Below are 903,852 nucleotides of genomic sequence, written 5' to 3'. Positions count from 1 at the left end.
CGAGCGCTACGGCCTGTTCTATTTCTTCAGCGCCACCTGCGGCCCGTGCGAAGTGATGAGCCCCATCGTCAAGGGAGTCGCCGACCGCTGGCGGATCACTGTGCGCGCCATCTCGACCGATGGCGGTCCTTCGCGCCATTTCCCGGACTACAAGGTCGAGACCAACCAGCGCGCCAGGCTCGGTCTTGAAGGCAAGGCCACCCCGGCGCTCGTGCTGTGGGACAGCGCGACCAAGCGCCCGATCCCGATCGGATACGGCGTGCTCTCGGCCGACGAGCTCCAGGACCGCATCTATCTCCTCACCTCGAAGGAAGCCGGACATGATTACTAGCATTCGCAACGCGGCGCTGACCCTCGCCGCTGCCAGCATGGTCGCATCACCCGTCGCCGCCAATGTCGGCGACAGCATGGACCGGTTCATGGACGACATGGGCGCGGCGGCCAATGTCATCGGCCCGACCGCTTTCGAAGGCCAGTCGGCGGGCTATTACAGCCTCGGCAATGTCTGGACGCGCTTCCCCCAGAAGACCACCAACGTGGCCAACCTACAGCTGCCCCGCGCCCGCGCGGGCTGCGGCGGGATCGACATCTTCGCGGGCTCCTTCTCCTTCATCAATGCGAGCGAGATGGTCGCGCTCCTGAAAGCCGTGGCGAACAACGCGGTCGGGTTCGCCTTCAGCCTCGCGATCGACACCGTTTGCCCCGAGTGCAACAAGATCATGCAGGAGTTTTCGCAGAAGGCGCAGCTCATGAACAACCTCTCGATCAACTCCTGCGAAATGGCGCAGGGGCTGGTCGGAGGCCTGTGGCCCAAGGGCGATCTCGCCGACAAGGCGATCTGCGAAGCGATCGGGAATTCCGAAGGCATCTTCACCGACTATGCCGCAGCCAAACACGGCTGCGGCACGCGCGGGCAGCGCGCCTCAACGAATGAAGGCGCCGGCGCCGACTACGCCGACATCAATCCGGGCGTGGCGCGCAACTACACCTGGCACGTTCTGAAAAAGAGCGCCTTCTTCAACCCCGGCGGCACATTCGACCGCGAGCTTGCCGAATACGCCATGACGCTGATCGGCACGGTGATCTATGTGCCGCCCAGGGACGACGAGGCAGGCAAGTTCGTGCCTTTCGCAGGCGATGCTTCATCCACCCTGGTGAGCGCACTGCTCGACGGGACGCAGGGCCAGACTGTTCGCGTTTTCCGCTGCGACGAGACCGATCTTTGCCTCAATCCCACCTTCGAGCAGATGAGCCTATCGAATGCAAAGGCCATCCGCCCGCGGGTCACGCTCCTGATCGGGAACATGGTCGATGCGATCCGGGCCGACACCGCGATCGGCAATGCCGAAAAGGAACTTCTGCAGGTCGCCTCGGTCCCCTTGTACAAGATCCTCACGGTCCAGGCCGCCTATGGCCGCGGCATGCCGACCGACGACCGCGACACGCTCGCCGAGATCGCCAGCATCGATCTGCTCTATGCCGTTCTCGACCGCATCGTGTCGGAAGCCGGGCGCTCGATGGCGAGCTTCATCGCCGCCGATGAAGCCAAGCTCGCGATCTGGCGCGGCCAGATTGCCGAAGTGCGTTCGGGTCTCGTCCAGCGTCAGGCGACGGGACAGGCCAAGGTCTCGGCGATCATGCAGATCATCGAGAAGACCGCGATGATCGAGAACGCGCTTGCCGCCTCGATGTCGCCCTCGATGTCCGCCGCGCTCGACTGGTCGCGCGGGCTCCAGTCGCGCTCGATCGTCCCCTGAGGCGAGCGCCATGGTCGAGATCTTCACAACTGGCGGCGGCGAGTACATCGTCAACGTCCTCAACGCTGTCGCCGCATGGACTGGCGCTGGCGGTTACAAGAGCCTGATTCAGGTCGCACTGGTGATGGGGTTCGCGCTTGCGGTGATCGTGGTGGCGTTTAACCAGGACTGGCGTGCCTGGCTCAATTGGTTTCTGGGCGCGACGCTGATCTACATGTGCCTGATGGTGCCGCGGATGGATGTGCAGGTCACCGACCGCGTCAATCCGAGCCTCGCTCCGGCTACCGTCGCGAACGTGCCGCTCGGTCTTGCCCTGATGGCAAGCTTCACCAGCCAGGCGGGCGACTACCTCACCCGCTCGGCCGAGACCGTGTTCGGGCTTCCCGACGATCTCAACTATTCAAAGAACGGCATGATCTACGGCGCGCGCCTGCTCGAGGCGACACGCTCCCTGCGCATCGCCGATCCCGAGTTCGCCGCCAATTTCGACGAGCACGTCCGCCAATGCGTGTTCTACGACCTGCTGCTCGGCCGCTATTCGATGAAGGAATTGTCCGAGAGCAACGACATCTGGACAACCATTGCGCCCGGGAGTGCGGCGCGTGCGCAGAAGTTCCTGACCCGCGAGGCCGATGACAGCGTCACTGCATCAATCGTCACCTGCCGGGAGGCCTACACCGCGCTCTCGAACCAGTGGGCGGGTATGATCGACGATATGACGCTCGTTGCCGGTCGTCAGCTCTATCCCAAGCAGACCGAAGCGCTCGCCAAGGCCAAGCTCATAGCGGACCTACCGGTGGCCTACCAATATCTCACCGGCATTTCGAAGGACGCGAGCAGCATCTTTCGCCAGGTCCTGACAATCAACGCGATGAACCAGGCGATGCATGGCTTTGCAGGTGCAAGCGGTGCATCGAGCGTCGATGTGTTCGCGCAGACCCGCGCGGACATCCAGACCGAGCGAACATATTCCTCGATCGCGCACAATGCGATGAAGTGGGTACCGATCCTCAATGTTGTTCTGACGGTTGTCTTCTACGCGCTCTTCCCGGTGCTTTTCCCGCTGTTCCTGATGCCAAGGACCGGGCCGATCGCACTCAGAGGCTATGTCACGGGGTTTTTCTACCTCGCCGCCTGGGGACCACTCTTCGTCATCCTGCACATGATCCTGATGCTCAAAGGCGCAGGCGATGTTGCGGCAGCAGGCGGCGCGAGCGGCCTCACGCTCGCGACCTTCTCGGGGATGACCGACGTCAACAACGATATCGGCATTCTTGCCGGTTATCTCGTCGCCTCGATACCGTTCCTCGCAGGCGGCGTTGCGCGCGGAGCCATGGCGATCTCGGGCCAGGCGACGAGCTACCTCAATCCGAGCCAGAATGCGGCCGAAGAAGCCGCACGCGAAGCGAGCACGGGCAACGTCTCGCTCGGGAACACCAATCTCGACAATTCGAGCGTGTTCTCGCGGCAATTCGCGCAGGCCAGCCTTGCGCCAAACATCGCCTATGGCGCGGCCCAGACACGAGGATTTGGTGAGAGCGGCACGCAGACAACCGGCTTTCCGCAGGCAGAATTCGCCACCGTGCCGACCTCCAGCTATCCTTTCACACCCACGCTCGGGCAGGACTTTTCGAGCCGGCTGTCGACCATGGCGAGCCAGAGCCGCGGCCAGAGCGAGACCTTCTCCAACCTTGCCCAGCAATCGACCAGCTCGGCGGTCACGCGGTTCAGCGAACTGCGCGATGCCTACACCCGTTCGCGCTCGAACGAGAGTGTCAGCGGCACTTCCATCAGCGACAGCATCGGCAGCGCATTCAGCGAGGTCGACAATGCTTCGAAGACACTCCAGCAGCAATTCGGACTCTCGCGCCGCGCGGCGGATGATATCACAGTGTCGTGGTTCTTGAATGGAGATGCAGGGCTCGGCGTGAAAGGAGAGCGCGGTTCTGTCAGTGGCAATCTTGGTCTCAAGGGAGGTCGCAATCAGAGCTGGACCGACAGCGATATCGGAATTGCCTCTGAAGACCGGTCACGGATCATGGGCGCGCTGCGCCAGATCTCGGACAGCCGTAGCTGGTCGAACACGCGCGAAGGGTTCCTGCGCGAGACGAGCTCGAGTTCCGAGGCACTGGTCTCGAGCAGTTCTGCCGGGATCACAACTTCGATCACAGAGGCGCAGAGCTACACGCGCGAAGCGCGCCGCGCAGAGGAGATCGCCAGCCGTCTCGAAAACCAGGCAAGCTGGTACGAAAGCGCCAATGCCGCAGGCACGCTCAATCTCAGCCAGGCCTATCGGGAATGGGGCATGACGGAGATCGATGCCAACCGCGATTACTACGGCCAAGTCCGTTTCGACGATATCGATTTCCAGATGAGCGCGCGCGGCCAGCAGCTCCAGGCGCGGTTCGTCGAGAGCTACGCCGAGCAGCTCAACGAGGATATTGCGAGCGAACTCGTACTTCCAGACAATGCCCCTGTCGCCCGACCCTCCGTGAGTAGCGCAAACGGCGTGCGCGGATCGGTCAGTCTTGGCGGGGTGCCCGATTCACTAGCGGAACCCTCGGGCGGTCGTGACGAGATCGCACGCGATGTCGAACGGGTACAGCAACAAGGCGAGCGAAGGGTGGGAAGCGTCAAGGGTTACCTCGACCGGAAGACGCGCGATGCGAAGGGCGCGTCTGCGGACGCTGCCGATGATGTGAAGGAATGGTAGCCTAAATCAGACCGTCGTAGATCGCGACATACACTGCAAAAGCAACGAAAAGGATGCCAAAGAGGATCAGGCCCGCTTTACCCCACGGGTCAGCCCAGGTCTTCTTCCACGTGTAGGATGTGACACGGTTCTCGGCGATCGCGCGATCGATCTCGCGAAAACCCTCCCAGTCCTTGTTGCCCTTGGGTGGTGTGTTTTCGGGTCCGCTCATCGCTTCTTCTCCTTCGCGAAAAAGGGAGCCCCCTCTTCTCCACTCTTCCCACTGATCGTTCGCACGAAAGTAGCTCAAAACTATCGGGAAAGCGAGTTCGCAAGGCTTGGCGATGTTCAAGGAAAGTGAAAGAACACACGGTATTGAAGAGCAGATCATGAGCACGAACGAACCATCAGAACCAAACGTCGTCGATTTTCGCGGCGGAGCCGTCCGCCAGAAGCGAGACAAGAGGCGCAAACTTTTGCTTCTCGTCTTGGGCGGATTGTTCGCCGGGATTCTTGGGGGTGTAATCGGGATCAATTGGCCCTTTGGTTCTGCCAGCGCCGAGGCGCGAACCACACATACCTTTGGCGTATGCGGGCTGGTGAGGAATACCTGTGTGGTCGATGGCGATACGATCTGGCTCGAAGGCGTAAAGATCCGCGTGGCAGACATCGATACGCCGGAAATCTCGCAACCCAGGTGCGACTACGAATACGAGCTCGGCATCAAGGCTCGTGACCGGCTGGTTGTCTTGCTTAACCAAGGCGAATTTTCCGCAGTACCGATCGGCAACCGGGACGAAGACCAGTACGGTCGCAAATTGCGTGTCCTGATGCGTGACGGACGGTCTCTGGGCGATCAATTGGTTAGCGAAGGTCTTGCACGGACATGGACCGGGCGACGGGAGCCTTGGTGCTGATGCGTGTCTGGCCGGATAGAGACGAACCGCTGGCGAGCGGTACGAACGAGAGGAAGCTAAAGCTTGAAGCCTGGATTCTCGGCATTCCGATCATCCTCGGTATCGCCGTAGCTATCCGGTCGCTGCTTTGACACTCAATCGCGACCAGGAATTGTGGGGAATGGCGCTCTGGGTCGAGAAGCATCACGGCGATAGTGGCCGTGATTTCATCGATGCGAAGATCGACCAGCTGACCCGCGCGAACGAGCCGGACGGCGCGAAACTTTGGCAGCAGGTTGCGCGTCGGTGGGAACAGTTGAGCGATCACACTCAGCGTTCCTGATAGCGCCATTACTCACCGACGATTGGGATGATGCGAGATAAGCTTCCAGCCGTTCGATGGTTCGGCGACGGGGTCTGCGCCCCATTCTCAAGTCGAGCACGAATCGCGGATCGCCGACCGCTCTCCTGCCGAAACGGGTTGCCGAAATATGGTTTTCTTTCAGATGCTTCTCGATCTGTTCAAGCAGGCTCATTTCCGTTCCGCTCCGACTCGCAATTCTCTTGTGTTCTTGTTATGTTCCTACTAGGATCGCGTCCGCGAGTCTAGGAAAATTCCTACGCTCGTGATTGGAAGGACAGGCGAATGGAACATGTCAGAGAAGAGCTCGACCGGCTGATCCTGAAGGGCGGATACGGCTACGCATCGATCTCGCGGCTGCTCGGTCGCAACCCGGCGTACGTCCAGCAGTTCATCAAGCGCGGCTCACCTCGCAAGCTCGATGACGAGGATCGCAAGACACTGGCGAGCTTCTTCGGTGTCGACGAGCAGGTTTTGGGCGGACCGGCCAATCCTGTGAGCGATGGCATGGTCGAGATACCCGTGCTCGATGTGGAAGCGTCCGCAGGTTTCGGCGCGGTGGCGGCAAGCGAAACAGCGCAAACGCGCTTCGGGTTCGATGAGCGCTGGCTCCGCCGACTGACCTCGGCGAAAAGCGCAAGCCTTTCGATTGTCGGTGTCATGGGCGATTCCATGGAGCCAACCCTCAGCGATGGTGATGAGGTACTCGTCGATGCATCCGATCACGGCTCACGGCTGCGTGACGGCATTTATGTGCTGCGCGCCGATGATGCGCTTGTCGTCAAGCGTATCGCCATCAAGCCCGGTGCCAAGCAGATTACAATCTCAAGCGACAATCCGGCCTACCCGACCTGGCACGACATGGATCGCTCCCAAGTCCATGTGGTTGGACGCGTGATCTGGTTTGGCCGGGCGATGTGACGCTCGGTTTCGGGGCCGTGCCGGCGCCGAAACGCGCGCTGCACATAGCCATACACTCCGCAAAGCCGGCCCCGGCATTGGACGCGATGGTGGATTCTCCGAAGAAGCTGTGGGATAACCACGCAGTTGGATTTAGGGGACCGAAGTGGAAAATAGCAGCGCGCCGCAGTCAGATGTTTTCGGAATATTTCGCGAGAACATGGAACGTGTGATCGGCCCGGCTGGGCCTTTCGCATCCTACCTCAAAGCGGTGAACCCCAAATCGCTGATCGAAGCCAACCTCCAGTTCTACAAGGCGCTGTTCGAGATCGGCATCGGAAAGTCTGAGATCGAGCCCGACGGCAGGGACTGGCGTTTCAAGGACGAAACCTGGACCAAGAATCCTCTCTACAAGCGACTCTCCCAAGCTTATCTGGCAATGTGTGAAGCCGTCGAGGCCATGATCCCCGACGACCTTCCGCTGGAAGAAAAGTCGCGCGCCGAACTCGCTGCATCGATTGTTACGAGCTCGCTTTCGCCCACCAACACGCTTGCAGGCAACCCGGCCGCACTGAAGCGCACCATGGAAACGCGTGGCAGCAACCTTGCTCGCGGCTTCCAGGCATTCCTCAAGGATCTCCAGTCGAACGACGGTCTGCCTCGCCAGGTGGACACTTCCAGTTTCGAGGTCGGCAAGAACCTTGCCGTGACGCCGGGAAAAATCATCCACAGGACGCGCATGTTCGAACTCATCCAGTATGCGCCCAGCACGGACAAGGTGCACGAAGTTCCCGTCATGCTCGTCCCGCCGCAGATCGGACGGTACTATTTCACCGACCTTGCTCCGGGACGCAGCTTTGCAGAGTTCGCCGTGTCTCAAGGCCTGCAGTATTTCACGATCAGCTGGCGCAACCCGTCGCCGAACGAGCGTGATTTCGGCCTCGCCGATTATGCCGAGGCCGTCCTCGAGGCGACCGAGGTCGTCGCGGAAGTAACGGGCCAGCCCAAGATCAACATCCTCGGCTTTTGCGCAGGCGGCATACTGTCAGGCATGGTCGCAGGCCATCTTGCATCGAAGGGCGATAATCGCCTCAACAGTCTGACCTTGTGCGTCGCCATGCTCGATTTCCAGACCGATGCCAGCCTTGGCGCCTTCCGGTTTCCGGCGATGCTCAGCATGGCCAAGGCGCAATCGCGGATGAAAGGCATCCTGCCAGGCAGTGAACTCGGCAAGATCTTTACATGGCTGCGTCCGAACGACCTCGTCTGGAACTACTGGGTCAACAACTACCTTATGGGCGACGAACCGCCCGCCTTCGACATTCTCGCCTGGAACGCTGACTCGAGCAACATGGCCGCCCAGCTGCACGAGGATTTCCTGAAGCTATTCGAAGACAACGATCTGGCCGAACCGGGTAAATATCGCCTGCTCGACGAGACGGTCGACCTCGCCGCGATCGAGTGCGACAAGTTCTTTGTCGGGGCTGTCACGGATCACCTGACCCCGTGGAAGGCCTGCTACCAGTCAGGCAAGCTCTTCGGAGGATCGAAGACGTTTGCGCTGAGCAACGGGGGACATATCGCCGCCCTGGTAAACCCCCCCGGTAATCCGAAGGCCTACCACAACATCGGCCCGCTCGATGAGGACGATGCCGATCATTGGCTGGAAAGCAGCGAGAGAAGGCCCGGCAGCTGGTGGGAGAGCTGGACAAAGTGGTGCGGTGAACGCAGCGGCAGCATGATCGCGGCGAAGCAGGAACTGGGTTCCAAGAAGCACAAGCCGCTGATGGATGCTCCCGGCGAATATGTGAAACAATAATAAAGCAAACTTGCTATCTGAACCACATACGTTACCGCTTGGCCTTATCGACCGTAATATCGCGCAAAAACGGGGTGACTTTTGATCTATTTCGCGCACGAGGCCACGCGCCTTGCGACACGCCCATTGGCAGCCTGGCTGGAGGTCGGCACGCAAATGGCGCGCAGCGAACTCAACCCTTTGCGCTCCAGCCTGACCATGCGGACCATGGCAACGCTGTTCGAACTCCCGCACCGGCAACTGAAAGACTACGGAAAGCCAAAGTACGAGGTCCGCGACCATCTCGGCGATGTCGACGTGCTTATCGAGCCCGAAGTCGTGGCGACCCAGCCCTTTGCCGATCTGTTGCGCTTCAGCGCTCCCGACGGGCGCGAAAAGCAGAAGGTCCTGATCGCAGCAGCGCTGTCAGGACATCACGCGACATTGCTCCAGGGGACGATTACGGCGTTCGCCCAGTATTTCGACACGCACATCACGGACTGGAAAAACGCCCGCGACGTTCCCTTGTCAGAAGGCGAGTTCGGCTTCGACGAGTACGTCGATCACCTCATCGCCTTCATCGAGGCAATGGGCCCGGGCACGCATCTTGTCGCAACCTGCCAGGCCGCCCCGCCCGCCATGGTCGCCGCTGCGATCCTCGCCAAGCGCAATCCCGAACTCGTTCCTCCAACCATTACGCTCATGGGCGGGCCGGTCGATACGCGCATCAATCCGGGCAAGATCAACAAGCTGAGTAACAAGCTGCCGTTGAAGCTGTTCGAGTTGAACAACATCCACAAGGTTCCCCCGGGCTATCCCGGAAGCGGCAGGCGGGTGTATCCGGGGTTCTACCAGCTGACTGGTTTTATCGGCCTCAATCCCAAACCCCATTTCCGCCAGTACGCCCAGTTCGCCAAGAACTCGATCAGGGGCGAGGAGGAAGCCACCGACAAGTTCCGCAGCTTCTATGACGAGTACTTTGCGGTGCTCGACATGACCGAAGAGTTCTACATCGAGAGCCTGCGCAAGGTCTTCATGGAGCATCATATCCCGCGCGGACTGATGGAATACCGCGGAGAGAAGGTGGACTTTGCTTCCGTCGAAGGGATGCGTGTTCTGACCGTGGAGGGCGCAAACGACCACCTTTGCCCCCCAGGCCAGACAGAAGCGGCACACCATATTTTCTCGGGGATCCCGGCGAAGCATAAGCACAACCACATCCAGGAAGGGGTCGGGCACTACGGTGTCTTTTCAGGATCGAAGTTCGCCGCTGAAATCTTCCCGGTAATTCGGACCCATATCGAAGCTTGAATGGCGCTTTCTGGGCCGTAAGCGGATAGTCCGGTTCTGGCCGACAATGCGCGGAAAGCGGACTTTCGCCTTGCGACCCGATCGCGGACGGTCAGGTCCTATCCAGCGGGCCCCACTAGGCATGCATTTCGCGCGAGGGGCCAAAACTATTGGAGATGTACCGTCTGCTCAATTCCTCCGGCAATCTATCCCACGGCGCCAGGATTGAACGCGAATTTGGGGCCCTGGGCAAATGCAGCAAGTTGGCCGGGACTGCGCAGATGAAGATCGAGCAGCGCGGTATTTGGACCGCCATTGGCAAGCTTTACCAGTTCTGCGACTACAAGCGCCCCTGCCAATGCCCCAACAAACGGCGCACCTACTGTTCGACCAGCCAGCTGGACGAGCCCGCACCGGTCTGCGCCGCGGTCTTCCAGGTTACGATAGGCAGGCCGGTTGAGCACATCGAGTTTGGCTGCCTCTTCGCCGCTCCACAGTTGTCGCGCAGCCTTTGGCCCCGGGAAGCTGTGCAGGCGCAATGCGAGATAATCCGAGATGCCATTGCCTAACCCAGCTTCGAAAACCCGACAGAACCCCGCATCTTCGAGCGCCGAGCGTGCCAGCGCATTATCCACTCCGCACAGCGCTACGGGAGGATCTTCCCCGTTGACCTTCAATTCACTATTGAACCGCCTTTCGACGATCGTTGTCGAGAAGCCCCTGGCTTCGGCCCAATCGGCCATCGCGCGGCTCTTATGGCGCCCCACCATCGACAAATCCGTTAGAAGCGAGGTACTGTCATTCGATCCCGCCAGCTTGTCGAAATCCTGCAAGGTCAACGAACAGCCGGACGGATCGGCGTAGGGTAGCCATCCCAGCGCCCACAGGTAAGCCTGCCCGAGATTTCCCAAGCCGATGAGCCACGCCGAAGACGGCAGAAGAGAGGGGCGCTCGCCCCGCGCCCGCGGATCGTCCACCGGGAGATCGGGCCGCCAAAGAGAAAGCGCGATCCGCCGCCGTCCAGCGGCGGGATTGCTTTTGCGAACGAGCTGAAAGCATTCGGCGACGGTGAGGCCGGCGGCCGCAATTCCGGTCAGGACGAAAGCTTCTTCCGGGCGGTCGGTGCAATCGGCTCCCTCGACACAGCAGCCGGCCACCCAGCCATCCATCGTCGCACGCAATCCATTCGCCCGCCGACCGATCGCCATGTGACTTGCCGCAGGTCTGACCGCATTTACGCAGTGCCCGCCGAGTTCCTCGACAAGCTCCCGCAGTCGTGTTTCGCCGTTCACCGGCACGCACAATGTGACATCGGGAACCCCGCTGACGGTGACCCCACCAAGAAACGACCGTCGCGCCGCATTGACCGCTGTCGCCAAAGCAGCCTGTCCCGCCGCGCTTTCCATCGTCCAGGGATCGACATCCACATGCAACGAATAGCCTTCCAGCATTCTCATCGCTTCTTCGATAGTCGTCGCTTCCCCGGTATCGAGCGTCAGCTTGGCCAGCCGATGCAGTTGGTCTCCGATGGTCGCGGTGTCGATGAAAGACATGATCAAGGTCCGATAATAAGGTGATTGGAAAGACGGTCGTGCCCTAGGCTCTTCCAGCGATGCCGCCCGCGATACTCGTAGAGTCCGATCTGATCGCCCGCGATCGGCGTGCGCGCCATGCTGGGCAGGATCATAGCCAAATGACGCTTCTGCGCGATCATCGGGTTTTGCTTGTCGGCCAAGCTCTGACGCGCGCTGCCGCCATGGACATGGACGTCGGCGACAACCTGCAGGCCGCTGCCGCGGCATCGGTCCCATAGCGGTCCGAAGCTGGCGCCACGCATGACGACGACGCCGGTTTCATATGCCGCCGGATCGAGATCGTCGTAAAAGACGATCTCCTCGACCAAGCGCCGCCGCTTCGAGACCCGACCAAGAAGAAAGGCGCCGCTCTCGTGGTAGCCCTGCGTTCGCTGATGGAGTTCGTCGACCAGGCGCACCCATTCGGCTGCGCGAAAGTGCAGCTCGCTTTTAGGCAGCCACAGCACGGCGCCCTCCATATTCACCGGAGTTGAGAAGTTCGTGGACGATTGCGAGATATTTGCAGATCCCTTTCGATGGGTCCCAAAGCAATTGCGGGTGCTTCGTACGCCAGGGGTCATGGCCCTGGACCGAAATCCGGTCGCAGGGGAGGTACAGGCAGGTGGCGTTCTTCCACTGCGGATTGAAGGCGAGCGGAATACGGCTCGTGCCCTTGGGCCACATCTCCGGCGCCAGGGGCTGATCGCGCTCGACGTCCCATGGGCAGGCAGTGACCGCAGTCCGGGGGTAATCGCTGCATTCGAATCGCAGGCCATAGGCAATGCCGTCGGCGGCGATGACCGATACGACAGCGTGGGGAAAGGCGATGCTTTCGAGCCGCCAGCGGCCCGTAGCTACGCCGAGGAGGAAACGCCCCGCGGCGAGGTCGCGCCGCAGCGCGACCTCATCGGGACGGTTAGCAAGCGGATCACCCATCCGCTTATCCTTCCACGCGCACGAGAGGCACAAGATCGAATGCGACCGCGCAGTCCGACGCAAGCGAACCGACATGCGTATCGGCATCCGGCCGGTCCTTGCTTCCGGGGAGCTGCAGCACATGCTCGGCGGCGTCGTGCTTGCTTAGGTCGAAAAGCTTGGTCGCGACGTGCGTCTTGACCGCGCCCACTGTACGCGCGGGCGAGAACTCGGCCGGCTTAGTGACGCCGTTGTAGTTCACCGATACCGCGATCTTGCGGCAACGGTGAACATGCAGGCACAGCGGCTGCCCGCCCTTCGGGCGCGGCAGCTTGCCGTCTTTCAGCGGCTTGTCCTCGTCCTGGACGAATACCAGCATTCCAGCCTCGGGAGTGGGTTCGGTGTGGCAGCCGCTTGCTGCCTTGAGCAGCGCAGCGAGATCGGAGTCTTCGGGCAGGCTGAGCAGCTGGACATCGTCGATGCCTTCGCCCTGCAGCAGGATATCAATCGTCTTCATGGCAATGCCTCCTTTTGCGGATCCTCCGGACCATCCGGATTTTTCCGCTCACCGGATAAGTCCGGCGGAAGGCGCGTTTGCGGAACCTACTACAAGCTGGGGCAGACGAAATATTGCGGGCATCTCGGACAGATGCGATCGTCCGGCTGCGGCGGATAGTGTCCCGCAGCGATCCCATCGATTGCCTTGCGGTATTTCTCCAATCGGTTGGCGATGACCCGCTCGGTCATCGGAACGCCGAGCTTGGTGTCGCACCCCAGGTAATGCGCGCTGACGCTCCCGCCATCGTGCGCAGCAGACGCGCAATGATAGAGCGCAAAAATGTCGTTGTCGGGCGGCCGCTTCGGCGCACGGCCGGTCCGAAGCCGGATGAGTTCGACACTACCCTTCGAGCGATCGATCATATCGGGGGTGATCTGGACCATGCTATCGCCGACGGGCTGTTCGAACGGTTCGGGTCGGCCTCCGGCCTTGAGCCAACGCGTGACCGCACGCTCGGTTACCAGTTCCGCCTGACGACGATAGATTGCTTCGAAGGGATGGCCCCTGGGGCCGATCTTATCCCAGGCCTCTGCCAGCGCCACGCGTGCCGCATCGAGCGGCGAAGGCTCCTCGGCAAGAGTATCGAGCTCCCGGATTACTGAATATGCCGCGCGGTGAAACCGGACATAGCCCTCGTCTTCTCGTCCGCCGCTAAGCCCGAGGACACGCTGATAAAGATAGGCGCGCGGACACAGGAGATACTGGTCCAAGTCCTCGGCCCTATGGCTGTCCAGCCTGCGCTCGCATCCGGTCGTGCATTGCGGAAGCTCGGGGTCATCGTGCGCGGCGACCCAATCCGGTGCGCCGTCGGGCACGCGGGGCAAACGCCCTGCGATCGTACCAAGGAAATCGGACGGTCCGCGCGCCGTCCCATAATGCGTCGCGCGCGACAAGATAAGCCGCTCCTGCGCCCGCGACAGAGCCACAAAGAATAGGCATTCCTCTTCTTCAAGCCGCACCTCGTCGGGAGTTCGCGCAGCAAGGCCCGGCGGGGGAGGGGATGGATCGTAGCGGCGGCTCGCCGGAAACTGGCCCTTGGCCAGCCCCGGCAAATAGACGGCCCGAAATTCCAAGCCCTTGCTCGCATGGACCGTCATCAGCCTGACAGCATCGATTCCCGCAGCTTCTGCAGGCGGCGCGCGCAGCTGTCGCTCCTCGCCGAGCAGTTCGAGCCGCCTGACCCAGTCGAGAAACCGGCCAATGCCGGCACCGGGCTCGGCTGCGGCGAATGCGTCGGCCGCCTGGAGGAGCTGATAGATGGCGAGCCGTTTTTGAGCGCCCTGAACGGTGTCGTCGAGAAGAAGCGGTCTAAGCCAGCGACTGCGAACGAACAGGAATTCCTTGAGCGCCCGGGCGGCAGACTTGTGCCGATCGATCCCGCCCAACTCGTCGCGCAAGCGCGTCAGACTTTGCCGCCCGCTCTCCGACAGCATCGAGCTGTCGGCTTCGACGAGCGCCTCGAAGGCAGAATTCGGCGATTCAATCTGGCGGTCAAGCAGAACGCGCAGATCATCGAGGTCGAGCGCGTAATCGGCAAATTCGGACAGGCGCACCAGGCCACTCGAGGTGGATTCGCCCACCAGCGACAACATAGCGAGCAAGTCGCGCACCTCGTCTCGCTCGAAGATGTCGCCGAGATAAAGGACCGGTATGCCCTCACTCTCCAGTACAGCGGCATAACGCGCAAGCTGGGTGTGCGAGCGGCACAAGACGGCTTGATCACGGTATGCGAAGCCTTCCTTGCGCGTGCGCCTCATTGCCTGCGCCAGGCCCAGCGCTTCGCTTTCAAGCGAATTGGCAATATGAAATGCGAGGGGCTCGCCTTCGCCCTTGTTTGCATCCCAGTCGCATGGGGTTGAGCCTGACGCCGACATCTGGGTCCCGAATTCGGCGAAGACTTTGACGATGGGCTCGCGCGAGCGGTAATTCACTGCGAGCGCCAACTGGTTGGCGCCATTGAATTGGTTCGGGAAAGAAAGAATATTGTCGGGCGAAGCACCCCTGAACCGATAGATCGATTGGCGGGCGTCCCCCACCACCCACAGACCCCTTGCATTACCCGCGATCCGCTCCAGCAACACCGAACTCGCCCGATTGACGTCCTGGAACTCGTCCACGAGTATATGTGGACGCTCTTCGTTCAGTTCGGCTGCAATCTCGGGATGCGCGTCGAGAAGTTCGACCGATCGCATGATCAGGTCCCCGAAATCGAGCCGACCAGTTTCGCGCAAGGCTTTTTCATAGGCAAAATAGATCGCGGCGACCTCAAGCGCCCGCTCACGCGCGCGCAGGTCATCGTCAGTCGAAGAAGGCATCGTCTCGCAAAGCTCGCGATAGCGCCGTGGACCAACCAGTTCATCCTTCGCCCGCGAGATAGCTTTCAGAATATGCACCAGCCCTTCGCTGGGCTGGTGCAGAACGAGATAGTGATCGAGAGGAAGCTCGGGCAACAGCTTCTCGAGCAGCGCGATCGATTCATTGAGGTCGGCCAGCTTGGGAGCGGCAGGCAGGCCGATCAGGTGACCGTATTTGCGTAGTAGTTCCAGTCCAAAAGCATGGAATGTCCCTGACCACATTTGCGTTGCCGCTTCCGTCGCGGCCCGCTGCACTCGTTCGCGCAGCTCTTCTGCAGCTTTGTTGGAATAGGTGAGGACCAACATATTGCTGGCGGCAACGCCCTCGGCGAGCAAGTGCTCGATTCGCGCGACGAGGGTGCGGGTCTTACCCGTTCCCGGTCCCGCCTCTAGCAGAAGCGGTCCTGTAGGAACCTCGGCAGCTTCCTTTTGTGAATCGTCGAGCGGAGGTTGCGGCCGATCATCTCGAGCTTCGATCAAAGGCTCAGGAGCTGGCAAAAGCGTGCCGCGCAAAAGCTGCGCGAATACCAAGGCTAGCGGCACCTCGAAGTTGACGGCGAGTTCGTCGGGAGTCCACCCCTCCTCGACGAACTTGTTGGCTGCGATTTCTGTGGGGAGAAGCATCTCGCGCGCGAATACATTCGCCTGCGCTTCGCGGCGTTCCTTCGGGCTGTAGCTGTCCACCCGCGCAGCACCGAGATCGGCGAGGTCTCCTGCCGTGTGACTGAAAGAAGATGCTTCGCAATCGGAAGTTTCGCCGTCGAGCCAGAAATGCCCCAGCTCGTGCGCAATCTGGAAATGGGCAAGCGGACGCGGCGTGCTAGACTTGTAGAAAATCGTATCGAGATCGCGATCAAGTACCGCTTCTGCTCCCCTCAGACAGCCGTCATCATCATTGACAGCGCAAAGGTGCAGATCGGCATCGCGGGTAGCGGATTCCAAAAGACGCCGTGTACCTTCATTTTCGCGGCAACCTTCAACCGCGGCCTGACGCTTTTCCAGCGCCAGAGCGCGGGCGGCGGCAAACAATTCCACTCAGTCCTCCATCAACAGGGCGGCTTTGTCTTCGTCCGGCAAATTGCTTTGGCGGACCGCATCAACAAAATCGCGCTGCGGTCCGCTCTCAGGCTTGCCTTTCGCCATGTATGACATGGTTCTCTTCATGACTGGTGGACCGGTCCAGGAAGCCCGAATTTGATCGGCTCCGACCTTGAGCGATCTTGCCAATCTGCTCGCGAGGTGACCGGGAATTGTCTCAGGAATGAAATTCCTCGCGTTGAGCTGCGACATGAAAGACAACGGAATCCTCGTCTCTCGCGCTACATCGTGCAACGATATTCCAGCAGAGCGAGCTAGTCTCGCAAGGTTAGCGCCCGCAGCGTTTGCGTTGCCTTGAGCCACCTCGCCGGTACCTCTGGCGTCCTCTTGCGAGCGCGCATAGAGCGCGTTTTGCAGAGCGCTTTGCGCTCGTGCATCGAGTCGTTCCTCGCTTTCCTTGCTAAGCGGCGGAGGCGGGGCAAGTGCCTCCTCTTCGGCCCACGCGGCGGCAAACCGCAGAAAATCGGTCCTGTAGTGCGGGTACTGTTTCGAGAATGCGGCGATGGCCTCACCGCTCGGCGTTTCAAATTCGTCGAGCAGCATGTCCAGCACCTCATCCAACGGTAGAGGAGTTGCGTCGGTCATGCGGGGTCCTTCCTACAATATTGATCGAGAAGTTCTTGCGCCTTCGCGAGCCGCTTGTGCATCGCGCGCCGACCGATCTTGTAATACTCCATCAGAGTTAACTCGGTCTCGGCGACTTCCGGCTTGCGCTCGTCGCCGACGCGCCAGCCAGCGTAGTGCCGCAAGATGTAAGCTTCGCGAAAGTGCGGTGGCAAAGAATTCAATGCGTCATGCATTAGAATAAGGTCTTCGGGCGAGAGCCTTGCTTGGCCTTGCTTTGCACGCACCGCCTCAGCGAATTCCTCGCTATCTTCTGTAAAATCGTCGAGCAGCGCATCCTTCTGCTGGTCGCGTTTGAAATTGGTAATTGCTGTCAACACGCGGCGTTGAATGTAATCTCCAAAACGAGATTCCGCGTAGTCTGCTGCCTTGCCGTCTGCGAAAAGATGCTGCGTGACCTTTTCGAGAACAGCGCTGAGGATATCCAGCCGATCTTCTTCGCTGAAACCCTTCGCCTTACCAGCCACCGCCCTGAAGCAACGGGCTTTGAATGTATCGAAAAGCATTTCGATTTCACGGTCATCAGAATGCCGAATGGCGCGTCGCACGAAGAAAACAAGGGCCTCGCTCGTGCGGTAATTTGGAGCCTTGTGATCGGTTTGTGCGAACTTCTCGATCAGTGCCGTGCCGCTTAGAAGAAGGCACTCCTGAATGTCGCGTTTCACGCGCTCGGTTCTGGAATAGTGATTAAGTGGAGGTGGATCCGACGATCCTCTCGCCTCGTCTAAATTGACCGTACTCTGTTGTGACAAGGCCGCCTCCGGTCATGCATGGATTTACTGGGATCTAAGTCTGAGTGGTTTGCGCATTGCGGAACCGTTGGATAAAATTTTTCTGCCCCACTCATCCAGTTCACTTCCTGCTCTCAACCCTGACCTTTCTGTTACAAGGGGCCGAGCGCCTTCTTGTATCCGCTTGCGATGTGCGTGCCGCCAGGATGACGGAAAGATCGTTCACGACAGGTGAAGAGTATTACCTGCATTCGCTCCGCAGCTTCAGTGAGCATGAGGCTTTCCTTATTACCAGTCGGCGGTGTGGATGAGCCGAACATCTTTTCCCCTGTTTGATCGAAGCATTCGGCCTGCGCTCAAGCTTCGACACATTTTTGCTCCTTTTGTCTTCGCCATCCCGCGCGCGACGGCTTTCGCTTTCATCGACTTCATTGCGTACTACCTATAGCTAGTGAGAGAAACGAAGAGTTGCTAGAAAATCCGAATAATGCGTCTGTAGCGAGACGAAATCTAATGGAGTGCACAAATGGATATTGAAGGCGCGCTAGCTGATGTCGATGAAGCCGACCTTCGGGCCGAAACTATAGCGTTTCTGCAAAACTTTATGGCACCAGCGTTCGGAGCCTTGCCCAAAAGGGAGATAGAACTCGGGGTGTTTGATCTTTTGCGCAATCTCGGTATCCTTCAGACCGAGGCTACGATCTACAGCCTGATGACGGACCTGAAGGTCACGAGGACCAAGGCTTCACAACTGATCTTTGACCTGGAAATTCGCCGACATGGGAGCGACCGCGCGCGATTGGATGACCTCGTTAAACAGGCACTTATTGAGACAAAATTTGCAAAGGACGGCGACTATTTCGTGATGGAGATCGAGAATCCGTTGACCATTGCGCACATGCGACAACGGATCCGCGAGGTTGGACATTTTTCCGACACTTCCTTCAACTCTTCGCTGGTCAGGGCGCCGCTCAGCGCTGTGACGGACCTCATGCTGAGCATTATCCCAGACGATCAACATCAGGCGATCAAAGCCGCGTTGGTCGATGCCGGGGCACCCGACAACAGTGTCAAAGCAGTCGTCAAAGGCGCGCTGAAAACCCTCGGAAGTAAGGTCATTGGCGAGGCAGCCGACCAAGTCGCTGAAGGCATTGTGAACAGATCAGCCGATTTCCTTGGTCCGCTTGTGAACGCGGGAATTGAGCAGATACGCGACCGCTGGAGCGCATTGTATCCCGCGGACGATGCCGAGAATTGAACACTGTAATGAGGTGAAGAGAGCGCTGCCTCTTGGCGAACGTGCATTGCGCTGCCTCAATCCGCGAACGACGTGCTTAGGTGACTGCTCCAGACTGATCTTCAGCGGCGCTTGGGCATTTAGACGAGATACCAAGAGCGAGAGACGGGAAAAGCACGAGGGAACGTGGCGAAGCTGCGAATTTGCCACAATTGCTTTGCGGCCAAAAATAAGCGGAATTCCCGCCAATTGCGCAAATAGCTCATAGTGAACGTCTAGTGATAGGCCGGTTTGTCATCATGGGTGAGAATCTCACCGTTCCTGACACGGAATCCTGTTTTCGATGACATTTGTCACGATGCTCGGTGACTGATGCTCTTGTCGTCGAATAATGCGGCGCGCGGAACGGCAGCATTTGTGGCCAAACTTTAACGAGCCAAACGACCGAAACGAGGGCGCAAAGCGGCCGCTAGCCAATGCTGTCAGCTAAATCCCGAAATCCAGATTCTTGCTGCGTTCCTTCGACAGGTCTTGCGCTGCCGTCCCCTTCGGCCCCTGGTCCACCGTAGCTTTTCCGCTGCCTATCTTCGCTGCCGAACCCAGACGTTGCGTCACCTCCAGAGCGGATGACTTCTCGCCCTTGTTTCGCGCAACAGCCGCGCCGAGGCGTGAAGCGTTGTCGACCACGAGGGTCAGCCGGTCGCGAAGGCGGGTGACGGTCACGAGGAAGGTCTTCTGGTTGGAGAGATTGCGTTCCCGGCTGTCCATGACCGCTATCCCTTTGTCCGATGTCAGCCCTTGCGCCATGTGGGCGTTAAGCGCGTAGGCAAGGTCGAGACGCTTCAGCATCGGATCATCGTGCCGCAGGGTGATCTCCGTGCCCTTCGACGTTTCGACGGTCACCTTGCCCCGATCAATCGCTGTTACGCGCGCCCGGTCCGCGTTGTATAGCTCCCTTCGATGATCGTTTCGTGTCCAGCGCACGCGATCCCCGCGATGCAGTTCAAGCGGGCGTTTCTCGAAGAGCGCAACATTGTCTTCCTTACCAGTGCGTCCGATGCGCGACGGCTTGAACTGCAGCTTGCGACCGCGTGGATCCCGAAGCTCGACGGTATCGGTTCGCTGATCGACCTTGGAAACCGCGTATTCGCCGCGCTTCAGCCCGAGCGTCCGCTCGAGCTTCGAGACCTTTAGAACCATGCCCGTTCTGTAGGCCGCCAGATATCGGAGTTCCTCGCGCGTGAGATTGACACGGTCGAGAACCTCGACCTTGAGTTTTTCTGGTCCGATTTCGCCATTGGCGGTAAGTCCGGTTTGGACTGCGGCGTTGACCGCCGCGCGGATCTTGCGCCCCGAAGCATAGATCGCGGTGCGATTCCTTTCCTCCGGAGAAAGCGAGAGCCAGTGCTCTGCTGCAACGATCGCTCCGTCGCCCGTTGCCTCGACCGTATGATCTTTGAGAAAGCCAAGCGCCTCATGCACTTTGCCAGCCTGCGCAGAAGCTTGCGCCTTCCTCAAAAGCGGATCGCGCCCTCGAAGGTTCGTATTCATCCGTGCTTGGGCGATGCCGCCTTGCTGCAGCAAGTCGAAGGGCTTTCCGGCATCGACTGCGCCCAATTGCTTCCTGTCGCCCATGAGAACCAGCCGCCTGACACCGGCGCTGTTAGCTATGCGGATCAGTTGCTCCTTGTCCGCATTGGCCACCATGGACGCTTCATCGAGCACGACGACCGCATCCTTGAGCTCCTTGCGGGCCTCACGGATGAGTTTGGCTGATTGATCGCCTACGGGCAGCGCTTCCCACCGCCTAAGGAAACTCGCGAGCGTTTGTGACCGGATACCCGTGTCTCGCTCTAGCATCTGCACGAGCGTGTTCTGAACCGCGAGCCCGAGAACCTTGTGTCCCTCTTCTCGCAAGACCTGCGATACCGGCTCGAGGACGCTCGACTTTCCTGCACCAGCAACACCCTGCACCGCGACAGTGCGATCCTTCGAGGCCAGTATCAGCTGCGCTGCAGAAAGCTGGCCCTCGTTGAGCTTGAAACCGCGATTGATCTGGGCCGAGGCATCGACGCGAGCCCTGGCTTCGTCTTCGTGCAGAACCGGTTCGACGGCACCCTTGCCTTCGTTCGCCCAGGCAAGAATGCGCTCTTCGCGCTCGACTTCTTCGCGGCTGGCCAGCCACCCCTTGTGCATGCCACTCCCTCTGACAAGGGCTCCAGAGCGCACGAGTGATCGGACCGATTTCTCGACATGCTGGATCGTGGTCGGCAGCCCGTAATCCAAGGCCGCCTTGTAGAGAGCTTCGCGCTCGAAACCGGCTTCGCGCTGCGAGAGCTGTCGCACAGCAGAAGCCACTGCCTGCGCCGCAGCAATCTCTTGCGGACCTTTCTTGAGGATATGGTCCGGCACAAGGGGATCGCGCTCCGTGCCCTTTATACGCGATGCAAAGTCCTGAAGCAGAGCCAGGCCGCGCTCGACAAGGTCAGGTGTCTTGCCCGCATCCTCCTTTCGGTTTCCGGTTCTCGCGATCGCTGCCTCGACAAGGCGATCAAGGTCGAGGCCTTCTCGCCGTGCGGCTACCTCCCATTGCTCTGCCAAGGCATCGCGATCTTTGATCGGCTCCTTTGCCGAACGGGTTGCAAGCGCAGCAATCTTGCCGGCCTCAAGACCTTGCCCTCGCCGAGCTTCGAGGACTTCCTTTCGCCGGGTCGAGAAAGCCATGATCTGCTCACGCGATATCCCGCGCGCTTCGAAGTTTCCGTGTTTGCCGACGGGCCCCGGCTCATATCCGAGCTTCTCGACGGCAATGCGAAAGCGGGCCATGGTCATCGAATTGAACAAGGTGTTGAGCGCCCACAGACGATCATTCTTGAGCGTACGCCACACCCCGTCAGTGCCGCGCGTAGCGTTGGCAACCACGGCGTGGAAGTGAAGGTTGGGCTCCTGGCTACGGTTGGTGTCGTGCTGGAATAGGCCGACGGCGAGATTGTCGGTTGCGACGGTGGTCAGCTTGCCGTTCCGCACAAGGCGCGTCTCGGCAGCGTTCTTCTCGGCCCACCCGAGCGTTTCGATGACGGCTTCGCGATACGCTTCCACAATCCGCTGGTCCTTCCCGACGAGCGCCAGCAGCGACCAGCTCTTGGGGAGCGAAAAGGTAAGATCGGTGCCGGGCCGATGCGCTTGGCCGGGGTTCCCAACGCGCGACCCTTCGGGCAGTTCGCCGCGCAGAAGCGCATCGAAATCCTTGGTCTCGACCTGCCCCTTGAGGCCCAACATCGCGGCACCCTGGCCGACCCATTGGCCGGACCGGTCGGCGTCGGCCCTGGCATAGTAGTTATCGGCCGCGAAGTAGTTGGCAGCGGCCGAGGGGGATCGCACATTGGCAACAGACAGCATGTCGATGTCACTCCAGATCTCCCCTCGGATGGTTCAACAAGGGATCAGATATCGGGTTCGATATCGCCCACATCGCGTTCCTCATGTTCGCGCGCGGCACCTCCCAGAAGGCCGCGCTGATGTTCCTCCTGCCGTTTCGCGTCTTCGCGGTTTCGATCGTTGTCCTGGGCCATCGCTTTCTCAGGGTCGGGAGCATCCTTTCGCGAAAGCGAAAGGTCAGGAGAACCGGATTGAGGCCGGTCACTCTCACGATCCAGCGGCAGCTCGCTCTGCATCGGAGCATCGCGATCAGGAACCCGTGCACGGTCGCCTATCTGCTTGTTTCGCGTTGGCTGTGTCTCGCCCGGAGCGCGCCTGTCCTGCTTTTGATCACGGGTGGTATCCCGTTCTCCGTGTCGCTGTGATGGGATCTTTTCAGCGGTGCGGGTGCGTTTCACGGCGGGCGGTTTGCGGCGCTTCTTTGCCGCGCGTTTCCCGCCGTCCTCGTCCTCGCCGGCGGCGCCTTCGTCGTCGCTCGATCCGTTTTCATTTGCCGACCCAGCGTCATCGGCTTCAACAGGGTCAGGCGCGACGGCCGAGAGATCCCGCTCGATAAACCCTTCGGCGATGCGCGGCCAGTCGCGGGGAACGAGGGTGACCGGAGCGGCGGGAAAGCCGTCCGGAAACTTGATGTATCCGGCAAGGCTCGGCAGACCCATGAACTCGTCGGGCAGGAGGAGCGGGACGACCTGACGTCGCGGCGTCAGGCTGACCGCATCGCGGGCATTGTTGTAGCCATAGCTGTAGCCCTCTTCCATTTCGCGCACTTCGCGGTGCCCGACGATGTCCGAGCACCAGGTGGCGGTTTCGCGGTCGGCTGTGGCAAGGATCAGCTTGGTGCGCGCCAGCGAGGACAGGGTCATGGCCAGGTTCTCGCCGTAGACTTCCTTGAGCTTGGCGTAGGTATGTATGCCGGTGACGATCGCACCTCCGAAATTGCGCGCTGTCTGGAGACCCTTCTCGAGCGAGGGAAGGCGGTGAAGAGCTCCCAGTTCGTCGACCAGGAACCACAGTTTCAGATCGCGCGTGCGGCGTCCTGTCATCAGCGTATTGATGGCGGTATCGAGCCACAGCGTGAGCATCTGGGAAAGCACGCTCATGTCGACGTAGCGCGCCGAGAGGAACAGCAGCGAGCCTTCGGCGCAGTCTCCCTTGATCCATTTGCGGATCGAGAAAGCGTCGCCTTGGGACGGCAGCATCTGCATGGCCTTGGCGTTCACGTTGAACACCGCACGCACTGATTCCGCCATCTTCGCAGCACTTGGCGTGGTGATGGGACCAGCCATGGTATCTTCGAGCATCTTGTGCAGATCGGAGAGATCGGCGTTCATCAGATCGCTGGCCAACGCGGCGTTGCTGCCCCTGCCTTCCTCGGCAAGCTTGAGACAGGTTTCGACAAACATCGTGCGCGCGGCGAGCACCCAGAATTGCTCTGCGCCGCCGCCGTCGTGCGGCACAAGGGATTCCGCGGCCGCATGGAATTCGGCGCGTGAAGTGCAATCGTCGAACACGCTCCAGGCAGGACAACGCTCATCGAGCGGGTTCAGGATGATATCGCGTTCTGGCTCGTAAAAGCTCTCGATGAAGGCGCCTGTGAGGTCGAAGATGACCGCGCGCTCTCTCCTTTCCCGGATCTCCTTGACGAGCTCGAACAACGCGACTGTCTTGCCCGTCCCGGTCGTGCCGACGAGCATGGTATGGCTTTGCTCGCGGCGCCATGGCCAGCTAATTCCGGCGAGATGCGCAGGTGCATAGAGCCCTGCGCCTTGCAACGCGCTCGACCCGGCCAGACGCCACTTCCAGCCGATTTCGGTACCGTATTCGCGCGCGCGTTCCTGCTTGTTGTGATGGGCGATATCCGCCTCGAGCTCGCTCAGCGTAGCGAGCGATGCACCGCGCACATGGCGTTTGCGCTTGGATCGTTCGCCGAAGTGCTCGGCCACCCACCAGAACATTAGGAACAGAGGCAGAAGGATGGCAAGTGAGAGCCACATCGCATCCTGCAGTGAGGCGGAGAATGCGGCCCACGCTTCACGCATGGGAGGATATTGCGTGATGACCGAGATCGGGAACGCGACCATGTCTCCGTCGGGCATTCGAAGATTGACGAGCTTTTCCCGATCGAACTCCATGAACGTGTATCCGGAAGCGTAGATATGCATCCAGAGCAGGTAGGTCTGGTAGTCATCGAGGGCACCTGAGACTTCCCACCAGGTGAGTGCTAATACCAGTACGATAGCGACGATAAGTGGGCCCTTCAGGCCAGCTGCAAACATGAAGCCGAAGTGTCCAAGCAACTGGCTTCCGCGGGTGAAGTTGACGAGACTAGTCTTCATGGCCGGCCTCCTTTTTTGGAGATGGAATGAAGCCAAGTGTGACCAGTCGGCGATGGTAGGCAGCGATTGTCTTTTCGCGCAAAGAGGTATCCGCATGAGCGGCGAGAAGCGCGTCGAGCGCGACCGTCATGAACACCATCTGTCGTCCGGGATCGGTTCCGCCCGGCCGGTCTGCGGTATCGTTCTCGCGGTTCCATGCCGCGATCAGGAGGTCGCGCACGACCACGCTGACGCTGACTTCCTTGGTCTGCGCCAGGCCCTTGATCCAGTCCGCGATAAGCGGCGGAACGTAAGACTGTACACTTTGGTGACGTTGCAATGTTCCAAGCTCCTCTTGCTCAAGAAGCCTGGTTCACCCTGCGGAAGGCGAGGATCACACTAAATCAGGCGGGGCCTGTAGGAAAATGGAAAATTCACGCGTTATTCCCGTGGTTTACTCGCAGGTGATTTACATCTGCAGCGCGAATCCAAAGCGTAAATCGCCGTCAAATCAGTCGATGCATACGGCCAGTTTTCCGTGCAAGATACTGAACATCAATAGAAAAATCATGCTGCACCGCTGCGTACGGTGTGCCCAATTTCCCAACTGCGCAGGTCGCTCCAGCTACGATGGCGGTTTTCAGATAGCGGGTAGTTTCCCATCCCAATTTATAGCGCGCGAGCAACCAGCCAGAGGCGGCCTAGATCAGGGAAAATCGAATCTTTCTTGGCCGGTCGAAACAGGAAACCGCACCCCCGGAAGGGCATAGGCAAACGAGCGCGTGCGGTGCCAGGGACCGGGGTCTGTCGGTCCCGCCAGCATTGCGCCGCTCCGACCCGGTGCCCGTCGGGAGTGCGTGCGGGGCCCGAAACAGAAATGCCGCGCCCGCAGGAGCACCGCCGCAGGTGGTGCGGGACCGAGCGCGTCGCCAGCCCCGCGCAGTGATCCATCGCGACCCTCGTAAGGCGAACAGAAAAAAGGGCAGGAACCGGAACCGGCTCCTGCCCGATGGGATATCTCAGAATTCATCCAGCATCGCACCGTGGACCGTATGAACAACGCGGCTCGCCAGATGTACCGGGAGGGCGTAGTAGTCGCCCTCGTCCAGCGCGAAGTAGCCTAAGTCATCGTCCTCTATGACGTGCTGGTCGAAGAAGCTGTGCAGCGCCCGCCGTTCAGCAGTGGCAAGCGCTTGAAAATAGCTGTTTGAGTTCGATTGAAGATTGCCGAGTGAAGTCATGATTTCCTCCTGATGTCTGTCGGTGAGACGACAGGAGAAAGGCGGATGGGTGTGCGGCCGGTGGGTCAGGGATCACCCGGTCGGGTGACCGCGAAGCGGCGGTGGGGGAAACGATTTTGCCGGACCGAAGCGTAAGCGAAGGGGAGGGAAAATGGTGGGGCCCTGCCGTCCTTGACGCGCCGGCTGCACGCCCATCATCCTTGAAAGGTCCGTGAGCCAGGCCCCTCTCTTTGGTTGGAGGTCATCCTGGAGACGATTCAAGAACGCGCTTTCCTACAGAGCCCTTGCTGGTTCAATTGAACACCACGGAGGAACATTCGAGGGGGCGAAGAAAGTATCCAAAATGCCAACCAAACGAAGCGCTGTGGCTGCTCTCAAGAAGCTGGAGGCCGATCGGGCAGCGCTCGACATACGTCAGACGGAACTTGAGGAAGAAGCTGCCCTTGAATTGGGACGGGTGATCCTTGGAACGGGCCTCGAAAGCTTCTCCAAGAAGTGTCTTGCAAGAATGGCGGTAGAGCTTGCAAAGCTGGGTGAAGAAGAGGCCTTGAAGCGGCTGGCTATGGCACCTGCCTCCTCTCCTCAGACTGGTGCACCAGCAGCAAAGTAGGCACAAAGAAGGGGCCCTGTCCGACATGGACAGGACCCCTTCGGGGAGGATCGACGGGACAGTTCAGTCGATCTCGGGGGCATCCTTGTTACCCTCGTCTTCATTAGCACCGTTGCCGCGCGAGAGGAAGTCGACCTTGTCGGCGAGGATCTCGGTGCCGTAGCGGGTGACTCCGTCCTTGTCTTCCCACTGGGTGTAGTGGATGCGGCCCTGGACGCTGACCAGCTGGCCCTTGGAGCAGTACTGACCGACGGTCTTGGCGAGGCCGTTAAAGCAGGTCACCCGGTGGAACTCGCTTTCCTTGGCAGTGTAGCCGTTCTCATCCTTGTAGGTCTTGCCGTCCTTGTCGCGCGCAGGGCGATCGGTGACGACGGTGATCCCGGTGACATTGGTGCCACCCTTGGTCTCGCGGGTTTCCGGATCGCGGGCGATGCGGCCGGTGAGGATTGCGATATTGGTCATGATGAAAGTTCCTTCAGTTCCTCAAACCGGAGACCATCTCCGGCTTGCGAACATCCAGAAGAAGCAGGGCATGGGAGGACTGCACCGCAGGCCAACAGACATCGTCTGGGGGCCGAAGGGAAACCTGTTCATGACGGGTGGTGCGGGCAGGCGCGCGAAGCGCGACAACACGGCCGTCAAAGGAACGGGTTGCGGCTCCTCAACTGACCTGGTTCAGGACTGTTCGCGAAGAAAGCCGGATGGGTATCGGGTGCGGGTCTGAAGGTGCCAAGACCCTGTTGCAATCAGCCTGCTCCATCGCCTTCCGATGCCGCCAGGAGATCCATCAAGTTGCGGGCTGCTTCCCGGTCCTTCTCGTTCTCGAACGCTACTTCGAGGTCGGGGGCAGACCCGAACATGTGCAGGAACGACCACAGTGCAAAGCGCTTGCCCCGGTCCTGCTCAAGGCCGAAATCGACGCGGCAATGCTCGATACCGGCTGCAAGTGTGTCAGGAGCAACCGAGGAAAGGTCGGTCGAGGCAAAGTAGCGCTGCAGCAGATCGTCGAGTTGCATGAAAGACCCTGTAGCGCGGAATGAATGATCCGAGAACGCCCAGTGATGATCTGGCGAAAGATTCCGAGAATTTACGTCGCTGAGTAAACGCCGGTCAGTTCATTAGGCGCAGGAAGTGCAGACAAGAGCCGCATTCAAAAGCGTATCTATTCGGGCCTGTCGTAACCCTTCAATCGACTTGATCGGGTTCGGTGCTATGTAGCTAAGGCGACCCGAAGGGCTCGGAGCAGCAATGCGATGAGTTCTCTCCTTATGGGCGGCCTCGAGAGGGGCCGCCCTTTTTTCGCCGACGCAGATTGATCCGACCGGGAGTGATTAAACCCTACGTCGGGGAGGTTGGGCTGGTACCGAGCGGTCCGCGGCGATCGACTACGGTGATGCGCTGCTTCTTGGCCTCGATCACCAAGCGCTCGGTCACGCCATTGCCAGGAAATGCCACCACGTAGCGAGGGTTAAGGCCGAGCATTTGCTCGTTGCGCTTAAATCCGGCGCGGGCACCGAGACGGCGTTCAAGCCCGAAGGTCAATTGCTGAACTTCATGACGCTCAGCCCAGGATGCGGCCAGTCTGTCGGCTCCCTTGCCGTCGCCGCCGTGCACGAGAAACAGGTCGGGAACGACCTCGCGCACCTTCTCGAGAGTAGCCCAGATGTTGGCCGCGTAGGTCTTGGCGTCAGTCTCGCTTTCGAAGCGATTGCGACCACCGGCGAACACGACCGGAGTACCCTCGGGTGAATGTGCAGCCTGACGATTTTCCTTTCGCACGCGCAGAAAATCGCGGGCGTCGATCACGGCCGAAGTCATGTTCCTCGAATGGCGCGCACGCGATCCCGATACTGGCTTCCACGAGGAACCGGTTTCGTCGCGATAAAGACCTGCTGCAACCTCGCGCATCTGCTCGAAGGCTTGCATGCTGGCTTCGGCCGACTGGGCCCGCAGGGTTTGCTCTTCAAGGCTCGACGAATGCACTTCGGACCCGTCGCCGGATGCCAGAAGGGCACGGATTTCATCCGAGGCCCGGTCCACCTGGGCCGATTTGCGGCTGGCGGCGCGGTGGAAGAGATTGACGAAGCCCCAGGCGAGATCCTCGGCGTCGGCTTCGAGCGCGGTGTCGGCAAACAGCGCAAAGAGATCGGACCATACCGCTCCCAGCGTGTGAGCCATGGCATCCTCACATGGAAAGTCGCATTCGTTGAAAGGGGCAGGCGTGATCGAGAAGCCGGATAGATCGAGGCCCGCAAGCTGGCTGGCGAAACTGTCATACATATCGGTAGTCCTCCTTAAGACCGGCGAATGCCGGCAGAGGAATTTCCGCGCGGGCCTGTTCGCCGTGCCTGACAAGGACCGGGACAAGGGAACGCCGCACCGCGGCAGCGGGAAACCCCGCAAGGCAAGGCTGGCGCGGGCCACACGGGCCGCAGCCTTGCGCGGGTTGCGGTGGGACCTGACCGGTCCAGGGCACGAGGACCAGCGAACAGGTTCGTGCTGGACAGTGCCGGGGTGGTGCTGGAGTTGTCTCGGAGGTGTCCCGGATCGACTCAGGAGCGCTCTTGGAGGCCAAACTGCCCCGGCGTGAAGGCGAGCACTTCCGCGTGCGGGAAAGCCGCGATCGCGGTTAGTCGGTCTCCCTCGTGACGCAAGTGCCACCCCCGACCGTGATCTGGTTCCGATTTCGTAAAGCCGGCCGGATCGAGCAATGCCAGGTTGATGCCGTCCGGGTCACGCGCGGAGCATGCCCGAATGGCCTGACCGCCCGCTTCGCGCACCGACGCAGCAAGGTCCTGGCAGTGCGAGTAGTTGTCCGGGTCAAGCCATCGGTTGGCATCGGCCTCAAGCGGCGCTCTGGTCGTATCAGTCAGCCGCGTGACCGATATGGGCACGGAAAAGCTCAGGTGCTCGCTGGTCCGATTGCCTGGAACGAAGCCCGGCGAGCGGCTGTAGAACTTGAGCCGCCAGTAGGCGGTCTCGGTAATCGCAGTGCTTTCGGCTTCGCTTGCGTAGAATATCCCGGGCCGCTCGTTCGCTCGGCGAAAACGGCTGGCAACCGTGTGGCCATAACGAAAGGGTGAAGCGAGGAGATAATGCAACCCGTGCGCGGTCTTCGGCAGATCCGGCTTTGCGCTATCTGCCAGTTCCTCAAGGCGCTGTTGCTCGCCAAGATCAGAGGTCAATCGATTGGTCGAGATACGATGCTGTGCTTCAACTACCCGCCATACCGTCCGGCGGTAGCGGCGGAATTCAGACGCGAGCGCGGTGGGCGTCCACATAGTCGCAAACGGTGATGAGGCCCTTGAAACTGTCGACGAGATCGATCGGGCGCGCATCGAGATCGAGATTGACGGTCGTCAGCCATGCGCGCGCAGACATGTCATCGCTCCCGAGCAGGGCGTCAAGCGAGCGGAATAGCCGCAGGAGGAACTGAGCAGCTTCGAAAGACTTCGATGCAGGGTCGAGCTGCGCCTTGCCCGAACGCAGGCGCGAGGCGGTCGATTCCGATACACCAAGGATTGCACCAAGCTTAGGATTGGTGAGACCCCAGAACTCGGCGATGCGCGCGATAGCAGATGTCAGCACCTTGCCATCGTCGGGCTGCAATTCGAGTGGCTTCGTCGCCATAGGCTATCCTTTCAATTGCAAGATATACGGGTTATCCCGTCAAATGCAAGGTGGTAGGCGTTCGAAGATCGCCTCTCCGTTCGAAAAACACCCGACCATCTTGAGCTCGCCGAACAGTCGTTCGAAATGCGGCCCTACTTGTGCGATCCAGTGACGCGCCCGCGCCGCCCGCGGGCAAGACGAGTCCGCTTCCCAGAAGAGAGCGTCATCGCGCGGGGCGATCCAGATCGCAGCAAGACCGGAATAGGTCGATATCCCGCAATCGGCAAAGGCGTTGCGCAGGAGGATACGGTCCTCGCGGCCGCGCCATCCATCGAAGGTGTCGAAAGAAGGAAAGGATGCCTTTGTGGTATCGATGATTTCGCCGACGAGGCACTCATAGACCCAGTCCGCATCGTCGTCTTCGCCGTCCTCGAGCAGGCGAAAGGCTACCACGGCGCCGGTCGGATAACTGACGGAACGTCCCATCTTCCAGCTCCTCAGGCTGCACTAGCAAGATCGACGTCGGTCTCGCCCTCACATGTTTGGAGTCCACCCAGCTCGAGCAGCAAGGTGGCTGCCTCCTCGGCCTTTGCTGCGGCGGTCAGGATCGCGCGCTCGTCCGATTTGAGGATTTTGAGCCAGGACGCGATGTAGCTGGCGTGATGGTCGAGGTGGCTGACCGGAAGCCCTAGTTCGGCACCCAGAATGGCTGACGATAACTCGGCGATCAGTTCTTCGGCAGCATAGGCTTCGCTGCCGAAGCGGTTCTTGAGATCGCGATCGAGCCGCGAAGAATGTCCGGTCCAGTGCGACAGCTCGTGAGCGAGCGTCGCGTAGTAGTGGTCGAAGGCTCCGAAGAGTTCCACCGGCGGCATGGTGACCCGGTCGCGCAGTGGCTCGTAATAGGCCTGGGCTCCATGATGGCGCAGGTTGGCGCCTACTTGCCCGAAGAAGGCATCGAGCCGCTCTTCGCGGCCTTCGGGTTCAAGCGCGGCAACCAGCGGGTTGGGATAGTAGAACTCGGGGAGGCCATCGCATTGGTCGGCATTGAATACGGCATATGCCTTCAGCACGCGCTGGTTTTCCGTATCCTGACCGCCGTCAGCTGTCTCAATTTCCTTTTTGTAGCTCTTGTAAAAGATCGCGATGGTCGACTTCTCGCCTTTGCGGACCTGACCACCAAGCTTCTGGCACTGGCGATAGGTCATCCAGAAGGGAGAAGCGTATGCGCAGGCATCGGCGACCATCCACAGCCAGAAGGTATTCATGCCGCGATACGGCGTTCCGCAGTATCTCAGTGGGCGAGAAAGCGGCACACCGCGCCACGGCTTGACCCAAGGCTTGGTGCCTTGCTCTAGCTTTTCAATGATGGCGGCAGTGATGCGCTGAGCTGGCGATGTCGAAGCTGTGCGGAGGGACTTAGTCATCGATGGTCTCCTGATCACCGGAACGGACGTGCCCGGGTTCAGGACGAGCAAAGCGCCCTCCCCTCTCCACCTCTTCAAGCGACCAATATCGAAAGAAGTACGTAAAAGCAGCTCGCCCCTGATGGGACGGCCCGCCCGCCGAGCGACGGATCTGTCAGGAGGGGGCAGGCAGCCTGTTCGGCAATTTCGTCTGCTGCTTCGTCCACGGTCGGATCGGCAGTTTCATCCCCGACCGGCGCCTCAGATGAACCGAAGCGCATGATCTCGGGCAGCCACGCTCCCGCTCGCGCTTTCACATCCGCTTCGCCGAAGAAATCGCCTGAGAAGACACGCTCGACGCCACTTGATTTGTTCGTTCGAACGAACTACGCTCATATAATGATTCGAGAACACCTGCTTGAAACCGCTATCCGTCACTTTGGCGAGCGCGGATTTGACGGAGCTTCGACCCGCTCCATCGCTGCGGCGGCCGATACCGCCATGTCTTCGATCACCTATCACTTCGGCGGGAAGGAAGGACTGTACCTCGCGTGCGCCGACTATATCGTCGATAAGGTTCGCACCCGGATCACGCCGTTATTGAATACCGTTGAGGTAGACGACAGCGACCGGTCAGGTGCGACGGAGGCAGTCTGTTTTCTGCTGCGAGGTTTCGCTAACACAATGATGTCTGAAGAAGCGGCGCCATGGGCGCGCTTCGTTTCCAACGAGTTACAAAAGCCCACCGACGCTTTCGAGTGCATCGCCACCGGGGCGATAGACCTCATCATGGCGAAGGTCGTCGAACTGGTGGGTATCGCCCGCCCCGATCTGGACGAGATCGACCGCCGTAGCGTCGCGATCACGATCTGGGGTCAGGCCATCTTTCTGCGCCTCGGTCGTGCCTCGATAGAACGACTGCTTGAGACCGAAGCCATGAACGCGGCGGCCGCCGATCTCATGATTGATCGGGTCGTCGCGAATGCCCGGTGCATCCTCACCCAGAGCCCGGAGTGCCCCCAATGAGCCGTAGACGTATCATCGGCCTCGCCGCGCTCGCAGCGCTGGTCATCGCTTTCGTCCTGACGTCCGGTTTCGGCCTCTGGACCGCTGAGAGCGAAGGTGAGCTCACGCTCTACGGCAATGTCGACATTAGGGAGGTCGATCTTGCATTCGAGAACAGCGGCAGGGTCGAAGAAATCCAGGTGGAAGAAGGTGACCGGGTCGAAAGCGGCGCAGTCCTGGCCTTCCTCGATCCCGCCCGGAGCAAGGACCGGATGCGGCAGGCAGAAGCCGACGTCGCCCAGGCCCGCGCCGCACTTACCAGGGCGCGAAACGGCAATCGACCGCAGGACATCGCCCAAGGACAGGCTCGCCTCGATGCCGCGCGTATCACGCTGGCCAAATCCGAGAGCGACGTCGACCGCCGTCGACCGCTGGTGGCCGAAGGCGCGATCAGTCGCGAGCTCTGGGATCGAACGCTCGCCGAGGCCCGGCGCGCGCGAGCCCAGCTGCGCGAAGCCGAGCAGGCCTTGGCGCTCTTGCGGGCCGGAACACGCAACGAGGATATCGCTGTGGCGCAGGCTCGCGTGGACGCCGCGCTGGCGCAGCAATCGAGCGTCCAGACCGATCTCAATGACACTCGGCTCAAGGCGCCGGTAGCGGGTATCGTGGTGACCCGCGCCGTAGAACCCGGCACGCTGGTGCAGCCAGGGACGCCGGCCTTCACGCTCGCAATAGATCGCCCGGTGCGAATCCGCGCTTATGTCGCAGAGCCAGACCTCACACGGATCGAACCGGGAATGCGCGTGAACGTCATGGTTGATGGCAGAACTGAGCCCTACCGTGGCCAGATCGGTTACATCTCCCCGCAAGCCGAGTTCACACCGAAGTCAGTCGAGACCGAAGAGTTGCGATCCGACCTCGTTTACCGCGTCCGGATCGTAGTGGACAATGCCGATGGCGGCCTGCGGCAGGGTCAGCCCGTTACTGTCACCATCCCGCAGGCGCGCCCTGCTGGGGACGAGTGACATGGGCGAAACTGTCGCCAGCATACGCGATCTGACCATGCGTTTTGGCGGTGCGGAAGACGATGCGCTCAAGGGCATCGATCTTGCCGTCGAGACCGGCCAGATTACCGGACTTGTCGGCCCCGACGGGGCCGGGAAGACGACGCTTATCCGGATACTCGCCAATCTCCTGCCCCCCACCGAGGGAAGCGTCGTGGTGCTCGGAGGCGAGCCGGGCACCAACCGTTTCGATCTGGGATACATGCCGCAACGCTTCGGCCTGTACGAAGATCTCTCTGTTATCGAGAACCTGACGCTTTATGCCCGGATGCGCGGGCTTCCGCAAAGCGAGTGGGATGCAGCTTTTACGCGCCTGCTCGACTTCACCGACCTCGCCCGATTCAAGTCACGTCTGGGAGGCAAGCTGTCGGGCGGGATGAAACAGAAGCTCGGCCTTGCCTGCGCCCTCGTCCGGACCCCCAAGCTGCTGCTGCTCGACGAGCCGAGCGTGGGCGTAGACCCGGTATCGCGCCGCGAACTTTGGGCCATGGTCGAGCAACTCGTCGACGAGGGGATCGGCGTGCTGTGGTCGACCGCTTATCTCGACGAGGCCGAGCAGTGCGAGGTCGTCTACCTGCTCAACAAAGGCGAATTGCTCTTTGCCGGCAATCCATCAAATCTGACCGATGAGGTCGCCGGACGTGTTGCGGTCGTCACAGGGTTCGAGGGACGGCGGCGAGAACTGCTCACGCGGATGCTCGACCGTGACGACGTGATCGACGGGACGCTTCAAGGACGTTCGATCCGCTTATTGTTCGATCGCCCTGCGGCGAACGACGCGGTCGTGCTGGACCTTGACGACGGCTCCCAGGTGGAACCTGCCCGGCCGCGCTTCGAGGACGGGTTCATCAACCGGCTTGGCGGCGGTCCTGACGGAACGAGCGAACTCGCGCGAAGGTACCGCATGATCGATGGTGGCGATGGATGCGCGATCGAGGCCAAGGGGCTGACCAAGCGCTTCGGTGATTTCACGGCGGCGGACAACATGGACTTCGCTATACCTTACGGCAAGATCTACGGACTTCTCGGCCCCAACGGCGCCGGAAAATCCACCACCTTCAAGATGCTCTGTGGTCTTCTCACCCCGACAGAAGGTTCGGGAGCGGTGGCAGGGCATGATCTGCGGACCGCCGGACCGGAGGCGCGCCGCTCCCTCGGTTACATGGCGCAGAAGTTCTCGCTCTACGGCGATCTCAGCGTGCGCCAGAACCTCAATTTCTTCGCTGGCGCCTACGGGCTCTCGCGCGGCGAAGCGCGCAACGCGATCGACAGCACCATCGAAGTCTTCGACCTTGGCGGTGACCTGAACAGAAGCGCGGGCGAAATGCCGCTGGGTTACAAGCAGCGGCTGTCGCTCGCGTGCGCAGTGATGCACCAGCCACCGGTGCTCTTTCTCGACGAGCCGACCTCGGGTGTCGATCCTGTCGCCCGCCGGGAGTTCTGGACGCATATCAATGGCCTCGTAGAGAAGGGTGCCACGGTTCTGGTGACGACGCATTTCATGGAGGAGGCCGAGTATTGCGACGACATTTCGCTGATCTACCGCTCGCAACTGATCGCTCAAGGCACTCCCGATGAATTGAAGCGCCGCGCTCAGGTTGTGGCGCCTCGCCTGCAGGCCCCGACGATGGAAGACGCGTTTATTGCCTTGGTCGAGGACAGGGATGCGGCGGTTGAGAAAGCCGCATGAAAGAGCAGACCGAAGCCTCCGTGCCGCCACCACAGACGAAGCGGATAGTAGATCGCGAGAAGTTCGACGTCCGTCGCCTTTCCGCGATGTCGCGCAAAGAAGTCCTTCAGGTGTCGCGCGATCCGTCGACCTATATTATCGCCTTCGTACTTCCGCTGATCCTTCTCCTGTTGTTTGGCTACGGGTTGAATTTGGATACGGGCACCACCCGGATCGGCCTTGTCGTTCAGGACGATAGCGAGGCAGCCCAGTCCTTGGCAGCCGCCTATCACAACAGCGATTGGTTCGAGGTCGAGCAGGCTCGCAGCGTAGCCGAGATCGAGGACGATCTCGTCAGCGGAGATATCTTCGCGATGGTAGTCATCCCGCAAGGCTTCGGTGAAGGCGTGCTGCGCGGCAATGCGCCGCCCATCCAGATCGTTACCGACGGATCGCAGCCCAACAACGCAACTTTCGCGACCGGATATGCCGAAGGGCTGCGCGCCAATTGGGCTGCGGGCCGCGGGCTGGAGGCCGGGCAGCCAGATGGCGGCAATGTTCGCGTCGCAACAAGGTACTGGTTCAACCCCGAACTCAAGAGCCGCTATTCGTTGGTTATCGGCTCGATCGCCATCGTGATGGTGATAATCGGAACCTTGCAGACGTCACTTGTCATCGCGCGCGAGTGGGAGCGCGGGACGATGGAGGCCATGATGGCAACGCCGATGCTGATGAGCGAATTCCTTATCAGCAAGATCGTGCCCTATTTCGTCCTGTCGCTGATCTCGATCGCGCTGTGTACCGTGCTCGCGGTGACGGTATTCGGCGTTCCATTCCGCGGCTCGATCCTGGCGCTGTTCGTCATCTCCTGCGCCTTTCTCCTGCCCGCCCTTGGTCTGGGCCTTCTCATCAGTGCAGTCACCAAAAACCAGTTCGTGGCGAGCCAGGCGGGTCTGCTCAGCGGATTTCTGCCAACCCTCCTGTTGTCGGGATTTCTCTACGAGATCTCGTCCATGCCGCTGCCGATCCAAGCCATCACCTACGTCATTCCCGCGCGCTATCTGGTCCCTTCATTGCAGACCGTCTTCATGGCCGGAGACGTCTGGTCGCTGTTCCTCCCGAATATCGCCGCGCTTGTCGGGTTCGGCGTTCTCCTGCTGTTTCTCACCTTTCGGGTCAATCGCCGGAGTCTCATGTGATGGAGCGCTTGAAGGCCATCATCGTTAAGGAGGCCTGGGCGCTGCTGCGGGACCCGCGAGCACGCATTACCCTGTTCGTGCCGCCACTGGTCCAACTCCTGCTGTTTTCCTTCGCCGCTACGCTCGAGGTCAAGAATGCGGATGTCGGCTTTCTTGATCTGTCGGGCGGCGTCCAGAGCGTCGAGATCCTCAGGCGGCTCGATGCAAGCAACAATTTCGACGAAGTCCGCAGGCTGCGCTCCTACGAGGAGCTAAAGAGTGCGATCGACCGGCAGGAGATCATCGCCGCGATTGTCTTCGATCAGCAATTCGACAGGTCTGTGCTTTCGTCCGATCCGGCGACACTCGGCGTGATTCTCGATGGGAGACGGATCAACGCCGCGCAAATCGTATCGCGCTACATCTCCGAAGTCGCCTCTTCGGTCGGTATGGAAGCCACATCAGCGCGGACAATGCATCAACCCAGCATCGCGCGCAGCTGGTTCAATCCCAATCTTGACTTCATCTGGTTCAACATTCCGGCACTCGCCTGCATTATCGTATCGGTTTCGGCGCTTTCGATTACCGCGCAGAGCGTCGCGCGCGAGCGCGAACTCGGCACCTTCGATCAGTTGATGGTTTCGCCGCTCCGCGTCCACGAAATCCTGATCGGCAAGATCATCCCGCCATTCCTCGTAGCCGTCCTCGCCGGGATGGTCTTCGTGGTGGCGGCCCCGATCTACGGCGTGCCGTTCACCGGGTCGATCCTCCTGTTCGTTCTCGGCCTCTCCTTTTACGCGCTCGCGCTGGGCGGTTTCGGAATGTTCGTGTCCAGCCTGTCGACGACACAGCAGCAAGCCTTCCTCGGCTCCTTTGTACTTACCGTTCCCATCGTATTGCTTTCAGGCTTCGCTGCCCCGATCGCGAACATGCCTGAATGGCTGCAACCTCTCACCTACATCATCCCCGCCCGGTATTTCCTCGAGATGTCGCTTGGCATCTTCCTCAAGGACATGCCCCTTTCCGACGTGCTCGGCCTGCTCTGGCCGCTCGTTCTGCTCGCGATCGCGACACTCGGTGCTTCCGCCTGGTTGTTCCGCGCTCGCATGGAGTGATCATGAAATATCGTGCCCATCTTCTCGCTATCGTGATGGCCCTCGGCCTCGCCGGCTGCACCACCGTGGGACCCGACTACCAGCGCCCGGGACTCGACCCGGCAATCGCTGCGAACTGGATCGAACCGGGCGACCCGGGACCCGTCGAAACCGCCTGGTGGGCACACTTCGACGACCCGGTCCTGTCATCCCTGATCGAGCGCCTCCTTACCGATAGTCCGGATATCGCCGAAGCGAGCGCACGATTACGACAGGCACGAGCAAACCGTGACGCTGTGGTCGGCCGGGCCCTTCCCCGAGTCGACCTGACCGCGTCCGCGACGGAGAACCGAATAAGCGAGAAAGGGCAACTCCCCGTATCGAATATCCCTGGTTACTCTCCCGAATTCTCCCTGTTTGACATTGGCTTCGACGCGAATTGGGAAATCGATTTCTGGGGGCGCCAGATTCGCTCTCGGCAAGCCGCGGAGGCAAGGCTGGAATCGGCTGTCGAGGCGCGGCGAGATGTCATAGTCCAGCTTACCGGCGAACTCGCCCGCGCCTATGTCGATCTGCGCCAGGCGCAGGCGGAGGCCCGTGTGGCCCGAGGGGCAGCCGGTGCCGCTGCGGAACTCGAGCGACTGACCCGTCTGCGCTATGAAGCTGGCGAGTCCTCGCGCATCGAGGCTGCCGAGGCTACGACCTACGCCCGGGCGCAACGCGAGGCGGTCTTGCGGCGGGAGGCGAGTGCACGCAGTGCGGCCTACCGCATCGCCACCATTATCGGCATCGCGCCCGAATCCATTTTGCCGGACCTCGTAGTCGATGCGCCGATACCGCAGGCGCCCGACACGATCCTCGTCGGGCTTCGCTCGGACCTGCTGGCGCGGCGTCCGGATGTGCGCCGCGCAGAGCGCGATCTTGCTGCCCATGTGGCCGATATCGGTGTCGCCACCGCCGACCTTTATCCCCGCTTCTCGGTCCTGGGCGGTCTCGGTTTCCAGTCCCAATCCCTCGACGATCTCGCAAGCGGCGAGACGCTTCGTTTCAGCATCGGGCCGAGCTTTTCATGGCCAGTCTTCAGCGGAGGGCGCATCCGTGCGCAAATCCGTGCTGCTGGTGCCGAGGCGGATACAGAAGCAGCGCGCTTCGAGAGGAGCGTCGCCGAAGCTCTGTCGGAAACCGAGGATGCCATCAATGGCTTCCAGGCCGCGGGCCGCCGACTCCAGGCTGCGCGCGAAGCGGCTGCTGCTGCAGAGACGACCTTTCGTCTGGCGGAAAGCCGCTATCGTGCGGGCGAGGACGATAGACTCGCCTTGGAGCGGCAACGCTTGCAATTCCTTGAAACGGTTCGATTGGTCGTGCTTTCAGAAGCGGACCGGGCCTCGTCTGCCGCGACGCTCTACAAGGCGCTCGGCGGCGCCTGGGTTGACCTGGACGAAGATGAGCTGGCTGATCGCACCCACGCGCCCGAGGCTCCGAGCGAATGATGGTGCATTTGCGCGCTCTCACTATCCTCGCAGCTGCCTCCCTGACCGGGGCATGCGCGACCCTTCCGGAGAGGACACCGGCGACGGCGGAGTTGCAAGCGCGTGCCGAGGTGCCTGGCTTCCCCGCCGTCAGGTTCGACTTCGATGCACCGGTGGCAACGCTCGAGCGCTGGCGCAATGACTTGCTCCGCGATCGCGCAAACGCGACGGTTTTGCACCCCCTGAACCTCCTCGCCATATCGAGCGGTTCCGACGACGGTGCTTTTGGAGCGGGATATCTCGTCGGTTGGACCGGAGCGGGAACCCGTCCCGACTTCGACATTGTGATCGGAGTAAGCACGGGCGCGATGATCGCTCCTTTCGCTTTCGTCGGTTCCGCGAAGGACCCGACATTATCCCGCCTTTATACCGGCATCGGAGCTGACGATATATTTCGTCTGCGTCCGGTTTCGGGAGTGCTCGGTGGCCCTGCCCTGGCGTCGAGCCGTCCCCTGCGCGAGCTGATCGAGCGCGAGATCACGCCTGCGCTTCTGCGCGAGATTGCAGAGGCGCACACGGCGGGTCGTCGCCTGCTCGTTCTGACGACCAATCTCGATACCCAGCGCGGCACGATCTGGGACATTGGCGCGATCGCTCAACAAGACACTCATGAAGCGGAGAGGCTTGTCGAGCGCGTGCTGCTCGCGTCAGCTAGCATTCCGGTCTTGTTGCCACCTGTGTTGATAGAGGTGACGGCCGACGGCGAGACCTTCACCGAGATGCATGTCGATGGCGGCACAACTGCGAGCGTTCTCGCAGTGCCGCAAGCTCTGCTATGGAACGAGGATGTCGGCGATCGCCGGGAAGTGACCGAAGGAGGCTCGCTTACCGTCCTGTACAACGGTTTCATGCAGCCACGCTACGAGATCGTCGAACCCCGCACCTTCCCGCTTCTTAACCGATCGCTTCAAACGATGATTGCCGCTGCCGACAGGCGAATGCTGCGAAGCTACCGGGGATTTGCCGAGAGAAACGGTATGATTTTCTCTATCCTCGCGATCGAGGAGGACTTCGACGACGAAGAGTTTCTGGATCGGGAGCGCTTCGACCGCGCCTACATGAACGCTCTTTTCCAGTATGCTCGTCGGCGCGCAATCGAGCGGGGCAGATGAGCCTTCAAGGAAAGACACCTATGCGACACAGAAAGGCCGCCAAGCCCCCAATCCCAGCCTACTCGCTCGCATCCGAGGATCTGGAGTTCCTCAATATCGAGGACCTTCGCCCGCTACGCCTTCAACTCGAACTGCTGAAGCCCGAATGGTATCTGCGCCAGGAAGGGATCCGCTCCACCATTGTCGTGTTTGGAAGCGCACGGATACCGTCGCCGGAGGTGGCTCGAACAAGTGTTGCGGAGCTCGAGCGTGCCGTTTGCGAGAGCCCGGATGAGAGCCAATTGCGAGCGGAACTCAGGCGCGCTCGCAAGCAGCGGGCTTATTCTCACTCTTACGAGGAAGCCCGGAAATTTTCCTCGCTGGTCTCGCGCAAATTGGAGGATGCGGGCCTACACGATTTCGTCGTCGTCACCGGCGGTGGCCCCGGGATCATGGAAGCTGCAAACAGAGGCGCGCAAGACGCCAATTCCAGAAGCGTGGGCCTGAACATTTCGCTGCCGCACGAGCAAGAACCAAACCCTTACGTCAGCCACGAACTCTGCTTTCAGTTCCGCTATTTCGCGATTCGAAAGATGCACTTTTTCCTTCGCGCCAAGGCTCTTGTCGCTTTCCCGGGAGGCTACGGCACTCTTGACGAGGTATTTGAAGTCCTGACCTTGATCCAAACCGGGAAAATCGCCCCGATCCCGGTCGTTCTGGTCGGTCGCGACTATTGGGCGAAAGCGGTGACTTTCGATTTCCTCGTCGAAGAAGAGTTTATCGACGCCGACGACATCACTTCCTTCGAAATCGTCGACAGCGGCGAGGAGGCAATTGGCGTCATCCAAGAGTTCTATGGTGGCAATCCGCCACAATGAGCGCGATCCACTACGCAAACCGACTCGTTGGAAGGAGAATCTCGTGAAAGTTGTGTTCAACGGCGCCGCACAGGAAGTCACCGGGTCTTGTACGCTGATCGAAACCGAAAAGACTCGGTTTCTGGTCGACTGCGGGATGTTCCAAGGTGGCCGCGAGGCGAGCGATAAGAACCGGAACCGCTTTGCGTTCGAACCATCCGACATCGATTTCGTGCTGCTGACCCACGCGCATATCGATCACAGTGGGCTGCTGCCCAAGCTTTACCGAGAGGGCTTTCGCGGACCGATCCACACAACCACGGCCACTGCGGAACTGCTAGAGATCATGCTGCGCGACAGCGCGCATATTCAGGAAACGGAGGCCAAGCGAAGGGCGCGTCGCCGCCGAAATCGCAGCAAGCCGCTGAAAGAGCCGATTTACACGCTCCCCGATGCAGAAGCGGTCCTAAGCCAGGTGCGCCCGCTGGACTACGAAGAGCGTTTGCAACTGCAGGGCGGCATCGACGTTCGGTTCCGCGATGCCGGTCATATTCTCGGCTCGGCGATTGTGGAAATTTGGGTCACCGAGAAGGGGCATTCGCGAAAGCTGGTCTTTTCGGGCGATCTGGGGCAGCCGGGACGCCCGATCCTGCGGGATCCCGCGATCGTCGAGGAAGCCGATATCCTCTTCATCGAATCAACCTATGGCAACCGCCTGCACAAGAACCTCACCGATACCGTCGACGAATTCGTGGATGTAGTGACGGAGACGCTGCAGGCAAAGCAAGGCAACGTCATTATTCCGGCCTTCGCCGTCGGCCGCACACAGGAACTCCTCTACTACTTTCATCAGCTGGTGTGCGAAGGTCGCCTCGGCGATCTCGATATTTTCGTGGACTCGCCCATGGCAACCGCAGTCACCGAGCTTACCTCCCGGCATATGAGTCTTTTCGACGAGCAAGCTCGCAGGCTGGCGCGATGGCATGCCAAGGGAGAAAATATCCCGAACCTGAAGTTCGTCGGGAGCGTCGAGGAGTCGAGGGCACTCAACGCCATTCGCGCGGGCGCAATCATCATCGCAGCGAGCGGGATGTGCACCGCTGGTCGCATCAAATATCACTTGCAGGAGAACTTACCGCGCCCAGGGAGCGCTATCCTCATAACCGGATTTCAGGCCCAGGGGACGCTGGGACGCAAGCTGGTGGACGGAGCCGATCAGGTCCGCATCTTCGGACAGGATGTGCCCGTCCGCGCCAGCATTCACACGCTGAACGGGTTTTCCGCGCATGCTGATCAGGCCGCGCTTCTGGACTGGCTCGGTGGATTCAAGAAGCCCCCCTCCACGACCTTTGTCGTTCACGGCGAGATGTCTTCGTCGATCGCTTTTGCGGAGGAGATTACAAACAAGCTGGGGTGGAAAACATCAATACCGGAACGCGGACAGATCGAGGAGATTGCGTGACTGGTAACGCATCCGGCTATCGGAAAGGACCGTAAGCTGCCGTTTGCAGCCCAAGCAAGGCTTTACCCAGGCATCAATTGGTGAAGTAGGCGTTGTCGCGGCCCGGTAATCTGCGCAAGGTCGAATTGATCGAGATGGGCCAGAAAGGCCTCAAGAGCACCTGACAGCGCGGGCTTCAGGCCGCACGCTCCATCGATTGCGCAGTCTTCCCTGCCACCCATGCAAGCCACGAAGCCGGTCGTATTCTCCAATGTTCGCACAACGTCGCCAACAATGATCTGTGATGGTGGGCGCGCCAGGCGCAGACCCCCACCCCTTCCGCGCTGGGTTTCGACGAAACCCGCCGCGGCCAGATCCTGTGCGACTTTGGCCAAGTGATTGCGCGAGATATCGTAATGATCGGCAATCCAGTCGATCGAGACCACCTCATCCTTAGCGGCAAGCGCCATGAGCATTCGCAGAGCATAATCGGTTCGAAGGTTTAACTGCATAAAACAGGCATATCAGATGTTGCTTTTCTCGCAAAGTGACTATAAGTGGTATATTAGATACCTGTTTAGAGTGAGACCGTCACCATGCTTGGCACTATCGAAAATTCGCGTGAGCATGTGCACGCCGCGAGAACTGCGAAACGTACAAATGCTGAGGCGTGCGGAGTCGATGAGAAGTTCATCTCGCTCATGGTCGAGCGCTTCTACGCCAGAATCCGGGAAGATGATCTGCTTGCCCCGATCTTTGCCGCACGGATTGCCGATTGGCCCGAGCATCTGGAGCGTATGAAGGCTTTCTGGCGCTCCATTCTGTTCAATAGCGGCGAGTTTTCGGGAAATCCCATGCTCAAACATATGGCCATCCCGAGTCTGGAAGAAATGCATTTCGCGCGCTGGCTCGAACTTTTCTACGCAACTCTGAACGATCTCGCACCATCGCCCGAAGGCATCACGCTGGTAGCCGAACGGGCGCGCGCCATTGCCGATAGCCTCCTCACCGGCATCAAGGTCCGGCGTGACGGCATCTCCGGATCCCAAGCAGGAAGGCCTCTCCCCCATGTTTGAACAACGTGCCATTGTCGCCGAACGTGCGACCGAGCTGGACGTGGAAGTCGAAGCGCTGGAGCATACGCTACAGCCGCTGGCTGCTGCACCCGTTGCCCCGCGGAATGCAGGATATCAGCTTCCTCGGGGCGTTTGGACGGCGATGCTGGCCTGCTATGCAGTGTTCTTTGGAGCGATTGCCATCGCGACAGGAGAAAGCGGGCCAGCGCGTTTCGCGATCGTGGTCTCGGTGCTGTACACCATGGTATATTTCGGAGTCGCGAGGATCGGCGCCCGGCAGGCGGGGGCAGAAGACAAGTCTCCGCTCGACCAAGACAAGATGCTCGATACCTGGACCGGCCTGATGGACAAAAAGGCCGTCTACGGTCAGATATTGATAGTTCCGCTGGCGGTTGCCTTTTTCGGCCTGGGCATACTGGTTATCACAACGTTTGTTGGCATCGACGGATAGGGATGCGCAAGAACCTCCCTCAGAGCGTAGCCAAATACGCAGAATCGCCATTGTTCAACGAACACACTGTGCCCGACAAGCTCACGTCAAATCATGACCTCAAACCTGGAGTGTGGGGCAGGATTTGCGTGATGTCCGGGACTCTCGAATATAACGTCTGCGGTGATCCGCCGAGAGCATACCCTATCAAAGCGGGCCAGCACGTAATCATCGAACCTGGACTGGTGCATTTTGTCACACCGACTGGGAAAGTGGAGTTCAAGGTCGAATTCTATCGATGATAAGGAGTAAGCTAAGGACTTCCCGAGGGTTGTTGATGTCGATTGCCAGCGTCATTTAATGGGGCGATAGTGGGCGGTCTTCGCTTTCTAAACGATACGCCGATATTTCGAGTGAGAGGATTGACCTAAGAAAGAGCGGTCCGCCCTTGTAGGAACGGACCGCCCACCGAGTGACCTGGACCTGTCAGGAGGGGTCAGGCAGCCTGCTTGGCAATTTCGTTCGCGGTCTCGTCTTCGGTCGAGTCCGCAGTTTCATCCTCGACCGGTGCCTCAGATGAACCGAACCGCATGATCTCGGGCACCCACGCTTCCGCGCGCGCCTTCACATCCGCCTCGCCGATGAAATTGCCGGAGAAGATGCGCTCGGCTGCGCTCGCCAGCTCTGCCTTCTTCGAACCTGCATAGCGACTGACGAGTTCGGGACCGCCTGCTGCATCGAGCGCTTCTAGCGTACGCGCCTTCGCCACGCGATCGAAATAGTTCGCCGCCGTTGGCCGCCACCAATGCGCGGTTTCGATCTCGAGCAGCGACCCGAGGATCTCGTGCAGCGGCGCCGAGCGATCGCCCTCACACGCAAGGCTCGCGACCAGCGTTCGGGATACGACATGGCCGAGCCAGGCGGAACGTGCTTCATCGCTCAATGCACGGAAGCGTTCGAACCGTTCGACGTCGGTCTCGCCGGCGCGCCAGCTTTCGTCGAGCGAAGCGGCAAATTCGGCAAGCGCAGCGCTTGCTGGGGCGTCCTTGGCCTCGAAGCCGGCCACCGGTCCCGATGCTACCGAGCCGACCAGCGTCGATGCCTTCTTCGCGCGCCAGTCATGCCCATCGGCATCCGCGAGGGTGAAAACCATGAAGTCGAGCGCAAGTGCGGGATCATTGGCCAAGTGGATTGCCAGGATATCGCGGCGCTGCATCGCGAGCTCGTCGAGCAAACGCTGCGAAAGCGCGCCGATCTTGCGCTTGGTATCAGCCCCAGCATCAACCGGTTCGACTGCTCCGTCATCAGCGTCGACGACTTCAACTTCGGTGTAGAATTGCGGCACCAATGCCGGTTCGCCATTGCGAGAGAGCACGAGGAACGCCCCAGCCTCTGACCTGAGCTCATCGGCAAGCACCGGCGGTCGGTCGTTGAGATCGCGCATCGCGCGGTCGATCGAGACCAGTTCTTCTTCCGCCTTGGCGATCTCGCTTTCGTCGCTGTCCTCATCCTCGAGGATGGCGGCCGTCCGATCGTAGTCGGCTTCAAGGTCGCTGAGCTCGCGGGCCTCGTCTTCGGTTAGCGGAGCCGCTTCGCATGGGAGCCGATTGAGCCCCTCGACGAGATCGTGGCTGACATAGTTGCCAAGCGTGGGTCGCACCCATGAAAGTCCGTGTTCTTCCGCGACCCTTTTTGCGGCATCATCCATCGCTTTCTGGGCCAGGTCTTCGAGCAGCGCGACATCGATCCAGCTTTCGCTGGCTTCGTCGTCGAAGAGTTCGCGTTCGATGCGGCCACCTGCAGCAAGGTACGCATCGCGCCCGACCAGAACCGCGCGCGGATCGGAGCCACGAACAGTGGCATCGAGCACCATTCGCCGGATCGTGTCAGGCGTGACCTGGTACCAAGCATCCTGCAGTTCGGCAAAGACGTGCGCCTGACGATCGATGTCCGAGATTGCCCCATATGCCTTGGCCATGTCGAGCGTGATCGCGCCTTCGGCGAGCGCTTCGAAGACACAAGGTGCGAGACCCGCCAAACGCAGACGACCCTCGACAAAGCGGACCGTGAGACCAAACCGGCGGGCCACGTCTTCAGTGCTGGCTCCCGCCTCGATGATCGCAGCAAACGCCTGTGCCTCGTCGGCCGGGTTCATTGCGAGGCGCTGGAAGTTTTCGGCGAGGCTTGCTTCGCGCACCTCGCTTTCCTCGCCTTCGATGACGAGACAAGTCACCTCGTGATTCTTGGGAAGAGTACCCTCCTCGGCCAGCGCCTGGAGCTGAGCCAGACGGCGACCACCGGCCTCGACTTCGAACTTGCCGCGCTTTGCTTTTCGCACGACGAGGTTCTGCAACAGGCCGCGCGCGGCAATGTCCGCCCGCAGCTGCAGGTCTGCGAGAACGTCGCTCGACTTGCGAACATTCCGCGGGCTTGGGACGAGCTTCTTCAAAGGAATAGACTGGATCATGGATTGTCTCCTGATGGATTGAAGAGCCACGCGAAGATGCATGGCCCGACAAGCCACCGGCTCCCTCCCCTCTCTCACGCTTGGTCGTGGATTAGCCCTTCAGGCCGCAACGGCCGGGAGAATAGAGGATGCCTTCGAAACGGGGACGAAAAGGCGCGTGCGGTAACGAATGATCTCGGTGAAACAGCCCCTAGTCTTGTACCAGTCGAGTCGCTCAGGCGCATACCCGGTGAGTTCAAGGCGCTGCTCGCCGCCGACCAGAGAGCGCTTGATGGTCAGTGCATCATGACTGGCAAGCGGCTGGGGTGTTCCGCTCGACAGGACAAGTTTCCCGAGTTCGGCCGGAGCCGGGCCGCACACACCCTTCAAGCCGAACGTTTGGGCAATCTTGGCGAGGTCGATATCGAGGACTTCGCGCCCGATGATCGAGCTGCCGTCCTCGGCGACAAGCCGGGTGACGCGGACATGGTCGCCAGGCAGCCGCTTCCAGACCGGAAGCAGCAGTCCCGTTGCCAGATGCACTCGTTCGGTCACCGGTGAAGCAGCTGCGGCGCTTTCTTCTTGTGTCCAGAGCTGGGAGAACTTGGTCACGCCGACCTCTTCCCACAAGCTTTCACCGAGCGCGTCTAGCGTCCAGTTGGCGGACTTAAGCGGGCGGAGAAGGCGGCGACGTTCGATCACCGCGCCATCATCGGCAATGAGACGCCGCGCCGGAACTGACAGAGCCACCTTGCCCGAGCGCGCATTGCGCATTGGAATGGCCTGGGGGGATCCGATCTCGTGCATCCTCACGAGACGTTTGAAGCGCAGCGGGCGCAATTGGCGTTTCACTTCGAGCGAAACCAGGCGGGTTTCGGCGCCCGAAACAGGATCTGTGCGGAGAACTTCATCAGACAGCACCGCGAAGCTGTCGGCGCGGACCGTCTCCAGCCCCAGATCGAGTGTGCCAGCCTCGCGTGCGGCCTCGATGCGCGATTCCACAAGTCCGAGATATTCCTCGAAGATGCAGTTTTGCAGTGCGATCGGGAGCGCAAGTAGGCGATTGAGCCAGCGTTGGATCGGGGGAGGGTTATCGCTCAGGCCGCCATCGGGGTTCTCGAGCTTGAGTCCCGTCCTCTCGACGAAGTCCCCGAAACCAACTGCCTCGAGTTTGCCATCATAAAGCAGGTGGAACCAGCGCGAGAGCGCGTCCTTCGCATAATCGCTTTCGAGATTGTCGGCAGGGTCGAACAGGTTCTGTCCCCCTGTCTGACGCTGGCCGCGTGTGAGAGCGCCCAATCTGTCGAGCCTTCGCGCGATGGTCGAGATGAAGCGGCGTTCGCCCTTCACATCGGTCGTGACCGGGCGGAACAGCGGCGCAGAAGCCTGGTTGGTGCGGTTTGTCCGGCCGAGACCCTGGATTGCATTGTCCGCGCGCCAGCCCGGTTCGAGGAGAAAATGGACGCGGCGCTGCTGGTTCTGAGCATCAAGGTCGGCGTGATAGGATCGTCCCGTACCCCCTGCGTCCGAGAAGACCAGAATACGCTTCGTCCCGTCCATGAAGCACTGTGCTTCAGCGACGTTGGCGCTTGCGCTTCGACGTTCAAGCCGCTGCTGACCGTCGCGTCCCAAGACCAACCTGCGCATGCGGCCTGTGACTTCCGCCACGGCCTCGGTCCCGAAGTGCTCGATGATTGCATCGAGTGCAGTGGCGATTGGCGGGAGGGCGCAAAGCTGCTCGATTAGCGCGTCGCGCGCGGCGATGGCCCGCGAGCAGAGAACGGGATTGCCGTGATCGTCGCTCATCGCTTCGGAACGCAGGTTGCCCTCCTCGTCAGTGAAGACCTGCATCAGGCGCACCGGAAAGCTCTTCGCCAGATAATCGATGACATATTCGCGCGGAGAGAGATCGATATCGAGCGCTTCTCGCTCCTCGTCGGAGAGATCGGCCAGGCGCCGGTCGAGCATGGCCTCGGCGGTCGAGACCAGCTGCACGACAACCGATTTGTCCTCTCCAAGCGACGCTTCGATAGCGGGGATCAGGCTCGGCAGTTTCATCGAGAGCAGAAGCTGCGCAAAGAAGCGCTGCTTGGTGCCTTCGAATATCGAGAGCGCCGCAGCCTTGGCGTTGCGATTGAGCGTATCACCACTGTCCTCGTCAACCACTCTTGTGGCTTCGAGCGCTTGGTCGAGATTTCGGTGGATGATCGCCCAGGCATCGGCGTAGGCATCGTAGATCCGCACCTGCGCTTCTGTGAGCTGATGTTCGAGGATCTCGTATTCGACCCCCGCAAAGGACAACGCACGGGCAAGGTAGAGTCCCTGTGCCTTGAGATCGCGGGCAACAAGTTCCATCGCCGCAACACCGCCGGCGCGGATTTCGGTCATGAATGCCTCATGCGTCGGAAATGCGGTCTCGGGACCCCACAGTCCGAGCCGGGCTGTATAGCAGAGATTGGCAATGTCTGAGGCACCGGTGGCCGACGCGTAGAGCACGCGGGCGCGCGGCAGGTGGTTCTGAAGCCTGAGCCCTGCCATCCCTTGCTCTGAACCTTTGACCTTGCCGCGGGTTGAGGAAGAGCCAAGCGCATTGGCCATGGCATGCGCTTCGTCGAAGGCAATCACGCCCTCGAATTGCTCGGCGGCCCAGTCGAGGATCTGGTCGAGTCTTGTGTCCTCGGCGCGTCCCGAACGAAGCGTTGGATAGGTCACGAACAGGATACCCTCGGACATCGTCACCGGACTTCCGAGCTTCCATCGGGAGAGCGGCTGGATGTCGAGCGGGAGCCCGCCAAGCGCTTCCCAGTCGCGGCGCGCATCTTCGAGCAGTGCCTCGTTCTTGGTGATCCAGATATGACGGCGTTCGCCCGAGAGCCAGCGGTCCATCATGACGCCTGCGATCTGGCGGCCCTTGCCTGCACCCGTGCCGTCACCGAGGAAAAAGCCCTGCCGGTAGGAGTAGCCGTCTTCCGCGAGTTCGACCGTGGTACCTTGTTGGCTCGGTCGAAACTGCCCGGGAAGATCGCGCGCGAATGCCTCGCAAGCGTAGATCAGAGTCTCGCATTGGGCGGCCGAGAGCAGTTTGCCCTCCTGCCAGTTCGCGGGAAGCAAGGGGCGCATTTTCGGCACCGGTGCCGCGACCGAGCCCATCGCAACCGATTCTACGAGCGGTGTCGGGTGAACGGCAGCATCCTGCATGATGACGCGGCTCGGTCGGTAAGGCAGGTAGATACCCGCCTGCTCGGGAACAGGCGCGGGCTCGTCAAGGGCCTGATAGTCAAGCGCGACTGCCGCGCTTTCTTGGGCGGCTTTGGTCTCGAAAGGAGCGACCGGCTTGCGCGAAGCAGCGCCGCTCACCGAAGTTGCGACCGAACGTACCGGAAGCCGATGGACCTTGGCCTGCAAGGGCACACGATTGGGCAAATCCACCAGACAGGAATTCAGTTCGGCGAGATCGGCGAACTCTCCCGAAATCGTGGAAATGTCCTGAAGATTCGCCTTCTCGATCACGACCATTCTGACCGCGATCCCGGTTCCGCTTCGCGAGAATGCGCCCGACAGCCGGACGTTGAGCAGCAGCGAAGCCTGTTCCTGATCCGCGATAAAAGCCATGGCATCAAAGCCATCCGGGAGAATGGTGACGAGGCGACCTCCCACAGCGCAAATCCGCAGCGCACTGCGCAAGTGGCGCATTGCCGTGCGGCCATCGACGCCCCGCTCGCGGCTTCGGGCGAAGGGAGGGTTCATCAGGATGACACTGGGGTTGAGGCTGGGACTGAGGCCATTGGCGAGTTCGGCGATCAACTCGCCATCTTGGGCTGACAGTCCAGCATGCGGGAAGAGATGCGCGAGCGCATCGCGGCGCGTGCGATCAATCTCGTTCAGCGTCAACGAGCAATCTCGAACGTCACCCCAGAACGCGAGCGCACCATTCCCGGCTGACGGTTCCAGAACGTGATCGCGCGAGGCAAGGCAAGCCGCCTTGGCCATCAGCCATGCAAGGATCGGAGGCGTCGAGAATTGCTGAAGCTCGACCTGGCTCTCGCTGCGCACGTGGCGAGGCGGTAAGGCTGCCTCGAGCCAATCGAACCGTGCTGCAGCCTCGTGGAAACCCGTATCGAGGTCGATCCGTGAAAATTCGCGAAGCCAGAGCAAGGCTCCAATCTCGACCGCGTTGTTGTAGTCATCGATGGTCCAGGCACTGCCCCAGTCCTGCGCGCTGGTCTGAGCGGCGAAGAGCTCGGCAATGTCAGGTCGCGTAAGGTGGCATCCATCCGCAAGTCGCCGGGAAACTTGTTCACCGATTGCGAAAGCGAGCGGAATTGTGCTCGATGTCTCGCGGTCTGGGAAAAAGTCTGACTGAAACATGGCTTGTCGTCCTCCTGATTGAGGCATCGGGACATGCGCCCTCTGCCGGGTCAGGAATTCGAGAAGCTCTCTCTCCTCTTATCGACACGCCTTGCGGCGAAGCCATGACTGGAGTTCGTCGTTCCAGTCGGTCCCGCGCGAATTGGGCCGTCGGACTTGGATGAGCCGCCCTTCACGGAGATAAGAATCGCGCCCACGTTCAGCTGCAGGGTCGCCGCCAGAATCGTGATCGACGAAGAGATGAAGGTCGCTCACGCTCTCCGGAATGGCAACCAGCCCGAAGCGTTCATTGCCCAGCGTTGCCCACGTCGGGATGCCGGTGAGCGCATAGGCCGACATCGCGCTTTCAATGCCTTCGGCAAGACCGAGCCTTCCCTCGGCGGGTGAGAACAGACGTACTGCCGCCTCGCCGAGTGACCCTAGTGCGCGTTTCGGCTTGGCAAACGAGGCCTAAGTATGGCCGGAATGCGACAGGAAGGTCCGGTGAACGGCAATCGGTCCCTCGTCGAGGCTGACCGCAGCGATCATCGCTGGCAGGAAGCGGGCGCGCCCCTTCGGACCAAGCGGTGTGCGCGGGTGAAACCTCAGTGCATGGGACGTTGCGAGGATGCCGCGCTCTTCGAGATATGCCTTGGCAGGACTTCGCAGGAGCGGCCGGGCATCGCGCCAGATACGGAGCGCTGCAGCCGATGGCTTGTTGGAACAGCTCGGCTGGATCGGAAATTCGTCGGACGAGCCGGAGAATAGTGTTGAGCTCGCTATCCCCTCTCGAGCGAAGGCGGCGAGCACGCTAGCTTGGTCGCAGCCAGCAAAGCAGTGGAAAAGGATGGCTTTCCGGCCGAGCGTGACACCGAGCGAAGGTGTGCTGTCGTCATGTGCTGGGCAACGGGCCATGCCCTTGGTGCCGGACCATTTCCCACCTCGGTTCTCGCAAATCTTGCGAGCAGTATCCTCAAGCGAGGTGCGTGCGAGAGTAGAATTTGTAACGGACATATTGGCTCCATCGTCACTCAACAGCCCCTATTCGCGATCTCTCTCCTCTGGCCTGTCGACCATCGCACTTTCCTACATGTTCTATTTATGTTCTATCTCGAGTCGAAGCAAGCGAAGCGAGAGTTCGATGAGACCAAGATTGATTCCCTTTCTGTGCTGCGGTCTCGCAATCGCGACTCCCAGCATCGCACAAGCACAAGAGTTTCGGCTTTTCAGGCACAGCCTAGGCGCATCTCAACAGGCAGTTGGAGAAGCGGACGAAAGACTTCCACCGGAGTATCTCCACAGAGCAAGCGCAGAACCGGCGCCCCTTGATCGGACATTCAAGGAAGCATTGTACGAGCCATTGATCCGACAGGCCGAAGCGCGGTACTCCCTGCCGCCTCGACTGCTTCAGGCGGTCGTTTGGCAGGAATCGCGGTTCAACCCGCTCGCGATTAGCCCAGCAGGCGCGGCGGGACTTGCACAACTTATGCCGGCGACTGCACGCGAACTCGGCGTCGCAAACAGGCACGATCCAGCCCAGAACATTGATGGAGGCGCACGTTATCTCAGGCAAATGCTGGATCGCTTCGGTGCAATCCACCTCGCGCTGGCAGCCTACAATGCTGGCCCTGACGCGGTTTCACGAGCACGTGGGATTCCGAAAAATCGGGAAACGCCGGGATATGTGAGGAGCGTTATCGAGCGTTGGATGGCATATAGCGTCCAATGAACACGAATCGGAAAAGAATCAGCGGACGGCTCGAGCATCTCCCGCGCGGGGCAGCGATCGTGACAAATGCAGGCGACCACTGGGTTCTCGAAGACTATGAACCCTCAAATGATGATTTCGGCTTCGAAGTCACCGCTGAAGGCACCGTCGTTGGCTTGGATCGCCTTCGTGTCGAATGGCTCGGAGCGGTTTCGTGATCAGCTTGCTTTGAGCAACAAGCCGCGGCCGCCAGCTTTCAATTCATCGAGATAGTCACTCCACCACTGCGCCATTTTCACACGCTCTGGCCAGTGCTTGCCACGGTGATAGATCCCTCGAACAGCATCACTGTCACCATGGGCGAGCGCGCGTTCAATGGCATCCGGACTCCAGATGCCGGCCTCGTTTAGAAGGGTCGAGGCCGTAGCTCTAAGCCCGTGTGCCGTGATCTCCTCCTTGCTGTAGCCCATCCTACGGAATGCGGCGTTGAGCGCATTCTCGCTCATCGGCCGAGTGCCCGACCTTGCTGAGGGAAATACATAACCAGATCGGCCCATCATCGCGGCGAGCTCTTCCAGCAATTTGATCACTTGCTTCGACAAAGGAACAGCGTGAGCGCGGCGGGCTTTCATCTTGCCAGCTGGGATTCTCCAGATGCCTTCTTCGAGATCAAACTCATCCCAATCGGCATGCCTGAGTTCACCAGGCCGAACGAAAATGTGGGGCGCTATCTGCAGCGCGTATTTGGTAAGCTTAAAGCCTTCGAAGTCATCGATCGCCCGCAGCAAGCCACCCAGTTTTTCCGGATCCACGATAGCCGCATAATGAGTTGGTCGCGGTGCTCTCAACGCTCCTTTCAAAAGTGACGTCGGGTCTGACGAACATCTCGTCGTGCCAACACCATACCGGAAGACCCGGCCTGCAAAGGATCGACACTTCTTGGCGGTTTCGTGCTTACCTCGCGCCTCGAGGCGCTTGAGCGGTGCAAGCACCTCGAATGGCTCGATGTCATCGAGCGGGCGTTTTCCAATCGAAGGCGCTAGTTGCTCCAGGAAATAGTTGGCCTTCACGATCGTAGCTTCAGCAAGGCCAGCTTTTCTCATCATTTCTTCGATGTACTCGCGAGCAACCGTCTCAAACGTGTTCGCAGCGAGATACTCATTCCTGATCTTCTGTTTGCGTTTCTCGAGCGCCGGATCCTCGCCAGACGCAACCTTTTGGCGCGCTCCGAAAGCCAAATCCCTTGCATCCTTGAGACTGATCTCAGGGAAGCTTCCAAGGCAGATCTTCTTCTGACGATTTCCAATGCGATATCTGAAGCGCCATAGCTTACCACCCGAAGGAGTGACTTCTATGTAGAGGCCGTAGCCATCCGTGACCTTGTATGGTTTGGCCTTCGGCTTGAAAGCGTTGAGTCGCGTTATGGTCAAAGCCATGTGTGGGCCTTTCAAATGGGGGCTTTTGTGAAAAGCCCCCAAAAGGCCCACAAAAGTGTCTGGAACGGCCGAGATTGAGCGGAACGTTCCGAGACGATCCAGGGGCGGAATCCCTTGGATTTCTGCGGCTTTTATAGACTATTTGGGAGAACGTGAGAAGAACAAATGGTGCCCAGAAGAGGACTCGAACCTCCACACCCTTGCGAGTACTAGCACCTGAAGCTAGCGCGTCTACCAATTCCGCCATCTGGGCACCGGAGCAGCGCGGTCATCTTCGACCGGGCTGTAGGTAGGGGCGGGCCGATAGCGAAGGCGCTTGCATGCTGTCAATCGAATTGCGCATTTCGCCAAGCCGTATCGTCACTTGCAGGCGGGATCCGTAGAATCCCCTACTTGCCGAACAGCGCGCCAAACGTGAGAGTTGGCGGGGTCATGCCGAATGGAGATGTCAGTGCGCTGGTCCCGCATCATTATGGAGACAAGCGCAATGGGACGACACCGTCCCCAGCCTGAATGGTGCCGGTTTTCAATCGACGCCCCCCTCTTGACCGATGGGCGGATCCGATATCATGAAGCGCAGGCCTTGCAGGACAAGTGCAAAGTCGAACGCTTCAAGCCCGACGAAGGACATTACGAGGGCCGCCTGGCTCTGAATGACTATCGGTTGACGATCGTCTGGCCGGACCGATCGAGGCTGGCGCTGCTGCCCGTCAGGGTCTTCGGCACTCACTTCACAAAAGGCCGTCTTGTAGCGCTGAGGCCCGGCTTCGGGCCTGCACAGCTGTTCGAGATAACCGGGGTTGAACACCTTCCGACCAACGAGCACACCATGAGCGATAAGCTTTCCATCAGCTCAATGCATTAAGCGGCTGTGTCCTGCTGATCCATCAAGCCGCTGAGAAAAGCGATATGGAGCAACTCCGACAAGGCGTGCACTTCCGTTTTCTTCATCGCATTGGCGCGGTGCACTTCGACTGTGCGCGGGCTGATCCCCAGATCGAAAGCGATCCTTTTGTTCAGATGGCCTTTGACGAGACCGTCAACGACTTCGAGTTCCCGTTTTGTCAGTAGGCCAATACGGGCCAATGCGCTTTGCCTGGCCTGAGGAGGCACGGGCGGATGCTCCAGATAATCGCGCGCCGCATCGATGGCGGCCATCAGGTCAGCTTTGGTGAAAGGCTTCTCAAGAAAATCGATCGCGCCCTCTTTCATCGCCCTCACCGCGCTGGACACGTCACCATGACCGGTCATCAGTACGACCGGCAGGTTGCAGCCCATCTCATGCAATCGAAGCTGCAGGGCCAATCCGCTCATGCCCGGCATTCTCATGTCTACAAGCAGGCATCCGGGTGTCACATGCGGCAACTGATCGACAAAATCCTCGGCGCTGTCATAGCCTTTGCTTTCGATTCTCTCCGACTTGAGCATGAAGGACAATGAATGCCGTATCTCAGGCTCATCGTCGATAATATGCACTTGCATAGTCTTCCCTCCTAACCCGCTGTCGCAGCACCGATGGGCAAGGTAAAATGCAAGCGGGCTCCACCAAGCTTGTCGGCCTTCGTCGGCCAGATTGAACCGCCATTGGCCTCGACGATCTGGCGGCAAATTGCCAAGCCGACACCCAGCCCTCCGCCCTTTGTTGTGACAAAGTTCTCGAACATGCGATCAGCCACTGCTGGATCAATTCCCGGTCCGCTGTCTTCGACAATAAATTCGATTTGGCGGTCATCGTGAATCCGCGCGTCAATGCGCAGCTTGTGCCCGCCGCTTTCACTTGCATGCATCGCCTCGAATGCATTGCTAATGAGATTGAACAGGACCTGCTGCGCCTGGAGCGGATCGGCGGCAACGAGCGGCAAGTCCTGCTGAATGTCGCGCTCGACAATGACATTCTGGCGGAAACCGTCGATCAGTGCGAGGGTCAATGAGTTGTCGATCAGGCTGTCTGCATCGACCAGCTCGACATGTGGTTCTCCCCGGCGAACAAAATCACGCAACCGGTGAAGCAATTCACCAGCGCGCACAGCTTGCTTGCTACAGGTGTCAAGGATGTCGACGTATTCTTGGCGGTTCTCAATATCGCTCCTGCCAGACAAGAGATCGCGGAGACCCTCTGTGTAATTGGCAATGGCCGTCAAAGGCTGGTTCAATTCATGAGCAATCGCCGTCGCAAACGCTCCCATGGTTGACACGCGCGAAGCGTGCGCGAGTTCTGCAAGCATTTCGCGCGTTTGCCTGCGGTCGGCCAATTGCTCGGTCACATCGCGCAGGAAGCCGACAAAATAGGTCGTGCCTTGCGAACGCGCCTCTCCAAGCGATATCTCGACCGGGAAAATCTTGCCGTCCCGGTCGCGAGCGTTTTCCACCCGGGTGTGCCCGATCATCCTGCGCTCGCCGGTCTCGGCATAGCGTTTGAGATAGAAATCGTGCCGCTCCGCATTTTCCGAGGCCATCAGCATGCTGACATTCTGGCCGATCGCTTCGTTTGCGGCATAACCAAACAAGCGTTGAGCGGCCTTGCCAAAGCCGTGAATTCTTCCCTGCCCATCGATTACGACCATTGCAGCAGGCGACGTTTCGAGAATGACGCGAAGCTGCACGCTTTGCGTCATTCTTGAGACAAAGTGCTCTTTCAAAACACGCTGGTGCAAACTTGCCCCCTCCTCAAGGAACTTCTCGCCTGCGACCGCTCTATTCGTCTTGTTTTGTTAGTGTGTTGTTGGTCACGAACCAAATATCGTTAACCGGTTCTCCGGCTGCCTCGGATCCCCCTACAGTTTGCCATGTAGCATCAAGCCATTACTGCAGCAATCTACGTAATTCTACGTAAACGCATCGAGTCGCAATTACGAGCGCTTCGAGACTCAGGCAATTAGCTTGCCCTGCCTGTCATTCAGGCACGGAATTACCCGCCGCAAAAATCGGTTTTTCTTCGAAAATTCAGACACCTGCCGCGCTCTCGTCCGAATTGGACTGTATCGGCATGGGACAAATCCGCGTGTACGCAGATTCCCTTATTATCGCATCGCCCGGTTCGGCCTTAACTTACTCTTTACCAAGTCAATTGGTGCCATTCGTTGGCCCAAGCATGCTGAGAACCGGTCGGTTCACTATGCATCGTTTGGCGCATTTTCGGACTGGCACCCAACAGATTGAGGTGAGTTTGGTTCGTTCGTCGCACAAACAAGGAAAACGGATGGGGGCTCTGGTCTTCGGTCTGATCCTGTATGCGGCTGCAAGCGCCAACGCGCAGGATATTTCGCCAACCGTCTATGCGCCGGGGGACATCCCGCCTGGCAGTGGCGCTGGCACCAGCATCACATTGACGCCGATATATGTTCGCGCATCGGTCGGTGGCCGATGCGGATTTGCTGACGGGCAATTGCCTGATGGCACAGTGTCCCAGCCGGACTTCGATGTCACCGGTTTCGATGCGACATTCAATTTCGTGCTCGACTGCAGCGGCCCTGCCCGCGTCGCGGTGGTCTCGTCCAATGGTGGGCTGTTCCAGAATGCGACCTTGCCCACAGGCTATACCAACATTGCTCCATATGATGTCGGGCTGGCGCTTGAAGGCGATTCCGGCGTGACCGCCACGGCAAGTTGCCAAGCTGCTTCGCTGATCGCCGGATCGACTGCGTGCAGCACTGTATACGGCGGTGCTGGCGGACCACAGACCAACTTTACAGGTCCGGCAGACGAAACGACTGGATTGTTGTTGAACGGACCTTCCACGTCCGGCGCCGTGTCCAGCATCCGCGTGCTGGCCGGTCCCTACAACGCCGGAAACGTGCTGGTCAGCGGTAGCTACCAGGACGTGCTGACCGTCACTCTGAGCGCATCACCATGACAAAACGAGTTTTTCATCAAGCATCAGACAACCAAGGAGAGTAACCATGAAGTACACTGCAGGAGCAATCGCCATTCTGGCATTCGCCGCAGCAGCGGGCCCGGCCATGGCGCAAAGCGTCAGCGGTACTGTGACAATTAACGGCACTGTCGGCGAGAAATGCATAGTCACGGATGCGGGTGACGATCCCAACACCGATTTCGGCGGGATCATCGATCTTGGTCAGCTCGACGACACTGACGGCACGCTCCGCACCATCGCCGATATCGGTGCGACGAGCGATCTCGCCAACCTGGGCTTCAGGATCGTCTGCACGACTGCCAGCCCGGCAGTATCGGTGACCGCTGCGCCGCTGACAACGGCTGCAACTGCGCCGACCGGTTACGCCAACACGGTGCACTTCACGGCCGACGCCAACTTCAGCGTCGTGGGCGGAACAGATACCTTCCAGGTCGTAACCGACGGAACGGCAACCAACGGGGGCTCCCTGTCCAATCGCCTGGCGACCGGCCCTGACAATGTTCAGGTCGATCTCAGCGCATTCCACACTGCGGCAACGACCGATGTGCTTGTTGCAGGCAGCTACACCGGCACGGTCCAGATCACGATTTCGCCAAGCTGATTTCGCAAGATCCGAGGAGAAGACGCTATGAAAAAGCTGATCGCATCCAGCGCCGTTGCTATGGGAATCGTGCTGTGTTCGCAGAGCGCGGCTGCCCAAACGGCCCCAGCTACAGGCGAAGTAACTATCTTGGGCCGGGTCGCTGATCGCTGCCTGTTCACCTTGCCCTCAAAGATCATCGATCTCGGGGAGCTTTCGCTGCCTGGAACCGATGCAAGCGCAGGCCGGCTCGATCCGAGCCGGGTAAACGGCGCGAGCGAAACGCTGGAAGGTTGGTGCAATGGCACAGCCGCTACGATGACCGTAGAGGCCTTGCCCATTACCAACATCACCTTTGTTGCGGCGCCGCCGAGCGGCTTCGATACAGTCGTCAACTATACCGCAACGGCAACGGCCAATTCGGTCGACGGCACGGATACTTCAGCCAATGCCGGTCCAGGTTCCGCGGTATCCATCGGAATGTTTGCCGGCTCCATCCCTGTTGTGCTGAGCGGGGCGAGTACGCCGACCGGAGGCATCATGGTGGCCGGCGACTATCAAGGACTGGTCAAGGTGACGTTGACGCCAAACGTCAGCTTTGGCCAGCCGACCTGACGCCATGTACGCCCCGGGAAATCGAGCCGGTACGCTGCGCGGCCTGTTTGCGCTTGCAACCGCCGCGCTGTGCATGATGCCGTCCTCATTGTCCGCTCAGGAAGCGGGTGAAAGCGATGAAGGCGAAGTGCAGATAGTCGGCACAGTCGCGCCGATTTGCGTGCTCGGCGAACCGTCAGAAAGTGTCATCGACCTCGGCACGCTGATCGATCTATCAGGGCCACGCATCGGCCGGACGGCAGCGCTTGCACCGCGCGAAGTGACCATGCCTGGCAGCTTCTGCAACTATGCCAACACCATGATCTCCATCTCGGCCAGTGCGATGACCGAACAAACCGGAGCGCCGCTGAACTCAGGATTCTCCAGGGCGGTGAATTACCGGGTCGTGGTCAGCCCGTGGGCCAGCGTTGAGGCGGATTTGCTCACGGCCGCCGCGTTCGATGGAAGTGGTATTTCGGGCAGCGCCGAAAGTTCTGCCCAGCCGCTGCCGCAAGTGTCCGATCTGACCATGCAGCTGTCCGGATTTGCAGCCCCTTCCGATGCGCTGCTCATCGCGGGTGAATATTCGGGCCTGATCACGGTGACGCTCGGTCCGGCAACGCAATTGTGAAGGAAATGACGATGCACAGGTATCAATTCGCTCTCGCCGCATTGGCCACGGCCCTGCTTCCAGGCGCGGTCGCTGCCCAGGAGGGCGAGGCTTCCATTTCAGACAGCGAGTCCTTCCAGGTCATCGGGACGGTCCCTGTGCTGTGTTCGATTGGCATCCCCGACAATAGCGGCGGGGTGTTCGATATGGGTGTGCTGGTCGACACGACCACCGGCCTTTTGCGAACCGACCTTGCCGCACCGGACAAGATACTGGGCGGTGCATTCTGTACCTCGCGCAGCACGATTGCAATCGATGCAACCCCCATGTTGGCGCTCAACTTCGCCGGGACGCCGCCGGCCGGATTTGCCAGCTCGGTTGATTATGTCGCTGCGGCAACCGGCTGGACAGTGACCCCTGCGTCATTCGACACCGCCGCGTCGAGCAACCCGGCAGCATCGCAAAGCCGCGCGAGCGCATTTACCGGCAATATTGCAGTGGGAGTATCGGATTTCGCGACCTCGGGTGGAGCCAACTTGCGCCCAGTCGCCGACGATGAATATCTCGGCGAAATCACAGTCACTCTTTCGGCATCGGAGTGATTGCGATGCCGTGCCTCCGCACCATGCGTTTGTGCCTGATGATTGCAGCGCCGATTGCGTTGCCGGCGGGCTTGAATGCGCAGGAAACCGGAACTCAGGATACGGCGGATTTCGAAGTCGCAGGCAACACACCGGTGATCTGCACCCTGGCGTTGGACTCTGGCGCGGAAGACGGCCTGATCAACTTCAGCACAGCAGATCGCAACGTCTATCGAGTTGACCAGATGCTCGATGCGACGACACTTTCAACCCGCGCGGCATCGTTCGAAGTCACACTCGACGGGGTCTGCAACAGCGCTCACCGAATTCGGGTCGAAAGCCTCAACAACGGTCTTTGGCAAGTGTCGGAAACGCCGCCTGCCCGACCGAGCGGTTTCGGCACGGCGGTCCCGTATGACGTAACGGCGCGATGGACTGACCAGGTGCTGCTGCTGCCAGCTGATGCAGCCATCCGGCAGCCCCGGGAGCGAAGCGTCCCGATCAACAGACCCGCGAGCGGCGGCCTGACCTTGCGGTTCGAGATCGCAGCCGGTGCAACCAATCTGGCAGCGAATGCTCCGATGGTTGCAGGTGCATATGCCGATACCCTCACAATAGTACTGGAGCCCCTGCAATGAATTTGCTCCAACTTACCACGGCAAGCCTGGTCGGCATCCTTCCTCTGGTTCCGGTCGGAGCAACTGCTCAGGACCGAGCAACGGGACTGGTCGACACGAGCGGCCGCCAGCAATTCGAGATTGTCGCGGCCGCGGCCCCTGCATGCAATGTCTCTCCCGGCGCTGCTGCCAGTGTGGAGAACGCAAGCTTCCAGGATAGCGGCACAAGTGGCGGTACCGTTTCAATCACGGCACTCGCCGATCCGGAAACGGCTGAGGCCAACCCGGTATCGGTTCAGGTGGAAATCCCGGTCGTCTGCAATAGCGCGCATGACATCACGGTGCGCAGCGCCAACGGAGGCTTGCTTCGCGATGGCGGGACACGCGCAGCAATGGGCGGTTTTGTCCAGTTTCTGCCTTACGCGGTGCGGGTTGATTGGGTCGGGCAGTCGCAAACTGGCCAGTCGGACGAGTTGGAAGCGCTCACAATGAATGTTCCCAATGCAGGCGAAGGAATGCTTTCGGTCGACATAGCGCTCGGCGCCACCGGCGCAGTGCTGGTTGCCGGTTCATACGAGGACACGCTTCGCATCGAAATCACCGCAGCAGATTGACAATAACGGATCGGGCAGGGGCAAACGCAATGGGTATTTTCAAGAGAATAATGGCAGCGACCGCACTAGTCGCCGGAGCTCTCTTGCTGACGGGGCCGGCTTTGACCATGACCGTGCAGCCGGTTGTACTCGACCTGACATCGTACGGTAGCGGGATGTCACGCGTAGTGACGGTGGAAAACACTTTTGCGACCAAGTTACCCGTCGAGCTGCGGATCGAGGAACTGAAGTTCGACGACAGCCAATTGGTCAATACCCAGTCCGACACGGGCGACTTGCTGGTATTCCCACCGCAGGCAATGATAGAGCCCGGTGAAACGCAGAGTTTTCGCATCCAGTACGTCGGCGATCCCGAACTGGACCAGAGCAAACATTTCTACGTCACTGTGGCGCAATTGCCGGTTCAGCTCGCGGAAGGCCAGTCGGCCATCCAGATCCTGTACAATTTTCAGGTGCTCGTCAGTGTCGCACCAGCCGCGGAAAAACCGGCACTCGAGATCGTCTCAAGCTCTGTGGCAACGAACCGCGAAGGCAAACCGGTTCCATCGGTAACGGTTTCCAACGCTTCGAACGCGCACGGATACCTGTCAAACGGGCGGCTCCGCATCACCCAGCGCGATGCTGCTGGCAAACAGATTTTCAGTCGGTCAATCTCGGGTCCCGAGATGCTCCAGATCGTCGGCTTTGGGCTCGTCGGGGCCAACAGCACTCGAACGATCCAGATTCCGGTAGAATTGCCATCAGCAGAGGGGAGTTTGGATGCAAATTTCACGCCCCAATAAAACTCGTGCCATTCGCTCCGGAGTTTCGCTCCTGGCACTGTTGCTTGGCGGAGCACTGGCAGTTGCGCCGCTGCGAGCGGCTGAACAGGAAGACCTGACCAGCGCATCTCAACCCGCCGAAATCATCCTCCCGGCGACCCGCGGGGCCGGTGTCGCGCCGATCGACCTCAATCCGACGGAGCGCGATATTCGCCTGACGATTTCCGCAGTCGACGGACCGGTTATTCTTGGTGACATCCCGATCATCGTCACTGCTGACGACCGCCTGCGGATCGGCACCCGCCGCGTGCTCGATCTGCTCGCTGAATCGGTCGACCCAGACCGTCTTCGCGCGATGGAAGGTGCAATCCTCGGCCGCCGCGAGATAAGCGCTGAAGAATTCGAGCAGTCCGGTATCGGACTGCGCTTCGACCCGCAGAAACTGACGCTTGAATTTGTCATTCCCAGCGAGTTGCGTGCCAGCCGCAATCTGCAGGTCAGCGCACTGAACCGAGGGCGGGTCGGGGATTACCTTCAGCCCGAGAAATTCAGTGCCTATGTCAATGTCCGCGGCGCGCTAGACTATGTCAGCGATGGACCGGTCACCGGGATCCAGGAACCGACCTTTTTCCTCGACGGCGCGGCACGACTGGGCGATGTCGTTTTCGAGAGCGAGGCATTCTGGCAACCGGGAGCTGACAATGCGCCCGATTTCCAGCGCCAGGGATCCCGCATCGTCTATGACGACCTCAACCGGCTGTTCCGCCTCACCGCCGGCGACCTGCGGCCGGTAGCACGCGCTTTCCAGGTTACGCCGAATATCGCCGGCCTCTCGATTGCGCGGTCTTACAGCGAATTGCGGCCGCAGCAGATTATTCGCCCCCGTGGCAGCCGGAGCTTCCTGCTCGAGCGCCCGGCGACAGTGGAAATTTTCGTCAATGGCTCGCTCGCCCGCCGCACCCGTCTCAATCCGGGCAATTACAACCTCAGCGATTTTCCCTATACGCAAGGCGCCAACGATATCCGGGTGAATATCGTCGACGATAGCGGGCGTCAGGAAACTCTGCGGTTCAACATCTTCCTCGACCAGACACAGCTCGCCAAGGGGCTGACGGAATTCGGCATTTACGCTGGCGTTCAAGCTCCTCTGGGCATTGATGGCCCTGACTATTCGGACGACCTCGTGTTCACGGGCTTCGTTCGCCATGGCGTGTCCGATGAGCTGACACTTGGTGCCAATCTTCAACTGGACGAACAGTCTGCAATGGGCGGTGTAGAGGCGGTGTTCGGGACATCGTTCGGTACATTTTCAAGCAATCTGGCAGCTTCCCATGTCGACGGCATCGGGGAAGGCTGGGCGGCAACGGTTTCTTTCCAGCGCGTATTCCAACGGCCCCAGGGGTTCGCCGATGCCCTCAATCTGTTCGTCGAGACGCGAAGCGAGAAATTCGCCCCGATCTCCACTTTCCTTCCGACCAATCCGTTCGAATTCGAACTCGGTGGCGGCTATTCTCATGCACTCAACGAGCGCGCCTTTGTCGGGATCGATTCCCGGTTTTCCAAAGGCAGGAACGGCTTTTCGGACCAGCACAACTATCGGCTATCGGGTGGTTACCGGGTCAACGACCGGATCAGCCTGAATGCAGAAGCGCGCTACGAAAAGAACAATTTCCGTGACGAAGTCAGCGCCATGTTCTCGCTCAACATTCGCCTGGGCGGCTTTTCGAGCGCTCGAGTGCAATATGACACACGCGACAATCGCGCCCGCGCTTCGTACCAGACACTCACTGGACAAGGGGTCGGTTCGTTCAACCTGAGCGCGGACGTTGAGCGCAGCGACTTTGGCAGCGGATTCAATGTCAACGGCAACTACTATTCGAATGTCGGCGAGTTCGGATTGGCGCATTTCGGCGATTTCGCGGGCGACTTCGGACAGTCACGCAGCCAGCGGACCACCTTCCGCATGGCCAGTTCTCTCGCCCTTGCCGGAGACAGCCTCGCAATTGGCAGACCGATTTACGACAGCTTTGCGATCATCAAGCCGCACGAGAAGCTGAAGGGGGAGAAAATTCTCATCGATCCCACCATTTCGGGCCGCGTGGCGGACACCGAGCCTTTCGGCTCTGGCCTGCATCCCAGCCTCAACAGTTATTCCGAGCGGACGATAACTGTAGAGGCGCCGGAAGCGCCGGCCGGGACAGATCTCGGAACCGGCACCTATCGGGTAATTCCGCAGTATCGCAGCGGCTACAAGATGATCGTCGGGTCGGAGTATTCGATGACAGCTATCGGCACCCTGCTGGACAGTCAGGGCGCACCGGTTGCCCTGGCAATCGGGACGATCACGGAACTCGAAAGCGACAACCCGATGACGTACGAGGTGTTCACCAACCGCGAAGGCAGGTTCGGAATTCCCGGTCTCGCACCGGGCAAGTGGCGGCTCGAAATGCTCGATGATGATCGCAGCACCGTGATCATCGAAATACCGGATGAACCGGAACTCACTATCGTTCGCCTCGGCAATGTCCGTGGAACCGGAAGGCAATAAGATGATCACATCTCTCGCCCGCAAACTCGTCTTGACGCTAATTGCCAGCGTTTCAGCAACGCTCGCGGCTGCTCCGGCAGTTGCCCAATCGGTAACCTGCGGCATCACGGGCAGCGCCACTGCGCAAGCGGCCATCTATGATCCTTTCAGTCCGGTCGGGCTCCCAACCACGCGGATCACTCTCACCATGCAGCGGATCAATCCGGGTGGCGGGGCGAAGACTTCACATGTTGGCTTCTTTCTCACCGGGCAGGGGCCGGAGACGAACAATTCCATCGTCGTACCAATCAGTGCCGCTGGCAGCGTCAACATCTATGGCACCAACCAGAACGTGTTTTACAATTTCGGCACTCCCGGGCCGGTGCTGAATCTGGAGACCAACACTCCGGCTGGCTACATGATCGTCGAATTTACCGGCAACAACACCGCTTCCGATTTCGTGACCGTGGTGTTCGACATCACCCTGCCACCCAATCTCGATATTGCCGCGTCGCAGACACTCGATTTCGACGTGAACTATCACTGCAAAGGCACTGGTGGCGGCCCACCGTTTGAAGACAATGGAATCATTCCGAATGCGGTCAGCTTCCCGATCAAGGTATTGAGCGGGCTTCAGGCGAGCTATTCGGGCCACATCCTGGACTTTGGCGAAATCGGCGACAAGACGGATCTCGATATCGCCAACGATCAAGCCACCTACACCAAGGATGGCTGGGTCAATGTCCGAAGCTCGGGCCCATATACAGTCGATATGGTTTCGCAGAACGGCTACCGTATGACGTTCCCCGGCGGGAACCTCGCCGATGCCTCGCAGCGATTGCTATATACGGCCCGCTTCGCGGGGCAGACAGTCAACAATGCCAGCCCGACCTTCAACACGGTAGTCTGTCTACGCGCAGGATTGTCAGCAAAACAGCTGCCGCTGTCCGCAGAATTGAATGAAGGCGGTACGGCGAAAGCTCCGAGCCCGGACTATCAGGACATCCTGAGCATCACGCTTGCGCCCTTGGCAGGCGGCACACCGGGCGGCCTGAATTGTCCTGCGCTATAGAAGAGGGACGCACGCACACGGGCGAACCCGCAAGGTGCGTCAAGCTTCAGCGCGGAACCATCCGGAACGAAATTGCCAGGTTCTGATTATCGGCAGCGTTCGCGAGATCGAGCCGAACTGCGTTCGCCTGGATCGAAGGACCATTCTCGCTGGCAATGGCCACGGTGCCCGCGCCATCCAGTTGGAACATGCGATCACCGATCGTGACCGTACCGCCAGCCAGTTCCGGCGAATAGTCGAGGTAAAGATCGTAGCCTGCGGCGTTGTTGCAGAACTCACGCACGATACCCAGGTCGGCCGTCGTATCGGTGATGTCGACAATCGAGGCATCGCTTTTCACGTGGCAGCTAACGGGCACATTGCCGCGGAGCTGCACTCCGTAGTTCGAAGCCATTGCAGGCGTCGCAAGGATCATCGCAGCAAGGCTCAGGGCCATGGATTTCTTGATCATGTTTGGCACTCACTCTCTAAGGACCGCCATCTCCTAGATCGACATGCTTGGGACCACCCTAACGAGTAAGGTTAAGAGGTCGTGAGGACATCGGCAGAGCACGAACAAATTGCTAGGTAACAAGCAATTGCGGCTGGCACAGAGTGGTGAATTTTTTCGGGTCTCTTGTCAGAAAGGGCGCTGAATACGCTTGCGGCGTGAAAACATCGCAGCGCCGCATTGAGGAACGGTTGCGGCGGCCGACACGTTACGGCAAAGAGACCAGCATCCGCAGTAGTCCGAGTTCAGATCACCAATGGCCAACACACATCCCCTCAACGGCAAGCTTGTCGTCGTCACCGGCGGCAGCGGCTTTCTTGGTCAATATGTTGCGCAAGCGCTGCTCGAGCGGGGGGCACGGGTTCGGATTGCCGGCAAGAATCCGGAGAAAGCGCATGGGTTGAAGCCGCTGGCCAATCTGGGCCAGCTGCAATTCGCGCGTTTCAACATGAACGATGCGGCAAGCCGGAAGGCAGTCGTCCACGGTGCCGATGCAGTGGTCAACCTGGTGGGTTCGTTCGAAGGCGATCTGGTTCAATTGATGGGCAAGAGCGCAGGCGCGCTGGCCGAAGCGGCGAAGGATGCCGGCGCGAGTGCCTTCGTCCAGATCAGCGCGATCGGCGCGGATGCGGACAGCGAAGTCGACTATGCGCGCGGCAAGGCGCTGGGCGAGCGATTGGTGCTTGAAGCCTTCCCGAAAGCCACCGTGCTGCGTCCCTCGATCATCTTCGGCAAGGACGACAACTTCCTCAACATGTTTGCCGGGCTGATCCGGATGATGCCGGTGCTGCCGGTGTTCGGACCCGACGCGAAGCTGCAGCTGGTGTTCGTCGACGACGTGGCTGAAGCGGTCGCGGCGGCGCTGGCAGACCCGGCGAAACATGGCGGCAAGATTTACGAGCTGGGCGGGCCTGAAGTGCTCAACATGATGGAAGTCAACCAGCGGATCGCCAAGGCGCAAGGCCGGGAGCGCAGGTTCATCCCTGTGCCAGATGCCGCGTCGGGCGTGTTTGCCGCGTTGCCCGGCACACCGATGTCGAGCGACCAGTGGAGCCTGCTCAAGGCGGGCAGCGTAGTGGGCGAGCGTGCGAAGGGCTTTGCCGCGCTGGGCATCGAACCGCGACCGTTGGGCCTGTTCCTCGATCGGTGGATGGTCCGCTACAAGAAGCACGGCCGCTTCACCGGCCGCAAGCAAATCGCCTGAACTGACGGGCCCCGGCCCTCAGTCGATTGCTTCTACCAGCAACACCGATCCGTCGCTCCCGGTGATCCGTACGCGGGTGCCGACACCGGCATCCGTTCCGCGCGCGAGCCATTCGCTGTCGCCGTGCTTTACCCGGCCCGATCCGGATTCGATCGCCTGCACCACGATCGCCGTTTCCCCCGCCAGCCGCATGCCGCGCCGGTTCATCATCGGGTCGGCTTCGGTAATCGGGTGATCCCTGAGGTAGCGCCGCCCCGCGAACACCGCGAGGATCGCCAGCACGCCGAAAATGCCGACCTGCAACGCCAGGCCGATCGGCAGCATGAAGGTCAGCACACCGGTTATCAGCGCCGCGCCCGCAAGCCAGATCAGGAAGACACCCGGCACGAGCATTTCCGCCGCCGCAAGCAGCAGGCCGATCGCCAGCCACACCATGTGCGGGTCGAGGTTCTCGATCCAGTCCATTACCGGCCACCACTCGGCGGCGTGCTGCGCGGCACGCTTGGCTGCTGGGCCGAACGGCGCGGCGACGCTTGCGTTGCTGCCGGAGGTGTCGGGCGTGGCCCGTCGCCAATCGCATCCTTCACCAGTTCACCGATCCCGCCGAGCGAGCCGATCAGCTGAGTCGCTTCAACCGGGAACAGGATCGTCTTCGCGTTCGGGCTGGTGGCAAACTGGCTGATCGCCTTGGTGTATTCCTGCGCCACGAAGTAATTGATCGCCTGATTGCCGGAACCGGCAATCGCATCGGACACCATCTGGGTTGCCTTTGCTTCGGCTTCGGCCAGACGCTCGCGCGCTTCAGCGTCACGGAACGCGGCTTCCTTCTGGCCTTCAGCGGTCAGGATGGCGCTCTGCTTGTCACCTTCGGCGCGCAGGATGTTCGATGCCCGGTCACCTTCGGCTTCGAGGATCTCGGCACGCTTCAGGCGCTCTGCCTTCATCTGCCGCGCCATGGCTTCGCTGATGTCGAGCGGCGGACGGATATCCTTGATCTCGACCCGGGTGATCTTCACGCCCCACGGGCTGGTCGCATGGTCGACCACGGACAGCAGCCGGGCGTTGATCTCGTCCCGCTTGGACAGCGTTTCATCGAGGTCCATCGAACCCATCACTGTCCGAAGATTGGTCGTGGTGAGCGCCATGATCGCCTGATAGAGATTGGACACTTCGTAGGCCGCCTTGCCGGCGTCGAGCACCTGGAAGAAGACGACCGCATCGACCCCGACCATGGCGTTGTCGGCGGTGATGATTTCCTGCCCCGGAATATCCATCACCTGTTCCATCATGTTCACCTTGCGCCCCACGCGATCGACGAACGGGATGATCAGGTGGAAGCCCGGCTCTGCCGCCAGGCTGAACTTGCCCAGCCGCTCGATCGTGTAGACGAAACCCTGCTTCACGATGCGAACACCCATGATCAGGAAAATAAACGCCATTACCAGCAGCGCGAATGCAGTCTCAAGCATTGGTCAGACCCCCAGAAAAACTGTTGCTTACAGAGTAACGCCCCTGCGCTGACGGGCAAGCAAAACCGGAATCGGCGAGCAGGGTTTTGCTAACCTTCTGGCGTGGCAAGCCGCCGCTGTGCTGCCAAGTGGAACACTGAAGCCCTGTTTTAAGCACTAGCATAAGCCCGCTATTCGCAAATATCGCCATGCGCCTGATCCAGCCGGGCGAGCAGCTGCAACAGCGCAGAATTGCAAGGTTTGCGCGCGATGCGAACAATTCGCCTATTGAGAATGATCGGGCGCCACAACCCTGTCTCGAAACGCCAGAAAAGTTCTTCGACGTTGACTTTCGGTTTTCGGCCAGATTTGTACGCGGGGGAAGCGTTTGCGCCGGGAATGCATTTGCTCGGTGCGTCTGGCTGCGTCTGGCTGAGCTGCCGATCCAGCGCAACATCCTACGCGGCACAAAACCCCGCCGACCATGCCCGCTGCCGCAATCGATAAGCCCCTTCCCGCGCCATCCCGATTGCCGCTGCAGCTTGGGCGACCGTCCCGGTCTGCGCCAGCAAGCCAATAAAGGGCACCTACCGCGCAGGGGACCACCCATCATGGCGCTCGGCCGTCAGCACCGGAAAGAACTACGAAATACGGCGGCGGCGTTGAACGGGAATGAGGTCCGGAGCAAGTGAGGGAGAAGCCATCCGCCAGGCTAATGCAGATTTTGGCGGTGTAGGGAAGTTTCCGGCAATGACGCTCTCATCAGGCCATGCGAAGCCGGACAGAGCAACTCGATCCTTCGCAATCAGATTGGAACAACTTTCTCATAAGGCGCGATAAACGAGCAGGAAATACCGGCTGGATCGAAAACCATTTCCACTTTGCAACCGAACTGCTGCGCAAGGCTTTGCTCGATCATGAAAGAGCCGAAGCCGCGGGCTTCAGGCGAAATGACTTCAGGCCCTCCCCGTTCAACCCATTTGAGTTCGAGGAATTTTTCGCCCGCCTCTGTGACCGTATCCCGCCACGAGATATCGACGCGGCCCTCTTCGTTCGAAAGCGCACCGTATTTTGCCGCATTGGTCGAAAGTTCATGAAGGGCGAGCCCAAAGGCTTGCGCTACAGTTGTCTTGAACTTGGTCGCAGGCCCGGAAAGATTGATCCGGTCCCCGATTAGCGGTTCGAAGTGTCCCAACTGCGACTGCACCAGTTCATCCAGCGGAATATCTTGCCATGAATTGTGCACGAGCACATCGTGACTTGCAGCCAAGGCCGCGATGCGGGCTTCAAGCCGGCTAATGTAGTCATCGGGATTGCGCTTCGCGGTTTGACGGGCGAGCACTTGAACCACAGCAAGGACATTTTTTGCGCGATGATTCATTTCGTGCAAGATCAAGCGCTCACGCTCTTCGCGTTTTTTTCTCTCCGTCTCATCGATTATCGAAGCAAAAAACACATCCCCGGCCTCAGGAAAATACTGAAGCTGGACGGAAACTGGATAAGTCGTTCCGTCCTTTCGCTCGTGCACCGTTTCGAACGTCAATACAGACAATCTTGCATCCAGAAGTGGCTCGACGAATTCGATGAACTGTTCACGCGAAAATTCGGGCTTCAAGTCCCATGGTGTGAGAGCGCGCATTTCCTCCATCGAATAGCCAAGATTTTCGCGAGCGCCGCGATTGACCAGCTCAAAGCGATATGTGCGCTTGTCGAAAACGTAGGCTTCGCTGACCGAAGCTTCGACGATCTTCCCAAGCCGCTCATTCAACGATGATGTCGAAAGTCGTTCAAGCTCGGCGGCGGCCCTTCCCGAAAACAGGCTGACTATTTCTTCAACCATCCCCGGATCACAAAATGGCTTGTCGTCCATAACAGCGATCAAACCAAGGACCCGGCCGTCTGACGATCGCAAGGCTATGCCAGCATAGCTCTGCGCGCCCAGATCGGTGAGCATCTGGTCCATAGGGTATTGGCTCGCAATATCCTCTGCAAAACAACATACACCCTCCGACGCGACATCGGCGCAGGGCGTGTTTGCAAGCGGATAAACGAAATTCTCGGCTGGGCCGTTGTCCCAGAACGCCAGTGTCGTGGCTTCGCCCGGCTGGGCCGTAGGGAGATTGCAGATGAACGCCCATCGCACAGCCAAGGCTTCCGCCAATCCCTCGACCAGAACCGGAAAGTATTTTTCTCCAACTACCCGCGAGGTTTCAGCCAATATGGACAGCGCATTGGAGAAGCTCGGCAAGGCGGGAAATCGAATCGTATCGACCTGATTCATGCTACACTCCGAGCAGGGAGCCAAAAGCATACTTGTTTCGCAAAATTCGAGCAAACGAATTTGCATCAAGTTGTAAACCGCGCGGGCCTGCAAATCATTCAGCCCACAGCCAGTATCAAGCCAGATGTCCCACCGAGATCGACGGACGGATCGATCTCGCTCGAATTACAAAGCCGCCTCATACAGTTCCATCAGATCCGCCCACGCCTTTTCCGCCGCCGCTTCGTTGTAGGCCGGGCTGTCCGGCACGCACCAGCCGTGGTCGCCGGCGTATACTTCGACCTTGGCCTGATGGCCGGTCGCGTCAAAGCTTTCGCGCAGCACCACCTTGTCGTTCGGCGCTTCCGCATCGTCATCCTGCGCAATGGCGACGAGGAAACTCGCCTTGGTTTTGTCGATCAATTTGTGCGGGCTCATCGGATCATCGGGCTTGACCAGCCCGCCGCCGTGGAAGCTGCCTGCCGCGCGCACCCGCCCCGGAACTGCGGCGGCAGTCCAGAAAGTAAACGGGCCGCCCATGCAATAGCCTTGCGTCCCGATACCCCTGCGCGTGTCGACTTCTTTCTGCTCGTCTAGCCAGGATACCGCCGCCTTGGCATCGTGCATGACCGCTTCGGCATTAAGCTTGCCGCGCATCTCGCGCGCGATCGGCCAACCGCCATTGCCCGCGAAATCGGCAAAATCCTCCCAGATCTGGCCCTGGCGGTCGCGGTAATAGGGATTGATGACAAAGGTCGAATAGCCGCGCCCGGCCAGCCGCCGCGCCATCTCGCGCTTGCTTTCGCGCAGGCCTGCAATGTCGGGCCATAGCAGCACGGCCGGTGCCGGACCCGAAGTCGGCGCAACGAAGAAGCCGTCGATCGTCTCACTCCCGGCGGCAAAACTGACGTTGCGTTCGGTCCAGGCGGGAAAGCCGCCGGGCGAAGCGGTGGTGACATCTTGCGGCTCCTGCGTATCAGACCTGCCACCCATCGGGGCGCAGGCTGCAATTGCCGCCATCCCGCCGAGCACACCGAAGTGCCGCCGGCTGATCGTTTCCTTCGCCCATTTCTCGAGCTTCGCTTTATCACACATAATAACTCTCCCGGTCGCACCTGACTGCCAAACGATGGGCCAGCCCGCATAGTTCCATGTCCGGCAGCGATGGACAAGACTTCGCGCACGCGGCAATAAAGGTTTCATTGAGCGACCGACAGAGTCGCCGAAAGGGAGAGTCTCGGATGAAACGCTGTGCGATTCTTGCTGTCACTGCACTTGCGCTTGCCGCGTGCGGCGACATCGAAATGCCCGAGGGGGGCATCGACAATGCAGCCTTGCTCGCTGCGGGTGACGATACCGCCAACTGGATCACCCATGGGCGCACCTATGATGAACAGCGTTTCTCCCCGCTCGATCAGGTAAACACCGAAACGGTCGAGAATCTGGGTCTTTCCTGGTTTGCCGATATGGACACCGCGCGAGGGCAGGAAGCGACGCCGCTGGTGATCGATGGCAAGCTTTATCTCACCACCGCATGGAGCAAGGTGAAAGCATTCGACGCTGCCACCGGGGAGAAGCTGTGGGAATACGATCCCGAAGTGCCCGGCGAAACCGCCGTCAAAGCATGCTGCGACGTTGTCAATCGCGGCCTCGCTACATGGGGTGACAGCCTCTACCTCGGCACGCTCGACGGGCGGCTGGTCGCGCTCGACCGCGAAACCGGCGCGGTGAAGTGGGAAAAGCAGACCACCGATCCCGAGATGGCCTACACGGTCACCGGTGCACCGCGGGTGATCGACGGCAAGGTTCTGATCGGCAATGGCGGCGCAGAGTTTGGCGTGCGCGGCTATATCGCTGCCTATGATGCTGCCGATGGCGAGGAGCTTTGGCGCTTCTACACGGTGCCCGACGGCGATTCCTCGGACGATCCGGAGTATCTGCAGAAAGCATCGGAAACCTGGTTCGGCGATGTGCTCGGCAGCGAGAACGGCATCGGCGGCGGCGGGACGGTGTGGGATTCGATGGCCTACGATCCGGACCTCAACCTGCTGTATATCGGCGTCGGCAACGGGTCCCCGTGGAACCGCGCTTACCGGTCGCCGGGTGAAGACGGCACCGGCAAGGGGGACAATCTCTATCTTTCCTCGATCGTCGCAATCCGTCCCGATACCGGCGAATATGTCTGGCACTACCAGACCACCCCGGGCGAAACATGGGATTACACCGCGACCCAGCACATCATCCTTGCCGACCTCGAAATCGACGGGGCGGAGCGCAAGGTTCTGATGCAGGCCCCGAAGAACGGGTTCTTCTATGTGATCGACCGCGAGACGGGCGAGTTTCTATCGGGCAAGGAATATATTCCGCAAAACTGGGCCAGCGGCATCGACGAGAACGGCCGGCCGATCGAAAACCCCGAAGCGCGGATCGATGTGACGGGCAAGGCGGCGATGGTCATGCCCGGCCCGCTTGGCGGCCACAACTGGCACCCGATGGCATTCAACCCGGAGGAAGGGCTGGTGTATATTCCGGCTTTCGAAGCCGCGACGATCTATGAACCCCAGGCCGACTGGAAAGCCGACCGGGCGCGCGGCTTCAACGTCGGTTTCAATCTGGGCGCAGGCGATCTGCCGCCCGACCTCGGTATTCGCAAGCAGGTCTACGGCACAGTCAAAGGCAAGCTGATGGCGTGGGACCCGGTCAAGCAGGAAGCCCGCTGGACGGTCGAGTTTCCCGGCCCGTGGAACGGCGGCATCCTGACCACCGGCGGCGGGCTGGTGTTCCAGGGCAACAGCTCGAGCGAGTTCAGCGCCTACAACGCGAAGACCGGCGACAAGCTGTGGAGCTTCCCGGCACAGACCGGCATCGTTGCCCCGCCGATCACCTACACGGTCGACGGCGAACAGTATGTCGCAGTGCTGGCCGGTTGGGGCGGCGCCTATGCCATCACCGCCGATGGCGATCTGGTGAATTCGCAAGGACCGGTGCGCAACGTCAGCCGTTTGCTGGTGTTCAAGCTCGGCGCGACCGGCGAGCTTCCGGCGGAGAAAGAGCTGGCCGAACTGCCGCTGGATCCGCCGCCGAGCCGCGCCGATGCGCAGACGATTGCGGCAGGCGGCACAAGCTATGCCCGGTATTGCGCGGTGTGCCACGCTCCAGCAGCGGTCGGCTCGACCGTGCTGCCCGATCTGCGCCGCAGCGGCACCCTCCAGTCGAAGGATGCTTTCCTCGCGGTCGTCCGTGACGGTGTGCTGAAAGATCGCGGCATGGTCAGCTTCAGGGACTCGCTGACCAAGGACCAGATGGATGCCATCCGCGAATACATCATCTTCCGCGCCAACCAGGACAAGGATGCGGGTGTGAAGTGAGGAATCGAGGCGGTGTGAAGCCTTTTTCAGGCCTCCACCGCCTCGACCCCGACTTGATCAATCGCTGTCGGTCTTGGTCTGGCAAGCCCATCCGAGGAAACGCCAAGCGCCATCGCGCTTGATCAGCGTGTCGGCGCAGCGCTCAACCGAGGTCTCTCGCTCACCCTTGTAATTCTTTTCGACAAGGTTTGCGTAATAGTACGCTATGGCTGTATCGCCGTTCACGGAGATTTTGACCGGGTCTAGCTGCCGATACAGGATTTCGCCTTCTTGGCCGAAGACATTGTTGCGGGCACGCATTTGGTCGCGTGAAGACGGGACGGGATAATCCGAATTCCAGCCATAGCCGTTTGGATCGACGACTTCATACCAAGTGCCGTTTTCCGCATGTTCAGCCCATGCATCAGAAACGAAAGTCCAGACTTCGCTTTGCTCCGAACTCCAGCTCTGAGCATGCACCGGGCTCACTGCAATGGTCGCCGCTACAGCAGCTATAAGAAGCTTCGTACTCATGAAAATTCCCCCAAGTTGAAGCCCGACGAGGATCGCCGGGTAAACCCCCGAGGAGAATGGCGACCCAATAAAATTGCATCAGCCTCTGAGTAACAACACAATGAGGTATTCCGGAACGGAGTCAATGGCCCGTCACCAACCCAATCGCCAGCCCGACTGGCGGCCTCGTGTTCGGCCAATGGCGCTGATGCAACGACATACCCTTACGTTTGCGTAAAGCGCGTGTTAGGTCACAGCCAACAACACAAGCGAGTCGCGATCGGCCGCTTGGACAATGAGTATGTGGGAGATTGTGATGACCAAAACTTACGCGAATCTGATTGATGGCGAACTGGTGACGACCGGCGAAACGCTGGAAGTGCTCAACCCGGCAAACGAGCAGGTCGTCGGGCTGGTCCCCGCGTGCGGCCAGGATGAGCTGGATCGCGCGGTCACCGCAGCGCGCCGGGCGTTCAAGGACTGGCGGAAGACCAGCCAGGAAGAACGCCAGAAAGTCGTTCAGGGCATCGCCGCTGCGATCAAGGACAATGCCGACGAGCTGTTTCGCTTGCTCACCACCGAACAGGGCAAGCCGCATGCCCAGGCGCAGCAGGAGATTTACGGCGCCGCCGGTCTTGCCGCTGCGCAATCCACGCTGACGCTGGACGATGTGATCAATCAGGATGACGATCAGCGCCTGAGCCGCACTCGCCGTGTGCCGGTTGGCGTGGTCGGCGGGATCGTGCCGTGGAACTTCCCCGTAATGATGGCGATCCAGAAGATCGTCCCTGCGCTGGTTGCAGGCTGCACCATCGTGCTCAAGCCTTCGCCGTTTACGCCGCTGACCACGCTGCGCATCGCGGAACTGATCAAGGATGTCGTGCCGGCTGGCACCGTCAACATCATAACCGGTGAGGACAGCCTCGGCCCGATGATCACCAGCCACCCGGATATCGACAAGATCACCTTCACCGGCTCGACCGCGACCGGCAAGAAGATCATGGAAGGCGCGAGCCACGACCTGAAGCGCATCACGCTGGAGTTGGGCGGAAACGATGCCTCGATCGTCCTGCCCGATGCCGACGTGGAAAAAGTCGCTGAACAACTCTTCTGGTCGAGCTTCTCCAACGCCGGTCAGGTCTGCATCGCAGCCAAGCGCGTCTACATCCACGAGGATATCTATGACGAACTGAGCGCTGCTATTGCCGAGTATGCCAAGGGCGTAACCGTGGGTGACGGATCGCAGCAGGGCACCGGCGTCGGCCCGATCCAGAACAAGAAGCAGTTCGAGCGGGTGTGCGAGCTGATCCAAGATGCCAAGGACCAGGGTTATAACTTCCTCGTCGGCGGCGAAGGCGGTGACCCGTCGGGCAGCGGCTATTACGTGCCGATCACCATTCTCGACAATCCGCCCGAAGATGCGCGGATCGTGGCGGAAGAACAGTTCGGCCCGGTCATGCCGCTGATGAAATTCTCCACCAATGACGAAGTGATCGAGCGGGCCAACAACTCCGAATATGGCCTGGCCGGTGCGGTCTGGACAAAAGACACCGAGAAGGGTGTGGAGATTGCCGAACAGCTCGAGACCGGCACGGTGTGGATCAACGAGTTCATGCACCTCTCGCCCTTCGCACCGTTTGGCGGACACAAGCAGTCCGGCTTCGGCGCGGAATACGGCATCGACGGGTTGAAAGAGTTCACCTACCCGCAGGTAATCACGGTCAAGCGCGACGCGGTGGTCTGACCTGATAGCCTGACCAACGAACAAGGGGCGCCGGTCTGAACCGGCGCCCCTTTTCTTTGCGCAACAGAATTTCGCCTAGCCGACTGCGGTCGCTTCCAGTTCGATCATCACCGCCGGATCATAAAGCCGCGTCACGCCGAGCAATGTGGCGACGATCTGCGCGCCCTCCTCGACATGGATCGGCATGATCTGCTCCGCCGCAGCCATGAAGCCATCCACATCGGTGGTGTAAAAATTCAACCGCACAAGATTTGCAGGGGTCATGTCTGCCGCCGCCAGTGCCTCCTTCAGGCATTGCCAAGCGGATTTGTACTGCGCCACCATATCGCCCGGGTGCAGCGGCGATCCGTCAGCTGCCGATGCGGTCTGGCCTGACAGATAGAGTGTCCGCGAGTGGCCTGATACTTCCACCGCATGATTGAGGCCGAAGCCTTGCATCCACGGTGTCGGGTTGTGCGTTTTCTTGTCCATTCCTACCCCCTTGGCGTCATCAAATTCTTGTCACATCCGCATCCGCGCGCTCTGGCCGTCGTCGACCTTGATGACCGCGCCGGTCACGCACTCGCTTGCCGGGCTACACAGATAAAGCAGCGTCGAGTCGAGCTGGGCTGCCACCGGAATGCGTTTGCGCGCGACATGTTCTGACGGGTCGCCGATGCGCTCGAACATGCCGTCGGTCATTTCGCTGACGAACATGCCCGGCGCAATCGCATTGACGTTGATATTGGCATAGGCCCATTCGGTGCTCAGCGTTTCCGTCATCCGGGCAACCGCAGTCTTGGTCACGGCATAGAGCGCCGCCCCGCCGCCATCGTAGCGGTAGTGCGCGGTCGAGCTGATGTTGACGATATTGCCCGGCCTCTTCGCTTCGATCAGCCGCCGCGCGACTTCGATTGCAAGCAGCCAGGGCGCGCGCAAATTCACGCCGAGCACGTGATCGACCAGATCGACCGACATCTTGTGTGCCCGCTGCGCATCGGGAACCCCGGCATTGTTGACGAGAATATCGACCGTGCCGAACGCTGCCTCCGCGGCATCGACCGCAGCCACAAGAGCATCCGCATCGCGCGCATCCATCGCGACCGGTATCGCTCTGCCGCCTGCTTGCTCGATCTCCTTTGCCAGCGCCTCCAGCCGGTCGACCCGCCGCGCGCACAGCGCCACCGCCGCGCCTTGTGATGCAAGCACGCGGGCGAAGCGTTCTCCCAAACCCGATGATGCTCCTGTCACGAGGGCCACGCGGCCGGTAAGATCGTGGGAGGCGTTCGATAAGGGAAAATCGGGCATCTCTATCTCCGTGTCAGCGCTTCCTCGCTTTGGGTCATCAGCTTCTGCATGATGTCGGCGACCGACTCTTCTTCCTTGAGCATGCCAACCGATTGGCCCGCCATGATCGAGCCGTTTTCGACATCACCATCGATCACCGCGCGGCGCAATGCACCGGCCCAATAATGTTCGATCTGCAACTGGGCCTCGCCCATCTCGATCTCGCCGGAATCGAGCCGCTTTGCGACTTCGATCTGCTTGGCGGTGAATTCCTCCGTCCCCTTGTTTTTCAGTGCGCGGACGGGGATCACCGGCAAGCGCGGATCGACCTGCACGCTGGTTATCGCGTCGCGGGCGTTGGCGCGGAAGAACGCTTTCTTGAAGTTCTCATGCGCGATTGATTCAGTCGCGCAGGCGAAACGCGTGCCGAGCTGTACGCCGACCGCGCCCATTTCCAGATAGCCCGCAATCGCCTGCCCGCGCCCGATCCCGCCGGCGACGAAGACGAGATGGTCCTCGGACAATTCAGGCAGGAATTCCTGCGCCAGCACGCTGGTCGAAACCGGGCCGATATGGCCGCCCGCTTCCATCCCTTCGATCACCAGGGCATCGCCGCCAGCCCCGCGATCCTGGCGCAGCAGCTTCTTGGCGAGCGCAAGGGTGGGCGCAAACACGATCACCTTCGCTCCGAAATCTTTGATCGCTTCGACACTTCCCTTGGGCGGGATGCCGCCTGCCAGCACGACATGGCTGACACCGTGCTTGCTGCACACATCGATCAGGTCGAACAGCTGGGGGTGCATGGTGATGAGGTTTACGCCGAACGGCTTGTCCGTCAGTTTTCTGGTCTCGGCAATCTCCGTGTCGAGCAGATCGGGCGTCATCGCGCCGCACGCGATCACCCCGAAGCCGCCGGCATTGCTGATGGCAGAGACGAGATTGCGCTCGCTGACCCAGCTCATCGCACCGCACAGGATGGCATATTCGGAACCAAGGAAATCGATGCCGCGTTGCATCAGCATGGTGGTTTTCGGAAAGCTTGTCATGGCAGCAGCGCTTAAGCGCGCGCGCCACTCACCGCAAGTCCTGCACACTGCATCCGGCCAAGTCTGGATATGCAACTCAGACGATTACTATCTGACATTTAATCGATTGGACTAATCACAAGCCCGGGCCCATTATCTCGGCATAGAACATGAAATCTGGAGGATTCGATATGGATATCAAGACTGGCGAAATGAGCGGCGGCTGCCCCTTTACCGGAAATGGCGGGACGCGCGGCCTGCTCGGCCGAACAAATCGCGACTGGTGGCCCGATGCGCTGCAGCTCGAGATTCTTACAGAGAACGGTCAATCACCCGATCCGCTGGGCGACGATTTCGATTACGCGGAAGCTTTCAATGCGCTGGATTACAACGCGCTCAAAGCCGATCTGACCGCGCTGATGACTGACAGCCAGGATTGGTGGCCGGCGGATTACGGCCATTACGGCCCGTTCTTCATCCGCATGGCGTGGCACGCGGCAGGCACCTATCGCACCGGTGACGGTCGCGGCGGTTCCTCCAGCGGGCAGCAGCGTTTCGCACCGCTCAACAGCTGGCCCGACAATGGCAACCTCGACAAGGCGCGCCGTCTGCTGTGGCCCGTCAAGCAGAAGTATGGCCGCAATATCAGCTGGGCCGATCTGTTCATTCTTACCGGCAATGTGGCGATTGAATCGATGGGCGGCCCGGTGTTCGGCTTTGGCGGCGGCCGTGCCGATGTGTTCGTTCCGGAAACTGTCTATTGGGGCACGGAAGAGAAATGGGTCGATACCGGCGCAGAAACCCGCATTCTTCCGGATGAAGGCCGCGCGCTGGAAAACCCGCTCGCCGCAATCCAGATGGGGCTCATCTACGTCAATCCGGAAGGTCCCGGCGGCAACCCGCATGACGCCGAAGGCATGGCGCGCGACATGCGCGAAACCTTTGCCCGGATGGCGATGAACGACGAGGAAACCGTTGCTCTGACAGCTGGCGGCCACGCTTTCGGCAAGGCGCATGGCGCCAAGCCGATCGATACATTCGGCGGGGCACCGGAAAGCGAAGATCTCGCTCTGCAAGGCTTTGGCTGGCTGACCGACAAGGATGAGATCGGCAAGGGCCACATCACGACATCGGGCATCGAAGGTGCCTGGACGCCGAACCCGACCGAATGGGGCGGCGATTATTTCCGTCTGCTGTTCAAATATGACTACGAGCTCGTCCAGAGCCCGGCCGGTGCAAACCAGTGGCAGCCGGTCAATCCGGACCCGGAAGACATGGCGCCGGACGCGCGGGACCCGAACAAGAAGGTCCCGACCATGATGACCACCGCCGACATGGCGCTGAAGCGTGATCCGGAATATCGCAAGATTTCCGAGCGTTTCCGTGACGATCAGGCCGCGCTCGACGATGCCTTCGCCCGCGCGTGGTTCAAGCTGTGCCACCGCGATATGGGGCCGAAAGCCCGTTATCAGGGCCCGGAAGTGCCGGCAGAAGATCTGATCTGGCAGGATCCGGTACCGCAAGGCTCGACCCCGTCGGCCAGCGCAGTCTCTGACTTCAAGTCGGCGATCCTCGGCAGCGGACTGAGCGTTAGCGAGCTGGTCAAGGCCGCCTGGTCCTCGGCTTCGACCTATCGCAATTCCGACCATCGAGGCGGTGCCAACGGCGCACGCGTTCGCTTGGCCCCGCAGAAGGACTGGGCAGCCAACGATCCGGCTGAATTGTCCAAAGTTCTGGCCAAAATCGATGAATTGCGCGGCGACCTGTCGATGGCGGATGCCATCGTGCTGGCCGGTAGCGCAGCGGTCGAGAAAGCAGCCAGCGACGGCGGCTTCGACGTAAGTGTCGATGTCTCGACCGGTCGCGGCGATGCCGGGGACGAGCACACCGATGCAGAGAGCTTCGAACCGCTCGAGCCGTTCGCTGATGCATTCCGCAACTACCTCAAGACCAAGGCTTCGGTGAAAACCGAGGACATGATGATCGACAAGGCGCATTTGCTCGGCCTGACCATCCCTGAAATGACCGCACTGGTCGGCGGGATGCGCGTGCTCGGCGCTAACAGCGGCAATTCCACGCACGGTGTGTTGACCGACCGTGTCGGCACCTTGTCGAACGACTTCTTCGTGAACCTGCTCGACATGAGCACGGAATGGGCAGTTGTCGACGAAAGCGGTGACGAGGAATTCCAAGGCAAGTGCCGCAAGACCGGTGCCGACAAGTGGACCGCGACCCGCACTGACCTCGTGTTCGGCTCGAATTCGCAGTTGCGCGCTCAGGCAGAAGTCTTCGCTGAAGCGGGCGGGGAACAAAACTTCGCTGAGACCTTTGTTCGCGCATGGACAAAGGTGATGGACGCAGGTCGCTTTTGACTTGAACTGATCCCAATGCCGCGGCCGCTTGCGGTCGCGGAACAGACCCCGAAGGCACCTCCCCCCTCGTCCTTCGGGTCGCACGAAGCCCCCGGTAATCCCTCAAGAATGGATGCCGGGGGCTTTTTGGTTTTGCGCTGCGCCGTGATGCGGCTAGTTGGCGGTGATGCCGCAAGCGATGTCTTTCCAATTTGCCGGAGCTGCCCGGATGCTTGCTGCAATCATTGCGGCAGTGGTGTTCCTGACACTGGCGCTTCAGACCACGCTCAATCTCGAGCGCGATGGTTCGCCCTTTGCCGCGTTCGCCCTGCTGATGCGGTATTTCACGATCTGGACAAATTTTGCGGCGGGCCTGATACTGGCCTGGATCGCATGGCGCGGGCGGATTGACGAACGCGTGATCTTTGCGCTCGCGACCGCGATCACCATCGTCGGGGCGGTCTATCACCTGCTGCTGTCAGCCGAGCATCATCCGGTGGGCGCAGACTGGTGGACCAATCTGATGTTCCACTCGGTGCTGCCGGTCGCAACAGTGCTTTGGTGGCTTGCGTTTTCGCGCCCGTCGGAAATGGGGTGGCGTTCGATCCCGTGGGTGATGGTGGTTCCGGTGATCTACACGATATTTGCTCAGATCGTCGGTGCAGCGACCGGGTTTTATCCGTATTTCTTTGTCGATCTGCCCAAGCTTGGCTGGGTGATGCTGTTGGTCAACCTGCTGGGTCTGTCAGTGGTTTTCATGCTGATCGCTGCCGCCCTGCTGGGCCTGCGAAGGCTTGTTGTTCGGGCATTCGCTCGACAGGTCAGATCCAGCCCGCGTCCTTGAGAACAGCGACATTCGGCCGGCTGACCGGTGCTTCGATGCCGGTATCGAGCAGCAGCCGGACATTGCGCCCCTCGCGTTTCACGCCGCCAACTGCATGGCGCGCGACCCACCAGCTGCGGTGCACCTGCATACCCTCGATCCCGTCCAGTTCCGCCATCGCATCGCGCAGACGCATGAGCACCAGCTCCGAACCCAGCGCGGTGTGCGCGCGGACATAATGGTCTTCCATCTCCAGCGCGATAAGCTCGCTGCCCAGCGCCGGCGGCAAGCGGTCGAGAAAGCCCGGTTTGGTGTCCAGTTCGACCACGGGCATTGCTGATGCTGTTGCGGCTGCAGCTGAGGGATCGGGCTTCCCGCGCTCGATCAGATGGAACAGAACGGTGATGCTCGCGCCGATTACCAGCACGTTGATATAGGTCTCGAGCGCCTGTTGCGGAGTGGGCCATGGCGGCGCATCGGGCAGGAAACCAATGGTCCAGATAATTGCCGCCAGAGGAATCGTGGCCAGCATGACGGCCGCAACCCACAGGCCGGTGGTCGGCAGGTTGAGCGATGTGTGCAACCGCTCGACGATCCAGCCCATCGGGCTGTAAACCGCATAGCCGACATAGGCGAGGCTGAGCCAGCTAAGCAGCCGAACGCCAAGTGGCGCTCCCGAGCTTCCAAATGGTCCGATAATCGCCAGCACCACGCCAATCACTGTCATGATTGCAAGGTCGATCAACAGCTTCCGCGCAAGCTGGGCAGTGGGTCCGGGTAGATCATCACTCATATCTTGCGCGAAACTAGCGCCCGTTCGCGCTTCGTAAAGTGACCACGGCCTTCAAATCCGCGCATTTCGCGAATGACCGGTCCCGTCCGCTGATCGGCGATTGCGCGCGAGCCGGCATGCGGCAGTTTGCAATCCAACGGAACAAACACGGAGATCAGCCATGACCACAGCTACACTGCCCCTCGCCGCAACGCGCAAAAACACAGGCGGCTTCGACATCGGACCCGTCACACGCATCGGCGTGGCGCTTATCGGCGGGCTTTTGACGACGCTGGCCCTGTTGGCGATTGGCCGCGGCCTGCTCGGTTTTGCCCCGGCGCATCCGAATGTCCGCGAGCTGGCGATTGTCATCCACGTCGCGACCGTCCTGCCGGCCATACCGCTCGGTGCATTCCTGCTGCTGACCCGCAAGGGCGGCAAGCGGCACAAGCAGCTCGGCAAACTCTGGATCGGCCTGATGGTAACCACCGCAGCATCGGCTATCTTCATCAAGACCAGCGGCAGCTTCAGCTTCATCCATATCTTCGTGCCGCTGACCCTGTGGAGTTCCTACAAGGTGATCGCCTCTGCGCGCCGCGGTGACATTGCGACGCACAAGAAAGAAATCCTCGGACTGTTCTTCGGCGCGCTGACCATTCCGGGGATTGTGGCGTTTGCCCTCCCGGGCCGGTTGATGAACGTCTGGCTGTTCGGCTGGCCCGCGATGTGAGGTGCGAGCGATCCGCCGCCAAACAACACAATCACGGCAGACGGAAATTATTTCGCGGCGGCGACGGATGGAATCTGCGCCGCCGCTCGTTGTTTCCTTGAACGGGCCGCAACGGATGTTGCCCGATAGATCAAGGAGACGACCGATGAACAAGCTTACCCTCGCCGCCGCACTAAGTGCACTCGTAATTTCCGCCAGCGCTGCCGCCAGCGTCGGCATGCTCTATGAGGAACAGCTTGCCCGCGCCGAAGAAGGAAAGATCCTGACTCGCCCGATTGCAGGAATCGAGAACAACCGCTGGTTCGACTACCGCAGCGATGTGCTGGAAGCCCAGAAGGAACTTACCAGCGACCTGCGTCGCGCAAGCGATCTCGAAGACCGCCGCGATGCATGGGAAGAATACGGTCACGAACTGCGCCATGAACGGCTCGACTACATTCACGACATGGCCAAGAAGGGCTATCGCGACGGAACCGTCAGCATCGGGCAGTAAACGCTCGCAAGAAAGCCGCCAATGAGAGAAAGGGCCGGAGCGATCCGGCCCTTTCTTTTTGTGTTGTACACATCTGCCAAGTGAAACCGCAGCGCGCGACTAGCGCCAGCCCGCTTCCTTGGCGGCAGCTTCGGCTTCAGCATCAAGCGCTGCGCCCTTCGCCATCCCCTGTGCCGCTTCGAGTAGGTTTGCGTCCGATGCGCCCGCCTGACGGTAGTCGGTTGACTGCGCCTCGCCGCTTGCACCGATGCGCTGCAATTGCCAGCCGCTGTTGTCGCGACACGCAATTCCCGCACTCTCACCGCTGAAGGCACGGCAGAAGCGATCGCCTTTGTCGCGGAAGCTGAGCAGAATGCGCGTATTTGCAGTCTGCCCCTGCTCTGCAACGAGTTGGTCGTTCAGCACTGAGGCCAGCTGCGCATCGGCATAGTCGCCCGTCGCCGGAGATTCCGGTCCGCCGCGCAAGGAAAACACCGCGACCGCAACCAGCGACGCGGCGAGTGCCGGCCCGGCGATGTAGCTCCAGCGCGGCAGGCGGCGTTTCGCTTCCAACCCTTCGATCTGCTCGTCGCGTGCGGCCCTGGCTTCAGCGAAGCTGACCACTTCTGCCGTCTCCGGCTCGGTCATCTCGGTTTCGTCCGGCGCTGGCGCCGTGCGACGTACGGCTTCGATCAGCGTCTCGGGCACATGCTGTTCGAGGATGGGATCGTAATGCGCCGCAAGGACGGTCTTCAGTTGCCGATGCACTTCCAGCTGGTGGCGCAGATCGGGATCGGCCGCGAGCGCTTTCGAGACACGGGCGTGTTCCGCCGCTTCCAGTTCGCCGTCGGCAAAGGCCGCCAGTTCTTCACGGGTTACGGTCATGCCGCTTCTCCCAGGAGTTCCATTAATGCATCGCGCCCCCGCACGAGCCGCGAATTCATTGTGCCGACCGGGCAGCCGACGATTTCGGCAGCTTCCTTGTAGGCGTAGCCTTCAACCATCACGAGCAAGACGGCTTCGCGCTGGTCTTCGGGCAGGCGCTGCATCGCGCGATCGATGTGATTCAATTCGACCACTGCTTCCTGCGCGCCCATGCCGCCTTGTCCCGCACCGGCCTCTTCAGCCAGGAAGGTTTGCGAGCGGCGGCCGCGCGCGCGGGTTTCATCGATCCATAAATTGCGCATGATGCGATACATCCAGCTGTCGAGCCGGGTGCCTTGCTGCCACTTATCCTGGCTCGTCAGCGCCCGTTCGACGGTCATCTGGCAAAGATCATCGGCATCGCTCGCGTGGCCGGTCAGCCCGGTCGCGAAGCGTCGCAAACGGGGCAGCAGGTCCAGCATATCGCGTTCGAAACCCGTGCTCAGTGTCCTTGCCTTTCATGGATTAAACGTACGAGCTCATGCGTTTAATCCATGCTTAATGCGAAATCTGCGAAGGACAAAACAATGTGGTGGAGATTTGCACGACTGGTCATGCCTTTGGTGGCAGCGTTTGCGCTGCTGCCTTCAGGTGCGATGGCGCAACTGGGCGCGCTGCCACAGGTCAACCTGCCGCCGGTGGGGCCGACAGTGGGTGGCGCGCTTGAGACGACCACCCGCGAAGTCGGCGCACTGGACCGCAGGACGCAGCGCCTGGTCGACCAGCTCGCGCGGGAGAGGTTGCGCGATATCGACCGACTGGTCCGCCGCAATGCCGACCGGATCGAACAAGATACCTCAGGCGCACCGGCGCGGCGCGGTGAATTGCTCGCCATGGCCTTGACTGATGGCCAGCAAGCAACGCTCGAGCGCGCGGGCTTTCGTGTGCTCGGAACCGAACGGATTGAAGATCTGTCGCTCAGTGTGACCCGCCTGAGCACGCCTGAAGGGCTCAACCTCGCTGACGCGCAGGCCGTCGTCTCGAGCCTCGCGCCCGATGCCAGCATCACCCCAGACCACCTCTATTTCCAGGCCGGAGCGGCCTCCGCCACACTGGCAATATCGATGCAGGGAACAGCCTCTATCTCTACCCCGGTGGGCGTCATCGACGGCGGACCGAGCAGCGCAGTACCAGTTACCGACCGCAAGGGCTTCGCGAACGGCGCACCAATGGCCAGCAACCATGGAACCGCCGTTGCAGGCCTGCTGCGCGAGGCGGGCGTGCGCACGATTTATGCCGCCGATGTATACGGCAACGATCCGGCGGGCGGAAATGCACTCGCCATTGCCAAGGCGCTCGGCTGGACGGTGGGGCGGGGAAGCAAGGTCGTGACGATCAGCCTGGTCGGGCCGCGCAACCCGGTTCTCGAAGGGGCGATTCGTGCAGCTCAACGTCGCGGAGCTACGGTGGTCGCTGCCGTCGGTAACGATGGTCCCGCCGCCCCGCCCGCTTTTCCTGCGTCGTATGACGGGGTGATCGCGGTGACCGCTGTCGACCGGCGCAACCGCGCGCTGATCGAAGCAGGCCGTGCGCTGCATCTCGACTACGCCGCCCCCGGCGCGGATTTCCACGGTCTCGACGCGCGTGGAAAGCGGATCAAGCTGCGCGGCACTTCCTATGCGGCACCGCTGGTGACCGCCCGCATCGCAGCGCATGGTGCGGGGAATTGGCGCAGCAAACTCGACCGCGAAGCACGCGATCTCGGAGCCAAAGGTCCTGATTCCACGTACGGACGCGGCCTCGTGTGTGAACGGTGTGTCGCGCGCTAAAACGAAAAATGGAAAAATTTTCCAGTCTGATGGATTAAACGCAAACCGGCATCCGTTGTCTTCTCGAACAGGACGAGAACCCGCTCCTGCGAAAGAATGACGAAAGGACAAGCCATGAAGAAGACCCTGATTGCAGCAACCGCTCTGACCTTGGCGAGCGCAGCCTTTTCCGCTCCGGCCCACGCCCAGCTACTCGGCGGCGGGGGCCTTGGCGGCACAATCGGCGGAACCGTCGGCTCGGTCAGCGATGTTGCCCCGACCGTCCGCGGCACCACTTCAACGATCCGATCCACCACCAACAGCGCCGTTCGCGGAAGCGCCCGCACTGAAGGCAGCCAGTCGGTTGACCGCCGCTCGGGCCGCGTGGAAGCGAACCGTAGCGCTGACGGCAATGTCACCACCAGTGTAACTCAGCTCGCTACTACGCCCATCGGTGCCGTTGGCGGTTCTGCAACCGGCGAGGGCTCGGCTTCAGGCAACGGCAACGCCGAATCACAGCTTATCGGCACCGATGCCGCGCGCCGCGCTGCGCAGCAGACGGTTGGTCAAGCACGTAACCTTGCCGCCCCACTCGTTCAGCAGGCTCGCCAGGCTCCCGGCGCTGCGACGAACACCGTCGGCGGTATGGGATCAGCGAGCGGTGAAGGCTCGGCTTCGGGCTCGGGCAATGGCTCCGTCAATCTCGCCGGATCGACCCTTGCCGCAGCGGGCAGCGTAGCAGCAGCCGGTCAGGGCATGACCGCCATTTCGCCCGGCATGCCGGTGATTGCGCCGAACGGCGAACAGCTCGGACGCGTGCGCCAGGTCATCACGAACAATCGTGGCCGCATCCAGCAGGTGCTGGTCGAAAACCGCAATGGCGAGTTCTTCATGCCCGCCGGAGACCTGACCGCCAGCGGCAACGCGCTGTTCGCCGGCTCGGGCTCTGCATCGGGCGGCACGCAGCCGACCGAAGACCAGCCGGTCGATGGACGCGAAGACACCGCACAGTAAGCACCTCCCTGGTTGCCGACCTACCCTGCGGCAACCAACCCTGCAGAGCCCCCGGACGACGATCCGTCGCCCGGGGGCTTGCATCAGGGGATTATCGACTCAAGCCGCTTCGTCGGCAGCATCCAGCCCATAGGCGGTGTGCAGCACGCGCACGGCCAGTTCGGTTTCGTCCTCGTCGATCATGACGCTGATCTTGATTTCCGAGGTCGAGATCGCCTGGATGTTGATGCCGCGATCGGACAGCGCGCGGAACATGCTGCTGGCGACGCCCGCGTGGCTCTTCATGCCGACACCGACGACGCTGATCTTCGCAATGCTGCTGTCGGTAATGATGCGATTGAAACCGATTTCTCCGCGCTTGTCTTCCAGCAACGCCTGCGCGCGCGCGAGATCGGTTTGCGGGACAGTGAAGGTTACGTCGGTCTCGCCCTTGTCGCGGCCAACGTTCTGGATGATCATATCGACATTGATCGAGGCTGCGGCGAGGGGTTCGAAAATATGCGCCACCGCACCCGGCTTGTCGGGCACGCGGGTGAGGATGATCTTCGCCTCGTTCTTGTCATGCGCTATGCCGGTCACGTGCTGGCGTTCCATGTCGCCTTCCTCCAAAATGCGGTCCATCTCCTCTTCGGAGACGATCAGGGTTCCAGGTAATTCGTCGGCAGGTGTCGCGTCATCGTCGATGAAGCTGGACAGGACCTGGACCCGTACGCCCTCTTTCATCGCGAGCCCGACAGAGCGGGTTTGCAAGACCTTCGCGCCCACGCTCGCAAGTTCGAGCATTTCCTCGTAAGTCACGGCTTTCAGCTTGCGCGCCTTCGCCACAATCCGCGGGTCGGTGGTGTAGACCCCGTCGACATCGGTGTAGATGTCGCAGCGGTCGGCACCGATTGCGGCAGCCACTGCCACGGCCGAAGTGTCGGACCCCCCGCGCCCCAGTGTCGCTATGCGTCCGTCGTCGGTGACACCCTGAAAACCCGGGATCACAGCCACCTCGCCCGCTTCCATCGCTGCAATCATGCCGGGCGCGTCCATGCTTTCGATCCGCGCCTTGGCGTGCGCGTCGCTGGTCCGCATCGGCATCTGCCAGCCAAGCCAGCTGCGCGCCTTGCAGCCCAGTCCTTGCAGGGTGAGCGCGAGAAGCCCGCTGGTCACTTGCTCGCCGCTGGAAACAACGACATCGTATTCTGCCGGATCGTACAGCGCGTGCGCTTCGCGGCAGAAATTGACCAGCCGGTCGGTTTCGCCGGCCATTGCAGAGACAACCACGGCCACCTGATGCCCCGCAGCCTGCTGGCGGCGGACGATATTGGCCACGCGCCGGATGCGCTCGGTTCCGGCCATCGAAGTGCCGCCGAATTTCATCACGATACGCGCCAAGGGATTGCCTCCGGTCTCGCTGGTGCGGGTCTGTTGCGGCTGTTAGGGTGCACACATGAGTGATGCAACAGAATCGGCGAAAACGAAAACTTCAGGCGCTTCAAATGCGCCGATGACAAGTGGCACGACCATTCGCCCGGAAGAAGCGGCGCATTTCGGCCAGCTGGCGGCGGAATGGTGGGATCCGAAGGGTTCGTCGGCCATGCTTCACAAGCTCAACCCCGTCCGGCTGCGATTCGTCCGCGAGGCGATCGACATGCACTGGGCGGGCGATATTGAAAGCGTGCGCCCGCTAGCGGGCAAGAGCGCGCTCGACGTGGGTTGCGGCGCGGGCCTACTGTGCGAACCGCTTGCGCGGCTCGGTGCGGATGTCACCGGGGTCGATGCTGCGCCGGAGAACGTGGCAGCTGCCGCCGCGCATGCAGAGGGTGCGGGGCTCGATATCCGTTACATGGCTGGCGAGATCGGCAGCCTCGACATCGGCCAGTTCGATCTGGTCACCAGCATGGAAGTGATCGAGCACGTCGCTGACAAACGCGCCTTTGTTGCTGCCTTGGCAGACCGGCTGGCACCCGGCGGGCTGATGGTGCTTTCGACGCCGAACCGCACCGCTGCCAGCCGATTGCTCCTGATCGGCGCAGCCGAAGCTGTTGGCGCAATCCCGCGCGGGACGCATCACTGGGACGATTTCATCACCCCTGACGAGTTGGCAGCCTTGCTGGAAGATGCAGGCATGACGGTGACCGCACGCAAGGGTATCGGCTTCAGCGTAGCCAAGGGACTTCACCTGTCAGACGATGAAAACCTGAATTACATACTGAGCGCCAGGCGCAGTTGAGCCGGACCTAATTGCAGTTCGCAATGGTCACCGGCGGTGAAGCCTTGCCGGTGTTGGAAATGAATTCCACCCGGAATTTGCCGCCTGCATCGATCACGCTGCGATTGCCTGAATTGTCGCAGATGCTGGGGCGCAGCATTTTGCGCATGACATTTGGGTCCATCACCTGATTACCGGTCGGCAGATTCTCGATCTTCAACACCAGCGTATCGCCGCCTTCGGCAGCGGCGCTAACCTGAGCGTTGCCCATTTCGCCGGCGAGCATTGCCTGCCCGTCCGTGTTGATGAAATTGGCCGCACCTTCGAGCGTTTGCGGCAGGTTCTGTTCACTCACGCCCGGCCCGCAAGCGGTCAGCGTTGCAGCAAGGACGGAAATGGTAACAATGCGCATCATGCGGCCCCCTTCGTAAACTCACTGGCGGCGATAGGCTGAATTGATGAAGGTTTTGTAAGACCAGCCGAACTATTCGATCAGGCCTTCGGCACAAGCCCGACCGCCAAAGATCGGATCGTCCATGAACAGCCCGTCAACGCCGATTTTTTCCAGCTTGAAAGCCATCTGGATGTCACCGCAGCCGGTACCGGCAGGATCGGTTCCCGATTGCAGCGCGGGCGGCAGAAAAGTGTTCTCTTTGCGCAATGTCCAGGCATGGACTTTCAATCCGGCGGCATGGGCATCTCGTACCAGCGAAGTCGCATTTGCCTCTCCGTTCAGGATCAGCCGGATATCCACCCCGATCGCATCGGCATAGGTCGCAATTTCAGCGAGGCCCGTAGGGGTTATCATTTCGGCATAACGCATCTCCGGCTCGTCCGCCGGGCCGCCCTCGGTGCCGACCAGTTGCACCAGCTTGAAATCGCTCCGCTTGTCGAGCCGTTGCAGCGGACCGACTTCGAAGCTCTGGATGAACACCGGATCGCCCGGCGTCACGCCCAGCCGCTTCAGCTCGAGCAGCAGCAGATCGACCATATCGATTCCTTCTTCCTGCAACAGGAAATCGGAATGCTTGAGTTCGGGATAGAGGCCCACCTTGCGCCCGGTTAGCGCTTCCTTAGCGCGGATCAGCTTGACGATCTCTTCCAGCGTGGGAACCTGATACAGCCCGTCGAACCGCGCGTTCAGCGGCCGGATACCCGGAATGCGTTCCTTCGCGCGCAAGGTGCGCAATTCGGCGAGAGTGAAGTCCTCTGCGAAAAAACCGTTGATCAGCTCGCCGTCGATCTCCTTCGAGCGGCGGCGGCTGGAAAACTCCTCGCGGCTGGCGACATCGGTGGTTTGCGAAATCTCGTTTTCATGCCGTGCCACCAGCGCGCCGTCCTTCGTCACGACCAGATCGGGCTCGATGTAATCCGCCCCATGATCGATTGCGAGCTCGTAAGCCGCAAGCGTGTGCTCGGGCCGCTCGCCGCTCGCCCCGCGATGCGCGATGATGATGGGTGTCTCGGCCACAGCGGGCGCCGCAACAGCAAAAGCCAGCGCGGCCAGGATGACATTCTTCAAAAGGCAGCTTCCCATTCTTCCGGCTTGAAGCCGACCAGCAGGCCGCCCCCGGTATCGCCATCATGCTCCACAATCGGCCGCTTGATCATCGATGGATGCTGAACCAGCAATGACACAGCCTTGGCGGGATCGATATCGGCCTTGTCCTCGTCGGGCAGCTTGCGGAAAGTGGTGCCGCGCCGGTTGAGCACGGTATCGACACCGGCGGCATCGATCCACCCGGCGACCTTGCCCGCATCGGCGCCTTCTTTCTTGTAGTCATGGAAGGTGTAATCGCGGCCCTTCGCCTCCAGCCAGTTTCGCGCCTTCTTGACGGTGTCGCAATTGGGGATGCCGTAAAGGTGTATGGTCATGGGTCTTTCCTACCAGGATTTGCTCAGATGCGCGTCGGCGATCGCGGCGGCCAGCGCATCGGCCGCATCGGCGCCCGCGATAGCCGCACCGGGCAGCAAAACTTTCAGCATCGCCTGCACCTGGGCCTTGTCCGCCGCGCCCGTGCCGACGACCGCCTTCTTGACCAGCCGCGCCGCATGTTCGTTGACCGGCAGGTTTGCAGCCCCGCACGCGGCCAGCACCGCGCCGCGCGCTTGCGCCAGCTTGAGCGTGGATTGCGGGTTCTTGTTGACGAACACTTCCTCGCAGGCGGCGCGATCGGGGCGGTGAGAAACGATCACATCGGCAAGCGCGGTCTGCAGATGCGCCAGCCGCAGCGCCATCGGCGCTTTGGCGTCGGTTTTGACCTGACCGTTGGCGACATGGCTCAGGCGCGATCCCTCTGCCCGGATGACGCCCCAGCCGGTGCAACTGAGCGAAGGATCGAGGCCGAGGATTATCACCAGGCTCAATCGCCGAGTTTGGCCATCACTTCGTCGGAAATCTCGTAATTGCCCCAAACGGTCTGCACATCGTCATCATCGTCGAGCACATCGATCAGCTTGAGCAGGGTCGAGGCGTTCTTCTCGTCCATTTCAACCGTCAGGTTGGGTTTCCATGCCAGCTTGACTTCCTTCGCTTCGCCCAGCGCTTTCTCCAGGCTTGTGGCGACTTCGTGGAGATCCTCCGGTGCGGTCCAGATCTCGTGCCCCTCGTCCGACGAAGCGATGTCTTCAGCACCCGCTTCCATCGCCGCTTCGAGCACCTTGTCCTCGCTTCCGGCATCGGCGCCATATTCGATGTAGCCGAGCCGTTCGAAGCCATGCGCAACCGAGCCTTCCGTACCCAAATTCCCGCCGTGCTTGCTGAACGCGGTGCGCACGGCGGTTGCAGTGCGGTTGCGGTTGTCGGTCAGGGCTTCGACAATCATTGCGCTGCCGCCCGGGCCATAGCCTTCGTAACGGACTTCTTCGTAATTCTCGTCATCCCCGGTGCTTGCCTTGTCGATTGCGCGCTGGATGTTATCCTTCGGCATCGACTGAGCCTTGGCCGTGTTGACCGCCAGCCGCAGTCGCGGGTTCATGTCCGGATCGGGCGTGCCCATCTTCGCCGCAACGGTAATTTCGCGGGATAGCTTGGAAAACAGGTTGGAGCGCTTCTTGTCCTGCGCACCCTTGCGGTGCATGATATTCTTGAATTTGGAATGGCCTGCCATGGGTCTGCCCGGTTTTTTAACGATTGGATGGCAGGCGCATTAGCCCCATGACAGGCACTATAACAACCCCGGATACACCCGGCACCGAAACACGCGAATTCGCCGGAAGCACGCGCGGCGAATGGCGATCGTATCTCGCGTTTCTGCGCAGTCCCGCACTGCCCGCGAATGTCACCGGGATCAGCCAGTTCTCGCTGGTCGCAACGCTGCAGATGCTGGTGCTCGACCTGCTGATCATCGGCGGCCTCATCATCTGCGCCATGACGGCGGCCGCGTTGCTTGGATTTGAACCGCCCGCCAATGCGCTGGACGAGCTTGAATGGACGCCGCTGATCATCATCGCGGTCGTGCTCGTCGCCCCGATTATCGAAGAAATCGCGTTTCGCGGCTGGCTGTCAGGCAGGCCCGCAGCCGTATTGTCGCTGGTTGTGCTGGGTGCCGGCGTTGCAGGGCTGGTGCTCGCTGGTGAAGCGAACCCTCTGGCGGGATCAGGGCTGTTTTTCGTGTCGCTTCTCGGCGCAGTTCTTGTCGCAGTGCTGCTGCGCAAACAGCTACCGTGGGGCTGGTTCAGCCGCGCTTTTCCGCTGTTTTTCTGGATCAGCACGCTCGCCTTCGCGCTGGTCCACCTGAGCAACTACACCGAGGGTTCGCTCGCCACTCTGCTGCCGTTCGTCATTCCGCAATTCATCAGTGGCTCTATCTTCGGCTACGCGCGGGTCCGTTACGGACTGTGGTCGAGCATTCTGCTCCACATCGCGCACAACGGTGCGCTGGTGGCGGTGATCGTTACCGCGATCAAATTCGCAGTCTAGGAACCGGAAGTCTGGCGCCTGAGTTTGGCGGTTCCGCCTTCCGGCAATCCTTCCCGCCGCGCGTTCTTGCGCGGCGGAAGTCCGGATGGGCGGTCTCTACTTAGCCTAGGCCGAGCGCCGCCTTGTAGGTGTCGAGCACCATTTCCATCTCGTTGCGGTCGTTGGCGTCCATCTTCCGCAGGCGAACGACCTGGCGCATGATCTTGGGGTCGTAGCCGACGGCCTTGGCCTCTGCGTAAACGTCCCGGATGTCGTCGGCGATGCCCTTTTTCTCTTCTTCGAGGCGTTCGATGCGTTCGATCAGCAGGCGCAGGCGGTCGTCGGTGGCTTCAGCCATTATGAGTCTCCAAGAATCGGATGTGAATCGGTTGGCCACCCGATAGCGAGGAGCAACGCCGGATTGAACAGGGGTTGGAAATTATTCCTGTGCGTTCTTCAGAAGGCTTGCCTCCATTGCCGCAACCTGTTCATCGGTCGCGGGCCTCTGGCGGGTGGCTTTCCACTCCTCCATCGGCATTCCGTGGATGAGCGCGCGTGCCGCAGGCTTGTCACCGTCAAACCCTGCGTCCCTGATCCAGTCGGCGAGGCAATTTCGGCAGAACCCGGCCAGACCCATCAGTTCAATGTTCTGGGCATCGTGGCGGTGGCGCAGGTGGCGCACCAGCCGCCGAAACGCGGCAGCTGCTACGGCATCGGGCAATTGATCGAGGCTGTCGGTTGAATTCGTATCCATTGGCGCTTTTCCTTGTCTTGCAACACGGCTGTGCCATAGCTCTGCCCCTATGACAAAAGCCGAGCAGAAGCCCGACCACACCCAGATCGACCCGCGCGGCCGCAAGGTGAAAATCCTCGCCACGACCGGTCCGGCGACCAAAGACCCGGCCATGCTGCGCAAGCTGTTCAAGGCAGGGGTCGATGCGTTCCGCGTCAATATGAGCCATGGCGACCACGCCACCCACGCCAACACAATCAAGGCCATCCGCGATCTGGAGAAAGAATTCCACCGCCCGATCGCCATTTTCTGCGATTTGCAGGGCCCCAAACTGCGCGTTGGCAAGTTCAAGGACGGCAAGGCAGTCATCCGCCATTCGGGCCATTTCACGCTCGATCGCAATCCCGAACCGGGCGATGAAACCCGGGTCGAATTGCCGCACCCCGAACTGTTCGGCCTGCTGGAAAAGGGCCAGCGATTGCTGATCAACGATGGCAAGATCCGCTTGCGGGTGATCGAAGCAAAAGACGACGCCATCCTGTGTTCGGCAGAAGTCGGCGGGGTCATTTCGGACCGCAAGGGCGTGAACGTGCCCGATGCGGAGATCCCCATTCCGGCGCTGACCGACAAGGACCGCAAGGACCTTGCATTCGCTGTCCAGCAAGGGGCCGACTGGATCGGTCTCAGCTTTGTCCAGCGGCCGGAAGATCTGGCCGAGGCACGCAAGCTGATGGGCGGGCATGGCGCGCTGTGTGCGAAGATCGAAAAGCCGATGGCAGTGCGCCGGCTGGATGAAATCATCGAGATGTCCGACGGCGTGATGGTCGCGCGCGGGGATCTGGGCGTCGAGCTGGAGCCGCAGGAAGTCCCGCCGCTGCAGAAGCGCATCGTCAACAAGACGCGGCTGATGGGCAAGCCGGTGATCGTCGCGACCCAGATGCTCGAAAGCATGATCGAAAGCCCTGCCCCGACCCGCGCTGAAGTGTCCGACGTGGCGAACGCGGTCTATGACGGGGCCGATGCAGTCATGCTGTCTGCTGAAACCGCAGCGGGCGACTGGCCGGAAGAAGCGGTGACGATCATGGACAAGATTGCCGTTCAGGTGGAGGATGACGAAGCCTATCTGGAACGGGTGCGCATGCTCGACACCCCGCCCGATCCGACCACGGCCGACGCATTGAGCCATGCCTGCATGACCATTGCCGACACAGTGCCGATCAGCGCGATCACCGTGTTCACCGGCAGTGGCTCGACCGCAAGGCGCGTGGCGCGCGAACGGCCGAGCGTACCGATGCTGGTGCTCACCCCGTCAATGCGCACCGCGCGCCGGCTGGCCTTGCTGTGGGGAACCCATGCGGTTGCGACGAAGGACATCGGCAGTTTCGAAGAGATGATCGCGAAGGGCAAGCGCATGGCGCTGCGCCACCGTTTCGCCAAAGCGGGGAGCAAGATGATCGCCTTGGCCGGGGTGCCGTTCGGGACACCGGGCAGCACAAATCTGCTCCATGTCGTGACGCTGCGCGGCGACGAGCTCGACAGGCACGAGAAATAAGGACCGGAGCGCATCGGCACAAGCGATGAGAGGCCGCTTCGATTCCCGCCCGCTGCTCTGGCTGGTCCTTGCATTGCCGGGGATATGGATTCTAGGCCGCTGGGCCGCGACGCCGGATACTTATGGGTATGGCCACGCAATCGGCGATAGCGGCGACTGGTCGGCGTGGCTGCTCATGGTGACGCTGGCTGTCACCCCGGTCCGGCTGCTGTTCCGGCGAGCGGGATGGGCCAAGTGGCTGATGCGGCGGCGGCGCGATCTGGGCGTGGCAAGCTTTGCCTATGCCGCTGGTCACACAGCCATCTATCTGTGGCGCAAAGGCTCGCTCGACACCGTTCTTTCCGAGCTTTCCACCGACTACATTCTGGTCGGCTGGCTTGCGTTTGCACTGTTCGTCCCGCTGGCCGTCACGTCCAACGATGTGTCGATGCGGGCACTCAAGCAATCATGGAAGACACTGCACCGGCTGGTCTATCCGGCGGCGATCCTCGTCTTCCTGCATTGGGTCTGGTCTGCCTTCGACCCGACCACGGCCTGGATCCATATCGGAATCCTGGCCGCGATCGAGATCGTCAGGGTCGCCATTCAGGTCCGTCAGAGAGTGACGTAATTCTTGAAGCGCGCGACTTCGGCTTCATCGACATATTTGCCGATCTCGCGGTCGAAATCGCCCATTTCAGCATAGGGCCGGTATTCCTCGAATTCATGGACCATCTTGTCGGTCATGCCGGGGATGAGGCGGATTTCTTCTTCGCTGCCGTTGTTGAGGCTTACCGGAACGAAAACCGCAGTGAGGATCTTCGCCGCATCTTCCTTCGAAACGGTTTCCAGCAACTTGGTGTTGAGGTCGGTCACGCTCGCGTAGGGCTGGCCGGCAACGATTGCTTCGGCGAGTTCGGCGGTCATACCGTCAACCGCAGCAAGCTGTTCTGCCGTCGCACTGTTCGGGTCGAGCACGGCGGATTCAGCGGCAGCATCCGCCGCAGCAGTGTCGCCGGCAACCGCTTCCCCATTGGTCTCGGCGGTTTCGCCACCCTCTCCGGCTCCCGGAGAACAGGCTGCGAGGGCCAGAACGGAGCCGGTAAGTGCGGCGGCGGCAATCAGTTTGCGCATGGGCGAATCTTTCTTGTTGCTAAAGGTTCTCAATATCAGAATGCAGTGCGATGCGAAGCGGTTTCTGGCAAGAGGCTATTTTGCGGCCGCCCGTTCAAGCCGTTGCCGTGCGCGCTCTTCTCCGATCAACGGCAGCAGTTCCCCCATGTCCGGGCCGTGGTTCATGCCGGTAAGCGCCTGCCGCAGGGGCAGAAACAGAGCCTTGCCCTTACGCCCGGTCTGCTCCTTCAGCGCACCGGTTAAAGCGTGCCAGGGATCGTCGCCCCAGACCAGAGCCTCGGCCGCTGCCGCGAGGTAAGCACGGTCTTCGACCGCAAGGTCCACCGGATCGATCGGGCCGGTCACCAGCTGCCACCACTGGGCCGCTTCGCCTAGGTGGGACAGGTTCGGCCGGACAGCGTGCCAGCCCGCCTCATCCATACCTTCGGGCAAGCGCCCGGAAACCTCCGCAAATTCGAGTTGATGCACGATAGCCGCATTGATCCGGTCAAGTTCGGTATCATCGAACTTGGCTGGCGCGCGGCCAAAGGTCGATAGATCGAAACTGTCGATCAGAACCTGCACATTGGCAATCGGTTCGACCGGCTGAGACGTGCCCAGCCGCGCGAGCAGTGCGATGACCGCTTCGGGTTCGATATCGCGTTCACGAAAGGCATCGCAGCCGAGCGATCCGAGCCGTTTTGAAAGTTTGCCCTCGCGCCCGACCAGCAGCGCTTCGTGCGCGAAATCGGGATGCGCTTTTGCTGCATCTTTTGCTGCACCAAAGCCTGCAGCATAAAGTGCGGTAAACATCTGAATTTGCACGGCAGTGTTAGAAACATGATCTTCCCCGCGCAACACGTTCGTGACGCCCATGTCGATATCGTCCACCGCGCTGGGCAGCATGTAAAGCCATGAGCCGTCGGCGCGGCGGATGACCGGGTCTGACAATTGTGCCGGATCGAATTTCTGCGCCCCCCGCACTCCGTCTTGCCACGCAATCGTCTCGCCATGGTCGAGCTGGAAACGCCAATGCGGGGCGATGCCTTGTGCCTCCTTCGCCGCCCGTTCCTCAGCCGTCAGCCGGAGCGAACCACGATCGTAAATTGGCGGCATGCCGCGTCCAAGCTGGATCTTCCGCTTGAGCTCCAGTTCCTGTGCGGTTTCATAGCAGGGATAGACCCGGCCTGCTTTTTTCAGCGCGGCGAAGGCATCCTCGTATTTTTCAAGCCGCGCCGATTGCCTTTCCTCGCCATCGGGTTCGAGGCCCAGCCACGCGAGATCCGCGCGGATCGCATCAACATACTCTTCCCTCGACCGCTCTGCATCGGTGTCGTCGATCCGCAGTAGGAAGCGTCCACCGGTGGAGCGGGCGAGCATCCAATTGTGCAGCGCGGTGCGGATATTGCCGACATGGAGCCGCCCGGTGGGCGACGGGGCGAAGCGCGTGATCGTGGTCATGCGGCGCTCAATAGCGGGTCCGGCAAGGCAATGCGAGACAGCAAAGCCGCCGCAACCAGAAAGCAGCGGCACGGACGAGATGGCGATCGATGGGTTAGCGCCCCGCGACGCAAGCAAAAACGGGCACAGAGTGCCAAACTGCACAAAATGTTACAAATGATTTTCCATCCCAGGAGGAATGTAAGATTCCCAACTTCAATGCTTTAGATGGTTAATGCGGAGACAATTTAAGCAAATCTTAGCCATGTACGTTAGTGCTTTTTTGCAGACCCATCCCCCACAAGAGCCACCATAAAGATGGCATTCCCGCAGTTGGAGGTGGAAGAGATGCTCGACGGGTTACTCGCGACAATGAAACGGCTCCGCCGTGACGCCAAAGGCAACACGCTGGCGGTCTTCGGACTTTCGCTGATCCCGCTGATCGGCGCAGTCGGCCTCGGGGTCGATGCGACGCAATGGATCCTCTGGAAACGGCAGCTACATAGCGCTGCGGATCTGGGCGCACTCGCCGGGGCACGCGCATTGGCCGATGGCCATACCGTAAACAACGCCGTTCGCCGTTCGCTTGCGCACAACGATCTGCGCAATTTCACGATCAAGGAAATCAACAACGCGCCGACTTCAGGCCCGCACACAGGCAACGATCAGGCGGTCCAGGTCGTCCTGACCACGCAGGAAAAGCTCCCTTTCTCCGGCCTGTTCATGGATGCGGCCCCGGTAATCCAGATTTCTGCCATTGCCGAGAACGCAGTAACCGTCCCCAACTGCGTGATCACGCTCGACACCGCTTCGACCGGGATCGAGATTGTCGGCAGCTCGAGAGTGCAGATGAATTGCGGCCTCGCGTCCAATTCCAATTTCGATGCAACCACTTCGGACTTGATCGATGCAGGGGCGCTTTCTGCCGTCGGCACCGTGAATACGGGTGGCGGAATCACTTCCGATACCAAGGTCAATGACGGGATCACCAGTGTGGCCGATCCCTATGCCGGCAAGTTGCCTACGCCAAACGCCCAGTCTTCCTGTTCGCCGAACTCGTGGCCGCTGATCAAGGGCAACACGACGATCAACCCTGCGACCGGACGATGCTTCGCCGGCTTGCAGATCCAGGGCGGCACGACCACGCTGTTGCCCGGCACCTATCTGATTGGCGAAAAGGGCATCTCGATTGCCGCCGGGGCAACGCTGAAAGGTGATGGCGTCACCATCATCTTCACCAGCACTGCGTCGACATTCAACGACAGGAAGATCGGCACCTTCAGTATCGCCGGCGGCGCAACTGTGCAGCTGAGTGCGCCGACAACCGGCACATACAAGGGCGTGATCATCTATCAGGATCCGCGTACGCCGGACAAATCGACCAATAATCTCAACGTTACCGGCAATTCGGATTCCTATTTCGAGGGCGCCATTTACGCGCCCAGCGTCGGTGTGAAATTCACCGGCAACAGCGATCTTGGAATGAGTGCCGCCTGCATGCAGATAGTCGCCAAATACGCCTTCTTCGAGGGCAACACCGACGTGACCAACAATTGCCCCTCGGGCTCTGGCGCGGCTGCTTATGGCGGCGGCGGAACTGTAAGGCTCATCGCATGATCACCCCCCTTGCCAATCTGATCCGCCGGGCAAACCCTTTCCTCGGCGACCGCCGCGGAACTGCAACCATCGAACTGGCCATCGTGCTGCCAGTGTTATCGATGGTTGCGCTGGGCGCAGTCGATCTGGTGTCCGGTTTTGCCCACAAGATGCATTTGCAGCAGCACGCGCAGGCCGGGGCAGATTTCGTAATCGCCAATGGCGAGACGCTGCCGTCGGAAAGCGACATAAAAGCGCAGATCACCGCGCTGAGCGGGCTGAATACGTCGGCCATCACGATCACCAAATGGACCGAATGCAACGCGGCTAAATACACTAGTGGTCTGGTCGATTGCCCTGGTCTGTCCGACCTCGAAGCGCAGTATATGCAGATTGACGTCAAGGATGAATATCAGCCGATTCTGGACATCGATGGCATCGCGGACTTCGTCCAGACCTCGACCCTCAGCGGATCTGTTGTCGTAAGGTTGCCGATATCATGATCCGGAAGACCGCCACACTTGCCCGCGACAGCCGCGGCGCAGCTCTCACCGAATTTGCTTTGATTCTGCCGGTGCTGATCACGCTGCTACTCGGCGTGCTCAACATGGGGGTCTATTTCTTCGCCAAGAACTCGGTCGAGAATGCGATCGACGAGGTTGCACGCGACGCGGCAATCTTTCCCACTCCGAGCCAGAGCGAGATGCAGACGATCTTCGATGACGAACTGCTCAAGACCGAGGCATCGGGCACCGTCACGTTGTCGATCCAGAACGGCACTTCGTCGAACGGGACGAAATATGTCGATCTGTCAACACGTTACTCCATCCCTGTCAATCTGGTGTTCGTAGACCTCGGATCGATCCCAGCCAAGGCAGAACGGCGCGTCTACCTTCCCGAATGACGAGCCACTCAGCCGAAGGACCTCCCAACTTCCCTTCGGTGTCGCAATAACCCCGCCGGAGCCTCCAACTCTCCGGCGGGGTTATTCTTTGCCTCCGCCAAACTCCCTGCAAAAGAAAACCCCGCCGGAGCGCGAACTCCGGCGGGGTCTTTTCTGGCTGCCTGTTGAGGCAGGCTAAGCGATTATTCCTCGCTTGCGCCCTCTTCGGTTGCCGGAGCGTCAACTGCGACACCCATGGCCGCCTTCATCGCCTCTTCACTCATCGGCGCATCGGGCTCTGGCTCGGCTTCCTTGGCATTGGCTGCTTCAAGCGCGGTTTGCTGTTTCTTCCACGCAGCGCGCAAGGCAGCGTCGCGGCTGGAGGCGGTGACGCGCATCCGGTTCATGCCCGCGCCGGTACCGGCGGGGATGAGACGGCCCACGATCACGTTTTCCTTCAGGCCGACCAGCGTGTCTTTCTTACCCTCGACCGAAGCCTGAGTGAGAACGCGGGTCGTTTCCTGGAACGACGCAGCCGAGATGAAGGAACGCGTCTGCAGGCTCGCCTTGGTGATCCCGAGCAGGATCGGCTTGCCCTGAGCCGGCTTTTTCGACCGGGTCAACTTGGCGTTGGCTTCCTTCATTTCTTCCATGTCGACCTGTTCGCCCGGCAGCAGCACGGTGTCGCCGCCATCGGTGATCTCGACCTTCTGCAGCATCTGACGAACGATCGTCTCGATGTGCTTGTCGTTGATCTTCACGCCCTGCAGTCGGTAGACTTCCTGGATCTCGTCGACGAGATATTCCGCCAGCGCTTCCACGCCGAGCACTTCCAGAATGTCATGCGGGTTGGGCGAGCCGGAAATCAGGGTATCCCCCTTCTTCACGAAGTCGCCTTCCTGCACGTCGATCACCTTGGTCTTGGGGATCAGATACTCGACTGCTTCGCCTTCCTCCGGCACGATCGCGATCTTGCGCTTGGCCTTGTATTCGCGAACGAATTCGATCTTGCCGGAAATCTTGGCAATGACCGACACATCCTTGGGCATGCGCGCTTCGAACAATTCGGCAACCCGCGGCAGACCGCCGGTGATGTCACGGTTCTTGGCCGCTTCACGCGAGGCACGGGCGAGAATGTCACCCGCCTGGACTTCCTGACCGTCATCGACCGACAGCGAGGTACCCGGTGCAAGCGTGTAGCGTGCAGCTTCGCTCTCGTCGCCAGCGTCGAGCCACAGAGTAAGCCGCGGACGCAGTTCCTCTTTCGCCTTGCGGCCAGTGGTCTTCGTCTCGGTCACTACACGCTGAGCGATACCGGTGGCATCGTCGACGCGTTCTTCCATGGTCGTGCCGTCGATCAGGTCCTGGAATTTCACCACGCCCGACTGTTCAGTGATGATCGGCAGTGAGAACGGATCCCATTCAGCGAGCCGGTCCCCTTCCTTCACCTTCGCACCGTCCTTGAACATGAGCACGGTACCGTAAGGCACCTTGTGCATTTCACGTTCGCGGCCCTCGGTGTCGATCACAGCGATTTCGCCGTTGCGAGCGAGCGAGAGGATGCGGCCCTTCTTGTCGGTGATGGTCGGCATATCGCGATATTCGATCTTGCCGTCCGAGATCGATTCCAGATGGCTGGTTTCGTTGAGCTGCGCCGCGCCGCCGATGTGGAAGGTCCGCATCGTCAGCTGAGTGCCCGGCTCACCGATCGACTGTGCGGCGATGACGCCGACAGCTTCACCGATATTGACCGGCGTACCGCGCGCAAGGTCACGGCCGTAACAGGTCGCGCAAACGCCCTGTTCCGCTTCGCATACCAGCGGCGAACGGATCTTCGCGGACTGGACTTCGGCGGCTTCGATTTCCTTGACCATCGCTTCGTCGACCAGCGTACCGGCCTTGACGATGACTTCATCGGTCTTGGCGTTGACGAGGTCTTCGGCGGTGGTGCGGCCGAGGATACGCTCACCGAGCGAGGCGATAACACTACCGCCCTGCACGATGGCGCGCATTTCGAGCGCGTTTTCGGTCTTGCAGTTTTCCTGCACGATCACGCAGTCCTGCGACACATCGACCAGGCGGCGGGTCAGATAACCCGAGTTCGCCGTCTTGAGCGCGGTGTCGGCGAGACCTTTACGGGCACCGTGAGTCGAGTTGAAGTATTCAAGAACGGTCAGACCTTCCTTGAAGTTCGAGATGATCGGCTGCTCGATGATTTCACCCGACGGCTTGGCCATCAGGCCGCGCATACCGGCAAGCTGCTTCATCTGTGCGGGGCTACCACGCGCGCCGGAGTGGCTCATCATGTAGATCGAGTTGATCTGCGCTTCCTTGCCGTCCTTGTCGATCGGCTGGCTGCGAATCTTCTCCATCATGGCTTCGGCCACGGTGTCGCCGCAACGGCTCCACGCGTCGATCACCTTGTTGTATTTTTCCTGCTGCGTGATGAGACCGTCTTGATACTGCTGCTCGTAATCCGAGACCAGCGCCTTCGTATCGTCGACCAGCTTGTCCTTCTCGTGCGGGATGATCATGTCGTCCTTGCCGAACGAGATGCCCGCCTTGAACGCGTGCCGGAAGCCCAGCGCCATGATCGCGTCAGCGAACAGCACCGTGTCCTTCTGGCCGGTGTGGCGGTACACTTCGTCGATCACATCGCCGATGTCCTTCTTGGTCAGCAGGCGATTGATGATGTCGAACGGAACCTTGTGGTTCTTCGGCAGGCATTCACCGATCAGCATGCGGCCCGGCGTGGTGACGAAACGCTGCAGCGATACCTTGCCCTTTTCATCGGCCTGCGGGACGCGGGCGATGACTTTCGTGTGCAGGGTGACCGATTTGGTCTCAAGCGCCTGGTGCACTTCAGCCATGCCGGAGAAACGCGGCAGCTTCTCGATCTTCGTGCCGTCCTTCTCTTCGATGAATTCCGGAGTCGTCTCCTGACGCTCCATCGAAAGATAGTAGAGACCAAGGACCATGTCCTGCGAAGGAACGATGATCGGCTTGCCGTTGGCGGGCGAGAGGATGTTGTTGGTCGACATCATCAGCACGCGCGCTTCGAGCTGGGCTTCCAGCGAAAGCGGCACGTGGACCGCCATCTGGTCACCGTCGAAGTCGGCGTTGAAGGCGGAACAGACCAGCGGGTGAAGCTGGATTGCCTTGCCTTCGATCAGCACGGGCTCGAACGCCTGGATGCCAAGACGGTGAAGCGTCGGCGCACGGTTCAGCAGAACCGGGTGCTCGCGGATCACTTCGTCGAGGATGTCCCAGACTTCCTTGCGTTCTTTCTCGACCCACTTCTTCGCCTGCTTCAGAGTCATCGACAGACCCTTGGCGTCGAGGCGGGCGTAAATGAACGGCTTGAACAGTTCGAGCGCCATCTTCTTCGGCAGGCCGCACTGGTGCAGCTTGAGTTCCGGACCGGTTACGATGACCGAACGGCCCGAATAGTCGACGCGCTTGCCCAGAAGGTTCTGGCGGAAACGGCCCTGCTTGCCCTTGAGCATGTCGGACAGCGATTTGAGCGGACGCTTGTTGGCACCGGTGATGACCCGGCCGCGGCGACCGTTGTCGAACAGCGCATCGACCGATTCCTGCAGCATGCGCTTTTCGTTGCGGACGATGATGTCCGGCGCGCGCAGCTCGATCAGGCGCTTGAGGCGGTTGTTGCGGTTGATCACGCGGCGATAGAGATCGTTGAGATCGGACGTCGCGAAACGGCCGCCGTCGAGCGGGACAAGCGGGCGCAGTTCGGGCGGAATGACCGGCACGACTTCGAGGATCATCCATTCCGGGCGGTTGCCTGAATCGATGAAGCTTTCGACCACTTTCAGACGCTTGATGATCTTGGCCGGCTTGAGCTTGGACTTGGTCGTCGCCAGCTCTTCCATCAGATCGTCACGCTCTTGCTCGAGATCGAGATCCATCAGCATGATCTTGACCGCTTCCGCACCGATGCCGGCGGAGAACGCGTCTTCACCATATTCATCCTGCGCTTCGAGCAGTTCGTCTTCGGTCATCAGCTGGTACTTCTCCAGCGGAGTCAGACCGGGTTCGACGACGATGTAGCTTTCGAAGTAGAGCACGCGCTCAAGCTGCTTGAGCTGCATGTCGAGCAACAGGCCGATGCGCGAAGGCAGCGACTTGAGGAACCAGATGTGTGCAACCGGTGCGGCCAGTTCGATGTGGCCCATCCGCTCACGGCGGACCTTGGTCACAGTCACTTCGACGCCGCATTTTTCGCACACGACGCCCTTGTACTTCATCCGCTTGTACTTGCCGCACAGGCATTCGTAGTCCTTCACCGGACCGAAGATGCGGGCGCAGAACAGGCCGTCACGTTCGGGCTTGAACGTGCGGTAGTTGATGGTTTCCGGCTTCTTGATCTCGCCGAACGACCACGAACGGATGCGCTCTGGCGAGGCGATCCCGATCTGGATCTGGTCGAAGGTTTCCGGCTTGGCCAGCTGGTTGGTGAATTTGGTCAGTTCGTTCATGACTTATTCCCTGTCGGGTGAATTTCTCGGGGCGGAAGCGGTGGAGGGAAGGTTAAAAACCTTGGTCCCCCTATTCCGCCGCGATCTGCATTGCGCCGTCATCGTCCTCGCCATTATCCAGCGAGGTCAATTCGACATTCAGGCCGAGGCTGCGCATTTCCTTCACGAGCACGTTGAAGCTCTCCGGAATGCCGGCCTCGAAGGTGTCGTCGCCTTTGACGATCGCTTCGTAGACCTTGGTTCGTCCGACAACATCGTCCGATTTCACGGTGAGCATTTCCTGCAGCGTGTAAGCGGCGCCGTAGGCCTGGAGCGCCCAGACCTCCATCTCGCCGAAGCGCTGGCCGCCGAACTGCGCCTTACCGCCCAGTGGCTGCTGGGTGACGAGCGAGTACGGCCCGATCGAACGGGCATGGATCTTGTCGTCGACCAGATGGTGCAGTTTGAGCATGTAGATGTAGCCCACGGTGACCTTGCGGTCGAAGGCTTCACCGGTGCGCCCGTCATGCAAGACAACCTGGCCCGAAGCATCGAGCCCGGCCTTTTCAAGCTGAATGGTCACGTCGCCTTCGCGCGCGCCGTCGAACACCGGCGTGCCCATCGGAACGCCCATGCGCAGGTTTCCGGCCAGTTCGACGACTTCCTCGGTGCTGCGTGCCTCGATTTCCTCGTGATACTGTTCGCCGTAAACTTCCTTCAGCTTGTCGACCACGGCAGACGGCGGTTTCGCGCCGGCATAGTCTTCGGCGGCATTCGGATTGGCCGCTTTCCACTCTTCAAGCGCGGCAGTGACCTGCTGGCCGAGGCCGCGGGCAGCCATGCCCAGATGCGTTTCGAAGATTTGCCCGACGTTCATGCGCGAGGGCACGCCCAGCGGGTTGAGCACGATATCGACCGGCGTACCGTCTTCGAGGAACGGCATGTCTTCGGCCGGCAGGATGCGCGAAATGACACCCTTGTTGCCGTGGCGGCCAGCCATCTTGTCGCCCGGCTGAAGCTTGCGCTTCACCGCCACGAAGACCTTGACCATCTTGAGCACGCCCGGGGCGAGTTCGTCACCGCGTTCGAGCTTTTCCTTACGGTCGGCAAACTTGTCGTCGATGAACTTGACGCTCTCGTCGTACTGGCTCTTGACCGCTTCGATCTGCGCCTGACGGCTGTCTTCAGCGACCGCGAATTTGAACCACTCGTGCTTGTCCACACCGTCGAGCACTTCGTCGGTGATCTCAGAGCCTTTCTTCACGCCCTTCGGAGCCGCAGAAGCGGTCTGGCCGGTGAGCATGTCGCGCAGGCGGTTGTACGTCGCACGGTTGAGAATCGAACGCTCGTCCTGGCTATCCTTCTTGAGGCGTTCGATTTCCTCGTTCTGGATGGCCCGGGTACGGTCGTCGATCTCGATCCCGTGGCGGTTGAACACGCGTACTTCGACCACGGTTCCGGCCACACCTGGCGGCAGGCGAAGCGACGTGTCGCGCACATCGCTGGCCTTTTCGCCGAAGATCGCACGGAGCAGTTTTTCCTCCGGCGTCATCGGGCTTTCACCCTTCGGCGTGATCTTGCCCGCCAGAATATCGCCCGGGTGCACTTCGGCGCCGATGTAGACGATGCCCGCTTCGTCGAGGTTGCGCAGGGCTTCCTCGCCGACGTTCGGGATGTCGCGGGTGATGTCTTCCGGGCCGAGCTTGGTGTCACGCGCCATCACTTCGAATTCTTCGATATGGATCGACGTGAACACGTCGTCTTTCACGATGCGTTCGGAGATCAGGATCGAATCTTCGTAGTTGTAACCGTTCCACGGCATGAAGGCGACGAGGCTGTTCTTGCCCAGTGCCAGCTCGCCCAGATCGGTCGACGGACCATCGGCGATGATGTCGCCCGGCTCGACGATGTCGTTCACCTTCACCAGCGGACGCTGGTTGATGCAGGTGTTCTGGTTCGAGCGCTGGAACTTCTGCAGACGGTAGATATCGACGCCGGACTGACCGGCTTCGACATCGCCGATCGCACGGATGACGATACGGGTCGCATCGACCTGATCGACCACGCCGCCGCGGGTGGCGGAAATTGCCGCACCCGAATCGCGGGCAACCGTTTCTTCCATCCCGGTACCGACAAACGGTGCTTCGGCTTTCACCAGCGGCACGGCCTGACGTTGCATGTTGGAGCCCATCAGCGCGCGGTTGGCGTCATCGTTCTCCAGGAACGGGATCAGCGAAGCCGCGACGGAAACCAGCTGTTTGGGCGAAACATCCATCAAAGTGATCTGTTCGCGCGGAAGCATCACGAACTCGCCTTCCTGACGAGCCGAAACCATTTCCTCGACGAACGAACCGTCCTTGTTAAGCTCGGCGGAAGCCTGCGCAACGGCGTTCTTCTGCTCTTCCATCGCAGACAGATAAACGACATCGGCAGTAACCTTGCCGTCCTTTACCTGGCGATAGGGCGTTTCAATGAAGCCGTATTTGTTGACCCGGCTAAACGACGCGAGGCTGTTGATCAGACCGATGTTCGGGCCTTCCGGCGTCTCAATCGGGCAGATTCGGCCATAGTGGGTCGGGTGAACATCGCGCACTTCGAAGCCTGCGCGCTCACGCGTGAGACCACCTGGGCCGAGCGCTGAAACGCGGCGTTTGTGCGTCACTTCGGACAGCGGGTTGGTCTGGTCCATGAACTGCGACAGCTGCGAAGAACCGAAGAACTCGCGCACGGCGGCAACCGCCGGCTTCGCATTGATCAGATCGTTCGGCATCACGGTCGACACATCGACGCTGCTCATGCGTTCCTTGACGGCGCGCTCCATGCGCAGCAGGCCGACGCGGTACTGGTTCTCGAGCAGCTCGCCAACCGAACGGACACGGCGGTTGCCGAGGTTGTCGATATCGTCGACCTCGCCCTTGCCGTCCTTCAGATCGACCATTTCCTTGACCACGGCGAGGATGTCTTCCTTGCGCAGTGTGGTCACTGTGTCTTCAGCGTCGAGTTCAAGACGCATGTTGAGCTTCACACGGCCAACGGCGGAAAGGTCGTAACGTTCGCCATCGAAGAACAGGCCTTCAAACAGCGCTTCCGCCGTTTCCTTGGTCGGCGGTTCACCCGGACGCATGACCTTGTAGATCGCCTCCAGGCCTTCGTCACGGTTCTCCGCCTTGTCGACCGCCAGCGTGTTGCGGATCCATGGGCCGGTGGTGACGTGGTCGATGTCGAGCAATTCGAGCTTGTCGACCCCGGCAGCGTCCATCACTTCAAGATTGTCTGGCGAAACTTCGTCACCGGCTTCGATGTAAATCCGGCCGGTCTTTTCGTCGATCAGGTCGCGGGCTGAATAGCGGCCGAAGATTTCCTCGGTCGGGATCAGCAAATTGGCAAGACCGTCTTTCGCAGCCTTGTTGGCGGCGCGCGGCGAGATCTTCTGATTGGCTGCGAAAACTTCTTCACCGGTCTTCGCATCGACCAGCGGGAACGCCGGCTTCTGGTTGCGCCACTGCTCGGGATTGAACGGCATTTTCCAGCCGTCACCCTTCTTGCCCGAGACGCGGTCCCAGGTAACAGCTTCGTAAAAGTGATCGAGAATGCCTTCGCTGTCGAGGCCGAGGGCGTAGAGCAGCGATGTAACCGGCATCTTGCGCTTGCGGTCGATCCGCACATTCACGATGTCTTTCGCGTCGAACTCGAAATCGAGCCACGAGCCGCGATACGGAATCACGCGGGCAGCAAAGAGAAGCTTGCCCGAGGAATGGGTCTTGCCGCGGTCATGGTCGAACAGCACACCCGGCGAACGGTGCATCTGCGACACGATAACGCGTTCGGTACCGTTGATGATGAACGTGCCGTTCCCGGTCATGAGCGGCATGTCGCCCATGTACACGTCCTGCTCCTTGATATCGAGCACGCTGCGGGTTTCGGTTTCCTGGTCGACTTCGAACACGATCAGGCGCAGCGTGACCTTCATCGGTGCCGCGTAAGTGATGCCGCGCTGGCGGCATTCGGTCGTGTCGTATTTCGGCGGCTCTAGTTCGTAATGGACGAAATCAAGCTCGGCAGTGCCGGCGAAATCGCGAATCGGGAACACGCTGCGAAGCGTCTTTTCGAGACCTGAAACATAATCAATCGAAGGGTCGGAGCGGAGGAACTGTTCGTAGCTCTCACGCTGGACTTCGATCAGGTTCGGCATCTCTACCACTTCGTGGATGTCGCCGAAAATCTTCCGGATGCGCTTTTTCGCGGTTCCCGAAGTCTTCAGAGCCGACTTCGTTTTCTTCGCCTTGGTCGCCATAGGAGGGTAAGCCTCTTTATATTGAGATCGGCCGCGCGTCGGCCGATATGAAATTGTTGTCCTGCGCGGTGGGACACCATGTCCGGGACGCGGAAAAAGCCGCAGCAAAAAGGCACCGCTCCTGCGGTGTTGCTGCAGCTTGCTGCGTCGCGAATATGGAAACGCCGCTTCCATCCTGAGGCCGATTCCCGCGCTTGAATCAGCCTTGCTCGAAGCGAGCGATTGCGCGCCATGTAGGATTTGCCCCCGGCCATGTCAAATGGTGGAATGGCAAATTCGCTCTACAATTTCGGTGGTGGCATTGCGCGCAGCGATTTGCCATGACGCCGAAATGACTGACAGGGCGGCACATACGACACTGAACGATCCAGCGCAGCTGTTGCAGCGCGGCAGCGAACTGCTGGCCGAGCGCGGGCGGGCGATGGCCTTGCAACTGGTCGAACGCGCCCGCGCTGCGAACACTGGCGATCCGCGCATCGAACAGGTCTGCCGCATCCTCGAAACCCACCGGGTGCCGCGTTTCCACGCCAAGATGCTGGAGGACGCGCGGCGCAACCGGGCCTATCGCACCGCGATCGAAGCGCTGGTCCCGGGCCGCCGGGTACTCGATATCGGTACCGGGTCAGGACTGCTGGCAATGATGGCCGCGCGCGCGGGCGCCGCGTCGGTGATCGCCTGCGAACAGGACCCGCGCCTTGCCGCGACGGCGCGCGAGATCATCGCCCGCAACGGATTTGCCGACCGGATCACAGTCATCGACCGCCCGTCATTCCAGCTCGAACGGGGGCGCGATCTGAGCGGCGGAGTCGATTGCGTGATTTCGGAAATCTTCTCCGACAATCTATTGAGCGAAGGCGTGTTGACCGCTCTGGCCCATGCGCGGGCCGAATTGTGCACCGCTGATGCAATCTTCATCCCCGAACACGCGAGCATCGAAATCGCGCTCGCCAGCCACCCGGATATCGACCCGCCGCTGGCCGATGTCGAAGGGCTCGATCTGTCGCCATTCGCGCGGCATTTCCCGCTGGTGCAGACAATCCGCTGCAACAACCCCCGCCTCCACTTGCGGAGCGAGCCACAGTCCGCGTTCGGCTATCGCTGGACCGCACAGGCGGACCCCGCACTGAGCGCCGATTCCGCAGTGGAGCTGATCAGCAGCGGCGGCGAGATCAGCGCCATCGCACAGTGGATCGAACTGCGTTTCCTGCCCGACGTGATCTATGCGAACGGGCCCGGGTCGGAGGATGAAATCAGCTGGCTCAACCGGCTGACGCCGATCACCCGGCGCGGCAGCCAGGCGGGTGAAGCCATTCGGGTGAAAAACTGGTATTGCGACGAACATGTCATGCACTGGGAAGCCTGAGTCGTGAGCAGCGCGCGGATCAAGAGGCTGGCCGCTTTGATTCGCCTGACGTTCGCCGCAGTCGCCGCTGCGCTTTGTCTGGCGGTCCCGGCCACCGCTATCGCACAGGAAGAGCCGCGCCGGATCGTGGCCATCGGCGACCTGCACGGCGACTTTGAAGCGTGGCAACGCATCGCCCGGGCGGCAGGCCTGATCGACGAGGATGGCAATTGGACCGGCGGCGATACGGCGCTGGTGCAGCTGGGCGACATTACCGATCGCGGACCCGACTCGCTCAAGATCATTCGGCACTTGCAAGAGCTTGAAACCGCAGCACCACAGAGCGGCGGCCAAGTGATTGTCTTGCTGGGCAATCACGAAGCGATGAATGTGTCCGGCGATCTGCGCTACGTCCATCCGGGTGAATACGCTGCCTTTGCTGACAATCGATCGGCCTATCGGCGCGGCCGGGCGTGGCGGGAAAACCGAACGGCGATCGAAGCATATTATGCATCGCGCAATCCGCCGGTTGGCGCGGATGAAGCAAAGGATCGATGGTATGCCGAAACGCCGCTTGGCGCGATTGAGCATCGGGCCAAGTGGTCCCCCGGCGGCGAACTGGGTCAATGGTCTGCGAGCCGCCCCGCCGTGGTCAAGCTGGGCGGCGTGCTGTTTGTGCATGGCGGCCTGAGTGCTGAACGCGGACTGGTGCCGGTGGAAATGCTCAACGCGCAAATTGCTGCCGCGCTGGCGCCGGGCAATGAGATCGATCGCACCATCCTGGAAGATCCGCTGGGCCCGTTGTGGTATCGCGGCCATGTGATGCGGGGAGAAGGCGATAGCGGACGAGTGTCCGTCGATGACGAGCTGGCGCAGATACTGGCCTATCACGGGGCGCGGCGACTGGTGGTCGGGCATACGCCATCGATAGGAGGTATCGCGGCTTCGCATGATGGCCGGCTGATCCGCGCCGACACCGGTATTTCTGCGCATTATGGCGGCCCGCCAAGCTATCTCGAATTGATCGGCGGCAAGGCACTGGCGCACCGGATGGCAAAGGACGGGCAATGGTCGGCCACTGCGCTTGACGATGCCAAGCCGGTGATCAGCCCATGATCCGCTGGCTGGTCTTGCTCGGCATTTCGGCCTTGCTTGCCTTGAGCGCGCCGACAGTCGCCCTTGCCAAAGAGGATAAGACAACGGCGCTGTTCGCTGACGACGCTCCTCTGGACCTGACGATTTCCGGGCCGCTGCGCTCTATCGTTCGTTCGGCGGAGAGGTCGACCGCGCCCGAACCGGGGACGCTTTCCGCTGCAGGCGAGACTCACACCATCGCGCTGTCCGCTCGCGGAATCTCGCGGCGTCAGCGGGAAAAATGCAAATTCCCGCCGCTGATGCTCGACCTTGAAACCAAGCCGGGCGAAGCTTCGCTGTTCCATCGCCAGAACCGGATCAAGCTGGTGACCCACTGCAATGACGGTGCCAGTGCAGAGCAGCAAACGCTGCGCGAATATGCCGCTTACCGGCTTTACGCCGCGATCACGCCGGACAGTCTGAAAACCCGGCTGGTACGGGTGAGCTATGTCGATGACGAACAGATGATGGATGCCAAATGGGGCTTCCTGATCGAGGATGCCGATGACGCCGCGCGGCGCGTCGGGCGTAAGGAAGCCGATAGTGGCAATATCCCTCTAGGCACGCTCGACCAGCAAGATGCCGCACGCTTTGCCCTCTTCCAGTACATGATCGGCAACACCGACTGGGCGATGATCCGCGGACCCGATCCGGCCGACTGCTGCCACAACACCAAACTGCTTGGTGCCGCAAAGGATGCAGCGAACGACCTCACACCCGTCCCCTATGATTTCGACAACTCCGGCTGGGTCGATGCGCCCTATGCCTACGTCAATCCGCAGTTCCGGATCCGCACGGTAAAAACGCGCGTTTATCGCGGCTTTTGCAGCTTCAACGCGCTGATCCCTCAGCAGGTCGAGGCATTTCGTGCAGCGCGGCCGGCCATGGAGGCCGAGTTGCGCGCCATCCCCGGGTTGCAGACGCGGACCCGCGACACGCTGCTACGGTATCTCGGCAGCTTTTTCGAGGATGTTGCGACGGCCGATCGAATCGAAAGCCGCCTGCTCGGCAGGTGCCGGGAATAGGCTCGAAATCGTAAGCTTAGGTCAACGACCCTCGCCCGATTGCTCGTGCGGGTCCGATGCTTTTGCCGGGTCTTTCTCATGATCCTCGGCAGCAACCGATTCCGCGTCGTGCGCGCGCATGTAGCGATGCCCGCCAATCAGCGCGCCGTAATCCGCTACCCACAGGGTCGTGAACGCGTAATTGAACATGACGGTCATCACCAGCGCGATCTCCAGCGCCCCGATACCGGCAGCAAGCCCGATCGCGATGGCGAGCAGGATGTAGATCGCATCGCCCGAGCTCTTGAGCGTATTGCGGAACCGTACGCCGCCAACAATGCCCGCCAGCGAAAACGCCAGCGCGAGCGAATTGTGCACCATCACCACGATGGATGTGACCGCAATGGGCAGGACGATCATGGTCTCGACCAGCGCCTGATCATATTCCTTCCGCGCACGGCTGGCGATGTAGGTCCAGGTGACCGGAATGGTGGTTAACAATGCGCCAGATACCGCGATGAACAGCCACAGGATCGAGCTGCCGAGGTTGGCCACCCGGGTGGCATCGATCCGCACACTGCTCAGCGGGTCGGACACCGGGCCACTGAGCAGTGTCTGCGCACCGCCAATCGGAAGGAAATCGACCAACGCCGGGTTGAGCGTGACCGCACCGAACACCAGCCCGGTGACCAATGCGTAGAACAGCGTAAGTCGGACAAATAGCCGGCGCACGATCATCTGCGGTGTCCCCTCCGATGCGGCATGAGCCGCCATTGGCCAGCATCTATGGGACAATCCCGCGGGGGTCCAGCCGCTTGCGTCGACCGACCCATCTCCGATGCCAGCGAAAATATTGCTAAACAATCAAGGGCATATTGTTTTTCGATATTATCGTTTGACAATAAATCGAATCGCCCTTATTGATTATCGATATTGAACATCAAGGAGATCGATAATGACACGTTTCGCACACAACTCGCTGGCCGCTTTCGCAGCCGTCTTCATCGTCATCGCCACCTGGGCTCCGGTCATCACCGTACCGGCAGCCGAAGCGGCCACTTTCGCCATGCCCGCCCTAGCCTGATCCGCCGGACTGAAAGGAAACCGATAATGTCCGAATCCCGCTCGAACGATCCGCTGCTTCTCGCCGCCAAGGTCGTCCTCGCTTTCGTCATGGGCGTGTGCGCCTTTGCCGCGTTCTTCGTTTTGCTAGGCGCTGTAGCCATCCCGATTTTCCAGGGTACGATTGCCGCAGAAATGGTCGCCGAAGGCAAAGGGCCCGTCCCCGCCACCTTTTTCTGGATCCTGAGCCTGCTGCTGCTCGGAGTAACCGGCTTGCTTGGTCTGCTGGTCCATTTTCTCTCCCTTCTGTGGAAGATAATCGGCACTGTCGGCGAGGGCGATCCCTTCGTGCCAGAAAACGCCAGGCGTCTGAACCGGATGGGCTGGGTCGCTGTGGCAGGCAATGTCCTCGCATTGATTGTCGGCGGCATCGCGACCTGGATTGCGGGCGTCGCGGGCGATCTTGGCGAAGATGTTCACTTCAACGCGGATGTCGATTTTGCAGGCGGCGGGCTGCTGCTCATCCTTGTCCTGTTCATCCTCGCCCGTGTCTTCCGCCACGGCGCCGCGATGCGCGAAGATCTGGAAGGAACCGTCTGATGGCACCTGCAACAACAAGCGAACAAGGAACACGGATCATGGTCAAACTGGACGACCTGCTGCACGAGCGGCGCATGACGCTGACCGAGCTGGCCGAACGGGTCGGCCTCACCCTCGCCAATTTGTCGATCCTGAAAACCGGCAAGGCCAAGGCGATCCGTTTTTCGACGCTGGAGGCGATCTGCCGCGAACTCGATTGCCAGCCGGGCGACCTGCTCGCTTTCGAAAACTAATTGCGGAACCAATCGGCGAGCGAGGGATTGCTTTTCAATCCAACAGGAGGAATTCCACATGAAGAAACTTGCACTTGCCATGATCCCGTTCGCTTTCACCATTGCAGCCTGCGAAGGCCCGAATGAAGAAGCAGGGGAAGAAATGGACGAAGCCATGGGCAATGATCCCGTTCTCGGTGATGGCCCGATGGAAGAAGCCGGCGAAGATGCGGATGACGCCATGAACGCCAAGGGCGAAGCCATGGAAGCGCAAGGCGAAGCCACCGGCAACGAAGCTCTGGAAGAAGCTGGCGACGAAATGGAAGAAGCAGCAGGCGCTCAATAAGCGTTCCGCATTCCGACATAGTCGTAAAGTTAGAGAGAGGGTCCGCTGTCGTGGCGGGCCCTTTCTTGTTGAAAGATTTGCTCGCCCGCGCGGAATCGATTGACTCCTTTCCCAGTTGAAGCTTGATGCGCGGCGGAAATTTTTTTCCGAAAAGGGGATACCACATGAAGAAGTTCGCAATTGCCATTCTGCCCGTCGCTTTCGCGATGGCCGCCTGCAACTCGCCCGCCGAAGAAGCCGCAGAAGAGCAGGCTGACGTAGCGGAAGTAACTGAAGAAGCCGCCGGCGAAGTTCTCGACGAGCAGGCCGAAGCAGCCGATGCGGAAGCCGATGCCATGGAAGCCGCTGGCAATGAAGCCGGTGCCGCAGCCATGGAAGAGAAAGCTGAAGCCATGGAAGACAAAGCCGACGAAATGTAATCGGTACGTTTTCGAACGTTTGAGAAAAAGGTCCGTCACGCAATGTGGCGGGCCTTTTTTCTTGCCGGAAAAGCGGAACATTCGGCGGCTTCGCCCATTTCGAGTGTGAATATCACAGGGGAAATACAATGAAGAAATTTGCGTCAATCGCCATTCCGGCCGCTTTCGCGCTCTCACTCGCTGCATGCGATGGTCCGGCAGAAGAGGCCGGCGAAATGCAGGATGACATCAACGAAGCTGCAGGTGAAGTCGTCGACGAGCAGGCTGAACTGGCGGAAGCGCAGGCTGACCTCGCTGAAGAGAAAGCCGATGCGGCAACCGGCGTCGCAGAGGCCGAGTACGAGCAGCGCTCCGACGAATTGAAGCAGAAGGCAGAAGCGCTCGAAGACAAGGCTGACGAAATGTAAATCACAAGTTCGGTGATGCGGGCGCCCGCTCGCCGCGCAGTTTACGGAGACCCCGCGATCCACAGGATGGGCCGCGGGGTCTCTTGCATTTCTGGCAGGCACGACGCAGCCATGCCGCAGCAAAGGGGCGCGCATGACTTTCCTGCAAGGGTTCAAATTCGTTCATCGTGAAAGCTGGGCATTCCTGCTCGCTTGCCCGCTTATCGCGTTGATCCCGGTCATCGCGGAACTGGCGCAGCACATCGCCGAAATGCAGGCCGGCATGTATAACGGCCTCGAAGGCGCACAGGCTGCGGAGAGCGATCCGCAGCGGATGGCCTTCGGCTTCGTCAAGACGCTCGCGATCTCGCTGATCGGCTATAGCGCTATCCGCTTCTTTGCTAGCAATGGCGATGCCGCATATGCCCGCCGCCTCGAATCCCGGCCGCTCAAGCTGTTCGCAATCGTGTTCGCGCTGCAAGCCTTGCTGTCGTATATATCCTTGTTCGCCCTGCCCGCATCCGCGGGCTTCATGATCGGGTTTTTCCTGTTTTTTCTGGTGTTGTCGCCGCTGCTGGTGCGTTTTGTGGTGGCGGCACCGCTCGGCGTGCTGATCACACCGCAAGCCTCGGCCGCGCAAATGTGGCGCCAATTGCCGTGGGCGGTCGCCTTCGGCCTGCTCGCTCCGCTGCCGCTGATGGCGCTGCATTATGCCCTCAGCATCGGTGCGATGTTGGCTGCGGGCGACGCGCTGAAATGGGTCATGCTGGTGGTGGACGCGTTGGTCGTCGGCTGGCTCGCGGCAGTGCTCAGCGCGGTGAGCTGGGTCATCGCAACGCGCAAGGATCCACCTGACGAACTGGCCCGCACCGCCTTGACTTGATCATCAGATCGGCTATTTGCGCCGCCGACCGGAAGACTCACGTCCGACGGTCATCCGTCCGAGACAGTTGGTGACCGGGATTTGCCGGTCTTAATTTCCAGCCTAGACGGGGACAGAGATTATTCGGCGGTACCCCCATGGTATCTCCACCGCGCGGCTCGCTTCGAACCGAACGCGCACCTCCTTCCCCATCAACGGACTCGTCTGTGTCGATCTGCGGCATGGGCAAATATGAGCCGGTCGTTCGGGAGCCATCCCGGGCGATCATATGTGAAGGAGTATGGCATGGATCGTTCGCAGAAAACCGAAGCGGTCGCCCAGCTCAACGCTGTTTTCAACGAGGCGGGCGTGGTCGTAGTGACCCGCAACCTCGGCCTGACCGTCGCTCAGTCGACGGATCTGCGCGGAAAAATGCGTGAAGTTGGTGCGTCCTACAAGGTTGCGAAGAACCGTCTTGCCACGCTCGCCCTGAAGGACACTCAGTATGAGGGGCTCGAAGAGCTTCTCTCCGGCCCGATCGCTCTCGGTTATTCCGAAGATCCGGTCGCGGCGGCAAAGGCTGCAGTGGAATTCGCCAAGTCGAACGACAAACTTGAAATTGTCGGCGGCTCGATGGGCGGGCAGATGCTCGACGAAGCAGGAGTGAAGGCACTCGCCTCCATGCCGAGCCTCGACGAGCTTCGCGGCACGATCATTGGCCTCGTCAACGCACCGGCGACGAAAATCGCCCGGGTCGTCAGCGAACCGGCCAACAAGCTCGCTCGCGTCTTCGGTGCCTATGGCGCCAAAGAAGCAGCGTAAGCGGTTCAGAGCAAACGCAGACATTCAATTGGGGCATCATCAATCCGCCCCGCCGATTATTTTTTGGAGTGAAACATCATGGCCGATATCGCCAAGCTTGTTGAAGAACTTTCGAAGCTGACCGTCCTCGAGGCGGCTGACCTTGCCAAGGCACTGGAAGAAGAGTGGGGCGTTAGCGCCGCTGCTGCTGTTGCCGTTGCTGGCCCCGCCGCTGGCGGCGCTGCTGAAGCCGTAGAAGAGAAGGACGAATTCGACGTCATTCTTACCGGCGACGGTGGCAAGAAGATCCAGGTGATCAAGGAAGTGCGCGCCATTACCGGGCTCGGCCTCGGCGAAGCCAAGGCACTTGTCGAAGGCGCACCGAAGGCAGTCAAGGAAGGCGTCAACAAGGCAGAAGCCGAAGAAATCAAGGGCAAGATCGAAGCAGCCGGCGGTACCGTTGAACTCAAGTAATTGAGTTCAAGGGATCGCTTGAGCTCGCTCAAGTAAGCCTTTGCTTGAATTTCGTGGGTGTCTTGAAGCGCCTGCGGACAGGAGGGCGGTACCGCAAGGTGCCGCCCTTTTCTTTGTCATTCGTCCGGTAACTGCGGATGGCCGAATGTTGCGAAAGCAGAACAATTTCATTGCGTTCTGATTACCACACCATTTACCAATACATGATGATTTATTGACTCCACCCTACAGTAAGTGATATTCGAGTCGCAATATTGGGGAGGAAGTGCATTGCGAATTTCTTCGCAAATAGCTCGGAATTTCTCGGCGCGGATCGACGTAGCCGATCCCCCTCAATCACTCTTCTTGGTTGCCGGAAAATCCGGCGCTCCTGACACGGCAGTCCGGTCCGTCGACGCCAAAGTCGTGACCCGGCTGGGCAATCGGACAGTTCTTGCCGTTGGGCAGTTTTCCGCACTGCGCCTGCTCAATTCGCATCCGGCGATCGAAACGGCAGGGCCGATAAACATCGACAGCGAACGCTTCGCCCAATTCGTGGCGATTGCGAAGCGGCGACACCAGGCATCGCGCTGATGCGCACGCGCACCCCGCGCGACCGTAAACTCTGTTGGAGGAGGAATGTATGGGACAAAGTGTAGGGCAGGAACTGCTGGACGTACCGCTGCCGGATATGGTGGCGAAGCTGGCCTTCGGCATTGCGGACGCACAGCGAGCGCTCGACGAAAACTCGGTTGAAACAGCCAAGGCTCTCGCTGATACCACGATCGAGGTCATCCCGGCGATCACGGAAACGATCAAGGCAGACGGGACGGTCGAATATGTCGCCGCCGACGAAATCGAAATGTCGCTGCTTCAGGTCGGACTGAACCCGACGTTCTACCAGTTCGCGGAAGCCACGATCGAAGTCTCGATGGACATCAAGACAACCACCGCGACCGAGACCAATGTGAAAGTGGGCGTGAAAGCCAAGGCCGGTTTCGCCATGTGGAGCGCGTCGATCGCGATCGACGTGGAACACAACCGCAAGTTCGGCAAGGAAGTCCACGGCACTAGCCGGCTGATCACGCGCATGGTGCCTGTGCCGCCGCCGCCGCGCATCTTCCCGCAGATCAACCGGGTCGACAATCGCACTCCGGCACCCGCACCGGGCGGCTGAGGACGAAGGCCCGACTGAATTGGTCTAGGGAGAAACGAAGATGCCTGAACTCACGCGCGCGGTCTTTCGCCCGGCGCTGGCCAAAGCCAATGTGCCGCAGCGCCCGACCGATATCGTCAGCTTTGCCGACCTGGTCCGCATGATGGCGGAAGGGGTTGCCGACGCGCAGCTGGCTCTCGACCGCACATCGGCGGAAATGACCAAGGAACTGGCTGAGACGACGGTCGAGATCGTCCCGCAAGTGACGGAGGTGATCGATAGGGACGGCAATGTCACCTACAAGCAGGGCAAAGCGCGCGAGGTATCGCTGCTGGAACTGGGGGTGGAACCGACCTTCTATCAGTTCTCCAGCGCAACGGTCGAAGCAACGATGGATCTGCATATCGTGGAAAGCGTGGATAGCACCACAAAGGAGAAGCGGCGGGTCGGTTTGTTCGCCGGGACGCAGGATATCAAGACCGACCGGGCGTTCAACCGCGATATGCGGTCGACTTCGAAACTGACCGCCACCATGGTGCCGGTGCCGCGGCCGGTGCGGATTGGTCCGCTTCGCACGACTGAAAACGAAGGGGGTTGATCCGCGATGCCGGATGAAGGTCTCACAATTGGCGAACTCGGTGCTGCGATCGGCAAATCCATTGCAGATGCGCAGACCGGGCTTACCGCCGGGATCGAAGAAGCTCCGCGTGTCATGGCGATCGCCGATGCCACGCTGGAGCTGAAAGTTGCCGCGTCAACGCCAAAAGGCGGCAGCGTCCAGCTCCACACCATTTCTCCCGACATGATCCGCAAGGGCACGGTCGAAGCGTCCGCTCTGTCGACCATATCCTTGCGCTTCGCCGCGCTCACATCGGAAGTCCGCCTGGCTGACAAGGCCAAGGCGGCTGACGCGGTGGTCAATGAAGACGTGTCCGGCCCGCTCATCGAAAAGCTCAACAAGAAGCCCGAGGTCAAACGCCTCAAGCGCATCCTCGGCGATGTTGAATTCCGCACTTTCGCGGCGGGTCCGGACCGTTTCCGCGTCGAAATGCTGACCGATGAAGGCCGGCCTGTGCGCGAATTCATGGTGGAAAGGGACAGCTAGTGCCTGCCCCCAATCCATCACCCCAGGCGAAGAAGCTGCAGACAGCCCTGTCGAAGGTCAAGGCGCTGCAGGATGGTGCGCGCGCGCTCAAAGGCCAGGTCGAAAAGCTCAGCAAAGAACGCGATCTTCAGAAAGCGGAGCTGGATGGGGCAAAGAAGGAACTGCTGGGCCACTCGAAGCAGGTCCAGGCCCTGATCGAAGAGAACCGCAAGCTTTCGGAAAATTTCGAGAACCTCAAGGAAGAACGCAAGGCACTGGTACTGGCAGCCAATCACGCGAACACCGGAGCGAAGCGAGCGGCCGAACGCGCGGAACAAGCGGAAAAGGATCTGCAAGCCGCGTCGGCCAGAGCGGACAAGCTGGCCGAAGAAGTCGATCAGCTGAAGAAGCAAATCGGCGCGGCCGAGGACAAGTCGGAAGTGGTCAGCGCAGAGAAGCTCGGCACGCTGATCGACGACCTGATACTGCGGGTTGAAAGTGGCGCGACCGGCCTGAGCCTGAGCGGCGGCAGGATGAAGCTGCAGGTCGGCGTGGCCGATAGCAAGGAAGGCGCGGCCTTCGTGCTGCCGTCCGCGACCAACCCTCCGGAGAAAAGCGGTCCGCTGCACGAGATGGAAATCTCGTTCGACAAGCTTGGCGGCCAGTCGGAATAAGTTCTCCTCAATCGCAGTAGGTGCTGCCGCGCTTTTGCGAGACATTCGTCTCCCGCAATAAGCGGTTCGCAGATATCGTGCATTTGCGTGCTTCCTTTGCCCGCGGCTTTGGCTATGCCATCGCGCAAGAACGCAGGGGACTGATTACAATGCCGAACAAATTCCATCTTCTCGCCACCGTTGCGTCCGCATCGCTTTTCGCAGCCGCTCCGGCCGCCGCCCAGGATGCGCCGATCGTGCAGCCGGGTGCGCCGGGGCAGGCCGCCAAGCGGATCGCTGCCGATGAAGCGGTCAAGATCGCCGGGGCGCGGTTCGTCCAGGCCGATATCGATTTCATGCAGGCCATGATCCCCCATCATTACCAGGCGAGCGAGATGGTCGCGCTGGTCAAGGACCGCACCAACAATGAAGATCTGGTCGCCATCTCGGGCAAGATTGCCGCGAGCCAGGATGACGAGATCGCCTTCATGCAGCAGTGGCTGCGCGATCGCGGAGCCACGCCCGCCGACCCGGCAGCGCATGCCGGGATGGGCCACAGTGTCGCGTCGATGCATGCCGGCATGTCCGGCATGTCCGGCATGGCGACCCCCGAACAGATGGCGATGCTGTCCGCCGCGTCCGGCACCGATTTCGACCGGCTGTTCCTCACATTGATGATCGCGCATCACAAGGGTGCACTGGATATGGTCAACGATCTGTTTGGCCAACAGGGCACCGCATACGACCCGGTGATGTACCGCTTCGTCACCGATGTGCGCAGCGACCAGAATTCTGAAATCGACCGGATGAACACCCTGCTCGAAGGCTTGTCCGAAGATCCGCGCACCAAGCTGGCAGCCGGTTTCCGTGATGCTGAAAGCGCGATCAAGGGGCTGGCGCTGATCGGCAGCCTGCCCAAACCGGCCGGTTTCTTCGATCCGGAAAACCCCGCCGGCCTGCGCCTCGAAGCAGCCAAGAGCAGCCCCATCGCAAAGCAGGATGCTGCCGCAGAGAAGGTAAGCGCCGAGAAAGAAGAAGAGGACAGCACACAAAAGGCGCTGGCCGCTTTGCGAACCGCGCTATCGACGCTGGAAGAGGCCGCCCGCGAGGGGGAAGAGCGCGATCCGGCAGGCAACTCCAAGACGGCGTTGAGCGAACGCGGCTCGCTGCTCGATTTCGCCAACACCGACATGGCCTTTAGCGGCGACACGCTGGTGGTTGGCAATTACCACGGTTTCAACATCTACAATATCTCCGGCAATCAGATGCCCCAGCTGGTCAGCTCGGTCGTCTGCCCGGGCGGCCAGGGCGATGTCTCCATCGTCGGCGACCTGCTGATCATGTCGGTCGAGCAAACCCGCGGGCGGGTCGACTGCGGCCTGCAGGGCATCGACGAAGACGTGAGCGAAGACCGCTTCCGCGGCTTGCGGATTTTCGACATTTCCAATCAGCGCAGCCCCCGCCAGGTCGGACAAGTGCAGACCTGCCGCGGCTCGCACACCCATTCAGTGGTGGCCGAGGACGCGAGCAGCATTCTGGTCTACAATTCGGGCACTGGCGGCGTGCGCGACGAAGAAGAGCTTGCCGGCTGCACGCTCTACGGCGCAGGGGAGCGCGGATCGTCGCTGTTCAGCATCGATGTAATCGAAATCCCCAAAGCCAATCCCGCCGCATCGCGGATCATCGACTCGCCGCGCGTCTTTGCGGATGACGGCAAGATCAACGGATTGTGGGACGGCGGCGACCACGGCGACGGCACGCAGCGCACTTCGCGCACCGACCAGTGTCATGACATCACCATCTTCCCGTCCAAGGCCATTGCCGCCGGTGCCTGTTCGGGCAACGGCATCGTGCTCGACATTTCCGACCCGCGCGCGCCCAAGCGGATCGACGACGCCACCGACAAGGGCTTTGCCTACTGGCACTCGGCCACCTTCAACAATGACGGCACAAAGGTCATTTTCACGGACGAATGGGGTGGTGGCGGCCGCCCGCGGTGCAAGACCTACGACCCGAAAGACTGGGGTGCGGATGCAATCTACGACATCGTCGATGGCGAGCTGGTCCCGCGCAGCCTCTACAAGCTGCCGGGCGCGCAGACCGAAATGGAAAATTGCGTTGCGCACAATGGTTCGATCGTACCGGTGCCGGGCCGCGATATCTTCGTTCAGGCGTGGTATCAGGGCGGTATCTCGCTGATGGATTTCACTGACAGCGCGAACCCCTATGAAATTGCCTATTTCGACCGTGGTCCGATCAACAAGGACCAAATGGTGGTGGGCGGCTTCTGGTCGGTCTACTGGTACAACGGCCGAATTTACGGCACGGAGATTGCCCGCGGCCTCGACGTCCTCGAACTCGCGCCGGGCGAATTCCTGACTGAGAACGAAATCGCCGCTGCCAAGCTTGCAAGCCAGGGCGAAACGTTCAATCCGCAGCAGCAAAACCCGGTCACCTGGCCCGATGAGCCGGTCGTGGCGCGCGCCTATATCGACCAGATGCAGCGGATCGAGCCCATGGATGAGAGCGCGCTCGCCCCGTACTACGCTGCGCTCGATGCAGCCGATCAGGGTGACGCCAGCGCAGCTCCGGAGCTGGAACAGCTGGCTGACGCCTTGTCCGAAGGTGAACCCCTGGTGCGCAAGCTGGCCGACACCATGCGCGGGATTGCGAGCAATCTGCGCAAGGGAGGATAAACCCGGCTTCAGCCGTGTTGCGTGATAGTCGCGGCGCCTGACAAAGCGCCGCGACCGCGCCGCCCTCCTCTATCCTTGCCCGCGCGCCGCGCCTATTCGGGCCGGCTGCATGACGCACATTGATGCCTTGAAGCCGGGTGACAAGCCCTGGCGCACAGAGCTGCTGGCCACTCTCCGGCTAAGCTGGCCGCTGGCGCTCGGCAATCTTCTGCAAATGCTGACATACGCAATCGACGTGATTTTCATAGCGCGACTGGGCGATGCGCCGCTGGCAGCCTCGGCCATTGCAGTGGCGCTGTTCGGCCTGGTGCTGTGGGCGCTGTCCGGCTTGACCGGCGCAGTCGCCCCGGTGATCGCCGCTGAACTGGGCGAGCGCGCGCCGGCCCTTCGCCCGGTCCGCCGCGCGACCCGCATGGCGCTGTGGCTTTCCGTGGTCGCCGGGGCCGCAGGGATGCTTGTGTGCCTGGCGCTCGGGCCGATGATGCGAGCAACGGGACAGCAGGAGAACGTGATCGCATTGGCGCTCAGCTACAACACCATCCTGATCGGCTCCATGATCCCGATGGTTATCGCCAACGTGCTGCGCAGCTTCGTTTCAGCGCTTGGCAGACCGGTGTTTGCGACAGCGATCACAGCGGGCGGTATCGCTGTTAACGCGCTGGCCAATTATGCATTCATCTTCGGCAATTTTGGCGCGCCCGAACTGGGTCTGCGCGGGGCCGCAGTGGCCACTATAATTACTTCGCTGAGCGTGGTTGCAGCCTTTGCCATTGTCATCCGCTTCACCCCGCTATTTCATCGCTATCGCATCGTTGGCAGATGGTGGAACGCGGACTGGCACCGTTTCTGGGAGATCGTCCGGATCGGAACGCCGATCGCGCTGACGATTACTGCCGAGGCGGGGATATTCGGAGCCGCCGCCTTCATGATGGGCAGCATCGGTGTGCCGCAACTCGCCGCGCACACCGTCGCGCTGCAGATTGCTGCCCTCGCCTTCCAGATACCGTTCGGCATCGGACAGGCAGCGACCATCCGGGTCGGGTATTTCTACGGCGCGCGTGACCCGCAGGGAATGGGCAGGGCGGGCTGGACCGCGATCGTTCTGGGTACCGGCTTCATGGCCACCACCGCACTCGCCATGATCGTTATCCCGAAGCCGTTGATCGCCATCTATATCGATCCGTGGGACGCGAACAACGCAGTGCTGGTGGGCTTTGCCCTCAAATACCTCGTCATCGCGGCCGCTTTCCAGCTGTTCGACGGGTTGCAGGCAGTCGCGGCAGGATCGCTGCGCGGATTGCAGGACACGCGCATTCCGATGTGGATCGCAATCTTCAGCTACTGGGTGCCGGGCATCGGGATAGCGCTATGGCTCGGTTTCCGCACGCCGCTGGAAGGGGTCGGCATCTGGATCGGCCTTGCGACGGGCCTGATGTCCGCAGCGATCCTGCTTAGCTGGCGCTGGTCGCGGCGCGACCGGCTGGGCCTGACGACGCGCCCTGCGCCCGGTTACTGACCGTAGGCTCCGACCAAGCCAGCCGACAGGGCGCACGACCCGTCGAATAGACGGGAAATATTTTCGGGCTCCACCCGTTGACTCCCTGAACGCGCATACACATATGCGCCCTGCTGGCACTCTCCTCCCGAGAGTGCCAATCGCACTTTTCAACCCTTCAAGAGAAAGGTCATCACTATGGCATTTCGTCCACTGCACGACCGGGTTCTGGTCCGTCGCATCGAAGCCGACCAGAAGACTTCCGGCGGCATCATCATCCCTGACAGCGCACAGGAAAAGCCGAGCGAAGGCGAAATCGTCGCTGTCGGTTCCGGCGCCAAGGCCGAAGACGGCAGCGTAACCCCGCTCGACGTGAACGCCGGCGACCGCATCCTGTTCGGCAAATGGTCCGGCACTGAAGTCAAGATCGACGGCGAAGACCTGCTGATCATGAAGGAAAGCGACATCATGGGGATCATTTCCTGATCCGCTGATCGCACCGCTTCCTACCACGAACAACCGATCCCGGCTTTCGCCGGGATGACGCAAACGGAGAAACCAAAATGGCAGCCAAGGACGTAAAGTTCGGCCGCGATGCCCGCGAAGGCATCCTCAGGGGCGTAGATACGCTCGCAAACGCAGTCAAAGTCACGCTCGGCCCGAAAGGCCGTAATGTCGTGATCGACAAGAGCTTCGGCGCACCGCGCATTACCAAGGACGGCGTTACCGTCGCCAAGGAAATCGAACTCAAGGACAAGTTCGAAAACATGGGCGCACAGATGCTGCGCGAAGTGGCCTCGAAGACCAATGATCTCGCCGGTGACGGCACCACCACTGCTACCGTGCTCGGCCAGGCCATCGTTCGCGAAGGCATGAAGTCGGTCGCCGCAGGCATGAACCCGATGGATCTCAAGCGCGGTATCGACCTCGCCGTGACCAAGGTGGTCGAAAACCTGAAAGCCCGTTCGAAGGACGTGGCCGGTTCGGAAGAGATTGCCCAGGTCGGCATCATCTCCGCCAATGGCGACCGTGAAGTCGGCGAGAAAATCGCTGAAGCCATGGAAAAGGTCGGCAAGGAAGGCGTCATCACCGTCGAAGAAGCCAAGGGCCTCGAGTTCGAACTCGATGTCGTCGAAGGCATGCAGTTCGACCGCGGTTACCTGTCGCCTTACTTCATCACCAATCCGGACAAGATGACGGTCGAACTCGACAATCCGTACATCCTGATCTTCGAAAAGAAGCTGTCCAACCTGCAGGCGATGCTGCCGATCCTCGAAGCGGCTGTCCAGTCGGGCCGTCCGCTGCTGATCATTGCAGAAGACATCGAAGGCGAAGCGCTGGCGACTCTCGTGGTCAACAAGCTGCGCGGCGGCCTCAAGGTTGCAGCGGTCAAGGCACCGGGCTTCGGCGATCGCCGCAAGGCCATGCTGCAGGACATCGCGATCCTGACCAAGGGCGAAATGATCAGCGAAGATCTCGGCATCAAGCTCGAGAACGTTACGCTGGGCATGCTCGGTGAAGCCAAGCGCGTCACCATCGACAAGGACAACACCACCATCGTCGACGGTGCCGGTGACGAAGCCGACATCAAGGCCCGCGTCAGCGAAATCAAGACGCAGATGGAAAACACGACCAGCGATTATGACAAGGAAAAGCTGCAAGAGCGCCTTGCCAAGCTCGCTGGCGGTGTTGCCGTGATCAAGGTCGGCGGCGCTTCGGAAGTCGAAGTGAAGGAACGCAAGGACCGTGTCGACGATGCGCTCCACGCAACCCGCGCTGCGGTCGAAGAAGGCATAGTCCCGGGCGGCGGTACTGCGCTGCTCTATGCCACCAAGTCCCTCGACGGACTGAAGGGCGAGAACGACGACCAGACCCGCGGTATCGACATAGTTCGCAAGGCGATCGTTTCCCCGGTTCGCCAGATTGCAACCAACGCCGGTCACGATGGCGCGGTCATCTCGGGCAATCTGCTGCGTGAAGACGACGAAACGCAGGGCTTCAACGCTGCAACCGACACCTATGAAGACCTGGTCAAGGCCGGCGTCATCGACCCGACCAAGGTTGTGCGCGTTGCCTTGCAGGACGCAGCCTCGGTTGCCGGCCTGCTGATCACCACCGAAGCGGCCATTTCGGAAGTTCCGGAAGACAAGCCAGCCGGTGGCGGCATGCCCGACATGGGCGGCATGGGCGGAATGGGCGGCATGGGCTTCTAAGCCAGCCACTCTACCGACACGAAAAAGAGAGGCCCGGCGGAGCGATCCGCCGGGCCTTTTTTGCTTGCCTCGCGTCCGGCAATGCGATGATTGCCTTGTGACCTTCGTCGCGCGGTGTGACCAAGGCCTCGAAGCGAACTGGAAACCGGTGCAATCCACCACAAGCCTTGACCGCTTCCGCAGCGCTGTGATGACCGACCACGCGCTCCAGGCCCGTCTGCTTGAACTGCAATCGGATACGGCGTTTGCCGCCGCCGCTGAGTATGAAGCACGCGCCTTGGGGCTCGAGCTGGAAGCTCGACACATTGTTCAGACGATTGACACCCGAACAACCGAATCACCGGCGGGACCGGCCGGTCTGCTGAAACTTTCCCGAGCGCCACCCAAACCGTGGATTCCTTTCGCCTTGAGCCTGCAGGGCGACGCGCTGGCATTGGAGTGGATTGCCATAGCGCCGGACGGCTTGCAGCATCCTTTCTTCAGTCAGTCCCTGGCCGCTGCGTTGCAATCGCCCTTTGGCCGCTTCATGCAATGCGAAACACCGATTGATGCGCTCGATGAATTTGCCGAAGCATCATCTCCCTCCGGACTGGTTCTGCATATGTCTCGTTGCGGCTCGACCCTGGTTTCGCAAATGCTGGCTTCGGTCCAGGAATTCACTTCAATCTCCGAAGCACCGGTGCTCGATGCGATGCTCCAGCTTGCAATTCACGGCATGGCCCAGGATCGCGATGTCCGTAATCTGGTCGCCGCGCTGGCCCGCAACCGGACCGGAGCAACAACCCACCGGTTCGTGAAGCTCGATTGCTGGCACATTCACGCGCTCCCGCACTTGCGCCGGATATTCCCGGGAGTGCCCTGGGTCTTCCTCTATCGCGACGCGCTGGAAGTGCTTGTTTCGCACCGCCGAAATCCCGGAATGCATGTCATCCCTGGCTACATGTCGCTCGAATGTTTCGGAATCAGAAACACTGGCCGGATTGCCGATGAAGACTATCCGGCATGGATTTTGGCTCAGTATTGCGAGGCAGCGCTCTCTGCAATCGACGATCCTTACGGCTTGTTTGTCGACTATCGCAACTTGCCGGATGCTGTTTCCAATTCGATCCTGCCCCATTTCGGGTGCTCGCCAAACACGAGACAACGTGCCCAAATGGACGCGGCATCACGGCGGAATGCAAAGCTGCCGAACGCGCTGTTCGTGCCCGACTCGGCGCTCAAGAAGCACGAGGCTTTGCACTATCCCGAGACGCCGTCACAAGCGCGCCTTATCAGCGCAATCGAGGCAATCGCAGGCACTTCCGCGACTGGCTGAGCCACGAAATCGTTCCGTCAGGCAGCACCGCTTGCGGGGCCAAGTCGATTTCTTACAATTCTTGCCGCGCATTTTCCGGCATGATTGCCAGATGCTCGAAGGGGCAGGCCATACCACTGGGTCGCTTCCCGACGCCGACCATGCGCCGGCGCCGAGTGAAACCTATGTCCGCCCCAAACAGAAACCACTGGTCCGTTTCGGCAAGCGGATGCGCGATCCGGTCAACGCGTTCCTCGCCCGCCAGTCTCGCGTCGGAACCTGCCCGATCATCGATCCCGCAAACGTGCCCGGCCTCGTTGAAGCCGGCGCAAACTGGCAAGCACTGCGTGCAGAAGTCGAGCCCCTGCTGCGTAATCGGGACGCCATCCCGCCGCTCGGGAAAATTTCGCCTGACCACCGCCGCATCGCATCGGGCCCCTCGTGGAAGAGCTTCTTTTTCCAGGGCTATGGCTATCACGCAAAGGACAACGAGGCGTGCTGCCCCAAAATCGTGGAAGCGATCGACCAAGTGCCGGGCGTGGTCGTTGCCTTCCTGTCCATCATGGAACCGGGCACTCACGTGCCGCAGCATCGCGGACTGACCAAGGCCTGGCTCAACTGTCATCTGCCGCTCAAACTACCGGGCACGCCGGGCCGCTGCGAGATAGCGATCGATGGAGAGATCCACCGCTGGCGCGAGGGTGAGTGGCTGGTGTTCGATGACACCTTCCCGCACGAAGTGTGGAACACGACATCGGACCCGCGCCTTGTCCTGTTCCTGCAAGTCAGGCGCGATATGCGTCTGCCGGGACGAATGCTGTCGAGCGCGATCTACCATGCAATCCGTCATTCAAGCTTTGTCGGCGACGTGAAACAAGCGGTCGGCGTCTGAGGCCGGGCAATCGGGACGCGGCATTTCGTCCATTTCGCAGCGCCAAACGCCGATGATCTGACCGGGCCGAACTACGTGTAATCCCTCGGCGATTTCTATCGGAAACGGATGAATCCCGATTCGTCAGCGACTCCGGCACCCTGTCATCCCCGGCTGACTGAAACGGGGGAAATCACTTGGCTCACCATGTTGCATTGAACGATCTTGTCGGCTCGGTCGCCGGTTCGATTGTCGATGCACAGGCGCAGGTCGAACGGCATTTCATCGAGCAGGTCAGCCGGTATTTCGACAAGGACGGAAAGCCGCTGTGCCTTGCAATCAAAATGCCCCGCGCCGGTGGCAGCAGCAGCGAGAACGAGGCCGATTACAACCAGATCGGCGTGCCGCTGCTTTCGCTGGTCGAAAGCAGCATGCTGGCGATCAAGGACCTCAGGATCGATCTCGATGTCGAGCTCGGCTCAATCGTCGGGGGTGAGGATCCCGAAGTCGTCGAAGCGGCGGTCGCACCTGAGATGGATAACGCGATGGCCGCACCGATGACTGCGCCGGAACCGGTTGCAGCCCAGGTCCCGCCCTTCGTCACTGCCGGCGCCCCGATCGACGTCCCGCAGATCGGCCCGGTCGATCCGAAGCCCGATACCATCGGACCCGAACGCGACATGGCCCCGCAGCCAGCCCGCGCGCCATCCGGCGGTCCGAAGAAGATGCTCACCCTTGGCGTCGGGTCGCGCCAGGACAGTGGGCCGCGCGCCCAGCTGACCATCAACGTTGCCGCCACACGCCCGACAGAAGGCATGCTGCGGCTGATCACGCAACTCAACAAGATCGTCTGACACAAGGAGAAACAGAATGGCCTTTTCCATGGGTAACCAGTTTACCGGCCTGCCAATGCAGGAATTGATCGGCGCGCCGCTCAACGCCGCCGCCGATGCGCAGGTCCGTCTTGCCAACTCGACCGCAGAATTTATCCAGCAGATCGGCTTCCGACCCAGCCAGGCTGCGCTGACGAAAGCTGCGGCGGACAAGAAGCCGGTCGAATTCGACCCGGCGACCTTTGATATTCGCACGGTCGCCTTCAAGTTTGATCGTGCGACCGGCCCGGCCGATGACAAGGGCGTGATCCCCACCGAGCAGGTTTCGCTCGATGTGCCGCTGCTGGCGATCGTCAACATCCCGGCGCTGGGCATCCAGTCGGTCGACATCATCTTCGATATGGAAGTGAAGAACTCGGAATCGAGCAAGGAAAGCCTCGACAAATCAGGCAAGTTCTCTGCCGATGCCAGCATCGGCTGGGGCGTGTTCTCGCTCAAGGTCCATGTCGAAGGCTCGGTTTCGAGCCACAAGGAAAACACACGTTCGACCGACCAGAGCGCCAAATACCATGTCGAGGTTCACGCCGCCGATCGCGGGATGCCCGAGGGGCTGGCCCGCGTGCTCGACATGATGAACCAGTCGATCGCACCGAGAACCGTCGCCGCGAACGATCCGGCAACCGGCAAGCCAAAGGCCACCCATGGTCTGATGTCCGGGCCATCCGGCGATGATGACGGTGCCCCTGTGCTCGATCACGAAGGGGAAACCGTGCAAGCAGACCGCACCGTCCTCACCCCGGGCGACTACACCGTGGCGGCTGCCTGATCGATGAAAGTCGCGCATTCGGGGTTCGATCTGAGCGAAATCAGGTTCGTCAAACGCATCGGGGTCGGCAATCTCGATATCCGCGCCGGTGCGGCCGAACCCTCGAATGACGCGGCGATGCAGACCCTCAACCGCTGTCTGAGCGAGTATCCGCGCGGGACGATTATCGGACGTGAAATGTCGTTCGATGTTCTGACCACCAAGAGCGGCCATCAAGTGGTGCTGGAAAAGGTCACCTATCATGTCGGTTTCCCACGCAAGCCGGCATGGCTCGACGAAGAGCCGCAGCAACAGGCCGATCCCGCTGAAGCGGCGCTCGGCGCACTCGCATGAGACTGTTCGAGATCGCCCGCGCTATCGAGACAGTCGGCGGCATGGCGATGCCCGTCGGGACCGAGCTGCAATCGCTGCATCTGGTGGTGCCCGTCAGCCGTGAACCGAGCCGGGAGTTGCGCGCATTCTGGCGCACGGAAATCAAACAGATGCCCGGACGGCTCGCTCGCTGGATGGGTTTCCTGCAACTCGGCAGGCGTCGCAGCGATGCCTCACACCACGTCCGCATCAGCTGGGTCGAAGGCCGCATGACGGGCGCGATTCTGCGCGGTCCCTTCGGCCGCGAACCAACCCATCGATAGATAAGGAGCCTGACATGGCGAAGACAAAGCAAGTAGAAGGTCCGCATTGCGTCCCGGTTTCGCTGCCCGACCACAAGATCGTCGCCGCATCGCGTATTGCGCATGAGCAAAACCCGCTCAACCGGCCGCCAGAAGAACAGATGCATGCGCTTGCCGCGATGGATCTCGGACCGCCGCCATCGCCCGAAGCGATTGCCGTGGCGACGACCAAATACTGGCGCACCGACGGAGTGCGTCTGACCGTCGATTTTCTCGACAACCCGCCCAACGATCTGCGCGCGACGATTCTTTCGCACATGAATGCGTGGGGCAAATCGGCCAATGTGCAGTTCACGCAAAGCAGCACCGATCCGCAAGTGCGGATTTCGCGCGGCAAAGGCGGGTACTGGTCCTATCTCGGCACAGACATTCTTTCGATTGACGCCGGTGAGCAGACCATGAATCTCGAAGGCTTCACCATGAAGACGCCCGAGAGCGAATTTCGCCGGGTCGTGCGTCACGAGACCGGGCACACGCTCGGCTGCCCGCACGAACATATGCGCGCAGAGCTGATCGCGCAGATCGACGAGAAAAAAGCGATCGCATTTTTCAAGGCAACCCAGGGCTGGTCGGAACAGCAGGTGCGCGCACAGGTGCTGACCCCGCTGTCGAAGGATTCGATCTGGGGCACGGTCTCGGCCGACCGCCACTCGATCATGTGCTATTCGCTGCCCGGCACGATTACCGAGAGCGGCGATCCGATCGTCGGCGGGGCCGACATCGATCAGCTCGATTACGATTTCATGGCGAAGGTCTATCCCAAGCCGGCAGATTTGAAATCGGCTGCCGAAACCGCGCCGCCAAGCTCGGTCGGACATGAAGATGATCATCACGGGCACGCCGATGGCCATTGCGGCGCGGCCAGAAACCAGAACTTCCTCGGGATCGAAATGGCCAACGGAACGAAGATCTCTGTCCCGACCAGCATGGACGGCGAACTGATGCGCTCGATCATTGCCGAACTCTGACATTTGAGCAACGCTGCCCCATGGCGCTGGCCGCCGCGAGCGGTTAGGACCGTGGGGCATGTCCAGGATCACGCTATCGATTTTCGCCCGCTGGCCGGAACCCGGCAAAGCCAAGACCCGCCTCATTCCCGGCTTTGGCGAGGAAGGCGCGGCGCTGATCTATACCAAGCTGCTGGCACACACGGTCGAAGTTGCGCGGGCCAGCGGCATCCCGTTCGAATTGCGCGTCACCGGGGCACAGCCGGATGTGTTCAAGTCCGGCCTTGGCGAAGACCTGAACGTGGTCGAACAGGGTGACGGTGATCTGACCGACAAGCTGTCACGCGTCACCCCGCCGGCCCTCGTCATCGGCAGCGATTGCCCCGGCCTCACGCCTGCCGTGCTGTGGGCCGCGCATGACACGCTCGCGACCGAGGATATGGTGATCGGCCCGGCGAGCGACGGCGGATATTATCTGCTGGGCTACAATGCAGACGCGCGCTTCGCCTTCGAAGATATGGAATGGAGCACCGACACCGTGTTCGAGGAAACGCTGCGGCGGTTCATCGCCCAAGGCATCCGCCCGGCGGTTCTGCCTGAATTGAGCGATATCGACACCGCTGCCGATCTGGAAGACTGGCCGGAATTCCTGCCGTGAGCGGCCATGCGGGCGCCCGCCCCCAAGTCGCTCTCGTCATTCCCGTACTCGACGAGGAAAAGGCGCTGCCTGCGCTGGTCGATCTGATCAACTCGCTGAAGCCCAAACCGGCTGAGATCATTGTGGTCGATGGCGGCAGCACCGATCGGACCTGTGAATTGGTGCGCGCAGCGGGCTGGCGGCTGATCGAAACAGACGCGGGCCGCGGGCGGCAGATCAATGCCGGGGTCGAAGCTGCCAGCGCGCACTATGTTTGCGTGCTCCACGCCGACACCCGGCCGCCCGCCGACATGGTGGCGGTGATCTGTGAAACTCTGGCAGACGATCGCATTGCGCTGGCCAGTTTCACCCCGTTGATCCGGGGCGAGAAGACCCGCTGGGGCACGACCTTCCACAACTGGATCAAGACCTGGTACGCGCCGCTGATCACCCGCCCGCACCTGTTTTTTCGCGGCGTCCGCCTGCTGTTCGGCGACCACGCGATGTTTTTCCGCCGCGCGCAATTCCAGCAAATCGGCGGCTGCACACCGGGCGATGCGATCATGGAGGAGGCCGATCTGTGCGTGAAGTTCGCCCGGTTGGGCAAAATCCGCATGGTCCGCCGCTGGGTCGAGACAAGCGACCGCCGGATTGCGGCGTGGGGACCGCTGAAAGCCAACTGGATCTATTTCAAGGTCGGCATATTGTGGGCCGTCGGCGCGCGTTCACGGTTGGAGAAGAACTATCCGCACGTGCGGTGATGGCGCAGCGGCTCAGGCCTCCTCTGCAACCGGCTCCGCCAGAAACCCGACCTCGATGCAATGGTCGATCAGCCGCCTGATATAGGCCTCGCCCGTTTCCGGGCATTCCATTCCGGTCAGCGCGCGGAACGCAGCATCATCGAAATGCGGATCGCGCTGGAAATAGCTCGCATAGAGGCCTGCCACCCGGCGGAACAGCCTTCGTTCCAGCGCGGGCAGGTGGGTCGGGTCGAAATTTTCCGGTGCGACCAGCTCGGGTTCGTGGAAATGCGGATAGGCACCGATAGAGCCTGTGAACTGTTCAACTGGCAAAGGCTGGCCTGAGACGAGGTGGAAAACGCCAAGCCCCCCATCTGTTCTGGCCCCGCCGGATTCCACCTCGTCCATCCGTTCCGCCAGTGCGACGATCCCGGACGCGACATGGTCGATCGGCACGAAGTCGAGCGTTGCCCCGCTGCGCGCGGGCATATGGCGCACGCGGCCTTCGGCGATCAGCTTGAACGCGGCATAGGTGGTGTCGAACTGGCGGATGGCGCCGCTGTGATGTTCTCCGACCACGATCGAAGGGCGCGCAATGGCCCAGTTGAGCCCGCTTGCCTGAACCAGCCGCTCGCCCGCCGCCTTGCTTGCCTCATAGCCATTGGCAAAGCCGGTTTCCGGCAGCGGATCGGTTTCGCGGATTGCCCCGTCGCGGGTGCCGCAAACATAGGCGGTGCTGATATGGAGGAACGCCATGCCGCCCGCCTGTGCGAGCGCCAGCGCATTGGCGGTGCCGCCAACATTGACCGCGCGGTAGTCTTCCTCGTCGAGGTCGAAGCGAACTGTCGCGGCGCAGTGGATCAGCAGATCGTGTCTATCGGCAATCTCAGCGGATTGCGTATCGTCCCAGCCGAACTGCGGGGCAGAGACATCGCCTTTCAAAACGCCTGATACGGCAACCAGCGAGCCATCGTTGGCGCGCACTTCGGGATTGCGGTGAACCAGCGCGGTGACGCTATGCCCGCCAGCAACCAGCCGCGCGCAAACCTCGCCGCCGACAAGCCCGGCTGCTCCGGTGACCAATATGCGCATCAGCAACAGGCTGCCGGAGCGTCCGCCGCGATGGCTTCATCCGCACTGAAAGGCAGCGCTACGCCGCAATCGGGGAACACGCCGAAGTGGTGCGAGAAATCGCCGAAAAATTCGAAATGTTCGGCAAACCGCGTGTCGGCCAGCATCTTCCAGCTGTTGCCGCAGATCGGGAACATGCGCCCGCGCTCGATAGCGTGATGGCCATCGAGCTCGAACACCCGCTCCTGCCCCGGCACCGTGCCCTTGTATCGCACCGCCTGCCCGTAATCCTCGCACTGCATTTCCAGGTCGAGCTTGAACAGGCGGTAAGTCGCCGAATGGAAGGCGATACCGTCAAGCTTTTCAGCCACCGCAGCATCACCGATGCCGAGCGGACGACTGGTCACGAGGCGCGGATCGAGAAAGCCTGCGCGCTTGGCCTGATCGACAAAGTCGCCCCAATAGAGCGCGCCCGACAGGCATTCACCATGCAGCACCGGGTCATCCAGCAAATGCTGCGGCACCCGCCGGTCGGCATAGACGTCTGAGAAATAGAGCTCGCCGCCGGGCTTGAGCAATTTGAAAGCCGCATCGAACACCGCCTGCTTGTCAGCCACGAGGTTGATCACGCAATTGGACACGATGACATCGAAATGTCCGTCGGGCAGGCCCAGATCGCCCAGTCTCTCGATGTCGCCTTCGAGAAACCGCACGTTCGACTGCGCATAGCCGAATTTTTCGCGATGCCATTCGAGATGTTCGTTGGCCACCGCGAGCTGCTCTGGCGTGGTGTCGACACCGGTTACGCTGCCGTTCTCCCCGACCATCTGCGCGAGGATATAGGCGTCCTGCCCGCTGCCGCTGCCGAGATCGAGGATGTGGCACCCTTCGATCGCTTGCGGAGTGACAAGGCCGCAGCCGTAATAGCGCGCGCGCACGTCCTCGTGGACATTGCGCATCGCAGCCAGAATCTCGGCCGGAGGCGCTTCGGCGGTGCAGCAGGCATCGGTCTTCAGATCCTCGGAGCCGGTAAGCACTTTGCCATAGTAATCGCGGCTGTTTTCGATGTTCATGTAACTTCCCGCCTGATCGCGTCGAATTGAGGGCTGGACACGCGAGGTGCCAGAAAGGGTTTCGCGCGCAAGCCCTAATTGGTTACGGGAGGGGTGCAATGAAATTTACCCATGATGTTATCGTGATTGGTGGCGGTGCCGCCGGTCTGACTGCTGCAGGCGGTGTGGCGCTGTTCGGGCTCAAGGCCGTTCTGGTCGAAGGTCACAAGATGGGCGGCGAGTGCCTCAACAACGGCTGCGTGCCGAGCAAGGCGCTGATTACCGCTGCAAAGCGCGCGGCAGAGGCCCGCGTACCGACGAAGCACGGCGTGACGCTGGCGGAGCCCAAGGTCGACTGGCGCGGCGTGCACGAACACATCCACGACGCGATCGCGCATATCGAGCACCACGATTCGGTCGAGACGTTCGAGGGTATGGGCGTCGAAGTGATCAAGGGCTGGGCGACGGTCACCGGCAAGCACTCGGTCGAGGTGGACGGGCGGACCTTGCGCGCACCGCGCATCGTCATCGCGACCGGATCGAAGCCGGCGGTTCCGCCGATCGAAGGGCTGGACGGCGTGCCCTATCTGACCAACGAAAACCTGTTTGACCTGACCGAGCAGCCAGCCAATCTCGTCATCATCGGCGGCGGGGTGATCGGCATGGAGATGGCGCAAGCCTTCCGCCGGCTCGGCACCCATGTGACGGTGATCAATCCCGGTCCGCTGATGGGCCGCGACGATCCGGACTCGGTCGCGGTGGTGCGCGGCGTGATGGAAGAGGAAGGCGTGCGCTTCGTCGATGGCAAGGTCGCCCGGGTCGAAGGAAATGCGGGCGCGATCCGCGCGCATGTCACGCTGTCGGGTGGCGGCAGCGAAACGGTCGACGGCTCGCACCTGCTGGTCGCGGTCGGACGCAAGGCGAATGCGAGCGGTTTCGGGCTGGAAGACGTCGGCGTGGCAATCGGCAGGAACGGCATCGAGACCGACAAGCGCCGCCGCACCTCGGTCAAGTCGATCTACGCCATTGGCGATTGCCGCGACGGGCCGCGGCTGACCCATGTCTCGGGCTATGAAGGCTCCAACGTCGCGCTCGAGATCGTCACCGGACTGCCGACCAAGGTCGACTACACCGCCCTGCCCTGGGTCACCTTCACCGAGCCGGAAATCGCGCAGATCGGCCTGACCGAGAAAGACGCGCGTGAGCAGCACGGCGAGAAAATCACCGTGGTGCGGCAGGAATTCTCCGAAAACGAACGCGCCACCGCCGAAGGCTCGACGCTCGGCCATATGAAGATGGTGCTCAAGGGCAAGAAAGTGCTCGGCGTCAGCATCGTAGGCAAGAATGCGGGCGAACTTTTGCTTCCGTTCACCCAGACGATCACCGGCAAGAGCAGCACTTTTGCATTGGGCAGCGCGATCATCAGCTATCCGACCCGCAGCGAAATTTCCAAAGCCGCCGCCTTCGCCGCTTGGGAGCCGACGGTCTTCGGTAGCCTGCCGAAAAAATATGCGGCATTGGTCGCCAAAATGCGCAGGATGATGAATTGACGGAAACCCGCACGAAATCGAGAAATGCGCCGCAAGGCCCCTCGCCCTTCCGCGTCGAGGCTGATGCCCTGCCGGTCGAGAAATTCTCCGACCCCGAGTGGACCGCCAAGGGCGAGCGCCGCGCTTCCGTGCCGCTGACGCAGCTGGAAACGCTGTGGTTCAACACCGGCACGCTGTGCAATCTGGCGTGCGCGACCTGCTATATCGAAAGCAGCCCGACCAACGACGCGCTGGTCTATATCGGCGCGGGCGATGTCGCTCGTTTCATGGACGAAGCGCAAGGCCTGGAATCGGGTGGCGGCACGCGCGAGATCGGCTTCACCGGCGGCGAGCCGTTTATGAACCCCGAGTTCCTCACCATGCTCGAAGACACGCTAGCACGCGGGTTCGAGGCGCTGGTGCTGAGCAACGCAATGAAGCCGATGCGGCGGCACGAGGCGGCGCTGCTGGCATTGCGCGAGACCTTTGGCGACAAGCTGACCATCCGCGTCAGTCTCGACCACCACACGCAGGAAGGGCACGAAGGCGAGCGCGGCCCGCGCAGCTGGGAGCCTGGGCTGGCTGGGCTGAAGTGGCTGTCGGACAATGGCTTTTCCATCGCGGTGGCGGGTCGCTTGCTGCCCGGTGAAGGCATGGTCGAAGCGCGCGAAGGCTATGCCCGCCTGTTCGCCGCGGAGGATATACGCATCGATGCGGCTGACCCGATGGGCCTCGTGCTATTCCCGGAAATGGACGAAACCAAAGACATCGCCGAGATCACCACCGACTGCTGGGGCATCCTCGGCAAGTCACCGGCGGACATCATGTGCGCGACCAGCCGCATGGTCGTCCACCGCAAGGGCGAGCCCGCCCCCCGCGTAGCCGCCTGCACGCTCATCCCTTACGACGAGGGCTTCGACATGGGCGCGACCCTGGAGGAAGCGAGCGGCGAGGTGGCGCTCAACCACCCGCATTGCGCGCGGTTCTGTGTGTTGGGCGGGGCAAGTTGTTCGGCTTGAAATAGCCCCACCAGCCACCCCGTCACCCCGGACCTGATCCGGGGTCCCACTTCATTTTCAGAGCAAGCTGCCTGACAAGTCGCTCCAGTCCGGATTGCCCCGCTCGATCAGCTCGAACTTCCACTCGCGCCGCCAGCGCTTGATTCGCTTCTCATGCGCGATGCAGTCGCTGACGTCAGCGCCCTGCTCGGCCCACACGAGCCGATCCAACCCGTACTTTGTGCAGAAGTCCGAGCCGGAGCCCGATTGGTGTTGCTGGACACGTTCGGCGAGATAGGCCGTCACCCCGACATACATGGTCCCGCGATAGCGATCGGCCATTATGTAGACCCAGCCGCCTTTCGTTTCCGAGACCATGGCACCAGAAGAAGGAAAGCGGGACCCCGGGTCAAGCTCGGGGTGACGGGTTGGCAAGGGAAGTCATTACAACACCCGCCCCGCCACCGCATCCAGCCTTGCCAGCATTGCCGGATCGCGCGCGTCGGGCGACGTGATCAGCGCGTGGTCGAGCACCGTGTCGAGCGGTGAGGCTTCGCGCACCTCGGGCAGCGACGCGACCAGCGCCTCCACCGTTTTACGCGCCAGATCGCCATTCGCGTTCATCTGTTCGATCACTTCGCTGACCTCGACGAAGGCGGCATCCTCGCGCCAGCAATCGTAGTCGGTGACCATGCCGACCAGCGCATAGGGCATCTCGGCCTCGCGGCACAGTTTCGCCTCGGGCATGGCGGTCATGCCGATCACGTCGGCGCCCCACTGGCGGTAGAGGTGGCTTTCGGCACGGGTGGAGAATTGCGGGCCTTCCATCGCGAGATAGGTCCCGCCATGCGCGACCTTGCCGCCCGATTTCTCGACCGCCGCGGCGGCAAATGCCGACAGGCGCTCGCACACCGGTTCGGCCATGCTGACATGCGCGACCATGCCGCTGCCGAAGAAGCTGCTGGGCCTGCCTTTGGTGCGGTCGATGAACTGGTCGACCACCACGAAGCGGCCCGGCTCCAACTCTTCGCGCAGGGACCCGACAGCGCTGATCGCGACGATATCGGTGCAGCCCGCGCGCTTGAGCGCATCGATATTGGCGCGCGCGTTGACTTCGGATGGCGGAATGCGGTGGCCGCGGCCGTGGCGCGGCAGGAAGCGCAGCTGCACATGCCCTTTTTTGGTGGCGATCCGCCCGCAAAGAATTTCGTCCGATGCCTCCCCAAAGGGCGAGTTGACGCGGATCCACTGCGCGTCTTCCAAAGCGTCGATCTGGTAGAGGCCGCTGCCCCCGATGATGCCGATGGTCCAGTTGGTCATGCAGCCTTCCTAAAGCAGTCGCACATGACCGCAATGCCAATCAGTTTGGTTAGCAGGCCGTCGGCGCAGACTAGTGCCGGTTCGGCCCGAGATAGCCGAACAGATAGGCCGCCACCTTGCGCATCTGGATCTCCTCCGCACCCTCGGTGATGCGATAGCGGCGGTGGTGGCGGTAGATATGCTCGAACGGTTTGTGGCGGGAATAGCCGATGCCGCCATGCACCTGCATCGCACGGTCGGCGGCCTGGCACACCAGCCGGTTCGCCCAGTAATTGCACATGGAAACCTTGTCGGAAATGGTCCGCTCGATCTCCTCATGCGGCATGTTGTCCATTTCCCACGCGGTCTTGTAGATCAGCAGGCGGAGCATTTCGCACTGGGTCGCCAGTTCGACCAGTGGAAACTGGATCGCCTGGTTTTTCGCCAGCTCCTCGCCGAATGGTTTACGCTCGCGCGCGTATTTGACGCTTTCGTCGACGCAGAACTGCGCCGCTCCCAGGCTGCTCGCCGCTTGCCGAATGCGGTTTTGGTGGACGAAACTCTGCGCCAGCGCGAGGCCGCGCCCTTCCTGCCCGAGGATCGCGCTGTCCGGCACCCAGACATTGGTAACAGACAGACGCGGGTGGTCGGTCGGCATGTTGAAGGTCCACATCCACTCCTCGATCTCCAGCCCCTCGGTCGGGTTGGGGACAAGGAAGCAGGTGATCCCGCGCGCATTGCCATCCTCGCCGTCGGTGCGGGCGAACATTGCGCAATGGGTCGCGACATGCATGCCGGTGATCCACATCTTCTCGCCGTCGATCCGCCAGCCATCCACCCCGTCGCGGGTCTCGCGCACGGCCCTGGTTTCCATGTGGGTCGCATCGCTGCCGTGGTCCGGCTCGGTCAGGCCGAAGGCGACGCGCCTAGTCCCCTCGAACCCGCCGAGGATAAATTCCTGCTTCTGCGCCTCGGTGCCGAAATGCTCGAACATGGCGACGAAGGGGAAATTGCCGACGATGCTGTGTTCGTTCTGCAAATCGTTGTGCAGCCCCAGCCCGCGCCGGGCAAAGCGGTCGCGGATGACCGCCATCCAAAGGTTGGAGCCGTCCTTGCCGCCGTATTTCTTGGGCGCGGAGAAGCGCCAGTGGCCAGCTTCGTCTGCGGCCTTGCGCGCTTGGCGCAGCAGGTCTTCCCATTCGTGGCGCGGCAGACCGCCCTTGTCCCAATCGGTCCGGGCATGTTCGCGGCGATGGTCGAAGAAGCGGATGTTGTCATCCTTCGCCACCAGCGGCTCGATCTCCGCCTCGATAAAGGCGACAAGCTCGGCGTAGTAGTCTTCCAGATCCTGCGGGATGGTGAAGTCCATCGGTTATTCCTCTCCGGTCCATTTTTTTCGCGCGATGGCCAGCGCCGGGTATTTTGGCACGTCCGCTGCCAGCTTGTTGAGAGCTTGCCATTTGATCCGTTCGACCAGGCCCTTTTCCGCGACAGACCGCTCCCCGCACAGCAAGGCCTGAGCGAGCTCCCGATCTTCGGCTGACGCCTTGTTCTCATCCTGCCGCGCGATCATGCCAAGGGCATTGCGCGCGACGGCCAACTGGAAACGATCATGCCCCTCCATCCGGTCCTTGATCGACACCAGCCACTCCGAAATCGCGGTGGCAATCTCGCCAGAGCTGGCTTCGCCTTTTCGCGCATAGCGGTCGTGGGCGTCATTCACTGCGGTGCGGCTCGCAAAGAGTTCGTCGGCTTCGTCGAACAGCAGCAGCAGGTCGAGCTCCTGCTCGCTGGTCCGGCGCGAGATTACGACGCGTTCGAGCATCCGGTCCTCGCCGCGGCGCCAGAAGTCGGCCATGCGGATGCAGCCCAAGGCCCACCACACGGTGCGATAGACCGACCAGAAACGGAACCGCGCCGGGTCGACGGTGCGCCCGCTCTCCGCCTCATAGGAAGTGAAGTAGTCCTCGAGACTGCCCAGCCCCAGCGCCGGGCGATCGTAGCGGGCGAAGCGCCACACCGGCATGCAGCCGAAAGCGAGGTCTTCATGGGGGTCGCCGAAATGCGCCAGTTCCCAGTCGAGCACGCCGGTCAGGTGGCTGTCCTCGCACAGAATGTTGCCCAGCCGGTAGTCACCATGATTGAGCACCGGCTCGATCCGGTCAGGCACATTGTCCATCAGCCAGCGCAAGCCCAGCGCAATGATCGGCCGGTCGCCGCCCGCCTCCTCGAACTGCTGGCACAGTCCCTCGATGCCTTCGCGGTAATCGAGTTCGGGCACATCAGGCGGTACATCATCGCGCCCCAGCGAATGGATCCGGGCCAGGTCGCGTGCCACTTCGCGCAAGATCCGATCGGGCCGTTCCATAATCAGTATCTGGCGCGGATCGGGTGTGCCGGGCAGCGCGCGCATCACGAAGCCGCTGCCGATACCGTCATCCGGCTCCAGCACAGTTACAACTTCCGGCGCGGTGACCCCGGCCATTCGGGCCGCTTCGATAATCGCCGCTTCGGTGGCATGGCCGAACGGGCGGTCGTGCATAAATGCCAGGCTGGGGGCTCGGCGCAGCACAAAGGCATCGCCGCCTGCCTCGAACCGCCAGCTTTCCATCGTCGCCCCGCCGGTCAGACGGCTGAGGGCTCTCGGCGCTGCGAGTCCCGCCCGGTGCATCGTTTTGCCAAGGCCCGATACGAGTGCATCGGCGCTCAGATTGCTCTCTCCCATCTTGGCTGTGTTGCAGGCAGTAGTGGCGCGCACAAGCTGCGAATAACAATGTAAACGGGCGAAAAGCAGCCATTCGCGGCGCTCACGCAAGATTTGGTCGCTTGAGCGACACTTTTCGTCGTGATTGTGCTTGCTGGAAAGACTTTAGCGGGGTTAATGTTTTACAAAGGATAACATGGGTACGCTGGGCGGATGCTAATGGGACTGAAACAGCTCAAGACACTTGGTGCGGGCCTTGCGCTCGGCCTTGTCGCACTCGCTCCTGCGCAGGCGCGAGCCAGCGACTCAAATGATCTGCAAGCTGCTTTTGACAGCACCTTCGGCACACAGGAACGCGACCCCCAGACATTCGAGGCCCTCTACGAGAATGGTTTCGAGCAGCGCATCGCGCAGCTCGCCAATGGATCGGATGGAAGGATCGGCGTCTATGCGATGGATCTTTCGACCGGACAGGAAATCGGGATTCTGGCAGATCAGCGTTTCCCGATGGCGAGCACCAGCAAAGTTGCGATTGCAGCGACCTATCTTGCCGGTGTCGACAACGGGCGCTGGAGCCTGACGAGCGAATTCCGCTTGCCGCGCAGGGGTGGCGGGTATGTACCGGCCCATACTCTACTCGACCTGATGATCAGCAAGAGCTGCAACGATTGCACCGACGCGTTGCTCAGCGCTGTGGGCGGCCCGTCGGCAGTAAACGCCTGGATGCGCAACGCAGGTATCGGGGGCTTCCAGCTCAACCGCGATATTGCCACGCTGATCCGCGACGACGGGAAGCTCGATCCGGCCTCCAGAGTCGATTCGCGGGACAGCGCGACGCCGCGCGCAATGGGCCAGTTGCTGGCGGGAATTCATCAGGGCCGCTGGCTCAGCGCATCCTCGCGGCGCGTCCTGCTCAATGCAATGGCAGAGACAACGACGGGCAAGAACCGGATGCGCTCCGCCTTGCCGATGCATGCCAACCTGGCGCACAAGACCGGGACGCTCAGCCGGACCGCTAGCGATATCGGGATTTTCTACACGCCTGACGGGCGCGCCATTGCGGCGGCGATTTATGTCACCGGGCAAAGCCCGTCGCTCGCAGTAGAAAACGGCAGCCGGAGTGAAAAGCTTAGCGCAAGGCGCCAACGCGACCAGCGCATCGCCAGCATCACCGGCGCATTGTACAATGGCTTCGCCGCAAACCGCGGCAACGGTCGGGTCTATGCCGACGCCGCATATGGCGGAGAATAGAAGGCTGGGTGCTGAATGGGGGCAGACTGCCAGCTTGCTTGTGATCTGATTTGCAGACCCGGCACATAAAGAAAGGGCGGCGCCTCTCGGCACCGCCCTTCTTTGTTCACACGAAGTGAAGCGCGCTATTAGTCAGCAGCAGCTTCAGCTTCGGTTTCGCCTTCGACAGCTGCTTCAGCTTCGGTAGCAGCTTCTTCAGCGCCTTCAGCCATTGCGTCGGCGCCTTCGGCCATTGCGTCGGTTGCTTCGTCAGCAACTGCATCAGCGTCGGCAGCAGCCGAATCGGCGGTTGCTTCAGCAGCTTCCTGAGTGCCTTCCGAGCAAGCAGCGAGCGAGAGAGCAGCGGCCGAAGCAGCAGCGATAAGAGCGATCTTACGCATAAATATAATTCCTTAGTCAGCGAGTGAGTATCGCAAGCCCCCCTAAGGAACCTGCGCGAAACCGTCCTTGTGGCCGATCTCGTGGACTGTAAATAGTGGCGAGATTGTGACCTTGCAAGCGATTTCGCCATATTTCGCCTTTTTTTTGCCTTATTTCGGCCAAAGTCTTGGATTCCTGCGGGTTACAGCCGATTGCCGCCAGAGCGGATAAACCCCCGCTTTCCGGCTGACCGCGCCGCAGCGGGCTGCTAAGCGCGAATCATGGCAGAAAACACAACGGCAAATCGGCAACATCTCTATCTGGTCGACGGATCGGCCTATATCTTCCGTGCCTACCACCGGCTCCCGCCACTGACCGACCCCGAAGGCACGCCGGTCGGCGCAGTCTATGGCTACACCACCATGCTGTGGAAGCTGGCCGACGATTTGGACAAGGCCGACGGCCCGACCCATCTGGCCGTCGTGCTCGACAAATCGAGCCATTCGTTTCGCAACGAGATTTACGACCAGTACAAGGCCAATCGTCCCGATCCGCCGGAAGATCTGGTGCCGCAGTTTCCGCTGATCCGCGACGCCACCCGGGCGTTCAGCCTGCCGCTGATCGAAGAGCCGGACGTCGAGGCCGACGACATGATCGCATCCTACGCCCGAGCCGCACAGGAAAAGGGCTGGCACGTCACCATCGTCAGTTCCGACAAGGATCTGATGCAGCTCGTCGGCGAGAAAGGCGGCGCGAAGATCGACATGCTCGACACGATGAAAGGCGCGCGGATCTACATCGAGGAAGTCGAGGAGAAATTCGGAGTCCCGCCCGAGAAAGTTGGCGATGTGCTCGCTCTGATGGGCGACTCGGTCGATAATATCCCGGGTATCTTCGGTGTCGGGCCCAAGACAGCGAGCAAGCTGATCGCTGAACATGGCGACCTGACCGCCGCGCTCGATTCGGCCGATGAAATGAAGAAAAGCAAGCTCAAGGAACGCCTGCTCGAGCACCGCGGAGATGCGGAACTGAGCCGCGTCCTGGTTACGCTGAAGGAAGATTGCGGCCTGCCGATCGATATCGAGGACATGGCGCTCGATGGAGTGCCGCTGGAACCGCTCGCCGCATTCCTTGAAAAACACGGCTTCACCAGCTTGCTGCGGCGGCTCGGTGCAGGGTCGGGCAGCCCCGACCGGCCGAACAATCTCAACCCGGCAAAGGCCGAGAACAAAGGCGCCGACGCAAGCGCCGAAGGCAGCCGGCAACCACCCCCCGATTTCCCCGCTATCGACCGGTCCGCCTACGAAACCGTGCAGACCCGCGAAGCGCTCGACGCATGGATCGAGCGGGCATTTGCCGCGCGGCGGATCGCGGTCGACACGGAAACCAGCAGCCTCGATGCGATGCAAGCGGAACTCGTCGGAATCAGCCTAGCGACCGGCCCCAATGCGGCGTGCTACATCCCGCTGGGCCATGGCGGCACTGACATGTTTGCAGAGAAACCGCAGCAGCTGGACCGCGCCGAAGCGCTGGCGGCCTTGGCCCCGCTGTTCACCAGCGATGCGGTTCTGAAGGTGTTCCAGAACGGCAAATACGATCTCAACGTCCTCGCCCGCTACGGCGCCAATGTCACCCCGATCGACGACACGATGATCATCAGCTTCGCGCTCGATGCAGGGCGCAGTCTGGACGGTATCGGCGGAGGCCACGGAATGGACGAGCTTTCGCAGCGCCACCTCGGCCACACGCCGATCCCGTTCAAGGAAGTGTGCGGCACCGGCAAGAAGCAGATCCCGTTCGGCGAAGTCCCGCTCGACAAGGCGACCGAATATGCCGCCGAGGATGCCGATGTGACCTGGCGGCTGCACAAATTGCTCAAGCCGCGGCTGGCGGTGGAAGGCGGGACCACGGTTTACGAGCGGGTCGACCGCCCGCTGATACCGGTGGTGGCGCAGATGGAACGGCACGGGATCAAGGTCGACCGCGCCCGCCTGTCCAGACTGTCGGAAGAATTCGCGACTGAGACCGGCAAGCTCGAAAAACAGATCCACGAGATTGCAGGAGAAGAATTCACCATCGGCAGCCCCAAGCAGCTGGGCGATATCCTGTTCGACAAGCTCGGCTACAAGGGCGGGCGCAAGGGCAAGAGCGGGCAGTTTTCGACCGATCAGGCGATTCTGGAACGTTTGTCGGGCGAAGGCGCGGCAATTGCGGACAAAGTGCTCGAATGGCGCCAGCTGTCGAAACTGCGTTCCACCTATACCGAAGCCCTGCAGGCGGCGATCAACCCCGGTACCGGGCGGGTGCACACCAGCTACAGCCTGGTCGGTGCACAGACCGGGCGGCTCAGCTCGACCGATCCGAACCTGCAAAACATTCCCATCCGTACGCCGATCGGGCGGCAGATCCGCGAAGCCTTTGTGCCCGAAGACGGCAACGTGCTGCTCGCCGCCGACTATTCGCAGATCGAGCTGCGGCTGGCTGCGCATATGGCGGATGTGCCGGAACTGAGGGAAGCGTTCGAGCACGGCGAGGACATCCACGCGCGCACCGCGAAGGAAATGTATGGTGAAGTCGACCGTGACACCCGCGCCAAGGCGAAAACGATCAACTTCGCCATCCTCTACGGTATCTCGCGGTGGGGCCTGGCCGGGCGGCTCGGGGTCGAGCCTGACGAAGCGCAGGAAGTGATCGACACCTATTTCAAGCGTTTCCCGGGCATCCAGAGCTACATCCACGAGACGCTCGAGACCGTGCGCGAGCGCGGCTATTCGGAGACGCTGTTCGGGCGCAAGACGTGGTTTCCGCGGATCAATTCGAAGAACCAGGCGGAGCGGCAGGGCAGCGAACGCGCTGCGATAAACGCCCCGATCCAGGGCACCAGCGCCGACATCATCAAACGCGCGATGGTCCGCATGATGCCCGCGCTCGAGCAAGCCGGGCTCGGCGATGTAAAGATGCTGCTGCAAGTGCATGACGAACTGGTGTTCGAACTACCCAAGGATTGCGTCGAAGCGGCATCACCGATCATCGAGCAGGTGATGGCATCCGCAGCCCAGCCGGCGGTAAAGCTGGATGTGCCGCTGGGGATCGAGATCGGCACCGGCATGAGCTGGGACGCAGCGCATTAGGAGCTGAGGGTAATAGGCTGGCGGGGCAAATTGGCCCGGTTTGCTGTGCTCACGTCGACTACCGAAGGCCGGGATGGGCTGGGAAGCCGACGCTAGGGCTTCCCATCGAGTGAGCGACGAAATGCTCGCCAATAAGATGCGAGATTAATTCCGACTACGGTCGCTGCCCAAGCAATGCTGAGCCAAAGCCAAAAATACCAAACTAATCCGCGAGACCAGCCGATCTCATCCGTGATAATAAGAGGCGCGAATGGTACGAGCGCCAGCAGGAAGAACTTGGCATCGATACGTTCGGATTTGGCGAAGCCGGCAACCCGATTGCAGCCCGCAACACCCTCGCATCCGCAATCCGCCCCCAGATAAATCCGCTCACCGGCTTGCCCCGGTCACCGCCTTCGGGAATCACTCGCCTATGGCGATTCTTTCCGACAAGTGGATCCGCGAAAAGGCGCAGAACGAAGGCATGATCGAGCCGTTCGTCGAAGCGCAGCGGCGTGAAGGCGTGATCAGTTACGGCCTGTCGAGCTATGGCTATGACGCGCGGGTCGCACCGGAATTCAAGATCTTCACCAACGTCAATTCGTCGACGGTCGACCCGAAAAAATTCGATGCGGACAGCCTGGTCGACCGCGAAACCGATGTGTGCATCATCCCGCCCAACAGCTTCGCGCTGGCCCGCACGGTCGAGTATTTCCGCGTGCCGGAAGATGTGCTGGTGATCTGCCTCGGCAAGAGCACTTATGCGCGCTGCGGGATCATCGTGAATGTCACTCCGCTGGAGCCGGGCTGGGAAGGCAATGTGACGCTGGAGTTTTCCAACACCACCCCCCTGCCCGCCAAAATCTATGCCAACGAGGGCGCGTGCCAGTTCCTCTTCCTGCAAGGCAATGAACGGTGCGAGACGAGCTACAAGGACCGCGCCGGCAAATACATGGGCCAGCGCGGCGTAACGCTACCAAGGCTATAGGGCCGCGGCTGTGATGGCAGACGCTCCGCTCTTCGACCGCTGGCGCAGCCGCTCTCCGCATTACGACGACAGCCACGAGGCCGTATGCGGCAGCGTGCGCGCCTTTGTGACGCGCGAGATCCTGCCGTTTGTCGACGAGTGGGAGGCGGCGGGGGAATTGCCGCGCGACTTGCATCGCAAGGCCGCCAAAGCAGGTGTGCTCGGCCTCGGCTATCCGGTTGAATATGGTGGCAGCGGCGCGCTGGGGACCGCATCTGGTGTAGGGGACGATTTCGATATCTTCCACTCGCTGGTCCAGTCGGAAGAGCTGTGCCGCCCCGGCGCGGGCGGCATCCCAGCCTCGCTGCAAACTCACGGGATCGGTCTGCCGCCGGTGCTGGCTGCGGGCAGCGAGGAGCTGAAGCAGAGGATCGCGCCGCAAGTGCTCTCGGGCGAGAAGATCATCTGCCTCGGCATCACCGAGCCGGGCGGCGGGTCCGATGTCGCCAATCTGAAAACACGGGCGGAGCGGCGCGGCGACCACTATATCGTCAACGGGGCCAAGACGCTGATCACTTCGGGCATGCGCGCGGATTATATCACGCTGGCGGTGCGCACGGGCGATGCGGGCATGGGCGGTGTCTCGCTATTGCTGGTGGAGACCGACACAGCGGGTGTGACCCGGACGAAGCTCGACAAGATGGGTTGGCATGCGTCCGACACCGCGACGATCCATTTTGACGATGTCAAAGTGCCTGCGGACAACCTGATCGGCGCGGAGAATGCCGGGTTCGGGCCGATCATGCGCAATTTCAACGGCGAGCGGCTGGGCATGGCGCAACAGGCTGCGGCCTATTCCCGCGTGTGTTACGAGGATGCACTCGACTGGGCGCGGACACGCGAGACCTTCGGCAAGCCGCTGGTGACCCGGCAGGCGATCCGTCACAAGCTGGCGCGGATGCTGCAGATGATCCAAGCGACGCAGGCGATGATCGACCACGCGGCGTGGACGGTGAAGACAGGCTGCGCCTTCCCCGGCGACTTCGCCCTGCTCAAAGTGCAGGCGACCCAGACGATGGAATATTGCGCCCGCGAGGCATGCCAGATCCTCGGCGGTGCCAGCTTCGTCCGCGGCAGCCGCGTCGAGCGTATTTATCGCGAAGTCCGCGTGATGGCGATCGGCGGCGGCTCGGAAGAGATCATGTACGATCTGGCGAGCCGCCAGTTCGGGTTTTGAGGGTGGCGATCAGCGACTTAAAAACCCTATAGGCCCTTTGTCGTCCAGATCAGCATCGGGTAAATTAACTCGATGCCATGGCGTTGGATTCAAAGCCTATTGATCCTGATCTGGATCGATCGGCAGGCTATTGTCGAATGGAATTCTCTGAATGCAGTAATCGAACTTCTCTCGTTCACTCTCTGGCGGAAATTGCTTTGCGCAATTTGCCAGCACTCTGTCGCGCTCATCTGCCGCGAGCGGAGTTTTTTCGAGTGGGACTGCTTTCGACACCTGGTCATGAAGCGTTTGCCGTTGTGCTTGCACTTCTGTCGTTCGATCTTCTTTGCACCCCAACAAAAGCAAAACAACTAGAAATGTCAGCGCATATTTCATGCCATAGTTTCTATACAGAAATATCTCTCCTTACAACAGTGATCCGGAGAGCTATCTAAATAAAATGACTTTGGTTTGATTTACATATCAAGTGTTTAACCAATAACGAATTGAAATTGGGGGGTCTATCCCCTTGGCATAGGTATCGCGGGGTAACCCTCTGACTCCCTGAACGGCGCGGCATAGTTTCAGCGCCTTAGTTCAAGGGGGTAGACCCCCAAATTTAAGGCTATGTTTCATGATGATGAAACCCCGGAGACATAGTACTTGGCAACAGTTCCGGGGACACAACACTCAACTCGCGGTCATAGCCGGTATTTTCCTACAAGGCCCGTATCCGCTAAGCTTGCGCCCGCACTGCCTTAGCGTCAGATCCAACCGCCAAGCCACCGCATCGCCGCGCGCTGTGTGAGGGCATTTTGCAGCCCCCGCACCGCGAGGAGAATCTCCCAATGCAAAAGTCACACCTCCAGCGCCGCATTGCCGATCAAACCACTGTATTTGCATGGAACCTCCCAAAGGTCACGGGTTTACAAACACGCTTCCGTGTCCCACTTCGCCGCCGAGCCTCGATCGGTTCGCTGTCTGCCGATGGCCATGACGTAGCGGCTTTGACTCTCTCGCACGCCAAGGGCATCACTGCATGCAAAGGAGAGTTCACATGAGCAAGGCAGCACGCGAGTTCGACATCATCGTCTATGGCAGCACCGGTTATACCGGGCGGCTGGTCGCAGAGTATCTCGCGCATCACTATGCGGGCCGCGACGACGCGCCGAAATGGGCGATGGCGGGGCGCAGTCTCGACAAGCTGGAGGCGGTGCGCGATGAAATCGGGGCGCCGAAGGACACGCCGCTGGTGGTCGCCGATGCGGACGAGCCCGCGAGCCTCAAGGCGATGTGCGAACGCACGAAGGTCGTGCTGACCACGGTTGGCCCATACCAGCTCTATGGCGATGCGCTGGTCGCGGCCTGTGTCGAAACCGGGACCGACTACGCCGATTTGTGCGGCGAGCCGGGCTGGATGCGCGAACAGATCGACCAGCATCACGAAGCGGCAAAGGCTTCCGGCGCGCGCATCGCTTTCTCCAGCGGGTTTGATTCGATTCCGTTCGATCTCGGCGTGCTGATGCTGCAGAAAGAAGCCGTCGCGAAATTCGGCAAGCCCGCGCCGCGGGTGAAAGGGCGCGTTCGCGCCATGCAGGGCACATTCTCCGGCGGGACCGCAGCCAGCCTGACCGAGACGATGAAAGCGGTCGCGAAGAACCCCAAGCTGATCCCGATCCTGCAGAGCCCGTTCGGCCTGACCCCGGGTTTCGAAGGCCCCAACCAGCCCAACGGCCTGGTGCCGACCTATGACAAAGAGCTGGGCAAATGGGCCGCGCCGTTCATCATGGCGACGATCAACACGAAGAACGTCCACCGGACCAATTTCCTGCGCGGTTTCCCCTATGGCGAGGACTTCAAATACGACGAGATGATGCTCACCAGCCCGGGCGAGGCGGGCAAGGCGGCGGCCAATGCGGTGGCGGAAATGCTCAAGAACCCGTTCGGCGCGAAGCCGCCCAAGCCCGGCGAAGGTCCGAGCAAGGAAGAGCGTGAAAACGGCTATTACGACGTGCTGTTCATTGGCGAGATGCCGGCCGACGAAGACGGGAACGCCGAGACCCTGCACTACGGGGTGAAAGGCAAGTACGATCCCGGCTATGGCTCGACCAGCCGCATGCTGGCCGAAACCGGCATTGCCCTGCTGTCATGCGACGCGGACGGCGGCATCGGCACTCCCGGCTCGTTCCTGGGCGAGGCGTTGGTCGACCGGCTGCAAAAGCACGCCGAGATCAGCTTCGCCTTGGAAGATTAAGCGGCGAACCTAGAAGCTGGCGCGCAAGCTGACCTTGAAGTTGCGGCCAGCCAGCGGGACGTAGTCTTTCGTGAAGCTGGCGTGGCGGCGACCTTCTACGTCGAAGATGTTGTCGGCCTGAAACAGCACGGTGAGATTGTCGTCGCCGATAAAGGGTTTCCACGCGAGCGACGCGTTGACGAAGGTGAAGCTTTTGGTCGGCGTTTCGAACGCGGCGACGCGATCTTGCCCATCGTTGTACTGGACCTCTATCCGCCCGTCGAAGCGCGACGTCTGCGCCTCCAGCGCGCCGAGCAGGCTGAGCGGCGGAATGCGCGGGATCGGCGATCCGTCGGCGAGTTCCGCCTTAATGTAATCGCCGCGCAGATCGGCTGCGATGGTCAGATCGCTGTTGTCGAAGATGGTGTAGTAAATCTGCCCTTCGATGCCGAACCAGTCGGCGTCCGACTGGCCGTAAACGAAGATCGGCAGGTCATCTTCCTCGCCGCCGGTGGCAGTCAGGAAGACATAGTCGTCGAACCAGTTGCGGTAGACGGCAACACTGACGCTGGCCGGTCCGGCACGTCCGCGGATAAAGGCCTCCACGCCCAGCGCGCTTTCAGGCGACAGGTCGGGGTCCCCGATCTCGAATGCCTGGGTTGCGATGTGCGGGCCGTTTGAAAGCAATTCCTCCGCGCTAGGTGCGCGTTCCGCACGGCTGGCGTTGATCCCGAAGCGCAGTCCGTCGCTGGTTTCGTGCGACAGGCCGAGCGCGCCGGAAAACGTATCAAAACTCCGCCGGAAACCGGCCACCTGCGATTCGACATCGGTGGTTTCCCAGCGTCCGGCTGCTTCGAGCTCGACGGCGCCCAGGTCGATTTCCTGCAATGCGAACAGCGCGAACTGCTCGGTGCGGTTCTTAGGAACATAGGCTTCCGCACCATTCGCGTCGAAATCACGGAAGTAATATTGCGTGCCGAGCGAGCCGTACCACCCGCCCCGCGGATTCTGTTCCAGAACCGCGCGTGCTTCCAGGCCCTGGACGTCGAACACAGTGCCGACCTCATCGCCTTCGAATTCCGTGTGGGTATAGTCGCTGAAACCAACCCGTGTCTTGAGCGATTTGAAGAAACCATCGCCGAGCGCGAGTTGTCCGCGCAAGTCGGCCCGGAACTGACGCAGATCGATCGAGACGGTTTCCTCGCCTTCTTCACCGCCCGCCTCTTCTACTTCATCGCCTTCTTCGCCGTGATGATGACCGGCGCCGGGGCGCGTCGGCACGCCGTAATTGGTGTCGTATATGCCGATCGACGCACCGAGATTGCTGTCGCCCTCGAAGAAGGCAAAACCGGCATTGGTGGTCCAGGTGCGGGTTGCACTGTTGGGCAGAAAACCTCGTTGACCGGCCGCTTCGCGCAGTTCCTCGGCTTCTTCAAACTCGCCTTCGGCTTGTTCCTCATCTGCCTCTGCGAGCAAATCCGCCCGGAGCAGCGGCGATATGGCAAAGCCGGCAATGTCCGCGTCATCCGTATCGCGATAGCTGCCATCGAGGTGGAGCACGAAGCGCGAACCGAGCGGAAAATCGAGCGACGCCCCGCCTTCCAGCAAGTTGTAGGCGGTATCGGCAGAGGCCGTTGCATCGACATGGAAAGCTTCATTGAGCTTGCGCTGCGGGATCCGCTTGTCGATCACGTTGACCGCGCCGCCGATCGCTTGGCTGCCATACAATAGGACAGCCGATCCGCGCAGCACTTCGATACTTTCCGCTGTCAGCGGGTCGATTGTTGTCGCGTGATCGACAGAAGTGTTCGAGACATCGATCGAGCCGATGCCGTCGACCAACACGCGCACTCTTTCTCCCTGAAATCCGCGCAGAACAGGTCGCGAGGCCCCGGGAGAAAAGCTGGTCGCCGAAACGCCGGGCAGGTCGACCAGAACTTCGCCGATTTGCGTGTCGAGACTGCGCTGAAGTTCGATACCCTCAACAACCGAAGTGCCCGCAAGCACATCGAGCTGCGTCACGCCGATCGCGGTGACCACCAGCTCGCCGAACCGGTCGTAGCGGCGGTCATGAAAATCATCCGACACTTTCTCGGCTTCAGCAGCTTTGTCGGCCGTATCGTCCTGCGCCGCAGCTGGCTGTGCAAACGCCAGCGACAGTAGCGGCAAAGCCAGGATGGAGCGGTTCATCTCGGGAAATCTTGCAGCGGCCACAGCGCCCTCTTTATGTTACAACGTTACACGCGAGTTAGTCCGGTACGGCGAGGATGCAAGCGGTAACTGCGACAAACCGTCGATTCCCGTCGCCAGACGGCATTCTTGACTGAAATACACCTTGGGCTGAGCCCAATGACCGCTCACTGAACGACCCGGCCCGAAACACGCGGCGTGCAAATGAAATCTCGATTGTCGGGAGAAAATGGAGCGGGCGAGGCGATTCGAACGCCCGACCCCAACCTTGGCAAGGTTGTGCTCTACCCCTGAGCTACGCCCGCTCACTGGCGCTCACCGGAATCAAGCGATCCGGTGGGGAGGCGCGCAACTAGCAACCGTTTCACCCGCTATCAAGCGGAAAATCACGCCCTTGCAGCAACCGCGCGATTGCCCCTTCACATTGCGAGCGAAAAGCCCACATTGGGTCGGCAATTCCAGCCAGACGAACAACCAGGGGACAGAAACTTGGCGAGCATGGGCCTCAATATCGAAGAGCAGAAGGCAGTCGACAAATTCAAGAAGGACGTCGTCGAACCGTCGATGTCGAACCTTGTGATCCTCGATTTCTGGGCCGAATGGTGCGGCCCGTGCAAGGCCTTGACTCCGGTGCTGGAGAAGGTTGCGGCCGAATATGCCGACAAAGGCGTGATCCTGGCCAAGGTGAATGTCGATGAAGAACAATTCATCGCCAGCCAGTTTCAGGTTCGCTCGATCCCGACTGTCTATGCCATGTTCCAGGGGCAGCCGGTTGCCGATCTGACCAGTGCGCGCACCGAATCCCAGCTGAAAGAAATGCTCGACCAGATCCTCGAGAAGCTGCCGACGCAGCCCGGCGGCGAGAACGGTGGTCAACCGCAGCAGGATGTCGCTCAATTCATTGCCATGGCGGACCAGGTCATGAGCGAAGGCGATGCCGAACGCGCTGCAGGCATTTATGCGCAGGTCATCGATATGGCACCGTCCAACGCAGCAGCGCAGGCCGGGCTTGTCCGCGCGCTGGTTGCCCTGGGCCAGGTCGAGGAAGCCAAGCACATCCTCGACGCTGCGCTGCAAGACCCCGAAATTGCCGCCGACCCGTTGATCGAGCAGGCCAAGAGCGCTGTCGAACTGGCGGATACAAAAGTCGATGACAGCGAATTGCAGACGCTGCGCGAGAAGGCTGAGAGCGATCCCGCCGATATGGATGCAGGCCTTGCCTATGCCGAAGCGGCCTTCGCCGCCGGACAGCGCGACGATGCCGCGGACACGCTGCTGCGCATGGTCGAGGCCGACCGGGAGTGGAACGAAGGTGCGGCGCGAACGAAACTGCTGCAGATTTTCGAGGCTGTCGGGCTGGAAGACCCATGGGTCGTTGCCACCCGCCGCCGCCTGTCAAGAATCCTGTTCGGCTGATTGTGGCACAAACAGTCATGAGCAAGCGGCTGACCATATTCCCACTGACCGGGGCAATCCTGTTTCCCGGCCTGCAATTGCCGCTGCATCTGTTCGAGCCGCGCTATCGCGCGATGGTGAGCGATGCGCTTGCCCGCGACCGGCGCATCGGCATGATCCAGCCGCAGCAACCGGCAGAAGGGGCACCTCTGTTCAAGATCGGCTGTGTCGGGCGGATCGGCGAATTCGAAGCGCTCGAAGACGGGCGCTACAACCTCGTGCTCGAAGGCGAGAGCCGGTTTCGCATCCTGCGCGAGCTCGATGTCACGACTGCCTTCCGGCAAGTCGAGGCGGAATTGATTGAAGACAGTGCCGAAGGCGTGCTGTCGAGCATTGAACGCGCGAGCTTCGAGCAGGAAGCAAGACGCTTCGCTGCGGTTCAGGGCTACAGCGTGGATTGGGACTCGGTCGGCCGGCTGGACGACAACACGCTGATCGACGGGGTTTCGCAGATCGCACCTTTCGATCCGGCGGCCAAGCAGGCCTTGCTCGAAGCACCGGACCTCAATGCGCGCTGCGAATTGCTGATACAGCTGATGCAGTTCTTCACCCACCGCGACGATGGTGACGAGATCATCACTCTTCAGTAAGCGATCGGCTCAGAAGCCGAAGCTGCCTTTCAGCCCGTCGATCACATATTGCGCCGCGAGCGCGGCCAGCAACACGCCGAGCAGCCGGGTGATGACCGCCTCGACCCGGTCCCCGAGCAAGCGGATTAACGGCGCTGCAGCCACCAAGGCCGCTGCTGTCAGCACCAGCACTGCGGCCAATGCTCCGAGCACAACCAGAGTCTGTTCAGTACCTTTGGCTTCGTTGGTCAGCAGCATCACTGCCGCGATTGCGCCCGGCCCGGCGAGCATCGGCATCGCCATGGGAAATACGGAAACGTCCTCGACCTGCGGCGTCGCGGCGACTTTCTCCGCCCGTTCTTCGCGCCGCTGGGTGCGCTTCTCGAACACCATCTCGAACGCGATGAAAAACAGCATCAACCCGCCAGCGATGCGGAAACTGTCGAGCTCGATATGCAGCGCGGCGAGCAAGTCTTCACCGAACAGGGCGAAGATGACCAGAATGATCGCAGCGATCACACAGGCGCGCAGCGCCATGCTGCGTGATTGCGCCGGCGATGCGCCTTTGGTCAGACCAGCGTAAATCGGCGCGCAACCGGGCGGATCGATCACCACGAACAATGTGATGAAGGCGGAGATGAAGAGTTCGAGCATTACCGGGCCGTCGTCCTATTCGCTGTCCTGCGGCGGAATCGAGTGATCCACTGCTGTCTGCCAGATGCCTTCCGAGAAATACTGCGAGTAGAATCGCCGTGTGCCGTCCGCACGATGTTCCCACCGCCAACGCAAGGTTCCATCGGGTGAATTTCCACCGCGATAACGTGTCGTGTTTCCGACCACCGACATGGTCGGAGCGGGCATCAGATTTGGTTCCCCCGGGCAATCGGCAACATAGCCCTGGATAAGGTCTTCTGCTGAAACGACGATTCCGGCGTCGGCGGCCATTTCGGCCGCTGCGGGCTGCGGATCATCGGGCGCGCCGAGATCGTAGATCCAGCGGTACTCAAGATTTTCCTGCTGCTGCCATAGCGTGATGAAAGTGCCGACCTCGCCCTGCGGATCGAGGAAGCGTCCGCGGCTAATCGCAAGCGTCCCGTCGCAGCTCATCCAAACTGATCGCGCGGCCCATTTGACCGCAACCGGTGGGTTGCTCTGCGCTGAAAGCCACGGTCCGGCATCGAACGGCCCATTGCGTCCGTGGATCAATGCACCCGGTCCCATGAATTCCCGAAAGGCGGTCCATTGCCCGTCGTCCTGCGCGGCGCGAGCGAAGGCGAGTTCCGCGGCCACGATCTTGCTCGGTTGGGCCATGCCCGGCGCGCCGACCAGCGCGCGGTCGATTGCCTGGCGCGACATGCGCGGCGGCCCTGACGCACAGGAGGCGAGCAGCGAGATGGTGGCGACAAGGGCTATGGTCCGGATCATATCCGCCCCTTAGCCGCTCGATCTTTGCGCTGCTAGAGGCTGTCGGGAACCGTCAGACCTTCGTTACGGTACGCGGCAACAAGAGTATTGCGCAGCAGCACTGCGATTGTCATCGGTCCGACGCCGCCGGGCACTGGCGTAATCGCACTGGCAACCTCGCTCGCTTCGCCGAACGCGACATCTCCGACCAGCCTGCCCTTGGCTTCGCCTTCGGCGGGCGGCAGGCGATTGATACCGACATCGATCACCGTCGCGCCGGGCTTGAGCCATTCGGCCTTGACCATCTCGGGCCGCCCGACGGCCGCCACGACGATGTCTGCGCGTTTGACCACAGCCGGCAGATCCTTCGTCCGGCTATGCGCAATCGTGACGGTCGCATTCGCATCGACAAGCAGCTGTGCCATCGGCTTGCCGACGATGTTGGAGCGTCCGATTACCACCGCTTCGAGGCCTGAAAGATCGCCGAGCCGGTCGGTCAAAAGCATCATGCAGCCGAGCGGGGTGCAGGGAACAAATCCGTTCTGCCCGACTGAAAGCCGGCCAGCGTTGATCACATGGAAGCCGTCGACATCCTTGTCCGGCGAGATGGCGGAGATGATCGCCTGCTCGTCCAGATGGTCGGGCAGCGGCAGCTGGACCAGGATCCCGTCAACGGCATCGTCATTGTTCAGCTGCTCGACCAAGGCCAGCAACTGCGCTTCACCGGTGTCGTCCGGCAGGCGATGCTCGAAACTCTCCATATTGGCGGCGAGCGTCGCCTTGCCTTTGCTGCCGACATAGACCTGACTGGCCGGATCGTCCCCGACCAGCACGACTGCGAGCCCGGCTTTGCGCCCGGCTTGCTTGGCAAACTCCGCTGCCATCGCTCCCACACGCTCGCGCAGCCGTGCGGCGAAGGCCTTCCCGTCAATCCGTGAAGCAGTCATCGGTCAGAGATTTCCCAGCACGATCAGGACAGCGTTGATCAGCAGGATCAGCACCATCGGTGAAAAGTCGATTGCGCCGGTTTCCGGCATGACCCGGCGGATCGGGCTCAGTAAAGGGTCGAGCAAGGAGGCAATCGAACGTTCGACCTGCCACAGGAACTGGTTGTCCCGGCCGACAATATTGAACGCGAACAGCAGGCCGATAATGAACCAGATGATGATGATCATGCTCAGCGCGTTGGCCAGCATGTAGATAATTCCGATCAGGGCGTCCATTTTGTCCTCTGCAGCAACCTTGGGCTTGTTAGCCGAGATGGGGGTGGTGTATCAACATAGCAACACGCTTCGCGCCGGCTTTTCTATCAGCGATCAATCCGCCCGGACGAGCGTACCCGCGCCGCGGCTGGTGAAAAATTCGAGCAGCATTGCGTGAGCCACCCGGCCGTCAAGCACCACCGCAGCATCGCAGCCGGCCTCGACTGCCGAAACGCAGGTTTCAAGCTTGGGGATCATCCCGCCGCTGATCGTGCCATCATCGCGCAGTTCGGCAATCTGGCTCGGCGAAAGATCCGTCAGCAGCTTGCCCTGCTTGTCGAGCACGCCGGTCACGTCGGTCAGCAAAAACAACCGTGCAGCGCCGAGTGCGGCGGCGATCGCCCCCGCCATCGTGTCCGCATTGATATTGTAGGTTTGGCCATCCTTGTCCGCGCCGATCGGGGCGACAATCGGGATCATGCCCGCTGTCACAGCGGTGTCGAGGATTGTCGTGTCGACTTCGGACGGCGTGCCGACGAACCCCAGGTCGATCACGCTTTCGATATTGCTGTCGGGATCCTTTACCGTGCGTTCGACCTTGGTCGCGGTAACCAGCCCGCCATCCTTGCCGGAAATGCCGATCGCCTTGCCCCCGGCCTTCGCAATCCAGCCGACCAGTTCCTTGTTGATCGCGCCGGAGAGGACCATCTCCGCGATCTCGGCGGTCGCCTTGTCTGTCACCCGCAAACCGTCGACAAACGTGCTTTCGACGCCAAGCTTCTTGAGCATCGCACCGATTTGCGGTCCGCCGCCATGGACCACAACCGGATTGATGCCGACAGCTTTGAGCAGCACGATATCTTCCGCGAAGTCGCGCGCAGCTTGCGGATCGCCCATCGCATGGCCGCCGTATTTGACCACAAAGGTGCGTCCTGCATAGCGCTGGAAATAGGGCAGCGCCTCGATCAGCACTTCCGCCTTGGCCAGCATTGTCGCGTCTTCGCTCGCGCTCATCGGCAAATCCTCGTCGCCCGGTCGTGTTGGCGCCCCTAGCGGCTGGGGAAGACATGGGAAAGCGCTTTGCGCGCGGCACGATGCGCTGCGATAGGGCGTCATGGTCAAGCAACCCCGCTTCGATGCCCGCTGGCAGCGCCGCCGAGCATGGCGAAGGCGCTGGCAAGTGCTGCGAATCTGGTTGCTGCTGGCGGCGATCTTCGCGGCGAGCTGGTGGTTGATGCGCTGGTCGGTCACAGGCGGCGAATGGGACCAGGTCGACCAGCGATTCACTCTGTGTGCCGAGCGCGACAGCAACGCGTGTGTGATCGATGGAGATACGATCATGCTGGGCAAGCGCCGCATCCGCCTGACGGGTTTTGACGCGCCAGAGCTGGCAGGGGAATGCATCGCCGAACGCAAGCTTGCGCTCGCATCGCGCAATGCGCTGCTCGACTGGCTCAATCGCGGACCGTTGCTGATGGATGGCGGCGCAGAGCCGCCGCGTGACCAATATGGCCGTGAACTGCGCGGGCTTCGGCGCGAGGGCGCTGGCGGGGATGAGTGGCTGGCGGACTGGATGGAGAGCCGCGAACTGGCCCGAACTTCGGGTTGGGGCTTGCCCTCTCGCGATTGGTGTGTGGACAGCTGAAATGAGCTGGCCTTGTCCTTTCCTTCAGGCCAGCTAGAGTTGTAAAGTCCATTATCGAGGGGGGACACAGCATGTCAGACAACATCACGCCACCACCGCCTGCAGGCCCACCAGCACAAGGCGGATTCGACGCCAACCATCCGACGATCATCAGCCTGTGCTACCTTGGCAGCTTCATCACCGGCATCTCAGGCCTCGTCGGGATCGTTCTTGCGTATGTTTGGAAGGATGAAGCGCAGGATTGGGAGCGGTCGCACTATACCTATCTTATTCGCACATTCTGGATCGGTTTTGCCGCCTCAATCGTCAGCGCGATCCTGTGGGTCATCCTGATAGGCTTCTTTATGTCGCTGGCGGTCATGGTGTGGGTTGCCGTGCGCAGCGTGATGTCGCTGATCAAGGCGCAGAAACGTGAACCTATGCCGGATCCGGAGACATTGCTATTTTGAAACGCTGTCTGGCTTTTTGCACCTCGTCATTGCTCTTGGCGGGGTGCAACCCGCAGGTCGAGACCGAAACCGATTTCTGGACCGCCCTGCAATCGCATTGCGGCAAGGCCTATGCTGGCGAACTGGTCAGCGATGACGCAGCCGACAGTGACTTCGTCGGGGCGGACATGGTCATGCATGTTCGCGAATGCTCGGATGAACGGATCGCGATACCGTTTCATGTCCGCCAGCGGGGCGGTGAGTGGGACCGGTCGCGAACGTGGCTGATTACACGAACGGAAAATGGCTTCCGGCTCAAGCACGACCATCGCCATGAAGATGGCGAGCCCGATGCCGTGACGATGTACGGCGGTGACAGCGCGGCTCCGGGCACCTCCCGCACGCAGGATTTTCCGGTTGATGCTGAAAGCGTTGCCATGTTCGAGCGCGAAGGGCTGACTGCATCGGTGACCAATGTCTGGAGCGTCGAAGTCGATCCTGCCGGGGCGCAGAAACCGGTTTTCGCTTACCAGCTGCGCCGCTACGAATCCGAAGGGGCGCCAGAGGATCGCCAGTTCCGCGTCGAATTCGACCTGGCAAATCCGGTCGAAGCCCCGCCTCCGCCATGGGGCGCCGAGGAGTGAGACTGGCGCGGTTGCCGAGCCCGTAGCCGAAGCCTGACAACAGCCGGCATCCCGCCAACCCGCTTCGCTCAGCCGGCTGCTCGCTCAGACCGGGTCGAGTTCTGCCGCCAGCGCAGCGAAATCGGCATGCCCGGTGACCGGCAAGACCTGCTCTGCCCACATGGCGTCGATCTGCTCGGCGATCGCCGGGGGCACGGCCTTGCTATCGCTGCCGACCGCCTGCACCTTGGTTGAATCGCTGTCGGCCGGAATGCCGAGGCGCTGTTCCATCGCGGCACAGACCATTGCATCGTCGAACCGGTCCTTGTGCGCGTGCATGAACTCGCGGGTGGTCATTTCCTCCACCAGTGCAGACAGCTGAGGCGTGATTTCGATTTCCAGCAACGCCGCGAGCCGGGCGATCATGGCGGGGCGGTTCCTGGCCGCCCAGCGATAGGTCGTGAGCAGCGTGTCGGGCTCGCCGCGCCGGGTCCACCAGCTGAGCAAATGGGTGAAATAGTCGCACCCGCCCGGCCCTCCGCCGAGAAACAGCGGCCAGAATTCCTCCAGCGACAAGGCCCCGCGCTCCAGATGCCAGCCATCGAAGAAGCGGTGGAACGAGACATAGCATTCCTTTGGATCACGCAGCGTGACGACATAACGCTGGCCAGCCGGCAGCCGCTCGTACTCGCGGTGCGACTTGAAACCGCGAGGCTCTGCGCGCTGCGGCGCAGTCATATCGAAATCGAGCATGGCCGCCGTATCATCCCACGGGGTCATCCGGCTGATGTCGTCGAAATCCATGTCGCCCGCGCCGGTCGCTGCGGCCATCCGCAACTGGTGGAACATCTGCTGCATCATCGTGGTGCCGCTCTTGGCCCAGCTGGTGATGAAGACATCGGGCGGTCCGCCATCGGTGCGCGGGGCATAGGGCGTGAAAGACGACCGCTCGAACTCATGCAGCGCCTGCATGTTCATTCCGAATTCTTCGAGGTTGCGCGCGCGGCGCCCCAATCCGTTTGTCATCGAGATTTCCCCCATCATACCGACCCGCCCCACGTCTCGCATCCGGCGTCGCGGATGGCAAGCGGCTCACCCTACCGCCGGAGCCTGGTTCCCGCCGCCCTTCCCTTCCCACCGCCGAACCGCTAGATTTGCGGTACACGATCAGGGGAAACACGATGGAAAACACGATGGGAAACACTGGCGCGCCGCCCACACCCCAGCCGCAACCCGCCGGCAACACCGGGGTGACCATGCAGCGCCCGTTTATCATCGCGCTGCTGTACCTGCTCAACCTTGTGCTCGGCATCTCCGCCATCGTCGGCGTTATCCTGGCCTATGTCTGGCGCAATGAGCCGGAGACGCAGGAGTGGGAGAAGACCCACTACACGTACCTCATCCGCACCTTCTGGATCAGTTTCGCCGTCGGGGTCGCGTTTGTCATGCTGTGGTTCGGTGCGGTCTTCGGCTCGATCTTGCAGGCAGAGATGACGCAGCAGGGCGGGCCGAACGAGCCGCCGCCAGCCATGCTGTTTGTCGGTATGTTCGGCGGCATGCTGTTGTTGCTGCTCAATGTGATCTGGTTCAGCATCCGCAGCGTCCTGTCACTGGCCAAAGCCGGTAGCGCCAAGCCGATGCCCAAGCCGAAGACCTGGTGGTTCTAAGCGGCTTTAAGCACGATCCGATACCGCGCATACCCGCCCGGCGCGAAAGCCAAGTGGAACAAGTGGAACACTGTTCAAGCGGAGAAATTCTCGCAGGCCGAAACGGGCGCGCGAAGCAGGTTTCACGGCAGGGATATGGCGCGCTCATCCTGCCAGCATAGCGCAGGCGCGGCGCTGTAGGACAGCGCAGTGTGGCGCGTGCTGCCATGCGCGCCGACTGGCGCTGTCCGGTCCCCGCTATGGGTCCGCGCTAAACCCCGCGTGCGCTGGTCACGATCGCGGTGATCCGGTCGAGCAGGCCGAGCCGCTGCTTCTTGAGCGCTTCGGCCCGTTCGTCGCTCGCCGCTTCGGTTTCGCTTTCGATCCGGTGCACTTCGCGGTTCACCGCGTGATACTCGTCCGCGAGCTTCACATAATGCGCGTCGTCCGCCTTGAGGCGGGTGAGCAGATCGCGGTCCCGCTTGAAAATCTCGGTCAGTTCATTGGGCGTGTGCTGCGACATGGGGTTTCCTTCCGGTTGGGTTGGACAGCGTTTACCGCCGGTCGCGCGCGCAGGCATTGATGTGGATCAATTTCGTGCAACAGCGGGCAGACCCGCGCACTATCGGCCTGCCCATTTGCCAGCGCATGGGCCTCTAGGCATTCGCCCTTAACGATTTGCTGGTGGCTGCGGCGTAACCTGCGGCGATGGAACGCGACACGCCATTCCGCCGCAAGACGGCGGCCCGCAAACATGTGTGGCCGCAGCATATCCGCAAACCGGAACCGGCGCCGAAATCACCTTCGGCCCTGCCGGTGCTTGTGCTGGCGGCGATACTCGGCGCGGTGAGCGGGCTGTATCTGTGGGGCCCGGCAGGGACAAGCGCGGGTGCGGTGCCGCAGCCGGAGGGCATTGCTGCCGGACCGGAGAACCCGGCGGTGCCGCGCAGGCAAGCACGCGATGCGCCGACCGTCCGCTTCAGCCGCTGCAGCTTCGGGTCGCGGGCGAATTGCGTGGTCGATGGCGATACGGTGTGGCTCGGCGGCGAGAAGATCCGCCTGTCGGACATCAACACGCCGGAAATCGGCGATCCCGATTGCGCTTACGAGAAACAACTGGGCGAACGCGCGACCGAGCGGCTGATCGCGCTCCTGAACAGCGGACGGGTGCAGGTGATCGACCCGTCAGACAGCCCCGACCGCGACCGCTACGACCGGCTCTTGCGCGAACTGCACGTCAGCGGCGCAAGCGTCGGCGACACGCTGGTACGCGAAGGCCTGGCCGAGGAATGGCAGGGGTTTCGCAGGGACTGGTGTTGAGGAAACAGCGTCGTGGCTGCTCTGAGATAATCCGAAAAAGCTCAGAGATTGGAATAGATTTGTCGGCTATCCGGAAATGTGGACAGAATTGTTGGGAGCCTGAATGATGCTCATGGTTGAGGGACAATCATCTCCCTCATTCCAGTATGCAAGGGCGAGAATCGCTTCTTCTGCATAGCGTCGCTGAAACTTCAGATACGCCATCAACGAAAATACCGAGGCTGAGGAGAGAGCGAAAAGCTCCATAACACCTACACCATCACCAATCAGGTCCTCGCCAGGGAGAGGCCAAGTGCCATATTTGGTATGCGCGAGCAGATAAATGATAACCCACCAGCAAGAACTGAGAAATACGAAGGATAGACTTCGAAAAAGACCCGCGATCACCAGATAATTATACATCCGTGGAACGGCACTGGGAATGCGGTTTATAACAAAGTACTCAAGTGGCTTAAACCATTTCACATCGGTGGTTAGATCCTCTGCACAAATATGCTTTTTATATTTCTTCTGGGCTTCAAGTAGTGACGAATGAGGCACCCTGGTGTCGAAATATCCAAACACACCTATGATATAGACCAAAACATAGATCGGAAAGTTTGGTGTATGGAATAAGCCACGCACTGCGGACGAAAAAAGCGCGTTATCACGGTAAATATTCTTTGATCGGCTCTTTATTTCCCTTCTAACATGAGTGTTTCGATTTTTACTAGTAGAGCTAGAAGAAATTAATATGGCCGTGCTTATTTTACCAAAGAACCTATCAACTGTCTTTTCTATTAATTGACTGGACAAATAAGCGATAATATGGCCAAATACATAAACAAACGTAATAATTGTCAGAACTCTTATAATTTCGAGAACGACCTGATTGGATTCTTGGGTCAAAAACACTGGGTTTGGCAGGCCCAGTGGCATTGCTATATACCGAACGATAAAGGGAACCGAGAAGAGCCCTGCGCCAAAGTAAACCACCACATCGTAATTAGCGAATGGCGGCTTTATTAAGTCCCTGACCCCAATCAATGCACTGCTCCGATATGTAACTCGGCGCTAGTCGCATATTTCATTGAAGTAAAGTCAGCGAGTGCCGAGACTACTCCGCCGCAACGCCCTCGCCGAACATGTCGGGGCCTTCGTCGACCGCTTCTTCCTCGTTCGCGGCTTTGGCCTTGCTGCGTTTGTCGAACGTGCTCCACACGTTCTGCCAGTCGCCGGTGGTCGCGCCCTTTGAATATTCGGTCGCGCGGGTTTCGAAGAAGTTGGCGTGCTCCACACCGTTGAGCAGCGGGGCGAGCCAGGGCAGCGGGTGGTCTTCGACCATGTAGATCGTCGGCAGGCCCAGCTGTTGCAGGCGCCAGTCGGCGATGTAGCGGATGTATTTTTTGATTTCCTTCGGCGTCATGCCGGGCACGGGGCCGTCTTCGAACGCGAGGTCGATAAAGGCATCTTCCAGCCGCACCGTTTTCTGGCAGCAGTCCATGATGTCTTCCTTGACCGCCTTGGTCAGGCAATCGCGTTCCTTGCAGAAGGCGTGGAACATGCGGGTGATGCCTTCGCAGTGCAGGCTTTCATCGCGCACCGACCAGCTGACGATCTGGCCCATGCCCTTCATCTTGTTGAAGCGCGGGAAGTTCATCAGCATGGCGAAACTGGCGAACAGCTGAAGCCCTTCGGTGAAACCGCCGAACATGGCCAGCGTGCGGGCGATATCCTCGTCCGTGTCGACGCCGAATTCCTGCAAATAATCGTGCTTGTTCTTCATCTCCTCGTATTCGAGGAACATGCCGTATTCGCTTTCCGGCATGCCGATGGTGTCGAGCAGGTGGGAATAGGCCGCGATGTGCACCGTCTCCATATTGGAGAACGCGGCGAGCATCATCTTGATCTCGGTCGGCTTGAACACGCGGCTGTATTTCTCGTGGTAGCAATCCTGCACTTCCACGTCCGCCTGGGTGAAGAAACGGAAGATCTGCGTGAGCAGGTTGCGTTCGTGATCGGTCAGGTTCTGCGCCCAGTCGCGGCAGTCCTCGCCCAAGGGCACCTCTTCCGGCATCCAGTGGATCTGCTGCTGGCGTTTCCAGAAGTCGTAAGCCCATGGGTATTCGAAGGGCTTGTAGGTCTTACGGGCTTCCAACAACGACATCTTGTGCTTCCTCTCAACTGCGCGAACGACTCATATAGGGAATCAGAGAGCGGATTCGAAGGCAAGAACAAAGATTTCAGCGGGGATAAAACGGGCAAAGATTTTCGCGCTTTTCATGCACGGGGTGACATCGCGGTCACATCAGCGTCACATCAGCATCACATCACCGTGGCAAACCCGACAATCGCGCCGACCATCACCAGCGCGCCGATCAATCCGAACACCGCCTCGCGCGGGAAATCGTAGCTGCGCCAGTTGGGCAGGTCGCTGTCAGGATCGATCCCGGTCGCCAGCGCCCACAGGGCCAATCCGGCCAGAACCGCGCCGCCCGCGTAGAACAGGTTCGGGGCCGCATCGAACCACCGGCCGAACGCGGCCTTAAGCGGGCGCAGCGTGGTCACGGCAACAAAGCCGATAAACAGGAGATTGGCCGCGATAAGCCGCCAGCGCCGGGCGGGATCCATCGGCTGGCTCTCCTCGCCAACCTCCGCATCGAGCACCGGCGAGTTGTCGTCGCGCAGCAATGTCACCGTCGACCAGATCAGCGCCCCGGCAACCAGCACGAAAATCAGCCCGTCACTCTGGTACCAGGCGCCGACCAGCCAGATCGCGCCCAGCACCGCCGACATCGCGAGATCGAGCGGCAGCTGTTCCCGCTCTTCCTCGCTCACCGCATCGGGCAGATAGCCATCGGGTTCATCGTCCCACGTCAGCGCCTCGTAATCGCCCGAAGCAATCCGCTGCCGTTTGCGCCAGCGATGCAGCAACACATGCCGGTCACGAAACAGGTAGATGCCGAGCGTCAGCGCAGCCCCGCCCGCTGCGCCAAGTGCGGCGGTCAGCAAGGCCCCTGTGGTCAAGAGTTCAGGCGCGAACATCAGCGGCTTGGGTGCCACCATACCGCCCGAATTTCTAGTACGATCGCAAGCGGGGGCGTTTAGGCGAGCATCCCGCCGAGGAATATGCCGAGGCCCAGAGCGGCCGCGCCAACCACGGCCAGGATCGGCGCCTGCTTCTTGGCTTTGGCCGCTTTTTCCGGATCGCTGATGAGTTTCTCTGCGCCGAACATCATGATCATGCCGGCGGCCAGCAATCCAATTCCGCCATAGGTAAGCATTCTGTTTCTCCCCGTGTCCGGCCGCAAATGCTGCGGCGATACCGGAGACTTTCCAGCAGGTGCAGGAGGCTTCGCCCATGCCATAAATCTGGCCCCGGCGGGGTTCGGGCGCATCCCCGGCAAGCCGGTAAACCGGCCGTTCCATGACCCGTGGCTCAGCTTCGGCGAGTCGAGGAACGATGACGCTTCAAGCCCGTTAGTATAGTGTAACCCATTCAACAAAAAGGAAAAACATGTTTGAGAAGCTACGCATCAAGGAACATATGGAAGTCACCAATTCGAAGGGTGAGCACGTCGGCACAGTCGATGCGGTGCAGGACGAAGCGATCAAGCTGACCAAGTCGGACAGCATGGACGATATGCACCACTTCATCGCCCTGAGCGATGTCGACCGGTTGGATGACAACCGCATCTACCTCAAGGAGGATGCACGTATTCCGGAAGGTCTCGGGAACAAGGCGATGGCGGACGCCTGACACCTCCGCACCTGCAACTCGCCTGTCGGATTGGTCCGGCGGGAGGGTCGGCACCCCCCGGCAGCTCCCCTTTTACAGGGTCGAGCGCCGGGGTTTTTCGTGTTCAGCCGTCATGTTTGAGCGAAACCGAAACTATCCCTGCAGGCTGACAGATCATCAGTGGGGAGACGGGTCGAGCGGATCCGCCTGCCCGCAGGGTCCGGCTAATACCCCGCCCTGACGAAAGCCAGCAAAGCGAGGACACAGCCGAAGAACGAGAGCAACGGTCCTGCGGTCAAGGCGGTGCGCTTGTTCGCATTGTCGGGCCAACGCCCGGCAACGCCGATTATGCCGACACCAGCACTGAGCAGGATCGCGCCCATATTGAGCAACATGAAAAGTCTCCCGTCGCGATGGTCGAACTGACCGCTGCGATGAGAGCCTTGTGCCTTGTCGACAGGGGCTCAGGCTACGCCATGGATATGGCGCATGGCACTGAAAGTCATGCCGGAAATATGGCGGATGTTGCTGACGGGAGGAACGCGCAGCTAACCCTGCTTGAAAACGAGCAGCGCGACCATGAACAACATCATGGCCGCGCCGTACATCATCCGCTTGTTCGCTTGTCCGCGTGCGCCCTGTTTCATCAGAACCGCCCCGCGCCAGACGTTCGCCAGCGCAAGCACAGCGGCAATGATGATGCCAATCAGATAGAACTGATCGGGGTCCATCAGCGCTGGATCACTGGCAGCTCAGGCATTCCTCGTAATCGGTCTGTTCGCCTGCGCCTGCGGCCAGTTCGAACTTGGCCGCATCGGCCGTGTTGTCCGCTTCCACCCCGCCGGCAAAGCCAGCGCGCTGGACCGACTTCGAGCGGAGATAATAGAGCGACTTGATGCCCTTTTCCCACGCCTGAAAGTGCAGCATCATCAGGTCCCACTTGTCGACATCGGCCGGAATGAACAGGTTCAGCGATTGAGCCTGATCGATAAACGGTGCGCGATCGGCGGCGAATTCGAGCAGGTAACGCTGGTCGATCTCGAAGCTGGTCTTGAACGTCGCCTTTTCCTCGTCCGTGAGGAAATCGAGATGCTGGACCGAGCCGCCTTTCTCGAGAATCGAGTTCCACACATTGTTCGAATCCTTCGACTTCGCGCGGAGGACTTTCTCAAGATACGGGTTCTTGACCACGAAGCTGCCCGAGAGCGTCTTGTGGGTGTAGATGTTGGCCGGGATCGGCTCGATGCAGGCGCTGGTGCCGCCGCAGATGATGCTGATCGACGCGGTCGGCGCGATTGCCATCTTGCAGCTGAAACGTTCCATCGCGCCCATTTCTTCCGCATCGGGGCAAGCGCCGCGTTCCTGCGCGAGCAGCAGCGAGGCCTCTTCCGCCTTGCCGCTGATGTGCTTGAACATCTTGAGGTTCCACACCTTGGCCATGGTGCCTTCCATCGGCAGGTCTTTCGCCTGCAGGAAAGAATGGAAGCCCATTACGCCAAGGCCGACCGAACGTTCGCGCATCGCGCTGTATTTGGCGCGCGCCATTTCTTCCGGTGCGCGGTCGATATAATCCTGCAGGACATTGTCGAGGAAGCGCATGACGTCTTCGATGAAGGTCTTGTCGCCGTTCCACTCGTCCCATTTTTCCAGGTTCAGCGAGCTGAGGCAGCACACCGCCGTGCGGTCGTTGCCCAAGTGGTCGATGCCCGTCGGCAGGGTGATTTCCGAACACAGGTTGGAGGTCGAGACCTTCAGGCCCAGTTCGCGGTGATGCTTGGGCATCATGCGGTTCACTGTGTCGGAGAAGACAATGTAGGGCTCTCCGGTGGCGAGGCGGGTTTCAACCAGCTTCTGGAACAGGCTGCGCGCGTCGACTGTGGCGCGCACTTCGCCGGTCTTGGGCGATTTGAGATCGAATTTCTCGCCCGCGCGAACCGCTTCCATGAATTCGTCGGTCAACAGCACGCCGTGGTGCAGATTGAGCGCCTTGCGGTTGAAATCGCCGGAAGGTTTGCGGATTTCGAGGAATTCCTCGATCTCCGGATGGCTGACATCGAGATAGCAGGCCGCCGAGCCGCGCCGCAGCGAGCCCTGCGAAATCGCCAGCGTCAGGCTGTCCATCACGCGAACGAACGGGATGATCCCGCTGGTCTTGCCGTTGAGGCCGACCGGCTCGCCAATGCCGCGAACATTACCCCAATAGGTACCGATGCCGCCGCCCTTGGAGGCCAGCCAGACGTTTTCGTTCCAGGTGCCGACAATGCCGTCCAGGCTGTCGGACACGGAATTGAGATAGCAGGAAATCGGCAGGCCGCGCGCAGTGCCGCCGTTCGACAACACCGGGGTCGCCGGCATGAACCACAGCCGTGAGATATAGTCGTAGAGACGCTGCGCGTGCTCCTGATCGTCGGCATAGGCATCCGCGACGCGGGCAAACAGGTCCTGGAAGTTTTCGCCCGGCAGCAGGTAGCGGTCGATCAGCGTTTCCTTGCCGAAATCGGTCAGGTTCGCGTCACGGCTTTCATCGGTGGTGATGGTGAAGCGGCGGTCGTTGACCTTCTTGCTGTCTTCATCGGGCCCGGTCGAACTGCTTTGGGCAGCCGCCTTGGCCACCGTGCCCAGCGCTTCAGCCATGGCTTCGCCGGCCTTCTCGGCCACCAGCTCGTCAGAACCCTTGTCTGCCTTGTCCATGCTTACCGCGACCTTCTGTTTTTCCGGTGCTGAAGTGATGTCTGTGTCGGTTGCATTGCTATCCTGATCGAGCCCCATGGCTTCGTCGTCCCCGGTCCTGAATTCCATTTATACGCCCCGCCTTTATTCAACACCGCGCTGTGCCCGATGTTCCTCATCCGTTCGATTCGGCGGGATGTGTCCCACCTAGCATTTTTTCAGGTTCCAGATGGAGCATTACTTCTCCCCCACCTATCCACAGGAGACCGAATCTCTCTGCCGCCACGCCTTAGGCGCGATCGCCAAAACAACAAGGTCTAGTAGGTGCCCCCGGGACCCGAACCACTAGATACTGAATCAGACCGGTCTCAGGTGCAATAGGGTAAATCGCAATTAACCGTGTTCCGGTCCGGTGTATTAGCTTGCTGCAACGCAGCGACGCGCCGGAAATCCTAGGCTTGCGGACCACGCAAGCCCAAAAATGAATCCGTGAAAAAATTTATATGCGGAAAATGGGTATTGCAGGGGTTTGAATCAAACGAATCCTGTGACGCAATTTTCGAATCCGCGCACATTGGGGCAAAGGGCCCCGACATTCACATTCCGGCCCGAATCGCTACGCAGCACGGCCGGCACGAAAGGACCATTCATGTTCAACATTATCGGCGCCATCTTCACCGGACTGATTGTCGGAGCACTGGCGCGCTGGTTTTATCCCGGCGCTGTCGAGATGGGCTGGCTTGGGACCATTGCTCTGGGCATCGGCGGCTCGCTGCTCGCCGGTCTGCTGGCCCACCGCGGGCGAGAGGGATTCAATCGCGCGGGCTGCCTTGCTTCGATTCTGGGCGCGATGGCGCTGATCCTCGCGGCGCGGCTTATCGGCTGGGGCGAGTTCTAAGCCGCGCTTGTGCCGCCAGCTTTGCCGGCCGCCGTTTTCGCATGCTCTGCAATTGCATCGGCCATCGGATCGACCAGTTCGAGCGGCAAATCGTGGCCCATGCCGGGAAAGGTCTTCAGTCGCGCGCCCGGAATATGCGCCGCCGTATCCTCCCCGCCCGGTAGCGGGACCAGCGGATCGGCTTCGCCATGGATGACCAGGCTCGGCACTTCCACCGCCTTCAGCCGCTCGCGGCGGCATCCGTCGGCGACGATCGCCGCCAGCTGGCGCGGCATGCCTTCGGGATAGGTGCTGCGCCGGATAGTGCTGAGAATGTCGCTGCGCAGCCGCTCGTCGCTCAACGGATAATCCGGACTGCCGATGGTCCGCCAGAGCGACATGCCGTGTTCGACCAGCACATCTTCTTCCATCGATTTCGGCCGCTGGGTCAGCGCCTTCATCGCTTTCGGTGTCGCTTGCGGCAGTTTGCGGTTTCCGGTGGTCGACATGATCGAGGTCATCGAAGCCAGGCGGTTCGAATGTTCGATCGCCATGGTCTGGACGATCATCCCGCCCATGCTCGCGCCGACAACATGCGCACGTTCGATGTCCAGCGCATCCAGCAGGCCGATCCCGTCTGCCGCCATGTCGCTGAGCGTGTAGGGTGATCGAATTGGCAGCCCGAGCTTGCTCCAGATCACCATCTTGAGAATGCCGGGACCCTTCACCCCGTCGAACTTTTCGCTCAGCCCGATGTCGCGATTGTCATAGCGGATCACGCGGTGGCCGCGCGCGACCAGCGCGTCGACCAGTTCCATCGGCCACAGCGTCATCTGCGCGCCGAGACCCATCACCAGCAACACAGGCGGCGCCGCCGGATCGCCGTGCTCGTCATAATGGATCTGCAATCCGTTCGCTTGGGTCGTGGGCATGGTCTCTCCGCGGTTGCGCGTGGCTCAGTTCTCGTCCGGTTCTACCGCACCGACCGGTATCAGCAAACTGTTCCCGTCGAAATCTTCCTCGTCCGCGCATTCGGTCCGCACCAGCTGCACCGGCGCGAACCCTTGCGGGCGTCGCGCAAAATCATCGGCAGCGTAGCTGCAGGCGGCCGAGACGAATCGCCGCAGCGCGAATTGTTCGCGTGTGCTGATTGATTCGAGGCGCGGATAGTCGGGGATGGATGCGGCCAGCAGGCTGGATGAGAATGCCGTGTAAGCGATTGCATCGACCTTCGGCAGGACAAAGCGTTCGCCGCCTTTGTAGATCAGTGACACAGCACCCATGCTTTCCAGCACCATCGGCGGCCCGGCCCAATGCGTTCCGCCCGATGCCGCCCGCCATGGTACGCCGCCGCGTTCGCGCAGCACGTCAAAGGCATTGGCAAACGCGATCCCGTCATCCCGCTTGATAATCTTGCGGTCGCCATCGGCGGTCTCACCGAATTGCGTGGTGATGTGGACCGAATCGACGTGCCACAGCATCTGCTCGCGGGTTTCGAGATTGGTCGCGACAAGGAACGTCTCGTGCCGCGCGTCGAAATGCGAACCGAGATTGTCGGTCGTCGTGCGCAGCGCGAAGAATTCCGTCTCGCTCAGGCCGAAGGGCTCGTCCTCGACCTGCATCACAGTGGGCGGAGTTGCGCCGACCGGGCTGGCTGCAAACAAGGCAACTGCGCCTGCCAAGGCTGCCAGCCGCTTCACGGCACCAAGACCGTATCGCGCGCGACATCGTCGGTCTCCGGGTAGTCGAGCGTGAAATGCAGGCCGCGGCTTTCCTGGCGGGCGAGCGCGCTGTTCACGATCAATTCTGCGGATTGCAGCAAATTGCGCAATTCGATCAGATCGGTGGTGACGACGAAGTGACCGTAGTAATCATCCACCTCCGATTTCAGCAGTCTGATCCGGTGCGCCGCGCGTTCCAGCCGCTTGGTGGTGCGCACGATGCCGACATAATTCCACATGAACCGGCGGATCTCCGTCCAGTTCTGCTTGATCACCACCTCTTCATCGGAATCGGTCACGCGGCTTTCGTCCCAATCCTTGATCGCCGGCGGCTCGGACAGATCGGCCCAGTTCGCGAGAATGTCTTTCGCCGCTGCCTCGCCGAAGACGAAACACTCCAGCAGGCTGTTGGAAGCCAGCCGGTTCGCGCCGTGTAGCCCGCTTTCCGTGCACTCGCCCGCCGCCCACAGGCCCGGCAGGTCAGTGCGCGCGTCGAGCCCGACAACGATCCCGCCGCAGGTGTAATGCTGCGCCGGGACGACCGGGATCGGCTGCTTCGTCATATCGATGCCGAGGCCCATCAGCTTGTCGTAGATGGTCGGGAAGTGTCCCTTCACGAATTCCGGCGATTGATGGCTGATATCGAGATGGACATAGTCGAGCCCATAGCGCTTGATCTGATCGTCATTCGCCCGCGCGACGATATCGCGCGGTGCCAGTTCCATCCGATCAGCGTCGTAATCGGCCATATAGCGATGGCCGGTTTCCGGATGCAGCAGATGGCCGCCTTCGCCGCGCACCGCCTCTGTGATGAGGAAATTCTTGACCTCCAGATTGTACAGGCAGGTCGGGTGGAACTGCATCATCTCCATGTTGGAGACACGGCAGCCGGCGCGCCACGCCATGGCGATGCCGTCCCCCGTCGCACCGCGCGGCGCGGTGGAGAACAGATAGACCCGCCCTGCGCCGCCCGCCGCCATGATCGTTGCCTTGGCCAGATGCTTCTCAACCTTGCCGGTCGCTTCGTCGAGCGCATAGGCACCCCACACCCGGCCTTCGCCGGAGAATTTCTCCGCATTGCGCCCGGTAATCAGGTCGACACAGGTGCGGCCCGGCAGCATGGTGATGTTGTCGTTTGCGTCTGCCGCCTTGAGCAGCGCTTCCTGCACCGCCCAGCCGGTCGCATCGTCGACATGGACGATCCGGCGGTGGCTGTGACCGCCCTCGCGGGTGAGATGGAGATCGCCGCTTTCCCGGTTGAACGGCACACCCAGTTCGATCAGCCGGTCGATCGAAGCCGGGGCGTTCTCGATCACGAACTCGACCGTTGCGCGATCGTTGAGGCCCGCGCCCGCAATCATCGTATCGCGAATATGATCTTCGAATGTATCGCCTGCATCGAGCACAGCGGCGATGCCGCCCTGCGCCCATGCGGTCGAGCCGCCGGTAAGCGACCCCTTGGCCAGCACCAGCACTTTCTTGTGCTCGGCCAGCGCCAGCGCTGCGGTCAGCCCGGCGGCGCCGGAGCCGATGATCAGGACGTCATAATCTGTCGTTGCTTGATTCATGCGTCTCTCATCTAGAGTTGGCTCGCGTTTCCGGCTTCGAACAGCTTCAGATCGCGGTCGTGAATCCCGAAGCGCTCCCAGTTCGCGCGCCATTCAGCCAGATGCTCGGATGCGAAATGGGCGTCGAGCGCTTCACGGTCACGCCAGATCTCCGCAACATGGATCAGCCCGGGCTCTGCCACATCCTCCGAATAGGCATAGGACACGCACCCCTCCTCTTCGCGGCTGGCCTCGATCATTTCCTGCATCGCGAAACGCGCATCGTTGAGATTTTCCGGCGGCATCCGGACTGTGCCGAGAACAATCAGCATTACGAAGTCCCCCCGGATATCTCGCTGGTCAGGGAGACGAACACGTCTTCCAGATCGGCTTCGCGGGTCGTCACATCTTCGATCGTGTAGCCATGGCTCTGGATGATGGTCAGTACCTGTCCGGCACTCATCACGTCGCGATTGTAAGTGATCTCCAGCGTGCGCGGGTCGATCACTTCAGCCTTGGTGAAGCCTTCCTCGACCACAGGTCCGGCGAAATCCTTGTCCACGCTCACCCGGACAATTTTCTCCCGCGCCATGCCGATCAGTTCCTGCGTCGGCTTGTGCGCGATCAGCTCTCCGTGATTGATGATGGCGATTTCGTCGCACAATTCCTCGGCTTCCTCGAGGTAATGGGTGGTCAGGACAATCGTCACGCCTTCGGAATTGAGCTCGCGCACCAGTTCCCACAATTGCGTGCGCAATTCCACATCGACTCCGGCGGTCGGTTCGTCGAGCACGAGGATCGGCGGCGTGTGGACCATGGCCTTGGCGATCAACAGGCGGCGCTTCATTCCCCCTGAGAGGGTCCGCGCGTAGGCGTCACGCTTGTCGCTCAGCCGCACCGCTTCGAGCAATTCCTCGCTCCGCCGGTCCGCCTTGGGGATGCCGTAAAAACCGCCCTGGTTCTCCAACACTTCGAACGGAGTGAAAAACGGATCGAACACGATTTCCTGCGGCACGATCCCGATCGATCGCTTGGCGTTGCGCCGCTGGCTGTCGATATCGAAGCCCCAGATTTCAGCGCTGCCAGAAGTCTTGGTGACCAGCCCCGCAAGGATGTTGATCAGCGTCGATTTGCCCGCGCCATTGGGGCCAAGCAGGCCGAATATCCCGCCCTGCGGCACGTCGAAGCTCACGCCTTTCAGCGCCAGCTTGCCCTCTTCGCCCTTCGCCCCGGCATAGCGTTTGACAAGATTTTCGATGCGAATGGCGGGCGTATTGGTCATGTGCAGCGCAGTAGGCATTTCCAGCGCCGCTGCAAAGAGGGATGCAAACTGCTGCGACGTGCTGCGACCTGCTGCGAAGTGTCGAGGAGGCGTTGCGAATCCGCACATATCCCACTATCGGCCTGTCCATGAGCATTGCACCGCCCGAAGTGATCAAAACCACGTCCCGCCGCGTTAGCTGCGACGGCGCAACCGGCATTCGCGGCCCGAGAGACGGGAGCGGGACTTACCGCCCCGCCGCGCTCGGCCACCCGAAAATCTATCTCGAGATAGACGAACATGGCTATGTCGATTGCGGCTATTGCGACCGGCGCTTCGTGCTCGAAGGCGGACCGGCAGACGGTGCCGACCAGGCGAGCCTGCCGGATATTTCCGAAGGCGGCGATCCGGGTCACCGATAGGCAGCAGCCGTCGGGGCCGCTATGGACCAATCCATGACCGCACCCGATCCCCGCAGCCTGCTTTATGGCACCGGCCTGACTCCCGAAGACGCGCAGCGCGTTACAGCGGATGTACTTTCCCGCTGCGACGACGGCGAGTTGTACCTCCAGCATTCGTCCAGCGAGAGCTTCGTGTTCGACGACGGACGGCTGAAAGCAGCCGATTATTCACGCGATTCCGGTTTCGGCCTGCGCGGCGTGTCGGGCGAGATGACCGGCTTTGCCCATGCCAATGAAATCAGCGAGACGGCGATCCGCCGCGCCGGTGAGACGCTGCGACTGCTCGACCCTGCGGCGGGCAGCAAAGCCGCCCCACCGCGCCGCAGCAATCGCCATCTCTATACCGATGCCAGTCCGCTCGATCTGGTGACTTTCGAACAGAAAGTCGCTCTGTTGCAGACGATCGACGCTGTCGCCCGCGCGAAAGATCCGCGGGTGTCGCAAGTATCCGTTTCGCTGCTGGGCAGCTGGAGCGTGATCGAAGTTGTCCGCCCCGACGGTTTCATCGCGGCCGATATCAGGCCTCTCGTGCGGCTGAATGTCTCGATCGTGGCGGAAGCAAACGGCCGGCGCGAGCGCGGCAGCCATGGTTTCGGAGGCCGTTATCTTTACGACCGTTTGTTTGACGAAACCGCTTGGCGGCACGGCATCGACGAAGCTGTCCAGCAAGCCTTGGTCAATCTGGACAGCGTCGACGCGCCCGCGGGTGAGATGCCGGTCCTGCTGGCACCCGGCTGGCCCGGAATTATCCTGCACGAGGCCGTCGGCCATGGTCTGGAAGGCGATTTCAACCGCAAAGGCACCAGCGCCTTTTCCGGCCGGATCGGAGAGCGGGTTGCAGCGGCTGGCGTGACAGTGGTCGACGATGGCAGCTTAACCGACAGGCGCGGTTCGCTCAGCATCGACGATGAGGGCACGCCGACGGGAGAGACCGTCCTGATCGAGGATGGTCTCCTCAAAGGATACATGCAGGACCGGCTCAACGCGCGGCTGATGGGCACCCAGCCAACCGGCAACGGCCGCCGCGAGAGCTATCAGCACGCGCCGATGCCGCGCATGACCAACACTTTCATGCGCGGCGGGACGGATGATCCGGCAGAACTGCTGGCACGGATGAAGCGCGGCATCTTCGCCAAGAGCTTCGGCGGCGGGCAAGTCGATATCGTCTCGGGCCGCTTCACCTTCTCCTGCACAGAGGCTTATCTGGTCGAGGACGGCAAGATCGGCGCCCCGATCAAGGGCGCGACGCTGATCGGCGATGGGCCAAGCGTGTTGACCAAAGTCGAAGGCATCGGGAACGACATGGCGCTCGATCAAGGCATCGGCGTCTGCGGCAAAGGCGGGCAAAGCGTGCCGGCAGGGGTAGGCCAGCCGACATTGCTGGTCGGCGGGCTCACCGTCGGTGGAACCGCCTGACCGCTGCAACAGCCTTCGCCGGTCTGCAATCGGCCATCCGCCTGCCGCATGGCAATGAATGGGGCAGGACTGCCACCACCTTTGTTCTCGGCTGCCTGGCTGTCGCGCTGGCCGGTCACTTGTCGGGCCTCGCCGGCTGGCAACCTGTACCGCTCTCGCTGACAATGTTCGGCATCGCCATCGTGTTGCTGATTGTCCCTTCCCTGTTCGAGGAACTGCTTTTTCGCGGGGTGCTGCATCCCGCGCGGCAAGCTCGCCATCGCCTTTCAAGGATACTTCTCGCGGCGGGGTTGTTCGTCCTGTGGCATCCGCTGCAATTCTGGACCGGCCTCGGTCCGCCCTGGTCGTCGCTGTTTGCTGCACCCGATTTTTTGCTGACAGTTTCAGTTGCCGCTCTGGCGCTCGGCATTCTGCGCGAGGTTTCGGGATCGATCTGGCCCCCGGTGGCGTTGCACTGGGTAATGGTTTGCGGATGGAAATTCGCGTTCGGCGGTCCATTCTGAGCGAGTCAGGCGCAATTCAGACAAGTGTGCTAACTTGATCACCTGAGGAATTGAACCATGAAACACGCCCTCCCGCTGACATTGGCCGCCGCACTGCTGGCTGCGCCCGCTTTCGCCGACGAACCGGCCCAATCCGAACCGGCCCAATCCGAAGCTTCTGAACCGACCGCCGGCGAGATCGAGCTTGCCGAAATGCTTGAAGGCCGCGTCGCCGGTGAGCCGGTCAAATGCCTGCGCCGCAGCCAGCGCGACAGCTTGCGGGTTGTCGACCGCACCGCGCTTGTCTTCCGGGACGGCAACACGCTGTATGTCAATCGCCCGAATGGCGCGCGCTTCCTGGATAACTGGGACGTTCCGGTTTTCCGCCAGTTCACGTCCAGCCTGTGCCGGCTCGATCAGGTCGAACTGCGCGACCGGACAAGCTTGATGCCCGGCCCGGTGCTTTTTCTCGGCGATTTTGTGCCTTACACCAAACCCGCGAAGGAAGGTTGATCACATGAAATTCACGACCACCGCATTCGCCGCAGCGGCCGCCGCCTTGCTGGCGGCTCCGGCAATCCAGGCTGAAGATCACTCCGAAGGCGCGATGACCGAAGGTCAGATCAAGCTGGAAAAACTGCTCGAAGGGCGTGTTGCCGGCGAACCGCAGAGCTGCATTCGCATGTTGCGCAATGTCGATCTGACGATCATCGATGAGACCGCTCTGGTCTACAAGAGCGGCGGCACGCTTTACGTCAACATCCCGCGCAACGCAGAGGACATCGACGACCGTGACACGCTGGTCACTCGGCGCAGCTCCAGCAGTCTGTGCCGGACCGATATCGTCACAACGCAAAACAGCATGAACGGCTTCTACACCGGCAACATCATGCTCGGTGATTTCGTGCCTTACCGCAGAGCCGATAGCTAAGTAGCGTGAGCTAGCCTCCTGACGCAGCGGCCTTGCGGCGTTTCTTCTCCGCCGCTTCGGCTTGCTTGCGCTCGAGATAGGTCAACCGCCCTGCGTCTGCGTCCATCTCCAGCGGGTAAACGTCCCACCGGCGCGAGTTCGAGGGCTTTTCCAACATATAGGCAAGCACGATCTTGCGCCCGTCGGAGCGCAGGTTGATCGAGCCATAAACCGTGACGTTGGTTTTCTTCTCGTCCTCTTCCAGCCTGGCGATCTCGGCTTCCTGTGCTGCGCGCCGTTCGGGATCGTCGATCGCCGTCAGCTCTCCGCGCAGCTTTGCCGCCTGAAACCACGGCGTATCTTCGCGCTTGGTAAACTCGAGCGTGCTGCGAGACAGTTCGGTCGAAAAAATCAGCGGCCGTTCGCCGCGGCCATGCAGCCCGATCGCGCCCAGCGTGTCGCAGCGCGGATGCGCGTGGCTTTCCTCGTCACCGCTCGAAATTACTGTCGCCGCCGGATTGATCGCTGACAGGAACAGGTCGGTGAAATCTGCGCTGCCATGGTGGCAAGCCTTCGCCACATCGGCACCGTAGCGCGTTCTGACAGTCTGGCGCACCGCCGCTTGTCCCGCTTCGTCGAGATTCTTTGGGTCGACATAGGGCCCGCCCGAAGCCTGCGTCATCAGGAAACATTCCGCCGGACTGTTGAGATCGCCGCCGAACAGCAGCGTGACATCGCGGTATCTCAGCCGGAGCAGGACCGAGTGGCCATTCTTGGTCTTGCCGCTGTCCATGCTGGTGGTTTTGGGTGCCGGGTTCTCACCGAAGGTCCGCAAGCGCGGCGTTCCGTCGCTGGCCGGCTCGACCACCGGACCGACAATCTCGATCTCGCACTCGGTCGCATTGGCAGGGGCGAAACCGGGCAGGTAGCTGCGCCCGCCGGACAGCTCTCCATGGATGGTCGAAAGCATCGCAATATCGGGGAAGCGGCGCTCTCCGTTTTCGTGCAGGCTGGTGCGCGCGGTCTCAAGCAGGTCGGGATATTTCTTCGGCCTCCCGCTGCTGTTCTTCACCCACCGGGTCCGGTTGTCGAGCATCGCCGACAGGGCCGCATCGTCGGTACACAGGTCGACGATATAGCTCTGCCCGGCGCTCGTTTCGCGCTTGCCCAGCAAATGGTCCTTCGATGTCAGCTGATCGCCATCGGATGATGTCCCGAACTGTTCGACCACGCCATTGTGCCAGATGTGGCTCGCGTGGACAGCGCCGTCCTCGATCAGGCGGCGGAACCCCTCGTAATGGTCCATGTCCGGATGCGTGATGATCAGCCCGTCGAAATCGGTGTGTGCCTTTTCGAAATTGCGGAACCGCCAGCGCAAATAACGGTACATGTTTTCGCCTTCGCCGGCATCGATGACATATTTCTTGTCATCCGGCGTCACCAGCAAGGCACCGTCGCCCTGCCCGACATCGACGAACACCACTTCGAGCAGCCGCTCGCGCTCAAGATCTTCGGGATGCATATAGCCCGAGACCCCGCGCACCCGGACCGGCACCATTCCGGCTATCAGATCGCGCAGGGCGTCATGTTCATCGCTGGTGAGAGGCGGGTCGAGTGCGTGACCGGTCCCGTCGGCGATAAAATCGTCGTCGGTGACCTGTGTCCAGTCGCCCCACAGCAAGTGCTTTGCCTTGCTCAGCGTCAGCTTCTTCTTCGAATTGCGCGTTACAATGTGAACGTGCGCGGTCGGATACCCCGCATAGGCGGTGTCACCCGGATGGAATTCATCGGCCATGGCAGATCCCCCGCTGCCGTTGTGCCCTCATCGGCCGCTGGCGTAGACCACGCGCACGAGTCGCACCAAATGGCTGCGACCTATCCCTTCGCCATGCCGTTCATACGCGCGAGAATATCATCCGCTTCACCCATGATCCGGTCGATCAGTTCCTGGCAGGTCGGGATATCGTTGATCAGGCCCGCGACCATGCCGCAGCTCCACGCACCGGCATCCATGTCGCCTTCGGTCATGATCCGCGGATAGACCCCGGCGACCTGTTCGATCACGTCTTCGAACTTGAGATCGTCGCCCTTTTCCTTCTCGATCCGGAGCAATTCCTCGACCGCGTCATTGGTCATCACCCGTTCGGTGTTGCGCAGCGGACGCATGACCAGCCGCGTGTCGAGCTCCGAAGCGGCGACGATGGCGGCTTTCACATTCTCATGCACCGGCGCTTCCTTTGTCGCGATGAAACGCGTGCCCATGTTCATGCCTTCCGCACCCATAGCGAGGCTGGCGATCAGGCTGCGTCCGTCGGCCATGCCGCCCGATGAAACGAACGGGATTTCCAGTTCATCGGCCGCGCGTGGCAGCAGGATGAAGTTCGGGATGTCGTCTTCGCCCGGGTGGCCGCCGCATTCGAAACCGTCGACCGATACCGCATCGCAGCCGATCGACTGGGCCTTCAGCGCGTGGCGCACCGCAGTGCATTTGTGAATCACCTTGACCCCGGCATCCTTGAAGAAGGGCAGCACCTGCACTGGGTTGTTGCCCGCCGTTTCGACCACTTTCACCCCGCCATCGATGATCGCTTTGACCAGCCCGGGATAATCCGGCGCGTTGACCGTCGGCAGGAAGGTGAGGTTCACACCGAACGGCTTGTCGGTCATGTCCTTGCAGCGCGCGATCTCGTTGGCGAGCTTCTCCGGCGTGCCCAGGGTCAGCGCGGTAATAATGCCCAGCCCGCCCGCGTTGGAAACCGCCGAAGCCATTTCGGCAAACCCGACATAGTGCATCCCGCCCTGGATAATCGGGTGCTTGATGCCGAACATTTCGGTGATGGCGGTTTTCATGAGGCTTTCTCCCTGTCGCGATTCGTTGTCCGCCTTCGGGCTGCAGGGTTTCGCCGCCGGGCGCAAGCGTGACGCAACGGAAACAGGGTTGCGTGTGCGTATTTTCCTAATTAGGAAACTATCTATGGAAAAGGCGTTCAAGGCTCTTGCCTCTACCCCGCGGCGGCGCATCCTCAACCATCTTGCCGGTGGTCCGATGACAGTTGGCGAGATCGCGGCGAAATTCGACATGGCGATGCCTTCGATCTCCAAGCATATCGCCATACTGCACAATGCCGGCCTGCTGCACCGCCAGAAACGCGGACAGGAAGTGATCTATTCGATCGCTGCCGACCGGCTGGCAAACAATCTCTATTCTTTCCTCACCCCGTTCTGCCCCGAGGCCCGCGCCCTCGCGACCGAACGCAAACTGCAGCGCGAAGACTTGAGGGAGGCCGAATGAGCGCAATGTCAGGCGAAGCAGCCAGCGGCGCGTTCAAGGTGAACTCGCTGAACGGGCTCGACACCGCAAGCGCAGCGGCAGGCCATGTCGCATGGGACTGGCCACGTTCGCTGTGGAACACCGCTATGTTCTCCGGAGCAATTGCTCTCGGCCCGCTGTTCTTCAGCTGGAGCGCCTTGGCCGTGTTCCTCGCGCTGTCTGCGGTAACCCTGTGCATGGGCCATTCGGTCGGATTTCACCGGCGCATGATCCATCGCAGTTTTGATTGCCCAAAATGGCTCGAGCGAATGCTGGTCTATGCCGGTACGCTGGTCGGCATGGGTGGCCCGATCTGGACAGTTCGCCTGCATGACACGCGTGACTGGGCGCAGCGTCAGCCCGATTGTCACTGGTTCATGCGCCACGGCAAACCATTCCTGCTCGAGGGATTTTACTACCTGAATTTCCGGATTGTGCTCGACCACCCTCCACAGTTCGATCCGGGACCGGAGATTGGCGAGGATCGATTCTATCTCTTCCTCCAGCGCACCTGGATGCTGCAGCAATTGCCGCTCGCTGCGCTGCTCTTCTGGCTTGGCGGTTGGCCATGGGTTGTGTGGGGCATCTTTGTCCGGGTGGCAGCCTGCGTCTCGATGCACTGGTGCATTTCGTATTTCGCACACACCGGCGATCCCGATGACTGGTCGGTCGACGGGGCGGCGATCCAGGCTTCGAATGTCTGGTGGCTGGCGATCCCGACCATGGGCGAGGCATGGCATTCGAACCACCACGCCTTCCCCGCCTCCGCCCGTCACGGGATCTACAAGGGACAGATCGACCTTGGCTGGAACTTCGTCCAGCTGCTCGAAAAGCTCGGCCTCGCATGGAATGTGAAAACGCCTGACAACCTGCCCGCGCGCACTGGCCTGACCCCCGTCAGCCAGCGCGCACTCGAAGCTGTTGGCCATGAACAGGCTGAACTCGCACGGCAGCCTGCCGAGTAGCGTCTACCTTTTTGGTTTGAGTAGCTTGTCGGGCCGGATGCGGCGGGCTTCGCCGAACAGCGAATAGGTCTTGTTGACGTAGTTCGACACGTCGACGATCGAGTCGAGATACTTCTCCAGTTCCTCGGTCATTTCCTGTTCGACGAGCCGCACATGCGCGCCCGGATTTTCAGTCTCGAAACGGACGTAGAACCATGGCTCGCCGCGCTTCAGCTTGAGCGGTTTCGACAGGTCGTGCCATTCGAAGCCCCAGCTCAGCGGGCGCGGCCAGATGTGGACCGGGAAGCGCCCACCCATCTGCAGACCCGGGCGCTGCTCGGGCAGCCAGTCGAGATAGGGTGGAGTTTGAACCACGTAGCACGGCTCGTCCGCCACGAACACATAGGGCGCGACGATCTGGATAATAGGGCGTTCGGGATGGCGCCATTCGCTTTGCGGGTGGAGCATCATCATGTTCGCGCGGCCCTGCGGACGCATGCCCGATTTCTCGCCATCGGCGTCGATCATCTGCAGCTGGCCGTTGGGCTGCTTCTGGAAAGACAGGTTGATGTCGATCGGGCAGGGAATGACGAAGTGCCGCCGGTCGAAATCGATCGCCGCCGGGCACACCTGTACCGATTTCGCCGAGGCCGGCTTGGGATCGTTGCGGCTGAAGGGTTTGGGCGCGGACCAGATCGCGTCGCCGCCCTGCGGGAAACGCACTGTCCAACCGACCGTTACCGAGCGCGACTTGCCCTTCGCATCGCCCTCGCGCCGATCGGCATCTTCGGCAAATTGGTCTTCCCAGCTCATTCTTCCTCCGGCCCGATGGCATTTGCGTGCGCGTCACGGATCGACGAGATTGCCCCGCGATGCAAGCCCGTGATCAGCTCGCGTCGAAATCCCGGGGAATCAGCACAGCGAGCGAATTGCGTTCATGCCGGGGCACGAGACCCGGCAATCGTTCGACCTTGGCGCAAGGGTCACGGTGATCGCACCAGTAGAGCGTGTAGCCAAGCGCGAGAAAGGGCGCGACGACCGCTGCATTGCTGCTGCCATGTGCTGCAAGTTTCTCGGGCCGATCAAGCTCCAGCAGGACGATGGCTTGGCGCTGCGCCAGTTCATCGGCGGCCTGCGGCAGGAACCGCGCTTGATAGCCTTCGGTGTCGATCTTGAGAATTTCAGTCACCCCGTCGCGCCTCGGCAGCAATATATCCTGCAACGCGGCGGTCTGGATGGGCGAACCGGAAGGAGCGGCCTGATAGCGGAAGCCTTGTGCGGCGAAGGACCCGGTGCCTGCCTGGCCGGTCAACAGCACTTGCTTCACGTGGGCGCCGCACCCATTCGCTCTGGCCAGAGCTGCGACATAGCGTGCCGCCTCGGCTTCGGGCTCGACTGCAACCAGTTCGGCACCGGCAAACAACTTACCTGCCAGAATGCCGAAGAAGCCGAACAGCGCACCGATATCGTAGAAGCGGACCAGCCGGCCCGCCAATCGGACTGACAGTTCGACCAGCAAATCGACCAGTCGCGGCTCGTGCACGCTGCCGTTGGCAAACTTACTCGCAAACCAGTCGCTCGGCTGCAGCGCGCGATCGAGCGGGATGTGCGGAATGATCAGCCTGTGACCCGCAATCCCGATCTCGCTGTGCAGGTCAAACGCCGCGAAGCGCGAACCGGAACTGTGCGACGGGAGATTTGCGAAGAGGTCAGACACACAGCCTCTGTGCCAGACGCGCGCATCACTCGCCAGCGCGATTGGCGGCATACCACAGGCAAAGATCGCTCACCGGACAGGCCGCGCATTTGGGTGCACGCGACGTGCACACCCGCTTCCCGAACTGGATCAGCCAGAAATGACCATCCGCCAGCGTCCATTGGGGGGAGCGTTCCTCCAGCTGCTGGGCGGTTTTCTCCGCCACCTTCGCATCGGTCAGCCCGATCCGGTTGCACACGCGGTGTACATGGGTGTCGACCGCAATCACGTCTTGGCCAAAGGTGAAACTCATGACGATGTCGGCGCATTTGCGGCCGATCCCCGGCAGGCTCATCAACCCTTCGCGGGTGTCGGGCACCACTCCGCCATGCTCGGCCAGTAGCGCTTCGTTGAACCTGCGGATGTTGCGCGCCTTGTTGTTGTACAGCCCGCACGGCTTGATCGCGGCGGCAACGTCGCGGTCGTCAAGCTCGAGCATGTCTTCCGGCGTGGTCGCCAGCGCGAACAGCGCCCGCGTTGCAGCGGCGGTGTTGCGATCGAGCGACTGGGCAGACAGCATGCAGGAAACGCAGCTGCGATAGGCGTCGGGCTGGCCTTTCGGCCCTTTTGCGCCGGCGGTGCGCCCGGGCATGGCTTCGGCAAGCCGCCGGTAGACGGTTTCGACAGCAGCAGGTTCGAGCAGGCGGGCCATGGCGGATCAGCGCTTGGCAAGCGCTCCGGTTCCGGTCGCGCAATCGCTGCGGAGCGGACAGGCTTCGCAGTGCGGCGCGCGCGGGCGGCAAAAACTCTGGCCCAATTTCTTCAGCAGCAGGTGATGCTCGTCCATGTCGGCGGCGGACCATTCTTGCGGCACGACCGGCATCAGCGCGTCATAGGTCTTGGCCGTATCGGCCTTCGCGGGCACGATCCCCATCCGCTGCATGATCCGGCGATGGTGCCCGTCGATTACCATCGCCTTGCGGGCGAAGGTGGAGGCGTTCATCACCCCCGCACTGTTCTTGCGCGCCACACCGGGAAGCGTTTCGAGCCAGGCCATAGCGTCCGCGGTTTCGAGATTGGACAGATGCCGCAAATCGACCGCGCCGCGCTGGTCAATGATCGCGTTGAGGCACTGCTTCAGCCGGTTTGCCGCGACCGAAGGAAAGGTCTGCCGCTGGAGCCGCGTCTCCAGCTCCGCAAGCGGCACCGCCGCAACCGCCTCCCATGACCCGTATTCGGCGAGCAGACCCTCGGTCGAGGCATTGCTCGCCGCCGTCTTGGTCTGCGCCCCGATTACGCCGTGGACCAGCACCCACTCGGGCGCCCGGCGTTTCTCGGGCGGGCGAACAATCCGCCCAAAATGTCCGATCAACGCAGCCTGCGTACGGCGAAGGATATCGGTACGCGGATCAGAGCCGAGGGGGAGCTGCATTCCGATCAAGGGTTCCCGGAATCGACTGACCGGATGCCCAACCTCCACCGGTCGATCCTTGACGGCGGAGGCGGGATGGAACCGCCGGGCGCGCGGTCCCCCTCATTGACCACCCAACTCGTACGACCGGACAGGCTTCGATCGGCAAACAGATGGTGGTTTTGAGCTTTAATCGCGTTGCACGCTGCGTGCGCCGATCGCGCCACCAACAACCGCTTGTCGGAACTTAGTCTTTCCAGAACGGAGAGGGAGTCACGATTCAAGGAATAGGCGAGAAGGCCGCAGGCACGATACCGCACCATATAGGAACGATCACTTGCGGCCAGAATACCGAGCCGAACGGCATCGTCGGAGATGCGGGCATAGCGGGTGGCATAGTAGACCAGCGCCGTCCGACCCTGCCAAGTTCGGAATTGGGGAAAGGCTGCAAGCAAGTATCGCACAATGCCGAAGCCGAGCGGCCGCAAATTGGCCCATGCCGCATCTTGACGATCGCTCGCAGCAATATCGAGCTGCGAAACGGCGTTAGCAATCTGCTCGTCCCGCGACAAAAATCACTCCCATTCGATCGTGCCCGGCGGCTTGCTGGTATAGTCATAGACCACCCGGTTCACGCCCTGAACTTCATTGACGATGCGCGTGGCGCAGCCGGTCAGGAAGCTTGCGTCGAAGGGATAGACATCCGCCGTCATCCCGTCGGTGCTGGTCACCGCTCGCAGGCCGCAGACGCTGTCATAGGTGCGGTGATCGCCCATCACGCCAACGGTTTTGACCGGCAATAGCACGGCGAAGGCCTGCCAGATGGCATCGTAGAGACCGGCCTTGCGGATTTCATCGAGATAGATCGCGTCTGCCTTGCGCAGGATATCGCAGCGTTCCTTGGTCACTTCACCCGGGATGCGGATCGCCAGGCCGGGGCCGGGGAAGGGATGACGGCCGACGAACATGTCGGGCAGGCCCAGCTCGCGGCCGAGCTCGCGAACCTCGTCCTTGAACAGTTCGCGCAAGGGTTCGACCAGCTGCATGTTCATCCGTTCGGGCAGCCCGCCGACATTGTGGTGGCTCTTGATCGTCACGCTTGGTCCGCCGGTGAAACTGACGCTTTCGATCACGTCGGGGTAGAGCGTACCCTGAGCGAGAAAATCCGCCCCGCCGATCTTCTGTGCCTCTTCCTCGAACACATTGATGAACTCGCCGCCGATGAACTTGCGCTTCTTCTCCGGGTCGGTCTGGCCCGCGAGGCCCGCCATGAAGCGCTCCTCTGCATCGACCACCACCAGCGGGATGTTGTAATGGTCGCGGAACATGGTCTCGACCTGCTCGCGCTCGTTCAGCCGTAGCAGGCCATGATCGACGAACACGCAGGTCAGCTGTTCGCCGATCGCCTCGTGGATCAGGATTGCCGCGACAGAGCTGTCGACTCCGCCGCTTAGGCCGCAGATGACTTTGCCATCGCCCACCTGCTCGCGGATTTCGCGGATCTTCGTCTCGCGATAGGCGGCCATGGTCCAGTCGCCCGCCAGTCCGCACACCTTGTGCACGAAATTGGCCAGCAGCTTGCCGCCGTCAGGGGTGTGGACGACTTCAGGGTGGAACTGCGTGCCGTAATATCGGCGTGCCTCGTCGGCGATCACCGCGAAGGGTGCGCCATCGCTGGTGGCGACGATTTCGAAACCGGGGGCAAACTGCGTGACCTTGTCGCCGTGGCTCATCCACACCTGGTGGCGTTCACCCTCGGCCCACAGCCCGTCGAACAGCGCGCAATCCTTGGTCACGGTCAGGAAAGCGCGGCCGAATTCGCCGCCGCGGTATCCGTCTTCTGGCCCGGTCTCATGGCCCGGGCGAACTTCACCGCCGAGCTGGTGGCTCATCACTTGCTGACCGTAACAGATGCCGAGGATCGGCAGGCCGCTGTCGAACAGGATCTGCGGCGCGCGGGGCGAGCCGTCATCCGGCACGCTGGCGGGCGATCCCGACAGGATGATCCCCTTGGGTTTCATCCGGTGGAACGCCTCTTCTGCGAGGCTGAAAGGCGCGATCTCGGAATAGACCCCCGCTTCGCGCACCCGGCGCGCGATAAGCTGAGTCACCTGGCTGCCGAAATCGACGATCAGGATGGAGTCGGGGTGGATGGATTCGGTGGGGTCTGTTTCGTCCATGGCGGCGGATTAAAGGGGCCGCCGAGCGCTGGCAAGCAATGCTCAGCCGCTAATCACAGCGCAGTCGTCGAGCCCGCTACAATCGGTAGCGAGCGCATGGATCAATTGCGCGCGCAAAGCCCTGGCTTGCGCGATCTGATCGTCGAGCTCGATGATCTTGCTGCGAGCGAAGCTTTTGGCCTCGTCGCAATAGGTTTCCGCCCCGCCGTCGCCGCGCATGAGGCCCACAAGGTCACGGATTTCCGCGATCGAGAACCCGCTCGAACGCGCTCGCGTGATGAAAGCCAGCTGCTTCAGCGCTGCCGCATCGTAAACCCGGCGGCCGGACCGGCGGCCCGGTGGACGCAGCAATCCCGCCCCCTCGTAGTAGCGGACGGCAGAAGCGCTGACCCCGGCGTGTTCGGCCAATTGCCCGATTGATAGCCCCATGCACGAACGCCCCTTGACTTAAACTGCGCTTTAAGTGGTAGCTGATGCTCCGGACCACAACAAGCCGGAGAATCCCATGCAAAGAATACCATTTGTCGCTCTGCCCTTCTGGACCAAGCTTGCAGTCATGCTCGTGCCGTTCAGCGGATGGATAATGTTTGCCGAATTCGTGATCGACCGGAACGGGTGGGACAGATTTCTGCCGTTCTACAGATTGGGCCAGTTCTGCCCGTATGAAGTGATTGTGCTATCCATCCTCGGCTTGATCTGGTGGCGGTTGGAGCAACGCGCGAAGCAGGATGAAACCACTCGCCGCGAGGTCGCCGCAGCCGCAAAGGCTGCAACGGGCCGGTGCTGTTGACAGCGGGCGACAGAAGTGGATGTTGCAAAAAACTGAACTAATGTCGATTTTTTCTCATTTGTGAATAGTCAGGCGCAACATTATTACAGCATCAGAGCCGGTCGACAGAAACCTCTCCCTCCCATCTGTCGCCGACCAGCAGGCACCTGACCTCCTCCCTTGCGAAGGTCTCCTGGCCACTGCGGAACCGCCCGGTAACGACACCGGTGCCCGCCTGGCAAAAATTGAGACGCGGCTGCCCGGACATTCAGTCCTCCCCCCCAAAGATCCGGGCGGCCGCGTCCCCTTTCTTTCAAAAACCTCTGTATTTAAAGGCTCGCGAGCAAGCGATCGATGTGTTCGCGCTGTTCCGGACCGGCAAACTCGCGCACACCTTGCGCAAGCTTGCGGGCTTCTGCTTTCTGACCCCCTGCAGCCAGTGCCGCCGCGAGGTGCCAGCGAAATTCGAGATTGCCCGGGACCTGAGCCACCGCGCTGCGCAACAGCCGCTGTGCCTCTGCCGCCGAGCCCCCGCTGCGCACAATCACCCAGCCAAGAGTGTCCGTCACCTGCGGATCGTCCGGAGTCAGCGCATGAGCCCGACGCGCGAGCTGCAACGCGTCGCCTTTGCGCCCAGCCTCTAGCGCGGCAAGCGCACCATTGTTGAGCACCAGTGCATGGGCATCCATGCCTTGCCCGAGCAATTTCTGATAGATGCTGTCGGCTTCGTCCCACTTGCCGGCGGCAATGGCCGTGTCAGCCTGCGACAGGCGGGCCGCGTAATCGCTCGGCAGTGCAACTTTTGCCAGCCGCGCGGCGTAGGGATCGGGCTCGCCGAGTTCCTGCGCGAGCCGGGACGCCAGCGCCAGGATCTGCGGCCCGGCAACCGCGCGCTTGGCCGGATCGCTGACGGTTTCGAACGCAGCGCGTTTTTCCCCGAGCGCGAGCCGCGCCTGCGCCATCACCATGGCACCATGAATATGGTCGGGACTGACCTGCAGGAACTGGCGCAGGATCGCTATCGCCTGTTCCTGATTGCCGCGTAGATGCGCGATTTCACCAAGCAGCAACTGCGCTGCGGGGATCTTGCGCAAGCTGCGCTCGTTCTCCTGCATCAGCGCGTTGGCTTTATCGAGATCGCCGGTCACGAAAGCGAGCTTGGCATCGAGGAAGACGCCGAGCGGATGCGCCGGGGCCACTTCGCGAACTTGCGCGATTGTATCGGCTGCCTGTTCGATCTGACCCCGGTCCGCCTGGACTGCGCCTAGCGCGATCAAGGGACCGAGCACGCCCTTGTGCGTTTTCGACGCGGCGGAATAATGCTTCTCAGCTTGCGCCAGATCCTCGCGCAGGACAGCAATCTTGCCCGCCAACATCAGAGCCGGCAGCGAGCCTGGCTCTGCCTGCAGTGCGCGATCTGCCAGCCGCCGTGCGGATTCGACCGAACGCTGCTGCAATGCCATCTCTCCGCGCAAAGCCAGAATCCGCGCGTCCTTCGGATGGGCGGCAACCGCTGCATCGGCCATCTCGACCGCCTGCTCGAAATCGTCTTTGGCCAAGGTCGCGCCGATACGGGCCCACACCGCAAGCGGATGCGAGGTGCCCGCCTTTGCCGCCCAGTCGAGCGCTTCTTCGGGCTTGTCCTGCAACAGCGCCGCATGCGCGTGAAGCGCTGCCGCGTCTGGCGAGGTGGCGTCTTCGCGGGACAATTGATCGAGCGCAGCTTCGGCCCCGATTCCGTCACCCAGCGCGAGGAGCACTTCCGCATAGCGCAGCCGCAGATCAGCCGAATCAGGCGTTTCAGCGAGCAGTTTGGCCAGATGGACGCGGGCCGCGCGATAGTCGTTCTCGGCAAGCGCGCTCTCGGCCGCCGACTGACTGTCTTGCTCCAGCATGCCGCAAGCCGGGAGGGAGGCGGCCAGAGCAAGCAGCCCGGCCATTTTCAAATGCATCGGTTTCATGGCTCTTCGCATAGCCTCACGGACCCTAAATTTCCGCAAACGTCGCGCAAAAGGCAGCTGGGCCGACGCAGCCATTGCCGCGCCGGCCCAGAAAATGTGCCACTATAACCGGGTAAAGACCCTGGTTTAAGCAAACATCCGGCGACGCCGTGCCCACAGGCCGAACAGTGCGAGACCGAAAAGGGCCATGCCGCCAGGTGCCGGAACCGGATTGCCCGGACGCTGGGAAAGGTTGAAATTGATATCCCAGTGCCGGAGTGCCCAGCCCGACGGGTCGAGCATATTCAGCCAGGCCGAACCACCAAATGCACTGGTCTTGTCATTCGCGCCATCACCGATCTGGAGCGTGGTCGAACCGGCCAGCGGGTCAGACGGTTTCAGCGTATAGACCGCACCGTCGATCGTGATCGTGCCTGAAGCGCCGGAATAGAAATCCATCGTCGAGGCATCATAGGCGCCGCCCCCGCCCTTGTAGGTCTGGCTGCCGGTCAGCGCGTCCTGAAACCCGTCGAACGACAGGTCGAGCGTAGCAACTTGTCCTTCGTCGTTGATCGCAGTCCCGGTGAAGCTTGCAGTGCCGGCGTCTGTATCCTGGGTGAAGGTCGTGCCGTCCTGGAAGGAGAAATTGCGCGAACAATCACTGTGCAGCGCGTTGTTGGTCCACAGACCATGCGAACAGCCCGAACCGGCATTATAGTCCGATACATCGTACTCGACGACCGAAGCGAAAGCCGGAGTGGCTGCAATAAGTACGGCTGAAGCGCCGCCGAGCGCTGCTAGTTTGATCGTGTTCATGGCCAAGGCCCCCTGATCCAATTGATTCGCCGCAAGGCTGCCGCAAGAACCGGATGCAGGACATTGCATATTCGCGAGTGTCCCGATTCAGGGCAACCCGCTGCGTATTTCCTATGCTGGCAGGCCGAGGAGCTCCGCCTCTGTGCGCAGCTGAGTCTTGAGCAGCTTGCCGATGTGGCTGCGGGGCATTTCGTCGATCGCATGCAATTGTGCCAGACGCTGGGTCTTGCCGAGCCGGGCGTTGACCGCGCCGAGGATTTCACCGGTGTCGCCGCCAGCCGACAAGGTCACGAAACCGACCGGAGTTTCGCCCCATCGACGGCTCGGCACACCGACCACCGCTGCTTCGATCACATGGGCTTCCTTGAGCAGTTCGTTCTCCAGATCAACCGGATAGATGTTGAATCCGCCGGAGATAATCATGTCTTTCGAGCGGCCGACCAGCTCGAGAAAACCGTCTGCATCGACCCGCCCGATATCGCCCATCCGCTGCCATACGTCCCCGGTTTCCGGATCGGTCCAATAGCCTTCGCGGGTCTTGTCCGGCTGGTTCCTGTAGCCCGCCATCATCGTCTGGCTGCGCCCGATGAGATTGCCCGCTGTTCCCGGCGGTGCGGGTTTGTCCTGATCGTCGAGCACGCGCAGCTCGCTGCCCGGAGCGGGCCGTCCGACGGTGTGCAGCTTGTCCGGAAACTCGTGGCAGGGGAGCAGGCAGACCACACCGCCTTCCGTCATCGAATATATTTCGATCAGTGCGCCCGGCATCCGGCGCAGCACATCATTTTTCAGCTCTGCGGAGAACGGCGCGGAGGTGCAGTATTTGAGCGCGAGCGACGACAGGTCGAATTCGCCAAACCGCGGCTCGTCCATCAGGCGCTGATATTGCACCGGCACCAGCATAGTGATCGTGGTCTTGTCCGCCTGCGAGTTTTCCAGCCAGTGGATGGTGCTGAACTTGCCCATGATCCGCACCGTTCCCCCCGCCAGCAGCGGCGGCAGGAAAGCGACCATTGTGGTGTTGGAATAGAGCGGGGTCGATGTGAGCGAGCGCACCGGCAGACCGGCTTCGAGATAGCTCGACGCGGTTGCCGCAAATTGCCGCCAGCGCATCTGGTGCGAATGGACGATGCCTTTGGGCACGCCGGTGGTGCCGCTCGAATAGATGATATTGAATTCGTCTTTCGGATCAGGCGTAAACTTGGGCGCCGGCCCCATTGCCGCCGCTATCTCCGTCTCCACATCCTGATCCAGCACGACGACCTGCATTTCAGGCAGGAAATCTTCGCCCAGTTCTGCCCGTTTGGCGCTGTCGATGAACAGGTGCCGGGCACCGCAATCCTTCGCCATGCCTTCAAGCTGCTCGCGGCTGGCGCTGGTGGTCAGCGGTGCGGCAACGCCGCCAGCGCGGACCGCTGCAAGGAAGACCAGAGCATAATCGATTGAACTCGTACCGAGAATCGCCACCGCCTGCCCGCGTTCCAGCCCGGTTTCGACCAGCCGCGCAGCCAGCCGCTCGACCTTCTCGACCAGCTCCGCCCAGCTGATCTCGCGGCTGTCGTCGCGCAGAGCAATGGCATCGGGCTGGAGCCTGGCCCACTGTGCGAGGATGTCCGGGAACGAGCCGAACGGCTCCTGCAACTGTTCGAGGATGGTCACTGATTTCTCCCGGATACTTGTCATTGGCGCGGCAGTTATGCAGTCTTGCCGCAAATTGCCAAGGAGACTGCGCATGCGATTGCCGAGAATGGTCATTGCCGCGGCAGCGTTGCTGACCGGCTTTATAGCGCAGGCAGAGGAAGCGCCGACGAAGCCGCGCCTGCTGTTCGTCTTTGCCCATCCCGATGACGAGGTGTTCGTCGCCCCCGTGCTTGCGCGGGCCGCTCGCAAGGGCCAGCCGGTCACCGTCGTCTACGCGACCAGTGGGGACATGGGGCCGGGCGTTTCGTCGATGAAGCGAGGCGAAGCGCTCGCCAACCATCGTGAAAGTGAGGCGCGCTGCGCGATGCAGGCGTTGGGCAATCCCGATGTCAGGTTCCTGCGGCTCGGCGACGGCACGCTGGGCGTAAACGCCCACCATCCGGAAAGCCCTGCGAAGAAGCTTGCAGCCGCCTTGAAGCCGATCATCGACGAAGGCGGATACGAGATCGTCTTCACGTGGGGCCCGGACGGTGGATATGGCCATGCCGATCATCGCATGGTCAGCGCGATCACCACGCAAATCGTCCAGTCGATAGAGGAAGGTCGCCCGGGATTGATGTATCCTGGCATTCCGAAAGGTACGCTGCCTCCCATCGCCGAAATGCAGACGTGGGGAGAAACCGATCGCGCGCTGTTGCAGGTGCCTTACGAATATTCGCCCGAAGACCTCGCCGCCTCAGCCCGCGCGGTCGACTGCCACAAGACCCAGTTCGATGCGGCGACGCGTGCGGGGATGATGCAGCTGTTCGACCATACCATCTGGCAGGGGTCCGTCCATTTCCGCATCGGCTTGCCCGAGCTGCCGATAGAAGGATCGGAAGTGCGCGCCGTTCCAGGGCCTCCACCCGGCCACTAATGACGCATCAACACTCGATTACATTGACCGCCAAGCCGCCCTGGCTCGTTTCCTTGTATTTGGTCGACATGTCGAGACCGGTCTGACGCATCGTCTCGATCACCTGGTCGAGGCTGACGCAGCTTTCCGCAGCCGTCCGGTGCAAGGCCAGCCGCGCGGCGTTGACCGCCTTGACCGCGCCGATCGCGTTGCGTTCGATGCACGGCACCTGCACCAGTCCGCCGACCGGGTCGCAGGTCAGCCCGAGATTGTGCTCCATGCCGATCTCCGCTGCGCTGGCGACTTGTTCGGGCGTGGCGCCCCACAAAGCCGCAAGTCCGCCCGCGGCCATCGAACAGGCGACACCGACTTCCCCCTGGCAACCCATTTCAGCGCCGGAAATACTCGCGCGCTGCTTGTAGAGCAGGCCGATTGCCCCCGCCGTCAGCAGGAAGTTGCGGCGGCTTTCAGTGCACGCCTGGTCATCCACGTCGCGGCAATAGAACCGCATCACTGCGGGGATGATGCCGGCGGCACCGTTGGTCGGGGCCGTGACCACGCGTCCGCCGGCAGCGTTTTCCTCGTTCACTGCCATGGCAAAGCAATTGAGCCAGTCGAACAATTGTTCGCGCTCGTTCGATTGCGGGTTGGCGGAGAGCTTCTCCCACAAATCGGGCGCGCGGCGGGCGACCTTCAGGCCCCCCGGCAAAATGCCGCGCTGATGCAGGCCGCGCTCGATGCACTGGTCCATCGCTTCGGCAATCCGGTCCAGGCCGGCGACGGTCTTGGCGCGAGGGCGGGCCGCGTCTTCATTGGCCAGCACCAGCTCGGCGATGGATTGTCCGGTCGCAGCGCAGATAGCCAGCAGTTCCTCGGCCGAGCCGAAATCATGCGGCACTTGGGCCCCGGTCTTGACGATATCGTTCTTGAGTTTGCGCCTGAGCTGCGCCTCGGAAGCGACGAACCCGCCGCCGGTCGAATAATATGTCCGCCTGAGGAGCTCCGCCCCGTCTTTATCGAACGCGGTCAGCTGCATGCCGTTGGGATGCAGTTCGGGAATGATGTGACCGGCAAGGTCGATATCGGATCGCGGATCGAAATCGATTGGCTGCTTGCCGCCCAGCATCATCCGTTTCGTTTCGCGCAGATTGCTCAGGGCATGCGCCGCTTCGTCCGGGCAGGTACGCTCCGGATGGAAGCCCAGCAGGCCCAGCATCGTGGCCTCGACTGTGCCGTGGCCGACCCCGGTAAGCGCGAGTGACCCGCGCAATTCGGCCGCAACCCGCGCCACCCGATCCAGCTTGCCGGACTTGCCCAGAGCGCGCACGAACATGGCCGAAATTCGCATCGGCCCGACTGTGTGCGAGCTGGAGGGACCGATCCCGATCCGGAAAATATCGAGCACCGAAAGCATGGATGGTTCGATGCGCTGCAAGCAGCCGCGCGTCAACCGGTTTCAACTGTAACCAAAGGGGCTGGAACTGTGGGTAAAACGGGCGTTTCCGCTTTGGTTATGCCCTGCGCGCGCCTATATAATCGGTATGAATAATGACACTCCAGAAACTGGTGAAAACAAGCCGGAAAAAGTCGTCCAGATGGGCGAGTACGGCGCCGATTCAATCAAGGTTCTCAAGGGCCTGGATGCAGTCCGCAAACGCCCCGGCATGTATATCGGTGATACCGACGATGGCTCGGGCCTGCATCACATGGTGTTCGAAGTGTCGGACAATGCGATCGATGAAGCACTCGCCGGACATTGCGATCTTGTCCTGATCGAACTGAACCCCGATGGATCGGTCAGCGTCGAAGACAATGGCCGCGGCATCCCGGTGGACATGCATAAGGGAGAGGGCGTGTCGGCGGCAGAGGTCATCATGACTCAGCTGCACGCCGGCGGTAAGTTCGAAAACACCTCTGACGACAACGCTTACAAGGTCTCCGGCGGCCTGCACGGCGTCGGAGTTTCCGTGGTCAACGCGCTGAGCCAGTGGCTTGAACTGATGATCTGGCGCGACGGCAAGCAGTACTGGATGCGGTTCGAGCATGGCGATGCAGTTGCATCTCTCGAAGAGCGCGGCGATGCGCCGGAAGTCGAATCGAATGGCGACAAGAACGGCCTGAAGAAGGGCACCCGCGTCACCTTCATGCCAAGCCACGACACGTTCAAGAACGTGACCGAGTTTGATTTCGACCGGCTGGAGCATCGCTACCGCGAGCTTGCTTTCCTCAATTCGGGCGTGCGCATCTTGCTGCGCGATAACCGCCATGAAGAGCCGCTGGAGCACGATCTCTATTACGAAGGCGGGATCGCCGCATTCGTCAAATATCTCGACCGCAACAAGCAGGCGCTGATCCCGGAGCCGATCTCCGTTTCCGCAGAGAAAGACGGGATCGGGATCGATGTCGCGCTGGAGTGGAACGACAGCTATTACGAAAACGTCCTCACCTTCACCAACAACATCCCGCAGCGCGATGGCGGCACGCATCTGGCGGCCTTCCGCACGGCACTGACCCGCACGCTGAACAATTACGCGCAAAGCTCCGGCCTGATGAAGAAGGAAAAGGTCAGCCTTTCGGGCGAGGACATGCGCGAGGGCCTGACCGCCATCGTATCCGTCAAGCTGCCCGATCCCAAATTCGGCTCGCAGACGAAAGACAAGCTCGTCAGCAGCGAGGTGCGCCAGCCGCTCGAAAGCCTGATGGGCGAAAAGATGAGCGAATGGCTGGAAGAAAACCCGGCCGATGCCAAATCGATCATTCAAAAGATCATCGACGCTGCCGCTGCCCGCGAAGCCGCCCGCCGCGCGCGCGAAATGAGCCGCAAGGGCGCAATGAGCGTCGCTTCGCTGCCGGGCAAGCTGGCCGATTGCCAGGAACGCGATCCTGCCAAGTCGGAACTGTTTCTGGTCGAGGGCGATTCCGCAGGCGGCTCCGCCAAGCAGGGGCGCGACCGCAAGACGCAGGCCATTCTCCCGCTCAAGGGCAAGATCCTAAATGTCGAGCGCGCCCGGTTCGACCGGATCATTTCATCGAAAGAAGTCGGCACGCTGATTCAGGCAATGGGCACCGGCCTGCGGGACGAATTCACGATCGAGAAGCTGCGCTATCACAAAGTCGTGATCATGACCGACGCCGATGTCGACGGGGCGCATATCCGCACGCTGCTGCTGACCTTCTTCCACCGCCAGATGCCGGAAATCATCAAAGCCGGCCACTTGTTCATCGCCCAGCCGCCATTGTTCAAGGTCAGCAAGGGGCGCAGCGAGGTCTATCTGAAAGATCAGGCGGCGCTCGACCGCTATCTGGTCGATGCCGGACTGCAGGGCCGCTACCTCGAAGCAACCGGCGGCGCGCGCAGCGGTGAAGACCTGCGCGGCCTGGTCGAACACGCGCTGCGCGTGCGCAATCTGCTCGCGTTCGTCCCGCGCAAATACAACACCGATATCATCGAGCAGATGGCCCTGTCCGGCGCGCTCGACCCGGGATTGAGCGACGATGTGCGGCGTCAGGCGCTCGAGCTGGCAGCGCAGCGCCTTGCCCTGGCTGACGAAGATGCGAAGTGGACCGCGCAATTGCGCGATGACGGTTCGGTGCGGTTCGACCGTCTGTGGCGCGGCGTCACCGATGTGCATGAAATCGAAGCCAAGTTCCTTTCCAGCGCCGAGGCGCGCAAACTGCACAGCCTGACGTCCGAACATGCCGAGGTCTACGCTCAGGCCGCGCAGTTGGTGAAAGTCTCTGCCGCCAGCAGCGATGCCGCGGAAGAACCGGCTGCGGTCAACGCGGATGGCGAGGAAGAGGAAGTGATCGACGCGAGTTCCGACGATGCGATCTTCCGGCCGACCGAATTGCTCGACAATGTGCTTGCCGCCGGGCGCAAAGGCCTCGCCATCGCCCGCTACAAGGGTCTTGGTGAGATGAACGCCGAGCAGTTGTGGGAGACCACGCTCGATCCCGACCACCGGATCCTGTTGCAGGTGAAGGTCGAAGACGCCGATGTGACCGACGAGATATTCACCCGCCTGATGGGCGATGTGGTCGAACCGCGCCGCGAATTCATTCAGGACAACGCACTGAATGTCGCCAACCTCGACGTGTAAGGCGCGGTGAACGCGCAAGGAGCAGACCCGCGATGAATATCGACCAGGCACGGATCGAACGCCGCGGTTTCTTCCTGTTCCTCGCTCTCGCCACTATTGCACTGCTGTATATTTCGTGGCCGTTTGCGGCTCCGCTGCTGTGGGCGACGCTCGCGGCGATCATGTTCCAGCCGCTCAACCAGTGGTTCCTGAAGCAGCGCTATTTCGGCGCCAACCGCGCCGCCATCGCGACGCTGCTGGTGATCACATTCGCAGTGATCCTGCCGTCTTTCCTGATCGGCAGCGCGATCATCGATCAGGCGATCGGTGTCGTCATCGCATTTCGCGAAGGGCGGATCGATGTGACCGACTGGTTCGCGACAATCATGGCTGCTTTACCCGGCAATGTGCAGACATCGCTCGATGATTCCGGGTTCGGAAACCTCGGCGAAGTGCGCGACCGGGCGCAGGAATTCGCCGAGGAATCGGTCGGGCTGATTGCGCAACAGGCGCTGTCGATCGGCGGCAGCGTGTTCGGCTTTGTGCTGGCCTTCGGGGTCGGCATCTACGTTACCTATTTCCTCCTGCGCGACGGCAAGGCGATCGGCGAAAGCGTGATGGCATCGGTTCCGCTGGAACGCAGCATCGCCGAACGGCTGACAGAGAAATTTCTCGGCATCGTTCGCGCAACCATCAAGGGCTCGGTCGTCGTCGGCCTGGTCCAGGGCGCATTGGGTGCGATCACTTTCTGGATCGTCGGCGTCCCTTCCGCGCTGCTGCTCGGCCTGCTGATGGCGATTGCTTCGCTGATCCCCGCTCTGGGACCGGCGCTGATCTGGGTCCCGGCGGCGGTTTATCTGCTGGCGACCGGAGAAATCTGGCAAGGCGTTGTCGTCATCGTCTCCGGCGTCGCTCTGATCGGCATGGCGGACAATGTGCTGCGCCCGCTGCTGGTCGGGCGCGACACCGGAATTCCCGACTGGATGATCCTGATCACGACACTCGGCGGGATTGCGCTGATTGGCCTCTCGGGCATCGTGCTGGGGCCACTGGCCGCCGGGCTGTTCCTCGCCGGATGGGCGATTTACCGCGAGCAGCGCGCACCGGCGAACAAGCCGGCGGCTGACTGACACCTTGAGCTGGAGCCCCCGCCCGCAGACCCAGCAACAGCAGGTCGGCATGCTGTTGATCGCTGCAGTGATCGTCACCAGCGGACCTGGCCTCCCGGTCGTCGGCTATCTGCTCTACCCGTTCACCATCCTGACAACCTGGTTCCATGAAATGGGACACGGCCTGACTGCCCTGCTCATGGGTCTGACTTTCGAAGAGCTGGTGATTTACCCCGACGGATCAGGCTTTGCGCAATCGAGCGGCGCGCAGGACCCGTCCGCCCTGTCCAGCGCGCTGATCGCCATGGGGGGGCCGCTTGGCCCCAGCATCGCCGGCAGCGGATTGATTCTCGCCACCGGCAATCACCGCTTCTGGCGTCCGGCCCTATATGGTCTGGCCGCCGTTATCGCGCTGTCGGTGGCGATCTGGGTGCGCAGCCCGGTCGGGTTGGTGGTCCTGCCGATAGTCGGCGCTGTGATGGTGGTGATCGCGCTGTTCGGGCGCGACTGGATGCTGCGATTCTCGCTCCAGTTCCTCGGCGTGCTCGCCGCTCTGAGCATGTTCCGGGACTGGGATTACCTGTTCACGGAAAACATCGTGCTCGGCGGAGAACCGATGCTGTCCGATACCGGAGCGATGGAAGCCGCCTTGTGGCTGCCGCACTGGTTCTGGGCCGTGATCATCATCCTGATCTCCGGCGCGATGATCGGGTGGAGCCTGAAACGCGCACTGGCGGAAGAAGGCGGCCCACCCCGTATGCCGCCTCGCAACATCGGCCAGTGGCTTTGAGCACATTCGACGCAATAATTTTGGGCGGCGGAGCTGCGGGCCTGTTCTGCGCCGCCATCGCAGGTCAGCGCGGCAAGCGGGTGCTGGTGCTGGAAAAGGCCGACCGGGTGGGCAGAAAGATCCTCATCTCCGGCGGCGGGCGGTGCAATTTCACCAACATCGGTGCCGGGCCGGGCAATTACCTTTCCGCCAACCCCCATTTCGCGAAATCCGCTCTGGCACGATACACGCCGCGCGACTTTCTCGATCTGATCGAAAGCCACGCCATCGCCTGGCACGAAAAGACACTGGGCCAGCTGTTCTGCGACGGCAGCGCGCAGCAAGTGGTCGATATGCTGCTCGCTGAATGCGACGCCGCCGAAAGCAAGGGCGGCGATGTGACGATCCTCACCGGGCAGGACATTGGCGAAGTCGAGCACCGCGATGGCGCCTATCTCGTGAGCGCCAATGGCCAGATGCACGGGGCGCACAATCTCGTGATCGCCACCGGCGGGCCGTCGATCCCGAAAATGGGCGCAACCGGTTACGCCTATGATCTGGCCCGCCTGTTCGGCCTCAAGATCGTCGAGCCGCGTCCTGCGCTGGTGCCGCTGACGCTGGGCGGGGAAGATGTGCTGTTCCGCGAGCTGTCCGGCGTGGCAGCCGATGTGAAGGCTGCCGCGGGAAAGGCGGCATTCCACGAAGCCGCGCTGTTTACCCATCGCGGGCTTTCAGGGCCGGCCATTTTGCAGGTCAGTTCCTATTGGCGTCACGGCGAAACGGTGGCGGTCGATTTTCTGCCCGGACGGCCGCGTGACTGGCTGCTTGAAGCGAAGCGCACCAGCCCGCGCGGGCAAGTACGCTCGTTGCTGCGTGAAGACCTGCCGCAGCGGCTGGCAGACACGCTGTGCGACCGGCTCGGGCTGGATGGCGATCTGGGCAATCTCTCCGACAAGGCATTGCGCGAGGCCGAAGAACGGCTGCGCCAATGGACTTTCCGGCCCAACGGCAGCGAGGGATATGCCAAGGCGGAGGTCACGGCCGGCGGCATCAGCACCGCCGAATTGTCTTCACAAACGATGGAAGCGAAAAAATCCCCCGGCCTCTACGTGATCGGCGAAGCCGTCGATGTGACCGGCTGGCTCGGCGGGTACAATTTCCAATGGGCATGGGCGAGCGGCCATGCTTGCGCACAGGCGCTATAGCGCTGTCTTTACATTGCCGCATTCGCAGCGCATCGAATGCACCATGATCCGCCGTATCCTGACCGCCTCCGCCACGCTCGCGCTTGCCGCCTGTGCCACTGTCCCCCAGCCACAGCAGGCCGCACAGCCGCAGCAAGCCGCACAGCCGGTGCCGGTGCGGATCGTGGGGCTCAACGATTTTCACGGCAATCTCCAGCCGATCGCACGCCGGATCCGCCTGGTCGAGAACGACGGGACCGAGCGCGAAGTATACGCCGCAGGCGCGGCCTATCTGGCCAGCGCGGTCGCTGAAACCCGCGCGAAGAACGAGCATTCGCTGGTCATCGCGGCAGGCGATCTGATCGGCGGCAGCCCGCTGATCTCCTCGATCTTCCTTGACGAACCGGCGATCGGCGCGATGAACCGGATCGGGCTCGATTTCAACGCGGTGGGCAATCACGAATTCGACCGCGGGTGGAAAGAACTCAAGCGCATCCAGAACGGCGGCTGCGAACAGAACACCCTGCGCACGCCCTGCGCGGTCGAACAATACACCGGCGCAGACTTCGCCTTCCTCGCCGCCAATGTGATCCAGCCCGATGGCGAAACACTGTTCCCGGCCTATGGCCTGCGCACATTCGGCGAAGGTGCCGCCCGGGTTTCGGTCGGCGTGATCGGGCTGACGCTGAAGGAAACGCCCACGCTGGTGACACCGAGCGGTGTTGCGGGCCTCAGTTTTGAAGACGAGGCGGCGACCATCAATCAGGCGGTGGAAGAACTGGCGAGCCAGGGCGCGGACGCCATCGTGGTCTCGATCCACCAAGGCCTCTACACCGAAGTCGGCTACAACGATAAAAGTTGCGGCGGCGTATCGGGCCCGCTGATCGAAATTCTCAAGCAGGTCGATCCGCGGGTCGATCTCGTAATCTCAGGTCACACCCACCGCGCCTATGTGTGTGATTTCACCGATATCGATCCCGAGCGCCGTTTCTGGGTGACGAGCGCAGGATATGGTGGCTCGATGCTGACCGACATCCTGCTCGAAGTCGATCCCGCCGCTGGTGATGCGCGCGTAATCGCAGCCGACAACATCGTCGTTCAGAGCGTGAACCCGGCAGCCATGCCGGGCGAACCTACCCCGATCTTCTGGCGGGCCGACCGCGAAGTCGCGGCCTATGTTGCACGCTATGCCGATGCATCGCGCGAAGCGGCGGAACGTCCGGTCGGCCGGATTTCCGGCCCGGCACCCGATCCCGGCCCGGCGACCGAGGAAACCCCGCTCGGCAATCTGATCGCCGATGCGCAATTGTTCGGCACGCGCGATGCCGGGGCGCAGATCGCTTTCATGAACAATTCGGGCGTGCGCACTGCACTGATCCCGGATGCCGACGGCGCGATCAGTTACGGCGACATCTACGCGGTCCAGCCGTTCGGCAACACGCTGGTGACGAAGACTTTCACCGGCGCACAATTGCTCGCTTTGCTCGAACAGCAGTTCGACGATGAAGGCTTCGTCCAGACATTCAGCCCGTCCGAAGGGTTTGCAATGACCTATGATCTGCGCCGCCCCGCCGGGCAGCGGCTGGTATCCGCGGCGCTGGACGCAGAGCCGATCGATCCCGCCCGGACCTACCGCGTGACGATGAACAGTTTCCTCGCTGCGGGAGGCGACAGTTTCACGGTGTTCGAGCAGGGCACCGATGTGACAGTCGGCGCAATCGATCTCGACGCGATGGAAGAATATTTGCGCGCCGTGGACGTGCGGCAATTACCGGCAACGGGCCGGGTTACGGAATTGACCGACTAACTCGCGGCCCGCAGCCCGGATACGCCCTTGGCCCCCCGGTCGGTGCCGGACAGGCCTTCGAATAGCGTATCGATAATCCGCGCGAGCTTGTCTTCGCTCAGCCGGTCTTCCAGCATGGCGATGTGATAGGGCTGGATATAGCAGTTCACGATCTGGTTGATCAGCGACAGCGCATCATTGATCGCCAGATCGGGGAAATACCCCTCCACCTGCGCCTCGGCGATCAGTTCACACAGATAGTGATCGGCCAGATCGATAAAGCTGCGCGCGCGCTCGAAATGCTGTTCGCCCATCTCGATATAAAGCCGGAACGCTGCGGGGTCCGCGCGGAAATTGTCCCGCAGCAGGATAAAGCGCCGGGCGAAAAATTCGTACACCTTGCGGCGGACGGGCAAATCGCTCGCCATGACCTCGTCCATCACGGCCAGCTTGGGTGCGAACCATTCTGCGACCACCGCATCGAAGAGCGCGTTGTCGTCGGGGAACAGCGTGTCGAGGCGGACCCGTGCGATGCCCAGTTCGGCGACAAGCTTCGAACGGGTGAGTTCTTCGCCGCGGCGTTCCATCGCGTCCATGGCGGCGCGCACCACCTTGTGGCGTTCCTGGTCCAGTTCCTCTTCGCTCACCGCAATTGGTCCCTCATCGCCTGTCGCTGCAATTTAGGGAATGGTTCGGCCGGTTAAAAGGCCGATCGCTCAATTCTTCGGCGGCCACGGAAAGAAGGCCGAAGTGCGCTCGATATATTCGGAATATTTGTCGCCGCGTTTCTTCTTCATGCCCGATTCGAGCAGCGCCGCGCCCGACCATTTGGTCAGCGTGAAGGTCAGGAAGATCGGCCCCGCTACAGTATAGAGCGCCCAGTCCCAGCCGACCGACGCAACAACCAGCCAGATGCCCCACCACGCGCACGCATCGCCGAAATAATTCGGATGGCGGGTGTAGCGCCACAGCCCGGTGTTGAGGATCTTGCCTTCGTTCGACGGGTCTGCCTTGAACTGCGCCAACTGCCAGTCGCCGACCCATTCGAAGAAAATCCCGACGAGGAACAGCGCAATCCCGGCCCATGCCAGCGGGCCGATCGCATCGCTGTCGCCCGATGCGAGGATGCCGACCTGCGCCGGGCTGGATACGAGGAACAAGAGCAGCGCTTGCCCGAGCCAGATCTTGAACAGCGCCGACAAAGCAAACGCCCAGCGGCCTTTCTCGCGCGCCTTGCGCATCATCCGCTTGTATCGCTGGTCCTCGCCTTCGCGCCACCAGCGGCGCAACAGGTGGATGCCAAGCCGGAAGCCCCAGGCCGTGGTCATCGCCAGCAGGATAGCAGCGACCAGACCGGGCTCGCCCACTTGCATGAAGCTGGTGATCGCCATGATCCCCATCCCGGCGCCCCAGAAACTGTCGATGAACGACACGTCGTCGATCTGGACGGAAATCGCCCACAGGATCAGCACGATCCCGACAAGTATGACCGCATTGGTCAGCAGAGCATCAAGCATGTTTCGCCTCTTCAATCAGCCTTAGCGCCTGTGCCTCCAGCACTTTGTAACGCTCGTAATCGGGCAGTTTGGAGCGCATGAACTGCGCGATTTTGAGCAGGTCTTCGCCGTAATTGCCCGTGGTGTAGATCGGCGGGCCGAAGCCAAGTACGCGGCGCGCGTTGCATACCCATGCGGGCACGACCGGCACCTGTGCCGCCTGCGCTATATGGTAGAAACCCGATTTCCATTCGCCGTTCGAACTGCGCGTTCCCTCTGCCGCGATGACCAGCGCCAGCTTCTCGCGCCGCTCAAATTCGGCCGCGACCTGCTGCGTCACATTGGCACGCTTGGTCCGGTCGACCGAGATGCCGCCCATGTCGAACATGAAATTGCGCATGATGCCCTTGAACAGCGTGTGCTTGCCCATGAAACTGGGTTCGACCCCCTCTTCGGCGGTTGCACCGATAAAGAACACGAAATCCCAATTGGAGCTATGCGGCGCGCCGGCGATAACGAACTTGTCGAGATCGGGCAGGTGGCCGTCGAGCTTCCAGCCCTTCCAGCGATAAATCGCCATGATAATCCGCCGCACGAGGCGCGACAGAAGCGTGGGCTTCCGCGTGTGGTCTTCAGCCATGGTCTCTCCCTGTCGATGCCCCTAGCAGCTACGCAACGGATTGCGAGAAGGTTTCAGGTTTACATCCTGAACACGCCGAACGCGGGTCGCTCGGGAATCGGGGCTTCAAGCGCGGCAGAAAAGGCGAGGCCGAGCACGTCGCGGGTCTGGACCGGATCGATCACGCCATCGTCCCACAGGCGGGCGGTAGCGTAATAGGGATTGCCTTCGTCTTCGTATTTCTGGCGGATCGGGGCCTTAAATTCCTCGGCCTCGGCCTCGCTCCATTTGTCGGCATCGCGGTGGACGGTGGCAAGCACGCTGGCCGCCTGTTCGCCGCCCATCACGCTGATGCGGGCATTAGGCCAGGTGAACAGGAAGCGCGGGGAATAGGCGCGGCCGCACATGCCGTAATTGCCCGCGCCGAAGCTGCCGCCGATCACCACGGTCACCTTGGGCACGGTGGCGGTGGCAACCGCGGTCACCAGCTTGGCACCGTGCTTGGCGATGCCTTCCGCTTCGTATTTGCCCCCGACCATGAAGCCGGAAATGTTCTGCAGGAACAGCAGCGGGATGCGGCGCTGGCAGGCCAGCTCGATGAAATGCGCGCCTTTCTGCGCGCTTTCTGAAAACAGCACGCCATTGTTGGCGAGGATCGCCACGGGCATGCCCCAGATATGCGCGAAACCGCACACCAGCGTGCTGCCGTAATGCGCCTTGAATTCATGAAATTCGCTGCCGTCGACCAGCCGCGCGATCACCTCATGCACATCATAAGGCGCCCGGACATCGTCCGGCACCAGCGCGTAAAGATCATCCGCGTCGAATTTCGGCGGGCGCGGGTCGCGCAGTTCCACATCCTTCGCCGCGCCCGTGTTCGCGCCCAGATGGCTGACGATGTCGCGCACGATGGTCAGCGCATGCTCGTCATTCTCCGCCAGATGGTCGACCACGCCCGATTTCTTCGCGTGCAGATCGCCGCCGCCCAGATCCTCGGCGGTGATTTCCTCGCCCGTTGCCGCCTTCACCAGCGGCGGACCGGCGAGGAAAATCGTGCCCTGTTCGCGCACAATCACCGTCTCGTCGGACATGGCGGGCACATAGGCCCCGCCTGCGGTGCAGCTTCCCATCACGCAGGCGATCTGCGGGATGCCCAGCGCAGACATGTTCGCCTGATTGAAGAAGATGCGCCCGAAATGGTCGCGATCGGGGAAGACTTCTGCCTGATAGGGCAGGTTCGCCCCGCCGCTGTCGACCAGGTAGATGCACGGCAAGCGGTTTTCCTGCGCGATTTCCTGCGCGCGCAAGTGCTTCTTGACGGTCATCGGGTAGTAGGAGCCGCCCTTCACCGTCGGATCGTTGCACACGATCATGCACTGGCGGCCAGAGACGCGCCCGATGCCGCAAATCATCGACGCGCCCGACACATCGCCTTCATACATCCCGTTGGCGGCCAGCTGGCCGACCTCGAGGAACGGCGAGCCCGGATCGAGCAACCGCTCGACGCGGTCGCGTGGCAGCAGTTTGCCGCGCGACACATGCCGATCGCGGTGCTTTTCCGGCCCGCCCAGCGCAGCCTCGGCTACCGCTGCGCGCAGGTCATCGGCGAGCGCCTTGTTGTGCTCGAACCGCGCCTTGGCATCAGGAGCCTCGCGGTCGAGTGTCGAAGTGAGAACAGGTGCGGTCATTCAATCATCCTGTAGATCGTCAGCCTCGCTGCGCAAGTCGTCTGGCACGTCTGTGCCGTCGAGCCAGCGACCTTTGATCCATTGTTTCGCCGCTGCGCGGGTTCGCGCGGCGTAGTCCTGCGTGCCGGGGCCGATCAACGGCAGATCGAATTTCCGCGCAAAACCGGAAATGCCCGCATCGTCGATCGACGTTCCGTCTTTCGCCAGGTGCCGCGCAATCTCCAGCTCCTGACCCCAGAAATAGACTGCCTCCGCGCCGACATTGTCCTGCATCTCGCGCACTTCCTCGGCGCGCTCCCAGCTGACCATATCGAGCCAGATGTCGGGCATCAGCAAATCGACCTTGCCGTCCGGCTTCCATTCCAGCGCATCGGAGTGAACGATTGTCACCTTGTCGCCCGCTCCATCCGGCAGCCGAGCGAACAGGTCGAGCTTCTCGTGCATGGCGATCACATCTTCGTCGAGCTCGACCACAGTGACCCGCTCGACTTCCGGGCGCAGCGCGCTGACCGCTGCTGCCCAGCCCATCCCCAGTCCGTAAATCACGACATGCCCGCACGCGGCATCGACCCCGATCTGCTGGCTCTCGATTTCCATCGGACTGAGCGACATCCACACATTCTGCCGCCGCGTCAGCAGCGGCATGCGGTAGACTTGCTGCAGCCCGCTCCAGTATCCCGCGCAGACCGAAAACGGCAGCCGGTTGAGCGCCCACGCGCCCGACATCATCGGAGTGTAATATTCCTCCAGCGAATCCCCCGCAAAGCGCGGCAGGCTGTCGATATCGACCCCGCCGATATCAGGCACACCCGCGCGGGGATCAGGCGTACCGCCGATCTGACCGGTCATCGCCGAGGTCCTGTCACCCCGCCGCCCCGATCAGTTCGCGGCCGATCAGCATCCGCCTGATTTCGTTGGTGCCCGCGCCGATGTCGAGCAGCTTTGCGTCCCGCAGATAACGTTCGACCGGCCAGTCAAGCGTATAGCCCGCGCCGCCCAGCGCCTGGACCGCTTCGCCGGCTACCCGGAAGGCATTCTCGCTGGCGAGCAGGATGCAGCCCGCCGCGTCGAACCGGGTCGTCTGGTCGGCGTCGCACGCCTTGGCCACGGCATAGGTGTAAGCGCGGGCCGATTGCAGCGCGACATACATGTCCGCCACCTTGGCCTGCATCAGCTGGAAGCTGCCGATCGGTTTGCCGAATTGCTTGCGCTCACGCAGGTAAGGGATGACTGTGTCGAGGCAGGCCTGCATAATGCCGAGCTGCAATCCGGCGAGGACCACGCGCTCGTAATCGAGCCCGCTCATCAGCACGCCGACGCCGCCGTTGAGCGGTCCCATCACCCGGTCTTCCGGCACGAAGCAATCGTCGAACACCAGTTCCGCCGTGGGGCTGCCGCGCATCCCCATCTTCTCGATCTTCTGCCCGATGGAGAACCCTTCATCGCCCCGCTCGATCAGGAAAGCGGTGATGCCGCGCGATCCGGCCGAACCATCGGTCTTGGCATAAACCACCAGCGTGTCCGCGCAGGTCGCGTTGGTGATCCAGAACTTGGTCCCGTTTAGGCGGTATCCGCCATCTACCGCGTCGGCCTTCAGCTTCATTGAAACCACGTCCGAACCGGCGCCCGCTTCCGACATGGCGAGCGAGCCGACATGTTCGCCGCTGATCAGCCCCGGCAAGTATTTCGCCTTCTGCTCCGGATTGCCCCAGCGGCGGATCTGGTTGACGCAGAGGTTGGAATGCGCGCCGTAGGAAAGCCCTAGCGAAGCGGAGGCGCGGCTGACTTCCTCGACCGCGATGACATGTTCGAGATAGCCGAGGCCGAGCCCGCCATCCTCTTCATCGACCGTCAGGCCGTGCAGGCCGAGCTCGCCCATCTGGCGCCACAAATCGTCCTTCGGAAACCAGTCTTCACGGTCGATCCTGTCTGCCAGCGGAATGATCTGCTCGTCGGCGAAACGGCCGACGCTTTCGCGGATCATCTCCGCACTTTCGCCAAGCTGGAAATCGAACTCTGGGGTCGCGCGCATGATTGCTCCTGTTCTTCTTTCCGTTGCGCATAGCGGGGTGCGGGGCGGGCCGCAAATTGCGTATGTTGTTGAATCACACACGGATTAAGGTCTTTGACAAAAGCCTATGAAATCGCTGGCGAACCGTCTATTTTGCTGCGCGTGAAACCCGGTCGCAACCCCACCACTCTCCCATGGCCGGCGGGGAAAGCCCCGTCGCAGGAATTCTGTGATGAAGCCTCGCGCGCTTTCGTTCTGGAAAGCTACGGTCTCGACGCGCTTGAAGACGACGAGGAACTGGCCGGGATTACCCGGTTCGCGGCACAATTGTGCGGCGCACCGATTGCGCTGGTTTCACTGGTCGAAAAAGAACGCCAGCGGTTTCTCTCACGCGAGGGTTTGAAAGAACGCGAAACACCGCGATCAACCTCGTTCTGCGCACATGCCATGCTTCATCCCGAGCCAATGGTGGTGCGCGACGCCACGCAGGACCCGCGCTTTGCCGACAATCCGTTGGTCACTAAAGGCCCCGGCATCCGGTTCTATGCCGGGGCGCCGCTGGTCAGCGACGAAGGCGCGCCGCTCGGCTCGCTATGCGTGATCGATACCGAACCGCGACCCGAAGGCCTCGATGATTTGCAAATCGCCGGGCTCAGGACGCTGGCCGCTGCTGTAATGCGCCGCCTGCGCAACCGGCGCGATGCACTGGAAGCCCAGGGCCTGCTGCATAATAGCGAAAAGCAATTGCGGATGCTGGCCGACAACATGCCCGACCTCGCGTGGTCGTGCGACGCGGAGGGCAATTTCGATTTCTACAACGCGCGATGGAAACTGTTCACCGGCATAGACGGGCCGAAGAATGCCGAAGGATGGCGGCAACTGGTGCACCCGGATGATGAAGCAGCAGCGATGGACCTGTGGTACCGGTGCGCGGGCGAAGGCATAGCGTTCGACGCCGAATACCGGATGATGCACACATCGGGCGAATGGCGCTGGGTCCTGAGCCGCGCGCATCCGTTGCGCGACCCGGCCGGAGAGATTGAACGCTGGTTTGGCACCGTGACCGACATCGATGTTTCGCGCAAAGTCTCCGAACAGCGCGACCTGCTGGCACGCGAATTGTCCCACCGGATCAAGAATATCTTCGCGGTTGTTTCCAGTCTGGTGTCGCTCCACGCACGCAACTTGCCGGAAGTGAAGCCATTCACCGACAACCTTACAGCGGCGATTGCTGCGCTTGGCCGCGCACATGATTACGTGCGGCCGCTCGACGGACGCAAGAGCGACAATCTTGCCGGCCTGATCAAGGAATTGATGGAACCCTATCGCCTCAAGGAAATCGGACACATTACCATCTCCGGGGACAAATGCAGGGTCGGCGCAAGTGCCGCCACACCCATGGCGCTGGTGTTTCACGAACTCGCGACCAATTCCGCCAAATATGGCGCGCTCTCGTCTGCCCAGGGCACGATAGATGTTGTGATCGGGGTCGACGAGGAGGAAGGCAAGGTTTCTGCAGTCTGGCGCGAACGCGGCGGCCCTGCGCCAAAGCCGGGTGCGCCCGAGGGGTTCGGATCCCGGCTGCTGCGGATGTCTGTCGAGGGGCAACTGGGCGGAACGATCAAGCGCCGCTGGACGCAGGACGGTGTCGTTGTGGAATTGAGCGCACCGATCGAGGCGATTTCCACCTGACCCCTTTCGATTGACACGCGGGGCGCTACAGTCGGCCTATGCCCGGCACAAACAGCCCCTTTCTGGCCATCGATCAGGTCACCAGAAGCTTTGATCGAACCGTGGCTGTCGACCGGGTCAGCCTGGATATCCTAGAAAACCAGTTCGTCGCGCTGGTCGGGGCTTCGGGTTCGGGCAAATCGACCTTGCTCAAGACGATCAACCGGCTGGTGGAGCCGGACGCGGGCACGATCCGTTTCGATGGTGAGGATATAAGGCAGGGTGAGCCGCACGCGCTGCGCCGCCGAATGGGCTATGTCTTCCAAGGCATCGGACTGTTCCCGCATATGGATGTGGCGCAGAATATCGGGATCGGCCCGAAGCTGGCGGGCGCGCCGATTGGTTCCGGCCGGGTGGCTGAACTGCTCGAACTGGTCGATCTGGGCAGCGATTATGCCGCGCGCATGCCGCACGAGCTGTCCGGCGGTCAGCGCCAGCGCATCGGTGTCGCCCGGGCGCTGGCGGGCGATCCGCATCTGCTGCTGATGGACGAACCGTTCGGCGCGCTTGATCCGGTGACGCGTGATGCGCTGGGCAAGCGGGTGCGCGAATTGCATGATCGGCTCGGCCTGACCTCGCTGATGGTCACGCACGACATGGCGGAGGCGCTGCTGCTGGCGGACCGTATTCTGGTGATGGAGGCCGGGCGCATCGTAGCCGATTGCACACCGGGCCAGCTGCTGGCCGGTGAAGGCGGCGACACGGCACAGGCGCTGGTGGCGGTACCGCGCGATCAGGCCAGAGCGCTGGCCGGAATGGCACCGTGAACGAAATTTTAGAGATCCTTTTCGGCCTCGGGGGCAAGCTCGCCGCCCATGTGGTGCTGGCCGCTGCCGCCATCGCGCTGGGCATTGCGGTCGCTTTGCCGCTGGCGGTGTGGGCCAGCCGCAATGCTGCGGTAAGCCGCATTGCTCTGGGCTTCGCCAGCCTCGTCCAGACGATCCCGGCGCTGGCGCTGCTCGCGCTGTTCTTCCCGATCCTGCTCAGCCTTCGCGCGGTGTTCGGTGAAGGCTTGCCCACGCTCGGCTTCCTGCCAGCCCTGCTCGCGCTGGCGCTCTATGCCCTGCTGCCGATCCTGCGCAATGCGGTCACCGCGCGCGAACAAATGGATGCGGGGGTGCTCGAAGCAGCCGACGGGGTCGGGATGACCGGATGGCAGAAACTGCGACTGGTCGAGGCACCGCTTGCCGCGCCATACATCATGGCGGGCATCCGCACCGCCGCCGTGTGGACGATTGGCGCCGCGACGCTTTCGACCACCATCGGCCAGCCAAGCCTGGGCGATCCGATCTTCGCCGGTCTGCAGACGCAGAACTGGGCGCTGGTGCTCGCAGGCTGTATTGCCTCTGCCGGATTGGCGATGGTTGCCGATAGTCTGCTCGGGCTGGTCGAGCGCGGCTTTGCCCAGCGCAAGCGGTGGCTGGTGTGGGGCGGGCTGGGCGTGGCGGTGGCAGGCGTGCTTCTGTCGGCGTGGACCTTGCGTCCGGCGGAGCGCGGAGCCGACACCATCGTCATCGGCACCAAAAGCTTTTCCGAACAATATATCCTTGCGCGGCTGATCGGATCGCAGCTTGAGGATGCCGGCTTCGCTGTCGACTACCGTGACGGGCTGGGCAGCGCTGTGGTGCACGAGGCGGTAACCACCGGCGCGATCGATATTGCGATCGATTACACCGGCACGCTGTGGACCAACCAGCTGAAGCGCGACGACAATCCGGGCCGCGAGGAAATGTACCGTGCGCTCAGCGAATGGGAACGCGAGACGAGCGGCACGCTGGTGCTCGGGCGGCTCGGCTTCGAGAACGCCTATGCCTTCGCCATGCGGCAGGATCGGGCGGACGAGCTTGGCCTGCGAACCATGGACGATCTCGCCCGCGCATCGTCCCGGCTGACCATCGGCGGCGATGTCGAGTTCTTTCGCCGTCCCGAATGGTTTGCCGTGCGCGACGCCTACGGCTTCGACTTCGCCCGGCAGCGCAATTTCACTGCGACTTTCATGTATGACGCGCTGACCGGGGGCGAGGCCGATGTGATCAGCGCCTATACCTCCGACGGGCGGATCGCAGCCGACCGGCTGGTGGTGCTGGAAGACACGAGGGGCGCGTTCCCGTCCTATGATGCGATCCTGCTGGTTGCGCCCGACCAAGCCGGCAATACGCAGCTGGTTAGCGCGCTCGAACCGCTGATCGGCGCGATCGATGTCGACGCGATGCGCGAAGCCAATTTCGCTGTCGACCGGCTTGAAGACAAGAAATCGCCGAAACAGGCGGCAGCGGATCTGGCTGAACGGATCGGGCTTTAAGCGTCCGGGAAGCCCACACCGCCGGGCCAGCGGTCGGACGCCAGCCCCATCACTTTGAACAAGGTGCCCATCTGGTCGTCGGCGGTCAGCCGTTCGAGCGCGGCGTGAATTTCCTGCTGATATTGCGGCGCTTTGTCCGCCAGACTCTTCGCGCGGGTCTCTATGCCCAGCGCGCGCAGCCAGTCGCCTTGCGTCACTGTGCCGAGATGGCGCACGTCGCGCGACTGGGCGATCCGTGCGAGGGTGGCGAAATCGACATGCGCGGTCAGGTCCGCGTCACCCGGCGCGGCGAATGGATCGACCTTCTGATGCGCTCGCACCGCCTGCAGGGTTGAGCCGGTCCGCGTGGCATCGTGCCCGTAATCGATAAACAGCGCGCAGCCGCCCTGCTCGTCCAGCCTGCCGGCCACTTCAAACAGGATGGCGGCAGCAGCCGGGCAGGTTTCGATGATCGTGCCCTCCTCCGCTTCGCGCAAATCGACCGGCACGGCGGGGTCCATCGGCTGCCCGCCCGCGACGAATGCGAAATCGTCACCCGACAGGCCGACCATCCGTTCGCGCCAGCCGTTCGGCGTGCGCACCAGCTGGCGCACCGGCAGCGCATCGAGAAACTCGTTGGCGATCAGCAGGATTGGCCCTTCCTGCGGCAGAGTGGACAGATCGTCGTGCCAGATCGCGCCGGGTACAGTCGTCAGCTGGATGTCTTTCAGCGCCTGCGAGGTCTCCACGAAATGCACCCGCGGCTCCAGCCCGTAACGCCGCGCAGAGCGCAGAGCGTCGGACGCCAAGGTTCCGCGGCCCGGGCCCAGTTCGACATAATGCACTGGCTCGTCGCGCCCGGCGTTGATCCACATATCGGCCAGCCACAGTCCGATCAGTTCGCCGAACATCTGGCTGATTTCGGGCGCGGTGATGAAGTCGCCGGTCCCGCCCAGCGGGTCTTTGCCGCTGTAATAGAACGCGTTGCTTTCCCCCATGAAATGGGTCAGCGAAACCGGGCCGGTGTTGCGGATCAGCCGGCGAAAACGGTCGCCTAGACCAAGCTGCTCGTAATCGATCATGCGGTCTTCGCGCCTGTCCCTTCACCCTTCCCGCTGCCGAGTTCGGGCCGCCGCATGGTCCACACCATGATGATCAGTCCGACGACGATCAGCGGGATCGACAGCCACTGACCCATCGAAAGCCCGGTGTCCTGCGCAAATTCCAGCAATTGCGCGTCGGGCTGGCGGAAGAATTCGTTGATGAAGCGCGCCAGCCCCATGCCTGCGGCAAAGGTCGCCACGAGGAAGCCCGGGCGGAAGCGCGAGCGCGTTTTCCAGAACAGCAGCAGCATGATGACAATCAGCGCCAGCCCTTCAAGACCCGCCTGATAGAGCTGCGAGGGATGGCGCGGCGGCCCGTTGATCAGCGCGCCGTTGATGACTTCGGGAAAGCTCATCGCCCACGGCACATCGGTCGTGCGTCCGTAGAGCTCGCCGTTGACGAAGTTTGCCAGCCGGCCGAGGAACATGCCGACCGGGACATTGACCGACACGTAATCGCACACCCGGATGAAATTCAGCCCGGCGCGCCACGAGACCCAGCCGATGGCCAGCACCACACCGATCAGTCCGCCGTGGAAGCTCATCCCGCCGTCCCACAGACGCAGCAGTTTCCACGTGACGAAACCTTCGTCCGCAAAGCCGGTGAACAGGCTCTGGTCGTAAAACGCCGCATAGCCCAGCCGTCCGCCGAGGATCACGCCGAGGAAACAGTAGAAGAACAGGTCCTCGACATGCCGCGCAGCCATCGGCGCGCCCGGTGCCTTGATCATCTTCGACAGATGCCAGTAAGCAAACAGGATTCCGAACAGATAGGCGAGCGAATAGAAACGCAGCTGGAAAAAGCCGAGATCGATCCCGTCGGTAAGACCGAACGAGCTCCACTCAAGCGGCGGATTGGCTGCCGTTGCGGCGAGTAGTGACAGCAAAGGATTGACCCCCTAGAGACTTTGACAAATCACGCGATTCCGTGTCGCACGATCCACAGGCGCTGGCTGGCCTTTGGCACAGGCAAGAGACGGGGGAAACCCTCGCTTTGCTCGCCGGGCCGGCATTTCCCCCTGCACCTGCGGACAAAGTGCTGCGAGCGGACCGATTTGAGGAGAGAGACGCCGATGCCCACTGAACTCGACAACACGCTGGTCGCCATCATGAACGAAATGGTCAAACCCGGCCAGCCGTTTGAAACCGTCCCGGTCGAAATGTACGGCGTCGAAATGCCGGCCTTCAAGAATGCGCCGCCTACGCTGGCGCATTACTTTGCCCATTTCTGCAACGAGCATAAGGATGTGACCTTCCTCGTCGATGGCGAGATGCGCCTGACGTTCGGCGAATGCTGGCAGGCGGCGACGCATGTCGCAGCCGGGCTCGCGCAGCATCACGGGGTGTCGAAAGGTGACCGGGTCGGGATTGCAGCGCGCAATTCGGCCAACTGGATCATCGCCTATATGGGCATCATCATGGCCGGCGGCTGCGCCACCCTGCTCAACGGTTTCTGGACCGGCGACGAGCTGGCCTATGGCGTGCGCCTGGCGGAATGCGATGTAGTGCTGGCCGATGCCGGGCGGGCGAAACGGCTCGAAGGCACCGATCACAGCGCAAAAGTCGTGCTGTTCGATCATGATTGCGATGCGGCCACCGGCCTGAAAGCCGTTTGGGCAGACGGCGACACGGCGATGGCCATGCTCGGCGAACTGGGCCCGGACGATCTGGCGACCATCCTCTACACTTCGGGTTCGACCGGCCAGTCGAAAGGCGCATGGTCCGATCATCGCGGGGTGGTGAACGGCACTTTCAGCTATGTCTCGCAAAGCGCGATGGCCAAGGTCCTGCTGGAAGGCCAGGGCCAGGATGTCAGCGCTCAACCCTGCGCGCTGATCGCGGTTCCGCTGTTCCATGTGACCGGCGAAGTGCCGCTGTTCCTGCAATCCTACGGCATTGCGCGCAAACTGGTGCTGATGCCCAAATGGGATGCAGAGCACGCGATGCAGCTGATGGAAGCCGAAGGCGTGACCTATTTCGTCGGCGTGCCGCTGATGAGCTATGAAATCGCCACCCATCCCAATCGCGAAAAATACGATCTGACCGCCTGCAAGAGCTTCGCCGCCGGCGGTGCGCCGCGACCGGTCGATCATGTGACCAAGATCAAGCAGGCGTTCCCTGAAGGATTCCCGCTGCTGGGTTACGGGCTGACGGAAACAAACGGAGTGGGCTGCGGCAATTTCAACGAAAACTACATGGCCAAGCCGGGCAGCACCGGGCGCGCCAGCCGGCCGCTGGTCGATCTCGCGATCCTCGACGATGATGGCAACAAGCTGGCCCAGGGTTCGGTCGGCGAAGTCTGCATCCGCACCGTCGCCAATTTCCGGGGTTACTGGAAGAACGACGAAGCGACAGACGCCGCCTTCACCAAGGACGGCTATTTCCGCACCGGCGACCTCGGCTATCTCGACGCGGACGAGTATCTGTTCATCGTCGACCGCAAGAAGGACATCATCATCCGGGGCGGCGAGAACATCGCCTGTCCCGAAGTCGAAGGCGGCATCTACGAGCATGAAGCGATCGCCGAATGTTCGGTTTTCGGCCTGCCCGACGAGCGTATGGGTGAAGTCCCGGCAGCGGTTTACCACACCAAGGACGGGCATGACCTCTCGCCCGAGCAATTGCGAGAGTTCATGCTGACCAAGCTCGCGCCGTTCAAAGTGCCGCTGCTCGAACACATCTGGCAGGCGGACACCGCCCTGCCGCGGCTGGGGACGCAGAAGATCGACAAGCGGACGGTGCGCACGCAGTTCGCGGGCGACCTGCTGGACGCTTGACCAAGCTCAAGATCACCAGCCAGCGGCGCGTTATCGACCGCCGCATGCTTGCCCAGCAGATCGACGCGATTCACGCCGAACAGGGCGAGAATGGCAGGCAGTCGGTTGTCGCATTGCTGCGCGGCGCGCTTGGCGATGGTCGGGCCGAGCTTGCAAAGCGGCTCGAAGCGCGCCCTTCCGCCGGGCATGATTGCTGTGCGGGCCATGCCTTTCTGGTCGACCAGATTGTCCGGCTGCTGCATGATCACGTGGTCGCCAATGTCTATCCGCCGGGCAACCGGTCCGCCGGGGAACACCTGACGATCATGGCGGTCGGCGGATACGGGCGCGCGGAAATGGCGCCGCAATCGGATGTCGATATTGCTTTCCTGACGCCTTCGCGCCGCACGCCGTGGTGCGAACAGGTGATCGAAGCGATCCTCTATTTCCTGTGGGACCTAGGCCTGAAAGTCGGCCATTCCAGCCGCACGCCCGACGATGTGGTGCGCATGGCGAAGGAAGACCTGACGATCCGCACCGCGCTGCTCGAAGGGCGCTATGTCTGGGGCGATCAGGATCTGTATGAAGAAGTCCGCCGGCGCTTCTGGGCGGAAGTGGTCACCGGGACCGAGCGCGAATTCCTGTCCGACAAGCTGGAAGAACGCAACGCACGGCACAAGCGCATGGGCGACAGCCGCTATGTCGTCGAACCCAATGTGAAAGACGGCAAAGGCGGCCTGCGCGATCTGCACACGCTCTACTGGATCGGCAAATACATCCACAAGGTGCGCGTGGCCGCCGAACTGGTCGATGTCGGCCTTCTCACCGCCAAGGAATATCGCAGCTTCCGCCGGGCCGAGAGTTTCCTGCTGGCGGTGCGTTGCCATCTGCACACTATCACCGGACGGCCTGAAGACCGGCTGACCTTCGACCTGCAGCGCGCGGTCGCGGAGCGGATGAATTTCGCTGACCGGACCGGCAAAAGCGCGGTCGAACGGTTCATGCAGTTCTATTTCCTCCAGGCCAAGCGGGTGGGCAGCCTGACCGGCGTGTTCCTGGCGCATATCGACGAACAGTTCGCTCAGAAGCGCGCGCGGCGCGGCTTTCTGGCCGGCTTCAAGGCGCGTCCGCGCGATCACAAGGGCTACCGCGTGTTCGGCGGCAAGATCGCCGCGCCGAGCGACGACTGGTTCCGCAAGGATCCGGTGCGTTTGATCGAGATTTTCCAGATCGCGGAAGCCGAAGGGTTTGCGATCCATCCTGAGACCATGCGTCAGGCGGATCGCGATTCGGGCCTGATCAAGGCCGATGTGCAGAACGATCCGCGCGCCAATGCGCTGTTCCTCGATCTGCTCGCCGGTCGCAATGATCCGGAAACGGTGCTGCGCTGGATGAACGAAGCCGGGGTCTTCGGGAAATTCGTGCCCGATTTCGGCAAGGTCAACGCGCAGATGCAGTTCGACATGTACCATCATTACACGGTGGACGAGCACACCATCCGCGCGATCGGCCTGCTGTCGAAGATCGAGCGCGGAGAATTGAACGAAGATCATCCGCGCTCGTCGAAACTGATCCACAAGGTCAATTCGCGCCGGGCAATCTATGTCGCGGTGCTGCTGCACGATATCGCCAAGGGGCGCGGCGGCGATCACTCGGTCCTCGGGGCAGAGGTTGCGGAAGAGCTCTGCCCGAGGTTCGGCCTGAACGAGGACGAGACGGAACTGGTCGCCTGGCTGGTCCGGTTTCATCTGCTGTTGAGTGCAACCGCGCAGAAACGCGATCTGACCGATCCCAAGACGATCGAGGATTTCGTCGGTGAAGTGCAGACGATGGAACGGCTGCGCAATCTGCTGATCCTGACGGTCGTCGATATCCGCGCGGTCGGGCCCGGCACGTGGAACAGCTGGAAACGGCAGTTGATCGGCGAGCTCTACGATGTCGCGAAAGAGCGGCTGCGGCTCGGCCATGTCAAACACGGGCGCGAAAACCGCGTGGCCGCAAAGAAGGAACTGGTCGAGGTCCTGCTCGGCGATCAGGCCGGACTGATCGGGAAGATCGGCAACGAATTCATCGATGCCTATTGGGTCGCAGAACCGGAAGACATCATCCAGCGCAACCTCGTGCAGTTTTCCGTCGCGCGCGGGCTGGAAGAACAGCTTTCGATCCATTGCGAATTTTACGAAGCGCGCGGTGCGACGCTGGTCAGCGTGATCGCAGCCGATCATCCCGGCCTGTTTTACCGCATTGCCGGCGGCATTCACCTGGCCGGGGCAAACATTATCGATGCGCGCATCCATACCACCCGCAACGGTTGGGCGGTCGACAATTTTCTTGTCCAGGATCCGCTCGGCAAGCCGTTCCGTGAAGAGAGCCAGCTGGCCCGCATCAAGACGGCAATTGCCGATGCGCTGGCCAACAAGATCGAGCTCGCGCCGCAGCTTGCCCGCCGTCCCTTGCCGCGCATGCGTGCCAGAGCATTCGAGGTCCGGCCCCGGGTCCTGTTCGACAATGGCGCCTCCAACCGGTTTACTGTGATCGAGGTGAACGCGCGCGACCGACCTGCCTTGCTCAACCGGCTCGCCCGAAGCCTGTTCGAGAACCAGCTGATGGTGCATTCCGCGCATATTACCGCCTACGGTGAGCGGGCGGCCGACACGTTCTACGTGACCGACCCCCTTGGTCAGAAGGTCACCGCGCCCGACCGGCTGTCGAGCATCGAAACATCATTGCTCGACGCCGCCAGCGATGCCCGGCAGGCCGAACTGGAAGACGCCTAAAAGCCACACTGAACGGTCATTTCCCGCGGTTTGTGAATTTCATTTTTGATAATGTTACACCTTGGTGTAGCAGCCTGCCCCTAACGTAAACGTTACCCCTTACGTTCACTTGTGGAGAGAGAACCCATGAAGAATTTTGCTTCGCTTCGCGCGATTGCCCTGCTTGGCGCGGGCATGATGCTCGCCCCCCAGGTCGCTTACGCACAGGACGCCGACCAGGAAGAAGAAACCACCCAGCGTGACAATGCGCTCGACGCATTCGGCGTTATCGTGGTGACGGGCACCAAGACCAAGGATGCCGAAAACGTGCAGGACGTTGCGGCAGCCGTCACTGCGTTCAATTCGGAAAGCCTCGAAGCGCTCAAGGTTCGCGATGTTCAGTCACTGACCTATTCGGCACCGAACGTTTCGCTCGACCAGATCGGCACCAGCCGCGGTACCGCCAACTTCTCGATCCGCGGTCTCGGCATCAACAGCTCGATCCCTTCGATCGATCCGACAGTCGGCGTGTTCGTCGACGGGGTCTATCTCGGCTTCAACGGCGGTGTCGTGTTCGACCTGTTCGACCTCGACAGCGTGGAAATCCTGCGCGGTCCGCAAGGCGTTTTGTTCGGCCGCAATGTGACCGGCGGCGCAGTGCTGATCAACACCGGCAACCCGACCAATGAATTTACCGGCAAGTTCCGCGCATCGGTAGACGGCCCGTTCGTCGATGGCGGTCGTGGCGGCGCGAACTACACCGTCAGCGGCGTCGTTTCCGGCCCGCTGGTGGAAGACACGCTGCTGTTCAAACTCGGCGGTTATTACAACAAGGATGAAGGGTACTTCACCAACCTGTTCAACGGTTCCAACCAGGGCCGTGCAGACACCAAGATCCTGCGCGGCGCGCTGGAAGGCCGCTTTGGCGACCTGATGGTTCGCGGCAAGGTCGATTACTTCACCAGCGATGGTGACGGACCGGCCGGCCAGAACCGCGGTCTCTTCCGCCGTGACAGCTTCGACCTGTCGATCGACGAGCGTGGCAATTACGACAACACGGTCTGGACGGCATCGCTGACCTCGGAGCTGGATATCGGCCCGGGCACGCTGACCAACATCTTCGGCTACCGTGATTACTCGGCCACCACGCTGGGCGATATCGACAGCCTGCCGTTCTTCGGCTTCCACTCCGGCACGGAAACCGAGCAGGACCAGATTTCGAACGAACTGCGTTACGCGATGAGCTTCGACAATCTCGAGCTGACCGTCGGCGGGTTCTATTTCGATCAGTCGATCGCGTACACCGAAACCCGTGACCTGCCCCCGCTCAGCCCGCTGACCTTCTATGGCGGCGGCACGCAGGACCATGAAGTGATCGGTGCCTTCGCCAATGCGAAGTTCAACGTCACGGATGCGCTGGCAATCATCGCCGGTCTCCGCTGGAGCAAGGAAGAAAAGGCCGCCGGCGTAACCTACGTCCGCCCGCGTCCGATGTGCTCGGTTGTCCAGGGCACTTGCCCGACCAGCGGCACCAACCCGTTCATCCCGACCGAGAACAACGGCTTCGTCGATGACAACAGCTGGTCCAACTGGTCGCCGAAATTCGGCCTGCAGTATGAATTCGGCCCCGGCCAGGTGTATGCTCACTGGACCCGCGGCTATCGTTCGGGCGGCTACAACTTCCGCATCACCAACGCGAACGTGTTCGAAAACGTCGTTGTCCCGGCAACCGGCGGCAACTTCTCGTTCGACGAGGAAAAGGTCGACAATTACGAGCTGGGCGGCAAGTTCCAGACCGATGACGGCGCGTTCACGCTGAACGCGGCGATCTACATGACCACGATCGAGAACATGCAGCGCGAAGTGAACCAGAGCTCGCCGACCGCCGGTGTCTCGCAGTTCATCCTCAACACCGCCGACGCGACGATCTTCGGTTTTGAAGCCGAGAGCCGGATGCGGGTGTCCGATTCGCTGCTGTTCACCGCCAATGTCGGCATCATCGACGACAAGTATGACGAAGTGCGCTTCGATATTTCGGGTGACGGCGTAATCAACGACGCCGATCTCGCGCTGCGTCTGCCGCGTGTGCCGGAAATCACCGCCGGTGTCGGGTTCATCCATGACTGGGATCTGGGCAACAGCTCGATCGTCAGCCGTGCGAACCTGCAGTATCGTGACGAATTCGCTTACACCGACAACAACTTCGGTTACATCCAGGACATCACCAATCTCGATGTCAACGTGACCTGGAACACGCCGATGGAAGGCCTCGCCTTCTCGATCTACGGCAAGAACCTGCTCGACGGTGTTCAGGCCGGTGGCGACACCCAGCTGCCGTTCGGCGGGCCGCTGTCCAACGGCGTGAACCGTCCGTTCGACTTCTTCCCGGCAGGCGGCACACTCTCGCCGCTGAGCAAGGGTCGTCAGGTCGGTGCGGAAGCCACCTTCGAATTCTGATCCAACCGATCAGTCGAACAAAGAAAAGGGCGCTCTTCGGGGCGCCCTTTTTTGTTGCGAGAAACTCTGGACACTTTGACCAATGCCGCTCGGCAACCAGCCGACCGCAAGCGCGACAGAGCGACCGCAGCGAAGGTCACGCAGTAAACAAGGAACCTACCCGCGCGCGCCGAACAGGGCGGTGCCGACGCGAATATGCGTCGCGCCGAGCATGATAGCTGTCGGGTAGTCGCCGCTCATGCCCATGCTCAGGCCGGACAGGCCGTTGTCCGCTGCCAGTTTGGCAAGAAAAGCAAAAAACGGCGCGGGCTCGATCTCGAACGGCGGAATGCACATCAGCCCCGCGACGGGAATATCGGCATCGCGCACCTGCGCCAGAAACGCGGGCAGATCCTTGGGCAGGCAGCCGCCCTTCTGGTCTTCTTCCCCCACATTGACCTGCACGAAGCACGGCACACGCTTGTCCGCCTTGTCCATCGCCTTTGCCAACGCCTTGAGCAGGCTCGGCCGGTCGAGCGCGTGGATACAGTCGAACAGCGCAACCGCATCGTCCGCCTTGTTGGACTGCAACTGACCGATCAGATGCAATTGCGTATCGGGATAACGCTCGATCAGCGCGGGCCATTTATCCTGCGCTTCCTGCACCCGGTTTTCGCCGAACAGCCGATGACCTTGCTCCAGCAGCGGGGCGATTTCCTCAGCCGAGCGGGTCTTGCTGACCGCGATCAGCGCGATGTCGCCCGGCTCGCGCCGCGAGGCCTTGCACGCCTTGGCAATTTCAGCGCGGACATGTTCGAGCGGAGTGGCTGCATTTTCCATCGCGCGCCGCTATAGCGACCTCGTGGCGAACCTCCAGTCCTTACCCGAACTCTGGCTGCTGTCGGACCAGCGCAACGATGCGTGTGTCGAGGAAGCTCTGGCCCGTCTGCCGCGCGGATCGGGCTTCGTTTTCCGGCACTACCATCTGGACCGCAGCGCCCGCCGGGCGCGCTTTGCCGCGCTGTCCGCCTGCGCACGGCGGCGCGACCATCTGGTGATTCTGGCCGGCAGCCCGGTTCTGGCAAAACAATGGCGGGCCGACGGTGTTTACGGTGCCGCATCCGGAATGCCGCGCGATGACAGCCTGCTCAAGCTGGTCACCGCGCATGACTGGAAAGAGATCGTCGCCGCTGAGCGCGCCGGTGCCGATGCGACCCTGCTCTCACCGGTGTTCCCGACCGCATCGCACCCGAATGCGGAGACACTCGGAGCGGTGCGGTTTCGCTTGCTCGCGCGCAAGACCGATGTGCCGGTGATCGCGCTGGGCGGGATGACGCCGGACACCGCAAAGCGGCTGGGCTGGCCGCGCTGGGCGGCGATCGACGGACTCTCCTGAACCGCACTCCGTCGCTTGGCGCTTGACGGCGAGTCGCTGCGGATTCATGGTGTATCACAAGTGTAGGACAGGGGTATTTCATGGCCAGCAGAGCCATCTCGAATTCGCAAAAAGCCGACTGGCGGATCGCTTTCCGCCGCTCGCTGCGCCGCGCGGCGCAGATGACCGGCGCGGTAGTGCTATTCGGCGCGATGGTATTCCTCGCGCTGGCGATGGTCAGCTATTCGCACACCGATCCCAGCCCGTCGACTGCCGCGTCGAGCGGTGATGTCGCCAATTGGATGGGCGTTTCCGGCGCGTGGGCTTCGGAGCGCCTGTTTTTCCTGTTCGGCTGGAGCTCGGTGCTGGTCCTTCCTCTGTTCTATGTCGGTGCGCGCAAGTTGTGGCGCGATGTCGAAGACGATGATGTCGATACCGAAACCCGCTGGTGGCGGCCGGTGCTGATGCTGCTTCTGGGCATGGCACTGCTGTCTACGGTGTTTTCGCTGGCGTTGGAGGCCTACAGCAAGGACTGGCCCGCATCTTTCGGCGGCGTCACAGGACTGCTCGGCGCGAGGGCATTCGAAGCGATAGCGGTCAAGCTGGCCGGCAGCGCGAGCGGCTGGGCGGTGCTCGGTATGGCGCTGCTCGCGCTGGCCGGCGGAATCGCGCTGGTTACGCGGGTCTTCGCGCTCGACTGGGCACAGCTGCTGACCCTGCCCGCCTTCCTCAAGCGCCGTCCTTCCCTGCCTGAAGCGGCAGAAGCACTCCTGCCCAAGCGCAAGGACCGCACTGCTAAGCGCTCGGCGACGGAAGATGAGCCGGTGATCGAACAAGCGTCCCGCCGTGCGCCGGAAATCACCGACCCCCGCGCACCGCCGAAAAAGGCCCAGCTGACCAAGGCAAAGCAGCGCGACATGTTCGCCAGCTACGACTTGCCGAGCCTGGACCTGCTGGAGGAGCCGCCCGAGGACAAAGGGCCGAAGCTCGACAAGCTGGCGCTGGAACGCAATGCGCGCCTGCTTGAAACCGTGCTCGACGATTTCAACGTCAAGGGAGAGATCACCGCCGTGCGCACCGGCCCAGTGGTTACCATGTACGAGCTTGAACCCGCGCCCGGGATCAAGGCCAGCCGCGTGATCGGGCTGGCAGAAGATATTGCGCGCAACATGTCCGCCATTTCCGCGCGCGTCTCCCCCATCCCGGGCAAGACGGTGATGGGCATCGAATTGCCCAATGCCGACCGCCAGATGGTCATGCTCAAGGAACTGGCCGCCTGCGCCGCCTTTGCCGATGCCAAGGGCGGACTGCCGATCATCCTGGGCAAGGATATCGCCGGCGAACCGGTTGTGGCCGATCTGGCCGCCATGCCCCACCTGCTCGTCGCCGGGACCACCGGCGCGGGTAAGTCGGTCGGGCTCAACTGCATCCTGCTGAGCCTGCTATACCGCTTCACGCCCGAGGAATGCCGCCTGATCCTGATCGATCCCAAGGTGCTCGAGCTGAAGACCTATGACGATATTCCGCACCTGCTCAGCCCGGTGGTGACCGAGCCGCACAAATCGGTCCGCGCGCTGAAATGGGCGGTCGAAGAGATGGAGCGGCGCTACCGGATGATGTCGTCGATCAATTCGCGCAATATCGCCGGTTTCAACGAGAAAGTCCGCACCGCTGCCGCCAAGGGCAAACCATTGGGGCGCCGGGTGCAGACCGGGTTCGATCCCGAAACGGGCGAAGAACTGTTCGAGGAAGAACAGCTCGACTACCAGCCGCTGCCGCAGATCGTGCTGATCGTCGACGAGCTGGCTGACTTGATGGTCACTGTCGGCAAGGAAATCGAAGTCCTGATCCAGCGCCTGTCGCAAAAGAGCCGTGCTGCCGGCATCCATCTGATCATGGCGACGCAGCGCCCCTCGGTCGACGTGATCACCGGCGTCATCAAAGCCAACCTGCCGACCCGCATCAGCTTCAAAGTGACCAGCCGGATCGACAGCCGCACCATCCTTGGCGAACAGGGCAGCGAGCAGTTGCTCGGCAAGGGCGACATGCTCTACAAGCCGAACACCGGCGCAATGGTCCGGGTCCACGGCCCGTTCGTGAGTGACGAGGAAGTCGAAGCGGTCGCCGACCACTGGCGCGCGCAAGGCAGCCCGGAATATATCGACGCCGTGACCGAAGAGCCCGAAGACGGCGGCGGCATGACCTTCGAAGACGACCTCACCGCCAGCGACGACCCGGTCGAGCGCAAGTACCGCCAGGCCTGTCAGGTCGTGATCGAGAACCAGAAAGCATCGGGCAGCTGGCTCCAGCGCCAGATGGGCGTCGGCTACAACACTGCGGCAAAGTGGATCGAGCGGATGGAGGAAGAAGGGCTGGTTGGCCCGGCCAACCACGTTGGGCGGCGCGAAATCTTCCGCGATCAGGACGGGAACCCGCTCTAGGCAATCCGGCTTGGCTTGCAGGTGATCAGCTGGCGGGGGCCGCACCGGGATGCAGCCCCCTGTCCTTCACTCAGTTTGTGTTCGTGAAAGTGTGATAGCACGGGGCGTAAGGCCCGCTTCGGCAACGGCTTCCGACATATACCCGTATGGACTGCTGCAGGTCAGGTATTCCTGCACCGTGCCACAGAGTTTGCGGCGTGGACGGCCTGTGCCGGTTCGATCGGATTCTAAGCTTTGAATCGACGGTCATCAGGCCCGCTCATCGGTATTCCATCCATCGGCTGCGCAGACAGCGGCATGGATGCGTTCGAAAGGAACAGTTCTGCGACACCAATACCGATTCTCAATTTCATTCTCCTTGGTTGAGATTGACTGCGAAAGCGCGGTCGGTTCCGCAGGCCTCTTCGGCCGCACGAAATGCAGGATATTCGGCGTTGAAACCGCCGATGAGCGTGATTTCCGATCCGATCTGGAAACTGGTGCCATCCGGCAGTCGCACACCCTCTGGTGTGCGCGAACTTCCTGTCGGCCAGATGAGGAAGATTCGTTCGGGACCTTGCAGAAAAACACATTTTCCCTGCTCTGCTAGAGTTCCGCTTGCAGTGGCCAGCAACTGGATGTCTGTCGCCGGGCGCGTGGGCAAACCGGCGCTAACGCAGCCAGAAAGCAAAAGTGCAGCTGACGTAGTAACAATTGATATTTTTCCCATTATTGCACTCCTTTTGCAAATGATGAGATCGGATGAATATCGTTCCCTTGTATATTTGATAATCTGGAAAGTTTATAGCTAAACACTCGATCAGCTCGAGCAAGCCGCACTGAGAGTGCGCAATTTTTAGGTTTCCTACACGCCGGTATTCGTGCCACACGAGCGCAATTCCGCCCGATCGAACATCCCTCGCGCATACGAAAAAGCCCCGCCATGCAGCGGGGCTTTTTGCTTTTTGGCGCCCTATGGATCGCAAAATCCGCCGCCCGTATGTATTTGATCAACTTGCGCCGGACGCAACGACCGTGCGGCTTGGGGTGGGTCTTTTACTTCAGGCTATTGCCGTCCAGCGCCGGGTATTCGACAGCAGCCTTGTCCATCGCCGCCATCGTCTCGTCAGGGTTGGCAACCAGTCCGATCTTGGCGAGCGGACCACCGGCCTTCCAGCTTTTGGCCCAATGGGCGACGAATTCCTTGAGGCCCGGGATTGCATCGAGGTGCTGCTTCTTCAGATAGACGAACAGAGGACGAGCCCCCGGATATTTGAAGGTCGAGATGTTCTCGTAAGTCGGATCGACGCCGTTCATCGCAAGGCCCTGCACCTTGTCGAGGTTTTCTTCCAGATAGCTGTAGCCGAACACGCCGACAGCGTTGCCGTTGCTATCCAGTTTGGAGACGATCAGATTGTCGTTCTCGCCCGGCTCGACATAGGAACCGTCCGAACGGACTTCCGTACACACCTGGTCGTACTGATCTTCATCGCTTTCCTTGAGCGCGGCCATTGCCGGGTCGGTTTTGCAGCCCGGTTCAAGGATCAGTTCCTTGAGCGCATCGCGCGTTCCCGAGGTCGACGGCGGGCCGTAGACAAGGATTTTCTGTGCCGGGAGCGAAGGATCGACATCGGCCCACGTCACTGCGGTCTGTTCCTTGCCATAAGGCTTGGCAGCCAGCGCCTTGTAGACGATCTCAGGGGTCAGGTTCATGGTGATGCCGCCTTGCTTCGAAGCAAAGGCAATCCCGTCGAGACCGACCTGGAGTTCGACGATTTCCGTCACGCCATTTGCCTGGCAGGTGTCGAACTCGCTCTTCTTCATGCGGCGCGAGGCGTTGGTCATGTCCGCCGTGTTCGGGCCTACGCCCTGGCAAAACAGGTTCATACCGGCGCCGGTGCCGGTCGATTCGATGACCGGCGCAGGGAAGTCGGGGTTAGACAGAGCGAAATCTTCCGCCACTTTCTTGGCAAAGGGCAGAACCGTCGAAGAGCCGACAACCTGGATCGATTCATTGGCGCTGCTGCCACCCCCGGCACCGCCGCACGCAGCGAGCGCAATCGAAGAGATGGCGGCAAAAGCGATTGTCTTGGTCAGTTTCATTTCAAATGGTTCCTGAAAAATTGGATTGGTCGCCGCATATGGGGCGAATGTGACATACAAATGACAGGCAGGTCAGAAGTCGATCTGCGCACGGATGCCGAAGCTGTCGACGCTGTAGGACGTATCTCCGAGAGCGGCGGCGAAAACGGCATCGTCGTATTCGAGCTTGCCGTAATTGGCGAGCAACAGAGTGTAATCGGTCGGCTTCCATGCCAGCGACAGCAGGTAACCGTTCTGCTTGCCGCCGATGATGTTGGCATCGTTCAGGTCGAGATAGTCGTAGCGAAGATTGACCTGAACCGAACCCATGCCGCCCTCGCCGACCGGGCTGTTCGGCTTAACGCGATCGAATTTCCCGCCTTTATAGCCGCGCGTATCGCCCGCCGTCAGGAAGTAGCCGACTTCGGCATAACCGCCGAAGAAGGTCGGATCATCCATCGCGCCGGGCATGTTGACCGACTGCCAGAAGCCTTCGGCAGCGGCATGGAACGGGCCGGAGATTACTGCGCCCTCGACCCCGAGGCCGAACTCGCTGTCCGCACCCAGATTGCCGGTGTTGATGAAACGCTCGCTGGTAAAATGCACCAGCGGACGCTGGCGATAGCGCACACTCGAACCGTTCTCGAGGTCGGCATAGTGGGCCGAAGCGCCAAGGTGCAGCGTGCTGTCGCCCAATTGCGGATTGATCACGACCCGCGCATCAGCGCCCCAGTTCTTGTTCGAAAGGTCATCGATATTGTCCGTGAACACACCGGCCTGGACCAGCAAATTGTCGCTGCTGAACTGGGCCGCTGCGCCCACGCGGCGTTCGAAACCGAACGCGTCGGTGAACGCGGCGCGTTCGATGAAGGTTGTGTGCAAGCTGCTGGTCAGCTCTTCGAGCGACTGGAAATTGTTCATCTGTCCGACCGACAGTTCGGTATCACCGGCCTCGTACGAGATGATGGCGTCGGTCACAGTGACTTCATTGCCCGCGAAATCGACTTCGAATTTATAGCCGAAACCGCCCGGCATATCGCCCGACACGCCCAGCCGCGCGCGGCGCGCTTCGTTGCCGAAACCGTCCGACCGTCCGGTCGACGAAGGGGCGGAAGTAAATCCGGCATCATACTGCAGGCGCCCGCGCGGCTTGAAGCTCCAGCCGCCTTCGCCCTTGATTTCAGGCGCGCCCTTGAATGCAATCGCCGGCCCATTGTTCTCAGCTGCCTGTTGGCTGGCGGCGCTGGCGGCTTCGACCGCCGACGCAGCGGACTGGCTGGCGCTATCCGCTTTGGCCTCTGCCTGTTCGAGTTCGATTTCCAGCGTGTCGATGCGCGCAGCCATGCGGGTCATTTCCGCACGCATCGCGTTAAGCTCTTCCAGCACGGATGGATCGACGGCCGACTGAGCGCTGGCGGGCATGGCCCATCCGCTGGCGACTGCGACCGCGAGGACCGATGCTTTAAGCGAAGTTTTCATTTCTATTACCCGTTTCCGACGATTGATTGACTGTCAGATGGCGCCGCTATTGATGTTTTGTGACAGGCCGGTGACAAAGCGCCGCAGAAGTTTTGCACAATCCCCCGCGTTCACTTGCTCCGGCCGAAGCAGTTGGCTTGCGGCAAGATAGTTTCAGTTGTAACGGCCTTGCCAGCGCCCCAGGAGACTCGACCAATGCGTATCGGCTGCCCGAAAGAGATCAAGAACCACGAATACCGCGTTGGCCTTACGCCTGAAAGTGCGCGCGAACTGGTATCGCGCGGCAACGAAGTGTGGATCCAGAGCGGCGCCGGTCTGGGCATTGGCGCAACCGACGAAGAATATGTCGCCGCCGGTGCGAAGATCGTCGATGGTCCCGACCCGATCTTTGCTGAGTGCGAAATGGTTGTGAAGGTCAAGGAACCGCAGGCGGTAGAGCGCGCCAAGCTGCGCTCGGACCAGATTCTTTATACCTATCTCCACCTCGCACCCGATCCCGAGCAGACAGAAGATCTGGTCAAGTCCGGCGTGACTGCGATTGCTTACGAGACCGTCACTGGCCGGGGCGGCAGCCTGCCGCTGCTGAAGCCGATGAGTCAGGTGGCCGGGCGCATGAGCATCCAGGCAGGCGCTGCAGCGCTGCAGAAGGAACACGGCGGCCGCGGCGTGTTGATTGGCGGCGTGCCGGGCGTTCTGCCGGGCAAGGTCGTGGTTATCGGTGGTGGTGTCGTCGGTTTCAACGCTGCGCAGATGGCGGTTGGTCTGGGCGGCGATGTCGAAATTCTCGACCGCGATCCGGAAGTCCTCGAAAAGGTCGGCACCTTCTTCGAAGCCCGCGCCAGCACGCGCTATTCCAATAAGACAAATCTGGAAGATTCGCTGCGGCAGGCCGATCTGGTTATCGGGGCGGTCCTGATCCCGGGGGCATCGGCCCCGAAGCTCGTGTCACGCGAGTTTCTCAGCGAAATGAAGCCCGGCGCGGTTCTGGTGGATGTTGCGATCGATCAAGGTGGCTGTTTTGAAACGTCGAAGGCCACCACCCACGCCGACCCGACTTATACGATCGACGGCATTGTCCATTACTGCGTTGCCAATATGCCCGGTGCGGTCGCCCGGACCAGCACCTATGCGCTGAACAATGTGACTCTGCCGCACGCGATGCGCATCGCCAAGCTGGGCTGGAAAGACGCCATGCGCGAGAACGAGCACCTAGCCGAAGGGCTCAATGTTCACGCAGGCAAGGTGACTTACAAGGCCGTTGCTGACGAGCTGGGCTATGAATACCGCTCGACCGCCGACTTTCTGGCATAATTGCAAGCGCTAGGCTGATCGCCACGCACGATAGCGCTTGGCCCGTTTCGCTGCGCGCACCTGATCGGCTATCAGCGCTTTGACCGGCCAGCCGCCCATGCCCGGCGCTTTGCCTTGCGCCATTCGCTCGATCTGCGCCTTGGTCAACGCCATGGTTGCGAGGCCTTTGAGCGATGCATTCTTCCAGCCGACTTGCGGCAATACGGCATCGGCATGCATTCCATCCCGCCAGTGTCTGGGCAGGTCCGGATCGCTCGCCATCGCCCGCGCAATGCCCAGCAGTTCGACCCCGAACCCGGCCTCGTCATGCTCCAGCGCGGCTTCTGCCGATGCGAGCTTGGTAATGCCGCCAGTGACCATGATCGGCATGTCGGCGACTTTGGCAATGTCGCGCGCGAAGGTGATGAAATAGGCCTCGCGCGCACCGGTCGAGCCTTCCTGCGGATTGCCCTGCATCGCCGGACTTTCGTAGCTGCCACCTGACAGCTCGACGAAATCGAGCCCATGACCGTTGAGCCATTCGACGACCTGCCGTGCATCTTCGAATGCGAAGCCGCCGCGCTGGAAGTCGGCGGAGTTGAGTTTGAGCCCGACGCCGAAAGACAGTTTCACCCGGCTCCGCACCGCTTCGACGATCCGGGTGAGGAACCGCGCACGATTCTCCAGGCTCCTGCCCCATTCATCGTCGCGCCGGTTGGTCAGCGGCGAGAGGAACTGACTGACAAGGTAACCGTGCGCACCGTGAATCTGCACACCGTCGAACCCCGCATCCTGTGCCGCCTCAGCGGTGTCGGCGAACCGGGTTATGATTGCCTCGATCTCAGGGACTGTCACAGCGCGAACCGGAGCGAACAGATCGGAGAATTTGCCCAGGTCGAGCGCGACGTTGCTCGGCGAGACCGCGGTTTCGCCGAGCGATTTGTACATCTGCCGCCCGGGATGGCTGATCTGCAACCAGAACTGCCCGCCGCCCGATTTGCCGATATCGGCCCATTTGCGGAACGGAGCGAGGTCGGTTCCCTTTTGCAGCACCACAGCGCCCGGACCGGTCAGCGCCGAAGGGTCGACCATGACATTGCCCGACAGGATCATTCCGACCCCGCCTCTTGCCCATCGATCATACAGCGCGAACAGCTTCTCGCCAGGATACTGCCCCGGCTGTTCAGCGAGGTTTTCCTCCATCGCCGCCTTGCACAGCCGGTTGGGAAGCGAGCTGCCGTTAGGCAGCTTGAGCGGTTCAAAGAGCGGCGAATGCGCCATAAATCAGTTTTCCTGTTCAATCCGGAAGGGAGCAATCACAGCGGGTCGGACGCGTACGAGCCGCTGCGTCTCGCGGTCGAGCATGGCCCATGTAGTCAGTGCCGAGACGATGACCTTGCCCTCGCGATTGCGGAAATCGACCCGCCGCGCCGATGTGGCGCCCTTGGGCTCGCCGGGAATCCATGTCTCCCCGGTCACACTTTCGCCCTCGGAAATATTGCCGCGATAGTCGATCTCGTGTCGGACCACGAGCCAGACGTAGTCACGCGCATCTTCGGGCCGGGCAACCGCATCCCAATGCGCGGTCGCCATGTCCTGCACCCATTGCACCCAGACGGCGTTGTTGACATGGCCCATCTCGTCGATCTGCTCGGGCGAAGCGGTAAAGGTTCTGCGATAGGGTTCGCTCACTTCCCGGCAAGCCCCAGCTGCCACAGGATGAACGCGTATTCCTCGGCTGTCTCGTAGAGCGACGCAAAGCGCCCCGACTTTCCGCCGTGGCCCGCTCCCATGTTCGTCTTGAGCAGCAGTTCGTTCTGGTCGGTTTTCACGTCACGCAACCGGGCGACCCATTTGGCGGGCTCCCAATAGGTCACACGCGGATCGTTGAGACCCGCAGTGACCAGAATCGGCGGATAGTCCTGCGCCATCACCTGGTCGTAGGGCGAGTAGCTGAGGATGTAGGCGAAGGCCTGCTTGCTCTCGATCGGATTGCCCCATTCCGGCCATTCGCCGGGCGTCAGCGGCAGGCTGTCATCGAGCATGGTGCTGAGCACGTCGACGAACGGCACATGCGCAACCACCGCGCCCCACAGGTCCGGATCGGTGTTTACGATCACGCCCATCAATTCGCCGCCCGCAGAACCGCCACTGGCGGACAGTTTGCCCTTCTCGGTGTAGCCTTTGTCGATCAGGCCCTGCGCGACATCGACGAAATCATTGAAAGTGTTCGTGCGCTCGTTGAGCTTGCCCTGCAAGTACCAGCGCCGCCCAAGGTCATCGCCGCCGCGAATATGCGCGATGGCAAAGGCCATGCCCCGGTCCAGCAGGCTCAGCCGCGAGGAAGAGAAGCCGGGCGGAACAGCATAGCCGTAAGCGCCGTAGGCATAGAGATGCAGCGGGCCGGGGCCTTCTGACCGATCTTTGCGGTAGACAACGCTGACCGGCACCATTGTGCCGTCGCGCGCTTCGATGGTCAGACGCTCGGTCGTGTATAGCGACGCATCATAACCGCTCGGGATTTCCTGTTGCTTGAGCAATTCAAGCCGGCCGTCCGCAAGATGATAATCATAGACCGAATCCGGCGTGACCATGCTCTCGTAGTCGAGCCGCAGCTTGTCGACATCATACTCGGGATTGTTCGACAGGCCTGCCGAATAACTCGCTTCGGGGAACGTGATCGGAGTTACCAGCGAAGGGTCTGCGTAGGAGCGTATCTGGACCTGGTCGAGGCCGCTCAGCCGCCCTTCAGTGACATAGAAATCCTTGTAGAGCTCGAAATCGGTCAGATAGAAATCATTCGATCCTTTGATCAGGGTTTGCCATTCTCCGGGGGTCTCCAGCTTTGCTGTCGCCAGGCGGAAATTGATATGTTCGTCATTGGTGTGAACGAACAGCACGCCATCACGGATATCGACATCATACTCGACACCTTTTTCGCGCGCGCGAACAAGGATCTGTTCGCCGGTCGGATCATCTGCCCGGACCAGCCTGACTTCGCTGGTCTCATTGTCGCCAGCGGATATGATCAGCCAGTCTTCCTGCGCTGAAAGTCCGCTTCCGACGCTGAACCCGATGTCTTCTTCGCTGTATATCTCGACATCCTCGGAGGCGTCCGTGCCGATGGTGTGGACGCGGACGTTGTCGACCCGCCAGTTCTCGTTCGCCCGGCCATAAACGATCACGCTGTCGTTCGCAGCCCAGACCAGCCCGGTGCGTGTTTCGAGGATCACGTCGTCGAGCAAATCGCCGGTCTCGAGATCCTTGATCCGCCCGGTGTAGCGTTCTGCCCCGCTGTCATCGCTTGAATAGGCCAGATAGCGCCCGTTCTCAGACACCGAAAACGCTCCGAGGCGGAAATAATCCTTGCCCTCGGCCAGCGCGTTCTCGTCAAGGATCAGCGTTTCGTCGCCGCCATTTGCTGGCTTCCGGTACCACTTGCGGTATTCCTGACCTTCGTCGAACTTTGTCCAGTAGACCCAGTCACCATCCTTTTGCGGTACGGAGGAATCGTCTTCCTTCACTCGGCCCCTGAGTTCGTCGTAGATTGTGTCGACCAGCTCTTTCTGCGGTGCCATGCGGGCTTCGAACCACGCATTCTCTGCCTTCACATAGTCGAGCACATCCTCGTCATCGACCACCGGATAGGACTGATCCTTCAACCAGTGATACGGATCGGAAATTGTGATCCCGTGATGCGTATAGTTGTGCTCGCGCTTTTCCGCGACAGGCGGTGCGGTTGGTACAGGTGCGGTCACGCTTTGAGTTTCCTTGTCTGCGCTCTGTGCCGACGCCGAATTTGGCAGCCAGAGCAGGCCGGCAGCCATTGCAAGGATGCTGATCTGGTGTGGTTTCATGCGCGGTTTCTCTTGGATGGGAAGAGCGGGTGGTCGAGCGGTTGCTAGGTGGGCATCGTCGGCGGCGCAAGAGCATGCTTGGCAGCTGGACGAGACAGTTTTACAGTCAGCGCCAGTGGAGGTCGCCCATGCAGATGTTACGCACGGCAATTCTTGCGCTCGCGCTCGCGCAATCAAGTGCCCTTGCTGCCGAGGATGGCACCCCCCACGCGCCAAGGGCTGTCCTCGATGGAAAGCCCGTCAGCATCGCAATCCTGATTAACGGGTATGGCACGAATTCCAACCGTGATGACGCCGCGATGCGGTTGGCACGTCCGGTGAATGAACCGTTCGAATGGTTCGAGGTTTCTTCTCGGCTGGTACGCGCGCATCTCGCTAATCCCGGACATCTGGGATACTCTCAACTGACGCTGGATATCGATGCCGGCGGTGCAGTCTCCGGTTGCACGTTGGGTAAAGACAGCAAACTCCCGGTCGATGAAGCCGCCATCTGCGGCGACATCATTAGGCAGCGTTTCATCCCTGCGCTGGATGACAACGGCAATCGGATCGAGGGAACATATCGCGTCACGATCATGCCTCGCCGGTACCCGGCGGATAAAGATCAGGCACACGCTCCCCTGCTCACTGGCGAGCGTGACCCGGCGCCTGTACCGATGCTGGCGCCCCGGGTCGATCAGCTGTTTTCCTTCCCCCCATCGCCGTTCTGGATGCGCGCTTTCTATGCCGATCCCGCATGGCGCATTGTGCCCCAAGTCGGTCTGCCGGCCGGCGTATCGGAAGCGGATCGTGCGTATACCGCCATCATCGTCTCACAGAAGGGCGGCAATCCGGCCTGCCGGGTCATCGAAAGGTCCGGTATCGCGGCACAGGACAATGGCGCATGCAGTTTCGCCACAACCGTTCTTGGACCCGTATGGGCCGATGCCTCGGCACAGAACCATCGCGGTGTTCCGCTTTACATTTCGCGGCAAGGGGAAAAGCTGACCGCCTATGCTCCCGATCCGGAGCATGAAAAATCCACGCGAATGGCCGACGAGGTCGAGCACCGCTTCATAGTCTCCCTGACCGAAGCGGGTATCTTTCCCGAAGGCCGCGAGGCCAGCCCCCTGCGCATAAATCTGACGCCCGATTCCAGTGGCCGCGTACGACATTGCCGCATTGTCACTTCGACCGGGAGCGACTCAGCCGACTACGCGACCTGCCGAATTGCGCGGCAGCTTGCCAGCTTGATACCGATGGAAGATATTTTCGGCCGGATATCACCCTACGCCGCGCTATTGTGGAAGGCGGACCCGACGGGCGAATAGCGCGCGGGTGGCAGATCGACACCCGATCCCCTATGTTCGGTCTTGAAAGATTCACACTGACCGGAATTGACGCCATGCTGATGCAAACCCACGAAGCCCGTCTCGCTGCCCTGCGCGAGGAACTGAAGCGACAGGACCTCGACGGGTTCGTCATCCCGATCAGCGACGAGCATATGTCCGAATATATCGGAAGCTATGCCCAGCGGCTGGCCTGGCTGACCGGTTTCGGTGGGTCCGCCGGGGCCGCGATCGTCCTGCGCGACCATGCCGCGATGTTCGTCGACGGACGCTACACCATTCAGGTCCGCGACCAGGTCGACGGGCAGTTCTACGACTATTGCATTATCCCTGGCGAAAGCATGGGCGACTGGCTCAAAGTCCACGCAGGCGAAGGTGCAAGGATCGGGTACGATGCCTGGCTGCACACACGTGGCTGGGTTTCGGCGACCAGCAAGGCGGTGGCCAAGCAGAAGATCGCATTGGTCCCCGTCACGGATAACCCCGTCGACGCTGTGTGGGACGACCGGCCAGAGCCCTCGACAGCCGTGGCCGAAGTGCATGGCGACCAATTCGCTGGCCGGTCGAGCGCGGAGAAGCGCGGCGAAGTCGCCGATTGGCTCAAGGCTGAAGGCTATGACGCAACGGTAATTTCGGCACTCGATTCGATTGCCTGGCTGCTCAACATCCGCGGCACCGATGTCGAACGCACGCCGGTCGCCTTGTCCTATGTCGTCGCACATGACGACGGCACTGCCGAACTGTTCATTGCGCCCGACAAGGTCACTCCCGAACTCGAGAAACATCTCGGCAATGCGGTGACGATCCGCGATCGTGCCGATTTCGAGCCAGCGCTGGGGGCCATGAAGGGCAAGACGGTTGCAGTGGACCCGGAATTCGGCGTCGCCGCCATTTATCAATTGCTGGAAGACGCCGGGGCAACGCCGGTGGCAGAACGCGACCCGGTCATCGTGCCCAAGGCGGTCAAGAACCGCGCCGAGCAGCAAGGACACCGTGATGCGCAAGCGCGTGACGGGGCTGCACTGGCAAAATTCCTGCACTGGATCTCGGTCGAAGCGCCCAAGGGCGGCGAGACCGAGCTTTCCGCAGTGGCCGCGTTGCGCGGGTTCCGCGAGGAAACCGGCCTGTTGCGCGACCAGAGCTTCGATACGATCTCTGCCGCCGGTCCGCATGCCGCGATACCGCATTACCGTGTGGACGAGGATTCGAACCTGCCGATCGAACCGGGCAGCGTTTTCCTGTGTGATTCCGGCGGGCAATACCGTGATGGCACGACTGATATCACCCGCACCGTGTGGATTGGCAATGCGGAGGGAAGTGCCGCACCGACGCAGGAGCACAAGGACCGGTTCACACGGGTACTCAAGGGGCACATCGCGCTGGCCATGGCGCGCTTTCCCGCTGGCACCAGCGGCGGCCAGCTTGATGCCCTTGCACGACAGTTCCTGTGGCAGGCAGGTGTGGACTACGCGCACGGGACCGGACACGGAGTGGGCAGCTATCTCGGGGTGCACGAAGGGCCGCAACGCATCGCGAAGGCGACCGGACCTCAGCCCGGCACGGGCGAGCCGCTGCGCGCAGGGATGATCCTGTCCAACGAGCCGGGCTATTACAAGGCAGGCGACTTCGGGATCAGGATCGAGAACCTGGTCTTGACTGTGCCGCAGGATATCGACGGGGCGGAAGGCGACTATCTCGGCTTCGAAACTCTGACATTCGTCCCGATCGATCGCTTGCTGGTTGACCGCAGTCTGATGACCGATGAGGAAATCGGCTGGTGGAACAGCTATCACGCGCGGGTTCGCGAAATCCTCGTTCCGCAGCTCGATGGCGACGTTCTTGCCTGGGTCGAGGAAGCCTGCACGCCACTGTAGTGGCTTGTGGCACTGGCGTTGTTCCACTAATGTTCCACCTGGTCGCGAGTCGCATCAGGGAGAATTTGCATGATCGGATACACTACGCTGGGAACCAACGACCTGGAGCGCGCGGCCGTATTCTACGACGCGATTGCCAAGGAAATGGGCGTCGGCCGGATGATGGAGTTCGACACATTCATCGCGTGGGGCGCGTGGGATGGCGGAGCCGGCATCGCCGCGACCAAACCGTTCGACGGCAAGGAAGCGACTGTCGGCAATGGCACTATGGTCGCCATTCAGGCGCAGGGCACTGACCAGGTTAAACGCCTTTACGATATCGCCTTGGCAAATGGCGGCAGCGACGAAGGTGAACCGGGCCCTCGCGGTGAACCGGATGAGAACGGCAACACTTTTTATGCCGGCTATTTCCGCGATCCCGACGGCAACAAGCTCAATGCGTTCTGCATGGTCAATGACGGCAGCTAGAACTGGCGGGGTGATTTGCTTTTCACCGCGATGAACAACCCAGCCTGTTTGATACAAAGAGCGACAAATCTCACTCCAAACGGCATAAAGCTGCGACATTGCGCGGCTAGAACGATATCACGAGCTGTGGCGGTCCCGAACCAGTCCCCCTCTCCCTAGAGGAACCGTCGCAGCTCAATCGTTACTTCGATTGGAGAATCCGAGATGAAAAAACTGACCCTCACCCTTTCGGCCGCAGCACTCGCCCTGGCAGGCGCAAGCGTAGCCTATGCCGACCATCATGGCGCAAAGCGTGGTCCCGATGCGGACCAGAATGGCGTGATAACCAGCGCCGAACACCAAGCGCACGCCGCGCAGATGTTCGAACGGATGGACGCCAATGGCGATGGCACGATCAATGCCGAAGACCGCAGCGCGAGACAGACAGAGCGGTTTGCCAAAATGGATGCCGATGGCAATGGCGAAGTCACTCTGACTGAAATGCAGGCTGCGCGCGAGGCGCGCGCCCAGCATATGCAGGAACGACGCGCCAAGCGCGGCGCTGAGCGCTTCGATCGGCTCGACACCGACAAGTCCGGCGGCCTGTCTCAGGCCGAACTCGATGCCGGGCGCGAAATGAAGCATGAACGCCGCGGCAAGCGTGGTGAGGGTGCCGAAGGCCGGCGCGGCGGCGACCACAGAATGCATGGCGGGCGGGGCGGCATGGCGATGCTCCGCATGGCCGACACCGATGGAGACAAATCGGTCTCCCGGGCAGAGTTCGCCGCTGCGATCGACAAGCGCTTCGCAGCGATGGACAGCAACGGCGACGGCCAGGTATCTGCAGAAGAACGCAGTGCCGCACGCGAGGCACGTCAGGAACGCCGCATGGAACGCCGCGCGGGGCGGCGCGGCGAGTAAGCCGCCGCGTGCATCTTTGCCGCCTCCAAGACCAGGTGCAGTGGATATCCGATGACTGAAACTGCCCTGACCTCCCTTTTGCTGGTCGATGACGAAGCCAGTCTGCGCGAACCCCTGGCGGAATATCTTGTCCGCCAGGGGTTCGACGTGCAGCAGGCCGTTAGTGCCGCAGCCGCGCGCAGTCTCTTGCGTGAAACAGTGCCCGATCTGGTCCTGCTTGATGTCATGATGCCGGGAGAAGACGGGCTTTCGCTGTGCCGACATCTGGTCGAAGCACGGCAACTTCCGGTGATACTTCTGACGGCAAAAGGTGAAGCGACCGACCGGATCATCGGGCTGGAAATCGGCGCAGACGACTATGTGACCAAGCCGTTCGAGCCGCGCGAACTTGTGGCCCGCATACGTTCTGTGCTGCGCCGTGCAGGCCGCGCCTCATCAACGCGGCTTGCAGATTCCCCTTACGAGTTCGAAGGCTGGCAGCTCGATCCTCTCAAGCGCCGTTTGACTGACCCGGAAGGCGTGCTGGTTTCCATCTCGACTGCGGAATTCCGGCTCTTGCGGGCATTTCTCGATCATCCACGCCAAGTCCTCGACCGCGATCAATTGCTCAATATGGTCCAAGGCCGCGAAGCACATTTGTTCGACCGCGCGGTGGACAACCAGATCAGCCGGCTGCGACGCAAAATCGAAGCCGATAGCCGCAACCCGGAGTATATCGTGACCGTCCGCGGGGGTGGCTATCGCTTTGCTGCGAAGGTCTCTCGGCCGCTGCCGGACAAGGACTGACGTGCGCCTGTGGCCCAGAAGCCTGCGCGGTCAAATCTTGCTCGCGGCAACGCTGGCGATACTGCTGGCGCAATGCGTAACAGCAGTCCTGCTCTACCGCGCAGCTGAAAACCGGCGCGACAGTGCGATGCTGAACGCCGCCGCTCTCCAGCTTGTCCGCATATCTGAACCGCAGGAAACCACGCGCTTTGAACGCCGCAGAGTTCAGCGTGCCCGGCGCAATCGCGGCGAAACTATCGACCGGCCGCGTTTGGCACCACGCCTGCCCCGGCCAATACGGCTGGAATGGGTCGACAAACCGGCGCAGGTCGAAGGTGACCAACCGCAGTACGGACGCGAAGAGGAATTGCTTGCGCTGCTTCAATCGCAAGGCGTGGCAGTGGCCGAGATTCTCGTAATAGAGCGCAAGGCAAGTGCCGATCCGATCGTCGCAGCCAGGCCCCGCCTTCGTGCACGGATGGGCCGAGAGGGGCTGGACAATCGAAATTTTCTTGTCGCTGCGGTTCGGCGCGAAGGCGCAGCGCAATGGGCCGTCGCGCGAGTACCAGAGCCGGAAGTTCAGCGCGGAGTCCAGCGAACGATCCTGTTCCAGACCCTGGTGATATTCCTCTTGCTCACATCATCGCTGTTCTTTTTCCTGCGCCGCATAACCCGTCCACTTGCTGCGCTGGCCGACCGGACGGAGCGTTTTACCGCCAGGCAGCAGGCGGGCGAACCGTTGGCTGCGGAAGGCCCGGAAGATATCCAGCGCCTGATCCGGGCCCACAACGCGATGGAAGCGCGCATTTCCGGATTGATCGACGAGAAGGACGTGATGCTTGGCGCGATCGGCCATGACCTCAAGACACCCTTGGCCGCGCTTCGCGTGCGCATCGAGAGCGTCGAAGATGAAAGCGAACGCGAAAAAATGGCGGCGGTGATCGAGGACATCACCCGGTCGCTGGACGATATTCTGTCGCTGGCCCGGGTGGGTAAAGGCAATGAGCCGCCCGAACTTACCGACCTTGCTGCTCTCACCGCTGCGGTGGTCGAAGAATTCGAGGATCGCGGCATGCCGGTCCACATCATCGACCATCCGCGCATCGTTCGGCCGGTGTATGTCACCTGGCTGCGCCGCGCGCTGCGCAATCTGATTTCCAACGCTGTGCGCTATGGCAACGAGGCCACGGTCAGTCTGCTGGAGGACAACAAAAAGATCATTCTGCGCATTGATGACACCGGCCCCGGCATTGACGACGACCGGATCGCTGACATGCTGGAACCGTTCACGCGCGGCGAGGCTTCACGCAATCGTGCAACTGGCGGGGCGGGATTGGGACTGACGCTTGCCCGCTCCATTGCCGAACAGCACGGCGGCGAGCTCGTGCTGACAAACCGCGCAGAGGGCGGCTTGCGCGCAGAAATCAGCCTGCCGAACGCTTAACGCATCAATCCGCCGATCATGTTCCGGACGAAAGCCGTCGCTCCGGTGCGCATCGGATCGGCTCGAGACTTTTTGCCCAGCGCAGTCGCCACAGCGATCGAAGCGATGGAGCCTGCTGCCGCCCTGAAAGCTCCCTTGCTGGCCTTTTCCCAGACAGACGGGGTCTTCCGACTTCTCCTGGATACTTCTTCGCGGCCCTTCTCATCGACCTCTTTGGCCGTTTCGGCCGCATCCAGAGTTTTCTGTGCCAGCACTTCTTCGGCACTCTCGCGGTCCACCGCCGTATCGTATTTTCCATCCACCGGACTGATCGACTGCATGATAGCGCGTTCCTTGACCGTCACCGGGCCAAGGCGGCTTCGCGGCGGTTTGATCAAGGTGCGCTGCACGATTGTCGGTGCGCCGTCCTCGTCGAGCGTGGACACCAGCGCTTCACCGACTTTCAGCTCGGTGATCGCTTGCGCCACATCGAGATCCGGGTTGATCCGGAACGTCTCCGCCGCTGCCTTGATGGCGCGTTGATCGCGCGGAGTGAATGCTCGCAAGGCGTGCTGGATTTTGCTGCCCAGCTGGCCGGCCACCTCGTCCGGTATGTCGACCGGATTCTGAGTGCTGAAAAACACCCCGACTCCCTTAGACCGGATCAGGCGCACAACCTGCTCGATCTTGTCCTGCAAGGCATCCGGAGCATCATCGAACAACAGGTGCGCTTCATCGAAAAAGAACACGAGTTTGGGCTTTTCCGGATCGCCCACTTCCGGCAGGCTTTCGAAAAGTTCAGCCAGCAACCACAGCAGGAAGGTGGCGTAGAGTTTGGGACTGCGCATCAGCTTGTCGGCAGCAAGGATGTTGATGTATCCGCGGCCCTGCTCGTCACATTTGAGGAAGTCGTCGATTTCCAGCGCCGGTTCACCGAAGAACAGATCTGCCCCTTGGCTTTCGAAGCTCAGCAATTGCCGCTGGATAGCGCCGACACTCTGTTTGCTGACATTGCCATAGACACCGGACAGCTCCTTTGCATTTGCCGATGCCCAAGCGAGCACTGACTGCAGATCTCCAAAATCGAGCAACAGCAGCCCGTTTTCGTCGGCATGGCGAAAGACAATTTGCAGCACGCCTTCCTGCGTGTCGTTCAGGTCCAGCAAGCGGCTGAGCAGAAGCGGGCCCATCTCCGACACTGTGGTCCGGATCGGGTGGCCCTGTTCACCGAACAGGTCCCAGAAGACGGACGGGTTGTCCGAATACGCATAGTCTTCCATGCCGAGGTCTTTCGCCCGCCCCTCCAGCTTGTCGGCATGTTTGAAAGTCGGTGAGCCCGGCATGGAAACGCCAGACAGGTCGCCTTTCACATCGGCAAGGAAGACCGGGACGCCTGCAGCGGAGAAACTCTCCGCCATGCCCTGCAAGGTCACTGTCTTGCCGGTCCCGGTGGCCCCGGCAATCAGTCCGTGCCGGTTGGCCCGGCCAAGATCGAGATACTGCTTCTCGCCATTGGCTGCGAGCCCGAGAAAGATTTGTCCCATGTGCGTTTGTTCTCCAAACCTGTGTTTCGCCGGACACTGGCCAGCACGGCCCTTGCGGTCAAGCACTCGACTTGAGGGCGAAAGCCATTATGTCGGGGGCGATGGCAGAGACAGCATCCAAGGCGCGGCAACCTTTCGTCCTGCTCGACGATGCTCGTTCAGAGGGTGCGGTCGATGCCCATTTGTACCAGAACCCGTCTCAGATCTTCATTGCCCGCTATGCGTGCGAGGTCGAGCCGATCCTTGCCCAGGCCGATGCTGCCCGGCGCGAGACTGGCAAACCGCTGGTCGGGTATATCGCGTATGAAGCCGGGCTGGCGCTCGAACCGAAGCTGCGCGATCTGGCCGATGCGCGCACCGGAGGAAGCGGACCCCTGGTTTGGCTTGGCCTGTTCGACGATCAGACAGTCTTGCCACAAGATGAATCGGCGCGGTGGCTCGAAGCCAGTGGCACGGGCCAAGCCTCGCTCGGCCCGCTCGAACCGCAACTCTCGTTTGGCGGTTATTCCACGGCCTTTGAGACAATGCAGGCCGCAATCGAAGCAGGCGAGATTTATCAGGCCAATCTGACTTTTCCGCTGGCCGGATCTTATCGCGGTGACCCGGTTGCGCTCTATCGTCAATTGCGACCGGCTGCGCAGGCAGGCTACGGCGGTTTGCTCTATGATGGTTCGCACTGGCTGCTGAGCCTGAGCCCCGAGCTTTTCGTCTCGCTGAGGGGATCGGAAGCCAAAGCCAAGCCGATGAAAGGCACCCGCCCGCGCGGCGGCGACGCAGCCCATGACCAGGCGCTTGCGAGTGAACTGGCCGGGTCGGTCAAAGACAAGGCCGAGAACCTGATGATCGTCGACTTGATGCGCAACGATCTCAGCCGGGTGTCCAAGCCAGGCAGTGTCAGCGTCGATGCGCCGTTCGCGATCGAAACCTATCCGACGGTCCACCAGATGGTCTCCACCGTGCGCGCGGAATTGGAAGACGGCAGAGGTCCGATTGACCTGATCCGGGCAATTTTCCCGTGCGGCTCGATCACCGGCGCACCCAAGATTCGCGCGATGGAACTGATCAATCAGGTCGAACGCGACCCGCGCGGGCCGTATTGCGGCGCGATCGGACGAATTGACGGCGATGGCGACGCAGCCTTCAATGTCGCAATCCGAACCTTGCGGTTGACTCCGAGCGAGAATGACCATGGCACCGCAGTGCTGGGAGTGGGATCTGCCATCGTCGCCGACAGTGAAGTCGAAACCGAATGGCGCGAATGCATTCTCAAGGGCAGCTTCGCACGGAAGAGCTCGCCGGAACTGCACGGCGCCCAGTTCGATCTGATCGAGACCATGCGGTTCACACCTGACGCGGGCATAGAACTGCTCGAATTGCATCTCGATCGGCTCAAGTCGAGCGCAGCTGAACTCGGCTTTTCGTTTGACCGTCACGCCGCCCGCAATCAGATCCACGCGCTATGTTTCGAACTCGAGCGAGCGGCAAAGGTGCGCCTGCTGGCGGCGCGCAGCGGTGCAACTTCGCTGACCACATCCGATTATCCTCCGATGCGCGAACAGCAGCTCGACTGTATCGCCTTGCCTCTGCCGGTCGATGCGGGCGACTGGCGGCTGAGGCACAAGACCACTGACAGAGGTTTTTATTGCGATGCCCGGAATGCGGCCGAAGATGCCGGCGCGCAGGAAGCGGTTCTGGTGCGCGACGATGGCCTGCTGACAGAAGGCAGCTGGACCTCCATATTCATCGAGCGCGATGGCAAGCTGCTAACGCCGCGTGCTTCACTCGGCCTGCTGCCCGGCGTGCTTCGGCGTTCCCTGCTCGAATCCGGCAAGGCTGAAGAAGCCGATCTCACTCTCGACGATCTCTCCAACGGCTTCCTGCTCGGCAACGCGCTACGCGGCCTCATGCCAGCAAGGCTCCTGTAATGATTGATATCCTTTTCGAAGACGGCGAAGCACTTGTAATCGACAAGCCTGCAGGGCTTCCAATCGAGCAGCCCCGCAAAGGTGGCAAAAGCCTCGACGATCATATGGAAGAGCTGAAACTCGGATTCCAGCGTGCGCCGATGCCGGTGCACCGCCTCGACACCGACACTTCGGGTTGCCTGCTGCTTGCGCGCAACCCCAAGGCTTTGAAACGCTTCGGACGCGCGTTCGAGGATCGCCGCGTCGGCAAGCGCTATCTCGGGGTACTCGCCGGGGAGATCGCAGAGAGCGAGGGCGCGATCGAACTCGCGCTCTCGAAAATCAGCAGTGCCGAGAAAGGTTGGCGCATGATCGCTGCGAAAAAGGGCAAGCCGTCGACTACCCACTGGCGCACTTTGGCGGTTCGAGACGGGCTTACGCTGGTCGAATTCAGACCTGAAACCGGACGCACGCACCAGATCCGGATTCATGCGCTGGCGGGGCTGGGTGTGCCTCTGCTTGGTGATCCGGTTTATGGCAAACGCGATGCGAGGGTTTCGCGCGCGATGCTTCACGCAGCGGGACTTAATGTGGGGCGCGACGGCAAACCTGCCATTGCTGCGGTTTCGCCGCTGCCGGAGGATTTCATGCGGCTCGGCTTCAGCGATGAGTGACATCATCGACCGGGCGCATGCGCTGTCCGAGGAAAGTTTCCTCGCAGGCAGCGGCCCCGGCGGTCAAAATGCCAACAAGGTTGCAACCGAAGTCCAGTTGCGGGTGAACATTTACGCTCTGCGCCTGCCTCCGGCAGTGTTCAATCGTCTGAAAACGCTGGCGGGGAGCAAGCTTACCACGGGCGGCGATCTGCTCATTACCGCCCGGTCTCACCGGACTCAGGATGCAAACCGCAGCGAAGCGCGCGAGAAGCTCGAATCGGTCTTGCGCGCGGCACTCACACCGCCCAAAGCGCGCAAGAAAGTCCGCGTGAACAGAGTCGGCAAGACCAAGCGGCTGAAGGCAAAGAAAGAGCGCGGCCAGGTCAAGGCCGGGCGCGGCAAAGTGAGCCGCAGCGACTGGTAAGTCGCTTGACAATTTCAGGGGAATCGCCCAATGGCCGCGCCGATAAGGGCGGTGCTGCGCGTGCCGCCTTATGTTTTTCTGGCCGCACGGCCCTCAAAAGATCTTTAGGAACACGCCATGGCGAAGCCCGCAACCGTCAAGATCAAGCTCGTCTCGACCGCCGACACGGGCTTCTATTACGTGACGAAAAAGAATCCGCGGAACATCACTGAGAAGATGACCTTCCGCAAATACGATCCGGTCGTGCGCAAGCACGTCGAGTTCAAGGAAGCGAAGATCAAGTAAGCTGAACGGCGGGAACCGCACAAGTTCAGTGACCGTTCAACGCTCCGACGCTATTTCACGGAGCATGAACATGATCTCAAACCTAAAATCGAAGCCACTGCTCGGCGCGCTTGCCGCCGCGCTGGCCATTGGCGCACCAGCGGCGACCCTCACGACAGCTGCTCCTGCCTCCGCGCAGCAAGGCGATCTGGACCGCGCGGTGACCGCATTGCGCGGCATTTCGACCATGCAGGCGGACTTCACGCAGACTGACCGTCAGGGACAGACTGTGGCCGGAAAGCTTACGCTCAAGCGTCCCGGCAAGATTCGCTTCCAGTATGAAGAAGGCGTCCCGATGCTGCTTGTCTCCAATGGCAAGTCGCTGACGCTGATCGATTACGAGGTAAACCAGGTCCAGCGCTGGCCAATCAGCAACTCGCCGCTCGGTGCGCTGCTCGATCCCAATCGCGACGTGAAGCGCTATGGCAAGCTGGTCCCGACCAGCAATCCCGATGTCATCAGCGTGGAAGTGCGCGACCCCAATCGCCCGGAATACGGCATCATCACGCTGATCTTCGTGCCCAGTGCGAAAGCCCCGGGCGGACTGCAGCTGACCAATTGGGTCTCGCTCGACTCGCAGAACAATCGCACGACTGTGCGGCTGCGCAATCATCGCTACGGAGTCGCGGTCGCTGACAGCGCATTCACCTACAAGGATCCGCGCCGTTCGTCTCGTCGCCCGAGATAATCGCTTCGGCGGCTGATTGTTGGAAGAATACGACAAGCCGCGGTCGATTGTTCATTGGCGAGCAAGCACGACAGGAATAGATTGTAACCAACAAAGCGGTCGGAGGCGGGTTTCCCCCCTGTTGCCTCAGTCTCCCTAGAAAGACCGCTTTGTCAAAGCGTGACGAACGCTAACATGGAACCCTCGTGCCAATGCCCCCGGCACGAGGGTTTTTTTGGAACAGTGCTGCCATCCTGAAGACCGGCCGCTTGCTGCTCGCAACCAACGTACCTAAAGCATCCGCTATGGTCTCTATAACTACCTGGAACATCAACTCCGTTCGCCTGCGCATGCCGATCGTGGAGCGCTTTCTCGAACAGCATGCGCCCGATGTGCTGTGCCTTCAGGAAATCAAATGCCAGGAACACCAGTTCCCGTTCGAGGCATTCGCGCGACTTGGCTATGAACACACTGCGGTGCATGGCCAGAAGGGTTACCATGGCGTCGCTACGGTCAGCCGCATTCCCCTGACCGAATTTTCGCGCCACGACTGGCAGGACAATGGTGAAGCGCGCCATGTCGGGGTGGAACTGCATGGTGCAGGCAAGGGCATGATTGTCGAGAATGTCTACATCCCGGCAGGAGGGGATGAGCCGAACCGGGAGATCAATCCCAAGTTCGGCCAGAAGCTTGATTTTTTCGAGCGGATGACGCGCTGGGCGGACAAGATCGACCGGCCGACATTGATAACCGGTGATTTCAACGTTGCGCCGCTCGAAAGCGATGTGTGGAATCACAAGCAGTTGCTCAAGGTCGTCAGCCATACGCCGGTCGAGGTAGAGACGCTCCAGCGGTTCAAGGATGCGCATGGCTGGACCGACATCGGACGCGAGCACATCCGCGATCCGGAGCGGTATTTCAGCTGGTGGAGCTACCGCGCGAAGGATTGGCGCAAGGGCGATCGCGGTCGCCGGCTCGACCATATGTGGGCAAGCCCCGACCTCGCCGGGCAGGCTGTCCGGCACCATGTGTTCGAGGAAGCGCGCGATTGGGAGAAGCCGTCCGATCATATTCCTCTGACGACGGAGTTTGATCTCTGAACAGCGAACGCCCCCCATCCGATACCCAGCCTTCCGATAGCAGGTCTTCCAATATTGGCCCCGGCACCGCTTCGCCTTCCCGCCGCGTGGCGCGCGCAATCGATGCGCTGCGGCACGGCTGGCCGATTGCGCTGGACGGCGGCCCGGTTCTCTTGCCGGTCGAAACAGCGATTGCAGGAGAAGCGAAGGCCGAGACAATGCTGATTTCCGCAGCACGCGCAGCAACGCTCAAGCTCGCCAACCAGCGTGACGCGGCGGAGCCCCATGCACCGGTCCTGATTGGCGGGGCCGAGGCGTTGGATCTTGTTGCGGCACGGCCAATTGCCGATCCTGCGCTCGACATGGCCAATCCGTTCAAGGGACCATTCATGGCGATGCCGCTCGACTGGCATGATCATGCGGTCGCCGCGATGGAGCTGGCCAGGCTGGCCGGCATCCTGCCCGCTTTTCTCGTCGACCCCCGGGATGCCGGCGAAAGCGAAACCGTTTCAGGGGCCGATTTGATCGCGTGGACCGATACGGACCGGCTCGTCATCGCAACCCGCGCCCGCTTGCCAGTCTCAGCCAGCGAAAACGCGGAGATTGTCGCTTTTCGCAGTGCCGACGACACGCGCGAGCATGTCGCGCTGGTCATCGGCAAGCAATCGTCCGAGCGCACACCCTTGGTCCGCTTGCACTCCGAGTGCCTGACAGGCGATATTTTCTCCAGCCTCAAATGCGATTGCGGACCGCAACTCGATGCAGCGCTGCACGCTATGGCCGAAGAAGCAAACAAGGGCGGCTGGGGCGTGTTGCTTTACTTGCGGCAGGAAGGTCGCGGGATTGGCTTGGTCAACAAGCTGCGCGCCTACCGCTTGCAGGATCAGGGCTTCGACACTGTCGATGCCAACCGCAGGCTCGGCCTGCCCAACGAAGCGCGCGACTTTCCCGTGGCGGCGCGTATGCTTGAACTGATCGGCCAGAACAAGATCCGCCTGATGACCAACAATCCCGCCAAGGTTGCAGCGCTTGAGGCAGCAGGCATCGTCGTAACCGAACGCGTCCAGCATCAATTGCCGGACAATCCGCATAACGCGCGCTACCTCGCGACCAAACGTGATCGCTCGGGCCATTTGCTTTCATGAAGGCGATCGAACTTCGGCTTGAAACGCCAGGCGATCAAGAAACCATATACGCCCTGACCGGCGCCGCCTTTCGGGACATGCCGTTCAGCGATGGCGACGAAGCCGAACTGGTCGACAAATTGCGCGATGCCGGAGACCTCGCACTTTCGCTAGTTGCTTTGGATTCCGACAGAATCGTCGGGCACATTGCGTTCTCGCCGGTCAGCATCACTGACGGCACTTGCAACTGGTACGGCCTCGGCCCTGTCAGCGTCTGGCCCGAACGCCAGCGCCAGCGTATCGGCTCCAGCTTGATCGAGCACGGACTTGCCGAGATCAGGGCGCGTGGCGCACGCGGTGTGGTCTTGCTGGGGAATCCGGCATTCTATTCGCGCTTCGGATTCGAGCACGACCCCCGGCTGCTGTATCCCGGCCCGCCCCCGGAATATTTTCAGCGGCTGATTTTTGCAGGAGCAAGCCCGCAAGGCACGGTTTCCTATCCCCCGGCTTTCGGCTAACCTCCCAATCGGAAGGGAAATTCACCAATGAATCGAATCTGGCTCGCCGCGCTGGCACTGCTGCTGATCGCCAACACGCCGAAAGAGCAGGCGATGGACCTGATAGAGCAAGGCAAGGAAGCCGATGCCTTCGCCTTGATCGAGAAATCGGCCAATCAGGGTGATGCGGAGTCGATCGCCTACCTCGCATGGTTTTACGACAACGGGCGGCATGTTGAACAAGACATAGCGCGCGCATCCACGCTCTATCGCAAGGCGGCAGAACAGGGCGATTCCTATGCGCAATGGCGCCTTGGCGTGCTGATCGACGAGGGTTTGACCGAAGGGTCGGTGGAGCAGGCGGTCGAATTATTCCGTCAGGCGGTCGCGCAAGGGAGCACCAACGCCATGACCAGCCTTGCGGTCATGCATGCAACCGGTCGCGGCGTGGCCAAGGATTACGCGGCAACCCGGCGCTATTACCAAATGGCTGCGGAGAACGGCAATCCGCATGCGTTGCAGGGACTCGGCGTTCTCTACATGAATGGCGAAGGGGTCGAGAAAAGCAGGGTCGAAGCCATGGCCTACTGGCTGCTGGCTCTATCTCTCGGCAGCGAAACCGCTTCAGGTTATTACCAGTTGGTTTCGAAACAGATCGACGACGCGGAAATGCACGCGATCTTCAAGCGGGCGAACGCGCTGGCGGAACAATATGGTTATGAAAACCGGTTTGAAGCCTGGGACGGTGCCGAAGAATAGCGTCTAGCGACGCTCGAAGCTCTTCAGGCCGGTGCCGAGATTGTTCGGACCGAGCTCGATGTCCGCACCACTCCAGTCAGCAACAAACACAGTGTTGCGGCTGACGTTTGGAGCCAGCCGAGCATCGTTCCCGGCGATCAGCAGCCCGTCGGATGCGTGAAGTTTCTTCTCTGCGCCAACCGCGATGAAGGCGGAGTAATTTTCCTTGCTGCGCCCCTGCACAAACCAGTTGTTGGTGATCTGGCCAACTGCGCCTGCCGGCAGGTCGATCATGTAATTGGTGTTGCGGCCATTGCTGTCGTCGAAGCTTGATGCGGCCACATCGACCCGTGCGGCGCGTGCTTTGAGGTAATGCCCCCCTGCCCCTTTTTCGAAGCGGCTGCGGGTCACACGCAGGTGTCCATAATCGCCGATATAGATCGAGTGCGCACAGCCTCCCGGGCCCTCGCATGTGCCGAGACCGGTGAACGTCGACTTGTCGATCACGATCACGCCGGCGGGATCATTGGCGGTCAGAATGCCTTGCTGACTATCTGCAAACCAGCTCTGCGATACAGTCAGATTGCCTTTTTCGAGGCGGATGCCGGCGCCGTTGAAATCCGGCACAGCCATGCCGCGAAAGACCACGCCAGACACTTTGGCGGACGCGCCGCGTAGCACCAGCGCAGCCTTGCCTTCACAAGTCACGCCATCGAACACCGCACGGCCTGGCTCGCTGGCCATGAAAGAAATATTGCCACCTTTCTGCACCGCGCATTGGCGGTGTGATCCGCTCGCAATGGCAATCGTCCCGGTCCCATTGCCAATCGCATCGACCGCCGCCTGAAGCTGCGCATAGCTGCGGCCAGTTTCGACAACAGTGAAAGCGCCGTTCGGCTGAGCGAGCGCCGCGCCGACAGGGATAGCGGCTACTGCAACGGCAGCAACGATCAGCAGCATTTTCGAAATGCGGCGTGATTCGATAGGGAGAGCGCGATTTTCCATGCATCACGCGATAGCGCGAAAGGGTTAACGCGCCGCTAAGGCTTTCAGCGCGGCTATGTGTCCCTTGGCGGCCGACCTCGCTTGGCTGGCTTTGCAATCGGCATTTTCACCCCGCGCGCTGACAGAGCTTCGCGCAACAGAATCTCTATCTGCGCGTTGGCACTCCTGAGCTCCGCAGCAGCGATCCGTTCGACCGCAGCGTGAACGCCGGGATCGAGACGCAGTGCAAAAGCTTTTTTCTTCGGTGAGGCCATTGGCCTGTCCCCGTGATTTGTGCGGTCAGTAAAGCGAGCCGGCGTTGACGACCGGATGCGCCTCGCGGTCGCCACACAATACGACCATCAAATTGGAAACCATCGCCGCCTTTCTTTCATCATCCAAGTGCACAACATCATCAGCGCTCAGCTTCTGCAAGGCGTCTTCGACCATGCCCACCGCGCCCAGAACTATCTTCGCACGCGCTGCAATGATTGCATCGGCTTGCTGACGCTTGAGCATTGCGCTGGCAATTTCCGGCGCATAGGCGAGATGCGTGAGACCCGCCTCGTCGACGACGATACCGGCCACCTTCAGCCGATCGTTGAGCTCTTCGAGCAGTTCTCGATTGATCGCGTCTCCGCCGCCTCGCAGCGTGATTTCCTCGCCTTCGAAATCGTCATAGGGATGACGTGAGCCGACCGTGCGCAGACCGGCCTCGATCTGGATGTTCACGAATTCCTTGTAATCATCGACATCGAACGCCGCCTGGGCGGTGTCGGAGACACGCCACACGACGTTGCAGGCGATCTCGATCGGGTTACCGCGTACGTCGTTGATTTTCACACGCTCCGAATGGATGTTGTGCGCGCGGGCGCTGATTTTCTTGCGCATCATCCAAGGCCATACCCAGCGCAAGCCCTCCCGCCGCTCGGTCCCGCGATACTCGCCGAACAAGGTTATGACAGTCGCCTGGTTCGGCTGGATCATGAAGAAGCCGCTCCCGACCAGCAGCAGCGCGGCAACCGATCCGATCAGCGATCCGACGAAGCCCAGCTTGGCCAGTTTGCTTGCCCCGTCGGGCGGGAAACCATTGCTCACCACGACCGCCCCGAGCACGGCGATCAGCGCCAAAACCAACAGCATGATGTAACCGTTGTAGCTATTCGCCCTGCGCTCGCGACTGATATTCATCCCACCCACAACGTCCGACATGACCTTCCCTTTCGATATAATAGTGATATTACTTTTATATCAACCCACGGGAGAGTCAATGGAAACCGGTCAGTGCTGGCGGATGACGGCCAGGAATGCATCGCCGTAGGCTTCCAGCTTCTTGGTTCCGATGCCGCTCAAATTGCTCATCTCTGCAAGACTGGACGGTTTGAACCGCGCCATTTCACGCAAAGTCGCGTCGTGGCAGATGACATAGGGCGGCACCTTCCCTTCCTGCGCCAGATCGCGCCGCAATTCGCGCAGCGCGTCGAACAGCGGATCGCCCACCGGATTGGGTGTCGCATCCCGGCGCTTGCGCCCGCGTTCGCGCTTCGGCGGCAAAACGATCATCACTTCTGCGTCGCCCTTGAGAATGCTGGCGGCATCTCCCCCCAGCGCAAGGCCGCCATGCTCAGTCGCGATAAGTGATCCTCTCGCCTGCAACGCGCGGGATAGCGGTTGAAGCACCCGCATTTCCTCGCCCTCCACGATGCCGAATACGCTCAGGCGGTCGTGCCCGCGTTGACGCACCCGTTCATCCTCAACACCGGTCAGGACTTTCTGAATGTGGCCAAAGCCGAAGCTTTGGCCGGTCCGGTACACGGCAGACAACAATTTGCGCGCTGTCGTTGTGGCGTCGGTAACGCCCGGCGGCGACAGGCAATTGTCGCAATTGCCGCATTCGCGGGGTGGATCTTCGCCAAAATGGCGCAGCAGGATGGCCCGCCGACAGCCAGCCGTCTCGACCAGACCGGCCAAGGCATCGAGCCGGGTGCGTTCCTCACCCTGCCGGGCCTGAGGCAATTCAGCGAGCCGCTGGCGCGCTTGCGCAAAATCGCCCGCGCCCCACATCATCTCGGCTCGCGCAGGGTCTCCATCCCGCCCTGCGCGACCTGTTTCCTGGTAATATGCTTCGATCGACTTGGGAATTCCGGCATGCGCCACAAACCGGACATCGGGCTTGTCGATCCCCATGCCGAACGCAATCGTAGCGACGATCACCATCTCCTCGCTGGCCACGAACGCTGCCTGGTTCCGAGCGCGAACGTCCGGATCGAGACCCGCGTGATACGGCAGAACCGGCTTGCCCGACGCTGCGGCCAGCTTCGCAGCGAGATCTTCCACCTTCTTGCGCGTGGGCGCGTAAACAATGCCCGGGCCGGGGTTCTCGGCCATGATCTGCGTTATCTGCCGCACCGGATTATCGCGGTGACGGATGGAGTAACGGATGTTGGGCCGGTCGAACCCGGCGAGCACCAGGCCTTCCTCCGGAATGCCGAGCTGCTGGAGAATATCGGCCCGCGTGCGCTGGTCGGCGGTTGCAGTCAGCGCCAGTCGCGGCACATCGGCGAAAGCATCGAGCAGCGGCCGCAGCGCGCGATAATCCGGTCGGAAATCATGCCCCCACTCGGACACGCAATGCGCCTCGTCGATGGCGAACAGCACGATCGGTGAAGCGGTCAGAAAGTCGAGAAACTGTGGCTGGCTTGCCCGCTCCGGAGCGACATAGAGCAAGTCCAGTTCACCGGCGCGGTACGCGTCCATCGTCTCCCGCCAATCGGCATCGGCACTCGTCAGGGTGGCGGCCCGAATGCCATTCGCGCGAGCGGACCGAAGCTGATCATGCATCAATGCTATCAACGGAGAGATCACCACACAGGTGCCGTCAAGCATGGCAGCCGGCAGCTGGTAGGTGAGTGACTTACCCGCCCCGGTGGGCATCACCGCCAGGGCTGATTGCCCGTCCAGTACGCGCGACACGACGTCGGCCTGCCGCCCGCGAAAGCTGTCAAAACCGAACAGACGGCGCAGCGTTTCGCGCGCTTTCTCCAGCTGCTCCTGCTCGATCGTTTCCTGAGGCATCGTTGGTCCTTGGCAGAGGTCAGGGCGCGGGCAAACCTTGCACCCACGAATTTGGTCTTTGCGGTGGGGAAAAGCACAGGTTATCGTGCAATCAACTGCAACACTGCGCTCCGCGCGTCAGTCATTCTCCGAAAGGGAGCCCACGAATTATGAAAAAGATTGTCCTTACCGCCTTCGTTTCCGGCACCGCGCTGGCCCTGGCAGCATGCGGAGATTCAAGCGACGCCTCCAATGACGCCGAGGCCGTGACTGTTGAAGAACCGGCTGCCGCAGCGCTGGAAGATGTCACTGAAGAACCGGTCGAGGATGTCGAAGTGGCACAAGAAGCCGTGGCGCCGCCGGTGAGTCGTTCGGTAGAAGTCGAGGCGGAGACCGCAACCGAAGAGGCCGAAGCGACAGTGGCGGACATCGAAGCGTTGCTCAACGAGGCCGAGAACAACTCGGAAGTCTCTCAAGACACTTCCGACTCCATGTGAAATCGACCGTGTGACGCACGAAAACGCGGGCGGTTCGCGGCGACGCGGACCGCCCGCTTTACGGCTGCGTAAAGCGCACTATGGTGAGAGCATGACCATACTCCGTAGCAACAGGCTCGCTGCCAGTTTCGCCGCTGTGCTCCTGGCAGCCTGCGGCTCATCGAGCAGTCAGTCCGGCGGCGGCACCGAAGGCGAAGCCCAGGCGCTGGACGACGCGGCTGAGATCATCGAACAGCGACGAATCCCTGCACCCGGTGATGGCTCCGGGGCGCCGGTTGGCGATGAGCCAGTCACGCAAGACACCGATAACTGAGCGCGATCGCGCCGGGCAGGGAGATGAAAGCGATGGCCGAAAACGGTATGGATCCCGATGTATTCTCCCAGTTTTCCGAGCAACTTGAACGCTATGTCCGGGAACGCCTGATCCCGGCCGAGAAGGATGTGATCGCCAACGACCGCATTCCCGCCGATATCCTGCAGGAAATGCGCGAGATGGGGCTGTTCGGCCTGTCGATCCCTGAAGAATACGGCGGGGCAGGCCTCAACATGCAGCAATATGCCCGCGTGATAAATATCATGGGCTATGCCGCACCGGCCTATCGTTCGATTTTCTCGATCAACATCGGCATGTTCAGCTCGGCGCTGAAGAACGGCGGAACCGAGGCGCAGAAGGCGGAATGGTGGCCCCGTGTAGCAGGCGGCGAGATTGCCTGCTTCGGCCTGACCGAGCCCGGCTCAGGCTCCGACAGCGCCGGCCTGCAAACGACTGCCAAACCCGATCCCGACGGCCCAAATGGTTCTGGGGGCTGGATCCTGAGCGGCACCAAGCGCTATATCACCAACGCGCCGAGCGCCGATGTTGCATTGATCATGGCGCGCACCGAGAAGGAAAACCTGCCCAAGAACGCGCATGTCAGCGCCTTCATCGTGCCGATGGACACGCCGGGCGTCTCCACCGGTTCACCCGACAAGAAAATGGGCCAGGCCGGCGCGCATATTGCGGACATCATGCTCGACGATGTGCATGTCCCGGGTAGTGCACTGCTCGGCGGGGAAACCGGCAAGGGTTTTCGCCATGCCATGATGAGCCTGGACAACGGACGCATTTCGGTCGGCGCCATGGCAGCGGGCCTGGCACGGCGCGCGCTTGATTCCGCGATCCGCTATGCCAGCGAACGCAAGGCCTTTGGCGAACCGATCGCGAATTTCCAGCTGATCCAGCAGATGCTCGCTGAGAGCGAGATGGAAATCTACGCCGCCGAATGCATGATGCACGACGTGACCTCTCGCGCCGACCGCGGAGAGAATGTCGTGCGCAAGGCGGCCGCGTTCAAGGTCTTTGCTTCCGAGATGTGCGGCCGCGTGGTGGACCGGGTGGTGCAGGTTTACGGCGGCGCAGGCTATCTGGCCGAATATGATGCGGAACGTTTTTTCCGCGATGCGCGCATTTTCCGCATCTACGAAGGGACCACACAAATACTGCTGCTGCAAATCGCCAAGCATATGCTGCGCGACTGGAATGCGGGGATAGAAAGCTAAGCCATGTACAAGCTTCTTGCCGACCTTTCCGTCATCGAAGTCTCCAGCTTCGTCGCTTCGCCGACTATCGGGCTTTATTGTGCCCAGATGGGTGCCGAAGTGATCCGCGTGGACCATAAGGCAGGCGGGCTCGATTACGACCGCTACATGCTGACCGAGGAAGGTCGCTCGCTCAGCTGGGAAAACCTCAATCGCGGGAAGAAGAGCGTTGCACTCGACCTGCGCAGCGGTGAAGGGCGTGAACTCTGCGCTGAGCTGGCACGCAAGACCGGCACGCTGGTGACCAATCTTCCCGAGCAGAGCTTTCTTTCCCATGCCAAGGTGGCCGAAGGGCGTGATGACATGGTGAGCTTGCGCATCATGGGCTGGCACGACGGGCGGCAAGCGATGGATTTCACAGTCAACGCCGCCAGCGGATACCCGCTGATGTGCGGGCCTGAAGAATGGGATCCGGGCCCGGATGGCCGGGGTGCCCCGCCGGTCAACCAGGTGCTGCCTGCATGGGATTTCATCACCGGAGCCTATGGCGCCTTCGCCCTGATGGCTGCGGTCCACCACCGGACCCGGACCGGCGAGGGCAGCGAATTGCGCATCCCGCTGGGCGATGTTGCAATCGGCACCATGGCCAATAGCGGAGCGATGGCGGAGATGCTTTTCCGCGGGGCAGACCGGGAGCGGTTGGGCAACGCCATCTGGGGAGCGTTCGGGCGCGATTTCCGTAGCCGTGACGGCGAGCGTTTCATGGTCGCCGCGCTAACTCCGAAGCAGTGGGATGGCCTGGTTGCGGCATTCGGTATCGAGCGCGAGATTGCGTCGCTCGAGAACGAGCTAAGCGTTCGCTTCGCCGATGGCGATACCCCTCGCTTCAACCATCGCAAGCCCCTGTTTGCGTTGTTTCAGTCGGCTGCCGAGAAGCACGATTATGCCGATCTGGCCGACCGCATGGCGCAACATGGCTGCACGTTCGAACGGTACCGCACCATGCACCAGGCAGCCAATGATCCGGTTCTGGTGGGCAACAATCCGCTGTTTGGCCCCTCGCCAGCCAACCCCAGCGGTTTCGAATATCCCGCCACGCGCAGCTTTGCCAAACGCCACGGTCACGATGCGGGCGATCCTGCCCCGGCGCCCTATCTGGGTGAACATAGCGAGCAAGTGCTGGCCGAACGCCTCGGCCTATCATCGGGCGCGATCGGCCAGCTTGTCGATGCCGGAACCGTCGCCCTGTCTGACAAGGAATAAGATATGACCCTCCGCCGCGTCGCCATTTGTTCGCCCCTGCGCACGCCGGTCGGGCGCTATCTCGGTAGCCTTGCCCCGCTCGAGGCAGGCCAGCTCGGAGCGGTCATCCTCAAAGCGTTGATCGAACGCAGCGGCGTCGATCCAGAGCGCGTCGATGATGTGGTCTTCAGCCAGGGCTATGGCAGCGGCGAAGCGCCGGCCATCGGTCACTGGAGCTGGCTGGCCGCGGGCTTGCCGATGGAAGTGCCCGGCTATCAGGTCGACCGGCGCTGCGGCTCGGGCCTGCAGGCGGTCGTCAACGCGGCGATGATGGTCCAGACCGGCGCGGCTGATTGCGTCGTTGCGGGCGGTGTCGAGAGCATGTCCAACGTGGAACATTACACCACCAAGGCCCGCCACGGTGCACGGATGGGCGACATGGTGCTGTGGGACCGTCTGACGCGCGGCCGCCTGATGAGCCAGCCGGTCGAACGCTTCGGGGTGATCACCGGCATGATCGAGACAGCGGAGAACCTCGCGAAGGACTATGACATAACCCGCGAACAGGCCGATGCCTTTGCGGTACGGTCACACCGGAACGCCGCTGCCGCATGGGACGCGGGCAAATTCGATGACCAGTTGGTCACTGTAGAGATCCCCCAACGCAAGGGCGATCCGGTTGTGTTTGCGAAAGACGAAGGCTTCCGGCCCGATGCCAGCATGGAGAGCCTCGGAGCGTTGCGCGCAATCGATCTCAAGCGCGACCCGCAAGCAATCGTAACAGCGGGCAATGCCAGCCAGCAAAACGATGCGGCAGCGGCCTGCCTGGTGGTGGCGGAAGACAAGGTCGAGGAACTGGGCCTGACCCCGCTGCTGTGGTTCACCGGCTGGGCGGCCGCGGGTTGCGACCCGAGCCGGATGGGGATCGGCCCCGTCCCGGCGGTCGAGCGCCTGTTCACGCGCACCGGCATGGGCTGGAACCAGATCGAAATGGTCGAGCTGAACGAAGCCTTCGCGCCGCAGGCGCTCGCGGTGCTCAAGGGGTGGGGCTGGTCGGACGACGACAGCCGGAGGGATATCTTGAACGTCAACGGTTCGGGCATCTCGCTCGGCCATCCGATCGGCGCGACCGGAGGGCGCATTCTGGCCGATATGGCGCATGAGATGCACCGCCGGGGTGCGCGCTACGGGCTTGAAACGATGTGCATCGGCGGCGGGCAGGGCATGGCCGCGATTTTCGAGCGCGCGGCCTGATGGGACAGTGGGACGCCTGGATCGGGCGGCAGCAGACGCAGAGCGATATCGTCGACCAGGCGCTGGCTGCACGGTGGCTGGCAACCTTCAATCGCACTTCGATCAATCACCGCGCTCTACCGCAGGGCATCCATTTCGCGCTCTGCACGCCGCTGAGCCCGACCGGCGAACTCGGCGTAGACGGCCATCCGCTGCGCAGCGATGCGCCTGACAGCCTGCTCCCGCCGATCCCGCTGCCCCGCCGCATGTGGGCATCGAGCGAAATCGAGTTTCTACGCCCGATCAGCAGGGCTCAGCGAATAGAGCGCACCAGCACGGTCCGTTCGATCACTGAAAAATCGGGCAGCAGCGGCAGTCTCGCCTTCGTCGAAGTCGAACATGCTACGCGCGCCGATGGCAGCGATGCGATCCGCGAGGTGCAAACACTGGTCTATCGCGAAGCGGCTGCGCCTGACGCTCCGCTCAGCCCGCCTGCACCGGAAGCAGGTGAATTTGCCGAAGACGATTGGGACGCAGCGACGACACTCGTTCCATCGGAAACGCTGTTGTTTCGCTATTCCGCGCTGACTTTCAACACGCATCGTATCCACTACGATCTGCCCTATGCCCGCGACGTGGAGCGCTATCGCGGGCTGGTGGTCCATGGTCCGCTGATCGCCAGTCTGCTGCTCAAGCTGGCGGCTGAAACCTATGGCGAGAATGCTCTTGCGAGCTTCGGCTTTCGTGCGATCAGTCCGGCGATTTGCGGCGAAGCCTTGCACCTGGCCATGCGCGCAGACGGCGATGGGGTCGAGCTGGGTGCGTTTGCAGCGGACGGGCGGCAGACGTTGAAGGCGAATGCCACGCTCGCATGAGCGTCAGTCGATCGGGTAATCCGCGATGGGCAGGATGACGCCGTAGCTTTCGCTGAGCGGCTTGTGACCCAAATCAGGAAAATCGAGTGGCTCAGGTTCGATCTCGGTTTCCGGCAGCCGCTCGAGCAGGTGACGGATGAGCGTCAGCCGTCCGCGTTTCTGATCATTGAAATCGACCAGGGTCCACGGCGCCCAATCAGTATGCGTCGCCTCGAGCATCGTTTCGCGCGCAGCGGTATAGGCGCTGTACTGCTCGCGAGCGGCCAGGTCGATCGGTGACAGTTTCCAGCGCTTGAGCGGGTCTTCGAGCCGTTCGGCCAGCCGTTCCTCCTGTTGCTGCTGGTCAGTCGTCAGCCAGTATTTGAACAGCAATATCCCGTCGTCGACCAGCATGCGTTCGAAGCGCGGGGCATCGGCCAGAAAGCTGGCGACCTGTTCCGCAGACGCAAAGCCCATGACCTTCTCGACCCCGGCGCGATTGTACCAGCTGCGGTCGAACAAAACGATTTCTCCGGCTGACGGCAGATGCGTGACGTAGCGCTGGAAATACCACTGGGTTTTCTCGTCGTCGCTCGGCTTGCTGAGCGCGACCACCCTGCATTGCCGCGGATTGAGCCGCTGGCTGACAGCGCGGATTGCGCCGCCCTTGCCAGCCGTATCGCGGCCCTCGAAGATCACGCAAATGCGCGCGCCGGTGGCCTTGGCCCAGCGCGCCATCAACACGAGTTCTTCCTCCAGCGGCTCGAGCAGGTCGTCGTATTCCTTGCCTTTGAGCTTTCCCAAAACCCTCTCCCGCAATTGTAAGCCTTGCTTCATCCTGCTACTGGTATCAGTTGAAACTATGGCAACGATAGCAGAAACCGAACAGGACTTTAGCGTCCTGCCCGAATTGCCCGCGGATGTCTTCACTGCACCGCTGCAAAAACCCGCGCATGTCGGGGATGACTGGCTGGAGCCCAGGCAAACCGAATACTCGTCAGGAGACGACGCGATCTGGGACGATCTGTTCGCGCGCCAGATGGAAGTGCTGCCCGGGCGCGCGGCGACGGCCTTTCTCCATGGCCTGGAGAAGCTTGATCTGGGTAAGGGCGGCGTGCCCGAATTCGGGCAAATGTCGGAAGAACTGGACAAGCTTACGGGCTGGAGCGTGGTTCCGGTACCCATGCTGATCCCCGATCACGTGTTCTTCTGGCACTTGGCCAATCGGCGTTTTCCTGCGGGCAATTTCATCCGCACGCGCGAGACCTTCGATTACATTCAGGAACCCGATGTGTTCCACGATGTGTTCGGCCATGTGCCGATGCTGACTGACCCGGTGTTTGCCGATTATATGCAGGAATACGGCAAGGCAGGGTGGAAGGCGATGCGCTACAACCATCTCAAGGCGCTTGGGTCACTCTATTGGTACACAGTCGAATTTGGACTGATCCTGGAGCAGGGCAAGGACCTGCGTGCTTATGGAGCGGGCATCCTGTCCGGCCCGACCGAGGCGATCTTCTCGGTCGAGGCGGAGAGCCCCAACCGCATCATGCTCAATGTCGACCGGGTCATGCGCACCGATTACGTGATCAGCGACTTGCAGCCGACATATTTCGTTATCGAGAGTTTCGAGGACCTGTTCCGGCAGACGGTCGAACGTGATTTCGACCGGCTCTACCGGTCACTCGGACAGAGCTTCACCTATGCCAATACGGCGGTGATCGATGTCGACAATGTGTACACCCGCGGGACTCAGGAATATCTCTTGCGTGGTGGGCGGTGCAGCGGCGCAAAGCCGGTCTGACAACAGTCAGTCGCGCTTGCGCGGGCCAGTTTGTTCGATGCCATGGCTGCGAAATGTCGTGACAGCAGCCAGCACGATCGCACAGGCGAGCGACGCAGCGACAAATGCTTGCGGACTCAGCCCGGTAAGGACCGATCCGTCGTATACGGCAAGCCCGGCAACCGTGGCGCTCAGCACACCGCTTGCGATCAGAACCATGTCAGCGCCCGTTCCCGGCAACCGCGTCATAATCGACGCTAGCCAGCCGAACACAGCGCCGACGGCGACAAGTAAAATCAAGCCCATTGAATCAAATATCCGGTTTTCGTCTCTGATAACAAAAACCGCCAGCGCCCGATTTGTTCCGCAGTTGCGGGGTCAGCACATCGTCAGCCAAATTAGGCCGGCGACCCCGACGACGATGCGATACCAGGCAAATGGAGCGAACCCGACACGGGTGATGATTTCGACAAACAGCTTCACCACCACCAGAGCCACCACGAAGCCGACGGCCGAGCCGATCCCGATCAATTGGTAATCGTCGGCCGTCAGCGACGCACCGTGCTTGTAAAGCTGATAGACGGTCGCACCGCTCAGCGTCGGAACAGCGAGGAAAAAGCTGAACTCGGCTGCGGTCTTGCGATCGACACCGAATGCCATGGCACCGAGGATCGTCGCGCCTGACCGGCTGACACCGGGGATCATCGCAAGGCATTGGACCAGGCCGATAATGACGGAGGTTCGCAGTGGCACGCCGGCGACACCGGGGCCGGTAGCGGGCGGATTGGCCCAGCGCTCTATTGCGAGGATCGCGATCCCGCCGATGATCAAAGTCCAGCAGACCAGCACCGCGTTGCCCAGCATCATCTCGATTGCATCGCCAAAGGCGAGCCCCAGCAGCACCGCCGGAAAGAACGCCACCAGCAGATTGCGCACGAAATGCAGGGCACCCTTTTCAAGGCCGAACAGCCCTTTCGCCACATCCCAGAACGTGCGCCAGTACAGCACGACGATCGCAAGGATCGCGGCGGGCTGGATGGCAATATTGAAAACCTCCCAATCCTCTTGATCGAAACCGAGCAATTCGGTCGCGAGGATCAGGTGGCCGGTCGAGGAGACCGGAAGAAATTCGGTCAGCCCTTCGACAATGCCGAGGATGATTGCGGTCAGTATCGGATCCATGGCTGCGCCTCATGCCGTCTGAAGCCGCCAAGTCAAATCCTATCAATAACGACCACGAAAAAAGGCGCCCTCCCGGCTAGGGGAGAGCGCCTGTTTCTTGGTCGCGGTTTGCCTTACCAGATCGATACGCGCTCTTCCGGCGGCAGGTAGAGATCATCGTCTGCCGTAACGCCGAACGCTTCATACCATTCATCGATGTTCCGCACGACGCCGTTGGTCCGATACTCTTCCGGGCTATGGCTATCGGTGCGCAGGCGGTTGCGATAATTTTCCTCACGCTGTGCCGAACGCCAGACCTGAGCCCAGGCCATGAAGAAGCGCTGGTCCCCGGTGAGCCCGTCGATCACCTTGTCTTCCTTGCCATCCAGATGGATCTTGTAGGCACGGTAGGCCAGGCTCAGCCCGCCAAGATCGCCAATGTTCTCGCCCAGGGTCAGCCGCCCGTTGACGCAGGTTTCCCCGTCATCGAGCGGGCAATAGGCGTTGTATTGCGCCACCAGCGCATCTCCGCGTTCATCGAAAGCTTCGCGATCGGCATCGGTCCACCAGTTGCGCAGCGCGCCCTCGGCATCGAATTTCGAACCCTGGTCGTCGAAGCCATGACCGATTTCATGGCCGATCACGCCGCCGATTGCGCCGTAATTGACTGCCGGATCCGCCGCCGCGCCGAAGAACGGCTGCTGCAGAATACCTGCCGGGAACACGATCTCGTTCTTCAGCGGGTTGTAATACGCGTTCACTGTCTGCGGGAGCATCCCCCATTCGGTCCGGTCGATCGGGCCGCCAAGGTTCTCCAGCATATCGCGCCACGCCCAATGCGCTGCAGCCATGCGGTTGCCGATAGGGTCGCCGGCCTTCACATTGAGACCTTCATAGGTATCGAGATTGTTGCGATAACCGATTTTCGGATCGAAGCTGTTGAGCTTGGCCATCGCTTGTTCTTTCGAATCATCGCCCATCCAGTCGATTTCTTCGAGCGACTCGGCAAGCGCGAGACGGAGGTTCTTCACCAGCTCGTCCATCGCGGTCTTGCTGGCCGGCGGGAAGTAACGCTCGACGTAGGACTTGCCGAGCAATTCGCCCATCAGCCCTTCGGTCTCGCCTACCGCCCGCTTCCAGCGTTCGCGCTGTTCAGGCGTGCCGCGAAGCGTCTGGCCAAAGAATGCGAAGTCGGCCTGATCGATCTCGCTTGGCAGGACCGACGCATTGTTCTCGAGAAACTCCTTCACCGTCCATGCCTTGAGCGTTTCGATCGGCGTTGTCTGGAGCAATGCGGTCATGCCGGTGAAACCCTTGCCGATCTTCGACATGAATTCATCGTCGAGACCAAGTTCCTTGGCTTTCTCGTCGCTCGGGCGGATGTTGGTGACGATAAAACGATCGGTTTCGCCAAAGCCCGATGCTTCGATCATCGTTTCAATCGGGAAGTCGCCGACCAGTTCACCAAGCTCGGCAGGCGTATAGGCGTTATAGATAAGGTCGAGGTTGCGGCTTGCGGCACGGTCCCATGAAATGGTCCGCGCGATGTCGTCCTCGAAGCCGAATACAGCGGCAGCGGTGGACTCAGGATCATCGTAACCGGCCTTGGTGAAAAGAAACGCGAGATAGTCGCGATACTTCGCCTTGATGTCCTCGCCCTTCTCGCTCTCGTCGAGGTAATAGTCACGGTCGGGGAGGCCGAGGCCGCCGGACGAAAGATAGACCGAATAGCGGCTCGTTTCCTTGGCATCTACATTGACCCCGCCGCCGAGCGGCGAGGCGTAACCGGGTGTCGACCAGAGAGTGACCAGCGCGTCGAGGTTGCCGGCACCTTGTATCCGGTCGAGATATGGCTGTGCCGGAGCAAGGCCGGCCGCGTCGATCGCGTCAGTGTCGAGAAAAGACGAATACACCGCTGCGATGCGCTGCTCGTCATAGCTGAGATCCGACGCGTCTTTCGCCATCAGTTCATCGACCAGGGTCTTGACGTCGGAGGTCGATTTTTCGCGGAGAAGGTTGAAGGCACCGAAGCGGCTGAATTCTGCCGGCAGCGGGTTGGCATCGAGCCATGCCTGATTGACATAACCGAAGAAGTCATCGCCCGGATCGATATCATCGGACAGCAATTCCGGGTCGACGCCCCATTCGCCGAAGCTCATGGTCGGCGTTGCAGGCTCAGCCGCCTCTGCCTCCATGTGATCGTCGGCAAGAGCAGGTGTGGCGATGGCGAGCGCGGCGGCGCTGGCCGTGACCGCAAGCATTGTGCGTAGCATGTTACAAATCTCCCGAAATTTCCGAGCCCGTGGTTAGGGCATCAGTGCGTGACGTTGCAATAGACGGGCCGGGCGCGAAAAGGGCGCATTTGTCGGTGCAAACGGGCGGTTGGTCGAAAAGCGAGGCTGCGCGCGCGATTCTGGGGGCCCGATTTTGCGGGCCCGATTCTGTGAGCGCGATCAGGCCACTTGCGCAGAGGTAAACTGCAGGTTGGCCAGATGGCTGTAGAGCCCGCCCGCTGCCGACAATTGCGCATGCGTGCCTTGCTCCACGATCCGGCCTTCTTCCATTACCACAATGCGGTCTGCTGCCCGGACTGTCGCCAGCCGGTGCGCGATAACCAGAGTCGTGCGATTCTGCATCAGCCGGTCGAGCGCTTCCTGGACCAGACGTTCACTCTCCGCATCCAACGCGCTGGTTGCTTCGTCGAGCAGCAGGATCGGTGCATCGCGCAGCAGAGCGCGGGCAATTGCGACGCGTTGTTGCTGGCCGCCCGAGAGCCGCGTTCCGCTTTCACCGAGATAGGTGTCGAGACCTTGCGGCAACTCGCGGAGGAATTGTTCAGCATTGGCCGCACGGGCGGCATCCCAGATCTGCTCGTCGCTCGCGCCCCAATTCCCATAACGCAGATTGTCGCGAGCATCGGCGCTGAACAGCACGCCTTCCTGAGGGACGAGCGCGATCCGCTGGCGGAGCTCTGCCGGGTCCGCACTCGGCAAAGGAATTCCATCGATCCTGATCGATCCGGCCTGCGGATCGTAAAACCGCTCGACCAGCTGAAATATCGTCGATTTGCCCGCACCTGATGGCCCCACGATGGCCACTGTCTCGCCCGGTTCCACCTCGAGCGTGAAGTCCTTGAGCGCCGCTGTCTCCAGCCGGGTCGGATAGCGAAACGTGACATTGCGAAATGACAGGCTTCCGCGCGGCGGCTGGGGCAGCGATAGCGGCCGATCCGGGACGGAAATTGTCGGCTCTTCTTCCAGCAGCTCGCTCAGGCGGCTCGCGGCCCCAGCCCCGCGCAGAAGATCGCCATACACCTCTGTCAGCGAGCCAAACGCGCCGGCAACCAGCCCCCCGACGAGAACAAAAGCAGCGATCGTGCCGCCGCTGATCTCGCCGGTGGCCACACCATTGGCGCCGCGCCACATCAGAAGGGTGATCGATCCGAAGATCATCAGGATGATCACCGAAGTCATGATCGCACGGATCAGGATGCGTTTCTTGGCAACCACGAATGTGCGTTCGACAGCCCCTTCGAACCGGGTTGCTTCCCGCGCCTCCTGATTGAAGGCCTGAACGATCTTCATCGCGCCAAGCACTTCTGTGACCATGGCGCCGACATCGGCGACGCGGTCCTGGCTGGTGCGCGAGACATTGCGCAGTCGCCGCCCGAAAATCGTGATCGGAATGACGATCGCAGGAATGACCAACGCCAGACCGAGAGTCATTTGCGGGGCGAGCCAGAACAGATACGCGGTACCGCCGATGGCCATGAGAGTGTTTCGCAGCGCAACCGATGCCGTTGTCCCGACGACCTGCTCTATCAGGGTCGTATCGGAGGTCATCCGGCTGGATATTTCCTTCGGGCTGTTCTCTTCGTAGAAGCCCGGGTGCAGGCGAAGCAGGTTCTGCTGCACTTTCAATCGTATATCGGCGACCACACGCTCGCCAATCCAGCTGACGAAATAGAACCTCATCGCTGTCCCCATCGCGAGGACCACTACGATAAGCAAAACTGTCTCGAATGTGTCGGCTATCTGCTCTGCGCTGCCTGCTCCGGCGAAGCCCTTGTCGATGATGTCTTTGAAATAGGCGGGAATAGCCAGTGTTGCTGCAGCGGTGATCAACAGCGATACAAAGGCCAGCGATACATAAACCGGATATTGTGCGGCAGCCTGATAAACCATTCCCAATGGCTTGAGCGAGCGAGACGGCTTCGGCTCGCCATCTGCACGGCGTTTCCGGCGGGAAAGGAATGAACGCCGCGGCTCTGCTGGCGATTCCGCGATTTCGTCCTTCGGTCCATCCATTCACGCCAAGTAGCGATGGCGGGCAGCAAATTCCACTGCTCCCGAGGCCTTTTTCCCGATGCAGGGCAATGATGCGTTGCATATCGGCACTGAACCAGCCATTGTGCAATGCACAAGAGACCCGAGAGAGGTCCGTTACCAATCAGAACGCAGGGGACTTCGGTTTGCTTTATCATGCATATGAATTGCAGCGCTCGTGGATGAACAGCGCCAGCGCATGGGCATCCATCGGCGCTGAAATGCTGTCCAATCCGCGCCTGCCGATGGGCTATATGGGCACGGGCTCGATGATGGCATCGGCGCTGGAGGTGTTCGCCCATGCGGCCGCGCCCTACGGCAAACCGGCGTTCGGCATCGAACATGTCTCGATCGGCGCGAAGCAGTATCCCGTCAGCGAAGCAACCGTGGTCAACAAGCCGTTCGGCGATTTGAAGCGCTTTGCCCGCGAAGGCCTGCCGGCCGATGCGCCGAAACTCCTGATCGTTGCTCCGATGAGCGGCCACTACGCTACATTGCTGCGCGGCACTGTCGCCCGCATGGTCGAAAACTGCGAAGTCTATATTACCGATTGGGCCGATGCGCGGAATGTGCCGTTGCATGAGGGCCACTTCGATCTCGACGATTACATCGATTATCTGATCGAGTTCCTCGAATTCATCGGCCCGGGTGCGAACATGATGGCGGTGTGCCAGCCGTCGGTCCCAGCGCTTGCCGCCACCGCTCTGATGAACCGCGACAAGAACCCGGCATTGCCCCGGACATTGACGATGATGGGCGGCCCGATCGACACGCGCGAAAGCCCGACCACGGTAAATGATCTGGCGATGGAGCGCCCACTCGAATGGTTCCGGCACACTGTCATTGCCACCGTCCCGATGCAGCATCGCGGGGCCGGCCGGCGGGTTTATCCCGGCTTCCTTCAGCTCGCCAGCTTCATGAGCATGAACCTCGGTCAGCACATGATGAGCCATTACGAGATGTTCAAACACCTCAATGTCGGCGACGACGACAGTGCGCAGGCGACCAAGGATTTCTACGACGAATATCGCAGCGTGTGCGACATGACGGCGGAGTTTTACCTCCAGACGGTCGAAGAAGTGTTCCAGAAGCATTCGATTCCGAACGGCACGTTCGAACATCGCGGAACGCGGGTCGATCTGGCTGACATCAAACAAACAGCAATCCTCGCCATCGAAGGCGAGCGTGACGATATTTCAGGCCTTGGTCAGACGAAAGCCGCGCTGAAGCTGGCAACCGGCCTGAGCGCGAGCAAGAAGCGCTATTACATGGCCGAAGGAGCCGGGCACTACGGGATCTTCAACGGCAGCCGCTGGCGCAGCAAAGTGGCTCCGGTGGTCGAGGAATTCATCGCCGAACACGCCAAAGCGAAGCTGAAGGCAGTGGCCTAAACCTCTTCGGTTTTCGGCTTCCCGCCCAGCACCCGTTTGATAATTCGCCGGGCGATCAGCAGCAGCCACACCGTGAGCGCGAGCAGGGCCAGCGCGACGCCGCCTGCGACATAGGGATATTCGTAAGCAACGTAGAGCAAGCCAACCGTCGCCACATCCTCCACCGTCGAAACGGCAAGATTGCTGACCGGCTCCGGACTTGTGTTTACCACGCCGCGGGTCCCAGCCTTGCTAGCATGCGATGCCAGCGCCGCGCTGCCGCCCAGGATGAAAGCGATTACCTGCGTGGCAGGGTCGGACGGGTCGATAATCGCCAATGCAAGCAGCGCGCCGCCAATCGGGCGGACAAAGGTGTGGACCGCATCCCAGATCGAATCGAGCCACATGACCTTGTCGGCAAAAAATTCGCAGACTGCGGCAATGCCGGCAATGCCCATGACCCACGGGTTCTCAAGCGCTCCGAGGCTGGCGAGGTGTTCCGGCACAGGAAGGATTTCCGACCGCATCGCCAAACCGGTCGCAAAAATGCACAGGTAAAGCCGCCAGCCGGCAAGCAGGCTGACGCTACCTGCAATTCCGATGATTTCCATTATTCCCATTGGCTTGCCTCCCCCTCCCGCAAAGGCATGATGCGCGGCATGATGCGCGCTACAGGGATGACAGGCAAGTGCTCAGGACCGGGACCCTAGCTTGCCGCGCCAATGTACTCAGGCCGTTCCGGGCAGACGAAACTGTCCTCTGCAGCTATGTCTGCCATTTCGCGTGCCTTGCTGTTTGCCTCGGGCGTATCGCCTGAAATTTGCGCCACGCGGCATCCTGGCAGCTTTTCCGCTCCGACCGTCTCGACGGCCAGCACAGTTCTGCCCTTTCCTTCCATCGACACATCGCGATAGCGGAAGATCACTGCGAAGGGTTTGCCGTCCTTCAGCCGCCATTCGACAGTTTCGGCGATATCGTTGAACGCGCCGACGGTCTGGAAGTCTTCATCATCGACACCGGCATCGAGATCGAACCGGCCATCGCCTTCCTGCACGAGAAGCGCCGTCTTGCCGAAACCGGGGCATTCATATTCCGCCGAGGAACCCTCTTCGCGCTCTTCGCTCAGCACTTTGCAATTTGCGAGATCGAAATCGGTATAGGTCGAGGCGAAAGCGGGGGCTGCGGTCTGTTCTGCCTGCTCGGCAGTCGGGGCAGGCACGTCGGTTTCCGATGACGCATCCTTCCCGCCGCAAGCCGCCAGAACCAGAGCAGCGCCCGCTGCGATCGAAATGCTTGACGCCTTCATGGGACTTTCTCCTGTTCGCCCAAAACGGAACGGGCGGCACCCGGTTTCCCGAATGCCGCCCGAATTTGCAAGTCCAAGTCTGGATCAGAGAACTTCGAACATCCCGGCTGCGCCCATGCCGCCGCCGACGCACATGGTCACGACGACATACTTCGCGCCGCGACGCTTGCCTTCGATCAGCGCGTGGCCAACGCAGCGCGCGCCGGTCATGCCATAAGGATGACCGATCGAAATCGACCCGCCGTTGACGTTGAGGATATCGTTGTCGATGCCGAGCTTGTCGCGGCAATAGAGCACTTGCACTGCGAACGCTTCGTTGAGTTCCCACAGGCCGACTTCGTCCATCTTTACGCCGGTCTGTTCGAGCAGCTTCGGGATCGCGAAGACCGGGCCAATGCCCATTTCGTCAGGTTCGGTCCCCGCCACCGCCATGCCGACATAACGGCCGAGCGGGCTCAGGCCTTTTTTCTCGGCAAGCTTGGCTTCCATCAGGATCGAAGCCGACGAACCATCGGACAGCTGGCTGGCATTGCCTGCGGTGATCACGGCATCAGGGCCCATGACAGCGTTGAGCGACTGGAGACCCTCGAGCGTGGTCGAAGGGCGGTTGCCTTCATCCTTGGTGAGGGTGACTTCCTGCTGGCTGACTTCGCCGCTAGCCTTGTCTTTCACCATCATGGTGGTGGTGACCGGAACGATCTCGTCGTCGAACTTGCCTGATTCCTGCCCGGCAGCGGTGCGTTGCTGGCTCTGGAGCGCGTATTCATCCTGCGCATCGCGGCTGATGTTGTAGCGCTTGGCCACGGTTTCCGCTGTCTGCAGCATCGGCATGTATACGTTCGGATGCATTTCGATCAGCGAACGGTCCGGCGCGACACGCATTTCCGGCGTCTGCACCATGCTGATGGAATCCTGCCCGCCACCGACGACCACATCCATATTGTCGACGATGATCTGCTTGGCAGCTGTCGAAATGGCCATCAGGCCCGACGAACACTGACGGTCGATCGTCTGGGCTGCGACGGAGACGGGGCAGCCGGCACGCAAAGCGACCTGGCGGGCGATGTTGCCTGCCTGTGTGCCCTGAGTGAGGACTGCACCCCACACCACATCGTCGATCTCACCGGCATCGATACCGGCGCGTTCGATCGCGGGGGCCAGTGAGTATGAGCCGAGCGTGGCGCCAGGCGTGGCGTTGAAAGCGCCCTTGTAAGCGCGCCCGATAGGGGTGCGGGCGGTGGATACGATAACTGCGTCGCGCATGGCGAACTCCTTTGATTGCTATGTCCGGCTTCGTCCTGGGGAGGGGTCCCGGGGAGGGGTCCCGGGGAGGGGAAGGTCGGGATCAGACGAAGAACTGGGTAATCCACTCGCAGATCAGGGCGGGCTTGTCCTCGCCTTCGATCTCGATGGTAATCTCGCAGGTCTGTTGCCACTGGCCGGGGCGCTTCTCGACCATTTCAACCAGTTTCCAGTGGCCGCGGATCCGCTTGCCGCTGCGGACAGGCGAGATGAACCGGGTTTTGTTGCCGCCATAGTTGACGCCCATCTTGACGCCTTCCATCCGCGGCATGTCGGACTTGGCAGACAGGTATGGGATCATCGACAGGGTCAGGAAGCCATGCGCGATGGTGCCGCCGAACGGCGTCATCTTGGCTTTTTCCTCGTCGATATGGATGAACTGGTGATCGCCGGTCGCTTCTGCGAACTGGTTGATGCGCTCCTGGCTCATCTCGGCCCATTCGCTGGTGCCGATCACTTCGCCGGTCTTCGCTGCAATATCCTGCGGGCTCATGCGCCTCTCCTTGTAACCGAGTCTGTTGAACTGGCGGCTACATGGCGCATCGGGGCGTTTAGCGCAACGAAGTTTCCGTAAACGTCAACTTGCCGTTACGGCATGGCGTGCCGGAATCGCGTTCGCTGCCATTCGCTCTGCACGCCTGGCGCGGGCTTCATGCGCAGCGATCCGCTTGCAATAGGTCCACAACCCGCACTGCAAGGCGATAATCATCAGCACGAATGGCTGGTATGCGATGCCCTGGAACAAAGAGCCGACGAGATAGACGATCTGCGCATATTGCAGTGCCGTGGCGAGCGGCGCGATCCATTCGCGCCCTTCGGCCTCGCCATTGCTCTGGCGTTTGCGCCACCGGCGGCGCACCAGCTCCATCTGGATCAGGCCGAGCCCATGCAGCGCCAGCCACATGAACAAGCCCGGCCAGCCTTGCTCACCCAGCATTTCGAACACGGCGGAATGATAGGCCCGGCCGCTATCGGTCACTTCCTCAAATTCGACCGCCGTGGTATTTCCCTGCTGCTCGGTTACCTGCATGTCGTATTCGAACTTGTTTCCGCGATAGGCGTCGAATCCGCCGCCCCACGGGTTGTTCATCGCGTAATCGATCGTCCATTCCCATACCGCGACGCGGGTCGAGGCCGACTGGTCGCCCTGCGGACTGCCGATGGTGGCCATCCGATCATAGTAACTCGATGGGAGGAACGGCAACGCGACCAGAGCCATCGTCGCACCGGCGACAATGAAAGTCAGCCGCCGCTTCACATCGCGCAGGCCGAGCACCAGCAATACCGCAATGCAGATCAAACCGGTGCGTGCTTCCGTCCCGACGGGCATCAGCAGGCAAGCAAAGATCAGCCCGGCTGAAAACAGTTTTACCCGCCAATCGGGTTTGAACACCGTGCCGTATTTGTTGAACCACAGAATGATCGGGATGATGCAGACGGCAACCGTCGAGAGCGTCGAGCTTTCATACAGCCCGCTGTTGTCGTTGACGAAGAACAGTCGCCGCTCATATCCGCCACCGCCCAGCGTAACCTTGATTCCGGCCGATATGATGATCGCCGACACGGTGAGCACCATTGTCAGAAGGACGCTCTCCAGCCGCAATCGGGTGGTCAGCGTCAGAGGCAGGAAAATCGCAAAAACCATCGCCTTCCACACCCACCCCCATTTGTCGGCTGCGAATTCGGGGAAGTCGGCGCGGCCGGTGGTCCAGAATATATAGAGCAGCATTGCCAGCAAAATGCCCTGTCGCAAGGTCACCCGGCTGCCATGCTTGGGATCGGTCAGCAGCCATCCGGCAAAGGCGGCAATGAATGTGACAAGCGAGGATTGCAGGAGCGGCATGAAGGTCCACCCCATTTTCCCCGGCGCCAGAATATCGACATAGATAAAGGCCAGCACCCACACGAACGGGCGGCGGAATCCGACTGCGATAAATCCGATCAGGAACAGGAACAGCGCGAGATCAAGCATCGCCGCCGCTTTCGTTGTCCGCAGAGACGGGCCGCAAACGCTTGGGCTTGTCGTCGAGTTCGTCCTCGTGATCGAGCTCGGGCCTGCCGACCACGCGCAAAACCGCGATCACGATCAGCGTGTGCGCAATACCAAGGGCGAAATAGTCGATCACAGCGGTTGTCGGTGCCTTTCCGGCGATGCCTTTCCGGCGGTTCCAGTCCGCATCCGTTACCAGCCAGCGGTTGACGCGCCGTTAAGGCTATTGTGGCAAGGCTGCGCCACATGACACGTGTGCTCCATATCCTCGACCATTCGCTACCGCTGCACAGCGGCTACACCTTTCGCACCCGCGCGATCCTGACAGCGCAGCAGCAGGCCGGGATGGATGTGCGCGGAATCACCGGCGTGCGCCACGCGAAAGACGGGCCCGCTACCGAGACGATCGACGGCCTCACCTTCCATCGCACCGAAGCCGCAGTCTCCGGGCCGGTCGGCCTGCGCGAATGGCGCGAGATTTCCGCTTTGGCGAATGCGGTCGAAAGGCTGGCACAGGAATGGCGGCCCAATGTACTGCACGCGCACTCGCCCGCATTGTGCGGCGAGGCGGGCCTGGCCGCTTCGCGCAAGCTGGGCATCCCGCTGGTCTACGAGATCCGTGCATTCTGGGAAGACGCAGCGGTCGGCAATGGCACCGGGCACGAAAAGTCGCTCAAATACCGCCTTACCCGTGCGATGGAGAACCACGTCGTCAACAAAGCCGATGCGGTGTTCACGATCTGCGAAGGTCTGCGTGACGATTTGATCGAGCGCGGCTTCGATGGCGGCAAGATCGGACTTTCACCCAACGGGGTCGATCTGGCTCTGTTCGGCGATCCGCCGCCGCGCGCCAACGCGTTGGCGGCCGAACTCGGCATTCGCAGCGGCGAGCCTGTCATTGGTTTCATCGGCAGCTTTTATGACTACGAGGGCCTCGATGATCTGATCGCCGCGCTGCCAATCCTGCGCGAAAGCCAGCCGAATGCGCGACTGCTGCTGATTGGCGGCGGCCCGCGCGAAGAATCGCTCAAGGCGCAGGCAGCTGCCTCGTCAGCCAATGACGCAATAATCTTCACAGGCCGGGTCCCGCATCAAGAAGTCGAACGATATTATTCGCTGATCGATGTGCTGGCCTATCCGCGCAAACAGAGCCGGTTGACCGACCTGGTGACGCCGCTGAAGCCGCTCGAAGCCATGGCTCAGCGGCGGATAGTCGCCGCCTCGGACGTCGGCGGACATCGCGAGTTGATCGAAGACGGCGTTTCCGGTCTGCTCTTTCCTGCTGACGATCCCGCAGCATGCGCCGCCGCGCTTTCCAACCTGATTGCACAGCAAGGAAATTGGGACACCATGCGCGATCGCGCCCGCGCCCACGTCGCCGAACGGCACGACTGGTCGAAGAACATTCATCGTTATCAAAGCGTTTACCATCAATTGCTATCCCGTGCTGCGAATAAGGGGATTCCTGCTGCCGCTTGAGGCTCAGGAGGACGCTGAAAAACGAGAGGCGATTGCCGCAGTGAGCACGAAGAAAGCCAAATCCGGAAAACAGGCGTCGATCAGCGCCCACCCCGCTTTCCCGGCGGTCGTGGCGTCGTGGTTCGCTGCACTCCTCGGGCTTGGCTGCCTGGTGGTGCCGGTCGTCCTGTTCGAGACACTGATCAGTGCTTCGGGCGTGGCGAGTGTCGTGCCCGCAGCCGCACCGCCGCTCGGTCTGACCGCGCGGATGGCCATAGCGCTTGCCGCCGCACTTACCGGAGCGGGGATAGGCCTGTTTCTGGCGCGTAAGGTGGCAGCAGCTTCGGGCGAGACCAAAGGACCGCGCGAGCGCCAGTTCGTCGCCGATGCCGATGCAAAGCTTGCACCCAAGCGCCCGATTTCTGCGCGCGACGAACTTGGCAGCGATAGCCTGGACGAACCGGTGACATCCGACGAGCATGAGCAGGAAAAGCCCGCGCCCGCTGTGTTGCCCGGACGCCGCCGCGCTCTGTCGGTAACCGATGAAAGCGAGCGCAGCGAATATCTCGATGCTGCGCCTCTCCCCGGCGGACACGTGACCTTCGATGAAAAGGCTTTCGGCAATCTCGGCGGTAGTTTCAGTGGCAACGACGACGCAGCGCTCGACCTTGGAGACTTTGCAGCCGAGGACGACAATGAGGAAAATGACCTGGCGGCGCAGGAACTGCTCGAAACCCTGTCTCTACGCAACCTGCAGCATGCTGAGACTTCGCCTCAAGAGCGGCCCTTCGACAGTCCGGGGCAGCCGGAAGCCGTGGTACCAGACAGCATTTCAGCCGGCGATCACGCCTCCAGCCCACACCGCCCGTTTGATGCCGCGTCCGGAAGCGGTTCTGCCCAGCCCATATTCGAAGCCAGCCCGCAGGACATCTTGCGAGAGGAACTCACAGCCATGAGCACCACCAGCAACGTCGATGTAACCATGAAACCCGCCGATACCACCGACACAGCATACAATCCGCTGTCCGGTCATGCCGCGCGGGAAGAACAGCTCGCGGCACCGTTCCGCGCACCTGCAGCGCCAACCCAAGCTGCTGCGCCAGTTCAGGCCGAGCCTGCCCCGCAGGATATGGGAATGGTCGAGCTGGTCGAGCGATTTGCGCGCGCATTGCAGCAGTCCGGTGCGCCAGTACCCTCTGCCATGCCGCAAATCGCTGCCGCACAACCTGCTGCTATCGGCAATGAGCCGGAGCCTGCCGCGACGGAAACTGCGCCTGCGCAGACAGGGGCGCCCGCACCTGCCGCGCCCGCCGCGCTCGCCGCACCTGCAATGCCAGCATTTGCCGTACCTGCACCGACACCTGCCCCAGGAGTGGCAACGACGTTCGCTTCCGGTCCGGGCCAAGCAGCTGAAATCCAGACGCCTTCGCCCGCCCCTCTTTCCGCGCCTTTCTCCGCACCGGAGGCACCTGAGGAGGCGCCGCAACCTATGGTCTTTCGCCGACAGACTGCCGCGGAGGTGCCCGCCCCGTTTGCAGCGCCGCCTGTCGAAGGCGCCGCAGTCTCATCGAGTTTCGCCGAAGCCGAAACGAATGCCATCCCGCAGGCGCTTCAGCCGCTTGCTTTCAACGAACCCGAAGCCGATGTGGAAGATGAGAGCGAACCGCTCAATCTGGCTTTCCCCAGCCGCCCGGCATCGCCTGCTCCCGGAACATTCCAGGCGCCTGAAATGGCACCTCCAGGCGCAGATGACGACGATGATGACAGCGAAGCCTATTCTTCGCTTCTCAGCATGAAAGGCCGTTTCGGCCAGCAGCAATCCTTCGTTCGCATTGATGATGACGAGCCGGCTGCAGCCGGGCAACCGGTCGTGGTTTTCCCGGGACAGGAAAACCGCCGCGCAGAACCCGCCAGCGACGGTCCGACACGCGATCCATTGGCCGCTCCGGCAGCAACGCCGCAAGCACCGGCAGCGATGCGACCCTTCGATGGCCCCGCTCAGGCCCCGGTCGCGGGCGCGGTTCCTGCGGAACGGGCCAACGCCGGAGAGACCGAGAAGGCGCTGCGCGACGCATTGGAGAAGCTCCAGCGGATGTCCGGCACGGGCTAAGCCGCGACGCCACAAGAAGTCACAAAGGCCCGCCCGGTCCGCCGCGGCGGGCCTTGCTGCATCCGGGCATGGAGCCCGCCGCCCGAGTGCTTAATCCAGCTTACGGCGTGCATACGATATCTTGCCTCTTCGCAGTTGCAATAATCACATCCTGTCGTCATGAACGCCGCTTACGACAGTTTTACTGCGCGTTGCGGCACGATTCGCCGCCATTCGTTGCCTGAGCGACCCAACCGGGGCGTTCGGAAGGCTGAGACAATGGGGTTTGTGAATGGGTAATGTGACACCCGAAGGCTTGGACAGACAGGGCCTGTATGATCCGCGAAACGAGCATGATGCCTGCGGCGTCGGCATGGTCGCGAATATCAAAGGTGCGAAATCCCATTCCATCATTCGCCAGGGTCTGGAAATCCTTGCCAATCTCGATCACCGCGGCGCGGTCGGGGCTGATCCGCTCTTGGGTGATGGCGCGGGCATCCTGCTGCAGGTGCCGGATCGTCTGATCCGCAGATGGGCCGACGCCGAAGGCCATGACTTGCCGCAACAGGGACACTACGCAGTCGCGCAGTGTTTCCTGCCGCAGGACGCCGAAGCCCGTGCGTTCGTGATCGAGCAGCTTGAGAAATTTGCCGCCAAGGAAGGCCAGCGCGTGCTTGGCTGGCGCGATGTGCCGACCACGCTTGACGGGCTCGGCAAGGCGGTGATCGAAAGCATGCCGGTGTTACGCCAGTGCATCGTCGCGCGGGGCGAAAACTGCGCCGACCAGGACGCCTTCGAGCGCAAGCTGATCGTGATCCGCAAGCAGACACTCAACCCGCTCGCCCGCTTGGCAGAAAAGCACGGGCTGCCCGGCTTGGTGAAGACCTATATCCCGAGCTTCTCCAGCCGAACCATAGTATACAAGGGCTTGCTCCTCGCGAACCAGGTCGGTTCGTTCTACGATGATTTGCGCGACGAGGATTGCCAGTCCGCTCTCAGCCTGGTGCATCAGCGATTTTCGACCAACACCTTCCCCAGCTGGCGGCTGGCCCACCCCTATCGCTTCATGGCGCACAACGGGGAAATCAACACGGTTCGCGGCAATGTGAACTGGATGAACGCTCGCCGCCGGACCATGGAAAGCGAGCTACTCGGTGCCGATCTCGACAAGATGTGGCCGCTGATCCCGCATGGCCAGTCGGACACCGCCTGCCTCGACAACGCACTCGAACTGTTGCTCGCGGGCGGCTTCAGCCTCAGCCATGCAATGATGATGTTGATGCCCGAAGCATGGGCGAAAGATCCGCTGATCGACCCCGCACGGCGCGCGTTCTACGAATATCATGCTGCACTTATGGAGCCGTGGGACGGGCCCGCTGCCGTGTGCTTCACCGACGGCCGCCAGATCGGCGCCTGTCTTGATCGCAACGGCCTCAGGCCCGCGCGCTATTGCGTGACGAAGGACGATCTCGTCTGCCTCTCGTCCGAGAGCGGCGTGCTGCCGTTCGCCGAGGAAGACATCACCCGCAAATGGCGTCTGCAGCCGGGCAAGATGCTGCTGATCGACCTTGATGAAGGCCGCATCGTCGAGGACGCGGAGCTGAAGCAGGATCTGGCCGACGCGCACCCGTATGAAAAGTGGCTCGAGCAGACCCAGTACAAACTCGAAGATCTGGATACGATCGAGCCCGAGCTGTCCGAAGTACCGGACCAAGCCGGCAGCCAGCAAGCCAGCAGTCTTTTGCAGCGCCAGCAAGCGTTTGGTTACACGCAGGAGGACATTTCGCGCTTCCTCGAACCGATGGCGCAAGCGGGTGATGATCCGATTGGATCGATGGGCACCGATACGCCGATCGCGGTACTCTCTGCCAAGAGCCGCCTGCTCTACGATTATTTCAAACAGAACTTCGCGCAGGTCACCAACCCGCCGATCGATCCGATCCGCGAAGAGCTGGTGATGAGCCTGCTGTCGATTATCGGCCCGCGCCCGAATCTGCTGGGCCGAGAGGCTGGTACGCACAAACGCCTGGAAGTCAGCCAGCCAATTCTGACCAACACCGACCTGGCCAAGATCCGCTCGGTCGAAGCCGCGCTCGACGGGGCGTTCCGCACGGAAACGATCGACACCACATGGGATGCCAGCACCGGCGCAGACGGGCTGGCACTCGCGCTCAAGGAAATGTGCTGGGCGGCAACCGAGGCGGTGCTGCAGGATCACAACATCCTGATCCTGTCCGACCGCGCGCAAGGGCCGGAGCGCATCGCCATTCCCGCTGCACTCGCCACCTCGGCGGTGCATCATCATCTGGTCCGGCAGGGCTTGCGGATGCAGACCGGGCTGGTGATTGAAACCGGCGAAGCGCGCGAAGTGCATCATTTCTGCGTGCTCGCAGGCTACGGCGCGGAAGCGATCAATCCCTACATCGCGCTGGAGACGCTCGAGGATTTGCGCGCGCGCAAATTCCCCGACCTGACTGCACGGGAAGTACAGACCAATTACGTCAAGGCGGTCGGCAAGGGGATCCTCAAGGTCATGTCCAAGATGGGCATTTCGACCTACCAGTCCTATTGCGGCGCGCAGATCTTCGATGCTGTCGGCCTGTCGAGCGAGCTGGTCGATGCCTATTTCAAGGGTACGGCAACCACCATCGAAGGAATCGGCCTGATCGAAGTGGCCGAAGAAGCTGTGAAGCGGCACGCCGTGGCCTATGGCAATGATCCGCTGTACAAAGGCATGCTCGATGTCGGCGGGATATACCAGTATCGCCTGCGCGGCGAAGACCACGCCTGGACGCCGGCCAATGTCGCACATTTGCAGCATGCCGTGCGCGGCAATGATCCGAAGAATTACGAGGAATTCGCGAAGTCGATCAACGAGCAATCCGAACGCTTGCTGACGATCCGCGGTCTGATGGAGCTGACTCCGGCGGACCAGCCTGTCCCGCTCGGCGAAGTCGAACCGGCGGTCGAAATCGTCAAACGGTTCAGCACTGGTGCGATGAGCTTCGGCTCGATCAGCCATGAAGCCCACTCGACTCTGGCAATTGCGATGAACCGCATCGGCGGGCGGTCGAACACCGGCGAAGGCGGCGAAGAGACCGCGCGTTTCCAGCCGCTGCCCAATGGCGACACGATGCGCAGCCGGATCAAGCAAGTGGCTTCCGGGCGGTTTGGCGTCACGACCGAATATCTGGTCAATTCCGACGATATCCAGATCAAGATGGCACAAGGTGCAAAGCCCGGTGAAGGCGGGCAATTGCCCGGACACAAGGTCGACAAGCGCATTGGCGCAGTGCGTCATTCGACGCCCGGGGTAGGCTTGATTTCGCCCCCGCCGCACCACGATATCTATTCCATCGAAGATCTGGCTCAGCTGATCCACGACCTCAAGAACGTGCAGCCAAGTGCGCGCATTTCGGTAAAGCTGGTATCCGAAGTGGGCGTCGGCACGGTTGCCGCCGGCGTGTCCAAATGCAAGGCCGACCATGTCACGATCTCGGGCTATGAAGGCGGCACGGGCGCTTCGCCGCTGACATCGCTGACCCATGCGGGTTCCCCGTGGGAAATCGGACTGGCCGAGACTCAGCAGACGCTGCTGCTCAACGATTTGCGCAGCCGTATCGCAGTGCAGGTCGATGGCGGCCTGCGCACCGGGCGCGATGTGGCAATCGGCGCACTGCTCGGCGCGGACGAATTCGGCTTCGCCACCGCTCCCCTGATTGCGGCAGGCTGCATCATGATGCGCAAGTGCCATTTGAACACCTGTCCGGTCGGCGTCGCGACGCAGGATCCCGTGCTGCGCAAACGTTTCACCGGCACGCCCGAGCACGTGATCAATTACTTCTTCTTCGTGGCGGAAGAACTCCGCCTGATCATGGCGGAGATGGGCTTCCGCACGGTCGAGGAAATGGTCGGCCGGGTCGATCGGATCGACATGCGCCGGGTTGAACGACACTGGAAAGCCGAGGGTGTCGATCTGAAGCGTCTGCTTCACCCGGTGGCGCTCGCGGCTGGCCAAAAGCCCTATCACACCGAGACTCAGGACCATGGCCTCGGCGCCGCTCTCGACAACGAGTTGATCGAAGCCTGCTCGCCGGCAATCCGGACCGGCCAGCCGATCGAGATTTCGCGCGAAATTCGCAATGTGAACCGCACTGTCGGCGCCATGCTGTCAGGCGAGGTCGCACGGGCACATGGCCACGGCGGCCTTTCGCCTGACACGATCCGGATCAATTTCACCGGTGTTGCCGGCCAGAGCTTTGGCGCCTGGCTTGCGCACGGGGTCACCATCAGCCTGACCGGGGATGCCAACGATTATGTCGGCAAGGGTTTGTCGGGCGGCCGGATTATCGTCCGTCAGCCTGACGGTACCGGCCGCGAGCCAACGCAAAACATTATCGTCGGCAACACAGTGCTCTACGGCGCGATTTCTGGCGAAGCTTACTTCAACGGCGTCGCCGGTGAGCGATTTGCGGTGCGCAATTCAGGCGCCGTCGCAGTCGTCGAAGGCACCGGAGACCATGGCTGCGAATATATGACCGGCGGCGTCGTCTGCGTGCTCGGCAAGACGGGCCGCAATTTCGCTGCCGGGATGAGCGGCGGGGTGGCCTATGTCTACGATCCCGACGGAGACTTCGCTCAGCTGTGCAACGGCGCGCAAGTCGAGCTTGGGCCGATCGCGCGCGAGCCGGACGCAGAGGATGGCACGGGCCGGCCAAAACAGCGCCCGGTCAGCGTCAACGACCTCGGCATGGGCGATATGCTGCGCCACGACGCGGAGCGGCTGAAGATCCTCGTCGAGCGGCACAAGCTTCATACCGGCTCCGCCCGGGCGAGCGATTTGCTGGCCAACTGGGACACAGCGCTTGAGAAGTTCGTGAAGGTCATGCCGACCGATTATCGCCGCGCGTTGCAGGCGCTTGAGGCCGAGCGGGACGAAGCCTCCTCGGTGGCAGCAGAATAAGGGTCAGGACATGGGCAAGGAAACAGGCTTCCTCGAACTTGATCGGCGCGATCGGGATTATCTCGATCCGCAGGAACGGCTGACGAATTACAAGGAATTCGCCATCCCGATGAGCGAGGATGCGTTGAAGGCGCAGGCCAGCCGCTGCATGAATTGCGGTATCCCTTACTGCCACAACGGCTGTCCGGTGAACAACATCATCCCGGACTGGAACCACCTGGTCTACGAAGGTGACTGGCGCAATGCGCTCGAAGTGCTGCATTCGACCAACAACTTCCCTGAATTCACCGGCCGGATCTGCCCTGCTCCGTGCGAAGCCAGCTGCACGCTCAACATCAACGACCAGCCGGTGACCATCAAGAGTATCGAATGCGCGATTGTCGATCGCGGTTGGGAAGAAGGCTGGATCAAGCCGCAGGTACCTGAAAAGCAGACCGGAAAGTCAGTTGCCGTGATCGGCTCCGGCCCCGCAGGCCTGGCCGCGGCACAGCAACTGGCGCGCGCAGGTCACGCGGTAACAGTGTTCGAGAAGAGCGACCGGATTGGCGGGCTGCTGCGTTACGGCATTCCCGATTTCAAGATGGAGAAGCATCTGATCAACCGCCGCGCGGTGCAGATGGAAGCTGAAGGTGTAACCTTCAAAACCAGCGCGGAAGTCGGTGTCGAAATCAGTTTCAAGGCATTGCGAGAGAATTTTGACGCGATCGTGCTGGCCGGCGGCGCGGAAGAACCGCGACTGCTCGAAATTCCCGGTGCGGAATTGCCCGGTGTGCGCATGGCCATGGAATTCCTGTCCCAGCAGAACAAGCGGAACGCGGGTGACGACGAAGTGCGCGCCGCGCCGCGTGGTTCGCTGACGGCAACCGGCAAGCATGTGATCGTGATCGGCGGCGGCGACACCGGCAGTGACTGTGTCGGCACCAGCAACCGGCAAGGTGCGGCCAGCGTGACGCAGCTGGAAATCATGCCCAAGCCGCCCGAGCACGAGGACAAGGGGCTGACCTGGCCCGATTGGCCGGTCAAACTGCGCACGTCCTCCAGCCACGAGGAAGGCGCCGATCGCGACTGGTCCGTGCTGACCAAGCGCGTGATCGGCGAAGGCGGCGAAGTGACCGGTCTCGAATGCGTCAGGATCGAATGGGCTGACGGGAAGATTCAAGAGATCGAGGGCAGCGAGTTCATCCTCAAGGCCGACCTGATCCTGCTCGCGATGGGCTTCACCGGCCCCAAGCGGCGCGGCTTGCTCGACCGCGCCGGCGTCGAGCTCGACGGACGCGGCAACGTCGCCGCGAATACCGACGACTATTCTACCAGCGAAGCGGAAGTGTTCGCCTGCGGTGACATGCGCCGCGGGCAGAGCCTGGTCGTATGGGCCATCCGCGAGGGCCGTCAGGCAGCGCGCGCGGTGGACGAAGCATTGATGGGCGTGAGCGACCTGCCGCGCTAGCAATCAGTCAAAGCTCTGGAAAATATCCCGATTTCGGACACGACCGCGCTTGCTTTCAGCGCGTGAAACGAGGATATTCATCAGCAGAGACAGCTCAGGACGTGGCTGGCCGAAAAATTACACTGTGCCAGAACCAACTGGTCGCATTTGGCAAGCAGGAGGGTCAACTGGCCTACGTCTTGAAATCGATTGCACGCTGCATTGCGGGGGCATCCCTGCTCGCAGCGGCTCCCGCATTGGCGCGGCCGCTTGACGATGCAGCGGCGGACAACCTTGCCGAGATTCAGCCTGAGCAGGACGAACAGGTCGGGTCCGGAACGCAGAGTTTGCCTACTGCGCAGTCGGATATTCGCAAGCGGATCGATGCCCTGCCGCAGGCCCCTGCCAAGGCAGCGCCGCCCGATCCGGTTGCGATCAAACTGATCGCGTCGCAATTCGCTGATGTGCCCGTTTCCGGAGACGCCGACAGCACGCTTCGCTACGGAGGCAAGGTCGACCTTTATGTCGATCTGAAAGGCAGCGCATTCGGCCTGGATGACAGCATCAAACTGCACTTCCATCCCGAGTTCAAATATGGCGAAAGCGCCAATGGCACGGTTGGCCTGATCCCTTCCAATACCCAGCTGTTCTATCCCGGCGAGGGCGAGGTGTTCGACCTGTCGATCAATGTCACCAAAACCTGGCAAAGCGGCACAAGCCTGACCGTCGGCAAGGTCAATGTGCTCGATATCGCAACCCAACTGCCGGTTGCAGGCGGGGGCGGCCACGAAGGCTTCCAGAACCTCGCCATGGCTCTGCCGCCCAGCGCCATCGTACCGGGCTCGATCACCGGTGCCCTGCTCAACATACCGACCGAGAAGGCACTGTTTCGGCTGTGGGTTTTCGATCCCGAACTGCAATCGCGCAAGACGGGGTTTGAAAGCCCGTTCGACAAGGGCGTCGGATTTCTCGGCTCTGTCACTTTTCCGGTCAAGATCGATGGCAGGCGCGGGTATTACGCGATCAAGCTTGCCGGATCGACCCGCAGTGAAGTTGCTGCCGAAGCCTTGCCAGCGGCGCTCGTTCCCCCGCCAGGTTCCGCTTTCGGCAACCGCAAGGGAGAGTTCAGTGCGGTACTGGCGTTCGCTCAATTCATCACGGAATATGACGACGCGCCGGGCAAGGGCATCGGAATTTTCGGGCAGGTCTATGTCTCCAATGGCGATCCGACCTTTCTCGATCGCAGCGGGTTTATCGGCATCGCGGGCAATCCGCGCTTTCGCCCGCAAGACAAATTCGGCATCGCCTATTTCCGCTATTCCCTGACAGACAGCCTGATTGACGTTCTGAGCGGCAGGCTCGCGCTGGAGACGGAGGACGGGATCGAAGCGTTCTACACCTATGGCCTGAGCGATCGGTTTCGCCTGACCGCCGATGTGCAAGTGGTCGATAGCGCCGTCAGCGCGCGCGATGTGGGTGTGATCGCAGGCATGCGGCTCACGGCAAGCTTCTAGCGCGTTTGCACCAAGGCTGCGGTGCCGACAATTATTTGGCCCATCGTCATCTTTCTTACTGGTTTCTGCCGCGCTGCTGTACCGCCGCGCGGCGCGCTTCGATTTCTTCGCGAGCAACCTGCGCATTGGCTGCGCCCGACAAGCGCGCTTCGATTGCCATCGCCTCGCCAAAAGAGGCCGCGTAACCTGCATCGATCAGCGCCTTGTACTGCGCGAGGAAATCCCGGTCGATCGTCGTCATGTCGTTCGCCAGCTGGCGGGCCCGCGGCAACAACTCGTCAGGCTCGACGACATGATTGACCAAGCCCCAGTCGCGGGCGGTATGCGCGTCGAGGAAATTGCCGGTGAAGGCGAGTTCCTTCGCCCGGCCGATCCCGATCATGCGCGAGAGTTTTTGCGACAAGCCCCAGCCGGGCACGATCCCGACCCGCGCGTGCGTGTCGGCAAAGCGCGCATTGGTGCTGGCGATGAGCACATCGCACGCCAGCGCGACTTCGAAGCCACCCGTAATCGCAACCCCGTTGATCGCACCGATCACAGGCTTGCGGCAGGTCTCGATGGCTTTCACAGGATTGTCTGCCGGATCGGTTGCGTTGGCCGAACCAAGCGCGCCGTCCTCGCTGCCCAATTCCTTCAGGTCGAGCCCGGCGGTGAATGCCCGCTCGCCCGCACCGGTCAGAATGACAGCCTGCACGCAGTCATCTCCGTCGACCTGTTGCATCACCTCATAGAGCCGGCGGCGCAATTGGCGCGAGATCGCATTCATCGCGGCCGGACGGTTGAGCGTGACCATCGCTATGCCATCCGCGATTTCGAGCAACACTGTATCCGCCATCGTCGTTTCCCTGCAGCTTGCGTCTTGCGGCGGAGACTACCCAGCCCGCACAGGCCGGTCCATCCCGGTCTGGCAGAGCTGGCATCGCGCGGCTATTGCCCCAAGCTTGCGCCGCTCCTGCCACGCCCGTTGGGCTAATCGAAACAATGTAATCATGCCCCGCAGCAATTCCTCCCAAGCCAATCTCGGCCTCGCCGCCAAAGCGCGCAATGCCTGGGGTCTCCTGCGCAACCGCCTGCGGATGGCATCGGGCGATGAAGCGGCGGCGATGCAAATTGCCGAAATTGAGCAGCATGTGGAAACGTTCCGCCACGTGACCGGCAAGGACCCGGCCGAATCGACCGTGCTGGAAATCGGCTTTGGCGCGAGGCCGCGCAGGGCGTTCCTGCTCAGCGGCTATTTCAAGCAGGTCTATGCGATCGACCTTGATGCGCCGGTTCTTTCGCTGCGCGATGCGTTCAGCACATGGCAAAGCAACGGTATTGAACGCGCGGTCAAAAGCGTGGTGCGCCATGCCTTGTTCGATGCGCGCGACTGGCCAAGATTTCACGCCGCTGCACGCCGGCGCCTTGCGGCATATGATCCGGCGAAGGTGCGCTTTGTTGTCGGGCCGGCAGGCGATGCCGGGAGCTGGACGGAAATCCCGCCGGTCGACTTTGTGTTTTCCGCCGACGTCTTCGAACACATCCCGCCGGCCGAACTCGATGCGATGCTTGCCTTGTTACGCAAACGGCTGTCGCGCGAAGGACTGGTGATCACTCTTCCGATGGTGTTCACTGGCATTCTCGGCGGCCATGACCCGGCATGGACCAGATGGACGGTCGCCGCGCGGCCGCCATCGGAGGCGTGGCGACACCTGATCGATCCCGATTTTGCCGCCGACACTTATCTAAACAAGTTGAGCCGGAAGGATTTTGTCGAGGCTTTCACCCGGGCCGGCTTTTCTGTCGAACGGGACGCGGCTGTACTCGGCAGGCTGGGGACAGAGCATCTGACCGAAGCCAAGCTCACGGCCCTGCCGATTACGGACGAGTACGAACTGTTTTCCAATCGGGTGGAATTCCACCTTCGCTAAGAGGGCGTGCCGGAAGCGCAGCCGAGGCACTGGCTCGCGGCAGGATCGTTGACGAGACGCTTTTCAGCGATCTCCTCTCCACAGGTCAGGCAGTACCCCCATTCCTCGCCATCGAGCCGCTTGAGCGCGGCTTTTATCCGGGTGCGTTCGGCCTTGCGGCGGCGCTCCGCAGCGAGTGCCATCGCCTGCTGCTGCATCGCATCCATTCGGCTGAGGCGTCCGACACTGTCCTGTTGCAAAGTCACCGGCGCGCGGGATTCGTCGCTCAAACGGTCTTGTTCGTCGAGCTCGGACAGGCGAGCTTTCAGAGCGGCGCGGGCTTCGGTTTCCCTCATTGCCATTTTCCTACACCGCATGGCGATGCTAACACCAGACCCGATGTCTCCCGGCGGGCGGTCGAGCATGCGGCGCCCCCGGGGGGGGTGCGGTTGCGGGAACAACACTGCCAATATGAAATAAATTATTTAATATCAGTATCTTCGGTAAGATGCGCTAGCTTGACACAGTGTCAACTTCGACAAGCGATTGTCAAGCGGGCGCGCTCCAGTCCACCGGTTCGCGCCCGTTCTGTTCGAGGAAAGTGTTGATCTGGCTGAACGGTTTCGATCCGAAGAACCCGCGATAGGCGGACAATGGGCTCGGATGCGGGCCTTTCAGGACAAGATGCCGCTGCGACTGCGCGATGGCGGGAATGCGCGCGGCCTTGCCCTGTGCATGGCTGCCCCACAGTACGAAAGCGCTCGGCACATCGCGCTGTGCCACGGCTGCGACGCAGGCATCCGTGATTGCGTCCCACCCCTTGCCTGCATGGCTGCCCGCCTTGTGCGCTTCGACCGTCAACGAATTGTTGAGCAGCAGCACGCCCTGGCGCGCCCAATGCTCGAGATTGCCGTGCCCCGGCGGCGCGGCACCAAGATCGCTGGCCAGCTCTTTGTAGATATTCACCAGCGATGGCGGAACTTTTACCCCATCCGGCACGGAGAAACACAATCCGTGCGCCTGCCCGGGACCGTGGTACGGATCCTGCCCGAGGATCACGACCTTCACTCGGTCGAGCGGCGTCAGCTCCAGCGCGCGCAGCCGAGTTCCGCGGGGCGGATAGACTTGCTTGCCGGCATCTTCCTCTGCCTTGATCCAGCCTCCCAGCCGCCGTGCTTCGGGCGTCTGCAGCACCGGCCCGAGCACCCGCTTCCAGCTGTCAGGGATCGTCTCGCTCATGCGGTGACGAATACCGCTTCGCGCTGCACCCCACCAGCACCTCTTCCCTCCCATCCCCAATCAGCCTAAAGGCACAGGCCTATGACAGTGCATTTTCATGAAGAAGACCTGCCCGCAGGCGTGCTCGCGCCCGGGCCGATTGCAATCGATACCGAAACCATGGGCCTGATCACCCATCGCGACCGCTTGTGTGTTGTCCAGATCAGCGACGGACAGGGGGACGAACACCTGGTCCGCTTCAAGGTCGGCAGCAGCTACGATGCGCCGAACCTGAAAGCGGTTCTGGCCGATCCCGCCAGGCTCAAACTCTATCATTTCGCGCGCTTTGATCTTGCGGCGATCGAATATTACCTCGGCGTGATGGCCGCTCCGGTTTTCTGCACCAAGATCGCCAGCAAGCTGACCCGCACTTACACCGACCGCCACGGCCTGAAGTATATCGTCGACGAGCTGCTCAGTGAGAATATCTCCAAGGCGCAGCAGTCGAGCGACTGGGGCGCGCCGGAGATCACTGAAGCGCAGCGTGATTACGCCGCAAGCGACGTGCGCTATCTGCACCGGTTGCATGATGTTTTCGTGACCCGGCTGGCGCGCGAAGGGCGGATGGAAATCGCGCAGGCCTGTTTTGATTTTCTACCCACCCGCGCGCGGCTCGATATGGCCGGTTGGCCCGAGCACGACATTTTCAGCCACATGTAAAGGGCAGGCGCCGAGCCAACCATCATGGTCATCAAGCGACGCATCGAAACCGACAAGGCCAAGGAGCGGCGTAACAAGCGCCAGCACTTCGCCGCGCCCGGCGGTTCACATGACAGGCTGGTCAGCTTTCTTGCCAAGGCGCTGCCGATGGGCGTCGGCGTGCTCGCCGCCTTCATGGTGATCACGCCTTTAAGCCCGCGTGGCGAAATCAGTTTCCTGCTCGATCGCAATAAGGTGGCTGTCGTGCAGGACCGGCTGCGCGTGGATAATGCGATGTATCGCGGTCAGGACAACCAGGGCCGACCGTTTTCGCTGACGGCGGGAGAAGCGGTCCAGCGGTCCAGCCGCGAGGGCATAGTGCGGATGGAAGATCTTGTCGCACGACTGCTCTTGTCGGAAGGGCCGGCGCGGATCGTGGCGCCTTCGGGCGCTTATGACATCGACCAGGAAATCGTCACCGTGGACGGCGATGTCAGGATGGTTGCGGCCGACGGCTATCGCATGCGCGTCAGCGGTGTATCGGTCGACCTGCAAAACAGGCGGATGTTCGGCGGCGGCGGCGTCGAAGGCGAAATACCCGCTGGTTCTTTTTCCGCAAACACGATTGAAGTCGATATGAACCAGAGGACCGTGGCGCTCGATGGCAAGGCCCGCTTGCGCATGGTCCCCGGCAAGTTGAGGATGCCATGACGAAATCCACTCTCCGCACCGCAACGCAGAATGCGCTGATCGGTTTTACGCTGACCGTGGCCGCTTTCGCCGGCATCCAGGCTGGCGCGCAAGCCATCGCCGGGCACAATTCACGTGCGCCGGTCAATTTCGACGCTGGCCGAATTGAATTGCAGGATCGGCAGAACCGCGTCGCGCTGTCAGGCAATGTCACGCTGACTCAAGCCGGATTGACGGTCAAATCGAACCGCATGCTGATCAATTACACCGACAGCGGTTCGCTTCAGATTCAGCGCATGACTGCGACCGGCGGTGTTCAGGTCTCGCGCGGCAACGAAGCCGCCAGCGGCGACGTGGCAGTGTATGATTTCAATCGCCGGATCATCACCATGGCAGGCAATGTTCGCCTGCGCCGCGGCTCGGACAACCTCAGCGGCGGACGGCTGGTAATCGATCTTGCGAGCGGTGTTTCGAGCGTCGACGGACGCGCGAGCGGCTCTTCTTCCGTCACCGGCGAAGTGGGCAGCAACAGCGGCGGCCGCGTGACAGGTACTTTCACAGTCCCGCAGGACTGATCGGACGGACCGCGCAGTGGCGCGTCTGGATCGCCTGAAGATCGGTCGGATGCTATTGCGATTGATCGGCAGACCGCAGCACCGCAAGCACCTGCGAATCGAATCCGATTCACAATGGTTTGATATTCTGGCCATGGCGGGCGAGCATCGTCTGATGCCTCTGCTGCACGCGCGGATCGAGCGCGGCGAGATCGACCTGCCGGTACCGCCGCATCACCGGGAGCAACTGCGCATCGCCCATCGGGAAAGCGCGTTGCGCAATCTCGCCTTTCGCTCCGAACTCTATTCAGCAACCGAACTGATGGCGAGCGAAGGCCTGAGCGGTGTCACGCTGAAAGGGGGATGGCTCGCTTGGTACGCCTATCCCGCAGCGGCGGAGAGGCCGATGCGGGATATCGACCTTCTTATGCCGGCGGAACAGGCGCTGGATGCCTTCAATGTTCTGCGCGCAAACGGATATCAGCAGAGTGAAGCGTCGGCGAAGTCGCCCGCAGCGATGATCGAGACCGCCAAGCATCTCCCCCCGCTGATTTCGCCCTCGGGGGTCGAGTTTGAAATTCACATGCACGCGTGGGAGCCGCCCGGTTCGATGGAATGGGGAATGCCGCCCCTGCTCGACGCACGTATCCTGAACCACGCCGGCCCCGGCGAAGCAGGCGATCCCTGCCTCTATCCCAAGCCCCAGCATATGCTGATGCATCTGTGCATTCACGCTGCGTATAGTCACCGCTTCGATATCGGGCCGCTGCTTCTTGCCGATATCGATTTCCTGATCCACCGCGAAACGATCGACTGGAAGAGTTTCTGGCGCGATGCCGAAGAAGGCGGGTGGAGCCGTGGCGCCGCGCTGGTCCTGCGGCTTTACTGGATGTGGATGCGCACCGATATCCAGGTGCTCAGCGCATGCCCGCACATTGCTCCGATCGAGGCAGTTCATTCGGCAGAGGCACTGATGCTGCAGGACCCGTTGCAGCGCCGGAACCTGGGCGTCACCGCTTCGGTCCTCGGCGCCAGCGAGGCCGACGGACTTGGTGGAGGCCTGCAGCGGGTCGGGCAGCGATTGCGAGGCAAGCATCGCGCACGCATTGCGCCGGATGGAGAGAGTTCAGAGAATTTCGCCAACTGGTTCCTGCGCCGGAGCAAAGAGACGCTTTCGGCATTCGGCAACAAGGAATTGCGCGGTGCTGCGCGCCACCACACGGCGGTCGGCCGGTGGCTCGAGCAAGGCGAGGCGTAGACAAGTGACCGGCCCATATTGCCCACGCGAGCCATTCCGCTAGGTCTGAGGGATGGCCAGCGAGACCAAACGTGCACTCATCACCGGCGTTACCGGGCAAGACGGCGCGTATCTCGCGCAGCTGTTGCTCGACAAGGGATACGAGGTGCACGGCATAAAACGCCGTTCGTCCTCGTTCAACACCGGACGGATCGAGGACATTTATCAAGACCCGCACGAGCAGAACCAGCGGTTGATCTTGCATTACGGCGACCTGACCGATGCGACCAATCTGATCCGTATCGTGCAGGAAGTGAGGCCGCAGGAGATTTACAATCTCGCTGCGCAAAGCCACGTACAGGTCAGCTTTGAAACCCCTGAATGGCAATTGTCAAAAAAAGCGGCAAGATCAACTGCGCTTCAAGCAGCGCCTGCCCGTCTGGATAGTCCCCGCGGTAAATCAGGCCGGCCAAGGCAAATCCGGCCAGGATCATCAGGACATCCGAGGCTATGATGGCAATATACGCACGTAGCCTCTTGCGCTCGAGCGAAGGGACTGTCGGCCCAATCGGGTCGTTCTCCACTTTTCTGGCGAATGCCGGCGCGTTCATTGTCACTCCCCGACGCGTCCGTCCTTGTGTGACGGGCTCGAACCGCTTGGTAACAGGCGCGGACTCAGTCGCCTTGCTACGTGGTTTCACTTATCAACAGATGAAAGTTAACCGGCCGTTTGCGATGGGTAGTCAGCGGCGCGGTGCTGCGGCGCGCGCAATCTCGGCAAGTTCTTGAGAAAGAAGCAATTCTGCTGACTGGTTGTTGGCCAGTAGCGCCTGATGCAATGCGACGAGGCGCGCCACAAGCCGGTCGAGTTTTGCTCCGCGCCAGCGGCGGACTTGGACTGAGAGGTCGCGCTCATCCTTCCAGAAGATGCGCCGCGCCCGTTTTTCAGCCTGGATGGTGGCGTTGATATCGCCTCGCGGCCCGATCTTGGCAGATAGCTGCGCGAGCTGCGCGGCACGGCGTTCGAATGCCAGCAAAAGCCCGACCGGATTGATCGCCAGCTCGTGGAGACGCCGTAATTCGGCCTGCAGCTTGTTTAGATCGCCGGCGAGAACAGCGTTTACAGCCGGCATGAAGCCATCATCCTCGGTCTTCGCGCCGATTTCCTCAAGATGCTCTGGATTTACGGTCACAGGCCGTTGCGGCGACGCGTCGAGGAACAGAGCGAGTTTCTCGACCTCTGACTGCGCGAGCCGCACATCAAGGCCCGCAGCACGGGCAACGCGTTCAGCCAGGTCACCGCTGAACTGCAAACCGGCCGTATCGCCCATCGTGCGGACGGATGCCGTCACATCGCGCAGGTCCGGCGGATAGAACATCGCCACCAGCGCATCATCGCGCTTCTCCAGAAGTTTGGCCGTGCGCGACTTGTCTGTCGCCGAAGTCGCGACGATCAGCACCGGACAAGCATCGCCGGTTCCGATCAGGAGATTGCCGACCGCGTCGAGCACTTCATCGCCATTCGCCCGGACGAAGATGTGCCGGGCATCTCCGAAAAGCGATCCGGACCGGGCTTCGTCGCCCAATAACACCGGGTCTTTGCGCAAGTCCGCACCGGCGATTTCGACCCGCTCACCAGGATCGTCCAGCAACGATGTGATGCGAGCTGCTGCTGCCGATGCCCCCGCTTCATCCGGACCGCAAAAGAAGAAGATCGAACAGTTTTGAGCGGCCCGTTTTGCCTGACCGGCAAAGTCTCGCTGACTGGCTTTCACGTCGCAGCCTTCATACCACTGCCATCATTGGGCCTCGCGCAGGACCAGCGCTACCTGTGTCGCAATCCGGCCCGCGACATCCTGCGCCAGATTTTCCAGTGCACGCTCCTCCGCCGCAATCGTGGCATATTCGCTCGAGACGACATCGATGCCCGCATCAGATCCCGCTGTCCGGTCGAGCAGGATATCGCCATTGGCCAAATCGATCAGCTGGAAGCGCGCCCGGAGTATACGACGTTCACGGCCAACCGTGTCGTCGCTCAGGACGCCAAGACCTTCGATCTGATCATCCAGCCGCACGTCGAGGCGATATTGTGGTGTAGCATTCCCGGCCACGCCGAACCGGTCGTTGAGCGCGTTCTGCATCAGCCAGCCCGCCTTGCCCTGAATCGGCGCGACTTCGATCGCCGCAAGTCCCTGCGCCACTTGTCCGCTGCTTCCGCCTGCGTACATTGGCTGCAGTCCGCAGGCAGACAGCGTGAAAACGATAGCAGCAAGGATGAGAGCGCGGATCACGTAACGATATTCACCAGCCTGTCAGGTACGACGATCACCTTGCGTAGCGCGGCCCCGTCAATCGAACGCTGCACTTTCTCGCTGGCGAGCGCAAGCGCTTCAAGTTCGTCCTTCGGGAGTCCCTTGGCAACGGTGAGGGTATCGCGCAGCTTGCCCTTGTGCTGGATCGCGATGGTCACTTCGTCATCGACCAGCAACGCGGGATCGACCGCGGGCCAGCTGTCTTGCGCGACCAGCTTCGTGCCGAGGTTGAACCGCGCACGCGCTTCTTCCGCCAAATGCGGCATCATCGGGCCGACAAGGATTGCCAGTTTGCGGATCGCGTCCGAACGGCTCGCTGAAAGCTCGGCCTTCTCGATCGCACCAGTCAGTTCGTAGATCCGCGCGACCGCCTTGTTGAACGACAGCGCTTCGATATCCTCCGCGACGGCGGCGACGGTCTGGTGGACCTTGCGGTCGAGCGCCTTGTCGTGGTTCGCATCAGCGCCAGCACCGCCATTTCCGATTTGTGCAAACAGGCGCCAAAGGCGCTGGACAAAGCGCCAGCAACCTTCGATTCCCGCTTCAGACCACGGCAGATCGCGTTCGGGCGGGCTGTCGCTGAGCATGAACCAGCGTACCGCATCAGCACCGTATTGGGCGATGATGGTGTCTGGATCGACAACGTTTTTCTTCGACTTGGACATCTTGATGACCCGGCCGATCTCCACCGGTTGCCCATCCTCTTTCAGCGTCGCACCGTCACCCGTGCGGTCGACTTCGCTCGGCATGAAATAGGTTTCGCGACCTTCGACGACCCGCGAGTAGGTCTCGTGCGTTACCATCCCTTGCGTGAACAGCGAGGCGAAGGGCTCCTTCACGTCGATCATGCCGCAATGTGCCAGGGCGCGGGTCCAGAAGCGCGCGTAGAGCAAGTGGAGGATCGCATGCTCGATCCCGCCGATATACTGTTCGACCGGGAGCCATTTGGCGATCTCTTCGCGGTCAAACGGCTTGTCGGGCGGCTGGCTGGCGAAGCGGAGAAAATACCACGAACTGTTGGTGAAGGTGTCTAGTGTGTCGGTCTCCCGTTCGGCCTTGCCGCCACACGACGGGCAATCGACATGCTTCCACGAAGGATGGCGCAAAAGCGGGTTGCCCGGGGTCTGGAAATCGACATCTTCCGGCAGAGTGATTGGCAGGCTTTGCTTCGGTGCAGGAACAACCCCGCATTTTTGGCAATGAATGAAAGGGATCGGTGTACCCCAGTACCGCTGGCGCGAAACACCCCAGTCGCGCAGGCGCCACACGGTCTTGCCTTCGCCCCGGCCCTGCTGTTCGATCCGGCGAATGATCTCGCGCTTGGCGTCTTCGACCTCCATCCCGTCGAGAAAGTCGGAGTTGACGATCACGCCGTCACCAGCCTCGGCTTCGCCATCGAAAGGCTTACCTGCTTCTTCGACGCTTGCTGCGACGACGCGCGGGATCGGAAGGCCATATTTGGTCGCGAAATCGAAATCGCGCTGGTCGTGGCCCGGCACCGCCATGATAGCTCCGGTGCCGTAATCCATCAGCACGAAGTTCGCGATGTAGACCGGCAGGTCCGTCCCGTTGAAAGGATGCTTCGCGGTGATGCCGGTGTCGAACCCGAGCTTCTCCGCAGTTTCGAGTTCGGCAGCGGTCGTCCCGCCCTTCTTACACTCGGCAATGAACGCCTGCGCCTCATCGCTGTCGATGCCCTGCGCCACTGGATGATCTGCCGCCACCGCAACGAAGCTGGCGCCGAAGATCGTATCGGGCCTTGTGGTATAGACCGGCAGATTGCTACCGTTCGACAGGTCGAAGCTGAATTCGAGACCCTTGGACTTGCCAATCCAGTTTTCCTGCATCAGCCGGACCTTTTCGGGCCAGTCCTTGAGGCTGCCAAGTCCGTCGAGCAATTCCTCGGCAAAATCGGTGATCTTGAGAAACCACTGGTTGAGCTTGCGCTTCTCGACTTCTGCGCCGCTTCGCCAGCCCTTGCCGTCGATCACCTGCTCGTTGGCCAGCACGGTCATGTCGACCGGGTCCCAATTGACCTCGCTTTCCTTGCGATACACCAGACCCGCTTCGTACAGGTCGAGGAAGAGCGCCTGCTCGTGGCCGTAATATTCTGGATCGCAAGTGGCGAATTCTCGCGACCAGTCGAGCGCAAAGCCGATGCGCTTGAGTTGCGCTTTCATGTTGGTGATATTGTCACGCGTCCAACCGCCGGGATGGACGCCCATTTCCATCGCCGCATTTTCTGCCGGCATGCCGAATGCATCCCAACCCATTGGATGGAGCACCTCGTGCCCGCGCATCTTCTTGTAGCGCGCCAGCACGTCTCCCATGGTGTAGTTGCGCACGTGGCCAATGTGGATGCGCCCGCTGGGATACGGGAACATCTCTAGCACGTAGCTCTTGGGCTTGTCTGAATTGCTATCGGCTTCGAAACAGCGCGCTTCGTCCCATGCGGCTTGCCACCGACCGTCGGCCTGCGACGGATCGAATCGATTCTCGGTCATGTCGCCCCTGTTAGGGATAGAGGAATCAGGAAGAAACGGCTTGCCTGCGCAGTTCGCGCGCCTTGGTGAGGATTATATCCTCCAGCTTCTGTACGGTAGCGGCCTGAACCGGAGCTTCGACCCATGTCTGGCCCTGAAGGACCTGGCGGCTCGCGGCAACGCGCAGGGCATCGGCGCGCAAATCCTGATCGAGGATCGAGACGGTTAGCTTCACCCGTTCACGCGGGTTCTGCGGATTGGCGTACCAATCCGTTACGATCACTCCGCCCGCGCTATCGGCCTGAAGCAGCGGTGCGAAACTGACAGTTTCAACCGAAGCACGCCAGAGATAGGAATTCACACCAATCGTTGTGACCTGAGAAGCAGCAAGATCTGCAATCGGACGTTCGCGCCCTCCGCAGGCTGCAAGACTGGCCAGTGCGGCTGTCGCCATGATGGTGCGTCCGGTGAAACGCGCGAAGCGGCTGTGTGATGACGTCATGGTTTTTCGGGTTCTCTTTCCTGCTTGCCCTGCCTCTAATCGCGCCAGCCCCGAGCGGCAAGGCCCGAGAAGAATGGCACCACAGCAAAAAGCCCGGGCGATCGCTGCACCCTGCCGTTTGCAACTTAATCCTGGCTGAAGCGCAATCCAGAGTGTGGACCGCTGGCAACACATTCTCATCGCTTGCAAAATGAGTGCCGGAATCTCTGGTATTGGGCCGAAGCGAGTCGTAACATTGCGACTCGGAGCAGGACTTTTGGGCACGCGGTCATCCGCCGTTCAGTCGCAAAATGCTTCACAGGGGAAGAGGTAGCGCAACGAATCATGGCGTGGAAACTGAACAGGATGGCAAAAGCCAAGACGGGCGCCGCGCTTAGCGCGGTCGCTGCGCTTGGCCTCGTGCTGCCCAGTTCCGGCCTCGCGCTACCCTCGCTCACTTCAACCGATGGCGCTTCGTTCGGCGTGTTTACGCCAGCTACGGTAGATCCGCAGCTGGCACGCCGTGTGTCCGAAAGCATCCGCAAGAAGGGTATGGCCGCCCGTTTTACACCCGCCGGCACCAAAGCCGGTGAAGAGCGGACAGTCACTGTCGCTGTTCGTGTCGATGAAGGGGCCGCCCGCGCGATTTCGGTGCGCACTGCGACCGCCGCTGCGAAGAGCGCGCCGGGCCTTGGCTCGGGTCTGTTGTCATCGACCCGGTACAATCTCGGTATCGCACGTGGTTATCAAGGCTTTGCCAAGACGCCGAGCCTGCCGGAAACCGTCAGCCGCATCGACATGCCAGATCTCGCCGACTTCGAACCATCGCGCGGGTCTGCCGCCGACAAGCCGAGTCGTTTCCAGCCGCGCCTTTCGCTTGAGAAAGAAGAGCGTATCGGGCGCTCACCGCGTTCGCTCGATGCAGCGGGTGAACAGTCTGTCGACCTTGGTGGCGCTTACCGCATTACGCGGAATCTCGATGTGACTGCGGGGGTCCGCCTATCGCAGGATCGCGATCGCCTCGACCTGTTGGCCGATGATGCGCAAGACAGTCAGGCGGTTTATGTCGGGACGCAGTTCCGCTTCTAATTCGGCGCTCCATGTGAATTCGTATTTCAAGCCCCGCTTCGGCGGGGTTTTTCTTTGCCTGACGTGACCGCTCGCCTAAGGCTTACGTAACGTAAAAGCGAACGAGAGGATTGGGTTCATGGCACGAGTGGCAATTGTAACTGGCGGCACACGCGGTATCGGAGAGGCCATTTGCCAGCGGCTCAAGCGCCAGGGTCACACCGTTGTGGCGAACTTTGGCGGTGACGAGGAAAAGGCGAAGATATTCACGAACGAAACCGGCATTCCGGCCTACAAATGGGATGTGGGTGACCATCAGGCCTGCCTCGATGGCTGCGAGCGCGTAGAAGCCGAGCACGGCCCGATCGACATCGTGATCAACAACGCGGGGATTACCCGCGACGGTACGCTGCACAAGATGAGCTTCGACGACTGGAACGACGTGATGCGCGTCAATCTCGGCGGGTGCTTCAACATGGCCAAAGCGACGTTCCCCGGAATGCGCGAGCGCAGCTGGGGCCGGATCGTCAACATCGGCTCGATCAACGGCCAGGCCGGACAATACGGCCAGGTCAATTATGCCGCTGCCAAATCAGGCATTCACGGCTTCACCAAGGCGCTGGCACAGGAAGGTGCGAAATTCGGCGTGACCGTCAACGCTATCGCGCCCGGTTACATCGATACGGACATGGTCGCCGCCGTGCCCGAGCCGGTGCTGCAAAAGATCGTCGCCAAGATCCCGGTCGGCCGCCTCGGCCACGCCGAGGAAATCGCCCGCGGCGTTGCGTTCCTGACATCGGACAATGGCGGCTTTGTGACCGGTTCGACCATGAGCATCAACGGCGGCCAGCACATGTATTGATGGAGCGCCCATGGCACCACCATATCACCCGCCGGTCAAACGCTCGGTCGAGATCGCCGGTCACAAGACGTCGATCAGCCTCGAGCCGTTGTTCTGGGATATGCTTCGCGCCGCGGCCGAAGCCGAGTCCGTGCCGATCAACGCTCTGGTCGCGCGTATCGATGAAGAGCGCATAAAGTCACCCACACCTCCGGGTCTGGCGAGCGCCGTCCGGCTTTGGGTGGTTGCCAATATGAAGCGGGGTGACACTTGATCTCTGACAGACTGGCTCAGTTCACTGTTGAGCAGCGCCTCCGATCCCGCTTCGCGGAACGGGGCGGCGAAGCCGCCAGGGCGTAATCACTCGTCGCCGACACGCTCAATGTCAGCGCCGACCAGCTGCAGCTTTTCTTCGAGCCGTTCGTAGCCGCGATCGAGATGGTACAGGCGGCGAACCTGTGTTTCACCTTCGGCTGCCAGACCCGCAATCACGAGACTCATCGACGCGCGAAGATCCGTGGCCATGACTTCCGCCCCGGTCAGCCGTTCGACGCCCTTGACGATTGCGGTGCGCCCCGTGGTTTCGATGTCCGCCCCCATACGGTTGAGCTCCGGTACATGCATGAAGCGGTTCTCGAAGATCGTTTCAGTCAGCACGCTGGTACCTTCCGCCTTGGACAGCAGCGCCATCAACTGGGCCTGCATATCTGTGGCCAGACCCGGGAACGGTGCCGTGGTCAGGTCGACCGCCTTGAGTGGGCCATTCGCGGCAACGCTGACTCCGTCCTTGTCGCTTTCCACCTCGACACCGATGGTGCGAAGCGCCTGCAGGGAAGAAACCATGTCCTTCGCCTCGGCACCTTCCAGCCTGACTTCGCCGCCAGTGATCGCTGCCGCGCAGGCATAGGAGCCCGCCTCGATCCTGTCGGGCATCACCTTGTAGGTTGCTCCGTTGAGTTTCCTGACCCCATGGATCGTCAGGTCGGATGTCCCGATCCCTTCGATTTCGGCGCCCATAGCGGTCAGGAGATTGCACAGATCGACAATTTCAGGCTCCCGCGCAGCGTTGGTCAAACGGCTCGTGCCATTCGCAAGGACAGCGCCCATCAGGGCGTTCTCTGTCGCTCCAACCGAGACGACCGGGAAGTCATAGTCGCCCCCTGGCAAGCCGCCGTCGGGCGCGCTCGCTTTGACATAGCCTTGCGCCAGCTCGATTTCGGCACCAAAAGCTTCGAGCACTTTCAGATGCAGATCGATCGGACGGTTGCCGATCGCACAGCCGCCGGGCAGCGAGACGGTCGCTTCGCCTGCACGCGCCAGCATCGGCCCGAGGACAAGGATGGAGGCGCGCATCTTGCGGACCAGGTCATATGGCGCGACGCTCGAAGTCAGGCGAGAGGCTTCGAATGTCACCACCCTGCCGAATTCCTCGGGCCGCTTCCCGCGGATCGAAACGGATGTGCCGAACTGACCCATCAAATGCTGGAAGCCATCGATATCGGCCAGCCGCGGCAGATTGCGCAGGGTCAGGGGCTCTTCCGTAAGCAGCGCGCAAGGTATGAGCGTCAGCGCCGCATTCTTTGCGCCGGAAATCGGGATAGTCCCTGACAGGCGATTGCCGCCGCGTACGATGATTTTGTCCATGGAAACGCGTTTAGCCGGATTCGCCGGAGTGGCAACCATCACGCTTGTCCGATCCATGGTGGCCGGTTGACGCTCGCATGACAGCGGCCGATAACTGCGCGCATGAGTCACAAACCGATCCGCAAAGCTGTGTTCCCCGTTGCCGGTCTTGGCACGCGCTTCCTTCCGGCCACGAAAGCCATACCGAAAGAGCTCTTGCCGATCGTCGACCGGCCCCTGATCCAGTACGCCGTCGACGAAGCGCGCGAAGCGGGGATCGAGCAGATGATCTTCGTCACCGGACGCGGGAAGACCGCCATCGTCGAGCATTTCGATGTCGCCTACGAACTGGAAGACACGATGAGCGAGCGCGGCAAGGACCTCGGCGTGCTCGATTCGAGCCGCTTCACACCGGGCGATATCATCACCGTCCGCCAGCAGGTCCCGCTGGGCCTTGGTCATGCGATCTGGTGCGCGCGCGCCATTGTGGGTAACGAGCCGTTTGCGATTTTCCTGCCCGATGAACTGATGATCGGCGATACCAGCGGTTCGGGGGCGGGCACCGGCTGCATGAAACAGATGGTGGATGCCTATGCTGATGTCGGCGGCAATCTGATCAGCGTGCTCGAAGTGCCGGAAGACGAAGTCTCGAGCTATGGCGTGATCGACCCGGGCAAAACGAAGGGCGCGTTGACCGAGGTCAAAGGGCTGGTCGAAAAGCCGCCGATTGCGCAAGCGCCTTCGAACAAGATCATCTCGGGCCGTTATATCCTCCAGCCCGAAGTCATGCGAACGCTGGAAGGCCAGGGTAAGGGCGCAGGCGGCGAGATCCAGCTAACCGATGCGATGGCGAAGATGATCGGCACTCAGCCGTTTCATGCGGTGACTTTCGCCGGGCGCCGGTTCGACTGCGGCAACAAACTCGGCTTCGTCGAAGCGACACTGGCGCTGGCGCTTGAGCGCGAAGACATGGGCGCAGAAGTGCGCGCGATGGCACAGCGTTTACTGGGCTAGATCTGGCCGCTGCAACGACCGGGAGTGGAACACGATTCGTGCATTTCGAACCCGTGACTTTTCATTAAATCCGATGTTTTTCAACGATTTATGGCTGGTTTTATTGCGACACGTGTGACCTTTGGGCAAATGTGTGTGCCACTCAGGCAATCAGTGAACCGCGTGGCCTTTTGGGCAAGCTGACAATGGGAAAGAGCACGCAGAAGTTATCGTGCAAATCGCTTGTAGGACAGGCGAATGTCCGACTCTGGGGTGGGGTACGGAAGTTCAACGTAGCCAATACCTGAACACAAACGGTTGGTGATGCTAATTCTTTGGTTTCCACCAAGCCCAAGCGATAAGCCAAAAAGCGAGGAGGAAAAAGAAAATCGCCGGAAACTCAAAATAGTCCCCCGGGTACGTACCCCAGCCGTAACAATCGTAAGCGCAATTAGCTGGCGGAATTACACCGAACACCTCTTGCATTGTTTCTTCGTCATGGCCGCCCCAAGCCATGGACCATTGGGCCAGCCTCACCGCATGCATCATATGCAAGATTGCCGCCGCCAAAAGCAAAGGAAGTGTAGCGACGAGCCGCCAGTCTCTTTTCATGCTTGCAGCCTCGCATAGATTGACGACGTCTACAATTGGGTCGGCAACAGCTCCTCCCAAATCCGTCGCAGGCATCCACCAAAAAAGAGCGCCGCGCTGTGTAGGCGCGGCGCTCCCGGCTGTCTCAAGCGGGTTTACGCATCTCCATCACCCTTGGGCTTCGTCAGCCTGGCGGCGGGCTCCGCTTTTGGAGCCGGTTCCGCCTTTTTGGGCTTGGCCTCCTCTTTGGGCGCAGCCTTGGCCTCTGACTCGGCGCTGTCAGCGATCATGGCCGTACCCTTGGCAAGGTTTTCCAGCGAGCTGCCGTCCAAACCCAGTTCTTTCATCAAGCCATCCAGAACCGGCGCCTGCGCGCGGTAAGCCAGCGCTGCGGAAACGGCATCGGTGGCGAGATTGCCTGAGCCGCCGCCGGCACCTGCGGCACCGGAGTTGCCGCCCGAGCCGCCATTGGTAAGCCCGTCCACCTGGACGATTTTGATCGAGTCGATTGCTTCCATAGGCTTCGCGCTTTCGCGGATGACTTCGGGCAGGACCTTGAGCAGCGCCATTTTGGTCTGCAGGCTGATCTGGTCCATCGACAGGATATTTGCCGCTTCGTTGATCGCGCGCTGACCGGCTGCCTCCACTTCGAACCGGACCCGTGCGGCCTCTGCGCGAAGCTTTTCGGCTTCGGCCTCACCCGATGCTTCGAGCCGTGCGGCTTCAGCGCGGTTGGACGCGGCATCCTTCTCGGCCTCGGCATCGACGCGGATCTTGATCGCGTCGCGCTCGGCCTGTTTGGCCGCTTCGATCAGTTCGATCTTCTTCTCGCGTTCAGCGATCTCGCTTTCACGCGCGGTCGCAACCCGCTCTTCGGCCTCGACCGCCTTGGCGCGTGCATCATCCGCTTCGGCCTTGGCCTGGCTTTCCTCGCGTGACTTGTTCTGCACTGCGATCTGCTGTTCCTGCCGGGCGATTTCCAGCGCGCGGACCTGATCGATCCGGGCTTCCTCGACCATTCTGTCAGCTTCGATCTGCTGGGCATCGACCTGCTTTTTCGCTTCGATCCGGGCGGCATCGGCCTCGCGCTGACGCTCCGCCTGTTCACGGGCTATCTCGGACATCTGGCTGGCGCGGCGCACTTCGACTTCGCGTTCCTGCCCCAAGCGGGCGTATTCGGTGTCGCGGCTGATCTCGAAGGACCGGGCGTCGGCTTCGAGGTTCTTGGCCTCCATCTGCACGCGTGTGTCCTGCTCGATATCGTTGCGCAGTTTCTTGCGCGCTTCGATCTGTTCGGTCAGCTTGGTCAGACCTTCGGCGTCGAACGCGTTGTTCGCGTTGAAATGCTCGATACTCGTCTGGTCGAGACCGGTCAGCGAGACCGATTCAAGCTCAAGCCCGTTCATCGCCAGATCGCTGGACGAAACCTGCTGCACTTTCTGGACGAAATCGGCCCGTTGTTCATGCAGCTCGTTCATTGTCATGCCAGCCGCAACCGAGCGCAGCGCATCGACGAACTTGCCTTCGACCAGATCCTTCAGCGCCTCCGGCTGCATCGTGCGGTGGCCCAGCGTCTGCGCGGCCATGCCAATTGCTTCTGCATCGGGCTTCACACGGACGTAGAATTCCGCCTTTACGTCGATCCGCAGACGGTCGAGCGTAATCAGCGCTTCGCCATCGCGCCGGATGACCGACAGCACCAGCGTGTTCATGTTGACCGGCATCGTTTCATGAAAGACCGGCAGCACCAGGGCGCCGCCATTCATCACCACTTTCTCACCGCCCACACCGGTCCGCACGAAAGCGGTTTCCTTCGATGCACGGTGGTACAGCTTGATGAGGAATATGAAGATCGCAAGGACAGCAACTGCCCCTGATACGATCATGACTGTTCCGGTGTTTAGCAGGTCTTCCATTTCTTCTCCTTGTGAACAAACTGCGATGAAGCTGTGATCAGGTCGTGGGCGCAAGCCTGCGCTCAGCCACTGCCGTGGCGTAGAATAACTGTCGTTCGCGGCGGACGAGCAGCACCTCGTCGCCTTCGAGCATTTCGCTCGCATCTTCGTGCGGCTCGACCATCACGTGATGAACATGGCCGTGGCGATCACGCACACTGGCCCGTGCCGGCGAGCCGCGTGACGCGCGCCCGGTCGACAGGATCGCCCGCCGGCCGACGAGGCTGTCGAGGCCGACGGCGCTGGTCTCGTCCTGCGGCATGATCCGCCCGAGTGGACGCACCAGCGTCGCTGTCACCGGCAAGGTCGCGACAAGCGCCAGAACCGATGCCAGCAACGGGTCGAACGGCGCCCCCAGCAAGCTGTCGGCAAGACCCTGAATCCCGAAACCTATGCCGGCAAACAGGAACAGGAACGCCACGAGCCAGACGAAGAACGGCACCTGCCCGATGCCGAGCAGCGTCGTCAGAGCTCCGCCCATTCCGGCAGCACCCGACGCATCGAAATCGGCCTCCAGATCGACATCCGTGTCGAAGAAATCCCCGACTCCGACGATCTGAAGCAGCGCGATCACGAGCATCACTCCGAGCGCAATCGCGAACGGCATATTGTAATCCGCGAGCCACGTCATAGGCGAACTCCAGCAGGCGTGCCGAACAGATCGACCGCCTTGAAAACATCGTGTTTTTCCATGTCAATTATGTAGCAGAAATCATGGTGATCCGGTAGGAAAATCGGACCGGCGGATGCCGGTTTTCGGAGCGCGGCCAGAGTTTTCCCGCGCTGATTACTGCAGCGTCAGCCCGCCATCGACGACGAGTGTTTGACCAAGGATGTAAGACGCAAGAGGTGAGGCGAGAAACAGTGATGCACCGGCCATCTCCGATGGTTCGCCCATCCGCCGCAGCGGAATACGCTTGAGCGCTCCTTCGAGCCGCTCAGGATTGTCGGTCGTGACCCTGGTCATCTTGGTGGCAACAAACCCCGGAGCGATCCCATTGACCCTGATCCCCTCACGCGCCCATGCAGCAGCAAGATTGCGCACCAGCGCAATGGCGGCAGCTTTCGATGCGCCATAGGCCGGGTTCCCGATGGTCGCGTGATAGCCCGCAGTGGAACTGACGATCTGAAGCGAGCCACCGGCCGCGCCGAGAGCGGCGCGATGCTTGCGGGCGCAGTCCATGACCGAATTGAGATTGACCTGGACGACCCTGTCCCACCCTTCACGCTCGAATTCCGCGCGCCCATATTCGACCGCGCCCTGGCACAGCACGCACACATCCAGCGACGCGTAGACAGGGGCAGCATCGACCTGCGCAGGATCGGACACATCGACCTGCGAATAGTGCAGTCCGCTGAGATCGGACCCGGCTTCGTCGGCATAGTCCGAAGCGGACCGCCGCGTGCCCCAGACATGGACTTCGGCTCCCCTCGCGCGGAACGCTTGGGCAATGCCATTGCCGATCCCGCTGGAGCCGCCGACCACCAGCACAGCCTTGCTGGCGAAATCGAGCGGGTCGCTCATGATGTTGCCGGTTCTGCGGTGATCCTGAGCGGGAGCGTCTTGAGCCCGCCGACAAAGGTCGATTTCGAACGCGCATACTCGCCCGCGAGTTCGACTGACTCGATCCGGTCGAGCAACGTTTCGAACAGGATGCGCATTTCCAGACGTGCCAGGTGCAATCCGAGGCATTGGTGCGCACCGGCCCCGAAAGCGAGGTGGCGATTGGGGCTGCGCGCCGCATCGAACTGGCGCGGATTGTCGAACACGCCCGGGTCGTGGTTCGCCGCGACATAGTTGATCATCAGCCAGTCACCCTTGGCAATCGCCTGCCCGCCGATTTCGGTATCTTCGGCTGCCGTGCGCATGAAATGCTGCACCGGGCTGGTCCAGCGGATCGCCTCCTCGACAATCCCCGGCAGTAGCGAGCGGTCGGCCTTTACCCTGGTCCATTGCTCAGGATCCTGCGCCAAGGCGAGCATCGCACCTGCGGTGCTGGCAGAGGTCGTATCGTGGCCCGCAGCGGCAACGATGATGTAGTATCCCATCATGTCGCGGTCGTTGAGCGGTTCACCGTCGACCACCGCATTTGCGATAGTGCTGGCCACGTCACCGGTCGGGTTGGCGCGTTTCTCTGCTGTCAGCTTGGCGAAATAGGCCTCGAAGTCCCGCACCGCTCCGGCCACGATCTGAGTGATCATCTCCGGCGGCAGGTCTTTCATCCCGGACTGGTTGAGATCTTCGTCGGAGCCGCCGAACATCTGCTGTGTGAGAGTAAGCATGCGCTGCTCATCTTCCTCCGGCACGCCGAGTATTTGCATCACCACATGGAGCGGATAGGGCTGCGAGACGAGCTTGCAGAAATCGATTTCCGATCCTGCTTCCAGCATCCGGTCGACCGTCGAATGCGCGATTGCCCGTATTTCATCTTCGATCCCGCGCAGGTTCTTGGGCATGAACCAGTCCTGCGTCAGCTTGCGATACTTCATGTGAACGGGCGCATCGAAGGTGACGAGCGAGGCGACCATATGCTCGCTTCCGCCGCTGAACTGCTTGGCGAACTCGATTCCCTCGGTCAGCGAGAAAACCACCGTTCGCGGGTTGTTGAGGAATGTCGCATTGTCCTTCGAAATGCGCATCACATCATCGTACCGCGTCACCAGCCAGAATGGCGGATGGACGAACTCCTCATCGGCTTCGACCCACGCAATCGGCGTCTCTTCGCGCAGCCGGTCGAAGGTGTCGAGCAGCGGATCCCATGCAGCGTAGCTTTGCGGGTCGATCACCGCCCGGGCCGTTGCCGGATCGAGCACCGGCTTGCCGAGCGCTGTCATTGCTCTGCCGCTTCCGCCTTGGCGGCGAATTCGTCCCGCAGTTCACGCTTGTAGAGCTTGCCGTTCGCCTCGCGCGGCAATTCAGGCCGGAAATCATACAAACGCGGCAATTTGATCCGCGACAGCTGACCATCGAGGAAATCGCGCAGCTCATCCTCCAGCGCAGCACCCGCATCGGCCATGTCCAGCGGTTGGACCACTGCGACAACCTTTTCGCCCAGATCGGGGCATGGCGCACCGATCACTGCCGCATCCATCACCTTGTCGTGCGTGATCAGGAGGTTTTCGATCTCCTGCGGATAGATGTTGACCCCGCCCGAGATGATCATGTGGCTCTTGCGATCGGTCAGGTAAAGAAAGCCGTCCTCGTCGAGATGACCGATATCGCCGAGCGTCATCCAGCCCTTGGGATGCATCGCATCGGCGGTCTTGCCCGGATCGTTGTGATAGGTCGGCAGGATATCGTTCTCGAAATAGATCAGTCCGTCTTGCCCGGTCGGCACCTCTTCGCCGTCGGGCCCGCAGATATGCAGCTTGCCGTATATTGTCGGGCCGACCGAGCCGGGATGGGCAAGCCAGGCTTCGCTGCCTGTCATGGTCATGCCGATGCCCTCTGATCCGGCATAATATTCCAGGATGATGGGGCCCCACCATTCGATCATCTCGCGCTTGACCGGGATCGGGCACGGAGCCGCCGCGTGCATCGCGCGCTGGTGCGACGAAAGATCGAATTTCGTGCGCACTTCTGGCGGGAGCTTGAGCATCCGCACGAAATGCGTGGGCACCCATTGGCTGTCGGTGACCTGATACTTCTCGATCATCCGGAGCGCGTCTTCCGGATCGAATTTCTCCATCATCACGACCGTGCCGCCGAGCCGGTGGACGCATGAACACCAGCCCATTGGCGCTGCATGATAGAGCGGTGCCGGCGACAGATAGACCATGCTCCCATCGCTCGGCATGCCTGCACCCATCGTGGCGAGGGCGATCAGCGGGACCGGGGCCGTCACAGCCGGATCTTGCGGCGGCTTCGGGCGCACGCCTTTCGGCCGCCCTGTGGTGCCGGAACTGTAAAGCATCGCGAGCCCCGAGGCCTGGTCTGCGATTGGTTCAGCGGGCTGCGCGGCGAGCGCTGCTTCGAAATCTTCCTCGCCTGCGCCGCCAATCACCAGGATCGGCAGGTCGGGGCAGGCTTCGCGGATACCGGGCAAGACGTCGTCGAACTTGCGCGAAGTTATGAGCAGCTTCGAGCCGCTGTCTTCAAGGATATAGGCGATCTCGGGCACGGTCAGCCTGGTCGAGATCGGCACCATCAGGCAACCCGACCGCTGAGAACCCCAGATGATATCGAAAAAGCGCGGGTGGTTCTCGAGCAATACACCGTAGGCATCGTCCGGCTGCAGTCCCCGTGCGCGCAGAAGATGCGCAAACCGGTTCGCCGATGCGTCCATTTCACCGTAGGTAATGGTTTCGCCGCTTCCGCCCATGATGACGGCCGGATGATCTGGCTTGGACTGCGCGTGCAGGATCGGGTGCATAGTCGAATCTCTCCCTTCGGGCCTCTGTCGGGCCGATTGGTTGTGAGACGAAACCTACCGTTCCTGCCAGTTGCGGCAAGCAAAAAGGGCGCCGGATCGCTCCGCCGCCCTCAGCTTTGGCCGCTAGCGACCAATATGTTGGCAGGATTATTCCGGGCCGCCCTGGCCGCCGGTGCCACGGTCCAGCGCGTAAGCCTGCTGGGCATCGCTTTCCACCATGTAGGGGATCGGATTGACCGCTTTGCCATCGACGCGCACTTCATAATGCAGGTGCGGCCCGGTGGAGCGGCCAGTGGAGCCAACAAATCCGATGAGCTCGCCTTTCTTGATCTGTTGACCGGCAGAAACGTTCAGGCGCGACAGGTGGGCGAAGCGCGTCTGCAGTTTGCCGCCATGCTCGATCGAGATGTACAGGCCGTAGCTGCTGAAGCGATCGGCCCGGCTCACCACGCCATCAGCGGTCGCATAAACCGGCGTGCCGGTAGGAGCGGAAAGATCCACGCCTTTGTGCGAACGGCGGCCGCCGAGCACGGGATGGGTCCGCATGCCATAGTCACTGGTGAGGACCGAATTATCGAGCGGCATACGCGAAGGCACAGCAACCGACACGGCAGCCTTGGGTGCCCGACGATCTGTCGCACCATCGAGCGTTTCCCACTGCGTGAAAAGCTGGCTGAAGTCTTCATCGCCGCCGGTTATACCTGCCTGGCCAGCTTCCTTGACCGGTGCGGTGATATCAGCAGCATTGGCTGCACTGGTATTGGCGAGAGCTGGCTGCGCTGCGAGTGAGGCAAACCCCACGAGCGCAATACCTATCGCCTTCGCAGCGCGTGAAATCGTGTTAACTACCAATGACCCGTCCTTATGTTTTTTGCCCGATCCCGCGGGCCGTCATGCGACAATTTTTTATCGTCACGGAACCTTTTGTGACGATGTGTATTGTGGGTTTGACGCTAAATTATCAGGACGCAAGGCTTTCATAGAAGTCTCGCGACAAACCGGCTGCGAACCGCGCCGAGTCGTTGAATGGCGGCTTTATCGCTCCACGAAAATACGTTTTTACGAGGGTTTTCCAGTGATTCTGGGGAACAAGCCGTCGCATCTCGCAAATGCTCAGAAAGTGCTTTGTGCCGAAACCGACATGACGAATTTCGTCGTCAAGGATTCGCTCGAGCAATTTGGCCCCATTTGCGTCACCTTGGTCCCGCACCCTGGCAATCATCGCCGGAGTGACATCGAGTCCGCGTGCTTCGAGGACCATCGGGACGATCGCCAATCGGGCGGCGACGTCATGACGCGTTTCCTCCGCTGCCTGCCACAAGCCTTCATGGGCCGGCAGCGCGCCATAGTGGCTTCCGAGTGAGCGCAATTTCCGGTCGAGCAAAGCGAAATGCATGGCCTCGTCGGCGGCCACGGACAGGAAATCATCGACAAACCTGCGCCCCATTGCTGCGCCGAACCGGCCAACGATGTCGAGCGCCAGATCGATCGCGACAAACTCAATATGCGCCAGCGCATGCCATAACGCGATGCGGCCGCGCTCGGATCCGCCCTTGCCTCGTCTGGGCATATCGCGCGGCTGGCACAGCTCGGGCCGGTCAGGCCATGCTGGCCGATCAGGCATGGCTCCATCGAACCGATATGCCAGCCGCCCGAGCCGCCAGTTGCGCGCGACCTGGCGCGCCGCGAACACTTTACCAGTGGGATCGGCTGTCAGGAGAGCCCCGGAAATGGCGGACGAAAGCGCAAGCGTACCGGTGGTCAAAGCGCCTGTGTCGCAGCCAGCACCTCGTCGGCATGCCCTTTGACCTTCACCTTGTTCCAGGCTTGTGCGATCATTCCATCGGCGTCCACGAGATAGGTCGAGCGGACCATCCCCATGTAAGATTTTCCGTACATCTTCTTCTCTGTCCAGATGCCGAGCGCATCGGATAGCCCGCCTGCTTCGGGATCGGTCGCCAGATCGACCGTGAGATCATGCTTGGCGATGAAATTCTGATGCTTCTTGGGCGAATCCTTGCTTACGCCGAGCAGCGCGCATCCGGCTTTCTCGAACTCGCTCTTAAGCTCCGAGAAATCCTTTGCTTCAGTCGTGCAGCCGGGCGTGTTGTCCTTGGGGTAGAAGAACAGCACAAGTTTGCGGCCCGCAAAGTCGGAAGGCTTCACGCTTCCCCCGTCAGGTGTCTCCATCGCAATATCGGGCATCGGCCAACCCGCCTGAGTGAATTCGCTCATTCATCAATCTCCAGTTTCTGTCCGAAAGTGGCTTCCCACTGTGTGCCAACGCAATGACGCGCCCTATCGATCGCGTCCAGATGCGCCGCATGGCTTGCAAACCCGCAAATCCGTGCCAGCGCGTCTCTCGCGCTGGCATGCGGGATCTGAAGATCGGGCGCCATCAGCCGCGCGCCAACGAGTGTACGCGTCAACAATTGGTGGGCGTCAAGCAGTTCAGACGCAACCAGCCCTTGGGCGGTCAGCAGCTCGATCGCACAGCTCAGATCCGGGTCGAATGCCGTGCTTTCGCGCAATTGCAGGAAATGGACGATAAATTCGATATCGACCAGCCCGCCGCGTCGGAGTTTGACATCCATCGGCCCGCCGGGCTGTTTGTGCGCCGCCATCTCGGCGCGCATGCCGAGTATCTCGCTCCGCAGCTTGTCAGCCTCGCGCGGGGATGCCAGAATCCCGTCGATGATCGTTTGCAAGGCTGCGCGATCATCCGGTTCGCCGCCGACTACGCGCGCGCGGGTGAGAGCCATATGTTCCCATGTCCATGCATCATCGCGCTGATAACGTTCGAAGCTTTCGAAACTGACCGCGAGCGGCCCCTGCACACCTTGCGGCCGCAAGCGCGTATCGATTTCATACAGCGCGCCTTCCGCAGTCGGCACGCTAAGCGCCGCGCTCACGCGCTGGGCAAGCCGGTTGAAATAGAGCGTCGGACCAATCGGCCGCGCGCCGTCGCTTTCCCCGTCGAAATCACCGCTGAAGAGATAGACGATATCAAGGTCCGACGCGTGGGTCAGGCCACCCCCGCCGAGCCGTCCGAGCCCGACGATAGCCAGACGTTTGTCCTGAAACACACCATGCGCTTGGGCAAATTCGGATTCCGCCGCTCTCAGCGCGACACGCAGAGCCGCCTCTGCCAGCCGGGACAAGGCAGCAGCGATGTCCAGCGGGTCATGCGCCCCGGTAATAAGTTGCACCCCCAGAGCAAACCGCGTTTCGCCTGTGACAATCCGGATTCGGTCGAGCCGCTGCTCGTAATCGGCATCCGGTCCATCCGATTCCATGGCGGCAACCAGCTGTTCGACGCCGCCCGGCAGATCGAAAGCACTGCGATCGATCAACGCGTCGAGCAAGGCGGGGCGGTGTCCAAGCGCTTCGGCCAGCGGGTCAGCGAGCGTGAGAATTTGCACCAGCTGCTCGAGCAGGCCGGGGCGCGCTTCGATCAGGCGAAAGAAATTGATCGCGCTCGAAGCCGTTTCAAGCAGTCGCTCCCAGCGCATCAACGCGCGCTCCGGATCGGGTGCCTCTGCAAGCGATCCCAAGAGCGAAGGGCGGATTGCTTCGAACGCTGACAAGGCAGCCGGACTGCGCAGCGTACGAAAGCGTCCGTCGCCCCAGGCCCGCACCCGTTCCGCTGTCGCCTTGGGGTCCTTGAAGCCGAGTTGGTCGAGCTCCTGCGGAAGACTGACGCCGGTGGTGGCCGTACCGCCGCGTTCGACGTCGATCAGCCGGTCGAACCGTTGTGCAACGGGATCGGTCAGCGTGCGGCAATGCGCCAGAAAGCTTTCCGCGTCGTCGAAGCCTGACAATCCCGCCACGCGGGCGAGCGCATCGTCAGCGGGTATCGAATGGGTCTGGCGGTCCTCGACCATTTGCAGCCGGTGCTCGATTTCTCGCAGCCCGTCATAGCATTGGCCAAGCACCAGAGCGTCTTCAGCCGCAATCACGCCTGCTGCTGCCAGGGCATCGAGCGCTGGCCGCGTGCCGCGCATCCGCAGCGATCGGTCACGACCGCCGCGGATCAGCTGGTGCGTCTGCGCGAAAAACTCGACTTCGCGAATACCGCCGCGACCTTGTTTGAGGTTGAAGCCGGGGCCCACCTGGCGCGGGCCATCATAATTGTCGCGAATGCGCGCGGTCAGGCGCTCGATTTGCTGAATTGCCCCGAAATCCAGGCTCCGCCGCCAGATGAACGGGCGGATTGCGGCAAGGAACTCTTCACCGGCGCCAACGTCTCCTGCACAGGATCGCGCCCGGATGAAAGCCGCCTGCTCCCACGTCAGCGCGCTCGATTCGTAATGCGAGAGCGCTGCACCGCATGAAACTGCTAGCGGGCTGACTTCCGAAGCCGGGCGCAGTCGCAGGTCGACCCGAAAGACATAGCCTTCAGGCGTGGTATCCGACAGCAGCCGCATGACTTCTCGCGCGTATCGCTGCGCCGCTTCGCCTGGTTCATCCCGCTCTCTGCGCGGCATGACTGCGGGATCGAACAACAGAATAGGATCGATATCGGAGCTGTAGTTGAGCTCGTTCGCCCCGTGCTTGCCCAGCGCGAGTGCAATGAAACCCTCAGGCTCCGCGCCGGCGACACGTTTCTCGATCGCTGCCCTGATCGCCGTGTCGAGCGCCCGGTCGGCAAAGGCGGAAAGTTCGACCATGACCTTGCCGGTCGAGAAGGCGCCCGCGAGATCGCCAATCGCCAGCGCTGTAGCCAGCGCCAGCCGCTCACGCCGGAGCGCGATGCCTACATCGTCGCTGGCGTCCGCCTGCGCGCGCGCCCAGTCCAGCGCGGCATCGCCGTTTCCGTTCGCCAGAATTCCCGCGAGTTCCGGCTGCCGCTCGAGAGCGCGAGCGAGGAAAGGCGCATATCTGCGCGCGCGTTCGATCGCCTCCTGCCATTCAGCACTCATCCCACCGCCCTGCCTCCGCATCCGGCGCAGCGCAAGCATTGCGCTTGCGAGGAAGCCGCCGCTTTGCAATGGAGGGGCATCACAGATCCTGAAGGGACGAGGGAATTTCCATGATCCGCACAATACTCGCAGCAGCTGGCGCTTTGACGCTTGGCGCATGCAACCTCAGCGGCGACGCCGGCAGCGGCGCAGACGCATCACTCGATGTACCCGAGGTCGAAGACGGCGATATCTCAGAAGCGACCATGATCGATATCACGCGTGAATTGTCGTCCGACGAATTCGAAGGCCGGATGCCCGGCACCGAAGGCGAGACAAAGACGGTTGCGCTGCTGACGGAGAAATTCGCAGCGGCCGGTCTGGAACCAGGCAATAACGGGTCGTGGACGCAGAAAGTGCCGCTGGTCGAGATTACCGGCAAGGATTTCGCACCGCTCACGGTCACCGGTGACAACACCGAACTGTCTTTCGAGAGCAGGAAAGACTGGGTCGGCGTTTCCTATCGTGAGGACGTCCAGACGAGCCTCGAAGACAGCGAACTCGTCTTTGTCGGATACGGGATCAACGCGCCCGAACGCGAATGGAATGACTACGAAGGTCTCGACATGAAGGGGAAGACCGCGGTCATCCTCGTCAACGACCCCGATTTCGGCACTGAAAGTCTCGAAGGTCCGTTCAATGGCAAGGCGATGACCTATTATGGCCGCTGGACCTACAAATACGAAGAAGCCGCGCGCCAAGGTGCCGCAGGCGCGCTCATCATCCACGAGACCGAACCCGCGTCCTATGGCTGGAATGTGGTCGAAAGTTCGTGGAGCGGGCCGCAGGCCTATGCCCAGCGCGGCGAGAACGCCGCCCCGCTGACGGTCATGAACGGCTGGATCCAGAAGCCCGTCGCCGAACAGATTTTCAAGGCGGCCGGACAGGACCTGTCAGCCCTCAGCACCGCTGCGAAGAGCAAGGGTTTCAAGCCTGTCGCATTGGGGCTGAAAGCCGCAACCAGTTTCCGCAACGACATCAGGACATTCGAATCGCAGAACGTGATCGGTGTCCTCAAGGGCAAAACCCGGCCTGACGAGTATGTCATCCACACGGCGCACTGGGATCACCTGGGCCGCTGCACGGCCGCACCCGATGGCGATGACATCTGCAATGGCGCGGTCGACAACGCCACCGGCACGGCCGCTCTGGTTGCGCTGGCAGAAGCGCATGGCAAGGCAGGCGCACCGGACCGAAGCCTCGTCTTTCTGGCGGTGACGGCTGAAGAGTCCGGCCTGCTCGGCGCCTATTACTACGCATCGAATCCGGTGTTTCCGCTCAGCCAGACTGTAGGCGGAATCAATATGGATGCGTTTCTCGTCGGCGGCCCGTCCAAGGACGTGACCGTGGTCGGACCCGGCAAATCGCAACTGGATGCTTTCCTCAACAAGGCACTGGAAACGGATGGCCGTACGCCAACCCCCAACCCCAACCCCGAAGCTGGATACTATTACCGTTCGGATCACTTCGCTTTTGCCAAGCAGGGCGTGCCGATGTTGTATGTCGATGGCGGGGAAGATCTTGTCGAAGGCGGGCGAGAAGCGGGCGCTGCACTAGGCACTGAATATCGCGAAAACCGCTATCACGGCCCCAAAGACGAGTTCGACGAGAGCTGGGACTGGTCCGGCGTGATGCAGGACCTGCAACTGTTCTATCGCATCGGGCGTATGCTCGCGATGAGCGAAAGCTGGCCGAACTGGAACGAGGGCGACGAATTCAAAGCGACCCGCGACGCCAGTTGCGAGGCTGGCGAAGGCTGCTGAGGCCCGCTGGCCAAAAGGCACCGGAAGACCGATCCATGGCCATTACCATGCCCCCCGAATGGGCACAGCAGGACTGGTTGTGGATCGGTTTCCCGCATGACGCGGACGAATGGCCGGGTTATCTAGCGCGCGCGCAGGAGCAGATCGCGGCTTTCGCCAATGCGGTTGCCGAAAGCGGGCAAGAAGTTCGCCTGCTGGTGCGCGATGCGGCCAATGAGGCGCGGGCGCGTGACCTGACATCCGCCTCTGTCAGACTGGAAATTCGCGGTTATGGCGATATCTGGCTGCGCGACACCGGGCCATTGGTACGGGCTGACGGTTCGGCCTTGCGCTGCCGCTTCAACGGTTGGGGCGGCAAATATCTGATGCAGGGCGACCAGACCATCGGCGCCGAGCTGGCGCGCGATGCCGGGCTACCTGTGACCGAAAGCGACTGGGTTCTCGAAGGCGGGGCAATCGACGGCGACGGGACAGGCATTGTCGTTACGACAGAGCAATGCCTGCTCAATCCCAACCGCAACCCCGAATTGTCGCGCCGCGATATCGAACAGCGACTGGCGCGCGATCTGGCCTTCGAGCGGGTCCTGTGGCTGGGCGACGGATTGGTGAACGATCACACCGACGGGCATGTCGACAACCTCGCGCGCTTCGTTGGTCCGGGGCGCTTGTGCCTCCCGCAAGCCACAGGGCCAGACGATCCCAATGCAGAGGTCTATGCCGATGCCAAGCGGCGCATCCAGGCCTACGGCCTTGAACTGTCGGAAATACCCTCGCCCGGCCTGATCACACGCGGCGATATGATCGAACCGGCGAGCTATGTGAATTTCGCGATCACCAGCCATCTGGTGGTGGTGCCGACCTTTGGATCGGTCCATGACGAAGACGGCGTGGCGGCGGTGGCCGAACTTTTTCCGGATCGGGCGACTATCGGACTGCCGGCCGATGCCGTGCTGGCAGGCGGCGGCGGATTTCATTGCGCCAGCCAGCAAATGCCTTCGCTTTAAGACTTCCTTAGCATGTTGCCCGCCAGGATCGGCGCATGAGCAAGGCCGTAACCATCATCCGCAATCAATCGCAGGCGCACGATGCATTGCGCGCCGCAATCGTCACTTTTTGCGCTGCCGCCCTGATGTTCGCAGGCCAGGCGTTTCCTGTCCTAACTCTGTAAGAGCTTCGCCAGTGCAGCAAGGGCTGCGGCCGCGAGAGTAAAAGCGACGAAGCCGCGCCACAGGCCGTCGCTGACTTTGCCGAATGCTTTTGCCCCCAGCCAATTGCCGATCAGCACCGCCGGGAACAACAGCAGGCCGAAGACCAGCAAGCGCCATTCCATCACACCGATAGCGACGCCCGAGCCCAGCCCGGCGAAGGCCGCGATGGTGAAGATCAGCAGCATGGATGCCTTGGCGGTTATCCGGGGAATGGATCGCCCGACATAATACGGCACCACCGGCGGCCCCGGCATTCCGGCAAATCCGGTCAGCAGACCGCTTGAGATGCCGACCGCGCCGGTGGCGAAAGGGCCCGGCTGGGCCGCGGCGCGCTGAGGCAGCAGGATCGCCCCGAACGCTGACAGTGCGACGAGGGCGATCAGGAAGCGGGCGAGGTTTTCAGGTGTCGCCGCAAGCGCAATCAACCCCGGCGCTGTCGCGACGAGGACCAAGGCGCCGATCACAAGTGCCGATTGCTCGGCTTCTCGCAAAATGGTCCGGATCTCGCTGAAGCCGATCAGGAACGCGAGGACATTGGTCAGCAAGACCGCCTCGATCGGCGTCAGAGCAAGCGCGAGGATCGGGACCAGCAGTATCGCCATGCCAAATCCCGCGAGGCCGCGAACGAAAGCGGAGACGAATGTCGCCAACACCGCCGCGCCGATCTGTAGGGCGGTGAAGCCCGCAAGGATCTCCACGCTCTATCCGGCGCGCAGGTCGGGCGGAGTGGCGGCATCCGTGAGCATCGCGATCGCATCATCGAGGCTCATCACGCGCTGTTCTTTCTCACCGAGCGTGCGCACTGCGACGGTGCCTTCTTCCGCTTCGCGCATGCCGACGACGAGCAAGTGCGGGACTTTGGCCACCGAGTGTTCGCGGACCTTGTAGTTGATCTTCTCGTTGCGCAGGTCGCTGTCGACCCGGATGCCTGCGGCTTCGAGCTTTGCAACAGCTTCAGAGGCATAGTCGTCGGCATCGGAAACGATCGTTGCGACGACAGCCTGCACCGGAGCGAGCCAGACGGGCAATCGACCGGCATAGTGCTCGATCAACACGCCGATAAAGCGCTCGAACGTGCCGAAAATTGCACGGTGGAGCATGACCGGACGGTGTTTGTCCCCGTCTTCGCCGACATAGGTCGCGTCAAGCCGTTCGGGCAGCACCCGATCACCCTGGATCGTACCAACCTGCCACGTGCGGCCGATCGCGTCGGTCAGGTGCCATTCGAGCTTGGGCGCATAGAAAGCGCCTTCGCCGGGCAGTTCTTCCCAACCGAAATCGTCGTTCGCCATGCCCGCTTCGGCCACGGCGTCACGCAGTTCCTGCTCGGCCTTGTCCCACATTTCGTCAGAGCCGAAGCGCTTGTCCGGACGCAGCGCGAGCTTCACCTGATAGCTGAAGCCGAAGTCCGAATAGACTTCGTCAACCAGCTCGCAGAATTTGCGCACTTCTTCGACGACCTGATTTTCCGTGCAGAAGATATGCGCATCGTCCTGCGTGAACTGGCGCACACGCATGATCCCGTGGAGCGCGCCGTGCGGTTCGTTGCGGTGACAGCAGCCCATTTCACCCAGCCGGATCGGCAGGTCGCGATACGAAGTGATGCCTTGCTTGAACACCAGCACATGCGCGGGACAGTTCATCGGTTTCAGCGCCATCCAGTCGGCATCGTCGGCAACTCTGGGCGCTGCAGCCGCTTCGCCCTGCTCGTCCACATCCGGAACGATGTCGGGCACCGCGAACATGTTTTCCGCATATTTTCCCCAATGGCCGGACTGGGTCCATTGGCGCACATCCATCAGCTGCGGGGTCTTGATCTCCTGATAGCCGGCGCGGTCCATCTTGCGCCGCATATAAGCCTCCAGCTCGCGCCAGATGAGATAGCCGTTGGGGTGCCAGAAGACGCTGCCGTGCGCCTCTTCCTGCAAGTGGAACAGGTCCATTTCGCGGCCCAGCTTGCGATGGTCGCGCTTGGCCGCCTCTTCCAGCCGCATCAGGTGCTGGTTGAGCTGCTTCTTGTTGAGCCAGCCGGTGCCGTAGATCCGCGTCAGCTGCGCATTGCGCTGGTCGCCGCGCCAGTAAGCCCCGGCCACGCGCATCAGCTTGAACGCCTGCGGATCGAGCTTGCCTGTGCTGGCGAGGTGCGGACCGCGGCACATGTCGAGCCAGTCTTCACCTGACCGGTAGACCGTCAGCTCTTCACCTTCGGGCAGTTCCCTGGCCCATTCTGCCTTGAAGCTTTCACCCTCGGCGTCCCACTTGTCGATCAGCTGCTGGCGGCTCCAGACCTCGCGGCGCAAGGGTTTGTCCGCCTTGATGATCCGCCGCATCTCTTCTTCGATGGCCGGCAGGTCGTCCATGCTGAAGGGCTCACGACCCTCGGGCGCCTTGACGTCATAGTAGAACCCGTCGTCCGTTGCCGGACCGAACGTGATCTGCGTCCCGGGGAAGAGTGACTGCACTGCCTCTGCCAGGACGTGCGCGAAGTCGTGACGCGCCAGTTCCAGCGCGTCGTCCTCGTCACGGCTCGTCACCAGCGCTAACTCGGCATCGCCATCGAACGGGCGATTGATATCGCGCAGCTCGCCGTCGATCCGCGCTGCGATGGCAGCTTTGGCCAGGCCTGGTCCGATCGCAGCTGCGACATCTGCCGGCGTACTGCCCGGCTCCACTTCGCGCACCGAACCATCGGGCAGACTGATTTTCAGTAGTTCCGTCATGTCTCAAACGTCCTGCATCTATGCGCGGGCCTTTTGCACAAGCGGGCGCGCGCCGAAAGGGGCGACGAGTGAGTTTGGGGATTTAACCGGGCAGCTTCGCCGCTCGCCGCCCGATCCCGGGCAGCGATCGGCTGGCTTAACGCACGTCCGACCGCCCCCGGAACCCGGGAGTAGTGAGGCTAGTCGTTGCGGAGCGAACAGCGTCTTGCATGGCTGGAATGTAGCGAACCCGGGTTAATTTTCAATCGCGCACGAAAAAGGGGCCCGCGCCTGTTCGGCGGAGCCCCTGTTGCATCGATCGGCCAGTTTATGCCGCGGTCGGTTGCGGGATCGAAGCAGGCTGCGACGGTTCCATATCGGTTGTCGTGGCCTGTTGCGGTTCCTTTTTGTCGAAATACTTTTTCACCACGTAGCCGCCGACACCCATCGCGATCATCGCCGGGATGCTCATGCGGCTGATCACGAACGGCACGGCAGCGCCGATCGCAGCACCCGTGGTCCCGCCGATCTTCGTTGTTTCCTTTGCCAGTCGTCCGCCCACCAGGGCGCCAAATACCTTGCCAATCATTGTCTACTCCTTTGTTGCAAAATCAACGAAGTAAGAGACGATCGGTTCCGTTTTGACCACAAGTGGCGCCGATCAGATGTCGAGCGCTTGGCTACCGGCAGAAGATGTTATCCGTTTCGTGCCGGCCAGAGCTGTCGTTCGGCTGCGGACTGTTTCGAGGAACCGATACTCGGCGGTCGCGCGCTGCGGCGTGAGCTCGATCGCCATATAGCCGCGGTGGCCGGTTTCCGCCCATTTCAATTGCGGGTTCTCAGCCACCGATTGCGCCGCCAGTTTTTCTGGTGGGACCCACCCAAGGTAACCTTCGAAGCCGGGCGAGCTGACGGAGTGACCCGCGAACTCGATCCCCGCAGCAGCTCCGGCGTTATCCAGCTCCGACGCCCAGGCATTGTGGCTGTCGCCCGCGAGCACGATCAGATTGGCATCGGCTTCCTGTGCCGATTGCAGCAACCGTTCGCGTGCTGCCGGATAGCCGTCCCATGCGTCCATATTGAACGGCAGCCCGACCTTGCTGTTGAGCACGCCCGCGCGAATCCGCTGGCGCAGATAATCCGGCACGGCGTCGGTCATGCCCTCTGCGATGTCGCCAGAACTTCGCAGGTTTGCCATGATCACCTGCTGCAGCAAGACCTGCCATGTCTTGCCCGAGCGGCGCGATGTCTCAAATCCTTTGGCAAGCCAGTCTTCCTGAATCTCGCCCATCAACGTGTGTGACGGATCGCGCCACTCGCCATCGCGGAAAGCTTCAAGAGCGGCGATGGTGCGCGCCGGATCGCCGCCACCACGGCGCATGATCTGGCCGAGATCGAACGGTTTGGTTCGGGCAGTCAGGCGGGTTTCAAGGCGGAAAAGCGTGGCAAGATCGCCGATTTCATAGGCCGCCCAGGGATCATCGGACACCGGCAGCCATTCCAGACGCGCGCGGATCGCCGCACGCTTGCGCGCTTCCCATGGTCCTTCGGTGGCCGGATCGTGGTTCTCCGCGCCCAGCGCATAGCTGTCATTGGCGCTTTCATGATCGTCCGGCACATGCAGCATCGGATAGAGCTGATGCAGCCGCTGCAGATCCGGGTCGGTGCGGTAATTGGCGTAGCGCGCCCGGTAATCTGCCAGCGCAATAATCTCGTGCGCGGGGTCGAGCTTTCGTCCGGCGAGCGCTTCGGCGGCCGATGGATAAGTGCCGACGGGATATTCATAGAGATAGTCGCCGGTGTGCAGCACCAGGTCGAAATCGCCTTGCTCGGCAATATGCGCGTAGGCGTTGAACCAGCCGAATCCCTTGTTCGAACAGCCAACCACCGCCATCCGGAAGCTGTCGACCGATCCAACCGGCAAGGTCCGGGTGCTGCCGGTGCAGGATGTCGACCCATCGGGCGCGATGAACCGGAAATAGTACCAGCTGTCGGGCTCAAGATTTTCTGCGACCTGTTTGACGCACCAGTCATGATCCGGCGTCGCCAGCACCGTACCGCCCGCTACAACCTTGCGAAATGAATCGTCCTGCGAAACCTCCCAGCGCAGCGTGGTCGGCTGGCCCGCCGCGTAGCGCGACCACAGGAGCACACTCGACGGCCCCGGTTCACCGCTCGCCACACCATGGGTGAAGCCGAGCGGATATTTGGCGGCCAGCGGGGCGGCGGCGAGCGCCCCACCGACGATGCCAAGCTGGAACAGGTTGCGGCGCGACAGCGCAAAAGCGGCAGAAGGTGTGCGGGTTTCCATGCAATCTCGTTACGCCGCAAAAATTGCGGAGGGAAGTGCCGTTGGCCTAAGACTCTCAGCAAGGCTCCCAATCTTTTTGTAAAGGGACATTGACATTGGAGATACCATGTGTAAATGATGCTTGACATAAGGAAAGGGACCATTGACCATGACCACCATCCAAAGATCGCTCATTCTTGCTGCCGCCATGATCCTCGTGGCACTTGCGGCCGTTGTTGGAGTTCTGCCTGAAACGGCTGCACAATATTCGCCGCTGGCAATGATGGTGTTTCTGCCATGGGCGCTGCGCGGCGAACGCAGTTCCTGCGGAGCCGCATGATGGCCGGGAAGACCGAAACGAACGGAGGCGGGCGCAGTCCGTTCTTCTATGCCGGGCTCATCCTCTTTGCCTATGCGATAATCATCGCGCTGGCTTCGACCGACGCGATCAATTCCGTCACCGCGCTCATACTCATGGTTGCGCCTCTCGGCCTTGTCTGGCCGATGATGAAGGCGGCCACTCGCCGAATCGATTCGGGCGGCCCAGGGTGCTTTGCCAAGGGAGAAGCCCAGAAGCGCTATATGAAGCGAGTGGCCATTTCGACGTCACTCTATCTGATTGCTCTGGCGGCGATGACATTTGGCGAGAAGCAATACGAGCTGACGGAACCGGTCAGGGTTGTACTGGCGACATTGCCGGGCCTCGCAATCGTGGGGGTTTTCTGGGCGGTCGGCCGCTTGATTATCGAGGAGCAGGATGAGTTCATCCGCATGCTCGTCATCCGCCAGGCCTTGATCGCAACCGGCTTTGCTATGAGCGCAGCTTCGGTTTGGGGTTTTCTCGAAACCGCTGACATCGTCGTCCATTTGGATGCGTATTGGTGGGCCGTCGTTTGGTTCTTCGGCCTGTTCGTTGGAGCGGTGATGAACCGCATCCAATACGGCACCTGGGGTGCAGCATGACAGGAGGCGATGCATGAAAAACCGCCTCAAGGTGCTGCGCGCCGAGAACGATTGGAGCCAGCAGGATCTGGCCGATCATCTCGGCGTATCGCGCCAGAGCGTCAACGCCATCGAAACCGGCAAATACGATCCGTCTCTACCGCTGGCATTCAAGATCGCGGATGTTTTCTCGCTCAGAATTGAAGACATTTTCCAGTGGAACTGATAAGGAGGCGCATCATGCGATTGCTGGCTTTCCTGTTGTTTATCACGCTTTCTGCCTGCCATGGCGGACCGCAAGAGAGCGATCACGAAGTGCCGCACCATGTGCCGCAATTGTACTGAGCGGATTGCTGCCCCTGCTTGCCTCTGCCGTCATGATGGGTGACAAGCCCGACGCATGAAAGAGATCGCATTCCACGACATGCCCGACGGGCGGCGCATCGCCTATCGGTTCACGCCCGGTGCAGGCCCTGCGCTAGTCTTCCTTCCGGGCTATATGTCCGACATGGACGGCGGCAAGGCGACCGCACTGTTCGAATGGTGCCGCCAATCGGGGCGCCCCTGCCTGCTGCTCGATTACTCGGGCTGCGGCCGTAGCGAGGGCGAATTCGCCAATGGCACGTTGACCCGTTGGCGCAACGAAGTGCTGGCGCTGGTCGAACAGCTGAACCTCGACCGGGTGGTCGTTGTCGGGTCGTCGATGGGCGGCTGGTTGATGCTGGCTGTCGGCCTCAAGCTTGGGCCCAAACTCGCCGGAGTAATGGGCATCGCTTCCGCCCCGGACTTCACCGATTGGGGGCGCAGCGCGGAAGACAAAGCCAAATTGCGCAACGGCGAGACTGTGTACGACGAGAATCCCTACGGCCCCGACCCGACGCCGATGCACCCCGCATTCTTTGGCGACGGGCAAGCCAATCTGTTGCTCGCCGACTCGATTGATATCGATTGTCCGGTCAGTCTGCTGCACGGCCAGCGCGATGCCGATGTGCCGTGGGATATCACCATGCGGCTTGCTGACGCGCTCCGTTCGGACAATGTACAGGTCACTTTGGTCAAAGACGGCGACCACCGTCTGTCCCGCGAACAAGATATTGCCCTGTTGTTGCGTCTGATCGAAAATCTGCTGCACAACACAGGCTGACCTTCCGGAGTTTGAATGCTTTCCCCGCTGATCTTCGCCGCCCTTCTTCAGGTTGGGCCCAATCCCGATCCGGATTCGATTGCCAATACGATCCCGCGCTCGCCGCGCGAAGAGGTGGAAATCCAGGCGAACCGCCCTGATCTGCGAGCTGTGCCGGCCAGCTGTCCGCTCGCCAATGGAGCATCGGCAATCGAAGTGTTCGAACTGGCCGTCCGTCAGGCCGGGGTGACTTCCGGGGACGAACAGATTGCCGCGCTGCAATGCGCGGCGATGGCGCAGGCCGAATTGCGCCAGTGGAACGAAGCGGCTGCGAGTTTCCTGAAAGCGCGCGACCTGGCTCAGGGAAAATCCGATTGGCAGGCGCGAATCGGCACGCAGCGCGCGCACGCGCTCGTCGAAGCCGGGCGCATCATCGAAGCGCGCGCGGTATTTCGCGACGCTATCGATGATGCCATACTGGCAGGTGATCCCGTCACCGCCGGCCAGATCGCTGCCGATCAGGCGATTGTCGAAGTTGCGGCAGGCGATCAGTCTGCGGCAGCGGCAACGCTTGCCGCTGCGCGCGAACGCTCGCCGGGCGAATATCGAATCTGGCTGCTGTCAGCGACGCTCGCGCGCCGCAATGGCCAGCTGGACGATGCGCAAAGCTTTATCGAGCAGGCGGCCGACCTTGACGCGATCGACCCGGAGGTCGGGCTCGAAGCCGGAGTCATCGCCGCGCTTTCCGGCCGACTGGCTGCTGCCCGCGCCAGTTTCGAATCGGTTGCCGCGCAGCCGCATGCCGGTGCGCGGGCCCAGACCGCCCGGCAATATCTGGCGCAGCTGGATGAAATGGAAGCTTCGCCCCAGTGAGTATCACCCTATCGGTTCTCGATCTCGTCCCGGTGCGCGAAGGCGGCACGGTTGCCGAGGCCCTCAGCGCGGCGACCATGCTGGCGAAGACCGCAGAAGATGCCGGATATGCGCGGTTCTGGGTCGCGGAACACCACGCAATGGAAGGGATCGCCGGCGGCGCCACCTCCGTGGTTCTGGCTCACCTGGGCAATGCCACTTCGACCATCCGGATCGGCTCGGGCGGGATCATGCTGCCCAATCACACCCCGTTCCAGATTGCCGAGCAATTCGGCACGCTCGATGCCCTGTTTCCCGGCCGGGTCGATCTCGGGCTCGGGCGCGCTCCGGGCGCCGGGCCGGAATTGCAACGCGCCCTGCGCAAGGATTTGCACCGAGCCGCAGAAATGTTCCCGCATGATGTGATCGAGCTGATGGCGCTGATGCGCGGGGATGCAGAAATCCACCCGACGCCGGGCCTCGGCGCAAAACCGGAATTCTGGATGCTGGGTTCGAGCCTGTTCGGCGCCCAGCTCGCGGCCAAGCTTGGCCTGCCCTATGCCTTCGCGTCGCATTTCGCGCCCGACCACCTCGATGCCGCTCTGGCGATGTATCGGCGCGACTTCCAGCCATCCGAAGCCTTCGACAAACCATACGTCATGGCGGCTATGCAGGTCGTCGCAGCGGACAGCGACGAACAGGCCGAGCTGATCGCTTCCTCGCAATTGCAGGCTTTCGTTCGCTTGCGGACAGGGAGCCCGGGCAAACTGCCGCCACCGGTCCAAGGCTATCGGGAAACGTTGCCTCCCACGGCACGCGCCATGCTCGATCATATCGGCCAGGCAAGCGCCGTCGGCTCGGTGGCAACGGTCAGGCAAAAGATCGCAGCGTTCAGCGCGCGCACGCGGGCGGATGAGATCATCGTCGCCGGATCCAGCTACGACCCGATGGACCGCATCCGGTCGCTCGAACTGACAATCGAAGCGGTCGCGCAAATCTAGCTCTACGCGAGAGCTGAAAGCTCTGCTAGGCAAGACGCTGGCTGCGCTTGCAGCCGGGAGACAATAGGCCTAACGCGCGCAGCATAGCTGCACAGTGTGGCAACATAATAACAAGGGGCCGACCCCTTACGGAGCATGCGCGATGGGTGCGAAAAAGGCCGCCTCTTCCCGTCAACCGCAACGACGGCTCGCCGGTGACGGCGCGATGGTCGAAGCACTTTCCAGGCATATGGATGCATCGCTTTTGCCCGGCGATACACCGTTCGCCAAGGACAGGTTCGAACAGGCCGCTCGCTTCGTCCTCGATACGGCAGCACGGCGCGATGCGCAGCGTTCGGCGATGGCTGTGGCCTCTGCCAGTGACGAAAAACGTTACACCCGCATTGCCATAGTCAATGACGACATGCCATTTCTGGTCGATTCTGTTGCGGCAACCATAGCCAGCCAGGGTTTGGCAATCGACCGGCTGGTCCACCCTGTCTTGCCGGTAAAGCGAACCGGCGACGGTTTGCTGCGGGAAATTTGCGCGGGGAATGTCGGCGGCTGCACGCGCGAATCAATGATCTATATCGAGACCGCGCGTGTCGATGCGCGCGAAAGAAGAGCGCTTGAAAGCGCGCTTCGCACGACGCTGGCGGACGTAAGGGCAGCCGTGACCGACTGGTCCGAGATGCGCGCCGCGATGCTGAAAGATGCTGAACGCATTCAGGATCAGGAAGGCTCCGCGCTGCTCAAATGGCTCGAAGGCGGGATGCTGACGCAGCTCGGCCACGTTACCCGCCATCGCGACGGATCTCAGACCGGCAAGCTGGGCATCTGCCGTAAAAGTGCCAAGCAAATTCTCGCTGACGCATCGTTCGAACGAGCCTTTGCATGGTTTGACGATCCAAAGCTGCGCGACACCCGCGTCCCGCTGGTGATCAAGGCAAACATCGTTTCGAATGTGCACCGCCGCGTCCCGCTGGACCTGTTCCTCATACCCGTCCTGCAAGGGGGGAAGGTGACAGCCATATCGGTCCATGCCGGGGTCTGGACGAGTGCCGCTCTGGCCGCCTCGCCGGCAGACATTCCGGGCTTGCGCAAGAGCCTTGACGGCCTGATGGACAAGTTCGGGTTCGATGCCGGCGGGCATGCCGGAAAAGCCCTGGTGCATGCCATGACCACTTTGCCGCACGATCTCGTCATTGGCTTTGGCAAGAGCGATATCGAGCGCGTGGCAACGACCATGATGAGCCTGGTCGATCGGCCGCGCCCCCGGCTGTCGCTGGTCGAAGCACCGCTCGCTCGGCATCTGTTCGCGTTCGTCTGGCTACCGCGAGACACGCTTTCGACTCAGCTGCGCACTCAGATCCAGATGCTGCTGGAGGATTCGACCAGCGCGGCCCTGCTGGACTGGAGCCTTACGGTCGAAGGCGGCAACCTGGCCATGTTGCGCTTCGTCCTCGATCTTCGCTTTGGCGTCAGCAAGCATGACGAGAAAGCAATCGAACACCAGTTGCAGTCGATGCTGCGCGGCTGGACCGAAGAGGTCGAGCACGAGCTGGCCAAGACCGAAGACGCAGGCCGCGCCGCTGCCATTGCCAGCCGCTATGCCGACGCATTCCCGAGCGCCTATCGCGCCGAATACGGAGCGGATGAGGCCGCGAGAGACATCGGCCGGATGCGGCACCTCATGGCAATCGACGCCGACCGCATGGATCGTCCGCCGCTCAAGCGCGACGCAAGACTGTTCCGTCGCGCTGGCGACCGCGAAGGCACGCTGCGCCTGAAAATCTACGAACACGAAGGCGCGTTGCCGCTGTCCGATGCCGTGCCTGCGCTGGAGAATTTCGGCTTTACCGTGATGCAGGAATTCCCGACACCGCTCGACGAACAGCGTCTCGGTACGATCCACGATTTTACTGTCGGCCTGCCTGCGGGTGACGATGCCGACGCCCTGCTTGAACGAGCGGATGTGATTGAGAGGGCAATTGCCGCAGTTCTCAACCATGAAGCCGAGAATGATCCGTTCAACCGGCTTGTCCTCGGCACCGGCCTGGCAGCTTCCGAAGCGGAGTGGCTCCGCGCATTTTATCGGTACCTGCGTCAGACCGGCATGGGTTTTACAATCTATACGGTGGTCGATGCGCTGAGCCGGGCACCGGTCGTGACCGCGGCATTGATCGACCTGTTTCATGCGCTGCACGATCCGGATTTCGAAGGCGACCGGGACGCCGCTGCCAAGTCAGCGAATGCTCAGGTGAAAACCGGCCTGGCAAAAGTCACAGCAATCAATGACGACCGGCTTCTGCGTCTGTACCATGCGGTAATCGGGGCCATCCTGCGCACGAATGCATTTGCCCCGGCGGCGACCGAGGCTTTGGCGTTCAAGATCGATTCGAAACTCGTCCCCAACCTGCCCAAGCCAATCCCATGGCGTGAAATATTTGTCTATTCGCGGCGGGTCGAGGGCATCCATCTGCGCGCTGGCCCGGTTGCTCGCGGCGGCTTGCGCTGGTCCGACCGGCGCGACGACTTCCGCACGGAAATCCTTGGCCTGATGAAGGCCCAGCGGGTCAAGAACGCGGTGATTGTCCCGACCGGCGCGAAGGGCGGGTTTTATCCCAAGCAATTGCCCAATCCGGCGATCGACCGCGACGGTTGGGCCGCCGAAGGGCAGGCAAGCTACGAAGTGTTCATCCGCACGCTGCTGTCGATTACAGACAATTATGTCGGTGATCAGGTCGTGCACCCCGATAAGGTGGTCATTCGCGATGGCGAGGATCCTTACTTCGTGGTTGCAGCCGACAAGGGCACAGCGCGGTTTTCAGATGTCGCCAATGGCATTGCGCAGACCCGCGATTTCTGGCTCGACGACGCATTCGCAAGCGGTGGCTCCAACGGATACGACCACAAGGCGATGGGAATCACCGCCAAGGGCGCATGGGTCTGCGTCCAGCGGCATTTCCTCGAAATGGGCGTCGACGTGCAGAGCGATCCGGTCGATGTCGTGGGCTGTGGCGACATGTCGGGCGACGTCTTCGGCAATGGGATGCTGCTGTCGAAGGCGATCCGCCTGAAGGCCGCATTCGACCACCGGCATATCTTTCTGGACCCGGATCCCGATCCGGCCGCCAGCTGGAAAGAGCGCAAGCGCGTGTTCGAGCTGCCACGTTCAAGCTGGGAAGATTACGACCCGAAGCTGATCTCGCGCGGCGGCGGTGTTTTCTCCCGCACCATGAAGAGCATTCCGGTCTCTGCAGCGGTACGCAAGATGCTCGCCATCGAAGACAAGGAGCTAGAGCCTGATGCGCTGATTGCGGCGATCCTCAAGGCACCGGTCGATCTTATCTGGTTCGGCGGTATCGGCACTTACATCAAAGCTGCGAACGAGAACAACGTTCAGGTCGGCGATCCCGCAAACGACGCGCTGCGCATCAATGGCTGCGACGTGCGGGCAAAAGTAATCGGTGAAGGCGCAAACCTCGGCATAACGCAGGCTGGACGGATTGAGTTTGCGCTCAGCGCCAACGGTTCGGGCGGGCGGATCAACACCGATTTCATCGACAACGCTGCCGGTGTGAATTGCTCGGACAACGAAGTGAACATCAAGATTGCGCTCGCGGCGGCGAAACGCGGTGGCAAACTTTCCGAGAAGAAGCGCATCGCGCTGCTCGAATCGATGACCGACGAGGTCGCGCATCTGGTGCTGGAAGATAATCGGCTGCAAGCGCTCGCCCTGTCGATTGCCGAGGCCGGCGGTGCCCCTGCCGTGGCGGCGCAACTGCACTTGATCGACACTTTGGAAGAGCGCGGTGCACTCGACCGCCAGACAGAGGGTCTTGCCTCGGGCGATCATCTCTCCCGCCGCGCTGGCGAAGGGTATGGCCTGACCCGGCCGGAACTCGCGGTGCTGCTGTCCTCGACCAAGCTGGTCCTGCAGGAAGCGATCGAGAAGACCGCACTGCCCGACGACCCGAGCCTGACCGATCTGCTGGTCCGCTATTTCCCGTCGGACATGCGCAAGACATTCAAGCGAGAGATCGAAGGGCACCAGCTTCGCCGCGAGATCATTGCCACCTCGCTTGCCAATCTATTCATCAATCGCATGGGACTGATCCATCCATTCGAACTTTCGGAAGAAGAGGGCGTCGGGCTCGCAGACATTTGCGCATCTTTCGTTGCGGCAGAAAAGCTGTTCAATGTGAGTGAGTTATGGGCTGAACTGGAAAAAGCGAAAATGCCGGAAGAGGCACGTCTGCTGCTGTTCCGCCATACTGCTGGCGCGCTGCGCAGCCAGATGTCCGACCTGATCCGGGTCGGAGCCAGCGTAACGCTGCCAAGCGAGATGATTGCCGGTCTTTCGAAACGCGTCACGCAGCTTTCGACCGGTACGGATGAATTGCTGACCATGGCTTCGCGCCAGCAATCCGATCAGTTGATTGCTGAACTGACCGCGACCGGCGCACCGGAAAAGCTCGCCGCCAAAGTGGCAAATCTGTACGATCTGGACGGCGCAATCGGCCTCGCATGGCTATCCAAGCTGGCGGAAATCGATGCGCGCAAACTGACCGCAGCATTCACTGACCTGGGCGATCGGCTGGGCCTCGACTGGGCTCAAAGCACTGCGGCCATGATGAACCCGTCGGACGTGTGGGAGCGATTGCTCGTCGCCGGCCTGTCGCGCGATTTCCAGCAGATGCGGCTGGATTACCTGCGCCGGATATCACGCCGCAAGGGCGCGAAACAGGATCCGCTGGGTGCCGTTGCCAACTGGGCGGAAGAGCACACCGCGGCAATCCGCCAGTTCCGCGGGATGATCGGTCGTGCGCAGGCCAGCACACCGGTCACCCCCGCCATGCTGGCGCAGATTGCCAGCCAGGCACGCAACCTGTTGGGGCGCTGACGGCAGGCGTTTTGCCGCGCACCGCTTGACCGCAAGCGAATTTGCGCCAATTCGCACGCGTATGGAGCATTTCGACACCATCATCGTGGGCGCGGGACATGGCGGCGCACAGGCAGCTATCGCGCTAAGGCAGAATGGCCTGGACGGATCTATCGCGCTGATTGGCCGTGAACGCGAATTGCCTTACGAGCGCCCGCCGCTGTCGAAGGAATATCTCTCCGGCGAAAAGCCGTTTGAGCGCATCCAGATCCGCCCGGAAAAGTTCTGGGCAGACAAGGGCATCACACTGATGCCCGGGACCAATGTGGCCGAAATCGACCCGGCGGGACACATTCTGACGCTGGGTGACGATAGCAAGATATCGTATCGCAAGCTGATCTGGGCGACCGGTGGCGATGCGCGGCGGCTTTCCTGCAGCGGTGCAGATCTCGGCGGAATCCATACCGTGCGGACACGCTCCGACGTCGACCGGATACAGGCCGAGCTCGACGGCGGCGTGCAGAAAATCGTCGTGGTCGGCGGGGGCTATATCGGGCTTGAAGCGGCGGCTGTGCTGCGCAAACTCGGGCGTGAAGTCGTTCTGGTGGAAGCTTTGCCGCGGTTGCTTGCGCGCGTGGCCGGTCCCGAGCTTTCGCAGTTCTATCTGGACGAGCACCGGCGGCAGGGGGTAGATGTTCGTCTTGAGGCCCAGGTCGAACGCCTTGAGGGCGACGATGGCAAGGTTGAACGCGTGGTCCTGGCCGATGGCACTGCGATCGAGGCCGAAATGGTGGTTGTCGGCATAGGCATCATTCCGTCGGTCGGCCCGCTTATCGCTGCCGGAGCAAGCGGCTCGAACGGGGTGGATGTCGACCAGTATTGCCGCACCGTGCTCGATGATATCTATGCCATTGGCGACTGCGCAGCGCATGCCAATGATTGGGCCGATGGTGCGATCATTCGCGTCGAGTCGGTTCAGAACGCCCACGATATGGCTGCCACCGCTGCCAAGGCAATCTGCGGCGACAAGCAGCCCTATCGCGCGTTTCCCTGGTTCTGGTCGAACCAGTATGATCTCAGACTTCAGACCGCCGGACTTTCCATCGATCACGACGAAACCGTCTTGCGCGGCGATCCGGCAGAGCGGAAATTTTCAGTGATCTACCTGAAGGAAGGGCGGGTGATCGCGCTCGACTGTGTCAACAGCACTAAGGACTATGTGCAGGGCCGCAAGTTGGTCGAAGCCAGGATGGCACCCGACCGCGAAGCCCTGGCCAATCCCGAGATACCGCTCAAAGAGCTGTTGTAAGCCTGCGGCGTGCCCACCGGGCAGCTTCCGCCACAACCGGGTCGGGATCGTCGCATAACTGTGTCACCGATGGGAGCAATTCCGGCGCATCGCTGTTTCCAGCAGCAATCAGACAGTTGCGCACGAACCGGTCGCGGCCGATCCGCTTGATCGGAGAACCGGAGAATTTTTGCCGAAAGCCGGCATCGTCGAGCGTCAGGAGATCGGCAATGTCGGGCGCGACCAGGTCTTCGCGCGGTGCGAACGCCTTGTGGCGCGCGGCTGTCTCGGCAAATTTGTTCCATGGGCATACCGCCAGACAATCGTCGCAACCGTAGATGCGGTTACCCATCGGCGCGCGAAATTCCTCCGGGATCGGGCCCTTGTGCTCGATGGTCAGGTACGAAATACATCGCCGTGCATCGACCACATAGGGCTGCGGAAAGGCATCGGTCGGGCAAGCGGTCTGGCACGCGGTGCACGACCCGCATCGATCTTCATGGGGCTCGTCAGGCTTGAATGTGAGCGTGGTGTATATCGCCCCCAGGAACAACCAGCTGCCATGATCGCGGCTGACAAGGTTCGAGTGCTTGCCCTGCCAGCCGAGCCCCGCCGCCTCACCGAGGGGTTTTTCCATTACCGGCGCGGTGTCGACGAAAACTTTCAACGCGGGCTCTTCCAGCCCACGCTTGCCAGCCTCCGCCACCAGCCAGCGAGCAAGCGCTTTGAGCGCTTTCTTGACCGTATCATGATAATCACGGCCTTGCGCATAAACGGAGATGCGCGCTTTCTCCGGCTCCGCTTCAAGCGCCAGCGGATCGTGTTCCGGCGCGTAGCTCATTCCCAGCGCGATCACGCTCTGCGCCTCTGGCCACATCGATTGCGGACCCTGCCGCACGTCGGCGCGGTCCTCCATCCATTGCATCGAACCATGGTGCCCGGCTTCCAGCCATTGCGTCAGGCGTTCCGCGCGCTGCGGATCATCGGCGGCAGGAGCAAAGCCGATCGAAGCGAAGCCCAACCGGGCGGCTTCGGCCTTCAAATCCTGCTTAAGCGCATCGATGAGCGACAAATTAACCAAGCTTGGGGTTGCTCCCGTTCACATGCCAAGGTTAACCGGCAGGCATGGACATGCCGCTAAGCCAAAGCCCCTCGCAAAACAATGCTGCGCAAGAGAACGCAGTACCCAATCGCGACCCGACCGAGCCGCTCGCAATCGAAGCGCGCGGGCTGGTCAAGCGATTCAGCGGAACGCTGGCGGTCGACGGAGTCGATATCTCGGTCCGGCAGGGCGCGATCTATGGCATTCTCGGTCCCAACGGTGCGGGCAAGACAACCACGCTGCGGATGTTGCTCGGGATAATCGACCCGGATGAAGGCGTGCGCCGCGTCTTCGGCCAGGACAATCCGCACGAAATTGCTCAATTGATCGGTTACCTGCCGGAGGAGCGCGGGCTGTATCCGGCCATGAAAGGCGTCGAAGCGATTGCATTCATGGGCGCATTGCGCGGATTGACGCTCGCCGAAGGGCGCGAACGCGGGCGCGAGCTGTTGATCAACCACGGCATGGAATTCGCCATCGAGCGTCAAATCCGTCAGATGTCCAAGGGGCAGGCACAGACTGTGCAATTGCTCGGTACGCTGGTGCACCGCCCAAAACTGGTTGTACTCGACGAACCGTTCAGCGGTCTCGACGCGATCAACCAGGGCAAGCTAGAACGCATGATCCGCGATCTCGCAGACGCCGGCACCACGGTGATTTTTTCGACCCACGTGATCCATCACGCCGAACGATTGTGCGAAGGCGTGGCAATCATCGCCGGGGGCAAAGTGCCCTATGCCGGGTCTGTCGAAGCAGCGCGGGACCGCATCCCAGCACAAGTCCGGCTGGAAACGCGTTCGCGCGAAGGCGCTTGGCTCAAGGCATTACCTGAAGATGCACGGCGCGAAGGCGACTTCTTTCATTTCCCGCTGCCGGAAACCGGTATCGAAAGCCTGCTCAAGGTGTTGATCGAAGGGAAGGCCGGCATCCAGACACTGTCGATCGAACGTGCCGGACTGCACGATGCGTTTGTCCACATTGCAGGTGAAGCCGCAGCGCGCGCGCTGGAAGACGGAACGATGGAGGACGGACAATGACGGTGACGGCCGGCGCAAAATCACGCCTTTCCATCTGGCAGGCGGCTTTCGTTGTCGCGCGGCGGGATTTCACCGCCGTCTTGTTCAGCAAGGCTTTCTTCTTTTTCCTACTCGGCCCGCTGTTCTTCATCGGCATGATCGGCGCGGGCGGTATGCTTGGCGCTGCATCGGTTGAGAATGCCGATCCGCCCAAACTGGCGGTCGCCATGAGCGGACCCGACAGCGAAGCCTTTATCGCGGCCCATGCAGAACTGGCTGAGCTGACCCGGTTGCCGGATCTCGTGACCGGACCAGACTTTTTCACCACCCCTACCGAAGAGCTGCTCAGCGGCAGCGAGAGCAACATCGCCGCTGTCCTGACAGGGTCGCTCAACGCACCAAAGCTCACAGGACCGGATGAGCGGATCGAGAACTGGCGCGGAGAAGTTGCGCTGATCGCAGCACGGGCGCTCGCTGACAATGGCGCGGTCTATCCGGAGGTTGCGCTAGACCCTACAGTCAGCAGCGTCGCGAGCCAACGCAGCAACAAAGCCTCCGTGGCAACAGCTTCCATTACTCTGCTGTTCCTGCTGACGATGCTGTTGGCCGGCATGGTGCTTTCCAATCTGGTGGAGGAGAAGGGCAACAAGATTATCGAAGTGCTGGCCGCCGCCATTCCGATGGACGCCGTGTTCCTCGGCAAGCTGTTTGCGATGCTGGGCATCAGCTTTGTCGGGATTACGGTCTGGGGCAGCGTGATCGGGACGATATTGCTGGCTGGTGGTGAATCGCTCCCGCCGATGCCTGAGCCGGGCGTTGGCTGGCCGCTCTTCGTCGCCCTCTTCCTGATCTATTTCTCTATGGCCTATTTGCTGATCGGATCGATCTTTCTTGCAGTCGGCTCGCTGGCGCCCACCGTGCGCGATGTGCAGACAATGTCCATGCCGGCCACCATTCTGCAACTGGTGGTATTCTTTCTCGTCACTTTCGCCATGCGGGACATTGGTTCACCGGTTGAACTGTTCGCGGTTATCTTCCCTCTTAGCTCGCCCTTCGCGATGGTGGCCAGGGCAGCGCAGGAGAGCACGCTCTGGTGGCATGCCGCCGCACTTGGCTGGCAAGTGCTGTGGGTTTCGATTTTCGTCCGTGCAGGCGCATCTCTGTTCCGCCGCAAGGTCATGCAATCGGGGCCGCGCGGCGCAAAGAAGAGGCGCGGCCTGTTGAGGCGCAAAGCCGCCGCGGACGCCTGAGACGCATCATCCTTTCGCCCCGACGCAAAGATCAGTCGCAAATAGCAACCCACTATTGACATTGTGGTAAGTAAGGGCAGGATGTTGCCCGTCGACTCCCTGGCACAAGCGGGAGCGACCAAGGAGAGAGAAAGTATGGCCACGATCGCCCCGCAACGCCCGGAATGCCGCAGCGAACCGAGTGCTTACGACGCGCTCAAAAAGCATTTTGAAGAGCATCCCGAGCAGCGGCTGGACCATCCACACAAGTGGGATGTGAGCCGAAGCGATATCTATGCGGACAACACGTGGCATCCCATCTTCCGGGAAATGCGCCAGGCTGGCCCACTCCATTACATTCCGGAAAGCCCGTTCGGCCCCTATTGGGCGGTTGTCGGACACAAGGCGATCCAGCACATCGAAGCCCTGCCAGAGACATTCTCGTCCAGCTGGGAATATGGCGGGATCACAATCCTCAATCGCCTGACGGAAGAAGAACTTGCGGAAAGCGGTGTCGACCGGCGCGAGCTACCGATGTTCATCGCCATGGACCGGCCGCAGCACACCGGTCAGCGCCGCACGGTCGCGCCCAAGTTCACACCGAGCGGCATGAAGGAAATGGAAGGCGACATTCGCCAGCGCACCGGCGAATTGCTCGACAGCCTGCCGCGCGGCGAAGTGTTCGACTGGGTCGACAAGGTCTCGATCGAACTGACCACCGGGATGCTGGCCCTGCTGTTCGGCTTCCCCTGGGAAGACCGCCATCTGTTGACATTCTGGTCCGACTGGTCGGGCGATACCGAGCTTGCGACCGTGCGCGAACTCGATGAGATGCGCTGGAGCTTTCTCCACGAAATGGGCGCCTATTTCCAGTCGCTGTGGGTCGAGCGGACGCACGACAAGGAGCCGGGTGACGATCTCATCTCCATGATGCTTCACTCGGAAGCGATGAACCAGATGCGGCCAGAGGAATTCATGGGCAATCTGGTGCTGCTGATCGTTGGCGGCAACGACACCACGCGCAATTCGATGAGCGGGATCATCTACCAACTCGACAAGAACCCCGACCAGCGCAAGCTGTTCGAACAGCAGCCCGAGCTCATTCCCAATGCTGTGCAGGAAATCCTGCGCATGCAGACCCCGCTGGCCCATATGCGCCGCACCTGCACGGAAGACACAGAGGTTTTCGGCCAGCAGATCAAGAAAGGCGACAAGGTCGTCCTGTGGTATCTCTCGGCCAATCGGGACGAAGAGGTCTTCGAGAATCCCGACAAGCTCGATATCACGCGCGAGAATGCGCGGCGGCACATCGCTTTCGGCTATGGGATTCACCGGTGTGTCGGTGCGCGGCTAGCCGAATTGCAGCTGCGCGTCTTGCTCGAGGAACTGCACAAGCGCCGGATGCGCGTGCATGTCGCGGGCGACATAGAAAGAGTGCGGGCGAATTTTGTCCATGGCTTCCGCAAACTCGAGGTCGAAGTCACCGAGTTCTGATCTGGCCTGAGTGAAACCTTTTGCGCCGCGCATCCGTATATACGGGTAGAGAAGCGCAGCGCGAAAGGACCCGATCATGAGCCATTTCAACCCGCAAGACCGCCGTTCCATTCTGGGCTGGCTTGGTGCTGGCTGCGCACTGCCGGTTCTTGCCGCGTGCGGCAGTTCGCCTGCCGAAGCGAAAAGCTGGCCGGTTTCGCGTAGCGATGCAGAATGGAAGCGCCGTCTGACGGGCGCCGAGTACCGTATTCTGCGCCAGGCCGGGACCGAGCGGCCTTACAGTTCGCCGCTCAACAAGGAAAAGCGCACGGGCACATATGTCTGCGCTGGCTGCCAAAACCGGCTCTACTCATCGAGCACCAAGTTCGAAAGCGGCACCGGCTGGCCCAGCTTCTGGAAACCACTAGCCAGCGGGATCGCGACCGACACCGATTACAAGCTGGGATATCCGCGGACGGAAGTGCTGTGCGCAGACTGCGGCGGGCATCTCGGCCACGTGTTCAACGACGGCCCTCGCCCCACCGGCAAACGCTATTGCATGAACGGTGCGGCGATGGACTTCATTCCGGCTTAGGCACTGGACTCAACCGCCACACCCTGAAACTTTCAGGGCCGTCCATATCGACCGGAACGAGCCATTCCGGCGGCTTCCCTTGCATCAACTGCGCCATCAGGCCGTCAGAATTGGCGGCAGCAAGAATGCGCGGCTCGGCGAGATCGGTGCACAGCACGACATAATCTGCGCCATGATCGGTGACGATCTGGCGGGCTTCGGCAGAGGGCGCTGTAAAGGCAAGGATCACGTCGCGCATGGCATTCTGCGCACGGTGGTGACTGGTCGCGACGACTGCATGCCGGCTTTCGAGCAGGATGGCAGGGCCAATGTCGAACGGCGCGAAAATGACTCCCTTTGGCAAACCTGCCAGCTTGGCTGTCTGAGTTGTCACATCACATTGCGACTGCCGAACGGGTACGGGCATTTCAGTGCGCGGCAATACGGACTGCACGGCGCGCAGCGGGGCTGACGGCAGCAGAACAATGAAGATGCCCGACGCCAATACCAATTTGTCCCGCAGGCTCTCTGTCTTGCGCAGCCGGTCGAGCCATTGCGCAATCAACCAGCCCAGCGGAACAGTAGCGATCACAGCTGTGAAAGCGGCGGAGCGCCAGACGAAAATTGACAGCGCAATCATGGCTATCAGCAGCACGGCATAATCGCTCCACCAGCCAGCCAGCCAGTCGCGCGAGCGGGCGCGGATCATCAGCGTGGCGATGAGCCCGACGAGCAGCTGGAACAGGACCGGGAGCGCGGCGAAAAGATCCTGTTCCCACAGCGGCCGGCCTTCAGCGATGTTGCGATACCAGAAATCATACACCACCGGATCGAGCGCGCCGAACGGTGTCTGCAGGCAGTCGGGTGAGCTCACCGCGAAGAAGCCCGCTGCGGCCAGGGCGGCGGCTGAAAAGAAACCAAGCAGCACCAATGCCGGCAAACGCGGAAGCACAGCGATGAATCCTGTGGCCAGCGCTGTGACGACGAAAAAACCGAGATGTGCAGGCGACAATGCATCGCAATGTTGCGCCAGATCGGTGACGCCGCGAGTCAGGAGGAACAAGCCAACCTGCCCCAGCGCGAACGCCTGCATGAAGGCGACCAGCCACCAGCGTTGGTGATAGTCGCGAATCCACCGCAGCAGCAATACGCCGCCGAAGGCAGCCGCAACCGGCAGGATTTCGAGCGAAATCGTTGCCCCTGCGGCAAGTGCAAGACCCGCCAGCGCCCCGCCCAGCACCGCGTTGCGACCGGCGAGAGCCCATAGCGCCAAGGCGGTCGAGGCGATCTGCCAGCCGTGATGGTCGATCCGCATGGGTTGCAACTGAAACACCAGCGGGCCGAGCAACCCGCACGCGAGGCAGGCAAAAGTCGCCACGCGAATATCGAATAGCCGCCAAGCAAGGCGGCCGATTGCCAAGAGCACTACGCCGAGCGTCAGCAGCGGAACCGCCACGGAAGCGATGACTTCAGCGGCTGCTTGCCCGAAGATCGGAGACAGGAGCACGATCAGTGCGGCCAGCGGAATATCGACCAGGCGTGACCAGTGCATCAAGGTGCCGTCAGGAGGGGCGATCCGGTATTGGTGGAGATCAAACCAGCCCTGCCCGGCTATCAAATCGCGCACCTGCACCAGCCGCAAGGCGTCGTCCGGGTCGGGAAATTCACCCGCCACGATCCGCTGGTATCCCAGAATAAGGAACAGCACTGAAAGCGCTGCCCACACAATCGCAATGCGCAGATTTGGCTTCTCGAAGCGGCGGAGGCGCCGGTCGGTTGGCATCTCAGGCCTGACCGATGACAGATGTACGAAAAACAATCTTGCTGCGGAGGAGCCAGGTCAGCGCAAAGCTGATTGCAATGGCGACCAGTTTTGCCGGACGCGGGTCAATGGCGAGCCAGTCTGCAGCTCCGACGATCGCAATCGTCACGCCCAGACCGAGCAAGGCCGAGACGACAAACAGGGCTTTCTGCTGAGTCCGCTTCATTCCGCGAGCGGCCACGCCTTCTGTGAACACCGTACGGCTCGACAGCAACCAGTGCGCCACGATACCGGCACTGTAGCCGATGGCCGAGGCCAGTGCAGGCAGCGTCCCGCCCGCCAGCAGCAGGAGAAAGCAACCGACATCGATCGCAAGCGCGCCGACGCTCGCTACGAGGTAGCGCGCGAAACGAATGTCCTGCAATGTGCGCAGTGCATTGATCACCGCCTGCCCCTTTCTGCGATTATGCGACCTTGCGATCATCATCCCCGGTTTCTGATGCAATACGTTCCGGAACCTCGCGCAGCGAACTCAGCGCAGCCGCCTGGTCTTCGGTCAGCGTTTCGCGGGCCGGCAGGGCTTTCTCAGCCCCTTCATCACCGGTTTCGTGATACTCGGCGTCCTCATTGACGCACCAAGTGTCGTAGATCCGTTTGTCGGCGATGATATTCTCGACCGTCAACATGGCGGTCATCATCGCGTGGTCCTGATTGTTGTAGCGGTGCATCCCGTTGCGGCCGACAAGATGCAGCGCCGGATGCTTTTCCTCCAGCTCGCGGCGCATTGCTTCGACATTGGCGGCGTAATCCTCGTCATAGACCGGATAAGCCTTTTCCTGCCGGACCACCGCCCCGCTCCTGACCTTCTTGCGGTCGACCAGGCCGAGAATTTCCATCTCGTCGGTTGCCAGCTTGACCAGGTCCTCGTCGGACATTGACCAAAGGCCGTCACCTTCGAAGCAGAAGTATTCCAGACCAACGCAGGCCATGTTCTCATCGGGGATCATTTCCGGCGACCAGCTGCGGAAGTTTTGCACGCGGCCAACCTTCACTTTGCTGTCATGGATGTAGATCCAGTTGTCCGGGAACAGGTCTTCGCCTTCGACCATCAGCGCCACCGTCAGGAAGTCGCGATATTTGAGCTTCGACGCGTTCCATGTCGTGTCGGGCAGCGGATGCAGACGCGCGGCGAGCTCACGCATCGGCGCCGAGCTGATCGCATGCTTCGCTTTCACCACCAGCTTGCCTTCGGGCCCGGTGGCGGTCATCCGCCAGCCGCCCTGTCCGTCCGCCGAAAGCTGTTCGAGGCCGTGGCCCATGAAAACCTGACCATTGCCGCTGGCAAGAATCTTGTCGCGCGCGGCCTCCCACATCATGCCCGGGCCGAGACGCGGATAGCGGAAGGTTTCGAGCAGCGTCTTCACCGCTTGCCCGTCATTCGGCCGCTTGTTCAATCCGAGCGAACGTTTGAGACCGTCGATCACCGCGTTCCACAGGCTCAGGCCCTTGATCCGCTGGGCCGCCCAGTCCGAGCTCATTTCATTGCATGGCATGCCCCACACTTTCTCAGTGTAGGTCTTGAAGAAGATAGAATAGAGTTTCTCGCCGAACTGGTTGGTGGTCCAGTCCTCGAAGCTCTTCACATTACGGCGCGGGAAAGCCTTGTAACGCAGGTAACTCGCCATGCACGCGGTCGAGCGCCAGATGCCGAGGTTCCACAAGGCTTCGAAAGCCCGCAGTGGATAGCTGTAGAATTTGCCTTCGTAATAGATGCGGCTCATTCGCGGGCGCTGGATAAAGTCGTCCGGCAGGATCTCGTTCCAGAGATCGACCACGGCAGCGCTCTTCGAGAAGAAGCGATGGCCACCGATATCGAAGCGATAGCCTTCGTGCTGGACCGTCCGGCTGATGCCGCCAACATAGGTGGCGTCTTTCTCGATAATCGCGACCGATTTGCCTTGCTTGGTCAGCAGGTATCCGGCGGTAAGGCCGGCCGGCCCCGCCCCGACAATCGCGACGTCGACATTCAGTTCATTGGCTTGCGAAACGCTCATCCGTGCCCCCGATTAGATTCTCCAACCGGAAGTGAAGGAAAATGGTTAGGAGAAGGTTAAGACGGGGTCGGACCGGCGGGCGTCGATACCTGGCCCGGCGAAGTGCGAAACCCCTCGGCCTGGAGCCGTTCAATGAGCACTGCCAGTTCGGCCAACGAAAAGGTCGTGTCGAACACAAGACCAAACTGGTTGCCGCGCCGCCAGCGTACACGCGCCTCGATCGTCGGAAAGCCTCTGGCTTCGAGCATTATGGGCTGGCTCACTGCGAGCTTGCTGTCACATTCCAGCAAGGCGCCCTGCCGCGAAAGATTGGCGATACTTGCAGTGTACGCGACCCCGCCGCTCTGGAATGTGATCGGCATTGCGATATCGAAGCGGAGGTCACGCTTGGGGTAAAGGCTGCAATGTCCGATGATGTTATCGACTTCGACCTGGTCCATGAACTGGAGCCCGACTTCGGTCGCGCGATTCCATACGAATTCCAGCGAATGCCTGTCGCCGGTCTGCAGCTCGAGCGTGATCGGTCCCTTCCATTCGATATCGTGAAACAGGCGCAGGCTGACACCTGTCGCGGAAATATCGCGGATGATGCAGACGAACTGCGACTCGCCGACATGCAGCTTTGCTGGACGGATAAGCAATGTGAAGCGCGGTGCCGCGCGGTCCTCGATATCAACCGGCTGCATGCCTTCGCCTTCCGTCTCCGGCAGCGGAAAATTCATTTCATCGGACCCCTTTGCCATTCCCCGGCTCACCTCGCTGACTAGGCGCAAAGGGTTAGCAAGCCTTGGTCAGGACATCCCTACCGCCGCATTAGGGATTTGTACGCAGGACTGGAGAATGTTGATGGTGCGGGTGGTGGGACTCGAACCCACACGATCAAGGATCAGGGGATTTTAAGTCCCCGGCGTCTACCATTCCGCCACACCCGCACGCGCAAGACCTCGCAGCGCAAAGCGCGTGCGCGGTCAAGTGTCTGCGGTGGAATTAAACCGGGAAGCGCGTTAGCTCTCGTTCAGCCGCTCGCGCATTTCCTTGCCCGGCTTGAAATATGGCACGCGCTTTGCCGGCACGTCGACCGTTTCTCCGGTGCGCGGATTGCGCCCCTTGCGCGCATCTCTTTCCCGCGTGGAAAAGGCGCCGAAGCCACGCAATTCGACCCGGCCGCCCTCAGTCAGTCGCTGAGAGATTTCCTCGAAGAATATGTCGACAACCTGTTCGATCTCGTCCGCACGCAAGTCCGGGTTGTCCTTGGCAAGCGCCTGCAACAGTTCCGACCTGATCATTTGCCTCTCCTCACGGGATGGCTGGCTGCAATTCGATTGGCCAAACTCTAACCCCGTCCGATCCCTGCTGCTTGCGACGCAGCTTTCTACGCGACCCTTGTTGCTTACGTGCCAGATGCCAGCGTCTCACGCAATCTTTGAAAGAGGGAATCTTTCGCCGCAGTGTCGATCAGGCTCGTTGCGTGAAAGGATTAGGCGGACTGAAGGAGTTCCGCCGGATCGATGCCGAGGCGATCCATACGGGAGCGAATCTCCGGCCATTCCTCCTCGACGAACTGGAGCCGTTCCGCCCGGCGCAGCTTTTCGGCTGCTCCGCGTACAACAAACATTCCGACGCCGCGCAGAACCTCCACCAGCCCATCGGTCTGGAATTGCTGATAGGCCTTGGCAACCGTCAGCGGGTTTGCCCCCTGCTGTGCGGCGAAAGCCCTGACCGACGGCAACATTTCACCCTCGGCATACTCGCCCTCGATAATTGCCGCAGCGATATGATCGCGCAATTTGAGATAAACGGGGCGGCTTTGCTGGGTCATAGCGGCTTGCTCATGGCATTTGTCCTCTTAGAGGTGCTTCAGTGCCATAATACAGCGGGGCGCGTCAAGGTTCCCGCATTTGATCATTTTCTGACCGACAAGCTGGTTTCGCCTGAAACTAGCGCTTCACATGAAGAAAACAGGCGCTAGGGTGCGCGCGTTCACAGCTCCTACAATGCGGGCGTTTAAGACAAGAATTCGGGGATCGATACCATATGAAGGATTTCGCGCTTTGGGCAGAGGCGGACTGGATTGCCGCGATAGCGGCTGCGGTTCTGGGACTTTTCCTACTTGGAGGGGCCTATGCGGTCACTCGCAAGGAACCGGAATTTGGAGGCCACCCCAAAGGCCTTTATATGCTTTTCTTTGCCGAAATGTGGGAGCGGTTCTCCTACTACGGCATGCGCGCGTTGCTGATCTTCTATCTGACGCAGCATTGGCTGTTCGATAATGGTTCCTCGAATGTAATTTACGGCGCTTACATCAGTCTTGTGTACATCACTCCCGTGCTCGGCGGGTGGCTTGCCGACAATTACCTTGGGCAGAGAAAGGCCGTGCTGTTCGGCGCCATTCTCCTGACTTTCGGGCATTTCCTGATGGCGTTCGAAGGCACCGGCGGCCAGAGCGATCCAACCATCAACATCTTCTGGCTGGCGCTGGCCTTCATTATTGTTGGCTCGGGTTTTCTGAAAGCCAATATTTCGGTGATGGTCGGTCAGCTTTATCCGAAGACCGATATACGTCGCGACGGCGCGTACACGATTTTCTACATGGGCATCAACGTGGGCGCCGCCGTGGGCGCGATCCTCGCAGGCTATCTCGGTATCGTTAAAGGCTGGGAATACGGCTTTGGTGCCGCCGGGCTTGGTATGCTGGCAGGACTGATTGTCTTCGTACTCGGCAAGCCGCTGCTTATGGGCAAGGGCGAGCCAGCCAAACCCTTGGCAAAAAACATCGAATTGACCGTATATGGCGTAGGCATCGTTGGCGTTGCCGTGATGTGGGTCTTGATTCAATACCAATCGCTGGTTGGCGGCCTGATGTTGATCGCGGGTGCGATCCTGCTCGGTTATGTTCTGTTCGAGGCCTTTAAACTCGACAAGCATCCCCGCGAACGCATTTTTGCGGCTCTCTTCTTGATCGCATTGCAACCGCTGTTCTGGGGCCTGTTCGAACAGGGAGGCGGCTCGCTGAATCTCTTCACGAATGAGTTTATCGATCTCCAAGGCGTTCCCGCCCCGATCTTCCAGTCAATCAATCCAATCTACATTATCTTGCTCGCTCCTGTCTTTGCTGGCCTTTGGACTTGGCTAGGAAGAAAGGGTCTTGAGCCTTCTACTCCGGCAAAATTCGGACTTGGGCTAGTCCAGCTCGGCTTTGGATTTCTGGTACTCGTTTGGGGTGCAGCAACTGTCGGGATCGATGCGAAAATCCCGGTCATCTTCCTGTTCGGAATTTATCTCTTTCACACGACTGGCGAATTGTGCCTCAGCCCAGTCGGATTGTCTGCCATGAACCGGCTCTCGCCCAAGCATCTTGCCAGCTTGATTATGGGGGCTTGGTTCTTTGCGACGGCTGGCGGTGGTTTTGTTGCCGGAATCATCGGTGCTGCCACAGGCGGTGAAGACGGTGAAATGGGACGAGAAGCCGCTTTGAATGTTTACTGGACTATTGGCCTAATCGCGATCGGAGTCGGCGTATTTGTCGTACTGATCGCGCGGTTCGTAGCCAAGTACATGCACCTCGACACGCTCAACGACGACAATGTCGGAGATGATCTGTTGGGTGGAAGCGAAGTCGGCGAGCCACAGGCCGCGGGCATCCATCCGGCGACCAAGAACGATTAAGGGGACACCGACAATGCGCTATCGTGCCTTTGCCATTCTGGGAGGCGCGATAGCGCTTGCCGCCTGTTCTACTGACGGCGGAAATGGCGCGGTCAAATCTGCCAGTTCTGCGGATGCCGCCGCCGAAGCGGATGCGCCGTTCCCCTCGACCTATTCGGCCTACCCCGGCACGCCGACTGCATTGGTCGGTGCGACGGTCTACGACGGGGCTGGCAATGTCATTCCCGGGGGCACAGTGTTGTTCTCCGGTGGCAAGGTCGAAGCGGTCGGGCTGAATCTTGCAACCGATGGCTACGCTGTGGTCGACGGCAGCGGCAAATTCGTCACGCCCGGGATTATCGACATTCATAGCCATCTGGGCGACTATCCTTCGCCTTCGGTCGATGCGCATTCGGACGGCAATGAAGCGACCAGCCCGACCACTCCCGAAGTATGGGCGGAGCATTCCGTCTGGCCGCAGGATCCCGGCTTCAGCCGCGCCATGGCCAATGGCGGGGTTACGTCGCTGCAAATTCTTCCCGGCTCTGCCAATCTGATGGGCGGACGTTCGGCCACGCTCAAGAACGTACCCAGCCGTACGGTCCAGGGCATGAAGTTCCCCGGCGCGCCGTACGGCTTCAAGATGGCCTGCGGTGAGAATCCCAAGCGCGTCTATGGCGGTCGCGGACGCATGCCTTCCACGCGTATGGGCAATTTCGCGGTCAACCGGCAGACCTGGCTCGATGCCAAGGTCTATGCCGAGGGCGACCGGGAGAAACGTGATCTGGCTAAAGAGACTCTGGCCGGTGTGCTCGACGGCGACATCCTCGTCCACAACCATTGCTACCGCGCCGACGAAATGGCGCTGGTCATGGATATGGCCAAGGAGATGGGCTACAAGGTTAGCGCATTTCACCACGCGGTCGAAAGCTACAAGATCGGCGACTTGCTGCGCGAGAATGACGTCTGCAGCGCCATCTGGGCCGATTGGTACGGCTTCAAGATGGAAAGCTATGACGGCATACCCGAGAACGGGGCCTTCCTGTGGAAGGCGGGCGCCTGCGTGGTCATCCATTCGGACGATGCCAACGGCATTCAAAGACTCAATCAGGAAGCGGCCAAGGCACAGGCGGCAGGCAAGCGGGTCGGCATGGACATTCCCGATGCCGAAGTGATCCGCTGGATTACGCTCAACCCGGCAAAAGCCATGGGCATCGACGAGCAGACCGGTAGCCTGGAAACCGGCAAGATGGCCGATGTCGTGCTGTGGAACGGTGACCCTCTGAGCGTTTATTCGCGGCCAGAGAAGGTGTGGGTCGACGGCGCTCTGCTTTATGATGCGAACGATCCCAAACGCAGGGCGGTGAGTGATTTCGAGCTTGGTCAGCCCGGTGAAGGAGATGTGAAATGATCCGTCTCACAATGCTTGCCGCAACTGCGATTGCCACCCTCTCCGCTCTCGCGGGTCCGGCCACTGCGCAGGACATGGTGATCGTCAACGCCAAACTCGCCACAGGCGACGGCAGCGCGCCGATCGATCAGGGCGCGGTTGTGATAGACGATGGCAAGGTGGTCTATGCGGGGCCGCAATCCGGCGTCGGCTCGTTCGAGACCGATACTGTCATCGATGTCGCTGGCCAGTGGGTCACACCGGGTATTTTCGCTTCGGCAACGACGCTTGGCCTGTGGGACGTGGGCGCAGTCAGCGACAGCAACGATGCCGCTGCGAGCAGCTCGGACTTTGGCGCGGCTCTCGATGTGGCCCCTGCTCTCAATCCATCGTCTCAGCATGTCGCGGTAAGCCGGGCCAGCGGGGTCACCCGCGCGAGCGTCTATTCGCGCCCGACCGGCTCGATTTTCGGCGGACAAGGCGCGGTCGTTGACCTCGGCGCCGATGCGAACATGGTCAGCAAGCCGCGCGCATTCCAGATGGTGGCACTCGGTGAATATGGCGCGCGTATCGCAGGTGGCAGCCGGACCGCCACCTATGTCGAACTGGCGAATGCATTGCGCGAAGCGCGCGAAATCGCTGGTGGCCGCCGGGTCCCGGAAGACTCGCGGTTGACACGTCAGGATGCCGAAGCGCTTGCAGCTGTACTTTCAGGTGAGCAGTCGCTTTACATCGTGGTCAACCGTGCCTCTGACATCCGGCAGGTGCTCGCGCTTCGCTCGGACTATCCGCGTATTCGGATGGTGCTGGTCGGCGCCGCTGAAGGCTGGATGGTCGCGGAGACCATCGCCGCTGCAGATGTGCCGGTGATCACCGATCCGATGCAGGATCTTCCCGGCAGTTTTGAATCGCTGGCGGCAACGCAAAGCAATGTCGGCCGCATGGTTGATGCCGGGGTCAAGGTTGCAATCGGCACGCTTGACGGCGGAACCGGCGAACAGCCGCGCAACGCCGCGCAGTTTGCGGGTAATCTCGTGTCGCTGCAGCGCGTGCCGCGCGCCAACGGGCTGACCTGGGGCGAGGCTTTTGCCGCGATCTCTTCAGTCCCCGCTGAGATCGCCGGGTTCGGCGGTCTGCTCGGTGTGCTTGCCCCGGGGGCGACTGCCGACGTGGTGATCTGGGACGGCGACCCGCTCGAAGTCTCCTCAGCGGCAGTCAAAGTCTTTATCGACGGGATCGAGCAACCGCTTACCAACCACCAGACGCGTTTGCGTGACCGCTATCTCGACCTTGACGAGAGCGACTTGCCCAAGGCTTATGATTGGTGAGTGCCCGGTCGGAGATGAAGGGTACATTGCTGGCCCTGGGTGCAGCGGGCCTCGCCATTGCCGGATTTGCTGCCTTCGCGCAGGATGGAACACCTGACTATTCGCAGGACTATGCTTGGCAGAGCGCGCAGCAGATCGCCTTGGCGGAGCGGGCCGCGAGCGACGAGTGGTTCGGGCTTGAGGGCGGCGTCATGTGGCGGCGTATCGATGGGGACGGGACCGGCAAGCATCCGAAAGTCAGCGACACCGTGACGGTGCACTATGCCGGCACTTTTGTCGACGGGACGACTTTCGACAGCTCATATGATCGCGGCGAGCCCGCCACTTTCCCGCTTGGCCGGCTGATCAAAGCCTGGCAGCTGGCCATCCCGCAAATGGGCGTGGGTGATACGATCGAGATCGCCGTTCCAGCCGACCAGGGATATGGCCCGCAAGGCAAGGGCCCGATCCCGGGCGGCGCGACACTGTTGTTCAAGATCGAGCTGATTTCGATAGCAAACGGCACATGATCGCCAATTAGGTTTTGATTTGATACTCATTGCGACCTGACCTGTGGGAGGGTGACATGGAATCTGCAATGACATCGCTGATTGCCGCCAGCATTGCTTTCGTCGGCACGCATTTCGCAATGTCGCACCCGCTGCGCGCACCGATGGTTCGGGCCTTCGGAATTAGCGGCTTCTTGGGAGTTTACTCGCTGGTCAGCGCGGGCTGCATGGCGTGGATGTACTTTGCCTTTGACGCGGTCGACGCAGGTCTGGCGCTGTGGGGAGGCTTCGGCGATGCTGTATGGATCGTCGCCTCGATCCTGACGCTCTTGGCGATGATCCTGTTTGCCGGATCGCTCATCGGCAATCCGGCGCTGCCTGCACCCGGCGCTGAAGCTGCTGCCCGCGCCGAACCGGGCGGCGTGTTCAAGGTGACCCGCCATCCGATGATGTGGGGCTTCGCACTGTGGGCGCTGAGCCATATGATAGCCGCCCCGACACCGCGTACCCTGGTGGTGGCGCTGGCGGTTCTCGTCCTCGCACTGGTGGGCGCGCATCTGCAGGACCGCAAGAAGGCGGTACTGATGGGCGAGGCATGGCGCGAATGGGAAAGCAAGACGAGCTATTGGCCGCGCTGGGGCAAGCTGCTGACGGTCGGGCTGTTCCCGCTAATCGGCGGCAGCGCGATCTGGCTGGCTACAACCTGGGCGCATATCCCGCTCGGCGGGTGGGAAGCCGGGATCTGGCGCTGGCTGTGATTCGCACTTGTTCAGCTTTGCAGGCCGAAAGCTGAGCAAGTGGAACACATGGAACACAGTCCAAAGGCTGAAATCCGATCGGCCCGGACGAATTCTCGGCGCGCATCGACAATGGGAAAGAGCGCGGCGAAACTACCATGCCGCGCCGCCTGTAGGACAGCTTTAACGGGTCGGTAGCGCTTGGACCCACGCCAGCCGTGCAGCCTGCGATTGCGGTGCAAAGGTCAGCTCATGGCCCTCCCCCTCAAACGGCTGGAAGGTCACATCCCTGACCAAGACTGCCAACTCTTGACCATGAGCGAAGGGTACGACCGGGTCTGCCGTGCCATGCTGAATCAGCACCGGCATAGCGAGCTCCGGGACTTTCGCCGCATTGTCATAGCTGTCGCGCAGCAGCCAGCGCACCGGCAGCCATGGCGCGATCTCGCGCGCGCGGTTCGCAAGGCTGGTGAAAGGCGCAACCAGGATCAGCGCTCGGACGGGATATTCGCTCGCCATCTGCACCGCCGTGCCGCCACCGATCGAATTGGCCGCGATAATCGTGTCGTCAGGTGCAATACCCTGTGCGGAGAGCCACTCCATCGCCGCGCGCCCGTCTCGGTAGAAGCCCGCCTCCGAAGGCGCCCCCGGATTGCCGCCATAACCGCGATAATTGACCAGCAGCAGACCGTATCCCGCTTCGGCAAACGCCTTGTTCGCAGCCATGCTGCCTGCCAGCGTGCCGCCATTGCCGTGAAAATAGACCAGAGTTGGCTCCCCCGGATCAGCTGCGCGGGCAAAGGCACGCAAAGCGAGCCCGTCAGAGGATTGCAGCGAGACAGCGCGATAGCCGGGCGCCGGCTCCACCCGATCTTGCGTGGCCGGATAGATCAGCCGGTCCTGCATCGCCCAGGCCATCAGCGCGACGAGTCCATAAAGCCCGAGGAAGACCAACGGCACGATAACCAGCAGGCGAGTCACGTCACTCGCCCGTAAAGTTTGGCACGCGCTTTTCGAGCAGCGCGTCGACGCCCTCCATATGGTCTGCGGTGACATGCATCAGCGCCTGCGCATTGGCCGCCATCTCCAGCGCGGTGTCATAGCTGGTGCGCCGCCCCTGCCGCATCAGGTTCTTCGCCTGCCGCAATGCGTGCGGCGGCATGGCGGCGACCTTGGCGGCGAGCGCGCGGGCTTCGTCCATCAGTGCGTCGGCCTCGACCGCGCGGCTGACGAGGCCCCATTCGAGTGCTGTCACCGCGTCGATAACGTCGCCGGTGTAGAACAGTTCTGCCGCACGCGCTTCGCCGATGATGCGCGGCAGGATCCATGTGCCGCCGTCACCCGGAATAATGCCGAGCTTGAGGAAGGTGACGCCAAACTTCGCTTTCTCGCTCGCGATGCGCATGTCGGCCAAGCATGCGAGATCGCAGCCCAGCCCGATCGCCGGGCCATTGACCGCCGCGATCAGCGGCACGCGCAGCCCGTAAAGCGCGCGCAGAATCTTATGAATATTATTGCGATAGCCGTCCGCGATGGCAGGCGGCGTGCCACCGAAATTGCCCGTCCGCTCTTTCATCGCCTTGACGTCGCCGCCCGCGGAAAACGCCCGACCCGCCCCGGTCAGGATGACACAGCGGACGTCCATATCCGCATTGATCGCATCGCAGGCAGCGGTGAAGGCATCGCCGTCACCAGCGGCGCCGAGCGGGTTCATCGTGTCGGGCCGGTTGAGCGTGAGAGTGGTGATATGGTCGGCGGTTTCGGTGGTGAGGAGGGTCATGGGCGAATGGTCCTTTCGGGCCGCTTTGCCATCAGCGCATTACCGCGTCACCCTTAACTCGTCAGGCGGCCCGAAATAGGAAGGGAGTTGTTCGACGCCCTAGCTCTGCCGGGCCCGACGCAGCGAATGCCAGTGAACCGCGATAAGCCCAAATTAATCGTTCTGAAGAACCGATTGATGACAGTCGGATAGCTATCGCAAGGTTCCGGCCAAATCATTGCAATGCAGCTTGAACCACTATGTCGAAAGTCAGCCTAGGTCTTCTGTCGATCACGATTGGACTGATAGTCCTGGCTACACTCTTGGAATTGCCGTTTGCTGCAAACGGTAGCGGCCTGCTATTCGTGGCCGGACTGGTCTATGCCTATTGGGTGGCACGGCGCGAGCTGCAACTGCTGACCTACATCAAGAATACGCCCGACAACGGTGAAGCGAAACCGCGCAGAGCCGCCTCGGTAGTACCGCAAGGTTACTCTCCAGAATGATCGAAGTCCGCAGATCCGCCACCTGACCCCACTCGCTAGTGGGGTTCTGCCGGTTCGACCTGCTTTGCATTGACGACAGAACCGATGGAAAATTCCGCGAGGGGCGCGGCATTGAACACCGGGGCCAAGGCCCCTGGACCTGCACCAGTTTCTACCGCCAATCCTTGCAGCCAATCGTATGACACCATCGGCACGCCGTGTTCACGGGTGAATGCTCAGGCCCGCGCTTCTTCCACGCCCGCCGAATTGTGCCGCAGTGCTTTCAGCACTGTCTCGACGATCTGCGGCGCGTTGAGGCCGGCTTCGTCATACTGCTTCATCGGATCGTCGTGGTCCTGGAACACATCGGGCAGGCGCATGGTGCGCACCTTCAGCCCGCTGTCCGTCAGGCCCTCGTCCGACGCATAGGTCAGCACATGCGCGCCAAGGCCGCCAATCGCGCCTTCCTCGACCGTCACCACAATTTCATGCGTGCGCATCAGGCGTTCGATCAGTTCTTCATCGAGCGGCTTGGCGAAGCGCATATCGGCGACGGTGGTGGAAAGGCCTTTCGCCTCCAGCTGGTCGGCGGCTTTCTTCGCCTCTTCCAGCCGCGCACCCAATGACAGGATCGCAACCTTGGTGCCTTCACGCACGACCCGGCCCTTGCCGATTTCGAGCTTCTCCAGTTTTTCCGGGATGGCCACGCCGGTGCCCGCGCCGCGCGGATAGCGGAAGGCGATCGGGCCATCGTCATATTCCACCGCCGTGTAGGTCATATGCGCCAGTTCCGCTTCGTCAGCGGCGGCCATGACCACGAAATTGGGCAATGTCGCGAGGTAAGTGACGTCGAACGCGCCCGCATGGGTGCAGCCGTCAGCACCGACCAGCCCGGCGCGATCAATCGCGAAGCGGACCGGCAGGTTCTGGATCGCGACGTCATGCACCACCTGGTCATAGGCGCGCTGCAGGAAGGTCGAATAAATCGCGGCAAACGGGCGCATACCCTGCGCGGCAAGACCCGCTGCAAAGGTGACGCCGTGCTGTTCCGCAATGCCGACGTCGAAGCTGCGTTCGGGATGGGCCTGGGCGAACTTGTCGACGCCGGTCCCGCTCGGCATGGCCGCGGTGATCGCGCAGATGCGCTTGTCGGTCTCTGCCAGCTTGGCGAGTGTTTCGCCGAACACGTTCTGATAAGCGGGCGGGCCGCCCTTCGACTTCTTCTGCTCGCCGGTAATCACGTCGAACTTGGCGACGCCATGATATTTGTCGGCACTGCTTTCAGCCGGCTCGTAACCCTTGCCCTTTTTCGTGACGACATGGATCAGGACCGGGCCCTGTTCGCTGTCACGCACATTTTCCAGCACGGGTATCAGATGTTCCAGATTGTGCCCGTCGATCGGTCCGACATAGTAGAACCCCAGCTCTTCGAACAAGGTCCCGCCGGTCACCATGCCGCGGGTGTATTCCTCCGCCTTGTCGAGCGCCTTGTGGACACGGCGCGAGATCTTGGCGACCGCCTTCGACGCGAGGCTGCGCAGGCCGAGATATTCGCTGCTCGATACCATCCGCGCGAGATATGCCGAAAGGCCGCCCACCGGCGGGGCGATCGACATGTCGTTGTCGTTCAGAATGACCACCAGCCGGTTGCCCGCCTGCTCGGCATTGTTCATCGCTTCGTAGGCCATGCCGGCGCTCATCGCGCCATCGCCGATCACGGCAATTCCGCGGCCCGGCTTGTCGTTGAGCTTGTTTGCCACGGCGAAACCGAGCGCGGCCGAGATCGAGGTCGAGCTGTGCGCCGCACCAAACGGGTCGTATTCGCTCTCCGCGCGCTTGGTGAAGCCGCTCAGGCCGCCGCCCTGACGCAGAGTGCGGATGCGGTCACGCCGCCCGGTGATGATCTTGTGCGGGTAGCACTGGTGGCCAACATCCCAGATCAGTTTGTCGTCCGGTGTGTTGAACACGTAATGGATGGCAGTGGTCAGCTCGACCACGCCGAGACCGGAGCCAAGATGGCCACCGGAAATGCTGACCGCATCGATCATCTCAGCGCGCAATTCGTCGGCAAATTGCCGCAATTGCGACTTGTCCAGCTTGCGCAGGTCGGCGGGATAGGTGACCGTGTCGAGCAGCGGCGTTTCAGGCGTAGAATTCATGGCTCCGGCTGTAGCCGCAGCACAGAGGCTTGTCGATTCCGTTGCAGCAGGACCTTCGCCTGGCGTCCTTACCTCGGCTGCTGCCGGTGCGGCGTCATGGCCCCTTCCAGACACCATCCTCTTCGTCCGGGCCCTTGGGCGGTGCGGATACCCGCTGGTTGCATCCTTCGCCCCCGTAAGTGATCAAGCCGCCGCCATCGAGCCTTTCGAACGTGATGAAGCGCACGTTGGTCGGAAAACAGATTCGGCCCGATACCGGCACGATACGGCCAATCGGGTACCATCTGACCGCATCGGCGGATCCGCGGACGACCTGCATTTGCGGCGCTTGGGGCGGGGGCATCTCCGCCATCGGGGGCGGTGGTGGGGGAGGCGGCGGTGGTCTCGTGGCGCAGCCAGCGAGTGCGAGCCCTCCGACTGCGGTCAACAGACCCATCGTCGTTTTTGCACTGATCGCTCTTTTGCACATGCTCATCGACGCATTTTCCTTTTCGTCCATTGCTTCGTTGGCATCATGGACCCTTCCACACACCGTCCGCTTCATTGGGACTTGGCGGGGGCGCAATAACTTGATTGTTGCAGCCCATCCCACCGTAAGTGACAAAGCCAGCTCCATCGAGCCGTTCAAAGGTAATGAACCGGACCTCGCTGGGGAAGCATATCTCGCCTGATACCGGCACGATCCGGCCGATCGGGTACCATTTAATCGCATCGGCAGAGCCGCGAATTACCTGCATTTCGGGCCGTGTGCTCTTGCCGCCAGCCCTCTCTCCCATGTAACCAAGTAGCTCATCGTTGGTCGGTGGAGGGGCAACCCGCTTGTTGCAGCCGCCGCCTCCGTAAGTGATCTGGCCACCCCCATCGAGCCGCTCGAAGGTAATGAATCGTGCAGCTTCCGGGAGGCAAACTTGAGCTGATGAGTCTACGACTCTGCCAATAGGATAAAACGTCAGCGCAAAATCAGAGCCGCGGACCACCTGCATTGATACAGCTGGGTTTGGGGGCGCCTCTGCAATCGGCGGAAGCGGTGCCGACTCAGTCGCGCAGCCCGTGACTGCAAGTGCTCCGATCGCGGCCAAAAGTGCCATCACTAGCGCTGGCCGGCTCTCGTTCTTGCGCCTGTTCACGTTTGCATCCCTTTGTCCGATTGCTGAAGCAGGGTCACGGACCGCGCCACACACCATCTTCTTCGTCGTCGCCTTTGGCCGGCGGCGTCGCAACCTTGTTGCAGTCGCCGCCGCCATAAGTGATTTGTCCGCCGCCATCGAGCCGCTCGAAAGTGATGAACCGCGCTGTCTCGGGCAGGCAAACTCGCGCATCGACCGGCACCGTGCGCCCGATGCCATACCATGCAAGCGCGCCCGGATCGCCGCGCACCACCTGCATTCGCGGCGCGGGTGGCGGGCCGGGCGAAGCGCCCCTCACCGCGCCTGTCCGGACACGCGCTCTGGGCCGACTGCTGGTCAGTGCCGCATAGGCCGAGCGTCGAGAGGCGCCCCGTGCAGCGATGCTGAAAGTTCCGGGGCCGGTCAGCACTCGCGTACCCGATTTATCGAGAACGGTTACGCGATCGCCTGCCGCCAGCGTGATCCGCCCTGCCGGATTGAGGCTGCGCCCGATAGGAAACTGTGCCGCGCTAGGCCCGGTTGATTTGACGATCACCGCGCCGGAACCCCCTATCGTGGGCACTGCGTAGCAGCCAAACCCGTCGTCGGGATTCTCGCAATCAGCGTCGGCATTGGATGTATCGCCCGATGCTGAGGCGACTGAGACGACTTCTTCCTTGCCCGGAGACGGGCCAGCACCTTCTGTTGCCACAGCGGTCGAGGCTTGAATCTCCTCGTCGCCGGCTGTGGTGCAAGCGCTGAGACACAGCATCAGCAAAAGCCCCAAAAATGACGCGCTTCGACCGCCCTTGGCGAGATTATTTGGATCCGAGAACATACGGCTTCTCCCCGGCGACAATGTCCCACCGTTCAAGCAATTTTTCAATGGCTCCTGGCGGATCGGAAATTTCATCGAGCTTTGCACGCGATTGGGCATCACCGGACAGCGCCTTTCGGACGAGGTCAGCGAGAATTCCGTCGCGCACCGGTTCGAACACGGGGATAGGCGTGTCGACCCCCGACAGCACGATCTCGCCGAGCGGCAGATAGTCGAAATCCCCCGCCGCCTCGCGCACGGCCTCGCTGACCAATATGCTGCTGCCGAGATATTTGTTTGCGCCTTCCAGCCGTGCCGCAGTGTTCATCGCATCGCCAAGGGCTGTGTACTGGATGCGTTGGCGGCCGCCGAAATTGCCTACGATAACCGCGCCGCGATGCAGGCCAATGCGGGTCCGGCCGAGCTGTTCCCCTTGGTCTGCGAGTTCGCCGCGCAGGCGTTCGGCACATTCATCCAGCGCCAGCGCGCAGGCCACGGCATTCACGCTGTCCTTGTCGCTGGCAAACGGCGCACCCCAGAACGCAACAATCGCATCGCCGACATATTTGTCGATCGTACCCTGATGCGCGAGGATGATTTCGCTCATCTCGTCGAGATAATGATTGAGAATTCGCGCCGTCGTTCGCGGCGGCTGGCTGTGGCTGATCCGGGTGAAGCCTTCCAGGTCGGTGAACAGCATGGTCAGCACGCGTTCCTCGCCTTCGAGCGAGAGCTTGTCCGGATCAGCGAGAATTTCTCGCGCCACGGTTTCAGGCAGGTATTTGCCGAGGGCGCCTTGGGCAAAGGCGCGCTCTCTGGATGTTCGCTGGCGGGCAAGATAACCGGAGCCGAAAATCACCAGCAGCCAGCCGATGGCCCATCCCGCAACCGGCACTTCGAGCAGGTCGTAACCGGCATAATGCAGCGCGATCGGCAGCAGAGCCAGAATCGCTATCTGGGCTATGATCGCTGTGCCTTGGACAACATAACGCCGATCCAGCTGGGCCGACGCCGCAGCGGCCAAGGCCAGAACCAGAGCGACCAGGACTATCAGCCAGATCGGAACCGGTTTGCGATAGTCCTGATCGAGCAATTGGCGCAGCATATGGGCATGGACTTCAACCCCCGGGAGCGATTCTTCGCCCACCATCCGCGTAATCGGGGTGGCAAGGCGGTCGGCGCGAAACATATTCAGACCGATCAGCACATATTTGCCGCGCATCTGTTCAGCACGCGCTTCCGCAAACCGGGGATCGGCCAGAGAAGAAATTGCGAACGCGGGAAACATGCCGCGCGTGTTGGTGTCGTTCGATCGATCGCGGATTTGCGCCAAGCGCGTGAAAGCGATCGATCCTTCATAGCCAAACCCGCTGCCTTCTTCGAAACCCGCAACCGCTGCGGCGAAAGGCAGTTGCGCCTTGTCATCCCGAACCGGCCAGCTCCGTGCGACCCGGTCGCTGCCAACGCCGATCTTCGCTGCCGAGCGCCTGACCCGTGGATTGCCGATTGCATTCCAGAAACCATCCTGCGCCCGGATCGAATCGTCTGCGATCGCCGGGTCCCAAAATTGCCCCCCATCGCGATCCGGATCGGCATAGACAATCGTCGTTGGCGCTGAGATCGAAGACAGGACATCGGTCAATTGTGCCTGATCGTCGGTTGTCTGAGCGAAGAAGAAATCGATCCCGATGGCCTTTGCACCGGCCGCATCCACCGCCGCGATGGCCTTGGCCAGTATGGCCCGGTCTATCGGGCTGGTCTTGCCGGTCTCCAGCGCAACCTGATCGTTGTAATACAGAATCCGGATATCGGGGTCCTGACCGACCCTGTCAGCGAGTGTCGTGGCGTAGAAATCGTGGAGCAGGCGTTCCACATCGTCCGTGATCGGCGTATGGTGCGAGACAAGCGGCGGTATCAGGCTTGCCAGCAGAACCAGGGCAGTTGCTGCCAGGCCGAGCAGCCGCGGCTTGCGCGAACTACCGGTTCCGCCCGGCTGAAGCCAGCTCAGCTGCACGCGGCGCAGAGACCCCTGATTTCGATTATCGGTCGCTCGGGCATGAAGCCCTGACCCTGGGCAACGTTGCGCACCGAGTTTGCAATGGCATCATCATCGACATGCGTCGCTTCCCCGCAATCATCGCACACCAGGAAGATGCAATCGTGCAGGCAGCCCGGATGGCTGTTTGCGAGGAAGGCGTTCGCGCTCTCGACCCTCAACGCAAGGTTGTTGGCCACAAACAGGTCGAGAATGCGATACACGCTGTTGGGGGCCACGCGTTTGCCCCGCTTGGCCGAGAGATTGTCAGCGATATCATAGGCCGAGGCGGGTTTTTCATGGCGCGCCAGCTCCTCGAACACATCGGCGCGCAAGCCGGTCCATTGCTCGCCGGCCGTGGTCAACGCCTCGCGCGCAGCATCGATGAGCGTTGCGCCCGAATGTTCTTTGTGGGTGTGTTCGTGGCTTGCCATGGGCTCGATATAGCGAGCCTGCGGGCGAACGCCAATCGCCGCGCGATTTTGCGCTCAGTTGCGGATGAAGCTCGAGCGGTAATTCTTCGGGTACATGCGTTCGAGCGCGGCGATCTTGGGCGCATCCCACCGCACGATGTAGCGGTGGCGCGGGTTCTTGAGCGCAAAGTCCTGATGATAGGCTTCTGCTTTGTAGAACGCGCGGTAAGGGGTGATATCGGTCACGATGCGGCCTGACCATTTGCCCGATGCCTGCATCTGGCTGAGATAGGCCGAAGCAACCTTGCGCTGTTCGGCGTTCACGGGGATCAATTCAGCGTTGTAATGTGCGCCGCGATCCGGGCCCTGACGGTTCTTCAAAGTGGGATCGGCAACTACCGAGAAGAAAATCCGCAGCAGTTCGTCATAACGCACGATCTTGGGGTCGTAGGTGATCTTCACCGCTTCCGTGTGGTTGGTCATCCCGCTGCTCACGAGATCGTATTTCGCAGTGGAGGATTTGCCGCCGTGATACCCCGACACCGCGCTTTTCACGCCCTTCACATGGCTGAACACAGCCTCCACACCCCAGAAGCATCCGCCCGCAAACACGGCTGTCTTGAGCCCCATGCCTTCATTGGCAAAGCGCTTGGCCGCAGGTGCAGCAACAGGCTTGTCGAGCGCTGAAGCGGGCTGGCTGCAACCGGCAGCCATCAGCGTCAACGGGAGGATCGCACCGAGGAAACGCTTCACTGGACTGTCTCCGCTGCGGCCGCTGGAATCGGCGAACCGATCAGGTCTGGCCCGATCTGCGCGAGCATGATCAGCGCCCCGGCGAGAAAGCCGATCGCGAAATTGCGGGTGAGGTCCGATTTGAGAAAATTCATGGTTCTTCTTCGATTTGTCTGCGTTGCAGTCGGGCTTAGCGCGGGCCCGCTTGCAATCGGGTGAATGGCGGCGTTGTCGCGAGTTCATTCGCACAAGCGCCGCCTCCGGTTACACACGAAGATACGTGCAACCGGCCATTTCGGATGCAATCCGGTGCGGATCAGTGGCGGAAGTGGCGCATTCCCGTGAAGACCATCGCCAGACCCTGCTCGTTCGCAGCGGCGATCACTTCGTCGTCGCGGATCGATCCGCCCGGCTGGATAATCGCCGTTGCGCCCGCCTCTGCTGCCGCGAGCAAGCCGTCGGCAAAGGGGAAGAACGCGTCCGAGGCAACTGCGCTGCCCTGCGTGCGCGGGGCATCCCAGCCATAGGTTTCAGCAGCCTCTGCGGCCTTCATCGCGGCGATGCGAGAGCTGTCGCGGCGATTCATCTGCCCCGCACCGATGCCGGCGGTGGCGCCGTCCTTGGCATAGACGATAGCGTTGGATTTGACGTGACGCGCGACAGTCCAGGCAAACAGGCAATCTTTCAATTCCTGCGACGTGGGCGCACGCTCGGTAACCACTTTCAGCGCGTCTTCCGTGATGGTCGCGCTGTCCCGGCTCTGGACCAGCAGACCGCCTGTGATCGGCTTGACCGCCAGCCCGCCGCGGCGGGGATCGGGCAGGTCCCCGGTGACCAGCAGGCGCAGGTTCTTTTTCTTCGCAAACACTTCACGCGCTTCGTCCGAGACCGACGGGGCGATGACCACTTCAGTGAAAATCTTGGCGATGGCTTCTGCGGTTGCTCCGTCCAGTTCGGTGTTGACCGCAACGATGCCGCCGAACGCCGATACGCTGTCGCAGGTCAACGCCTCTTCCCACGCTTCAGCCAAGGTGCCGCGCTGGGCCACTCCGCAAGGGTTGGCATGTTTGACGATCACCACGGCGGGATCGCCACCGGCGAACTCGGCACACAGTTCGAGCGCGGCGTCAGCATCGTTGTAATTGTTGTAGCTGAGCGCCTTGCCCTGCAGTTGCTCGGCCTGCGCGATACCGCGCCCGTGCGGCCCCACCGGCAGGTAAAGCGCGGCCTTCTGATGCGGGTTTTCACCATAGCGCAGTTCGACCGGCGCCTTGCCGTTGACCGCGAGGAAATCAGGAAAAAGCTGCTGCTGGTCGGCGAAACCGAACCATTGGCTGATCATCGAATCATAGGCAGCCGTCGCCGCGAAAGCCTTGGCTGCGCACCGCTTGCGGAAGTCGAGCGAGGTCGAACCATCAGCGCCTTCCAATTCGCTCAAAAGCTCGGCGTAATCGCTCGGATCGGTCACGATGGTGACGAATTGGTGATTTTTTGCTGCCGAACGAACCATGCTGGGACCGCCGATATCGATATTCTCGATAATTTCGGGCCGCTCGGCGCCGCGCATGACGGTCGCTTCGAATGGATAAAGGTTCACCACCACGAGATCGATCGCGCCGATCCCGTGTTCCTCCATCGCTCCGGAGTGTTCGGGATTGTCGCGCACGGCGAGCAGGCCGCCATGGACCATCGGGTGGAGTGTCTTGACCCTGCCATCCATCATCTCGGGAAAGCCGGTCAGATCGGACACGTCCTTCACTTCCAGCCCGGCCTCGCGCAATGCCTTCGCCGTTCCGCCGGTCGACACCAGTTCAACTCCGCGCGCGCCGAGCGCCTGCCCCAGCTCGACCAATCCGCTCTTGTCTGACACTGAGAGCAGCGCCCGTTTAATCGTCACATCCGTCACGTTTGCCATCCTCTAATGCCTTCGGGCTTGCAGTGATTGCCTTGAAAAGTCTGTCGATTGAGCGGGGCACACGGGCCATTGATCGCTCCGCACAAGTACCGCAACTGCGTTCAACGGGCTTGTCAAGAAAACCTCGAAGCGGCGGGCAGGTCTTGCCCGCTCACCGCGTTGCCCGTCTCTTTCGCTAAACCCTGTATCGCGCGTTTCCCGCGCCTCGCAAGCGAACAAATTCTGCTCCGTCACGGCTGGCCCAAAGGCATTTGGGGATGACCCTATCCCATTTGTTTGAGCAACCAGGAAAAGCTTCCCCCGCTGCGCGATGTCATGCCCTGGATTACCAGTTGCTGGATCGGCTGCGGACGACCGTTTCCGTCGACCCACATGCTTTCCTCGATCGAAACCTCGCCGCCGTCGTCACCCGAGATGCGGAACTGCCAATAGCTGCCGTCCGATGCCGCCAAGCCCGCCCCTCGCTTGTCTTCCGAAAGACGCAGCTCGACGCCCGGCCCGATGTGGAAGCGGATGGCAAAACCGATCTTGCCGCGTTTGCCGCGCTTGCCAGATGGCACCAGCAGGTCTTCGCCGCGCAGCTCGGATCCGTTGTCCCGCAGGATCAGCACGCGGCGATGCACAAGACCGTAGCGCGCGGCGTAGCCGTCGTGGCTCGCTTCGATCCGGGTGGCCGTGCCCTGCGCATTCTTGAGCGTCCGGCGATCGACCTCGACTTCGTTCACCCCTGCACCAAGCCGTCCGTTGATATGGACCGCCGTCGAATTGGCGTCGTCGAGCACCAGCGTCGAATGCGCCGCGGTTGCGCGGAGCCCCTGCTCGATGCGCGCTGGCACCTGACCGCCGGCAAATGCAGCGCCGCCGCAATTGACGATCAGACGCTGCCCTTTCGCGCAGAACTCGAACGCCAGTGTGGATGCACAACCAAACCGGGCATGACGAGACAGTGGCGGCGGTGCTGCATCGAAGATCAGCGTCGATTTGCTGGCGAGCACGCGCTGGTATCCCCATTGGCGCACGTTGGCGAGCGGGCGTGTGCGCACGCCGCTCGCATCGATCAGCGCGGCGAGCCGGTCATGCCGCACTGCGCCCGCGCCCTGCCAGCTACCCAGCGCGCCGTCCGAATGAACCAGCGTCAACAGCGGCGGAACCAGCAGCTCCAGCATATGTTCGATCAGTTCGGGCGGGTCACGCTCGACCGCGCGATAGCATGCTGACAGATCGACCAGCAGCATTATCGCGTCCATTTGCGCAAGCGGACTGCGCGACAAAGTGCCGCCATCGTCCGCCACCAGTTCGCCCAGCGCACGCGACAGGCCCGCTTCGCCGAACAGCCGGCGCGGCCGGCCCTCAGGCATGAGCAGACCGGCAGCAATAATCCCGCACCAGCCGGCGATCTCGCCCAAACGATCGGACGAATTCTTCACATTTCGGTCGAGCCAGCGCGCAGTCGTCGCGATCGCTTCGAGCCGGTCCTTGCGTTGACGCTTGTCGGCCGCAGACAGAACCAGAGGCGCGTGCACCAGCCAGTTCAAAAGCCGCAGGCCGACATTCTCGACCCGCCACGCCGGCCCCTTCGCCGGCTTCGGGTTTGCATCGAGCCACGCCTGCACAATCCGGCTCGCGGTCGGAGCGCCTTGCTCTTTCGGCCCGGAGGCCGCGATATCACGCAGCCAGGTGAAACCATGTAGTGCCCGCTCGAACGGTGCCGTCAAATGTGCGGCGGGCGCGAAATCCATCTGCGCAATCGGCGCTTTCACACCGTGCACCAGAAAATGCCCCGCCCTGAGCGCGACGCCTCCCGCGCGATCCCCTGTCAGCGGCGTTTCAACTGCGGCCAACAGACGGGGTCGGGTTGGCTTGCTGAACGGCGACGCCAATGTCGATGGCGGGACGCCAAGACGATATGCCACGCGGATCAGCCGCTCGACCGCATTGTGCGCCGGGTTGGAAAAATCGCTTACGACCAGCGATCGGCCCGGCTCCAGCGTTTCACGCTTGGCGAAATGGGCTGCGCTTTCACCTGCGACGAGCGCCTCCTCACCGCCCGCGTTTAGCGGAACGGCGCTGGCCTGATCATCGAATTCGAGCTCTGGCGATTCCGCTTCAACCACCGATGCTGAGGCGCGCTCGGGTTGCCGCGTTGTCGCATCAACCATCAATTGCCCCCCTTCAATGCCGCGATATTGGCGGCATATTGGCTCGGACCGCCTTTGAAAGTGGCGCTGCCGGCAACCAGCACATCGGCCCCTGCGTCGACGCATTGCCGCGCAGTTTCGGAATTGACCCCGCCATCGACCTCAAGGTGGATGGGCTTCCCGATGCGCCCGATACGCTCACGAATGGCCTCGACCTTGCGCAGCTGGCTGTCGATGAAGCTCTGCCCGCCGAAACCCGGATTGACGCTCATCACCAGCACCAGATCGGTCAGGTCGAGCAAGTAATCGAGCGCTTCGACCGGCGTTCCCGGGTTGAGCACGACCCCGGCTTTCTTGCCCAGCTTGCCGATAGCCTGCAGCGTGCGATGCGCGTGCGGCCCCGCTTCGGGATGGATCGTGATGATATCCGCCCCGGCCTCGGCGAATTCTTCGAGATAGGGATCAACCGGCGCAATCATCAGATGGACATCGAACGGCTTCGATGTGTGCGGCCGCAAGGCTTTAACCACCGCCGGGCCGATAGTGATATTGGGCACATAATGCCCGTCCATCACATCGACATGGATCCAGTCCGCCCCGGCCTCGTCGATCGCCCGCACTTCTTCGCCCAGCCGAGCGAAATCGGCAGACAGGATCGAAGGAGATATTAGCGGACGGGCCATGGCCAACTTTGGTTACGTGTCTCGGGTCACAGTCCGGCGTAGAGCGCGCGAATCGCTGCCACAAGCTGGTGGCGGGCGTTTTTCCACACTGTCCCCGCAATTCGGCCCATGGCCCCCAAGCGGTTTTGCGATTAGAACTGGCGAATGAAGAAGATCCGCAAGGCCTGCAGCGACCTCATCGAGACGGATGTCGATGACGAGACGATCATCGTCCAGCTCGATAATGGACAGATGTATTCGGTCGAAGGCACAGCACGAGCGATCTGGCGTGAGCTGGACGCAGGTCCGACGCGCGACACACTTATCTCAGCCCTGGCAGAGCAATTCGATATGGAGCGAGCGGCCCTGGAACCTGACGTTGATCGATTTCTTCACGATGCAAGAAGCGCGGGTATTGTAACATCTTAAGCTGCGCATTGCGCGAAATGGGTCGAAGGCGTAGAGTAACACAATGCGCAAGAAAAGTGCCTCGAAAACCGGCAGGATGCCACAGGCCGAACCTTGGTCTACACCCGAGCTCAAGCACGTCGGGTCGATCGCCGATGTGGCGGGCAGACCAGTTCCGGTCGATCAAGATGCCGGCAATCGAAAATCCTGACAGCCGCCGATCTGGCGGGAATTGGGATTGAGCGTTGATCGCCGCATGGCAGCAATGGGGCAGGCCTGACCGCAAGCCTCCTGCCGAACTGAAGCGCCAGATGCGAGGATTTGCAGATCCCTCGCTCATGACCGTAGATCACGGTATGGCGGTGCCCGGCGCTGCTCTCGATATTGCAATTCTGGGGACAATCGACGGCCCGGATTGGCTGATCGAACAGGCGAACGACAACCCGCGGCAAGCCTATGCACTGGCTCTGAACCGGTGGGGCGATCAGGCAGACGCACATCTGCTAGGAAACTACGCAGCCATTGCGCGACTGGTTGACGGCAGTTGGCGCTTGTCGCGTTCGCCCTGGGATGCGCCACCGCTGCATTTTGCGAGCAATGATCGGCATTTTGCTGCTTCGCCTCTGCTGCGCTTGTTGTTTGCTGCTGGGGTCGAAAAAGTCCTCGACTACGACAAAATCGTCGATCAGCTGGCTTACGACTTTCGCGATGGCGAGGCACACAGCTGGTACCGCGGCATACACTCCGTGCCGTTGGGCAGCGTCGTACACTGCGCGCCGGGCAAATGGTCGGTCGGTCGCTGGTACGATCCGGCTCAGTTCCTCTCAGACCACACTGAAGCTCCGCCCGATGCGGCCGACCAGACCTATGCCTTGCTGTGCGAAGCGGCAGGCAAGGCGCTCCGCATCTCGCAGAGACCGGCAATCGCACTGTCCGGCGGGCTGGACTCGCCGCTGGCAGCCTGCGCTCTGCTTGACGCAATGGTACCGGGCGCTTCGCTGCCATCGATCACCTTCACCCCCAGCCCAGATTGGCAAGGGGCGGACGCGCCGGGCACGATGAGCGACGAATCCGGCTATGTCCGATCATTCGCCAGACTGCATACGCGCATCGAACCGCACTTCGTTGTCCGCGACACCGCACGCACCGGCGAGACCAACCGGGAAATGCTGCGCGCCATGCAAGTGTTTGCTCCGGGCTTGGCCAATGTCGAAGCCTTCCACGCAGTCTTTGCCAAAGCGAAGGGGCTTGGGCGCGATACGCTGATGGTCGCAGACCTCGCCAACCAGAGCTTTAGCCAGGATGGACGGTGGGCCTATGTTGAATATGCGCGCAGCGGGCGATGGGCCGAACTTGCCAGACTTCTGGACAACCGCCCTGGTGACAGTCGTTCTCTGGCCCGCAAACTGCTCGCACTCAGCATCCTGCCTCAACTGCCGCATCCGGTACGATCGGGGCTCAGGTCGCTGGTTCACCCGAAACGGCGCGATATGGTTGCTTTGCTGACTCCGCTTTCGAAGCAGGCGGCGGCGACGCAGGCTGAGCGCGCACGTGAGCGCGGCAGTGGCTCCGATTGGGCGGATCAGACATTCTCCCCAGACCGCGTGGCGGCGTTGAGGCACGATCATTTTGCTGCCGATAGCGAGAAAGCCGATGTCATGCTGGCATTTGAACAATTGTATCGGGTGAACCGGCGCGACGTGACAGCCTATCGCCCGCTGATCGAATATTGCATCGGCTTGCCGACAGAGAGTTTTGCAAGCGAGGGTATGGAAAGAAAGCTAGCTCGGGGCTTGGGCAAAGGCCGCATGCCGGACGCGCAGCGGCTCAACACGGACTACGGTCGCCACAATGCGGACTGGCACCAAGCAATAGGGTGTAAGCGGGAAGAATATCGCACCGCCCTGAACACCATGCGGAGCCATGATTTTCTGAGCCAAGTTCTCGATATTGACCGGCTTGACCGGATGCTGCGCGAATGGCCCGAACAAGGCGGGCATGACATCGAGCAGGACTGGCCGCGCATGCTCGCGATACCGCGCGCGATACTCGCCGCACAATTCGTTGCCGTGATCGAAGGGCGAAACGACCTTTGACAGCGCGGTCGAATTGCGGGCAAGCCTTGCACCGACCATGCGCGCAACTCTCTCCGACCTGATCCGCCTCGCACGAGGACCGCGCCTGTGGGCGCTGGGCGCGTTGAGTGTTCTGGGTGCAGCGCTCGAAGGGGCCGGTTTCGTCATGCTCGTCCCGCTGGTCGATGCCACGCTGGGAGGCCGGGCGACCGGTCAGCTGGCGGGGGCGATGGAATGGCTTGGCCCTCTGCCCTCTCTCGGGACTCTGCTCGGCATATTCGTCGGCCTGCTCGCGCTGCGGGCTTGCGCCGAATTCCTGCGCAAGCTGATCGCTTTCGACATCCGGATGGGCATCGTTGACGGGTTGCGTCACCGGGCGATTGCAGCTCTGGTCGCCGCTGACTGGCGTTTCCTCGCGCGACAGCGTCAGAGCGATAATCGCGCGCTTTTGCTGACTGCGGTGGAACGGGCCGGGCTGGCGTCGGCAAGCCTCTTCTCGCTGGTCACGACAGGGCTCAATCTTGTTGCAGTTGCCCTGGCCGCGCTGGTGATCTCGCCGCTCTTCGCCTTGGCGGGCGTGCTTGCTGGCGGCCTTGTGCTGCTGCTCTATCGCGGACTTCGCCGCAATGCCGGCAAGCTTGGCGAGGCGCTGACGGGGCGCAACAAGGCCGTGTTCGGCAATCTGGAGAAAACACTCGACGGGTTGCGGATCATCAAGAGCTTCGGAGCCGAAGATCGCATGGTCGAGGAAGCCCGAAGCGGCTTTACCGATATGCGCAAGGTGCAGCGCCGCTATATTGCGCAGTCGAGCCTCGCCCGGCTGATGCTCCAGATCGCAGGGGCAATCGTGCTCGCCGCGATAGTTTGGTTCGCTGTGACACGCTGGAGCTTCGACAGCGCCATGCTGTTGCCGCTGATTGCGATTTTCGCGCGGGCCGTACCGCAACTCGCTGGCTTGCAAGAGCAATGGCAGGACTGGTCGCACGCTGCACCAGCCCTGCACGAAGTCAGGGCGCTGATCGAAACCGCAGAGGCTGCAAGGGAGCAGCAGGGAGCGGGGCCTGCGCAAGCCCACACACTCGAACAAGCGTTTGAAGTGCGGAACATTACAGTCCAGCACCGCGCAGGCTTGCCCGCAGTCGACCGCGTCTCTCTCGAAGGGGCAGCCAATTCCATCATCGCTCTGACCGGCCCGTCTGGCTGCGGCAAAAGCACCCTGGCCGATGTGCTAGGAGGACTGATCGCGCCGGACAGTGGCGAAATCCTGCTCGACGGGAAAGTGATGCAACCGGGCGACCGCCATGGCTGGCGCAGCCGTGTCGCCTATGTCCAGCAGGAAGCGGTGCTGTTCCATGGCTCGGTGCGGGACAATCTGCTCTGGGCTGATCAGGACGCAGATGACGCCGCATTGCACGCAGCACTGCGCCGGGCCCACGCGGCGTTCGTCCTCGACCTGCCCCAGGGCCTCGATACACCCGTTGGCGATTCCGGACGGCACCTTTCAGGCGGCGAGCGTCAGCGCATCGTCCTGGCGCGCGGCTTACTGCGCGATCCGTCCCTGCTGATCCTCGATGAAGCCACCAGCGCGCTCGATGCCGCGGCAGAACGGGAAGTGGCAGACGCGATCGAGGCCATGCGGGGAAGCTGTACGATCCTCGTCATCACCCATCGCGGGGTCCTGTCCGAACTCGCCGACCGGACGGTGGCGATGGACGCGGGGCGCGTTGTTTCGTGACCAGCTTGAACGCAGCTTAACCTTCGAATTCAGGCGCAATTCAGGGGCTGCGGCTTACCCGGTTTGCAACACAGGGGTATCCCGACACAGATTCTTCAGGCGCCGCGACTGCGCCGCATAGCCAGATATTTCCAGGGACTTTCGAGCATGAGCATCAAGCAGACCTTAAAATTCGGGACCATGGCGCTTGCCGCAGCAGGCCTCGTGCTCGCTGGTCCGGCAGCCGCACAATATCGCCAGAAGATTGCCCACGATCCCGGCAAATGCCGCTCGGGCTCGTCCGTTAAAGTGAATATCACCGGCATCGAGACCTCGTCCGGAAACATTCGCGTCCAGAGCTATCGCGGCACGAAGGCCGACTGGCTGGAAAAGGGCCGTTGGATCAATCGCATCGAACTGCCAGCAAGCAAGGGATCGATGACGGTGTGCATGCCGCTGCCGGGGCCGGGCGTGTACGGCATCGCCGTACGCCACGACACCAACGGCAATGGCAAGACCGACCTGTCGCAGGACGGCGGGGGCATGTCGAACAATCCGTCGATCAACATCTTCAATCTGGGCAAACCAAGTTACAAGAAGACGCAGTTTTCGGTTGGCGACAGCCCGAGCTCGATCACCATCCGGATGCGCTATATGTGATCGGCATCACTGCTTGCGCTGTGCCCGCCACAGTTTGAACAGCACGCCGGGAGCGGCAAGCAACGGATGCTTTTCGCGCCAAGGCGTCACTTCCATGGCAATGCCCGTATGACGTTCGATCTTCCATGCGGCGTAGCGCGCGGCGCCGTCGAAGGTGGTGCTGGCCTTTGCCAGCCGTATCAGGTTGAGCGGCTTGCCCCACCGCCTCCGTGACCCCCACCACCGCTTGATCTGGCGGCGCCGGGCCGCCTCGATCTGCGGGGTAAGAACGCCGCTTTCCTGCGAAAACGCCACTCCATCCGCTCCCCATGCGAGCGGCAAAAGGCCATCGAAATGCGCTTGGTTGACTGACAGGATCGAGTCTTCACGGCCCGATTTCTCAACCCGGAATTCAGCCTGGTATGTGGCGCGGAACAGCGCACGCCAATAGTCGGCCGCCAATCCGCTTTCCGGGCCCAGCGCGGCAGCCAGCCGGGCGGCCGTTCTGGCCGCCTCGGCCAGCGCATCGATGACTTGCGAGCGAAAATCAGCACTTCGCGCCCAGACCAGCGCGCTGGGTTGCACGAACCGGGCCCAAATCGTCGTATCCCGGGAATCGCCGGCAGCAGCTCGCCTGAACTGCTCGAGCGACATCGCAGCCACTTTGGCGCGTAGCACGGTCCCGCCGGTCTCCCATTCGTGATAGCTGACCCGCGGCCAGATCCGCTCGCGCTGCGGGCCTGGCTGGAGCAGGTAGAAATCAAGCACGCCTTCAAGTTCGCCGGTGCGCAAGTTGGAACCATAAAACAGCGCCGCATCCGCACCCGCTGCTGCAGCCAGATTCTCCGCAAATTGCGCGACCTCGGGCCTGACAGGCGCATCCAGCCGCGCGGCTATTCGGCTTCCGAGCGTCTCGTTCACGGTACGACGAAGCGCAGCGCTGGTCCGGGATCAACCCGGTAATGCCCGCCTGCAAACGCTTCGCCATCGAGAATGAAATCGTCTTCGATGGCAAATTCGAATGTCTCGACCGCATGCTGATGAAGGCCGCGCGCTGCAGCTTTCTCGCCCGGACCGGCAAACAGGATTTTGGGCAGCGCGGCCAGCAAAGCGCGGCGCGGCCGGTCCATCGCAGTGATCTTGAGCCCGGTTTTGTGCTTGCCGAACAGCTTCAGGCCGACCGGGAAACGTTCAAGCGTCGACGCCAACATCACCGCGCGCCGTCCTTCATATCCATGCCCGGTATGCGGCAACGGCGTGCGACCGGGGCCAATCAACAGTTCCATCCTGGACCCGCGGCGCCATTTGTTGGCATCGCTTCCGAACAGCGCCTGAATCACGCCCCAGGCTGCTGTAACGCCGACCGCCAGACTGTTGAAAGCGCCCATGCGGTGCGCGTCCTGTCCAGCCTGAATCCCCAATGTAAAGCCCCCGGTGCCAAGGATAAAGCCAGCCAGCGGCGTGCCGCCACCGTCAAGCGGCGTCACCACAAGAGGGCGGCGAAGCACTCGACTGCCGCGCTCGTAGGCATCGATCGCGTCGATCAGATTGTAGCCATTGGGCGCCCCCAAATCGACGTTCAGCGCATTGGTCTTGCCTTTGGGAAGCACGGCGATTGCGGGCCAGTTGTCGCCAAATACGCCCATTCCGCAGGTCAGCACGTCACGCACCGTGCCGTCACCGCCATTGATGATCAGATACTCGATGCCGCGCTCGACAAAATCTTCCAAGGTCGACCGGATCTCTGCATGATCGCGCGGTTGTGCGAAGTGGACATTTTCTCGCGAAGCGAAGTCGAGGTCCTTGCCTTGGTTGCGATGGCTGCGCGGATTGTAAATCACGCCCACGACAGGCGAATTCGCGTGTGATTCCTGCAATCGGGGAGGGTCGGGTCGAGCCATCGAGCGCCGCTTTAGACGTTTTGCAGCTGCGAAAACCACTTTTTTCTGCCGACTGGGCACACGGTTTGGGATAGGGCGGGAACATGTTGCATCCAGACCTGCTCGAATCAGCCCGTCATCTGTCAGACCGCATCGTGGCGCTGCGCCGCGCCATTCATGCCGAGCCGGAGCTGGGCCTGCAGACGCCGAAGACGAGCGCGAAAGTGCGTCAGGCGCTCGAGCATTTGCCGCTCGAGTGGAAAGAAGGCGGATCGACGACCGGCATGGTCGCAACGCTGAAAGGGGCCAAACCAGGGAGACGGGTCCTGCTGCGCGGCGATATGGACGCATTGCCGATGCCGGAGGAAACGGGGCTCGAATTTGCTTCAACCATTGCTGGCCGAATGCACGCTTGCGGCCACGACACGCACACCGCGATGCTGGCGGGCGCGGCCGAGCTCCTGGCGCAGAAATCCGCCGAATTTGCGGGAGAGGTGCAATTCATGTTTCAGCCCGGCGAGGAGGGCTTCCATGGCGCGCGATACATGCTCGATGACGGGCTGATCGATCCGCTGCCTGATGCCGCCTTTGCGCTCCATATCATGCCCAACGCCCCGCATGGCGTCATCGCCGGACGTGCCGGCGCGCTTATGGCGGCGGCGGACCAGATCGATATCACCGTAACGGGCAAGGGCGGCCACGCATCGATGCCGCACGATACGCTCGACCCCATTCCCGCTGCCGCGCAGATCATCACCGCACTGCAATCCGCGGTCACACGCCGGTTCAACGCAGCTGATGCTGTGGTCCTTACGATCACTCAGCTTGAAGCCGGCACAGCACACAATATCATTCCCAATCATGCGACCATGCGCGGCACGATGCGAACCCTGTCGCCGCAAAACCGGCTGAGATTGCAACAGCTGGTCCGCCAGATCGCGAGCGGCATAGCGCAGGCCCACGGAATGGAGGCCGAAGTGACAGTGACCGAAGGTTTCCCGGTCACCATCTGCGACGAACGCGCGGTTGCGCTTGGGCGTACAGTTGCGGAAACGGCACTCGGCGAAGCGAAGTGGCGCGATTTGCCGGCTCCGATCATGGGCGCAGAAGATTTTGCCTATTTGCTGGAGAAAGTGCCCGGCGCCATGTTCTTCCTTGGCGTCGCGCAGGAAGGCGATGACTGGCATCAGTGCTGCGGGATCCATTCCTCGCGCATGATGGTCGACGAGAGCGCGCTGCCTCACGGCACGGCTACTCTGGCTGGCTGTGCGCTTCAGTTCCTCGAATGCGGCTTCGCCTGAAAGCACGCAGCAGCTTTACGTCGCAAAACAAAACCGACACAGTCTGCGTCAAACAGGGCCGACCGAATCGGCCCGTGAAGACGGAGAGGATGCCGGATGAGCGACGACACCTATGATGAGCGCTATTTCCCTACCTATGGCGAAGCCTTGGCCGCCCATGCAGCGGAGCGCCCGGATCAGGTCGCTCTGCGCCATGGAGAGCGGACAACCACTTATCGCGAGTACGATCGCCATGTGACGCAAATTGCCAACGGGTTGGCTTCGATGGGCCTCTCCAAGGGAGACCGCATCGCCTATTTCGGCAAGAACACCGATCACGCAGTCGAGCTTTGCCTCGGAGCTGCGCGTGCCGGAATTGTCTTCATCCCGATTATCTGGCGGCTGGCACCAGCCGAAGTCGAATTCATCATGCAGGATGCCGGCGCGGCAGTGCTGTTTCGCGAAGACGAATTCTCCCAAGTCACTTTTGACGGCCGCATTGTTTCGATGGAACAGGAATTCGCAGCCTGGCGTGATGCGCAGTCGGACGAGCCGGTCTTCACCGAAGTCGGCCCGCAAGACCCGCTGATCCAGCTTTATACCTCAGGCACGACCGGTCTGCCCAAAGGTGTGGTGCTGAGCCATCACAACGGCACCAACACCAGGCCGCTGATGAAGAAGCACGGAATATACTGGTATGCCGCAGATCCGGGGGACAGCATGGTCTTTGCCATGCCCTATGGCCATATTGCCGGCGTCGGCAGCGCTCTGGGTGCGACGCTGGGCGCGCAGGAACTGATCGTCCACCGCGAGTTTGATCCGGCATTGCTGATCAAGGATGTGCAGCAATACGGGGTCAAGTGGATGTTTCTCGTCCCCGCTGCAATCCGGCTGCTGCTGGCGCATCCCGATGCGCAAAACGCCGACTTCTCGAGCGTCAAAGGGCTGACCTATGGCGCGAGTCCGATTCCGCTTGATCTTCTCAAGGAAGGGGTCGAACGGCTCAAGTGCGATTTCGCGCAACTGTATGGCCTGACGGAAACCTTCGGCACCGTCGTGACCCTCTCGCCCGATGACCACAAGCCTGAGAACGTCAAAGGGCGCGAGCATGTGATGAAATCTGCCGGAAAGCCTTTGCCCGGAACCGATATCGCGATCCTCGACGAAAACCTGAAACCGCTGCCTGCCAACACGATCGGCGAAGTCGCAATCCGCAGCGATGCCGTGATGCTTGGCTACTGGAACCGGCCGGAGGAAAATGAAAAAGCACTGATCGGTGACGGCTGGTTCCGGACAGGCGATGCAGGCATCCTCGACGACGAGGGCTATCTGTTCATCCAGGACCGGATCAAGGATATGATCATCACCGGGGGCGAGAACGTCTACCCGGCTGAGGTCGAAAGCGCGCTGTTCGGCCATCCCGATATCTCCGATATCGCAATCATCGGTATTCCCGACGAGAAATGGGGCGAAGCGGTAAAAGCTGTCATCGTACCGCGTGACGGATGCGACCTCGATGAAGCAAGCGTCATCGCCTATGCCAAGGAGAGGATTGCCGGGTTCAAATGCCCCAAATCGGTCGATTTCATCGAAGCGCTGCCCCGCAACCCCTCAGGAAAAATCCTGCGGCGCGAACTGCGCGCACCCTATTGGGAAGGGCAGGAGAGGCAAGTCGGCTGACCGGAGTGGGCTACGCCATGATTTGCGCCTCAACCCAAATGTAGTAGGGTTGCGCCAACCACCCTGGAGGGGACACGGGGTTTGAGCGACATATTCATCTCCTACAATCGGGAGGATCAGGAAAAGGCCGCGCTATTCGCGCACGCATTCAAGGCCGCCGGCCTCGATGTGTGGTGGGACGTGTCGCTCAAGGCGGGACAGGTCTATGACGAGGTCACTGAGAACGCCCTGCGGAGCGCGCGAGCCGTAATCGTGCTGTGGTCGCCTCGCTCGGCCGTCTCGCGGTGGGTCAGAGCGGAAGCCACCCTGGCTCAGCGCGCCGAAACTTTTGTCCCGTGCATGATCGAACCGTGTGAGCGTCCGATCATGTTCGAGCTCACCCAGACCCCCGATCTATCGCATTGGCAAGGCGATCAAGCGGATCCTGCATGGTGCGCGTTTCTCGAGCATGTCCGCGAATTCACGGGATCGGGCGACCGGGCGGAGACAGACGATGCCCGGCTTCCGCAAAAGAACAAAGCCGCAGCCGCACCAATCGACGAACGACGCCAGGTCACTTTCCTTGCGGCCTCGCTAGCGGGCGGAGAAAGTCTCGCATCGTCGCTCGACCCGGAGGATTGGCGCGATCTGCTCGCCAGTTTTCACGATCTGGCAACACCGATAATCGACCAGTTCGGCGGCGGGGTGACATATTCAGGCCACAGGCTTTCGGCGACCTTCGGATACCCGCTGGTGCAGGAACACGCTGCCGAACGCGCAATCCGGGCAGCGCTGGCGCTGGTTGCGGAAACCGCCAGCATGTCGCGCGGCATTGCCGGGGTCACGCCTGATGATCTTGCGCTGCAGGTCGGAGTTCACACTGCAACAGTGCTGGTGACGGCCGATTCCGGCGGCGAAGCGGAAATGTTCGGTGACGGCGCCACCGGTGCCGAAGCCGCAGCGCAGTCCGCAAGCGGCAATGCAGTGCATGTGACGCAGCCCGTGCGCCAGCTCGCCGGTGGAGCATTCGAGCTTGAGCCGGTCGCCGGATCGGATGTCTTTCGGGTCGGTGACGCAAGAAAAAGGGTCGAACTCGTACGCGGCTGGGCCGCCGGGGCGAACCACGGTTTCGTCGGTCGGACAGATGAAATTGCAGCGCTCAGGACAAGGTGGGAGCGAACCGAGAGCGGCGAGGGGCAACATGTGCTGGTTCGCGGCGAGCCGGGGATCGGCAAGACCCGACTGGTCGAGGAATTCCACGCATGGTTGGGGGGCCGCGAGCACCACTGGATTACGCTGCAAGGCGCATCGCTGTTCGCCAACACGCCCTATCACGCGATTGGACAGTTCGTGGCGCAGCAGGCGGAAGGGCGCAGCGCAGACGCCGGCGAATGGCTGCGCAGCAAGACGGCTGAACGCGACCTGCCTGCACGACTGTTGCCGCTGCTTGCGCCGGTCATCGGCATCTCGCTGCCCGATGGCGTGCAACCGACCAGCGCGGCGCAGGACCAGCAGCGGGTCCAGCTGCTGTCGGCTCTGGTGGAAACAGCGTTTGCGCTGGCGCGGCGCAAGCCATTGCTGCTGCTGGTGGACGATATCCAGTGGATTGATCCCTCGACACTCGAGCTGGTGCAGATGCTGGTCGACCAGGCGCAGGACGACCGGATCATGGTGCTGGCAACCGCACGGCCAGAATTCGAGCCGCCGTGGGGCGAAGGCGAGCATCATCTCAGAGTGACGCTCGGCCCGCTTGGCCGGAAGGAAATGCGCGCGCTAGTCGCGGAGATGGCGGGTGAGCGTGTGGTCGATGACGCAGTCCTCACCCGCGTGCTGGAACGCGCCAACGGCGTCCCGCTCTTTGCAGAAGAACTGGCGCGGCTGATGGCCGATGAGCCCGATCAGGCAGCCGATGCGATGCCGCCGACTTTGCGGGACCTGCTTGCTGCACGGCTTGCACGGCTGGGGGAAACGCGCGAGACGCTGCAGGTCGCCGCGGTTCTGGGGCTGGAATTCGATCAGGCGCTGCTCGCAGCCTTGGCACCCGATGATCCGTCCGGCCTCGAAACGCCACTGGCGCATCTCGTCAGGGAGCGGTTTCTCATCATGCGCGGTGTACCGCCGATGGCGAGTTATCGGTTCAAACACGCCTTGGTGCGCGACGCGGCATATGAGACCTTGCCGAAACGTCGCCAGAAGGTTCTACACCGGCTTGCCGCGGAAACGCTTGCCCGGCGGCCAGAGGATGGTGCGCAGATTGCGCGCGAGGTGCTCGCCTCGCACTGGATGCAGGCCGGCGATCACACACGAGCGCTGACAGAGTGGCAGGCGGCAGGCGACGAAGCGTATCGGCGCGGTGCCTGTAAGGAAGCCGTGGTGCATTTCCAGCGCGGGATCGATGCTGCCACGATGCTGTCCGAGGGGCCGGAGCGTTACGACGCAGAATTGCGGCTGTGGAGCGCTCTCAACCGCGCGTTGCAACAGACCCGCGGCTATTCCGACCCGCAGACTGTGGATGCTGCCAACCGCGCGCTCGCCCTGGCCAAGGAAGGTGGCTTGCTGGTCAAGACGATGATCGAAGAAGCCCAGCTCTGGCGCGCTGTAATCACTTCGGGCGACTATCGCGAGGCTGATGCGATTGCCGAGCGGGTCATCACGCTGGGTTCTGAAATCCAGAATGATGATAGACCCGCCTGGCTCGATTATTTTGCCGCCAATGCGGTGCTGCAGACCGATTTCTACAGCGGGAGGCTGCATGATTTGCCCGGCCACTATGCCCGGTTTGAGGAAATCGTGGCGCAGTCCGGTGCCGGACGGCATGTGATGGACGATATCGTTGGCATGGGCATCGGTGCGCTAGGGGCATGGATGCGGGCCCGGCAAGACGTGGCTCAGCAACGAATGGACGATGCTGTCGCCCGCGGTGAAGCGAGCGGTCAGCCCTACGCCGCGGCGGTTGGACATCACTTTGCGAGTACACTCGCGTGGTTGCAGCGTGACTATGCCGGAACCCGGTTCCATGCGCAGACGGCGCTGGATCTCACGCAGGAGCATGGCCTGGCCTATATCGGTCATCTCGTGCGCGGCAAGCTGGCCTGGGCATCTGCCGAAGACAGGCCAACCGAAGAGGCCGCCGAGGTGATCCGCCAGTCGATTGAAGAAATGGTAGCGTCGAATGGGCGCGTCGGGATGATTTTTTATCTCAACCGGCTGGCTGAGATACTCTCCAGACTGGGGCGGCTCGATGAGGCGAACGAGGCAATTGAACAAGCTCTGGTCGCCAACCCGCAGGAACGGATCGTCCGGCCGCAGAGCCTGATCATTCGTGCCGGGCTGCGGGTTGCCCAAGGCGATATCGAGGCTGCGGAAGACGACCTCCTTTCAGCGCACGATCTCGCGGCCGAAATGGGAGCTTTGGCGATCGAGCTCGAAGCGGCAACGCAGCTAGGCGGATTGCTCGAGCAATCGGGCCGGATGGAGGAAGCGCGCCGTGCCATCGAGCTAACGCTCGCCAAATGCGACAGTTCAAGCAATTGCCCTGCGCTGCCCGAGGTCCGGGCGGCACTCGCTCGCCTGTCAACGTGACCCACAGCCTACCGGCGCGATAGCTCGCGCGTGTAATCGACCAGTTCAAGCAGCACGCCCGGGTCGCCGGTGTTCACTTGTGCTTCCCATTTGGCATCGGTCGCGATCTGATCGAGATGCGCTTCGGCGTCGGGCAAGCGATCAAGCATCTCTTTCGAAATACGCTGGAGGTCCGCGTCGGAGGGATTCTCCCGGCAGAAGAGTTCGCAGATATCCTCGTCCTCGATCGCCAGAGCAGCGGGAAGCGTAAGGATGCCATCGCGCAAATCCTCCTCGCCCCCGCCGCCAAGCGATTCAAGCCCCTTCACGTCGCCCACGTCGTCACACCCGTGATAGAGCATCCCGATCAGTCGGCCGAACTTGCGCATGCTCTCGTCACGCGTCGCGAGGCAAGCGCAGGTCTCGAACATCGAGCCAGTGTCCTCGCCTGCGATCATCTCCCAGTCCTTCACGCCGAGCGGTTGTCGGCGCAAGCGCCACTGCGCGCATTCGGCGACACCCAACCGTTTGACGAGATCGGCAATCAGGCGGATATCGTGCGCGTCATCCGCCACCAGCGCAAAACCGTCTGCCGCGATAAATCCAGACGCCATCAGCGCGGGCAGATTGCCGAATTTCGCATGCATGGTCGGCTTGCCGCGCCGCTCGTCCGACAGGTCGAGGATATCGTCGATCACCAGCGTCATGTTATGCATCATCTCGAGCACTGCGGCTGAGCGGATGATGCTGTCCGGAATCTCCCCCCCCTGTTGCGCGCGGTAGCAGCCAAAAATCGTCAACGGCCGGAAGTATTTTGATCCGGCGTTGAACTGCCATTCGAGCAGCGGCCGCATTTCCTCGCTGGAATCCGCGATCCACGCGAATAACCGTTCGCGCAGCCGGTCCATCTCCGGGACGAAGCCGAGGTCTGCAACGATGCCTTTGGTGACTGTGTCCAAGTCCAGAGCTCCTTCAGCGCTTCACACGCCAGCGGCGCTTGGTCGAACAGGATTGATCGGCCGCAGCGCGCATGGTGCCATAGGCCCTGCCCGCGATACCGGCGATCTGGCCGAGCACGCCCTCAAAGGCCTGCCCCGCTGCGGTCTCGGGCGCAGCGCGTTTCTCGCCGCCGACTTGCGATGCGGCATAATCCGCGATCTCGCCCAGCACCATGAGCGCAGCGGCACTCAGGCCGATCTTCTCATCGCCTGGATCTTCTTCGTCCCGATCGACGAGACTGCGATAAAACGAGTAGGCGCCCTGCCCCAGCTCGGTCGCCGCTTTGGGCGGAACAAGCGCCAGATCCTCGATTAGGGTCGCCAGCGCTTCACCCGCATGGTCGCCGCCCGAAGCCTTTGCAGCGCGATACCGTTTGAGCGCCACGAGCGAATAGGCGGCGTAAGCGGCCGGCAGCAGGAGCAGCTTCGCCGCGCGAAACGTGGTCGGGGAATAGAGCCTGTGCGGGACATCTTCTATCGGGTTGCCGCGTGCCTTGCCGGTCTGCGCGGCATCCTGCGCCTGGACTGCCGCTGCGGCCAGCGTGCCGCTCTGAACTGCGCCTTCCATTGTCGCCATCTCGACATCAGTGCGGCACAGATCGCCGGCAAAGGTGAGCCGTGGCAGACCTTCCGGGTAGCTCGCCCTGGGCCGCCAGCTCCAGCTGCCGGTATCATCGAGGAACAGCTTGTAGTCGAGGTTCAGCCGCATATGCGACTTGTCCCAGTCGATGATGCTGTCGGGATCACCCCAATGCTTCACCCCTTCGAACTGCGGATAGAAACGTGCGAGCTCGGCCAGCATCAGCATCGCGGCTTCGTGCGGATTTTCGGACGGGATCGCATCGCCATCGGACGCAGCGATGATCAGTGCGGACTTGCCGTCGAACAATTCTGCTGGCCACAACTGCGAGATATCGAGCGCGGTGAGACCATAATTCGATCCGGCGAGACCGATACTGTCGATCGGGAAATCGTCCAGCTTTTCCTTCAGATACAGGTCGAGCACCGGGATGGCCGCGCTCGACAGGCGGCGCAGATTCGCCAGCTCGGGCTCGCAATCGATGATCCGTTTGCCGCCGATACCGGCCTTGCGGCACATCACGATGTCCGCCAGCACAGCCGAAGGGACGGCAAGCACACCAAAGTCAAAGGTCTTTGCGCTGGTTCGTTTAGCCCCATCCGCCTGCCAGCGCAGCATCGGGCGCTGGTCGTCATCGAGGCGGACCGACTGCACATCCGCGTTGGTGCGGATCGAGCAACCCAGTTCTTCCAGCTTCGCCCGCAAGGGTTCCACGAGCCCGGCGTTCAGGCTGTTCTTCAGCAGCCAGTCGAACGGTGAATGGTCGGGAAAGCGCAGCGAGTGCTGGAGGAAATTTCCGTAGGTCCGGGCCGAAGTCTTCGCACTGTCGATCGACCAAACCAGTGTCAGGAGATAGTTCTGCATCTCTGCCACGGCTTCGGTCGCGTAGCCGCGCGAATAGAGGAAGCCGTTTACGTCGAGCTTTTCCATCTGGTTAAGCCCGTCGGAATCGAATCCCTGCGCCGCCAGATCGACCCCCGAGTAGCCCAGCAGCACCAGCTCGGCCGGGGACATCGAACCCGACTTCATGTTCGCAACCACTGCTTCAAGCGAAGTCGGGTTGAGCATGTTCACATAGTCATCCGATCCCGGCGCCAGCATCATGCTACCGGGGTGCGCGACAAAATGATCTTCGCGCTTCAGGCCGAGATCTTGCTCGAAGAGGCTCCAGAAATTGGCATACCAGTCGCAGAACATGTGCGGATATACATCGTGTTCGACCCCGTTCACCGCCTGCGACGACGTGTTGCCGCCAAGCCGGTCGTAGCGCTCGAACAGAGTAACCTTGAAACCGGCCTGCAACAGTTTGAGCGCCGCGGTCATCCCGGCGAGCCCGCCGCCAACCACGGCCACTTCCGGCGCGGCGAGCGCATTACGCGCTGTTGCCGCACCCGACTTGGCTGTCTTCGGCTTGCTCTTCGGCGCGGATTTCTTTGCAGCGGGCCTTTTCGCCTTCGAGGCGGCTTTCTTCGGTTTGACCTTGGTCTTCGTGCTCATGATGTGCCCTCCACAAAAGCGAATGGTCCGCGCAGCCGGGGATTCTCGTCCATCAGGAACGACGGGCCAAGCTCGCCGGCGGCCTTCGCGATGTCCCCCAGCCAGGACATATGCCACGGCAAGTCATCTGCCGTCGAGGCGCGCCAACCGCGCTGCCAGGCGAGAAGGTCCTCAACCGCCCCGTTGGCGGTAAACCCGCGGCCGCGCAGCGCATCGGTCAATGCCGCCGCACCGCCGCGCAGGAAATGGTCGGCCAGACTCCACAGCAGCTGGCCCGTCATCGCCAGCGGCTGAACATTAAGCCCGCCGAAGCTGGTTCCGGAGATTTCGCCGAAGCTGCTTTCCACCTGCGCCTTTTCGAAACCCTTGCGGGTCGCGGTGAATACGCTTTCATGAAAATGCCGGTTGCGCAGCAGTTGCGCCAGCAGCACGAGATAACGCATTGCCGGATCGAAATAGGCGCGGAAATCGTGTTCGAAGCTGGCAAACTGGTCTTGGCCGAATTGCCCGGCCTCGAGCGCCGCCGCCACGCTGCGCGCACCGAGGATCGAGCTTTCCATCCCCTGCGTAATGCCCTCTCCGGTCATCGGGTCGACAAAACTGCCTGCATCGCCGACCAGTATCCCGCCTGCAAAATGGTTGCGCGTCACCCCGCCGTACATGTGCACCGCACCGCCCAGCGGCTTGGATGCCACGCGCGCGTTGCGGCAGCCGGGATGGCGAAAGCGCAGCCGCTCGACAGCGTCGCGAAAACACTGTTGAACGGACATGTCGAACCGGTCGCAGGTTTCGGTCAGCAGGCCGATGCCCATATTGGCGCGCCCGCCGTTCATCGGGAACATCCAGCCGTAACCGGGGATCTGGTCCTCGTCGAACCAGATCGTCGCCTCGCCCTCCTCGATGTCGAGGTTGTCGAGATAAACCCGCTGCGACGCGCCAATGTGCCGCCGGTCGGTGCGCCGCAGGTCTTTGGCCTTGGCGACCATCGATTGCACCCCGTCAGCCCCGACGACTACGGGCGCTTCGATCCTCAGTTCTTCCTTGCCCTGCTTCGCGGTGAGGATGTTCGCGCCACCCTCACGCTCGAGCGCTTTGGCCGAGGTGCCGCGAAACACCGTTGCACCGGCGTCCTCCGCGTTCTGCAACAGCACCGTATCCAGCTGATCACGCGGGATGATGTAGCCATGAGGCGGCATACCATGCGCACCGTCGTAATACGGAATTTCGCCGTGATATGGCAGGCGCGCTTCGTAATAGACCCGGTTGCGTGTGATCGGCAGCCGCTTGCCCAAATCGAGCGCTTGCGTGCAGCCCATGGTCTCGATGATGCGCAAGCCTGCCGGCTCGACGAAGTCGCCGCACACTTTTTCGCGCGGGAAGACCGCGCGTTCGACAATTGCGACATTGATCCCGCGTTTGGCGAGCGACCAGCCCATTGCTGATCCGGCCGGACCACCGCCCACTACAATTGCGTCGATCCGCTGCGTGCGCGCCATCTGTTCTGCTAAGCCCCCATCCGCAGTCTGCGATTCCCTGTAAAATTACTTAACAGCCTGAGCGGGCTTGGAAAGCCGGGATTTCAAATGCCGGTGGAAGAGCGGAGATTTGCCCGCTTCAGACGGGCACCGCCATTTTTTTCGTGCCGAAAATCGATTGCCAACTTTCAATTTCCTCGATCACTACGTCGCTCATCGCATGGGCAAGATCGACGAAATCATGATAATTCACGTCACGCTCGTCGCCTTCGATCAGCAGGTCAGCCCTGCGGCGCAACCGGTCCAGCTTGGTCGCAGTGACATCGGAGATGGCCGCAAAACGTTCGAAATCGCCGAAATACCGAATGCCCGCCAATGCGGCACCCAGCGTCGGAAAGGCAACGCCGAAGAAAGTCAGCAGCTTGCTCAGCCCGTCGGGGATCGAAGGATCGATCAACGACAACGCCGCCAGCAACTTGAGCACAAGGTAACCGCCGACCGAAATGATCGCGGCGACAAACAGCCATTCGGATACATGGTCCAGATTGGCGTGCACTTTTTCCAGTCGTTCCGCCTTGCCGCGATGGTAATCGCGCTGACCGACAAGATAGGGCCGCAGCACGCGCCGCGCATGCTCTTTGAGATATTCGTGGGTAATGGTCATGGCCGGCAGGCCCGGCACCATCGTTCTGGCCCGCGCATCGAGTTCAGGCCAGCTGGCATCGCGCGATTTGGGCCAGCGCCCGATCGGCCGCGCACAGCCGAGCGTCAGCATGATCGGCGTGTGCCGCAGATACTCCGCCACCCGGCGCGTGCCGAACCAACGCCGGTGCCAATTGCCCCGCGTCCCTGCAATGGTAATGCCCACAATGGCGCACAGAATCAGGAATTCGAGCAGCGCGAAAGGCCATTTGAGCTCCGGACCGACCAGCGGCAGATAGGCAATGCCGCCTATGATCGCAGCCGCCGATAGCAGGAAGCTTGCGGTCATGCCCCCGCGATAGGCATCGGAGAGGTAGGTGGCGATCCCGTCTGCCATGGCAAAGCGGGGCACCACCGACTGCCGCACTCTATCGACGAAATCGCGGTCCGCCCCGGGCAGTGCCTCCATTTCGCGCAGCACCGGCCCGAGGCTTGTTTCATCCGGCCGGTCTGGATTTTCGTACTGCTGGACGATTGATCCGAACGCTTTCCCGCCGCCGCCGAACATGGCTTCGATCCGGCGGTAGGCATGAAGATGCGAGGAGGATTTCTCGCGCCAGTGGAGCGGGTCGATATGGTCACGCGCCTGCTCCATTTCTTCCCACGCGCTTTCCGCCGCCTGAGACAGCGCCTCGACGATCAGGTCGAGCCCGTCGGGCCGTGGATTCTCCAACGCAGCCACAAGGTCCGCCGGATCGGCGAGCATCCGCATCATTGCCGGATTGCGCGCGTCGATCCACACCACCGGCACTTCTGCCGCCAGCGCTTTGGTCATGGTATCGCGTGTGCCGCCCGATGCGCTGGGCGACAGGCCGTCCCACACGGCAACCAACACATCCGACTGCTCGATCGTCACCATGCTTGCCGCGCGCGTGCGCTCGGCCACCAGAAGCCAGACATCCTGTGCTGCGCGTGATCCTGGTGCAACCCGGGTCAGGATCTGCAAACCTTCGCGCACGAAGCTGTCCTGATCTGCCAGCTCGAGGCAGCGCGCACGTTCGCTGACGGCATGCAGGCGTTCGTATTCACGGTGCGCGTTCTGGTCCTGCGGAATTCCCCCGTTTGCCACCGCCACGATTTCATCGTTCGAAAGTCCGGGTGTGTTGAGTGCCAGGTTGATCTGTTTGCCGAACGGAAGCGGCGCCAACAGGTCCCATCCGCGCTTCAGCGCGTTCTCGGCGGCCATCAAGTCGAAGCCATGCGCCAGATTGGTCAGCAAGCGGAAAGTCGGCGCCTCGCGCGGCTCCCCGTCCGATTGGCTACCCGATTGGCCGCCCGATTGCCCGCCTGATTTTTGGCCTGCCAGCCTTTGCTCCAGCGCCGCGAACAAGCGCGAAATCGCCGATTCTATCTCAGCCGCATGGGCATCATACGCGGCATTGCCTTCCCGATGGCCGGTTACCCCCAGATGCAGGATGCGCGGCGCTGTGCCGTCCGAAGCCCCCTCAGTTCCCATGCATAGCGGTGTAGCATCACGGAGCGTGGTGGCAATCACGCATTGAAGGCATTGATCCTATGGATCATTCATCCGGACAACTCGGCCGCTGGCTGCGGCGATTTTCGCGTTGGCGATCCACTGCGAATAATGGCTGACATCGGTGTATACGGTTGGCACGCCTTCCAGGGCGCAGCCCGGAGCATAGGAAACCACCCCGAGCAGGCGCGGTGCGCCGCGACGGGTCCGATCCACCAACGGGCCGCCACTGTCGCCACGGCAACTGGCCTGTCCATCGTCCGAGCCGACGCACAGCTGACCCGTCGTGATCGAATATCTTCTCTGCTTGAACTTCGCGTTGTTGTTGCATGCGCTGCGCGGCCAGAGAGACAATTCCGCTTGCTGCAGCAGGTCCGACAGGCGTTGCGGATTCTTGTTGATATCCAGCAGATTGCTGCCTCGCGTCGATGGGCTGGTATAGCCCCAACCGCTGACCAGCGCCTTGTTGCCGGAAGCAGTGCTGGGCGCGCTGCTGAAAACACTGACCGGCCGCGGGAGGCCGGCGGCATTTTTCAGACGCAGCAGCGCGATATCTTTGCCGCCCTGAACGCTTCTATAGGCAGCGTGGATGACCACAGCATCAATCGCATAAAGCTTCCCGCCCCTTGCCAGCTGTCGCGCGCCGAGCCTGACCTGAAGCTCTCTGAAAACACGCGCATCGGGTGAAAAATGATTGGTCAGGCAATGAGCGGCGGTCAGCACCCACCCGCCGCCAATATCAACCGCGCCGCAGATGTGGGAGTTTTCCCATTTGTTGGCGGTGAAACCGGTCACGCGGCGGATGTCTGCGAGCACGTCTGCGCTAACCCGGTCGTTGTAGCCTCGCTCGGTCAGCAGGATCTGTGCCTGCCATTTTTCGACCCCCGGATCGGCTCTGGAGCCGCGCACTACCCGTTGGACCGAAGTGTTCCAAACCCCCAAGAAGTCCTTCGAAGGTGTCGTGCATTGAAAGACCGCCCCTGTCGCGTGGCCATCGACGACATATGTGTCGGGGCAGTACCGGGCATTGCCGCTGAAAAGTACCGTCTTGCGCACCTCTTCGGGCGGCGCAGCGCGCAAGAACTCGAACAGACCCTGCCACCGATCAGTCGAGCGCGCTTGCAACATATTCGCCACCAGCGCCTTCTCGTCGCGCGATAGCAAGCCGACAAAATAGACAAAGCGCGCCTGCTCTTGCGCAGGCAATCGAAGTACTTCCTCGACCAGCGGCCCGCGCTCGCCGCGTTCCTGTGTTTGTGCGAACTGCACGACTGTCTGTTGCTGGTGCTCGCTGAGCGATTCGTAGAAATCTGCGAAGGCCGGCCTCGTTTCAGCCTGCAGCTCGGCATCGATAATCCCGGTCGACGGCACTTGCCGGGTCGATGCAGTGGCAGGAGAATATGGCGTGCCTGATTGGCCCTGAGCGCCAATCAGGAATAATCCGGTGAGCGACGCCATGCCGGCGCGCAGCAAGCGCCGCCTCGTGGAGTGGCGTGGCGAGGTCATAGGGGACTAGGTGGACCGGGCGCACCCACGCCCGGTCCTGCCTTTCTTATTCGCCGGACGGAGTGCGGATCACGCCGCCGCCTTGGCCGTCGCCCTCGCCACCTTCTTCGGCCCCGCCTTCTTCAGCGGCACCTTCTTCAGCAGTGCTGTCGTCAGCGGCCATTTCTTCTCCGCCTTCAGCCATCGCGTCACCCTCAGCCATGGCGTCGGCAGCAGGCTCTTCTGCTACTTCTTCGGCCACCACTTCTTCGGTCGACTCGTCAACCGGTTCGGCACACGCAGCCAGTGCGAGGGCCGGAGCAGCGGCAGCAAATATAAGTTTTTTCATCAGAAATTCCCCCATCAAGAAACTGTCGAGCCTACTCGAAACCCAACGTGCGAGAGAGTGCCGCAAAACGCGGGGTCTGTCGAATCGGGTCAAGCAACGGATTTGTATACATCAACGGCATTCCCGCATCGCCCCCGGCATAGCCCCGCTCCAGCGCTTCGAGCGCGTCGTCGGTCCGGCCCCACTGCGCGAGCACCTGCGCCTGTTGATAGAGGCTGTTGTCTCCAAACCGTTCGACCATCGCCGAAAACGCGCGCTCGCCCGCTTCGGCTCCGTCCAGCTTGGCAGTGGTAATTATCAGCCCTGGAAGTGCGGAAATCTCTGTGGTCTCGGCCTCGTAATGCTCCCGCGCGGCTTCGATCTGACCTTCGAGCAGGGCAATATCACCCAGAATGCGATGCGCATTGCTGATCCTGTCATTCATCGACAGCGCCCGCTCAGCCGCGACACCCGCGGCAGGGTAATTGCGTGCGGCAAATTCGACGATCGCCTCTGTCCGGTAGATCGAGGGATTGAGCGGGTCGAGCCGCTCGGCCCGGGCCAGCGCATCACGTGCATCGTCGAAACTGGCCGTTACGCCAGCGAAGATCGCAAAGCTGGACAGGATCGCAGCGTTGCCAAAACCCAGTTCAAAGCTTTTCTGATACGGCTCGCGCGCGGCGGCAATGTCTAGCTGCCCGTTGGTCAGGACAAACCCCAATGCCGAATGGCCTTCCGCCAGTTCCGGGGCGAGTTCGACCGCACGCTGCGCGGCCTTCATCGACCGCTCGAAATACTCTTCGAGCTCGGCCCCGGTCGTGTAGGCACTGCCGATGACCGTGAGAGCGCGCGACCGGGCGGCGTGAGCGGCAGCATATTCCGGGTCGCGCTCGATTGCTCGCTCAAACTCGGCCAGTGCCTGGCGGTCAGTCTGCTCGCTCGCCGCCAGATCATACAGCGCTGCGCCTTTCAAAAACGCATCGAGCGCGTCTGCATCGGAGGTGCCGCCGATACGGACTGTGCCGGCGGCCTCTCCATCCGCCATCGTCGCCACCAGCGAATCCACCACTTTGCTGGCAATCTCGCGCTGAACCTGGAGGACATTTTCCAGCGGGCGCTCGAATGCTTCGGACCAGGTCTGAAAGCCGCTCGTTCCATCGATCATCCGGGTCGTGATCCGGACCGCATCGGTCGAGCGCCGGACGCTCCCTTCAAGAATGAATGCGACACCAAGCGCGGTCGCGATTTCGTCGGCAGTAGCTTCCTTCTCGCGAAAACTGTTGGAAGATGTCTGCGCAGCCACCGCGATCTGCGGGTTGAGGCTGAGCGTCGTGCGCAGCTCTTCTGACAGGCCATCGGAGAAATAGGCCTGCTCGGCGTCCCCGCTCAAATTCTCAAACGGCATCACAGCGATGCTGTTGGCACTGGCCGCGCGCTCGAAAAAGCCGCCGCGCCAGACCGCCAATCCACCGCCTGCCACAAGGATGGCGGCGCCGCCCGCCAGCAATACTCCCCGCCGGGTGGCTCCCTGTCTGGCGGGTTCAACGGCGCGCTGTCCGAAGGTCAGCTCCGTGCCGGGATGGTCAGCGACATGGTCAATCGCTTGCAGGACAGCGCTGACTTCCGGCGCGTCCGGCTTCCCGCTCCAGCCGGAAAGATCGATATACTGAATCTGGCGAAAGCCCAGCGGCGGCTCCGATCCATCAAGCGAGATCGACACCATGCACCCGCGATCGCGCCCACGGGTAGCTTCGTCCCGCACCCAGTGCGACTGGAGCGACTTTTCGCTCCACAGCACCACCACCGCATCGCATGTTTCCAGCGCATGTTCGGTGGTTTCGGCAAATCGGTCGCCACCCGCAAGCAAGCCATCCCACCACACGTCGATGCCTTGTCGCTCAAGTACAGTGATGATCTCGAGCGCGCGCGGGCGCTCGTCGCGGGTGTAGCTGAGGAAGGCGGTTCGGCGCGTGCCGCCCGATACTTCGCTGGCCATGCCTGTGTCGTCCTCACCGCCGCTCATTGCGTTCCCATCGAAATCGCTGCGACCCAGTGCCCAAGTTGCCGTGATAACGGAGGCGTGGCAAGCGAAAGCAAGTGGAAACGCTTAAGCACGGCAAGGCGAGCAGTTTTCACTGCTTCAAGCCAAAACCCGCGCCGCGAATATGGCGCACCCGACAGGATTCGAACCTGTGACCTCTGCCTTCGGAGGGCAGCGCTCTATCCAGCTGAGCTACGGGTGCCGAAGCGAGGGCGCGCTTAGCAAAGGCCTTCACGCCTTGCCAGCGCAAAGTCTTACCGCGTAGAGTTACAGCCAATGGCCAGTGTCAGCGACCGCGATGAACTTTTCCGATCCAGTGTTGTCGTTACCGGTACGCACTACTCGATGACGACACTTGTCGGCCGCATCCTTGGCGCGTCACCCGATTTCCACCTGGTGCATGAGCCGACCAATGCTAGCCCGACATTGAGCTACGATTCGATCCGGCCTGATGGCTGGTACAGGTTCTACGATGGCGCAGAGTACGAGGAACTGCGCGGTTTCCTGATCCGGATAATGCGGGGCGAGGGCATTGCCGGTTCTGCCGCGCGCCGGATTTCGGAGGCTCGGACTTCGAAAGAATGTTTGCAGGTCGCGCGTTATCTGCAGCGCAAACTGCCAATGCGCCTGTCGCGCAAGCGCGCGGTTTTCAAAGACCCTTTTCTTCTCTTCTCAGCCCGGAATCTTCAGCGTCAGGACGGGTTGAAAGTCATCCTCACCGTTCGCCACCCGGCAGCATTTGCGGAAAGCTTCATGCGCGCCGGCAACGGTTTCGACTTCACCGACTTGGTCCAGCCACCATTGCTCGCGGCCGTCCCCGAACTTGCCTGCGATTTGCGCCAAGCAGCTGCGTCGCCGCCGCCAATCATCGTGCAGGCCGGATTGCTATGGCGTGCGGTATACGGCTTTGCCGATGCGTATCTGCGCGACGATCCGCGAACGCTGGTTCTGGTGCAGGACGAATTGATAGCTGACATACCCGGCACTCTGAGCCGCCTGTTCGAGTTTGCTGGCGCTCGGCAGAATTCGTCGACCGCAAAGCTCGTCGCCAAAGCGTTCGGGGGTACCGGGCGCGACTTTGCCGGCACGGGCTCCTACATAACGCGCAACCCGTCGGGCATTCTTGGGAAATGGAAATCGCGGCTATCGGCTGATGACATTGCTCACCTTCGTGCGGCCACGGGCGATCTGGCCGAGCGCTATGGCTACGATAGGTCGAGCTGGGAACATTAGCGATTTGGTAGGGCGGCTGGCGCTATGGCTGGCAAAATGGGCAGTGAAGGAACCAAATTCGCGCAACCGCCGGAAGGCGCAAACGCGCGCGCAGCGAGCAGCCAGCTTGCGAAGCAGTTTGCCGCTGTGGAGGATGCAGCTGCGGCAATTGCCATGTTGGCTGGTCTTGCGGCGGAAAAACCAGGGCCGAGTCAACGCAATTTTGTCGCTCAGTTACTGTCGCTTGGTGGTGCACGCCTCAAGCTGGCGGAGAACCACCTGACCGACATGGCCGCTGTCATGCAGCCCGGCCTCGCCGCCTTGCTGGCGGTGAATGCCCGCGGTCAGGATGCAACTGCTCCCGCGCTCGCGCTGTGGCGTGAATATTATTCTGCCCGCGAGGCGTTGCTCGCGCTAGCCCCCGAAAGCGGCTCCATGGGCCCCCGCCGGAGCGCATAGATCCCGAGCGGCGCGGAGCCAGTTCAGACCATTTGCCGCGAAGAAGCTTGACCGGGTTCCTGCTATGTTCCAAAGTTGGGCATGGCTACGAAACCGGATTTAAAACCCCAATTGGATGGGCCTGATGCGCTTTCCGTCTGTCGCGGGATCACGCGACTGTTTGCCCGCAACGATATTTGGGTCCTCCCCGAGATGCCCTTGCGCAACGGGCGTCGGGCCGACCTGATGGGCGTAGATGCCAAGGGCAGAATAATTATCGTCGAAATCAAGGTCAGTCGGGCGGACCTGTTGAGTGACGCGAAATGGCCCGACTATCTCGATTTTTGTGACCGGTTTTACTGGGGCCTGCCGCCTCAAATTGATCGGGCTCCGCTGGAAAATGCCGGCTTCATGCCTGAGTGTTGCGGCCTGATCGTTGCCGATGGCTACGATGCTGAAATTGTCCGTCCTGCGCCCAGCCGCCCGCTTGCTGCTGCCCGCCGCAAAGTCGAGGTTGAACGGCTGGCCCGCGCCGCGCTGCGCAGGTCGGTGGTTGCCTCGGATCCGGAATGCTCCGCATGGGGACAGGTCGCAGGCTGACATTGAGGGCTGACAGCATGCGGCAATCTCGGGCATAGGCTATGCCCATGACGCTTGCGATCATACTTTCCGCACTTGCGATGACATTGATCGTTGCACTGCGCTATCTCGCGGCGAGCGGCGTTTTCGCTTGGGCGACTTCGCGGGTGAAGCCAGGCTTTTATGCCACGCTCGGCCCGCAAATCCGCAAAGAGATCGCCTGGTCACTCGCTTCGGCGGGAATCTACGGCATCCCGGCAGGTGTCGTCGCATGGGGCTGGCAGAACCTTGGCTGGACCCGGATCTACACCGACTGGAACGCTCTGCCCCTGTGGTATGCGCCGCTGTCGGTGTTGGCCTATCTGTTCGCGCATGATACCTGGTTTTACTGGACCCACCGCTACATGCACCGGCCAAAGCCGTTTCGCATCGCCCATGCCGTTCACCATGCCAGCCGTCCGCCAACAGCATGGGCTGCGATGAGTTTCCACCCGATCGAGGCACTGACCGGAGCGGTGGTTATCCCGCTGCTGGTTTTCCTCATCCCGATCCATGTCGCCATGCTCGGCCTCGTTCTGACCGTGATGACAGTGATGGGCGTGACCAATCATATGGGGTGGGAGATGTTTCCTCGCGCGGTTGTTCATTCGAGGTTGGGTAACTGGCTGATAACGGCTAGCCACCACCAGCGTCATCACGAGAGCTATCAATGCAACTACGGCCTGTATTTTCGTTTCTGGGATCGCCTCTGCGGCACCGACAAAGGTCTGTCGGACGCGTATTTGCGCTGACCGGCCTCGTTGCGGGCGGCTTCATGCTGCAAGCTTTCACCGAAGTGGAGACTTCGACGATCAATGTGACAGTAACCGACCTGCGCAACACCAAAGGTGTCGTGCGGGCCTGCCTGACGCCTGATCCCGACGATTTCCCGAAATGCAAAAAGGCAAGCGCGAACAGCGTCGTGGTTCCGGCCGGCAAGTCGGTGACCTTGCGCTTTGAAGGCGTCAAGCCGGGCAACTATGCCATCGCGCTGCTGCATGACGAGAACAACAACAACAAGGCAGACCGCGCCTTGATGATGATGCCGACCGAAGGGTTCGGCTTTTCGCGCGACGCCAAGGTGCGTATGGGGCCGCCAAAATTCAAATCAGCTTCTTTCAAGGTCGAGCAGGGCAATTCGCGCCAGACCATCCGTATGCGGTACATGTTATAGGCGCCAGCCTGCGGCCACCCTGGCCGCGACAAATGTAAACGCACTTAACGCTATGTTTACTACGGGCGGCCACAAGGTTCCTTCGAGGTATTACGAAGGGGGCCTGAAAAGCTCATGGACACGCTGCGCGGAAATTTCGGAGTGCCCGATGCCAATGATATTGGGGACGACGACGAACGCGAATGGGATAGCGGTGAGGACGAGACCGGCCGTGAACTGCCGCCGGCCTCGATCGGGACCGACGAACGTCGCATGCAAGTGCGCGCCTACAACCATTGGGCGAGCCTGCTCGCCGACCGTTCATTCCCGTCGATCGAGGACCTAGAGCCGGCCGAACTGAACGATTTCGGACCTTACAGCGTGCTGCTCGACTTCAGCACGGGTATCGAAGACCCCGCCATTCAGTACCTTGGCCAGGAACTGGCTCAGGAATGCGGCACGAACGTACAGATCGAGCGCCTGTCCGATATCCCCAGCCGATCGCTGCTGAGCCGGATCACCGACCACTATCTCCAGATTCTCGCCAATCAGGCGCCGATCGGCTTCGAAGCCGAGTTCGTCAATCAGCGCGAGGCAACGATACTCTACCGTGGAATCCTGTTGCCCTATTCGAGCGACGGAGAGACCATCGATTTCATCTATGGCGTGATCAATTGGAAGGAAATGGCCGATCAGATCACCTCCGATGAGTTGCTGCTGGAGATCGAGCAGGCGCTCGATGCCGAAGATGGCGAAGCTGGAGACGAAGCGGGCGACGATGGTGAGATCTACGAACTGAGTGCCAAGCTCGAAGATATCAGCCGGCTGGCCGACAACCCCTCCGAGGTTCCCGACTGGGCCGATGGCCCGGCAAATACATTCGACGATGCGATTGCAGACTTGCCCGATAGCGACGAGCAGGACGATGAATCAGAAGATAGCTATCCGGTGCCTGATTTCGGCATCGGGCTGTCGCCTATCGGTGTCGGCGAAAAATTGGACGAGCACGACGACGAGGACGAAGAAGACAGCGAAGGCAAATACGCTGTCGACTATGGCAATAGTCCGGAAGAAGAAGATGTCTATGATGATGACGACGCGGTCGTCGCTCGCCTTTCATCGCTGATCCAGCCACGCTCTGGTGCGGGTGCGGCCATCGATGATGAAGAGGACGAAGATTACGACGACGATGAAACAAGCCTCGGGCTGAGCGAGCTGTCGAGCGACGTGTTTGCACCTCGCTCCCCGCTACTGAGCAAGAAACCTGCACTGCCCATCCCAGGCGATGAGCAGCTCCAGCCAGAGGTGGCTTACGAAGAAATTGCAGAAGTTCAGGCACCTGAGGTTCCGGTCGCCTTCGATCCAGACCTCAGCGAGCATGCGCCGCGCGAAACCGATGCTGGCGCTACCGCTATGTCGCAGTCACCGGTCGAAGATGTGTCCGATACGCCGGATGCCGCGCCGGTTGAAGATCTGGCGGCCAAGCCTGCTACTTCTCCCATCGCCGACGATATGCTGCCGCTTGGCACAGCCAGCGCAGCACCCGTTGGCGGCGATGGCGACGGTGGCAACGATAGCGGCGTTATCGACGAGGGGGGGCTGTACGATTGCCTCGCTGAAGCGCGCGAGCTGGCGCAGGCGGCCCGATCATCCGAAGATCGCACACGCCACGCACTTTATGCTGCGGTCAGCCGCGCTTACGACGTTTGTCTCGCTGCCGAAGACGATCCCGACGAATTCGGCGAACTCGTCGCTGAGAGCGGCCTGACGGTTCAGGACCGGGCGCCGATGACTCCGGTGGTCAAGCTGGTGTTCGGCGTCGATTACGACAAATCGCGCATTGCTGAATATGCGAGCGTGCTGGCGCATGCTCGCCGCCTCGAAATTGAACGCGGCAAACTGGCGGATTTCCTGTCCACGGCAGAAGGCGGGCTGAAGGGGGTGGTCCAGGCAGAGCGCCGCTTACGCAAGGAAGAGGCCGGCAAGGCCGTCGATCCGGTCGATGCCATGCGTCCGGACCTTGCACAGAAGCTGCGCGAGCTGGATGGCGAGGGCTTCGATACGCTTGATGCCGATGGTGCGGAATTCGGTGTGGTGATGATCCGCCGTCTGGGCGATGGTACGATCGTGATGCTGGGCGAGGTGTCGGATGATATCCCGCTGATTGAAAAGGTCGCGCGCAAGCTCGTTTGAACCCGTCAGTCCAGTGAATTGCCAGTAAATCCATTGCGGTAAAAGGCTATGCCTGACGGCATGCAGTCGCTAGCGGTGCGCGCATGCCTTTCCGGTCAGACCATCCCGTCCGTATTCAGCCCTATTACGGCTATCGCAGCACCAGCCGCCTGGTGCTTTCCGCGCGCGCGTTGCGAACCGGCGTGCCGAGATTCAATGCCGGGGGCCGCTGGCAGGCATTTCGCACCATGGTGGCGCAGTTTGCCTCGCGCGAGGAAGGCGATCTGGACGTAGAGCTGGGTATCAGCAACAGTGATGGCAACGAGCTGAGGCACAAGGGCCGGACCGATCGCGAAGGTTTTGTCCATTTCGACATACCTCTGGAACACCGCGACCTTCCATCCCAAACCAGTTGGGAAACTGTCGCGTTCTATTGGCGAGACGCGCGCGGCGAGCAATGCGCTGAAGGATTTGTCCTGGCTCCGGCGACCGGCTCCCGGCTCGGGGTCATTTCCGATATCGATGACACGATAATCGAAACCGGCATTACCGGCGGCCCGCGCTCGCTGCTCAGAAATTGGCGGCGGGTTCTGGCGGAAATGCCCGATGAGCGTCTGCAGGTGCCCGGCGCAGACCATTTTTACGGTGCGCTTGGCGGAGCGCGGATCGATGCCGGCAACACCGAAGCTGTCGGCAAGCAACTGCCAGGCGCGACCGAGCGGCCCTTCTTCTATGTTTCCTCCAGCCCGTGGAACCTGTTTTCCTATCTTGTCGCCTTCAAAAAGGCGCGCGGGCTGCCATTGGGTCCGATCAAGCTGCGCGACTGGGGCCTCAACGCCGAAACTTTTGGGTCCGGCAGTCATGGTTCGCACAAGACCGATGCGATACGCGATATCCTCGCGCATTATCCGGATATGAAATTTGCGCTCGTCGGCGACGACTCGCAGGGCGACCTGATCGCTTTCGGAGAGATCGTGGAACAGCATCCGCAAAGGATCGCCGCGGTGTTCATCCGGCAGGCAGGCGAAGCTCACTCGGCAGAAGAAATCGCCGCACGGGCGGCGATCGAAGCCAGCGACACGCCATTCTGGACGGGCTCGGATTATGCGACCGGGCAGGCTTTCCTGCGCGAGGCCGGACTGGCGCAGGATAGCGACGCTGAAAAGATCGTCGAGATTGTCGAACAGGCTGGAAATGGAGCTACGCAGACATGACCAAGAGGAGAAAGCGCGTGCTAACTGCAATCGGGGTTGTGGCAGTCATCGGGCTCGTGGGCTTCCTCGTCGTGCAATATGCGATCGCGCGAAATGGCCCTGCTGTGCTCGATACGGTGGATAGGCTGACCGCAGGTGCGCGCGACACGCAAATGCTCGAAAAACATGTTTTCGGCGCAGCGCCGGCGCAGAAACTGGCGGTGTACGGACCAATCGAGCCGGATTCGAGTCGGCCGGTGCTGATCTTCAGTCATGGCGGCAGCTGGCGTGCGGGGGACCCCGACGATTACGGTTTTGTCGCCCGAACATTTGTCCCCGAGGGGTTCGTTGTGGTGCTGGCCGGCTACCGTCTCAATCCCGAAGTCGAATTCCCTGCCATGCTGGAAGACACGGCGAGCGTTGTCGCGTGGACCCGCCAGAACATACATCGCCACGGAGGTGATCCCGATGCGATTTTCATCGCCGGGCATTCTGCAGGCGCATACAATGCGGTTATGACTGCGCTGGACAGCCAATGGCTGGCACGCGAAGGCCTGCAGACCGAAGTCCTCGCCGGGGTGATCGGCCTCGCCGGACCGTATGATTTCTATCCCTTCGATAGCGACTCGACCCGCGCGAGTTTCAGTGGCGCACCCGATCCGGGCACAACGACACAGCCTGTGGCGTTCGTGCGCGGCGATGCCCCGCCCATGCTGCTGATGACGGGAGAGAAAGACACCACTGTCAAACCGCGCAACAGCCGGGTGCTGGCCCGGCAACTCGAGGCCGCCGGTGGCCGTGCCGACCTGAGACTGTTCAGCGAGATGGATCACTATGACATACTGGTCAGGACCGCGAGCCCGTGGAGCGACCGCCAGATCATCGATGAAGTCCGCGATTTCGCTCTGCCCATTGCCAGCTCGCGTCAGTCCGGCAGGGAAGCTTCAGTTCCGGTTCAGGGGAAAACGCGCTAGCAATCACGCAATGCGCCTTCTCGCTCACATCCTTGCATTGCTCGCGACCGCGACGATGTTTGCGCAGCCTGTCGCCGCGCAGTCGGTCCTGCGCGATGCGGAAACCGAAGCGCTGCTGAACGACATGGCCGCGCCGCTGGTCGAGGCTGCCGGGCTTGAGCCCGGAAATGTCGATGTGGTGCTGGTCAACGATCCCTCGATCAATGCTTTCGTCGCCGGTGGCCAGGTCGTTTACATTCACGCAGGCCTGATCGATGCGGCAGACACCGCCAATGAAGTGCAAGGCGTGATCGCGCACGAGCTAGGACATATTACCGGCGGGCATATCATCCGGCACTCCGAAGGTGTCGGTGCTGCAACCAACATATCGCTGCTGTCCATGCTGCTGGGTGTCGGCGCCGCCTTGGCCGGCGCAGGCGATGCGGCGATGGGCATCATCATGGCCGGGCAGCGGGCAGCCTTGGGCAAATATCTCGCATTCAGCCGGGTCCAGGAAAGCTCCGCCGACGCGGCGGGCGCAGAATATCTTTCCAAGGCCGGAATCAGCGGTAAGGGTTCGCTCGATTTCTTCAAGAAATTGCAGAACCAGGAATTCCGCTACGGGGTCAGCCAAGATGACGATCAGGCATTCGTCCGCACCCACCCGATGTCCGGCGATCGCATCGCGACATTGCGCGAAAGCTACACCATTGATCCTGCATGGGACACGCCGACAGACCCAGCGATTCAGGCGCGCTTCGAACGCGTCAAAGCGAAGCTGTTCGGCTATATCAACGAACCGGGCCGTACGCTGCAGGAGTATCCGGAGAGCCGTCAGGATATACCCGCCCGCTATGCCAGGGCCTATGCCTATCATAAAAGCGCGCTGATCGAAGCTGCTCTGATCGAGGCCGATAAACTGCTCGTCACCAACCCCGATGATCCGTATTTTCTTGAGCTCAAGGGCCAGGTTCTGCTGGAATCGGGCCGGCCGGTCGAAGCCCTCGAGCCATTGCGACGCGCGACCGATCTCACTTTGAACCAGCCTCTGATCGCATCGATGTTCGGTCACGCGCTGATCGCGACGGAGGACAAGTCGCATCACGAAGAGGCCGAGCGTGTGCTGCGCGCAGCAGTGGCGCGCGACCGGCTCAACCCCTTTGCCTGGTACCAGTTGGGTGTGGTTTACGCCGCCAAGGGCGACATGGCACGCGCACGCCTGGCCAGCGCCGAACAGCAGGTGATGACCCGCCAGTACGCCGCCGCGATCAACAGTGCGCGTATTGCTGAAAATGGCCTGCCGACAGGATCGCCCGACTGGCTGAGGGCACAGGACATTGGTCTGCAAGCGCGAGCTGCGCTTGAAGATATGCGCGACCAACGCTAGCGGCTGTCGACATGGGCAGTTTCCGTTCTTCACTCTTCGTCGCGCTGCTGGCGCTGGTCTTCGGTTTCATCGGGGCCGGGGTGTGGCAATACACGCTCGGTCATCAACAGACCCGCGAGTACCTGCTCGCCAATCCCGAAATCCTGCCCGATCTGGCGAACAGCTATGACCGCAAGCAGGCGCGCGAACGTCTTGCCGATATCGAGGGCGAGGTTCTCTCGCCCTTCCCCGGTGCCGTGCTGGGCAATCCGGATGGCGCAGTAACGTTGGTCGAGTTTACCGACTATGGCTGCACTTATTGCCGGATGAGCCGCGAACATGTTGCCGCATTGGTTGCGGCCAATCCCGACTTGAAGGTCGTGATCCGCGAATGGCCGATCTTCGATGGGAGCGAGCGCGCCGCGCGCATGGCACTGGCAGCAGCCAAACAGGGCAAGTTCACCGAATTCCATGATGCCATGTTCCGCTTGGGCCCTCCTGATGACGAAAGCGTCGCGCGCGCCGCCGCAGCAGCCGGGCTCGACGTGACGCAGGCCGAAGCGGTCGCCGCCTCGCAGGAGGTCGACTTTGAAATTGCCAAGAACCTCGGCCTCGCACGGCAACTGGCATTCACCGGAACACCGAGCTGGGTGGTCGGCGATCAGGTTCTCCAGGGCGCGGTCGGGCAAGAAGCGCTGGCTGAAGCGATCGCTGAAGCGCGTGGCTCTTGAAGCCATTTCTTGCATTGGCGCTGCTGGCTGCAACTTCATCTGCGGCTGCGAGCGCCAGCCAGGCTGGCGAGCCACGAGCCGCTTTTTCTGAAGATTTCGAAGCGTTCCGCGTGCTCGATACCCGGGTGCACGATATCGGCTGGAAGCTCAGAACCGGCAACGCTGCCATTTGTCATGAAACGGATAATGAGACCGGCCTTCTTGTGCAGGACGCTGCGGGATACGCCAAGCCGGACGCGGTAAGAAAGCAGTTGAGCCTCACAGGCGACATATACATCCATACAATCGCTGCGGATTCGCCGGCGATTCAGACTGGATTGGAGCGCGGCGCATCGCTGCTGGCTATCAACGGTGTTGCACTCAAGGACATCGACTGGTCACCCGACAAGCCATGGATGCGACTTTACAAGGTCGAATATCTTTTCCGAGTCGCGGCAAAGGACCGGAAGCCTGTCGCTTTACAGCTTTCGAGCGGGCCTGAGCTTATCGTCGTGCCAACTGTTCCGGCATGTCGCACCCGCTTCGAAGTGGTCTATTCCGGCGACGACATGGGTGCGGATGGGGGCCGGGTCAGGATCGGGCGAGGATTCCCGGGCTTTGTGTACCCGGACGATGAACTGGCTGCTGCCATGGCGCACGAGCTGGCGCACAACATTCTGCGCCATCCGCAATGGCTCAATGCCAACGGCCGCAAGCGGCGCGATGTGCGCGAAACCGAGCGCGAGGCGGACCGGATGATGCCCTGGCTGCTCGCCAATGCCGGATACGATCCGCAAGCGGCCATCCGGTTCATGGAGCGCTGGGGCCCCGAGCATAACGGGGGCCTGTTCCGCAATCGCACGCATGACGGGTGGGATGAACGAATCGAATCAATCAGGGCGGAAGTGCCGAAAATCGAAGCGGCGCGAGTGGCGTCAGCCACTCTGAATTGGGCAGAACACTTCAGCCCGCGCCCGTCGGAAGAGCCCCAATAACGCTCAGGCGGCTTCCTCGTCCGTCACATACATCGAAGCGAGCGGTTTCGCGAGGACCCGGCGCACCATGGGTTCGAAAAATTCCAGCGGCTCGCTCTCGTAGGCGGGATCGAATGCGGCCTGATCGTATTTCTCACAGAATTCCGCGCACGTATCATAATAGGGATTGTCCGCGAACTTGTCGCGCAGGTTCCGATCCATTCCCAAGTGATGGAAGTAGTAATAGCCCTGAAATGCGCCGTGGTTCTGGCATATCCAGTGTTCTTCCTCAGTCACGAAAGGCTTGAGAATCGCTGCGGCGACATCGGGGTGATTGTAGGTGCCCAACGTGTCGCCGATATCGTGCAGTAGCGCCATCACCACATACCGCTCACCGCGCCCGTCACGGTGAGCGCGAGTTGCGGTTTGGAGCGAGTGCTCGAGCCGGCAGATCGGAAAGCCGCCAAAATCGCCTTTGAGCAGTTTGAGATGCGCAAGCACGCGGTCGGCCAGCCCTTCGGCGAACTCGAAATATTGTTTGGAGATGATCGCCCAATCTTCCTGTGTGCCTTCTTTCATCTCCCGGAACTTGGCGTGCTCACCCTTCGCGTGCAGCTCTTCAGCGGTCATGTCGTTCATCGGTTTCTCCGGTCATATCTCGCTTGGTCTCATGCAGGATACCGCAAGCCGCAGGGTCAGTAAATTCCCTTCACAGCTGCTCGATCGAGACCTTATTGGTGACCTTTACGCCAATTTTGCGCTAAAGGCACACCATGGCCGTCTTACCCTTCCAGCCCACGCCGTTCTTCGCGAACAAGAACCGGGCGTTCTGGAACCTGCAATTTGCAGGCTGGGGCGGCGCTTTCTTGCTGCGCGCAGTGTCAGGCCTTGTCGCGGGTCAGGACGGCGCGTTTTTTCTCAATATCCTGATTGAATCGATTCTCGGTCTGTCGACCAGCACGGTGCTGTCGGTTGTTTTCCGCCAGCTTATCAATCGCCGCCCGCTGATCGCGTGGGGGGTCAGCGCGGTGGTGTTGGCCAGCGCGGTGTTGATGTTCGCCTTCATCGGAGCATGGGTCATCAGCCTCACACGCGGCATGGGCGAGAACAGCTTCACGGCTTTGGTTATCGCCTACATGATTTACCCGCTGACGCTGCTGGGAGCGTGGTCGGCGCTCTATTATGCAATCAACTTCTTCCTCCAGGTCGAAGAACAGGCTGACCGGCTGGAGCGGCTCGAGGCGCAGGCGACTTCCGCGCAGCTGGCGATGCTGCGCTATCAGCTCAATCCGCATTTCCTGTTCAACACGCTCAATTCGATCAGCACGCTGGTGCTGCTGAAACAGACCGAGCCGGCCAATGCCATGCTGACCCGGCTGTCCAGCTTCTTGCGGCACACCCTGATCACCGACCCCGGCGGCAAGGTAACGCTGGCACAGGAAGTCGAGACACTGAAACTCTATCTGGGAATAGAGAAGATGCGCTTCGAGGAGCGGTTGCGCACGGATTTCCAGGTTGAGCCGGAAGCCGCCAAGGCATGCCTGCCGGCCATGTTGCTCCAGCCTCTGGTCGAGAACGCCATCAAATATGCTGTATCGCCGCAAGAAGAGGGCGCGCGAATAAGCCTGTCAGCGCGGCTGGTCGGGCAAAGGCTGCGGGTCACCGTATCCGATACCGGGCCGGGCTTGCCTGCAGACGGGCAAAGGCACAGTTTGCCGGACGCCCTGACAGGCCAAGGACATACGGTTTCGACCGGGGTCGGACTCGCCAATATCCGCGACCGGCTGGCGCAAGCGTATGGTGAGGAACATCTGTTTGAGATTCGCACCCCGGCAACCGGTGGGTTTACCGTAATGATCGAACTACCGTTCGAGCCCGCCGAAGAGGACGCGGAAAGCGCCGCGCTGCCGAGACCTGTCACCAACCAGAATCCCCCGCCGTTGCTTCCCCCGGCAACGGCCCGTCACCCGATTGGAACCTGACCATGACTATTCGCACAATCCTCGTCGATGACGAGAAGCTCGCGATCCAGGGCTTGCAACTGCGCCTGGAGCCGTTCGACGATGTCGAAGTAATCGACACCTGTGCCAACGGGCGCGAAGCAATCCGGAAGATCAAGACCGAAAAGCCCGACCTGGTCTTCCTCGACATCCAGATGCCCGGCTTCGACGGCTTCAGCGTGGTCAAAGGCATCATGGAAATCGACCCGCCGCTGATCGTGTTCGTGACTGCATATCAGGAACACGCAATCCGCGCGTTCGAAGCCAATGCGGTCAATTATCTGATGAAGCCGGTCGATGAAGACAAGCTGGCCGATACGATCGAGCGCGTGCGCCAGCGTATTGCCGAAAAGAAAAGCACGGAAGAAGCCGAAAAACTGATGAACGTGCTGAGCGAAGTCGCGCCCGAGGCGGCGGAGGAATTTGCCGATGCCGATCCTGAAAGCACCGACCGCTATGAAAAGCTGATCAACGTCAAGGATCGCGGGCAAATCTTCCGCGTCGAGACCGACTCGATCGAGCACATCGAAGCTGCGGGCGATTACATGTGCATCTACACGGGCGACAATTCGCTGATCCTGCGTGAAACCATGAAAGACCTCGAGCGCCGGCTCGATCCGCGCAAATTCCAGCGCGTCCACCGCTCGACCATCGTCAATCTCGATCAGGTTCGGCAGGTGAAGCCGCACACCAATGGTGAGTGCTTCCTGGTGCTGGATAGCGGGGCCGAAGTGAAAGTGAGCCGCAGCTACCGCGATGTCGTGGCGAGATTTGTGCACTGATGGCTTTCGCACTCACAGGCTTCGACCTCGACACATTTGTTCGCGAAACCCTTGCCGAAGACCTTGGCGAAAGCCTGCCTGGCGGCGGGCATGACGTTACCTCCGAAAGCGTAATCCCGGCAGACGCACGCTTCGCCGGGGTCATGGACAGCCGCGACCCGATCGTGGTTGCAGGTTTGCCTGTGGCAGAAGCTTTCTTCCGTGCGCTCGATCCCGAGATGGAGATCGAGGTTCTTGTTGAAGAAGGCGCACAGGTCGCAGCCGGAACCGATCTGATGCGGCTGGAAGGCAATGCCCGCGCCATGCTGACCGCGGAACGCAGCGCATTGAACACCGTCCAGCACCTTTCCGGCATCGCCACCATGGCGCGCGAGTATGTGACTGCGATGGATAATCCCGACTGTACGCTGCTCGATACACGCAAGACCATTCCCGGCCTGCGCCATCTGGAGAAATACGCCACTCGGATGGGCGGCGCAGCAAACCACCGCATGGGACTGTGGGATGCAGCGATGATCAAGGACAACCACGTTCTGGTCGCCGGGAGCGTCGGCGAGGCAGTGCGCCGTGCGGTTGAGGCGGGGGTGCAAGAAATCATCTGCGAGGTGGACCGGCTCGACCAGATCGAACCTGCGTTGCAGGCTGGCGCCACACGCTTGTTGCTCGATAATATGGCGCCGCCAATTTTGCGTGAAGCGGTCGCGCTGGTCGCAGGACGCGTTCCGACCGAGGCAAGCGGCGGCATCAACCTTCAGACGATCAAGGCCAAGGCCGCGACCGGGGTGAACTTCGTTTCCGTAGGCCGCCTGACACAAAGTGCGCCGGCCGCCGATATCGGGCTGGACTTCACGCCAATATGATTTCTCTCGCGGCGAATATGCTGCGCCAATGGGTTCGGCGGTTTAGCCTTCCGGCTCACAGGCAGACCGCCTCTTGGGCCGGCTGGCTCGGCGCAGCCTTGCTTCTGCCTCTCAGCGGAGTGGCTCACGCACAGGCTTACCAATGCCGCATGCCAGAGCGGATTTCGGTGCCGCGCATCACGCCGGAGGCGCCCGAACGCCGGTTGCCCGTCACCGGCTATACTCTGGCAATCAGCTGGTCGCCGGAGTTCTGCAAGGCGCGTGAAGGCCAGGCCAGGCACCGGGCGCAATGCTCGGGCCGCAACGGGCGCTTTGCCTTCGTGGTTCATGGCCTATGGCCGGAAAGCCGGAGCAGCTGGCCGCAATGGTGCCGCACTCCGCGCAGCCTCTCACCAGCTGAAGCGCGCAAGAATATGTGCATGAGCCCTTCCTCCGCGCTGCTCGCGCGCCAATGGAGCAAGCACGGCAGCTGTATGGTCCGCAAGCCGGAGACCTATTTTAAGGTTACCCGCATCCTCTACAACTCGCTGAATTTCCCGGATATGGACCGAATGTCTCGAGACGATGGCCTCAAGGCAGGCCGCCTGCGAGAGGAATTCGTGCGGCTAAACAGCGGCTGGCGCGCCGATGCCGTCGGCCTCAAGCTCAACCGCCGCGGCTGGCTGGAGGAAATGCGCCTGTGCTATGGCAAGGACTTCAGGCCGACAAAATGCGACCGGCAGCGGTTCGGGGCAAAAGACGGTGCAGCCATGAAGGTCTGGCGAGGGTTGTAGTGGCTCTCACCGCCGCTCCCTGAAAAAACCGCGCAGCAGTTTTGCCGCTTCTGCCACGCCCATGCCCGAATAGACTTCGGGCCGGTGGAGGCATTGCGGATGATCGAACACGCGCGCGCCATGTTCCACTGCGCCGCCTTTTGGGTCACTCGCGGCATAGTACAGCTTGGCTATGCGGGCGTGGGCGATTGCACCGGCGCACATTGCACAAGGCTCCAGCGTGACCCACAATTCGCAATTGTCGAGGCGTTCGTTCCCGAGCATTTTGGCGGCGGCGCGGATGGCGGCGATTTCTGCGTGGGCAGTCGGATCGTGGTCGGCCCGAGGGCTATTTCCGCCTGTACCGAGCACCTTTCCATCCTTGATTACGACCGCACCGATCGGCACTTCGCCTGCATCCGCTGCCTCTTGCGCCAGGGCAAGAGCCTGTTTCATGGAATCCGGAAGCGGCCATTTGGTCATCGCCACGGCGCTAGCGGGCCTCGATCGGCGGCGCAATCCGCTTGACGATTCGATAGCCCACCGCTATGCGCGCGCCTTTCCGGGACATCCCGAACAACTGCGGCCATCGAATCGGTGGCCCTCCACTTTGAACGCCAAACTTTTTTAGCGAGCGAGAGATATCATGTCGCGCATTTGCGAACTGACCGGCAAGGGCCGCCTGACAGGCAACAACGTCAGCCATGCCAACAACAAGACCAAGCGCGTCTTCCTGCCGAACCTGCAGCACGTCACCTTGCTGAGCGAGAAGCTGGACCGCGCGTTCAAGTTTCGCGTCAGCACGCACGGCCTGCGGTCGGTCGAGCACAATGGCGGGCTCGACAACTGGCTGCTCAAGACCAAGGACGAAAAGCTTTCGCCGCGCGCGCTCAAGGTGAAGCGTGAGCTGAAGAAGGCTGCAAAAGAAGCCGCATAACTGGCTGAGCCGCCCTTCGGGGCCTCGCCATACTGCGAAAAGAAACAGGCGTGCGGCTTACCCGCGCGCCTTTTCTTTTGCGCCGTCTGATGGCTTGGATGGAAGCCATCGCAGCTTCATGAGCAAAGTGCGCTGGAAGGCAGAATTGTTGTCGTCCGAGATCAGCCATAGCTCGACCGAGCCATCGCTTTGCGGAATCGCTGCCAGCCCTTCGAAGTTGTCGCTTGGCAGAGGCTCTGCGATGGATGCGATGACATCGCCTGACCATTCTTCACCCTCGACGATATCCGCCGGATCGGCGAGCACCAGCTTGACCGGAAATCGCGGCGGAAATCCCCACGCGACTCTTCGCACAAGGATCATCAGTCGCCCGTCCGGCAGCTGCGCCAGATCGGTCGGGCGATAGCCTTCGGGCGAGCGAAAAGCGGTGCGGATCGAAGCGCTTCCTTCGACCGGATCGCCGGCAAACAGATAGGCCGAGTGGATATTGCCCATGAAGGTCCGCGGGCCTTCGGATAGGACGAGGAAGCGCCCGTCGGACAGGCGCTCGAACGCTTCCGGTCCCTGGTTGTTGCCGAACCCGGCGATCGCCTCGGGCGCGGCACGGGTCGGAGCGCTCGATACGCTGCCACGCCGTTCGATCGTGTTGGTGCCCTCGTAGGCCGCCCAGATGCGGCCGCTTTCCGCATCGCGGGTCAGCGCTTCTATGTCGATGAGGTTCTTGAGTGTATCGGCATCGCCCGAAAACCAGCCGAAATGGGTGTCGCCGTCGCTCCCGGGAATGGGGAAGCGTACATAACGACCACGGTCACTTGCCGCGAACAGCTCTCCGCCGGGCAAGGCAAGAAGCGCGGAGTAGCTGCCGAAGTGGCCATTCCGGCTCTCCAGTTCCCATGCGCCGACAATCTCGACATCGCCGGGTAATGCCTGACCGAAGGCAATCGGCGTTACCGCCAGCCCGCTGGTATAATCGGGCGGTGCGGGTTTCGTGCGCAGCCATGTCCCCGGCGCAAGCAGAGCCATGAGCAAGGCGATCAGGAAAAGTCGGCGCATCGACCGCCGGTCAGTTCATCGGACCCGTGAACAGCAACGGGTCGAGCCGCGCGTCGCGCCACTTCAGGCTCCAGTGCAGATGCGGTCCGGTCGCTCGCCCCGACGAGCCGATGTTGCCGATATACTGCCCTTGGTTCACCTTCTCGCCTTCGCGAACGGCGATCCTGGACATATGCAGGAATGCGCTATTCAACCCCTGCCCATGATCAATAATCAGCAGATTGCCCTCGAGCGAGAAGCCGCTTGCCGCGAGGGTTACAATCCCGTCGGCCGGCGCGACGAAGGGCACTCCGTTGCCCGGTGCAATATCGATACCGGAATGGTAACTGCCCGGTTCGCCGCGATAGATCCGCTGCGAGCCAAAGCGCCCGGATATCCTGCCCTTGGCCGGCCAGATGAAATCCTGCGCCCAGCCGCTGCTGTCAGCGTCGACACCGCGCGCGGCGTTGATCCGCTTCAATTCAGGTTCACGGATTTTCCAGAACGCATCGGTAATCCCGCCGCTGCGGCGCGCCACATTGACCCGTTCGATATTCCATTCGCGAGGCGCAATCGCCACCGGACTCTCGACAGTCCGTCCATCGCGCAGCTGGGCAGTCAACACTGCCTGCGAACCGAGGTCGCGGTCAAACGCAGCAAAAAAGCGCCCCTCATCGTCCAGAACCAGATTCTGTCCGTCGAGATCGGCGGTGACCGTGCCTTCAGGCGCCCGACCGCGCAACCATCCGCCCTGCGTCAGCTCGCCCTCGTATACAAAGGTCGCAGGCCCGACCGGTGACGATCTGGAAACGGGCGCGGCGGTGGGAGTGGTATTGGCAACGAGAATCGCGGTCGCTACCGGCTGCACCACTTCGGCGCTTTGTGCCGGTGTCTGCTCCGCCACTGGTACAACCGCGCTGCAGGCTGCGAGAGTTATCGCCGCAGCCAGAACGGCGGCCTTGCGCAGACCCATCAATTGCCGTCTGCGAGGCGCTGGGTCGCGGCCTCTGCGCTGGCGTATGGCTCTTGGTGATCCACGCTCCAATAGCGCAGCTCTTCCAGCGGAATCGCATCGCCGGTGACCGCGCAATAGACGTGTTGCCCTGGCCGCATCACACGGAACCCGTTCGGCCCGTAAGCCAATTTCGCTTCATTATTACCGGATGACATCAACATGGGCGCGCCCTTAGCATTGCGTGGCTCGCCAGACAATCAGCTGAACAGGTCGTCCTGCGTGGGCTTGCCCGGACTTGCAATTTTCGGCTTACGCGGTCGCGGTTTAGCGGTTGCTGAATGACTTTCTGAGCCGATTGGAACAACGCCAAGCACACCATCGGCGAATTCGATATCGAGGCGTGATTGCTGCGCGGCAACCTCGCGGCTGCGGAGCAATTCGCCCCTTTCTGCCTTCACCAGCACGAACCCCCGTTTGAGCGGGGCCTTGGGGTTGAGGGACAGGTAGAGCCTTTCCAGCGCGGCAAAGCGTTCGCCATCGCGCTCGATCCGCAGACCGGCCAGCGCCGGAGTCAGCCTCATCTCGCTGTAACGGCGCTGTGCATCGCGCAATCCGCGCTCGAGCATGGTGGGGGACAAACGCAGTCTCGCCAGCCGCTCACGCCCATGCGCCGCCCGATCACGCAGCCCGCGGCGCAAGCGATCGGACAAATCATCGAGCTTCTGGGCTTGCGGCTGAAGCAAGGCTTCCATCGTCGGCAAACGCTGTGCCCGCGCCTCCAGCCGTTCGCGCCCCAAAGTTACCGGACGCAGAATGGCGCGCTTCTGCCGGGCCGAGAAATCCTCCAGCGTCGCGGCCAGTTCGGCCCGCACCGGTACGGCGATCTCTGCTGCGGCGGTCGGTGTCGGCGCGCGGCGATCAGCCGCGAAATCGGCCAGCGTTGTGTCGGTCTCGTGACCGATGGCGCTGATGACCGGTATCGGGCTCTCAGCGATGGCGCGGACCACGATTTCCTCGTTGAAGCCCCACAGGTCCTCGATCGATCCGCCCCCGCGCGCGACGATCAAGAGGTCGGGGCGAGTGACCTGATCGCTTTCCCGCAATGCCCCAAAACCCCGGATTGCCTGGGCAACCTGCTCTGCCGAGCCCTGACCCTGCACCAGCACCGGCCACACGATCACATGGCTCGGAAACCGGTCTGCGAGGCGGTGAAGAATATCGCGAATCACCGAGCCGGTGGGCGATGTGACCACGCCGATGGTACGCGGAAGAAACGGAAGCGAGCGCTTGCGCTGCTCGTCGAACAGGCCCTCTGCCGCCAGTCGCACGCGTGTCTTTTCGAGCAGCGCAAGCAGGGCACCTTCGCCCGCCACTTCCATCCGGTCGATCACGATCTGGTATTTCGAACGGCCCGGATAGGTTGTCAGCTTGCCGCTTGCCACCACTTCCAGCCCATCTTCCGGATTGAACGACAGCCGCCCGGCGTTCCCGCGCCACATCACGCCGTCGATCACCGCTTGTTCGTCTTTCAGCGCGCAATACATATGGCCGGAAGCCGCACGCTTCACGCCTGACAACTCGCCGCGCAGGCGGACATGGCCGAAGCGGTCCTCGACCGTGCGCTTGAGCAGGTTGGATATTTCGGTGATCGACAGGGGTGCGGCGTTGTCGCCTGCCGTCTCGCGCGCTACCAGCCCGCCAGAATTGTCGTCATCGGAATAGGGGTTGGGCATGAACATCCTTCTGCTTGGATCGGGCGGGCGCGAACATGCGCTGGCGTGGAAGCTGGCGCAATCCCGCCTGCTTTCCGGAGCCGAGGATAAGTTCTTCGCTGCCCCGGGCAACCCGGGAATTGCAGAACACGCCGAATGTGTTGCGCTCGACGCGGGCGATCACGCGGCAGTGGCGGCGTTCTGTGACGTAAACCGCATCGGGCTGGTTGTCATCGGTCCCGAGGCCCCGCTGGTCGACGGGTTGGGCGATACGTTGCGCGGTGAAGGCATATCAGTGTTCGGTCCATCGAAAGCGGCAGCGCAGCTAGAAGGCAGCAAAGGCTTTACCAAGGATCTGTGCGAACGCGCAGGTATACCGACCGCAGGCTATGTCCGCACGTCTTCTCTCGCTGAGGCGACCAATGCGCTGGACAAATTCGGTGCCCCTTATGTGCTTAAGGCCGATGGGCTGGCAGCGGGCAAGGGCGTGGTCATCGCGCCAACGCGGGCCAAAGCTGCCGAAGCGCTTACTGGAATGTTCAGCGGCGTGTTCGGCGGAGCGGGCACGGAAGTGGTGATCGAAGAATTCATGGAAGGCGAGGAGGCAAGCTTCTTCGCGCTGACCGACGGGGCAACAATCCTGTCGTTCGGCGGTGCGCAGGATCACAAGCGTGTGGGAGACGGCGATACCGGCCCCAACACTGGAGGAATGGGCGCCTACAGCCCTGCTCCCGTGCTGACACCGATGCTGCGCGGCGAAGTGCTTGAAAAGATCATTGTGCCGACCGTGAAGACGCTGGCCGATGAAGGCATGCCTTATTCAGGAGTATTGTTTGCCGGGCTTATGCTGACTGAAGAAGGCCCCAAGCTGATCGAATACAATTGCCGGTTTGGCGATCCGGAATGCCAGGTTCTGATGATGCGGCTGGAGGACGATCTGGGCGAGCTGATGCTTGCATGTGCCGACAGCAAGCTTTCGTCGTGCCCGCCGGTCAAACTGCGCAACGAGACTGCGCTGACTGTGGTGATGGCGGCGAACGGCTATCCCGGCACGCCCGAAAAGGGCGGAGCGATCGAGTTCGGCGAAGCAGAGGAGGACGGCGCAAAAGTCTTCCACGCCGGGACCTCTCGCGGCCAAGACGGCACGCTACGCGCGAGCGGCGGCCGGGTACTCAATGTTACTGCGCTTGGTGCCAATGCGACCGAAGCGCAGGCCAAAGCCTACGCCGCTGTCGATGCGATTGATTTCCCGAGCGGTTTCTGCCGCAAAGATATCGGCTGGCGTGAGGTGGAGCGGGAAACCGGGCGGGCAAAGCAGTAACCCGGCAGACGTCAGGCCAATTGCGCAAATGGCCCTACACAATTGGTGAATTTGTTAACCTTCCTGCTTTACCAAGATGGTCATCACAGGACGGACCAGAAGACAATGACCGACCGCCAATCATCCCGGCACGACGTGCGCATTCTCGGCCGTTATCGCTCCGGCGCGGGCATCAAGCGCGATGTCACCATGCTTGATGTGTCCGAAACAGGCTGCCGGTTTTACGACCGGCGCTGCGTGCTTCGGCCGGATATGTCGATCACCATCAGGATTGAAACGCTCGGCCCGTTCGACGCGCAAGTGCGCTGGGTGCGCGACGATCTTGTTGGCGTTCAGTTCGCCAATCCCGTTTACGGCCCCGTGTTCGAATTCATCCGCGATTCGCTCGACAATATAAACTGGAAGCCGCCCAAGGCAGCCTGAGATCTTAGCCGAGCTTTTCTACCATTAAAGCCTTCAAGTCTGCTTCAGGGCGTGCGCCGTAGTGCGAAATGATCTCTGCCGCAGCGATTGCGCCACGATGCAGACAGCGGCCGAGCGGCTCTTCGCGAACGTGGCCATAGAGGAATCCCGAAGCGAACAGGTCCCCTGCTCCGGTTGTGTCGATGACTTTATCGATCGGTTCAGCCGCCACTTCTGCGCGCTCCCCACCTTGCAGTGCGACAGCACCGTCCGGCCCTTTGGTGACCACCAATGTGGGTACCTTGTCTTTGATTGAAGCAATTCCCGCTTCGAAGTCGTCTTCACCCGTTAGCGCGGCCAGTTCCGTGTGATTGGCAAACAGGATATCGATCAGCCCGTCCGCAATCAGCGCGCGGAAATCATCACCATGGCGATCGATCACAAAGACTTCGCTGAGCGTAAACGCGACTTTTCGGCCGGCGGAGCGAGCGGCTTCGATCGCCCGACGCATCGCAGCGCGCGGTTCTTCAGGATCCCACAGGTATCCCTCAAGATAAAGAATCTTGGCTGCAGCAACCGCATTGGCGTCGAGAGTCTCAGGCGGCAAAAACTGGCTCGCACCGAGGAATGTGTTCATCGTGCGCTGTGCATCGGGAGTCACGAAAATCAGGCAACGTGCGGTCGCAGGCTGACCGGCCCGCACCGGAGTGTCGAAATCAATGCCGACAGCGCGAATATCATGTGCGAAAACCTCGCCCAATTGATCGTCCGCAACCTGGCCGATGAAAGCGCACTGCGCGCCCATCGCCGACAGGCCGGCCAGCGTATTGGCCGCCGAACCACCTGAAATCTCGCGCGCGGGGCCCATCGCACCGTAGAGCCGCTTTGCGCCCTCCTCGTCGACCAGCGTCATCCCGCCCTTGTTAAGCGACAGTTCTTTGATCAAATCGTCGGAGCAGGGAGCCATCACGTCGACAATGGCATTTCCGATGGCGATCACGTCGTAGCGCGGGTCTTGGGGGGCTTCGGTCACTTTGATTCCTTGGGTTCAGGCAAAACGTGCGGCGCGCCTAGCCGCTTCCTCGGCTCAGGCCAAGGCTTTGCGATTGACAGTTGGGCACAGCCGGATTCATGGACTCTTTCATGCTTTCGCTCCCTGCCGCCCTGGGCCGCTCTGTCGGTCAACTGACCGACCCGGCCATTCTGAAAGTGCTGGCAAAGAGCATCGCCATCACATTGGTTTTGCTGCTCGCCATCGGCTTTGCCGCCGGCGCAGCTACTGATGCGCTCCTTTCATCCAGCCAGTTCGAATATGGCAGCGAGATTGGCGCGCTTGTCGCGGTCTTGCTGACAGTGGTCGGCGGCTGGCTGCTGTTCCGGATAATTGCGCTGGCCGTTGTCCAGTTCTTTGCCGACGAGATCGTTCAGGCGGTTGAGCGCAAGCACTATCCCGAAGCGCGATCGAGTGCCCGGTCGCTCGACTGGCGTGAGGAACTGGCGAACAGCGCAAAGTCCACCGGGCGCACGATTCTCGTCAATCTGGGGGCGCTGATCGTTGCGATACCTCTGTTGCTGACTGCGATCGGACCAGCGATACTGTTTTTCGTGGTCAATGCCTGGCTACTTGGCCGGGAATTGCTGGATCTCGCCTGGATCCGCCACCGTCACAGCGTCGATGCCAGACCGCCAATCGGCGCGCTCGAACGTCTGCTGCTGGGCGCAACGATTGCCGGACTACTCCTGGTACCCTTCGTCAACCTGCTTGCCCCGGTCATCGGGGCCGCCGCCGCCTGCCATCTGGTCCACCGCAAGAAAGGAACGGCAATGGCCGCAAATCCCGATGCTGCGTAGCCGCCTGATCACGCTATTCGCTTTGCCGCTGTTGGCCGCATGTGCCTCCACTGCCAAGCCGCCAGTCGCGCGGGAGCCGGCGCCTTCGACGCAGCAGGCCCCACCTGTGCGCATTGCGCCGCCCCCGCAAACCAGTCCGCAGGTGCGACCAGGTACGACGCCCGGCTTTCGCGCACCTCGAATTATGAATTTGCGCGGCGTTGACGGACTGATTGGAGCGACAGCCCCGCGCATAGTGCAGCAATTCGGCCCGCCACGGCTGGATGTCTACGAAGGCGATGTACGCAAATTGCAGTTCACTGGCGAGGCCTGCGTGCTCGACATCTATCTGTACCCGACAAGCCCCGGTGCGGAGCCGACTGCGACCTATGTCGATGCGCGACGGGCCTCTGACGGGCTCGATGTTGACCGAGTGGCCTGCATTCGCGCCCTGCTCGGTCAGTAGCTCCGCAAAAACCGGGGAAGTAACCCGGGCTTAAGGCTCCTCTGGCATAATCCCGCGCATGACACAGGGGATTATAAAGAGATGAGCATCCATTTTGCCGATCTGGCACGGTCCGTTGCAGCCGATGGCCAGGTTGCACCCGAAGAATTGCTGGCATTGCGGCGCCTGGGCTGGGGTGACGGGCAGATCACCCGTGAAGAAGCGGAATCCATCTTCGCGATAAACCGCGCCCTGAGCGAAACCAGTGGCGAATGGGTCGATTTCTTTGTTGAAGCGCTCGGCGAGTTTGTTCTCAACGGAACCGAACCGCGCGGCATGTGCGATGAAGATGAAGCGCAATGGCTAATCGGCGCGCTCGATGCCGATGGCCGGCTTGAAACCATGGCCGAGCTCGAACTGCTGGTGCGCGTGATCGAGAAGGCACGAAACGTGCCCGATAGCCTCAAGCATTACGCGCTCAAGCAGATCGAGAATGCTGTTCTGACCGGCACCGGGCCGACTCGTTGCGGCGGCGAGCTTGCAGACAGTCATATCACCGGAGCGGAATGCCGTCTGGTCCGCAGGATCGCGTTCGCCAGCGGTGGACATGGCCCGGCGGCGGTATCGCGGTTCGACGCAGAAATGCTGTTCCGCCTGAAGGACGCGACGCTGGGTGCAAACAATTCCGGCGAATGGAAGCCACTGTTCGTCGACGGAGTGGCCAATTATCTCAAGGGATTCACGCTGCCCAATGCGCAGCTCAGCCATGACCGGGTGAAGGAGCTCGAAGCCTTCATTTCCGACGAGAAGCATGGCATCGGCCGCTTCATGGGGCGGATGTTCAACGAAGCGCCGCAAGTGCGGAACCACTTCGGCAAGGTGTTCGGCCAGCGCGATGCCAGCTGGGGAGTTACCGAGCGAGAAGCGGAAGGCAATCTGGTGACAGAGAACGAGGACGCGTGGCTCGACAAGATGATCAAGGCCGACGGTGAAGTAGACGCGCTGGAACGCGCGCTGATCGAGCGGATCAAGTCGGAAAGCTGATCCTGAACTGCGTCAGGCTGAAGCAGAAAGCGTGCTGGTCAGGAACGAAACTTGGCGCCCACGATGCGTAGTGCACGCATGACTGCCATTGGCTGCCGAAACCAGCACAAGTTCAAACCATAAAGCTTTCGCCGCAGCCACATGCGCCCTTGGCGTTGGGGTTCTCGAACACGAATCCGGCGGTAAAATCGTCTTCACGCCAATCCATCGTGCTGCCGACGAGATAAAGCACGCTCGCTCCGTCGATGTAGAACGTCCCTCCCGGCGTCTCGATCTTCTCGTCGAATTTCACCTCTTCGGTGACATAATCGACTGAATAGGCAAGCCCCGAGCATCCGCGCCGCGGAGTCGAGAGTTTGACTCCGATCGCATCCTCGGGTGCTTTGCCCATCAGATCGGCGATGCGTGCTTCAGCACCGGGCGTCAGCTTGACCGCTGCGGGAATTTCGCGGGTTTTCAATTCGGCCATCACAGCATCCCCAATTCCAGGCGCGCTTCGTCGCTCATTTTTGCCGGATCCCACGGAGGGTCCCAGACGAGATTGACCTCGGCATCGCGCACTCCGGGTACACTTGCCGCACGCAGTTCAACTTCGGCCGGCATGCTTTCGGCAACCGGGCAATGCGGCGTGGTCAGGGTCATGATCACGGTCACATCGCTCTCGTCATCGACTTCGACGCCGTAAATCAGCCCAAGGTCATAGATATTGACCGGAATTTCCGGATCATAAATTTCCTTCAGCGCCGCGACCACGGCTTCCTGCAGCTCGCCGCCAGCGCCGGATGCCTCGCTGCTCTCCGGCCGCTTTTGCAAGAATCCTTCAAGATAGTCGCGCTTGCGCTCGAGTTTCGCCGACGGTGTTTCGTCTTCAACAACATCGGAGACGCGTGCGCGCGGTGGCTTCTCAGCCGCTGTCACGACATCTTCGTTCGGCGCTGGGGCGGCGATAAAGTCCTTCTCGTCACTCGCCTTGTTCATCCGAAAATCCTCTTGGTTCGATCAATACCGCGCAACAAAGCGTCGATATCGCTTTCATCACTATACAGCCCGAAGCTCGCCCGCGCTGTGGCAGGGACACCGAGATGGTCCATCAGCGGCTGCGCGCAGTGGTGCCCGGCACGTATCGCGACGTTCTCTTCGTCCAATATGGTGCCGAGATCGTGCGGGTGAACCCCTTCCATCTCGAAAGAGACGATACCCGCGCTCTTGTCAGGTCCGAACAGGCGGATGGAATTCAGCTGGCGCAGTTCGTCACGCAACCTTGTCGCGAGGCCGCTTTCATGCGCGAACAGCGTCTCTGGACCGATCGCATCGACATAGTCGATCGCCGCATGCAGCGCGATGGCTTCGGTGATCATCGGCGTGCCCGCTTCGAACCGCTGCGGCGGCGGGGCGTAGGTTGTTTGCTCGAAAGTGACTTTGTCGATCATCGCGCCGCCGCCCTGGTAAGGGGGCATTGCTTCTAGCAATTCCTCACGTGCCCACAGCACGCCGATCCCGGTCGGACCGTAGAGCTTGTGTGCGCTGAACACGTAGAAATCGCAGTCGAGCTCCTGCATTGCCAGCCGCATCCGGGGCGCGGCCTGGCACCCGTCGAGGAGCAGCTTCGCGCCAACGCCGTGTGCCGCTTTGGCCGCTCGCTTCGCGCCCAGGATCGATCCGAGAACGTTCGAGACATGCGCCAGTGCGACCAGCTTGTGCTGGTCAGTCAAATTCGCCTCGAGCCAGTCGAGATCGATCAGACCGTCTTCAGTCAGCGGACACACGTCGATTTTGGCACCCGTGCGCTCGGCGACCATCTGCCACGGCACGATGTTTGAATGGTGTTCGAGCATCGACAGCATGATGCGGTCGCCGGACTTGAGGTTCGCCCCGCCCCAGCTTTCCGCGACCAGGTTGATCCCTTCGGTCGCGCCGCGCACGAAGACGATCTCGCCATCGGATTTCGCGCCGATAAAGTCGGCTGTCCGGCGCCGCGCCGCTTCATAGGCGCGGGTCATGTCCGCCGATCGCGCATAAACGCCCCGGTGGACCGTCGCATAATCGCGCCCGAGCGCATTGCTCATTGCATCGATTACCACCTGCGGCTTCTGCGCGGTGGCGGCGGTGTCGAGATAGTGCCAAGCCTTGCCGTCCGGCGTCACCAGGCCCGGAAAGTCTCCCTTGCGGTCGAGGGTCGCGGTTTCGCTCACAGGTGCCGATCCAGCTTGTCGAGAGCAACCTGCATCAGGCGCTCGCGCTCGCTTTCGTCGTCCATCGCAACCAGCGCATCGCCGATGAAAGCCTGCACCAGCAGCCGGCGCGACTGTTCCGGCGACAGGCCGCGACTGGCCATGTAATAGCGTGCCGATTCGTCCAGTTGACCGACGGTCGCACCATGGGCGCACTTCACGTCGTCGGCGAAAATTTCCAGTTGGGGGACGCAGTTCACGCTCGCGCCCTTGTCGAGCAGCAGCCCCTTGAAGCTTTGTGCCGCATCGGTTTTCTGCGCATCGCGAACAACGTCGATCCGGCCAAGGAAATTGCCCGTGCCCTGACCCCAATGGACGCTGCGAATGGTCTGGTTGCTCGTCGCCTCAGGCTCCGCATGGACCGCATGGGTCACAAATTCGCGAACGGTGTCGCGCCCGCCGACGGTGATGCCGCCAAATTCGAAATGCGCGCCTCGGCCCAAGCGCACATCGATCTGCACGCGCGCGAAATCGCTGGCCGCCAGCACCGCGAACAGATCGCACCGGGCCCCCGGCTGCAAATCGATCTCGTAACGCACAATTGCGTCCGTGCCGCTGGCGACTCTGATGTCGTCGATCACGATGCAATCGCGGTATTTCTCATCCGCCTCGACACGGATCGTATGGTGATGATCGAGATCGGCAGGCGTCAGCTTGCCGACCGCGGAATAGCGCCAGTCTTCGTCCTTGCGTGTGGGGAGAACGGCTGTCTCAGACATTTTCAGTCTCAGATGCCATCACCGCGTCATAGCCCTCGTTCTCAAGCCGGACTGCGAGATCCGGGCCGCCGGTCTGAACGATCCGGCCGGCCGACAGGATCGAGACCTTGTCCGGCCGCACCACGTCAAGCAGGCGCTGATAGTGCGTGATCAGCAGCACGCCCTTCGCTGGATTGCGCATGATCGCGTTGATCCCGTCACCCACTACGCGCAACGCGTCGATGTCGAGGCCGGAGTCGGTCTCGTCCAGCACGGCAAATTGTGGATCGAGAATGCCCATCTGAACCATCTCGGCGCGCTTCTTTTCGCCGCCCGAGAAGCCGACGTTCACGTGCCGCTTGAGCATGTCCATATCGAGCTTGAGCAGGCCCGCTTTCTCCTTGGCCAGCTTGAGGAAATCACCACCTGAAAGCGGCTCCTCGCCGCGCGCCTTGCGCTGCGCATTAAGCGCCTCACGCAGGAACTGGACGTTCGATACGCCCGGAATCTCCACGGGATACTGGAACCCGAGAAACAGCCCGGCAGCAGCGCGCTCGTGGGTTTCCAGTTCGAGCAGGTCGACCATCTGACCATCGGGGCCCAGAAACTCGACCGAGCCCCCGGTCACTTCGTATCCGGGCCGCCCGCCCAGCACATAGGCAAGCGTCGATTTGCCCGCTCCGTTGGGGCCCATGATCGCATGAATCTCGCCCGCGTTCACGGTGAGCGTCAATCCGTTGAGGATTTGCTTGCCGTCTATTTCGGCGTGAAGGTCTTCAATCTTGAGCATCGTAGTTCCTATCGCGGCTGCGCGTATTGTCGCGCGGCCGGCTGTTGCGGTGGTGTTCGCGGCGGGCATCCTGCTTGTCAGCGATGCGCATGCGCATGCCGGCGGTGATGCGGGCGAGGACTTCGTCCATATTTTCCAGAATGTCCGCCGCCTTGATCCGCATGACGCGTATGCCGACAGCTTCAAGACTCTTGTCACGGCGCTTTGCGAGAGCTTCTTCCTCGCCTTCCTCGTCGATGTCGATCGCCATGCCGAGCGTGTGGCAGCCGAAATCGACGATGGCGCTGCCGATCACCATATGGCGGATAAACTTGTGCCGACCGAGATCGGCCTTGGAAAACCGCTCGGCCAGCGCTTTGTGGGCGGGCGTCGAATGACGGCGCAAGTCGCGAGCCTGCTCATGCAGCGCATCGAGCCGCTTGTCGGAGATTTCCCACCCGCGACCTTTCTTTTTAATCGTCGGAGAATCCGCAGTTTCCGACGGATCGGGGAGCTTGAGGGTTTTTCGTTCGGTCATGACAATTCCCCAGACCCTGATTCAGCCTGAAACTTGCGGTATTCAGCGCCTTCGTGCCGATCGCCGAATTTCTCCAGAAACTCAGCCTCTGTCATTTTCTCATTGACCTGGGTCGAGCCATGATGGCCGGTGACGCCTTCACGATGGATCATCACGTCATCGCCGCTGACGAAAACGGTCCACACGTCATAATCATCCATGCTGCCCCAATCGAGGAATATGCCCGTCCTAATCGTCACCCCACGCTCCCTTCGAGCGAGATCGCCAGCAGCTTCTGCGCTTCGACGGCGAATTCCATCGGCAGCTCTTTCAGAACCTCTTTCGCGAAACCATTGACAATCAGCGCAACCGCCTCTTCTTCGCCCAACCCGCGCTGCATCGCGTAGAACAGCTGATCGTCGCTGATCTTGCTGGTCGTCGCCTCGTGCTCGATCTGCGCGGTTGGATTTTTGACCTCGATATAAGGCACAGTGTGCGCGCCGCACTCGCTGCCCAGCAGCAGGCTGTCGCACTGAGTAAAGTTGCGGACATTGTCGGCATTCGGCCCGACGCGGACGAGACCGCGATAGGTGTTGCTCGATTTGCCCGCCGAGATGCCCTTGGAGATGATTGTCGAACGAGAGCCTTTTCCGTTGTGAATCATCTTTGTGCCGGTATCGGCCTGCTGGAAATTATTGGTCACCGCAACCGAGTAGAATTCGCCCACGCTGTCTTCGCCATTGAGCACGCAGCTGGGGTATTTCCATGTCACCGCGCTGCCGGTTTCGACCTGGGTCCATGAAATCTTGCTGCGCGCGCCCTGGCACAGCCCGCGCTTGGTGACGAAATTGTAGATCCCGCCCACGCCCTCGGCATTGCCGGGATACCAGTTCTGCACGGTCGAATATTTGATCTCCGCATCTTCCATTGCGACCAATTCAACCACGGCGGCATGGAGCTGGTTCTCGTCACGCATCGGTGCGGTGCAGCCTTCGAGATAGCTGACGTAAGCGCCCTTCTCGGCGATGATCAGTGTGCGTTCGAACTGGCCGGTGTTCTCGGCATTGATACGGAAATAGGTGCTGAGCTCCATTGGACAGCGCACGCCCTCCGGAATGTAGACGAAAGTGCCGTCGGAAAAGACTGCGCAATTCAGCGTGGCGAAGTAATTGTCATGCTGCGGCACAACCTTGCCGAGCCACTTCTTCACCAGCTCGGGATATTCGCGGATCGCTTCACTGATCGAACGGAAGATGACGCCAGCCGCCTCCAGTTCCTTGCGGAATGTGGTGGCGACCGAAACGCTGTCGAACACGGCGTCCACCGCAACCTTGCGCGCACCCTTGACCCCGGCAAGCACCTCTTGCTCAGCGATGGGAATCCCCAGCTTCTCGTAAACGCGCAGGATTTCCGGATCGACTTCGTCGAGCGAATCGAGCTCCGGCTTCTTCGTCGGTTCGGCGTAGTAATATGCGTCCTGATAATCGATTTTCGGGTAGCCGACCTTGGCCCAATCCGGCTCTTCCATCGTCTGCCACAGGCGGAACGCCTTGAGCCGCCATTCGAGCATCCATTCCGGCTCGTTTTTCTTGCCTGAAATGAAGCGGACAGTGTCTTCGTTCAACCCTTTCGGCGCAAAGGTCTGCTCGATGTCGGACGCCCAGCCATGTTCGTATTCGGCAGCCTTGGCAGCCGCTTCCTTGGCTTCGCGATCCATTTCAGGGGCATCCTGATCTGGATTGGGCCGCAGGTCGATGTTGTCACTCATGCTATTTCTCTTTGTCCCGCAAGCTGCGTCAGCGGGATGTCCGCCAGCGCCTTGCGCAGGGTTTCGTTGACCAGCGGCCAATGCGGTTTGACGCTGCAATTGTGATCGACCGCGCAATCGTGCCCGTCGATACAGGCGGTGAGAGCAATCGGCCCTTCGACCGCCTCGACAATGTCGGCAAGGCTGATTGCCGCGGCAGGGCGGGCCAGTTGCAGGCCACCGCCTGCGCCGCGGGTCGAACGCAAGAGGCCCGCCGCAGTCAGCTTGCTGACGACTTTTTGCACAGTGGGTGCGGGCAAACCGGTTTCGCTCGCCAGTTCGGACGCACTCACCCTGCCACCGCCGCAATGGCGGGACGCAGCGCTCATCGTGACGACAGCGTAATCAGCTAGGTTTGACAGGCGCACAAGCGTCTCAATTGTTAATCGGACTAATTCGTTCCGATTTCACCTATGCATGACTTGTGGCTCTTTCAACTGAAAAAGCCCTGTTGCGAGTCGTTTGCATCTCGAGAGTTATTTGATCGCTTTGAAAGCATGCAGGCGATCAAAGTTCTTCATCCGAAGCAGCGTCTGGAACAGCTTGTCGGAAGGCCCCCCGAGGCGCGACGGGGTGTAACCGCAATAGCGCCGGATTTCGCGCACCATATGTGGCTGATCGTGAAAGGCGCTGGCAATCTCCGCCACGGCGTGATCGGACAAATCGCCTTCGCCGAGCAAGGCAGATGCGCGAATCGCGCGATACTTTCGGGCCAGAGCTGCCGGCGGGAAGCCAAAATAGCGCTCGACCAGCCGTTCTGCCTGACGCCGCGAGTAGTTGATCGATTCCACCAGTTCGTCAATCGGCGGATTCAGAGAGCTGCCGAGCCAGGCGAGCGTTCGCTCGATGACGCGCTGATGCGTCAGCGATACGTCGCTCATTCTCGGCTCGATCCACTCCGTCAGCAGCATTGCGGCATCTTTCCCGGACAAATCGCCGGCACGATATCCGGCGTTCGTCTCCGCCGCAAAATTGCGGATTTCTGGCCCGAGCAATTCATTCGCGGGAATAAACCGGTCAAGACATTCGTTCTTCGGCCTGCCCGTCAGCGCAGCCCATCCCAGCGGGGAAAGCGAAACGCCCACGGCGTGCCACGGGCCAAGCATAGTGAACGGCGCCGCCTTTGAAAACCCGGCGAGCAAATGCGCTTCACCTTCAATCGCCTGCCTCCGGTCGCCAAAGTCGATTGCGCCGGTGCCGTGGGGGAACAACACCAGCTGACCCAAGGCGCCGGGATGCCGGTCCAGTATCTCGCGCTCGTCCCAGGCGAAATGGAATAGCGCAAGGACATGCCGATGCAGCCGCTCCGGCGGTTCGAAATAAGAGAGGGAAAAACGGGGCGGCATGGCTAGTCGATTGCGACCCAACTGACCCAGCACCGCCCCGAGCTCGGTGAGCAAGGATCTGCGACATCCCTGCCCGGCCAGGCTTCGGAGCCTCTCCTAGCCGTGTTTTCCGCAATGCCATTGTATACCAGCGACATCAGGATTCTCCTGCCACCAATGTCCGCTTGGTTCCGCCAAACAAGTCTATCACCCCGTATCCTTCGGGACCAAGCGTGTTGCGCGTGACGTTTTCCTGTTCGGAGCTGAGTGCGGTGGGTGTGCGGCCGGTAAAGTGGCGAATGTCGCGGATCATATGTGCCTGGTCGAAGAAGGCATTGGTCGCCTCATCGACGATTTCGGCTGGCACTCCGTCCTGCGATAGAATGGTGGCGGCGCGGATCGCCCGGTAGCGGCGCACCAGCCCAGTCGGGGGTTTCCCGAAATAGCGCCTAGCGAGGCGCTGTATTTGCCTCGGCGAGAGGCCAGTCGAAACGGTTAGCTGTTCAATATCCGGATTGAGCGACGAGTTCAGCCATTCGGTCATGGCGAGAATGAATTGCACATGCTGCGCAATCGGCGGCGCAATATGTGCACGCATGACCGATACAAGCAGGTCGCACACGCCTTCGGCGGAGAGGTTCCCGTCCGCAAAACTGCCCCCGATCGCCGACAGGCGGCTGACTGTTTGCGCGTCCAGTATTTCAGCGGCGTCCATCTTCAGATGGCCGTACCGGTCGACCGGCAGTCGGGACAGCGCGGCCCATCCCAGCGTCGTCAGCGAGATGCCGCAGGCGCGCACAGGCCCTTCCATCGAGAATGGAGCCGCCTGCTGCATCGGCGTGAGGAAAAAAGCCTCACTCGATTCGGCAACCCGGTCCGGCGCAAGCTGCATCCGCGCCCTGCCCCGACCGAAGCAGATCAGCTGCGCCGAATAGGCCGGCAGAATATCATCGAACTGCGCCTGATCGGTCTCGAACAGGAACAGGGTGTTGACATAGGCCGCCAGATCATCGGGCGCAGCGATAAAACAAAAGCGAAACGGCTGCTCCATCACTCGCCAGCAGCAGGCCCGTTCATGATCGGCTCCGGCCGCGCTTTGACTTCGGCGATCCACTGATCAACATTCTCTTCAAGGATATCGAGCGGCACCGGTCCGCTGAGCAAAACCGCATCGTGGAAACCGCGAATATCGAAGCGGCCGCCAAGCTCATTGCGTGCTTTGTCACGCAGTTCCATGATCTTCAGCTTGCCGATCATATAGGCCGTCGCTTGGCCCGGATAGACAACGTAGCGTTCGATCGCCTTGCGAATGTCACCGTCGGGATTGGGCGTGTTGTCCGTCAGGTACTGGATCGCTTCCTCGCGGCTCCAGCGCTTGTGGTGAATCCCGGTATCCACAACCAGCCTGCAGGCTCTCCACAGTTCCATCCCCAGCCGTCCGAAGTCGGAATAGGGGTCGGTGTAGAATCCCATGTCCTTGCCCAGCTCTTCCGAATAGAGGCCCCAGCCTTCCGTGTACGCAGTGACTCCGCCGAATCGGCGGAACGGCGGGACATCGCCCAATTCGGTCTGGATCGTGCGCTGCAAGTGGTGGCCCGGAAGCCCCTCGTGATAGGCAAGCGCTTCCAGCTCGTTCTTCGACATATCACGCAAGTTGTAGAGATTGACGTAATAGGTTCCCGGGCGCGATCCGTCGGGCGCCGGGCTGCTGTAAAACGCCTTGCCTGCACTCTGTTCGCGGAACGCCTCGACCGGCTTGATCACCATCGGCGCCTTCGGCAGCGTAGCGAAAAACTCAGGCAGCTTTGCTTCGATTGCTTCGAGTTTTTGCTCCGCCTCGGCGAGGTAGGCTTCACGCGTATCATAGTAAAAGCGGTCGTTCGTACGGGTATATTCGAAGAATTCCTGCAGAGTGCCTTCGAAACCAACCTGCGCCATGATTTCGCGCATTTCGCCGTGAATGCGCGCCACTTCGCGCAGACCGATGTCGTGGATCTGGTCTGCGGTGAGGTCAGTGGTGGTGTAGTTGGCGAGGAGCGCTGTGTAGTAATCCGCCCCATCGGCAAACCGCCAGATCCCATCATCAGTCGGCGCGATCGCTTGCTGACGCTTCATCTCGGCAAGGAGGCGCTCGTAGGCCGGGCGGGCAGAGTTGAACCACGCCAATTGCGCATCACCGCGCAAGGCTCCGCCTTCGTCCACCGGCAGCTCCAATGCATCCACCTTGTCACTGAAGTCAGACAGAATGGGGTTGGGGGTCTCTGTCGACAGGAGGTTCTCGATGTCCGAGATCACGTAGGGATAGACCCAGTCAGGCGGCATGATCCCGCGGCCGGACCGTTCGCGAGACTGCTCGGTCAGCTGGTCGAGCGCCGGTCCGATCCCCTCGATCCGCTCGATATAGGCCTGCGCATCACCCAAATTGGACACCCGGTGGATATTGATCAGAAAAGCGGGGAAGCTGCTCTGAGCGCCATTCATCTGGTCAAAGATATAGCCATAGTCGCGGTATGGCCAACGCATCGCGTTGCGCTCGGCAACCGCATTGAACAATCTGTAGGACAGCCGGTCCTCGTCAGGCAATTCGGCCGCGCCGTATGTCTCACGCATGGTTTGCGCGGTCGACTGGAGCAGCTGATAGTCGCGCAGCTCAGCCTCGGCGGAGGTGTCATTCCATTTGCCGTAATCTTCGTCACGGACCCCGCGATAGGCCTTGCCTTGCGGCGAATTCGCCAACTGGGCAGCATCGTAATCGTCAAACACCGTATTTATGCTCGCGAGCGCAACCTCTTCTGCCTCAACCTCTGCAACCACCAGCTCCGGCTCGGCCTGAGTGACCGTACATCCGGCCAGCGCGAGCGCCGGGAGAGCGGTGGCGACCAGAAATCGGGCCGAAGATTGGGCAGTACGACGCATGCGATTGTCTCCTCTTGGGGTTTGAGACGAGGATAAGACACATCGAATTGGATTTGGCCAGAGCTGCCGTCGAACCCGGCGCCGGGGTCCAATCAAAAAAAGGGGCGGCCCTCCAGGAGAGAGCCGCCCTTAAAGTCAAGAACTCTTGCATTGCTGCATCGAGCCCTTCGGGTCGCACAGGCTGTTTAGGGTGAGTCGCATTTTGAGGATTGTATGGAAACGACACCTCTGGTTTGAATCTACCCGATTTCTTGAAATGAACTTGTCTCAATTGCCCGGATTCGGCCCGAAATTAACGCAATCGACACCGGAGGTGGGCGATGTATAGGCTCACCCCCATGATATTTTCGTTGCTGCGCCCTGCGCTGTTCACTCTCGATCCGGAACGAGCCCATCGGCTGACAATCGCCGGTTTGCGGATGATGCCGGCAGCGCCCAAGTCACGCTTCGGCGCACTCGAAACAGAAGTGGCGGGCATCCGCTTCCCAAATCCGGTCGGCATGGCCGCTGGCTTCGACAAAGATGGTGAAGTGCCCGACGCAGTCATGGGACTGGGCTTCGGATTTGCCGAGGTCGGCTCGATCACGCCGCTACCTCAGGAGGGGAACCCGAAACCGCGCCTGTTCCGTCTGGTGGAAGACCGCGCCGTGATAAACCGCATGGGTTTCAACAATGGCGGAGCACAGGCAGCGGAGCACAGGCTGGCCGCACGCAAGGATCGCGGCGGCATTCTCGGAATCAATATCGGGGCGAACAAGGATTCGACCGACCGCATCGCCGACTATGCCACGATGACCCGGATCATGGCGCCGCTCGCGACATATCTTGCGGTCAATATCTCCAGCCCGAACACACCCGGCCTGCGCGCGCTGCAGGATGAAAACGCGCTTGTCGATCTGCTCGATGCGGTCTTCGACGCACGCGGCGCGGACGGCCCGCCGGTCTTTCTCAAGGTCGCCCCTGATCTTGAGCCTGCCGATATCGACTCCATTGCCCGTATCGCAATCGACAAAGGGCTCGGTGCCTTGATCGTGTCGAACACGACGATCGACCGGCCGGGGCTACAATCGCGCCACGCCGGTGAAACGGGCGGGCTATCGGGGGCCCCGCTGCGGCAAAAAGCGCTCGACCGGCTGCGCGATTTCCGCAAGGCAACGGGCGGGGCTGTCCCTCTGGTGGGTGTTGGCGGCATCGCCAGCGCCGATCATGCGTGGGAACGCATCCGGGCCGGAGCGAGCCTCGTCCAGCTCTACAGCGCGCTGGTCTATGAAGGCCCGGGTCTCGCTTCCCGAATCGTGTCCGGCCTCGAGAGGCGGATGAAACGCGACGGCTTCAAATCGATTGCGGAGGCGGTTGGGACCGAATAGCGAGTTAAGCCATGCTCAAACGTATCATACTATCTCTCGCCGCGGCGTCGCTCCTCACTGCATGTACGTTGACGCAGGGTGTCGCCGTCGAAGCCGCGCCGCCTCGGCTGCCATCTTTCGCCGGAACCGTCAGCGCCGCCGATCCGAGGGCTGAAGCCGCCGGAATGGAAATCCTCTCAGCAGGCGGCAGCTCCGTCGATGCCGCGATCGCGACAATGCTCGCGCTCACCGTGGTAGAGCCGCAAAGTTCAGGCATAGGCGGCGGCGGCTTTATGCTGCGCGGTACCCCGGGCGGCGTGGTTGAGAGTTTCGACGGCCGGGAGAAAGCACCTGCCGGGGCTGGTCCCGACTGGTTTCTGGAGGATGACGGCTCGTTGCCACCATTCGGCGAATCGGTCCGCAGCGGACTAAGCGTTGGCGTGCCGGGCAACATCGCCCTGGCGGCACTGGCGCATGAGAAGCATGGCAAACTGCCTTGGGCCAAATTGTTCGAGCCCGCGATCCGGCTTTCGCGCGAAGGCTTTCTGGTGAATCCCCGGCTCAATGCATCGCTGACCCGTGCGAAAGATCGCGCCGCGGCAAGCCTCAAGGGTCAGGAGCTCTTTTTCGACAGCGCAGGCAACGCGCTTGCCGTGGGGACGCGCATTACCAACGAAGACCTCGCCAAGACCTTCGAGCGGATCGCGGCACGTGGCCCCGAAGCATTCTATGAAGGCACGGATGCGGCGGTGCTCGCTGCAACAGTGGCCGCCGCGACCCCGCGCGAGGGCGCGATGACTGAAACCGATCTGAGCGGCTACGAAGCTCTGCTGCGCGCGCCGGTTTGTGGCGGCTATCGCGGCTACCGCATCTGCGGGATGGGTCCGCCGACCTCGGGCGGGGTCGCGGTGATCCAGATATTGGGCCAGCTTGAGCGTTTCGACTTGGCTGCGCTGGGCAAGGAAAATCCGGTTACTTGGCACCTTTTCGTCGAATCGCAGCGGCTCGCATATGCCGACCGGGAACTGTATCTCGCCGACAGCGATTTCGTGTCGGTGCCTCTCGAGGGCCTGACCGACAATGGCTATCTTGCGAGCAGGAGCGCGCTGATCGATCCCGCGTCCACCTTGGCTTCGGTCGAGCCGGGCCAGCCAACTGGCGCACCTTTGGCGCTGGCCGATGGTGACGAGCCGGAAGAGCGCGGGACATCGCATTTTGCCGTGGTCGATTCGAACCATGTGATGGTGAGCTATACCTCCACCATCGAAGGTGCGTTCGGTTCCGGCCTGATGGTCGGCGGCTTCTACCTGAACAACGAACTGACCGATTTCAGCCGCGCGCCGGAAATCGGCGGGCGCATGGTCGCCAATCGGGTCGAGGGCGGCAAGCGTCCGCGCAGTTCCATGTCGCCGTTCGTTGTATGGAACCCCGATGGTCGTCCGGTCCTGGCAGTCGGCGCGGCGGGCGGCGGGACTATTCCGGTGCAGACCGCACGAAGCATCATCGGAGTGATCGATTTCGGCCTTTCTGCCAAGGAAGCCCTCGGCCTGCCGTTTATCATGGCATTCGGTGACCGGGTGCTGCTCGAAGAAGGGACCTGGCTGGAATCCTCTGCCGAAGCATTCAAGGCACTCGGGCACGATCAAACCATGATTCGGGCAGCTCCGGTGAAAGCAAACGCCGTGCTGCGTCAAGGCGACGTCTGGGTCAGTGCCCGCGATCCGCGGCTCGAGGCGCAGCTGGAAATGCCCTGACGCCGCCAGCCGCTCTGCGCTTGCCGCTACGGCGCAGCGAGCCTAAGTCACTCCGATAAGATAAGACACAGCAGTGGGAGCCGTTGCCTTGCAACTTTCGGATTTCGATTCGGCAAAGAACCTCGTCGAACTTTTTCTCAAGCGCGCCGACGAGAAGGGCGATGAACCGTTTCTCGGCGCAAAACGAGATGGCGACTGGCACACCCAGAGCTGGCACGAAGTGGCCGACCAGGTCTGTTTGCTGGCTGAAAATCTGCGGCGGATCGGAATTACAGACGGCGACCGGGTGGTCCTTGTTTCGGAGAACCGGCCCGAATGGTGTATCTCCGACCTTGCGGTCATGGCAGCGGGCGCGATCACTGTGCCAGCCTACATTACCAACACAGAACGCGACCACGTTCATATCCTCGACAATTCGGGCGCCAAAGCGGTCATCGTCTCGACTGAAAAGCTGCTCAGGCCGCTGCATGGTGCATTGCAGGCAAGCGGCGTCGCCGAGCATGTGATCGGGATCGAGGACCTGCATCGCCAGCAGTCCGGCAGCTTCGATTATCACGGCTGGGACAGCATGACCGCCGGCAACGCAGCTGAAGCTCGCAAAGCGGTTGAAGGCCGGATCGCCGCTATCGGGCGCGATTCGACCGCCTGCATCATTTACACCAGCGGCACGGGAGGCGCGCCTCGCGGTGTGTTGCAGCACCACGGCATGATCCTGTGCAATGTGAAAGGCGCGGCGGAAATCCTGCTGCATGATTTCGGCCTGGATGAGGAAGAACGCTTCCTGAGCTTCCTGCCACTCAGTCACGCTTACGAACATACCGGCGGGCAGTATCTGCCGATCGGTGTCGGCGCGCAGATCTATTATTCGGAAGGGCTGGAAAAGCTCGCCAGCAATATCGAAGAGGTCCGTCCGACAATCATGGTTGTGGTCCCGCGCCTGTTCGAAGTGCTGCGCAGCCGGATCATCAAGCAGGTGGAAAAGCAGGGCCGCTTCCCGAATTACCTGATGGACCGCGCCATTTCGATCAGCGAAAGATCTGTCGAAGGCCGGACGCGTCTGCGCGACAAGCCGATGGACGCCTTGCTCGAACGCACACTCAGACCGAAAATCCGCCAGCGGTTCGGCGGACGAATAAAGGCGATGGTTTCAGGCGGTGCGCCGCTCAACCCGGATGTCGGCAATTTCTTCGATGCGATGGGCCTGACAATGCTGCAGGGTTATGGCCAGACCGAATCCGGTCCGGTCATCAGCTGCAACCGGCCCAAGGTCGGGCTCAAGATGGACACCGTCGGCCCACCAATGGACGGAGTCGAAGTCAAGATCGGTGAGGATGGCGAGATCCTCGTTCGGGGCGAACTGGTGATGCACGGCTATTGGCAGAACGAGACCGAGACCCGGCGCGCCCTGCAAAACGGCTGGCTCCACACCGGCGACATCGGCCATATTGACGATAAGGGCCGGATCAAGATCACCGACCGCAAGAAGGACATGATCGTCAACGACAAGGGTGACAATGTCGCGCCGCAGAAGATCGAAGGCATGCTCACCTTGCAGCCCGAGATCGCGCAGGCGATGGTGAGCGGTGACAAGCGGCCCTATATCGTAGGGCTGATCGTGCCTGACGCGGAATGGGCGCTCGACTGGGCGCGCGCCAATGACGAAAAATTCGATATCAAGGAGCTGCAGGAAACGCCCGCCTTCAAGAAAGCGGTGAGTGAAGCCGTCACGCGCGTGAACAAGGACCTGTCAGTGATCGAAAAAGTCCGCCAGTTCACTTTTGCCGATGAAGCCTTCGCGATCGAGAACGAGGAAATGACGCCGAGCATGAAGATCCGCCGCCATAAGATACGCGAGCGGTATCAGGAACGGCTGGACGGACTCTATCGCAGTTGACCCCGAAGAAGCTTTTTCCTGAACAGGGTCAGTCGGGCGGACAATCTTCCTCCCTTTGATTTAAAATGCTGGTATAAGAGACTGGCACGAAGAGGCGTGAGGTTCACACTGGTCCAATGTGCCTTGCCATTCACAATTTGTAGCTCGGACATCGTCCAAGAGACTTGTTCCGCGTTGAATGCAAGTATGCGGCTGTGCGCCATCATATTGCGCCAACGCTTGGCGCGCTTCCAATCGTCCAATAGCGTGATGAGAGGTGCGTTATATTGGGAGCAATCAAGTTTATCGATGAGCTGTGCAAGGCGTAGGCCGGCGCCTGATTGGATGGCGAACCTTTGTCCCGTCCGTAACTGCGCGAGTGTCAGCGCGATTTCGATTTCAACATTGGAGAATGTTGCAATGCACTGTCCGCGCCACTCATCTATGTCTCGTCGGCCAGTCGGTAACAAGGCAATCAAGCCGCCTCTTTCTCGATAAACTCGGGATAAAAACTGGGGCGGGCATCGCTCCAGCCCGGCGCGGTGGCGGCGGCTTCGCTTAACGACTGCAGCAATTCCTTGCGGCGGGCGGGCCGGATCTGCGGCAGCGCGGCGGCGGCGCAAAAGGCACTCGGCAGCCATGGGCGGGCGTCCGCACCGAGCAGGCGTTCGTAGAGGAAGCGGAAGGCGGAAAAGCCCTCGATGCGTTCCTGCGCCAGATCGAAAGCCGCGACACGGGTCAGCTTGCCGATGAAACCTTCGATCGCATCGAAACCGCTTTCGCGCGGCACGCTGTCGCGCAGAAGCTTGAGTTCCTGATAGGCAACATACTGGCTGCGAATTGCTGCGTTCTCGCTCGCGTCGCGCGCCCACAGCTTGAAAGCATCCTGCCGGCCAAGCCCGATATCGAGGCTGCGGCGAATGTAGCGCTGTTCGGCTGGCGTAAAACCAGCGAATTCACGCATTTCTGCGATGGTGAGCGAAGCAGTTGTGGTCGACATAGCGATACGGTTCCCTGTTACAGGGCTGTTGTCGCTGAATATGGTTAACGTCGGGTAAGCGGGAACGCGCGGCGCATAAAGAAAGGGCCACGGTTTCCCGCAGCCCTCGCATTGCATGAAGCGAAGTGCGTTAGACCTTGTCGCCCAGCGCGCCCTCCACCTTGCCCTTCAGGTTCTGGGCCTCGCCTTTGCGCTCTTGCACATGACCTTCGGCTTCGAGGCTTTCGTTGTCGGTCGCATCGCCCACGGCCTGCTTGGTATTGCCGGCGATTTCATTGCCGAGGCCTTTCGCTTTGTCTTTCAGTTCGCCCATTTTCTAACTCCTGCATGGTGTGAGCTGTGCGCCGGGAGGGGGCCCGAGAACAGCAAGCCGCAGGATCGGCGGCTCGAAAAAACAACGGCTTGAGGGCGCTCGCGTTCCACAACTTGCGCCAGACAGCGCTGTTTCAACGCCAGTCAGATCAGTCCGGCCAACGGGCTGCTTGGGTCAGCATATTTCCGCGTCGCCATGCGCCCCGCGAGATAGGCTTGCCGTCCCGCCTCCACGCTCAGCTTCATAGCCCTCGCCATCCGGATCGGATCCTTTGCCTCGGCTATTGCGGTGTTCATCAATACGCCGTCGCAGCCCAGCTCCATCGCCACCGCAGCATCGCTTGCGGTGCCGACGCCGGCATCGACTAGCACAGGTACGCTCGCCCCCTCGACAATCAGGCGGATGGTTACGCGGTTCTGGATGCCCAGGCCTGATCCGATTGGGGCGCCGAGCGGCATCACGGCTACCGCGCCGGCGTCCTCCAACTGCTTCGCCGCGATCGGGTCGTCAGTGCAATAGACCATGGGATGAAACCCCTCTTTCGCCAGCACTTCACAGGCGCGGATCGTTTCGACCATGTTCGGATAGAGCGTGCGTGCCTCGCCGAGCACTTCCAGCTTGACCAGATCCCAGCCGCCGGCCTCACGTGCCAGCCGCAGCGTCCGGATTGCATCATCGGCGGTAAAACAGCCAGCGGTGTTGGGCAGGTAAGTAGTTGATTTGGGATCGATATAGTCGGTCAGCATCGGCGCTTTTGGGTCACTGACATTGACCCGGCGTACCGCTACAGTGACGATTTCCGCCCCCGAAGCTTCCACCGCAGCGGCGTTCTGGGCGAAATCCTTGTATTTGCCTGTGCCGACAATCAGCCGCGAATTGAATGTGCGACCGGCGACGGTCCATCTGTCATCCTGCGTTACTGCGTCACCGCTTCCGCCACCGACGAAATGGACGATTTCCAGCACGTCTCCATCGCCAAGCGCGACATCGGCCAGAGTCGATCGCGCAGCAATCTCGCCGTTGCACTCGACAGCGACCTTAGCGGGCTCGAGATCAAGCTCGCGCACCAGCTCGGCGATAGTGGCGGCGGATGTACGGCGGATGTCGCCGTTGACGGTAACACTGATTGGCTTGCTCATGCCCTGCCAGATAGCGGCCAGCGCGCGGTGCGCAAGCCGCGTCAGTGCGCGTGGCGCAAGTTGAGTATGTGACCGATCGACACAAGAGCGACCCCGATAATCGTCAGCACAGCTTCGAACACGCCATGCGGAAGCGCCAGCGCGCCGCCCATGAACGACAGCCCGGTCATCGCGATGACAAAGGGCGCCGCACGGCGGTGCTGGATGGCGCCCCAACCGATCGCGACAGCAGCAACAACAAGCGCAATCACCAGGCCGACTTCATGAATTATCGGATTGAGCAAGATCTCCCCGCCCAATCCGAATGAAGAAACTATCACAATGCTTGCCAGGCAATGCGCCGCACACAGGCCCGAAAGAGCCACACCGGCACGATCAAGCCGAAGTCGAATCGAAGAAAGCGCAGATCGCATTGCACTTCCCCATTTATGTGATGGTGTAACATTCTGCAAGTGTTGTTGCGGAATATGTTCTTGCTTCGAAACATCGAGCCAAGCATTGGAGCGCCATGACTGACGATACGCGAGGATCTGCAGTGGCGGCGACCGGACGACCGCGAGCGATTGCCAACTGGTTGTATTGTGTGGCGGTCATGGTTGTGATCATGGTGATCGTTGGTGGCATCACCCGGCTGACCGAATCCGGCCTGTCGATCACGCAATGGAAGCCGATAACAGGTGCCCTTCCCCCGCTCAGCGAAGCGGACTGGCGCGCTGAATTCGAACTATACAAACAGATCCCGGAGTACAAATACGTCACCGGCCCCGCCGGGATAACGCTGGCAGACTTCAAGTTCATCTTTTTCTGGGAGTGGTTCCACCGTCTATGGGGCCGCTTGATCGGATTTGCCTTTGCCTTGCCGCTGGCATGGTTCTGGATCAGACAGGCCATTCCCCCCAAATACAAGGTGCGGCTGGTCGCCCTGCTCGCTCTCGGCGGGCTGCAGGGTGCGTTCGGCTGGTTCATGGTCCGCTCCGGCCTGTCGGGCGAAATGACCGATGTCAGTCACTTCTGGCTTTCGATCCACCTGCTGACAGCGCTTTTCACGCTCGCCGGGCTGGTTTGGACTGCACTGGACCTGCGCCGCCTGGCTGACATTCCCGGCGCACGTCCGGCGCGCCTCACCGGGCTATCATGTGCGGTAGCGGCGATCCTGTTTGTCCAATTGCTGCTGGGCGCATGGGTGGCCGGTCTCAATGCCGGACACGCCTCCTATACCTGGCCGTTGATGAACGGCGGGTTCTTTACCCATTTCGATCAGTCGCGCGGGATGTTTTACGCGGTTACGCATGATCCTTTCCTGATCCATTTCCTGCATCGCTGGTGGGCGTGGGTCGCAGTGGCGGCACTCATTATCCTGGCCCGCAAGGTGAGGCCGTTCGACCGGCGCGCTTCCGTGGCCATCCACTCTGCCTTTGGCATCCAGATCATTCTCGGCATTGCGACAGTGCTGACGCAAGTGGAGCTGTGGGTTGCCACCGCGCATCAGGCCGTCGGCGCGCTGCTGGTCGCAGCTGCGGCCTGGGGGATGCACGTGGTCGGGCGGAAACCATGACGGCTCTGATCTGGAGCACTTTCGGAGACAGGCAGAAAGCGAAGGCCGTTGCCGAAGTGTTGCTCAAGGAAAAGCAGATCGGTTGCGCAAATATCTTTCCTGAAGTTCATTCGGTTTTTGAATGGAATGGCGAAATATCCGAAGAAACCGAAGTTTCTGTGCTATTCAAGACCGACGCAAGACTGCTCGCTTCGGCAGTAAAGCGCATCGAGGAATTGCATCCTTACGAAACTCCCGCCATTGTCGGGTGGTTGGCAGACAAGGCCGGCGAGGCGACCGGCCGATGGCTCAGCCAGCTTGTAGGGGCAATCGATGCAGAGGACTGATCGACGCAGCGTGATCGCCGGGCTGGGCGCCTTGGTAGTCGCGGGCCATGCGTACCCGGCATATGCTCTCGGCGCTGCTGCGGAACTGGAGTTCCTGCCACCAGCAGGAATTGTCTCGCTTAAGCGTTCGCTTGTTCGCGGCCTGTCGGATGGCAATCAGATCGTTGTGGTCCGCGAATGGATTGTGCAATTCATATCGCATCCCTCCGGATTCCGACTTGAAGGACACCAGTCTGAAGTGACAGTCGATGCACCCCGAGGGTTGGAGGCGCTGACCGATATTGAACGGGCGCGCCAGGAAAACGGGTTTCTTCCTCTGGCAATCAACAAGCTGGGATTGATCGACGGCGACGAGAACGACGTGGCTAGTAAAGGAGTCGGCCAGGCTGCCGAAGCTGCCATGCAGATCCTCAAGGAAAGCGATCTGGAGAGCACGGAGGAAGTAGCCGCGGGCGCATTCCTGCGGCAAGTTCACGCGAACGCCTCGCAGGGAATCAGCAAAATGCCCCGGGATCTCTTCTTTCCGCGCCAGCTGGCTTACGGTGAGGAGCGTACGTTCCCGCTTCCAGGAGAGATGCAAGGCGTTCTTTCGATCGACTTTTCCGCACGCCTCGCTCCGTCAGGCCACTGCCTCGAACAAGCCAAACGCCGTGTGACAACCCGCGCCGCCGGCAAGATTTTGACTTCGGAAGAGAGCTGGCACCTCCAGATGTAAGCCCTATGGTATTATTTTACCTCCTCGGCGACCCTCGGATTCGCTTGACTTGCGGCCACTAAACGAACAAATGGCCCTCGCTTTGTGGGTCCGGTCACTGACCCTCCCGCGATTCTTCTCCCGGATCGGCTTTGTTGAACCAGCCGGGTGGATTGTAACACTGGAACGGATACATCAGCCATGAAGGCTCTCACTAAGACGACCCGGTCAATCAAACCGGCTGAGGTCGAAAAGAAATGGCACTTGATCGACGCCGAAGGACTCGTCGTTGGTCGTGTTGCATCGATCATTGCGAACATCCTGCGCGGCAAGCACAAGCCGAGCTACACGCCGCACGTCGACTGCGGTGATCACGTGATCGTGATCAATGCCGACAAAGTGAAATTCACCGGCAAGAAGCTGACCGACAAGCGCTATTACAAGCACACCGGTTATCCCGGCGGCATCAAGGAAGTCAGCCCGGAGAAGGTCCTTGAAGGCCGCTTCCCTGAGCGCGTGATGGAAAAAGCTGTCGAGCGGATGATTCCGCGCGGTCCTCTTGGCCGGGCGCAGATGAAATCGCTCCACCTTTATGCCGGCACCGAGCATCCGCACGACGGCCAGAAGCCCGAAGTGCTCGACGTTGCCTCTATGAACCGCAAGAACAAGGCTACCGCGTGATGGCTCCCGAAGAAGATACTGGCTCCAAGAACACCGTGTCCGATCTGTCGGACCTGAAGGACATTGCCGGCGACGCGCCCGAAGGTGATGCAGCAGAGATTGCTGTTTCGACCGCCCCTTTGCGCGAGCAGCAACTCGACAAGCAGGGCCGCGCCTATGCGACCGGTCGCCGCAAAGACGCCAAGGCTCGCGTCTGGCTGAAGCCAGGCACTGGCAAGGTCACTGTCAATGGCCGCGACCAGGAAGTGTATTTTGCACGCCCGACACTGCGCCTGATCATCGATCAGCCATTTACGATCACCGATCGTCAAGGGCAGTACGATGTTGTCGCCACAGTCAAGGGCGGCGGGCTTTCAGGGCAGGCCGGCGCTGTGAAGCACGGCATCTCCCAAGCGCTAACCCGCTACGAGCCCGAACTGCGCGCAACGGTCAAAGCTGCAGGCTTCCTGACCCGCGACAGCCGCGTTGTAGAGCGTAAGAAGTACGGCCGTGCGAAGGCGCGCCGGAGCTTCCAGTTCTCCAAGCGCTGATTTTCGATCTTCACGATCACCGATGGAGGGCGGTTCCGCAAGGAGCCGCCCTCTTCATTTGTGCGAAAGACGGTCAGCGCTGCATCATCATCAGGCCCCATGCCAGTCCTGTTCCGGCAAGGAACAGCGGCCAGGACCACCACAGATCGTAAGAGCCGACCGCCATGTGGTGAATGGCCAATTGTCCGCCGCGCGATCCGGTCGAACCGATAACCAGTGAAACGATTCCGGTAAGCAAACCGCCCAGAGGTATCGCCTTTACCAGTTCCATAAATTCCCGCCTTGTCGAGATTCTGCTGACACTGAATTGACTATGACCAAACGGGTTTTCGATTTCGAGAGCAAGCTTGATGAACCCGGAAGGTTACGCGAGCTGAAACCCTACTTTGACAGGTCCCTACGCTCGACTTCGATGGTGCCGGTATTGCCCACGAAAACGACATTGTATGACGGGTCTGCCCCGCGCAGGCGCGTTGAAAGCGTACCCGCCCCTATCATACGCATCGAGCGATTTTCGCGTGATCGCTGCTGGTCGAATGGCAAATGGACGTGGCCGGTCAGCACGGCGCTTGCCCCGGCAGCGGCCAGTTCGGCAAATGCAACATCGCCGCGAATGGTCGGGTTCTTTCGGGCATCGTCAGCCGGCAAGAGGGGGTGGTGGCATGCCACCAGCTTTGTACGGGGATCATCAGCCAGCTGGGCAAGCGCCGCCAGCGCTGCGTCGAGGTTGCGCCGGGTGACAACTCCGTCGGACCATGGCCAGCGCAATTGCGCCGGAACATTGGTATCGAATGGCACGACCACCGTATGGTCGAGAACAAGTTCAGAGGAAACCGCCGCTTCGAGCGTGCCGAAGCGCGCGTAAGGCCGCCGAAACCGCTCCCATAAATTGTAGTAGGGCATGTCGTGATTGCCCGGTTGCAACATAATCGGCACGCCGAGCCCGCCAAACCATTCCTGCGCAGCCTGGTATTGTGATCTTGTTGCGCGCTGCGTCAGGTCCCCGGTGCAGATCACCGCATCCGGCTGCTCGGCAACGACGGCCGCAGCGAACCAATCGAGAGCTGTCTGGTCCTCGACCCCGAAATGGACATCACTGACATGAAATATTGTTGTTCGGGGCAGGCTCATCGGTTCCGCAATAGCAAACGCACGCAGCGTTAGATACGTCCCGTAAGGATCAACCAGGCAGAGATGCCGTTGAGCGCGGAATAGACTGCGTAGGCCCATGCGATGCCGAGCCAGCCATTGGAGGCGAGGGCAAGCGCTGCGAGCAGAATCAGGAACTCGCTGCCAAAGGCAAGGCGCCGACCCAGGCCGCCAGAAGTAAAGGCCATGCGCCCTAGCAGCGGATGACCGCTCTCCATCACAGCGCGATGCACCGCAAAATTGCCGATGCCGAAGATAAAGATGATGATCCAGGCCATCGTTACCGTTTCGCATAAACGCCGGTCCGATGCCAACTGCCGTTTATCGGCGATTCGAAGCATTCGGTCTGGAATCATGTCCGCCTGTCGAACGAATGACGCCTGTAATCGACCCACACGTGAAAGAATTATGCGCACGACGTATTCAAACAATCGCGGCAAGCCTTTCACCCCCTTCATCGGAAAGGCCCGCAAGTGGAGGAATACTTATGAAACGCCCCCTGATTGCAACTCTTGGCGCCGCATTGGCATTCAGTGCCGTCGCCGCCCCTGCCCATGCCGACGAACTGAAGGTCGCCTTCTCCGATCTCAATCTGGCGAGCTCTGAAGGTCAAGCCACGCTGGAGGCGCGCATCGATCGTGCCGCCAAGGATGTTTGCGGCTACAACGATATCAACACCGGCAGTCGCATGTTCAGCCGCGAGATCAAGCAGTGCTACGAGAAAGCCAAGAAGAGCGCCACTCGCCAGATGGCTTCGGTGGTCGACGACAGCCGTCTCGGCGGCTGATCGCCAGCACTTGAACGGAACAACGCCGCACGTCCCCGAAGAAAAGCGTGCGGCGGATCGGTCCGGACCGGTTCAGTCCCCCGGTCCGGGCCAACTTCTTGTCTGTTAAGGACGAAATTCGGAGATGCTTAGGCCGGATTCAACGGCCGGCCATGGCCTTGACCTTGCTCAGGTAGGTGCGCCCGATCCGCAAAGCCTCTCCATCTTCCAATTCGACCGACCACACACCAAGGCCGTCATGGCGCAGCCCGCGAATGGAATCGCGGCGGAGAATTGTCGATCGGTGAATCCGGATGAATTCGGCAGGGTCCAGGCGCTGCTCCAGGCCGGCAATGGTCTGCAGCAGCAGATAGGTCCGCGCCTGTTCGCCAGGCGGCCCGACAAACAATCGGACGTAATCTCGCTCTGCATCGATCCGGCTTACCTGGCCAACATCGATCCGCAATAGTTCGGACCGGTGCGGCACCCACAATTCCGCCAGCCACTCACTTGCCTTTCCGCCGGTCTCGCCGCGACGCGCAAGCGCACGATCAATCGCGCGTTCCAGGCGATCGGGCGTTACCGGCTTGAGTACATAGTCGACTGCATCAAGATCAAAGGCTTCGACCGCAAAATGGTCGTGTGCGGTGACGAAAATTACCGCCGGGCGGCGCGAGCGCTTGGCAAGCTTTCGAGCGACGGACAAACCGTCCATCTCCGGCATCGTCATATCCAGCAATACGAGATCGGGCTCAATCGCATCGACCAGCCTGAGCGCGGCGGCACCATCGTTCGCTGTGCCGACGACCGAAAGATCCTTCAGCTTGGCGCAGATCACCTGCATTCGCTCAACCGCGAGCGGCTCATCGTCGACAATGAGCGTGCGCAGGGTATCGGTATGTTCCTGATCAGCCATGGGTTCTCAAAGGCATGCGAATCTCCGTGCAGTAACCCGCCTCGGTGGGGCCGGAAGTGATGCTGGCATCCTTGCCGAACAGCGCTTCCAGCCGGTCGCGAACATTGGTCAGGCCGATACCAAACCCCGGTTCGCCAAGACCCTTCGCCCCCGGACCATCATCGCAAACAGTCACAGCCAGGCGACCGAAGTCCTCACGGGCCGAGACAGTTATCGTGACGGGTTTTGTTTGCGAGGCAACGCCATATTTGACCGAATTTTCGATCAATGGCTGCAGGATCATGCCCGGGATGCGTGCGCCAGCGAGTTCAGGAGGCAATTCGAAGATCGGAACCAGTCGTTCGGGAAAGCGCACCGACTCGATCTCGAGATAATGTGCCTGGAGAGCAAATTCGTCTTCCAGCGCAACGCTGCTGGTGGGTTCATCGGCCAGGCTGTGGCGATAGAAACTGCTCATCGCCTGAATCATCGCCTCTGCACGGTCGGGCTTGCCGGTCATGACCAGCGCGCTCAGCGAATTGAGTGAATTGAACAGGAAGTGCGGGTTGACTTGATAGCGGAGCGATCTGAGCTCTGCCTGCTTGGCCGCACTGCGGAAACGTTCGCCGCGTCGCTCAGCCGCGCGGGTTTGCGAAACAGCCAGCATGGCGAAGTAGAGCGATGCCCATGCGACAAGCAGGAAATACCGGCCGAGCGCGAGGTCGATAAGCTGAAGCCACTGGATGCCTTCACTCTCTTCGCCCGGCAGCAGGGGAGAACGATCACTTTGGTCCGGGGCGCCGGATGCATCCCCTCGCGTGGCGCCGTCATCGATAACTGCGCCAGCGTCCTTCTGCTCCCAGCTGTAACCGGCCTTCTCCCGCATGGCTTCGCCAATTTGTTTCTGGACCGGCGCAAACATGATCTGGTTGACCTGCGCGATGAGGCCTGAAGCTGGCAAGGCAAGGATAAGGACCGCGATGATCTTGGCGCGCATCTGTCGCTGATCAAACAGCCGAAGAATAAGCCACAATACCACTGTGACCGCAATCCCGGCAGCACAGACAATTGCGCGGCGCCACAGCATGTCGCCATGCAGGTCAAGGCCAACCGATTGCTGGATTTCATACGACAGGATCATGCCGCGCATGGTCGTCAGCACGAAATAGGTTAGCCAAAGGCCGATGATCGACAGCAAGACCGCCCGGACAGACAATCCGTCGTTTTCATTAATGTGGGGTTCACGCTGCATACAGCGCCGCTTCTACCGCCTGCGGCCCCCGAGGGCTAGCGCGACAGTCGGATCGACTCATCCGTTCGTCGAGCAACCATGCCGTTCGTCCGATGCTTTTTGCATCCGGCCATCCGGACAGGTTCAAGCAAGCAGTTTTTCTTCCGCAATGCGCTTCTTCCAGTGCGCAGGCGCGAGCGTGTGGACATTGTTGCCCCGGCTGTCGACCGCGACCGTGACCGGCATATTCTCGACCGTGAACTCGTAGATCGCTTCCATGCCAAGATCTTCGAATCCGACGACTTCCGCCTCCTTGATTGCGCGCGCGACCAGATAGGCTGCACCGCCTGTCGCCATCAGGTAAGCAACTTTGAAACGGCTGATGACATCAACGGCATCAGCACCACGTTCGGCCTTGCCGATCATGGCCAGCAGACCAAGGTCGAGCATCATCTCTGTGAACTTGTCCATGCGCGTGGCCGTGGTTGGTCCGGCCGGACCGACAACTTCGCCCAGTACGGGATCGACCGGACCGACATAGTAGATCGCGCGGCCTCTGAAGTTGACCGGCAGATCTTCGCCCTTTGCCAGCATATCGTGAATGCGCTTGTGCGCTGCATCGCGTCCGGTCAGCATCTTGCCTGACAGCAGCAGGCGATCACCATGCTCCCAGCTGGCAACTTCCTCAGATGTGAGATTGTCGAGATCGACCCGTTTCGCTGCGCTGTCCGGCTGCCAGTGGACGTCGGGCCATGCGTCGAGATCGGGCTTTTCCAAATAGGTGGGGCCAGAACCATCCAAGGTAAAATGGGCGTGCCGCGTGGCTGCGCAATTGGGTATCATCGCAAGCGGCTTTCCAGCCGCATGACACGGTGCGTCGAGAATTTTCACATCGAGCACGGTGGAAAGCCCGCCCAGACCCTGGGCGCCGACCCCCTGTGCATTGACCGCATCGAATATGTCGATGCGAAGCTTTTCAAGATCGTTCTGCGGTCCGCGCTGTTTGAGCTGCGCCATATCGATCGGCTCCATCAACGAGAGCTTGGCGAGCTTCATGCAATGTTCTGCGGTGCCGCCGATGCCGATCCCCAGCATCCCCGGAGGGCACCAGCCTGCACCCATCGACGGGATCTGTTCGATCACCCAGTCGATGATATTGTCGGACGGGTTCATCATCTTGAATTTCGACTTGTTTTCGCTGCCGCCACCCTTGGCTGCAACATCTATTTCCACTTCGCCGCCCGGCACCATTTCAACCGAAAGCACACAAGGCGTGTTGTCGCGCGTGTTCCGGCGCGTGAACGCCGGGTCCGCCAAGATCGAAGCGCGGAGCTTGTTGTCCGGATTGTTATAGGCGCGGCGCACGCCTTCATCGACCACCTCTTGCAGGCTCATCGCCGAATCGAGCCGGCAATTCTGGCCCCATTTCACGAAGACATTGACGATGCCGGTGTCCTGGCAGATCGGGCGATGCCCTTCGGCACACATCCGGCTATTGGTCAGGATCTGTGCGATTGCGTCTTTCGCCGCCGGACCCTGTTCTGCCTCATAGGCAACGCCAAGAGCGCGGATATAATCCATCGGGTGATAGTAGGAGATGAACTGTAGTGCGTCGGCCACACTTTCGATCAGGTCGGCTTCTTTGATGGTCACCATGTCGCTCATCGAATCCATACTCCTTCCGGTCGAATGCAACCTCCCATAGAACTGCCCCGCCCCTAGCGTCAAAGAACTTGGCCAGCTGCCGACAAGCGCTTAAAGACCAAGGCAATTGACCACCTGTGTTATTGGTGTAATACACATGACTGTGATGGAATTTCAAACTGCCCGCCGATCGATGATCGACAGCCAGCTGCGTACGAGCGGCGTAAACGAAGACTTCGTGCTGGAACGGATGGGCACTGTCCCGCGTGAAGATTTCGTGCCTGCAGCGTCGCGCGGCGTGGCCTATAATGATCGCTCGATCCCGCTGGACAATGGCCGCCGGCTAGCGGCTCCGCTGTTCTACGCTATGGCGCTGGCGGAGGCCCGCCCACAGCGCGACGATAGCGTTCTCGTGGTCGACGCCGGCAGCGGTTATCTCGTCGAATTGGTGAAACCGCTCGTCAGTTCGGTCGATGCGATCGCACCGGAAGATGCGGTTGCCAAGTCGCGCAAGCGCAAGACCTATTCGCTCATCCTGGTCGACGGAGCGATCGAGCAAGTGCCGCCCGAGCTGGCCAGGAGGCTGGACGAGAATGGGCGGATCGTGACCGGGATCGCGAAAGACAGCGTGACCCGCCTTGCTATCGGCCGCTGGTCTACTGAAGATGTCGCCTTGTTGCCGCTGGCCGAAATCGGCATTCCGCGGCTGGCCGAATTCGACAAACCCAAAGCCTGGAGCTTTTGAACATGTCGCTCCGGGGAGGTCTGGCAACGCTGCTGGCGGGCGCTGCCTGCGTCGCTGCCCCGGCTCAGGCCGACACGCTGCGTGAAGCCCTGACGGGTGCCTATGTGAACAATCCGACGCTCGAGTCGGCACGGGCCCAGCAGCGCGCGAATGACGAGAATGTCCAGATCGAGCGCTCGGCCGGACTGCCTTCAGTCGATGGTTCTGGCGCGCTGACCGAGTTCTTGCGGCAGAACACGACAAGTTTCTTCACTCCCGACCGCGTGCTGACGGCCGGACTCGATCTTGCAGTGCCGATTTATTCGGGCGGCGCGGTCAAGAATTCGGTACGCGCTGCGAAAGAGCGGGTCGAAGCCGGGCGCGCCGATTTGCGCGGCACCGAGAGCGCGATCTTCACGCAGGTGGTCGCCGCCTATATGGACATCTTGCGAGCTCAGGCGCTGGTGGGTCTGTCTTCGAATCAAGTCGATGTCCTGGCGGTCAACCTAGAAGCGACCTCGGACCGGTTCGAGATTGGCGACCTGACCCGAACAGATATCGCACAATCGCAATCACGCCTGGCCTTGGCGCAGAGCGACCTGCGCAGTGCAGAGGCTGCGCTTGTCTCGGCACGAGAGGACTATATCGCACTGACCGGCTCTGCGCCGGACGATCTGCAGCCACCGCCGCCGCTGCCCGGCCTGCCAGACAGCCCGCAGAACGCGGTCGACTATGCCCTCGACAACAATCCAGACATTATTGCTGCTCGTGAGCGAGCTCAGGCCTCGGGCTATGACATTGAAGTCGCCGGGTCGCAGCGCCTGCCCCGGCTCTCTTTCTTCGCCGGTTACGACTACCAGAACACGCTGGGCAGTGTTGCCGACAGGCCGCTCGACCCGACCGACCCGAACAGCCCGACCGTGCCGAGCGACCAGACCGCAACCGCCGCGCAAGCCGGTATTTCGCTCCGCATCCCGATATTCCAGGGCGGGCGGCCCGCAGCTATCCAGCGGCAAGCGCAGGCCCGGGCATCGGCAGCGTTCGAGAACGTCATCGCGGCAGAGCGCAATGTCATTGCTCAGGTGCGCGCTTCCTATTCGAGCTGGCAGGCCGCACGCTCCATAATCGAGAGCTCTCAGAGCGCTGTTGCCGCTGCCGAACTCAGCCTCGAAGGTGTTCGCGCTGAAAACTCGATCGGCAACCGCACAATTCTCGACGTGCTGAACGCCGAGCAGGAACTTCTCTCGGCCCGGGTCCAGCTCGTGACTGCACGGCGCAACGCCTATGTCGCGGGATTCAGTCTGCTGGCAGCAATGGGGCGTGCCGAGGCGCGCGACCTGGGGCTCGACGGCGAAGGTATGTTGTACGATCCGGTCGTCAATTACGACCGGGTAAGCGGACGCCTCTGGGACTGGGACCGCGATCCCGATCCGGCTGCAAAGACCACACGCACCGTTGACATTCCCGCCCCCACCGCAGAAATTGGCGGCAGTGATTCACCAACCGAACAATAGTCGGTCGTAGCGGGGGCTGGGAAGCAATGCGTCAAGCAAGTGAAGCATCGGTCGAGGAGATTCTCGAATCGATCAAGAAGGTAATCGCGCGCGACAATCGTGCGGACGCTGCCACCGCGCGTCAACGGCGCGAGACCGCAGGCGTGGTCGAACGCGCCCCCGAGCCCGTTGATGAAGACGAAGCCGATGAAATTCTCGACCTTGGTGAAGCCGGCTTCGTCGCGGCAGAGGATTATGAGGAAGAAGACAGCGACGAAACGCTGACAAACGCTGCGTCGCGCAAAGCCATGCGGGACAATCTGGCCGCGCTTGCGATGCTGGCCGAGCCCGGAGCGCAGCCGCAGATCGTGCGCTCGGGCGAGACCTCGCTCGAAGGGATGGCGCGCGATATGCTGCGCCCGATGCTGGCCGAATGGCTAGACGCCAATCTGCCCGGCATGGTCGAACAGATGGTGCGCGACGAGATCGCCCGCATTGCCGGGAAAAAGGGCTAAGGCCGCTTCCTGCAAATTGCTTGCGTCGCCGGACTGAAAGAGTAGTCCTGCTGCGCATGAAGACAATGCTCGGGCTGACTGCCTCTTTCGCCGCGCTTGCGCTAGCCGCACCCGCTTTCGCCGATGACCATATGAGCGAAGGTCGCGCGCCGATGAGCGCGCTCGACCTTGTGACAATGCCGCGGCTCGGCAGTCCAGTCGTTTCGGGCAACGGGCGCTACGCCGTCTACACCGTCACCACGACAGACGATGACACCTTGGCCAGGCGGACGACGCCTTATTTGCGCGATCTGAATGATCTCGACGCCGATCCCGTCATGCTCGACCTGAGTGGCGATGCCTGGAGCTTCTCCTTCGGCGCCGATGATTGGCTGTATTTCCTGTCCGACATGGTGGTCGGCGAGGAAGACGAGAGCTACGCACGCGTGTGGCGGGTGGCGCTGGAGGCGAATGGCAATGTGACCGGCCCGGTGCTGGTGCTTGACCCTGGCAACGCCATCGATGGATACAAACTTTCGCCAGATGCGAAGAATATCGCCGTATGGGCGGAGATTGCCCGTGATTGCGAAAAATTCGGCTGTGATTCCGACGGCGAAGGCGGCCTGCCCGGACCCGGCACTGGCCGGTTGTACGATGGCTCTGAAGGATTCTACCGCCATTGGGACCAGTGGGAGACGCCGGGCACTTTCAGCCGGGCGTTCGTGTTCGGGCTGGAGGATGGTGAGGCGGTCGGCGATGCCTATGCCCTCGATGGTCCAGCAGATGAAAGTCCGATTACAGGCGACACGCCGACCAAGCCTTTTGGCGGCGGTGAGGATGTTGCCTGGGCTGCCGATTCCGCAGGAGTGTGGTTCGTTGCGCGGCAGGCCGACGGGCAGGAGCCCCATTCGACCAATACCGACATCTGGTGGAACGACCTTTCCGGCGCGCTGCCGGTCAATGTGACTGAAGCGAACGAGGCGTTCGACCTTTCGCCTGTGCCGTCACCCGATGGCAAATACCTCGCTTATCTCGCCATGGCGCGTCCGAAATATGAAGCGGACAAGCAGGTCATTCACCTGCGTGATCTTGCAACCGGCCAAACACGTGCGCTGACCGGGGATTTCGATCGAAGCTTTGGTTCGATTGCGTGGACGCCGGATTCGCAGTGGATTGTCGCCAGCGCTCAGGACGTGCTCGACACGCCCGTGTTCCGGATCAGTCCAACCAGCGGCACCGTGGAGAAGCTCGATCTTATGGCGGGCAACGAAGCCCATATTGGAAATATTCTGCCTTTGCCGGGCGGGCGCATGTTGTTCACGCGCGACGCGATCAGTTCTCCGGCCGAACTCTATCTTTCAAGCAATTGGCAACAGGCGCGCCCGCTAACGTCCGTCGGCGCACCGATCCTTGGCGCCCGCGCCTCTGTCAGAACAACCCGCTTCAGTTTTGCCGGGGCCGGCGGCGACACGGTGTGGGGCCAGATCACCAAGCTCGAGGGTCATGACGGAGCGATGCCGGCAATCCTCTACGTTCATGGCGGACCGCAGGGATCGTTCAACGATGGCTGGTCGAGCCGCTGGAACCCGCGGGTCGTGGCAAGCCAGGGCTACGCGGTGATCTCGGTCGATTTCCACGGTAGCACCGGTTACGGTCAGGCCTTTACCGACAGCATCAACCGCGATTGGGGCGGCAAGCCGCTGGAAGACCTGCAAAAAGGTCTGTCTGCTGCACTTGCGCTGGACCCGCAGATCGATGGAAAGAATGTCTGTGCGATGGGCGCAAGTTACGGCGGATACATGATGAACTGGATTGCCGGCCAGTGGCCCGACCGGTTCAAATGCCTCGTCCAGCACGACGGGCTGTTTGACATGCGCAGCTTCTATTACGCAACCGAAGAGCTGTGGTTTCCCAAGTGGGATTTCGGCGGATCCTATTCGGAGCAGAAAGAACTGTATGAAAAGTGGAACCCGGTAAATCACGTCGACAGCTGGCAGACACCGATGCTCGTTATCACCGGAGAGAAAGACTACCGCGTACCCTATACGCAAGGACTGCAAAGCTTCACCGCGCTTCAAGAGCGCGAAATTCCCTCTCAGCTGCTGGTCTTCCCGGACGAGAACCATTGGGTGCTCAAGCCGAAGAACTCGCTGCAGTGGCACAACACCGTGTTCGACTGGCTGGGCCGCTGGCTCAAAGAGGAAAGCGGCGCTGAGTGAGCAAGACGGAGAAACTGCGCAAGGCGCGGCGCGCACTTCACTCCATCGGGGCCGAAACGCTCGACCGGCAAATCTTTCTCTGCGCGATTTCCGAGAAGCAAAAATGCTGCAAACGCGACGAAGGCAAGGCGGCCTGGGGCTTTCTGAAGACGCGGCTCAAGGAATTGGGGCTGGTGGGGCCCAAGACCGAAGATGGACGTGGCGGGATTCAGCGTGCGAAAGCCGACTGCCTGCAAGTGTGCGCCGCCGGGCCCATCGCGGTCGTCTGGCCGGACAATGTCTGGTACCATTCGTGTTCGCCCGAAGTGCTGGAACAGATTATCCAGCGCCATCTGATCGGCGGGGTGCCGGTCGAGGAATACCGCCTGACACCCCTGGGCAAAACAAGCGTCTAATCGTCGTCGCTGTCGCCGATTTTGTTGTCAGGCAAGCGGTTATCGACTGCTGAATCGTGCCCGGTGCCGTTCGACAGGAAAACGAGCCCCATGAGCGCCGCAGCCATCAACATGGTGAAGCCGATGCCAAGCGCGATTGCGATGTAGTAATGTACCGTCGCTTCGCTCTCTCCGTCATACAGCAGAGCGAGGGCAATCAGAACCACGCCGATCGTAAGCAACAGCATGAAGCGCATGATCCGGCGATAACGCGCCCATGCGAAAGCAGCCTGTTCCGGATCATCGAGGGGGGAATTGCCAGCCATGGGCGGCCTCATGCGCGTGTTGGAACCTTGGCGCAACCGGTCAATGCAGGCCCGTTTGGAGGAATCGCCAATCCGTGGCACAACTGCAAGCGGAGAAGGAGAGCCGACCGATGGAAATCGCACAGATCATTGCCGGGCGTGCCAGCAGCGAGATTATAACTTGCGACGTATCGATGTCGGTGCGGCAAGTTATCGGTATTCTAGCCGACAAACGCATTGGTGCCATTCCCGTCATGGAAAATGGCGGCGTAGCGGGCATTTTCTCAGAGCGTGATGTCGTTTACCGCATGGCGGATGAAGGCGCTGCCTGCCTCGATCGGCCGGTGAGCGAAGTCATGACTGCGCCGGCCATCAGTGTCGATCCGCGAACCACTGTGCTTGAAGCGCTGGGCCTGATGACCCGCCGCCGGATCCGCCATCTTCCGGTGGTCGACAACGGCCATATGAGCGGCTTCATCTCGATCGGCGATCTGGTCAAATCGCGGATCGACGAAGTGGAGCATGAGGCCGAAGCATTACGCGAATATATCCAGACCGCTTGAGAAGGACGGTGCAGGCTCCTACATCCGCTTCATGGCACAAACACTCTCCTTAACTGACGCAGCCGCAAAGCGCGTCGCATGGATTGCCGAAAAACAGGGCCAGCCCGCCATCCTGCGCCTCTCGGTAGAAGGCGGCGGGTGCTCGGGTTTCCAGTACAAATTCGATTTGGCAGGTGCGCCCGACGCGGACGACGCGGTCAGCGAAACCGGCGGAGTCAAGCTGGTGGTCGACCCGATATCGCTGGATCTTGTTTCCGGCAGTGTGGTCGATTTCGTCGAGTCGCTCGGCGGAGCGGCGTTCAAGGTTGAAAACCCGCAAGCCGCTGCAGGGTGCGGGTGCGGATCCAGCTTCGGCATTTAGATTAGACCTGCAAGCGCAGTTAGGGCATCAGTTCGCCCATGAAAATTGCCAGCTTCAATATCAACGGGATCAAGGCACGCCTGCCGCGGCTCAAGGAATGGCTGGAGGAAACTCGCCCCGCCGTCGCCTGCTTGCAGGAAATCAAGACGATGGACGAGGGTTTTCCGGCCGATGAATTCGAAGCCATCGGCTACAAAGCGATTTGGCACGGTCAGAAGAGCTTCAATGGCGTGGCGATTCTCGCCGACGGGATTGAACCGAAGGAAATTCAGCGCGGGCTGTGCATTGACGGTCCGAAAGACGGCGAAGGCGAACAGGCCCGCTATCTTGAAGCGGACGTAAACGGCGTGCGAATTTGCAACCTTTACCTGCCCAACGGCAACCCCCATCCGGGCCCCAAATTCGATTACAAGCTTGCGTGGATGGAGAGGTTGCACGCGCGCATGCGGCAGATATGGGCGGAGGAAGTTCCGGCAATCGTGCTCGGTGATTTCAACGTGATTCCCGAAGACAAGGATGTCTGGTCGCCCAAGGCCATGGCATCCGACGCATTGATGCAACCAGAATCGCGCGATGCCTACTTCCGGTTTCTCAGCGATGGCTGGACCGATGCGATCGATGCACTCAACCCGCGCGGCGGCGTGTGGACTTATTGGGACTACCAGGCCGGGGCGTGGCAACGCGACCACGGCTTCCGGATCGATCATTTGCTGCTTTCGCCGGAGCTGGCTGACCGTCTGCTCGCTGCCGGTGTCGACAAGGATCATCGCGGCCGGGAGAAGGCCAGCGATCACGCACCGGTTTGGGCGGAAATCCGCAATTGATGACAAAGTATGAAAAAGCCCCTCCCCGCCGAAGCGGAAAGGGGCTCGAACTGAACCGCGAGACGCTATCTCAGCGGTAGAATATATGCGTGTTGATCGTGGCGCGCGCCTGCTTGCTTCGGCTCCAGCGCGGGCTGACATATTTCGCGTGGAAATACAGCGAGTCTTGCGCTTCGCTATCCCACAGACCTTCGTGTGCGATCCGGGCCACTGCCTTGGCATTGCGCCAGGCCTGCGAGCCACGGCGAATGTTCGGCATCCGTCCTCCGCGAACGAAGGAAAACTGCTTGCGCTGGTAGACGACGCCGCAATAGCTTGACGGGAAGACATCGGACTCGGCGCGATTGATCACAACTTGCGCGACAGCCAACTGGCCAACGAGCGGTTCACCGCGCGATTCAAAATAGACCGTCCCGGCGAGGCATTCCATTTCACGCGAAAGCGATGCTGGTGTGTCGATGGTCGAAACCAGCTCGCGCAAGGATGCGGCGGAGGGAACGGTTTCGACGGGGGTTTCTGATTCTTCAGGAAGCGGCTGAACCACTTCTTCGGAAACGAATTCCGGTACGACCTCTTCGGTAAGAGGTGCGACGATGATTTCCTGTTCGTCGCCCGACTGGGCGTTCGCGCCGGAAATCTCAGCGCTGGCAAATCCGACTGTGACTGTCGCGGCAAGTGCAACAAAGCCGGTGAGGTGTGTCTTGCGACTCATATTTCATCGTCATTGAGCGGTGGACGAGCACTGGCGCAGGTTGGGACCTGGTTCGCGTTATTTGCGATGTAGGAATTGGGTCCGGTTGTTCAGCCTGCCGGCTGTCCCCCGTCTGCGTGCTAGCCGAGCGACCGATTTGTCACCCGAACCGCCTGCGCACTCGGAAGTTCGTGGAGCCAAATAGTTTCAATTGAAATCAAGTCAACCTATTTATGCTGCAGTGCGACAAAACGTTCTGCTTCCGCGATATCCAGCTCCACAATCCAGATATCGCGATCTTGGTGACGCCGTTTGGTTAGGTAATCGTTAAAATCCCCCGGATTTTCGGGGTCCTGCGATCGTGTGAGCGAGAATTTCCGTTCGCCTTCCAGGCTCGGCATACGTTCGTAGAGCTTTGCATTCTGGCCCTTTTCGACGGTCACAACCAAGATTGTCCCGGCATCACGCTCGCCCTTGGCCAAGACAGTTGCAAAGCCGCCAGCCGCCTGGACCGAGCGGATCAATCCGTTAACTTCGACATGTGCCGGGAGGCGTCCTTCCACCGTGTCGGCCTATTCAGCCCGGTAGCCGGGCAAGCCGGACAAGGCGATGTGCGAGCGCATGAAGGTCCCTGTACCGCGTCCGATTTCATCACCTTCGCTATCGACCAGTCGCGATTCTGCAACAAACACGCGGCGCCGCCCGCTGACCCACCGCCCCTCGGCTATGACTTCGCCCTCCCGAACGGGCTTCGTGAAATGCAGGTTGAACGAGGTCGTCAGCAGGAAGCGGTCGCTAACCAGCGTATTGGCGGCATAGAACGCCGCATCGTCGAGCATCTTGAAATAGATTGTCCCGTGGGCCGCCCCGGCGGCATGAAAAGACCGTTCGGTAACCTGGAAAACAACCCGGGATCGCCCGCGCTGCGGAATTTCGAGATGGGATTCGAACAGTCCATTGACCGGTGCGGAGGCATAAAGCGCTTCGAGGGCGCGAAAATGACGCTCTGCCCCAGCTGCATCGCTGCCCTGGGCATCGGGCGAAGAGCTGTCAGGCGGCGTCACGGTCGGAGACATTGGTGAGCAGGGCATAGAGCGCTTCCGGGCCAGTCGCGTCAGCCAGCGCCTGACGCATGGCATCATCGCGCACCAGCCGTGAAATTGCGGCCAGTGCATGCAAGTGACTGGCTCCGGCATTCTCCGGTGAAAGCAGGCCGAACACAAGATCGACCGGCATGCCGTCGGCAGCAGCGAAATCGACCGGGTGTTCCAGCCGCAACAGGACCGCAACGGGGCGCTGGAAGTCGCGCGTTCGCGCATGGGGGATTGCTACCCCGCGGCCAAAGCCCGTGCTTCCCAAGGCTTCGCGCTCCTGCAGAGATTCAAGCACGACAAAGCCGTCTACGCCGTAGATCGCAGCGAAGTGCTGTGCCACCGTTTCAAGGATGGCCGGTTTGCTCTCCGGTGCTGCAGTGATGACTGCATCGGGCAGAAGTTTAAAATGCGCGTCCATAAGTCGAAAAGGGTATCCGGTTGTATTCGAACGAAAGCGGCACCGCCACCGCGGCTAGCTGGAAAGCAGTGCCGTACCGAAGGTGCGACTGTTCCGATGCCCGCGCTCTATCTCGGGCAAGGCTGAAAACTGGTCACCTGAAGGGGATTTTCAGGTCAATGCGGCTCAACCCATCCGATTGAACCATCGCGGCGGCGATAAACCATATTGTGCCGTCCGGTGCCAGCGTTTTTGAAGAACAAAGCGTTGGTGTCCCGCAGGTCGAGCATCATCACAGCGTCAGCAACGCTAGCCTCTGGAATGTCGACTTTGGTCTCGGCAATGACTGGCGGTGCATCGCCCGTCATATCATCGGTTTCGGGCTCCGGCTCTTGACTGGCGAAGATGGTGTAGGCTGCTGCTTCTTCGCGCGCTGCATGATCCGCCTGTTCGTGCCGGTCATGGAGCCGCCGCTTGTAGCGGCGCAATTGCTTGTCGATCTTTGCGGCCGCCTGATCGAGCGCCTGATGCGCATCGTGTGCTTCCGCGTGTCCTTTCACGATCGTGCCCTGCATCACATGGGTCACGATATCGCAACTGAATGCGGCCCCTGCCGCTTTGCCAAATGTCACATGCGAAGAGATTGCGCGATTGAAGTATTTCTCGACGATGCCGTTGAGCCGTTCGGTTGCGTGATCCTGCAAGGCTGCGCCCGTTTCCATCTGGTGGCCCGAAATACGAATATCCATCGTCTCTCCTACTCCTTGTTGGTGAGACCGCGCGATCTCAGCCTTATTGACCCCAAAGGGGCGATTCGATCGTGGCCACGAATGCCGCATGGCGCGCAATCTCTACCTCGCTCGCAGTGTGCGGGCGCGCCTCTCTCAACGGCTTGTCGCCAATACCGCGTTCCGGAGTGTCTGCGATCTGACCGACCGGGTTTGCTTCTGCCGCGAGTTCAAGTCCTATCTGTCTTCCGCCGGTAAGCTCGACATAGACTTGGGCCAACAATTCGGCATCGAGCAAAGCGCCATGCTTGACCCGGTGGCTACGGTCCACACCGTAGCGGTTGCACAACGCGTCGAGCGACAGTTTGGCGCCGGGATGGCGTTTGCGGGCAATCGCAACCGTATCCACCATGCGGTCGAGGCCGACCGGCTCACATTGGCAAATCTCCAGCTCGGTGTTTAGGAAGCCGAAGTCGAAGCTCGCGTTGTGCGCCACCAGCGGCGCATCACCGAGAAATTCGAGTAATTCGCCTGCCGTTTCAGCAAACAGGGGCTTGTCCGCCAGGAACGTGCTGGACAGGCCGTGCACGGCTTCGGCGCCTGCGGGCATATCGCGTTGCGGATTGAAATAGGCGTGGAACGTCGCACCGGTTGCGACGCGATTGACCATTTCGACGCAACCAATCTCGACCATGCGATCCCCCGACCTGGGGTCGAGACCGGTGGTTTCCGTATCGAAAACAATTTCACGCATCGGAGGTACTATCGGCCTGTCGAGGCTGCCAAGCAAGAGGGCTTAACGCGAATTTTTCTGGTCGGTTTCTGCCGAAAGCAGAGCGATGAGTGCGCGCACCTGTGCTTCGGTTTCCGCCAGCGTGGTTCCTGTATCGAGCACATGATCAGCCTTGGCGCGTTTCTCGCTGTCGGGCACCTGCAACGAGAGGATGTGGGCGAATTTCTCCTCCGTCATCCCTGGTCGTGCAAGTACGCGATCTCGCTGGATATCCGCCGGAGCAGACACGACTACCACACGGTCGACCTGCTTGTGACCGCCCTTCTCGAATAACAAAGGGATGTCGAACACCACAATCGGCGCCCCCGCATGTTCGATCAGGAATGCTTCGCGCTTCCGCGCAACAGCAGGATGAACGATCGTTTCGAGCCGGGCCAGCGCATCCTTGTCCGCGAAGACCAGTCGCCCGACCAAATCGCGATCGAGCCCGCCTGGCCCGGTCGTACCGGGAAACGCAGCTTCGATCGCGGGCAACAATTCGCCCTGCGGCCCCTGCATCGCGCGGACTACGGCATCGGCATCGAATACCGGAGTCCCGGCGCGTTCAAACATCTCGGCAACGGTGGATTTACCCATCCCGATGGAGCCGGTGAGACCAATGATGACCGGGCGGCTCATCCGTTCAGCCTTTCACGCAATTCGGCATCATGCTCTCGTGGCGGTTTGACCCCGAAAAACAATTCGAAAGCCTTCGCCGCCTGCCCGATCAGCATCGACAGGCCGTCGATAGTGCCATGGCCCGATGCTGCTGCTGAACCGAGAAAACCAGTGTTAACCGGGTCGGTGACAATGTCATAGGCAATCGCTCCTGGCGGGGCATGGCTCCAATCGAAATCCAGCGCGGGTTGCCCCTTCATGCCGAGCGGGCTGGCATTGACCACAAGATCAAACATGCCTTGGCGATCATCGAAAGCGAAATCGGTCGCTTCGGCAAAATACGCGAGATCGACTGCGTGGTGCTCGTCCCCCGGGGCCAGCTCGTCGAGCATTTGCTTCGCCTTGCCCGGATCGCGTCCCGCCAAGACCAGGGTGAAGCCCTCGGCGGCCAGTCCCGATACAATTGCCCGCGCTGCCCCGCCCGTGCCAAGGATCCGCGCCATACGGAACAAATGGGTCTGCCCAAGATGCTCTCGCAGTGGCTCGAGAAAACCGGAACAATCGGTATTGTGCCCAGCGAGCGTGCCGTCTGCCTCTCGCACGACAGTGTTGACCGCCCCGATCCGTTCGGCCAGCGGATCAATCCGGTCGAGCATAGGCACAATAGCCTGCTTGTGCGGCATGGTGACATTGCATCCGCGCCAGGCCGGGTGCTTGCGCCGTCCCTCGAGATAATCCTGCAAACGCCCAGGCCCGACCAGTTCGCGCTGGTAGCTCGCATCGGTCCCGGTTTTTTCCAGCCAGAAATTATGGATCAGAGGCGATTTCGATTGTGCAATGGGATCGCCGATCACATCGGCGAAGGGGGGGGCTTCAAGCCGCTCTTCCGGGCTCATCGCGGCAGGACCCCATGTTCGCGCAGCGCTGCGAGAACCTGCAGCAAAGGCATTCCGAGGACGGTAAACTGGTTCCCGCGTATCGCTTCGAACAGCTGGACACCAAGCGCCTCTATCCGGAAGACGCCGACACAATAGCCGACTTCGGGCCATTCGGCGTCGAGATAGTCAGCAATGAAAGTCTCGCTCAACTCGCGCACAACGAGGCGGGCAACATCGTGTCCAACCCAAAGAACCTTTTCATCTCGCACGAGGCTCGCCGCGCTGTGAAGCTCCATGACCTTGCCGGAGAAGAAGCGCAGATGTTCAGCAGCATTCTCCCGGGAGGATGGCTTGTCGAACCGTTGGCCATTGACCACCACGAGCGAGTCGCTTCCGAGTACCACATCGCCCGGACGTATGTGCGAAACGGCGGCGGCCTTCGCCACCGCCAGTGCCTGTGCCACTTCGTCGGCGGGTGCCGAAACCATTTCGTTCTCGAGACCGCGTTCGTCGATTTCTGCCGGGAGCGACTCATACGCCAGCCCCGCCGCATCGAGCATTGCCCGGCGTGACGCGCTCTTCGACGCGAGCACAAAACCTCTACCGCTGAGATCGGGAGTGCTCATATCGGCTTGCTGCCTTCGAACAGATCTTCACCACGCCGGTCGCGTTCGCCCAGCAGCCGGATAACCGCCGCTGCGGTCTCTTCGATCGAGCGGCGGGTCACATCTATCACCGGCCAGCCATTGTCGGCGAACATGCGCCGGGCAAACTGGATCTCGTCGCGCACTTTCTCATTGTCGACATAGGATGTTTCCGTGCCTTCGTTGAGGCTGAGTAACCGGTTCCGGCGGATCTGGACTAGTCGTTCCGGCGCAGTCGTGAGCCCAACCACGAGCGGCTTCTTGAGCTGGAACAGGCTTTGCGGCGGAGGGCTTTCGATCACCAGCGGAATATTGGCCGTCTTGTATCCGCGATTGGCGAGATAGATGCTGGTGGGTGTTTTCGAACAACGTGAAACACCGGCCAGGACAATATCCGCCTCCTCCCAATTATCCCATCCGATCCCGTCATCATGTGCGATTGTATAATGGATTGCGTCGACCCGGCGGAAATAGGCATCGTCCATCAAGTGCTGGCGGCCCGGGCGCCCGTGAGCCTCCTGCCCGAGCTGCGATTCGAGGGCTTCAGTGACCGCATCAAGCGCAGGTACGGCGGGCAGGCCCAGCTGACGGCAATGTTCCTCCAGCCGTGCCCGGGTTTCCGGATTGACCAGGGTAAAGAGAACGAGTCCGGGATTGCCGGCAAGCTCAGGCACGATCCGGTCGAGATGCTGGCGAGACCGGACCATAGGCCAGAAATGCCTTACAATATCCGCGTCTTCAAACTGCGCGAGCGCGGCCTTGGCGACCATTTCCAGCGTCTCGCCAGTGGAGTCGGATACGAGATGAAGATGGAGGCGGCTCATTCTGGGGTGGATCGCAATGCGGGCTGTGGACAATGACCGGCATAAACCATGGCACAAGACTGACGACAAGTTTCAAGGTCAATTCCATGCCCGCTACGAGTCCGCGAACAGCCAGTTTGTGGACAGGACGGAGCTGTTTTGGACAGGCTGGTGATAGTGAGGAAAACTCTCGTTTGACTCACTGTTTGTGCAGAGTCGGCTGGTCATCAGCCACTGTTCAAATCGGGAGAAATCGGGCAGGGCGCGCTTGTCCCCGAAATCCACAGGGCCAACAGACTCCATCTACCTTATTATAAAATTCAATTATTTTGTTAGGACGACCCGATGGGCGGTATTCTCCTTGAAACCTTGCGCGGAAAACGCGGCGATCGAGTGCCGATCTGGCTGATGCGCCAAGCGGGCCGCTATCTGCCCGAATATCGCGAACTTCGTGCACAGAAAGGCGGCTTTCTCGAGCTGGCATATGACAGCCCATCGGCGTCGGAGGTGACACTCCAGCCGATCCGGCGATTTGGTTTCGACGGCGCGATCTTGTTTTCCGACATCCTCGTCATCCCGCACGCCATGGGACAAGACCTGTGGTTCGAAGCGGGCGAAGGTCCGCGACTTGCTCCGCCTCTGGTGGATGGCGCATGGAAAGCGCTGGAAACGGCCAAAGCGCGGCTTGACCCGGTGTATGAAACTGTCCGTCTCACACGTGCTGCGCTGGACAAGGACAAGACCATGCTTGGCTTTGCCGGGAGCCCGTGGACCGTCGCGACCTATATGGTTGCCGGGCAGGGATCGAAGGACCAGGCAGACACCCGCGAACTGGCCTACCGTGATCCGGCGGCCTTTGCTTCACTGGTCGAAGCGATCGAGATCGCGACGATAGATTATTTGATTGGCCAGATCGATGCCGGGGTCGAAGCGGTGCAACTGTTCGACAGCTGGGCGGGTAGTCTCGCACCCGATCAGTTCGAACAATGGGTGATCGCCCCCAATGCGCGGATCACGGCGCGATTGCACGCGGCCCGGCCAGGTATTCCCGTGATCGGCTTTCCCAAGGGCTCGGGCGCGAAACTGCCCGCCTATGCGCGCGAGACCGGTGTCGATGCGGTCGGCGTTGACGAGACAGTCGATCCTGCATGGGCTGCGCAGGAGCTGCCTGCCGGCATGCCGGTGCAGGGCAATCTCGATCCGCTGCTGCTGCTCGCAGGAGGCGATGCGCTGGGGTCGAGGATCGACTATATCCTCGAGGCGTTTGCCGATCGGCCGCATGTGTTCAATCTGGGCCACGGGATCGGCCAGTTCACTCCGATCGAACATGTTGAAAAGCTTGTCGCACAGGTGCGCGGCTGGAGGGGGTGACGCGGACGTTCCGAACGCCTATCTCGCACTCATGCTCGACGTACTGTCAAACATCTATGGATGGATCCTCGCCGGTCATGTGATCTTCGTGATCTTCTGGATGGCTGGCCTGTTCATGCTCCCGCGCTTCTTCGTGTACCATCAGGAATCTGAGGCGGGCTCGGCAGAAGACAGTGCCTGGGTGGAGCGTGAAAAACGCCTGCTCAAGATCATTCTGACGCCGTCGATGATCACGGTATGGCTGTTCGGTTTGTTGATGATCGTTGTCAGCTATCACATCGGGCGGCCGATCCTGCAGGAAGGCTGGCTGCACGCGAAACTGCTGATGGTGATTCTGCTTTCGGGCTATCATGGCTGGATGGCCGCCTATGCGAAGAAGCTTGCGCGGGGGGAACGCGCCCTCGAAGGCAAGACTTTGCGCTTGCTCAACGAGGTGCCGGGCCTGGCTGCCGCGGTCATCGTTGTTCTGGTCATCGTCAAGCCGTTCTGACCGCGCGACAATCGTAGCGCCGACGGCGTTTGCTCGATTGACGGGCCGCGGGCGCAGGCGTATCTGAGCCCCATCTACCGGCTAAAGTTCCGACTCTGCGGAACGGGTCTGCTTTCTCCAAGCCCATACTGACCTGCCGGCCACTCCATTTCTGGATACAGACTATGCATCTCAAAGAACTCAAAGAAAAAACCCCGGCCGCGCTTGTCAGCATGGCCGAAGAACTTGGCGTTGAAGGCGCTTCGACCATGCGCCGACAGGACCTGATGTTCTGCATCTTGCGCGAACTTGCCGAAGACGAAGAATATGATGAAAAAATCATGGGGATCGGCACGATCGAAGTGCTGCAGGACGGCTTCGGTTTTCTGCGTAGCCCCGAGGCGAATTACCTCGCCGGTCCCGACGATATTTATGTTTCGCCCAATCAGGTCCGCAAATGGGGTCTGCGCACCGGTGATACGGTCGAAGGTGAAATCCGCGCGCCAAGGGAAGGTGAGCGCTATTTCGCGCTGACCAGTCTTTCCAGCGTCAATTTCGAAGATCCCGAGCAGGTTCGCCTGCGGACCAATTTCGACAACCTGACCCCGCTATATCCGGAAGAGAAGCTGTCGCTCGATACGCTCGACCCGACGGTGAAGGACAAGTCGGCCCGAGTGATCGATATCATTTCGCCGCAGGGCAAGGGTCAGCGCGCGTTGATTGTCGCTCCGCCGCGTACCGGTAAGACGGTTCTGTTGCAGAATATCGCCAAGGCAATCACGGACAATCACCCCGAGGTATTCCTGCTGGTGCTGCTGGTCGACGAACGTCCGGAAGAAGTGACCGACATGCAGCGCAGCGTGAAAGGCGAGGTCATTTCCTCGACTTTCGACGAACCCGCGACGCGCCACGTTCAGGTCGCGGAGATGGTCATCGAGAAGGCCAAACGCCTCGTCGAACACAAGCGCGACGTGGTGATCCTGCTCGACTCGATCACCCGTCTTGGCCGTGCTTACAACACGGTGGTGCCGAGCAGCGGCAAGGTGCTGACCGGCGGTGTCGACGCCAACGCATTGCAGCGTCCGAAGCGCTTCTTTGGTGCAGCGCGTAATATCGAGGAAGGCGGTTCGCTGTCGATCATCGCGACCGCACTGATCGACACCGGCAGCCGGATGGACGAGGTGATCTTCGAGGAATTCAAGGGTACGGGTAACAGCGAAATCGTTCTCGATCGCAAGGTTGCCGACAAGCGCATTTTCCCGGCACTCGACGTCGGCAAGTCCGGCACCCGCAAGGAAGAATTGCTGGTCGAAAAGGACAAGCTCTCGAAAATGTGGGTCCTGCGCCGGATTCTCATGCAGATGGGCACGATCGACGCGATGGAGTTCCTGCTCGACAAGATGAAGGATTCGAAGACCAACGAAGACTTCTTCGACACCATGAACCAGTAAGGATGCCGCAGAGGGCTAAGGTTCCTGGCGTCCGGTAACGAATGGGATCGAGCGGATTGCGGCGCGATGGATTCGCTCTGCTCGCTATCATCCATGGGACGCCGGAACCGGCCGATAGGGCTTCAGTCCTCTGATCTCTCGAGCTGCGCCGCCATCATTTCCCACACCTTGTTCACGGCCTTGAGCGGGCGGACCATGACCTTGAAATCGGCAATCATGCCGTCATCATCGAACTGGATCAGGTCGATCCCGTTGACGTGGATACCATCCATCTCCGTCGTGAATTCCAGCAACGCATTGTTTCCATCGACCACCTCGCGGACGTAGGCGAAGCTGTTGTTGCCCAGCGTCTGTCCGGCAGCAGAAAGATAAGCGACAACCAGCGCGCGGCCTTCTTGCGGCGAATGGACGACCGGCGAGTGAAACACTGCGTCCTCTCGAATGATCGCTGCGAGCTGCAGCGGATCACTCCCACTCTCTACAATCGTGTGCCACTTCTGCAGCCCTTTCAACGCGCTCATTGTCTGCGTCTCTCCCGTTTCACATTGCTGCGAGCGTGCCATCACACACGGTGAATTGTCCAGCACGGGCATTGTGTCAACGGTTCCCCCGTATCTGCTTTCAAATCAACTTGTTGCACTCAACCCTCTGTAACTAAAGGGTAGAACGGTCTATTGCCTTTCTTGATTGGTCCGCTATTCGGTTTGCCATGCGCCAGTATCTTTATATCAGCACGGCAAGCGGTTTGGACGACGATGCAGTTGCGGCAATCCTCGAAGCATGCGAGCACAACAACAAGCAACGCAACGTGACCGGCCTGCTGTTGTATAACGGGCGCAATTTCATGCAGTTGCTGGAAGGCGAGGCAGCCGATCTGTTTCATGTCATGCGCAAAATAGGCAGTGACACGAGGCACACAGGTGTCTCTCGCCTGGCCGATATCGCCATCGAAGAGCGTGTGTGCCCGGATTGGCTGATGCGCCATGTTAAACTTGCCGAGGATGTAGACCAGAGGAGATCTTCGCTCGAGCAGGAGCTTCCTGACGGCCTCGATGAGAAGATCCGCGAACTGATCCTGAATTTTGCAGCTTTGAACTGATCGCCCGCACTGGGCGTCTCGCCAGCATATGTTTTGCTTGCGGCGCCGCTTGCAGCGCTCGGTGTGCCGGTCAATCCGCAGGGCCGACCCTACTTTCCCCCCGCAGACGCTGATTGCGAGTAGTCAGCTTGCGCGGGCGAAGGAATTCGCCTGCGCGGCCCGCCAATGACGGATAAATGCGGTTGAATCAGGATCGGCGAGGAGTGCGCCGTCTTCGAGAAACGGATAGATCTTGTCGATCGGATCGGAGCGGGCACCGTTGATCCGTTCGCGCATGTCCATTGGTCTTATCTGCCACGGATTGTCGAGCCCCATGGCGACGACAATTTCGCGCAAAGAATGCAGTGTTTGCTTGTGGAATCGCGCCACACGCGGGCCCTTGTCTTCGACCACCAGCCCGGCCTGGCGCCATTTCTCCTGTGTGGCGACGCCGGTTGGACAATTACCTGTATGGCATTGCATCGACTGGACACAGCCGAGCGAGAACATGAAAGGGCGCGCGGCATTGCACCAGTCTGCCCCCATGGCGAAAGCCTTGGCCATTTGCGCGCCTGAATGAAGTTTGCCCGACGCAGCCATCTTGACGCGAGATTTCAACCCTGTGCCGACCAAGGCATTGCGCACGAAGACCAGTCCTTCGCGCAAGGGCATTCCAACGCTGTTGGATAGCTCTAACGGTGCTGCGCCAGTGCCGCCTTCCGCCCCATCTACCGTGATGAAATCGGGAGCTATGCCGGTTTCGAGGATGGCCTTGGCAATCGCGAACACTTCGTGCGGCTGGCCTACGCATAGCTTGATGCCAACCGGCTTCCCACCACAAAGCCCGCGCAATTCCGCAAGCCACTCAAGCATTTCGATGGGATTTGAAAAAGTCGAGTGCGCGGCCGGTGAAAGGCAGTCTTCGCCCACCTCTACGTCGCGCGCTTCAGCGATCTCTGCGGTGACTTTCGATCCTGGCAGGACCCCGCCATGGCCAGGCTTCGCGCCCTGGCTGAGCTTGATCTCTACCATTTTCACCTGATCGTCTTGCGCACGTTCTGCGAACTCGCCTGAGTCGAATCCGCCATTTTTCGTCCGGCACCCGAAATAGCCGCTACCGATTTCCCAGATCAGATCACCACCATGGCTACGGTGATACCGGCTGATCCCGCCTTCGCCGGTGTTGTGTGCAAAGTCTCCGATGCTGGCCCCGTAGTTTAGCGCTTCGATCGCCCGGGCCGAGAGGGAGCCGAAGCTCATCGCAGAAATGTTGAGCAGAGAAGAGGAATAGGGCTGTGAACTATCCCCGCTGCCGATATCCACCCGCCATTGCTCGGGCGCGGATTCGTTGGGCTTGATCGAATGACCGAGCCATTCGTATTCGTCTGAATAGACATCGAGCTCGGTGCCCATCGGATGGGAATCGAGCTGCCCCTTGGCCCGGGCATAGACCAGCGCGCGAGCCTGATGGCTGAATGGCCGACCGTCGAGATCGTCTTCGACAATGTAGGCTTGAGCGAACGGGCGAAGATCTTCCATTATCCAGCGAATACGCGCGATCAATGGATAGTTTCGCCGAAGCGTATGCTTGTGCTGAAAGAAATCCCACAGAGCGATCAGCGCAAGCGGCAGGAGCAAAACCAGCCCCCACCGCATCGGAGCCCACACGCTCGCCGCTAGCGTCAGAGCCAGCAACAGCGCCGGGATCACAATGCGAAAGGAAGTCACCAAGGATCAGCCGAGGTGCTGGGCAAAGAATTCCCAGGTTCGGCGGTCGGCCAGTTGCGCGCCGTCCTCGTCACGGCGCTTGCCATGTTCGGTCGCGAAGCCGTGATCGAGACCTTCGTAATCGTACAGCGTCACCCTGTCGTGGTTATCGAGCCCGTCATGCATGGCTTTTTGCGCAGCCTTGTCGACGAAATGGTCTTCAGTGGGAATGTGCAGCAACAGCGGGTTGGCGATGGCCTTGGATTCATTAAGCATTTGGTCGATCATCACGCCGTAATATCCTACAGAAGCATCGATATCGGTCCGGGCGGCAGTCATGTAAGCGAGCTTTCCGCCGAGGCAGTAGCCGACGCAACCAACCTTTTTGACGCCTGCCTTTTCGCGGATCCAGCGAATGGTGGCTTCAATATCGCGAACGCCGTTGTCGGGATCATATTTGCCAAACAGCTCGAGCGCTTGGTTGAATTGCGGCTCTATGTCCGGATCAAGCTGCAAATTCGGCTCCATCCGGAAAAACAGGTCGGGGGCGACTGCGACGTAGCCTTCTTCAGCCCATTTGTCGCATTTGCGCCGGATGCCGGCATTCACGCCGAATATCTCCTGAATGACGATAATGGCGGCCTTCGGGGTACCCGCGGGCTTGGCAAAATAGGCTGTGAACGTTTCATCGCCATCGAGACCCTGTATGGTCACCGTCTCACTCATATCCGCTCCTGTCGGTTTGATTTGGGTTTTTACCGGATTCGACTTATCGCTTGTGAGACGATCATGACAAACCCAGATTGTAATCAGTCTAGTGTCATAACGGAGAAAACGCGATGAAGGTCCAGATTGAAATCGATTGTACGCCCGAAGAGGCCCGGACCTTCATGGGTTTGCCCGACGTGGACAAGGCAAACGCAGTCTATGTCGATACGATCACCAAGGCGATGAAAGGCGTATCGAACCCGGACCAGCTGCAGCAATACGCCAAGCAGCTTGCCCCCATGGGACAGATCGGCATGAAGCTGTTCCAGAATTTCGTCGAAGGCGCTGCGTCTGCCGGGATGGGTGCGGCAAAACCGACAAAGCCCAAGTCGGACGACTGAGCACGCCGGTTCGTCCCCATGGACACGATCTTTGCTCTATCTAGCGGGCGGCCTCCGGCAGCTATTGCGGTTGTTCGCATCAGCGGACCAGAGGCCGGCGTCGCCCTTGATACCTTGGCCGGTTCGCGCACGCCGCCGAGAGAAGCAAAGCTCAGGTCCTTGTCGAATTCCTCGGGCGAGCTGCTCGACAGGGCAATGGTGCTGTGGCTACCCGGCCCGCACAGCGCAACGGGCGAGGACACAGCCGAACTGTTCCTCCATGGCGGAGCTGCCGTTGTAAAGGCAGTCGAAGCAGCCCTTGGTACGATCGCCGGGCTGCGAATGGCTGAGCCGGGCGAGTTTACCCGGCGCGCTTTTGCCAACGGTAAGATCGACCTGTCGGAAGCAGAGGGTCTGGCGGACCTGCTCGAAGCGGAAACCGAGCTGCAGCGCCGTCACGCGATGGCGATTGCTGGCGGACGTTTGTCGCGGCAATTCGAAAAATGGCGCGAGGTGGTGCTGGGCTTTTCTGCTGAAGTGGAAAGCGCACTCGACTTTTCCGATGAGGAGGATGTGGAAGGGCTGCCAGACGCGTTCTCGGAAGGGATCGAAGCGCTGAGCCAGGAAGTTGCGATGTGGCTTGATCGTCCGCGCGCAGAGCGCTTGCGGGATGGCTACCGCGTGGTTCTCGCCGGTCCACCAAATGTGGGAAAATCAACGCTTTTCAATGCATTGATTGAGATCGACGCTGCCATTGCAACACCAATCCCGGGCACAACACGCGACGTTCTGGAACGGCCCGTCGCGATTTCGGGTGTACCATTTGTGTTCGTCGATACGGCCGGTCTGCGGGAGACTGGAGGCGACAGCATCGAAACGATCGGGATTGAGCGCGCGCGGATCGAAGCGGCCAATGCCGATTGCGTTCTGTGGCTCGGTCCAGAGGGAGAGGGGCCTGCGGGAGCGTGGGAGATCGCGGCCAAGGCGGATATCGGGGACGAGACCACCAAGACATCGCCAACGCATACGGTTTCTGCCGTATCCGGTCTCGGTATGGCTGAATTGCGCCAGTCTCTGGTCGAACGAGCGAGACAAACCATGCCTAAGCCTGGCGAGCTCTCATTGAACGAGCGACAGCGCGGTTTCGTGACGGAGCTGCGTGCTGCGCTGACGGAAATCGATCCGGGGCAGGATCTTTTGATCCTCGGCGAAAATCTCCGTAGAGCCCGTCTCGCGCTCGATGCGCTGATTGGACGCTCCTCTACCGAAGACATGCTCGATGCCTTGTTTGGCCGCTTTTGCATCGGCAAATAGGTTTCACGTGAAACATCGATGGCTCAATTAGGAATGGGTGTTCCACGTGGAACACCAGTTTGCTTTGACCTGACTCATTCACCCGGCTAATCGGTCCTCCATGCAAGAATTCGACATCCTGGTCGTCGGCGGTGGGCACGCCGGTGTCGAGGCAGCCTGTGTGGCTGCGCGGATGGGTGCGCGTGTCGGGCTGGTCACATTCGAAGCTCAAGCGGTTGGTGCGATGAGCTGCAATCCAGCGATCGGGGGTCTGGGCAAGGGCCATCTGGTGCGCGAGGTCGACGCTTTTGATGGAGTTATCGGCCGCGCTGCCGATGCCGGTGCCATCCACTACCGGATGCTCAACCGGTCGAAGGGCAGTGCTGTCTGGGGTCCCCGTGTCCAGGCCGACCGGGCTCTGTTCAAAGCCGAAGTCCAGCGAATTGTCGCCGCCGAGCGCAGGCTGACTGTCATCGAAGGTGAAGCGGCCGAGTTGCGGCGATCCGGTGGGCGCATCTGCGGTCTGAAGCTCGCGAGTGGTGATGTGCTTGCCGCACAGGCGGTGATCCTGTGTACGGGCACCTTCCTTGGCGGGACTCTGTTCCGCGGCGAGGAACGTCTGACGGGTGGGCGGATCGGCGAAAATTCGGCCCAGCGACTCGCCGCGCAGATCCGTGATGCGAACCTGCCGATGGCCCGGCTAAAGACCGGAACGCCGCCACGCATTGACGGTCGGACAATTGACTGGGCGCGACTGGAGGAACAGCCATCGGACGATGAAAGCTGGACCATGTCGCCTGTCACAAATGGCCGCCGCAATCCGCAAGTGTTCTGCGCGATCACGCGCACCAATGCGCGTAGCCATGATATCATTCGGGCCAATCTCGACCGGTCTCCGCTATTTTCCGGAGCCATCGACGCGCAGGGCCCACGTTATTGCCCTTCGATCGAAGACAAAATCCATCGGTTTGGCGATCGTGAGGGGCATCAGGTGTTCCTCGAGCCCGAGGGTCTCTCGACCCATCTGGTCTATCCGAACGGAATTAGCACGTCGTTGCCCACCGACGTCCAATTGGCGATGCTGCGATCCATGGAAGGCCTCGAAGACGTGAATATGGAGGTACCGGGCTATGCGGTCGAGTATGACCATATCGACCCACGGGCCCTCACGCGCGGCCTGGAGTTGCGCGCCATGCCGGGGCTTTACTGTGCAGGGCAGATCAACGGCACGACAGGGTATGAGGAAGCGGCCGCGCAGGGATTGGTCGCCGGGATGCATGCCGGAGCGGCAGTCCTCGAGCGCGAACCTGCATCACTCGACCGTGCGAATTCCTACATTGCGGTCATGATTGACGATCTCACACTTCATGGGGTGAGCGAGCCCTATCGTATGCTGACTTCGCGCGCCGAATACCGACTTCGTCTAAGGGCCAACAATGCCACCACGCGTCTGACTTCGCTTGCGGATCAAGCGGGGTGTCTCGGCCCGGCGCGCGCCAAATGGTTCGCTCGGCGAGAGGCGCTTCGTCAGACGATGGAGGGCGACCTTTCGAACACTCTTTCCGCACCTGACATGGCCGATGCAGGGCTGCCGGTCCGGCGAGACGGAGGATCGCGGCCTCTGTCGGAGTGGCTTCGTTTTGGCGGTGTGGATCTGGCGGCGCTTCGCCAGTGGCTGCCTGAAACGTTCCACGTGGAACACGATATCGCGAGCGAACTGGCCGAAGATGCCGCTTATGCGCCCTATCTGGAGCGACAGGAGACCGAATTGCGAGACTTGAGGGCGAGTGCGGCCGTGAAACTGGCTGCGGACTTCCCATATTCGGAGGTACCCGGCCTGTCTAACGAGATGGTCGAGCGCCTGAGCAAAGCGATACCAGAGGATCTGTCTGCGGCCGGGCGTGTTGCGGGCATCACACCAGCAGCCCTTGCCGCCGTTCTGGTCCACGCCCGCCGCCGCGAACAGCTTGCCGCGTGATGCCGATTTCCACTGAAGCGGATGCGCGCAGCTACGTTGCATCGCTGTGCGATGCCGATGCTCTCGCGCGGCTTGACCGGTTTGCCACCCTCCTTCTTTTGGAGAACGCACGCCAGAACCTTATTGCCAAGCCAAGCGAGGCGATCCTCTGGCAGCGGCATATTGCCGATAGCGCGCAGTTGCTGGAGCATGTTTCACGTGAAACGGCGCCGGCTCCGTGGCTCGACCTGGGGTCGGGCCCCGGCCTGCCAGGGTTGGTTATCGCAGCGATGCGGCCGGAGATGCCGATGGTTCTCGTTGAGTCCCGCCGCAAGCGCTTCGAATGGCTCAGGCAAACGGCCGATGCGCTTGGTCTCGGGAACTGCCGGATCGAAGGGAAGAAGCTCGAATCGGTCGAACCGTTCAAGGCCGGGACAATCAGCGCGCGCGCATTCGCTCCGCTCCGGCGTATCCTCGATTTGTCCGCAAGGTTCTCCACAACCAGCACTTTGTGGCTGTTGCCGAAAGGGCGTTCGGCGGCGCAGGAAGTGGAAGAGTTGCCAAAGCGGTTGAAACAACTGTTTCACGTGGAACAGTCGGCAACCGATTCTGAGGCGGGAATCGTGGTAGGAACCTTGACCCGCACGGCACTCGGGCGGCTCGACGGAGGGATAAAATGATCACCATTGCGATCGCGAACCAGAAAGGCGGTGTCGGGAAGACGACGACCGCAATCAATATTGCAACCGCAATGGCCGCGACCGGATGGAAAACCTTGTTGGTGGACCTTGATCCGCAAGGCAATGCGTCGACCGGATTGGGGGTTGGTTCGGCTGATCGTGAAAGCTCGACCTACGATGTCCTGGTCGAAGAGCGTCCTCTTGCGGAGTGCATCCACCCGACAGGTATTCCCGGTCTCGATCTGGTGCCGGCCACGGTCGATCTGAGCGGCGCAGAAGTGGAGCTCGTCACCGTCGAGGATCGTACCGATCGTCTCCGCGCGGCGTTGGGCAACCACCATGCACACGACATTTGCTTTATCGACTGCCCGCCATCGCTTGGGTTGTTGACCCTGAACGCTCTTGGCGCCGCTGACACCTTGCTCGTGCCGCTACAATGTGAATTTTTCGCTCTCGAGGGCCTCAGTCAACTTCTCCAGACGGTTGAGCAGGTGCAACAGCGGTTCAATCCCGATCTGGGGATTGTCGGGATTGTCCTGACCATGTTTGATCGCCGCAATCGTCTGACCGATCAAGTTGCCGACGACGTGCGCGACTGCCTTGGCAATCTGGTCTTCGATGCAGTCATTCCGCGCAATGTGCGCCTGTCCGAGGCTCCGAGCCATGGATTGCCCGCTCTGATCTACGACCATAACTGCACAGGTAGCCGCGCCTACATAGCGCTTGCCCGAGAACTGATCGGACGCCTGCCTGAACGGAGGAAAGCTGCGTGAGCAACCCGACAGATCCGATTCGTCTTTCCGTGCCGCCGCGCAACCCGGCTGAAAAGCGCAAAAAGCTGGGCAGGGGTCTCGGTGCCCTCATGGGAGAGACCCGACGTGAAGAACCGCTGGTGACCGGCGGTGGCGGCGGCACATCTGGCGCAGGTCCGGCATCCGATAGCGGGTTGGCCTCCCTGCCGGTCTCGGCAATCGAGCCGCTTCCAGGCCAACCCAGGCGCTATTTCGACGACGAGGCATTGTCCGAGCTGGCCGAATCGATTGCCTCTCGCGGGGTCATCCAGCCGATCATCGTGCGGCCGCTGGCTGGCGGGCGCTATCAACTGGTCGCCGGTGAACGTCGCTGGCGCGCCGCACAAAAAGCGCGGCTGCACGAGATCCCCGCACTCGTACGCGAACTGGACGAGCGCGAGGTCATGGCTCTGGCCCTGATCGAGAATATCCAGCGCGAAGACCTCAATCCGGTAGAAGAAGCCCAGGCTTATCAACGCCTTGCGGACAATGAGGGCATGACACAGGCAGAGATTGCCAAGCTTGTCGACAAGTCGCGTAGCCATGTCGCCAACCTGCAGCGATTGTTGAACTTGCCGGAAGAAGTGCTCGACATGGTGGCGCAAGGCGCGCTGAGCATGGGCCATGCGCGCGCGCTGATCGGACAAGAGGATGCCATAGCCCTGGCAAAGGCGGCGGTCGCCAAAAAACTCTCAGTGCGCGAAATCGAAAAGATGGTGAGGAGCCCTTCCGGCGAGACGACGCGCCGCATGCCGCGGGTGTCGCGCGATCCGGCGAAGGATGCCGATATCGCGGCGGTGCAGGCCCATCTCGAAGAGTTCCTTGGCCTGTCGGTCAAGATAAAGTCCGATGCGGATCCGCGCACAGGCGCGGTTACGATCCGCTATCGCACGCTCGATCAGCTCGATCTGATCTGCCAGCGGCTCACCGGCGGCGATATCTGACGCCTTGAAGTTCTAGCAAAACATTGAAATCGAGCCGAAAAAAAGAATGCGCCGCGCGGGAATTGCGCGGCGCAACTTTTTCGCAAAGCAGAGCAAATCGTGCTGCTTAGTCGTCCTTGACGTATTTCGTGCGCTGCGGCGCTCGCTTGATCGGAATGGTCTTGGTCGGCGCCGGCTCGATCACGCGATGCCGCACGACTTCCTCGACCTTGACCTCTTCCACGATTGTAACCGGCTCGTTGATGTACTCGACATATTCGCGGACGACAGCGCGGCGCTGAACAGGGACCATCACCTGGACATACATCACTGGAACCGGCTGGTAGGCATATCCATAGAACGCCTGCCCATAGTGATGCTGGCCCATGGGGTAAGCACCGTGATGTCCGTATCCGCCTGCCAGATAGCGGTCGAGATACGCTTCGCAATATTCGCGCTCTTGCGAGCGGCGGTTGCCCGATTCTATGGCCGAGCCGATGGCGGCACCGGCCAGGCCGCCAACGCCGGCACCAATCAGCGTGCCCGCCAACCGGTCACCGTCCGCCACCCGGTTGCCAATCACGCCGCCGGCCACCGCGCCGAGAACCCCGCCGGTCACGCCGCCGCTGCCGCCACGACGGTCCTGACGCATATTGGCGCGGCACTGATCAAGCCAGGCTTCGCGATCGAATGACTGCGGCTGCGGATGCGCGACATAGCCATGATCCGCATGAGCGGCATGCGCTTGCGCAGGGTAAGGCGAGCCCTCGTAACTGTAATCGGCACCGGCTTCACCCTGGTATTCGGTTTCGTACTCGTAGGAATCCGATGTCGCCGGGATAGGCTGAACCACCGGTTGCGGTTGGTAGACGACCCGAGGGGGCGCGGCAGGCACGGCAGGCGCCGGCACTGCGTATTGATAGCCACTGCCTTCATAGGTCATTTCCGGCTGCGCAGCAGCTGGCGAGGCCAAAGCCATCGCCAATCCGGCGGTTCCCACAGCGAGCAATTGGCGGCTTGTCATCGAATCTTCCCCTAACGCGGTCCCGACGAATTGCGGGCGTTAAGGGAAAATATACCATAAGATTCGCGCAGGTCGCTCTGCTTGCAAGCCATTGTCCCGTTTCGGGGCGACTGGCTGCGGAGCCCGCGCTAGATCGCGGCGCAAATCCGGGCGGCCAGGGCTTCGATCCCGGCGGCATCTTCGCGATCGAACCGCGCGAGGTGAGGGCTGTCGATATCTATCACCGCGATCAGCCGGCCATCGCGCTGGACCGGAACGACCAGTTCCGACTTGCTGGCTGCATCGCACGCGATGTGTCCGGGAAACGCTTCGACATCCTCGATCAATTGAGTCTCGCCCGTAGCAGCGGCGGTCCCGCATACGCCGACACCAAAAGGAATACGGATGCAGGCAGGCTTGCCCGCAAAAGGCCCCAAGACCAATTCCCGGCCTTCGCCCTCGGGGTCGACACGGTAAAAGCCTGCCCAATTGATGTCCGGCAGGAAGTCCCACATAAGCGCCGCGACATTGGCCATATTGGCCACGCCATCGCGCTCTCCGTCGACCAGCGCGCCTGCGGCGTCGATCAGCTGGCGGTATCGCTCGGGTTTGGGCAGGGCTTCATCGACGGAAAAATCATACATCCGGTTCATCTAGGGCAGCATCCCATTGCCGCAAGCCCGCACAGCGCCTATTCGATCGAATATGAGCAAATTTCGCAAGTTCCTCATCGCCCTGCTGGTCTTCATTCTGGCTTTCTCCCTTCTTGCCTGGTGGCTGTTTCAGGGCGACGAAGCCGACCTGCCGGTGGACGATGTAACGGGGACGAAGCCGGTCCTTTCGAAGGAATCGGCGGAAACCATTCCGACGATCAACATCGCGGAACCGATCGGCTGGAAGGATGGCGAAAAACCCGAAGCGGCAAAGGGGCTGCGTGTCGAGAGATTTGCCGACGGGCTGGAGCATCCGCGCGTGCTCTATTCACTGCCCAATGGCGATATCCTCGTTACGCTGACCCGGGCACCAGAAACCGATGGCGGCGGGTTGACCGCCTGGATCGCGAAGAAATTGATGTCGAGCGCGGGTGCAGGCGGCGCATCGCCCGATCAACTGGTCCTGCTGCGCGATGCCGATGGAGACGGGGTTGCGGAATCGCGTTCGGTTCTGACTGACAATCTCGCGTCCCCGTCAGGCATCGCCTGGACGGATGGCACTCTCTACGTTGCCAACCATGATGCACTGGTGTCGTTTCCTTACGAATTGGGCGCGACCAAGATTGCGGCCGAACCGAAGAAGCTGATGGATCTGCCGCCGGGTGAAAACCACTGGATGCGCAACATCGCGCTCGATCCCGATGGTGAGTCGATCTACATCGCAGTGGGTTCGGCATCGAACATCGGTGAAAAGGGCATGGCAATCGAAGAAGGCCGTGCCGCCATCCACGAATACACCATCGCGAGCGGATCAAGCCGCATCTATGGCGCAGGTCTGCGCAATCCGAACGGTCTCGACTGGAACCCGTGGAACGGCGAATTGTGGACGACGGTCAATGAGCGCGACATGCTCGGCTCCGACCTTGTACCGGATTATCTGACTAATGTTCCGGTCGGTGTGCACTACGGGTGGCCGTGGCTTTACTGGAAAAGCAACATCGACCGCCGGGTCGACAGCCCGATCCCGACTTACGTCAGCAGCTACACTCGCAAGCCCGAATATGCCTTGGGGCCCCATGTTGCAGCCTTGGGTCTTGCTTTCACCAAGGGTGGCCACCGCATGGGTGCAAGTTTCGGGCAGGGTGCGTTTATCGCGCGGCACGGATCGTGGAATCGCATTCCAGCCTCCGGTTACGATGTTGTCTTTGTCGCGTTCGATGAGCGCGGCAATCCGCTGGCCAAGCCGGTTCCGGTCCTCAGCGGGTTCCTGACAGGTGACGGCAAGACGCACGGCCGGCCCACCTGGGTTGCGTGGGCGCAAGACGGGGCACTGCTGGTGAGCGACGATACCGGCGGGATTATCTGGCGGGTCATAGCGCCGGGTGCCGAACCTGCACCAGCGGTTGTCCGGTACGAGAGCGGATCGCTCCCGCCACAGCGCGAGCTGATCGGAGATCCTTCAGCGGCCTTCCGGGAAGATTTTGCCCGCGAAGTCCCGATGCCCATGCCGGTCAACTAGAGCGGACGCCCGGCGCGGCCGGCGCATTCGACGATATATTGCCAAGCGACGCGACCTGATCGCGCGCCGCGCTGCTTCGCCCAGAGCAGCGCGGCGTCATTGTCTACGGCCAGGTCAAAATGCAAAGCGTACGATGTGACGATTTCAAGATACGTCGCCTGGTCGCAAGCATGAAACCCGACCACCAGGCCGAACCGGTCCGACAGCGCGAGTTCGTCATCACTGGCGTCGCGCTCATGCCGGTGTGATCGGCCCGTGTCGATTTCACGCGGGACGATGGCCCGATGGTTCGTGGTGACTGCCAGCCGAGCGTTCGCAGGCCGCGCCTCGACCCCGCCTTCCAGCAAGCTCCGCAATCGCCGTGGCCCGTCCAGATCATGCGGGGCAAATCCCAGATCATCGACGAACAGGAGGAATTGCCGGTCAACCGGGCCCAGCCTTTCAAACAGCGAAGGCAAGCTCGACAGGTCTCTGGCCGACAGCTGGACCAGAGCGAGCCCGCCTTCAGCGAGCCCGTCTCCAGCAAGCTCCGCGACCGCAGCGCGGATCAAGGCGGATTTGCCCATCCCGCGGCTGCCCCACAGCAGCATGTCGTGCGCCGGGATGCCCTGAGCGTGACGCGCGCTATTCTCCAACACGCGGGTCTTTTGCGCATCAATGCCGCGTAGCAGGGCGAAAGGCGGTGCGATGATATCCGGCAGCGAACGGACCTTTTCGCCATTCCAGACGTAGGCGGGCGACGCCATCCAGTCGGTCGTCTCGCCCACCACCATCATTCTATCCGGCAAGCTGCTCGGCGGTCAGTGCATAGAGCAGCTCTGCGCCTGCCACGGCTGCGGCCTTCTGGCCCGCTGCTTCGGGCACGATATGATCGAGGAAGTATCGCGCCGTGACGGGCTTTGTTTTCGCCAGCGAGGGGGCGGCACCGCCTTCGACTGCGCGGGCCTGCAACAACAATTGCCACCCCGCCACCGCAACCGATGACATCGTGCAGAACGGTACGCTGCCAGCCAGCCGGTCATCGAGCGATGCATCGTCGCGCATCCATTCGGCAACTGCCACGCAGTCCTGCGCGAGAGCTGCCAAGGCGGGCTCTTCAGCACAATCGCGGATGATGGCCTGCATCAGCCCGGCGTAGACCGCGCCGTTCTCGTAGCCCAGCTTGCGGGTCACGAGGTCTGCGGCCTGAATTCCGTTTGTGCCTTCATAGATCGGCGCGATCCGCGCATCGCGGTAATGCTGAGCCGCGCCGGTTTCCTCGACGAAGCCCATCCCGCCGTGGATCTGCACGCCAAGACTTGCGACTTCGATCCCGGTGTCCGTGCCCCACGCCTTGATCATCGGGACCAGCACATCGCCGCGCTTCTTTGCTGCCTCGTCCCCCAGCGTCCCGCGATCGACCAGCCCTGCCGTGTAGTAGAGCAGCGCCCGCATCCCCTCGGTCAGCGATTTCATCCGCAGAATCATACGGCGCACGTCGGGGTGCTCGATAATGGCGACAGGCGTGCGGTCAGGCGATCCGGCACGGGCGGATTGCACCCGATCGGCCGCGTAATGGATCGCTTGCTGCGTGGCCCGCTCGCCGATCTGGACCCCCTGGTTGCCGACATTGATCCGTGCATTATTCATCATGGTGAACATGGCCATCAGTCCGCGATTCTCTGTCCCGACCAGTTCGCCCATGCACTCGTCATTGTCGCCGTAAGACATGACGCAGGTCGGCGACGCGTTGATGCCCAGCTTGTGCTCGAGGCTGACACAGCGAAGGTCGTTGCGCGGTCCGAGCGATCCGTCATCGTTCACATGGTACTTGGGAACCGCGAACAGCGAGATGCCGGCGCTTCCCGCCGGGGCGTCGGGCAGCCGTGCAAGCACCAGGTGGATGATGTTCTTCGCCAGTTCGTGCTCGCCCCAGGTGATGTAGATCTTCTGCCCCTTGATGCGGTATTTTCCCGCGTGCTCGCCGTCTATCACTGGTTCAGCGGTGGAGCGTAGGGCGCCAACATCGCTGCCAGCCTGCGGCTCAGTCAGGTTCATCGTGCCCGACCATTCGCCGCTGACCAGCTTGGGCAGGTATTTCTGCTGCAAGGTCTCGCTGCCGTGATGCTCCAGCGCTTCGATCGCGCCGACCGACAGCATCGGCAGCAGGTTGAACGCCATGTTGGCCGTGCCGAGGTTCTCCAGCACGTTGCAGGCGAGAATGAAGGGCAGGCCCTGACCGCCGAATTCGGCCGGAGAAGCAATGGCGTTCCAGCCTTGCTCGACATAGCTCTCATAGGCTTCGGAAAAGCCCTCGGGCAGGCGAACCACGCCATTTTCCAGCACCGCGCCAGCAAGATCCCCAACGCGATTGAGCGGGGCGAACTCGCCCGCAGCGAATTGGCCGACCCCGTCGACGATGGCCTCGACCATATCGGCTTCGGCTGCGGCGAAGCGTTCGCTTTGCGCCAATTCCTCGATCCCCGCATTGACGCGGATGGCGAGGAGCTGGTCTTGGGTTGGCGGCGAATAGGGGGTCACAGTGGTCATGTCCTCTTGGCTTTGTTGCGCATCACCTATAGCGGGCAGCCATGGGCGGCAAGAACGCTACGGAAACGGTATTGGCCGATACGGCGGGAATCGCGCGTGCTGCGGCAATTCTCGAACGGGGAGGCTTGGTCGCGGTTCCGACCGAGACGGTTTACGGTCTGGCGGCCCGCGCCGATTCGCCCGAAGCCGTGGCGAAAATTTACGCCGCGAAGGGCCGCCCCAGCTTCAATCCTCTCATCGTCCATATGCGCGATGTTGAACAAGCTAGGCGTCTGGCCGATCTACCAAGTACCGCCGAAACCCTGGCTGAATTGTATTGGCCGGCCCCGTTGACCATGGTCGTCCCGAAAAGGGCTGACGCCGATCTCGCGCCGGCAGTGACCGCCGGGCTTCCCACTGTCGCGCTGCGTAGCCCGAACCATCCGACCATGCAGGCATTGCTTGCGGCCTGTGATTTCCCACTTGCCGCACCTTCGGCCAATCGCAGCGGGTTTGTGAGTCCGACAAGCGCCGCCCATGTCGCGGCCACGCTCGATGGCCGCATCGACCTGATTCTCGACGACGGCTTTGCCTGTACAGAAGGACTTGAATCAACAATTGTGGCAATCCGTGAGGACCACAGCTGGTCGGAATTGCGGGCAGGCCCGGTCGACCTCGATCAATTGCACAAATTCTATTGGGATGCCCCCTACAAACGCGCCAAGACGTCAAACGCGATCGAAGCGCCGGGGCAGCTTGCCAGTCACTATTCGCCGGGCAAGCCAATCCGGCTCAACGCCAAGAATTTCGCACCCGATGAATTCGTGATCGGCTTCGGCGCGGTGGCCGGGGATTGCACACTCTCCGGAAAAGGCGAACTGAATCAAGCAGCAACGCGCCTCTACGATTGTCTCCACCTCGCTGCGGGGTCCGAGAAGCCGCGTATTGCGGTGGCCACGATACCGGAGGTGGGGATCGGCAGGGCCATCAATGACCGGTTGCGTCGCGCCGCTGCCTAGCAGCCAGGTTCAATCGTCGCGTTCGGGCGGGTCGAGCGGAACGTACGGCATGATTTCCTGCATCTCGGCATAGGTTTGTCGCGCGTCGTCGCACGCGCCGCGATCGCCCTCGTCGCATTCTTTACGTTGTTTCTCATGACGCCGTTCGAGTTTACCGAGCTCCTCCTCGCGTTTGCGCATCTCCCGCCCGCGTTTCTCGTCGCGTTCCGACTGGCTGGTTGTGGCAAGATCCACCGCCGAGCTGGCAACGCGAACGGGTGCGGTGACAACATCGACAGCCGCCCGTGCAAGGCAACCGGACAGCAGGGGCAGGCTAGACACCGCAAGGAAAAGCGAAAGACCGCGCATGGAGTTCTCCTTCCTGCGCGGCCTTAGCATGACTTGCCTTGAACTGCGTCTGAATTGTCAGGCCTATTCGGCTGGCTCGGTTTCTGGCTTGGTTTCCGGCTCGCTGTTTTCGGCTGCCGCGCATGTGAGCTTGCCCGAGCCGAGCTTGTTACTTTCGCAGGTAGCGGAGCCGGTGACCGCTACATCGCCCGAGCCCACGATATTGGCTTCGACTGTGCCGTCGGAGGCAAAGGATGTGCTGCCTGAACCGGCGACATTCACGTCCGCGCGGTCGATCGTGACGGCCCCGAGGTTTGCATTTCCCGAGCCGAGGACGTTGAGGTCCAGTCGCTCGACGGTGCCGCTCGCGGTGACCGAGCCAGATCCAGCGATATTGAGGTCGAGTGTTTCGGCCGCGAGGCTGGCAATCACGATCGAACCTGAACCGCCAATGTTCACGTCGGCCTTGCTCGCCATCGTGGCCGCCTCGATCTTGCCGGAGCCGGCCATGATAATGTCTTCCGGTGCGGGCATGGTCACCCGCACGGTTGCCGTGCCGATATCGCTTGGCGCATCATTCATTCGCATTACGCCCAGAGTGCCATTCTCCAGCACAAACCGCAGCGCATCGACCACATCCTGATCGCCTTCGACTGCGATATCGAGCGTGTCGCCCTCAGTGATGATGATCGTGTCCGGGCCAAACAGCGCGATGCCGGTCGGCGGGTCCCCGGACGTGTCGAGCTCTGCCAGCGGGACGCCGTCTTTGCCGTTGATGTTGATATCCATATCGCAGCCGGTCAGCGCGAGGCTGATTGCAGCAAGCGGGGCGAAAAACTGCGCGAAAAATCTGGTCACTGGATTGTCTCCCGTCGTGACTATTGAACTTATTCCGACTTGCTGGCCGGAGCCTTGCGTTTCTTCCGGGCGGGTTTGGCAGGTTTGGCAGGTTTGGTTGCCTTCGTCGCCTTGGCCGGCTTCGACTTTGGGGATGCCCCCTTGGCCTTGGCTGCGGCACCACCCGATTTGGGAGGCTCAGGCGGCTTGGGCGGTTCCGGTGCATCCGGTTCGCCCTTGCCCCTGTCATCGCGGTCGTCGCGGGGCAGGCAGTTGAACCGACCCGATCCCAGTGACTGCACCCTGGAGCGCGCGCGGCCATAGACGGTGACATTGCCTGATCCCATCATTTTTGCCTCCACCTCGCCGTCGCATGCCAGGCGGGCGGAGCCCGATCCGGTAATTGTGATCTGCGCTTTCCCCACATCAAGCTGGGCAAGGTCCGCCTCGCCCGAACCAGCGGAAACCAGTTTGAGGTGTTCGACCGAACCTATTGCATGCAGGCGGCCCGATCCGAGCACTTTCGCCTTGAGGCGGGTGCATGTGACCCCGTTGAGCATGACCGATCCGGAGCCGGTTATGCTTACGCCGGCATCGTCAGCCAATGCGCCGATTTCGACGAATCCCGCTCCAGCGAGAGTGACCGAGCGCGGCGCGGGCATGGTGATTTCGACGGTTGAGGCTTCGGCTGTCGCGCTTTCCCGGTCGCGGCGGGCAATCACCAGTTTGCCTTCGCGCTGTGCCAGGCGGACCAGGCTCGGGCCTTCGCCTGGTGTCTGGATGCGGAAAGTCTTGCCTTCCGCGATGAAAACCCGGACCGCGCCAAGCACGACGATCTTTTCGGGCGGAGTCTGCGTCAGGTCGAAATCCTCGACGGGAACGCCGTCCCAGTCTCCGTCAACATGAAATTTGCCGTTATCGAAACGGAATTCCGTGTTCTCGAATTTTCCAGCCATAGCGGCGGCGATAATCGGGCCGACCGTTTTGAAGATATCGTTGAGCATGGGGCTTCTCCGGCAAGTGTGTATTGGTGATATAATACACTATGCACCCCACTTCAATCCCGCATACCAAAAGGGGCCGCCCTTTCAGGCAGCCCCCATCGAAGCCAATCTACGGTTGGTCGATCAGCTTTCTTCCTCGTCATTGTTGTAATACTGCGGCGCATGTTCGCGCAGCACTTCGAGGATTTTCTCCAGTGCCGTCGGCTCGTCGGTTTTTTCCATCGCCGCAAGTTCACGTGCGAGACGGCTCGAGGCTGCTTCGAAGATCTGCCGTTCCGAATAGCTCTGTTCGGGCTGATCGTCCGGACGGAACAGGTCGCGGGTCACTTCGGCGATCAAAACGATCTCGCCCGAATTGATTTTCGCTTCGTATTCCTGCGCGCGGCGCGACCACATGGTGCGCTTGACCTTGGGCTTGCCCTGCAGGGTTTCCATCGCCTCTTTCAGCGCCTTGTCGCTCGAGAGCTTGCGCATTCCGATCGACTCGACCTTGTTGGTCGGCACTCGAAGCGTCATGCGCTCCTTTTCAAATCTCAGCACATACAGTTCGAGCTGCATGCCTGCGATTTCTTCATTTTGCAGTTCGATGACGCGGCCGACCCCATGTTTGGGGTAAACGACATAATCGCCAACGTCGAAGGCGGGAGCCTTGGCTGCCATAAACAGTCCTTTCTCAGGGCCGGGCCACATACGTAACAGTAAAAGAGGCCTGCGGCCGCGCCGGTCCGGGCGCGGTCAAACCCATTTATGCTGTCACGAGTGGTCCTGACCTTTCCTTATATCAGCCGCCACCGGGACCAAACCGATGCGGTTGACAGATCATATAACACAATCGCAACAAAATTGCGAGTCTTGCAAAGAGTCAGCCCGTTTGCCGTTGCCAGATCAACTGTCGAGGTCTTGCCGTCAGGTGGGTCTGCGAATGAGGATCAGTCCCCTTCACCCGGTTCCGGGGTGAAGAATTTCTCGAACTTGCCTTCCTCGCCCTTATGCTCGTCGGCGTCTTCGGGCGGGTCCTTCTGGCTCGTGATGTTGGGCCATTCCGCTGAGTATTTGGTGTTCAGCTCGAGCCACTTCTCCAGTCCGTCTTCCGTGTCAGGCAGAATGGCTTCGGCCGGGCATTCGGGTTCGCACACACCGCAATCGATGCATTCCGAAGGGTTGATGACAAGCATCGTCTCGCCTTCGTAAAAACAGTCGACAGGGCACACCTCGACGCAATCGGTATATTTGCATTTGATGCATGCGTCGGTGACGACATAGGTCATGGTGGCGATTTTCCCTTAGCTGAAGCCGTAGATTTCGCTGCTAGTGCCGTTTCCCCGTTCTGGTCAAGCATGCGATAGCAATCCGCCGCCTCACTCGCCGGTCCTCGCCTGCTCGGCAGGTGTTGGACTTCAACCAGGCGGACCGAATTTTGCAGCGGAATAGTCAGGATGTCACCCACTGTAACTTCGGCGCTGGCTCGGAGGACCCGGTGACCATTGCAACGCAAATGTCCGCTGGCGACAATCTGCTGGGCAATGCCGCGCGTCTTGGCGAAGCGGCAGCGGTGCAGCAGCACATCGACCCGCATCAGCCGATCAGGTCAGCCAATCCAGCGAAGGCACTGCCTTCGCGCGGCTTTGGTGACGTCTTGCGCTCTGCTTTCCTGCGCGATGGCTGCCACTCGAACTTGCCCGGCGGCGGAGGGCCGAACTGCCCGTCACTCAACGCCTTGCCGGGCGAAAAGCGGAAGCCGGCGGCGCTCAGCAAACGCTGGAAGCTGTCCGGCGAAAGCCCGGTGGAAATCGCCAGTGATGGGTCGATAATGAACCGGCGGTCCTTTGCCTTCGACCTGGTATCGTGCGCGCTGCGCAGGATTTTCTCTGCAATGTCGATCCGGATCAGCTGCTTGCCAGCAGGTCGATAACCCGAAGGCACCGCTCTGCCGCCTTTGATCACGGGAATCATCGCTGGTTGAAGAGGGCGCCGATCAGCTCCGAGCGCATGCAGCAGCTGGCGCGGCGCAGGCTTGAGCAGGACCGCCGCAAATATGTCCAGAGCACCGAATGTGACACCAAGACGGCGCAGGAACGGCCGCATTTCCTTGGGCAAATGCTCAATCCCGGCTTTTTCTCGACTGACATAGCCGTGCCCCGCAATCAGGTTGAGCAGCAAGGCTCGCGCCTGAGACCCGGTATTTGGATCGTTGGTCGCAGTCAGCATCTTCGACAAGGGCTCGAGCGGCTTGAGCTTGCTTTCGAGCCAGGCACCAAGGGCATCCATCAATTGCTGGCGCGCATCGGGTGAGAGAACGTCCAGCTCGCGCTCCGCGATGAGCCTTGGCTTGGCTGGCGCGGATCCGATGTCGCGTTTCGCAATCGGCTGACCGCTCCAGAGGACCGCGCCATCCTCAAGTGTCACACCTGCCAGATCACCGGCTGCGAGACTGAGCGCCCGCTCACTCAGGATGCGCGGGAGGGCCTTCTCCCCGGCGGCGAGCAGCATCTTGCGATCCGCGAAGTTCGCCATGTGATCGACTGTAAAGCGAAAACCATCGACTCTGCCGATCGGCTCGTCTTCCACCGCCAGCGTGCCATCATCGGATAGGGTGACCGGCAAGATCGCGGCATCCTGGCCAAGCGATTTCATCAGAAGTGCAGTCCTTCTATTTACAAAACGTTCCGTCAGTCGGGCGTGTAGCGCATCGGACAGCTTGGCTTCCACCCCTCTTGCGCGGGCAGCCATTTCGTCTCGGGCGAGCACCCAGTCGGGCCGCTGGCAAATATAAGCCCAGCTGCGAACTGCAGCGATGCGCGCCTGCAGCGTGTGGATGTCGCCTTGCATGTTGTCGAGCTCGGCAATGCGCGCGGCGGCATAGTCGGCACCGAGGTATCCGTCCTTCAGATCCTGCCACAAGCGCAGGACAAAGCGCGCGTGCTGATCCGCGCCGACCTGGCGAAAATCGGGGAGCGAACAGGCCTCCCAGAATCGCCGCACCGCGCCTGCGCCTGCGATCCCGGAAGCAATCGGCTGCGCGGCGAGCAATTTGAGCACTGCAAGGTCGATGGCTTCAGGTGCGAGCCTCAGCCCATCTTCAACAGGCGGCCGCTCGAGGTCCGCGACCAGCGTGGCTATGCTGTCGAAACGCGGTTCGGCTTCGCGCCAGAAAAGCGTTGTGATCGGCCTGAACCGATGTTCTTCGATCGCGTAGATTTCTTCGTCGGAGAACTCTGCGGGTTCGACCTGAGGGCCGCTGGCACCTGAGAGCGTGCCGAAGGTTCCATCTTTCTGGTGCCGCCCGGCCCGCCCCGCAATCTGAGCCATTTCAGCGGGTTGGAGCCGGCGCTGCCGCACTCCGTCAAATTTGGTCAATGATGCGAAGGCCACGTGCGTGACATCCAGATTGAGCCCCATGCCGATCGCATCTGTCGCTACGATATAGTCAACCTCGCCAGCCTGGAACATGGCCACCTGACGATTGCGGGTTTCAGGGCTTAGCGCCCCCATGACCACCGCGCTGCCACCCCTGAAGCGCCGCAACATTTCTGCAACGGCATAAACCTGCTCCGCGCTAAAGGCGACTATCGCGCTACGCGGCGGCAAACGCGACAGCTTGCGGGGGCCGATATGTTTGAGAGTAGAGAAACGCGGGCGCCCGATGATCTCGGCGGTGGGCTCAAGTGCGCGGACCATCGGCTCCAGCGTCGCAGCCCCCAGCAGCATAGTCTCGTCACGCCCCCGCGCATGTAGCAGCCGGTCGGTAAAGATATGCCCACGCTCGCGGTTGGCGCCGATCTGGGCTTCGTCGAGCGCCACGAACGAATGCCCGCCGCCATCGCGCGGCATCGCCTCGGCGGTGCACAGGAAATACCGTGCGTCAGGCGGCTCGATACGCTCTTCCCCGGTGATCAGAGCAACCTGTTTCTCGCCCTTGATGGAGACAACCCGGTCATACACTTCGCGGGCCAGCAGGCGCAGCGGAAAACCGATCGCGCCGCTCGAATGGGCGCACATCCGTTCGATCGCGAGATGGGTCTTGCCGGTGTTGGTGGGACCGAGCACCGCTTTGACCGGAGATCGGTTGCCATAAGAAGTCACGCACCGCTCTTGCCAGCCGTTGGCCGATCCGACAACCGCCCACCACGCGCCCTGAACACCCTGCCGCCTGCGCGACTCCATTCGTCGCATCTTTAGGCGGTGTTAACTTTAAATTGGCAAGGTTCTCGCGCACAGAGGCCCAACGGGTCGGGTCGCAAGTAAGAGCGGCCTTCTAAGGAGGGCGCGTTGTACAAACCGCGCGAAATCGATGAAGCCGGTGAGGCCGGGCAGGATAGCGATGCATCGTGGCGCACCGTTGCGCTCGCGCATTCGCAGATTGTCGATGATTCCAGACCAAGAACACTGCAACGGGCAGTCAGCCTGCGTGAACGATATGACGAGTGGCGCTTCACCGCGTCGGAGAAGCTGAGCCAGCTGGATCTCGCCCCCAGCCTGGCGGAATCGATCGGAAGTCGCCGCTGGTTCCGCGGCGTCGGGACATTTCTCGGCCTGTCTGCCTGTGCACTAGCGATGTGGCCCGATTTCTCTCCAGTCGAGGCGGCACCGGCGATGGAAATCGACAAGGCTGCGCAGGATGAATTTCGCAGCCAAATGATCATGCCGCTTGCGTTGGGTGCAGACAGCGGCCGCCAGATGGGCGCTACACCGGTGGTAGAGGAATTGGCCCGAGCCCCGGAACGGCCCGAAATCCAGCTGCTGGCAACACTGGCGCAGGGCGACAGTTTCAATCGGATGCTCCAGCGAGCCGGCGTCGGCTCTGCCGATGCGGCCCGAGTGACCGAACTGGTCGAACGCAGCGTATCGCTGCGCGACATTGAATCAGGCACGCAGGTTGAAATAACCTTGGGGCGGCGCCCCGCTCCGGGTGAAGCTCGCCCACTCGATGCGCTCAATTTCCGTGCCCGGTTCGATCTGCAGCTTGCGGTCGACCGGACCGGCGGGAATCTCGCACTGCGAAGGATTCCGATTCGGGTGGACGATACGCCGCTGCGGATACGCGGCACTGTCGGCAACAGCCTGTACCGTTCAGCCCGTGCCGCAGGCGCGCCCGCAAGCGCGGTCCAGCAATATCTCACGACCCTTGGGGAGCAGGTGAATATGGCGCGCGATGTTCGTGCGACCGACACATTCGACATCATCGTCTCGCATCGCCGCGCGGCAACGGGTGAGCGGCAGGCTGGGCAGTTGCTCTACGCAGGAATCGAAAGAGGCGGAAAACCCAGCACTCAGCTGATGCGCTGGGGCCAGGACGACAAATTCTATGAGGCATCCGGCGTGGGGGAACAACGCAGCGGACTGGTTCGGCCAGTTCCGGGCGCGGTAAGCTCGCGTTTCGGTATGCGTCGCCATCCCATTCTCGGTTATCGCCGGATGCATTCCGGGCTCGATTTCCGCGCTGGCTATGGCACGCCGATCGTTGCTGTTACTGAAGGTACCGTAAACGGCGCCGGGCGTATGGGTGGGTGCGGCAACGCCGTCCGCCTTAGTCACGGCGGAGGGCTGCAAACACGCTATTGCCACATGAGCCGTGTCGCTGTGCGCAATGGCCAGCGGGTAAGCCGCGGTCAGGTGATCGGCTACGTCGGCTCTACGGGGCTCTCTACCGGGGCGCATCTTCATTACGAGATGTATCGCAACGGGCGGGCGGTGGATCCGGCGAGCGTCCAGTTCGTTACTCGTGCGCAGTTGAGCGGCGACGAACTAAGGCGCTTCCGCGATGCATTGGCCAAACTGCGGACGGTTGAAGCCGGCGCGGCGCTCGACGAACTCGAGCAAACTCCGACCGAAACCCTTTCGCAAGAGCCGGTTCGTGAAATCGACAAGCTCGACCAGCCGCGCAAAGTCAGCTGAACACCGCCAGCTCTCTCGACGATTGAATGGACGCGTCAATTGCGGCACAGGTTCGCTTTATGACCGGAAGCTATCCCAATACCCGCCTGCGCCGCACCAGGGCGAGCGCGTGGAGCCGCTCGATGTATCGCGAGACCGTGATGACGCCGGCAGATCTTATCTGGCCTTTGTTTGTCACCGAGGGTTCGGGCATCGAAGAGCCAATCGGGACTTTGCCCGGCGTATCGCGCTGGTCGATCGACGGGATCGCCACCAAAGCAAAAGAGGCGGCCGCGCTTGGCATCCCCTGTATAGCGCTGTTTCCCAACACGCAGGCGGACCGCCGCTCGGACGATGGCAAAGAAGCCCTCAATCCGGACAATCTCATGTGTCGCGCGATCAAGGCGGTCCGCGATGCCTGCGGGTCGGGTATCGGTATTCTCACCGATGTCGCGCTCGATCCCTATACCAGCCACGGTCAGGACGGCTTGCTCGATAACACTGGCTATGTCGTCAATGACGATACCGTCGCAGTGCTGGTCGACCAATCGATAAATCAGGCGAATGCCGGGGCAGATATCATCGCCCCGTCGGACATGATGGACGGACGGGTGCGGGCGATCCGCATGGCGCTGGAGATGAACGACCACCCCAACGTCCAGATCATGGCCTACTCGGCGAAATATGCGTCGGCCTTTTACGGGCCGTTTCGCGATGCCGTGGGCAGCGGGGGGCTGCTCAAGGGCGACAAGAAAAGCTATCAGATGGATCCGGCCAACGGTGACGAAGCGATGAGCGAGATTGCTTTCGATATTGCCGAGGGAGCCGATAGCATCATGGTCAAGCCGGGACTGGCCTATCTCGACGTCATCTGGCGTGCAAAGCAGGCATTTTCCGTACCGGTCTTCGCCTATCAGGTCAGCGGCGAATATGCGCTGATCGAAGCGGGCGCGGCGGCCGGTGTGGGAGACCGCGATGAGCTGTTGATGGAAAAGCTGCTCGCCTTCAAGCGTGCTGGATGCAGTGGAGTGCTGACCTATCACGCGCCGGTCGCGGCACGCTTGCTCGGCGGCTGACCGTGGTTCGTGGTCATGGGAACTGACTTTCGCTTTGAAACGGACCGTCTGGTTCTGCGCGACTGGCGAGTAGACGACTGGGAGCCATTCTGGGCTGGGACCAACACACCCGAAGTCATGCGCTGGCTTGGCGGGGTATGCGATGCGGACAAGCGGTTGGCGGCGCAGGACAGATTGCTGTCATACAGGCGCGACCATGGCCACACCTTCTGGGCAATTGAACGAAAGAACGATGGTGCCATCATCGGCTTCTGCGGGCTGAAGCGCAGCAACCAGCAGGGTGGTCCGATGGGCATGATGGAAGTCGGCTGGCGCCTGCGCCAAGAGGCTTGGGGACAGGGTTATGCGAAAGAGTCTGCCGCAGCTTCGCTCGATCTCGCGTTTGGCCGGTTCGCTGCCGGCGAAGTCATTGCCTTGACGGTTCAACGCAATGCACCGAGCTGGGGCCTGATGAAGCGGCTGGGCATGAAGCGGCGCGAAGACCTGGACTTTTCCAACAGTGATTTCGACCCTGAAAACCCGGTGATCATCGTATATTCGATTGATCGCGCTATGTGGACAACGCAGAATGGCTGATATCATCTGCGAGACCGAACGGCTGATCCTGCGCACCATCGAAGAGGGCGATGCCGTATTGCAAGCTCGGCTGCTCAACACCCCACAGGTGATGGCCCGGCTCGGCGGTGTGAAAGAGCTGCATGAGATCGAAGCCAAGCACGCCAAATCCATGGCACTCTATGCGCAGGACGGCTTCAGCTTTCTGTTCATGATCGAGAAGGCAACCGGCGAGATGATCGGCCATTGCGGCTTGAAGCGGGTCGACAATCCTCTGGCCCGAAATCAGGGCGATCACGAGGTTGGCTGGCTGGTGCGCGAAGATCGTTGGCGGCAGGGTTATGCGGAAGAGGCCGTGCGTGCCGTGCTCGATTGGGCATTCGGGCGGATCGGAGCCCCGCATGTCGTCGCCTTGACGAGCCTGCGCAACCGCGCAAGCTGGAAGCTGATGGAAAAGCTCGGCATGACACGGCGAACCGACCTCGACTTTGATGACCCGGACTATCCATCTGAGGACCGAACGACGATCCTTTACAGCATCGCCGCCGAAGAGTGGCACAGGAGCCAGAAATGACAGTGAGCCGCCCCGGTGTGAATATCATTCCGATTCACGGCAAGACGCCGCAGATCCACGATAGCGCGTTCATTGCTCCCGGCTGCACGATCATCGGCGATGTCACCATCGGGGCCGACAGTTCAGTATGGTACAATTGCGTCCTGCGCGCCGATGTGAGCAGGATCGAGATCGGTGAGCGGTCGAACGTGCAGGACGGCAGTGTCCTGCATTGCGATCCGCCCCGTCCGGGTGATCCCGACGGGTCTCCGTTGATCATCGGCGATGATGTTTTGATCGGTCATATGGCGATGGTTCACGGCTGCAGGATCGAGGATCGCGGCTTTGTCGGGCTCGGAGCCATCGCAATGAACAATGCGGTCATCGGCAGCGACGCCATGCTGGCAGCGGGTGCGATGCTGACCGAAGGCAAGGTCATGGGCGCGCACGAACTGTGGGCCGGGCGACCTGCCAAACCGCTCAAGGGGCTGAGCGATACAGCCATTGCTGGAATGCGCTTGGGTGTGGCGCACTATGTCGAGAATGCGCGAGCCCACAGGACCGCGGTTGAAGCCGCGCTCGGCGAGGGCGCGGCAGCGGGTTGAAACGCCTGCCACCGAAGCAATCCAAAGGCGCAAAGACGCTCAAGGACTGGCTGGCGGTGCGGGTCAATCGGGTGCGCGGGATGAAAGCAACGGGAGCAAAGCTCGTGTTGTTGCGCCGCGCAACTTCGCGCCAAAAGCCGGCGTGATTCTTCGATCAGGCAGAAGCCGGTGCTTTGAGATGTCGCATCATGTATGACACGAAGTCGGCTTTGCCGAGTTCAAGACCCTGAACCCGCAGAATCGCGTAGAGGGTTGTGACGTGGAAATAGAACTGGGCGATGCTCCAGTCGCGAACATACTCTTCCGCTGACAGCGCAAACTCCATGCCGTTGGGTATATCGAATTCGACTGGCGCGTCGGCCGCTACGAAGCTTTCGGCGGTGGTGGAACTCACCGCGTCCTGGGCCTGCGCGACCATCGCTTTCGCATCGGCGAAGCTTTCGGGATCTTCCTCCTCGGGGGTTAGATCAGCACCGGCAAGGCGGTTGAGCGTGTTGAGCACCTGAAAGACCGCGATGCGCACCTGCGTGGCGAGTGGGAGCATGTCCGGCGCAAGCCGGGCGTCCAGCAGATCGGTGTTGCCGGACTTCTCGGCTTTATCGAGAAGATGCGCGAGCGTGCCAAGCATCTGGCCAAAAGTAGCTAACGTCGAATGGGCGTAGGACACGTGGCTCTCCTCAGTTTCTCATTGAAACCCGTACTAGTGGCGCGTCAGTCCCTGATCAATGCCCTGAGCGCATCGATCCTGTCGGCTTCGTGCGCCGGTTTATCCCAGCGGATGCGGTGGATACGCGGGAAACGCATGGCGAGGCCGGACTTGTGCCGCTTGCTCAGATGTACGCTGTCGAAGGCGACTTCGAACACCAGGCTCTTGTCGGTTTCGCGCACCGGACCGAAGCGGTTGACGGTGTTGCGCCGCACATGGCGGTCGATCTTCTTCAGCTCCTCGTCGGTGAAGCCCGAATAGGCTTTGCCCACCGGCAGCAACTCAGCGCCCGCATCGGGATCGCCGTCCCAGCAGCCGAAACTGTAGTCGGAATAGAAGCTCGACCGTTTGCCGCTGCCGCGCTGGGCATACATCAACACGCAGTCGATCAGCAGCGGATCGCGCTTCCACTTGTACCAGTATCCGACACGGCGCCCGGCAATATACGGGCTGTCCCGCCGCTTGAGCATCAACCCTTCGATGGCATCGTCACGCGTACCCTCGCGGATTTCAGCGAGATGGTCGAAATCCCGTGCTTCGACGAGCTGCGATAAGTCGAAATGGCTGTCTGGAAGCTCGGGGAGCAAGGTCTCAAGCCTTTCGCGCCGCTGGTTCCATGCCGCTTCGCGCAGGTCCTCGCCCTGCCATTGCAGCACATCGTAGAGGCGCACGAAAGCGGGGCTTTCAGCGAGCATCTTCTTCGAGACAGTCTTGCGGCCGAGCCGTTGCTGCAATGCATTGAAGCTGGCAGCGCCGCCTTTTTCACCCCCCTGGACCGCCCCGCGAACAAGCAATTCGCCATCGAGTATGCCAGGTACCCGAAAGGCATCGACCAGTTCGGGGAAGGTGGGCGAGATATCGTCGCCGGAGCGTGAATAGACCCGCGTTTCGCCGCCAGCGTGAACAAGCTGGACCCGGATGCCGTCCCATTTCCACTCTGCCGCATAGTCAGCGAGGTCGAGTTTGGCTTCCTCCAATGGATGGGCGAGCATGAATGGCCGGAATAGCGGCATATTCTCTGTATCCGGCGGATCCGCGTTGTCCGCAGCCCAAGCGAAAAGATCGGGATAGGGTGGTTCAAGCCCATGCCAGTACTCTTCGACCAGCTCGACCGGCACGTCGAAGGCCTGCGCGAATGCGACTTTGGCGAGCCGCGACGAGATGCCGATCCGCATGGCTCCAGTCGCCAGTTTCAGCAGCGCATAGCGGCCTGACGGGTCTAGCCGGTCGAGCAAGCGCGCCAGTTCGGCCGGTGCAGTGTTGCGATTGGTCGACGATAGTATCTCGACCACTTGTGTCACACTTGGGACTGCCGTCCCATCGCTTGCCGTGACAGGCCAGAGGAGGCTCGCGGTTTCCGCCGTGTCGCCGACGAAATCGCGGCTCAGCGTCCACAACACCGGGTCGATCCGGTCCTTCATCAAGTTGCGGATGGTGGAGGATTTGACGGCCGGGAAGTCGAGCCCGTCGGACAGAGCCGCGAGGGCCCATCCGCGATCGGGATCGGGCGTCGCTCGCAGATATTCTCCGATCAAACGCAGCTTTTCATTGCGGCCAGGCGTGTAGACGAGCGCATCGATGAGGGCGGCAAACGCTTCCACCGCTTAGTCATCCTCGTCATCGTAACCGACCAATGCGAGGGCGCGCGCGCGGCGTTGGTGGAGTTGGCACCAGCGCAGCAGCGCTTCCTCCCGGCCGTGGGTGATCCAGGTCTCGTGCGGATCAACCTCTTCGATCGTCGCGGTCAATTCACCCCAGTCGGCATGATCGGAAATGATCAGCGGCAGCTCGACGTTGCGTTGCCTCGCCCGTTGCCGGACGCGCATCCAGCCGCTCGCCATCGCTGTGATTGGCTCGGGCAAGCGCCGGCTCCAGCGATCATTCAGCGCAGATGGCGGGCAAACAACGATTGAGCCCCGCATATCGTCTTTCGCGTGATCGGACACGAGGCGCAGTTCGCCAAGATCGACCCCGTATTCCTCATACAGGCGGCACATCTTTTCCATCGCGCCGTGGAGATAGATGGGCCGGGTGTGGCCCGCACGGCGCAGCTCGGCAATTACGCGCTGCGCTTTGCCAAGCGCATAGGCTCCGACGAGCACACAGCGATCAGGCTGAGCTGCCAGCCGTTCGAGCATCTTGGCCATTTCGTCTTCAATTGGTGGATGGGTGAAGAGCGGCAGGCCGAAGGTCGCCTCCGTGATGAAGATGTCGCATGGAACCGCTTCGAACGGCGGGCAGGTGGGGTCATGGCGGCGCTTGTAATCGCCGGTTATCACAACTCTCTCGCCAGCATGTTCGAGCAGGATCTGCGCGCTACCCAGCACATGGCCAGCCGGGATGTATGTCGCGTCGACGCCGCCCGGCAATCGGATCGTCTCGCCGTAGGATACCGGCGTCGCACCATCCGCAGTTGCGTAGCGCAACTTCATGATCGCCAGTGTTTCGGGTGTGGCGACGGTCTTGCCATGTCCGCCCCGTGCGTGGTCGGCATGGCCATGAGTCACAAGTGCCGTGTCAACCGCGCGCGAGGGGTCGATCCAGCAATCGGCGGGGGCTACATATATCCCGTGCGGTTCGGGCTTGATCCAGGAAAAGGCAGCGGACATCACAGCTAGAATGAAAACGGGGCGCGAACCGTTCCCGGCGCGCGCCCCGCAAATGTGTTCAGCGACTTAGGATCAGTCTTTGTCCTTGCTCTCGCTCGCTTTCGGGTCAGCTGAATCCGACTTCGGACCAGGCTCTGATTTTTTTGCAGCGGGCTTTTTCTTCGCTGGTGGCTTGCGCTTAGGCTTCGCCTTGGGCGGAGAAGGCGAAATTTCGAAACTCGGCTTGCCGTCCTTCACGCTCACATGGACTTCGCCGCCGTCGGCCAGCTTTCCGAACAGCAACTCTTCGGCCAGCGGCTGCTTGATCTTTTCCTGAATCAGACGGGACATCGGCCGGGCGCCGTAAAGCTTGTCATATCCCTTGTCGCCAAGCCATTCGCGCGCTTCCTTGTCGAACTGGATGTGGACGTCTTGCTCGGCCAATTGCAATTCGAGCTGAAGGATGAATTTGTCGACCACGCGGGCGACGGTGCTCTTGCCGAGGTATCCGAAGGGCACGATCGCATCGAGCCGGTTGCGGAATTCCGGAGTGAACATGCGCTTCACCGCTTCTTCGCTCGCGTCTTCCTTGGACACGTCACCGAAACCGATGCCCTGGCTTGCCATGTCGGACGCGCCGGCATTGGTCGTCATGATCAGCACGACGTTGCGGAAGTCGACTGTCTTGCCGTGATGATCGGTCAGGCGGCCGTTATCCATCACCTGCAACAGGATGTTGAACAGGTCGGGATGCGCTTTCTCGATTTCGTCGAGCAGCAACACGCAATGCGGGTTCTGATCGATCGCATCGGTCAGCAATCCGCCCTGATCATAACCGACATAGCCCGGAGGGGCACCGATCAGGCGCGATACGCTGTGGCGTTCCATATATTCGGACATGTCGAACCGCTTGAGCTCGATCCCCATGATACTGGCCAGCTGGCGCGCGACTTCGGTCTTGCCGACACCCGTCGGGCCGCTGAACAGAAACGAGCCGATCGGCTTGTCCGGATCGCGCAGGCCTGCACGGGAAAGCTTCATCGCGGTCGAAATTTTGCGAACCGCAGGATCTTGACCGAAGACGACATGTTTGAGGTCGCGTTCGAGGTTCTCGAGCGCCTTCTTGTCATCCTTCGACACCGATTTCGGCGGGATGCGCGCCATTGTCGCGATAACCTGTTCGATCTCACGCGCGGTAATCTTTTTCTTGCGGCGGCTTGGAGGCACCAGCATTTGCATCGCGCCAACCTCGTCGATCACGTCGATCGCCTTGTCGGGCAGCTTTCGGTCGTTGATATAGCGCGCCGAAAGCTCGACTGCGGTTTTGAGCGCGTCAGGCGTGTACTTCACCTTGTGGTGATCTTCGAACGCGCTGCGCAGGCCCTTGAGTATCTTGACCGTATCTTCGATCGTCGGCTCGTTGACATCGATCTTCTGGAACCTGCGGAGCAGCGCGCGGTCTTTTTCGAAGTGGTTGCGGAATTCCTTGTAGGTGGTCGAGCCGATGCAGCGGATCGAGCCGTTTGAAAGCGCAGGCTTCAGCAGGTTGGAGGCATCCATAGCGCCGCCGCTTGTCGCGCCGGCACCGATCACCGTGTGGATTTCATCGATGAACAGTACCGCATCCGGCATGCCTTCGAGTTCATTCACGACCTGTTTGAGCCGTTCCTCGAAATCGCCGCGATAGCGCGTGCCTGCGAGCAGAGCGCCCATGTCGAGCGAGTAGATCACCGCATCCTTCAGGACGTCCGGCACTTCGCCTTCAACGATTTTGCGCGCCAGACCTTCTGCGATCGCGGTCTTCCCTACGCCCGGATCACCAACATAGAGCGGATTGTTCTTGCTCCGCCGGCAGAGAATCTGGACTGTGCGGTCCACCTCGGGCCCGCGGCCGATCAGCGGATCGATCTTGCCGTCTTGCGCGCGCTTGTTTAGATTGACCGTGAACTGGTCGAGCGCGGTTTCCTTCTTGCTGTCACCCTTATCGTTATCACCGGTCTGCGTCTCATCGGCACCCTGTGGCGGTTTCGATTCGAGCTGCTTCCCGCCCTTGCCGATGCCGTGGCTGATAAAGCTCACCGCATCGAGCCGGCTCATGTCCTGCTGTTGCAGAAAATAGACCGCGTAGCTGTCACGCTCGGAAAACAGCGCGACCAGCACGTTGGCACCGGTTACTGTGTCCTTGCCGCTCGACTGGACATGCAAAATCGCACGCTGGATGACTCGCTGGAAACCGGCGGTCGGCTGCGGATCGGCATCGTCTTCCGCTTTCAGAGCCTGGTATTCCTGATCGAGATACTGCTTCACTGCCTCGCCCAGCACATCCATCTCCACACCGCACGCGTTCATCACCTGCGCCGCGTCTTCATCTTCAATCAGAGCAAGCAGAAGATGCTCGAGCGTGGCATACTCGTGCCGCCGCTCGGCTGCATTCGACAGCGCGTTGTGGAGCGTTTTTTCGAGGTTTTGTGCAAAACTGGGCATTCAGCGGTCTTTCGTCGATGGGGACGGATATTCCCTCAATAAGGAATATGGGGAAACATGGTTAACGCGATCTAAACAGGCCGCATCGATTGGCATGTGTTCCATATAGGTCGGGGTCCGGCGATTTCGACCCCGGCACATCATGCAGAGGGCTTGCCGAACAGCGCGTCGGCTGCAGAGCGATGGGCGGAGGCTTTGTCGCGGTGCGCCTCGACGCGGCCGATCTCGGCCCTGAGCAGCGCGATCCGCTCGTCGAGCTCGTTCAGCGAATAGGGCGCAAGGTCTTCAAGTCCGAGCTTGCTCGCAGCGTCGCCCTTGGGGCGCGGCAGATCATCGAGTTCCATTGCGGGTAACTTCCGGCTTGTGCCGCTTGCTGTCAATCGCTGCGGTGTCTATCCCCCGCCAATCGTGCGCACCCTGTCGCACGGAGGCAACAAGCTTTCGCTCACGGAGGGCCAATGGCGCAAGAAATTCCCGAGAAAATGAAAGCGATCCACTTCGTCAGCCCGGGAGGGCCAGAGGTGCTGGCGCTGACCGAGGTTGACGTACCGCAACCGCGTGCAGGCGAAGTGTTGATCGAAGTTGCCTATGCCGGCGTCAACCGTCCCGATGTGATCCAGCGGCAGGGACATTACCCTGCGCCGCCAGGTGCTTCTCCGCTGCTCGGCCTCGAGGTGAGCGGCAAGGTGGTGTCGATCGGCGATGGAGTCGAGCCCGAATGGCTCAATCGGATCGTGTGCGCCCTGACGCCAGGCGGCGGTTATGCGCAATATTGCCGCACACCGGCCAGCCAATGCCTGCCGGTTGGCGATGCCATCCCGCTGGCGGAAGCGGCGGCCATTCCCGAAACGCTTTTCACCGTGTGGCACAACGTCTTTCAGCGCGGCTATGCGCGTCAGGGCGAGCGCTTGCTCGTGCATGGCGGCACCAGCGGCATCGGAACGATGGCGATCATGCTGGCCAAGGCTTTCGGTCTGGATGTGATCGTGACCTGCGGCAGCGACGCAAAATGCACGGCTGCGAAGAAATTCGGTGCGGACCACGCAATCAATTACCGCGAGACCGACTTCGTTGAAGAGATCGGGGCAATCACTGACGGGAATGGCGTGGAAATTGTGCTCGATATGGTTTCAGGCGACTACGTCCCGCGCAACCTCAAGTGTCTTGCTGAAGACGGGCGGCATGTGACCATCGCTGTGCTCGGCGGAATGACGGCACAGCTGAACATGGCGGTGATTATGAGCCGCCGTCTGACGCTGACCGGGTCGACGCTGCGCCCGCGAAGTGACGAATTCAAAGCGATGCTCTGCGCGGAAATCGAAGCAAATGCCTGGCCGTTATTCCTCGATGGCGAAGTGTGCCCCGTGATGGACCGGACTTATCCCTTGGCCGATGCATCCGGCGCACACGCCCGGATGGAAAAGGGAGAGCATATCGGAAAGATCATTCTCGAGGTCGGCGGCGGGTAGGGCGGATTGCGCGTGATGGCGTAAACGCTTGCCCATCGGGCGCAGATCGCCTAGATCATGGACTGCACGGCCGCTCCGCAAGGGGCGGCCCTTATATTTTGCACAAACGACAGGACACGCCATCATGGCCGACCAACCCAAGCCGCTGATGCCGCATGCGACCGCCACCTGGCTGGTCGACAACACCGGGCTGAGCTTCGAACAGATCGCAGAATTCTGCGGCCTGCACATCCTCGAAGTTCAGGCCATGGCCGATGATCTCGCCAGCAGCAAATACACCGGACGTGACCCGCTGCATTCGGGCGAGCTGACGCAGGCGGAAATCGAAAAGGGCGAGGCGGATCCGAGTTACGATCTGCAAATGCAGAAGGCCCCGGTCGAAGTTACCCGCACCAAGGGCCCGCGCTATACGCCGGTATCCAAGCGGCAGGACAAGCCGGACGGAATTGCCTGGGTCCTGCGCAACCATCCGGAAGTCTCAGACGCGCAGATTTCAAAGCTCATCGGCACGACCCGCAACACGATCAACGCAATCCGTGAACGCAGCCACTGGAACATTCAGAATATTCAAGCAAAAGACCCGGTCACACTGGGCCTTTGTTCGCAGCGCGAGCTTGACGCAGTCGTCGCAAAGGCTGCCAAGAAGGCGGGTCTCACTGAAGACGCAGACGCAGTTGCCTCCGATCAAGCCAGCGACAAGGATCGCCTGATCGAGGAATTGCGCGCTGAGCGCGATGCCAATGTAAAGGCGGCAGCGGAAGCGGTGCAGGAAGCCGAAGCTGCTGCGTGGCTCGAAGCCAAGCGGGCCGAGGAAGCCAGCGAAGGCGAAGCCTGAGGCAAAATAACGACGCAAATCATTACCGAATAAGGCGAAAAGGCGCTGCGGACCTCGAGTCCCGGCGCCTTTTTCCTTGCGCAATTACAGCGCGGCCTCCATCCATGCTGACATGGATGTCAGTAAATTGCCCTACCACCACCCGACAGCGTGGGACACGAAGTTCGAGCCTGAAACCCTGCCACAGATGTTCGCGAAAGCGGTCGCACGGCGAGGGGCGAAACCGCTGGCCTTTTTCATGGGGCGAAGCTTTTCCTACGACGATCTGCACACGGAAGCTCTGCGCTTCGCGAACGGGTTGGTAGCGCGCGGCATCGGCAAGGGCGATCGTGTGGGATTGTTCCTGCCCAACGTACCAGCCTATGTTTCTGCGTATTACGGGGCCATGATGGCCGGGGCGACGGTGGTGAACTTCTCGCCGCTCTATTCGGTCGACGAATTGGCGCATCAGGTCGCTGATTCGGGAACGCGGCTGCTCGTTACACTCGATGCGCCAGCGTTGTTGCCCACTGCGCTGGAAGTCCTCGATGCGTCCTCGCTCGAGCAGTTGGCAGTTACCCGCTTGTCGGACCAGTTGCCCACACTCAAGAGCTTTGCCTTTCGCTTGTTCAAGCGCAGCCAGATTGCAGCGATCCCCCAGCGCGGTGACGTGGCCATATGGGATGACTGGCTGGCAGGCGACACCGACGGCGATCTCCCTGCTATCGATACGCAGGATGTTGCGCTGCTTCAGTATACCGGCGGCACCACCGGGCGGCCCAAGGGAGCAATGCTGACGCACGCAAACCTGTCGGTCAACGCGCAGCAGGTCGCGGCAATCAACTCGTTCGAGAGCCCGGAGAATGATGTGATCATGGGCGCGCTGCCCATGTTCCACGTCTTCGCCAACACTGCCGTCCTCAATCATGCTGTGGTGACCGGTGCAGCCATTGCGATGGTCCCGCGCTTCGATACCGAGGACGTGCTCAAGACCATTGCGCGCACCGGACCGACCGGTTTTCCCGGCGTGCCGACGATGTTTCAGGCGATGGTCGATCACCCCTTGCTCCGGCAGACGGATCTCTCTTCGCTCAAAGTGTGCATTTCCGGCGGTGCACCGCTTGCCGCGCCATTGCGCGAAAAATGGGAAGAGCTGACCGGCGTGCGGCTGGTCGAAGGCTACGGCCTGACTGAAAGTTCAGGCGTAGTTTCCGCCAATCCGTATCAAGGGGTGCGTAAGCCCGGTTCGATTGGCCAGCTTGTGGCCAGAACGGAAATCATTCTGCTCGACAAGGAAAACCCGGAGAAACTTGCGCCGGAAGGTGAACCTGGAGAGCTGGCAATACACGGCCCGCAGATCATGCGCGGGTACTGGAATATGCCGGAGGCCTCGGCGGAGGTGTTCGTGCAGCGTGATGGCAAACAATGGCTTCGCACCGGGGATGTCGCGCAGCTCGATGAAGACGGGTTCCTGACCATCGTCGACCGGATCAAGGACATGATCGCTGTCGGGGGTTTCAAAGTGTTTCCCAGCCAGGTCGAAGCGGTGTTGGTCGAGCACCCAGCGATCAAGGAGGCATTGGTGATCGGCGTTCCGGACGATTACCTGGGCGAGACGCCGCGTGCCTATGTGACGCTCAATGAACCGGCCGAATCTTCCGGCTTGGCTGAATGGGCCAATGCGCGGCTCGGCAAGCATGAGCGCGTGTCCGACGTCGTGGTGCGCGAAGAGCTGCCAAAAACGATTATCGGCAAGCTCGATCGCAAGGCGCTGCGGGCCGAAGTGCTGACCTGACCCTTGGGCAAACAAAAAAGGCGCTGCATCCGCGGCGCCTTTTTCTCATACAGTTTTGTTGTTCGGTGTCAGTCAACCGGCAAGCGTCAACTTGGGTTCCTGCTCGCCGTCCTTGTCTTTCGGATCGGATGTAACCGGCGACCGGGCCGCTTCACTGCGACCAGGGACGCGATGGCTGAACCGGCCGTCGACTTCAGCGCCCTGTTCGATGGTTATCGAATCATAGTGGACATCGCCTTCGATCCGCGCGGATTTGAGTACGACGAGTTCGCGCGCCGCAATCGAGCCTTTGACTGTCCCGGCCAGCCGGGCGCTCTCAGCCTTGACGGCGCCTTCGATCGTGCTCGCCTCACCCTGGACAAGTGACGCACATTCGATGTCGCCGATGATCTTGCCATCGACATGCAGCTCTGTGGTTGCAGCGACATCGCCAGTAATGGTCACATCTGTACCGATTACAGAGAAAGTACCGTTGTTGCTTCCCATCGGCTTAGCTGCCGGCCTGCTTGCGCGGCCCTGCGGTTCGGGCTTCTTTGAGAACATTGGGGGCTTTCTCCAGGAAGGGGCGCGGATTGACCGCGCGATTGTTGATCCGCACTTCGAAGTGGAGGTGCGGCCCGGTCGAGCGACCGGTGCTGCCGATAGCGCCAATGACGTCACCTGCTGCGACATCCTGCCCCACTTTGGCGCTGAAACGCGACATATGCGCATAACGGGTCATCATCCCGTTACCGTGACTGATTTCCACAACATTGCCGTAGCCCGATTTGCGTCCGGCGAAGGAAACTTTGCCATGCGCTGCGGCATAGATCGGCGCGCCGGTCGGGCCTTTGAAATCGAGACCCGAGTGCATCGCGGCGCCGCGAGTAAAGGGGTCGCGGCGGTAGCCGAAGCCCGAAGAAATCGACGCCTGGCTCGCAGCCGGGATAACCTGTGGAATGCCGTCGAGCGAACGCTCGAGCGCGGCCATACGTGCAAGGCTCAGCCCGAGCCGTTCAAAGCGTGGATCAAGATCGCCATTGGCAGAGGATGCGAGCAGTTGCAGCGGGCCACCCATCGCCTCGCGATCGGCCGAACGCAACATGGTGTTGGGATCCAGCCCGAGTTCGCGAATCGCCTCGGCAGCGCGGGCCGAACGCCGGTCGGCAAAGCGTGTCAGTCGCTCGACAAACACCAGTTGCTGCGCTTCGATCTGCGCCAGTGCTGCCGCTTCGGGGATCAGCGCACTGACCTTGTCGACCGTTTCCTGTGCTTCAGTCGACGAATCCGACACGGTCTCGTCTTCGCGCACGTCATCGGGCAGGCTTTCGACCATGGCCTCGATGAATTCCTGACGCTTCTGCAAATCGGCAGCGACACTGCCAATCTCGTTCGAGTAGTCGTCGAACCGCTCTTCGGCGCTGGCGACTTTCGCTTCACGCTGAAGCAGCGACGCGCGTTCAGCCTCGGCGCTGTACTGCGACCAAGCCATCACTGCCATGGATATGGCCCATGCAAGCAAGGCTGCCGTTGCTATCGATGCAGCGACAATCTGGAGTTTCGAAGAGATTTTGATGAAGCGAACCTGACCCTGCGATCGCATGAAGAATTCGCGATCAGGAAACCAGTTCGCCAGGCGGTTGCTCCATCCGCCAGCTGTCCGAGTAGTGTTCAATGCGACCCCGCCAGTCTCGTTTTTTTATTTGTGGCGGGCGGCTAGCACGCAAAAACCAGCCCGTCGAATCTGGAGGGTGCGCGAACGGGCGAGTCGATGGACTCGCGGGACGAAGCGTTTTTCGCTTCTTTGCCCGCAACCTCTCAATGTCCTGACCGTTCGATAGGTTCCGGCGACGCTTACATTTTTTTCCATTGCTGGTAGGCTCGCCGCGGATATGTCGCTCCATCTGCAATTCATCATACGTTTCAATCAGAAGGCTGCCAGCTGATGCGCATCGGCCTGCTAGGTGGGAGCTTCAATCCGGCGCATGGCGGGCATCGGCGAATCAGTCTGTTTGCAATACAGGCCCTCGGGCTCGACGAAGTGTGGTGGATGGTCTCTCCGGGGAACCCGCTCAAGCCGCGCGCGGGCATGGCGCCGCTGATTGCGCGCGTGCACTCTGCGAGAGAGCAGGCCCGGCGCGCGCCGATTCGCGTGACCGCTATCGAAAGAGAGCTGGGCACGCGATACACTGTGAATACCCTGTCAGCGCTTCGCCGGAAGTATCCCAAACATGAATTCGTCTGGCTGATGGGGTCTGACAATCTCGCGCAATTCCATCAATGGAAACGCTGGCGAGACATAGCGCGTGCGATGCCGATTGCGGTGATTGCCAGACCGGGCTATGATCGCGCTGCTATTGCCGGCCCCGCAATGGCCTGGCTCGGGAAATATCGTGTTCCTGCCGCCAGATTTGCAAACCGGGGCAGATGGAGCGCGCCGACACTGGTGACCTTGCGTTTCGATCCCGACCCGCGTTCGGCGACGGTTATCCGTCGGTCCGACCCGGATTGGGCGTCGCGCATGCCAAACCAGCCACCGCGCGATCAGGTGACCCATCACCTTGTCGAAGCCGATCAGGTCGGCCCGGTTTGAATTGCCGGGCGAACCGTTTTGGCTTTTCCAGCCACACTGACAGGAGCACTGATCCCGCCTATGAACCAGGCGCCTACCCCAACTGCTGCCAACATTGCCGAAGGCATGACCGGAAGCACTGACGCCCCCGTAGTCGAAGCCGAACCCGGCTCGCTGCTGGCGCTCGTCCTCGAACAGCTTGACGACGATCAGGCGCAAGACGTGATTACTATCCCGCTCGCAGGCAAATCGAGCATTGCTGATTACATGGTGATCGCATCAGGCCGATCGACGCGGCAGGTGGCATCTATTGCGCAAAAACTGGCGGAAAAGGTCAAGCACGAGGGCTTTGGCCCGGCCCGGCTCGAAGGCTTGCCGACTGCCGACTGGGTGCTGATCGATGCGGGCGATGTTGTCGTGCACCTGTTCAGGCCTGAAGTGCGCAGTTTCTACAATCTCGAGCGTATGTGGGCTTTTGGTGATGCACCGCCGGTTGCTGCCGGCAGCGCTTGAAGCCTCCGGGGCGGAACTGGCGTGCATTCTCCCAAGCTGTAATGCGCGCTAGGCCCGGCTGATGTTGCTCCATGTGATCGCACGCGGGAAAATCGGTCGTTCGCCTGAGGCAGATTTGGTCGCGCGCTACAGGAAACGTCTGACCTGGCCGTTCAAACTCACGGAATTGCCCGAAGTTGGCGGCAGAGCCGGCCAACCCCAAACACCCGTTCGAACGATACTGCTCGACGAACGCGGGAAGGATCTTTCCTCCGCGCGTCTTGCTGAAACGCTCTCGCGCTGGCGGGACGACGGGGTGCGCGAAACGCGCTTTATCCTTGGCGCTGCGGACGGCCATTCGCCTGAGGATCGTGCAGAGGCCGACCTGCTGCTCGCATTCGGTTCGGCGACATGGCCGCACATGCTGGCGCGGGCGATGTTGCTGGAACAGCTCTATCGCGCAACTTCGATCCTTGCCGGGCATCCCTATCATCGGGCAGGGTAAGCAGATGTCTTCGCGCCTGCTCCTTGGACTTGCATTGCTGTCGCTTCCATTGGTTGGGACTGTCGCGATGGCGCAGCGTGAAGATGCGGCCGAAGACCCCGCGACGATTCGGGCAAGAATGCAGGCAGCGCAGCGCGAGGCCGCATCTGCTGACCGGCGCGGGCAACAGCTCGAAGCCGAGGCGCGCGAGGCAATCGAAGCCGCAGACAAGACTGCCCGAGATGCGGCTGCGCTAGCCGCTCGCATCCAGCAGGCTGAAGCCGGTATTGCGGCGGCTGAGGCGCGGCTGGCGCTTATCGGGCAGGAGCGTAGCGATTTGGACCGCAAGCTTGCCGAGCGGCGGGAGCCGCTGGTCAAGCTCACAGGCGCCTTGCAGAAACTGTCACGCAGGCCGCTGGCTCTGGCCGCTCTTCGCCCGGGTTCGTTGCGGGAAACCGTCTATCTTCGCGCGATTCTGGAAAGCACGATCCCGCAAATCCGCCAACGGACGGCCGCCTTGCGCGCAGAAATAGACCGCGGCCGCGCACTCGAACAGGAGGCGCAGCAGGCGCTGTCTGTTCTGCGCAAAACGGAAGGCGAGCTGGCTGACAGACGCAGACGGTTGGCAGCCATCGAGACGCGCCAACGGCTTGCTTCCCGGAAGGCAGGCGGCGATGCCGACCGCGAAGTCGAGCGCGCTCTGGCACTGGCGGAAGAAGCGCGCGACCTCGATGCGCTGGTCGAGCAACTCGATCAAGCCGGCAATTTGCGGCAGGAACTTGCGGCTCTGCCCGGACCGATCATGCGGCCAAACAACCCGCAAACTGCGGTGGCAGCGACACCAGCCTCGGTCGCAATGGCAACTGAAGCGGCGCGGCTTGCGTTCCAGCTGCCGGTATCGGGCAGGACAGTGTCGGGCTTTGGCGAAACCAGTAGCGGCGGCGTTCGCAACACTGGATTGACCCTCGCCCCGAGAGGGGGCGCGCAAGTGATCGCACCAGCGCCGGGGCGCGTCGCATTCGCCGGGCCCTATCGCGGCTATGAGCGGATCGTGATCATCGAACACGATGGCGGCCTGACGAGCCTGGTGACGGGCTTGGCACGTACCGATGTGACGGTGGGTGAGGAACTGGTCGGCGGAGCGCCGCTGGGCGTGGCCGGGCTCGACCGCCCGCAGGTGACGCTTGAGATCCGCCGCGACGGCGCACCGGTCAATCCGCTGGGTCTTTTGCGCTGAGCAAGCGGACTTTCGCTGAGCCGCGTTCATGGTTCGACCGGAGACCGCACCGTATCGGGACGCAGGGCCAATCCTCATCTGGCGTTCAGCCTCTCACCGCGATAGGTTGTGGTCAGATCGAGAGGCCCGAAACATGAAATTTTCCGCACTTATCCGTTCTGCAGCACTGGTGACGGCTGTTGCCCTGATCCCGGCGACGACATCGGGAATGGCGCAGGTCGATGGCCGCGTGGGTCCGGAATTCTCCAAACTGTTCGCCACCTACCAACGGATCAAAGCCAATTACGTTGAGCCGGTTGAAGACGAGAAGCTGATTCGCGGGGCGATCGACGGCATGCTTGCATCGCTCGATCCGCATTCGGCGTACCTCGACGGATCGGATTTGCAGCGTCTCGAAACGATGATCGACGGCAATTACTCCGGCCTCGGCCTGTCGGTGGTGATGGACGACGGCGCGGTGAAGATCATATCGCCGTTTCGCGGTAGCCCAGCGGAAGAAGCGGGCCTGAAGGCGGGGGACTTCATCACCCATCTCGACGGCAATCTGATCTATGGCGGCGACCTCGATGAAGCGGTCAGCCAGATGCGCGGAGCGGCGGGCACCTCGATCCGGCTGACGGTTTTCCGCCCCGGACGCGACGAACCGTTCGATGTCAGCGTGACTCGCGGCGTGATCGAACTGGAACCGGTTTCGCACAGCATAGCCGATGGCAATATCGGGGTGATCAGCGTGAACGAGTTTTCGCGCGATGTCGGTGCCGACGTATTTGCTGCGTGGAAAAAGATACAGACCGAGGCTTCGGGCCGGGTCAATGGCCTGGTGCTGGACCTGCGCTCCAATCCGGGGGGCTCGCTCGATGAAGCGGTAGCCTTGTCGGACCTGTTCCTCGATCGCGGCCGAATTGTATCACAGCGTGGGCGCGCCCGCGGCGAGACGATTTATTACGATGCCGAAACCGCTTTCCGTGGCCAGATTGCCGAGGGCATACCCATGGTCGTGTTGATCGATGCCGGGTCGGCTTCGGCTTCGGAAATCGTTGCTGGAGCGTTGCAGGATCACCGCCGTGCAGTGGTCATGGGCGATCGAAGCTTTGGCAAGGGCAGCGTTCAGTCGCTGCTGATGCTCGACAACACCAGTGCGCTCAAACTTACCACGGCACGCTATTATACGCCGTCTGGCCATTCGGTGCAGGAAGGCGGGATTACGCCCGATATCAAGGTGCCTCAGCTCTCTGACCCGGACATGGCGAGACGCGCCAAGTTCCAGATGCGCGAGTCCGATTTGCGCGGTCATCTGGTCAACGAAGCGGCGCTGAAGGACGAAGAGCTGGAGCGCGACAAGCGAGAAGACCCGCGCTTCACCTTGACCGCAGAGGAGCTGAAGGATCAGGGCGTGGAAGACTTTCAACTGCATTATGCGCTTCAGACACTGCGCCGCACCGCGCCGAACACGGTTGCACGCAGGAATTGACGCTCCTACTTGCGCATTATGATTGAAGCGCCTTCGACCCGGCTGGCCCAGCGGCTTGCACTTGGAATTCCGGCCCTGCTGATCGGCGGTGCGTATGTGTCGCAATACGGTTTCGGCTTGTTTCCGTGCGAAATGTGCTGGTGGCAGCGATATCCGCATTTCGCCGCGATCGCTTTGGCTTTGCTCTCTTATTTCGCGCCGCCGAAGAAATTGTGGATCGCGCTTGCAGCTGTAGCGATCCTCGTTTCAGGGCTGATTGGCGGCTTCCATGCCGGCGTCGAATACAAGTGGTGGGAAGGCATAACCGATTGCGCCACGACCAACGCTGCAGAGGGTGATGCACTTGAAGCGATTTTCAACGCTCCGCTCACGCGGTGCGATGAAGCGCCATGGACTTTGCTCGGTATCAGTCTGGCCGGATGGAACTTCCTGATCTCGATGGTCTCTGCCATCGCCATATTCTCTCTCTTGCCTGGCAAGGACCGCTCATGAGCCACCGCATCCCGACCAATCCCGATACCGAGCAGATGATCCGGGTTGACCAGGCCGGAGAATTCGGCGCAACCCGCATCTATGCCGGGCAGCTTGCCGTCATGGGAGACCGCCATCCGCTGTCGCCGGAAATCGCGCATATGGCCGCGCAGGAAGAGGGCCACCGGGCCAAGTTCGATGCATTGATGGCGCGGCGCGGCGTCCGGCCGACGGTTCTGCAGCCATTCTGGTCGGTTGCGGGCTATGCGCTAGGCGCAGGAACCGCCCTCCTCGGGCCTGAAGCCGCCATGGCTTGCACGGCGGCAGTCGAAGAAGAGATCGACCTGCATTACTCAGCTCAGCTTGACGAGCTCGCCGAAGCGGACGCCGATCCCGAATTGTCGGCGATGATCGAAGAGTTTCGCGAAGACGAGCGCGCCCACCGCGATGCCGCATTGGCCGCAGGAGCGGAGAAAGCGCCGGCCTATCCACTGCTGTCAGGCGCGATCCGTCTGGGTTGCCGTGTCGCGATCAAACTGGCTGAGCGCGTGTAAGCGGCGCTGCCGACCGTTATGCCCGCAAACGCGCTTCATATGGTATTCACGGCGTTCTATGGATGATGCCGTCAACAGACACTGGATGGAATTCGACATGAAACGCCTCGCACTCCCGATCTCGCTTGTTGCACTTGCTTTCGCCGCTGCCCCCTCCGTGGCTCAGATTGGACCGGACGAAACCCTGACCGACGATGTGTGCATGGTTATCGTCTACGGCGACGACGAAGCATCCAATTGCGGCGGCGAAGAGATTGTCGTCGTGGCGCGCCTGCCCGAAGGTGATCGCTACCGCATCCCTGAAAATCTGCGCTTCAGTTCAGATCCCGCCAACACCGCTTGGGCGGAGCGGGTCGAATCGCTCGAACTGATCGGCCGCTCCGGCACTTTGTCCTGCTCTACGGCGGGCGCCGGTGGCTTTCTCGGCTGCACGCAAGACCTGATCAATCGCGCTTATGGCGAAAGACGGACTGCAGATGCGGTTCGCTTCAGCGACCTGATTGCCGCAGCACGCGAAGATCGCCTAGCTCTGATCGACGAACAGGCCGCCGAGGACCAGGATCGGGTCGAGCAAATCGAACGCCAGTATCAGGAGCGCCTCGAGCGTGAGCGGGCTGCGGAACTCCCGGACGAAGAGAGCGAACAGCTGCCGCAGCCGGACGCATCGGCGCAGGGGACCGATCGAGACGAGTGAAGCAGGCGATCCGATGGTCAAGGCAAACGCACCTTTAACCTTGCCCTGCTAAGCGCCTCTTCATGTCGACACTTACTATCCTCACAGTCTTCGGCACCCGGCCCGAAGCGATCAAGCTTTTCCCCGTGTGCCATGCGCTGGAAGACGATCCGCGCTTCAACTCGCGCGTCTGCGTTTCAGGCCAGCACCGGGGGATGCTGGACCAGGTCCTCGATATTGCAGGTATCGCTCCGCATCATGACCTCGACGTCATGCAGCCGGATCAGTCACTCGATGCACTGACTGCGCGTTTGCTGACCGGGCTGGGCGAAGTGATGGACCAGGAAAAGCCCGACTGGGTTGTGGTTCAGGGTGATACGGCGACCGCCATGTGCGGTGCGCTTGCCGCCTATTATCGCAAAATCCCCGTTGCCCATGTCGAAGCGGGCCTGCGCAGCGGCAATATTCACCATCCGTGGCCCGAAGAGGTCAATCGCAAGGTTATAGGCAGCTTTGCCGCCCTGCATTTTGCCCCGACGGAAACAGCAGCCCGGGCGCTCAGGGCGGAGAATATCGATCCCGCGAGCATCCATGTTACCGGCAATACGGTTATCGATGCGTTGCACTGGATAACCGCCAAGGTGGAGCGCGAGCCGAATCTTGCGAAGGATCTCGCTCTGCTCGAAGCGCGCTTTGCGGGCAAGCGGATCATCGGCGTGACGAGCCACCGGCGTGAGAACTTCGGCGGCGGGATGGAGGGGATCGCCGAAGCGATCCGCCGCCTCGCTGCGCGCGAGGATGTCGCCATGATCTTCCCCGTTCATCTCAACCCCAATGTCCGCAAGGTCATGAACACAGAGCTTGAGGGGCTGGACAATGTCGCGCTGATCGAACCGCTGGACTATCCGCACTTCGCGCGTTTGCTCGATATCTCCACCCTCATTCTGACCGATAGCGGCGGTGTTCAGGAAGAGGGGCCTGCGCTGGGCAAGCCGGTGCTGGTAATGCGCGAAACGACCGAGCGACCCGAAGGCGTCGAAGCAGGCACGGCAAAGCTGGTCGGCACAGACGCGGACCGGATTGTCGAGGAAGCCACCCGGCTGCTCGACGATGAAGCCGCCTATTTCGCCATGGCGAAAGCGCACAATCCGTTCGGCGATGGCAAGGCAACGCAGCGCATTGTGGACCTGCTCGCGACGTAACACCAACATTACCGCTATGTTTACCACTCGCAGGTAAGGCTTTCTGCCGGACACAAACGGTAGGATTTTCATGCGCGGCGATACCAAACCTCAAGTATGCGTGATCGGGCTCGGCTACATCGGCCTCCCGACGGCGGCGATCATTGCCCGGGCCAATTGCCCGGTAACCGGGATCGACGTGTCGGATCACGTGGTCGAAACGATCAACCGTGGTGAAATCCACATCGAGGAAGTCGATCTCGACGGGCTGGTGCGCGGCGTGGTGCAGCGCGGTCTGCTCAAGGCTTCGACCCAGATCGCCCCTGCCGATGTCTTCGTTATCGCTGTACCGACCCCGTTCGAGCACGATGGCAAGCACACGCCGGATGTGTCTTATGTCATGTCTGCCGCGACCGAAGTGGCGGGCGTGCTCAAGAAAGGTGACTGCATCATCCTCGAGTCGACCTCTCCGGTCGGCACGACCGAACAGATGCGCGATCTGATTGCCGGGCTTCGCCCAGACCTGAAGATGCCGGGACAGACCGGCGAGATTCCCGATGTGTCGATCGCCTATTGTCCCGAGCGCGTGCTGCCCGGCAAGATTCTCGAAGAACTGACGCATAACGACCGTTCAATCGGCGGGATCACACCGCGCTGCGCCCGCAAGGCACTCGCATTCTACAAGCGGTTTGTGCGCGGAACATGCGTCACCACCGATGCGAAATCGGCCGAAATGACCAAGCTGGTTGAGAACGCCTATCGCGACGTAAACATCGCGTTCGCCAACGAACTCTCGATCATTGCCGACCACATGAAACTCGACGTGTGGGAAGTGATCAAACTCGCCAACCGCCACCCGCGGGTGAACATCCTCCAGCCCGGCCCGGGCGTGGGCGGCCATTGCATCGCTGTCGATCCCTATTTCATCATCCACGGCGCGCCTGAACAATCCCCGCTGATCCGCACAGGCCGCGAAGTGAACGATGCGAAGATGCACCATGTCGTAGCGCGGGCCGAGCAACTGATTGCTGAAAATCCGGGCGTGCCGGTTGCTTGTCTCGGCCTCGCCTTCAAAGCGAATATCGATGATTTTCGCGAAAGCCCGGCACGTTACGTCGCGTCGCGCCTCGCTCGGAAATTCGGTTCGCGAGTGTCGATCGTCGAGCCTTATGCGGGCGAACTGCCGGCCGAATTCAAGGATACCGGCGCGCAGCTGGTCGATCTCGATCACTCGCTGGAAAATTGCGGCATTCTCATCGTGCTGGTCGACCACGACGTTTTCAAGGTCGTGCCGAGTGAGGAGCGGTCCAGCGCTTTGGTCTACGACACGCGCGGAATCTGGCCGGATGCGAGCATGGAGACGGCCGAAAAAGCCGGGCTGCGCCTCGCCAGCTGATCAGACGTTGTAATACTCGCGGTACCAGCTGACGAACTGGCGGATCCCTTCACGATAATCGGTTTGCGGCTGATAGCCGGTCAGGCGTTTGAGCAATTCGGCATTGGCCCAGGTCGCGGGCACGTCACCCTTTTGCATGTCCATATAATTGCGCTTGGCCTCGATCCCGCATTCCTGTTCGATCGCCTCGATGAAGTCGAGCAGCTTGACCTTGTCGCTGTTACCGATGTTGACCACGCGGAACGGCGCGACGGGTGACAGGCTGTCGCCCGGCTCGATCTCATCCTTGCTATCGGGGCGCACTGGCGCGGCATCGATCAGCAAGCGTATCCCGCGCACCAGATCGGTCACGAAGGTGAAATCGCGATACATGTCACCGTGATTGTAGATATCGATCGGAGTCCCTTCGAGGATGCCCTTGGTAAACTTGAACAATGCCATGTCAGGGCGGCCCCACGGGCCATAAACGGTGAAAAAGCGGAACATCGTAGTCGGCAGATTCCACAGATGGGCATAGCTGTGCGCCATCGATTCGTTGGCCTTCTTGGTCGCGGCGTAGAATGTCATCGGGGTTTCGACCCGCTCCAGTTCGTCGAACGGCATCTGATCATTCGCGCCGTAGACAGAGCTGGTGCTGGCCATCAGCAGGTGATCGACCGCCAGCTCGCGGGCGCATTCCATGACGTTGAACGTTCCGGTAATATTGGCATCGAGATAGGCGCGCGGGTTCTCCAGACTGTAGCGTACGCCTGCCTGCGCGGCGAGGTGCACAATCACGTCGGGCTGCTCATCCATCATCAGCGCGCGCAGCTTGTCGAAATACTCCAGCATGCCGACATGGGCGCTGAAATGCTGATTCTGCAGCAACATCTGGTGCCGCCGTTCCTTGATGCGGACATCGTAATAGTCGGTCATCCCGTCGAAGCCGACCACCTGGAAACCCTCTTTCAGCAACAGCTGGGCGAGATGGAAACCGATGAAACCGGCGGTGCCGGTGACGAATACCTTGCGCATGGGAGGGCAGCCTCTTGGGTTAGCGTGCGCCGAACCCGCCAGCGATCACCCTCAGTGTCTTGAGAGAAATCAGCACGTCGAGCCAGAGCGAGATGTTTTTCACGTAGTAGAAATCGTAACGGAGCTTGTGCGTCGCGGTGTCTACACCGGTCACGTGCCCTTGGTTGACCTGAGCCCAACCGGTCAGGCCCGGGCGAACAATATGGCGATAGGAATAGAACGGGATCTCGTTCTCGTACCATTCGGACAGGCTGATCGCTTCGGGGCGTGGACCGATCCAGCTCATCTCGCCTTTGAGGATGTTCCACGCCTGCGGAAGCTCGTCCAGCCGCACTTTTCGCAGGAAGCGTCCGGCGCGGGTGATCCGGTCGTCCCCGTCCCGGGTCATCGCATCGTCACGCAAGGCAGTTTCGTTTTCATCGACTGTCCGATCGTGCATCGTGCGGAATTTGACCATCCGGAACACTTCACCGCGAAATCCCATACGCTCCTGCACGAACAGGATCGAACCTTTGGAATCGAGTCGAATCACCAGTGCAATTCCGCCCATCACCAGCAGTAGCAATGGCGCCAGTGCGATCGTTACGACGACATCGAAAGCACGCTTTGCAGCCATATATGGCAAGTTCGGGATCAGCGATCCCAGCACGTTCTCGCTAAGCCGATCGATCCTGACCTGACCGGTTTCGAGCTCTAGGATCTGGCGGTAATGATAGACCGGGATACCCTTCAGAGCTGCCAATGCGAAAAGCCGTTCCCATTCAGGCGGATGATCGAAATGGAGATCGCCTATTACAGAGCCGTTACCCTTTCCCCGCGCGACAATCGCCGCGAATTCATCGAGTGATGCGAGTGTGACGTGTTCCGGGCGCGGCCGCATTTCGGCAACCCGTCCGCCTGGCACGATGTAGAGCGCTTTGTTGCCCAGCCGGGTAATGGCGACCAACACATAGCTGGTGACCATCGTCGCGGCGAGGCAGGTGCCGAACAGTCCGATGGAATAGGGCATGCGGAATACGCCAATCGCGGTGGCCGCAGCGCCGAAAACCAGCAGGTTGAGCGGGACGACGTAAGACAAAAGCCGCGCCTTGGCATATTGGCGAAGGCGCGACAGGATATACCAGGATGCGACTGTTGCCGCAGTCGAAACCGCAAGCGTGCTAACCACGTAAGGCTGGCCAAGTAGCTCGCTTCGCCCGAGGAGCCACAGGACTGTGGGCAAGGCAATGCCGAACAGAAGGTAGCAAACAAACTGCACCGCCTGCAAGCTGAGCGGATGTGTTCGCTGGAGCGCGCGCGCTTCCGCTTGCTGCATCAGCATTGTTACTTCCCCTGGCCGCCCCCGCGGCGGCCCCTACGCATTCTTGCCTACTGTCTAGCGCACGCCGGCCGAGCTTGGCCAGCACCTTGGCGGATCAACCAAAATCATGCTCCAGAAACGGCTGAGCCTTCGCTACATCGTCAAGGCGTTTGAGCTGCGTGAGCAGTTCCTTGAGGCGATCGAGCGGCACTGCATTCGGCCCGTCGGATTTGGCATTCGCCGGGTCGGGGTGCGTTTCCATGAACAATCCTGAAACGCCCACCGCAACCGCCGCGCGCGACAGCACCGGCACGAATTCACGTTGTCCGCCAGAGCTCTTGCCCTGGCCGCCTGGAAGCTGGACCGAATGCGTCGCATCGAACACCACCGGGCGGCCGGTTTCACGCATGATGGCAAGGCTGCGCATGTCGGACACGAGGTTCTGATAGCCGAAGCTCGCGCCCCGCTCGCACACCATGATGTTGTCTCCGTCATGACCGGCTTCCTTCGCGGCGGTAACCGCCTTGTCGACGACATTGACCATGTCGCCCGGGGCCATGAACTGCGCTTTCTTGATATTGACCGGAATCCCGGCCGCCGCGACCGTGCTGATGAAATCGGTCTGGCGAGCCAGGAAGGCAGGGGTCTGCATCACGTCGACGACGGCGGCGACGGCAGAAACCTGTTCTTTCTCGTGCACATCGGTCAGCACCGGTACGCCCACTTCGCGCTTCACCTTGGCAAGGATTTCCAGCCCTTCCTCAAGACCTGGCCCACGGAAGCTTTTGCCCGAGGTGCGGTTGGCCTTGTCGAAGCTGCTCTTGTAGATGAAGTGGATGCCCAATTCGTCGGTGATCGCCTTGATCGCTTCGGAAGTGCGCATCGCCATCTCTTCGGATTCGATTACGCAAGGACCGGCGATCAGAAAGAAGGGCTGGTCGAGGCCGATAGGTTTGCCGCAAAGCTGCATGGTCTTGATTCTTTCAGATTGCTCACTGGAACCCCAACGCCCGTGCGGGCGTAAGGTGCCGGAATTGCTGTAGATAGAGGTTTCGCGCGCCCCTTAGGTCAAAAGCGCGCGTCAGTCGAGACCCATGAGCGCCAGCGACGCTTCTATATGCGGGATGTCGCTCGGGTTGTTGAGTTCCCATATTTCCCAGTCCGGCTGGCGCACCTCGACCACACGGATCGTCGCGCCAAGATCAAGGAAGCGGAGCTGTTCGAGCCCCTCCAGTTGTTCAAGCTGTGTCGGCCCTGCCGCAACATAGCGGCGCAAGGCCGAAGGCCGGTATGCGTAAAGCCCGATATGCAGCAGCACCGGCAGCTTTGTATCGTCGGCCTGCGATACGTCGAAATGCGGGATGATACGCTTGGAGAAATAATGCGCATCGCTCGCGCTCGACACGGCAGCGAACGTGCCGCCAACGATACCGACCTTCTCGTCGGCAACGAGCTTGTCATATAGGGTTCGGCTGCATCGCACGACCGGAGTCGCCACCTCGACTGACGGATCGGCGCGCATTGCGGAAATGAGGTCCTCGACGAACCAGTCGGGGATCAGCGGTGCATCGCCTTGCAGATTAACAACGATCTCCGGTTCGCTGTCCAGCGTGTCGAGCAATTCAGCGCAGCGTTCAGTGCCGTTTCGGCAGTCGGACGAGGTGAAGATCGCTTCCGCACCGAAATCGCGCGCAGCATCCAGGATTTCGTCACTGTCCGACGCCACCACGACGCGTGTGGCGGACGGAACCCGTTGGGCAGCTTCCCAGCTGCGATGGATCAGCGATTTTGCCGTGCCGGTGGCACCGTGCAGTTCAGCGAGCGGCTTGCCGGGGTAGCGCTGTGAGGCATAGCGGGCAGGAATTACGATCAGGATGTCGCCGGACATTTGGAAAGCTCCGTTGGCGGTTTTCTGGCGCGCTAGGCGCTGTGCGGATGCGAGACAAGCTCGGCGATGGCCTGACGGTATCGGTCGATGACGATGGCAACGTTGTATTCCGCTTCCATTTTTACGCGGCCGGCCTCGCCCATCGCCTGACGTTCGGAGGGCGAAAGCGCGGCAAATCGGCGGAAGCTTTCAGCGAGGTCTAGCGCGCTGCGGACTTCGCACAACAGACCCGACTTTCCGTCATCGACCACGGCACGGCAGCCCGGCACGTTGGTGGTGATAACCGGACGGCCCATCGCCGCCGCCTCGATCAGCGAACGCGGTGCGCCTTCGCGATAGGATGGCAGGACAACGCAGTGGGCAGCCTCTACGAAGGGGCGCACATCGTCTGTCGAGCCGAGATATTCGACGGAGCCGTCATCGAGATAAGGCTGGAGTTCAGCCTCCGAAATCACGGTGCGGTTCGCCGCACCGAGCGGGCCGAGCAGCTGGAAACGGCAATGCGGAGAAGTCTGGCGCACCGCGCGAGCGGCTTCGAGGTATTCCATCGTCCCTTTGTCGCGGATCAGGCGCGAGATCATCAGGAACGACAGATTCCCGCCTTCATCCGGCAAAGGCGAAGCGGCGAATTTCGTCAGGTCGATGCCCGATCCGGGCAGCAAACGCATCTGCTCGTCCCGCAGCAGCCCGTTGGCGATCAGGAAGTTGCGGTCGTCCTCGTTCTGCACGAAGATGATTGGCAGCTTGCCCATGCCGTGACGGTAAAGCGCCTTGCCAGCCATAAACATCGGTTTCGAGCCGAGGAAAATCGTGCCCAGCCCCGTGACATTGGGCAGGAACGGGATGTGCAGCTTGCGCGCCGCCATCGCGCCGAAGATGTTGTTCTTGATCGTATAGCTCAGCACGACATCCGGCTGGAGTGCAGAAAAATGCCGCCTAAAATTGCCCACCAGGCCAAGGTTCTGCGCCAATCCCAGACCGCGCACATCCATCGCAAGGTCGACAAATGTCGCGCCGATGCCTTCGAGTTTGCCGGCTGTATCGTCGCGCGGTGCGAGCACGGTGACGTCATGCCCGTCCGCCACCAATGCTTGGACCAGCGGGCGGCGGAAATTCCAGATATTCCACGCGGCGTTGACGGTCAGGCAGATCCGCATGATCCGGCCCTCGGCTCAGGCGACGCCTGCGCGCAGGCAATCGTGGATATGCACCAGTCCGACAAACACCCCGGTCTCGTCCAGCACTGGCAGCGCGCTGATATTGCGCTCGTTCATTACGCCGGTCGCTTCTTCCAGCAGCATGTCCGGGTCGGCGGTCGTGGGCGCTCTTGTTGCCGTGTCGATCGCGTTGCGACCGAGCAGACCGTCCATATTGCGGCGCAAATCGCCATCGGTGATGATGCCTGACAATTTGCCGTCGGCACCGACCACTCCGGTGACGCCAAATCCCTTGGCGCTCATTTCCAGCAGCACTTCGCTCATCGGCTGGTCCTCGCGCACCACCGGCAATTCCTTGCCGCTGTGCATGACGTCGCGCACGCGAAGGAATTGCGCGCCGAGCTTTCCGCCGGGATGGAAAACGTGGAAATCCTCTTTCTGGAAGCCGCGCATTCGCATGACTGCGACTGCCAGGGCATCGCCGAGGGCGAGCGTGCAAGTGGTAGAGGTCGTCGGCGCCATGCCGACGCTGCACGCTTCCGCTGCATCGGGCAATTGCAGCAACACTTCGCTGTGCCGCGCGAGTGTGCTGTCGGCGTTCTTGGTCATCGCGATCATCGGGATGTCGAACCGCGCAATGTAAGCGAGCAGCCCATGCAATTCAGCGGTTTCGCCCGAGTTGGAGATCACTATGCACACATCGTCCCGGGTGATCATGCCGAGATCGCCATGGCTGGCTTCGGATGGATGGACGAAGAAAGACGGTGTCCCGGTAGAGGCGAGCGTGGCCGCGATCTTGCAGCCGATATGTCCCGATTTGCCCATCCCGGAAATAACCACGCGCCCCTGGCAATCGCGCAGCAGCGCCGCAGCATCGTCGAACTTGTCGCCGAGTGCGGCCGCCATCTGTTCAAGCGCGGCGATTTCCGTCCGGATTACTTCTGCGCCGCTTGCCGCGGGGCTGACTTCGTGGGTCATGTCAGACTTTCTTCATTGGGTTATTTTTGCGCTGCGGCCGGGAGAAGCGTGTTCATTCTTGTCCGGTAAAGAGACCTGATCGGACCTTGAACGATTAGCAGGTCCATACGGGATACAATCCATGAGAGAAAGATCATGAATACCGTCACTGCCATCAGCTTTGCGCCAACTGCTCCAGTCGATCCGAAATTGTCGGCCAGCGTCGTCCCGATCTTGGAATGGAGCAGGTAAAGCGGATAGGTCACCAACCCAATATCCCGCGCGTATCGAACCTTTGCCGTACTGAGCGGGCCAAGAGTAAGCAGCGCAAATATGGCGAAAAGCGCAACGAGAACAGTCGCACCGACAAACCCGTCGAATCCGAGGGCTTCTGCTCGGACGTAGGCCCCGATCGTTGCCAAGACCATCATGGCAGTAACGCTGATGATGGCGAGTAATACGTCTCGGCCCTGACTGAGATTAAAAAACCCCATCCCAATCAGGAAAAGGGCGAGATACGAGGCCTCAGAGAGCGCAAACAGGGATAGTAGGATCAGGAGAACCGGGCCCGCCGCGAGCAGGACCCTTTCAAAGTGCCGAACACGACAGAGTATTAGCGCAAACACAATGGCATAAAAGAATATTTCGTAGGCCAACGTCCAATAGACGCCGTCGTAAGGCTTCACTCCAAGGTATGATGGCAAGATCGTCACGTTTGCGAGATACTCGACTAATCCCAGAGCCCGAACGCCAGTTATATGCAAGATCAGCGCAGTCGCTGTCATGCATATCAAGAACGTTGGCCAAATGCGGAAGAAGCGTGATTCAAAAAATTGTAGTGGGGACTTACCCCTCGAAGAGAAAGCAATCACAAACCCTGATATGATGAAAAAGAATTCGACACCCATATAACCGTATTTGGAGATCGGCAGGAGGAAAGCCGGTATCACTTCGGCATTTTCAATATGAGCGTAAGTATAGATATAGTGATAGACCAAGACCCAGCCAGCACAAAGAAAGCGCGCGATATCGAGCAAATCGAATCGGCCTGTCTGCCTTTTCACGCTTCCTTCAACTGACATTGAACAAGGCTCCTGGATCTCGCCTGCGTTTATCGGACTGCGCGCTGCCCTAAAGCCCTGTGCAGACAACTCAAGCTTGGCGTAAACTCAAGCCAATAGCGCTCGTATCGATGCCCGTCGCTCGCCTGGCAAAATACCACAGTAGTGCGTTCCAAACTGCGCTGGCGATGGCGTTGGATAATGCCGCTCCGAGCAGCCCGTAGTTCGGGATCAGTACGAAACATGCCAGTATGTTCGTTAACAAGGCGACGGCAGTGATACGCATAGCAATGAATTCGCCGTGACTCATGATGAGTAGAGCGTGTGCCATTCCGACCATCGCACTGAAACAAAAACCGAGCGAGATTATCAGGGCGGGTAGGGCGGACGCCGTGAAATCGCTTCCAAAGAGGAACCCGAAAATCCAGCCTCCGCCGATCAGCAAGGCTATCGGGAGCGGAATGGCCGCGAGCAGAGCGAGCCGCGAGAGATGGGTCGCAGTCTTTGCCGCACCTTCCCTGTCACCCTTCGCCAGCAGGTTGGAAAATCGCTGCCCTGCCAGCATGTTCAGTGCGATGTAGCCGAAATTGGCCAGCATCGCGATTTGCAGCGCTGCGCGGTAGTGCCCGACCTCTTCCGCGTTGCTGAGACTGCCCAGCAACAATAGGTCGACATAGCCGTTGAGCTGGACCAGCCCGGCGCTCCCCGCAAGCGCGGCGGCGCTGGTGATCCAAGCCCGCCGCGTCGTGCGATCGACTTCGCGCGTTGGGCGGATCTGGGTTACGCGAGAGAGGATCCACTGCCCGAACAGGGCACTGAGCACAGCGGCGAGTGCGACCGCGCCAAACACCCCGAGCATGACTTGCGCAATGCCGTCCGGGCGCACCGCAAACCAAAGGACACCGATCCCCCCGATCAGGAATACCGGTCGCAGCAGCATTTCCGGAAGTTGCGCAAGCGCCGGGCGATCGATGCCGCGCAGGCTGGCCATTCGCAGCGCGCTGATCTGATCCGCCAGCAGAGCAGTCGCCAGCAAACCGATCGCGCCCAATCCCACTGGCGCGATCGCGGCGGCAATATCTGTCCGGCCAATCCACAACGCGGCGTATCCGGCCAGAGCAGCCAACAGAGCCGCCCCTAGCGCGCCGAAGGTCCCGTACCGCGCCATTGCGCGTGACAGGCCATCGAGCCGACCTTCTTTCGCGACACTGCGCAGCAGCATGCCTCCCCAGCCATAGGAAATCGGCACGCTCGCCAGCATCATCAGTGCAATGCAATAGGCGTATACTCCCAATGCCTCGGTCCCGAAGGCGCGGGCGAGAACAATCGACACCGCAACCCCGAGACCGGTGCCGACAATCCTCAGCCCGGCTACCGACGCGGCCTGTTCGACGAGCTTGCGCAGCATCAGCGCGCCTGCCTGCTGTGCCAGGCCTGGAACATGAGCACGTTCCACAACAGGGTTTCGTGGTCGCGCTTGCCCGACAGATGCTCGGCCCAGCGCTGCCGAACTTCTGCTGCGTCAAGCAGACCGCTTCGTTCGAGCGAAGCGCATGACAATTCGCTTTCGGCCCAATCGCGCAGGCCGGTGCGCAACCAGCGGCCTACCGGGATGGCGAAACCAGCTTTCGGCCGGTCTACCAGTTCGCGCGGGACACGCGCATAAAGCATTTCCCGCAGCAATCGTTTGCCGATCCCGGCCCCGGCGCGCATTTCGGCGGGCAGGCTCCAGGCAAACCGGTAGAGATCGCGTTCAAGATAGGGTGTGCGGGTTTCCAGCGCGACTGCCATGGCGGCCCGATCGACCTTCACCAGAACATCGTCCGGCATGTAGTTCATCGTGTCGACCAGCATCGCGCGATGGGCGAAATCGAGTGACGCGGCGCGCGGGTCCTGCCGCTGCGACAGGCGTGACAGCGCGACGTCTTGCGTCAGAAGGTCTTGCGGGGTATCGGAGGTTGCGAGCAAACGGTCGTGGAAAGCGGCCTCGTCTTCAGTCGCAATGACCCGCGCCAGCTTCTGGACTTTCTCTCCTGCCCGACCTGCGGCCAGCTCGCCGGGAATAAACCGTCCTGCGCTCTCGACCAGCCCCGATGGCAATGCTGCCAAGGTCCCGCCGATAGCTTTGCGCATAGCGGTTGGAAACTTCGAAACCCGGTTCCAAACCTTTGGTCCGGTGAAATAGCGATTGTACCCGCCGAAAATCTCATCGCCGCCATCTCCCGACAGGGCGACCGTCACATGTTCGCGGGCCATGCGTGAAACCAGGAATGTCGGGACCTGGCTCGAATCCGCAAAGGGTTCGTCGTGGATGCCGGATATCAGCGGAATAGCGTCCTGCGCTTCAGCGGGAGAGAGGACCAGCTCGGTGTGATCGGTCCCGAGGTGCTGCGCGACTGCCCGTGCCGCAGGCGATTCGTCGAAGCCGTCCTCGTCCATCCCGATCGAGAATGTGCGCACCGGGCCCGATGCTGCCGCCTGCATCAGCGCCACGGTCATCGAACTGTCGACCCCGCCGGAGAGAAAAGCGCCAAGCGGCACGTCCGACACCATACGCCGCCGGGTGGATTCCAGCAGCAGCGCGTCTCCCGCCAGCCGCGCGTCCTCGAGCGAGCCGTCGAACATATCTGCCCGCGCTGACAAAGCATCGGCAACCGGATCCCACCAGGCAGACGGCGCAGGTGTTTTCCCCGAACGGACATCGTCGAGCGTAACGGAGACGCTTTGCCCCGGCGGCAATTTGGCTATCCCCTGCCAGATCGACTTCGGACCGGGAACATAGGAATATTTGAAGAAATCGCCCAGCGCATCGAGGTCCATTTCCGGAGCGAAGCCAGGCAATGCTTCGAACGCCTTCAGTTCCGAAGCGAACAGCAAGCTGCCGTGCCAGATGCCGTAATAGAGCGGTTTTTCGCCGAAAGCATCACGGATCAAAGTGAGCTTTCGCGTCTGCCGGTCGAACAGCGCAATGGCGAACATGCCGTCGATCTTGTCCAGAACTGCCTGGACCCCGTCACGCGCAAACCCTTCGAGCAGGACTTCGCTATCCGAATGGCCGCGCCACTCGATCACCCCGTGGCGCGACTCGAGATCGGCGCGAAGCTGAGTATAATTGTAGATCTCGCCGTTGAACGCCATCGTCCAGCGGCCATCCTGCGAATGCATCGGCTGCGACCCGGCCGGCGTGAGATCGATGATCGACAGGCGCAGATGGCCGAGCGCGACCTGAGCCTCTGCATCGAGCCAGAAACCTTCGGCGTCCGGACCGCGATGCATGATCGCCCGAGACATCGTCTCTAGCGCTGAGCGAGGGTCGCCGTCCGTCGCTCCGAAGCCGAGAAAACCTGCCAATCCGCACATGATTTAGTTCAGCCCCAGACGAAATGTTCGCGGCAACCGGCGTGTCCCGCTGCGAGCCGCAGATAGCGGGGCATGTTCCTGTTGCACAGGCCTTTGAACAAACGCGGGACGAGAGAAATTCCCGCCTGCTGATCGAGCTTCCCGGCGTCTGCCGGTGCCGAGCAGACCGCGATATCGCGCTTGCCATAAGCGAAGGCGAGCAAGAGCTCACCCCCGTCGACGAGCGCATGTGGATATTGCGGCGATCGCCAGACGAATTCGCTGTACTGCCCTTCCAAAGCCAGCCGGTACAGCTTGCCATAGGTCGTGCCGCTGTCTTCGCTCACCGCAAGATGCAGCAGCGCGCGGTGCACGTCCGGCTCAAAATTTCCCACCAAAGCCGCCGATCCGTCGGCCAGGTCGAGTGGGACGAATTTGCTCGCGTCGGACGGGAAATCGAGCGGGAAAGGTTCCTGCCACCGCTCGTCGATGACGGAAGTCGCCCAGAGCCGGCCATCAGCTGTGTTGTTGTTGCGCAGCAGTACGTTTGTCGTGCTTTGGTCATTGCCGATCACGACCGGTTCGTCCGCCAGATAGAGTCCAGCGTCACCTTGAGTGGGCACAGCGGGCACGGGCATCGCGTCGCCGATTTGCCAGGTCAGCCCGTCATCTTCGCTGGTCGCGAGATAGGTTTGACGGTCCTGATCTCGCAGCGCCATGAAGGACTTGCCGCCAAAGCTGCGCGGCGCATAGTTGTTGAGATAACCCTCGAGAACAACTCGGCTGAATTGCCAGCCCTCGTCCGGTCCCAGCCATTCACTTTCGAGAATCGCAATATTGCGGTCGCTTTCATACTCCGCGGAATTGGAAAATTCTTTGCCATTGCGAAAGAATGTGTCGCCCGTGTGTGTCGCGTACCAAGCGTAGAGCTTCCCGCCGCGCTTAACAAAGCCGCGGGCGATGATTCCGTGTTCCGGCGCAGGATCGGAGAGCTTGTCCGGCTCACTCCAAGTCTTTCCATCGCGTGAGGTCGCATATCGCACCACTCCGCCAGGCTGGTCTTCCGACCCGTACCAATAGCTGAACATCGCGAAATAGAGACCATCGTGCTTCGCGAGGTAAACGTGATTGCGATGTGGCAGGCGGCCGAGATCATTCAATTCGCCGCCGCTCGCGACCAATCGGCATTGCATTGGCAAGTCGCGGATCTCCACCGCAGTCAGGCGCGGTGCAGCGTGGGGACGGACGCCTTCCTGGTTGACGACGGGGGGCCGGCTTGCCGCAACAAGCACATACCAGAATACGAAGGCGAGCAGGGCCAAGAACGCGATCAAAGCCAGGCGCACTGCCGGTCGCAGGATGCGGCGCGTTCTGGAGCGCTGGGCTGACATGCCGCGCCTTCGCCGGCCTCAGGCCTTGGTGCCGACAGCAACCCAATACGGCATATTATCCGAGAACGTGATGTTCTCGAGACCGCAGGCTGTCATCATCGCGGTGATTTCCTGCCTCGTAAAGCGTTGTTCAAGCGGGGTGCCGAACCGATCGCGACTGTCCGTCCGCATGGTGAGGAAGCTCTTGTCGCGGTAATAGGCGAGCGGGAAACTTTCGACCTTCGCACCGAGCTTTTCCGCCGCCGCCGCGCCGCGGGCCAGCGGGAAGTAGATACTTGCCGCCGCAATATCGGTTGCGGCGTTCTTCAAGCCTGCCGGCATCCGCGAAATACCGCTGCGCAAGACTTCGCTCGTCTTCCAGACCGCGCGGAACCATGCCGGACGGTTATCGAACCGGTAATAGAGGTAAAGGAGGAACGGAGCGCCGGGCTTCAGCAGCCGCGTGCAATCCGCCAAGGCAGACTGCGTATCCGGAATATGATGCAGGACACCGAGCGAATAGCCAAAATCCTGACTACCGTTCTCCAGCGGCGCGGTGTCGGTCGTTGCATGATGGAAACGGACATTCGGCATATCGGCCAGATTGCGCTGTGCCACCTTGAGCGCCTCAGCTGCAGCATCGATGCAGTTGAGCGTGCCCACGCGAGGCGCGGTCACACTGGCCCATCGACCGGATCCGCACCCCATGTCGAATCCCTCGGATTTGTCCGGCAGACTGTCCCACGGGAATTGCGAGAAATAGTCCGAGAAGATCTGCTGCTTTTCTTCCGCTGAAAGGTCCGACTGGTCGTGGCTCGACCACTCGTGGCCGAACGAGTCCACCGTGCGCGGGTCGACATTGGAACTGGACTGGCTCACGCGCGGCCCCCTTGGATGATTTCTGACAGCATGTTTTCCCATTTGTCCGCAACGGAGGTGAGGGAGTATTCCCTGACCGATTCCGGCCCCGCAGCACCTAGCGTCTCCCGTAGCGGGGGATCGGCCATAAGTCGCCGCAAGGCACCGGCCAGCGCTTCGACCCGGTTTTCGCCGGGATCGACCAACAGCCCGTTTTCCTCGTGCCGGATGAGCTGCGCCGTGCCAAGGCAATCGGCAAAGCCCACCGCCGGGCAGCCTGTAGCAAGCGCTTCCGCCGTCACAAGCCCGAAAGACTCATACAGCGATGAAATCGCGAAAATCGAAGCGCGGGCATACTCGGCCGGTGTATCACGAACGTAGCCGAGCAAATCGATCCGGTCTCCGTAGCCGCTGCGAGACATCTCGGCTTCGATCTTGCCGCGCAGGTGTCCGTCACCTGCAATGCGCAACCGCCAATCGGGAAATTCGCCTGCAACCAGCGCAAAGGCGCGGATCAGTGTCGGGTAGTCTTTCTCTGCCATCAGGCGCCCGACCGACAGGATGACCGGTTCCCGCCGACTATCTCCGGCTCGCGCGCTCAACGCATCGAAGTCGATCGCGTTGGGGATGGCATGCATCCGGCCCTGCCACCGCTCCGGCTGGGCCAGCCGCGACGCCTCTGACGGGATGGTAATGGCGTCCGAGCGCGCGAAAATGGTGTCGCGCAACAATTTTTGCACCCGTCGGCCTTCGTAGTGGATGCCATCAGTGTGCTCGCTTGCGATGAAGGGCACGCTGGTACCGAGCAAGCCAAGCCCGACCGGCACGAAGGTCGAATGCATGAAGGCAACCACAGCGTCCGGTGCTTCGCTGCGGACGAGATTGCGGACCTTGCGCATGATCCCGGGAAGTTCCGCTGCACGCGTCGGCTGAGCGGGGCCGCTGTGACCGAGCGAATGGATCGGGATCGCAGGATCGAGATCATAGAAGAACGATTCGCCGACGGGATCGAAAGTCGCGACAAGAATTTCATGTCCGCGCGCGCGCAACGCATTGACAACGTCGACGAAGACGCGCTCCGCTCCGCCGCCCGAAACCACCAGCCCTTTGATCGCGAACAACAGCTTCATTGCTCAGCCCGAAATGCGCTCGCTGCCCGGGCTTGCAGGCTCGAGATCTGGACGCGTCGGATAGGTAACCAGCACCTTGTTGTTTTCATCGAGAGGTTTGACGTATTTGGCCGGCATGCCGGCGACGATCGCCCAGTCGCCTTCGATCCGTTTGGTAATGACCGAGCCGAGGCCAATGACGCAATATTCACCAACCGAGGTGTTGGCGATGAATTGCACATTCGCGCCGACATAACAGTTGCGTCCGATGGTCACCGGGCCGGATTTCTGGCGGTTGTGCGTCCAGATATTCGAATTGCGTCCCGCGAAGACGACGTTTTCGCCGAATTCCACCCGGTCGGTAAAGTCGATCTTGTGGTTCACTGTGATGACCGAGCCTGCTCCGACCTTCAGCACGGGATCGCATTCACCGAGCACCAGTGGATCGAGGATCGAATTGATCTCGTTAAACCGGAAAATCTGACTTCTGTCGCCGATCTCGACCAGGTCGCCCCCAAGGATGCGATTACCGAAACCGATGATCACTCTAGAGCCGATCCTCAGGTCCTTTGTGCGATAAAGAATGTTGAAGTGGCCGATCCGTGTCTGCTCGCCAATAACGCATTTGTCTGCCACGATCGCGCTGAGGCCGATCTTTACCCCGCGCCCGAAACGATAACCGAATAGCAGACGATAGATGGCCTTTTTGATGATGCTCGGGAACGGTACAAGCAACAGCGCTACGATAAGGCGAAATTTCATCTGTCTCGTGTTCCCGGTCCGGCCAGACAGAGCGTCAGGGCAGCGTCTTTGACATCACGCAAGGCATCGCTAATGCGGGGCACCACGATTACGCCCTTGCTGGCGAAGGGCCGATACGGCATCTGACCCAGCGAGACAACCACGCATCGGAGCGACGCGCCAAATGTGGCCTTTCCTTGTTTTTGGCGGAATATATGCTGGCGCAGCCTCTTTAGGGAGACCGGGCAAGCCGGCGACGATTCCCTGGGCGGCTCTGTTTCTTATCACGGTTCTGTTTGTCGGGCTGCGGCACCATGTCGGCATGGACTGGAACAATTACCTGCGCATGATCCATTCGGTGGATACCGCAAGGGATATGGCACAGGCGCTTTCCGTCAGCGAACCGTTTTACGCGCTGCTGCTGGCCTTCGGCAATTGGACCGGCGGCGGCATGTATGTGGTCAATTTCATTTCCACTTGTGCAGTCATGCTCGGCGTGTTTGCCTTCGCGCGCCGTACTCCGGAGCCTTGGTTGGCACTGGCCGGTGCCTTGCCGATGTTCATTGTCGTTGTTTCAATGAGCGCGAACCGGCAAGCACTCGCCGCCGGTCTCATAATGTTGGTGATGGCATACTGGTCGCGTTTGTCGCTACCGGTGCGTGCGGGACTGATCGTACTCATTGCCGGATTTCATGCGAGCGCGGTCGTATTCCTCGCTTTTGTCGCGATTGATCTCAAACTCCCACGAGCAATCAAATTTGGCGGGATTGCGGTTTTCGGCCTCTTGGCGATTTACATTCTGCAGCAATCGGGTTTCGGCGACTATTATAACCAGTCCTACGGCGAAGGGCAGAATGAATACACACAATCGAGCGGCGCGTTCTACCATGTTGCATTGAACGCAATCCCTGCATCGCTCTATTTTCTGCTCCCGAAATATCGTTCCGTGCTGTTCCCCACCCCTTTGCTGCGCAACATAGCATTTGCCGCCATAGCAACTGCATTGCTGGTGCCATTTGCCTCAGCGGCGGCAGGACGGATAACGCTCTACTGGTTCCCCATGTCGATGTGGGTCTGGGCGACATTACCGTCGATCGTCCAGCCATGGCTGGCCCGGCCGGCCCGCCTGTTCATTGCCGGAACGATGTTCGCAATCATGGTTTTCTGGTTGATGTTCGCCAACTCGTCGGCGGGCCACATCCCATATGGAAACGCGCTTTTTCTTGAGCCGTGGGAACTGGAAATCGGAGTTCTGCCTTAATTCAATGACATAGATATCGCGTTTGACGCCGAAGAATATACGGGTAGAAACGCATTCGAGGTCGCGCCAAAAGAAAATAGGCGTCGCACCTCCATTGTCCTCCGGAAGCTCATTCAAGAACAGGCTGGCCTATCTTGACGCAATCCGCGCGCTCGGCGTGCTGCTCGTCATCGCCTACCATACATCCTATCGTTTCGCGCCGCTCGAGGGCGATCCGGTGGGCCGCACGTTGCGCGTTATTGGCTGGATGGGGGTCGACCTGTTCTTCGCGCTGAGCGGGTTTCTAGTCGGGTTGATCCTGTCGAAAGAGAAGAACCGGCGCGATATTGCCCTGTTCTTTCGCAAGCGTTTTTTCCGCATCGTGCCGATCTTTGTCGTGGCCGTGGCAACTTTTGCCCTGGCTGACCTGGCGACGAACGACGGGCGCAATTTTGCCAATATGTGGAAACCGTTGCTGTTCCTGACCGGGTATCTCCAGCCGATCCAGGGGGAAGCCTTGGTTCCATTCACGATCACGTGGTCCCTGTCGGTCGAAGTCAGCGCCTACATCCTGCTCGGCCTGCTCGCGTGGAAAGCATGGCCGCGTTTCGGCCTGGTGCTGGCGACGCTGGTAGTCCTGTCGATTCCCTTGCGATTCTGGCTCGCCCTCGGGCTTGGCTGGGAAGAGGGGATGATCGGCATATTCCCGCCGGCGCGGATCGACGCCATTGCTCTTGGAGCGCTCGCGGCAATAGGTAAGTTTGATCGCTTGTTGGCGATACCGCGCGCCGCTCTGATGTACGGTCTGCTGACGATCGGAACAATCATCGCGTTCCGGTTTGCCACCTGGTATCCGCCATTCATCGCGACGGTCGGCTATCTGATCTTTGGGTTGTTCGCAGCCTTGTGGGTCGCGGCTCTGGCGCGGTTGGAGCCACGGGACAACGGGGTGGTCTCATTCTTCGCCAGCGTGGGACTGGTGTCCTATTTCATGTATCTTTTCCACCTCTTCGTGATCGAGGCAGTCCTGCTGGTGGATGCCAGGTTCTGGATCGGTCTTGGCTTCTGGGGCGGATTCCTGATTGCGTCGGCGCTGACCTATATTGCCGGGCTTGTTTCGTGGAAGCTGTTCGAGCAACCACTGATCCGATTCGGGTCGCAGCGGCGCGATCCGGGGCCGGCACTGGTCCCTTAAATCTGCGCCAAAAGTGGCCCGATCTGCAACCGGTCGCCCGGTTCGATCGCGCGCCACGCTTTAACGAATGCCTCTTGGCGCAGTTTCGGATTTGTTACCTGCGCTATGGCCTCGTGCAATCCTGTGACACTCTCGATCAGCAAGGGGTGCGATGCATAGAGCGCGTCGCGCTGGAACGGTGTCAGGCTTGCAATGATCACCGGCTGGCCAAGCCGCAGGCCATCGGTCAGCACCGTTGAAGGTGCCGAGACAGCGACGGAAAATTCACCCAGTGCCGCGTATGGCAGGTCAGCAGGCCAGCGCGTGAAACCGGCCTCGGACACGGCCTGCTCCAGACGCTCGCGTTCGTTGTCGGGCACCAGATCAATCTGCGGATGAGGACGCCAAAGAACCCGCGCGGGATCCTGCCCATGCGAATCAGCTACTGCGCGCACCCATTCGACGAGTTCGCAATCGGGGCGCGAACCAAGCTTGGCAAAGCTGGGATTCTGGAGGTGCGTATAGGAAGTCAGCAAAGCCCAGTCGCCATTGCCCGCCGCGACCGCTGGACGCTCAAGCGGAAGGTGCATGCAGCGGCCATAAGCGGGCAGCTTCGCGCCTAGCCGCGCGTCCGCACCACTGGGGTAAACCGCCACATCGGACATGCCGGCGAAGGCCCATCCGATATTGGTCCCATGGACCAGATGCACGGTTCGCGTGCTTTGTGCGTGCATTGCCTGTTCAAGCTGAGACGTGTCTGCAGTGCCGGTGTGGGCAAACAACGCACTGTTGACCGGCAGACCTGTCGCCGCCTTGCGCCACCAGCATGCGTGCGCCGAACCCAATGCCATGCGAAAATCGATTGCGAGCAGGGCACGAAACGCAATCGGTCCGCGAAACCGGGACACTTCGCCTGCTCCCCTCGCAAGCAACCGAATGGCTTCTGGAAGTCCGGCGAAAACGCTTCCAAGTGTTACAGGCCTGACAAAGCGCGCTTTGCCGAGCGTATTATCGGGATCCAGCGCCCTGGCAGCAGTGGCCGTGCCGGATGTTGGCCGTCCCAGCAACAAGACTGTCTTCGATGCCAGCTTTGCTTCGGCCAAGGCTGAACGCAAATGGCGCGTGCGCGTGCTATTCTCGCCATGCAATGCGAACACGGAATTGGCCTCGCTGAAGAGCGCACGGGCCTCGCTAGCCGATGTTCCGCGGTGGCGCAGGCTGAGCCAGATGAGCGTCAAAATGGCGATTACGCTCGCGATCAGATGCTTCAGCACCGTGGCAAGCCTTGACGGCCGGGTCTGGCCGCCGGTGAAGGACATTGCCGACCAACCTGCCAGCTCCAGCTTCCACAATGGATCCATCACGTCCGACACTGCGAGCGTCGTAAGCGCGGTCGCGTCGACCACAGGGTCGAGGCTGCGCGTTTCAGCCACTGCGCGTCTGTGCCGCGATATCAGCGAACAGTTGCTCCATGGCGGCACGCCCTTGCGCGACAAAACGCGCAAGGTTTTCCCGCTCCTCGCCATGCCAGCGAGCAGCGCGGGTGAGCAAGTCGTCATCAAGCTCTGCGGCATCGGCAATGGCACGCCACGGTTCCAGACCCGCATCGCGCAGGGTCGCTTCGATCTTGTGCGTGTTCGATCCGAGCGCGAGCAGGGGCGTCATGGCGCCAAGCGCAAAGATCATCATGTGAAACCGCCCGGTTACAATGAGCTCGCTGGCCGCGACCCGGGCAGTAAATTCATCGCGATTGGCGATTTGCCTGTTCAAATCCTGTACCGTCGCGCGCAGTGCGTCTCGGGCATGCGCGGGGCGCAGGAGGGCTGAGATGCTAGGATCGTATCGCTTGAGCCAGCGCAGCAGTTCGATCGGCCGGCGGGACAGCTGCACAATCGGAAGCGGGTCTGCGCCCAGAGCCCACATCCTGCGATAGAGGGCCAGAGCCTTCGGCCCCTGGACGCTGTCGCAATAGGCGATGCCGTCACGGGCTTCCGCCGTGCTGGGCCGGTGATATAGCGCCAGATCGGGTATCCGCCTCGGCGCGAAGCCAAGCCCGTTCAGCTCCGCCTCACTGGCGCTTTCTCTCACGCTGACAATATCGAACGCCTGAAGCTTTTTCAGGCTTTCCGCCGAGTTCGCTTGCCAGGTCGAATTGACGAGAAACGCCATTTTGCCATGGTCTTTGGCGCGGGGTCCGGCCTCGAGCAGAATTTGCCCCGCAGGCCGGTCGTGATGGATTGTGCCTTCGCCATTGACGATCACGCAGTCCGCGCTCTCGAATGCTGCAGCGACCGCCGGATTGGCCCGCCAGTCGCTATGCGCAGTGCTGCGCGCAACAATTTCGATATCATTGGCTGCGCACAGAGTGTCGATCGTGGCAACAACGCTGGTGCAGCCGTGGTGGCGGTCGATCCGCGTATCGTTGAGCAGGACCGCCCGGATGGTCACAACCGTCCGTCGCTCTCGTCGCGGCCGAACAGGCCCTTGGCATCGAAGAAGACACCGGTATCCTTGTGCAGCGTGCGGACTTGCTTGGCGCCCATTTCAGCGAACTGATGATGGCCAACTGCAAGGATGACCGCGTCATAGGTGCCCTCCGCCGGGGCTTCTGCCAGCGGACGGATGCCGAATTCGCGCTCGGCTTCTGCCGCATCGATCCACGGGTCCCAGACATCGACCTCGGCATTGAATTCCTGCAATCGGTCGATCACGCCGGCGACCTTGGAATTGCGCAGGTCAGGGCAGTTTTCCTTGAAGGTCAGCCCCATGACCAAAACGCGGGCATCGGCCACGGCAATCCGGCGCTTGAGCATCAGGTGTACGACCCGGTCGGCCAGATAAGTGCTCATCGCATCGTTTACCCGCCGCCCGGCAAGAATGACCTCGGGATGATGGCCCACCTGCTGCGCGCGATGCGTCAGATAATAGGGATCGACACCGATGCAGTGCCCCCCGACGAGGCCTGGCGTGAAGGGCAGGAAGTTCCACTTTGTCCCGGCCGCTTCGAGCACGTCACGCGTGTCGAGACCGAGCTTGTCGAACAGGATGGCCAGTTCGTTGATCAGCGCGATGTTGACGTCTCGCTGGGTGTTCTCGATCACCTTGGCCGCTTCGGCGACTTCGATCGAGCTGGTCATATGCGTGCCGGCGGTGACCACCTCGGCATAGAGCGCGTCGACCGCTTCGGCCACTTCCGGGGTCGACCCGCTGGTGACCTTGACGATGGTCGCCAGACGGCGCTCCTTGTCGCCAGGGTTGATCCGCTCTGGACTGTAGCCGGTGAAGAAGTCCTTGTTGTGCACCAGCCCTGACACGCGCTCCAGCACAGGGACGCACACTTCGCGTGTTGCGCCGGGGTATACGGTCGATTCGTAAATCACGACCGCCCCCTGCTTGAGCGCAGATCCGACGGTTTCAGAAGCCTTGACCAGAGGGGTGAGGTCGGGCCGGTTGGCGTCGTCGATCGGGGTGGGGACGGTGACGATGAACACATCGCACTCGTTTAGATCCGCCGGATCGCAGCTGAAGGTGAGCTTGCTGGCCGCAGCCAGATCCTCCGGCTCGACTTCCAGGGTCTCGTCGATCCCGCGCGAAAGGTCCGCCACGCGGTTGGCTCGAATATCGAAGCCGACGACCTTGCGTTTCTTGCCGAACTCAACGGCGACCGGCAGCCCGACATAGCCTAGGCCGATTACCGCAATCGTCTTTCCCGAAATGTCCATGCGTCACCCGTAAATAAAAGTATCAATTGCCGCGCTGTAAAAAGACGCCGCGTCTGTTAAGCGCGCTGCGTTGGGGAAGCGAGGTTGCGCAGTCAAGGGCGCATTCATACGCACAGGTACATGGCTTTCGCTCGCGGGTGAAACACTTGACATGGTCCGCTTCCGACCCGAAACGCCGCCGCGGTCGCCAATGGCCAGTAAACCGATGGACCGAGCCCCTTCTCGATGAGAATAATCCGCAGTGAAAACCCTGCCGCAAAACGTCACGGTTGGGTCATCCTTATGCTTTTCGCGGCTGTCGTCGCTGCGCTCGGCGGCAGCTCTCGGCCCGACGCGATTCAGACGGTTGCGCTGCGTCCTCTTGCCGGACTTTTCCTGATCCCGGCCATCTACTGGATCGACCGCGAAAAACTGCGCGACATCCGAACGCCGATACTGCTGCTGTGCGCGCTCGCGCTGTGGATGGCACTCCAGCTGGTCCCGCTGCCCCCCGCGCTGTGGCAACTTTTGCCCGGGCGGGAGCCGATTGCCGAGATCGGCGCAGCTTTGGGAGCGAGCGATGTCTGGCGCCCGATATCCATGGTGCCGGCCCGCACCCTCAATGCGCTCGCCAGTCTGGTCGTGCCGATAGCCGCGCTGCTTCTGGTCGCTGCGACAGGCGCTTCCAAGCGAACGCTGTTCCTGCTGATAATTGCCATCGGCAGCATCAATGCCGCCGCGGGGTTGCTGCAGGTCATCAGTGCCAATTCCGGCCCGCTCTATTTCTATGAAGTCACCAATTTCGGATCTCCGGTGGGCCTGTTTGCCAATCACAACCACGCTGCGGTGCTTTCGTCGCTCACACTGGTTCTGATTGCCTACTGCGCGACGGTTCCCGAATTCAGCTTCCACGGCAGTTTGCCCCGTATCGGTTTCGGCATTCTTTACGTGATGATCCTGTTTGCTGCCCTTATCGGGGCCTCGAGAGCAGGGCTGCTGACAGCGGCCTTGGCGCTGGCGACCAGTCTCGCCTTGCTCTGGCTCGAGCTGCGGCGGTCCAAGCGCGGCCGCCAGAAAGAACTCGAAAAATCTTCCCGCGTGCTCAGTCCGGCGATCATTCTGGCGATCGCTGTCGGCGCCTTGGCCGCCATGGTCGCCCTGTTCGCGCTTGCCGGCAGCATCCCGGCATTCGAACGCCTGACTGCTGGGGGCACATTCGAGGATTTGCGCTGGGGCTTGTTGCCGACATTGCGCGAAATGGCGTGGACCTATGGGCTTTTGGGCAGCGGGTTCGGATCTTGGGAAGAAGTCTATCACATTCACGAGCCAGATACGCTGATGTTCGCCTCTTACGTCAACATGGCGCACAACGACTGGGCGCAGCTGGTGATCGAAGGGGGTCTTCCGGCGCTGGCCCTCGTCTTTGCGCTGATCGCATGGGTCGTGCGCTCGATAATGGTGGTTGTAGGCGGCGGAGAGGCCGGACTGGGGCGATTGCTTCTGTGGCTCGCGTTGGGAACTATCGTTCTGTTCGCAAGCCTGGCCGACTATCCACTGCGCGCGCCGCTGTTTCAGTTGGTTGCGGTGTGGTTGGTTGCGGTTTTCGCATTCGAGCGGGCGACCTATCGCGGCGCGACTTAGGCATTCTCCGGAAAGGCTCCATTTGCCGTCCTTGAGCCATGCCATGGACGGGGCACCGGATTGTCAGCACAAACAGCTTTGCTTATGGTCGGTCGATGGTTAAGGCCACCCCGGTTCGGCAAATGAAGGGTCCGATGACAGGAATTGCATTAAGATTGAGTCTGGCCCTTGCGGCAGCGTTGACGCTTGCCGCCTGCACAAAGGACCGGTCGGTTGGCCTTTCGCCTGACATTCAGGTGGTTCAACTGTCGGAACTCCCTGCGTCGAGCGGGACACAGGCTTATACTGTGGGCCCCCAGGAGCGGATCGAAGTCACGGTTCTGGATGCCGAACCTCTGGGCGGCACGTATCTTACGGATTCCGAAGGTTACATTGCATTCCCGCTCGTTGGTGATCTTTATGTCGGAGGCAAGACTCCGAACCAGATAGCCGTCATGATCGCTGACCGGTTGCGCGGCGAGTATATCGTCAATCCGCAAGTGCGCGTCCGGCCCGCTGAATTACCGGTCCCTTCGATTTCGATCGGCGGCGAGGTCGTGCAGCCCGGGACCTATCCTTCCGCAACTTCGCAAACACTGATCCGCGCGATCAACAACGCCGGCGGACTGGATGAATATGCCAAGTCTGACGATGTGCTGGTGATGCGCAACGTCGGCGGCCAACGCTATATCGGCGTGTTCAATATCGAAGGCATCCAGCGGGGAAATTATCCTGATCCGGTGATTTATCCGGGTGATATCGTAACGGTCGGGGACTCGCCCTCGCGGCGCAACCTTGAAAACATTCTTCAGTTCATCCCGCTGTTGTCGACCAGCGCGATCCTGATCGATCGCGCCATTAACTGATCACGAGCGAGCCATGAACAACACCAATCCAATGACCGGCGATTATCCGACCTTTACCGCTAATGGCGATGACGGAACTGCGGAGACTTTCGGCCTCGATCTTGAGCGGTTCTATATCCAGGCGCAGAATCTGCGCTTCTGGATCCTCGGGATTATTGCACTGGGCTTGCTTGCAGGCCTTCTGGCCACGCTGCTGTCGACTGAGCTCTACCGTTCGACCGCGCGGATCGAAATCTCGCGCGTCACGCAGAACGTCACAGAGGCTGAACCGATCGAGTTGGAGGGGCGTAGCGGCGATATCCAGTATTTCACAACCCAGTACGAGCTGCTGGAATCCAGGTTCCTGGCGCAGCGAGTGGCCGATGCGGGCAACCTTGCGCGCGATGAGCAATTTCTTGCCGCTTATGGGCTGAATCTTGACGGCGATGTCCGTGAATCGCGGATCGAGCGTCTGCTGCGTGCCAATGTGCAGATCGACCCCGTTCCCAATTCGAATCTGGTGGACATCCGTTTTTCCAGTCCGGACAGTCAAGTTGCGGCGGATCTTGCGAACCTTTGGGCGCAGGAATTTCTCGATGCCAATTACGAAAAGCGCTTTGGCGCCAACGCGGAAGCTCGCGAATTTCTTGAAGGACAGATCGAAGAGCTTCGCGAGCGTCTCGCAGTCTCCGAGAAAGAGCTGATCGATTATGCCAATGCCAACGAGATAGTTATTCTCGTTACCGGCAGCGGCGAAGAAGGTGGATCGGAAACTGCGACAAGCACTTTGGTCGGAGCAGAGCTTGTCTCCCTGAACAATGCACTCGCCGTAGCGACAACGCAGCGCATTGCAGCTGAATCCGCGCTGCGGGCCGGCACCCGTAACGAAGCCGGAGCCGCGGCTGCGGCCAGCCTGCGAAACCGCTTGGCGGAAGCTCAGTCTCAGCTCGCGGAGCTGCGTTCGAAATTCGGGCCAGGATATCCCGAGATCAAGGCGAAAGAGGCGGAAATCGCTTCACTCCGTCAAGCGCTGAGTGGCGAGAGCTCGATTGACAATCAGGATGCGCAAGCAGCGTTCCGCAAGGCTTCGCTCGAAGAACAGCAACTGCGTTCACGCCTGAACCAGGTGAAGAACAGCTTCCTGGGTCAGCAAAACCAGTCGATCCAGTACGGCATTCTCAAGCGTGAAGTCGACACCAATCGCCAGCTTTATGAAGCGCTGCTGCAGCGCTTCAAGGAACTGGAAGCGGCGGGCGCCGGCAAAAACAACATGACATTGATCGATGCTGCGGAACCGGCCGGCGCGCCCTATGCGCCTTCGCTGATCCGCAACTTGCTGATCGGGCTGGTCATTGCTCTGCTTCTGGCTATCGCGCTGGTTTACCTGCGTGAGACGATGGACCGGACAATCCGCGATCCGAATGACGTACGCCGCCGCCTGGGTCTTGCTCCGATCGGCTTGATCCCGCGGGTGGAGACGGACGACATCGTCAGCGAGCTCGAGCAGCGCAGTTCGGAAATTTCCGAGGCCTATGCCGCAGCGCGGACCAACCTCGCGTTCCTGACGCCCAATGGCGCCCCGAAAACGCTCATGCTCACCTCGACCCGGCCGAACGAAGGCAAGTCGATTTCCGCTGTTGCACTGGCGCGCAGCTTCACCCAGCTGGGCAAGAAAGTGCTGTTGATCGATGCCGATCTCAGGCATTCCGGCCTCAGCGATTTCATCGGCATCGAAGCCGATCCAAATCATGGTTTGAGCGCAGTCCTTTCGGGCAACAATGGCGAGCTTCAGTCGGCCATCGTACAGGTCGCCCCGCACGGCTTCGATCTGCTGCCGACCGGACACAAGCCGCCCAATCCGGTCGAGCTTCTGGCCAGCGACCGGCTGGCTGAAGTTATCCGTCAGGCGGGCGAGCATTACGACCATATTCTCGTCGACGGCGCTCCGGTGCTCGGGCTGGCGGATGCTCTCGAAGTGTCCAAGGCAGTCGAAGGCGTGCTCTATGTCGTAGAGTCGAACGGAGTGAACATCCGGGCGATTGAAAATGCGATCAGCCGCCTGAAGTCGGCTAACGCTCATGTCTTCGGAGCGTTGGTAACCAAGCTTGATGAGCGCAATTCAACCTACGGCTATGGCTATGGCTATGGCTACGGCTACGGCTACGGAGATGATGATGCGACGGACGCGGCGCGCTCATAAGTCCGTTTTCAGCATTGCTGAGCCGGTTCGCTTCATAGCGGCGCTTGCCTTCGGGCTGGTCTTGTCAGGGGTCCTGTTTGTTCAGGCCCTCAGTAGCTTCAGCTCGCTGAAGGCACCGCAAGTGGCGGCCTGGTTGCCGATCCAGAATGGCTTGTCGCAAGAACAGCTCGCAGCGCGCACATTGATGGGCGGCGTAGAGACCCAGGACGATGTCGTGCCTTCGGCGCAAGCGGCGTCTTCGCTGGCGCTCGATGCCTTCCGGTCCGAGCCTCTCACTCCCAAGGCCCATGCAATTCTGGCGCTTGCAGAAAGCAATGCAGAGAGCCGGGCGCGGATCCTTGCTGCGGCAACGCGGATCAATCGCCGCGACTTGCTGCTGCAAGGCCTCATACTCGAAGAACAGGTCAAGGCTGGTGACTATTCGGGGTCGCTCGGAACGCTCGACCGCCTGCTGAAGGTTCACCCGGAACAGGAAGCCGCATTGTTCCCTGTGCTGATGCGTGCGCTTGAACAGCAAGCTGCCCTGCCGGTACTTGGCGAAATTCTCGATGGCAGTGCCGGCTGGCACAATGACTTTCTGGATTTTGCCGTACGCAAGCCGGATGCCCTGCCAGCCTTGGCCGACTTGCGGGAGCGCGCCGATGTGGGATCGGACGAGTTCGAGCGCCGTCTCATCGCAGGGTTGGCACAGAACAATCGGACAGACCGTGCCTATCGACTGTTCCAGATATCTTCCGGCAAACAGGCGGCAAGTGGCGGAGCGGGCCCGATCGATTGGGCCAGCGACTTTGCCCCGTTTGACTGGAAATTGGCTGACGACCGCGGACTTCGCGCGCAGGAATCGCGCCGCGAAGGCCAGCTGGATATATATGTCCGGAGCGGCGAGGGGGGGCTCATTGCCGAACGGTTGATCCGAACGCCCTCCGGGAGATTTGGGGTCAAGATAGGTCACCGCATCATGCCGGCGGACCAAATTCGCGATGTTCGATTGCAGCTGCGTTGCGCTGGATCGGGCACGCCGTTCTTCGATGAGCGCTTTGTGCGCGGCGTAAAGGTGTTCGAGGTCGGAGCCGCGCCCGCCGGATGCGGTTTCATGAGCATCGGCATTCAGGCCCGCGCATGGTCCGGTCGCTCCGCCTTGCGCGGAACAGTCGATCAGCTGGAAATCGTCAAGCTCGCGGCATTGCCCGAAAAATCAGACACAGGCGTTGCCGATACTGAGGAAGCTACGGAAGAATAATACGGCCCGCCTGTCAGTCGAGTGCGATATCCGGCGCGTCTTCCTGCTTCATACCGACGACGTGATAGCCGGCGTCGACATGGTGCGTTTCACCGGTCACGCCAGACGACAGGTCCGACAACAGATATAGCCCCGAGCCGCCAACGTCGTCGATCGTGACGTTGCGCCGCAACGGTGCGTTGTATTCGTTCCACTTCAGGATGTAGCGAAAATCGCCGATCCCGCTGGCGGCAAGCGTTTTGATCGGTCCTGCGCTGATCGCGTTCACGCGGATGTTCTGCGGGCCCAGATCGTTGGCGAGGTATTTGACGCTGGTTTCCAGCGCTGCCTTTGCCACGCCCATGACGTTGTAATGCGGTATGACTTTCTCTGCGCCGTAGTAGGTAAGCGTCACAATGGATCCGCCGTTCGGCATCATTGCCGCTGCGCGCTGTGCCACGGCGACAAGCGAATAGGCTGAAATGTTCATCGTCATGATGAAGTTGTCGAGGCTGGTGTCGACATATTTCCCGCGCAGTTCGTTCTTGTCCGAAAAACCGATCGCATGGACGACGAAATCGATTGTATCCCACCGTGCCTTGAGGGTGTCGAACGCTTCGTCGAGCGCGGCCATGTCGGACACATCGCAGGGGAAAGTGAAATCGGACCCAAGCTGTTCCGCGAGCGGCTTCACGCGCTTGGCCAAAGCCTCACCCTGATAGGTGAAGGCCAGCTCTGCGCCGTGTTCGCGCAATTGCTTCGCAATCCCCCAGGCGAGTGATTTGTCATTCGCCAGCCCCATGATGAGACCCCGCTTGCCCGCCATCAAACCGCTCATCTTCAATCCGATCCTTTCCTAAGTCTCGCCGCCTTCCCGCACGGCCGCCTCTTCTTCTTCCGGGGTCACCGCGAGCGCTGCATTCAACTCCGCGCCAATCACCACTCCTAGCCCAACAAGATAGAAAAAGAACAGGGCGATCATGATGCCCGACAGCGCACCGTAAGTCAGATCATAAGTGAAGAAATTGCGCAGCACCGGCGGCATCGCCACGGTGACGGCGACCCACCACAGGGTGGTCGCAAGTGCGCCCGGCCACTTGGGATACCGCTTGTGGCGATATCGCCCAGGCGTCAGCGAATAATACAGCAGATAGATCGAACCGAACAACCCGATGGCGGGGATGATGCGTGACAGCTTGAGCTCGCCCAGCGAATCGGAGAAATCGGGAATGTAGGCGGTGATCACTTCCTGCGCCGCGCCGATCAGGAATTGCGCAATCAGGCTGATCATCAGCAGGACGACAGAAACGATGATGATCGCGGTCGAACTCAGCCGGTATTGCCAAAAAGCTTTCGTCGCGTCTGTGCCGTAGGATCGGCGCAGGATATCGCGAATGGTTTCGATCAGGCTCCCGACGGTCCATAAACCGACCAGTGCCCCGGCCCACAACAGCCAGCCGCTGCGCGCATCGATAACATCGCGCGCAACGGGTTCGATGACGTTCCCCACAATCGGCGGGACGGCGTATAAAATCGTATCGACGATGGCCGCGCGTTCGCTCTCCTCGCCGAAGGCCCGAAACAGTGCGGCAGCGGTGATGAAAAACGGGAAGATGGCAAGGACGGCCATATAGGCCAGATTGCCCGCGTGAATGAACCCGTCGTTGTAAGTGCCGACAATGACCCGCTTGGTCACGCGCCAGATGCGCGTTCCGGGGCCAACCCTGTTTTTGATCCGGCCACGCAGCTGCTCGGCTTGCGCCCGGCGCGCTTCTGGCGTGTCCGAATGGATTCTGCGCTCGATGTCAGGGGGCAGATCGCTGTCGCTCATCGGGGCCCCTCGTGCAAAACGCGTCGTTCCTTCCGTCAAACCCCCAATTTCGAGCGAGGCTTGCTGTCGTCCTGCCAACCTTCGAGCCGCTTGGCCAGTTCCGAGATATCCTCCGGCAGCTGAATCTCGAGCGTTACCAACTGGTCGCCCCTGCTGCCGGCCTTCCTGGAAAAGCCTTTACCCTTCAGCCGCATCACTGTGCCGCCGTGGGTACCAGGCTTGATCGTGAGCATAACCGTACCGTCAACCGTGGGGCATTTGACCTTGGCGCCGCCGACCGCTTCATCGAGCGTGATCGGCAGGTCCATCCGCACATCGTCGCCTTCGCGGCGGAAGAATTTATGCTTGTCGATGGATATCGTGACGATCCCGTCACCGGAACCGCCCGGGCCCTGCTCGCCCTTGCCCTTGAGACGCATCTGCGTGCCGTCCTCGACCCCGGCGGGAAGCTTGAGATCGATCGTCTTGCCATCCGCCAGCGTGATCCGCTGGTCCTTGCGCGCGGCAGCATCGGCAAAGCCAACCCGCAGCCGATAGGCGATATCCGCACCCTTCTGCGGCGGAGGCGGACGCCGCTGCTGGCCAAAGCCGCCGCCCATTCCGCCGGCGGGTCGCCGTGCGCCGCCGCCGAACAGGCCTTCGAAAATATCACCGAGATCCACGCCTTCGGCGCCAAAGCCCTGCATGTCCTCAGGGCGAAATCCGCCTTGCGGTCCGCCGCCTCCGCGAAAGCCGCCGCCCATCCCCGCAAATGGATTGGCCGGGTTCCCGTCGGCGTCTATCTCTCCCCGGTCGAATTGTGCGCGCTTGGTCTTGTCGGACAGCAGATCGTAAGCCTGCGTGACCTTGCTGAAGCGCTCCGACGCGTCGGGCTTGCCCTTGTTGCGGTCGGGATGCAGCTCTTTCGCCAGCTTGCGATAAGCGCTCTTGATCTCGGCATCATCGGCCGAGCGCGAAACGCCAAGTGTTGCATAGGGATCAGCCATGGCGTGTTAGCTAGGTGCAACAGTGGCTTGGCGCAAGCGGAATGGCTCCGTGATCTTAGCTTGTGATCTGCTTCCGATGCCAGGCCCCTAGGTAGTAGCCGCCGGTCCAAGAAAGCGAGAAAACAAAAAAGAGAAAAGCCGAAGCAGCAGCAGAACCAGAAAAACTGATCGGAGTGTCGTCGGTGAATTGATCGACCGCCCAGATCAGCAATGCGAAACCAAAGAGATAGACCGCAGCTTCTCCAATGACTTCGTAAGTTAGCTCGCGACAACGATATGCACAACTATTGATGTAGCTTATCGCCAGAACCGGCAGCAGAGCAATAACCGCGATTATGCCGAATACTATCACTTCTTCTGACAACCAGATGCGGTTCGTCTAACGCGCGTTGATTGCCAGTTCAAGCGTCTGGGATGCTGGACCCTTTCCTACTTGGCGCACCGAGGTTAGAGCGGACGGGAGATGATTGTTGCTGCCCCGCCAAACCTAAGCACTGCGATTTTGATCGCCGAATCTTCGTCCCGGGATTCGACCACTAGGACTTTGTTCCATGTGTTCCACTTGGAAAGGAAAGCCCGTTGAAAGCTGAACAAAGCGCCATTCCCGACAGCGATCCCTTCGCGCTGTTCGACGGCTGGTTTGCCGAAGCGCAGGCGAGTGAGCCGAACGATCCGAACGCCATGGCGCTCGCGACCGCCACGCCGGGTGCCGCGCCATCGGTCCGCATGGTGCTGCTCAAGGGTCACGGCAATGACGGCTTTGTGTTCTACACCAATGCCCAGAGCCGCAAGGGCGAGGAGATCCGCGCCAACATGCAGGCCGCGCTGCTGTTTCACTGGAAGAGCCTGCGCCGGCAGATCCGCATCGAAGGCCCGCTGGAAGAAGTGAGCGCGCAAATGGCCGATGCCTATTTCCATTCGCGCCCGCGCAAATCGCAGATCGCATCTGCCGCGTCGGATCAGTCGCGCCCGCTGGAAGAACGCGCCACCTACTATGAACGGGTGGCCGCGATCGAGGCGGAGTATCCTGCAGGCGACATCCCGCGTCCGCCCCATTGGACGGGATTCCGCTTGCGTCCGCGTGCGATCGAGTTCTGGCTCGACCGTCCGGGCCGAATGCATGACCGGCGGCGTTTCACCCTTTCTGGCGCGGGCGATGCACTCGGCTGGAACAGCACGCTGCTCTATCCGTGACAGAAGAAGACGGCCCGGATCGCCGCGCTTTCCTGACCAAGAGCGCAGCGGCGGCGTCGATCACGGTCGCGCTGCTGCTCATCGTGCTCAAGGCGTGGGCCAGCGTGCAGACGAGTTCGACCGCGATGCTCGGGAGCCTGGCTGACTCGTCGCTCGATCTCATTGCCAGCCTGGCCACTTTCATCGGCGTGTGGATTGCCGCGCAACCGGCGGACGAGAACCACCGGTTCGGTCACGGGAAGGCGGAATCGCTCGCTGCGATGTTCCAGGTCATGCTGATTGCCCTGTCGGCGGCGGGCATCGGTTTCCGCGCCATGCAGCAGCTGATCGAAGGCGGCAGGACGAGCGCGGCGGAGGAAGGGATTGCCGTTTCAGCCATCGCGATTGTTGCAACGGTGGCGCTGCTCGGCTGGCAAAACTATGTGATCCGCCGGACCCGCTCCGTCGCGATCGGGGCGGACCACGTGCACTATCAATCCGACCTGCTGCTCAATCTCGCGGTCATTGCCGCTCTCGCGCTCGATCAATACGCGGGCTGGGGAGCAGCCGACCCTGTATTCGGGCTGCTGATCGCGGGCTGGCTGCTGTGGGGCGCTTGGCGCGCTGCGAGCGGCGCAATCGACCATTTGATGGATCACGAATGGCCGGAAGAAAAGCGTATGCGGCTGGTCGAACTGGCGGCCAAGCATCCAGAGCTTGCAAGCCTGCATGATTTGCGCACCCGGACAAGCGGGACGCACGATTTTGTCCAGTTCCATGTCGATCTGCCCGCGACCATGACAGTGGAACACGCGCATGACATCATCGAGCGGGTTGAAGCCGATTTGCGCAGCCACTTCCCCGATATGGAGTTGCTGATCCATATCGATCCCGAAGGACATGTCGACGAGCCTGGCAATCCGCTCGCCGAAGCCGATGAATTCGACAAACTGGAGAAGCCCGGATGAAATTGCCGTTCTGGCACGTAGATGCCTTTGCCGACCGCCCCTTCAAGGGCAATCAGGCGGCGGTGATGCCGCTCGATGCATGGCTGCCGGACGACGTTCTGCAAGCTATCGGAGAAGAGAACAACTTCGCAGAGACCGCTTTCGTGGTGAAAGACGAGAGCGGCGCAGCGGATTGGGAACTGCGCTGGTTTACTCCGACGTGCGAAATCCGCCTGTGCGGCCATGCGACATTGGCGGCGGGCCATGTCCTGTTGAAGCGAGACGGCGGCGACCGGGTAACCTTCCGCACCCGCAAGGCGGGCAACCTCGAGGTTAGGCGCAGCTCTGCCGGTTACGAACTCGCGCTGCCGGCCATACCGACGACCCGCAGCTCATGGCCGGAGGCTGCCGAGCTGCTCGGGGCGGAGCCAAGCGAAGTGTGGCTCAATCCCGATCGCTACGGCATCTACCTGTTCGAGAGCGAAGCACAGGTGCGCGCGCTTGAGCCTGATGTGCGCGGGCTCGGCGCGCTGGGCGACGACCAGTTCATCTGCACGGCACCGGGCGAGAATGTCGACGTTGTCAGCCGCGTGTTTGTGCCGGGCGGCGGCGTCGATGAAGACAGCGTAACCGGCTCGGCCCACGCAGTGCTGACCCCGTTCTGGGCGAACCGGCTGGGGCGCGATAGTTTCACCGCACATCAGGCATCACAGCGCGGCGGAGATCTGACATGCCGGCTTGACGGAGATCGTGCATGGCTCGGCGGCGCATGTGTCACTGTGGTCGAGGGAGCTTTCTACCTCACCGGGTAAAGTGCGAGGACATCGGCCGCTTCCTGCTTCAGGACGGCTCGCTCTTCGGCGTTCGAGTGGCCGAGGCGAACCAGCGTCAGCCTCTGCTCGGGCGAGACGATCACATATTGGCCCATGTGGCCGGTCATTGCGAACACGCTTTGCGGTGCGCGATCAGGAAACAGCGGGTGATTATCGGTCAGATCGGTCGGGCGATTGAGCCAGGTCTGGAGGCCGTAATGCGCTGAACGCGGGCTGGGCGAAGTCATCAGCTCAACCCATTTGCGCGGGAGCAACTGGCTTCCCCGATACGAGCCCTTGTTGCGCAGGAAATCGCCGAATCGCGCCCAGTCCCGTGCGGTGGCATGGATCAGGCTTCCACCGATCAACGTGCCTGCAGCGTCATATTCAGGCACTACCGATTCCATCGCCAGCGGCGCGAAGACGCGCGCTTTGAGAAATGTATCAACGGCTTGGCGCCGCAGGTCGGGATCATCGCTTTCCGTCAGAACTCGTGCGGCAATATCCGCGAGTATCACTGTCGTGCTGCTCGAATATTCGAACCGAGCACCCGGCTCGGCCTCCATCGGCTGAGCTTCGGCCCATCCCGCCATATCGTCGCGCCCGTCGAGCAAGAGCATCCGCACGAGAGATGTCTCGTAGAGGGGATCACCCGATTCGTCATGCTCGAGCCCCGACCGCATTTGGAGCAGCTGTCTCAGCGTGATCTCTCCGCGCGGATCGCCGGGCCGCTGCCAGCGCGGGATCGGAACTGATTCGTCGAGCCGCAACCGGCCGTCGGCGACCAGCATGCCGATCATTGCCGCCGTTACAGTCTTGGACATCGACCAGCCAACAAACAGCGTTTCGCGGTCATATCCTGGCGCATAGCGCTCCGCGACGACCTGTCCGCCATACATCAGCACGACTGCGCGCGTTTCGCCGACTCCGTCCTTGGTGAACATATCGTCGATCTCGCGCGCGAGGCGATCATCGGGTGCGCCTGCATTCTCCACTATCACAGACGCTTCGGCCTCGGCGCTGAGCGGAGCGGGGTCGGCAGGAGCATCACCGCAGGAAGCAAGGGCTGGAACCAGCGCAGCCACGGCGATACAGGAGCGGACGGACGACAGTCGGGCGAACATGCCCGGCTCACTCGCGCAAGCAGGAGAAGTTGGCAATGGTGAAATCGGCCGCGACAAGCAGATCCAGTCGCTGGCCTTGGGCACTGGCGGTGATCGCCCTGCTGCTGGGCGGAGGTGCGTGGGCTTACGGCGGCACAATTCAAGGTAATGCCGTTGCCGGGACCGCCTATATGGCGCGTGTCGCTTGCTCGTGCCGCTATGTCTCCGACCGCACCCTGGAAGATTGCGACAAGGACAAGCTCGAAGGGATGGAACTGATTACGCTGGTCGATAATCAGGAAACTAAGAGCGTCACCGCGCGCTTCCCCCTGATCGCAGCGCATAGCGCAAGTTATCGTGCCGGGTATGGCTGCGTGCTGGAACAGTGGGAAGAATAGGCCGGGTGCTTCAGGCCTCGACCGCTTCGGTATCGGCAATCCAGCCGCCACCGATCACCCGTTCGCCGGCATAGATTACCGCAGCCTGGCCGGGCGAAACTCCGAATTCGGGCTGTTCGAAACGCAGCCGGATACTCGATCCCTCGCCCGGTGAGCCCTCCAGCGTCACAGGAACGGGCTTGGACAGCGAACGCACTTTTGCTGCCAGCTGTCCACCCGGCAGAGGACCGATGCGGTTGGTTTCGATAACAGTTGCTGCCTCGACCGCCAGCATACGCCGCGGTCCGACGCGCACTTCGGCGCTCTCTGCATTGATGCCGATCACGTAGAGTGGTTCGGGCTGCCCGCCGATTTCAAGCCCGCGCCGCTGGCCGACTGTAAAGTGGATAATGCCCTTGTGTTCGCCAAGCACCTCGCCGGACGCAGCATGTACTATCGCACCGGATGTTCCGCCTTCGGGCCGCATTTTCTCGACGATCTTTGCGTAATTGCCGTCGGGTACGAAACAGATGTCCTGGCTGTCGGGCTTGGCAGCGTTGCGCAGCCCGGCCCGCTCGGCCAGCTCGCGCACCTGCGTCTTGGGCATATCGCCAAGCGGGAAGCGCAGAAAATCGAGCTGCTCCTCCGTCGTGGCATAGAGAAAATAGGACTGGTCGCGCGACGGATCGAGTGCGCGATGCAACTCCGGACCGGCAGGCGCCATGACGCGGCGCACATAGTGCCCGGTCGCGAGGCAATCCGCGCCGAGTTCACGGGCCATGCGCAGCAGGTCGGTAAATTTGGGCCCCATATTGCAACGGATGCAGGGCACCGGTGTGCGCCCGGCGAGGTAATCGTCGGCAAACTGTTCGACCACTTCTTCGCGGAACGCGCTTTCATGGTCGAACACATAATGCGCAATTCCGAGCCTGTCGGCCACTGCACGCGCGTCGGAGATGTCATCCCCGGCGCAGCACGCGCCCTTGCGGCCGGTTGCCGCGCCATAGTCATACAGCTGGAGCGTGATGCCGATCACTTCGGCACCGCTGGCAGCGGCAAGCGCTGCGACAACCGAAGAATCGACTCCGCCCGACATGGCCACAACTATGCGGCTGTCTTTCGCCGCACGAGGCAGATCGAACAGGCCGGCCACGTCCAGCGAGGCATCGAACAGAGTGGTTGCATCCATCCGCGCGCCCTTACACGCACGCGTGCAGAGCCGCTACCCCTGTGCCGATAGGGCCTCTGTGCAGATTGGGCGGTTTTACAATCCTAACGTCCGGTAAACCGCGGCTTTACTCGATCTTGACCATCGCAGCCTATCCAAGACGACATGATTGATGCCACACACTTGGATTTCGGACGCACAACTGCCCCGGACTGTCGCGAACTGCGCACGCCAGAATGGGCTGCGTTGGTTGCTCGTTTTGCCGCTGCGCGCGAGTTGCGCTCCACTCTGCATCGACCACTGCCGAGGGATGCGGGCCGATTTGCCTGCTTCGCGAGCCGGACGGCTGAAAGAGTTAAAGCCACAGCGGACTTTGTTAACCAAGCCAATTTAACCGATGGCAAAGCCGATGGGGCAAAGACGGTTGATCAGGTGACCCCCGCACATGGGAATGGCCCAACCGGCGATAGAGAGTTGTAATGATCGAGAACCAGAAAATCCGTCCCGCAAAGGTTATCGGCCCACTCGGTGAGCCGTTGACGCTGGCTGATCTTCCCAAGCCGAGCACCAAGCGCTGGGTCGTGCGCCGCAAGGCAGAAGTCGTGGCTGCTGTGAATGGCGGTTTGCTCACGATCGATGAAGTTCTCGAGCGCTACACACTGACACTTGAGGAGTTTGCTTCCTGGCAGCGTGCGGTCGATCGATCAGGGATGCAAGGGCTGCGTGTGACGCGCATCCAGCATTACCGAGACCTTTACGAGCGCCAGCTCAAATACTGATCTCCCCACGGACAGAGTCTGTCCAGCCTTTCGTGATTTCGTGCTTGTCCCCGCGGGAACCAGCAATGCCTATCGAGCGTTGTCGAGGCAATATCATGAAAACAGGAGGCTACGGGCCATGGGAATTCTAATTACGATAATCGTCGGCGGCATCGCAGGTTGGCTCGCCAGCATGGTTATGGGCCGCGATGCCTCGATGGGCATTATCCTGAACATTGTTGTCGGTGTGGTTGGCGGCTTGATCGGCGGCTTCCTGCTGGGCAGCTATATCAATCTGTCACCCGAATGGCTCAGCTACCTGATTACGGCGTTTATCGGCGCAGTCATTCTGTTGCTGGTCCTGAACCTCGTACAGCGCGGACGGGCTCGCTAAAACAGATCACTGACACCGCAAGTTGTCAGAGCATATTGGGCGGTCGGCTTTCGAGTCGGCCGCCCATTTCGTTGAACAGGCATTCGTCGGGTCGGAAAGTCGTCTGTCGAACGGCGATAGTGGATGCAAATACACTACATTAAGGCTGCTTGCACATGGTGACATAGGCGTGTAACACACTTCTCGCCGTGGGGCACAGACCATTCGAGGTAAGCAATGAATTACGAGACAACCGTGCGGGCGGAGTCAGACGGAGCGTTTGATTCGAGCCAGGTTGATGGCGAAACCTCTTCCAACACGAAACGCAATGTGCTGATCGCACTGGCGATTATCCTTGCACTGATTATCGGCGGCGGGTTGTATTTTTATTCGCAAGGACAGGGCGCGACTACTGCTAGCGCTGATGATCGGGCCGACCAGGCGCCGGTCGTTTCCGTCATCTCTCCCGGCTCCGGTACGATCGCTGGCGAGATTAGCGCGACCGGCAGCTTGGCGGCCCGACGGGAAATGCCTGTCGGCGTGGCTGGCGAGGGCGGCCGGGTGGTCTCCGTTACGGTCGATGCAGGCGATTGGGTTCGCGCGGGCCAGGTCCTGGCGGTTATCGATCGCTCAGTGCAGAATCAGCAAGTTTCAAGCGCATCGGCACAGGTCGATGTGGCCAAGTCCGACGCGCAGCTTGCACAGGCCAATCTGGACCGCGCGCTTCAACTGGTCGAGCGCGGTTTTATTTCCAAGGCGGATGTCGACCGGCTCACTGCAACCCGTAATGCCGCTGTCGCACGCGTTCGTGTTGCAGAGGCGCAGGTCCGCGAACTGCGGGCACGCAACGCGCGGCTCAGCGTCGTCGCACCAGCTTCCGGGCTGGTTCTTGAGCGCAATGTCGAGCCGGGCCAGATTGTCAGTGCCGGATCCGGCGCGCTGTTCACCGTAGCGCGTGGAGGCGAGATGGAATTGCTGGCGCAGCTCAGCGAAGACGATCTCGCAAAGATTGCAACGGGGGTCGAAGCGACTGTCGTGCCCGCCGGTACGGACAAGCGCTTTACCGGTCAGGTCTGGCAGAAAGCTCCGGTGATCAACCAGCAGAACCGGCAGGGCACGGCGCGGATCGCACTGCCCTATGCTCCCGAGCTTCGCCCGGGCGGCTTTGCCACCGCGACTATTCAAAGTGGAACGATCGTGGCGCCCATGCTGCCCGAATCGGCAGTCCTGTCGGATGACAAGGGCAGCTTCGTTTATGTCGTCGACAAGGAAAACAAGGCACAGCGCCGTGCGGTCGAGACCGGCCTTGTCACGGAAAATGGCATCGCGATTGTCTCCGGCCTGAATGGCACCGAACCGGTGGTCCTTCGGGCGGGCGGGTTCCTGACCGCAGGCGAGTCGGTCGTTCCGCGCAAGCAAGGCGAATAGGGAAACGCGGCTTCATGAACTTTCAGAACATATCCGCATGGTCAATTCGCAATCCGGTGATTCCGTTGGTGTTTTTCACCGCGTTGCTTTTTGCCGGCTTGCTCAGTTTTGCCCGGATGGATGTGGTCAACAATCCCGATATCGAGTTCCCGGGCGTCAACGTAAGCATTTCGCAACCCGGCGCGGCGCCGACGGAAATCGAAAACCAGATCACCCAGCGGGTTGAATCCGCCGTTCGTTCGCTCAATGGCGTGCGCAATATCTCGTCGACGGCGCGCGAAGGCAACTCCAACACATTTGTCGAATTCGAGATCGGCACTGATGTTAATGCTGCGGTTTCGGAAGTGAAAAACGCAGTCGACTCCGTGCGTGGCAGCTTGCCTGACGGAATCCTGGAGCCGCGGGTAAACAAGGTCGAGATCGCCGGTGGCTTCCTCGGGATCTACGCAGTCGAAGCCGACGACATGACCATCGAGCAATTGAGCTGGTTCATCGACGACACAGTCGCCAAGCAGTTGTTGTCGGTCGAAGGCATGGCTGAAGTGAATCGCTTTGCCGGCGTGAATCGTGAGATCGAGGTTATTCTCGATCTGCAGCGGATGCAGGCGCTTGGGGTTACAGCCGGTCAGATCAACTCGGTATTGCGGCAGAACAATCTCGATGCCGCAGGCGGCATGGCCGAAGTTGGCGGGACGCGGCAATCGGTCCGTGTTCTGGGCAACAACGAAAGCGCTTTCGATCTCTCGCAGCGCCAAATCCGCGTGTCGGGCGGGCAGACCATCCGCCTGACCGATGTCGCAACCGTGCGGGACGGTTTCAGCGAACGCGATTCAATCAGCAAAGTGCGCGAAAAAGAAGTGGTGAACTTCGCCATGTCCCGCGCGCGCGGCGCGTCGGACGTGACCACGTTTGACGAGGCAAAACTGGTTATTGAGCGGATCGAGACGGAAAATCCGGGTGTTCGCTTTATCCCGCTGTTCAACACGGTCAAATACACCGAGCAGCAATATGAAAGCTCGATTGCCGCGATGATCGAAGGCGCGATCCTGGCTGTTGTGGTGGTGTTCTTCTTCCTGCGTGACTGGCGCGCCACGGTCATTTCGGCCATCGCCATTCCGCTATCCGCGATCCCGACGTTCTGGTTCATGGACCTGATGGGGTTCAACCTGAACCAGATGTCCTTGCTTGCGCTGGGCCTGGTCGCTGGTGTGCTTGTCGATGATGCCATCGTCGAGATCGAGAATATCGTCAGACATATGCGAATGGGCAAATCCGCCTATCAGGCATCGATCGACGCGGCCGATGAAATCGGACTGGCCGTTGTTGCGACGTCGTTCTGTATTGTCGCGGTTTTTCTGCCGGTTGGCCTCATGCCCGGCATTACCGGTCAGTTCTTCCAGAACTTCGGCCTGACCATCGTCGCGGCGGTTCTGATGAGCCTGGCGGTCGCGCGCGCGATAACGCCGATGCTGGCCGCCTATTTCCTCAAGGCAAAGGGTCATGCCAACCACGGTGATGGCCCATGGATGGACCGCTATATGTCGGTCCTCAACTGGTCGCTCGATCGTTCCAAGATGATCGAAGCGCGGGAAAAGCTCCCCGGCATCAAGCGGCGAGCCGTCTATGTACCCGTGCTGCTCGTAGTCTTGATAATGCTGATCGTACTGAGCGGCGGGGTCGTGATGCAAAGCTATAACGCCTTGTCTCAGCTCGCCCTTCCGGAGGCGATTGCCAATGCGGCCGTCGCGAACGATGAATCGCCGTTATGGACAATGATCGATCGACCGCTCGAGCTCGTGCAGTTCGCGATCGTCCTATTGCTCGGTTTCGTTGTTGGTTTTCTTTTCCTCAAATCGCTCGGACTGCTCTCGCGCGTGTTCGGTTCGGGCATGCGCGACAGCTGGCGCTATCTCGAAGCGCGGTTCCTCGATCACCGCGTCTGGATGATCGGCGTCGGCTTTTTTTCGTTCCTGCTGACTGTCCTGCTGTTCGGCCAGACCCCGTTCCAGTTCCAGCCTGAAGTCGACCAGGACAACAGCCGTGTAGAAATCGAAATGGTCCCCGGCACGACCCTCGAAACGACAGAGCGGGTTGCCGATGAAGTTGCTGCTTTGTTGTATGAACAGCCCGATGTCGAACGTGCGCTTGAGCGCGTGCGAGAGGGCAATGCAACGATCTACATCACGCTCAGCCCCGACCGCGAAAAGAAATCCTTCGAGTTCGAGCGCGATCTGGCTCCGGAACTGGCCAAATTCCCCGATGCGCGCGTTCGTTTCCAGTCGCAGGGCGGGCCCGGAGGACCAGGTAGTGGCCGCGATCTCACGATCATGCTGGCCGGCTCCAATCCGGATTTGCTGGAAAGCACTGCCGCGCAATTGGTCGAAGAGCTGAAAGGTCTCGATTCGATTGTCGCGCCGCGGATCACCGCGGATATTCCGCGCCCGGAGATCATCATTCGCCCGCGTCCAGACATTGCCGCTGATCTCGGGGTCACAACCGTTGCGCTGAGCCAGGCGATCCGTATCGCAACGATGGGTGAGATCGAGCAGAACGCTGCCAAATTCTCCCTCTCGGACCGGCAGATCCCGATCAGCGTGAAGCTCCCGAAAAGCTCACGCGAGGATATCGACACGATTGCCAATCTGCCGGTGCCCACTTCGTCGGGCAGCTTCGTTCCGCTGGGCCGAGTTGCCGACATATCCTTTGGTTCGGGACCAACTTCGATCCAGCGCTACAATCAGAACCGCCGCGTTTTCGTTGGCGCTGACCTTGCCAGCAGTGTTCTTCGTGGCGATGCGATGGAAAAGGTGAATGCGCTGCCGACGCTGAGCAATTTGCCCTCCGGGGTCATTCGCGATGCCGTGGGTGAAGACGAACTGCAGATTGAATTGCTGGAGAATTTCACCGTCGCATTGATTGCCGGCATCCTGCTTGTTTTCGCGACACTGGTACTGCTCTACAAGCGCTTGATGAGCCCGCTGGTGAACATGTGTTCGCTCGCTCTGGCTCCTCTCGGCGGGATATTCCTTGTCTGGATCGTTGGCCAGCCGCTGTCGATGCCGGTGCTGATCGGCATATTGCTGTTGCTGGGCATCGTGTCCAAGAACTCGATCCTGCTGATCGACTTCGCAATCGAAGCAATGGCTGAAGGCAAAAACAAATTCGATGCGATCATGGATGCAGGGCATAAACGTGCCCAGCCGATCGTCATGACAACGGTCGCCATGACGGCTGGCATGGTCCCCACGGCTCTATCGCTGTCGGGCGATGGTGCCTGGCGCGCGCCGATGGGCACGGTTGTGATCGGAGGATTGATCCTGTCGACGGTGTTGACCCTGCTGATCGTTCCGGCAGGCTTCAGTCTGGCGGACAGCCTGGAGAAACGGATGGGTCCGTGGCTGCGAGAGAGGTTCCTCACCTATCGTCCGGGCGATGATGCCGAATTTGTGCCTCAGCCGGCTGGACCCGGGTCAGGGCCGGGGCCTGGTTCGGGACCGGGACCGGGACCGGATAAGCCGGCCCCAATTCCTGCAAGCCGCATTCCCCCGGACGGCCAACCGGCCGAGTGAGCGCGAAACCGTCACGACCCATAGTCGTTTCGGCGCATCGTCTGCCGCCAGATCGGGCGCGGACAATGCGCTGGACAGCGACTATCATGCTGCTGGTCATGGCTGCGCTGTTCGTCGCGACCAAGCAGGTGCTCGATCAGCACCCCGCCTGGGGCTACGTCCACGCCTTTGCCGAAGCGGCGATGGTCGGCGGATTGGCAGACTGGTTCGCGGTCACCGCTCTGTTCCGCCACCCGCTTGGCATTCCGATACCGCACACCGCGATCATTCCTGAGAACAAGGACCGGATTGCCGACACGATGGCGCAGTTCCTGCGCGAGAATTTCCTGATTCCGACAGTTGTCGCGCGCCGGATGCAGACTATGAATATCGCATCGGCGGCAGGCGATTTTCTCGTCGCACCGCAAGGCGACACGCGCTCGCGAATTACCGGTGGTGCAGCAGAACTGATCGCTGAAGTGCTCGAGTCGCTTGATCCGGCTCGTCTCGGTACGCAGGTCCGCTCGGGCCTCAAAGTTCAACTGGCCAAGCTGGAGGTTGCGCCGTTGCTCGGGCGCATGCTTGCAAGCGCGATCGCTGATAAAAAGCATTTGCCGTTGATGGATGGTTTGATCCGGTGGACCGGGCTGACGCTCGAAGACAACGAGGAAACCGTTCGCGATATCATCAAGAACCGCGCCAATGCGGTGCTGCGCTGGACCGGATTGGACGAGCGCATTTCCAGCTCGGTGCTGGACGGTCTGTATCGCTTGCTGGCAGAGGTTCTGGTCGATCCCGAGCACCCGCTGCGCCACAAGATGGAGGAGGGGCTCGAAACGCTGGCGCGTGATTTGCAGCACGATCCGGCAACGCGCGAGCGGGTCGAAATTCTCAAGCGCGACATGCTGGAAAATCCGGCCATTGCCGAATGGTGGATGGGCGTGTGGGAACGCATCCGCCAGTCGCTCATACGCCGGGCGCGCGATCCCGAAAGCTCGCTGGGCGGAGAACTGCGGCTGAGCCTGGCGGAACTGGGTGAAGCGCTGAAGGCCGATGTGCGCTTGCAGAATCAGGTCAACCGTTTCGCGCGCCGAACGGCGGTCGGCGTATCAAGCCGCTATGGCGACCAGATCGTGCAGCTGGTATCGGAGACCGTGAAGCGCTGGGATGCGCGGACCATCACCGACCGGGTCGAAGGCGCTGTCGGAAGGGACTTGCAGTTCATCCGGATCAACGGAACGCTGGTCGGCGGACTTGTCGGAATGACGATCCATTTCGCGGATGGATGGCTTTAAGACTGGCTAGGTGCGGGTTGCACCGACGCCGAGGCAATGTCGCCCGACACCAGCTTACAGAACGTACCTCACGGTAGTTGCGTAATAAGAGCGCATCGGTTTGTTGGCGGCATTGCGTGCAGGCTCAAAACGCGCTTCGAGCATTTCGGTGCAGGCTGGCGAAACCAGCCTCTCGGTCTCTGTCGAATTTTCCAGATGGCAGTTCGATACCGATCCGTCGGTCTCGACGATAACACGTAGCCTGAGGATGGCTTGTTCCCCGCGATAGAGGGCTGCCGCCGGGTAATTGGTCACGATGCGTCGAACGACGTCGTCCATGTTCAGCCATTTGGGCGGTGCGTAAGCTCGGTGTTCTTCGGCGCTCAGGCCCCAGGACTCGAGCAGGTTCGTAGTGCAGGTATTCATCGCGACCATGGCCTCTTCGAGATTGCCGGTCTCGAAACTCATAACCGTCGACCCGAGCTTGAGGACGACGCGATCAATTTTCCCGGCCTGTCCGATGTCGATTCCGGTCGCTTTGCTGAAGCTGTTGTCGATGTCCTCACGCGCTTGCTCGCTAATGAAGACGCTGCTTAGTATGATGGCCGGGCCGATCTTGTCGACAGATCCTCGCATCGATCCTTGCAGGGGCTTCATCGGGACGTCGTTCAAGAGGCCAAGATAGGTCCGCGTGCCTTTGCGGAAGTTCCGAATCCCCGGACCGGCAAGCGTAAGTCCGAACTGACCAGACGGGGCAGCCTGCTCGATCATCACGAGATGAGGTTCATCGGCGCTCCCGAAAAGCCTCGATAACCTGCAATTGTTGTCTCCATAGTCCATGATCCACTGCCCTAAGGGCTGTAGCTTGACGGCGCTCTTGCGGTTGACCACCTCTGCAGGGAAGTTCTTGAACGTACGGGCCAGGACTTCTGGCTGCGCCGCAGCAGAACAACCTGAGAATAAAAAAAGACCGGCGCAAGCAAAGATGCCCGCGCCAGCCTTCATTTTTGCCAAAATGCTCATGCCCGACAGCTAATTAGGCTGCAAAGCATAGGCAAGTGGTTACAACTTTTCAGTGAGCTCCGGCACGGCTTTGTACAGATCCGCCACAAGGCCGATATCCGCGACCTGGAAGATCGGCGCGTCTTCATCCTTGTTGATTGCGATGATGGTCTTGGAGTCCTTCATGCCAGCTAGGTGCTGAATCGCGCCCGAGATGCCGATGGCGATGTAGACTTCGGGGGCGACGATCTTGCCCGTCTGGCCGACCTGGTAATCGTTGGGGACATAACCGGCGTCGACTGCTGCGCGCGAGGCACCGATGCCCGCGCCCAGCTTGTCTGCCAGCGGCGTGATGAACTGCTCGAATGTCTCGGCATCCTTGAGCGCGCGGCCACCGGACACGATGATCTTCGCGCTGGTCAATTCCGGACGCTCGCTTTCCGCGATCTCTGAGCCGACAAAGCTTGAAAGGCCCGCGTCGCCCGGTCCGGAAACCGCTTCGACCGCAGCCGAACCGCCTGCGGGCTCGGCCTTGTCGAACGCAGTGCCGCGAACGGTGATGACCAGCTTTGCGTCGCTGCTTTCAACCGTCGCAATCGCGTTGCCGGCGTAAATCGGACGGGTGAAAACCTTGCCGCCTTCGACCGAAAGAATGTCGGAAATCTGCATCACGTCGAGCAGGGCTGCGACGCGGGGTGCAATATTCTTGCCCGTCGTTGTGGCGGGGAACAGCACGGCGTCGTGATGGCCCATCAGATCGGCAATCAGCGGCGCGACATTCTCCGCCAAGGCGTGTTCATAAGCTGCATCATCAGCGAGGTGGACTTTCCCCACGCCGGCGATCTTTGCAGCCTGATCAGCCACGCCGGAACAGCCGGATCCGGCAACCAGCAAGTGAACTTCACCCAGTTTTGCAGCGGCAGTGACGACGCTCAGAGTGGCGTCCTTGAGTTCGGAATTGTCGTGTTCGACCCAGACTAGCGTCTTCATCAGGCGACTCCCATGGCTTTGAGCTTGGCAACCAGCGCGTCGACATCCGCGACCTTTTCACCGGCCTGGCGAACCGGCGGCTCGCTGACATTGGTGGTGGTAAGGCGCGGCGCAATGTCGACACCGAAGTCGGCCGGCGTCTTCGTGTCGAGCGGCTTCTTCTTGGCCTTCATGATGTTCGGCAAGGAAGCATAGCGCGGCTCGTTGAGGCGAAGGTCGGTCGTGACAATGGCCGGGAGCGTCAGCTTCACGGTTTCGAGACCACCGTCGATCTCGCGCTTGACCGTGACCGAGTCTGCTTCGACCTCGACCGTGTTGGCAAAGGTGCCTTGCGGGCGGCCCATGAGCGCAGCGAGCATCTGGCCGGTCTGGTTCGAATCGTCCGAGATCGACTGTTTGCCCAGCATTACGATCCCGGGGCTTTCCTCGTCGGCGATCGCCTTGAGGATTTTCGCAACGGCGAGCGGCTCGACATCGACGCCGTCTTCGACCTCGACAAGAATCGCACGGTCGGCACCCATGGCCAGCGCGGTACGCAGCGTTTCCTGTGCCTTGGCCGGGCCGACAGACACAGCGATGATCTCTTCCGCCTTGCCCGCTTCCTTGATCCGAATCGCTTCTTCTACGGCGATTTCGTCGAACGGGTTCATGCTCATCTTGACGTTCTGCAGGTCGATGCCCGACCCGTCCGCCTTGACGCGCGGCTTGACGTTGTAATCGATCACCCGTTTGACGGGGACGAGGATTTTCATGGGATATCCTTCCTCTGAATGGTCTTGGCGCTCGCCTATCTTGCGTTTACGTAAACGTCAAGTTGCGAGGCCTCTCGAACATGCAACGAACGCGTTGCCGCGCCAGTTCCATCCTAGCTAGGCGATTTTCCCAGACCGCGCTACAATCGCCTGCGAATGGGAGGTTTTATGCGAGCGATCTTCGGGCTTTTGGCGATCATGACAGTTTGCATGGGCGCGCCGCTCGCGGCGCAGGAGACGCGTGTGGCGGAAGAAGGGTTCGTCTCTCCACACGCAACGATCGAGCAGATGGACTGGCTGGTCGGCCAGTGGGTCGGCACCGGCATCGGCGGCGCGCCCGCGATGGAAAGCTGGCTTCCGCCCAGCGGCGGTACCATGGTCGGCACCTTTGTGCAGGAAACGGGCGAGGGCGATATCCGCTTTACCGAGCATCTCTACCTGATGGAGCAAGAGGGCACGCTGGTGCTGCGCTTGAAACATTTCAACGCCGACCTCACCGGCTGGGAGGAGAAGGACGGCATGCTGACCTTCCGCCTCATCGCAGTCGAAGAGTGCGCGGCATATTTCCATGCGCTGACTCTGCGCTGCGACGGCGAGAACGGCCTCGTCGCAGCGGTGCGGATGAAGAGTGACAAGCCGGAACCGCAAGAACTGCTGTTCCGATTCCAGCGGATGGGTCACTCTGCCATCATTGCAGAGAAATAGCACTCCGCCCTCGGGTGGTCGATCCACGCGATGGCCTCTGCCAAGCTGACCGCAGAGACTCCCACCGATGATTGGCGGGATCAAACCTGTAGGTTGGAAAAGGCGGCGCTATGCCGCCTTCTTGACCTCGGCCACGATCTTGCGGGCAGCGTCGCCCAGATCGTCGGCGCTGACGATCGGCAGACCTGAGTTTTCGAGAATGTCCTTGCCCTGCTGAACGTTGGTGCCTTCCAGGCGGACCACCAGCGGAACCGACAGGTTCACGTCCTTGGCCGCCTGAACGATGCCATTGGCGATCACGTCGCACTTCATGATGCCGCCAAAGATGTTGACCAGGATTCCCTCGACTGCCGGATCCTTGAGGATGATCTTGAACGCAGCAGTGACCTTCTCGGTCGTCGCGCCGCCACCCACGTCGAGGAAGTTGGCCGGAAAGGCGCCGTTGAGCTTGATGATGTCCATCGTCGCCATGGCGAGGCCTGCGCCGTTGACCATGCAACCGATATTGCCATCGAGCTTGATGTAGGCGAGGTCGTATTCGCTCGCTTCGACTTCCGCCGGATCTTCTTCCGTCACGTCGCGCAGCGCCTCCACATCCTTGTGGCGGAACAGCGCGTTGCCGTCGAAGCTCATCTTGGTGTCGAGCACCAGCAGCTGACCGTCGTCCGTTTCGACCAGCGGATTGATCTCGAGCATTTCGCAATCGAGATCCATGAACGCAGTATAGAGCTGCTTGGTCAGTTTCTGGCACTGTTTGCCCAGATCGCCGGTCAGCTCGAGAGCGAAAGCAGCAGCGCGGCCGTGATGCGGCATGAAGCCTTGCGCCGGATCGATGGTGATCGTGGTGATCTTCTCAGGCGTCGAATGGGCGACTTCCTCGATGTCCATCCCGCCTTCGGTCGAAACGATCATCGCGACGCGGCCGGTCGCACGGTCGACCAGCATCGACAGGTAGTATTCCTGTGCAATGTCGACACCATCGGTGACATAGAGGCGATTGACCTGTTTGCCTTCGTCACCCGTCTGGATCGTGACGAGAGTGTTGCCGAGCATTTCCTTGGCGCTGGCTTCGACTTCCTCGATCGATTTCGCCAAACGCACGCCGCCCTTCGCATCCGGGCCGAGTTCCTTGAACTTGCCCTTGCCGCGGCCACCGGCGTGAATCTGTGCCTTCACGACATACAGCGGCCCGGGAAGCTTCTTTGCGCCTTCGACCGCTTCTTCGACGGTGAGCGCCGCGTGGCCAGCGGGTATGCCGATGCCATATTTCGCGAGCAGTTCCTTGGCCTGATATTCGTGGATGTTCATCGGTTCTTTTTCCGTTTCCGCAGGTAGGGTAGACTTCAGCGCGCCTAAGCATGGATGAGCGCGCTTGAAAAGTGCCCTCTCTGCGCCCAGAGCGATTTGCGTGATCGATCGTTCCCGTCTCGAAGAGATTGTCCGCGAAGCCGGCCGCATGGCGCATGCCCTGTGGCCTGGGGCAGGTGGCACCGTGAAGAGCTGGGAAAAAGAGCCTGGCAGCCCGGTGTGCGACGCCGATATAGAGGTCGATACATTCCTGCACCGCGAGCTTGGCGCGCTGTTGCCTGCAGCTGGCTGGCTATCGGAAGAAACGGTCGATGCACCCGACCGGCTCGATAAAGGCCTGATCTGGCTGGTCGATCCGATCGACGGAACACGCGATTTTCTGCGCGGGCGCAGCGGCTGGGCGGTGTCAGTGGCGCTGATCAGCGAAGGTCGTCCGCTGATCGGGATGCTCGACGCGCCCGGAAGGGGTGAGCACTGGACTGGCATCGCCGGGCAAGGATCGTGGCGCAATGGATCGCGCCTTGTCGCGTCGACACGGGCTGAATTCGCCGGAGCGAGAGTCCCGGCCGACAGCTTGCCCAAAACCGATCAGATATTGTCGACGGTGGACAAGCCCAATTCCATCGCCCTGCGCATTGCAATGGTCGCTGCGGACGAAGCGGACCTGATCGCGACGCTCCGCTGGGGGTTCGAATGGGATATTGGCGCTGCGGCGCTGATCGCGCGGGAAGCAGGCGCGGCGACCACCGACGCCTTCGGCAAGAATCTCGCCTATAACAAGCGCGATCCGCGCGCTTTTGGCCTGCTGGTGAGTGCTCCGGCAATTCATGGCGCTGCAATCGATCATCTGGCCGACCGCGCGCATTCCATCGCCGGGACCGGCAGCATCTGATCCTGCGCCAGCCCGCAAACGAAAAAGGCGACCCGAAGGCCGCCTTTTCCTGCGTCAGTTGATTGCTGGCAGACTTACATGCCTTGAGCGGCCTGCACGTCGTCCTGCGATACCGGTGTGATCTTGATTTCGACCCGGCGGTTGAGCGGTTCAGCCACGCCATCTCCGGTCTTCACGCGGAGGTAATCATACCGTTCGCCAAAGCCCTGTGTCGCGATCCGCGACCGCGCCACGCCCCGCGAGACGAGGTAGTCGGCAACCGCCTGAGCGCGCTGCTCGGACAGACGCTGGTTCAGTGCGTCCGAGCCGGTCGTATCGGTAAAGCCGTACACATCGATCAGGCTGTTGGGATACTTGACCAGGCTGGCAGCGACCGAATCGAGCGTGCCGTAGAAGCCCGCATTGATATTGGCTGAGCCGGTTGCAAAGGTCACGCCATCGGGAAGGCGGACCAGAATCGCGTCCTGATCGCCGATTTCCTCGACGTCCACGCCGGTCCCGGCGACTTCCTCGTCAAGCTCGCGAATCTGGTCGTCGAACTGCTTGCCGAGAACGGCACCTGCGGTTCCGCCAACGCCAGCACCGATGATCCGGGCTGCGTCACCGCCGATAATATCGCCGAGCAAATAGCCCAGCGCGCCGCCGATTACAGCGCCGCCGGCGGTACGCGAGACCTTCTGCTCACCCGTGTTGGGATCGGTGACACAGCCGGAAACGGTTGCCAGCGAAATCGCGGCCAGGCTCGAGATCAAAAGTTTTGAATTCTTCATTGGGGGTCTCCCCTTTCTTGTTCTGTTGGCGCGCAGATAACCGGTCCCACCGCATCGGCACACCGCGCTACCTTTGTCATACGTTCGACATGGGCCTCTCGTTCCTGAATGGCATGATCCACACACAAGAATTTACAGCGGGCTGGCGTGCGGCCCCGTTTCTGCTAGCGCTGACGACGTGACACCCTTTCCTTGGACCGACCTGATCATTATCGCCGGGCTGATCGTGCTCAACGGCGTATTCGCCATGTCAGAGCTGGCGATTGTCTCTGCACGCACCGGGCAGCTGCAAGGCGCGGCCGACCGCGGCAGCAGAAGCGCGGCGACTGCGATCGCTCTTGCGTCGAACCCGGGCAAGTTCCTGTCGACCGTGCAGATCGGAATCACTCTGATCGGGATCATCAACGGAGCCTATTCCGGAGCAAGCCTCGGCGGGCCGGTTGCCGAACGCCTCGCAGCTACAGGGTTTCCGCCTGAATATGCAGAAGAGGCCGGATTTGCGCTGGTCATCGTCGTAACGACCTATTTCAGCCTGGTGGTTGGCGAACTCGTTCCCAAGCAAGTCGCACTTCGCGCAGCGGTGCCCATCTCGCTCGTCATGGCGCGTCCGATGGCCTTGATGGCACGGGTCGCGGCGCCTTTCGTATGGTTGCTTGATTCCTCATCCGGCTTGCTGATTCGCCTGCTTGGCGTACGGCCCGGAGGCCAATCGAGCGTAACCGCGGAAGAGCTGCATATGATCTTCGCCGAGGCAAGCCGCCACGGCGTGATCGAGAAAGACCAGGGCAGCATCCTCGCCGGCGTCGTGCGGCTGGCAGAGCGTCCGGTGCGCGAAGTGATGACGCCGCGAACAGAGATCGACTGGGTCGAGCTTACAGCTGACGAGGCGGCCATTCGCGACGCGATCGAGCAAAGTCCGCATTCGCTATTGCCGGTCGGGATCGGTTCGACCGACCGCATCGTCGGTGTGGTCAAAGTGCGCGAAGTCCTGGCGCAGATGGTTGCAAACAAGCCCGTATCTCTGCGCCGTTTGATGAAACGGGCAGAGGTTGTGCCGGACCAGCTCGACGCGATGGATGCGCTGCGCCTGCTCCAGCAATCCGAAGTTGCGATGGCGATGGTGCATGATGAATACGGCCATCTCGACGGCGTGATCACGCCGGTCGATTTGCTGACGGCACTGGTCGGCCATTTCGAAAGCAACCGAGACGAGGGCGACGAGCCGCCGGTAACCGAACGCGCCGATGGCAGCCTGCTGGTGTCCGGCGGGACATCGGCGGAAGAGCTCGCGGAACGGCTCGGACTGGATTATGGCGACGAACGCGAATTCGCGACCGTCGCGGGTTTCGCCCTGTCAGTCCTCAAGCGTCTGCCGCGCGAAGGCGAGAGCTTCGAAGAGCAGGGCTGGCGCTTCGAAGTGGTCGATATGGATGGCCGCAAGATCGACAAGCTGCTCGTCTCACGAACCCCGGATAACTGACCGCTTGACAGCTGCTTGACGAAGTTGACACCCTGTCAAGTTACCCGATTTCAGTTAAGCTGCTGAAATTACGATACTAATCGAGAAAATTTGCAAGACCGGTGTTGATGGGAGGGCCCGCCCCCTCATGAGGCTCTGAAAGTTGTTGTGGCGCTTGTCCGGCAAAGATCATATGCAGACCATGCCACGCCGCCGGTGATGTAGGACAGCAATATTCGCAGGTGCGTGTCGAAGCGTTCTGATCCCTTGTTTTTCGAACCGACATCCGTCGGTTCGTCCTCGGTGCTGTTCCCTCCGCTTCGCTTCGGGGCACCTGCGGCTCGCCCGCGTGCGCTCGCGGTCCGCTGGTCGCGGACCGAACCATTCCAAGCCACTCGAATTCGACCGGGTTCCTGGTCGCGTCAGCCAAAGGCCCAAAGGGCCGCCCGCAGCGAAGGTCACGGAGTGACCGAAAGCGAGGAAAGCCTAAGGGCCCGAATGGGCCCGCCGGCGATTGAGGCGAAACAAGAGAAGCAGTTAGCCCGGAATCACTGCGCTTGCGAACTGGCCGTCACCTTCGGGGGCGGCGATGATGTCGCGGGTCACGCGGCCTTTGGCGACGGTGTTGGTTTCCGGATCGCCAACCGAGGAGCGGATGCCCGGTGCCGCAACCCCGGCGCGGTCGAGCGCGCTGGTTTCGATCTGGCTGCGCGGTGCCGGGCCGCCAAACAGGGCTTCGAGCGCCTGTTCGCTCGCGGTGCCTTCTGCCGGGCGCGGCGCGCCTGCCGATGGCGGGACGAGGTTGAAGTCCGGCGGGACGACCAGCGGCGCCTGCCGTTGCACGGCCATCTCGTCCGGACGCTCACGGGTCAGAATGCCGCCGCCGCCGCAGGCCGCCAGCATGGCGCTGCCGCCGGCAAGAAGGATGAGTTTGGTCGAAATATGCATAGTCAGGCTCTCCGGGTGGCTTACGCCGGTTCGGTTTGTGCTTCTTCGCCCTTATCGCGAATGAACAACGCGCGGGCAAGGATGATGACGACACCGATGGTGATAGCGGCATCGGCAATGTTGAAAATCAGGAACGGGCGGAATTCGCCGATATGGAAATCGGCATAGTCGAGGACATAGCCGAAGCGGAACCGGTCGACGATATTGCCCAGCGCCCCGCCGAGAATCAGGCTCAGCCCGATGATGTCCCATTGCGCTTTCTCGCGCAGCATCCAGATGGTGACGATGACTGCTATGGCAGCGGTCACCAGCACCAGACCCCAGCGCATTTCCGGGCTGGTTGCAGTGAACATGCCCATCGATACGCCGTAATTGTGCACTCTGGTCAGGTCGAAGAACGGCAGCAGGTCGATCGTCTCGCCCAAGCGCATCTTCAGGTCGACATCGACGAGCCGTTTGACCCACTGGTCGACCGCGAAAATCACCGCGGCCAGCGCGAGGCCGATCAGGCGGGGTTTTGTGACGATACTCATGCCGCAGCATCCATTTCCGAAACGACCTTGTCGCAGCGATCGCACAGCGCGCCGTCTTCCTCGACTTCGGGAAGCAGGCGCCAGCAACGGCCGCATTTGTGGTCGGTGGTGCGTGTTACAGTCACCGCGTCGCTATTGCTGCGGGTGACTGACGCGGTGATGAACAGCTCGGCGAGCCGATCATCGGTGAACCCTTCAGGCACGGCAGCGGCAGGTACGGTGACATCCGCTTCGAGGCCGGAGCGGATGGTCTTGTCGCGCCGCAGCGGCTCGATCGCTTCCATCACCTGTTCGCGCAAGGTCCGCAGCTGCGCCCAGCGCGCATCGGGCGCGCCGACCGGCGGAATGCTCGGCCAGTCGAGCAGATGGACGCTGCCGTCCTGCTCGCCGTCTTCGGGGTAGCGGGTCTGCCACACTTCTTCGGCGGTGAAGACCAGTACCGGCGCGGCATAGCGCACCAGCGCATGGAACAGGATGTCTAGCACCGCACGATAGGCGTTGCGCGCGGGATCTTCCGCCCCGTCGCAATAGAGCCGGTCCTTGCGGATATCGAAGAAGAAGGCGCTCAGGTCCTCGTTGCAGAAATCCACCAGCAGGCGGGTGTAGGTGTTGAAGTCGTATTCTTCGGCCGCCTTGCGCATTTTCGCGTCAAGCTCGGCCAGCAACGAGAGGACATAGACTTCCAGCTCGGGGATTTCCGTCGCGTCCGACATATCGCCGACATAGCCGTCGAGCGCGCCGAGCATGTAGCGAAAAGTGTTGCGCAGCTTGCGGTACTGGTCGCCGACACCTTTCAGGATCTCGTCACCGATGCGGTGATCTTCGGTGAAATCGACAGAGAGCGCCCACAGGCGGATGATGTCCGCCCCGGTCTGTTCCATCACCTTGCGCGGGTCGATCGTGTTGCCGAGCGATTTCGACATCTTCTTGCCCTTGGAATCCATGGTGAACCCATGGGTCAGCACCGCGTCATAAGGCGCGCGGCCCCGCGTCGCGCTGCTTTCGAGCAGGGAAGACTGGAACCAGCCGCGATGCTGGTCGCTGCCTTCGAGATAGAGATCGGCCGGCCAGCGCTGGTCGGGCCAGCGGTCCCCCTCCAGCGTGAAGGCGTGGGTGCAGCCCGAATCGAACCACACGTCGAGAATGTCGGTGACCATCTCGAACTCGTCTGAATTGTGCGCCTCACCGAGGAACTCGGCCTTGCGGCTTTCGTCCCAGGCATCCACGCCCTGCTCGCGCACCGCGGCGACGACGCGGGCGTTGACTGAGCTGTCCTGCAGATAGCTGCCATCGGGCCGCACGAACAGCGTGATCGGCACGCCCCAGGCGCGCTGGCGGCTGAGCACCCAGTCGGGCCGCCCTTCGACCATCGAGCCGAGGCGCCGTTTGCCCTTGGGCGGATAGAACTGGACCCGGTCGATCTCGCGCATGGCAATCTCGCGCAGGGTCGAATGGTCTTTCGAGGTGAACAGCGCGACCGCCGCGCCGAAGCCTTCGGGCACGCCGACATCGAAATCGCCGGTGTCGAGCGGCTTGTCCATCGGCACGAACCATTGCGGCGTGCAGCGGTAGATGACCTTGGCTTTGGAGCGCCACGAATGCGGATAGGAGTGCGCGTAATCCTCCGATGCGGAGAGCAACGCGCCTGCTGCGCGTAGGTCGCTGCAGATCGGGCCGTCCGGCGCATTGAACGGCTTGTTGATCACGCTGCGACGGCGCGGCTTGCCTTCATTGTCGAGGTCGTCGGCACCGAGCCACGCCCAGTCGTCGCGATAGACGCCATTGTCCATGACCGCGAAGACCGGGTCCAGCCCATTGGCCTTGCACAGATCGAAATCGTCCTCGCCATGGTCGGGCGACATATGGACGAGGCCCGTACCGCTGTCGGTGGTGACGAAGTCGCCCGGCAGGAACGGGCGCGGCTTGGCGTAGAATCCGCCGAGATGGTGCATCGGGTGGCGCGCGACGGTTCCGGCGAGTTCGGAGCCTTTGTATCGGCTATTCTTGACCCCGAGGGCATCAAAGACATTTACCGTCGGCTCGACAGCGCCTTCGATATTGAGCTTGGAGAGAGCTGCATTCAGCCTAGCCTTGAACTGGCCGACAAGGTCGTAGGCAATTAGGATTCGAGTAGCGTCTGCTGGAAGCCCTGCAGCTTCGGCGGCCTCGACGGTTGCTACCGTCCCAGCCTGCGGCGACTGCCCATCTGGCGCTCCGGCATCGTAAGTGATGTCGAGGAGCCGATAATCGATGTCCGGCCCATAGGCTAAAGCCTGGTTCACCGGGATCGTCCACGGCGTGGTGGTCCAGATTACCGCATGCGCGCCGACCAGTTCGGGGATCGGTGATTCCACGATCTCGAAGGCCACGTCGATCTGAGTCGAGGTGATGTCCTCGTACTCGACTTCGGCTTCGGCCAGCGCGGTTTCCTCGACCGGGCTCCACATCACCGGCTTCGATCCGCGATAGAGATTGCCGCTTTCCACGAATTTCATCAGCTCGGCGACGATGGTCGCTTCGCTTTCGAACTGCATCGTCAGATACGGATTGTCGAAATCCGCCATCAGGCCGAGGCGCTTGAGCTGTTCGCGCTGCGTATCGACCCAGCCCTGTGCATAGGCGCGGCATTCGGCGCGGAATTCCTTGGCCGGGACTTCCTTCTTGTCGCGCTTCTTCTTGCGGTACTGTTCCTCGACCTTCCATTCGATCGGCAGGCCGTGGCAGTCCCACCCGGGCACGAAGGGCGCATCCTTGCCGAGCAGGGTCTGGCTGCGCACCACCATGTCCTTCAGGATGCGGTTCAGCGCATGGCCGATATGCATGTCGCCATTGGCGTAGGGCGGGCCGTCATGCAGGATGAACTTCTCTCGCCCGGCGCGCTCCTCGCGCAGCTTCTGATACAGTCCGATTTCCTGCCAGCGCGCCAGAATGCCCGGTTCCTTCTGCGGAAGGCCAGCTTTCATGGGAAATGCGGTCTTCGGCAAGAAGACCGTATCTTTGTAATCGCGCGCTGTGGCTTCGGGTTCAGACATAGGATGTGGCCGCTAACCGATTCGGCGCTGCGGATAAAGCCTATTGCGCTTCCAGCCGCCGGGTGATCGCGGCGGCGGCGGCTTCGCGCTGCTCGATGGTCCGGCGGTCCAGCCCCGGATTGAGCGCGGGCGGGATGTTCCAGCTATCCTCCACCCAGACATATCCGTTGAAGCTCGACGGGATCTCGCCAAGCTGTTCGGGCACAGTCAGCCCGGCATCTGGACGGCCGCTATCCGCCGGTCCGCCGACGATGACTTTGCCGCCATGCTCCGCCATTCGCGCGATCAGCCGGTTGGGCCAGCCCCAATAGAGGAACTGGCGGTTGAGCGGGATGACCATTGTCCCGCCCCTGCAGCTTGCCGGAAGCACGCTGGACCAGCCCGTCAGGATGTAATCGCTCGCGCATTTCTGCCCTTCTTCCGGGGTGAAGGCCCAGACATCAGGATAGCGTTTGCGCACTGCTTCGACCGGCGCTGCGTCGCCATAGAAGGCATCGCCCGCTGCCACCGGATCGCGCCCGGCTTCCGCCAGCGCGGCGGCGAGCAGATCGGCCTCGCGCGGGTCGCCGGATGTGAAATGGTACATCAGCTGCTTGTTCCGCGGGATGTTGGCGATGACCTGTTTCAACTCGGGCATCCGGCCCGCGACTTTACCGCGCAACGGGTAGGTCTCGCCACCGTCTGCGGTGTAGCCATGGCCCATGTCGAGCCGTTGCAGTTCAGTCATGGTCTTGTCGCGCAACGGCCCGGTGCCATCGGTGCGGCAGTCCAGCGCCGGGTCGCGAAACACTGCGATCCTGCCGTCGCTGGTCGGCGCGATATCGACTTGCGCCATCTTCGCCCCATGCGCGAGCGAGCGGCGGATACCGGTGACGGTGTTCTCGATATAGTCGTGATAGACGGGTTCGATCCGCTTGGCAGTGCAGGGGCCTCCTCCTGCGCTCTGGGCCGAGCCAAGCTGCCCGACTCCGCGTTGCGAGATCAGTTTGACCGACCCGCGCGGTTCGGGTGCAAGCCAGCTGGCGTTGAGGACCGTGAGAGCGAGGAAAGCCGCGGCCAGCGTCAGGCCGAGGTAGTAAAGCCACTTGTTCATATCAGTCCTGGTTGTCCAGCAAGCTGCGAGCCTTGGCGCAATCCTTGTCCATCTGCTCCGTCAGCGCGTCGAGCGATTCGAATTTGGCTTCGGGGCGAAGGAAGTGGTGGAAGGCGACTTCGATCTCCTGCCCGTACAAATCGCCGGAGAAATCGAAGAAATACGGTTCGAGCAACTCCTTGGGCGGTTCGAATTGCGGGCGGATGCCAATGTTGGCCGCGCCTTTCAGCACTTGGCCCGTAGCCATGATGCGGCCCGTCACAGCGTAGATGCCGTATCTGGGGCGAAGATAACCTTCGATCGACAGGTTGGCGGTGGGATAGCCGATGGTGCGCCCGCGCTTGTCGCCATGTTCCACAATCCCGCGGATCGCGAACGGGCGGGTGAGCAGCCGCGCGGCTTCTTCCGGGTCGCCCTGACGCAGAGCCTCGCGAATGCGGCTGGAGGAGATGATTTCGTCGCTGTCGCCAACCGGTTCGACCACGCGCGAGGCCAGACCATGTTCGCCGCCCAGCGTCTGCAGCATCGCGACGTTGCCCTTCGCGCCTTGCCCGAAAGTGAAATCCCCGCCGGTCACGACGCCATGCGCCCCGAGACGCCTGATCAGGATGTCGGTGATGAAATCCTCCGCCGTGGTTCCGGCCAGTTCGCCATCGAAATGGAACACCAGCATCGCGGTCGCCCCGGCGGCGAGGTAGAGGTCCTGCCGCTGCTCGAGCGTGGTCAGGCGGAACGGCGGCACATCGGGCTTGAAGTAGCGCACCGGATGCGGATCGAAAGTTGCGACGATGCTCGGCCGTCCTGCCTCGCGCGCCCAGCGGATCGCTTCCCCGGCAACGGCCTGGTGGCCCTTGTGGAAGCCGTCGAAATTGCCCAGCGCCACCACTGCACCGCGCAGGCTTTCAGGCATCGCTTCGCGGTGGTCGAGCCACCTCATCGCGCGTCCTCGGCAATCGGCGGAGTAAGCGGCTCGAGGCCTGCGGAAAGCACCCGAATCGCGTTGCCGCCCATCGCCGCGCGAATCTCGTCTGCGCTGAAGCCTTCGTCGATCAGCGCCTGTGTCACCTGCGTCAGCTGGCTGGTGTCGAACCGCACGGTCACCGCGCCGTCATAATCGCTACCCAGCGCGACATGCTCGATGCCGACCAAGTCGCGAATATGCTTCATCGCTCTGGCTGCCGCGCGCGGATCGGTGCTGCAAATCGCACCTTCCCAATAGCCGACGCCGATGATCCCGCCGGTTCTGGCCACGCCGCGAATCTCATCATCGGTCAGGTTGCGGTTGACCTCGCAGGTCGCCTGCACTCCGCCGTGGCTGGAAACCACCGGGCGGCGTGCCATGGCGATGATGTCTGCCACGCATTGGTGGCTGCAATGCGCGATGTCGACCACCATGCCCATGTCCTCCATCCGCCGCACCGCTTCGCGCCCCTTGTCGGTCAGCCCGCCCTTTTCGAGGCCGTGCATCGACCCGGCGAGATCATTGTCGAAGAAATGCGTCAGCCCGGCCATGCGCATCCCGGCGGCATAGAGCACGTCGAGATTGTCCAGATCGCCTTCGAGGCTCTGCAGCCCCTCGGCGCTGAACATGGCGCCCACGCCGTTTCCCTTGATATTGCGCCGACCAATCAGCCCGTCGATATCCTGCGGCCTGCGGATCAACTTCACTGCGCTGGCCTTGCCCGCCGCGTCCTCCAGCTTTTGCGCATGATAGAGCGATCGTTCGAGCAGGCTGCTCCACGTCCGCACCGGCTGGAGCTGCCCGATTACCAGCGCGGTGATATTGTCGCTGTCCGCGCCATTGGCGTCGTAGTTCTGGTCTTTCGGTGTCTTGGTCACGCTGGAGAACACCTGCAGCGCGACATTGCCGTCTTCCAGCCGCGGCAAGTCGACATGGCCACGGTTGGCGCGGCCTGTCAGGTCGCGGTCCCACAGCAGCGTGTCCGAATGCAGATCGACGATGGTCAGCGTCTTGTGCAGTGCGCGGGCTTCGTCAGACACTTCGATCAGCGCCTGCCCGTCGATCTGGTTCATCGATTCTTCGGCCCAGCGCGGCGCGAACAGGAAAAACACGCCTGCCGCCGCGATCAGCAGCACCAGCAGGGCAAGTGCGATCCGCCGCTTCATTCCGCGCTCTGCGGATCGCGGCGGCGGTAGGTGACGAAGCTGAAAGCGGGCAAATCGCCTTCCGCAGCGTGATCTTCCCGCGCGACCACTTCCCATTCCGCACCGAGCGGCTTCATGAATGTATCGCCTTCGAATTCGGCGTGAATCTCTGTCACTTCGATCCGGTCGGCCCGCGCGCGAAACACGTCATAGACCGCTGCTCCACCGATTACTGCGATCTGCCGCCCTTCGTTGCCGTCGGTGGCCAGACCGATCGCCTGCTCGAGCGACCGCGCGATCTCGGCCCCGTTGCTATCCCAGGTTTCGCGCCGGGTCAGCACGATATGCCGCCGCTTGGGCAGGATCCCCGGCAGGCTCTCGAACGTCTTGCGGCCCATGATCATCGGCAGGCCTTCGCCGTCCGCGCCCATGGTGAGCGCTTTGAACCGCTTGAGGTCCGCCGGGATATGCCACGGCAATTGCCCGTCGCGCCCGATCGTCCCGTTCGCCGCGCGCGCGTAAATCAGGAAAATCGGACAGTTCATCCGCGCGATATCCGCGTGACATGACCCATCTTGCGGCCAGGCCGGGGTTTTGCCTTGCCGTAGAGATGCAGGTGCGCGGCTGGATCAGCCAGGCATCCATGCGCGGTCTTGGCGTCCTTGCCGATGATATTGGTCATTTCCACGGTGCTGGCGATGGTTGAGGTATCCCCCAGCGGCAGACCGCAAATTGCGCGAATGTGGTTTTCGAACTGGCTGGTGGCCGCGCCTTCGATCGTCCAGTGACCCGAATTGTGCACCCGGGGCGCCATTTCATTGAACACCGGGCCTTGCTTCGTGGCGAAGAACTCAAGCGTCAGAACGCCGACATAGCCCAGCGCATCGGCAATTTTCTTGGCGAGTGCACGTGCCTCCTCGACCTGCGATCCGATCAGTTCGCCCGCCGGCAGGGATGAGGTGTCGAGCACGCCGTCGGAGTGGACATTGCGTGATGAGTCCCAGAAGCGGATATCACCCTCGCGCGTGCGCACGAGAATGACGGAAAACTCAGCGTCAAACTCGACGAAACCTTCGTAGATGCAATCTTCGCCTTTGAAGCTCAATCCTTCGACATCCTGCCTGTCGCGCAGCCGCCATTGGCCCTTGCCGTCATATCCGTCGCGGCGGGTCTTGAGGATGCCGGGCAAACCGATGCGTTCGACCGCCTCGGTCAGGTCGCCCCGGATCGCCACCGGGACATAGGGTGCCGGACGCCCGCCAAGCTGCTCCACGAAACGCTTTTCATTGAGCCGGTCCTGCGCTGTTTCCAGCGCGCGCGGATGCGGGGCAAGCTGGCCGGCAATCGGTTCGAGCGGGCCGACCGGAACATTCTCGAATTCCCACGTGATGACGTCGCATTTTTGTGCGAAGGCCGCCATCGCCTGAGCGTCGTTCCACTTGTTGGTGAAGAAGTCGGCGCAGACTTCTTCGGCGACATTATCGCCCTGCGGCGCATAGCCGATACAGCGATAGCCCAGCTGCGCGGCGGCGATTGCCATCATCCGGCCCAACTGGCCGCCGCCGAGAATGCCGATGGTGCTCCCGGGCGCAATCATCAGGCGGGCCGTTCCGCAACCGCTTCGCTGCGCGCGGCGCGCCATGCGATCAGCCGCTCGCGCACACCCTCATCCGACAGGGCAAGGATGGCAGCGGCATAGAGCCCCGCATTGGTCGCGCCCGGCTCGCCAATGGCGAAGGTTGCGGTCGGTACCCCGGCGGGCATCTGGACGATCGACAGCAAACTGTCCTGACCCGACAGCGCTTTGGACTGCACCGGAACACCAAGCACCGGCAAATGCGTGAGCGCGGAGATCATGCCCGGCAGATGTGCCGCGCCGCCGGCGCCCGCTATGATTACGCGAATGCCCTCGGCCTCTGCGCCCTTGGCGAAATCGTACATCCGGTCGGGCGTGCGGTGGGCAGAAACGATGCGAACTTCGCTCTCCACGCCCAATTCTTTCAGCACCTCTGCGGCGCATTGCATGGTCGGCCAGTCCGACTGGCTCCCCATCACAATGGCGACTTTTGCGTCACCCGGATTTCCCCCCGCCATAGTCAGCTATCCTTGAGGTAGTAGCGTTCGCCCGGCGCCATCGCGTCGTCGAACTGGTAGACAATCGGCTGGCCGGTCGGGATTTCCAGCCCGGTGATATCGTCGTCCGATATGCCCGAGAGGTGTTTGACCAGCGCGCGCAGGCTGTTGCCATGCGCGGAAATGATCACTGTCTCGCCGCTCGCCAGAACCGGCAGGATTGCGCTTTCCCAATAGGGCAGGACCCGCTCTATTGTCAGCTTGAGGCTTTCCGTCGCGGGGATATCGATCCCGGCATAGCGCGGGTCGCCGCGCATGTCGTACTCGTGCCCTGCTTCCATCACCGGGGGCGGAACGTCGAAACTGCGGCGCCAGATATGGACCTGTTCGTCGCCGTGCCGGTCGCGGGTTTCCTGCTTGTCGAGCCCGGTGAGCCCGCCATAGTGCCGCTCGTTCAGCCGCCAGTCCTTGGTTTCCGGAATCCACAGCCGTCCCGCTTCTTCCAGCGCATAATGCAGCGTCTTGATCGCGCGTGTCTGCAGTGAAGTGAAGGCCGTGGTCGGCATCACGCCCTTGTCCTTCAGCAGCTGGCCGGCGGCTTTTGCCTCGGCCACGCCCTTCTCGGTCAGGTCGACATCCCACCATCCGGTGAAGCGGTTTTCGAGGTTCCACTGGCTCTGGCCGTGGCGAACAAGGATCAGGGTGGGCAAGAGATTGCTCCTCCGTGTGTCAGGAGCAAGCCGCGTTAGCTTTTCGCATCCTCTTTGGGAAGCCCGCTTTCGCGTGATTCGCTGCCGATCTCGCGGGCCTGGGCTTTCCGGCGACGCAGGTTCTCGCGCAGCTTGGCTGCGAGACGGTCTTCGCGAGACATTTTGTTGTCCGTATCTTCACTCATACGAAACGCCTTGCCGCTAATGCCGCGCTGCTTCAAGCTTGGCTTGACAACAGGGCCGCGCGCAACGATAGGCGCGCGTCTTGAACAGGCGCCGCGGTAGCTCAGTGGTAGAGCGCACCCTTGGTAAGGGTGAGGCCGAGAGTTCAATTCTCTCTCGTGGCACCATTTTCGTTTCCCTTTGTTTGACCCTCAAGCGCCGGGCGCACGCCATCCGGCGTGCCTGGCTTTCGCACCATAAGGCGCGGCGGCCGGCCGACCTCTGGCTGCCGGGATGTTGAGGTGAGGCTTGCGCCCCTGCGCCTCTTGAGGCAGCGCTCTCCTGCAAAGGGAGAGCGCATTTCATGGATTTCCAGCTTACCGAGCAGCAGCGCGAGCTGCAGGACGCCGCGCGCAAGTTTGCCCGGGCGGAACTGCCCGATCTTGCGCGCGAGATGGAAGCGAAGGACTTCTCCGTCCCGCGCGAGATGATGCGGCGATATGGCGAAATGGGCTTCCTCGGGGTGAACCTGCCGGAGGAATATGGCGGGCTGGGGCTCGGCCATCTCGAGGCGTTGCTGGTGCTCGAACAGTTCGCGATGATTTCCAACGCGGTCGCCTTTCCGATCTTCGAAGCGCTGGTCGGCCCGGTGCGCACAGTCGAAAAATTTGCGTCGGCGGAGCTCAAGGCGCAGATCATTCCGCAGGTTTGTGCCGGCGAAGCGACGGTCGCGGTTTCCATGTCGGAACCGGGCGCCGGGACAGCGCTGACCGATTTGACGACAGTCGCACGCGAAGATGGCGACCACTTCGTGCTCAACGGCTCGAAACGCTGGACCAGCGGAGCGGGACATGCGGAGTATTACGTCACCTATTGCCGCATGTCGCACGCGCCGGGCGCCAAGGGAATCGGCGCGGTGCTGGTGGCGAAGGAGATGGACGGAGTCAGCTTCGGCGCGCGCGAGGAACTGATGGGTTTTCGCGGGATCGAAACGCGCGACATCATGCTGGAAGATGTGCGTGTGCCCAAGGGCAACATCATCGTGCCTGCTGGGGGATTCGGACAGCTGATGAGCGCATTCGGGCTGGAGCGCTGCGGCAATGCGACGCAAAGCCTCGGGGTTGCGGCAGCAGCGCTGGAGCAGGCAGTGGCTTACACGCAGGAACGCGAAGCCTTCGGCAAGCCGATCGTCGATTTCCAGGCTGTCCAGTTGCAGCTCGCTGAAATGGCGATGAAGGTCGAGGCCGCGCGATTGCTGATCTGGCGCGCTGCGGCCAATGCCGCGCATGAGCCGAACGGCCTGCCCAGCGTGTTCGAATCGAGCGTCGCGAAATGCTATGCCAACGAGATCGTGCGCGAAGTGACCGCGGCCGGGCTGCAAGTGATGGGCGGCTATGGCTATCACAAGGAATACGGGATGGAGCAGCGCGTGCGCGATGGCTTTGCCTGGGGCATCGCAGGCGGCACAACCGATGTGCAGAAAACCAACATCGCTGCGGCCATGATCGGTCGGCGGTTCGATCAGCGGCGCTGATTTCGGTTGCCCGGCTCATCCGACGATTTAGACAGGGGCCCATGGAAGACCTGACCAAGCTCGATCCGCGTTTCGTGACTGTCACCCGGATCCGTACTGCGCTCGCGACATTGCCGCTCCTGATTGCAGCTTTCGCGCTCGAAGGGGCGGACATACTACCTTTCGGCGTCGTGCTGATCCCGGTGGTGCTGCTGGCGGCCTTCATCATCTTCCGGATCCCGCTGCGGCGCTATGCAGCGCGCGGCTATGCCATGAGCGACGACCGCTTGCGCGTGGTGCGCGGCCTGCTGTTCCATTCGGATACAGTGGTGCCGTTCGGACGGGTGCAGCATATCGATGTCGACCAGGGTCCGCTGGAACGCGCCTTCGGCCTGTCCAGCCTGACCGTGCACACCGCCGGTACGCATAACGCCTCCGTCAACCTGCCGGGCCTCGCAACGGAAGACGCGGCCGCCATGCGCGAGGAAATTCGCGCCCATATCAAGCGCGAGACGCTGTGAGCGAGCCTGCAGTTCCTCTCGGCGTTCCGCGCCAGACCGACATTCTGAGCGTCTTCGCGCGTGGCGCGGGAGGCGTTCAAAGCGCGCTTGTGCCGATGGCAGCGGTATTTTTCGGTTCGGGCTCAAGCACGGCGAGCTTCGGTATCGCGCTGACAATTGGGGCCGTGATCGTCGGCCTCATGACCTTGGTCGCATTTGTTCAGTGGCAGCGGCTGACATTCACAGTCGGCGAGCAAGATATCCGCGTCGAGAGCGGCGTGCTGTCGCGCGCCGCTCGCTCGGTACCTTACGAGAGGATTCAGGATGTCAGTCTTGAACAGGCGCTGATTCCCCGCTTGTTCGGATTGGTTTCGGTCAAATTCGAAACGGGTTCAGCCGGCAAGGATGAACTCGCTCTCGCTTATCTGTCGGAAGCTGAAGGCGAGGCGCTGCGCGAGTTGGTGCGCGCTCAGAAGGATGACTCCGAAGCCCCGCTATCGGTCGAACCGGGCGAGGGCGAAATCGATCAAACCGCGAAGGCGCAGCCGGGGGAACAGCTTTTCGCCATGGGGCCCAAACGGCTCTTCACTTTCGGACTGTTCGAATTCTCGCTGGCGGTGTTCGCGGTGCTGGCGGGTCTGGCGCAATATGCCGACAGCTTTATCGGCATCGAGTTGTGGGATGCCGATTTGTGGATGGAATGGCTCGCGGGACCGGGGGAATATGTCAGCCAGCTTGGGCCGATGGCGCAGGTCATCAGCGTGGCAGCCGGTCTGGTGTCGTTCTTCGTTGTCGGTTCCGTGACCGGTCTGGTCCGGACCTTCACCCGCGACTGGGGCTTTGTGCTTGACCGTACGGCCAAGGGCTTTCGCCGCAGGCGCGGCCTGTTCACGCGCACCGACGTGGTGATGCCGGCGCACCGTGTGCAGGCGCTGCAGATCGGCACGCGGATGATTCGCCGCCGGTTCGGCTGGCACGGGCTGAAATTCGTCAGCCTCGCACAGGATGCGGGCGGCTCCAGCCATGATGTCGCACCATTCGCGAAACTGGACGAACTGCGGCCGATCGTGCGGGCAGCGGGTTTCGCAATGCCTGAAGACACTCTCGACTGGCAGCGCAGCAGCAGAGCCTATCGCAATGTCGGCATGTGGATCGACGCGCTGATCCCGGCGCTGATCGGGATCGTCATCCTAGGCCTGGCGGCATTCAGCGGCATCGAGGAAATAGACGGGCGTTGGGGTTTCGCGCTCATTCCTTTCGCATTTGCGCTGTTCCTTGCGGTGCGGCAGGCCTTTTTGTGGCGTTATGCGCGCAACGCGATCGACGAAACACAGGTGTATCGCCGAACCGGCTGGCTCGCCCCTTCTACTGCGGTCGCGAACCGCGTGAAACTGCAGTCAGCGGAAATTTCGCAAGGCCCGATTGCCCGCTGGCGCGGCTATGCGACGTTGCACCTCGGGCTGGCGGGTGGCGCGTTCGCCATCGCCGGCTTGCCGCTCGATCGCGCGCATGAACTGCGCCGCGCCGTGCTCGACAGCATTTCGGCGAAGGATTTTTCCGAGCTTACGTGACCGATCTGGCCTGACCGACAAGACTGGACCGCTCAGGCGCGCAGATCCGCCCAGCCGGGGTTCTCCTCGAACTTCTTTTCGACATAGGAGCATTGCGGCACGATCCGGAAGCCCTCCTCGCGTGCGTCGGCAATCAGCGCATCGACCAGCTGCGCGGCGATACCCTGCCCGCCAATCGCCTGCGGGACGACCGTATGCGTGGCCACGCGGACATTCTCGCCGCGCGGCTCCCAGTCGAGCCGTCCGGTGTGCTCGCTGCCCGCGACTTGTGCGAGGTAGCGACCGCCCTCTCCGCGAGGGTGGTGGGTGATTGTGACGTCTGCCAATGCATTTCTCCTTCTTGCGCTCAACGCCGCGCTGCGTCAGGGCGTTCCGCGATGAGCCGCAGCAAGCAATTCCTGTCCGACAACGCCGCCAGCGTCCACCCGCAGTTGTGGGAAGCGATGCGCGCCGTGGATGAAGCCGACGCACCCTATGACGGCGATGCGCTGTCGCAGGAAATGGACGCGCGCTTTGGCGCATTGTTCGGGCGGGAATGTGCAGCGCTATGGGTGGCAACCGGCACGGCGGCCAATTGCCTCGCGCTGGCCACGCTGTGCGATCCGCATGGCGGGGTCGTGTGTCACCGCGAAGCGCATATCGAGATGGACGAGGCGGGCGCGCCGGGGTTTTACCTCCACGGCGCCAAGCTGATGCTGGCCGGCGGGGCGGGCGCGAAGCTGACGCCAGATACCATCTGCGCGGAAATCGACCCGATTCGCGATGATGTGCATCAGGTCCAGCCGCATGCCATTTCCGTCACGCAGGCGAGTGAATACGGGCGCTGCTATCGGCCCGAAGAATTGCTGGCCATCGGCAATCTCGCGCAGGCTCGCGGGCTTGGACTGCATGTTGACGGTGCGCGCTTCGGCAATGCCGTTGCCTTCCTCGGCTGCTCGCCCGCCGAAGCGGTTGGCCCGGCGCAGGCGCTGAGCTTCGGCTTCGTCAAAAACGGCGGAATGAGCGCGGAGGCGATTGTGTTCTTCGACCCCCGACTGGCCGATATCGCGCGGTATCGCCGCAAACGGGCCGGGCACTTGCAAAGCAAAGGCCGCTATCTTGCGGCTCAGGTGCTGGCGATGCTCGAAGGTGACCTGTGGCTCGAGAATGCGCGCGCGGCGAATGCGGCAGCGGCGGAGATCGCCTCTTCTTGCGGCGACCGGCTGATGCATCCGGTGGAGGCCAACGAATTGTTCGTGCGCTGCACGATTGCAGAAAGAGAGGCGCTGCGGGCGCAGGGCTTCGGTTTCTATGACTGGGGCGCAGACGCTGCGCGCTTCGTTACCGCCTGGAACAGCGATCCTGCCGCAGCCAGCGAACTGGCGAAAGCTGTCGCATCGCTATGAGCTCAGCGCAAAGCGGGCAAACCGGAACGGCCAGCCTGCTCGAACCCAGAAACTTCGGATCGTTCCTGCTGGTCAGTCTGATCTGGGGCGGAACATGGCTGGTCATTCGCGACCAGCTTTCCTCGGTCCCCGCGCAATGGTCGATCACTTACCGTTTTGCCGTCGCAGCTCTCGGCATGTTCGCGCTGGTCGCAATACGGCGCGAGCCATTGACCGTTCCGCGATCGGGCTGGGGTTGGGTCGCCTTGCTCGGGCTGCTCCAGTTCGTGCTCAATTTCACCTTCGTCTACAACGCAGAGCTGTTCATCACGTCCGGCCTCGTGGCAGTGATGTTCGCTCTGCTGATGGTTCCGAATGCGATTTTCGGGAAGCTCTTGCTTGGTCAGCCGATCCGGCGTGAATTCGTGATCGGAACCGGTATCGCCGCGCTCGGCATCGCTTTGCTCTTCGCACATGAATACCGCGCCTCGCCCGCAACGCTGGAGGATGTGCTGCTCGGGGTGGTGCTGACCTGTGGCGGCATCCTCGCCGCGTCGGGCGCCAATATCGTGCAAGCGATGGACGGCGCCAAGAAGCTGCCTTTTCTTACGCTGCTCGCCTGGGCGATGGCCTTCGGCGTGGTCGTGAACTGCGCGATGGCGTGGATTTCCAGCGGCCCGCCGGTGTTCGACCCGCGTCCCGAATATGCCGCAGGGGTCGTTTATCTCGGCCTGCTCGGATCGGTTTGCACCTTCCCGCTCTATTACCGGCTGGTGCGCGAAGTCGGCGCCGGAACAGCGGCCTATTCCAGCGTTCTGGTGCCGGTTGTCGCCATGGTGCTTTCGACCCTGTTCGAAGGGTTCGCATGGGGGCCGCTTTCCGTCGCGGGTGCAGTGCTGGCAATGGCCGGGCTGCTGGTGGCGATGCGCGGTCGTTCTGCTCCGCCGCGGCGCGCTACGCCTGAACCTTGAAGTCTGCCACAATCGCACGCAGCCCTTCGCGATAGGTCGGATAGCGCGGCACCCAGCCAAGCACGCGTTTCGCCTTGCCCTTCGCGACGCGGCGATTCTCCGCGTAGAATCCCCGCGCCATGGGTGACAGGTCCGCTTCGTCCATTGTCTGCAATGGCGGCGGTTCAACGCCCAGCAAGCGGCACGCTTCTTCCGTTACGGCATTGCTGCTGGCGGGCAAATCATCACCAAGATTGTACGCCCCTGCCGCCGCGACGGTGTCGATGGCGGCCAGTACGCCGGACACGATATCGTCAACATGCACGCGGCTGAACACTTGCCCCGGCAGGTCGATCCGGTTCGCTTTTCCATCGCGCACGCGGTCCAGGGCCGAGCGGTCCGGTCCATAGATGCCCGGCAGACGGAAGACGCGCGCGCCGCATTCCACCCAGCGATCGTCGCATGCCGCGCGCGCTGTGCGGCGTCCGGTGCCGGTCGGGGCGCTTTCATCGACCCACGCCCCGCCCGTATCGCCGTAAACGCCGGTCGAGGAGAGGTAGCCGAGCCAGCTGTGAGTCAACGCATCGCCATATCGGTCCAGCACGGGATCGCTGTTGTCGGCGGGCGGTACGGACGACAGGACGTGGGTCGCCTCGGACAGCGCCGCCATTACCGCGTCCGGATCAGCGAAATCGACATTGCCCGCGCTGCCTGTTGCATCGACGTGCCACGACCGCTTTCGCAGCGCTTCGGCGATGCGGCTGGCGGTGTATCCCAATCCGAAAATGAACATCCTTGCCATTGCTGCGTTGTAGCGGTTGGAGAGCATCAGGAAAGAGAGTAACGCGCAGCCCATGGATATAGCCCGCAACCCCGCCGTCCCGAACGAAAACATCCAGCTGGCCGATGCGCCGCCTGAACCGAAGCGACCGCCGCTGATCCGGCGCGAGGATTACCAGCCGTTCGCGTGGCTGGTGCCGCAAACCGCGATCGATTTCACGCTCGGCCTCGAATCGACGCGAATTGCCGCGAAGCTCAGTGTCGAGCGCAATCCGGATGCCGATCGGGCAGAGGATATCCGCCTCAACGGTGACGGTCTCAAGCCCGTTTCGGTGGCCCGCGATGGTGAGCCGGTCGACGACTGGACGATGGTGGGCGACGATCTGATCGTAAAACTGCCGGGCGATGCGCACCAACTGGAAATCGTCACGCAGATCGACCCGTCGGCCAATTCGCAGCTGATGGGTCTTTATGCCTCCAACGGCATGCTGTGCACTCAGTGCGAGGCGGAGGGCTTCCGCCGCATTACGTTCTTCCCGGATCGGCCCGATGTGCTGAGCACCTATACGGTGCGAATGAGCGGGCCGAAGTCGCAATTCCCGATCCTGCTGTGCAACGGCAACAAGGTGGCTCAAGGAGAAGGTGCAGACGGCACGCATTGGGCAGAGTGGCACGATCCCTGGCCCAAACCGAGCTATCTGTTCGCGCTGGTCGCAGGGGATCTGGTTGCCAACAGCGATACTTTCACCACCATGTCTGGCCGCGAGGTCGAGCTCAACGTCTGGGTGCGCGGTGACGATCTGGCGCGCACCGACCATGCGCTCGAATCGCTCAGGAAAAGCATGAAATGGGACGAGGACGTGTTCGGCCGCGAATATGACCTCGACCTGTTCAACATCGTCGCAGTGAGCGATTTCAACATGGGGGCGATGGAGAACAAGGGGCTCAACGTCTTCAACACGAAATACGTACTGGCCGATCCCGACACTGCGACCGACGCCGATTTCGACGCGATCGAAGGCGTGATCGCGCATGAATATTTCCACAACTGGTCGGGCAATCGGATCACCTGTCGCGACTGGTTCCAGCTGAGCCTGAAGGAAGGTTTCACCGTGCTGCGCGACCAGCTGTTCAGCCAGGACATGCAGGGTGAGGCAGTGAAGCGGATCGAGGATGTGCGCATCCTGCGCTCGGCCCAGTTCCCCGAAGACAGCGGCCCGCTGGCCCATCCGATCCGGCCCGACAGCTTCCGCGAAATATCCAATTTCTACACCGCCACCGTCTACAACAAAGGGGCCGAAGTGATCCGCATGATGCGGACCATGGCCGGGCCGGAGAGATTCCGCGCCGGGACCGATCTCTATTTCGACCGCCACGACGGCGAAGCGGCGACCTGCGAAGATTTCATCTCGGCAATGGAAGAGGGTGCGGGGCTGGACCTTGCGCAATTCCGCTTGTGGTATTCGCAGGCCGGGACGCCCAAGGTCGAAGCTTCGCTGCTGCATTCGGGCGACACGACCTTGCTGACACTCACGCAGGCTGTGCCTGAAACGCCCGGGCAGCCGGACAAGAAGCCCATGCCGATCCCGCTCAAGATCGCCTTGTTCGACAGGGACACGGGCGAGCACGGCGGCGAACAATTGCTCATTCTGGATCAGGTGCAAAAAGGGTTTAACTTCAAGGGTTTCGACAAACCGCCGATCCTGTCGATCAATCGCGGGTTTTCCGCGCCGGTGACAATCGAACGCAGCGTCCGGCACGAGGACCTCGTGTTCCTTGCCGCCCGCGATGATGACAGTTTTGCGCGATACGAGGCGATGCAGGAACTGGTCGTGTCGCATATCGTCGCCGCCGCGGGTGATGGGCTGGACGATGCCGCGCGCGATGCAGGACGCAAGGCCATCGGACAGGCGCTCGGGGCCATTCTGACCGACGAAAGCATCGATGATCTGATGCGCGGTGAATTGATGATGCTGCCCAGTCAGACCTATCTGATGGAACAGATGCTGGTCGCCGACCCGGGGCGCCTCCACACCGAGCGCGAAGGGCTCAAGGCATGGCTCGGGATGCAATTGCGTGATGAATTTCACGCGCTGTACGAGCGTGTCGAGCAAGTGCCCTACGCCGGAGAGGGCGCACGCGGTGCGCGCAAGGTCAAGACGCAGGTGCTGGTCTACGCCGCCGCGAGCGATCCCGAGAAGGCTTCGCAGCTTGCCGCGCACCAGTATGCCGGGGCGGACAATATGACTGACCGGCAGGGTGCGCTAATGGTGCTTGCCGGGCTCGGTACCGCTGCGCGGACCGACAAGCTGATCGACTTCTATCGCCGCTACAAGGGCAACGATCTGGTCATCGACAAGTGGTTTACCCTGCAGGCGATCTCGCTCCACCCCAACGCCATCGAGCATGTGAAGGCACTTGCCGAACATCCCGACTTCACCATGCGCAACCCCAACCGGGTGCGTTCGCTCTATATGGCCTTTGCCGGCAATCCGCATGGCTTCCATCTGGAAAGCGGCGAAGGCTACCGGATGATTGCGGACGTTATTCTCGCACTCGACCCGATCAATGCGCAGACTGCGGCGCGTTTCGTTCCGGCGCTCGGGCGCTGGCGGCGGATCGAACCGGTCCGTGCGGCGCTGATGCGGCAGGAGCTCGAGCGGATTGCGGCGGCAGACAATCTGTCGCGCGATACCTTTGAGCAAGTGACCCGCTCCCTTGGCTGAAGCGGTTGTCGCCGAAGCCCTGCGGGGTATCCCGCACGGGTTCATGACCAGATCGGGCGGCGTGTCACAGGGCGAGGTTGCCGGCCTGCAATGCGGGTTCGGTGCGGGCGACGACGATGCGGATGTGCGTGCGAACCGCCGGATCGTGAGCGAGACGGTCTTGCCCGGAGCCCGCCTCGTCACGCCTTATCAGGTGCATTCGGCGAAGGCGGCAATCGTGACCGAAACCTGGGCATGGGAGAACCGGCCGCAGGTCGACGCGGTGGTGACCGACCGCCCGGGCCTGCTGCTGGGTATCGTAACGGCAGATTGCGCGCCGGTGCTGCTGGCTGACCGGGCAGCGGGGGTTGTCGCCGCCGCACACGCCGGATGGCGCGGGGCGCACGAAGGGGTAATCGAAGCGACGGTTGACGCGATGACATCGATTGGCGCCGACCGATCGCGAATTGCTGCTGCCATCGGTCCGTGCATCGCGCAGGCAAGTTATGAAGTCGGCGAAGATTTCCGGAAGAATTTCTCGATGGCCGATGATGCCGGCTTCTTCGAATCCGGTCGCGAAGGTCACTGGCAGTTCGATCTGGCGGGATATGTCGGTAAACTTCTGCGTCAATCCGGAGTGTCGCAGCCGGAAAGTGTCGCTGACGATACCTATAGTGCGACGCGCGCGGACGATGGATCGTTCCGCTATTATTCCTATCGCCGGGCGACCCATCGCGGCGAGGCGAATTACGGTCGTCAGCTCAGCGTCATCGGGCTCGCGGGTCCGCTGGCCAGCTGAAAGGTTGCGCTTCAGCGAACAAGTCGTGCCAAAAAGGCAGTTGGCACATGGCGCATTCCCGTCTATCAGCGCGCCCAAACCGGCACCGGATAGGCCGAGACAGGGGCGTTCCCATTCGGGGACCAAACTTCCACACTGGCTGACCGGAACCGGACAACTGGAACCTTCCCGCGCATCCGCGCGGATTTGCTGCAAGGCTAGGCAGGATCGATGGCTGAAACGACTGGCACGGCGACACCGGACACGGTGGTACAAGATGCAAGCGACGACGGTGTTCGTCGCCGCGATTTCATTAACGTCGCTGCTGTGAGCGCAGCCGGCATCGGCGGCCTTGCGGTAATTTATCCGTTCGTCAGCCAGATGGCACCATCGGCTGACGTGCTCGCTGAAAGCACGACTGAAGTCGATATCTCGGCCATCGAGCAGGGTCAGGCAATCAAGGCGGTATTCCGCAAGCAGCCACTGTTCGTGCGCCGCCTTACGCCGCAGGAAATCAAAGAGGCAAACGACGTCCCTGTCGCGTCATTGCGTGATCCGCAGACGCTGGCAGAGCGGACCAAAGAGGGCCACGAAGACATTCTGGTCACTATGGGCGTTTGCACCCACCTCGGCTGTGTGCCGCTCGGCGCGGCAGACGGCGAGACACGCGGTGAGTTCGGCGGCTATTTCTGCCCGTGCCACGGCTCGGTGTTCGACACTGCCGCCCGCATCCGCAAGGGCCCGGCACCGACGAACCTCGAGATTCCGGACTATGAATTCACTTCCGACACCGTGATTGTCGTCGGTCAGAGCTAAGAGAAACGATTATGAGCTTTCCCTGGGCCAGCCAGTACGAACCGCAGAACCCCCTGATGAAGTGGGTCGACGAGAAGCTGCCTTTGCCGCGCCTCGTCTACAACGCCGTCGGTGCCGGGTATCCGGTTCCGCGCAACCTCAACTACATGTACAACTTCGGCGTTCTCGCCGGGTTCTGCCTGGTGTTGCAGATCATCACCGGGGTCATCCTCGCGATGCATTACGCGCCGAATGCGCTGGTCGCATTCAGCTCGACCGAGCACATCATGCGCGACGTCAACTGGGGCTGGTTGCTGCGATACATGCACGCCAACGGGGCAAGCTTCTTCTTCCTCGTGCTCTACATGCACATCTTCCGCGGCTTCTATTACGGGTCCTACAAGGCCCCGCGCGAGATGATCTGGTTGCTCGGCGTGGTGATCTTCCTGCTGTGCATGGCGACCGCTTTCATGGGCTATGTCCTGCCATGGGGCCAGATGAGCTTCTGGGGCGCCAAGGTCATCACCGGCCTGTTCGGTGCGATCCCGCTGGTCGGTGAACCGCTGCAGATCTGGTTGCTCGGCGGCTATGCGCCGGACAACGCTGCGCTCAACCGTTTCTTCTCGCTCCACTTCCTGCTGCCGTTCGTCATTGCGGGTGTTGTGATCCTGCACATCTGGGCGCTGCACATTCCGGGTTCGACCAATCCGACCGGTATCGAGGTCAAGAAGGAAAGCGACACGCTGCCGTTCCATCCGTACTATACGGCGAAGGACGGCTTCGGACTGGGCGTGTTCCTGATCCTTTACTGCCTGTTCGTGTTCTTCATGCCGAATGCACTCGGCCACCCGGACAATTACATCGAAGCGAACCCGCTTTCGACACCGGCGCTGATCGTCCCCGAATGGTATTTCTACCCGTTCTACGCGATCCTGCGCGCCTTCACCTTCGACTTCATCCTGCCGGCCAAGCTGTGGGGCGTGCTCGCGATGTTCGCGTCGATCCTGCTGTGGTTCTTCCTGCCGTGGCTGGACAAGTCGCCGGTGCGCTCGTCGCGCTACCGCCCGCTCTATCGCAAGTTCTTCTGGGTCCTGATGGCCGACCTCGCGCTGCTGTTCTATCTTGGCGGTGCGCACGCTGAAGAACCCTACATCATGCTCAGCCAGCTCGCGACGGCGTATTACTTCCTGCACTTCCTGGTGATTGTACCGATCGTATCCTCGATCGAGCGGCCTGCGCCGCTGCCCTATTCGATCACTGAAGCAGTGCTGGGCAAGGATGACGATGCCACGCTGGACGCCCAAGCGGCGGCCAAGGCCTGAGGACGAAGGAAAGCTAACGACATGATCCGTCTGTTTGGAATTCTCACCGGCCTCGTCTTCGCAGGCGTTGCGCTAATCTCGTTCGTCGCCGGGTTCATTGCCTGGGCGTCCGAAGAGCATGTGGAAACGGCAGAGTACGTTTTTCACAAGGCCCCTGAAGACGTGGCTTTCTCGTTCGACGGTCCACTCGGCAAATGGGACAACGTGCAGCTTCAGCGCGGCTACAAGGTCTACAAGGAAGTCTGCGCAGCCTGCCACAGTCTGAAATTCGTGGCGTTCCGCGACCTTCAGGCAATCGGCTACAGCGAAGCGCAGGTCAAAGTCCTTGCTGCCGAATGGCAGGTCCCGGAATACAATGCCTCGACCGGTGAAGTCGAAACCGAAGCCGGCCTGCCGACCGACAACTTCCCGCCGGTGCCGTATTTCGGCCAGGGCAACCCGCCGGACCTGTCGCTGATCACCAAGGCGCGTCACGATGGCACGAACTACGTCCATGCGCTGCTGACCGGCTATGCTGATGCGGCAACCTACAAAAACGACGAAGGCGTGAGCCTGAAGGAAGAGTTTCCGGATTTCGAAACCCCTCCGGGCGCGTACTTCAATCCGTATTTCCCGAACCTCAACCTTTCCATGGCCGCGCCGCTGACAGCTGCTGGTCAGGTGACCTATGATGATGGCACCGAAGCCACGGTCGATCAGATGTCGCAGGACGTCGCAGCATTCCTTGCGTGGACGGCGGAGCCGAAGATGCAGGAACGCAAGAAGACCGGCTGGTGGTTCATCGGCTTCCTGTTCTTTGCCACGATCCTTGCCTATCTTGCTTACAAGAACATCTGGGCCGGGGTGAAGCCGAAGAAGTCGGAAGCCGACTGATCCGCACCTCGTATCCACTCTTCAAACGCCTCTCGCATCGCCATGATGCCGGAGGCGTTTTCATTGGTGCGGCTGCGCTTCACCTGATCAACGGCGGGTCGCAATCGTGACCAGAGACGAGCTCAAGGCGCTGGTCCGCACTGTGCCCGATTTTCCCGAACCGGGCATCCAGTTCCGCGACATTACCACTCTGATCGGTCACGGGGCAGGCTTGTCTGCCGCGATCGGCTTCATGGCCGAGCATGTGCGCGCCGCCGACGCGTCGGCGATTGCGGGGATGGAAGCGAGAGGATTTATCTTCGGTGCCGCCGTTGCGGTTGATCTCAGCCTAGGCTTCGTTCCCGTGCGCAAGCCGGGCAAACTTCCGGTCGCAACGCTCGGTGTCGACTATGCGCTGGAATACGGGACGGATCGGCTTGAGATTGACCCGGGCGCGATTGGCAAGGGCAAGAGAGTGGTCATCGTCGATGACCTGATCGCCACCGGCGGGACTGCGCTGGCCACTGTCGAGCTGCTCCGCAATGCCGGTGCCATCGTCGACCGGGCAGTGTTTGCAATTGACCTGCCCGATCTGGACGGTGCCGCCAAACTGCGCCAAGCAGGGGTCGAAGTTGACGCGCTGATGGCGTTCGACGGCGACTGAGTCAGCGGTGACGGGAAAGAATTTCCTTCCCGGACGTTGATGCCAGAACGAGGGATCGCAAGGAACACCAGTGGAAGAACAGGCACTTGTCATAGCACTCGTTGGCGTGCTCGGAATCGGCGCGCAATGGGTTGCGTGGCGGACCGGTTGGCCGGCCATTGTGCTGATGCTGGCGGCGGGCTTTATCGCAGGGCCGGTCGGCCTCGATATCATGCATCCCGAAGAAGCCTTCGGCGACTTGCTCGAACCGATGGTCGCCATAGGCGTGGCACTGATCCTGTTCGAAGGCGGACTTAGCCTCGATTACCGGGAATTGCGCCATTCCGGCGAAGCCGTGTGGCGCGTCGCTACGATCGGCGTGGCTGTCGGCTGGGCGGCGGGCGCTGCGGCCGGCCATTACATTGCCGGCCTTGCCGTGCCGGTGGCGGTTCTGTTCGGCGGTATTCTGGTGGTTACCGGCCCGACCGTCGTGATCCCGCTCTTGCGCCAATCGTCGGTCCAGACGCGGCCGGCTTCGATCCTCAAGTGGGAAGCGATCGTCAACGATCCGACCGGCGCACTCTGCGCAGTCATTGCCTATGAGTATTTCCGCAAGGTCTCCGAAAATCCTGGCGCAAGCCTGTTCGAAGTCGTCCCGCCGATGATCATTGCGGCGATCCTTGCCGGCCTGATCGGCTACGCCGCCGCCCGCGCTATCGCCTGGAGCTTCCCGCGCGGGGCGATCCCAGAATTCCTGAAGGTTCCTGTCCTGCTGGTGACTGTTGTGGGCGTGTTCGTGCTGTCCAACAAGATCGAGCACGAAGCGGGGCTCGTCGCGGTCACTGTCATGGGTGTAGCGTTGGCGAACATGCATGTTTCCAGCCTGCGTTCGATCCATCCGTTCAAACAGAACATCGCAGTGCTGCTGGTGTCCGGCATCTTCATATTGCTGTCCGCTTCGCTCACGCTGGACGATCTGCAATATCTCGACCCGCGCAAAGAGCAGGGTTTCCGCATCATGCTGTTCCTGCTGGCGCTCCTGTTCGTCGTGCGCCCGGTCACCATACTGATCAGCCTGGCGTTCAGCTCCGTGCCGTGGAACGAGCGGCTGTTCCTCGCCTGGATCGCCCCGCGCGGTATCGTGCTGGTGGCGATTTCCGGCCTGTTCGCACTCCGGCTGAGCGATATCGGCTTTGCCGACGGCAATCTGCTGATCGGGCTCAGTTTTGCCGTCGTCGTGGTGACGATCGTCGCGCACGGCTTCACTATCGATCACGTCGCCCGCTGGCTGAAGGTAAAGGGCACCACCCGGCCCGGACTTCTCATCGTGGGGAGCACGCCGTGGACGATATCGCTGGCGAAGCAGATGGAAACGCTCAAGGTGCCGGTGACCATCGTCGATCAGAGCTGGCAAAGGCTGGCGTCTGCCCGGCGCGAGGGTCTGCCGACCTATCATGGCGAGATTCTCAACGAAGCGACCGAGCACAACCTCGACCTCGCCCCGTTCCAGACGCTGGTCGCCGCGACAGAGAACGAGGCGTACAATGCCCTCGTGTGCAACGAATTCGCTTACGAAATTGGCCGCGATTCGGTCTATCAGCTTGGCGAATCGACCGATGAAACCGATCGCTACGCGATGCCGCCGAGCCTGAGAGGGCGCGCCCTGTTCGAATCCGGCTTTGGCGTATCGGATGTCAACGAGCGGCAGGGCGAAGGCTGGATTTTCCGCAAGACACGCCTGTCGGACGAGTTCGACTTCGAAGATGCGCAGGAAGTGTTGCCCGATACGGCGCATATGCTGCTTGTTGTTCGTGAAAGCGGCCGCCTGCGGTTCTTCACGCACGCTGCCAGGCCGGAGCCGCGGCCAGGCGACACAATCGTGTCTTTCACTCCGCCCAAAGCCACTTCTGCCGAAGAGCGCGCTGCCAAACGCGCTGGCACCAAACAGAACCCCCAGACGACATGATCAAACGAGGACCTACAATGTTTCGATCCGCGACAGCGGCGCTTCTCTGCCTATCCCTGATGGCCTGCAGCGAACGCGCGCCCGAACCGGACCCGCAGCCGACGGAAGAGCCGACCGGCGTGCCCGAAGCTGAGCCGACCAACTCGATCTTCGATCCCGAAGCGAGTGTGGAGGCAACCGAAGAAGCGTTGGAGCCATTGGTCGAAACGATATCCTTCGCCAAAGGAGGGGACGAACTGGATGCCGCCGCCACGGCGATTCTGAAGCGCGTCCTCTCGTCGGACCAGCTCGCGGAAGGCGGGGCAGTCATCGTTCGCGGGCACAGCGGTGCGGGCGGAAGCAATGCAATCAACGACCGGGTTTCACGCGAACGCGGAGAAGCCGTTCGGGACTATCTCGTGGCCAATGGCGTTGCAGAAAACCGGATCAAGGTGATTGCCTTTGGGGCACAGAACCCGATCGAACCGAATGCCAATCCGGACGGCACCCCCAATGAAAAGGGCCGTGAGGCCAATCGCCGGGTGGAACTGACGGTGTTGTTGCCTGTCACGCCGCCCAAAGCAGCTGAAACGCCGCAAGCTGCTGCAACGCCTCCCGCCTAGCTTTCGGAAATTGGTGCTGCCATGCCACAAAATGTTGACTAGGCCGCCCTTCTGGTGGCAAGCGCGCTGGCCTGAGCGGGCGGGTATAGCTTAGTGGTAAAGCCCTAGCCTTCCAAGCTAGTTATGCGGGTTCGATTCCCGCTACCCGCTCCACCTTTCCTGCTTAATCCTCCCACCAGTATTTGCGGCGCATCGTGTTGCCGCTCTCGATCTCGTTCATTGTCGAGGCTTCATAGAGCCGGCCGCCAAGCATCACGTGATCGATTTTATCGCTGTTGCGGATATCGAGCGCTGGATCGGCGTCGAGCACGATCAGGTCGGCCAGCTTGCCAGTTTCCAGGCTGCCGATATCTGTGTACATGCCCAGCGATTGCGCGGCAACGATAGTGCCGGCGCGCAATGCTTCGACCGGACTCATCCCGCCGCGCACGAAACTCCACAGCTCCCAATGGGCGGCAATCCCGGGCTGTTGACCATGCGCACCGATAGAGACTTTGACCCCTGCATCGGCCAGCTTCTTCGCTTCGCGCGCGGCGTTGTCGTCGACGAACGCCCATTCGGGCGCTTTCGTGCGCCGCGCCGTCTGTGCCAGCAGGATCTTCGGCGGCGTATGCGCTAGCAGAGGATTGTCGAACACGTCGGTTGCCTGCCGCCAGTATGGATCACCGGCAAGGCCGCCATAGGTCACGGTCAGTGTGGGCGTATAATTGCTTTGCGACTGGCTGAAGAACTGCACCACATCCTGGTAGAAGACATCCAGCGGGACATTGTGCTCGACCGTCGAATTGCCATCCGCGACGAGGTTCATATCCATCCCGAAGAGCGATCCGCCCTCGGCCACGACCAGCATATTCTCTTCGCGCGCGGCTTGCGCGACCATCTGGCGTTGCTCGCGCCGCGGCTGGTTGTAGTTCTTGACCGAGTGGCCGCCCTGCGCCTTGATCCGGCGAACATGGGCGAGCGCATCTTCGTAGGAATTGATCTCGGCGTATACGCTTGGGCTTTTGGCACCGTAGATGATCTCTCCGGTCGAGAAGAGCCGGGGGGATAGCAGGGTTCCGCTGCGCTGCCGTTCCGCAGCGGCGAAAACCTGGCTCGCGCTGGACGAGGGATCATGCATGGTCGTCGTGCCCATCGCCAGTTGCTGGACAAGCGACCAGTTCTGCTGCGGCACGACATCGCTTGTGCCATACGGACCATGCGCGTGGGCATCGACCAGACCGGGCATGATGAACTTGCCGCTGGCATCGATCGTCTTCGCTCCCGCTGGAACCCTCAGCCGCATTTCCGGTCCGCCGACAGCGGTGATCCGGTCGCCTTCGATGACAATGGTGCCATTCTCGATCCGGCCGGCGCCGTCGCCCGCCATGGTCAGGATCGTAGCGCCGCTGATCACCACACTGCCCGATGGCTTGGCGGCACGCTGCGACATCGCGAGTGAAAGGCCCTGAGCAGGCGGAGTGAAACTGTTTTCCTGGTCAGGCGAATTCGGGAACAACGCTCCGGTGGAGACTGTGTAGAGCGTCGGTCCGATACTCCAGTGCAGGCTGTCTCCATCCTTCGACCAGCCGATATAGTCCGCTCCGCCTTTGCTTGCACGGGTTACGGGCAATGCGCTCGAGCCTTTGTCGACTGAGATTTCAGCTCCGCCGGGCAGCAACGGCATGGCAAAGGCTTCGTAGTTCTGGCGGAAAGCGATGAATTTGCCATTGGGCGCTACACGGTAATCGTTGACCAGTTCGCCGCTCGCATGGGTGCGTTTCGCTTCGCCGTTCAAATCGGTGGAAACGAGCTTCAACCCGTCGCCGCCTTCGAGCATGAAGATGCGGTCGTTGCTGGCTGCGAATTGCGGCGATCCGCCGCCGCGCTGGACCAGCTCGGGCGTGCCGCCGCTGGCTGCGACGCGGTAGACGCCCGGGTTTTCCGAGTAATCGGGCGAGGTCAGATAGCCGCCGGAGCCCTTTTCGAACACGATGGTTTTCCCATCGGGCGAAAATTGCGGGTTGCGATAGTGACCCGGCAGGCTGGTGACGACAGAAGTATTGCCGCCGCGTGCGCCGGTGGTGACGATCTGACCCAGCCCCTCGTCGGTCCAGCGGACATAGGCAATCCGGCTGCTGTCGCGCGACCATGCCGGGAAGGCTTCGATGCCATCGCCTGATGTCAGCCGCCGTGCGCTTCCGCCTGTGGCCGGCTTTACATAAAGCTTGCCCAGCGTTTCAAACACCACGCTGCGCCCGTCGGGAGAGACACTGGCGAATTTCGGGATGCTGGTGGTGAAGCTGTCGGGCGCCACTTCGATCACCGGGTGCGGCGCGTCAGCCACACCGCGTGTATCGTTCACCCGGAACGGGATTTCGCGCGAAGCTCCGCTGGCGACATCGACCCGATAGAGCTTGCCGCCCGCCCAGAAAACGATCTCGCGGCTGTCGGGCGTCCAGTCGATATTGGGATAAACCCCGGTAACCGCCCAGGTTTCCTGCACATCCATATCGAGCGAGCCGTAAATCATCCGCTCTCTGCCGCTGGCGAAATCCTTCACCCAAAGCTGCGACTGATCCTTGTCGCGGCGGACGAACGCGATGCTCTTGCCATCGGGCGAAGGGGCCGGGCGTACCGCGCCGCCATAGCCGCCGACCGCTTCCGTGATCTCCCCCGTCTGGACGTCGTAGCGGTCGATCTGGAAGATGCCCGCGTTGGAATCCTGCGCATATTCGAAGATTGGTCCGCCGGTGTTGTTGCGCGTGTAGTAAATCGCGCTGCCGTCGGGCGCGTAAACCGGTTCGCCCAGTTCTTTCTGGTGGTTCTCATTCGGGCGTTTGACCAGCTTGACCCCTCCGCCGCCGGAGACGTGATAGAGCCACACTTCGCCCGTGCCGAGCGAGCGCCCGGTGGTGAAATGCTTCTTCGCGGCAATGAACCGCCCGTCCGGGCTCCAGGTAGGCTGGTTGAGCAGGCGGAAGCTTTCCTTGGTCAGCTGCTGCTTGTTCGCCCCATCGGCATCCATCAGCCAGATATTGTCGCCGCCCGCGCGGTCGGAGGTAAAGGCGATGCGGCTGCCATCGGGCGAGAATCGCGGATGGACTTCCCAGGCCAGCCCTTCGGCAATCCGTGTCGGGGTGCCGCCGGCGATCGGCATGGTGTAGATGTCACCCAGCAAGGAGAACGCAAGGAGCCGGCCATCGGGGCTGACATCGACATCCATCCAGCTGCCTTCGTCGGTGTCGATCGCAATCTGCCGGATTGTCGCACCCTTCGGCGCATTCACATCCCATTTGGCGTCCGCCTCGTCATTGCCCGCTGTGCCATCGGCTCCGCCCGGTCCCGGATCGGGCAAACCGTCGGTCTGCTGATCGGGATTACGGGCTTCGTTTTCCGGCGCTTCGGTCTCTTCCACCGGCGGCCCGTCGCCATCTTGGGCGTAGGCAGCGGGCGCGAGAAACAGGACGGCCAGAACCGAAGCGACGGTGAATTTCATGATGCACTCCCAAGGTGAATTGGCGATGTTGTAAGCAGCCTGTGCGCCCGCGTCCATCGCCGCTTGCGGGGGTTGAGTCGCGACCAGTTTGCCACCGCTCTTCGCACTTGCACAAAAATCGCAAGCCAAACGGGTCGATCTCGTGTAGGGAGGCCCGGTAAGCCGCATTGTGCGGTCCCTTTTCCCTGCCCGCAGGCAGGCACCAGACATTGCGAGACTCATGAATTTTCCCGAATTGCCGCCAGTCCTCGGCGAAGCACTGGCCGAACGCGGCTATGATAACCCAACCGAAGTCCAGTCCTCTGTGATTGCGCCGAATGCAGCCGGGCGCGACCTGATCGTTTCCGCTCAGACAGGCTCGGGCAAGACCGTGGCATTCGGTCTTGCGATGGCTGAACAATTGCTCGCTGCGGATGGCAAAGTGCCGTTCGGGGTCGCTCCGCTTGCGCTCATAATTGCGCCGACGCGCGAGCTGGCGTTGCAGGTCAGCAGGGAATTGATCTGGCTCTACGGCAAGGCCGGTGCCCGGGTCGCGACCTGCGTTGGCGGGATGGACGCATCGAAAGAACGCCGCAATCTGCGCGGAGGAGCGCAGATCGTTGTCGGCACCCCCGGCCGCTTGCGCGATCACCTCGAACGCGGGGCGCTCGACCTTTCAGCGCTCAAAGTGGCGGTGCTCGACGAAGCGGACGAAATGCTCGACATGGGCTTCCGGGAAGACCTGGAAGAGATTCTCGACGCCACGCCCGACGGCCGCCGGACTTTGCTGTTCTCTGCCACGATTCCCAAGCCGATAATTGCGCTGGCGAAGCGTTACCAGCAAGACGCGCTGCGGATTTCCACGGTCGGCGACACGCGCGGGCACGGGGACATTACCTATCAGGCGGTCACAATCGCGCCGTCGGAAATCGAGAATGCGGTGGTCAATCTGCTGCGGTTTCACGAAGCGGACACTGCAATGTTGTTCTGCGCAACACGCGATGCGGTGCGCCGTCTGCATGCCACATTGCAGGAACGCGGCTTTGCAGTCGTTGCCCTGTCCGGCGAGCATTCGCAGTCCGAACGCAATCAGGCGATGCAGGCGCTGCGCGATCGCCGGGCGCGGGTTTGCGTCGCCACCGATGTCGCTGCACGCGGGATCGACCTGCCTTCGCTCAGCCTTGTGATCCACGTCGAAGTGCCGCGCGATGCAGAGGCATTGCAGCACCGCTCAGGCCGCACCGGGCGTGCCGGTAAGAAAGGCACAGCGGTCATCCTTGTGCCGTTCCCGCGCCGCCGCCGGGTCGAATCCATGCTGCGCGGTGCAAACATTCAGGCGCAGTGGGTCGATGCCCCGACGCCGAAGGATATCCGGACACAGGATCGCGCGCGCTTGCTTGAAACCATGCTTGCCCCGGTGGAGATCGAGGACGAGGATCGTCAGCTTGCCAAGACGCTGATGGAAGAAAAAACTCCGGAAGATATCGCTGCGATGCTGGTGCAGGCACACCGCGCGAAAATGCCGCAGCCTGAAGAGCTGATGGACAACACGCCGGAAGCACGCAAGGCTGCACAGCAGGACCGGCACCGCCCGGGCTTCGAGGATACCGTCTGGTTCCGCATGGATATCGGCCGTCGCCACAATGCCGATCCGCGCTGGATCCTGCCGCTCATTTGCCGCCGGGGTCACGTGACCCGCAATGAAATCGGCGCGATTCGCATCGGCGGGGAAGAGACCTTTTTTCAGGTCCCGAGCGCGATTGCCGCCAAAGTCGAAGACGCAATAGGCCGCACCGCGGCATCGGATGATCAGGATCGTCCCGTGACTATCGAACGCTCTGCCGAAGGGCCGCGGGTGCAGGCGCGCGAAAACCGCAAACCCGGCGGTCGCAAGCCGTTCCACGGCAAGCCGTTCAAGGGCAAGCCGCGCGGACCTGGCGGACCTGGCGGAGCTGGCGGGCCAGAGCGGGGCGGCGATCGCAAGCCGTTCAAGCCGAAAGGTGACAAGGCCGGCGGCAAACCGTTCAAGTCCAAGCACCGCAAGGGCGCGCCGAAAAAGCCCGACTAGGCCCGGGCTTCAGGCAACTTCCCGCCAACCGCCATATTGTCGATCAGCCGCGTGCCTCCGATGCGCGCGGCGACCAGCAGGCGCATCGGCCGTTCAATGCGCTGTTCGAGGGGTTGCAGGCTCATCGCATCGGCGAGATCGGCATAATCGACGGTGTCGAACCCCGCGCCGAGCAGTTCATCCTCCAGCGCGGCGAGCGAACGGGTGATGTCCTGTCCGTCTTCGATCCGGGCGATGGCTTCTTTCATCGCCAGCGGCAGCGTTCCTGCGGCCTCGCGCAGTTCGGGAGTAAGGTAGCGATTGCGGCTCGACATGGCGAGCCCGTCCGCCTCGCGCACCGTCGCGATGCCGTGGATCGCACTGACATGCGGAAAAGTCAGATCGAGATCACGCGCCATGGTGCGGATGACCGCCAGCTGCTGCCAGTCTTTCTCGCCAAAGCAAGCGATATCGGGGCGCACCTGATTGAACAGCTTGCACACGACAGTGGCGACACCATCGAAATGGCCGGGCCGGGCGGCGCCGCAAAACCCCGAACTTACCCCCTCGACCGAGATCGAGCTGGCGAAGCCTTGCGGATACATGACACTGGCCGTCGGCGCCCACAGCAAGTCCACCCCTTCGGCCTCCAGCATGGCTGAATCTTCGGCCAGCTGACGGGGATAGGAATCGAGATCCTCGCCTTCGCCGAACTGAGTCGGGTTGACGAAAATCGATACCGCAACGTGATCCGCCAATTTGCCGGCTTCGCGCACAAGCGTCAGATGCCCCTCGTGCAGCGCGCCCATGGTGGGCACCAGCGCTAGTGTTTCACCACTCTGGCGCAGGCTGGTGACGGTTTTTCTCAACATGTCGAGGGTGGAGACGGTTTGCACGAAATTCGGCCCTCCGGTAGGTATCAGGCAGGGCGCAGATAGACATGGGCCCGCCACACATTCAAGCCACAGAAAGGCCCGCGCCCGTGAACCAACCCCGCCCGCACCGGATTACTTTCGCCAATGAGAAGGGCGGCACGGGCAAATCGACCACCGCTGTGCATGTTGCTGTCGCGCTGGCCTACAATGGTGCGAAAGTCGCTGCGCTCGACCTCGATCCGCGGCAGCGCACCATGCACCGCTATTTCGAGAACCGCACCGAGACCATAAGCCGGCGCGGGATCGATCTGCCCGGAGCAAGCTGTGAAGTGTTTCGCGGTGACAGCATCTCCGCGCTCGATGAAGAGATCGAGCGCATGGGCGAAGGCGCCGATTTCCTGATCCTCGACACGCCTGGCCGTGATGACCAGTTCGCCCGCCACGTAGCCACCGGAGCGGACACGCTGGTCACTCCGCTCAACGACAGCTTTGTCGATTTCGATCTGATCGGCCAGGTCGATGCAGAGACTTTCAAAGTCCGGCGTCTCAGCTTCTACGCCGAACTGATCTGGGAAACGCGCAAGACCCGCGCGATGCAGCAGCGCAAGGAAATCGACTGGGTGGTGGTGCGTAACCGCTCAGGTCATGTCGAAGCGCGCAACCAGCAGCGGATCGAGAAAGCGCTCGGGGAACTGAGCAAGCGCGCCGGCTTCCGGGTGGTGAAGGGGCTGAGCGAACGCGTGATCTATCGCGAACTGTTCCCCAGCGGTTTGACGCTGCTCGACAAGGGGCATCTGGGCGAACTCGGCACAAGCCATCTGGTCGCGCGGCAGGAAATGCGCTCGCTGCTCGCCGGATTGCATCTGAAAATGCCGGAAAAACGCAATGCGCCGCAGCTCGAGCTGGCCTGACCGATGCTGAAGATCGCGCTCATTCTGGTGGGACTTTCAGTGCTCTGCCGCTGGGCGCTGGGCAAATGGCCGTGGGAATATCTCAAGGCCCCTTCGACCCGCAGCCAGGCCGTGTTCCGCGCGCGCAAATTGCTCGCAGTCCAAGAGCGTGCCAGCCGCAATGAAATAATCGCTGCGCACAAGCGGCTCGTCGCCATGGTCCATCCGGACAAGGGCGGAAGCGACGCACAGGTGCACGAGGCGAATGCCGCGCGCGACCTGTTGCTCGACGAATTGCCCGATGATGGAGCGCTGCCACAATGAGCCACATGTTCGATCCAACCGTCCTGCGCGAATATGACATTCGCGGCATCATCGGTGAAACGCTCGGCCCGGACGATGCGCGCGCCATCGGGCGCAGCTTCGCCACGCTGCTGCGCCAGGCGGGCGGCAAAACCGTGGCGGTCGGCTATGACGGGCGGGTCAGTTCCCCGATGCTCGAGCATGCTCTGGTGGAAGGGCTCACGGCCAGTGGCTGCGATGTCGTGCGGATCGGGATGAGCGCAACCCCGATGCTGTACTATGCAGAAGCCTCAACTGAACAGGTGGACGGCGGCATTCAGATAACTGGCAGCCACAATCCCGCCAATTACAATGGCTTCAAAATGGTATTTCAGGGGCGCCCGTTTTTCGGCGAGGATATCCAGACGATCGGGCGGCTCTCCGCCGCCGGTGACTGGCTCGACGGGACGGGCGAAGTCACCAGCCGCGAGATCATGGACGAGTATATCGACCGGCTTCTCGCTCCGCTGCGTGAAATCGACCCGGATCACCTGGCCGGCCTCAGGGTTGGCTGGGATGCGGGCAACGGAGCTGCCGGGCCTGCACTCGAAAAACTCGCCGCGCTGCTCCCGGGGGAGCACCACTTGCTGTTCACTGAAGTCGACGGCAATTTTCCCAATCATCATCCCGATCCCACTGTCGAAGCCAATCTGGCTGACCTGAAAACCCTCGTCGCGGAAAAGAACCTCGACTTCGGTGTGGCTTTCGACGGCGACGGCGATCGGATCGGTGCGATCGACGGCGAAGGCCGGGTAATCTGGGGGGATCAACTACTGATGATTTACGCTGAAGACCTCCTCGCAAGACTACCTAATGCGACGGTTATCGCCGACGTGAAGGCCAGCCGCGCGCTGTTCGATCATGTTGCGTCGCACGGCGGAAAGCCGATCATGTGGAAGACCGGCCACTCGCTGATAAAGTCCAAAATGAAGGAAACTGGCAGCCCGCTGGCCGGCGAGATGAGCGGCCATGTGTTTTTCGCCGATGAATATTACGGCTTCGACGACGCGCTCTACGCCGGTGTGCGTCTGATTGCCGCCGCCGCCCGGCTGGGAAAATCGGTCACCGAGCTCCGTAGCGCGATGCCGGCGATGATCAACACGCCGGAAATGCGGTTCCAGGTCGATGAAAACCGCAAGTTCGCTGCGATTGCCGAAGTCGCCGCGCGCATTGCGGCGAGCGATGCAGTGGCCGACACTACCGACGGAGTGCGCGTTACCACCGATGACGGCTGGTGGTTGCTCCGCGCGTCGAACACACAGGACGTGCTGGTGGCCCGCGCGGAAAGTGACAGCGAGGACGGGCTGGCACGGTTGATGGCGCAGATCGACGAACAGCTGGCCCTCAGCGGGCTGGAGCGCGGCGAGAACGCAGCGCACTGAATCCCGTAATTTCTGATTAAAGTTAAGTCATTTGACTCTTCGTCTCTGATTTCAGAGAGTTTGCCCGCCTGATTCAAACAAAGGGGGGCGATAATGGACAAGAAATTTTCACCTGCAGACTTTTTCACATTCGAAAAGATGGTCGCACCGGTTGTGCTCAAGGTCGTGTACTATATCGGCCTGCTCGGGATCCTCGGCTATCTGCTGGTCTCGCTCGCCGGGGCCTTTGAAGTGCTCGACTACAGCGCATCGACGGCGCTCGGCATGATAGTGCTGGCACTCTTCAGCGCGGTGTTCGGGGCGTTGTTCTGGCGTATCCTGATCGAGGTCTACATGGTGCTGTTCTCGATCAACGACCGGCTTGGCGAAGTTCGCGACCGGATGAAGAAGGACGATTGACTCCGATCAGCAGGATCGATCCATTCAAGGGCCGCCGGTCGCAAAACCGGCGGCCTTTTTGCTTGCCCGCAACCGCAATTTCGCTTGTCGCCCAAATCGCGTTACGGCAAATGGCGGGCAAGGAGTTTTTGCCATGAAATTGACGTTTGCCGTCCTCGCACCAATTGCCTTTCTGGCCGGGACTGCTCAGGCCGCCCATGCGCAGGAGATCGAAGGCCGGGCCGAAACAGTACATGATGCCGAATCTGAAGATTTCGACGGCGCGGCTCTTGAAGAGGCTATGGCCGGTTTCGGGGCGCTGTTCGAAGTGGAGCCGCTGACGCCGGAGCAGGAAGCGCGACTCCCGCTCGCCAAAGCGGTCATCGCCAAGATGCTGCCGGACGGCGCGATGGCAGAAATGATGAACTCGATGTTCGACGGCTGGATGGAGCCGCTGATGGCGCTGGATACCGGCGCAAAGGCGGTGGTCGCCGACAATCTCGGCCTTTCGACCGACGATCTCGCACTGACAGATCAACAGGCCGACGAGATCGCCGGGCTTCTCGATCCCCAATGGCGTGAACGCAAGCGGATCGAGACCGACCTGTTTCCAGCCATGATGGCGACGATCATGACCGCAATCGAGCCGGCGATGCGGCAGGCGATGGCGGAAGTTTACGCGATCCATCTGACCGACCAAGAGCTGCAGGACGTATCGGCTTTCTTCGATACCGAGTCGGGTGCATCGTTCGCGCGCAAGTCCTTCACCATGGGAAGCGACAAGCGGATCATGGCGGCGAGCATGCAGGCGATGCCAGCGATGATGGAGCCGATTGCGAATATGGAGCAGCAGATAAAGGATGCGACAGCAGCCTTGGCTCCGGTGCGCGAATTTTCCGACCTCAGGGCGCAGGAACGCGCCCGAATTGCCGAGCTGACCGGCTACAGCGAAGAAGATCTCGATTATTACACCAGCGATGAGTGGGCGGCAGAAGCTGTCGCCGATGCCGCAGGCGCAGTCGCCGAAGCGGCTGAACATGCCGTCGAGGCAGTCGAAGAGCAAATGGAAACCGCACAATAGTCTGGCCGGCAGAGCTGCTGCGCTTTCCTACTCGAGAACTATCTGCTTCGCTGCGCGTATGACACAACGCGTTGCTCTGTCTGATATTCGTCCGAAAAGGTGCTGTCGGGCAGGTCTGTTTTCAACGCCTGGACTGTGTTCCATGTGTTCCACTTGTTCAGGCTTTCGAGGCGACAAGTGAACAGCAAGCCCCTCCCCGACGAGATCGAATCGTGGTTCGCTGGGCGCGACTGGCGCATCCGGTCGCACCAGCGCGAAATGTTCGAAGCCGACCGGGCGGGGCAGCATGCGCTATTGGTCGCCGATACCGGCGCGGGCAAGACGCTGGCGGGGTTCCTGCCGACGCTGGCGGACTTCTGCCCGTCCGGCTTTGGCGCGGACGGCCCGCCCGAAGGCCTGCACACGCTCTATGTCTCGCCATTGAAGGCACTGGCGCATGATGTGCAGCGCAATTTGCTGACCCCGGTGGAGGAAATGGGCCTCCCGCTGCGGATCGAAACGCGCAGCGGCGATACGCCGTCCGACCGCAAGCGCCGCCAGCGGAGCAAGCCGCCGCATGTTCTGCTGACGACGCCTGAAAGCCTGTCGCTGTTGTTGAGCTATCCGGACAGCTTCGAGTTGTTCGCCTCGCTCAAGCGTATCGTGATTGACGAAGTGCACGCCTTCGCGACGGGCAAACGGGGCGATCTGCTGGCGCTGTCATTGGCGCGATTGCAGGGCCTTGCGCCGTGCCTCAAACGTAGCGCGCTCAGCGCCACAGTCGCCAGTCCGGAGGCGTTTCGCCAATGGCTCGCACCGTGGGGCGATCTCGATGCAATCACGCTGGTCAATGGCGAGAAGGGGGCCGAGCCCGAACTCGAAATCCTGCTCCCTGACGAAGAGCGCGTGCCATGGGGCGGTCACGCGGCGACCTGGGCTATCCCGCAGCTGATGGCTTTGATCCGCAGCAACGAGACGACGATCATCTTCACCAACACGCGGTTTCTGGCCGAGTACACCTTTCAGAACCTGTGGGACGTAAACGAAGACAATCTGGCGATTGGCATTCATCACGGAAGCCTGAGCAAGGAGGCGCGCCGCAAGGTCGAAGGCGCGATGGCGCGCGGTGAACTGCGCGCACTGGTGGCGACCGCCAGCCTGGATCTCGGGGTCGACTGGGGCGATGTGGATTGTGTGGTGCAGATGGGCGCGCCGAAAGGGTCAAGCCGCCTGCTGCAGCGCATCGGCCGCGCCAACCACCGGCTCGACACGGCTTCGCGCGCGGTGCTGGTACCGGGCAACCGGTTCGAGTTCCTCGAAGCCACCGCAGCGAAGGATGCGGTGGAGGAGGGCCAGCGCGATGGCGAGGATTTCCGCGATGGCGGGCTCGATGTACTGGCGCAGCACGTGATGGCCTGCGCCTGCGCCGGGCCGTTTGGCGAGGACGAACTGCTGGCTGAAGTTCGCTCTTCGCTGAGCTATGCTTGGGTCGATCAGGCGGTCTGGCAGCGGGTGTTGAGTTTCGTCGCGACCGGCGGATACGCTCTCAAGGCGTATGACAAGTTTCGCCGCATCGTGCGTGACAAGGCGGGCAACTGGCGGCTGACGCATCCCGAACTGGCAGCGAAGCACCGGCTCAATGCCGGTATCATCATCGACAGCGAGATGCTGACTGTCCGGTTCAAGAATGGCCGCAAACTGGGCAGGGTGGAGGAGCGCTTCGCCGCGCAGCTTTCACCGGGCGATACCTTTGCCTTCGCGGGGATGACCGTGGAGGTCGAGCAGCTCAAAGATATGGACGTGGTCGTGCGCGCCTCGGCCAAGGCTGCGATGATCCCGTCCTATGGCGGCGCGCGGATGCCGCTGACCACGCATCTGGCGGAACGGGTGCGCGCCATGCTGGATGATCGTGCCGGCTGGGGCCGTTTCCCCGACGATGTACGCGAATGGCTGGAAGTGCAGGACTGGCGCTCGCAGATGCCGAAGCCGGGCAGTTTGCTGGTCGAGAGCTTCCCGCATGCGAAGCGCCACTACACGGTCTATTACACGTTCGAAGGGTGGAATGCGAACCAGAGCCTGGGCATGCTCATCACCCGCCGGATGCATGATCGGGGGCTGATGCCGGGCGGGTTCGTTGCCAATGACTATTCGCTCGCCGTGTGGGGGCTGAAACCGGTGAGCGACCCCGCGCCGCTGCTTTCGCCAGACATTCTGAGCGAGGAGTTCATCGACTGGGTGCAGGATTCGCATCTGCTGCGGCGCGCATTCCGGGAGGTTGCCGTGATCGGCGGACTGGTCGAGCGGCAACATCCCGGCAAGCGCAAGACGGGCAAGCAGGTGACCTTCTCGACCGACCTGATCTACGATGTGCTGCGCAAGCACGAGCCGGACCACGTTCTGCTCGAAGCGGCCTGGGCGGACGCACGCACGCGGATGACCGACGTCGGACGGTTGGCCGATGTGCTCGAGCGTTCCGCCGAGCAGCTGGTCCATGTCGAGCTGGAACGGGTGAGTCCGCTGGCTGTGCCGGTGATGGTGATGATCGGGCGCGAGAGCGTGCCGCAAGGCGCGGTTGATGATGAACTGTTGCTGGAAGCGGAAAGCCTGGCGGACGCGGCCATGCGGGTCGAGCTGAGAGACTAGCGCAGCATTGCTTCCGCGCGCTTGCAATCTTGCATTTCGGTCCAGTCCGATGGCTGCATCGAGTACTCTGGCGGAGGAGGAGCGGACGGGACCGGCAAGGGCGGCATCAGCGCGAGCGCAGGCAGAGCGGAACCAGCCCCGCGGCCGAAGCTCGCGTGCTCTTCGAGCCCGCCGAAGCAGAAGTTCACGCGGGTCAGCCCCGATTGCGCGAGAATGGCAAGAACGCGCAACGAGGCTTCGAAGCCGGCATCGGGGTGCGGCTCGAAAACAATATGGGGCTGCCGGGATCCATTGCGCGCCGCGTTCGCAAAATCGACGACTTGGCGCAACGTCACATGTTTGCCCTGCCATATTGGCTGGCCATCTTCTTCGACGCCAACGGCAATCGCCTCGATCGCGGGCAATGGTTCGGTGCCTTCATTAGGCGCCGAGGGGACCGGCAGGTCGATAAGCAAGGCGTGAGTCCGGAGAGGGTAGGAGCCCAGCAATGCGAGTGCGGCAGAGACCAGCCAGATAGCGGCAACAGGGCCGTAGAACGGCTGTGACAGGGGCTGCCCATGATCAAATTCGCCGCCTACGCTGCGCCCGAGCGGGCGCTTAGGCTCCGGCATCGAATTGGCGGTATTTTTCGTTTCCGACGAAGCCGAAGTTGGTCGCGCCGCTCGCCTTGATTGTTCTCAGAGTCCGCACGGCGAGTGCGTAGCTCGCGTTGGCTTCGGGTTCGAACTGAAGCTCCGGTTCGGTTGGAAGATACAGAGTTGCCGACAAGAGCGAGCTCAGTTGCGCCTCGTCGACAGCGGTTCCATTCCACAATATGCGATCGGTGCTGTCGATGACGATCTTGTTCTGAACGCGATCAGGTTTTGGCAGGGGGTCGCAATCCGCTCCGCAGGGCACAGGCAGATCGACGTCGATCGAATGGGTCGCGACCGGGATGGTGATGATGAACATGACCAGAAGGACCAGCATGACATCGATCAGCGGCGTGGTGTTGAGCTCGCCCATGGGTTCGCCGGTGAGTGCCGAATTGGTCAATGCCATGCTGAAGACCTTTCTGTGATGTGACATCATAACATACAGAATATCAGGCAATGGCAAGGGATTTCGCGTTTCTCGCTGCAACCGAAAGCCAATCACGCTGGCGCGGCTGCGTTCCGTGTCGGGAGCAAGGCCAGATGTTTCAGCCCTGGAGGCAGGCAACAAAAAAGGGGGCGGATCGCTCCGCCCCCTTTCTGGATCACGTATCGTCTGGCTAGAGGTTACTCTTTGCCAAACTGGCGATACTTCTCGTTCCCGACGAAGCCGAACTTGGTAACGCCGGTGCCCTTGATGACCTGGAGAACCTGCAACGAGAGTTCGTAGCTGGCCTGCGGCTCTGGCTCGAACTGAAGCTCGGGCTCCGGCTCGATCGTCTTGGTGATGTTTAGGTTCCGGACCAGCTCTTCCGGGCTGATGGCGGTGCCATTCCAGAAGATCTCATCCTGCTGGCTCAACACGATCTTGTTCTGGATCGGGTCGATCTGATCCGGCGGCGGGTTCGATGTATCCGGAATCGGAAGATCGATATTCACCGCGTGGGTCGCCACCGGGATGGTGATGATGAACATGATGAGAAGAACGAGCATGACGTCGATCAACGGCGTCGTGTTCATCTCCATCATCGGCTGTCCGTCGTCCTTGCCGCCTGACATTGCCATGGTGGTTTACTCCTGAATTTCTTTCTAGCCGCTCAGATCAACCGTTTGGATCGACCGGATTGGAAATGAAGCCGACCGTCGGATAGCCAGCAAGCTGAACGTTGAAGATCGTCCCGGCAACGCAGCGCCATGGGGCATTCACGTCCGCACGAATATGCACCTGCGGTATCTTGTCCGGATCCTCTGCAATCGCTTCCGGGCCGCCCGCGCGACGCACGATGCCGTCAAGCCGCTCGAATGCCTTGTCGAACAATTCCTGCGAATCGACCGGCGTCACATTGTTGAAGAACACCCGGCATTCCCCTTCGCGGCTTGCACCAACAAAGGCTGTGTCGACGTTGCTCGGTGATCGGCCTTCCGAATCGGTCGTTGTAACGGTGAGAAGGAGGTTCTCGACCTTATCTTCCGACTCGATAGTCTCCATGATCGGAACCTTGAGGTCCTCGATCGTCTTGATCGCGACGGGGACTGCGATGAGGAAGATGATCAGCAGCACCAGCATCACGTCCACCAGCGGGGTGGTGTTGATGTCTGACATCGGCGTTTCACCGCCGCCGTCGCCTCCCGAGGAAATCGCCATGACTTACATCCTATCCTAAGTGGTATTCGATCGGTTCAATTGCGGGCGGCCCGTTGGCGAGCCGCCCGTAATCAAGTGCGATCAGACCTTCTTGGTCGGCGTAGCTGCGGTGCCGGCCGGCTTGGTTGCCGGTGCCGTCTTCGCTGCTTTGCCAGCCTGCTGGGTCGAAGGCTTGGTCATGATGGCCGGCTTGACGGTGCCGCCCGAGTTGATGTTCGCCAGCAGGTCGGTCGAGAAGCCGCTGAGCATGGCAGAGATGCGCTTGTTGCGGCTCTGCAGCCAGTTGTAGGCGAGAACGGCCGGAACCGCGACGAGCAGACCAATGGCGGTCATGATCAGTGCTTCACCAACCGGACCGGCGACCTTGTCGATCGAGGCCGAACCGGCGAGGCCGATGTTGATCAGTGCGCGATAGATCCCGATAACCGTACCGAGCAGCCCGATGAACGGTGCGGTTGCACCGGTCGATGCGAGGAACGGCAGACCACCGGCAAGCTTGGCGTTGATCGCCGCTTCCGAGCGGTTCAGCGAACCGTGCATCCAGTCGTGAGCTTCCAGGCTGTCGGTCATCTTGCCGTGCTCGTCTTCTGCTTTGAGAGCATCGTCGACCAGTTGGCGCCATGCGCTGTTCTTTTCGAGTTTGCCGGCACCTTCACGCAAGGAATTGGCGCGCCAGAAACCGCTGCGCACGTCCTTGTACTGGCGGAAAATCTTGGCCTGCTCGAGGTATTTGGTGATCAGGATATAGAATGATCCAACCGACATGATAACCAGCACGCCGAAGATCGACCATGCGATCACGCCGCCCTGGTTCATGGCTTCCCAGAAGCCGAACTGGTTCTGCGGGGTTTCCGCACCTGCTGCAAGAAGTTCAAAAATCATCGCGAAAGTCCTCTCAAAAGGTATGTCCAAATTGCGCGACCGGCACCCCGTGCCGGTCGCTTAACAGTAAGTTATTCCGGAATCTGCCACCGGACGGTGTTGCTGTACGAGCCGGTTGTCGCTCGGCCCTCACCATCGGTTGCCGCATTGAAGCGTGCGCGGCGCTGGATCAGGCTGCACGACGCATCCTTCAGATCCTGCGGTGCACTGCCGCCCGTCACCGAACAGCCAGACACACGCCCGTCAGAACCCACGGAAAGGTTGAAAGAGACCGTCCCGGCGTAGTCGCGGCGAATCCACGAGCTGCGATAATCCGAGTTGGTGATCCATCCACCGGGGTTGTTCTTCGGCGTGGCCGGTTTCGGCTGGATCCGTGGTTTCGGCTCCGGACACGCAGTACCCTGGCGAACAGTCGTTCCATCGGGACAACGCGTCACAGCAGGGCCGCACTGCGCAGTAACCGCAACGGTGCTACCGTCGGGGCATTGCTTGGTGGTCGGCTGACGCTGAACCTCCGTGTTATCACGAATCTGGGTGTCCGAACGCTGCGTTGGCGCGTCTTGCCGCACATTGATCTGCGGCGGAGGCACGAAGGGCGGTGGCACCGTCTCCGGCACTTCCTCCGGCGGGGGCGGCGGCTCTTCCTCAGGGGGCGGCGGTTCGTCAATATCGACCGTCGTCACGCGCTCGACCACACTTTGGACCGCCGAATAGGCGAGGCCGGTGATCAGGACGTAACCGATACCGATATGGATCAGCGCCACGATGATGATCGCGATAATCTTGTTACCGCTCATCTCTTGGTCAGCGTAGGCCATTCAGTCGCATCACTCCATCGTCATACGCCGGACCAGGTCCAGCAGTTAGCTCAATACAAGGCCGATGGCCCTGCCAGAGAGTCGTCCCATTTGTCTACCCAGTCAGTGTGCCTGAAAAGCGCGGGCGGAAAATGACCCGCCGGACCCAACAGGCCTCCATCAAGGCCTCGGGAGGTTTTGGCTTTACACCTGTCCTCCTCTTGGCGGACCCTTACCTATCATACCCACCCCAAGCAAACGCTTTGTAAGTAAATGACAGATTCACACTTGGGTTCCGCCGGACGACATCGGAAATTCGTTCCGCGTTCAGAAATGCCCGGCTATGGCCGAAACATGAAGCACACCAGATATCTCTCGCTCGTGATTTTGCTGGCTCTATCCGTGGCGGGATTTCCTGCCGTCGCACAGGATGAAAACAGTGCTGTACCAGAGACCTATGCCGATCTGGTCGACCTGATCGACAGGTCGGCTCTGGTCGTGCGGGCGGAGGTCAAGAAGCAGGCGGAGCTCAAGCCCGAGCGCGCTCCGGGAGTGCCGTCAGATCAGGCGCGACTGTACATCGAGGCGGAGACCAAGACCTTGCTTTCCGGCACAAGTGCAGTGGGCGAATCCTTGCGTTATCTGTTGGACGTTCCGCGCGATTCGCGCGGCAAGGTCGCGAAATACAAAAAGCGTGAAGTGCTCCTTTTCGCACGGGCTGTGCCCTCCCGACCGGGCGAGATTCAATTGATCACACCCGATGCCCAATTGCTGTGGAGCGATTCGCTGGACAGCCGGATTCGGGCCATCCTGCGCGAAACTGTCAGCGCAGATGCGCCGCCGCATATCGAGGGAGTGAGAGACGTTTTGTCGGTTGCCGGGACCTTGTCCGGCGAATCGGAAACCCAGCTGTTCCTCGGGACCGATGGTGACGGACCGGTCTCCATCTCGATCGTCCGCCGCCCGGGGCAAAGCCCGGTCTGGGGTGTCTCGTGGAGCGAAATCGTCGATCAGTCTGCACGCCCGCCCCGGCGGGACACGCTCGAATGGTATCGCCTCGCCTGCTTCCTGCCAGCGGCGCTGCCGCCGGGTGCAATTCTCTCGGACGACCCTGCGGACCGCAGGCGTGCAGAACAGGATTACCGGTTCGTGCTCGACCAGCTTGGCCAGTGCACGCGCAATCGCAGCTAGCGGCGCGACAAGACAAACTGGTTCCCATGCCACGGCCCGCCAAGCTATCGCGGTGTGCCTATGCTGATCTCAAAAAACCCACGCCGTTCGACGGGCGGAACCTCGCTTCGCCATGACTGAGCCGCTGCGAATCGCCATCGCCGGGCTGGGCACGGTGGGCGCTGGCGTTGTCCGCCTGATGACAGAGAATGGCCCTGTATTGACCGAGCGTGCCGGCCGGCCGATCCAGATCGTTGCGGTGAGCGCGCGCGACCGGTCGGTCGATCGCGGGGTCGATCTGAGCGCCTACGCGTGGGAAGATGACATGACCGCAATGGCGGCGCGTGACGATGTCGACGTGGTGGTCGAACTGGTTGGCGGTGCCGACGGCCCGGCGCTCACTCTCGCACGCGGTTCGCTTGCTTCGGGCAAGGGGTTCGTCACTGCGAACAAAGCCATGATCGCACACCATGGACTCGAACTTGCTGCTGCCGCCGAGAATGCCGGTTCGGCGTTGAAATTCGAAGCTGCCGTCGCTGGCGGAATACCGGTCGTCAAAGGACTGCGAGAGGGTGTGGCGGCCAACCGTATCGAGACGGTTTACGGCGTGCTCAACGGCACCGCCAACTATATCCTTTCAGCAATGGAATCGAACGGAGCGGACTTCGCTGTAACGCTCGGCGAAGCGCAGCGACTGGGTTATGCCGAGGCCGACCCGACTTTCGATATCGAAGGTATCGATGCCGCGCACAAGCTCGCGATCCTTGCCAGCATCGCATTTGGATCGAAGCTCGATTTCGCTTCGGTCGCCTGTGAAGGGATTTCGCGGGTGCGCGCCGCCGACATCAGGCATGCCGATTCGCTCGGCTATGTTGTTCGGCTGGTGGGCAGCGCCGAGATCGACCGTGCAGGCGAAGAGCCCGCGCTTCTCCAGCAGGTGCGGCCTTGCCTTGTGCCGAAGAGCCACCCGCTCGCGCATGTCACCGGCCCGACCAATGCCGTCGTCGCTCAAGGGAATTTCTCCGGCCGCTTGCTCTTTCAGGGGGCAGGCGCCGGCGACGGGCCAACGGCCAGCGCGGTGGTCGCCGATCTGATCGACATCGCGCGCGGCGATGCAGGCGCGCCGTTCTCTGTTCCGGCCGCTTCGCTGGTTGCACTGCCGGTCGCCGATGCCGGACATCACACCGGGCAGACGTACCTGCGCTTTTCCGTGGCTGACCGGCCCGGCGTGCTCGCTGAAATCACCGCAGCGATGCGCGATGCCGACGTTTCGATCGAAAGCCTGATCCAGCATGGCCGGGCCAATGACGGCGGCGAGGTCCTGGTCGCGCTGGTAACGCATGATGGCCCGCAGCGGTGCGTTACAAAAGCGGTCGCGCTGCTGGCCGATTCGGCAAGCCTGACCGCGCCGCCTCTGGTGATGCAGATAATCGAAGACTAGCCTGCGCTGCCGGCCTCTCCATCCTGCATGACAGCAGGAGCAGGTGGCAGGCCAAGCTGGCGCTCGTCAAACCGTTCGCGCTCTTCTCTTGCAGCGTCCTCGTCACCAAGCGGCGTCAGGCCCAGTGCGACCCGTTCGGCATCCGATCCTGCCGGCGCTTCGGGCAGCGCGGCGACATCGACCATTATCGCAGGCGGGGTCGGGCAGGGGTTGAAGATAAAGCCGCACAGGCCGCTGACAGTCGGCGGACCGGTGAATATTCCGCACTGCGGGCCGCATGGATCCGGTGTCTGCGGATTGCCCTTGTTCATGGTTTCGCGGGCATATCGGTCTTCGGCCAATTCGGCATTGCCCGAGTAGAAGAACTCGGAGCTTTGCGGATCTTCGGCGCATACGATGATCTCTCCCCGCGCCTGCCCCTGCGCGACAAGCGCCTCGCATTGATCGCGCCTGACCTGTTCTTCAGGCGTGAGCACCGGCACAAGGATATCGATCGTGTCGTTTCCGACACCGCTGTCCTGCGCTGAGACGGGGTCGGCGCGGCTTGCGCCGACAGCAAGCAGTGCCAACAAAGTCCCGGACAAAGGTCTGCCAAGGCTCCTCATTCCGGCTCCAACTCGCCGCCCGGTTCATCGCCATCACCCGCATCGGGCCCGGCAGTGTCCCTTGGTGCCAGGCCTTGCCCGACCCGTTCTGCATCGGAGCCTGCCGGGGTCTCGGGAAGAGCCGAGAAATCGATGATATAGGCGGGAGGCGGCGGATCGCCGAACTTGGGGCACAAAGTCAGCAGGCTTGGAACACAGGGCGGGGCAGAAAAGTCCGGGGCCCTGATCTCGCGCGACAAATGCGATTCGTCACCGCGATCCAGGCTGGAGCCGATCCGATACTGGTCCGGGTCATTGGGTGCGTCAGCGCAAACCACGATTTCGTCACCTTCCTGCGGCTCGCATTGCTCCTCGGGACCGGGCGGGCCGTATGCGTTGCTCGCATTGGTGAAGACTTCGTCGGCGGTCGTCGCGCGTTGCGCAGTGCCTCGCCCATCCTCTGCCAGCACGGGAAAGGCAATCGTGACGAGCGGCGCACAAACTACCAGCAGGCTTCTCGACAACGCCGCACTCCACGATTAAGCGCCCACCTGTCTGAAGCGCAGACGAGCGCCAAACTCGCCCCGGGGACTGAATTCACCATGAACACTGCCAAAGTATCGCCCAGCCAGGTTCTCGATCGGGTCCTTGTGCTCGAAATGGTCCGCGTGACCGAAGCGGCCGCAATTGCCGCGTCCAGACTCATCGGGCGCGGTGACGAAAAAGCTGCCGACGCCGCCGCTGTCGAAGCGATGCGCAAGGCATTCGACGAACTTTACATGGACGGCACTGTGGTGATCGGTGAAGGCGAGCGTGACGAAGCGCCGATGCTTTACATCGGAGAGAAAGTCGGCGGTGCGCCGGGCAAAGGGCCCAAGATCGATATTGCGCTCGATCCGCTTGAGGGCACGACAATCACTGCCAAGGCTGGTCCCAACGCGTTGGCTGTGCTGGCAGCGGCGGAAGAAGGTTGTCTCCTGAACGCGCCCGACACCTATATGGACAAGATTGCCGTCGGCCCCGGCTACCCGCCCGATGTGATCAGCCTGGAAAAAAGCGTCGAAGAGAATGTTCGCGCCGTGGCGCAGGCCAAAGGCGTCGAGCCATCGGAGATCATTGTTTGCGTGCTGGACCGGCCGCGCCATGCGGAAATTATTGCGCAACTACGCGCGCTGGGCTGCGGAGTGGTGCTGATCGGGGATGGCGATGTGGCGGGGGTCATCGCGACAAGCGATCCCGACACGACGATCGACCTGTATATCGGGCAGGGCGGCGCGCCGGAAGGCGTGCTTGCGGCGGCAGCGCTGCGCTGTGTCGGCGGCCAGTTCAACGGGCGGCTGGTGTTCCGCAACGATGACGAGAAAGCACGGGCGCGCCGCCTCGGGATCGAAGACTTCGACCGTATCTACAAACTTGAAGACCTTGCTCGCGGCGATTGCATTTTTGCCGCAACCGGGGTCACATCCGGTTCGCTCCTAGACGGTGTCAAACGGCTCCGCGGCGGCAAGATGACGACGCAGAGTGTGGTCATGCGGGCCAGTTCGGGCACGATCCGCTGGATCACCGGCGAGCACCGGGACTGAGGGGCGGAACCCCGACTTCCTCGAAAGGCTGGAAAACAACAGCAGCGCTCTGTTGCAAAGCCATGGCGCTCGGCTAAGCCCCACAGCCACTGATTCGCTGCGCATCGGGGACCTATCCAGCATGAAAATCATGGCCGCCAACTCCAATCTTCCGCTGGCGCGGGCAGTTGCTGCCTATCTCGAAATGCCGCTGGTAGACGCTGGTGTGCGCCGCTTTGCGGACGAGGAAATCTTCGTCGAGATCCATGAAAACGTCCGCGGCGAGGATGTTTTTCTGGTCCAGTCGACCAGCTTTCCGGCCAATGACAATCTGATGGAATTGCTGATCTGCATCGATGCACTCAGGCGCGCATCGGCGCGCCGCATCACTGCTGTCGTACCCTATTTCGGTTATGCCCGGCAGGACCGGAAGCCCGGACCGCGGACGCCGATTTCAGCCAAACTTGTGGCGAATCTGATCACTGAGGCCGGCGCGGACCGTGTGCTCGCGGTTGATTTGCACGCAGGCCAGATTCAGGGCTTCTTCGATATTCCAACAGACAATCTCTATGCTGCGCCGGTCATGGCCGCCGATATTCAGGCCCGCTATGGTGACCAGCAATTGATGGTCGTCAGCCCTGATGTCGGCGGGGTGGTTCGCGCCCGCGCACTCGCGAAACGGCTCGATAACGCACCCTTGGCAATTGTCGACAAACGGCGCGATCGCCCCGGCGAAAGCGAAGTGATGAATATCATCGGCGATGTCGCCGGGAGGCACTGCATCCTGATCGACGATATCGTCGATTCTGGCGGCACGCTTTGCAATGCTGCTCAGGCTTTGCTCGAACAAGAGGCTAGCTCGGTCGCGGCCTATATCACGCACGGTGTGCTGTCCGGTGGCGCGGTCGCCCGCGTCGATGGATCGGCGCTAAAGGAACTTGTCATTACCGATTCGATCCGCCCGACCGATGCGGCGCAGGACAGTGACAAGATCCGGATCCTGCCTATTGCCCCCCTGATCGGAGAAGCGGTCCGCCGGATCGCCGACGAAAGCTCGGTCAGTTCTCTGTTCGATTGAAGACCGGCTGAAAGGGATCGCGCATCCACGGCCTGACCGAGGCGGGATCTATCCGTTCAAGCAATTCGAGCCGGCGCGCCTGGCGGATTTCCAGGCTTAATGTCAGCAGACCCTGGCGGTTGCTGGTGAATTCACGCAGCGCCATTCCGAAAAAGGCCTGAAACTCGTGGATGCGGTGCGCCTGGTCGAAGAAGCGCAAGATGAAATCGTCTTCTTCCTCCTGGTCGGCAACTCCGCACAATCGGGCAGCAAAATCCAGCACCCGGGCTCGCCGCATGACCTGTTTTGGTGTCAGGCCAAAATCTCGCTTCACGACACGCTGCAAAGTGCGCATCGAAACCTCGCGCTCGTCGGCGAACTCGGTCAGCGGCCGGTTCGGGTCGGCAAAAGCCTGCAGCTCGAACGCCTGTGACAGTCGCTCCGGCGGCTCTGCTCCACTCTTGGCGATATGGTTGCGAAGCCAGTCTTCGAGCGCGTCGAGCCATTGGCCCGGCTCAAGGTCGAGATTATACAGGCCGGTAAGCTCGCGGTCCGGCACGCCAGCCAGTTCCATCGGGCGGATCCGGTCGACCAGATCGGCATCGTGGATACCCCAAAGAGCGCGTATCGCACCCGGCCTGAACATCAGACCGGCGACTTTGATCCCTCCGGTATATTCAAGCGGCCAGGATCGGGAGTGCTGGCCGCAGAGGAAGGTCTGGTCGCGAATTTTCAATGGCCCGTCAGCTGTACCGACAGTCCAGTCGACGCCGACTGCAGAGCGCAGGTAACTCGCGTCGTTGCACAGCGTCCCTGTCGCGTGGGCGCCAGTCCGGTCGTAAGCGAATGCGACCATGGCGCGCCCGAGCCACGGTTCGAGATCTTTCGCGGGCTGGCGATTGAGAGACAGCGGCACGCCGTCCAGAGTTTCGCCGGTTTCGGAAAAATACTCAGGTTCAAGGCTGCCGCCTGCCGATGCCGTATCCGGCTGCGTTGCGTTTTTCATTCGGCAAGCTCTGTCATTGTCAGGCCTTGCTCGCCGAATTGTCGCGCCAGGGCAAGTTCTTGCCAGGCACGATTCGGGAGAGTTCTTCCAGCCTCCGCGCTTGACGCTGCTCTAGCGTAATCGCCAGCAAGGGCCGCGGGTGCGCGCGGAATTGTTGCGGGGTCACGCCGAAGAAGGATGCGAAGTCGCGGATGAAATGCGACTGATCGAAATACCGCAGCATCATTTCTTCCTCTTCCGCATCGTCAGCCACTTTGCATAGCTGCGCGGCCAGGTCGAGCGCCCTTGCCCGCCGCATGACCTTTTTCGGCGTTATTCCGAAGTCACGGCGCACAACCCGTTCAAGCTTGCGCAGGCCGATGCCGTGCTCTTCGGCAAAGTCGTTCAATTGGCGTGAGGGATCACGGAAGGCCTGAATTTCGAAGGCAGTTGAAATCGGGTCTGGCAACTCGGGCTGAGCCTTGTCGATGAAGCGGCGGAGCGCTTCTTCCATCGCGAGGTTCCATTCCGCAGGGCTAAGATCCGCGCAGAATATGTCGGCCAGATCATCCTGCCGCAGGCCGAAGATGTCCGCCCGCTCGATCCGGTCGACTATCGTATCGGAAGTTCTGCCGGTCAGCGCACGAAATGCACCGGCACGCAGCCCGAAACCGGCGGACATGATGTCGCCCGTGCAGGTGAGCGGCATGTATTTCGAATGCTGCCCGAACTGGAGAACTTCGTTGCGGTAGATGCCGTGGCCATCTGCCGTCACGGCTGTCCACCGGCCATTGAAGATGTATCGTGTGTAAACGAGATCGTTGCACATCCCGCAGGCGATGATCATGTCCGGGTCATTGGTAGCCTTCGCGGACACCAGGCGCGCGACCCAAGGTGCTATGTCCGGTGCCGGGGCGCGGTTTTCGGACAGCGGCAAGCCATCTCGCGAAGTGCCCGAGAGCGGCGCAAGGTTCTTGCGCCAGATCTCGCTATCGGCGTTGACCTTCTTCTTTTCCATGCGACCTGTCCCCAACGGACTGACTTCTACCCGTTTTTCCGCGTGTTACAAGTTTGGTTACGTATGCAGGCTTGACCGCACCGGCGGTGCAGGCAAAGCGGCGTTATGCCCAGTAGAGACGATCAGATTTTCGCCGAGCGCCTTGCCGAGGCAGCAGGTGCTGCCATTCGCCCCCTGTTTCGTGGGAATTGGGCGGAAGAACAAAAAACCGATACGAGCTTCGTCACCGAGGCTGACCGTGCTGCCGAAGCGGCCATGCGTGCAATTATCGAGTCCGAGCGGCCAGGGGACGGGATCATCGGCGAAGAATATGGCACGCGCAACGAAGGGGCGGGGCGCCAATGGGTGCTGGACCCGATCGACGGCACCACAAGCTTCATTGCCGGACGCCCGATTTTCGGCACGTTGATTGCGCTGGTCCAGGATGGCTGGCCGGTGATCGGTGTGATCGACCAACCCGTCGCGCGCGAGCGCTGGGTTGGCCGGATCGGTCACGGCACGACTTTCAATGGTCAGCCCGCTCGGGTCAGGACGTGCAAGGATCTCGGCACTGCGGTGCTGGGCACTACCACGCCGCACCAGTTTACCGGTGACGAAGTGGATGCTTTCATGGGTCTGGCCAAATCGGTCGCGGAACGAAAGATCATTTACGGCGGTGACTGCTATAATTACGGGCTTGTCGCGTCCGGCCACGTCGATCTTGTCTGCGAGGCGGGCCTTAAGCTGCATGATTTCGCCGCCCTGGTTCCCGTCGTCGAAGGAGCGGGAGGGACCATGTCAGACTGGCAGGGCAACCCGCTCGATGCGGCGAGCGATGGCCGGGTACTCGCTCTCGGTGATCCGGCGCGCCTCGAGGATGTGCTCGAAGCCATGGGCTGAAGTTTCGTTGTATTCCAGCGACATTTTGCCGCGACCGGGTTTACAGTCGAAAGTCTGACGCTAACGGGAAATCCGGCCAATTCCGGCCGCATTTCACCTTGAGGTTGCTATGAAATATCTGATTCTCGGCCTTGCGGCATCTGCCGTGCTGGCCCAGCCTGCCATTGCGCAAGATTACGAAGATCGCGCAGAAAACACCCCGGCCAGCAAAGACGGGCTTCGCATCGAAGGTCGCGTGATGTGGGAGCGTATCAACGATCCCGAAGAAGACATCGGCATCAATTACGAGCTCGGCAGCGGCGTCGCTTTTGGCGGCGAAATCGGGTATGATTTTTATGTCAGCGATTCAGTCGTCGTCGGCCCATATGCCAATTACGAGACATCTTCAGTGGAAAGTTGCGAGGGCAATTTCTGCGTCAGTTCCGGCGGCTATTGGGCTGCCGGCATCCACGCGGGTTTCATGACCGGCGGCAACGGTATGATTTACGGCAAGCTCGGCTATGGCCAGCAGACCGTCGATATCGAGGGCCCGCTCGATATCAACGGCACTATCGTCAATTTCGACGAGAGTGAGAGCGGTGGCGGCTATAACGCGGCTTTCGGCTACGACCACAGCTTCAGCGAAAATCTGTATGGCCGGGTCGAAGTCGGGATCAGTGAAAGCTACGATATCTACGGTTTCGATTTTCAGCGCGCCAACGTAGGTGTGGCGCTGGGTGCACGCTTCTAGGCAGAAGCTTTGCAATCAGGTTGAGGCGGCGGAGCGACAAGCTTGCTCTGCCGCCTTTGATTGCGCGCAGAATCGCTTGCAATTCGCAGCGCATTCGCTATTTGCGCGGCCTTCACCGACACGTGATTCATCTGCCGGTCTGGCCGAAAGGGCTGCCAGGGCTGGTTGGACGTGTCTCCGAACCGAAATCCGTACAGGAGATGAAAATGCCCAAGCTGAAGACCAAAAGCGGTGTGAAGAAGCGCTTCAAACTCACCGCAACCGGCAAGGTCAAGCATGGTGTCGCAGGCAAGCGCCACCGTTTGATGAGCCACAACGCCAAATACATCCGCCAGAACCGCGGTACCGACGTTCTTGCCAAGGCCGATTGGGCCGCGGTCAAGAAGTGGGCGCCTTACGGTCTCGATTGAGCAGGAGTATTTGAACCATGACACGCATTAAACGCGGCGTTACCACGCGCCAGAAGCACAAGCGGCTGCTCGAACAGGCCAAGGGCTATCGCGGTCGCCGGAAGAACACCATCCGCGTCGCGCGCCAGGCGGTCGAAAAGGCCGGCCAGTACGCATATCGTGACCGCAAGGTCAAAAAGCGGAACTTCCGCGCGCTGTGGATCCAACGCATCAACGCAGCGGTCCGCGCCGAAGGCCTGACCTACTCGCAATTCATGCACGGCGTTAAGCTTGCCGGCATCGAACTCGACCGCAAGGTCATGGCCGACCTCGCGATGAACGAAGGCGCTGCCTTCAAGTCGATCATCGACCAGGCGAAGGGCGCGCTCCCCGCCTGATCGGGCCGACAAGCTGAATAGAAAGGGCGGTCCTGCGGGGCCGCCTTTTTTGTTTCTGATCTGTGCAGTTGGAAAAACGCGACAGCGGGGCTAGGGCTGATCCGGGTTGGATAAACGCGAAATGATGGGGGATAGCGGTGACCACTGCCACCTGCGATATCTCGGTTCGCTTTCACGAACCGCCTGCCGATATGGCTGCTCTCTTCACCACTTTCTATCGCGTGGAGTTCCATTGCCCGGATGGGCGGGTGCGTGACGCGCTCCAGCCGGAATGGGGCGGCTTGCGTTTCTTCGACGGGCAATTGCCCGAATCGCGCATCGGTGGCGGCAAATGGCTGCGCGATGCCGATTTCACCGCCATGGGTCCGAGCAGCCAGCCGATTTCTTTCACCCTTGGGTCCTGCAGTATGTGGGGCGTCGGCTTTCTCCCGCTCGGCTGGGCCACTTTCATGCAACAGCCGGCGAGCGTTCTGGCCGACAGGATTTGCGACGGGCGATCGAACGATGCCTTCCAGCATTTCCAACCGCTGGCTGACGAACTCTCGTTCGACGCCCAGTCTGAGCAGCAGGATGTGGCCTTGATCGAGGGCTTCTTTCGCGAGATGCAGGTCAATGCGCCCGACCCCGACCACCGGATCCGGGCGATCCACCAGATGCTGCTCGATCCTGAATTGCCCACTGTTGCCTCGATGGCTGACCGGTGCGGGATGAACCAGCGGACGATGGAGCGTCTGTGCCGGAAGTATTTCGGATTTCCGCCCAAGCTCTTGCTGCGCCGCCAACGCTTCATGCGGAGCCTGACCAAGTTCATGCTCGATCCTTCGCTCGGCTGGATCGGCGCACTCGATTCGCTCTACTTCGACCAGAGCCACTTCGTGCGCGATTGCCACACGTTTCTGGGCATGGCGCCCAGCGAGTACGCGGCGATGGATCACCCAATTCTGACCGCCTTTATGCGTGAGCGCATGAAGGCGCACGGTTCTGCGGTGCAGACACTCGACAAGCCCGCGTAAGAATACCGCCAATCCGCTTTGCCTTGCGGCGCGATTCCGGCTAGCGGCCCTTCGCCATGGACGATTTGCAAACCCGGACCGAAACCGCTGTTGCCGCTGCCTGCGCGGCTGCGACGCATGATGCACTTGAGACGCTGCGTGTAGATGCGCTGGGCAAGCAAGGCTGGGTCAGCCAGCTGATGAAAACGCTCGGCAAGATGACACCGGAAGAGCGGCAGGAAAAAGCGCCCAGGATTCAGGCAGCACGGGCGGCAATTGCCAACGCGATCGAAGCACGCAAGGCCGCGCTCGACGCGGCCGATCTGGAGCGCAAGCTGGCAACGGAAACGCTCGACCTGACGTTGCCCGCGCCGCAGCTGCCCACAGGCAGCGTGCATCCGGTCAGCCAGGTGATGGACGAACTGGCGGAAATCTTTGCCGACCTCGGCTTCGCGGTAAAAACCGGACCGGAGATCGAAGACGACTGGCACAATTTTACCGCGCTCAATATGCCTGAGAGCCATCCGGCGCGCGCGATGCATGACACGTTCTACTTTCCGGACAGCGACGCCGAAGGCCGCCGTATGCTTTTGCGCACGCACACCTCGCCGGTGCAGATCCGCACCATGGTGCAGGAAGGCGCGCCGCTGCGCATCATCGCTCCGGGCCGGGTCTATCGCAGCGACAGCGACGCGACCCACACCCCGATGTTCCATCAGATCGAAGGGCTGGTGATCGACAAGGGCATCCACCTCGGCCATCTCAAATGGACATTGGAAACCTTTCTCAAGGCCTTCTTCGAGCGCGAGGACATCGTGCTGCGCCTGCGTCCGTCCTACTTTCCGTTTACCGAACCAAGTGTGGAGGTCGATGTCGGCTTCGAACTGGTAGACGGCAAGCGCGTGCTCGGCGGTTCGGGAGACGAACCTGGCCACGCGTGGATGGAACTGCTCGGCAGCGGCATGGTCAACCGCCGGGTGATCGAATTCGCCGGGCTCGATCCCGATGAATGGCAAGGCTTCGCCTGGGGGCTGGGCGTCGACCGGCTCGCCATGCTCAAATACGGGATGGACGATCTGCGGGCCTTCTTCGACGGAGACCGTCGCTGGATCGACCATTACGGCTTCAGCCCGTTCGACCAGCCGACCCTTTCCGCAGGTGTAGGAGCGAAAGCATGAAGTTCTCGCTCGAATGGCTGAAGCACTTCCTCGACACCGATGCATCGGTGGCGCAGATTGCCGCTGCGCTGAATGCTGTCGGCCACGAGGTCGAAGGCATCGAAGATCCGGCAGAGCGGCTGGAGGGATTCCGCATTGCGAAGGTTCTGACGGCAGAAAAGCACCCTGATGCTGACAAGTTGCAGGTTCTTTCCGTCGACACGGGAGAGGGTGATCCGTTGCAGGTGGTCTGCGGTGCGCCCAATGCGCGCGCGGGGATGAAGGGTGTGCTCGGCCTGCCCGGTGCGGTGGTCCCGGCCAACGGCATGGAACTGCGCAAGAGCGCGATTCGCGGTGTCGAGTCCAACGGCATGATGTGCTCGGTGCGCGAGCTTGAGCTGGGCGACGAGCACGATGGTATCATCGAACTGCCGGACGATGCGCCGGTCGGAAAGACTTTCGCCGAATACCACGACGCCTCGCCCGTTTTCGACGTCGCGATCACACCCAATCGTCCCGATTGCATGGGCGTCATGGGAATCGCCCGCGATCTGGCGGCAGCGGGCCTCGGCACGTTCAAGCCCGCCGAAGTGCCTGCCATCGATGGCGAGGGTGCCTGTCCGGTGGAAATCCGTACCGACGATCCCGCAGCTTGCCCGGCATTCTACGGTCGCGTCATAACAGGGGTCACCAATGGCAGTTCGCCGGACTGGATGCAGCGCCGCCTGATTGCAGCGGGTCAGCGCCCGATCAGCGCACTGGTCGATTGCACGAACTACCTGATGCTCGCGTGCGGGCGTCCAGCGCATGTTTACGACCTTGCCAGACTGTCCGGCGCGGTTGTCGCCCGGCGCGCCCGGAATGGCGAGACGGTCGAAGCACTGAACGAAAAGACCTACGCGCTGGATGACACGATGACTGTGATCGCTGACGATCAGGGCGTGCACGACATCGCAGGCATCATGGGCGGTCAGCATTCGGGCGCGTCCGATACGACCACTGACGTACTGCTCGAAATCGCCTATTTTGATCCGGAACGCATCGGCGTGACGGGGCGCAAACTCGGCCTTGCCAGCGATGCGCGAACCCGGTTCGAGCGGGGTGTCGATCCCGCTTTTCTTGATGACGGGCTGGCTTTGCTGACCGATTTGATTGTGCAGACCTGCGGCGGAACGCCGAGCGCAATATCGCGCGCCGGTACGCCGCCAGGCGAGCCGAAGCATATCTCGTTCGATCCGGCACTGACCGCCAGACTTGGCGGGATCGAGATCGCGGAAGGCGAGCAGGAGAAAATCCTGACCGCGCTGGATTTCGCAGTTGATACCACGCAATCGCCGTGGCTGGTCACCGCTCCGCTGCGCCGTCACGATATCGAAGGCCCCGCCGATCTGGTCGAGGAAATTGTCCGCATTCACGGCCTCGACAAGGTGGAAAGCGTTGCGCTTGATCGCGCCGATGGCGTGGCGCGTCCGACCGCGTCGCCGGACCAGATAGTCGAACGCAAGCTGCGCCGCGCTGCTGCAGCATACGGTCTCAATGAAGCCGTGACATGGTCCTTCCTGCCGCCCGCCGATGCAGAGCACTTCGCTGAAGAGGGGCAGGAGCTGTGGGTGCTCGAGAACCCGATCAGCGAGGACATGAAGGCCATGAGGCCGTCGATGATCCCGAGCCTTCTGTCGGCAGCCAAACGCAATGCAGACCGCGGCGCTGCCGGATCGCGTCTGTTCGAGATTGGCCGGCGTTATTTCCGCAATGCCGACGGCTCCAGCAACGAAAAGCCGACGCTGGGCGTCGTGATGGCTGGCGAAAAGGCGCAGCGTTCCTGGGCGTCCGGCAAATCGGCCGGATTCGATGCCTTCGACGCCAAGGCCGCCGCCGAAGCACTGCTGGCCGAAGCGGGTGCGCCGGTCGACAAGCTGATGGTCATGGGTGAAGCCGGGGCGCAGTTTCATCCCGGACAGTCGGCGACCCTGCGTTTGGGTCCGAAGAACGTGCTCGCGCGCTTTGGGGCGCTGCACCCCAACACCCTCAAGGCGTTCGACATCGACGGGCCGGTGGTAGCAGTCGAGCTCTTCCTCGATGCGATTCCGGTGAAAAAGGGTGGCGGGTCATTCGCCCGCGCTTCCTACGCGCCGCCCGCGCTGCAATCGGTGATGCGTGACTTCGCGTTCCTGGTCCCAGCCGATCTGCCGGCGGGTGACCTGCTCCGCGCAGTCAAGGGTGCGGACAAGGCGAGCATTGTCGAAGCGCGCATATTCGATGTTTTCGCCGGGCAGGGCGTGCCCGATGGCAAGACGTCGGTCGCAGTGGAAGTCACGCTCCAGCCGGGCGAGAAAAGCTTCAAGGATGATGAGCTGAAAGCGATTTCCGAGAAGATCGTGGCTTCCGCCACCAAGCTCGGCGCAGAGCTGCGCGGCTGATCTGACATGACCTCAAGATCTGGCAACGCGCGCCGCACATTCGCGATCATCTCGCACCCCGATGCGGGTAAGACCACGCTGACCGAGAAGCTGCTGCTGCAAGGCGGCGCGATCCACTTGGCGGGCGAGGTCAAGGCGCGCGGGGCCGCGCGGCGTGCGCGCTCGGACTGGATGAAGATCGAGCAGCAGCGCGGCATCTCGGTCACATCTTCGGTCATGACCTTCGAAAAAGAATACGAAGGTGAAACGATCACTTTCAACCTGCTCGATACGCCGGGGCATGAAGACTTCTCGGAAGACACCTATCGTACGCTGACCGCGGTCGATTCAGCCATCATGGTGATCGATGCGGCCAAGGGTATCGAGCCGCAGACGCGCAAGCTGTTCGAGGTCTGCCGCCTGCGCAGCGTGCCGATCATCACTTTCGTCAACAAGGTCGACCGCGAGGGGCGCGATCCGTTCGAGACGCTCGACGAAGTGGCGGATATGCTGGCGCTCGATGTCAGCCCGCAAAGCTGGCCGATCGGCATGGGCGGCCAGTTCGAAGGCATCATCGATTTCGCGAGCGGCGATATCGCCCGCCCGGAAGGCGGCTCGAAAGAATTTCTTGGCAAGCGTGACCAGGATCCGGTGCCCGAACAATGGGCCGAGCAGGTCGAGCTGGCACAGATCGGCTATCCTGAATTCGATCTCGACGCCTATCGCAATGGCGACCTGACCCCGGTCTATTTCGGGTCAGCGTTAAAGAACTTCGGGGTGGAAGAGTTGATCGACGCGATTGCACGCTTTGCGCCGCCACCAAGGCCTCAACCGGCGGGCAACGAGCAGATCGCGCCGTCGCACGACGAAGTGACCGGGTTCATTTTCAAGGTGCAGGCCAATATGGACCCCAATCACCGGGACCGGATCGCTTTCATGCGGCAAGTGTCGGGCACTTTCAAACGCGGCATGAAGCTGACACCCTCGGGCCTCGGGAAACCGATCGCGATCCACTCGCCGATCCTGTTCTTCGCGCAGGACCGCGAGATTGCCGATACGGCCGAAGCAGGCGATATCATCGGCATCCCGAACCACGGCACGCTGCGCGTCGGCGATACGCTGAGCGAGAAGAATCAGGTCCGCTTCACCGGTCTGCCCAATTTCGCGCCGGAGATCCTCCGCCGCGTGGTCCTGAAAGACCCGACCAAGACCAAGCAGCTGCGCAAGGCGCTGGACGATCTCAGCGAAGAAGGCGTGATTCAGGTGTTTTACCCGGAGATCGGCGGGCAGTGGATTATCGGCGTGGTCGGCCAGCTCCAGCTCGACGTGCTGGTGTCGCGCCTGTCGGCTGAATACAAGGTGGAGGCGGGTCTTGAAGCGTCGCCCTTCGCCACCGCGCGCTGGATCAAGGGTGATACAAATGCCTTGAACCAGTTCGAGAATTTCAATCGCGCCAATCTGGCAAAAGATCGTGACGGGGACCTTGTGTTCATGGCCAGAAGCCCGTGGGATGTGAACTATCAGCAGGAAAAGAACCCGGAACTGACGTTTTCCGCGACCAAGGAGCGGTGACAAGCGCCCGGTGTGAAGGTAGCTAGCTTGCATGGCAGACTTTTCCGACACGCTGAGCGATGAACACATCGCGATGATCGCAAAGCAGCCGGTGTTCTTCGTCGCTACGGCGGCCGAAGGCGCACGGATCAATCTCAGCCCCAAGGGGTATGATGCCTTTCGGGTGCTGGCGCCCGACAGGGTCGCCTATCTCGATCTCGGCGGTTCAGGCAACGAGACCAACGCGCATCTGCTCGCTGACGGGCGCATCACAGTGATGTTCTGCAATTTCGAGCAGCCGGCGCTGATCCTGCGCATTTACGGCAAGGGTCGACCGATCCTGCCAAAAGATCCGGAGTGGGAGCAGTTCGCAGCCCATTTCGATCTTTTGCCCGGCACACGGCAGATTTTCGATATCGCTGTCGAGAGCGTGCAGACCAGCTGCGGCTGGGGCGTGCCGTTCATGGAGTTCGAGCGCGAAAGGCATACGCTTACGAAAGCGCACTCCAATGTAAATCCGCAAGAATGGGCGGCGAAGCATTCGACCCGGATAGCCAGTATCGACGGACTGCCTACGCGTCCGACCGACCGCTACATTGCGGGCGAGCAGGGAGAATAATCCGCGCTTGCGACTGACCTTTGCCAGCTACAACATCCACAAGGCTGTCGGCACCGACCGGCGGCGCGATGCCGATCGCATTCTGACGGTCCTGCGCGAAGTCGATGCCGATATCATCGCGCTGCAGGAAGTCGATCTGCGGATCGGGCAACGGGCGACAGTGCTTTCCCGGGCCGCGCTCGATGACACGCCCTGGCGGGCAGTGGCCGTAGCAAAGCGCCCGCGAAGCCTGGGCTGGCACGGCAATGCGATTCTCGTCCGGCGCAGTATCAAGGTGCATGATTCGCACGCACTCGAATTGCCGACGCTGGAGCCGCGCGGTGCAGTGCGCGCTGAAATCGAGCATGGCGGGCAACGGATCCGGATTATCGGCACGCATCTCGACTTGTCGGGACTGCGGCGGCGCGACCAGATTCGTGCCATTCTGACTGAATGCCGCACGTGCAACCCGCCTTGCCCGACAGTGCTGATGGGCGACTTCAACCAATGGGGCAATCGGACCGGTGCGATGCGCGAGTTCGCGCCGGAATGGCATGTGCTCGATACCGGTCGAAGCTTCCCCAGTCGCCAGCCGATCGCCCGGCTCGACCGGATCGTGCATTCAGCGGAATGGGGCTGCCTTGAACAAGGCGTCCATCACAGCGCCATGGCCGCGCAGGCGTCCGACCATCTGCCCGTCTATGCCGAACTCGAGCTGCCCAATTTCTGATCACTGACCAATAATTAGGCAAATCTCCGGGCCTAGCGTAACATTCTATTCGCCCCGACCCGCGTAGAAGCGCGGAAATTTCAATCTGGCACGCCTTTTGCTGCAGGTGCGAAGCCGGTGATCGTCCGGTAGGTATTCAGGGGGCTTCGATGAAATTCATCATCGCCATAATTAAACCATTCAAGCTCGACGAAGTTCGTGAAGCGCTCAGCGCAATCGGCGTCGCGGGAATGACCGTTTCCGAAGTCAAAGGCTTCGGCCGCCAAAAGGGCCAGACCGAGATTTATCGCGGGGCCGAATATTCGACGAATATGCTGCCCAAAGTGAAAATCGAGATCGCTGCCGCCGACGCAATCGCGGACCAGGTGGTCGAAACCATCACGCAGACTGCCAGCACCGAAAGCATCGGCGACGGCAAGATTTTCGTGCTCGACCTCGCCTCCGCCACGCGCATCCGCACCGCTGAAACCGGTGAGACTGCGCTGTGAGCGTCGCAACCGAAAAAAGGGATATGACAATGATCCGCAAGTTCGCCAGCGCCGCTGCCGCATTCGGCACCACGGCGCTTTTCTCCGCTGCCGCCTTCGCGCAGGAGGCTGCCGAAGCCGCGGAACCGGTTGCCAACCCGGGCAACAACGCCTGGATGATGACCGCAACGGTCCTCGTCATGCTGATGATCCTGCCCGGTCTCGCGCTGTTCTATGGCGGCCTGACCCGGTCGAAAAACATGCTTTCGACCATGACCCAGATCGGCGCGACGGCGTGCCTCGCAATGCTGATCTGGGTGATGTGGGGATACTCGCTCGCATTCGGCGACACGACATATGAAGGCGCGCTGGGCCTGTTTGTCAGCGGCGGCAGCTATTTCCTCTCCGGGACGGATGCATCCAGCACGGCGGCAACCTTTACCGATGAAGTCATCAGCAAATATGTCTTCATCAGTTTCCAGATGACCTTCGCCGCGATCACGGCGGCGCTCATCCTCGGGGCCACGGCAGAACGCATGAAGTTTTCCGCTGTGATGATGTTCGTCCCGATCTGGCTGACGATCGTCTATTTCCCGATCGCGCATATGGTCTGGGCCGGTGGCGGGCTGCTGTTCGAAGCGGGCGCGCTCGATTTCGCTGGCGGCACTGTGGTTCACATCAATGCGGGTGTGTCCGGCCTTGTCCTCGCCTACTTGCTGGGCAAGCGCCGCGGCTATCCGGCTGAGCCGATGCCGCCGCACAGCATGACGCTGACCATGGTCGGCACAGGCCTGTTGTGGGTCGGCTGGTTCGGCTTCAATGCCGGCTCCGCTCTCGAAGCTGACGGTTCTGCTGGTCTCGCCATGATCAACACCTTTGTCGCGACGGCCGCCGGTGCACTGGCGTGGATGGTGATCGAGCGTCTCGCTGGTCATAAAGGCTCGGCTCTTGGCTTCTGTTCAGGGGTGATCGCCGGTCTTGTCGCGGTGACTCCCGCTGCCGGCAACAGTGGCCCGTTCGGCGCGATCCTGCTCGGCATCGTCTCTTCGGCGGTCTGTTACTTTGCGGTGGCAAAGCTGAAGGCCAAGTTCGGCTATGATGACAGCCTTGACGCCTTCGGCATCCACGGCGTTGGTGGGATCGTCGGTGCCATCGGAACAGGCATTGTCTACCAGCCATTTCTCGGCGGGCCAGGGGACGGTTCGACCGGCCTCGGTGCGCAGCTCTGGATCCAGACCGAAGGTGTCCTCGTGACGATCGGCTGGGCGGGTATCGGCACGCTCATCGCGGGTCTGATCGTCAAGGCAATCATCGGCCTCCGGGTCGAGGAAGAAGCCGAAGTCGACGGGCTCGACATCTCCGAACACGGAGAGCGCGCTTACAATTGATCAACCAGGTTCGGCGGGGTCGGGAGATCCTCTCCCCTCCCGTTCCCGCCGCACGACGTTCCTCCTGCGAACACAAGACTTGAAGGGCCGGAGCCAAGCGCTCCGGCCCCCTTTTTTATTCATATCACTGTGGCCCTGAGGCTACAGGGAATTTGCATTCCAAATAAATGTATGGCGGCAAGATTGAATTCGCGCGCGATCGGATTCACCGTCCTCTTCAGCAGAGCAGAAAAAACTGCCGCAACAGGAGGATGTCGTGAAACTATTCAACCTACACAATCGCAGAACTACGCGTGCCGCCCTTTTGGCCGGTTGCGCCCTTGCCGTTTCGGCCGCCGTTTCGACCGCGCCGGTCGCGGCGCAGGAAGCCGAGCAAGCCAGCAGCGACAAAGACATCATCATCGTCACTGCCACGAAACGGGACTCCACGATTCAGGACGTTCCGTTCTCGATCAATGCGCAGACCCAGGAAGACATCCAGCGATCCGGTGCAGTCACGCTTGAGGATTTGTCCCGCAATGTGGCCGGCCTTTCAGTCCAGAACCTCGGTCCAGGTCAGAGCCAGGTTTCCGTGCGCGGTGTTTCTGCCGGGCAGGTCGTGCGCGATCAGCCGGGTGTGAAAGAGCAAGTCGGCGTCTATCTCGACGAGTCGGTCATCTCGCTCTCGCTGTTTACGCCCGATCTCGATCTGTTCGATCTAAATCGGGTCGAAACGCTGCGCGGCCCGCAAGGCACACTGTTCGGTTCAGGTTCGGTCGGCGGCACCATCCGTTACATTACCAACCAGCCGGCAATCGGAGTGACCGAAGGGCTCGTCGAAGCCAACGTCAATCTCGTCGATGGTGATGACCTGGGATACCACCTCAAGGGAATGGTCAATGTCCCGCTTGGTGACAGTGCGGCTGTTCGCGCTGTCGGTTACTTCACCGAGTATGGCGGGTTTATCGATGCACAAGGCCCCGCCGGCGGTGAAGACGTGAACGGCGGGCAGCGCTATGGCGGCCGTATCGCAGTCGCTTTCGAAGCGGCCCCCGATGTCACCATCACGCCGCGCCTCGTCTACCAGAAGATCGAAGCTGACGGGTTCAACCGTCAGGAAATCTTCAATCTCTACGCCAACCCGTTCACCACCACCCGCCCTGCAGTCCAGCTGGGCGAGCGCGAGCAATATCTGCTGCTGCGCGAGGCCTTCGTCGACGAAACCTGGATCGGCGATCTGGTGATCGACGCGACGTGGGACGGGATCAATGTCGTATCCGTTACGTCCTACACCAATCGCGATATTCTGGTCAGCCGCGATGCCAGTGCTTTGACCGGCTCGGTATCAGTCGATCTCGGCTATCCCGATGCGGCGGTACTTCTGCCTTCGAACCTGCGCGATACGACGGAACTGGAAAGCTTCACTCAGGAAGTGCGGCTGGCTTCGGCGTATGACGCACCGTTCCAGTGGGTGATCGGCGGTTTCTTTTCCGACACCTCGCGCTTCTATCGCCAGCGCCTGCCCACCCCGGGTTACGCAGCGGCGACGGACGCGACACTTGGTGCCGGAACATCGGCCGCTGTGGCCAATGGGTTTCCCAATCTCGACTCGCCGTTCAATTCGGATTTGCCGTACGACATCACCCAGTTCGCAATCTTCGGTGAAGGGACTTACGCCCTGACCGACGCGTTCGACGTTACGGTTGGCGCGCGCTATTACGATTTCAAGGAAGAGCGCGTGATTACCAGCGGCGGCCTGTTCGCGAACGGGGACACGGGGCAGCGCGATACCACCCGATCGGACGGTTTCAGTCCGCGGATCCTGTTGAGCTACGATGTCAGCGATGCGTTGACCCTCAATGCGCAGGCATCGAAGGGATTTCGTCTTGGCGGGGTGAACGATCCGCTCAATGCTATTCTGTGCGATGGCGGCGCGCCCAACGGGCCGGATCGCCAGCTGTTCGGCGGGTTCCAGGATTACAGTGATGAGACCCTGTGGAACTACGAAGTAGGCGCCAAGGCACAGGGTAGCGGATTCTACGCCAATGTCGCCGGGTTCTATAATGACATCAAGAACCTGCAGGTTACGCTAGATGCCGGCAGCTGTTCGTCGCGGATCGTCTTCAACGTGCCCGAAGCGCACAGCATGGGTGTGGAAGCCGAAGTCGGGCTGACGCCGGTCGACGGTCTCGACCTGGTCTTCTCAGGCAGCTGGATCGAAGCTGAGTTCGACACGACACTTCCCGGCGCGCTGACCACCGCAACAGGGATCCGAGAGGGGAACCGCCTGCCGTCAGTGCCGGAATTCCAGTTCTCTGCTTCGGGCAGCTATGAATGGCCGGTGGGCGATGCGGCGGATGCGTATCTCTCGGCCAGCTTCACCCATGTCGGTTCGCGCTTCACTCAGCCGGCCGATCAGGAAAACAATCCGCGGACCTTTGTCCATGGGCTGCCGTTCGGCGGCGCTCCGGCAACCGCATCGACCACCGTCGATCTGGAGCTGCCGGACTACCAGTTGCTGAACCTCAGCGCAGGGGTCGACTTCGACAGCGGGCTTTCGCTGGTCGCTTATGTGAACAATGTGTTCGATGAGAATGCACTGCTCTCATTTGACCGTGAACGCGGCGGGCGAGCCCGCCTTGGTTACCGTGTCGGCACGCCGCGCACCTTCGGGCTGACCGCGCGCCAGAGCTTCTGATTGAACATCAGGACCGACTAGACAGGACCGCATAGACGGGCCGGAATAGAAGGGCCGAAATAGAGGGGCCGGGGCGACAAGCTCCGGCCCTTTCTTATTGCGTTCCTATTGCAGCGCAGCCTTGATGAAGTCCGCACAGCGCTCGCCGATCATGATCGATGGGGCGTTGGTGTTGCCGCTGACGATTTTCGGCATGATCGACGCATCGGCGATCCATAGACCGTCGATCCCTCGCGCCTTCAGCGTGGTATCGACGACCGCAGCATCATCTGCCCCCATCCGGCATGTGCCGACCGGGTGATAGACGGTGTCCGCACGGTTGCGGATCAGTTGGTCGAGGGCCGAATCATCGCTGAGATCGATCGGGTGCCTGTCTTTCGGCTCGTACTCGGCCAGCGGCCCGGTGTCGGCAATCCGGTGCGACAGGCGCACCCCGCCGCGCATCACCGCCATGTCGCGCTCGTCGTCGAGGAAGTTGGGGTCGATCCGCGGGGCATCGGCGGCGTCGGAGGAGTTCAGACGCACAGTGCCGCGGCTTTCCGGGCGCAGGACACAGGCGTGGAGCGAGAATCCGTGTCCTTTGACTTTCTCGCGCCCGTGGTCTTCCAGCACTGCCGGCACGAAATGCCATTGCACATCGGGCGCGGGCGCGTCGGGCATGACGTTCCAGAATCCGCCCGCCTCGGCATAGGGTGTCGTCATGATCCCGGTCCGCTTGCGGCGGTGTTCGATCATGGCCTTCGCCATCCGCGCCGTCCCCGCCAAGCTATCGCCGATCGGAACAGTGGATTCGGTCTCCCACCCGGAAACATAGTCGATGTGGTCCTGCAGATTGGCGCCGACTTCCGGTTTGTCGAGAACCACATCGATGCCGTGTTCCTGCAAATGCGCCGCCGGCCCGATACCGCTGGTCATCAGGATCTGCGGTGAATTGAAAGCCCCGGCACTCAGCACCACACCGCCTTTGGCTTGCAGCACTTCGCGCTTGCGGCCCTTGCGGATGGCGACGCCCGTGACCCGGCCGTTCTCGATCACGAGCTTTTCGACCAGTGTCTTGGTCCGGACATGGAAATTGCCCTGCTCGCGGATCGGTTCGACATAGGCGCGCGCAGCGGACCAGCGTTCGCCGTCCCGCTGGGTGACCTGATAGAGACCGAAACCGTCCTGCCGCTCACCGTTGAAATCCGCGTTTTCGCGCAGTTGCAGCGCGGCCGCGCTCTTCACGAAATCATGGCTGGTGGGGTTCGCCCATTTCTGATCGGAAACGAACAGCGGGCCGGTATCGCTGTGATATTCGTCGGCACCGCGCTCGTTGCTTTCGGCTTTCCTGAAATAAGGCAGGACGTCGTCATAGGCCCAGCCGTTGCAGCCCATTGCGGCCCAATTGTCGTAATCCCAGCGGTTGCCGCGAATATACACCATGGCGTTGATCGCGGAAGAACCGCCCAGCCCCTTGCCACGCGGCTGGTAGCCGATGCGCCCGTTGAGGCCTTTTTGCGGCACGGTTTCGTAGCGGTAGTTCGAGTTTTTCAGCAGAAAGGGCATGAAGCCCGGCGTCTTGACGAGGAAGTTGTTGTTCCGCCCGCCAGCCTCGATCAGGCACACCCGCCGCGTGCCATCGACAGAAAGCCTGCCCGCAACTGCGCTGCCTGCACTGCCGCCTCCGATGACGATGATGTCGTAGTCAGCCATGTCCTCTCCTTTGCCGGGGAGGTTAGGCTGCGCGTTCCTAGCCTGCAATCGGGTTTTCACCCGCAACTGGTTTTTCGGTTACGATTGGTTCTTGCGCGGCCATCCGCTCCTGCCATCGGGCTCGGATCATGTCCGAGGTCTCGCGGCTACCATCATGCGTCCAGCCCGGTTCGCGCAGCAGGTACGATAGCTTGTGCCGCCATGGCGCGCGCCACATGTCGCGTGCGATCCCGATCCATTCGTGAAACACGGCCCACAACAGGTTGAAGCTGCCGAGCTGTTTCACAATGCCGTAGCGAATGCGTTCTTCATCCGGGCGCTCTTCCTCGAAGGTGCCGAACAGCCGGTCCCAGACGATGAAGACTCCCGCATAGTTGCGGTCGAGATATCGCGGGTTGGTCGCATGGTGGACGCGGTGGTGGCTCGGCGTGTTCATCACCGCTTCGAACCATCGCGGCATTTTGCCGATCGCTTCGGTGTGAATCCAGAACTGGTAGATCAGGTTGAACCCGCTGGAGATCGCTATCATCAGCGGGTGGAAGCCAAGCAGCACCAGCGGCAAGGCAAATGCAAAGCCAAGCGTCAAAAAGCCCGTCCATGTCTGGCGCAGGGCAGTGCTGAGGTTGTAGTGCTGGCTTGAATGGTGGTTCACATGGCTCGCCCAGAACCAGCGCACGCGGTGTCCGAAACGGTGAACCCAGTAATATTTGAGATCATCGAGCACGAAACAAAGCGGCCATGCCCACCACACCGCCCACCATTCCGGGCCGAAATCGAACAGCCGGTACTGCCAGACCCAGATGAACAGAGCTAAGAAAAATCCGCCGGTCAACGCGCCGGCAACGGTGCTGCCGAGCCCGAAGGCAAGGCTGGTCAGCGTGTCGCGCTGTTCGTAGGCTTCGGGTCGTTTCTTCCACGCCCAGAGCATTTCCAGCAAGACCAGCAGGACAAAGCCGGGCACCGCGAGTTCGGTCGGCGAGAAGTCAGGCACTGGATTTCTCCAGCCGCCTGAGGCTTGCGGCCCATTCCTGTGCCGCATTGCCGAGATTGAGGGTAACCGGGCCAAAGGGCTTGTCGTCGGCAAAAATTGTCAGGAAACCCTGATCGAGCCTTGCGTCCGGGCGCAAGGTGATGAGCCGCCCGGCAAAGTTCGCACCATGCCGGCGGAGCAACAAGATCCGTCCGCCAGCATCGCGCATGATTGCGCTGTATCCGGCGCGGTCGATTGCGATCTCAACCGGTTCGAAACCGCTTTCGGCTTCGTCGGCCAGCTCGCGTGCCTGCTGTTCGTTGCGGATACGCATATCGCCGCCCAGCCCGAGCTTGTGGACCAGCCAGGCAAGCAGGATAATCGCAACGAGCGAACCGCCAAATTGCGCGAATTGAATCATGCCATGTTACTGACACAAGAGTCAGTTGCAGTCGAGAGGTTGCGATCCGCTTGCGCCTGCGCCCCGCGGCGATAGAGTGCGCGCCCAAAGGGGACTGTCTCATGAAAATTCTTGCCTTGCTTGTAGCCACTTCGGCGCTTGCCCTTCCAGCCTCGGCGATCGCGCAGCCAGCCGATGCCCTGGCCGAGGTGACCGCTCAGGAGGAACGGACCGAACGCGTTGCTAAGCAGATCTGGGACTGGGCTGAGCTCGGCTACCAGGAAACCCGTTCCAGCGGATTGCTGCAAGACGAGCTGGCGCAGGAAGGCTTCGATGTAACCCGCGGCGTAGCGGACATCCCGACCGCCTTTGTAGGCGAATGGGGCGAAGGCGGGCCGGTCATCGCAATTCTTGCCGAATTCGATGCCCTGCCCGGGATTACGCAGTCGAATTCCGCCAGCCGCGATCCGTTGGCAGACAAGCATGCCGGGCATGCCTGCGGGCACAATCTGTTCGGCGCAGGTTCGCTGACGGCGGCCATTGCAATCAAGCGATGGCTTGAAAAGACCGGCACGCCAGGGCGCATCCGGTTCCACGGCACGCCTGCCGAAGAAGGCGGCTCGGGCAAGGTGTACATGGTCCGCGCGGGCTTGTTCGACGATGTGGATTTCAGCATCCACTGGCACGCCGATGATGAAAACAGCGCCGCCGCGCGTACGAGCCTTGCCAACCGGTCCGCAAAGTTTCGTTTTCGCGGGGTATCCGCGCATGCGGCGGGTGCCCCTGAACGCGGGCGCTCTGCGCTCGACGGGGTCGAGGCGATGAACATGATGGTCAACATGATGCGCGAGCACACGACGATGGACACGCGCATCCATTACGTGATCACCGAAGGCGGCAGCGCACCCAATGTGATCCCCGATTTCGCGGAAGTGTTCTACTATGTCCGCCACTCGGATGCCGACGAAGTCCGTGCCCTGTGGGAGCGGCTCGAAGCAACCGCAAAGGGTGCTGCGATGGGCACCGGCACCGATGTCGAGATCGAGATCATCCACGGCAACAATCCGCTGCTGGTCAACGAAACATTGGCGCGGATGATGGACGGCAAGCTGCGCGAGCTGGGCGGAATATCCTACACCGAAGAGGAACGCGCATGGGCGGAAGAGATGTCCGCCAGCCTTGGCGATGCGGCCAAACCGCTGGAAACCGCGTCACGGATCGGGCCCTATTCCAAATCGCTCGGCTATGGGTCGACCGATGTGGGCGATGTTTCATGGGCGACGCCGACCGTAGGCGTGCGGACGGCGACCTGGGTTCCGGGCACCAGTGCCCACAGCTGGCAGGCGGTCGCCGCAAGCGGTCATTCGATCGGTGCGAAGGGCGCGCAACTTGCCGCGAAGGCAATGACGCTGGCAGCAGTGGAACTGTTCACCGATCCGGATCTCCGGTCGGCAGCCCGCGAGGAATTCGATACCGCTCGCGGCGAGGGCTACCAGTACGAATCACTCTTGGGCGATCGCGCGCCGCCGCTCGACTTCCGCGAGTGAATCAGTCGGCTTGCGTGGCTAGCGCATCCATCGCCGGGCGCACCGGAGAAATATCGTAGCCTGCGCGCTGGGCCATAACCGCCAGATCTTCGGGATCCTCGCCGGCCTTTGCCTGTGCGAGCGCCCATAGCAATGTCGAGCGTGTGCCAGACCGGCAGTAAGCGAGAACCGGCCCTTCCGCCTTGCTCAGCGCTTCGCCCATGGCCTCAACCTGCGGAAGACTGAAGCCGGCCTGGGTAATCGGGATGGCGCAATAAGCGATCCCGGCTGCGGTGGCCGCAGCCTCTATTTCAGCGCCGTCCGGCTGGTCGGGTGATTCGCCGTCGGGCCGATTGTTGATGATCAGCGTGATCCCTGCGCGTGCCGCTGCAGCCACGTCCTCCGCAGTGATCTGCGGACTCGCCAGCATCGAGTCGGTCAATTTCCGAAAATCGCTCATCTTCGCCCTTTGTTTGCCCGCGCGCCCTTCTGCCGTACGAAACCTGACGAAACAAGCTGCATCGCTTTGCCAAAATGTCACATTTTCAAGCCACACGGGCTCGGAATGCTAATTCATTCGCATAGCGGCACTTTGTGCGCTATGATCGAAGATTGTTGGATGGCTTGCTCTATGCAAGCTCTCCACTGAGATGCGAGGCAGGCCAGCCGTCCGGTCGCCCGCATCGTCGAAAAGGGGCGGGGTTACGAAGGTACGTTTTTAATTATGGGTTACGATAGAGGCCGTCGAGGCCGCGGACGGGACAAGCGCGACAATTTTGGCGAAGACGGTTTTGATCCGTTTGGTGGCTCGCCCGGTGGTGGATTTGGCGGTGACAGCTACGGCGGCGGGGCGGCGGTGACCGTTTCGGCGGCGGCGGCGGTGATCGCTTTGGCGGCGGCGGTGCTCGCGGTGGTCCGGGCGGCCCTCGTGGCGGCGGACCTGGCGCTGGTGGCGGCGCTGGCGGCGGCGGCGGTTTCAACCGTATGCCCGCTCAGGTCGTCGGTACCGGCAAAGGTACCGTGAAATTCTTCAACGGACAAAAGGGCTTCGGCTTCATCCAGCAGGAAGGTGGGGGCGAAGACGTCTTCATCCATATCAGTGCGGTTGAACGTGCCGGCCTCGAAGGTCTCGCCGAAGGGCAGGAGCTGGAATACAATCTGGTGGATCGCGGCGGCAAAGTATCCGCGCAGGACATCCAGATCGTCGGCGACGTTATTGCTGTCGAATCGCGCGGAGGTGATCGCGCAGAGCGCGGCGATCGCGGCGGTGCGCCGCAGCGCGAACTGACCGGCGAGAAGGCGACCGGAACCGTCAAGTTCTTCAATGCAATGAAGGGCTTCGGATTCCTCGTGCGTGATGACGGGCAGCCCGATGCGTTTGTCCATATCAGTGCTGTCGAACGCAGCGGCCTCAGCGCGATCAACGAAGGTGAGCGTTACGAGTTCGACCTCGAAGTCGATCGACGAGGCAAACATTCGGCGGTCAATCTCGTCCCGGCTGAATGATCCGGGGCATTTGATCACCGCGACTTGAGGTGCCGACGCAGTTCAGGCATTTCGGGTCGACCGAAACAGCGATGGCGGCTCCCTCGGGGTCGCCATTTGCTTTTGAAACGACAGATTCGAACGGATTTTTGCGATGACAATCACGCCACTCATGCCCGTCTATCCGCGCTGCGGTGTCCGTCCCGTAAAGGGCGATCACTGCCACCTGATCGACGAGGACGGCACCCGCTATCTCGACTTCGCTAGCGGTATCGCAGTGAACCTGCTCGGGCACAGTCATCAAGGCCTGATCGGCGCGATTCAGAAGCAAGCAGAAACGCTGATGCATGTCTCGAACCTCTACGGGAGTCCGCAGGGTGAAGAGCTGGCGCAGAAGCTGGTCGACAACACCTTTGCCGATACGGTCTTTTTCACCAATTCCGGCGCGGAAGCGGTCGAAACGGCCATCAAGACGGCCCGTGCTTACCACCAGCACGCTGGTAATGAAGAGCGCTACGAACTGATCACGTTCAAGAACGCCTTTCACGGCCGCACAATGGCGACCATCAGTGCCTCCAACCAGGACAAGATGCACAAGGGCTTCATGCCGCTGCTCGCCGGGTTCAAATATGTCGATTTCGATGACCTTGAAGCAGCCAAGGCTGCGATCGGCCCGCACACGGCGGGTTTCCTGGTCGAACCGATCCAGGGCGAAGGCGGAATCCGCCCTGCTTCGGACGCGTTCATGCAGGGCCTGCGCCAATTGGCGGACGAGCATGATCTGATGCTCGTGCTTGACGAAGTGCAGTGCGGCGTTGCCCGCACCGGCTTGCTCTACGCTCACGAACATTATGGCATAGAGCCCGATATTCTCGCGACAGCGAAAGGCATCGGCGGCGGCTTCCCGCTCGGCGCGTGCCTCGCCACAGAAAAGGCCGCACGCGGGATGGTGTTCGGCACGCATGGTTCGACTTACGGCGGCAATCCGCTTGCCATGGCTGCCGGTTCGGCGGTGATGGACGCTGTCGCGAACGATGAATTTCTTGTCGAAGTCACTGACAAGGGTGAGCGCATTCGTTCGCGTCTCGAGCAGTTTATCGGCAATTACCCCGACCTGTTCGAGCTCGTCCGGGGCAAGGGGCTGATGCTCGGGATCAAGATGAAGGTCGAAAGCCGGCCGTTCTTCGTCCACCTGCGGGACAATCACCAGCTCCTCACCGTTGCGGCTGGCGATAACACGCTGCGCGTTTTGCCGCCGCTGGTCATCGGCGATGCGGAGATCGAGGAATTCTTCGACAAGCTCTCCGCCGGTGCTGCCGATTACGAAGCGCCTGAGCCCGCCTGATGGTGCGGCATTTCCTCGACCTGTCGGATGCCGGGACCGATGCGGTTGCGGCGATGATTGGCGACGCGATCGATCGCAAGGCGGCGCGAACGAGCTGGCCGAAGGGCAGACCCGATGCGGACAAGCCGCTTGACGGTCATGTGCTGGCGATGATCTTCGAGAAAAGCTCCACGCGGACCCGCGTCAGCTTCGATATCGCCATGCGCCAGCTTGGCGGCAGCGCCTTCATCCTCGACTCGGCGAGCAGCCAGCTGGGCCGCGGCGAAACAGTTGCCGATACAGCGCGGGTCCTCAGCCGCATGGCTGATGCGATCATGATCCGGACCGATGATCACGCCAAGATCGAGGAATTGGCCCGCTATGCCAGCGTCCCGGTAATCAACGGGCTGACCGATGCATCGCATCCGTGCCAGATCGTCGCTGATCTGCTGACCATGATCGAACACCGCAAGGCGCTGCCCGGTCTGGAGATTGCGTGGCTTGGCGATGGCAACAATGTGCTCAATTCCGTTCTCGAAGCGGCCGGCCTGTTCCAGTTCAATGTCCGCGTGGCCACGCCGCCGGGATACGAACCGGCGAGGCAGTGGGTCGAGCATGCGCGCAAGGGTGGCGCGCAGATCGAGCTGACGAACTCCGCCGAGCAGGCGGCGCAGGGCGCTGATGTCATTATCACCGATACATGGGTTTCCATGGGGCAGGATGGAGAGCAGGAGCGCAAACGCGTGATGCAGCCTTACCGGGTCGACGACGCCCTGATGGCCCAGGCCAAACCGGATGCACTGTTCCTGCATTGTCTGCCTGCACATGTCGGTGACGAGGTGACGGAAAGCGTGTTTGAAGGCCCGCAATCGGTCGTGTTCGACGAAGCGGAAAACCGGATCCATGCCCAGAAATCCGTGCTGCTATGGTGCTTCGACAAGCTATAGCCGCAAAGCGGGTGGCTTTCGCGCCGCGCCTTCCCATATCTGCGCCATGACGACGCAACACCAATCGCCAGAGACCTACACCGACAGGGTCCTCAACTTCACTATCCCCTCGCGCAGTGCGCGTGGGCGGATCGTCCGTCTGGACGCAGTTCTGGACGAAATTCTCTCGGCGCATGACTATCCACCGGCTATCGCGCATTTGCTTGCTGAAGCGGTGGTGCTTGGGGCGTTGATGGGCGGGCTGGTCAAGGAAGACGGCGCGCAGATGACGATGCAGGCACAGACAGAAGGCGGTGTCGTCCGCTTGCTGGTGTGCGACTTCCGGGAAGGCGAACTGCGCGGCTATGTCGATTTCGACCGCGGGCGGCTGGCGTCGCTCGGGGCAAACCCGTCGCTCTTCGCGTTGTTCGGCAAGGGCTATCTTGCGATTACCTTTGATCGATCGGAGGGGGCAGGTCGCTATCAGGGGATTGTGCCGCTCGAAGGCGATTCACTCGCTGCGGCGTGTGAATCCTATTTCGCGCAGTCCGAGCAGGTTCCGACTCTCATTCGCGCGGCGATTCACCGTTCCGGCGGACGGGTTGTCTCAGCCGGCATGCTCTTGCAGCATCTGCCCGATGGAGAGGAAGGCCGCGAGCGCTTGCATGTCCGGATGGACCATCCCGACTGGGAGCACGTCTCCGTCATGGGTGGCAGCATCAGACACGATGAACTGCTCGATCCGGCCTTGTCGATGGATGCGCTGGTCTGGCGGCTGTTTCACGAGGAAGACCAGGTGCGCATCCTTCCAGGCGCGAAGCTGTCGCGCGGGTGCCGATGCACGCTGGAACACTACAGCATGCTTCTCGACCGTTTTTCTGTCGAAGAGCGTAGCGAGATGGCTGATGACGACGGCTTGATACAGGTCGATTGCGCCTTCTGTGCCAAAGCGTTTCCAATTCCCGCTTAACGATTCGTCGCTGGCATGACACGACTTGTCGTAAGGCCATGTTCATGCAGTTCTGCTATGAATTGAAAGATGCAAGGTAACCCTGTGAAAATTATGCCGCGCCTTTCCGTTGTTGCAAAGTCCGCTCTCGCCGCGGGCCTAGCCGGTCTGTGCGTGTTCGCTCCTGCAACCGCGCAAGCACCGACGCTTGCAATGCTCGACAAGCTTGAAAAGGGTGAGTGGGAACTGCGTTTCCGCGATGGCGCCGCTAGCAAGAGAATCTGCCTGCGCTCAGGGCGTGAATTGATCCAGCTGCGTCACAATGCAACCAATTGCAGCCGCTATGTGGTCGAAGACGGTGCGAGTGAAATCACCGTCCAGTACACTTGCCCCGGTGACGGTTACGGGCGGACCAACATCCGCCGCGAGACCAATGCTCTGGTGCAGATCGATGGCCAGGGCATCAAGGGATCGACTCCCTTCCAGTTTGCAGCCGAGGCGCGGCGCGTCGGTGCCTGCAGATAGGCTCCACTCACTCTTCGCGTTGCGAGTTTGATCTTTACTATGTAGCGCTGCAGCATGAGCAGCGAACGAGATGATGCCCGGCCACCGGCAGTGGTCCTTTTGTCGGGTGGGCTCGACTCAATGGTTTCGGCGGGTCTTGCACGGGAATCGGGCTATGCACTCTACGCATTGACGATCGATTACAATCAGCGGCACCGGATCGAAATCGAAAGCGCTCGCAAAATTGCCAGCCACCTTGGGGCAGAACGTCATGTCGTTCTTCCGCTCGATCTGTCGACCTTCGGCGGTTCGGCGCTGACCGACGATATCGATGTCCCTACCACCGGTGTCGGCGAGGACATTCCGGTAACCTATGTGCCCGCGCGAAACCTGGTTTTCCTGTCGTTGACGCTGGCGTGGGCAGAGACCGTCGGCGCGCAGGATATCTTTATCGGTGTCAACGCGCTCGATTACTCCGGCTATCCGGATTGCCGCCCGGAATTCATCGCGAGTTTCCAGGAAACTGCCCGGCTTGGAACCAAGGCCGGGGCAGAGGCGCGGCCTTTCACGATACACGCTCCGCTACAGCATTTGGGCAAGGCGGAAATTGCGCGCGAGGCCGATCGCCTCGGGCTTGATCCGGCCATGAGCTGGTCATGTTACGCGCCATCCCCCGATGGCAGGCCATGCGGGCTATGCGACAGTTGCCGATTGCGGCAGAAGGGCTTTGCCGAAGCCGAGCTTAAGGATGGGATGGATTATGTCGAACACTCCGGTTGAAGTGACAGACGCAGTGACACCTCAAGCGGATGACCAGGTCCCACCCTACAGCTGGTACGCACTCAGCGTTCTGGTGCTGGTCTATGTGCTGAACTTTGTGGATCGGCAGATCCTTTCGATCCTGGCGAATGACATCAAGGCGGATCTCGGGGTCGACGATGCCTATCTCGGGTTCCTTTACGGGACGGCATTTGCGATCTTCTATGCGCTCTTTGGCATCCCGCTCGGGAAACTTGCTGACAGCTGGAAGCGCGTTCGCTTGATGACCATCGGCCTCTCTCTGTGGTCGGCGATGACAGCGCTTTCCGGATTTGCGCGCGACGGGACGCAGCTCACCCTTGCCCGTATCGGCGTCGGTGTGGGTGAGGCGACGGCCAGCCCGTCGGCATACTCGCTCATATCCGACTGGTTTCCCGCGCGTCTCCGCGCGACCGCACTCGCCATCTATTCTTCGGGAATTTACATTGGCGGCGGCATATCACTGGCGATTGGCGGCCTTGTCGTGGACAATTGGAACAAGGCATTCCCCGATGGCGGACCGCTCGGTCTGGCAGGCTGGCAAGCGGCGTTTGTGGCGGTGGGTGTGCCGGGCCTGATACTCGCTGTCTGGGTACTCACCTTGCGCGAGCCTGTTCGCGGAGCGATCGACGGGCTTGCGACGCCGGAAGAGCCGCACCCTTTCCGCGGCTTCATGAAAGAGCTGTATACAGTCATACCGCCGTTCACCTTCATCGGCGCAGCAGCCAGAGGCGGTGTGGCTCTGGCGATCAACATTGCCGTGTTCGTGGCTTTGCTACTCGCCGGGTATGGCATCACGAACGTGCTCGATTCAGGCCAAGGGCTCATCTTCGCCCCGATCACCGACCAGTGGTTGCTGCTGGCTATCGGTTACTATGCTGTTTTCTGCTGGGCCACCTCGCTCAGGCATAGAGACTACCCGACGTTTGCGCTGACTTGGGGCTCGCCCGCCTTTCTTTGCACGATCCTGGGCTATGGCACGGTGGCTTTCATGGCCTATGCTGCGTCATATTGGGGTGCGCCCTACGCAGAACGGGTTTTCGAGGTCAGCAAATCGTCACTGGGTTTCTGGCTCGGCGGCGGCGGTGCGGCGGGCGGTTTCCTCGGCGTCATCCTTGGTGGACGCATGGCCGACGCCCTGTTTGTACGATTTGCGTCCGGACGCATCTGGGTGATCCTGTTCGGGCTGGTATCGCCGATACCGTTCGCCGTGGTGCAATATACGACCACCAGTTTTGAGCTGTTCATCGCGCTCAATGTGATTGTCGGTGCGCTCGCGGCCTCTGCTCTCGGAGCGGCCGCAGCCAGCAGCCAGGCGTTGGTCTTGCCCCGGATGAGGGGCATGGCGACCGCCACATTCTTCCTCGCGACAACATTGGTCGGGCTGGCTCTTGGACCATACACCGCGGGCTACGTGTCGGCGCTCAACGAAGGCGATCTCAGTGCAGGCGTTCTTTCAACGCTCTGGATAACCCCGGTCGGCCTCGTCATCCTGATCGCCGCGATCAAGCTCGTACCACAGGCAATGGCGACGGTTGTCGAACGGGCCAATGCTGCGGGCGAAGGTGGTCCTACGAGCGCTTGAGAACTCCGCAGGCAATCCGGGATCCTGCTGCTCCGGACGGATCGGTTCGGTAGTCATCTGCGCCAGCGTGGACGACGATAGCGGTTCCGTCAGCGTCAAACAGATAGTCGAGCACGTCTTCACGTGATCCCTCGATATCGAATGTGGCACTTGCGCTGCCATTCGGGCCGACCTCGAGATTGGGCAAGTCGCCAAGGTGCTTTCCGCCGGGCGACAGCTCGCCATGGTCCCTGTCCATTGGGTTGAGATGCCCGCCAGCTGAAGAGAAGTCGGGGCGCCGGCATTCCCCGGTCTGATGCAAATGAAATCCGTGGGCGCCCTGGTCGATCCCCGTGATTGCTACCGCGATGGATACCCCGTTTCCATTCGCTAGCAGTTGAGCTGTGCCTGCAGGTACGCCGTTGGCCAGCGTGAGGCGGGCAGAACCGAGCCGCTCGGTCGGAATTGCTCCGATCGACGCGCAGCCGGAAAGAGCAATGGAAGTGGCAATGGCAAGAACGGTTCCGCTTCGTGTCATGGATATTCTCCTTCGAGTTTCCATAGCACAACGAAAAAGGGGCCGGATTGCTCCGGCCCCTCTTCAATTTTCCGCTTGGCGGGTGACTTACATTCCGGCGTTCGGGCCGTAGGTCACTTCCACACGACGGTTCTGCAGTTCGCGAACACCGTCTGCAGTCGGAACGCGCAGCTGGCTTTCACCGAACGCTTCGCTCGAGATGCGTGCGTCAGGAATACCGCGGCTCGACAGGTACGAGCGGACCGATTCGTTACGACGCTCGGAAAGACCGACGTTGTAAGTCTTCGAACCGGACGCGTCAGCGTGACCGGCGAGCATGACCGAAGCCATACCGCAGTTGGCGTAAGCCGAAACAGCGTTGTTCAGGATGGTCGCAGCGTCAGGCGTAATGTCCGACTGGTCCCATTCAAAGAACACGATGTATGGGCCTTGCTTGCAAGGCTCAGGCTTGGTCGGGCAGGTTGCCGTTGCCGGAATTACTGCACCGTTCCAGCAGGTCTGGGTCTGCACAGGCGGTGTCGGGCGATCCGGGCACGTTGCCGTTGCCAGGATGACCGAACCGTTCCAGCAGGTCTGCGTTGCCGGCTCAGGCTCCGGCGCGCCGCCGAAGTTGTAGGTCAGCGTACCGAGGATCGAGTGCGTGCGATACTTGCCTTCCGAGTCACGGCCGAGCGAGTCGACCAGGTCGACGTTTTCGGCAGTGAACATGCGGTAACGAAGGCCTGCATCCCAGCTGTCGCTGAGCGGCGCACGAACGCCTGCGAGAAGCTGCCATGCAAGGCCGCTGCTCGAATCGTTGTACACGTCCGGAGTGATGTTCGAGTAGTTCGCCTGCACTTCCGTGCGAGCAACACCGACACCGCCACCGAAGAAGCCCTGAAGGCCATCGTCCGGACCGAAGTCGAACAGGCCATTGACCATGAAGCTGAGCATGTTGACGTCGCCAGCTGCCGGCGTGACGACGGCAGCCGTCGTGTTCACCGGGCCGGCCGGAAGGCGCGGAAGTCCAACAGCATCAGCTGCCAGACCGTCGATGTCGCCTTCGCGCCAGCTGGCTTCGGCTTCGAGGCGGAACGCACCGAAGTCGTGGCCAACTACGCCACCGAAGTCGTAGCCTTCTTTAGTATCTGTCGAGATGGTCCCGGCACCGTTGTTCACATCGAAGTCTGTATCTTCGATGATCATCGGGCCACCTTGGACCTCAACGTACCATTGACCGTCACGTGCGAGGGCAGGCGTAGCAAGGGCCGTGGAGGCCATCGCCATGCCTATGACGAGTTTCCGCATTATGTATTTCCCCTTTTTGAGCGAAATTGAGCCACCGATTGGCTGTTTTCTAACTTTTCCAGTCGTGAGAGGCAAGCAGTCAATACTGCGAAACTGTTGCAAGAATGTCGCTCTTGGCTTCGCTAGCAAGAATTTTTGCCGGTTTCACGCTCCTGTGTCTGGCTAACGGGTCTGCTACCGAATTGTTCCTACGCCGTCACGGGAAAAACACCTGCGGTGCCAAGGGCTTCGATCAGTTCGTTGAATGCGGCACGCAATTCCGCATCGATTACCGGGCCGTCAACGACGGCAGCTGGCCTCGCCGCATACTGCCAGTCAGCGCTGAACAGAGCGAACTGGCCGGCGGCCTGATCGAAGACGCGCATCCCGGCGGAAGGCGCGATGTAGTGCCAAACATTGCCGAACCAACCAGCGAGCTTGCCATCCTGGCCGGTCCATTCGGCGGTCGCGCCGTTCTCGATCAGCCAAACATCCCCATCGGTTGGCGTGGCTGGTGGTGACTGAAGGACACCCAGGATGGATGTGTGGTGCAGAAAATCGGACAGGGTGAAAGCTTCATTGACGAAAAACTCCTTCTGCGACTGACCGGCGCGCAAAAACGGCAGACCAAATCGAGCAGAAGTGTCGGTAAATTGAATCGGTTCGGACATGGCTTTGCTCCAGGCGGGGGTGCGGATCGCGATTTGATTCGCGTGCGGACTAAAGGATGGTGAGGAAGAGCGGGTGCGATGCCTGCGTATTGCCGATCTGCCGCACCCAGACGATTTGCCCGGAATTGGCTGCGACCGTTGCTGCGCCCAGATTGACCAGCGGTTCAGACAATTCCCAACTGGCAACAGGCGCATCGGGTGGACCGATTCCGACCACGTAGCGCTCGAACGATTCGTTGATCGGTGTCTCGATCGCCGAGTCCCAAGTCCACACGCCTCGCGACCTGCGAATCCACGTCAATGATACCTCGCCGTTGGCCAGGGTTTGCCGTCTGGCATGAACCGGAACGAGCGGCTGTGCCCCCAATCCCGGGTTCTCGACCGGCGCGATCACGGGTTCGGCATCTCCGCGCCCGATTGCCGCGACCGGAGATTCGGGACCATCGAGACCCATGGCATCGCCGAGCGACAGCAGCCCCGCGTCGAGCAGCGTGACCGAGCTGCCGACCGGTTGCCCGGTATTGGCGGCGGGCTCTGTTCCGGCACGCCCGCGGAGCAACCCGCAAACTTCCCAGCGGGTTTCAGTCAGGCGCTCGGCTTGCGCAAATTGCATCACCTCGTCGCCAATCAGCAGGCGGTTTTTCCCGGCAGCAAGCGTGACGAGATCGGCGGCCGTGAATGCCATATGCGATGCTGCCAGCTCGATTTCGAGCCGCGCATCGGGCTCGAACAGCAAGGCGGGCGATGGACCGGCGGCGCTCGCCAGCTCGCCCATGACGGCTTGACCTCTACCGGTTGTTCCGACCGGTTCCAGTCGTCCGCCACGTTCTGCATAGAGCGCGGCTCCGGCCCACTGGGCATTGCCAGTCGCAGCCGCTGCAAAAAGTTGCCGACCGTTCGCAAAGCCAAGCCCGTCCCAGGGCAACTCAAAGGCCCGCAGCCATGTCGGCAGCGATATGCCGTCAGCCGGATTGGGGAGAAAGCCGGGCTCACTGGCCGGATCGCTGACCACCGGCACCGCCTGCCGGACAAGGCCCAGCTCTACGCCGCCCTCGCGCCATTCCCAGGATTCGACCAGCCATGTCCCCGTGACATCGGGCAAGCGGACCAATCGTCCTGGTCCGATGTCGGGATCCAGTTCCGCGATGCGCCAGCGCAGCGTTTCGCGTTGGGCCTTTGCCCGCCCGTTCGCGGACTGGATGAGAGTGCGTGCCGCTTGCGCATCGAGCGCAGCAGGAAATTCAAAAGTGCCCGAGTCCGCATTGGTCGCCCGGCCAGACACTCGTTGTACCCCGGGCTGATAGTCGCGGGCTGTGTCATAGTAGCGCATGGCGGGCGGGATGCCGCGGGCATCATCCTTGCGGGAGCCGGCGCGGCCTTGGCGGGTTCCGAAGCCGTCGGAGCCAGAAGGAACCACGGGTGTTCCTTCGAGCCGATAGGGCGGCTCTGCCGGATCAATCGCCAAAACCTCGAGGCCATTGCCAGCGGCATCTGCCGCGCTGGGGTAAAGTTCGGCCAGCGTGGCAAATACATCGCCAAGCCGTCCGCCTTCATAGCTGATGCCCGACAGCCCCGATAGCGACCGGTTGGAGGACAGATTTTCGATATGCGGCTGAGCCAGATCGGCGAGAGCGAAATCATCCGGATCGGCAAACACTTCAAAACTCAGCGCGGGGATGCGATTGCCGAAATCTTCCAGCTGCAAGTCTTCGAACACGACATAGGCGCGGTTGCGGAAGGCGGGGCACGAAGGCCCTTCCGCTGCCGCGATCAGTGGATCGACCGGTTGGTCGCCATGCCCGTGATAGAGCCGCATCGCCCCGCCCACTTTCAGGTCACCGGCGGCGCCGCGCAGCAGGTTCCCGTCGGCCCAGATGCGTCCGATATCGATGATCGGGCGGCTGGCGATGGCGACGGCAAGCGAAGTTGAATAGCTAAAGGTCGTAACCTTCGGCTTGCCTTTACCGCCGCTGGTTTCACGGTTCTCGGCCATTTCGGTTGACCATATGATCGAACCGGCGGTGCGCATCCGGCCGAAATGGCGCGCCATCGGCGTGCCATAACTCGATGTGGTGATCGACAGGTCTTTGAGCCGTGCACCGTCGCGCGTCGGGCCGCCGATAATCGCAGCATCGATCTGGCGGCCGCCCAGCGCACCCAGCGCACCTCCGATCGGGCCGCCGATCAAGCTGCCAATGCCGCCGAGGATTAGTGTTGCCATGATTAGCCCTCTGTATTGAGCGTTTGGATGCGAGCCGGGTCAAGCCGCCAATGGGTGACGACAGGCCAGGCAAGCTGTCCGGTGTGGCGAACGACGCGGCGCAGGCCCGCATGCGCGTGGATGAACTTATCGGTGGCAGACGCCACGAGAAGATGTCGCTGTGCTGGACCGGGCGCGACCAGCACCAGATCACCGCGCTGGATAGCAGCATCGACCGCGACAAAACCAACCTCGCGTGCGAGGCGGTCCACGAACCGGAAGTCCGAATTGCGCAAGGCATAGGGCGGCACGGCCGGAGTCTTGATCGCGCAGTGATCGAGAGATGCCACCACCAGTCCGACACAATCAAGCCCGAAAACGGGGTTGCGACCGTGAAGCTGGAAAGGTGTGCCGGACAGCCGCTCTGCCGCGTTGGCAAATCGTTCCGCCCAATTCTCTGATGCGCCGCCGGTTGAGCCGCTCATTGCAGTTGCGGGTACCGGGCGAGCAGGTCGTTACCCGGCAGATAGGGCTCGCCCTGGAAGTTGACTGCATTGCCGAAGCGGTTGCCGCAAGTGGCTAGCGTATGGTCGCACCCGGCGCGGAGACGCACCGCGGTGCCAGATGGCGGCTCGTCAGCCAGCGTATAATCGAGCAGGAACGTACCGTTCTCGACATCGCGCACAGCCATGCGCAGGCCCGCAGCAGGCCCTCCCAGCCAGACCACCTCACCGGCGTTGAAGTCGCCCGGATTTGCCACGTCGAAGCTGAAGCACGACGCGTCGAGATCACACGAGACGAGTTTCGCGCGGTGCGTGTGAATTGCTGGCGACAGGCTGCAGCCGGGACCGCAAAACTGGGCCCGACAAGTCGGGCTGGTCCGGGGTATGTAGTCGATGTCGAATGCGGACTTGGCCGATTCCAGCCGGGCGGAAAACGTGTCGTCTTCCTCGCTCAGCAAGCTGATCGACCCGGCATAGAGCACGGTCTGGTCAAGCGTTTCCCAGTCAACCGCGCCGACTTCGATCCGTGCGCCATCGTAGCGGCCAGCGCGGATATCATCGCTGGCGATGCTCGAATGCGACAGCACGCCCTGCATATCGATACTGTCGTCGTCGAGCCTTGCGCTGCGCCGGATCGCGCTGGGTACCATGCCGGGAGCCGCGCGATGGACCAGTCCGTCAAAGAACAGGTCGCGATCATGGCTCGTGAACCCGAGCGCAACGCCGTCCGGACGATAGATGCGCCAGAAGGTCGCGACGCCTTCAAGCTCTGTGGCAAAAAAGATGTGGCTTGCCATGGCCTATCGCTCTTCCCGGATTTCGACGAGAGGGACCGAGGGCGCCTCGCCCGCAGCGAAATTTGCCCCGCTGATGTCGAGCCGGTCTTCTGCAAATCTGACCGGCACGTCGAACAGGAAACCGGCACGGATCTCTGCGCCTGCCGCGGGAGCGCTGCCGAATTCGATCTGGCCGCCAGCGCGCCAGCTCCAGCCGGTCGCGGCTACACCATCGATGCTGACGGTGATTGTTTCGACGCGGGGGCGCGAAATGATCCGCAGTTGCGGCTCCGGCCCAACGCCGTAGGTCTTGATCAGGTCGAACACCGATTGCGTGCCGTCACCAATGCCTAGCAATTGGTCCGTGGCGGTCGGGCTCCCGGTCATCCCGCTCGAACTGAAGTCGAAGGGATCGGCCAGCCGGAAGCCGCGCGCAGGACCGCGCCGTGCGCGGAAGAACGTCAGCAGAGTCCCGGTCTCGGCTTCGGAACGTATCCCCGGCCCGACATCGAACCGCAGCCGTGCATCGGACCACAGGGAATTGCGCCGCTCGTGCCCCGATGCGGTGGTGGCGACGGACGTCGAAAACTCTGGGCTGACCGACGTGTCACGGCCAAGTGCGAGCGGGTAAAGCACATCGTCGAAGGCTTGCAATTCATCCTCCTGTGTCGGGGCGAGGCGGGTGTATCCGTCACGCGAAACTTGCGGCAGCGCCCAGACGTAGCGCTGGTTGATGCCGCGTTCTGCGGCTTCGTCGAGCGCGTCGTCGATGCGCGGCCAGAAAACTTCGGCATCGTCCGGGTCGAGCACGAAGCCCGACAGGTAATCCTGCTTGGCAACCGGATAGCCGAGCCGCGCATCGACCTCGGCATAGGCCGCGCGGCGGCGGGCATCGGCCCCGGCGGTGAGCCAATCGTAATCTTCCAGCTGGAGCCGGTCGAACGCCGGATACGCCCAGCCCGGCGGCAGGTTTGCGCGCTTCAACTCCGGCATGTCCGGGTCGAGTATGGTTGGCGTAAAGGCGAGCAGCATCACTTCGGCTGCGCCCGGCGCCACGCCCCGGACGGTCGCCGCGATTTCGGCGGTCGACTGTGCCAGCAGAACGCCCGCCTGATCGAGCAACGCCGTTGCGGCGGGATCGAGCGCGGCGCGCATCGTCGGGATGACCACAGGTGCGCCGCCGAATGCTGCGACGGCCGCATCGTCATACAGGCAAGGCCGCCCGTCCGGCATCACCCACCACCACGGTTCGCCGATCTGAAAGCGCACCGGATGGCCCGCCTGTTCCTGTAGATAGGCGAATCGATATGCGGCCAGCTTGAGCCAGTTGACCGCCTTCGAACTGGCGGGGGAAAGCAATGCCGACGGCGGCACCCATCCGGTCCGTGCCGGTTCGCCGTCTGCTGCACGCTGCTGCCACGCGTTCGGGCAATGCTCGGCCAACAGCTCGTAAGACAGCGAAAAGACAACTTCGAACTCCGCCGCCTGCGCTTTTTGCAGGAAGTCGAGATGCCAGGCCTTTGCCGGAACGCACAGCGCGCCATTGGCAGCGGCAAGCAGGCGGCCATCATCCTGACCGGCGCCGTCCAGCAGCCGCATGAAATGGCTCATCCCGACGTAATGCAAGATGCGTCCGCGATAGCCGAGCGCTTCGATCGAGCGGATTAGCCGCGCCGGAGCCTGATTGTAGGCATCGTCATAGCCGGTGGCGATCTGTTCGCCATGCGGCGGCAGAGCAATATCGCCAATCTGCAACATCGGCCGATCGCCTTCACAGCGAGTCCCGGAGATTTCCGCCCACCCGGTCGCCAGACCGGGCAAGCGGGCTTCGCTGCCCGCGACATATCCGTCCGGCACAAGCGAGATGAACATGCGGTCGATATCGCCGGGATGAATCTGTTCGCCGGGCAAGCCATAGCCGCTTTCAAGCTGCGAAAACGGCAGTGTGATTTCTGCGTCGGTGGGTGTCCCGGCAGCGTAATTCCACAGCCGCACATACCAGCTGCGCGCATTGCCGCCGGCATCGCGGCCCTCGATCGTCAGAGTTGGTCCGTTGGGCTGGTCGAGCGCTACGATTCCGCTCGATCGCCAGCGGAAACGCAGCGTCGTTCGCGCATAGTCGCGGTCGGTCCGGTAAGCGAGCAGCGGATGGTCGAGTCTGTCCTCGCTTTCCCAGATCAGCCCGGCCAACTCGCCTTCGTGCAGGAACTCGCAATCGACCCGCAGAGTGTCCGGCGCTGACGTCGTGACCGACGCCATCATCGGACGCGGAAAATTGACTGTCCAATAGACCGGGTCGAAGCGCTGGATATAGTCGCTGTCCTGACCCTTGCGGGCCTTGGCGAGCCAGAATGCCATGGTAAGCCTCCTCAGCTTTCCGCGAGCGCGCGGCGAACGGCGCTCGCGACCTGCCGGCTGGAGCGTTGCAACGATTTCGGCGCAGTTTCGCCGCGCGGCGCGGAGAGTTGAATGGCCACGCGCACATCTTTGCGCACCCCGCCGGATGCACCGGTTTCGACCCGGCCTGAACTGGTCGGTACAAACAGCTCGGGCCCGCGCTCGCCGACAAGATAACCACGTCCCGGCGAGACAGGACCACTGGTGGCGCGGCCGGGAAGGCCCAGCAATCCGCCGAACGCGCTGCCCAGAATGTCGCCGAAGCCCGTGCTCTTGCTGCCGGCCATGCCGCCGAAAATCTTGTCTAGCCCGAGCTGCAGTGCCTGGGTTGCAATCGAATCGAGCACTTGCGTCGCCATGCGTTTCAGGTCCTCGAAACCAATGCTGCCTTTGCGCAGCGCAGACAGAAGCCCTTTTTCGAGAATGCTTCCTGCCTGTTCGAAGCCGTCGACCAGCGTCGTGTCGAAATTGCGCCGCATCTCGGCCACATCGTTTGCAAAGCCGCTGGTCGAGGCGCGGACCTCGACCAGCAGTTCGTCGATCTCATCATCCATGGCGGTCTTGCTCCATCAATCGTTCAAGCGCAGCGCGGTCGAACGAGGCGGTGTCTTGGGCCGGGTCGGTCAGCGCGGCGAGGAGTTCAGCTGGCGTTGCTTGCCAGAAATCCGGGGGCCGCCAGCCGAGTGCGCGGGCAGCGAGCGAGGACAGGCCTGCGGCATGCGTCCCGAAGCCCTTGCTCACCCCGAACCCTGCAAGATCTGACCAAGCAACATGCGCAGCGGTTTGGCGCAGGTTGCAAGGCCGAGATCGGCAACAGCACCGTTCAGCTTGTGGCGGGTGAGTTCACCGGGCTCCGCCATGCAATGCCAGAACAGCGCGGCCATTTCGGTCAGCGACAGACGGTTTTCGCCGGCCCGTTCGACCAGTGCGAACAGCGGGCCGAGTTCTTCCTCGGCTGCGACCAGCGCGGAAAATGTCGGGCGCAGCCGATAGGCTTTGCCGTCAACCGCCAGAGACGCCTCTCCGCGATGGGGGTTTGCTTCCTGTCTCATGCGGGCAGCACCGCGCCGGAGCTTTCCAGGTTCAGCGTGTAATTGCGCTCTCCGTTGAAGTCTCCGGCATAGTCGAGCCGCTGGACGAGGAACCGGCCGCGCAGCTTTGCGCCATCCTCGAAACTCAATTCGTAATCGTCGATCGTCCCGGCCAGCGCGTGAGCGCGGATCGCACCCTCTGCCTGGCTGCCGAGAAAAATGCCGCTGGCGGAAACCGAGACGGAACGCGTACCTGCGCCGGATAGCAATTCGCGCCAGCCACCGCTTTCCTTGTGGGTGACGACTACGGTGTCGCCATTGATCGACATCTGGGTCGTGCGCAGCCCGGCGACAGTGCCGTATGCGGGCGGCTGCCCGGGTTCCGGGGCACCTTCCGCAATCTTGAGAAGGAAGGCGGAGCCTTTTTGAGCGGTCATGTGATTGGGCCTTTCTTGAACGGATTGTCATTGCGAGCGGAGCAGTTGCGCAGCAGGCGCCCGGCGCAATCAATCCGCCGCGGCACGCAGCCGCACTGGATTGCCGCGCAAATTTCGGCCGCTCGTAATGACGGGTCAGGGGTTGCGGGTTTCCAGACAGCGGAAACGGTATTCGAGCAGTGTGCTGCGCCTGTTTTTGGCGCGGCGTTCAGTGCGGGCGCGCAGGAAGGTCAGGCCGGCAATGTGGAAGCCTTCCTGGAGGCGGGGCAGGTCGCAGGCGCGCGCATCGATGGCGCGGACGAGCGCGCCATCTGCCGGGATGTCATCCCCCCGGCTGGCAAGCTCTATCGCGACGCGGATTTCGCGGCCTTTGGCATCTTTCGTGCTCCAGTCGGCAGACGCGCTGGCAGCGATGCCAAGCCAGGGCAGGCTGGCGCGCAGCGGTGCTTCTTCCTCGACAGCGTTGAGCGTGCCCAGCGGCGCGGGGCCGGTGCGCAGCCAATCGATCAGTGCTGCGCGCAATGCGTGTTCCATGGCTCAGCGTCCTTTCGCGAACAGGGGCCAGACGAGGCGCGGGATGCGCCAGCGAGACTCGTCATGGCGCTCCGCGCGCAATCGCGTTTCGCCATGCGCTGCGGCGAGCGTGGCGGCTTTTGCTTCGAGCGCGCGGACAAATGCAGGTTTGGGCGGCTTTGCGTTGCCTTCGATCATGCCAACCTCAACCGCCGCCACGGGCGCCACAATGCCGTGACCGCCGCAGGGGGATTGACCGGATCGGCCGCGTCCCTCTCGCGATGGAAATGCGCGGCAAGCCGGATGATGCCGTGGCGCAACCCTTCCGGCAGCGAACCCCAACCGGGTGCAAGACCTGCGCTGAAGCGGATGGCGATGCGCCCGGCGGACCCTTGGCGCAAGACACGGACCATGCCGGTGCCGTCGGCATCAAGCTCGATCTCGTAGGCATCGCTTGCGAGAGCAAAACGCGACCCCTCGGCAGGGATCCCATCGACACCGGTAATCGCCTGGACGGGAGCCGTTCGTAGCCGCTGCCAGCCGGGCGAGGCCGTGTGGATCTCTTCGCATGTCTGGTGCAGCGGCATCGATCCGGTGAAGGCCTCGCAGGTTTCGGCCGCTGCGCCGAGCAAGCCGGTCAGCAGCGCGTCTTCTGCAAGGGTAGTGATGGCGAGCCAGCTCTTGAGCTCGCCCAGCGCAGCACCGCCCAGCTCGGCGGGCGCAAGTATCGCTCGCTTCATGTGAATCTCCGATGTGACAGAAAAAGCACCCGCGCCGGCAAGGGGGAGACCGGCGCGGGTGAGGTGTGAGTTTGTCTGGCCCTTCAGGCGTTGTCGCGAAAGGTAAGGGGAAACCTGGTCGCGGCAGCCAAAGCGCGACTGCGCGTCGCGGCTTTTGCCGCGGAAGCGGAGCTGGCCGTCAGGCCAATCCAAGGCGGACGGATGTCCGCCGCCCGGCGTTTAAGGGCGCAAACAAACTACGCTTCGATTTTCAGCAGCTTGATCGCGTTACTGTCGAGCACTTGGCCGCCGACGCGCTTGGTCGCGTAGAAGTGGACGTAGGGCTTGTTGGTGAATGGATCGCGCAGGATCTGCGTCGCGGAGCGTTCGGCAATCAGATAGCCGTGACGGAAATTGCCGAAGGCGATGGGAAAGGTTCCGCCTGCAATGTCCGGCATGTCTTCCGCTTCCACCACCGGATAGCCCAGCAGGCGGTCGGGTTGGCCTTCGACCAGGCCCGGCTGCCACAGGAATGCACCATCCGCTGTCTTGAGCTTGCGCACTTCGGCCAGCGTTGCCGAATTCATCACGAAGCTAGCGCCCTGGCGATGTCCGGCCTTCATCGTGTGAACCAGGTCGATCAGCTTCGCATCCGGATTGAGATCGAAGCCGGCCGCATCGCCGCTGCCGATATATTGCAGCGTGCCTGCTGTGCGCACTGCGTCCTCCGCGGCGGTGGACGGCGCGTTGAGGAAGCCGTCGGGCTGGTCGACGCCAGAGCCGGAGACGAAGGCAGCCCCTTCGGCGCGGGCGAACTCCATTGCAATCTCGCTCGCCAGCCAGCTTTCGAGATCGAAAGCGGCATCGTCGAGCATCGCCTGGCTCGCTGCCGGATTGGCATAGAGCTCTCCCGTTGGCGGAGCGATCTCGCGGAAATTGGGGGCATCGGTTTCCGGGCGTCCGGCCGTCTCGCTGACCCAGCCCGACGCGGTGCCACCGGTCGAGACAAGCTTGCGGTATCCTGCCGTGCCGGTCTGCACGACTTGCGCCAAGGCGCGGATCGGGCTGATTTCCGTCAGTTCGCGAGCGATCATCGCGTCGATTTCCTGCGGAACCGCATAGCCGCCATCGGACGGCACGCTACCGCTGACCGACTTGATCTGTGCGGTCGAGCCGCGCCGCAGATAGCCGTCGACGAAGCCCTTCACTTCGGGGGAGTCGGTCCCGCCGGAGATGGCCGGACGAACGGCGGCGCGGCCGATCTTGTCGACGCGGGCCTTCACCTCGTCGACATCGCTGCGCAGCGCGGCAATGTCGGTTTCGGTCTTGTCCTGCCGGGCAACGATTTCGAAGCTCGCGTCGATTGGGTCGGTTGCAGAGGCAGGCGCAGTGTCAGGCGCAATGTCAGGGTTGGGGGAGGTTACAGTATCCATGGGGCAATCACCTTTCGTGGGGGGAGGAGTTCAGGACGTAACAAGATGCACCCGCGCTGCGTGTTGCAGCGGGTGAGTGACGAGGCTGACTTCGAGCAATTCGATGTCTTCAAGCACGCGGCCTGCCGGTTCGTGGCGGAATTGGCGCGCGCGGTAGCCAAAGCTCAGGCCGGAGACGGCGCGGGATTTGACCATTACCGCCGCGCGCCCGTCCGGGTTGTCGAGGCTGGCAACCACCCGCAGGCCGCGTGCGTCCTCTTCGGCGCGGGTCACCCAGCCGATCCGCTGGTCCGGGCGGTGCTGCCAGTAGAGCGGCAAGGGGCCCGGCCGGTCGGCCAGCGTGCGCCGGAATGCTCCGCTGCGGATCGTGTCGCGGCTGGCATCGGCGCGGCCGAACAACGCGGCGTAACCCGCCAATCTCATTTGAGCATACCCGGCATGCCGAGCCGCACCGCGATGCCGATCAGCAAGAGGGCGAGCACACCGCGCACGGCCCACTCGATGGCCGCTTTCCACGCACTGGCCTTGGCATCGCGCCAGGCGCGCAGCAACTCGCGCAATTCGTCGATATCGTCCTGCGCGCCCTTGTCGCCGAGGCCGAGCTTTTGCAGCACGCGGTTCGCGCCCACTTCGGAGCTTTCCTCGACAATGGCGCGCAGAGTGACGAGTTCGCCGCCCTCTGCTGCAGCCTGGGCCAGCAATCCGGCCAGCATGTCGCGCCGGAATTCGTTCGGGGGTGTCATTCTCAGGCTCCTTCAGCTTTGAGGCCGAGCAGTTCGCGCTTCTCGGCGGAGGTCAGGAAATCGGCGGCGGAAACCTGTGCCCAAAGCTTCTCGCGGTCGTCGGCGAGCGCAGTGACGCGGTCGAGATCGACCGACAGGGCAAGGTCGGGGAACCACGGGCCAAGCCCTTCGGACAGACCGGCGAGGATCTTGCCCGCAAGCGGCAGCAGGGTCAGTCGCCACAGCGCGCGATTGGCTTCGCGATAGTTCGAATAGGTGTTGTCACCCGGCAGGCCGAGCAGCATCGGCGGGACCCCGAATGCCAGCGCAATATCGCGCGCAGCGGCGGCTTTCAGCGTGGCAAAATCCATATCGGCGGGGCTCAGCGCCATGCTCTGCCATTTGAGCCCGCCTTCCAGCAGCATCGGCCGTCCGGCGTTGGCCTGCCCCTGATAGGCGCTGGTCAGCTCGGCCTTGAGCCGGTCGAACTGGTCGCCCGTCAATCCCGCGCCGTCGCCACTCTCATAGGTCAAGGCGCCGGAAGGGCGCGCCGCGTTGTCGAGCAGGGCGCGGTTCCATTCGCTGGCAGCGTTGTGGATCGCGATTGCCGGATCGGCAGCGGCGAGCGAGCCTGCGCCATAGTGATCGTCCCCCGGATGGAAGCTGCGGATATGGATCAGGTTGGGCCAGCCGCCGTCATCCTCCAGCGGGATGGCGAGCGTGCGGCCCGAAATGCGATATTCGTAGCCTTTGGGCCAGCCATCCTCGCCCGGTACGATCCTGAGCCGCTCGGGCCGCAGCGCAAACAGCTCGACCGGCTGACCCGCGCCGTCCTTCATCACCTGGATGAAGGCGTTGCCGTGGAGCAGGAGATGGGCGGCGACCGTTTCGATCAGTGATTGGCCCGCGCTGGTCGCCCCGATCAGGCCGGAGGTGTTTTCGTCGACTGGAAAGAGCGGCGCACTGCCGACCCCCTCCGCGATGATCCGGACGCTGCGCTGAGCCACCGGATTGCCGACGAAACCGTCCCGGATCGCGCGGCCATAATCGAAGCTGCGCGGACGCGGCGCGGCATCGAACGCAACTGCCCAGGGCGAGATAAACCCGCTTGCAATAGGCACACGGGAACCGCCCCCGCCCTTGAAGGCGGAAGCTAGAGTTGTGAGGAAGGACATGGGGTTACCTTTTGCTTGCGCGGTTCGGGTTGGCGGGGCATCGATCGCCAATGCGTGTCATCGATTACGTTTTTGGACAGAGCGTCGTGGTCGATTCTCCATTGCCGGTTGATGAGGTCCAAAGCCGCATCAATGGCGCTACACCGTCAGTCTTTTGGCCGTTTGCGAGTGGCGTAAAGGGGAAGGCCCTACTTGGCCGGATCCGCTTATCATTCACCGAGCTTTGGTTCTTCGACTACAGTGCTAAACCGATACTTGCCGGAAAACTGGTCGACACCTTCGGCAGCACCCGATTGGAGGCCAAATTTGGAGCTCCAGTCTTTTCGCTGGTATTCTTCGCCCTCTGGTATTTCCTGCTAACATTGATGGCTGTGGGGATCTTCGTCACATGGTTAAACGATGGCCTGGAACCCGGAGGACGGATTGTATTTCCAGTATTATGTCTGCTGCTATTGGCACCTGCTCTGCTGCATTACGGTCTTACCCGGAAGGCCCATAATGATCTCGAGGCGATCCTTGATTTTCTAGCCAGCGAAGCGGACTTCGAGATCGAAAACTGGTCGGCTAAAAACTACTGATCCTCGGCCTCGCCTGCCTTCCCAGCATCAGTTCCGTCAGCGCCCACACCAGTGCATCGGCGCGGTCGGGACTGCGGCCCGGACCCTCATAACCACCGCCCGCCATCAAACCGCACATCTGGTCTTCCAGCGCGGCAAACAGGCCGCAGTGGCGGACCCGGCCTGCTTCGTAGAGTGCGGCGACCGGTTCAGCGCGGGCCACTTTGCCGCGGCTGGCGTGAACCAGCTTCAGCGGCAGCGTAATATCCGCCGCGCGCAGCACGCTGGCGACCATCGCGCCGCCCTGATTGGCCTCGGCAATCACCCGGTCCGCGCCCCAGACGGCGGCGCATTCGGCAACGGCCCTGGCCCAGCGTTCCGGGCTGGCATTCTCGACCGAGCAATCCGCGAGCACGCGCGCCAAGCCATCCTGACCCAGCGCCGCGACCACGATCCCGCAGGCATCGCCGGTCGCGGACGCTGGCGGATCGACCGCGACGACAATTCTGGCATGATCCACGCCGCCTGACGCCTCGCGGCATCGCTCGATCAGCGCGCGGCTCCACAATGCGCCTTCGACCTCGTCGATCAGCTCGCCGCCCAGTTCCTGCCGCCCGAGCAGCGATTGCCCGAACTCGCGCTCCATCGCGCCGATGAAGCTTTTCGGCAGGTTGGCGGCATTGGCGCTGGTTGCGCCGCCGGTCACCACGGTGGTCTCGTTATCGAACAAGCGCCGCACTAGTGCGGTGTTACGCGGCGTGGTCGTCGCCACAATCCGCTGGTCCTTGCCTAGTCGCAGGCCGAGCAGCAGATTGTCCCAGCACCGCGTTGCCCGATCATGCGCGCCCGGCCATTTGCCGATCTCGTCACACCAGGCGTGGCTGTGCTGCGGCCCGCGCAAACTCTCCGGCTCAGCAGCCGAATAGAGGAAGGCCTGCGCCCCGTTGGGCCAGCGCAAGCGGTGGAGCGACGGCTCGAATGTCGGGCGGGCGTTCGGCGGGGAAATCGCAATCAGCCCGCTTTCGCCTTCCACCATCACGCTGCGCGCTTCGCCCAGCGTTGTGCCGACCAGCGCAATGCGGGCGAACATGTCTGCTTCAGCAATGGAGCGGACATATTCCGCCCCGGCGCGCGTTTTGCCAAAACCGCGCCCGCCCATCACCATCCACACCTGCCAATCGCCGTCGGGTGCAAGCTGGCCGGGGTGGGAGTGCGGATCGAAATAATGGTCGAAATATCCGGCGGCTTCGATCGCCTCGGGACCGTGCATCTGCGCGATCACCGGACCGCGTTTCTCCGCATCGACATTGCGCAGGAAATCGTATCCGGCCTCGTCCGGGTTATCGGTTTCACTCATTGGATTGTCTGACCTTCGGCCTCGCGCCGGGCAATAACTTTCTGGCGCAATTCCTCCAGCTTCGCATCGATTATCTGTCTTGCCCGCGCGGCATCCATATTGCGCCGCTGGGCGTGTTCCTGCGCCATGGTGTCGCGGTGCAGCGCGAGCAGGCGCAGCGCGGCGCCGTTGTCGAACTTCGGCCCGTCCTTCGGCTCGCCCGAGCGCAGTCGGGACAGCAGATCCATTTCGAGGTGTTCATAACCCTCGACCAGAGCGGAGTGCCAATCGCGGGCGAAATCCTCGTTGTCGCGGCGTGTCTTGTAGACCTCGCGAGTGGAGATGCGGGCGCGGTTGGCCGATGCGGTCACATTCGATGTTTCCGCCAGCGCATCCAGAAAGGCGCGCTTCCATTGGTTCGGCGCGGGGGCATCGACGGTGTTGCGCGCCGGCTTGCTCGATTTGCCGGGCCCTGCCCTGCCCAGCACAGTGTCACACAGGCTGGCGAAAGCCGCGCTCTTGTTGCGCCGCGAATAATAGGCACCGGTGGTGACGCCGGCTGCCGCAACCGAGCGTTTGATGTTCTTCAATTGAGCCAATGCGTCCAGAAATGTCGCTTCCCACGAAAGTTGCGGGACATATTCATTGTCCATCGATCACGTCCTCCTGCGCGATGCACCAACGCAAAACGGGCGGAAGCGCCCTGCGGCGTCCACCCGTTTCGAATCGGTCTATCGCGATGTTCCGTTTCTCTAACCAAAGAGCGTGACGATGTCAATATAAAAGTGCCAAATAGGTTAAGTTTGATTATGATTGCGCACCGCTGCGGCGTGCCGTAATCGGCGCAAGCACTCAGAGGATCGTAACTCCCCATGCTGATGAAACCGCTGCGCGGCCTGTACGACTGGACGATGGAAAAGGCCGCCCATCCCAAGGCGGTGTGGTGGCTGGCCCTGTTCTGCTTCGTCGAAGCGAGCTTTTTCCCGATCCCGCCGCATCCGTTGCTTGGCCTGATGTGCCTCGCAGAGCCGAAGAAGGCGATCCGCTTCGGTCTGATCGCGACCGTGTTTTCCGTGCTTGGCGGATTGTTCGGCTATGCCATCGGCGCATTCGCGTTCGATCTGATCGGCGTGCCGATGCTCAGCGCCATCGGGCTGGCCGAGAGCCTTCCGGCCGCGCAATGCACTTTCGACAAATACGGCGTGGCGGCGGTTATCATCGCGGCCGCGACCCCCGTGCCGTTCAAACTGCTGACCATCACCGCAGGATTCCTCGGCATGGCGCTGGTGCCGTTCATCCTCGCCAGCGTTGCCGGGCGGGCGCTGATCTTCCTCACCGTCGGCATCCTGTTCCGTTTCTTCGGCGCGCCGATCAAGCGGGTGATCGACGAATATCTTGGCACGGTGACGACTGTCTTCGTCGTGCTGGTTGTGGGCGGTTTCCTCGCCATCACACAGCTCGGCAGCGACGAAGGCGAAGACGATCCCTGTGCCAATGTCGAGATGGTAACGACGGACGCAGCCTGATCACCCGAGCGAGACAAGCGAGAGGCCTTCGCGGTCGAGAACAGCCAGCTGGCCATAGCGCCGCTCGATCAGCCCCTGGCGCTGCAGCTCGCGCAAGGCGGTGTTGACCGTCGCACGGCTCAGCCCGAGCAGATTGGCTAGTTCATCCTGCGTGATCGCGATCTCCACCGGGGGCACCTGCGATACGGCCAGTGTCGCCAGCATGCCGGCGACCCGCGCGAGGCTGGTTCCCTTGCGCAAGCCGCCAATCACGTCGATCATCTCCTGCAATTGCGCCGATAGCGCGCCGAGCATCGGGCGCATCGCGTCGGGCCGGTTGGCGATCACGCCTTCGAACAGGTCGGCCCGGATAAAGCGCACTGAACTTTGCCCGCGCGAGACGGCATCGACCACACGCGGGCGGCGGGTCAGCACCGCCAGCTCGCCATAGGAATCGCCCGGGCCGAGCCGCGCGACCCCGCGGAACTCGCCGTCGGGCAGAAACTGGCCAACCGTGCCTGCGCCTTCCTCGATCAGCCAGAAGCCGTCGCCTTCGTCACCGCGCTGCTGGATGATCTGCCCGTCATCGAACCGGCGGACGGGGGACTGGTCGCGCAGGAAGCGCTGCACATCCTCCGGCAAGGTGGAGAACAGCATTGCGGACTGGAGCGAGCGTCCGGCAAAATGTACGATATTTGACATTCTCTGCTCTGCCTATCGCGTAACCGGCGGACCGACAAGGGAGAGAACCGTGCCCACTTCGACAATCGCAATCCTCGCCATCTACTTCGGCTTCGTTGTGCTGGAGCTGTGGCGTTCGGACTTTTTCTCAAAGGCAGAGCAGTCGCGTGACGACGGTATCGTCGAGGTGGTCAGCACGGTGGTCCTGCTTGGCCTGACGCAGCCGACCGTCCTGTTCGCGTCGGCGGGGCTCGCATCGCTGGTCGCGCCGCAATATGCCGGTGCGCTGGCAGACCTGAACATCTTTGCCGCAATCGCGCTGTTTCTGGTGCTCGACGACATGATGCAATACTGGTGGCACCGGGCGAGCCATTCGACCAAGTGGCTCTACAATCTCCACCGCGCGCATCACAATGCGAAGTATATGAGCGTACGGCTCGTCTACCGTAACAACCTGTTTTATTACATGATGATGCCGGGAATCTGGCTCTCGGGCGTGCTGATTTATCTCGGTCTCGGATGGGTTTACGCAGGATATATTGTCGTAAAACTGCTCGTCATAACGGGCGCCCATTCGGACGTTGCGTGGGACAAGCCACTATACGACATCAAATGGCTATCGCCCGTGATGTGGGTGGTGGAACGGACGATCTCCACTCCCGCAACCCATCATGCCCACCATGGCAGGCACTATGACGATGCGGCAACGCATTACAAAGGCAACTACGGCAATCTGCTGTTCTTCTGGGACGTGCTGTTCGGCACAGCGAAGATCACGCGAAGCTATCCACAAAGTTACGGCGTCGAAAACCTGCCCGCGACTTCGCTTGGGGAACAGCTCGCCTGGCCGCTGTTCGGCCGGATTCCTGAAACGCAGGAGGCCAGTGGCGAGGCGGTCGGCAAGACTGCCTGACCGGATTTGATGTAGTCTGCATTACGCTTTGGCCCCCGCTGCGAAGGGGGCCGCGGCCGGGGGGTTGGGAGAGGCCCCCCGGCCGCATTCCGTTTCAGCCTTCGAACCGCGTCGACAGCGTAATATCGCAATTGAGCAGTTTGGAAATCGGGCAGCCCGCCTCGGCTTCCTCGGCCAGCTTCTCGAACTTCTCCTGCGCCAATCCGGGCACCTTGCCCTTCGTGGTCAACTCGGACCTGGTTACGGTGAAACCGTCCCCGTCCTTTTCCAGCGTGACCTTGGAACTTGTGGTCAGCGTGCCATCCTCATGTCCGGCCTCAGCCAGCTTGAACGAGAGCGCCATGGTGAAACAGCTGGCGTGTGCGGCAGCGATCAATTCTTCCGGATTGGTCCCCGGACCTTCTTCGAACCGCGTGTTGAACCCGTAGGGGATGGCCGACAGCGACGCCGAGCCGGTTGAAATATGGCCCCGGCCTTCCTTGCCGAGCCCCTGATACGTCGCGCTGCCGGTGTTGGTGGTTTTCATGATGTCTGTTCTCCTTGTGTGGAGTCAGACGAGGGAGCGCAGCGGATGTTCCAAATCAGATGATGCCAACCGCTTTGCCTGCGCGTTCGAACATGCCGAGAATTGTTTCGACTTCCTCTTCGGAATGTTCCGCACACAGCGAACAGCGCAGCAAAGTCATGTTGGCGGGCGTTGCCGGCGGGCGGGCGAGATTGACGTAAAGCCCTTCCTTGAGCAGCGCTTCCCACATCGCTGCGCCTTTTTCCAGATCCGGCATGATGACTGCAACGATTGCGCTTTGCGCTTCGTCGGTGCCGAGCTGAAAGCCGAGATTGCTCAGCCCGCCGTGCAGCCGCTTCGAATTCTCCCACAGATGCGCGCGCTTGTTCGAACCGTGCATCAGCTTGCGGATCGAAGTTGCTGCGGTAGCAACTACGCTTGGGGGCAGCGAGGCAGTGAAGACATAGGGACGGCAGACCAGCCGCATGATTTCGAACTTGGGATGGTTGGAAACGCAGAACCCGCCCACCGTGCCGACGCTCTTGGAGAACGTGCCGATGATAAAATCGACATCCTCCATCACGCCGGCCTGCTCGACCACACCGCGACCGTTATCGCCGATAAAGCCCATCGAATGCGCTTCGTCGACCAGCACCATCGCGCCGTATTTCTTGGCGATTGCGACCATTTCCTTGAGCGGGGCGATATCGCCGAGCATCGAATAGACGCCCTCAAGGATCACCAGCTTGCCGGCCCCTTCGGGGATGCGGCGAAGGCGTTTTTCCATCGCATCGATATCGTTGTGCTTGAACGGCACGACTTCGGCATTGCCCAGCGCGCAACCATCCCAGATCGAGGCATGGCTGTCGATGTCGAGAACGATGTAGTCGCCTTTGCCCGCAATGGTCGAAATAATCCCGAGGTTGGCCTGGTAGCCGGTCGAGAAGACCATTGCATGGTCCATGTCGTAGAATTCGCGCAGCGCGTCTTCGCATTCCTTGTGGCCCTGGTACGTCCCGTTGAGGACGCGGCTGCCGGTGGTTCCCGTTCCGTAGTCCGCCAGCGCCTGCTTCCCGGCCTCGATCACGTCGGGATCGAAAGTCATGCCCATGTAATTGTAAGTGCCGAGCAGGATCGTGTCGCGCCCGTTGCAGATCGCCCGGGTCGGTGAAAGAACCCTTTCCATGACCAGGCTGAAAGGATCTTCCTGACCCTGAGACAGCAGTCCTTCGCGCAGCGCGATGATATCATCGAACTTGGAGAACAGGTCTTTCGGACCGCCTTCCAGTTCCTGCGGCTGGTCCGGCTGGCTGATGCCTTCGCTCATGTCAGCTATCCTGAAGCTTGGTCACAGCGTCCACCAGCTGACCGAAATTCTCGATCTCGGCCTGCTGGTTCATGCTGATGATGATGTCGAACTCGTCCTCGATCTCAGCCACGAAATCCATCACGGTCAGGCTGTCAAATTCGAGATCGTTCGCGAAGCCGGTGTCGTCCGAAAGCTCGACGCCCTTCTTGTTGAATGGCTCTATCAGCGAGCGGATTTTGGTGTCGACTTCGGCGCGATCCATAACAAGATTTCCGTTGTTCGTGCGGGCGAAGGCGCAAAGCGCTGCCCGGGTCTGACTGATGGCCGGAGGGAAAGCGGGAAGAGCGCCCGCTTGTCAAGCGCCAGCGGCAATGGCAGGACTCGCAGCTTCCGCACACGCAGTGCCGGACGGGGGAGAATTCGATGGCCGATCAGGACGATAGCACAGCGCAAGACGCTCCCGCTAAAGACTTGTCCAAAGAGCCTCCCAAGGACCCGCCCAAAGACGTGCCCAAAGACGTGCCAACCAAACCGGTGACGTACTCCAACCACGCGATCCATCTTGTCCGCACGACGCAGAACAACACGCTGAAACTTTCGCAGATGGCGGACCAGAAGGCTTCGATCCTGATGGGCGCGACGTTCCTCGTTTTTTCCATTTCGGTCAGCCGGTCACTGACTGGCGAATTGCCGTGGTCGCTCGCGATTCTCGCGGTGTTCGCTTTCCTCAGTTCGCTCTGTGCGGTCATGGCAGTGCTGCCGGCAACGAAGCGAATGGACATCCCGGATGACAAGCGCAACGAGCTGTTCTTCGGCCATTTCTTCGACGAGGATGAGGAAGAATGGAAGCAGCGTGTCCTGCGGCAGATGGAAACCGACGAGAAGACTTTTCGCGCGATGCTGCGCGATATTTACCAGAACGGCCAGGTGCTCCAGCGCAAGAAATACAAATATCTCGGCTACGCCTATCAGATATTCGTCGTCGGACTGTTCGTTACGGTCGTCGCCTTCGGGATCGAAATGACGCTGACATATATGAATTGAGTTCCTGCAGCAGCCCGATCTCGCCGCAATGGTTTAGTCCACCAGTTTGCGCACCGCCGCCATGAACGGCCCGATCGACACCGGCTTCGACAGGTAATCCGCTGCGCCCGCATCGCGAATGCGCTGTTCATCGCCCTTGCCGGCGTAAGCGGTGACCGCAAGGATCGGCACATCGTGCAGCGAGACATCGCGCTTCATCGCCGAAATCAGATCCAGCCCCGAGATGTTCGGAAGCTGGATATCCATGATCGCCAGATCCGGAGCAAATGCACGCGCAGCGTTGAGCGCCAGTTCGCCGTCCGCCACCGGCTCGACTTCGAACCCGTTTGCTTTCAGCACATCACAGAACAATTTCCGGTTAAGGTCGTTGTCCTCGACAACAAGGATTCGCTTTGCCACTAGGACCGCTCCATTCGCATACCCCCCCTTATGGTTCCCGCAGGACACTGACAATTCCAGGCTTTGGCAAATCCCCTGAACGTTCTGGCATGCTGACCCGGCAGGAGGCGGAGACGCTGGCGCTGTCTGCGCTCGGCTGGGTGCTGGGCGACGACCAGCGGGCCGAGCGCCTGCTCGCGCTCACCGGCCTCACGCCAGAGCAGTTGCGCGCCAATCTGAGCGATCCGGCAGTCCTCTCCGCCGTGCTCAATTTCCTCAGCTCTCACGAACCCGATCTGGTAAAAGCGGCCGAGGCTCTCCAGATCGAGGCCGAAACGCTGATTGCCGCGCAGGAGATATTGTCCCGATGAGTTTGCCCCCGATGAGTTTGCCCCGATGAGCCGCCCGCTGGTTATTTCCGACTGTGACGAAGTGCTGCTGCACATGGTCGCCCCGTTTCGCGACTGGCTGAACGAGGAGCGCGGGGTCGATTTCCATATGGGGACGAATGATTTCTCGCAGGCCCTGCGCTGGCAGGCCGATGGCGCCGCATTGGCGCAGGACGAGATCTGGCGCGAACTGCGCGAGTTCTTCGAGACCGAAATGCACCGCCAGCACCCGATCGAAGGGTCGGTCGCGGCGATGAACCGGCTGAGCGACCACGCCGATGTGGTGATCCTGACCAATCTGCTCGACAAGCACCAGGAAGGCCGCGCGAAACAATTGCTCGATCACGGGCTCGAGGCGCGGGTGTTCACCAACCAGGGCCCCAAGGGGCCGGCTCTCAAAGCGATAATCGAGGAATATTCACCCAGCCGGGCGATCTTCATCGATGATCTCGCACAGCATCACCGCTCCGCACGCGAGACGCTGGAGACGATTACGACGCTGCATTTCTGCGGCGAACCGCTGCTGGCCCCGCACATCGATTGTGCGCACAAGGCGGGCCACGCCGACGCGCGGATCGACCGCTGGGACGAAGCGCTGCCATGGTTGCTCGATTCAGTTTTGGCCGAAGCACTGGACAAGGAAGACGCATGAGCATCGAAGATCGTCTGAACGAACTCGGCATTGCTCTGCCCGAAGCGGCGGCTCCGGTTGCGAGCTATCTGCCGGTGGTGGTCGAAGGCGGGTTTGCCCATGTTTCGGGCCAGCTGCCATTCGTGGAAGGCAGCGTGGTGACCGGGCGGCTGGGTGAAAATGTCACGCCCGATGAAGGTCAGGCTGCCGCGCACGCCTGCGGCCTGATGATTCTCGCACAATTGAAGCAGGCCGGGTTGCTGGAAAAAGTGCGCCGGGTGGTGAAGCTGGGCGTTTTCGTCAGTTCAACGCCAGAATTCACAGGTCAGCCGGCAATCGCGAACGGAGCGTCGGACCTGATGGCCGAAGTGTTCGGCGATGCCGGGCGTCATGCACGCGCAGCGGTCGGAGTCGCGGCCTTGCCGCTGGGCGCAGTGGTCGAAGTGGATGCGATCCTTGCTGTCGAGATGGATTGATAACTGGCGCGCGCCGCCGCCGCGTGCAGCCCGGGTCAAATGGCTGGGCGAATGGGACTATGCCCACCGCGGCCTTCATTCCCCCGGCACTCCTGAAAACTCGCCGTCCGCATTCGCAGAAGCGATCGGGCGCGGGATGGGTATCGAATGCGATGTCCAGCGCACCAAGGATAGCGGCGCTGTCGTGTTCCATGACTGGGAGCTTGATCGGCTGACCGATCGCAAGGGTGCGGTCGACCATCTCACCATGGCGGAATTGACGGCGATCCCATTGGTCGAGAACGCAGATCGCATCCCCTCGCTCGAACGCTTGCTCCAGCAGGTCGGTGGCCGGGTGCCAGTGCTGATCGAGATCAAGTCGAAGCGCGACAGGCGAGTGCGCCCGCTGTGCCTTGCGGTCCGGCGCGCGCTGGAAGGCTATCACGGCCACCATGCGGTGATGAGTTTCGACCCGCGCGTGTCGCGCTGGTTTGCCGCCCATTCACCGCGTACCGTGCGCGGACTGGTGGTGACCGAGGAAGACAAGCGGGGGTTGGTGGGCGCGATTTCTCGGCGACTGTCGCTGTGGAACGCAAAGCCTGATTTTCTCGCTTACGACGTGCGCGATCTGCCGAGCGGTTTCGCTGCCGCGCAACGCAAGCGAGGTCTGCCGCTGCTGACATGGACGGTACGCTCGCCCGAAACAGCGCAGGTCGCATTCGAGAACACCGATGCACCTATTCTCGAGGGTGAAGGCTTGCTGTGAGTGATGACGGACTGACAGCCAAGATTGCCGGGTCGGTCGGCGCGTTGCCGAGGGATCGCTGGGACGCTTTGGCTGGCGGAAATCCGTTTCTGTCGCACGATTTTCTCACTCTGCTGGAGGATTCGGGCAGTGTTGGTCCGGGGACTGGCTGGCAGCCTGCCCCGCTTGTGATCGAAGATGCCGGCGGTCATCTGCTCGCCGCTATGCCGAGCTATCTCAAAAGCCACAGTCAGGGCGAATATGTGTTCGATCACGCGTGGGCGGATGCCTATGAGCGAGCCGGCGGCAATTACTATCCAAAGCTTCAGATCGCCGCGCCGTTCACCCCGGCGACCGGCCCGCGGCTGCTATTGTCGGATCACAAATATGCCGCGCCATTGCTGGATGCAGCGCAGACGCTTTGTCTGGGCAACGGCTTCTCTTCCGCCCATGCGACCTTCATCGAACCCGCGCAGTTACCCTTTTTCGAACAATCGGAATGGCTCCTGAGGAGCGATATCCAGTTCCACTGGACCAACCGCGACTATGCAAGCTTCGACGAATTTGTCGCTGCGCTCTCGTCGCGCAAGCGCCGGACGATCCGCAAGGAGCGCAAGGGCGCACAAGAGGGTGTGGAGATCGTGCGCCTCAGAGGCGAGGTGATAGAGACGCACCATTGGGACGCGTTCTGGCTGTTCTATCAGGACACCGGCGCGCGCAAGTGGGGGACGCCCTATCTCACGCGCGAAGCGTTCGACCTGCTGGGTGAGCGGATGGGCGACAAAATCTTGCTGGTCCTGGCGCTCGAGAGCGAAGAGCCGATTGCCGGTGCGCTCAACTTTATTGGTCCGGACGCGCTTTACGGCCGCTATTGGGGGTGCAGCCACGACAAGCGCTTTCTGCATTTCGAACTGTGTTACTATCAGGCGATCGAGGCAGCGATCGAGCTCGGCCTGTCACGGGTCGAGGCCGGAGCGCAGGGCGGACACAAGCTGGCGCGCGGATACGAACCGGTCGAGACATGGTCGGCACATTGGATTGCCGACCCGGGCTTCCGCGATGCGGTTGCCGATTTCCTCGCGCGTGAACGGCGCGGCGTGGCAGCCGACCGCAATTATCTGGAAAGGCGGACGCCTTTCAAGAAAGCCTAGGCAACCTTGCGGGCGGTCTCAATGAGCCACTGACGCGCGCGGCGCTGGGCTTCGGCGATTTCACGGGCGGTCATCTCGTCCGAAATATCGGCCCGGCACCAGGCGGCTTCTTCGTGGCCCTTGGATGCGGCGAGATTAAACCATTTGTGCGCTTCGACAAGATCGCACGGAGCACCGTGGCTGCCAGTGGAGTAAGCGACGCCGAGGTCGAAATAGGCGGTCAGATCGCCCTGTGCGGCGGCAGCCATGCATTGCGCAACCAGCAGGTCGGCAGCGGCAATATCGGTATCGACAGCTTTGCCGCCTTCGATCGGAGTGAGCTTCATCGGTGTTCCCCAAAACTTGCGACAGCCCCCTGCCATCGCTTGAGAAGGGTTTTCCGCAGATCATGGTCAACAATTGGTTAACGCGGTTGCGAAATTCTTTGTTGATCGGATCGCTCGCCGTTCGGCTGTCCTTCAGCTTGTGGACCGTATCGGGCGTCTGCCAGATTGCCGCTTGTGTGGCTGATTGCGCCCTTATATAGGCGCGCCAAGCAAGCGGGCTGTGTGACCGGGAAAACCCGGCCCAGCGTCCAGTAAGTCATTGAACGTGCGGTATTAGGGTATCGAGGATATATATGGCGAGCGCGGCTTTCGAAGACTCCGATCAACTAAAGAGCGTCAAGGCTTCTCTGGAGCCGGACTATGTTCCGTCGGATGACGAAGATTACATGAATGAGAAGCAGCGCAATTATTTTCGCATGCTGCTGCTGGAATGGAAGAAATCGATCCAGACTGCTTCGTCCGCGACTCTCCAGTCGCTGCAGGACGGTCCGATCCGCGAACCCGATCTCAACGATCGGGCCTCTTCGGAGACCGACTGGAGTATCGAACTGCGAACACGCGATCGGCAGCGCAAGCTGACTGGCAAGATCGATTCAGCATTGCGGCGGATCGACGCCGGTGAATACGGCTATTGCGAGGTTACGGGTGATCCTATCGGCTTGAAGCGCCTGATCGCGCGCCCGGTCGCTACAATGACTGTCGAAGCGCAGGAAGCGCATGAGCGCCGGGAAAAAATCTCCCGCGACGACTGAAAGCGGGCGTAAAATGCGCGCTGCTTAAAGCTTCGTTAGCCAATGCTCGATTATGTAACATACGCGGAACAGGTCATCCTGCGCCGGACATTTTTACATTCTCTAAGAGGTCCCTGCTCGCATGTCTGCCATCGATACTCGCCATATCTCGCGCGACAGCCTCTTTTTCCTCGCTGAAGTTCGGGTCGGAGGCGAGATCAGCCCTGACCGGATCAAGGTCCGCAACCTATCATCCGGCGGAATGATGGCCGAAGGCGGCCCGAAGGTCGAGCGCGGGGCAAACATCGGCGTCCATCTGCGCAATATCGGCTGGGTCGAAGGTACTGTTGCGTGGGTCCATGAAACCCGCTTCGGCATTGCCTTTGGTCAAGAGATCGATCCGGCTGTCGCGCGCGGGACCGAGCAGAAAAACGGATATGAAATCCCGCGCTTCGTGCGCCCTTCGTCGATCCTGCCGCCAGGCACGGAATACGAACCCAGGAACCTGCGCAAGCTCTGAAGCTTTCCGCTGACCGCGGCGATCCAAGCTGCTAGGCACGCGCGCATGATCCGCACTTTGCGCCTTCTTCTGTCAGCACCGCTCTTGCTTGCTGCAACCTCCTGCGCGCTGGGAGAAGGCGAGGACGAAGTCGATGTCGTGTTCATCGGAGATCCTGACAAGCTGCAGCAGAACGGGGTTCGTCTGACGCCGGCTGCTCAGCATGTGCGCGAAGCCACGGCCGAAGGGCTGGTGACATTCGATGCGGCCGGCAATGTCGTGCCTGCTATAGCAGAGAGATGGATCGTTACCGATGACGGGCTGAGCTACATTTTCCGGTTGCGCGATTCGCAGTGGGCCAACGGTTCACCGTTGACGGCCCAGAGTGTGAAGCAGGAGATGGATCGCACGCTTGCGCGGCTTGAAGGGACCTCGCTCGGCCTCGATGTGGACATCATTGCCGATGTTCGCGCGATGGCTGGCCGGGTGGTGGAAATCCAGCTTGAGCATCCGATGGCCGAGTTTCTCCAACTGCTCGGACAGCCGGAACTCGGTCTGATGAGAAACAACCGCGGGCTCGGACCGATGGTTGCGGAAGAGTCCGATGGGCAGGTAGTCCTCACGGCACTGCCGCCCGAACAACGCGGTCTGCCGGCATTCGAAGACTGGGATGAAACCGTCCGCCCCGTCATCCTGCGGGCCTACCCGGCGGAAGACGCCATCGCGGCGTTTGAATCGGGCGAGGCGGATGCTGTACTCAACGGCCGTATCCAGAACCTGTTGCTCGCGGATGTCGGGCCGCTTTCGCGCGGGACCATCCGGCTCGATTCAGTGACCGGTCTGCTCGGGCTGAAGGTTCGGCGGGCACGCGGATTTCTCGGGCAAAGCTACGAACGCGAAGCGCTGGCCATGGCGATCGACCGGGGCAAGCTGTTCGAAAGCCTGAATCTGGGCCAATGGCAGCAAACGACCCGGATAGTGCCGCAACTCGATCTCGCGTCGGAGACGCCTCAGCCGCAACGCTGGTCCGGCATGACGGTCGAACAGCGTCAGACCGAGGCGGCCAGGCGCGTCGCCGGCTGGATCGGGCGGGGCGGAGCAGATCGCACGGTGCGCATTGCCTTGCCCGCAGGACCGGGCTCGGACCGCGCTTTCGAGTCGCTGCAAGAGGACATTGGCGCAATCGGCTTGCAGCTCGTCAGAGTGGCCCAGACGCAGGAGGCAGATCTGGTTCTGGTCGACAGTGTGGCGCGCTATACCGACGAGCGCTGGTTCCTCAATCAGCTCAATTGCCGGGTCAGCCAGACATTGTGTTCGCGCGAAGCAGATCTCGCGGTGATCGCCGCACTGCGCGAAGACGACCCGGCGGAACGTGCCCGGTTGCTGGCCGAAGCAGAGACGATCCTGCTCGATCTGAACGGGTATATCCCGCTGGGGGCACCGGTCCGCTGGTCTCTGGTGCGCGGGGGTGTCGACGGTTTCGAAGCCAACCGGACGGGCTTCCATCCCTTGTTCCCGCTGGCTTTGCGCCCCATCTAGGCCGTGCGGGTCACATCGATCCGGAAGAGGAGTGTCGCATGCCAACGCCGCAACGCATGGAAGCCATGGGTCTCGAACTGCCGACCGGGACCGATCCGCATTCGGTCCGCAAACGGATCGAAGCAATGGAAATCCTGCTCGAGCGCAGCTTTCGCATTCCCGGGATCAACTATCCGGTCGGTCTGGATTCGCTGGTCGGGCTTGTCCCGGTGCTCGGCGATATCGTGACCACAGCGATGGGGGCATACATCGTCTGGGAAGCGCGCAATCTGGGCATGCCCAAGTGGAAGCTGTGGCGCATGGCGGGCAATGTCGGCTTCGATGCCCTGCTCGGCGCCGTTCCGGTTGTCGGCGACGCGGCCGATTTCCTGTTCCGCTCCAACACGCGCAACCTCAGGATCGTGAAGAAGCACCTGGACAAGCACCATCCGGCCACCCGTGTGATCGAAGGATAGTTTCGCTTGTGACGACTTGGCGCTAGGGCATGCCCATGGCACAAGACGTAACCTATTCCTCCTATCTCGATCTCGACCGGGTCCTGTCGGCGCAGCACCCGTCTTCGGGCGCGCATGACGAGATGCTGTTCATCATTGTCCATCAGGCGAGCGAGCTGTGGCTCAAGCTGTGCCTGCACGAGCTGAGCGAAGCACGGCAGCACATCATCGACGATCGGCTGCGGCCCGCTTTCAAGATGTTGTCGCGCGTGGCGCGCGCGCAGGGCCAATTGATCCAGAGCTGGGATGTGCTGAGCACCATGACCCCGCACGATTACTCGACCATTCGTCCGCATCTGGGCGGCTCCAGCGGGTTTCAGAGCGCACAATACCGGATGATGGAATTTCTCCTCGGTGGACGCAAACCGGACATGGTGACGATGCACGAGGCAACCCCGAAAGTTGCCGCAGCCTTGCGCGAGGAATTGGCGCGGCCGAGCATCTACCATGAGACGATCCGGCTGCTGGCGCGCCGCGGACTGGCTATCCCGCAGAACATTCTCGACCGCCCGGTCGGCGAATCCTGGGCGCACTCGCCTGCTGTCGAAGCAGCCTGGGCGGAGATATACCGGGACCCGAAAGAGCATTGGGATCTGTACGAACTGGCCGAGAAACTGGTCGACCTCGAATATCACTTCCAGCGCTGGCGCTTCGGACATCTCAAGACCGTCGAGCGGATTATCGGCTTCAAGACCGGCACCGGCGGGACGCCCGGCGTGCCCTATCTTGCAGGCGTGCTGAAGGCGGCGTTTTTCCCCGAGCTGCTGAGCGTCCGGACCGCGATATGAGCAGCTGGCAATCGACCCGCCGGATCTGGGATATCAGCCAGACCCTGCGCCCCGGCCTGCCGGTGTGGCCCGGCGACACCGAATTCACGTTCGAGCGCAGCTGGAAGATGGAAGACGGTTCGCCGGTCAATGTTGGGCGGATGACGATGAGCACCCATTCGGGCACACATGGCGATGCACCCTTGCACTACGCGCCGGAAGGGCTGGACGCGGCGGGCATGGAACTCGATCCCTATATCGGCGAATGCCTGGTGATCGATGCGCGCGCGGTCTCTGGGGCAATCGATGTCTCCGATCTGCCGCATCTGGACAGCGCCGACCGGGTCCTGTTTCGCACTTTCGAGACTTTTCCGCATGATGCGTGGGACAGCGATTTCACTGCCATCGCCGCCGAAACCATCGAGTGGCTCGCGCTGCAGGGTGTGAAGCTGGTCGGAACCGACGCCCCATCGGTCGATCCGCAGGACAGCAAGACCATCGATGCGCATAAGGCAGTGCTCAAACACGATATGCGGATCCTCGAAGGGCTGGTGCTCGATGATGTGCCCGAAGGCCGCTACGAATTGATCGCGCTGCCGCTCAAGATCGCCGGCGGCGATGCGGGATTGAGCCGCGCGATCCTGAGGGAATTGGCATGAGCGCGCTGATGGACCAAGCGCGCACGCTCGATGCGGCGGACCCGATCTCGGGTGCGCGCGAGCTGTTCGACCTGCCGGAAGGCGTGGTTTATCTCGACGGCAATTCGCTCGGTGCGCTGCCGAAGGCGACTCGCAAGCAGCTGGCGCAGGTGGTCGATGCGGAATGGGGCCGCGACCTTATTCGCAGCTGGAACACCGCAGACTGGATCGGAATGCCGCAGCGGATCGGCGGCAAGATCGCCCCGCTGATCGGTGCGCACGCCAATGAGGTCATCGCCTGCGACAGCGTTTCGGTAAACCTGTCCAAGCTGATCGGGGCAGCGCTTGCAATGCGCCCGGGCCGCACGGTGGTGCTTAGCGAACCGGGCAATTTCCCGACCGACCTCTACATGGTGCAAGGCAGCTCTGCCGAGCAGCGGCTGGCCGCGCGCGACAAGATTATCGAGGCGCTCGACGAAGATGTGGCGCTGCTGATGCTCACCCATGTCCATTACAAGACCGGTGAAATGTTCGACATGGTAGCGCTGACCAAGGCTGCGCATGACGCGGGCGCGCTGGTGCTGTGGGACCTGTCGCATTCGGGCGGCGCGGTGCCGGTCGACCTCAACGGCGCGGGCGCGGACCTGGCGGTCGGCTGCGGCTACAAGTATCTGAATGGCGGTCCCGGCGCCCCGGCCTATGCCTTCGTCGCAAAACGGCATCATGAGGCGCTGCAAAACCCGATCAGCGGCTGGATGGGCCACGCGGCGCCCTTTGCCTTCTCCGACGAATACGCGCCTGCCCCCGGCGTCTCGCGCCTGCTGGCGGGCACCCCGCCAGTGCTGGCGATGGCCGCGCTCGAATGCGGTGTGGAGCTGATGGCGGATATTGGGATGGGTCCGCTGGTCGCCAAATCGCGCGCGCTGAGCGAGTTTTTCCGCGCCGCAATGTCCGAACACTGCCCCGAACTCGTATGCGTCAGTCCCGTCGACCCGGCGGCACGTGGCAGCCAGCTCTCCTACCGTCACGAAGAAGCCTATGCGCTGTGCCAGGCGCTGATCGCGCGCGGCGTGATCGGCGATTTCCGCGACCCCGATATCCTGCGCTTCGGTTTTGCCCCGGTTTACGTCCGCTTCGAGGATGGCGCGCTGGCAGTCGAGGCGCTGGCGGAGATACTGGCGAGCGGTGAGTGGGAGCGGGAGGAGTTCCGGCAGCGGGCGGCTGTGACTTAGTTCTGGTCATGCCTTGGCGGGCGAACGTCGGAGGTTTCGGTCAGCAATGGCCGCTGGCTGCCGAGCGCTGGCTGCCGAGCGCTGACGGCTTGTAAATCATGGCAACAACACCATATCGACCTCATCGAGAGCCCGCCTGATAGTGCTCCTCGAGTGAGAGAAGAGCGCGCTTCTGCATCGGATCTCGCCTATTATTCAAAAATCATCAGACAATTCGTGAATGGCCGAGGCGGCCAGAGCTGCCGTTGGCGAGCGCGAAAGTTCTAATCGTGTTTGAAGGCAATTTTTCAACAGCGTGATGCGAGCCGGGCATCCCACTCCGTCCAGCCGTCAATACGCGAGCCAGCCTCACGCACCGCTCTCTTCCACTGTGATCAAGGATTTCCAAATGACCAGCACCGTCGAAACAAGAGCTACTGACGGCCGTGGAGACGGAATTTTCGCTCTCGGACCATTCGAGGCAGGAGATACTCTATACGTTGGCGTGCTTGATGAAATTCGGATCAAGAACCATTCTCATGCTTCTCAAATAGGGAAAACCAGTTTCGGGTTTCATTCCGGGCTCAGTTCCATTTTCAACCATTCGTGCGATCCCAATTGCGGGATACGGATCAACGAAACCGGCGGACACGATATCGTCGCGATCCGCCATATTTCTGCTGGTGACGAAGCGGTCTACGACTACGCTATGCGCAATTATCAGATCCAGCATTTCCCGTGTCCTTGCTCTTGCGGGGCGGCGAATTGCCGCAATTCCATCACTGGCTGGAAAGACCTGCCGCAGAACCGCAAAGACGCCTACGCCAGTTTTGTCGCACCCTATTTGATCGAAATCGATATTGAGCAGGCGGCAGCCATCCGTCTGGCACACGCCCCGGACCGACATATTTCCTGATTTGTTTTCAGATCAAGACCTATCCATTTCGATCCTTGGTCTTTGACTTTACGTAACGAAAAAGCCCGATGGCGAGTGCGAGCAGCAACACTGCCAGCATCGCCGACAGGCCAAAGACCAGGAAATGTCTAATCTGCATGTGAGCCCTTTTGAGCTAGCGCTTCGCTTGCAAATTCATCGGCAATTTCGGTGTCTTCTTTGCTCAGGGCTTCCGGCACGCCGGCTTCGTGTTTCTCGGCTCGCGCCGCTTCTTTGCCCCAAGCCTCGGCGGCCTTGGCCGCGATCTTGCGGCGATTGACCAAAGGATCACTGACCGACAATTCCAACTGCCGCGCTTGTTCGGCGCGGCATCTTTCAGCAGTCAGGCGCACCCGCCAGCTACTTGCCTCGTCCGGACTTCATGTGCTCCAGCCCTGGAACAACACCGGCCTTTTGTGACGGGTTGGCGGCGTTGCCTTTGACCTTCTCTGCCTTGGGCTTGCGGATCTCGCGCTTCGATTTTCTCTGTGATTTGGCCATTTGGGCTTTCCTTGCGTGGGTTCACGGGAAGCCCGGTACGAGCAGCTCCGCGAGATCGCCCAATTCGGTCTGTCGAACATCCGAACAGGCGATTGCGAATTCTGCCTCAGGAAAGCCAATCAACGGGATGTTGATTGTGAAGAGACACCGTCAGACAGTGTTCCGGCTGCCAAGCCGCAACGACGTGTGTCTGATATGGGGTCGCCCGGCGGCGAATGTAAGGTCGGTGCGATCAGCTCCCGCGCCAATACACCGCTGGCCTATTATGCCTCCAGCTCGATATCCCAGTAGAGCCAGTCGCACCAGGTTTCGTGCAGATAGCCCGGCGGGAACTGCTTTCCGTGCTGCTGCAACTGCCAGTGCGTCGGCCGGATCGGGTCGTTATACAGCCGCATCCCGGCCTGTTTGGGCGTGCGTCCACCCTTCTTCATGTTGCACGGTGCGCAGGCGCTGGCGATGTTTTCCCATGTCGTGCGGCCGCCGAGACGGCGGGGGATGACGTGGTCGAAGGTGAGATTGCCCATGTCGCCGCAATACTGGCAGGCGAAGCGATCGCGCAGGAACAGGTTGAAGCGGGTGAAGGCGGGAAATTCGCTTGGCCGGACGTATTGCTTCAGCGCGATGACGCTCGGAATCTTCATGTCGAGCGACGGCGAATGGACGTGCCGGTCATAGGTCTCGATCACGTCGACCCGCTCGAGGAAAATGGCCTTGATCGCCGTCTGCCACGGCCACAGGCTCAGCGGGTAGTAAGACAGCGGGGTGTAGTCCGCATTGAGGACGAGGGAGGGGCACGACGCGAGATTGCGCGTCGGATCCTCCATGCTACTTCGGGCGTGTGCTGCCCGTTCGATCAACTCGGCCTTAAACACGTGTTGCGTCCCCTCCGGTTGACGCTGAAGAATGCACTTGCGCTGAAAAGCGTCAAGACTGTTACAGACAGGCTATCCACAGGGTTGTCCTCCTGCGGCATTGCGACGATCCTCGAGGCCGTTCGTGCTGAGCCTGTCGTAGCACCCTTGTGCCATTGCCCTTCGACAGGCCGGGGGCGAAAGGATTAAGGGATTGAGAGCATGACCACCGTTACCCGCTTCGCCCCCAGTCCCAACGGGATGCTGCATCTCGGCCATGCCTTTGCCGCCGTTATCGCGCATGACCTTGCGGCTGAGCGTGGCGGGCGGTTTCTGCTCCGGATCGAGGATATCGACGGGGCGCGGAGCAAGCCGGAACTGGCGGAGGCTTTCCGCAAGGACCTGTCATGGCTCGGGCTTGACTGGGGCGAAGTGCCCGCACAATCGCTCCGGCTGGCGAGCTATGCGGCGGCGGCAGACAAGCTGCGCGATGCCAGCTTGCTTTACCCGTGCGTGTGCTCCCGGGCTGAAATCAAGGCGGCGGCGACGCAGATCGGTCCGGAGGGGCCGGTCTATCCCGGTACCTGCAAGGGGCGCGCGCTCGATCCGTCGCAGCCGCATGTCTTGCGTCTCGACGTGGCGGCGGCGCTTCGGCGCACAGGCCCGCTGCGATGGGTCGATGAGCTTGCGGGAGAGCAGCAGGCCCGGCCCGAGCTGCTCGGCGATGTCGTGCTGGTGCGCAAGGATGAGCCGGCCAGCTACCACCTCGCTGCCACGCTCGACGATGCGGTAGACGGCGTGACGTTGGTGACGCGCGGGAAGGATCTGTTCGCCGCGAGCCATGTCCACCGGCTGCTGCAGGCGCTGCTCGGCTTGCCGGTGCCGACCTGGCACCATCACGCCTTGCTGCTCGATGCCGAAGGCCGCAAGCTTGCCAAGCGGCGTGGTTCGCAGTCGCTCGCCGACCTGCGTGAGGGCGGTGAGGACGGACTGTTGCTTGCCGAGCAACTGAGGTTGCACCGATTTCCGTCTGGAATTTCGCTCGAAGAGGCCTAGATACTGCGCATGAACACTATCCTCATCATCCTGCTCGTCGGCTTTATGGCCATGGTCCTGTTCTCGCTTGTGAAAGGCGTTGTCGCTTTTCTGAGGACGACCAAGATCGACCTCGAAACGGGCGATGGAGAGACGGTTACCGAGATGCAGGTGCTGCAGAACAAGGCCATGTTCGCGCGCATCAAATATCAGGCGCTGGCGATTGTCGTGGTCGCCATCCTGCTCGCGATGGGCGGCGGGCGCAGCTGACAAACCTCCCGCAAGGGAGAGGGGGGACAATTTGGTCAAGCTGAACAAGATCTACACCCGAACGGGGGATGATGGTTCGACCGGGCTGGTCGATGGCTCCCGCACATCGAAACATGGGGCGCGCATCGAAGCGATCGGCGTGGTCGATGAAGCAAACAGCACGATCGGTTGGGTTGGCGCCATGCTCGCCGCAAGCGATTTCGCGCGCGACCTGTTCCGCATCCAGAACGACCTGTTCGATCTCGGCGCGGACCTCGCGACACCGGGAGACGACTTCGAACCGTCGGAAATGGTGCTGCGGATCATCCCTTCACAGGTTGAATGGCTGGAATTGGCGATCGACACGCTGAACGAAGATATCGAACCGCTGGACAGCTTCGTACTGCCCGGCGGATCGGATACTGCGGCGCGCGCGCACATCGCCCGCGCGACCGTCCGCCGTGCCGAACGAGCGATTGCGGCGCTGGCCGCGGCAGAGCCGGTCAATCCGGCGGCGCTCGCCTATGTCAACCGGCTGTCGGATTATCTGTTCGTATTTGCCCGCATGCTCAATGAAAACGGTGCGCGCGATGTGAAATGGGTGCCCGGGGCCAACAGATAGTCCAAGTCCGCTAGCCAAGCCGCCTTTCGCTCGCTAACACGCCCGCCTTGCTGCAAGTGCGAAGGAATGATGCGGTGCAAAATATCGGACAAAAAGCCGGGCAAAAGATCGCGGTCATCGGTGCGGGCCAGATGGGTTCGGGCATCGCACAAACCGTGGCAGGCTTCGGCCACGATGTGATCCTGTCGGATGTCAGCCTGGACCTTGCACAGCGCGCTGTCGGCAAGATCGAGGCCGCGCTCGGGAAACTGGTCGGCAAGGGAAAAATCGAGATCGCGGATGCGGAAGCGACCATCGCGCGGATAACTCCGGCTGCCGATTACGGCGCGATGGCGGAAGCCGATCTGATCATCGAAGCTGCGACCGAGCGCGAAGAAATCAAGCAGTCGATCTTCGAGGCTGCAGGCAAGGTTTTGCGCAGCGACGCGATCATGGCGTCCAACACAAGCTCGATCCCGATTACCCGCATGGCGAACTTCTCGCCCGATCCGGCACGCTTCATCGGTCTGCATTTTTTCAATCCGGTGCCGGTTATGGGACTGATCGAAGTGATCCCCGGCCTGGCAACGGCAGAAGCCACCACTCAGGCAATCGTCGCCTTCGCCGAAGGCCTCGGCAAGCAGGTCGTGCTGTCGCAGGATGAACCCGGTTTCGTCGTTAACCGCATCCTGCTGCCGATGATCAACGAAGCGATCTTCGTGCTTGGTCAGTCGACCGCCAATATCGAGGATATCGACAAGGGCTGCCGACTTGGTCTCAATCACCCGATGGGGCCGCTTCAGCTGGCTGACTTCGTTGGCCTCGACACCTGCCTCGACATCATCATGGTGCTCTATAACACCACCGGCGACAGCAAATATCGGCCTGCACCGCTGCTGGTGAAGTATGTTGAAGCCGGCTGGCTCGGGCGCAAGACCGGGCGGGGCTTCTACGATTACTCGGGCGAACTGCCTGTCCCGACGCGGTAAACTGAGGTCTCGTCCGGAACTCTCCTGCTCAGCCTCCGTTGAAAGAGGAAAGGAGATACCCATTGACCGACAAGACCACACCCGCGCCTGAACTGCACAACAGTGAACAGGACGACTCCATGAGCCAGGCGCACAATGTCGCCAAGCAGGCGCGCGATCATGCCAGTCATGTCGCCGGCGCGACGGAAAGCACGAAATCGGACAACGATGTGCCGATGGGCGCAAGCCCGCAGGACACGATCGACCATATGCGCGACATGGAAAGCTCGGGGCGGATCGATATGGATGCCTACGCGGGTGAACCCAACCACGATGACAATGTCGACAAATACGGCAAGGACAACCGCCCGGGCGATCTGCCCAAAGGCGTCAGCTAAGCGTCCAGCTGACCGTCGGTCAGAACCCACAGAGCAACGATCAGGATCGCGGCACCTGCTGCGATCGACCAGGCGACCAGGCGCAAATTGGGCAATTTGGGCGAATCGATCGCGTGTGATGACAGGCGATCGAAAGCTTTGCATGCGCGTCGCTCCGCCCCGATGGCAAACACGATTGCGAGTGTGATGAACAGCGTTGCGATGGCTTTTGCCAGCCAGGGCGGGTCGAACTCGCCGAATAGCGCGCGGAAACCGATACCGATGGCTATCGCGGCAAAAGCCGTGCGCATCCATCCGGCGAATGTGCGCTCGAGCGCCATGATCGTCCGGTCTTCCGCCCAGTCGGTGCGATCCTCAGCCCATTTCGTGCTTTTGTCGGTTTCTTCATCGCCCTTCGGCGGATCGTCCTGCGCCATCACCTGGCCGTAGGGCGAGAGCACCGACAACGCAAATCCGGATAATGCCGCAGGTTTGGCCTACTCTTCCGTTGCATTCTCGACAAACAATGTGGGTTCGCCCAGCTGATCGACCGGAAGCGCGGGTCTTTCGATCCTCGGCGTCGGATCGAAACCTGATGGATCGGTGCCTGCGGGATCGATGCCCTGTGCATCATCGATCAGATCTTCTTCGGATGCGGCCACTTCAATCACTTCGCGCGGCTTGGCCCGCTTGGTCTCGGCCGGCGCAGCGGCCTGGATTTCCCGTTCGAAGGCATCGCGCTGATCCTGCAATTCCGCCGCAGCGCGTTGGATCGCGCCGTCCTGTTCTTCCGTACCGACCAGATTTGCAGCCCCGATCATCGCCAATCCGACGAACACCAGGGCCCCGATCCGGTTCTTGAACATATAGCCGCGCATAGCGGAGGGGATTGTAACGCCGAGAGGTTAACTATCCGTGGGTGCCGCCGCGCGTTGCAGTTCGTACAAGATATCAAGCGCCTCGCGCGGGCTCAGCGCATCAAGTTCGAGCGCTTGCAGCTTGTCACGCACCGGATCGACTGGCTCTTCCTCCTCCTCGCTTCGGTTTACCGCCGCGAACAGGGGCAGATCACCGAGTCCCGCTGCGAGGCCGCCTGTCTCTGCGCGCCCTTTCTCCAGACGGTCGAGCACCGACTTGGCCCGTGCGACGACATCCTTGGGAATGCCTGCCAGTTTAGCGACCGCCAGCCCGTAGCTGCGATCGGCCGGGCCTTCTGTCAGCTCGTGCAGCAGCACCAGATCGCCTTTCCACTCGCGCGCCCGGACATGATGGAGTGACAGCGCATCGCAGCTGTCGGCGAGCCGCGACAATTCGTGGTAATGCGTGGCGAATAGACAGCGGCAGCGGCTGGTTTCGTGCACCGCCTCTACCACTGCCCAGGCCAGCGCAAGTCCGTCATAGGTCGAAGTCCCCCGTCCTACTTCATCCAGGATGACGAAACTGCGAGTCGTCGCCTGCGACAGGATCGCGGCAGTTTCGACCATCTCGACCATGAAAGTGGAGCGTCCGCGGGCAAGATTGTCCGATGCGCCAACGCGGCTGAACAAGCGGTCGACGAGACCGATTTTTGCAGCACTCGCCGGGACGAAACCACCGGCCTGGGCGAGCAGAACAATCAGCGCGTTCTGACGCAGGAAGGTCGATTTACCGCCCATATTCGGACCACCGATGAGCCATAGGCGGTCGCTTGGTGCCAGATTGCAGTCATTGGCGACGAAGCGCTCGCCGGTGGCGGCAAGCGCGGTTTCGACCACTGGATGGCGGCCCTGTGAAATCTCCAGACAAGGCTCGTCGACGATCTCCGGCCGCGCCCAGTCCCCTTCGGCTGCGCGTTCTGCCTGGCCCGCAGCTACATCCAGCCGGGCGAGCGCCGCTGCGGTGGCAGCGATTGCTTCGCGCGCAGCCACCACTTCGCCGACGAGTTCTTCGAAATGGGATTCTTCGGCCACCAGCGCACGGCCGCCGGCTTCGCTGATCCTGCCGGCTTCCTCGTGCAGGCTAAGCGAGTTGAACCGCACAGCGCCTTTCATCGTCTGCCGATGGGTAAAGCCGCTGTCAGGCGCCATCAGCGCGTCGGCATGGCGGCTGGAAACCTCGATGAAATAGCCGAGCACACCATTGTGCTTGATCTTCAGCGAGGCGATACCTGTTTCTTCGCGATACTTGCTTTCCAGCGCGGCAATCGCACGGCGGGCATTGCCGGAAATCTGCCGCAGCTCGTCGAGCGCGGCATCGTAGCCCTCAGCGATGAAGCCGCCGTTCTGCCGCTCTGTCGGCGGAGCAGCAACCAGCGCACGCTGCATGTGATCGACCAGCGCACCGTGCCCTCCCATCATCGGCAGCAGGTCCTGCAGCAGATCCGGTCGATCCGGCTTGCCGGCCAGATAATCGCGAATGCGCCGCGCTTCATTCAAGCCATCGCGGATTTGCCCGAGATCTCGCGGGCTGCCGCGCCCTGCGACAATGCGGCCAAGTGCCCGCCCGATATCGGGCAGCGCCCCTAACACTTCGCGCAAGTCCGCGCGCAGCAAGGGGTCGCTGTGCAGCCAATGGACAAGCCTCAGGCGCCGGGTGATGGCGTCGGTATCGCACAGCGGGGCCGCGAGATCTTCCGCCAGCAGGCGCGCCCCGGCCCCGGTCGAGCAGCGGTCTATCGCAGCGATCAGGCTGCCTTTTCGTGTGCCTTGCTGAGAGACAAGGATTTCAAGGCTCGATTGGGTCGCCGCGTCCATCGCGAGGTGCTGGTCACCGGCCCGCGCCAGGGGCGGCAACAGGAATGGCAGCTTGCCGCGGCCAACATGATCGAGATAGCTCAGCAATCCGCCGGCTGCAGCCAGCATGGCACGGTCGAAGGTGCCGAATGCATCGAGAGTCGCGACATCGTGCACCGCCTTCAGGCGCCGTTCGCCATTTTCGCTGGTGAAGTCGCTGCGGCCTCGCTCGATCGCGTCATCGGGCGCAAGCTCCCAGCCTTCGGGCACGACCACTTCGGACGCGCCCAATCTGGCCAGCGCCGCGCTCAGACTGCCCGGAGAAGTGCTTTCCAGCTCCATTCGACCGGTTGAAATATCGCAGCTCGCCAGCCCGAGGTCGCCGCGCACTTCGCATAACGCCACCAGCACATTCGCACGGCGCGGCTCGAGAAGCGCTTCTTCCGTCAGCGTGCCAGCGGTGACGAAACGCACGATATCGCGCTGCACCAGCGCTTTCGAGACGGGCGTTCCCTCTCGCTTCGCGCGCTGTTTGGCCTCTTCGGGGGTTTCGACCTGTTCCGCAATCGCGACCCGGCAGCCGGCTTTGATCAGCCGGGCCAGATAACCTTCCGCTGCATGCACCGGGACACCGCACATCGGCACAGCTTCGCCGCCGTGCTCCCCGCGCGTTGTCAGCGCGATATCGAGGATGGCAGCAGCTTGGCGTGCATCGTCGAAAAAGAGTTCGAAGAAGTCGCCCATCCGGTAAAACAGCAGGCAACCTTCGGCCTGGGCCTTCAGGCCGTGATACTGCTGCATCATCGGAGTAGACTTGCCTGCCATCCCGGCTGGTAAAGCCGCGACCTGCCGATTCGGGAAGGCCAGGCCGATGGGTTTCCCCTGTCGCCTTTCCCCTATCGTTTGCCGTGTGGCTTCGCTAAGCGCGAGGACGTTACGGAAACCGATAGGGGGGATACATCGTGGACGAAGAGAAAACGGGCAGCTTCAGCGAGCGCGAAGCGCTGTTCTATCACGAGACCATTCGCCCCGGAAAAATCGAGATCATCGCCTCCAAGCCGATGGCAACGCAGCGCGACCTCAGCCTGGCCTATTCGCCCGGCGTTGCGGTCCCGGTCGAAGCCATCGCGGCAGATCCGTCGCTTGCTGCGCGCTACACGGCGCGGTCCAATCTGGTCGCCGTGATCTCCAACGGCACTGCCATCCTCGGCCTCGGTAATCTCGGCGCGCTCGCTTCCAAGCCGGTGATGGAAGGCAAGGCGGTGCTGTTCAAACGCTTCGCCGATGTCGATTCGATCGATATCGAGCTCGACACTGAAGACCCTGACAAGTTCATCGAAGCGGTCGCATTGATGGAGCCGACCTTCGGCGGGATCAATCTGGAGGATATCAAAGCCCCGGAATGCTTCATCATCGAGCAGGCGCTGCGCGAACGCATGAACATCCCGATCATGCACGACGACCAGCACGGCACTGCAATTATTACCGCAGCCGGACTGCTCAACGCCTGCCATTTGACCGGGCGCGATATCAAGGATGTCAAAATCGTCGTCAATGGTGCCGGCGCGGCAGCCATCGCCTGCACTGCGCTGGTCAAGGCGATGGGGGCGCAGCATGACAATGTCATCATGTGCGACAGATCGGGCCCGATCACGCGCGACCGTGACAATCTCGACCAGTGGAAAAGCGCGCATGCGGTCGATACCGATGCCGGATCGCTGGAAGAAGCACTCGACGGTGCGGACATTTTCCTCGGCCTCAGTGCCGCAGGCGCGCTCAAGCCGGAGTGGGTCAAGAAGATGGCCGACAAGCCGATCATCTTTGCCATGGCCAATCCGGTGCCGGAAATCATGCCCGATGCGGCGAAGGCCGTGCGGCCCGATGCAATCGTTGCGACGGGCCGTTCAGACTTTCCGAACCAGGTGAACAACGTCCTCGGTTTCCCGTTCATCTTTCGCGGCGCGCTCGATGTGCAGGCGACCGCGATCAACGAAGAGATGAAGATTGCTGCGGCCCGTGCGATTGCCGAGCTGGCGCGCCAGCGCGTGCCGGAAGAAGTCGCGGCAGCATACGGCGTGAACCACAAATTCGGCACGGATTACATCATCCCGGCTCCGTTTGATCCGCGGTTGATGGAAATCGTTTCCTCTGCGGTGGCACAGGCGGCGATGGACACCGGCGTGGCCAAGGCTCCGATCGCGGACATGGATGCTTACCGTCTGTCGCTGAAGGCTCGCCTCAACCCGACCACTTCAATTCTGACGAACGTTTACGAGATCGCGAAAGCCAACCCCAAGCGGGTGGTGTTCGCCGAAGCGGAAGAGGATGTCGTGCTGCGTGCGGCCATCCAGTTCCGCGATTTCGGCTATGGGACGCCGATTCTGGTGGGCCGGACCAAGGCGGTTGCGGACAAGATGCACCAGCTCGGGGTCGAAAATCCCGGCGATTTCGAGATCCAGAACTCCGCCGATTGTGAATTCGTGCCGGAGATGGTCGACTATCTGTACCAACGGCTTCAGCGCAAGGGATACACCGAGCGCGATGTGCGCCGGATGGTCAATCAGGAACGCAACGTCTTTGCCGCGCTGCTGGTGGCGCTGGGGCACGGCGATGCGCTGATATCCGGCCTCACGCGGACCTTCGCGCAGACCGCGCGCGAGATCAATCGCGTGCTCGATCCGAAGCCGGAGGCGTTGCCGTTCGGCATCCATATGATGATCGGCAAGAATCACACGACGTTCCTTGCCGATACCACGATCAACGAGCGCCCGAGTGCGGCCGAACTTGCCCATATTGCGAAAGAAACTGCGGCTGTCGCGCGCCGCATGGGCCACGAACCGCGCGTCGCATTCCTGAGCTATTCGACGTTCGGCAATCCGAGCGGGCAGTGGCTGACCAATATTCGCGATGCCGTCGCCATGCTCGATGCCGAAAAACCCGATTTCGAATATGAAGGCGAAATGGCCCCGGATGCCGCGCTCAACGACAAGGTCATGGAACTTTACCCGTTCAGCCGCTTGTCGGGACCGGCCAACGTGCTGATCATGCCGGGTCTGCAATCGGCGAACCTGTCCGCCAAGCTGCTGCGCGAACTGGCCGGCAATGCAACCATCGGCCCGATGCTGATCGGGATGGAAAAGCCGGTTCAGATCGCTCCGATGACCGCGATTGCGCCCGATGTGCTGACGCTGAGCGTGTTGGCAGCGGCTGGAGTCGTTGGCTGATAGCGGGCTTTGCGCGATGAATGCCATTCCCTGCCAGCGAGACCGCTTCGCGATCCCGCCGGACGTGCATTATCTCAATTGCGCCTATATGGCACCGCTTTCGCACGAGGTCGCGGATGCGATGGAGCGCGGCGCACGGCGCAAGCAGGCCCCATGGAATTTCCAGCCGGCGGACTTCTTCCGCCTGTGCGAAAATTTCCGCAGCAAGGCCGCACGTCTCGCCGCTGTCGAGGCGGATCGGATCGCCATCACTCCGTCGGTCAGCTATGCAATGGCGATTGCCGCGCGCAACCTGCCGCTTGCCAAAGGGCAGTCGGTGGTGACGCTGGCCGACCAGTTCCCTTCGAACATTTACGCCTGGCGGGAACGGGCTGCTACGGTTGGCGCGGAAATGGTCACACTACAGCGGGACGCCCACAGCTGCTGGACCGGCGCAGTTCTGAGCGCGATCGGTGAGGATACCGGCATTGTGGCAGTGCCGCAGTGCCATTGGGCCGACGGACGGATCGTCGATCTCGTCGCGGTCGGGCACAAGTGCCGCGAGCATGGCGCAGCGCTGGTGCTCGACCTCACTCAGTCCCTCGGCGCGATGCCGATCGACTTCGCGGCGGTGCAGCCCGACTTCGCGGTTGCGGCGTGCTACAAATGGCTGATGGGGCCGTATGGGCTGGCCATGCTCTATGTCGATCCGCGCCACCACGGCGGCGAACCGATCGAATACAACTGGATCAATCGCGCCGGGTCGGAGGATTTCACCCGGCTGGTCGATTATCGCGACGACTATCAGCCCGGTGCGCGCCGCTTCGACATGGGCGAGAAATCCAATCCCGCCCTGCTCGAAGGTGCCGGTGCCGCGCTCGATTACCTGCTGGAATTTGGTGTCGAGGCGATTTCTGCGTCCTTGGCCGGTCAAACGGGGAGGATCGAGCGCGAGGCTGCGTCAATCGGCCTCGGCATTCCGGCTCAAGGAACGCGCGCGCCCCATTTCCTGTCGCTCGGTTTCCCCGATGGCGTGCCCGATGGCCTCACTGAACGGTTGGCGCAACGCCATGTGCATGTTTCGCTGCGCGGCACTTCGCTGCGCGTGACGCCCCATCTTTACAACACCGACGCAGACCTGAAGGCCTTGCTCGCAACTTTGTGAAGCAACTGACGCGGCCCTTTACTTGGTCTCGGCCTTGTTCTTGGCCAAGGCCAAGTCGTTGGCAGACTGCAGTTGTTATGTCGTCGAATTGACATAGGCCGAATGCAAGCCAACATCTTGTCTGAAAATCATTTTTTCACTTCGGGGTCGCAACCAATGAAATTCTCATATGCCCGCCGTCTCGGCGGTTCGTCGCTTTTTGCTGTCGCGCTTTCTATTGCCACGGTCGGGGCTCCGGCCTTCGCGCAGGATGCTGAGGCGCCCGTCGCCAGCGAGGCGCAAGGCATGCCGGGCATTCCCGCATGGGGCATCGAAGGCGGTGAACTGCAGGCCGATCCGAGTGTCGTGTATGGCCAGCTGGAAAACGGCATGCGCTATGCGCTCAAGCGCAACACCCAGCCTGTTGGCGAGGCTTCGATGCGACTGATGATCGAAGTCGGCATGCGCGACGAGGCAGATGCCGAGGAGGGCGCCGCACATTTCGTCGAGCATATGGCTTTCAACGGCTCGACAAATATTCCCGAAGGGGAGCTTATCCCGATGCTGGAACGGCTTGGCCTGTCGTTCGGCGCCGATACGAACGCCGAAACGTTGCCGCAGCACACGATGTACAAGCTCGACCTGCCCAGCGTAGAGGACGAAACCGTCGATACTTCGCTGATGATCTTGCGCGAGATCGCCGGCGAACTGACCATGGCGCCCGAAGCGGTCGCGCGCGAGCGGGGTATTCTGATTTCCGAATACCAGGTGCGCAATACCCAAGGCTTGCGGCGTCATCTCGGTGTGGTCGACGACATCATGAGCGACAGCCGGATCGCTGAACGCGGGGTTGCCGAGCCGGACAAGTTCGAAGGAATTTCGGCGGAAACGTTGCGCGGATTCTACCACGGATATTACCGTCCAGACCGCGCGACGCTCGTCATTGTCGGCGATTTTGACCCCGCCGAGATGGCAACGCGGCTTGCCGCCCGGTTCAGCGATTGGGACGGCACCGGCGAAGCGCGTGAGCGATATGTTCCGGGCCCGGCTGAAATCGATGGCATGAAGATTGCCACTTTCAGCGACCCCGCGACGCCCTATCTCGCCGATCTGCAACGCGCGCTGCCTTATTCGCAGCCGGAAAACACGGTCGCTGAATTTCGCGAGCAGCTGCTGGACATTCTTGCCGCACGGGCCATCAATCTGAGGCTGGCACAGCTCGCCAAGGCCGAAAATCCATCCTCGCTCGGCGGGCAGGCGACTGCGCAATCGTTGTACGATTCGGTCAGGACCTACGGCCTCTACACTCTGGCCATCGAGAACAGGTGGGAAGATGCCTTGCGCGATGCGGAGCAGCAGTGGCGCAGGGCGGCGCTGTATGGTTTTACCCAGTCCGAGCTCGATGACGGTCTGTCTGCTCTGAAATCGGTCTTCGAAACTGGCGCGGCGCAGTCGGCTTCGGCGCGGAGCAGCGCGATCGCCAACGAGCTAGCGATCGGATCGACGCAAAATGCGGTGCGGCAATCCCCCGAACAGACCCTGGCGCTGTATCAGGCCGTAGCCCCGACCATCACGCCGGAACTGGTGCACGAGAATTTCCTTGCCAAGTGGGGTGATGCGCCGGCTTACGCACAGATCGCGAGCCCGGCCCCGCTCGATCAAGCGGAACAGGCGATCGCGCAGGTGCTCGAAGACAGCGCCGCAGTAGCGCTGGCCAAACCCGAAGAGACCGTAACGGCTGAATTCGCCTATACCGACTTCGGAACCCGCGGCACGGTGGTTTCCGATACGCGGCTGGATTATTTCGGCATTCGCGCCGTACGGTTTGCAAACGGTGTCAATCTCAACCTGCGGAAAACCGATCTCGAAGCGGGCAAGATTGCCGTACAGGTCGAAGTCGGCAGTGGGATGTCCGCGCTCGATACCGCGCCTTCGGGTATTCAGCTCCTCGCTCAGGTAATTGCCGGCGCGGACGATTTCGGGAAGCACACATCGGAAGAGATGCAGCGGATCCTGGCCGGGCGCCAAGTCGGCTTTGGCTACAATATTGGTCAGCAGGCGATTTTCATGGCCGCGTCAACCACACCAGGCGACCTCGAAATGCAGATGCAGCTCTTCGCTGCGCAGGTCACCGACACTGCGTTCAGCGAACAGGCGCAGCGTCAATATGCAGGCATCGCCCCGATTATCGCCACCAATCTGAAAGCCGATCCGCTGCAGCGCTTCAGCGTCGGGTATCCGTCGATTCTTGCTGGCGACGATGCCCGGTTCGGCCTGCTCGACCCACAGGATCTGGTCGATCTGTCCATGGCCGATCTGAAGACAATTGTCGGAACCCAGTTTGCGAGCGGAGCGATCGACATCGCGCTGGTCGGGGATATCGACGAAGAAAGCGCGATCGCGATCGTTGCGTCGACCTTCGGCGCTCTCGATCGACCCGAATTGGCGAGCGCTGAACCTGCGAAGGTGACTTTCCGCGAGGATCGCGGGGTTCGCACGATCTATCATGCCGGACAGGCCGACCAAGGGATGATCTCGCTCAGTTGGCCGACCGACGACAATGAAGATTTGAAGTCGACTTTGACGCGCGAGCTGCTGTCGAGCCTGATCGGACTGCGTGCAAACGAAGTCCTGCGCGAGGAACTGGGCGCGACTTACACTCCGAACGCTTTGTCTTCCGCGTCGCCGGTCTACGAAGGCTATGGGCACCTTACGTTGTTCGCGCCGGCTACCCCGGAAACGATGGATCAGGTTTCAGGCGCGATCCGTGCGCTCATGGCGGAATTCGTCGATGCCGCTCCGGGCGAGGATGCGATCCTGCGCGCCCGTCAGCCGATCCTTGCTAGTTACGAGCGGTCTGAAGGGACCAATGCGGCTTGGGCCGGCGTCGTGGCGGATGCCCAGAAGAAGCCCGTCACGCTCGAACGGCGCAAGAATCGCGCTGATGTCTTGCGCTCGGTCACGGCCGCCGACATCCGGGCGTCAGCGGTGCAATTCCTGACCGGCGAACCGGTTGAAATCCGGGTGATACCGCAAGCTGAAGAAGAGGGCGGCGACTAAGCCTTGCGCCGGTAACGGAAGTACCAGACCTCATGTTCGAACACGGTGCGGGCCTTGTGCTCGTACCGTGTTTCCGGCCAGCCGGAGGGGCGGTTCTCCCAGGTCGATCGGCCGTCGACCTGCCATTCGAACACGTCCGTGTGACGCTGCATCACCATCAAGGCGTGGCGCAGGTAGACATCGTGATCGGTGCCGAAACGGAACTCGCCGCCGGGCTTCAACTTGGCGGCAAACATCTTCACCGGTCCATCATTCATCATCCGGCGCTTCGCGTGCTTGTTCTTGGGCCACGGATCGGGATGCAGCAGGTAAAGCTGAGTCAGCGCACCATCCGGCACACGCGACAGCACTTCCAGTGCATCGCCCATATGCAGGCGCACATTGGGCAGCCGCCGATCTTCGACATGGGTCAACGCTTGTGCGACGCCATTGAGGAATGGCTCCGCTCCGACAAAGCCATGATCGGGCAGCAAATCGGCCCGATAGGCCAGGTGTTCGCCGCCGCCGAAACCGATCTCGAAATGCAGCGGGCGATCGTCCCCGAACAACCGCTCGGCGGTAACCGGGCCTTCGGCCGGCACGGCTATTTGTGGCAGCAAGTCATCGACCAGACCCTGTTGACGGGGCCGCAGGGGTTTGCCCTGGCTCCGGCCATAGAGCCGGTTGAGGGTGGTCGGATCGCCTTCCTTGAATGCAGACATGGCGCGCGCCCTAGCGGTTCGGGAAAGCGTGGTCCACTGTGCAACGGTTTCCCGCTACACCGACCGGCCAAAACCTCCTAAAAATGCGGAAGCTGTTTGATCCATTTCCCGGGCAACGTCTTTGATCTTTGCGGTGGCGGGTTACCGAACAGGACAACGGCAGCACCGGGCAAAGAAAAACGCCCGAGGCGTTTCCACCCCGGGCGCGTCCCCCATCCAGGAAAATTCTTCTGGTATCAGGCCGCTTCGGCCTCTTCCTGCGGATCGCGCAGCACATAGCCGCGGCCCCACACGGTCTCGATGTAGTTCTCGCCGCCGCATGCGTGGCTCAGCTTTTTGCGCAGCTTGCAGATAAATACGTCGATGATCTTGAGTTCGGGTTCGTCCATCCCGCCATACAGGTGGTTGAGGAACATTTCCTTGGTCAGCGTAGTGCCCTTGCGCAGCGAAAGCAGCTCGAGCATCGCATATTCCTTGCCGGTCAGGTGGACCCGTGCACCGTCGACTTCGACAGTCTTCGCATCGAGGTTGACCGCCAGTTTGCCGGTGCGGATGATCGACTGGCTGTGGCCCTTCGAACGACGCACCACGGCGTGGATGCGGGCGACCAGCTCTTCGCGGTGGAACGGCTTGGTCACATAATCGTCCGCGCCGAAGCCGAACGAGCGAATCTTGCTGTCCATTTCGGCAATGCCGGAAAGGATCAGGACCGGGGTCTGCACCTTGGCGACGCGCAACTTCTTGAGCACATCGTAGCCGTGCATGTCCGGCAGGTTGAGGTCGAGCAGGATGATGTCGTAATCATACAGCTTGCCCAGATCGAGGCCTTCCTCGCCCAGGTCCGTAGAGTAGACGTTGAAGCCTTCGGTCGTCAGCATCAGCTCGATTGCCTTTGCCGTTGTCGGCTCGTCTTCAATCAACAGTACACGCATGGGTGGTTTCCCCTTTTGCCCCAAACCCTGGTAACCCCTCGTTCAGAGGTGTTGACCTGTATTAACCACACGAGGTCTGAAGAAAAAAGGTTAACGGCAGGTAAAGCGCCATTCGTTTTTTTGCGTGAGTCTTTCGAGTCACACTAGGATTTGCGTGCTTTAGAGACCTTGCAGCTTTTTCTGGCGGCGGCGCTGCACGCTTGAGCCGATCCCCATGGCTTCGCGGTATTTGGCGACCGTCCGTCGGGCCAGGTCGAAGCCTTCCGCCTTGAGCAAGTCCACCAGCTTGTCGTCCGAGAGGATTTTTTTCGGATCTTCCTCGTCAGTCAGCGCCTTGATGCGGGCCTTCACGCTTTCCGAGCTGGCACCTTCGCCATCGGCCCCTTCGCCCATCCGGCCCACTCCGCTGGTGAAGAAGTACTTCAGCTCGAACGTGCCGCGATCGCAATGCAGGTACTTGTTGCTCGTCACCCGGCTGACCGTGCTTTCGTGCATCTCGATTTCCTCGGCCACTTCGCGCAGGGTTAGCGGACGCAGTTCCGAAACGCCGCGACGAAAGAAGCCATCCTGCTTCTTCACGATTTCCGCAGCCGTCTTGAGAATGGTCTTCTGCCGTTGGTCGAGCGCTTTGATCAGCCAGTTCGCGTCGGCGAGCTTTTCACCGAGCCATGCCCGGCTTGCCTTGTCGGTGCAGCCGCTTTTCATTTCTACGTAATATTCGCGATTGACCACCAGGCGCGGCAATGTCGCCTGGTTGATGCGGATATCCCACCCACCGTCGTCTGCCGGATTAAGCAGAATGTCCGGCACGATGGCCGCCTCTGCCGCGCCGCCGAACTGCAAACCGGGCTTCGGGTCGTAGCCGCGCAATTCGGACAGCATTTCAGCAAAATCTTCGTCATCGACCTGGCACATCCGTTTGAGCCGGGTGAATTCTCCACGCGCCACAAGCTCCAGATTGTCGATCAGCCGCGCCATGCAGGGGTCGTAGCGGTCGGCTTCCTGCGCCTGAAGCGCGAGGCATTCGGACAGGGTGCGTGCACCGACGCCGGTGGGGTCGAGCGTCTGCACCACGGCGAGCGCGCGTTCGAGTTCTGCGGGCAACACGCCCAGATCCGCGGCAGTCTCTCGCAAGCCCGAGGTCAGATAGCCGGCTTCATCCAGCAAACCGATCAGGTGCCGGGCCAGAAATTCTTCCCGAATATCACCTGCGGCAGCGCCAACCTGTTCAAGCAAATGGTCCGCCAGCGTCGTTTCCGCGCCGCTCTGATTTTCAAAGTCGGGCAGATCGCCCTGCGGGCCGCCGCCCCCGGCGCTGCCCCATTCGCCATCGCCGGTATCGCGGTCGCGATCGAGTGCTGAGCTATCGATATCCAGCGCACTGTCGCCTTCGCCGCTGTCAGAACTTGGCTCGGCGGGTGCGATCTGGTCGCTCTCGCTGCCATCTTCGCGCTGCACCTCGCCCGCTTCGAGCAGCGGGTTCGACTCCAGCGCATCGCCGATGAAAGTCTCGATCTCGAGGTTGGACAGCGCCAGCAGCTTGATCGCCTGCTGCAACTGCGGCGTCATCACCAGCGATTGCGATTGCCTAAGGTCTAACCGGGGACCCAGCGCCATGATCTAGACCCCGCCGCGCGTTCGCATCACAGGGTGAAAGATTCGCCGAGATACAGGCGCTTCACATTCTCGTCGGCAACGAGATCCTGCGGCGTCCCGGCAAACAGCACTTGCCCGCCATAAATGATGCAGGCGCGATCGACGATTTCGAGCGTTTCGCGCACATTATGGTCGGTGATCAGCACGCCGATACCGCGCGTCTTGAGATCGGCAACCAGATCGCGAATATCGCTGATCGAAAGCGGGTCGATCCCGGCGAACGGTTCGTCGAGCAGCATGATCGATGGTTTGGCCGCCAGTGCGCGGGCAATTTCGCAGCGTCGCCGCTCACCACCTGAAAGCGCCATTGCCGCGCTTTCGCGTAGCCGGGTAAGTCCGAATTCGTCGAGCAAGCGCTCCAGCTCGTCGCTGCGCGTTGCCGCATCGGGTTCGACCATTTCGAGCACGCAATTTATGTTTTGCTCGACCGTCATTCCGCGAAAAATGCTTGTTTCCTGTGGCAGATAGCCAAGGCCCAGAATCGCGCGGCGATACATCGGCAGCTTGGTTACATCCTCGCCATCCATCAGAATGCGGCCCGAATCAGGCTTCACCAGGCCCATGATGGAATAGAAGCAAGTCGTCTTGCCTGCCCCGTTCGGCCCCAGAAGACCGAGCACTTCGCCTTTCGCCACGGTCAGCGATATATCGGTCAGCACTGCGCGCTTGTCATAGCTCTTCGCGATAGAGACAACTTCCAGCCCGCCGTTCGGCAGCGGTGCCGTCGCGTCGGTTTTCGAAGCCTGTTCAAGCTGATCGGTCATGCTCATCGCTTCCTTTTAGCAAGCCAGCGGGGCTTGCAAACCCCTGCTGTCGGAGAATTGGCAGGATTCCTGCATGGAGTATTGCATGGAGTATTGCATGGAGCATTGCATGGAGCATTCCCGCTTCGACGAGCGCCGTGCACAGACGAGCTTTGGTTACCGTCCTTGATTGTCTGCGCCCGAAGTGGAATACTCCGTTTCGGAAGAGGACATGGGAGATGGCGCATGGCAAAGGCGCTCGAAGAGACTGGCACGGATAACGCGGCACATGCAGGCGCGCAGGCGAACGGGCGCGATTGGCGCCGTTCGATGAGCGACAATGTCGCCTGGGCGTTGCTCGCTTATACCGGCTTGCAGATATTCGTGACCACAGGTGCGATGAAGACGGCTGGCGGCTCGATCATGCCGTATATTGTCCTGATTGTTCTGGTGGCCGCCATCATCCCGGCTTGCCGGGTGTTCGAACGGCGCTGGCGTGACCTGTCCGACCACGAGGCGGCCGATCCGAACCTGTCCGGTGCATTCCGGCGCGATCAGATTGTTCTCTGGCTGATGGCTATCGGGCTGCCTTTCCTGATAACCGGTGCGATCAAGGTTTTCCTCGCCAACGGCTAAGCGCGCCGCTGTCATTGCCTGACAGTCCGTGAACGATTAACCGGCCGAATGATTTCATTCGAACACGCCCGCGACCGGGCCCTGCAACTTGTTGAGCTGGCGAAAGCTGCCGGCGCGGACGCGGCCGATGCGGTCGCCACAGGCAGTGCATCCGAAAGCGTCGGTGTGCGGCTGGGTGCGCTGGAGGATGTCGAGCGGTCGGAAGATGAGTCGGTCGGGCTGCGGGTCTTTGTCGGCAACCGCTCCGCCAGCACCGGCGGAAGCGACTTCAGCGGTTCTGCCTTGAGCGAAATGGCCGACCGCGCCGTGGCCATGGCGCGTCACGCGCCAGAGGACCGCTATGCGGCACTGGCTCCGCCCGAGCGTCTTGCACAGGGCCCGTTCGAGGATTTCGACCTGATCGATCGCAGCGAGCTTGCACCAGAAACACTTCGTGAGCGGGCGCTCGAGGTCGAAGACGCGGCGCGCGCTATCGACGGGGTGAGCAACTCCAATGGTGCGACCGCTGGCTATGGCCGATCGACGGTTGCGCTCGCCACCAGCAACGGCTTTGCTGCCGCCTATGGTGCGACCAGCCATTTCCTCAGCGCCAGCATGATTGCCGGTGAGGGCGACCACATGCAACGCGACTACGAGGCCCGCTCGGCACGCCACTGCGCGGACTTGCCCGATTGCGCATGGGTGGGCAGCGAAGCGGGAAAGCGCAGCGTCGCGCGGCTGAACCCGGTGCCATTGCCAAGCGGGACGATGCCGGTCGTGTTCGATCCGCGCGTCGGCGGTTCGCTGATCGGCCATTTGCTCGGTGCGATGAGCGGTATGGCCGCCGCGCGCCGATCGACCTGGTTGCTCGACCGGCTGGAGGAAGAGATTTTCCCTTCTGCAATCCGGATCCTCGACGACCCGCATCGGCAACGCGGCCTGCGCTCGCGCCCGTTCGATGGCGAAGGGCTGGCAACTTCGCCCCGCGCGCTGGTCGAACATGGAAGGGTGACAGGCTGGTTGACCAATATGGCAAGCGCCAACCAGCTGGGCATTGAACCGACCGGCCATGCGGTGCGCGGCGCGTCAGGCGCTCCTGGTATCTCCGCCACCAATGTCCTTCTCGAACCGGGGACTTGCACTCCGGACGATCTGATCGGCGACATCGCAGACGGGGTTTTCGTTACAGAATTGATTGGCCAGGGGGTCAATGCCGTCACCGGCGATTATAGCCGGGCGGCAGCAGGTTTTCGCATTCGAGGCGGCAAGCTGGCGGAACCGGTGGCCGAATTCACGATTGCCGGGAACCTTGTGACCATGTTCGCCGCTTTAACGGCAGCGGACGACATTTCGTTTGACCGGTCGGTCAATGTGCCGACGTTGCGGATCGACGGGATGACGATAGCGGGAGAGTAAGGGATGCAAACATTGCTGCGCGCTTTGGCAGGACTGTGGCTGTTGTGCCTTGCTGCGCCTGCGCTTGCATTGCTGCCCGCTGCGCCGGAAACCGCCGAGCCGGAAGTGTCCGCTCCGGCTCAGCCGCTGCAGGAAACGCGCGATCCGGCAGCCGATAGCCGCATCGCGACCCGGATTCGCGAGATATTCGCTGAAGTCCCCTCGCTCAGCGCGGTCGAAGTCGAGGTCAGCGAAGGGGTTGTGACGCTGACGGGATTTGCGCCCGATCAGGCGGCAATCGACCGGGCAGAAGCGATTGCCGGACGGTTCGAAGTGGCAACGGTGGAGAATTCGGTCGAGCGCGACCTCTCGGTCGACAGCGGGCTTGGCGCGCTGGAAACCCTGACCGATCGCGCGGCTGGCTGGTTGAAGTTATTGCCTCTCCTTGCCGTCGCTTTGTTTGTGGCCGTTCTGATCGGTGCGTTCGGCTATCTTCTGGCGAGTTTCTCCTCTTTCTGGCGCAGAGTGACGCCCAACCCGTTTCTGGCCGAACTGGTGGCAAGCGCGATCCGCTTCGTGTTCGTAATCATCGGGCTGGTGATCGGTCTGGATATGCTGGGGGCGGGCGCGTTGCTCGGTGCGGTCCTCGGCGGGGCGGGCGTGGTCGGCATCGCGCTCGGTTTCGCCATGCGTGATACCATCGAGAACTATGTCGCGTCCCTCATGCTCAGCCTGCGGCAACCCTTCCGGGCCAACGATCACGTGTTGATCGACGACAAGGAAGGCCGGGTGATCCGGCTCACCAGCCGCGCAACGATCCTGATGACGCTCGACGGGAATCATCTGCGCATCCCCAATGGGCAGGTGTTCAGGGCGGTGATCCTGAACTTCACCACCAATCCGCAGCGCCGGTTCGATTTCGAGCTCGGTATCGATGCCGATGACGATCCCGATGCGGCGCGCCATCTTGGCCGTGAGACACTGAAATCGTTGCCCTTCATTGTCGACCAACCGCCGCCCGAGGCACGGGTCCTGCAGGTTGGTGACAGCAATATCGTGATCAGCTTTCTTGCCTGGATCGACCAGCGGGAAGCCGATTGGTACAAGGCGAAAAGCCGCTCGATTGCGGCAGTCAAGCGGGCATTGGAAGAGGGCGGCTTCGGATTGCCCGAGCCAATTTATCGCCTTCGATTCGATGAACGCACTATGCCGCTGCCCCTGCACAATGCCGATTCCTTGCCGGTGGCAACGGATGCCGCCGCGCCGCCAGCGAAGGCGGCTCGCAAGACACAGCGCAAAGCGCCGCCGAAGCCGCATCCAGTCGAAAGCGAAGCTGCGATTGAAGACGATGTCGCCCCGAAAGACGAGATCGCTGAAATGGTCGAAAAGGAACGCAGCACGTCAGCCGATCAGGACGTCGATTTGCTCGATTCGTCACGGCCCGTCGAATGACATCGCGGCAACGCTGAAGCGAGACCAACGCCGGGCACGCAGGCCGGGTTCTGCTCAGCCTGCGTAACGGGCAATCGCTTCCTCGACGATGGTGCGCGCTTCTGCCGCGTCACCCCATTTGCCGATCCGCACCCACTTCTCCGCTTCGAGATCCTTGTAGTGCGTGAAGAAGTGCTCGATCTGCTGGAAGATGATCGACGGCAAATCCTTGGTTTCACCAACGTCCGAGTAATAGGGGAAAGTCGTGTCGACCGGCACGCAGATCAGTTTCTCGTCGCCGCCATGTTCGTCTTCCAGATTCAGCACACCGATCGGGCGCGCGCGCACGACACAGCCCGCGATGAACGGGGAACGCGCGATGACCAGCGCGTCGAGCGGATCGCCGTCGGGGCTGAGCGTGTGCGGCACGAAACCATAATTGGCCGGATAGCGCATCGGCGTGTGCAGGATGCGGTCGACGAACAGTGCGCCGCTGGCCTTGTCGAACTCGTACTTCACCGGTTCGCCCCCGGTGGGCACTTCGATGATGACGTTGAGGCTTTCGGGCGGATTGTCGCCGACGGGAATTTTGCTGATGTTCATGGCAGGGGCCTTTAGGCTCGCCGGATAGGCACGCCAAGAAAGAATTTGCTGCATTGCGGCAATATTGCCGCGAGCCGAACACTCGCCTAAGCGCGCGGCTATGAGCAAGAACACACCGCAAGCCATCCGTGGCACGCAGGATATTTTCGGACCCGATGCAGAGGCGTTTGCCTTCGTGGTCGAGACGTTCGAACGCGTGCGCAAACTCTACCGCTTCCGCCGCGCCGAGATGCCGGTGTTTGAAAAGACCGAGGTGTTCGCCCGCTCGATCGGCGAGACGACCGATATCGTCTCGAAGGAAATGTACAGCTTTGACGATCGCGGCGGCGAATCGCTCACCCTGCGCCCGGAATTCACCGCCGGGATCGCGCGCGCCTATCTGACCAATGGCTGGCAGCAGCACGCGCCGCTCAAGCTGGCAACGCACGGCCCGCTGTTCCGTTACGAGCGCCCGCAGAAGGGCCGCTATCGCCAGTTCCACCAGATCGACGCGGAGATCATCGGCGCGGCGGAACCGCAGGCCGATGTGGAACTGCTCGCAATGGCGGACCAGATCATCCGCGAGCTCGGGATTGAGGATGTGACACTGCACTTGAACACGCTCGGCGATGGCGACAGCCGTGAGGCGTGGCGCGCCGCGCTGGTCGAGTATTTCAGTGCGGTTCGCGGCGAACTGTCCGAGGATTCGCAGGAGCGGCTGGAGAAGAACCCGCTGCGCATCCTCGACAGCAAGGACCCGCGCGATCGCAAGTTCCTCGGCAATGCACCGCGGATCGACGATTTCCTGACCGACGAAGCGAAGGCATTCTTCGAAGCCGTGACCAGCGGTCTAGATGCAGCGGGCGTCAAATGGACCCGCGCGGAAAGCTTGGTCCGCGGGCTCGACTATTACCGGCACACCGCGTTTGAATTCATCCCCGACGAGGGTAGCGAAGCGGCAGGCAAGCTCGGCAGCCAGAGCACGATCCTGGGCGGCGGTCGCTACGATGGCCTGATGGAAAGCCTCGGCGGCGCATCGACACCCGCAGTGGGCTGGGCAGCGGGGATCGAGCGGCTGGCGATGCTGGTGGGGGAAAATGACCAGGCTCCTGCTGATGTGATCGTGATTGTCGAAGACGATTCATTCATCGGGCAGGGCATCTCAGCTCTTAGATTGCTGCGCCAAGATGGTTTGACTGCTGAACTGATCTCGTCAGGTTCGCCCAGAAAGCGTTTCGATAAAGCATCCAAGCTGAACCCAAGGGCGATCCTATCACTCGGCGGTCAAGGACAGCTCGGCTCTCCTGTCCGAAGCAGCGAGGAGGCTCTCGTGGACAGAATTGCTGACCTGCTCTCGAATTCTGCGAGTTTTGGATCATTGGCGTCACCCCGGGCTTGACCCGGGGGCCCGCTGCCTTCTCGCGCTGTGCTCGAAAAAGCGGGATCCCGGCTCGGGGGCCGGGATGACGGTGGTTTGGCTTTCCGCTTTCCTACAGACCCCGGGCTTCGCTATGAGAGGCAGGAACCCAATCGTCGGCGGAACACCCCCGGGGGACTGCCCTGAAACGCCAATCGCAAGCGAACGCAAGAAAAGTGCGAAAAATCAAGAGGATAAGCAAAGCCCTACAGCTTGACACCGTGTCAACTTCGTCAAGCTAGTGTCAAGTTCAAAACCTATGACCATCCCAGCCGAACGTTTGCGACAGATCGCCAACCGCTTTGCCGAGCTTGAGGCGCGCATGGCGTCGGGGCAGCTTGTGGGCGAGGAGTTCGTCCAGGCATCGCGTGACTATGCCGAGCTGGAGCCGGTCGCCAGATTGACGGCCGAAGTGCAGGCCATGCGCGAGGAGATCGACGGGCTGACAGAAATGCTCGCCGACCCCGAGATGAAGGCAATGGCGGAGGACGAGCTGGCCGATGTTCAGCAGCGCCTGCCCGAGGCTGAGCGTCAGCTCGCCGTGGCTCTGCTCCCGCGGGACAGCGCCGATGGGAAACCCGCCATGCTGGAAATCCGCGCCGGCACAGGCGGCGATGAAGCGGCGCTGTTCGCAGGCGATCTGTACCGCATGTATGAACGCTTCGCCGCCGAGCAGGGCTGGCGGATCGAGCCGGTCAGCATGAACGCCAGCGAAGTCGGGGGCTTCAAGGAAATTGTCGCCAACGTCACCGGCAGCGGGGTGTTTGCCAAGCTCAAGTTCGAGAGCGGGGTCCACCGCGTGCAACGCGTGCCGGTGACGGAAAGCGGCGGGCGCATCCACACCTCGGCGGCGACCGTCGCCGTGCTGCCCGAACCCGATGAAGTTGATGTGCGGATCGAGGAAAAAGACCTCAAGATTGATGTCTACCGCGCCAGCGGGGCGGGCGGCCAGCACGTCAACACCACCGACAGCGCGGTGCGCATCACCCATCTGCCGACCGGCACGGTTGTCACCTGCCAGGACGGGCGCAGCCAGCACAAGAACAAGGAAAAGGCGATGCAGGTCCTGCGTGCCCGCCTGTTCGAGCAGCAGCGCGATGAGGCGCAAGGCGCAGAGGCCGAAGCACGCAAGGCGATGGTCGGCAGCGGCGACCGCTCCGAGCGCATCCGCACGTACAATTTTCCGCAAGGGCGGGTGACCGATCACCGCATCGGCCTGACTTTGCACAAGCTTGAAGAAGTGCTGGCTGGTCCGGGGCTCGGCGAACTGGTCGATGCGCTGATTTCCGAGGACGAGGCCAAGCGTCTCGCCGCGCTTGAAGCATGAGGCGGGAACAGTGAGCGTGCTCGATACCTTGCGCGAGGCGGCGGCCCGGCTGGCGGACAGCTCTGCTACGCCGCGTCTCGATGCCGAATTGCTGATGGCTGAAGCGCTCGGGCTCAGCCGGTCGGACCTGCTGCTGCGCGCAACTGATTTGATCGTTCCGCCGGACTTCGAGGCAATGCTCGAACGGCGTCTGAATCATGAGCCTATTGCCTATATCCTCGGCCGGCAGGAGTTTTACGGGCGGGAATTTACTGTCTCGCCTGATGTTCTGATCCCGCGCAGCGATAGCGAAGCGCTGATCGACCCGGCCATCGACCGCATGGGTAGGACTGGAAGCATGCTCGATCTCGGGACCGGTTCGGGTGCGCTGCTGCTCACCCTGCTGGCTGAAAAACCGGGTTGGCGCGGCACGGGCATCGATCGCTCCAAGGCTGCGCTCGGGATTGCCAGCAAGAATGCGCATTCGCTTGGTCTTGCAAATCGCGTGGTAATGCAGCAGCGCGACTGGTCGAAGCGTGACTGGATGAACGGTCTTGGCCAATTCGATCTGGTCATTGCCAATCCGCCCTACGTGGAAGTGGATGCCAGGCTCGATCCCGATGTGAGCGATTTCGAACCGGTTGGCGCATTGTTTGCCGGCAAAGACGGCCTTGACGATTACCGGCGCATCATACCGCTTTTGCGCTCGCTGCTCGATCCGGAAGGTTTCGCGGTTTTCGAAATCGGGCACCGGCAGGATGCGGCGGTCACGGCACTGGCGCTCGAACATGGCTTTGCGGTGCATCTGGTAAGAGATCTTGCCAACAGGCCGCGCGGGCTGATTCTCACATAAAGGCTTGGCAAAAGCTGCAGCAGGCTCTAACTCTAGGCCAAGGCCAGCGGATTATGGCGCGCCGGATTTCCCGAAAGCGTTGTTTCCCGCCTGACCTTAGCTCCAACCTTTGCAAATACGTCCGGGCCGCAGGGTCTGTGATACGGTTCAGCAGATGGGGCACCACGACTGGCGATACAGCTGGCGTGGCGAGGGGTCATGTGACCAGTATTGGCCGGCGACAGAGCCCGCCAAGGTCGTTGATAAGGAAGAGTATTCCTTGAATAATAATCGTAATAACAACCGCCGCGGCCGTGGCCGCAGTAACAACACCAGCAACCGTAACCAGGGCGGCGGCAACGCGGCCAACCGGATCGACAACCGTTCGCGCGGCAATGCGCCGCAGCTTCTCGACAAGTACAAGAAGCTCGCGCAGGATGCGCAGCATCATGGCGACCGTGTGCAGGCCGAATATTACCTGCAATTCGCTGATCACTATTTTCGCGTAATCGCTGACAACAAGGCGCGTCAGGAAGAAGCGCGTGGCAAACGCCAGGACGAGCGCGGCGATTCCGGCGACGATGATGGCGATGCGGACGACAACGACAATCGTCGCGCCAAAGGCCGGCACAATCCGCGCAATCGTCGTGACGATCAGGATTTCCAGCCCAGGCGTGGGCGCGAGGGCGAAGACGCCGATGACGGGGAGAATCCATTCTCGCGCCAGGGCGGCGATGACGAAGATCGCGAAAAGCCGAAAGCGCCCAAGCCGTCTAAGCCGCGCAAGCCGCGCGCAGCCAGGTCCAAGAAGGACAGCGCGACCGAGATCGACGCTTCAGTGCTGCCACCTTCGATCAGCGACAGCTCGGCCGAAGAAGAAAAGCCCAAGCGCAAGCTTCCTCCGCGCCGACGCAAGCCGAGCGCCGATGGTGAAACCGTCGAAGCGGTCGGCTGAGCGGACATGCTCGACCGCGTGATGTGAGGCCGGAACAGGTCGGCGCGATGGGCGGTATAGATACACTTCTGCAGTGGCTGGCCGGTCACCCGCGCATTGCGGCGATGGCTTTCGGCCTGCTTGCAGCGCTTGGCTTTCCTCCCATCCATGCCTGGCCGCTTGCGCTGATCGGCGTTGCGGGCTTTGTTTGGCTTGTCTGGCAGGCCAAGACCTGGAAGCGCGCGTTCAGCCTCGGCTGGTTGTTCGGCGTCGCGCATTTCACGCTGGCGAACAACTGGATCGCGACTGCCTTTACCTATCAGGCTGAAATGCCCGCCGTTCTGGGTTGGGTCGCAGTGCCGCTGCTGTCGCTCTATCTGGCAGTCTACCCGGCGCTGGCTGCACTTGGCGCTCATCTGATAGCGCGCAAGGCAGGCCTCGGCGTCTTCGGTGTGGCCTTGGCCGGTTGCTGGACCATCTCCGAATGGCTGCGCAGCTGGGTGTTCACCGGTTATGCCTGGGACCCGCTCGGCCTGATGCTGCTCGGTCCGTGGGATCGGCCAGGGATTGCGGCCGCGTTGCCGTGGCTTGGCACCTATGCACTGTCCGCGCTGTCTGTCCTGATCGCGATTGCTCTTGGCACATTACTGGCCCGCAAGCGGGTTCTGGCAATGCTGGTTCTTGCCGCGGTGTTGGCTGGGGCGATGTATTTTCCTGCACCCAAAGGCGAGGAGGGCACTATTGCATTCACTCTGGTCCAGCCCGATCTGCGGCAGGAAGAACTGAACGACCAAAGCAAGTTTGAAGAGCAGTTCGCACGCATTGCGCTGCTCTCGGTCAACCGTTCCGAAGCCGAACCACGGCTTGTCCTGTGGCCCGAGTCCGGCGTGCCCGACTATCTTCAGGACGGCTATCCGCTGCGTTATTACAAGGGCGTGACCCCTCGCGATGATCCGGCGTTCGCACGGCGGCGTATCGGCCGGGCGATCGGTGACGATAGCCTCTTGCTGACCGGAGCGGTCGATCTGGAATTCGAGGGCGAAAAACTTGTCGGGGCACGCAATGCGGTCACCGCGATCGACAGCGAAGGCCGCATCGTCGGCGAAGGCTACGACAAGGCGCATCTGGTTCCCTACGGCGAGTATCTCGCGCTGCGTTGGCTGCTGGAGCCGCTCGGTGCAACGCGGCTGGTTGCCGGCAATATCGATTTCCTGCCCGGCCCCGGTCCGCGAACGCTGGAGCTTGGCGACTGGGGAAAAGCGGGCATCCAGATCTGCTATGAAATCGTGTTCTCTGGCCAGGTAGTCGATCCGGATATGCGGCCCGATTACCTTTTCAACCCGTCGAACGATGGCTGGTTCGGCAGTTTCGGTCCGCCGCAGCATCTGGCGCAAGCGCGACTCCGCGCTATTGAAGAAGGCCTTCCAGTGCTCCGGTCGACCACCACCGGCATCAGCGCGGTAATCGACGCGCGCGGCGTGGTGCGCAGCCATATCGGCATGCACCGGCGTGACCGGATCGACGGAACCGTTCCCCCTGCCCGCGCGCCGACAGCGTTCAGCCGCCTGGGCAATTGGTTGCCGCTCGGCTGGGCTCTGATCCTGATTGCCGTTTCGCTGGTTGCCACACGCCGGAAGGGAAGCTAGACCGCGCGACAGACATAAAGCTTTCTTTATATGGGGTCCCATGCGCAGCAATTACCTGTTCACTTCGGAAAGCGTTTCCGAAGGCCATCCGGACAAAGTGTCCGACCAGATTTCCGACGCTATCGTCGATCTTTTCCTGTCGAAAGATTCTGAGGCGCGCGTCGCTTGCGAAACGCTGACGACGACACAACGCGTGGTGCTGGCCGGCGAAATTCGCGGCAATGGCATCATGGACAAGGACGGCGAATGGGCGCCCGGTATTGAGCAGGAAATCGAAGACACTGTTCGCGGTATCGTGCGCGAAATCGGTTACGAGCAGGATGGCTTTCACTGGAAAACGCTGACCTTCGAAAACCATTTGCACGGCCAGAGCGCGCATATTGCGCAAGGCGTCGATGCAAGCGGCAACAAGGATGAAGGTGCGGGCGACCAGGGCATCATGTTCGGCTATGCATGCGATGAAACGCCTGACCTGATGCCGGCGCCGATTGATTACAGCCACAAGATTCTCGCGCAGCTGGCAACAGACCGCAAGAACGGCACCGCGCCCTTCCTCGAGCCAGACAGCAAGAGCCAGGTCACGCTTCGCTACGACAATGGCAAGCCTGTCGCCTGCACGGCAGTGGTCGTCTCGACCCAGCATGCGCCCGGTTATGATACGGGCGACAAGGAAGCCGAGCTTCATGCCTATGTTAAGGGCGTGGTCAACGCGATCCTGCCGGCAGGCTTTGTGTCCGACGAGACCGAGTGGCATATCAATCCGACAGGTACGTTTGAAATTGGCGGTCCCGATGGGGACGCGGGCCTGACCGGGCGCAAGATCATCGTCGATACCTATGGCGGCGCTGCTCCACACGGCGGTGGTGCGTTCAGTGGCAAGGACCCGACCAAGGTCGATCGTTCGGCTGCTTACATTACCCGCTATCTGGCGAAGAACATCGTTGCCGCTGGCCTGGCTACCCGGTGCACGATCCAGCTCAGCTATGCCATCGGCGTGTCCAAACCGCTGTCACTCTATGTCGACACCCACGGCACCGGCACGGTTGACGATGCCAAGCTGGAAGATGCTATCCGCTCAATCGATAAGCTTGGCGGACTGACCCCACGTGCGATCCGTACGCATTTGGGGCTTAACAAGCCGATTTATCGCCAGAGCGCGTCCTACGGCCATTTCGGCCGCACCCCCGAAGGCGATGCCTTCCCGTGGGAGCGCACCGATCTGGTTGAAGAACTGAAGGCTGCTTTGAACTAAAGCTTCCGGAGAGAAAGCGGGCGCCAGCGCATGCGGCGCCCGCAACTCCCCAGTACCTCTTAATCGAGAAACACCCCTACTCGAGGCGTTCGGCCGGTCGAGCCTGTGCTGCCCACTTCTGTTCATTCAGCCAGCCCCCGACCTTGCGGCCGAATTTGGCAATCGCATTCATGTTGAAGAAGTGCATCGCGCCGAGGACAATGACGGCAAGCCCGACTTTGCTGGAGAGGAAGCGGATCGCTTCCGGCAGTGTTTCTGGCGGCGTGCCGAATTGCAGCGCGAGCAGAATGAAGCCGAGATTCACGAGGTAGAAGCCGACGACCAGCAAGTGGTTGGTCGAACGGGCAAGTTCGCCATCGTGACCAAAGCAATCAATCAGGAAAATCTCGCCGTTGCTCGAGAGGGTCCGGGCGACCCAGATCGTCAGTCCGATACTGATCGCGAGATAGGCGGCGTAAATGGCTGAAACGAACATATCAAACTCCTGTAATTTCGGGAATTACAGAAATATTGCGGCATGGGTCTTTCTCTTGTCTGTCGCCTCCTTGCTTTGGGGTTTAGTCTTTGGCCTTGCCGGGAATGAAGCGGGCGACTTTGCTGCCGAGCTTCATGAGAGTGATCAGAGTCGTTTTGGGCAGTGCGCGAACATCATCATACCAGCTGCCGAGAGTGCCAATGAACTCGTGCATTCGGCCGATCCGATCGCGGACGTGCGCAGGAACGTCAGTGCGCCCGACCATGTCCGCGCTTAGCCGCTGGAGCGCTTCAATGGTGGGGTCGATCTCGCGGCGCTTGCGTTCGGAAACGATCCGCGTGAGCATTTCCCACAAGTCAGTCTCTGCGGTGAAATGGTCCCGCCGGTCGCCCTCGATATGGGTGCGCCGGACAATCCCGTAGCCCTGCAGTTCCTTCACACCGTTCGACACATTCGACCGGGCGAGGCCGAGTGTTTCGCAAATTTCCTCGGCATGCAACGGGCGATCGGAGAGATAGAGCAGCGCGTGGATCTGCGCGACGGAGCGATTGACCCCCCAATGTGTTCCCATCTCACCCCAATGAAGAATGAAGGCACGGGCTTCAGGGATATCGAAAACGCTCATTCTGTCACCAATTTCTGTCAAAACAGAAATACGCGATTTCAAGTCGCTGTCAAGCGCGCAACCGTGCGATCAATTTTGCCAGTCCGGCCAGTCATGCTGTCCGAGCCGCGGCGACGGCTCGCCAAGCGCCAGTTCTGCATTTGAAAAGCGGAATGGGCTACGCACACCTGTGATGCCTTCAGCCTCTACGGCCATTTCGCGCGCCATGACTTGTGGGTCAGCGAAGACGTTCTCGAGATCGTGGATCGGTCCAGCCGGAACGCCGGCCGTGCGACAGGCTTCCAGCAACGCTTTACTTGTCCAGCAGATGACCTCGCGGGTGATCTCCGATTCGAGCCAGTCCCGGTGCTCGATCCGGCCCGCGTTGTCTTGCAAGCGCGCATCCGAGCCGAGATCATCTCGTTTGAGCACCCGCATGAGCCTGACGAAAAGCCGGTCGTTGGCTGGGGCCAGCACCACAGCGCCGTCGCTAACCTCGAACACCCCGTAAGGCACGACTTGTGCATGAGCATTGCCTTTGCGCGGGGGGTTTAGACCGGTCGCAAAATAACTCGTCGCCTGATTGGCAAGTAGCCCAACGGAACAATCGAGCAGCGACATATCGATCCATTGGCCCCTGCCGGTCCGCTCACGCATCAACAGTGCCGCCTGGATGGCGTTGGCCGACCAGAGCCCGCATGCGAGGTCCGACATCGACACGCCCGATTTCATCGGCTCGCCCTCCGGCTCTCCGGTAATCGACATCAGTCCGCTCATGGCCTGGACAACAAAGTCGTACCCCGGCTCATTTCGCCGTGGTCCGTCCTGCCCGAAGCCGGAGATCGAACAATAAATCAGCCTGTCTGCATTCTCGGCCAGGCTGTCGTAGTCGAGGCCGTATTTCTCCAGCGCACCCGGCTTGAAGTTTTCGATCACGACATCGGCGGTGGAGCAGATTTGACGCACACGCGCCAAATCCTCCTCCACGTTGAAATCGGCGACCACGCTGCGCTTTCCCCGGTTGCAGGCGTGGTAATAGGCCGCTTCCCGATCACCGTTGTCGCGGGTAATCCATGGCGGACCCCATTGCCGGGTTCCGTCTCCATCAGGGCTCTCGACCTTGATCACCTCTGCGCCGAGATCGGCGAAGATTTGTCCGGCGAAAGGTCCGGCCAAAACGCGCGCGAGTTCGACCACGCGCAGGCCGTGCAGCGGCGTGTTCAGCGCAGCACCGGCCACACTAGCTGACGTAATGCGCGGTGGTCTTCGCGGCGACTTCATCCGCCGAAACATCGGGAGCCAGTTCGATCAGCTTGAACGGGCTGGTGTGATCGGGCCGGTGGAACACCGCCAGATTGGTGATGATCATATCGACAACATTCTGCCCGGTCAGCGGAAGCGTGCAGTGCGGGATGAATTTCGGATCGCCTGCCTTGCTGGTGTGATCCATGACCACGATGATCTTCTTGACCCCGGCGACAAGGTCCATTGCGCCGCCCATGCCCTTGATCATTTTGCCGGGGATCATCCAGTTGGCGATGTCGCCGTTCTCGGCCACTTCCATCGCGCCCAGCACGGTCAGGTCGATGTGGCCGCCGCGGATCATGGCGAAGCTTGCCGCGCTGTCGAAATAGGCGCTGTGCGGTAATTCACTGATGGTTTGTTTACCCGCATTGATCAGGTCCGGATCGACTTCATCGTCATAGGGGAACGGGCCGATGCCGAGCATTCCGTTTTCGCTCTGGAGTGTAACATCCATGCCATCCGGAATATGGTTCGCCACAAGCGTCGGGATGCCGATCCCGAGGTTCACATAATAACCGTCCTGCAATTCCTTCGCGGCGCGGGCGGCCATATCGTCACGGGTCCAGGGCATGGTGTTATTGTCCTTGCTCAATCGGGAGTGGGGTGAGGAACCAGCCGGCGCCAACCAGCTCTTCGAGCGGCTGCGCGGTGCTGCGGTCCTTGAGATAGGCGTAGAGTTCATCAAAATCGGCGCGCGTGTCGCCGGCAATGGCGACAAGACAATGTGTCTCGTCCAGATCGCGGCGCCGCTCCTGTTTGCGGTCCTCGCCATTGCGCATAAGCAGCAGGTTGTCGTCACCCTTGGGATCGAGCCCGCTTGCAGCCAGCGTCTGCCGTACCGCCCCGGCCTGAACCGCGGGCACCGACGAAATCCAGAAGATTTCAATATCCTGCATCCGCATTGCAGCCAGCATCTGGCTCAGAGCGTTGTTTTGTGCCGGACTCACTGCATGATCGAACATTCCGTCTCCCGGATCGAGATCGATCAACACCGCAGGCGGGCGGATGCTGCATTCCGTCCGGTCCGGGCGAAGCGTTCCGGGCGATGTCAGCAGAGCGGACTCACGAGGCCGTTCGACTGGGTCGCGGCGCGCCTGCGAATCGACATAGGAATAGAACGAATCATAAGCGCGCAACGACAGGGCCGGGCGGCCACCTGACTGCGAAGCTTCCGGGATTGCGACAGCTACGGCGCGCAGCGGTGTATCGACCGGCTCTGCGGCGCCGTCGGCAAGTCCGTCGATGCCATCTTCGGGCCGCACACCCTGAGGCGGCTCATCATCGGGAAGGGCTGCAAGTTCGCCAACCGGTTCCGGGCTGGCAACCGGTTCTACCGCTGCCCGATCAGTAACCGTTTCGATCGGGGTATCGACCCGTGCCGATGCGCTCGATTCCGTGTCGTCCGAGCTACCATCATCGCCCCGACCGCCGATCATCAGGCCACCGGCAACAACCGGAATGGCCGCCGCCACACAGCCGGATAGAACGCCCGACATCGCCAGCAACAGGCCGACACGCAAAAAAGGCCTCTCCATCATGGGCCGATCAGGCCTCTGCCCGCTCGCGCGTCGTGCGGAATTCGATCTGCTTGTCATACGGTGCGCCGACAATCATCCGCTGCACATAGACGCCAGGCAGATGTACGCAGTCCGGATCGAGCGCGCCGGCCGGAACGATTTCTTCGACTTCAACCACGCAGGTCTTGCCGCAAGTTGCGGCCGGCAAGTTGAAGTTGCGCGCGGTTTTGCGAAACATCAGGTTGCCGGTTTCATCTGCCTTCCAGGCTTTCACGATGGACAGATCGGCAAAAATTCCGTGTTCGAGGATGTAGTCTTCCGGGCCGCCGGCGCCGTCGAAGCTCTTCACTTCCTTGCCTTCGGCCACCTGTGTACCGACGCCGGTCCTGGTGTAAAATCCCGGAATGCCGGCACCGCCTGCGCGCATCCGTTCGGCCAAGGTTCCTTGCGGGCAGAATTCAACCTCCAGTTCGCCGGACAAAAACTGCCGTTCGAATTCCTTGTTTTCACCGACATAGGAACTGATCATCTTCCGGACTTGTCGGGTGCGCAGCAGTTTCCCGATGCCTTCGTTGTCGATCCCGGCGTTGTTGCTGGCGAATGTCAGGTTCTTCACGCCGCTATCGCGAATCGCATCGAGGAGTCGTTCTGGAATTCCGCACAGGCCGAAACCGCCTGCGGCTATCAGCATCTCATCATGCAACAGGCCTTCAAGCGCGGCTGCTGCATCAGGATAAAGCTTGTTCATGACTACTCCCTGTCGATTCCAGCGTCTTTAGGCCGGGCTAGCGAGCCTGTCACCCTTTAGCCAAAACTGCGGGAGCCGTATCCGGACGTGCAATGCTGCAATGCAGCGCAATCGATTCCTTTCACTCAACCCCCCTCTGTCCCGGAGATTGAAATCGCACTTTATCCCTTGATATCAGCCAGTTCAGTAGATTGCAAAAAATGCAACAGGGAATGTTCTTTTCGCACTTGCACAATTTTCTGCGTGCTCGCATATGTCTCCCTGCCTTTTAGGCATCCTCTCCCAAGACTTTCAGCCCCGGTGGTTCTTCCGCCGGGGCTTTTTTCTTGCCCGGGCCGCACGGAAAGCTCCCGAGGCACAAAGCGAACACTCGTTCATTTGCAACAGGTAGAATGCGTCCCTAGCTAGAGGGCGATAAACGAATGCCTGGACTGGGAGCGCTTGCCATATGGCCGAAGCAGATGTCGCAACGGAAGAACGGACAGTAAGATTACAGGTTGCGGCAGCGCGGCAGGAAGAGAGCGGACAGGGCATTGTCCGAATGCCCCGCAGCGCATTCCAGACGCTGGGCATCACCGAAGGCGATGTTGTCGAAATCGAAGGCAAGCGGGCAACCCCGGCAATCGCCATGTCAGCCTATGACGAAGACCAGGCGCTCGATGTTATCCGGCTCGACGGCCTCCAGCGCGGTAATGCCGAGGTCGGCTCAGGCGAGCACGTCAAGGTTCGCCGGGTTGAATCGAAGCCGGCCAAGCGTGTCGTTTTCGCGCCGGCGCAAAAAGACATGCGGCTGCAAGGGCCGACTCAGGCGCTGAAACGAAATTTCTTTCGTAAGCCGGTGGTGGCGGGCGATCTCGTCGCCACGACCGGGCAGCAGCCCGTGCGCAATATGCCGCCCGAAGTGCAGCGCATGTTCAACGCTCCGGCCTATGCGCTGACGCAGATTCGCCTGTCGGTCGCCTCGACCACGCCGAAGGGCATCGTCCATATCGACGAGGAGACCGAGGTCGAACTGCGCGCGGATTACGAAGAACCGCGCGATCCGCGAGCCGGCGTGAATTACGACGATGTCGGTGGTATCGACGATACGATCCAGCAATTGCGCGAGATGGTGGAGCTGCCGCTGCGCTATCCCGAGCTGTTTACCCGCCTTGGCGTCGATCCGCCCAAGGGGGTGCTCCTCCATGGCCCGCCCGGCACCGGAAAGACCCGGCTTGCGCAAGCCGTGGCCAATGAAAGCGATGCCGAGTTTTTCACCATCAACGGTCCCGAGATCATGGGTTCCGGCTATGGCGAGAGCGAGAAGCGCCTCCGCGAGGTGTTCGAAGCAGCCGCCAAGGCCTCGCCGGCGATTGTATTCATCGACGAAATCGACTCGATTGCGCCGAAGCGAGACCGCGTGTCAGGCGAGGCGGAGAAGCGTCTGGTCGCACAGTTGCTTACGCTGATGGACGGGATCGAGGCGCGTTCAAATCTCGTGGTGATCGCGGCAACCAATCGCCCCGACGCAATCGATGAAGCCTTGCGGCGGCCCGGCCGGTTCGACCGCGAAATCGTGATCGGTGTACCCGACGAGCGCGGGCGGCGCGAAATCCTTGCCATCCATACTCGCGGCATGCCGCTGGAGGAAAAGGTCGAGCTACACGAACTGGCCAAAGTGACTCACGGCTTTGTCGGAGCCGATATTGCGGCGCTGACCCGTGAAGCCGCAATCGAAGCGGTGCGCCGGATCATGCCGAAGATCAATCTGGACGAGCAGACTGTACCGCAGGAAGTGCTCGATGATCTGTGCGTGACGCGGGGAGATTTCCTCTCGGCGCTCAAGCGCGTCCAGCCATCGGCAATGCGCGAAGTCATGGTGCAGGTGCCCAATGTCGGGTGGGACGATATCGGCGGCGTCGACGACGCGATCGACAAGCTCAAGGAAGGTATCGAACTGCCCTTGAAGAATGCCGAGGCATTCCAGCGGCTGGGGATCCGCCCGGCGCAGGGTTTCCTGCTCTATGGGCCCCCGGGAACCGGCAAGACATTGCTGGCGAAAGCCGTCGCCAAGGAAGCCGAAGCGAATTTCATCTCGATGAAGAGCTCGGACCTGCTGAGCAAATGGTACGGCGAAAGCGAGCAACAGATCGCCCGCATGTTCCAGCGCGCCCGTTCGGTTGCGCCTTGTGTGGTGTTCATCGACGAGATCGACAGCCTCGTGCCTGCGCGGGGATCAGGCCAGGGCGAGCCGCAGGTCACCGGCCGGGTGGTCAACACGATTCTGGCGGAGATGGACGGGCTTGAGGAATTGCAATCTGTCGTGGTGATTGGCGCGACCAACCGCCCTACCCTGGTCGATCCCGCATTGCTGCGTCCGGGCCGGTTCGACGAACTGGTCTATGTCGGCACGCCTGACGAGAAGGGCCGGGAGCAAATCCTCGGCATCCATACTTCGGAAATGCCGCTGGCCGATGATGTCGACCTGGCGAAAATCGCAGGAAAGACCGATCGCTTTACCGGAGCAGACCTCGAAGACGTGGTGCGCCGCGCCGGACTGAACGCTTTGCGCCGCGCCGGGAGCGATGTGAAGGAGGTCAAGGCAGCCGACTTCGAGGAAGCGCTGAAAGATTCGCGCGCGACCGTGACGATAAAGATGGAAGACGAATACAAAAAGATGCGCGGCGAGCTGAAGAAACGAGCAGCCGAGGTCAATCCAATCGGTTTCATCCACGAAGGAATGGTCGAGCCGGTGCGCGACCGCAAACACGGGGGGGTCGAGGTTACGCCCGTCGAATAGGGCGGCCTACCCCTTCATCACCCGCTCGTTCGCCGCTTCGACTTCAAGCCGGTGGCGGATCAGCGCGTCGGGCATTTCCTTGCGCAGCCATGCGATCATGTGTTCGCGCACGGCGCAGCGCAGGTCGAACAACTCGCCGATTGTTCTGGCGCTCATCGCCAGCCGCAATTCTATGCTTTCGGGATAGGCTTCGGTCATCATCGCCTTGACCGTTCGACCGTCCCACAGATCGTGGTTTTCGACGAACCGTGTGAACTCCTGGCGGATCGGGACGATCTCGGCTGCGGGATCCAGGTGGAGGAAGACCGGTCCGGTCAACATTTCACTCTTGCGCGACCAGTTCTCGAAGCTTTGCTCCAGAAATTGAGTGGTGGGCACCACGATGGCGCGCTCGTCCCAGGTCCGCACGGTGATAAAGCTCATACGAATTTCCTCGACCCGCCCGGTGTGACCATCAATCACCACCAGGTCACCGATCCGCAGCGGCTCTGTGACGGCCATCTGCAGCCCGCCGATCAGCGATTTCAGCGCGGGCTGTGCAGCGGCACCGACCGCCAGAGCGGCCAGACCGGCCGAGGCGAGCAGGGTGGTGCCGATCGATTTCACGGCGGGGATGGCAAACAGCATCAGCCCAACGGTGATGAAAACGATCGCAAACGTCGCGGTGCGAGAGAAGATCGAAATCCGGGTCCGACGGCTGCGCACGGCAACGGGATCGTCGGACGCCTCGAGCCGGATTTCCATTGCGGCAGTAAAGGCGCGCACCAGAGTATAGACGATCCACCCCAGCAATGCGGGCCGCAGGAACTGGGCCAACGGTTCCCAAATGGTACCAAGCAGCGCATTATTCTGAGCGGCGACAGTCACGGCGATGGCTATCATCGACCATTTGACCGGTCGTCGGATGCTGTCGATCACCAAATCGTCTGCAACCGAGTCCGACATGCTGGTAAAGCGGTGAGCGATGGAGAAAGCGATGCGATAGATCGCCAACGCCAACACGACAGCGACGGTCAGGACAATCGCGGCTACAGCGATCTCTTCCCACGCAATGGTCCAGTTTGCTGGATTGTATCGTTCGAACATGTTGCGCCACCTATTGGGAGTGGGGTCGGGTTTCAAGCAAAGTCGGGGTTGGCCTGGTTTAAGCTTGAGGATGCCGGGAACGGGCCAAGCAAGTCGAGGCCTTCCGAATTCTTATAAAAAGAGCGTGAAAGCAGGCGCTTGCTTTGTCTGACCTATTTCGAGCGCAGTTGCGGGTTCATGCCGGCGACGTGGTTGAGCCATTTCTTCGGCTTGCGCAGCATGTCTTGCGGGTAGCTCACTCTGAGGCCGACGATCTTTGCCATCGCGCCGACGAAATGGATGCAATTCCGCTTTTCCAGATCGTAATATTTGCCCGGAGCGTTGCGCCATGCGGCCACTTCACGGCGAATGCGGTAATATTCGGCATCGCTCAGCTTCACGGTGAAGTGGCGTTTGGTTTTCCGGATATAATCGGCTTTTTCGACCATAATGTCGTGTTCCACCGGCCCGCGCAGAATGGCAGCGCTGACCTCTTTGGCGGTAAAGCCGTAATTCTCGTTCACCGCTGCCCCCGTCTTGTCGAGCGAACCGCGCATCAGGATGAAAGTGTGCGGGTAACGCCCGTCAAACATCGAACCGCCATAGCTGTGAAAGCTGAGCTCGACCTCCGCTGCGGCAGGCATGGCCCAACCAAGCGAAAAGACAGCGAGCAGGATTGCGACCAGTTTCTGCATCATCGTCACTTAGCCAACCAAACCACTAACTCGCAAGCAGGCTTGCGTTTCCGCCTGCTGCGGTCGTGTCGATGCTGACCACCCGCTCGCTCGCAAAGCGCGCGACATAGTGCGGTCCGCCCGCTTTGGGGCCGGTCCCGGACATACCGTCGCCGCCGAATGGCTGGCTTTCGACCACCGCGCCGATCTGGTTGCGGTTCACGTAGAAGTTGCCCACCCGGGCGCGAGCCTCGACAAAGGCACGTACCGCGTCGATCCGGCTGTGCAGTCCTAGCGTCAGCCCGTATCCGGTCGAGTTGATGTCATCGACGACTTGCTCGAGCTCCTCGGCTCTGAACCGGGCGACATGGAGGATCGGTCCGAAGTTTTCGCGCTTCAGATCGAGGATCGAATCAATTTCGATGATCGTCGGGGCAACAAAACAGCCAGCGCTTGTCCCACGCGGCAATTTGCGCCGCCAAACAATCCGTCCGGCTTTCTTGCGGCGTGCCACGTGCCGTTCGAGCGCGGCTTTGGCATCGGGATCGATCACCGGGCCGACATCGGTTTGCAGCAGGCTCGGCTCGCCGATCTCGAGCGTTTCGAACGCGCCCTTGATCATTTCGATCATTTCGTCGGCGATATCGTCTTGCAGATAGAGCATGCGCAGCGCGGAACAGCGTTGTCCGGCGCTTTGGAAAGCGCTGGCGACGACATCGCGCGCGACCTGCTCCGGCAAAGCAGAGGAATCGACAATCATCGCATTCTGGCCGCCGGTTTCAGCGATGAAGGTGGCGATCGGACCTTCCCTTGCGGCGAGGCTGCGATTGATGGCTTGTGCTGTTTCGGTCGAGCCCGTGAAGGCCACCCCGGCAAGTCGGGGGTCGGATGTTATCCACTGGCCGACATCGCCAGCCCCCGGCAGCAGTTGGAAGACTGCTTCGGGAATTCCGGCTTCGTGGCACAGCTTCACCGCAAGCGCTGCGATCAGCGGTGTCTGCTCTGCCGGTTTTGCGACGACCGTATTGCCCGCTGCAAGAGCCGCAGCTGCAGGGCCGATGAAAATTGCCAGGGGGAAGTTCCACGGGCTGATCGTGGCGAAGACACCGCGCCCGGCCATGCTCAACCGGTTTTCTTCTCCGGTCGGGCCCGGCAGGTATAGCGGCTCGCCAAACAGGCGGCGCGCTTCATTGGCATAGTAGCGCAGGAAATCGACCGCTTCGCGCAGTTCCAGAACGCCGTCGAGCAGCGTCTTCCCGGCCTCACGCTGGCACAGCGAAAGGAATTCATCGGTGTGTTCTTGGAACAGCTCCGCCGCCGCTTCGAGCAGCAGGGCGCGTTTCTCGCCGCCCAGCCGGTTCCAGCCGGGCTGGATTTCCGCCGCACGGGAAATTGCGAATTCAACCTCTTCCTGAGTGGTGTCGCGCCGCGTCCCAACCTCGTCATGCAAGTCATGCGGCTTGTTGATCGGCGCAATCTCGCCTTCCGCTTCGGATTTGAAGGTCGGCTCGGCGTGCCAGTGGAGGTTCTCGAGCCCGATCAAGCGCTGAATCAACGGTTCGCGCACGAGCGGATCGGCAAGATCAATGCCGGCACTGTTCTCGCGCCCGGGGAAGATGTCGTGCGGCAACGGGATGTTCGGATTGCGCTTGGGCTCGAGCGCGGCAAGATCGGCCACCGGATCGGTGGCCAGCGCGCTTGCCGGAACATCGGCATCGGCCATCCGGTTGACGAAAGAACTGTTAGCACCGTTTTCAAGCAAGCGCCGCACGAGATAGGCGAGCAGATCCTTGTGATTCCCGACCGGGGCATAGATGCGCACCGGCGTCCGGTCATTGCGCTCGGTCTCCGCCAAGGCGCCGTAAACGTCTTCGCCCATACCGTGCAGGCGCTGGAATTCGAACGGCGCTTCGTAGTTGCGGCTGGCCACCAAAGTCTTGATCGCTGCAACCGTGTAGGCGTTGTGTGTCGCGAAGGCGGGATAGATTGTGTCAGGCGCTTCGAGCAGCTTGGCCGCGCAGGCGAGATAGGACACGTCGGTTGCAGCCTTGCGGGTGAAGACGGGGTAGTCCTGATATCCGCCGACCTGGCTGAGCTTGATCTCAGTATCCCAATACGCGCCCTTGACCAGCCGGACCATGAACCTTCGGTCGTGGCGGCGCGCAAGCTTGACCGCCCATTCGCACAGGGGGACCGCGCGTTTCTGATAAGCCTGGATCGCTAGCCCGAAGCCGCCCCAATCGCCGGCAAACAGCTCGTCATCGGCCGCGAGCTTTTCGATCACATCCATCGAGACTTCGAGCCGCTCGGCCTCTTCGGCGTCGATGGTAAAGTGGATATCCGCGTCGCGCGCCCTGGTCGCCAGATCCTTCAGCACAGGGACAAGATGCGCCACAGCTGCGGCCTGATGGAAGAAATCATATTTCGGATAGAGTGCGGAAAGCTTGACTGAAATGCCGGGTGACCGCGTGACGCCGCCGTCTGCGGCCCGTGCGACTCGCTCGATCGCCCGTTCGTAGGATTGCCGGTAGCGCTCCGCATCGTGCATCGTCATGGCCGCTTCACCGAGCATGTCGAAACTGTGGGTCAGCCCTTCGACGCGCTCCGGCTTGGCGCGCTTCAGTGCTTCGTCGATCGTCCGGCCGAACACGAACTGGCCGCCGAGAATCTTCATGGCCTGCAGCGTCGCTTTGCGGATCACCGGCTCGCCCAGCCGGTTCATCGCGCGCTTCACGCTCTTGCCCATGCCGCGCTGGTGTTCTTCGGGCCGGTCGAGCACTTCGCCGGTCAGCATGAGCGAGAATGTCGCGGCGTTGACGAAAGTGGAAGAGCTTTCGCCCAAATGTTCGCCCCAGTCGATATCGCCCAGCTTGTCGCGGATCAGCGCATCAGCAGTCGCGGCATCGGGCACGCGCAGCAGAGCCTCTGCAATGCACATCAGCGCAATGCCTTCCTCGGTGTCGAGCCCGAACTGGTGCAGGAAAGCGTCGATACCGCTCGCCTTCTCCAGACGCGCGCGCTCGACCAGCTGCTCCGCCAGGGGCGCGGCTTCACCATGGAGACGGGAGACCGGAGCGGCCTGCCGCATGCGTTCGCGCACGCATGCATCTTCTTCCTGACGATATGCCAGGCGGAGCTTGGTTCGGTCGAGCGGAGCGAGTGTGGTCAAGTGAGCGACTCGTATAGTTTCGTGTGCAACAATCGAACCCGACTTGGACCCGACGGTGGTTGCGTTCAAGAGGCAGTGTGCGCCATGGTGCGGCCAGCCAATCGAACAGGCAATTGAACAGGAGCAACAGCATGGCGGGCCGTTATTTCGATCAATGGAATGTGGGCGACCGGATCGAACATGACATCCGCCGCACTGTGACGGAAGCGGACAACCTCTTCTTCACCGTGATGACCCACAATCCGCAGCCGCTTCATCTGGATGTGGAGGCGGCGAAGGCGAGCGAATTCGGGCAGATCCTCGTCAACGGGACCTTCACCTTCTCGCTGATGGTCGGTCTCTCCGTGGGCGACACGACACTCGGCACACTGGTGGCCAATCTGGGTTATGACAAGCTGGTAATGCCCAAGCCGGTGTTCCTCGGCGATACACTGCGCGCAACCAGCGAAGTCACTGAACTGCGCGAATCCAGATCGCGGCCAGACGCGGGCATCGTCACCTTTACCCATGAGGCGGTGAACCAGCGGGGCGAAGTTGTCTGCCGCTGCCTGCGCTCGGCCTTGCTCAAGAAATCGACGGCATGACCGGATGGCTTGACCTGCGGAGAATAAGTGGCACTCTGCAACTGTCGATGCGGCAAACCGCACGATAGCGATCTCTTGTCGGGTCGCGGATGGGAGAAAGCTATGAATTTTCGCCATTGCAGGCGCCACTGGGCGGCGTCGAGCGCCGTTGCGCTGAGCCTTTCACTCGCCGCTTGCGGTAATGTCGAGAGCGAAGCGGAGGCGAGGGCAGAAGCCGAAGCGGAAGTCGATCTGACCGAATATCCGGAACAGGTGTTCTGGGGCGATACGCATCTCCACACCGATAATTCGGTCGACGCCTTCGGGTTCGGCACCCGGCTTGGACCGGAAGACGCGCTGAAGTTTGCCCGCGGCGACAAAGTGACCGCGACCAGCGGGGCGGAAGCGCAACTCGCGCGCCCACTCGATTTTCTCGTGATTGCCGATCACTCCGACGGGCTTGGTGCGACCCGCCGGCTATACGATGCCCCGCGCGTCGCGGTGCTGGCAATGAGTGATGAAACCACGCTGCGCTGGTACGACATGATGCATGAATCGCCGGAACAGTCGCAGCGCGCCATCGGAGAGCTGATTGCTGCTGCAGCGAACGGCACTTTGCCCGATGCATTCAACGACCCCGAAGCGAACAAGGAAAGCACACGCGAGATCTGGACCGATCACCTCTCCACTCTCGACCGGTATTACGAGCCGGGGAAATTCACGCCCTTTGCCGGTTTTGAATACTCGCTCATGCCGGACGGCAACAATTTGCACCGTGTGGTCATGTTCCGCGACGGTTTCGACCGGACCAGCCAGATGCTCCCCTATCCGGGCCTTGGCACGACGCCGGAGGGACTGTGGGATTACATGGACGGGTATGAAGAGAAAACCGGCGGCAAGGTGCTGGCGATCCCGCACAATTCGAACCTGTCGAACGGTATGATGTTCGAACTCACGATGAGTAACGGCGGGCCGATGACTGCGGATTACGCGCGCAAACGGGCGCAGCGCGAGCCGGTGGTCGAAGTGACTCAAATCAAGGGTGACAGTGAAAGCCATCCGTTTCTTTCACCGAACGACGAGTTCGCCGGCTTCGGCGATCTCGGCTGGGAACTGGGCAATCTGCCGCTGACTGCGGGCAAGGACAATTCCATGCTGCAAGGGGAATATGTCCGCGAAGCGCTCAAGCGCGGCCTGTCGCTGGAACAGAAACTGGGCGCAAATCCCTACAAATTCGGCATGATCGGTTCGACCGACAGTCACACATCGCTGGCGACAGGCGATGAAGACAATTTCTGGGGCAAGCACACCGGGAACGAAAAGGACAACGAAGACCGCTCGCTCGAGACGCAGAACCTCGGCACGCGAGAAGGCCGGTTTGGCTGGCATTATCTCGCTGGCGGTTATGCTGCGGTCTGGGCGCGGGGGAACACTCGCGGGGAGATTTTCGATGCGATGATGCGGCGCGAAGTCTATGCCACGACGGGGCCGCGAATGGTTGTGCGGCTGTTCGGCGGGCATGGGTTCAGCGAAGACATGTTCGACGGCGACTGGGTAGAGACCGGATACGAAACCGGCGTGCCGATGGGCGGGTCGCTTGACGATACAGGGGAGGCCCCGACATTCCTCGTATCCGCGCTTAAAGATCCGGAAGGCGCCAATCTCGACCGGGTGCAGATCGTCAAGGGCTGGGTTGCCGCCGACGGGACGACTGAAGAGAAGATCTACGATGTCGTGTGGTCCGACATGGACGAGCGCGCGCTGGAAAGTGGCAAGGTGCCAGAGGTCGGCGATACGGTCGACCGGGCAAAGGCAACCTACAGCAATTCGATTGGTGCGGCAGAGCTGCGCACAGTGTGGACTGATCCGGATTATCGCCAGGGCCAGCGGGCATTCTACTACGTGCGCGTGCTGGAAATCCCGACACCGCGGTGGACGCTGTTCGACGCTGTCCGCTTCGGCTTCGAACTGCCGGAAGAGGCGATGAAGGACGCAGTGGCGCAGGAGCGCGCCTATACTTCGCCGATCTGGGTCGGACCTGTGAAGGCGGATGCCGGGGCTGTGGCCGTACGCCGTCTGCGAGCGCCCTGGCGCGGATGAATTTGCCAGGCTGGACGCGCGAACCGCTGGTCCATTTCCTTGCCGCAGGAGCGGCGCTGTTTCTGGTGCTCGGCTGGATCGGCGACGATGTCGATCCGGCAAGCCGTTCGATCACCGTCACGCAGGAAGACCGCGCCCGACTCGCGCTGCAATGGGAACGGACCTATAGCCGCGCGCCCACCGATGCCGAGCTCGACGCGCTGACTGAACAATTCGTTCGCGAGGAAGTGCTGTACCGGGAAGCGCTTCGGCTGGGTCTCGACCGGGATGACGCAGTGGTGCGCAAGCGCATGGCGACGAAGATGGATTATCTGGCAGCCAGCGCTGTCGAAACGGCGCAACCGGCAGATGACACATTGCAGGATTGGCTGGAGAAATATCCGACCCGCTTTGCCGAGGATTCGCGCTTCAGTTTCGAACAGCGCTATTTTGCAGATCGCGCCGATGCCGCTGCGGCACTCGAGACCACCGCACCACCCGGACCTGTTGGAGAGGCGATTTCGCTGCCTCCCGAAATGACCGATGCATCTCGCCGCACCATCGCAGCGCGTTTCGGTGAACGGTTCGCCGCCTCGCTCGATACGCTCGAGACCGGAAGCGAGTGGCAGGGGCCGATCCTTTCCGGCTTCGGCTGGCACATCCTGCGCTTGCACGCCAGGAAATCCGGCGAGGTCCCACCGCTCGAAGCGGTCCGTCAGCAGGTTGAAAACGATTGGCGGAGCCAGTCGGCAGACGGACGAAAGCAGGAGGCGTATCAAGTCCTGCGTGATGCCTATAAGGTTGAAATCGAGCGGTGAAGATCTGGCTCGCGATCCTGCTGGCGCTGTTCGCAGCCAGCGCTGTGCGGGCCGACGATTTGCGACCCGGCTATATGGAATGGACAGAGACCGCACCGGGGGTCTGGCAGGTCGGCTGGAAGCAGCCCTTGGCGCAGGCACCGATCAGCGAGCCGCCGCTGCCGATATTGCCTGAAGACTGCGCTTTCGCTGGGGACGCGGCAATCGGCATGCCGGCGGGGGCGGTGCTTGGCCAGACCGAAGTCCACTGCAAAACCCCGCTCAGCGGCAAGGCAATCGGCATGGAAGGAATGCTGGGGCAGGCCGATATGCTTGTCCGTATTGCGGGACAAGGCCACGATTTGAAGACCCTGCGGCTGACGGCGGCCGAGCCTCTGGCTCAGGTCCCCGCCGACGCCGAACAGGGCAATGTCTGGGCGGCGTATTTTGGGCTCGGGATCGAACACATCCTCGCCGGGTGGGACCATCTGCTGTTTGTCATCGCGCTGGTCCTGCTGGTGCAAGGGTGGAAGCGCGTGGTGGCAGCCGCGACCGCCTTTACGCTCGCGCATTCGATCACGCTGGCCGGGGCTTCGCTTGGCTTTGTCGGCCTGCCGGCAAGGCCGGTCGAAGCGCTGATTGCTCTGTCGATCGTGTTCCTTGCCTACGAAGTCGTCCGTGCGCAGCGTGGGCATGAGAGCCTCACGATGCGGCTACCATGGGTGGTGGCGTTCGCCTTCGGGCTGTTTCACGGTTTCGGTTTTGCCGGGGCGCTGAACGAGATTGGCCTGCCGGAAGGCGAGGTTGTTCCGGCACTGCTTGCGTTCAACATCGGGGTCGAAGCGGGGCAGCTGCTGGTCATCGCCGCGGTGCTGGCGCTGATGGCGGCGCTGCGGCGGCTTGCGCAGTCCGCCTACCACCCGGCGATACGCGTCGCGGCTTATGCGATCGGCATCACCGGCAGTTACTGGTTGTTCGAGCGGATCGTCGCCTGAGCTGCATCGCGCTCTACATCGCCGCCGCCTAGTGCCCGCCATAGCAAAACGCGCGCCCGTTCGGCCCGCCCCTTCGCCGCCGCCGTGCGTTCACCGCTGGCATCAGCAGTACGGCGCGCTTCGAGCACTGTCAGAAAGTCGGCGAGGCCAGCGCGGTTGCGTGTTTCGGCGAGGCTCGCCGCTCGCGTGGCGCTGGCGAATTCGCGCCGGGCCGCCGCCCATTCGGCGTCGGCGGCACTGACCAGACCATAAGCGGCTTCCGCATCCCCCAAAGCGGTGAACACAGCGCCGCGATAGGCCTGGAAAGCTGCGCGCTTGCTGGCCGCCGCGCCATCGATGTCGGCTTCGATACGCCCGAAATCCAGTAATGGCGCAAATACGCTCGCGGCCAGCGAACCGATTATCGTGTCTTCATCCAGCAGATCTCCCGGGCTGAAAGCGAGCAGCCCGAGCGTCGCAGACAAATCGAATTGCGGAAAGCGCCGTCCTGCGGTCGCATAGAGTTCTGCATCGCTGGCGGCGAGACGCGCTGCAGCCGCTTGAACATCAGGTCGATTCTTCAGCAATTGCGAAGGCAGCGTAGCCGGGGCCTGTGGCTGCGCCGGTGCCGGTCCGGTCTGAGCAATGGCTTGGCGAATACTTGCTGCCGGCTGAGCGGTCAGCGTTACCAGTCGCCCGACCAGCCGTGCTTCCTCGCTTGCCAGCGCAGCGATCCGGCTGCGGCTCGCTTCGGCCTGGGTTTCCGCTCGGACCCGATCGAAGCCGGGCGCGATGCCTGCGCGCTCACGGACACCGGAAAGCTCTGTCAGCCGTTGCGCAGCGGCGAGATCCTCGCGCAGTGCAGCCTCGCGCGCTTGCAGTGTGCGCAGATCGATCACCGACGCGGCAATCTCGCCGATCAGTGCAAGCCGAACCGCTGCCGCCTCGGCCCCCGCAGCATCAATCCGTGCCAGCGCCGCGCGTTCCTGCGCCCGCAAGCGCCCGAACAGGTCGGGATCCCAGCCGGCGGTCAGATTTGCTCCATAGCTGACCCGCTCTGTATCGAATGAAATTCCTTGCGGCAGCGCGCCGCCGAACTGCGCAGGATTGGTTCGCTGGCCGGTTATCGAAGCCGAACCACCCAGCGATGGCATGCGCTCCGCCCCTGCGCGCGCGGCGGAAGCCCTTGCGGCATCAATCCGCGCCAAGGCCTCGGCCAGGGTCGGAGCGTCCGCCAGCGCCAGCGCCGACAGTTCGGCAAAAGCCGGATCGCCGGAAGGCAAAAGTGCGTCGACGGATGCAGCAATCGCGCCGTCCGGCAGATAGCTGAATGTTTCAGGCAGCGCAGGCACAGGCGTGTCGATCTCGGGCGGCGGTCCGGCGACGCAGGCGGACAAGGCTCCGGCCAGCGCGGCTGCGGTGAGGGTAGAGCGCAGGGCCATCATTCGCTGTCCGCTGTTTTGGCGGCGGGAATGAATGCGTCGACCTGCTGCCCAACCCGGAACCTGCTGTCGCCCTCCGGCAGCTGGTAGATCACCTGCAAAACCCGCACATCGACCCGCTCGCTGGCGCTGTTGGTCAGCGAACGTTTCGGGACAACCAACGGTTCAGCGCGGATGAAACTGGCTTTGACTTGGCTGTTCGCCGCCCCGCGCGGAGATATGATTGCGGAGGCTCCCAGATCGACGCGGGATGCTTGCTCCTCGTCGATGTCGATCCGCACATGCAGCGGGCGCGTCTCACCCATTTCGATGAACGGGGCACCACCCCCACCCATGGTCGAGAGAAATTCACCTGGGCGGATGTTCACCGCGAGAATTTGCCCGGCAATCGGCGCACGTACGGTGGCGCGGCCGATCTCCGTGCGTGCGGTTTGCGCGGTCGCCTGCGCGGCCTGAAGACGCGCGCGCGCCAGCTGCAGGCGCCCGTTGGCCGCAGAGACATCACCTTCCGCTCTGATCACTTCTGCCCGGCTCACGGCGGCGGGATCGTCGACATTGCGGTACAGCGCGAGTTGTCGGCTTGCGGTGGATTGCGCCGCCTGCGCTTCAGCAATGGCCGCGCGGGCTTCGCCGATGGCAGAGTTTGCCTGCGCAAGCTGCGAACGGATCGCGCGGGTGTCCACCGTGAACAGCGGCTCGCCTTTCTCCACGAAATCGCCCGGTTGCACGCGCAGGTCGGTGACGAGGCCGGAGAGTGCGGTTCCGAGCTGGATGACCTCGCTCGATGGCTCGACCACACCCGCCCCGGCGACGCGGTTCTCATAGGCCAGTTCGCCTGTCGCGCGCGGCGGCTCCTGATCGGGTTCGCTCAGTTCGCGATCGGGCAAACCGTTCCAGATGAAGAATACAGCGAAGACAAGGCCAAGCAGGGCGATAACCGGCAGAACCTGACGGGAAAAACTGATGTTCTTGGGCAGCAGGGCCATGGGTCAATGATCCTCCGGCATCTGAGTGCCGTCATGGGTTATGCGACCGTCCTCGAGCACGAGGATGCGGTCGGCGAGGTCGAATATCCGGTTGTCGTGGGTGACGATGATGCAGGCGCGATCCTCTGCCACGGCAACATCGCGCAACAGATCCATCACGCGGCGGCCGGAACTGGCGTCAAGCGCGGCGGTCGGCTCGTCGCACACCACCAGGCGCGGCTCGTGGACCAGCGCGCGGGCGATGGCGACGCGCTGCTGCTGACCGCCGGAGAGCTGGTTTGGCAGCTTGTCCGCCTGGTCGAGAATGTTGAGCTTGTCGAACATCTCGATCGATCGCTCGCGCGCTTCATGGCGCGGCATACCTTGTGCGATCAGAGGCACCGCCGCGTTCGAGGCGGCATCGATAGCGGGGATGAGATTGTACTGCTGGAAGATGAAGCCGATATTCTCGAGGCGGAAATTGACCAGCTCGGTATCGGACAGGTGGTAGATATCGGTCCCGAACACCTGCACTTCGCCTTCGGTCGGCCACAGGATGCCGCACATGATTGAAATCAAGGTCGTTTTGCCTGATCCGCTTTCTCCGACGAGATAGGTCAGTTCGCCCGCTTTGACGTCGAGGTCGATCCCGTGAAGCACAGTGATCGTATCCTGACCGGCGGGAAAATCCCGCGTAACGCCGCGCGTGCAGATTGCGGGCTGGGCCGTGTTGCTCTTGCTCACCGAAACACTGCCGCCGGTTCGGTCTTCATCACGCCGCGCAGCGCAATCCAGCCGGTCAGCGCTATGATCAGGACCATCGCCGCGAACGATATCAGCGGGATCTGCCAAGGGATGTAGAACCCCTTGAAGGTCGGGTTGTTTGAAAAGCCATAGATAAAGCCAACCGTGCCAAGCACGCCGAGACCGTAGCCGATCAATCCCACCATCGCCGCTTGTGCAGCGACCATTCGGGCGATTTTCCCGTTGGTCACACCGATCGCCTTGAGCGCGCCGAATTGCTTGATGTTGTCGCGGATGAACAGGCTGAAGGTCAGCCCCACGATGGCTACGCCAACAATGAAGCCGAGCAACACCGTTATCCCGAAATTGAGCGGGATGCCGGTGTTCTCGATAATGAACTGCACCCCGTCCCGCGCGAACTCGTCGCGCGTCTGGGCCTTGAGCCCGGTCTGCTCTTCGATGGAATCGCTCAGCGACTTTGCTTCGACCCCGTCCGCTGCGCCGACCAGAACGAAGCTTAGCCGGTTGCGCGTTCCGGGCACATATCGCAGCGCCTGACTGTACTTGGTGTACAGCACGACAGTGCTTGTAAAACTCGGGATTGCATCGGCAATCCCGCGGACGACCGCACGCTGGTCGTTGAGCTCGAGCCGCTCTCCGATCGGGCTTTCGCCGGGAAACATGCGGGTGGTGCCGACATCGTCGATGATCACGGCATCGGGTTGCGAGAGGACATCTGTGCTGCCTTCGACCATGCTTTTGGGAAGGCCGATCAGCGTCGCATCGTCAACGCCGATCACCGCAACGCCTTCGAGATCGCCATCTTTGGTCCGCACCGAGGCATTGGCACGCAAATGCGGTACGGCCCACTCAACCCCTTTGACGCCGCGCACCTTGTCGAGCGCGGTGGATGGCATGGCGTAAGCGACATCGGTGGTGCGGCTCACCGGGTCCATCACCCAGACATCGGCGCTCGAAACATTGTAGACCCCGCTGGCCCCGCGTTCGATCAGGTTCACGAAAATCGTCAATTGCTGCGTTATGAGCAGGGTCGAGAAAGCGATGCCGAACAGCAAGCCGTAGAATTTCTGCCGGTCTCCGGTCAGCATGCGGATAGCAATCCAGATCACAACCAACTGCCCTTCGCTTGCATTTTCATAGCGACCAGCCCATTATTGAACGGCATCGTTCAGGTGTACGGGAGCGTACAGTTTGTCAAGTCGCGAATCGAAACGGACCGGTCGTCCGGCTGACGAGGCCAAGCGTCTGGCGGTCGTCTCGGCGGCCGCGCACTCGTTTTTCGCTCACGGATTTGCGGCGACGTCGATTGAGCAGGTGGCTGCTGATGCGCAAGTGTCGAAAGTCACGATCTACAACCGGTTTGGCGACAAGCGGGGCTTGTTTGCTGCGGCGGTCGAGCACGAATGCGAGACCATGCGCGGATCCCTCGAAGTGCCAGCGGCGGTTGGCGGCAGCTTGCGCGACCGAATGCTGGCTATCGGCGAGGCGATGGGGGCGTTTCTCTCACGCCCGCAAATGATCCAGTTCGAGCGGCGCATCGCTGCGGAAACCCAACATGACCCAGAGATCGGCGCTGCGTTTCTTGCGGCCGGACCGCACCGGATGAAGCGCGCCTTTGCCGCATATCTGGCTGCCCTGACCGACGCCGGTGAATTGCGCGTGACCGACACTGAGCTGGCCGCCGAACAATTCGTCGCGATGTGCAAGGGGATGGGCGACCTCGAACGGCGGTTTGGCCATCCGGTCGATCCTGCGCGTGACCGCGAAAGGCTCGAAGGGGCGGTCGAGGTCTTTCTGAAGGCCTACGCAGCAGATCGAAGCGATCGATAATTCCGCCGCACAGGAACGACGCGTCAACTTGTCATTCACCCGCTCGCGACTACATATGCGGGGTATGAAAGGATCACACCTTCGATGAGCGACGACCAAAACCCGGAACCGCAAGGTCCAAACCCCTGGATCAAGAGCCTGATGATCTGGGGCGGGATTTTTCTCGCCCTGCTGATGGTGGCGACCATGTTCGGTAACGCCGGGCAGAGCGCGGGCACGGAGGTCGATTATTCGACCTTCCGCCAACAGGTCGCTGAAGGCAAGGTCGAAGCGGTCGAGATCGGCCCGGAAAAAATCACCGGTTCCTACAAGAACAACGAAGGTACGTTCACCACAGTCCCGGTCTCCGGCGACACGAGCTTGCCCAAGCTGCTCGCGGACGAAAACGTACGCTTTACCGGGGCACCGCGTGAGACGATGAGCCCGCTGCTGTTGATCCTCATCCAGTCGCTGCCGTTCATCCTTATCCTCGGCATTGCATTTTTTGCCTTGCGCCAGGTCCAGAAGGGCGGCGGCGCAGGCGGCGCGATGGGCTTCGGCAAATCGAAGGCCAAGATGCTTACGGAGAAGCAGGGCAAGGTCACTTTTGCCGATGTAGCCGGGATCGATGAAGCGCGCGAAGAGCTCGAAGAAATTGTCGAATTCCTCAAGGATCCGCAGCGTTTCTCCAAGCTTGGCGGCCAGATTCCCAAGGGCGCTTTGCTGGTCGGCAGTCCCGGCACCGGCAAGACACTGCTTGCCCGTGCAATTGCGGGTGAGGCTGGTGTCCCCTTCTTCACCATCTCCGGTTCGGACTTCGTGGAAATGTTTGTCGGCGTCGGTGCAAGCCGCGTGCGCGACATGTTCGAACAAGCCAAGAAGAACGCGCCGTGCATTGTCTTCATCGACGAGATCGACGCGGTTGGCCGCAGCCGTGGTGGTGGTCTTGGAAACTCCAATGACGAGCGCGAACAGACGCTTAACCAGCTGCTGGTCGAAATGGATGGCTTCGAGGCGAATGAAGGGATCATCATCATCGCGGCGACCAACCGTCCTGATGTGCTGGACCCCGCGCTACTGCGTCCGGGCCGTTTCGACCGACAGGTGGTCGTGCCGATACCGGATATCGAAGGGCGCGAGAAAATCCTCGCGGTGCACATGAAGAAAGTGCCGCTGGCGCCTGACGTGAACAGCCGCACCATTGCGCGCGGCACGCCTGGCTTCTCCGGCGCGGACCTCGCCAATCTCGTCAACGAAGCAGCCTTGCTCGCGGCGCGCCGCAACAAGCGGCTGGTCGCGATGCAGGAATTCGAAGACGCGAAGGACAAGGTCATGATGGGCAGCGAACGCCGCTCCATGGTGATGACCGACGACGAGAAGAAGATGACCGCCTATCACGAGGCCGGCCATGCGCTGGTGTCGATCAACGAACCCGCGTCGGACCCGATCCACAAGGCGACCATCATTCCGCGCGGTCGCGCGCTGGGTATGGTCATGCGCCTGCCGGAACGTGACAACTACTCGTACCACCGTGACAAGATGCACGCCGACCTTGCTGTCAGCATGGGCGGCCGCGTGGCGGAAGAGCTCATCTTCGGCCACGACAAAGTATCGAGCGGGGCAAGCTCCGACATTCAGTATGCGACCAGGCTGGCCCGCAATATGGTGACCAAATGGGGCATGTCCGAAAAGCTCGGCCCGCTGCAATATGAAGAGCAGCAGGAAGGGTATCTCGGCATGGGCCAATCGGCCCGCACCATGGGTTCTGCGGAAACCAACAAGCTCATCGATGCAGAAATCAAATCACTGGTCGAAAGCGCTCACCAGCGCGCGACCGATGTATTGAAGACGCAGGAAGACAAGCTTCACCTGCTGGCGCAAGCGATGCTGGAATATGAAACGCTGACCGGGGATGAGATCAACGAGCTGCTGGAAAGCGGCAAGATCGACCGTCCCGACGTGCCCAAGGGGCCGGTCGTGGTCAAACCGACCGGCGGGTCGGCAATCCCCAAGGCGGGTAAGAAATTCGGTGGCGGCGGAGCAGCTCCGCAAGGCGCCTGACGATCCCGATCAGCAATTCACAGGGGCGCAGTGGGAAACCATCTGCGCCCTTTGTGCGTTTGGGGACCGAGTGGCTTGATTAGCAAGCAACGCGGCGAGGTGACTTTATGAAAAACGCAAAGAATGTTTGGCTTGCTGCCACTGCGGCGATCGGTCTGGCTTCCTGCTCGGAGCAGACGCAGAACAATGCCCAGCTTGCAGCCGAACGCGCGGGCGACGACATCGAAGCGAATGCCGATGTCGTGGGCGAAGTGATCGAAGAGGGCGCTATCGATGCGGCTGATGCGGTCAGCAAGGGCGCGGCCAACCTGCGTGACAATCTCGAAGCGGGCGACACCGAAGAACCCGGTCCGGCGCCGCTGATGGGCGATGACCTGAGCCAAGGCGGCCCGGCAACGGCAGATTGACCCGCTGATACGCGGTCAGACCAAGCCGATCAGAAGAAGCCGATCAGAAAAGGCCGATCAGTACCAGTAGCTGCAGGAACAGGCCCAGCACCAATCCGATAAAGCTGCTCAGCAGCAACAGCCGCCACAAAGTTGAAAAGCGCGAAAGCCCATAGGTCCCGCGCAGCTGCTTGTAGAGGTGCAAGGGCGGGATCAACAGCAGCGAACCTATGACGATCGGGGCAGGCAACCCGACGCGTCCGCCAGCTGTAACCGCGATGATCAGCAACGACATGAAAGCCAGCGAATAGGTCACGAACACGGCGTGATCGTAGCCCTTGAACTGCCGCTTCCACAGGAACAGCAGCCAAACGAAGGGAACAGAAAGCGGGATCAGCAGCCAGCTGAATTTGTAGAAGTTCGATTGCAATTTGTAGAGCATCAGCTCCGGATGGGCGCGCCATTTCTTCAGGCCGCTGTCGATCCAGCCGACGCCCGTACCCTTGCTGACGGAAAAGCTTGCATCGACACCTTCGCCCTCATTCAAGACGAATTGCTCTGCACCTGTGATCAGGTCCTCGGCCATGGCAAGTTCGTCCAGCTGCGCCGCCAACTCCGCTCGGCGAGGAGAATCGGCTGCAAGCGCATCGAGCTCTGCTTGCAGGCGAGCCCGCTGCTGTTCAGTGGCTTCTCGCGCCTGTTCGCCCGCTTGCTCGACCTGCACCGCTTCAGCGCCCGCCGATCTGTCGATTTCGGTCGGGGTGCTGATTCCCAGCGCCTGAAAAACCGCGAACATCAGAAACACGATAAACAGGAACAGGGCCATCGGACTGACGAACTTGGCACGCTCGCCGTCGATATAGCGCCGCGTCAGTTTGCCCGGCCTGAGCAGCAACATCGGCAGCGTTTTCCAGATCTTGCCTTCGAAATGCAGCGCTCCGTGCAGCAAATCGTGCATGAAGGCCCCGATCGTGCGGTGCACCTGCCCCTTCTGCCCGCATACGGCGCAATAGGTCCCGGTCAGAGCCGCGCCGCAATTCAGGCAATTGGGCGGACCTGCGTGGCTGTCTGCTGCGCCGGTCTTCGGGTCGACGGCACGGGAAAAGAGCGCGCCTTCCACCGCTGTACCCAATGCTTCGGTAATGTCGCTCATGACCCATCCCCTGTCATGACCCAACTCTAGCCATGCGCAGCCTTCGCGTCGAGATGTCTGTCAGGCCGAATGCCGAGCTGTCGAACGCTCTTGCCGAGTGAAGACATAGCGCCCAATTGTCTCCTATGGACTGGCTCGGTCAATCTGGACAACTTGCAGCGCTTGCGATCATGGCGGCCGTTTTCCTGCTCCTTGCGGGATTGGAACTCGCCATGCCCAAGCGTGCCGGCACATTCCCCAAATCCAGGCGATGGCTCACCAATCTTGGATTCTTTGCGCTCGACACAGCGATCGTTCGATTGACGATACCCTTGTTGATGGTGGGGACCGCTGTCGCGGCTCGAGAACGCGGCTGGGGCCTGTTCAATATGACCGAATTGCCGAACTGGGCCGAATTTGCGGCGACCATCCTGCTGCTGGATCTGGCACTCTATTTCCAGCACTGGGCCACCCACCGCATTCCGCTGTTGTGGCGGCTGCACCAGGTTCACCACACCGATCCCGATTACGACATCACAACCGGTGCCCGGTTTCATCCGGTCGAGATTGTCCTCTCGATGGGATACAAGATGGGGGTCGTGGCGCTGATTGGGCCGCCTGCGCTGGCCGTGTTCGTGTTCGAGTTGCTGTTCAATCTCGGATCGATGTTCACCCATACCAATATCGCGCTTCACCCGCGGATAGAGCCGCTCGTGAGAGCGCTGATCGTGACGCCGGACATGCACCGGGTCCACCATTCTACAGTGGAGCGAGAGACCAACAGCAATTACGGCACGATCGGATCGTTCTGGGACCGATTGTTCGGGACATATCTCGAACAGCCCGCAGCGGGGCGCGACGGGGTGAAGATCGGACTGGAAGAGTATCAGGACGCGCGGCCGACAGGTCTCGGCTGGAGCCTGCTGCTGCCATTTCGCAAATGAAAAAGGCCGCCCGGTCGGGGCGGCCTTTTCAACATTCAGGTCCGGACTGGATCAGCCGTCGTAATCGGCACCGATCGTGGTCGAACGGGTCGGCGCAGATGCGGTAATCCGCAGCGCTTCAGCCGACTGGCTGAGCGAACCGATTTCATCGGCATCGTCTTCGTCGTCCGGCAGGATTTTCTGCAGATTGACGACCACCGCCTCGTGCAGTTCCTTCGGCTTGATCGTCTGCTCGGCAATTTCGCGCAGGGCGACAACCGGGTTTTTATCACGATCACGATCGATGGTGAGTTCGGCACCGCCTGAAATCTCGCGCGCACGCTGTGCGGCAAGCAGGACAAGATCGAAACGGTTGGGAACCTTGTCGACGCAATCTTCGACTGTAACGCGCGCCATTGGGCACTCCGATAAACTGGTGTTTCGGGAAAGTGCATCGATTACGCGTGCGCGGGCGCAGAGTCAAGAATTTGCGCGGAGCGAAGCATCGGGCTTGCCGCATGCGTTGCGGCCCTCCACATAGCGGAGATGGAACCCGAATCCGAGGCTAGCAAACACGAATATCCAGCGCCGTTTCAGGTCGAAGCGCACGACCACATTTTCGAGTTTCTGCCCGATGGTGTGCATCGCTACGACGCCTTGCTGGCCATGATCGACCGGGCGGAGAGCTCGATCGACATGTTCTACTATATGTTCCAGGATGATTCCGCCGGTCAGATCGTGCGGGACAAGCTCGTCGCGGCACAAAAACGCGGCGTCCATGTCCATTTGGTGGTCGACCGTTTCGGCACCGACGCGAAGGAAAACTTCTTCCAGCCTATCGTTGATGCCGGGGGCGAATTTGCAATCTTCAACCCGCGTTGGAGCGTGCGCTACCTCATTCGCAACCACCAGAAGATCACAGTCATCGACAAGAAGACAGCGGTTCTCGGCGGATTCAACATTTCCGACCATTACTTCAAGCCGCCCGAAGACAACGGCTGGGCCGATCTGGGCGTGCTGGTGCACGGCCCGGTGGTCAAAGATGTGTGCAAATGGTTCGGTGAGCTATCGAGCTGGACAGAAAATCCCAAGGCTCAGTACCGGGCGATTCGCACGATGGTCCGCGACTGGGACCCGGGCGAGGGCCCTGTCCGTTTCCTCGTCGGCGGGCCAACCCGCATTCCGAGCAACTGGAACAAGAACGTCAAACAGGACTTTGCCAAAGCGAGCAGGCTCGATCTGGTGATGGCCTATTTCTCCCCGCCGCGCAGCTTCCGCCGGCTGATTCGCAAGATTGCCAAACGGGGTGATGTGCGGCTGATCATGGCGGGCAAGTCCGACAATGGCGCGACCATCGGTGCCGCGCGGGCGACCTACGGCGCATTGCTGCGCGCCGGCGCGAAGGTCTACGAATTCGAGCCGTGCAAGCTGCACATGAAGCTGATCGTCGTGGACGATCTTGTCTATTTCGGCAGCGCGAATTTCGACCATCGCTCCATCCGGGTGAACATGGAGCTGATGGTCCGTATCGAATCGCCGGAGATGGCGGAGAAAGTCCGCGCGATGATCGACACGATGCAGGCAGACTCGACCGAAGTGACCCGCGAGCTGCATCGCAAGCGGGGCAGTCTGTTCTCCCGCTTTCAATGGTACCTGAGCTGGTTTCTCGTCTCGACCCTCGACTACACTGTCAGCCGCCGCCTCAACGCAGGGCTATAACCGTCAGTCGTCGCCATATCCGGCGCGCATGTCATCATCGGCAAGGTCGCTGAAGCGAGTGATGCGCGGTTCGAACCGCATCCGCACCTTGCCGGTCGCACCATGACGTTGCTTGGCGACAATCAGTTCGGCCAGGCCATGAACACGTTCCATCTCGGCCACCCATGACGCATGGGCATCGTGGATCTTCGCGTCGTCGGTTTCTACCGGCTGCTTGGGTTCGCGTGAGGCGACGTAATAATCCTCGCGGTAGACGAACCACACCATGTCCGCGTCTTGCTCGATCGAGCCGGATTCGCGCAGGTCGGACAGCATCGGACGCTTGTCGTCGCGCTGCTCGACCGCACGGCTGAGCTGCGACAGGGCGATGACCGGGACTTCCAGCTCTTTCGCCAGTGTCTTCAATCCACGGCTGATCTCGGAGATTTCATTGACGCGATTGTCAGTGGCGCGGCCCGAGCCTTGCAGCAGCTGGAGGTAATCGACCACAATCAGCCCGATCGGGTGCTTGCGTTTCAGCCGCCGTGCGCGCGTGCGCAGCGCCGCGATTGTCAATGCAGGCGTATCGTCGATAAACAGCGGCAGTTCTGCGAGCCGCTGGCTGGCGAAGCTCAGCTTCTGGAAATCGTCGCGGCTGATCTTGCCCATGCGCAGCGCGGAGGAACTGATACCGGCCTGTTCGGAAAGGATGCGGGTGGCCAATTGGTCGGCGCTCATCTCCAGACTGAAGAACGCGACACCGGCGCCGACTGATTCTTCGATCCCGTCGGCCTGGTCGCGCAGGAACCGGTCCGCGCAATTGAACGCGATATTGGTTGCGAGCGAGGTTTTGCCCATGCCCGGGCGGCCAGCGAGGATGATCAGATCCGAATCATGCAATCCGCCGATCCGTTCGTTGATGCTGGTGAGGCCGGTGGTCTTGCCGGAGATGTGACCGCCGGAATTGATCGCCATTTCGATCATGCCCAGGGCCTTGTTCGAAGCGGTGCTGAAGCTGGAGGCTTCATTGCCGTTCGAGACCCCTTCCGCGACGGAGAACAAGGCAGCTTCGGCCTGCTCGACCTGTTGCATCGGTGCGACGTCTTCGCTCGTATCCAGCGCGCCCTCGACCAGGTTGCGCCCGACGCTGACCAGTTCGCGCAAAAGGGCGAGATCGTAGATCTGCTGGCACAGTTCGCGCGGAGCGAGCAGCCCCTGGCCGTCAGCGGTGAGCTGAGCGAGATAGGTGATCCCGCCTAGCTGTTTGAGCGCTTCGTCCGCTTCGAAATAGGGCTTGAGCGTGACCGGCGTCACCACAGCACCGCGATCGAGCAGCTTCAGGATCCGGTCGTAAATCCGCTGGTGCACCGGTTCGAAGAAGTGATCCGCGCGAATCGCGATCGGCAGTTCCTCGACCACCCGATTGTCGATCAGCACAGCCCCGATAAAGGCGGCTTCGGCTTCGATGTTGTTGGGCAGCATGCGGCCTTGCGCGCCGTCAGCAGCGTTTTCGGACCCGGGGCGGATGAGAAGATCTTGGTCGGACATTGGCTATGCTTTGCGCGCCAACACGGGGCGAATGCAAGTGCGCGTTTGCCGCAGTTGGTTGTGGATAGCGGGGATGGATCGCGAAGGGGTTGCCGAGACCCGCAGAAGTCTGCGAAACGGAAGCTGACCATGGCTGCTCCTGACCCCTCAGATAAATTTCGCATCGCGCATATCGCCCTCGACGAGGATACGATCCTGTGGCGCAATGCGGATATCGAACAGGAACGGCGTGTCGCGATCTACGATTTGATCGAGGATAACGTCTTCAAACCGATTCGCTCGGTGGAGAAGGGACACGCAGGACCGTTCCGTCTCAAGCTTGCTGTGATGGACGGACGGCTGGCGATGGAAATTTCCACCGCAGAGAGCGAAGTCGTCGAAACGCTGATCCTTGGCCTGGCGCGGTTTCGCCGGCCGATCCGTGAATATTTTGCCATATGTGACAGCTATTATCAGGCGATCCGCAAGGCCACTCCGGCAGAAATCGAAACCATCGATATGGCGCGGCGCGGGGTCCACAACAACGCCGCAGAGCTGTTGATGGAACGGCTCGAAGGCAAGATCGAAACCGATTTCGCTACCGCGCGCCGCCTGTTCACGCTCATTTGCGTCCTGCATATCAAAGGCTGACGGGCAAATGGGGCGCAAACGCAATCCGAAACGTGCCTGGCTATGGCGGGCCGCCGCCTTTCTGGCGCTTGCCGCACTGGCAGGCGGCTTGTGGCTGTGGTGGGACACGCAGCACTGGACTCCGCCGGAAAGCGAATATCCGGATCAGGGCGCGCTGATTGCGCAGGAAGACGGCGTGGTCCGTTTCGCCACGCTAAAGGCGCTCGGCGCGAATTTTGCCTATCTCGAAGCGAGCATCGGGGCGGAGGGAATGGATGCTGCCTTCGCGCGCAATTATGCGGCCGCGCGCAAGGCAGGGTTGCAGGTGGGCGCGGTTCATTTGTTCGATCCTTGCGCCATGGCTGATGGCCAATCGGCCAATTTCGTCACCACCGTCCCGCGCGGAAAGGACTTGCTGCCCCCCGTTATCGCACTGGGGCGGACGGCCAGCTCGTGCGAGACACGCGTGCCGGATGCCGCGGTTCACAGCGAACTCATGACGCTGATCAATCAGATCGAGACTCATGCAGGCAAGCCGGTCATTCTCAAGATCAAGCCGCAGTTCGAGGCGGAATACGGCCTTGCGCGCCGGATCGAGCGCAATCTGTGGGTCAACCGGACGCGGTTTGCTCCGACCTATGCCGGGCGGCCCTGGCTGCTCTGGTCGGCGAATGAAAACCTGATGAGCGAAGCGAGCGATGAGCCGGTCGAATGGGTGGTGGTGCAACCGTGAAAACAGAAACTGAAGAGGGCCGCATGAGCGACCAAGAACTGATCGCTGCGGCCCGCGCGGCGGCCGAGCGATCCTATTCGCCCTATTCGGGCTTCGCCGTGGGCGCGGCCTTGCGCTTTGCCGATGGCAGCGTGGTGACCGGCACCAATATCGAGAATGCCGCCTACGGGCCGAGCGTATGTGCGGAACGGGTCGCTGTCTTCAAAGCGATGTCCGACGGCGTGCGCGGCGGGCTGGAGACGGTCGCGGTGACCGGCCCGGAAGGTAAAGGCGGCGGCAGTCCCATCACCCCGTGCGGCGTGTGCCGCCAGGTGCTGACCGAGCTGGCGCAATTGGGCGGGACCGACCCCGATGTGCTGTGCGTCGGCGATGACGAGGTGCGGACAGTCAAGCTGTCCGCCCTGCTGCCCGATGCCTTCGGCCCGGCGAGCCTGGCTTAAGCCAGCCACTCCAGCAGCGCGCCCATGCAGTCCTTGCCTAGCTGCTTGCAGCGTTCGGGCGACCAGTTCTGCTCGGCATCGGGCGCATCGTCATTATCCTTGTAAGGCATTTCGAGCGTCATCGCCGGGCATTTGAAGCGCCAGGCGACCTGCGTTGTGCACATCGTCAGATTTGCTTCGCCCGGTTTTGCTTCGGGATAGCCTTTCTCGGTCTGGAAATCGGGTGTGCGGCGCTCGAGAATCTGCTCGTAACGGACAAACTTGTCATAATGTTCGTCGGTCAGGTCCGGGATGCCTTCATAGGCTGCCAGGAAACAGGCCGGGATGGCTTCATCGCCATGCACATCCATCGCGAAATCGACCCCGGTTTCGTCCATCATGTTGCGGATCGCGAGTACTTCAGGCGATCGTTCTGCGCTCGGGCTTTCCCATTCGCGATTGAGGTTGGCGCCGCAAGCATTGGTCCGCAGGTGTCCGCGGCGTGAACCGTCAGGGTTGCAGTTCGGCACAACATGGAAGGTGCAGCGCTTGCGCAGCTCGCGCGCGACCGAATCCGACGGATCGGTCATCTGTTCGAGCATGCCCTCCATCCACCATTCGGCCTGCGTTTCGCCCGGGTGCTGCCGGGCGGTCAGCCAGACGTGGAAATCGCCTTCACCGAAAGTCAGATAGTCGATTGGCTGCCCGTCGAGCGTGTCGCCAAGCTTGCGATAGGATACGCCTTCGCTTGCAGCCGCTTCGGAGATCAAATCGTGGTGGCGATCCATCGAATAGGGCGCAAAATAGGCGAACCAGGCGATGTCGCTGGCCGGCGTATAACGCACGGTCAGAGTGCCATCGTCTTCATCCATCGCGCACGTCGTTGGGGCAGCAGCCCAATATTCGCGGTCTTCCGATACGCGGCAATTGTAGTGCGGCCAGCCGAGAGGATAGGCCGAAGTGTCGAGCCCGGTGATCTTCAGCTCAAGCTCGCGGCCTGCTGCACCCGCAACGCGGAAATGGAACCACTGCTTGAATTCGCTGTGCTTGTCTTTGCGGATCGCAAGGCGCGCTTTCGCCCCGTCGACCGACAGCACTTCGATATTGCCGCTGTCGAAATTCGCATCGATGGAAATCTCGTTCACTGACTGACCCTTACTTCTATGGTTTCGCCGTTGTTGCCGGGGAATTCGCGGAACATGGCGTCGGCTATTGCCGTTGCGTTGGCGCCACTAACTGCCAAAGGTGAATTAGCACTTACCGAAAATTGCGCGCGTCCTTCCCAAAATGTCGCACCGCTCTGCGCGTCGCGCAGCATGACGCCAAGTTCGGTATCCAGCGTTTCTTTCGGACCGCCGCCGCCGAGATTGATGCCGACGCCGAGGCCGACCCCCGAGCCATAGGTGCCGGTCGAGCCGCCGACACCCACGCTGACTGGGCCGCGGCGCGGAACGCCGGGGCGGTTAAGGGATGTTTCAGCGCGGACGATGGCAAGGAAGTCAGCGTTCGCACGGTCGCTTTCGACATAACCCTGCTCGGTCAGTTCGCGCGCCACCGCAGCTTTGTAGGCGGACAGGCGATCCGGTTCCATCTCGATCCCGGGCGCAGTCTCGACAAAGAATGTGCCGCCTGCAGTGCTTGCCAAAGCCGCAGGTTCGACGAAGCGGGTCACGGACACCGGGCCGGCCTTGGGGGCGGTCGCGCAAGCTGAAAGCGCGCAGGCAATTGCCGCCATCGCGGCCAGGGTAAGACGGTTCATACGCATAATTGGTACCTCCTTCGTCTCCCCTCAACGCACTTTCTAGTCGTGCGCGATGAATTTCACCAGCAGACCTGCAAAAAAGGCCCCGCGTTAACCTTTGTCTTGCGCGGAAATGCTAGAGCGCGCGCAATGAGCAAGGACAAACCATTCAGCGTGCTGGTGACCGGCGGGGCGGGTTATATCGGCAGCCATGCGGTGCTGGCGCTGCAGGATGCGGGCTGGCCGGTGGCGGTGGTCGACAATCTGGTGACCGGGTTCCGCTTCGTAGTGCCTGACGGTGTCCCCTTCTACGAAGGCGATATCGAAGATCAGGCGCTGATGGCGCGAATTTTCGAAGAACAGGGCACGGGTGCGGTGATGCATTTCGCCGGGTCTGTGGTGGTGCCGGAATCGGTCTCCGATCCGCTCAAATATTATCACAACAACACCGTGAAAAGCCGTTCGCTGATCGAATCGGCTGTGTCAGCGTCGGTTCGTCACTTCATCTTCAGTTCGACCGCTGCAACTTACGGCATCCCCGATGTCGAGGCCGTGACGGAAGAAACCCCGCAGTCGCCGATCAACCCTTACGGCTGGTCGAAACTGATGACCGAGCGAATGCTCGCCGATACTGCGCAGGCGCATGACTTCAATTTTTGCGCTCTGCGATATTTCAATGTCGCCGGGGCCGATCCGCAAGGCCGGACAGGCCAGTCGACGGCTGGCGCGACACATCTGATCAAGGTCGCAGTCGAAGCGGCATTGGGCAAGCGCGATCATGTCGCCGTGTTCGGCACTGATTTCGATACGCCTGACGGGACCGGCGTGCGCGATTATATTCATGTGTCCGATCTTGCTTCCGCGCATGTGCTGGCGCTGGAAGAACTGGTCGCTTCACCTGAAAAATCGCTGACGATGAACTGCGGTTATGGGCGCGGCTTCTCTGTCCTTGAAGTGCTGGACGCAGTTGACCGGGTGACCAATCGGACGATCGATCGGCGGATGGAGCCGCGGCGCGCAGGTGATCCGGGCTCGCTCATCAGCGACCCGTCACGCATCAAGGCGACGCTGCCCTGGCAGCCACGCCACGCCGATCTCGACACGATCATCGGGCATGCGTTGCAATGGGAACGGAAACTGTCCGATCTGCGCGGCAATTCCTGACCGTTCAGCGCGACCGCTGACCTGACCACAGGGCTTGACCGGGAGTGATTCCCTCCGTAAGCGGCGCCCTTGAATTTCCGGCATCGGAGACTACCTCCGGTGCCTTGTTTTTTGGAAAGCTTAGATCATGAAAGTCCGCAACAGCCTCAAGTCGCTCAAGGGTCGTCACCGGGATTGCCGTGTCATCCGTCGCCGTGGCCGGACCTATGTCATCAACAAGACCAACCGCCGGTTCAAGGCGCGTCAGGGATAATGATGGCCGCGCCGCGATTCGTTCGCGGTTGTGATGAAGTGCAGAGCCCTCGCGCAAGCGGGGGCTTTTTGCATGTCTGACAAGCGCGTGAGGCCGGTTGAAGCCGTGGTGTTCGATGTCGGACGGGTCATCGTCCAGTGGGACATGCGCCTGCTGTTCGCCAAACTGTTCGAAGACCCGCACGAGCTTGACTGGTTCTGTGCGCACGTCGTGAGCGAAGCCTGGCACGGACAACATGATGCGGGCCGTCCGGTCGATGAAATGGCCGAAGAGCGGATTCGCGCCTTTCCTGATTATCGCGCGGCGATAGAGGCCTATCGCGACCGATGGCTGGAGACGATCCCGGGCGCGGTGCCGGGTGTGCCTGGACTGATCGAACGGTTGGCGGAACGCGAGGTCCCGCTGTTCGCGATCACCAATTTCGGGACCGATTTCTGGGCGCAGTTTGCGCCCACCCAGCCGGTCCTGTCCCATTTCCGCGACATTGTTGTTTCAGGCGAAGAGCGGCTGGTGAAGCCCGGCCGTGCGATCTTCGACCTTGCTGCCCAGCGGTTCGGGCATCGGCCAGAGGCAATGCTGTTCATCGATGACAGCCCGCCCAATGTGCAGGCGGCCGATCGCCTCGGTTGGCAGACGCATCATTTTCGCGATGGGCCCACTCTGGAAACCGATCTGACCGAACGCGGTCTGCTCTGAAAAAAGGGCCCCCGGTGCAAACACCGGAGGCCTGAGTGACCCGCAATGGAGAGGACGGGTCTGGGATCGGATAAGGCTTACTGCTCGTTGCAGCGCACGAGCTTGTCTTCCTTCAGCGCTTTGCCATCGGTCGTGAAGCTGGCGATCGGCCCGACTTCACGCTGCAGGCGGGTACACATGATAACCGGGCGCGACGTACCTTTGGCGGCGACGCAGGTGGTTCCGGCGCAGCTCCAGGCGACGCCGCCGGCAATGGCGCGGGTTTCCTTGGCGGGCTGGGCCAGCTCGACAGTGTAGTGCGGCTGGTTGCCGCGGGCTTCGGCAGGCGTTGCGGTCAGCGCGCCAAAGCTGAGTGCGGTCCAGCCAAGAGCGAGAACGGCAGCAGGGACGATGCGCGGGAGAGTGTTGGAGAGGGTCATTTCAGCGGTCCTTCTGTTCGGCGCCCGGAGTGGAGAGAGGTGGCGCCTGATTTCGGGTCCAACCGATCGCGAATCACAATCAGTTGCGAATCACTACCTAGTCTGATACATTTTAAGTTGCAACCTAAAACTTACTTTCGAGGCGAAATTCGAGTTTCAGGTTTGTGGCAGCCACAATCCGCGTTATCAGATGCGGTCAAGGGAGTAGGAAATGGGTGAATTGCGTGAACCGTTGAGGGAACTGACAGTCTGCGGACTGCCGGAAGCGCTGGAAGTCATGGGCGAACGCTGGTCGTTCATGATCCTGCGCGCCAGCTTCAACGGCCTGCATCACTTCGAGGAGTTCCTGACCGAACTCGGCATCGCGCGGAACATCCTGTCCAACCGCCTGGCCAAGCTGGTCGAGCATGGCATTCTGGATCGCCAGCCATGCGCGGAAGATCGCCGGCGGATTGAATATCGGCTGACTGAAAAGGGCTTCGACCTGCTGCCCGCCATGCTCGCGCTCCGCCAATGGGGTCAGAAGTATGGCGCGGAAATGATCGAGAATCCGGTTCTCGTCGATGAGCAGGACCGGCTGCCGATCGGCCCTGTCTCGATCCTCGCGCATGACGGCCGTATCCTTGGCCCGCAGGATTTGTGGCTGACGAAGCGCGAAGACCTGGGCAAGCGGCCCGACGGCACAGTCGCCGAACCGGGAGATGGTCTGAAACCGGGCGATTTCGCCGATCTCGACCGGCGTCAGGCGGCGGAATAGGTCGTTAGACCCGGCGGAAATTGATCGTCGCGTTGAGCACAAACATCGCGAGCCCGGCGATCCCGGACACCAGCACGCGCAGCACGAGATAGTTGACCGGTGTCGCCCAGACGAGCAGCGCCATCAGACCGACAGTGATGGCCAGCCCTACGCCGCCATTGATCAGAAACAGGGCGTAACCTGCGCCAACGCCGCGGTCGGTCCCGCGAAAGATCCACGCCCTTCCGAGCACGTAATGCAGCGTGTTCGCCACGATGAAGCCGATGCCCGACGCAATCGCTGCGTCCATCCCGCCGCGCTCGACCAGCAGCCACAGCACGCCAAGGCCGATCAGGAACACGCCTGTGCTGACGATGGTGTTGCGCACCAGCATCCAGCCGACCCGGACCTTGAGCAGCCGCGCCAGCAGATTTCCGCGCGGCAACTCGTCGGCAGAGAGCGGCATCAGGCGGTTACAGTGCCCGGCTTGATACGCTGCGAATAGCGATCCGGATCGACCTCGCCCTCATCCACCCAGTTCTCCCGCCGCTTAACAAACGGGTTGAGGAACAGGATCGGCAGCTTGATGAACAGCAATTCCGAATGAATGAAGCCGTCCACCGCGCGCTCCCACCATTTGGGTTCGCGCTTTGCGTGGTCGCGCAGCCAATCATCATAGGGCGCCCAATGGCTCGGCTCGTCCTTCTTGATGACCTGGAAGATGCGGATCAGCGCGGGGTCGGTTTTGACCACGGGATGGTCGAGCAGGACTTCGACCTGCTTGTAACCGCGCTGTTCGGTCAGCGAGATCACCCGGCACAACCGCTCGAACAATTCGTCACGGGCGACAATTTCGTCGGTGTCGAGCTTGTCGATCGTGCGGCGGAACATGATCTCGATGAACCGGTCGATGTGGCCGAAATGGCGGTCGAGCGCCATCGGCTTGCGGCCCTGCAATTCAAACCAGCGTTTGAACATGACGTAGTGCTTGCGCTCGTCCGCGCGATGCTTTTCGACCTGCGCGATAAAATCGGTATCGTCGGGCGAGCGGGCGCGCACGGCCTCCAGCACCCGGTCGATTGCGGTGTATCCTCGGTGCTCGTTGTAGATATAGATCGACCCGAGCAGGTCGAGATAGCGATTACGGATCAAGTTCAACATGGGGCGACTCCTGCCGTTTCTTTACACGTTTTGCATTGCAACACGCAAACGGCGAAACTTCCGGCGACAAATGGCTGTGCCGGGCTTGCCAATGCCTGCCCGAGCCTGTTTCGTGCCTGAACATCGCGCCTGAACCATGGGGCAGCACTCCGCCCCGTTCGATCACCCGCACCAAGATAGACTGAGACGACCGATGCTGACCCTTCTCTCGCCCGCCAAAAAGCTCAAATCCGGCCCCGTCGAAACACCGCTGGCCATCACCCGGCCGCGCCTTGCCGAGGATACGCGCGAAATCGCCGCCGTTGCGAAGCAGCAATCCGCCGCCGACCTCAAACGGCTGATGCGCATTTCCGACAAGCTGGCCGAGCTGAATGCAGAGCGGTTCAAGGCCTTCGATCTCGATGGCCGCGCCAATTCCATCACGCCTGCCGGGCTGACCTTCGACGGCGATGTGTACTGGGGGCTGGAAGCGACAAGCCTTGATCACGATACGCTGGACTATGCGCAGGACCATCTGCGCATTCTGTCGGGCCTCTACGGCCTGCTGCGTCCGATGGATGCGATCCAGCCCTACCGTCTGGAGATGGGCACCAAAATGAAGAATCCGCGCGGGTCTTCGCTGTATGAATTCTGGGGCAGCAGAATTGCACAGACGCTCGACGGTGACCTGTCGGGCCATCAAGACAAGACCATCGTGAACCTCGCTTCCAACGAATATTTCGGCGCGGTCGATACCGGCGCGCTGGCCGCGCGAGTGATCACGGCGGATTTCATCAACATCAAGGACGGCGAACCGCACCGCCCGATGTACCACGTCAAATTCGCCCGCGGCCTGATGGCCCGCTGGATCATGCAAAAACGAGTCGACCGCGCCGAACGGCTGAAGGATTTCGACGCCGAAGGCTATCGGTTCGATCCCAAGGCTTCGAGCGACGGCGCGCTGGTGTTTTCAAGGAAGCAGCCGCCGGTGAAGAAGTAGGGCGGCCTATTCGCCTTCGATCATTGCCTTCAGTCGTTTCAGGATCGCTTTCTTGTATCGATAAATATCGTGCACCGATTCGACCGTATTGAGGAGTTCTTCCTTGTTTTGATCGAATGTGCCGAGGTAGCGGGTTGTCTCCGAGTTGAATCGCAATCTCGCAATGGGCTTACGATTATTGTCATCAAGCAAAACTGCACAGTACGATTGAGAATCTCGGATAAAAACACGCTCGGGCGAAACAATCTCTGACGCTATCGCGCGCACGATCCTGAAGCCTTCGAGTTCGTCAGCAGTAGTTTCAATCTCCGAAGTGCTTGCAGGTTCGGGCTGATCGTCATCATCCATCGCCGACGAAATGCGTGCGTTTAGGCGTTCTCGAACAATTGAATTGAAAGCGTTTGGAATGTGCCGAGCGATAGCGGCTCTCAGGCCCGCAGTGACTCGTCTGTTTGTCGCTTTGGCTGCCACAAGTTTGACGAACTCAGCTGACGGGTCAGCCATTTCAGCTTCGATGACCTTCGTTACCTCTCCCTCCATCTGCAAGCTTGCAGCAGTCTCCACAATCTCATCGACGTTAAATCCAGACTTCTGGAAGTTGGCGAGATTGCGGATGTCTGACTTTCGCAGATTGCAAAGGTTGAACTCGAAGAATGGTTTTTCATCCATCCTGTTGGAGGCAGTAAGGTCTGAATAAAATTTGAAGTCGGCTCCGTTAGTAAGGATGGCGAACTTAGCATCGGTCACTCCAAAATATCGGTAGAGCTGCGATGCGTGTCGAAGAGAAAGTTCCTGACTTGTCGGCTTGCATTCGATGAGCATGGTAACGTCACCTTCAAGCACAATTGCATAGTCGACCTTTTCGCCCTTTTTGGTGCCTACGTCGCACGTGAACTCAGGCACAACCTCGCTTGGGTTGAAAACGTCAAACCCAAGCGCTTGCAGGAACGGCAACACGAGTGCGGTCTTCGCCGCCTCCTCCGTTCCCAAGACCTCGCGATGCTTTTTCGCTTTGTCCGAAAGGGCTTCAAGCCTTGCCTCAAGTTCCATGGTATCTCCTATCAATCAAATGCAATTTGCCTAAGCCCGCGGCGCCTGCCTTCGGTAACTCAACGCCTCCGCCACATGAATCCGCCCGACTTTCTCTGCCCCGGCCAGGTCCGCAATCGTCCGCGCTACCCTAAGCATCCGGGTGTAGCTGCGGGCCGACAGGCGCATCGCTTCGGCGGCTTGCATCAGCAGGCGCTGGCCGGCCTCGTCGGGGGTGGCGAATTGTTCGAGCGCGTCGCCTTGCAGTTCGGCATTGCTGCGTACGCCCGTTTGTTCGGAACGGCCGGTCTGCACCGTGCGCGCGGCAGCGACCCGTGCGGCAACTTCTGCGGTTCCTTCTGCGGCGGGCGGCAGGGCGAGGTCGGCGGCGCTGACGGGGTCGACTTCGACGTGCAAATCAATCCGGTCCAGCATCGGGCCGCTGACCTTGCTCTGGTAATCGGCAGCGCAGCGCGGCGCGCGTGAACAGGCAAGTGCCGGATCGCCAAGATGCCCGCAGCGGCACGGGTTCATCGCCGCGATCAGCTGGACCCGCGCTGGGAAGCTGACATGCGCATTGGCCCGCGCGACATCGACCGAGCCGGTTTCGAGCGGCTGTCGCAGCGAGTCGAGCACGGCGCGCTGGAATTCGGGCAGCTCGTCGAGGAACAGCACGCCGAGATGCGCGAGGCTGACTTCTCCCGGCTTTACCTTCAACCCGCCGCCGGTCAGCGCCGCCATGCTGGCCGAATGATGCGGCGCGCGGAACGGCCGCGCGCGGCTGATCCGTCCGCCTTCCAGCGTTCCGGCGACCGATTGCACCATGGAAACCTCGAGCGCTTCGGAGGGCGAAAGCTCTGGCAATATGCCCGGCAGGCACGATGCGAGCAGGCTCTTGCCCGCACCCGGCGGGCCGATCATCAGCAAATTGTGCCCGCCCGCTGCGGCGATCTCCAGCGCGCGCTTGGCGGTTTCCTGCCCCTTTACCCGCTTCAGATCCGGGCCCGGCGGAGCAGGTTCGACCTCCCCCGGCTGCGGCACGGGCAATTGCGCCGTGCCTTTCAGATGATTGAGCAGGCTGACCAGATCGGGCGCGGCGCACACCGGTACTTCGCTTGCCCAGCGCGCTTCGGCCCCCTGGCTGACCGGACAGATCAGGCCCGCTTCCTGCTCGCTCGCATGAAGCGCCGCGAGCAGCACGCCGGGTGAGCCGACGACCCGCCCGTCGAGCGACAGCTCGCCCACCGCGACCCAGTCCCCCAATTGCTCGGCATCGGTCACGCCCATCGCGGCCAGCAGCGCGAGCGCGATCGGCAGGTCGTAATGGCTCCCTTCCTTGGGCAGGTCGGCGGGGGCGAGATTGATGGTGATGCGTTTCGGCGGCAAAGCGAGGCCCATGCTGGAAAGCGCCGCGCGAACGCGTTCCTTGCTCTCGCCCACGGCCTTGTCGGCCAGCCCGACGATGTTGAAATTGGGCAGTCCCGGCGCGACCGAACATTGCACCTCGACGCTGCGCGCATCGAGCCCGAGATAGGCAACAGTCCGAACCAGTGCGACCACAATTACTCCCCCGTTTGCATCACGCGATGCCAGGCCGAGCTGATTGCGGTCCTCAACACAATAGCTTGCAAATTCAGGGCATAACGATGCTGGCCAAAATTGCCAGACCCGCTTAGTTCGGAAGCTTCGGGAATGGAGGGAAACCTTGCTGCGGCGGATCGGATGGCGCAAGATATTGGCAGGCGGTGCGCTGCTGGCTGTGCTGTTCGCCGGTTTCGCTGCGTGGGACTTGCAGCAGGACCGCTTGCGTGACGAGCCGATGGCGCAATTCGTCGAGCGGCTCGATGTGCAGCCCGGCACCGACGGGATGAAAGCGATGCTGGCCGAGCTGCGGGCGCGCGAAGAGAGTTCCCGCCTGCGCAGTTGGGCGAAAGCCGTGCGCGACGAATACCGGCTATGGCGTGACATTCCGGACGCGGCGGGCGCGGTGCAGCATTTGCGGATCGCAGCGCGCTTGATGAACACCGGCGAGACCGAAGACGCGATTGCAATTCTCGAAAAGGTTGATCGCTGGGCGCTGGACAGCGGCGCGCCCCGCGAGATGACTGATACGGTGGAGGACAGTCTTGCGATCGCCTATCTGCGGCTGGGCGAGCAGCAGAACTGTTTCAACAATCCGCACGCGGGCGCGTGCATCGTGCCGATCGACCGCGGCGCGCAGCACAGGCTGGAGGAAGGCTCGACCATGGCGATTGCGGTGCTGGAGGATCGCGTTCTTGCCGGTCGGCCGGATGATTACAAGTCGAAGTGGCTGCTCAACATCGCGCATATGACTCTGGGCGGCTATCCCGGCGATGTCCCGGCGGAGCATTTGTTGCCGATGCCAGGCGCAATCGAGGGCTACGCAGGGCCGAAATTTGCCAATGTGTCGGATTTGGCCGCAGTCGACCGGAGGAACAATGCCGGCGCTGCAGTGGTCGAGGATTTCGATGGTGACGGCCAGTTCGATGTCTTCACCACCAGCTGGACGCTGGACGGCGAAGTAATCCTCTATCTGCGCGCGCCGGACGGACGGCTGGTCGATGCGACCGAACAATCGGGCCTTGGCGGGCTGCCGGGCGGGCTGAACGCAATCCATGGCGACTTCGACAATGACGGCGATGCGGATATTTATCTGATGCGCGGAGCATGGGGGCAGGGCGGCGGATTGCTGCCCAATTCGCTGCTGCGCAATGACGGCAAGGGAAATTTCGAGGATGCGACGGTCGAGCTGGGCCTGCTGCAATTCGAGCCGACGCTGAGTTCGACCTTTGCCGATCTCGATAATGACGGCTGGCTCGATCTCGTCGTCGCGAACGAGAAGAAGAGTAGGCGCGTTGCTGGCCGGATCGACATCTTCATGAATCGCGGGGGCAAGGGTTTCGAGCGCCTGCCCGAATGGACGCCTGCCGGGTTCGACTGCAATCCCAAGTCTGTCGCGGCAGGCGATTACGACGGCGACGGGTTCGCCGATCTGCATGTGTCCTGCCTGCGCCAGGCGAATGTCCTGTTCCGCAATTCGGGTGCGCTCGCCTTCGAGGACGTGACCGGGGAAGCGGGCGTCGGCGGCCCGCAGCGCAGCTTCGCCAGCTGGTTCTTCGATTACGACAATGACGGCTGGCAGGACCTGTTCGTCGCCGGATACGGGGCGGGCGACGTGACCGGCAATATGGCGCGCAGCTTCGCCGGGCGAGATGCTAGCGAACTGGACGACAAGGTCTCGGGCGCTGCGCTCTATCGCAATCGCGGCGATGGCACCTTTGCAGATGTGACCGCAGCCGCAGGACTGACCGCGCCGAGCTATGTCATGGGTTCCGCCTATGGTGATTTCGACAATGACGGCTGGCTCGACATGTATTGGGGCACCGGCGCCTCCGCCTATGATGCGATCATTCCCAACACCGCGATGTGGAACCGTCAGGGCGCACGGTTCGAGGAAATTACCGCTTCTTCCGGGCTGGGTCATATCCAGAAAGGTCACGGTATCGCTTTCGCCGATTTCGACCGCGACGGGGATGCGGATATCTTCGCGCAGCTTGGCGGATCGGCCGCAGGCGATACATTTATGAATGCGCTGTTCGAGAATCTCGGCGGTGCAAATCGCTGGATATCGCTCCGACTGGAGGGGCGGCAGAGCAATCGCGGCGCGGTCGGGGCGGTGATCCGGGTTGACGTGACCGACGATGCGGGGCGGCAATTCGCGATCTGGCGCGCAGTCGGGACCGGCGGCAGCTTCGGGTCCAGCCCGCTGGAACAACATATCGGATTGGGCGCAGCGAAGCGGATCGAGCGGGTCACTGTGCGCTGGCCTGCTTCAGGAGCGGAGCAGACGTTCACGCGGGTTCAGTCGGACAAGGCATACCAGCTGGTAGAAGGCCGCAATCGGCTCGAACCGCTGGACCGCCGCCCGGCACCCTTCAAGCGGCTGCCACAGCGGACAGAGCACGCTGATCACTGAAATCCTGCTGCGGCGTTAACCATGTCTCGAAAGGCCCGGGCAACTGCGCCGCTTGGCGAGGTGGTAACGCCTCGCGCGCAAAAAGGGCGGCATGTTCGCTGCGGCCCGCCTTTTTACCATTCTGTCGACTGCGCTGCTCCTGATTGCGGCGCCCGGTCAGGCCCATGCTCAGGCCCATGTTCAGGCACAGGTGCTCTCGACCGAGACCTGGATGGAAGAATGGGACCCGGCGAGCCAGCAGTGGGTGCGGGTCGAAGAGGGCGCAGAGCGCCTGGTTCCGGCACAGGCCAAGCCGCTGTCACCGGCCATCGCGCAATATGGGCCTTTTCGGGTCGTCGACGAGACTCGCGCGGAAATGATTGGCGTCACCGACAGGCGGTCACCGGCGCAGTTCCAGGCCATGCTGCGTGATTTCCCCCGTATTGCCACGCTGTCCATGGTCGAGTGCCCCGGTACCGACCACGACATCGGGAATTTGGCGGTCGGCCGCCTGATCCGCGCGGCAGGGCTGGAGACCCACGTCCCCGCCGGAGGATCAGTGCGTTCGGGAGCGGTTGAATTGTTCCTCGCGGGTCGGCAGCGCCGGATCGATGACGGGGCAGAGTTTGCGGTTCATAGCTGGCGCGACAATTACGGCCGCGAAGCGCGTGATTTTGGTGCCCGTGAAGGGGCCAACGGGACTTATCTCGCCTATTACCGCGAGATGGGCATGAGCGATGAAGAGGCACGCGCGTTCTACGACATGACCAATTCGGTCGGTCATGCCGATGCCAAGTGGCTCACCGCGCAGGATATGCGTGAATGGCTGGGCGAACCGGCGCGCGAAACGATGGTGACGACTGCTGAAAAGCCAGCCCCGCAACCGGCCCCAAAGCCAGCCCCAAAGCCAGCCCCGAAGATCGCATTTGCTGACGCAGCATATCTTGACTCGCATCCGCTCCTGCCGTAACGGGCGCGTCCATACAGGCGGTCGCCTTTGACGGGCGGCCCTTTTTATTTCGACTAGAGGTTATCATGAAGCGGACTTTCCAGCCCAGCAATCTCGTGCGTGCCCGTCGCCACGGCTTTTTCGCCCGTAAGGCAACGCCAGGTGGCCGCAAGGTCCTGCGCGCACGCCGCCGTCGCGGTCGCAAGAAGCTTTCGGCTTAATTCGATTCGCGCAGCGCCTGCCGGCGCGTGCACATTTCTCGCTCACGCGGCCTGAAGGCCGTGTTGTCGCGGGAGGCCACACGGCCCTGCGGGTCCCCTTCGGGACCCGTTTGCATTTTCATCGCGCAATCGATTCGCTAGACGCTTGATCTCGATGCCCAGCGAATCCGCCTCTGCCCCGTCCGTTCTGAGCAAACGCAGCGATTTTCTCGCGGCCAATCGCGGGCTCCGCGTCGCGCGGCCCGGCTTCGTTTTGCTGGTCAACCCGAACCATGGGCACGGCAAACGCTTCGGCATCACAGTGACAAAGAAGATCGGCAATGCGGTGGTCCGCAACCGCATGAAACGCCGCTTTCGCACTTTGCTTCGGGAGGCTTTACCCGGTGGCGGGCTGCCCGATCATGACCACGTGCTGATCGGCCGGGAGCGCGGTATCGAGCGGGATTTTTCCGCTCTGCGCCAGGAACTTGCTCGCGCGCTTGAGAAAGCTGCCAAAGGTGATGTCGATCCGCCGCGCCGCCGCCAACCTCGGCGCAGGTCGCCGCGCAAATGAAGCACATCCTGATCTTCATCGCCAGGCTGTGGCAGTGGGGTCCTTCGCGCATCCTGCCGCCGACCTGCCGCTATTCGCCATCGTGCTCGCAATACGCGGTCGAAGCGCTGGGAAAATATGGTGCAATCAAGGGTGGATGGCTGGCACTGAAACGTATACTGCGCTGCCACCCTTGGGGCGGGCATGGCTTGGATCCTGTGCCGTAGTATCCATATAACACACTCGATTGAATTTAGACGGGGCCGAAATCTTGGATAACCAGCGTAATCTCCTGCTCGCCGTGGTGCTGTGCGGCCTGTTGCTGTTCGGCTCGCAGGCCTTGACGCAGTATTTCTACCCGCAACCGGTGGTGACCTCTGAAGTTGCTTCCCCAGCAGCGAGCAAAGCAGCGAGCGAGGAAGTTCCGACCGCATCGACCCCGGCGAAGCGCACGCGCGAAGGCGGCCTGCAGGATCCCGCCGATATCGCGAAGGAAGAAGCCGAGTTGGCAACCGAGCTGGTCGCTGCCGATCGCATCAAGATCGACGCGCCTGAGCTTGCGGGTTCGATCAATCCGCTCGGCGCGCGGATCGACGACATCGTGCTCAAGACACACAGTCAGACAGTCGAGCGCGACAGCGGTCCGGTCCGCATCTTCTCTCCGGCTGACACAGAAGCGCAGCATTACGCGCAATTCGGCTGGTCGGGTGATGGCGTACGGCTGCCTGGCATTGATACGGTCTGGCAGGCAGAAGGCGGTCCGCTGGCTCCGGGCCAGCCCGTAACCCTGACATGGAATAATGGCGAAGGCCTGCTGTTCACCATCAAGCTGACAGTCGACGATCACTACATGATCACGGCCGAGCAGACAGTGGCCAACACGTCCGGCGGGCCGGTGGTCGTTCGCCCGCGGGCCGGCATCGTGCGCACCAGCAAGACCGCCAGCGCCAGCACGTTCAACGTTCACTCGGGCGCCATCGGCGCGTTCGGTGACGGGGTGAATTTCGGCCCCGATTATGACGATCTGGCCGAAGACGCCGCGGAAGGCCGGATCGAAGGCACGCCGCACTGGCTCGGCTTTACCGATATCTACTGGCTGTCCGCAGTGATCCCGCAAGACGGCAGCAACGTCGATGCGGATTTCCAGTCGCTGGGTGACCAGCTTTACGTCGCGCGGATGGAATATCAGCCCGTTACCGTCGCTGCCGGACAGCAAGTCACCAAGACGACGCAATTGTTCGCTGGCGCGAAGGAAAGCGCGATCCTCGACCAGTACGAAACCGCCGGGATCGAAAAATTCGGCAATGCGATCGACTGGGGCTGGTTTGGCTGGATCGCCCGCCCGATCTGGTGGCTGCTGACGCATCTGTTCGCGCTGGTTGGCAATTTCGGGCTCGCGATCATCCTGATGACCGTTCTGATCCGGCTTGTGCTGTTCCCCATCGCTCAGAAGCAATTCGCGTCGATGGCGCAGATGAAAGCGATCCAGCCCAAGATGAAGGCGCTGCAGGAACGCTACAAGGACGACAAGCAGAAGCAGCAGCAGGAGATCATGGCGCTGTACAAGAAGGAGAAGGTCAATCCGCTGGCCGGCTGCCTTCCGATCCTGATCCAGATCCCGATCTTCTTCGCGCTCTACAAAACGCTGATCCTTGCGATCGAAATGCGCCATCAGCCGTTCATGCTGTGGATCGAAGATCTGTCGGCACCGGATCCGGCGAACCTTGCCTATCTGTTGAGCCTGATTGGCATCAATGTGCCGAGCTGGCTGATGTTCATTTTCGGGGTCGGTATTCTTGCTGTGCTTCTCGGTGTGACGATGTGGGCGACTTTCCGCCTCAATCCGACGGCCATGGACCCGATGCAGCAGCAGATCTTCTCGATCATGCCGTGGGCGCTAATGTTCGTGATGGCACCGTTTGCGGCAGGCTTGCTGCTGTACTGGGTGACCAACAACATTCTCACGCTGGCGCAGCAGAGCTATCTTTATTCCAAACATCCGCAATTGAAGGCTGCTGCGGTCAAGCAGAAGGCCGATCAGGAAAAGGTTGCCGAGCGCGACGCCGGAACTTGAGGGGCGAACGAATGACGGATGCAGAGCTGGAGCAGCAAGAGCGCGAACGCGCCGCGTTGGCGCGGCGGGCGGAAAAGCTGTTCTCGGGCCGGGTGGATTTTCTCCTCTCAGCCCCGCAACTCAAATTCCTGCCAGAACCGACGGTGCCGGAAATCGCGTTTTGCGGCCGCTCCAATGTCGGCAAATCCTCGCTGCTCAATGCGTTGACGGGACGCAGGTCGATTGCGCGCACTTCGGTCACACCGGGACGCACGCAGGAGCTGAATTTCTTCGAAGTGGGCGAGCCGACCCTGTTCCGTCTGGTCGACATGCCGGGATATGGCTTTGCCAAGGCTCCGGTAAAAGTGGTCGAGAAATGGAAGAGCCTAGTGAAGACCTATCTGCGCGGCCGGCAAGTGCTGCACCGGACCCTGGTGCTGGTCGATAGCCGTCACGGGCTGAAGGACGTCGACCGCGAAATGATGAAGATGCTCGACGAGACGGCGGTCAGCTACCGGGTTGTGCTGACCAAGGCGGACAAGATCAAAGCCAGCGCGCTCGATGCGGTCGCAGCGCAAGTTGCCGACGAAGCACGCAAGCACACCGCCGCCTACCCTGAACTGCACATCACCAGCTCCGAAAAAGGCATGGGCATTCCGGAATTGCGCGCTGCCGTGCTGAGCGACGCGGGGGTCTGAGAACCAGCATTTTCCTACATCGCCGCGTTCTGCCACATACTGGCGGATGGCAAACGGCAAACATCCAGATCTCTCGCAAGCGCAGCTGAGGTCCGCGATCCTCAAGCTGCGGCAGGGACACAATCTTTCTTTGGACTGTGTTCCGGTTGTTCCATCCGTTCAGTCTCGACAGCGCGAGGATGAACGCCTAACGCGGCGACAATCCAAAGAGCGTGCAAAGGTGGGAACGCGCATGAAGCTCATCATCGGCAACAAGAACTACTCCAGCTGGTCGCTGCGGGGCTGGCTCGCAGTCAAGCAATCGGGGCTGCATTTCGAAGAAATCACCGTCCCGATGTTCGGCGAGCAATGGGAAGAGACCAAGCAGGCGGAGCAAGGCACTCAGCCGAGCCACGGCAAGGTTCCGATCCTGTGGGACGGGGAAACCGTGGTGTGGGACAGCCTCGCCATTATGGAATATCTGGCCGACAAGGTCGGGCGCGACCGCTTCTGGCCGAAGGATGACACGGCACGCGGTATGGCGCGATCGATGGTCGCGGAAATGCACAGCTCGTTCGCCGCGCTGCGCAGCGAATGCCCGATGAACATCCGCAAGATTTTCGAAGACGCTACCATCACCGATGCCGCGCGGGCTGACACCGTTCGCGTGCTCCAACTGTGGGCCGAGGCACGGGCGCGCTTCGGGCAGGGCGGGCCGTTCCTGTTCGGCACTTTCAGCGCAGCCGATGTGTTTTACGCACCCGTCGTTTCCCGATTCCGCAGCTATGGCTTCAAGATGCCGGGCTTTGCGGAAACCTATATGGAAGCCATGTGGGAACACGAATGGATGCAACAATGGATTGCCAGCGCAGAGGACGAGCAATGGGTGATCGAACAATACGAAACCGCACCGCAAAACTAGCAGAGGCACTGCTGCTTGCGCTGGCGGTGCTGCTGCCGTCGCAGGCAATGGCCTGGGGCGAATACGGGCACCGTACCACGGGCGAGATTGCCTTGGTCAATGTGAAGCCGGAAACGCGTTCCGCGATCCGGCGGCTGCTTCGTTACGAAGCGCAGCTCGGCACGCCCGGTTGCGACCTGAAAAGCCTGGCAGACGCGACCGTGTGGCCGGATTGCGTCCGGCGCGACTACTGGCGCTGGGGCTACACCGCTGCGTGGCATTACCGCACGACACCGATCTGCGAGCCGTACAATCCGCGCGCCAATTGCAGCGGGGGCAATTGCGTGACCGCACAGATCGAGCGCAATCTCCGGATCCTTGCTGATGAAAGCCTGCCGGGCAATGTGCGGCTCGAGGCGCTCGCTTTCATGGTGCACTTCGTGGGCGACATCCACATGCCGCTCCATTCGGGCGACAAGGACGATCGCGGCGGCAACGACCGCGTGACAGCTTATGGGATCGTGCCGGACAAGAACCTGCATTCGATCTGGGACAGCGCGCTGGCAGAGCGGGCGATCACTTCGGCCAATCCGCCGCTGGTGCGCCGCTATCCGCTGAGCGAACGCGCGGCTATCGCGACCGGAGGCCCGGCAGACTGGGGCCGCGAGAGCTGGCAGGCGGCGCGCGACTTTGTCTACCCCAACGCGTTCGATACCGATCCTTGTGCTGGTGATCTGCCCGCCGCAACGGCGCTGACGCAGGAGGATATCGTCGCGGCCATCCCTGTCTCGCAGAGCCGGGTGCAACAGGCGGGACTGAGGATGGCCCGCTTGCTCGACGAAGCCTTTGCCCCGGGTCCGCTGGTGGTGCCGGATGATCGCCGTTAGCGCAGCGCCCCGGCGACGAACCACGCGGCAACGCCGACCATGGCAAGCGCCAGCACGCGGCGCACCAGCGTGGCGCGATGCGGCTCCAGCAGGATCGGCCGGATCGATGACGCGCCGTAAATCAGCAACAAGTGGATGATCGTCGCTATCGCAACGCTGACCAGCGCCAACGTGACTGCCTGCTGCATGCCGGGCGCGCCCCCCGCCACGAATTGCGGTGCGACCGACAGGAAGAACAAGGCGGCCTTGACGTTGAGCAGGTTGATGCCGAACCCGGCAAAGAAGTGCCGATGGGGCGAGTGGCGCGGGATGGCAGCGGGTGACGTTTCGCCGCTTGTTCGCCAGGCTTCCCATGCAAGATAGAGCATCATCGCGGCACCGGCGAAACCGATAAAACTTGCTGCGCGCGGCAGGGCGGTCAGCACCGCGCTCGCGCCGATCGCAGACAACAACCCGTTGACCAGCAGGCCAAGCGCGACACCGCCTATGGCTGCCAGCCCGGCTTTGCGTCCTTCACCCAGCACCAGCGCAACAAGCCACGCCATGTTCGGACCGGGCGTCAGCTCGATCAGCAGGACAGCAAGAGCGAAACCGGCAAGATCCATCAGGCACCAGCGGGGCTCACGGTATGCGCTTCGCCGGATAGCGGGTGCCATCCTTGCGTGCATATCCATCGGGGTCGAACACCATGTCGATATCGGGATATTCGCCGCTGTCCGCGTCATAGTCGCCTGCCGAGGCAACGACGAATACGCAATCGGCATCGGTCCGGTTCTGCAGGCGGTGGCCGTTCTGGGTCCCCGCGGGCCAGGCGACGAGATCACCTGGCCGGACCAGAGTTTCACCGCTGTCTTCGACCAGCACGGCTTCACCCGCAATCATGACCAGCAATTCATCGATTTCACGGTGCCAGTGGCGCTGGCTCGACCATGCGCCGGGCTTGAGCACGACATGACTGGCGCGAAGCTTCTCCATGCCGCTCGCTGGTGCCAGACGGCGGTACCAGCGGCCTTGCACATCATTGCTGTATGGTTCGGGATAGCCAGTCGCATTGGTCTGAGCGATGGTGTCGAGATCGAGCTTGGGCATGGCCTGCTTTCTCCGGCTGGTCAGGTGGCTTCACCTCGTTTAGTCCCATCGCGATGAGCAACGCCATAGAGTATGCCGAAAAACTGATTGCCGCGCCAAGCGTCACCCCGGCCACAGGGCTGGTGTTCGATGTGATGGAAGCCATGCTCGCGCCGCTGGGCTTCGAGGTTCACCGCTTTATCCGCGGCGAAGGCGATACCGGCAGCGACGAGGCCCCGGTCGAAAACCTGTTCGCGATACGGCCCGGACCGGACGGCTCGAAGCATTTCGCCTTTGCCGGCCATCTCGATGTGGTCCCGCCGGGCGAAGGATGGTCGAGCGCACCTTTCGCGGCTGAAAAGCGCGGCGATTTGCTGTACGGGCGCGGCGCGGTCGACATGAAGGGTTCAATCGCTGCCATGGTCGAAGCGGTGAAGCATGTGCCGCAGGATGCAGGCACAATAAGCTTCATCATCACCGGCGACGAAGAAGGCCCTGCGCTGCACGGAACCCGCGCGCTGATCGACTGGATGCGCGACAAGGGCCATCAGCCGGACCTGTGCCTCGTGGGGGAGCCGACTTCGGTCAACCAGCTGGGCGACATGATGAAGATCGGGCGGCGCGGCTCGGTCAATATCTGGCTCACGGTGGAAGGCACACAGGGGCATGTCGCTTACCCTCATCTGGCGGATAATCCGATCCCCAAGCTGGTCGCGATGCTGGCGGAACTGGACGCGCTGGTGCTCGATACCGGGACCGACTGGTTTCAGCCCTCCAACCTCGAAATCACTGAGATCGAGGTTGGCAATCGGGCACACAACGTGATCCCCGGCAAGGCCAAGGCGCGAATCTCCATCCGCTTCAACGATCTGCATTCGGGCGCATCATTGTCCGAACGTGTCGGCGCCATTGCTGAAAAGCACGGCGGCAGCGCGCTGCCGATTATTTCCGGGGAGCCGTTTCTGACGCCGCCGGGTGCATTCTCTCAGATCATCGCCGATGCGGTGAAGGCGGAAACCGGTATAACGCCCGAACCCTCGACCACCGGGGGCACGTCCGACGCTCGGTTCCTGCGTGCCGTGTGTCCGGTGATTGAGTTTGGCCTGTGCAATGCAACAATGCACAAGACAGATGAAGCGGTGGCCATGGCAGACCTCGACACGCTAAGCCGCATTTACACGAGGGTCGCAACAGCGGCGCTCCAACTGGACTGAAGGGGAGGGCCGCCGCATGCGCGCCTGGTTTGCAATTCCACTGTGGCAGCGGGTCATCGCCGCGCTTATTCTCGGCGTCGTCGTCGGTTACTTCTGGGGGCCGGGCGCGGAGAGCATCAAGATCATCGGCGATATATTCGTCGCCTTTATCAAAATGCTGGTCGTACCGCTGATCTTCTTCAGCCTTGTCGCCGGGGTCGCAAGCATCGGCGATTTGCGCAAGCTGGGCAGTGTCGGCTGGCGCGCGCTGCTGCTGTTCGTGGTGACCGGGCAAATCGCGGTCTGGCTGGGCCTGTTCCTCGGCACTGTGGTCGCGCCGGGATCGGGCGTCGACATTTCGATGATCGAGCAAGGTGCCACGCCGCCGCCGAACGATACGACCTGGCGCCAGATGGTGCTGGAGATGGTGCCGCAAAGCCCGGTACAGGTGATGGCGGATGTGAACGTCCTGCCGCTGATAATCTTCTCTCTGCTTGTCGGTATCGGCATATTGATGGCGAAGGAAGAAGGACTGCCGGTCCTCAAGATTTTCGACAGCGGATCAGTGGTGATGCAAAAGGTCACCATGGTGGTGATGGAACTCACCCCGTTCGGCGTGTTTGCACTCATGGCGTGGGTCGCAGGAACGCTGGGCTTGGATGCGCTTGCTGCCTTGGGCAAGCTGGTGGTGTTGAATTACGTCGGGTGCCTGCTGATCATCTTCATCGTCTATGCCGGGATGATCAAATTTCTCGCCAAGCTGCCGGTGATCGATTTTTTCCGCGGTATCGTGGATGCCATCGCGGTCAGCTATTCAACGGCGAGCTCCAACGCGACCCTGCCGGTGACATTGCGCTGTGCGCAGCGCAATCTAGGCGTGTCCAATTCGGTATCCAGCTTCGTGATCTCGCTCGGCGCGACGATCAATATGAACGGGACCGCGATGTACCTCGGCCTCGCCACGCTGTTTGGTGCACAGATATTCGGTGTTGATCTGAGCTGGAGCGATTATTTCCTCATCTCGATCCTCGGCACGCTGGGCGCAATCGGGGCAGCGGGCATTCCCGGTGCGGGCCTGATCATGATGGCGCTGGTGTTCGGCGCTGTGGGCGTAGATCTGGAAACGATCGCACTCGTCGCCGGTGTCGACCGGATCATGGACATGATGCGCACCACCACCAATGTAACTGGCGACGCGGCAGTGGCGACCACGGTGGCGGTGATGACCGGCGAGATCGACAAAGCGGAAATGATCTCGGCAGATGATGTTTAGGGGGTGTGCGCGATGAGTGCGGCCACTGTCCGTAGAGGCTTTGTCCTCGCTGGCCTCAGCAACATCCTGGGCGTCCTGATCTGTTCCCGTGTTTTCACCAACGACGTGATGATGGAAACGCAGCCAGTCGTGATGGGCCTGTTCGGACTCGTCTGCATTGTGCTGTGGGGTCTTGCCTATATTGCGGTGAGCCGAAACTACGCACAAGTGCGCTGGCTCATTGCGGTGTTCGTGATTGAGAAGCTGGCTTATGTGGCCGCCTGGACTTCATTTATAACATCTCAATCACTCACAGCGGTCTACGAGCAGGACGCTTTCGCCGGGGTCTTCTACACGATCTACGGCGCAAATGACTTCGTGTTCATGCTTTTCTTCGCCTTTGTTTTCTGGAAATCGCGGGATATCTCCAATTGACTGACCATGAAAAAATGATCCCGGCGGACGATGTGTGAGCCGTCAATTTCTTCGAAGGGATAGAAATGAGTGCTGGCGAAGTTCTGTTTGTCGGAGATGAAAAATCGGGCCGGGAAACGGCCGATTATGTGAGCTCATTGTTGCTCGACGGTGAGCAGATCCTAGTTGCTACCAAGGGATTGCGTGACGGAAGTGTATTCACAAACAAGCGGATATTGATCGTCAATAAGCAGGGGCTAACTGGTAAGAAGGTTGAAGTTTTCTCAATATCATTGCGTTCGATCACTGCATTCGCTGTCGAAAACTCCGGGACCTTCGACTTGGATGCCGAACTCAAAGTTTACGGCAGCGGCTTCAATTTGGTGCAGTTGAAATTTACTAAGGGTTTCAGTCTCAAACCGATCGCTGATTTGCTGGCAGAGGCCATACTCTAGCAGCGGTTCACCGCCCCTTCGGCTTCTCCAGGACTTTCTTGCGGTAGCTGCACAGATCCGCGACCTTGCAGCGCCAGCATTCGGGCGTGCGCGCCTTGCACACGTAGCGGCCGTGCAGGATCAGCCAGTGATGGGCGTGCAGACGGAAAGGCTGCGGCACGCGCTTTTCAAGCTTCGCCTCGACCTGCTCAGGCGTCTTGCCCTTGGCGAGGCCGGTGCGATTGCCGACCCGCAGAATATGGGTGTCGACCGCAAAGGTCTCCTGCTTGAACCAGCAGTTGAGCACGACATTGGCGGTCTTACGGCCCACGCCGGGCAGCCGGACAAGGTCTTCGCGGGTGTCGGGAACCTCGCCGCCATATTCATCGACCAGCAGCTGGCTCAGCGCGATGACGTTCTTCGCCTTCGAGTTGAACAGGCCGATGGTCTTGATGTGCTCCTTCAGCCCGTCCTCGCCCAGTTCGAGCATCTGATGCGGCGTCTCGACTTCGCGAAACAGCGCGCGGGTTGCCTTGTTCACGCCGACATCGGTCGCCTGAGCCGACAACGCAACCGCCACGACCAGCTGGTAGCAATTGCCGTACTCAAGCTCCGTTTCCGGCTCGGGGTTGTCTTCCGCCAGTCGCCGGAAGAACTCGAAAATCTGATCTTTGGTCATCGCTCAGTCGTGGCGCGGATTGTTGGCCCGTTCAAGCGCGGCGATCTTGGCCTCGACCGCGTCATCGACCTTGTCCAGCCGCTCCAGATGCGCTTTCATTTCCTCCAGCCGCTGGTCGCGGCGGCGCTGCATCGCCTCGGAGAAGGCGGCGGCAATGATGCCGGTCGGCATGGCGACCAGGGCAATCCCCGACAGCGCGACCATGGAAGCGAACACCTTGCCCAGCACAGTGATCGGCGCGGCATCGCCATAACCCACCGTGGTTAAGGTGATGATCGACCACCACAATGCGCGCGGGATACTGCCGAATTCCTCGGGCTGGATGTGCCCCTCGGTGAGATAGAGTGCTGTCGCCCCGGACAACAGCAGCACACAGGCCAAGGCCATGGTGACGATCAAATCGTCCCCCCGCTCTTTCACGGCACCCCAGACTTCCATCACCGCCTTGGAGAAGCGGCCGAACTTCATGATCGCGATGACCCGCAGCAGTCGGATCGTCCGCAGCACGGCGGAATTAGAGACGAACAGCGGCATGAGCGATGCGACGACCACCGCCAGATCGATCAGACCGAGAGGCGAACGGATAAAGCGCCAACGCTTCCTCCATGCGCTCTCGGGCCCCGGCTGGTCAGCCGCAGCAAAAATCCGCGCGACGTATTCGACCAGAAAGATAGTGCCGAACACAGCTTCGGCGATCAGCAACTGGTTGTGCCAATTGTCGTGCAGTCTGGGCTCGGTCGAGAGGACGGCGGTTATCACGGCCAGAATGATCACCAGCACGAGAAAGCGGTTGAGCGTCGTCAGCCGGCCATCATATTCCGCCCCGTCGAACAGCTGGTGATGGAGATATTTGCGTAGCCGCTTCATCTAGCGCAACCAGCGGATCATGTTGGGGTAGGTCGGTACGCCAGCTGCCAGAGCGCTGTGCAGATCGATCGCGGTCATGCCGTGCGCAGCCAGGCCGTCGGCACCGACGAATTGGCCGGTCGCGTAGCAGGTAGCGGCGAATTCATAACTGCCTTTGTACCCTTCCGAATGAAACAATTGCCGCAGGCCGACTGCGCAAATTTTGGCGGCGGCATAAGACCACGCGATGGCCATATATTCTTCATCCTGATCGGGCTCCAGCGCGCCCAATGTCACGCGCCGCGCGGGCTCGACCACTGCGATATGACCGGCTTCGTGCAGCAGATCGCCCGGCCATACCTCGGTCTCGGGATCGATCACTACGCTGCCGTCGCAGATCGCCAGCCCGGTGATCGGTTGCGTGAAGTCGTCGCTGTCCTGCCGCAGGCGCACGGGAATCCCGACCTCGGCAATGAATGCCAGCGACCGTTCGCCGGCAGCTGCCCTGCCGCCTTCTTCGCGCCATTGGCACGCAGCAGCGGCGGGCGCGCTCATAGCTCGAGCACATCCTCCATCCGGTACCGTCCCGGCTGCTTGCCGATAAGCCATTGCGCCCCCCTCACTGCGCCGCGGGCGAATATCATGCGGTTCTCCGCGCTATGTGCAAGGGTTATCCGCTCTTCATCGCCCGCGAAGATGACGCTGTGCTCCCCTGCAACGGTGCCGCCGCGCAAGGCGGCAAAGCCGATCGCACCCTTTTCGCGCGCGCCGGTTAAGCCGCGTCTGCCGCTTTCGGTCTTTTCCGCCAGATCGATTTCCCGCCCGCGCGCCGCCGCTTCGCCGAGCAGCTTGGCCGTGCCCGATGGCGCGTCGACTTTCATCCGGTGATGCATTTCGAGGATCTCGATGTCCCAGTCATCCCCTAGCCTGCGCGCGGCCTCCTGCACCAGATGCGCGAGCAGGGTTACGCCGAGCGAAGTGTTCCCTGTCTGCAAGACCGGAACCGCGCGTGCTGCGGCTTCGATCGTCTCGTGATGGCGTTCTTCCAGTCCGGTGGTTCCGATCAGGATCGGAATTCCGGCACCGATCGCGGCGTGAAGATTTCCGGCCAGCGCCGCCGGTGCGGAAAAGTCGACCAGCGCATCGCTGCGGTCGGCAAGGTTTGCGACATCGCCGCCCTTGTCGATCCCGCCCGCATGCTCGTGGCCAGCGTCGGCGATTGCCCTCGTCAGGGCGTGACCCATTCTTCCGTCACTGCCGATAATCCCGATACGCGCCATTGCACTCCCTTATGCCGCCGTGCTTGAAGCCAAGCATGGCAGAGATTTCGAACATCGTCATCCTTACCGGTGCCGGGATATCCGCAGAAAGCGGTATCGACACCTTCCGAGATGCGGGCGGGCTGTGGGAACAGCACCGGGTGGAGGATGTCGCGACGCCTGAAGGCTTCGCGCGCGATCCCGATCTGGTGCTGTGTTTCTACGACATGCGGCGCGAGGCCCTGGCCAAGGTCACCCCGAACCCGGCGCATGAAGCATTGGCGCGGCTCGATGCGGAATTTGCCGGCGAATTGCTGATCGTGACGCAGAATGTTGACGATTTGCACGAACGCGCCGGAGCAAACCGGGTGCTGCACATGCATGGCGAACTGAAGAGCGCGCTATGCATTTCGTGCGAGATGCGTTCGCCGTGGAATGCGCCAATGTCGGACCGCCCGCCGTGCCCGGTGTGCCAGGCTCCGAGCTTGCGCCCCGATGTCGTGTGGTTCGGCGAGATGCCGTACCAGATGGACCGTATCTACGCCGCCATCCGGCAGGCGGACCTGTTTGTCAGCATCGGCACCTCGGGCGCGGTCTATCCGGCGGCAGGCTTTGTCCGCGATGCGCGCGAATTGGGGGTCAGAACGCTGGAGCTCAATCTGGAGCGTAGCGAGGGCTCAAGCTGGTTCCACGAATCGCGTCAGGGCAAGGCGGGAGAACTCGTACCGCGCTGGGTGGACGAGGTACTCAGTCGGTCAGTCTGACCCTGAGCGAAAAACAAGAGTATCCGCCTCGAGCCAGGATGCGCTGAACCAGATTTCGAGCGTCGGCGCGCTGCGGGGTGCTTGTGCGTTGGGGTTTCTTGTAATCTCGTCCGTTTGCCGCACTGCACAGATTGCCGCAGTTTCTTTCGCAGGGGTGTCGGCGACAAATGTCTCGCCGATATAGAGGTCATGAATCCCGTGCATCGGGGCCCAGTCGATGGTCTCCAGACCATTGTCTCTGGCGAACTGCGCGAGCGCGGCTTTGAAACTGGCTGTCTTGGCATTCTGGTATCCGGCGACGCCGAGCACAACGCCAATGGCTGCGACGACAAGGCCGATTGCCACCCTCCATGGTGCGCCGGATGGTTGGTAGCTCATCCGGGCAAGCCGCACCCCTTGCATGCCGGGTCTTTCACCACACGGAAGCTCCGCATTTCTGCCTTGAGCCCGTCCATCATGTGAACCTTGCCAAATGCCGGGTCGCCGATGGCTGCTACGCCGTCGAGCAGCACACTCACAGCGCGCATTGCGGCGAAGCTGCCAGCCCAGCCGGCCATCGCGCCAAGCATGCCGTCGTCGGCGCAAGTGTCGCAGTCGTCATTGTCGAACGCATCGCCGACAAAACAGCGATAGCACGGCTGGTCGGGCAAATGCCCGGCAAATGCCGCGACCTGGCCCTGAAAGCGCCCGACTGCAGCGGACAGCAATGGAATGCCGAGCGCGACGCAGCTGTCCGATACCGCCAGCCGGGTGGCGAAATTGTCCGTCCCGTCGAGCACCAGACCGGAGCCTTCGAGCAGCGCCGCTGCGTTGCCGGCCGTGATGCGGTCGTCGCGCACATCGACAGTAATCTCGCTGTCGAAATTGGCCAGCCAGCGCCGCGCCGCCACTGCCTTGGCATGGCCGATATCGCGCTGCGTGTAGATTGTCTGACGCTGCAGGTTGGACAGTTCGACATCGCCGTCGTCGATCAGTCGCAGCTGCCCGATCCCTGCCGCGGCAAGATATTGCAGCACCGGCGATCCGATCCCGCCGAGACCGACCAGTGTTACCTGGGTGCCGTCCAGCGCGACCTGGCCTGCGCCGCCAATCTCAGGGATGATGATCTGCCGCGCGAAACGGTCGAGCCTTGCGTCGCTCAGCATCATGATCCGCCCGCTTCGCCTGCCCGCTCGCGGCGGAAGCCGTGCATCCCGTTCCACCACTGGACGGCAACCACCGCCCCTTTTGCCGGCTGGAGCAGGCCGATCATCAGCACACAGGCAAGCGGCAGGATGATCAGCGCCATCTGCCAGCCAGACAGAGCAAAATCGAGCGCGAGCATGATGATCAGCGGTGCGAGCAAATGACCTGTAACGAAGATCGAAAGATAGGCCGGGAAATCATCGGTCTGCTGCGGCGTCAGGTCGAGTTGGCAAGGCTGGCATGTGTCATGTGGCTTGAGCCAGCGCCGGAACAGCGGTCCCTCTGCGCAGCGTGGACACCGGCCCCGCAGGCCGCGCAGCAGCGCCGCGCCGAAGCTGTGCGGAAGGTCGCGATGGGTTCCCGATGCCATACCCAGCCTTTAGTCCGCGCGCAGCGAGGCTGTCGACAGCTTTGTGGAAAAGGTGCCGACAGCCTGTTGGCGTTCAGTTGAAAACCGGTGGAGCGGCTCAGCTCTCCAGCTGGCGCAGCAGGCTCCGCACGTCGCCGTCCATGTCGGCATCACGCTGGCGCAGATCCTCGATCAGGCGCACCGCATGGATCACTGTCGAGTGGTCGCGTCCGCCGAATTTGCGCCCGATCTCGGGATAGCTGCGCGGAGTGAGCACTTTCGAGAGATACATCGCCACCTGCCGGGGGCGGACCACCGCCCGCGCACGGCGCTTGGACGACATCTCGCTGCGGTCGATGCGATAGAACTGGCAAACCGTGCGCTGGATCTCGTCGATCGTGATCCGGCGGCGGTTGGCGGAAAGAATATCGGTCAGCTGGTCTTCGGCCAGACTAAGCGAGACTTCCTGCCCGGTCAGCTGGGCATAAGCGATCAGCTTGTTGAGGCCGCCGACCAGTTCGCGGACATTGCGGGTGATGGTGCGGGCGAGAAACTCGATCACATCCTCGGGCACTTCGAGCGGCGCGAACCGGGTCAGTTTCGATTCGAGAATCTTGCGGCGCAGCTCGATGTCGGCAGGGGCGATATCTGCGACGAGCCCCATCGACAGGCGGCTGAGCAAGCGCGGCTCGACGCCGTCGAGCGCTTGCGGCGCGCGGTCGGCGGCGAAGATCAGCCGCTTGTTCTCGGCCAGCAAGGCATCGATCGTGTAAAGCAGTTCTTCCTGCGCGCTGGCCTTGCCAATGATGAACTGGATATCGTCGACCAGCAGTAGATCGAAGCTGCGCAAGCGGCCCTTGAACTCGATCATCTGGTTGGCTTTGAGCGCCTGAACAAACTCGACCATGAAACGCTCGGCGCTGCAGTAAAAAATTCGCGCCCGTGGGTGCGCGCCGAGATAGGCATGGCCGATGGCGTGCAACAGGTGCGTCTTTCCCTGGCCGGTTGCAGCTTTGAGGTAGAGCGGGCTGAACTGCGGCTGTTCGGTCGCCGACATGCGCTGTGCCGCGTTGCAGCCGAGGATATTGGTTTCCCCGGTCACGAAAGACGCAAAGGTCAGCGACGGGTCGAGCCCGACCGAAGACGTGAAGCCGGCATCGCCGATATTGGCGGCGCCAATCGCAATCATGCTGGTGTCGTTGCTGTCGTTGGCCGGGCGGCGGCCATCCGAAAGATTGATATCGGGCAGTTTGCGGCGGCCGGGGTGAACCTGAATACGCACATTGCGCACTTCGCTGCGGGCGATCTTCCATGCCAGCGAGAGCCGGTCTGCAAACCGGTCCTGCACCCAGTTGGCGCTGAATTCAGTCGGCAGATAGAGGTCGAGCGTGCCGGTCTCGCGGCACAGGCCGCCGACCTGAATCGGCTTGATCCACTGGCTGTGCAGCTGGTGGCCGAGATCCTTGCGGAGACCCTGGCTGATGTCAGACCAATCGGCTGCCAGGTTTACCGCTTCGAGATCTTCCATAGTGTCCCCGCCCGTTTTCCGTTTGGTCGCTTTTGCCGCGACATTATTATCAGTCATTCCCTGCCAACCTCATTGTCCGGCGCTGACCACCGGATCGTATTAACCCCCAGGAACCGGGCAAAGCTTCGCCACCAGGCGGAATCGCTATTCAGCCCGCTTGCCTTGATCCAAATCTGTAAGAGCACCAACCGTCCAGCCCGGTGCGAGAACAGTCTTAAGAGCCACCTGCCATGAGTCGCAAGTGGGGATACTGCAAAAAATAGAAATAAAGCGGGTTGACACACCTCAACCCCGCAGACGTGCGTTTAAAGCACTGTTTACCCTGAAAATTTGCCTAGAAGCGGCGCGACTCGCGGGACTTCCTAGGGTTTTTCAAAAGCTGCGGCGCAGACTCTTGGCGGCAACAAAAAAGCCGGCGCTGTTCACGCCGGCTCTTTGCCATCAGCGACCCCCGGAAGAGGTCGTTTGAAAACGAATCAGAGTGCCGAAACGCGCTTCGAAAGCCGCGACATCTTACGTGCGACAGTGTTCTTGTGCATCACGCCGCGGGCAACGCCGCGTGCGAGTTCGGGCTGGGCGGCGCGCAGCGCATCGGCAGCAGCTTGCTTGTCGCCGCCTTCGATCGCCGTTTCGACCCTCTTCACGAAATTGCGAATGCGGCTCATCCGCGCACCGTTGATTTCGGCGCGGCGGTCATTGCGGCGGATGCGCTTTTTTGCTTGCGGCGTGTTGGCCATGTTCGTCCTTGTGTCTCGCTGACTCTTCGGGCCACTTTGCAGTGACCGCTCTATCGTAAATGTATCTGTTAGCAGATGCGGCGATTCCTCGCCGGAAAGCGGGCCACATAGGGTTACCCCTCCGAATCGTCAAGCGAAACGGACTATCGCTGACACTTGGGGCAGAACCAGGTGCTGCGCCCGCCCTGTACGATACGGCGGATAGTGCCGCCATCATTGCGGTGGCATGCGCCGTTCTCTCGGCCATAGACATCGAAGCGCGTGGCGAAATAGCCCAGTTCACCGTCTGGCCGGGCATAATCGCGCAAGCTTGAGCCGCCGTCTTCGATTGATTGGGTCAACACTTCTTGAATGGCCGGGACCAGCCTTTCCAGCGCGGGCATGGAAACCTTGCCAGCCGCTTTGCCGGGATGAATGCTGGACCGCCACAGCGCCTCGCACACGTAGATATTTCCCAGTCCAGCCACGATCCGCTGATCGAGCAGCATCAGTTTGATCGCCTGTTTCCGGTCTTTCAGGGCCAGCTTGAGATAGCTGGCCGAAAGTTCGCTGCCGAGCGGTTCAGGACCCATCGACGCGAAGCTGGCCCATGTCTCGATCGCTTCACTGGCGACCAGATCGACCCAGCCGAATCGGCGCGGATCGCACAGGGCGAACCGGTGACCATCCGTCTCGATCACGAAATGGTCGTGCTTGTCTTCATCTTCCGGATCGATCCGCCAGCGCCCGCTCATGCCAAGATGGAAGACCAGCGTCTGCGACCGATCGGTATGGATCAGTCCGTATTTCGCCCGCCGGCCCAGCCCCGTCACCCGCGCGCCGGTCAGCATCTGCACCAGATCCGGCGGGAACGGCTTGCGCATGTCGGGCCGGTTGACCCGGGCGCGCACGATCGTCTCGCCATCGAGGAACCGCGCAAGTCCGCGGACCGTTGTTTCAACTTCGGGTAGCTCGGGCATTTGCGAGCCCATAACACCCTTTGCCCGCTGGGCAATTGCCACTAAGGCGCTGCGCATGAGTGAAAAGGTATCTTTCGGCTATCAGGATGTGGCCCCCGACGAAAAGACCGAGCGCGTGGGCGCAGTCTTTTCCAGCGTTGCCGCCAAATACGACATCATGAACGATGCAATGTCGGGCGGCATGCACCGTCTGTGGAAGGATCGTTTCGTCCGCCGCGTCAAACCGCAGCCCGGCGAAGCGATACTCGATATGGCCGGCGGGACAGGTGATATCGCTTTCCGCATGGCAGAGCGCGGCGCCAGCGTGACGGTCTCCGACATCAATCAGGATATGCTGGATGTCGGCATTGCGCGCGCCATCGATCGCGGGATCGACGATCTGGTCTGGTCGCGCCAGAATGCCGAGGAGCTGTCGTTTTCTTCGCGGGTGTATGATGCCTACACAATCGTGTTCGGTATCCGGAATGTGACGCATATCGACAAGGCGCTGGCCGAAGCGCACCGTGTGCTCAAACACGGCGGGCGGTTCTATTGCATGGAATTCAGCACCACGACCTGGCCCGGTTTCAAGGAAATCTACGACGTCTATTCGCACAAGCTGATGCCCAAGATGGGCAAGGCGATCGCGGGTGACGAGGAAAGCTATCGCTACCTCGCGGAATCGATCCGCCGCTTCCCCAAAATGCACGATTTCGAGGCGATGATCCGGCAGGCCGGATTCTCCAAGACCAAGGTCGAGCCGATCCTTGGCGGCGCGGTCGCCATCCACTCGGGCTGGAAAATCTGATCGCGTGACACGGCCTGCGACCCATATCTGGCGACTCCTGAAATGGGGCCGGGGGCTTGCGCGTCATGGTGCGCTGCGCGGGATCGAGCGTGATCCGAACACGCCTGCTCCGGTCAAGCGGCTGGCGCGGATTGCCCGGTTCGGCACGATCCAGCCGAAAGAGCCGGATTACGCCAGCGCATTTCGCGATATAGGTCCGGCAGCGATCAAGCTTGGCCAGTCGCTCGCCACAAGGCCCGATCTTGTCGGGGCTGACGCGGCGCACAATTTGCTCAGCTTGCAGGATGATTTGCCGCCGGTCGAATTCGCCAAAATCCGCGGCGTCATCGAGGCAAGTTTCGACCAGCCGCTTGAATACCTCTATTCAGAATTCAATCCTGAACCGGTGGGCGCGGCTTCGATTGCGCAGGTCCACCGCGCGGTGACAACCGAGGGCCGCCAAGTCGCGGTTAAAGTCCTGCGGCCGGGCATTCGCGAGAAATTTGCGCGCGATATCGAAACCTATCACTGGGCTGCCGCGCATCTCGAAGCGATGGGCGGCGAAGCGCAGCGCCTGCGCCCGCGGCTGACGATTGCCAATTTCGAACGCTGGACGAACCGCGAGCTTGACCTGCGGCGCGAGGCGGCCTCCGCGTCCGAACTCGCTGAAGCGATGACAGCGATCGACCGCTATGAGATCCCCCCGATCGACTGGGACCGGACCAATGGCCGGGTGCTGACCGTCGACTGGGTGGACGGGATCAAGATCAGCAAGCGCGAGGAATTGCTCGCGGCAGGCCATGATCTGCCGGATATCGCGCAGCGGCTGGTGCTGGCGTTCCTCAACCAGGCGATCAGTGCCGGGTTCTTCCACGCCGACATGCATCAGGGGAACCTGTTCGTGAAAGCGGACGGCACCATCGCCGCGATCGATTTCGGCATCATGGGCCGGATCAACCGGCAGGCGCGAATGTGGCTTGCCGAGATTCTCTACGGGCTGACAACCGGGAATTACAAACGCGTCGCGGAAATCCATTTCGAAGCACAATATGTGCCGAGTTATCACAATGTCGACGAGTTCGCGACCGCCCTGCGTGCGGTCGGCGAGCCGATGCGCGGCAAGCCGGTGAGCGAGCTGAGTGTCGGACAGATGCTCGACGGACTGTTCGCGATCACCCGCGATTTCGACATGCAGACGCAGCCGCATCTGCTGTTGCTACAAAAAACCATGGTAATGGTCGAAGGCATCGCCACACAGCTCAACCCGGAAATCAACATGTGGGACGTTTCCGCACCCTATGTGCGGGGCTGGATTCGGGACGAGCTGGGGCCGGAAGCGGCGATTGCCGACCGGATCCGCGATGATACCCAGACCTTGCTGCGGATCCCGGAACTGGTTCGCCGGATCGAGGACCGCTTTCCGCCGAAAGGCGGTGCCCCCGAAGCCCCGCCATTGCCCGATGTCGAGCTGATGTGGGACAAGCGCGAACGCACAGGCCGCGGCTGGTTCGGATATGTGCTGGCCGCAGCAATCGGTGCCGGTGCGGTTGCAGGGGCTACGGCACTCGGCTGGGTTGGCTAGACGATGAGCTGGGGCCGCGCCTTGCTCTCTGCTGCGCTTCCCGCGCTGGTGGTGGGGCCGGTGTCCGGCCTGATCGGCGGTCTGGTCGTTCTGATAACCATAGCCATTGCCGACGGTAGCTCCGAAGCCGTCGGCTATGCCGCGATGATCGTGCTGGTGTCCGGCCTGATCGTCGGACTGCTTGTCGCTGGCCCGATGTGCGCGGTACTGGGCGGAATGTTACTCAAGCTGGCGCAAGGCAACGAGGATTGGACCAAAGCAAGCCGGTGGGCACTGACAGGCGGCGTGGGCGGACTTGCTTTTGGTATTGTCTTCATCGGCGCGTTATTTGCCGACGAGATAGGCTATGCCGGAGCATGGGTCGGACTAAGCCTTTTCTTCCTGACCTCCGGTTTACTAGGCACCATCGCCGCCTATCTCATGTGGCGAATGCTCCGGCGGCGCATGGCCAGCTTGAACAAGGTTGACCCGACCGTTTTCGAATAGGCCGGAAGTGCACCTATCCGCGGTGCGGCAGGACGCGGCTGGCGATCAGCAGGACGATGACGCAGGTGGCCTCCACCAGCATCGGCATCCAGAAACCTTCGATCGTCCCGTCGGCGAACACGCTGATCGTGCGGCCCAGCAGAGCGATCCCGAACAGAGCGGCGGGCACCAGCAGGATGGTGCCATTGCGGAACCATGCGCCGGTCATCATGCAGACAGCCGCGACAACGAAAAACGCCGTCATGTCAGCGCGGATCGCCGCAAGCCCTGTGCTGTGGATCGCCTCGATCCCGAATTGCTGCGCGCTGGACACCGGATCGACCAGGAAACCGATCCCGGTCACCAGAAAAAACAGTCCGCCCAGGAATATCAGTGCCGTCAGGATCAGTCGCATGCATCACTCCCCCAATGTCCATCTGCGTATTTGCAGTGTCTTTGCACCAAAGGTTTAGAGGCCGGTAAGCATGATAGGCCAGCGAAATCGTAACCAACGCAAGGCAGGGCTGGCAGGGATTGTGTAGCGGCGCTAGGCTGCACTGTATGGTTAACAAGGGGAAATCCAGCATGTTCGTTTCCGGCCTTACAGGTCCGGCAGTCGCAAGGCATTGCGCGTGAGCAAGGACGGTTCCCCCCGAACGCCGCGTATCCTGCTCGTCGTGGGCGGCGGCATAGCGGCATACAAATCGTGCGAGCTGGTGCGGCTTGTTCGCAAGGGCGGCGGCGATGTAACCTGCGTCGTGACCGATGGCGGGCAGCAGTTCGTTACGCCCATGGCGCTTGCTGCGCTCAGCGAGAACCCGGTTTACACCACGCTGTGGGATCTCAAGAACGAGGCCGAGATGGGCCATATCCAGCTTAGCCGCGAGGCCGATCTGGTGGTGGTGTGCCCGGCGACCGCAGACCTTATGGCCAAGATGGCGGCGGGCATCGCCGACGATCTTGCGACGACTTTGATTCTCGCGACGGACAAGCCGGTGATGGTCGTTCCGGCGATGAATGTGCGCATGTGGCAGCACGCCGCAACCCAGCGCAATATCGACTGGTTGCAGCAGGCGGGCGTGCAGGTGATCGATCCCGATACCGGGCCGATGGCATGCGGCGAATTTGGCCCCGGCCGACTGCCCGACCCCGAGATCATCTGGGCTGAAATCGCCGCGCATTTCGGAATTGCGGCCGATTGCGAACCGGCGGAAAAAGATGCGATCCACGAAGCGCTGGAGCCGGAAGACGAACCGGTCGCGGAAAAGACCGGCGGCGGCGGTCTGGGCGGGCTGCTGACCTCGCTCATCGCCCGCACCACGCCAAAACGCTCTGAGGAAGAACTCGAAGCCCAATGGCAAGAGGTCGAGGGCGAAGACTGGCCGGAAGACGGTGAACCGCTGGACGAGGAATCGGCCGATCCGATGGTCGACGATGCGCCCGAGCCCACCGGCCCGGTGCTGGCCAGCAAGGGCGGTGCGAAGTCCGCTCCGCCGACCGACCCGGAAGCAATCAATCACATGGTCTCGACCGGCGCCGGGGAAGCCGTTCCGCAACCGGTCGAGGGCGATATCCAGCCGATCACTGTCCAGTATGACGGGTTCGACCCGCTCGAGGGCCAGCCGGACTTCGACACCGATATCGAGCATCGCCCGCTCTACGGCAAGCACGTGTTGGTCACTGCCGGCCCAACACATGAGCCGATCGATCCGGTCCGCTATCTCGCCAACCGGTCGAGCGGGAAACAGGGTTTTGCCATCGCTGCGGCCGCTGCTGCGCAGGGCGCGCGGGTGACGTTGATCTCCGGCCCGGTGCATCTCGCAACGCCGCCGGGTGTCGACCGGATCGATGTCGAATCGGCGCGTGAAATGGCCGATGCGGTCAAACAGGCTCTGCCCGCCGATGTTGCGATCATGGCAGCGGCGGTCGCCGACTGGCGCACGAAGGACTATCACGACGGCAAGATGAAAAAGCGCGGCATGGCCCCGCCCGCGCTGATGCTGACAGAGAACCCAGACATCCTCGCGACAGTGGCCAGCGGCGGCAAGCGCCCCACGCTGCTGATCGGCTTTGCTGCGGAAACCGATGATGTGATCGAGAACGCACAGACCAAGCTGAAGCGCAAAGGTGTGGACTGGATCATCGCCAATGACGTATCGGGTGATGTGATGGGCGGCGCGACCAACACGGTTCATATTGTGACTGGCAAGCGGGTCGAGAATCTGAAAGAAATGCCCAAACAGGAAGTCGCCCGACGATTGATAGAGCGGGTGGCCGAGGCGCTGGAGAATATCGACGATGACTGATCCGATTTCCGTGCAGGTTAAACGACTGGAGCACGGAACGGGATTGGCATTGCCGCAGTACGCCACCGCAGGCGCGGCGGGCATGGATGTGCTTTCGGCAGAGGATGTCGTGCTGGAGCCGGGGATGCGCCATGCGGTTGCGACCGGCCTCGCGATGGCCATTCCGCAAGGTTATGAAATTCAGGTTCGTCCGCGTTCAGGCCTGGCGCTCAAACACGGGGTCAGCGTCCCCAACACGCCCGGCACGATCGACAGCGATTATCGCGGCGAGCTCAAGGTCATCATGATCAATCACGGGACAGAACCGTTCCCGATCAAGCGCGGTGAGCGCGTGGCGCAGCTGGTGCTGGCACCGGTAACGCTGGCGGCGTGGGATGAAGTCGCCGAGCTCGATTCAACCGAACGCGGAGAAGGCGGCTTCGGCTCGACCGGTCGCTAAGTGCCCGGGTTGGGCGAAATCGGCCCGGGCGTCGCGCTGTTGGCGCTGGCAGCGCTGCTGGTATGGATCGGACTGCTGGTATGGCTGGCGAGTTGGCTGATCCTGCGGCTGCGCGGCCGCTATGGCTGGAAACTGCTCGACTGGCGGACAATCGTCGTGCCGTTCCTTGTCCTGACCGGCGCGATCCACTTGGGCAATTACGCGCTGGACTGGCTGAATGAAGCGTTCGGCAGCGGGCAGCATGATGCGCCGGTGGGCTTCCCGAATGCATTCCTGATCGGCTCCGTCGCTATCGGCGTCGGGATCGCAATCGTGAGGGGCCTGCGGAAGTAGCCGCAAAGCCCGTCTAGTTCGGAATCCGCCAGACGACGTTTGTGGAGAAGAGACCGCTTATCCGGTTCGCATCGCCATCGGTCCCCGGCTGGAACCGCGCCCGCCGCGTAACCAGGTCGCAGGTGTGCGCATCCATTTCGGCGTAGCCGCTGCTCTTGGTGATCTGGCAGTGTGCAACCCGGCCGGACGGCGTGACGGTAAGGGTAATTCCTACGGTGCCTTCCATTTCGTTGCGAAGGAAGGTTCCCCGGTAGTCGTTGTAGCCAATCCAACGTCCTGGGCTCAGGGGCTTGAGCGACTGGTTCGGTTCGAATGGCCCTTCGAGGTTGGGTTCCGGGATCGTAACGGGCTGCGGGGCCGGGGGCCTGTATAGCGGCGGCGCGGGTGGGGGGATCATCGGAACTCTGGAGCCGGGATACTGCGCAGAACACTCCTCCAGCTTGCGGAACGCTGCTGCGCTGCCTTTGAGATCGATCTCGGCGACGGTTTCGTCATTGTGCGTGATCGTCAGCCTTAGCGCCTTGCTGAAAAGCGCCTCCACACGGGCGTTCGGCTCGCGCACCTGGTAGATATGGCCCGCCAGGATACTGCCAGCAACGGGCTCCCCGTCGAACAGCCAGACGATGCCGGTGCTTGGCGTGTTGTAGTCTTTCCGTTCACTGCCATAGAAAGAGAAATTGGCCGGTTCGGTGGCAGACCTCGACAGAGTAAGGCGGCCCTCGCCGAGGTCCCTGTTCTCGATCGCGCAAAAAATATTGGCCCGGTCGAGAACTGTCCACGGCCCTGACTGGTAATAGGCATCGTCCGCGTTGCCGGTTTGGGCAAAGGCGGCAGGTGCAAAAGCAGCCAGTACCGAGGTCGCAGCGAGAGCGGCTATAGTATTCGTTTTCAACATGTTGGCTATGTCCGCATTTCCGATTTTGCAGTCAAGCCAGATATTTTGCGGGAGGCACCTAACAAAAAGGCGGCCCCTTGCGAGGCCGCCCTTCATTTCCCGATCGAGGAAATCTCAGTTCAGTCGATCTTGCGGACCGTGGTTTCTTCCGGCTTGATCGAGATGCGCAGCGTCTCGCCCGAATTGCCGGGGAAGTCGGTGAACATCGCTTCGACCAGATTCGGCACGAGATATTGCAGGCGGTTCGACGTCGACACGGCCTGCGCCTTGCCTTCGAATAGCCGTTCGCCGGAGGTAGTGTCGTCGATCTTCATGTCGATCCCGCTGGTGTAAACGGTGTAGCTGCGCACGTCCGTTCCGCCGAACCACGGATCGCGGAAGCCGTAGCCCCAGCGACTGCTGGGCGCGTATGCCACGCGGTAGCCCCGGCGGGTCCGGTAATAGACCGGGCGGTAGCCAAAGCCGCGCCACGGATCGAAGAACGGGTCACGAATGCCGGTTGAACGGACCCGCTCACGCCCCTTGTCCACGCCGTAGTCGAAGCGCACCAGAAGGTTTGCTGTGTCAGGCGAAGCAGCTTCGGCATAGCCCAGCCGCGCCATCTGGTTCTCGACCAGGTCGGCATACTGGGCAAACTCGAGACCGCCGGCGAGTGCCGGATCCTCTGCCACGACGGCGAACGTCTGGCCGGTCGGTGCCGGCAATTGCGCTGCATAACGGGTGACATCGGACTTGAAGCCCGGCGTGGTGCAGGCGGCGAGCCCGGCGAGCAACAAGGGAACCGTCGCCAATTTCAGCGCGCCCGCAAGTTTACTGGACTTGATAGTCATCGGTTTTCCTCTCGAAAACAGGGTGTACGCAGCACGGCGGACCCTCTTCCGACTCGCATGCTGTCATCGACAGTGCGGGTTGTAAAGCAGGGGGGCTGAACCCCGATTGAATAGGTAACTTACCAAAAGTTACAATAATTCCGAGGCTTACGGCGAAAAAACTTATCCGCGAACAAGCCCCAGTGCCTGATATGTGGCATTGAGAGTGGGTGATCCAAGCTCCCGCGCGCGGGCAGCACCGCGCGCTAGAATGGCGTCGAGCGCTTCGCGATCCTGCCGCAATTCGCGGAACCGCTCGGAAATCGGCGCGAGCGATTCGACCAGCAGATTGCCCAGTGCGGGTTTGAACGCGCCAAACCCTTGCCCGCCGAACTCACTGAGCACGCCCGACACCGATTGCCCGGAGAACGCACTGTATATTGCGACGAGATTGAGCGCTTCGGCCCGACCTTCCAGACCGGCCGCCTCGGACGGCAATGGTTCGGGATCGGTCTTGGCCTTCTTGACTTTCTTCATGATGGTGTCGGCGTCATCGGCCAGATTGATGCGGCTCATTTCAGACGGATCGGATTTGCTCATTTTCGCACTGCCATCGCGCAGGCTCATGATCCGCGCGGCCTGAGGCGGGATGAACGGCTCGGGCAGGGTAAAGACAGGCGCATCTTCCCCGTTTTCGTCTTTCGGGGCGAAGTCGTTGTTGAATTTCTGCGCAATGTCGCGCGCCAGCTCGAGATGCTGTTTCTGGTCTTCGCCGACCGGCACATGGGTCGCCTGATACAGCAGCACGTCTGCGGCCTGCAGCACGGGATAGGAGAACAGCGCGACCGACTGGCCTTCGCGGTTCTTGCCTGCCTTGTCTTTCCACTGCGTCATCCGGCCGAGCCAGCCCATCCGGGCGGTGCCGCTAAGGAGCCATTGCAGTTCGGCGTGCTGCGGCACCTGCGCCTGGTTGAACAGCACCGATTTGGCCGGGTCGATCCCGCAGGCCACCAGTGCAGCGGTCATTTCGAGCGTCGCGCTGCGCAGCTCGGACGGGTCGTGCGGCATGGAAATGGCATGCAAATCGGCCAGAAAGAACAGACACTGGCTGCCCTCTTCCATCTCGTCCTGCATCCGCACCCAATTGCGGATCGCACCAAGATAGTTGCCAAGGTGCAGATTACCGGTTGGCTGGATGCCGGATACGACGCGCATGAGAATTCCTGTGTTCGCAAGTTTGCGGCTGGAGGTTCAGCCCTGTCGGCGCATAAGCCGCTTGATCGTGCTGCGGTCAAGTACGCCCAGGACGATTGCGGCCAGTCCGTAGACCAGCGCGCCGACTGCGACAATCGCGCCGATGGCAATGGCGCGCTGCGCAATGGTCCCGTCAAACATCGGATCGAGCGGCGGCATCATGAACCAGAGCGCGGCGCCCATCAGCAGAGCGGCGACCACGATGCACAGCAGCCGCCAGAATATCCGCGCCGGCAAACGGAAGAAATCCCGCCGTGCGAGAATAGCGTACAGGAGCATCACATTGACCCAGGCACCGACCGATCCGGCGATGGCCAGCGCCAGCACCCCGTAACGCGGCACAAGCAGGATGTTGAGCGCAATGGTTATCACGAGCGAAGCGGCCGCAGTGTAAACCGGGGTTCGCGTGTCCTTGCGCGCGAAGAAGTTCGGCGTGAGGACTTTGACCAGCACATAGGCGGGCAGGCCGATGACCAGGCCGCTGACCACGGTCCCGGTGATCATCGCGTCTTCAACGGTAAATTCACCGCCGGCGAAAAACACGCGGGTAAAGGCGCTACCGGTCACAAACAGAGCGACAGCAGCGGGCACTGTCAGCAGCATGGCAAGCTCGATCGCGTTCGATTGCAGGCGCTGCGCCTCGTCTTTCTCCTCCCGCGCAAGGTAGCGGGACAGCGCCGGGAGGATTGCGGTGCCCAGCGCGATGCCGATGATGCCGAGGGGCAACTGGTTCCACCGATCCGCCATGGCGAGATAGGTGTAGCTGCCGACTTCCAGCGTCGACAGGAAGAACAGGTCGATGAACCGGCTGATCTGGTAAACGCCCGCGCCGAAAATGGCGGGTACGACAAGGATGCCCAGCTCCTTCACTCCGCCAGTCAGGCGCGGGGCGACAAGGCGCAGGCGGAAGCCCGCGCGGCGCATGAAGGCGCCGAGCCAGACCAGCTGGAGGAAGCCCGAGACCGACAGGGCAACCGCCATCCAGAAGGCAGCTTCTTGCCTTGCCTCAAGCCCGCCATCGAGCGTCACGCCGTACACCAGTGCGGTGATCAGGCAGATGTTGAGCAGGATGGGTGCGGCGGCGGCGGCGGCAAAGCGCGACAGGCTGTTGAGCACAGCCGCGAGCAGCGTCGCGAGGCTCATGAAGATCAGATAGGGGAAGGTGATCCGCGCCATCTGCGTCGCGATGGCCAGGCTGTCGCCGTCTTCCGCCAGCCCATCGGGCGCGAAATAGGCAACCACCCACGGCATGACCATCAGCGCGATCGCGCCGAAGACGATCAGGATCGGCAACAACACCGCAAGGACGCTTTCAGCGAACCGCTGCGCTTCGCCAAGATCGCCGTCTTCCTTCATCCGCCGGTTGAACAGCGGGACGAAAGCGCTGGCAAACGCCCCTTCGGCAAACAGGCGGCGGAAAATATTGGGCAACATGAAAGCGAGCTGCCATGCGTCGCCCATGGCTGTTGCCCCAAGCACACGGGCCACCAGCATATCGCGCACGAAGCCGAACACACGGCTGATTGCCGTGAGCCCGCCTATCGTCCCGACATTTTTCAGGAGGCTCATCTCAGCCGCCCGCTTGCGCTACCGCGCTCAGGCTTCGCCGGCTGGAGCCGCCGCGCCCTGCGCTTCTTCCTGCGCCTTGGCTTGCAGGCGCTGGGCGTAGAGGCCGTTGAAATCGATCGGATCAATCGTCAGCGGCTGATAGCCGGCATCGCGCGTTGCATCCGAAACCACCCGGCGGGCAAACGGGAAGAGCAGCCGCGGCGCTTCGGCATAGAGAAACGCGTGCGCTTGATCTTCCGGCAAATTGCGCATGCCGACGAGGCCGCAATAGGACAGCTCGATGAGGTAGATGCTGCCTTGTTCGCATTTGGCATTGATGTTGATCTTCAGTTCGACTTCATGAATCTCGTCGTTGACCGGGTTCGCACCGATATTGAACTGCAGGTCGATCTGCGGCTTGTCCTGCCACTGGAACGATTCCGGTGCCTTTGGATTCTCGACCGACATGTCCTTGATATATTGCGAGATGATCCCGGCGACGGGCGAAGTGTCTTCGCCATTGGGTACAGGGTCCATGTTGAGATCGGTGAGGATATCGCCTTCGTCGGCCATGATAATCGGTCTTCCGTGTTCGAGAGTCTAGTGCGCAGCCACAGGCGTTGGACCCGGGGCCTGGTTCGGCGGCGCGCCTAGCACCGCTCGCGCGCGCCCGCAATGGAGCACGCAATGGAGCACGCAATGGAGCACGCATTGGGGCACGCATTGGGGCCGGAGGGTTCCGATCAAATGGCTGTGCCGCGCGACAAGGCGAGCGGAACAAGGGCGGGCGGAACACAGGCGTTGTTCATTTGTAATCCTTTCCTATTTAAGGCAGTAAGACATGAGCGTGCCGGGGACCGATTTTGCGACCGGCCGGAAAGAGACTGGGTTAATGGATCAGATCGTATCAATCGTCATCCTCGCAATGGTTGCAGCCTTTTTGGGCATGCGGCTGTATTCCGTGCTGGGCCGCCGTGCCGAGCATGAGGAGGAATCGATCCCGACCCGCTTCGACCCGACCGCGCAGCCCAAACCGCAGGCCGAAGACGATCAGCCTTCGCAGCCAGCCAATCAGGGCCAGTTCCGGGCGCAGCCGATGTCCGATGTGATCCCCGCCGTGGAACAGGGCGTGCGAGCCATCGCGTCGGCTGACCGCCGGTTCGACATCACCGCGTTCCTCGAAGGTGCGAAAGGCGCTTACGCCGTCGTGCTCGAAGCGTTCTGGCAGGGTGACCGCGAAACCTTGCGCGAACTGTGCGACGATGACGTCTACGCCAGCTTCGATGCTGCCATTGCCATGCGCGAAGAATCCGGTGAACAGGTGGACAACCGTCTTGTGCGGATCGAAGACGCGGTGATCGACCGCGCGGAACTGGATGGGCGCACTGCCCGCGTTGCAGTCCGTTTCCTGTCCGACATCGCCATGATTACACGCGACAAGGATGGCACCATGATCGCCGGATCGCTCGACGATGCGATCGAGAGCCGCGACATCTGGACTTTCTCACGCGATGTGAAAGCCGATGATCCCAACTGGCTGCTCGACGAGACCGACCAGGGCTGACCCGCCAATGATGGTTGCGTTTCGCCGGCTGTCGATCCTTGCCGGTGCGGCGATGCTCTCCGCCTGTGCGGGCGTCATTCCCAAACCGGATGCGCCCGTAGCGGTTCCACCTACGAACCCGGTGGCTACTTCGGCACTGATGCTCGGTGCGCGAAGTGCCAGCCTGGCCGGCCTCCCCCGTTACGAGCGGGATGACGCCGCCGCTGCGCTTTCCGCATTCGTCGAATCCTGTCCGGTTGCTGTCAGACGGCCCGATTTGTCCGGGCTTACCGTGACATCTGACTGGGAGACGGTGTGCGCCGCAGCGCGCAGCCATTCCGGCGATCCGGGCGATTTCTTCAACGACAATTTTCAGACCGTCAGAATCGGAACTGGCTCAGCATTCGCCACCGGCTATTTCGAGCCGCAGATCGCCGGATCGCGCACCCGCCGCCCCGGCTTCCACGTGCCGGTTTACGCCACGCCGAACGATCTCGAGCGCTGCTGGCGGGATGATATCCCGGACAGCGAACGGACAGGCCGCGCGCCGCTCAGCCGCAGATTGCCCGATGGATCATGCACCGAGCATTACACCCGTGCGCAGATCGAAGACGGCGCGCTGGCATCGAGCAACACGCCGATTGCCTGGGCGGCGGACCCGGTCGAGTTTTTCTTCCTCCAGATACAGGGTTCGGGCCGGCTGATATCGCCTGAGGGCGAGGTCATCCGGATTGGTTACGACAACCAGAACGGCCACAGCTACACCGGCATTGGCGGGGTCATGCGAGAGCGCGGGTTGCTGGGCGAGGGCCCGGGCAAATATCCCGGATCGATGCAGGGCATCATGCAGTATATTCGCGAGAATCCGGAGGAAGGCCGCGCGCTGATGCGGCTTAACGAGAGTTGGGTGTTCTTCCGCGAATTGACCGGCGACGGGCCGATCGGTTCGATCGGAGTGCCGGTGCGCGGGCGCAGCTCTGTCGCAGTCGATCCCAGATTCGTCCCCTACGGCGCGCCGGTGTGGCTCCGGATGGAGAATCCGGCGGCGAGCGGCTTGTGGGTGGCGCAGGACACCGGCGGCGCGATCAAGGGCGCAAACCGGTTCGACACATTCTGGGGCGCGGGCGAAGACGCTCGTGAGATTGCCGGCGGCATGAGTGCGCGCGGTACAGCCTACATCCTCCTGCCCAAGAGCGCCGCCGACCGCCTCGATCGGCAATGACCCATCCGCGCGGACTGAACGAAGCGGAAGCGGCCGCGTGGGAAAAGCTCGCGGCGACTGTGACCCCGCTGGAAACGCGCCGCCCGGTCCCGTCGCGCGCCGCAGCTGCGCAGGAGCGGGACCAGCCTGCGCCATCACCCCTGCCGGTCCGGCCCGGTCCGGTCATGCCGCAGCGCCAGCCCGGCTTTCAGGAACTCATCGAGAAAGGTGTCGGTTCGGCGCCACCATCACTCGGGCGCAGCGCGGCTCCGGCACCGCCCCGGCGCAAACCCGAACCCTTGCCGCAGCACGGCCTCGATTCGCATTGGGACCGCAAGCTCAAGGCCGGACAGGTCGATCCCGATTTCTCGCTCGACATGCACGGCCACACACTCGACGCCGCCTATCATCGGCTCGACAGCGGACTGTTCCAGGCCAAGGCGATGGGCGCGCGGCTTGTCTTGCTGGTGACCGGAAAATCGCGTCCGGTCGAAGCGGCGGACAGAGGCGACCGGAGAGGGGCAATCCGCGCGAAGGTGCTCGACTGGCTGGCTGCCGGACCGCACGGTTCGGATATCGCCGCCATCCGCCGGGCGCACCGCAGACATGGGGGCGAGGGCGCGCTCTATCTGGTGCTGAAACGGCGGCGATAGTCGCGCCGCGCGTGTTTCCGTCTCGCTATCGCTTCGCTACTTGAGCGAGTCCTCGTTGCGCTATCGCTTCGCTAATTGAGCGAGTCCTTGTTGCGCTATCGCTGCGCTACTTGAGCGCGGTGCAGCATCATGTGGTCCGCCAAAACCAGCGCCATCATCGCGGCGACCACCGGTGTCCCGCGGATGCCGACGCAGGGGTCGTGGCGGCCCTTGGTCATGATTTCCGTGTTCTCGCCCTCTTTGGTGATCGTATCGACCGGGGTCAGGATCGAACTGGTCGGCTTGAACGCCACGCGGCAGACCACCGGCTGGCCGGTCGAGATGCCGCCTGCGATACCGCCTGCATGATTGGCTTCGAATTCCGGCGTCCCGTTCTCGCCTGCGCGCATCGGGTCGGCGTTCTGCTCACCCGATAGCGACGCCGCGCCGAAGCCGTCGCCGATCTCCACACCCTTGACCGCGTTGATGCTCATCATCCCGGCGGCCAGATCGCTGTCGAGTTTGGCATAGACCGGCGCGCCCCAGCCTGCGGGAACCCCCTCGGCCACGCATTCGACGACTGCGCCGAGTGACGAACCGGCCTTGCGTGCGGCGTCGATTTTCGCTTCCCACCGCTTCGCCGCCCAGCTGTCCGGGCAGAAGAACGGGTTGTTGCCGATTTCATCGAAATTCATCGTGCTGCGGTCGATCTCGTCGTCGCCGACCTGGCAGACATAGGCGGTGATCGTCACTTGCGGCACGATCAGCCGCGCGACCGCGCCCGCCGCCACCCGCGCCGCTGTTTCGCGCGCAGAGGATCGCCCGCCGCCGCGATAGTCGCGGAAGCCGTATTTCGCGTCATAGGCGTAGTCGGCATGACCCGGGCGATAAGCCTTGGCGACTTCCGAATAATCCTTGCTGCGCTGGTCCACATTCTCGATCATCATCGAAATCGGCGTGCCGGTCGTCCGCCCCTCGAAGGTGCCGGAGAGAATGCGGACCTGATCGGGTTCCTTGCGCTGAGTGGTGAAGCGGTTCTGCCCCGGCTTGCGCGCATCGAGGAACGGCTGGATCGCAGTTTCGTCCAGCACAATTCCCGGCGGGCAGCCGTCCAGCACCGCGCCCAGTGCAGGCCCGTGGCTTTCCCCCCAGGTGGTGAAGCGCAGCACGCGCCCGAACGTGTTCCAGCTCATGCCGGCTTTCATGTCGCAAGCGCCGCGTGCTGTCCACTTCACCTTTACTGGGGCGCGGTGAAGCAGCATTTTCCTACACCGCTGCGATTTGCTACGAAGCGGAATGAAATCAATCCATGGACCGCACCGGGCGCTGTGGATCGCCCTGCTACGCTCGCAATGACGCGGCAAGCTGGGGCGGGGTGCTCTCTACTGGAGGGCTTACCACACGATTGGCGGAAAAATACCTAATTACAATGCTATAAATGAAATCGTCCTGCTTGACACGGTGTCAACTTCGTCAAGCAAGTGTCAACTGGATTGCTCCGGCTGGGCGTTAAGGCCAAACTCCCACTGGCCAAAACCCCGGTTGTGCGGCAGGAACAAACCATGATTGCGAAACACGCCTTATGATTGCGAAACTTCGGGGCCTGCTCGACGAAACCGGCACAGACTGGGCGGTGATCGACGTGCAGGGCGTAGGCTATCTCGTCCACTGCTCGGCCCGCACGCTCAGCGCACTGGGCGAAGTAGGCGAAGCTTGCACGGTCTACACCGATTTGCAGGTGAGCGAGAACGACATGCGGTTGCTCGGTTTTGCCGAAGGGTCGGAACGTGACTGGTTCCGCTTGCTCACACAGGTGCAGGGCGTGGGCAGCAAGGTCGCCCTGGCGATCCTGTCCGCGCTCTCGACTGCCGAGGTTCAGGCCGCCTGCGCGCAGGGTGACGCGGCGATGGTCGCACGCGCCAACGGGGTCGGGCCGAAGCTGGCCGGGCGGATCGTCAACGAGCTCAAGGACAAGGCCGGCGCGCTGCCGACTTCCGGGGGCGAGGGGAGTGTCAACAGTGTCAACACCCCTGCCGTTTCCAGCGCCAGCGCCGACGCGGTGAGCGCATTGGAAAACCTCGGCTTCAAGCCCGCCGTCGCTGCGCGCGCCGTCGCGCTGGCACAAGGCGAGCTGGGCGAAGGCGCGGGCGAAAGCGACCTGATCCGGGTGGCGTTGAAGAAGGCAGCGGGATGATGGAGAACACTATGCGAATTGTGATGGCAATGGCCGCGCTGGCACTGGCGAGTCCTGCCGCCGCGCAGGATATGTCGGCATTCAAGACCGGCCCGGTGTTCGAGGAGTTCGGCCCGCATGCGCCGATCGAAGGCATCGACACCGTGCCCGCCGATACGGAGTTCTCGCACGCGTTCGACGTTGCGGCCCCGGCGGAAGAGGGCAAGCGCAATCGCGGGTTCGAGAGCGCGGCGCGCTTCATCAACATGCACGTTGCGGCGGGCGTGCCGGAAGACAACATTCGGGTGGCGGTGGTGGTCCACGGCAAGGCCTCGATGGACCTGCTGAGCGACGAGGCGTGGGCGGCGCGGCAGGAAGAGGGCGCGGAAGCGAGCGAAAACCCCTCAGGCGCGATGGTGCGCGAAATGCTTGGGCAAGGCGTGCGGTTCATCCTCTGCGGCCAGAGCGGCGCGGCCTATGGCATCGCGCAGGAAGATCTGATCCCCGGCGTCGAAACCGCGCTCAGCGCCATGACCGCGCACGCACTGCTGCAACAGCGCGGCTATACGGTGAACCCGTTTTGAGTATCCGTGATCTACTGAATCGGCTGACCATCATCAGAAAGGAACCGAAAGTGGAGCGGGAGAAGCAGCTCGCGGCCGCTGACTATGTAGAAGAGTGGGAGGATACCAAGAACCGACTGCAATACTCTATGGATATGGCACAAGCTACTTTGAAATCACTGTTCTTGGTGAACGGAGCAAGCTTGGTCTCACTTCTTACCTTTATAGGAAATGGAGGCACGGTAATCGAGCCAAGAGCAATATTTTGGTCTTTCATCTGGTTTTCATGCGGACTGTCGTCCGTTCTAACGTCCTTCATCACTGCCTATTTTTCTCAAGTGTATTACATGCAGTCTTCGATGGCCGATGCATGGAAATCGAAAGCCAAGATTTATGACGCTAGCTCGGACGGTATCGATGGTCAGCGACCATACAAGATCGGGGAACGTTGGGAGTATACTGCCATCGCATTCGTGGTGCTAAGTCTGGCATTCTTCATTCTGGGATCGTTCGTCGCTCTAGACGCTCTGACATGACCGACCAGCCCCTTCACACCCCCGATCGCCAGCCGGACGATCCCGATGCGGCGCTGCGGCCCAAGTCGCTGGCCGAGTTTATCGGGCAGGAGGCGGCGCGGGACAATCTGCGCGTGTTTATCGAAAGCGCCAAGTCGCGTTCGGAGGCGATGGACCATGTGCTGTTCTTCGGGCCGCCCGGCCTAGGCAAGACCACGCTGGCGCAGATCGTCGCGCGGGAACTGGGCGTCGGTTTTCGCGCCACGTCCGGCCCGGTGATCGCCAAGGCGGGCGATCTGGCCGCGCTGCTGACCAATCTCGAGCCGCATGATGTGCTGTTTATCGACGAGATCCACCGGCTCAATCCGGTGGTCGAGGAAGTGCTCTACCCGGCGATGGAGGACCGCGCGCTCGACCTGATCATCGGTGAGGGGCCGTCCGCGCGCAGCGTGCGGATCGACTTACCGCCGTTCACTCTGGTCGGTGCGACCACGCGGCAGGGCTTGCTGACAACCCCGTTGCGCGACCGCTTCGGCATTCCGGTGCGGCTCAACTTCTACAGCCACGAGGAGCTGGACAAGGTCGTGACCCGCGGTGCCACGCTGCTCGGCATGGAAATCGACCCGGCGGGCGCGCGCGAAATTGCCCGCCGTTCGCGCGGTACGCCGCGTGTCGCCGGGCGATTGATGCGCCGTGTGCGCGACTTCGCCCATGTTGCGGGCGATGGCACGGTTACCAAGGCGATTGCCGACAACGCGCTGACCCGGCTGGAGATCGACCGGCTCGGCCTCGATGCGATGGACCGGCGCTATCTGACGATGATTGCGACGACCTATAAGGGCGGGCCGGTCGGGGTCGAAACGCTCGCAGCGGGCCTCTCCGAACCGCGCGATACGGTGGAGGAAGTGATCGAGCCCTACCTCATCCAGCTTGGTCTGGTGGCGCGCACCGCACGCGGGCGCTGCCTCAACGATGCGGGATGGAATCACCTGGAAATGGCCCCGCCGAAGGGTTCCGGCACTGCTTCGCAAACCGGTTTGTTCGACGAAGAAAGTTAACGAACGCGTAGGATTTGCCGCGCTTTCGGTTCCATAGTGGGACAGGTCGGGCAGATCGGCCGGAACTGGCCAAAAAAAGTGCCTCTCGCAGTGCGAAATGTTGGTTAACGCCATTGCCCGTTTAAGGAGTTGGTCGCTTCTTGATGCGACAGGGAATTCATGTGGGGGCGGAATCGCCGTCCCTTCGGAAAGCCCGAGCAGATTGAGAGAGCTTGACCATGTCGGTAAAACTGGCCCTGGCGAAACTGTCGGCAACCGCAGCGGGCACCGCCCTGCTCGCAGGTGGCGCGGTGCATGTCGCCGAGAAACAGATCACGGACAACCCGCAATACAAGTCCGGCAAGACAACGTCGGTCAAGGCTCAGCCGGTTCGATACATCAAGGAACGTCGCCCGGCGACGCGCCGTGTCGAACGCACCGAAAATCGCCAGCGCCGCATCGTGCGCCGCGAAGTGACCTGTGAAGAGGTCGGCCCCGGCATGCACACTGGCGGAGACGGGACTTACGGCGGCGGCGTGATCCGTGACGGCGCCTATGCAGGAAATTACGATCCGCGCTGCGCACCGGTCTACCGGATGGCGCTGGCAGCGGTTCCCGCTCCGCTTGCACCGATGCCCCCGATCCAGGGTGGCGGCGGCGGCGGTGTGACGGTCGTCGGCGGCGGCGGCGGATATGGCGGCGGCTTCGGTGGCGGTTTCTTCGGCGGCTTCTTCGGCGGCGGCGGCGGTTCGAGCGGCAGCGTCGTGGTCAGCACCAGCACGACGACCTCGGGCGGCTCGACGTCCAGCAGCGGCGGTTCGACCTCCAGCTCCACTTCGAGCGGCGGCGACAACGGCTCGAGCAGCGGCATCAACATCGATATCGATATCGACAACACCAGCGGCGGTAGCTCGACTTCAACCTCGACCGGCGGCAGTTCGACAACCACGGGCGGCGTCTCGACCTCGACTGGCGGCGTGAGCACCTCCACCGGTGGGGTCAGCACCTCGTCCGGTTCGGTGACCAGCTCGACTTCGACCAGCTCGGGCAATGTCAGCACCTCGTCTGGTGCGGTAACCAGCTCGTCTTCCACGTCGACGTCGTCGGGCAATGTTTCCAGCAGCTCGGGCAACAATGCCAGCTCCTCCACCTCGGGCAACGTTTCCAGCAGCTCTTCCGGCAATGTTTCGAGCAGCAGTTCGACCTCGGGCAATGTTTCGAGCAGTTCGAGCACCAGCTCGTCGACCTCCGGGAACGTCTCGACCAGCACGAGCAGTTCGGGCAACGTCACGAGCTCGACCAGCAGCTCAACCTCGACTAGTACGTCGTCGTCGACATCTTCCTCCAGCTCGACCTCTGGCAACAACACCACCTCCGGCATGACAACCAGCGGCATGACCACGAGCGGAACGCCGGTACCGGCACCGCCGATGATGATCCTGTTCGGCCTGGGCGCTGCGGCAATCCTCGGCCGGCGCAAGTTCCTGCCGAAAAAGGGCGCCTGACAAGCGCAATTCGGCACTGCCTGAAAAAGACAGGGCGGCCCCGCAAGGAGCCGCCCTTCTTGTGTGCATGCGGGCTTAGTGCATCGCCGTTCAGATCGGGGCTTCGCGTTGGGGCGGTGCTGATACCCATGGCACCTTGCTGGTCGGCATCAGGCCGCCCAGCTCCCACACATTGGTGTAGCCATAGCCGTGCAGGTTGATGAAGGTCGGGATGTTGAGTGCCAGCGGCGCCTTCTTGCTCATGACAGGCGCTGCATTGTCCGTGAAATTGTTGTTGCAATAGATGTAGATCGGCCGGTTGGAATCGTCACCGATCACTTCGCGCAGCGCCGTTTCGGTGAAATCTGAAAAGGGTAGGTTGACCGCCCCTTCGATATGCCCTGCGCGAAAGGCGGCCGCCGAGCGTGTATCGAGTAGTAGAGCGCCGTCAGCGGCGGCTCTGAGCAGAAACTCTTCACGATCGAGAAGCCTCGTCTCACGAATGCTCTGGACCGATCCGGTCAGCTCCACAAACCCGTCGTAATCGATCTCGGGACTGGATTCGACCGGCTGGGCGAAGCTGGTCGAGGCCAACAGTACGACCGGTATGGCAAGCAACATGATTCGCATGACAATTCCTCCCTCGGATTGGCAGGAGGCTGCGCCAAGCAAGCTTGCAATTGGGTGAACCAGGACCGTTGCACCATGCCTATGGCAGGGCTAGCGGCTGCGTGGATCGTCCTCGGGCGAATTGGCGAATGTGTCGTAGCCGGCAGAAGTCCATGCCCCGATCCCGCCCGCCAAGTGGCGCACGACAGTACCGCGATATTCAGCCAGCTTCTCTGCTGCGATGCCGGACCGGCGCGAAGAGCCGCAATACAGGATCACTTCGCGCGTTTTGTCGACCGGGATTGACGCAGGATCGAAATGAGTCAGCGGTGCGTTCAGCGCGCCTGCGATCCGCCCGTCGGCGAACTCGTATGGCGTGCGGACGTCGATCAGTACCACTTCACCGGCTGCCAGCAGCACCGCGAGCTGGTCAGCGTTGATCGTTGCGACCCGCGCGCTGGCAATAGCTTCGCTGCCGGTCGGCACGCCCACGCCGGTCCCCGCGCAGCCAGCCAGAGCCAGCGGTGCGAAACAGGCGAGAAGAACCGACCGGCGCAAAATCATGCAGCGGCCAGATTGCGCAGCACGTACTGCAGAATGCCGCCGTGCTTGTAATATTCCATCTCGTTGGCGGTATCGATACGACACTTGGCGGTGAACGTTGCCGTCTCGCCATTGGCGTGGGTGACTTCGACTTCGATGTCCTGACCCGGTTTCAGATCGGCAAGACCCTTGATCGAGAAAGTGTCGTCGCCGTCCAGACCGAGCGTCTTGCGCGTTTCACCTTCGGCAAATTGCAGAGGAAGCACACCCATGCCGATCAGGTTCGAACGGTGGATTCGTTCGTAGCTTTCGACGATGACCGCGCGCACACCCAGCAGGACCGTGCCCTTCGCCGCCCAGTCGCGGCTGGAGCCGGTGCCATATTCCTTGCCGGCGATGACCACCAACGGCGTGCCTTCTTCCTTGTGCTTCATGGCTGCATCGTAGATCGCCATCTGCTCGCCGTTGTAAGTGGTGTACCCACCCTCGACACCCGGAACCATTTCGTTCTTGATGCGGATGTTGGCGAAGGTGCCGCGCATCATCACTTCGTGGTTCCCGCGGCGCGAACCGTAGGAATTGAAGTCTGCCTTCGCGACCTGATTGCTCATCAGATATTCGCCGCCCGGGCTGTCTTCCTTGATCGCTCCGGCAGGAGAGATGTGGTCGGTCGTCACACTGTCGCCGAGAACCGCAAGCGGCTTGGCATCGACGATGTCGGTCACGGGCTCGGGTGTCATGCTCATGCCGTCGAAATAAGGCGGGTTGGCGACATAGGTGCTGCCCGGACGCCACTGATAGGTGTCCGATGCTTCGACCTTGATCGCCTGCCAGTGCTCGTCGCCTTTGTAGACGTCGGCATAGCGGGTCTCGAACATGTCGCGGTCGATGTTCGCTTCGCGGTGTTCTCGCACTTCTTCATTGGTCGGCCAGACATCTGCCAGCATCACATCATTGCCATCCTGATCCTGGCCCAGCGGAGTGGTTGTGATGTCTTCCGTCACAGTGCCCTTGATCGCATAGGCGACGACAAGCGGCGGAGAGGCAAGGAAGTTGGCCCGCACGTCGGGTGAGACGCGGCCTTCAAAATTGCGATTGCCGGAAAGGACCGACGCGGCAACGATGTCATTGCCGTTGATCGCCTTGCTGATCGGCGGGGCGAGCGGGCCGGAATTGCCAATGCAGGTTGTGCAGCCGTAGCCAACCAGGTCGAAACCCAGCGCGTCGAGATCATCCTGCAAACCCGATTTCACCAAGTAGTCGGTGACGACCTGCGAACCCGGGGCAAGCGAAGTTTTGACCCATGGCTTGGGCAGCAGGCCCTTCTCATGCGCCTTCTTGGCCACCAGTCCGGCGGCAATCAGAACGTCTGGGTTTGACGTGTTGGTGCAACTGGTGATGGCCGCGATCACCACGTCGCCATCGCCAATGTCGTGGTCCTTGCCATCGACTGCGACACGAACGGCCGCATCTTTCTTGTAAGTGGTCTTGAGGTCTCCGTTGAACAGTTCATCCACTTCGGAGAGGATGACTTTGTCCTGCGGCCGCTTGGGACCGGCGAGCGACGGCACGACCGAAGACATGTCGAGGTCGAGCGTCTTGGTAAAGACCGGCTCGTTCTCCGGGGTGAACCACATGCCCTGTTCCTTGGCATAGGCTTCGACCAGCGCGATGGTTTCTTCCGGCCGGCCGGTCAGTCGCATGTAATCGAGCGTCTTGTCGTCGATGCCGAAGAAACCGCAGGTCGCACCGTATTCCGGCGCCATGTTCGCGATCGTCGCGCGGTCGGCGAGGCTGAGATTCGATACGCCCGGGCCATAGAATTCGACGAAACGGCCTACGACACCCACATTGCGGAGCATCTGGACACACGTCAGCACGAGGTCCGTCGCAGTGATGCCTTCAGCCATCGCTCCGGTCAGTTTGAAGCCGACAACTTCGGGGATCAGCATCGATACCGGCTGGCCGAGCATGGCGGCTTCCGCTTCGATCCCGCCGACTCCCCAGCCCAGAACACCGAGCCCGTTGATCATGGTCGTGTGGCTGTCAGTGCCGACGCAGGTGTCGGGATAGGCGACCATCTGGCCGTCTGCGCCCGGTGTCGACCATACGCCCTTGCCGATATATTCCAGGTTTACCTGATGGCAGATCCCGGTTCCCGGAGGCACGGCGGAGAAGTTCTTGAAGCTTTTCGAACCCCATTTGAGGAAATCGTAGCGTTCGGCATTGCGGGCGTATTCGAGTTCCACATTGTGTTCGAACGCTTTGGGATGGCCGAATTCGTCGACCATGACCGAGTGGTCGATCACGAGGTTGACCGGAACCTGCGGATTGATCTTGGCTGTATCGCCGCCCAGCTTGCTGATCGCGTCGCGCATCGCAGCAAGGTCGACCACGCACGGCACACCGGTGAAATCCTGCAGCAAGACTCGCGCCGGCCGGTACTGGATTTCCTTGCCGGTTGCCGGGTTTTTCTGCCAGTCGGCAATTGCTTGTGCATCATCCGTCGAGACAGTGAAACCGCCGTCCTCGAAGCGCAGCATATTCTCCAGCAGGACTTTCAGGCTGAATGGAAGCCTTGAAATATCGCCGATCGTCTTTTCCGCCTTGGCGAAAGAGTAATAGGCGTAATCCTTGCCGTCGACGGTGAGCGTTGAGCGGGTTCCGAGCGTGTCCTGGCCGACCTGGGTCATGCGAGCGTGTTCCTCTTGCTAGTCTGGGGCGCTGCCGGCCAGCGGCGCAAAGCAACGCGTTCGACGCGGCACCTGCGCGCTTGCAGTCGGCTCGTCAAGGGGGCGAATGGCGCGCGACAGGTTTCATCAGTTTACTTGCCGCCATGACATCGGTCGGGGATCAATTGTGGCCGTTCAGACGAAAGGGCACGTTGATGGATATCCATTCACAAAACGAGCAAAGAAGCGCGGCCATGCTTGCCGGTCTTCTGTCCAGCGTGATGCTGGTTGCGGTATGCTTCGCCTTAGCCGCGTACTATTCTGCAGATAGCGGAATGAGCCAACCGGATGACACTATCGCCGCCTGGACTTAACTCAGGTTGGAATTTTACAAGTCATTACTCGGCGAATTCCCCGGTTTCAGCTAATCTTCGCCTATCAATCCTCCCATAGGGGACGGTGCGCCATTCGATCCGGAGTTAACCGGGCCGGCGTGCACGTGAGCCGAGAAAATCGGCCGCCATATTGATCAGATCACATGGAAGGCGGCGTTTCCCCCTCGGAAGACCGCTCGAATTGTGGACGGCTTATGAGGGATTTTTCGGAGAGTGTTCCGATGTTTCCTCGGGCCCGCTTCGGGTCGCAATCCAGCAGCCGGAAACGATCAATATGGTCCCCGCCAGGGTTGTTGGCGTGACCATTTCCGCAAAAAACAGCCAGCCGAACACGCTCGCCCATAGAAAGCCGGAATATTCGATCGGGACGAGCACTTGTGCTTCCTCGCGTGCGTAGGCCCAGGTTATGGCAAAAGCGCCGGCAACGGTCAGGGCAGCGGCGGCCGCGATGTCGAGCAGAACTTGGGCCTCCGGCATGGCAAAGAACCAAGGGGCAAAGATCGCGAGGACAAGACAGCCGACGCCGCTGTGAAAAGCGGTCGCCTCAGCTGGACTCGAGACAAGTGCTTGTTGCCGGATTATGATGAAATTCCACGCATAAAGAACGGCAGAAAAGATGATTGCGGCCAATCCCTTGAGCGTTTCGATGTCATTCTCGAGCGCGCCCAGGCGGCCGCTGATTATCACCAGAGTGCCGGCAAACCCCAGCGCCGATGCGATAACCGCCTTGCGCTTGATCTTTTCGCCCAACAGGATGCTCGCCAGATACAGGGCGATGAGCGGTGCAATGAAGGAAATGGCGATGGCTTCGGCAATCGGAAGTTTCGTCAGGGCGTAGAAGAAACTGAGCGCCATGAACGCCGACACTGTGCCGCGCAGCAGATGGATTTTCAGTACGCGCTTGGCTGGCCATTTGCCGCCTGAAAGCAGCCAGACAGGCGTGACCATTCCTGCCCCGAAAGCGGATCGCAGCACTGCAGCGCTGTAAGCACCTGCGGCCAGAGCAGCCGCTTTCATGAAGGCGTCCATCAGCGACAGAAAGCCCACGCCGGCAAAGGCGGCCAGAATTGGCAGGAGATGGAAATGCCGCTTCATCGTCGCTGCGCATAGGCTGCCTGTTGCCGCCGGTCACCACTGTTGCGCAATTCAGGCTGCAGACAGACCGGGCGGTTGATAGAAATACAGGAATGCGGCAGAATTGGCTCTGCCGACTGTATTAGACAATCAAATGGGGCTGCAGTGAAGAAATCCGTTCTCGTCCGATATTCCATGATGGCGGCTGCTTGCGCGATCGTACCCGGCGCAATTGCGGCGCAATCGGCGCAGCCTGAAAACATTCTGCCGATGCGTGCTGAGATCAAGGAACAGGCGGTCGAAGCCGATACCGCTGCCTTTATCTCCGAGCCTGTGGTCCAGGCCATCGATGCCATGGCGGAACCGGACTATCCGGTCGTGCAGGAATGGCCGGTCGATATGGCGCAGGCTCTTGCAGCCACTATCGATAAACTTGGTGCAGAAGGCCTGTCGCCAGCAGACTACAATCCGGCGGGCCTGCGCGCAGCCATTGCTGCCGGCGAAGGTGCCGAACTGAACCAGCTTGCCAGCAAGGCATTTGCCTGGGTGGTGGAGGATTTGCGCGACGGGCGGACCCCGATGGATGCGCGCAAGCAATGGTTCGTGCTCGATCCCGATCAGGACCGATATCCCACCGGCAAACTAATGGCTGATGCCTTGGAAAGCGGCGATCTGGCCAAGACGCTTGAGCGCATCATGCCCGAGCATCCGGACTATTACCGCTTGCGCGAAGAGCTGGCCAAGACGCCTGCGTCGAGCACTTCGCGCCGCAAGCTTGTTCGCGCTAATATGGATCGCTGGCGGTGGCTGGCACGTGATCTTGGCAGCCAGTACCTTATTACCAACGTCCCTGAATACCAGCTGCGGCTGACGGTGAACGACACCATTGTGCGGACCTATCGCACGGTAGTCGGCAAGCCTGGCCGGACCGCTACGCCGCAGATTGCGGAGAGTGTCGAAGGGGTAATCTTCAATCCGACATGGACTGTGCCGCAATCGATTGTGAAGGGTGAGGGGCTGGGTGCCCGTGTGCTCGGCAATCCGGCTTGGGCGCGGGCCAAGGGCTACACCGCAACCAAAGGCGCGAACGGTTGGGTCAGCGTTGTGCAGCAGCCGGGACCGACCAATTCCCTCGGCCTGATGAAGCTGGACATGCCGAATCGCCACGCGATCTTCCTGCATGACACCCCGTCACGGCATTTGTTCGGCAATGCTGCGCGGGCACTCAGCCACGGCTGTATCCGGACGGAACGTGCGACAGAGCTTGCCATTGCGCTGGCGATGCTTCGCGGGGGTCTGACCGGTGATGAAGCGAAGGCTGTCATGACTTCGGGCAAATACACCAAGGTCGGTTTTGAACAGACCATGCCCGTCTACATCACCTATTTCACCATGGCGCAGGATATCAATGGAGAGCTAAAGGAGTTTTCCGACATATACGGCAGAGACGCGCCCGTGCTCGCCGCGCTCGACAAGCCACGCGTGGCAAATCGCAAACGGGTGACTGGCGAACAGATCATCCCGATTGAAGACAATCTGCAGGATAGCTGATCAGAGTTGAAATTAGTAAACGCCCGGGGTGAGGATATCCTTGCCCCGTGGCTCTTCCGGCATCAGCGGCCGGATTTCTCCCGCGACCTGAGCGGGACGTGTCATCCTTGATCCATCAGGCAGAAGCCCCAGGCTTTCAGCATACAAAACCCGCCCGCCGCCAAGCTTGAGCAGCGCGAGCTTGAAGTCGGCATCGCCCATCGCGAAGCATCCGTTCGAGCGGCCCAGCCGGCCCCAGCGCTCGAGATGGCCGCGCTCGGCATAATTCGCCCGATGCATCACGATTGCCCGATCGAGCGCGTTGGAATTCGTCGGGTCGAGACCTTCGAGCCGGATCGAGGTTCCGTACCGTCCCGTGTACCAGCCATAGGTCATATAAAGACCTTCGCTGGTGCAATGCGAATCGGGTTCATTCGAAAACCAGTTGAGCCAACCGTCATGCTCCGGGTCAGACCCGTCCCCATGGCTGACCAGATAGGAATCGACCACGCCGCGCTCAAGATCGACGAAATGAAACCGTTCTTCTGAGCTGCGCAGGCCAAAATCGGCGATGCCCACGATGTCGCGGCGCCAAAGAAGATCGCCCGCGCGCTGCTGTTGCTGCTTGGCGATATCCGCCAGAACGGCATCACGCGCGTTGCCCGTTCTGACCTGAGCGGGCAGACGGGCCGGCAGGGCGAGAGCCGCCGCCGCTATCACGCTGCCAGAGAGGAGTTCTCGTCTGTTCATAATTCGCATCATAACATAGGTATTGATAACCGAAAGATGAATGGTCTGGCTCTTTCAGGGAGTGACATAAGATGCAGATGATCGCGAGAGCATGCTTGGCCCTGAGCGCTGGTTTCGTGGCGGCGTTCAATCCGGTCAGCGCCGATGATCACGTGCGGCCTTCTGATCAGGCAGCGATGGACGCAAGCACGCGTGCGCGGATCGAGGGCAACAGCGGTATTACACTGCAATGGATTGGTTGGGACAACCGCGGCGTGGCCATGCTCCGCCGCGGCGCTGAAGGGGATATCTACCTTTCCGGTGGTCAGATTTCCCCGGACGGACCAGGGACCTTGTGGGTCGACGGACGGATTGTCGAAGCGGGCGGGGACTACTTCATTTTTGAAGGACTTATCCGGATCGCCGATGCCCCGGATGTCGGGCGGGTGTGCGAGCAAACCAAGCGGTGGCGGTTCGCGGTCACGCAGAACCGCAAGTACTATCGCCTGCGTGAATTCGAGTGGTGTGACGGCCTGACGGACTACGTCGACATCTACTTCTGAACCAGCGGGCCTCGAAATTTCGCGTTCTCATCGGCCATGGTCAACATCGATCTGGCGTGGCGCGCTGCGACCGCGCGCTGGTCTTCACCATAACCGCCGCCCAATGCGCTCGCGATCGGCAAACCGCGCGAGCGTGCCTGAGCAATTACAAACCGGTCGCGTGCGTCCAGTCCATCATCGCTGAGCGCCAGCCGGCCGAGCTTGTCTTGCTCATGAGGGTCGACCCCTGCCTGATAGAGCACGATGTCGGGTCCGAACCGGTCGAGCACGCCGGGCACCGCATTCTGCAGAGCCTGTAAATAGCCTGCATCGTCCGTCTGGTCGGGCAAGCCGATATCGAGCGAAGACCGGGCCTTGCGCACAGGGAAGTTCTTCTCGGCATGGATCGACAGAGTAAAGACATCCTCACGCCCGGCCATCAGGCTGGCCGTGCCGTCGCCTTGGTGGACGTCGCAGTCGATGATCAGCACACGGTTTGCTTGACCTTCCGCGATCAAGCGATTCGCGCAAACCGCGAGGTCATTGAACACGCAATAACCCGCACCGGTTTCATACAGGGCATGATGGCTGCCGGCGGCGCTGTTGGCGGCATAACCATGTTTCCGCGCCAATCGCGCGGCGAGCCATGTTCCGCCGTTCGTATGCCTGACCCGGCTGGCGATATGCCGCGTGACCGGGAAGCCGATGCGGCGTTCCTTCTCCTTCGGAACCGCCGCTGTGAAGACCTGCTCGACATAGTCGGGACAGTGCACCGCTTCGAGCCATTCTCTCGGGCAGGGATCGGGCGCATGTTCGGTGATGGCTTGCCCGCTTGCGCGAAGCTCTTCCATGACAATGAAGTATTTGTCGAACTTGAACGTCCCGCGTTCAGGACGGGGTGCCATATAGTCGGCGTGATGAACGACGTGGAGGATGGAACTAGTTTCCCTCTGCAGCGAATCCCGCCAGATCGCCATAGATGTCATCTTCGCCCCGGCTTGCCGCGTCGCGCCAGCTGCGGGCATCATCGGGCGTGTTGAGCAGCTTGCCTGTTGCCGGATCGATAATCAGCAAATTTGGCGTGCCTTCGATGTCCGGCACGCCAAGCCGGGCGGCCAGTTCCATATTGCGGCCATCGCCTTCCTGCGGTGTACCGGCATCGACGTAAAGCAAGGTGAAATGGCGTTCGACCAGCGATTTGAAACGCGGCGTTTCCAGCGTGCCGGCAAGCGCGCGGCTGTCATGACACCAGTTGGCGCCAAATATCACCATCATCCGCTTGCCCTGAGCAATCGCAACAGTCCGCAGCGCCATCAACTGGGCCGTAACGGCAGTTTCCGGCAGTTCGACATAGGGTGAGGCTTCCGGATGCTCGGGACCGGCCACCTCTGCTTCAGCCGGTGAAGCCGCGAGTGGCAGGATCGCCGCTGCGCCGAGGGCAAACAGGAACAGAAACGGCCTCACGCTGTGACCTGCGCTCGCTCCTGCTCGGCAATCGCAAGCCGCTGCAGATTCGGCACTGCTGCCATGGTCAGGTCGCGGATGGCCGATGCGCTCTTCAGTATGTCAGGGGGGGCATCGGCAAGCTCGCGCATCATCCGCGCGCCCGGATCGAGCCGGTTGGCCGACAGCCAATCCAGGATGGCCGGGCTTCGGCTCCAGAGCATCCGATTGGTTGCATTGATCAGCAGTGCTTCGGGGAAATGCTCGACTGTATCGGTGATCCTGCCCGGCGCGCCGAACCCGTTCTTTTCTGCATCGCTTTCGAACGATGCTTCGATGAAGCCGGTCATTGCCGCGCTGAGCGAGACCAGTGGGACCTGCATCAGCTGCGGAACGATTGTGTCACCCTGCCAGATCGGCTCGACCTCGCCGCGCGGCGCAGCGGTCGCAGTGCAGTCGATGAACAGCGAATTCTCCGGCACACTGGCTTCGCCATCGACGCCATGCAGCCTGCCCGGTTCGACCCGGTGTACCCGCCCGATGCGGATCACATCCTGGATCTCCGCCAGCAGATCGACTTCGCCCTGCGAGATCACCGGGAAGTGAAATTTGGACGGCACAACCTGGCGGTCGATCCGCAACATATGCCCGTCTTCCTCCATCATCAGGAAGATCTCGCTACCGCTTTGCGCTTTGGCCGCTGCGCGCATCTGCGAGGCGGGAAAGTCCAGCGCGCGGCGGATATGCTCCGGCCCCGGCTGGAGCGAGGCGCGGTTGAAGAACCAGCTTTCGCGGGGCCGGACCCAACTGATCTGCTTTGCCGGGACGCCCATTTGCCGCAGCCAGACACCCACATCGCAAGCGGTCTTCCCCGCACCCATGATGACATAGTGCGATGGAACCTGCGCCCCGCCATATGCCAGCTGGCCAAGCTCGCCAGGCTTCATGACGGTTACGCCCTCGGCTTCCCATTTGCGTTTCGTAATAGCGGGAACCTGCGCGGCAAACTTGCGTCCGTCGACCATCTTGCCGGCCTTGACCGCGTGCTCTTCGCCCGACAGCATGGTGCGGAACCGATGCGTATCGCCCTCCCGCCCGAGGTATTCGGTCATCGGCAGGTAATCGAGCCGCCCGCTGGGCATGAACTTGTGCCGCATGGCGCTGTCGTAATAGGCGTTGACCTGCGCTCCGGTGGCGAGCTCGTACATGCCCTTGTTGGGCCCGGCCTGGTCGACCACCTTGTCGCCGAGGCTCTCGTGGCTCAGCCCATAGGTCACGCTCGGCTGGTGCAAGGTGACAAATGGGTAAGAAGTGTTCCAGTGACCGCCCGGCTTGGGGTGGCGGTCCAGCATCAGAATGTCGCCCGTGCCATGGTCGAGCAGGCTGTCGACGAAGGCCATGCCGATCGCACCTGCGCCGACGACCAGATAGTCTGTCTCGAAGTCGGCCATAGGCCTCTTCCCCTTATTCCGCTGCCTGCGTGACCTGTCCGGCATCGCTCATGCCGTCTTCGATTTCTGCGGCTTTTTTCTCAACCAGGCCGACGATATGGTCGAGCATGTCGCCATCTTCGACATGGTGATCCTTCAGGCCGGACAAGTAGACCATGTGCTTGCCATTTCCGCCGCCGGTCAGGCCGATGTCGGTTTCGCGCGCTTCACCGGGGCCGTTGACCACGCAGCCGAGGACCGAGAGGCTCATCGGTGTCTTGATGTGTTCCAGCCGGGCTTCCAGCGCTTCCACGGTGCGGATGACATCGAAACCCTGCCGCGAGCATGACGGGCAGGACACCACGCGCACACCGCGAGTTCTCAACCCAAGCGCCTTGAGCATTTCGAAGCCGACCTTCACCTCCTGCTCGGGCTCTGCGGACAGCGAGACGCGGATCGTGTCGCCGATACCGGCCCACAGCAGGCTGCCCATGCCGATGGAGGATTTGACCGTACCGCCGATCAGCCCGCCTGCTTCCGTGATGCCGAGGTGCAGCGGGCAATCGACGGTCTCTGCCAGCGCGTGATAGGCCGCGACGGCAAGGAACACATCGCTTGCTTTCACAGCGACCTTGAATTCGTGAAAGTCATGATCCTGCAGCAGCTTGATGTGATCAAGCGCGCTTTCGACCAGTGCTTCGGGGCAGGGCTCGCCGTATTTTTCCAACAGGTCTTTCTCCAGACTGCCGGCGTTGACCCCTATGCGGATTGCGCACCCGTTGGCTTTCGCCGCCCGCACCACTTCGGCCACGCGCTGCGACGATCCGATATTGCCCGGATTGATCCGCAGGCAGGCCGCGCCTGCATCGGCCGCTTCGAGTGCGCGTTTGTAGTGGAAATGGATGTCGGCCACGAGCGGGACGCGGGAAGCCTTGACGATCCTTGCGAAGGAAGCGGTGCTTTCCTCCGTCGGGCAGGACACGCGGATGATGTCAGCCCCGGCATCTTCGCACCGGCGAATCTGGTCGATCGTTGCCACTGCGTCTTCGGTCGGGGTGTTGGTCATGGTCTGAACGGTGATTGGCGCATCGCCGCCAACCGGAGTCGTACCGACCATGATCTGGCGGGACTTGCGGCGCTCGATAGTGCGCCAGGGGCGTATTTCGTTCATGTTGGAAGGCCGAAAGCTGAGCAAGTGGAACACATGGAACACAGTCCTGAAGTTGCAAACGGGCCAGTGCGCGACCGGACCCTTTGACCGCTCATATGGCGGTTTTGCTGCGGAAATGCGACCTGTTTCATCCCATATGCCATAGCATGCACAATCCGGAGTAGGAAAACACCGTTTACTACGGCATGAAGCGCCCGTGACTCAGACTTACGAACCGCTCGACGAGATCGATCCCTGTGCCCCGCAGACCGAGCCCGGTACGCCGCTGCTCTTCGCCCGCGTACTGGATGGTGAAGGGGGCGGCCGCGTGGTGGACTGGCAAGGTGTGCAGGACTGGTCGCCGGGGGCGCCGGGCGAAGTGCTGTGGATTCATCTCTGCCGCAACCGGCAGGGCGTGTACGAATGGCTGCAAGAGGTAGCCAAGATCCCTGAGCCGACTGCTGAGCTGCTGACCAGCGATGCGACGCGTCCGCGGGCCTTTCGCGAAGGCAACTCGCTGGTGGCAACCCTGCGCGGGATCAATTTCAACCCCGGTGCCGAGCCGGAAGACATGGTTTCCATGCAGCTGTGGTCGGATGGCAAGCGTCTTGTCACGCTGCGCCGCCATCAGTTGCAGACCCCGCGCGATACGCTGGCGGAAATCGACGCGGGCAACGGGCCCAACGATGCCGGGTCGCTGATCACTTCACTGACGGAAAACATGATCGCGCGGATGAACGCCTCGATCGTCGATATGAACGATCACATAGACCAGTGCGAAGAGACCGACCTGGAAGAGGATCCGGACGACATTCTGCCCAAGATCACAACGATCCGGCGCAACTGCCTCGCGCTGAAACGGCATATGGGCCCCCAACACGCCGCTTTTGAAAGCATTAGCCGCGATGCGCCGCCTTGGTTCGAGGATCACGACCGGCGCGAGATGGCAGAGACTATCGACCGGCTGCGGCGCTATCTCGACGATATCGACATCAGCAAGGAAAGCGCGGTCGTGCTGATGGACGAAATCCGTGCACGGGCAATCGCCAGTTCGGACCGGACGAATTATCTCCTGACGATCGTTGCAGCGATCTTCCTGCCGCTCGGTTTCCTGACCGGATTGCTGGGTATCAATGTCGGCGGGATACCCGGGGTCGAGGACGGCAATGCCTTCTGGATCGTAGTCACCCTTTGCGCTGCGATCCTGATCGGTCAGCTGATCTTTTTCTGGAAGTGGAAGTGGCTTTGAACCAGCGGCTGGCCAGAGCCTAGGCGCGCAAGCGCAATTCGCCGATATCGATGCCCTTCGCGGGATCGAAGTCGCGAACATCGATGGGGCTGGCATCTTCCGAACGCCCCCCTTCGGTCTTGAGCAGCCACTGCTGTGATTTGACCACCGGCAATGGCCGGCTGAAGAAATAGCCTTGGCCGTAGTCCACGCCCAGTTCCGCGAGGACAATCTTCTCTTCTTCGCTTTCGATCCCTTCGGCGATCAGCGAACAGCCGATCTGGCGAGAGAACGTGACCAATGCAGCAGCAAGGGCGCGCCGTGCGGGATCGAGATGGACATTGCGGGTCAGGCTCATGTCGAGTTTGAGGATGTCGGGAGCGAGTTCGACCAGATGCCTCAGGCCAGCGTATCCGGCGCCAACATCATCGATGGCAATCCGCGCGCGGCCGTTGATCCGTTCGAGCGCGCGGGCGAGCGCGAGGTAATCTTCCACCCGCTGATGCTCGGTCACTTCAATCACCAGCCGTTCTTTGTCGCCGTCTCTCAAAGCTTGTTCAAGCGCGCCGGATAACACGGTTTCAGGCGACACATTGACTGACATGTAGTGACCCGGCGGAACATAGGGCAGCGTCTCGAGCGCTGTGCGAACCGCGAGCATATCGAGTTCGATACCCATCCCGATCTCGGTCGCTTCGTTGAACCACTGGTCCGGACCGCGATCGACCGCATCGGGAAAGCGCGCCAGACATTCGACACCTGCGGGGCTATCATCCTCAAGCGAATGGATCGGCTGGTGCATGATGGTCAGGCGATTGCCGGTGATTACCTGGCTGATGGTGTGCTGCAGAGTCGACCGCCGCACGTCGCTCTCCAGATCGACTTCGATCTGTTCCGCCGCAAGTTGGGCAAAGGCGCGAACCACGCCAAGGTCGCGCTCGGTCATCGAGCGGTCCGGCTTGCGGCTGAGCGCGCAGAAGCTGCCGTAGACCGACCCGTCCGAGAGCCGCAACGGAACGTTGAGGTGACAACCGACCGGCAGCATCTTGGTGATCGCGAACTGTTCGGTGAAAGGATAGTCCGCCGGATCCTGGATCAGCTCGGGCAAATTGCCTTGCAGCACGTGCCAGCAATACCCGTCTTCCTTGGGCTCGCGGTAACCGGGCCCCATCGGAAGATCGAGGTCAGACCGGACGTTCATCAGCTCGCGATCGTCTTCATGAAACTTCGTCACAAATGCGATCTCGACCCCAAGATGCTGCCGCACAGCATCGAGGATCCTGTCGACCCGCGATTCCGGCTGACCGGCATCAGTTTCCGTGCTGTCGAGTGCGACTGCGAGCGAGGGCAATTGTGTCATGCCTGCGATATGCGGCAATCACCCTAAAGAGGCATTAACCCCTACGTGACATTCAGGGTTGCCCTACCACCTGAGCAGCGGAGGCAATGCGAAGCGGCCGACCAGCGCGCCAATCGCGACCGGGGCCGCGTGCCAGAACCCGATATGCAGCATTCCGTCGAGCGGGCAGGACAGTCCGTAGGCTGCGCTGCCCAACGCGGTCGATGCCACACCGACCAGCAGTCCTGCCGTGTTAACCGAGACCGGTGCGCCGCGTCTCAGCCAGGTGACGAGTGCCCCCGCCACCAGCACTGAGGAGAGCACCGCAGCGGTGAGGCAGTGCATCCCGTACGGGTCGTGATAGGCGGCAATCCCGCCCGGCTGCGAGAATAGCGTCACCAGCGCAGCGAGGGGCAGAACCGCGGCCATCGCCATGGCCCATTTCGGCCCCTCGTGGCGATTGCCGACGCGCGGGCTGGCCATGGCAAGAACTCCGATGGCAGCTGCCGCGCCTAGGACCAGCAGCAGCCCGTTGCCGAGATAGAAGAAGGGCGAAGCGCTGCCGGTCAGGCCCGCCAGCCACAATCCCTCGGTGAACTCGACCAGCAGGATCGTGACGACGACTGCGAGTGCGACCAAGGCGATTCCGTCGCGCGTTCTGATGGCGCGGACAGGTTCGAGATCATCGCTCAGTCGCTCTATCAGCGAATTGGCGCGGCGATTGCGTTCGGGATTCATGGTTATTCTGCCTTCTCAACAAGCGCGGCCAGCTTTTTCAGGCCGCGATGGATGTTCACTTTGACTGCTGACTGCGATTGCCCGCTGCGCTCGGCAGCTTCGGCGATCGACAATCCTTCGATTTTCACCAGTCCGATCGCTTCGGACTGTTTGTCCGGGATCTGGACGAACATGCGCTCCAGACTGAGGCGGGCCATGACGGCTTCTTCCTCGCTGTCCTCGGGCGCATCGTAATCTTCCAGCGCATCTTCCGCATTGCGGTAGACCTTGCGCAAATGGTCGACCCAGCGATAGCGCGCGATCGCAGCGAGCCACGGCAGGAACGGCCGCACCGGATCCCAGCTGGCGCGCTTGTTGTGCACTGCCAGCAATACGTCCTGCACCAGATCGTCGAGCATGGCGGGCGCGCAGCGGCGACGGTAATAGCGTTCCAGCCACAATTGCACTTCGGTCAGCAGCACGGTGTAAGCCTGTTTGTCGCCCTTCTGCGAGGCGATCATCAGCCGGGCCATGGTCGGTTCGTCCGCGATCATCGTCTCCTCCCCTTCCGTGCCGCCTACTGTCGCATCTTGAGCGCGAGCGCGTCGAGCGAAATCAGCCCGCCGCCGCGTGCTATGAGCACCAGCGCCATGGCTGCCCACAGACTGTGGACCGGCCACCATGCCTCGGGGAAGACGAAGAACTGGATCACCAGCGTCATACCAAGCAGCGCCGCCGCACCGATCCGCGTAAACAACCCGAAGGCGACGAGGAGCGGCAGGAAAAACTCCGCATACATCGACATCGGCACCATGATCTGGGGCGATATCGGCAAACCGAATTCCTCGAACAGGTAATATTGTGTCTCGTCGATCGTGAACCATGTGCCCTCGACCACCTTGGTCCGGCCCGAGCTCCAGAAGACGCCAGCCAGCGCCAGCCGGGTGAGCAGCAGCGCGCCGCTCTCGAAGATTTTTCCGGATAAAAGATTTGTCGTCCGGTCGTAGATTGCCAAAACGCGCTGCATCATTGCTCTCCCGCTTGTTGCCGCGCGATCAGCGCTTGATCGGTTTCAGCGAGCCATTGCCCTTGGGCGTCTTGATGCTGGTGCAGCTGCCCTTGTCGACCAGTTTCCAGGCGTTGCCCTGATAGTCGCGGGTAGAGGTGCCGGCGCAGCTGGTGCCCGGACCGGCCGCACAATCATTCTTGCCGGCCTTGGCGACGCCGTAGCACTTTTCCTTGCCGCCGCTTTGCGCGGTTGCCGGCGTGATGGTGAGGCCGGTGGTGATACCGGCTGCCAGCGCAAAACCGGCGATGCGGGCGATATTCGATTTGTTCATGTCCAACTCCTTGGCGTGAGCCTGTCGAGGGGCGTCCCGCAAGGGGTGCGGAACTGCCAGGGAATTCGGACCGGTTCGCCGTTCGGTTACGCCGGGCGCAAAAAATTTTGCGCGATGGTTTCTCACCGCCGGTTTGTAACCTTTCCCGCCCCGCCTGCGAATTGGTGTCTGTCCCTCGCGGATATACCTGATGCGTCACCTCTTGTGGAGAAGACATAATGACCAAGAACACTGCTTTCGCCGCTGCTGCTGCAGCCTTCGCCCTCAGCTCGGCCGCGGCTTTTGCTGCCGAAGCGCCTGCGGGCAGTTCGGGCGCCGCAATCAATGGCAACGATACCGTCCATTGTTACGGCGTGCATGATTGTGCGGGCAATGCCGACTGCGCGACCACAGAGAATGCCTGCAAGGGCCAGAACGCCTGCAAGGGCCATGGCTTCAAGGCAATGAAGGCTGGTGAATGCCTGACCAAGGGCGGGACGATCGCCGACATCGGCTGATTGACCGCTCTGTACGGTCCGGCGTTCCTCGACCCCTCCCCCCTCCGAGAGGAACGCCGGGCCGTATATCAGCCCTGATTCAGGAGATTCGGCATGACAGGAATTGCGCCATTCGGCGGCTTCGGGCTTGGCCTGCGCCGGACCCATTATGGCGATTTTCTCGACCGGGATGTCCCGGTCGATTTCGTCGAAGTCATTTCTGAAAACTTCATGGTCGAAGGCGGCAACCCACTAAGCGTGTTGACGCAAGTGCGGGAAAAACTGCCGGTAATCCTGCACGGTGTATCCATGTCGATAGGATCAGCCCACGGCCTCGACCAAGAGTATCTCAGCCGACTCAGGTCACTCGCCGACCGGATCGAGCCGCTGTGGGTGTCCGATCATCTTTGCTGGACCCGTACCAGCGCCCACAACAGCCATGACTTGCTGCCCCTGCCTTACACCCAAGAGGCTTTGCAGGTGGTGTGCAACAATATTCACCGGGCCCAGGAAACGCTCGGCCGCGCGATGCTGTTCGAAAATCCGTCGAGCTATCTCACCTTCCCCGAGGACGAGATGCCGGAGTGGGCGTTCATCGCTGAAATGGCGCGGCGGACGGGGTGTTACCTGCTGCTTGATGTCAACAATATCTACGTCAGCGCGCACAACCATGGATTCGATGCGCGCGAATATCTGCACGCCTTGCCGCATGATCGCGTCCGCCAGATCCACCTTGCCGGACATACCGACGGAAAGATCAAGATCGACACGCATGATCAGCCGGTGTGTGAGGGTGTGTGGGCGCTTTACCGGGAGGCGATAGAGCTGACCGGCCCGGTGGCGACGATGATCGAACGCGATGACGGCATTCCCCCCTTTGGCGGAGCTGCTGGTGGAACTCGATATGGCACGCAAAATTGCAGGAAACGCGCGCGAAATGGCCGCGGCATGAGCCTCGCCCGGCAACAATCCGAATTCATGGCGCATGTGCTCGATCAAGACCGCGCGCTGCCTGCCGGATGGTCCGAGCGCCACGCGGCGGGGCTTGATATCTATCGCAACAACTACCGCTCCTCGCTGGTCGAGGCGCTGCGCTCGACCTACGAGCGGACTGCGGCCTATGTTGGGGACGATGCGTTTCAGCGGGCCGCAGCGCACCATTTGATCAGCCATCCTCCGCGCAGCTGGACGCTCGACGCTGCGGGTGACGGGTTCCCGGACACAGCGCGCGAACTGTTCAAAGACGATCCGGAAGTTGCTCAGCTGGCATGGCTAGAATGGGCGATGCACGAGGCATTTGTCGCGGCGGACACTGCGCCGCTCGACGCTGCCGGATTTGCGGATGCGACGGCGGCCTTCGCGCAAGATGACTGGGGCAATATGCGGCTGTCATTCCTGCCCGGGACCCGGGCAAAGCCGGTCACGCATGATATCCCGGCATTGTGGCGTGCGATCGATCCGGATGGCGAAGCGCCAGCGGAAGCCAATCGCCTCGGTGCGCCGATGCATCTGCTTGTCTGGCGCGAGGGGATGAAACCCGTATTCCAGTTGATCAATGACGTTGAAGGCGAGGCGCTCTACGCCCTGCAGACCGGTGCCGACTATGGCGACGCCTGCGCCTTTCTGGTTGACCGGCTTGGCGAAGATACCGCCATTGTGCAGGCCGGCGCCATGCTTGGTCGCTGGCTGCACAATGGTGTGGTCGGCGGGATCGCGACCCCGATCAATCCGCCAACTGCGACGGAATGAATTCTTCGCGCACGGCCTTGGCCATCAGAGTCAGAGGGATGATTCCCTGGCTGAGGAGGAAATCGTTGAACGCTTTCTCCTCGAACCTGTCACCCAAAGCTATTTCGGCCTCGATCCGCAGGTCGATCAGTTTGCGATAGCCGTAGTAATAACTGCCTGCCTGACCCGGCATGCGGAACTGGTACCGGTCGAGCTCCTGCTTCACCATCCCGGGGGAGAACAACGCTTCTTCGCGCAGGATCCGGCCCGCTTCTTCCCGCTCGATCAGGCCGAGGTTGAGCATTGGGTCGAGATAGGCACGTGCGGCGCGGAGCAGGCGGAACTGCTGCGCGACGAACTGACCCTCGATCGGCTCATGCGGCATCATCTCGGCCTCGGCATACAGTGCCCAGCCTTCGACATTCACGCTGTTGAACGCGTAAAGCAGCCGAGCCAGGCTGACACCCTGCTCGACCAGCGCGGCAAATTGCATTTCGTGGCCTGGACGCGCTTCATGAGCGCTTAGCGTCCAGCTCGCAGCGGGAAAATTGAAGTCGTCATAGGCGTCTTCCGCCGAGGCGGTTGGATTGCCGACTGTCAGTACGAAAGTACCCTGTTCCCCGGTGTTGCCGATCAGCCGCGGCGGGCGCATATGCGGCGCCGGCTGAGCGGCGCTTTCAGCCACTGAGGCGACGCGCATCTGCAGCACGCTGTCAGGCAGGCTGACGATCCCGTTTTCGCGGATCTTGGCCTCAAGCTCGGCATTCACGCCGCGATAGAATTCCTCGATCTCGTCATTCGGGATCGACTGCCCCTTTAGCCTGGCCATGACCGATGCATAGTCGGTCTCTTCCCAGCCGTATTTGGCAGCAATCTGCGGGGCGAGCGCTTCCATCTGCGCCCGTATTTCATAGAAGCCGCGACGTGCCTGGCTCATCGATTCATAGGGATCCATGTCGATCCCGACCTGCCGCAGGCTCAGCGCGTATAGCTCTGGCGGCATACGCGGGTCGTCGCGCGTGACAGGCAGCACGGTTGCGCGGGTCCACTCGCCATAATTGGTCAGCTGCGTTTCCATCGCATCGAGCGAATCTTCCGCGCCGCCGATCTCGTACTTCTCGAACAACTCACGAATCCCGGCGACGAAGGTGGGGATCTTGGCGATCGATTCTTCGACCTCTACCCGGTACGGCCCCATTTTCTCGTCCCCAAGACTTGCCGCAAAGCGGGCCTTGGCGAGCTCGGTCATCGGCTCGGTGCCGGGCCATTCCCCGGTATAGCGTTGCAGCAATTCGAGCGCCTTGGGGCGGCGGCTTTCAGTCGTCTGGTCGGACAGAAGCTGGCCGATATTGCCGAACATGCCCTGCGGCACTTCGCTGTATTCGATCATGTACCGGTTGCCGAGCTCGATACCTTCGACATCCATCTTGAGCGAGTCGATCAGGATCTGCAGGTCCTGCCTCACATAGGCATTGTCTTCGGTCGCCAGCGCGGTTTCGAACCCTGCAATCAGCGCTTGCGCGGCTGCGACGTAGCGCTGGTCGCGGTCGAGCGACATGTCGTTGACCAGGCCGTCATATTCATCATAGCCGGCCGAAGAGGCGCCGGTCGGGAAGAATTGCGCCTGCATGTCGATCACCTGCTGAGTGTAGCGATTGCTGGTCTCTACCCAGTCCTGCGAGGAAGACTGTTCTGTCTGATCCTGTGCGGCAACAGACGTTGTTGCGGCAAGCGGCGCGACGGCCAGCGCGATGGCGGCAGCGAAAGTTCTCATGCGTATTCCTCCCGAAATCTATTGGATCAGGGTGGCCCAGGTCGGAAGTGGGCGCAAGGCAGGAACCGACCGACACGCGTCTGTGATGGATGAAGGGCGTCGCGATCAGGCGGTAAAGGCTTCACCCACGAGTTTCTCCGACAGTGACCAGAGCCGGTCGGCATTGTCCTTGTCGAGCGCGTAGCTGCGCACGCCGCCGGTCGGATCATCGTCATCCAGCTCGGCTACGTGACAGTCTTCGCAATAGACACCGCCGGTCCCTTCGAGTGCGACCGCAGTCGCGGCCCAGCAGGTGGTGGCGGCGCCTTGCGGGATCGTTTTGAAGCCCTGGGGTTTCTCGCCGCTTTCTTTCGCGTTCTCTTCGATCCGCTTCATCATCCACGCCATGTCTTCTTCAGTCATGTGCCGGCCGAGATTGGTCATGATGCCGCCTGGATGCAGCGCGATGGCGTGAACACCCTTGTCAGCAAAGCGGTCTTCCAATCCGACACTAAACAGGATGTTGGCGGTTTTCGACTGGCCGTAGCTTTGCCATTTGTCGTACTCACGGTGGTCGAAATTCGGATCGTCCAGATCGACCGGCGCAAAGTGGTGGCCGCGGCTGGACAGATTCACGATCCGCGGATGGTCACCTTGCTCAACCAGCGGCATCAGTTCTTTCGTCAGCAGGAAGTGGCCGAGGTGGTTGGTGCCGAATTGCATTTCGAAGCCTTCGGCGGTCTCGCCATAGGGGCAGGCCATGACGCCGGCATTGTTGATCAGCAGGTCGATCTTGCTGAACCGTTTGCGCGCTTCGGTGCCGCACGCACGCACGCTCTCCAGCGAAGCGAGATCGCAGCGGATCGTGTCGATCTGTGCATTCGGGACCTCGTCTCGAATGGCTTTCGCCGCATCCTCTGCCTTGGAGAGGTCACGGCCAGCGATAATGATATGCGCGCCTTTGGCCGCCATCGCGCGAGCGGTTTCCTGCCCGAGCCCCGAGTAGCCGCCGGTTATGAAGGCGGTTCGCCCGCTCAGATCCTTGCCCGCCAGCACATCATCTGCAGTGCTCTCAAAACCGAAATCGCTCATCGTCACTCTCCTAGTCGAGCCGCAGTTCATACAGGAATTCGTGGTCGATCTGTTCGCCCACTTCAAAGGTTGTGTCTGCGATCTTGCTAAAGCCGTATCGCTGGTAGAATCGCTGCGCGCCATCGTTTTCCGAGTAGACCGATAGCTGAATCGCGTCGCACTCTCGGGTCCGCGCCTCTGCAATCGCCCATTCCATCAAGGCGGCGCCGATCCCTCGCCCGGTGCGCTGCGGATCGGTGTACATCTGGCCCAGCGCAATGGGGTTTCTGGCGTCGGACTCGTCCTTGTACCAGCTCGGCTGGCGCAATTTGCAGAAACCGGTCAGAGCGTCCGCATCGAAGGCGAGGCGGTGAATGCATTCGATCCCGGCAATCTCTTCCGCGACGGCTTGCTCGGAATAGACCTCCCCCAGAAAGGCCGCGAGATCTGCCGAATTGTAGAGATGCGCGAACTTGGCGCAAAAGCTGTCACGACCCAGTTTTGCAAGGGCAGGGACATCATCCAAAGAAGCGGGGCGCAAGATCATGATCCTGCGCCCCTACGTTCATTTTGCCTTTGGCGGAAGGCTCACGCCCCCGGTGGCAGCGGATCGTCGCTGGTTGCGGCTTTCCTCTTGCGCGGCTTGGGTGCGGCGCCCTTGGCGGAACTGCCGTCCCACTCTTCGAGCTTGCGGCTGGCCCATTCGCGGCCGCCCAACCCGAAGGCCAGCGCCCCGGCAACAGCCATGCCGACCACGATCGCGGTGAAGGCGGTTTCCGTGATGATCTCGCCCACGCCGGTATAGCTCAGGCCCATGAAGGTGAAGATCACAATGGTTGCCCAGCGGATGATCGTGCCAGCCATGGAGTTTTCATCCGCACCGGATACCAGCTTCGCCAGCAAGCCGGCGATCAGGAAACCGACCCCGATAACGACCGCGCCGAATACGACACGTCCACCCAGTTCAAGGATTTCGTTGAGGATGCCGGTGAGTTCCGGGAACCCGAGCAGCCGCGTCGCCGCGATGGCGAAGAACAGGATAATCGCAACCTGAACAATGCGCGCTATCACGCTTGATGCGGCGGTGTTTTCAGGCAGGATGCCCGCTTCGCCGAGCGACCGGTCGACGCCAAGGCCAACCAGCAGTTCCTTTAGTATTTCGACCACGAAACGGCTGATCAGGAAGCCAATACCGAGCAGGATCGCCGCTGCGATGATGTTCGGAACTGCGGCGAAAATCATCTCCAGCATTGCGCTCGCCGGACCGGAAATGCTCTCGATATTGAGCTGTTCCAGTGCAGCGATCGCGACCGGGATGATAATCAACACGTAAATGATTGTGCCGATCGTATTGCTGATCGCGCTGTTGCCGGTGACAGTATCGACACCGCCGCGATTGGCCCATTTGTCGAGATCGACAGTCTTGAGCACAGTCACGACAAGGTCTTTGACGATCCGCGCAACTAGCAAACCGATAAAGAAGATCAGGCCCGCGCCAATAAGATTTGGAACAAAACCCATGATGCTGTTGAGCAGGGTCTCGATCGGTTCCATGACCCCGCCCAGACCCAGGACCGTGAGAACCGCGAGCAAGCCGAAGAGCCAGATTAGCAGGCTGACAATCTTGCCAACGGATTCGCCCACCGACATGCCGCTGCCGGTGCCCCGTTGCAGCAGAGCGACATTGTCCACCAGCTTGGCCGTGGCCCACTTGGATGCTCTTGCCAGAATCCAAGTGACGAGCAGGATGCCGAGAACCATCAGGGCTTTCTCGCCCAGCCTCATCGCGACATCTGGATCGAAACGGTAATTGCCTAAACGCATATCTTGCCCCTGTTTTTCTGTTATTGAGTCAACTGTAACACACCGGAGACTGCATCCCAAACGTCAACCGGTGTTTTTACAAGCCATTGCAAATGCCAACCCGGCAAGGGATGCTGCCGGAATACGCAAAGGATACCGTCGACCATGCCCAGATTTCTCCTGCTCTCCGCGTGTTTGCTTGCGGCAACGGCTCCGGCCCACGCGCATGATCCGGCGGAGGAGCAGCGCTGGTCGATCGCGATTCACGGCGGTGCCGGGGTCATTCTGCGAGAGACCATGACGCCGGAGCAGCAGGCTGACTACGAGGCGGCGCTGCAGGCGGCGCTCGACGCCGGGTCTCAGGTGCTGCGCAGCGGCGGATCGGCCATGGACGCGGTCAAGGCGGCGATTGTGCCGATGGAAGACGATCCCAAGTTCAATGCCGGCCGCGGCGCGGTTTTCACCTGGGACGGCGTGAACGAGCTCGACGCGGCGATCATGGATGGTCGCGACCGCTCAGCCGGTGCGGTTACCGGAGTGCGTACGGTGAAGAATCCCATTCTGCTTGCTGAAGCCGTCAAGGACGACGGACGCCATGTATTTCTGAGCGGCGAGGGGGCAGAGCGGTTTGCGCAGGACAAGGGGATCGAGATCACCGAGCCCGGCTGGTTTGAAACCCAGCGCCGCAAGGAAGCGCTGGAACGGCTCAAGACGAACGAACTCTCGGCGCTCGATGTCGATTACAAATACGGCACGGTTGGTGCGGTGGCACTCGAACAGCATGGCAATCTCGCTGCAGGCACATCGACCGGCGGGCTGACCGGCAAACGCTGGGGCCGGATCGGAGATGCCCCGGTGATCGGTGCCGGGACCTACGCCGACAACCGCAGTTGCGCGATCTCTGCGACCGGGGCGGGTGAATATTTCATCCGAGTTGGGGTGGCGCAGGAAATCTGCACGCGCTTGCGGTTCTCCAGCCGGACACTTCCGAGCGATACGGGGCCGGATGAAACCGGCGATCAAATCGAAACCGCGCCCGGCGGACGGGTGGCGCTGACCGGCGCGATTGTAAGCGATGTTGCCGATGCGGTGATGGCTGAAGTCGCCGAGTTGGGCGGCGATGGCGGTGTGATCGTCGTCACACCGGAGGGAGAGGCGATTTTCAGCTTCAACACGCCGGGCATGTATCGCGGCCGCGCAAATAGCGACGGCCTCAACGAAGTGGCGATCTTTGCAAGCGATTGATAAACTGCGCAAAAGCTTAGTTCCGTTGACTCCTGCCTGATGCAGGCGCAGCTTGCGCATCGTCTAGGGGGAAAGACTTACAACAAAATGGGCCGCCTTCCGTCCCGACACCAAGGTGCTGGCGCACTTGCGCCCGGCACGAGGGTCGCTGATTGAGGAGGACTATAATGAAAAAACTGATGCTTGCGGCACTCGCCGCATCGACGCTCGCGTTTGCCGCACCGAGTGCAGCGTTCGCGCAGGACCAATATCCGCTCAAGGGTGCCGAGTGGATCGATGTGACCGGTATTTCGATCGAAGACGGCGGTGGACTCAGATATGCCCAATGGCTGGCCACGGAATGGCGCAAGAGGCTGGATTTCCAAGTCGAAAAAGGCTGGATTGAAAGCTACGAGATCTGGTCCAACACCTATCCACGCGAGAACGAGCCCAACCTTTGGCTAGTTGTCCGTTACAACGACTGGACGGATGACGAGACATGGGAAACACGCGGCCGCGAAATGCGCGAATACATGGCTCAGTCAATTGCCCAGTTGAACGAGGAAAGCGGCAATCGTGCGCAGTACCGCAAGGTGGGTTCCGAAGTTCTGATTAAACGTCTGGTCTGGCGGGACTGACACTTTCTGGTCTGAACGAGGAGAGGCCGGTCAGCATCCGGCCTCCCTCCATTTTGATGTGGAGCCAAATGTGAAGAACAGCGCGCTGTCGCCTAGGCGGCTTCGCCTGCCACGATCCGGGTGATGACCCGGCCAACCTCGGCGAAGACCGCCAGTGCGGCAGGCTGCGCTTTGAGATGTTGTTCGTTGGCCCGGAAATAGACCGCGTAGGTCAGCGGCCCACGAACCGGCGGCTCGACGAAACCGATATCGACATAAACACTGCGCATTCCGGGCCACAACGAAGTGCCGGTTTTGTCGCCGGCAATCCAGCCCTCTGGCAGTCCCGCGCGAACGCGGTCGAGCCCGGTCCGAGTATCGATCATCCAGCCGCGCAAATTGGACCGGCTCCCGCTATCGATCACATCTTCACGCAGCAGCCGCGATACTGTTCGGGACATTGCATCGGGCGTGGTTGTATCGAAGAGCTCGCCGATCGGTACATGGTTGAGATCGGGCTCATAGCGGTCCAGGCGGCTTTTCTCGTCACCGATGGCACGCCAGAATGCCGTCAGGCCCTCGGGCCCGCCGACCCGCGAGAGCAACAGATTGGCGGCAGTGTTGTCGCTCACGATCTGCGTGGCTGCGGCCAGTTCCATCAAGGTCGCACCTTCGCTCAGCCGTTCGGTCGTGAACGGTGAATGACCCAGCAAGGCGTCCTTGTCCCAACCAATCCGCTCATCGATATCGAGCACCCCATCGTGCCCCGATTTAAGGACAAGAGCGGCCAGCGAGAGCTTGAATGAAGAGCAATGCGGAAAGCGCGCAAAGCCGTTGTGCGACACATGCGTCCCGGTCCCCGGGTCATAGATCGAAGCGCCTAGAGACCCGTTTGCACTCGCTTCGATCAGGCGCAAACGCGAGTTCAGCCTGCCGACCATGCCCGGCCCCGGAGGCACACACGCGCTGGCACCCAACGCCAGCCCACCGGTCATCAGCGAACGGCGATCCAGTTTCATAGCGGCTTCTCCATGCACAGACTGAATTCGTCGGAAACATAATCGCCGAACGGTTCGCATTCGGCAAATCCGTGCTTTTGATACAGGCGTTGCGCCGGACGAAATGGTTCCGGTCGTCCCGTTTCGAGGCCGATCCATGTGTATCCGCGCCGCTTTGCTTCACCGAGCAGTGCAATCAGGATCGCTTCGCCTGCACCCTTGCCGCGGTATTCCGGTGCGGCGCGCATCGATTTCAGTTCGCCGCGTGTTTCTCCGAGATGTTTAAGCGCCCCAACGGCAGCCAATTCTTCGCAATCCCACGCCGCATAGAAAGTGACGTCGGATTCGCGCAGCCGTTCGGCCGGCATCGCGTGGATCTTGCAGGCGGGGGACCAGCGATGCATTTCGTCCAGATGCATTGCCAGCAGGGCGATAACCGCGTCACCCGTCAGATCGTCTTGCCGGATGACATAGGGCATGGTCACGCGTATTTGTCCGCTTTGCGTTTGCCGAAACGCATGTCGCCTTCAAGCCGTGCGCGGAGCTGTGAATAGAACGCTTCGAGGAAAGCGCGTTCGTCTCCTGCGCCCGGGTTCCATCCGATCTTGCGGCAGATGACTTCGGCTACGGCATGGAGCGCTTCGGGCCGGTCGTCACGCAGCACGCGTTCAAGCGTCTGCAATTCATACTCGCCATAGATCGACAATTCGTCTTCGCCGAACTTGTATTCCGCGCCGGTGAGTGAACTGGTCCCTTTGGCCGCGGCACCTCCGGTCGAGATTGCATGGTCGAGCTTGGCCTTGGGCGCTTCGACCACCCATGTGCCCGCCACTACATCGCCCGCGCGCATCGCGTCCTTGTTGAAGAACGGGAAAAGCATGAAGGTCAGGAACCACAGCAGCGCGCCCCATCCGGCAAGCCCGGTTTCCCCGCTCGGTGCGATAAGGATCAGGATCAGCGGGAGGAAAAGCTCGATATCCCGCAGCAGATTGCGCGCAATCACCGCTTCCGGCGTCAGCCGTCCGCCATCGCGGCTGGCTACGCGCAGACCGACCGCGCGCTTGCCCAGCGTAGCCCCGCGCGGCCCCATCTCCATCACCATGAAATATCCGTTCCACGCGATGAACCAGAACAGTGAAAACACGATAATGACGAATTCGCGTGCGCCGGAAATTTCCTCTCCATCCTGCTCTGAGGTGATCCCGTCGAACACATAAGACAGGAAAATCGCAGTCGCGATGGTGATGGTCAGCAGGATGACATAGTCCAGGATCAGTGCCCCGGCGCGTGCGCTGCGGGCACCGACTGTCAGCGGAAGCGCGACGCCCTCGGGTGTGACCATTTGCCGCATCCGCTTGGCGCGGTGGGCCAGATGGGGGGCTACCGCACCGCTCATGCCTCCAGCTCCTCGCGCTCACGACCTCGCCCGAAAGCGAAGAAATAGGTCAGCCAGAAGATCAGCATGAATGCCCCGATCAGGCCGCGCGTTTCCGTTTCGGCAAGCTGGCGCGGGAAAGCTTCGAGCAAAGCCGCGAAAACCAGCATCAGGACCACGCCGACCATCACCTGTGCCCCGCGCTTCCCGGCGTCGGACGCAGCGGTCAGGATGCTGCGGCGACCGGGGAAAGCCATCTTGCGGCCGATATGAATGCCAGCGGCACTCGACAGCATGATGGCAAACAGCTCTGTCGTGCCGTGGACAGCGAGCCATGCGCCAAATTCCGGCAACAGGCCCTGACTGTCATACAGCCACATGAAAGCGCCAAGTATGGCCAGGTTCTGGACCAGCAACAGCAGTGACGGCACGCCGAACGCAAAGCCCAGCGCAAATGCGAGGATGCACACGCTCGAATTGTTGGTGAACAATTGCGCCGCGAAAGCGGACATGCCGCTCGCATCGTTTTCCACCTTGAGCGTATCGAGCAGAACTTCGCGGCTGGCCCCCGGCTGGCGAACATCGGCGAATTGTGCGGGCACCAGAATGTAGAACCATTCCTGATCGCGCGCGACCAGTAGCCAGCCGACAATCGTTCCGGCGACCATCACCGCTAGCGCAATGCAGATGTCGAGCCAGATATCGCGCACTGACTGGCTGAGCCCGCCGCTGAGGAATTTGCGGAACCAGCGGAAAAATCCCTCGCGCGGGCCGTAAACCTGAAACCATGCACGCTGTACGAGCGATTCAAGGTAAGCAATCGTCGATGCGTCGAGCGATGTCTCGCGCGCGACAGCGAGGCTCGATGCCGCCATCCGGTACAGGGCAGGCAGCGCGAGAACATCGTCGTCTGACAGCCGCTTGATCCGCCCCTTTTCCATCAAGCCGAGGATGATTTCGAGCCGTTTCCACTCGTCTTCACGCTCGAGCCGGAACTTGTCGGACCGCAGCGCGGCGGCTTCGATCAGCGAGGGCGCTTCGATCTCGTTGCGAATATCGCCTTTGCTCGCGGGAATGGCGGTCGCTGTCATTGTGGCTGTGCTCATCCGATCGCCCCTGATCGTTTGATGTCGAGATAGGAGTCGATCAGCCGGTACCCGATCTGCTCCCAGGGCGCCTCAATGATGTCCACACCCATGTGGCGCAGCCGTTCAAGCACCAGCGCCCGCTGCCGGCCGAGCGTGTCAGCCGTGACGGCTACCGCCAGATTGTCCAGCGTATCCGGCTCCGTATCGGCCAGCTCAGCCAGTTCCGCGTCTTCGATGGTAACGAACAGTACGAGATGCTTCTCGACCAGCCGGCCGACGCTTTCGATCATGATTTCCGCGCCGGTTGGGTCGGTAAAGTCAGTGAACAGTACGACCAGCGAGCGGCGCTGCAGCCGCCCGGTCAAGGTTGCCAGCGCCAGGGTGAAATTGGGTTCTTCCGGATGGTATTCCAGCTCGCCCGCCGCCGATTGCAGGCGGTGGAACAGCCGTGCATCTGCGACGAACGGCGTCATCACTTCGGGTCGCTGGGCGAAGCCGAACAAGGACACCCGGTCGCCGCCCTTCAGCGCGACGTAGGAAGCGGTGAGCGCGGCGCTGACGGCGCGGTCGATCCGCGGCAGCCCCTCAACCGGTTCGCACATTGCCTGACCGCAGTCGAATGCGAACACGATCTGGTTGTTGCGCTCGCTTTCATTCTCGCGGGCGTAGAGCTTCGTGTGGCGCGCGCTCGCTTTCCAGTCGATCCGCCGACGATCCATGCCCGGCTCGTATTCGCTCAAGGCTTCGAACTGAGTGCCTTCGCCGCGAATACGCCGCGCGATCAGGCCGAATTGTGCGTCCCGCATGTAGTTCTGCAACTCTGGCGAACGGACCGGAGAAAGGTCGGGCCAGATACGCACTGTGTGGTCGAGATCGTGCCGCACTTGCCGTGCACCGAGGCCAAGCGGCCCCGACCATTGCATCCACATCCGCTCGACCGGGGCAGGGCCGCGGCGGTTGGGGGTCATCACTGCTGTGCCTTGCCAGCTTGCGGTCTCCGCGTCGCGTGAGAGGCGGGTTTCGCTGCGCCCGCTCTCTTCGAGACGCGGATCGAGTTCGAGCGCAACTCGCGGGCGTGAAAAGGCCGCCCGTCCGGCAAATTCGGCGATGATGGTAATGTCCATCGGCGCGCCGACTTCCGTGTCGGTCGGCGCATGAAAACGCCAGTCGGCCAACCGTCCGGCCAGCAATCCGTCGAGAAGAATCACGACCAGCAAGGCCGCGCCCGCAGCAGGCGCAAGCACCCATGCTCCCGGTGCTGCAGCCGCAACCACGATCGCCGCTGGCGCTGCCAGCGCGATCAGCCAGGCTGCGCGGGCTGTCGGGAGAATGGGAAAGGAGAAGCGCACGATCTAGCGCGGGGCCTCCGTGCTTTCGACCATTTCGGATACCAGCGCTTCTATTTCGCGGCCTTCGATCTCAGCCGCCGGACTGAGCATGAGCCGGTGGCGCAGGACAGCGGTGGAAAGCGCCTTCACATCGTCCGGAATAACATAGTCGCGGCCCTGCAATGCAGCACGCGCGCGCGCAGCATTGGCAAGCAGCACGGCGGCGCGCGGGCTGGCGCCGCTGGAAATCTCTGCATTTTCACGTGTCGCGCGGATCAGCCGGACCACATATTGCGTAATATCGTCCGCCACCGTGACGGCGGAAATGGCTGCGCTGGCCTCCGCCAGCTTGGCTGCTTCGGTCACTGCGCCGATGCCGAAATCGGCGGGGCGCTGCGGGCCTTGCCGTTCACCGAACCGGGTCACGATCCGGGCTTCTTCTTCCGCGCTGGGATAAGACACCAGCAATTTGAACAGGAACCGGTCGAGCTGCGCTTCAGGCAGCGGGTAGACGCCCTGGTTCTCGATCGGATTCTGCGTAGCGACCACCATGAAGCGTTCAGGTAGCGAGTGGGTTTCGCCATCCAGCGTGACGCGCCGTTCCTGCATCGCTTCGAGCAACGCAGCCTGCGTTTTGGGCGGGGTGCGGTTGATTTCGTCAGCCAGCAGCAATTCGCAGAAGATCGGACCGCGCGTCAGCGTGAACTGGCTGGTCTGGAAATTGAACAGGTTCGACCCGACGATATCGCCCGGCAACAGGTCCGGAGTGAACTGGATGCGGCCGAAATCGAGCCCGAGTGACGCCGCGAAGCATTGCGCAAGAAAGGTCTTTGCTGTCCCCGGCGGCCCTTCGAGCAGCACATGACCCTGGCTTATCAAGGCGACTAGCAGGTGCTCGACAGTATCGTCCTGTCCCACGATGGCCTTGGCGACCTCTTCGCGAATAGAGCCGGCGAGCGTCCTTACGTCGTCGAGTGTCATGGTCATCGGGTCAGCTTCCTTTCGATGGTCTTCAACGCGTCTGCGGCACGAATGATGTCGGCCCGGGACTGGGCATTGCGCAGCGCGGCGATGCGGGAGGTAAAGGGTTGTTCGTCCGGCAAGTGGCGAGCGAGCGCTGTGTCGATGGCGTCGTCGTCTGGCTTGCGCAAGGCAAGCGCGCGTACGATCCGTTCGCGCATCATTGCCGCGTAAGGTCCGGAGAGCAGATGCAGGCGGCGCGTGCGCTGGATAAAGCCCGCGCTGTTCCTGACCAGTCGCGCCTTGCCATAGGCGATGGCCCTGCCTTCCGCGACCGGCGGGCCAAACCGCTTGAAGCCGCGCCAGGCGACAACGATCATCGCAAGTATCAGGCACAGGGTCGCGGCCAGAAACGGCGGCGTGAAAGCGAGAGTGAGCAGGTTCTGCGCGCCGCCAAGGCCGTTCAGCGTCACATCGAACACCACCGGCAGGCCTTCGCTGTCGGCCATCGCCATATCCACCAGCGCATGGGCGAGAGCGGCACGGTTCTGGTCGGCAAGGCCATAGTTGTTCATCAGGTCGGGCTCGGCCACGATCACCACGCCATATTGACTGTCGTAGTAATCCGCATCGTCATAGCTGGTGGAAGCCTGCACCCCTGCGGCATCGTCATATGCGGGATAGAGACCGCCGTCATCGAGATAGCCGGCCAGCGTATTCCCACTGGCCCCGCTCACCAATGCGGCGATGTTGCCATCGACGATTTCCTGCACGAATTTGCCATCGGGCAGCTTCCCCGAACGTCCGAGTCCGCGCCAGCCGGGTTGCCGTTCCTCGATTTCCAGATCGAGCTCGATCGGGGTCGAATAGGCAATATCGGCACTCTCTTTCTGCGCTTCGTCCAGTTGCTCGGCCCAGCCAGGCACATTGCCGCCAAGCAAGTGGACCCAACCATCGTCGACATTTTCATCGGTATAATAGGAAGCAGGGGCCGCGCGCCATTTCGGCAGGATCAACATCGTCGGCCCGGTATAACGCCGATCGGCAATGACTTTCGCGATCTCTTCCGGATCGCTGAAACTGTTGGGCGTGATGATCAGCAGGTTATTCTGGGACAAAAGGGCGCGATTGCGCGATATGATGACTTCGTGCCCGTCTTCCTCGAGCAATCTGGCAAGACCTGCATAGCCGATGATGCTCTTGCTGACCGCGTGCGCGTTGCCGTCGTTCTCATCTCCGCCGGTCTGCCCAGTGCCGATGAAATAGAGTGTGGCAAAAAATGCCAGCGCGCCGAACAGCAGCAAGCCAAACACGACTTTGGGATCGAACGCGGCGGACTTTTGCTCGCTCATGCCGCACCTCCCGATGCGCCGCGCCCGGCCAGTTTTTGCAGAGCAAACTCGGCATAGGCAGCACGCGCCGCTTCCCAATCGCCGATGTTCAGCGGGCGAAGGGCAAACAGGCTTCGTTCGACACGCTCGGCGATGGTCGCGAAGGCTTTTCGCGCGGCCTCGGGCAGGGCGGGAAGAACGGCGAGTTCGCGCGCCGTGCTCGACGGCTCGACCCAGCTTGGCTTGGCAGCTGCGATCTGGCCAACGCTGCGCTTCAGCAGCAAATGGGTGGCTTCGTCATAGCGTCCCTGCTCTGCCAGCTGGTCGGCATCCGACAGCAAGGCGAGCGCTTCTTCGCGCTGGGGCACCCATTCCTGTTCGACTTCCTTGTCCCTCGACATGCGGAATTCGAACACAGGCTCAAGCAAGCGGAAGAGAAGATAGAGCAGCATTGCCGCGCCAAGCGCGATCATGATCCAGAATACGACATTCCACGCTGCGCCGAACAATTGACCCAAAGGTTCAAGCAGATTGCCCAGCCATTCGAAAAAGCCATCCAGCCAACCGGGTTCGCGCGGCTCTTTCTCTTTGGTTTCAATCGGGGAGAACTGGATCGAATCGTCGCTGCGCACGGCATCCCAGCTGTCATCGCTGGATGATGTGCCCCCACTGGCTGCGCCCTGACCCGATCCCGTTGTCACACCGGGCTTGGTGGCAGAGGGGGTGGAGGGTTTCAAGCGCCACATGTGCGTCAGGGACGATTACCCCCGTTTTCGCGCCTGCCGATAGGTGCCGAGCACGCGCAATTCCTTGCAGTGAAAGGCCAATTCTTCCATCGCACGATCAACTGCGGGGTTGCCCGGCGCGCCGATAATGTCGGCATAGAACATGCTGGCAGCGAAGCTGGCGCCCTTTTGATAGCTCTCCAGCTTGGTCATGTTCACACCGTTCGTCGCGAACCCGCCAAGCGCCTTGTAAAGCGCAGCCGGTATATTTTTCACTTCGAAAATGAAGGTCGTCATCAACGCGCCGTCATCGAGCGTTGCCGGATCGACGCTATCGGCAGCAAGGACCACGAAGCGCGTCATGTTGTCATGCGCATCCTCGACCTTGTCCTCGACAATTTCGAGCCCGTAGAGTTCGGCTGCAAGAACCGGCGCAATTGCTGCAATGGTCGGGTCCAGCCGTTCAGCGACAAAGGCGGCGGCACCGGCGGTGTCGGCGTGGCTCAGCGGTGTGATGCCGCGCTTCCGAAGAAAGTGGCGCGATTGCCCCAGCGCTTGCGGGTGGCTGTAAGCCACTTCGAACGGCCCGAGCGATCCATCGGGATTGGACAGGGCCATCAGCGCGTGAGTGATCGGCATGAAATGCTCGCCAACGATCGACAGGCCGCTTTCCGGCAACAGGAAGTGGATGTCGGCCACCCGGCCATGCTGGCTGTTTTCGATCGGAATGATGGCGCTGCCGGCTCGCTGTGTCTTCACCGCCTCAAGCGCGTCGGCAAAACTGAAGCATGGCAGCGGCAGGTGTTCGGGGCAGGCTTCGCCCGCCGCACGGTGTGAATTGGAGCCGGGACAACCCTGAAATGCGACAGCACGCAGGGGATTCTTCGCCGCTTCGGCCTGCATTTGCTCGACCATGGCGAGGGCGGGAGTGGGGAAACTTTGCATTGTGAAACCGCGCCTAACCCCAGGCTGACTGCCGGGCAATGGTGCAATTCCGGCAATTGCGTTTGCAAATGCGGCTATTGCAGTCTGCGCGCCCTGCCACTAAAGCCGCGCCCGAACCATTCACACCATAGTTTTGCGGAATTTCGACGCATGGATGATCGTAGCAACACCATCGCTGGCTGGGTCCTCGGATCAGGCATTGTCGCGCTTGGCCTCTCCATTGTCAGCGGGTTGTACTTTTTTCCTCCCGAAACAGACCACGAAGGCGAAGAGCATAAGTTCGGTTACGCCGTCGAAGTGGCTGACGAGGGTGGGACCGAAGATGGTCCTTCCTTGGCCGAACTTCTCACGACCGGTAGCGCCGAAGCTGGCGAGGCCGTCTTCGCGAAATGCCTTGCGTGCCATTCGGTCGTACAGGGCGGCCCCAACGGAACTGGCCCCAATCTTTATGGCGTAATGGGCGCCGCAGTCGGTCAGCATGCGCCCGGATTTTCCTACAGTCCGGCATTGTCCGGCCATGGCGGCAACTGGACGTGGGAAAATATGGATGCGTGGCTGAAGAACCCGCGCGGTTTTGCCGAAGGCACCATCATGAGCTTCGCCGGTCTGCCCAAGGCGGAAGACCGGGCCAATCTGATGTTGTACCTTGAAACCATGGGCGGTGCGCCGCCGAAGCCTGAGTTCGTGCCGGCGGCAGAGGAAGAGGCCTCTGCAGAAGGTGAAGCGGCCGAAGGCGTTGAAGCTGCCGAAGATGGCACCGACGCGGAAACTGCCGAAGGCGAAGAGGCCACTGCGCCCGCCGAATAAGCTGATCGAGGGATTGAATTTCGAAGACGCCGCTCCTGCCCGGGGCGGCGTTTTTCGTTTGCCGCTCAGCCTCTGCCCTTGAAGCCCTGCGCAACGACGTACCATTCCGAGGAGCCCTTGCGGCTCGCCGGTGGTTTGGCGTGTTTTACCGTCTTGAAATGCTTCTTGAGCAAGGTCAACAATTCCTGGTCGGTCCCGCCGGCCAACACTTTGGATACGAACTTTCCGCCCGGCTCCAGCGTCTCGACAGCGAACCAGGCTGCCGCTTCGACGAGGCCCATCGTCCGCAAATGATCTGTCTGCTTATGGCCGACCGTGTTGGCAGCCATATCGGACAGGACCAGATCGGGCGGCCCGTCGAGCGCAGCCATCAACCTTGCCGGCGCGTCATCGTGCATGAAATCCATCAGCAGGATTTCGACACCTTCGATCGGGTCCATTTCGAGCAGGTCGATCCCGACAATGGCCGCCTTGGGCGATTTTTGCCGCACCACCTGGCTCCAGCCGCCCGGTGCAATGCCCAGGTCGACCACGCGTTTGGCGCCGCGCAGCAGGCCGAATTTCTCGTCCAGCTCGATCAATTTGTAGGCGGCGCGGCTGCGGTAACCGTCAGCCTTGGCTTGCCGCACATAGGGATCGTTGAGCTGGCGTTCGATCCACCGGTTCGAGGAGTTGGAGCGGCTCCGCGCATTCTTTACGCGCTTGTCGGGATCGCGTCCGGATCTAGTCATCGCGGCCATTCCTCAGCTTGCCCAGCTTGTGCTCGGCGCGCGCATCGGCCGCCATCAGGCTGCGCAATATTCCTTCGCGGATGCCGCGGTCGGCCACGCCCAGCCGTTCGGACGGCCAGATGTCCAGAATCGATTCGAGAATGGCACAGCCTGCGACCACCAGATCGGCTCTGTCCTTGCCGATACAGGGCAATCCCCCGCGCTCTTCGAATGACATGGAAGACAGGTTGCTGCTAATCGTACGCATCGATTGAGACGGGACAACGAGGCCATCCACTGCGCGCCTGTCATAATGGGGCAGCTCGAGATGCAAGCTGGCGAGCGTCGTCACTGTCCCGCTCGTGCCAAGCAGGCGGATGCGCGATAGATCGCTGCGGTGGTTTGCGATCCGCTCGGCAAACTCAGCAAAACTATCCGCCACGACGCGGCGCATTTCAGTATAACGCGTCAAGCGTTCGTCGCTTGTGCCTTCGCACCGACCGACCGTATCGGTCAGCGATACGACCCCCCATGGGACACTCTGCCAGTCGAGGATATGCGGGACCTTGTCGCCTGGCTCGATCAGAACCAGTTCGGTCGAGCCGCCGCCAATATCGAAAATCACTGCCGGACCGGGATCGTCATCAAGCAGGACGTGGCATCCCAGCACCGCTAGCCGGGCTTCTTCTTCCGCAGTGATGATGTCGAGCGCGATACCCGTCTCTTGCCTGACTCGTTCGATGAACGCTTCACCATTGGCCGCGCGTCGGCACGCTTCGGTCGCAACCGAGCGCGCCAGATGGACATTGCGCCGGCGCAGCTTCTCGGCACACACCTGAAGCGCTCCCATGGTACGCTCCATTGCCTCATCGCTAAGCTTGCCGGAGTGCGCCAGACCTTCGCCCAGGCGGACAACGCGGCTGAAGGCATCGATCACTGTGAAGTTCTCGCCCGATGGCCGGGCAATCAGCAAGCGGCAATTGTTGGTTCCGAGATCGAGCGCGGCATAGGCTTGCTTGCGGCCTTTCTGGAACGGCGATTTCGATCGTTGTGCCGGTGCGCCGGATTCGTCCCGTGATTTCGGGGTCCTGTCGCGCTTGCGTCCATTGGGCTGCGAGGGGGGACGGTAGCGGAAATCGGCTACCTTGCCGGACTTTTCAGCCCCTCTCTTGCCAGCCCTCCTGTTGCTGTCCGGCGGAGAAATATCCGCCATACTCAATACTTTCATTATCCTCCCGCGAGCCATTCGCGGGGACCTGAGGTGGATGCTACAGCGATGCGGTGCATTGAGCAAGCGTGCGCACCGCGACACGGCTTGACCTCCAGCACCAAGCGACCTATTTGCGCGGCCCTGTCGTGGCGAGGCCCGGCAGACGCTGGCCACTGCCCCGTCGTCTAATGGTAAGACTACGGACTCTGACTCCGTCAATTGAGGTTCGAATCCTCACGGGGCATCCAGCCACTCGATCTCCGAGCTTGTGTGGCACCCATTGCGCAACTATCGCGCTTGGCATGACTGAAAAAGAACATGAATTAGCCCAACGCAAATTTTACCCTGCCGAACAAGAGGCCCGGTTCGAAGACGCGGGACCCAAGGATACCCCGCAGACCCGTCACCCCGCTTACAAGCTGGCTTTTCGCGATACCGAGTTCCTGCTGCGGGAGGAATTGCGCCCTGTTCGCTTTCAGCTTGAGCTGCTCAAGCCTGAAATGTTGCTCGATGAAGCCGGTGTCGGTTCGACTTTGGTCATGTATGGGTCTGCCCGGATTCCATCGCCGGAAACGGCGGAGGAAGCGCTTGCAGCTGCAAAAGACCTGCCCGAAGACGAGCGAAAGGTGGCCGAGAGCCTGGCGGCTAAGTCGAAGTATTACACGGAAGCACGCAAGCTCGCACGGATAGTGAGCGAGAAAGCGATAATCGAAGACGGCAAGCGTCAATTCGTGATTACTTCCGGAGGGGGGCCGTCGATCATGGAGGCGGCCAATCGCGGCGCTTCGGAAGCCGGTGCGGAATCGATCGGCCTGAACATTATTCTGCCGCATGAGCAGGCACCGAATTCCTATGTGACGCCCTATCTATCGCTCAATTTTCACTATTTCGCGCTTCGCAAGATGCATTTTCTGCTCCGGGCGCGTGCGGTGGCGGTGTTCCCCGGCGGATTCGGCACTTTCGACGAGTTCTTCGAGCTGTTGACGCTGATCCAGACGGGCAAGATGCAGCGTATCCCGATTGTGCTGTTCGGTAAGGATTTCTGGACCCGCGTGGTCAACTTTGAAGCGATTGCCGAAGAAGGCACCATCTCCAAGAAGGATCTCGACCTGATTCACTGGTCCGAGACAGCCGAAGATGCGTGGTGCCACATTTCCGAATTCTATGAGCTGGCTTGCTAGACAGGCTCGTGAGTTAGTCTGCCAGACGCACCGCGTGGTGGCCGAGCGGACCATTGCCGAGCCCGAAACCCGGCGCAGTCTTCAAGGCGCTGCGGACGAATTTGCGACCACTTTCGATCGCCTCGGATAACCTGTCGCCGAACGCCAACCGTGTGGCGATAGCGCTTGAAAGCGTACAACCGGTGCCGTGGGTGTGTTTCGTAACGATCCGCGCCGCCGACCAGACGGTGTCGTCTTGCCCGGGCTGGACCAGCCTGTCTTCGACCATGACACCATCGGCATCGCCGCCTTTTGCGAGGTAGGCGATCTTGCGGGTGGCCATTGCTTGCGTGCCGCCAAGAGCGGCCAGTTCGGCAACATTCGGCGTGGTCAGTGTGGCAAGCTCCATCAACCACTCGAAGATTTCAATCGTCGCGTCATCAGCCAGAGCCGATCCGCTGGTGGCGACCATTACCGGATCGAACACGATCGGGCAGGGCAGGTCTTCCAGCCGGTCGGCCACAACTTCTGCAATATCTGCACTTCCGAGCATCCCGATCTTGATCGCATCGACCCCGATATCCGCCATACAGGCATCCATTTGCGCCGCGACAAGCTCGGGCGACACCGTTTCGACTGCCTGAACACCGCGCGTATTCTGTGCGGTAACCGCAGTAACGGCGGTCATCGCATAGCCACCCAGCATGGTTATTGTCTTGATGTCCGCCTGGATTCCCGCGCCGCCAGAGCTGTCGGACCCGGCAATCGCCAGAATGCGGGGCGGTCGCGCGTTCATCCGGCGTATTTGCGTTCGGGCGAAGGGGGGAATTTCTCATGCAGCTTCTTGGCCCGGGTCGGGCGGTCCATCAGCTCGCCGCTGCAATTGGGGCAGCGATCATCGAGATCGTCGGCACATTCAGCGCAGAACGTGCATTCGAAACTGCATATAAAAGCGCCGGGTGCCTCTGCAGGCAAATCGTTGCCGCAACGTTCGCAATCCGGGCGCATCTTCAGCATCAGCTGGCGCTCCGCACCGCGTCGCAAATACGGTCGACCACCTGTTCGACCTGTTGCCCGTCATCACCTTCGGCCATGACCCGGATCAGCGGCTCTGTACCCGAAGCGCGGATGACCAGCCGGCCCTTGCCGATCAGTTCCTGCTCGGCATCGGCGATGCATGCCTTGACGCTCCCGTTTTCGAGCGGCGAGGTGCCGGCATATGCGACATTCTTGAGCAGCTGCGGGACCGTGTCGAACACATGGAGCAATTCGCTTGCCGGTTTGCCTGACCGGACCAAGCTGGCGAGCACGCGCATGGCTGCAGCGGTGCCGTCACCGGTTGTGCCGTGATCGAGCAGGATCATATGGCCGGATTGCTCGCCGCCGACATTGAATCCGCCGCTCTTCATCCGTTCAAGCACGTAGCGGTCACCGACTTTGGTTCGCTCCAGAGTCAGGCCGCGGCCTTTGAGATAACGTTCCAGGCCAAGGTTCGACATCACCGTTGCAACCACACCGCCGCCGCGCAGGTCGCCCCTGTCGGCCATCCGCCCTGCGATCAGCGCCATGATCTGGTCACCATCGACCTCTTCGCCCTTTTCATCGACCACGATCAGCCTGTCGGCATCGCCATCCAGTGCGATCCCGATATCAGCCCCTTCCTCGACCACTTTGGCTTTGACGGCGTCCAGCGAGGTCGATCCGACTTTGTCATTGATATTGGTGCCATTGGGCGAGACACCGATGGTGATCACCTCCGCGCCCAGCTCCCAGATCGCGGATGGCGCGACCTGATAGGCCGCACCGTTGGCGCAATCGACCACCACCTTGAGATCATCGAAGCGAATTTCGTCGCTCACCGACTGTTTTACCGCATGAATATAGCGTCCACGTGCATCTTCGATCCGGCGCGCCCGCCCGATATCGGCCGCCGCTACCAGTTCTGGTTGCTCTTCAATTAGCGCTTCGATCTGCGCTTCGGTCCCGTCGTCGAGCTTGAAGCCGTCAGGGCCGAACAGTTTGATTCCGTTGTCCTTGTAAGGATTGTGGCTGGCAGAAATCATCACGCCAAGATCCGCACGCATCTCACGTGTAAGCATAGCAATCGCGGGCGTCGGCAGCGGCCCTGTCATGATGACATCAACACCGACGCTGGTGAAACCGGCAACCAGAGCGCTTTCCATCATATAGCCGGACAAGCGTGTGTCTTTGCCGATTACGACGCGGTGGCGATGGTCGCCTCGGCGGAAATGATTGCCCGCTGCCTGCGCCACCCGCATCGCCATTGTCGCTGTCATTGCGCCTTTGTTGGTCTCGCCGCGAATGCCGTCGGTGCCAAAAAACTTGCGTCCCATTGAAGAAATACCGCCTTGAGTTTGTGCGCCACGAAGCCAGAGAGTTCGCGGATCGATTTGCCACGGGCTTCTGGCGCGATTAGGCGGCAAAGAAAAGGGGAGTTAAGCGATTTGACCGATCAGGGGACAGGGCCGGTAGAACTAGTCAGCATTCGGTTGCCGGTCTGGTGGACGTTCGGGGCGCTCATCGCCGGACTTTCCGCCGGGCTCCTGCTCGCCGACAGCGCAATCATGGCGACCCTGTTGCTGGTTTCCGAACCGGTGGGCACGCTGTGGCTGCGCGGGCTGCAGATGACGATCATTCCCTTGGTGGCCGCGCTGCTGGTTCTGGGAATTTCGCAAATGGCCCAGGCCGCGAAAGCGGGTGCCGTAGCGCGGCGCATGCTGATGCTGATATTCGGTGTCCTGATCCTGAGCGGGGTTGCCAGCGCAATCTTCATGCCGGTGCTGTTGGCGGCATTCCCGATCCCCGAAGCGGCATCGAGCATGTTGCTGACGCAGCAGGTCGATGCGCAGCAAGTCCCCGGCATCGGAGATTTCATCAAATCTCTGGTCGCGCCCAATCTGATAGCTGCGGCGGCGGAAACCGCGATGTTGCCGCTGACGCTGTTTTTTGCCCTGTTTGCAGTGGCCATCTCTCGATTGCCCGATGATCAGCGCAAGACGTTGACGGGATTCTTCCATGCCGTTGCAAACGCCATGTTGACGATCATCGGCTGGGTCTTGTGGCTCGCCCCGATTGGCGTGTTTGCGCTGGCACTTGGCGTCGCAGCACGTAGCGGAGGCGGCGCTTTCGCAACTTTGGCGCACTACATTCTGGTCGTATCGGCGATGGGAGCGCTGGTGCTGGTCGGGGCTTACCTGTTGGCGGTCATCGGTGGGCGAAGAAGCCCGGTGGCGTTTGCGAAAGCAATGGTTCCGGCACAGGCCGTGGCGGTCTCTACCCAGAGTTCGCTCGCCAGCCTCCCCGCCATGCTCGACAGCGCCAAGCGGCTTGGTTTGCGCGATGCGACGGCGGATTTTGTCTTGCCTTTGGCGGTTGCAATATTTCGCGCGACCAGCCCGGCGATGAACATGGCTGTGGCGATCTATGTGGCGCATCTTTCCGGGGTGGAGCTGACGGCGACGGCTCTCGCAGCAGGGATCGCGGTGGCCCTGATCATCAGCATCGGTTCTGTCAGCCTGCCCGGCTCGATCAGCTTTGTCGTATCGATCGGCCCGATTGCCTTGGCGATGGGCGTCCCGGTCGAGCCGCTCGCACTGCTTGTCGCGGTTGAAATGCTGCCGGACATCATGCGGACACTCGCCAATGTGACAATGAATGTGGCGGTCGCATCGACCGTTGACCGATCTACGGGCGATTAAAGCGGGTCTTCCCTGCAACGCATTGGCGCGTTGTGCATTGATGCAGTAAGACCCACGATATTTCGAAGACCCAAAAGGAGTTCCCATGGCTTTCGCACTTACCCCGCTCCCTTACGATGACACTGCACTGGCTCCGGCTGTTTCAGCTGAAACCCTGTCGTTTCACCATGGCAAGCATCATCAGGCTTATGTCGACAAGACGAATGCTGCGATCGACGGAACGGACCATGCCGACAAATCGCTTGAAGGAGTGATTGCAGCTGCACGTGGCAGCAACCAGGGCCTGTTCAACAACAGCGCCCAAAGCTGGAACCACGGTTTCTACTGGCATTCAATGGCAGCTGAAAGCACGTCTGCGTCGGATGAGTTGCAGACAATGATCGACGCTGCCTTTGGCTCGACCGATGAACTCATCAAGCAGCTGCAGGATCGCGGTGCCGGTCACTTTGCAAGCGGCTGGGTCTGGCTTGCGGAGAAGGATGGCAAACTTTCGATCGAAGAAACCCATGACGGCGACACGCTGGCCGACAGCGATTTCAACCCGCTGCTGACGATCGATGTTTGGGAACACGCCTATTACCTCGATCACCAGAATGCGCGTCCGGCGTATCTCAAGGCAGTCACGGAAACGAAGCTCAATTGGGCGTTCGCTTCAGAGAACCTCGCGCGCGGTACGACTTGGGCCTACTCGGCCTGATCGTTTGCACTGAAATTTGAAGGGCCCGCCCGCCATCCGGCGCGGCGGGCTTTTTCTCGTCTGTCACCCGTGCGTTGATTGCGCGCTGTCGTCATCCGCGCCGAGTGCCATAAGCTTGGTCGCGAACAGTGGCTCTCCGAATACGAAGCCAACCAGATTGGGCCTGCCGACGTGGTCGAAAAAGGCCGTCAGCATCAGCAGGATCGGAACCGAGAGCAGGGCACCAAACACGCCCCAGATCCACGAGAAATAGCTGAATGCGATCAGAATCATCACCGGGTTCATGGTGAAGCGAGCGCCAAGGATCGATGGCGTGACAATATTCGATTCCACTGTGTGCAACCCAAGATAAGCGGCAGCCGGGATCAGGCCGATCAACAGCGTGTCTGCTGTTCCGATGCCGAACAGCGTCAGCAGCGCCATCATCGCCAATGGGCCGATATACGGAATGAAATTGAGCAGGGCGGCCAGACCGCCCCACATCAGCGGCGCTTCCACGCCAAGCAGCCAGGCACCCAGTGCGACGATCACGCCGACGCCTAGGTTGATCCACGCAACAGTCAAAATATAGGCCGCAACCCGGTCCTGTACTTCGCGCATAACGCGCGCAGCCTTGATGCTGGTACCATAGGAGGCCCGATCAAACAGCAGATGCCGCCGGAGCCGTACGCGCGCTTCGATCATGAAGAATGCCATCAGGAACGTCAGCAGGATTTCCAGGATGACACTCGGTGTGGCGACCGCGAGTTGCTGGAAAACCGAAGGGCCCGCCAGAACGACCTGTTGGCCGCCGGACTGGCCCATCATCTCGGCAAATCGCTCGTTTGCCGCAGCCAGCCAGGCGAATTGCTCCTGCAGCTCTGCAAATCGCTGCCCGACTTGCTCTGCCATTTGCGGCAGTTCGTCGATCAGTGTCGCGGCCGGCTGCAAAATGACCGCGAAGGCAAACATTACGATCAGCAGGAAGAAAAGCAGCGCGAGTAACGATGCCACAACATTCGGCAGCCCCCAGCCAGAAAGCCTGTCAGCCAATGGTGAGAGCAGGATCGTCAGGATGATCGCCGTAGTCAGCGGCAGAAAGACTACCGATCCGATCGAGAGGACAAACGGCAAGGCGAGGAACAGGCCGAGGCCGATCAGCAGGACCAATGCTGAAATCAGCCGCAGTTCTTGCTCTGCGAAAGCCATTCGCCGACTTGGGCGGATCGGGCGTTCTGCTCGTTTCTTGTCGGGCGCGGTGCTCATGACAACGCAGTCTGCCGCTTGCCGTCAGATCCGGCAAGCCATCCCATAGGATTGACCGACCGTGTCAGCTTTTTGCCGCAACGCCATTGCCTGCGGCAACATCGTCCAGCTCTTGCAATATGGCCCGATGTGCCCCGGCGTCCTCAATCGAGCGTTGCGGTATGTCGCCATCCTCGAGCATGGAGGAAAGCGTAGCACGCGCGCGCCCGACCCGGCTCTTGATCGTCCCGATTGCACAGCCGCAAATCTCCGCTGCTTCCTCGTAAGAAAAGCCGCCAGCCCCGACGAGCAACAAGGCCTCGCGGCGTTCAGGCGGCAAGGTCAGCAAAGCGCGATGCATATCCGACAGGTGCAAGGGCTCCTCTTGACCGGCCGGAGCCGTCAGAATGCGTTCTGCAACGCCTTCATCATAATCGCCGCGAAACCGGTTCCGCCGCATGTCGGTAAGATAGGCATTGCGCAAGATCACAAAGGTCCATGCGCGCATACTAGTCCCGGGTTCGAACCGGGCCTGCGCGGCCCACGCCTTAAGCATGGTCTCCTGCACCAGATCGTCGGCCATGTCGGGCCGTCCGCAAAGACCACGCGCGAACGCGCGCAAATGCGGAATTACCTCTGTGAGTTCTCTCTTGAAGTCGGCTTTTTCAGCGGCCGTCCGCTCTGGATGGCTCATCAGGATTTGTCGTCCAGTTTGGACAACAGGTCCTTGAAGCTGTCAGGCAGTGGCTCGTCCACCACCGATTTGTACAGTTTCTGAAGACCATTGGCCCAATCGGGCCGCTGTTCCTGTGGCTTCGATACAGCTTTATCTGCATTCTGGCCGTTCTTTGGTTCCTGGTCAGGCTCCATAATCTGGGCCAATCCTCCGAAATTTGGTTTCGTCCCGTGACGGAACGATCGACTCATGCGATCCGTTGCTGTGGAACGATAGCGGGAATGTTTGGTTCCCTCCTGTGCAATGCAATATGTCTTGGCCGATTTTCAGGGCGGATTTAGGGTGTGAGTACGTGGTAGCAAAGGTCAAGCCGGGACGACGCGGGCGACGCTTGCTGATAGAGTATCCGCGAGCGGTGCCGATAGCATTGTTCCTGCTGGTGGCGGCGATCACTGCGCTCAGCGCCTACGCGATCGAATCAGGAGAACACGACCGGGAATCGGCCGAGCTGCGTGAACGGGCACAGGCAATTGCCTCTGCTGTCGAGCAGCGGGGGAACAGTTCGGCGGCATATTTGCGTGCAGGTGCCGCGCTGTTCAACGCAACAGACGAAGTCGATCCGCTGCTGTTCCAGAGCTTTGTGACGCAGTTGCAACTCGATTCCGATTTTCGCGGGGCCGAAGGAATTGGTTGGGCCAAACGCCTGCGACCGAGCGAAATCACGGCTTTCGAGCAACGCATTAACGCTTTCACGCCCGGCGAGTACTCAATCTATCCGCGTCCCACGCAGGACGATAGCCAGCTGGTGCCGGTCACTCTTCTGCATCCTGATAGCGACCGGAACAGGCGCGCGCTCGGCTTCGATATGTATTCAGAACCCACGCGGCGCGCGGCGATGGACGATGCCGAACGGAGCGCTCGCCCCACCGCTACGGGCAAGGTCGTCCTGGTGCAGGAAGGCGTTGGTTCAAGCCCGGGCTTCCTCATTTACATGCCGGTTTTTCAGGAAGGTCGCACGCCGCGCCGGCTAAAGGGATTCATTTACAGCCCGTTCAATGCGCAGGAATTCCTTTTTTCGGCGCTCGAGCTTGAAACACGGGGCGAGAAGGGGGTTCGCTTATACGACAAGGCGGTTTCGCCCGACCTCCTGCTGGCTGAAGTCAAACCCGAGGTGGAGACTGGCATCACTGTCAGCGAACCTGTCCGGATTGCTCAGCACGAGATGGTTCTGGTGGTCGAATCGGCGCGCGATTCTTCGCTCTCGACAATGTCGATGATAACGCTGCTGTTCGGTCTACTGGTCGCGAGCTTGTTGATGATGCTTGCCCGATTGCTGACCCAGCAGGCGCGCGAAGACCGTGCTGCGCTCGAATGGTTCGAAGAGCAAAGCTCGATCCGAAATTCGCTGACCCGTGAGTTGAACCACCGCGTAAAAAACACGTTGGCCAATGTCCTCTCGATTGTCGCGTTGACGCGCAGGCGCGCAACCACGCTCGATGCATTTGTCGAAAGCCTCGACGGGCGGATCAGAGCGCTCTCCGCAACCCATGATCTGCTGACCCATTCAGAGTGGGGAGCGACACCAATTCGCGATGTTGTGGCAACGGAACTGGCCCCATACGGAGATGGCTCGGGCGGCGTCGTGGAACTGTCCGGCCCGGATGTAGAGCTTGCGCCAAACGACGCGCTTTCGCTTGGTCTGGCAGTCCATGAACTCGCGACAAATGCCGCCAAATATGGTGGTCTGAGTCAGGCGGGCGGCAAAGTCAGCGTATCCTGGTCGCTTGTCGATCCCGAAACCGCCAGGCTCGTCTGGGTGGAAAGCGGCGGACCGCCCGTTGCCGCTGAGTCAGAGCGCACGAGGGGCTTCGGCACCGATCTGATTGAAAAGGTCGTGGCGCACGAGCTGCGCCATCCGGTCAAGCTGCAGTTCGCCAAGGAAGGCGTGCATTGTGAAATGCTGATCCCGGTTCGCCGGCCAAGCGATTTTGCTATTCGCGCGAAGAAGGCCTTGCACGCCGATCCGAAAAATTGAGCGCCGACTGACGGCACTCAACCTGATCAATCAAGCGGTCGGCTTGATCCAAAGAATAGCGCTTGGCTGATCGCGGCTCTTACGGTCGCTTCCTGAAACGGTTTCGTCACGAGGTAGGTCGGTTCGGGCCGGTCGCCGGTCAGCAGCCGTTCGGGATATGCGGTGATGAATATCACCGGGACAGAACCGAGCGCCAGAATATCGTCAACAGCGTCGAGGCCGGAAGAACCATCGGCCAGCTGGATATCAGCAAGGACGAGACCCGCTTTGGTTGTCTCGGCAACCTCGAGCGCCTGCGTCCGGGTCGCGGCGGTCCCGCTTATCTCATGGCCGAGTGACCGGACAAGATCCTCCAGCTGCATGGAAATGAGCGGCTCATCTTCGATGATCAGAACACTTGTCGAAGACTCGCGATCAATTTCTTCAACCGCTTCGCGAACAAGGCGTTCAACGTCATCGGTGGAGATCTCCATGATCTCTGCCGCCTCGCCTGCAGTGAAATTTTCAAGCGTAGTAAGCAGGAGTGCTTGCCGGTTTAAAGGCGTGACCTGCTTCAGCCTGCCCTGCGCTGCGGCCTCGTGCTGACTTTCACTGCTAGCGCTGCCGGTTTCCTGGTAAGCGCTGGCCCAAATCTTGTTGAACGCACGATACAAGGGCACCCGGCCATCAGAGAGCGAAGCTTTCAATCCTTCGTCTGCCAGAGCCGCCTCCAGCGTGGCGCGTACGAACGCATCACCGCTCGCCTGAGACCCGGTCAACGCCCGTGCGTAGCGACGCAGGTAAGGCAGATTGGAAGCGACTTGATCTCCGAGCGACATACATTTCATCCCGTAATTATGCGCATCGCAAACGCCTGCGCGCAGGTTAAGTTCCAAGCAATGGAGCGATCTACTTTGTTCATGGAGAATTTTCTCGTCGCATTGCAAGCGGCCGCGGGGTTATTACCCGCCTATCGCAGCCTGTACGTAGTTTTTAACTGTTTAAAAACAGGCGTATGAGGGAATTTTTGAAAAAACTTTCAACTTGGGGAACCACCTCAAAGGTTGGGCATTTTATCTGTATCACCGCCGAGACCCCCCTCCCGTCCAAGCGGCAGGTGATACGATCCCGAAGGCCTCCGGTCCCTATGACCGGAGGCCTTTTTTCTTGCACGGATTGTATTACGGGGGGTTCGTATCAATGGGCGGGGCTGACAGTGAGCATTATGGCCCGACTGTCAGATTTTGAGAGCGATCACTTGCGAAGGCCGGCGAGCAATCCGTGCGGCCGTTTCTTCGTCACAGCGCTGACCAGCTCTTCCGGCAAGTATGGTTTCGCCAAGACCTTGCCCATCTTCGCAATTTCAGGCGGGATGGCGTCAGGAGCACCGGTGGCGAACACGATTCTGGGCGCACGCGGTCCGAAAACACTGACCAGTTCAGCGACGGTCCAACCATCATCACGATCGGCAAGATGCACATCGAGAACGACCACGTCCGGGCTTTCCGATTTAAGCGCCAGGAGCGCTTCCTCGGTGGTCGAGACGAGCGTGACTTTGCTAGCTCCGGCATCCAGCAGCGTTTCTTCCGTGGCGAGCGCAACCAGCGCTTCATCCTCGACGACGAGGACTTTCCCGATTTTCGGTTTTCCCGCCATTGAGAGTTGCGCCTTGCATGGTCTTATTGGTCCATCAGTGTGAACGCTGCGAGCCGCAATCCGTTCCGTGACGAGCACGTATCTCAAGGGGAAGTCGCGGAATTAAAGCGTTTTGGCATAAATCGCATACTCGCGATTCACTGTGCTGCCGATGGCGTTCGCAATCGCGACCATTCCCTGGTTGTCATCAAGGATCCAGCCGATTTCCGCCCTCTTGGTGCCATATTTCTTGTGCGACGACTTGCGAATGTCGCTGATCATCATGAAGGCAAGTTGGCTGGCGAGACGCGAATTCTGGAGTTCTTTCAGCACGCCCATCAGAGGCACGCGCATGCCAGCGCCGACTGGATTGCGTAGCCATCTCAGGAGGTGAAACCAGCCAAACGGCAAGAGCTTCCCGTCAATTTTCCGCAGCGCGTCATTGATGTCAGGAAAGGTGAGCATGAACGCGACCGGCTTGCCGTCCAGCTCGGCGATGCGGTTGATCTCTGGCTTGATCAGCGGCTTGAGCTTTTTGCCTGCGTAAGCGATTTCGCGCTCGGTAAACGGGACAAAGCCCCAATTCCTCGACCAGGCATCGTTGAGGATGTGCAGCACGCTTTGCACCTCCTCGTCCCAGCGTTTGATATCGACCGGACGAATGATGATCCGATCATTGTGTTCACCCGATTTGACGATCCGCTGGATCAGTGGCGGGAAATCGTCGCTCACGTCCAGGTCGTAGGTCATCAAAGTCTTGGCACGAGCGTAGCCCTGGCCTTCAATCCAGGCCTGATAGTGGGCCGGATGATGTCCCATCATGATCATGGGTGGGTGGTCGTGACCATGAATCAGCAGTCCGGGTTCTTCCCAGATCGACATCGAGATCGGGCCGAGTGCCTTTGCCATCCCTTGTTCGCGCAGCCAGTCTTCCGCTCGTTCGAGCAACGCAGCGCCGACGGCCTCGTCTGCGGCATCGTAATAGCCGAACATGCCGGTCCCGGGCCCCATCCCTTGCTCCGGCGGAAGTTCGAGCGCCAATTCGTCAATATGAGCCGAGATCCGGCCGACCGGCTTGCCGTCACGATAGGCCAGAAACAATTGGACTCTGGCGTGGCCAAAGAAAGGGTTCTTTGCCGGATCGATCAGTTCGAGCAGTTCGCTGCGGATTTGCGGAACGCTATGCGGCGTGGCGGCAGCGAAGCTGCGGCCCAGGTCAACGAATGCTGCCCTTCCGGCCTTGTCGTTGACCGATTTGATGATTATCTGCTCGTCGCTCAAGCGCTTCGTCCTGTTCAGCCGGGATTTTGCCTTCTGCGTCTAACTGGACGCCTTAAGCAAGACAGTCGATAACTGTTGCCAACAGGACTTGTTTGTCCTCGCCGCATGATTTGCGGTAAAGCGCCCGAGAAACTTGGATAATGCCGATGGAACAGACTCTAGATCCAGCAATGTCACCGCGCGATCCGGCGGTCCGCGCAACGCGTGCCCAGTTCCTTTCGGCCGATGACAAGGATATGCTGCGCGCAGCGCGGGATCTGACCAAGGACATCGCGCAGGCCAAAGCCTCGATCTATTGGCCGGACATGTTGATCTCGGCGGCAGTTGGATATGCCGGGATCGCCGGTGCGATCCTGCTGGATAGCGTGCCCTTGGCGATTGCCTGCGGCCTCATCGCGTCGCTGGCGCTGTATCGTGCGCTCATGTTCATCCACGAGCTTACCCATATCCATCGCAACTCGCTGCCCCGTTTCCGGCTGGGCTGGAACCTGCTGGTCGGCATTCCAATGTTGACCCCGTCATTCGTTTACGAAGGTGTGCACACGATCCACCACAAGCGCACGCAATACGGCACTGTCGAAGATCCCGAATATCTGCCGCTTGCGCTGATGAAGCCGTGGAGCCTGCCGCTCTTTGTACTGGTTGCGCTTCTCGCGCCGGTCGCATTTATCGTACGGTTTGCCGTGCTTGTGCCGCTTGGCGCGCTAATTCCCCCGGTGCGCCGATTTGTCTGGCAGCGCTTTTCGTCGCTTTCGATCAATCCCGAATTCCGCCGGCGCCCGCCCGAGGGTGAAGTTAAGTCGCGTGTCTTCTGGCAGGAGCTTGGAGGCTTCATCTGGTCATGGGCGCTGATCGGGAGCGTGTTCGTATTCGGATGGAAGCCGCTGCTCGTCGCGATGGCGATCCTGTCATTGACGGCGGTCCTCAACCAGCTGCGCACTCTTGTTGCGCATCTGTGGGAGAACGAAGGCGAACCGATGACGGTCACGGCCCAGTTCCTCGATTCGGTAAATGTCCCTCCGCCTGGATTTGCAGCGGAAATCTGGGCGCCGGTCGGGCTGCGCTATCACGCGCTGCATCACCTGATGCCTTCGATGCCGTATCATTCGCTACCCGAGGCGCATCGCCGCCTGAAACGCGAATTGGGTATTGGTTCGACCTATGACGGAGCGAACCATCCCGGCATGCTGAATCTGGTCACTCGTATTGCCCGGAGCACAATGCGAGCGCGCTGACGGGCTCAACCTACAAAAAGTGGATCATTGCGCAGCGCCGTTCGCGCGGCATTCCGTGTGCGGCTTCCTGTTGCAATTCCGCCGCCAGACGCGGATGCGATTCCAGATCGCCAATTTCCACGAAACCCAGGCGTTCATAGAACGGCGCGTTCCACGGCACGTCTCGGAAAGTTGTCAGCGTTATGGCGCGAAAACCTGCGTTGCGGGCATCGATCTGGCTGGCCCGCAACAGACCCGCCCCGATGCCTTGCTGTTGAAAGCCCGGGTGGACATCAACCTCCCAGATATGCAGCTCGCGGCCGATCGGTTCGTTGACAAGAAAGCCTGCCATCTGACCGCCCATGTAAGCGACCAGGCAGTGCCCTTTCCGGATATAGCGCTGTAGCCGATCAACTGGCAATGTATGCTGGCCGGCGATGCCCTTCAGCCCTTGAATTTCGTCGAAAAGCGCGCCTGCTGCGGCTTCGATGGCTGGCATGTCTGCGGCATCATCGGGCCGCGCGAGGCGCAGCGACCAGTCGCTCATTCCTCGGTCCGGATCAGGACGGTTTCGCCGATCAGCAGGAATAGGAAAAAGGGTGACCATGCGGCGAGGAACGGCGGATATCCGCCAAAACTTCCCATCGCGAGTGCGGCGTTGTCGACCACGAAATAGGCAAAGCCCAGCGCCATGCCCAAGATCGCTCGCAACAGCAGTGCGCCGGACCTTGCAAGGCCGAAAGCCGCAACCGAACCGAGCAGTGGCATCAGGAATGCGGCGAGCGGACCGGAAATCTTGTGCCACCACTTTGCACGCAACTCGCTCGTCCGTCTGCCGGCGGCCTCATAGGCATCGATCGATTCCGACAATTCGAAAAATGACATCGCGTCGGCATCGACCTTGTCTAGCTCGATTTGCTCGATAGTCAGACCTTCGCCGACAACTATGTCATCGCTCTCGCGCGAAGCGGCTGTCGCGACATCGAACCCCTCGACGTTTTCCAGTCTCCATCCTGGTGCGGCAAAACGTGCTCGCTCCGCCTTGAGTTGTTCTGACAGCATCCCCTGCGGATCGCGGCGATACCAGGTGACACCTTCCATGCGCATCGCATCGCCGGAGCCAAGTAAACGCTTGGCCATCAGGATGTTGCTGCCATCTGTCAGGTAGACATTGCTTCGTTCGCCGGAATCCTGCGGGACAGGTCCGTAGTCGTTCCCTTCCCATGCCTTGAGCGTAGCGGTCGCGCGGGTCACGACACGCTCGTTGAAGGCGAAGCTGGCAGCCGAAACGAGTGCTGCTGTAAGCAGCAGCGGCGCCAGCACCTGATGGGCCGACAGACCCGCCGCTTTCATGGAAACCACTTCGCTGTTCTGGTTGAGAGTGACGAGCGTAATCAGCGTGGCGAGCAGAACCGAATACGGCATGAAGCTCTGAATCAGCTGCGGGATACGCAGACCGACATAGGTCAGGATTTCTTCCTGTCCGTTTCCCGGCACGGCAAGGATTTCCCCCGTCTTGCCCAAAAGGTCGAGCGCCATCAAAACCAGCACCAGCACCGCCAGCATCGCGACGATGCGCGAGACGAACATGCGCGCCATATAAAGCGTCAGTGTCCGCGAAGGAAAGAAATCGAGCTGCATATCCGCTAATCCGCCGGGGCCAGTTGCGGGCCCCTCTTCTTGCGGCCAAACAGTTTCCGCAGACGTTTGGACAGTTTGGCAAACCAGCTCTCAAGCGCGCCAATTGCTTGCCCGCCGGGCACGAATGCAACGCGCCAATACATCCACAGGATCAGCGCTGCGAAGATCAGGAATGGCCCCCATAGCGCAACGATCGGATCGACCCTTCCCAAAGCGGCGATATCCTCTCCGTACTGGTTCACCTTGTGATAGGCGACGACCAAGATCACAGAAACGAAAACCCCCAGCGCGCTGGTCGATCGCTTTGGCGGTATGGCCAAGGCAACGGCGAGCAGCGGCAGCATGATCATCATCACCACCTCGACAAGCCGATAGTTGAAACTGGCCTGACTGGCGGCACGCTTCTCTTGCGACTGTTCGCTTGACCAGCCGATCCGCAGCAGCTCCGGCAATATGTACTCGCGTTCTGCATCGCCGCGGTCGCGGAACTCCTCGATCCTTGGCAGGTCGATCGGCAAATCGTGGCGCGTGAAGCTCAGCACGCGCGGTGTCTGCTTCTCGCCGCCCGTATCCTGCACGATTGTCCCGTCGGTCAGCCGCAGGATGATAGTATCCGGGCTGTCGGCCGTGGCGAGGAAATTGCCTTCGCGGGCCGAGATGGACAGCACTTGCCCCTTCTCGTTGGCGACGCGGGCGAATATGCCCTTCAGCCGCCGTCCATCATCCTCGCTTTGTTCGATGCGCAGCGCCATGCGGTCGGCAAGGGTCGTGAATTCTCCGACTTTGATCGAAGCACCCAGTGCGCCGGAGCGCAGTTCATATTCCATTTGTTCGTAATAATAACGGCTCACTGGCTGGACATAGAAGACCAGCGCCACGTTGATTGCCATCAGAATAAGGGTGATGAAATAGGGAACGCGCAACAGCCGTCCGTAGCCCAGGCCCACCGCGCGCAGAACGTCCAGCTCGCTGGTGGTCGCCAGTTTACGGAAAGCGAGCAGTATTCCAAGCAACAGGCCAAGCGGTATGGCTAGGCTGGCATATTCAGGCACAAGCGCGCCCAGCATCTTGAACACAACCGCTACCGGACCGCCTTCGACAGCGACGAAATCGAACAGGCGGCGCATTTTGTCGACCAGCAGGAGCGTGGCGGCGATCGCGAAGACAGCACCCATCGGCATGAGGACAAGCCGCAGGATATACCGGTCGATGGCAGGAATAAAATTGAACAAGTGGCTGCGTTTCTACTGGCTGCTTGATGCTCCCTAGCGCGAAAATTAGCGCAGGTCATGCCTTAAGGCTGAAGACCGGCTCACCAGAACCGGCTGCCCGGAATGCCTTTGAACGGACCGGCTTCATACTGAGAGATCCAGCCTCCGTAGAATTGGCCCGGCTGCGGTGTGATCGTTTGCCCGTCCACCAGGCACCGGTCGAACGGCTCGGGATAGAATGCCAGATAATCGCGGATCGGTGTAAAGGCGGGAGTGGGCTCGGCATAGCTCCACGCGGCAGCCCGGAGCGTTTCTTCGCCGATCAAGACATCCCAGTACCGTGCCTGCCCTTTCCATTCGCACAGGCTTCGCCGGCTGTTAGGTCGGAGAGAGTCCATCGCGACGTCAGCCGGTGGAATATAATAGGTCGGTGGATGGCTCGTCTCCAGCGTGCGCCACGCACGGCTGGTGTCGAGCAATGTGATCCCGCGGTGGATGATTGCTATCCTGCGGTTCGAGGGTTCGCAGATTGCCGGGCGGGGATAGTTCCACACACTTTCCTGTCCGGGGCCCGCACGATCGGGTTGAGGATGATGTGGCTGGCGGCTCACGCCGAAATGCCCTTATGCTTTTTCAAGCGTGCATTGCAGCGGGTGTTGGTTCTGCTTGGCGAAGTCCATCACCTGGTTGACCTTCGTTTCGGCAACTTCGTACGGGAATATTCCGCAAACGCCGACGCCGCGCTGGTGCACATGGAGCATCACCCGTGTCGCTTCTTCCAGATCCATCTTGAAGAAGCGTTTCAGAACCATCACGACGAATTCCATCGGCGTGTAGTCGTCGTTGAGCAGCAGTACCTTGTACTGGCTTGGCTTCTTGGGCTTGGTCCGGGTTTTGGTCGCTATGCCGACTTGCCCATCTCCGTCCCCGGATCCATCCCCCTCTCCACCTTTGTCCGGCCCGCCAGGCTCCCCGTCGCCGGCAAGGATGATGTGCTCGTCGTCGAGGATATGGTCGGAAAGGTTAAGCATGGGATGCCCAATATCGTGAGGGTTTGGCGCAGCGCAAGGGGCAACAAGTCGCCGGGGATTGGTTGACCGCATGATAGCCAGCAATTGGTTCACGAAATGCAAAGCCTGTCGGCGAGATGGCCAATAAAAAGGGCCGGGCGGAATTTCCGCCCGGCCCCAAGTAAATCTGGCCGGTTCAAGGGAGAGGAGAGATCCGGCTCAGAAACTGTTGATCAGGTTCAGGCCGCTTTGCGGACCTTTTCCATGGCAACCGAAGCGCGGTTCGAAATCGGTGCGAAAGTGTCGTTGGCCAGCTTGACCCACATTTCGGTGGTCTTCGAAACCTGTGCGACAGTCGCGTCGAAGTTGCGGGTCGCGATCTTGCCCTGCAGCTGGACGAATTCGGTCGGCGACTTGACTGCGGCCATTTCCTTGACGTCTGCGGTCACGACTTCAGCAACGGTCTTCACATCGGCGAACTGCGTCTTGGCAATTTCCTGAACGCCGTTGGCGTAGATTTTGGCCGATGCGACGACCGCTTCGGCGTTGCCCTTGGTGAACTCGCCCATGTCGGTCACGAGCTCGGCACCCTTGCCGTAAAATGTCTTGGCGCGGGTCTGCATGTCGGCGAGACCTTCTTTCAGCTTGGCGGTCATGTCGGCAGTCTGGGTTTTGGCTTTGGTCATGATGGTTTCCTTCGTGGAATTTTTAGTGGTCTTCGCCGCAGCCTTTGCAGCGGTCTTGCGGGGAGCGGCCTTCTTGGCCGAAGTTTTCTTGGCGACAGCCTTCTTGGCAGTCTTCTTTGCAGCTGCCTTCTTCTTGGCGACGGCTTTCTTAGGAGCAGCTGCCTTCTTGGCGGCAGGTTTCTTCTTGGCAGGTGCCGCCTTTGGCGCGGGCTTGTCGGCTTCGACAGCTTCAGCGACCTTGGCGACGCTCACGTCCCCCTTGGCTTCCGTCTTTGCTTCGACCTTCTTTGCTGCCGCTTCAGCATAGGCTTTCTCAGCTGCTGCATCGATCTTGCTTTCGGGTTTCGTAGCCATGGTAGTCAATCCTGTGCGTTGCGCGGGCTATCCCGCTGTGTTGCACTGCACAAAATAGTTATTGCGACTGCGAAGTCAAGTGTTTTTTGTGCACTGCACAAAAGTCACTAAAAGGATTAAATTTCAGCGTGTTTTGACGTATCGCCCAGGTGCGTCCTCTATCACGGTGTCGCCTTTCGAGCCCGGTTTCCGCTTGCCTTTGGCTGGAACCTTTACGTTGTCCTGCGATCCGAGCCATTCCAGCCAATGCGGCCACCAACTGCCGGGATGCTCCTCCGCGCCATCGACAAAGTCACTCAGCGAAGCGGCCGAGCTGTCGCCAGTCCAATACTGGTATTTGTTGGCCGAGGGCGGGTTGACCACCCCGGCGATATGCCCCGATCCGGCCAGCACGAAGGTGATATCGCCTTTGAAATGGTCGGTAATGCGCCAGACGCTTTCCGCCGGAGCGATATGATCCTCGCGTCCGGCCTGGACATAGCTAGGGGTCGTTACCAGCGTCAGGTCGATCGGTGTGCCATCTGCGGTCAGTGCGCCGGATTGAACCAGCTTGTTGTCGCGATAGAGGTCACGCAAATAGTCGTTGTGCCACTTGGCAGGCAAGTTTGTGACATCGCCGTTCCAGTGCAGCAGGTCGAAGGCAGGATAGTCTTCGCCCAGCAGGTAGTTGTTGACCACATAGTTCCAGATCAGGTCCTTGCCGCGTAGCGAGTTGAAGGCTGCGGCCAGATACCTGCCATCGAGATAGCCGTCTGGCGTCAGCTTGGAAATCATGTCGATCTGCTTGTCGTCGATGAAGTGGAGCAGTTCGCCTGCCTTCTCGAAGTCGACCTGAGCGGTAAAGAATGTTGCGCTCTTGACCTTGTCCGCTTCGCCGCGCTTGGCGAGCACTGCCAGCGTGGCGGCCAGCGTTGTGCCGGACACGCAATAGCCGATAGTGTGGACATGCGGGACGCCGAGCCGATCGCGGATCTGGTCGATCGCGTCCATTTGGGCGCGAATATAATCGTCCCACACGATCTCGCTCATGCTTGCGTCAGCCGATTTCCAGCTTGCAACAAAAACAGTGATCCCCTGATCGACCGCCCATTTTATGAAGCTCTTCTTCGGGGTGAGGTCGAGGATGTAGAAGCGGTTGATCCATGGCGGGAAGATGATGAGCGGCGTCTCATACACCTCTTCGGTCGACGGGCTGTACTGGATCAGCTGATAGAGCGGTGTCTCGTGAACCACCTTCCCCGGAGTCGCGGCCAGGTTCTCACCCAGCGTGAATGCATCGGCATCGGTGTGGGTCAACTGGCCGCGCTTGAGGTCGCTGATCAGGTGGCCGAGGCCTTTGACCAGATTCTGTCCGCCACTCTCGATAGTCCGCTTCAGCACCACCGGGTTGGTGGCGATGAAATTGTCCGGGCTCATGGCATCGACCAGTGCCTGCGTGGCAAACTTCAGCTCTGCCTTCTTGTCGTCAGCTACGCCTTCGACATCCTTTGCTGCGCGCATGAAATACTCTGCCATCATCAGATAGGTCTGGTGTAGCAGCGCATAGGCCGGGTGGCTCTGCCACGCCGGGTCGCTGAAGCGCCGGTCTTTGCGCGGGAGTTCCGGCTGGGCTGTCTTTTCGCCGGAAACCTGCCCCATTACAGAACCAAGCACGCCCTGCCAAAGTTCGATGCTTTCAGACACCAGCTTCTGAGCCGGTGCGAAATCAACCGGTGCAGACCGCGCCCAGCCTTGCGTCATAAGCATCCATTGCGCCGGGTCGAGCGGATTGGCGGCCGTTTCACCGCCAAGTTTTTCCGCCATGAATTCGCCCCACATGCGCTGCATCTGCTCGGCGGCCTTGGCCCACCCGCCGACATCAGCTTGCCCAGCCTTGGCCGGGCCTTGCGGAGCGAACTGACCAAACATTTCGCGCATCGCTTCACCCTGCATGTCGAAAAATGCCCCGAATGGGTCCTGACGGTCGGTCATCGCGATGCTCCGTTGTGTGCGAATGGCAAAATGTGCAGTAGCCTGTGCAGTAGCGAAAAGCACTTCCCACTGCGACGGGTAATCGCTTAGGATTCGTATGCGCGACCGTTTTGGGCCGCAATGGAGGATCGAGCCGACCCGATGAATACCGATTTCTACCGCATGAAGCGTCTGCCGCCCTATGTGATCGCTGAAGTGAATTCGATGCGGCATGCGGCGCGGCGGGCGGGCAAGGACATTATCGATCTGGGTATGGGGAACCCGGACAATCCGCCCCCTCAGCATGTGATCGACAAGCTGTGCGAGGTTGCGCAGAAGCCCGATGCGCACGGTTATTCCCAATCGAAAGGCATTCCGGGCCTGCGCAAGGCAAAGGCCAATTACTATTTGCGGCGGTTCGGGGTCGAACTTGACCCTGAAAGCGAGATTGTCGTGACGATGGGCTCGAAAGAGGGTTTGGCGAGCCTCGCCAACGCCATCACTGCCCCCGGTGATGTAATTCTTGCCCCCAATCCCTCCTATCCGATCCATACGTTTGGATTCATTATTGCCGGCGCGACGATCAGAGCCGTTCCGACCACGCCTGACGAGGAATATTGGCGTGCGCTGGACAATGCGATGGCGTTTACCGTCCCGCGGCCCAGCGTTCTGGTGGTGAATTACCCGTCGAACCCGACCGCCGAAGTGGTCGACTTGGCATTCTACGAGCGGCTGGTCGCCTGGGCGAAGGAAAACGAGGTCTGGGTTCTGTCCGATCTCGCTTATTCCGAGCTCTACTACGATGGCAAGCCGACCCCATCGATCATGCAGGTCGAGGGCGCCAAAGACGTGGCCGTCGAATTCACCTCTCTTTCGAAAACCTATTCCATGGCTGGCTGGCGCATGGGATTCGCGGTTGGCAACAGGCAATTGATTGCGGCGATGACCCGGGTGAAATCCTATCTCGATTACGGGGCTTTCACGCCGATCCAGGCTGCAGCTTGCGCTGCGTTGAATGGACCGCAGGATGTCGTGGAAGAAAACCGGCTGCGCTATCACAAGCGGCGTGATGTTATGGTCGAATCCTTTGCCAGGTCCGGATGGGATATCCCGCCACCGCCGGCCAGCATGTTCGCCTGGGCACCGCTGCCACCAGCGCTCAAGGACATGGGCAGCCTTGAATTTTCGAAACAATTGCTGACGCACGCCGATGTTGCGGTGGCCCCTGGCGTTGGATACGGCGAAGAAGGTGAAGGCTTCGTGCGCATTGCGATGGTCGAGAATGAGCAGAGGTTGCGGCAGGCGGCGCGCAACATAAAACGCTACTTCGCATCGCTCGGCATAAACAGTTCAGCTGCCTGAGCCTGCTGTCAGAACTTAATGGCTATTGATGCGTTTGCCTAAGCGCGGGCCATGGTTTACATGGGCTTGCTTGAAAAAGGAGGCACGAATGGTGGCGGTAGCTTCGCCCAAGCTGACCCCGCGACAGAGCGCAGTGATGGAAGCGATCGATCGGCGACAACCGATCAAGGTGATCGCGGCCGATCTTGGCGTGTCCGAAAGCCGGGTCAATCAGCACATCAAGGCTCTGAAAGAGATCTATGGCGCCGCCAGCTTGCCCGATTTGGTCGAATTGCACCGCACTGGCCAAAAAAAATTTGGCGAGCAACCTTCTGAAAATAAACAAGACAACCCCTGCAGAAAACCTGCATACATAAATTCTCGAGTGCCGGAAGAGCCGGAAGCCGACCAGAAGCAATCCCGGGTCGACCCTGGCGAGATCGTCCTTTCCGATGCGCATCACGTCCTCATCGATGTGCCTTGGTCAGGATCCCGGGAGCCAGCGGTTGTCCCATTGGCGCTCGATGGCGAAAACGCTGTCCTGTACCGGCTTGCCGTGATGATCGGGATTGCCTTCGGCACTATTGCCCTGGTTGTTCTGGTCATCACGGCCTCTTTAAGCCTGAGTGCAGCGATGGACGGAAACGAAATCACGAGCATGGCACAGGGCGCAGAGACCGGCTGACATGAGTCGAGACCGGATTTCTGCGGATGCAGATGGATCGGTAAAATCATGGCCACAGTTAGACGCGAAGACATTCTCCACATCCGCAAATTGATGCGCGAAGCAGAAGCGGTTTCGGATGAAGCAATGGTCGCATTCTCGAAGTTGAAGACTGCCATGCTTTTGGCACGACAGAACCCCGAGCTGCCGGTCGACGTGGGGCAGCGCGCGTTGATGCGCGTTTCCCAGATCGAGCAGCAAGCCATGGGAATGTCGACCAATCTCCTTCGCGTTCATGATGAACTTAGTAAGATTGCACGCGAATTCGCCGGTGGCGACGGCGGTGATACGACAAACATCTCGCCTTCCGCACTTGGAATGGTAGTGCCCTCCGAGGAAAAAGAACCAGCCTAGGAGGGTGAGCGCTGACATTCTGGGAGATATGGAACGACTATCGATTGGTAGGATACTTCGCAGCTATTCTTGTCCTCGTCCTGGCGGCGCAGCGCTACGGCGGGGGGCCTGAAAGGTGGATGGCATGGACGCTTTTGGCGATGACGCTGTCGAGCAAGGCCTACCTATCGATCTTTGGCCGCTACGCTCAACTGATGGAAGTCGACCCAGGGTTGCTTCTGATAGAGGTCATAGTCGTGGCAACAATGGTTGCAGTCGCCCTTCGGGCCAACCGGATGTACACTTTATGGATGGCAGGATTTCAGATCATAGCGCTGCTGGCCCATTTCGCCAGGGAGCTCGCGGATCAGATATCTCCGATCGCGTATGTGATAATGTACGTGGGGCCATCCTATTTGCAGATCATCACGCTGGGATCGGGCATCTGGCTCCATCACAAGCGAGTGCAGCGCCACGGCAGTTACAGGTCATGGCGCAGCTCCTCGCCCCGTTCGCAGGCGATGCCTCCGACGAGCTAGCTGCGCGGCTTCGCAAGAATTTCGGTAGCTTGCGTCGGGCGCTGGATGCGCCTCGCGAAACGCTGCTCGACGCTGCTGGGCCATTTTCCAAGACATGCGAACTGCTACTCGCCGCGCGCGAGTTGTTCGATGTTGCCAGCCGCGAGGACATGTTGAGCCGCCGGGTCGACATTTCCGATCCAGCGCTCGCCAAATTCATCCGCGACAGGATCGGCTTTTGTGACGAAGAGCGGCTGCTGGTCATTTTCAGCGGAGCTGGCCAGAGTTACCTGCTGGATGAAGAGATGGGCCTCGGCGGACCGGACACGGTGCGGCTGACATCGGCTAAATTGTTCAGGCGAGCACTTACTGTCGGGGCGCAAGGCATCATGCTGGCGCACAATCATCCATCGGGCATTTGCACGCCAAGCGAACCTGACAAGCTGGCGACACGCGAGCTGGCCGACCTAGCGGCGAAATTGCAGATTGACCTGATCGATCATCTGATTGTGACCCGATCGAAAATATACAGCATGCGGGCTGGTGGCCATTTCAACTGAGGTCGGACCCGATGGACCGGTCGTCAGACCACCAACAAAATTTCCCTTCCATGCCCCGGCAGATCCAGGCCGGCCCGGTCTTGCTCGACCTGTTTCATCGAGACGCCCAGATAGAGGAAGACTGGTTGCGTCTGCATCCACGTGAATTCGAAGTCCTGTGGTATCTCGCTGAACGGCCTCGCCAGCGCCATTCCCGGCTGGAGCTTCTGCGCGATGTTTGGCGCTTGCGGCATGATCCCGAAACCAACCGGGTTGCTGTTACAATCGCCCGAGTTCGTCGCAAGCTCGCGCGATTCAAACTGGACTCTCTCATCGCAACCGATCTCAAACGCGGAGCCTACTTTCTCGACTGCGACGCGCATGCTGTCGCTGCAGGCTGAATGAGAAGCGCTGGACATGGGCCAGGCAATCAGCAACGATAGCGCCGCAGAACAAAGGCGAGCGAGAGAATGAAGTTCGAGACAAACGATCGCGTGTCGATCGAATTGGGTGAAGACGGTGTGGCACAGGTTCGCTTGATCCGGTCGGACAAGATGAACGCGCTTGATCCGGACATGTTCGAATGGATCATCCGGGCGGGGCGCGCACTACACGAGATGTCGGGTCTGCGCGCGGTCGTTCTGTCAGGCGAAGGCAAGTCATTCTGCGCCGGCCTCGATACCGCAAGCTTTGGACGCCCGCCGAAGCCGGATGAGCCGCAGCTGACCGAGCGCACATACGGCAATTCGAACAAGTTCCAGCAGGTCGCAACGCAGTGGCGCAAATTGCCGGTTCCTGTGGTTGCCGCGCTGCACGGGGTGTGTTTTGGCGGCGGGCTACAGATAGCCAGCGGCGCAGACATTCGGGTGGCGCACCCTCAAACACGGATGGCGATCATGGAGCTCAAATGGGGCCTCGTGCCCGATATGGGCGGTTACGCCTTGTGGCGCGGGCTGGTGCGCGACGACATCCTGCGTGAGCTGGTCTATACGAACCGCGAATTCAGCGGATTGGAAGCGCAGGAATATGGCCTTGCGACCTTTGTCCACGATGACCCGTTGTCGGAGGCAACCGCAATTGCAACTCAGATCGCCAACCGCAACCCGCATGCAATTCGCGGGGCCAAGCGATTGGCCAACAAAATGGCGGACGGGAAAACGGACGAGCTGCTGATGGAAGAAAGCATCGAGCAACACGGTATCATGCGGACCAAGAACCAGATCGAAGCGGTCATGGCAGGAATGGCTAAACGCCGGCCGAAATTCGAAGACGTCTGAACCGCGCTGCCTAGCCGAAGATCGCAACCGATTGCAGGCCCGATAGCATTTGACGACCGTCGCTATTCCATAATCGCAGCCGTTCGCTCGAATAGCCCAGATCCGCCCATTCGCTGGCCGTTTCGGCTAGCCACCAACCCTCGTTCGTATCCGGCGCAGGATCGAGCAAATTGAACGACCAGTTGATTGAACTGATCGGGCCCTGACGCTGCATCGCGCGCATGGCACCGGGCGGCAATGTGTCACCAAGCAGGATCATTTCCGAGACCGGATCGAGACCGGATCTGTCGATCAACCGTAGCCATCGGCGAACCACCGGCTGGCCGGGGCCTCTCTCGTCCTGTGCCCGGCGCAATTCGAAATTCTCGCGCAGGAAAGACGGCCCTTTGCCCACCGCAACGGGCTCCGCATCCTGCGCCTTGCCGGGCCAGTCATCGATCTCGCTCGCTGGGTGCGCCGCATTGGGTTCGCGTTCCGTGCCAAACAGCCAGAACGCGGTGAGAGCAACAGTGCCACCTGACCGGATTTCGCTCCGCACTTGTGCGACGTTGCGGCCTTGCCGGACGATTTCAGCCGAGAGTTCGATCTCCGAGCCAACCGGTGCGACAAACCCGATTTGCGCTGCGCGCAAGGGCGGTAGCTCGGGGAAAGCGCGCAGGGCAGCTGTGTAAGCGATAAAGGCTGAAGCGCCGCCATACAGCGTGCGCCCCTGCATCCAGTTTTCGGCCTCCGGAAGCATGGTCCGGCCCAGTCGGGCTTCGATGGGTTCAATCAATTGGCGCGCGCTCATTGCATAGCCATACTACTCTGGCCGTGCTTGGCCAGATTGCCGTTACGTAAAGCGCCAGTAAGCGATTGCCTTGCTGCGCACGACTCGCTAGAGCGCCGCTTCCCGCGAAAAAGGCGGGACGAGGCCCGATGGCGGAGTGGTTACGCAGAGGACTGCAAATCCTTGCACGCCGGTTCGATTCCGGCTCGGGCCTCCACTTCTCGCTTTTGCGAGCATGCCGCTTTAGCTCAGTTGGTAGAGCACATCATTCGTAATGATGGGGTCAGCAGTTCGAGTCTGCTAAGCGGCACCACCCAGTCCTTCAGTTTCCCGCTGGCACCATTCTCCAAGTGAAACTCGCAATGTACTGCCGACATTACGGTGGGTTAGCGGGACGTGTGTCTGGTGGACCGCGAGCTGAGACCAATCTGGCGCGGGGCATTGACTTCGAACAGGCCGATTGTCTCAAGGGCCCAGAATCGTGGCACCAGTTGCAGATGCTGTTTGGGTAGGGTTGTTCTCAGGAAAACCTGAGAAAGGCGCGCTGGCCTGCCCAGTCGAGCGGTAATGCCGATGCCCGCAGCAACCGGCGCCCTGCCAGCCCGACCGGTTGGCGTCCCTCGACAATCGCCGTTGTGATGTCCGGCGCGAGCCATCCGATCCTGAGAAGCTGCCAGAGGTGGCGCTTGCTGTAGTGGGCAACGGTGGGTTCCTCGTTTCCTTCCACGATCATTCGCTGCGCAGCACGGGACTGGGCAAGGAGCTTGAGAAGAACCGGGTCGGGACTATTGCTGGCCGCGTTTGCATCGGGTGGCAGTTGCAGCTTCTTCTCGGCGCCATGCGAGACCAGTCTGACCGGCAGGGCTGTCTGGATTGTGCCCTCTCGATTGTGAAGAACCAGCGTCTCGTTGGTCAGTTCAAACTGCAGGTCGTGTTCGAGGAGGATGGCGCGCTGTTCAACCGTTGACATGGTCTTGAAGTCTGTCGCCAGCTCCCGCCTTGCAGCAATCTGGTCGACACCACCTTCACTGTTGGATCGCAGCCACTGCGCTGTCAGGCGCACGGCTGCCTTCTCGAGTTCTCCCGCTGGCACGCTCCATGGTGTGCCCCTTGTCTCACCGGGAACATAGCGTGTCACATAGTAGCGGTAGCGCCGTTTTTGTCTCGTCGTATGGCTTGGCGACATCGGACGGCCATCGGGATCGCTCATGATACCGGTCAGCAGGCTTGGTGTTCTGGCGCACTTGCCAAGGCGCCGATCACGTGTGTTCTGCTTCAGGATGGACTGTACCTGCTCGAACTGCTCGATCGGGATAATCGCTTCGTGCTGTCCATCGTAGACCGCGTTATTGTGTCTGACCTGGCCGCTATAGATCGGGTTCTTGAGCATGAGTGCGAGCATGCCCCTGGTGAACGGGCATCCACCGACTGTCTTGCCGCTCTTGTATTGGCGCAGCTTGGTTCTTGCCCCCTTCGCGTCCAGCGCATCGACGACCTGCTGTACCGAGCGAAGCGCACAATAGGAATCAAAGATGAAGCGGATCGTCTCTGCTTCTGCAGGTTCGATGTGCAGCATGCGGTCTTCGAGCCGGTACCCGAGTGGCACGGGACCACCCATCCACATGCCCTTCTTCTTGGACGCCGCGACCTTGTCGCGGATGCGTTCGCTGGTGACCTCGCGTTCGAACTGCGCGAAGGACAAGAGGACATTGAGCGTGAGCCTGCCCATAGAGTTGGTGGTATTGAAGGCTTGGGTCACGCTGACGAACGAAGCCTCGTGCTGGTCGAGGATCTCGACGATCTTGGCAAAGTCAGCAAGGCTGCGGGTCAGCCGATCGACCTTGTAGACCACGATGATATCGACCTTGCCTGCCTTGACGTCGGCCAGCAATTGTTTGAGCGCCGGACGCTCCATGGTTCCCCCTGACCAGCCGCCGTCATCATAGTGCTCGGCAACCTTCTCCCAGCGCTCGGCTGCCTGGCTCAGGATATAGGCGGCACAGGCTTCCTTCTGTGCATCCAGGCTGTTGAAGTCCTGGTCGAGCCCGTCCTCGGTCGACTTGCGCGTATAGATCGCACAGCGCTTCTTCTCAGCCATCTGCGGCCGCTCCCTGAGCAGAGCGCGAGCGCAGACCAAAGAAGCGCGGGCCTGACCAGTGAGTACCGGTTATCGCTCGAGCGATCTGTGACAGGCTCTCGTAGCGACGGCCATCATGTTCGAAGCCTTCGTCGAGCACCAGCACATGGTAAGTCTTGCCATGCCACTCGCGCACCAACCGTGTGCCCGGCTTGATGGAGATGGTTCGATCCGATGTGACAGATCCGGTTCGCTCGAGCAGCGAACAGGCCCGATCGATTGCCTTGCTTGTTGAAGTCGGAAGCCCGCCATGCACGCGCGCCTGGATATGCCAGGACAGGCCCCGACGCAGAAGTGCTGGTCCGACCTCAGGGGCAGGCCTCCTGAATTGTTCCCGCCATGCCGCCCGTAGCTGCGCAGGCGACATGGCTTCAAGCTCATCGATGTTCAGGCGCGGCACGGTTCTGCCTCGCCTGACACCTTGTATGCGGTCTCGCCATTGGCTCGCTCTTCCTTGGCCAAGGCAATGCCCTGCTTACGAACTCCACTCAGGAAGGCGCGGCAACTATGCGGCTGCCACGAAGTGGCCTGCTCGATCTCGCCCAGAGTTGCGCCTTTCGCACGGCGCAGCAAGCGATTGACGGTGGCTGACTTGGTCTTGCGGGCAGCCGTCTTCTGTTTGGTCATCATGGGTCTCCTGTGCGGGCCGGAGCATCCGGCCTTGCACTGACCCAAGCCGCTGAACCTCCTGGCTCACGCGGCGCTTACGTAGCGGACAGCAATGCTCAGGTTGTGCCAACAGTCCAGCCGGAACGTCAGCCTTGCGCCCAATTTCTGACATCGAATCCCGCGAGCACACTTCGGTATGCGGAGATAGCAACTTCAATCCATGGCGGAGCGCCAGTTACCGAAGGTCGTGACACCATTTAACGCGCCCCCTTCTGAACCAAAAATGCGATCTGCAATCTTTCTTGCGCCACACAGAGGGGTGCAGGCTTGCAGAGCCATCTTTATGGCGGTTTACGTGCCAACAAGGCCGTTCATCGGCAAGAAGGTTCATATGAAGTGTGCAGCCACAGCCGCAAGGGCACAGCATAGCCGCCTGTTCTTCGAAGCCATCTTCTGAAACGATGTAAAGAGTACGTGGCTTCAGCTTCGCCGGGAGCATCTCCTCAACTTCGGCGGTTTTGTATCTTGGTAGTAGCGTCTCGACGAAGGGGCGCCACAGATGGATTATGTAGCTAAACACACTCCTCATTTTTTGCTCCTCTGCGCGAGTTCGATTAAGCGCAACAAGGGCGTGACGTCGCCGGCACCGACATGCGGACTCAGAAGCTGGCAGACGCCTTCCTCTGGGTCATAGAACAACTCCATACTGGCCAAGCTGAAGACCACTTCCGAATACTCGGAGTTTCCATCTTCACGGAACGGATGCAACCTAGCCAAAAACTCGTTCACGACGAGTGAAGAACCGAGCATGTTGACACTGATCACCGCTGGGCGATTTCCCTGCCCGCCCCGGATATAGCCTTCTTTGACTTGCCGCTCGTGCGCAGCCGGATCATTTCGGGCAAGCCCAGCGGCTGCGACATCCTCCATGGTAAACAGCCCTCTACTCATCAAGCTGGACCGACCGGGCCGGATGTAATTCACCGTTCCGCAAACCTCCCGAATGCGGCCCTTCCTTTCGCCATCGGGATCGGCGACCAGACGGATGCCCACGTCGAAGTAGGGAATGTTGTAATAGGTCGCGATCGAGTTGAGCAGATAGCGTCCATCAACGCTGTCCACGCACCCGAAAACCACGTCGCACTGCGCGACAACTCGGACGACATCAGGATCCCAAAGGTTCTTCTTTATAGGGATAACATTTGTGCCGAGTCCGGTGCGTCTCACTGCGTCAGCGAGTACATCGACTTTGGGGCGCTCATCTTTTGCATCAACCATGGTCGAATTTATGATGCGGTTGACGTTCCGCTCTTCCATATGATCGTCGTCAACCGAGATAATCTCGCCGAAGCCAAGGCGCACAAGCTGCTCGACGGTAGGACTACCTGTCCCGGAAGCACCAATCACGGCTGCGGAAAGTCGCTGCAGGCGCTCAATCGTTCCTTCATCGAAGGCTTGGGCGTGCGAAGCTGTGAAGTCGGGAATGGTGGCGCTACCGGCGTCCGCATACCAATAATGCAGATCATCACCTGCTACGCTGATGCAGTCGATCGGGATAAACTCCTCGCCGATGAGCACACGCCCAAACATCTGGCCATCGGGTAGCATGACGGCGCTTCCGTGGATGAGGTTGCCTTCGACCCAGCCCCTGATCATTGGCAGTAGCTGCCAATCCGACCGATCGTCGCGCTCAGAGAATGCGCCGTAGCCGTTGGGGTGGGAATGGACCTTGATGACCGAGAGACCCTCATCTGCCGCGCGCTCAAGAATATGGTCGATCATGTCGGGCGACCACTTCACAATGGATGGCGTGCGAATCTCGCAATCCTCGTAAGGGATGTCGTGGACTTCTCGTGCGGTGAGGCGCATTCGCCTATCACCGTCCCGCCTACCACACAGAATAAACGAGACAGCCTCATTTCCATCGCCAGGATAGAGAAGCTTGTGAAGGTGGCCATGCTGGTCGCCCGTGAGCGCAAGGTTTACCGGGGCGGGCATTTTTGGAACTCCCGCGCAAACCAATCTTCAATAAGGAAGATATGCGTGCCTATCCCGTCTTGACCGATCTTCCAAGGATTCTGCTGGGTGCGGTGGCGAGACCAACGCTGATATGATTTGCCGACAATACTCTGCTGAGCATTTGTGGCACCAATGGTTTGCCCGTCCTTCCGAGCCAGCGGGGGAAAAACGTATACCATGTCTAGCGCTGTATTGGGGTAGCCGGTTCCGAGCCGAATCGCGATCGAAACAGTGTCGTGGTTGTACCCTTCATGCTGGGACGGGAACTGATGCACCAACACCCAATGCGATCCATCGATCACGGTCTCCCATGGAAGACCGTAGTCTTCGAGAAACTGACGGTCTTCCGGTAGGAGTTCAAAATCGCGACGAAACTCCATTTTTACCCCTCCGTTTGGTCGCGGGGCAACGCCTTGAACTTCTCGACCCCCGGCTTGCGCAGATCGACCGTATCGTCGAGGTCGACCTTACGGGGGCGGTCACCTGCCTGCTTGACGCGGAGCGTGTAGTCTTCGGGCGGAGTGAGCCCAGCGATCTTTAGGATCTCTCGTCCGGTCGGCTCGGCATTTTCAACGGTGAACTTCTCGCCGTTGACGCGGATACGATACGCCTTTGCAAGGGGAGGGGGTTCGCCCCGCTTCGCGAATTCCTCGATGTCGATTACCTCGTCCAGAATTGTCTTGTCGGTCATGTCAGTGTCTTTCTGCAGCTCTGTGCCATCGGCCAATCCGGCGGCCACAATCCCAACATTACATAGCGCGCTTGATATATCAAGCATCTTCTATGCGCGCTTGACAAGTCAAGCATTTCAGGGGGACAATAGCCCCTGAAACACAGGGGCTAACGAGAGGTGAGGTATCATGGCTGAAACGAAAGAAAGGGATGCAGGAGTATCTGAGCCAGAAGCTGCAGAAATATCACTCGGGAGATATCTTGCGTCGATTCGAAAGGATCGGAAGCTAAGCCTGCGCGCTGTTGAAGAGCGTTCTAAGAAACAGGTTTCAAACGCGTATCTGAGCCAGATCGAGAACGGACAAATCAAGCAACCATCGCCCAACACTCTAAATGCCTTGGCAGAGCTATACGAGATCAGTTTGGAGAAACTGATGATCAAAGCAGGCTACATCACACCATCTTCGAAGCGGAGAAGCGGAGAGCGCCATGGACGCGTAGCAACTTTTGCCGAACACAACCTGACCGCCGAGGAAGAGCAAGAGCTGATGGATTATCTTGAATTTATGCGAAGTCGAAAGAAGTAGATTTGCCGAAACCTGACGATAGCAGTCTGAAACCTGATGAGCTGCGTGCCGTTGAAGAGCGGGCGCGGCTTCTTCTTGATCGCGCTGACGCTTGGGACAGATTTCCAATTCCGATTGATGACTTACTTGGCGCGGCAAAGGTTACCGTCGCTCCACACAGCATGTTCGATCCGGCGCAAATCTTGGCATACCTCAAGGGAAAGGCAGAAACTGCCGCACACAACGTCAAAACGGCTCTTTCCAAGATTCGCGGTATCTACGATGCTTCCGACAGTCTTATTCACATCGATGACTCGGTCGTTCAATCGAAGCAAACCTTTTTAAAGCTTCATGAGACGGGCCATCACGATCTTCCGTGGCACAAAAAGATGTTCCGGATTTTCCAAGATTGTGACCAAACACTTGCTCCTGACATCGCCGATCAGTTTGAGCGCGAGGCCAACAATTTTGCGCGGTTCGCTTTGTTCAAGGGAGACAGATACCAACAGATGGCTGCTGACCTGACTTTCGAACTTAAGACGCCGATGGAGCTTGCCAAGATATTCGGGGCGTCCCTTTATTCATCTGTCCGTGAATTCGCACGTACGAATGCCCGCGCTTGCGTGGTCTATGTGTTGGAGCAACCTGAATTCGTGCAGGGAGTTGGTTTTCGGGCTGAGGTCAGGCGGATTGAAGCATCGCCGCGCTTCCAGGCTGAGTTCGGCAACCCGCAAGAAAGCGCAATCACGCCCGATCATACAATCGGCACGCTGGTGCCGATTGGTCGGAAAATGACGCGGCCAACAACGCTCACGCTTACCGACCTCAACGGTGACCAACATGAATGTGTCGGCGAAGCTTTCGATACGACCTACAATATTCTAGTGCTTGTATATCCTATCAAAGCGCTCGGTGGAACAACTATACTACTCAACTAACCGAAGTGCGTGAATCCAGCTTTTGAGAAGCTACCTGAGAAAATACTACGACCCAGATTAGAATGACTTCAGTCGGGGCTGCGCATAGCTCCGCCTGTGGGTGACAGGGCCCGATATTACCGGAATTCATGCATAAAATTGTTAGCTCATTTGTTGATCGCCAGGGGGTAGCGGCTAGCATTCAGTATTTTTTTATGGAGGGAAAGAGCGCAGCAACGGCAGCAACAGCTGCACCAGCGAGGATTAACAGACCCGCTCCTGTCGAATACTTTTCAGATGCGATTAAGGCAGTAATTGCCGCAATAGCCGTACCCACTGTTAAGAGCACCCATTTCGCCCCGCCGAGTAGAACGTTTCTCTGCAGGACTACCGGAATGGTAATTTCTCTGGGTCGCACACCGGCTGGTCCTGACAGGACAATATTACAGCGACTCACACGTTGGAGCAGCGAATGGTCGGAACTGCAAACGAAGCGCTTAACGTCGTAGCGTGAGTCGATCGTATTCTCTGTGGAACTGATGAATCTGAGGTCATCACCGAACGGAAGAACCTGCAGCGCAATGTCAGTTACCGGAATTGATGAGCTGCTTGAGAAATGGCGGAGAGCATAGACCTCAAACTCGTAATCACACCCACTAGATAGTTCGTAAGCGCCAAAGGAAGCCCGCGCTATCTTTTCAGGTCTTGGCCAAGTGCCAAACCAGCTCATTGCAGGCTTTTTGGCAACTCGAAATAGCGTATAATAGACCGTCTCGTCGCTATTGAATGGAGCATACTGGCTCAGGCGAGCCGCGATTGTCTCAAAAGCGCGAAGGTTGAGGTCCTTCGAAGTTCTTGGCTGGGACAACTCCGCTTGAAACGCGTATTTCGTGCCATTCTTCGAAGCAACACCTGGAAGGCTCGACTGATCACCGGACACGGTTTTCGATCGGACATCTGAATCCGATAAGCAGGCTGCAAACTGTCCTACTTCGAAGACGATTATACAGGAGGATCCAATCTTCTCCGCCCGTATAATCCTCACATATCGCAAAGGAACAATAACCGGCGTTACTTTGTTTGGCGCATTCGGAGGGCTTTGATACAAAAAGCAGACCAATCCCCACTCGCCTGCCAAGCCTTCGCGGTCGATACGCCCCCAAAGCTCATCACTCATCCACTGCTGATCATATCGAAACTGCATCTGACCGCCCAAGGGCTGAGCCATGACGCGTATGATATCATCAGAGTAGCGTGGTCGGTTCAATGGCGCCGAGGAAAGTAGTATGATCAAAAACTGTGCCCCTGTATCTATCTTACAAAATGCGGCGCATCCGGTTTCGCTTGCCACTTGAGATGTATCCACCCTGCAGGAATATAATGCGATTGCCCCTTGGCATCGAAGATTCGATGGCCGCCACTTGCGCTGACGTTGAGGCGGAGAGGGCTAACAATTCGAACCACTGTTCCAGACTCAAAGTGATACTCGCGCCATTCCTCGCTGGAAATGTCGGAGAAATTCAACGTACTCTCGTTGCGAAAATCGACTGGGAAAGTGCTAGACATGCTACTCCATGGGTGAAGGGAGTCCTTACCTACACTCGTAACTCAGCCGTGGGCAATTCCTGATGTGAGGTTCGCTTCGCGGCAGAAAGGACATAGACTTGCCAAACTCCTCGTTAGATTTTTCTTTACTTAAGGACCGGAATGATAGTCGAAGCAAAGGATAGAGAAGTACAAATCGCTGAACACGCGCCACCCGATTCTGGTACTAGGAGTGACTTCCAAATCCGCGGCCTCACTTTCAATGATGAAAAGATTGAGACAGTTCGACGGGTTCTTAATGATAGTCGCGGTCGCACTCATGCTAGCCAAATCCTTTGTCGAGAATTCTCCTACCGGCAGCAGAATGGGAAGCTGAAAGAGACGGCTATGCGCGACGTTTTGCGCAGGCTCGAAGAACGTGGCCTTGTTGAGCTACCTCCTCCATTAGTTCCTTTAGAGAAACGCAAGGCTTTCGCTTCTTCGGGAACCGTGAAAGTTGATCAAACGAAGATCACGCCTCCTGTCTATGATTTGAGGGTTCATAAGGTCGGTGATCCAATTGAGGCGCAACTTTGGAACGGCCTTGTAGAAGAGTTTCATTATCTTGGGCGGAAACCTCTCGTCGGCAGAAACTTGAGACAGTTGGTGTTCTTCGGCAATCGCCCGATTGCGTGTCTAGCTTGGGCGGATCCCTGCCTTCGCATTCAACCGCGTGACGAATATCTGGCGACTAACGATATCGGCGGTTCCTTTCACGAGGCAGGCGTCAACAACACTCGCTTTCTCATTCTTCCCTGGGTTCGGGTGCCAAATTTGGCTTCGCGGGTCCTTTCTCTCGCCACCAAGCATGCGATGAGTCATTGGAGGAAGCATTATCGCGTAGAACTGAGATGGGCAGAGACATTCGTCGATCCGACGCTCTTTAGAGGCACTTGCTACCTGGCTTCAAATTGGAGGGTCGTAGGTGTGACGAAGGGTACTGCGCGATCGGGAAGGTCTGACCGCCGACAAAATCATGGGCGTAAGAAGCTCATCTTGGTGCGCCAATTCCCATCTAGGCGAAAGCGAATTTAGCCCCGTGTAACCGCGGTTATATGCGTGATGCTGTAATCGGGTAGTTAGCCGAAGGGCGGCTTAACGCGAAAATCGTCAGGAAGCGGGCGTTCTGATGACGCCCAGACCTGCTCGATCCACTTAACATAAAATTAGTTGTCGTTACCCAGTTGAGGCGTTCGGACCGGCTCGTCAGTCAATGTCGTGCTGACGAGGGTCGGTAACTCAGCGACTGAGATCACATATTCAGTCTTTGAGGCCCTTGCCTCGAAGACCCGAACATTTGCAAATGCGGATTTGGCTGTTGCGATCAGCCTTTCCCGCAATTGGACCGCCATTTCTTCGCCCAATATGAGTTCGACCACGCCAGAATCTGGGCAACGAATTGATGGCTCCTGGCTGTCTTCATACGTGTCTTCTGTATCATGAATTAGCAGCCTCGCTTCCTGCTCAGCCACCCAATCACGGCTCTTGGTGGCGAAAGCCGCAGCCCAGATCGCTTCCATGGTCGCCCACGACTCTCCGATGACTTCTTCTTCAGGCATCATCGATTTGTGAAAGTTATATTGATCTAGCGCGAGAGCATAAAGGAATGCATCCACGATCGGCCGATCGTCCTGATAATCGACCTTTATGAACCTTTGAGCGCGCCCTTCTCCTATCAGGGCTTCTTCCTTGCAGCCGACACAAAACCCGGTCATGCCGCAAGCTGATCGTGTCCACATCACAGGATTGTCTGGGCGCAGACAAAAGCTCGAATAGAATGTCTTCGAGATGAGATTGGGGAAGCTCGGCTGGTATTCCTCGATTTCTTCGAAGTACTCCTGGTGGGGTTCGGCTTCCTCCGGATCATCAAAGCCCCAGGCTGAAAGAGCAGCCGTGAACCGTTCCTCTTCCTGTTTTTTCGGTGCGCCGTCGATGATGACGGGCGCAAAATCGAAGGGGTCGCAAGTCGTGCTGCTATGCACAAATTTGATTTCAGCCGAACGTAGGAGTTCCAGACTCTCTGGGCTGGAAGGCAGATATTTGTAGATCATTGGTCAATCAGCTCGGCATGTGGCTTCGAACTGACCAAGTCTGATCATCAGGATCCTGTTGAACCACCCCTTCTGCCTCGAGCATCGCCAATAGCGTTCTCGAGACATGTCCTTCATGGCGTTTGTGACCGGCATAGATCCCTAGCGAGCGACCTATGGCTGCATTCGACATGCCGCTATGCGCCTTTTCAAGCAGGGAAAGAACCGCTGCCTTTAGCTCCGCAATCGCTAACTGAGCTTGCCGGTACTCTACGCCATTATTCATTCTGGTATCCTCTGTTTCATGCGCCAATGGTTGATGGCCGCCAATCGTCGAACTCTGGCGGGAGCAAGGCATAGATTTCATTCTTGTCCATTGATTGAAGGTCGTAATTCATCTGGAGCTGCTTCGCGATTTTCGTAGCGAGACGCCTTGCACTTCCTGGTGTGGCCTTCCCGAGAGCATTTCGTTTCATCGTTCCGGTTGTCGGATCGATGTACATTTCTACCGCTGCCTTCATCAGCCCTTTCGAAGCGAGGAAGTCGCGATCCTGAGTGTAGAGTTGCTCCATGGCATCTGAGTGCGCATGCGCAGGCCGCGAGAGGAAGAACTTCGCCACCTCTTCACCAAAAGCACGCCGCAGCCAGAACGACATAAAGGCCAGATGACGGTAGTACCGAAACTTCTGATACTCGCCGGGAATGTAGCGGTAGGCGCTCCACAGTTTCGAACGTCCCCCCTTTTTCTGTCGTTCGAGCAGCTGTCGCAGATATATCGCTGAAACCCATGCCCAGAGCCCGGCGTTGGAATGCTGCACCACAGACAGATCCGAAGGCAGGACTTGAGATAGATAATCGCCCATATGGAATCGATCCTTGAACTGGATCTTGGGGTCGATTTCCTCGCCGCCCGGCACAGGTATTGTCATTTCGGGATCGTTGGCGATGGCATCCACCTCCAAGAAGAATGGTTCGGCGACAAGCGCAGGCTTGCGCGGCTCAACCTTTTCGCGTTCCGCATCAATCAGCGCCCTGAATGCCTTAATGCCTTGGCCGTTGAATTGGCGTAGCTCCATGTCAGATCAGCTCCTCAAGTAGGGTATTCCCATTCCGCCATTTTCTGTCGGCGAAGGCCGACACAATCTTTTCAACGAGTTCCAAGCGCTCTTCATTGCCCGCCTCTAGCTCGGCATCGTCACCGCGCAGAGGGAACTCGAGAATCTGCTCGACGAAATTGAGCCATTCATCCGCAGCGGATTGCTCTTCGATCACTTCGAGGTCATCGTTTCTGAGCAATATGCCGCCAATGACCGCCCGCAGGATTTCCGGAAACAGATGGGCCGCAAAATAGGGCTTGTCCTTCGACTTTTCGAAATATGAGCGGTTAAGGGAAATCACCGGTGCATCAGGCGCAGGCCAGGTCACCGCCCAGATTCTCGATCCAAGGCTATCCGAAAGCTCTGGATGGAAGAACCCACTTGTAACGAAGGATCCTTCATTGGGCCCCAACCCAGTTTTCAGCTTGAATGGCGAGGTCGCTGCCAACAGGACGCCCCGGGTTTCCTCTTCGTTGGAGACTAGCTTGAGGCGAAACTCCAATATCGCATTATCGGGACATTCCTCGATCACGAACTCTTCGGCTGCCCCACCTTCAGGCAGCTCGAGCCGTTGCGTGTTGCCGAGGAAGAGAACATCGAGGACGAGCAGCCGCTTAATTGAGGGGTCGACGCGAGATTCCTTGAGAATCTCAGCTTGATCCCATTGGACCCTCAGATTGACCGTGTTTGGTGTGCGGCTGACCTGCTCTACAATAAACAGCTCGGGCTTCTGCTTGATGCGTTTGCGGTTGGTGTAATTCCACTTGTCGACGAAGGTTGTACGAACTGCCATCGATCAGCCCCCCACCTTGAGATCGGTCTTGATCAGGAGATCGCGATGCTTGTCGAAGCCGCTCGCGACCACTTCGAAGTCCGGAGCGAGCACTTCGATTTCGAGTTTGTTCCCTGAGCGCACGTTTATCTTCGCCGCATCGGGAGGTGAGGCCTCTACCTCTATTGAGTCGGCGAAGTCGAAGTCGATCGAGGAATAGTCCTTGAAAGACCGCGCATTCCCACCGACCGACAGGTAGGCAGCTTCGAGCTTGATCGTGAGAGGGAAGGCAATGTCTTCTTCCTTCATGAGTTCATCCATTTCCTTAGCGGGTACGATCGAGAACCCCGTCTTTGCCTGTTCCCTGTCCACTCTCACCAGCTCGACCGAACGTTCGGGTTTGGGCGGGGTGGGTTTATCGGTCTTCTTGCCCTTGTTCTTGGTCCCGCTGTTTGCTGGATCGCTCGACGGTTTGCTGATCGAGAAGATATCCGCTGCAAAATTCTCCAGCTTGTCCTTCTCCTCGTCTTCACCCACGAGGATGCGATAGAGCTCCCTTGCCGCATCCATTGCAAAGCGAAGGGGCCAATCCGATTTGAACTTCTTGTGTTCATTCAGCTTGCCGAGGAGCCATTTCGTATGAGCTGGTCCTTCGGCTAGACCGAGATAATCAGACATTTCCCGGTCCTCGACGATCACGAAGCAACTCCCGAAACGCCCGGTTATGTTGTCCCTCTGCTCGGAGATAATGATCCCATTGCGTATGAACTGGCTGATACCGCTCCGACCGCTCTCCGCCGCTGCCTGAAGGAACACTTCGAAGATGCCGGTAACGGGCTGACCATCAATTGGCACCAACTCTACACTGAACTGGGCGCCAACCATTTCCCCCTTCTCGAAGTTGGATTTGATGAGATTGAGATTGTCGACGGTGAAGCAGGAAGCCTTCAGCGTTGCTCGCTTGTTCCTCTCCTCCTCTCCGTCGACAACTGGCTGAATACCCAGAAAATAGTTTGGGTGCCCTTCCTTCATCGCCATCACATGGCGTGCACGTTCGATTATACGCGTCAGCTTCTCCGCCTTTGCCTTGTCCTTCAAGGCAGCGATTGAATCATCGAGCGTATCGGCTGAAACATGCGTTTCCTGACCAGAGGCTGCATCACGGATTGATACAGTGAGGTTGCCTCGGAGAACGGGCCAGTAGTAGTCCTCGAGCACCGCTTCCAGCATCGAGTCATGCTCAATGCTAGAATGCACGGCTGGTATAAGTACCGAGAGACCATAGTCATTCCGGTCTAGTCCGAAGGTATCGGAGAACGATCCGATCGTCTCCCTGTCTTCGAGGGGTAGGAATTTCTCGCCACCATCTGCTGTCTCTCCGAATCGGCCGTAACCGAGGTAACTGCAGCCATCCATCTGGTGGAATGGGAGGTTTGAGAAGCCGATCATGAATGATCGATTGTCATCATGGCGTTTGGTGATCGCCCAGAACGTGGACATGCCAGAGACCCGCGTCAGTGTCGTCTTGCCGACGCCGTGGTTTCCCAGCGTGCCCTTGCCCTTTCCAGTAATCCCCTCATTCCACCAGAACCCGACGAAGTTGCTGCCCGACAGTGCCTTGTTCTTGTCGGTTGAACCCGTAAGTCCCTTCGTTCCGTAATCCTCGACCGCGAGGCAACGAACAAGCTTTCCTTCGTGGTCTTCTGCGTATCGACCGAGATCGCTGCAGTTGGTGTGGTCGTTAAGATTGAGACCATCATCCTGGGTTGAGGCGAAAGGTTCGATCTCCTCCCACGCATGCTCTGACAGCGAAAACCTCACATGCACCGGTCCATCAGCATCTGCTCTCGCCGCATCGAGCGAGTTCTGAATTGCCTCTCGAACGACCGAGGTCGCTGCATTCTGCGCGCTGAAGAATTCGTCCAGCTTCGATTTCCGATTGCTGTCGAAAGGACCGGATTTCGGAAAGACCCACATAAATCAGTTCCACCTCTTAGAGTTTGAATTCGCCACGAGCTTGCGAGCCGCTCTCGACGAAGCGCTTCTTGGATGAATCCAGCGCCTCCTGAAGCGCGCGGAACATCTTTCTTATGTCGCCTTCGGTGTACTCGTACGCGTTCCGGTTACAAAGATTGCCGATCAGTTGAATATCTTTGAGTGCCTTGTTCACTCTGTTTTCTGCCAATCGTACAAATTTCTCACGCTTTTCCGACATGATTCGCCTCCAGTGACCCAAAAAGATCATATTTTCATCAGAAACGCAACACATATGGTGAAAGTTTGCCAAATGTGTGGGATATGGATGCAGGGATGGAATTCGCAGCTGAGCGTGCAGATGATAACAGTGATCTGAAATAGCTCAGGAAAAGACGAAGTTGGGCTCTGTGCTTTCCTGCGAAACTACGCCGTTTTCACCAGCCTCGAGTACAGCATGGAGCAGCAAGGCAATTTGCCGCGCCAAATAGGGCGGTACCGCATTGCCAACCTGAACGTACTGTTGAGTGCGATTGCCGAGGAACAGATAATCATCTGGAAATGTCTGCAGCCGAGCGGCCTCACGAACCGTAAGGCTCCGACATTGCGTTGGGTCAGGGTGGATAAAGTAGTGACCGTCCTTTGAGATATGGCTGGTGACCGTTGTTGCCGGCTCATTTTGAATCTGCACCCTGAAGCGATCGGCGAACTTTCCAGACTCCCAGTTCTCATGGTCAGGGGCCAGCTGAGCCGGGAACTCACTCGCCTTTGGGCTCCTTTCATGAGCCTTCCCAAAAGCTGAAACGAAGAGATAGCGGGCGAGATCGCTTTCCATGTGCCCACGTGTCTGATGCTGAGCAAGGCCACGCAGCTCATCGTTTTCCAACCATTGCATGAGCGGCCCATTCGACTTGCCATAGTCCTTCGGAAGGCGGCGGCTTGCCCGAAGTTTCGGAGCATCGACTTTCAAAGCGGCCAGTACCTTTTCGACCTCTTTGACCAGCTGGCTGTCTTGGCGCTCCAGGGCCAATCCATACAGTAGATCAGCAGCTTTCCGGACTGCTTCTGCCCACGCCTCTTCATCGTCCAGCCGTTGCGGGCTGAGACCACTCCTCAGTGCAGGCAGACTACCGATCGCTTCGTGCACACTGGCCCTTGCATGTGAGGGCAAGGGGATCGAGATATTTGCCGCTTGGGGCGCTCTATTTGCCCGAACTCCGACAATGATGACCCGGTGTCGCCTCTGAGGCACCCCGAAATTCTCAGTCCGCACGATGAAGTCGCGCGGATCCGTCACCTCGCTAAGGCTTATACTGTCATCATCGATCGTAATGGCTCGTAGCTCGTACAATGACTCACCTTCGTGCCCCAGCGATTCAAGGTCTTCCATAAGCATCTCGAAAACGCGCTGGTTCTGTACCATCGAGGAGAGCATGCCTTTGACGTTCTCCATAACGAAGATCGCGGGCCTCAATTTGTCGAGGACGCGGATATACTCTCGAAACAGAAAGTGTCGTCCGTCCTGCTCGGGAACGTAATCCTTTTTCCCGCGGGAACGGGCTCGCCCGACCAGCGAGTATGCCTGACACGGTGGTCCGCCAATCAGGATTGTCTCATCGTGTCCTTGGCCGATGCGCGCGATTGCGCAATCGATCTCTTTTGCAGCGCTTTCCGTTCCAAGCTCGAGCAATCGAGCTTCGGCATTCGCATGCTGCCACGCTTCGATGTCGACCTGCTCCCAATCAGGCTCGTCTCGCTCCCCAGCATGGAAGCCGATATATTCCTCGGGCAGATGCCCGTGTCGTTGGCGATATTCACGCACGAAGGCGCGAAGCCGAAGTGTCTTCTGTGCCGACTCTTCCTTTTCGACGGAGATCCCGATCCTGAATGGGTGGTATGCATCGACCTCAAGCGCGGCGAACCCCTCACCGAGACCGCCAGGCCCAGCAAACAGATCGATCACGCCATAGATTGCAGGCAAGTGCGGCTCCTCGGAAAATGCGCTACGGTAAGTACATACCAGGTTCTCGGGGCAAGGGCAGCCATAACGTGGTTGATGTAGTGGACAAGCAGACCCGCTCTCGGATGATGTCGGGGATACGAGGCAAGAACACGAAGCCAGAGCTCCGTCTGCGGAGAGCGCTCCATGCTGAAGGTTTCAGATTCATCCTGCACGACAGGAGGTTGCCGGGACGACCGGATATCGTCCTCCCCCGATGGAAAGCCGTGATCGAAGTCCATGGTTGCTTCTGGCACCGACATGATGCCTGTCGCTATGCGACAACGCCCGCAACGCGTCCTGAGTTCTGGGCAGATAAGTTCGCTGCAAATGTCGCGCGTGACCAAGCGAATCTCGCAAGGTTGCAGGATGCGGGCTGGAGAACTGCAGTTGTCTGGGAGTGCCAGATTCGGGGAAAGAACATTGACGAGCTGGTCAATGAGCTTGGCAACTGGATCAGGTCCGACAGTCTCGAATTTGGCGTCAAATAAGCACTGTCGATTGCGCCCACAGTGGACATGCTGTCAGGTCTCCAACGGTTCAATCACACAGCCTCCCATGTATTTCCCCCGTCCTTCTTGCCCCTGGGCTGTCATAAGCCGCTGCAATTCGAAATCGTTTCCTTGAATTCTCAACTATCCGGAATCTATCAAGCCCTGCTTTCGCAAACCTACCTGCCGCAAAGTTCAAGGCAGAACTGACATTGGAGAATTCCCGGGAGCAGTCGTCGTATTCGTAACCAGAACGGCGGAGTATGGTCACCGATATCTTGTCTGCTGTCCTGATCCTCTCATCGACCATATCCGGTGTGATCTGTCTGATATTATATATCGGCTGCGCTTGATCAGCCGCATCAGTGCTCATCTGAAGAAGTCCAAACGCGGCACCAAGTACGATGACAATTAGCAGAATGGCCGATTCCATTTTCTATTCCCTGTCCCAGATCGGTGACGTCAAATCTCTCTTAACATAAGACCACTTACCCTCCGCCAAGATGTGCCGAGACCGCCGCCCTCAACTCCCGCAAACGAGCCTGTATCTTCCCACACCCGACATTCGCTGCGCATAGGTCGTGATTGACCAGGCCAAGCTGACACTTATGCCGGTTCCACTGCGTGCCCGAGGGGTGGTTCAGTCCGGCGAGGACCCGTCCGCTGTCAACAATTCCCTGTTCTGAAAGCTCAGCGAGGATGGTAGCCGGGGTAGGGCCGAATGGAACAAGCCAGGCATTCGCCAGCATCTTCAATTCCGGAATAAGGTAGTCTCGAACCATGCCTTGCAAAAGTGGATTTTCGAGGTCGGCCCTTGAAGTTCCGCCTGGATAGTTGATCCAGTTGGCTGCCTTTTTTTTGGAGAACCGGGTAGCGATCGACCGAGGTGTAGTGCACACGGTTGCTGGATCGGCCGAACAATTCTGATGCGGAAGCCAGCCCGAACAGGTCGTTCATGCGGAAATGATCCATGAGCCGGGTTGCGATTGTTCGCATCTCTCCCGCGAATGAGGCCGACTGTTTTGCTATGCGCATGGCATCACCAACTGAACTACCCGAGCGGAGCGAGTGTCGGAGCGCAGCAGGCGCCGCCTCGGCCTGCTGTTTGCCAGGCGTCACTCCGAGAAGGACAATATTAGCGTCCTCATTGATCCAGTCGAAAGGGGCATAGAAGGCGGCAAGATCCGATGATCGACCCATGGAGAACGCAGGCTCATCGAGTATCGACCCCGATCCGATCAGTTCGGACAGCTCATCATTTGAAAGGCTACTGAGCTCGGCGACGAACCGATCGAAACTCAGATCTGTATTGTGGAGGGTGGGGGCCATGAGGATCTCCTGTAGGATTAGTTTGCCGTCTCTCCGGCTGTCACGCGGACCCCGCGTTCAGGAGATGGATCGCCAAGGCAAAGGTGAGAGACCCTGGTTCCATCTTGCCGGTGTTTTGGGCGACCGCCGGCTGCGCCCGGATGGTGACTAGCCACCCTCGGTTGGTCCTCCCCCGGCTGAAGCGCCGGGGCGGTTTGGAGGAGCCAACCGCTTGATATGTTCGCGCTGATAATCTGGGCTGGGGAGCGTGGCTCAGAGTTGTGAAAGCTCCCGGGCGGAGACGCGCCGCCAGCGTTCGACTGTCACTATCCCGAAATTCCCGGCTTCATTGGGGCGACGCCAGCGGGGGGTGGCCATGGCAGTGAGCGCGGAAAGAGCATCCTCGAAGTTCTCGTAATCCTGCTCTTCGCCCTTGGCCCCGATTGTGTAATGCGGTTCCTCTGAAGGGCGGCCGGGACGCAGGCAGGACTTCGGACCGAAAATCGTCCCATCACGCGCTTCCGGGACGAAGAGGTATTCTTCCGGCTCTTCGAGCTTCTTTGGCGCAATGTCATTTGACTCTGACTTCCAGCACTCGCCGGATAAATAGTCCTTCCAGATCGAAGGCATGTAATCCCGTTTTGTGAGCCAACTTTCAGCACTGGCTGGAGCAATCAATCCGTCCCTGGAGACGATCGGCGCGTCGGCAGACTTTGCGTAGATCGCATTCTGGAGCCGCTTGGTTGTCACGCGGCTCAGCGCCGCGAGTTCATGAACCGTGATGGGTTCATCATTATCATATTTCAGGCGACCTGCAGCAGCCAGACAAGTCGTCTGGATCGCCTCGAGCCCGTAGAATTTGCTGCCGGGACCGAACAGCGACAGAAAGCCGGTCAAATTTTCGATTGTTCCGGTAACAAACGCTGGGACATCGAGAGAGTCGAGTATCCTCTGAGGTTTCTCGCCATCCTCGCTGAGGAAAGACCACGACGGAAGTATGCCGTAGTAGGCAAAGGCATTGAGATCGTGTGCTCGCTCCATCGTTTCGGGCCAGAAGGTGTCGTTATAGGCATCGATGTCCTCCCATTGCGCACGCCATTCGAGCGTTGGCTCCTCATTATCGAGTTTGCTCCATGTCATTTCGCTTTCGGGGGCCGTCGAAAGCACGTGCCTAAGTGCGTACATTGCACGCGCGGCAGTTACCGGTTCGATTGCGGACTCAATAAGATCACCGGCTAGCGCAAGGGGCCGAACGAGGCCGTCGCACTCTTCCCATTCATAGCTTTCCTGGAAGGCGGTGAGGCGAATATCGAACTCGTGCTGAAGAGACTGCATGGCAAATTCCTATCAAATGGGCGTCCCGGAAATCCGGATTACCCACTTGATAGGCCCATGCCAGTTTCGGTGCAAGCAAAAAATGGGCACATAGGAAAGCTGGAATGCCCACATTTATAACGCTGCAGATAAAAAATATATAGTACAGATATTTAGACTGGGATTGCTGGCTGTATTGCCGTGGCACATCAACGCAACTGGCGGCTGACACACCGGCTTGGGGGTAGAATTAAAGCCGAATCACCGTGGTGCGGGATTGGCGTGAAGACGGTATCCATTGGGCATGTCCTTTTTGTGGGACGGCGCCCGGACGGGTGTTGGCGTACAATTCGATAAGATGACAAGGCGACAATGCAAAACGCACCAGTGGCCGCGCAAAGCCCTGTAGTTCATGCACCTACTCAGCACTCTCGAACGGTAAGCGTTTCCTCGAAATCCACCTCAAATTCGGCGCTCGCGGCCTCTCCTTCCGGGTCGCAATCCATGCCGTCTCCATCGTCCTTTTGGTTTTTCATGGCCTCTTCCGCAGCCATCTCGGCTTTGATGGCCTCGATAAGCAGCAACTCTTCAGGCGAGAGCGGCAGTTCGTCAGGACACTCCTCTTCCTCGATCAAGAGGGCCTGCAATCCTTCGAGGCCCAGCTTCTTGTGCTTCTCGAGAAACTCGAGCTTCAGCTTGGGGCCTGCCTTCAGGATGTCGTACATCATCGACTTCATGATCGCCTTGCCGATGGGCATCTGTTCTTTCTTGCCGCCGAACGTTACCTCGACGAGCTCGTTCGATGACTCCAGGTAGTAGCCCTCAAGCGTCTTGAGCTTCTTCTTGGCTTTCGCCTTTTTCGAGCTGCCTGCCGGGTTGCCGCTTTGTCCCGGCGCCCATTGCCCGCTCTTCGGCGGTTTACCGTAGCCGACTTCATAATCGTCAGACATCTCGATGCTCCCCATCCAATCGATCTGCTCAAGCGTTCTCAGGCTCGTCGGTTTCCGGCACGCGCAAATGCGCAAGCTCGGTAAAGTTGAGCCCGGTCTCTGCGTGAATGGCCTTGCCGCCAGTCCACTGCTCCCAGCGCTTGATGATGACATCGACGTAGCTTGGGTCGAGTTCGAGACCGGCTGCACGACGGCCGCAGGTTTCGGCCGCAATGATTGTCGTGCCAGACCCCATGAATGGATCAAGGACCAGCGCGCCGCGCTTGGTCACATCGAGCATGGCATCCCGCACGAGCTCGATCGGTTTGGCTGTGGGGTGAAGCGAGAGCGCATTGTTAGCAGAAGACCCGGGCTGGTTTGCTCCCGGGTACGTCCAGACGTTCGTTCGGTCACGGCCATGCTTACCGAGTTCGATGTTGTTCACGGCAAGCTTGGCGCCCTTGGAGAAGATGACCACCAGCTCATGAGCCGAACGATAAGGCGATCCCATTCCGCCCGATCCTTTGTTCCATACAGCGGTATTGATATGGCGTAGGCCAGAAGCCATTCCCGTCGCCATGACGATACGCACCGAACGCCAGTCGATGCAGGAGTAGAACACACCGCCGTCGGTGAGACGCTCAGTGCCGAGCTCATGGAAATCGCAGCAGAAGCCGATGAACTCTTCTTCGCCCATCTCGCCGGCACCCTGGACGAAATCCTTGTGCTTGCCTTTCGGACTGACGAAGCCTGCTATCGGAATATTCCACGGACAGTCGGTGAAGATCATGTCGGCAAGCTCGTCATTGAGGAGAGCTTTGTAGGAGCTAGCATCCGTTGCATCGCCGCAGAGCAGGCGGTGGTCGCCGAGGATCCACAGGTCGCCGACCCGCGATATCGGCGATGAGGGAAGAGCAATGGGCACCTCTTCCGAGGCTCCTCCTTCTTCATCAGTCGGCGGGCTCATGATGATATCCAGCTCGGGCATACTGAAACCGGTTGTTGCCAGATCGAACCCGATGTCATCGAATTCGACCAGCAGGTCGCCGAGGCCTTCAAGGTCCCAAGCTCCGGTCTCACCGATCCTGTTCAGCGCCACATGCAGCAGCGCGCGTTCGTCCTCGTCGAGGTGATCGATGACCGCGCACAAGACTTCCTGCGCGCCAAGTGATCGCAACGCCTCGACCACGAGATGACCATTGATGATTTCGCCCGACTGATCGATCAGCACAGGTGCGGACTGTTTGAGCTCTGCAATGCTGCGCGCCACGCGCTCGACCTGGTCTTTCTCCGACCGACGCACACGCTTCGACAATCCCTTGAGCGAGGCAAGCGCGCGCCGCTCCAGTTGCATATCGCAGAGAAGGTCAGCGGGTGCCGTAGCCGCGAGCGCGGCAATCTTCGTCTCGTGCTTGTTCTTTGACTTTGCGGCCTTGGTTTTCTCGGCAAGGGCCTGCTTGGTTTTGGTCTGGGTGATAGTGCCCATTGTTCATTTCCCTCTTCTTTGGGCGTGCCAAGGCACGCTATTGAGAAGGCAATGCGGGCTGACTTGCATGGAAGGGCGTGACGCAACCGACCGTCCTGCGGTACGTTCCGCAGGAGCAAAATCAGCTCGCATTCCTTCCATGGATCACAACGATGCCAAGGCAACCGGTTCATATTGACCGGCGAGACCACGGGCCTCCAATCAGCCTTAGTCTCTCGCCCCATCGTTGCGGCGATGTCTTTATGGAATCAGAGGGTGAATCACAGCGCAAGCACTTTCTTGAAAAATCTTTCACCTGCCTCTGAGAGACCGAAAGTCTCGTGTGCCTGCGCCCGATAAGTCCTTACCTTGCGGCGGGACTTTGCGTTCCTTGCCTGGACGGTTCGACTTCACTGCTCAGGTATCAAGAATTCCCTGCTCCAACTGCCAGGGAATTCGCGGGGAAAGACGCGAGAATTCGTGGCCTTACGAAGGCTAGACACGCGCATTGGGGTCAGAACTTTCGAGATTTCCCTGCTAAATACCCTGCTTGCAGTGAAATTCGCAGGTGAGACTAGTCCGGCGACAACTGCGTCGCGCACCAGTGCTTCATCTGGAAATTTCGACTCGCCAAGCAAAAGGGCTATTCGCCATCCAGCTATGTATTGAATTCCACTCAGGACTGTTTGGTGCGGTCGAGAAGACTCGAACTTCCACGGGTTATTCACCCACAACGACCTCAACGTTGCGCGTCTACCAGTTCCGCCACGACCGCACACAGTCAACAAGGGCCCTTTGGCCCCGCTTGGTAGGAGCGCGCCACTAGCAAAGGGGTTTTGACTGCGCAAGCGATTGATTGCTGTCTTGCGCAACGAAACGCTCACGAGCCAGAAATCGCGCATCACCTTGACGGAGTCAGCGTTGCGCTTTCCATCCGATCTCTGCGAATTTGGCAGACTTGGGCACGTTGGTGACCGCTTCGTTGATTGTCATGCTTTCACCCGGAGCGAGCGAATCCTGCGGCGGTACAACTTCCCAGCTGTAGACCGGACGCTCGCGTTGATCGCGCATGACGATGAGGATCGACGGCACACTGACCGTTTCGCGGCCGGTGTTGGTGATTGTGCCGCTCGCACCGTAGAACTCGGTTCCATTGGGCAGGGTGCGGCGCTCTTGCTGGTCGGCCGGGAAATCGAGCACCAGATTGTCATCGCCCAAGCCAAATGTCGGTCGGCTCACAGGCACCCAGTCGGGAAAGCCGTAATAGCTGGCTGCGATCACCGTCCCGGTCGCCAGCAAGGCGAACACTGCGGCCGCAGCGGTCCAGATCTTCAGCGGATTGCGCCGTCCGCGGAACGGCGGCTGATAATCGAATTGCGAGTGGTCGTCATCGAATGATTCGGGTTCCGGCGCGGGAGTGGTTTCAACCACTGGCGGGGTAATTTCGTCCGCAACTCCCGCTTTGGCCTCGCGCTGTATCGGCGGAGGGGGTGCGCCGTCTTCATCGTCCGCAACCGGTGACGGTGACGGTGTAGTGGAAGGTGACGCCGGAGTTGACACCCGACTCGATGCCTGAGCCGATGCATGTGTCGGTGCGGGGGGCGAAGCCGAACCCGAAGCCGGCCGTGCCCGCTCGTTTCGCTGCACTCCGTCGAAGCCGGGCTTGGGAGTTGGCACTGCCTCTGTCGCCGGTTCTCCCGGCAGTTTGATTTCCGGCCCGTCCTGAAACCAGCTATGACGACATTTGGCGCAACGCACGGTTCGGCCGTCCACGCCAATTGCGCTATCGGGAACGACATAGCGCGTCGAACAGGCTGGGCAGGCGATAATCATGGTGACTGATGTCTTTACGTCCGTGTGACAGGAGCAACAAGGCTTCACGGCTGTGGGCAGCACGCACATTGTCTTTTTTCCACATTGAAGGGCGGCTATAGGCGCAGCACAATGCAATTTTCCTTCGAATCCCAACATGCTCGGCGTGCGCGGCCATGAATGCGCCGGACAACGAAGTGGTGGCGTTCGACAATGTCGGGCTGCGTTACGGCCCCGACCGCGAAGTGTTGAGCAACATTTCCTTCACGCTGTTTCCCGGCAGTTTCTATTTCCTCACCGGAGCAAGCGGGGCTGGCAAGACATCGCTGCTCAAGCTGCTTTACCTGGCTCAGCGCCCGTCGCGTGGAGCGATCCGCATGTTCGGCACTGACGTTATCACGCTGGCGCGAAAGAAATTGCCGGCATACAGGCGGCGCATCGGCGTGGTGTTCCAGGACTTTCGCCTCATCCCGCATCTCTCCGCGTTCGACAATGTCGCGCTGCCATTGCGGGTTTCGGGTGTGCGTGAAGAGGATCTGCGCAAGCCGGTTGCAGATATGCTTGACTGGGTCGGCTTGTCACACCGGATCGATGACCGGCCTGCCACGCTGTCCGGCGGAGAGCAGCAGCGTGTGGCCATCGCTCGCGCGGTGATTGGCCGACCCGACATGCTGGTTGCCGACGAGCCGACCGGCAACGTCGATCCCGAGATGGCTTTGAAGCTGCTTCGCCTGTTCGAAGCGCTCAACCGGCTCGGCACGACGGTCGTGGTCGCGACACATGATGTGCATTTGCTAAAGAAAGTCCCCGAATCGCTGATCATGCGGCTGGACAAGGGCAAATTGTCCGATCCCACGGGTGCTTTGCGCTATCCACCCAGACCTGCGGTCAAGCGTGACCGGTTGTCGTGAACGTGGAAAAGCCACCAACTCTGGGCCGCAAGATTGCGCGCGGCTTCAACCGCTTCGGCGGCGAACGCGCAGCGCAGCTGGTGCCGCAAGCGCGGCTCGCCGGTCCGATGCCATGGGTCATCGCGATCATGGTCACGCTGGTGGTCATCGCCGCCGCGGGCGGTCTGGCGATGCGCAATGTTGCTGAAAGTGCGCGGACCGAGCTGGCGGCAGGGGCAACGGTTCAGGTGCTCGAAGCGCTGCCGCAGGAACGAGAACGGCAGGCACGCATCGTCGAGGAAATGCTTCAGGCCAGTCCGGCGGTGGCATCGACCCGGCGCGTACCGGATGAGGAGCTCGATGCCCTGCTGGAACCATGGCTCGGCGTAGGGACAGCAAGCCAGGCGGTGCCGGTTCCCGCACTGATTGACGTGCGTCTCCGCAGCGATGCTACGCAGGACACGCTGGATGAACTCCAGGCCATGCTGGTCCAGCGCGCGCCCGATGCGCGGATCGATGCGCAGGCGAGTTGGCTGGGGCCGGTGTTCGGTGCGCTGTCTTCGATGCAATATCTGGCTTTGGCACTGGTGGTGCTGCTTGCCATGACGAGCGCTGCGGCAGTCTGGTTGGCAGCACGCAGCGCACTTGGCAGTAACCGTGGAACCATCGAAGTGGTGCATATGCTGGGCGGGACAGATGCTCAGATTGCGCGCATATTCGAACGCTCGATCGGTTTCGATGCGACCCTTGGCGGTGCGGTGGGGCTGGCGATGGGTCTCGCGGCGATCTTGTTTCTCGGGCGCCAGTTCGCCGCTCTTGGATCAGGTATGATGGCTGCTGGCGGTCTCGGCTGGACGGACTGGGTGATGATTGCAGCCATTCCGCTGATCGCTGTGGCACTGGCCATGCTGACCGCCCGCATCACAGTGATTGCCGCGTTGAGGCGGATGCTATGATCCGCCGTCTGCTGGCTTCTGTTGCGGTGCTCTGGTTCCTCGGTTTTGCGTGGTTCACCATTGCGCTGCCCGGTCCGCTTGAAAGCGCTACAGATGATGCGGCGATTGTCCCGACCGGGGCTGCCGGGCGGATCGAGCATGGTATTGAATTGCTTGAGGCGGGCAAGGTCAATGCAATGCTGGTCACTGGTGTCGATCCTGAGGTCAGGCCGAACGAATTCGCAGTCCAGTTCGAGGTGCCGCCCACGCTGATGGAATGCTGCATCACGCTGGGTTCGCTTGCGGTCGACACGCGAGGGAATGCGACGGAAACAGCCAAGTGGCTCGCCGAACACAAGTTTTCCTCGATCCGGCTGGTGACCAGCGATTGGCACATGCGCCGGGCGCGCATCGAACTGGCGCGAACTGTTCCCGATGACCTGATTATCAGAGCGGATGCCGTGCCGACCGAACCATCGCTTCGCATTCTGTTTCTCGAATACCACAAGTTTCTGGCAAGCTGGGTATCTGGTTTGTGGCTCGGGTGAAGCACGATGGTCTTGCTTAGAAACCTTGCATTCTACACGGCGTTCTACTTCGTCAGCCCGTTCTACGTCTTGGCAGCGCTCGCGGTAATGCCGGTCAATCGCGAAGCTTTCAGGGGCGTGGTGCGCAAATGGGGCAAGTTCCATCGTTGGTGCGTGACCCGTCTACTCGGCATTGACGTGGTCATCGAAGGCAGGCTGGAGGCGGAAACGGTCCTCTATGCAGTCAAGCATGAAAGCTTTTTCGAAGCCATCGATTGCCCGGTGCTGTTCGGCTATCCGGCGGTTTTTGCCAAGGCGGAGTTGTTCAGAATTCCGGGCTGGGGCCGGGCCGCGCTCCGCTATGGTCTGGTGCCGGTGGCACGGGAACAGGGCGCGAAGACGTTGCGGGCGATGATAAGGTCCTCGCGCCAGCTGGCCACCGAAGGGCGCGAGCTTGTGCTTTTTCCCGAAGGCACGCGGGTTCCGCATGGCGAAATCAGGCCGCTGGGCGCTGGCTTCGCCGGAATTTACAAGCTGATCGGATTGCCGGTCGTCCCTGTCGCAGTGAACAGCGGGCCAACCTATCATCGCTGGCTCAAACGGCCGGGGACGATCACCTACAAATTCGGTGAGATCGTGCCGCCGGGCTTGCCCCGCGCGGAAGTCGAAGCGCGCGTCACCAAAGCCATCAACGCGCTCAACGATCCTCAGTGATCCTTTCGCCCGAAATCGGGGCGCGCATCGTCCTGACCTTGCTCGATGATCGAGCGGCGGATGGCGCGGGTCCGGGTAAACAGGTCGAACAGCGCATCACCGTCGCCATTGCGAATCGCGCGCTGCAGCGATGACAGGTCTTCGGTAAAGCGGCCGAGCACTTCGAGCACCGCCTCGCGATTGTTGAGGAACACGTCGCGCCACATGACAGGGTCCGATGCGGCGATGCGGGTGAAATCGCGGAAACCGCCGGCAGAATATTTGATCACTTCGCCCTGGGTCACGTCTTCCAGGTCCGAAGCGGTGCCGACAATCGTGTATGCGATCAGGTGCGGGATGTGGCTGGTGACCGCGAGCACGACATCGTGATGGGCCGGGTCCATGATTTCGACCAGTGCGCCAAGTGATTCCCAGAATTGCCTCAGAGTCGCGACGGCTTGTGCTTCGACGCCTTCGGGTGGTGTCAGAATGCACCAGCGGTGGCTGAACAGGTTGGCAAAGCCTGCATCGGGCCCGCTCCGCTCCGTCCCGGCGACGGGGTGGGCGGGGATGATGGTGTGCTTGGGCAGTGCCGCGGCCAGCGCCTTGGCGACCGATTGCTTGGACGAGCCGACGTCGCTGACGATGGCATGCGTCGGCAGGGCCGCGGCCAGTTCGATCGCCGCCGCTTCCATCGCGCCGACCGGGACGCAGAAAATCACAAGATCGGCGCGGCTGGCCGCTTCCGCCGGTGTGTCGCACACCCGGTCGACCAGTCCGCGTTCGGCGGCGCGCAGCCGGACATTAGGGTCTGCGTCGTAGCCGGCGGTCGCGATCTTCGGCATCCGCTCCGCAATGGCGAGACCGAGCGAACCGCCAAGCAGGCCGAGGCCGATGATCGCGACGCGCTCGATACTCATCCCGCCTGTTCCGCTGCAGTACGGATGATGCGCGCAATTTCGTCCATCTGTTCGGCAGTGCCGATGGTGATCCGCAGGGCGTGCGGCAGGCCCTGACCCGGCAAATGGCGCACCGCGTATCCGCCTGCGGCCAGCGCATCGAGTGCTGTGGCCGCTTCGAGCGAACCTACGAACAGCACGAGACTGAAATTGGCTTTGCTGGGAATCGGACGAATGCCGTGATTGCCGAGTGCGCTCATTGCGGCTTCGAAGCGGGCGAGTTCGGCGGAGTTGTGTTCGCGCGATGCTGTCACGAACTGCTGGTCCCCCAGTGCGGCGGTTGCCGAAGCCTGGCCGTGGTTGGTCACATTGAACGGCCCGCGGATGCGATTGAGCGACGCGGTGATGCCCGGTGCGCCTGTGCCCCAGCCGATCCGCTCGCCGGCAAGGCCGTAGATCTTCGAGAACGTCCGGGTGACCAGAATATTGTCATGCACGGCGGCGAGCTCCAGCCCGCCATCATCCTCGTCCTCGGTCAGATATTCGGCATAGGCCTGGTCGAGCACAAACAGCACGTCGTCCGGCAGCCCGGCATGGAGCCGCGCAATCTCGCTTTTCGGCAGATAGGTTCCGGTCGGGTTGTTCGGGTTGGCTACGAAGACCACCCGCGTGCGCTCGGTCACTGCCGCCAGCAACGCGTCGACATCGGTTGCATAATCGCTGTCCGGCGCTTCGACCGGCGTCGCGCCGCAGCGCCGTGCGGCGATGTCGTAAACCGAGAAACTGAACCGGCTGAACAGCACTTCGTCACCTGGCCCCGCGTATGCCTGCGCCGCAAGATTGAGCACTTCGTCCGATCCGGTGCCGCATACGATGCGAGCCGGGTCGACCCCGTGCAGCCGTCCTATCGCCGCACGAAGTTCGCCAGCATCGGGATCCGGATAGCGCGCCGCCCCGGCTGCCTTGGCGAAAGCCTCAATCGCGGCACGACTGGTGCCAAGCGGATTCTCGTTGGCCGAAAGCTTGACCAGCTTGCGTCCGTCCGACCCCTTGGCCTTGCCCGGGACATAGGCGTGGATCGCTTCGATCCATGGTTTGGGCTGCGGTCCGGTCATAATGTCCTTGTGTGCCATTTCGGGTTTCAGGCCATAAAGAAATACAGCCCTTCGACAAGCTTGGGGCGAACGGTTAAAGAGCGGGCGTCTAAACCCGCAAGTGCCAAGCTTGTCGAAGCACTGTTGTTTCTCGTGACCCAAGGCCAGATTTGAGCGCGACCTCCCACATATTTGCACTCCCCGCCGACTTGCCGCTCGACAGCGGGCAGTCGCTGTCGGGCGTGGAGATCGCTTACGAGACCTATGGCGCACTGGCGCAGGACAAGAGCAATGCGATCCTTGTCTGCCATGCGCTGACCGGCGACCAATATGTTGCCAGCCCGCATCCCGTTACCGGCAAGCCCGGCTGGTGGGAACGGATGGTCGGGCCGGGCAAGCCGGTGGACACTGATCGCTACCACGTTATCTGCGCCAATGTGATCGGCAGCTGCATGGGCTCGACCGGGCCGCAGTCGCTCGCGGCGGATGGCGCGCCTTATGCGATGCGCTTTCCCGTCATTACCGTGCGCGACATGGTGCGCGGGCTGGTGGCCTTGCTCGACGGGCTCGGCATCGAGCAACTGCAGGCGGTGGTCGGCGGCAGCATGGGCGGAATGCAGGCGCTCAGCCTCGCTGCCAACTGGCCGGATCGTGCAGCCCGGGTCCTCGCCATTGCCACCACCGCGCGCCACTCAGCGCAGAACATCGCTTTCCACGAGGTCGGGCGGCAAGCGATCATGGCCGATCCCAACTGGCGGGACGGCGCGTATTACACCGGCGAAACCACGCCCGACGCCGGCCTCGCTGTGGCGCGGATGGCGGCGCATATCACTTACCTTTCCGAAGAAGGTCTGACGGAAAAATTCGGGCGGCGGCTGCAGGACCGGCCCGACGGCACCAAGGGGGCGAAGACTTTCGGCTTCGACGCCGACTTCCAGATCGAGAGCTATCTGCGCTATCAGGGCAGCGGTTTCACCCGCCGGTTCGATGCCAATTCCTATCTCTACATCACCCGCGCGATGGATTATTTCGACATTGCGGAAGAGCATGCGAAGGACGGGAAAGAGGGCAAGCTGGCCGATGCCTTTGCCGGCGCACAGGCGCGCTTCTGCCTCGTCAGCTTCGACAGCGACTGGCTCTACCCGACGGCGGAGAGCCGCCATCTTGTCCACGCGCTCAATGCGGCAGGCGCGCCGGTCAGCTTTGTCGAATTGTCCGCACCGTTCGGGCATGACAGTTTCCTGCTCGATGTGCCCGCGCTCGACCGGGTGGTGAAAGGCTTCCTCGATGGCTGAGCTGCGCGCATCGACTTTGCGGCCTGACCTCGCGGTCATTGCGCACCATGTGCCAGACGGTGCGCGGGTTCTCGATGTCGGCTGCGGTGACGGGGTGCTGATGGCCGCGCTCCAGCGCGACAAGCAGGCCGATGCGCGCGGGATCGAGATCGACCCGGAATGCGTTGAACGGTGCGTCGCGCAGGGGCTTTCCGTGGTGCAGGGCGATGCCGACCGCGACCTCACCTTCTACCCCGATGGCGCGTTCGATGTGGCCATCCTCAGCCAGACGTTGCAGACCGCCGCGCGGCCCGACCACATGATGCGTGAATTGCTGCGCGTCGGCCGCCGTGCCTTCGTCAGCTTCCCCAATTTCGCTTACTGGCGGATGCGCTGGGCGCTGATGAGCCAGGGCCGGATGCCGGTGACCCGCCACCTGCCGGTCACATGGTATGCGACGCAGAATATCCACCATGTGACGGTAAAGGATTTCGAAGCGCTCGCCAGCGATCTGGGCATCGCAATCGAGAACCGCTGGTTCTTCACCCGCGAGCGCGAGATCGGCGAGGGCGGCGCAAACTGGCGCGCCGAATACGCGTTGTTCGAGGTGAGTGGGGGCTGAATTCCCCTTTCCTCGTCATTGCGAACGTAGCGAAACAATCCGGAAATGCGCGGAGCAGCACTGGATTGCTCGCAATGACGGGATTGGACCTCCACCTGTAGGAATAAGGTGACACGTGTCACCCTGTTGGAGTTTGCAAGTCTCTGTTTTGAAAGGAATTTCAAAACCCAACAGGGTTACACCCGGCGGCGCAAAATCGGTTTAGCCTATTCCGCATGTCCAAAAATCTGGCGCAATCCGGTTCGGCGGTGGGAGCGCGCGCGGTAGCTATAGCGCCTGATGAGCCTGTAGGAAAATGGCAGCTATTGGGTGGTTAGCGGTCACTTCAGTTGGGCTGTGCCGTCACTTTGAGCTCCATACCTTCGCCGGAGGCGACCCATTGGGCACGGGCATTTAGCGAGTTCGCTAGGGAATGGATAACCCTAGTGCCCAATCCTGATTTCGCCATGGCCATCTCGGCATCTTCTGCCGTCGCCGTGCCATTGTCTCGGCACAAGATCGACCACGAATGGGCGTCGCCCCCGATGATTATCGAGATTGTCCCATGCCCGTCCTTGAGGCCATGCTTTACGCTGTTGGAGACAAACTCATTCACGATCAGTAGCAAAGCATTCGCCAATTGAGGTGTCGCTTCGATGGCCTGAACGTCAATGGATAGCTTTGCATCGTCCGGAATGAGATACCGCAGGTCTGTCTGTACCCGTTCGAACAACGACTTCAGGTCGACATGGCGGCTGGCTTCCAGCTCGTGCAATTCGGCGTGAAGCGAGGAAAGGGATCGAATCCGCGTGCTCGCGTCCTCTAATTCGAGTTTCAGCGTCTCATTCGATGTCCTGCGGGCTTTCATCGAGAGCATTGCACCGATTGAGGCCAGCGAGTTCTTTACCCGATGATCAACCTCTCTCCGAAGAACTTGCTCTTCTTCTAGCGCGAGCCGAAGATTGAGTTCGCTCATGACGTGTTTCGCCAACACTCTCAGAACTTTGCGCTGGCGATCAGTAAGAGTTCGCGGTTTGTGATCAAGAACACATAGAGTCCCGAGAGGAAGACCGTTCGTTCCTTTAAGAACTACTCCAGCATAAAAACGAAATCCTGGCTCGGACGTGCATAAGGGGTTATCGGCCATCCGTTGATCTTGAAGCGTATCGGGAATTTCCACGAAGTCGCCTTGAAGGATGACGTGGCCACACAAGCTCGTTTCTAGCGGGGTGGATCGAACTCCAAGGCCAACCTCAGCTTTAAACCACTGGCGTCCCGCGTCGATGAAGTTCACGACCGAAACAGGAACCTCGCATATGTCCGAAGCAATCTCGACTAACTCATCGAAATCCTTTTCCCGCTCGGTGTCCAGAATGCCGTATCTATGAAGCTCCCTAAGGCGCTCCTCTTCCTGAGGATGTAGGGATGGTTTCATTTGACCGTAGTAGCAGGAACGTCACGGTTGTGAAACTTGCATCCGATGTCCAGTATCGGGTCGTTAGCAGACATTCGCGGCTTTATCCTCACCCCAACCATTCCGCGTGCCACGCCACATGCTCGGCCATGAAGGTCGAGATGAAGTAATACGAATGGTCATACCCTTCCTGCATGCGGATCGTCGCGTCGATTCCGGCGGCATCGCAGGCACCGGCAAAGCGGTGGGTTTGAAGCTGTTCGTCGAGGAACTGGTCGGCGGTGCCCTGGTCGATCAGTATGTGATCGTGCCGCGCGCCGTCCTCGATCAGGGCGACAGCGTCGTGTTCGCGCCACGCTTTGCGATCTTCACCCAGATAGCGGCCCAGCGCCTTCTCGCCCCATGGCACCTGGCTCGGGGCGACGATCGGGCTGAAGGCGCTGATTGATTTGAATCGGTCCGGATTGCGCAGTCCGATGGTCAGCGCGCCGTGGCCGCCCATGCTGTGGCCGGTGATCGACTGGCGTGCCATGTCGACCGGAAAATTCGCGGCCAGCACGTCTGGCAGTTCGCGCTCGATATAGCTGCGCATGCGGTAGTGTTTAGACCATGGCTGCTGCACCGCATCGACATAGAAGCCCGCGCCTTTGCCGAAATCATATTCGTCCGATGCGTCGGGCACATCGTCTCCGCGCGGGGAGGTGTCCGGCGCGACAAAGACGATCCCGTGCTCCGCGCAGGCAGCGCGAAACTCGCCCTTCTCGGTGACATTGGCGTGCGTGCAGGTGAGGCCCGAGAGATACCACAGCACCGGCAGCTTCGCGCCCTTCTCGTGCGGCGGGACGAAAACCGAGAAAGTCATCTCGGTGCCGGTTTCGGCAGAGGCATGGGTGTAGACGCCCTGCGTTCCGCCATTCGCTTTGTTTTCGGAAACCGTTTCGAGGGTCATCAATCGTCCTTGGTCGGGATTTCTGCGGTTACCGGCTCATGCCCCCAATGCGCCAGCAGACGCAAAATATCCACGCCGGGCAGGCCCATGGTGGCGGTGTTGCGCAGCGGATGAACATTGACGCGGTCCGCTTTGGCCAAACCGGCCTCGAGCACCACTGTCACGGTGCCGGGTTCAGCGTTGATCATCGCCAGCGGCGTGACCGAACCGGGCGCGATGCCGATCAGCCGCTCCATATCCTCCGCCTTGCCGAAGCTGACCCGCTTGCACCCTATCGCCTGCGGCAGCGCCTTGAGGTCTACGCGGCCCTCGGCCGGCACAGTGACCAGCCAGAACGCGCCGCTCGCGTCTTTCAGGAACAGGTTCTTGGTATGCGCTCCGGCAATATGTGCCTTCAGGTCGCGGCTCTCCTCGACCGTGAAGACCGCGCGATGTTCGTGCACTTCATGCTGAATCGAAAGCGCGGCGAGATCGGCCATCAGATCGTCCTCGCCGCGCCGTTTCGTCATGACTGTGTCGGCCCTCAGCCGAGGCGCTTCATCACGCATATCTTGTTGCCGGCCGGATCGCGCAGATAGGCGAGATACATCTTGCCGATTTCGCTTTCGCGGATGCCGGGCGGGTCTTCGATTGCGGTGCCGCCATTGGCGACGCCGGCGGCATGCCAAGCATCGCCCTGTTCTTCGCTTTCCACTGCAAAGCCGATGGTGCCGCCGTTGGCCCCGCATGCCGCGCCGCCGTCAATCGGCTGGCTGACGAGGAAAATTCCGCCATTGTGCATGTAGATCAGGCGCCCTTTGGGATCGACCGAAGCTTCACGCCCGCCCAGCGCCTTGAAACAGGCGTCGTAGAATGTCTTCGAGGCGTCGATATCGTCGGCACCTACCATTACGTGACTGAACATAGTTCTCTCTCCTTGATGTTGGATATCGTCGTTGTGCGATCAGTAGACCACGACGCTGCGGATACTCTCGCCCGAATGCATCAGGTCGAAGCCCTTGTTGATCTCTTCCAGCGTCAGCGTGTGGGTGATCATCGGGTCGATGGCGATCTTGCCGTTCATGTACCAGTCGACGATCCTGGGCACATCGGTCCGGCCCTTGGCCCCGCCAAACGCCGTGCCGCGCCAGTTGCGCCCGGTCACCAGCTGGAACGGGCGGGTGGTGATTTCCTTGCCGGCTTCGGCCACGCCGATGATGATGCTGGTGCCCCAGCCCTTGTGGCAGCATTCCAGCGCCTGGCGCATCACGTCGGTGTTGCCCGTGCAGTCGAAGCTGTAATCCGCCCCGCCGTCGAGCAGCTCGACGAGATGGGCGACCACATCGGCCGTTTCCTTCGGATTGACGAAGTCGGTCATGCCGAACTTTTCGCCCCATTCCTGCTTGGAATTGTTGATATCGACGCCGACGATGCGGTCCGCGCCGGCCATCTTTGCGCCCTGGATGACATTCAGCCCGATCCCGCCGAGCCCGAACACCACCACATTGTCGCCCGGCTGGACCTTCGCCGTGTTGACCACTGCGCCGACCCCGGTGGTGACGCCGCAGCCGATATAGCAGCTCGTCTCGAACGGCGCGTCGGTGCGGATTTTGGCAACGGCGATTTCGGGCAGCACAGTGAAGTTGGAGAAGGTCGAACAGCCCATATAATGGTAGATCGTCTCGCCCTTGTAGCTGAACCGGCTGGTGCCGTCGGGCATCAGTCCCTTGCCCTGCGTCTCGCGGATCGCGCTGCACAGATTGGTCTTGCCACTGAGGCACATTTTGCACTGGCGGCATTCGGGGGTGTAAAGCGGGATCACATGGTCGCCCGGCACCACGCTGGTCACGCCTGCACCGACTTCGCGCACGATCCCGGCGCCCTCATGGCCGAGGATCGACGGGAAGATTCCTTCGGAGTCGAGCCCGTCGAGCGTGTAGGCATCGGTGTGGCAGATGCCGGTCGCCATGATTTCCACCAGCACTTCGCCCGCCTTCGGCCCTTCAAGGTCGAGCTCGACGATCTCGAGCGGTTTCTTGGCTTCGAAGGCGACAGCGGCGCGGGTTTTCATGGGGGCGTTTTTCCTCTCGACTCGTACGCGGCCACCATTGCGCGGGCTGGCGCCGCATGGCCAGTATTTCTTTTGCAACCGACCGCATTCACGGCGCTTTGCGCCGCGCCAGCTATATGCCAGTCTGCCCTCAAAGGAGAATACGATGCGCGCAAGATGGACAAGCGGTTTGGCAATGCTGGCGCTGTCTCTGGCATTAGGGGCGTGTGGTTCGGACCGGTCCGATCGCAGCGACCCGGTCGAAACGGAGCGCGATAGCGCAGGAAACACGTTGCAAATCACCAGCGTGGGCAGCTTGCCGGGAACGCCTTGGCTCTACGCATCCTTCGGCGTGCCTTCGGGCGGCAAATTCTCCTCCTATTCGAAGCCCTCGCGCCAGCGCAACGCGCTGCTGATCGACCGGGAAAGCGGCGAAACAATCCAGTTGCTGCCTGACAACGACGGCTTCGTACACGATGTGTGGTTCGTCGCAGCGGAAGCCGGGGCTCTGCGCGAAACCAGGAGCTACGTGCCCGACGAACGTGACACGCCAATCGATCCGCCGGCGTATGTGCTGATCGAAACTGAAATTCTGACTGACGAAACAAGCGAGCGCCTGCTCCTCGCCGGTTCGATGGAGGAGCTGGAGCTGATTTCGATCGCCAGCGGGTTCGACCGGATCAAGCATCTCGAAATGCTCGACGAGACGCGGCTGTCGGTGCTGCTGGTGAAGGGCGGGCAGTATCATCTGCTGGTGGCCGACCTGTCCAATCGCAATGTGCTGTCCAGCGCCAAGATCACGCCGCGTCCGGTCAACTAAGGCTGGGGCGCATTATCCCTCGTGGATAGCCTTTGGCACCATGCAGGCCATCACGCCTTCGCGGCCGTCTTCGCTGCCATAGCCTGACCATTTGACCCCGCCGAACGGCGCATCGACTGCGCTCACACCGCCGGTGTTGATCGCCAGCATCCCGGCTTCGACTTCCGCGGCCAGACGGCGGCGGCGCGCCGGATCGGCGGTCCAGGCATAGGCGGCAAGGCCATAGGGCAGGCGATTGGCTTCCTCGATCATCGCGTCCTCTCCGCTCATCGGGTTGAGGATCGCGACCGGGCCGAAGGGTTCGTTGTTCATGATGTCCGCATCGGTCGGCACTTCGCTCAGGACTGTAGGTGCATGGAAAAAGCCCTGGTTGCCGATCCGATCGCCGCCGGTGAGCAGTTTCGCGCCCTTGTCCTTGGCGTTGCCGATCAGCTTTTCCATGTTGTCGAGACCGCGGCTGTTGGCCATCGGGCCCATCTGCGTGCCGTGTTCCAGCCCGTTGCCGACTTTAACTTTCTCTGCCCGCTCGACGAAGCCGTCGCGGAATTTCTCGAACACATCCTGTTCGATCAGGAAGCGCGTCGGGCTGACACAGACCTGCCCGGCGTTGCGGTACTTGTTCGATACCATCGTATCGAGCGCCTGATCGACATCGCTGTCGTTGAACACCAGCACCGGCCCGTGACCGCCCAGTTCCATGGTGCAGATCTTCAGGTCATCCGCCGCCAGCTTGGCCAGCTGTTTGCCGACTGCGGTCGAGCCGGTGAAGGTCAGCTTGCGGATAACCGGGCTGGCCAGCAAATGTTCGCTGACATCGCTCGGCACGCCGAACACGCACTGTACCACGTTGCCCGGCACGCCCGCGTCGAGCAGCGCCTGCACGATTGCGATGCCCGAGGCTGGGGTTTCCTCGCTCGGCTTGACGATGGTCGAACAACCCGCCGCAAGAGCGCCGCCAATCTTGCGCATAACGTTGAGTGTGGGGAAATTCCACGGTGCGAAGCCCGCCACCGGCCCGACCGGGTGGTACTGGATTTCGACCCGGCTGCCTTCAGGCCTCACCAATGTCCGCCCGTAGAGCCGCTTGCATTCGCCGGCGTAAAATTCGAGCAGCATGGCGGCGTACATGGTCTCGCCCTTGGCTTCGCCAAGCGGCTTGCCCTGTTCACGGGTGAGGCTTTGAGCGATGTCTCCGGCACGCTTCTTGATCAGGCCTGCCGCCTTGGTCAGGATCGAGGCGCGCTTGTCCGCCGACGTGGTGCGCCATTCCCGGAAACCCTGCTCCGCCGCATCGAGCGCGCGGTCCAGATCCTCGCTTGTCGCATGGGGAAGCTGCGTCAGCACTTCGCCGGTCGCCGGGTTGATCACGTCTTCGGTCTTGCGGCCGCCGCCAGAGACTTGTTCGCCAGCGATCAGCAGATGTAGGTCGGGGAAGGTGCTCATGGAGGTAAACTCTCTTTTGTCAGGTGCATGTTCAGGAATCCCCATCTAGGGGCTTATCTATGACTATCCACGGCAAGCTCGCTCTGTTCCCGCTACTGCTGGCGATTTGTATCCCTTCTGCGCCGCTGGCTGCATCAAACGCTTCGGCGCAAGGCGGATTGCAACTCTCGCTCGAACAGCAAACCGCGCTGCGGTGTTCTGCCGCCTTTGCGATTGTCGCTGACGGGCAAACGCGCGGCAATGCGAAGGCCGCCCGGTTCCCGCCACTCGGTCAGCGCGGACGGGAATTTTTCGTGCGGGCATCGGCGCGGCTGATGGACGAAACGGGGATGGACCGAGAGGCGGTTGCCGCGCTGCTGTCGATGGAGGCGCGCAAGCTTCGGGAAGACGATACGCTGGAAGACGCGATGCCCGCGTGCCTGCTGCTGCTCGACGCCTCGGGACTTTAGCGCAAACCGTCTGAAATCCACCGACATATCGGCGTTGGCATATGGACGCGGGCCGCGGCTTGCGCCATGAACGAAGGCCATGTGGCGCCTCTATCAATTTCCGCTCTGCCCGTTCAGCCGCAAGGTTCGCCTGCTGCTGAGCGAGAAGGGCGTCGGCTATGAATTGTGGCGTGAAAACCCGTGGGACAATCGCGACGAATTCTGGGCGCTCAACCCCGCCGGACGAACTCCTGTGCTGCACGACCCGGACAAGAAAACGACCCTGTGTGACAGCCGCGCGATCTGCGAGTATTTCGAAGAAACGACCGAACAGTCGCCTTTGATCAACGGCACTTCGAAGGAACGTGCCGAAATCCGGCGGCTGATTGCGCTGTTCGATGAGAGTTTCTTCAACGATGTGACCGGGCCGATGATGCACGAGAAGATGAAGAAGCGGATCATCTTGCGCCAGCCGCCTGACTCGCGGCGGCTGAGCGGGGCCATGAAGATGGCCCACGGCCACCTCGATTACATCGATTGGCTGATCGACAACCGCACCTGGATCGCCGGTCCGCGCATGAGCCTGGCAGACCTTGCCGCAGCGGCGCAGATTTCCGTCGCGGACTATCTTGGCGGGATCGATTGGGATCAGCACAAATCGGCCAAAAGCTGGTATTCGGTGATCAAGAGCCGTCCCAGCTTCCGCCCGTTGCTGTCAGAAAGAATGGAAGTGATCCAGCCCCCCAGCCACTATGCTTCGGTCGATGGATAGGGCTTCGGTGGATGGATAGGGCACCGGTGGATCGACCGGGCTTGGCTCCCTATATCTCCTGACGAAGGAGCATTTGCATGAACGACATCAGAAATCTAAGCGCTGCAGAATGGCGTGAGCGGCTCAGCCCCGAGCGGTTCCATGTCCTGCGCGAAAAAGGCACGGAACGCGCCTTCACCGGTGAATATGACAAGCATTACGAGGCCGGCGAGTATTTTTGTGCGGGCTGCGGCACCAAGCTGTTCGAAAGCGATGCGAAATACAACAGCGGCTGCGGCTGGCCGGCGTTTACGAAGCCGGCAGAGGGCGGTGCGGTGGATGAACACCGCGATATGTCGCACGGGATGATCCGGACCGAAGTCACCTGTTCGAACTGCGATGGCCACCTGGGGCACGTTTTTCCCGATGGCCCGCAGGACCAGGGCGGGCTGCGCTATTGCATCAACAGCGCGGCGCTGGACTTCGAAGCGGAGGAGAAATAGGCGGAAGAAAGCCGCCGGGCCGTTCACGCGGAGTTAGAACTTGCATATGCAATGCACAGGCTGATCAATGCGCCATAATCTCCGGCGCCAGATGACTGCAGGGTGGATGGCGAAAAGAGGAAGTCGGCGGCGGGCCGCTGCTCGCACCAGGAAACCGGAAAAGGCACCCCTTCGCGGGTGGCGGCTGTGGCTGCGCCGTGCGGTTTTCGCGGGCGTTGCCCTGTCGCTTCTCGGTGCGGTTTTCCTCGGTTTCGCGGTAATCTTCGCCGCGCGTTCGCTGCCCAGTTTCGCAGAGCTGAAAGCGACCCAGAACGCGCAGACCATCGTGGTGCGCGCGCGTGACGGAACGGAGATTGTCGAACTCGGACCGAGCTTCGGCAAATGGATCGACCGCAAAGACATTCCGCAGAACATGAAGAATGCGATGATCGCGGTCGAAGATCGCCGGTTCTATTCGCATCCCGGGGTCGACCCCTACGGTCTGGGCCGCGCGTTCTACGACGCGGCAACCGATGACGGGCGGATCAGCGCGACTTCCACGATCAGCCAGCAGCTGGCGCGCAATCTGTTCCTCAATTCCAACCGCACGCTCGACCGCAAGATGCGAGAAGCGGTGCTGGCGATGGCGCTCGAATGGAAATTTTCCAAGGACGAGATTCTCGAGCTTTATCTTAACAAGGTCTATTTCGGCGGCGGGGCCTACGGCATCGACAGCGCGAGCCGGAAATTCTTCAGCCATCCAGCGACCGAACTTTCAACCGGCGAAGCGGCGATCATCGCCGGTCTGGTCAAGGCGCCGAGCCGCTATTCACCGACGGCAGATGTTCAGGCCGCGGTCGACCGCGCTCAGGTGGTGCTGCGCCTGATGAAAGAGCAGGAGATGATCGACCCCTCCGTTTCGGTCGATCCGACTGCGGTGAAGCTCAAACAGGACACGGCGCGCAATTCCGTGCGGTACTTCACTGACTGGGCGCTGCCGCAGCTCGACCTGTTGCTGCCTGAAACCAACGAGCCGATCGAGGTCTGGACGACGCTCGATGTGGGCATGCAGCGCGCGGCGGAAACGGCGATCTCCGCAAATACGCCCGACGGGGCGCAAGGCGCGCTGGTCAGTCTCGATCGCGACGGTGCGATCCTCGCCATGATCGGCGGCACGGATTACGTCGAAACCAATTACAACCGGGCGACCGATGCGGTTCGTCAGCCGGGCTCAAGCTGGAAGCTGTTTGTTTACATGGCTGCGCTCGAAGCGGGCTACAATCCGGGCTCGATGGTCAAGGATGTGCCGGTGACGATCGATGGCTGGAGCCCGCGCAATTCGGGTGGCGGATATGCCGGCGATATCGATGTGCGCACCGCTTTTGCCTATTCGAAGAACACCGTGGCGGCGCAGCTCGGCAATGAAGTCGGCTTTGGTACAGTTGCGAGCATGGCCAAGCGGTTCGGGATCACCACTCCGATCCAGACCTTTCCATCGATGGTGCTGGGAACGTCGGAAACCCGCCTGATCGACATGACGCGCGCCTTCGGGGCTGTTTCCGCAGGCGGGCGCTCGGTCGAACCATACGGGATCGTCAAAGTGACCACCGCAGACGGCGAAACCCTGTATGAGCACGAACAGGCGCGCAGTACGCAGCTCGTCCCGGAATATGTCGCTGCCGGGATCACCGACCTGCTGCAAACGGCTGTCTCGACCGGCACCGGGCGAGCGGCGCAGATTGGCCGCCCTGTCGCCGGCAAGACCGGCACGACCAGTTCGAACAAGGATGGTTACTTCGTCGGATTTTCCAGCGGGATTACCACGGGCGTGTGGATGGGCCGCGACGACAACGGGCGCGTGCCCGGACTGCAAGGCGGGCGGGCACCCGCGCAGGCCTTCGCCGCGTTCATGCGCTTCGCGGTGAAGGACCGCCCGGTCGAGCAGTTCAACACCGAGCTTAAATTGCCCGAATGGCAGCTTGAGCCCGATGACGAGTTTTATTTCGGCGATCCGGACGATTATTATTACATCGACGAACAGGGGAATCTGATCGAGCCGGGCCAGGGTCGCGGGTCGGACCAGCAGCCGGTCGAGCCTCAGGGCGAAGGCGATGTGATGGATCGTCCGCGCAACCGGACACCTGCGCAGGGCGATAACGGGCAGGCGGCGAGCGACGATTTCCTCGACCGCGCGACCGGCGGTGGCAATCCTCGCGGCGGGCCGGGCGGAGGGCCGAGTGGAGGTCAGGCGCGGCCGAGCCCGCCTCCTGCGCAGCCGCAACCCCCGCGCCCGATGCCGACCCGCATCCCGACCGAGGCACCCCGGCAGCAGTAGCCGCCGGTCAGAATGAAAAAGGGCCGCCCCCATTTGCTTGGGAGCGGCCCTTTTTGCTGGCCGGTATTTAGCCCGAGGATCTTAGCGGATGCGCACCGCACGATAGATCGGGTTGCTGCTTCGCGCTGGCTTGATCCGCAGCAGAACGGCATCGCGTCCCGCCGCTTCTGCGGCCTGAATAGCCGCTTCCAGATCTTCGATCGTAGCAACCGGCTCATAATTCGCCGTCAGAATGATGTCGCGCCGGTTGAGACCTTTGCGCGCGGCGTCCGAACTTGGATCGACACCAGCTATGGCGAGGCCAAGAGTGCTGGGAGGTGCACCGATCTGGCGGGCGATTTCCGGAGTGACCGGTACGACCTGCAGGCCGAGCTTTTCAGCCACCAGATTGTCCGACTGCATATTGTCGGGCAGGCCCTGCTCGCTCTCGTCATCCTGGCTGAACATCTGGCTGCGCGCGAGCTCTTCCTCGCTTGGCCGCTTGCCGACTGTCGCGGTGACGGTGCGGCGCTGACCGTTGCGGAGCAATTCGATCGGTATCCGGTTGCCCGGTTTCACATTGGCGACGAGGAAGGACAACGTCTGCTCGCTGGTCACGTCCTTGCCATCGACCTTGGTCACGATGTCACCCGCTTCGATGCCGGCCTTGTCAGCCGCAGCGTCAGGCACGACCACTTGCACCAGTTCGCCGCGATTCTTGGGCAGGCCGAGCGAGCTCGCCAGATCGTCATCGACCGGCTGGATGCTGACGCCCAGATACCCGCGCTCGATGGATTGTCCGGCCTTGAGCTGGTCGACGATCGGCGCAGCGATGTCTGCCGGGATCGCGAAGCCGAGGCCGATGCTGCCTGCCGAGGGCGACAGGATGCGGTTGTTGATCCCGATCACATTGCCTTGCATATCGAACAACGGCCCGCCCGAATTGCCGCGGTTGATCGCGGCGTCGGTCTGGATGAAGCGGTCATACGCCCCGGCGCCGGTGTTGCGCAGCACGGCGGAGATTATGCCGGAAGTTACCGTCCCGCCAAGGCCGAGCGGGTTGCCGATGGCAATCACCCAGTCGCCGGTGCGGGCAGTCTTGCTGTCACCGAACTTGACGAAGGGAAACGGATCGCTGCCTTCTATTTTCAGCACGGCAAGGTCGGACGCTGCATCGGCGCCAACCAGCTCGGCCTGGTATTCCTTGCCGTCTGGCATGATGACGGTGATTTCCTCGACCACACCGCGCCCCTCGGGGCTGACGACGTGGTTGTTCGTCACGACATATCCGTCGGCTGAAATGATGAAGCCCGAACCCAGCGATTGCGCTTCGCGTGTCTGTGGTTCCTGCTGCTGGCGCTGGCGAAACAGCTGGCCAAGCGGCGAATTGCCGAACGGATTGGCATTGCTCACTTCGACCCGCTGGCGGGTCGAGATGTTGACCACCGCAGGGGCAAGCTGTTCCGTCAGGTCGGCAAAGCTTTCCGGCGCGCCGGCCCGGGGGACGACACTCGCCATGCGGCTATCATCGTTCTGGGCAACCTGGGCACCCGCAGGGTAGCCGGTCAGCAAAGAAAGGGCAGCACCGCCGGCCAGCAGCGCTGAGGTCAATCCATAAGCGTATCGCACAGGCTTCACGTCCTTTTCATTCCTCTTCATTCTCAGCCTCTCACAAGGCGCTTTCGCGCGCTAAAAATTCCAAACCGATTATCGCGCCGCGCGGGCTGAACCCCCTTTGAACGGGGCATGTCGTTGGTCGAGCGCTGTGCGCGGTCGGGCAGGCGAGGCTCCGATCGGCGTCAGCGGCGACCCTGGAACTGGCGCAGGTACTCATTGTCCGGCGACAGGATCAGGCTGCTTTCGGGTCCGCCCTCGCGCTTGGCAAAGGTTGCATCGTAGCTCTGCATCGCCCGATAGAAGTCGTAAAACTGCGGGTCCTTGCCGAACGCGCCGGCAAATATGTTCGCCGCCTCCGCGTCAGCCTCGGCGCGAATGACGCGCGCGTCACGCGTGCCGGCTGCGCGGATCGTGCGCGCTTCGCGTTCACGGTCCGATTCCATTCGGGTGAAAGCGGATTCGAGCGGTCGGCCTGACGGCAGGTCGGTACGCTTGATCTGCACATCGACCACTTCGGCCCCGTATTGCCGCGCCTGCCGGTCAAGATTGGCACGCACCGTGGCCAGCGCCGTACCGCGTTCAGCGGTCAGCATGGCCTGGAATGTCCGGCGGCCCAGTTCCTGCCTGAGCACGGAGTTGAGGATCGGCTGCAGCGCGGTACGCACTCCGTCTGTTGTACCGGCGCGTTCGACCATGCGAACCGGGTCAGTGATGCGGAACCGCGCATAGGCATCGACCAGAAGACGTTGCTGATCGTTCGACAGCACTTCTTCTTCATTCAATTCGAGATCGAGCAGGCGGCGTTCCACCCGGCGGACCGAATCGATGAACGGAATGCGCAGATACAATCCCGCTCCCTTGGTCCCGCCCGGCGTGTTGACCGTGCCGACGGGCTGGCCGGTGCGCACGATGACGACCTGCTCTTCTTCGTTGACGACATAAACGCTCATCATCAGGCCGATAAGCGCTATCGCCACGGCGATGATGGAGAGGCGATGGTTTTCCCAGACGTTCTGCATCGGCTTTACTCCTGCACCGGGGTGGGCGGTGTGACAGTGGTCGCGGGCGCCTGCTGGCTGCGGCGGCGCAGTTCGGGAAGCGCCAGATACGGGGTGACCCCGCGCGCTTCGATCACGGTCTTGTCGTTCTGACTGAGCACCCGCTCCATGGTTTCATAATAGAGACGCTGGCGGGTCACTTCGGGTGCGAGGCGATATTCTGCATAGACCTTGTCGAAGGCTTCGGCTTCACCGCGTGCTTCTGTCACGATCTGCTGCGCATAACCGCGTGAGCGGTTGCGCGCGGCATCGGCTTCCTGTTCCGCGACAGAGACTTCGCGGAAAGCATCGACAACCTGCGAAGGCGGGTCGGCCTTGGCGATTTCAACACCCAGCACCTGGATCCCTGCGCCATATTCATCGAGCGTTGCCTGCATCCGTTCACGCACGCGCTGCTCGATCTCCGCACGGCCTTGGCCGGAGAACGTCTCGTCGAGCGTCTTTTCCGCGACTGAAGCGCGCATGGCGGCTTCGGCGACTTCGCCAACGGTTTCGACCGGTTCGGCCAGGCGGAACTTGAAATCTTCCAGATCGTTGATGTTGAAACGCACGAGATAGCTCAGGTCGACCAGATTCTGGTCGTTGGTGAGGATCAGTTTGACCTTCTCGTCCTGTGCCGGGATGTTGATCAGCCGCACGCCTTGCACGTCTTCCACATCGACCGTCTCGATCGGCCAGGGCAGGCTGATCTTGAGGCCCGAATCAAGCGTGCGGGTGTAATTGCCGAACGTCTTGACGACCGCCCGCTCCTGCGGGCCGATCAGGTGAAGCATCGTCGAAATCAGCGCGAGCGAGATGACCAGCACGATCAAAACCGGAAGCCAGCTCTTACCGCCCGGACGCTCCGGCATGCGGAAACCGCCACCACCGCCACGACGCGGGCCTTCGGGGCCGCGATTCTTGAAAATGTCTTCGATGTTGGCGGCGCGCCGCTCGCCATCTTCGCCGCGCGGTGGAAGCCACGGGTTCTTTGGCCCGCCGCCTGACGGAGAACCGTCTCCGCCGCCCGACGATCCATTACCGCCTGATTTTCCGCCCCACGGACTCTTGCCGGCCATTGCCAGCCCGAATTTCGCTCTCAACGCACGCATTGTGTTCATGCCTGTCTTTATAGGTGTCGATTGTAGGAAAAACAGGGGTTGCGCGCGGGAAATTGCTGCTAGGACGCTTGGCAATGGACGAAAAGGTACTTCTTTCGCGCCTCCCAGCCTCGATTGCGGGCCGGGTGCAATCCCTCAAACTGGCCGATGGCAAAGTGACGGTGGTGGTCGATGTCGCTGGGCTCGACGTGAAAACGCGTGAGGCTTTCGGCACCGCCTGCAAGGAAATTCTGATCGAAGCCGAAGGGGTGGAAGAGGTTCGCGTCGCCATGACGGCCGACCGCAAGCCGCGCCGGATCATCGCCATCGGTTCGGGCAAGGGCGGGGTCGGCAAATCGACGCTGACGGCCAATCTGGCAGTCGCCCTGCACCGGATGGGCCGCAAGGTCGGGCTGGTCGATGCCGATATATACGGTCCGTCGCAGCCGACCTTGCTCGATACCAAAGGCGCCAAGCCCGAAGGCAAGGACGAAAAGCTCGTGCCGGTGATGAGCCCCAGCGGCATTCCCATGCTGTCGATGGGTTTTCTGGTCGAACCGGGCAAGGCGCTGGCGTGGCGCGGCCCGATGGCGGGCAATGCATTCGGCCAGCTGGTCGATGCGCATTGGGGCGATACGGAACTGCTCTTGATCGACCTGCCGCCGGGCACTGGCGATGTGCAGATCTCTATGCTGCAAAAGCACAAGCCTGCCGGCGCGGTGATTGTCTCCACGCCGCAGGACCTCGCGCTGATCGATGCGCAGCGCGCGGCAAACCTGTTCGAAGGCGGCAATGTGCCGATTATCGGACTGGTCGAGAATATGGCAGGATATGCCTGCCCGCACTGCGGCGAGGTCAGCGATCCGTTCGGCAAAGGCGGGGTCGAAACCGCGGCCGAAGGCACTGGCATCCCGTTCCTCGGGCGAATCCCCCTGACTCTGGCAATCCGGGCAGCCAGCGATGCCGGCGAGCCACCTGCTGCCGGTGACGGAGCGGAAGCGGATGCTTTCAACGCCATCGCGCAAAAACTGGCCGACTGGCTCGACAATGCCGAAGGCAAGGGCGGGTAACGATGCGGGTTAGCCGGCGCGGAATACTGGTCGGGTCCGCCATTGGCGGCGGACTGCTGGTCCTGTGGGGCCTGCGCCCGCGAAGTTTTTCCGATCCGTTGACCCCGGTCGAGGGCGAATACACTTTCGGTGGGTGGTTGCGCATTGCAGAGGACGGGGTTGTTTCCGTCGCCGTGCCGCAGCTCGAAATGGGCCAGGGGGTTTCGACCATTCTGCCGCAGATCGCCGCCTTCGAATTGGGCGCGGACTGGCGGCAGGTGGCAGTCGAACCGGTTCCGGTCAGCGGGGCTTATGCGAATGTGCCGCTGGCTGCCAAATGGGCAGGTCTGTGGATGCCCGCATTGCCCGACCTCGCGTCGCCGCCTGACAGCTTGCTGGCCGAACGGTTCGCTCAGGCCAATCGCTTCGCCGCAACGGCTGACGGCACGACACTGGCCGCCTATGAAGCGCCCTTGCGCGGCGCCGCCGCTTCGGCCCGGGCGGTGCTCGCGATGGCGGCTGCAGACCAGTGGGATATCGGTTGGGAGGAGTGCGCGGTCGCAAACGGCATGGTCACCCATGGCGAGAAATCGCTGACCTTTGCTGAACTGGCTGCCGCTGCATCGGAATGGGACGCGCCGGATCCGCCGCCTTTGCGGCCTGAATTCGCATCGGAACGCCCGCTTCCGGGCCAGGCCGATGCGCCGATCGCTTACCCGCGGCTCGATCTGCCTTCGAAGGTCGATGGCAGCCATTCTTTCGCTGGCGATATCCGCTTGCCGGACATGGTCTATGCCGCGATCAAGCATGGCCCCGCCGGGCGCGAAAGCGCGCTTGTGTCTTTCGATGCTTCTGCCGCTTACGCCATCCCCGAAGTGGTGCAGGTGGTGAAAGGCAAGCGCTGGCTTGCTGTTGTCGCGACCGACTGGTGGAGCGCCGACCGCGCGGTCGAAGCGATGCAGCCGCGCTTCGATGTCACCGGACTGGCCGATAGCAGCCAAATGGCCGAGACGCTCGATTCGCTGCTCGAGCGCGGCGTGACGCACCGGATCTGGGCGCGCGGAGAAGTGCCGCAAGAGCCGCTGGCCAAGCCTGAACTTGCCCTGCGTTACGATGCTGCACCGGCGCTTCATGCGACTGTGGAAACTTCGACCGCAACGGCCCGCTTTACCGATGGCCGGCTGGAGCTTTGGATGGCCTCGCAAGCGCCGGAGCAGGCGCGCGCCGCTGCTGCGCGCGCGGTGGGTCTCTCGCTCGAAGATGTCATCCTCTATCCGGTTCCGGCAGGCGGCAGCTTCGATCGGCGGCTGGAGCACGAGCATGCGATCGAAGTGGCTTTGATTGCGCGCGAGGTTGCGCAGGCGAGCGGACGGCCGGTGCAGCTGGTCTGGTCTCGCTGGCAGGAACATCTTGCCGCCATTCCGCGCCCGCCCGTTGCGGCGATGATCAGCGCACGAATACCGGCAGGCGGCAGCGGGGTTATCGACACGCTGCACGCCCGGATTGCTGCGCCATCGGCACACCTCGAATTCGGCGAGCGATTGTTCGACAATTCCACCCGTGCAGCCGCGCTTTCGTCCTCTGCGGGACAGCCCGATCCGATGGTGGTGGAAGGTGCGATGCCGTTTTATGGCGTGCCCAACGCGGCGGTCGATCATGTGCCGGTCGGCCTGCCGCTGGCAAGCGGGCGGATGCGCGGAAACGCCCATGGCTATACCGCCTTTTTCATTGAAAGTTTCATCGACGAGGTTGCTCGCAAGTACAACCGTGAGCCCTTGTCCTACCGGATTGCCATGCTCGGCGGTGATACCCGCATGGTCGCTTGTCTGCAGCAGGCCGCGCGGCTTGCCGAATGGGATGGCGGGATCGACCAGAGCGGTCAGGGGCTCGCCTGCCATCGCATCGGCCCGGATATCGGCGGAGGACGGATCGCTTGCATCGCCAGCGTGCAGCGCGGACCAGGCGGGGTCCGGGTCGCGAAGATGTCTGTTGCGGTCGATATCGGTCGGATCGTCAATCTCGATATCGCCCGTCAGCAGATAGAAGGCGGATTGATCTTCGGCATCGGGCTCGCGCTCGGCTCTGCGACAGGCTATTTCGAAGGTCTGCCGACAGCGCAGCGACTGGCACAGCTCGATCTGCCGCTCTTGGCCGATTGCCCGCAGGTTGAAATCGACTTCATCGCCAGCGAAGAAGATCCGTTCGATCCGGGTGAGCTGGGTGTCGCTGTCGCCGCGCCAGCCATTGCCAATGCGCTTTTTTCCGCGACAGGGCTTCGTTTTCGCCGCCTTCCGCTTATCTCCGAGGGCCTATGACCTGGCAGCAACAGAAACTTCCCGCAGATCACCCCCCGGTTTCGAGCGGCCGGATCGGTGTGCTGGTTGTCAATCTCGGCACGCCCGAGGCACCTGAAACAAAGGCGGTAAAGACCTATCTACGTGAATTCCTGTCCGACAGGCGGGTGGTCGAGATCCCGCCGATTGCATGGCAACCGATCCTGCGCGGCATCATCCTCAACACGCGTCCCAAGAAAAGCGCGAAGGCCTATGCCAAGGTCTGGACCGAGGAAGGCTCTCCGCTCGCAGTGATAACCCGCAAGCAGGCGGAGGGTTTGCAATCGCGTCTGGGCGATGGCGTCCAAGTGCGCTGGGCGATGCGCTATGGTGCCCCGTCGATAGCCGATGAAATGCAGGCTTTGATGGACGCTGGCTGCGACCGCATCCTGTTCGCGCCGCTCTATCCGCAATATTCCGGCGCCACGACCGGTACTGCGGTGGACAAGCTTGGGGATTGTCTGGGCAAAATGCGTTGGCAACCGGCCGTCCGAACGCTTCCCGCTTACCATGACGACCCGGCCTATATCGAAGCCCTGGCGGCCGATACGCGGATGCAGATCGATGCGCTGGGCTTCGTGCCGGAGGTTTTGCTGCTCAGTTTCCACGGCATGCCTCAGCGCACGCTCGAACTGGGCGATCCTTACCATTGCCATTGCCGCAAGACAGCGCGCCTGCTCGAACAGGCGCTTGACCGGCCTGCCCTTCGCGTAGTGACCAGTTTCCAGTCGCGCTTCGGCCCGGCCAAGTGGCTGGAACCGGCGACCGACACGACGATCGAGCAAGAGGCAGGCAACGGGACGAAACGCATGGCGGTTGCGATGCCGGGCTTCTCCGCCGACTGCCTCGAAACGCTGGAAGAGATCGCGATGGAAGGTCGCGACGCGTTTATCGACGCAGGGGGCGAGGATTATGCCGCGCTTCGCTGCCTCAACACCAGCGAGCCGGGCATGGCGATGCTTGAAAGCATGATCCGCCGCGAATTGTCGGGCTGGATTTAGCGCCAGAAATTACTTACATCTGTGTAGGTAAGGAGCTTTCCATGGCTACATTGGCTGAACCCCGCCCCGAACAGGCTGCAAATGGCGGCTTGCATCTGAAGCATTGGCGCGAGAAATTGCCCGACGACGCGCTCGATCACATCCCGGGCGAAGGCGGCTGGCCGATCGTCGGCAACACGTTGAAAATGCTTGCCGATCCCTATGGCTTTACCCGCCGGATGGTCGCCACCTACGGCCCGATATACAAGAACTGGGCATTCGGTGGCTATGGCGTGATCCTGGTCGGGGCTGATGCCAATGAACTGGTGCTGTTCGACCGGACCAAGACCTTCTCGAGCGAGCAGGGCTGGGGCCCGATCCTCGACAAACTCTTCCCGCGCGGCCTGATGCTGCTCGATTTCGATCATCACCGAGCCGATCGCCGGGCGCTGTCGATTGCGTTCAAGCCGGAACCGATGCGGCACTATTCAGGCAGTCTCAATCGCGGCATCGCTGAAACGGTGAAAGACTGGGGCGACAAGCCGATGCAGTTCTATCCCGCAATCAAGGAACTGACGCTCGAACTGGCGGCCGAAAGCTTTATCGGGCTGCCGCTTGGCCCGGAAGCGGACAAGATCAACCAGGCATTCGTCGACATGGTGCAGGCCTCCGTCGCTCCGATCCGTGCGCCGCTGCCGTTCACGCAGATGCGCAAAGGGGTGAAGGGGCGCGAGTTCCTCGTCGATTTCTTCACCAGGGAAACGCACCGCCGCCGCGCCGAAGGCGGCGGGCAGGACATGTTCAGCCAGTTTGCCACCGCAACCCATGAAGATGGCTCGCTGATGCCGGTCGACCAGGTGGTCGATCACATGAACTTTCTGATGATGGCCGCGCATGACACGATTACGTCCAGCGCGACCTCGCTGATCTGGCTGCTCGCGGCGAATCCGGAATGGCAAGTCAGGCTGCGCGATGAAATCGTGTCGGTGACGGGGGAAAGCGGCAATGTCGATTATGATGATCTCGGCAAGCTCGAACTGGTTGAAATGGCGTTCAAGGAGGCGTTGCGCCTGATCCCGCCGGTACCGTCAACGCCGCGCCGCGCGCTCAAGGACTTTGAATTTCACGGCTATCATGTGCCCGCCGGCGCGCAGGTCGCGATTCAGACGCAGTTTGTCCATCACATGGAAGAACACTGGCCTGAACCGGAGAAATTCGATCCCATGCGCTTCACGCCGGAACAGGTGAAGTCGCGGCACAAATTTGCGTGGGTGCCGTTCGGCGGCGGCGCGCATATGTGCCTTGGGCTGCACTTTGCCTACATGCAGGTGAAGATCCTGATGGCGCAATTGCTGACGCGTTATTCGATCGAGATCGAAGAGGGTTACAAGCCAGACTGGCAGGCGTGGCCGATACCCAAGCCCAAAGACGGGTTGAAGGTCACTTTCAAAAGCCTCTGACTTTGGTCAGAAATCGATCGCGACGCCGTCTTTCTCCCAATCGCCGTAACGGGTGGGGGAAAGTTCGCGCGGTTCGTCTTTCGCGGGATCGATAGCTTTCGGTTCCGGCGGCGGATCGTTTGACCAGTGCGCGGGCTTCTTGAAATCCTTCGCAGAAGGAGACTTCTCTTTTGTCATGCCTGCTCAATGCGCGGGCTGGCGAATAGTTTCAAGCGCGGCTAGGGCGCGTGCCATGGCCAACACCCCCGGACTTCCCGCGCGCCGCGCCGCCTTGCAAATGATCGATGCGGTGCTCCATCGCGGAGAAACGCTGGAAGTGGCGAGCAAGAATGCGCTTCGCAGCATCAGGACAGGGCCGGACAAGGCGCTCGCGCTGGCTATCGCGAATGAGAGCCTTCGCTGGCTGGTGGATACCGATGCCCTGATCGACAGCGCGACCAAGCGGGTATTGCCGCCCGATGCCAAGGCGCGTAGCGTCTTGCGGCTGATGCTGGCGCAATGGCTGCGCCTCAAGACACCGCCACATGCGGTAATCGCTACCGCTCTGCCGCTGTTGTCGAGCGGGCCGAGGCGGCTGGCGCATGGCGTGTTTTCCACGCTGGTAAAGCAGGAACCGAAGCTTCCCGATGCGCCGACCTTGCCTGATGATGTGCGCGCCCGGTGGGGCGAACGGGCCGATGCCATCGCGGCGGGTCTGGTCGAGCCGCCGCCGCTCGATCTTGCTTTGAAGAACGCGGAAGATACCGACCATTGGGCCAATCAACTGGCGGCAGACAGCTATGCCGAAGGCCATCTTCGCTTGCCGCGCGGCGAGGCTGTCGAAAAGATTGCGGGTTTCCGTGACGGCGACTGGTGGGTGCAGGATCTCGCTGCGTCCATCCCGGCGCGTCTGCTCGGCGCGGGCGAAGGGCGCCATGTCCTCGACCTTTGCGCGGCGCCCGGCGGTAAGACGATGCAACTGGCGGCTGCCGGGTGGAATGTGACCGCGCTCGATCTCAGCAAGCGGCGGCTCGACACGCTCAAAGAAAATCTCAAACGCACGGGTCTCAAAGCCTCTCCCGTGCGCGCCGACGCGCTGACGTGGGAGCCGAAGCACGCCTTCGATGCCATCCTGCTCGATGCGCCGTGCACAGCGACCGGCACTGCGCGCCGTCATCCCGATGTGTTGCACCGCATCGGCGCGCGCCAGATCGAAGAAATGGCGCAGTTGCAAGCCGCCTTGCTTGAACGCGCAGCTGGCTGGCTCAAGCCGGGCGGGGTGCTTGTTTACGCGTCGTGCTCGCTGGAACGCGAAGAAGGCGAAGCTCAGGCTGAACGGGTCAAGCTCGAACCTCTGCCGATTGCAGCGGACGAACTGCCTCGCGGGCTGCAGCCGGCGGAGCAGGGCTGGCTGCGCACCCATCCCGGATTGCTGCCCGATGAAGGCGGCCTGGACGGCTTCTTTGTTGCCCGCTGGCAAAAGCCGCACGCTTGACCGGAGAAAACAAGGTGTAACCAAAGGCGGGTTTGTAGCGAAAGCACTGCCGAGGCGCCGGTGCGCAACCTGAAGGGGGACTTTCGATGAAACGGATTCTAACTCTTATCGTGTCGCACGCTGTCGTGCTTGGACTGGGATTCGGGCTTGGCATTTACCTGCTACCGATACTGACCGCGCAATCGGCGCCAGCCGCTGAGGTCCTTGAAGAGCAAGCCAGGGCGGCGGCTTACAGTGCCGAGTTGTCGCGTGATTTGCGTGGCAGTGATGCGCTGCACTGGGGTGAAGGAACGATCAGCATCTCGGCTGATGCGATCTCTCACCAAGGCAGGCTAGCGCCGGGTCCGGACTATATGGTCTATCTCACCAAGGGTTTCGTCGAGCACGAAGACGAATTCGAGCCGGTCAAGAGCGAGGCTGTTCGCGTCGGTGCGGTCAAGAGCTTCGACGGGTTCCTGCTCGATCTTCCGGAAGGCATCGACATCGAGGAATACAACACAGTCGTCGTATGGTGCGAGAGCTTCGGTGAATTCATCACCGCGGCCCGATACCGCTAGAGTTTCCCGAGTGTCAGAGCGAGCGTCGAGCAGTCGCGACCCATTTGCGACACTGCCATGACCACGCGGTCATCTCGCTTTTCTTCAAGCGCAATTTCGAACGGGCTGCCCAACTCGATATAGCGCCGCATATCCATTTCTCCGCCGGTTACGCGCAATGGTGCGCCGTCCCGGCAAAGGCTCGCGACTTGCCGCGCGACCTCGGCCAGGTGCGTCGAATTTACGTGGTCGCCCGAGCCGCTGAAATAGGGATGTGCAGGGGGTAATCCGTTCTCTTTGGTGATCAGCGCGGTAGTTCGCCTGTCGGCTGTCATTGGCGCGATCAGTGGCACTTCGCGCTCGCTCAGGTTGAGCAGCGCGCGATCGGCGTAAACAAAATCGGCTGGTGCGCTTCCGGTGGCCTTGATTTCCCGCTTTGCTCCATCGCGCCACGTCTCGAAATTGCGCGTGCGAAATACAACGCCGCGGCCACGGGCCGCGACAATCTGCCTGTCCGCCGCATCGAACAGGTCGATTTCGAAACTCAGCTGGTTGTCCGAGCCCTTATCGCGGAACTGGCCCCACGATGCTGACCCGACCGGACCGCTGCTGCATTTCCAGTCGGTCCATGTAAGCGCGCTCCATTTGTCGTCGTCACGGGTCTGGCGCGCTCTGGTCGCTCCTACGCTGGCCCAGAAGAATTGTGTCTGGATCACCAGCGGATTGCGCGGATCGAGGGCCAGCCAGGGCCAGCTGGCCAGATCATCCGAACAGGCGAAGCGGACCGAGCCGTCGTCACGAACTTCGTGATCGATCGTGTAACCGGGCCCTGGCGGAGCGGGCATGGCGGCTAGCTTTTCGCCTTGTTAGCAAAGCTCTTGCGCAGCTTCATGATCTTTGGCGGGATAACCGCGAGGCAGTATGGGTTGCGCTGGCCTTCGCCGTCCCAGTAATCCTGGTGGTAGTCCTCTGCCGGATACCATTCACCGCTTTCGATGGTGGTGACAGCTCCGCCGCCATTGTCTGCATTCCAGCGCGCGATTGCCGCTTCGGCTTCGTTGCGCTGCTCGTCATCGAGCGGGAAGATCGCGCTGCGATACTGGGTTCCCACATCGTTGCCCTGCCGGTTGAGCTGGGTCGGATCGTGCGTGCCGAGGAACACGTCATAAATTTCGGGCAGAGTGATTATCGCAGGGTCGAAGGTGACGCGGATACCCTCGGCATGGCCGGTGCCGCCGCCGCATACCTGCTTGTAGGTCGGGTCGGCAACATCACCGCCAATATAGCCGCTTTCGACCTCGCTCACGCCGATAACATCCTTGAACACCGCTTCGGTGCACCAGAAACATCCACCGGCAATGATCGCCTGCTGTGTGTCGCTCATCGATTGCTCCTTTTCTTTGGAACTTGAGATAGGAAGCGCGGGTTCACTTGTCATCGGCTTGCACGCGCGTAGTGTGTATCCGCGAACAATTCGGGAGAGTTTCATAATGCGTTTTCTACTTGCTGCGGCCTCGGTCGCGATCCTTGCCACGTCCACCCCGGCGCTTGCCGACGGTCATAAAGGCATGGACCATTCCGCCGGTTCGGCAGACGATCACGCCTTGCACATGGTGTTGATGGATGAGCGCCGCGCTGATGACCGCGCGCGTGACGCCTTTCGGCATCCGGCCGAAACGCTCGACTTTTTCCAGGTTGAGCCGGATATGACCGTGGTCGAATGGGGCCCGGGCGGCGGTTGGTACACCCGCGTCCTTGCGCCCTGGCTGATGCCTTCAGGCAAATATGTCGCGCTTAATGGCGATAGCGATGCGGTCGATTATCCAAACCGGGCCGCCGAAGCGCGCTCGAAAGGATGGACGGAAACCTTCAAGGGCACTGTCGCGGAAGCCATGGGAATCAAGGCTGGCGATGTCGCTGCCTACGAAATAGACGAGATCCCCGATGAAGCGAAAGGCACGGCCGACCGCGTGCTGATATTCCGCTCCATGCACGGCATGTGGAACAACGATCTGGCCGATACCACGCTTGCTGCCGTGCGCGGCATGCTGAAGGATGACGGCATGGTCGGTGTGGTCCAGCACCGCGCGCCTGCCGACGCAAGTTGGAGCGATGTCAATCCGGCGCGCGGCTACATGCGTCAGGCGGATGTCGTGAAGCTGTTCGAATTGCACGGCTTCGAATTGGTCGGCAGTTCGGAAATCAATGCCAATCCGAAAGACCCGGCCAATTGGGAAGGCGGCGTGTGGACCTTGCCCCCGGTGCTTCGTTACGGCGACGAGGACCGCGCCAAGTATGAGGCAATCGGCGAAAGCGACCGCATGACACTGCTGTTCAAGAAAGCGATGTAAGTTTAGGGGGCGGCGCATGAGTGAAATCACTGTCGCCGCCCTTCAGCTGGCCCTCGGTTCTGAGGACGAGTCCGAAAATATCGATGCTGTCGCGCAGCTGGTCGAGCGCGCGGCACGCGAAGGGGCGCAAATCATTCTGCCGCCGGAGCTTTTTTCCGGCCCCTATTTCTGCCGCGTCGAGGATGAAGCGCTGTTCGCTCTGGCCCGGCCGACTATGGAGCATCCCTCGGTTATCGCCATGCGCAAGCTCGCGAAGTCGCTTGAAGTGGCGATCCCGACCAGCTTCTTCGAACGCGACGGCCATCACTATTACAACACGCTCGCGATGATCGGTCCCGATGGCGAAGTCATGGGGGCTTACCGCAAGAGCCACATCCCCGACGGACCGGGCTATGAGGAAAAATTCTATTTCCGCCCCGGAAACGGCGGGTTCAAGGTGTGGGATGTGCCCCATGCCACTGGCACTACCCGCATCGGCGTGGGCATTTGCTGGGACCAGTGGTATCCCGAATGCGCGCGGGTCATGGCGCTCAAAGGGGCTGAGCTGCTGTTTTACCCGACCGCGATCGGCTCAGAACCCTATGATGCAGATCTCGACACGAGCCGGATGTGGCGCCGCGCGATGCAGGGGCACTCGGTCTCAAATTGCATGCCGGTGATTGCGGCAAACCGGATCGGTCACGAAGGCACACAGGAAGCTGGACAGAGTTTCTACGGCCACAGCTTCATCACCAACGAATGGGGCGATCTGGTTTGCGAATATGGCGCTGAAGAGGAAGGCGTTCTGGTCGCAACGCTGGATCTGTCACTGGCCGCAAGACACCGCGCGGGCATGGGCTTTTTCCGCGATCGCCGCCCACAGCTTTACGGACGGATTGCCGAAGATATCTAGGCGTTGCCCCCGCTCAGGCTCCGTCCCCGGCCAGCTCCTTGAGCATGATATACCAATGGTCGAGGCCATTGAGAAACGCATCGACATAAAGCCGTTCGTTCAAGCCATGCGCATACATATCCTGCCCCCGGCTGCCGGCACCGCTGATCGCGACCGTATCATAGCCCAGCGTGCGGTAATGCATCCCGTCGGTTCCGCCTGATTCCATGTAGGGTATGACCGGCACCGGCTTTCCAAACCGTGTCGCCAGACTTTTGGCCAGTGCAGCACGGACATCATCACGCAGCTGCGAGGCCGGGCTTTCCGTTACTTCGCCGCTGAGCCGGAATGCGATGTCGTCGTTCGCTACCACCTGCCGCAGCGCAGCCTCGGTCGCTTCCGCGCCTATCCCAGGGAAAATCCGGCAATTGACTGTCGCGGTCGCGCTTTGGGGCAGCGCGTTTTCAGCGTGCCCGGCCTTGAGCATGGTGGCGATGCACGTCGTACCAAGTGTGCCGACTGTTTCAGGGTTCGCCTGAAGCGTCGCGATGGCGGCCTCGTCGGTGGGATCGGCAGCAAAGGCACGCATGGCTTCGCCCAGCTCACCCGGAGCTGTCTGGCCCAAGGCGCCGAGATAAGAGCGGGTCAGCTCGGTCGCCTGGACCGGAAATTTGTGCTTCGAAAGCCGCGTCAGCGCTGCGGCGAGATCGTAAATTGCGTTGTCGCTGCGCGGCCGTGAAGAATGACCGCCCGGATTGGACACAGTCAGTTCCCATGTCGCATAGGTTTTCTCTGCGGCCTGCACGCGCATCGCGAGCGGCTTGAAGTCGTCACTCAACGCGAGCCCGCCTGCATCGCTGTTGAGCACGAATTCTGGGTCGATATTTTCCGCCACCCATCTGGCCTGCGCGCGGGTGGAGACCATTCCGGTTTCCTCGTCTCCGGAAAAGACCAGATAAAGATCCCGGCTGGGCGTCCAGCCTTCATGTTTCAGTCGCAAAAAGGTCTGCGTGAGGTTCATCACCCCGTATTTGTTGTCCATCGTCCCGCGTCCGAAAAAATAGTCTTCTTCAAACGTTAGCGTGAACGGATCGCGCTCCCAGTCTTCGGGCAGTGCGTCGACCACATCCATATGGCCTAGCAGCACAATCGGCTTGCGGCCCGATGACCCGTCGCCGCGATAGCGGACGATCAGCCCCTGTGTCTCTTCGCCATCGCTGTCGTAGTCTGTGACCATGATGTCTTCCGCCGCGAAGCCTTCGGTCCTGAGCCGGGCGACGAGATAGTCGACCATTGCCGGAACCTGCCCATGGCCGCGCGCTGTACGGAAGCCGATGATGTCGGTGTAGATATCCAGCGCAATCTTCTGGTCGGTGTCGAGATCGAGCACATGCCCGTCATGCGCCTGCGCCGCCGGTGCACAGGTCAGCGTAACGGCCATCGCGCCGGCCAGAATGGATTGCCTGATCATTCGGAAACTCCTCTCGTCCGCGCGCACTGTGAGGGCACGCGGCGCATTTGCAAGTCTTAACCGCGCCGCTAGACAGGCGGCTATGTCGGGACCCGCACATGCATGACTATCTGCTCGCGCTGGGTTCCAACCAGCCGCATGCCGAATATGGTCCGCCGCGGGCGGTCATCGCCGCCGCAGTCGAGACTGTGTCCGCACTTGGCTCGATCACTTGCTCGCCGGTCATTGCCAGCTTGCCGCTTGGCCCTTCGCTGCGCCGCTATGCCAATGCTGCTGCGCTGCTCGAAACCGAACTGAGCCCGCGCGATCTGCTCGGCGCGCTCAAGTCGATTGAACGAGCATTCGGGCGAACCGGCGGCGGCGGGCGGTGGCGTGCGCGGGTGCTCGATCTCGATATCGTGCTGTGGAGTGGCGGGATCTGGGTCGGACCGGAACTGGCAATCCCGCATCCCCGGTTCCGCGAACGCACCTTCGTCCTTGGCCCTGCAATGTCCATCGCGCCCGGCTGGCGCGACCCGGTGACCGGACTTTCTGTCCGGCAGCTCAATGCCCGCTTGACCAAGCCGAAACCCCTCCCTAGGTGAGCGCCCGGACGTCGGGCAGATCAAGCCCGGTCCGACCCTGTGGGGGCCGTTAGCTCAGTCGGTAGAGCAACTGACTTTTAATCAGTAGGTCGCTGGTTCGAACCCAGCACGGCTCACCACCAATTTCTCAGACCGCGCGACTGCCATCGCTCTTTCGCTCTACAGCTTAAGTTGACCGGTCTTCATCGCTTCATACACCGCTTCGCCGCGTGAGTGGACCGCCAGCTTGCGGTAGATCGATTTCACATGGTTGCCGACGGTGAGGGGTGAAATGCCCAGGCTCCGGGCGGCCTCCTTGTAGCTCTCGCCTTTGGCAAACAGCTCGAGCAACTCGACTTCGCGAGGCGTCAGGCCGGCGTCCTCGCTTTCCACCTGTTCCATGGTCGGAACTTTTTCCTTGCGCAGCCGGTCGAGCAAATACACCGCTGCGGCAGCGCTGACCGGGGCGCCGCCGTTGAGCGTCGCTTCAATCCCGTCGAGGATCTGGCTGACACTTGAGTCCTTGAGCAAATAGCCATCGGCGCCCGATCGAATTGCGGTCACAACCGTTTCCCGGTCTCCGAAGCTGGTCACGATCAGGATCTTCGTATCGCTCAGTTCCTGCACTTCAGAAATGAAATCGAGCCCGCTGCCATCGGGCAGGCCGATATCCAGCAGCAACAGATCTGGCTTTTGTGCAAGGATCTCCCGCGCTTTGGCGAGATTCGATGCCACGCCTGCAAGATCGAGCCCGTCCTCGTCGCTGATAATCTCGATGAAGTGTTCGCGCACGACCGGATCGTCTTCGACGATGGCTATTCTGTGATGCCAGTCGCGGGTCTGCTCATTCATGCTCATGGCCCTTTTTTCGCACGCCCTTCTGTACGTGAATAACAGATGAGTAGTGCAAAGGTCCGCAAAGCGACAGGACCCAAGACATGGCAGGTGGAATACGGCATAGCCAACCTTCCGTCTGGATGGACCGGCACAAGTCCAGCGGAAGTTGCGCCTCGTCAATGTCATGCCCACGCCATGCCCACGCCATGGGCCGGCTTGCTGCATTTGTGGTTTGCCCAGCATTGGCCCGCGGGTATGCGAAGCGGCAACTTCGCACGGATGAAGAGAGGGTGCGCCATGCAACTGGGATGCTGCTATTTCCCCGAACACTGGCCAGAGACGATGTGGGCCCGCGACGCACGCCGGATGCGCGAGGCGGGGCTTTCGCTTGTCAGGCTGGGCGAATTTGCGTGGAGCCGGATCGAGCCCGCGCAGGGCCACTACGACTGGGCATGGCTCGACCGGGCGATAGAAACCCTCCATGGCGAGGGACTGAAGCTGATGCTGTGCACGCCGACCGCTACGCCGCCCAAGTGGCTGGTCGATCAGATGCCGGACATGGTTGCCCATGATGCGCAGGGCAGGCCGCGCGGCTTTGGTTCGCGGCGGCACTATTGCTTCAGCCATGCCGGTTATCGCGCTGAGGCCGAGCGCATCACCCGCGCAATCGCGCAGCGTTACGGCGGGCATCCGGCGGTAACTGCATGGCAGACAGACAACGAATATGGCTGCCACGATACCGTGGAAAGCTTCTCTCCGGCTGCGCGTGACGAATTCCGCCAATGGTGCGCCCGGCGATACCGGGATATCGAAGAGCTCAACGAAGCTTGGGGTAATGTTTTCTGGAGCATGGAATATCGCTCGTTCAGCGAAATCGAGCTTCCCAATCTGACTGTCACGGAGGCGAACCCCGCGCACTGGCTCGCTTTCCGCCGGTTCTCGTCCGATCAGGTGATGGCGTTCAACGCCGCGCAGGTGGCGATCCTGCGCGAGATGTCGCCCGGCCGTACCATTACCCACAATGCGATGGGCTTCTTCACCCAGTTCGACCATCACGATCTCGGCGGGCAGCTCGATATGCTGACGTGGGACAGCTATCCGCTTGGCTTCCTCGAGATGTTTCGCTTCTCCGAGGCGGATAAACAGCGCTACTTGCGGCAGGGTCACCCCGATATCGCGGCGTTCCATCATGACCTCTATCGCGGATGCACGGTCAGCGGCCGATGGGGTGTTATCGAGCAGCAACCCGGCCCGGTAAACTGGGCGCATCACAATCCGGCTCCGTTGCCCGGCATGGTGCGGTTGTGGACACTGGAGGCGATGGCCCATGGGGCCGAGATCGTGAGTTATTTCCGCTGGCGGCAGTTCCCCAAGGGACAGGAGCAGATGCATGCCGGCCTGCTTCGGCCTGATAGCGCAGCCGCACCGGGACTGGGCGAAGCAGCGCAAGCGGCAGCCGACATTGCTTCGCTGGGCGATATCGGCGCATCGGTGAAGCAAGTCGCTCTGCTGTTCTCCTATGACAGCGAATGGGTGACACTGACTCAGCCGCAGGGGCGAGGGTGTTCCGCGCTATGGGCGGCTTTCGAAAGCTATTCGGCGCTGCGCAGGCTTGGCCTTAATGTCGATATTGTCCGGCCAGGCGTTTCGCTGGAAGGATATGCGCTGGCCGTGGTTCCGTGCCTGCCGATCGTCAGTGACGACGCGCTGGCCAGCCTTGAAGCCTTCGAGGGCCAGATCGTGATCGGGCCGCGTAGCGGGAGCCGAGACAAGGATTTTGCGATTCCACCGGAACTGGCACCCGGCAAGCTGAAGTCCCTGTTCCCCGGCACGGTGAGCCTGAGCGAAACCTTGCGTGAAGGAGCGCAGCATGCGGGCAAAGGCTGGTGCTTGAGTGGCTGGTTGGACCATATCGAAACCGATGCAGAGGCCGAACTGAGTAGCGACGATGGCATAGTGGCTTGCTGGAAGTCAGCCGGGGTGCGCTATGCCGCAGGCTGGCTCGAAGGTTCGCTCGCCGATGAAGTGCTGTCGCGGGCGGCGCACGACGCAGGCTTGCCAGTCATCCCGATGCCGGAAGGACTGCGGCTTCGCCGGACCGACGCTTATCTTTTCGCCTGGAATTATGCACCAGTTTCGGCCGTATTGCCTGACGAAGCCTGCGGCGGATTCGTGCTCGGTACCGGTGCGCTGCCTGCGGCAGGCGTCACCGTGTCCCGCACTTAAGCGGGATCACGGTCGAGCCAGCGGGCAAAGGCGACCGCGCCGGTAATCAGGAAAGGCACCAGAACGAAGCTGAGCGTGACTTTGGCTATCACCTGCCCGATCAGCAGGTCAGTGATCTCGAATTCGCCATAAAACGCGAGGGTGATGAAGATCACCGAATCGATTGCCTGACTCAGCGCCGATGCCACCGCGCCGCGGAACATCAGCCCCAGCGTGCCCTGATCGCCGCTGCCGCGCAGCTTCGAGAATATCCAGATATTGAGCAGCAAAGAGACCAGATAGGCGGCCGGTCCGGCAAGCCACACGCGCCACAGCTGTGCATGAACCCGCTCGAAAGCGGCCAGATCGTCTGGCCTGAACTGAACCATCTCCGGCGACGCGGGCAGGCCAAGCACGACTGTCATCAATAGCGAAGACACGCCCAGCGGCACGAAGCCCCACCAGACAATACGATTGGCGAGCTTTTCGCCAAACAATTGTGTGACCGTGCTCGAGATCACGACCAGGATCAGGAAGGCAAAAATGCCCGCTTCCACCGCCAGCTGGAACGGCCATAATTGCACCTGCTTGTATGCAAGCACGCCGGCCACCACGGTCATCCCGCCATACAGCAGCAGCATGAACAGCAGCGAACGGTTGAGGTGGAATGCGGTCGCCGGAGCGTTCTTTGTCTCTACCATGGCAAAGGGATTATGGTGATCTGCGCGAAAAGGGAAGGACGCGGCCTATGGCGATCTGTGGGCATCGTGTTTGACTGACACGCTGCAAAAGGCGAAGGGCGAAGTGAATTGCAACGCCAACAGAATCGGGCGCGTCAGAACATGCATCCAATCCTCGCCAGCCTGTTAGGCATCCTCGCCATCCTCGGCATCGCGTTCCTGCTCTCTGGCGCGAAGACAAAAATCAATCTTCGAGTGGTCGGTGCAGCCTTTGCCTTGCAAGCCGTTATGGCCTTGCTGGTGTTGCGTACGCCGTGGGGGGTGCAGGCCATTCAAGGGCTCTCGAACGGCGTCATCGCATTGCTCGATTTTTCCAAAATCGGGATCGAAGCGGTTTTCGGGCCAATGGATGCGAACCCTTTCACCAACACGTTTGTCATTGCCGCCCTGCCGGTGATCATCTTTTTTGCGGCTCTGGTTTCCATCCTCTACCATTGGGGCATCATGCAGCTCCTGGTGAAATGGGTTGGCGGTGCGATCGGCTGGATCACCGGTATCAGCCGCGTCGAAGCACTTGGCAGCGCTGCCAATATCTTCGTGGGCCAGTCGGAGAGCCCGCTGGTCGTCCGGCCTTATCTCGCCTCATTGCCGCCTTCGCGCCTGTTCACGCTGATGTGCGTCGGCATGGCTGGCGTCGCCGGCACGATCTTGGCCGCCTATGCCAGCTTCATCGGCAATGACGCGGTCCCGTTCCTGCTGGCGGCTGCTTTCATGTCGGCGCCGGGCGGCATCCTGATGGCCAAGATCATCATGCCGGACGATGGCGATTACTCGGATATTGTCGGCGATATCGAGCTGCCCGAAGCGCGTATCAGCGCAGAAGGCCCGGCGGCTATTACCGAAAGCGGCAAAGCGCATGAAGTCGAAGTCGCCCAAACGTTCGAGGAGGGCCACCGGCCCGCCAATGTGATCGAAGCTGCCGCGCAAGGCACTCAGACAGGGGTCAAGCTGGCGGTTGCCGTTGGCGCAATGGTGATGGTGTTCGTCGCGCTGGTTGCATTGGCCAACGGTATCCTTGGCGGAGTGGGCGGACTGTTCGGCTATCCGGACATCAGTTTTCAGCAGCTCCTTGGCTATGTCTTCGCGCCGGTGATGTATCTTATCGGCATTGCCGACTGGGAACAGGCGCAGGTGGCCGGCGGACTGTTCGGCACCAAGATTGTACTAAACGAATTTGTCGCCTTTATCGAGCTGGGGCAGTTGGAAGGCCTGACCGAACGCAGCCGCGCAATCGTCACTTTTGCGCTGTGCGGGTTTGCCAATTTCTCTTCCATCGCGATCCAGATGGCGGTGACCGGCGGACTTGCGCCAAATCAAAGACCGGTCATCGCAAGACTGGGATTAAAGGCACTGGCTGCCGGTTCGCTCGCCAATCTGATGAGCGCGGCGCTGGCGGGCCTGTTCCTACCACTTTGACGACCAACACTTTAAGAAAAGCATCATGACCGAAATCGCTTCTGTATCCATTGCCCGCCCGCTCGAAGAGGTTGCCGACGAGCTTGGCCGCAGCTTTTCCGAGTTTGGCTTCGCTGTGATCCGTGACCACGGAATACCCGCCGACCTGATCGCCAAAGCCGAAGAACTGTCGAAGCAGTTCTTTGCGCTGCCCGACGATGTGAAGCGCAAGTATCATATTTCGGGCGGCGGCGGCGCGCGCGGTTACACACCGTTCGGCACGGAGAAGGCGAAGGATGCCAAGGTCCACGACCTCAAGGAATTCTGGCATGTCGGGCGCAGCCTGGCTGAAGGGCATGCGCTCTCGGAATACATGCAGCCCAACGTCTGGCCGGACGAGATCCCGGAATTCAAGGAAACATTCGAAGCGCTATACGCAGCGTTCGAGGATGCGGGCGACAGGGTGCTGCGCGCCATCGCGATCCATCTGGGGCTGGAGGAAGATTTCTTCGTGCCGACCGTCGAGGACGGCAATTCGGTCATGCGTCTCCTGCGCTATCCTCCGCTCGAAGGCGAAGAGGCGGAAGGCGCGATCCGTGCTGCCGCGCATGGCGATATCAACACCATCACTCTGTTGCTCGGGGCTGAAGAAGCGGGCCTGGAGCTGCT

At 61.1% G+C, this 903,852-nt stretch carries 899 protein-coding genes, 11 tRNA genes and 4 pseudogenes (1 of these 914 running past the window's edge); 452 read left to right on the top strand and 462 right to left on the bottom strand.

From position 1 onward, the window contains the following. The 3 genes from traF to E0502_RS08395 form a co-directional block, all read left to right on the top strand. On the top strand, nt 1–331 hold a 331-nt coding region (gene traF / locus E0502_RS08405; RefSeq protein ID WP_137677441.1), incomplete at its 5' end, for a conjugal transfer protein TraF. Next, a complete protein-coding gene (locus tag E0502_RS08400) occupies nt 321–1,757 on the top strand; it encodes a conjugal transfer protein TraH (protein WP_137677440.1) in 1,437 nt (478 codons plus the stop codon). The genes traF and E0502_RS08400, both read left to right, overlap by 11 nt. Nucleotides 1,758–1,767: 10 nt before the next feature. After that, nucleotides 1,768–4,470, top strand: a complete 2,703-nt coding sequence (locus E0502_RS08395) for a conjugal transfer protein TraG N-terminal domain-containing protein (protein WP_137677439.1) — start codon at nt 1,768–1,770, stop codon at nt 4,468–4,470. A gap of 1 nt (nt 4,471) precedes the next feature. On the opposite strand, the gene E0502_RS08390 is transcribed toward E0502_RS08395, so the two are convergent. Next, on the bottom strand, nt 4,472–4,681 hold the full coding sequence (locus tag E0502_RS08390) for a hypothetical protein (protein ID WP_137677438.1): 210 nt from the start codon (nt 4,679–4,681) through the stop codon (nt 4,472–4,474). A 157-nt stretch (nt 4,682–4,838) separates the two neighbouring features. Here E0502_RS08390 and E0502_RS15310 point away from each other — a divergent pair, with 157 nt between their 5' ends. The 6 genes from E0502_RS15310 to phaZ all read left to right on the top strand — a co-directional run bounded on the left by E0502_RS15310 (nt 4,839) and on the right by phaZ (nt 9,715). Then, a complete protein-coding gene (locus E0502_RS15310; protein WP_240048916.1) occupies nt 4,839–5,366 on the top strand; it encodes a thermonuclease family protein in 528 nt (175 codons plus the stop codon). Further along, nucleotides 5,366–5,497 (top strand): hypothetical protein, encoded by a 132-nt coding sequence (locus E0502_RS15410; protein ID WP_275668355.1) that lies wholly within the window; start codon nt 5,366–5,368, stop codon nt 5,495–5,497. The genes E0502_RS15310 and E0502_RS15410 overlap by 1 nt, the downstream gene beginning before the upstream one ends. After that, on the top strand, nt 5,494–5,688 hold the full coding sequence (locus E0502_RS15195; protein WP_192895932.1) for a DUF6961 family protein: 195 nt from the start codon (nt 5,494–5,496) through the stop codon (nt 5,686–5,688). The genes E0502_RS15410 and E0502_RS15195 overlap by 4 nt, the downstream gene beginning before the upstream one ends. 303 nt (nt 5,689–5,991) lie before the next feature. Beyond that, nucleotides 5,992–6,627, top strand: coding sequence for a S24 family peptidase (locus E0502_RS08375; protein ID WP_137677436.1), 636 nt, complete (start codon nt 5,992–5,994; stop codon nt 6,625–6,627). Between the two features lie 145 nt (nt 6,628–6,772). Further along, a complete protein-coding gene (locus E0502_RS08370) occupies nt 6,773–8,425 on the top strand; it encodes a PHA/PHB synthase family protein (RefSeq protein ID WP_137677435.1) in 1,653 nt (550 codons plus the stop codon). Nucleotides 8,426–8,506: 81 nt separating this feature from the next. After that, the gene (gene phaZ, locus E0502_RS08365) at nt 8,507–9,715 is read left to right on the top strand and encodes a polyhydroxyalkanoate depolymerase (RefSeq protein WP_137677434.1); all 1,209 of its coding nucleotides are present in this window, start codon (nt 8,507–8,509) and stop codon (nt 9,713–9,715) included. A gap of 185 nt (nt 9,716–9,900) precedes the next feature. On the opposite strand, the gene E0502_RS08360 is transcribed toward phaZ, so the two are convergent. The 7 genes from E0502_RS08360 to E0502_RS08330 all read right to left on the bottom strand — a co-directional run bounded on the left by E0502_RS08360 (nt 9,901) and on the right by E0502_RS08330 (nt 17,483). Next, the gene (locus tag E0502_RS08360; protein ID WP_137677433.1) at nt 9,901–11,247 is read right to left on the bottom strand and encodes a thiamine biosynthesis protein ThiF; all 1,347 of its coding nucleotides are present in this window, start codon (nt 11,245–11,247) and stop codon (nt 9,901–9,903) included. A 2-nt stretch (nt 11,248–11,249) separates the two neighbouring features. After that, the gene (locus E0502_RS08355) at nt 11,250–11,747 is read right to left on the bottom strand and encodes a hypothetical protein (protein WP_137677432.1); all 498 of its coding nucleotides are present in this window, start codon (nt 11,745–11,747) and stop codon (nt 11,250–11,252) included. Beyond that, nucleotides 11,719–12,204 carry a DUF7665 family protein gene (locus E0502_RS08350; protein ID WP_137677431.1) on the bottom strand — a complete coding sequence of 162 codons (486 nt, stop codon included), beginning with the start codon at nt 12,202–12,204 and terminating at the stop codon, nt 11,719–11,721. The genes E0502_RS08355 and E0502_RS08350 overlap by 29 nt, the downstream gene beginning before the upstream one ends. Nucleotides 12,205–12,208: 4 nt before the next feature. After that, nucleotides 12,209–12,700: a hypothetical protein gene (locus tag E0502_RS08345; RefSeq protein ID WP_137677430.1), complete on the bottom strand. Its 492-nt coding sequence runs from the start codon at nt 12,698–12,700 to the stop codon at nt 12,209–12,211. A gap of 89 nt (nt 12,701–12,789) precedes the next feature. Further along, complete coding sequence (locus tag E0502_RS08340) at nt 12,790–16,131, bottom strand: ATP-dependent helicase (RefSeq protein ID WP_137677429.1); 3,342 nt, start codon at nt 16,129–16,131, stop codon at nt 12,790–12,792. Beyond that, nucleotides 16,132–16,779 (bottom strand): hypothetical protein, encoded by a 648-nt coding sequence (locus E0502_RS08335; protein ID WP_137677428.1) that lies wholly within the window; start codon nt 16,777–16,779, stop codon nt 16,132–16,134. Further along, a complete protein-coding gene (locus E0502_RS08330) occupies nt 16,776–17,483 on the bottom strand; it encodes an RNA polymerase sigma factor (protein ID WP_137677427.1) in 708 nt (235 codons plus the stop codon). The genes E0502_RS08335 and E0502_RS08330 overlap by 4 nt, the downstream gene beginning before the upstream one ends. A gap of 592 nt (nt 17,484–18,075) precedes the next feature. Here E0502_RS08330 and E0502_RS08325 point away from each other — a divergent pair. Next, nucleotides 18,076–18,807, top strand: coding sequence for a hypothetical protein (locus E0502_RS08325; protein WP_137677426.1), 732 nt, complete (start codon nt 18,076–18,078; stop codon nt 18,805–18,807). A gap of 465 nt (nt 18,808–19,272) precedes the next feature. Here E0502_RS08325 and mobF read toward each other — a convergent pair whose 3' ends face one another. The 4 genes from mobF to E0502_RS08305 form a co-directional block, all read right to left on the bottom strand. Continuing rightward, on the bottom strand, nt 19,273–22,185 hold the full coding sequence (mobF, locus tag E0502_RS08320; RefSeq protein ID WP_137677425.1) for a MobF family relaxase: 2,913 nt from the start codon (nt 22,183–22,185) through the stop codon (nt 19,273–19,275). 44 nt (nt 22,186–22,229) lie between these two features. Beyond that, entirely contained in the window at nt 22,230–24,560 is a 2,331-nt protein-coding gene (locus tag E0502_RS08315; protein ID WP_137677424.1) for a type IV secretion system DNA-binding domain-containing protein, read from the bottom strand. Next, the gene (locus E0502_RS08310) at nt 24,550–24,879 is read right to left on the bottom strand and encodes a hypothetical protein (protein ID WP_137677423.1); all 330 of its coding nucleotides are present in this window, start codon (nt 24,877–24,879) and stop codon (nt 24,550–24,552) included. Before E0502_RS08310 ends, E0502_RS08315 begins: the two co-directional genes overlap by 11 nt. 679 nt (nt 24,880–25,558) lie before the next feature. Continuing rightward, nucleotides 25,559–25,780 (bottom strand): hypothetical protein, encoded by a 222-nt coding sequence (locus E0502_RS08305; RefSeq protein ID WP_137677422.1) that lies wholly within the window; start codon nt 25,778–25,780, stop codon nt 25,559–25,561. A 343-nt stretch (nt 25,781–26,123) separates the two neighbouring features. Here E0502_RS08305 and E0502_RS08300 point away from each other — a divergent pair, with 343 nt between their 5' ends. Further along, entirely contained in the window at nt 26,124–26,390 is a 267-nt protein-coding gene (locus tag E0502_RS08300) for a DUF6437 family protein (RefSeq protein WP_137677421.1), read from the top strand. A gap of 63 nt (nt 26,391–26,453) precedes the next feature. Here E0502_RS08300 and E0502_RS08295 read toward each other — a convergent pair whose 3' ends face one another. The 7 genes from E0502_RS08295 to E0502_RS08265 all read right to left on the bottom strand — a co-directional run bounded on the left by E0502_RS08295 (nt 26,454) and on the right by E0502_RS08265 (nt 31,429). After that, nucleotides 26,454–26,852, bottom strand: a complete 399-nt coding sequence (locus E0502_RS08295; RefSeq protein WP_137677420.1) for a single-stranded DNA-binding protein — start codon at nt 26,850–26,852, stop codon at nt 26,454–26,456. A gap of 284 nt (nt 26,853–27,136) precedes the next feature. Beyond that, nucleotides 27,137–27,406 (bottom strand): hypothetical protein, encoded by a 270-nt coding sequence (locus tag E0502_RS08290; RefSeq protein WP_137677419.1) that lies wholly within the window; start codon nt 27,404–27,406, stop codon nt 27,137–27,139. Between the two features lie 322 nt (nt 27,407–27,728). Beyond that, complete coding sequence (locus tag E0502_RS08285; protein WP_137677418.1) at nt 27,729–28,670, bottom strand: DUF2493 domain-containing protein; 942 nt, start codon at nt 28,668–28,670, stop codon at nt 27,729–27,731. Nucleotides 28,671–28,942: 272 nt separating this feature from the next. Further along, nucleotides 28,943–29,671 (bottom strand): RES family NAD+ phosphorylase, encoded by a 729-nt coding sequence (locus E0502_RS08280; RefSeq protein WP_137677417.1) that lies wholly within the window; start codon nt 29,669–29,671, stop codon nt 28,943–28,945. Then, nucleotides 29,643–30,020: an MbcA/ParS/Xre antitoxin family protein gene (locus E0502_RS08275; RefSeq protein WP_137677416.1), complete on the bottom strand. Its 378-nt coding sequence runs from the start codon at nt 30,018–30,020 to the stop codon at nt 29,643–29,645. Before E0502_RS08275 ends, E0502_RS08280 begins: the two co-directional genes overlap by 29 nt. A gap of 39 nt (nt 30,021–30,059) precedes the next feature. Continuing rightward, entirely contained in the window at nt 30,060–30,488 is a 429-nt protein-coding gene (locus E0502_RS08270; RefSeq protein WP_137677415.1) for a hypothetical protein, read from the bottom strand. Between the two features lie 11 nt (nt 30,489–30,499). After that, nucleotides 30,500–31,429 (bottom strand): ArdC family protein, encoded by a 930-nt coding sequence (locus E0502_RS08265; protein ID WP_137677414.1) that lies wholly within the window; start codon nt 31,427–31,429, stop codon nt 30,500–30,502. A 258-nt stretch (nt 31,430–31,687) separates the two neighbouring features. On the opposite strand from E0502_RS08265, the gene E0502_RS08260 reads away from it, so the two are divergent. From E0502_RS08260 to E0502_RS08220, 9 genes are read left to right on the top strand one after another with little or no spacing between them, the layout of a single operon-like run. Further along, on the top strand, nt 31,688–32,434 hold the full coding sequence (locus E0502_RS08260) for a CerR family C-terminal domain-containing protein (protein ID WP_137677413.1): 747 nt from the start codon (nt 31,688–31,690) through the stop codon (nt 32,432–32,434). Next, a complete protein-coding gene (locus E0502_RS08255; RefSeq protein ID WP_137677412.1) occupies nt 32,431–33,438 on the top strand; it encodes an HlyD family secretion protein in 1,008 nt (335 codons plus the stop codon). Before E0502_RS08260 ends, E0502_RS08255 begins: the two co-directional genes overlap by 4 nt. A 1-nt stretch (nt 33,439) precedes the next feature. Further along, the gene (locus E0502_RS08250) at nt 33,440–35,167 is read left to right on the top strand and encodes an ATP-binding cassette domain-containing protein (protein ID WP_137677411.1); all 1,728 of its coding nucleotides are present in this window, start codon (nt 33,440–33,442) and stop codon (nt 35,165–35,167) included. Then, nucleotides 35,164–36,345: an ABC transporter permease gene (locus tag E0502_RS08245; RefSeq protein ID WP_137677410.1), complete on the top strand. Its 1,182-nt coding sequence runs from the start codon at nt 35,164–35,166 to the stop codon at nt 36,343–36,345. Before E0502_RS08250 ends, E0502_RS08245 begins: the two co-directional genes overlap by 4 nt. Beyond that, nucleotides 36,345–37,439 carry an ABC transporter permease gene (locus tag E0502_RS08240; RefSeq protein WP_137677409.1) on the top strand — a complete coding sequence of 365 codons (1,095 nt, stop codon included), beginning with the start codon at nt 36,345–36,347 and terminating at the stop codon, nt 37,437–37,439. Before E0502_RS08245 ends, E0502_RS08240 begins: the two co-directional genes overlap by 1 nt. Nucleotides 37,440–37,441: 2 nt before the next feature. Next, nucleotides 37,442–38,908, top strand: a complete 1,467-nt coding sequence (locus E0502_RS08235) for an efflux transporter outer membrane subunit (protein WP_137677408.1) — start codon at nt 37,442–37,444, stop codon at nt 38,906–38,908. Continuing rightward, nucleotides 38,905–40,059, top strand: a complete 1,155-nt coding sequence (locus E0502_RS08230) for a patatin-like phospholipase family protein (protein WP_137677407.1) — start codon at nt 38,905–38,907, stop codon at nt 40,057–40,059. Before E0502_RS08235 ends, E0502_RS08230 begins: the two co-directional genes overlap by 4 nt. A 20-nt stretch (nt 40,060–40,079) precedes the next feature. Continuing rightward, entirely contained in the window at nt 40,080–40,916 is an 837-nt protein-coding gene (locus E0502_RS08225) for an LOG family protein (RefSeq protein WP_137677406.1), read from the top strand. Nucleotides 40,917–40,959: 43 nt separating this feature from the next. Then, on the top strand, nt 40,960–42,357 hold the full coding sequence (locus E0502_RS08220) for an MBL fold metallo-hydrolase RNA specificity domain-containing protein (RefSeq protein ID WP_137677405.1): 1,398 nt from the start codon (nt 40,960–40,962) through the stop codon (nt 42,355–42,357). A 62-nt stretch (nt 42,358–42,419) separates the two neighbouring features. Here the strand turns inward: E0502_RS08220 and E0502_RS08215 are convergent, their stop codons facing one another. After that, nucleotides 42,420–42,848: an RrF2 family transcriptional regulator gene (locus E0502_RS08215; protein WP_137677404.1), complete on the bottom strand. Its 429-nt coding sequence runs from the start codon at nt 42,846–42,848 to the stop codon at nt 42,420–42,422. Between the two features lie 84 nt (nt 42,849–42,932). Between E0502_RS08215 and E0502_RS08210 the strand changes: the two genes are divergently transcribed. Genes E0502_RS08210 through E0502_RS15450 form a run of 3 tightly spaced genes read left to right on the top strand, consistent with a single transcriptional unit; the run spans nt 42,933 to nt 44,144 of the window. Then, entirely contained in the window at nt 42,933–43,412 is a 480-nt protein-coding gene (locus tag E0502_RS08210; protein WP_137677403.1) for a group III truncated hemoglobin, read from the top strand. Then, entirely contained in the window at nt 43,405–43,863 is a 459-nt protein-coding gene (locus tag E0502_RS08205; RefSeq protein WP_137677402.1) for a hypothetical protein, read from the top strand. Before E0502_RS08210 ends, E0502_RS08205 begins: the two co-directional genes overlap by 8 nt. Before the next feature lie 2 nt (nt 43,864–43,865). Beyond that, nucleotides 43,866–44,144 carry a TehB-like domain-containing protein gene (locus tag E0502_RS15450; protein WP_137677401.1) on the top strand — a complete coding sequence of 93 codons (279 nt, stop codon included), beginning with the start codon at nt 43,866–43,868 and terminating at the stop codon, nt 44,142–44,144. A gap of 194 nt (nt 44,145–44,338) precedes the next feature. Here the strand turns inward: E0502_RS15450 and E0502_RS08195 are convergent, their stop codons facing one another. The 4 genes from E0502_RS08195 to E0502_RS15430 all read right to left on the bottom strand — a co-directional run bounded on the left by E0502_RS08195 (nt 44,339) and on the right by E0502_RS15430 (nt 51,550). Beyond that, complete coding sequence (locus tag E0502_RS08195) at nt 44,339–46,309, bottom strand: ParB/RepB/Spo0J family partition protein (protein ID WP_137677400.1); 1,971 nt, start codon at nt 46,307–46,309, stop codon at nt 44,339–44,341. 99 nt (nt 46,310–46,408) lie between these two features. Continuing rightward, a complete protein-coding gene (locus E0502_RS08190; RefSeq protein ID WP_137677399.1) occupies nt 46,409–50,656 on the bottom strand; it encodes a strawberry notch family protein in 4,248 nt (1,415 codons plus the stop codon). A gap of 78 nt (nt 50,657–50,734) precedes the next feature. Continuing rightward, entirely contained in the window at nt 50,735–51,049 is a 315-nt protein-coding gene (locus E0502_RS15435; protein WP_338047317.1) for a toprim domain-containing protein, read from the bottom strand. A gap of 57 nt (nt 51,050–51,106) precedes the next feature. Continuing rightward, complete coding sequence (locus E0502_RS15430; protein ID WP_338047314.1) at nt 51,107–51,550, bottom strand: DUF7146 domain-containing protein; 444 nt, start codon at nt 51,548–51,550, stop codon at nt 51,107–51,109. A gap of 226 nt (nt 51,551–51,776) precedes the next feature. Between E0502_RS15430 and E0502_RS08180 the strand changes: the two genes are divergently transcribed. Together E0502_RS08180 and E0502_RS08175 are read left to right on the top strand one after the other, a co-directional pair. Continuing rightward, nucleotides 51,777–52,364: a lytic transglycosylase domain-containing protein gene (locus tag E0502_RS08180; protein ID WP_137677398.1), complete on the top strand. Its 588-nt coding sequence runs from the start codon at nt 51,777–51,779 to the stop codon at nt 52,362–52,364. Next, entirely contained in the window at nt 52,361–52,561 is a 201-nt protein-coding gene (locus tag E0502_RS08175; protein WP_137677397.1) for a DUF5818 domain-containing protein, read from the top strand. The genes E0502_RS08180 and E0502_RS08175 overlap by 4 nt, the downstream gene beginning before the upstream one ends. On the opposite strand, the gene E0502_RS08170 is transcribed toward E0502_RS08175, so the two are convergent. Further along, complete coding sequence (locus tag E0502_RS08170; RefSeq protein ID WP_137677396.1) at nt 52,562–53,779, bottom strand: tyrosine-type recombinase/integrase; 1,218 nt, start codon at nt 53,777–53,779, stop codon at nt 52,562–52,564. It abuts the gene before it with no gap. Nucleotides 53,780–53,945: 166 nt separating this feature from the next. Continuing rightward, nucleotides 53,946–54,032, bottom strand: a tRNA-Leu gene (locus tag E0502_RS08165). A 234-nt stretch (nt 54,033–54,266) separates the two neighbouring features. Between E0502_RS08165 and E0502_RS08160 the strand changes: the two genes are divergently transcribed. Then, nucleotides 54,267–54,644 carry a hypothetical protein gene (locus E0502_RS08160; protein WP_137677395.1) on the top strand — a complete coding sequence of 126 codons (378 nt, stop codon included), beginning with the start codon at nt 54,267–54,269 and terminating at the stop codon, nt 54,642–54,644. On the opposite strand, the gene E0502_RS08155 is transcribed toward E0502_RS08160, so the two are convergent. Together E0502_RS08155 and E0502_RS08150 are read right to left on the bottom strand one after the other, a co-directional pair. Then, entirely contained in the window at nt 54,641–55,261 is a 621-nt protein-coding gene (locus E0502_RS08155; protein ID WP_137677394.1) for a response regulator transcription factor, read from the bottom strand. The two genes, E0502_RS08160 and E0502_RS08155, sit on opposite strands and share 4 nt — an antisense overlap. An 11-nt stretch (nt 55,262–55,272) precedes the next feature. Further along, nucleotides 55,273–56,394 (bottom strand): two-component system sensor histidine kinase NtrB, encoded by a 1,122-nt coding sequence (locus E0502_RS08150; RefSeq protein ID WP_137677393.1) that lies wholly within the window; start codon nt 56,392–56,394, stop codon nt 55,273–55,275. A 584-nt stretch (nt 56,395–56,978) separates the two neighbouring features. On the opposite strand from E0502_RS08150, the gene E0502_RS08145 reads away from it, so the two are divergent. From E0502_RS08145 to E0502_RS08100, 10 genes are read left to right on the top strand one after another with little or no spacing between them, the layout of a single operon-like run. Beyond that, nucleotides 56,979–57,632 carry a hypothetical protein gene (locus tag E0502_RS08145; protein ID WP_137677392.1) on the top strand — a complete coding sequence of 218 codons (654 nt, stop codon included), beginning with the start codon at nt 56,979–56,981 and terminating at the stop codon, nt 57,630–57,632. A gap of 46 nt (nt 57,633–57,678) precedes the next feature. After that, the gene (locus tag E0502_RS08140; RefSeq protein WP_137677391.1) at nt 57,679–58,254 is read left to right on the top strand and encodes a hypothetical protein; all 576 of its coding nucleotides are present in this window, start codon (nt 57,679–57,681) and stop codon (nt 58,252–58,254) included. A gap of 27 nt (nt 58,255–58,281) precedes the next feature. Next, nucleotides 58,282–58,848, top strand: a complete 567-nt coding sequence (locus E0502_RS08135) for a hypothetical protein (RefSeq protein WP_137677390.1) — start codon at nt 58,282–58,284, stop codon at nt 58,846–58,848. Between the two features lie 4 nt (nt 58,849–58,852). Then, a complete protein-coding gene (locus tag E0502_RS08130) occupies nt 58,853–59,458 on the top strand; it encodes a hypothetical protein (RefSeq protein ID WP_137677389.1) in 606 nt (201 codons plus the stop codon). Between the two features lie 11 nt (nt 59,459–59,469). Further along, on the top strand, nt 59,470–60,039 hold the full coding sequence (locus E0502_RS08125; protein WP_137677388.1) for a hypothetical protein: 570 nt from the start codon (nt 59,470–59,472) through the stop codon (nt 60,037–60,039). A 38-nt stretch (nt 60,040–60,077) separates the two neighbouring features. Beyond that, nucleotides 60,078–60,656, top strand: a complete 579-nt coding sequence (locus E0502_RS08120) for a hypothetical protein (protein ID WP_137677387.1) — start codon at nt 60,078–60,080, stop codon at nt 60,654–60,656. After that, complete coding sequence (locus E0502_RS08115) at nt 60,653–61,249, top strand: hypothetical protein (RefSeq protein WP_137677386.1); 597 nt, start codon at nt 60,653–60,655, stop codon at nt 61,247–61,249. The genes E0502_RS08120 and E0502_RS08115 overlap by 4 nt, the downstream gene beginning before the upstream one ends. Before the next feature lie 29 nt (nt 61,250–61,278). Continuing rightward, nucleotides 61,279–62,031 carry a fimbrial biogenesis chaperone gene (locus tag E0502_RS08110; protein ID WP_137677385.1) on the top strand — a complete coding sequence of 251 codons (753 nt, stop codon included), beginning with the start codon at nt 61,279–61,281 and terminating at the stop codon, nt 62,029–62,031. Continuing rightward, entirely contained in the window at nt 62,009–64,558 is a 2,550-nt protein-coding gene (locus E0502_RS08105; RefSeq protein ID WP_137677384.1) for a fimbria/pilus outer membrane usher protein, read from the top strand. Before E0502_RS08110 ends, E0502_RS08105 begins: the two co-directional genes overlap by 23 nt. Before the next feature lies 1 nt (nt 64,559). Continuing rightward, on the top strand, nt 64,560–65,609 hold the full coding sequence (locus E0502_RS08100; RefSeq protein ID WP_137677383.1) for a hypothetical protein: 1,050 nt from the start codon (nt 64,560–64,562) through the stop codon (nt 65,607–65,609). A 46-nt stretch (nt 65,610–65,655) separates the two neighbouring features. On the opposite strand, the gene E0502_RS08095 is transcribed toward E0502_RS08100, so the two are convergent. Further along, entirely contained in the window at nt 65,656–66,060 is a 405-nt protein-coding gene (locus E0502_RS08095) for a hypothetical protein (RefSeq protein WP_137677382.1), read from the bottom strand. 295 nt (nt 66,061–66,355) lie between these two features. On the opposite strand from E0502_RS08095, the gene E0502_RS08090 reads away from it, so the two are divergent. Further along, on the top strand, nt 66,356–67,303 hold the full coding sequence (locus E0502_RS08090) for a complex I NDUFA9 subunit family protein (protein ID WP_137677381.1): 948 nt from the start codon (nt 66,356–66,358) through the stop codon (nt 67,301–67,303). An 18-nt stretch (nt 67,304–67,321) separates the two neighbouring features. On the opposite strand, the gene E0502_RS08085 is transcribed toward E0502_RS08090, so the two are convergent. The 4 genes from E0502_RS08085 to E0502_RS08070 form a co-directional block, all read right to left on the bottom strand. Beyond that, entirely contained in the window at nt 67,322–67,768 is a 447-nt protein-coding gene (locus E0502_RS08085; protein ID WP_137677380.1) for an NfeD family protein, read from the bottom strand. Next, nucleotides 67,768–68,772 carry an SPFH domain-containing protein gene (locus E0502_RS08080; protein ID WP_240048912.1) on the bottom strand — a complete coding sequence of 335 codons (1,005 nt, stop codon included), beginning with the start codon at nt 68,770–68,772 and terminating at the stop codon, nt 67,768–67,770. The genes E0502_RS08085 and E0502_RS08080 overlap by 1 nt, the downstream gene beginning before the upstream one ends. Before the next feature lie 784 nt (nt 68,773–69,556). After that, nucleotides 69,557–71,125, bottom strand: a complete 1,569-nt coding sequence (locus tag E0502_RS08075; protein WP_137677379.1) for an HWE histidine kinase domain-containing protein — start codon at nt 71,123–71,125, stop codon at nt 69,557–69,559. A 72-nt stretch (nt 71,126–71,197) separates the two neighbouring features. Continuing rightward, nucleotides 71,198–72,106, bottom strand: a complete 909-nt coding sequence (locus tag E0502_RS08070) for a dienelactone hydrolase family protein (RefSeq protein WP_137677378.1) — start codon at nt 72,104–72,106, stop codon at nt 71,198–71,200. Nucleotides 72,107–72,252: 146 nt separating this feature from the next. Here E0502_RS08070 and E0502_RS08065 point away from each other — a divergent pair, with 146 nt between their 5' ends. Beyond that, entirely contained in the window at nt 72,253–74,379 is a 2,127-nt protein-coding gene (locus tag E0502_RS08065) for a PQQ-dependent dehydrogenase, methanol/ethanol family (protein ID WP_240048911.1), read from the top strand. Nucleotides 74,380–74,436: 57 nt separating this feature from the next. Here the strand turns inward: E0502_RS08065 and E0502_RS08060 are convergent, their stop codons facing one another. Continuing rightward, entirely contained in the window at nt 74,437–74,892 is a 456-nt protein-coding gene (locus E0502_RS08060; RefSeq protein WP_137677377.1) for a nuclear transport factor 2 family protein, read from the bottom strand. A gap of 295 nt (nt 74,893–75,187) precedes the next feature. On the opposite strand from E0502_RS08060, the gene E0502_RS08055 reads away from it, so the two are divergent. Then, nucleotides 75,188–76,615: an aldehyde dehydrogenase family protein gene (locus E0502_RS08055; RefSeq protein ID WP_137677376.1), complete on the top strand. Its 1,428-nt coding sequence runs from the start codon at nt 75,188–75,190 to the stop codon at nt 76,613–76,615. Between the two features lie 75 nt (nt 76,616–76,690). On the opposite strand, the gene E0502_RS08050 is transcribed toward E0502_RS08055, so the two are convergent. Genes E0502_RS08050 through E0502_RS08040 form a run of 3 tightly spaced genes read right to left on the bottom strand, consistent with a single transcriptional unit; the run spans nt 76,691 to nt 78,927 of the window. Continuing rightward, a complete protein-coding gene (locus E0502_RS08050; protein ID WP_137677375.1) occupies nt 76,691–77,086 on the bottom strand; it encodes a RidA family protein in 396 nt (131 codons plus the stop codon). A 30-nt stretch (nt 77,087–77,116) separates the two neighbouring features. After that, entirely contained in the window at nt 77,117–77,902 is a 786-nt protein-coding gene (locus E0502_RS08045; RefSeq protein WP_137677374.1) for an SDR family NAD(P)-dependent oxidoreductase, read from the bottom strand. Between the two features lie 2 nt (nt 77,903–77,904). Next, nucleotides 77,905–78,927, bottom strand: a complete 1,023-nt coding sequence (locus tag E0502_RS08040; RefSeq protein ID WP_137677373.1) for an NAD(P)H-dependent flavin oxidoreductase — start codon at nt 78,925–78,927, stop codon at nt 77,905–77,907. Between the two features lie 170 nt (nt 78,928–79,097). Here E0502_RS08040 and katG point away from each other — a divergent pair, with 170 nt between their 5' ends. Together katG and E0502_RS08030 are read left to right on the top strand one after the other, a co-directional pair. Continuing rightward, nucleotides 79,098–81,278, top strand: coding sequence for a catalase/peroxidase HPI (gene katG / locus E0502_RS08035; RefSeq protein ID WP_137677372.1), 2,181 nt, complete (start codon nt 79,098–79,100; stop codon nt 81,276–81,278). 208 nt (nt 81,279–81,486) lie between these two features. After that, nucleotides 81,487–82,101, top strand: coding sequence for a Pr6Pr family membrane protein (locus E0502_RS08030; protein ID WP_137677371.1), 615 nt, complete (start codon nt 81,487–81,489; stop codon nt 82,099–82,101). Here the strand turns inward: E0502_RS08030 and E0502_RS08025 are convergent. Further along, nucleotides 82,079–82,873: a LytTR family DNA-binding domain-containing protein gene (locus tag E0502_RS08025; RefSeq protein ID WP_137677370.1), complete on the bottom strand. Its 795-nt coding sequence runs from the start codon at nt 82,871–82,873 to the stop codon at nt 82,079–82,081. The genes E0502_RS08030 and E0502_RS08025 overlap by 23 nt on opposite strands. 160 nt (nt 82,874–83,033) lie before the next feature. Between E0502_RS08025 and E0502_RS08020 the strand changes: the two genes are divergently transcribed. Beyond that, on the top strand, nt 83,034–83,582 hold the full coding sequence (locus tag E0502_RS08020) for a DUF2306 domain-containing protein (RefSeq protein WP_137677369.1): 549 nt from the start codon (nt 83,034–83,036) through the stop codon (nt 83,580–83,582). Between the two features lie 145 nt (nt 83,583–83,727). Beyond that, nucleotides 83,728–84,075 carry a hypothetical protein gene (locus E0502_RS08015; RefSeq protein ID WP_137677368.1) on the top strand — a complete coding sequence of 116 codons (348 nt, stop codon included), beginning with the start codon at nt 83,728–83,730 and terminating at the stop codon, nt 84,073–84,075. A 99-nt stretch (nt 84,076–84,174) separates the two neighbouring features. On the opposite strand, the gene E0502_RS08010 is transcribed toward E0502_RS08015, so the two are convergent. Then, nucleotides 84,175–84,939: an anti-sigma factor family protein gene (locus E0502_RS08010; RefSeq protein WP_137677367.1), complete on the bottom strand. Its 765-nt coding sequence runs from the start codon at nt 84,937–84,939 to the stop codon at nt 84,175–84,177. Further along, the gene (locus tag E0502_RS08005; protein ID WP_137677366.1) at nt 84,936–85,400 is read right to left on the bottom strand and encodes an RNA polymerase sigma factor; all 465 of its coding nucleotides are present in this window, start codon (nt 85,398–85,400) and stop codon (nt 84,936–84,938) included. Before E0502_RS08005 ends, E0502_RS08010 begins: the two co-directional genes overlap by 4 nt. Before the next feature lie 105 nt (nt 85,401–85,505). Between E0502_RS08005 and E0502_RS08000 the strand changes: the two genes are divergently transcribed. Further along, nucleotides 85,506–86,747, top strand: coding sequence for a S8 family serine peptidase (locus E0502_RS08000; RefSeq protein WP_240048910.1), 1,242 nt, complete (start codon nt 85,506–85,508; stop codon nt 86,745–86,747). Nucleotides 86,748–86,861: 114 nt separating this feature from the next. Continuing rightward, complete coding sequence (locus E0502_RS07995) at nt 86,862–87,740, top strand: hypothetical protein (RefSeq protein WP_137677365.1); 879 nt, start codon at nt 86,862–86,864, stop codon at nt 87,738–87,740. A 99-nt stretch (nt 87,741–87,839) separates the two neighbouring features. Here E0502_RS07995 and E0502_RS07990 read toward each other — a convergent pair whose 3' ends face one another. Continuing rightward, entirely contained in the window at nt 87,840–89,120 is a 1,281-nt protein-coding gene (locus tag E0502_RS07990) for an aspartate kinase (RefSeq protein WP_137677364.1), read from the bottom strand. 112 nt (nt 89,121–89,232) lie between these two features. Here E0502_RS07990 and ubiG point away from each other — a divergent pair, with 112 nt between their 5' ends. Next, nucleotides 89,233–89,958, top strand: a complete 726-nt coding sequence (ubiG, locus tag E0502_RS07985) for a bifunctional 2-polyprenyl-6-hydroxyphenol methylase/3-demethylubiquinol 3-O-methyltransferase UbiG (protein ID WP_137677585.1) — start codon at nt 89,233–89,235, stop codon at nt 89,956–89,958. Nucleotides 89,959–89,965: 7 nt separating this feature from the next. On the opposite strand, the gene E0502_RS07980 is transcribed toward ubiG, so the two are convergent. From E0502_RS07980 to E0502_RS07960, 5 genes are all read right to left on the bottom strand, one after another. Then, a complete protein-coding gene (locus E0502_RS07980) occupies nt 89,966–90,352 on the bottom strand; it encodes a hypothetical protein (RefSeq protein WP_137677363.1) in 387 nt (128 codons plus the stop codon). Between the two features lie 69 nt (nt 90,353–90,421). After that, entirely contained in the window at nt 90,422–91,474 is a 1,053-nt protein-coding gene (locus tag E0502_RS07975; RefSeq protein WP_137677362.1) for a glycerophosphodiester phosphodiesterase family protein, read from the bottom strand. Next, on the bottom strand, nt 91,456–91,812 hold the full coding sequence (locus E0502_RS07970; protein ID WP_137677361.1) for an arsenate reductase: 357 nt from the start codon (nt 91,810–91,812) through the stop codon (nt 91,456–91,458). Before E0502_RS07970 ends, E0502_RS07975 begins: the two co-directional genes overlap by 19 nt. Before the next feature lie 9 nt (nt 91,813–91,821). Continuing rightward, nucleotides 91,822–92,295 carry a crossover junction endodeoxyribonuclease RuvC gene (ruvC, locus tag E0502_RS07965; protein ID WP_137677584.1) on the bottom strand — a complete coding sequence of 158 codons (474 nt, stop codon included), beginning with the start codon at nt 92,293–92,295 and terminating at the stop codon, nt 91,822–91,824. A gap of 5 nt (nt 92,296–92,300) precedes the next feature. Beyond that, nucleotides 92,301–93,047, bottom strand: coding sequence for a YebC/PmpR family DNA-binding transcriptional regulator (locus E0502_RS07960; RefSeq protein ID WP_137677360.1), 747 nt, complete (start codon nt 93,045–93,047; stop codon nt 92,301–92,303). A gap of 47 nt (nt 93,048–93,094) precedes the next feature. Here E0502_RS07960 and E0502_RS07955 point away from each other — a divergent pair, with 47 nt between their 5' ends. Then, nucleotides 93,095–93,859, top strand: a complete 765-nt coding sequence (locus E0502_RS07955; RefSeq protein WP_137677359.1) for a CPBP family glutamic-type intramembrane protease — start codon at nt 93,095–93,097, stop codon at nt 93,857–93,859. Nucleotides 93,860–93,959: 100 nt separating this feature from the next. Here E0502_RS07955 and E0502_RS07950 read toward each other — a convergent pair whose 3' ends face one another. Next, nucleotides 93,960–94,196 carry a DUF2312 domain-containing protein gene (locus tag E0502_RS07950; RefSeq protein ID WP_137677358.1) on the bottom strand — a complete coding sequence of 79 codons (237 nt, stop codon included), beginning with the start codon at nt 94,194–94,196 and terminating at the stop codon, nt 93,960–93,962. Between the two features lie 81 nt (nt 94,197–94,277). Beyond that, the gene (locus E0502_RS07945) at nt 94,278–94,592 is read right to left on the bottom strand and encodes a DUF1244 domain-containing protein (protein ID WP_137677357.1); all 315 of its coding nucleotides are present in this window, start codon (nt 94,590–94,592) and stop codon (nt 94,278–94,280) included. A gap of 49 nt (nt 94,593–94,641) precedes the next feature. On the opposite strand from E0502_RS07945, the gene pyk reads away from it, so the two are divergent. Then, nucleotides 94,642–96,123: a pyruvate kinase gene (pyk, locus tag E0502_RS07940; RefSeq protein WP_137677356.1), complete on the top strand. Its 1,482-nt coding sequence runs from the start codon at nt 94,642–94,644 to the stop codon at nt 96,121–96,123. A 25-nt stretch (nt 96,124–96,148) separates the two neighbouring features. Continuing rightward, the gene (locus tag E0502_RS07935) at nt 96,149–96,733 is read left to right on the top strand and encodes a protein-methionine-sulfoxide reductase heme-binding subunit MsrQ (protein ID WP_137677355.1); all 585 of its coding nucleotides are present in this window, start codon (nt 96,149–96,151) and stop codon (nt 96,731–96,733) included. On the opposite strand, the gene E0502_RS07930 is transcribed toward E0502_RS07935, so the two are convergent. After that, nucleotides 96,718–97,236: a ComEA family DNA-binding protein gene (locus E0502_RS07930; protein WP_137677354.1), complete on the bottom strand. Its 519-nt coding sequence runs from the start codon at nt 97,234–97,236 to the stop codon at nt 96,718–96,720. The genes E0502_RS07935 and E0502_RS07930 overlap by 16 nt on opposite strands. A gap of 75 nt (nt 97,237–97,311) precedes the next feature. Continuing rightward, a complete protein-coding gene (gene gltX / locus E0502_RS07925) occupies nt 97,312–98,676 on the bottom strand; it encodes a glutamate--tRNA ligase (protein ID WP_137677353.1) in 1,365 nt (454 codons plus the stop codon). A 297-nt stretch (nt 98,677–98,973) separates the two neighbouring features. On the opposite strand from gltX, the gene E0502_RS07920 reads away from it, so the two are divergent. The 3 genes from E0502_RS07920 to E0502_RS07910 are packed head-to-tail and all read left to right on the top strand — an operon-like array spanning nt 98,974 to nt 101,155. Continuing rightward, a complete protein-coding gene (locus tag E0502_RS07920) occupies nt 98,974–100,272 on the top strand; it encodes a pilus assembly protein TadG-related protein (protein ID WP_137677352.1) in 1,299 nt (432 codons plus the stop codon). Further along, the gene (locus E0502_RS07915) at nt 100,269–100,754 is read left to right on the top strand and encodes a TadE/TadG family type IV pilus assembly protein (RefSeq protein WP_137677351.1); all 486 of its coding nucleotides are present in this window, start codon (nt 100,269–100,271) and stop codon (nt 100,752–100,754) included. The genes E0502_RS07920 and E0502_RS07915 overlap by 4 nt, the downstream gene beginning before the upstream one ends. Further along, a complete protein-coding gene (locus E0502_RS07910; RefSeq protein ID WP_137677350.1) occupies nt 100,751–101,155 on the top strand; it encodes a TadE/TadG family type IV pilus assembly protein in 405 nt (134 codons plus the stop codon). Before E0502_RS07915 ends, E0502_RS07910 begins: the two co-directional genes overlap by 4 nt. 182 nt (nt 101,156–101,337) lie before the next feature. On the opposite strand, the gene rpoC is transcribed toward E0502_RS07910, so the two are convergent. Both rpoC and rpoB read right to left on the bottom strand, forming a co-directional pair. Continuing rightward, complete coding sequence (gene rpoC / locus E0502_RS07905; protein ID WP_137677349.1) at nt 101,338–105,630, bottom strand: DNA-directed RNA polymerase subunit beta'; 4,293 nt, start codon at nt 105,628–105,630, stop codon at nt 101,338–101,340. Nucleotides 105,631–105,700: 70 nt separating this feature from the next. Continuing rightward, nucleotides 105,701–109,903 carry a DNA-directed RNA polymerase subunit beta gene (gene rpoB / locus E0502_RS07900; RefSeq protein ID WP_137677348.1) on the bottom strand — a complete coding sequence of 1,401 codons (4,203 nt, stop codon included), beginning with the start codon at nt 109,901–109,903 and terminating at the stop codon, nt 105,701–105,703. Between the two features lie 331 nt (nt 109,904–110,234). Here rpoB and E0502_RS07895 point away from each other — a divergent pair, with 331 nt between their 5' ends. The 3 genes from E0502_RS07895 to E0502_RS07885 are packed head-to-tail and all read left to right on the top strand — an operon-like array spanning nt 110,235 to nt 113,404. Continuing rightward, the gene (locus tag E0502_RS07895) at nt 110,235–111,266 is read left to right on the top strand and encodes a 50S ribosomal protein L11 methyltransferase (RefSeq protein ID WP_161593731.1); all 1,032 of its coding nucleotides are present in this window, start codon (nt 110,235–110,237) and stop codon (nt 111,264–111,266) included. A 3-nt stretch (nt 111,267–111,269) separates the two neighbouring features. Then, nucleotides 111,270–112,361 carry a metallophosphoesterase gene (locus tag E0502_RS07890; protein ID WP_137677346.1) on the top strand — a complete coding sequence of 364 codons (1,092 nt, stop codon included), beginning with the start codon at nt 111,270–111,272 and terminating at the stop codon, nt 112,359–112,361. Continuing rightward, nucleotides 112,358–113,404, top strand: coding sequence for a hypothetical protein (locus E0502_RS07885; protein WP_137677345.1), 1,047 nt, complete (start codon nt 112,358–112,360; stop codon nt 113,402–113,404). Before E0502_RS07890 ends, E0502_RS07885 begins: the two co-directional genes overlap by 4 nt. Nucleotides 113,405–113,425: 21 nt before the next feature. Here E0502_RS07885 and E0502_RS07880 read toward each other — a convergent pair whose 3' ends face one another. Beyond that, complete coding sequence (locus tag E0502_RS07880; RefSeq protein WP_137677344.1) at nt 113,426–114,157, bottom strand: DUF4956 domain-containing protein; 732 nt, start codon at nt 114,155–114,157, stop codon at nt 113,426–113,428. A gap of 181 nt (nt 114,158–114,338) precedes the next feature. Between E0502_RS07880 and E0502_RS15405 the strand changes: the two genes are divergently transcribed. The 27 genes from E0502_RS15405 (at nt 114,339) to E0502_RS07750 (ending at nt 134,664) form a co-directional block, all read left to right on the top strand. Then, nucleotides 114,339–114,467, top strand: a complete 129-nt coding sequence (locus tag E0502_RS15405; protein ID WP_275668354.1) for a hypothetical protein — start codon at nt 114,339–114,341, stop codon at nt 114,465–114,467. Nucleotides 114,468–114,493: 26 nt separating this feature from the next. Next, nucleotides 114,494–115,045 carry a DUF2975 domain-containing protein gene (locus E0502_RS07875; protein WP_137677343.1) on the top strand — a complete coding sequence of 184 codons (552 nt, stop codon included), beginning with the start codon at nt 114,494–114,496 and terminating at the stop codon, nt 115,043–115,045. Beyond that, nucleotides 115,045–115,278, top strand: coding sequence for a helix-turn-helix domain-containing protein (locus tag E0502_RS07870; protein ID WP_137677342.1), 234 nt, complete (start codon nt 115,045–115,047; stop codon nt 115,276–115,278). Before E0502_RS07875 ends, E0502_RS07870 begins: the two co-directional genes overlap by 1 nt. Before the next feature lie 58 nt (nt 115,279–115,336). Then, nucleotides 115,337–115,603, top strand: a complete 267-nt coding sequence (locus tag E0502_RS07865) for a hypothetical protein (RefSeq protein WP_137677341.1) — start codon at nt 115,337–115,339, stop codon at nt 115,601–115,603. Nucleotides 115,604–115,767: 164 nt separating this feature from the next. After that, nucleotides 115,768–116,022, top strand: a complete 255-nt coding sequence (locus tag E0502_RS07860) for a hypothetical protein (RefSeq protein ID WP_137677340.1) — start codon at nt 115,768–115,770, stop codon at nt 116,020–116,022. Between the two features lie 128 nt (nt 116,023–116,150). Further along, a complete protein-coding gene (locus E0502_RS07855) occupies nt 116,151–116,429 on the top strand; it encodes a hypothetical protein (RefSeq protein WP_137677339.1) in 279 nt (92 codons plus the stop codon). A gap of 133 nt (nt 116,430–116,562) precedes the next feature. Beyond that, complete coding sequence (locus tag E0502_RS07850) at nt 116,563–117,291, top strand: tryptophan-rich sensory protein (RefSeq protein WP_137677338.1); 729 nt, start codon at nt 116,563–116,565, stop codon at nt 117,289–117,291. A 285-nt stretch (nt 117,292–117,576) separates the two neighbouring features. Further along, the gene (gene rplJ / locus E0502_RS07845) at nt 117,577–118,092 is read left to right on the top strand and encodes a 50S ribosomal protein L10 (protein ID WP_137677337.1); all 516 of its coding nucleotides are present in this window, start codon (nt 117,577–117,579) and stop codon (nt 118,090–118,092) included. A 78-nt stretch (nt 118,093–118,170) separates the two neighbouring features. Then, complete coding sequence (rplL, locus tag E0502_RS07840; protein WP_137677336.1) at nt 118,171–118,545, top strand: 50S ribosomal protein L7/L12; 375 nt, start codon at nt 118,171–118,173, stop codon at nt 118,543–118,545. A gap of 405 nt (nt 118,546–118,950) precedes the next feature. Next, on the top strand, nt 118,951–119,118 hold the full coding sequence (locus tag E0502_RS15095; protein WP_161593730.1) for a hypothetical protein: 168 nt from the start codon (nt 118,951–118,953) through the stop codon (nt 119,116–119,118). A 49-nt stretch (nt 119,119–119,167) separates the two neighbouring features. After that, nucleotides 119,168–119,701, top strand: a complete 534-nt coding sequence (locus tag E0502_RS07830; protein WP_240048909.1) for a hypothetical protein — start codon at nt 119,168–119,170, stop codon at nt 119,699–119,701. Nucleotides 119,702–119,741: 40 nt separating this feature from the next. Next, nucleotides 119,742–120,278 (top strand): hypothetical protein, encoded by a 537-nt coding sequence (locus E0502_RS07825; protein ID WP_240048908.1) that lies wholly within the window; start codon nt 119,742–119,744, stop codon nt 120,276–120,278. 6 nt (nt 120,279–120,284) lie between these two features. Next, complete coding sequence (locus E0502_RS07820; protein WP_137677334.1) at nt 120,285–120,785, top strand: hypothetical protein; 501 nt, start codon at nt 120,285–120,287, stop codon at nt 120,783–120,785. Next, nucleotides 120,785–121,438, top strand: a complete 654-nt coding sequence (locus tag E0502_RS07815) for a hypothetical protein (protein ID WP_137677333.1) — start codon at nt 120,785–120,787, stop codon at nt 121,436–121,438. The genes E0502_RS07820 and E0502_RS07815 overlap by 1 nt, the downstream gene beginning before the upstream one ends. A 149-nt stretch (nt 121,439–121,587) precedes the next feature. After that, on the top strand, nt 121,588–124,113 hold the full coding sequence (locus E0502_RS07810) for a DUF305 domain-containing protein (protein ID WP_137677332.1): 2,526 nt from the start codon (nt 121,588–121,590) through the stop codon (nt 124,111–124,113). A 109-nt stretch (nt 124,114–124,222) separates the two neighbouring features. Continuing rightward, a complete protein-coding gene (locus E0502_RS07805) occupies nt 124,223–125,629 on the top strand; it encodes an MATE family efflux transporter (RefSeq protein WP_137677331.1) in 1,407 nt (468 codons plus the stop codon). Between the two features lie 177 nt (nt 125,630–125,806). Then, a complete protein-coding gene (locus E0502_RS07800) occupies nt 125,807–126,094 on the top strand; it encodes a co-chaperone GroES (protein ID WP_137677330.1) in 288 nt (95 codons plus the stop codon). 77 nt (nt 126,095–126,171) lie between these two features. Beyond that, on the top strand, nt 126,172–127,821 hold the full coding sequence (groL, locus tag E0502_RS07795; protein WP_137677329.1) for a chaperonin GroEL: 1,650 nt from the start codon (nt 126,172–126,174) through the stop codon (nt 127,819–127,821). 97 nt (nt 127,822–127,918) lie between these two features. Beyond that, on the top strand, nt 127,919–129,136 hold the full coding sequence (locus E0502_RS15090) for a sulfotransferase (RefSeq protein ID WP_161593729.1): 1,218 nt from the start codon (nt 127,919–127,921) through the stop codon (nt 129,134–129,136). Between the two features lie 61 nt (nt 129,137–129,197). Beyond that, nucleotides 129,198–130,007, top strand: coding sequence for an aspartyl/asparaginyl beta-hydroxylase domain-containing protein (locus E0502_RS15085; protein WP_161593728.1), 810 nt, complete (start codon nt 129,198–129,200; stop codon nt 130,005–130,007). 176 nt (nt 130,008–130,183) lie between these two features. Then, nucleotides 130,184–130,840, top strand: coding sequence for a DUF2589 domain-containing protein (locus E0502_RS07780; RefSeq protein ID WP_137677326.1), 657 nt, complete (start codon nt 130,184–130,186; stop codon nt 130,838–130,840). A gap of 16 nt (nt 130,841–130,856) precedes the next feature. Continuing rightward, nucleotides 130,857–131,645 carry a DUF2589 domain-containing protein gene (locus E0502_RS07775; protein WP_137677325.1) on the top strand — a complete coding sequence of 263 codons (789 nt, stop codon included), beginning with the start codon at nt 130,857–130,859 and terminating at the stop codon, nt 131,643–131,645. A 3-nt stretch (nt 131,646–131,648) separates the two neighbouring features. After that, on the top strand, nt 131,649–131,978 hold the full coding sequence (locus tag E0502_RS07770) for a hypothetical protein (RefSeq protein ID WP_137677324.1): 330 nt from the start codon (nt 131,649–131,651) through the stop codon (nt 131,976–131,978). Next, a complete protein-coding gene (locus E0502_RS07765) occupies nt 131,975–132,280 on the top strand; it encodes a hypothetical protein (protein WP_137677323.1) in 306 nt (101 codons plus the stop codon). The genes E0502_RS07770 and E0502_RS07765 overlap by 4 nt, the downstream gene beginning before the upstream one ends. Nucleotides 132,281–132,294: 14 nt before the next feature. Continuing rightward, entirely contained in the window at nt 132,295–133,287 is a 993-nt protein-coding gene (locus E0502_RS07760; protein ID WP_137677322.1) for a M12 family metallopeptidase, read from the top strand. Nucleotides 133,288–133,345: 58 nt separating this feature from the next. Further along, nucleotides 133,346–133,924, top strand: a complete 579-nt coding sequence (locus tag E0502_RS07755; RefSeq protein WP_137677321.1) for a TIGR04282 family arsenosugar biosynthesis glycosyltransferase — start codon at nt 133,346–133,348, stop codon at nt 133,922–133,924. Then, nucleotides 133,921–134,664: a glycosyltransferase gene (locus tag E0502_RS07750; protein ID WP_137677320.1), complete on the top strand. Its 744-nt coding sequence runs from the start codon at nt 133,921–133,923 to the stop codon at nt 134,662–134,664. The genes E0502_RS07755 and E0502_RS07750 overlap by 4 nt, the downstream gene beginning before the upstream one ends. A 12-nt stretch (nt 134,665–134,676) precedes the next feature. Here E0502_RS07750 and E0502_RS07745 read toward each other — a convergent pair whose 3' ends face one another. Both E0502_RS07745 and E0502_RS07740 read right to left on the bottom strand, forming a co-directional pair. Then, nucleotides 134,677–135,735: an SDR family oxidoreductase gene (locus E0502_RS07745; RefSeq protein WP_240048907.1), complete on the bottom strand. Its 1,059-nt coding sequence runs from the start codon at nt 135,733–135,735 to the stop codon at nt 134,677–134,679. Further along, entirely contained in the window at nt 135,735–136,787 is a 1,053-nt protein-coding gene (locus tag E0502_RS07740; RefSeq protein ID WP_137677319.1) for a methyltransferase domain-containing protein, read from the bottom strand. The genes E0502_RS07745 and E0502_RS07740 overlap by 1 nt, the downstream gene beginning before the upstream one ends. A 98-nt stretch (nt 136,788–136,885) precedes the next feature. On the opposite strand from E0502_RS07740, the gene E0502_RS07735 reads away from it, so the two are divergent. Together E0502_RS07735 and E0502_RS07730 are read left to right on the top strand one after the other, a co-directional pair. Further along, nucleotides 136,886–138,316, top strand: coding sequence for a dihydrolipoyl dehydrogenase family protein (locus E0502_RS07735; RefSeq protein WP_137677318.1), 1,431 nt, complete (start codon nt 136,886–136,888; stop codon nt 138,314–138,316). After that, nucleotides 138,313–139,314, top strand: coding sequence for a radical SAM protein (locus tag E0502_RS07730; RefSeq protein ID WP_137677317.1), 1,002 nt, complete (start codon nt 138,313–138,315; stop codon nt 139,312–139,314). The genes E0502_RS07735 and E0502_RS07730 overlap by 4 nt, the downstream gene beginning before the upstream one ends. 57 nt (nt 139,315–139,371) lie before the next feature. On the opposite strand, the gene E0502_RS07725 is transcribed toward E0502_RS07730, so the two are convergent. The 4 genes from E0502_RS07725 to E0502_RS07710 all read right to left on the bottom strand — a co-directional run bounded on the left by E0502_RS07725 (nt 139,372) and on the right by E0502_RS07710 (nt 143,317). Continuing rightward, nucleotides 139,372–139,671, bottom strand: a complete 300-nt coding sequence (locus E0502_RS07725) for a GIY-YIG nuclease family protein (protein WP_137677316.1) — start codon at nt 139,669–139,671, stop codon at nt 139,372–139,374. Nucleotides 139,672–139,737: 66 nt separating this feature from the next. After that, nucleotides 139,738–140,613 carry an S-methyl-5'-thioadenosine phosphorylase gene (mtnP, locus tag E0502_RS07720; RefSeq protein WP_137677315.1) on the bottom strand — a complete coding sequence of 292 codons (876 nt, stop codon included), beginning with the start codon at nt 140,611–140,613 and terminating at the stop codon, nt 139,738–139,740. Nucleotides 140,614–140,683: 70 nt separating this feature from the next. Further along, on the bottom strand, nt 140,684–141,961 hold the full coding sequence (locus E0502_RS07715; RefSeq protein WP_137677314.1) for an acyl-CoA dehydrogenase family protein: 1,278 nt from the start codon (nt 141,959–141,961) through the stop codon (nt 140,684–140,686). A gap of 3 nt (nt 141,962–141,964) precedes the next feature. Continuing rightward, the gene (locus E0502_RS07710) at nt 141,965–143,317 is read right to left on the bottom strand and encodes a phosphotransferase (RefSeq protein ID WP_137677313.1); all 1,353 of its coding nucleotides are present in this window, start codon (nt 143,315–143,317) and stop codon (nt 141,965–141,967) included. Nucleotides 143,318–143,515: 198 nt separating this feature from the next. Between E0502_RS07710 and E0502_RS07705 the strand changes: the two genes are divergently transcribed. Further along, entirely contained in the window at nt 143,516–144,547 is a 1,032-nt protein-coding gene (locus E0502_RS07705; protein ID WP_137677312.1) for a serine hydrolase, read from the top strand. A gap of 128 nt (nt 144,548–144,675) precedes the next feature. Here the strand turns inward: E0502_RS07705 and E0502_RS07700 are convergent, their stop codons facing one another. Further along, nucleotides 144,676–144,927: a hypothetical protein gene (locus E0502_RS07700; RefSeq protein WP_137677311.1), complete on the bottom strand. Its 252-nt coding sequence runs from the start codon at nt 144,925–144,927 to the stop codon at nt 144,676–144,678. A gap of 261 nt (nt 144,928–145,188) precedes the next feature. Here E0502_RS07700 and polA point away from each other — a divergent pair, with 261 nt between their 5' ends. From polA to E0502_RS07685, 3 genes are all read left to right on the top strand, one after another. Then, nucleotides 145,189–148,038, top strand: coding sequence for a DNA polymerase I (gene polA, locus E0502_RS07695; protein WP_137677310.1), 2,850 nt, complete (start codon nt 145,189–145,191; stop codon nt 148,036–148,038). 412 nt (nt 148,039–148,450) lie between these two features. Then, nucleotides 148,451–149,005: a dCTP deaminase gene (gene dcd, locus E0502_RS07690; protein WP_137677309.1), complete on the top strand. Its 555-nt coding sequence runs from the start codon at nt 148,451–148,453 to the stop codon at nt 149,003–149,005. A gap of 13 nt (nt 149,006–149,018) precedes the next feature. Continuing rightward, on the top strand, nt 149,019–150,221 hold the full coding sequence (locus E0502_RS07685; protein ID WP_137677308.1) for an acyl-CoA dehydrogenase family protein: 1,203 nt from the start codon (nt 149,019–149,021) through the stop codon (nt 150,219–150,221). A gap of 96 nt (nt 150,222–150,317) precedes the next feature. Here E0502_RS07685 and E0502_RS07680 read toward each other — a convergent pair whose 3' ends face one another. After that, the gene (locus tag E0502_RS07680; protein ID WP_137677307.1) at nt 150,318–150,596 is read right to left on the bottom strand and encodes a hypothetical protein; all 279 of its coding nucleotides are present in this window, start codon (nt 150,594–150,596) and stop codon (nt 150,318–150,320) included. 661 nt (nt 150,597–151,257) lie between these two features. Between E0502_RS07680 and E0502_RS07675 the strand changes: the two genes are divergently transcribed. Further along, nucleotides 151,258–152,454 carry a saccharopine dehydrogenase family protein gene (locus E0502_RS07675; protein WP_137677306.1) on the top strand — a complete coding sequence of 399 codons (1,197 nt, stop codon included), beginning with the start codon at nt 151,258–151,260 and terminating at the stop codon, nt 152,452–152,454. Nucleotides 152,455–152,463: 9 nt separating this feature from the next. Here E0502_RS07675 and E0502_RS07670 read toward each other — a convergent pair whose 3' ends face one another. Together E0502_RS07670 and E0502_RS07665 are read right to left on the bottom strand one after the other, a co-directional pair. Continuing rightward, nucleotides 152,464–154,647 (bottom strand): TonB-dependent receptor, encoded by a 2,184-nt coding sequence (locus tag E0502_RS07670; RefSeq protein ID WP_338047312.1) that lies wholly within the window; start codon nt 154,645–154,647, stop codon nt 152,464–152,466. 206 nt (nt 154,648–154,853) lie between these two features. Further along, nucleotides 154,854–154,928, bottom strand: a tRNA-Gly gene (locus E0502_RS07665). 193 nt (nt 154,929–155,121) lie between these two features. Between E0502_RS07665 and E0502_RS07660 the strand changes: the two genes are divergently transcribed. After that, the gene (locus tag E0502_RS07660) at nt 155,122–156,039 is read left to right on the top strand and encodes a tetratricopeptide repeat protein (protein ID WP_137677579.1); all 918 of its coding nucleotides are present in this window, start codon (nt 155,122–155,124) and stop codon (nt 156,037–156,039) included. 17 nt (nt 156,040–156,056) lie between these two features. Continuing rightward, complete coding sequence (locus tag E0502_RS07655) at nt 156,057–156,668, top strand: LON peptidase substrate-binding domain-containing protein (protein WP_137677305.1); 612 nt, start codon at nt 156,057–156,059, stop codon at nt 156,666–156,668. Nucleotides 156,669–156,677: 9 nt separating this feature from the next. Here E0502_RS07655 and E0502_RS07650 read toward each other — a convergent pair whose 3' ends face one another. From E0502_RS07650 to argB, 5 genes are all read right to left on the bottom strand, one after another. After that, the gene (locus tag E0502_RS07650) at nt 156,678–157,301 is read right to left on the bottom strand and encodes a MarC family protein (protein ID WP_137677304.1); all 624 of its coding nucleotides are present in this window, start codon (nt 157,299–157,301) and stop codon (nt 156,678–156,680) included. Between the two features lie 15 nt (nt 157,302–157,316). Next, complete coding sequence (locus E0502_RS07645; protein WP_137677303.1) at nt 157,317–158,072, bottom strand: hypothetical protein; 756 nt, start codon at nt 158,070–158,072, stop codon at nt 157,317–157,319. Between the two features lie 32 nt (nt 158,073–158,104). Next, nucleotides 158,105–158,998, bottom strand: coding sequence for a bifunctional methylenetetrahydrofolate dehydrogenase/methenyltetrahydrofolate cyclohydrolase FolD (gene folD / locus E0502_RS07640; protein WP_137677302.1), 894 nt, complete (start codon nt 158,996–158,998; stop codon nt 158,105–158,107). A 3-nt stretch (nt 158,999–159,001) separates the two neighbouring features. After that, a complete protein-coding gene (locus E0502_RS07635) occupies nt 159,002–159,274 on the bottom strand; it encodes a YggT family protein (protein ID WP_137677301.1) in 273 nt (90 codons plus the stop codon). A gap of 93 nt (nt 159,275–159,367) precedes the next feature. Further along, on the bottom strand, nt 159,368–160,267 hold the full coding sequence (gene argB, locus E0502_RS07630; protein WP_137677300.1) for an acetylglutamate kinase: 900 nt from the start codon (nt 160,265–160,267) through the stop codon (nt 159,368–159,370). Between the two features lie 100 nt (nt 160,268–160,367). Between argB and E0502_RS07625 the strand changes: the two genes are divergently transcribed. The 3 genes from E0502_RS07625 to E0502_RS07615 all read left to right on the top strand — a co-directional run bounded on the left by E0502_RS07625 (nt 160,368) and on the right by E0502_RS07615 (nt 161,970). Next, a complete protein-coding gene (locus E0502_RS07625) occupies nt 160,368–160,898 on the top strand; it encodes a thermonuclease family protein (protein WP_137677299.1) in 531 nt (176 codons plus the stop codon). A gap of 71 nt (nt 160,899–160,969) precedes the next feature. Continuing rightward, complete coding sequence (locus E0502_RS07620) at nt 160,970–161,347, top strand: DUF4870 family protein (protein ID WP_137677298.1); 378 nt, start codon at nt 160,970–160,972, stop codon at nt 161,345–161,347. 35 nt (nt 161,348–161,382) lie between these two features. Further along, the gene (locus E0502_RS07615) at nt 161,383–161,970 is read left to right on the top strand and encodes a hypothetical protein (protein ID WP_240048906.1); all 588 of its coding nucleotides are present in this window, start codon (nt 161,383–161,385) and stop codon (nt 161,968–161,970) included. A gap of 84 nt (nt 161,971–162,054) precedes the next feature. Here the strand turns inward: E0502_RS07615 and E0502_RS07610 are convergent, their stop codons facing one another. After that, the gene (locus E0502_RS07610) at nt 162,055–162,975 is read right to left on the bottom strand and encodes a sulfotransferase domain-containing protein (protein ID WP_137677296.1); all 921 of its coding nucleotides are present in this window, start codon (nt 162,973–162,975) and stop codon (nt 162,055–162,057) included. A gap of 167 nt (nt 162,976–163,142) precedes the next feature. Here E0502_RS07610 and E0502_RS07605 point away from each other — a divergent pair, with 167 nt between their 5' ends. Then, nucleotides 163,143–163,616 carry a hypothetical protein gene (locus tag E0502_RS07605; protein ID WP_137677578.1) on the top strand — a complete coding sequence of 158 codons (474 nt, stop codon included), beginning with the start codon at nt 163,143–163,145 and terminating at the stop codon, nt 163,614–163,616. 250 nt (nt 163,617–163,866) lie between these two features. Here E0502_RS07605 and E0502_RS07600 read toward each other — a convergent pair whose 3' ends face one another. Continuing rightward, the gene (locus tag E0502_RS07600; RefSeq protein WP_137677295.1) at nt 163,867–164,118 is read right to left on the bottom strand and encodes an HP1242/YdcH family protein; all 252 of its coding nucleotides are present in this window, start codon (nt 164,116–164,118) and stop codon (nt 163,867–163,869) included. 185 nt (nt 164,119–164,303) lie between these two features. Here E0502_RS07600 and E0502_RS07595 point away from each other — a divergent pair, with 185 nt between their 5' ends. Then, nucleotides 164,304–164,915: a thermonuclease family protein gene (locus tag E0502_RS07595; RefSeq protein WP_137677294.1), complete on the top strand. Its 612-nt coding sequence runs from the start codon at nt 164,304–164,306 to the stop codon at nt 164,913–164,915. Between the two features lie 66 nt (nt 164,916–164,981). Here the strand turns inward: E0502_RS07595 and E0502_RS07590 are convergent, their stop codons facing one another. The 4 genes from E0502_RS07590 to E0502_RS07575 all read right to left on the bottom strand — a co-directional run bounded on the left by E0502_RS07590 (nt 164,982) and on the right by E0502_RS07575 (nt 168,178). Next, nucleotides 164,982–165,803, bottom strand: coding sequence for a hypothetical protein (locus E0502_RS07590; RefSeq protein ID WP_137677293.1), 822 nt, complete (start codon nt 165,801–165,803; stop codon nt 164,982–164,984). A 208-nt stretch (nt 165,804–166,011) separates the two neighbouring features. Further along, nucleotides 166,012–167,061 carry a ribonucleotide-diphosphate reductase subunit beta gene (locus E0502_RS07585; protein ID WP_137677292.1) on the bottom strand — a complete coding sequence of 350 codons (1,050 nt, stop codon included), beginning with the start codon at nt 167,059–167,061 and terminating at the stop codon, nt 166,012–166,014. Between the two features lie 158 nt (nt 167,062–167,219). Beyond that, complete coding sequence (locus E0502_RS07580; protein WP_204517931.1) at nt 167,220–167,957, bottom strand: hypothetical protein; 738 nt, start codon at nt 167,955–167,957, stop codon at nt 167,220–167,222. A 41-nt stretch (nt 167,958–167,998) separates the two neighbouring features. Then, the gene (locus E0502_RS07575; RefSeq protein WP_137677290.1) at nt 167,999–168,178 is read right to left on the bottom strand and encodes a hypothetical protein; all 180 of its coding nucleotides are present in this window, start codon (nt 168,176–168,178) and stop codon (nt 167,999–168,001) included. Nucleotides 168,179–168,411: 233 nt separating this feature from the next. Between E0502_RS07575 and E0502_RS07570 the strand changes: the two genes are divergently transcribed. Continuing rightward, a complete protein-coding gene (locus E0502_RS07570; RefSeq protein ID WP_137677289.1) occupies nt 168,412–168,654 on the top strand; it encodes a DUF2171 domain-containing protein in 243 nt (80 codons plus the stop codon). Between the two features lie 203 nt (nt 168,655–168,857). Here the strand turns inward: E0502_RS07570 and E0502_RS15080 are convergent, their stop codons facing one another. The 3 genes from E0502_RS15080 to E0502_RS07560 form a co-directional block, all read right to left on the bottom strand. After that, complete coding sequence (locus E0502_RS15080) at nt 168,858–169,028, bottom strand: hypothetical protein (protein ID WP_161593727.1); 171 nt, start codon at nt 169,026–169,028, stop codon at nt 168,858–168,860. A 153-nt stretch (nt 169,029–169,181) separates the two neighbouring features. After that, nucleotides 169,182–169,364, bottom strand: a complete 183-nt coding sequence (locus E0502_RS07565) for a hypothetical protein (RefSeq protein ID WP_137677288.1) — start codon at nt 169,362–169,364, stop codon at nt 169,182–169,184. 10 nt (nt 169,365–169,374) lie between these two features. Continuing rightward, the gene (locus tag E0502_RS07560; RefSeq protein WP_420813491.1) at nt 169,375–171,324 is read right to left on the bottom strand and encodes a ribonucleoside-diphosphate reductase subunit alpha; all 1,950 of its coding nucleotides are present in this window, start codon (nt 171,322–171,324) and stop codon (nt 169,375–169,377) included. Nucleotides 171,325–171,952: 628 nt separating this feature from the next. On the opposite strand from E0502_RS07560, the gene E0502_RS07555 reads away from it, so the two are divergent. Beyond that, nucleotides 171,953–172,201, top strand: a complete 249-nt coding sequence (locus tag E0502_RS07555; protein WP_137677286.1) for a GlsB/YeaQ/YmgE family stress response membrane protein — start codon at nt 171,953–171,955, stop codon at nt 172,199–172,201. On the opposite strand, the gene E0502_RS07550 is transcribed toward E0502_RS07555, so the two are convergent. Genes E0502_RS07550 through E0502_RS07530 form a run of 5 tightly spaced genes read right to left on the bottom strand, consistent with a single transcriptional unit; the run spans nt 172,198 to nt 176,730 of the window. Further along, a complete protein-coding gene (locus tag E0502_RS07550; RefSeq protein WP_137677285.1) occupies nt 172,198–173,112 on the bottom strand; it encodes an alpha/beta fold hydrolase in 915 nt (304 codons plus the stop codon). The genes E0502_RS07555 and E0502_RS07550 overlap by 4 nt on opposite strands. A 24-nt stretch (nt 173,113–173,136) precedes the next feature. Continuing rightward, nucleotides 173,137–173,880, bottom strand: coding sequence for a hypothetical protein (locus E0502_RS07545; protein WP_137677284.1), 744 nt, complete (start codon nt 173,878–173,880; stop codon nt 173,137–173,139). Then, a complete protein-coding gene (nadB, locus tag E0502_RS07540) occupies nt 173,877–175,469 on the bottom strand; it encodes an L-aspartate oxidase (protein WP_137677283.1) in 1,593 nt (530 codons plus the stop codon). Before nadB ends, E0502_RS07545 begins: the two co-directional genes overlap by 4 nt. An 11-nt stretch (nt 175,470–175,480) precedes the next feature. Beyond that, a complete protein-coding gene (locus E0502_RS07535) occupies nt 175,481–175,780 on the bottom strand; it encodes a putative quinol monooxygenase (RefSeq protein ID WP_137677282.1) in 300 nt (99 codons plus the stop codon). Further along, entirely contained in the window at nt 175,780–176,730 is a 951-nt protein-coding gene (locus E0502_RS07530) for an ABC transporter ATP-binding protein (protein WP_137677281.1), read from the bottom strand. Before E0502_RS07530 ends, E0502_RS07535 begins: the two co-directional genes overlap by 1 nt. A 128-nt stretch (nt 176,731–176,858) precedes the next feature. Between E0502_RS07530 and E0502_RS07525 the strand changes: the two genes are divergently transcribed. The 5 genes from E0502_RS07525 to E0502_RS07505 all read left to right on the top strand — a co-directional run bounded on the left by E0502_RS07525 (nt 176,859) and on the right by E0502_RS07505 (nt 179,999). Beyond that, nucleotides 176,859–177,131 carry a zinc-finger domain-containing protein gene (locus tag E0502_RS07525; RefSeq protein ID WP_137677280.1) on the top strand — a complete coding sequence of 91 codons (273 nt, stop codon included), beginning with the start codon at nt 176,859–176,861 and terminating at the stop codon, nt 177,129–177,131. A gap of 33 nt (nt 177,132–177,164) precedes the next feature. After that, entirely contained in the window at nt 177,165–178,586 is a 1,422-nt protein-coding gene (gene tldD / locus E0502_RS07520; RefSeq protein ID WP_137677279.1) for a metalloprotease TldD, read from the top strand. A gap of 119 nt (nt 178,587–178,705) precedes the next feature. Continuing rightward, nucleotides 178,706–179,089 (top strand): CPBP family glutamic-type intramembrane protease, encoded by a 384-nt coding sequence (locus tag E0502_RS07515; RefSeq protein ID WP_137677278.1) that lies wholly within the window; start codon nt 178,706–178,708, stop codon nt 179,087–179,089. A gap of 57 nt (nt 179,090–179,146) precedes the next feature. Beyond that, nucleotides 179,147–179,581, top strand: coding sequence for a hypothetical protein (locus E0502_RS07510; protein WP_137677277.1), 435 nt, complete (start codon nt 179,147–179,149; stop codon nt 179,579–179,581). 4 nt (nt 179,582–179,585) lie between these two features. Continuing rightward, complete coding sequence (locus tag E0502_RS07505) at nt 179,586–179,999, top strand: hypothetical protein (RefSeq protein WP_137677276.1); 414 nt, start codon at nt 179,586–179,588, stop codon at nt 179,997–179,999. A 10-nt stretch (nt 180,000–180,009) separates the two neighbouring features. Here the strand turns inward: E0502_RS07505 and E0502_RS07500 are convergent, their stop codons facing one another. Then, nucleotides 180,010–181,773 (bottom strand): ComEC/Rec2 family competence protein, encoded by a 1,764-nt coding sequence (locus E0502_RS07500; RefSeq protein ID WP_137677275.1) that lies wholly within the window; start codon nt 181,771–181,773, stop codon nt 180,010–180,012. Between the two features lie 80 nt (nt 181,774–181,853). Next, nucleotides 181,854–182,828: an NAD(P)H-dependent flavin oxidoreductase gene (locus E0502_RS07495; protein ID WP_137677274.1), complete on the bottom strand. Its 975-nt coding sequence runs from the start codon at nt 182,826–182,828 to the stop codon at nt 181,854–181,856. Nucleotides 182,829–182,952: 124 nt separating this feature from the next. Between E0502_RS07495 and E0502_RS07490 the strand changes: the two genes are divergently transcribed. After that, entirely contained in the window at nt 182,953–183,270 is a 318-nt protein-coding gene (locus E0502_RS07490; RefSeq protein ID WP_161593726.1) for a metalloregulator ArsR/SmtB family transcription factor, read from the top strand. Further along, a complete protein-coding gene (locus tag E0502_RS07485; protein ID WP_137677272.1) occupies nt 183,267–184,253 on the top strand; it encodes an acyl-CoA desaturase in 987 nt (328 codons plus the stop codon). The genes E0502_RS07490 and E0502_RS07485 overlap by 4 nt, the downstream gene beginning before the upstream one ends. A gap of 3 nt (nt 184,254–184,256) precedes the next feature. Here the strand turns inward: E0502_RS07485 and E0502_RS07480 are convergent, their stop codons facing one another. From E0502_RS07480 to E0502_RS07450, 7 genes are all read right to left on the bottom strand, one after another. Further along, complete coding sequence (locus E0502_RS07480) at nt 184,257–185,045, bottom strand: hypothetical protein (RefSeq protein WP_137677271.1); 789 nt, start codon at nt 185,043–185,045, stop codon at nt 184,257–184,259. A 73-nt stretch (nt 185,046–185,118) separates the two neighbouring features. After that, the gene (locus tag E0502_RS07475; RefSeq protein WP_161593725.1) at nt 185,119–185,949 is read right to left on the bottom strand and encodes an FkbM family methyltransferase; all 831 of its coding nucleotides are present in this window, start codon (nt 185,947–185,949) and stop codon (nt 185,119–185,121) included. A gap of 25 nt (nt 185,950–185,974) precedes the next feature. After that, nucleotides 185,975–186,640 carry an endonuclease III domain-containing protein gene (locus E0502_RS07470; protein ID WP_137677269.1) on the bottom strand — a complete coding sequence of 222 codons (666 nt, stop codon included), beginning with the start codon at nt 186,638–186,640 and terminating at the stop codon, nt 185,975–185,977. Between the two features lie 6 nt (nt 186,641–186,646). Continuing rightward, on the bottom strand, nt 186,647–187,360 hold the full coding sequence (locus tag E0502_RS07465) for an endonuclease III domain-containing protein (RefSeq protein ID WP_137677268.1): 714 nt from the start codon (nt 187,358–187,360) through the stop codon (nt 186,647–186,649). 5 nt (nt 187,361–187,365) lie between these two features. Further along, nucleotides 187,366–187,911, bottom strand: a complete 546-nt coding sequence (locus E0502_RS07460; RefSeq protein ID WP_137677267.1) for a hypothetical protein — start codon at nt 187,909–187,911, stop codon at nt 187,366–187,368. A gap of 3 nt (nt 187,912–187,914) precedes the next feature. Continuing rightward, complete coding sequence (gene guaA / locus E0502_RS07455) at nt 187,915–189,519, bottom strand: glutamine-hydrolyzing GMP synthase (protein ID WP_137677266.1); 1,605 nt, start codon at nt 189,517–189,519, stop codon at nt 187,915–187,917. A 42-nt stretch (nt 189,520–189,561) separates the two neighbouring features. Next, nucleotides 189,562–189,948 carry a MerR family transcriptional regulator gene (locus E0502_RS07450; protein ID WP_137677265.1) on the bottom strand — a complete coding sequence of 129 codons (387 nt, stop codon included), beginning with the start codon at nt 189,946–189,948 and terminating at the stop codon, nt 189,562–189,564. Nucleotides 189,949–190,024: 76 nt separating this feature from the next. Here E0502_RS07450 and E0502_RS07445 point away from each other — a divergent pair, with 76 nt between their 5' ends. After that, nucleotides 190,025–190,309, top strand: coding sequence for a hypothetical protein (locus E0502_RS07445; RefSeq protein ID WP_137677264.1), 285 nt, complete (start codon nt 190,025–190,027; stop codon nt 190,307–190,309). Nucleotides 190,310–190,617: 308 nt separating this feature from the next. Here E0502_RS07445 and E0502_RS07440 read toward each other — a convergent pair whose 3' ends face one another. From E0502_RS07440 to E0502_RS07430, 3 genes are all read right to left on the bottom strand, one after another. Further along, entirely contained in the window at nt 190,618–192,249 is a 1,632-nt protein-coding gene (locus tag E0502_RS07440; protein WP_204517929.1) for a tetratricopeptide repeat protein, read from the bottom strand. 126 nt (nt 192,250–192,375) lie between these two features. Beyond that, on the bottom strand, nt 192,376–193,044 hold the full coding sequence (locus tag E0502_RS07435) for a PEP-CTERM sorting domain-containing protein (RefSeq protein WP_161593723.1): 669 nt from the start codon (nt 193,042–193,044) through the stop codon (nt 192,376–192,378). 111 nt (nt 193,045–193,155) lie between these two features. Further along, nucleotides 193,156–194,724, bottom strand: coding sequence for a class I adenylate-forming enzyme family protein (locus E0502_RS07430; RefSeq protein WP_137677261.1), 1,569 nt, complete (start codon nt 194,722–194,724; stop codon nt 193,156–193,158). Nucleotides 194,725–194,773: 49 nt separating this feature from the next. Between E0502_RS07430 and E0502_RS07425 the strand changes: the two genes are divergently transcribed. After that, nucleotides 194,774–195,598 (top strand): PIG-L deacetylase family protein, encoded by an 825-nt coding sequence (locus E0502_RS07425; RefSeq protein WP_161593722.1) that lies wholly within the window; start codon nt 194,774–194,776, stop codon nt 195,596–195,598. Between the two features lie 7 nt (nt 195,599–195,605). Here E0502_RS07425 and E0502_RS07420 read toward each other — a convergent pair whose 3' ends face one another. Next, on the bottom strand, nt 195,606–196,991 hold the full coding sequence (locus tag E0502_RS07420) for an L-serine ammonia-lyase (RefSeq protein ID WP_137677259.1): 1,386 nt from the start codon (nt 196,989–196,991) through the stop codon (nt 195,606–195,608). 127 nt (nt 196,992–197,118) lie between these two features. On the opposite strand from E0502_RS07420, the gene gyrB reads away from it, so the two are divergent. Genes gyrB through E0502_RS07395 form a run of 5 tightly spaced genes read left to right on the top strand, consistent with a single transcriptional unit; the run spans nt 197,119 to nt 204,525 of the window. Further along, entirely contained in the window at nt 197,119–199,677 is a 2,559-nt protein-coding gene (gyrB, locus tag E0502_RS07415; RefSeq protein ID WP_137677258.1) for a DNA topoisomerase (ATP-hydrolyzing) subunit B, read from the top strand. Between the two features lie 32 nt (nt 199,678–199,709). Then, nucleotides 199,710–200,786, top strand: a complete 1,077-nt coding sequence (locus E0502_RS07410; protein ID WP_137677257.1) for an AI-2E family transporter — start codon at nt 199,710–199,712, stop codon at nt 200,784–200,786. A gap of 4 nt (nt 200,787–200,790) precedes the next feature. Beyond that, nucleotides 200,791–201,555 carry a M50 family metallopeptidase gene (locus tag E0502_RS07405; RefSeq protein ID WP_137677256.1) on the top strand — a complete coding sequence of 255 codons (765 nt, stop codon included), beginning with the start codon at nt 200,791–200,793 and terminating at the stop codon, nt 201,553–201,555. After that, the gene (locus E0502_RS07400; RefSeq protein ID WP_476704102.1) at nt 201,546–202,739 is read left to right on the top strand and encodes a BaiN/RdsA family NAD(P)/FAD-dependent oxidoreductase; all 1,194 of its coding nucleotides are present in this window, start codon (nt 201,546–201,548) and stop codon (nt 202,737–202,739) included. The genes E0502_RS07405 and E0502_RS07400 overlap by 10 nt, the downstream gene beginning before the upstream one ends. A gap of 43 nt (nt 202,740–202,782) precedes the next feature. After that, nucleotides 202,783–204,525: a bifunctional metallophosphatase/5'-nucleotidase gene (locus E0502_RS07395; RefSeq protein ID WP_137677254.1), complete on the top strand. Its 1,743-nt coding sequence runs from the start codon at nt 202,783–202,785 to the stop codon at nt 204,523–204,525. Here E0502_RS07395 and E0502_RS07390 read toward each other — a convergent pair. The 6 genes from E0502_RS07390 to E0502_RS07365 form a co-directional block, all read right to left on the bottom strand. Beyond that, complete coding sequence (locus E0502_RS07390) at nt 204,522–205,151, bottom strand: hypothetical protein (RefSeq protein WP_240048904.1); 630 nt, start codon at nt 205,149–205,151, stop codon at nt 204,522–204,524. The two genes, E0502_RS07395 and E0502_RS07390, sit on opposite strands and share 4 nt — an antisense overlap. 69 nt (nt 205,152–205,220) lie before the next feature. After that, entirely contained in the window at nt 205,221–206,021 is an 801-nt protein-coding gene (locus E0502_RS07385) for a DUF1295 domain-containing protein (protein WP_137677252.1), read from the bottom strand. After that, a complete protein-coding gene (locus E0502_RS07380) occupies nt 206,014–206,640 on the bottom strand; it encodes a lysophospholipid acyltransferase family protein (protein ID WP_137677251.1) in 627 nt (208 codons plus the stop codon). The genes E0502_RS07385 and E0502_RS07380 overlap by 8 nt, the downstream gene beginning before the upstream one ends. 59 nt (nt 206,641–206,699) lie before the next feature. Beyond that, nucleotides 206,700–208,307: a carboxyl transferase domain-containing protein gene (locus E0502_RS07375; protein ID WP_137677250.1), complete on the bottom strand. Its 1,608-nt coding sequence runs from the start codon at nt 208,305–208,307 to the stop codon at nt 206,700–206,702. Next, a complete protein-coding gene (locus E0502_RS07370; protein WP_137677249.1) occupies nt 208,308–209,156 on the bottom strand; it encodes a polyamine aminopropyltransferase in 849 nt (282 codons plus the stop codon). 13 nt (nt 209,157–209,169) lie between these two features. After that, the gene (locus E0502_RS07365) at nt 209,170–210,339 is read right to left on the bottom strand and encodes an isovaleryl-CoA dehydrogenase (RefSeq protein WP_137677248.1); all 1,170 of its coding nucleotides are present in this window, start codon (nt 210,337–210,339) and stop codon (nt 209,170–209,172) included. A 141-nt stretch (nt 210,340–210,480) separates the two neighbouring features. Here E0502_RS07365 and E0502_RS07360 point away from each other — a divergent pair, with 141 nt between their 5' ends. Genes E0502_RS07360 through E0502_RS07350 form a run of 3 tightly spaced genes read left to right on the top strand, consistent with a single transcriptional unit; the run spans nt 210,481 to nt 214,351 of the window. Next, complete coding sequence (locus tag E0502_RS07360) at nt 210,481–212,010, top strand: sensor histidine kinase (protein ID WP_137677247.1); 1,530 nt, start codon at nt 210,481–210,483, stop codon at nt 212,008–212,010. A gap of 38 nt (nt 212,011–212,048) precedes the next feature. Further along, the gene (locus E0502_RS07355; protein WP_137677246.1) at nt 212,049–212,816 is read left to right on the top strand and encodes an ATP-binding cassette domain-containing protein; all 768 of its coding nucleotides are present in this window, start codon (nt 212,049–212,051) and stop codon (nt 212,814–212,816) included. Then, the gene (locus E0502_RS07350) at nt 212,813–214,351 is read left to right on the top strand and encodes an ABC transporter permease/substrate-binding protein (protein WP_137677245.1); all 1,539 of its coding nucleotides are present in this window, start codon (nt 212,813–212,815) and stop codon (nt 214,349–214,351) included. Before E0502_RS07355 ends, E0502_RS07350 begins: the two co-directional genes overlap by 4 nt. Here E0502_RS07350 and E0502_RS07345 read toward each other — a convergent pair. Both E0502_RS07345 and lgt read right to left on the bottom strand, forming a co-directional pair. Next, entirely contained in the window at nt 214,348–215,412 is a 1,065-nt protein-coding gene (locus E0502_RS07345) for a class I SAM-dependent methyltransferase (protein ID WP_137677244.1), read from the bottom strand. The genes E0502_RS07350 and E0502_RS07345 overlap by 4 nt on opposite strands. Further along, nucleotides 215,409–216,320, bottom strand: coding sequence for a prolipoprotein diacylglyceryl transferase (gene lgt / locus E0502_RS07340; RefSeq protein ID WP_137677243.1), 912 nt, complete (start codon nt 216,318–216,320; stop codon nt 215,409–215,411). Before lgt ends, E0502_RS07345 begins: the two co-directional genes overlap by 4 nt. 186 nt (nt 216,321–216,506) lie before the next feature. On the opposite strand from lgt, the gene E0502_RS07335 reads away from it, so the two are divergent. The 3 genes from E0502_RS07335 to E0502_RS07325 all read left to right on the top strand — a co-directional run bounded on the left by E0502_RS07335 (nt 216,507) and on the right by E0502_RS07325 (nt 223,402). Then, complete coding sequence (locus E0502_RS07335; protein WP_137677242.1) at nt 216,507–218,210, top strand: class I adenylate-forming enzyme family protein; 1,704 nt, start codon at nt 216,507–216,509, stop codon at nt 218,208–218,210. Beyond that, nucleotides 218,207–220,966 (top strand): [protein-PII] uridylyltransferase, encoded by a 2,760-nt coding sequence (locus E0502_RS07330; RefSeq protein WP_137677241.1) that lies wholly within the window; start codon nt 218,207–218,209, stop codon nt 220,964–220,966. The genes E0502_RS07335 and E0502_RS07330 overlap by 4 nt, the downstream gene beginning before the upstream one ends. 126 nt (nt 220,967–221,092) lie before the next feature. Continuing rightward, nucleotides 221,093–223,402: a TonB-dependent receptor gene (locus E0502_RS07325; RefSeq protein WP_137677240.1), complete on the top strand. Its 2,310-nt coding sequence runs from the start codon at nt 221,093–221,095 to the stop codon at nt 223,400–223,402. Between the two features lie 156 nt (nt 223,403–223,558). Here the strand turns inward: E0502_RS07325 and E0502_RS07320 are convergent, their stop codons facing one another. Beyond that, the gene (locus E0502_RS07320) at nt 223,559–224,221 is read right to left on the bottom strand and encodes a YggS family pyridoxal phosphate-dependent enzyme (RefSeq protein ID WP_137677239.1); all 663 of its coding nucleotides are present in this window, start codon (nt 224,219–224,221) and stop codon (nt 223,559–223,561) included. Between E0502_RS07320 and E0502_RS07315 the strand changes: the two genes are divergently transcribed. Further along, nucleotides 224,205–224,777, top strand: a complete 573-nt coding sequence (locus E0502_RS07315; RefSeq protein ID WP_240048902.1) for a thiamine phosphate synthase — start codon at nt 224,205–224,207, stop codon at nt 224,775–224,777. The genes E0502_RS07320 and E0502_RS07315 overlap by 17 nt on opposite strands. 80 nt (nt 224,778–224,857) lie before the next feature. Next, nucleotides 224,858–227,197 (top strand): DNA translocase FtsK, encoded by a 2,340-nt coding sequence (locus tag E0502_RS07310; protein WP_137677237.1) that lies wholly within the window; start codon nt 224,858–224,860, stop codon nt 227,195–227,197. 227 nt (nt 227,198–227,424) lie between these two features. On the opposite strand, the gene E0502_RS15400 is transcribed toward E0502_RS07310, so the two are convergent. From E0502_RS15400 to E0502_RS07295, 4 genes are all read right to left on the bottom strand, one after another. Beyond that, a complete protein-coding gene (locus E0502_RS15400; protein WP_275668353.1) occupies nt 227,425–227,550 on the bottom strand; it encodes a hypothetical protein in 126 nt (41 codons plus the stop codon). Beyond that, complete coding sequence (locus E0502_RS07305; RefSeq protein ID WP_137677236.1) at nt 227,547–227,906, bottom strand: hypothetical protein; 360 nt, start codon at nt 227,904–227,906, stop codon at nt 227,547–227,549. Before E0502_RS07305 ends, E0502_RS15400 begins: the two co-directional genes overlap by 4 nt. A 326-nt stretch (nt 227,907–228,232) precedes the next feature. After that, on the bottom strand, nt 228,233–229,279 hold the full coding sequence (locus E0502_RS07300) for a substrate-binding domain-containing protein (RefSeq protein WP_137677235.1): 1,047 nt from the start codon (nt 229,277–229,279) through the stop codon (nt 228,233–228,235). 72 nt (nt 229,280–229,351) lie between these two features. Beyond that, entirely contained in the window at nt 229,352–230,737 is a 1,386-nt protein-coding gene (locus E0502_RS07295) for an OprO/OprP family phosphate-selective porin (RefSeq protein WP_137677234.1), read from the bottom strand. A gap of 195 nt (nt 230,738–230,932) precedes the next feature. Between E0502_RS07295 and ald the strand changes: the two genes are divergently transcribed. Next, nucleotides 230,933–232,048: an alanine dehydrogenase gene (gene ald, locus E0502_RS07290; protein ID WP_137677233.1), complete on the top strand. Its 1,116-nt coding sequence runs from the start codon at nt 230,933–230,935 to the stop codon at nt 232,046–232,048. Nucleotides 232,049–232,057: 9 nt separating this feature from the next. On the opposite strand, the gene E0502_RS07285 is transcribed toward ald, so the two are convergent. The 3 genes from E0502_RS07285 to E0502_RS07275 are packed head-to-tail and all read right to left on the bottom strand — an operon-like array spanning nt 232,058 to nt 235,884. Next, nucleotides 232,058–233,308 (bottom strand): NADH:flavin oxidoreductase/NADH oxidase family protein, encoded by a 1,251-nt coding sequence (locus tag E0502_RS07285; protein ID WP_137677232.1) that lies wholly within the window; start codon nt 233,306–233,308, stop codon nt 232,058–232,060. A 3-nt stretch (nt 233,309–233,311) separates the two neighbouring features. Further along, a complete protein-coding gene (locus E0502_RS07280; protein WP_240048900.1) occupies nt 233,312–233,719 on the bottom strand; it encodes an acyl-CoA thioesterase in 408 nt (135 codons plus the stop codon). After that, the gene (locus E0502_RS07275; RefSeq protein ID WP_137677231.1) at nt 233,716–235,884 is read right to left on the bottom strand and encodes a S9 family peptidase; all 2,169 of its coding nucleotides are present in this window, start codon (nt 235,882–235,884) and stop codon (nt 233,716–233,718) included. Before E0502_RS07275 ends, E0502_RS07280 begins: the two co-directional genes overlap by 4 nt. 134 nt (nt 235,885–236,018) lie before the next feature. On the opposite strand from E0502_RS07275, the gene E0502_RS07270 reads away from it, so the two are divergent. The 6 genes from E0502_RS07270 to E0502_RS07245 all read left to right on the top strand — a co-directional run bounded on the left by E0502_RS07270 (nt 236,019) and on the right by E0502_RS07245 (nt 242,663). Then, the gene (locus E0502_RS07270; RefSeq protein WP_137677230.1) at nt 236,019–237,194 is read left to right on the top strand and encodes a hypothetical protein; all 1,176 of its coding nucleotides are present in this window, start codon (nt 236,019–236,021) and stop codon (nt 237,192–237,194) included. Nucleotides 237,195–237,268: 74 nt separating this feature from the next. Beyond that, a complete protein-coding gene (locus tag E0502_RS07265) occupies nt 237,269–239,086 on the top strand; it encodes an aminopeptidase P family protein (protein ID WP_137677229.1) in 1,818 nt (605 codons plus the stop codon). Between the two features lie 69 nt (nt 239,087–239,155). Next, nucleotides 239,156–239,554, top strand: a complete 399-nt coding sequence (locus tag E0502_RS07260) for a VOC family protein (protein ID WP_137677228.1) — start codon at nt 239,156–239,158, stop codon at nt 239,552–239,554. 204 nt (nt 239,555–239,758) lie between these two features. Further along, on the top strand, nt 239,759–240,454 hold the full coding sequence (locus tag E0502_RS07255; protein ID WP_137677227.1) for a CREC-EF hand family protein: 696 nt from the start codon (nt 239,759–239,761) through the stop codon (nt 240,452–240,454). Nucleotides 240,455–240,505: 51 nt separating this feature from the next. Then, the gene (locus tag E0502_RS07250) at nt 240,506–241,240 is read left to right on the top strand and encodes a response regulator (protein ID WP_137677226.1); all 735 of its coding nucleotides are present in this window, start codon (nt 240,506–240,508) and stop codon (nt 241,238–241,240) included. Nucleotide 241,241: 1 nt separating this feature from the next. Continuing rightward, nucleotides 241,242–242,663, top strand: coding sequence for an ATP-binding protein (locus E0502_RS07245; protein ID WP_137677225.1), 1,422 nt, complete (start codon nt 241,242–241,244; stop codon nt 242,661–242,663). On the opposite strand, the gene E0502_RS07240 is transcribed toward E0502_RS07245, so the two are convergent. Beyond that, nucleotides 242,660–244,186, bottom strand: a complete 1,527-nt coding sequence (locus E0502_RS07240; RefSeq protein WP_137677224.1) for a helicase HerA-like domain-containing protein — start codon at nt 244,184–244,186, stop codon at nt 242,660–242,662. The two genes, E0502_RS07245 and E0502_RS07240, sit on opposite strands and share 4 nt — an antisense overlap. Before the next feature lie 101 nt (nt 244,187–244,287). Between E0502_RS07240 and pabB the strand changes: the two genes are divergently transcribed. From pabB to E0502_RS07195, 9 genes are all read left to right on the top strand, one after another. Then, a complete protein-coding gene (pabB, locus tag E0502_RS07235) occupies nt 244,288–246,111 on the top strand; it encodes an aminodeoxychorismate synthase component I (RefSeq protein WP_137677223.1) in 1,824 nt (607 codons plus the stop codon). Continuing rightward, complete coding sequence (locus E0502_RS07230) at nt 246,111–246,764, top strand: RluA family pseudouridine synthase (RefSeq protein ID WP_137677222.1); 654 nt, start codon at nt 246,111–246,113, stop codon at nt 246,762–246,764. Before pabB ends, E0502_RS07230 begins: the two co-directional genes overlap by 1 nt. Next, complete coding sequence (gene arfB / locus E0502_RS07225; protein ID WP_137677221.1) at nt 246,757–247,170, top strand: alternative ribosome rescue aminoacyl-tRNA hydrolase ArfB; 414 nt, start codon at nt 246,757–246,759, stop codon at nt 247,168–247,170. The genes E0502_RS07230 and arfB overlap by 8 nt, the downstream gene beginning before the upstream one ends. A 117-nt stretch (nt 247,171–247,287) precedes the next feature. After that, complete coding sequence (gene rpmG, locus E0502_RS07220) at nt 247,288–247,455, top strand: 50S ribosomal protein L33 (RefSeq protein ID WP_010233410.1); 168 nt, start codon at nt 247,288–247,290, stop codon at nt 247,453–247,455. 70 nt (nt 247,456–247,525) lie between these two features. Next, complete coding sequence (locus E0502_RS07215; RefSeq protein ID WP_137677220.1) at nt 247,526–248,182, top strand: LolA family protein; 657 nt, start codon at nt 247,526–247,528, stop codon at nt 248,180–248,182. A gap of 284 nt (nt 248,183–248,466) precedes the next feature. After that, nucleotides 248,467–249,261 (top strand): exodeoxyribonuclease III, encoded by a 795-nt coding sequence (locus tag E0502_RS07210; protein ID WP_137677219.1) that lies wholly within the window; start codon nt 248,467–248,469, stop codon nt 249,259–249,261. An 86-nt stretch (nt 249,262–249,347) separates the two neighbouring features. Continuing rightward, on the top strand, nt 249,348–250,385 hold the full coding sequence (ribA, locus tag E0502_RS07205; protein WP_240048899.1) for a GTP cyclohydrolase II: 1,038 nt from the start codon (nt 249,348–249,350) through the stop codon (nt 250,383–250,385). After that, nucleotides 250,382–250,882, top strand: coding sequence for a GNAT family N-acetyltransferase (locus E0502_RS07200; protein WP_204517928.1), 501 nt, complete (start codon nt 250,382–250,384; stop codon nt 250,880–250,882). The genes ribA and E0502_RS07200 overlap by 4 nt, the downstream gene beginning before the upstream one ends. Before the next feature lie 27 nt (nt 250,883–250,909). Continuing rightward, entirely contained in the window at nt 250,910–251,620 is a 711-nt protein-coding gene (locus E0502_RS07195; protein WP_137677218.1) for a tetratricopeptide repeat protein, read from the top strand. A gap of 3 nt (nt 251,621–251,623) precedes the next feature. On the opposite strand, the gene E0502_RS07190 is transcribed toward E0502_RS07195, so the two are convergent. From E0502_RS07190 to recQ, 4 genes are all read right to left on the bottom strand, one after another. Next, complete coding sequence (locus E0502_RS07190) at nt 251,624–252,604, bottom strand: right-handed parallel beta-helix repeat-containing protein (protein ID WP_137677217.1); 981 nt, start codon at nt 252,602–252,604, stop codon at nt 251,624–251,626. Nucleotides 252,605–252,657: 53 nt separating this feature from the next. Further along, entirely contained in the window at nt 252,658–252,858 is a 201-nt protein-coding gene (locus tag E0502_RS07185; protein WP_137677216.1) for a type II toxin-antitoxin system antitoxin, read from the bottom strand. Between the two features lie 25 nt (nt 252,859–252,883). Then, on the bottom strand, nt 252,884–253,795 hold the full coding sequence (locus E0502_RS07180; protein WP_137677215.1) for an SPFH domain-containing protein: 912 nt from the start codon (nt 253,793–253,795) through the stop codon (nt 252,884–252,886). A gap of 69 nt (nt 253,796–253,864) precedes the next feature. Continuing rightward, a complete protein-coding gene (gene recQ / locus E0502_RS07175; RefSeq protein WP_137677214.1) occupies nt 253,865–255,658 on the bottom strand; it encodes a DNA helicase RecQ in 1,794 nt (597 codons plus the stop codon). A gap of 149 nt (nt 255,659–255,807) precedes the next feature. Between recQ and E0502_RS07170 the strand changes: the two genes are divergently transcribed. From E0502_RS07170 to E0502_RS07145, 6 genes are all read left to right on the top strand, one after another. Continuing rightward, complete coding sequence (locus E0502_RS07170) at nt 255,808–256,134, top strand: hypothetical protein (RefSeq protein ID WP_137677213.1); 327 nt, start codon at nt 255,808–255,810, stop codon at nt 256,132–256,134. Nucleotides 256,135–256,225: 91 nt separating this feature from the next. Next, nucleotides 256,226–256,447 carry a hypothetical protein gene (locus tag E0502_RS07165; RefSeq protein ID WP_137677212.1) on the top strand — a complete coding sequence of 74 codons (222 nt, stop codon included), beginning with the start codon at nt 256,226–256,228 and terminating at the stop codon, nt 256,445–256,447. 32 nt (nt 256,448–256,479) lie between these two features. Beyond that, the gene (locus tag E0502_RS07160; RefSeq protein WP_137677211.1) at nt 256,480–257,673 is read left to right on the top strand and encodes an acyl-CoA dehydrogenase family protein; all 1,194 of its coding nucleotides are present in this window, start codon (nt 256,480–256,482) and stop codon (nt 257,671–257,673) included. Between the two features lie 3 nt (nt 257,674–257,676). Then, on the top strand, nt 257,677–258,915 hold the full coding sequence (locus E0502_RS07155; protein WP_137677210.1) for a CoA transferase: 1,239 nt from the start codon (nt 257,677–257,679) through the stop codon (nt 258,913–258,915). Between the two features lie 3 nt (nt 258,916–258,918). After that, nucleotides 258,919–260,148 carry an acetyl-CoA C-acetyltransferase gene (locus tag E0502_RS07150; RefSeq protein WP_137677209.1) on the top strand — a complete coding sequence of 410 codons (1,230 nt, stop codon included), beginning with the start codon at nt 258,919–258,921 and terminating at the stop codon, nt 260,146–260,148. After that, nucleotides 260,148–261,002, top strand: a complete 855-nt coding sequence (locus E0502_RS07145) for an HTD2 family dehydratase (protein ID WP_137677208.1) — start codon at nt 260,148–260,150, stop codon at nt 261,000–261,002. Before E0502_RS07150 ends, E0502_RS07145 begins: the two co-directional genes overlap by 1 nt. 3 nt (nt 261,003–261,005) lie before the next feature. Here E0502_RS07145 and ppk2 read toward each other — a convergent pair whose 3' ends face one another. After that, the gene (ppk2, locus tag E0502_RS07140) at nt 261,006–261,818 is read right to left on the bottom strand and encodes a polyphosphate kinase 2 (protein ID WP_137677207.1); all 813 of its coding nucleotides are present in this window, start codon (nt 261,816–261,818) and stop codon (nt 261,006–261,008) included. Between the two features lie 25 nt (nt 261,819–261,843). Between ppk2 and phhA the strand changes: the two genes are divergently transcribed. After that, nucleotides 261,844–262,785, top strand: coding sequence for a phenylalanine 4-monooxygenase (phhA, locus tag E0502_RS07135; protein WP_137677206.1), 942 nt, complete (start codon nt 261,844–261,846; stop codon nt 262,783–262,785). Nucleotides 262,786–262,791: 6 nt separating this feature from the next. Here the strand turns inward: phhA and E0502_RS07130 are convergent, their stop codons facing one another. From E0502_RS07130 to E0502_RS07115, 4 genes are all read right to left on the bottom strand, one after another. Beyond that, the gene (locus E0502_RS07130; RefSeq protein ID WP_137677205.1) at nt 262,792–263,070 is read right to left on the bottom strand and encodes a hypothetical protein; all 279 of its coding nucleotides are present in this window, start codon (nt 263,068–263,070) and stop codon (nt 262,792–262,794) included. A gap of 72 nt (nt 263,071–263,142) precedes the next feature. Further along, on the bottom strand, nt 263,143–263,946 hold the full coding sequence (locus E0502_RS07125; RefSeq protein ID WP_137677204.1) for an undecaprenyl-diphosphate phosphatase: 804 nt from the start codon (nt 263,944–263,946) through the stop codon (nt 263,143–263,145). 113 nt (nt 263,947–264,059) lie between these two features. After that, nucleotides 264,060–266,198: a M13 family metallopeptidase gene (locus tag E0502_RS07120; RefSeq protein ID WP_137677203.1), complete on the bottom strand. Its 2,139-nt coding sequence runs from the start codon at nt 266,196–266,198 to the stop codon at nt 264,060–264,062. A 180-nt stretch (nt 266,199–266,378) separates the two neighbouring features. After that, complete coding sequence (locus tag E0502_RS07115; RefSeq protein WP_137677202.1) at nt 266,379–268,232, bottom strand: ABC transporter transmembrane domain-containing protein; 1,854 nt, start codon at nt 268,230–268,232, stop codon at nt 266,379–266,381. A gap of 164 nt (nt 268,233–268,396) precedes the next feature. On the opposite strand from E0502_RS07115, the gene E0502_RS07110 reads away from it, so the two are divergent. After that, nucleotides 268,397–269,641 (top strand): polyhydroxyalkanoate depolymerase, encoded by a 1,245-nt coding sequence (locus E0502_RS07110; RefSeq protein ID WP_137677201.1) that lies wholly within the window; start codon nt 268,397–268,399, stop codon nt 269,639–269,641. Here the strand turns inward: E0502_RS07110 and E0502_RS07105 are convergent. From E0502_RS07105 to E0502_RS15075, 6 genes are all read right to left on the bottom strand, one after another. Beyond that, nucleotides 269,638–270,240 carry a DUF4126 domain-containing protein gene (locus E0502_RS07105; RefSeq protein WP_137677200.1) on the bottom strand — a complete coding sequence of 201 codons (603 nt, stop codon included), beginning with the start codon at nt 270,238–270,240 and terminating at the stop codon, nt 269,638–269,640. The two genes, E0502_RS07110 and E0502_RS07105, sit on opposite strands and share 4 nt — an antisense overlap. Before the next feature lie 86 nt (nt 270,241–270,326). Continuing rightward, the gene (locus tag E0502_RS07100) at nt 270,327–270,926 is read right to left on the bottom strand and encodes a hypothetical protein (protein ID WP_137677199.1); all 600 of its coding nucleotides are present in this window, start codon (nt 270,924–270,926) and stop codon (nt 270,327–270,329) included. A gap of 84 nt (nt 270,927–271,010) precedes the next feature. After that, complete coding sequence (locus E0502_RS07095) at nt 271,011–272,189, bottom strand: acetyl-CoA C-acyltransferase (RefSeq protein WP_137677198.1); 1,179 nt, start codon at nt 272,187–272,189, stop codon at nt 271,011–271,013. An 82-nt stretch (nt 272,190–272,271) separates the two neighbouring features. Continuing rightward, complete coding sequence (locus E0502_RS07090; protein WP_137677197.1) at nt 272,272–272,721, bottom strand: MaoC family dehydratase; 450 nt, start codon at nt 272,719–272,721, stop codon at nt 272,272–272,274. Between the two features lie 84 nt (nt 272,722–272,805). After that, nucleotides 272,806–274,200: a DUF5935 domain-containing protein gene (locus E0502_RS07085; RefSeq protein ID WP_137677196.1), complete on the bottom strand. Its 1,395-nt coding sequence runs from the start codon at nt 274,198–274,200 to the stop codon at nt 272,806–272,808. After that, nucleotides 274,193–274,354, bottom strand: coding sequence for a hypothetical protein (locus E0502_RS15075; protein ID WP_161593721.1), 162 nt, complete (start codon nt 274,352–274,354; stop codon nt 274,193–274,195). Before E0502_RS15075 ends, E0502_RS07085 begins: the two co-directional genes overlap by 8 nt. Before the next feature lie 110 nt (nt 274,355–274,464). Here E0502_RS15075 and E0502_RS07080 point away from each other — a divergent pair, with 110 nt between their 5' ends. The 5 genes from E0502_RS07080 to E0502_RS07060 all read left to right on the top strand — a co-directional run bounded on the left by E0502_RS07080 (nt 274,465) and on the right by E0502_RS07060 (nt 285,668). After that, nucleotides 274,465–275,697, top strand: a complete 1,233-nt coding sequence (locus tag E0502_RS07080) for a TIGR04063 family PEP-CTERM/XrtA system glycosyltransferase (protein WP_137677195.1) — start codon at nt 274,465–274,467, stop codon at nt 275,695–275,697. Between the two features lie 40 nt (nt 275,698–275,737). Beyond that, entirely contained in the window at nt 275,738–277,786 is a 2,049-nt protein-coding gene (locus E0502_RS07075) for a hypothetical protein (protein WP_137677194.1), read from the top strand. 271 nt (nt 277,787–278,057) lie between these two features. Next, the gene (gene gltB / locus E0502_RS07070) at nt 278,058–282,728 is read left to right on the top strand and encodes a glutamate synthase large subunit (RefSeq protein ID WP_137677193.1); all 4,671 of its coding nucleotides are present in this window, start codon (nt 278,058–278,060) and stop codon (nt 282,726–282,728) included. 10 nt (nt 282,729–282,738) lie between these two features. Then, complete coding sequence (locus E0502_RS07065) at nt 282,739–284,175, top strand: glutamate synthase subunit beta (RefSeq protein ID WP_137677192.1); 1,437 nt, start codon at nt 282,739–282,741, stop codon at nt 284,173–284,175. Between the two features lie 62 nt (nt 284,176–284,237). Then, nucleotides 284,238–285,668 carry a carbohydrate porin gene (locus tag E0502_RS07060; protein ID WP_240048898.1) on the top strand — a complete coding sequence of 477 codons (1,431 nt, stop codon included), beginning with the start codon at nt 284,238–284,240 and terminating at the stop codon, nt 285,666–285,668. Nucleotides 285,669–285,723: 55 nt separating this feature from the next. Here E0502_RS07060 and E0502_RS07055 read toward each other — a convergent pair whose 3' ends face one another. Further along, a complete protein-coding gene (locus E0502_RS07055; RefSeq protein ID WP_137677190.1) occupies nt 285,724–286,503 on the bottom strand; it encodes an enoyl-CoA hydratase in 780 nt (259 codons plus the stop codon). Nucleotides 286,504–286,657: 154 nt separating this feature from the next. On the opposite strand from E0502_RS07055, the gene E0502_RS07050 reads away from it, so the two are divergent. Next, the gene (locus E0502_RS07050; RefSeq protein WP_137677189.1) at nt 286,658–287,578 is read left to right on the top strand and encodes a class I SAM-dependent methyltransferase; all 921 of its coding nucleotides are present in this window, start codon (nt 286,658–286,660) and stop codon (nt 287,576–287,578) included. On the opposite strand, the gene E0502_RS07045 is transcribed toward E0502_RS07050, so the two are convergent. Both E0502_RS07045 and ung read right to left on the bottom strand, forming a co-directional pair. Further along, on the bottom strand, nt 287,575–287,913 hold the full coding sequence (locus tag E0502_RS07045; RefSeq protein ID WP_137677188.1) for a TraR/DksA family transcriptional regulator: 339 nt from the start codon (nt 287,911–287,913) through the stop codon (nt 287,575–287,577). The genes E0502_RS07050 and E0502_RS07045 overlap by 4 nt on opposite strands. 193 nt (nt 287,914–288,106) lie before the next feature. Further along, nucleotides 288,107–288,796, bottom strand: coding sequence for a uracil-DNA glycosylase (gene ung / locus E0502_RS07040; RefSeq protein WP_137677187.1), 690 nt, complete (start codon nt 288,794–288,796; stop codon nt 288,107–288,109). Nucleotides 288,797–288,877: 81 nt separating this feature from the next. Here ung and E0502_RS07035 point away from each other — a divergent pair, with 81 nt between their 5' ends. The 5 genes and pseudogenes from E0502_RS07035 to E0502_RS07015 all read left to right on the top strand — a co-directional run. Further along, nucleotides 288,878–289,495 carry a ribonuclease D gene (locus E0502_RS07035; RefSeq protein WP_137677186.1) on the top strand — a complete coding sequence of 206 codons (618 nt, stop codon included), beginning with the start codon at nt 288,878–288,880 and terminating at the stop codon, nt 289,493–289,495. A 24-nt stretch (nt 289,496–289,519) separates the two neighbouring features. Continuing rightward, on the top strand, nt 289,520–290,185 hold the full coding sequence (locus E0502_RS07030) for an LPS export ABC transporter periplasmic protein LptC (RefSeq protein ID WP_137677185.1): 666 nt from the start codon (nt 289,520–289,522) through the stop codon (nt 290,183–290,185). Then, on the top strand, nt 290,182–290,739 hold the full coding sequence (locus tag E0502_RS07025; protein ID WP_137677184.1) for an LptA/OstA family protein: 558 nt from the start codon (nt 290,182–290,184) through the stop codon (nt 290,737–290,739). Before E0502_RS07030 ends, E0502_RS07025 begins: the two co-directional genes overlap by 4 nt. 49 nt (nt 290,740–290,788) lie before the next feature. Beyond that, on the top strand, nt 290,789–291,976 hold the full coding sequence (locus tag E0502_RS07020; protein ID WP_275668358.1) for a nucleotidyltransferase domain-containing protein: 1,188 nt from the start codon (nt 290,789–290,791) through the stop codon (nt 291,974–291,976). Between the two features lie 52 nt (nt 291,977–292,028). Continuing rightward, a pseudogene (locus tag E0502_RS07015) lies at nt 292,029–292,358 on the top strand (GDP-mannose 4,6-dehydratase); the annotation flags it as partial. A 340-nt stretch (nt 292,359–292,698) separates the two neighbouring features. Here E0502_RS07015 and holA read toward each other — a convergent pair. The 4 genes from holA to E0502_RS06995 are packed head-to-tail and all read right to left on the bottom strand — an operon-like array spanning nt 292,699 to nt 297,252. Continuing rightward, nucleotides 292,699–293,730 carry a DNA polymerase III subunit delta gene (holA, locus tag E0502_RS07010; RefSeq protein WP_137677182.1) on the bottom strand — a complete coding sequence of 344 codons (1,032 nt, stop codon included), beginning with the start codon at nt 293,728–293,730 and terminating at the stop codon, nt 292,699–292,701. Nucleotides 293,731–293,754: 24 nt separating this feature from the next. Then, nucleotides 293,755–294,246 carry an LPS assembly lipoprotein LptE gene (gene lptE / locus E0502_RS07005; protein WP_420813482.1) on the bottom strand — a complete coding sequence of 164 codons (492 nt, stop codon included), beginning with the start codon at nt 294,244–294,246 and terminating at the stop codon, nt 293,755–293,757. After that, a complete protein-coding gene (gene leuS / locus E0502_RS07000; protein WP_137677181.1) occupies nt 294,243–296,771 on the bottom strand; it encodes a leucine--tRNA ligase in 2,529 nt (842 codons plus the stop codon). Before leuS ends, lptE begins: the two co-directional genes overlap by 4 nt. A gap of 25 nt (nt 296,772–296,796) precedes the next feature. Next, on the bottom strand, nt 296,797–297,252 hold the full coding sequence (locus E0502_RS06995) for a DUF3576 domain-containing protein (protein ID WP_137677180.1): 456 nt from the start codon (nt 297,250–297,252) through the stop codon (nt 296,797–296,799). Between the two features lie 345 nt (nt 297,253–297,597). Here E0502_RS06995 and E0502_RS06990 point away from each other — a divergent pair, with 345 nt between their 5' ends. The 3 genes from E0502_RS06990 (at nt 297,598) to E0502_RS06980 (ending at nt 299,414) form a co-directional block, all read left to right on the top strand. Next, nucleotides 297,598–298,320, top strand: coding sequence for a hypothetical protein (locus E0502_RS06990; protein ID WP_240048896.1), 723 nt, complete (start codon nt 297,598–297,600; stop codon nt 298,318–298,320). A gap of 118 nt (nt 298,321–298,438) precedes the next feature. Continuing rightward, entirely contained in the window at nt 298,439–299,161 is a 723-nt protein-coding gene (phbB, locus tag E0502_RS06985) for an acetoacetyl-CoA reductase (protein ID WP_137677178.1), read from the top strand. A gap of 10 nt (nt 299,162–299,171) precedes the next feature. Beyond that, nucleotides 299,172–299,414 carry a ribbon-helix-helix domain-containing protein gene (locus E0502_RS06980; protein WP_137677177.1) on the top strand — a complete coding sequence of 81 codons (243 nt, stop codon included), beginning with the start codon at nt 299,172–299,174 and terminating at the stop codon, nt 299,412–299,414. An 86-nt stretch (nt 299,415–299,500) separates the two neighbouring features. Here E0502_RS06980 and murA read toward each other — a convergent pair whose 3' ends face one another. Beyond that, entirely contained in the window at nt 299,501–300,784 is a 1,284-nt protein-coding gene (gene murA, locus E0502_RS06975; RefSeq protein ID WP_137677176.1) for a UDP-N-acetylglucosamine 1-carboxyvinyltransferase, read from the bottom strand. Between the two features lie 102 nt (nt 300,785–300,886). Between murA and E0502_RS06970 the strand changes: the two genes are divergently transcribed. After that, nucleotides 300,887–301,777 carry a UTP--glucose-1-phosphate uridylyltransferase gene (locus tag E0502_RS06970; protein ID WP_137677175.1) on the top strand — a complete coding sequence of 297 codons (891 nt, stop codon included), beginning with the start codon at nt 300,887–300,889 and terminating at the stop codon, nt 301,775–301,777. A 306-nt stretch (nt 301,778–302,083) separates the two neighbouring features. Here the strand turns inward: E0502_RS06970 and E0502_RS06965 are convergent, their stop codons facing one another. From E0502_RS06965 to glnE, 10 genes are all read right to left on the bottom strand, one after another. Further along, nucleotides 302,084–302,368, bottom strand: a complete 285-nt coding sequence (locus tag E0502_RS06965; RefSeq protein WP_137677174.1) for a hypothetical protein — start codon at nt 302,366–302,368, stop codon at nt 302,084–302,086. Between the two features lie 134 nt (nt 302,369–302,502). After that, on the bottom strand, nt 302,503–304,233 hold the full coding sequence (locus E0502_RS06960) for a flotillin family protein (protein ID WP_420813490.1): 1,731 nt from the start codon (nt 304,231–304,233) through the stop codon (nt 302,503–302,505). Between the two features lie 67 nt (nt 304,234–304,300). Continuing rightward, the gene (locus tag E0502_RS06955) at nt 304,301–304,933 is read right to left on the bottom strand and encodes a YqiJ family protein (RefSeq protein ID WP_137677172.1); all 633 of its coding nucleotides are present in this window, start codon (nt 304,931–304,933) and stop codon (nt 304,301–304,303) included. Nucleotides 304,934–305,089: 156 nt separating this feature from the next. Beyond that, the gene (locus E0502_RS06950; RefSeq protein WP_137677171.1) at nt 305,090–305,827 is read right to left on the bottom strand and encodes an SDR family NAD(P)-dependent oxidoreductase; all 738 of its coding nucleotides are present in this window, start codon (nt 305,825–305,827) and stop codon (nt 305,090–305,092) included. Then, entirely contained in the window at nt 305,824–307,137 is a 1,314-nt protein-coding gene (locus E0502_RS06945) for a cytochrome P450 (RefSeq protein WP_137677170.1), read from the bottom strand. Before E0502_RS06945 ends, E0502_RS06950 begins: the two co-directional genes overlap by 4 nt. Further along, a complete protein-coding gene (locus E0502_RS06940; RefSeq protein WP_137677169.1) occupies nt 307,134–308,675 on the bottom strand; it encodes an acyl-CoA synthetase in 1,542 nt (513 codons plus the stop codon). The genes E0502_RS06945 and E0502_RS06940 overlap by 4 nt, the downstream gene beginning before the upstream one ends. 147 nt (nt 308,676–308,822) lie before the next feature. Then, entirely contained in the window at nt 308,823–309,527 is a 705-nt protein-coding gene (locus E0502_RS06935; protein ID WP_240048895.1) for a M23 family metallopeptidase, read from the bottom strand. A 109-nt stretch (nt 309,528–309,636) separates the two neighbouring features. Then, complete coding sequence (locus E0502_RS06930; RefSeq protein ID WP_137677168.1) at nt 309,637–310,440, bottom strand: ferritin-like domain-containing protein; 804 nt, start codon at nt 310,438–310,440, stop codon at nt 309,637–309,639. Continuing rightward, the gene (locus E0502_RS06925) at nt 310,437–310,910 is read right to left on the bottom strand and encodes a peroxiredoxin (protein WP_137677167.1); all 474 of its coding nucleotides are present in this window, start codon (nt 310,908–310,910) and stop codon (nt 310,437–310,439) included. The genes E0502_RS06930 and E0502_RS06925 overlap by 4 nt, the downstream gene beginning before the upstream one ends. Beyond that, nucleotides 310,907–313,597 carry a bifunctional [glutamate--ammonia ligase]-adenylyl-L-tyrosine phosphorylase/[glutamate--ammonia-ligase] adenylyltransferase gene (gene glnE, locus E0502_RS06920; RefSeq protein ID WP_137677166.1) on the bottom strand — a complete coding sequence of 897 codons (2,691 nt, stop codon included), beginning with the start codon at nt 313,595–313,597 and terminating at the stop codon, nt 310,907–310,909. The genes E0502_RS06925 and glnE overlap by 4 nt, the downstream gene beginning before the upstream one ends. Before the next feature lie 110 nt (nt 313,598–313,707). Here glnE and E0502_RS06915 point away from each other — a divergent pair, with 110 nt between their 5' ends. The 3 genes from E0502_RS06915 to E0502_RS15395 are packed head-to-tail and all read left to right on the top strand — an operon-like array spanning nt 313,708 to nt 316,567. Further along, complete coding sequence (locus E0502_RS06915; RefSeq protein ID WP_137677165.1) at nt 313,708–315,399, top strand: M28 family metallopeptidase; 1,692 nt, start codon at nt 313,708–313,710, stop codon at nt 315,397–315,399. A gap of 35 nt (nt 315,400–315,434) precedes the next feature. Continuing rightward, nucleotides 315,435–316,403: an agmatine deiminase family protein gene (locus tag E0502_RS06910; protein WP_137677164.1), complete on the top strand. Its 969-nt coding sequence runs from the start codon at nt 315,435–315,437 to the stop codon at nt 316,401–316,403. A gap of 35 nt (nt 316,404–316,438) precedes the next feature. Next, nucleotides 316,439–316,567 carry a hypothetical protein gene (locus E0502_RS15395; RefSeq protein ID WP_275668351.1) on the top strand — a complete coding sequence of 43 codons (129 nt, stop codon included), beginning with the start codon at nt 316,439–316,441 and terminating at the stop codon, nt 316,565–316,567. On the opposite strand, the gene E0502_RS06905 is transcribed toward E0502_RS15395, so the two are convergent. The 4 genes from E0502_RS06905 to E0502_RS06890 all read right to left on the bottom strand — a co-directional run bounded on the left by E0502_RS06905 (nt 316,556) and on the right by E0502_RS06890 (nt 321,617). Then, a complete protein-coding gene (locus E0502_RS06905) occupies nt 316,556–317,305 on the bottom strand; it encodes a sulfite exporter TauE/SafE family protein (RefSeq protein WP_137677163.1) in 750 nt (249 codons plus the stop codon). The genes E0502_RS15395 and E0502_RS06905 overlap by 12 nt on opposite strands. Before the next feature lie 3 nt (nt 317,306–317,308). Beyond that, nucleotides 317,309–319,327: a threonine--tRNA ligase gene (gene thrS / locus E0502_RS06900; RefSeq protein ID WP_137677162.1), complete on the bottom strand. Its 2,019-nt coding sequence runs from the start codon at nt 319,325–319,327 to the stop codon at nt 317,309–317,311. A 307-nt stretch (nt 319,328–319,634) separates the two neighbouring features. Next, complete coding sequence (locus E0502_RS06895; protein WP_137677161.1) at nt 319,635–319,895, bottom strand: hypothetical protein; 261 nt, start codon at nt 319,893–319,895, stop codon at nt 319,635–319,637. Nucleotides 319,896–319,967: 72 nt separating this feature from the next. Continuing rightward, a complete protein-coding gene (locus E0502_RS06890) occupies nt 319,968–321,617 on the bottom strand; it encodes an alkaline phosphatase D family protein (protein ID WP_137677160.1) in 1,650 nt (549 codons plus the stop codon). Nucleotides 321,618–321,765: 148 nt separating this feature from the next. On the opposite strand from E0502_RS06890, the gene E0502_RS15070 reads away from it, so the two are divergent. From E0502_RS15070 to E0502_RS06855, 8 genes are all read left to right on the top strand, one after another. Beyond that, complete coding sequence (locus tag E0502_RS15070) at nt 321,766–321,936, top strand: hypothetical protein (RefSeq protein WP_161593719.1); 171 nt, start codon at nt 321,766–321,768, stop codon at nt 321,934–321,936. Then, a complete protein-coding gene (locus E0502_RS06885) occupies nt 321,936–322,559 on the top strand; it encodes a hypothetical protein (RefSeq protein WP_137677159.1) in 624 nt (207 codons plus the stop codon). Before E0502_RS15070 ends, E0502_RS06885 begins: the two co-directional genes overlap by 1 nt. A 13-nt stretch (nt 322,560–322,572) precedes the next feature. Then, on the top strand, nt 322,573–322,764 hold the full coding sequence (locus E0502_RS06880; protein ID WP_137677158.1) for a helix-turn-helix transcriptional regulator: 192 nt from the start codon (nt 322,573–322,575) through the stop codon (nt 322,762–322,764). 174 nt (nt 322,765–322,938) lie between these two features. Next, the gene (locus E0502_RS06875) at nt 322,939–323,682 is read left to right on the top strand and encodes an alpha/beta fold hydrolase (protein WP_137677157.1); all 744 of its coding nucleotides are present in this window, start codon (nt 322,939–322,941) and stop codon (nt 323,680–323,682) included. Between the two features lie 15 nt (nt 323,683–323,697). Then, nucleotides 323,698–324,534 carry a tetratricopeptide repeat protein gene (locus tag E0502_RS06870; protein WP_137677156.1) on the top strand — a complete coding sequence of 279 codons (837 nt, stop codon included), beginning with the start codon at nt 323,698–323,700 and terminating at the stop codon, nt 324,532–324,534. Nucleotides 324,535–324,536: 2 nt separating this feature from the next. Further along, the gene (locus E0502_RS06865) at nt 324,537–325,514 is read left to right on the top strand and encodes an LLM class flavin-dependent oxidoreductase (RefSeq protein WP_137677572.1); all 978 of its coding nucleotides are present in this window, start codon (nt 324,537–324,539) and stop codon (nt 325,512–325,514) included. A 142-nt stretch (nt 325,515–325,656) separates the two neighbouring features. Next, on the top strand, nt 325,657–330,399 hold the full coding sequence (locus tag E0502_RS06860; RefSeq protein WP_137677155.1) for an NAD-glutamate dehydrogenase: 4,743 nt from the start codon (nt 325,657–325,659) through the stop codon (nt 330,397–330,399). A gap of 61 nt (nt 330,400–330,460) precedes the next feature. Then, the gene (locus E0502_RS06855; protein WP_137677571.1) at nt 330,461–331,687 is read left to right on the top strand and encodes an NAD(P)/FAD-dependent oxidoreductase; all 1,227 of its coding nucleotides are present in this window, start codon (nt 330,461–330,463) and stop codon (nt 331,685–331,687) included. Here the strand turns inward: E0502_RS06855 and queG are convergent. Then, the gene (queG, locus tag E0502_RS06850; RefSeq protein WP_137677154.1) at nt 331,671–332,747 is read right to left on the bottom strand and encodes a tRNA epoxyqueuosine(34) reductase QueG; all 1,077 of its coding nucleotides are present in this window, start codon (nt 332,745–332,747) and stop codon (nt 331,671–331,673) included. The genes E0502_RS06855 and queG overlap by 17 nt on opposite strands. Nucleotides 332,748–332,791: 44 nt before the next feature. On the opposite strand from queG, the gene E0502_RS06845 reads away from it, so the two are divergent. From E0502_RS06845 to msrB (E0502_RS06830), 4 genes are all read left to right on the top strand, one after another. Then, complete coding sequence (locus tag E0502_RS06845) at nt 332,792–333,805, top strand: ABC transporter ATP-binding protein (protein WP_137677153.1); 1,014 nt, start codon at nt 332,792–332,794, stop codon at nt 333,803–333,805. Further along, nucleotides 333,802–335,034 (top strand): ABC transporter permease, encoded by a 1,233-nt coding sequence (locus E0502_RS06840; RefSeq protein ID WP_137677152.1) that lies wholly within the window; start codon nt 333,802–333,804, stop codon nt 335,032–335,034. The genes E0502_RS06845 and E0502_RS06840 overlap by 4 nt, the downstream gene beginning before the upstream one ends. 135 nt (nt 335,035–335,169) lie before the next feature. Continuing rightward, nucleotides 335,170–336,507, top strand: a complete 1,338-nt coding sequence (locus E0502_RS06835; RefSeq protein WP_137677151.1) for a cytochrome P450 — start codon at nt 335,170–335,172, stop codon at nt 336,505–336,507. A gap of 76 nt (nt 336,508–336,583) precedes the next feature. Continuing rightward, nucleotides 336,584–337,081: a peptide-methionine (R)-S-oxide reductase MsrB gene (msrB, locus tag E0502_RS06830; RefSeq protein WP_137677150.1), complete on the top strand. Its 498-nt coding sequence runs from the start codon at nt 336,584–336,586 to the stop codon at nt 337,079–337,081. Here msrB (E0502_RS06830) and E0502_RS06825 read toward each other — a convergent pair. The 7 genes from E0502_RS06825 to E0502_RS06795 form a co-directional block, all read right to left on the bottom strand. Beyond that, nucleotides 337,068–338,879, bottom strand: coding sequence for a hypothetical protein (locus E0502_RS06825; RefSeq protein ID WP_240048894.1), 1,812 nt, complete (start codon nt 338,877–338,879; stop codon nt 337,068–337,070). The two genes, msrB (E0502_RS06830) and E0502_RS06825, sit on opposite strands and share 14 nt — an antisense overlap. After that, nucleotides 338,845–339,267: a GtrA family protein gene (locus E0502_RS06820; RefSeq protein WP_240048893.1), complete on the bottom strand. Its 423-nt coding sequence runs from the start codon at nt 339,265–339,267 to the stop codon at nt 338,845–338,847. The genes E0502_RS06825 and E0502_RS06820 overlap by 35 nt, the downstream gene beginning before the upstream one ends. 19 nt (nt 339,268–339,286) lie before the next feature. Further along, on the bottom strand, nt 339,287–340,876 hold the full coding sequence (locus tag E0502_RS06815; protein ID WP_137677148.1) for an NAD(P)/FAD-dependent oxidoreductase: 1,590 nt from the start codon (nt 340,874–340,876) through the stop codon (nt 339,287–339,289). Nucleotides 340,877–340,932: 56 nt separating this feature from the next. Beyond that, entirely contained in the window at nt 340,933–341,598 is a 666-nt protein-coding gene (locus E0502_RS06810) for a PilZ domain-containing protein (RefSeq protein ID WP_161593718.1), read from the bottom strand. Nucleotides 341,599–341,723: 125 nt separating this feature from the next. After that, nucleotides 341,724–341,808 (bottom strand) — tRNA-Leu (locus E0502_RS06805). Between the two features lie 72 nt (nt 341,809–341,880). Continuing rightward, on the bottom strand, nt 341,881–342,162 hold the full coding sequence (locus E0502_RS06800) for an integration host factor subunit beta (RefSeq protein ID WP_137677146.1): 282 nt from the start codon (nt 342,160–342,162) through the stop codon (nt 341,881–341,883). 191 nt (nt 342,163–342,353) lie between these two features. Then, a complete protein-coding gene (locus E0502_RS06795) occupies nt 342,354–342,695 on the bottom strand; it encodes a GntR family transcriptional regulator (protein WP_137677145.1) in 342 nt (113 codons plus the stop codon). A gap of 215 nt (nt 342,696–342,910) precedes the next feature. On the opposite strand from E0502_RS06795, the gene E0502_RS06790 reads away from it, so the two are divergent. From E0502_RS06790 to E0502_RS06770, 5 genes are read left to right on the top strand one after another with little or no spacing between them, the layout of a single operon-like run. Continuing rightward, nucleotides 342,911–344,542 carry a peptide MFS transporter gene (locus E0502_RS06790; protein WP_137677144.1) on the top strand — a complete coding sequence of 544 codons (1,632 nt, stop codon included), beginning with the start codon at nt 342,911–342,913 and terminating at the stop codon, nt 344,540–344,542. Nucleotides 344,543–344,555: 13 nt separating this feature from the next. Next, the gene (locus E0502_RS06785) at nt 344,556–345,932 is read left to right on the top strand and encodes an amidohydrolase (protein WP_137677143.1); all 1,377 of its coding nucleotides are present in this window, start codon (nt 344,556–344,558) and stop codon (nt 345,930–345,932) included. Continuing rightward, nucleotides 345,929–347,239, top strand: a complete 1,311-nt coding sequence (locus E0502_RS06780) for an amidohydrolase family protein (RefSeq protein ID WP_137677142.1) — start codon at nt 345,929–345,931, stop codon at nt 347,237–347,239. The genes E0502_RS06785 and E0502_RS06780 overlap by 4 nt, the downstream gene beginning before the upstream one ends. A gap of 14 nt (nt 347,240–347,253) precedes the next feature. Then, complete coding sequence (locus E0502_RS06775) at nt 347,254–347,748, top strand: FKBP-type peptidyl-prolyl cis-trans isomerase (RefSeq protein WP_137677141.1); 495 nt, start codon at nt 347,254–347,256, stop codon at nt 347,746–347,748. A gap of 56 nt (nt 347,749–347,804) precedes the next feature. Then, nucleotides 347,805–348,485: an NnrU family protein gene (locus E0502_RS06770; RefSeq protein WP_137677140.1), complete on the top strand. Its 681-nt coding sequence runs from the start codon at nt 347,805–347,807 to the stop codon at nt 348,483–348,485. 162 nt (nt 348,486–348,647) lie between these two features. Here the strand turns inward: E0502_RS06770 and E0502_RS06765 are convergent, their stop codons facing one another. Both E0502_RS06765 and E0502_RS06760 read right to left on the bottom strand, forming a co-directional pair. Continuing rightward, nucleotides 348,648–349,445: an alpha/beta hydrolase gene (locus E0502_RS06765; protein WP_161593717.1), complete on the bottom strand. Its 798-nt coding sequence runs from the start codon at nt 349,443–349,445 to the stop codon at nt 348,648–348,650. A 1-nt stretch (nt 349,446) separates the two neighbouring features. Next, nucleotides 349,447–350,244: a crotonase/enoyl-CoA hydratase family protein gene (locus E0502_RS06760; protein ID WP_137677138.1), complete on the bottom strand. Its 798-nt coding sequence runs from the start codon at nt 350,242–350,244 to the stop codon at nt 349,447–349,449. 239 nt (nt 350,245–350,483) lie between these two features. On the opposite strand from E0502_RS06760, the gene E0502_RS06755 reads away from it, so the two are divergent. After that, a complete protein-coding gene (locus E0502_RS06755) occupies nt 350,484–350,729 on the top strand; it encodes a hypothetical protein (protein WP_137677137.1) in 246 nt (81 codons plus the stop codon). A 215-nt stretch (nt 350,730–350,944) separates the two neighbouring features. Here E0502_RS06755 and dxs read toward each other — a convergent pair whose 3' ends face one another. The 11 genes from dxs to rpe all read right to left on the bottom strand — a co-directional run bounded on the left by dxs (nt 350,945) and on the right by rpe (nt 362,706). Further along, complete coding sequence (dxs, locus tag E0502_RS06750) at nt 350,945–352,867, bottom strand: 1-deoxy-D-xylulose-5-phosphate synthase (protein ID WP_137677136.1); 1,923 nt, start codon at nt 352,865–352,867, stop codon at nt 350,945–350,947. 94 nt (nt 352,868–352,961) lie between these two features. Next, nucleotides 352,962–353,342, bottom strand: coding sequence for a hypothetical protein (locus E0502_RS06745; protein WP_137677135.1), 381 nt, complete (start codon nt 353,340–353,342; stop codon nt 352,962–352,964). Between the two features lie 37 nt (nt 353,343–353,379). Next, nucleotides 353,380–353,643: a hypothetical protein gene (locus tag E0502_RS06740; RefSeq protein ID WP_137677134.1), complete on the bottom strand. Its 264-nt coding sequence runs from the start codon at nt 353,641–353,643 to the stop codon at nt 353,380–353,382. A 385-nt stretch (nt 353,644–354,028) separates the two neighbouring features. Beyond that, a complete protein-coding gene (locus tag E0502_RS06735; protein ID WP_137677133.1) occupies nt 354,029–354,745 on the bottom strand; it encodes a hypothetical protein in 717 nt (238 codons plus the stop codon). A 46-nt stretch (nt 354,746–354,791) separates the two neighbouring features. Then, nucleotides 354,792–356,804 carry a CHASE2 domain-containing protein gene (locus E0502_RS06730; protein WP_137677132.1) on the bottom strand — a complete coding sequence of 671 codons (2,013 nt, stop codon included), beginning with the start codon at nt 356,802–356,804 and terminating at the stop codon, nt 354,792–354,794. Next, nucleotides 356,795–357,259 carry a Fur family transcriptional regulator gene (locus E0502_RS06725; RefSeq protein WP_137677131.1) on the bottom strand — a complete coding sequence of 155 codons (465 nt, stop codon included), beginning with the start codon at nt 357,257–357,259 and terminating at the stop codon, nt 356,795–356,797. Before E0502_RS06725 ends, E0502_RS06730 begins: the two co-directional genes overlap by 10 nt. A gap of 54 nt (nt 357,260–357,313) precedes the next feature. After that, on the bottom strand, nt 357,314–357,991 hold the full coding sequence (gene msrA / locus E0502_RS06720) for a peptide-methionine (S)-S-oxide reductase MsrA (protein ID WP_420813480.1): 678 nt from the start codon (nt 357,989–357,991) through the stop codon (nt 357,314–357,316). Beyond that, nucleotides 357,988–358,125, bottom strand: a complete 138-nt coding sequence (locus tag E0502_RS15065) for a hypothetical protein (protein WP_161593716.1) — start codon at nt 358,123–358,125, stop codon at nt 357,988–357,990. The genes msrA (E0502_RS06720) and E0502_RS15065 overlap by 4 nt, the downstream gene beginning before the upstream one ends. A gap of 161 nt (nt 358,126–358,286) precedes the next feature. Next, nucleotides 358,287–359,876, bottom strand: coding sequence for a bifunctional phosphoribosylaminoimidazolecarboxamide formyltransferase/IMP cyclohydrolase (gene purH / locus E0502_RS06715; protein WP_137677568.1), 1,590 nt, complete (start codon nt 359,874–359,876; stop codon nt 358,287–358,289). 272 nt (nt 359,877–360,148) lie between these two features. Next, nucleotides 360,149–362,044, bottom strand: coding sequence for a heparinase II/III family protein (locus E0502_RS06710; protein ID WP_137677130.1), 1,896 nt, complete (start codon nt 362,042–362,044; stop codon nt 360,149–360,151). Next, complete coding sequence (rpe, locus tag E0502_RS06705; protein ID WP_137677129.1) at nt 362,044–362,706, bottom strand: ribulose-phosphate 3-epimerase; 663 nt, start codon at nt 362,704–362,706, stop codon at nt 362,044–362,046. The genes E0502_RS06710 and rpe overlap by 1 nt, the downstream gene beginning before the upstream one ends. Nucleotides 362,707–362,850: 144 nt before the next feature. On the opposite strand from rpe, the gene E0502_RS06700 reads away from it, so the two are divergent. The 4 genes from E0502_RS06700 to E0502_RS06685 all read left to right on the top strand — a co-directional run bounded on the left by E0502_RS06700 (nt 362,851) and on the right by E0502_RS06685 (nt 367,542). Further along, the gene (locus tag E0502_RS06700; RefSeq protein ID WP_137677128.1) at nt 362,851–363,114 is read left to right on the top strand and encodes a PqqD family protein; all 264 of its coding nucleotides are present in this window, start codon (nt 362,851–362,853) and stop codon (nt 363,112–363,114) included. A 317-nt stretch (nt 363,115–363,431) separates the two neighbouring features. Beyond that, nucleotides 363,432–365,189, top strand: a complete 1,758-nt coding sequence (locus E0502_RS06695) for an asparagine synthase-related protein (protein ID WP_137677127.1) — start codon at nt 363,432–363,434, stop codon at nt 365,187–365,189. 37 nt (nt 365,190–365,226) lie between these two features. Beyond that, nucleotides 365,227–366,903, top strand: coding sequence for an ABC transporter ATP-binding protein (locus E0502_RS06690; protein ID WP_137677126.1), 1,677 nt, complete (start codon nt 365,227–365,229; stop codon nt 366,901–366,903). Between the two features lie 147 nt (nt 366,904–367,050). Next, nucleotides 367,051–367,542, top strand: a complete 492-nt coding sequence (locus tag E0502_RS06685) for a DUF2141 domain-containing protein (RefSeq protein WP_137677125.1) — start codon at nt 367,051–367,053, stop codon at nt 367,540–367,542. A gap of 6 nt (nt 367,543–367,548) precedes the next feature. Here the strand turns inward: E0502_RS06685 and E0502_RS06680 are convergent, their stop codons facing one another. Together E0502_RS06680 and E0502_RS06675 are read right to left on the bottom strand one after the other, a co-directional pair. After that, nucleotides 367,549–368,442 (bottom strand): hypothetical protein, encoded by an 894-nt coding sequence (locus tag E0502_RS06680; RefSeq protein ID WP_137677124.1) that lies wholly within the window; start codon nt 368,440–368,442, stop codon nt 367,549–367,551. Beyond that, complete coding sequence (locus tag E0502_RS06675) at nt 368,439–369,422, bottom strand: diacylglycerol/lipid kinase family protein (protein WP_137677123.1); 984 nt, start codon at nt 369,420–369,422, stop codon at nt 368,439–368,441. The genes E0502_RS06680 and E0502_RS06675 overlap by 4 nt, the downstream gene beginning before the upstream one ends. An 83-nt stretch (nt 369,423–369,505) precedes the next feature. On the opposite strand from E0502_RS06675, the gene E0502_RS06670 reads away from it, so the two are divergent. The 3 genes from E0502_RS06670 to E0502_RS06660 all read left to right on the top strand — a co-directional run bounded on the left by E0502_RS06670 (nt 369,506) and on the right by E0502_RS06660 (nt 375,922). Beyond that, nucleotides 369,506–370,702, top strand: coding sequence for a M20 metallopeptidase family protein (locus tag E0502_RS06670; RefSeq protein ID WP_137677122.1), 1,197 nt, complete (start codon nt 369,506–369,508; stop codon nt 370,700–370,702). Between the two features lie 96 nt (nt 370,703–370,798). Then, the gene (locus E0502_RS06665) at nt 370,799–372,361 is read left to right on the top strand and encodes a long-chain-fatty-acid--CoA ligase (protein ID WP_137677121.1); all 1,563 of its coding nucleotides are present in this window, start codon (nt 370,799–370,801) and stop codon (nt 372,359–372,361) included. A gap of 81 nt (nt 372,362–372,442) precedes the next feature. Further along, on the top strand, nt 372,443–375,922 hold the full coding sequence (locus tag E0502_RS06660) for an AAA family ATPase (protein WP_137677120.1): 3,480 nt from the start codon (nt 372,443–372,445) through the stop codon (nt 375,920–375,922). An 8-nt stretch (nt 375,923–375,930) separates the two neighbouring features. Here the strand turns inward: E0502_RS06660 and E0502_RS06655 are convergent, their stop codons facing one another. From E0502_RS06655 to E0502_RS06620, 8 genes are all read right to left on the bottom strand, one after another. Beyond that, a complete protein-coding gene (locus tag E0502_RS06655; protein ID WP_137677119.1) occupies nt 375,931–376,860 on the bottom strand; it encodes a polyprenyl synthetase family protein in 930 nt (309 codons plus the stop codon). Between the two features lie 13 nt (nt 376,861–376,873). Then, the gene (locus tag E0502_RS06650) at nt 376,874–378,976 is read right to left on the bottom strand and encodes an FAD-dependent oxidoreductase (protein WP_137677118.1); all 2,103 of its coding nucleotides are present in this window, start codon (nt 378,974–378,976) and stop codon (nt 376,874–376,876) included. Continuing rightward, nucleotides 378,973–380,472, bottom strand: coding sequence for an NAD(P)/FAD-dependent oxidoreductase (locus tag E0502_RS06645; RefSeq protein WP_137677117.1), 1,500 nt, complete (start codon nt 380,470–380,472; stop codon nt 378,973–378,975). Before E0502_RS06645 ends, E0502_RS06650 begins: the two co-directional genes overlap by 4 nt. Nucleotides 380,473–380,590: 118 nt before the next feature. Then, nucleotides 380,591–382,609, bottom strand: a complete 2,019-nt coding sequence (locus E0502_RS06640) for a type 1 periplasmic-binding domain-containing protein (RefSeq protein WP_137677116.1) — start codon at nt 382,607–382,609, stop codon at nt 380,591–380,593. Nucleotides 382,610–382,666: 57 nt separating this feature from the next. Then, a complete protein-coding gene (locus E0502_RS06635) occupies nt 382,667–384,085 on the bottom strand; it encodes a S1 family serine peptidase (protein ID WP_161593714.1) in 1,419 nt (472 codons plus the stop codon). Nucleotides 384,086–384,179: 94 nt separating this feature from the next. Continuing rightward, nucleotides 384,180–384,461, bottom strand: a complete 282-nt coding sequence (locus E0502_RS06630; RefSeq protein ID WP_137677114.1) for a hypothetical protein — start codon at nt 384,459–384,461, stop codon at nt 384,180–384,182. 31 nt (nt 384,462–384,492) lie between these two features. Continuing rightward, the gene (locus E0502_RS06625) at nt 384,493–386,463 is read right to left on the bottom strand and encodes a TIR domain-containing protein (protein ID WP_137677113.1); all 1,971 of its coding nucleotides are present in this window, start codon (nt 386,461–386,463) and stop codon (nt 384,493–384,495) included. Nucleotides 386,464–386,606: 143 nt separating this feature from the next. Next, nucleotides 386,607–386,683: transfer RNA gene (locus E0502_RS06620), tRNA-Arg, on the bottom strand. A 74-nt stretch (nt 386,684–386,757) separates the two neighbouring features. Between E0502_RS06620 and E0502_RS06615 the strand changes: the two genes are divergently transcribed. The 11 genes and pseudogenes from E0502_RS06615 (at nt 386,758) to E0502_RS06565 (ending at nt 397,291) form a co-directional block, all read left to right on the top strand. Further along, nucleotides 386,758–387,714: a sulfotransferase domain-containing protein gene (locus E0502_RS06615; protein WP_137677112.1), complete on the top strand. Its 957-nt coding sequence runs from the start codon at nt 386,758–386,760 to the stop codon at nt 387,712–387,714. 24 nt (nt 387,715–387,738) lie between these two features. Beyond that, on the top strand, nt 387,739–388,152 hold the full coding sequence (locus E0502_RS06610) for a hypothetical protein (RefSeq protein ID WP_240048892.1): 414 nt from the start codon (nt 387,739–387,741) through the stop codon (nt 388,150–388,152). Nucleotides 388,153–388,233: 81 nt separating this feature from the next. Next, entirely contained in the window at nt 388,234–388,731 is a 498-nt protein-coding gene (locus tag E0502_RS06605) for an MmcB family DNA repair protein (protein WP_137677111.1), read from the top strand. 47 nt (nt 388,732–388,778) lie between these two features. Further along, nucleotides 388,779–389,501 carry a sterol desaturase family protein gene (locus E0502_RS06600; RefSeq protein WP_137677110.1) on the top strand — a complete coding sequence of 241 codons (723 nt, stop codon included), beginning with the start codon at nt 388,779–388,781 and terminating at the stop codon, nt 389,499–389,501. A gap of 23 nt (nt 389,502–389,524) precedes the next feature. After that, nucleotides 389,525–389,923: a DUF2141 domain-containing protein gene (locus E0502_RS06595; RefSeq protein ID WP_137677109.1), complete on the top strand. Its 399-nt coding sequence runs from the start codon at nt 389,525–389,527 to the stop codon at nt 389,921–389,923. A gap of 114 nt (nt 389,924–390,037) precedes the next feature. Then, nucleotides 390,038–390,817: pseudogene (locus E0502_RS15300) on the top strand (PAS domain-containing protein); the annotation flags it as partial. 1,361 nt (nt 390,818–392,178) lie between these two features. After that, nucleotides 392,179–393,288, top strand: a complete 1,110-nt coding sequence (locus E0502_RS06585) for a phosphatase domain-containing protein (protein ID WP_137677107.1) — start codon at nt 392,179–392,181, stop codon at nt 393,286–393,288. After that, nucleotides 393,285–394,241 carry an alpha/beta hydrolase gene (locus E0502_RS06580; RefSeq protein WP_137677106.1) on the top strand — a complete coding sequence of 319 codons (957 nt, stop codon included), beginning with the start codon at nt 393,285–393,287 and terminating at the stop codon, nt 394,239–394,241. Before E0502_RS06585 ends, E0502_RS06580 begins: the two co-directional genes overlap by 4 nt. 10 nt (nt 394,242–394,251) lie before the next feature. After that, a complete protein-coding gene (locus E0502_RS06575; protein ID WP_137677105.1) occupies nt 394,252–395,607 on the top strand; it encodes a M48 family metalloprotease in 1,356 nt (451 codons plus the stop codon). Nucleotides 395,608–395,618: 11 nt separating this feature from the next. Beyond that, a complete protein-coding gene (locus E0502_RS06570; RefSeq protein WP_137677104.1) occupies nt 395,619–396,317 on the top strand; it encodes a DsbA family protein in 699 nt (232 codons plus the stop codon). After that, entirely contained in the window at nt 396,314–397,291 is a 978-nt protein-coding gene (locus tag E0502_RS06565) for a M48 family metallopeptidase (RefSeq protein ID WP_137677103.1), read from the top strand. Before E0502_RS06570 ends, E0502_RS06565 begins: the two co-directional genes overlap by 4 nt. Before the next feature lie 3 nt (nt 397,292–397,294). On the opposite strand, the gene E0502_RS06560 is transcribed toward E0502_RS06565, so the two are convergent. After that, a complete protein-coding gene (locus tag E0502_RS06560) occupies nt 397,295–397,909 on the bottom strand; it encodes an HD domain-containing protein (protein ID WP_137677102.1) in 615 nt (204 codons plus the stop codon). A gap of 134 nt (nt 397,910–398,043) precedes the next feature. Here E0502_RS06560 and E0502_RS06555 point away from each other — a divergent pair, with 134 nt between their 5' ends. The 4 genes from E0502_RS06555 to E0502_RS06540 all read left to right on the top strand — a co-directional run bounded on the left by E0502_RS06555 (nt 398,044) and on the right by E0502_RS06540 (nt 401,685). Then, nucleotides 398,044–399,252 (top strand): sensor histidine kinase, encoded by a 1,209-nt coding sequence (locus tag E0502_RS06555; protein ID WP_137677101.1) that lies wholly within the window; start codon nt 398,044–398,046, stop codon nt 399,250–399,252. Nucleotides 399,253–399,254: 2 nt separating this feature from the next. Continuing rightward, a complete protein-coding gene (locus E0502_RS06550) occupies nt 399,255–400,052 on the top strand; it encodes a LytR/AlgR family response regulator transcription factor (protein ID WP_137677100.1) in 798 nt (265 codons plus the stop codon). After that, the gene (gene nadC, locus E0502_RS06545) at nt 400,052–400,912 is read left to right on the top strand and encodes a carboxylating nicotinate-nucleotide diphosphorylase (protein ID WP_137677099.1); all 861 of its coding nucleotides are present in this window, start codon (nt 400,052–400,054) and stop codon (nt 400,910–400,912) included. Before E0502_RS06550 ends, nadC begins: the two co-directional genes overlap by 1 nt. A 119-nt stretch (nt 400,913–401,031) precedes the next feature. Continuing rightward, nucleotides 401,032–401,685 carry a ribonuclease T2 family protein gene (locus E0502_RS06540; RefSeq protein ID WP_240048891.1) on the top strand — a complete coding sequence of 218 codons (654 nt, stop codon included), beginning with the start codon at nt 401,032–401,034 and terminating at the stop codon, nt 401,683–401,685. 6 nt (nt 401,686–401,691) lie between these two features. Here the strand turns inward: E0502_RS06540 and tadA are convergent, their stop codons facing one another. Next, nucleotides 401,692–402,147 (bottom strand): tRNA adenosine(34) deaminase TadA, encoded by a 456-nt coding sequence (gene tadA / locus E0502_RS06535; RefSeq protein ID WP_137677097.1) that lies wholly within the window; start codon nt 402,145–402,147, stop codon nt 401,692–401,694. A gap of 163 nt (nt 402,148–402,310) precedes the next feature. On the opposite strand from tadA, the gene rpmB reads away from it, so the two are divergent. Beyond that, nucleotides 402,311–402,601 (top strand): 50S ribosomal protein L28, encoded by a 291-nt coding sequence (gene rpmB / locus E0502_RS06530; RefSeq protein ID WP_137677096.1) that lies wholly within the window; start codon nt 402,311–402,313, stop codon nt 402,599–402,601. Nucleotides 402,602–402,658: 57 nt separating this feature from the next. On the opposite strand, the gene E0502_RS06525 is transcribed toward rpmB, so the two are convergent. The 4 genes from E0502_RS06525 to xseA are packed head-to-tail and all read right to left on the bottom strand — an operon-like array spanning nt 402,659 to nt 406,321. Further along, a complete protein-coding gene (locus tag E0502_RS06525) occupies nt 402,659–403,654 on the bottom strand; it encodes an esterase-like activity of phytase family protein (protein WP_137677095.1) in 996 nt (331 codons plus the stop codon). Between the two features lie 10 nt (nt 403,655–403,664). Continuing rightward, complete coding sequence (locus E0502_RS06520) at nt 403,665–404,606, bottom strand: M23 family metallopeptidase (RefSeq protein ID WP_137677094.1); 942 nt, start codon at nt 404,604–404,606, stop codon at nt 403,665–403,667. After that, entirely contained in the window at nt 404,606–404,809 is a 204-nt protein-coding gene (locus tag E0502_RS06515) for a DUF2093 domain-containing protein (RefSeq protein ID WP_137677093.1), read from the bottom strand. The genes E0502_RS06520 and E0502_RS06515 overlap by 1 nt, the downstream gene beginning before the upstream one ends. 36 nt (nt 404,810–404,845) lie before the next feature. Continuing rightward, complete coding sequence (xseA, locus tag E0502_RS06510) at nt 404,846–406,321, bottom strand: exodeoxyribonuclease VII large subunit (protein ID WP_240048890.1); 1,476 nt, start codon at nt 406,319–406,321, stop codon at nt 404,846–404,848. On the opposite strand from xseA, the gene purD reads away from it, so the two are divergent. Together purD and E0502_RS06500 are read left to right on the top strand one after the other, a co-directional pair. Further along, the gene (gene purD, locus E0502_RS06505) at nt 406,320–407,621 is read left to right on the top strand and encodes a phosphoribosylamine--glycine ligase (RefSeq protein WP_137677091.1); all 1,302 of its coding nucleotides are present in this window, start codon (nt 406,320–406,322) and stop codon (nt 407,619–407,621) included. The genes xseA and purD overlap by 2 nt on opposite strands. A 105-nt stretch (nt 407,622–407,726) precedes the next feature. After that, entirely contained in the window at nt 407,727–408,044 is a 318-nt protein-coding gene (locus E0502_RS06500; protein ID WP_137677090.1) for a PilZ domain-containing protein, read from the top strand. Between the two features lie 4 nt (nt 408,045–408,048). On the opposite strand, the gene E0502_RS06495 is transcribed toward E0502_RS06500, so the two are convergent. Next, complete coding sequence (locus E0502_RS06495) at nt 408,049–408,990, bottom strand: adenosine kinase (protein ID WP_137677566.1); 942 nt, start codon at nt 408,988–408,990, stop codon at nt 408,049–408,051. A gap of 164 nt (nt 408,991–409,154) precedes the next feature. Between E0502_RS06495 and E0502_RS06490 the strand changes: the two genes are divergently transcribed. The 3 genes from E0502_RS06490 to E0502_RS06480 all read left to right on the top strand — a co-directional run bounded on the left by E0502_RS06490 (nt 409,155) and on the right by E0502_RS06480 (nt 411,342). After that, entirely contained in the window at nt 409,155–409,874 is a 720-nt protein-coding gene (locus E0502_RS06490; protein ID WP_240048889.1) for an EI24 domain-containing protein, read from the top strand. Nucleotides 409,875–410,058: 184 nt separating this feature from the next. After that, nucleotides 410,059–410,319, top strand: coding sequence for a hypothetical protein (locus E0502_RS15425; protein WP_338047311.1), 261 nt, complete (start codon nt 410,059–410,061; stop codon nt 410,317–410,319). An 81-nt stretch (nt 410,320–410,400) separates the two neighbouring features. Then, nucleotides 410,401–411,342, top strand: a complete 942-nt coding sequence (locus E0502_RS06480) for a hypothetical protein (protein WP_137677088.1) — start codon at nt 410,401–410,403, stop codon at nt 411,340–411,342. A gap of 112 nt (nt 411,343–411,454) precedes the next feature. Here E0502_RS06480 and E0502_RS06475 read toward each other — a convergent pair whose 3' ends face one another. The 12 genes from E0502_RS06475 to E0502_RS06420 all read right to left on the bottom strand — a co-directional run bounded on the left by E0502_RS06475 (nt 411,455) and on the right by E0502_RS06420 (nt 421,605). Further along, complete coding sequence (locus tag E0502_RS06475) at nt 411,455–411,811, bottom strand: HesB/IscA family protein (protein WP_137677087.1); 357 nt, start codon at nt 411,809–411,811, stop codon at nt 411,455–411,457. Continuing rightward, on the bottom strand, nt 411,811–412,320 hold the full coding sequence (locus E0502_RS06470; RefSeq protein WP_137677086.1) for an SUF system Fe-S cluster assembly protein: 510 nt from the start codon (nt 412,318–412,320) through the stop codon (nt 411,811–411,813). The genes E0502_RS06475 and E0502_RS06470 overlap by 1 nt, the downstream gene beginning before the upstream one ends. Beyond that, nucleotides 412,317–413,534 carry a cysteine desulfurase gene (locus E0502_RS06465; RefSeq protein WP_137677085.1) on the bottom strand — a complete coding sequence of 406 codons (1,218 nt, stop codon included), beginning with the start codon at nt 413,532–413,534 and terminating at the stop codon, nt 412,317–412,319. Before E0502_RS06465 ends, E0502_RS06470 begins: the two co-directional genes overlap by 4 nt. Then, the gene (locus E0502_RS06460; RefSeq protein ID WP_137677084.1) at nt 413,531–414,292 is read right to left on the bottom strand and encodes a SufD family Fe-S cluster assembly protein; all 762 of its coding nucleotides are present in this window, start codon (nt 414,290–414,292) and stop codon (nt 413,531–413,533) included. Before E0502_RS06460 ends, E0502_RS06465 begins: the two co-directional genes overlap by 4 nt. Further along, nucleotides 414,285–415,061, bottom strand: a complete 777-nt coding sequence (gene sufC, locus E0502_RS06455; protein ID WP_137677083.1) for a Fe-S cluster assembly ATPase SufC — start codon at nt 415,059–415,061, stop codon at nt 414,285–414,287. The genes E0502_RS06460 and sufC overlap by 8 nt, the downstream gene beginning before the upstream one ends. Then, entirely contained in the window at nt 415,048–415,578 is a 531-nt protein-coding gene (locus tag E0502_RS06450; protein WP_137677082.1) for an endonuclease domain-containing protein, read from the bottom strand. Before E0502_RS06450 ends, sufC begins: the two co-directional genes overlap by 14 nt. Then, the gene (locus tag E0502_RS06445; protein ID WP_137677081.1) at nt 415,575–415,817 is read right to left on the bottom strand and encodes a hypothetical protein; all 243 of its coding nucleotides are present in this window, start codon (nt 415,815–415,817) and stop codon (nt 415,575–415,577) included. The genes E0502_RS06450 and E0502_RS06445 overlap by 4 nt, the downstream gene beginning before the upstream one ends. Then, on the bottom strand, nt 415,814–417,325 hold the full coding sequence (gene sufB / locus E0502_RS06440) for a Fe-S cluster assembly protein SufB (protein WP_137677080.1): 1,512 nt from the start codon (nt 417,323–417,325) through the stop codon (nt 415,814–415,816). Before sufB ends, E0502_RS06445 begins: the two co-directional genes overlap by 4 nt. After that, a complete protein-coding gene (locus tag E0502_RS06435; RefSeq protein ID WP_137677079.1) occupies nt 417,322–417,732 on the bottom strand; it encodes an SUF system Fe-S cluster assembly regulator in 411 nt (136 codons plus the stop codon). Before E0502_RS06435 ends, sufB begins: the two co-directional genes overlap by 4 nt. 108 nt (nt 417,733–417,840) lie before the next feature. Beyond that, a complete protein-coding gene (locus E0502_RS06430) occupies nt 417,841–418,764 on the bottom strand; it encodes an AraC family transcriptional regulator (RefSeq protein ID WP_137677078.1) in 924 nt (307 codons plus the stop codon). Between the two features lie 82 nt (nt 418,765–418,846). After that, entirely contained in the window at nt 418,847–419,740 is an 894-nt protein-coding gene (locus E0502_RS06425) for a helix-turn-helix domain-containing protein (RefSeq protein ID WP_137677077.1), read from the bottom strand. Further along, a complete protein-coding gene (locus E0502_RS06420) occupies nt 419,740–421,605 on the bottom strand; it encodes a DUF885 domain-containing protein (RefSeq protein WP_137677076.1) in 1,866 nt (621 codons plus the stop codon). Before E0502_RS06420 ends, E0502_RS06425 begins: the two co-directional genes overlap by 1 nt. A gap of 338 nt (nt 421,606–421,943) precedes the next feature. On the opposite strand from E0502_RS06420, the gene E0502_RS06415 reads away from it, so the two are divergent. The 3 genes from E0502_RS06415 to E0502_RS06405 all read left to right on the top strand — a co-directional run bounded on the left by E0502_RS06415 (nt 421,944) and on the right by E0502_RS06405 (nt 426,599). Further along, nucleotides 421,944–422,972 (top strand): quinone-dependent dihydroorotate dehydrogenase, encoded by a 1,029-nt coding sequence (locus E0502_RS06415; RefSeq protein WP_137677075.1) that lies wholly within the window; start codon nt 421,944–421,946, stop codon nt 422,970–422,972. 11 nt (nt 422,973–422,983) lie between these two features. Further along, nucleotides 422,984–424,705 (top strand): gamma-glutamyltransferase, encoded by a 1,722-nt coding sequence (gene ggt, locus E0502_RS06410; RefSeq protein ID WP_137677074.1) that lies wholly within the window; start codon nt 422,984–422,986, stop codon nt 424,703–424,705. Between the two features lie 88 nt (nt 424,706–424,793). After that, complete coding sequence (locus tag E0502_RS06405) at nt 424,794–426,599, top strand: AMP-dependent synthetase/ligase (RefSeq protein WP_137677073.1); 1,806 nt, start codon at nt 424,794–424,796, stop codon at nt 426,597–426,599. 454 nt (nt 426,600–427,053) lie between these two features. Here E0502_RS06405 and E0502_RS06400 read toward each other — a convergent pair whose 3' ends face one another. The 4 genes from E0502_RS06400 to E0502_RS06385 all read right to left on the bottom strand — a co-directional run bounded on the left by E0502_RS06400 (nt 427,054) and on the right by E0502_RS06385 (nt 429,443). Continuing rightward, nucleotides 427,054–427,578 carry a hypothetical protein gene (locus tag E0502_RS06400; RefSeq protein WP_137677072.1) on the bottom strand — a complete coding sequence of 175 codons (525 nt, stop codon included), beginning with the start codon at nt 427,576–427,578 and terminating at the stop codon, nt 427,054–427,056. Nucleotides 427,579–427,708: 130 nt separating this feature from the next. Beyond that, complete coding sequence (locus tag E0502_RS06395) at nt 427,709–427,891, bottom strand: CsbD family protein (RefSeq protein ID WP_137677071.1); 183 nt, start codon at nt 427,889–427,891, stop codon at nt 427,709–427,711. Between the two features lie 143 nt (nt 427,892–428,034). Further along, nucleotides 428,035–429,030: a sulfur carrier protein ThiS gene (thiS, locus tag E0502_RS06390; RefSeq protein ID WP_137677070.1), complete on the bottom strand. Its 996-nt coding sequence runs from the start codon at nt 429,028–429,030 to the stop codon at nt 428,035–428,037. A 41-nt stretch (nt 429,031–429,071) separates the two neighbouring features. Next, complete coding sequence (locus E0502_RS06385) at nt 429,072–429,443, bottom strand: MerC domain-containing protein (RefSeq protein ID WP_137677069.1); 372 nt, start codon at nt 429,441–429,443, stop codon at nt 429,072–429,074. A gap of 95 nt (nt 429,444–429,538) precedes the next feature. Between E0502_RS06385 and E0502_RS06380 the strand changes: the two genes are divergently transcribed. From E0502_RS06380 to rpsI, 5 genes are all read left to right on the top strand, one after another. After that, nucleotides 429,539–430,585: a COX15/CtaA family protein gene (locus E0502_RS06380; RefSeq protein WP_137677068.1), complete on the top strand. Its 1,047-nt coding sequence runs from the start codon at nt 429,539–429,541 to the stop codon at nt 430,583–430,585. Then, nucleotides 430,582–430,911 (top strand): divalent-cation tolerance protein CutA, encoded by a 330-nt coding sequence (gene cutA, locus E0502_RS06375; RefSeq protein WP_137677067.1) that lies wholly within the window; start codon nt 430,582–430,584, stop codon nt 430,909–430,911. Before E0502_RS06380 ends, cutA begins: the two co-directional genes overlap by 4 nt. Further along, a complete protein-coding gene (locus E0502_RS15190) occupies nt 430,898–431,626 on the top strand; it encodes a hypothetical protein (protein WP_192895930.1) in 729 nt (242 codons plus the stop codon). Before cutA ends, E0502_RS15190 begins: the two co-directional genes overlap by 14 nt. 180 nt (nt 431,627–431,806) lie before the next feature. Then, nucleotides 431,807–432,286 carry a 50S ribosomal protein L13 gene (gene rplM / locus E0502_RS06360; protein WP_137677064.1) on the top strand — a complete coding sequence of 160 codons (480 nt, stop codon included), beginning with the start codon at nt 431,807–431,809 and terminating at the stop codon, nt 432,284–432,286. Continuing rightward, nucleotides 432,286–432,816 carry a 30S ribosomal protein S9 gene (rpsI, locus tag E0502_RS06355; protein ID WP_137677063.1) on the top strand — a complete coding sequence of 177 codons (531 nt, stop codon included), beginning with the start codon at nt 432,286–432,288 and terminating at the stop codon, nt 432,814–432,816. Before rplM ends, rpsI begins: the two co-directional genes overlap by 1 nt. 73 nt (nt 432,817–432,889) lie before the next feature. Here rpsI and E0502_RS06350 read toward each other — a convergent pair whose 3' ends face one another. The 3 genes from E0502_RS06350 to E0502_RS06340 form a co-directional block, all read right to left on the bottom strand. Continuing rightward, nucleotides 432,890–433,087 (bottom strand): hypothetical protein, encoded by a 198-nt coding sequence (locus tag E0502_RS06350; RefSeq protein WP_137677062.1) that lies wholly within the window; start codon nt 433,085–433,087, stop codon nt 432,890–432,892. 110 nt (nt 433,088–433,197) lie between these two features. Then, a complete protein-coding gene (locus E0502_RS06345) occupies nt 433,198–433,947 on the bottom strand; it encodes a metallophosphoesterase family protein (RefSeq protein WP_137677061.1) in 750 nt (249 codons plus the stop codon). Nucleotides 433,948–433,976: 29 nt separating this feature from the next. After that, nucleotides 433,977–434,243, bottom strand: a complete 267-nt coding sequence (locus E0502_RS06340; protein ID WP_137677060.1) for a hypothetical protein — start codon at nt 434,241–434,243, stop codon at nt 433,977–433,979. Nucleotides 434,244–434,452: 209 nt separating this feature from the next. On the opposite strand from E0502_RS06340, the gene E0502_RS15060 reads away from it, so the two are divergent. Next, entirely contained in the window at nt 434,453–434,752 is a 300-nt protein-coding gene (locus E0502_RS15060; protein WP_161593713.1) for a UrcA family protein, read from the top strand. Between the two features lie 139 nt (nt 434,753–434,891). Here the strand turns inward: E0502_RS15060 and E0502_RS06330 are convergent, their stop codons facing one another. The 3 genes from E0502_RS06330 to E0502_RS06320 form a co-directional block, all read right to left on the bottom strand. Then, complete coding sequence (locus tag E0502_RS06330) at nt 434,892–435,647, bottom strand: LytR/AlgR family response regulator transcription factor (protein WP_137677058.1); 756 nt, start codon at nt 435,645–435,647, stop codon at nt 434,892–434,894. Beyond that, entirely contained in the window at nt 435,640–436,878 is a 1,239-nt protein-coding gene (locus E0502_RS06325) for a sensor histidine kinase (protein WP_137677057.1), read from the bottom strand. The genes E0502_RS06330 and E0502_RS06325 overlap by 8 nt, the downstream gene beginning before the upstream one ends. A 123-nt stretch (nt 436,879–437,001) precedes the next feature. Then, entirely contained in the window at nt 437,002–438,522 is a 1,521-nt protein-coding gene (locus E0502_RS06320) for a fumarate hydratase (protein ID WP_192895929.1), read from the bottom strand. Nucleotides 438,523–438,667: 145 nt separating this feature from the next. Here E0502_RS06320 and E0502_RS06315 point away from each other — a divergent pair, with 145 nt between their 5' ends. Genes E0502_RS06315 through E0502_RS06295 form a run of 5 tightly spaced genes read left to right on the top strand, consistent with a single transcriptional unit; the run spans nt 438,668 to nt 443,826 of the window. Then, nucleotides 438,668–439,246: a protein-L-isoaspartate O-methyltransferase family protein gene (locus tag E0502_RS06315; RefSeq protein ID WP_240048888.1), complete on the top strand. Its 579-nt coding sequence runs from the start codon at nt 438,668–438,670 to the stop codon at nt 439,244–439,246. A 2-nt stretch (nt 439,247–439,248) separates the two neighbouring features. Beyond that, the gene (locus E0502_RS06310) at nt 439,249–440,739 is read left to right on the top strand and encodes a TolC family outer membrane protein (RefSeq protein ID WP_137677055.1); all 1,491 of its coding nucleotides are present in this window, start codon (nt 439,249–439,251) and stop codon (nt 440,737–440,739) included. 26 nt (nt 440,740–440,765) lie between these two features. Continuing rightward, entirely contained in the window at nt 440,766–441,233 is a 468-nt protein-coding gene (locus E0502_RS06305; RefSeq protein WP_137677054.1) for a DUF2497 domain-containing protein, read from the top strand. A gap of 56 nt (nt 441,234–441,289) precedes the next feature. Then, nucleotides 441,290–443,431: a dipeptidyl-peptidase 5 gene (locus E0502_RS06300; protein WP_137677053.1), complete on the top strand. Its 2,142-nt coding sequence runs from the start codon at nt 441,290–441,292 to the stop codon at nt 443,429–443,431. Then, nucleotides 443,428–443,826, top strand: coding sequence for a (2Fe-2S) ferredoxin domain-containing protein (locus tag E0502_RS06295; RefSeq protein ID WP_137677052.1), 399 nt, complete (start codon nt 443,428–443,430; stop codon nt 443,824–443,826). Before E0502_RS06300 ends, E0502_RS06295 begins: the two co-directional genes overlap by 4 nt. Here the strand turns inward: E0502_RS06295 and E0502_RS06290 are convergent. Then, the gene (locus E0502_RS06290) at nt 443,823–444,131 is read right to left on the bottom strand and encodes a hypothetical protein (RefSeq protein ID WP_137677051.1); all 309 of its coding nucleotides are present in this window, start codon (nt 444,129–444,131) and stop codon (nt 443,823–443,825) included. The genes E0502_RS06295 and E0502_RS06290 overlap by 4 nt on opposite strands. A 110-nt stretch (nt 444,132–444,241) precedes the next feature. On the opposite strand from E0502_RS06290, the gene E0502_RS06285 reads away from it, so the two are divergent. The 3 genes from E0502_RS06285 to xth are packed head-to-tail and all read left to right on the top strand — an operon-like array spanning nt 444,242 to nt 445,858. Then, complete coding sequence (locus E0502_RS06285; protein ID WP_137677050.1) at nt 444,242–444,673, top strand: CBS domain-containing protein; 432 nt, start codon at nt 444,242–444,244, stop codon at nt 444,671–444,673. A gap of 31 nt (nt 444,674–444,704) precedes the next feature. Continuing rightward, entirely contained in the window at nt 444,705–445,034 is a 330-nt protein-coding gene (locus tag E0502_RS06280) for a HesB/IscA family protein (protein ID WP_137677049.1), read from the top strand. A 38-nt stretch (nt 445,035–445,072) separates the two neighbouring features. Next, nucleotides 445,073–445,858, top strand: coding sequence for an exodeoxyribonuclease III (xth, locus tag E0502_RS06275; protein WP_137677048.1), 786 nt, complete (start codon nt 445,073–445,075; stop codon nt 445,856–445,858). A 70-nt stretch (nt 445,859–445,928) separates the two neighbouring features. Here xth and E0502_RS06270 read toward each other — a convergent pair whose 3' ends face one another. The 10 genes from E0502_RS06270 to E0502_RS06225 form a co-directional block, all read right to left on the bottom strand. Beyond that, nucleotides 445,929–446,570: a cell wall hydrolase gene (locus E0502_RS06270; protein WP_137677047.1), complete on the bottom strand. Its 642-nt coding sequence runs from the start codon at nt 446,568–446,570 to the stop codon at nt 445,929–445,931. Between the two features lie 206 nt (nt 446,571–446,776). After that, on the bottom strand, nt 446,777–447,112 hold the full coding sequence (locus E0502_RS06265; protein ID WP_137677046.1) for a DUF1491 family protein: 336 nt from the start codon (nt 447,110–447,112) through the stop codon (nt 446,777–446,779). 9 nt (nt 447,113–447,121) lie between these two features. Continuing rightward, nucleotides 447,122–447,625 carry a PaaI family thioesterase gene (locus E0502_RS06260; RefSeq protein ID WP_420813477.1) on the bottom strand — a complete coding sequence of 168 codons (504 nt, stop codon included), beginning with the start codon at nt 447,623–447,625 and terminating at the stop codon, nt 447,122–447,124. Then, nucleotides 447,600–448,061 carry a PTS sugar transporter subunit IIA gene (locus tag E0502_RS06255; RefSeq protein WP_137677044.1) on the bottom strand — a complete coding sequence of 154 codons (462 nt, stop codon included), beginning with the start codon at nt 448,059–448,061 and terminating at the stop codon, nt 447,600–447,602. Before E0502_RS06255 ends, E0502_RS06260 begins: the two co-directional genes overlap by 26 nt. Nucleotides 448,062–448,216: 155 nt before the next feature. After that, nucleotides 448,217–448,789: a ribosome hibernation-promoting factor, HPF/YfiA family gene (gene hpf, locus E0502_RS06250; protein ID WP_137677043.1), complete on the bottom strand. Its 573-nt coding sequence runs from the start codon at nt 448,787–448,789 to the stop codon at nt 448,217–448,219. A 43-nt stretch (nt 448,790–448,832) separates the two neighbouring features. After that, a complete protein-coding gene (gene dnaQ, locus E0502_RS06245) occupies nt 448,833–449,522 on the bottom strand; it encodes a DNA polymerase III subunit epsilon (RefSeq protein ID WP_137677042.1) in 690 nt (229 codons plus the stop codon). A gap of 42 nt (nt 449,523–449,564) precedes the next feature. Beyond that, on the bottom strand, nt 449,565–450,179 hold the full coding sequence (gene coaE / locus E0502_RS06240) for a dephospho-CoA kinase (RefSeq protein ID WP_137677041.1): 615 nt from the start codon (nt 450,177–450,179) through the stop codon (nt 449,565–449,567). Continuing rightward, entirely contained in the window at nt 450,176–451,054 is an 879-nt protein-coding gene (gene aroE, locus E0502_RS06235; protein ID WP_137677040.1) for a shikimate dehydrogenase, read from the bottom strand. Before aroE ends, coaE begins: the two co-directional genes overlap by 4 nt. Beyond that, nucleotides 451,051–451,662: a Maf family protein gene (locus E0502_RS06230; protein WP_137677039.1), complete on the bottom strand. Its 612-nt coding sequence runs from the start codon at nt 451,660–451,662 to the stop codon at nt 451,051–451,053. Before E0502_RS06230 ends, aroE begins: the two co-directional genes overlap by 4 nt. Further along, a complete protein-coding gene (locus tag E0502_RS06225; protein ID WP_137677038.1) occupies nt 451,659–452,504 on the bottom strand; it encodes a pyruvate, water dikinase regulatory protein in 846 nt (281 codons plus the stop codon). Before E0502_RS06225 ends, E0502_RS06230 begins: the two co-directional genes overlap by 4 nt. Before the next feature lie 324 nt (nt 452,505–452,828). Here E0502_RS06225 and hemE point away from each other — a divergent pair, with 324 nt between their 5' ends. The 3 genes from hemE (at nt 452,829) to rho (ending at nt 455,774) form a co-directional block, all read left to right on the top strand. After that, on the top strand, nt 452,829–453,854 hold the full coding sequence (gene hemE, locus E0502_RS06220; protein WP_137677037.1) for a uroporphyrinogen decarboxylase: 1,026 nt from the start codon (nt 452,829–452,831) through the stop codon (nt 453,852–453,854). Nucleotides 453,855–453,885: 31 nt separating this feature from the next. Continuing rightward, complete coding sequence (locus E0502_RS06215; RefSeq protein ID WP_137677036.1) at nt 453,886–454,344, top strand: CopD family protein; 459 nt, start codon at nt 453,886–453,888, stop codon at nt 454,342–454,344. 164 nt (nt 454,345–454,508) lie between these two features. Continuing rightward, nucleotides 454,509–455,774: a transcription termination factor Rho gene (gene rho, locus E0502_RS06210; RefSeq protein WP_137677035.1), complete on the top strand. Its 1,266-nt coding sequence runs from the start codon at nt 454,509–454,511 to the stop codon at nt 455,772–455,774. A 122-nt stretch (nt 455,775–455,896) separates the two neighbouring features. Here the strand turns inward: rho and E0502_RS06205 are convergent, their stop codons facing one another. Continuing rightward, nucleotides 455,897–456,295 (bottom strand): nuclear transport factor 2 family protein, encoded by a 399-nt coding sequence (locus tag E0502_RS06205; RefSeq protein WP_137677034.1) that lies wholly within the window; start codon nt 456,293–456,295, stop codon nt 455,897–455,899. A 188-nt stretch (nt 456,296–456,483) separates the two neighbouring features. On the opposite strand from E0502_RS06205, the gene E0502_RS06200 reads away from it, so the two are divergent. Further along, the gene (locus E0502_RS06200) at nt 456,484–456,873 is read left to right on the top strand and encodes a BLUF domain-containing protein (protein WP_137677033.1); all 390 of its coding nucleotides are present in this window, start codon (nt 456,484–456,486) and stop codon (nt 456,871–456,873) included. A 123-nt stretch (nt 456,874–456,996) separates the two neighbouring features. Here the strand turns inward: E0502_RS06200 and E0502_RS06195 are convergent, their stop codons facing one another. Then, a complete protein-coding gene (locus E0502_RS06195) occupies nt 456,997–458,580 on the bottom strand; it encodes an FMN-binding glutamate synthase family protein (protein ID WP_420813476.1) in 1,584 nt (527 codons plus the stop codon). A gap of 6 nt (nt 458,581–458,586) precedes the next feature. Further along, nucleotides 458,587–459,285, bottom strand: a complete 699-nt coding sequence (locus tag E0502_RS06190) for a dienelactone hydrolase family protein (protein ID WP_137677032.1) — start codon at nt 459,283–459,285, stop codon at nt 458,587–458,589. Between the two features lie 113 nt (nt 459,286–459,398). Between E0502_RS06190 and E0502_RS06185 the strand changes: the two genes are divergently transcribed. From E0502_RS06185 to E0502_RS06160, 6 genes are all read left to right on the top strand, one after another. Continuing rightward, nucleotides 459,399–459,668: a DUF6489 family protein gene (locus tag E0502_RS06185; protein ID WP_137677031.1), complete on the top strand. Its 270-nt coding sequence runs from the start codon at nt 459,399–459,401 to the stop codon at nt 459,666–459,668. A gap of 18 nt (nt 459,669–459,686) precedes the next feature. Further along, nucleotides 459,687–460,961 (top strand): tRNA uridine-5-carboxymethylaminomethyl(34) synthesis GTPase MnmE, encoded by a 1,275-nt coding sequence (mnmE, locus tag E0502_RS06180; RefSeq protein WP_137677030.1) that lies wholly within the window; start codon nt 459,687–459,689, stop codon nt 460,959–460,961. 100 nt (nt 460,962–461,061) lie between these two features. Next, nucleotides 461,062–462,918 (top strand): tRNA uridine-5-carboxymethylaminomethyl(34) synthesis enzyme MnmG, encoded by a 1,857-nt coding sequence (gene mnmG / locus E0502_RS06175; protein WP_137677029.1) that lies wholly within the window; start codon nt 461,062–461,064, stop codon nt 462,916–462,918. Then, on the top strand, nt 462,918–463,577 hold the full coding sequence (gene rsmG / locus E0502_RS06170; protein ID WP_137677028.1) for a 16S rRNA (guanine(527)-N(7))-methyltransferase RsmG: 660 nt from the start codon (nt 462,918–462,920) through the stop codon (nt 463,575–463,577). The genes mnmG and rsmG overlap by 1 nt, the downstream gene beginning before the upstream one ends. Continuing rightward, nucleotides 463,574–464,350 (top strand): ParA family protein, encoded by a 777-nt coding sequence (locus E0502_RS06165; RefSeq protein WP_137677027.1) that lies wholly within the window; start codon nt 463,574–463,576, stop codon nt 464,348–464,350. Before rsmG ends, E0502_RS06165 begins: the two co-directional genes overlap by 4 nt. After that, nucleotides 464,347–465,312 carry a ParB/RepB/Spo0J family partition protein gene (locus tag E0502_RS06160; RefSeq protein WP_240048886.1) on the top strand — a complete coding sequence of 322 codons (966 nt, stop codon included), beginning with the start codon at nt 464,347–464,349 and terminating at the stop codon, nt 465,310–465,312. The genes E0502_RS06165 and E0502_RS06160 overlap by 4 nt, the downstream gene beginning before the upstream one ends. Before the next feature lie 106 nt (nt 465,313–465,418). Here the strand turns inward: E0502_RS06160 and E0502_RS06155 are convergent, their stop codons facing one another. After that, a complete protein-coding gene (locus E0502_RS06155) occupies nt 465,419–466,315 on the bottom strand; it encodes a glycine zipper 2TM domain-containing protein (protein ID WP_137677026.1) in 897 nt (298 codons plus the stop codon). Between the two features lie 128 nt (nt 466,316–466,443). Then, nucleotides 466,444–466,938 carry a GAF domain-containing protein gene (locus E0502_RS06150; protein WP_137677025.1) on the bottom strand — a complete coding sequence of 165 codons (495 nt, stop codon included), beginning with the start codon at nt 466,936–466,938 and terminating at the stop codon, nt 466,444–466,446. Nucleotides 466,939–466,999: 61 nt separating this feature from the next. On the opposite strand from E0502_RS06150, the gene E0502_RS06145 reads away from it, so the two are divergent. Further along, nucleotides 467,000–468,466: a PQQ-dependent sugar dehydrogenase gene (locus E0502_RS06145; RefSeq protein ID WP_137677024.1), complete on the top strand. Its 1,467-nt coding sequence runs from the start codon at nt 467,000–467,002 to the stop codon at nt 468,464–468,466. Here the strand turns inward: E0502_RS06145 and E0502_RS06140 are convergent. After that, complete coding sequence (locus E0502_RS06140; protein ID WP_240048885.1) at nt 468,463–469,254, bottom strand: DUF815 domain-containing protein; 792 nt, start codon at nt 469,252–469,254, stop codon at nt 468,463–468,465. The two genes, E0502_RS06145 and E0502_RS06140, sit on opposite strands and share 4 nt — an antisense overlap. Next, nucleotides 469,244–470,995 carry an acyl-CoA dehydrogenase family protein gene (locus E0502_RS06135; protein ID WP_137677023.1) on the bottom strand — a complete coding sequence of 584 codons (1,752 nt, stop codon included), beginning with the start codon at nt 470,993–470,995 and terminating at the stop codon, nt 469,244–469,246. Before E0502_RS06135 ends, E0502_RS06140 begins: the two co-directional genes overlap by 11 nt. Before the next feature lie 41 nt (nt 470,996–471,036). Between E0502_RS06135 and E0502_RS06130 the strand changes: the two genes are divergently transcribed. Continuing rightward, the gene (locus tag E0502_RS06130) at nt 471,037–471,993 is read left to right on the top strand and encodes an L-threonylcarbamoyladenylate synthase (protein ID WP_137677022.1); all 957 of its coding nucleotides are present in this window, start codon (nt 471,037–471,039) and stop codon (nt 471,991–471,993) included. A 9-nt stretch (nt 471,994–472,002) separates the two neighbouring features. Here E0502_RS06130 and E0502_RS06125 read toward each other — a convergent pair whose 3' ends face one another. The 7 genes from E0502_RS06125 to E0502_RS06095 all read right to left on the bottom strand — a co-directional run bounded on the left by E0502_RS06125 (nt 472,003) and on the right by E0502_RS06095 (nt 478,325). Then, nucleotides 472,003–472,341: a putative RNA-binding protein gene (locus E0502_RS06125; protein WP_137677021.1), complete on the bottom strand. Its 339-nt coding sequence runs from the start codon at nt 472,339–472,341 to the stop codon at nt 472,003–472,005. Between the two features lie 63 nt (nt 472,342–472,404). After that, entirely contained in the window at nt 472,405–473,178 is a 774-nt protein-coding gene (locus E0502_RS06120; protein ID WP_137677020.1) for a head GIN domain-containing protein, read from the bottom strand. Between the two features lie 29 nt (nt 473,179–473,207). Continuing rightward, entirely contained in the window at nt 473,208–474,161 is a 954-nt protein-coding gene (locus E0502_RS06115) for a GIN domain-containing protein (protein WP_137677019.1), read from the bottom strand. 123 nt (nt 474,162–474,284) lie between these two features. Beyond that, on the bottom strand, nt 474,285–474,821 hold the full coding sequence (locus tag E0502_RS06110; RefSeq protein WP_137677018.1) for a CarD family transcriptional regulator: 537 nt from the start codon (nt 474,819–474,821) through the stop codon (nt 474,285–474,287). Between the two features lie 269 nt (nt 474,822–475,090). Then, nucleotides 475,091–475,429: a ferredoxin FdxA gene (gene fdxA / locus E0502_RS06105; RefSeq protein ID WP_137677017.1), complete on the bottom strand. Its 339-nt coding sequence runs from the start codon at nt 475,427–475,429 to the stop codon at nt 475,091–475,093. Beyond that, a complete protein-coding gene (locus tag E0502_RS06100) occupies nt 475,426–475,737 on the bottom strand; it encodes an RNA-binding S4 domain-containing protein (RefSeq protein WP_137677016.1) in 312 nt (103 codons plus the stop codon). The genes fdxA and E0502_RS06100 overlap by 4 nt, the downstream gene beginning before the upstream one ends. Further along, a complete protein-coding gene (locus tag E0502_RS06095) occupies nt 475,737–478,325 on the bottom strand; it encodes a helicase-related protein (protein WP_137677560.1) in 2,589 nt (862 codons plus the stop codon). Before E0502_RS06095 ends, E0502_RS06100 begins: the two co-directional genes overlap by 1 nt. 105 nt (nt 478,326–478,430) lie before the next feature. Here E0502_RS06095 and E0502_RS06090 point away from each other — a divergent pair, with 105 nt between their 5' ends. Genes E0502_RS06090 through E0502_RS06070 form a run of 5 tightly spaced genes read left to right on the top strand, consistent with a single transcriptional unit; the run spans nt 478,431 to nt 482,824 of the window. Further along, nucleotides 478,431–480,056 carry a M23 family metallopeptidase gene (locus tag E0502_RS06090; RefSeq protein WP_240048884.1) on the top strand — a complete coding sequence of 542 codons (1,626 nt, stop codon included), beginning with the start codon at nt 478,431–478,433 and terminating at the stop codon, nt 480,054–480,056. 59 nt (nt 480,057–480,115) lie between these two features. Next, entirely contained in the window at nt 480,116–481,111 is a 996-nt protein-coding gene (hemB, locus tag E0502_RS06085; RefSeq protein WP_137677015.1) for a porphobilinogen synthase, read from the top strand. A gap of 15 nt (nt 481,112–481,126) precedes the next feature. Next, nucleotides 481,127–481,687, top strand: coding sequence for a GNAT family N-acetyltransferase (locus E0502_RS06080; RefSeq protein WP_137677014.1), 561 nt, complete (start codon nt 481,127–481,129; stop codon nt 481,685–481,687). Next, nucleotides 481,680–482,240 (top strand): GNAT family N-acetyltransferase, encoded by a 561-nt coding sequence (locus E0502_RS06075; protein WP_137677013.1) that lies wholly within the window; start codon nt 481,680–481,682, stop codon nt 482,238–482,240. Before E0502_RS06080 ends, E0502_RS06075 begins: the two co-directional genes overlap by 8 nt. Next, a complete protein-coding gene (locus tag E0502_RS06070) occupies nt 482,237–482,824 on the top strand; it encodes a gamma carbonic anhydrase family protein (protein WP_137677012.1) in 588 nt (195 codons plus the stop codon). Before E0502_RS06075 ends, E0502_RS06070 begins: the two co-directional genes overlap by 4 nt. Nucleotides 482,825–482,978: 154 nt before the next feature. On the opposite strand, the gene E0502_RS06065 is transcribed toward E0502_RS06070, so the two are convergent. The 5 genes from E0502_RS06065 to E0502_RS06045 all read right to left on the bottom strand — a co-directional run bounded on the left by E0502_RS06065 (nt 482,979) and on the right by E0502_RS06045 (nt 488,946). Beyond that, a complete protein-coding gene (locus E0502_RS06065; protein WP_240048883.1) occupies nt 482,979–483,491 on the bottom strand; it encodes a DUF1993 family protein in 513 nt (170 codons plus the stop codon). Between the two features lie 44 nt (nt 483,492–483,535). After that, a complete protein-coding gene (locus tag E0502_RS06060; RefSeq protein ID WP_137677011.1) occupies nt 483,536–485,131 on the bottom strand; it encodes a cisplatin damage response ATP-dependent DNA ligase in 1,596 nt (531 codons plus the stop codon). 3 nt (nt 485,132–485,134) lie between these two features. Beyond that, a complete protein-coding gene (locus E0502_RS06055) occupies nt 485,135–486,139 on the bottom strand; it encodes a ligase-associated DNA damage response exonuclease (RefSeq protein WP_192895928.1) in 1,005 nt (334 codons plus the stop codon). A gap of 72 nt (nt 486,140–486,211) precedes the next feature. Further along, a complete protein-coding gene (gene clpA, locus E0502_RS06050) occupies nt 486,212–488,602 on the bottom strand; it encodes an ATP-dependent Clp protease ATP-binding subunit ClpA (protein ID WP_137677009.1) in 2,391 nt (796 codons plus the stop codon). 140 nt (nt 488,603–488,742) lie between these two features. Continuing rightward, nucleotides 488,743–488,946 (bottom strand): DUF1192 domain-containing protein, encoded by a 204-nt coding sequence (locus E0502_RS06045; protein WP_137677008.1) that lies wholly within the window; start codon nt 488,944–488,946, stop codon nt 488,743–488,745. 114 nt (nt 488,947–489,060) lie between these two features. On the opposite strand from E0502_RS06045, the gene E0502_RS06040 reads away from it, so the two are divergent. From E0502_RS06040 to E0502_RS06030, 3 genes are all read left to right on the top strand, one after another. Beyond that, nucleotides 489,061–490,071: an NAD(P)H-quinone oxidoreductase gene (locus E0502_RS06040; protein WP_240048882.1), complete on the top strand. Its 1,011-nt coding sequence runs from the start codon at nt 489,061–489,063 to the stop codon at nt 490,069–490,071. 124 nt (nt 490,072–490,195) lie between these two features. After that, nucleotides 490,196–490,906 carry a DUF1013 domain-containing protein gene (locus E0502_RS06035; RefSeq protein WP_137677007.1) on the top strand — a complete coding sequence of 237 codons (711 nt, stop codon included), beginning with the start codon at nt 490,196–490,198 and terminating at the stop codon, nt 490,904–490,906. A 112-nt stretch (nt 490,907–491,018) separates the two neighbouring features. Beyond that, on the top strand, nt 491,019–492,680 hold the full coding sequence (locus E0502_RS06030; RefSeq protein WP_137677006.1) for a long-chain-fatty-acid--CoA ligase: 1,662 nt from the start codon (nt 491,019–491,021) through the stop codon (nt 492,678–492,680). A gap of 72 nt (nt 492,681–492,752) precedes the next feature. Here E0502_RS06030 and E0502_RS06025 read toward each other — a convergent pair whose 3' ends face one another. Beyond that, nucleotides 492,753–493,166: a bactofilin family protein gene (locus E0502_RS06025; protein WP_192895927.1), complete on the bottom strand. Its 414-nt coding sequence runs from the start codon at nt 493,164–493,166 to the stop codon at nt 492,753–492,755. Between the two features lie 4 nt (nt 493,167–493,170). Next, entirely contained in the window at nt 493,171–494,334 is a 1,164-nt protein-coding gene (locus tag E0502_RS06020; protein ID WP_240048881.1) for a M23 family metallopeptidase, read from the bottom strand. A 270-nt stretch (nt 494,335–494,604) separates the two neighbouring features. On the opposite strand from E0502_RS06020, the gene E0502_RS06015 reads away from it, so the two are divergent. The 10 genes from E0502_RS06015 (at nt 494,605) to wecC (ending at nt 503,190) form a co-directional block, all read left to right on the top strand. After that, nucleotides 494,605–495,252, top strand: coding sequence for a nicotinate-nucleotide adenylyltransferase (locus E0502_RS06015; RefSeq protein ID WP_137677004.1), 648 nt, complete (start codon nt 494,605–494,607; stop codon nt 495,250–495,252). Nucleotides 495,253–495,357: 105 nt separating this feature from the next. Next, on the top strand, nt 495,358–495,744 hold the full coding sequence (gene rsfS / locus E0502_RS06010) for a ribosome silencing factor (protein ID WP_137677555.1): 387 nt from the start codon (nt 495,358–495,360) through the stop codon (nt 495,742–495,744). A gap of 61 nt (nt 495,745–495,805) precedes the next feature. After that, nucleotides 495,806–496,228: a 23S rRNA (pseudouridine(1915)-N(3))-methyltransferase RlmH gene (locus tag E0502_RS06005; RefSeq protein WP_137677003.1), complete on the top strand. Its 423-nt coding sequence runs from the start codon at nt 495,806–495,808 to the stop codon at nt 496,226–496,228. A 4-nt stretch (nt 496,229–496,232) separates the two neighbouring features. Beyond that, on the top strand, nt 496,233–497,444 hold the full coding sequence (locus E0502_RS06000; RefSeq protein WP_137677002.1) for a murein hydrolase activator EnvC family protein: 1,212 nt from the start codon (nt 496,233–496,235) through the stop codon (nt 497,442–497,444). 133 nt (nt 497,445–497,577) lie between these two features. Next, a complete protein-coding gene (locus tag E0502_RS05995) occupies nt 497,578–498,915 on the top strand; it encodes a S41 family peptidase (protein ID WP_137677001.1) in 1,338 nt (445 codons plus the stop codon). Between the two features lie 18 nt (nt 498,916–498,933). Beyond that, nucleotides 498,934–499,407, top strand: coding sequence for a disulfide bond formation protein B (locus tag E0502_RS05990; protein ID WP_137677000.1), 474 nt, complete (start codon nt 498,934–498,936; stop codon nt 499,405–499,407). Further along, entirely contained in the window at nt 499,404–499,940 is a 537-nt protein-coding gene (locus E0502_RS05985; protein WP_137676999.1) for a demethoxyubiquinone hydroxylase family protein, read from the top strand. Before E0502_RS05990 ends, E0502_RS05985 begins: the two co-directional genes overlap by 4 nt. Nucleotides 499,941–500,037: 97 nt before the next feature. Next, complete coding sequence (locus tag E0502_RS05980) at nt 500,038–500,634, top strand: hypothetical protein (RefSeq protein ID WP_137676998.1); 597 nt, start codon at nt 500,038–500,040, stop codon at nt 500,632–500,634. A gap of 62 nt (nt 500,635–500,696) precedes the next feature. After that, nucleotides 500,697–501,815, top strand: coding sequence for a non-hydrolyzing UDP-N-acetylglucosamine 2-epimerase (wecB, locus tag E0502_RS05975; RefSeq protein ID WP_137676997.1), 1,119 nt, complete (start codon nt 500,697–500,699; stop codon nt 501,813–501,815). 70 nt (nt 501,816–501,885) lie between these two features. Continuing rightward, nucleotides 501,886–503,190 (top strand): UDP-N-acetyl-D-mannosamine dehydrogenase, encoded by a 1,305-nt coding sequence (gene wecC / locus E0502_RS05970; RefSeq protein WP_137676996.1) that lies wholly within the window; start codon nt 501,886–501,888, stop codon nt 503,188–503,190. Here wecC and E0502_RS05965 read toward each other — a convergent pair whose 3' ends face one another. The 13 genes from E0502_RS05965 to E0502_RS05905 all read right to left on the bottom strand — a co-directional run bounded on the left by E0502_RS05965 (nt 503,191) and on the right by E0502_RS05905 (nt 518,005). Continuing rightward, on the bottom strand, nt 503,191–504,204 hold the full coding sequence (locus tag E0502_RS05965) for an NAD-dependent epimerase/dehydratase family protein (RefSeq protein WP_137676995.1): 1,014 nt from the start codon (nt 504,202–504,204) through the stop codon (nt 503,191–503,193). Between the two features lie 19 nt (nt 504,205–504,223). Further along, nucleotides 504,224–505,525 (bottom strand): sugar transferase, encoded by a 1,302-nt coding sequence (locus E0502_RS05960; RefSeq protein WP_137676994.1) that lies wholly within the window; start codon nt 505,523–505,525, stop codon nt 504,224–504,226. Nucleotides 505,526–505,619: 94 nt separating this feature from the next. Continuing rightward, nucleotides 505,620–506,474, bottom strand: a complete 855-nt coding sequence (kdsA, locus tag E0502_RS05955) for a 3-deoxy-8-phosphooctulonate synthase (RefSeq protein WP_137676993.1) — start codon at nt 506,472–506,474, stop codon at nt 505,620–505,622. A gap of 111 nt (nt 506,475–506,585) precedes the next feature. Then, on the bottom strand, nt 506,586–507,392 hold the full coding sequence (locus E0502_RS05950; RefSeq protein WP_137676992.1) for a 3-deoxy-manno-octulosonate cytidylyltransferase: 807 nt from the start codon (nt 507,390–507,392) through the stop codon (nt 506,586–506,588). A 32-nt stretch (nt 507,393–507,424) separates the two neighbouring features. Beyond that, nucleotides 507,425–508,549: a glycosyltransferase family 4 protein gene (locus E0502_RS05945; RefSeq protein ID WP_137676991.1), complete on the bottom strand. Its 1,125-nt coding sequence runs from the start codon at nt 508,547–508,549 to the stop codon at nt 507,425–507,427. 15 nt (nt 508,550–508,564) lie between these two features. Further along, nucleotides 508,565–509,527 carry a KpsF/GutQ family sugar-phosphate isomerase gene (locus E0502_RS05940; protein WP_137676990.1) on the bottom strand — a complete coding sequence of 321 codons (963 nt, stop codon included), beginning with the start codon at nt 509,525–509,527 and terminating at the stop codon, nt 508,565–508,567. Between the two features lie 20 nt (nt 509,528–509,547). Then, a complete protein-coding gene (locus E0502_RS05935) occupies nt 509,548–510,588 on the bottom strand; it encodes an acyltransferase family protein (protein WP_137676989.1) in 1,041 nt (346 codons plus the stop codon). A 70-nt stretch (nt 510,589–510,658) separates the two neighbouring features. Next, on the bottom strand, nt 510,659–511,975 hold the full coding sequence (locus tag E0502_RS05930) for a lipopolysaccharide biosynthesis protein (protein WP_137676988.1): 1,317 nt from the start codon (nt 511,973–511,975) through the stop codon (nt 510,659–510,661). Next, nucleotides 511,975–513,927, bottom strand: coding sequence for an asparagine synthase (glutamine-hydrolyzing) (gene asnB, locus E0502_RS05925; RefSeq protein WP_137676987.1), 1,953 nt, complete (start codon nt 513,925–513,927; stop codon nt 511,975–511,977). The genes E0502_RS05930 and asnB overlap by 1 nt, the downstream gene beginning before the upstream one ends. An 8-nt stretch (nt 513,928–513,935) precedes the next feature. Further along, nucleotides 513,936–515,297, bottom strand: coding sequence for an exo-alpha-sialidase (locus tag E0502_RS05920; protein WP_137676986.1), 1,362 nt, complete (start codon nt 515,295–515,297; stop codon nt 513,936–513,938). Nucleotides 515,298–515,315: 18 nt separating this feature from the next. Further along, complete coding sequence (locus E0502_RS05915) at nt 515,316–516,155, bottom strand: class I SAM-dependent methyltransferase (protein ID WP_204517927.1); 840 nt, start codon at nt 516,153–516,155, stop codon at nt 515,316–515,318. Then, nucleotides 516,152–517,264, bottom strand: a complete 1,113-nt coding sequence (locus E0502_RS05910; RefSeq protein WP_137676984.1) for a glycosyltransferase family 4 protein — start codon at nt 517,262–517,264, stop codon at nt 516,152–516,154. Before E0502_RS05910 ends, E0502_RS05915 begins: the two co-directional genes overlap by 4 nt. A 3-nt stretch (nt 517,265–517,267) precedes the next feature. Continuing rightward, entirely contained in the window at nt 517,268–518,005 is a 738-nt protein-coding gene (locus E0502_RS05905; RefSeq protein ID WP_137676983.1) for an acyltransferase, read from the bottom strand. 163 nt (nt 518,006–518,168) lie between these two features. On the opposite strand from E0502_RS05905, the gene E0502_RS05900 reads away from it, so the two are divergent. Then, entirely contained in the window at nt 518,169–519,245 is a 1,077-nt protein-coding gene (locus E0502_RS05900; RefSeq protein WP_137676982.1) for an EpsG family protein, read from the top strand. Between the two features lie 94 nt (nt 519,246–519,339). Continuing rightward, on the top strand, nt 519,340–520,419 hold the full coding sequence (locus E0502_RS05895; RefSeq protein WP_161593712.1) for an acyltransferase family protein: 1,080 nt from the start codon (nt 519,340–519,342) through the stop codon (nt 520,417–520,419). Here E0502_RS05895 and E0502_RS05890 read toward each other — a convergent pair. The 3 genes from E0502_RS05890 to E0502_RS05880 are packed head-to-tail and all read right to left on the bottom strand — an operon-like array spanning nt 520,416 to nt 524,120. Then, on the bottom strand, nt 520,416–521,831 hold the full coding sequence (locus E0502_RS05890; protein WP_137676980.1) for a hypothetical protein: 1,416 nt from the start codon (nt 521,829–521,831) through the stop codon (nt 520,416–520,418). The two genes, E0502_RS05895 and E0502_RS05890, sit on opposite strands and share 4 nt — an antisense overlap. Continuing rightward, entirely contained in the window at nt 521,824–522,846 is a 1,023-nt protein-coding gene (locus E0502_RS05885; RefSeq protein ID WP_137676979.1) for a polysaccharide pyruvyl transferase family protein, read from the bottom strand. The genes E0502_RS05890 and E0502_RS05885 overlap by 8 nt, the downstream gene beginning before the upstream one ends. After that, on the bottom strand, nt 522,843–524,120 hold the full coding sequence (locus E0502_RS05880; protein ID WP_137676978.1) for a nucleotide sugar dehydrogenase: 1,278 nt from the start codon (nt 524,118–524,120) through the stop codon (nt 522,843–522,845). Before E0502_RS05880 ends, E0502_RS05885 begins: the two co-directional genes overlap by 4 nt. Nucleotides 524,121–524,402: 282 nt before the next feature. On the opposite strand from E0502_RS05880, the gene E0502_RS05875 reads away from it, so the two are divergent. The 4 genes from E0502_RS05875 (at nt 524,403) to E0502_RS05860 (ending at nt 530,004) form a co-directional block, all read left to right on the top strand. After that, nucleotides 524,403–525,740, top strand: coding sequence for an O-antigen ligase family protein (locus tag E0502_RS05875; protein ID WP_161593711.1), 1,338 nt, complete (start codon nt 524,403–524,405; stop codon nt 525,738–525,740). A 155-nt stretch (nt 525,741–525,895) separates the two neighbouring features. Beyond that, nucleotides 525,896–526,585 (top strand): polysaccharide biosynthesis/export family protein, encoded by a 690-nt coding sequence (locus tag E0502_RS05870; RefSeq protein ID WP_161593710.1) that lies wholly within the window; start codon nt 525,896–525,898, stop codon nt 526,583–526,585. Between the two features lie 13 nt (nt 526,586–526,598). Beyond that, nucleotides 526,599–528,764, top strand: a complete 2,166-nt coding sequence (locus E0502_RS05865; RefSeq protein ID WP_137676975.1) for a GumC family protein — start codon at nt 526,599–526,601, stop codon at nt 528,762–528,764. After that, a complete protein-coding gene (locus tag E0502_RS05860) occupies nt 528,709–530,004 on the top strand; it encodes a hypothetical protein (protein ID WP_137676974.1) in 1,296 nt (431 codons plus the stop codon). The genes E0502_RS05865 and E0502_RS05860 overlap by 56 nt, the downstream gene beginning before the upstream one ends. Before the next feature lie 13 nt (nt 530,005–530,017). On the opposite strand, the gene fabI is transcribed toward E0502_RS05860, so the two are convergent. From fabI to E0502_RS05840, 4 genes are read right to left on the bottom strand one after another with little or no spacing between them, the layout of a single operon-like run. After that, nucleotides 530,018–530,821 (bottom strand): enoyl-ACP reductase FabI, encoded by an 804-nt coding sequence (fabI, locus tag E0502_RS05855; protein WP_137676973.1) that lies wholly within the window; start codon nt 530,819–530,821, stop codon nt 530,018–530,020. An 18-nt stretch (nt 530,822–530,839) separates the two neighbouring features. Next, nucleotides 530,840–531,814, bottom strand: a complete 975-nt coding sequence (locus E0502_RS05850; protein ID WP_137676972.1) for a YihY/virulence factor BrkB family protein — start codon at nt 531,812–531,814, stop codon at nt 530,840–530,842. A gap of 35 nt (nt 531,815–531,849) precedes the next feature. Further along, nucleotides 531,850–532,800, bottom strand: a complete 951-nt coding sequence (locus E0502_RS05845) for a DnaJ C-terminal domain-containing protein (RefSeq protein WP_137676971.1) — start codon at nt 532,798–532,800, stop codon at nt 531,850–531,852. A gap of 55 nt (nt 532,801–532,855) precedes the next feature. Further along, on the bottom strand, nt 532,856–533,164 hold the full coding sequence (locus E0502_RS05840) for a hypothetical protein (protein ID WP_137676970.1): 309 nt from the start codon (nt 533,162–533,164) through the stop codon (nt 532,856–532,858). A gap of 215 nt (nt 533,165–533,379) precedes the next feature. Between E0502_RS05840 and pdxH the strand changes: the two genes are divergently transcribed. Genes pdxH through E0502_RS05825 form a run of 3 tightly spaced genes read left to right on the top strand, consistent with a single transcriptional unit; the run spans nt 533,380 to nt 535,732 of the window. Continuing rightward, nucleotides 533,380–533,994 carry a pyridoxamine 5'-phosphate oxidase gene (gene pdxH, locus E0502_RS05835; protein ID WP_137676969.1) on the top strand — a complete coding sequence of 205 codons (615 nt, stop codon included), beginning with the start codon at nt 533,380–533,382 and terminating at the stop codon, nt 533,992–533,994. Further along, nucleotides 533,991–534,941, top strand: a complete 951-nt coding sequence (locus tag E0502_RS05830; RefSeq protein ID WP_137676968.1) for a cation diffusion facilitator family transporter — start codon at nt 533,991–533,993, stop codon at nt 534,939–534,941. The genes pdxH and E0502_RS05830 overlap by 4 nt, the downstream gene beginning before the upstream one ends. Continuing rightward, nucleotides 534,938–535,732 (top strand): PhzF family phenazine biosynthesis protein, encoded by a 795-nt coding sequence (locus tag E0502_RS05825; RefSeq protein ID WP_137676967.1) that lies wholly within the window; start codon nt 534,938–534,940, stop codon nt 535,730–535,732. Before E0502_RS05830 ends, E0502_RS05825 begins: the two co-directional genes overlap by 4 nt. On the opposite strand, the gene E0502_RS05820 is transcribed toward E0502_RS05825, so the two are convergent. Then, entirely contained in the window at nt 535,717–536,856 is a 1,140-nt protein-coding gene (locus tag E0502_RS05820) for a serine hydrolase domain-containing protein (RefSeq protein WP_137676966.1), read from the bottom strand. The two genes, E0502_RS05825 and E0502_RS05820, sit on opposite strands and share 16 nt — an antisense overlap. A gap of 35 nt (nt 536,857–536,891) precedes the next feature. On the opposite strand from E0502_RS05820, the gene E0502_RS05815 reads away from it, so the two are divergent. Continuing rightward, nucleotides 536,892–537,233, top strand: a complete 342-nt coding sequence (locus tag E0502_RS05815; protein WP_137676965.1) for a hypothetical protein — start codon at nt 536,892–536,894, stop codon at nt 537,231–537,233. A gap of 10 nt (nt 537,234–537,243) precedes the next feature. On the opposite strand, the gene mnmA is transcribed toward E0502_RS05815, so the two are convergent. Continuing rightward, nucleotides 537,244–538,401 carry a tRNA 2-thiouridine(34) synthase MnmA gene (gene mnmA / locus E0502_RS05810; protein ID WP_137676964.1) on the bottom strand — a complete coding sequence of 386 codons (1,158 nt, stop codon included), beginning with the start codon at nt 538,399–538,401 and terminating at the stop codon, nt 537,244–537,246. 458 nt (nt 538,402–538,859) lie between these two features. On the opposite strand from mnmA, the gene sciP reads away from it, so the two are divergent. The 5 genes from sciP (at nt 538,860) to E0502_RS05785 (ending at nt 545,782) form a co-directional block, all read left to right on the top strand. After that, a complete protein-coding gene (sciP, locus tag E0502_RS05805; RefSeq protein ID WP_137676963.1) occupies nt 538,860–539,159 on the top strand; it encodes a CtrA inhibitor SciP in 300 nt (99 codons plus the stop codon). Between the two features lie 118 nt (nt 539,160–539,277). Beyond that, nucleotides 539,278–539,532, top strand: coding sequence for a GlsB/YeaQ/YmgE family stress response membrane protein (locus E0502_RS05800; RefSeq protein WP_137676962.1), 255 nt, complete (start codon nt 539,278–539,280; stop codon nt 539,530–539,532). Between the two features lie 216 nt (nt 539,533–539,748). After that, nucleotides 539,749–540,939: an efflux RND transporter periplasmic adaptor subunit gene (locus tag E0502_RS05795; protein ID WP_137676961.1), complete on the top strand. Its 1,191-nt coding sequence runs from the start codon at nt 539,749–539,751 to the stop codon at nt 540,937–540,939. A gap of 14 nt (nt 540,940–540,953) precedes the next feature. Continuing rightward, nucleotides 540,954–544,508: an efflux RND transporter permease subunit gene (locus tag E0502_RS05790; RefSeq protein ID WP_137676960.1), complete on the top strand. Its 3,555-nt coding sequence runs from the start codon at nt 540,954–540,956 to the stop codon at nt 544,506–544,508. Nucleotides 544,509–544,573: 65 nt separating this feature from the next. Continuing rightward, nucleotides 544,574–545,782 carry a DUF445 domain-containing protein gene (locus E0502_RS05785; protein ID WP_137676959.1) on the top strand — a complete coding sequence of 403 codons (1,209 nt, stop codon included), beginning with the start codon at nt 544,574–544,576 and terminating at the stop codon, nt 545,780–545,782. A gap of 54 nt (nt 545,783–545,836) precedes the next feature. Here E0502_RS05785 and E0502_RS05780 read toward each other — a convergent pair whose 3' ends face one another. The 3 genes from E0502_RS05780 to E0502_RS05770 are packed head-to-tail and all read right to left on the bottom strand — an operon-like array spanning nt 545,837 to nt 548,505. Continuing rightward, nucleotides 545,837–546,784 (bottom strand): energy transducer TonB, encoded by a 948-nt coding sequence (locus tag E0502_RS05780; RefSeq protein ID WP_137676958.1) that lies wholly within the window; start codon nt 546,782–546,784, stop codon nt 545,837–545,839. 39 nt (nt 546,785–546,823) lie between these two features. After that, nucleotides 546,824–547,753 (bottom strand): electron transfer flavoprotein subunit alpha/FixB family protein, encoded by a 930-nt coding sequence (locus E0502_RS05775; protein ID WP_137676957.1) that lies wholly within the window; start codon nt 547,751–547,753, stop codon nt 546,824–546,826. Further along, nucleotides 547,753–548,505 (bottom strand): electron transfer flavoprotein subunit beta/FixA family protein, encoded by a 753-nt coding sequence (locus E0502_RS05770; RefSeq protein ID WP_137676956.1) that lies wholly within the window; start codon nt 548,503–548,505, stop codon nt 547,753–547,755. The genes E0502_RS05775 and E0502_RS05770 overlap by 1 nt, the downstream gene beginning before the upstream one ends. 168 nt (nt 548,506–548,673) lie before the next feature. Between E0502_RS05770 and E0502_RS05765 the strand changes: the two genes are divergently transcribed. Further along, on the top strand, nt 548,674–549,210 hold the full coding sequence (locus E0502_RS05765) for a DUF6265 family protein (protein ID WP_240048880.1): 537 nt from the start codon (nt 548,674–548,676) through the stop codon (nt 549,208–549,210). Nucleotides 549,211–549,318: 108 nt separating this feature from the next. Here the strand turns inward: E0502_RS05765 and sucC are convergent, their stop codons facing one another. Further along, on the bottom strand, nt 549,319–550,518 hold the full coding sequence (gene sucC, locus E0502_RS05760) for an ADP-forming succinate--CoA ligase subunit beta (protein WP_137676955.1): 1,200 nt from the start codon (nt 550,516–550,518) through the stop codon (nt 549,319–549,321). Nucleotides 550,519–550,618: 100 nt separating this feature from the next. On the opposite strand from sucC, the gene E0502_RS05755 reads away from it, so the two are divergent. Beyond that, nucleotides 550,619–551,410 carry a 3'(2'),5'-bisphosphate nucleotidase CysQ gene (locus E0502_RS05755; RefSeq protein ID WP_137676954.1) on the top strand — a complete coding sequence of 264 codons (792 nt, stop codon included), beginning with the start codon at nt 550,619–550,621 and terminating at the stop codon, nt 551,408–551,410. 74 nt (nt 551,411–551,484) lie between these two features. Here E0502_RS05755 and E0502_RS05750 read toward each other — a convergent pair whose 3' ends face one another. Further along, the gene (locus E0502_RS05750; protein WP_137676953.1) at nt 551,485–552,180 is read right to left on the bottom strand and encodes a YiaD family glycine zipper/OmpA-like lipoprotein; all 696 of its coding nucleotides are present in this window, start codon (nt 552,178–552,180) and stop codon (nt 551,485–551,487) included. A 178-nt stretch (nt 552,181–552,358) separates the two neighbouring features. On the opposite strand from E0502_RS05750, the gene E0502_RS05745 reads away from it, so the two are divergent. Next, the gene (locus E0502_RS05745) at nt 552,359–553,660 is read left to right on the top strand and encodes a hemolysin family protein (RefSeq protein WP_137676952.1); all 1,302 of its coding nucleotides are present in this window, start codon (nt 552,359–552,361) and stop codon (nt 553,658–553,660) included. Nucleotides 553,661–554,176: 516 nt separating this feature from the next. On the opposite strand, the gene E0502_RS05740 is transcribed toward E0502_RS05745, so the two are convergent. The 11 genes from E0502_RS05740 to E0502_RS15055 are packed head-to-tail and all read right to left on the bottom strand — an operon-like array spanning nt 554,177 to nt 564,319. Further along, nucleotides 554,177–554,587 (bottom strand): DUF3035 domain-containing protein, encoded by a 411-nt coding sequence (locus tag E0502_RS05740; protein WP_137676951.1) that lies wholly within the window; start codon nt 554,585–554,587, stop codon nt 554,177–554,179. 20 nt (nt 554,588–554,607) lie between these two features. Continuing rightward, entirely contained in the window at nt 554,608–555,120 is a 513-nt protein-coding gene (gene lspA / locus E0502_RS05735; RefSeq protein ID WP_137676950.1) for a signal peptidase II, read from the bottom strand. After that, nucleotides 555,117–558,152, bottom strand: a complete 3,036-nt coding sequence (locus E0502_RS05730) for an isoleucine--tRNA ligase (RefSeq protein ID WP_137676949.1) — start codon at nt 558,150–558,152, stop codon at nt 555,117–555,119. The genes lspA and E0502_RS05730 overlap by 4 nt, the downstream gene beginning before the upstream one ends. A gap of 40 nt (nt 558,153–558,192) precedes the next feature. Next, entirely contained in the window at nt 558,193–559,245 is a 1,053-nt protein-coding gene (locus tag E0502_RS05725; protein WP_137676948.1) for a glycerophosphodiester phosphodiesterase family protein, read from the bottom strand. 1 nt (nt 559,246) lies between these two features. Then, nucleotides 559,247–560,182, bottom strand: coding sequence for a bifunctional riboflavin kinase/FAD synthetase (locus E0502_RS05720; RefSeq protein WP_137676947.1), 936 nt, complete (start codon nt 560,180–560,182; stop codon nt 559,247–559,249). Continuing rightward, nucleotides 560,179–561,372 carry a dipeptidase gene (locus E0502_RS05715; RefSeq protein WP_137676946.1) on the bottom strand — a complete coding sequence of 398 codons (1,194 nt, stop codon included), beginning with the start codon at nt 561,370–561,372 and terminating at the stop codon, nt 560,179–560,181. The genes E0502_RS05720 and E0502_RS05715 overlap by 4 nt, the downstream gene beginning before the upstream one ends. Further along, complete coding sequence (locus tag E0502_RS05710) at nt 561,369–561,896, bottom strand: dihydrofolate reductase (RefSeq protein ID WP_137676945.1); 528 nt, start codon at nt 561,894–561,896, stop codon at nt 561,369–561,371. The genes E0502_RS05715 and E0502_RS05710 overlap by 4 nt, the downstream gene beginning before the upstream one ends. Then, the gene (locus tag E0502_RS05705) at nt 561,893–562,948 is read right to left on the bottom strand and encodes a 5-(carboxyamino)imidazole ribonucleotide synthase (RefSeq protein ID WP_137676944.1); all 1,056 of its coding nucleotides are present in this window, start codon (nt 562,946–562,948) and stop codon (nt 561,893–561,895) included. The genes E0502_RS05710 and E0502_RS05705 overlap by 4 nt, the downstream gene beginning before the upstream one ends. After that, a complete protein-coding gene (gene purE / locus E0502_RS05700; RefSeq protein WP_192895925.1) occupies nt 562,948–563,445 on the bottom strand; it encodes a 5-(carboxyamino)imidazole ribonucleotide mutase in 498 nt (165 codons plus the stop codon). Before purE ends, E0502_RS05705 begins: the two co-directional genes overlap by 1 nt. A 2-nt stretch (nt 563,446–563,447) precedes the next feature. Further along, nucleotides 563,448–564,134, bottom strand: a complete 687-nt coding sequence (gpmA, locus tag E0502_RS05695; protein WP_137676943.1) for a 2,3-diphosphoglycerate-dependent phosphoglycerate mutase — start codon at nt 564,132–564,134, stop codon at nt 563,448–563,450. A 35-nt stretch (nt 564,135–564,169) separates the two neighbouring features. Next, nucleotides 564,170–564,319: a hypothetical protein gene (locus tag E0502_RS15055; protein WP_161593709.1), complete on the bottom strand. Its 150-nt coding sequence runs from the start codon at nt 564,317–564,319 to the stop codon at nt 564,170–564,172. A gap of 90 nt (nt 564,320–564,409) precedes the next feature. Between E0502_RS15055 and E0502_RS05690 the strand changes: the two genes are divergently transcribed. The 4 genes from E0502_RS05690 (at nt 564,410) to E0502_RS05675 (ending at nt 567,880) form a co-directional block, all read left to right on the top strand. Then, nucleotides 564,410–564,484: transfer RNA gene (locus tag E0502_RS05690), tRNA-Thr, on the top strand. A gap of 176 nt (nt 564,485–564,660) precedes the next feature. Continuing rightward, nucleotides 564,661–565,830 (top strand): acyl-CoA dehydrogenase family protein, encoded by a 1,170-nt coding sequence (locus E0502_RS05685; RefSeq protein ID WP_137676942.1) that lies wholly within the window; start codon nt 564,661–564,663, stop codon nt 565,828–565,830. A gap of 41 nt (nt 565,831–565,871) precedes the next feature. Continuing rightward, a complete protein-coding gene (locus E0502_RS05680; RefSeq protein ID WP_137676941.1) occupies nt 565,872–566,330 on the top strand; it encodes a PH domain-containing protein in 459 nt (152 codons plus the stop codon). Then, on the top strand, nt 566,327–567,880 hold the full coding sequence (locus E0502_RS05675) for a PH domain-containing protein (RefSeq protein ID WP_240048879.1): 1,554 nt from the start codon (nt 566,327–566,329) through the stop codon (nt 567,878–567,880). Before E0502_RS05680 ends, E0502_RS05675 begins: the two co-directional genes overlap by 4 nt. 32 nt (nt 567,881–567,912) lie before the next feature. Here the strand turns inward: E0502_RS05675 and E0502_RS05670 are convergent, their stop codons facing one another. Further along, entirely contained in the window at nt 567,913–568,206 is a 294-nt protein-coding gene (locus tag E0502_RS05670; RefSeq protein ID WP_137676940.1) for a GNAT family N-acetyltransferase, read from the bottom strand. A 51-nt stretch (nt 568,207–568,257) separates the two neighbouring features. On the opposite strand from E0502_RS05670, the gene E0502_RS05665 reads away from it, so the two are divergent. After that, nucleotides 568,258–569,265 (top strand): threonine aldolase family protein, encoded by a 1,008-nt coding sequence (locus tag E0502_RS05665; RefSeq protein WP_137676939.1) that lies wholly within the window; start codon nt 568,258–568,260, stop codon nt 569,263–569,265. Then, nucleotides 569,262–570,215, top strand: coding sequence for a DMT family transporter (locus E0502_RS05660; RefSeq protein WP_137676938.1), 954 nt, complete (start codon nt 569,262–569,264; stop codon nt 570,213–570,215). The genes E0502_RS05665 and E0502_RS05660 overlap by 4 nt, the downstream gene beginning before the upstream one ends. On the opposite strand, the gene E0502_RS05655 is transcribed toward E0502_RS05660, so the two are convergent. Next, entirely contained in the window at nt 570,199–570,996 is a 798-nt protein-coding gene (locus tag E0502_RS05655) for a Rossmann-fold NAD(P)-binding domain-containing protein (protein ID WP_137677551.1), read from the bottom strand. The genes E0502_RS05660 and E0502_RS05655 overlap by 17 nt on opposite strands. Nucleotides 570,997–571,048: 52 nt before the next feature. Here E0502_RS05655 and pepN point away from each other — a divergent pair, with 52 nt between their 5' ends. The 9 genes from pepN (at nt 571,049) to E0502_RS05610 (ending at nt 580,790) form a co-directional block, all read left to right on the top strand. Continuing rightward, nucleotides 571,049–573,700 carry an aminopeptidase N gene (pepN, locus tag E0502_RS05650; protein ID WP_137676937.1) on the top strand — a complete coding sequence of 884 codons (2,652 nt, stop codon included), beginning with the start codon at nt 571,049–571,051 and terminating at the stop codon, nt 573,698–573,700. 43 nt (nt 573,701–573,743) lie between these two features. After that, complete coding sequence (pgeF, locus tag E0502_RS05645; RefSeq protein WP_137676936.1) at nt 573,744–574,478, top strand: peptidoglycan editing factor PgeF; 735 nt, start codon at nt 573,744–573,746, stop codon at nt 574,476–574,478. A gap of 210 nt (nt 574,479–574,688) precedes the next feature. Beyond that, complete coding sequence (gene petA / locus E0502_RS05640) at nt 574,689–575,273, top strand: ubiquinol-cytochrome c reductase iron-sulfur subunit (protein ID WP_137676935.1); 585 nt, start codon at nt 574,689–574,691, stop codon at nt 575,271–575,273. A gap of 11 nt (nt 575,274–575,284) precedes the next feature. After that, nucleotides 575,285–576,574, top strand: a complete 1,290-nt coding sequence (locus E0502_RS05635) for a cytochrome b (RefSeq protein ID WP_137676934.1) — start codon at nt 575,285–575,287, stop codon at nt 576,572–576,574. A gap of 21 nt (nt 576,575–576,595) precedes the next feature. Next, the gene (locus tag E0502_RS05630) at nt 576,596–577,447 is read left to right on the top strand and encodes a cytochrome c1 (protein WP_137676933.1); all 852 of its coding nucleotides are present in this window, start codon (nt 576,596–576,598) and stop codon (nt 577,445–577,447) included. A gap of 106 nt (nt 577,448–577,553) precedes the next feature. Continuing rightward, complete coding sequence (locus E0502_RS05625) at nt 577,554–578,090, top strand: adenine phosphoribosyltransferase (protein WP_137676932.1); 537 nt, start codon at nt 577,554–577,556, stop codon at nt 578,088–578,090. 70 nt (nt 578,091–578,160) lie between these two features. Further along, on the top strand, nt 578,161–580,035 hold the full coding sequence (locus tag E0502_RS05620) for a cation:proton antiporter (RefSeq protein ID WP_137676931.1): 1,875 nt from the start codon (nt 578,161–578,163) through the stop codon (nt 580,033–580,035). A 59-nt stretch (nt 580,036–580,094) separates the two neighbouring features. After that, a complete protein-coding gene (locus E0502_RS05615) occupies nt 580,095–580,637 on the top strand; it encodes an OmpA family protein (protein WP_161593708.1) in 543 nt (180 codons plus the stop codon). A 79-nt stretch (nt 580,638–580,716) separates the two neighbouring features. Then, nucleotides 580,717–580,790 (top strand) — tRNA-Gly (locus E0502_RS05610). 10 nt (nt 580,791–580,800) lie between these two features. On the opposite strand, the gene E0502_RS05605 is transcribed toward E0502_RS05610, so the two are convergent. Then, on the bottom strand, nt 580,801–584,115 hold the full coding sequence (locus E0502_RS05605) for an amidohydrolase family protein (protein WP_137676929.1): 3,315 nt from the start codon (nt 584,113–584,115) through the stop codon (nt 580,801–580,803). Nucleotides 584,116–584,335: 220 nt separating this feature from the next. Between E0502_RS05605 and E0502_RS05600 the strand changes: the two genes are divergently transcribed. Further along, nucleotides 584,336–586,162, top strand: coding sequence for a DEAD/DEAH box helicase (locus E0502_RS05600; protein WP_137676928.1), 1,827 nt, complete (start codon nt 584,336–584,338; stop codon nt 586,160–586,162). Here the strand turns inward: E0502_RS05600 and panC are convergent. Beyond that, entirely contained in the window at nt 586,159–587,037 is an 879-nt protein-coding gene (gene panC, locus E0502_RS05595; protein WP_137676927.1) for a pantoate--beta-alanine ligase, read from the bottom strand. The two genes, E0502_RS05600 and panC, sit on opposite strands and share 4 nt — an antisense overlap. 44 nt (nt 587,038–587,081) lie before the next feature. Between panC and E0502_RS05590 the strand changes: the two genes are divergently transcribed. The 6 genes from E0502_RS05590 to E0502_RS05565 all read left to right on the top strand — a co-directional run bounded on the left by E0502_RS05590 (nt 587,082) and on the right by E0502_RS05565 (nt 593,711). Beyond that, nucleotides 587,082–587,927 carry a division plane positioning ATPase MipZ gene (locus E0502_RS05590; RefSeq protein WP_137676926.1) on the top strand — a complete coding sequence of 282 codons (846 nt, stop codon included), beginning with the start codon at nt 587,082–587,084 and terminating at the stop codon, nt 587,925–587,927. A 3-nt stretch (nt 587,928–587,930) separates the two neighbouring features. Next, nucleotides 587,931–588,230, top strand: coding sequence for a J domain-containing protein (locus tag E0502_RS05585; protein WP_137676925.1), 300 nt, complete (start codon nt 587,931–587,933; stop codon nt 588,228–588,230). Continuing rightward, nucleotides 588,227–589,630, top strand: a complete 1,404-nt coding sequence (pgmG, locus tag E0502_RS05580) for a phosphoglucomutase/phosphomannomutase PgmG (RefSeq protein ID WP_137676924.1) — start codon at nt 588,227–588,229, stop codon at nt 589,628–589,630. Before E0502_RS05585 ends, pgmG begins: the two co-directional genes overlap by 4 nt. Nucleotides 589,631–589,723: 93 nt before the next feature. After that, nucleotides 589,724–590,029 (top strand): DUF4282 domain-containing protein, encoded by a 306-nt coding sequence (locus tag E0502_RS05575; protein ID WP_137676923.1) that lies wholly within the window; start codon nt 589,724–589,726, stop codon nt 590,027–590,029. A gap of 133 nt (nt 590,030–590,162) precedes the next feature. Continuing rightward, on the top strand, nt 590,163–591,089 hold the full coding sequence (locus E0502_RS05570) for a DUF2059 domain-containing protein (protein ID WP_137676922.1): 927 nt from the start codon (nt 590,163–590,165) through the stop codon (nt 591,087–591,089). Between the two features lie 177 nt (nt 591,090–591,266). Next, on the top strand, nt 591,267–593,711 hold the full coding sequence (locus E0502_RS05565) for a ligase-associated DNA damage response DEXH box helicase (protein ID WP_137676921.1): 2,445 nt from the start codon (nt 591,267–591,269) through the stop codon (nt 593,709–593,711). On the opposite strand, the gene E0502_RS05560 is transcribed toward E0502_RS05565, so the two are convergent. From E0502_RS05560 to E0502_RS05535, 6 genes are all read right to left on the bottom strand, one after another. After that, entirely contained in the window at nt 593,708–594,322 is a 615-nt protein-coding gene (locus E0502_RS05560) for an ExbD/TolR family protein (RefSeq protein ID WP_137676920.1), read from the bottom strand. The two genes, E0502_RS05565 and E0502_RS05560, sit on opposite strands and share 4 nt — an antisense overlap. Next, the gene (locus E0502_RS05555; protein WP_137677550.1) at nt 594,309–594,752 is read right to left on the bottom strand and encodes an ExbD/TolR family protein; all 444 of its coding nucleotides are present in this window, start codon (nt 594,750–594,752) and stop codon (nt 594,309–594,311) included. The genes E0502_RS05560 and E0502_RS05555 overlap by 14 nt, the downstream gene beginning before the upstream one ends. A gap of 218 nt (nt 594,753–594,970) precedes the next feature. Next, nucleotides 594,971–595,408, bottom strand: coding sequence for an ExbD/TolR family protein (locus E0502_RS05550; RefSeq protein ID WP_137676919.1), 438 nt, complete (start codon nt 595,406–595,408; stop codon nt 594,971–594,973). A gap of 37 nt (nt 595,409–595,445) precedes the next feature. Next, entirely contained in the window at nt 595,446–595,988 is a 543-nt protein-coding gene (locus tag E0502_RS05545; RefSeq protein WP_192895924.1) for an ExbD/TolR family protein, read from the bottom strand. An 81-nt stretch (nt 595,989–596,069) separates the two neighbouring features. Then, on the bottom strand, nt 596,070–596,870 hold the full coding sequence (locus E0502_RS05540) for a MotA/TolQ/ExbB proton channel family protein (protein ID WP_137676918.1): 801 nt from the start codon (nt 596,868–596,870) through the stop codon (nt 596,070–596,072). Nucleotides 596,871–596,941: 71 nt separating this feature from the next. Continuing rightward, nucleotides 596,942–597,688, bottom strand: a complete 747-nt coding sequence (locus tag E0502_RS05535) for an energy transducer TonB (protein ID WP_192895923.1) — start codon at nt 597,686–597,688, stop codon at nt 596,942–596,944. A 333-nt stretch (nt 597,689–598,021) separates the two neighbouring features. On the opposite strand from E0502_RS05535, the gene E0502_RS05530 reads away from it, so the two are divergent. After that, nucleotides 598,022–598,858, top strand: coding sequence for a hypothetical protein (locus E0502_RS05530; RefSeq protein ID WP_137676917.1), 837 nt, complete (start codon nt 598,022–598,024; stop codon nt 598,856–598,858). A gap of 112 nt (nt 598,859–598,970) precedes the next feature. After that, the gene (locus tag E0502_RS05525; RefSeq protein ID WP_137676916.1) at nt 598,971–600,278 is read left to right on the top strand and encodes a homoserine dehydrogenase; all 1,308 of its coding nucleotides are present in this window, start codon (nt 598,971–598,973) and stop codon (nt 600,276–600,278) included. Here E0502_RS05525 and E0502_RS05520 read toward each other — a convergent pair. Beyond that, nucleotides 600,275–600,847: a hypothetical protein gene (locus E0502_RS05520; RefSeq protein WP_137676915.1), complete on the bottom strand. Its 573-nt coding sequence runs from the start codon at nt 600,845–600,847 to the stop codon at nt 600,275–600,277. The two genes, E0502_RS05525 and E0502_RS05520, sit on opposite strands and share 4 nt — an antisense overlap. Nucleotides 600,848–600,879: 32 nt before the next feature. Beyond that, nucleotides 600,880–601,386 (bottom strand): hypothetical protein, encoded by a 507-nt coding sequence (locus E0502_RS05515; protein ID WP_137676914.1) that lies wholly within the window; start codon nt 601,384–601,386, stop codon nt 600,880–600,882. 78 nt (nt 601,387–601,464) lie between these two features. On the opposite strand from E0502_RS05515, the gene glpX reads away from it, so the two are divergent. After that, nucleotides 601,465–602,445: a class II fructose-bisphosphatase gene (gene glpX / locus E0502_RS05510; RefSeq protein WP_137676913.1), complete on the top strand. Its 981-nt coding sequence runs from the start codon at nt 601,465–601,467 to the stop codon at nt 602,443–602,445. Between the two features lie 121 nt (nt 602,446–602,566). Then, a complete protein-coding gene (locus tag E0502_RS05505; RefSeq protein WP_137676912.1) occupies nt 602,567–603,502 on the top strand; it encodes a ribose-phosphate pyrophosphokinase in 936 nt (311 codons plus the stop codon). Here E0502_RS05505 and E0502_RS05500 read toward each other — a convergent pair. Beyond that, entirely contained in the window at nt 603,483–604,487 is a 1,005-nt protein-coding gene (locus E0502_RS05500) for a DUF6597 domain-containing transcriptional factor (protein ID WP_137676911.1), read from the bottom strand. The two genes, E0502_RS05505 and E0502_RS05500, sit on opposite strands and share 20 nt — an antisense overlap. Nucleotides 604,488–604,506: 19 nt before the next feature. Then, nucleotides 604,507–605,484, bottom strand: a complete 978-nt coding sequence (locus E0502_RS05495) for a helix-turn-helix domain-containing protein (RefSeq protein WP_137676910.1) — start codon at nt 605,482–605,484, stop codon at nt 604,507–604,509. A gap of 105 nt (nt 605,485–605,589) precedes the next feature. On the opposite strand from E0502_RS05495, the gene E0502_RS05490 reads away from it, so the two are divergent. The 13 genes from E0502_RS05490 to E0502_RS05430 all read left to right on the top strand — a co-directional run bounded on the left by E0502_RS05490 (nt 605,590) and on the right by E0502_RS05430 (nt 619,839). Beyond that, nucleotides 605,590–606,363, top strand: a complete 774-nt coding sequence (locus tag E0502_RS05490) for an inositol monophosphatase family protein (protein ID WP_137676909.1) — start codon at nt 605,590–605,592, stop codon at nt 606,361–606,363. A gap of 109 nt (nt 606,364–606,472) precedes the next feature. Further along, complete coding sequence (locus E0502_RS05485; protein ID WP_137676908.1) at nt 606,473–607,093, top strand: outer membrane protein; 621 nt, start codon at nt 606,473–606,475, stop codon at nt 607,091–607,093. 206 nt (nt 607,094–607,299) lie between these two features. Further along, nucleotides 607,300–607,503 (top strand): 50S ribosomal protein L35, encoded by a 204-nt coding sequence (gene rpmI / locus E0502_RS05480; RefSeq protein WP_137676907.1) that lies wholly within the window; start codon nt 607,300–607,302, stop codon nt 607,501–607,503. Nucleotides 607,504–607,520: 17 nt separating this feature from the next. Continuing rightward, nucleotides 607,521–607,880, top strand: a complete 360-nt coding sequence (gene rplT / locus E0502_RS05475) for a 50S ribosomal protein L20 (protein WP_137676906.1) — start codon at nt 607,521–607,523, stop codon at nt 607,878–607,880. 137 nt (nt 607,881–608,017) lie between these two features. Further along, nucleotides 608,018–608,893: an AraC family transcriptional regulator gene (locus E0502_RS05470; RefSeq protein WP_240048877.1), complete on the top strand. Its 876-nt coding sequence runs from the start codon at nt 608,018–608,020 to the stop codon at nt 608,891–608,893. 56 nt (nt 608,894–608,949) lie between these two features. Next, nucleotides 608,950–610,050: a phenylalanine--tRNA ligase subunit alpha gene (pheS, locus tag E0502_RS05465; RefSeq protein WP_137676905.1), complete on the top strand. Its 1,101-nt coding sequence runs from the start codon at nt 608,950–608,952 to the stop codon at nt 610,048–610,050. Further along, nucleotides 610,047–612,449, top strand: a complete 2,403-nt coding sequence (pheT, locus tag E0502_RS05460) for a phenylalanine--tRNA ligase subunit beta (protein ID WP_137676904.1) — start codon at nt 610,047–610,049, stop codon at nt 612,447–612,449. The genes pheS and pheT overlap by 4 nt, the downstream gene beginning before the upstream one ends. Before the next feature lie 6 nt (nt 612,450–612,455). Then, nucleotides 612,456–614,000: a peptide chain release factor 3 gene (locus tag E0502_RS05455; protein WP_137676903.1), complete on the top strand. Its 1,545-nt coding sequence runs from the start codon at nt 612,456–612,458 to the stop codon at nt 613,998–614,000. Nucleotides 614,001–614,031: 31 nt separating this feature from the next. Further along, complete coding sequence (locus E0502_RS05450) at nt 614,032–614,598, top strand: pyridoxamine 5'-phosphate oxidase family protein (RefSeq protein ID WP_137676902.1); 567 nt, start codon at nt 614,032–614,034, stop codon at nt 614,596–614,598. A 7-nt stretch (nt 614,599–614,605) separates the two neighbouring features. Beyond that, nucleotides 614,606–615,307: an endonuclease/exonuclease/phosphatase family protein gene (locus E0502_RS05445; protein ID WP_137676901.1), complete on the top strand. Its 702-nt coding sequence runs from the start codon at nt 614,606–614,608 to the stop codon at nt 615,305–615,307. Nucleotides 615,308–615,456: 149 nt separating this feature from the next. After that, nucleotides 615,457–615,795 carry a P-II family nitrogen regulator gene (locus E0502_RS05440; RefSeq protein ID WP_137676900.1) on the top strand — a complete coding sequence of 113 codons (339 nt, stop codon included), beginning with the start codon at nt 615,457–615,459 and terminating at the stop codon, nt 615,793–615,795. A 29-nt stretch (nt 615,796–615,824) separates the two neighbouring features. Next, nucleotides 615,825–617,162, top strand: a complete 1,338-nt coding sequence (locus tag E0502_RS05435; protein ID WP_420813472.1) for an ammonium transporter — start codon at nt 615,825–615,827, stop codon at nt 617,160–617,162. A gap of 256 nt (nt 617,163–617,418) precedes the next feature. Beyond that, a complete protein-coding gene (locus tag E0502_RS05430; RefSeq protein ID WP_137676898.1) occupies nt 617,419–619,839 on the top strand; it encodes a TonB-dependent receptor in 2,421 nt (806 codons plus the stop codon). A 105-nt stretch (nt 619,840–619,944) separates the two neighbouring features. On the opposite strand, the gene E0502_RS05425 is transcribed toward E0502_RS05430, so the two are convergent. The 3 genes from E0502_RS05425 to E0502_RS05415 are packed head-to-tail and all read right to left on the bottom strand — an operon-like array spanning nt 619,945 to nt 622,922. After that, nucleotides 619,945–621,531, bottom strand: a complete 1,587-nt coding sequence (locus tag E0502_RS05425) for a GMC family oxidoreductase (RefSeq protein ID WP_137676897.1) — start codon at nt 621,529–621,531, stop codon at nt 619,945–619,947. A gap of 37 nt (nt 621,532–621,568) precedes the next feature. After that, nucleotides 621,569–622,522, bottom strand: coding sequence for a sterol desaturase family protein (locus E0502_RS05420; RefSeq protein ID WP_137676896.1), 954 nt, complete (start codon nt 622,520–622,522; stop codon nt 621,569–621,571). After that, nucleotides 622,515–622,922 carry a hypothetical protein gene (locus E0502_RS05415; protein WP_137676895.1) on the bottom strand — a complete coding sequence of 136 codons (408 nt, stop codon included), beginning with the start codon at nt 622,920–622,922 and terminating at the stop codon, nt 622,515–622,517. Before E0502_RS05415 ends, E0502_RS05420 begins: the two co-directional genes overlap by 8 nt. A gap of 101 nt (nt 622,923–623,023) precedes the next feature. On the opposite strand from E0502_RS05415, the gene E0502_RS05410 reads away from it, so the two are divergent. Further along, nucleotides 623,024–624,448, top strand: coding sequence for an amidohydrolase (locus E0502_RS05410; protein ID WP_137676894.1), 1,425 nt, complete (start codon nt 623,024–623,026; stop codon nt 624,446–624,448). 1 nt (nt 624,449) lies between these two features. Here E0502_RS05410 and E0502_RS05405 read toward each other — a convergent pair whose 3' ends face one another. Next, nucleotides 624,450–624,887, bottom strand: a complete 438-nt coding sequence (locus E0502_RS05405; RefSeq protein WP_137676893.1) for a TIGR01244 family sulfur transferase — start codon at nt 624,885–624,887, stop codon at nt 624,450–624,452. 264 nt (nt 624,888–625,151) lie between these two features. Here E0502_RS05405 and E0502_RS15390 point away from each other — a divergent pair. The 7 genes and pseudogenes from E0502_RS15390 to E0502_RS05370 all read left to right on the top strand — a co-directional run bounded on the left by E0502_RS15390 (nt 625,152) and on the right by E0502_RS05370 (nt 631,998). Next, a pseudogene (locus E0502_RS15390) lies at nt 625,152–625,933 on the top strand (cold-shock protein). 133 nt (nt 625,934–626,066) lie between these two features. Next, nucleotides 626,067–627,257 (top strand): aspartate aminotransferase family protein, encoded by a 1,191-nt coding sequence (locus tag E0502_RS05395; protein WP_137676892.1) that lies wholly within the window; start codon nt 626,067–626,069, stop codon nt 627,255–627,257. After that, nucleotides 627,257–628,183, top strand: coding sequence for an ornithine carbamoyltransferase (gene argF, locus E0502_RS05390; RefSeq protein ID WP_137676891.1), 927 nt, complete (start codon nt 627,257–627,259; stop codon nt 628,181–628,183). The genes E0502_RS05395 and argF overlap by 1 nt, the downstream gene beginning before the upstream one ends. Nucleotides 628,184–628,229: 46 nt before the next feature. Next, on the top strand, nt 628,230–629,132 hold the full coding sequence (gene hslO / locus E0502_RS05385) for an Hsp33 family molecular chaperone HslO (RefSeq protein WP_137676890.1): 903 nt from the start codon (nt 628,230–628,232) through the stop codon (nt 629,130–629,132). 93 nt (nt 629,133–629,225) lie between these two features. Beyond that, nucleotides 629,226–629,636: a DUF3617 domain-containing protein gene (locus E0502_RS05380; protein WP_137676889.1), complete on the top strand. Its 411-nt coding sequence runs from the start codon at nt 629,226–629,228 to the stop codon at nt 629,634–629,636. A gap of 54 nt (nt 629,637–629,690) precedes the next feature. Next, nucleotides 629,691–630,395 (top strand): 7-cyano-7-deazaguanine synthase QueC, encoded by a 705-nt coding sequence (gene queC, locus E0502_RS05375; RefSeq protein ID WP_137676888.1) that lies wholly within the window; start codon nt 629,691–629,693, stop codon nt 630,393–630,395. After that, entirely contained in the window at nt 630,364–631,998 is a 1,635-nt protein-coding gene (locus tag E0502_RS05370; protein ID WP_240048875.1) for an MFS transporter, read from the top strand. The genes queC and E0502_RS05370 overlap by 32 nt, the downstream gene beginning before the upstream one ends. Here E0502_RS05370 and E0502_RS05365 read toward each other — a convergent pair. From E0502_RS05365 to E0502_RS05285, 18 genes are all read right to left on the bottom strand, one after another. Beyond that, nucleotides 631,985–632,515, bottom strand: coding sequence for a superoxide dismutase family protein (locus E0502_RS05365; RefSeq protein WP_137676887.1), 531 nt, complete (start codon nt 632,513–632,515; stop codon nt 631,985–631,987). The genes E0502_RS05370 and E0502_RS05365 overlap by 14 nt on opposite strands. Nucleotides 632,516–632,602: 87 nt before the next feature. Further along, nucleotides 632,603–633,802, bottom strand: coding sequence for an OmpA family protein (locus E0502_RS05360; protein ID WP_137676886.1), 1,200 nt, complete (start codon nt 633,800–633,802; stop codon nt 632,603–632,605). Between the two features lie 188 nt (nt 633,803–633,990). Continuing rightward, complete coding sequence (locus E0502_RS05355) at nt 633,991–634,452, bottom strand: DUF2793 domain-containing protein (protein WP_161593707.1); 462 nt, start codon at nt 634,450–634,452, stop codon at nt 633,991–633,993. 49 nt (nt 634,453–634,501) lie between these two features. Then, nucleotides 634,502–636,673 (bottom strand): phage tail protein, encoded by a 2,172-nt coding sequence (locus tag E0502_RS05350; protein WP_137676884.1) that lies wholly within the window; start codon nt 636,671–636,673, stop codon nt 634,502–634,504. A gap of 2 nt (nt 636,674–636,675) precedes the next feature. Beyond that, nucleotides 636,676–637,137, bottom strand: coding sequence for an NlpC/P60 family protein (locus E0502_RS05345; protein ID WP_137676883.1), 462 nt, complete (start codon nt 637,135–637,137; stop codon nt 636,676–636,678). Beyond that, entirely contained in the window at nt 637,134–637,952 is an 819-nt protein-coding gene (locus E0502_RS05340) for a DUF2163 domain-containing protein (protein WP_137676882.1), read from the bottom strand. Before E0502_RS05340 ends, E0502_RS05345 begins: the two co-directional genes overlap by 4 nt. Nucleotides 637,953–637,955: 3 nt before the next feature. After that, nucleotides 637,956–640,289, bottom strand: coding sequence for a DUF2460 domain-containing protein (locus E0502_RS05335; protein ID WP_137676881.1), 2,334 nt, complete (start codon nt 640,287–640,289; stop codon nt 637,956–637,958). A gap of 11 nt (nt 640,290–640,300) precedes the next feature. Next, on the bottom strand, nt 640,301–640,882 hold the full coding sequence (locus E0502_RS05330) for a tail tape measure protein (protein ID WP_137676880.1): 582 nt from the start codon (nt 640,880–640,882) through the stop codon (nt 640,301–640,303). Then, nucleotides 640,875–641,069, bottom strand: coding sequence for a phage tail assembly chaperone (locus tag E0502_RS05325; RefSeq protein ID WP_137676879.1), 195 nt, complete (start codon nt 641,067–641,069; stop codon nt 640,875–640,877). Before E0502_RS05325 ends, E0502_RS05330 begins: the two co-directional genes overlap by 8 nt. After that, nucleotides 641,066–641,380, bottom strand: a complete 315-nt coding sequence (locus E0502_RS05320) for a gene transfer agent family protein (protein ID WP_137676878.1) — start codon at nt 641,378–641,380, stop codon at nt 641,066–641,068. The genes E0502_RS05325 and E0502_RS05320 overlap by 4 nt, the downstream gene beginning before the upstream one ends. Continuing rightward, the gene (locus tag E0502_RS05315) at nt 641,377–641,796 is read right to left on the bottom strand and encodes a phage major tail protein, TP901-1 family (RefSeq protein WP_137676877.1); all 420 of its coding nucleotides are present in this window, start codon (nt 641,794–641,796) and stop codon (nt 641,377–641,379) included. Before E0502_RS05315 ends, E0502_RS05320 begins: the two co-directional genes overlap by 4 nt. Nucleotides 641,797–641,931: 135 nt before the next feature. Beyond that, the gene (gene gp17, locus E0502_RS05310) at nt 641,932–642,330 is read right to left on the bottom strand and encodes a tail completion protein gp17 (RefSeq protein WP_137676876.1); all 399 of its coding nucleotides are present in this window, start codon (nt 642,328–642,330) and stop codon (nt 641,932–641,934) included. Between the two features lie 3 nt (nt 642,331–642,333). After that, nucleotides 642,334–642,507, bottom strand: coding sequence for a hypothetical protein (locus E0502_RS15050; RefSeq protein WP_161593706.1), 174 nt, complete (start codon nt 642,505–642,507; stop codon nt 642,334–642,336). Continuing rightward, a complete protein-coding gene (locus tag E0502_RS05305; protein ID WP_137676875.1) occupies nt 642,504–643,049 on the bottom strand; it encodes a head-tail connector protein in 546 nt (181 codons plus the stop codon). The genes E0502_RS15050 and E0502_RS05305 overlap by 4 nt, the downstream gene beginning before the upstream one ends. Before the next feature lie 236 nt (nt 643,050–643,285). Next, complete coding sequence (locus tag E0502_RS05300) at nt 643,286–644,461, bottom strand: phage major capsid protein (protein WP_137676874.1); 1,176 nt, start codon at nt 644,459–644,461, stop codon at nt 643,286–643,288. Nucleotides 644,462–644,491: 30 nt separating this feature from the next. Then, nucleotides 644,492–644,884, bottom strand: a complete 393-nt coding sequence (locus E0502_RS05295; protein ID WP_137676873.1) for an HK97 family phage prohead protease — start codon at nt 644,882–644,884, stop codon at nt 644,492–644,494. Continuing rightward, nucleotides 644,881–645,204, bottom strand: coding sequence for a DUF6127 family protein (locus E0502_RS05290; RefSeq protein WP_137676872.1), 324 nt, complete (start codon nt 645,202–645,204; stop codon nt 644,881–644,883). The genes E0502_RS05295 and E0502_RS05290 overlap by 4 nt, the downstream gene beginning before the upstream one ends. Nucleotides 645,205–645,206: 2 nt before the next feature. Continuing rightward, on the bottom strand, nt 645,207–646,358 hold the full coding sequence (locus E0502_RS05285) for a phage portal protein (protein ID WP_137676871.1): 1,152 nt from the start codon (nt 646,356–646,358) through the stop codon (nt 645,207–645,209). A gap of 50 nt (nt 646,359–646,408) precedes the next feature. Between E0502_RS05285 and E0502_RS05280 the strand changes: the two genes are divergently transcribed. After that, nucleotides 646,409–646,936 carry a hypothetical protein gene (locus tag E0502_RS05280; RefSeq protein WP_137676870.1) on the top strand — a complete coding sequence of 176 codons (528 nt, stop codon included), beginning with the start codon at nt 646,409–646,411 and terminating at the stop codon, nt 646,934–646,936. On the opposite strand, the gene E0502_RS05275 is transcribed toward E0502_RS05280, so the two are convergent. Together E0502_RS05275 and E0502_RS05270 are read right to left on the bottom strand one after the other, a co-directional pair. Next, the gene (locus E0502_RS05275; protein ID WP_137677545.1) at nt 646,923–648,185 is read right to left on the bottom strand and encodes a DNA-packaging protein; all 1,263 of its coding nucleotides are present in this window, start codon (nt 648,183–648,185) and stop codon (nt 646,923–646,925) included. The two genes, E0502_RS05280 and E0502_RS05275, sit on opposite strands and share 14 nt — an antisense overlap. 83 nt (nt 648,186–648,268) lie before the next feature. Next, the gene (locus tag E0502_RS05270) at nt 648,269–648,904 is read right to left on the bottom strand and encodes a hypothetical protein (RefSeq protein WP_137676869.1); all 636 of its coding nucleotides are present in this window, start codon (nt 648,902–648,904) and stop codon (nt 648,269–648,271) included. A gap of 219 nt (nt 648,905–649,123) precedes the next feature. On the opposite strand from E0502_RS05270, the gene E0502_RS05265 reads away from it, so the two are divergent. Further along, entirely contained in the window at nt 649,124–649,777 is a 654-nt protein-coding gene (locus E0502_RS05265; RefSeq protein WP_137676868.1) for a YqaA family protein, read from the top strand. Here E0502_RS05265 and E0502_RS05260 read toward each other — a convergent pair whose 3' ends face one another. Next, on the bottom strand, nt 649,778–650,458 hold the full coding sequence (locus tag E0502_RS05260; protein WP_137676867.1) for a Crp/Fnr family transcriptional regulator: 681 nt from the start codon (nt 650,456–650,458) through the stop codon (nt 649,778–649,780). 49 nt (nt 650,459–650,507) lie between these two features. Here E0502_RS05260 and E0502_RS05255 point away from each other — a divergent pair, with 49 nt between their 5' ends. Further along, nucleotides 650,508–651,350: a sterol desaturase family protein gene (locus tag E0502_RS05255; protein ID WP_137676866.1), complete on the top strand. Its 843-nt coding sequence runs from the start codon at nt 650,508–650,510 to the stop codon at nt 651,348–651,350. Between the two features lie 94 nt (nt 651,351–651,444). On the opposite strand, the gene E0502_RS05250 is transcribed toward E0502_RS05255, so the two are convergent. Genes E0502_RS05250 through E0502_RS05240 form a run of 3 tightly spaced genes read right to left on the bottom strand, consistent with a single transcriptional unit; the run spans nt 651,445 to nt 653,426 of the window. Then, entirely contained in the window at nt 651,445–651,876 is a 432-nt protein-coding gene (locus E0502_RS05250; protein ID WP_137676865.1) for an OsmC family protein, read from the bottom strand. Nucleotides 651,877–651,931: 55 nt separating this feature from the next. Beyond that, entirely contained in the window at nt 651,932–653,182 is a 1,251-nt protein-coding gene (spt, locus tag E0502_RS05245; protein WP_137676864.1) for a serine palmitoyltransferase, read from the bottom strand. A gap of 1 nt (nt 653,183) precedes the next feature. Next, on the bottom strand, nt 653,184–653,426 hold the full coding sequence (locus tag E0502_RS05240) for an acyl carrier protein (RefSeq protein WP_137676863.1): 243 nt from the start codon (nt 653,424–653,426) through the stop codon (nt 653,184–653,186). 161 nt (nt 653,427–653,587) lie between these two features. On the opposite strand from E0502_RS05240, the gene E0502_RS05235 reads away from it, so the two are divergent. Next, nucleotides 653,588–654,208, top strand: coding sequence for a Pycsar system effector family protein (locus E0502_RS05235; RefSeq protein ID WP_240048874.1), 621 nt, complete (start codon nt 653,588–653,590; stop codon nt 654,206–654,208). A 33-nt stretch (nt 654,209–654,241) separates the two neighbouring features. Here E0502_RS05235 and E0502_RS05230 read toward each other — a convergent pair whose 3' ends face one another. Beyond that, a complete protein-coding gene (locus tag E0502_RS05230) occupies nt 654,242–654,607 on the bottom strand; it encodes a response regulator (protein ID WP_137676862.1) in 366 nt (121 codons plus the stop codon). Between the two features lie 89 nt (nt 654,608–654,696). On the opposite strand from E0502_RS05230, the gene E0502_RS05225 reads away from it, so the two are divergent. From E0502_RS05225 to E0502_RS05205, 5 genes are read left to right on the top strand one after another with little or no spacing between them, the layout of a single operon-like run. Then, on the top strand, nt 654,697–654,957 hold the full coding sequence (locus tag E0502_RS05225; protein ID WP_137676861.1) for a DUF3572 domain-containing protein: 261 nt from the start codon (nt 654,697–654,699) through the stop codon (nt 654,955–654,957). 25 nt (nt 654,958–654,982) lie between these two features. After that, nucleotides 654,983–655,627 carry an HAD family hydrolase gene (locus E0502_RS05220; protein WP_137676860.1) on the top strand — a complete coding sequence of 215 codons (645 nt, stop codon included), beginning with the start codon at nt 654,983–654,985 and terminating at the stop codon, nt 655,625–655,627. Continuing rightward, nucleotides 655,624–656,082 (top strand): RidA family protein, encoded by a 459-nt coding sequence (locus tag E0502_RS05215; RefSeq protein ID WP_137676859.1) that lies wholly within the window; start codon nt 655,624–655,626, stop codon nt 656,080–656,082. Before E0502_RS05220 ends, E0502_RS05215 begins: the two co-directional genes overlap by 4 nt. Next, complete coding sequence (locus E0502_RS05210) at nt 656,054–656,827, top strand: glycerophosphodiester phosphodiesterase family protein (RefSeq protein ID WP_137676858.1); 774 nt, start codon at nt 656,054–656,056, stop codon at nt 656,825–656,827. The genes E0502_RS05215 and E0502_RS05210 overlap by 29 nt, the downstream gene beginning before the upstream one ends. Further along, nucleotides 656,824–657,957, top strand: coding sequence for a GNAT family N-acetyltransferase (locus E0502_RS05205; RefSeq protein ID WP_137676857.1), 1,134 nt, complete (start codon nt 656,824–656,826; stop codon nt 657,955–657,957). Before E0502_RS05210 ends, E0502_RS05205 begins: the two co-directional genes overlap by 4 nt. On the opposite strand, the gene E0502_RS05200 is transcribed toward E0502_RS05205, so the two are convergent. Beyond that, nucleotides 657,954–658,283 (bottom strand): SEL1-like repeat protein, encoded by a 330-nt coding sequence (locus tag E0502_RS05200; RefSeq protein WP_137676856.1) that lies wholly within the window; start codon nt 658,281–658,283, stop codon nt 657,954–657,956. The two genes, E0502_RS05205 and E0502_RS05200, sit on opposite strands and share 4 nt — an antisense overlap. A gap of 293 nt (nt 658,284–658,576) precedes the next feature. On the opposite strand from E0502_RS05200, the gene dksA reads away from it, so the two are divergent. The 8 genes from dksA (at nt 658,577) to E0502_RS05160 (ending at nt 665,078) form a co-directional block, all read left to right on the top strand. Further along, the gene (dksA, locus tag E0502_RS05195) at nt 658,577–659,035 is read left to right on the top strand and encodes an RNA polymerase-binding protein DksA (protein ID WP_137676855.1); all 459 of its coding nucleotides are present in this window, start codon (nt 658,577–658,579) and stop codon (nt 659,033–659,035) included. A 121-nt stretch (nt 659,036–659,156) separates the two neighbouring features. Then, nucleotides 659,157–659,534: a PilZ domain-containing protein gene (locus E0502_RS05190; protein WP_137676854.1), complete on the top strand. Its 378-nt coding sequence runs from the start codon at nt 659,157–659,159 to the stop codon at nt 659,532–659,534. A gap of 45 nt (nt 659,535–659,579) precedes the next feature. Continuing rightward, a complete protein-coding gene (locus E0502_RS05185) occupies nt 659,580–661,052 on the top strand; it encodes an ABC transporter substrate-binding protein (protein ID WP_240048873.1) in 1,473 nt (490 codons plus the stop codon). A 38-nt stretch (nt 661,053–661,090) separates the two neighbouring features. Next, nucleotides 661,091–661,507 (top strand): DUF4112 domain-containing protein, encoded by a 417-nt coding sequence (locus E0502_RS05180; RefSeq protein WP_137676853.1) that lies wholly within the window; start codon nt 661,091–661,093, stop codon nt 661,505–661,507. 35 nt (nt 661,508–661,542) lie between these two features. Then, a complete protein-coding gene (locus E0502_RS05175) occupies nt 661,543–662,334 on the top strand; it encodes a tryptophan 2,3-dioxygenase (protein WP_137676852.1) in 792 nt (263 codons plus the stop codon). Next, entirely contained in the window at nt 662,331–662,972 is a 642-nt protein-coding gene (gene kynB, locus E0502_RS05170) for an arylformamidase (RefSeq protein ID WP_137676851.1), read from the top strand. The genes E0502_RS05175 and kynB overlap by 4 nt, the downstream gene beginning before the upstream one ends. Further along, the gene (gene kynU / locus E0502_RS05165) at nt 662,969–664,183 is read left to right on the top strand and encodes a kynureninase (RefSeq protein ID WP_420813471.1); all 1,215 of its coding nucleotides are present in this window, start codon (nt 662,969–662,971) and stop codon (nt 664,181–664,183) included. Before kynB ends, kynU begins: the two co-directional genes overlap by 4 nt. A 370-nt stretch (nt 664,184–664,553) precedes the next feature. Beyond that, nucleotides 664,554–665,078, top strand: coding sequence for an SET domain-containing protein-lysine N-methyltransferase (locus E0502_RS05160; RefSeq protein WP_204517926.1), 525 nt, complete (start codon nt 664,554–664,556; stop codon nt 665,076–665,078). A 128-nt stretch (nt 665,079–665,206) separates the two neighbouring features. Here the strand turns inward: E0502_RS05160 and E0502_RS05155 are convergent, their stop codons facing one another. The 3 genes from E0502_RS05155 to E0502_RS05150 all read right to left on the bottom strand — a co-directional run bounded on the left by E0502_RS05155 (nt 665,207) and on the right by E0502_RS05150 (nt 666,469). Beyond that, a complete protein-coding gene (locus E0502_RS05155; protein WP_137676849.1) occupies nt 665,207–665,449 on the bottom strand; it encodes a hypothetical protein in 243 nt (80 codons plus the stop codon). A gap of 7 nt (nt 665,450–665,456) precedes the next feature. Further along, a complete protein-coding gene (locus tag E0502_RS15185; protein ID WP_192895922.1) occupies nt 665,457–665,597 on the bottom strand; it encodes a hypothetical protein in 141 nt (46 codons plus the stop codon). 263 nt (nt 665,598–665,860) lie between these two features. After that, nucleotides 665,861–666,469, bottom strand: coding sequence for an HNH endonuclease (locus tag E0502_RS05150; RefSeq protein ID WP_137676848.1), 609 nt, complete (start codon nt 666,467–666,469; stop codon nt 665,861–665,863). A gap of 201 nt (nt 666,470–666,670) precedes the next feature. On the opposite strand from E0502_RS05150, the gene gluQRS reads away from it, so the two are divergent. From gluQRS to E0502_RS05125, 5 genes are all read left to right on the top strand, one after another. Then, complete coding sequence (gluQRS, locus tag E0502_RS05145; protein ID WP_137676847.1) at nt 666,671–667,504, top strand: tRNA glutamyl-Q(34) synthetase GluQRS; 834 nt, start codon at nt 666,671–666,673, stop codon at nt 667,502–667,504. Nucleotides 667,505–667,513: 9 nt separating this feature from the next. Beyond that, nucleotides 667,514–667,753: a hypothetical protein gene (locus tag E0502_RS05140; protein ID WP_137676846.1), complete on the top strand. Its 240-nt coding sequence runs from the start codon at nt 667,514–667,516 to the stop codon at nt 667,751–667,753. A 31-nt stretch (nt 667,754–667,784) separates the two neighbouring features. After that, the gene (locus E0502_RS05135; protein WP_137676845.1) at nt 667,785–668,354 is read left to right on the top strand and encodes a cob(I)yrinic acid a,c-diamide adenosyltransferase; all 570 of its coding nucleotides are present in this window, start codon (nt 667,785–667,787) and stop codon (nt 668,352–668,354) included. Between the two features lie 74 nt (nt 668,355–668,428). Continuing rightward, nucleotides 668,429–669,322, top strand: a complete 894-nt coding sequence (locus E0502_RS05130) for a 3-hydroxyacyl-CoA dehydrogenase NAD-binding domain-containing protein (protein WP_275668350.1) — start codon at nt 668,429–668,431, stop codon at nt 669,320–669,322. A 62-nt stretch (nt 669,323–669,384) separates the two neighbouring features. Continuing rightward, nucleotides 669,385–669,699, top strand: a complete 315-nt coding sequence (locus tag E0502_RS05125; protein ID WP_240048872.1) for a hypothetical protein — start codon at nt 669,385–669,387, stop codon at nt 669,697–669,699. Here the strand turns inward: E0502_RS05125 and E0502_RS05120 are convergent. The 3 genes from E0502_RS05120 to mutS are packed head-to-tail and all read right to left on the bottom strand — an operon-like array spanning nt 669,696 to nt 673,214. Continuing rightward, a complete protein-coding gene (locus tag E0502_RS05120; RefSeq protein ID WP_240048871.1) occupies nt 669,696–670,139 on the bottom strand; it encodes a YidH family protein in 444 nt (147 codons plus the stop codon). The two genes, E0502_RS05125 and E0502_RS05120, sit on opposite strands and share 4 nt — an antisense overlap. A 36-nt stretch (nt 670,140–670,175) precedes the next feature. Next, nucleotides 670,176–670,556 carry a hypothetical protein gene (locus E0502_RS05115; protein ID WP_137676843.1) on the bottom strand — a complete coding sequence of 127 codons (381 nt, stop codon included), beginning with the start codon at nt 670,554–670,556 and terminating at the stop codon, nt 670,176–670,178. A gap of 27 nt (nt 670,557–670,583) precedes the next feature. After that, nucleotides 670,584–673,214 carry a DNA mismatch repair protein MutS gene (mutS, locus tag E0502_RS05110; RefSeq protein WP_192895921.1) on the bottom strand — a complete coding sequence of 877 codons (2,631 nt, stop codon included), beginning with the start codon at nt 673,212–673,214 and terminating at the stop codon, nt 670,584–670,586. Nucleotides 673,215–673,351: 137 nt separating this feature from the next. On the opposite strand from mutS, the gene E0502_RS05105 reads away from it, so the two are divergent. The 3 genes from E0502_RS05105 (at nt 673,352) to E0502_RS05095 (ending at nt 679,796) form a co-directional block, all read left to right on the top strand. After that, complete coding sequence (locus tag E0502_RS05105) at nt 673,352–675,613, top strand: NADP-dependent malic enzyme (RefSeq protein ID WP_137676842.1); 2,262 nt, start codon at nt 673,352–673,354, stop codon at nt 675,611–675,613. A 16-nt stretch (nt 675,614–675,629) separates the two neighbouring features. Beyond that, complete coding sequence (locus E0502_RS05100) at nt 675,630–676,757, top strand: aminotransferase class V-fold PLP-dependent enzyme (protein WP_137676841.1); 1,128 nt, start codon at nt 675,630–675,632, stop codon at nt 676,755–676,757. 156 nt (nt 676,758–676,913) lie between these two features. Then, nucleotides 676,914–679,796, top strand: a complete 2,883-nt coding sequence (locus E0502_RS05095) for a M16 family metallopeptidase (protein WP_161593705.1) — start codon at nt 676,914–676,916, stop codon at nt 679,794–679,796. On the opposite strand, the gene trmB is transcribed toward E0502_RS05095, so the two are convergent. The 4 genes from trmB to lptB all read right to left on the bottom strand — a co-directional run bounded on the left by trmB (nt 679,793) and on the right by lptB (nt 683,855). Then, a complete protein-coding gene (gene trmB / locus E0502_RS05090; RefSeq protein WP_137676839.1) occupies nt 679,793–680,497 on the bottom strand; it encodes a tRNA (guanine(46)-N(7))-methyltransferase TrmB in 705 nt (234 codons plus the stop codon). The two genes, E0502_RS05095 and trmB, sit on opposite strands and share 4 nt — an antisense overlap. Before the next feature lie 236 nt (nt 680,498–680,733). After that, a complete protein-coding gene (gene ctrA / locus E0502_RS05085) occupies nt 680,734–681,429 on the bottom strand; it encodes a response regulator transcription factor CtrA (RefSeq protein ID WP_137676838.1) in 696 nt (231 codons plus the stop codon). Nucleotides 681,430–681,588: 159 nt separating this feature from the next. Continuing rightward, a complete protein-coding gene (gene rpoN, locus E0502_RS05080) occupies nt 681,589–683,046 on the bottom strand; it encodes an RNA polymerase factor sigma-54 (RefSeq protein WP_137676837.1) in 1,458 nt (485 codons plus the stop codon). A 26-nt stretch (nt 683,047–683,072) separates the two neighbouring features. Continuing rightward, nucleotides 683,073–683,855: an LPS export ABC transporter ATP-binding protein gene (lptB, locus tag E0502_RS05075; RefSeq protein ID WP_137676836.1), complete on the bottom strand. Its 783-nt coding sequence runs from the start codon at nt 683,853–683,855 to the stop codon at nt 683,073–683,075. Between the two features lie 219 nt (nt 683,856–684,074). On the opposite strand from lptB, the gene E0502_RS05070 reads away from it, so the two are divergent. From E0502_RS05070 to E0502_RS05060, 3 genes are read left to right on the top strand one after another with little or no spacing between them, the layout of a single operon-like run. Continuing rightward, nucleotides 684,075–684,464, top strand: coding sequence for a hypothetical protein (locus tag E0502_RS05070; protein WP_137676835.1), 390 nt, complete (start codon nt 684,075–684,077; stop codon nt 684,462–684,464). Nucleotides 684,465–684,512: 48 nt separating this feature from the next. Further along, the gene (locus E0502_RS05065; protein WP_137676834.1) at nt 684,513–685,859 is read left to right on the top strand and encodes a TldD/PmbA family protein; all 1,347 of its coding nucleotides are present in this window, start codon (nt 684,513–684,515) and stop codon (nt 685,857–685,859) included. A 3-nt stretch (nt 685,860–685,862) separates the two neighbouring features. Next, entirely contained in the window at nt 685,863–687,290 is a 1,428-nt protein-coding gene (locus tag E0502_RS05060) for a mechanosensitive ion channel family protein (protein WP_137676833.1), read from the top strand. Nucleotides 687,291–687,344: 54 nt separating this feature from the next. Here E0502_RS05060 and ppa read toward each other — a convergent pair whose 3' ends face one another. Further along, nucleotides 687,345–687,872 (bottom strand): inorganic diphosphatase, encoded by a 528-nt coding sequence (gene ppa, locus E0502_RS05055; RefSeq protein WP_137676832.1) that lies wholly within the window; start codon nt 687,870–687,872, stop codon nt 687,345–687,347. Nucleotides 687,873–687,972: 100 nt separating this feature from the next. Between ppa and hisS the strand changes: the two genes are divergently transcribed. From hisS to metK, 6 genes are all read left to right on the top strand, one after another. Continuing rightward, on the top strand, nt 687,973–689,250 hold the full coding sequence (hisS, locus tag E0502_RS05050; protein WP_137676831.1) for a histidine--tRNA ligase: 1,278 nt from the start codon (nt 687,973–687,975) through the stop codon (nt 689,248–689,250). A gap of 277 nt (nt 689,251–689,527) precedes the next feature. Then, nucleotides 689,528–690,595 (top strand): peptide chain release factor 1, encoded by a 1,068-nt coding sequence (gene prfA / locus E0502_RS05045; RefSeq protein ID WP_137676830.1) that lies wholly within the window; start codon nt 689,528–689,530, stop codon nt 690,593–690,595. A 10-nt stretch (nt 690,596–690,605) separates the two neighbouring features. Further along, on the top strand, nt 690,606–691,427 hold the full coding sequence (gene prmC, locus E0502_RS05040; RefSeq protein WP_137676829.1) for a peptide chain release factor N(5)-glutamine methyltransferase: 822 nt from the start codon (nt 690,606–690,608) through the stop codon (nt 691,425–691,427). A gap of 259 nt (nt 691,428–691,686) precedes the next feature. Continuing rightward, complete coding sequence (locus E0502_RS05035; protein ID WP_137676828.1) at nt 691,687–692,361, top strand: DUF4167 domain-containing protein; 675 nt, start codon at nt 691,687–691,689, stop codon at nt 692,359–692,361. A gap of 47 nt (nt 692,362–692,408) precedes the next feature. After that, a complete protein-coding gene (gene lnt, locus E0502_RS05030) occupies nt 692,409–693,986 on the top strand; it encodes an apolipoprotein N-acyltransferase (RefSeq protein WP_137676827.1) in 1,578 nt (525 codons plus the stop codon). 40 nt (nt 693,987–694,026) lie between these two features. Continuing rightward, nucleotides 694,027–695,238, top strand: a complete 1,212-nt coding sequence (metK, locus tag E0502_RS05025; protein WP_137676826.1) for a methionine adenosyltransferase — start codon at nt 694,027–694,029, stop codon at nt 695,236–695,238. 76 nt (nt 695,239–695,314) lie between these two features. On the opposite strand, the gene E0502_RS05020 is transcribed toward metK, so the two are convergent. From E0502_RS05020 to E0502_RS04995, 6 genes are all read right to left on the bottom strand, one after another. Next, nucleotides 695,315–695,713 (bottom strand): hypothetical protein, encoded by a 399-nt coding sequence (locus E0502_RS05020; RefSeq protein WP_137676825.1) that lies wholly within the window; start codon nt 695,711–695,713, stop codon nt 695,315–695,317. Nucleotides 695,714–695,795: 82 nt separating this feature from the next. Continuing rightward, nucleotides 695,796–696,338, bottom strand: a complete 543-nt coding sequence (locus E0502_RS05015; RefSeq protein WP_137676824.1) for a GbsR/MarR family transcriptional regulator — start codon at nt 696,336–696,338, stop codon at nt 695,796–695,798. Between the two features lie 69 nt (nt 696,339–696,407). Further along, the gene (locus tag E0502_RS05010; RefSeq protein ID WP_240048869.1) at nt 696,408–697,556 is read right to left on the bottom strand and encodes a CaiB/BaiF CoA transferase family protein; all 1,149 of its coding nucleotides are present in this window, start codon (nt 697,554–697,556) and stop codon (nt 696,408–696,410) included. 1 nt (nt 697,557) lies between these two features. Continuing rightward, a complete protein-coding gene (locus E0502_RS05005; protein ID WP_137676822.1) occupies nt 697,558–698,193 on the bottom strand; it encodes a CoA transferase subunit B in 636 nt (211 codons plus the stop codon). A gap of 4 nt (nt 698,194–698,197) precedes the next feature. Continuing rightward, nucleotides 698,198–699,160: an HAD family hydrolase gene (locus E0502_RS05000; RefSeq protein WP_137676821.1), complete on the bottom strand. Its 963-nt coding sequence runs from the start codon at nt 699,158–699,160 to the stop codon at nt 698,198–698,200. Between the two features lie 7 nt (nt 699,161–699,167). Then, nucleotides 699,168–699,887 (bottom strand): CoA transferase subunit A, encoded by a 720-nt coding sequence (locus E0502_RS04995; RefSeq protein WP_137676820.1) that lies wholly within the window; start codon nt 699,885–699,887, stop codon nt 699,168–699,170. A 448-nt stretch (nt 699,888–700,335) separates the two neighbouring features. Between E0502_RS04995 and E0502_RS04990 the strand changes: the two genes are divergently transcribed. Next, nucleotides 700,336–702,666: a CDC48 family AAA ATPase gene (locus E0502_RS04990; protein ID WP_137676819.1), complete on the top strand. Its 2,331-nt coding sequence runs from the start codon at nt 700,336–700,338 to the stop codon at nt 702,664–702,666. Nucleotides 702,667–702,672: 6 nt separating this feature from the next. Here the strand turns inward: E0502_RS04990 and E0502_RS04985 are convergent, their stop codons facing one another. The 3 genes from E0502_RS04985 to putA all read right to left on the bottom strand — a co-directional run bounded on the left by E0502_RS04985 (nt 702,673) and on the right by putA (nt 707,574). Then, entirely contained in the window at nt 702,673–703,752 is a 1,080-nt protein-coding gene (locus tag E0502_RS04985) for a mechanosensitive ion channel family protein (RefSeq protein ID WP_137676818.1), read from the bottom strand. A gap of 152 nt (nt 703,753–703,904) precedes the next feature. After that, a complete protein-coding gene (locus tag E0502_RS04980; RefSeq protein ID WP_137676817.1) occupies nt 703,905–704,426 on the bottom strand; it encodes a hypothetical protein in 522 nt (173 codons plus the stop codon). Nucleotides 704,427–704,451: 25 nt separating this feature from the next. Beyond that, nucleotides 704,452–707,574, bottom strand: coding sequence for a bifunctional proline dehydrogenase/L-glutamate gamma-semialdehyde dehydrogenase PutA (gene putA / locus E0502_RS04975; protein ID WP_192895920.1), 3,123 nt, complete (start codon nt 707,572–707,574; stop codon nt 704,452–704,454). 113 nt (nt 707,575–707,687) lie between these two features. On the opposite strand from putA, the gene E0502_RS04970 reads away from it, so the two are divergent. From E0502_RS04970 to E0502_RS04955, 4 genes are all read left to right on the top strand, one after another. After that, nucleotides 707,688–708,158, top strand: coding sequence for a MaoC family dehydratase (locus E0502_RS04970; RefSeq protein ID WP_338047310.1), 471 nt, complete (start codon nt 707,688–707,690; stop codon nt 708,156–708,158). Between the two features lie 102 nt (nt 708,159–708,260). Further along, entirely contained in the window at nt 708,261–710,237 is a 1,977-nt protein-coding gene (locus E0502_RS04965) for a DUF3604 domain-containing protein (RefSeq protein WP_137676815.1), read from the top strand. After that, nucleotides 710,234–711,034, top strand: coding sequence for a peptidylprolyl isomerase (locus tag E0502_RS04960; RefSeq protein WP_137676814.1), 801 nt, complete (start codon nt 710,234–710,236; stop codon nt 711,032–711,034). The genes E0502_RS04965 and E0502_RS04960 overlap by 4 nt, the downstream gene beginning before the upstream one ends. Continuing rightward, nucleotides 711,031–712,008, top strand: a complete 978-nt coding sequence (locus E0502_RS04955; RefSeq protein WP_240048868.1) for a HupE/UreJ family protein — start codon at nt 711,031–711,033, stop codon at nt 712,006–712,008. Before E0502_RS04960 ends, E0502_RS04955 begins: the two co-directional genes overlap by 4 nt. Here the strand turns inward: E0502_RS04955 and E0502_RS04950 are convergent. The 4 genes from E0502_RS04950 to E0502_RS04935 are packed head-to-tail and all read right to left on the bottom strand — an operon-like array spanning nt 711,978 to nt 716,268. Next, the gene (locus E0502_RS04950; protein WP_137676813.1) at nt 711,978–713,429 is read right to left on the bottom strand and encodes an efflux transporter outer membrane subunit; all 1,452 of its coding nucleotides are present in this window, start codon (nt 713,427–713,429) and stop codon (nt 711,978–711,980) included. The genes E0502_RS04955 and E0502_RS04950 overlap by 31 nt on opposite strands. Continuing rightward, the gene (locus E0502_RS04945) at nt 713,429–714,415 is read right to left on the bottom strand and encodes an efflux RND transporter periplasmic adaptor subunit (protein ID WP_137676812.1); all 987 of its coding nucleotides are present in this window, start codon (nt 714,413–714,415) and stop codon (nt 713,429–713,431) included. Before E0502_RS04945 ends, E0502_RS04950 begins: the two co-directional genes overlap by 1 nt. Before the next feature lie 3 nt (nt 714,416–714,418). After that, nucleotides 714,419–715,138, bottom strand: coding sequence for an ABC transporter ATP-binding protein (locus tag E0502_RS04940; RefSeq protein WP_137676811.1), 720 nt, complete (start codon nt 715,136–715,138; stop codon nt 714,419–714,421). Beyond that, nucleotides 715,135–716,268, bottom strand: coding sequence for an ABC transporter permease (locus E0502_RS04935; RefSeq protein WP_137676810.1), 1,134 nt, complete (start codon nt 716,266–716,268; stop codon nt 715,135–715,137). Before E0502_RS04935 ends, E0502_RS04940 begins: the two co-directional genes overlap by 4 nt. 82 nt (nt 716,269–716,350) lie before the next feature. Between E0502_RS04935 and E0502_RS04930 the strand changes: the two genes are divergently transcribed. From E0502_RS04930 to E0502_RS04920, 3 genes are all read left to right on the top strand, one after another. Beyond that, nucleotides 716,351–716,989, top strand: a complete 639-nt coding sequence (locus tag E0502_RS04930) for a TetR/AcrR family transcriptional regulator (RefSeq protein WP_137676809.1) — start codon at nt 716,351–716,353, stop codon at nt 716,987–716,989. Nucleotides 716,990–717,073: 84 nt separating this feature from the next. Further along, nucleotides 717,074–719,029, top strand: coding sequence for an ATP-dependent zinc metalloprotease FtsH (gene ftsH, locus E0502_RS04925; protein ID WP_137676808.1), 1,956 nt, complete (start codon nt 717,074–717,076; stop codon nt 719,027–719,029). A gap of 107 nt (nt 719,030–719,136) precedes the next feature. Then, the gene (locus tag E0502_RS04920) at nt 719,137–719,436 is read left to right on the top strand and encodes a hypothetical protein (RefSeq protein ID WP_137676807.1); all 300 of its coding nucleotides are present in this window, start codon (nt 719,137–719,139) and stop codon (nt 719,434–719,436) included. A 43-nt stretch (nt 719,437–719,479) separates the two neighbouring features. Here the strand turns inward: E0502_RS04920 and E0502_RS04915 are convergent, their stop codons facing one another. Further along, nucleotides 719,480–720,568: a DUF3667 domain-containing protein gene (locus tag E0502_RS04915; protein ID WP_137676806.1), complete on the bottom strand. Its 1,089-nt coding sequence runs from the start codon at nt 720,566–720,568 to the stop codon at nt 719,480–719,482. A gap of 125 nt (nt 720,569–720,693) precedes the next feature. On the opposite strand from E0502_RS04915, the gene E0502_RS04910 reads away from it, so the two are divergent. Further along, on the top strand, nt 720,694–721,491 hold the full coding sequence (locus E0502_RS04910; RefSeq protein ID WP_137676805.1) for a sterol desaturase family protein: 798 nt from the start codon (nt 720,694–720,696) through the stop codon (nt 721,489–721,491). A 51-nt stretch (nt 721,492–721,542) separates the two neighbouring features. Here E0502_RS04910 and rpoZ read toward each other — a convergent pair whose 3' ends face one another. Continuing rightward, a complete protein-coding gene (gene rpoZ / locus E0502_RS04905) occupies nt 721,543–721,887 on the bottom strand; it encodes a DNA-directed RNA polymerase subunit omega (protein ID WP_137676804.1) in 345 nt (114 codons plus the stop codon). Nucleotides 721,888–722,016: 129 nt separating this feature from the next. Between rpoZ and E0502_RS04900 the strand changes: the two genes are divergently transcribed. Beyond that, nucleotides 722,017–723,189 (top strand): phospholipase D-like domain-containing protein, encoded by a 1,173-nt coding sequence (locus tag E0502_RS04900; protein ID WP_137676803.1) that lies wholly within the window; start codon nt 722,017–722,019, stop codon nt 723,187–723,189. 3 nt (nt 723,190–723,192) lie between these two features. Here the strand turns inward: E0502_RS04900 and E0502_RS04895 are convergent, their stop codons facing one another. Continuing rightward, nucleotides 723,193–724,716: a replicative DNA helicase gene (locus E0502_RS04895; RefSeq protein ID WP_137676802.1), complete on the bottom strand. Its 1,524-nt coding sequence runs from the start codon at nt 724,714–724,716 to the stop codon at nt 723,193–723,195. Between the two features lie 129 nt (nt 724,717–724,845). Here E0502_RS04895 and E0502_RS04890 point away from each other — a divergent pair, with 129 nt between their 5' ends. From E0502_RS04890 to cdd, 3 genes are read left to right on the top strand one after another with little or no spacing between them, the layout of a single operon-like run. Beyond that, a complete protein-coding gene (locus tag E0502_RS04890; protein ID WP_137676801.1) occupies nt 724,846–725,346 on the top strand; it encodes a UPF0262 family protein in 501 nt (166 codons plus the stop codon). Nucleotides 725,347–725,353: 7 nt separating this feature from the next. Beyond that, complete coding sequence (locus tag E0502_RS04885) at nt 725,354–726,058, top strand: glycoside hydrolase family 25 protein (RefSeq protein WP_137676800.1); 705 nt, start codon at nt 725,354–725,356, stop codon at nt 726,056–726,058. Beyond that, the gene (gene cdd / locus E0502_RS04880; RefSeq protein WP_137676799.1) at nt 726,037–726,498 is read left to right on the top strand and encodes a cytidine deaminase; all 462 of its coding nucleotides are present in this window, start codon (nt 726,037–726,039) and stop codon (nt 726,496–726,498) included. Before E0502_RS04885 ends, cdd begins: the two co-directional genes overlap by 22 nt. Here cdd and E0502_RS04875 read toward each other — a convergent pair. Next, entirely contained in the window at nt 726,495–727,622 is a 1,128-nt protein-coding gene (locus E0502_RS04875; protein ID WP_137676798.1) for a M14 family metallopeptidase, read from the bottom strand. The genes cdd and E0502_RS04875 overlap by 4 nt on opposite strands. Then, entirely contained in the window at nt 727,619–728,242 is a 624-nt protein-coding gene (locus E0502_RS04870; RefSeq protein WP_240048866.1) for a DUF4136 domain-containing protein, read from the bottom strand. The genes E0502_RS04875 and E0502_RS04870 overlap by 4 nt, the downstream gene beginning before the upstream one ends. 126 nt (nt 728,243–728,368) lie before the next feature. On the opposite strand from E0502_RS04870, the gene galE reads away from it, so the two are divergent. The 3 genes from galE to E0502_RS04855 all read left to right on the top strand — a co-directional run bounded on the left by galE (nt 728,369) and on the right by E0502_RS04855 (nt 730,331). Then, nucleotides 728,369–729,382, top strand: coding sequence for a UDP-glucose 4-epimerase GalE (gene galE / locus E0502_RS04865; RefSeq protein WP_137676797.1), 1,014 nt, complete (start codon nt 728,369–728,371; stop codon nt 729,380–729,382). Nucleotides 729,383–729,509: 127 nt separating this feature from the next. Continuing rightward, nucleotides 729,510–729,635: a type B 50S ribosomal protein L36 gene (gene ykgO, locus E0502_RS04860; RefSeq protein WP_137676796.1), complete on the top strand. Its 126-nt coding sequence runs from the start codon at nt 729,510–729,512 to the stop codon at nt 729,633–729,635. A gap of 72 nt (nt 729,636–729,707) precedes the next feature. Then, nucleotides 729,708–730,331 (top strand): HAD family hydrolase, encoded by a 624-nt coding sequence (locus tag E0502_RS04855; RefSeq protein ID WP_137676795.1) that lies wholly within the window; start codon nt 729,708–729,710, stop codon nt 730,329–730,331. A 77-nt stretch (nt 730,332–730,408) separates the two neighbouring features. On the opposite strand, the gene E0502_RS04850 is transcribed toward E0502_RS04855, so the two are convergent. After that, nucleotides 730,409–730,750 (bottom strand): CC_3452 family protein, encoded by a 342-nt coding sequence (locus E0502_RS04850; protein ID WP_137676794.1) that lies wholly within the window; start codon nt 730,748–730,750, stop codon nt 730,409–730,411. Between the two features lie 211 nt (nt 730,751–730,961). Here E0502_RS04850 and E0502_RS04845 point away from each other — a divergent pair, with 211 nt between their 5' ends. Beyond that, nucleotides 730,962–731,507, top strand: coding sequence for a winged helix-turn-helix transcriptional regulator (locus E0502_RS04845; RefSeq protein WP_137676793.1), 546 nt, complete (start codon nt 730,962–730,964; stop codon nt 731,505–731,507). A 4-nt stretch (nt 731,508–731,511) separates the two neighbouring features. On the opposite strand, the gene E0502_RS04840 is transcribed toward E0502_RS04845, so the two are convergent. Beyond that, on the bottom strand, nt 731,512–731,952 hold the full coding sequence (locus E0502_RS04840) for a GtrA family protein (protein WP_137676792.1): 441 nt from the start codon (nt 731,950–731,952) through the stop codon (nt 731,512–731,514). Continuing rightward, nucleotides 731,952–732,647, bottom strand: coding sequence for a ferritin-like domain-containing protein (locus E0502_RS04835; RefSeq protein ID WP_137676791.1), 696 nt, complete (start codon nt 732,645–732,647; stop codon nt 731,952–731,954). Before E0502_RS04835 ends, E0502_RS04840 begins: the two co-directional genes overlap by 1 nt. Before the next feature lie 193 nt (nt 732,648–732,840). On the opposite strand from E0502_RS04835, the gene yaaA reads away from it, so the two are divergent. After that, a complete protein-coding gene (yaaA, locus tag E0502_RS04830; RefSeq protein ID WP_137676790.1) occupies nt 732,841–733,626 on the top strand; it encodes a peroxide stress protein YaaA in 786 nt (261 codons plus the stop codon). Nucleotides 733,627–733,632: 6 nt separating this feature from the next. Here the strand turns inward: yaaA and E0502_RS04825 are convergent, their stop codons facing one another. Together E0502_RS04825 and E0502_RS04820 are read right to left on the bottom strand one after the other, a co-directional pair. Then, entirely contained in the window at nt 733,633–734,676 is a 1,044-nt protein-coding gene (locus tag E0502_RS04825) for a type I restriction endonuclease (RefSeq protein ID WP_137676789.1), read from the bottom strand. 30 nt (nt 734,677–734,706) lie between these two features. Further along, nucleotides 734,707–736,215, bottom strand: coding sequence for a YifB family Mg chelatase-like AAA ATPase (locus E0502_RS04820; protein WP_137676788.1), 1,509 nt, complete (start codon nt 736,213–736,215; stop codon nt 734,707–734,709). Between the two features lie 145 nt (nt 736,216–736,360). Here E0502_RS04820 and E0502_RS04815 point away from each other — a divergent pair, with 145 nt between their 5' ends. The 9 genes from E0502_RS04815 to E0502_RS04775 all read left to right on the top strand — a co-directional run bounded on the left by E0502_RS04815 (nt 736,361) and on the right by E0502_RS04775 (nt 744,851). Further along, on the top strand, nt 736,361–738,652 hold the full coding sequence (locus tag E0502_RS04815) for a CRTAC1 family protein (protein WP_137676787.1): 2,292 nt from the start codon (nt 736,361–736,363) through the stop codon (nt 738,650–738,652). A gap of 91 nt (nt 738,653–738,743) precedes the next feature. After that, nucleotides 738,744–739,601: an alpha/beta hydrolase gene (locus E0502_RS04810; RefSeq protein WP_192895919.1), complete on the top strand. Its 858-nt coding sequence runs from the start codon at nt 738,744–738,746 to the stop codon at nt 739,599–739,601. 65 nt (nt 739,602–739,666) lie between these two features. Further along, a complete protein-coding gene (rpmH, locus tag E0502_RS04805; RefSeq protein ID WP_137676786.1) occupies nt 739,667–739,801 on the top strand; it encodes a 50S ribosomal protein L34 in 135 nt (44 codons plus the stop codon). Between the two features lie 154 nt (nt 739,802–739,955). Continuing rightward, entirely contained in the window at nt 739,956–740,354 is a 399-nt protein-coding gene (gene rnpA / locus E0502_RS04800; protein WP_137676785.1) for a ribonuclease P protein component, read from the top strand. Further along, on the top strand, nt 740,351–740,560 hold the full coding sequence (yidD, locus tag E0502_RS04795) for a membrane protein insertion efficiency factor YidD (RefSeq protein WP_137676784.1): 210 nt from the start codon (nt 740,351–740,353) through the stop codon (nt 740,558–740,560). The genes rnpA and yidD overlap by 4 nt, the downstream gene beginning before the upstream one ends. 44 nt (nt 740,561–740,604) lie before the next feature. Next, nucleotides 740,605–742,407: a membrane protein insertase YidC gene (yidC, locus tag E0502_RS04790; protein WP_137676783.1), complete on the top strand. Its 1,803-nt coding sequence runs from the start codon at nt 740,605–740,607 to the stop codon at nt 742,405–742,407. 11 nt (nt 742,408–742,418) lie between these two features. Further along, the gene (gene yihA, locus E0502_RS04785; RefSeq protein ID WP_137676782.1) at nt 742,419–743,084 is read left to right on the top strand and encodes a ribosome biogenesis GTP-binding protein YihA/YsxC; all 666 of its coding nucleotides are present in this window, start codon (nt 742,419–742,421) and stop codon (nt 743,082–743,084) included. Nucleotides 743,085–743,316: 232 nt separating this feature from the next. Continuing rightward, nucleotides 743,317–743,985: a glutathione S-transferase family protein gene (locus tag E0502_RS04780; protein ID WP_137676781.1), complete on the top strand. Its 669-nt coding sequence runs from the start codon at nt 743,317–743,319 to the stop codon at nt 743,983–743,985. Further along, nucleotides 743,946–744,851 (top strand): S1/P1 nuclease, encoded by a 906-nt coding sequence (locus E0502_RS04775; protein ID WP_137676780.1) that lies wholly within the window; start codon nt 743,946–743,948, stop codon nt 744,849–744,851. Before E0502_RS04780 ends, E0502_RS04775 begins: the two co-directional genes overlap by 40 nt. Here E0502_RS04775 and E0502_RS04770 read toward each other — a convergent pair. Both E0502_RS04770 and E0502_RS04765 read right to left on the bottom strand, forming a co-directional pair. After that, on the bottom strand, nt 744,848–745,507 hold the full coding sequence (locus E0502_RS04770) for a LysE family translocator (protein WP_240048865.1): 660 nt from the start codon (nt 745,505–745,507) through the stop codon (nt 744,848–744,850). The two genes, E0502_RS04775 and E0502_RS04770, sit on opposite strands and share 4 nt — an antisense overlap. After that, nucleotides 745,473–745,940: a cupin domain-containing protein gene (locus tag E0502_RS04765; protein WP_137676779.1), complete on the bottom strand. Its 468-nt coding sequence runs from the start codon at nt 745,938–745,940 to the stop codon at nt 745,473–745,475. The genes E0502_RS04770 and E0502_RS04765 overlap by 35 nt, the downstream gene beginning before the upstream one ends. Nucleotides 745,941–745,993: 53 nt before the next feature. Between E0502_RS04765 and dapE the strand changes: the two genes are divergently transcribed. The 4 genes from dapE to E0502_RS04745 all read left to right on the top strand — a co-directional run bounded on the left by dapE (nt 745,994) and on the right by E0502_RS04745 (nt 749,233). Beyond that, the gene (gene dapE, locus E0502_RS04760) at nt 745,994–747,133 is read left to right on the top strand and encodes a succinyl-diaminopimelate desuccinylase (RefSeq protein WP_137676778.1); all 1,140 of its coding nucleotides are present in this window, start codon (nt 745,994–745,996) and stop codon (nt 747,131–747,133) included. Between the two features lie 16 nt (nt 747,134–747,149). Then, entirely contained in the window at nt 747,150–748,385 is a 1,236-nt protein-coding gene (locus E0502_RS04755) for a dicarboxylate/amino acid:cation symporter (RefSeq protein ID WP_137676777.1), read from the top strand. Nucleotides 748,386–748,397: 12 nt separating this feature from the next. After that, nucleotides 748,398–748,799 carry a hypothetical protein gene (locus E0502_RS04750; RefSeq protein WP_137676776.1) on the top strand — a complete coding sequence of 134 codons (402 nt, stop codon included), beginning with the start codon at nt 748,398–748,400 and terminating at the stop codon, nt 748,797–748,799. 65 nt (nt 748,800–748,864) lie between these two features. Continuing rightward, complete coding sequence (locus E0502_RS04745; RefSeq protein WP_137676775.1) at nt 748,865–749,233, top strand: PH domain-containing protein; 369 nt, start codon at nt 748,865–748,867, stop codon at nt 749,231–749,233. A 7-nt stretch (nt 749,234–749,240) separates the two neighbouring features. On the opposite strand, the gene nth is transcribed toward E0502_RS04745, so the two are convergent. From nth to dapB, 4 genes are read right to left on the bottom strand one after another with little or no spacing between them, the layout of a single operon-like run. Next, nucleotides 749,241–749,891, bottom strand: coding sequence for an endonuclease III (gene nth, locus E0502_RS04740; RefSeq protein ID WP_137676774.1), 651 nt, complete (start codon nt 749,889–749,891; stop codon nt 749,241–749,243). Nucleotides 749,892–749,894: 3 nt separating this feature from the next. Beyond that, entirely contained in the window at nt 749,895–750,758 is an 864-nt protein-coding gene (locus E0502_RS04735; RefSeq protein ID WP_137676773.1) for an ion transporter, read from the bottom strand. After that, nucleotides 750,759–751,292, bottom strand: coding sequence for a hypothetical protein (locus tag E0502_RS04730; protein ID WP_137676772.1), 534 nt, complete (start codon nt 751,290–751,292; stop codon nt 750,759–750,761). After that, nucleotides 751,289–752,017, bottom strand: a complete 729-nt coding sequence (gene dapB / locus E0502_RS04725; RefSeq protein ID WP_137676771.1) for a 4-hydroxy-tetrahydrodipicolinate reductase — start codon at nt 752,015–752,017, stop codon at nt 751,289–751,291. The genes E0502_RS04730 and dapB overlap by 4 nt, the downstream gene beginning before the upstream one ends. A gap of 35 nt (nt 752,018–752,052) precedes the next feature. On the opposite strand from dapB, the gene E0502_RS04720 reads away from it, so the two are divergent. Further along, entirely contained in the window at nt 752,053–752,760 is a 708-nt protein-coding gene (locus E0502_RS04720; protein WP_137676770.1) for an NAD-dependent deacylase, read from the top strand. Here E0502_RS04720 and E0502_RS04715 read toward each other — a convergent pair. From E0502_RS04715 to mutM, 6 genes are all read right to left on the bottom strand, one after another. Continuing rightward, entirely contained in the window at nt 752,752–753,138 is a 387-nt protein-coding gene (locus E0502_RS04715) for a hypothetical protein (protein WP_137676769.1), read from the bottom strand. The genes E0502_RS04720 and E0502_RS04715 overlap by 9 nt on opposite strands. Then, the gene (locus E0502_RS04710; protein ID WP_137676768.1) at nt 753,135–753,908 is read right to left on the bottom strand and encodes a HesA/MoeB/ThiF family protein; all 774 of its coding nucleotides are present in this window, start codon (nt 753,906–753,908) and stop codon (nt 753,135–753,137) included. Before E0502_RS04710 ends, E0502_RS04715 begins: the two co-directional genes overlap by 4 nt. Beyond that, a complete protein-coding gene (locus E0502_RS04705; protein WP_137676767.1) occupies nt 753,905–754,315 on the bottom strand; it encodes a DUF983 domain-containing protein in 411 nt (136 codons plus the stop codon). The genes E0502_RS04710 and E0502_RS04705 overlap by 4 nt, the downstream gene beginning before the upstream one ends. Nucleotides 754,316–754,412: 97 nt before the next feature. Then, complete coding sequence (dnaA, locus tag E0502_RS04700) at nt 754,413–755,879, bottom strand: chromosomal replication initiator protein DnaA (protein ID WP_137676766.1); 1,467 nt, start codon at nt 755,877–755,879, stop codon at nt 754,413–754,415. Nucleotides 755,880–756,298: 419 nt separating this feature from the next. Further along, complete coding sequence (gene rpsT / locus E0502_RS04695; RefSeq protein WP_137676765.1) at nt 756,299–756,559, bottom strand: 30S ribosomal protein S20; 261 nt, start codon at nt 756,557–756,559, stop codon at nt 756,299–756,301. Nucleotides 756,560–756,702: 143 nt separating this feature from the next. Continuing rightward, nucleotides 756,703–757,518, bottom strand: coding sequence for a bifunctional DNA-formamidopyrimidine glycosylase/DNA-(apurinic or apyrimidinic site) lyase (gene mutM, locus E0502_RS04690; protein ID WP_137676764.1), 816 nt, complete (start codon nt 757,516–757,518; stop codon nt 756,703–756,705). A 55-nt stretch (nt 757,519–757,573) separates the two neighbouring features. Between mutM and E0502_RS04685 the strand changes: the two genes are divergently transcribed. Genes E0502_RS04685 through E0502_RS04675 form a run of 3 tightly spaced genes read left to right on the top strand, consistent with a single transcriptional unit; the run spans nt 757,574 to nt 760,352 of the window. After that, nucleotides 757,574–758,305 carry a class I SAM-dependent methyltransferase gene (locus E0502_RS04685; RefSeq protein WP_137676763.1) on the top strand — a complete coding sequence of 244 codons (732 nt, stop codon included), beginning with the start codon at nt 757,574–757,576 and terminating at the stop codon, nt 758,303–758,305. A gap of 4 nt (nt 758,306–758,309) precedes the next feature. Then, complete coding sequence (gene ubiB, locus E0502_RS04680) at nt 758,310–759,866, top strand: 2-polyprenylphenol 6-hydroxylase (RefSeq protein ID WP_137676762.1); 1,557 nt, start codon at nt 758,310–758,312, stop codon at nt 759,864–759,866. A 3-nt stretch (nt 759,867–759,869) separates the two neighbouring features. Next, on the top strand, nt 759,870–760,352 hold the full coding sequence (locus E0502_RS04675; protein WP_137676761.1) for a hypothetical protein: 483 nt from the start codon (nt 759,870–759,872) through the stop codon (nt 760,350–760,352). Between the two features lie 13 nt (nt 760,353–760,365). Here the strand turns inward: E0502_RS04675 and E0502_RS04670 are convergent, their stop codons facing one another. Then, nucleotides 760,366–760,746, bottom strand: coding sequence for a hypothetical protein (locus tag E0502_RS04670; protein ID WP_137676760.1), 381 nt, complete (start codon nt 760,744–760,746; stop codon nt 760,366–760,368). 217 nt (nt 760,747–760,963) lie between these two features. Between E0502_RS04670 and E0502_RS04665 the strand changes: the two genes are divergently transcribed. From E0502_RS04665 to E0502_RS04655, 3 genes are read left to right on the top strand one after another with little or no spacing between them, the layout of a single operon-like run. Then, nucleotides 760,964–762,637, top strand: a complete 1,674-nt coding sequence (locus E0502_RS04665) for a phosphopantothenoylcysteine decarboxylase domain-containing protein (protein ID WP_137676759.1) — start codon at nt 760,964–760,966, stop codon at nt 762,635–762,637. Continuing rightward, nucleotides 762,630–763,076 (top strand): dUTP diphosphatase, encoded by a 447-nt coding sequence (gene dut, locus E0502_RS04660; RefSeq protein ID WP_192895918.1) that lies wholly within the window; start codon nt 762,630–762,632, stop codon nt 763,074–763,076. Before E0502_RS04665 ends, dut begins: the two co-directional genes overlap by 8 nt. Then, on the top strand, nt 763,077–763,409 hold the full coding sequence (locus tag E0502_RS04655) for a hypothetical protein (protein WP_137676757.1): 333 nt from the start codon (nt 763,077–763,079) through the stop codon (nt 763,407–763,409). It begins immediately after the preceding gene. A 13-nt stretch (nt 763,410–763,422) separates the two neighbouring features. Here E0502_RS04655 and E0502_RS04650 read toward each other — a convergent pair whose 3' ends face one another. From E0502_RS04650 to secB, 5 genes are all read right to left on the bottom strand, one after another. Further along, complete coding sequence (locus E0502_RS04650) at nt 763,423–764,304, bottom strand: energy transducer TonB (protein WP_161593704.1); 882 nt, start codon at nt 764,302–764,304, stop codon at nt 763,423–763,425. 119 nt (nt 764,305–764,423) lie between these two features. Then, nucleotides 764,424–765,134 (bottom strand): DUF4136 domain-containing protein, encoded by a 711-nt coding sequence (locus E0502_RS04645; protein WP_137676755.1) that lies wholly within the window; start codon nt 765,132–765,134, stop codon nt 764,424–764,426. Nucleotides 765,135–765,296: 162 nt separating this feature from the next. Beyond that, the gene (gene trpS / locus E0502_RS04640; protein ID WP_137676754.1) at nt 765,297–766,328 is read right to left on the bottom strand and encodes a tryptophan--tRNA ligase; all 1,032 of its coding nucleotides are present in this window, start codon (nt 766,326–766,328) and stop codon (nt 765,297–765,299) included. 36 nt (nt 766,329–766,364) lie between these two features. Beyond that, nucleotides 766,365–767,936: a murein biosynthesis integral membrane protein MurJ gene (gene murJ, locus E0502_RS04635; protein ID WP_137676753.1), complete on the bottom strand. Its 1,572-nt coding sequence runs from the start codon at nt 767,934–767,936 to the stop codon at nt 766,365–766,367. A gap of 27 nt (nt 767,937–767,963) precedes the next feature. Continuing rightward, complete coding sequence (secB, locus tag E0502_RS04630; RefSeq protein ID WP_137676752.1) at nt 767,964–768,488, bottom strand: protein-export chaperone SecB; 525 nt, start codon at nt 768,486–768,488, stop codon at nt 767,964–767,966. A gap of 319 nt (nt 768,489–768,807) precedes the next feature. Between secB and E0502_RS04625 the strand changes: the two genes are divergently transcribed. From E0502_RS04625 to E0502_RS04615, 3 genes are read left to right on the top strand one after another with little or no spacing between them, the layout of a single operon-like run. After that, entirely contained in the window at nt 768,808–769,479 is a 672-nt protein-coding gene (locus E0502_RS04625; RefSeq protein WP_137676751.1) for a Tim44/TimA family putative adaptor protein, read from the top strand. A 7-nt stretch (nt 769,480–769,486) separates the two neighbouring features. Next, nucleotides 769,487–770,680, top strand: coding sequence for a murein transglycosylase A (gene mltA, locus E0502_RS04620; RefSeq protein WP_240048864.1), 1,194 nt, complete (start codon nt 769,487–769,489; stop codon nt 770,678–770,680). After that, nucleotides 770,677–771,312, top strand: coding sequence for a Smr/MutS family protein (locus E0502_RS04615; RefSeq protein ID WP_137676750.1), 636 nt, complete (start codon nt 770,677–770,679; stop codon nt 771,310–771,312). Before mltA ends, E0502_RS04615 begins: the two co-directional genes overlap by 4 nt. 95 nt (nt 771,313–771,407) lie before the next feature. On the opposite strand, the gene aroC is transcribed toward E0502_RS04615, so the two are convergent. Then, nucleotides 771,408–772,484 carry a chorismate synthase gene (aroC, locus tag E0502_RS04610; RefSeq protein WP_137676749.1) on the bottom strand — a complete coding sequence of 359 codons (1,077 nt, stop codon included), beginning with the start codon at nt 772,482–772,484 and terminating at the stop codon, nt 771,408–771,410. Between the two features lie 389 nt (nt 772,485–772,873). Between aroC and ruvA the strand changes: the two genes are divergently transcribed. The 4 genes from ruvA to ruvB are packed head-to-tail and all read left to right on the top strand — an operon-like array spanning nt 772,874 to nt 775,600. Next, on the top strand, nt 772,874–773,485 hold the full coding sequence (gene ruvA, locus E0502_RS04605) for a Holliday junction branch migration protein RuvA (RefSeq protein ID WP_137676748.1): 612 nt from the start codon (nt 772,874–772,876) through the stop codon (nt 773,483–773,485). Nucleotides 773,486–773,514: 29 nt separating this feature from the next. Next, on the top strand, nt 773,515–774,048 hold the full coding sequence (locus tag E0502_RS04600) for a DsrE family protein (protein WP_338047309.1): 534 nt from the start codon (nt 773,515–773,517) through the stop codon (nt 774,046–774,048). Further along, nucleotides 774,045–774,563, top strand: coding sequence for a hypothetical protein (locus E0502_RS04595; protein ID WP_137676747.1), 519 nt, complete (start codon nt 774,045–774,047; stop codon nt 774,561–774,563). The genes E0502_RS04600 and E0502_RS04595 overlap by 4 nt, the downstream gene beginning before the upstream one ends. Continuing rightward, on the top strand, nt 774,560–775,600 hold the full coding sequence (gene ruvB, locus E0502_RS04590; protein ID WP_137676746.1) for a Holliday junction branch migration DNA helicase RuvB: 1,041 nt from the start codon (nt 774,560–774,562) through the stop codon (nt 775,598–775,600). Before E0502_RS04595 ends, ruvB begins: the two co-directional genes overlap by 4 nt. A gap of 568 nt (nt 775,601–776,168) precedes the next feature. Here ruvB and E0502_RS15275 read toward each other — a convergent pair. Continuing rightward, nucleotides 776,169–776,975: a hypothetical protein gene (locus tag E0502_RS15275; protein WP_240048863.1), complete on the bottom strand. Its 807-nt coding sequence runs from the start codon at nt 776,973–776,975 to the stop codon at nt 776,169–776,171. Between E0502_RS15275 and E0502_RS15270 the strand changes: the two genes are divergently transcribed. Further along, a complete protein-coding gene (locus tag E0502_RS15270; protein WP_137676745.1) occupies nt 776,974–777,084 on the top strand; it encodes a PEP-CTERM sorting domain-containing protein in 111 nt (36 codons plus the stop codon). The genes E0502_RS15275 and E0502_RS15270 overlap by 2 nt on opposite strands. Before the next feature lie 90 nt (nt 777,085–777,174). Here the strand turns inward: E0502_RS15270 and E0502_RS04575 are convergent, their stop codons facing one another. The 4 genes from E0502_RS04575 to E0502_RS04560 all read right to left on the bottom strand — a co-directional run bounded on the left by E0502_RS04575 (nt 777,175) and on the right by E0502_RS04560 (nt 782,377). Next, complete coding sequence (locus tag E0502_RS04575) at nt 777,175–777,693, bottom strand: rhodanese-like domain-containing protein (protein WP_137676744.1); 519 nt, start codon at nt 777,691–777,693, stop codon at nt 777,175–777,177. Between the two features lie 90 nt (nt 777,694–777,783). Continuing rightward, the gene (locus E0502_RS04570; protein WP_137676743.1) at nt 777,784–778,236 is read right to left on the bottom strand and encodes a rhodanese-like domain-containing protein; all 453 of its coding nucleotides are present in this window, start codon (nt 778,234–778,236) and stop codon (nt 777,784–777,786) included. Then, nucleotides 778,233–780,908 (bottom strand): aconitate hydratase AcnA, encoded by a 2,676-nt coding sequence (gene acnA / locus E0502_RS04565; protein ID WP_137676742.1) that lies wholly within the window; start codon nt 780,906–780,908, stop codon nt 778,233–778,235. Before acnA ends, E0502_RS04570 begins: the two co-directional genes overlap by 4 nt. A gap of 566 nt (nt 780,909–781,474) precedes the next feature. Then, nucleotides 781,475–782,377, bottom strand: coding sequence for a DMT family transporter (locus E0502_RS04560; protein WP_137676741.1), 903 nt, complete (start codon nt 782,375–782,377; stop codon nt 781,475–781,477). Nucleotides 782,378–782,521: 144 nt separating this feature from the next. Here E0502_RS04560 and E0502_RS04555 point away from each other — a divergent pair, with 144 nt between their 5' ends. Further along, entirely contained in the window at nt 782,522–783,907 is a 1,386-nt protein-coding gene (locus tag E0502_RS04555; protein ID WP_420813470.1) for a L,D-transpeptidase family protein, read from the top strand. A 12-nt stretch (nt 783,908–783,919) separates the two neighbouring features. Here E0502_RS04555 and E0502_RS04550 read toward each other — a convergent pair whose 3' ends face one another. Beyond that, complete coding sequence (locus E0502_RS04550) at nt 783,920–784,636, bottom strand: murein L,D-transpeptidase catalytic domain-containing protein (protein ID WP_137676740.1); 717 nt, start codon at nt 784,634–784,636, stop codon at nt 783,920–783,922. A gap of 95 nt (nt 784,637–784,731) precedes the next feature. On the opposite strand from E0502_RS04550, the gene E0502_RS04545 reads away from it, so the two are divergent. After that, nucleotides 784,732–785,178, top strand: a complete 447-nt coding sequence (locus E0502_RS04545) for a hypothetical protein (protein ID WP_137676739.1) — start codon at nt 784,732–784,734, stop codon at nt 785,176–785,178. Here E0502_RS04545 and E0502_RS04540 read toward each other — a convergent pair. The 4 genes from E0502_RS04540 to ispG are packed head-to-tail and all read right to left on the bottom strand — an operon-like array spanning nt 785,169 to nt 789,201. Then, nucleotides 785,169–786,062 (bottom strand): histone deacetylase family protein, encoded by an 894-nt coding sequence (locus E0502_RS04540; protein WP_192895916.1) that lies wholly within the window; start codon nt 786,060–786,062, stop codon nt 785,169–785,171. The two genes, E0502_RS04545 and E0502_RS04540, sit on opposite strands and share 10 nt — an antisense overlap. 34 nt (nt 786,063–786,096) lie before the next feature. Beyond that, on the bottom strand, nt 786,097–786,621 hold the full coding sequence (locus E0502_RS04535; protein ID WP_137676738.1) for a thioredoxin family protein: 525 nt from the start codon (nt 786,619–786,621) through the stop codon (nt 786,097–786,099). Continuing rightward, a complete protein-coding gene (locus E0502_RS04530) occupies nt 786,618–788,051 on the bottom strand; it encodes an NAD(P)/FAD-dependent oxidoreductase (RefSeq protein ID WP_137676737.1) in 1,434 nt (477 codons plus the stop codon). Before E0502_RS04530 ends, E0502_RS04535 begins: the two co-directional genes overlap by 4 nt. Before the next feature lie 13 nt (nt 788,052–788,064). Continuing rightward, a complete protein-coding gene (gene ispG / locus E0502_RS04525; RefSeq protein ID WP_137676736.1) occupies nt 788,065–789,201 on the bottom strand; it encodes a flavodoxin-dependent (E)-4-hydroxy-3-methylbut-2-enyl-diphosphate synthase in 1,137 nt (378 codons plus the stop codon). A gap of 196 nt (nt 789,202–789,397) precedes the next feature. Here ispG and E0502_RS04520 point away from each other — a divergent pair, with 196 nt between their 5' ends. Next, nucleotides 789,398–790,429, top strand: coding sequence for a zinc transporter ZntB (locus E0502_RS04520; RefSeq protein WP_420813469.1), 1,032 nt, complete (start codon nt 789,398–789,400; stop codon nt 790,427–790,429). A 19-nt stretch (nt 790,430–790,448) separates the two neighbouring features. On the opposite strand, the gene E0502_RS04515 is transcribed toward E0502_RS04520, so the two are convergent. The 5 genes from E0502_RS04515 to E0502_RS04495 form a co-directional block, all read right to left on the bottom strand. After that, complete coding sequence (locus tag E0502_RS04515) at nt 790,449–791,768, bottom strand: sensor domain-containing phosphodiesterase (RefSeq protein WP_137676735.1); 1,320 nt, start codon at nt 791,766–791,768, stop codon at nt 790,449–790,451. 63 nt (nt 791,769–791,831) lie between these two features. Then, complete coding sequence (locus E0502_RS04510) at nt 791,832–792,485, bottom strand: NrsF family protein (RefSeq protein ID WP_137676734.1); 654 nt, start codon at nt 792,483–792,485, stop codon at nt 791,832–791,834. A gap of 2 nt (nt 792,486–792,487) precedes the next feature. Further along, a complete protein-coding gene (locus tag E0502_RS04505; protein WP_137676733.1) occupies nt 792,488–793,018 on the bottom strand; it encodes a sigma-70 family RNA polymerase sigma factor in 531 nt (176 codons plus the stop codon). 23 nt (nt 793,019–793,041) lie between these two features. After that, entirely contained in the window at nt 793,042–793,491 is a 450-nt protein-coding gene (locus tag E0502_RS04500; RefSeq protein ID WP_137676732.1) for a DoxX family protein, read from the bottom strand. Between the two features lie 28 nt (nt 793,492–793,519). Beyond that, nucleotides 793,520–793,804: a BufA1 family periplasmic bufferin-type metallophore gene (locus tag E0502_RS04495; protein ID WP_137676731.1), complete on the bottom strand. Its 285-nt coding sequence runs from the start codon at nt 793,802–793,804 to the stop codon at nt 793,520–793,522. Between the two features lie 218 nt (nt 793,805–794,022). Here E0502_RS04495 and bufA2 point away from each other — a divergent pair, with 218 nt between their 5' ends. The 3 genes and pseudogenes from bufA2 to E0502_RS04480 all read left to right on the top strand — a co-directional run bounded on the left by bufA2 (nt 794,023) and on the right by E0502_RS04480 (nt 796,029). Further along, the gene (gene bufA2, locus E0502_RS04490) at nt 794,023–794,301 is read left to right on the top strand and encodes a BufA2 family periplasmic bufferin-type metallophore (RefSeq protein ID WP_137676730.1); all 279 of its coding nucleotides are present in this window, start codon (nt 794,023–794,025) and stop codon (nt 794,299–794,301) included. 93 nt (nt 794,302–794,394) lie between these two features. Continuing rightward, nucleotides 794,395–795,232 (top strand): annotated as a pseudogene (bufB, locus tag E0502_RS04485) (MNIO family bufferin maturase). Then, nucleotides 795,229–796,029: an HvfC/BufC N-terminal domain-containing protein gene (locus E0502_RS04480; RefSeq protein ID WP_137676729.1), complete on the top strand. Its 801-nt coding sequence runs from the start codon at nt 795,229–795,231 to the stop codon at nt 796,027–796,029. Before bufB ends, E0502_RS04480 begins: the two are co-directional and overlap by 4 nt. Here the strand turns inward: E0502_RS04480 and E0502_RS04475 are convergent. The 4 genes from E0502_RS04475 to E0502_RS04460 all read right to left on the bottom strand — a co-directional run bounded on the left by E0502_RS04475 (nt 796,004) and on the right by E0502_RS04460 (nt 800,656). Beyond that, complete coding sequence (locus E0502_RS04475; RefSeq protein ID WP_137676728.1) at nt 796,004–797,782, bottom strand: DUF885 domain-containing protein; 1,779 nt, start codon at nt 797,780–797,782, stop codon at nt 796,004–796,006. The genes E0502_RS04480 and E0502_RS04475 overlap by 26 nt on opposite strands. A gap of 105 nt (nt 797,783–797,887) precedes the next feature. Then, entirely contained in the window at nt 797,888–798,853 is a 966-nt protein-coding gene (locus E0502_RS04470; RefSeq protein ID WP_137676727.1) for an SDR family NAD(P)-dependent oxidoreductase, read from the bottom strand. Nucleotides 798,854–798,863: 10 nt separating this feature from the next. After that, on the bottom strand, nt 798,864–799,379 hold the full coding sequence (locus E0502_RS04465; protein ID WP_137676726.1) for a GNAT family N-acetyltransferase: 516 nt from the start codon (nt 799,377–799,379) through the stop codon (nt 798,864–798,866). A gap of 41 nt (nt 799,380–799,420) precedes the next feature. Beyond that, nucleotides 799,421–800,656, bottom strand: a complete 1,236-nt coding sequence (locus tag E0502_RS04460) for a mechanosensitive ion channel (RefSeq protein WP_137676725.1) — start codon at nt 800,654–800,656, stop codon at nt 799,421–799,423. Between the two features lie 144 nt (nt 800,657–800,800). On the opposite strand from E0502_RS04460, the gene E0502_RS04455 reads away from it, so the two are divergent. Together E0502_RS04455 and E0502_RS04450 are read left to right on the top strand one after the other, a co-directional pair. Beyond that, nucleotides 800,801–801,880, top strand: a complete 1,080-nt coding sequence (locus tag E0502_RS04455) for an isoaspartyl peptidase/L-asparaginase family protein (RefSeq protein WP_137676724.1) — start codon at nt 800,801–800,803, stop codon at nt 801,878–801,880. A gap of 167 nt (nt 801,881–802,047) precedes the next feature. After that, nucleotides 802,048–802,497: a hypothetical protein gene (locus tag E0502_RS04450; RefSeq protein ID WP_137676723.1), complete on the top strand. Its 450-nt coding sequence runs from the start codon at nt 802,048–802,050 to the stop codon at nt 802,495–802,497. 92 nt (nt 802,498–802,589) lie between these two features. Here the strand turns inward: E0502_RS04450 and bla are convergent, their stop codons facing one another. The 9 genes from bla to E0502_RS04405 are packed head-to-tail and all read right to left on the bottom strand — an operon-like array spanning nt 802,590 to nt 811,226. After that, complete coding sequence (gene bla, locus E0502_RS04445; RefSeq protein WP_137676722.1) at nt 802,590–803,495, bottom strand: class A beta-lactamase; 906 nt, start codon at nt 803,493–803,495, stop codon at nt 802,590–802,592. Further along, nucleotides 803,492–803,953 (bottom strand): GNAT family N-acetyltransferase, encoded by a 462-nt coding sequence (locus tag E0502_RS04440; RefSeq protein WP_137677528.1) that lies wholly within the window; start codon nt 803,951–803,953, stop codon nt 803,492–803,494. The genes bla and E0502_RS04440 overlap by 4 nt, the downstream gene beginning before the upstream one ends. A 2-nt stretch (nt 803,954–803,955) precedes the next feature. After that, nucleotides 803,956–804,870, bottom strand: coding sequence for an RDD family protein (locus E0502_RS04435; RefSeq protein WP_137676721.1), 915 nt, complete (start codon nt 804,868–804,870; stop codon nt 803,956–803,958). Next, a complete protein-coding gene (locus E0502_RS04430) occupies nt 804,867–805,955 on the bottom strand; it encodes a stage II sporulation protein M (protein ID WP_240048862.1) in 1,089 nt (362 codons plus the stop codon). The genes E0502_RS04435 and E0502_RS04430 overlap by 4 nt, the downstream gene beginning before the upstream one ends. Continuing rightward, nucleotides 805,952–807,286 carry a DUF58 domain-containing protein gene (locus tag E0502_RS04425; protein WP_137676720.1) on the bottom strand — a complete coding sequence of 445 codons (1,335 nt, stop codon included), beginning with the start codon at nt 807,284–807,286 and terminating at the stop codon, nt 805,952–805,954. The genes E0502_RS04430 and E0502_RS04425 overlap by 4 nt, the downstream gene beginning before the upstream one ends. Nucleotides 807,287–807,289: 3 nt before the next feature. Further along, nucleotides 807,290–808,246 carry an AAA family ATPase gene (locus E0502_RS04420; RefSeq protein ID WP_137677526.1) on the bottom strand — a complete coding sequence of 319 codons (957 nt, stop codon included), beginning with the start codon at nt 808,244–808,246 and terminating at the stop codon, nt 807,290–807,292. Nucleotides 808,247–808,248: 2 nt separating this feature from the next. Next, nucleotides 808,249–809,577 carry a DUF4350 domain-containing protein gene (locus E0502_RS04415; protein WP_137676719.1) on the bottom strand — a complete coding sequence of 443 codons (1,329 nt, stop codon included), beginning with the start codon at nt 809,575–809,577 and terminating at the stop codon, nt 808,249–808,251. Continuing rightward, nucleotides 809,574–810,257: a hypothetical protein gene (locus E0502_RS04410; protein WP_240048861.1), complete on the bottom strand. Its 684-nt coding sequence runs from the start codon at nt 810,255–810,257 to the stop codon at nt 809,574–809,576. The genes E0502_RS04415 and E0502_RS04410 overlap by 4 nt, the downstream gene beginning before the upstream one ends. A gap of 60 nt (nt 810,258–810,317) precedes the next feature. Then, entirely contained in the window at nt 810,318–811,226 is a 909-nt protein-coding gene (locus E0502_RS04405; RefSeq protein ID WP_137676717.1) for a prephenate dehydratase, read from the bottom strand. Between the two features lie 150 nt (nt 811,227–811,376). On the opposite strand from E0502_RS04405, the gene E0502_RS04400 reads away from it, so the two are divergent. Then, nucleotides 811,377–812,033, top strand: coding sequence for a c-type cytochrome (locus E0502_RS04400; protein ID WP_137676716.1), 657 nt, complete (start codon nt 811,377–811,379; stop codon nt 812,031–812,033). Between the two features lie 65 nt (nt 812,034–812,098). On the opposite strand, the gene E0502_RS04395 is transcribed toward E0502_RS04400, so the two are convergent. Further along, nucleotides 812,099–812,764: an RlmE family RNA methyltransferase gene (locus E0502_RS04395; protein WP_137676715.1), complete on the bottom strand. Its 666-nt coding sequence runs from the start codon at nt 812,762–812,764 to the stop codon at nt 812,099–812,101. Next, nucleotides 812,757–813,956, bottom strand: coding sequence for a Ppx/GppA phosphatase family protein (locus E0502_RS04390; protein WP_137677525.1), 1,200 nt, complete (start codon nt 813,954–813,956; stop codon nt 812,757–812,759). Before E0502_RS04390 ends, E0502_RS04395 begins: the two co-directional genes overlap by 8 nt. Nucleotides 813,957–814,127: 171 nt before the next feature. Here E0502_RS04390 and E0502_RS04385 point away from each other — a divergent pair. Then, nucleotides 814,128–814,201: transfer RNA gene (locus E0502_RS04385), tRNA-Gln, on the top strand. A 54-nt stretch (nt 814,202–814,255) separates the two neighbouring features. Beyond that, nucleotides 814,256–815,134, top strand: coding sequence for an LOG family protein (locus E0502_RS04380; protein ID WP_137676714.1), 879 nt, complete (start codon nt 814,256–814,258; stop codon nt 815,132–815,134). Nucleotides 815,135–815,147: 13 nt separating this feature from the next. Here the strand turns inward: E0502_RS04380 and thiD are convergent, their stop codons facing one another. From thiD to glmM, 3 genes are read right to left on the bottom strand one after another with little or no spacing between them, the layout of a single operon-like run. Next, nucleotides 815,148–815,909, bottom strand: coding sequence for a bifunctional hydroxymethylpyrimidine kinase/phosphomethylpyrimidine kinase (gene thiD / locus E0502_RS04375; protein WP_137676713.1), 762 nt, complete (start codon nt 815,907–815,909; stop codon nt 815,148–815,150). Then, complete coding sequence (locus tag E0502_RS04370; RefSeq protein WP_137676712.1) at nt 815,906–816,130, bottom strand: DUF1272 domain-containing protein; 225 nt, start codon at nt 816,128–816,130, stop codon at nt 815,906–815,908. Before E0502_RS04370 ends, thiD begins: the two co-directional genes overlap by 4 nt. After that, complete coding sequence (gene glmM / locus E0502_RS04365; protein ID WP_137676711.1) at nt 816,130–817,467, bottom strand: phosphoglucosamine mutase; 1,338 nt, start codon at nt 817,465–817,467, stop codon at nt 816,130–816,132. The genes E0502_RS04370 and glmM overlap by 1 nt, the downstream gene beginning before the upstream one ends. A 111-nt stretch (nt 817,468–817,578) precedes the next feature. On the opposite strand from glmM, the gene E0502_RS04360 reads away from it, so the two are divergent. Both E0502_RS04360 and E0502_RS04355 read left to right on the top strand, forming a co-directional pair. Next, nucleotides 817,579–818,832: a dicarboxylate/amino acid:cation symporter gene (locus E0502_RS04360; RefSeq protein ID WP_240048860.1), complete on the top strand. Its 1,254-nt coding sequence runs from the start codon at nt 817,579–817,581 to the stop codon at nt 818,830–818,832. 85 nt (nt 818,833–818,917) lie between these two features. Then, nucleotides 818,918–819,529: a superoxide dismutase gene (locus E0502_RS04355; protein ID WP_137676710.1), complete on the top strand. Its 612-nt coding sequence runs from the start codon at nt 818,918–818,920 to the stop codon at nt 819,527–819,529. Nucleotides 819,530–819,592: 63 nt separating this feature from the next. Here the strand turns inward: E0502_RS04355 and E0502_RS04350 are convergent, their stop codons facing one another. The 3 genes from E0502_RS04350 to E0502_RS04340 all read right to left on the bottom strand — a co-directional run bounded on the left by E0502_RS04350 (nt 819,593) and on the right by E0502_RS04340 (nt 821,680). After that, on the bottom strand, nt 819,593–820,774 hold the full coding sequence (locus tag E0502_RS04350) for an AI-2E family transporter (RefSeq protein ID WP_137676709.1): 1,182 nt from the start codon (nt 820,772–820,774) through the stop codon (nt 819,593–819,595). Nucleotides 820,775–820,838: 64 nt separating this feature from the next. Next, nucleotides 820,839–821,447, bottom strand: a complete 609-nt coding sequence (locus tag E0502_RS04345; RefSeq protein WP_137676708.1) for a sigma-70 family RNA polymerase sigma factor — start codon at nt 821,445–821,447, stop codon at nt 820,839–820,841. After that, nucleotides 821,447–821,680 (bottom strand): NepR family anti-sigma factor, encoded by a 234-nt coding sequence (locus E0502_RS04340; RefSeq protein ID WP_137676707.1) that lies wholly within the window; start codon nt 821,678–821,680, stop codon nt 821,447–821,449. The genes E0502_RS04345 and E0502_RS04340 overlap by 1 nt, the downstream gene beginning before the upstream one ends. 101 nt (nt 821,681–821,781) lie before the next feature. Between E0502_RS04340 and E0502_RS04335 the strand changes: the two genes are divergently transcribed. Continuing rightward, nucleotides 821,782–823,464: a CHASE domain-containing protein gene (locus tag E0502_RS04335; RefSeq protein ID WP_240048859.1), complete on the top strand. Its 1,683-nt coding sequence runs from the start codon at nt 821,782–821,784 to the stop codon at nt 823,462–823,464. Between the two features lie 26 nt (nt 823,465–823,490). Here the strand turns inward: E0502_RS04335 and E0502_RS04330 are convergent, their stop codons facing one another. From E0502_RS04330 to E0502_RS04320, 3 genes are all read right to left on the bottom strand, one after another. Continuing rightward, nucleotides 823,491–824,282 carry a response regulator gene (locus E0502_RS04330; RefSeq protein ID WP_137676705.1) on the bottom strand — a complete coding sequence of 264 codons (792 nt, stop codon included), beginning with the start codon at nt 824,280–824,282 and terminating at the stop codon, nt 823,491–823,493. A 415-nt stretch (nt 824,283–824,697) separates the two neighbouring features. Next, on the bottom strand, nt 824,698–825,099 hold the full coding sequence (locus E0502_RS04325; protein WP_137676704.1) for a response regulator: 402 nt from the start codon (nt 825,097–825,099) through the stop codon (nt 824,698–824,700). 102 nt (nt 825,100–825,201) lie between these two features. After that, entirely contained in the window at nt 825,202–826,359 is a 1,158-nt protein-coding gene (locus E0502_RS04320; protein WP_137676703.1) for a GNAT family N-acetyltransferase, read from the bottom strand. A gap of 146 nt (nt 826,360–826,505) precedes the next feature. Between E0502_RS04320 and E0502_RS04315 the strand changes: the two genes are divergently transcribed. Continuing rightward, a complete protein-coding gene (locus E0502_RS04315; RefSeq protein ID WP_420813468.1) occupies nt 826,506–827,594 on the top strand; it encodes a fatty acid desaturase family protein in 1,089 nt (362 codons plus the stop codon). 10 nt (nt 827,595–827,604) lie between these two features. On the opposite strand, the gene E0502_RS04310 is transcribed toward E0502_RS04315, so the two are convergent. The 7 genes from E0502_RS04310 to E0502_RS04280 form a co-directional block, all read right to left on the bottom strand. After that, nucleotides 827,605–828,120, bottom strand: coding sequence for a GNAT family N-acetyltransferase (locus E0502_RS04310; protein WP_137676701.1), 516 nt, complete (start codon nt 828,118–828,120; stop codon nt 827,605–827,607). Next, nucleotides 828,117–829,214: an LPS export ABC transporter permease LptG gene (gene lptG, locus E0502_RS04305; protein WP_137676700.1), complete on the bottom strand. Its 1,098-nt coding sequence runs from the start codon at nt 829,212–829,214 to the stop codon at nt 828,117–828,119. The genes E0502_RS04310 and lptG overlap by 4 nt, the downstream gene beginning before the upstream one ends. Before the next feature lie 5 nt (nt 829,215–829,219). Next, nucleotides 829,220–830,395 (bottom strand): LptF/LptG family permease, encoded by a 1,176-nt coding sequence (locus E0502_RS04300; RefSeq protein ID WP_240048858.1) that lies wholly within the window; start codon nt 830,393–830,395, stop codon nt 829,220–829,222. Nucleotides 830,396–830,526: 131 nt separating this feature from the next. Further along, nucleotides 830,527–831,036: a DUF427 domain-containing protein gene (locus E0502_RS04295; RefSeq protein WP_137676698.1), complete on the bottom strand. Its 510-nt coding sequence runs from the start codon at nt 831,034–831,036 to the stop codon at nt 830,527–830,529. 12 nt (nt 831,037–831,048) lie between these two features. Beyond that, nucleotides 831,049–831,456 (bottom strand): ATP-dependent Clp protease adapter ClpS, encoded by a 408-nt coding sequence (gene clpS, locus E0502_RS04290; protein ID WP_240048857.1) that lies wholly within the window; start codon nt 831,454–831,456, stop codon nt 831,049–831,051. 218 nt (nt 831,457–831,674) lie between these two features. After that, nucleotides 831,675–832,475, bottom strand: coding sequence for a phasin family protein (locus E0502_RS04285; protein WP_137676697.1), 801 nt, complete (start codon nt 832,473–832,475; stop codon nt 831,675–831,677). 123 nt (nt 832,476–832,598) lie between these two features. Next, nucleotides 832,599–834,446: a PHA/PHB synthase family protein gene (locus E0502_RS04280; protein WP_137676696.1), complete on the bottom strand. Its 1,848-nt coding sequence runs from the start codon at nt 834,444–834,446 to the stop codon at nt 832,599–832,601. Between the two features lie 141 nt (nt 834,447–834,587). On the opposite strand from E0502_RS04280, the gene E0502_RS04275 reads away from it, so the two are divergent. The 7 genes from E0502_RS04275 (at nt 834,588) to E0502_RS04255 (ending at nt 839,157) form a co-directional block, all read left to right on the top strand. Further along, a complete protein-coding gene (locus tag E0502_RS04275; protein WP_137676695.1) occupies nt 834,588–835,787 on the top strand; it encodes an LL-diaminopimelate aminotransferase in 1,200 nt (399 codons plus the stop codon). Nucleotides 835,788–835,815: 28 nt separating this feature from the next. Then, nucleotides 835,816–836,451 (top strand): helix-turn-helix transcriptional regulator, encoded by a 636-nt coding sequence (locus tag E0502_RS04270; RefSeq protein ID WP_420813467.1) that lies wholly within the window; start codon nt 835,816–835,818, stop codon nt 836,449–836,451. 93 nt (nt 836,452–836,544) lie between these two features. After that, nucleotides 836,545–836,844: a hypothetical protein gene (locus tag E0502_RS04265; protein WP_240048856.1), complete on the top strand. Its 300-nt coding sequence runs from the start codon at nt 836,545–836,547 to the stop codon at nt 836,842–836,844. A gap of 119 nt (nt 836,845–836,963) precedes the next feature. Next, complete coding sequence (locus E0502_RS15045; protein WP_161593701.1) at nt 836,964–837,362, top strand: hypothetical protein; 399 nt, start codon at nt 836,964–836,966, stop codon at nt 837,360–837,362. Continuing rightward, nucleotides 837,314–837,901, top strand: coding sequence for a JAB domain-containing protein (locus E0502_RS15040; protein WP_161593700.1), 588 nt, complete (start codon nt 837,314–837,316; stop codon nt 837,899–837,901). Before E0502_RS15045 ends, E0502_RS15040 begins: the two co-directional genes overlap by 49 nt. A 50-nt stretch (nt 837,902–837,951) precedes the next feature. Beyond that, nucleotides 837,952–838,281, top strand: coding sequence for a winged helix-turn-helix domain-containing protein (locus E0502_RS15265; RefSeq protein WP_240048855.1), 330 nt, complete (start codon nt 837,952–837,954; stop codon nt 838,279–838,281). Between the two features lie 69 nt (nt 838,282–838,350). Beyond that, nucleotides 838,351–839,157, top strand: coding sequence for a crotonase/enoyl-CoA hydratase family protein (locus E0502_RS04255; RefSeq protein ID WP_240048854.1), 807 nt, complete (start codon nt 838,351–838,353; stop codon nt 839,155–839,157). A gap of 10 nt (nt 839,158–839,167) precedes the next feature. Here E0502_RS04255 and E0502_RS04250 read toward each other — a convergent pair whose 3' ends face one another. After that, nucleotides 839,168–839,947 (bottom strand): acyl-CoA thioesterase, encoded by a 780-nt coding sequence (locus E0502_RS04250; RefSeq protein ID WP_137676691.1) that lies wholly within the window; start codon nt 839,945–839,947, stop codon nt 839,168–839,170. A 122-nt stretch (nt 839,948–840,069) separates the two neighbouring features. Between E0502_RS04250 and E0502_RS04245 the strand changes: the two genes are divergently transcribed. Then, a tRNA-Cys gene (locus tag E0502_RS04245) sits at nt 840,070–840,143 on the top strand. Nucleotides 840,144–840,163: 20 nt separating this feature from the next. Next, nucleotides 840,164–840,239, top strand: a tRNA-Thr gene (locus E0502_RS04240). 207 nt (nt 840,240–840,446) lie between these two features. Here E0502_RS04240 and E0502_RS04235 read toward each other — a convergent pair. From E0502_RS04235 to E0502_RS04205, 7 genes are all read right to left on the bottom strand, one after another. Further along, entirely contained in the window at nt 840,447–842,024 is a 1,578-nt protein-coding gene (locus tag E0502_RS04235; protein WP_137676690.1) for a recombinase family protein, read from the bottom strand. Then, the gene (locus tag E0502_RS04230; protein ID WP_240048853.1) at nt 842,017–842,463 is read right to left on the bottom strand and encodes a DUF2924 domain-containing protein; all 447 of its coding nucleotides are present in this window, start codon (nt 842,461–842,463) and stop codon (nt 842,017–842,019) included. Before E0502_RS04230 ends, E0502_RS04235 begins: the two co-directional genes overlap by 8 nt. Then, complete coding sequence (locus E0502_RS04225) at nt 842,451–842,690, bottom strand: DUF3489 domain-containing protein (RefSeq protein ID WP_161593699.1); 240 nt, start codon at nt 842,688–842,690, stop codon at nt 842,451–842,453. Before E0502_RS04225 ends, E0502_RS04230 begins: the two co-directional genes overlap by 13 nt. Before the next feature lie 217 nt (nt 842,691–842,907). Beyond that, a complete protein-coding gene (locus E0502_RS15445; protein WP_476704103.1) occupies nt 842,908–843,171 on the bottom strand; it encodes a ubiquitination-like system serine protease family protein in 264 nt (87 codons plus the stop codon). Between the two features lie 86 nt (nt 843,172–843,257). Then, entirely contained in the window at nt 843,258–844,670 is a 1,413-nt protein-coding gene (locus tag E0502_RS04215; protein WP_137676687.1) for a ThiF family adenylyltransferase, read from the bottom strand. Continuing rightward, entirely contained in the window at nt 844,655–845,071 is a 417-nt protein-coding gene (locus E0502_RS04210; RefSeq protein WP_137676686.1) for an E2/UBC family protein, read from the bottom strand. The genes E0502_RS04215 and E0502_RS04210 overlap by 16 nt, the downstream gene beginning before the upstream one ends. Nucleotides 845,072–845,073: 2 nt before the next feature. Beyond that, complete coding sequence (locus E0502_RS04205) at nt 845,074–845,430, bottom strand: multiubiquitin domain-containing protein (protein ID WP_204517917.1); 357 nt, start codon at nt 845,428–845,430, stop codon at nt 845,074–845,076. Between the two features lie 121 nt (nt 845,431–845,551). Between E0502_RS04205 and E0502_RS04200 the strand changes: the two genes are divergently transcribed. Further along, nucleotides 845,552–845,950 carry a helix-turn-helix domain-containing protein gene (locus E0502_RS04200; protein WP_137676685.1) on the top strand — a complete coding sequence of 133 codons (399 nt, stop codon included), beginning with the start codon at nt 845,552–845,554 and terminating at the stop codon, nt 845,948–845,950. Between the two features lie 2 nt (nt 845,951–845,952). Then, the gene (locus E0502_RS04195) at nt 845,953–846,867 is read left to right on the top strand and encodes an ImmA/IrrE family metallo-endopeptidase (RefSeq protein WP_137676684.1); all 915 of its coding nucleotides are present in this window, start codon (nt 845,953–845,955) and stop codon (nt 846,865–846,867) included. Between the two features lie 181 nt (nt 846,868–847,048). Here E0502_RS04195 and E0502_RS04190 read toward each other — a convergent pair whose 3' ends face one another. After that, nucleotides 847,049–848,074 (bottom strand): hypothetical protein, encoded by a 1,026-nt coding sequence (locus E0502_RS04190; RefSeq protein ID WP_204517916.1) that lies wholly within the window; start codon nt 848,072–848,074, stop codon nt 847,049–847,051. Between the two features lie 479 nt (nt 848,075–848,553). Between E0502_RS04190 and E0502_RS04185 the strand changes: the two genes are divergently transcribed. Then, nucleotides 848,554–849,465, top strand: coding sequence for a Druantia anti-phage system protein DruA (locus E0502_RS04185; RefSeq protein ID WP_137676682.1), 912 nt, complete (start codon nt 848,554–848,556; stop codon nt 849,463–849,465). A 131-nt stretch (nt 849,466–849,596) separates the two neighbouring features. Here the strand turns inward: E0502_RS04185 and E0502_RS04180 are convergent, their stop codons facing one another. The 7 genes from E0502_RS04180 to E0502_RS04150 form a co-directional block, all read right to left on the bottom strand. Next, complete coding sequence (locus E0502_RS04180; RefSeq protein WP_137676681.1) at nt 849,597–850,481, bottom strand: CAF1 family ribonuclease; 885 nt, start codon at nt 850,479–850,481, stop codon at nt 849,597–849,599. A 7-nt stretch (nt 850,482–850,488) separates the two neighbouring features. After that, nucleotides 850,489–850,746, bottom strand: coding sequence for an IclR family transcriptional regulator (locus E0502_RS04175; RefSeq protein ID WP_137676680.1), 258 nt, complete (start codon nt 850,744–850,746; stop codon nt 850,489–850,491). Nucleotides 850,747–850,762: 16 nt separating this feature from the next. Beyond that, nucleotides 850,763–851,536, bottom strand: a complete 774-nt coding sequence (locus E0502_RS04170; RefSeq protein ID WP_137676679.1) for a hypothetical protein — start codon at nt 851,534–851,536, stop codon at nt 850,763–850,765. Nucleotide 851,537: 1 nt separating this feature from the next. After that, the gene (locus E0502_RS04165) at nt 851,538–852,350 is read right to left on the bottom strand and encodes a hypothetical protein (protein ID WP_137676678.1); all 813 of its coding nucleotides are present in this window, start codon (nt 852,348–852,350) and stop codon (nt 851,538–851,540) included. Nucleotides 852,351–852,353: 3 nt separating this feature from the next. After that, entirely contained in the window at nt 852,354–854,306 is a 1,953-nt protein-coding gene (locus E0502_RS04160) for a hypothetical protein (RefSeq protein ID WP_137676677.1), read from the bottom strand. A 16-nt stretch (nt 854,307–854,322) separates the two neighbouring features. After that, nucleotides 854,323–854,544, bottom strand: coding sequence for a hypothetical protein (locus E0502_RS04155; protein WP_137676676.1), 222 nt, complete (start codon nt 854,542–854,544; stop codon nt 854,323–854,325). Nucleotides 854,545–854,688: 144 nt separating this feature from the next. Next, nucleotides 854,689–856,266, bottom strand: a complete 1,578-nt coding sequence (locus tag E0502_RS04150) for a DNA cytosine methyltransferase (RefSeq protein ID WP_240048851.1) — start codon at nt 856,264–856,266, stop codon at nt 854,689–854,691. Here E0502_RS04150 and E0502_RS04145 point away from each other — a divergent pair. Beyond that, complete coding sequence (locus E0502_RS04145; protein WP_338047308.1) at nt 856,191–856,793, top strand: very short patch repair endonuclease; 603 nt, start codon at nt 856,191–856,193, stop codon at nt 856,791–856,793. The two genes, E0502_RS04150 and E0502_RS04145, sit on opposite strands and share 76 nt — an antisense overlap. Nucleotides 856,794–856,842: 49 nt before the next feature. Here E0502_RS04145 and E0502_RS04140 read toward each other — a convergent pair whose 3' ends face one another. The 7 genes from E0502_RS04140 to E0502_RS04110 all read right to left on the bottom strand — a co-directional run bounded on the left by E0502_RS04140 (nt 856,843) and on the right by E0502_RS04110 (nt 863,642). Next, the gene (locus tag E0502_RS04140; RefSeq protein WP_137676674.1) at nt 856,843–857,226 is read right to left on the bottom strand and encodes a hypothetical protein; all 384 of its coding nucleotides are present in this window, start codon (nt 857,224–857,226) and stop codon (nt 856,843–856,845) included. 257 nt (nt 857,227–857,483) lie between these two features. Continuing rightward, a complete protein-coding gene (locus E0502_RS04135; protein WP_137676673.1) occupies nt 857,484–858,122 on the bottom strand; it encodes a hypothetical protein in 639 nt (212 codons plus the stop codon). 252 nt (nt 858,123–858,374) lie between these two features. Continuing rightward, the gene (locus E0502_RS15235; protein WP_204517914.1) at nt 858,375–859,436 is read right to left on the bottom strand and encodes a hypothetical protein; all 1,062 of its coding nucleotides are present in this window, start codon (nt 859,434–859,436) and stop codon (nt 858,375–858,377) included. A gap of 401 nt (nt 859,437–859,837) precedes the next feature. Further along, the gene (locus tag E0502_RS04125; RefSeq protein WP_137676672.1) at nt 859,838–860,365 is read right to left on the bottom strand and encodes a DUF5681 domain-containing protein; all 528 of its coding nucleotides are present in this window, start codon (nt 860,363–860,365) and stop codon (nt 859,838–859,840) included. Nucleotides 860,366–860,393: 28 nt separating this feature from the next. Further along, nucleotides 860,394–861,830: a DNA modification methylase gene (locus E0502_RS04120; protein ID WP_137676671.1), complete on the bottom strand. Its 1,437-nt coding sequence runs from the start codon at nt 861,828–861,830 to the stop codon at nt 860,394–860,396. Between the two features lie 666 nt (nt 861,831–862,496). After that, nucleotides 862,497–862,584, bottom strand: a tRNA-Leu gene (locus E0502_RS04115). Between the two features lie 140 nt (nt 862,585–862,724). After that, nucleotides 862,725–863,642 carry a zinc-ribbon domain-containing protein gene (locus tag E0502_RS04110; protein WP_137676670.1) on the bottom strand — a complete coding sequence of 306 codons (918 nt, stop codon included), beginning with the start codon at nt 863,640–863,642 and terminating at the stop codon, nt 862,725–862,727. A gap of 155 nt (nt 863,643–863,797) precedes the next feature. Between E0502_RS04110 and ftsE the strand changes: the two genes are divergently transcribed. Genes ftsE through E0502_RS04090 form a run of 4 tightly spaced genes read left to right on the top strand, consistent with a single transcriptional unit; the run spans nt 863,798 to nt 866,687 of the window. Further along, complete coding sequence (gene ftsE / locus E0502_RS04105) at nt 863,798–864,532, top strand: cell division ATP-binding protein FtsE (protein WP_137676669.1); 735 nt, start codon at nt 863,798–863,800, stop codon at nt 864,530–864,532. A 2-nt stretch (nt 864,533–864,534) separates the two neighbouring features. Then, nucleotides 864,535–865,467: a cell division protein FtsX gene (locus tag E0502_RS04100; RefSeq protein ID WP_240048850.1), complete on the top strand. Its 933-nt coding sequence runs from the start codon at nt 864,535–864,537 to the stop codon at nt 865,465–865,467. Beyond that, nucleotides 865,464–865,994 carry a YdcF family protein gene (locus E0502_RS04095; protein WP_137676668.1) on the top strand — a complete coding sequence of 177 codons (531 nt, stop codon included), beginning with the start codon at nt 865,464–865,466 and terminating at the stop codon, nt 865,992–865,994. The genes E0502_RS04100 and E0502_RS04095 overlap by 4 nt, the downstream gene beginning before the upstream one ends. A gap of 6 nt (nt 865,995–866,000) precedes the next feature. Further along, nucleotides 866,001–866,687 (top strand): lysophospholipid acyltransferase family protein, encoded by a 687-nt coding sequence (locus E0502_RS04090; protein ID WP_137676667.1) that lies wholly within the window; start codon nt 866,001–866,003, stop codon nt 866,685–866,687. Here the strand turns inward: E0502_RS04090 and E0502_RS04085 are convergent. Together E0502_RS04085 and hisC are read right to left on the bottom strand one after the other, a co-directional pair. After that, complete coding sequence (locus E0502_RS04085) at nt 866,681–867,586, bottom strand: prephenate/arogenate dehydrogenase family protein (protein ID WP_137676666.1); 906 nt, start codon at nt 867,584–867,586, stop codon at nt 866,681–866,683. The two genes, E0502_RS04090 and E0502_RS04085, sit on opposite strands and share 7 nt — an antisense overlap. Then, nucleotides 867,583–868,698 (bottom strand): histidinol-phosphate transaminase, encoded by a 1,116-nt coding sequence (gene hisC, locus E0502_RS04080; protein ID WP_240048849.1) that lies wholly within the window; start codon nt 868,696–868,698, stop codon nt 867,583–867,585. The genes E0502_RS04085 and hisC overlap by 4 nt, the downstream gene beginning before the upstream one ends. 131 nt (nt 868,699–868,829) lie before the next feature. On the opposite strand from hisC, the gene metX reads away from it, so the two are divergent. Both metX and metW read left to right on the top strand, forming a co-directional pair. Further along, on the top strand, nt 868,830–869,954 hold the full coding sequence (gene metX / locus E0502_RS04075; protein WP_137676664.1) for a homoserine O-acetyltransferase MetX: 1,125 nt from the start codon (nt 868,830–868,832) through the stop codon (nt 869,952–869,954). After that, complete coding sequence (metW, locus tag E0502_RS04070) at nt 869,947–870,555, top strand: methionine biosynthesis protein MetW (protein ID WP_137676663.1); 609 nt, start codon at nt 869,947–869,949, stop codon at nt 870,553–870,555. The genes metX and metW overlap by 8 nt, the downstream gene beginning before the upstream one ends. Nucleotides 870,556–870,880: 325 nt before the next feature. On the opposite strand, the gene E0502_RS04065 is transcribed toward metW, so the two are convergent. The 5 genes from E0502_RS04065 to E0502_RS04045 all read right to left on the bottom strand — a co-directional run bounded on the left by E0502_RS04065 (nt 870,881) and on the right by E0502_RS04045 (nt 874,947). Continuing rightward, a complete protein-coding gene (locus E0502_RS04065; protein WP_137676662.1) occupies nt 870,881–871,969 on the bottom strand; it encodes a histidine kinase dimerization/phosphoacceptor domain -containing protein in 1,089 nt (362 codons plus the stop codon). An 88-nt stretch (nt 871,970–872,057) separates the two neighbouring features. Then, nucleotides 872,058–872,897: an S-formylglutathione hydrolase gene (fghA, locus tag E0502_RS04060; protein ID WP_137676661.1), complete on the bottom strand. Its 840-nt coding sequence runs from the start codon at nt 872,895–872,897 to the stop codon at nt 872,058–872,060. Further along, nucleotides 872,897–873,406: a prolyl-tRNA synthetase associated domain-containing protein gene (locus tag E0502_RS04055; RefSeq protein ID WP_137676660.1), complete on the bottom strand. Its 510-nt coding sequence runs from the start codon at nt 873,404–873,406 to the stop codon at nt 872,897–872,899. The genes fghA and E0502_RS04055 overlap by 1 nt, the downstream gene beginning before the upstream one ends. Before the next feature lie 14 nt (nt 873,407–873,420). Next, a complete protein-coding gene (locus E0502_RS04050; protein WP_137676659.1) occupies nt 873,421–873,801 on the bottom strand; it encodes a VOC family protein in 381 nt (126 codons plus the stop codon). Nucleotides 873,802–873,840: 39 nt separating this feature from the next. Next, nucleotides 873,841–874,947 (bottom strand): S-(hydroxymethyl)glutathione dehydrogenase/class III alcohol dehydrogenase, encoded by a 1,107-nt coding sequence (locus E0502_RS04045; protein ID WP_137676658.1) that lies wholly within the window; start codon nt 874,945–874,947, stop codon nt 873,841–873,843. A gap of 145 nt (nt 874,948–875,092) precedes the next feature. On the opposite strand from E0502_RS04045, the gene E0502_RS04040 reads away from it, so the two are divergent. Then, entirely contained in the window at nt 875,093–875,746 is a 654-nt protein-coding gene (locus E0502_RS04040; protein ID WP_137676657.1) for a hypothetical protein, read from the top strand. A 12-nt stretch (nt 875,747–875,758) separates the two neighbouring features. Here the strand turns inward: E0502_RS04040 and E0502_RS04035 are convergent, their stop codons facing one another. Continuing rightward, nucleotides 875,759–877,189, bottom strand: coding sequence for an NAD-dependent succinate-semialdehyde dehydrogenase (locus E0502_RS04035; RefSeq protein ID WP_137676656.1), 1,431 nt, complete (start codon nt 877,187–877,189; stop codon nt 875,759–875,761). A 59-nt stretch (nt 877,190–877,248) separates the two neighbouring features. Between E0502_RS04035 and E0502_RS04030 the strand changes: the two genes are divergently transcribed. From E0502_RS04030 to E0502_RS04015, 4 genes are all read left to right on the top strand, one after another. Beyond that, nucleotides 877,249–877,638, top strand: a complete 390-nt coding sequence (locus E0502_RS04030) for a hypothetical protein (protein ID WP_240048848.1) — start codon at nt 877,249–877,251, stop codon at nt 877,636–877,638. A gap of 79 nt (nt 877,639–877,717) precedes the next feature. After that, on the top strand, nt 877,718–878,389 hold the full coding sequence (locus E0502_RS04025) for a glutathione S-transferase family protein (protein ID WP_137676655.1): 672 nt from the start codon (nt 877,718–877,720) through the stop codon (nt 878,387–878,389). 77 nt (nt 878,390–878,466) lie between these two features. Next, nucleotides 878,467–878,871, top strand: a complete 405-nt coding sequence (msrB, locus tag E0502_RS04020) for a peptide-methionine (R)-S-oxide reductase MsrB (protein WP_137676654.1) — start codon at nt 878,467–878,469, stop codon at nt 878,869–878,871. 106 nt (nt 878,872–878,977) lie between these two features. After that, on the top strand, nt 878,978–881,185 hold the full coding sequence (locus E0502_RS04015; protein WP_137677516.1) for a transglycosylase domain-containing protein: 2,208 nt from the start codon (nt 878,978–878,980) through the stop codon (nt 881,183–881,185). Nucleotides 881,186–881,266: 81 nt separating this feature from the next. Here E0502_RS04015 and E0502_RS04010 read toward each other — a convergent pair whose 3' ends face one another. The 3 genes from E0502_RS04010 to hflK form a co-directional block, all read right to left on the bottom strand. After that, the gene (locus E0502_RS04010) at nt 881,267–882,823 is read right to left on the bottom strand and encodes a Do family serine endopeptidase (protein WP_137676653.1); all 1,557 of its coding nucleotides are present in this window, start codon (nt 882,821–882,823) and stop codon (nt 881,267–881,269) included. A gap of 140 nt (nt 882,824–882,963) precedes the next feature. After that, entirely contained in the window at nt 882,964–883,800 is an 837-nt protein-coding gene (hflC, locus tag E0502_RS04005) for a protease modulator HflC (RefSeq protein WP_137676652.1), read from the bottom strand. Between the two features lie 5 nt (nt 883,801–883,805). Next, a complete protein-coding gene (gene hflK, locus E0502_RS04000; RefSeq protein WP_240048847.1) occupies nt 883,806–884,939 on the bottom strand; it encodes a protease modulator HflK in 1,134 nt (377 codons plus the stop codon). 269 nt (nt 884,940–885,208) lie between these two features. On the opposite strand from hflK, the gene E0502_RS03995 reads away from it, so the two are divergent. Genes E0502_RS03995 through E0502_RS03980 form a run of 4 tightly spaced genes read left to right on the top strand, consistent with a single transcriptional unit; the run spans nt 885,209 to nt 890,740 of the window. Further along, nucleotides 885,209–885,988 carry an Mrp/NBP35 family ATP-binding protein gene (locus tag E0502_RS03995; protein WP_240048933.1) on the top strand — a complete coding sequence of 260 codons (780 nt, stop codon included), beginning with the start codon at nt 885,209–885,211 and terminating at the stop codon, nt 885,986–885,988. Nucleotides 885,989–885,990: 2 nt separating this feature from the next. After that, on the top strand, nt 885,991–888,282 hold the full coding sequence (locus E0502_RS03990; RefSeq protein WP_137676650.1) for a molybdopterin cofactor-binding domain-containing protein: 2,292 nt from the start codon (nt 885,991–885,993) through the stop codon (nt 888,280–888,282). Next, complete coding sequence (gene hemH / locus E0502_RS03985) at nt 888,279–889,301, top strand: ferrochelatase (RefSeq protein ID WP_137676649.1); 1,023 nt, start codon at nt 888,279–888,281, stop codon at nt 889,299–889,301. Before E0502_RS03990 ends, hemH begins: the two co-directional genes overlap by 4 nt. 41 nt (nt 889,302–889,342) lie before the next feature. Next, the gene (locus E0502_RS03980; protein ID WP_137676648.1) at nt 889,343–890,740 is read left to right on the top strand and encodes a cytochrome P450; all 1,398 of its coding nucleotides are present in this window, start codon (nt 889,343–889,345) and stop codon (nt 890,738–890,740) included. Nucleotides 890,741–890,746: 6 nt separating this feature from the next. Here E0502_RS03980 and E0502_RS03975 read toward each other — a convergent pair whose 3' ends face one another. After that, nucleotides 890,747–890,917 carry a DUF1674 domain-containing protein gene (locus E0502_RS03975; protein ID WP_137676647.1) on the bottom strand — a complete coding sequence of 57 codons (171 nt, stop codon included), beginning with the start codon at nt 890,915–890,917 and terminating at the stop codon, nt 890,747–890,749. Nucleotides 890,918–890,972: 55 nt separating this feature from the next. On the opposite strand from E0502_RS03975, the gene E0502_RS03970 reads away from it, so the two are divergent. Together E0502_RS03970 and E0502_RS03965 are read left to right on the top strand one after the other, a co-directional pair. Beyond that, a complete protein-coding gene (locus E0502_RS03970) occupies nt 890,973–892,214 on the top strand; it encodes an RsmB/NOP family class I SAM-dependent RNA methyltransferase (protein WP_137676646.1) in 1,242 nt (413 codons plus the stop codon). An 86-nt stretch (nt 892,215–892,300) separates the two neighbouring features. Further along, nucleotides 892,301–892,771, top strand: a complete 471-nt coding sequence (locus E0502_RS03965) for a DM13 domain-containing protein (protein ID WP_137676645.1) — start codon at nt 892,301–892,303, stop codon at nt 892,769–892,771. Here the strand turns inward: E0502_RS03965 and E0502_RS03960 are convergent. Together E0502_RS03960 and msrA (E0502_RS03955) are read right to left on the bottom strand one after the other, a co-directional pair. Next, entirely contained in the window at nt 892,768–893,595 is an 828-nt protein-coding gene (locus tag E0502_RS03960; protein ID WP_137676644.1) for a hypothetical protein, read from the bottom strand. The genes E0502_RS03965 and E0502_RS03960 overlap by 4 nt on opposite strands. 5 nt (nt 893,596–893,600) lie before the next feature. After that, a complete protein-coding gene (gene msrA, locus E0502_RS03955) occupies nt 893,601–894,134 on the bottom strand; it encodes a peptide-methionine (S)-S-oxide reductase MsrA (protein WP_137676643.1) in 534 nt (177 codons plus the stop codon). Nucleotides 894,135–894,240: 106 nt separating this feature from the next. Here msrA (E0502_RS03955) and E0502_RS03950 point away from each other — a divergent pair, with 106 nt between their 5' ends. Continuing rightward, on the top strand, nt 894,241–895,101 hold the full coding sequence (locus tag E0502_RS03950; protein ID WP_137676642.1) for a class I SAM-dependent methyltransferase: 861 nt from the start codon (nt 894,241–894,243) through the stop codon (nt 895,099–895,101). 16 nt (nt 895,102–895,117) lie between these two features. Next, nucleotides 895,118–895,993: an N-carbamoylputrescine amidase gene (aguB, locus tag E0502_RS03945; protein WP_137676641.1), complete on the top strand. Its 876-nt coding sequence runs from the start codon at nt 895,118–895,120 to the stop codon at nt 895,991–895,993. 13 nt (nt 895,994–896,006) lie between these two features. Here aguB and E0502_RS03940 read toward each other — a convergent pair whose 3' ends face one another. Continuing rightward, on the bottom strand, nt 896,007–897,443 hold the full coding sequence (locus E0502_RS03940; protein WP_137676640.1) for a M20/M25/M40 family metallo-hydrolase: 1,437 nt from the start codon (nt 897,441–897,443) through the stop codon (nt 896,007–896,009). Nucleotides 897,444–897,541: 98 nt separating this feature from the next. Here E0502_RS03940 and folK point away from each other — a divergent pair, with 98 nt between their 5' ends. Both folK and E0502_RS03930 read left to right on the top strand, forming a co-directional pair. Next, the gene (gene folK / locus E0502_RS03935) at nt 897,542–898,027 is read left to right on the top strand and encodes a 2-amino-4-hydroxy-6-hydroxymethyldihydropteridine diphosphokinase (protein WP_137676639.1); all 486 of its coding nucleotides are present in this window, start codon (nt 897,542–897,544) and stop codon (nt 898,025–898,027) included. Between the two features lie 43 nt (nt 898,028–898,070). Further along, nucleotides 898,071–898,146 (top strand) — tRNA-Lys (locus E0502_RS03930). Nucleotides 898,147–898,186: 40 nt separating this feature from the next. Here E0502_RS03930 and E0502_RS03925 read toward each other — a convergent pair. Beyond that, nucleotides 898,187–898,858 (bottom strand): response regulator, encoded by a 672-nt coding sequence (locus E0502_RS03925; protein WP_137676638.1) that lies wholly within the window; start codon nt 898,856–898,858, stop codon nt 898,187–898,189. Between the two features lie 282 nt (nt 898,859–899,140). Here E0502_RS03925 and E0502_RS03920 point away from each other — a divergent pair, with 282 nt between their 5' ends. Then, on the top strand, nt 899,141–901,069 hold the full coding sequence (locus E0502_RS03920) for a beta-galactosidase (protein WP_137676637.1): 1,929 nt from the start codon (nt 899,141–899,143) through the stop codon (nt 901,067–901,069). On the opposite strand, the gene E0502_RS03915 is transcribed toward E0502_RS03920, so the two are convergent. Further along, the gene (locus tag E0502_RS03915) at nt 901,066–901,749 is read right to left on the bottom strand and encodes a queuosine precursor transporter (protein WP_137676636.1); all 684 of its coding nucleotides are present in this window, start codon (nt 901,747–901,749) and stop codon (nt 901,066–901,068) included. The genes E0502_RS03920 and E0502_RS03915 overlap by 4 nt on opposite strands. A gap of 141 nt (nt 901,750–901,890) precedes the next feature. Between E0502_RS03915 and E0502_RS03910 the strand changes: the two genes are divergently transcribed. Both E0502_RS03910 and E0502_RS03905 read left to right on the top strand, forming a co-directional pair. Continuing rightward, complete coding sequence (locus tag E0502_RS03910; protein ID WP_137676635.1) at nt 901,891–903,204, top strand: NupC/NupG family nucleoside CNT transporter; 1,314 nt, start codon at nt 901,891–901,893, stop codon at nt 903,202–903,204. A 25-nt stretch (nt 903,205–903,229) separates the two neighbouring features. Continuing rightward, nucleotides 903,230–903,852, top strand: partial view of an isopenicillin N synthase family dioxygenase gene (locus tag E0502_RS03905; protein WP_137676634.1) — the 5' portion only. It continues 295 nt past the right edge of the window; only the first 623 of its 918 coding nucleotides appear in the window; it begins with the start codon at nt 903,230–903,232; its stop codon lies beyond the right edge, outside the window.

Source organism: Parerythrobacter lutipelagi, assembly GCF_005434975.1.
Taxonomy (GTDB): domain Bacteria; phylum Pseudomonadota; class Alphaproteobacteria; order Sphingomonadales; family Sphingomonadaceae; genus Parerythrobacter_A; species Parerythrobacter_A lutipelagi.
This window is presented reverse-complemented; position numbering and strand designations above follow the sequence as displayed.

Coding starts and splice junctions, on each gene's coding strand:
- E0502_RS08400 (WP_137677440.1), top strand. CDS start 321: ATGATTACTAGCATTCGCAACGCGGCGCTGACCCTCGCCGCTGCCAGC.
- E0502_RS08395 (WP_137677439.1), top strand. CDS start 1,768: ATGGTCGAGATCTTCACAACTGGCGGCGGCGAGTACATCGTCAACGTC.
- E0502_RS08390 (WP_137677438.1), bottom strand. CDS start 4,681: ATGAGCGGACCCGAAAACACACCACCCAAGGGCAACAAGGACTGGGAG.
- E0502_RS15310 (WP_240048916.1), top strand. CDS start 4,839: ATGAGCACGAACGAACCATCAGAACCAAACGTCGTCGATTTTCGCGGC.
- E0502_RS15410 (WP_275668355.1), top strand. CDS start 5,366: ATGCGTGTCTGGCCGGATAGAGACGAACCGCTGGCGAGCGGTACGAAC.
- E0502_RS08375 (WP_137677436.1), top strand. CDS start 5,992: ATGGAACATGTCAGAGAAGAGCTCGACCGGCTGATCCTGAAGGGCGGA.
- E0502_RS08360 (WP_137677433.1), bottom strand. CDS start 11,247: ATGTCTTTCATCGACACCGCGACCATCGGAGACCAACTGCATCGGCTG.
- E0502_RS08355 (WP_137677432.1), bottom strand. CDS start 11,747: ATGGAGGGCGCCGTGCTGTGGCTGCCTAAAAGCGAGCTGCACTTTCGC.
- E0502_RS08350 (WP_137677431.1), bottom strand. CDS start 12,204: ATGGGTGATCCGCTTGCTAACCGTCCCGATGAGGTCGCGCTGCGGCGC.
- E0502_RS08345 (WP_137677430.1), bottom strand. CDS start 12,700: ATGAAGACGATTGATATCCTGCTGCAGGGCGAAGGCATCGACGATGTC.
- E0502_RS08335 (WP_137677428.1), bottom strand. CDS start 16,779: ATGACCGACGCAACTCCTCTACCGTTGGATGAGGTGCTGGACATGCTG.
- E0502_RS08325 (WP_137677426.1), top strand. CDS start 18,076: ATGGATATTGAAGGCGCGCTAGCTGATGTCGATGAAGCCGACCTTCGG.
- mobF (WP_137677425.1), bottom strand. CDS start 22,185: ATGCTGTCTGTTGCCAATGTGCGATCCCCCTCGGCCGCTGCCAACTAC.
- E0502_RS08315 (WP_137677424.1), bottom strand. CDS start 24,560: ATGAAGACTAGTCTCGTCAACTTCACCCGCGGAAGCCAGTTGCTTGGA.
- E0502_RS08305 (WP_137677422.1), bottom strand. CDS start 25,780: ATGACTTCACTCGGCAATCTTCAATCGAACTCAAACAGCTATTTTCAA.
- E0502_RS08300 (WP_137677421.1), top strand. CDS start 26,124: ATGCCAACCAAACGAAGCGCTGTGGCTGCTCTCAAGAAGCTGGAGGCC.
- E0502_RS08295 (WP_137677420.1), bottom strand. CDS start 26,852: ATGACCAATATCGCAATCCTCACCGGCCGCATCGCCCGCGATCCGGAA.
- E0502_RS08290 (WP_137677419.1), bottom strand. CDS start 27,406: ATGCAACTCGACGATCTGCTGCAGCGCTACTTTGCCTCGACCGACCTT.
- E0502_RS08285 (WP_137677418.1), bottom strand. CDS start 28,670: ATGTATGACAGTTTCGCCAGCCAGCTTGCGGGCCTCGATCTATCCGGC.
- E0502_RS08280 (WP_137677417.1), bottom strand. CDS start 29,671: ATGTGGACGCCCACCGCGCTCGCGTCTGAATTCCGCCGCTACCGCCGG.
- E0502_RS08275 (WP_137677416.1), bottom strand. CDS start 30,020: ATGGCGACGAAGCCACTCGAATTGCAGCCCGACGATGGCAAGGTGCTG.
- E0502_RS08270 (WP_137677415.1), bottom strand. CDS start 30,488: ATGGGACGTTCCGTCAGTTATCCGACCGGCGCCGTGGTAGCCTTTCGC.
- E0502_RS08265 (WP_137677414.1), bottom strand. CDS start 31,429: ATGACTAAGTCCCTCCGCACAGCTTCGACATCGCCAGCTCAGCGCATC.
- E0502_RS08260 (WP_137677413.1), top strand. CDS start 31,688: ATGATCTCGGGCAGCCACGCTCCCGCTCGCGCTTTCACATCCGCTTCG.
- E0502_RS08255 (WP_137677412.1), top strand. CDS start 32,431: ATGAGCCGTAGACGTATCATCGGCCTCGCCGCGCTCGCAGCGCTGGTC.
- E0502_RS08250 (WP_137677411.1), top strand. CDS start 33,440: ATGGGCGAAACTGTCGCCAGCATACGCGATCTGACCATGCGTTTTGGC.
- E0502_RS08245 (WP_137677410.1), top strand. CDS start 35,164: ATGAAAGAGCAGACCGAAGCCTCCGTGCCGCCACCACAGACGAAGCGG.
- E0502_RS08240 (WP_137677409.1), top strand. CDS start 36,345: ATGGAGCGCTTGAAGGCCATCATCGTTAAGGAGGCCTGGGCGCTGCTG.
- E0502_RS08235 (WP_137677408.1), top strand. CDS start 37,442: ATGAAATATCGTGCCCATCTTCTCGCTATCGTGATGGCCCTCGGCCTC.
- E0502_RS08230 (WP_137677407.1), top strand. CDS start 38,905: ATGATGGTGCATTTGCGCGCTCTCACTATCCTCGCAGCTGCCTCCCTG.
- E0502_RS08225 (WP_137677406.1), top strand. CDS start 40,080: ATGCGACACAGAAAGGCCGCCAAGCCCCCAATCCCAGCCTACTCGCTC.
- E0502_RS08215 (WP_137677404.1), bottom strand. CDS start 42,848: ATGCAGTTAAACCTTCGAACCGATTATGCTCTGCGAATGCTCATGGCG.
- E0502_RS08210 (WP_137677403.1), top strand. CDS start 42,933: ATGCTTGGCACTATCGAAAATTCGCGTGAGCATGTGCACGCCGCGAGA.
- E0502_RS08205 (WP_137677402.1), top strand. CDS start 43,405: ATGTTTGAACAACGTGCCATTGTCGCCGAACGTGCGACCGAGCTGGAC.
- E0502_RS15450 (WP_137677401.1), top strand. CDS start 43,866: ATGCGCAAGAACCTCCCTCAGAGCGTAGCCAAATACGCAGAATCGCCA.
- E0502_RS08195 (WP_137677400.1), bottom strand. CDS start 46,309: ATGATCCAGTCTATTCCTTTGAAGAAGCTCGTCCCAAGCCCGCGGAAT.
- E0502_RS08190 (WP_137677399.1), bottom strand. CDS start 50,656: ATGTTTCAGTCAGACTTTTTCCCAGACCGCGAGACATCGAGCACAATT.
- E0502_RS15430 (WP_338047314.1), bottom strand. CDS start 51,550: ATGGCCCGTTGCCCAGCACATGACGACAGCACACCTTCGCTCGGTGTC.
- E0502_RS08180 (WP_137677398.1), top strand. CDS start 51,777: ATGAGACCAAGATTGATTCCCTTTCTGTGCTGCGGTCTCGCAATCGCG.
- E0502_RS08175 (WP_137677397.1), top strand. CDS start 52,361: ATGAACACGAATCGGAAAAGAATCAGCGGACGGCTCGAGCATCTCCCG.
- E0502_RS08170 (WP_137677396.1), bottom strand. CDS start 53,779: ATGGCTTTGACCATAACGCGACTCAACGCTTTCAAGCCGAAGGCCAAA.
- E0502_RS08160 (WP_137677395.1), top strand. CDS start 54,267: ATGGGACGACACCGTCCCCAGCCTGAATGGTGCCGGTTTTCAATCGAC.
- E0502_RS08155 (WP_137677394.1), bottom strand. CDS start 55,261: ATGCAAGTGCATATTATCGACGATGAGCCTGAGATACGGCATTCATTG.
- E0502_RS08150 (WP_137677393.1), bottom strand. CDS start 56,394: ATGACGCAAAGCGTGCAGCTTCGCGTCATTCTCGAAACGTCGCCTGCT.
- E0502_RS08145 (WP_137677392.1), top strand. CDS start 56,979: ATGGGGGCTCTGGTCTTCGGTCTGATCCTGTATGCGGCTGCAAGCGCC.
- E0502_RS08140 (WP_137677391.1), top strand. CDS start 57,679: ATGAAGTACACTGCAGGAGCAATCGCCATTCTGGCATTCGCCGCAGCA.
- E0502_RS08135 (WP_137677390.1), top strand. CDS start 58,282: ATGAAAAAGCTGATCGCATCCAGCGCCGTTGCTATGGGAATCGTGCTG.
- E0502_RS08130 (WP_137677389.1), top strand. CDS start 58,853: ATGTACGCCCCGGGAAATCGAGCCGGTACGCTGCGCGGCCTGTTTGCG.
- E0502_RS08125 (WP_137677388.1), top strand. CDS start 59,470: ATGCACAGGTATCAATTCGCTCTCGCCGCATTGGCCACGGCCCTGCTT.
- E0502_RS08120 (WP_137677387.1), top strand. CDS start 60,078: ATGATTGCAGCGCCGATTGCGTTGCCGGCGGGCTTGAATGCGCAGGAA.
- E0502_RS08115 (WP_137677386.1), top strand. CDS start 60,653: ATGAATTTGCTCCAACTTACCACGGCAAGCCTGGTCGGCATCCTTCCT.
- E0502_RS08110 (WP_137677385.1), top strand. CDS start 61,279: ATGGGTATTTTCAAGAGAATAATGGCAGCGACCGCACTAGTCGCCGGA.
- E0502_RS08105 (WP_137677384.1), top strand. CDS start 62,009: ATGCAAATTTCACGCCCCAATAAAACTCGTGCCATTCGCTCCGGAGTT.
- E0502_RS08100 (WP_137677383.1), top strand. CDS start 64,560: ATGATCACATCTCTCGCCCGCAAACTCGTCTTGACGCTAATTGCCAGC.
- E0502_RS08095 (WP_137677382.1), bottom strand. CDS start 66,060: ATGATCAAGAAATCCATGGCCCTGAGCCTTGCTGCGATGATCCTTGCG.
- E0502_RS08090 (WP_137677381.1), top strand. CDS start 66,356: ATGGCCAACACACATCCCCTCAACGGCAAGCTTGTCGTCGTCACCGGC.
- E0502_RS08085 (WP_137677380.1), bottom strand. CDS start 67,768: ATGGACTGGATCGAGAACCTCGACCCGCACATGGTGTGGCTGGCGATC.
- E0502_RS08080 (WP_240048912.1), bottom strand. CDS start 68,772: ATGCTTGAGACTGCATTCGCGCTGCTGGTAATGGCGTTTATTTTCCTG.
- E0502_RS08070 (WP_137677378.1), bottom strand. CDS start 72,106: ATGTGTGATAAAGCGAAGCTCGAGAAATGGGCGAAGGAAACGATCAGC.
- E0502_RS08065 (WP_240048911.1), top strand. CDS start 72,253: ATGAAACGCTGTGCGATTCTTGCTGTCACTGCACTTGCGCTTGCCGCG.
- E0502_RS08060 (WP_137677377.1), bottom strand. CDS start 74,892: ATGAGTACGAAGCTTCTTATAGCTGCTGTAGCGGCGACCATTGCAGTG.
- E0502_RS08055 (WP_137677376.1), top strand. CDS start 75,188: ATGACCAAAACTTACGCGAATCTGATTGATGGCGAACTGGTGACGACC.
- E0502_RS08050 (WP_137677375.1), bottom strand. CDS start 77,086: ATGGACAAGAAAACGCACAACCCGACACCGTGGATGCAAGGCTTCGGC.
- E0502_RS08045 (WP_137677374.1), bottom strand. CDS start 77,902: ATGCCCGATTTTCCCTTATCGAACGCCTCCCACGATCTTACCGGCCGC.
- E0502_RS08040 (WP_137677373.1), bottom strand. CDS start 78,927: ATGACAAGCTTTCCGAAAACCACCATGCTGATGCAACGCGGCATCGAT.
- katG (WP_137677372.1), top strand. CDS start 79,098: ATGGATATCAAGACTGGCGAAATGAGCGGCGGCTGCCCCTTTACCGGA.
- E0502_RS08030 (WP_137677371.1), top strand. CDS start 81,487: ATGCTTGCTGCAATCATTGCGGCAGTGGTGTTCCTGACACTGGCGCTT.
- E0502_RS08025 (WP_137677370.1), bottom strand. CDS start 82,873: ATGAGTGATGATCTACCCGGACCCACTGCCCAGCTTGCGCGGAAGCTG.
- E0502_RS08020 (WP_137677369.1), top strand. CDS start 83,034: ATGACCACAGCTACACTGCCCCTCGCCGCAACGCGCAAAAACACAGGC.
- E0502_RS08015 (WP_137677368.1), top strand. CDS start 83,728: ATGAACAAGCTTACCCTCGCCGCCGCACTAAGTGCACTCGTAATTTCC.
- E0502_RS08010 (WP_137677367.1), bottom strand. CDS start 84,939: ATGACCGTAACCCGTGAAGAACTGGCGGCCTTTGCCGACGGCGAACTG.
- E0502_RS08005 (WP_137677366.1), bottom strand. CDS start 85,400: ATGCTGGACCTGCTGCCCCGTTTGCGACGCTTCGCGACCGGGCTGACC.
- E0502_RS08000 (WP_240048910.1), top strand. CDS start 85,506: ATGTGGTGGAGATTTGCACGACTGGTCATGCCTTTGGTGGCAGCGTTT.
- E0502_RS07995 (WP_137677365.1), top strand. CDS start 86,862: ATGAAGAAGACCCTGATTGCAGCAACCGCTCTGACCTTGGCGAGCGCA.
- ubiG (WP_137677585.1), top strand. CDS start 89,233: ATGACAAGTGGCACGACCATTCGCCCGGAAGAAGCGGCGCATTTCGGC.
- E0502_RS07980 (WP_137677363.1), bottom strand. CDS start 90,352: ATGATGCGCATTGTTACCATTTCCGTCCTTGCTGCAACGCTGACCGCT.
- E0502_RS07975 (WP_137677362.1), bottom strand. CDS start 91,474: ATGGGAAGCTGCCTTTTGAAGAATGTCATCCTGGCCGCGCTGGCTTTT.
- E0502_RS07970 (WP_137677361.1), bottom strand. CDS start 91,812: ATGACCATACACCTTTACGGCATCCCCAATTGCGACACCGTCAAGAAG.
- E0502_RS07960 (WP_137677360.1), bottom strand. CDS start 93,047: ATGGCAGGCCATTCCAAATTCAAGAATATCATGCACCGCAAGGGTGCG.
- E0502_RS07955 (WP_137677359.1), top strand. CDS start 93,095: ATGACAGGCACTATAACAACCCCGGATACACCCGGCACCGAAACACGC.
- E0502_RS07950 (WP_137677358.1), bottom strand. CDS start 94,196: ATGGCTGAAGCCACCGACGACCGCCTGCGCCTGCTGATCGAACGCATC.
- E0502_RS07945 (WP_137677357.1), bottom strand. CDS start 94,592: ATGGATACGAATTCAACCGACAGCCTCGATCAATTGCCCGATGCCGTA.
- pyk (WP_137677356.1), top strand. CDS start 94,642: ATGACAAAAGCCGAGCAGAAGCCCGACCACACCCAGATCGACCCGCGC.
- E0502_RS07935 (WP_137677355.1), top strand. CDS start 96,149: ATGAGAGGCCGCTTCGATTCCCGCCCGCTGCTCTGGCTGGTCCTTGCA.
- E0502_RS07930 (WP_137677354.1), bottom strand. CDS start 97,236: ATGCGCAAACTGATTGCCGCCGCCGCACTTACCGGCTCCGTTCTGGCC.
- gltX (WP_137677353.1), bottom strand. CDS start 98,676: ATGACCACGATCACGCGCTTCGCCCCGTCGCCCACCGGGCGGCTCCAT.
- E0502_RS07920 (WP_137677352.1), top strand. CDS start 98,974: ATGGCATTCCCGCAGTTGGAGGTGGAAGAGATGCTCGACGGGTTACTC.
- E0502_RS07915 (WP_137677351.1), top strand. CDS start 100,269: ATGATCACCCCCCTTGCCAATCTGATCCGCCGGGCAAACCCTTTCCTC.
- E0502_RS07910 (WP_137677350.1), top strand. CDS start 100,751: ATGATCCGGAAGACCGCCACACTTGCCCGCGACAGCCGCGGCGCAGCT.
- rpoC (WP_137677349.1), bottom strand. CDS start 105,630: ATGAACGAACTGACCAAATTCACCAACCAGCTGGCCAAGCCGGAAACC.
- rpoB (WP_137677348.1), bottom strand. CDS start 109,903: ATGGCGACCAAGGCGAAGAAAACGAAGTCGGCTCTGAAGACTTCGGGA.
- E0502_RS07895 (WP_161593731.1), top strand. CDS start 110,235: ATGACTGACAGGGCGGCACATACGACACTGAACGATCCAGCGCAGCTG.
- E0502_RS07885 (WP_137677345.1), top strand. CDS start 112,358: ATGATCCGCTGGCTGGTCTTGCTCGGCATTTCGGCCTTGCTTGCCTTG.
- E0502_RS07880 (WP_137677344.1), bottom strand. CDS start 114,157: ATGGCGGCTCATGCCGCATCGGAGGGGACACCGCAGATGATCGTGCGC.
- E0502_RS15405 (WP_275668354.1), top strand. CDS start 114,339: ATGACACGTTTCGCACACAACTCGCTGGCCGCTTTCGCAGCCGTCTTC.
- E0502_RS07875 (WP_137677343.1), top strand. CDS start 114,494: ATGTCCGAATCCCGCTCGAACGATCCGCTGCTTCTCGCCGCCAAGGTC.
- E0502_RS07870 (WP_137677342.1), top strand. CDS start 115,045: ATGGCACCTGCAACAACAAGCGAACAAGGAACACGGATCATGGTCAAA.
- E0502_RS07865 (WP_137677341.1), top strand. CDS start 115,337: ATGAAGAAACTTGCACTTGCCATGATCCCGTTCGCTTTCACCATTGCA.
- E0502_RS07860 (WP_137677340.1), top strand. CDS start 115,768: ATGAAGAAGTTCGCAATTGCCATTCTGCCCGTCGCTTTCGCGATGGCC.
- E0502_RS07855 (WP_137677339.1), top strand. CDS start 116,151: ATGAAGAAATTTGCGTCAATCGCCATTCCGGCCGCTTTCGCGCTCTCA.
- E0502_RS07850 (WP_137677338.1), top strand. CDS start 116,563: ATGACTTTCCTGCAAGGGTTCAAATTCGTTCATCGTGAAAGCTGGGCA.
- rplJ (WP_137677337.1), top strand. CDS start 117,577: ATGGATCGTTCGCAGAAAACCGAAGCGGTCGCCCAGCTCAACGCTGTT.
- rplL (WP_137677336.1), top strand. CDS start 118,171: ATGGCCGATATCGCCAAGCTTGTTGAAGAACTTTCGAAGCTGACCGTC.
- E0502_RS07830 (WP_240048909.1), top strand. CDS start 119,168: ATGGGACAAAGTGTAGGGCAGGAACTGCTGGACGTACCGCTGCCGGAT.
- E0502_RS07825 (WP_240048908.1), top strand. CDS start 119,742: ATGCCTGAACTCACGCGCGCGGTCTTTCGCCCGGCGCTGGCCAAAGCC.
- E0502_RS07820 (WP_137677334.1), top strand. CDS start 120,285: ATGCCGGATGAAGGTCTCACAATTGGCGAACTCGGTGCTGCGATCGGC.
- E0502_RS07810 (WP_137677332.1), top strand. CDS start 121,588: ATGCCGAACAAATTCCATCTTCTCGCCACCGTTGCGTCCGCATCGCTT.
- E0502_RS07805 (WP_137677331.1), top strand. CDS start 124,223: ATGACGCACATTGATGCCTTGAAGCCGGGTGACAAGCCCTGGCGCACA.
- E0502_RS07800 (WP_137677330.1), top strand. CDS start 125,807: ATGGCATTTCGTCCACTGCACGACCGGGTTCTGGTCCGTCGCATCGAA.
- groL (WP_137677329.1), top strand. CDS start 126,172: ATGGCAGCCAAGGACGTAAAGTTCGGCCGCGATGCCCGCGAAGGCATC.
- E0502_RS07775 (WP_137677325.1), top strand. CDS start 130,857: ATGGCCTTTTCCATGGGTAACCAGTTTACCGGCCTGCCAATGCAGGAA.
- E0502_RS07770 (WP_137677324.1), top strand. CDS start 131,649: ATGAAAGTCGCGCATTCGGGGTTCGATCTGAGCGAAATCAGGTTCGTC.
- E0502_RS07765 (WP_137677323.1), top strand. CDS start 131,975: ATGAGACTGTTCGAGATCGCCCGCGCTATCGAGACAGTCGGCGGCATG.
- E0502_RS07760 (WP_137677322.1), top strand. CDS start 132,295: ATGGCGAAGACAAAGCAAGTAGAAGGTCCGCATTGCGTCCCGGTTTCG.
- E0502_RS07755 (WP_137677321.1), top strand. CDS start 133,346: ATGTCCAGGATCACGCTATCGATTTTCGCCCGCTGGCCGGAACCCGGC.
- E0502_RS07745 (WP_240048907.1), bottom strand. CDS start 135,735: ATGCGCATATTGGTCACCGGAGCAGCCGGGCTTGTCGGCGGCGAGGTT.
- E0502_RS07740 (WP_137677319.1), bottom strand. CDS start 136,787: ATGAACATCGAAAACAGCCGCGATTACTATGGCAAAGTGCTTACCGGC.
- E0502_RS07735 (WP_137677318.1), top strand. CDS start 136,886: ATGAAATTTACCCATGATGTTATCGTGATTGGTGGCGGTGCCGCCGGT.
- E0502_RS07725 (WP_137677316.1), bottom strand. CDS start 139,671: ATGGTCTCGGAAACGAAAGGCGGCTGGGTCTACATAATGGCCGATCGC.
- mtnP (WP_137677315.1), bottom strand. CDS start 140,613: ATGACCAACTGGACCATCGGCATCATCGGGGGCAGCGGCCTCTACCAG.
- E0502_RS07715 (WP_137677314.1), bottom strand. CDS start 141,961: ATGGACTTCACCATCCCGCAGGATCTGGAAGACTACTACGCCGAGCTT.
- E0502_RS07710 (WP_137677313.1), bottom strand. CDS start 143,317: ATGGGAGAGAGCAATCTGAGCGCCGATGCACTCGTATCGGGCCTTGGC.
- E0502_RS07705 (WP_137677312.1), top strand. CDS start 143,516: ATGGGACTGAAACAGCTCAAGACACTTGGTGCGGGCCTTGCGCTCGGC.
- E0502_RS07700 (WP_137677311.1), bottom strand. CDS start 144,927: ATGCGTAAGATCGCTCTTATCGCTGCTGCTTCGGCCGCTGCTCTCTCG.
- polA (WP_137677310.1), top strand. CDS start 145,189: ATGGCAGAAAACACAACGGCAAATCGGCAACATCTCTATCTGGTCGAC.
- dcd (WP_137677309.1), top strand. CDS start 148,451: ATGGCGATTCTTTCCGACAAGTGGATCCGCGAAAAGGCGCAGAACGAA.
- E0502_RS07685 (WP_137677308.1), top strand. CDS start 149,019: ATGGCAGACGCTCCGCTCTTCGACCGCTGGCGCAGCCGCTCTCCGCAT.
- E0502_RS07680 (WP_137677307.1), bottom strand. CDS start 150,596: ATGAAATATGCGCTGACATTTCTAGTTGTTTTGCTTTTGTTGGGGTGC.
- E0502_RS07675 (WP_137677306.1), top strand. CDS start 151,258: ATGAGCAAGGCAGCACGCGAGTTCGACATCATCGTCTATGGCAGCACC.
- E0502_RS07660 (WP_137677579.1), top strand. CDS start 155,122: ATGGGCCTCAATATCGAAGAGCAGAAGGCAGTCGACAAATTCAAGAAG.
- E0502_RS07655 (WP_137677305.1), top strand. CDS start 156,057: ATGAGCAAGCGGCTGACCATATTCCCACTGACCGGGGCAATCCTGTTT.
- E0502_RS07650 (WP_137677304.1), bottom strand. CDS start 157,301: ATGCTCGAACTCTTCATCTCCGCCTTCATCACATTGTTCGTGGTGATC.
- E0502_RS07645 (WP_137677303.1), bottom strand. CDS start 158,072: ATGATCCGGACCATAGCCCTTGTCGCCACCATCTCGCTGCTCGCCTCC.
- folD (WP_137677302.1), bottom strand. CDS start 158,998: ATGACTGCTTCACGGATTGACGGGAAGGCCTTCGCCGCACGGCTGCGC.
- E0502_RS07635 (WP_137677301.1), bottom strand. CDS start 159,274: ATGGACGCCCTGATCGGAATTATCTACATGCTGGCCAACGCGCTGAGC.
- argB (WP_137677300.1), bottom strand. CDS start 160,267: ATGAGCGCGAGCGAAGACGCGACAATGCTGGCCAAGGCGGAAGTGCTG.
- E0502_RS07625 (WP_137677299.1), top strand. CDS start 160,368: ATGGTCAAGCAACCCCGCTTCGATGCCCGCTGGCAGCGCCGCCGAGCA.
- E0502_RS07620 (WP_137677298.1), top strand. CDS start 160,970: ATGTCAGACAACATCACGCCACCACCGCCTGCAGGCCCACCAGCACAA.
- E0502_RS07610 (WP_137677296.1), bottom strand. CDS start 162,975: ATGACAAACGGATTGGGGCGCCGCGCGCGCAACCTCGAAGAATTCGGA.
- E0502_RS07605 (WP_137677578.1), top strand. CDS start 163,143: ATGGGAAACACTGGCGCGCCGCCCACACCCCAGCCGCAACCCGCCGGC.
- E0502_RS07600 (WP_137677295.1), bottom strand. CDS start 164,118: ATGTCGCAGCACACGCCCAATGAACTGACCGAGATTTTCAAGCGGGAC.
- E0502_RS07595 (WP_137677294.1), top strand. CDS start 164,304: ATGGAACGCGACACGCCATTCCGCCGCAAGACGGCGGCCCGCAAACAT.
- E0502_RS07585 (WP_137677292.1), bottom strand. CDS start 167,061: ATGTCGTTGTTGGAAGCCCGTAAGACCTACAAGCCCTTCGAATACCCA.
- E0502_RS07575 (WP_137677290.1), bottom strand. CDS start 168,178: ATGCTTACCTATGGCGGAATTGGATTGCTGGCCGCCGGCATGATCATG.
- E0502_RS07570 (WP_137677289.1), top strand. CDS start 168,412: ATGTTTGAGAAGCTACGCATCAAGGAACATATGGAAGTCACCAATTCG.
- E0502_RS15080 (WP_161593727.1), bottom strand. CDS start 169,028: ATGTTGCTCAATATGGGCGCGATCCTGCTCAGTGCTGGTGTCGGCATA.
- E0502_RS07565 (WP_137677288.1), bottom strand. CDS start 169,364: ATGGACCCCGATCAGTTCTATCTGATTGGCATCATCATTGCCGCTGTG.
- E0502_RS07560 (WP_420813491.1), bottom strand. CDS start 171,324: ATGGACAAGGCAGACAAGGGTTCTGACGAGCTGGTGGCCGAGAAGGCC.
- E0502_RS07555 (WP_137677286.1), top strand. CDS start 171,953: ATGTTCAACATTATCGGCGCCATCTTCACCGGACTGATTGTCGGAGCA.
- E0502_RS07550 (WP_137677285.1), bottom strand. CDS start 173,112: ATGCCCACGACCCAAGCGAACGGATTGCAGATCCATTATGACGAGCAC.
- nadB (WP_137677283.1), bottom strand. CDS start 175,469: ATGAATCAAGCAACGACAGATTATGACGTCCTGATCATCGGCTCCGGC.
- E0502_RS07535 (WP_137677282.1), bottom strand. CDS start 175,780: ATGCTGATTGTTCTCGGCACAGTCCGGATGCCGCCGGAAAATCTCAAC.
- E0502_RS07530 (WP_137677281.1), bottom strand. CDS start 176,730: ATGACCAATACGCCCGCCATTCGCATCGAAAATCTTGTCAAACGCTAT.
- E0502_RS07525 (WP_137677280.1), top strand. CDS start 176,859: ATGAGCATTGCACCGCCCGAAGTGATCAAAACCACGTCCCGCCGCGTT.
- tldD (WP_137677279.1), top strand. CDS start 177,165: ATGACCGCACCCGATCCCCGCAGCCTGCTTTATGGCACCGGCCTGACT.
- E0502_RS07510 (WP_137677277.1), top strand. CDS start 179,147: ATGAAACACGCCCTCCCGCTGACATTGGCCGCCGCACTGCTGGCTGCG.
- E0502_RS07505 (WP_137677276.1), top strand. CDS start 179,586: ATGAAATTCACGACCACCGCATTCGCCGCAGCGGCCGCCGCCTTGCTG.
- E0502_RS07500 (WP_137677275.1), bottom strand. CDS start 181,773: ATGGCCGATGAATTCCATCCGGGTGACACCGCCTATGCGGGGTATCCG.
- E0502_RS07495 (WP_137677274.1), bottom strand. CDS start 182,828: ATGAAAACCGCCATCACCGAAATGTTCGGCATCAAGCACCCGATTATC.
- E0502_RS07490 (WP_161593726.1), top strand. CDS start 182,953: ATGGAAAAGGCGTTCAAGGCTCTTGCCTCTACCCCGCGGCGGCGCATC.
- E0502_RS07485 (WP_137677272.1), top strand. CDS start 183,267: ATGAGCGCAATGTCAGGCGAAGCAGCCAGCGGCGCGTTCAAGGTGAAC.
- E0502_RS07480 (WP_137677271.1), bottom strand. CDS start 185,045: ATGAGCTGGGAAGACCAATTTGCCGAAGATGCCGATCGGCGCGAGGGC.
- E0502_RS07470 (WP_137677269.1), bottom strand. CDS start 186,640: ATGGCCCGCCTGCTCGAACCTGCTGCTGTCGAAACCGTCTACCGGCGG.
- E0502_RS07465 (WP_137677268.1), bottom strand. CDS start 187,360: ATGCAGCTCCCCCTCGGCTCTGATCCGCGTACCGATATCCTTCGCCGT.
- guaA (WP_137677266.1), bottom strand. CDS start 189,519: ATGGACGAAACAGACCCCACCGAATCCATCCACCCCGACTCCATCCTG.
- E0502_RS07450 (WP_137677265.1), bottom strand. CDS start 189,948: ATGGGGCTATCAATCGGGCAATTGGCCGAACACGCCGGGGTCAGCGCT.
- E0502_RS07445 (WP_137677264.1), top strand. CDS start 190,025: ATGCAAAGAATACCATTTGTCGCTCTGCCCTTCTGGACCAAGCTTGCA.
- E0502_RS07440 (WP_204517929.1), bottom strand. CDS start 192,249: ATGAAACCGATGCATTTGAAAATGGCCGGGCTGCTTGCTCTGGCCGCC.
- E0502_RS07435 (WP_161593723.1), bottom strand. CDS start 193,044: ATGAACACGATCAAACTAGCAGCGCTCGGCGGCGCTTCAGCCGTACTT.
- E0502_RS07430 (WP_137677261.1), bottom strand. CDS start 194,724: ATGACAAGTATCCGGGAGAAATCAGTGACCATCCTCGAACAGTTGCAG.
- E0502_RS07425 (WP_161593722.1), top strand. CDS start 194,774: ATGCGATTGCCGAGAATGGTCATTGCCGCGGCAGCGTTGCTGACCGGC.
- E0502_RS07420 (WP_137677259.1), bottom strand. CDS start 196,991: ATGCTTTCGGTGCTCGATATTTTCCGGATCGGGATCGGTCCCTCCAGC.
- gyrB (WP_137677258.1), top strand. CDS start 197,119: ATGAATAATGACACTCCAGAAACTGGTGAAAACAAGCCGGAAAAAGTC.
- E0502_RS07410 (WP_137677257.1), top strand. CDS start 199,710: ATGAATATCGACCAGGCACGGATCGAACGCCGCGGTTTCTTCCTGTTC.
- E0502_RS07395 (WP_137677254.1), top strand. CDS start 202,783: ATGATCCGCCGTATCCTGACCGCCTCCGCCACGCTCGCGCTTGCCGCC.
- E0502_RS07385 (WP_137677252.1), bottom strand. CDS start 206,021: ATGCTTGATGCTCTGCTGACCAATGCGGTCATACTTGTCGGGATCGTG.
- E0502_RS07380 (WP_137677251.1), bottom strand. CDS start 206,640: ATGGCTGAAGACCACACGCGGAAGCCCACGCTTCTGTCGCGCCTCGTG.
- E0502_RS07375 (WP_137677250.1), bottom strand. CDS start 208,307: ATGACCGCACCTGTTCTCACTTCGACACTCGACCGCGAGGCTCCTGAT.
- E0502_RS07370 (WP_137677249.1), bottom strand. CDS start 209,156: ATGACCGGTCAGATCGGCGGTACGCCTGATCCCCGCGCGGGTGTGCCT.
- E0502_RS07365 (WP_137677248.1), bottom strand. CDS start 210,339: ATGCGCGCGACCCCAGAGTTCGATTTCCAGCTTGGCGAAAGTGCGGAG.
- E0502_RS07355 (WP_137677246.1), top strand. CDS start 212,049: ATGCCCGGCACAAACAGCCCCTTTCTGGCCATCGATCAGGTCACCAGA.
- E0502_RS07345 (WP_137677244.1), bottom strand. CDS start 215,412: ATGATCGATTACGAGCAGCTTGGTCTAGGCGACCGTTTTCGCCGGCTG.
- E0502_RS07335 (WP_137677242.1), top strand. CDS start 216,507: ATGCCCACTGAACTCGACAACACGCTGGTCGCCATCATGAACGAAATG.
- E0502_RS07325 (WP_137677240.1), top strand. CDS start 221,093: ATGAAGAATTTTGCTTCGCTTCGCGCGATTGCCCTGCTTGGCGCGGGC.
- E0502_RS07320 (WP_137677239.1), bottom strand. CDS start 224,221: ATGGAAAATGCAGCCACTCCGCTCGAACATGTCCGCGCTGAAATTGCC.
- E0502_RS07310 (WP_137677237.1), top strand. CDS start 224,858: ATGGCCAGCAGAGCCATCTCGAATTCGCAAAAAGCCGACTGGCGGATC.
- E0502_RS15400 (WP_275668353.1), bottom strand. CDS start 227,550: ATGAAATTGAGAATCGGTATTGGTGTCGCAGAACTGTTCCTTTCGAAC.
- E0502_RS07305 (WP_137677236.1), bottom strand. CDS start 227,906: ATGGGAAAAATATCAATTGTTACTACGTCAGCTGCACTTTTGCTTTCT.
- E0502_RS07300 (WP_137677235.1), bottom strand. CDS start 229,279: ATGAAACTGACCAAGACAATCGCTTTTGCCGCCATCTCTTCGATTGCG.
- E0502_RS07295 (WP_137677234.1), bottom strand. CDS start 230,737: ATGAAAACTTCGCTTAAAGCATCGGTCCTCGCGGTCGCAGTCGCCAGC.
- ald (WP_137677233.1), top strand. CDS start 230,933: ATGCGTATCGGCTGCCCGAAAGAGATCAAGAACCACGAATACCGCGTT.
- E0502_RS07285 (WP_137677232.1), bottom strand. CDS start 233,308: ATGGCGCATTCGCCGCTCTTTGAACCGCTCAAGCTGCCTAACGGCAGC.
- E0502_RS07275 (WP_137677231.1), bottom strand. CDS start 235,884: ATGAAACCACACCAGATCAGCATCCTTGCAATGGCTGCCGGCCTGCTC.
- E0502_RS07270 (WP_137677230.1), top strand. CDS start 236,019: ATGTTACGCACGGCAATTCTTGCGCTCGCGCTCGCGCAATCAAGTGCC.
- E0502_RS07265 (WP_137677229.1), top strand. CDS start 237,269: ATGCTGATGCAAACCCACGAAGCCCGTCTCGCTGCCCTGCGCGAGGAA.
- E0502_RS07260 (WP_137677228.1), top strand. CDS start 239,156: ATGATCGGATACACTACGCTGGGAACCAACGACCTGGAGCGCGCGGCC.
- E0502_RS07255 (WP_137677227.1), top strand. CDS start 239,759: ATGAAAAAACTGACCCTCACCCTTTCGGCCGCAGCACTCGCCCTGGCA.
- E0502_RS07250 (WP_137677226.1), top strand. CDS start 240,506: ATGACTGAAACTGCCCTGACCTCCCTTTTGCTGGTCGATGACGAAGCC.
- E0502_RS07240 (WP_137677224.1), bottom strand. CDS start 244,186: ATGGGACAAATCTTTCTCGGGCTCGCAGCCAATGGCGAGAAGCAGTAT.
- pabB (WP_137677223.1), top strand. CDS start 244,288: ATGGCAGAGACAGCATCCAAGGCGCGGCAACCTTTCGTCCTGCTCGAC.
- E0502_RS07230 (WP_137677222.1), top strand. CDS start 246,111: ATGATTGATATCCTTTTCGAAGACGGCGAAGCACTTGTAATCGACAAG.
- arfB (WP_137677221.1), top strand. CDS start 246,757: ATGAGTGACATCATCGACCGGGCGCATGCGCTGTCCGAGGAAAGTTTC.
- rpmG (WP_010233410.1), top strand. CDS start 247,288: ATGGCGAAGCCCGCAACCGTCAAGATCAAGCTCGTCTCGACCGCCGAC.
- E0502_RS07215 (WP_137677220.1), top strand. CDS start 247,526: ATGATCTCAAACCTAAAATCGAAGCCACTGCTCGGCGCGCTTGCCGCC.
- E0502_RS07210 (WP_137677219.1), top strand. CDS start 248,467: ATGGTCTCTATAACTACCTGGAACATCAACTCCGTTCGCCTGCGCATG.
- E0502_RS07200 (WP_204517928.1), top strand. CDS start 250,382: ATGAAGGCGATCGAACTTCGGCTTGAAACGCCAGGCGATCAAGAAACC.
- E0502_RS07195 (WP_137677218.1), top strand. CDS start 250,910: ATGAATCGAATCTGGCTCGCCGCGCTGGCACTGCTGCTGATCGCCAAC.
- E0502_RS07190 (WP_137677217.1), bottom strand. CDS start 252,604: ATGGAAAATCGCGCTCTCCCTATCGAATCACGCCGCATTTCGAAAATG.
- E0502_RS07185 (WP_137677216.1), bottom strand. CDS start 252,858: ATGGCCTCACCGAAGAAAAAAGCTTTTGCACTGCGTCTCGATCCCGGC.
- E0502_RS07180 (WP_137677215.1), bottom strand. CDS start 253,795: ATGTCGGACGTTGTGGGTGGGATGAATATCAGTCGCGAGCGCAGGGCG.
- recQ (WP_137677214.1), bottom strand. CDS start 255,658: ATGCCTCAGGAAACGATCGAGCAGGAGCAGCTGGAGAAAGCGCGCGAA.
- E0502_RS07170 (WP_137677213.1), top strand. CDS start 255,808: ATGAAAAAGATTGTCCTTACCGCCTTCGTTTCCGGCACCGCGCTGGCC.
- E0502_RS07165 (WP_137677212.1), top strand. CDS start 256,226: ATGACCATACTCCGTAGCAACAGGCTCGCTGCCAGTTTCGCCGCTGTG.
- E0502_RS07160 (WP_137677211.1), top strand. CDS start 256,480: ATGGCCGAAAACGGTATGGATCCCGATGTATTCTCCCAGTTTTCCGAG.
- E0502_RS07155 (WP_137677210.1), top strand. CDS start 257,677: ATGTACAAGCTTCTTGCCGACCTTTCCGTCATCGAAGTCTCCAGCTTC.
- E0502_RS07150 (WP_137677209.1), top strand. CDS start 258,919: ATGACCCTCCGCCGCGTCGCCATTTGTTCGCCCCTGCGCACGCCGGTC.
- E0502_RS07145 (WP_137677208.1), top strand. CDS start 260,148: ATGGGACAGTGGGACGCCTGGATCGGGCGGCAGCAGACGCAGAGCGAT.
- ppk2 (WP_137677207.1), bottom strand. CDS start 261,818: ATGAAGCAAGGCTTACAATTGCGGGAGAGGGTTTTGGGAAAGCTCAAA.
- phhA (WP_137677206.1), top strand. CDS start 261,844: ATGGCAACGATAGCAGAAACCGAACAGGACTTTAGCGTCCTGCCCGAA.
- E0502_RS07130 (WP_137677205.1), bottom strand. CDS start 263,070: ATGGGCTTGATTTTACTTGTCGCCGTCGGCGCTGTGTTCGGCTGGCTA.
- E0502_RS07125 (WP_137677204.1), bottom strand. CDS start 263,946: ATGGATCCGATACTGACCGCAATCATCCTCGGCATTGTCGAAGGGCTG.
- E0502_RS07120 (WP_137677203.1), bottom strand. CDS start 266,198: ATGCTACGCACAATGCTTGCGGTCACGGCCAGCGCCGCCGCGCTCGCC.
- E0502_RS07115 (WP_137677202.1), bottom strand. CDS start 268,232: ATGGATGGACCGAAGGACGAAATCGCGGAATCGCCAGCAGAGCCGCGG.
- E0502_RS07105 (WP_137677200.1), bottom strand. CDS start 270,240: ATGGGAATAATGGAAATCATCGGAATTGCAGGTAGCGTCAGCCTGCTT.
- E0502_RS07100 (WP_137677199.1), bottom strand. CDS start 270,926: ATGAAGGCGTCAAGCATTTCGATCGCAGCGGGCGCTGCTCTGGTTCTG.
- E0502_RS07095 (WP_137677198.1), bottom strand. CDS start 272,189: ATGCGCGACGCAGTTATCGTATCCACCGCCCGCACCCCTATCGGGCGC.
- E0502_RS07090 (WP_137677197.1), bottom strand. CDS start 272,721: ATGAGCCCGCAGGATATTGCAGCGAAGACCGGCGAAGTGATCGGCACC.
- E0502_RS07085 (WP_137677196.1), bottom strand. CDS start 274,200: ATGCTTGATCTCGCGCTGTTCCTGTTCCTGATCGGATTTATCGCAGTC.
- E0502_RS07080 (WP_137677195.1), top strand. CDS start 274,465: ATGACACGTGTGCTCCATATCCTCGACCATTCGCTACCGCTGCACAGC.
- gltB (WP_137677193.1), top strand. CDS start 278,058: ATGGGTAATGTGACACCCGAAGGCTTGGACAGACAGGGCCTGTATGAT.
- E0502_RS07065 (WP_137677192.1), top strand. CDS start 282,739: ATGGGCAAGGAAACAGGCTTCCTCGAACTTGATCGGCGCGATCGGGAT.
- E0502_RS07055 (WP_137677190.1), bottom strand. CDS start 286,503: ATGGCGGATACAGTGTTGCTCGAAATCGCGGATGGCATAGCGATGGTC.
- E0502_RS07050 (WP_137677189.1), top strand. CDS start 286,658: ATGCCCCGCAGCAATTCCTCCCAAGCCAATCTCGGCCTCGCCGCCAAA.
- E0502_RS07045 (WP_137677188.1), bottom strand. CDS start 287,913: ATGAGGGAAACCGAAGCCCGCGCCGCTCTGAAAGCTCGCCTGTCCGAG.
- ung (WP_137677187.1), bottom strand. CDS start 288,796: ATGAGCGAGACGATCCCTGACAGCTGGAAGCGGGTGCTCGGGCCGGTG.
- E0502_RS07035 (WP_137677186.1), top strand. CDS start 288,878: ATGACAGTGCATTTTCATGAAGAAGACCTGCCCGCAGGCGTGCTCGCG.
- E0502_RS07030 (WP_137677185.1), top strand. CDS start 289,520: ATGGTCATCAAGCGACGCATCGAAACCGACAAGGCCAAGGAGCGGCGT.
- E0502_RS07025 (WP_137677184.1), top strand. CDS start 290,182: ATGACGAAATCCACTCTCCGCACCGCAACGCAGAATGCGCTGATCGGT.
- E0502_RS07020 (WP_275668358.1), top strand. CDS start 290,789: ATGCTATTGCGATTGATCGGCAGACCGCAGCACCGCAAGCACCTGCGA.
- leuS (WP_137677181.1), bottom strand. CDS start 296,771: ATGACCGAGAATCGATTCGATCCGTCGCAGGCCGACGGTCGGTGGCAA.
- E0502_RS06995 (WP_137677180.1), bottom strand. CDS start 297,252: ATGACGTCATCACACAGCCGCTTCGCGCGTTTCACCGGACGCACCATC.
- E0502_RS06990 (WP_240048896.1), top strand. CDS start 297,598: ATGGCAAAAGCCAAGACGGGCGCCGCGCTTAGCGCGGTCGCTGCGCTT.
- phbB (WP_137677178.1), top strand. CDS start 298,439: ATGGCACGAGTGGCAATTGTAACTGGCGGCACACGCGGTATCGGAGAG.
- E0502_RS06980 (WP_137677177.1), top strand. CDS start 299,172: ATGGCACCACCATATCACCCGCCGGTCAAACGCTCGGTCGAGATCGCC.
- murA (WP_137677176.1), bottom strand. CDS start 300,784: ATGGACAAAATCATCGTACGCGGCGGCAATCGCCTGTCAGGGACTATC.
- E0502_RS06970 (WP_137677175.1), top strand. CDS start 300,887: ATGAGTCACAAACCGATCCGCAAAGCTGTGTTCCCCGTTGCCGGTCTT.
- E0502_RS06965 (WP_137677174.1), bottom strand. CDS start 302,368: ATGAAAAGAGACTGGCGGCTCGTCGCTACACTTCCTTTGCTTTTGGCG.
- E0502_RS06960 (WP_420813490.1), bottom strand. CDS start 304,233: ATGATCGTATCAGGGGCAGTTGCTGTCCTTGCGATCTTCATATTCCTC.
- E0502_RS06955 (WP_137677172.1), bottom strand. CDS start 304,933: ATGACGTGGCTCGCGGATTACAATATGCCGTTCGCGATTGCGCTCGGA.
- E0502_RS06950 (WP_137677171.1), bottom strand. CDS start 305,827: ATGAGCGACCCGCTCGATTTCGCCAGCAAGGCTGTGCTGGTGGTCGGC.
- E0502_RS06945 (WP_137677170.1), bottom strand. CDS start 307,137: ATGACAGCGCTCGGCAAGCCGGTGCTCGATCCGGCAACGGCCCGGGCG.
- E0502_RS06940 (WP_137677169.1), bottom strand. CDS start 308,675: ATGCACCCGATCCTGCACGCGCAGTCCAAGCCAGATCATCCGGCCGTC.
- E0502_RS06925 (WP_137677167.1), bottom strand. CDS start 310,910: ATGAGCGAATTCACTCAGGCGGGTTGGCCGATGCCCGATATTGCGATG.
- glnE (WP_137677166.1), bottom strand. CDS start 313,597: ATGAGTGCTGAATGGCAGGAGGCGATCGAACGCGCGCGCAGATATGCG.
- E0502_RS06915 (WP_137677165.1), top strand. CDS start 313,708: ATGATCCGCACAATACTCGCAGCAGCTGGCGCTTTGACGCTTGGCGCA.
- E0502_RS06910 (WP_137677164.1), top strand. CDS start 315,435: ATGGCCATTACCATGCCCCCCGAATGGGCACAGCAGGACTGGTTGTGG.
- E0502_RS15395 (WP_275668351.1), top strand. CDS start 316,439: ATGAGCAAGGCCGTAACCATCATCCGCAATCAATCGCAGGCGCACGAT.
- thrS (WP_137677162.1), bottom strand. CDS start 319,327: ATGACGGAACTACTGAAAATCAGTCTGCCCGATGGTTCGGTGCGCGAA.
- E0502_RS06895 (WP_137677161.1), bottom strand. CDS start 319,895: ATGATTGGCAAGGTATTTGGCGCCCTGGTGGGCGGACGACTGGCAAAG.
- E0502_RS06890 (WP_137677160.1), bottom strand. CDS start 321,617: ATGGAAACCCGCACACCTTCTGCCGCTTTTGCGCTGTCGCGCCGCAAC.
- E0502_RS15070 (WP_161593719.1), top strand. CDS start 321,766: ATGACCACCATCCAAAGATCGCTCATTCTTGCTGCCGCCATGATCCTC.
- E0502_RS06885 (WP_137677159.1), top strand. CDS start 321,936: ATGGCCGGGAAGACCGAAACGAACGGAGGCGGGCGCAGTCCGTTCTTC.
- E0502_RS06880 (WP_137677158.1), top strand. CDS start 322,573: ATGAAAAACCGCCTCAAGGTGCTGCGCGCCGAGAACGATTGGAGCCAG.
- E0502_RS06875 (WP_137677157.1), top strand. CDS start 322,939: ATGAAAGAGATCGCATTCCACGACATGCCCGACGGGCGGCGCATCGCC.
- E0502_RS06870 (WP_137677156.1), top strand. CDS start 323,698: ATGCTTTCCCCGCTGATCTTCGCCGCCCTTCTTCAGGTTGGGCCCAAT.
- E0502_RS06860 (WP_137677155.1), top strand. CDS start 325,657: ATGGGTGCGAAAAAGGCCGCCTCTTCCCGTCAACCGCAACGACGGCTC.
- E0502_RS06855 (WP_137677571.1), top strand. CDS start 330,461: ATGGAGCATTTCGACACCATCATCGTGGGCGCGGGACATGGCGGCGCA.
- E0502_RS06845 (WP_137677153.1), top strand. CDS start 332,792: ATGGACATGCCGCTAAGCCAAAGCCCCTCGCAAAACAATGCTGCGCAA.
- E0502_RS06840 (WP_137677152.1), top strand. CDS start 333,802: ATGACGGTGACGGCCGGCGCAAAATCACGCCTTTCCATCTGGCAGGCG.
- E0502_RS06835 (WP_137677151.1), top strand. CDS start 335,170: ATGGCCACGATCGCCCCGCAACGCCCGGAATGCCGCAGCGAACCGAGT.
- msrB (WP_137677150.1), top strand. CDS start 336,584: ATGAGCCATTTCAACCCGCAAGACCGCCGTTCCATTCTGGGCTGGCTT.
- E0502_RS06815 (WP_137677148.1), bottom strand. CDS start 340,876: ATGAGCGTTTCGCAAGCCAATGAACTGAATGTCGACGTCGCGATTGTC.
- E0502_RS06810 (WP_161593718.1), bottom strand. CDS start 341,598: ATGAATTTTCCGCTGCCGGAGACGGAAGGCGAAGGCATGCAGCCGGTT.
- E0502_RS06800 (WP_137677146.1), bottom strand. CDS start 342,162: ATGATCAGGTCGGAACTGTTGCAGGCGCTTGCCAAGGACAACCCGGAC.
- E0502_RS06795 (WP_137677145.1), bottom strand. CDS start 342,695: ATGACCCAGCAAAGCCGCCCCGTTTATCTCAAATTGCGCGATCATATC.
- E0502_RS06790 (WP_137677144.1), top strand. CDS start 342,911: ATGAAGGATTTCGCGCTTTGGGCAGAGGCGGACTGGATTGCCGCGATA.
- E0502_RS06785 (WP_137677143.1), top strand. CDS start 344,556: ATGCGCTATCGTGCCTTTGCCATTCTGGGAGGCGCGATAGCGCTTGCC.
- E0502_RS06780 (WP_137677142.1), top strand. CDS start 345,929: ATGATCCGTCTCACAATGCTTGCCGCAACTGCGATTGCCACCCTCTCC.
- E0502_RS06775 (WP_137677141.1), top strand. CDS start 347,254: ATGAAGGGTACATTGCTGGCCCTGGGTGCAGCGGGCCTCGCCATTGCC.
- E0502_RS06770 (WP_137677140.1), top strand. CDS start 347,805: ATGGAATCTGCAATGACATCGCTGATTGCCGCCAGCATTGCTTTCGTC.
- E0502_RS06760 (WP_137677138.1), bottom strand. CDS start 350,244: ATGACCCTCCTCACCACCGAAACCGCCGACCATATCACCACTCTCACG.
- E0502_RS06755 (WP_137677137.1), top strand. CDS start 350,484: ATGTCGAAAGTCAGCCTAGGTCTTCTGTCGATCACGATTGGACTGATA.
- dxs (WP_137677136.1), bottom strand. CDS start 352,867: ATGAATTCTACGCCTGAAACGCCGCTGCTCGACACGGTCACCTATCCC.
- E0502_RS06745 (WP_137677135.1), bottom strand. CDS start 353,342: ATGAGCATGTGCAAAAGAGCGATCAGTGCAAAAACGACGATGGGTCTG.
- E0502_RS06740 (WP_137677134.1), bottom strand. CDS start 353,643: ATGGGAGAGAGGGCTGGCGGCAAGAGCACACGGCCCGAAATGCAGGTA.
- E0502_RS06735 (WP_137677133.1), bottom strand. CDS start 354,745: ATGCTGTGTCTCAGCGCTTGCACCACAGCCGGCGACGAGGAGATTCAA.
- E0502_RS06725 (WP_137677131.1), bottom strand. CDS start 357,259: ATGGCAAGCCACGAACACACCCACAAAGAACATTCGGGCGCAACGCTC.
- E0502_RS15065 (WP_161593716.1), bottom strand. CDS start 358,125: ATGAATTTTCTCAAATCGGACCTCACCCGCAATTTCGCGATCGGCTTT.
- E0502_RS06710 (WP_137677130.1), bottom strand. CDS start 362,044: ATGGTTGATGCGACAACGCGGCAACCCGAGCGCGCCTCAGCATCGGTG.
- rpe (WP_137677129.1), bottom strand. CDS start 362,706: ATGGCCCGTCCGCTAATATCTCCTTCGATCCTGTCTGCCGATTTCGCT.
- E0502_RS06700 (WP_137677128.1), top strand. CDS start 362,851: ATGAAGAAGATCCGCAAGGCCTGCAGCGACCTCATCGAGACGGATGTC.
- E0502_RS06695 (WP_137677127.1), top strand. CDS start 363,432: ATGACCGTAGATCACGGTATGGCGGTGCCCGGCGCTGCTCTCGATATT.
- E0502_RS06690 (WP_137677126.1), top strand. CDS start 365,227: ATGCGCGCAACTCTCTCCGACCTGATCCGCCTCGCACGAGGACCGCGC.
- E0502_RS06685 (WP_137677125.1), top strand. CDS start 367,051: ATGAGCATCAAGCAGACCTTAAAATTCGGGACCATGGCGCTTGCCGCA.
- E0502_RS06675 (WP_137677123.1), bottom strand. CDS start 369,422: ATGGCTCGACCCGACCCTCCCCGATTGCAGGAATCACACGCGAATTCG.
- E0502_RS06670 (WP_137677122.1), top strand. CDS start 369,506: ATGTTGCATCCAGACCTGCTCGAATCAGCCCGTCATCTGTCAGACCGC.
- E0502_RS06665 (WP_137677121.1), top strand. CDS start 370,799: ATGAGCGACGACACCTATGATGAGCGCTATTTCCCTACCTATGGCGAA.
- E0502_RS06650 (WP_137677118.1), bottom strand. CDS start 378,976: ATGAGCACGAAGACCAAGGTCAAACCGAAGAAAGCCGCCTCGAAGGCG.
- E0502_RS06645 (WP_137677117.1), bottom strand. CDS start 380,472: ATGGCGCGCACGCAGCGGATCGACGCAATTGTAGTGGGCGGTGGTCCG.
- E0502_RS06640 (WP_137677116.1), bottom strand. CDS start 382,609: ATGGGAACTGAGGGGGCTTCGGACGGCACAGCGCCGCGCATCCTGCAT.
- E0502_RS06635 (WP_161593714.1), bottom strand. CDS start 384,085: ATGGCGTCGCTCACCGGATTATTCCTGATTGGCGCTCAGGGCCAATCA.
- E0502_RS06630 (WP_137677114.1), bottom strand. CDS start 384,461: ATGAAAAAACTTATATTTGCTGCCGCTGCTCCGGCCCTCGCACTGGCT.
- E0502_RS06625 (WP_137677113.1), bottom strand. CDS start 386,463: ATGAGCGGCGGTGAGGACGACACAGGCATGGCCAGCGAAGTATCGGGC.
- E0502_RS06615 (WP_137677112.1), top strand. CDS start 386,758: ATGGCCAGTGTCAGCGACCGCGATGAACTTTTCCGATCCAGTGTTGTC.
- E0502_RS06610 (WP_240048892.1), top strand. CDS start 387,739: ATGGCTGGCAAAATGGGCAGTGAAGGAACCAAATTCGCGCAACCGCCG.
- E0502_RS06605 (WP_137677111.1), top strand. CDS start 388,234: ATGGCTACGAAACCGGATTTAAAACCCCAATTGGATGGGCCTGATGCG.
- E0502_RS06600 (WP_137677110.1), top strand. CDS start 388,779: ATGACGCTTGCGATCATACTTTCCGCACTTGCGATGACATTGATCGTT.
- E0502_RS06595 (WP_137677109.1), top strand. CDS start 389,525: ATGCTGCAAGCTTTCACCGAAGTGGAGACTTCGACGATCAATGTGACA.
- E0502_RS06585 (WP_137677107.1), top strand. CDS start 392,179: ATGCCTTTCCGGTCAGACCATCCCGTCCGTATTCAGCCCTATTACGGC.
- E0502_RS06580 (WP_137677106.1), top strand. CDS start 393,285: ATGACCAAGAGGAGAAAGCGCGTGCTAACTGCAATCGGGGTTGTGGCA.
- E0502_RS06575 (WP_137677105.1), top strand. CDS start 394,252: ATGCGCCTTCTCGCTCACATCCTTGCATTGCTCGCGACCGCGACGATG.
- E0502_RS06570 (WP_137677104.1), top strand. CDS start 395,619: ATGGGCAGTTTCCGTTCTTCACTCTTCGTCGCGCTGCTGGCGCTGGTC.
- E0502_RS06560 (WP_137677102.1), bottom strand. CDS start 397,909: ATGAACGACATGACCGCTGAAGAGCTGCACGCGAAGGGTGAGCACGCC.
- E0502_RS06555 (WP_137677101.1), top strand. CDS start 398,044: ATGGCCGTCTTACCCTTCCAGCCCACGCCGTTCTTCGCGAACAAGAAC.
- E0502_RS06550 (WP_137677100.1), top strand. CDS start 399,255: ATGACTATTCGCACAATCCTCGTCGATGACGAGAAGCTCGCGATCCAG.
- nadC (WP_137677099.1), top strand. CDS start 400,052: ATGGCTTTCGCACTCACAGGCTTCGACCTCGACACATTTGTTCGCGAA.
- tadA (WP_137677097.1), bottom strand. CDS start 402,147: ATGACCAAATGGCCGCTTCCGGATTCCATGAAACAGGCTCTTGCCCTG.
- rpmB (WP_137677096.1), top strand. CDS start 402,311: ATGTCGCGCATTTGCGAACTGACCGGCAAGGGCCGCCTGACAGGCAAC.
- E0502_RS06525 (WP_137677095.1), bottom strand. CDS start 403,654: ATGCGCCGACTTTTCCTGATCGCCTTGCTCATGGCTCTGCTTGCGCCG.
- E0502_RS06520 (WP_137677094.1), bottom strand. CDS start 404,606: ATGGGTCTGCGCAAGGCCGCCGTTCTGGCTGCGGCGATAACTCTCGCA.
- E0502_RS06515 (WP_137677093.1), bottom strand. CDS start 404,809: ATGTTGATGTCATCCGGTAATAATGAAGCGAAATTGGCTTACGGGCCG.
- purD (WP_137677091.1), top strand. CDS start 406,320: ATGAACATCCTTCTGCTTGGATCGGGCGGGCGCGAACATGCGCTGGCG.
- xseA (WP_240048890.1), bottom strand. CDS start 406,321: ATGCCCAACCCCTATTCCGATGACGACAATTCTGGCGGGCTGGTAGCG.
- E0502_RS06500 (WP_137677090.1), top strand. CDS start 407,727: ATGACCGACCGCCAATCATCCCGGCACGACGTGCGCATTCTCGGCCGT.
- E0502_RS06495 (WP_137677566.1), bottom strand. CDS start 408,990: ATGGCTCCCTGCTCCGACGATTTGATCAAAGAACTGTCGCTTAACAAG.
- E0502_RS06490 (WP_240048889.1), top strand. CDS start 409,155: ATGGACTCTTTCATGCTTTCGCTCCCTGCCGCCCTGGGCCGCTCTGTC.
- E0502_RS15425 (WP_338047311.1), top strand. CDS start 410,059: ATGAATTTGCGCGGCGTTGACGGACTGATTGGAGCGACAGCCCCGCGC.
- E0502_RS06480 (WP_137677088.1), top strand. CDS start 410,401: ATGAGCATCCATTTTGCCGATCTGGCACGGTCCGTTGCAGCCGATGGC.
- E0502_RS06475 (WP_137677087.1), bottom strand. CDS start 411,811: ATGGCCGAATTGAAAACCCGCGAAATTCCCGCAGCGGTCAAGCTGACG.
- E0502_RS06470 (WP_137677086.1), bottom strand. CDS start 412,320: ATGAACAAGGCGAGTGACGAGAAGGACTTTATCGCCGCCCCAGCGCCG.
- E0502_RS06460 (WP_137677084.1), bottom strand. CDS start 414,292: ATGTCTGAGACAGCCGTTCTCCCCACACGCAAGGACGAAGACTGGCGC.
- sufC (WP_137677083.1), bottom strand. CDS start 415,061: ATGCTCAAGATTGAAGACCTTCACGCCGAAATAGACGGCAAGCAAATC.
- E0502_RS06450 (WP_137677082.1), bottom strand. CDS start 415,578: ATGACCGAACGAAAAACCCTCAAGCTCCCCGATCCGTCGGAAACTGCG.
- sufB (WP_137677080.1), bottom strand. CDS start 417,325: ATGAGTGACAACATCGACCTGCGGCCCAATCCAGATCAGGATGCCCCT.
- E0502_RS06425 (WP_137677077.1), bottom strand. CDS start 419,740: ATGGAGCAGCCGTTTCGCTTTTGTTTTATCGCTGCGCCCGATGATCTG.
- E0502_RS06420 (WP_137677076.1), bottom strand. CDS start 421,605: ATGCGTCGTACTGCCCAATCTTCGGCCCGATTTCTGGTCGCCACCGCT.
- E0502_RS06415 (WP_137677075.1), top strand. CDS start 421,944: ATGATATTTTCGTTGCTGCGCCCTGCGCTGTTCACTCTCGATCCGGAA.
- ggt (WP_137677074.1), top strand. CDS start 422,984: ATGCTCAAACGTATCATACTATCTCTCGCCGCGGCGTCGCTCCTCACT.
- E0502_RS06400 (WP_137677072.1), bottom strand. CDS start 427,578: ATGTCGACCACAACTGCTTCGCTCACCATCGCAGAAATGCGTGAATTC.
- E0502_RS06395 (WP_137677071.1), bottom strand. CDS start 427,891: ATGGGCGAACTGAAAGACAAAGCGAAAGGCCTCGGCAATGAAATCGCC.
- thiS (WP_137677070.1), bottom strand. CDS start 429,030: ATGAGCAAGCCAATCAGTGTTACCGTCAACGGCGACATCCGCCGTACA.
- E0502_RS06385 (WP_137677069.1), bottom strand. CDS start 429,443: ATGCGATCTGCGCTTTCTTCGATTCGACTTCGGCTTGATCGTGCCGGT.
- E0502_RS06380 (WP_137677068.1), top strand. CDS start 429,539: ATGACTGACGATACGCGAGGATCTGCAGTGGCGGCGACCGGACGACCG.
- cutA (WP_137677067.1), top strand. CDS start 430,582: ATGACGGCTCTGATCTGGAGCACTTTCGGAGACAGGCAGAAAGCGAAG.
- E0502_RS15190 (WP_192895930.1), top strand. CDS start 430,898: ATGCAGAGGACTGATCGACGCAGCGTGATCGCCGGGCTGGGCGCCTTG.
- rplM (WP_137677064.1), top strand. CDS start 431,807: ATGAAGGCTCTCACTAAGACGACCCGGTCAATCAAACCGGCTGAGGTC.
- rpsI (WP_137677063.1), top strand. CDS start 432,286: ATGGCTCCCGAAGAAGATACTGGCTCCAAGAACACCGTGTCCGATCTG.
- E0502_RS06350 (WP_137677062.1), bottom strand. CDS start 433,087: ATGGAACTGGTAAAGGCGATACCTCTGGGCGGTTTGCTTACCGGAATC.
- E0502_RS06345 (WP_137677061.1), bottom strand. CDS start 433,947: ATGAGCCTGCCCCGAACAACAATATTTCATGTCAGTGATGTCCATTTC.
- E0502_RS06340 (WP_137677060.1), bottom strand. CDS start 434,243: ATGGCCTGGATCATCATCTTTATCTTCGGCATCGGCAATTTTGCGGTG.
- E0502_RS15060 (WP_161593713.1), top strand. CDS start 434,453: ATGAAACGCCCCCTGATTGCAACTCTTGGCGCCGCATTGGCATTCAGT.
- E0502_RS06330 (WP_137677058.1), bottom strand. CDS start 435,647: ATGGCTGATCAGGAACATACCGATACCCTGCGCACGCTCATTGTCGAC.
- E0502_RS06325 (WP_137677057.1), bottom strand. CDS start 436,878: ATGCAGCGTGAACCCCACATTAATGAAAACGACGGATTGTCTGTCCGG.
- E0502_RS06320 (WP_192895929.1), bottom strand. CDS start 438,522: ATGAGCGACATGGTGACCATCAAAGAAGCCGACCTGATCGAAAGTGTG.
- E0502_RS06315 (WP_240048888.1), top strand. CDS start 438,668: ATGGAATTTCAAACTGCCCGCCGATCGATGATCGACAGCCAGCTGCGT.
- E0502_RS06310 (WP_137677055.1), top strand. CDS start 439,249: ATGTCGCTCCGGGGAGGTCTGGCAACGCTGCTGGCGGGCGCTGCCTGC.
- E0502_RS06305 (WP_137677054.1), top strand. CDS start 440,766: ATGCGTCAAGCAAGTGAAGCATCGGTCGAGGAGATTCTCGAATCGATC.
- E0502_RS06300 (WP_137677053.1), top strand. CDS start 441,290: ATGAAGACAATGCTCGGGCTGACTGCCTCTTTCGCCGCGCTTGCGCTA.
- E0502_RS06290 (WP_137677051.1), bottom strand. CDS start 444,131: ATGGCTGGCAATTCCCCCCTCGATGATCCGGAACAGGCTGCTTTCGCA.
- E0502_RS06285 (WP_137677050.1), top strand. CDS start 444,242: ATGGAAATCGCACAGATCATTGCCGGGCGTGCCAGCAGCGAGATTATA.
- E0502_RS06280 (WP_137677049.1), top strand. CDS start 444,705: ATGGCACAAACACTCTCCTTAACTGACGCAGCCGCAAAGCGCGTCGCA.
- xth (WP_137677048.1), top strand. CDS start 445,073: ATGAAAATTGCCAGCTTCAATATCAACGGGATCAAGGCACGCCTGCCG.
- E0502_RS06270 (WP_137677047.1), bottom strand. CDS start 446,570: ATGAGTCGCAAGACACACCTCACCGGCTTTGTTGCACTTGCCGCGACA.
- E0502_RS06260 (WP_420813477.1), bottom strand. CDS start 447,625: ATGTCTCCGACCGTGACGCCGCCTGACAGCTCTTCGCCCGATGCCCAG.
- E0502_RS06255 (WP_137677044.1), bottom strand. CDS start 448,061: ATGGACGCGCATTTTAAACTTCTGCCCGATGCAGTCATCACTGCAGCA.
- hpf (WP_137677043.1), bottom strand. CDS start 448,789: ATGGATATTCGTATTTCGGGCCACCAGATGGAAACGGGCGCAGCCTTG.
- dnaQ (WP_137677042.1), bottom strand. CDS start 449,522: ATGCGTGAAATTGTTTTCGATACGGAAACCACCGGTCTCGACCCCAGG.
- coaE (WP_137677041.1), bottom strand. CDS start 450,179: ATGAGCCGCCCGGTCATCATTGGTCTCACCGGCTCCATCGGGATGGGT.
- aroE (WP_137677040.1), bottom strand. CDS start 451,054: ATGAGCCCGGAAGAGCGGCTTGAAGCCCCCCCCTTCGCCGATGTGATC.
- E0502_RS06230 (WP_137677039.1), bottom strand. CDS start 451,662: ATGAGCACTCCCGATCTCAGCGGTAGAGGTTTTGTGCTCGCGTCGAAG.
- E0502_RS06225 (WP_137677038.1), bottom strand. CDS start 452,504: ATGAGCCGCCTCCATCTTCATCTCGTATCCGACTCCACTGGCGAGACG.
- hemE (WP_137677037.1), top strand. CDS start 452,829: ATGGGCGGTATTCTCCTTGAAACCTTGCGCGGAAAACGCGGCGATCGA.
- E0502_RS06215 (WP_137677036.1), top strand. CDS start 453,886: ATGCTCGACGTACTGTCAAACATCTATGGATGGATCCTCGCCGGTCAT.
- rho (WP_137677035.1), top strand. CDS start 454,509: ATGCATCTCAAAGAACTCAAAGAAAAAACCCCGGCCGCGCTTGTCAGC.
- E0502_RS06205 (WP_137677034.1), bottom strand. CDS start 456,295: ATGAGCGCGTTGAAAGGGCTGCAGAAGTGGCACACGATTGTAGAGAGT.
- E0502_RS06200 (WP_137677033.1), top strand. CDS start 456,484: ATGCGCCAGTATCTTTATATCAGCACGGCAAGCGGTTTGGACGACGAT.
- E0502_RS06190 (WP_137677032.1), bottom strand. CDS start 459,285: ATGAGTGAGACGGTGACCATACAGGGTCTCGATGGCGATGAAACGTTC.
- E0502_RS06185 (WP_137677031.1), top strand. CDS start 459,399: ATGAAGGTCCAGATTGAAATCGATTGTACGCCCGAAGAGGCCCGGACC.
- mnmE (WP_137677030.1), top strand. CDS start 459,687: ATGGACACGATCTTTGCTCTATCTAGCGGGCGGCCTCCGGCAGCTATT.
- mnmG (WP_137677029.1), top strand. CDS start 461,062: ATGCAAGAATTCGACATCCTGGTCGTCGGCGGTGGGCACGCCGGTGTC.
- rsmG (WP_137677028.1), top strand. CDS start 462,918: ATGCCGATTTCCACTGAAGCGGATGCGCGCAGCTACGTTGCATCGCTG.
- E0502_RS06165 (WP_137677027.1), top strand. CDS start 463,574: ATGATCACCATTGCGATCGCGAACCAGAAAGGCGGTGTCGGGAAGACG.
- E0502_RS06155 (WP_137677026.1), bottom strand. CDS start 466,315: ATGACAAGCCGCCAATTGCTCGCTGTGGGAACCGCCGGATTGGCGATG.
- E0502_RS06150 (WP_137677025.1), bottom strand. CDS start 466,938: ATGTATGATTTTTCCGTCGATGAAGCCCTGCCCAAACCCGAGCGATAC.
- E0502_RS06145 (WP_137677024.1), top strand. CDS start 467,000: ATGAGCAAATTTCGCAAGTTCCTCATCGCCCTGCTGGTCTTCATTCTG.
- E0502_RS06135 (WP_137677023.1), bottom strand. CDS start 470,995: ATGACCACTGTGACCCCCTATTCGCCGCCAACCCAAGACCAGCTCCTC.
- E0502_RS06130 (WP_137677022.1), top strand. CDS start 471,037: ATGGGCGGCAAGAACGCTACGGAAACGGTATTGGCCGATACGGCGGGA.
- E0502_RS06125 (WP_137677021.1), bottom strand. CDS start 472,341: ATGCGCGGTCTTTCGCTTTTCCTTGCGGTGTCTAGCCTGCCCCTGCTG.
- E0502_RS06115 (WP_137677019.1), bottom strand. CDS start 474,161: ATGCTCAACGATATCTTCAAAACGGTCGGCCCGATTATCGCCGCCGCT.
- E0502_RS06110 (WP_137677018.1), bottom strand. CDS start 474,821: ATGGCAGCCAAGGCTCCCGCCTTCGACGTTGGCGATTATGTCGTTTAC.
- fdxA (WP_137677017.1), bottom strand. CDS start 475,429: ATGACCTATGTCGTCACCGACGCATGCATCAAATGCAAATATACCGAT.
- E0502_RS06100 (WP_137677016.1), bottom strand. CDS start 475,737: ATGCGGGTCGATGTGCTGCTGCACCGCTGCCGCTTCGCCAAGACGCGC.
- E0502_RS06095 (WP_137677560.1), bottom strand. CDS start 478,325: ATGGAGTCGCGCAGGCGGCAGGGTGTTCAGGGCGCGTGGTGGGCGGTT.
- hemB (WP_137677015.1), top strand. CDS start 480,116: ATGACCGGAAGCTATCCCAATACCCGCCTGCGCCGCACCAGGGCGAGC.
- E0502_RS06080 (WP_137677014.1), top strand. CDS start 481,127: ATGGGAACTGACTTTCGCTTTGAAACGGACCGTCTGGTTCTGCGCGAC.
- E0502_RS06075 (WP_137677013.1), top strand. CDS start 481,680: ATGGCTGATATCATCTGCGAGACCGAACGGCTGATCCTGCGCACCATC.
- E0502_RS06070 (WP_137677012.1), top strand. CDS start 482,237: ATGACAGTGAGCCGCCCCGGTGTGAATATCATTCCGATTCACGGCAAG.
- E0502_RS06055 (WP_192895928.1), bottom strand. CDS start 486,139: ATGTCCGCTGCCTTTTCCTGGATCAAGCCCGAACCGCACGGGATATAT.
- clpA (WP_137677009.1), bottom strand. CDS start 488,602: ATGCCCAGTTTTGCACAAAACCTCGAAAAAACGCTCCACAACGCGCTG.
- E0502_RS06045 (WP_137677008.1), bottom strand. CDS start 488,946: ATGGAACTCGATGATCTGCCGCGCCCCAAGGGCGACGCTGCGAGCAAG.
- E0502_RS06040 (WP_240048882.1), top strand. CDS start 489,061: ATGGCGCAAGAAATTCCCGAGAAAATGAAAGCGATCCACTTCGTCAGC.
- E0502_RS06035 (WP_137677007.1), top strand. CDS start 490,196: ATGGCCGACCAACCCAAGCCGCTGATGCCGCATGCGACCGCCACCTGG.
- E0502_RS06030 (WP_137677006.1), top strand. CDS start 491,019: ATGGATGTCAGTAAATTGCCCTACCACCACCCGACAGCGTGGGACACG.
- E0502_RS06025 (WP_192895927.1), bottom strand. CDS start 493,166: ATGGGAAGCAACAACGGTACTTTCTCTGTAATCGGTACAGATGTGACC.
- E0502_RS06015 (WP_137677004.1), top strand. CDS start 494,605: ATGCGCATCGGCCTGCTAGGTGGGAGCTTCAATCCGGCGCATGGCGGG.
- rsfS (WP_137677555.1), top strand. CDS start 495,358: ATGACCGGAAGCACTGACGCCCCCGTAGTCGAAGCCGAACCCGGCTCG.
- E0502_RS06005 (WP_137677003.1), top strand. CDS start 495,806: ATGTTGCTCCATGTGATCGCACGCGGGAAAATCGGTCGTTCGCCTGAG.
- E0502_RS06000 (WP_137677002.1), top strand. CDS start 496,233: ATGTCTTCGCGCCTGCTCCTTGGACTTGCATTGCTGTCGCTTCCATTG.
- E0502_RS05995 (WP_137677001.1), top strand. CDS start 497,578: ATGAAATTTTCCGCACTTATCCGTTCTGCAGCACTGGTGACGGCTGTT.
- E0502_RS05990 (WP_137677000.1), top strand. CDS start 498,934: ATGATTGAAGCGCCTTCGACCCGGCTGGCCCAGCGGCTTGCACTTGGA.
- E0502_RS05985 (WP_137676999.1), top strand. CDS start 499,404: ATGAGCCACCGCATCCCGACCAATCCCGATACCGAGCAGATGATCCGG.
- E0502_RS05980 (WP_137676998.1), top strand. CDS start 500,038: ATGAAACGCCTCGCACTCCCGATCTCGCTTGTTGCACTTGCTTTCGCC.
- wecB (WP_137676997.1), top strand. CDS start 500,697: ATGTCGACACTTACTATCCTCACAGTCTTCGGCACCCGGCCCGAAGCG.
- wecC (WP_137676996.1), top strand. CDS start 501,886: ATGCGCGGCGATACCAAACCTCAAGTATGCGTGATCGGGCTCGGCTAC.
- E0502_RS05965 (WP_137676995.1), bottom strand. CDS start 504,204: ATGCGCAAGGTATTCGTCACCGGCACCGCCGGTTTCATCGGTTTCCAT.
- E0502_RS05960 (WP_137676994.1), bottom strand. CDS start 505,525: ATGCTGATGCAGCAAGCGGAAGCGCGCGCGCTCCAGCGAACACATCCG.
- kdsA (WP_137676993.1), bottom strand. CDS start 506,474: ATGCAGCTTTGCGGCAAACCTATCGGCCTCGACCAGCCCTTCTTTCTG.
- E0502_RS05950 (WP_137676992.1), bottom strand. CDS start 507,392: ATGTCCGGCGACATCCTGATCGTAATTCCTGCCCGCTATGCCTCACAG.
- E0502_RS05945 (WP_137676991.1), bottom strand. CDS start 508,549: ATGCGGATCTGCCTGACCGTCAACGCCGCGTGGAATATCTGGAATTTC.
- E0502_RS05940 (WP_137676990.1), bottom strand. CDS start 509,527: ATGACCCACGAAGTCAGCCCCGCGGCAAGCGGCGCAGAAGTAATCCGG.
- E0502_RS05935 (WP_137676989.1), bottom strand. CDS start 510,588: ATGTCAGTTGAAGGAAGCGTGAAAAGGCAGACAGGCCGATTCGATTTG.
- E0502_RS05930 (WP_137676988.1), bottom strand. CDS start 511,975: ATGCTGCGCAAGCTCGTCGAACAGGCCGCGTCGGTAGCCGGGCTGAGG.
- asnB (WP_137676987.1), bottom strand. CDS start 513,927: ATGTGCGGATTGGCAGGTTTTCTCGGCTTCGGAGCGACGGACGGCGAC.
- E0502_RS05920 (WP_137676986.1), bottom strand. CDS start 515,297: ATGTCAGCCCAGCGCTCCAGAACGCGCCGCATCCTGCGACCGGCAGTG.
- E0502_RS05910 (WP_137676984.1), bottom strand. CDS start 517,264: ATGAAGCTGTTGTTCGCGATCAAAGGGCTGGTGGTTTCGGGCGGCGGA.
- E0502_RS05905 (WP_137676983.1), bottom strand. CDS start 518,005: ATGAAATTTCGCCTTATCGTAGCGCTGTTGCTTGTACCGTTCCCGAGC.
- E0502_RS05900 (WP_137676982.1), top strand. CDS start 518,169: ATGTGGCCTTTCCTTGTTTTTGGCGGAATATATGCTGGCGCAGCCTCT.
- E0502_RS05880 (WP_137676978.1), bottom strand. CDS start 524,120: ATGGACATTTCGGGAAAGACGATTGCGGTAATCGGCCTAGGCTATGTC.
- E0502_RS05875 (WP_161593711.1), top strand. CDS start 524,403: ATGCTTTTCGCGGCTGTCGTCGCTGCGCTCGGCGGCAGCTCTCGGCCC.
- E0502_RS05865 (WP_137676975.1), top strand. CDS start 526,599: ATGAACAACACCAATCCAATGACCGGCGATTATCCGACCTTTACCGCT.
- E0502_RS05860 (WP_137676974.1), top strand. CDS start 528,709: ATGGCTACGGCTACGGCTACGGAGATGATGATGCGACGGACGCGGCGC.
- fabI (WP_137676973.1), bottom strand. CDS start 530,821: ATGAGCGGTTTGATGGCGGGCAAGCGGGGTCTCATCATGGGGCTGGCG.
- E0502_RS05850 (WP_137676972.1), bottom strand. CDS start 531,814: ATGAGCGACAGCGATCTGCCCCCTGACATCGAGCGCAGAATCCATTCG.
- E0502_RS05845 (WP_137676971.1), bottom strand. CDS start 532,800: ATGGCTGATCCCTATGCAACACTTGGCGTTTCGCGCTCGGCCGATGAT.
- E0502_RS05825 (WP_137676967.1), top strand. CDS start 534,938: ATGAAATTGCCGTTCTGGCACGTAGATGCCTTTGCCGACCGCCCCTTC.
- E0502_RS05820 (WP_137676966.1), bottom strand. CDS start 536,856: ATGTTCGCCCGACTGTCGTCCGTCCGCTCCTGTATCGCCGTGGCTGCG.
- E0502_RS05815 (WP_137676965.1), top strand. CDS start 536,892: ATGGTGAAATCGGCCGCGACAAGCAGATCCAGTCGCTGGCCTTGGGCA.
- mnmA (WP_137676964.1), bottom strand. CDS start 538,401: ATGGATGCAACCACTCTGTTCGATGCCTCGCTGGACGTGGCCGGCCTG.
- sciP (WP_137676963.1), top strand. CDS start 538,860: ATGATCGAGAACCAGAAAATCCGTCCCGCAAAGGTTATCGGCCCACTC.
- E0502_RS05800 (WP_137676962.1), top strand. CDS start 539,278: ATGGGAATTCTAATTACGATAATCGTCGGCGGCATCGCAGGTTGGCTC.
- E0502_RS05795 (WP_137676961.1), top strand. CDS start 539,749: ATGAATTACGAGACAACCGTGCGGGCGGAGTCAGACGGAGCGTTTGAT.
- E0502_RS05790 (WP_137676960.1), top strand. CDS start 540,954: ATGAACTTTCAGAACATATCCGCATGGTCAATTCGCAATCCGGTGATT.
- E0502_RS05785 (WP_137676959.1), top strand. CDS start 544,574: ATGCGCTGGACAGCGACTATCATGCTGCTGGTCATGGCTGCGCTGTTC.
- E0502_RS05780 (WP_137676958.1), bottom strand. CDS start 546,784: ATGAGCATTTTGGCAAAAATGAAGGCTGGCGCGGGCATCTTTGCTTGC.
- E0502_RS05775 (WP_137676957.1), bottom strand. CDS start 547,753: ATGAAGACGCTAGTCTGGGTCGAACACGACAATTCCGAACTCAAGGAC.
- E0502_RS05770 (WP_137676956.1), bottom strand. CDS start 548,505: ATGAAAATCCTCGTCCCCGTCAAACGGGTGATCGATTACAACGTCAAG.
- E0502_RS05765 (WP_240048880.1), top strand. CDS start 548,674: ATGCGAGCGATCTTCGGGCTTTTGGCGATCATGACAGTTTGCATGGGC.
- sucC (WP_137676955.1), bottom strand. CDS start 550,518: ATGAACATCCACGAATATCAGGCCAAGGAACTGCTCGCGAAATATGGC.
- E0502_RS05750 (WP_137676953.1), bottom strand. CDS start 552,180: ATGAAGAATTCAAAACTTTTGATCTCGAGCCTGGCCGCGATTTCGCTG.
- E0502_RS05740 (WP_137676951.1), bottom strand. CDS start 554,587: ATGCATATTTCGACCAAACTCATCCTTCTTGCCGGCGGCAGCGCCATG.
- lspA (WP_137676950.1), bottom strand. CDS start 555,120: ATGAGTATCGTCACAAAACCCCGCCTGATCGGCCTCGCGCTGGCCGCG.
- E0502_RS05730 (WP_137676949.1), bottom strand. CDS start 558,152: ATGTCTGAACCCGAAGCCACAGCGCGCGATTACAAAGATACGGTCTTC.
- E0502_RS05725 (WP_137676948.1), bottom strand. CDS start 559,245: ATGAACAAGTGGCTTTACTACCTCGGCCTGACGCTGGCCGCGGCTTTC.
- E0502_RS05720 (WP_137676947.1), bottom strand. CDS start 560,182: ATGAGGTGGCTCGACCACCGCGAAGCGATGCCTGAAAGCCTGCGCGGT.
- E0502_RS05715 (WP_137676946.1), bottom strand. CDS start 561,372: ATGAAGCGGCGGATCGCACTTGCCCTGCTGGTGCTGCTGATCGCGGCG.
- E0502_RS05710 (WP_137676945.1), bottom strand. CDS start 561,896: ATGAACTGTCCGATTTTCCTGATTTACGCGCGCGCGGCGAACGGGACG.
- E0502_RS05705 (WP_137676944.1), bottom strand. CDS start 562,948: ATGATTGCGCCCGGGAGCACCATCGGCATTCTCGGCGGCGGCCAGTTG.
- purE (WP_192895925.1), bottom strand. CDS start 563,445: ATGGCGGGGGGAAATCCGGGTGACGCAAAAGTCGCCATTGTGATGGGG.
- E0502_RS15055 (WP_161593709.1), bottom strand. CDS start 564,319: ATGAGTGAAGATACGGACAACAAAATGTCTCGCGAAGACCGTCTCGCA.
- E0502_RS05685 (WP_137676942.1), top strand. CDS start 564,661: ATGGATTTCCAGCTTACCGAGCAGCAGCGCGAGCTGCAGGACGCCGCG.
- E0502_RS05680 (WP_137676941.1), top strand. CDS start 565,872: ATGGAAGACCTGACCAAGCTCGATCCGCGTTTCGTGACTGTCACCCGG.
- E0502_RS05665 (WP_137676939.1), top strand. CDS start 568,258: ATGAGCCGCAGCAAGCAATTCCTGTCCGACAACGCCGCCAGCGTCCAC.
- E0502_RS05660 (WP_137676938.1), top strand. CDS start 569,262: ATGAGCTCAGCGCAAAGCGGGCAAACCGGAACGGCCAGCCTGCTCGAA.
- E0502_RS05655 (WP_137677551.1), bottom strand. CDS start 570,996: ATGGCAAGGATGTTCATTTTCGGATTGGGATACACCGCCAGCCGCATC.
- pepN (WP_137676937.1), top strand. CDS start 571,049: ATGGATATAGCCCGCAACCCCGCCGTCCCGAACGAAAACATCCAGCTG.
- pgeF (WP_137676936.1), top strand. CDS start 573,744: ATGACCAGATCGGGCGGCGTGTCACAGGGCGAGGTTGCCGGCCTGCAA.
- petA (WP_137676935.1), top strand. CDS start 574,689: ATGGCTGAAACGACTGGCACGGCGACACCGGACACGGTGGTACAAGAT.
- E0502_RS05635 (WP_137676934.1), top strand. CDS start 575,285: ATGAGCTTTCCCTGGGCCAGCCAGTACGAACCGCAGAACCCCCTGATG.
- E0502_RS05630 (WP_137676933.1), top strand. CDS start 576,596: ATGATCCGTCTGTTTGGAATTCTCACCGGCCTCGTCTTCGCAGGCGTT.
- E0502_RS05615 (WP_161593708.1), top strand. CDS start 580,095: ATGGCCTGCAGCGAACGCGCGCCCGAACCGGACCCGCAGCCGACGGAA.
- E0502_RS05605 (WP_137676929.1), bottom strand. CDS start 584,115: ATGAAATTCACCGTCGCTTCGGTTCTGGCCGTCCTGTTTCTCGCGCCC.
- E0502_RS05600 (WP_137676928.1), top strand. CDS start 584,336: ATGAATTTTCCCGAATTGCCGCCAGTCCTCGGCGAAGCACTGGCCGAA.
- E0502_RS05590 (WP_137676926.1), top strand. CDS start 587,082: ATGGGCCCGCCACACATTCAAGCCACAGAAAGGCCCGCGCCCGTGAAC.
- E0502_RS05585 (WP_137676925.1), top strand. CDS start 587,931: ATGCTGAAGATCGCGCTCATTCTGGTGGGACTTTCAGTGCTCTGCCGC.
- pgmG (WP_137676924.1), top strand. CDS start 588,227: ATGAGCCACATGTTCGATCCAACCGTCCTGCGCGAATATGACATTCGC.
- E0502_RS05575 (WP_137676923.1), top strand. CDS start 589,724: ATGGACAAGAAATTTTCACCTGCAGACTTTTTCACATTCGAAAAGATG.
- E0502_RS05570 (WP_137676922.1), top strand. CDS start 590,163: ATGAAATTGACGTTTGCCGTCCTCGCACCAATTGCCTTTCTGGCCGGG.
- E0502_RS05560 (WP_137676920.1), bottom strand. CDS start 594,322: ATGCCGGAGCCTAAGCGCCCGCTCGGGCGCAGCGTAGGCGGCGAATTT.
- E0502_RS05555 (WP_137677550.1), bottom strand. CDS start 594,752: ATGGCATTGACCAATTCGGCACTCACCGGCGAACCCATGGGCGAGCTC.
- E0502_RS05550 (WP_137676919.1), bottom strand. CDS start 595,408: ATGGCAATGTCAGGCGGCAAGGACGACGGACAGCCGATGATGGAGATG.
- E0502_RS05545 (WP_192895924.1), bottom strand. CDS start 595,988: ATGGCGATTTCCTCGGGAGGCGACGGCGGCGGTGAAACGCCGATGTCA.
- E0502_RS05540 (WP_137676918.1), bottom strand. CDS start 596,870: ATGATTTTTGAACTTCTTGCAGCAGGTGCGGAAACCCCGCAGAACCAG.
- E0502_RS05535 (WP_192895923.1), bottom strand. CDS start 597,688: ATGGCCTACGCTGACCAAGAGATGAGCGGTAACAAGATTATCGCGATC.
- E0502_RS05530 (WP_137676917.1), top strand. CDS start 598,022: ATGAAGCACACCAGATATCTCTCGCTCGTGATTTTGCTGGCTCTATCC.
- E0502_RS05525 (WP_137676916.1), top strand. CDS start 598,971: ATGACTGAGCCGCTGCGAATCGCCATCGCCGGGCTGGGCACGGTGGGC.
- glpX (WP_137676913.1), top strand. CDS start 601,465: ATGAACACTGCCAAAGTATCGCCCAGCCAGGTTCTCGATCGGGTCCTT.
- E0502_RS05505 (WP_137676912.1), top strand. CDS start 602,567: ATGAAAATCATGGCCGCCAACTCCAATCTTCCGCTGGCGCGGGCAGTT.
- E0502_RS05500 (WP_137676911.1), bottom strand. CDS start 604,487: ATGAAAAACGCAACGCAGCCGGATACGGCATCGGCAGGCGGCAGCCTT.
- E0502_RS05495 (WP_137676910.1), bottom strand. CDS start 605,484: ATGGAAAAGAAGAAGGTCAACGCCGATAGCGAGATCTGGCGCAAGAAC.
- E0502_RS05490 (WP_137676909.1), top strand. CDS start 605,590: ATGCCCAGTAGAGACGATCAGATTTTCGCCGAGCGCCTTGCCGAGGCA.
- E0502_RS05485 (WP_137676908.1), top strand. CDS start 606,473: ATGAAATATCTGATTCTCGGCCTTGCGGCATCTGCCGTGCTGGCCCAG.
- rpmI (WP_137676907.1), top strand. CDS start 607,300: ATGCCCAAGCTGAAGACCAAAAGCGGTGTGAAGAAGCGCTTCAAACTC.
- rplT (WP_137676906.1), top strand. CDS start 607,521: ATGACACGCATTAAACGCGGCGTTACCACGCGCCAGAAGCACAAGCGG.
- pheS (WP_137676905.1), top strand. CDS start 608,950: ATGGACGATTTGCAAACCCGGACCGAAACCGCTGTTGCCGCTGCCTGC.
- pheT (WP_137676904.1), top strand. CDS start 610,047: ATGAAGTTCTCGCTCGAATGGCTGAAGCACTTCCTCGACACCGATGCA.
- E0502_RS05455 (WP_137676903.1), top strand. CDS start 612,456: ATGACCTCAAGATCTGGCAACGCGCGCCGCACATTCGCGATCATCTCG.
- E0502_RS05450 (WP_137676902.1), top strand. CDS start 614,032: ATGGCAGACTTTTCCGACACGCTGAGCGATGAACACATCGCGATGATC.
- E0502_RS05440 (WP_137676900.1), top strand. CDS start 615,457: ATGAAATTCATCATCGCCATAATTAAACCATTCAAGCTCGACGAAGTT.
- E0502_RS05435 (WP_420813472.1), top strand. CDS start 615,825: ATGATCCGCAAGTTCGCCAGCGCCGCTGCCGCATTCGGCACCACGGCG.
- E0502_RS05425 (WP_137676897.1), bottom strand. CDS start 621,531: ATGGCTGACTACGACATCATCGTCATCGGAGGCGGCAGTGCAGGCAGC.
- E0502_RS05415 (WP_137676895.1), bottom strand. CDS start 622,922: ATGATTCAATTCGCGCAATTTGGCGGTTCGCTCGTTGCGATTATCCTG.
- E0502_RS05410 (WP_137676894.1), top strand. CDS start 623,024: ATGAAAATTCTTGCCTTGCTTGTAGCCACTTCGGCGCTTGCCCTTCCA.
- E0502_RS05405 (WP_137676893.1), bottom strand. CDS start 624,887: ATGAGCGATTTTCGGAAATTGACCGACTCGATGCTGGCGAGTCCGCAG.
- E0502_RS05395 (WP_137676892.1), top strand. CDS start 626,067: ATGACAATCACGCCACTCATGCCCGTCTATCCGCGCTGCGGTGTCCGT.
- argF (WP_137676891.1), top strand. CDS start 627,257: ATGGTGCGGCATTTCCTCGACCTGTCGGATGCCGGGACCGATGCGGTT.
- hslO (WP_137676890.1), top strand. CDS start 628,230: ATGACGACGCAACACCAATCGCCAGAGACCTACACCGACAGGGTCCTC.
- E0502_RS05380 (WP_137676889.1), top strand. CDS start 629,226: ATGCCGCGCCTTTCCGTTGTTGCAAAGTCCGCTCTCGCCGCGGGCCTA.
- queC (WP_137676888.1), top strand. CDS start 629,691: ATGAGCAGCGAACGAGATGATGCCCGGCCACCGGCAGTGGTCCTTTTG.
- E0502_RS05370 (WP_240048875.1), top strand. CDS start 630,364: ATGGGATGGATTATGTCGAACACTCCGGTTGAAGTGACAGACGCAGTG.
- E0502_RS05365 (WP_137676887.1), bottom strand. CDS start 632,515: ATGACACGAAGCGGAACCGTTCTTGCCATTGCCACTTCCATTGCTCTT.
- E0502_RS05360 (WP_137676886.1), bottom strand. CDS start 633,802: ATGCGGAAACTCGTCATAGGCATGGCGATGGCCTCCACGGCCCTTGCT.
- E0502_RS05355 (WP_161593707.1), bottom strand. CDS start 634,452: ATGTCCGAACCGATTCAATTTACCGACACTTCTGCTCGATTTGGTCTG.
- E0502_RS05350 (WP_137676884.1), bottom strand. CDS start 636,673: ATGGCAACACTAATCCTCGGCGGCATTGGCAGCTTGATCGGCGGCCCG.
- E0502_RS05345 (WP_137676883.1), bottom strand. CDS start 637,137: ATGAGCGGCTCAACCGGCGGCGCATCAGAGAATTGGGCGGAACGATTT.
- E0502_RS05340 (WP_137676882.1), bottom strand. CDS start 637,952: ATGGCAAGCCACATCTTTTTTGCCACAGAGCTTGAAGGCGTCGCGACC.
- E0502_RS05335 (WP_137676881.1), bottom strand. CDS start 640,289: ATGGCATTCTGGCTCGCCAAGGCCCGCAAGGGTCAGGACAGCGACTAT.
- E0502_RS05330 (WP_137676880.1), bottom strand. CDS start 640,882: ATGGATGATGAGATCGACGAACTGCTGGTCGAGGTCCGCGCCTCGACC.
- E0502_RS05320 (WP_137676878.1), bottom strand. CDS start 641,380: ATGAGACAGGAAGCAAACCCCCATCGCGGAGAGGCGTCTCTGGCGGTT.
- E0502_RS05315 (WP_137676877.1), bottom strand. CDS start 641,796: ATGACCGCTCAAAAAGGCTCCGCCTTCCTTCTCAAGATTGCGGAAGGT.
- gp17 (WP_137676876.1), bottom strand. CDS start 642,330: ATGGAACACGCATTGCGCGCAGCACTGATCGATTGGCTGCGCACCGGC.
- E0502_RS15050 (WP_161593706.1), bottom strand. CDS start 642,507: ATGATCGAAGGCAACGCAAAGCCGCCCAAACCTGCATTTGTCCGCGCG.
- E0502_RS05305 (WP_137676875.1), bottom strand. CDS start 643,049: ATGAAGCGAGCGATACTTGCGCCCGCCGAGCTGGGCGGTGCTGCGCTG.
- E0502_RS05300 (WP_137676874.1), bottom strand. CDS start 644,461: ATGGATACTGTAACCTCCCCCAACCCTGACATTGCGCCTGACACTGCG.
- E0502_RS05295 (WP_137676873.1), bottom strand. CDS start 644,884: ATGAGATTGGCGGGTTACGCCGCGTTGTTCGGCCGCGCCGATGCCAGC.
- E0502_RS05290 (WP_137676872.1), bottom strand. CDS start 645,204: ATGACACCCCCGAACGAATTCCGGCGCGACATGCTGGCCGGATTGCTG.
- E0502_RS05285 (WP_137676871.1), bottom strand. CDS start 646,358: ATGTCCTTCCTCACAACTCTAGCTTCCGCCTTCAAGGGCGGGGGCGGT.
- E0502_RS05280 (WP_137676870.1), top strand. CDS start 646,409: ATGCGTGTCATCGATTACGTTTTTGGACAGAGCGTCGTGGTCGATTCT.
- E0502_RS05275 (WP_137677545.1), bottom strand. CDS start 648,185: ATGCACGGTCCCGAGGCGATCGAAGCCGCCGGATATTTCGACCATTAT.
- E0502_RS05270 (WP_137676869.1), bottom strand. CDS start 648,904: ATGGACAATGAATATGTCCCGCAACTTTCGTGGGAAGCGACATTTCTG.
- E0502_RS05265 (WP_137676868.1), top strand. CDS start 649,124: ATGCTGATGAAACCGCTGCGCGGCCTGTACGACTGGACGATGGAAAAG.
- E0502_RS05260 (WP_137676867.1), bottom strand. CDS start 650,458: ATGTCAAATATCGTACATTTTGCCGGACGCTCGCTCCAGTCCGCAATG.
- E0502_RS05250 (WP_137676865.1), bottom strand. CDS start 651,876: ATGAAAACCACCAACACCGGCAGCGCGACGTATCAGGGGCTCGGCAAG.
- spt (WP_137676864.1), bottom strand. CDS start 653,182: ATGAGCGAAGGCATCAGCCAGCCGGACCAGCCGCAGGAACTGGAAGGC.
- E0502_RS05240 (WP_137676863.1), bottom strand. CDS start 653,426: ATGGATCGCGCCGAAGTCGACACCAAAATCCGCTCGCTGATAGAGCCA.
- E0502_RS05235 (WP_240048874.1), top strand. CDS start 653,588: ATGGCCGATCAGGACGATAGCACAGCGCAAGACGCTCCCGCTAAAGAC.
- E0502_RS05225 (WP_137676861.1), top strand. CDS start 654,697: ATGCTGACCCGGCAGGAGGCGGAGACGCTGGCGCTGTCTGCGCTCGGC.
- E0502_RS05220 (WP_137676860.1), top strand. CDS start 654,983: ATGAGCCGCCCGCTGGTTATTTCCGACTGTGACGAAGTGCTGCTGCAC.
- E0502_RS05215 (WP_137676859.1), top strand. CDS start 655,624: ATGAGCATCGAAGATCGTCTGAACGAACTCGGCATTGCTCTGCCCGAA.
- E0502_RS05210 (WP_137676858.1), top strand. CDS start 656,054: ATGCGATCCTTGCTGTCGAGATGGATTGATAACTGGCGCGCGCCGCCG.
- E0502_RS05200 (WP_137676856.1), bottom strand. CDS start 658,283: ATGAAGCTCACTCCGATCGAAGGCGGCAAAGCTGTCGATACCGATATT.
- dksA (WP_137676855.1), top strand. CDS start 658,577: ATGGCGAGCGCGGCTTTCGAAGACTCCGATCAACTAAAGAGCGTCAAG.
- E0502_RS05190 (WP_137676854.1), top strand. CDS start 659,157: ATGTCTGCCATCGATACTCGCCATATCTCGCGCGACAGCCTCTTTTTC.
- E0502_RS05185 (WP_240048873.1), top strand. CDS start 659,580: ATGATCCGCACTTTGCGCCTTCTTCTGTCAGCACCGCTCTTGCTTGCT.
- E0502_RS05180 (WP_137676853.1), top strand. CDS start 661,091: ATGCCAACGCCGCAACGCATGGAAGCCATGGGTCTCGAACTGCCGACC.
- E0502_RS05175 (WP_137676852.1), top strand. CDS start 661,543: ATGGCACAAGACGTAACCTATTCCTCCTATCTCGATCTCGACCGGGTC.
- kynB (WP_137676851.1), top strand. CDS start 662,331: ATGAGCAGCTGGCAATCGACCCGCCGGATCTGGGATATCAGCCAGACC.
- kynU (WP_420813471.1), top strand. CDS start 662,969: ATGAGCGCGCTGATGGACCAAGCGCGCACGCTCGATGCGGCGGACCCG.
- E0502_RS15185 (WP_192895922.1), bottom strand. CDS start 665,597: ATGGCCAAATCACAGAGAAAATCGAAGCGCGAGATCCGCAAGCCCAAG.
- gluQRS (WP_137676847.1), top strand. CDS start 666,671: ATGACCACCGTTACCCGCTTCGCCCCCAGTCCCAACGGGATGCTGCAT.
- E0502_RS05140 (WP_137676846.1), top strand. CDS start 667,514: ATGAACACTATCCTCATCATCCTGCTCGTCGGCTTTATGGCCATGGTC.
- E0502_RS05115 (WP_137676843.1), bottom strand. CDS start 670,556: ATGCGCGGCTATATGTTCAAGAACCGGATCGGGGCCCTGGTGTTCGTC.
- mutS (WP_192895921.1), bottom strand. CDS start 673,214: ATGGCAGGCAAGTCTACTCCGATGATGCAGCAGTATCACGGCCTGAAG.
- E0502_RS05100 (WP_137676841.1), top strand. CDS start 675,630: ATGAATGCCATTCCCTGCCAGCGAGACCGCTTCGCGATCCCGCCGGAC.
- E0502_RS05095 (WP_161593705.1), top strand. CDS start 676,914: ATGAAATTCTCATATGCCCGCCGTCTCGGCGGTTCGTCGCTTTTTGCT.
- trmB (WP_137676839.1), bottom strand. CDS start 680,497: ATGTCTGCATTCAAGGAAGGCGATCCGACCACCCTCAACCGGCTCTAT.
- ctrA (WP_137676838.1), bottom strand. CDS start 681,429: ATGCGTGTACTGTTGATTGAAGACGAGCCGACAACGGCAAAGGCAATC.
- rpoN (WP_137676837.1), bottom strand. CDS start 683,046: ATGGCGCTGGGTCCCCGGTTAGACCTTAGGCAATCGCAATCGCTGGTG.
- lptB (WP_137676836.1), bottom strand. CDS start 683,855: ATGAGCATGACCGATCAGCTTGAACAGGCTTCGAAAACCGACGCGACG.
- E0502_RS05070 (WP_137676835.1), top strand. CDS start 684,075: ATGGCAAAGGCGCTCGAAGAGACTGGCACGGATAACGCGGCACATGCA.
- E0502_RS05065 (WP_137676834.1), top strand. CDS start 684,513: ATGATTTCATTCGAACACGCCCGCGACCGGGCCCTGCAACTTGTTGAG.
- E0502_RS05060 (WP_137676833.1), top strand. CDS start 685,863: ATGCAAACATTGCTGCGCGCTTTGGCAGGACTGTGGCTGTTGTGCCTT.
- ppa (WP_137676832.1), bottom strand. CDS start 687,872: ATGAACATCAGCAAAATTCCCGTCGGCGACAATCCGCCCGAAAGCCTC.
- hisS (WP_137676831.1), top strand. CDS start 687,973: ATGAGCAAGAACACACCGCAAGCCATCCGTGGCACGCAGGATATTTTC.
- prfA (WP_137676830.1), top strand. CDS start 689,528: ATGACCATCCCAGCCGAACGTTTGCGACAGATCGCCAACCGCTTTGCC.
- lnt (WP_137676827.1), top strand. CDS start 692,409: ATGGGCGGTATAGATACACTTCTGCAGTGGCTGGCCGGTCACCCGCGC.
- metK (WP_137676826.1), top strand. CDS start 694,027: ATGCGCAGCAATTACCTGTTCACTTCGGAAAGCGTTTCCGAAGGCCAT.
- E0502_RS05020 (WP_137676825.1), bottom strand. CDS start 695,713: ATGTTCGTTTCAGCCATTTACGCCGCCTATCTCGCGATCAGTATCGGA.
- E0502_RS05015 (WP_137676824.1), bottom strand. CDS start 696,338: ATGAGCGTTTTCGATATCCCTGAAGCCCGTGCCTTCATTCTTCATTGG.
- E0502_RS05005 (WP_137676822.1), bottom strand. CDS start 698,193: ATGCCCTGGACCCGTGACGATATGGCCGCCCGCGCCGCGAAGGAATTG.
- E0502_RS05000 (WP_137676821.1), bottom strand. CDS start 699,160: ATGATGGAGAGGCCTTTTTTGCGTGTCGGCCTGTTGCTGGCGATGTCG.
- E0502_RS04995 (WP_137676820.1), bottom strand. CDS start 699,887: ATGAACAAGCTTTATCCTGATGCAGCAGCCGCGCTTGAAGGCCTGTTG.
- E0502_RS04990 (WP_137676819.1), top strand. CDS start 700,336: ATGGCCGAAGCAGATGTCGCAACGGAAGAACGGACAGTAAGATTACAG.
- E0502_RS04985 (WP_137676818.1), bottom strand. CDS start 703,752: ATGTTCGAACGATACAATCCAGCAAACTGGACCATTGCGTGGGAAGAG.
- E0502_RS04980 (WP_137676817.1), bottom strand. CDS start 704,426: ATGCAGAAACTGGTCGCAATCCTGCTCGCTGTCTTTTCGCTTGGTTGG.
- E0502_RS04965 (WP_137676815.1), top strand. CDS start 708,261: ATGAATTTTCGCCATTGCAGGCGCCACTGGGCGGCGTCGAGCGCCGTT.
- E0502_RS04960 (WP_137676814.1), top strand. CDS start 710,234: ATGAATTTGCCAGGCTGGACGCGCGAACCGCTGGTCCATTTCCTTGCC.
- E0502_RS04950 (WP_137676813.1), bottom strand. CDS start 713,429: ATGGCCCTGCGCTCTACCCTCACCGCAGCCGCGCTGGCCGGAGCCTTG.
- E0502_RS04945 (WP_137676812.1), bottom strand. CDS start 714,415: ATGGCCCTGCTGCCCAAGAACATCAGTTTTTCCCGTCAGGTTCTGCCG.
- ftsH (WP_137676808.1), top strand. CDS start 717,074: ATGAGCGACGACCAAAACCCGGAACCGCAAGGTCCAAACCCCTGGATC.
- E0502_RS04920 (WP_137676807.1), top strand. CDS start 719,137: ATGAAAAACGCAAAGAATGTTTGGCTTGCTGCCACTGCGGCGATCGGT.
- E0502_RS04915 (WP_137676806.1), bottom strand. CDS start 720,568: ATGAGCGACATTACCGAAGCATTGGGTACAGCGGTGGAAGGCGCGCTC.
- E0502_RS04910 (WP_137676805.1), top strand. CDS start 720,694: ATGGACTGGCTCGGTCAATCTGGACAACTTGCAGCGCTTGCGATCATG.
- rpoZ (WP_137676804.1), bottom strand. CDS start 721,887: ATGGCGCGCGTTACAGTCGAAGATTGCGTCGACAAGGTTCCCAACCGT.
- E0502_RS04900 (WP_137676803.1), top strand. CDS start 722,017: ATGGAACCCGAATCCGAGGCTAGCAAACACGAATATCCAGCGCCGTTT.
- E0502_RS04895 (WP_137676802.1), bottom strand. CDS start 724,716: ATGTCCGACCAAGATCTTCTCATCCGCCCCGGGTCCGAAAACGCTGCT.
- E0502_RS04890 (WP_137676801.1), top strand. CDS start 724,846: ATGGCTGCTCCTGACCCCTCAGATAAATTTCGCATCGCGCATATCGCC.
- E0502_RS04885 (WP_137676800.1), top strand. CDS start 725,354: ATGGGGCGCAAACGCAATCCGAAACGTGCCTGGCTATGGCGGGCCGCC.
- cdd (WP_137676799.1), top strand. CDS start 726,037: ATGGGTGGTGGTGCAACCGTGAAAACAGAAACTGAAGAGGGCCGCATG.
- E0502_RS04870 (WP_240048866.1), bottom strand. CDS start 728,242: ATGCGTATGAACCGTCTTACCCTGGCCGCGATGGCGGCAATTGCCTGC.
- galE (WP_137676797.1), top strand. CDS start 728,369: ATGAGCAAGGACAAACCATTCAGCGTGCTGGTGACCGGCGGGGCGGGT.
- ykgO (WP_137676796.1), top strand. CDS start 729,510: ATGAAAGTCCGCAACAGCCTCAAGTCGCTCAAGGGTCGTCACCGGGAT.
- E0502_RS04855 (WP_137676795.1), top strand. CDS start 729,708: ATGTCTGACAAGCGCGTGAGGCCGGTTGAAGCCGTGGTGTTCGATGTC.
- E0502_RS04850 (WP_137676794.1), bottom strand. CDS start 730,750: ATGACCCTCTCCAACACTCTCCCGCGCATCGTCCCTGCTGCCGTTCTC.
- E0502_RS04845 (WP_137676793.1), top strand. CDS start 730,962: ATGGGTGAATTGCGTGAACCGTTGAGGGAACTGACAGTCTGCGGACTG.
- E0502_RS04840 (WP_137676792.1), bottom strand. CDS start 731,952: ATGCCGCTCTCTGCCGACGAGTTGCCGCGCGGAAATCTGCTGGCGCGG.
- E0502_RS04835 (WP_137676791.1), bottom strand. CDS start 732,647: ATGTTGAACTTGATCCGTAATCGCTATCTCGACCTGCTCGGGTCGATC.
- yaaA (WP_137676790.1), top strand. CDS start 732,841: ATGCTGACCCTTCTCTCGCCCGCCAAAAAGCTCAAATCCGGCCCCGTC.
- E0502_RS04825 (WP_137676789.1), bottom strand. CDS start 734,676: ATGGAACTTGAGGCAAGGCTTGAAGCCCTTTCGGACAAAGCGAAAAAG.
- E0502_RS04810 (WP_192895919.1), top strand. CDS start 738,744: ATGTTCGCTGCGGCCCGCCTTTTTACCATTCTGTCGACTGCGCTGCTC.
- rpmH (WP_137676786.1), top strand. CDS start 739,667: ATGAAGCGGACTTTCCAGCCCAGCAATCTCGTGCGTGCCCGTCGCCAC.
- rnpA (WP_137676785.1), top strand. CDS start 739,956: ATGCCCAGCGAATCCGCCTCTGCCCCGTCCGTTCTGAGCAAACGCAGC.
- yidD (WP_137676784.1), top strand. CDS start 740,351: ATGAAGCACATCCTGATCTTCATCGCCAGGCTGTGGCAGTGGGGTCCT.
- yihA (WP_137676782.1), top strand. CDS start 742,419: ATGACGGATGCAGAGCTGGAGCAGCAAGAGCGCGAACGCGCCGCGTTG.
- E0502_RS04780 (WP_137676781.1), top strand. CDS start 743,317: ATGAAGCTCATCATCGGCAACAAGAACTACTCCAGCTGGTCGCTGCGG.
- E0502_RS04775 (WP_137676780.1), top strand. CDS start 743,946: ATGGGTGATCGAACAATACGAAACCGCACCGCAAAACTAGCAGAGGCA.
- E0502_RS04770 (WP_240048865.1), bottom strand. CDS start 745,507: ATGGCACCCGCTATCCGGCGAAGCGCATACCGTGAGCCCCGCTGGTGC.
- E0502_RS04765 (WP_137676779.1), bottom strand. CDS start 745,940: ATGCCCAAGCTCGATCTCGACACCATCGCTCAGACCAATGCGACTGGC.
- dapE (WP_137676778.1), top strand. CDS start 745,994: ATGAGCAACGCCATAGAGTATGCCGAAAAACTGATTGCCGCGCCAAGC.
- E0502_RS04755 (WP_137676777.1), top strand. CDS start 747,150: ATGCGCGCCTGGTTTGCAATTCCACTGTGGCAGCGGGTCATCGCCGCG.
- E0502_RS04750 (WP_137676776.1), top strand. CDS start 748,398: ATGAGTGCGGCCACTGTCCGTAGAGGCTTTGTCCTCGCTGGCCTCAGC.
- E0502_RS04745 (WP_137676775.1), top strand. CDS start 748,865: ATGAGTGCTGGCGAAGTTCTGTTTGTCGGAGATGAAAAATCGGGCCGG.
- nth (WP_137676774.1), bottom strand. CDS start 749,891: ATGACCAAAGATCAGATTTTCGAGTTCTTCCGGCGACTGGCGGAAGAC.
- E0502_RS04735 (WP_137676773.1), bottom strand. CDS start 750,758: ATGAAGCGGCTACGCAAATATCTCCATCACCAGCTGTTCGACGGGGCG.
- E0502_RS04730 (WP_137676772.1), bottom strand. CDS start 751,292: ATGAGCGCGCCCGCCGCTGCTGCGTGCCAATGGCGCGAAGAAGGCGGC.
- dapB (WP_137676771.1), bottom strand. CDS start 752,017: ATGGCGCGTATCGGGATTATCGGCAGTGACGGAAGAATGGGTCACGCC.
- E0502_RS04720 (WP_137676770.1), top strand. CDS start 752,053: ATGGCAGAGATTTCGAACATCGTCATCCTTACCGGTGCCGGGATATCC.
- E0502_RS04715 (WP_137676769.1), bottom strand. CDS start 753,138: ATGAGCTACCAACCATCCGGCGCACCATGGAGGGTGGCAATCGGCCTT.
- E0502_RS04710 (WP_137676768.1), bottom strand. CDS start 753,908: ATGATGCTGAGCGACGCAAGGCTCGACCGTTTCGCGCGGCAGATCATC.
- E0502_RS04705 (WP_137676767.1), bottom strand. CDS start 754,315: ATGGCATCGGGAACCCATCGCGACCTTCCGCACAGCTTCGGCGCGGCG.
- dnaA (WP_137676766.1), bottom strand. CDS start 755,879: ATGACTGATAATAATGTCGCGGCAAAAGCGACCAAACGGAAAACGGGC.
- rpsT (WP_137676765.1), bottom strand. CDS start 756,559: ATGGCCAACACGCCGCAAGCAAAAAAGCGCATCCGCCGCAATGACCGC.
- mutM (WP_137676764.1), bottom strand. CDS start 757,518: ATGCCCGAGCTACCCGAAGTTGAAACAACGGTCCGCGGACTTGCGCGG.
- E0502_RS04685 (WP_137676763.1), top strand. CDS start 757,574: ATGAGTGAAAAGGTATCTTTCGGCTATCAGGATGTGGCCCCCGACGAA.
- E0502_RS04675 (WP_137676761.1), top strand. CDS start 759,870: ATGAGCTGGGGCCGCGCCTTGCTCTCTGCTGCGCTTCCCGCGCTGGTG.
- E0502_RS04670 (WP_137676760.1), bottom strand. CDS start 760,746: ATGCGACTGATCCTGACGGCACTGATATTCCTGGGCGGACTGTTTTTT.
- dut (WP_192895918.1), top strand. CDS start 762,630: ATGACTGATCCGATTTCCGTGCAGGTTAAACGACTGGAGCACGGAACG.
- E0502_RS04650 (WP_161593704.1), bottom strand. CDS start 764,304: ATGTTGAAAACGAATACTATAGCCGCTCTCGCTGCGACCTCGGTACTG.
- E0502_RS04645 (WP_137676755.1), bottom strand. CDS start 765,134: ATGACTATCAAGTCCAGTAAACTTGCGGGCGCGCTGAAATTGGCGACG.
- trpS (WP_137676754.1), bottom strand. CDS start 766,328: ATGCGCGTCGTATCCGGCATCCAGCCAACCGGTAATCTGCACCTTGGC.
- murJ (WP_137676753.1), bottom strand. CDS start 767,936: ATGAGCCTCCTGAAAAATGTCGGGACGATAGGCGGGCTCACGGCAATC.
- secB (WP_137676752.1), bottom strand. CDS start 768,488: ATGGCCGACGAAGGCGATATCCTCACCGATCTCAACATGGACCCTGTA.
- E0502_RS04625 (WP_137676751.1), top strand. CDS start 768,808: ATGGATCAGATCGTATCAATCGTCATCCTCGCAATGGTTGCAGCCTTT.
- mltA (WP_240048864.1), top strand. CDS start 769,487: ATGATGGTTGCGTTTCGCCGGCTGTCGATCCTTGCCGGTGCGGCGATG.
- E0502_RS04615 (WP_137676750.1), top strand. CDS start 770,677: ATGACCCATCCGCGCGGACTGAACGAAGCGGAAGCGGCCGCGTGGGAA.
- aroC (WP_137676749.1), bottom strand. CDS start 772,484: ATGAGCTGGAACACGTTCGGGCGCGTGCTGCGCTTCACCACCTGGGGG.
- ruvA (WP_137676748.1), top strand. CDS start 772,874: ATGATTGCGAAACTTCGGGGCCTGCTCGACGAAACCGGCACAGACTGG.
- E0502_RS04600 (WP_338047309.1), top strand. CDS start 773,515: ATGGCCGCGCTGGCACTGGCGAGTCCTGCCGCCGCGCAGGATATGTCG.
- ruvB (WP_137676746.1), top strand. CDS start 774,560: ATGACCGACCAGCCCCTTCACACCCCCGATCGCCAGCCGGACGATCCC.
- E0502_RS15270 (WP_137676745.1), top strand. CDS start 776,974: ATGACCACGAGCGGAACGCCGGTACCGGCACCGCCGATGATGATCCTG.
- E0502_RS15275 (WP_240048863.1), bottom strand. CDS start 776,975: ATGCCGCTGGTTGTCATGCCGGAGGTGGTGTTGTTGCCAGAGGTCGAG.
- E0502_RS04575 (WP_137676744.1), bottom strand. CDS start 777,693: ATGCGAATCATGTTGCTTGCCATACCGGTCGTACTGTTGGCCTCGACC.
- E0502_RS04570 (WP_137676743.1), bottom strand. CDS start 778,236: ATGATTTTGCGCCGGTCGGTTCTTCTCGCCTGTTTCGCACCGCTGGCT.
- acnA (WP_137676742.1), bottom strand. CDS start 780,908: ATGACCCAGGTCGGCCAGGACACGCTCGGAACCCGCTCAACGCTCACC.
- E0502_RS04560 (WP_137676741.1), bottom strand. CDS start 782,377: ATGAAGCGGCATTTCCATCTCCTGCCAATTCTGGCCGCCTTTGCCGGC.
- E0502_RS04550 (WP_137676740.1), bottom strand. CDS start 784,636: ATGAACAGACGAGAACTCCTCTCTGGCAGCGTGATAGCGGCGGCGGCT.
- E0502_RS04540 (WP_192895916.1), bottom strand. CDS start 786,062: ATGGCACCCCGTCCTGAACGCGGGACGTTCAAGTTCGACAAATACTTC.
- E0502_RS04530 (WP_137676737.1), bottom strand. CDS start 788,051: ATGGCCGACTTCGAGACAGACTATCTGGTCGTCGGCGCAGGTGCGATC.
- ispG (WP_137676736.1), bottom strand. CDS start 789,201: ATGAACGAAATACGCCCCTGGCGCACTATCGAGCGCCGCAAGTCCCGC.
- E0502_RS04515 (WP_137676735.1), bottom strand. CDS start 791,768: ATGACACAATTGCCCTCGCTCGCAGTCGCACTCGACAGCACGGAAACT.
- E0502_RS04510 (WP_137676734.1), bottom strand. CDS start 792,485: ATGAATCCCGAACGCAATCGCCGCGCCAATTCGCTGATAGAGCGACTG.
- E0502_RS04505 (WP_137676733.1), bottom strand. CDS start 793,018: ATGATCGCGGACGAACCGACCATGGCCCGGCTGATGATCGCCTCGCAG.
- E0502_RS04500 (WP_137676732.1), bottom strand. CDS start 793,491: ATGCAGCGCGTTTTGGCAATCTACGACCGGACGACAAATCTTTTATCC.
- E0502_RS04495 (WP_137676731.1), bottom strand. CDS start 793,804: ATGAACAAATCGAATATCGCCCGCATCGCCGGTTTTGCGCTGGCAGCC.
- bufA2 (WP_137676730.1), top strand. CDS start 794,023: ATGACCAAGAACACTGCTTTCGCCGCTGCTGCTGCAGCCTTCGCCCTC.
- E0502_RS04480 (WP_137676729.1), top strand. CDS start 795,229: ATGAGCCTCGCCCGGCAACAATCCGAATTCATGGCGCATGTGCTCGAT.
- E0502_RS04475 (WP_137676728.1), bottom strand. CDS start 797,782: ATGAGAACTTTCGCTGCCGCCATCGCGCTGGCCGTCGCGCCGCTTGCC.
- E0502_RS04470 (WP_137676727.1), bottom strand. CDS start 798,853: ATGAGCGATTTCGGTTTTGAGAGCACTGCAGATGATGTGCTGGCGGGC.
- E0502_RS04465 (WP_137676726.1), bottom strand. CDS start 799,379: ATGATCTTGCGCCCCGCTTCTTTGGATGATGTCCCTGCCCTTGCAAAA.
- E0502_RS04460 (WP_137676725.1), bottom strand. CDS start 800,656: ATGCGTTTAGGCAATTACCGTTTCGATCCAGATGTCGCGATGAGGCTG.
- E0502_RS04455 (WP_137676724.1), top strand. CDS start 800,801: ATGCCCAGATTTCTCCTGCTCTCCGCGTGTTTGCTTGCGGCAACGGCT.
- E0502_RS04450 (WP_137676723.1), top strand. CDS start 802,048: ATGAAAAAACTGATGCTTGCGGCACTCGCCGCATCGACGCTCGCGTTT.
- bla (WP_137676722.1), bottom strand. CDS start 803,495: ATGAAACTGGATCGCCGTTCGCTGATGACCGGTGGGCTGGCGTTGGGT.
- E0502_RS04440 (WP_137677528.1), bottom strand. CDS start 803,953: ATGCCCTATGTCATCCGGCAAGACGATCTGACGGGTGACGCGGTTATC.
- E0502_RS04435 (WP_137676721.1), bottom strand. CDS start 804,870: ATGAGCGGTGCGGTAGCCCCCCATCTGGCCCACCGCGCCAAGCGGATG.
- E0502_RS04430 (WP_240048862.1), bottom strand. CDS start 805,955: ATGAGCACAGCCACAATGACAGCGACCGCCATTCCCGCGAGCAAAGGC.
- E0502_RS04420 (WP_137677526.1), bottom strand. CDS start 808,246: ATGACACTCGACGACGTAAGGACGCTCGCCGGCTCTATTCGCGAAGAG.
- E0502_RS04415 (WP_137676719.1), bottom strand. CDS start 809,577: ATGAGCGAGCAAAAGTCCGCCGCGTTCGATCCCAAAGTCGTGTTTGGC.
- E0502_RS04405 (WP_137676717.1), bottom strand. CDS start 811,226: ATGCAAAGTTTCCCCACTCCCGCCCTCGCCATGGTCGAGCAAATGCAG.
- E0502_RS04400 (WP_137676716.1), top strand. CDS start 811,377: ATGGATGATCGTAGCAACACCATCGCTGGCTGGGTCCTCGGATCAGGC.
- E0502_RS04395 (WP_137676715.1), bottom strand. CDS start 812,764: ATGACTAGATCCGGACGCGATCCCGACAAGCGCGTAAAGAATGCGCGG.
- E0502_RS04390 (WP_137677525.1), bottom strand. CDS start 813,956: ATGGCGGATATTTCTCCGCCGGACAGCAACAGGAGGGCTGGCAAGAGA.
- E0502_RS04380 (WP_137676714.1), top strand. CDS start 814,256: ATGACTGAAAAAGAACATGAATTAGCCCAACGCAAATTTTACCCTGCC.
- thiD (WP_137676713.1), bottom strand. CDS start 815,909: ATGAACGCGCGACCGCCCCGCATTCTGGCGATTGCCGGGTCCGACAGC.
- E0502_RS04370 (WP_137676712.1), bottom strand. CDS start 816,130: ATGCTGAAGATGCGCCCGGATTGCGAACGTTGCGGCAACGATTTGCCT.
- glmM (WP_137676711.1), bottom strand. CDS start 817,467: ATGGGACGCAAGTTTTTTGGCACCGACGGCATTCGCGGCGAGACCAAC.
- E0502_RS04355 (WP_137676710.1), top strand. CDS start 818,918: ATGGCTTTCGCACTTACCCCGCTCCCTTACGATGACACTGCACTGGCT.
- E0502_RS04350 (WP_137676709.1), bottom strand. CDS start 820,774: ATGAGCACCGCGCCCGACAAGAAACGAGCAGAACGCCCGATCCGCCCA.
- E0502_RS04345 (WP_137676708.1), bottom strand. CDS start 821,447: ATGAGCCATCCAGAGCGGACGGCCGCTGAAAAAGCCGACTTCAAGAGA.
- E0502_RS04340 (WP_137676707.1), bottom strand. CDS start 821,680: ATGAGTCGATCGTTCCGTCACGGGACGAAACCAAATTTCGGAGGATTG.
- E0502_RS04330 (WP_137676705.1), bottom strand. CDS start 824,282: ATGTCGCTCGGAGATCAAGTCGCTTCCAATCTGCCTTACCTGCGTCGC.
- E0502_RS04325 (WP_137676704.1), bottom strand. CDS start 825,099: ATGGCGGGAAAACCGAAAATCGGGAAAGTCCTCGTCGTCGAGGATGAA.
- E0502_RS04315 (WP_420813468.1), top strand. CDS start 826,506: ATGGAACAGACTCTAGATCCAGCAATGTCACCGCGCGATCCGGCGGTC.
- E0502_RS04310 (WP_137676701.1), bottom strand. CDS start 828,120: ATGAGCGACTGGTCGCTGCGCCTCGCGCGGCCCGATGATGCCGCAGAC.
- lptG (WP_137676700.1), bottom strand. CDS start 829,214: ATGCAGCTCGATTTCTTTCCTTCGCGGACACTGACGCTTTATATGGCG.
- E0502_RS04300 (WP_240048858.1), bottom strand. CDS start 830,395: ATGCCGATGGGTGCTGTCTTCGCGATCGCCGCCACGCTCCTGCTGGTC.
- clpS (WP_240048857.1), bottom strand. CDS start 831,456: ATGCTTAACCTTTCCGACCATATCCTCGACGACGAGCACATCATCCTT.
- E0502_RS04285 (WP_137676697.1), bottom strand. CDS start 832,475: ATGGCTACGAAACCCGAAAGCAAGATCGATGCAGCAGCTGAGAAAGCC.
- E0502_RS04280 (WP_137676696.1), bottom strand. CDS start 834,446: ATGACCGACCGTCAGGACCCATTCGGGGCATTTTTCGACATGCAGGGT.
- E0502_RS04275 (WP_137676695.1), top strand. CDS start 834,588: ATGAATACCGATTTCTACCGCATGAAGCGTCTGCCGCCCTATGTGATC.
- E0502_RS04270 (WP_420813467.1), top strand. CDS start 835,816: ATGCGTTTGCCTAAGCGCGGGCCATGGTTTACATGGGCTTGCTTGAAA.
- E0502_RS04265 (WP_240048856.1), top strand. CDS start 836,545: ATGCGCGAAGCAGAAGCGGTTTCGGATGAAGCAATGGTCGCATTCTCG.
- E0502_RS15045 (WP_161593701.1), top strand. CDS start 836,964: ATGGCATGGACGCTTTTGGCGATGACGCTGTCGAGCAAGGCCTACCTA.
- E0502_RS15040 (WP_161593700.1), top strand. CDS start 837,314: ATGGCGCAGCTCCTCGCCCCGTTCGCAGGCGATGCCTCCGACGAGCTA.
- E0502_RS15265 (WP_240048855.1), top strand. CDS start 837,952: ATGCCCCGGCAGATCCAGGCCGGCCCGGTCTTGCTCGACCTGTTTCAT.
- E0502_RS04255 (WP_240048854.1), top strand. CDS start 838,351: ATGAAGTTCGAGACAAACGATCGCGTGTCGATCGAATTGGGTGAAGAC.
- E0502_RS04250 (WP_137676691.1), bottom strand. CDS start 839,947: ATGAGCGCGCGCCAATTGATTGAACCCATCGAAGCCCGACTGGGCCGG.
- E0502_RS04235 (WP_137676690.1), bottom strand. CDS start 842,024: ATGGCTGAGAAGAAGCGCTGTGCGATCTATACGCGCAAGTCGACCGAG.
- E0502_RS04225 (WP_161593699.1), bottom strand. CDS start 842,690: ATGACCAAACAGAAGACGGCTGCCCGCAAGACCAAGTCAGCCACCGTC.
- E0502_RS15445 (WP_476704103.1), bottom strand. CDS start 843,171: ATGCTCCCGGCGAAGCTGAAGCCACGTACTCTTTACATCGTTTCAGAA.
- E0502_RS04215 (WP_137676687.1), bottom strand. CDS start 844,670: ATGCCCGCCCCGGTAAACCTTGCGCTCACGGGCGACCAGCATGGCCAC.
- E0502_RS04210 (WP_137676686.1), bottom strand. CDS start 845,071: ATGGAGTTTCGTCGCGATTTTGAACTCCTACCGGAAGACCGTCAGTTT.
- E0502_RS04200 (WP_137676685.1), top strand. CDS start 845,552: ATGGCTGAAACGAAAGAAAGGGATGCAGGAGTATCTGAGCCAGAAGCT.
- E0502_RS04190 (WP_204517916.1), bottom strand. CDS start 848,074: ATGGCTCAGCCCTTGGGCGGTCAGATGCAGTTTCGATATGATCAGCAG.
- E0502_RS04185 (WP_137676682.1), top strand. CDS start 848,554: ATGATAGTCGAAGCAAAGGATAGAGAAGTACAAATCGCTGAACACGCG.
- E0502_RS04180 (WP_137676681.1), bottom strand. CDS start 850,481: ATGATCTACAAATATCTGCCTTCCAGCCCAGAGAGTCTGGAACTCCTA.
- E0502_RS04175 (WP_137676680.1), bottom strand. CDS start 850,746: ATGAATAATGGCGTAGAGTACCGGCAAGCTCAGTTAGCGATTGCGGAG.
- E0502_RS04170 (WP_137676679.1), bottom strand. CDS start 851,536: ATGGAGCTACGCCAATTCAACGGCCAAGGCATTAAGGCATTCAGGGCG.
- E0502_RS04165 (WP_137676678.1), bottom strand. CDS start 852,350: ATGGCAGTTCGTACAACCTTCGTCGACAAGTGGAATTACACCAACCGC.
- E0502_RS04160 (WP_137676677.1), bottom strand. CDS start 854,306: ATGTGGGTCTTTCCGAAATCCGGTCCTTTCGACAGCAATCGGAAATCG.
- E0502_RS04155 (WP_137676676.1), bottom strand. CDS start 854,544: ATGTCGGAAAAGCGTGAGAAATTTGTACGATTGGCAGAAAACAGAGTG.
- E0502_RS04145 (WP_338047308.1), top strand. CDS start 856,191: ATGGGTGGTATGCATCGACCTCAAGCGCGGCGAACCCCTCACCGAGAC.
- E0502_RS04140 (WP_137676674.1), bottom strand. CDS start 857,226: ATGGAATCGGCCATTCTGCTAATTGTCATCGTACTTGGTGCCGCGTTT.
- E0502_RS04135 (WP_137676673.1), bottom strand. CDS start 858,122: ATGGCCCCCACCCTCCACAATACAGATCTGAGTTTCGATCGGTTCGTC.
- E0502_RS15235 (WP_204517914.1), bottom strand. CDS start 859,436: ATGCAGTCTCTTCAGCACGAGTTCGATATTCGCCTCACCGCCTTCCAG.
- E0502_RS04125 (WP_137676672.1), bottom strand. CDS start 860,365: ATGTCTGACGATTATGAAGTCGGCTACGGTAAACCGCCGAAGAGCGGG.
- E0502_RS04120 (WP_137676671.1), bottom strand. CDS start 861,830: ATGGGCACTATCACCCAGACCAAAACCAAGCAGGCCCTTGCCGAGAAA.
- E0502_RS04110 (WP_137676670.1), bottom strand. CDS start 863,642: ATGATTATCGCCTGCCCAGCCTGTTCGACGCGCTATGTCGTTCCCGAT.
- ftsE (WP_137676669.1), top strand. CDS start 863,798: ATGAATGCGCCGGACAACGAAGTGGTGGCGTTCGACAATGTCGGGCTG.
- E0502_RS04095 (WP_137676668.1), top strand. CDS start 865,464: ATGATCCGCCGTCTGCTGGCTTCTGTTGCGGTGCTCTGGTTCCTCGGT.
- E0502_RS04090 (WP_137676667.1), top strand. CDS start 866,001: ATGGTCTTGCTTAGAAACCTTGCATTCTACACGGCGTTCTACTTCGTC.
- E0502_RS04085 (WP_137676666.1), bottom strand. CDS start 867,586: ATGAGTATCGAGCGCGTCGCGATCATCGGCCTCGGCCTGCTTGGCGGT.
- hisC (WP_240048849.1), bottom strand. CDS start 868,698: ATGGCACACAAGGACATTATGACCGGACCGCAGCCCAAACCATGGATC.
- metW (WP_137676663.1), top strand. CDS start 869,947: ATGGCTGAGCTGCGCGCATCGACTTTGCGGCCTGACCTCGCGGTCATT.
- E0502_RS04065 (WP_137676662.1), bottom strand. CDS start 871,969: ATGAAACCATCCCTACATCCTCAGGAAGAGGAGCGCCTTAGGGAGCTT.
- fghA (WP_137676661.1), bottom strand. CDS start 872,897: ATGACCCTCGAAACGGTTTCCGAAAACAAAGCGAATGGCGGAACGCAG.
- E0502_RS04055 (WP_137676660.1), bottom strand. CDS start 873,406: ATGACGAAACGGCGCGGCGAGGACGATCTGATGGCCGATCTCGCCGCG.
- E0502_RS04050 (WP_137676659.1), bottom strand. CDS start 873,801: ATGTTCAGTCACGTAATGGTAGGTGCCGACGATATCGACGCCTCGAAG.
- E0502_RS04045 (WP_137676658.1), bottom strand. CDS start 874,947: ATGAAAACCCGCGCCGCTGTCGCCTTCGAAGCCAAGAAACCGCTCGAG.
- E0502_RS04040 (WP_137676657.1), top strand. CDS start 875,093: ATGCGCGCAAGATGGACAAGCGGTTTGGCAATGCTGGCGCTGTCTCTG.
- E0502_RS04035 (WP_137676656.1), bottom strand. CDS start 877,189: ATGAGCACCTTCCCCGACCTACATCTGCTGATCGCTGGCGAACAAGTC.
- E0502_RS04030 (WP_240048848.1), top strand. CDS start 877,249: ATGACTATCCACGGCAAGCTCGCTCTGTTCCCGCTACTGCTGGCGATT.
- E0502_RS04025 (WP_137676655.1), top strand. CDS start 877,718: ATGTGGCGCCTCTATCAATTTCCGCTCTGCCCGTTCAGCCGCAAGGTT.
- msrB (WP_137676654.1), top strand. CDS start 878,467: ATGAACGACATCAGAAATCTAAGCGCTGCAGAATGGCGTGAGCGGCTC.
- E0502_RS04015 (WP_137677516.1), top strand. CDS start 878,978: ATGGCGAAAAGAGGAAGTCGGCGGCGGGCCGCTGCTCGCACCAGGAAA.
- E0502_RS04010 (WP_137676653.1), bottom strand. CDS start 882,823: ATGAAGAGGAATGAAAAGGACGTGAAGCCTGTGCGATACGCTTATGGA.
- hflC (WP_137676652.1), bottom strand. CDS start 883,800: ATGCAGAACGTCTGGGAAAACCATCGCCTCTCCATCATCGCCGTGGCG.
- hflK (WP_240048847.1), bottom strand. CDS start 884,939: ATGAACACAATGCGTGCGTTGAGAGCGAAATTCGGGCTGGCAATGGCC.
- E0502_RS03995 (WP_240048933.1), top strand. CDS start 885,209: ATGACGGCCGACCGCAAGCCGCGCCGGATCATCGCCATCGGTTCGGGC.
- E0502_RS03990 (WP_137676650.1), top strand. CDS start 885,991: ATGCGGGTTAGCCGGCGCGGAATACTGGTCGGGTCCGCCATTGGCGGC.
- hemH (WP_137676649.1), top strand. CDS start 888,279: ATGACCTGGCAGCAACAGAAACTTCCCGCAGATCACCCCCCGGTTTCG.
- E0502_RS03980 (WP_137676648.1), top strand. CDS start 889,343: ATGGCTACATTGGCTGAACCCCGCCCCGAACAGGCTGCAAATGGCGGC.
- E0502_RS03975 (WP_137676647.1), bottom strand. CDS start 890,917: ATGACAAAAGAGAAGTCTCCTTCTGCGAAGGATTTCAAGAAGCCCGCG.
- E0502_RS03970 (WP_137676646.1), top strand. CDS start 890,973: ATGGCCAACACCCCCGGACTTCCCGCGCGCCGCGCCGCCTTGCAAATG.
- E0502_RS03965 (WP_137676645.1), top strand. CDS start 892,301: ATGAAACGGATTCTAACTCTTATCGTGTCGCACGCTGTCGTGCTTGGA.
- E0502_RS03960 (WP_137676644.1), bottom strand. CDS start 893,595: ATGCCCGCTCCGCCAGGGCCCGGTTACACGATCGATCACGAAGTTCGT.
- msrA (WP_137676643.1), bottom strand. CDS start 894,134: ATGAGCGACACACAGCAGGCGATCATTGCCGGTGGATGTTTCTGGTGC.
- E0502_RS03950 (WP_137676642.1), top strand. CDS start 894,241: ATGCGTTTTCTACTTGCTGCGGCCTCGGTCGCGATCCTTGCCACGTCC.
- aguB (WP_137676641.1), top strand. CDS start 895,118: ATGAGTGAAATCACTGTCGCCGCCCTTCAGCTGGCCCTCGGTTCTGAG.
- E0502_RS03940 (WP_137676640.1), bottom strand. CDS start 897,443: ATGATCAGGCAATCCATTCTGGCCGGCGCGATGGCCGTTACGCTGACC.
- folK (WP_137676639.1), top strand. CDS start 897,542: ATGCATGACTATCTGCTCGCGCTGGGTTCCAACCAGCCGCATGCCGAA.
- E0502_RS03925 (WP_137676638.1), bottom strand. CDS start 898,858: ATGAATGAGCAGACCCGCGACTGGCATCACAGAATAGCCATCGTCGAA.
- E0502_RS03920 (WP_137676637.1), top strand. CDS start 899,141: ATGCAACTGGGATGCTGCTATTTCCCCGAACACTGGCCAGAGACGATG.
- E0502_RS03915 (WP_137676636.1), bottom strand. CDS start 901,749: ATGGTAGAGACAAAGAACGCTCCGGCGACCGCATTCCACCTCAACCGT.
- E0502_RS03910 (WP_137676635.1), top strand. CDS start 901,891: ATGCATCCAATCCTCGCCAGCCTGTTAGGCATCCTCGCCATCCTCGGC.